We start from the raw sequence: 912172 nt of genomic DNA, 5'->3' as shown, positions 1-912172 counted from the left end.
CGGAGGCGAACGACTTGAACCCGCGCAGGGTCAGGGCCTTCAGGTGCACGCCGTCGGACTCTACCTTTCGGGCGTGTCTCACTCCATGAACCGGTGAACCGCCGCGGTTTCACCGGTGAACGTGCAGGGCACATCAGACGTTGAAGAGGGTGAAAGGTTGCGCGGGGCAGGGACAGGCAGAGGCACCGGGACCGGGGGCGGGGGCGGGGCGGGAAAGAAAGAAGGGACGCCGAAGCGTCCCTTGCAGACTCTGACACCGGAGCGGTGGTACGAGCGGGCCCGACCACTGCCGTGGCGTAGTGGAGCGATGCAGTGATCAGGTGAGCGCAGGCTCCGCCTGGTGTGCGTCAACGCTCTCCATGCTCTCCATGATCCTGTCGTGAGAAGCGGCAGCCGCCAGCGCGTCGTTCTCCGCCTGGATTCGTCCGAGTTCGGATTCCAGGTCCTGGACGCGCTGCTGGAGCCGTCGCATCTCGGCGAGGAGTCGAGGGTCGGAGCCGCCGACGTAACCGAGAAGCGCCTTTGCCATGATGGATGGTCCTCCACAATGAGTGACCGACCGAAGCGGTTGGGTCGTGAGGGAATCGCACCCGCGGTGCTTGGCACTTTGGAGTTTTTACTGCCGTTCAACCATGCCAAACAGCTAAGGTGCGCGGGGCTTTCAGCGTCTCACCAAAAAGTTTGACGGTCAACACGATCACGCCCCGTATCGGCGGGCGCCCGGTGGCATGCGGCCGGTGAACGGCAGACGCTGCGACTCCTGCGGGACCCTCGGGGCGTGGCGATCATTCTGCGTGCGGAGCCTGCCACGAGCGGCCGCCCTTGGCAACCACCTGCCCGTTTTCCCTCCGCCACCCCCGCGAGAGGGCCCTCGCCCCCCGTCCGCGACTCCTCGGGCGGCCGGGGTTCAGCGGATGGCGAAGCCGTCGTAGCCGCCGCGGGGTGTGTCCCAGATCTCGGTGACACCGTCCACCCGCCCGGGCGTGTCGTCACCCCGCAGCCAGTCGAGCAGCCCCTCGCAGCGCTCGCGCGGGCCCTCCGCGACGACCTGGACGCGGCCGTCGCCCAGATTGAGAGCAAAACCACTCATCCCGCCGAGTTCCAGCGCCCTGGCCCGCGTGAACCAGCGGAAACCCACGCCCTGGACCTGACCGCGCACCCACGCGACCAGCCGTACATCCTCGCTCATGACTGCAACCTAACCAGTCAATGTCTCGCGGGACACTTCACCCCCTGGCACCATGCGGTACCGTCCCGATCCAGCGAATACCACGTGAAACTCACTCGATGGTGTGAGTTCCGTGTTGATCGTGAGCACAGTCGACCGCGAGGGCACGCCCGGCGCGAGGACGAGGACGAGGAAGGCCAGGACATGGGACGCCACCGACGCTCCGCCGCCGGCCGCGCCGCCACGGGCCGCGCCGCGCAGGACCGCCATCCGGACGCCACGACGGGCCGGGCCCCCGGCCGGCCGGCGCCGGACCCGGGCGAGACACCCGCCACGATGGGCATCGCGCCCTATCTGAACCCCGAGGCCTATGCCGAGGTCCGGGCCAGGAGCGACGCCTACCTCTTCGCGGACGACCCGGACGCCCCGGACGGCGACGGCAGCGACGGTCCGCAGGCCGGCCGCACGGTCGCCTTCCCCAGCGGCGGCTACACCCCCGCCGGCGGCCCGCAGCCCGGCGGAGGGCGCCGCCGCCGGAAGAAGGCCGCCACCCCGGTCCGCACCGGTCTGCTCGGGGTGTCCGCCGCGGTCGCCATCGGCACGGTGGCGATGGCCACGGGCGCGGTGCCGGGCCTCGACAACTACCGGATCGGCGGGGGCAGCGGCGGGGGCGACCGGGTGCAGGCCCAGGACTCCCCGACGAACAGCCCGTCCCAGCAGGGCGGCACCTCCGGCAGCGCCGACCCGGGCCCCGGTGACGGTGCCGCCACGAGCCGCGGCACCGACCGCTCCTCCTCGCGGGCCCCGGCCGGGGACTCCCCCTCGGGCAGCTCCTCCGCCGGGGACTCCCCGTCCGCCGCGCCGTCCCCGGTCTCCCCGTCCCCCTCGGCACCGGCGTCGAAGCCCGCCGCACCGGCCGGGACACCGTCGAAGGCCGGGAAGCCGACGACGCCTCCGCGTACGAGGCCGCAGACCACGCCCTCGCGTCCGGCCGCCGAGGAGCCCGCGAGGCCCAGCGCGCCCGCCGCCGTCTCGGACGAGGCCGTCGCCCAGGCGCAGGTGCTCAAACTGGTCAACGACGAACGGGCCAGGTCGGGCTGCAGCCCGGTGGCCGCGAACAGCGCCCTGCGCGAGCTGGCCGAGGACTTCAGCCGGTCCATGGCCACCCAGGGCTTCTTCGACCACACCGACCCCGGCGGCAAGACCCCCTGGGACCGGGCGGAGGCAGCGGGCATATCCGGCCTCGGAGGCGAGAACATAGCCCGCGGCCAGGCCGACGCCCAGGCCGTCATGGACGCCTGGATGAACAGCCCCGACCACCGGGCCAACATCCTGAACTGCGACTTCAAGACCCTGGGAGTCGGCGTCCACTTCGGCTCCGGCGGCCCCTGGTGGACGCAGGACTTCGGCTACTGAGGGGATCGACGGCCGGCGAAGAGCCGCTGCGGGGCGGGGCGGGGCGCGTGGGGTGCGGGGCCACTTCGTCCCCTTCGTCGGAGGCACCCACCGTTCAGCGCGGCCTGCGGCGCAGCGCTGTGCTCACGTACGCTGGGCGCATGTCGACCAAGCAGGAGCGCACGGCGGAGCAGGATCTGCCGTACGACGTGTTCTCCCGGGCCTGTCCCTCGCGCGGCACCCTGGAGCATGCCACGGGGCGCTGGGGCACGCTGACGCTCGGCGCGTTGTACGAGGAGTCGTTCCGGTTCAACGAGTTGCGGCGCCGTGTGGACGGCGTGAGCGAGAAGATGCTGGCCCAGACCCTGCACGCGCTGGAGCGCGACGGGCTGGTGCACCGCGAGGCGCAGCCCACCAACCCGCCCCGCGTGGACTACGAGCTCACGTCGCTCGGCCGTGAGGTGGCCGGGCGGCTGCTCGCGCTCATCGAGTGCGTCCAGGGGCGGATGGACGAGGTGCTGGCGGCGCGCGAGCGGTATGACGCGCAGCGGATGCCCACGGCGTGATCTACGGCGTGACCCTCGGCGGGCGCTGGCACTTCGGGCAGAAGTAGCTGGAGCGGTTCATCCACGGCCGGCGGCGCATCGGTGTGGCGCAGCGGCGGCAGGGCAGCCCCTCGCGGCCGTACGCGTCGAGTGAGCGGTCGAAGTAGCCGGACTCGCCGTTGACGTTGACGTACAGGCTGTCGAAGCTGGTGCCGCCCACGGCGAGGGCGGCGTTCATCACGTCCCGGACATGGCCGAGGAGTTCGGTGGTGCGGGGGCGGGTGAGGGTCGCCGTGGGGCGTTCGTAGTGCAGGCGGGCACGCCACAGGGCCTCGTCGGCGTAGATGTTGCCGACGCCGCTGATCAGGGACTGGTCGAGCAGGGCCCGTTTGATCGTGGTGCGCTTGCGGCGCAGGGCGAGGTGGAACGCCGCGTCGTCGAAGAGGGGGTCCAGCGGGTCGCGGGCGATGTGCGCGATGACGTCGGGCAGTCCGTCGGCGGACGTGTCGTGCAGGGAGAGGCCGCCGAAGGTGCGCTGGTCGACGAAGCGGAGTTCGGTGCCGAGGGTGTCGGCGAAGCGGACGCGGATGCGCAGGTGCTTCTCGGCGGGCGTCTCGTGCGGCTGGACCAGGAGCTGGCCGCTCATGCCGAGGTGGGCGAGGACCGCCTGGTCGGTGTCCTCCAGGGGCAGCCACAGGTACTTGCCGCGGCGCTGGGGGGTGCCGATGCGGTGGTCCTTCAGGCGGTGGGCGAAGTCGTCGGGGCCTGCGACGTGACGGCGCACCGCACGCGGGTGCAGTACCTCGGCGTCGGCGACGGTCCGGTGGGCGACCCAGCGCTCCAGGCCACGCCGTACGACCTCTACCTCGGGCAACTCGGGCATGGCATCCCCTCGGGTGACGAACCGAACGCCCGCCCCGGCGGCGGGGCGGGCGTTCGGACCGTGCGTGGGCGGGTCAGGCGGAGGTGGACGCCTCGTCGGTGTGCACGTCGACGGCGTTCGCCGTCGCCTCGGCGCGCTCGTCCGCCGCGGCCCGGATGGACCGCCACGCGGATTCCGCGGCCTGCTGCTCCGCCTCCTTCTTGCTGCGGCCGGTGCCGGTGCCGTACGAGACGCCTCCGACGCGGGCGGCAGCAGTGAAGGTCTTCTCGTGGTCCGGGCCGGTCTCCGTGACCAGATACTCGGGGACGCCGAGCCCTTCGGTCGCGGTGAGTTCCTGGAGGCTGGTCTTCCAGTCCAGGCCGGCACCGAGGTTCGAGGACTTCTCGATCAGCGGGTCGAACAGGCGGTGCACCAGTTCGGAGGCCGCGTCGAGGCCCTGGTCGAGATAGACCGCGCCGATCACCGCTTCGAGGGTGTCGGCGAGGATGGACGCCTTGTCCCGGCCGCCCGTTCCCTCTTCACCGCGGCCGAGCCGGATGAAGGAGCCCAGTTCGAGCCCACGGCCCACCTGAGCCAGCGCACGCGAGTTGACCACCGCGGCCCGCAACTTGGCCAGCTGGCCTTCGGGCAGGTCGGGGTGGGTGCGGTACAGCGTGTCCGTGACGACGAGGCCGAGGACGGAGTCACCGAGGAACTCCAGCCGCTCGTTCGTCGGCAGACCGCCGTTCTCGTACGCGTAGGAACGGTGGGTCAGTGCACGCACCAGAAGGGCGGACTCGAGCTGATAGCCGAGCCGCCCTTCCAGAAGCGTGTGGGACGAGGCCTGGGTGTCCGCCTTCTTCTTGGCGGGTGGGTCCGCCTTGGCGTCTTCCGCCTTCTTGGGGACTGACACAGTGCCTCTCACCAGCCGCTCAGACCTCGAGGACCTGACGCTTGTTGTACGTGCCGCAAGCGGGGCACGCGATGTGCTGCAGCTTGGGCTCGTGGCAGCGCTCGCACGCAACCAGGGTGGGGACCGCAGCCTTCCACTGCGACCGGCGGTGGCGCGTGTTGCTGCGCGACATCTTCCGCTTCGGAACAGCCACGGCTACTTCTCCTGCTTCTCGGCGGCGTCCGCGGAATCCGACCCGTCGCCGCTCATCTCGTCCTTCTCGCCGTCTCCGAGTGAACCGGCGAGTCCCTGCAATGCCGCCCAACGAATGTCGACGGCGTCGTGGTGGTGGTCCGGGTCGTCCGACAGGCGCACTCCGCACTCGGAGCACAGACCCTGGCAGTCTTCCTGGCACACCGGCTGCATCGGCAGTGCGAGCACCACCGCGTCGCGCAGCACGGGTTCGAGGCCGATCAGTCCGTCCTCGACGAAGAACCTGTCCTCGTCGTCCTCGGCGTCGTCGCCCGGTTCCGCCACGGGGCGGCCACGGTCGTCGGCGTCAGGGTACGAGAACAGCTCCTGGAAGTCCGCTTCGAGCTGCTGCTCGACCGGCTCCAGACACCTTACGCACTCCCCCTGGGCCCTGGCACGGGCGGTGCCTGTGACGAGCACCCCTTCCATGACCGACTCGAGCCGGAGATCGAGCTCCACCGGGGCGCCTTCCGGCACTCCGATGACTCCCTGGAGACCGAGGTCCCTGGGAGCGTCGACCGTGCGGGTCAGGCGCTGGAGCGCACCGGGCCGCCGTCCCAGCTCGTGTGTGTCGAACACGAGGGGGTCGCGGTGGTCGAGGCGCGCGTTCAGAACCATTCCTGCTTTCGGTCTTCGTGGGTGGGGGGTGCCGCCCTTCGGTGTTCCCGGGCAGCGGCGATCGCGGACGTACACGCGACCGAAGAGCCAGGATACTGGACCATTCGCTCTCGGCCCAATCCGGGCCTGGCGGACCCCCGCCCCTAGAGTCCGCGGCCCTGCTCGTACGCCCGCAACTGCTCGGCGCTGATCATGCTGGTGTCGAAGAGGCTGGTCTCGTCGAGCGCCTGCGGCTGGGCCTGCGGGGCGTGCGGGGGCTGCTGCGGCTGCGGGGGCTGGGCGTAGCCCTGCTGTCCGTCGTAGGCCTGCTGCCCGCCGTCGTACTGGTAGGCGTACGGGTCGGCGCCCTGCTGCTGGTAGCCGTACGGGTCCTGACCGGCGTCGTAGGTCTGCTGGTAGGCGGCGTACGGGTCGGGCTGCTGGGGTGCGTAGCCGTACGCCGGTTCCTGCGCCGGCATCTCCGGAACGGCCTGCGCCGGCAGCTGGGCCGCCACGGGCTGCTGCTCGCCGTACGGGGGCTGCGCGGGCTGTGGGGTCTGCTCGGCCGGGGCGTCGGAGAGGCCCGCGAGGCCGGCGAGGTAGTCGGCGTCGCTGGAGTGCTGGACGGTGGTCAGGTCGTCCGCGAGGGCGCCGAGGTCGTCGGTGGCGATCCGGCCGTGCAGCTTCTGGCGGCCCCGGCCGACCGCGTCCAGGGTCTTGGCCAGCACCGCCTCGAAGGCGCCGAGCTTGGTGTCGACGTAGGTGTCGGCGTCGCGGCGCAGCGTCTCGGGGTCGTGGCTGCGCTCGGGGGCGTCCTCGTCCTCGTAGCCGTTCTCGTCGAGGCCGGGTCCGGTACCGAGGAGCTTCTCGCGGCCCCGGCCGACGGAGCCGAGGGTCTTGGTGAGGACGACCTCGAAGTTGGCGAGCTTGGAGTCGACGTAGTCGTCGGCCTCGGCACGGACCTCCTCGGCCTCCTGGCGGGCCTCGGCGAGGATCCGGTCGGCCTCGGCCTGGGAGCGGCGGGCGACCTCGGTGTCGGCGATCAGGGAGCCGCGCTCGGCGTGCGCGCCCTCGATGATCCGGTCGGCCTCCTGGCGGGCCTGCGCGACCATCTGCTCGCGGTCGCCGATCAGCTCCTGCGCCTGGGCGAGGGAGCCGGGCAGTTGCGCGCGCAGCTCTTCCAGCATCGAGAGCAGTTCGGCGCGGTTGACCACGCACGAGGCCGACATGGGCATGGCGCGGGCGCCGGAGACCGTCGCGGTGATCTCGTCGAGCTTGTTCTGCACGTCCACCGTGTGCTCGCCACTCTCTACAGCTGTGTTGGAGACGGACGGGACGACTGTACGACCCTGGCGTGTCCCGGGGACACCGGGTGACGCGTTGTCCGTCTCCGCGGGCTGCGCGACGGGGCGGTCAGGGCTTCCTCAGGCGCTCGGAGAGGACGTCGAGGACCAGCGGAGGTACCAGGTGGGCCACGTCGCCGCCCCAGGTCGCGACCTCCTTGACCAGGGAGGACGACAGGAAGCTGTACGTCGGGTTGGTGGGGATGAAGAGGGTCTCGACGCCGGAGAGGCCGTTGTTCATCTGGGCCATCTGCAGTTCGTAGTCGAAGTCGCTGACCGCGCGCAGGCCCTTGACGATGGCGGGGATCTCGCGCTGCTTGCAGAAGTCGACCAGCAGGCCGTGGAAGGACTCCACGCGGACGTTCCCGTACTCGGCGGTGACCTGGCGGATGAGGTCGATCCGCTCCTCGATCTCGAAGAGGCCCTTCTTGGCCTGGTTGATCATCACCGCGACGTAGACCTCGTCGTAGAGGCTGGAGGCACGGGCGATGATGTCGAGATGTCCGTTGGTGATCGGGTCGAACGACCCGGGACAGACGGCGCGGCGCACTTGAGTTCCCTCGCTCTCCGGTCCGGTCATCGTGCGTCTTCGCACGTAGAGGCGGCGCGACCGTACCAAAACGTTCCCTCGCCGTAGCGGCGGGTCCGGATCGCTTCGAAGTCGTGCGGCCAGCGGAAGTCGCCGCCCCTGGTGCTGCGCTCCACGGTGACGAGCGCTTCCCCGGCGAGCCAGCCCTCCGTACGGAGTGTGAGCAGGATCTCGCGAAGATCGTCGTCGGAGACGGCGTACGGGGGGTCCAGGAAGACGACGTCGTACGGCTCCGCGGGTGCCGGGGTGCGGATGATCTGCTCCGCTTTGCCCGCCCTGACCTCGGCGCCGGGCAGGCCGACGGCCTTGGCGTTCTCCCGGACCGTGCGGGCGGCGCGGGCGTCGGCCTCGACGAGCAGCACGTGCCCGGCGCCGCGGGAGAGCGCCTCCAGGCCGACGGCGCCGGACCCGGCGTACAGGTCGAGGACCCGCTCGCCGTCCAGCGGGCCGCCGAGCAGGGACTGCCAGGTGGAGAACAGGCCCTCGCGCGCGCGGTCGGAGGTGGGGCGGGTTCCGGTCCCCGGCGGGACGGCCAGGCGACGTCCGCCGGCCTTGCCGGCGATCACGCGGGTCATGTCTGGGTCCTTGTCGCTGTGCTCGGGTGGGCGGACGGTGTCCGTTGCCAGTCTCTCAACCCTTCTCCAGGTACTGCTCCCGCTCGTCGTCCAGCAGTGCCTCCAGGGCCGTGCGCAGCCCCGGCAGGCCGGTCAGCTCCGGGTCGGCGGCGACGACCGCGGCCGCCTCCTGTCTGGCCTCGGCGATGATCTCCTCGTCCTCGATGACGGCGAGCACGCGCAGGGAGGTGCGGGCGCCGGACTGGGCCTGTCCGAGGACGTCGCCCTCGCGGCGCTGTTCGAGGTCGATGCGGGAGAGCTCGAAGCCGTCGCGGGTGCTCGCGACGGCGTTCAGCCGCTGCCGGGCCGCGCTCGCCTCGGGCATCTCGCTGACCAGCAGGCACAGGCCGGGGGCGGAACCGCGGCCCACGCGGCCGCGCAGCTGGTGGAGCTGGGAGACGCCGAAGCGGTCGGCGTCCATGATCACCATCGCGGTGGCGTTGGGGACGTTGACGCCGACCTCGATGACGGTGGTGGCGACCAGGACGTCGGTCTCCCCGGCGGCGAAGCGGCGCATGACCGCGTCCTTGTCGTCGGGCTGCATCCGGCCGTGCAGGATCTCCACCCCGAGTCCCTGGAGCGGGCCCTTGGCCAGGCCGTCGGCGACGTCGAGGACGGCCAGCGGGGGGCGCTTCTCGGCGTCGCCCCCGGGCGGCTGCTCGGACTGTCCGGGCTGCTTGGCGCCCTTCTTCGGGGCGTCGTCCTCGTCGCCGATGCGCGGGCAGACGACGTACGCCTGGTGGCCGTTGGAGACCTCCTCGCGGACGCGTTCCCAGGCGCGGGCGAGGAAGTGGGGCTTGTCGGCGGCGGGGACGACGTGGCTGGCGATCGGGGACCGGCCGGCCGGGAGCTGGTCGAGGACCGAGGTCTCCAGGTCGCCGAAGACGGTCATCGCGACGGTGCGCGGGATGGGCGTCGCGGTCATCACGAGCAGGTGCGGGGGCTGCTTCCCCTTGCCGCGCAGGGCGTCGCGCTGCTCGACGCCGAAGCGGTGCTGTTCGTCGACGACGACCAGACCGAGGTCGTGGAACTGCACCTTGTCCTCGATCAGGGCGTGGGTGCCGATGACGATGCCCGCCTCGCCGGTGGCCAGGTCGAGCAGGGCGTGCCGGCGGGCTGCCGCGCCCATCGACCCGGTGAGCAGCACCACCTTGGTGGCGTGCTCGGCGCCGCCCAGCATTCCCCCCTCGGCCAGCTCGCCCATCATCTCGACGACGGAGCGGTGGTGCTGCTGGGCGAGCACCTCGGTGGGCGCCAGCATCACGGCCTGCCCGCCGGAGTCGACGACGGCGAGCATGGCGCGCAGGGCGACCAGGGTCTTGCCGCTGCCCACCTCGCCCTGGAGCAGCCGGTGCATCGGGTGGTCGGTGGCGAGGTCGTCGAAGATCTCGCGGGAGACGTTCTGCTGGCCGTCGGTGAGGGTGAAGGGGAGCCGGTCGTCGAAGGCGGTGAGCAGCCCGTCGGCGCCGGGCTTCCTCGGGACGGCGGGGAGTTGGGTCTCGGCGTGCCTGCGGCGCGCGAGGGCGACCTGGAGGACGAAGGCCTCGTCCCACTTCAGGCGGGCGCGGGCGTCCTCGACGTCGGCCTTGGTGTGCGGGCGGTGGATCTTGAGGAGGGCCTCGGGCAGGGAGACCAGGCCCCTGCCGTCGCGCAGGGAGTCGGGGAGCGGGTCGACGGCCTCCTGGGCGCTGGGCAGCACCGTCTGGATCGCCTTGCCGATCTTCCAGGACTCCAGTTTGGCGGTGGCCGGGTAGAGGGGGATGAGGGCGCCCGCCCACGACTCGACGCTCTCGGCCGCGTCGTCCTCGTCGTCACCGCCGCGCAGCAACTCGTACGCCGGGTGGGCCAGTTGCAGTCGGCGGTTGAAGACGGAGACCTTGCCGGCGAACATCGCGCGGGTGCCCGGCAGGAGTTCCTTGTGGGGTTTGTGGACCCCGTTGCCGAAGAAGACCAGTTGGAGGCGGCCGCTGCCGTCCGTGATGGTCACCTCCAGGCGCTGGCCCTTGCCGCGCGGGGCCTTCGACGAGGCGAAGGAGTGCAGGCGGGCGTCGGCGACCTGGGCCACCACCGTGACGTGCTCGTCCATGGGCAGGTCGGCGAGGTGGGTGAGCTGGCCGCGCTCCTCGTATCTGCGGGGGTAGTGGTGGAGGAGGTCGCCGACGGTGTGCAGGCCGAGGTGCTCGGCCATCACCTTCGCGGTGGCGGGGCCGAGCACCTTCTTCAGGGGTTCTCGCAGTGCGGGCACGAGATCCATTGCACACCACGCCACTGACAACGGCCCGGGCGGAGCGCCGTACCGCCCCGGCGGACCGTCGGACCGGTCCTCGGCTACTCCACGCCGACCAGCAGCAGCGCGCCCTGCCGGCCGCCCCGGTGGACGACCGTGTCGACGGCGAGGTACGCCTCCCGGACGCGGGCCTCCAGGCGGTCGGCGACGCTCGGGGGCGCCCCGTCGCCGACGACGAGGGTGACCAGTTCGCCGCCCGCCGACAGCATGCGGTCCAGGACGGTCGCGGCGACCTCCGAGACGTCCGCGCCGATCACCGCCACGTCGCCGTCGATGAGGCCGAGCACGTCACCGGCCTGGCAGATGCCCGCCGTGGTCCAGGACCGGCGTTCGGCGACGGTGACCTCGGCGTGGCGGGTGGCTCCCGCCGCCGAGGTCATGGCGACCACGTCCTCGTCGAAGCGCCGCTCGGACTCGTGCACGGCGAGGGCGGCGATGCCCTGGACCGCGGAGCGGGTCGGGATGAGGGCGACCCGGACGCCCTCGGCGCGGGCCTGCTCGGCCGCCGCGGCGGCGGTGTGGCGCAGCTCGGCGTCGTTGGGCAGCAGCACCACCTCGCGCGCGTGGGCCCGCCGCACGGCCTGGACCAGTTCACCGCTGGCGGGCGGCTCCCCGGGGCGCGCGAGCAGTGTGGTCGCGCCGGCCTCGCCGTACAGCGCGGCCAGCCCCTCCCCCGGTACGACGGCCACCACCGCGCGCCGGGTCCGCTCCCGGGGCGGGCGTTCGGCCCCGGTGGTGTGCACGTCGCCCTGTCCGAAGTGGGTGATGCGGATCCGGTGCGGCCGCCCGGCCTCGACGCCCGCCTCCACGGCGGCGCCCGCGTCGTCGACGTGCACGTGGACGTTCCACAGGCCGTCGCCGCCGACCACGACGAGCGAGTCCCCGAGGGCGTCGAGCCGCCTCCGCAGCCGGGCCACGGCCGTGTCCTCCGCCTCCAGGAGGTAGATCACCTCGAAGGCAGGGCCGTGCGCGACGCCCGTGCCCTCCCCCGGGACGCACTCCCCCGCCGCGCGCTCCCCGGCCGTGCGCTCGCCGGCCGTGCGCTCGCCCGCGAGGTCCGCACCGCCGCCGTCCGGGCGCGCGTGCGGCACGGCGACCGGCTCCGGCGCCCGCCCCGTGAACGTCTCCACCAGGGCCGCGAGGACGGCCACCAGGCCGCGGCCGCCCGCGTCGACCACTCCGGCGCGCTCCAGGACGGGCAGCTGCCCCGGGGTGGCGGCGAGCGCCGCGAGGGCGCCCTCGTAGGCCGCGCGGGCCACCTGGGCGCAGTCGCCCCGCACCCCGTCGGCGGCGTCGGCGGCGGCCGAGGCGACGGTGAGGACGGTGCCCTCGACCGGGTGGGCCACGGCCTCGCGGGCGGAGGCGGCCGCGTGCCGCAGGGCGAGCCGGAGGCCGGGGCCGTCAGTGTGAGCGGTCTCACCCCGCTCGGTGAGCACCTGGGCCAGACCGCGCAGCAGTTGCGCCAGGATCGTCCCGGAGTTGCCGCGGGCGCCGATCAGGGCTCCGTGTGCCATCGCGCCCACGGCGTCCGTCAGCGAGGGGCCGTCGCTCCCGGCCGCGCCCGTCTCGTGGGCCGCGAACACGGCTTCCACGGCGGCCGCGGCCGACTCGACCGTCAGGTAGAGGTTCGTGCCGGTGTCCCCGTCGGCGACGGGATACACGTTGATCGCGTCGATCTCCTCGCGCGCCCGTCCCAGCGCGCGCAGCGACAGACCGCACCAGGTACGCACCGCCAGAGCGTCGAAGAACCTCTGCGGTACCTGCGCCACCTGCGCCTCCCTGAGCTGCGGACGTGGCTGGCAGCGTAGACCTTGGGAGGGGGCCCGCCGGAAGAGGGCCGCGACCGGCCCCTGAGCTGCCGTGGTAGTTTCGTTGTGCGGGAGCAGCCGTTGTATGCTGCTCCGGTTGCCCGATCCCGATCGGGCTCTCCCCCTGGCACCGCCACTCAGATCCCGGCTCGTTCGCGAGTCCGAGAGCTTGATCCCGGCATGCCGGGATCAACCGTAAGTGCATCTGAAGTCTTTGGAGTGACCCGTGGCTGCCAACTGCGACGTCTGTGGCAAGGGGCCGGGCTTCGGCAACAACATCTCGCACTCGCACCGCCGTACGTCCCGTCGCTGGAACCCGAACATCCAGCGTGTACGTACCGTGGTCGGCGGGACGCCGAAGCGCGTGAACGCTTGCACCTCGTGCATCAAGGCCGGCAAGGTCTCGCGCTGACGCGTCTCAGCTGAGCGCGCGGCCACTGCCGGTCCGCCGTAGGGAGCCGGTCCACCTCGGGTGGACCGGCTTTTTGCCGTACCCGGCCGCACCCGGCCGCACCTGACCGCCCGCTCAGGTGGTGCGGGGGCCCCGCCCGAGGGCCCAGCCGTGGTCCACCGGGCCGATGCCGGCGCCGAGCGGGAACCCGGACGCGATCGCCCCGGTGACGTACGTCTTGGCCGCCGCCACCGCCTCCGGCACCGACTGCCCCTTCGCCAGTCCGCAGGCCACGGCCGAGGCCAGGGTGCAGCCCGTGCCGTGGGTGTGGCGGTTGTCGAGGCGGGGAGCGCGCAGCCAGTGCTCCTCGGAGCCGTCGGTGAGCAGGTCGACGGCGTCGCCGGCCAGGTGACCGCCCTTGATCAGCACCCAGCGCGGCCCGTACTCCAGGACGGCCGCCGCGGCCCGGCGCAGATCGGTGTCGGACTCGACGCGTACGCCGGTGAGTTGTGCGACCTCGTCGAGGTTCGGCGTGGCGACGGTGGCGACCGGGAGCAGGCTGCCGCGCACCGAGTCCAGGGCGGAGGCGGCGAGGAGCGCGTCCCCGTGCTTGGAGACGCCGACCGGGTCGACGACGGCGGGCGCGTCGGTGCCGGCGAGCAACTCGGCGACCGTCTCGACCAGTTCCGCGGAGGACAGCATGCCGGTCTTGACCGCCTGGACGCCGATGTCGTCCACGACGCTGCGGTACTGGGCCCGCACCGCGTCCACGGGCAGTTCCCAGGCGCCCTGCACGCCGCGGGAGTTCTGCGCGGTGACCGCGGTGAGGACGCTCATGCCGTGGGTGCCGAGGGCGAGCATCGTCTTCAGGTCGGCCTGGATTCCGGCGCCGCCGCCGGAGTCGGAGCCCGCCACGGTGAGCACCAGGGGCGGGACGACGGGAGGGACGGTGGGCGGGGTCACGGGCGGCGGGGTCACGATTCCACGTCCCCGCCGAAGTGGTCCCAGCCGCCCTTGCTGGTCCACGGCGCCCCGTCCACGGTCACCTGGGGCAGCGCGGAGGGGTTGAGGACCTCGCCGATGACCTTCCAGCGGGCGGGAAGTTTCACGTCCGGCGGGAAGGTCGCCACGATCGCGTGATCCTCGCCGCCGGTGAGCACCCACTGCATGGGGTCGACACCGACGGCCTGCCCGATGTCGTTCATCTGGGAAGGGATGTCGATCTGGCCGGAGCGCACGTCGATCCTGACCTTGCTGGCCTCGGCGATGTGCCCCAGGTCGGCGATCAGCCCGTCGCTCACGTCGCACATGGCGGTGGCGCCCAGGCTCGCGGCGGCCGGACCGGCGTGGTACGGCGGCTCGGGGCGGCGGTGGGCCTCGACGAAGGCGCGCGGCGAGCGGAAACCCCGGGAGAGGACGGCGAACCCGGCCGCGGACCAGCCCAGCCAGCCGGTCACCGCGACGAGGTCGCCGGGTTGGGCGCCGGCCCGGGTGACGGGCTCCTGGTTGCGCAGGTCGCCCAGGGCCGTGATGGACACGGTGATGGTGTCGCCGCCCACCACGTCTCCGCCGACCACGGAGGCGCCCGCGACCTGGCACTCGTCGCGCAGCCCGTCCATCAGCTCGGTCGGCCAGGTCACCGGCAGTTCGGCGGGCACGACCAGGCCGAGGAGCAGCGCGGTCGGCACCGCGCCCATGGCGGCGATGTCGGCCAGGTTCTGCGCCGCCGCCTTGCGGCCCACGTCGTACGCGGTGGACCAGTCACGGCGGAAGTGCCGCCCCTCCACGAGGATGTCGGTGCTGGCCACGACCCTGCGGTCGGGCGCGGCCACGACCGCGGCGTCGTCGCCGGGTCCGACCCGGACCGCGGGGGTGGTGGTGAGACGGGAGGTGAGCTCCCTGATGAGCCCGAACTCCCCCAGCTCACCAACAGTGCCCTTCATCGCCTTGGCTCCCCTTCTGTCCCTGTCCGTGCCCGGTCGCGCGTCGTCTGTCTGCTCGCTACGGTCGAAATGACCGTAGCCACGGTCGGTGTCGCCGTCGGCCCGTGCCCTTCCGGCACCGCGGCGCCCGAGGCGCGCGGCCCGCGGGTCTCCCCGCGGAGAGCGGCCACGCGATACCGTGGCGTTCCTTTTCCCCACATGATCCTCGTGGCCGCTCTGGAGGTTCCGTGGTACAGGCGTACATCCTGATCCAGACGGAGGTCGGCAAGGCGTCGACCGTCGCCGAGACGATCAGCAAGCTCCCTGGAGTGATCCAGGCCGAGGACGTGACAGGACCCTATGACGTCATCGTCCGCGCCCAGTCCGACACCGTCGACGAACTGGGACGCATGGTGGTCGCCAAAGTCCAGCAAGTGGACGGCATCACCCGCACTCTGACCTGTCCGGTCGTCCATCTCTAGCCCTCGCCCCCTCTCCGTCCGCTCGCTGCCGCACCGTTGATCGTCACCATGGGCTGTTCCTCGGCAGACGACAGCGGGTCGGCGGCGGTTCCGGGGCCGGGCGGGCGGTCGTCAAGCTGTGGCGGAACCCGGACAAGGCGCTGCCGCCCGCGGGCGACGGGCCGGGAAACCCGCTGATCATACTGCGAGAAGGCGATCCCTCAGGGGATCGCCTTCTCGGCCGTGCACGGGACGGGTGTCAGCGCAGTCCCGTGGACCGCCGCAGCGCCGCCTGCACCAGCCGGTCGACCAGTTCCGGGTAGCTCACGCCGCTCTTCTGCCACATCTGCGGGTACATGGAGATCGGAGTGAAGCCGGGCATGGTGTTGATCTCGTTGATGACGAACTCGTCGTCCTCGGTGAGGAAGAAGTCCGCGCGGACCAGCCCCTCGCAGGAGGCCGCGTCGAACGCCGCGACCGCCAGCCGCTGCACCTCGGCGGTCTCCTCGGCCGTGAGCGGGGCCGGCACGACACCGGGGGTGGAGTCGAGGTACTTGGCCTCGAAGTCGTAGTACGCGTGCTCCGAGGGCGGCGGGATCTCGGCGGGGACGGAGGCCCGGGGGCCGTCCTCGAACTCCAGCACCCCGCACTCGATCTCCCGGCCGCGCAGCGCCGCCTCGACCAGGATCTTGGGGTCGTGGCGCCGGGCCTCCTCGATCGCCTCGTCGAGGCCGGAGAGGTCGTCGACCTTGGTGATGCCGATGGAGGATCCCGCGCGCGCGGGCTTCACGAACAGCGGCCAGCCGTGCTCGCCGGCGAAGTCGACGATCTTCCTGCGGGCGCCGGAACGGTCCTGCTCCCACTCGCGGGGCCGGATCACCGCGTACGGGCCGACCTTGAGCCCGTAGGAGGTGAAGACCGCCTTCATGTACTCCTTGTCCTGGCCGACGGCGGAGGCGAGCACGCCCGCGCCGACGTAGGGCACCCCGGACAGCTCCAGCAGCCCCTGGAGGGTGCCGTCCTCGCCGTACGGGCCGTGCAGCACGGGGAAGACGACGTCGACCTCGCCGAGCGCCTTGGGCACCGAGCCGGGTTCGCTGTAGACGACCTCGCGGTTGGCGGGGTCGACGGGGAGCAGCACGCCGCCCTCGGTCGATTCGGCCAGTTCCTCGACGTCGGGCGTACGGCGTTCGGTGATCGCCATGCGTTCCGGTTCGTCGGCGGTGAGCGCCCAGCGGCCGTCCCTGGTGATGCCGATCGGCAGGACGTCGTACCGCGTCCGGTCGATGGCCGCGAGGACGGCGCCGGCGGTGACCACGGAGATCCCGTGTTCGGAGCTGCGCCCGCCGAACACGACGGCCACACGCGGTTTGCGAGGCGGCCGCTGAGGGCTCTGCTCAAGGCTTGGGGGGAGGTTCTCGGTGCTCATATCGCGTTGAGGGTACCCGCCCGCGGTGCCTCGAGACAGCGTCGGCGGGGCCGCGTGGCGCGGGTGGCGGACGGGGTTCGGGACCGGTTCCGGTCCGGTACGGGTGCGGTGTCGCTCAGCGTCGTTCGGGCTTCGCGCTGCGCGACATCAGCTCCTTGACGGCGACCACCGGGGACTTGCCCTCGTGCACGATGGCGACGACCGTCTCGGTGATCGGCATGTCGACCTGGTGCCTGCGGGCCAGATCCAGCACCGACTCGCAGGACTTGACGCCCTCGGCGGTCTGCTTGGTGACCGCGATGGTCTCCTCGAGGGTCATGCCCTTGCCGAGGTTGGTGCCGAAGGTGTGGTTGCGGGAGAGCGGCGAGGAGCAGGTCGCCACCAGGTCGCCGAGGCCGGCGAGGCCGGAGAAGGTCAGCGGGTCGGCGCCGAGGGCGACTCCGAGGCGGGTGGTCTCGGCGAGGCCGCGGGTGATGAGGGAGCCCTTGGCGTTGTCGCCGAGTCCCATGCCGTCCGCGATGCCGACGGCCAGCCCGATCACGTTCTTCACGGCGCCGCCCAGCTCGCAGCCGACGACGTCGGTGTTGGTGTACGGACGGAAGTACGGCGTGTGGCAGGCGGTCTGCAGGCGCCGGGCGACCTCCTCGTCGGGGGAGGCGACCACGGCGGCGGCCGGCATCCGGGCGGCGATCTCGCGGGCCAGGTTGGGCCCGGTGACCACGGCGATGCGCTCGGCACCGACCTTGGCGACGTCCTCGATCACCTCGCTCATCCGCATCGCGGAGCCGAGTTCGACGCCCTTCATCAGCGACACCAGGACGGTGCCGGGGGCCAGCAGCGGCGCCCAGTCGGCGAGGCCCGCGCGCAGCGTCTGGGAGGGGACGGCGAGGACGGTGAAGTCGGCGTCCCGCGCGGCCTCGGCGGCGTCGGTGGTGGCCCGCAGGTTCTCGGGGAGTTCCACTCCGGGCAGGTAGTCCGGGTTGGTGCGGGTGGAGTTGACGGCGTCGGCGAGTGCGGCGCGGCGCCCCCACAGGGTGACGTCGCATCCCGCGTCGGCGAGGACCGCGCCGAAGGCGGTGCCCCAGGATCCGGTGCCGAAGACGGCCGCCCTGACCGGCTTGCTCACGTGCTCTGCCCTTCTGCCTGCGTTCCGTGCGTGCGCGGCGGAGCCGGCTGCGTCTGCGCCCGCTGGGTGCGGCGCCGCTGCTCGATCCGCTCGCGGCGCGGGTCGTAGGGGGTTTCGGGTGCCTTCTCGCCGCGGATCTGCTCCAGCTGGCGGGTGACGGCGGCCATGATGACCTCGGTGGCCTCCTTCAGCAGCTCCGTGGTCATCTCCCTGTCGTAGAACCGCGACAGGTCGACGGGCGGGCCCGCGAGCACCTGGTGGGTCTTGCGCGGCAGGAGGTCGGGCTTCTTGGCGTACGGCGGCAGCAGTTCGTTGCAGCCCCACTGGGCGACCGGGATCACCGGGCACTTGGTCTGCAGGGCGACGCGCGCGGCGCCGGTCTTGCCGGTCATGGGCCAGCCGTCCGGGTCGCGGGTGAGGGTGCCCTCGGGGTAGAAGGCGACGCACTCGCCACGCTCCACGGCGTCGATCGCGGCCCGGAAGGCGCTCAGCGCGTCCGTGCTCTCGCGGTAGACGGGGATCTGCCCGGTCCCGCGCATCGCGGCGCCGACGAAGCCCTTCCTGAAAAGGCCGCTCTTCGCCAGGAATCGCGGGACGCGTCCGGTGTTGTACTGGTAGTGCGCGTACGCGAAGGGGTCCACGTGCGAATTGTGGTTCACGGCGGTGATAAATCCACCCTCGGCCGGAATGTTCTCCATTCCCCGCCAGTCCCGCTTGATCAGAACCACCAGCGGCGGTTTGCAGATCACCGCGGCCAAGCGGTACCAGAAGCCGATTCTGCGGCGGGGCACGCTGACACCTTTCCTCCAGGGCCTGGGGCCGGACAAGTGTCGCCCCGGGCCGCCCGTCTGTCGAGAACACCGTACGCCCCGAAGAGTGAACCGCCAGGGCTCGCAGGTGACAATGACGGCGACGAGAGAAGGACGGAACGCTCGTGCAGTGGACCTTGGTCGTGCCCGTGAAGACCCTCGCCCGGGCCAAGAGCAGGCTGTCGGACACCGCGGACGACGGGGTGCGGCCGGGGCTCGCGCTGGCGTTCGCACTGGACACCGTGGCAGCCGCGCTGGCCTGCCCGGCGGTCGCGGATGTGGCAGTCGTCACGGACGACGCGCGGGCCGCGCGGGAACTGGGGGCGCTCGGCGCGGGTGTCGTGCCGGACGAGCCCGGGGGCGGTCTGAACGCCGCGCTGGCGCACGGCGCGGCCGCGGTACGGGCGGCGCGTCCGGAAAGTCCGGTGGCCGCGCTCAACGCCGATCTTCCCGCGCTGCGGCCGGCGGAATTGGCCCGGGTGCTGGACGCGGCGGCGCAATTCCCGCGTGCTTTTCTCCCGGACGCGGCCGGAATCGGCACCACCTTGCTGGCGGCGGCGCCGGGCGGTGAATTGTCCCCCGCATTCGGTTCGGATTCCCGGGCCCGCCACCGGGCGTCCGGCGCGGTGGAACTGCGCCTCGGCGCGGTGGATTCCGTACGGCAGGACGTCGACACCGGGGGTGATCTCCGCGCCGCGCTGGCGCTGGGGGTGGGGCCCCGTACGGCCGCGGTGACGGCGCGGTTGCTGATCGCCGGGCAGTAGGCTGCCGGCATGCAGGCGACCGCGTACACGTACGACCCCGACAGCCGCAGCGGGCAGGTGCTGCTCGACGACGGGACGCCCATGTCCTTCGGCGCGGCGGCGTTCGACGCGGGGGGGCTGCGGCTGCTGCGGCCCGGACAGCGGGTGCGGATCGAGACCGGGCCCGGGGCCGGGAGCGGAGAGCGCCGGATCACGCTGGTGACGCTGCAGACGTTCTGATCCGCGGGCCCGTTCGCCGGGTCCCGGACACGCCGCGGGCCGGACTCCGAGAGGAGTCCGGCCCGGCGCGTGGTGCCCCTGTGCCCGTTTCGCCCGGCGCTGCCTGCCGCCGCCCCTACTTCTTGCGGGCGGTGGCCTTCTTGGCGGTGGTCTTGCGGGCGGTCGACTTCTTGGCCGGGGCCTTCTTGGCGGTCGCCTTCTTCGCGGGGGCCTTCTTGGCCGCGGTCTTCTTCGCGGCCGCCGTGGTGCTCTTGGCGGGGGACTTCTTGGCGGGGGCCTTCTTCGCCGTCGTCGTGGCCGCCCCGGTGGTCTTCTTGGCGGTGGTCTTCTTCGCCGCCGCCGACGTCTTCTTGGCCGCGCCCGTGGCCTTCTTCGCGGCGCCCGTGGCCTTCTTGGCGGCGGCCTTCTTGCCCGCGGCCCTGGAGATGGTGGGCGGCGGGCCGGAGAGGCTGCCCTTGGGGGCCTTCTTGACCGCGATGTCGTTCTTCGGGAGCTTCTTCGAGCCGCTCACCAGGTCCTTGAAGCCCTGGCCCGCACGGAAGCGCGGCACGGAGGTCTTCTTGACCCGAACCCGCTCGCCCGTCTGCGGGTTGCGGGCGTAGCGGGCCGGGCGGTCGACCTTCTCGAAGGAACCGAAGCCGGTGACCGAGACCCGGTCGCCCGCGACAACGGCACGGACGAGGGCGTCCAGGACCGCGTCGACAGCGTCGGCGGCCTGCTGCCGGCCCCCCAGCTTGTCGGCAATCGCTTCTACGAGCTGCGCCTTGTTCACGTCTTCCCCTTCGGAGACATCGCCAGAACGAATGTGTTCAAGCTTTTTCGCACGTTAGGCAGATATATACCGCAAATCAAACACGAAACGGGCTAATCACCCTTGTGCCGCAACGGACTCGGGCTGTCCCGGCCGGTTCAGCCTTCCTCTTCGGGGAATCGACCCGCGTCGAGGTCGTCGGTGAACCGATCCAGGCGCCTTGCCGCACCGGCGAGATCGTGTTTGGCCGCGGCCGTAATGACCAGCAGCTTCCGGGTCAGCGCCATCCGTACGCCCTCCGGGACTTGCAGTGCGCGCACTCTTGTGTGCGCTTCCTTGAGCCGGACCGCGACCGCCGTATAGAGCTCGAGTTGGCCGTCGTGTTCCATGCACAGATTGTGCCATCTGGGGCGAGTTGTCGCCTGCGCAGGGGGCAACTGCCGCCTCGAACGGCCTTCCACGCACCGCCGGAAGCACATCCTTGGTGAGGTGCGTACCCCGGCAACAACGCCTCTAACGTGGGGAGTTGTGCGTCACTTCCGTGACGGGCGGGCTCGGGCGGGCACGAAAACGGCCGTACCCCCGATCGGGCTGATCGGGGGTACGGCGGGGGTGTCGGGTGGCCGAAACTCGACCTTGTGGAGCCCCGGGGGGCGGTGGGATCCGGAAGTCAGACCTGGAGGGTCTGCGGCTTGTGCGACGGGCGCTTCGCCTCGTACGCGGCGATGTCCGCCTCGTTCCGCAGGGTGATCGAGATGTCGTCCAGCCCGTTCAGCAGTCGCCAGCGGGAGTTCTCGTCCAGTTCGAAGGCGGCGGTGACGCCCTCGGCGCGGACCTCGCGGGCCTCCAGGTCGACGGTGATCTCGGCCTGGGGGTCCTTCTCCACCAGCTCCCACAGCGTGTCCACGGTCTTCTGGTCGAGGACCACCGTGAGCAGGCCGTTCTTCAGCGAGTTGCCGCGGAAGATGTCGGCGAAGCGGGAGGAGATCACGGTCTTGAAGCCGTAGTTCTGCAGCGCCCAGACGGCGTGCTCGCGAGAGGAGCCGGTGCCGAAGTCGGGGCCCGCGACCAGGACGGTGGCGCCCTCGCGCTCGGGCCGGTTGAGCACGAACTCGGGGTCCTTGCGCCAGGCCTCGAAGAGCCCGTCCTCGAACCCGTCCCGCGTCACCTTCTTGAGCCAGTGGGCGGGGATGATCTGGTCGGTGTCGACGTTGCCGCGGCGCAGCGGGACGGCCCGGCCGGTGTGCTTGGTGAACGCTTCCATGACTCTCAGACTCCAGCGGGCGTGGGGACGTCGGCGGCGGACAGGTCGGCCGGGGAGGCCAGGTGACCCAGGACCGCCGTCGCGGCCGCCACCTGCGGCGACACCAGGTGGGTGCGGCCGCCCTTGCCCTGGCGTCCCTCGAAGTTGCGGTTGGAGGTGGACGCGGAGCGCTCACCGGGGGCGAGCTGGTCCGGGTTCATGCCCAGGCACATCGAGCAGCCCGCGTGCCGCCATTCGGCGCCGGCCTCCTTGAAGACCACGTCCAGGCCCTCGGAGACGGCCTGCAGACCGACCCGCGCGGAGCCCGGGACGACCAGCATGCGTACGCCGTCGGCGACTTTGCGGCTGCGGACGATGTCGGCGGCGGCGCGCAGGTCCTCGATGCGGCCGTTGGTGCAGGAGCCCACGAAGACGGTGTCCACCGCGATGGAGCGCAGCGGCTGGCCGGCCTCCAACCCCATGTACTCCAGGGCCTTCTCGGCGGCGAAGCGCTCCGAGGCGTCTTCGTAGGACGCCGGGTCGGGGACGGCGGCGGAAAGCGGTGCGCCCTGGCCCGGGTTGGTGCCCCAGGTGACGAACGGGGACAGCTCGGCGGCCTCGACGACCACCTCGGCGTCGAACTCGGCGTCGTCGTCCGTGCGCAGCGTCTTCCAGTACGCGACGGCCGCGTCCCAGTCGGCGCCCTCGGGGGCGTGCGGGCGGCCCTGGAGGTAGGCGAAGGTGGTCTCGTCCGGGGCGATCATGCCCGCGCGGGCACCGGCCTCGATCGACATGTTGCAGATGGTCATGCGGGCCTCCATCGAGAGCTTCTCGATGGCCTCGCCCCGGTACTCCAGGATGTAGCCCTGGCCGCCGCCGGTGCCGATCCTCGCGATGATCGCCAGGATCAGGTCCTTGGCCGTGACGCCGTCGGGCAGTTCGCCGTTGACGGTGATCGCCATGGTCTTCGGGCGGGTCATGGGCAGCGTCTGGGTGGCCAACACGTGCTCGACCTGGGAGGTGCCGATGCCGAACGCCAGCGCGCCGAAGGCGCCGTGCGTGGAGGTGTGCGAGTCGCCGCAGACCACGGTGGTACCGGGCTGGGTCAGACCCAGCTGCGGGCCGACGACGTGCACGACGCCCTGCTCGACGTCGCCCAGCGGGTGCAGCCGGACGCCGAACTCCGCGCAGTTCGCCCGCAGCGTCTCCAGCTGGGCCCGGGAGACCGGGTCGGCGATGGGCTTGTCGATGTCGAGCGTCGGGGTGTTGTGGTCCTCGGTGGCGATGGTCAGGTCGAGTCGGCGCACCGGGCGGCCGCTCATGCGGAGGCCGTCGAAGGCCTGCGGGCTGGTCACCTCGTGCAGCAGGTGCAGATCGATGAAGAGGAGGTCGGGCTCGCCCTCGGCGCGCCGGACGACATGGTCGTCCCAGACCTTCTCCGCGAGTGTCCTACCCATCGCTTTCCCTCCGGTCGGCGACGAAGCGCCGACCCAACTAGAGATCTTGGGGAAGCGGCGCCCGCACCCCTGTGATTCCGGGCAACCGCCACCAGGCCCCTTCGTCACGGGCCGTTGTGACTTCCTGCCGTCCAGAGTGGCGCGTTCCATGGAAAATTGAACTTGCGTTTCACAGAGTGAGACGGGAGTATCGTTTCATGGACAACAGTAGCGGCGTCGGCGTTCTGGACAAGGCGGCCCTCGTCCTGAGCGCTCTGGAGTCCGGCCCGGCCACCCTCGCGGGACTGGTGGCTGCGACCGGACTGGCACGACCCACGGCCCACCGCCTGGCCGTGGCGCTGGAACACCACCGTATGGTGGCGCGCGACATGCAGGGGCGCTTCATCCTCGGCCCGCGCCTGGCCGAACTGGCCGCGGCGGCCGGCGAGGACCGTCTGCTCGCCACGGCGGGCCCGGTCCTCACCCACCTGCGCGACGTCACGGGCGAGAGCGCGCAGCTCTACCGCCGCCAGGGCGACATGCGCATCTGCGTGGCCGCGGCCGAGCGTCTGTCGGGCCTCAGGGACACGGTCCCGGTCGGCTCCACGCTCACCATGAAGGCCGGTTCCTCGGCGCAGATCCTGATGGCCTGGGAGGAGCCCGAGCGCCTCCACCGCGGTCTGCAGGGCGCCCGGTTCACGGCGACGGCGCTGTCCGGTGTGCGGCGCCGCGGCTGGGCCCAGTCCATCGGCGAGCGGGAGCCGGGCGTCGCGTCCGTCTCCGCGCCGGTGCGCGGCCCCTCCAACCGCGTGGTGGCCGCCGTGTCCGTCTCCGGGCCCATCGAGCGCCTCACCCGCCACCCCGGCCGCATGCACGCACAGGCGATCATCGACGCCGCCGGCCGCCTCTCCGAGGCACTGCGCCGCACCGGCTGACCGTCCCGCCGACCACGACCGACAACGGGCCCGCCTCAACGCCGCGGCGGGCCCCGCGCCGTTCTCAGGCCCCGTCCGGGCCCTCTCCCCCGGTGACCAGCCTCTTGTGCGACCTCATCGGCGCGCTCTCCCGCGTCCGGTGCGCGAAGCGGTCCCGCGCCCGCCTGCCCCGCCGCTCGACGGGCACCTGTCCGTGCGCCGCCGCGAGCCCGAACGCGGGCATGTCGGCGTAGATCGACTCGTACGACCCCTCGGGCACGACGTACGCCTCGTGCCACAGCCCCACGTGCCCGCGCACCTTGCCCTCGCGTTCCTTGCCGTTGATGATCGCCCACGCCCGGTGGTGGAACATGTCGGACGCGTGCGCGTACCGGTAGAGCTTCTCCTTGGACTCCCAGTACTGGACGACGTAGTACGTCCGCGGCGAGGCCGTCAGCAGGACGTGGTTCAGGAGCCCGCGCTCCGGGTCCTTCGCCAGTTCGCGGAGCATGCGCGGCATGGCGAGGAGGACCGGGAGCCAGTGGTGGACGGCCCAGAAATGGTTGATCCGCATGCCGATGAGCAGGACGGTCACGTCCCCCTCGGCGGCGGCGGTGGTGCGGGTCGCGGTCGCGTTCTTGCCCGGCATGACGCCTCCCCCTGTTGGCGAGCTTCACTGTCCAAGTGATGCTGCTTAGATAGTGTCGCTATCCGAAGAAGGGCGCAAGGGATGCGACTGGCCGACCTGAGCAAGCGCAGCGGGGTGTCCACCGCGACGATCAAGTACTACCTGCGCGAGGGCCTGTTGCCGCCCGGCCGGCAGGTCAACGCGACGACCGCCGAGTACGACGACGGTCATCTGCGCCGACTGCGGCTGGTACGGGCGCTGATCCAGGTCGGCAAGGTGCCGGTGGCGACGGCCCGGGAGGTGCTCGGGCATGTCGACGACGACTCGCTGGGCCGCACCATCCGGCTGGGGGCGGCCCTGTGGGCGCTGCCGCAGGACGCGGAGCCCGACGACCGGGACCCGGCGGTGGCGGCCGCCCGGGCCGAGGTGGACCGGCTGCTGGAGTCGCTGGGCTGGGAGACCTCCCGGGAGATGGCGCCGCTCTCTCCGGTGCACCGGTCCCTGGTGGTGGCGGTGGCCGCGCTGCGCCGCCTCGACTATCCGTGGGACGCGGAACTGATGGCGCCGTACGGCGAGTTGATGATGGAGGTGGCCAAGCGGGACCTGGACTTCATGGAGACGCACGCCTCGGAGGCGGAGCAGGTCGAGATGGCGGTCGCGGCGGCGGTGCTCTTCCAGCCGGTGCTGCGGGCCCTGCATCGGCTGGCGCAGGAGGAGGAGTCGGCGCGGCGGTACGGCATCGAGTAGGCGTCGGGGAAAGCACACCAACGCCGAAGGGGGCTCCCGCCTCAGCGGAAGCCCCCTTGGGACTGACGTACCCCCGACCGGATTCGAACCGGCGCTACCGCCTTGAGAGGGCGGCGTGCTAGGCCGCTACACAACGGGGGCGTGGATCTTGCGGGCGTTCGATGCTGCATCGCCGCAGATCCGAGCTGGTCTACCAGGACTCGAACCTAGACTAACTGAACCAGAATCAGTCGTGCTGCCAATTACACCATAGACCAATGTGGTTTAGACCAGTTCGTACCCCCGACCGGATTCGAACCGGCGCTACCGCCTTGAGAGGGCGGCGTGCTAGGCCGCTACACAACGGGGGCCCTAGCGATCCCCACCCGGCGGTAGCCGGATGTTGTCCACGTGACGACAGTGGGAGCGACCCGAGCTGTCCTCGCGGGAAGGATCTGTACCCCCGACCGGATTCGAACCGGCGCTACCGCCTTGAGAGGGCGGCGTGCTAGGCCGCTACACAACGGGGGCCTTGCGGATGTGATCCGCGGCGCAGATAAGCTCTGCGAGCTGGCCTACCAGGACTCGAACCTAGACTAACTGAACCAGAATCAGTCGTGCTGCCAATTACACCATAGGCCACTGGAACGCAAGCCCCGGAGGGTTTTTGTTCTAGCGTTGCGCCTCCGGTTCCCGGCCTTTCGGCCCGCTCTCCGGCGGCGCAGGAAGAACATTACCCGAAGGTGGACGGGGCTCCAAAACGGGTATCGGCGCCGAGCAGCGCCGGAAGTTCGGAGAGGGAGGCGATGCGGCGCGGTCCGGCCGGCGGGTCGACGGCCGCGTACACGCCGCCGCGGTCGATCCACACGGAGAGCAGCCCGGCGTCGGCGGCGCCGCGCCCGTCGATCTCCGGGTGGTCGCCGACGTAGGCGACCTCGGACGGGGCGAGACCGAGGGCGTCGCAGGCCGCGCGGAAGGCTCCGGCCTCGGGCTTGGAGACGCCCAGCTCGGCGGCGCACAGGATGGCCTCGAAGCGGTCGTGCACGCCGAGGACGCGCAGGTCCGTACTCATGCGCCGACCTTGGCCTATCTGCCACCCAGGCACCGCATCCTGCCGTACAGGGATCCACCGATCGAATGTGTGACCTTCTCGTGAGGCCGTCGTTGATCTGATGACAGCATCGCGCCACGGTTGGTGAGGGAGGGGTCGTGAGTCGGAGGCTGAAACTCGCCGAGGGCGAGGCACCCCGTACCGCGTGCGCCCAGGTCCTGTTGCGGACCGGAGTGGTCGAGAAGACCGGGGAGGTCCTCACAGCGGCTGCGCTGGCGCAGCGGGTGGGCTGGGTCGAATCTCTGGTCTCCGACATGGCTGCTGACCTCTTGGCCACGCACTGGCACGCCACCGCCGTGGATATGCTGGCCTCGGGTGTGGACGCCAGGGGGCGGGCTCTGCCATCGCACGCATGGATGGCGTTGCGCCGCCTGGGCTGGTCAGTCACACCGGCCGAGGGCCTCCGTGTCAATGACCGGATCGTGCGCATGGCACAGGAACAGGCCGGGCGCACACTGCGGGCGGTGAAATGGCGGGCTGACCTGACCGCTGGAGTCCTCGAGTCATGGCCCGCCGAACCGAGTAGGCGCACACCACAGGAGTGGGATGCCGTCCGTGAGGCTGTCCCCGGCGGCACACACCTACCTTCTAGCGTCATCACCGCCCGGACCCGGCAAATCGTCGCCTTCAGGCGCCGTCACGGCCGGATGCCTGCCGACGTGCTCGAACTCGAGGCCACGCCCCGAAGCGCGCGGATACTGCTGTTGTCCGCCTGCGACGGACAGCAGGCCACGGTCACTCGCGGGGACGATCCAGGCCGGGCACTTCTGAGGCTGCAATTGCCCACCCGTCCGGATCCACGCTGCTACCAGGACTGGGCTTGGGTTGCGTGCCCGTTCAGGCTGCCACCGACGATTCCTCCCGGCGCACTACTACACTTGCCCACGCTCTGCGTCCGGCATGAGGCCTTGAGGGCCGATCTCGCCTACACGCATGCTGTGCCCAAGGTTCAGCGCACCGGACACGCAATCGCCCTTGGCGTGGACTGGGGCCTCAACACGCTACTCACCGCAGGCCCGGTGCACATGCACGACAACGGGAAGATCACCGCGCTCGGGGCTGGAGGAGCCTTTCGCGCCAACGGAGTCATAGCCAGGCAGCATCGCCTGCGCCGTGAGAGCGAACGCATTCGCGCCAAAGTCGACCACTACAACCGGCTGATCACGCACTGTGATGAGCATTCCCTGGCTAGCAAGTGTGCCGTGCTGACTGATGAGCTGCAGCGCCTTTCCCGTCGCCGCTCAAATCTCAATGACGCACTTGCCTGGTCCGCAGCACGATGGACGGTTGACCAAGCGATCACCGCCGGTGCGACGGTGATCTACGTCGAAGACCTCCGCTCGATGGAGGCCCGAGGCATGGGCCGTACCCTGAACACCCGGCTCTCGCAGCAGGTACGTGGGAAGATCGTCGACCGCATTCGGCACCTGGCCGCAGAGGTGGGCATGCTCGTTGTCTCGGTGCCTGCCCGGGGCACCTCTCGGCACTGCCCTCGTTGCCTCGTACCGCTACGGCACCGCAAGGCACCCGACCGTCCCACCGCACCTGGTTGGAAGTGGGCTCTGTGTCCGAACACGGGCTGTGGCTGGCAGGGCGACCGCGATACCGGAGCCTGGCAGCGCATCGCCGCACGGGGCCTGACTCATCAGGCCAAGACCGTGACCGACCGCGCCACCGGTGCCATGGTCATCCACAACGTGGTTGACGCTCTCGAAGCTGAAGCCATGGTCGCGCCCGCCCCCACAGAGACTCATCGAAAGGACCGGTCCAAGACCGGACCCACTCGATGCAAGACAACACGCCCCGCGCCCAGGCGACGCAGGGCACCCTCCCCCGCAAGCCCCATGGGCCAGGCGGGCCAGCGTCCGGAGGGACACGCTCACACGGACCGGAAAGCGCTGCCCCGCGCGGCCCACCGGCACCAGGGCGTGACGACGATCAGCACTGGCGGCGCCGGCCGACACCGGCCACGAGGAGCAGCACTGGGCGCAGGTTTCCACCTGCACGCCCATGCGTCGCCCCCGCGGTGGCTACGCCCTGCGCCAGAGACGATCTCTCGGAGGATCGCTCAGCTGACCAGAGACGCTGGAGTTGGATAGCACACGTCACGCATCACGCCGCCAGGGCCGTGGGCTGGGCCGTCCGCTCCAGTTCCTTGAAGATGACCTTGAGGCGTTCGAGCTCGTCGCCTGTGAACAGGTCGTCCGGACCGCCGGGGGCGAGATCGGCGAACGAGTCCTCGTACAGATCTCCCAAGCTCAGGATTCCGCGCCTGACCACCGTGTCGATGATCAGCGTCAGGAAATCGAGCTGGCGGGAGCTGAACTGCTTGCCCGCGCAGAAGGCCTCGAACGCCTTCTGTGCGGCCTGCCGGTCCAGCCCGCACAGTCCCCGCACGAACAGACCGAGGCCACCGGAGGACCGCACCTCGTCGAGATCCTCGGGCGAGGCGACGGCCTCCGCGAGGAAGATCTCCTCCAGGCTCGCGAGATCGAGCTCGGTGATCTGCTCGTTGAGCCGCAGTTTGCGCACGACCGGCTGGTCCTCGTGGCGGAGGAGATAGGCCCGCGCCTTCTGCTTGAAGCGCTGCTCGTCCGTGCCCTGGGGCATCCCCTGGATCTCGGCCTCGCTGATGTCACCGAACTCGTCGACGAAGTCGGTGTACACGACGTTCCGCTTGACCTTGGGGTCGGTGAGCCGCGCCAGTCGGCGCATACGGCGGCGCATGTCTTCCAGCATCGGGAGGGTCACGTCGTTCCACCACTCTTCGCTGGCCACCGCTTCCAGCAGCTCGGCCTGCTCGCCGACCGCCGGGATGTTGGTCTTGGTGAGCAGGTTGGAGGCGATGTCCTGGATCTTCCCGCGCAGCTTGGCGAAGTCCTTGCCTCCTTCGAGCGCGGCGAGCTGGAGGCCATAGGCCATCAGGTCGAATCGCTTGGCCTCCTCGCCCGTCTCCTCGTCGTCCGGGCGGAACTCGCTGGGCAGTCCGAGCAGGTGGTCACGGATCGCGGTGTCCGCGTCGTCGTCCACCCGGTGCCAGCTTCCGAAGTCGCTGAAGACCTCGATCTCCCGGCGGTGCGGGCGGACCAGGAAGTTGTCCAGGTTCATGCCGGTGACGGTGTGGTGCAGCCGGTGGGCCAGTGACCAGCGGATCTCCGCCTCGGTGCCGAGCCCTTCGGGACCGGCGTCCCGTGCCGGGTCGGGCTGCTGCCGCTTGTCCAGGACCCGGACCAGGTCGAGCTGGCGCTGGAGGAGCTTCTCGGTGAGGGTGACGGCTCTGCGTCCCTCCGACCGGTCGAGCTGGCTGTTGAAGAAGTCGATGTTGCCGCAGAAGTCGAAGACGTAGAAGTTCTGCTTGGCGTGGTCTGGGTTCCCGGGGTCGGGGCCGTAGAGGGCCGGGCGCAGGCGGGTGCCGCGGCCGATCATCTGCCAGAACTTGGTCTTGGAGAAGACCGGCTTGGCGAAGACCAGGTTCACAACCTCGGGCACGTCGATCCCGGTGTCGAGCATGTCGACCGAGATGGCGATGTCGGGGGCGTTCGGCGGGTTCTTCGGGTTGGAGAAGTCGTCGATGAGGGACTGGGCGTACGTCTCCTTGTACGTGATCACGCGCGCGGTGTGGCCGGCACCCTGCGGGTAGTTCGCGTTGTAGCGCTCCTCGATGTACCGGGCGTGGTCGTTGTTCTTGGCGAAGATGATCGTCTTGCCGAGCCGGTCGCCGCCCTCGACGCGGTGGCCGCGCGTCATCAGCGTCTCCAGCATCTTGTCCACGGTGTCCTCGTTGAAGAGGAACTTGTTCATGTCGTGGCGGCCCACCGCGTCCGGGATGTCACCGTCCTCGGTCCACTCCTTGGCGTCCCACTCGGCTTTCTCCTCGGGCGAGCGTTCGGCGTAGCGAATGCCGTGCTCCATGAACTTCAACGGCACCTTCACCGCCTTGGGGAGCACGAGGTAGCCCTCGGCGGCGGCTTCGTGGAGGTCGTAGGAGTCGGTCGGCACGCCGTCTTCCATGGCGAAGAGCTTGTAGGTGTTGTGGTCGATCTCGTCCTTGGGCGTCGCGGTCAGGCCGAGCAGGAGCGAGTCGAAGTAGCGGAACAGCTCGCCGTACTTCGCGTACACGGAGCGGTGCGCCTCGTCGATGACGATCAGGTCGAAGTGGCCCGGCCCGAAGCGGCGTCGGCCCGCGCCGTCCACGACGTCGATCTGCTTCATCATCGTCTGGTACGTGGAGAGGTAGACACGGGCAGAGGCGGCCTTGTCGTCGAGCAGGCTGGCCACGGGGGTGTTCGGCAGGTTCTCCTTGAACGCCTTCATCGCCTGGGTGACCAGCGCCTGCCGGTCGGCGAGGAAGAGCACCCGCTGCGCCCAGCCGGCCTTCATCAGCTGGTCCACGAGGGCCACGGTGGTACGGGTCTTGCCGGTGCCGGTCGCCATGACGAGCAGCGCCTGACGGATACGGTCCCGCTCGAAGGTCGCGCCGACCCGCTTGATCGCGCGGAGCTGGTAGGGGCGGCCCGCGATCTTCTCGTTCACCGCCGTGGTGATGAGGGAGAGGCGTCCGGCGCGCTGGCGGATGCGCCAATGGAGCTCTTCCTTGGTGAGGAAGCCCTGCACCTTGCGGGGTGGGTAGCCCTTCTCCTTGCCATTTTCCTCGCCCCACGCGGCGTCGTCCCAGAGGTAGGTCTCGTAGCCGTTGGTGTAGAAGATCACCGGGCGCCGGTTGAACTGCTCCTGGAGCGCGTCCGCGTACAGCTTCGCCTGTTGCTGCCCGTCACGGGCGTCCCGCCGGGCGCGTTTGGCCTCGACGACAGCGAGGGGCTTGCCGTCGTCGCCCCAGAGCACGTAGTCGACGTAACCCCTGCCCGTCTTGGTCGACATCCCGGCCGCTATCGGATACTCGGTGTCCTTGCCCGGGGTGAGGAGGTCCCAGCCCGCTTCCTTGAGGAGCAGGTCAATGAAGGCGTCCCGGGTCGCCTTCTCGTCGTAGTCGTGCATGTCCCGCACGGCCTGGTTGGCGGCCTTGGCGGCGGCGACCTGCGCCTTGAGCTCTTCGAGCTGGCGGGCGAGATCCTTGTTCTGCGCGCGCTCGGCGGCCAGTTCCTCGGCCTGCTGCTTGAAGCGTGACTCGTCCTCCGCCTCCTTGGCCTTGAGCTCGGCCTGCTTTAGGGCGCGGCCCTGCGGGGAAAGGGGACGCGGTACGGCGCTGGTGTCGAACTCCAGCCCGGCGAGCGGCAGAGCCGAAGCCTGGCGCGTGTAGGTGCGTGCGAACCAGTAGAGGGAGTGGAACAGCTCCCTGACGCTGGCCTCGGCAACGGCTTTCGGGACCGGGGCGGCCTTGTGCACGGCGTTGTTGCCGTGCCGACGGATGAGGTCCATCTTGGCGTTGACCGTCGGCCCGACGAGCTGCCGGAAGCTCGGCTCGTGGAGCATCGCCGCCAGATCTTTTTTGTAGGGCTCGCTGAGGCTGGTGTCCTTGTCGTACATCCAGCGGGCCGTGATCTCGATGGCACGGCGGGCGTAGAAGCAGGCGGCGCGGGGGTCGTGGTGGATCAGCCGCTCGGCGCGGGTCGCTTCGTCATGGAGGGCGGGCCATTCGGCGCGGAGGAAGGTGAAGTTGCCGCTTGCGGTTCGGCCGATGTTGTCGGCGGCGGCGCGATCACGGGCGCTCTTGCCGTGCTCGGCCTGACCTTGAGCGTCGCTGTTCTGGCTGCTCTGATTGTTCTGGTCGCTACCCATGGCGGTGCGGTGCCCCTCCCCCTGTGGCGGCCCTGTCGTACGGGACCGGGGTCGGCGTCCCGGCCCGCACGAGGCCAACGTGTTCGTCCGTCTCCTACAGCAGAACCACCTGTGGGCCGGGCTCCCCTGCCCGGCCGCACGGGCGGCGTGTGGTGCGGTCGGTGCTGCGCACCGGGTACGACGAGAGCGGCTTACGCGGCCTCGCCGAAGGCTTCATGATCCCAGAGGGCGCCGGAGAAAGCACGGTGCTGAAGGGAAGTGAAGAGTTCGTCAAGGGTGGCGAGGTGAGTGCGGTGTACGGCAAGCTGCGCCTCCGCTGCTTGCACCCGCTGCGAAAATTCCAGTTGCCGAGCGAACGGGGGCAGCGGAACTTCGAGTTCACGCAACTTCCCGAGAGTGATTTCACGGAAAGTAGCACCCTTCACCTGCCGATGAATCCAGGACTGCGCCTCACGGGACCGCAAGTAGGCCAGCAGATACTCTGCAGTCACCCTATCGCCAGGCGCAATACGCGCGGTACCTTGAGTCAAGTTTGCACCGTCAAGTTCGGCCGGCACCAGTGCAGTAGTCCCCACAGTAGCGCGAATACTCATCACGATTTCGCCTGCTTGAACTCGCGACCTTGCAAACTTCGCTGCGATGGACGGGTCCGTATGTCGCAATCCATGAGTGACAATTTTACCGTCTTTGAGATCACCGGTTCGAATGTAAGGCACACCTCTCTCGAATTCATCGCCAGCCTGAACGATTCCGTAAGTTACAATCGTCCCCTTACGTACAATCGCACTCAACGGCTCCTTATGACACCCCTCGCACTGGAACATACGAATGAACATGGCTTGGGTCAGATCGCCGAGGAAAGCGATGGCCTCGCGGCACTTGGCGCGGAGGGTATCCACCTGATCGAGGATGGCGGCGATGCGCTTTTGCACTGCGAAGGACGGCAACCGCAGGGTCAAGCTATCCAGATGCTCATTGCGAAGATTGTTAATATTCGCTCCGGCCGCCGCATTAGCCACATGCCGCCGATAGGGAGCGGTGCGGAAAAAATGCCCGAAATAGCGGGCGTCGACTTTTTCGTTCGGGCGTAGCACTTTACAAAAAGCCCCGAATGCCCCGTCGAAATCTTCGGTGGCCTGCGCCGCCTTCCCGACTGCGGACAAGCTACCGCTCGACGCTGCGATCAGAACGTCGCCTTGGCGGATCATTTGTCGCTCCGCCACTTTTGCAGCGGGAACATGGACAAGATCATCGAAAGTGATTCCCGATTCTCCGATGTTCCCTGCTCGGAGAATCGGAAGATACCCCGGGCTGCTATTCAAGGTGGCATCCGCCTTCCCGTAGGTGACACCACGGATCTGCTCGCTTATGTCGCCGATTCGGACCGTGGGTGCGCTCACGCCAGCATCCCCTTCAACTCCGCCGTACCCTTGGCGATCTCCTCGTTCAGTCGCTCCAGATTCGCCAAGATGTCCGCTGGCGTTCGCGTCACGACCTCCTCATAGACGATCTCCTTGTAACGGTTTAGGGAGAGGTCGTAGCCCTGCGCTGCGACGTCCGCTTTGGGAACGCAGAAGCTTTGTTCGGTCCTCGCCCGGTCCCTCTCCATGCCATCTCGTTCCTGCCAACGGGCCAGGACGTCCGGGAGGTTGTTCTTCAAGAGTTCGTCTGGCGTCAGCGGGTTGCCCCGGGGGCTGACGCCCAGGCGCTCCTCCGGAAGCAACGGGTTGCGCTTGTCGTCCAGGCTCAAGCCGTCCGCCTGCACATCGTAGAACCAGACGTGGTCCGTACCGCCCGAGTCCGTCTTCGTGAAGAACAGGATGGCCGTTGAGACACCGGCGTATGGCTTGAAGACCCCGCTCGGGAGCTTGACCACCGCCTGGAGCTGCTGCTCCTCCACCAGGATGCGGCGCAGCTCCTTGTGGGCCTTCGTCGAGCCGAAGAGCACGCCGTCCGGGACGATGACGGCGGCCCGACCACCGGGCTTTAGGAGACGCAAGAACAGTGCCAGGAACAGCAGTTCCGTCTTCTTCGTCTTGACGATGCGCTGGAGGTCCACCGCCGTGGACTCATAGTCCAGGCTCCCCGCGAAGGGTGGGTTCGCGAGGATCAAAGAGTAGCGCTCTGCCTCGCCAGCCGCGTTTTCCGCGAGGGAGTCGCGGTAGCGGATGTCCGGGTTCTCGATGCCGTGCAGAAGCATGTTCATCGAGCCGATGCGGAGCATCGTGTTGTCGAAGTCGAAGCCGTGGAACATCGACTCGTTGAAGTGCTTGCGCTGCTCCACCCCGAGCAGCGCGTCGCGGTGGACCCGCTGTACGTACGACGCCGCCTGCACCAGGAAGCCGGCCGTGCCGCACGCCGGGTCGCAGATCTCGTCGCGCGGTCCCGGCTGAGTCATCTCAACCATCAGGTCGATGATGTGGCGCGGCGTGCGGAACTGGCCATTCTGGCCAGCCGTGGCGATCTTCGCGAGTAGGTACTCGTAGATGTCGCCCTTGGTGTCGCTGCTGTCCATGGAGATCTCGTCGAGCAGGTCGACGACCTTCGCCAGCAGGTTGGGCCCCGGGATCGTGAACCGGGCGTCCTTCATGTGGTGGGAGTACGTCGACTCGTCCCCGCCCATGCGGCGGAGGTACGGGAAAACTCCATCCGCAACTAGCCCGTACATGATTTCGGGGTCCTTGACCTTGAAGTTCTGCCAGCGCAGATCCTGCTGGTCGTCCGAGAAGAAGGGATCCGGGTCGGGCTTGCCCGTTGCGGTCGCCTTGCGGTCCTTGCGGGTCTGGATCTCGTCCAGCCGCTTGATGAAGAGCAGGTAGGTGATCTGCTCCATCACCTCCAGCGGGTTGGAGATGCCGCCGGACCAGAACGCATCCCAGACGCGCCCCACCTTGCTCTTCAGTTCGCCCGTAATCACACAGAGGATCCTACGACCCCTGGGCCTCATGGCGGACCGCCTTGAACACTCTGCGGCTCCGCCGTCCGGTGTCTCAGACGGCAACCTCCGCACACACTGTCTTGCCCGGCCCTCCGTCCGTACGCGGCAGCACCGCCCAGCGGCTTGCGAGGGCAGCGACCAGGCACAGGCCCCTGCCGGACTCGGCGTCCGGCTCGGGCAGCGCCGAGGGTGGTCCCGGAGGCATACGCTCGTCTCTGGTGTCGGTCACCTCCACCCGTACCAGCCTCTCGACCACGTCCAGCGACAAGCAGAGTCTGAAGTCACGGCCGGGCACGCGGCCATGCGTCACGGCGTTCGCCGTGAGCTCGCCCACGATCAGGGTCACCGTGGTGTTCAGGTCGGAGTCGTACGGGTGGCCCCAGGCATCAAGGCGGTGGGAGGCGAGCCTGCGGGCCAGGCGGGCGCCTCGCGGTGTCGACGTGAAGGACATGCGGAACTCCCGCAAGGGAAGCGGAAGTCGGCCGGTCTCCCCGGACGAGTGCGTTTCTGTCGTCATGGCCACGAGCGTGGGCCGACGCGCGTAGCTTGACCAGCAACGACATCCATACACAGCGTGCCTGTGTGACTGCGGTGGGTGCACTGTCGGGGTCAGTGGTGAGACAGGTGCTGGAGGGAAGACCATGACTCAGGTCCCGGAACAAGCGGTCGCTCGGCGAGGTGAAGACCCGGCCGACGAGTTGCTGCGGTCGTTCGGCAGGCAGATCAAGATCCTCCGGGAGAGGGCCGGGCACACCCAGGCGGCCCTGGGGCAACTCCTCGGGTACAGCGAGGCGCAGGTCGCGGCCATCGAGCAGGGACGGCGCATCGCCCGGCCCAACACCATCGACAAGCTCGACCAGCTGCTGGAGGCCGAGGGCGTACTCCTCGCCATGAAGCGTCCGGTGGCGCTGACCCGGTATCCAGCCTTCTTCCGCGATGCGGCACGGATCGAGGAGGAGGCCGTTGAGTTCCACGCGTATGCCGTCCTCGCAGTTCCCGGCCTGCTCCAGACCGAGGAGTACGCCAGGACGATGTTCACCGTGCGGCGTCCGCGACGTGACGAGTCCGAGATCGAGCAGATGGCTGCCGCTCGGATGGCTCGGCAGAAGCTCTTCGAGCGCACTCCCGCTCCAACGCTCAGCTTCGTGATCGAGGAGTCTGTGCTGGAACGCCCGTACGGCAGCATCGAAGTGCTCCATGGCCAGCTCGAACACCTGCGTCTGACAGGCGAGAACCCCAACGTCGAGATCCAGGTGATGCCAACGCGTACGGCTGACCACGCAGGAGCGGACGGTCCATTCACGCTGATGACGCCCCGTGGAGGGGAGCAGGTCGCGTATGTGGAGAGCCAGGGCAACGGACGAGTGATCACCGATCGAGAACCTGTACGCGGGTTCGCCGTTCGATATGGAATCCTGCGGGCTCAGGCGCTGTCTCCTGCCGAGTCTCTGCGCCATATCGAGAAGTTGCTGCAAGGAGAGCCATGAACACCGAGCAGTCCAAAAACCAGTCGCTCCACTGGTTCAAGAGCAGTCACAGCGGTGGTGAGGGCGGCGAGTGCATCGAAGTCGCCCCCACCCCCGCCACCATCCACATCCGCGACTCCAAGGCCCCCGCCCACGGCACCCTCAGGGTGCGCTCCACCACCTGGGCCGCCTTCCTTGATCTGGCCCGCCAGGCCTGACCGAAATCCGATCCCAAGGTCAACCCGGCGCGACGCCCACCTTGACCGTCCGTAGCCGCGTTGGCAGGATCGGGCTCAGCAAGCAAAACATCGCGCATATGACTGCGCAGACCCTGTGGCCGTCCCTTCGGGGGCGGCCACAGACGTGTTTTCGGGGAGGTTCGGTGCATCTCTGCTACATCGACGAGGCGGGCAACGGGCAGACGCTCGACCCCGCCAGACCTGACGCTCCCCCGGTCCTCGTCGTCGGCGGATTCACCGTGCCGCGAGCCCACGTGAGGTCTCTCACCTGGGCTTTCCTCGACGTCAAGAAGCACTATCGGCCGCAGTTACGGAATGCCGAGCAGCTGTCCGAGGTGATCCAGCACGAGATCAAGGGCGCGGATGTCCGTAAGAACCTCCGGGCCGGCAACCACAACTGGCGACGGGCAGCCATGGAGCTGGTGGGGTCACTGCTCGCCATACTGGAGGCCCACGAAAGTCGCGTCCTCGCTCGCGTGTGGATCAAGGAAGAAGGACTCGCGTTCGACGAGTCCGGCGTCTATCCTGCCTCCGTCGCCGCGCTGAACGAAACCTTCCAGGCGCAGCTCGCCCACGAGCACTCCCGCGGCATAATGGTCCTGGACAGTCGTACGAAGGTAAAAAACGCGCCCAACGTGCACTGCGTGACGACCCGCAAATACCGATCGGGCGGGGACAGCCTGCGCGGCGTCATCGAGTCACCCGTTTTTGGCCACAGTGACACGCACGCCCTGCTTCAGCTCGCGGATCTCGTGGTCTCGTCGCTGCTGTTCCCCATCGCCTGTCACGCCTACCTCAACGACGTGACCTGGAACGTGCACTGCGACGACGCCTACCAGCCGCTTCGGGAGCAGTTCGGGGAGCGGCTCAAGAACCTGCAGTTCCGGTATCAGGACCCCGTAGGCAAGTGGCGGGGCGGGATCGTCGTGTCGGACCGCAGGACACGGCAGTCGTCCGGACTCATGTTCGGGCCCGCGAAGGTTGCCGCCTCCGTGCCCGCTTCCGCAATTCCAGGGCAGCCGGGGGCTCCCACACCTGAGCGGCCCGATACGGAACCCGAGGGAGGCCTGCCGCTGCTTTCCTGAGCGGAAGCCGGGCGGCACAGGGACATGCGCCGGCGCGCACCGCCTACTGCGCGGCCAGGCCCTCGATCTCGACCAGCATCCGCGGGTCGGACAGGGCCCGGACCTCGGCCAGCAGGCTGGCCGGGCGGCAGTCGGCGGCGGCCAGTTCGTCCAGTACGGCGTCGTAGTGGGCCGTCATCGCCTCGATGTCGACGGTGAGGATCCTGATCTGGACGAGGTCGCTCAGGGCGAACCCGGCCTTGTCCAGCGTCTCGGCCAGGCGCCGGAAGGTCAGCCGGATCTGGCCGCGGATGTCGCCCACGGCGGCGATGCCGCCCTCGTCGTCGCGGGCCTCGTGACCGGCGACGACGAGCCAGCGCCGGGGCTGCTCGACGAGTACGGCGCGGTTGTAGGCGAGCCGGTCTCCGAAGAAGCGGGGGTCGATGTCGTCGCGGCGCATGCCGTCAGTCTGCCGGGATCTCGCCGGCGGCGCCGGTCGCAGGGGCCGGGCGGGTACGGAGAAGGGCGGCGTCCGTGCGGACGCCGCCCTTCGAGTACCGCGTCGGTTACGCGGTGAGCCGTGCCAGCGCCGCGTCGATCCGGGCCAGTGCCTTCTCCTTGCCCAGGACCTCCAGGGACTCGAAGAGGGGCAGGCCGACCGTGCGGCCGGTGACGGCGACGCGGACGGGGGCCTGGGCCTTGCCGAGCTTGAGACCGTGGGCCTCGCCGGCGGCCAGGACGGCCTCCTTCAGGGACTCCGGGGACGTCCAGTCGGCCGCGTCGAGCTTCTCGCGGGCCGTGGCCAGAAGCGCGTCCGAGCCCTCCTTCATCGCCTTCGTCCAGCTCGCCTCGTCGGAGACCGGCTCCGCCAGGAACAGGAAGTCGACGTTGTCGGTGATCTCGGAGAGGACCTTCAGGCGGGTCTGCGCGTGCGGGGCGATCGCCTGCCACTTGGCCTCGTCGAAGTCCTCGGGCGCCCAGGGGGCGACGGGGGCCTTCAGCCAGGGGCGGCAGCGCTCGGTGAAGTCCTTGATCTCCAGGAGGCGGATGTGGTCCGCGTTGATCGCCTCGCACTTCTTGAGGTCGAAGCGCGCCGGGTTCGGGTTGACGTCGGAGATGTCGAAGGCCGCGACCATCTCGTCGATGGTGAAGATGTCCTGGTCGGCGGAGAGCGACCAGCCGAGGAGGGAGAGGTAGTTGAGCAGGCCCTCGGGGAGGAAGCCGCGCTCGCGGTAGAGGTTGAGGCTGGACTGCGGGTCGCGCTTGGACAGCTTCTTGTTGCCCTCGCCCATGACGTACGGCAGGTGGCCGAAGGCGGGGATCTCCTTGGCGACGCCCAGCTCGATCAGCGCCTTGTACAGGGCGATCTGGCGCGGGGTGGAGGAGAGCAGGTCCTCGCCGCGCAGGACGTGGGTGATCTCCATCAGGGCGTCGTCGACCGGGTTGACCAGCGTGTAGAGCGGGGCTCCGTTGGCGCGGACGATGCCGTAGTCCGGGACGTTCTCGGGGAGGTAGGTGATCTCGCCGCGGACCAGGTCCGTGAAGGTGATCGCCTCGTCGGGCATCCGGAAGCGGACGATGGGCTCGCGGCCCTGCGCCGTGTACTCCTCGGTCTGCGCGGCGCTCAGCTCGCGGCAGTGGCCGTCGTAACCGGAGGGCTTGCCGGCGGCGCGGGCGGCCTCGCGGCGGGTGTCCAGCTCCTCCTGGGAGCAGTAGCAGTGGTAGGCGTGGCCGGCGTCGAGGAGCTTGGCGGCGACGTCCTGGTAGATGTCCATGCGCTGCGACTGGCGGTAGGGCGGGTGCGGGCCGCCGACCTCGGGGCCCTCGTCCCAGTCGAAGCCCAGCCAGCGCATCGCGTCGAGCAGCTGGTTGTACGACTCCTCGGAGTCGCGGGCCGCGTCGGTGTCCTCGATGCGGAAGACCAGCGTGCCCTGGTGGTGCCGGGCGAAGGCCCAGTTGAACAGAGCGGTGCGGACCAGGCCCACGTGGGGGTTACCGGTGGGCGAGGGGCAGAAACGGACACGGACTGCTGGGGCGGATGCGCTAGCCACGCTTGACAACCTTGTTGGTGAGAGTGCCGATGCCTTCGATGGTGACGGCGACCTCGTCGCCGACGTTGAGGGGGCCGACGCCGGCCGGGGTGCCCGTGAGGATCACGTCGCCGGGCAGGAGCGTCATCGCCTCGGAGATGTTGACGATCAGATCCTCGATGGAGTGGATCATCTCGCTGGTGCGGCCGAGCTGGCGCTGGCCTCCGTTGACCGTGAGCTGGATGGTCAGGTCGGCCGGGTCCAGGTCGGTCTCCACCCAGGGGCCGAGCGGGCAGGCGGAGTCGAAGCCCTTGGCCCTGGCCCACTGCTTCTCGCGGCGCTGCACGTCGCGGGCGGTGACGTCGTTGGCGCAGGTGTAGCCGAAGATCACGTCCTTGACGCGCTCGCGCGGGACCTCGCGGCACATGCGGCCGATGACGACGGCGAGTTCGGCCTCGTGGTGCAGTTCCTCGCTGAAGGAGGGGTACTGGATGGCGTCGCCGGGGCCGATGACCGAGGTGGACGGCTTGAAGAAGGCGAACGGGGCGTCGGGCACCTCGTTGCCGAGTTCGCGGGCGTGTTCGGCGTAGTTGCGGCCGAAGGCGACGACCTTGTTGGGGAGTACCGGCGGCAGGAGCCGCACCTTGCTCAGGGGCACCTTGGTGCCGGAGAGCTCGAAGTCCGCGAACGGGATGCCCTTGATGATGTCGAGGACGAGCTGGTCCGGCTGGTCGCCCTCGACCGCGCCGAAGGCGACGTTCCCGTCGATGGAGAACCTGGCGATGCGCACGGGTTGCTTGGCCCCTTGACTGAGCTGGCTGGAGTCTGACGCTCCAGGCTAACGCGGCAAGGGGCGGGAGTAGCCGCTGAGCGGGTGGCGGCCCTGTGTCGTACTACTCTCCGACGGACGCCGTGGCCGGGATCTCCATGAGGATCGTGCGGCGGGGGTTGGCGGTCTGGGTGGGGAGCTCGACGGCGTGCTCCGGCTGCTCCGGCGTCCGCAGGTCGTCGGCGCCCTCGAGGTGCGCCAGCGTCGTGCGTCGCGGGTTGGCGATCTTGTGGAACATCATCGTCGTCTTCACGGTTGTCAGGAGCCCTGTCGTGTCCGGGCGCCCGAGGAGCGGCGAAAGCCCCTGCGAGGGCGCGGGTTGTCGGTTTTGCCTTCTCTGTAAAGCGTCAGGCTAAACACGCGATTCCCCGCCAACCCCGGGAGAGCCCACGATCCGGGTGTGAGTTTGCTCACTTATCAAGGGTCAAACCGGTCAATTGCGGCGCTCGCGCCACTCCGACTAAAGCGACATTGCACACCTGAAGCCATCATTCCGCTGCTGATCATGGCGACTGGGACACCTTCCCGGCCTCGACGACTCGCGTACATACGTCCGGTTTACGGGTGATCATCTTCTACTGCTGGTGACCCGGTCCTCACGTGGTGTCACGTATCTCACGGCCTGCCCCACGGGCCTTGTTGGAGATCCTGCACTGTGCTGGAATTCCACGGACCGCTGCGGGATCGAGCCGGTGCACAGGGGGCGCACACCAGCGCCGAGCGGCGGCGAGAAGGGGGAACCAGCGCCGGTCACTCACGACCAACACAGGGGCGTATTCAGGGCGCCCCGATGACGCCGACACCGTGTCCCGCCGTTCACGCGGAGGGGCGCCTGGTCCAGAGGTTGCGACGCTAGTGCAGGGACGTTTCAAGAGGGATGGCAGCGCTTCGGCGGAGCCGGAGCCGCAGGGCGGGACTGGCCCCAAGGCCGTCAGCTCCTCGCCCCAGCACGCCCAGAACCCGGGCCAGACCCAGTCCGGTGACGGCGGGGAGCGCGCCGGTCAGGCGGCGGGCCCGGCCACGCCCGGCCAGCAGCAGCCCGCGAAGCCGGCCAAGGGCTCGACCGGCCCCGGCCCGCGCATAGCCCTGCGCAACTGGCGGATCTCCACCCGTCTGGTGTCGCTGCTGGCGCTTCCGGTGGTCGCGGCGACCTCGCTGGGCGCGTTGCGCATCAACCAGTCGATGGACGACATCCAGCAGCTCGACAACATGAAGCTGCTGACCGAGATGACCAAGCAGGCCACGGAACTGGCCGCCGCGCTCCAGGAGGAGCGCGACCAGTCCGCCGGCCCGCTGGCCCACGGCTCGAAGTCCAGCGCGATCGCCGTCAAGGGCGACCGGGAGCAGACCGACCGGGCCCTGAAGAACTTCCTCGACAAGTCCGAGCAGATCGACGCGGCGAGCAAGGACGGCAAGCTCGTCGGCGTCCGCGACAGCCTCGTCGGCATCGCGAGCGACCTGAACGACCTGACCAAGATCCGCAGCACGGCGTACACGGTGGACGACAACTCGACCCAGACGGTCGAGGCCTACCACCGCCTGATCACCCACCTGCTGGACCTCTCGCAGGACATGGCGGAGGCGACCAGCAACCCCGACATGATCCAGCGCACGCGCGCTCTGTCGGCCTTCTCCTCGGCCAAGGAGTACGCGTCCATCCAGCGGGCGGTCCTCGCCGCGGCGCTCCCCGCGAACAACACCAGCAAGAGCAAGCTCGCCGAGAACGACCGGCTGTACGCCCAGTCCGCGCTGCAGAGCCAGACGTCCGAGATCCGCAGCTTCTCCAGCATCTACGGCGACGGCGCGGAGGACCTGCTCAAGCCGATCTCCGAGGGCAACCCGGTGATCGAGGCGTCCGACCAGTACGCCGGCCGCGCCCTCAGCCGGGTCAACGGCCTGGCGGGTCTGAAGACCCGGTCCTACCAGGACTGGCTGGACGACAGCTCCACCAAGATCCAGCAGATGAAGAACATCGAGCTGAAGCTGCTGGAGGACATGGAGCAGCAGGCCCGCGAGCTGCGCAACGAGTCGCAGCAAGAGGCCATCATCTCGGGTGTCCTCATCCTGCTCGTGCTCGGCGTCTCGCTGGTCGGCGCGTTCGTCGTGGCGCGGTCCATGATCCGCTCGCTGCGCCGGCTGGAGGACACCGCGACCAAGGTCGCCCAGGACCGTCTGCCCGAGCTGGTCAAGCAGCTCTCCGAGACCGACCCGCAGGACGTCGACACCTCGGTGGAGTCGGTCGGTGTGCACTCCCGGGACGAGATCGGCCGAGTGGCCGCGGCCTTCGACGACGTGCACCGCGAGGCGGTCCGCCTCGCCGCCGAGCAGGCCCTGCTGCGGGGCAACGTCAACGCGATGTTCACCAACCTCTCGCGCCGTTCCCAGGGCCTCATCCAGCGTCAGCTGTCGCTGATCTCCGAACTGGAGTCCCGCGAGGCCGACCCGGACCAGCTGTCCTCGCTGTTCAAGCTCGACCACCTCGCGACCCGCATGCGCCGTAACGGCGAGAACCTCCTCGTCCTCGCCGGTGAGGAGCCGGGCCGCCGCTGGACGCGTCCGGTGCCGCTGGTCGACGTGCTCCGCGCCGCCGCCTCCGAGGTGGAGCAGTACGAGCGCATCGAGCTGGCCTCCGTGCCGACCACCGAGGTCGCCGGACGCGTGGTCAACGACCTCGTCCACCTGCTCGCCGAGCTGCTGGAGAACGCGACCTCGTTCTCCTCCCCGCAGACCAAGGTCAAGGTCACCGGTCACGCGCTGCCCGACGGCCGCGTGCTGATCGAGATCCACGACACCGGTATCGGCCTCTCGCCGGAGGACCTCGCCGCGATCAACGAGCGGCTCGCCTCGCCGCCCACCGTGGACGTCTCCGTCTCCCGCCGCATGGGCCTGTTCGTGGTCGGCCGCCTCTCGCAGCGCCACGGCATCCGCATCCAGCTGCGCCCGTCCGACTCCGGCGGTACGACCGCGCTGGTCATGCTGCCCGTCGACGTCGCCCAGGGCGGCCGCAAGCCGCAGCCGAAGCCGGGTCAGTCCGCCGCGGGCTCCGGCGGTCCGGCCGCCGCGCAGGCCGCCGCCGGTGTGGCCGCGGCCCGTCGCGGCGGTCAGGGCGGCGGTGCCCTCGGGGGCGGCGGCGCCTTCGGCGGTGGTGGCGGTGCCCTCGGCGCCGGTGCGCCGGGTGGCCGGCTCGGCGCCGGTCAGGGACCGCGGGCCGCACTGCCCGGGCGCGACACGGGCGGTCGTCCGGGTGCGCCGGGCGGGCCGCGCGGTCCCCAGTCTCCGGCGGGTCCGGGCCAGCAGAACCGTCCGGCCCCGGCCGGCGCGGGCGCCGGTGCCGGTCAGGCGCCCGGTGCTCCGCAGGGTCTGCAGGCCGCGGGCATGAACGCGCCGCAGAACAACGCCCCGCAGGGCCAGGACATGTTCGGCGGTACGCGCGGCCCCGTCGCTCCGCCGCAGCGCGGCAAGCGCGGGAACAACGGCGACGCCGAGCAGGGCCGTCGTCCGCAGCTGCCGCCCCGCGGTGGTCCGCGGGCCGAGCTGCCCGGCGGCAACCCGCAGCCGCGGGTGCCCAGTTGGAGCGACGAGAACGCGCAGCCGCCCGTGCCGCGCGCCTCGCTGGACACCCCGCGCGGCCACGACGAGCCGGACAGTTCGCGCACCGACCTGACACCGCGTCTCGACGAGAGGCAGGGCCCGGGTTCCACCACGGAGATGCCGGCGGTGCCCCGGTTCGGCGAGCCCCAGTCCCCCGCCGCCACGGCCGAGTTCGCCCGCCCGGACTTCGACGCCCCGCCGCCCCGCCGCGACGAGGCCCAGAACACGGGCCAGTTCGCGCAGCCCGACCCGAACCAGTACGACGAGCAGTACGGCCGGGGTCAGTACGGCCAGGACCAGTACGGCCAGGGCGGGCTCGGACAGGACCAGTACGGACAGGACCAGTACGGCCGGGGCGGTCAGACCGCCCCGCACGACGACCAGTTCGCGCGGCCCGAGCCGAGCGCCCCGCAGCAGGACACGGGCTCCTTCGTCCGCTCGGACGTCTTCGGCGGGCAGCCCTCGCAGCCGGCTCCGCACGACCCGACTCCGCACGAGCCGGCGCCGGGCGACCGGTTCACCGGCGTCCAGGGCTACGACAACGGCTCGACCGGGCAGCACGGCCTGCCGAGCCGTCAGGACCCGGACCGGACCGGTCAGTTCGAAGCCCCGCGGATGAACGGCGTGCCGGGCGGCAACGACTTCGGTGCCCCGCGTCCGCCGGCCCCGCAGCGTCCGGCTCCCGAGGAGCGCCCCGCCCCGCATTCCCACGGCGCTCCCGCGCAGCGGCCCGGAGACGAATGGGCGCTGCCCCCGGCCTCCGGTCCCGGTGACGGGCGGACGCCACTGTTCGACACGCTGGAGACCAACTGGTTCCACGGCGACCGCGAAGCGAGGGCCCAGCAGGAGCCCCCGGCCGCGGCACCGGCGGAGCCGCAGGCCGTCCAGCCCCAGACCCCGGCGGCCCCCCAGCGGCCCGCCACCTCCGCCTGGCGCAGCTCGCCGAACGACGATCTCGTCCGGCAGGCGGAGCGCGTCCGGCAGCCGGCCGCGGGCGGAGTCACCACCTCCGGCCTCCCGCGCCGGGTCCCCCGGGCCAACCTCGTCCCGGGGACGGCTCAGCAGCAGTCGCACCAGAGCGGTCCGGCGGTTTCGCGTGCGCCCGACGACGTGCGCGGCCGGCTGACCAATCTCCGTCGGGGAATCGCACAGGGCCGTCAGGCCGGTACCGGCACCAACCAGACCGGCAGCTATCCGCGGCCCACTCACCAGCAGGAGCGTTAGTTGAGCCCGATGAGCCAGGCGGCACAGAACCTCAACTGGTTGATCACGAATTTCGTGGACAACACCCCAGGGGTGTCCCACACCGTCGTCGTGTCCGCCGACGGACTTCTTCTGGCGATGTCGGAAGGCTTCCCGCGCGACCGCGCCGACCAACTCGCGGCCGTCGCCTCGGGGCTGACCTCGCTGACCGCCGGGGCGTCCCGGATCTTCGAGGGCGGCAACGTCGCGCAGACGGTCGTGGAGATGGAACGAGGGTTCCTCTTCCTCATGTCCGTCTCGGACGGCTCGTCCCTGGCCGTCCTCGCGCACCCCGAGTGCGACATCGGCCTCGTCGGCTACGAGATGGCGCTCCTGGTCGACCGCGCGGGCGCGGTGCTCACACCCGACCTGCGCGCCGAACTACAAGGCAGTCTGCTCCACTGATCGGCCCCGGCACCACCCGTGTTACCAAATCACCGTCCGGCCGCCACAATCCCCCCACCGGCCTCGTCAGACGGCTTGACTGACCGACTTGCTGTCCCGCCCGGAGGACTCATGACCCCGCCCACCGCCTCTCATGATCCGTACGCGGAGCCGTACGAGGACGAGGGCGACCAGCCGCTGGTACGTCCCTACGCGATGACCGGTGGCCGGACCAGGCCGCGCTATCAGCTCGCCATCGAGGCGCTGATCAGTACGACGGCCGACCCGGCAGCGCTCATGGGGCTCCTCCCCGAGCACCAGCGCATCTGCCATTTGTGCCGCGAGGTGAAATCGGTGGCCGAGGTGTCGGCCCTGCTGGCGATGCCGCTCGGTGTGGCGCGGATCCTGGTCGCGGACCTCGCGGAGGCCGGGCTCGTCGCCATTCACCAGCCTGGCGGAGACGAGAACAACGGCGGTGCGCCGGACGTGACACTGCTCGAAAGGGTGCTCAGTGGACTTCGAAAGCTCTGACGGAGGGCGGGCGACCACCTCCGCGAAGATCGTGGTGGCCGGCGGCTTCGGCGTCGGCAAGACCACGTTCGTGGGCGCCGTCTCCGAGATCAACCCCCTGCGCACCGAGGCCGTGATGACCTCGGCCAGCGCGGGGATCGACGACCTCACACACGCCGGGGACAAGACGACCACGACGGTCGCCATGGACTTCGGCCGCATCACGCTGGACCAGGACCTGATCCTGTACCTGTTCGGTACGCCGGGCCAGGACCGCTTCTGGTTCATGTGGGACGACCTGGTCCGCGGCGCCATCGGCGCGGTCGTGCTGTGCGACACGCGCCGGCTGGCCGACTGCTTCCCGGCGGTCGACTACTTCGAGAACAGCGGACTGCCGTTCGTCGTGGCGCTCAACGGCTTCGACGGCCAGCAGCCGTACTCCCCGGACGAGGTGCGCGAGGCGCTGCAGATCGGCCCCGACACCCCGATCATCACGACCGACGCCCGGCATCGCGCCGACGCCAAGTCGGCGCTGATCACCCTGGTCGAGCACGCGCTGATGGCCCGGCTGCGGTAGGTACACCAGCAGTCGCAGCCAGGTCGGCGGACTCCTACGGCAGTCGTCGTAGACGAGACGGAGCCGGCTGTGTCCTTTGACACGGTCGGCTCCGCTGTTCATAACGTTTCGGCAGAGGAATCGGGTGGTGCCGACACGCGTCGCGGTCAACTCGTCTCGCTGCGCGCACGTTCACCCCGTCATTTGACGGGCCTCGCTCTTTATGACCGTTTTACGCGGTGCTTACATCACGTGTAACCCCCGCGTACCACTGTTTGGAAGAGCACTGGTGGCCGTGCTGGAATGCCAGAACTGCCCAATGGTCAAAGACGTACTCAGCAGTAGCACGTACTTGACGACGGACGGGTTCTGAGACACAGCGGCACGACACAGGTGCCGACCGCCGAGAGGTTGTTGGTCGAGTGAGGCGAAGCAAGAACAGTCCCGAGCCATCGGCCCGGGGCAACTTCACCCCGCCGCAGCGCACAGCGGCGCCCGCCCCCGCGCCCGCCGCGGAACCCGAGGCCGTGCCCGCCGCGAGCGGTGGCCGTTTCTCACCGCGCAACTGGCGGGTGCCCACCCGGCTGAACGCGATCCTCCTCATACCCGTGCTGGTCGGCCTGGTCATGGGCGGCTTCCAGGTGAAGAGCTCGATCGACACCTGGCAGGACGCCGAGGACGCCGAGAGCACCGCGCGCCTGGTGCGTGCCTCCCTCGGCTACGCCAACGCCCTGTACAACGAACGCGACCTCACGGCCGCCCCGCTGCTGCAGGGCAAGGGCGACAAGGACACCACCGTCACCAAGGCCCGCCGGGCCACCGACGACGCGGCCGACGTGTTCGACGAGGCGGCCCGCGGCATGCCCGCCAAGGCGGGACTCGAACGCCGGCTGAAGGTGTTCCGCGAGCAGGAGCCCAAGCTCCAGACGCTGCGGCAGGCCGCGTACACCTCGAAGCTCAAGGGTGTGGAGACCGAGGAGGGCTACACCGGTGTCGCCCACCCGCTGATGGAGTTCGCCAACGAACTCGGTCTCGGCACCGGCAACATCACCTCCTACGGCCGTACCGTCTACGCGATCTCGCTGACCAAGGCGGCGCTCTCGCTGGAGCGCTCCATCGGCATGCACATGCTGGTCAAGCCGGGTCCGGAGCCCAGCCACCTCGCCAGCCAGCGTGTCGCCCTGTCCTCGTACGCCTACCTCGAGCGCATCGCGATCGAGGAGTACATCGGCGGCGGCACCGAGGCGGACGCGCAGAAGCTCCAGGACGCGGAGGCGAAGCTCAAGGAGGACGGCGCGGCCATGGCCAAGGAGGCCAAGGCCAAGGACCCGGACTACGTGGCGCCGCCGTCCAATCCGACGACGATGATCTCGGAGCTGGCCGGGCTGGACTCCACGGACACCAGCGCGCGGGCGGACCTGGCCCAGCAGGGCATCACGCCGGAGAACTGGTGGGCGGTCAACACCCTCAAGTTCGACGCGTACCAGAAGATCGAGTCGGACCTGGCCGACAAGGCGGTGTCCGAGGCGTCCACGATCGCCGACGACGCCGAGCGTGACGCCTACATCACCGGTGCCGCGGTCGTGATCGCGCTGCTCGCCGCGTTCATCCTGGCCGGCATGGTGGCCCGCGGGATGAGCCGCTCCATGCGCCAGCTGCGCAACGCCGCCTTCGGCATCGCCGAGCAGCGCCTGCCGATGCTGGTCGACCAGCTCTCCCGCACCGACCCCGGCCGCGTGGACACCCGGGTCCAGCCGATCCCGATCACCACGACCGACGAGATCGGCGAAGTCGCCCGCGCCTTCGACCAGGTGCACCGCGAGGCGGTCCGGCTCGCCTCCGAGCAGGCTCTGCTGCGGGGCAACATCAACGCGATCTTCACCAACCTGTCGCGCCGCAACCAGTCGCTGATCGAGGGCCAGCTGAGCCTGATCACCGACCTGGAGAACAACGAGGCGGACCCGGACCAGTTGGAGAGCCTCTTCCGGCTGGACCACCTGGCCACCCGTATGCGCCGCAACGGCGAGAACCTCCTGGTCCTCGCCGGCGAGGAGCCCGGCCGCCGCTGGGACCAGCCGGTCCCGCTGGTCGACGTGCTGCGCGCCGCCTCCTCCGAGGTGGAGCAGTACGAGCGCGTCGAGCTGTCCGGCGTGCCGGAGGCCGAGATCCACGGCCGGGCCGTGACCGACCTCGTGCACCTGCTGGCCGAGCTGCTCGAGAACGCCACCACGTTCTCCTCCCCGCAGACCAAGGTCCGCGTCACCGCGACCCGGCTGCCCGACGGCCGCGTGATGGTCGAGATCCACGACAAGGGCATCGGTCTGACCGCCGAGGACTTCGCGGACATCAACCACAAGCTGGCCAACCCGCCGACCGTGGACGCCGCGATCTCGCAGCGCATGGGCCTGTTCGTGGTCGGCCGGCTGTCCGACCGGCACGGCATCCGCGTCCAGCTGCGCCCCTCGGGCGAGCAGGCGGGCACCACGTCGCTGGTCATGCTCCCGGACGCCATCACCCACGGTGGCGGCGGCGAGCAGCAGTCGCGCGACGAGTTCACGGTCTCGCAGATCATCCCGGAGCAGAACTTCCAGAGCGAGAACCTCGGCCAGGTGGGCCAGGTCGGTCAGCCCATGCGGACCGCCGCCGAACTGGGCTTCGACGACAGCCGCTACTCCGAGGTCCCCGACGACATACGTGAGCTGGACCCGGTCGGCCGTTCGCTGATGCGCGAGGAGCGCCGGGCGGCCCTGGAGGCCCAGTCGCACCCCGAGCTGCCTGGTCAGGCGGACCCGGGTGGCGACGGGCACACCGGGGCCACCGGGTTCCAGGACCAGTTCACGGGGCAGCAGCCGGGCTACGACCCCGCCCGGGGCGGCTACCCGGAACAGCAGAACGGCGGCTACGACCAGCAGTCGGCGTACCCCGACCAGCAGCAGGCCTACCAGGAACCGCGGCAGGCGTCGTACGACGAGCAGTACTACGCGTCGGGCGCCGGCCTGCCGGGGAGCGAGGGCTACTCGCCCAACGGCGGTTACCCGGACCCCTCCTACCCGGAGCAGGGCCCGGGCGGGCAGCAGCCGGCGGGCTCCGGCGCCCAGGAGACGTACTCGCCCTTCGAACAGCGGCGCTACCAGGACGACTGGCCCCAGCAGGACGGATATCAGAACGGTTATCCGGACCAGTACCCCACGGGTGCCTCTGGGGCGCAATCCGCGCAGGCCGCTGACGTGAACGAGGCGGACCGCGTAGGCTTCGACCGTCCGGGGCCGGCCCCCTCCGCCCCCCATGAGCTGACCGACGCCGGCCTTCCGCGCCGCGGATCCACCGCGAGCGGCGCGGGCGATGCGGGGCACGTGGGCCTGGAGACGCCGGCGGCCGCACCGGGGGCGGGCGGCGAGGACACCTGGCGGTCGGCCAACGACGACCGCTGGCAGCAGGCCTCGGCGCTGCGCAAGCCCAAGGCGGGTGGGGTGACCTCCTCGGGCCTGCCGCGACGGGTACCCAAGGCCAACCTGGTCGAGGGAGCCGCCGAAACCACTCCACAGGGAGGCCCTCAGGTCTCCCGCGCCCCGGAGGACGTCCGGGGCAGGCTGAGCAACCTGCGGCGCGGCGTCGAACGGGGCCGCAACGCAGGCAGTGAAACGAACGGCCAGGACACAGGGAACGAACACCGTGGTCCTGACAGCACCTACAACCAGGAGCGTTAGTGTGAGCCCGATGAGCCAGGCGGCGCAGAACCTGAACTGGTTGATCACCAACTTCGTGGACAACACCCCGGGGGTGTCCCACACGGTGGTGGTCTCCGCCGACGGACTCCTTCTGGCGATGTCCGAAGGGTTCCCCCGCGACCGAGCCGATCAGCTCGCGGCCGTCGCCTCCGGTCTGACCTCGCTGACCGCCGGTGCCTCGCGCATCTTCGAGGGCGGCCACGTGAACCAGACGGTTGTGGAGATGGAGCGCGGATTCCTCTTCCTCATGTCCATCTCCGACGGCTCGTCCCTCGCCGTTCTCGCACACCCCGAGGCGGACATCGGTCTCATTGGGTACGAGATGGCCCTTCTGGTGGACCGTGCGGGCACGGTCCTGACCCCCGATCTGCGGGCCGAGCTCCAAGGGAGCCTTCTCAACTAAAGGACAGACGGTGCGTTTTGGTGTCCCGTGGCCGTAAAGTTTCGGGACGCGGCTCCACAGCGATGGGTGCCAGGCACAGTCGGAGGAGGAACAAGTGGCAACACCCCCAGGCGGTCCGTCAGCGGGCAACTGGTCGTACGGCCCGGGTCAGGGCCGGGGCGACGGCTCGGCGAACGGGTACGGCTACCCCTCCGTGCCGAGCCACCGGCAGCCGTACGCGCCGCAGGGCCCCGGCCCTTCGCCGTACGACCAGCCGCACGCTCCGCGCATCCAGCCCGTGCAGCCGCAGCGCCGCACCCCCGAGCCTGCGCCCGCCGGGGCGTCGAACAACCCCCTGGTGCGTCCGTACGCCATGACGGGCGGCCGCACCAGGCCCCGGTACCAGCTCGCCATCGAGGCGCTGGTGCACACCACCGCGCAGCCGCACCAGATGCAGGGCCAGCTGCCCGAGCATCAGCGGATCTGCAATCTCTGCCGTGAGATCAAGTCGGTGGCCGAGGTCTCGGCCCTCCTGACGATCCCTCTCGGCGTGGCCAGGATCCTCGTCGCCGACTTGGCGGAGGCGGGCCTGGTCGCCATCCATCAGCCCGGCGGCGACGAGAGCGCCGGCGGCCAGCCAGACGTGACACTGCTCGAAAGGGTGCTCAGTGGACTTCGCAAGCTCTAGCGGAGGGCCTTCCCGCTCCACCACTTCCGCGAAGATCGTGGTGGCGGGCGGCTTCGGCGTGGGCAAGACCACGTTCGTCGGCGCCGTCTCGGAGATCAATCCGCTGCGCACCGAGGCCGTGATGACATCCGCGTCCGCGGGCATCGACGATCTCACCCACACGGGGGACAAGACGACCACGACGGTCGCCATGGACTTCGGCCGCATCACGCTCGACCAGGACCTGATCCTGTACCTGTTCGGTACGCCGGGCCAGGACCGCTTCTGGTTCATGTGGGACGACCTGGTCCGCGGCGCCATCGGCGCGATCGTGCTGGTCGACACGAGGCGGCTGGCCGACTGCTTCCCGGCGGTCGACTACTTCGAGAACAGCGGACTGCCGTTCGTGATCGCGCTGAACGGGTTCGACGGGCAGCAGCCGTACAACCCGGACGAGGTCCGGGAGGCGCTGCAGATCGGTCCGGACACGCCGATCATCACGACGGACGCGCGGCATCGGGCCGACGCGAAGTCCGCGCTCATCACGCTCGTGGAGCACGCGCTGATGGCGCGGTTGCGTTAGCACGTCGCTCAGCCTGCGACACGCCCCCTGCGGCCACCGGGCCGTCGGGGGCGGTTTTGTTGCCGAGTGCGGGTGCGGGTGCGTTGTCGGGTGCGGGTGCGTCGTGGCTGGTCGCGCAGTTCCCCGCGCCCCTGAAAGCGAGCAGGGCCCCTCCTGGCGGAGGGGCCCTGCTCGCATCTCAGGTCAGCGCCAGCTGTGCGGGGCGCGGAAGCCCGGCTCGCGTTCCAGGCGGCGCCAGCCCGCGCGGGCTCGGCCGCCGCCGTGGGTCGGCGCGATCTCGACGGGGCGGGCGGCGGCGCGGGCCAGGAGGAGCGCCGTGATGGCGGCGACTTCCTCGGGCTCGGCGTGGCCCTTCTCGACGCGGATGTCGGGAGTGGACATGGAGGACATGGAGGTGGCTCCTCGGATCACTGCGGCGGGTTGCCGTGCTTGCGGGAGGGCAGGTCGGCGTGCTTGGTGCGGAGCATCGCCAGGGAGCTGATGAGCACCTCGCGGGTTTCGGCGGGGTCGATGACGTCGTCGACCAGGCCGCGTTCGGCCGCGTAGTAGGGGTGCATCAGTTCGGCCTTGTACTCCTTGACCATGCGGGCCCGCATGGCCTCGGGGTCCTCGGCGTCGGCGATCTGACGGCGGAAGATGACGTTGGCGGCGCCCTCGGCGCCCATGACGGCGATCTCGTTGGTCGGCCAGGCGTAGGTGAGGTCGGCGCCGATGGACTGGGAGTCCATGACGATGTAAGCACCTCCGTACGCCTTGCGCAGGATGAGCGAGATCCGCGGCACGGTCGCGTTGCAGTAGGCGTAGAGGAGTTTGGCGCCGTGGCGGATGATGCCGCCGTGTTCCTGGTCGACGCCGGGCAGGAAGCCGGGTACGTCCAGGAGGGTGATGATCGGGATGTTGAAGGCGTCGCACATCTGGACGAAGCGGGCGGCCTTCTCCGACGCCTCGATGTCCAGGACGCCGGCCAGGGCCTGCGGCTGGTTGGCGACGATGCCGACGACCTGTCCGTCCAGGCGGGCCAGGGCGCAGATGATGTTGCGGGCCCAGCGCTCGTGGACCTCCAGGTACTCGCCCTCGTCGACGAGTTCCTCGATCACCTTGACCATGTCGTACGGCCGGTTGCCGTCCGCCGGGACCAGGTCGAGCAGGACGTCGCCGCGGCGGTCCGCGGGGTCGGAGGACTCGGTGCGGGGCGGGTTCTCCCGGTTGTTCTGCGGGAGGAGGGAGAGGAGGTAGCGGACCTCGGCGAGGCAGGTCTCCTCGTCGTCGTAGGCGAAGTGGCACACGCCGGACGTCTCGGCGTGCACGTCGGCGCCGCCCAGTCCGTTCTGCGTGATCTCCTCGCCGGTGACGGCCTTGACCACGTCCGGGCCCGTGATGAACATCTGCGAGGTGTCGCGGACCATGAACACGAAGTCCGTGAGGGCGGGGCTGTAGGCCGCGCCGCCCGCGCAGGGGCCGAGCATCACGCTGATCTGCGGGATGACGCCGGACGCCCTGGTGTTGCGCTGGAAGATGCCGCCGTACCCGGCCAGGGCGCTGACGCCCTCCTGGATACGGGCTCCGGCACCGTCGTTCAGGGAGACCAGCGGGGCACCGGCCGCGATGGCCATGTCCATGATCTTGTGGATCTTCGTCGCGTGGGCCTCGCCCAGCGCACCGCCGAAGATCCGGAAGTCGTGGGCGTAGACGAAGACCGTACGGCCCTCGACGGTGCCCCAGCCGGTGATGACACCGTCGGTGTACGGCTTCTTCGCCTCCAGGCCGAACCCGGTCGCCCGGTGCCGGCGCAACTGCTCGACCTCGCGGAACGAACCCGCGTCCAGGAGCAGCTCGATCCGCTCCCGCGCCGTCAGCTTGCCCTTGGCGTGCTGCGCCGCCGTAGCCTTCTCGCTCGGCCCGGCCAGCGCCTGCGCACGGATCTCGTGCAGCTCGGCCACTCGCCCGCGCGCGTCCGTCGGCTCACCCGGCGCCTCATCCAAAACGGTCATGTAGCGACTGTACGAAGCCGACCAAGGAATGCGCGGCGTCGACTCCGTACAGTCTCCGGCCCGTTTTCCTGGTAGCACCGAACAGTACTCGCGCGACACGCAGCCTTTTCGACTGCTCAGAGGCCCTCCGGCTTGTAGAGGTCACACAAAGCCGTCAGCTGAGAGTCACCTCACATTCATGGGTGGTACATACCACCCCTGGAGTGATGCGGAGGTGGAGTCGGCTGCCGGTCGCGAGGACCTCGACCGTCTCGTCGGCCCGCAGCGCGGCCTTCACCGGGTGGTCCCAGACGATCTCCAGGGGCTCTCCGGTGCGCGGCGGTTCGCTGACGCAGAGGGTAGCGCCGCGCCCCCGGCGACGGACCAGCACGCTCGCCCCGGCCGTCGCGGTGAGCGGGCCCGCCGTGCCGGCCTGCCAGAAGTTGGCGGCCGTCAGTCCGAGCGGTGGGGCGGCGACCGCCTGGCACCGGTCGTCGTTGGCCAGGACGGTGAACCGGTGGCGGTCGGCGGCCCGGCGTGCCACCGCTCCCCGGGAGGCGCCCGGCATGAGGACGTAGACGTAGCCGGCGTCGTCCGGGTCCGTGCCGTGGTCCAGCCAGAGGGTCTGCCATCGCCGGGTACGGCGCTCGGTCGTGCTGGTGGTGTTGATGTCGGACCAGGCGCCGGTGCGGTCCTCGCGCAGGGTCCGCAGGTCGCCCTCGGGCACGATCCAGCCGCCGTGGCCCTCCAGGTGGGCCCAGTGCCGGCCGCGTACGAGGGCCTGGTCGCCGCCCTCCCCCAGGTTGCGGTTGTCCACGATCGTCTCGACCGGGACGCCGTCGGCGCACGTGATGCCGGCACCCAGGCAGATCACGGAGTCGTCGAGGAGGAACCAGGACTTGCGGGCTTCGAGGGTCGAACCGAGCCCCTTGAGGTGCTGACCCACGGCCGCGTACTCGCCGTCGGTGGTGCCGCCGACCCAGCGGACGTCGGGTTTGGGTGCGCCCCACTCGCCGCCCGCCCGGTCGGCCAGGCGCCGGGTGGAGACGGTGGTGCCGGGGAGCCGGTACCAGTCGACGGTGGGCCAGAACCAGTCCGTGTACTGGTCGGACCTGGTCCCGTTGACCCACCAGGTCAGCATGCCCGCACCGGTGTGCCAGCCGCGCGGGTTCTCGCCGTTGCCGCACTCGTAGTGGGCGATGCGGTCGCTGGCCATGGCGAGGGCCGCGGTGAAGGCGGGGCGGCGGTGGACGGCGCGGTCCATGGCCGCGAAGAGCCGGTGTCCGGTGGGTTCGGGTGCGGCCCCGCCCGGGGCGTCGGCGATCGTGTGCAACCTGGCCAGGTCGGCGACCGGGAACTGGGGCGCGGTGAGGAGCGGGGTGACGGTGTCCCGCTCGATCCAGCCCTTGATCCGGGCGTGCCAGCGCTGGCGTTCGGTGTCGCTCGCGCCGCCCGCGAGGACGGCCATGGCGGCGATCAGCTGCTGGCCGTGGAAGTGGTCGCCGCGCATGACGTGCAGGTCGTCGCTCTTGAGGTAACCCCGGCTGATCGCGCGTCCGTTGACCGCGTCCATGACGAGTCCGTCGTGGACGAGGGGCGCGTAGGCGTGCTCGACGCTGTCGAGGACGATCTGCCTGCCGGGGTCCGTCACCTCCCACTCGGATCCGGCGAGGAGGGTGAACAGCCGGCCCAGACCGTCCAGCATGACCTGGCCGTACGTGCCCGAGTAGGCGATCCAGGTGTGCTGGACGAAGGAGCCGTCGGCGTGGAGCCCGTCGCCCTCGGTGACGTACGGGAAGACCGGGGAGAGGGCGTCCCGGGCCAGCGTGATCTTGGCGGGGTCCCGGCCGAGGATGCCGCGCAGGGCGACGGAGCGGCACAGGTCGACACGGTTGGCGCCGGTGGAGGTGCCGGTGTAGTCGCCGAGCATCGAGTCGGGGACGAAGTGGTCGACGGCGGCGCAGGCGGCGGCGACGCGGTCGGCGCCGAGGTGGTCGTACAGGGCGGCCGTGATGTCCGTCAGGAGGCGGGGGCTGCCGATCTGCCATTCCCACCAGTTGCCGTAGCGGGTGGTGGCGGGGTGGTAGACGGTGGCCGACAGGTGGTCGAGGCCGCGCAGGATGTCGGCGAGGAGCGCCGGGTCGCCGGTGGAGCCGGTGCCCTGCTGGACGTACGCCTCGGTCATCGTCCACAGGCGGCCGTAGGCGAAGGTGATGCCGGCGGGCGGGTCGAAGGGGTGGTCCGGCCACAGGGACGTGGGGGTGGGCGTCATGGTGGCGCGGTGGTCGCGGGCGCGTTCGCCGGTCTCGGCGAGGCGGGAGGCGTACGGCTCGGCGGCCGGGTCGTAGCCGGTGCCGAGGGCGATCTCGAGCCAGCGCAGGCGGAGGGCCTCGTAGGGGTCGGCGGCGGCTGCCGCGCGGGGGGCGGCCGTGAGGCCGGTGGCCAGGGCCGCGGCGAGCAGGACGGCGCGGCGGGTGGGAGCGGTGGGGCGCTGTGGGGTCATGCTCATGCCGTCTATCACGCCGCGGCCGGAATCGGAACGGCACGCGCGCCACGCCGTGCGTGACTGTTGATGCCCGCGCGGAATAGGTCTACAGTCGACACCGTTGGACTGGTTGAACATTCAACTTATGGGCTTCGGTCCGTGCCGGGCCCCGATCCCTCACGGAGGACACCATGACCACCACCCCCGACCTCTCCACGCTGACCGGCGACTACACCGTCGACCCCGCCCACACGACGATCGGGTTCACGGCACGCCACGCCATGGTCACGAACGTCAAGGGCCGGTTCCTGGACTTCACCGGCACGCTGCACCTGGACGGCGCCGACCCGTCCCGCTCCACCGCGACCCTCGACATCACGATGGACAGCATCGACACGGGCTCCCCCGACCGCGACGGCCACCTGAAGAGCTCGGACTTCTTCAACACGGGCGAACACCCGAAGATGACCTTCCGCTCCACCAAGGCGGAGTCCCTGGGCGGCGACGACTACCGCATCACCGGCGACCTGTCGATCCTCGGCACGACCAAGCCGCTCAGCATCGACCTGGAGTTCAACGGCGCCGCCAAGGACCCGTTCGGCAACGAGCGCGTCGGCTTCGAGGGCAAGGCCGAGATCAAGCGCTCGGAGTGGGGGCTCACCTGGAACGCGGCCCTGGAGACGGGCGGCGTGCTGGTGTCCGACAAGATCAAGCTGAACTTCGACATCTCGGCGATCAAGCAGGCGTGACACCCCGCGCCCCCTCGGGGGCGGCGATCCACGTCGACGGCGGCCCGGACCCGGATACGGCGGCCGGGCCGGCCGATCGTCCGGTGGATCGCGTCGTACCGGGCGACCGAGCGGTCCGCCGACCGCCTCCCCCTCCCGCGGGCGCACCGTAGCGGCACGCCCCCGGGCCGCCGCCCGTTTCACCTGCGCAGCAGTTCCCGCACCTCGTCGAGGGCGGCGCCGAAGGGGTCGGGGACGATCCCCAGCCCGTGGGCGACCAGCACCCCCTCGTGCAGCAGCGTCAGCGTCCGCCCCAGCCGGTCCGCTCCGGCCGGGTCGATCTCCCGGGCCAGGCCGGTGAACAGGTCGAGCATCCACCGCTTCTGCCCGGTGATGACCGGGTGCGCCGGATGGGCCGGGTCGCCGATCTCCGCATGTGCGTTGATCATGCTGCACCCCCTGGCCCCGTACCGCGCCGACCACGCGCGCGACGCCTCGAAGACGGCCACCACCCGGTCCGCGGGCTCCTCCCCCGCCGTCTCAAGCCGCGCGGCCAGCAGCTCCCGCCAGCGCTCGTCGCGCCCGGCCAGGTACTCCACGACGATCTGCTCCTTCGAGCCGAACCGGTCGTACAGCGTCTTCTTGGTCACCCCGGCCTCGGCGGCGACGAGATCCACGCCGACGGCATGGATGCCGTGCGCGTAGAACAGCCGCTCGGCGGCCTCCAATACCCGTCGCGCGCCGGGCGTCATCCGGACGCGGCGCGGTTTCTCTTCTGGACCCATGACCTCAAGTATACCGGTCTGTATAGTGGACACCCGGGGCGAGTAAACCGATCTGTCTACTCTGGAAGTGGTCGACGTGAACACCCTGCTCCCGGCCGCCTTCGTACTGTGCTGGAGCTCCGGCTTCATCGGCGCCAAGCTCGGTGCGGAGACCGCGGCCACGCCCACCCTCCTGATGTGGCGCTTCCTGCCGCTCGCGGTGGTCCTGGTCGCCGCCGCGGCGCTCTCCCGGGCGGCGTGGCGGGGACTGACTCTCCGGGGCGCCGGCCGGCAGATCGCCATAGGCGCGCTGTCGCAGAGCGGCTACCTGCTCAGCGTGTACTACGCCATCGCGCTCGGCGTCTCCAGCGGCACCACCGCCCTCATCGACGGCGTCCAGCCACTCGTCGCCGGTGCGCTCGCCGGACCGCTGCTGCGGCAGTACGTCTCGCGGGGGCAGTGGCTCGGACTGTGGCTCGGACTGTCGGGTGTGGCCACGGTGACGGTCGCCGACGCGGCGGCGGCGGGCGCGGAGGTGGCCTGGTGGGCCTACCTCGTGCCCTTCCTCGGCATGCTCTCCCTGGTGGCGGCCACGTTCCTGGAGGGCCGGACCCGCGCCCCCGTCGCCCCCCGGGTGGCGCTGACGATCCACTGTGCGACCAGCGCCGTCCTCTTCTCCGGCCTGGCTCTCGGGACCGGGTCGGCGACGCCGCCCGCCGACTCCTCGTTCTGGGTGGCGACCGCCTGGCTGGTGGTCCTGCCCACCTTCGGCGGCTACGGGCTGTACTGGCTGATCCTGCGGCGGTCCGGGATCACCGAGGTCAACACGCTCATGTTCCTGATGGCACCGGTGACGGCCGTGTGGGGCGCCCTCATGTTCGGCGAGCACTTCGGCGTCCAGACCGCGCTGGGCCTGGCGGTCGGCCTCGCGGCCGTGGCCGTCGTCCGACGCGGGGGTGGCGCGTCCCGTACTCGGCTCGCGCGGTCCGGGCGGCCCGCGCGGTCGGGCGCGGACGGTCCGGCCGTGCCCTCCGGCGGCAGGCGCTGACCCCCGCCGCCAGGCGCCGGCCTCCGGCGGCAGACGCCGCACGCGGCTCAGAAGCCGCCCCCGAAGTCCCCTCCCCCGCCGAACCCGCCGCCACCGCCGAAGTCACCGCCGCCGAACCCGCCGCCGAAGTCCCCGGGGTCGAAGTCGCCGCCCGAGACGTCGCCGCCCCCGTAGCCGCCGAAGTCTCCGTACCCGGTGCCGTAACCGGCTCCGTAGGCGGGGCCCGCCATCATGCTGCCCAGCATGGTGCCGACCAGCAGGCCGGGCAGGATGCCGCCGCCGAAGTAGCCGCCCGCCCAGGGGCCGTAGGCCGGGCCCGCGTCCCAATAGGGGCGGCGGCCCTGGTCGGTGTCCACCTCGCGGATCATCGGGTCCCGTCCGTCGGCCAGCCGGGCCCGGTCGGCGGCGCAGACCGGGACCTGTCGGGTCACGCCGCCCGGCGGGGTCCAGGTGGCGTCGGCCACCGAGGGGCCGTGGCGCGGATCGAAGAAGCAGGGCGGACGGCGTTCGGGCAGCGCCCTGCCCTCGCGGCGGGCGGCGAGCTGCGCGAGCGAGAAGCGGCCGTCCTCCACGGCCTGGGTGACGGCGCGCACGTCCTCCGGTTTGCGCGCGTCCGCCATGTACGTCTTGGCCTGCTCGTAGGCGTCGAGGGCGCGTTCGTAGTCCGCCCGCATCGCGTCGTCGGCCCCCGGTTCCGCGGGGTGGAAGTCCAGGCGGTCCAGTTCCTCGCCGAACGCGGTGATGTCCTCGTCGACCACCACCCGCAGCCGTTCCAGCGCCGCCCGCTGCTCGTCCTCGCGGCGCCGCCGGTTGCGTCGGGAGAGCGCGTAGACGCCGGCGCCGCCCAGCACCACCACGGCGCCGGCGGTGATCAGGGCACCCGTGGGCGCGGAGCCTTGGCCGGAGTCCCAGGAGGAGGGGGCGGAGCCGCGCACGCTGCGCAGCGCGTCGTCGACGAAGTCGTTCAGCTGGGCCTTGGGATCGCCCGCGCCCTGGACGGCGGTGACCAGGTTGTGCACGCCCTGGCGGCTCAGCACGCGGCTGTCGGCGCGGGCGTCGAAGCGGTCGCCGAGACGGATGCCGTACAGACCGGTGATGCCGGTCTCGGTGCGGAGGTTCTGGAAGAGGTCCGAGGTCGGGTAGCCCGCCGGGAGGACCGCCACGAACACGGGTTCGTCCGCGGCCTCGATCTTGTCGGCGAGCGCCTCCGCGTCCGCCTTGGACAGCAGGTCGGTGGCGGCCGGGTCCACGTACACGGGACTCTCGCGCAGGGCCGCGCCGATCTCGGAGACACTGGTCTGCGCCTGCGCGCCGGGCGCACCGGCCATCAGTACCGCCAGCGCGGCGACGACCGGCGCGACCAGGAGACGTATGAGGACTCGCATACGAACGCCACTCATACGTTCGGCGTACCCGCATGAGCCTCGATGAGACATGCGGGACCCACTCACTCGGCGGGCGCGACCCCCGCCCGCAGCAGTCCGTACGCGTAGGCGTCCACCAGTGCCTGCCACGAGGCGGCGATGACGTTCTCCGCGACGCCCACCGTGGCCCACTCCCCCGTGCCGTCCGACGTGGAGATGAGGACCCGGGTCGTGGACTGGGTGCCGTGCACACCCTCCAGGATGCGCACCTTGTAGTCGACCAGGTCGAGCTTGGCCAGCTCCGGGTAGAGCTTCTCCAGCGCGACCCGCAGGGCGCGGTCCAGGGCGTTGACCGGGCCGTTGCCCTCGGCGGTCGCGACGATGCGCTCGCCCTTGGCCCAGAGCTTGACCGTGGCCTCGTTGGCGTGGCTGCCGTCGGGCCGGTCCTCGGCGATCGAGCGCCAGGACTCGACGTCGAAGTACTTGAGCGGCCTGCCCTCGGCCTCGGCGCGCAGCAGCAGCTCGAAGCTCGCGTCCGCGGCCTCGTACGTGTAGCCGGCCAGCTCGCGCTCCTTGACGCGCTCCACGACCCGGCCGACCAGTTCCCGGTCACCGCCGAGGTCGATGCCGAGTTCCCTGCCCTTCAGCTCGATGGAGGCGCGTCCCGCCATGTCGGAGACCAGCATCCGCATGGTGTTGCCGACCAGCTCGGGGTCGATGTGCTGGTACAGGTCCGGGTCGACCTTGATCGCGGAGGCGTGCAGTCCGGCCTTGTGCGCGAAGGCGGAGACGCCCACGTAGGGCTGGTGCGTGGAGGGGGTGAGGTTGACGACCTCGGCGACGGCGTGGGAGATCCTCGTCATCTCGCGCAGCCTGCCCTCGGGCAGGACCTGCATGCCGTACTTCAGCTCCAGGGCGGCCACGACCGGGAACAGGTTGGCGTTGCCGACGCGCTCGCCGTAGCCGTTGGCCGTGCACTGGACGTGGGTCGCGCCCGCGTCGACGGCGGCGAGGGTGTTGGCGACGGCGCAGCCGGTGTCGTCCTGGGCGTGGATGCCGAGCCGGGCGCCGGTGTCGGCGAGCACCGTGGCGACGACGGCCTGGATCTGCGCCGGGAGCATGCCGCCGTTGGTGTCGCACAGGATGACGACGTCGGCACCGGCCTCGGAGGCGGTGCGCACGACCGACTTCGCGTACTCGGGGTTGGCGCGGTAGCCGTCGAAGAAGTGCTCGCAGTCGACGAAGACCCGGCGGCCCTGCGCCTTGAGGTGGGAGACCGTGTCCGCGACCATGGCGAGGTTCTCGTCGAGCGTGGTGCGCAGGGCCAGCTCGACGTGCCGGTCGTGCGACTTGGCGACCAGGGTGATCACCTCGGCGCCGGAGTCGAGCAGTGCCTTGACCTGGTGGTCCTCGGCTGCCTTCGCGCCCGCGCGGCGGGTGGCGCCGAAGGCGACCAGCTGGGCGTGGCGGAAGTCGATCTCCTGCCGGGCCCGGGCGAAGAACTCGGTGTCCCGGGGGTTGGCGCCGGGCCAGCCGCCCTCGATGAAGCCCACCCCGAAGTCGTCCAGGTGCCGTGCGATGGCCAGCTTGTCCGCGACCGTGAGGTTGATGCCCTCGCGCTGCGCGCCGTCGCGCAGGGTGGTGTCGAAGACGTGGAACGAATCGTCGAGTTCGCTGGTTGCGGTCATGATCTGAAGGCTCCTGTATGGGATCTCGGTCTACCGGAATGACCGGTTCCACCGTCCGTCTATGATCCCCCGCGCTCTCTTCCCGGCTGGAGGTGGGCCAGGAAAACGAAAAACCTCTCGCGGGTGCGAGAGGTCTGCGCGCGGGTCGAGGACGACGGTGTCCACCCGTACCTGGTCGTACGTGGTGGTCACTGCGGACCGGCGCGCCTGCTGCCAATAATCATGGCGAACGAGAGCACGCGGCGAGTCTGGCACACTCCGTCCCCCTTCTCACCGCCCGTCTCAGGATGCGAGCAGCGGGCGTCCGAATCCGGACGGACGGAAGACCAGGGCCGGCGGACGGACGGCGAACGAGTGGAGACGGGAGACGGTGAGGGGCCGCCCGTTCCCGCCGGGCGGCCCCTCACCTCACGACCGCCGTGCTCAGGCCAGGGTGTGCATCCAGCCGTGCTTGTCCTCGGCGGTGCCGCGCTGGATGTCGAGCAGTGCGTCGCGCAGCCGCTGCGTCACCTCGCCCGGCTCGCCCCCGCTCTGCTGCCACTCGGTGCCGGTCCGCTTGACCGTGCCGACCGGTGTGATCACGGCGGCGGTGCCGCAGGCGAAGACCTCGGTGAGGGTGCCGTTCTCCGAGTCGCGCTGCCACTGGTCGACGGAGACGCGGCCCTCCTCGGCCTCGTAGCCGAGGTCGCGGGCGACGGTGAGGAGCGAGTCGCGGGTGACGCCCTCCAGGATGGAGCCGGTGAGCGAGGGGGTGACGATCCTGTCGCCGTAGACGAAGTACAGGTTCATGCCGCCCAGCTCCTCGACCCACTTGCGCTCGTTGGCGTCGAGGTAGCAGACCTGGTCGCAGCCCTTGGCGGCGGCCTCGGCCTGGGCGAGCAGGGAGGCCGCGTAGTTGCCGCCGGTCTTGGCGTCGCCCATGCCGCCGGGGACGGCGCGGACGCGGTCCTCGGAGACCCAGATGGAGACCGGCTTGACGCCGCCGGGGAAGTAGGCGCCGGCCGGGGAGGCGATGACGATGAAGAGGTACTCGTTGGCCGGCTTGACGCCCAGGCCGACCTCGGTGGCGATCATGAAGGGGCGCAGGTAGAGGGACTCCTCGCCGCCGTGCGCCGGGACCCACTTCTCGTCCTGCCCGACCAGCGCGTCGCACGCCTCGATGAAGGTGTCCACCGGAAGCTCGGGCATGCCGAGGCGGCGGGCGGAGGCCTGGAAGCGGGCGCCGTTCTTCTCCGGGCGGAAGGTGGCGACGGACCCGTCGGGCCGGCGGTATGCCTTGAGCCCCTCGAAGATCTCCTGCGCGTAGTGCAGGACCATGGTGGCCGGGTCGAGGGAGAGCGGGGCGTACGGAACGAGCCGGCCGTCGTGCCAGCCGCGGCCCTCGGTCCACTTGATCGTCACCATGTGGTCGGTGAAGTGGCGGCCGAACCCGGGGTTGGCCAGAATCGCCTGCCGCTCCGCGTCGGAGAGCGGGTGGGCGGAGGGCTTGAGCTCGATCGTGGGCGTCGTCATGAGGTGAATGTCCTTCGCTTCCTGGCAGACGTGCGGGCGGCGTCCGTGTCCGGCCGGGGGTCCGGGGGTTGTCCCCCGGGAGATGCAGTACCGGTATGTGTTGTGACGGGCCGCGGTCACGCCCGTACGGCCGGTGGCCGGTGCTAGGACGTCCGAGCATTCCCTCATGTCGCGGCTTCGCGTTCGATTATCGCGCACGGACTGCCGTACGGACGGACGCGTGGGCGGCGACGGGTGAGACGGGGTGAATGCGGCCCAGGGTTCGATGGTCGCACCTGGCGGACGCAGGAGAAAGCCGCCGGGTGCCCTTGTTTCGCGGACCCGGCGGCTTCGAAAGGTTGGATTCCGAGTGCGCCGGATCAGCCGGCTACGCGTACGGCGAGTGCGTCGCCGATCTCGGAGGTGCTCCGGGCGGGGAGGTCGCCGCGGGCGCCGAGGTCGGCGGAGACGGCGTCCTCGATGCGGGCCGCCTCGTCCTCGTGGCCGAGGTGGCGCAGCAGCAGGGCGACGGACAGGACCGTGGCGGTGGGGTCGGCCTTGCCCTGGCCGGCGATGTCGGGCGCGGAGCCGTGGACCGGCTCGAACATCGAGGGGAAGTCGCCGGACGGGTTGATGTTCCCGCTGGCGGCGACGCCGATGCCGCCGGAGACGGCCGCGGCGAGGTCGGTGATGATGTCGCCGAAGAGGTTGTCGGTGACGATCACGTCGAAGCGCTCGGGCTGGGTGACGAGGTAGATCGTCGCCGCGTCGACGTGCATGTACTCGGTGGTGACCTCGGGGTACTCGGCGGCCACCTTGTTGAACACGTTCGTCCACAGGTGGCCCGCGAAGGTGAGCACGTTGTTCTTGTGGATCAGCGCCAGCTTCTTGCGGGGGCGGGCCTGGGCGCGGGCGAAGGCGTCGCGGACGACGCGCTCGACGCCGTAGGCCGTGTTGACGGAGACCTCGGTGGCGACCTCGTGCTCGGTGCCCTTGCGGATGGTGCCGCCGTTGCCGGTGTAGGGGCCCTCGGTGCCCTCGCGGACGACGACGAAGTCGATCTCGGGCTGGCCGGCGAGGGGGGTGGCGACGCCGGGCAGGAGCCTGCTCGGGCGCAGGTTGACGTGGTGGTCGAAGGCGAAGCGGAGCTTGAGCAGGAAGCCGCGCTCCAGGACGCCGGACGGTACCGAGGGGTCGCCGATCGCGCCGAGCAGGATGGCGTCGTGGCCCTTGAGGGCGTCGAGGTCGGCGTCGGTGAGGGTCTCACCGGTGGCGTGGTAGCGGCGGGCGCCGAAGTCGAACTCCTTGGTCTCCAGCTTCACATCCTGCGGAAGGACGGCGGAGAGGACCTTCAGGCCTTCGGCCACGACCTCCCGGCCGATGCCGTCACCGGGGATCACTGCGAGATTGAGGCTGCGAGACATGCGCAGCACCCTACCCTCCGTCCCACGGGATGACATGCGGCGTCCGGCATGCGGACACCGCCTGTCGCTCCGCGTCCGGCCGCGCTCAGTGGCCGGTGGCGCCGCCGTTGTCCCGGCGGTCGAGGGCGCGCTGGAGGGCGGCCGCGGCGTTCTTGCGGTCGGAGTCGCTCGTACGGGAGAGGTGGCGGACTCGGCGGCGGACGGTCGTCTCGGCCATGGGAATCGACTCCTTCGGCACAAGGGGAGCGCGGAAAGTCTTCGAGAACGAGGGTGCGTGCGGACGCCGGAAGGGGCGGGGAGCACGGTGCCGCAGGGGTTGCCTGCACGGGGCACGGGCTCACGACCGCCATTCGCTCGATCGAGCGGGACGTTCGGCTCCTACAAAGTTAAGGGAGTGCGGAGCGTCTGTCTCCACAATTACTCGGACTTCCTACTATCTGAGACGGTGCCGTCGGTCACACGGCCGCGAGCTGCGAGAACGCCCGGGGGGCCAGGTCGGTCGACCTGGCCCCCCGGGCGTTTCGCGCGCGGGTGTCAGCCCATGTGCGGGTACGTGTAGTCGGTCGGCGCGACCAGCGTCTCCTTGATGGCGCGGGTCAGCGTCCAGCGCATCAGGTTCTGCGGGGCACCGGCCTTGTCGTTGGTGCCGGAGGCACGGCCGCCGCCGAAGGGCTGCTGGCCGACGACGGCGCCGGTCGACTTGTCGTTGATGTAGAAGTTGCCGGCCGCGTAGCGCAGCTTCTCCATCGTGTACGCCGCCGCCGCGCGGTCGTTCGAGACGACCGAGCCGGTGAGGGCGTAGTCGGAGACCGACTCCATCTGGGTCAGCATCGCGTCGTACGCGCCGTCGGCGCTGTCGTCGTACACGTGCACGGCGAGGAACGGGCCGAAGTACTCGGTGCGGAAGACCTCGTTCTCCGGGTCGGTGCACTCGACGACGGTCGGGCGGACGAAGTAGCCGACCGAGTCGTCGTAGGAGCCGCCCGCGACGATCGTGCAGGTCTCGTCCGCCTTGGCGCGGTCGATGACGGCCTTGTTCTTGGCGAAGGACCGCTCGTCGATGACGGCGCCGACGAAGTTCGACAGGTCGGTGACGTCACCCATGGTGAGGTAGTCGACCTCGGCGGCGAACTCCTCCTTGAACCCGTCGTTCCAGATGGACGCCGGGATGTACGCGCGGGAGGTGGCGCTGCACTTCTGGCCCTGGTACTCGAAGGCACCGCGGGTCAGCGCGGTCTTGAGCACGGCGCGGTCGGCGCTGGGGTGGGCGACGAGGAAGTCCTTGCCGCCGGTCTCGCCGACCAGGCGCGGGTAGGTGCGGTACTTCTCGATGTTGTTGCCGACCGTCTTCCACAGGTGCTGGAAGGTCTTGGTCGAGCCGGTGAAGTGGATGCCCGCGAGGTCCCGGTGCTCCAGGGCGACCTTGGACACCTCGATGCCGTCGCCGGTGACGAGGTTGATGACGCCCTTGGGCAGCCCGGCCTCCTCCAGGAGCTGCATGAGCAGCACGGCGGCGTGGGTCTGCGTCGGGGACGGCTTCCAGACCACCACGTTGCCCATCAGGGCGGGGGCGGTGGGCAGGTTCGCCGCGATCGCGCTGAAGTTGAAGGGCGTGATCGCGTAGACGAAGCCCTCCAGCGGGCGGTGGTCCATGCGGTTCCACACGCCCGGGGAGTTGGCCGGGGGCTGCTCGGCCAGGATGCCCCGGGCGTAGTGGACGTTGAAGCGCCAGAAGTCGATCAGCTCGCAGGGGCTGTCGATCTCGGCCTGCTGGGCGGTCTTGGACTGGCCGAGCATGGTGGAGGCGGCGATGGTCTCGCGCCAGGGTCCGGACAGCAGCTCGGCGGCGCGCAGGATGATCGCCGCGCGGTCGTCGAAGGACATCGCCCGCCACGCGGGGGCCGCGGCCAGGGCGGCGTCGATCGCGTCCTGGGCGTCCGCCTGCGTGGCGTTGGCGTAGGTGCCCAGGCGGGACTTGTGGTTGTGCGGCTGCACGACGTCGAAGCGCTCACCGCCGCCCATCCGCTTCACACCGCCGATGGTGCAGGGCAGATCAACCGGGTTGTCGGCGAGGTGTCGGAGCTTCTCCTCCAGACGGGCGCGCTCCGGGGAACCGGGGGCGTAGCCGTGCACCGGCTCGTTGACGGGCGTGGGGACCTGGGTCACAGCGTCCATGGGTTCCGTTACTCCTTGACTTGAGCGGGTTGTGCGAGCGGTGCGGGCTCAGCCCTTGCTCACCATCGAGCGGGCGAAGAACCGGAGGTTGGCCGGCTTCTCCGCGAGACGGCGCATGAAGTAGCCGTACCAGTCGGTGCCGTAGGCGGTGTAGACGCGCATGCGGTGGCCCTCGGCGGCGAGCCGCAGGTGCTCGTCGCCGCGGATGCCGTACAGCATCTGGAACTCGTACTCGTCGAGCTTGCGCCCGGCGGTGCGGGCCAGCTCCTGGCCGATGGAGATCAGGCGCGGGTCGTGGGACCCGATCATCGGGTAGCCCTCGCCCTCCATCAGGGTGCGCAGGATGCGGACGTACGCCTTGTCGATCTCGTGGCGCTGCTGGTACGCGACCTCTGCGGGCTCCTTGTAGGCGCCCTTGACCAACCGTACGCGAGAGCCGCTGTCGGCGAGGCGGCGCGCGTCGGCCTCCGTGCGGAAGAGGTAGGCCTGGATGACGCAGCCGGTCTGCGGGAAATCCTTCCGCAGCTCCTCGTGGATGGCGAACATCGAGTCGAGGGTGGTGTGGTCCTCCGCGTCGAGGGTGACGGTGGTGCCGATCTCGGCGGCGGCCTCGACGACCGGGCGGACATTGCCCAGGGCCAGCTCGTGGCCCCCGTGGAATGCGGCTTCGGGGCCGGAGGCCCCTCCGTTGAGGGCGGTGGTGGGCGACGGGAGGGCCTGGCCGAACATGGAGAGCTTCACCGACATCTCGGCGCGGGTGCCCAGCTCCAGGGACTTGAGCCGGTCGATCAGCTCCAGGTACGCGTCACGGGCGGCCTCGGCCTGCGCGGGGGTGGTGATGTCCTCGCCGACGACGTCCATCGTCAGCTCCAGGCCCTGATCGGTCAGCTCCCGGACGATCGGCACGATCTGGTCGACCGTCTCGCCGGGGATGAACCGGTCGACGACCGGCTTCGTCACGGGCGCGGCAGACACAAGACGACGCATCCGGTCGCTGCGCGACGCGGCGAGAATCACGGGACCCAGCACGGGGCACCTCCACTTACCAACCAACACAGGGGCCGCTGCCCGACGAACCGGGAACGGCACGGAGAACCACCGTGAAATCTAAGGATCCTCCCGATCGTCGGCCATCGACAGCTGTCACGCATCCGTGCCGCGGATCTCAGACAGATGTATGAAGGGGGCGCGCATATGCGGCAGAATGCCCGGGTGACGTCGGATTCCAGAGGTTCCACAGGCTCCGGTGGTACCCGTGGTGACTACCAGGAGCTGGTCGACGAGATCTCGGAGCTGCTCGGTGCGCCCGCGACCCTGGAGAACCGCGACTTCGAGCTGATCGCCTTCGGCGCGTACAACAGCGAGGGCGACCTCGACCCCTCCGCCCTGGACCCGGTGCGCACCCGCTCGATCCTCACCCGGCGCTCCACGGCGGCGGTGCGGGCGTGGTTCGAGGGCTTCGGCATCACCCGTGCGACCGGCCCGGTCCGTATCCCGCCGACGCCCGAGGCGGGCGTGTACCGGGGGCGCACCTGTCTGCCGGTACGCCATCGGGGGGTGGTTCTCGGCTACGTATGGCTGCTGGACACCGACCCGGGCCCGACCGAGCGGCAGCTGGCGGCGGCCATGGAGGTCACGGCGCGGATCGGCGCGCTGCTCGCCGACGAGGCGCAGCACGGCGCGGATCTGAGCCGGGAGCTGCGGGCGGTGCTGACGGCGGAGCGGGACTGGCAGCGGGACATGGCGGTGGCGGAGCTGCGCACCGCGCTCGGCGCCCGGGCGGACACCCCGCACGCGGTGGTCTGCGTGGCGCCCTGGCCGTCGGCCGGCCCCGACGACGCCCCCTCGGTCCGTACGGTGCCGGGGGCGACGGCCCTGTGCACGGTGCCGTGGGGGCCACGGGTGTGTCGCTGGCGCTGCTGGTCCGGTTGCGCTCGACCGACGTGCCGACGCCGGCGACGTCGGCGGCGGGGCGGCTGCTGGAGCGGGTCGGGGCCCGGGGCGGGGACGGGCCGGGGGTCGCGGCGGGCGTCTCCGCGCCGCGCGCGGGGCTCGCGGAGCTGGGGGCCGCCTGGTGGGAGGCGTCGGCGGCGGCCCGGGCGGCGCGTGCGGAGTCGCGGTTCGGGCCGGTCGCGCAGTGGACGTCGATCGGGGCGTTCCGTCTGCTGACCGCGCTGCCGGCGCGGTCGGCCCACGATCCGGCCGTGCGGGCACTGCTGTCCCCCGCGCACCGGGAACTCGCCCGCACCGCCGAGGTGTACCTGGACCGTGCGGGCCAGGCCGGGCGCACGGCCGCCGAGCTGGGCATCCACCGCCAGACGCTGTACTACCGCCTCTCACGCGTCGAACAGCTCACGGGCCTGGACCTGGACGACGGCGAGGACCGGCTGCTGCTGCACATGGCTCTCAAGGCGCGTCGCCTGCGGCCCTAGTGGCCGCCTCGACCACCTGGCGCAGGCCGTCGGCCAGCCGCTCGCCGTCGGGCGCGGTCTTCGGGTCGAACGTCCACTGGGCGATCAGGCCCGTCATCAGGGTCACGTAGAACATGCCGAGGGTCTCGGCCTCCGCGTCGGAGACGTCCTCCTCCCGGCCGCCCATCAGCAGCGGGATCACACCGCGTCCGGCCTCACGCTGCGCCGCCCCGAGGTGCTCGCGGACCTCGGGGAGCCGGTCGCCGAGGGCGAGGACCTCCATGCTGAGGCGCCATACCGAGCCCGGCTCCTTCATGGTGGCGACGATGTTCGACCACACCTGCTGGAACCGCTCCACGGAGCCGGGCTCGGTGTCGAACACGGTCGCGTCGCCCTCGAAGGCGTCGCCCATGTCCTCGACCAGCGCCACGTAGGCCTGGGCGAGCAGGGCGGCCTTCGAACCGTAGTGGTAGCCGATGGACGCCAGGTTGGTCCCGGACTCCTTGACGATGTCGCGGGCCGTCGTGCGTACGAACCCCTTGGCGAGCAGGCAGCGCTTGGCGCCTTCGAGCAGATCCTCACGGTGTCCCATGCCGTCACCCTACCCATCTGTCCATACACACGTCTTATACAAGCGTCATAGACAAGCGTATAAGACATGCGTACAGTCACCGTCATGACAACGAACCCGTCCCGGGCCGGCCGACGCGAGTGGACCGCGCTCGTCGTGCTGATGCTCCCGCTGCTGCTGGTCTCGATGGACGTCTCCGTCCTCTACTTCGCCATCCCGGAGATCAGCGCGGACCTGGAGCCGAGCGGCACCCAGCAGCTGTGGATCTTCGACATCTACGGCTTCGTCCTGGCCGGCCTGCTGATGACGATGGGGTCGCTGGGCGACCGCATCGGCCGCCGCAGGCTGCTCCTGTTCGGCGCGGCGGCCTTCGGCGCCGCCTCCCTGCTCGCGGCCTACGCGCACACCGCCGAGACGCTCATCGCGGCCCGCGCGGTCCTCGGTGTCGGCGGCGCGACACTGATGCCGTCCACGATGGCGCTGGTCCGCACGATGTTCACCGACCCCGCCCAGCGGGCGAAGGCGATCGGCCTGTGGTCCGGGGTGATGACGGCCGGGATCGCGCTCGGTTCGGTGATGAGCGGCGTCCTCGTCGAACACTTCTGGTGGGGCTCGGTCTTCCTGGTCAACCTGCCCGCGATGGCCCTGCTGCTGGTCCTCGGCCCGGTGCTGCTCCCCGAGTCGAAGAACCCCTCCCCCGGCCGCTTCGACCTGCTGAGCGTCCCACTGTCGATGGCGGCGGTGCTGCCCGTGGTCTACGGACTCAAGGAACTGCCCTCCGAGGGCTGGAACGTCCGCTACGCCGTCTCGATCACCGTCGGTCTGCTGTTCGCGGCCCTGTTCGTGCACCGGCAGCGGACGTCGGCCTCGCCGATGATCTCGCCCGCCCTCTTCCGCGGGCACGGTTTCACCCCGGCGCTCGTCCTCAACAGCCTGTCGGCCTTCGGGATGATGGGCTCGGCGTACTTCACCACCCAGTACCTGCAGTCGGTCCTGGGCAAGAGCGCGCTTCAGGCCGCGCTGTGGAGCCTGCTGCCGTCGGTGCTCATCGGCGCCGCCGCACCGGTGGCCGCCCTGCTGGTCCAGCGGGGCGTCGAGCGCGCGTACCTCGTGACCGCGGGCTTCGTCGTCGGGGCGGGAGGCTACGGGCTGCTGGCCCTGGCCGGTACGGACTCGCTGTGGCTGGTGCTGGCCGCGTCCGGTGTACTCGCGGCCGGCATCGTCGTCGTGATGTCCCAGCTCACCGACCTGGCCATCGGCTCGGCCCCGGTGGAGAAGGCGGGCTCGGCCTCCTCACTGCTGGAGACCGGTACCGAGTTCGGCGGCGCCCTGGGCATGGCCGCGCTCGGCTCCATCGGCACGGCCCTCTACCGCCACGGCATCCCCTCCGGCGCACCCGCCCCGGCGCGGGAGACGCTGGGCGGGGCGCTGGCCGTCGCCGCCGACGTTCCCGGGCGCGCGGGAGACGCCCTGGCCGCGGCGGCACGCGAGGCGTTCACCGACGGGATGCGGGGCGCCGCGATCGGGGCGGCGCTGCTGCTCCTCGCCGCGGCGGGCCTGGCGGCGAGGGGGCTGCGGCACATCCGGGTGCGCCCGGAGGCGGAGACGGCAGACGCCGGAGCGACTGACCGACTCAGCCCGCTTGGGGGCGCCCCCTCCGGGGGAGTTTGAGGACAAGGCCCGTTCAGGGCCGTGAGCGGGGGACCCGGGGGCGGCAGCCCCCGGGTACGGTCGCCTCAGACGAGGTTGACGGACCGGGCGGACGTGGCCCCGATCTCCGCCGAGACCTCCGCCAGCACTCCGGCGGGCACCGTGTCGTCGACGGTCAGCACGGCCAGCGCCTCGCCGCCCACCGTCGCACGCGCGACCTGCATGCCGGCGATGTTGATGCCGGCCTCGCCGATGACACGGCCGACGGTGCCGACGACACCGGGACGGTCCTCGTAGCGGAGGACGACCATGTGGTCGGCGAGGGCGAGGTCCACGTCGTACTCGCCGACGGCGACGATCTTCTGGAGGTGCTTCGGGCCGGCCAGCGTGCCGGAGACCGACACCTCCTCGCCGTCCGCGAGGGTGCCGCGCACGATGACGACGTTGCGGTGCTCCGGCGACTCGGAGCTGGTGGTCAGCCGCACCTCGACGCCGCGCTCCTGGGCGAACAGCGGGGCGTTGACGTACGACACCGTCTCGTCGACGACGTCCTCGAAGACGCCCTTGAGAGCGGAGAGTTCCAGCACCTTCACGTCGTGCTGGGTGATCTCGCCGTAGACCTCGACGTCGAGGCGGACGGCGACCTCACCGGCGAGCGCGGTGAAGATGCGGCCGAGGCGCTCGGCGAGCGGCAGGCCCGGCTTGACGTCCTCGGCGATGACACCGCCCTGGACGTTGACCGCGTCGGGGACCAGCTCACCGGCGAGGGCGAGGCGCACCGACTTGGCGACGGCGATGCCCGCCTTCTCCTGGGCCTCGTCGGTGGAGGCACCGAGGTGCGGGGTGGCGACGACCTGGTCGAACTCGAACAGCGGCGAGTCCGTGCACGGCTCCTTGGCGTACACGTCGAGGCCGGCGCCGGCGACGCGGCCCTCCTTGAGCGCCGAGTACAGCGCCTCCTCGTCGACGATGCCGCCGCGCGCGGCGTTGACGATGCGGACGCTCGGCTTGACCTTGCGCAGCGCCTCGTCGCCGATCAGGCCGAGGGTCTCGGGGGTCTTGGGCAGGTGGACGGTGATGAAGTCGGAGACCTCGAGCAACTCGTCCAGCGACAGCACCTTGACGCCCATCTGCGCGGCCCGCGCGGGCTGCACGTAGGGGTCGTAGGCGACGACCTTCATGCCGAAGGCCGACATGCGCTGCGCGACCAGGGCGCCGATGCGGCCGAGGCCGACGACGCCGAGGGTCTTCTCGGCCAGCTCCACACCGGTGTACTTGCTGCGCTTCCACTCGCCGTTCTTCAGCGCGGCGTTGGCCTGCGGGATGTTGCGGGCGGTGGCGACGATGAGGCCGCAGGCCAGCTCGGCGGCGGTGACGATGTTGGAGGTCGGGGCGTTGACCACCATCACGCCGGCCTTGGTGGCGGCGGCGACGTCGACGTTGTCCAGGCCGACACCGGCGCGGGCGACGACCTTCAGCTTCTTGGCGGCGGCGACGGCCTCGGCGTCGACCTTGGTGGCGGAGCGCACCAGGATCGCGTCCACGTCGGCGATGGCGGGGAGCAGTTCGGCCCGGTCCGCGCCGTTGCACTGGCGGATCTCGAAGTCGGGGCCGAGCGCGTCCACGGTCGCGGGCGACAGCTCTTCAGCGATGAGTACGACAGGTTTCGAGCTCACGTGAGTCCTCACAAGTCCAATGCGGACGGCCGTCCCGACGGCCGCATGCGGTGGAGGGGTGCTAGCCGCGTGGAAGACGCACGACGCTGTGGGCCCGACGCGTATGTGTTCAGCAGTGTAGTGGCGTGGCGGGCGTCGTCCGGTGCCTCTTCGGAAGCATCACCCGGAAGGGGAACCCGGTGGCGGCGCCCGGGTCTCGGGCGCCGCCACCGGGCGAACGGCTTACGCCTCTTCGTCGACCCAGCTCATGAGCTTGCGCAGCTCCTTGCCGGTGGTCTCCAGCAGGTGCTCGGAGTCCTGCTTCTTGTACTCGTTGTACTTCTTCAGACCGCCGTGGTACTCGTCCATCCAGTTCTTGGCGAAGGTGCCGTCCTGGATCTCGGCGAGGACCTTCTTCATCTCGGCCTTGGTGGCGTCGGTGATGATCCGCGGGCCGGTGACGTAGTCGCCCCACTCGGCGGTCTCGGAGATCGACCAGCGCATCTTCTCCAGGCCGCCCTCGTACATGAGGTCCACGATGAGCTTCAGCTCGTGCAGGCACTCGAAGTAGGCGATCTCCGGCTGGTAGCCGGCCTCGGTCAGGGTCTCGAAGCCCGCCTTGACCAGCGCGGCCGTGCCACCGCACAGAACGGCCTGCTCGCCGAAGAGGTCGGTCTCGGTCTCCTCGGTGAAGGTCGTCTTGATGACGCCGGCGCGGGTGCCGCCGATGCCCTTCGCGTACGACAGGGCGAGCGCGAAGGCGTTGCCCGTGGCGTCCTGCTCGACGGCCGCGATGCAGGGAACGCCGCGGCCCTCCTCGTACTGGCGGCGCACCAGGTGGCCCGGGCCCTTGGGGGCGACCATGCAGACGTCCACGCCGGCCGGGGGCTTGATGAAGCCGTAGCGGATGTTCAGGCCGTGGCCGAAGAACAGCGCGTCGCCGTCCTTCAGGTTGTCCTTGATGTCCTTCTCGTAGACCTCGCCCTGGATGGGGTCCGGGACCAGGATCATGATGACGTCGGCCTCGGCGGCGGCCTCGGACGGGCTCACCACGCGCAGGCCCTGCTCCTCGGCCTTGGCCTTGGACTTGGAGCCCTCGTGCAGACCGACGCGCACGTCGACACCGGAGTCGCGCAGCGACAGGGCGTGGGCGTGGCCCTGGCTGCCGTACCCGATGACCGCGACCTTGCGGCCCTGGATGATGGACAGGTCGGCGTCGGCGTCGTAGAACAGCTCGGCCACTGGGTTCTCTCCTTGTGTGCGGTGTTGCGTCCCACCGTATGCCGGTGAGGGGAAGGGAAGTTTCGGGGTCTCGCGATACGGGCGGCCCGCCCGGGGGCCGGCCGCCCGCTTCCGTCGTTACGCGGACCGGTCGAGTGCGCGCAGCGAGCGGTCCGTGATCGAACGGGCACCGCGGCCGATGGCGATCGTGCCGGACTGGACGAGCTCCTTGATGCCGTACGGTTCCAGCATCCTGAGCATGGCGGTCAGCTTGTCGCTGCTGCCGGTGGCCTCGATGGTCACGGCCTCCGGGGAGACGTCGACGGTCTTCGCGCGGAAGAGCTGGACGATCTCGACGATCTGGGAGCGCGTCTCGTTGTCGGAGCGCACCTTCACCAGAACGAGTTCGCGCTGGACGGCCTGGGCGGACTCCAGCTCGACGATCTTGAGCACGTTGACGAGCTTGTTGAGCTGCTTGGTCACCTGCTCGAGCGGGAACTCCTCGACGCTGACCACGATGGTGATGCGCGAGATGTCGGGGTGCTCGGTGACGCCGACCGCGAGCGAGTCGATGTTGAAGCCGCGGCGGGAGAAGAGGGCGGTGATCCGCGCCAGGACGCCGGGCGTGTTCTCCACCAGGACGGAGAGCGTGTGCTTGGACATGGTCTCTTCGGTCTCTCTCGCTCAGTCGTCTTCGTTGTCGCCGAAGTCGGGGCGGACGTCCCGGGCGGCCATGATCTCGTCGTTGGAGGTGCCGGCGGCGACCATCGGCCAGACCATCGCGTCCTCGTGGACGATGAAGTCGACGACGACGGGGCGGTCGTTGATGGAGTTGGCCTCCTCGATCACCTTGTCGAGGTCGGCGGGGTCCTCGCAGCGGATGGCGTAGCAGCCCATCGCCTCCGACAGCTTCACGAAGTCGGGGACGCGGGTGCCGCGCGCGTCCGGGTTGACGTCCTCGGGGCCGGAGTGCAGAACGGTGTTGGAGTAGCGCTGGTTGTAGAACAGGGTCTGCCACTGGCGGACCATCCCGAGGGCGCCGTTGTTGATGATGGCGACCTTGATCGGGATGTTGTTCAGGGCGCAGGTGGTCAGTTCCTGGTTGGTCATCTGGAAGCAGCCGTCGCCGTCGATCGCCCAGACGGCCCGGTCGGGCCGGCCGGCCTTGGCGCCCATGGCGGCCGGGACGGCGTAGCCCATGGTTCCGGCGCCGCCGGAGTTCAGCCAGGTGGCGGGCTTGTCGTACTGGACGAAGTGCGCGGCCCACATCTGGTGCTGGCCGACACCGGCCGCGAAGATCGTGCCCTCGGGCGCCAGTTGCCCGACGCGCTCGATGACCTGCTGCGGGGAGAGCGAGCCGTCCCCGGGCTGGTCGTAGCCGAGGGGGTAGGTCTCGCGCCAGCGGCTCAGGTCCTTCCACCAGGCGGTGTAGTCGCCCTTGTTGCCCTCGTCGTGCTCCTTCTGGACGGCCTGCACGAGGTCGGCGACGACCTCGCGGGCGTCGCCGACGATCGGGACGTCGGCGGCGCGGTTCTTGCCGATCTCGGCCGGGTCGATGTCGGCGTGGACGATCTTGGCGTACGGGGCGAAGCTGTCCAGCTTGCCGGTGACGCGGTCGTCGAAGCGGGCTCCGAGGGCGACGATCAGATCGGCCTTCTGCAGCGCGGTGACGGCGGTGACCGCACCGTGCATGCCCGGCATTCCCACGTGCAGCGGGTGGCTGTCGGGGAACGCGCCGAGCGCCATCAGGGTGGTGGTGACGGGCGCTCCGGTGAGTTCGGCGAGGACCTTCAGCTCGGCGGTGGCACCGGCCTTGAGGACGCCGCCGCCGACGTAGAGCACGGGGCGCTTGGCGGCGGTGATGAGCTTGGCCGCCTCGCGGATCTGCTTGGCGTGCGGCTTGGTGACCGGGCGGTAGCCGGGCAGGTCCATGACCGGCGGCCAGGAGAAGGTGGTCTTCTTCTGGAGGATGTCCTTGGGGATGTCGACCAGGACGGGGCCGGGGCGGCCGGTGGAGGCGATGTGGAACGCCTGCGCGATCACCCGGGGGATGTCCTCGGCCTTGGTGACCAGGAAGCTGTGCTTGGTGACCGGCATGGTGATGCCGACGATGTCCGCCTCCTGGAAGGCGTCCGTGCCGATCGCGGAGGACACCACCTGCCCGGTGATCGCGACCAGTGGCACGGAGTCCAGGTTGGCGTCGGCGATCGGGGTGACCAGGTTGGTGGCGCCGGGCCCCGAGGTCGCCATGCAGACGCCGACCTTGCCGGTGGCCTGCGCGTAGCCGGTGGCGGCGTGGCCTGCGCCCTGCTCGTGGCGGACCAGGACGTGGCGCACCTTGGTGGAGTCCATCAGCGGGTCGTAGGCCGGAAGGATCGTGCCACCGGGAATGCCGAATACGGTGTCGGCGCCGACCTCCTCGAGAGAGCGAATGAGGGACTGCGCACCCGTGACGTGCTCGGGGGCGGACTGTCCTCCGGATCGGGGCCGGGGCTGCGGGTGGGCCCCGGTGGCCTGCTCGGTCATCGGCGTTCTCTTCTCGATGCTGAGGGTTTTTGCGAGTTTTGTGCGATCTGGGCTGCTGCTCGGCAGGTGCCTGTGCAACAAAAAACCCCTCGTGCCATAAGGCAAGCGAGGGGAGCGCGCCGGGGTGGGTCGCGGGGAGTCCGGGTCGGCCCGGACATCACCAGCTTCAGCCGACGCGCTTTCCAAGTACGAGAATTCGGGTGCGCATGGCACTGACCCTCCCCCCGGCGCGCACTCACTGTCAAGTGGGTGGGACGGGAGTCTCATTATGTGAGCGAAGGGCCGTGCCACCACTCAGGACGGCCGGCAGTCCGGCGGGGACACCCCCGCCGACCTGGCCGGTGGCGGCACCGCCGACGCCCTTGGTGTACACCCCGGCACCACCGCCCGCGAAGGCCGGTTCGGCCAGCCCGTGCGGCACCGGGTAGTGGCCGGTTCCGAGCGCTCTGCGCAGTCGGTACTCGTCCAGCGCGCCGGAGAACGCCATGCCCTGTCCGTGTGTGCAGCCCATCGCGCGCAGGGCGACGATCTGCTCGGGCAGGTCCACGCCGTCGGCCACGGACTTCAGTCCGAGGTCGGTGGCGATGCGCAGCAGACCGCTGGTGATCTTGTGCAGCCGTGCGGATTCCACGACGCCCTCGATCAGGCCGCGGTCGAGCTTGAGGACGTCCACGGGCAGGCGGCGCAGCGCGGTGATCGCCGCGTAGCCGTTGCCGAAGCCGTCCAGTGCGATCCGGACGCCGACCCTGCGCAGGGCGTTGAGCCGGCGGTCCAGTTCGTCGAGGCCGACCCGTGGGTCGATGTCCGACAGCTCGATCACAAGGGAGCCCGGGGGCAGCCCGTGCCGGGTGAGCAGGGTCTCCACGGAGCCCAGCGGCATGGACCGGTCGAGCAGGCGACGCGCGCCGACGCGTATGGCCACGGTCACGGACTGCCCGGCCGCCGCGCGTTCGGCGGCCTGTTCGACGGCCTCGCGCAGGACCCAGCGGTCGAGTTCGGCGGTTCTGTCGCCGTCCTCGGCGACCCGCAGGAACTCGGCGGGGGTGAACAGCACACCTTGCGAGGAGCGCCATCGCGCCTGGGCGCACACCGACGTGATCCGGCCGTCCGTCAGGGAGACCACGGGCTGGTGCAGCAGCGCGAACTCCCCGTCGTGCAGCGCGGCCCGCAGACGGGTGGCCAGCTCGGCCTTGCGTACGACGTCCTGCTGCATCTGCGCTCGGTACAGCTCGACGCGTCCCTTGCCGCCCGCCTTGGCCCGGTACATGGCGAGGTCCGCGTTGCGCAGCAACTCGCCCGCGCCCAGGCCGGGTTCGGCGAAGGCGACGCCGATGGAGGCGTTGACCCGGACGTCGTTGCCGTCGATGAGGTAGGGCTGCGAGAGGGTCAGTCTGAGCCGGTCGGCCAGTTCCCGGATGTGGCCTTCGCGGGCGGTGCGGTCCCGGGCTCCGTCCCCGACGATGAGGGCCGCGAACTCGTCGCCGCCGAGCCTGGAGGCGGTGTCCCCCTTGCGGACGGCCTCGTGGAGTCTGCGAGCGGCCTGGACGAGCAGCTCGTCCCCGGCCTGGTGCCCGATGGTGTCGTTGACTCCCTTGAAGCCGTCGAGGTCGATGAAGAGCACCGCCGTGCCGCGCAGGGCGGCGCCCCGGTCGGCGGCGCGGCGGCCGGAGAGGGCCTGCTGGACGCGCCGGGTGAACAGGGCGCGGTTGGGCAGGTCGGTGAGCGGGTCGTGTTCGGCGTTGTGCTGGAGCTGCGCCTGGAGGCGCACTCTTTCGGTCACGTCACGGCTGTTGAAGATGAGGCCGCCGTGGTGCCGGTTGACGGTCGACTCGACGTTGAGCCAGCCTCCCCCACCGCCGGACCGGAAGCGGCATTCGATGCGCGTGGTGGGTTCCTCGACGGGGCTGGCGGCGAGGAACCGGCGTACCTCGTGCACCACGCAGCCGAGGTCCTCGGGGTGGATGAGTCCGGCCAGTTCGCTGCCCACCAGTTCCTCCGCGGGGCGCCCGTAGACACCGGCGGCGGCCGGGGACACGTAGCGGAGGACGCCGTTGGGCGCGGCGATCATGATGACGTCGCTGGAGCCCTGGACCAGGGAGCGGAAGTGGTTCTCCTTCTGGGCCAGTTCCTGGGTGAGAACGATGTTGTCGAGCAGCATGATGCCCTGCCGGACGACGAGCGCGAGCACCACGGTGCCGCCGGTCAGCAGCACGACGCGGTCGACGCTGCGGCCGTTGAGGACGTTGTAGAGGATGCCCAGGGTGCAGACCGCGGCCGCGAGGTACGGCGTGAGCGCGGCGAGGGACCCGGCGATGGGCCGGGCGGCCGGGTAGCGGCCCCGCTCGCCGCCCTGTCCCGGTCCGGGCAGTGCGGTGGGCGTGCCGGGCGGTACGGAGGGCGGCGTGGGCTGGTGGCCGGTACCGCGCTGTCCGGGCACGTGTTCGCGCACCACGCGGGAGTGTCCCCCGTCGCCCGCCCGCTCCGGCGCCGGACGTCCGCGCCGGGACGCGGCCCAGGGCGCGTAGGCGAGCAGCAGGGATCCGGCGAACCAGCCCGCGTCGAGCAGTTGCCCGGAGCGGTAGCTGTTGTGCAGCAGCGGCGAGGTGAACAGGGCGTCGCACATCACCGTGAGGGCGAGCGCGCCGATGGCGGTGTTGACGGCGGATCTGCAGACGGGTGACCGCCTGAAGTGCAGCGCGAGCACCATGCTGACGAGGGCGATGTCGAGCAGCGGGTAGGCGACCGAGAGCGCGGAGTGCGCCACGCTCGATCCGCCCTCGGCCTTGGCCGCCTGGGCGAGCGCCAGGCTCCAGGACAGGGTCAGCAGCGAGCCGCCGATCAGCCAGGCGTCCAGGCCCAGGCAGATCCAGCCGGCCTTGGTCACGGGCCGTTTGGCCAGCACCAGCAGGCCGACGATGGCGGGCGGGGCGAAGCAGAGGAAGAACAGGTCCGCGTAGCTGGGGCTGGGGACCGGCACCCGCAGCACGACCTCGTACCAGCCCCAGACCAGGTTGCCCAGGGATGCCATCGCCGAGGAGAGGGCGAAGAGCAGCCAGGCCGGCCGGAAGCGGACGCGGCGTCCGCGGGCGTAGAGGAAGCAGGACACGGCCGCGGTACCCGCGGCGGCGCTCAGCCCGAAGTCGCCCATGATCTTGGCGACGTACTGCGAGCCCCAGCCGAGCGCGGCACCGACGGCGTAGGCGGCGCAGACGAGGGCCAGCACGAGCTGGCGGACGAGGGACGGCCCGGCGGCGGCGGCCGACGGCCTGGGCAGCAGCGGTCCGGACGACTCCCGGGTGCGCAGCGCTCCGTCGAGGGTGGGCGTGGGCGGCGGACTCACCGTGACCTCCCGGTCCGCACCGCTTCCGTGCCCCGCGGGCACCGGCGGGCCGGTGGGGTCTGCCTGCCGGGGTCGTCCGGCAGGCGTGGGTGAGGGCCGCGGCGGTCGGTCCGGGTGCCTCGGTGGCCGTGCTGACCCCGTCGGCGCGCGGTCGTGGTCGTGCGCCAGGGTCGCCGGCGGCGGCTCCGCCGCGTCGGGTCGTTGGTCCATAGGCCGTGCATCGCCCGTCGCCCCCCTCACAGTCTGAGATGTCCATCCCCGGCGCCGTACGGTGCGCGGCGCATCCCCTGTCGGACGATACACCAGTCTCGTCACTCAGGGACATAGGTTCTCTACGCTCTGTGACGACCAGCGGATATGCGCGTACCCACCGCGTCCGGGGAGTTGCGGAGGGTGCCCGAAACGGATTACGCGCCCGTCGTCAGGATCACGTTGCGCAGCGGCTCCTGGTTCACGAAACGGCTCAACTGGTCCACCAGCAGCCGCTTGGCGCGCGGCAGGAAGGCCGAGGTCGGGCCACCGGCGTGCGGGCTGACGACTATGCCGGGAGCATGCCACAACGGGTGGCCCGGCGGCAGCGGTTCGGGGTCGGTCACGTCGAGTGCCGCGGTCAGGCGCCCGCTCTCCAGTTCGGCGAGCAACGCCTTCGTGTCGACGACCTGTCCGCGCGCGACGTTGACGAGCAGGGCGCCGTCCTTCATCCGGGCCAGGAACTCGGCGTCGACCAGGCCGCGGGTGTCCTCGGTGAGCGGTGTGGTCAGGACGACGACGTCCGCCCGCGGCAGCAGGGCGGGGAGTTCGGTGATCGGATGCACGGGACCGCGCTCCGTGGCACGGGCGGAGCGCGCGACGCGCACGACCGGCGCGACCTCGAACGGCACGAGCCGGTCCTCGATCGCGGCGCCGATCGATCCGTACCCCACGATGAGGACCGTGCGGTCCGCGAGGGCGGGCCGGAACCCGCCGAGCCACTCGCCGCGGTCCTGTGCCCGCACGAAGTCGGGGATGCCGCGCAGCGACGCGAGGATCAGGGCCAGGGTCAGCTCGGCGGTGCTGGCCTCGTGCACGCCGCGCGCGTTGCACAGCCGTACGCCCGCGGGCAGGTCCTTCAGGCCGGGCTCCACGTGGTCGATGCCCGCGGAGAGGGTCTGGACGACCCGGACGGAGCGCATCTCGGGCAGCGGCCGGGTGCCGATCCCGCTGGGCTTCATGTAGGGGACGACGTAGTAGGCGCAGTCGGCCGGGTCGGCGGGGAAGGTCTCCTCGCCGTTCCAGTAGCGGTAGGCGGGGCCCTCGGGGAGGTCCTCGATCTCGTCCGGCGGGATGGGCAGCCACACGTCAGCAGTCATGGTCAGGAGGCTATGTCAGGGGGCGAAGAGGCAGAGGTTAGGTTGGGTGATCCGACAAGGGAGGGTCACGACCGGTGGAGCGCAGGACGATCGGCGCGACGGCACTCGCGGTGGGGGCCGTCGGACTGGGGTGCATGCCGATGAACTGGGCGTACAGCGCCTCGCGGCAGCGGGGCGACGAGTCGGTCAGGGCGGTGCACCGGGCCCTCGACCTGGGCGTGTCCCTGCTGGACACCGCGGACATGTACGGCCCGTTCACCAACGAGCTGCTGTTGGGGCGGGTGTTGCGGCAGCGGCGGTCCGACGCCTTCGTGTCGACCAAGGTCGGCCTGCTGGTGGGCGAGCAGCACATCGTGGCCAACGGCCGCCCCGGCTATGTGAAGCGGGCCTGCGACGCGTCCCTGCGCCGGCTCCAGACGGACGTCATCGACCTCTACCAACTGCACCGGGCCGACCCCGAGATACCCGTCGAGGAGACCTGGGGCGCGATGGCGGAGCTGGTGCGGGCCGGGAAGGTGCGGGCGCTCGGCCTCTGCGCGGTCGGCGCGCGCTCGGCCCGGCGGCCGGGGGCGCGGCTGCACGACGCGACGATCCGGCAACTGGAGCGGGTGCAGCAGGTCTTCCCGGTGAGCGCGGTGCAGGCGGAGCTGTCGGTGTGGTCCCCGGAGGCGCTGCGGACGCTGCTGCCGTGGTGCGTCTCGCGCGGTGTCGGTTTCCTGGCCGCGATGCCGCTGGGCAACGGCTTCCTGACCGGCACGCTGACGCCCGGCCAGGGCTTCGAACCGGAGGACCTGCGGGCCCGGCACCCCCGTTTCACCGCGGAGATGATGGCCGCCAACCAGCCGATCGTGGCCGCGCTGCGCCGGATCGCGGCCCGGCACGGCGACGGGGTCACCGCGGCGCAGGTGGCGCTGGCCTGGGTGCTGGCGCAGGGGCGGCACGTGGTGCCGGTGCCGGGCACCAAGCGGGAGCGCTGGGTGACGCAGAACGCGGGGGCGGCGGGGCTGCGGCTGACCGAGCGGGACCTGGCGGAGGTGCGGGCGCTGCCGACGGCGCAGGGTTCCTGGGACTGACGCGCGGGGCCGTCCGCCGCCGGGCTCGCTGCCGACTCCGCCGCGGGACTCGTCCCGCCGGGCCCGTACCGCCGGGCCCGTCCCGACGACGGGCTGGTCCCGTCGGACTCGCTGCCGGGTTCGGGATTCGGCGATCGGGAACCTGGAGAGCTCTTGCGGTGTATGACAGGGAGAACCCGCCGCGTCGAAGGGACCAAGATCGTGCGACGTCGAGCCGTGCCGGCCGCCGTGCTGGCCGCCGCTCTCCTGCTGACGGCCGGCTGTTCCTCCGGCTCCTCCGACGGCGCGGACCCGTCGGGAGCGGACGGCGGCACCTCCCCGCCCGGTTCGGCGGCCCCGTCCTCACCCGCCGGGTCGCCCACCGAGGAGACACCGCCCGCGAAGGGCTCGGTGAAGGTGCTCCGCACGGTCGCCACGGGGCTGAAGAGTCCCTGGGGCCTGGCCCCGCTGCCGGGCGGCGACCTGCTGGTCTCCTCCCGCGACGAGGCCACGATCACGCGCGTCGACACGAGGACGGGCGAGAAGACGGAGCTGGGCGAGGTGCCCGGGGTGTCCCCGTCCGGCGAGGGCGGCCTCCTCGGCATCGCGCTCTCCCCCGACTACGCCTCCGACCACATGGTCTACGCGTACTTCACCTCGGCCTCGGACAACCGCGTCGTGCGCATGCTGTACGACGCGAAGAAGCCGCCGGGCGAGCAGTTGGGAGCGCCGGACACGGTGTTCCGGGGCATTCCCAAGGGCGTCGTCCACAACGGCGGGCGGATCGCGTTCGGCCCCGACAAGATGCTCTACGCGGGCACGGGCGAGAGCGGCGACACGGGACTGTCGCAGGACAGGAAGTCCCTCGGCGGCAAGATCCTGCGGATGACCCCGGACGGCGAGCCGGCACCCGGCAACCCCTTCCCCGACTCCCCCGTGTACTCGTACGGGCACCGGAACGTGCAGGGGCTGGCCTGGGACGACAAGCAGCGGCTGTTCGCCTCGGAGTTCGGTCAGGACACCTGGGACGAGCTGAACGCGATCAAGCCGGGCGACAACTACGGATGGCCCGAGGCGGAGGGCGAGGGCGGCGGCTCCGGGTTCCACGACCCCCTCGCGCAGTGGCACACCGACGAGGCCTCCCCCAGCGGCATCGCCTACGCGGAGGGCTCCGTGTGGATGGCGGGGCTGCGCGGTGAGCGGCTGTGGCGGATCCCGTTGAAGGGCACGGAGGCCTCGGCCGACCCGCAGGCCTTCCTGGAGGGCGAGTACGGCCGCCTGCGCACGGTGGCACCGGCGGGCGGCGACAAGCTGTGGCTGGTCACCAGCAACACGGACGGGCGCGGCGACCCGAAGGGCGACGACGACCGGATCCTGGAGCTGGAGGTGAGGTAGGCGACCGCTAGTCGTCTTCCGGGGGCTGGGCCGGCGGGTCCTGCGCGTCCTGGTCGGTGCGCGGCCGGTGGACGACGACCTTGCCCGACGTGAGGTCTATGGGGCCGTGACCGGGGTCGCCGTCGCCCACGTCCTCGCGGGTCAGTTCGAGGCGGTTCTGCTCGTCCTGGGTGTGTTTGCGGCCGGGGGAGAACAGTTCCTCGAATGCGTTGAACACGAGTGCCTCCGTCGGTCGGCGTCCCTTACAGCCTAAGCCTCACTCCGTCGAACGGGACGTGAGCCGTTCGGCCGGGGGGAACAGCGCCAGCCGGTGGGCCACGGCCGCCGCCTCGCCACGGCCGGATACGCCGAGCTTGGCCAGGATGTGGGACACGTGGACGCTGGCCGTCTTGGGCGAGATGAAGAGTTCCCCGGCTATCTGCCGGTTGGTGCGGCCATCCGAGACCAGCCGCAGGACGTCGCGCTCCCGGCCGGTGAGGCCCAGGGCGTCGGCCGGGTCCGTGGGCTCGGGCGTGGGGGGCGGTCCGGTGGGGTGGCCCAGCGTCAGGCGGGCACGCCGACCGAGCAGGGCGACGGCGTCGGACAGCGGGCGCGCGCCGAGGTGGTCGGCGACGGTGCGGGCCAGGCGCAGCAGCTCCGTGGCCCGGGCGCGCTCGTCCTCGCCGCCGGTCGCCAGGAGGGCGCCGGCCAGCCGGTGCCGGACGCGGGCGAGTTCGTAGGGGCGCTCCAGGCGTTCGAAGGCGCTGACGGCCTCCGACCAGAGCCGCGGGGTGTCGCGGCCCCGGGCGCGTTGGAGTTCGGCGCGGACCCAGTGTTCGTGGGCGACCCAGACCGGGGCCCCGGTCGTCAGGTGCTTCGCGGCCTCGGTGAGGCGTTCGAGGATCTCCGCGCGGCCCTCTTCGGCGGCCGGCAGGGCGCGCGCGTCGGCCTCCGCGGCGGCGGCGGACAGCAGCAGGGGCCAGCCGTAGCGCTGGGTGCCGGGCGGGAAGCCCCCGTCCAGGACCCGCACGAGTTCGGCGCGGGCGTCGGGGAGGCGGCCCTCCGCCGCGGCGACGCCCACGGTGAGGGCGGCCAGCGGCAGGTGGTGCTGCGGCATCGGGTCGTGGGTGCCGTAGGCGGCGCGGGCCCGGGCGAGCAGCCGGGCGGCCTCGGCCGCTTCTCCGCGGGCGAGGGTGACGACGGCGCGCTTGAGGGCGGCGCCGCCGCACGGGGCGGGTCCCCGGCCCGGCGCTCCCGCCCGGTCCGCCGCCTCGATCGCCTCGTCCCAGCGGCCCAGGGAGATGAGCGACTCGGCGAGGTTGCCCCAGACCCAGGCCTCGGACTCCAGCAGGCCCATCCGGCGGGTGAGTGCGACGCCCTCGCGCAGGATGTCGAGGGCGTCCCGCGAGCGGCCGACGCTCTCCAGGGTCGAGGGCAGGTTGACGTGGCTGCGGGCGACGACGGCGGACCGGTTCTGCGCCACCACGAGGTCCCTGACCTGGAACATCTGCGCGAGACCCGCGTCCATCTGCCCGGCGTCCACCATCAGGCCGCCGAGGGTGAGCCGGGCGTTCAGCTCGATGTCGTCGGCGCCGACCATGCGCGCGTACTCGACGGCTCGCTCCGCGGCGGTCATGGCGTCGGGGCCGGGGCTGTGGAGCATCGACCAGTTGGCGGACATGGCCAGCACCTCGGCGTGCACCTGGGAGGGCGGCAGGCCGCGGACCAGTTCCTGGGCGATGCCCAGTTCCCGCCAGCCGTCGCCGCGGCCCTGGGCCTGGACCAGCAGGGAGCGCTGGGTCCAGAACCAGGCGGCGCGCTGCGGGTCCCGGCCGCTCGCGCCCGGCCCGGCACCGGCGTCCGGTTCGTCCTCCAGCAGGCGCAGCGCCCGCTTGGTGATCTTCATGGCCCGCTCGCGCTCCCCGCACAGCCGCCCGGCGACGGCCGCCTCGGCCATCAGGTCCAGGTAGCGCAGGGGTGCGGTGGCCGGGTCGCAGCCGCCGGGGGTCCCCCCGCGCCGTTCGGGCCGGGCGGGAGGGTAGACCTCGGCGCAGTCGGCGGGGCGCAGGGTGGCGCGTACGTCGTCGGGGGCGGAGTCCCACAGCTCCATCGCGCGTTCCAGCAGCCGCAGCTGCTCGGAGTAGGCGTGCCGGCGGCGGGCCTCGACGGAGGCGTCCAGGACGGCCGGCAGGGCCTTGGCGGGGTCGTGGGCGTGGTACCAGTAGCTGGCCAGGCGCATCACGCGCTCGGGGGCGGGCACCAGCGTGGGGTCGGCGTCCAGGGCTTCGGCGTAGCGGCGGTTCAGGCGGGAGCGTTCGCCGGGGAGCAGGTCGTCGCCGACGGCCTCGCGGACCAGGGAGTGGCGGAAGCGGTAGCCGTCGCCCTCGGGGGCGGGGAGCAGGATGTTGGCGTTCACGGCGGAGCGCAGGGCCTCGATGAGGTCGTCCTCGGCGAGCCGGGCGACGGCGGCGAGCAGCCGGTACTCGACGGTGGAGCCGCCCTCGGCGACGATCCGGGCGACGCGCTGGGCGCTCTCGGGCAGGGCTTCGACGCGGACCAGGAGCAGGTCGCGCAGGGAGTCGGTGAGGCCCGTGCGGCTGCCCTCGTGGGCGGCGACGGCGAGTTCCTCGACGAAGAAGGCGTTGCCGTCGGAGCGTTCGAAGATCGCGTCGACCTGGAGCGGGTCCGGTTCGTGGGCGAGGATTCCGGCGATCTGGCGGCCCACCTCGTCGCGGGTGAGGCGGCCGAGTTCGAGGCGGCGGACGGTGCGCAGCCGGTCGAGTTCGGCGAGCAGGGGGCGCAGCGGGTGGCGGCGGTGGATGTCGTCGGAGCGGTAGGTGGCGAGGACGACGAGGCGGCCGGCGCGCAGGGTGCGCAGGAGGTAGGCGATCAGGTGGCGGGTGGAGGCGTCGGCCCAGTGCAGGTCCTCGAGGACGAGGACGACGGTGTGCCGGGCGGCGACGCGCTCCAGCAGGCGGGCGGTGAGTTCGAAGAGCCGGGCCATGCTCTCCTCGTCGTGCCGGCCGCCGCCGCCCGGGGTGCCCTCGCCCAGTTCGGGCAGCAGCCGGGCCAGCTCCTCCTCCTGCCCGGCGGCGGCGGCCGCCAGCTCCTCGGGCAGGTGGCGGCGCAGCGCGCGCAGCGCGGTGGAGAAGGACGCGAAGGGCAGGCCGTCGGCGCCGATCTCGACGCAGCCGCCCAGCGCGACGACGGCACCCCGCCGGACCGCGGCGGCGGCGAACTCCTCGACGAGGCGGGTCTTGCCGACGCCGGCCTCGCCGCCGAGCAGCAGTGCCTGCGGCTCTCCCCCGGTGGCGGACGCCCGGGCGGCGGCGCCGCCGGTCGCGCGGGCGAGCGCGTCGTTCAACGTGTCCAACTCGCCGGTGCGGCCGACGAACACGGGACTGACGGACCTGGTCTCCACGGGCCCGAGCATCGCACGCGGGTACGACAGCGGGGCACCGGTTTTCGCGGAGTGGACGGCGGCCGGAACGACGGCGGGGAGGGAGGCCGTGCGGCCTCCCTCCCCGGCTCCCCCGTTCACGCGGCCCGGGCGAACCGGGGCCGGCGCTGCCGCGGTGTATGGCTCTCCGCCGCGGCACCGCCGTGCCGGGCTTCCCGGCGGGCGGCGCGACGGGCCCGGAGCACCTCGCGGGCCCGCCGGGCCTCGTCGGCGCGGCGGATGAGGTCGGCGGCGCGGTACTGCTGGATCTCGTACTCGTACATGGTGCGGCCCTCGGATTCTCTTCGGTCTCGGCTTCGCTCTCTTGCGATGCCTCAACCTTCGTCTCCGAGGGGGATGGGCCACATCGGGCAAGTTCCGCATCTTCGGCGCCGGGCGGGGCCTTAGACGTGCGTGAGGGGTCTTAGGGCGCGCGCCCTGAGCGTGCGCTTGTCCTAAGACCCCTCAAAAGTGCCTGGTCAGCCTGCGGAGGGCAGCCCCAGCAGGACGTCCGTGTACTTCAGTACGGCCAGCAGCAGGCCGATGACGCCGAGGGCGACGCCCGCCCAGGCGACCGACTTGATCCACGGGGCCTGCGGGCGGCCGGGGGCGCCGAACGCGGGGCGGGCCAGCACGACGACGCCGACGATCAGGGCGACCAGGGCGAAGGCGCCGCCCCACATCGCGGTGGCGTGCCAGGCGTTGCCGTAGCCCTTCTCGATCAGCGTGCCGACGTCGGACGACGAGGACGTCTGCAACTGGCCGATCAGCGACTGGCGGGCGGAGGCCACGGTGCCGACCCAGCTGCCGGTCAGGGAGACGATGCCGAGCCCCGCGGAGACCACGGCACCCGCGCCCTGGCCGACGCCGGTGGGGCCGGTCGCGGTCCCTTCGGTGCCGTCGGTGTCCTCGTCCGTCGCCGCGTCGGTGTCCTCGGGCGCGTCGGTGTCCTCGGGCGTGTCGGTCCCGGCCGTCCCAGGGGCCTCGGCCGCCTTGGTGACCTCGATGGGCTCGGAGGCCTCGGCCGTCTCGCCCGTCTTGTGCTCGTCGGTCTTCACGCCGGTCTCGTCCACTGTCTTCGTTCCCATGCCTCGCACCGTACGGACGCTGTCTGAGAGGTCCCTTAATGATCCCTTTGAGCGGCACGCGCGCGTGCCTCGCGTGCCGCGCGCCACTCGGGTGCGAGCACCGCCCACACCTCCGTGTCCTGGCGTGCGCCCCGGTAGGGGAAGGTCTCGCGCAACACGCCCTCACGCATCATGCCGAGTCGCCGGGCGGCGTTGACACTCGGGGTGTTCGCCGACGAGGCGTGCCACTCGACGCGGTGCATGCCGCGCTCGTCGAAGGCCCAGTCGATGAGCACGCGCGCGCCGCGGGTGACCAGGCCGCGGCCGGTGCCGGCGGGTTCCAGCCAGCAGCCGATCTCGCAGACGCCGGTGGCGGCGTCGAAGACCCGGTAGAGCAGCCCGCCGACGAGCGTGCCGTCCAGCCACAGCCCGTGCAGGAAGCCGCTGTCGGCGGCGTGCCGGTCGGCGTAGGCCTGGAGCACCTCGCGCGCGGAGTCGACGTCGGTGGCCTTGGCGCCGAAGGGGATGTGCTCGGTGATGAACTCGCGGCCCCGGTCGAGGTGGGCGAGGAACTCCTCGGCGTGCCAGGTCTCCAGGGGGCGCAGTTCGGCTCCGTCGTCACCCAGTGGTATCGCGTACATTCCGCTGCCGTTCCTCCTCGGCCAGGACGTTCGCCACTTCGGCGTCCGTCGCCGCGGCCAGCCTCTCATGGGCGGCCCGGCACTCGGGCGGCTCGATGCTGATGCGCGGCAGGAGGGCGTCCAGGCGGCGCGGCAGCCACCAGTTGGCGCGGCCGAGCAGGTGCATCAGTGCGGGCACCAGGAGGGTGCGCAGGACGAAGGCGTCCAGGGCGACGGCGGCGGCGAGCGCGATGCCGAACATGGCGATCACCCTCTCGCCGCTGAGGACGAAGGCGAGGAAGACCGAGATCATGATGACGGCGGCGGAGTTGATCACGCGGCCGGTCTCGGCGAGGCCGACCCGGACGGCACGTCGGTTGTCGCCGGTCTCCAGCCACTCCTCGTACATCCGGCTGACGAGGAAGACCTGGTAGTCCATGGAGAGCCCGAAGAGCACCGAGACCATGATCACGGGCAGGAAGGGTTCGATCGGCCCCGCGCTGCCGAGGCCGAGCAGTTCGCTCCCCCAGCCCCACTGGAAGATCGCCACGACGACCCCGAAGGCGGCGGCCACCGCGGCGACGTTCATGGCGGCGGCCTTGAGGGGGATGCCGACGGACCGGAAGGCCAGCAGGAGCAGCAGGCAGCCCAGGCCGATGACGACGCCGACGAAGAGGGGCAGCTTGCCGACGATGACGTCGGCGAAGTCGTCGTATCCGGCCGTCACGCCGCCCACGTGCACGTCGAGCGCGGTCCCGGCCTCGGCCCGCGGCAGCACCTCGGAGCGCAGCCGCTCGACCAGGTCGCTGGTCTGCTGCGACTGGGGCGCCGACTCGGGTACGACGGTGAGGTAGGCGGCGTCGCCGCCGGAGTTGTACATCACCGGGGTCACCGAGGAGACGCCCTCGGCGGTGCGCAGGGTGGCGTCGAGGCTGTCGAGGGCGAGGCGGTCCTCGGCGCCGCGGACCTCGGTGACCAGGGTGAGCGGGCCGTTGACGCCGGGGCCGAAGCCGCCGGCGAGGAGGTCGTAGGCCTGGCGGGTGGTGGTGCCCTGGGCGTCGTTGCCCTGGTCGGAGGTGCCCAGGCGCAGGCCGAGGGTGGGCAGGGCGAGGACGGTGATGACGACGAGGGCGAGGGCGCCCAGCAGCTTGGGCCGGCGCTCGACGAAGGCCGACCAGCGGGCGGCGAACCCGGTCGGCACCTCGGGTTCGGGCCCGTGCTCGGCGAGGCGGCGGCGTTCGCGCCGGCTCAGGGCGCGCGGGCCGATGTACGACAGCAGGGCCGGCAGCAGCGTCACGGAGGCGGCGACGGTGAGGAGCACGGTCAGCGAGGCGGCGACGGCGACGCCGTTGAGGAAGCTCAGCCGGAGGATCAGCATGCCCAGGAGGGCGATGCACACGGTGGCACCGGCGAAGACGACGGCGCGTCCGGTGGTCGCGACGGCGTCGGCGGCGGCCTCGGCGACGGACAGGCCGCGTTTGAGTCCGCGCCGGTGTCTGGTGACGATGAACAGGGCGTAGTCGATGCCCACGCCGAGTCCGACGAGGGTGCCCAGCATGGGCGCGAAGTCGGCGACGGTCATGGCGTGACCGAGCAGGGTGATGGCGGCGTAGGCGGTGCCGACGGAGACCAGCGCGGTGGCGATGGGCAGCAGGGCCGCGGCGACGGAGCCGAAGGCGAGGAAGAGGACGACCGCGGCGACGGCCACGCCGACGGCCTCGGCGAGATGGCCGCCGCCTGATTCGGTGAGCGCTATGGCGCTGCCGCCCAGTTCGATCCGGAGCCCGTCGGTCTCGGCCGCCTCGGCGGCGTCGACCACGGCCTGCGCCCGGCCCGCGTCCATGTCCTGGGAGGCGTCCTCGAAGGTGACGGTGGCGTAAGCGGTGTGGGCGTTCTCGCTGATCTGCGGCGAGTCGGGGTCGTCGTACGGGTTGGTCACCGCGGCCACCCCGGGCAGGTCCGCGACGTGGGCCAGGGTGCTGGTCATGGTCTGTTCGACGTCGGCGGCGCGGACGGTGCCGTCCGTGGTGTGCCAGACGATCGTGTCGCTGTCGCCGCCGAGGCCGGGGAAGCCGGATTCGAGCAGTCGGAAGGCCCGGTCGGAGCCGGTGTCGGGGATCCCGTAGTCGTTGGAGTACGCGGAGCCCGCGACCGTGGCGGCCGTGGCCACGCCGCCGAGGGCGAGCAGCCAGAGCAGGACGGTGACGAGGCGACGTTGAACACACCAGCGTGCGAGGGCTGCCACGAACGTGCTCCCAGGGGTGTCTGATTGTGGATCTTTGCCCGGAAGGCCGGAAACACCTTGGATGCCGGTAATACCGAGAACAGCCGTTCATGGTGTGAACAACCCGCAAAGAACGCATGAGCAATGCGCTGTCACTCTTGCAGGCAGACGTGATCGTTTGCGGACTTAGTGGGCTTATTCACAACAACGGCCCTGGGGGGACGCGTCGTGGTCGACGCGTCCCCCCAGGGCTCGTGGTGCGGGTGGGCCTCAGCCCTCGGTGACGCCCAGCTTCTCCAGGATCAGCTCCTTGACGCGGGCAGCGTCCGCCTGGCCCCGGGTCGCCTTCATGACCGCGCCGACCAGGGCGCCGGCCGCGGCCACCTTGCCGCCGCGGATCTTGTCCGCGATGCCGGGGTTGCCGGCGATGGCCTCGTCGACGGCGGTGGTCAGCGCGCCCTCGTCGGAGACGACCTTCAGGCCGCGCTTGTCGACGACCTCGTCCGGCGTGCCCTCACCGGCGAGGACGCCGAGGATGACCTGGCGGGCCAGCTTGTCGTTCAGCTCGCCCTTGGTCACCAGCTCGGTGACGCGGGCGACCTGGACCGGCGTGATCGCCAGCTCGTCGAGCGCCTTGCCCGACTCGTTGGCGCTGCGGGCCAGCTCGCCCATCCACCACTTGCGGGCGGAGGCCGCGTCGGCACCGGCGTCGATGGTGGCGACGATCGGGTCCAGCGCTCCGGCGTTGAGGATGGACTGCATGTCGTTGCCGGAGACGCCCCACTCCTCGCGGAGCCGGTTGCGGCGCACCAGCGGCAGCTCGGGCAGCCCCGACCGCAGCTCCTCGACCCACTCGCGGGCGGGGGCGACGGGCACCAGGTCGGGCTCCGGGAAGTACCGGTAGTCCTCGGCCTCCTCCTTCACGCGGCCCGAGGTGGTGGACCCCGTGTCCTCGTGGAAGTGGCGGGTCTCCTGGATGATCGTGCCGCCGTCGTTCAGCACGGCGGCGTGCCGCTGGATCTCGAAGCGGGCGGCGCGCTCGACGGAGCGCAGCGAGTTGACGTTCTTGGTCTCGCTGCGGGTGCCGAACTTCTCCCGGCCGTGCGGGCGCAGCGACAGGTTGACGTCGCAGCGCATCTGGCCCATCTCCATGCGGGCCTCGGACACGCCGAGGGCACGGATGAGTTCGCGCAGCTCACGGACGTACGCCCGGGCGACCTCGGGGGCGCGCTCGCCCGCTCCCTCGATCGGCTTGGTGACGATCTCGATGAGCGGGATGCCGGCGCGGTTGTAGTCGAGCAGGGAGTGCGAGGCGCCGTGGATGCGGCCCGTCGCGCCACCGACGTGCAACGACTTGCCGGTGTCCTCCTCCATGTGGGCGCGCTCGATCTGGACGCGGAAGGTCTCCCCGTCCTCCAGCTGCACGTCGAGGTAGCCGTCGAAGGCGATCGGCTCGTCGTACTGGGAGGTCTGGAAGTTCTTCGGCATGTCCGGATAGAAGTAGTTCTTCCGGGCGAAGCGGCACCACTCGGCGATCTCGCAGTTCAGTGCGAGACCGATCTTGATCGCCGACTCGACGCCGGTCGCGTTGACGGCCGGGAGCGCGCCGGGCATGCCGAGGCAGACGGGGCAGGTCTGGGTGTTGGGGTCGGCACCGAGCGCGGTCGAACAGCCGCAGAACATCTTGGTGTGGGTGCCGAGTTCGACATGGACCTCGAGGCCCATGACGGGGTCGTACGACGCGAGTGCGTCCTCGTACGACACCAGGTCGGTCGTGGTGGTCACGGTGAAACTTCCCTCTCAGCCCAGCAGGACGTCGTCGTCGCCGAGACGCTTCAGCTCGCGGTACAGGATGGCGAGGTTGGTGACGACGGCGGCTCCGGTGACGACGGCGTCGAGCAGTCGCAGCGTGTCGCTCTCGCCACGGGCCTTCTTGATCTGCTTGTAGACCCCGACGGCGCCGAACGCCGACGTGGCCATCGAGACGTACAGACCGGACTTGGACTTCTTGAAGCCCTTGGCCTTGGTCAGTGCACTCACAGCGACGGAGCCTCCTCGATCAGCGGGTGGCCCCACTTTTCCACGAAGGCGGCCTCGACGGCGGCGCCGACCTTGTAGAGCCGGTCGTCCTTCATGGCGGGGGCGATGATCTGCAGACCCACCGGCAGGTTGTCCTCGGGCGCGAGGCCGCAGGGCAGCGACATGGCCGCGTTGCCCGCCAGGTTGGTGGGGATGGTGCACAGGTCGGCCAGGTACATCGCCATCGGGTCGTCGGCGCGCTCGCCGATCGCGAAGGCGGTGGTCGGGGTCGTCGGGGAGACGATCACGTCGACCTGCTCGAAGGCCCGCTCGAACTCCTGCTTGATGAGGGTGCGGACCTTCTGGGCGCTGCCGTAGTACGCGTCGTAGTAGCCGCTCGACAGGGCGTACGTGCCGAGCATGATGCGGCGCTTGACCTCGGGGCCGAAGCCGGCCTCGCGGGTCAGGGAGGTGACCTCCTCGGCGGAGTGCGTGCCGTCGTCGCCGACGCGGGCGCCGTAGCGCAGGCCGTCGAAGCGGGCGAGGTTGGAGGAGCACTCGGACGGGGCGATCAGGTAGTACGCGGAGAGCGCGAGGTCGAAGGACGGGCAGTCCAGCTCGACGATCTCGGCGCCCAGCGACTTCAGCAGCTCGACGGACTCGTCGAAGCGCTGCACGACACCGGCCTGGTAGCCCTCGCCGCGGAACTGCTTGACGACGCCGACGCGCATGCCGTCGACGCTGCCGTTGCGGGCGGCCTCGACGACCGCGGGGACCGGGGCGTCGATGGAGGTGGAGTCCATCGGGTCGTGCCCGGCGATCGCCTCGTGCAGCAGGGCCGCGTCCAGGACCGTGCGGGCGCAGGGGCCGCCCTGGTCGAGGGAGGAGGAGAAGGCCACCATGCCGTAGCGGGAGACGCCGCCGTAGGTCGGCTTGACGCCGACCGTGCCGGTGACGGCCGCGGGCTGGCGGATGGAGCCGCCGGTGTCGGTGCCGATGGCGAGCGGGGCCTGGAAGGCGGCGAGGGCCGCGGAGGAGCCGCCGCCGGAACCGCCGGGGATCTTGGTGAGGTCCCAGGGGTTGCCGGTCGGGCCGTAGGCGCTGTTCTCGGTGGAGGAGCCCATGGCGAACTCGTCCATGTTGGTCTTGCCGAGGATGACGACGTCGGCGGCCTTGAGGCGCTGGGTGACGGTCGCGTCGTACGGCGGGATCCAGCCTTCGAGGATCTTCGAGCCGACGGTGGTGGGGATGCCCTCGGTGGTGAAGATGTCCTTGAGCGCGAGGGGGACGCCGGCCAGCGGACCGAGCTTCTCCCCGCGCTCGCGCTTCTCGTCGACGGCGCGGGCCTGGGCCAGCGCGCCCTCGCGGTCGACGTGCAGGAAGGCGTGCACCTTCTCGTCGACGGCCTCGATGCGGGCCAGGTGGGCCTCGGTGACCTCGACGGCGGTCAGCTCGCCGGAGGCGATCTTCGCGGCGATCTCGGCCGCGGTGAGCCTGATGATGTCGCTCATGGCGGTTACTCCTCCCCCAGGATCTGCGGCACCTTGAAACGCTGCTGCTCCTGGGCCGGGGCGCCGGAGAGCGCCTGCTCGGGCGTGAGCGACGGACGGACCTCGTCCGGCCGCATGACGTTCGTCAGCGGGAGCGGGTGCGAGGTCGGCGGTACGTCTTGGTCGGCGACCTCGCTGACGCGGGCGACCGCGCCGATGATGTCGTCCAGCTGTCCCGCGAAGTGCTCGAGCTCTTCGGGCTTCAGCTCCAGACGCGCCAGCCGGGCGAGGTGGGCGACCTCCTCGCGCGTGATGCCAGGCATGCAGCGTTCCTCTGGGTGAGAGTGTGTCGTGTGGGCAAATCGGCTTCGGAAAGTCGGTTTGGCCCAATCCTATGGGGCCGGGCCCCGTGGCCGTTAAACGGTTTCCCCCGGGGACGCTCCGCGGCGCCGCGCGTCCCAGGCGGTGCTGCTCAGGAAGTGGTTGTCGTACAGCTCCTGGACCTCCAGCAGGCTCTCCCGGGTGGCCTCGCCGAGGGCGATGCGTCGCAGGTGGCGGAAGTACTCGAAGCGCTCGACGCCCGGCGCGAGGACGATGAGCAGGTCGGCGTCGGCGCCGGGCACGGCGGCGAAGGCGTGCGGCTTGCCGGGCGGGACGACGACGAGGTCGCCGGGGCCCGCGGTGAGGACCTCGTCGCCGGAGAGGATGTCGGCGGCGCCGTCTAGCAGGAAGAACATCTCGGCGGAGTTGTCGTGCCAGTGCGGTGCGGCGCCGTCGGCGCCCGCGGTGAGGGTGACGCGCTGGGTGGACAGGGCACCGCCGGTGGCGCTGCTGTCGGCCAGCAGGCGCACGGTGGTGGGTGCGCGGCCGACGACTTCGGCCTCGGCTTCGCGGACGATCACGGACTCGTCGAACTTCGGAACGAACAGCGACATTCCCGAACCCCCTGGCGAACGTGTGGACGTGCGGACGTACGGACGTGCTCGGACCCTACTCGGGCGGTACGCGCTCAGACCGCGAACAGCAGTCCGGCGCTGATCAGGACAACGATCGCGGTGGCGAAGTGGATCCCGAAGGCCACCGCCCTGGTACCCCCGTTGCGCAGCACTATGAGCACGTCGCCGAGCGGCACGAGGGCCACGAACAGCATGAACCAGGCCTCGGGACGGGCCCCGGCGAAGGCCAGCACCGCCAGCCCCACCAGGCCGAACGTGCCGTCCCGTACGCCCTTGATCGTCAGGTAGGCACCGGCGTCGCCGGCGGGGTCGGCCGGGACGCCGTATCCGGTGGCGGCGGGGCCGGGCTGGAACAGGAAGCGGTAGCCGAGGAACACGCAGAACAGGTTGAGCACGACGGCCAGGGTGTACGCGGTGACGGTCACGGCTTCTCCATGTGCTAGCAGCGCTAGGGACGAGAGCCAAGCTAACAGAGCGACGACAGATTGGCTAGCGTTGCTAGAATTCCGGCCATGGCGATCCGCGCACGCAGGGAATGCCGAGGGCGAGGACGCGATCACGGCGGCGGTCGCGGTGCGGGGGGCGCGGGCAGCAGAGGTGGCGGCCGGAGGCGGCAGATGGTCGCCGACGGGGTCGACGTGTCCGCGGGCGCCCCGGGCGGCGGGGCGGGGAGCCGCCGCCCGGCGGGTGTGCCGGGCCGGCGGTGTGCCGGGCCGGCGGTGCTCAGGTCACTCGTCGGTCGCCGCCGCGGGCAGCGCCGCGGCGGCCCGGACCCAGCCCCGGGAACCGCGGGCGAGCAACCAGGCGGTGGTCTCCTCCGGGGGCATCGCGGCCGCGACCAGCCAGCCCTGTACGGCGTCGCAGCCCAGGTCGCGCAGCCGCTCCCAGGTCTCGTCGTCCTCGACGCCCTCGGCGACGACGAGCAGGCCGAGCGAGTGGGCGAGGTCGACGGTGCAGCGCACGATCTCGGCGTCCTCGTTGTCGATGGCCAGCCGGGCCACGAACGACCGGTCGATCTTCAGCTCGCTGACGGGGAGCCTGCGCAGGTGGACGAGGGAGGAGTAGCCGGTGCCGAAGTCGTCCAGGGACATCTTGACGCCGTGCCCGGTCAGCGCGTTGAGGGTGTCGGCCGCGCGCTGCGGGTCCTCCAGGAGGACGTGCTCCGTGATCTCGAGTTGGAGCGCTCCCGCGGGAACTCCGTGCCGGGCGAGCCGGGCGGCCACCGAGCCCGCGAAACCGGGGGTGTGCACGTCGCGCGGGGAGACGTTGACCGCGACCGGCACGAACAGGCCCTGGGAGCGCCACCGGGCGACCTGGGCGAGCGCCGTCTCCAGCACGTACTCGGTCAGGTGGGGCATCAGCCCGGAGGACTCGGCGATCGCTATGAACTCGTCCGGCGGCACCTTGCCGCGCTCCGGGTGCACCCAGCGCACCAGGGCCTCCAGGCCGGCGACCTGTCCGTCGAAGCGCACCTTGGGCTGGTAGTGCAGCTGGACCTCGTGGGCGTCCAGGGCCCGGCGCAGGTCGCCGAGGAGACCGAGCCGGTCCGGGGTGTTGGAGTCCCGCTTGGACTCGTAGACCTCCACGCCGGTGCGGTCCCGCTTCGCCTGGTACATGGCCACGTCCGCGCGGCGCAGCAGCCCTTCGGCGTCCAGCGCGTGGTCGGGGAAGACGGCGACCCCGGCGCTGGCCTCCAGGACCAGGGTGAGCCCGTCCAGGTCCATCGGGGAGCTGAGCGCGGACACGAGGCCCCGGGCGATGCGGGTCGCGGACGTGGTGGAGTCCGCGACGGGCAGGAGGACGGCGAACTCGTCGCCGCCGAGCCGCGCGGCCTCCGCCCCGCGCGGCAGTGCCTGCCGCAGCCGGTCGGCGGTCTGCAGCAGCAGCCGGTCACCGGCGAGATGCCCGAGTGTGTCGTTGACCGACCGGAAGCGGTCGAGGTCGATCAGCATCAGGGCGGCGCGGGCGCCGATGCGCTCGGCGTCGTCCAGCGCGGTCCAGGTGCGCTCCAGGAGCCACTGCCGGTTGGGCAGGCCGGTGAGGGGGTCGCGCAGCTGCTCCTCGGCGCGGGCGCGGGCGATCCAGAGCGTGGAGTCGAGGGCGATGAGCGGGATGGCGAACAGCGGCAGCAGCAGCGGCTTGGCGACGGCCACGACGCAGACCAGCGGGGCGATGCCGAGCAGCGCGACGGCGACCAGGCCCTGTCTGACCAGGGCGGTGCGGGCGACGGTGGGCAGGCCGGGGCGCGGGGTCTGCAGGTACCACAGCAGGGCGCGGGTGACGGCGAGGTAGGCGACGGCGACGAGGGTCACCTTGGGCACCGCGTACACCCCCCACGTGTCGGGGTCCCAGGGGTGCTCCACGGACGGTACGGAGCCGCAGACGCCGAGGACCAGGGCGCCCGCGGCGATGCCGAGGATGTCCACCGCGCCGTGCAGGACGCCCTGCCGCCAGCGGCCCCGGCGGGCTATGCCGACCAGGACGACGACGGTGAGGCTGACCATGCCGGCCGGAACCCAGCCGTAGAGCAGCAGGACGGCGAGGGTGAGGGCGGCGCCCGAGCCGGTGCCGCCCCACCAGCGGGAGCGGCCCAGCATGACCAGGTGGCCGACGACGATGCCGGACAGCACGGCCAGGGACCAGCCGACGGTGCCGGACGGGAAGAGGGCGTGCCCGTCGGTGAAGGCCCGGTAGAAGCCGGCGCCCAGCACGAAGGCCGCGGACGCGACGACCGCCGCGGGCAACGCGGGCCAGGTCAGGTGCCGTTCACCGTCCGGGTCGGACAGGCCGTGGGGGTGGCCCGGGGGGTGGGCGGCGGTCGGCGGCACGGGGACGCGGGCGCCCGCGGCGGGACGCGGGACGCCGCGATCGCGTTGCCCGACATCGCGTTGCCCGAGCCACCGGCTCACGTGCCGCGCGCCCACCATGTGACGCAGCCGCAGCCGTGAGCCCGCGGCGGCGCTCTCGGTCGGTTCCATTCCCGTCCCTCTCACAGCCGGCGGTGCCCACGCCACGCGGCCCCCGCCTCGACCACCTTCAACGGCTCCGCGTCGGAGACCCCTCCCCCGGCACTCGGGGCAGGGGGATGCCCCGACCGCAGCTGGGCACGGCGGGCGCACACCTCAACAGTAGGCCGCGGAAGGCTTCCAGGGGCACTGGTCGTCGACGGTTGCCCGAATGCCACCCGGCCACCCGTATGCATCTGATATGCGCCGATCGGGTGGCCTTCAACCGCTATTCCTCAGCCGAAAGCGCGACGCCCGCCGCCGCTTCGGCTCCTTGTTCGAGCAGAACGGCGAAACCGTCTTCGTTCAGAACCGGCACTTTCAGTTGCATCGCCTTGTCGTACTTCGAACCGGGGTTGTCGCCGACCACGACGAACGACGTCTTCTTGGACACCGATCCGGTCACCTTGGCACCCCTGCTCTGCAGGGCTTCCTTGGCGCCGTCCCGGGTGAAGTTCTCCAGGGTGCCGGTGACGACGACGGTGAGCCCTTCGAGCGGGCGCGGCCCCTCGTCCTCCCCCGTCGAACGGTCCTCCAGCGGGACTCCGGCCGCCTTCCACTTGCGGACGATCTCGCGGTGCCAGTCCACGGCGAACCACTCCTTGACGGCGGTGGCGATGGTGCCGCCCACACCGTCCGTGCTCGCCAGCTCCTCCTCGGTGGCCTGTTCGATGCGGTCGATGGAGCGGAACTCCCGCGCCAGGGCCTGGGCGGCGACCGGTCCGACGTACCGGATGGAGAGTCCGTTGATGAAGCGGGCCAGCGGGCGGCTCTTGGCGTCCTCGATGTGCTGGAGCAGCGCGAGGGTGTTCTTCTTCGGCTCGCCCGCCTTGTTGGCGAAGACCATGGCGGTCTTCGCCTCCCCGGTCCCGGGGTCGCGCTTGGGCAGTCCGCTGTCGGGGTCGAGGACGTACGCCTTGATGGGCAGCAGCTTGTCGACGGTGAGGTCGAAGAGGTCGCCCTCGTCCACCAGCGGCGGCTCGGCCGGCTCCAGCGGCCCGGTCAGCGCGGCCGCGACGACACCGCCGAAGTGCTCGATGTCCAGGCACTCCCGGCCGGCGAGGTAGGCGACACGCTCGCGCAACTGGGCCGGGCAGGCGCGGGCGTTGGGGCAGCGGAGGTCGATGTCGCCCTCCTTCATCGCCTTCAGCGGCGTCCCGCACTCGGGGCACTTCGCCGGCATCACGAACTCCCGCTCGCTGCCGTCCCTGAGGTCGGCGACGGGCCCGAGGATCTCGGGGATCACGTCACCGGCCTTGCGCAGCACCACGGTGTCGCCGATGAGCACGCCCTTGGCCTTGACGACCTCCTGGTTGTGCAGCGTGGCGAACTCGACCTCGCTGCCGGCCACGGTGACCGGTTCGACCTGCGCGTACGGCGTGACGCGACCGGTGCGGCCGACACCCACCTTGATGTCGACGAGCTTGGTGTTGACCTCCTCCGGCGCGTACTTGTACGCGATGGCCCAGCGGGGTGCGCGGGCGGTGGAGCCGAGCCGGCCCTGGAGGCGGATCTCGTCTAGTTTGACGACGACGCCGTCGATCTCGTGGGCGACGGAGTGCCGGTTCTCGCCGTAGTGGGCGATGAACTCGCGTACGCCGTCGAGGCCGTCGACCACCCTGTTGTGCGGGGACGTCGGCAGCCCCCAGGTCTTCAGCAGGTCGTACGCCTGGGAGAGGCGGGTCAGGCCCGAGTAGCCCTCCAGGGTGCCGATGCCGTGGACGACCATGTGCAGCGGGCGAGAGGCGGTGACACGCGGGTCCTTCTGGCGCAGCGAACCGGCGGCCGCGTTGCGCGCGTTGGCGAAGGGCTTGTCCCCCGCCTCGTTCAACCGGGCGTTGAGTTCCTGGAACTTCTCCATCGGGAAGTACACCTCGCCGCGGATCTCCACGCGGTCGGGGACCTTGTCGCCCGCCAGGCGCTCGGGGATCTCGGCGATGGTGCGGACGTTGGGCGTGATGTCCTCGCCGGTGCGGCCGTCGCCGCGGGTGGCGGCGCGGACGAGACGGCCGTGCTCGTAGGTGAGGTTGACGGCGAGTCCGTCGACCTTCAGCTCGCACAGGAAGTGGTACTCCTGCTCGCCCAGCTCCTTCGCGATGCGCTCGAACCAGGCGGCCAGCTCGTCGTCGTTGAAGGTGTTGTCCAGGGAGAGCATCCGCGTGGGGTGCTGGACGGCGGTGAACTCGGTCGCGTAGGCACCGGCGACCTTCTGGGTCGGGGACTCGGGGGTGCGCAGCTCCGGATACCGCTCCTCCAGCTCCTCCAGGGTGCGCAGCAGCCGGTCGAACTCCGCGTCGCTGACGACGGGCGCGTCGTTCACGTAGTACCGGAAGCGGTGCTCCTCGATCTGCTCGGCGAGCCGCATGTGCCGCTCCCGCGCCTCGGCGGGCACGCTCGTCGTCTCCGCCTGCCTGTCGCCCTGCTTGTCGCCGGCCACCGTATGGTCCTCCCGTTACTCTGGGTTGTCCGCGAGGGATCTTGCCGCCCGGACGCAGTGGGCGAGCGCGCGCCGGGCGTAATCCGGGGACGCGCCCGCGAGTCCGCACGCGGGAGTGACGGTGACCGCCTCCGCGAGCAGCTCCGGACGCAGCCCCAGCCTGCGCCACAGCGTTCTGACACCCATGACGCTACCGGCAGGGTCTGACAATGCGGTGTCCGTGCCCGGCACGACACCGGTGAACAGCCGGGTGCCGCCCTCGACGGCCTCGCCGATCGCGTCGTCGTCACGCTCGGTGAGGAGCGAGAAGTCGAAGGAGACGCCCGTGACGCCCGCCCGGCGCAGCAGGGCGAACGGCACGTCGGGTGCGCAGGAGTGGACCACGACGGGGCCGCCGTCGTGCACCCCGGCGACCTCGCGCAGCGTCGCCTCCACGACCTGCCGGTCGACGGCGCGGTGGGTGCGGTAGCCGCTGGCGGTGCGGATCTGTCCGCGCAGGACGGCGGTGAGGGAGGGCTCGTCGAGCTGGAGGACGAGGCGGGCGCCGGGGACGCGGCGCCGGAGTTCGGCCAGGTGCAGGCGCAGGCCCTCGGCGAGCGAGGCGGCGAGGTCGCGGTGGGCGCCGGGGTCGGAGAGGACCGCCTCGCCGCCCCGCAGTTCGAGGGCGGCGGCGAGCGTCCAGGGGCCGACGGCCTGGACCTTGAGCGGGCCCTCGTAGCCCTGGGTGAACTCCTCCAGCGCGTCGAGGTCCTGCCCGAGCCAGGCGCGGGCCCGTTTGGTGTCCCGCCCGGGCCGGTCGCCGAGTCGCCAGCCGCTGGGCTCCACGCGCGCGTACAGCTCGACGAGCATCCCGGCGGTGCGGCCGATCATGTCGGCGCCGGGGCCGCGGGCGGGCAGCTCGGGGAGGAAGGGGAAGTCCTCGAAGCTGCCGGTGGCGGTTTTGGCGGCCTCGCGGGCGTCGTGGCCCGGGAGGCTGCCGATGCCGGTGGCGGGGGCGAAGGTGTCGTTCACGGGAGAAGCGTACGCAGGGGCGCGGGGCTTATTTTCGCCCCCGCCGCCCCTTCCCGTTCCCATCCCTGGGGGCTGCCGCCCCCAGACCCCCGCTTTCGGCCCTGGACGGACCTCGTCCTCAATCGCCGGACGGGCTGGAGTATCCGCGGCGGCGTCTCAGAGGAACCCTTACCGTCCCGGGCGTACCGTCAGGTCGTTGACCTCGGCGTCCCTCGGGAGGTCCAGGGCCATCAGGATCGTGGTGGCGACGGACTCGGGGTCGATCCACTTCCCCGGGTCGTACTCCTTGCCCTCCTGCTGGTGGACCTTGGCCTGCATGGGGCTGGCGGTGCGGCCGGGGTAGACCGAGGTGACGCGGACGCCGTTGGCGTGCTCCTCCTGGCGCAGGACGTCGGCCAGGGCCTTCAGACCGTGCTTGGAGGCGCCGTACGCGGCCCAGCCGGCGTGGGCGTTCAGGCCGGAACCGGAGTTGACGAACAGCACCTGCCCCTGGGCGACGCGGAGCTGGGGCAGCAGGAGGCGGGTCAGTTCGGCGGGGGCGACCAGGTTGACGTTGAGCTGGTTGAGCCAGGTCTTCGGGGTGAGGTCGCCCACCGCGCCGAGGTCGACGACCCCGGCGATGTGCAGCAGCGAGTCCACGCGGTCGGGCAGCGTCTGGTGGGAGAGGGCCCAGGACAGCTTGCCCGGGTCGGAGAGGTCGCCGACCAGTGTCCTCGCGCCGGGGAGCGCGGCGGCCAGTTCCTTGGCGCGGCCCGCGTCGCGCGCGTGCAGCACGATCTCGTCGCCGCGTTCGTGCAGGCGGCGGGCGACGGCGGCGCCGATGCCGGAGCCCGCTCCGGTGATCACATGTGTAGCCATGCCCGCCATGCTCGCACCACCGGCGTCCTACGCGATCCCCTGGCTCTCCTCCAGGTAGGCGAGCGCGCCGACCGGCTCCTCGGCGAAGAAGACCAGGTCGGTGAGGGGGCGCGGCAGGAAGCCCTCGTCCTCCATGCGGCGGAACTGCTCCCTGAGGCCGTCGTAGAAGCCCGCGGTGTTGAGCAGGACGACCGGCTTGTCGGTGTGCCCGTGCTTCTTCAGTTCCAGGATCTCGGTGGCCTCGTCGAGGGTGCCGGTGCCGCCGACCATGACGACCACGGCGTCGGCCTTCTGAAGCAGCAGCCGCTTGCGCTCGGCCAGGTCCTTCGCGATCACCATCTCGTCGGCGCCCTCGCGCGCCTTGGCCGCCAGGAAGTCCACCGAGACCCCGAGCAGCCGTCCCCCGGCCTCCTGCACACCGTCGGCGACCACCTTCATCAGACCGGTGTCGGAACCGCCCCAGACGAGGGTGTGGCCGCCCTTGCCGAGCAGTCCGCCGAACTCCTTGGCGGGACGCGTGTAGCGCTCGTCGAGGTCGGCCGCGGAGAGGAAGACGCAGATGTTCATGGCGTCCACCGTACGGCCCGCCGGAACGGGAAGAACCCGGCGTCCGGGCACGCTGTAGTGACGAAGGCCACTGACCGAGGAGGACGACCGTGACCGAGGGACTCAAGGGGCTCAAGGGACACCGCATCACCGTCGAACCGAGCGACCGGCACGTACGCGCGGTGCACGGCGGGCAGGTGCTCGCGGAGAGCGACGGGGCGCTGGTACTGCACGAGACGGGCTGTCCCGACCGGTACTACATCCCGGCCGAGGACGTGCGGCTCGGCCTTCTGACGCCGTCCGGCACGACCACCCACTGCCCCTTCAAGGGCGACGCCTCCTACTGGTCGCTGCCGGACGCGGCGGACCTGGTCTGGGCGTACCCGGAGCCGAAGCCGGAGGTGGCGGAGATCAAGGACCACCTCTGCTTCTACGAAGTCGAGGTGTCCTGAGCGATGAATCCGGTGCCGTGCGGCAGTCTGCACAGGCATGGAGAAGCAGACCGTTTCACGGGACGGCACCCGCGTCGCCTACGAACGCACCGGACGGGGACCGGCGGTCGTCCTCGTCAGCGGCGCGATGTCGACGGGCGCCACGATGGCGCCCCTGGCCGCCGAGCTGTCGGACCGTTTCGACGTCACCGTGTACGACCGCCGGGGGCGCGGCGAGAGCGGCGACACGGCGCCCTACGCGGTGGAACGCGAGATCGAGGACCTGGCGGCGCTGATCGAGGTGGTCGGCGGCGAGGCCGCGTTGTACGGCATGTCGTCGGGCGGCGCGCTGGTGCTGCGGGCGGCGGCGAGCGGTCTGCCGGTGCGCCGGGTCGCCGTGTACGAGGTGCCTTACGCCATGGAGGACGCCGCCGCGCCGGCCGCGGCCGAGTACACCGAGCGGCTGGCGGAGGCGCTGGGCCAGGGGCGGCGCGGGGACGCGGTGGAGTTGTTCCTGCGCCGCACCGGACTGGGCGAGGAGATGATCCGGGGTGCCCGGCAGTCCCCCATGTGGGCCGGGATGGAGTCGGTGGCGCCGAGCCTCGCGTACGACGACGCGGTGATGGGCGACGGCCGGGTGCCCGCGTCCACGATCGCCTCGGTCACCGCTCCCCTGCTGGTCCTCGCGGGCGGCGCGAGCGACGGGTGGTGGCACGAGGCCGCCCGCGCCGTCGCGGACGCGGCGCCCGACGGCACGTACTCCACCGTGGACGGGCAGACGCACCGGGTGGAGCCGGGCGTGCTGGCCCCGGTGCTGGCCGAGTTCCTCGCCGGGTGAGCCGGCGCCGGGGCGGTCGCCGGTGTGCGCGGCGGGCGGTTCAGGCGGCGCCGGCCGTCGCGCGCGTCGTCGACGCGATGGTCGCCGAGCCCACCACGCGCGTGCCGTCGTACAGCACGATCGCCTGGCCGGGGGCGACACCGCGGACCGGCTCGGTGAAGGTCACGTCCAGGGCGCCGTCGACGAGTTCGGCGCGGACCCCGGTCTCGCCGCCGTGGGCGCGGAGCTGGGCGGTGTAGGTGCCGGGGCCGGTGGGGGCGGCGCCGCACCAGCGGGGCTTGATCGCGCGCAGGGCGTCGACGTCCAGGGCCTCGGCGGGGCCGACGGTGACGGTGTTGTTCACCGGCGAGATGTCCAGGACGTAGCGCGGCTTGCCGTCGGGGGCGGGGGTGCCGATCCTGAGCCCCTTGCGCTGGCCGATGGTGTAGCCGTACGCGCCCTCGTGGGTGCCGAGCCGGTTGCCCGCCTCGTCGACGATGTCACCCTCGGCCTTGCCCAGCCGGTTCGCCAGGAAGCCCTGGGTGTCGCCGTCGGCGATGAAGCAGATGTCGTGCGAGTCGGGCTTCTTGGCGACCGCGAGGCCCCTGCGCTCGGCCTCCGCGCGGATCTCGTCCTTGGTGGTGACCGTGTCGCCGAGCGGGAACATCGCGTGGGCGAGCTGCCGGTCGTCGAGCACCCCGAGGACGTAGCTCTGGTCCTTGGCCATGTCGGAGGCGCGGTGCAGCTCGCGGACGCCGTCCTCGCGCAGGATCACCTGGGCGTAGTGGCCGGTGCAGACGGCGTCGAAGCCGAGGGCGAGCGCCTTGTCGAGCAGCGCGGCAAACTTGATCTTCTCGTTGCAGCGCAGGCACGGGTTCGGGGTGCGTCCCGCCTCGTACTCGGCGACGAAGTCCTCGACCACGTCCTCCCGGAAGCGGTCGGCGAGGTCCCACACGTAGAACGGGATGCCGATGACGTCGGCGGCACGGCGGGCGTCGCGCGAGTCCTCGATGGTGCAACAGCCCCGGGCGCCCGTGCGGAAGGACTGCGGGTTCGCGGAGAGCGCCAGGTGGACGCCGGTCACGTCGTGTCCCGCCTCGGCCGCGCGGGCGGCGGCGACGGCGGAGTCGACTCCGCCCGACATGGCGGCGAGGACGCGGAGGGGACGGGTTCGCTGCGGGGTCTCAGTCATAACCTCTCCAGAGTACGGGTGAGGCGGGAACCGGAGCGCGCGAGTACGCGTTGAAGATCGTATGGGGGCGAAGCGGGAATCCTCGAGCGGATCCACACCGGGCGGGTCCGGGGACGCGGACCGGCGCATCGGGCGGCGGGCGCTGATCGTCGGCGGTGCGGCGGCGGCCGTGGGCACCGGCGTGCTGGCGCGCGACGAGCTGGCCCGCCTGTGGTGGCGGCTGCCGGGCGTGGAGCGGCCCCGTGACGACGGCGCGGTCGACTACGCGGGCGCGCGCTGGGTGGCGGCGTCGGACGCGAACTGGCGACGGGCCGACCGGCCGGACGACTTCAGCATCGACATGGTGATCGTCCATGTCACGCAGGGCAGCTTCGACAGCGCCGTGCGGGCCTTCCAGGACCCGGGGCACAAGGCGGCCGCGCACTACATCGTGGGGCAGGACGGGCGTGTGACGCAGATGATCCGCGAGCTGGACGTGGCGTACCACGCGGGCAACCGCGACTACAACGAGCGCAGTGTCGGCATCGAGCACGAGGGCTTCGTCGACCGCCCCCAGGACTTCACCGCCGAGATGTACGCCGCCTCCGCGCGGCTGACGGCGGGCATCTGCGCGCGGTACGGGATACCCCTGGACCGCAAGCACATCCTCGGCCACGTCGAGGTGCCGGGCACCGACCACACCGACCCTGGCCCGCACTGGGACTGGGACCGGTACCTGAAGCTGGTGCGCCGCGCGGCCACCAGCCTTCCGACGAGCGGCCCGTCCGGCGGTCCGTCCGGCGGTCCGTCCGGCGGTCCGTCCGCCGGTCCGTCGGGCAGCCCGTCGCGGTCCGGCGTGTAGCACCCCTGCTGGAACCCCTGCGCCGGGCGCCCGCGGGAACGACCCCGCCCTACGTCAGCCCGGCCGCCCGCGCCCGTTCCACCGCCGGGCCGATGGCCTTGGCGAGTGCCTCGACGTCGGCCTCGGTCGAGGTGTGGCCGAGGGAGAAACGCAGGGTGCCGCGGGCCAGGTCGGGGTCGGTGCCGGTGGCCAGCAGGACGTGGCTGGGCTGGGCGACGCCCGCGGTGCAGGCGGAGCCGGTGGAGCACTCGATGCCCTGCGCGTCGAGCAGGAGGAGGAGGGAGTCGCCCTCGCAGCCCGGGAAGGTGAAGTGGGCGTTGGCCGGGAGGCGGCCCCCGGGTGCCGGATCGCCGCCGAGGAGGGCGTCCGGGACCGCCGTGCGGACGGCGTCGACCAGGTCGTCGCGCAGGGCGCCGATCTCGCGGGCGAACCACTCGCGCTGCTCGGCGGCGAGGCGGCCGGCGACCGCGAACGAGGCGACGGCGGGGACGTCGAGCGTGCCGGAGCGCACATGGCGTTCCTGCCCGCCGCCGTGCAGGACGGGCACCGGGGTGTACTCGCGGCCCAGCAGCAGCGCGCCGATGCCGTAGGGGCCGCCGATCTTGTGGCCGGAGACGGTCATGGCGGCGAGCCCGGAGGCGGCGAAGTCGACCGGGAGCTGACCGAAGGCCTGCACCGCGTCGGCGTGCAGCGGTACATCGAACTCCGCGGCCACCTCGGCGAGTTCGGTGACCGGCATGATCGTGCCGATCTCGTTGTTGGCCCACATGACGGTGGCGAGGGCGACGTCGCCGGGCTCGCGGGCGATGGCCGCGCGCAGGGCTTCCGGGTGGACGCGGCCGTGGGCGTCGACCGGCAGGTACTCGACGGTGGCGCCCTCGTGCTCGCCGAGCCAGTGGACGGCGTCGAGGACGGCGTGGTGTTCGACGGGGCTGGCCAGGACCCGGGTGCGGGCCGGGTCGGCGTCGCGGCGGGCCCAGTACAGGCCCTTGACGGCGAGGTTGTCGGCCTCGGTGCCGCCGGAGGTGAGGACCACCTCGCTGGGGCGGGCGCCGAGCGCCTCGGCGAGGGTCTCGCGGGCCTCCTCGACGGTGCGCCGCGCGCGGCGGCCGGACGCGTGGAGGGAGGAGGCGTTGCCGGTGGCGCTCAGGTGCGCGGTGAGTGCCTCGACCGCTTCGGGAAGCATCGGGGTGGTCGCGGCGTGGTCGAGGTAAGCCATGGTGAGCCGATTCTACGGGGCGCGTGCGCCCGCCCCCAGATCAAGGTCGGCCTCTCGCGCGCGCTCGCGCGGACCGGGCCCCCGGACGCCTCACAGGCTCCACGACATGGTGCTGTCCGCGGACATGAACGCCGCCAGGACCAGCAGGTCGGCGACGCCCAGGCCGAGACCGAGCAGAGCCCGGCCGCGGCGGGCGGTGCCGCGCCACAGGGCGACGGCCGCCAGGGCGATGGCGACGGGCCCCAGGAAGAGGTTGAGGACGAGCAGGCCGAGCAGTCCGAGGACGAAGGAGGCGACGGCCATGCCGTCGGTGTCCCGGATGCCGGTGCGGCGGGTGGCGCGGTCGGTGTCGTCGGCGCGCTTGGCCGGTGCGGTGAGCTGCATGGTGTTCTCCCTGCCGTGCGTCGGTGGGCCGTGCGTCAGTGGGCGGAGGTGCTCCGTCGGCGTCCGTGCCGCTCGCGGAGCGCGAAGACGCCGAGCCAGACGGCGATGACCAGGCCGGCCGCGACGGAGAAGGAGAGCGGTGCGTGGGCGACGGCACCCAGGACCACACCGAGGAGCAGGAGTGCGACGACGAGAAACAGCATGGAGCGGATCCCCCAGTCTTCGGGCGATGTCTTCGTGGACGTCTTCGGTGAACGAATGTAGGTACAGTTGTTCACTGACTCACTAGTCTAGCGCGCCGCACGGCTTTTCAATTCCGGAGAACAGTTGTTAACTGCATGGCATGAGTCACACCTCCGGCGTTCGGCAGGCGCAGAAGCAGAAGACCCGGCAGGCGCTCCTGGACGCGGCGCTCGGCCTGCTGGAGGAGCAGAGCCTGAGCAGTCTGGGGCTGCGCGAGGTCACCCGCGCCGTGGGCGTCGCCCCGACCGCCTTCTACCGGCACTTCCGCTCGACGGCCGATCTCGGCGTGGCCCTGGTCGAGGAGGCGCTGGGCAGCCTGCACCCGATGATCCGGACCACGATGTCACCGGCCGGGGACGACGACGAACGCATCGCCCGTGCGGTCGAGTTGATCGCCGGCCATGTGGCCGCGCACCCGGCCCACGTCCGCTTCGTCGCGCGGGAGCGGCACGGCGGCGTACAACCGGTACGCCGGGCCATACGTGAGCAACTGGCGCGGTTCGCCGAGGAGGTGAAGGCCGAGCTGGCCGAGGACACGGCGTCCGCGGGCTGGAGCGAGGCCGATCTGCGGATGCTCGCGGGGCTCTACGTCGACCAGATGCTGATCACGGCGTCCCTGTTCCTGGAGACGCTGGACGCCCCGGAGGAAGAGCGCCGCCGCGCCCTCGGGACGGCACGGCGGCAACTGCGGCTGATCAGCGTCGGCCGCGCGCACTGGCTGGACTGAGGAGCGGCCGGTTCAGCCGAGCCGGACCCGGGCCAGCTGGCGGGACTGGGCGACCAGGCGGTCGGCGCTGTCCCAGACCTCGGCGTCCTCCTCCAGGAAGCCGCCGGCGAGGTTGCGGGTGGTGATGGAGACCCGCAGCGGGCCCGGCGCCGGACTGCACCGTACGTGGGCGGTCAGCTCCACCGTCGGCACCCAGCCCTTGAGCCCCAGCTCGAAGGCGGTCGGGGGCAGCGCGTCCACCGCGAGGAGCAGCGAGAGCGGGTCGGCGTCGCGACCGTCGGCGAGCCCGAACCAGGCCCGCATCTCACCGCGTCCCGAGGGCTGCCCCAGCGCCCAGCCCAGTGTGGCGGGGTCGAGCTTGAGCATCAGCCGGTCGGCGATGGCCGAGCTGCCCTCGACGGGGGCGGGGCCGTCCTCCGGACCGAAGCACTGGTCCGGCGGCGGGATCGCGGGCGGCTTCGCCGAGGTGCGGACGTCGTCGGGCAGCGCGTCGAGGTCGCCGTAGGAGGCGAGGACGCGGATGCGCTCGACCTCGTTGCCCTCGTCGTCGTACTGGAAGAGGGAGGCCTGGCCGGTGGAGAGGGAGCGCCCCGCGCGGACGGTCTCGGTGCGCACGACCGCCGGGCCGGGCCGGGACGCGGTGAGGTAGTGCGCCGAGACGGTGAAGGGGTCGGGGTGCGGGAGCGCGTCACCGAGGGCGCGACCCAGGACGGCCAGCAGGTAGCCGCCGTTGACGGCGTTGATGATCGTCCAGCCGGCCGACAGGTCGATGTCGTAGACGCCGGGGGCACGCCGGACGACGGCGGTGTCCCGGTCGAACTCACTGTCGCCGATGGTGGCCCGTGTGGCCGCTGCGGAGGCTGCTTCTGGCATGACTGCACGGTACAACAGGAAACTACTAAGCGGTAGCTTTCCGTTCTGGCTCAGTCCCCCTCCACCACCGTCGACCGCCGGTTCCAGGCCCGCGGGGCCCGCCAGTGGAAGCGCAGCGCCAGCAGCCGCAGGACGAAGGCCGTGACGACCGCGAGCCCGCTGGTGAACGGCGTGAGGGCCTCGTAGCGGATGCACAGGGCGACCATCGCGGAGCCGACGATCGCCGGGACGGCGTACAGGTCGCGGTCCCAGCGCAGCAGTGAGGGCACCTCGTTGGCCAGCACGTCGCGCAGGACGCCGCCGCCCACCGCGGTGGCCAGACCCAGGCAGGCCGAGGCGGTCAGGCCGAGCCCGTAGTCGTACGCCTTGGTGGTCCCGGCGACGCAGAACAGGCCGAGCCCGGCCGCGTCGAAGATGTTCACGCCGGTCTGGAGGCGCTCCACGTGGGGGTGGAGGAAGAAGACCAGCAGGGTGGCGAAGAGCGGGGTGATGAAGTAGCCCAGGTCCGTGAAGGCCGCGGGCGGTACGGCACCGATGACCAGGTCGCGGAAGAGCCCGCCGCCCAGCGCGGTGACCTCGGCGAGGACGGCCATGCCGAAGACGTCGAAGTTCTTGCGCACGGCCAGCAGCGCGCCCGAGATGGCGAAGACGAAGATGCCGATCAGGTCGAGCGTGTGCTGGACGGTGGGGCTGAAGAGTTGCTCGTACACCCTTCCATTCTTACCTGCCAGCGAGCCCCCGCCTTACAAACAAAGGCAGGGGCTCGCTGGCAGGGCGGGTGGCAGAGGTCACTTCTCCTTGGCGGGAGGCTCCTCGCCGGTGCTCCCGGGCTCCTCGGCGGACTCGGCCGGTTCCGTGGCCTCGGCGGACTCGGCCGGTTCCGTGGCCTCGGCGGACTCGGTCTCCGTGGCCTCGACCTCCGCGGCCACCGCCGCCGAGGTCGCCGCCGACTCCGCCAGCGCGTCCTCCGACACCAGCTCCGCCGCCTCCTTGGCGGCGGTGAGCAGGACGACGTCCTGCGGGGCCTGGTCCTCGAAGTTCTCGGGGTGGTGGCAGGCGACCCGCTGGCCCGGCCGCAGCTCCTTCAGCGGCGGCTCGGTGGTCGTGCAGATCTGCGTCGCCTTCCAGCACCGGGTGTGGAAGCGGCAGCCGCTCGGCGGGGCGATCGGCGAGGGCACGTCGCCCTTGAGCAGGATGCGCTCGCTCTTGGCGCCGCGCCGTGCCGGGTCCGGGATCGGGACGGCCGACATCAGCGCCTTGGTGTACGGGTGCATCGGCGTCTTGTAGAGCAGGTCGCGGTCGGCCAGCTCCATGATCTTGCCGAGGTACATCACCGCGATGCGGTCCGAGACGTGCCGGACCACCGAGAGGTCGTGCGCGATGATCACGTACGTCAGGCCCAGCTCCTGCTGGAGGTCGTCGAGGAGGTTGACGACCTGGGCCTGGATCGACACGTCCAGCGCGGAGACCGGCTCGTCGGCCACGACCAGCTTCGGGTTGAGCGCGAGCGCGCGGGCGATGCCGATGCGCTGGCGCTGGCCGCCGGAGAACTCGTGCGGGTAGCGGTTGTAGTGCTCGGGGTTGAGACCGACCACCGACAGCAGCCGCTGCACCTCCTTCTTGACCCCGCCCTCGGGCTGGACGCCCTGGAGCTTGAAGGGGGCGCTGACGATCGTGCCGATGGTGTGGCGCGGGTTCAGCGAGGAGTACGGGTCCTGGAAGATCATCTGCACGTCGCGGCGCAGCGGACGCATGCCGCCGACCCCGAGGTGGGTGATGTCCTTGCCCTGGAACTCGACCGTGCCCGCGGTCGGCTCCAGGAGCCGGGTGATGAGTCGGCCCATGGTCGACTTGCCGCAGCCGGACTCGCCCACGACGCCGAGCGTCTCGCCGGCCCTGACCTCGAAGTCGATGCCGTCGACGGCGCGGACGGCGCCGACCTGGCGCTGCAGCAGGCCCTTCCTGATCGGGAAGTGCTTCTGCAGCCCGGTCACCTTGAGCAGGGTGTCGCCGGGCGCTGCGTCCCTGGTGAGGGTCGCGGTCCCGCCGGCCTTCTCCTGCGTACCGTCGCTCTGCGCGGGGATGGCCACCGCTTCGTCCTTGGCTTCGTCGCTCACAGCTTCGGCGCAATCTCTTCGGTCCAGATACGCTCCCGCTGCTCCTGCGACATGTGGCAGGCGGCCCAGTGCTTGCTGCCGACCTCGGTCAGCTCGGGGCGGACCGTGCGGGTGACGTCGTCCTTGGGCACGTCGGCGTACGGGCAGCGCGGGTTGAAGGCGCAGCCGGACGGGAGGTTGATGAGGGAGGGCGGGGAGCCCTTGACCGGGATGAGGCGCTCCTGCTGGTCGCGGTCGAGCCGCGGCATCGAGCCGAGCAGACCCCAGGTGTAGGGGTGCCGGGGCTCGTAGAACACCTTCTCCGCGGGACCGCGCTCGACGCACCGGCCGCCGTACATCACCAGGAGGTCGTCGGCCAGTTCGGCGACGACGCCCAGGTCGTGGGTGATGACGATGACCGCGGAGCCGAACTCCTTCTGCAGGTCCCGGATGAGGTCGAGGATCTGCGCCTGGACGGTGACGTCCAGGGCGGTGGTCGGCTCGTCCGCGATGAGCAGCTCGGGGTTGTTGACCAACGACATCGCGATCATCGCGCGCTGGCGCATACCGCCGGAGAACTCGTGCGGGTAGCTGTCCACCCGCTTGTCCGGCTGCGGGATGCCGACGCGGTCGAGCATCTCCACGGCCCGGCGCTTGGCGGTCTTCTTGTCCACCTTGTGGTGGATGCGGTACGCCTCCACGATCTGCTGCCCGATCGTGAAGTACGGGTGCAGCGCGGACAGCGGGTCCTGGAAGATCATCGCCATCTCGCGACCGCGCAGCTTGCGCACGTGGTCGGGGTCGGCGGACAGCAGCTCGGTGCCGTCCAGCCAGATCTCGCCGGATATCTGCGCCTTGCGCTTGCCGTACTGGCCGGCGGTGTGCAGGCCCATGATGCCGAGCGAGGTCACCGACTTGCCGGAGCCGGACTCGCCCACGATGCCGAGGGTCTTGCCCTTCTCCAGCTGGAAGGAGAGCCCGTCGACGGACTTGACCAGGCCGTCGTCGGTCGGGAAGTGGACCTTGAGGTCGCGTACTTCCAGGAAGGAGGTCGGCGCGGGCGAGGTCCCTGCGGGCTCGCCCACCGCGGCCCCGCTCTTGCTCAGTTCGGTCATGCGAGCCTCACTCGGGGGTCGATCACGGCGTACAGGATGTCCACCACGAGGTTGGCGATCAGCACCGCGAGAGAAGTGATCAGTACGACGCCCAGGATAAAGGGCAGGTCGTGGTTCTTGATGGCGTCCAGCACCTTCTGGCCGAGGCCGGGGAGGCTGAACGTCGTCTCGGTCAGGATCGCGCCGCCCATCAGGGCGCCGAGGTCCATGCCGAGCATGGTGAGCAGGGGCGTCAGGGTCGATCGCATCGCGTGCTTGCTGATGACGACCTGTTCCTTGAGGCCCTTGGCCCGCGCGGTGCGGATGTAGTCCTCGCCGAGGATCTCCAGCATGGTGGCGCGGGTGATCCGGGCGTACATCGCGGCGTACAGGAAGGCCAGCGTGATCCAGGGCAGGATCATGCCGCCGAGCCATCCGGTGAGGCTCTCCTCGAGCGGGACGAACTGACCGTCGATCCAGCCGAGGCCGTAGGAGAAGATCGCCAGGCTGAGCAGACCGGTGAAGTAGATGGGGAGGGAGACGCCCGCCAGGGCGACGACCATCGCGCCGCGGTCCCACAGGGTGCCGCGCTTGAGGGCGGAGAGCACACCGGCGGCCACGCCGAAGATCAGCCACAGCACGGCGGCGCCGAGCGCGAGGGCCAGGGTGACCGGGAAACGCTCGGTCAGGACCGGCCAGACGGACTGCTCGGTCTTGAAGGAGTAGCCGAAGCAGGGCGCGGCGCAGTTCGTGACGTCGCCGCCGGACGCGTAGGTGCGACCCGCGAAGATGCCCTTGAAGAACTCCCAGGCCTGCACGAGGACCGGGTCGCCCAGACCCAGCTTCTCCCGCACGCCCTCGACGGCGGCGGGGTCCGCCTGCTTGCCGACGAAGTTCAGGGCGATGTCGACGCCCGCCCACTTGGGGACGAGGAAGAAGATGCAGAAGACCACCAGGATGATGACCACGAGCATCACAGCGGCGGCGAAGAGCCGCCTGATGAGGTAAGCGAGCACGGGTTGCGGCCCGCTGCGTCCCGCGGGCCGCCGGAGATTGTCCGGCGGCCCGCGGTCACGCCGCGCCGGCCTTCACCTGCCTTTCGTGCCGTACGGCGGGTGTACCGGTTACTTCTTGGGGTTCTTCAGACCGATGTTCACGAAGTCGTACATACCGCTGTAGGCGTCGGTGGTGTAGACGTTCGCGATGTTGCTGGAGCGCCAGTTGATGAACTTCTCGAAGACGAAGGGCAGGTAGTACGCGCCCTCCATCACCTTGTGGTTGATCTCCGTGGCGATCTTCTTCTTGCCGGCGTCGTCCTTGGCGGTCAGGTAGTCCGCGAAGAGGCCGTCGATCTTCGGGTCCTTGATCATCGCGAAGTTGTTGTTCGCGCTGTCGAGGATGTAGTCGCTGTGCCACAGCGGCAGACCGTAGCCCTGCACGGACGGGAAGTCCGGGCCCCAGCCCATGATGATGATGCCGTAGCCCTTCTTGGCCACGTTCGTCGGGCTGCCGATGACGCTGGCGTACTGCGAACCGTCGTACTGGTCGATCTCGACGTCGATGCCGACCTTCTTCAGCGAGGCCTGGAGGGACTCGGCGGTGGCGACCTCGACGGGCTTGTTGTTGCGGACCGCGATGGTGGTCTTGAAGCCGTTCGGCTGGTTGCAGGCCTTCAGCTCTTCCTTGGCCTTCTCGACGTTGCCGCCCTTGTTGGCACCGGCCATCTCGTACGGGTCGTACTTCTGGCCCTCGGAGCCCGGAACGGCGGGCGGCAGCATGTTGGTGCCGATGTCACCACCGGCGATCGGGCCGCCGCGCGCGGTCTGCAGGGAGACGTGGTCGGCCCCGTAGAGCACGGCCTTGCGGCAGTGGATGTTGTCGAACGGCTTCACGTTCTGCGGGAACGCCGCGTACCGGATGTAACCCGAGACCGGGTTGTCCAGGTTGGCCTTGTGCTCCTTCAGGGCGGTGGTGCGGCCCTGCGGGGACAGACCGGTCTGCGCCAGGTCGATGTCGTAGTCGCCGGCGATGAGGCGGGCGTCCATGTCGTTGGCGTTGGTGAAGAACTTGACCGTGATCTTGTCCGGGTACGCCTTGCGGACCGGGTCCGAGCTCTGCTTCCACTCGGTGTTGCGGACCAGGGTCAGGTCCTTGCCGGGGTTGTAGGACTCGAACTTGTACGGGCCCGAGGAGAACGGGTGCAGGCCGTACTTGGACTTGGTGTCCTTGTCCTGGCGGACCGGGGACGCCGAGGTCAGCGCGAGCATCTCCTCGAAGTCCGAGTTGGCCTGCGGCAGCTTGAAGACGATGGTCTTGTCGTTCGGCGTCTCGATCGCCTTCAGACCCAGCTTGTCCTTGGACGTGTCCTTGTACGGGCCCTTGTACTCACCCTTCGGGTCGAGCACCTCCTTGAGGTACGTCGGACCGCCGGACAGCACGTCCTGCGCCCAGACGCGCTCGATGCCGTACTTGACGTCCTTGGAGGTGATCGGCTTGCCGTCCTCCCAGGTGACGTCGTCACGCAGGGTGTACGTGTACGTCTTGCCGTCCGCGGAGACCTTGGCGACATCGGTGGCGAGGTCGGGGGTGGTCTCGGCACCGGTGGCACCCGGCTCGGTCTTGTTCGTGACCAGCTGGCGGCTGTAGTAGCGGGAGAAGTCCCACATGAAGCCGTAGTAGCCGCGCGTGGTGTCCCACGAGTCGGCGTCCTGCGTGCTGGCGAACTTCAGCGTGCCGCCCTTCTTGGCCTCGGAGGCCTGGGCGACCTTGTTGTTGGCCGCGTCGAAGCCGGCCGCGCCGTTCTTCGAACCGCCGCCGCCGCTGTCGTCGTCGCCGCCGCCGCCGCACGCCGCCGTGGTCAGCAGCGCGGCGACCACTGCGGCAGCGGCCAAAGCCTGCTTGCGCCGCCCTGAGGTGCGTTGGGTAGTCACGATCTCGGATCCTCCGGATTAGATGAGAGACCCCGTGCAGGTGCCACGGGTCGCCTTGCGGTACGGCGGGTCAGCGGGAGCCCTTCGGGTCCAGCGCGTCGCGCACGCCGTCACCGAAGAGGTTGAAGGCAAGAACGGTGATGAAGATCGCCACACCGGGGACCACCATGTACATGGGGTCCGACTTGTAGTAGTCGATGGCGCTCGAGAGCATCTGTCCCCAGGACGACGTCGGCGGTTTGACGCCGACGCCGAGGAAGCTGAGCGCCGCCTCGGTGAGGATGTTGGTGGGGATCATCATCGTCGTGTAGACGATGATCGGCGCCACCAGGTTGGGCAGCAGTTCCTTGAACAGGATGTAGAACCGTCCGGCGCCCAGGGATCTCGCCGCCTCGACGTACTCCCGCTCGCGCATCGAGAGCGTCTGGCCGCGGACCACCCGGCCGATGTAGGGCCAGCCGAAGAAGCCGATGACCACGATCATCATGAGCAGGCGCACGCCCGTGCCGCTCAGTCCGAGCATGTTGTCCGGCATGACGGAGACCAGGGCGATGATGAAGAGCAGCTGCGGGAAGGCCAGCAGGCCGTCCATGATCCGGCAGATGAGGGAGTCGACCCAGCCGCCGAAGAAGCCCGCGAGGACCCCGAGGACGGTGCCGAGGACCACGGCGACCATCGCGGACAGGAAGCCGACCAGCAGCGAGATCCGTGAGCCGTGGACGATGCGGGCGAAGATGTCGCGGCCGTTGACCGGCTCCACGCCGAGCCAGTGGTCGCCGCTGAGACCGCCCAGGGAGCCCGTGGGGGTACCGAACAGCGGGTCGATCATGTCCTCGTTGTACGCGTTGGGTTCCTGCCCGTAGAGGGAGGTGATCAACGGCGCCAGCACGGCGACCACGATGAGGACCAGCACCACGATGCCGCCCGCGAGGGCCAGCCTGTCCCTCTTCAAGCGCTCCCAGGCGATCCGGCCCAGGGAGCGCCCTTGTACCGACTTGGCCTCGGCGCCGGCGACCGCCGCTTCCTCTGCCGCACTCGGGGCCGCTTCCGCGGTCGGCTCGTGCAATGGTGCCGTCATCTGGCAGGGACCCCTCTCAACCGGCGGTAGCCGGCCCGCACTTGCCGCTGTAGCGGCGTGATCAGTCCGTCGTACAAAGAGGCGAGCATCCACCCCCTTGTTGCGGGAGTCTTCAACGCTTTGGCGATCTGTAGCCAGACTTGACGGTGAATGGATGCGCAACCGTGATGCTGTTTGAGGTGTTCCGTTATCCGGACAGTGGGTAACGGGGGCCGGACACGGTCGAGTTGGGACATCGGGGACAAGTGAGGTCTTTGCGCCGTCATCTACGCGCGAAGATCGCCTCTGCCGGTCCCGTCGCGCGGCCGGACCCGACGGGCCCGCCCGAACGTCAGTACCGGCTACCGGCGGGAGGGTATCCGTACCCGCCGGCCGGCGCCTGGGCGGGGGCGGGCGCGTGGGCCTCGCGGTCGTAGAACGGACGGGCGTTGGCGCGCAGCCACAGGGCGACCGGGTCGTGGGCGTCGGTCATCGCCACCGTCGACACCGGCAGCCCGTCCGGCACCGCGCCGACCGACTGCTGCATCATCGCGCGCACCGCGTCGACGGCCGGCGGGGAGGTGTCGTACACGTCGAGACCGATGGCGAGGTACGGCGCTCCCAGCGCGGGCTGCACCCAGGCGCGGCGCAGCGCGCGGACCGCGGGGGTGCGGTGGGCGTTCTGCGCGAGCAGGGCGTAGAACTGGGGGATCTCGATGGCCGGTTCGGACAGGCGCAGCGGTCCGGCGGGCTGGCGGTCCAGACCGGAGACGATGCGGCGCAGGTCCAGCCAGGGGATGCCGACGCCGCCGCCGGGGGCGTGCGGGTTCAGCCAGAGGCCGTGGCGGTCCGGGTAGAGGGCGCGGGCCACCTCCAGGCCGTCGACCACTTCGTACGACCGGTTCCAGCCGCTGGCCGACAGCTCCTGGGCGGAGGTGACGCAGGGCGCGTAGCCGTGGCCCCCGACCTCCATGTTTCCGTACTGGGCGTCGGGGGAGCCGGCCTGGCCGTGCCACAGCAGCATCCAGACCTGGCCGGAGGCGGGGGTGGCGAGTGCGCGCAGCAGTGCCTCGTAGGCGTCGTAGCGCCCGGGCGTCACCTGGCGCAGCATGTGCTCGACCTGCCCGGTCGTGGTGCCGCTGGCGCTCACGTGTATCGCCCCTTCGAGAAGTCCCCGGTCGTGCGACCAGCTTAAGGCTCCGCCGATGCGGGGTGCCCATGCGCTCGGGGGTCCTTGCCGTCCGGCGGGTGCGGGTCTCGTCCTGGTCGATCGCGCCCACGCGGCGGCGCCGCACATGGCACAGCCCCGCGCCCCCTGGGTGCGTTTCCCGGCCGGCGGCTACAGGTCCAGGGCGTAGAAGGGGCGGACGTTCTCCCGCATCCAGTCGCAGACCGGGTCCTGGGCCGCCTCCAGGAGGACCATGTTGACCTGCCACTTCAGGGGGGAGCCGGTCAGGGCGCGGCCCAGGGCGTCCAGGGGGAGGGCGCGGGCGTCGTCCTCCCAGTGGGTGAGTTCGACGCCGACGAACAGGACGGGATCGGCTGTCTCGACGGCGGCCAGGCAGCGGCGCGCGCTGCGCACCACGCCGGTGGCGGCGAACTCGGCGGAGGCCGCGGCCAGGAAGTCCACCGGGTCGTCCTGCCAGTCGGGTTCGAAGAGGCGGACCCGGCCGCCGGACGCGGGTCCGTCCAGCGGGGTGCGCCCGGCGCGGCACAGTTCGGCGACGGCGGGCGGCGGCAGCGGGATCCCGACGACGCCCTCCGGGTTCACGGCGATGCCGATCTGCGGGGGCAGGCCGCGGGCGAACTCCACGGCGGGGGCGATGCTGTACGCCATCTGCGCCCCGGCGACCTGGCGGAGCTGTTCCTCGGAGCTGAACACCGGTACGTAGGCCTGGCCGTCGATCTCCAGCGAGGGCAGGTCGAGGGGGCCGCTGTGCGGGCCGCCGCCGTTCGGCAGAGGTATCCACAGGAAGCTGCGGCCGAGGACCTCCACGATCCGGCCGCCGGCCGACGGGACGCCGACGGAGGCGGACAGCACCTCCTCCAGCTCGTTGCCGGGCCACCCGCCGTGCGGGTGGGGGTGCGCCTGTGCCGGGAAGTCCATCTGCCTACCTACCGCCTGCCTGGTACCGCTGTCCGTGGCTGAAAGGCTAACCCGTTCGGTCCAGTGGCCCTACGGTGCGTCACCCCGTGAAGGCGATCCGGCGGAGGGTGTCGGCCGCGGCCCGGTCCAGGACGGTCGCCGAGGCGCAGCCGGTCGGCAGGGTGCCCGCGGTGACGGCGCGCAGCAGACGGGAGTTGGCCGTGCGGTGGCGCAGGAACGCGTACCGGGTCACGCCGCGGCCGCGCTCGCGCTGTCCGGCGAGGGCGTCCTCGGCGCCGACGTCGAGCAGCAGCAGGTGCAGGGTGCCGCTCCGGCGCCGGGCCTCGCGGGCCAGCCAGCCGCGCACCCAGGCCTGGGTGCCGCAGTCGTGCACGACGACGCCCTCGCCGGAGCGCAGCGCGCGGCGCAGTCCGGCGTAGTGGGCGAGACGGACGAGGGGCCGGTAGAGCCCGTACGGCAATAAGCGCGGCATGCGGCGGTCCCAGCGGTCGCGGGTGTCCTGGGAGTCGACGCGCAGGCCCTGCACGGTGCGCCGCATCAGCGTGGACTTGCCGCTGCCGGGCAGGCCGGTGATCACCACCAGGTCCCGGGGTCCGAACAGCAGGGCGTGCGGGCTGCGGCCGCCGCGGTCCCTGAGGTCGCGGACGACGGGTGCGGGCAGTTCGGCGCACGCCTCCGGGGCCGCAGAGGGCTGCTCGGGCAGCGCGAGACCCGAGGTCGTGGCGTACGCCGTGGTCCTGTTCACCGTGATCGTCCTCCCCTGGGGCGGTTCACGAGATTCCCGTCCCCGTCGAGTGTAAAGAGAAGGTAATGCGCGGGTCTCGCGTTTTCGTTCGCTTACTGCCACAAGCCGGTTACAGATACAGCTCTGCCCAGGGATCGGCCGGGCGTGCAATGATGGCGGCGCCAACTGCATACCGGCCGTTTGAATCCGCGCGGGAGAGTCCCCGGCCGTCGCCGGGGCGCCGAAGGAGCAAGTCCCTCCCTTGAATCTCTCAGGCACCGTTACCGCGCGGGCGAGGCACATCTGAAAAGCGGACCGCCCCCGACGGCGGTCCCACCCAAGGTGCAAGCCCTGTCCGCCGTACTCCGGTGGCCACGGCGAACCTCTCAGGTTCCGATGACAGATGGGGAGGATCGACCTCGCCCCGTCCTGTCCTGGGAGACGACCGACCGATGAGCAGTACCGAACTCCGCCGTACCGCGCTCGATGCCACCCATCGCGCGCTGGGCGCGACGATGACCGACTTCGCCGGCTGGGACATGCCCCTGCGCTACGGCTCCGAGCGCGACGAGCACGTCGCGGTGCGCACCCGTGCCGGTCTCTTCGACCTCTCGCACATGGGTGAGATCACCGTCACCGGTCCACAGGCGGCCGAGCTGCTGAACTTCGCGCTGGTGGGCAACATCGGCACCGTGAAGCCGGGCCGGGCCCGCTACACCATGATCTGCCGCGAGGACGGCGGCATCCTGGACGACCTGATCGTCTACCGGCTCGGCGACACCACGTACATGGTGGTCGCCAACGCCTCCAACGCCCAGGTCGTGCTGGACGCGCTGACCGGGCGGGCGGCCGGCTTCGACGCCGAGGTGCGCGACGACCGCGACGCCTACGCGCTGCTCGCCGTGCAGGGTCCCGAGTCCCCGGGCATCCTCGCGTCGCTCACCGACGCCGACCTGGACGGTCTGAAGTACTACGCCGGTCTGCCCGGCACCGTCGCGGGCGTCCCGGCGCTGATCGCGCGCACCGGCTACACCGGCGAGGACGGCTTCGAGCTGTTCGTGAAGCCGGAGCACGCCGTGGAGCTGTGGGAGGCGCTGACCCGGGCGGGCGAGGGCGTCGGTCTCGTCGCGTGCGGCCTGTCCTGCCGGGACACGCTCCGCCTGGAGGCGGGCATGCCGCTGTACGGCAACGAGCTGACGACCGCGCTGACGCCGTTCGACGCGGGTCTCGGCCGGGTCGTGAAGTTCGAGAAGGAGGGCGACTTCGTCGGGCGTGCCGCGCTGACCGAGGCCGCTGCCCGGGCGGAGCAGAACCCGCCCCGCGTCCTGGTCGGCCTGGTCGCCGAGGGCCGCCGGGTACCGCGCGCCGGGTACCAGGTGGTCGCGGGCGGCGAGGTGATCGGCCGGGTCACCTCCGGCGCCCCGTCGCCGACGCTGGGCAGGCCGATCGCCATGGCGTACGTCGACCCGGGGCACGCGGCACCGGGCACCGCGGGTGTCGGTGTGGACATCCGGGGCAGCCACGAGCCGTACGAGGTCGTGGCGCTTCCCTTCTACAAGCGCCAGAAGTAGACACTGGCGCGGCGGGGCCCCGCCGTCCCGCGCGCGTCCGCGCCGCCCACCGGTGCGGCCGCGGCGACCCCTTCCGTCGCCGTGTTCACCACCTGTCACCCCCTTCACCAGCCACTTCCCCGCGTACAGGAGAATTCAGGCCATGAGCAACCCCCAGCAGCTGCGTTACAGCAAGGAGCACGAGTGGCTGTCGGGCGCCGAGGACGGCGTCTCGACGGTCGGCATCACGGAGCACGCGGCCAACGCGCTCGGTGACGTCGTCTTCGTGCAGCTTCCCGAGGTCGGCGACGCGGTGACCGCGGGCGGGACCTGCGGCGAACTGGAGTCGACCAAGTCGGTGTCCGACCTGTACTCCCCCGTGTCCGGCGAGATCACCGAGGTCAACGAGGACGTCGTCAACGACCCGTCGCTGGTGAACAGCGCCCCCTTCGAGGGCGGCTGGCTGTTCAAGGTGCGGGTCACGGACGAGCCGGGCGACCTGCTCTCCGCCGACGAGTACACCGCCTTCGCCGGCGCCTGAGGAGTCACGATCGCATGTCGCTTCTGAACACACCCCTGCACGAGCTGGACCCGGACGTCGCCGCCGCCGTCGACGCCGAGCTGGACCGCCAGCAGTCCACCCTCGAGATGATCGCCTCGGAGAACTTCGCCCCGGTCGCGGTCATGGAGGCCCAGGGCTCGGTCCTCACCAACAAGTACGCCGAGGGCTACCCCGGCCGCCGCTACTACGGCGGCTGCGAGCACGTCGACGTGGTCGAGCAGATCGCCATCGACCGGGTCAAGGCGCTCTTCGGCGCCGAGCACGCCAACGTGCAGCCGCACTCGGGCGCCCAGGCCAACGCGGCCGCGATGTTCGCGCTGCTCAAGCCCGGCGACACGATCATGGGTCTGAACCTCGCCCACGGCGGGCACCTGACCCACGGCATGAAGATCAACTTCTCCGGCAAGCTCTACAACGTCGTCCCGTACCACGTCGGCGACGACGGCCAGGTCGACATGGCCGAGGTGGAGCGCCTGGCCAAGGAGACCAAGCCGAAGCTGATCGTGGCGGGCTGGTCGGCCTACCCGCGTCAGCTGGACTTCGCCGCGTTCCGCAAGGTCGCCGACGAGGTCGGCGCGTACCTGATGGTCGACATGGCGCACTTCGCCGGTCTGGTCGCGGCGGGCCTGCACCCGAACCCGGTGCCGCACGCCCACGTCGTCACCACCACCACGCACAAGACCCTGGGCGGTCCGCGCGGCGGTGTGATCCTCTCCACGGCCGAGCTGGCCAAGAAGATCAACTCCGCCGTCTTCCCCGGTCAGCAGGGTGGTCCGCTGGAGCACGTGGTGGCCGCCAAGGCCGTCGCCTTCAAGGTCGCCGCGAGCGAGGACTTCAAGGAGCGCCAGGGCCGTACGCTGGAGGGTGCCCGCATCCTGGCCGAGCGCCTGGTGCGGGACGACGCCAAGGCGGCGGGCGTCTCTGTCCTGACCGGCGGCACGGACGTCCACCTGGTCCTGGTGGACCTGCGTGACTCCGAGCTGGACGGCCAGCAGGCCGAGGACCGCCTCCACGAGGTCGGCATCACGGTCAACCGCAACGCCGTTCCGAACGACCCGCGTCCGCCGATGGTGACCTCCGGTCTGCGCATCGGTACGCCGGCCCTGGCGACCCGGGGCTTCACGGCCGAGGACTTCGCCGAGGTCGCGGACGTGATCGCCGAGGCGCTGAAGCCGTCCTACGACGCCGAGGCCCTCAAGGCCCGGGTGAAGACCCTGGCCGACAAGCACCCGCTGTACCCGGGTCTGAACAAGTAGACACCGCATCCGAGGGGTGGGGCGCCGCATCCGCCACAAGCGGCCGGGCGCCCCGCCCCTCGGCACCCCCTCCGCACCACCCCCGTTCTGAGGAGTCCCCGTGGCCATCTCGGTCTTCGACCTGTTCTCGATCGGCATCGGCCCGTCGAGCTCGCACACGGTCGGCCCGATGCGCGCGGCCCGCATGTTCGCCCGCCGCCTGCGCGGCGAGGAGCTGCTGGGCTCCGTCGCCTCGGTCCGCGCCGAGCTGTACGGCTCGCTCGGCGCCACCGGCCACGGCCACGGCACCCCGAAGGCGGTGCTGCTCGGCCTGGAGGGCGACTCACCGCGCACGGTCGACGTGGAGACGGCGGACGCCCGCGTCGAGACGATCAGGTCGGCCGCCCGTCTCAGCCTCCTCGGCGAGCACGAGATCGCGTTCTCCTACGACGACGACATGGTCCTGCACCGCCGCAAGGCCCTCCCCTACCACGCCAACGGCATGACCCTGTGGGCGTACGACGCCCAGGGCGCCGAGGTGCTGACCAAGACGTACTACTCGGTCGGCGGCGGCTTCGTCGTCGACGAGGACGCGGTGGGCGCGGACCGCATCGTGCTCGACGACACGGTGCTCAAGTACCCCTTCCGCACCGGTGACGAGCTGCTGCGCCTGGCCCGGGAGACGGGCCTGTCCATCTCCGCGCTGATGCTGGAGAACGAGCGGGCCTGGCGCGACGAGGACGAGATCCGCGAGGGCCTGCTGGAGATCTGGCGCGTGATGCGGGCGTGCGTGGAGCGCGGCATGACCCGCGAGGGCATCCTGCCGGGCGGCCTGAAGGTGCGCCGCCGCGCCGCGAACACCGCGCGCAAGCTGCGCTCCGAGGGCGACCCGCAGGCGCTGGCCATGGAGTGGATCACCCTCTACGCGATGGCCGTGAACGAGGAGAACGCGGCCGGCGGCCGGGTCGTCACCGCCCCCACCAACGGCGCGGCCGGCATCATCCCGGCCGTCCTGCACTACTACGTGAACTTCGTCCCCGGCGCCGACGAGGACGGCGTGGTCCGCTTCCTCCTCGCGGCCGGCGCCATCGGCATGCTCTTCAAGGAGAACGCCTCCATCTCCGGCGCCGAGGTCGGCTGCCAGGGCGAGGTCGGCTCCGCCTGCTCGATGGCGGCCGGTGCCCTCGCCGAGGTGCTGGGCGGCTCCCCGGAGCAGGTGGAGAACGCCGCCGAGATCGGCATGGAGCACAACCTCGGCCTCACCTGCGACCCGGTCGGCGGCCTGGTGCAGATCCCCTGCATCGAGCGCAACGGCATGGCCGCGGTCAAGGCGGTCACGGCGGCCCGGATGGCGATGCGCGGCGACGGCTCCCACAAGGTCTCCCTGGACAAGGTCATCAAGACCATGAAGGAGACCGGCGCCGACATGTCGGTCAAGTACAAGGAGACGGCGCGGGGCGGGCTCGCGGTGAACATCATCGAGTGCTGAACGGCGGCACGACCGGAGCGCGGCGGGCGTCTCACATCGTGACACCCGCTTTCCGTGAAGCAAGACGGCTGAGATCGTTGCGACACCCATGTTTCGCACGTGAAAGACCGAGTCATGCCCGCACCGTCCCCCCACCCCGCTCCCGCCCAGGCACCCGTCAACCCCCGGTCGCGCGTCCTCGTCGCCAGCCTCATGGGCACGACGATCGAGTTCTACGACTTCTACATCTACGCGACCGCCGCCGTCCTGGTCTTCCCGAAGCTCTTCTTCCCGAGCAGCGACCCCACCACGGCGCTGCTGTCGTCGTTCGCTGTCTTCGGCGCCGCGATGGTCGCCCGGCCGATCGGCGCCGTCTTCTTCGGGCACCTCGGTGACCGGCTCGGCCGCAAGAGGACGCTGGTCGTCTCGCTGCTCACCATGGGCGTCGCCACGTTCCTCATCGGCGTGCTGCCCACCTACGCGCAGGCGGGCTGGCTCGCCACGGCGCTGCTCGTGCTGATGCGGCTCGCGCAGGGCTTCGCGCTCGGCGGCGAGTGGAGCGGGGCCGCGCTGGTCGCCACCGAGAACGCGCCCCGCGGCAAGCGCGCCCTGTACGGGACCTTCCCGCAGCTGGGTGCCCCGCTCGGCTTCATCATCGGCAACGGCCTGTTCCTGATCATCGGGGCGCTGCTGCCGTCCGCCGGCGGCGCGGACCCCACGCAGCCGTCCGAGGCCTTCGCGAGCTGGGGCTGGCGCATCCCGTTCCTGTTCTCCGCCGTGATGGTCGCGATCGGCCTGTGGGTGCGCTCGCGGCTCGTGGAGTCGCCGGTGTTCGCGAGGACGCGCGAGACCGGCGGGGTGCGCAAGCTGCCGCTGGCCACCGTGGTCCAGGGCCACTGGAGGCAGCTGGTCCTGGGCACGTTCATCATGCTGGCGACGTACGTGCTCTTCTACCTGATGACCACGTTCTCGCTGAGCTACGGCCGCGCCGCCAAGGACGCCGACGTGCCGGGGCTCGGCTACAGCTACACCACGTTCGTCCTGATGATGATCTTCGGTGTGCTGTTCTTCGCCGTGTTCACCCTGGTCTCCGGCCCGCTCGCCGACAAGTACGGGCGCCGCACCACCCTGGTCTGGATCACCGCCGCGATCGTGGTCTTCGGCCTGGTCTGGGTGCCGCTGATCGACCTGGGCACGCTCGGCGTGGTGCTGTGGCTGGTGCTCGGCTTCACGCTGATGGGCATGACGTTCGGCCCGATGGGCGCGCTGCTGCCGGAGCTGTTCCCGACCAGTGTGCGCTACACCGGGTCCGGCATCTCGTACAACGTCAGCTCGATCCTCGGCGCGGCCGTCGCCCCGTTCATAGCGGTGGCGCTGTGGGAGGCCGGTGACGGCTCGCCCTGGCTGGTCGGCGTCTACCTCTCGGCGATGGCCGTGCTGACGCTGACCGCGCTGCTGCTCGGCAAGGAGACCAAGGACGTCTCCCTGGACGAGGGCGAGCCCGGCCCCGCCGACGAGAGCCCCCGGGCGGCCGCGGCCGCCTCCTCCGCTCCCTGATCAGCCCGGCGCGCACCACCGCCGTACGCCGGGCGCCCTCACGCCGGGCGTACGGTGGCGTGCGCTCCGGTCGCTCAGATGCCGCAGTTGGGGGCCGACCAGTACGGCGACGGGTCGAAGGCCACGTGGGTGTGGTCGTTGTGGCCCGGGTAGCCCGGGCCGAGGATCTCCGAGAAGCCGTGGGTCCTGGACTGCTGGGCGAGCCGGCAGAAGCTGGGCGATCCGGTCAGGTCGGCGGCGTCGCCGTAGAGGTGGCGGCTGGTGGCCGAGCCGCCGACGGCGTTGTTGCAGGCGCGGGAGCGGAAGCCGCTGGAGATCGTGATCGGCACGTCGCCGAGGGCGTGCCGCATCGCCTCCAGCTTCCACATGGTCTTCAGCGCGTTCGACTTGGCGGTGGCGGCGGACACCGCCCCGCCGGACCAGTCGGAGTTGCACTTGTTGAGTTCGGCGTAGGTGAAGTGGACGGGCGTGCAGTCCGCGTCCTGGAGGGCGTAGATCTTGCTGAAGGTCGCGGGGCCCGCGACGCCGTCCGCGCCCAGCCCGTAGGCGGCCTGGAACTTCTTGACGGCGGCGGCGGTCCGGGCGCCGTACTGGCCGTCGTAGGAGAGCCGTTCGCCCGAGGTGACCCAGCCGGCGACGCGGATCTGCAACTGCGTCACGTCGCTGCCGGAGGAGCCCTGGGAGAGGGTGCGGTTCCAGGTGTAGCAGGAGTCGGCGTGCGCGGTGCCCGCGGTGGCGCCCCATCCGACCACCGCACCAGCCATGAGCATGACAAATGAGAGAAGGAGACGTGACACGCGTCTGAACATCCCGGCCTCCCGACCGTCGAGTCGTCCGTGAACCGGAGCCCAGCGTGGGGCACCGCGCTACGCGCGTCAATGGCGCCCAGGGGAACCGATGTCGACATTTCCGCTTCGAGCGGGGATCACCCGTGCCATCGTGGGGAATAACCAACTCCCGTCCCCCCACAGCCTCTCAGGGAGGCCCCATGCTGCGCGGCATCGACGTCAGCGCCTACCAGTCCTCCAGCTACGACACCGACGGCCTGTCCTTCGTCTTCGTGAAGGCGACGGAAGGCCGTTCGTACGTCAACCCGAAACTCTCGGCCCAGACCAAGCGGGGCCGCGACGCCGGGCTGGTCGTCGGCTTCTACCACTTCCTGTGGCCGGGCAACCTCACCGCCCAGGCCGAGTACTTCGTCTCCAAGGCCCCGGAGCGCAAGGGCGACATCCTCGCCGTCGACTGGGAGTCGAACGGCGAGGGCACGCATCCGAGCAACGCGGAGAAGGACAGCTTCATCAGGAAGGTGAAGGCCCTGCGGCCGGACAACCGGGTGGTCCTCTACACGAACAGGAACTACTGGTTGACCGTGGACACCACCTCGTACGCGGGCGACGGCCTGTGGATCGCCGACTACGTGTCGGCGGGCAAGCCGCGCATCCAGGCCGACTGGCGTTTCCACCAGTACACCGACGACCCGGTCGACACCAATGTGGCGGACTTCGCGAGCAAGGCCGCACTCCAGAAGTGGGCGCGGCCCTGAGCGGCGGGGGTCAGCCCCGGAAGTCCGCGGGACGTTCCGCGGGCGCCTGGGCCAGCGCCTCGGTGACGCCCTCGACGCCCTCGCGCAGACCGTAGACCGGGGTGCCGGGCTGCTGGCGCCAGGAGTCGTCGATGCCGCCGGAGTCGACGGTGTCGAAGCCCAGCTCGTCGATCAGCGCGCGCACCTTCGCCTTGGCCGGCGCGTCGTCACCGGCCACCGGGAGCGCCACACGGTCGGACGCGCCGGCCGGGCGGGGGCGGTCCAGGAGGTCCTGGGCGTAGGTGCCGTTGAAGGCCTTGATCACGGGGTGCCCGAGATGGTGTTCCGTCCAGCGGCTCTCGGTGAGCCCCTCGTCCTCGATGGCGGCGATCCTGCCGTCGCGCTGCTGCGGGTAGTAGTTGCCGGTGTCGATGACCGCGACGTCCTCGGACGCTCCGTCGAGGATGCCGTCCGGGAGGTCCGGGACGCGCTTCAGCGGGATCGTGACGACCACGATCTCGGCGCCGCGCGCCGCCTCCTGGACCGGTACCGGGGTGGCGCCGGTCTCCTCGGCCAGCGCGGTCAGGGTCTGCGGCCCCCGCGAGTTGGCCACGGAGACGTCGTGTCCCAGGGCGGTGAGCCGCCGGGTGAGGTTGCCGCCGATGTTGCCCGCGCCGATGATGCCGATCTTCATGATGCTGACTCGCCTGGCCCTTCGGAGGTCGTGTCGTGCGGTCCGGCACGTTCGCCGTGCCGGTCAGCACCAGCAACCTTGGGCCCGGGCGGGCTATTCCGCCCCGGCCCGCCCTCACTCCCCCGGAGCAACGCGTGCGAGACGGAGGGGGCGCCGGCCGGCCGGCGGGCGCCCCCTCCCCCGCGTCGTCACTTGTTCAGGTGGGCCCAGAACTCGTCGAACGACAGCTGCTTGTCACCGTCGAGGTCGCGGCCGGCGATGATCGCCTCGGCCACCGACTCGGTGACGTTCCAGTCGCCGCCCTGGGCGAGCGCGGTCTTGAACTCGGCCGCGGTGATGAGGCCGTCACCGTCCGTGTCGATCCGCTCGAACTGCTTGCGTGCTTCCTCGATGTCCGCCACCGGTCCGCCCCTCGTATCGCGCATGGGTCCTACTGACGCAGGTCAGATTAACCGCCCGTACGGGCGCCCAGTGCGGCGACCACCCACCTGAACTGCTCCTCGTGGGCAAAGGGCGGCTCCAGGCCGTTCACGATCGCCGACAACTCCCGGTAGCGGGCGAGCCGTACGTTGGCCACCGCGGTCAGGCGTTCGAGCACGACGGCCGGGTCGGCGTCGCCGATCAGCGCGCGCAGGATCTCGGCGGCCCGCGGCGAGTCCGGGGCCACGCCGTCGCGCAGCGCCTCACCGGCGAGCTGGACCAGCCGGCTCACGAACCAGAGCGAGGAGCTCGTGGGCACGTCCGCTCCCCGGTCCGCCGCGTTGAACTCGATCATCCGGCGCATCACGACCCGGAACTCCGGGTCCTGGATCAGCTCGGCCAGCTCCACCCAGGCGTCCACCTGCTCCGGGGTGGGGTCGTCGGGCAGGTCGGCCGCGGCGAACCGCAGGCGGGTGCGGATGTCGGGGTCGCCGGTGTCGATGCCGGCGAAGACCTCGGCCATGAAGTCCTCGATGATCCGGCGGCGTTCGGTGGTGGACAGTCGTGCCAGCTTGTTCATGAGTGTCGTCTCCTCGGCGGTCGAGCCGCGTCGCGCCACGGTCGACAGCACCGCCCGGGTCACCCTCAGTGCGCCGATCTGCGCGTCCAGCGCGCTCACGTGCGCCGCCGCGACCCGCGCGAGGGTGGTCTCGCCGGCCAGGACGCGGCGTACGGCGTCCAGGCCGAGGCCCAGTTCGCGCAGGGTGCGGATCAGCTCCAGGCGGGCGACGGACGCGGCGTCGTAGAGCCGGTAGCCGCCCGCGGAGCGGGCGTGCGGGGGCAGGGCGCCCTCGTCGGACCAGTAGCGGATGGTGCGCACCGGGAGTCCGGTGGTGCGCGCCAGTTGCCCGATGGTCATGAGGCCGGTGCCGTCGTCGGTCATGTCTGGGAGTCTGTGCCTTCCAGCGGCTGGAGACTCAAGGAGCGCGGTGTGGCGGAGGGCCTGCGGGACATTCTGGACGCGGCGGCGCGGGGCGTGTTCCCGCCGGCGGACGGTGGGACGAGTGTCGTGCCCCAGCACGGCGCCCGGGACGCGGGGGTCGTCGCCTTCACGGCGCACTCGGTCGTCTTCACCGACGAGGACGAGGGGTGGGTGCGGGGGACGCTGGCCGCACTGGACTGCGACCCCCTGGCCGCGACGATGAACGCCCGGTTCCTGGCGGCCTTCGCGGAGCGCACGGGGCGGGCGACGGACACGATCGACGTGCTGCTGGCCGGTGCCCCGCTTCCGGGGCGTCCCGGGGTCGCGCTGCGGGAGGTCGCCGACCCGGGGCATCCGCGGGTGGTGTCGGCGCTGCGGCGGCGCGACGAGGTGCGGGTGTGGGCGGCGGACGGCGGGGTGCTGGTACTGGGCCGCGGGGTCGGCGGGCGGCTGGAGGTCGCCGTGGAGGTGGCGGAGGGTGCCCGGCACCGGGGGCTCGGGCGGGAGCTGGTGACGGCCGCGCGGCAGCTGGCGGGGGGCGAGCCGGTCTGGGCGCAGGTGTCGGCGGGGAACGCCCGCAGTCTGCGGGCGTTCCAGGCGGCGGGCTACCGGCCGGTGGCCTCGGAGGCGCTGTTCCTGCGTCCCTGAGCGGCCGGCGTCGGCGCCGGTCGGGCCGTGTCAGTGCCAGGGCTGGTAGTGCGGGTTGCTCTCGCAGTCGCTCATGATCTCGGTCTTGGTCTGCCGGTCGACGGGGCAGACGCCGATGATGTACTTCCGCTGGATGCCGCCGGGGAAGGCGACCTCCACCTGGTCGGCCCACTTGTGGGTGTCGCCGATGGTCTTGTTGACGTCGATGCCGCCGGGGGCGTCGATGTAGTAGTTGTAGCCGGACTTGTACCAGGTCTTGTACAGGTCGTGGTCGTAGGACGTCGAGACGTACGGCGAGGGCTGGTTGACCAGGACGTACTTCTCGACGTCGTACTGGCCGTTTCGGACGTCCTTGGCGTGGAAGCCCTCCTCGAAGACGACCTGCGGTCCGCGGCTGTCGCTGCGGTAGAGGGTGCCGCAGGTGGTGCGCCAGACCGGCTCGGGGGTGATGCGGTCGACGTCGACGCCGCGGTCGGCGGCGGCCTTGGTCTTGTCGTCGAACTGGGGGCAGGCCGGTGCGGCCTTGACGGGAGCGGCCGACGGGGCCGTGGCGGCGCCGGGGGCGGTGGCCGCGGTGGTGGCGAGGACCGCGGAGAGCGACAGGACGGCGGCGGCGGTCCGTCGGCGCAGGCGAGTACTGATCATGCGGATACGATCCCGGCTGCGGAGCGGTGCGTTCCGGATTCTCACCCGTAGGTGGCGTGTCCGGTGAACGGGCTTGCGTTCCGGGGCAGATGGACTCTCACCGGTCCACGACCCGCATCTCGAACCAGGTGGTCTTGCCGCGTGGCAGCAGATCGACGCCCCAGCGGTCGGACAGCTTGTCGACGAGGAAGAGACCGCGCCCGCTGATGTCCGTCTCCTGCACCGGCATCAGACAGGGCAGCCCCCGGGAGGGGTCGCGGACCTCGACCCGGATCCACCCGGGGCGGCGGCACATCCGGAGGCCGAAGACGCGGGCCCCGGTGTGGCGTACGGCGTTGCCGACCAGCTCGGAGACGAGCAGGACGGTGTCCTCCGTGACCTTGGGGCCCAGTTTCCACTGGCGCAGGGCGACGACCTGGGCCAGTCGGCGGGCGGTCGCGGCGGACTCGGGGCGGGAGGGCAACGGAACCTCGCGCTCCGTCGGGTTGCCGAACAGCTCCAGCACCTTGAGTGCGCGTTCGTCCTCGACCGCCGGCGACCAGCGCGCCGCGGTCGCACGTCCGGCTCCCCGCGGCTGTTCCTTACCATCCAGCCCCGCCATGCCTCCATCATGGCCGTCCACGGGGGGCTCCGGGGCCGTTCCCGGGGAATCCGCCCCCGTGGGAGCCGGGCCCGTCGATGGTCGATCGGCATATGCCGCTGGCAGTTCGGGGCCACTGGCAGCCGCTCTGACCTGCGCGGACGACTCGGCCGGAGACACGCGACGGACTCCCTCGACAGGACGCGCTTCATGGTGCGTTAAGGCTGCCATAAACCGCCCCAACGAGGGACCCGGATCAGACATCACGTCAATTGCGAGTGGTACAACGCGACTTCGGATGAAACTTGTACTTCTTGCATGGGGTGTTCAGAGGAACTTCGCCTTGCCGGGGCCCTCTTCCACGAAGCTGCGCATCCCGCGTTCGCGGTCCTCGGTGGCGAACAGGCCCGCGAACCAGTTCCGCTCGACGGCGAGGCCGGTCTCGATGTCGGTCTCCAGACCGGTGTCGATCGCCTCCTTCGCGGCGCGCAGCGCGATCGCGGGCCCCTTCGCGAGCCGTGCGGCCCACGCGTGCGCCTGCTCGTAGACCTCGGCGGCCGGGACCACCCGGTCCACCAGGCCGAGCGCCAGCGCCTCGTCGGCCCGCACCTGGCGGCCGGTGAAGATCAGGTCCTTGGCCTTGGAGGGGCCGATCAGCCGGGACAGCCGCTGGGTGCCGCCCGCGCCGGGGATCAGCCCGAGCAGGATCTCGGGCTGGCCCAGCTTGGCGTTCTCCCCCGCGACGCGGAAGTCGGCGCAGAGGGCGAGTTCGCAGCCGCCGCCCAGCGCGTAGCCGGTGACGGCCGCGACCACCGGCTTGGGGATGCGGGCCACCGCGGTGAAGGAGTCCTGCAGGGCGCGGGACCGCGCGATCATCGCCGCGTGGTCCATCACCTGCATCTCCTTGATGTCCGCGCCCGCAGCGAACACCTTCTCGCCGCCGTGGATCACCACGGCGCGTACGTCCTCGCGCCGGGTGATCTCCTCGGCCAGCTCCTTCAGCCGGTCCTGGGTGGCGACGTCCAGCGCGTTCATGGGCGGGCGGTCCAGGCGCAGCGTTCCGACGCCTTCGGCGACTTCGAGATGTACGGTCATGCCCCGCAGGTTAGCGGGCGTTCACGCGGCGGGGCAGTCTCCCCCCTCAGGCCTTCCACTTCTCCCAGGACATGTTCCAGCCGTTGAGGCCGTTGTCCGGGGCGATGGTGGCGTCCTCGGAGTTCTCGACCACGACGACGTCGCCGACGATCGAGTTCTCGAAGAACCAGCGGGCCGGCGCCCCCTCGTCCCAGCCGCCGCGCACGTCGCGCAGGCCGATGCAGCCGTGGCTGGTGTTGCGGTTGCCGAAGGCGTCGCCGCCCCAGTAGTTGCCGTGGATGAAGGTGCCCGAGGTGGACAGGCGCATGGCGTGCGGGACGTCCTTGATGTCGTACTCGCCGCCGTAGCCGACGGTGTCGCCGTTCATCCGGGTCACCGCGAGCCGCTCGGTGATGACCATCTGGCCGTTCCAGGTCTCGTAGCCGGGCGCTCCGGTGGTGACGGGGACGGTCTTGAGGGTCTTGCCGTCCCGCACGACCTTCATCGTGTGCTTCTTGGCGTCCACGACGGAGACCTGGCTGCGGCCCACGGTGAAGGAGACGGTCTTGGCCTGCTTGCCGTAGACGTCCTCGCGGCCCTCGACGCCGTCGAGGTTGAGGTCGACGGTGACCTTGGTGCCGGCCTTCCAGTACTTCTCGGGCCGGAAGTCGAGGCGGTCGTTGCCGAACCAGTGGCCCGCGACCTCGACGGCCGGCTCCGTTTTGATCGTGATGGCCTTCTCGACGTCCTCGGGGTTGGTGATGCCCCGGGTGAAGCGGAGCGAGAACGGCATGCCGACGCCGACCTTCGAGCCGTCCTCCGGCGTGAAGGTGCCGATGAAGGTGTTCTTCGGCGTCAGGGTGGTGAAGCGGGAGTCCTCGGCGGCCGTGCGGCCCTCGGAGTCCTTGGCGACCGCGTGCACGGTGTAGGTGGTGGAGGCGGCCAGGTGGGTGGACGGCGTCCAGGAGGCGCCGTCCCCGGATATCTTCCCGTCGACCTTCGTGCCCTTGCCGTCCTTGACGACGACCTCGGTGAGCTTCCCCTGCGTGGCACCGACCTTGAGCGCCCCGCTGGTGTCGACCGCCTCGGCCCCGTTCTGCGGGGTGATGGCGACGACGGCGTCGGACTGCTCGCTCTGTGCCGCGGTGGCGTCCTTGGCCTTGTCCCCCTTGCCGTCCCCGGCTCCCGAGCCCGAGCCGCCGCCACCGCACGCGGTGACGGTCAGCATCAGCACCCCGAGTACCGCCCCCGCTATCGGACGCACGTTCACCTTGTTCTCCCCTCGCCGGGCCTGGTCGGGCCCGCGCCCCAGTGCGCCCGCGCGCGCACCGGCGCATCGTAACCGCAGGCCAGGGGGTTGCGGGGCAGGTGAATTGTCACCGTTCCGTACCGAGTTGGCGGCCGGGGGCAGGAAGGGGCGTCGGTGTCACTTCACCGCGCTGCCCGCCTTCCACTCCTTCCACTTCATGTTCCAGCCACTCAGTCCGTTGTCGGGGGCGACCTTCTTGTCCTTGCTGTGGACCACCTCGACGACGTCGCCGACGAGGCTGCGGTCGAAGAACCAGCCCGCCGGGGTGTCGGAACCGCCGCCCTTGTCGTCGCGCAGTCCGACGCAGCCGTGGCTGACGTTGGCGCGGCCGAAGGTGTCGGCGGGGGCCCAGTAGTTGCCGTGCAGGAAGGTGCCGGAGCTGGTCAGACGGATGGCGTGCGGGACGTCGGGGATGTCGTACTCGCCGCCGAAGCCGACCGTGCGGCTGTTCATGCGGGTGACCTCGAGCATCTCGGTGATCACCATCTTGCCGTTGTAGGTGGGCGTCGTCGGCGCCCCCGCGGTGATCGGCACGGTGGCCAGCAGCGTGCCGTCCCGGCGCACCTCCATGGTCCGTTCGGCGGCGTCGACGCGGGAGACCTGGCTGCGGCCGACGGTGAAGGAGATCGTCTTGTGCTGGAGTCCGTAGACGCCCTCGGCGCCCTCGACGTCGCGCAGGTCGAGGCCGACGGTGACCTCGGTGCCGGGCTTCCAGTACTCCTTCGGGCGGAAGTCGAGGCGGTCCTTGCCGAACCAGTGGGGGCGGACGTCGGCGGCGGGCTTCGCGGTGACGGAGACGGCGCGTTCGACGGCGGCGCGGTCGGTGATCTCCCGGTTGAACTCCAGCGAGACGATCATGCCGGTGCCGACGACCGAGCGGTTCTCCGGGGCGACGTAGGCGATGAAGCGTTCCTCGGGGACCTGCGTGGTGAACGTGGTGTGCCGGGCCGAGCGGTGTCCGGAGCCGTCCAGGGCGACGACGTCGACGGTGTACTTGGCGGCGAGCGCGAGCCGGTCGTCGTCGGGCCGCCAGGTCAGGCCGTCCTCGGAGATCCGGCCGGGCACCGGGGTCTCCCGGGCGTCCTGCGACGTGACGACCTCCACCGACTCGAGCCGCCCGTCGGGCACCCGCACCGACAGCTTCCGCTCGGGCCGGACGGCCTTGCTCCCGTCGTCCGGGGTGATGCGGATGACGTCCTCGGCTGCGGGTGGTTTGCCGAACATCTCGCCGATGCCCGAGCCGATGCCGGACCCGACGCCTCCGCCGTCCGCGGTGCATCCGGCGGCCCCGGCGAGCAGCCCTGCCCATGTCAGTAGGGCGGCCAGAGCGGCGCCCGCGCGCCGTGCGCGCCCGTGTACGTGACTCACATCCACCCGTAACGACCGGTCGGCCCTGGGGAAACGTGAGTGCGAGCCACCCGGTGGGCAGAACTGTGGGGAGGACGACGCGACGGGGAGCAGCGGCCGGGACGCCGCACGCCCTCCTGCCGGACGTCGTTCCACGAGCCGTGGGAGGCTGACAGGTGTCCAGCGCAGCCGAGCAGGAGGCGGTGACCGGGGAGCGGAGCGCCGCGGACGGGCGGGCCGTCGCGGACGGGCGCCCCGCCGTCGTGGTCAACGGCGCGCGGCGGGCCGTGCCGCCGACCGCCGTACCGGCCCGGCCGGGTACCCCGGTGCCGCTGGGCGCCCGGTTCCGGACCGGCCCCGACCAGGTGGCGGGGACCAACTTCGCGCTGTGGGCGGGCGGCGCGGAGGCGGTCGAGCTGTGCCTGTTCGACGGGCCGGGCCCCGGCGCCGGGGAGCGGCGGGTGCGGCTGACGGAGCTGACGCACGAGATCTGGCACGGCTTCGTGCCGGGCGTCCGGCCGGGGCAGCGCTACGGCTACCGGGTGCACGGCCGCTGGGACCCGTGGACGGGCGCCCGCTGGAATCCGGCGAAGCTGCTCCTCGACCCGTACGCCCGCGCCGTGGACGGCGACTTCACCCTGCCGCCCGAGGTGTACGGCCATGTGCGGGACTGGCCGGAGCAGCGGGTGGCGGACACCGTGCGCGACGACCGGGACTCGGCGCCTCACGTACCGAAGGGCGTCGTGGTCCATGACGACGACGACTGGTCGGACGACCGGCGGCCCAAGACGCCGTGGGCGGACTCGGTCATCTACGAGCTGCACGTACGGGGCTTCACCAAGCTCCACCCCGGCATACCGCCCGAGCTGCGCGGCACGTACGCGGGCCTCGCGCACCCGGCGGCGATCGAGCACCTGACCCGGCTGGGCGTGACGGCGGTGGAGCTGCTGCCGGTGCACCAGTTCGCCCACGAGAGCCATCTGCTGGACCGCGGCCTGAAGAACTACTGGGGCTACAACTCGGTCGGCTACTTCGCCCCGCACGCCGCCTACGCCGCCTCCGGCACCACCGGCGAGCAGGTCGGCGAGTTCAAGCGGATGGTGCGCGCGCTGCACGCGGCCGGCATCGAGGTGATCCTCGACGTGGTCTACAACCACACGGCCGAGGCGGGCGAGCTGGGCCCGACGCTCTCCCTGAAGGGCATCGACAACCGCGGCTACTACCGCCTCCAGCCGGACGCCCGCCGGTACGCCGACTACACCGGCTGCGGCAACACCCTGCACGTCGTCCAGCCGCACGTGCTGCGCCTGATCACCGACTCGCTGCGCTACTGGGTCACCGAGATGGGCGTGGACGGCTTCCGCTTCGACCTGGCGGCGGCGCTGGCCCGCTCGATGCACGACGTCGACATGCTCTCCCCGTTCCTCGCGGTGATCGCGCAGGATCCGGTGCTGCGCCGGGTGAAGCTGATCGCCGAGCCGTGGGACGTGGGCTCGGGCGGCTACCAGGTGGGGGCCTTCCCGCCGCTGTGGACCGAGTGGAACGACCGGTACCGGGGCGCGGTGCGGGACTTCTGGCGGCACGCGCTGCCGGACGTGCGGGAGATGGGGTACCGCCTGTCGGGCTCCAGCGACCTGTACGCGTGGGGCGGGCGCAGACCGTACGCCTCGGTCAACTTCGTCACCGCGCACGACGGCTTCACCCTCCGGGACCTGGTGTCGTACGAGCGCAAGCACAACGAGGCCAACGGCGAGGGCAACCGGGACGGCACGGACGACAACCGGTCCTGGAACTGCGGGGTGGAGGGGGAGACGGACGACGAGGACGTACGGGCCCTGCGGCGCCGCCAGTCGCGCAACCTGCTGACCACCCTCCTGCTGTCGACCGGGGTGCCGATGCTGGTCGCGGGCGACGAGATGGGCCGCACCCAGCGCGGCAGCAACAACGCCTACTGCCAGGACAACGAGACCGGCTGGGTGGACTGGAGTCTGCGGGACGACCCGGAGTGGCGGCCCCTGTTCGAGCTGACCGCCCGGCTGGTCGCCCTGCGCCACCGGCACCCCGTCCTGCGCCGCCGGGCCTTCTTCTCCGGCCGGGCGCACTCCGCGGACGGGCTGCGCGACCTGGCCTGGTTCACCGCGGAGGGCGCCGAGATGACGGAGCGGGACTGGTACGCCCCCGCCGCCACGCTCGGCATGTACCTGTCCGGGCGGGACATCCCGGGGCGCGACGAGTACGGCGACCCCGTCGTCGACGACAGCTTCCTGGCCGTCCTGCACGCGGGCGGGGACCCGGCCGGCTTCGTCCTGCCGGGTCCCCCGTGGGCACAGCGGTACGAGGTGGTCGTCGACACCGGCCGGGAGGAGCAGGACGCGGCACCGGGCACGGTGCACCCGGCGGGGGCGGAGATCACGGTGCCGGGACGGACGGTGCTGCTGCTGCGGGCGGGATGAGCGCGAGGGCCTGGCCGGTGGCCGTCGCGGGCGGGGCGGTCCGGCCGCGGGTGGGCTGGGCCCGGTCACACCAACGTCGTGATCCCGGCCGGTCGTCGCGGCGCGGCTCGTTCAGCCGAGGATGCCCCGCTCGTACGCCGTCGCGACGGCCGCCGCCCGGTCGCTCACGCCGAGCTTCGCGTACAGGTGGGTGAGGTGGGTCTTCACGGTCGCCTCGCTGATGAACAGCTCCCGGGCGATCTCCTTGTTGGAGGTGCCGCGCGCCACCAGGGCGAGCACCTCGCGCTCGCGGGCGGAGAGGGGCTCGCCGCCGGGGGCCTTCGGGGCGCGGACGGCGGAGACCAGCCGGGAGGCGACCGCCGGGGAGAGGACCGTACGCCCCCGGGCCGCCGCGCGGACCGCGGTGAACAGGTCGTCGCGGAGCGCGTCCTTGAGGAGGTAGCCGGTCGCGCCGGCCTCGATCGCGGGCAGGGTGTCGGAGTCGGTGTCGTACGTGGTGAGCACGAGGACCCTCGCGCGGGCGCCGCGCCGGGTCAGCTCGCGGATGGCGTCCACGCCCGAACCGCCCGGCATCCGCAGGTCCATGAGGATCACGTCGGGGTCGAGCGCGGCGGCCCGTTCCAGCGCCTCGACGCCGCTCGCCGCCTCGCCCAGGACGCGGAAGCCGGGCGCGGACTCGAACATGCCGCGCAGGCCGTCGCGGACGACCGGGTGGTCGTCGACGACGAGGAGGGAGATCACGGCGTCATCGGTCATGGCGGACCAACGGTACGCGAGCCGAGACGGCCGTGCCGTGCCCCGGTTCCGCCTCCACGGTGAGGGAGCCGGCGATGCGCTCGGCGCGGGCGCGCATGCCGTCCAGGCCGAAGCCTCCGGCGGGGGTGCGCTGCCGCGCGGTCAGCGGGTCGAAGCCCCGTCCGTCGTCGCGGATGTCGAGGGTGACCTCGTCGCCCATGTAGGAGAGGGTGACGCCGACCCGGTCGGCGGCTGCGTGCCGGGCCGTGTTGGACAGAGCCTCCTGGGCGATGCGCAGGAGGGTGGCGGCGACCTCGTCGTGGAGGTGCTCGGCGGTGCCGGTGACGGTGAACCGGGCCCGGGCGCCGGTGCGTTCGCCCCACTCCGTCACCGTCTTCTTCAGCGCGTCCGGCAGTCCGTCGTCGGCGAGGGCGGCCGGTGCGAGGTTGTGCACGGAGCGGCGGGCCTCGCCGAGGCTGTGCCGGGCCAGGGCGAGGGCCCGGTCCAGGTGCGCGCGGCCGAGCGCCGGGTCCGGGGCGGCCGCGACGACCTGGAGCTGGGCGATGATGCCGGTCAGGCCCTGGGCGAGGGTGTCGTGGATCTCGGCGGCCAGCCGCCTGCGCTCGTCGGCGACCCCGGCCTCCCGGGCCTGGACGAGGAGCTGGGCGTGGAGAGCGGCGTTCTCGTCGAGGGCCTGTTGCAGGGCGGTGTTGGTGCGCTCCAGTTCGGTGATGGTCTCGACGCGGGCGCGGCCGCGGGCGTCCTCCGCCTCGGCGAGGCGGGCGAAGACGACGAGGAGGACGACGTTGACCGTGAGGATCGCGCCGAAGAGCACCCATCCCGTCGCGTCGTCCGGCGGCATCCCGCCCGACTGCGAGCCCGCGATCGTCACCGCCGTCAGGAACAGTCCCGGCTTGCGCAGCCGGCGCGGCAGCAGCCGGTCCACCCCGAAGTATCCGGCGTACGCGTAGAAGCCGAAGAGCGGGTTGAGCCAGGCCAGGACGAAGGCGACGGCGCAGCGCACGAAGTAGAGGCAGACACTCACCGGGGTCGGTCCGGACCGGGTGCGGGCCGTTCTGCTCCACCCCAGCTGCATGCCGACCGCGACCGCGATCAGAGCGCCCGCGAGGTACCACTCGTGCGCGGTCATGCCGACCAGGTCGGAGGCGGCCGCGGCGACGGCCGTGCCGACGGCGAGCAGGCCGTACGGCCCCCACTGGTGGAACGCCGTCCACTGGCGCTCGACGGTTCCCGCGTCGGTCATCGGCCCAGTGTCGGCCATCGGCCCGCTCATTCCCACCGGAACCAGCGCGCGGCCCCCGCCGTGAGCAGCACCGTCCAGGCCACCAGCACCGCCAGGTGGGACCAGCCCGGCCAGTCACCGGCGGCGGCCTCGTTGAGAGCCTGCGCGGCGGCGCCGAAGGGCGTCCAGCCCACGACCCGGCCGAGCAGGTCCGGCATGGCCTGCACCGGAAGCCACACGCCCGCGCAGAACATCGCCGGGAACAGCGCGGCCGACCCGACCGCGCCCGCGATCTTCGTGGTGCGGGACAGGGCGGAGAGCACGGCGCCCAGGGACAGCGCGGCGAGCACGGCGAGGAGCAGCGCGAGGAGGTAGCCGAGGGGCTGTGCGGGCAGCGCCACGTCGAAGGCGAGCCGGCCGACGGCGAGCGCGAGCAGCGCGGAGACCAGGGCGGCGCCGCCGCACACCGCCATCTGCGCGGACAGCAGCGCCGCCGGACGCACCGGGGTGGCGGACATCCGGCGCAGGATGCCGCGCTCCCGGTAGCCGGTGAGGACCTGCGGCATGCCCTGGAGTCCGCCGACGGTCAGGCCGAGCAGCACGGCCACCGGCACGTAGGCGTCGACCGGGCGCAGTCCGCCGTAGGCGGCGTCGGCCTCGCGGAAGGACGGGATGGAACCGAGGATCACCAGCAGCAGGGTCGGGAACACGAGTATCCAGAACAGGGCGCCGGGTTCACGCCGGAACAGCCGCAGCTCGGTCCTCAGTACGGCGGTGTCGAAGACGTCGGTGGTCGTGCCGGTCATGCGGTGGCCTCCGTGAGGTCCAGGAAGGCGTCGTCCAGCGTGGTGTCGGTGACCCGGAGCTGGTGGGCGGTGACGCGGGTGCGGGCGAGCAGGGTGACGACGGCGTTGACCGTCTCGTCCGTGCCGGACAGGGTGACGCGGCCGTCCTTGAACTCGGCGGAGGCCAGTTCGGGCAGCGCGCGCAGGTCGACCTCGTCCAGCGGCGCGGACGGGGTGAAGCTGATGACGGTGGCGCCCGCCGAGCGCCGGATGAGTCCGGCCGGGGTGTCGAGGGCGGCGACGCGGCCCCGGTCGATCACCGCGATCCGGTCGCACAGGCGCTGGGCCTCCTCCATGAAGTGCGTGACGAGGAGGACGGTGACCCCGCCGGCGCGAATGTCCTCGATCAGCTGCCAGGTCTCCCGGCGGGCGCGCGGGTCGAGGCCGGTGGTCAGTTCGTCGAGGACGACGACGCGCGGGGCGCCGACCAGGGCCAGCGCGATGAACAGGCGCTGCTTCTGGCCGCCGGAGAGCTTGCCGAACCGGGTGTCCAGCATCGGGACGAGGTCGAGGCGCTCGGCGAGCGTGCGCCAGTCGGCCGGCTTCGGGTAGAAGGCGGCGTACAGCTCCAGGGCCTCGCGGACGGTGAGCTTGGGCTGGAGTTCGCTCTGCTGGAGCTGGGCGCCGAGGACCTCGGCGACCCGCCGGTGGTCGGCGACGGGGTCGAGGCCGGTGACCCGGACCCGGCCCGCGTCGGGGACGCGCAGCCCCTCGACGCACTCGACGGTGGTGGTCTTGCCGGCGCCGTTGGGGCCGAGGACGCCGAAGATCTCGCCCTCCTCGACGGAGAAGGACACACCGTCGACGACGGGGCGGCCGCCGTAGGACTTGCGCAGGTCGGTGACTTCGATGACGGGCATGGCACCAGCGTCCCGGCGGCCGGGGGTCCGGCACATCGGCCGACGCGCTCGAAGGCGCATCAGCCGATCGGTTGATGCGCCGGTACGACCCCGGCGAGGCTTCCGTACGACCCGGGCGGGCTCGGAAACTCGGTGGGCAGTGTCAGTGGTGAACCGTAGGCTCGCTGCTGATGCCCACGAAACCTGCCCCCGCCACGGATCTCGCTCCGAAGCCCGCCCCGGAACCCGCGGAGCGGCACTCCACCGTACGTGCCCTGCTGCGGCTGTGGCCCTACGTGCGCCCGGTGCGCGCGCGGTTGGGCACGGCCGCGGTGATAGCGGTCCTCGCCTCCTGCGTGGCTCTGGTGATCCCGCTCGTCCTGAAGTGGATGGTGGACGGGCCGGTCGCCGACGGTGATCCGGCGGGCGTGTGGCTCGGTGCGCTGTACCTGCTGCTCCTCGGGGTGGCGGAGGCACTGCTGTTCGGGCTGCGGCGGTGGCTGGTGGCCCGGCCGCTCGCGGGGGTCGAGGCGGGCATGCGCGCGGACCTGTACCGGCACCTGCAACGGCTGCCGGTGGCCTTCCACGACCGCTGGGCGTCGGGGCAGTTGCTGTCGCGCGGGACGACCGACCTGATGCTGCTCCGCATGTTCCTCGCCTTCCCGCTGACGTTCCTGCTGGTCAACGGCGTCACGATTCTGATCGGCGTGGGCATCATGCTGGTCCAGGACTGGACGCTGGGGCTGGTCATCCTGGGGCCCGCCATCCCGGTGATGATCACGTGCGGGATCTTCGAGAAGAAGTACTCCGCGGTGGCGCGGCGCGCGCAGGACCAGGTCGGGGATCTGACGACGGTGGTCGAGGAGAGCGTGCTCGGCGTCCGGATCATCAAGGGCTTCGGCCGGCACCGCAGCCAGGCCCGCGCCTTCCACGAGCTGTCGCACACCCTGCGGGGCATGGAGCTGCGCAAGGCGCGGCTGCTCGCGGCCATCTGGGCGGTCATCGTGACGCTGCCGGAGGTGGCGATCGGGGCGGCGCTGGTGGTCGGGGCGGTGCAGGTGGCGGACGGGGCGCTGTCGGCGGGGACGCTGGTGGCGTTCCTGTCCACGGCGCTGGCGCTGCGGTGGCCGGTGGAGTCCATCGGCTTCCTGCTGGCGATGAGCCAGGAGGCGGCGACGGCCACGGACCGGTACTTCGAGGTGATGGACGCGGAGGTGGAAACGGACCCGGCCGCGGGCCGTCGTGCCGCCGGGGCGATGGGGGTCCCCCCGCTCGAGCGAAGCCGAGAGTGGGGGAGGGTGGGCGCGGCCGATGGTCTCCGGTTCGAGAACGTGCGGTTCCGGTATCCCGACGCCGCGCCCGAGTCCACGCCCCTGCTGACGGACGTCACCCTGCACATCCGCTCCGGCGAGTCCATGGCCCTGGTCGGTGCCACCGGCAGCGGCAAGACGACGCTGACCGCGCTCGTCCCCCGCCTGCACGAGGTGACCGAGGGCCGGATCACGCTGGACGGCGAGGAGATCACCGCCCTGTCCCGCGAGGAGCTGCGCTCGATGGTCGCCGTGGCCTTCGAGGAGCCCACCCTCTTCTCGGCCACCGTCGGCGAGAACGTGCTGATGGGCGCCGGTGCGGACGCCGGCGAGGAGGAGCTGTCCCGGGCGTTGGCCGTCGCGCAGGCCGACTTCGCGCACGCGCTCCCCCAGGGCACCGGCACCCAGGTCGGCGAGCAGGGCCTCAGTCTCTCCGGCGGCCAGCGTCAGCGCCTCGCGCTCGCGCGGGCGGTGGTGGGCAGGCCGAGGTTCCTCGTCCTGGACGACCCGCTGTCCGCGCTGGACGTGCACACGGAGGCCGCCGTGGAGGCCGCCCTGCGGCAGGTCCTGGCCGACACCACGGCGCTGATCGTGGCCCACCGCCCCTCCACCGTCCTGCTCGCCGACCGCGTCGCCCTGCTCTCCGGGGGCCGGATCACCGCCGTCGGCACCCATCACGAACTGCTGCGCACCAGCCCCGAGTACGCCCATCTGATGTCCGGGCTCGACGGGCACGAGACCGACGAGGCACTCCAGGAAGGAAACGGCCGATGACCGCGCCCACGGCCACCGCGCCGGACAGGGAACAGCCGGAGGACCCGGAACACGGGGATCCCGTCGAGGCGGGAACCCGCACCGCCGCCGACGACGACTCGTTCGACCGGGACGTCCTGCCCAGCCCGCCGGGCGCTACCGGCGCCCTGCTGCGCTCCCTGCTGGCGCCCCTGAAGGCACGCGTCGCCCTCACGGTCCTGTTCCTGCTGCTCCAGCAGGCGGCCGTGCAGGCGGGCCCGCTGCTGGTGGCGTACGCCATCGACCAGGCCGTGCCGGCCCTGCGGGACGACGACCACGGCCCGCTGGTCGCGGTGGGCGCCGGCTACCTGCTGTGCTCGCTGGCGGCGGGCGGACTCCAGTACGCCTTCATCGCGGCGGCGGCCCGGGTCAGTCAGGACGTGCTGCTCGACCTGCGCGGGCGCATCTTCCGGCACGCGCAGGCGCTGAGCGTCGACTTCCACGAGCGCTACACGTCCGGCCGCCTCATCTCCCGCTCCACCACCGACGTGGAGTCCCTGCGCGAGCTGCTCGACGAGGGTCTCCAGGAGCTGGTGACGGTCATCCTGTCCTTCGTCTACATCGCCGCGCTGCTGCTCTGGCTGGACCTGGGCCTCGGCGCCGTGGCGGTGGCCTCCTTCGTGCCGCTGTACGCGCTGGTGCGGCTCTACCAGCGGCGCGCGGGGCGGGTGTACCGGCAGCGGTCCACGGCGATCGCGTCGGTGATCGTGAAGTTCGTGGAGACGATGAACGGCATCCGGCCGGTGCGCGCCTTCCGCCGGGAGGACGCCAACGACGCCGACTTCGCGGTGCTGAACCACCGCCACGAGCGGACCAACGGCAACGCCCTGCTGGAGATGGCCCGTTACGTGGTGGGCTCCCGCCTGGTGGCGAACACGGCCGTCGCGGGGATCGTGCTGTGGGGCGCCTACCGGGTGGCGGACGACACCCTGGCGCTCGGTGTGCTGGCGGCGGCGGTGCTGTACCTGCGGCGGCTGTACGACCCGATCGACCGGCTCGGCATGTTCCTGAACTCGTACCAGTCGGCGGCGGCCTCGCTGGAGAAGATCGCCGGGCTGCTGGCCCAGACGCCGTCGGTGCCCGAGCCGGCCGCGCCGAGGGAGCTGCCGCCGCTGGAGTCGGAGCACCCCGGCCGCGAGGTCGTCTTCGACGCGGTGAGCTTCGGCTACCGCACCGGCGGCGAGGTGCTGCCGCGCTTCGGGCTGACGCTCCCGGCCGGGCAGACGGTCGCCGTCGTGGGCTCGACCGGCGCGGGCAAGTCGACGCTGGCCAAGCTGCTCGCCCGGTTCTACGACCCGTCCGCCGGGAGCGTCCTGCTGGACGGGGTCGACCTGCGCGACCTGGCCGTGCCCGAACTGCGGCGCGGGGTGGTGATGGTGACGCAGGAGGCGTTCCTGTTCTCCGGCACGGTCGCCGACAACATCGCCATCGGCCGTCCGGAGGCGACGCGGGAGGAGATCGAGCGGGCCGCGAAGGCGATCGGCGCCCACGACTTCATCGCCGCGCTGCCCGACGGCTACGACACCGACGTGCGCAAGCGGGGCGGCCGGATCTCCGCCGGTCAGCGGCAGCTCGTGGCGTTCGCGCGGGCGTTGCTCGCGGACCCGGCGGTGCTGATCCTGGACGAGGCGACCAGCTCGCTGGACATCCCCGGGGAGCGGGCGGTGCAGCGGGCGATGACGACGGTGCTGAAGGGCCGTACGGCGGTGGTGATCGCGCACCGGCTGTCCACCGTGGAGATCGCCGACCGGGTGCTGGTGATGGAGCACGGCCGGATCGTCGAGGACGGCGCTCCGGCCGAACTGATCGCGGGTACGGGCCGGTTCGCGGATCTGCACCGGGCGTGGCGGGACAGCCTGGCGTGAGGATCGACGCGTACGAGGACCCGGGCACCCCGGACCGCCGGGGCGGCTGGTCGTACCTGGCGTGGCTGGTGCGGCGGCAGTGGCGGCGGTGTCTGGCGGGGGCGGTGCTCGCCAGCGTCTGGATGGTGCTGCTGGCGGCGACGCCGTACCTGATGGCCCGGGCCGTCGACCACGGCCTCGAACCCGGCGACATGGGGGCGCTGGCGGGCTGGACGGGCGCCATGGTCGCGGTCGGCGGGGTCAACGCGTGGCTGGGCATGATGCGCCACCGCACGATGACGAAGGTGCGGATGGACGCCAACTTCCGCACCGTCAAGGTGGTCGTGGGGCACGCCACCCGGCTGGGCGCGGCGCTGCGCCGGCAGGTGGGGGCGGGCGAGGTCGTCACCATCGGCGTGGGTGACGTGCAGACCATCAGCACGTCCCTGACGGCCGTGGGGCCGGGTGTCGGGGCGGTCGTCGCCTATGCGGCGGTCGGCGGGCTGATGCTGTCGGTGTCGACCCGGCTCGCCCTGGTGGTGCTGCTCGGCGTGCCGGTGCTCGGGGTGCTGCTCGGGCCGCTCATGGGACGCCTGCAGGGCCGGGAGACGGAGTACCGGGAGCGGCAGTCCGTGCTGACGGCGCGGATCGGCGACCTCGCGGGCGGGCTGCGGGTGCTGAACGGGCTGGGGGGCAAGGGTCTGGTCGCGGACGCGTTCCGCCGGGACTCGGGGCGGCTGCGCGAGCAGGGCTACCGGGTCGGCGCGGTGACCAGTTGGATCCAGGCCCTCGGGGTGGGGCTGCCGGTGCTGTTCCTGGCGCTGGTGACGTGGATGGGCGCCCGGCTGGCCGCTCAGGGGCAGATCAGCGTGGGCGAGCTGGTGTCGGTGTACGGCTATGTCGTCGCGCTGGGCTGGCCGGTGGCGTTCCTCATCGAGATGGGCCACCAGCTCAGCCGCGGCGTGGTGGCCGCCCGCCGTGTCGTCGTCTTCCTGCGCCTGGAGCCGGAGCCGGACGAGGGCACCCGGGACGCCCCCGCGGAACCGGCGGTGCTGTACGACCCGGCCTCGGGAGTCCGGATCACCCCCGGCCGCCTGACCGCCCTGGTCGCGTCCCGCCCGTCCGACGCCGTCGAGGTCCTGGACCGCCTGGGCCGCTACACCCCGTCCGACGCGACCTGGGGAGACATCCCCCTGACCGAGATCCCGCTGACACAGGTACGGTCGCGCATCCTGGTCGCCGACCCGGAAGCCGACCTCTTCGCAGGCACCCTGAGCGCTGTCATGGGCGATGAGGACACGCCGGCCAGGGGCGCGGGCAGTGTCGATGTGCGGCTCCGCCGCGTGGGCGCGACCGGCCACAACGCGGCGGCAGACGCAACACGGCCAACCGGGGCAGATGAGAAGGCGCACCTCACCCAGGCCATCCACGCGGCCGCCGCCGAAGACATCGTCCGCGCCCTCCCGGACGGACTGAACACCCCGGTCGCGGCCCAGGCCCGCGACCTGTCCGGCGGACAACGCCAACGCGTCCGCCTCGCCCGCGCCCTCCTGACCGACCCCGAGATCCTCCTCGCCGCGGAACCCACCTCCGCCCTGGACGCCCACACGGAGGCCACCGTGGCCGTCCGCCTCAAGCACGCCCGCCGGGGCCGCACCACCGTCCTCGCCGCCACCTCACCCCTGCTCCTCGACCGCGCGGACGTCGTGTACCACCTGGTCGACGGCAAGGTCGCCGCCACCGGTACCCACCGCGCGCTCCTGGCCACGGAGCCGGGCTACCGCGCCCTGGTCGCACGGGACGCCGAGGGAGTCGAGGAGACCGAGCAGGCCGAGAGCGCGGAGGAGCCCGCCCGATGACCGCGGAGCAGACACCGGGGCAGCTGCCCGTCGCCGAGCGCACCGACGTCCGCCGGGCGGCGGCCCGCCTCGTGCGGGACGACCGCCGGTCGTTCTCGCTCGTCCTGGGACTCAACGCGCTGGCCGCGCTGGCCGGTCTCGCGGGGCCGTGGCTGCTGGGCCGGATCGTCGACGAGGTGCGCGACGGGGGCGGGGTGGACGCCGTGGACCGGATGGCCCTCGCCATCCTGCTGTGCTCGCTGGCGCAGTTGCTGCTGGCCCGCTGGGCGCGGTACGTGGGGCACCGGTTCGGGGAGCGGACGCTCGCCCGGGTGCGCGAGCGGTACGTGGACCGGGCGCTGGCGCTGCCCGCGTCCGTGGTGGAGCGGGCGGGCACCGGTGACCTGACGACGCGCGGCACCGCCGACGTGACCGCCGTCGGCACGACGCTGCGCGACGCCGGTCCGGAGCTGCTGGTCAACGCCGTGCAGGCGCTGTTCCTCACCGTCGCGGTGTTCGTGCTCGACCCGCTGCTCGGCCTGGTCGGGGTGCTGGGTCTGACCCCGGCCTGGCTCGCGCTGCGCTGGTACCTGCGCCGGGCGCGGGCCGGCTATCTCGCCGAGGGCGCGGCCAACTCCGACGTCGCGGAGAGCCTGGCGGCCACGGTCGCGGGCGCCCGCACGGTCGAGGCGTTCCGGCTGGCCGGGCAGCGGGTCGCGACGAGCCGTGCGGCGCTGGAGGTCTCGCGGCGTGCCCGGTTCCGCACGCTGTTCCTGCGCAGTGTGTTCTTCCCGGCGGTGGACATCTCGTACGTGCTTCCCGTGGCGGGGGTGCTGCTGTCCGGCGGGTTCCTGCACGCCCGCGGGTCGGTGAGCCTCGGGGTGGTGGTGTCCTGCGCCGTGTACCTCCAGCAGCTCGCGGGGCCGCTGGACGAGGTGCTGATGCGGACCGAGCAGCTCCAGGCCGGTGGTGCCTCCTTCGCCCGGGTGGAGGGGCTGGCGCGTGCGCCGCGGGCGACGGCGGACGAGTCGGCGGTGCCGGTGGGCGACCGTATCGACGTGTCCGGTGTGCGGTACGCCTACGAGCGGGGCGGGGAGGTGCTGCGCGGGGTGGACCTGACCGTGCGGCCGGGCGAGCGGCTGGCGGTCGTCGGTCCTTCCGGGGCGGGCAAGACCACGCTGAGCCGGCTCCTCGCGGGCGTCGACGCGCCCACGGAGGGCTCGGTGACGGTGGGCGGGGTGCCCGTGGTGGGCCTCGGGCCGGAGCGGCTGCGCCGTCAGGTGGTGCTGGTCACCCAGGAGCACCATGTGTTCCTGGGCACGGTCCGGGACAATCTGCTGATCGCCGAACCGGGCGCCTCGGACGAGGAGTTGTGGGCGGCGCTCGGCGCGGTGGGCGCGCGGGGGTGGGTGCGGGAGCTGCCGGGCGGCCTCGGTGCCGAGCTGGGGACGAAGGAGGGCGCGCACGCCACGGACGGCTCCCAGGCCCAGCAGCTCGCCCTGGCCCGGGTGGTGCTGGCCGACCCGCACACGCTGATCCTGGACGAGGCCACCGCGCTGCTGGACCCGACGACGGCCCGGCACACCGAGCAGGCGCTCGCCGCCGTGCTGGAGGGCCGTACGGTCATCGCCATCGCGCACCGCCTGCACACCGCGCACGACGCCGACCGGGTGGCGGTGATGGAGGGCGGTCTGCTGACGGAGCTGGGCACGCACGACGAACTGGTGGCTGCGGGCGGGGCGTACGCGGCCCTGTGGGGGTCCTGGCACGGGGAGCCGTCCGCCGGTCACCGGCCGGGCGGTTACTGACCGGCCGGACAGTAACCGGACCCGAACGGCAAAGATTCCGTTTATCGAACGTGAACGCCCGGTCAACGAACCATTTCCGGCCAACTTGCTGACGCGCCCCTGACAAGTGGGGCCTTCGCCTGACACTCTTCCGTCGGCCCTCCACAGCGCCCCCACAGTTTCCCCACGAGCGCTGTGCCGCGGTCAGCTCCCGCACGTGGTTTCTGCGTACCGCACAGATCCGCCCGGCCGGCCACCCGCCGACCGGTCTCCCCTGGCCGCGCGACCCGTGGCCACGCAGAAGGAGTCAGTGTTGAGCAGCACTCCCCACAGACACACCTCCCACACCACCTCCCCCACCTCCTCCCGCCGGTCCACGCACCGGCGTGCCGCGGCCGTCGCGCTGGCCGGTGTCGCCGCGCTGATCGCCACGGCGGTCCAGTCCGGCGCCGCCACCGCGGCCCCCGGGCCGTCGCCCGCGAAGGGCGCCGAGCTGGTGAAGCTCACCCCGTCCCAGCGTGCGGAGCTGATCCGCGACGCCAACGCCGCCAAGGCGGAGACCGCGGACGACCTGGGCCTGGGCGCCAAGGAGAAACTGGTCGTCCGTGACGTCGCCAAGGACCGCGACGGCACCCTGCACACCCGCTACGAGCGCACCTACGACGGGCTGCCCGTCCTCGGCGGCGACCTCGTGGTCACCAGCGACGCCGGGCAGACCGAGCAGGTCGTGAAGGCCACGGCGAAGGCGATCGCGCCGGCCTCCGTGACGCCGAGGATCTCCGCGGCGAAGGCCGAGTCGCAGGCGGTGTCCGCGGCGAAGGCGGCCGGCGCCGAGCAGCCGGACGCCGACCGCGCCCCGCGCAAGGTGATCTGGGCGGCGAACGGCACGCCGGTCCTGGCGTACGAGACGGTCGTGGGCGGCCTCCAGGAGGACGGCACCCCGAACGAGCTGCACGTCATCACGGACGCCGCCACCGGCGCCAAGCTGTACGAGTACCAGGGCGTCCACAACGGCACCGGCAACACCCTGTACAGCGGCACGGTGACGCTGGGCACCGCGCAGTCCGGGTCGTCGTACACGCTGACCGACACGGCGCGCGGCAACCACAAGACGTACAACCTCAACAACGGCTCGTCCGGCACCGGTTCGCTGTTCACGAACAACGACGACGTGTGGGGCAACGGCAGCGCCTCCGACCCGGAGACCGCCGCCGCCGACGCCCACTACGGCGCCGCGACGACCTGGGACTACTACAAGAACGTGCACGGCCGTTCCGGCATCCGCGGCGACGGTGTGGGCGCCTACTCCCGGGTCCACTACGGCAACAACTACGTCAACGCCTTCTGGCAGGACAGCTGCTTCTGCATGACGTACGGCGACGGCTCCGGCAACGCCAACCCGCTGACGGCCATCGACGTGGCCGCGCACGAGATGAGCCACGGCGTCACGGCCAACACCGCGGGCCTCAACTACAGCGGGGAGTCCGGCGGTCTGAACGAGGCCACGTCCGACATCTTCGGCACCGCGGTCGAGTTCTACGCCAACAACTCCTCCGACGTCGGCGACTACCTCATCGGCGAGGAGATCGACATCAACGGGGACGGCACCCCGCTGCGCTACATGGACAAGCCGAGCAAGGACGGCGCGTCCAAGGACTACTGGTACTCGGGGATCGGCGGGGTGGACGTCCACTACTCGTCGGGCCCGGCCAACCACTTCTTCTACCTGCTGAGCGAGGGCAGCGGCACCAAGACCATCAACGGTGTCACGTACAACTCGCCCACCTCGGACGGCCTCCCGGTCACCGGCATCGGCCGCGCCAAGGCGGAGAAGATCTGGTTCCGCGCGCTGACCACCAAGTTCACGTCGACCACCAACTACGCGGGCGCCCGCACCGGCACCCTCGCGGCGGCCGGTGAGCTGTACGGCACGGACAGCGCCGAGTACACGGCGGTGGCGAACGCGTGGGCCGGCATCAACGTCGGTTCGCGGCCCGGCGGCGGCGACCCCGGCGACGGCACCACGTTCGAGAACACCGCGAACGTGAACATCCCCGACTACGGGTCGGCGGTCACCTCGTCCGTCACGGTCTCCGGCCGCTCCGGCAAGGCGCCGAGCAACCTCCAGGTGGGCGTGGACATCGTGCACAGCTGGCGCGGTGACCTGCGGATCGACCTGGTCGCGCCCGACGGCTCGACGTACCGCCTGAAGAACAGCGGCTACGACCCGGCGGCGGACGTGCACGAGACCTACACGGTCAACGCCTCCTCCGAGACGGCCAACGGCACCTGGAAGCTGCGCGTCCAGGACCAGGGCCCGGCGGACACCGGCTACATCGACGCCTGGCGGCTGACCTTCCCGTAGGCCGGCCCGCTCCCGGGTGCACCACCCCAAGTCAGGGCGCCGTCCCGGAGGTTCGAATCCTCCGGGGCGGCGCCCTCTCCATGCCCCCGCCTCTCCTCATGTCCGCCCCCTCTCTCCACACCCTCTCCGCAGGTTTTTTGCCAAGCACTGACGCCTGCCTTGTTGCGACTTGACCCAGGTCACACGCGTTCACATCCCCGCAACATCCGCCCCGTCGTCGGTTTTCAGCCAACATCATCACGCCCTCCTGACATGTACGCGCCTTTGGTGTCAGTCTTCCGTCACCCGCAGCACCACTTCGAAGCAACCGGCCGGACACCCCATGCCGACCGGTCCCCCCACCGAAGGAGCTCGTGTGTCCTCCCTCTTCACGCGCCACAAGCGGACCACCCTGTCCCTCGCCACCGCGGTCGCGGCCGGGGCGATGCTCACCACCGGCCTCACCGCCGGGAACGCCGCCGCCGACAGCGCCGCGCCGTCGGCCCTGCCGGCCGCCCCCGTCCTGCTGTCGGACTCCGCCCGCACCGCCCTCATACGGGAGCAGCAGGCCGACGCGGCCGGCACGGCCCGGGAGATGGGCCTCGGCGCCAAGGAGAAGCTGGTCGTCAAGGACGTGGTCAAGGACCGCGACGGCAGCGTGCACACCCGCTACGAGCGCACCTACGACGGCCTGCCCGTCCTCGGCGGCGACCTCGTCGTGCACCGCACGGAGTCCGGTGCCACCAGAGGCGTCACCAAGGCGACCAGGGCCGCGATCGAGGTCGCGACCGTCACCCCGAAGGTGAAGGCCGCCAAGGCCGAGCAGCAGGCGCTGTCCGCCGCCGAGGACGCCGGTTCGTCGAAGACCGCGGCCGACGCGGCACCCCGCAAGGTGATCTGGGCCGCCGACGGCAAGCCCGTGCTCGCCTACGAGACCGTGGTCGGCGGCCTCCAGGACGACGGCACCCCGAACGAACTGCACGTCATCACGGACGCCGCCACCGGCGCCGAGCTGCACGCGTACCAGGGCATCGAGACCGGCTCGGGCAAGAGCCTGTACTCGGGCACGGTCACCCTCGGCACCACCAGGTCCGGCTCCTCGTACCAGCTGTACGACACCGGGCGCGGCGGCCACAAGACGTACAACCTGGCCCGCAAGACCTCCGGCACCGGGACGCTGTTCACCGACGCCGACGACGTCTGGGGCACCGGCACCGCCTCCAGCTCCTCCACCGACCAGACGGCGGCCGTCGACGCCGCCTACGGCGCCCAGGTCACCTGGGACTTCTACAAGAACACCTTCGGCCGCAACGGCATCAAGAACGACGGCAAGGCCGCCTACTCGCGCGTCCACTACGGCAGCAACTACGTCAACGCCTTCTGGTCGGACAGCTGCTTCTGCATGACGTACGGCGACGGCACGGGCAACACCAACCCGCTGACCTCGCTGGACGTGGCCGGGCACGAGATGAGCCACGGTGTCACCTCCAACACCGCGGGCCTCAACTACAGCGGCGAGTCCGGCGGCCTCAACGAGGCCACGTCCGACATCTTCGGCACCGGCGTGGAGTACTTCGCGAACAACTCCGCCGACAAGGGCGACTACCTCATCGGCGAGGAGATCGACATCAACGGGGACGGCACCCCGCTGCGCTACATGGACAAGCCGAGCAAGGACGGCGCGTCCAAGGACTACTGGTCCTCCGGCCTCGGCGGCGTCGACGTGCACTACTCCTCGGGCCCGGCCAACCACTTCTTCTTCCTGCTGGCCGAGGGCAGCGGGGCGCGGACGGTCGACGGGGTGAGCTACAACTCCCCGACCTCCAACGGCTCCACCGTCACCGGCATCGGCCGCGCCAAGGCCCTGCAGATCTGGTACAAGGCGCTGACCACGTACATGACGTCGACGACCAACTACAAGGCCGCCCGCACGGCGACCCTGAGCGCGGCGTCCGACCTGTACGGCTCCTCCAGCACCGAGTACAAGACGGTGGCCGCGGCCTGGTCCGCGATCAACGTGAGCTGACGGGCGGGGCGGGCCGGCGGGCGGAGACACCGGCGGCAACACGGCGGGCGGCACCCGGAACCAGCGGTTCCCGGGTGCCGCCCTACTCTTGGTGCCCATGTCCTTCACGTACGACGACGTCGGTGCCACCCGCGAGCAGGGCCACTGCCCGCCCGGCTTCCGCCCCATGCACGTACGCACCCGCCTCGGGGAGGGCGAACCGGTCTTCCGGCGGGCGGTCGAGGCCGTACTCACCTGGGAGATGCACCGGGAGATGGGCGTCGGCATCGACGCGAGCGCGGAGCGTGCCGCGCCCGGTGTCGACGTGACCGTCACCCTCGCCGGAATGATCAAGGCGCCCTGCCGGGTGGTGTGGACCCTGGACGAGCCGCGCCGGGCCGGCTGGGCCTACGGCACACTGCCCGGCCATCCCGAGTCCGGCGAGGAGGCCTTCGTGGTCGACCGTACGGGTGACGGGACGGTCTGGCTGACCGTGCACGCCTTCAGCCGCCCCGCCAAGTGGTACGCCAAGGCCGGCGGACCGGCCGCCCGGGCCTTCCAGCACGCCTACGCACGCCGCTGCGGCACCGTCCTCAGGCGGCTGAGCGGCGGCGACGAGGAGGACTGAGCCCCGCCTCGCCGCCGCCGCCCGCCGCCGCCCGGCTGCCCCGGGGTCACCGCATCAGCAGCCCGGCCGCCTCCACCAGGTCGCCCGAGGGCACCGCGACCAGGCCGGTCTCCACGCCGGACGCCAGCAGCCGGTGCGCGGGCAGGACGCGGACCGTGTAGCCGAAGGGGCCGGTGCGGTCCAGGGCGAGCGGCCCCTCGTACACCCAGCGGCCCTCCAGGTCGGGGCCGCCCACCGGCTTCAGCGGGACCTTCGCCGCGTCGGTGATCCGGTCCTCCGAGTCGACCCGGCCGGAGACCGCCTGCACCTCCACGTCCTGAGGCGCGAGGTCGCCGAGCTTCACCCGCACCCGCAGGGCGAGCGTGGTGCCGAGTTCGGCGCTCGCGGACGCGGCGGAGGTCTCCACGTGGTCGACGCGCACCCCCGGCCAGGCGGCCCGCACCCGCGCCTTCCACTCGGCGAGCCCGCGCGCGGAGTCCGGGTCCATCGCGCGGTGCGCCTCGGCGGCGGGGGCGTAGAGCCGCTCGACGTACTCGCGGACCATGCGGCCGGCCAGCACCTTCGGACCGAGCAGGCTGAGGGTCCTGCGGACCATCTCCAGCCACCGGTCGGGCAGCCCGCTCGCGCCCCGCTCGTAGAAGCGCGGGGTGATCCGCTGCTCCAGCAGGTCGTACAGGGCGTTGGCCTCTATGGCGTCGCGCCGGTCGGGGTCGGTTCCCGCGCCGTCGGCGGTGGGGATCGCCCAGCCGAAGTCCGGCTGGTACCACTCGTCCCACCAGCCGTCGAGCACCGACAGGTTGAGGCAGCCGTTGAGCGCCGCCTTCATGCCCGAGGTGCCGCACGCCTCCAGCGGCCGCAAAGGGTTGTTCAGCCAGATGTCGCAGCCCGGGTAGAGCTTCTGCGCCATCGCCATGCCGTAGTCCGGCAGGAACACGATCCGGTGCCGCACCCGCGGGTCGTCCGCGAACCGCACCAGCTCCTGCACCAGGCGTTTACCGCCGTCGTCCGCCGGGTGCGCCTTGCCCGCGACGACGATCTGGACGGGCCGCTCGGGATGCAGCAGCAGCTCCGTCAGCCGCTCCCGGTCGCGCAGCATCAGCGTGAGCCGCTTGTACGACGGGACGCGCCGGGCGAAGCCGATGGTGAGCACGTCGGGGTCGAGGACGTCGTCGACCCAGCCCAGTTCGGCCGTCCCGGCGCCGCGCTGCCGCCAGGAGGTGCGCAGCCGCTCGCGGACCTCCTCGACGAGCTGGGCGCGCAGGGTGCGGCGCAGCTCGAAGATGTCCTGGTCGGGGATGTCGGCGACCGAGTCCCAGCGGTCCGAGCCGCCGACGGCGAGCGCGTCCTCGGCCCGCTGCACGCCGATCTGGCGGGCGCCGAGCCGGAACACCTCGGGCGCCACCCAGGTCGGGGCGTGCACACCGTTGGTGACCGAGGTGATCGGCACCTCGTCGGCGTCGAAGCCGGGCCACAGCCCGGCGAACATCCCGCGGCTGACCCCGCCGTGCAGCAGGGAGACGCCGTTGGCGCGCTGGGCGAGCCTCAGGCCCATCACGGCCATGTTGAAGAGGTTCGGCTCGCCGCCGGGGTAGGTCTCCATGCCGAGCCTGAGGACGCGCTCGACGTCGATGCGCGGGAGTTCGGAGTCGGGGCCGAAGTGGCGGGCGACCAGCTCGCGGTCGAAGCGGTCGATGCCGGCCGGGACCGGGGTGTGGGTGGTGAAGACGGTGCCGGCCCGCACCGCCTCCAGCGCAGAGCCGAACTCCAGGCCCTCGTCGCACAGTTCGGCGATGCGTTCCAGGCCGAGGAAGCCGGCGTGGCCCTCGTTGGTGTGGAACACCTCCGGCGCGGCGTGGCCGGTCAGCCGGCAGTACGTCCGTACCGCCCGGACACCTCCTATACCGAGCAGCATCTCCTGGAGGAGCCGGTGCTCGCTGCCGCCGCCGTACAGCCGGTCGGTGACTCCGCGTTCGCCGAGGGCGTTCTCCTCGACGTCCGAGTCGAGCAGCAGCAGCGGCACCCGGCCGACCTGGGCCAGCCAGATCCGGGCCCGCAGCTCCCGGCCGCCGGGCAGCGCCAGGGCGACGTGGGCGGGGGTGCCGTCGCTCTCCTTGAGGGGGACCAGCGGCAGCTCGTGGGGGTCGAGGACGGGGTAGTGCTCCTGCTGCCAGCCGTCCCGGGAGAGGGACTGGCGGAAGTAGCCGTGGCGGTAGAGCAGGCCCACGCCCACGAGTGGCACACCGAGGTCGCTGGCCGCCTTCAGGTGGTCGCCGGCCAGGATGCCCAGGCCGCCGGAGTACTGGGGCAGCGCGGCGGTGATGCCGAACTCGGGCGAGAAGTAGGCCACGGCGGCCGGGAGTCGGTCCGACTGGCCCTGGTACCAGCGGTCGCCGGTCATGTAGTGGTCGAGGTCGTCGGCCACCGCGGTCAGCCGGCGCAGGAAGCGCCGGTCCTCGGCCAGCTCCGCGAGGCGCGCGGGCGGCACGGTGCCGAGCAGCCGTACCGGGTCGCGGCCGGACGCGGTCCAGCACTCGGGGTCGACGGACTGGAAGAGATCGCGGGTCTCCGGATGCCAGGACCAGCGCAGGTTCCGGGCCAGATCACTGAGCGGCCGGAGGGGGTCGGGGAGTACGGGACGGACGGTCAGTCGACGAATCGCCTTCACCCCGACGACGTTACCGCGCGATCTGTCCCTGACTGGGGCCTTCGCCCTCCTACCTCCGATTCGGCCTGAACTGACTCGTCCGCCAACGCCGGACGGGCTAACGCCACCGGCGTGTCGCAACACCGCCGACAGGGCCCGTCGTCAGGACCGTCGGCGGCGCCGCCGACACGGCCCGTCGATATGGCCGGATCTTTCCCCGTCGGCCTTCTTGTGGCGCTTCGGCCCGCACGAAAGGCTGCACATGTCGCGAAGGCACTGATTGCGGGAGCGGCATCCGGGAAGGCGTTCGGTCAGGGACGTCGCGTGTGTCGACCTACGCGCGAGTAGTTAACAGAGTGCCGGATTGCCCACCGGAAGAGTGTGGGAAGGCTCCTGCGGTACGCCCCGCACGCACCTCGCAGGACCCACCTCCCCAGAGTCATCCGCCCACCCACGTTGACGCGGACAGGAGCGGTCATGCCCGCCACGCACCACTCGTCAGCCACCCCCGCGAAGAGCGCCGGCGCCGTCGGACGCATCCCCGTGCTGGACGTCCGCCCGGTCGTGCAGCGGGGACGCAGGCCCGCGAAGGCCGTCACCGGTGAGTCGTTCGAGGTCTCCGCCACCGTGTTCCGCGAGGGGCACGACGCGGTCGCCGCCAACGTCGTCCTCAGAGACCCGCGAGGCAGGCCGGGGCCCTGGACGCCGATGCGGGAGCTGGCCCCGGGCACCGACCGCTGGGGGGCCACCGTCACGGCGGGCGAACCCGGGACGTGGTCGTACACCGTGGAGGCCTGGGGCGATCCCGTCGCCACCTGGCGGCACGCCGCGCGGATCAAGGTCCCGGCGGGCATCGACACGGAGCTGGTCCTGGAGGAGGGCGCCCGGCTCTACGAGCGCGCCGCCGAGGACGTGCCCGGGAGCGGGGAACGGCGTGAACTGCTGTCCGCCGTCGACGCGTTGCGGGACGAGAGCAGGCCGGCCGCGTCGCGGTTGGCGGCGGCGTCGACGCCGGAGGTGGACGCGGTCCTGGCCCGGCACCCCCTGCGGGACCTGGTCACCTCCTCCGACCCACTGCCCCTGCTCGTGGAACGCGAACGCGCCCTCTACGGCGCCTGGTACGAGTTCTTCCCCCGCTCCGAGGGCACCCCCGACCGGCCCCACGGCACCTTCCGCACCGCCGCCCGACGCCTGCCCGCCATCGCCGCCATGGGCTTCGACGTCGTCTACCTCCCCCCGGTCCACCCCATCGGCACCACCCACCGCAAAGGCCGCAACAACACCCTCTCCGCCACCCCCGACGACGTCGGCGTCCCCTGGGCCATCGGCTCCCCCGAAGGCGGCCACGACGCGATCCACCCCGCCCTGGGCACCCTCGACGACTTCGACCACTTCGTCACCGAAGCCACCGCACTCGGCCTCGAAGTCGCCCTCGACTTCGCCCTCCAGTGCTCCCCCGACCACCCCTGGGTCCACAAACACCCCGACTGGTTCCACCACCGCCCCGACGGCACCATCGCCCACGCCGAGAACCCGCCCAAGAAGTACCAGGACATCTACCCCCTCGCCTTCGACACCGACCCCGACGGCCTCCACACCGAAACGGTACGGATCCTGCGGCACTGGATGGACCACGGCGTACGGATCTTCCGCGTCGACAACCCCCACACCAAACCCGTCGCCTTCTGGGAACGCGTCATCGCCGACATCAACGCCGCAGACCCCGACGTCGTCTTCCTCGCCGAGGCCTTCACCCGCCCCGCGATGATGGCGACCCTCGCCCAGATCGGCTTCCAGCAGTCCTACACCTACTTCACCTGGCGCAACACCAAACAGGAACTGACCCAGTACCTCACCGAACTGACGGGGGACGCCGCCTCCTACATGCGGCCCAACCTCTTCGCCAACACCCCCGACATCCTGCACGCCTACCTCCAGCACGGAGGCCGCCCCGCCTTCGAGGTCCGCGCCGTCCTCGCCGCCACCCTCTCCCCCACCTGGGGCATCTACAGCGGCTACGAACTCTGCGAGAACACCCCGCTGCGCGAAGGCGGCGAGGAATACCTCGACAGCGAGAAATACCAGCTCACACCCCGCGACTGGGCCGCCGCCGACCGCGAGGGCACCACCATCGCCCCCCTCGTCACCCGCCTCAACACCATCCGGCGCGAGAACCCGGCTCTGCGTCAACTGCGCGATCTGCACTTCCACCACACGGACCGGGAGGAGGTGATCGCCTACTCGAAGCGGCAGGGGTCGAACACGGTTCTGGTGGTCGCCAACCTCGACCCCCACCACACCCAGGAGGCGACGGTCTCGTTGGACATGCCGCAACTCGGCCTGGACTGGCGCGAGTCGGTGCCGGTGCGCGACGAGCTGACCGGCGAGACCTACCACTGGGGCAGGGCCAACTATGTGCGCCTGGAGCCGGGCCGTTCGCCCGCGCACGTCTGCACGGTTCTGCGACCGTCCCACCCGCAGATCGGAGGGTCACCCACCACATGATCGTCAACGAGCCCGTGCCGGACACCTTCGAGGACACCCCCGCCAAGGACCGGGACCCGGACTGGTTCAAACGAGCCGTCTTCTACGAGGTCCTCGTCCGCTCCTTCCAGGACAGCAACGGCGACGGCGTCGGCGACCTCAAGGGCCTCACCGCCAAACTGGACTACCTGCAATGGCTGGGCGTGGACTGCCTGTGGCTCCCACCCTTCTTCAAGTCACCGCTGCGCGACGGCGGTTACGACGTCTCCGACTACACCGCCGTACTGCCCGAGTTCGGCGACCTCGCCGACTTCGTGGAGTTCGTGGACGCGGCGCACCAGCGCGGCATGCGCGTGATCATCGACTTCGTCATGAACCACACCAGCGACCAGCACCCGTGGTTCCAGGAGTCCCGCAGCAACCCGGACGGCCCGTACGGCGACTACTACGTCTGGGCCGACGACGACAAGCAGTTCCAGGACGCGCGGATCATCTTCGTGGACACCGAGGCGTCGAACTGGACGTACGACCCCGTGCGCAAGCAGTACTACTGGCACCGGTTCTTCTCGCACCAGCCGGACCTCAACTACGAGAACCCGGCCGTGCAGGAGGAGATGATCTCCGGGCTGAAGTTCTGGCTGGACCTGGGCATCGACGGGTTCCGGCTGGACGCGGTGCCGTACCTCTACCAGGAGGAGGGCACCAACTGCGAGAACCTGCCGCGCACGCACGAGTTCCTGAAGCGGGTGCGCAAGGAGATCGACGCGCAGTATCCGGACACGGTGGTGCTGGCCGAGGCCAACCAGTGGCCGGAGGACGTCGTCGACTACTTCGGCGACTACTCCACGGGCGGCGACGAGTGCCACATGGCCTTCCACTTCCCGGTCATGCCGCGGATCTTCATGGCGGTCAGAAGGGAGTCGCGCTACCCGGTCTCGGAAATCCTCGCCAAGACGCCGGCCATCCCGTCGGGCTGCCAGTGGGGCATCTTCCTGCGCAACCACGACGAGCTGACCCTGGAAATGGTCACCGACGAAGAGCGCGACTACATGTACGCGGAGTACGCCAAGGACCCGCGGATGCGCGCCAACATCGGCATCCGCCGGCGCCTGGCCCCGCTCCTGGACAACGACCGCGACCAGATCGAACTGTTCACGGCCCTGCTGCTGTCCCTGCCCGGCTCGCCGATCCTCTACTACGGCGACGAGATCGGCATGGGCGACAACATCTGGCTCGGCGACCGCGACGCCGTGCGCACCCCCATGCAGTGGACGCCCGACCGCAACGCGGGCTTCTCCTCGTCCGACCCGGGGCGGCTGTTCCTGCCCACGATCATGGACCCGGTCCACGGCTACCAGGTGACGAACGTCGAGGCGTCCATGGCCTCGCCGTCCTCGCTGCTGCACTGGACGCGGCGCATGATCGAGATCCGCAAGCAGAACCCCGCCTTCGGCCTCGGCACCTACACCGAGCTGCCCTCGTCGAACCCCGCGGTCCTGGCCTTCCTGCGGGAGGCCCCCCCGAATGGGGAAGAGGGGGACGACCTGGTGCTGTGCGTCCACAACTTCTCGCGGTTCGCGCAGCCCACCGAACTCGACCTCAGCGCCTTCGGCGGACGCCACCCGGTCGAGCTGTTCGGCGGGGTCCGGTTCCCGGCGGTCGGCGACCTGCCGTACCTGCTGACCCTCGGCGGTCACGGCTTCTACTGGTTCCGGCTGCGCGAGGAAGCCGTACAGGCCGGATAGGCCGAGCCCCCGGGCGGGCCGGTTTCCACCGCCCCGCCCGGGGCACGCATCAGTAACCACCCCGACGATCCGGGGAAAGGACGCGTCGCCATGTCGGAAGCCGTCATACGCACCGTCACCAGCCCGCCGGGGCTCCTGGCCCCACTCGATCCACTGCTGCGGGAGTGGCTTCCGCGGCAGCGCTGGTTCGCCGGCAAGGGGCGCCCGGTCACCGGCTTCTCGCTCGTCGCCGCCACCGAACTGCTCCCCGCCGACTCCCGCCTCGGCCTCCACCACCTGCTGGTCCGCGCCCACCGGCAGCTCGCCCCGGCGCCGGGCGCCCCTGAGGAGCCCGGGGACTGCTACCAGCTCCTGATAGGCACGCGCGAGGCGCTGCCGCCCCGGCTCGCGCCCGCGCTGATCGGGCATGTGACCGAGGGCCCCTCGGCCGGACGCACCGCCTACGACGCCCTGTACGACGCCCGGCCCGCCGAGGTGCTCCTGGAGGCGCTGCGCTCCCGGGCCCGCGTCGGCGGGCTCCGCTTCGAGCGGGAAGGGGACGGGGAGATACGCCCGGGGCTGGTGCCGCGGCTGATGACCGCCGAGCAGTCGAACTCCTCCGTCGTGTATGGAGATACGTTCATTCTCAAGCTGCTGCGCCGGATCGTGCCCGGCGTCAACCCCGACCTGGAGCTGCCGCTGGCCCTGGCCCGCGAGGGCTGCCCCCGGGTGCCCGCGCCGGCGGGGTGGATGGTGGCGGACCTGGCCGACCGGTCCTGGGTGCTGGGTGTGCTCCAGCCCTATGTGCAGGGCGCCACCGACGGCTGGGACCTGGCGCTGCGCGAGCTGGCCAAGGGCGAGGACTTCGTCGCCGAGGCCCACGCGCTGGGGCGGGCCACCGCCGAGGTGCACACCGCGCTGGCCCGCGCCCTGCCGACCGTCACCCTCGGCCACGCCCAGGCGCGGCAGCTGGCCGACGGCATGATCCGGCGCCTCGACGAGGCCGCGCGGGCCGTGCCGCTGCTCCGGTCGTACGCGCCCGCGCTGCGTACGGCGTTCACGGCGCTGGCGGACCTGGCGGCCGAGGGCCGCGCCTGGGACGCGCAGCGCGTCCACGGCGACCTGCATCTCGGCCAGTGCCTGCGCTCGCCCGACGGGGCGTGGTCGCTGATCGACTTCGAGGGGGAGCCGGCGAGACCCCTGGCCGAGCGACGGCTGCCGCAGCCGACGGTGCGGGACGTCGCGGGGATGCTGCGCTCCTTCGACTACGCCGCGCACTCGGCCGAGGTGCCCGTGCCGGGCTGGGCCGAGTCCTGCCGCGCCGCGTACTGCACCGGGTACGCGGAGACCGGCGGCCGCGACCCGCGCACCGACCCGGTGCTGCTGCGCGCCTACGAGACGGACAAGGCGGTCTACGAGGTGCTGTACGAGGCCCGGCACCGTCCCGACTGGCTCCCGGTGCCGCTGGCCGCGGTGCGCCGCCTGTCCGCACCCGAACCGGTATGACGCCCCGCTTGATCCCCCGCTTGATCCCCCTCTCGTCCAGGAGGCCCCTCCCGTGACCCCCCGCCCCTCGTCCAGCGGTCCCGACCCCGAGAAGAAGGCCTCGAAGAAGGGGGCGGCGAAGAAGGCGGCCAAGGCGGCGGGGAAGACCGCCGCGAAGAAGTCCACCCCTGGGAAGACCAGTGCTGCCAAGGCCACCACTGGGAAGAAGGCCGTCGGGAAGAAGGCGGTCGCGAAGAAGACCGTCACGGCGAAGGTCGTCGCGGCGAGGACCGCGGCCCGGGAGGCCGCCGACTCGCCCGGGGTCGAGGCCGAGGTCGCGGTCTCCCCCGCGCCGGCCGCCGACGACCGGGAACGGCTGCGCGCCGGCACGCACCACGACCCCCACGCGGTGCTCGGCGCGCACCGGGTGCCCGGCGGGGTCGCGTTCCGCGCGTTCAGGCCGTACGCCCTGGCGGTGACCGTGCTGTCCGGGGAGCTGCGGGTCGAGCTGCACCACGACGGGGACGGCTTCTTCTCGGGCCTGGTACCCCTGAGCGAGGTCCCCGTCCACCGGCTCCTCGTGGCGTACGAGGGGACGGTCCAGGAGGTCGAGGACCCGTACCGCTTCCTGCCCACCCTGGGCGACCTGGACCTGCATCTGGTCGGCGAGGGCCGGCACGAGCAGCTGTGGCGGGCGCTCGGCGCACACCCGACGACGCGGGACGGGGTGGCGGGCACCCGGTTCGCGGTGTGGGCGCCGAACGCGCGCGGGGTCCGGGTGGCCGGGGGCTTCAACTTCTGGGACGGCACCGGTCACCCGATGCGCTCCCTCGGGTCGACCGGCGTGTGGGAGCTGTTCCTGCCCGGCGTCGGCGCGGGCGAACTGTACAAGTTCGAGATCACCCGGCCCGACGGCTCCCGCACCTTCCGCGCCGACCCGATGGCCCGCCGCACCGAGGTCCCCCCGGCCACCTCCTCCGTCGTGCACGCCTCCGCCTACACGTGGGGCGACGGGGAGTGGCTGGCCCGCCGCGGGGACGCGCCCGCGCACGAGGCGCCGATGTCGGTGTACGAGGTCCACCTGCCGTCCTGGCGCCCCGGACTGACCTACCGCCAACTCGCCGAGCAGCTCCCCGCCTACGTCGCCGACCTGGGCTTCACGCACGTCGAGCTGATGCCGGTCGCCGAGCACCCCTTCGGCGGCTCCTGGGGCTACCAGGTCACCGGCTTCTACGCGCCCACGGCCCGGCTCGGCGACCCCGACGACTTCAGGTACCTGGTGGACCGGCTCCACCGGGCCGGGATCGGCGTCCTGATGGACTGGGTGCCGGCGCACTTCCCGCGCGACGACTGGGCGCTGGCCGAGTTCGACGGGCGCCCGCTGTACGAGCACTCCGACCCGCTGCGGGCCGCCCACCCGGACTGGGGGACGCTGGAGTTCGACCTCGGACGCCGCGAGGTGCGCAACTTCCTGGTCGCCAACGCCGTGTACTGGTGCGAGGAGTTCCACATCGACGGGCTGCGCGTCGACGCGGTCGCCTCCATGCTCTACCTGGACTACTCGCGCGAGCCGGGCCGGTGGACGCCGAACGAGCACGGCGGCCGGGAGAACCTGGACGCGGTGGCGTTCCTCCAGGAGATGAACGCGACGCTCTACCGCCGGGTGCCCGGCGTCGTGACCGTCGCGGAGGAGTCGACGGCCTGGGACGGGGTCACGCGGGCCACGCACCACGAGGGACCGAGCGGCTTCGGCGGGCTCGGGTTCGGGCTGAAGTGGAACATGGGCTGGATGCACGACTCGCTGGGGTACATGAGCCGCGAGCCGGTGCACCGCACGTACCACCACGGGGAGATGACCTTCTCCATGGTGTACGCGTACAGCGAGAACTACGTGCTGCCGATCTCCCACGACGAGGTGGTGCACGGCAAGAAGTCCCTGGTGTCGAAGATGCCGGGCGACTGGTGGCAGCAGCGCGCCAACGAGCGCGCCTACCTCGGCTTCATGTGGGCCCATCCCGGCAAGCAACTGCTCTTCATGGGCCAGGAGTTCGCCCAGGGCGCGGAGTGGTCGGAGGCGCACGGTCCCGACTGGTGGCTGCTCGACCCGGGGTACGGCGCGTCGGCGGACCACCGGGGCGTGCGCGACCTGGTGCGGGACCTGAACACCGTCTACCGGTCGACGCCCGCCCTGTGGGAGCGCGACACCCACCCCGGCGGGTTCGCGTGGGTGGTCGGGGACGCCGCCGGGGACAACGTCCTCGCCTTCCTGCGCCTGGACGCCGACGGCACCCCGCTGCTCGCGGTGTCCAACTTCGCCCCGGTGGTCCGCGCCGACTACCGCCTCGGCGTCCCCGACGACGTCCCGGCCTGGCACGAGGTGCTCAACACCGACGCCGCCCGGTACGGCGGCGGCGACGTCGGCAACCCGGACCCGGTCAAGCCGGAGCCCCAGGGGTGGCACGGCCACCCGGCGAGCATCCGGCTGACCCTGCCGCCCCTGGCGACGGTGTGGCTGCGCCCGGCCTGAGCGTCAGCCCGCGTCACCCGCGTCGGCGAGTCCCTCCGGCAGCGGCTCGCCGTGCAGTACGCCGAGGCGCTGGGTGGCGCGGGTGAGGGCGACGTACAGGTCGCTGGTGCCGTAGCGGCCGGGCTCGACGACCAGGACGGAGTCGAACTCCAGGCCCTTGGACTGGCGCGGGTCCAGCAGGACCACGTCGTGCGTGAGGTCCGGCTCGGCGCCCGCCGTCACGCCGTCGAGCCGGGCGGCGAGGGCCCGGTGCAGCTCGCGCGGGGCGATGACGGCGAGGCGGCCCTCCTCGGGGGCCAGCTCCCGGACGGCCGCGGCGACGGCAGCCGGGAGGTCGGCGGTGGCCCGGATCCAGGGGCGTACGCCCGTCGAACGCACCGAACTCGGCGGCGCGAACTCCGGGTCGCCGGCGCGGACGACGGCGGCCGCCAGGTCCATGATCTCGGCCGGGGTGCGGTAGTTGACGCCCAGGCGGGTGTGGGTCCAGCGGTCCTCGACGTACGGGGCGAGGATCTTCGACCAGGAGCCGACGCCGGCCGCCTCGGCGGTCTGCGCCGGGTCGCCGACCAGGGTCATCGAGCGGGTCGGGCAGCGCCGCATCAGCAGCCGCCAGGCCATCGGGGACAGTTCCTGCGCCTCGTCCACGATGATGTGCCCGAAGGCCCAGGTGCGGTCGGCCGCGGCGCGTTCGGCGGCGCTGCGGTGGTCGTCCTCCTCCTGGCGTTCGGCGAAGCGCTCGGCGTCGATGACGTCGTGCGCGAGCAGGACCTCGGAATCGTCGTCGTCCTTGTCCTCGAACTCGTAGGTCCGGGACGCGTACGACACGTCGAGGACGCCCTGCGCGTAGGCGATCTGCTCCTCGCGCTCGCGTTCGGCGCGGGAGCGGGCCACCCGGTCGTCCACGCCGAGCAGTTCGGCCGCCTCGTCCAGCAGGGGCACGTCGACGACGGTCCAGCGCCGGGTGACCGGGCGGCGGACGGCGGCGGCGTCCTCGGCGGGGAGGAAGTCCTCGGGGGCGGCGAGGAGGTCGGCGACCAGGCGGCGCGGGTCGAGGCGGGGCCACAGCTGGTCGATCGCCGACCAGACCTCGGGGTTCTCGGCGAGTTCGTCGCGGATCTGGGTGATGTCGCTGGGGTCGAGGAGGTTGGTGCCGTCGTAGGGGTCGGTGCCGATGCGTTCGGCGACCATGTCGGTGAGGGTGTTGAGGATGTGGCCCTCGAAGTGCTCGCGGGCCACGTTGTGCGGCAGCTTCGCGGCGCGGGTGCGTTCGCGGGCGACGTTGACGAGGTCGTCGTCGAGCATGAGGACGTCCCGGTCGTGCTCGATGGCGATGACCGGGTCGGGCAGCGCCTGCCGGTCGCGGACCACCTGAGCGAGTACGTCGGCCATGCCGGCCCGGCCCTTCACGGCCGCCGCCTCGGGTGTGTCCGTCGCCGTGGCCTTCACGCCGGGGTACAGCTCGCCGACGGTCGCGAGGAGCACGCCGGTCTCGCCGAGCGAGGGCAGCACCTCGCCGATGTAGCCGAGGAAGGCCGGGTTGGGGCCGACGATGAGGACGGCGCGCTTGGCGAGCAGTTCGCGGTGCTCGTAGAGCAGGTAGGCGGCGCGGTGCAGGGCGACGGCGGTCTTGCCGGTGCCGGGGCCGCCCTCGACGACCATGACGCCGCGGTGCGGGGCGCGGATGATGCGGTCCTGGTCGGCCTGGATGGTCTGCACGATGTCGCCCATGCGGCCGGTGCGCGCGGAGTTCAGCGCGGCCAGCAGCACGGCGTCGCCGGAGGGGTCCTCGTGGCCGGTGCGGGTCTCGTCGCCGAGGTCGAGGATCTCGTCGTGCAGCGCGGTGACGGTGCGGCCCTCGCTGGTGATGTGCCGGCGGCGGCGCAGGCCCATCGGGGTGTGGCCGGTGGCCAGGTAGAAGGGGCGGGCGACGTCGGCCCGCCAGTCGATGAGGACCGGGGTGCGTTCGGCGTCGTCGGCGCGCAGGCCGATGCGGCCGATGTGGTGGCCCTGCCCGGAGGTGAGGTCGACGCGGCCGAAGCAGAGGGAGCCGTCCACGGCGTTGAGCGCGGCGAGCAGCCCGGAGCGCTCGGCGACCAGGATGTCCCGCTCGAGGCGTGCCTGCTGCGGGGTGTTGCCCTGTGCGAGCGCGTCCGTCACCGAGACCTCGGTCTCGCCGCGCAACGCGTCCACGCGTGCGTACAGCCCGTCGACGAATTCCTGCTCGTAGCGCAATTCATCGTCCGGAAATCCGGTGTTTGACAATTCCACTCCCGCGCGGATATACTGTGGCTACTGAACTTCTTTGTGACCCCATTCGCATGAAGTCACGAATCATCGAATATACGCAGAGAAATCCCCCGAGCGCAATTGCTCGGGGGATTTCTTCGTATGCCGGGCCGGTCAGAGCACGTCGGCCAGCTCCTCCAGGAGCCGCCGCTTGGGCCGGGAGCCGACCATCGACTTCACCGGCTCACCCCCGCGGAACACCATGAACGTCGGCATCGACAGCACCTTGTACGCGTTCGTGGTCGCCGGGTTCCGGTCGACGTTCAGCTGCACCACACGGAGCCGGTCGCCCTCCTCCTCGGCCAGGGCGCTGAGCACCGGTGCCATCTGCCGGCACGGCGGGCACCAGTCCGCGGTGAACTCCACCAGCACGGGCAGCTCCGCCCCGATCACCTCCGTCGCGAAGTCCGCGTCCGTCACCTCGGGCACCCCGGCGATCGTCGTCATGCGTGTCCTCCCAGTTCGCACTTGGGCTCCGGACCCCCCGGAACCGCCGCCTCGGCCCGCGCCAGCTGCGCACCCACCTGCGCGCGCACCGACGTGAGCTGCTCGATCAGCGTGTCCAGCTCCGCCAGCTTGTGCCGGTAGATCACCAGGGACGCCGGGCAGGAGTCGCCCTCGGGGTGCCCGGCGCGCAGGCACTCCACGAAGGGGCGGGTCTCCTCCAGTTCGAACCCGAAGTCCTGGAGGGTCCTGATCTGCCGCAGCAGCTTCAGGTCGTCCTCGTCGTAGGTCCGGTATCCGTTGTCGCCCCGCCGCGCGGGCAGCAGACCCCGCGACTCGTAGTACCGCAGCGTCCGCGTCGTGGTCCCGGCCCGTCGGGCCAGCTCGCCGATTCGCATGAGGACGAACGTAAGCCCTGACGCCGACGTCAAGGCAAGCGGGAAGCGAGAAGCCCCGCGCCGGGGGGAGGCGCGGGGCTTCTCGAGGGGACCGGGCGGCTGAGCAACGGGGGGAGCACCTCAGCCGCCCGGCGTGTGGGGGCGTCGCGCGGGCGTCAGGCCCTGGCCAGCTCCTTCTCGCCGCCCTGCTCGGGCAGGTCCGGGGAGCCGTCCTCGTCACCGTCGGCGGTGCCGTGGGCATCGTCCAGGAGGGTCTTCTCGTCGAACGGGATCCGGCCGGCGAGCACCTCGTTCACCCGGTCCTTGTCGATCTCCTTGGTCCAGGTGCCGATCAGGACGGTGGCCACCGCGTTGCCGCCGAAGTTGGTCAGGGCGCGGGCCTCGCTCATGAAGCGGTCGATGCCGACGATCAGGCCGATGCCGTCCACCAGGGCGGGCTTGTGCGACTGGAGGCCACCGGCCAGCGTGGCGAGACCGGCGCCGGAGACACCGGCGGCGCCCTTGGAGGCCACCAGCAGGAAGAGCAGCAGCGGGATCTGCTCGCCGATCGACATCGGCGTACCCATGGCGTCCGAGATGAACAGCGAGGCCATGGTCATGTAGATCATGGTGCCGTCGAGGTTGAACGAGTAGCCGGTCGGAACGGTGATGCCGACCACCGGCTTGCTGACGCCCAGGTGCTCCATCTTCGCGATGAGCCGCGGCAGCGCCGACTCCGACGAGGAGGTGGACAGGATCAGCAGGAACTCGCGGCCCAGGTACTTGAAGAGCGAGAAGACGTTGACCCCGGAGATGACGCGCAGCACCGTGCCGAGGACCAGGAAGAGGAAGAGGAAGCAGGTCACGTAGAAGCCGAGCATCAGCACGGCGAGACTCTTCAGGGCGTCGACGCCCGCCGAGCCGGTGACGGCGGCGATGGCGCCGAAGGCACCGATCGGGGCGGCCCACATGATCATCGCCAGGACGCGGAAGACCAGCCGCTGGATGTGCTCGATGCCGCGCAGGACGGGCTGTCCGGCGTTGCCCATGGCCTGCAGGGCGAAGCCGCACAGCAGGGCGATCAGCAGCGTCTGCAGGACCTCGCCCGCGGTGAACGCCGAGACGATCGTGGTCGGGATGATGCCCAGCAGGAACTCGGTGGTGCCCTTGGCCTCCGCGTCGACCTGCGCCTGGCCGGTCTCCTTGACGGCGTCGGTGACCGCGAGGCCCGTGCCCGGGTCCAGGATGTTGCCGACGATCAGGCCGATGGCGAGCGCCACCAGCGACATCACGAAGAAGTAGACCAGGGCGATACCGCCGACGGCGCCGACCTTGGCGGCCTTGCGGACCGATCCGATGCCCAGGACGATCGTGCAGAAGATGATCGGGGAGATCATCATCTTGATCAGGTTGACGAAGCCGGTGCCGAGCGGCTTCAGCTCCGTCGCGAAGTCCGGGGCGATCAGGCCGACCGCGATGCCGAGGGCGACCGCGATGATCACGGCGATGTAGAGATAGTGCGTGCGGTCGCGCTTGGCCTTGGGTGCGGCAGGTGCCGTAGCGGCGTTGCTGGTCACGGCTGCCCTCCTTGACGACGTCGTGGGGACTCACCGGCGTGCGGCTCACGTCCGGGGGTTTGTATCGGGGACGGGGTGACTATCTCCCGGTGTGTGAGCGTGGTCACCCTTGCGTTCATTTAGTTCACGATCCAGCCAGGAGGGAGACTGGCGGCATGCACCTCCGCGTCCCGAGACCCCGCAGCCTGGCGGGGCAGCTCTTCGCCATGCAGGCCGTACTGATAGCGGTCGTCGTGGTCGGGTACGCGCTGTTCACCTACATCAGCGACCGGGGGCAGGCGCAGGACGCGGCCGGGCGACAGGCCAGGTCAGTGTCGCTCGCGATCGCCGACTCGCCGTCCGTGGCGGACGCCGTACGCACCCCCGACCCGACGGCCCGCCTCCAGCCGTACGCGGTGCGGGTCATGCGGGACACCGACGTGGACTTCGTGACCATCATGAACCCGCGGGGCATCCGCTGGACGCATCCCGAACCGACGGAAATCGGCCATCCCTTCCAGGGCCACATCGAGCGCGCGCTGCGGGGCGAGACCTTCACGGAGACCTACACGGGCACGCTCGGCCCCTCGGTCCGGGCGGTCACGCCGATCGTGGACGACGGCCGGATCGTCGGTCTCGTCTCCGCCGGCATCAAGGTCGAGGAGATCAGCAAACGGGCCCAGGAGCAGCTCACGGCCCTGACGGGGGTGGCGGCCGGGGCGCTGCTGCTCGGCGCGGTCGGTACGTACGTGGTCAACGCGCGGCTGCGCCGGCACACGCACGGGATGAACGCGGACGAGCTGAGCCGGATGCACGACTACCATCAGGCGGCGCTGCACGCGGTGCGGGAGGGGCTGCTGATGCTGGACGGGCAGTACCGTGTCGCGCTGATCAACGACGGCGGCCGCGAGCTGCTCGGCGTGCGCGGCGACGTGGTCGGCGCCTCGGTGGCGGACCTCGGGCTGCCGTCGCAGCTGACCGGGGCGCTGCTGGCGTCGGAGTCGCGGGTGGACGAGGTGCACCTGGCGGCGGAGCGGGTGCTGGTGGTGAATACCTCGCCGGTCTCCGGCGGCGAGCGCCGGGGCACGGTGGTGACGCTGCGGGACGTGACCGAGCTGCAGTCGCTGACCGGCGAGCTGGACTCGGAGCGCGGTTTCACGCAGGCGCTGCGCTCGCAGGCGCACGAGGCGGCGAACCGGCTGCACACGGTCGTCTCGCTGATCGAGCTGGGGCGGGCGGAGGAGGCCGTGGAGTTCGCGACGGCGGAACTGGAACTGGCGCAGGCGCTCACCGACCAGGTGGTGGCGGCGGTGGGCGAGCCGGTGCTGGCGGCGCTGCTGCTGGGCAAGACGGCGCAGGCCAACGAGCGGGGAGTGGAGCTGGTGGTGTCGCAGGACAGCCGACTTGACGACGGCCTGCTGCCGCCGTCGCTGCCCGCCCGGGACCTGGTGACGATCCTGGGCAACCTGGTGGACAACGCGGTGGACGCGGCGCAGGGTGCGGTGCCCTCGCGGGTGACGGTGGCGGCGTACACGGAGGGTTCCGGGGCCGTCGGCTCCGAGCTGGTGCTGCGGGTGTCGGACACCGGCGCCGGGGTCGATCCCGCCCACGCCGACCTGGTCTTCCAGCGGGGCTTCTCCACCAAGCCGGCCGGTGAGGGCGGGCGCGGCCTGGGGCTCGCCCTGGTCCGGCAGGCGGTACGGCGGCACGGCGGCACCCTGACCGTGGCGGAGGCGGAGGGCGGCGGCGCCCGCTTCGAGGCCCGGCTGCCGCTGGGCGACGCGGCGGCACCGGCCACCGCGACGGCCGGACCGGGCGCCGGGGGTGCGGTGTGAGCACCGCCGGCCCGCAGCCCATCCGGGTCCTGGTCGTCGAGGACGACCCGGTCGCCGCCGACGCGCACGTGATGTACGTCGGCCGGGTGCCGGGGTTCACGGCGGTCGGCAAGGCCCACACGGGCGCGGAGGCCCGCCGCATGCTGGACCGCACGCCGGTCGACCTGCTCCTGCTCGACCTCCACCTCCCCGACGTGCACGGCCTCCAGCTGGCCCGCTCGCTGCGGGCGGCGGGGCATCACACGGACGTGATAGCGGTGACGTCGGCGCGGGACCTGACGGTCGTACGGGAGGGCGTGTCGCTGGGCGTCGTCCAGTACGTCCTGAAGCCCTTCACCTTCGCCACCCTGCGCGACCGCCTGGTGCGCTACGCGGAGTTCCGGAACGCCGCCGGGGAGGCCAGCGGCCAGGACGAGGTCGACCGCGCCCTGGCCACCCTCCGCGCCCCCGGCCCGGCGGCCCTGCCCAAGGGCCTGAGCGGCCCGACCCTGGAACGCGTCACGGGCGCCCTGCGCGGCGCGGCCGAGGGCCTCACGGCAGCCGGGGTCGCGGAGGCGGTGGGCATCTCCCGCATCACGGCCCGCCGCTACCTGGAGCACCTGGTGGACGCGGGCCGGGCGGGCCGGAGCCCGCTGTACGGGCAGGTGGGGCGGCCGGAGCTGGTGTATCGGTGGGTGCGGGGGCGGTGAGCCGGGCGGGCGTCGCTCACCCCGCCGTCGCGTACCGCACGACCTGCGAGGCGAGCCCCGCCACGGCGAGCGCCTCCAGCACCGAGAGCGCGACGAGCAGCCGGGTGGCGTCCCCGTTCACCCAGAAAACGACCAGCGCCGCCAGGGGTACCGCGCAGAACGCCGTCAGGTCGATCACGGTCTGGATCGTCTTGCGGGACCGGCGCCGGGTGTCGCTGCGGTGGTACGCCTCCCACCCGAAGGTCGCGAAGCGGCTCCCCTGCGCGGCGAGTTCGGCCAGCTTGGGCCCCAGGTCGTCCCGCACGTAGAGCCCGATCGCCGAGATCTTCTCGTCGTTGACGAGGTAGGTCCATCCGAGGACGAGGCACACCGGGGGCAGTGCCAGCAGCATCGAGGGCTGCTTGGCCTGGGCGGTGGCGGCGATGACGGCGGCCACGACGGCCAGGGTGACGTAGAGGAGGTTGTCCCGGAACCCGATCCTCGCCCTCTGCTCGCTCTTCACGCTCTCGTACTCGGCGAGCAGCAACTGCCCCACCGTGACGTCCTGTTCCGGCACGCGAACCCCTTCCCCCAGCGGTAACTTATGACTATGCCGGACATCCAGCCCACCGTTCTGGTGCTGACCGCACTGCCGCTCGAATACGCCGCGGTCCGCGCGCACGTGGAGGAGCGGGAGGAGCGGGTGCACCGGGACGGGACCCGGGTCGAAGTGGGCCGGCTGACGTCGGCTTCCTGGCACGTCGCCCTCGCCGAGCTGGGCATGGGCGCCGAGCGGGCCGGCGTCCTCACCACCCAGCTCATCGACTGGCTGCGCCCCGAGGCCGTACTGTTCGTCGGCGTCGCGGGCAGCCTGAAGGACGACGTCGGGATCGGCGACGTCGTCGTGGGCACGCAGGTGTATGAGATCCACGGCGGCAAGCAGGCCCCGGAGGGCTTCCTGGTCCGGCCGAAGGCACTGCCGGGTTCGCACGCGCTGGAGCAGGCGGCCCGTTCCGCCGTGCGGGACATGCCCGGCGTACGGGCGCACTTCGTGCCGATCGCCACGGGGGACGTCGTCCTGGCGGACGCCGAGTGCGACATCGCCCGGTTCATCCGCCGGAACTACAACGACGCGGGCGCGATCGAGATGGAGGGCTCGGGCGCCCTCCAGGCGGCCCACCTGAGCGGCCAACTGAACGCCCTGGTCATCAGGGGCATCAGCGACCGGGCCGACGCCCAGAAGCACGAGGCCGATGCCGCGGGGGCGCAGCAGCGCGCCGCCGAGCGGGCCGCGGCGGTGACGGTGGCGGTGTTGCGCAAGCACCGGCCCCGGGAGGGTTCCTCCGACTCCGGGGAGGAGCGTCAGGGAGCGACGTACGGCGGAGACCACATCGACTTCCGGGGCGGCACCTTCCACGGCCCCGTCACCGGTAAGGGCGACGGACGACGGTAGGTGCGGCGCCCACGGCCCGACACGCCCGTCCGCGCCGCTGGACTCGACGCTCAACCCACCTACCTCCGAGTCCCGTCGCCAAACGGCCGATCCGCATGGGCCGGTGGCAGAGCCGCACACTCGGTCCGCACGCAGGACTCACGCGGCCTCACCCGTTCCGCCGCCCGACGGCTGTGCCCCAGGAGAGCGACCACCTCCTCCAGGGGTAATCCCGCGCACGCTCATTGACCTGGCTGGACCACTCCTCTTACGTTCGCCACGCAGCCATCCAGGCCACAGTGTCGTGCGCCCGCAGGAGGTCATGCCCGTGCGCCCCACCGTCCGGTTCACCGCCCTGTTCACCCTCACCGCGCTCGCCTCCACCACCCTCGCCGCCTGCGGAAGCGGCTCCGGCAGTGATCCGGACACGGTGAAGGTCTCCTTCAAGCAGTCGACGGACAACTCCATCAAGGTGATGGACACCTACCTCGGCGACGTCAAGAAGCAGTTCGAGAAGGCCAACCCGGGGAAGAAGGTCGAGCTGGTGCCGATCAAGGCGCCGGACTCGGAGTACTACACCAAGCTCCAGCAGATGCTGCGCTCCCCCAAGACCGCGCCCGACCTGGTCTACGAGGACACCTTCCTCATCAACTCCGACATCACCAGCGGGTACCTGATGCCGCTGGACGACTACCTCGCCGAGTGGAAGGACTGGGACCAGTTCATCGACACGGCGAAGGCCGCGGCCAAGGGCGAGGACGGCAAGACGTACGGCGTGCCGGACGGCACCGACACCCGCGGGCTCTGGTTCAGCAAGGACGTGTTCGCCAGGGCCGGGCTGCCCGCCGACTGGCAGCCGAGGACCTGGGACGAGGTCCTCGACGCGGCCCGCACCATCAAGGAGAAGGTCCCCGGCGTCACGCCGATCAACGTCTACACGGGCAAACCCGCCGGTGAGATGGCCACCATGCAGGGCTTCGAGATGCTGCTGTACGGGACGGGGGACGGGGGCGCCGATCCCCTGTACGACAAGGGGAGCAAGAAGTGGATCACGGCGGGGCAGGGGTTCAGGGACTCCCTCGGCTTCGTGGAGACGGTGTACAAGGAGAAGCTCGGCCCGGAGGTCTCCGACGCCCTCGACCCCAACTTCTCCACGCGGATCCGCGGTGAGCTGCTGCCGCAGGGCAAGCTCGGGATCGCGCTCGACGGCTCCTGGCTGCCGCAGGACTGGCTGGCGGGCAGCGGGCACGAGTGGCCCGAGTGGTCGAAGGAGCTGGGGCTCGCCGCCATGCCCACGCAGCACGGGCAGGCGCCCGGCAGGGTGAGCATGTCCGGCGGCTGGACCTGGTCGATCCCGGCCAAGGCGGGCAACCCCGACCTGGCGTTCGAGTTCGTCAAGACGATGCAGACCAAGGCCAACGCCCAGAAGTGGTACGTCGCCAACTCGGGCATCTCGGTCCGCGAGGACGTCGCGAAGGACCCCGCCTACGTCGCCGCCCAGCCCGGCATCGAGTTCTTCACCGACCTCGTCGCCGACACCCACTACCGGCCCGCCTACCCGGCGTACCCGAAGGTGTCCGTCGCCGTCCAGGAGGCCATGGAGGGCGTGACGACCGGTGACACGTCGGTCGAGGAGGCGGCGCGCGGCTACGACGAGGCGCTCAAGGAGGCCACCGGCAACCAGGTGGTGAGCAGGTGACGGCCACCGCGCCGGGGCACGCCGGGCCGGAGGTGCGGAAAGCGCCCGCGTCTCCGCCCTCCGGTGCCCGGCCCGGCACCGTACGGCGCTCCCTCTTCCGCGCCCTGCCCGTCTCCCCCGCCGTCGTCCTGCTGCTGCTCTTCCTGGCCGGCCCGATCGCCTACTGCGTCGTCATCGCCTTCACCGACCTCCAGCTCACCGGGCAGGCCGAGGAGTCCTTCGTCGGGTTCGACAACTTCACCCGCGCCTTCGGGGACGAGGCGTTCCTCAACGCCGTCTGGCTGACGCTGGTGTTCACCGTGCTGTCCTCGCTGATCGGGCAGAACACCCTGGGCCTTGCGCTGGCCTCGCTGATGCAGCGGGCGTCGAAGCCGGTCCGCACGCTCACCGGTGGCATCGTTGTCACGGCGTGGGTGCTGCCGGAGGTGGTGGCGGGCTTCCTGCTCTACGCCTTCTTCCGCCGCGAGGGCACCCTCAACGCCGTCCTGGACTGGCTCCACCTCCCCTCCCAGAACTGGCTGTTCACCCTGCCGATCCTCGCGGTGTCCTTCGCCAACGTGTGGCGCGGCACGGCGTTCTCGATGCTGGTGTACTCGGCCGCGCTGAACGAGATCCCCAAGGAGGTCACCGAGGCCGCCGAGGTCGACGGCGCGAGCGGCTGGCGCCGGATGTGGCACATCACGCTGCCGATGATCCGGCGCTCCATCGGCACCAACCTCATGCTCAACACCCTGCAGACCCTGTCGGTCTTCGGGCTGATCTGGGTGATGACGCGGGGCGGGCCGAGCGGCAAGAGCCAGACGCTGCCGCTGTTCATGTACGAGCAGGCCTTCCAGAACAGCCTGATCGGGTACGGCACGGCGGTGGCGCTGCTGCTGTTGCTGATCGGCTCGCTGTTCTCGGTCGTGTACCTGCGCCTGCTGCGGACGGAGGTCTGAGATGGCCCACACCCACGCCGCCCGGCGCAACCGGCGCCGCACCGCCGCCGACGCCGGGCTGCTGGTGGTGGCCGCGGCCTTCGTGCTGCCGCTGGCCTGGGTGGTGCTGTCCGCCCTCGACCCGCACGCGAGCCTGCGGGTCAAGGTCCCCGACGGGGTCACGCTGGACAACTTCGACGCCGTCCTCACCCCGGAGATCACCTTCACCCCGCTGCTCAACAGCCTCATCCTGTGCGGCGGGGCGACGCTGCTGACGGTGGTGTGCGCGGCGCTGGCGGCGTATCCGCTCTCCCGGTTCCGGTCGCGGCTGAACCGGCCGTTCCTGCTGACGATCCTGTTCGCGACCAGCCTCCCCATCACCGCGATCATGGTGCCGGTCTACGCGCTCTTCGTGCGGGTGAACATGATCGACACCATGCAGGGGACGATCTTCTTCTTCGCCGCCTCGCAACTGCCCTTCGCCATCTGGCTGATGAAGAACTTCATGGACGGCGTGCCGAAGGAACTGGAGGAGGCGGCCTGGACGGACGGGGCGTCGTCCTTCCAGTCGCTGCTGCGGATCGTGCTGCCGCTGATGGGACCGGGCGTGGCGGTGGTGACCGTCTTCTCGTTCGTGATGATGTGGGGGAACTTCTTCGTCCCCTTCATGCTGCTGCTCTCCCCGGACCAGATGCCCGCCTCGGTCAGCATCAACGACTTCTTCGGCAACCGGGGCATGGTCGCGTACGGGCAACTGACGGCGTTCTCGATCGTCTACTCGACGCCGGTCGTCCTGCTGTACGTGCTGATCTCCCGGCGGCTCGGCGGGGGATTCGCGCTGGGCGGGGCGGTGAAGGGGTGAGCGCGGGACACACGGGGGTCCACCTCGCGCCCGTATGTTCCTACAATCCGTATCGCTGGCCGAACAGTCCGTAGCCAGCGCCGCCCCGTGCCCCTACGGTGTGGCGCGTGCGCCGACCCTCAGCCGACCCGAGCCAGTCGGGTCCCCCGTTCAACGCCCTCGCCGCCCGCCGGCTGCGTGCCGCCCTCAACATGGGACCCGAGCACGTCGCCCACGGCATACGGGTCTCGTACGGACTGCCGTACGTCACCCCCGACCACGTCGTCGCCTGGGAGCGGGGGACGGTCTCCCCCGTAGGGCCCGAGCTGACGGCCCTCGCGGGGGTGCTGTGGTGCTCGCCCGGTGAGCTGATCGGCCGGCCGCAGTCCCTGCGCGAGCACCGCGCCGCCCGCGGTCTGGCGCCCGAGGACGTGGCGCGTGCGGTCGGGCTCGGGCTCCCCGCCTACCAGCGGATGGAGGAGGCGGACGACTGGCGCGGCACCGACCGGCAGTCGGCCCAGCTCGCCAACGTGCTCGGCCTCTCGCTGCCCGACTTCGTGACCGTCACCGGGCGCGAGGAGAAGCTGGCCGAGCTGCTGACGAGCGCGGTGACCACCCGCTGGCAGGGCTGTGTCCGCCCGATCGGCAAGCTCGCCCCGCTGGACCGGCGGGTCCTGGAGAACGTCCTCCAGGTACTGCACCAGGACTACCAGGGGCGCATGGCCGCCACCCTCAGCTGGGGCGGCGGCGCGGCCGGCTCCAGCGCCGGGGGCCGGGACTTCCTCGACCGGATCGTGGACCACTTCTGGACGGCGGTGCAACGGCACCCGTGAGCAACCCGTGAGCGGCGCCCTCGCCGCCTAGAAGACCGACTCGGCCTCGTCCATCCGGTCCTTCGGCACCGTCTTCAGCTCGGTCACGGCCTCCGCCAGCGGCACCATCACGACGTCCGTGCCGCGCAGCGCCGTCATCCGGCCGAAGTCGCCCCGGTGCGCGGCCTCCACCGCGTGCCAGCCGAAGCGGGTGGCGAGGACACGGTCGTACGCGGTGGGTACGCCGCCGCGCTGGACATGGCCGAGGATGACCGGCTTGGCCTCCTTGCCGAGCCTGCGCTCCAGCTCGAAGGCGAGGGCGGTGCCGATGCCCTGGAAGCGCTCGTGGCCGAACTTGTCGATGGCGCCCTTGCCGTAGTCCATGGAGCCCTGGGCGGGGTGGGCGCCCTCGGCGACGCAGACGACGGCGAACTTCTTGCCGCGGGCGAAGCGCTCCTCGACCATCTTGACCAGGTCGGCGGGGTCGAAGGGGCGCTCGGGCAGGCAGATGCCGTGGGCGCCGGCGGCCATGCCGGACTCCAGGGCGATCCAGCCGGCGTGCCGGCCCATGACCTCGACGACCATCACACGCTGGTGGGACTCGGCGGTGGTCTTGAGGCGGTCCATCGCCTCGGTGGCCACGCCGACGGCGGTGTCGAAGCCGAAGGTGCGGTCGGTGGAGGAGATGTCGTTGTCGATGGTCTTCGGCACGCCGACGACGGGCAGACCCGCGTCGGACAGCATCCGGGCGGCCGTGAGCGTGCCCTCGCCGCCGATCGGGATCAGGGCGTCGATGCCGAAGTTCTGGATCATGTCGCCGGCGTTCTCGCAGGCCTCGCGGAGCCGGTCGCGCTCCAGCCGGGAGGAGCCGAGGATGGTGCCGCCGCGGGCGAGGATGCCGCTGACGGCGTTGAGGTCGAGGGTGCGGTAACGGCCGTCCAGCAGGCCCGCGTAGCCGTCCTCGAAGCCGATGACCTCGTCGCCGTAGTTGTCGACCGCTCGGTGCACGACCGACCGGATCACTGCGTTCAGGCCGGGGCAGTCGCCGCCTGCGGTGAGAACTCCGATACGCATCGTGCTGTGTCTCCTGCTCGCTGTTGACACCGGTGAGCCGAGCCAATTGTTCCACGGCCCGGACGCCGGTGGACGGCAGGCGGGACGACTGCCGCCGCCGAGCAGCGCTGACGGGCGCCTTAACCATCGCCGGAGGTACTGTCAAGAGGGTTGTGCCCCCCGACGAAACGCCCGGCCCGACGAAGACGAAACGCCCGGCCCGACGAAACGGAGAGCTTGCGTGACGCGCAGCGTGTACGTGACCGGTATCGACCGCGGCGACGGCCGTCAGGTCGTCGAGCTGGGGGTCATGGAACTCCTGACCCGGCAGGTCGACCGGGTCGGCGTCTTCCGTCCCCTGGTCCACGACGGGCCCGACCGGCTCTTCGAGCTGCTGCGCTCCCGCTACCGGCTCTCGCAGGACCCGGCGACGGTGTACGGCATGGACTACCAGGAGGCGTCCGCCCTCCAGGCCGAACAGGGCGTGGACGAACTGGTGTCCGCGCTGGTCGACCGGTTCCACCTGGTCGCGCGGGACTACGACGTCGTCCTCGTCCTCGGCACCGACTACGCCGACACCCAGTTCCCGGACGAGCTGTCGCTGAACGCGCGGCTCGCCAACGAGTTCGGCGCCTCCGTCCTCCCCGTCGTCGGCGGCCGCGGGCAGAGTGCCGAGTCGGTGCTCGCCGAGACCCGCAACGCCTTCCGCGCCTACGACGGGCTCGGCTGCGACGTCCTGGCCATGGTGACCAACCGGGTCGCCCGCGAGGACCGGGACGAGATCGCCGAGCGGGTCGAGCACCGGCTGCCGGTGCCGTGCTGGGTGGTGCCGGACGAGCCCGCCCTCTCCGCACCGACGGTCTCCCAGATCGCGCACGCCCTCGGCGCCACGGTGGTCCTCGGCGACGACTCCGGGCTCGCCCGCGACGCGCTGGACTTCGTCTTCGGCGGGGCCATGCTGCCCAACCTGCTGGCCGCCCTGACCCCGGGCTGCCTGGTGATCACCCCGGGCGACCGCGCCGACCTGGTGGTCGGCACGCTGGCCGCGCACAGCGCCGGCACCCCGCCGATAGCCGGCGTGCTCCTGACCCTGGACGAGGTGCCCGGCGAGGGCATCCTCACCCTCGCCGCCCGGCTGGCCCCGGGCACACCGGTGCTCTCGGTGCCGGGCACCAGCTTCCCCACCGCCGCGCAGCTGTTCTCCCTGGAGGGCAAGCTCAACGCGGCCGCCCCGCGCAAGGCCGAGACCGCCCTCGGCCTGTTCGAGCGCTGCGTGGACACCGCCGAGCTCAGCCGGCGGGTCTCCGCGCCCAGCGGCGACCGCGTCACGCCGATGATGTTCGAGCACAAGCTGCTCGAACAGGCCCGCTCCGACCTGCGCCGGGTCGTCCTGCCCGAGGGCACCGAGGAGCGGGTGCTGCACGCGGCGGAGGTGCTGCTGCGCCGCGGCGTGTGCGAGCTGACGCTGCTCGGTCCCATCGAGCAGATCCGCAAGAAGGCCGCCGACCTGGGCATCGACCTCGCCGGCGCCGAGCTGATCGACCCGTCCGTCAGCGAGCTGCGCGACTCCTTCGCCGAGAAGTACGCCGCCCTGCGCGCCCACAGGGGCGTGACCGTGGAGCTGGCGTACGACGTGGTCTCCGACGTGAACTACTTCGGCACGCTGATGGTGCAGGAGGGCTTCGCCGACGGCATGGTGTCGGGCTCGGTGCACTCGACCGCGGCGACGATCCGCCCGGCCTTCGAGATCATCAAGACGAAGCCGGACGCCGCGATCGTCTCCTCGGTCTTCTTCATGTGCCTGGCCGACAAGGTCCTGGTCTACGGCGACTGCGCGGTCAACCCGGACCCGGACGCCGAGCAGCTCGCCGACATCGCGACGCAGTCGGCGGCGACGGCGGCGCGGTTCGGGGTGGAGCCGCGGATCGCGATGCTGTCGTACTCGACGGGCACGTCCGGCAGCGGCGCCGACGTCGACAAGGTGCGCGAGGCCACCGAGCTGGTCCGCTCACGCCGCCCGGACCTCAGCATCGAGGGGCCGATCCAGTACGACGCCGCGGTCGAGCCGTCCGTGGCCGCGACCAAGATGCCCGGCTCGGCGGTCGCCGGGCAGGCCAGCGTGCTGATCTTCCCCGACCTGAACACCGGCAACAACACGTACAAGGCGGTGCAGCGCTCGGCCGGCGCCATCGCGGTCGGCCCGGTGCTCCAGGGGCTGCGCAAGCCGGTCAACGACCTGTCGCGGGGCGCGCTCGTGCAGGACATCGTCAACACCGTCGCCATCACGGCGATCCAGGCCCAGCAGTCCCCGAGCGAGAAGGCGTCCGACCTGTGACCGGCACCCGAGTCCTCGTCCTCAACTCCGGCTCCTCGTCGGTGAAGTACCAGCTGCTCGACATGCGCGACGGCAGTCGGCCGGCGGTGGGCCTCGTCGAGCGGATCGGCGAGTCCGGCTCCCGTCTCCAGCACTCCCCGGCGCACGGGGAGAGCCGCGAGCGGAACGGGTCGGTGCCCGACCACGACGCCGCGCTGAAGGCCATGGCGGCCGAGCTGGACCGGGACGGCCTGGGCCTCGACTCCCCCGAGCTGGCCGCGATCGGGCATCGGGTGGTCCACGGCGGTCTGCGCTTCACCGAGCCGACCGTGGTCGACGACGCCGTGCTCGCCGAGATCGAGCGGCTCATCCCGGTCGCCCCGCTGCACAACCCGGCGAACCTCACCGGCATCCGCACCGCGCGGGCGCTGCGCCCGGACCTGCCGCAGGTCGCCGTGTTCGACACCGCGTTCCACACGACGATGCCGGAGTCCGCGGCCCGCTACGCGATCGACGTCGAGACCGCCGACGCCCACCGGATCCGCCGCTACGGCTTCCACGGCACCTCGCACGCGTACGTGTCGCGGGAGACGGCGAGGCTGCTGGGCCGGGCGCCCGAGGACGTGAACGTGATCGTGCTGCATCTGGGCAACGGGGCGTCCGCCTCGGCCGTGCGGGGCGGGCGGTGCGTGGACACCTCCATGGGGCTGACGCCTTTGGAGGGGCTCGTGATGGGTACGCGCTCGGGAGACACGGACCCGGCCGTCATCTTCCATTTGATGCGTGTTGGCGGAATGTCCGCGGACGAGATCGACACTCTCCTCAACAAGAGGAGTGGTCTGATCGGGCTGTGCGGGGACAACGACATGCGGGAGATCCGCCGCCGTGTCGACGCGGGCGACGAACGGGCGGCGCTCGCCTTCGACATCTACATTCACCGGCTCAAGAAGTACATCGGCGCCTATTACGCCGTTCTCGGGCGGGTGGACGCCGTGGCCTTCACCGCCGGGGTGGGCGAGAACTCGGCGCCGGTGCGGGAAGCCGCCCTGGCGGGCCTGGAGGGGCTCGGCCTGGCGGTGGACGGCGGGCTGAACGCCGTACGCGGCGACGGGGCGCGGCTGATCTCGCCCGCGGACGCGCGGGTGGCGGTGGCCGTGGTGCCCACGGACGAGGAAATGGAGATCGCGACACAGACCTACGCGCTGGTAAAGGATTCGGGGAATCTCACCTGAGCGGCATCCCGCCCTTTTGTATTTTCCGCCAGACGGAATATTCCGCGCCGAAACAAACCGATAGGATCGCCCCATGCGCCGTTCGAAAATCGTCTGTACTCTCGGCCCCGCGGTCGACTCCCATGAGCAGCTCGTCTCGCTGATCGAAGCCGGCATGAACGTGGCCCGCTTCAACTTCAGCCACGGCAGTCACGCCGAGCACCAGGGGCGTTACGACCGGGTCAGGGCCGCCGCCAAGGAGACCGGCAGGGCCGTGGGCGTCCTCGCCGACCTGCAGGGCCCGAAGATCCGCCTGGAGACCTTCGCGGAGGGTCCCGTCGAGCTGGTGCGCGGTGACGAGTTCACCATCACCACCGAGGACGTCGCGGGCGACAGGACGATCTGCGGCACGACGTACAAGGGCCTGCCCGGCGACGTCACCAAGGGCGACCAGGTCCTCATCAACGACGGCAACGTCGAGCTGAAGGTCACCGAGGTCGAGGGCCCCCGGGTGAAGACGATCGTCATCGAGGGCGGCGTCATCTCCGACCACAAGGGCATCAACCTGCCCGGTGCGGCGGTCAACGTCCCCGCGCTGAGCGACAAGGACGTCGAGGACCTCCGTTTCGCGCTGCGCATGGGCTGCGACATGGTCGCCCTCTCCTTCGTCCGGGACGCCAAGGACGTCGCCGACGTGCACCGCGTCATGGACGAGGAGGGCCGCCGCGTTCCCGTCGTCGCCAAGGTGGAGAAGCCGCAGGCGGTGGAGAACATGGAGGGCGTCGTCGCGGCCTTCGACGCCGTCATGGTGGCCCGTGGCGACCTGGCCGTCGAGTATCCGCTCGAGAAGGTCCCCATGGTGCAGAAGCGCCTGATCGAGCTGTGCCGGCGCAACGCCAAGCCGGTGATCGTGGCGACCCAGATGATGGAGTCGATGATCACCAACTCGCGTCCGACCCGCGCCGAGGCCTCCGACGTGGCCAACGCGATCCTGGACGGTGCCGACGCGGTGATGCTGTCCGCCGAGTCGAGCGTGGGCGCGTACCCGATCGAGACCGTCAAGACGATGTCGAAGATCGTCACCGCCGCCGAGCAGGAGCTGCTCTCCAAGGGCCTGCAGCCGCTGGTCCCGGGCAAGAAGCCGCGCACGCAGGGCGGTTCGGTGGCGCGTGCCGCCGCCGAGATCGCCGACTTCCTCGGCGGCAAGGGCCTGGTGGCCTTCACCCAGTCCGGCGACACCGCCCGCCGGCTGTCCCGCTACCGCGCCTGCCAGCCGATCCTGGCCTTCACCACCGACGAGTCCACCCGCAACCAGCTGACGCTCAGCTGGGGCGTGGAGCCGCACGTGGTGCCGTTCGTGAACAGCACCGACGAGATGGTCGACCTGGTGGACCAGGAGACGATGCGCCTGGGCCGCTTCGACGACGGCGACATCGTCGTGATCACCGCCGGTTCGCCCCCCGGCGTGCCCGGCACCACCAACATGGTCCGCGTGCACCACCTGGGCGAGACCCGCCGCGGCTGACGGTCTCCCGCACACCGATTCCGTACGGCTTCTTCTGTACGGCGCTGAGGGCGCCCCCTGTCGCAGGGGGCGCCCTCAGCGGCGTTCGCGGCTCCGGCCGGGCCCGTGCGGGCTCGTCCGCGCTTCAGTCGGTGACGTACTGGTGCAGTCCGGGGATGTGCAGGGTGCCGCCGAACTGGCCGGCCTGGACGACCTTCACCTTGGTGAAGTAGATGAGCGGGATGTCCAGCGGCGGCGGGTGCTCGGGGTCGAAGGTGATCGGGATCAGACCCAGCAGGTTGCCCGAGATGCTCTCCGTGTACATCACCGTGTCGCCGTCGGTGATGGTCGACGTCGAGCCCTTGGCCGCCTGCACGTGGTGGGTCTTGCCGGTCGTGTCGTCCTTCACGATCTGGTGCAGGTCGCCGATGTCGGTGCCCTTGGAGATGACGTACTTCAGGACCTTCTTCGTGGCCCCCGAGGCCGTCCGCACCTCGACGATCCCCTTGTAGGAGGCGCCCTTCAGCGTGAGGGAGCTGGCCTCCAGGTACCAGGGGTCCTCGGGCACGGCCAGCGTGTTGTCGACGCCGCCCACGTCGTCCGTGGCCGCCGGGCAGTCCTCCGGGTCCGTGGTGGAACTCTCGGACGGGCTCGGGTCGGCCGACGCGGTGGCGTCCTCGGCCTCCTCCTCGGCCTTCTCCTCGGCCTCCTTGGCCTTCTCGGCCGCCTCGTCCACCGTGCCCTTGGTGTCCTCGGCCGCCTTCGACGCCCCGTCGGTCACGCCGTCGGTCACGCCGTCGACGGTGTCCTTCACCGTGCCGGTGACCTTGTCGGTGGTCTCCTTCACGGGGCCGGACGCGGCGTCGCCCGCGTTCTGGGACGCCGAGGGGGTCGGCGTGGGGCCGGGGCTCTCCTCGTCGGCCTTCTTGCCGCCTGTGAAGAAGTCCTCCAGGGCGTCGCCGATGCCGTCCAGCAGGCCGCCCTTCTCCGACTCGGAGGGCGACGGCTGCGCGGCGCTCGCACCGGCCGCCTCCTGGCCCTGGGACGCGGAGGGGCTCGGGGCGGGGTCGGCGGCCTTGCCGTCCTTGGCGTCCTCGCCGTCCTTGTCGTCGGAACCTGAATCCGACGAAGAGGACGAAGGGGATGACGAGGGTGAGGAAGGCTCGTTCTTGTCCTTGTCCGCGTCCTTGCCGGCGTCCCCGGCGGAGGCCGAGGGGTCGGGCTCCTTGGCGTCGTCCTCGCCCTCGTCGGCCCCGTCGGTCGCGGAGGGCGTGGGCGAGGCGGACGCGTCCTTGTCGGCACCCGCCATCGCCTCGACGCAGGCCTGGTACTCCTCGGCCGTCAGGCTGTTGGCCGACGGCGTGCCCTGGTCGTTGCCGTCCGCGAGCGCGAGGGTCGGGGTGAGACCCAGCCCCATGAGGATCGCCGTGGGCATCGCCGCCAGGGCTATCGCCTTGCCGGGGGGTACGTGGAACCTGGTGAACAGCGGCTTCCTGGGCGCCGCGTGACGCGGCCCCGTCCGCACCGGCCCCGATGCGCCGACTCTCTCGTCGCGGACCTCGTCAGCCGACACGGTGCCCCCCGTCGTGGACTTCGGCCCGGGCGCCGCCCGCCTCCCCGCCGTCGCCGGTCTCGTGCGGTTCGCGGAGCTGCCCCGGCTCGACGGGAGTATTTCGCGAAACATCCCTCTCCACGCCCTCGTCCACGGGCCCATCGGAGGGGTCCGTCCGCCCGGGCTCCTCAGGCCTCGGCTTGCCGGGAGCCCACGAGATGGCCAGCGCCCCGCCGAACAGGGCCAGCAGGAAACCGATCAGGAAGCCTCCGATGTTGGAAACCACCAGGGAGACCAGGGCCAGGAGGATCGCCGCGACACCGGCGAAGATGCGTGTGGCCGTCTGGAACCACATCGTCAGGCCCAGCGTGACCAGCAGCCCGCCGATGATCAGCGAGGCCGCTCCCGCGGTGGTCGCCATGGCGATGGACATGTTGCCCAGCTTCAGTGTGGCGTACGGAAAATAGGCGATGGGCACCCCGCCAAGCAGGGTGAAAAGTCCCGCCCAGAACGGTCGGCCGCCCCGCCAGGCGCGGAATCGCAGCCGCAGCCGGGTGAAGTTCCCGGCACTCTGGACCGGAGTCTCGGCACTCATGGAAAACAGCTCCCTGGTCCGGTGAACGTACAAATCGGCTCGGCCTAGGCATGGAGAAGCCGGAAGTGTCTGAGTCTGGCCCGTACCGCCGCGGAGCGGCGGGCCGGGTGTGTGAGGGGTGGAGAGGCCGTGCCTCCCCACCCCTCCTCGGCCACTCAGCCGGCCGAGGTCACCTCAGTGACGGGGACCGTCAGAAGCACTCCATCTTGGAGTCCGTACCGAGACGCATCGACAGGCCGCTGAGCTTGAAGGTGCCCGCCGTGGTCGCCCACGCAGTCTGCTCGACCCCGACGAGGTCGGCCTTCCTCGCCTGCTGGGCGAAGGCGCCCTTCTTGACGCTCGAGTCCTTCACCGCCGGACCGCGGGACTTGTCCCCGGCGGCCACACCGATGTCGATGTCCTCGAAGGTGGCATCGGCGTCGAGCTGAGCGACGTCGATGTAGAGGTTCTTGGCCTCCACCTTCCGGCCCTCGTTCGGACCCGCCTCAAGACGGAGGTAGATCGTCTTCCCTATGAAGGGAATCTCCGTCTTGACCGACTGGCACATCTTGGTGATCTCGGCTCGGTCGAACGACGAGATCGCGACCGGGCGCTGCACCTTCTTGTCGCCCTCGGTCGAGGTGTACGTGGTGTCGATCCCGCCGTACTGGGCGAAGCCCCACCCCTCAAGATGTTCGGCGCTGACCTTGAACTCCTGGCCGGAGACGCTGAACGACGCCGCGAGCGCACCTTGTGCCAGTCCAATACCCACAGCCGCAGTGGCGGCCACACTGGGCACCATCACCAAGGCGAACCGCTTCCATCTGGTCCCGCCACGCACCTGGGACTCCATATTTCCTCCTTCTCGGACGTACATCTCCTGGCCTCGGCCCGCCTCCGGTTCGGCGGCTCGGCCTGGCAGGGATGGGAGAAGTGCTACGTCCTCGGGAAGGAGAGCGCCTGTCCTCGGCGGCACTGCTGCGCGACCGATTCACCGGCGATCACCCCCGAGCGACAACCACTGGTCGCGCCTGACACACATCACGCACAACCCTGCTGGACAGGCTTCGCCGGATGAGCGAAGACCCCCCTGCCCAAGAGCCGGCACCACTGCCGCCGGCCCTGCTCGGTGGGGACCCAGGAACCCCCGCGACCCGACTGGCTTTCGGGGTACGGGAATGGACCGAGCGTCGCCGATCGTGGTGCATTCTCGCCGTCGACACAAGGGGGTTCGTTACTCGCTGGTAACGGCCGGGTCGCCACGGAACGACACACGGGCCCCGAACGGCGACGCTGGGTGTGCCTTTGGCGCGGAACAAAACTATTGATCGGCGGACGAAGTCCGACAGATCGACGCAGTCGACTTACTGGCAGTAACAGCGGCCGCGATTACCAAGTTTTGGTAAAGCGCGGCCGCACTGACGCCTCGTCGACAGCTCCTTCACACGGGCAACACCCCGGTGAACGGTCACGGCCGCCCGTACGGCAGCCGCCCGGACCACCCCCCGGGGACGCCTCCTAGAACAGGGCGCGGGCCAGCGCCCTGCGGGCCGCGGCCACCCGCGGGTCGTCGGCGCCGACCACCTCGAACAGCTCCAGCAGCCGCACCCGTACGGCGTTGCGCTCGTCGCCGGCCGTGACGCGCACCGCGTCGATGAGGCGTCCGAAGGCGTCCTCCACGTGACCGCCCACCAGGTCCAGGTCGGCGGCGGCGATCTGCGCCTGGGCGTCACCCGGCTTGTCGGCCGCCTCCTGGCGGACCTTCTGCGGGTCGGCGTTCTGCACCCGCTGGAGCAACTCGGCCTGGGCCAGGCCCAGTTTGGCCTCCGTGTTGCCCGGATCCTCGGCCAGGACGTTCTTGTACGCCTGGACGGCGCCACCCAGGTCGCCCGCGTCCAGCGCCTGCACGGCGGCCTCGAGCGCCGCGTCGTGCGGTCCGGCCGGACGCTCGTCGGCGTCGGGCTGCGCGGCGCCGGGCTCCGCCTCGGGGTCGACGACGAGGCCGGTCAGACCGAAGCGCTCCTCGCCGACCTGGATCAGCTGGTCCAGGGTCTGGCGGATCTGCGCCTCGCCGGCGGCCCCCTGGAAGAGCGGCAGCGCCTGTCCGGCGACGACCGCGAACACGGCCGGGATGCCCTGGACACCGAACTGCTGCATCAGCATCTGGTTGGCGTCGACGTCGACCTTGGCGAGGAGGAACCGACCGTTGTACTCGACGGCCAGCCGCTCCAGGACCGGGCTCAACTGCTTGCAGGGCTCGCACCACTCGGCCCAGAAGTCGATGACGACCGGGACCTCGGTGGACCGCTGCAGGACATCGCTCTCGAAGCCGGCCTCGTCGACGTCGATGACGAGGTCTGCGGGGGAGACGGCGCCCGCGCCGCCGCTCCGGGCCGCTTCGGCGCGCGCCTGCTCCGCCTTCGCCTTGGCCTCCTGGGCCTGCTTCACCGCGGCGAGGTCGACGACCCCGCTCATGGACATGTTCCGTGGCTGCATGGGTCTATCCTCCCCCGTCCTGCGCGCGCGTGTGAAAACCGGGTCGAAAGCCCGCCCGGATGTGTGCTGTTCCGCGTGTGTGCTGTTGGCGTCGGGTCCCCACCCCACGCCCGTGGTCGTCGCTGGGCGCGGGTGACCCGCGCTTTCGCTACGCGTCGTAGCGTAATACCAGGACCGCCCTCCGGAACACCCCGCCCCGGTGATCTCTCTCACGGGCGCCCGCGTGTTACCCGCCGGTTAAGGTCGGGGCATGCAGAGCAGCAGCCCCGCCGGCCGTGCCGGACGCCCGCGCAGTGCCGCGGCGGACACCGCGATCCTGGCCGCGACGCGGGACGCCCTAGTGGACCTGGGCTGGTCGAAGCTCACCCTGGGAGACGTGGCGACGCGGGCCGGGGTTGCCAAGACGACGCTCTACCGCCGCTGGGCGGGCAAGAACGAGCTGGTCGTGGACGCGGTGGGGGAGCTCTTCGACGAGCTGGAGCTGCCCGACCGCGGTTCCCTCGCCGCCGACATCGAGGGCGTGGTGCTCCAGTTCGCGGCCATCCTGGCCCGGCCGGAGGCCAAGAGCGGGCTGATGGCGGTCGTCGCCGAGTCCACGCACGACGCGGCGCTGCGCGAGCGCATCCGCACGTCGATCGTCGAGCGGCAGAAGCGCCTGGTGCTGGAGGGCAGGGCACGGGCCCAGGACCGCGGCGAACTGCCGCCGGAGCCGGACGCCGCGGAGGCGGCCCGCACGGCTGACCTGATCTTCGACATGGTCGCGGGAGCGGTGGTGCACCGCACCCTGGTGAGCGCGGAGGCCGCGAGCGGGGACTGGGTGCGGAGCCTGACCCAGGTCCTGCTGTGGGGCCTCACCTCTCGGCCGGCCGAGTCGGCCGGAGGGTGGGCGCAGGGCGGGGGTCCAGGGGGCGGCGCCCCCTGGTGACGCCCATCGGGACACGCGGCTCCTAGAACCCCGCAGGCTCCGTGTACACCCCCCACTCGTCCCGCAGCACCCCGCAGATCTCGCCGAGCGTCGCCTCCGCGCGCACCGCGTCCAGCATCGGCTCGATCATGTTGCCGCCGGAGCGCGCCGCGGCCAGCATCGCGTCCAGCGCCCCGCGCACGGCCGCGTCGTCGCGGGCGTCCTTGCGCTCGCCCAGCACCCGCACCTGCTCGCGCTCGACCTCGTGGCTGACCCGGAGGATCTCCAGGTCGCCGGTGACGGAGCCGGTGTGGACGTTGACGCCGACCACCTTCTTGTCGTCCTTCTCCAAGGACTGCTGGTAGCGGAAGGCCGACTCGGCGATCTCCCCGGTGAACCAGCCGTCCTCTATGCCGCGCAGCAGTCCGGAGGTGATCGGCCCGACGGGGTGCTGCCCGTCGGGGTGGGCGCGCAGCCCCCGCTCCCTGATCTGTTCGAAGATCTTCTCGGCGTCGGCCTCGATCCGGTCCGTCAGCTGCTCGATGAACCAGGAACCGCCCAGCGGGTCGGCGACGTTGGCGACGCCGGTCTCCTCCATCAGCACCTGCTGGGTGCGCAGGGCGATCTCGGCGGCCTGCTCGCTGGGCAGGGCGAGGGTCTCGTCGAGCGCGTTGGTGTGCAGGGAGTTGGTGCCGCCTAGCACCGCCGCGAGCGCCTCCACGGCGGTACGGACGACGTTGTTGTACGGCTGCTGCGCGGTGAGCGAGACCCCGGCGGTCTGGGTGTGGAAGCGCAGCCACTGCGCCTTGTCGGTCTGCGCCCCGTACACGTCGCGCATCCAGCGGGCCCAAATCCTGCGCGCGGCACGGAACTTGGCGATCTCCTCGAAGAAGTCGAGGTGGGCGTCGAAGAAGAAGGAGAGGCCGGGGGCGAAGACGTCGACGTCCAGTCCGCGCGAGAGCCCCAGCTCCACGTACCCGAAGCCGTCCGCCAGCGTGTACGCCAGCTCCTGCGCGGCCGTGGCCCCGGCCTCGCGGATGTGGTAGCCGGAGACGGAGAGCGGCTTGTAGGCGGGGATGCCGGCCGCGCAGTACTCCATCAGGTCGCCGATCAGGCGCAGGTGCGGCTCGGGCTGGAAGAGCCACTCCTTCTGGGCGATGTACTCCTTGAAGATGTCGGTCTGGAGCGTGCCGTTGAGCACGGACGCGTCGACGCCCTGGCGTTCGGCGGCGACCAGGTACATGCAGAACACGGGCACGGCCGGCCCGCTGATCGTCATGGAGGTCGTCACGTCGCCGAGCGGGATGTCCCTGAAGAGGACCTCCATGTCGGCGGCCGAGTCGATGGCCACGCCGCAGTGTCCGACCTCGCCGAGCGAGCGCGGGTCGTCGGAGTCGCGGCCCATCAGGGTCGGCATGTCGAAGGCGACCGAGAGCCCGCCGCCGCCGTTGCGGAGGATCATCTTGTAGCGCTCGTTGGTCTGCTCGGCGTTGCCGAACCCGGCGAACTGCCGGATGGTCCACGTGCGCCCTCGGTACCCGGTCGGATACAGACCGCGGGTGAAGGGGTACTCCCCCGGCCAGCCGATCCGCTCGAAGCCCTCGTACTCGTCCCCCGGCCGGGGCCCGTACACCGGCTCCACGGGGTCGCCGGAGAGCGTGGTGAAGTCCGCGTCGCGCTTGCGTGCCGCGTCGTACCGGGCCTGCCAGCGGAGGCGGCCCTCTTCTATGGCGTGAGCGTCCATACCCTCGAATTTACTAGGACGTCCAAGTAAATGTCGATGGGGTACAGCCGTACGGGTGTCCGCACGGCTGTGAAACCGGTCCCGAGAGCCCGCGCCGGGCCCTCACCGAGCCAGTACCGAGCGCTACGCGGCGACCGCCGGCTCGGTCTCGGCGACCTTGGCGTCCAGCTCCCGGCTGATCCGCCGCTCCACGAAGAAGGCGGCCGTCGGAACGGTCCCGGCGAGCAGCACCCAGAGCTGCTTCTTCACCGGCCACTTCGCCTTGGACCCGAGGTCGAAGGCGACAACGAGGTAGATGACGTACAGCCAGCCGTGAGCGATGCTGACGACCTGGGTGAAGTCGGCGGCGCCGCCCATGTCCAGCAGGTACTTGGCGATCATGCCGAGGCAGAGCAGGATCAACAGCACACCGGTGACGTACGCCATAACGCGGTAGCGGGTCAGCACGCTTCGTTTCATGCATAAGAGCGTAACCGCCCGAAAAATCCCCGCAGCGGCGGGGAGCATGCTCACGGCTGGCTGTCCGTGATCTACCTGGTGGGAACATCTCCGCAGCGGCGGAGAGCAAGGTGCTGGCCCACGAAGAGCGTAAGCACACGACTCAGTCGATGTCCTCGAAATCACCGGCTGCCACCCGCAAGGGGCGCAGCATCGCGAAGATCTCGCCGCACTCCTCGGCGTCGTACGCGCCCAGGCCGAAGTCCATGGCCATCAGGTCGCGGGTGGCCGCCTCGACGACCTCGCGGCCCTTGTCGGTGATGGTGGCGAGGGTGCCGCGGCCGTCGTTGGGGTTGGGGCGCTTGTCGACCAGGCCGGACCGCACCAGCCGGTCGACCGTGTTCGTCACCGACGTGGGGTGGACCATGAGACGCTCACCGATCTTGGACATCGGCAGCTCGCCCGACTTGGAGAAGGTGAGCAGCACCAGCGCCTCGTACCGGGCGAACGTCAGCCCGTACGGCTTGACCGCCGCGTCGACCTCGGCCAGCAGGATCTGCTGGGCCCGCATGATCGAGGTGATCGCCGCCATGGACGGCACGCCGCCCCAGCGCTGCTTCCAGTGTTCGTCGGCGCGGGCGATGGGGTCGAACGAGAGACTGAGGGGCTTCGGCACGGCACCAGACCTTACCGGCCGGTCACATGCCGGTCAGCCCCGTCTCGCCTTTCGATACCACCGCCGCGCCGGGACGATCATCCGGCGAGGTGCCGCTCGACCGTGTCGACCTTCGCGGTGAGGCCGTCCGTCACCCCGGGGCGGATGTCCGCCTTGAGGACCAGGGAGACGCGCGGCGCCCGCGCCTCGACGGCGGCGACGGCACGGCGGACGACGTCCATGACCTCGTCCCACTCCCCCTCGACCGACGTGAACATCGCGTCGGTGCGGTTCGGCAGGCCGGACTCGCGGACCACGCGGACGGCGTCGGCGACGTACTCCCCCACGTCCTCGCCGACGCCGAGCGGCGTCACGGAGAAGGCGACGATCATGCGTTGACGACCCCTTCCTGGCGGGCGCGGGAGGCGATGACCGCGCTCTCGGCCTCGCGCTTGAGCCTGCGGTCGGCGAAGAAGCCGCCGGTCGGCAGGACCGAGAGGACGAAGTAGAGCGCGGCGGTCTTCAGCGGCCACTTGGCGCGGTTCCAGGCGTCCGCCCAGAAGAGCACGTAGAGGACGAAGAGGACGCCGTGGATCGCGCCCATCGCCGGCACGGCGTTGAAGTCGGTGGTCCGCTTCAGCACGGAGCAGACGAGCAGCAGGAGGAACGAGATCGCCTCGGGGCCCGAGACCAGGCGGAGGCGGCGGAGGGCGGCGGCGGTCTTGAGGTCCACGGGTCACCTTCGGTGGGAGTGAGTCGCTGACGGCGCGGGAGGCGTGTGCGGCCGTCCTTGTGAACGGAAGCACAATCGTTCGCCCATTGTGGCAAACAATGCCCCAAGGGATGGACTCAGGGTCGTTCTCCACCCGTGGGCCCTGTTCTGTCCACCCGTGACGGGGCTACTTTCGCCCTGTGGCGATGTTCCGACTTCAAGACAGCAAGGTGCTCGCCGTCGACATGACCGGGGACGCCGTGAAGGCGAAGAACGGCTCGATGGTCGCGTACGACGGGGAGATGGCCTTCAAGAAACTGAGCGGCGGCGGTGAGGGCATCCGGGGGATGGTGACCCGGCGGATCACCGGCGAGCAGATGACGGTGATGGAGGTGAAGGGGCACGGCACCTGCTGGTTCGCGGACCGGGCCTCGGAGATCAACCTCGTGGGTCTGCGGGGCGACAAGCTGTACGTCGAGTCGAGCAACTTCCTCGCGGCCGACGCCGGGCTGCGCACCGGCACCAGCTTCACGGGCACGCGCGGCGCCTCGCAGGGCAACGGCCTGTTCACCACGACCGTCGAGGGGCACGGACAGGTGGCGATCATGTCGGACGGCCCGGCGGTGGTGCTGCGGGTCAGCGGGCAGTACCCGCTGACCGTCGACCCGGGGGCGTACGTGGCGCACCAGGGGAACCTGCGGCAGTCCTTCCAGTCGGGCGTGACGTTCCGCACACTGTTCGGGGAGGGCGGCGGGGAGGCCTTCCAGATCCGCTTCGAGGGCGACGGTCTGGTGTACGTGCAGCCGAGCGAGCGGAACACGATCGCGGGGGATGTGTGAGATGGCCTTCGAGGAGATCAACTCCAAGATGGTCCGGGCGGTCGTCTCGCCCGGGCAGCGGCTGTTCAGTCAGCGCGGCGCCATGCTCGCCTACCAGGGCGAGGTGTCCTTCACCCCGCACCTCCGGGGCGGCCAGGGCGGGGTCATGTCGATGATCGGGCGCCGGGTGGCGAACGAGGACACGCCGCTGATGACCGTCGAGGGCAGCGGCACGGTGTTCTTCGGGCACGGCGGCCACCACGTCCAGGTGATCGACCTCTCGGGCGACACCCTGTACGTCGAGGCGGACCGCCTCCTCGCCTTCGAGGGCACCCTGGAGCAGAGCACCGTGTTCCTGGGCTCGCAGGGCGGGGTCATGGGCATGGTCCGGGGCCAGGTCAGCGGGCAGGGGCTGTTCACCACGTCCCTCAGGGGCCACGGCTCGGTGGCGGTGATGGCCCACGGCGGCGTCTTCGAGGTACCCATCACCCCGCAGCGCCCGGTGCGGGTCGACCCGCAGGCCTACGTCGCCCACCACGGGGACGTGCGCAACAAGCTGTCCACGGCGTTGGGCTGGCGGGACATGGTGGGGCGCGGCTCGGGCGAGGCGTTCCAGCTGGAGCTGAGCGGCAGCGGCACGGTGTTCGTCCAGGCGTCGGAGGAGAAGCTGTGAGCACGGTCCACCACGACCCGGCGACGCTGCCGGCCGACGACAACGTCAACGCGTACACCTTCTGTGTGGAGCTGAAGGGGAGCCAGTGGTTCCTGCAGAAGGGGAAGATGATCGCCTACTACGGGACGATCGACTTCAACGGCATCGGACACGGGCGGCTGGACCATCTGACGCGCACGTCGTTCCATTCGCCTCTGCACGCGAGCGACTGGGTCGTGGCCGAGGGCTCGGGCAAGATGCTCCTCGCCGACCGGGCCTTCGACGTGAATTCGTACGACCTCGAAGAGGGCAACCTGACCATTCGCTCGGGCAACCTGCTCGCTTTTCAGCCAAGTCTCGCGCTCAAGCAGTCGATCGTGCCGGGCTTTCTGACCCTGATCGGAACCGGAAAGTTCGTGGCCGCGTCGAACGGTCCGGTGGTGTTCATGGAACCGCCGATCCGGGTCGACCCGCAGGCGCTGGTCGGCTGGGCCGACTGCCCGTCGCCCTGCCACCACTACGACCACGCGTACATGACCGGCCTGCTGGGCGGTCTACGTGCGATGACGGGGCTGGGCGGGGCCTCCGGGGAGGAGCACCAGTTCGAGTTCGTCGGGGCGGGGACGGTGCTGCTGCAGTCGAGCGAGGCGCTGATGGCGGAGCAGGCCGTGGGGGCACCTCCGCAGCAGGCGGGAGTGCCCGGAGGCGGGGGTTCCGGAGCACAGGGAGGCCGGTCGGGGGGACCGGGGCTTCCCGGACAGCTGGGGGACCTCCAGCGCCGCTTCGGGCTGTGAGCGGTAATCTGCGGAGTGTGACATCGAACGCGTGCGCACCGTCACCGTCACGCAAAACCCCTCACTAGTTCGCCTTTCAACCTTTTAGACTTCATTCATGGAGACCGAGACGGCCACCCGCTGGCTGACCGATACGGAGCAGTGTGCCTGGCGCACCCACCTGGAGGTCAACAGGCTGTTGACCCACCAGCTGGAGAAGGACCTGCAGCCCTTCGGCCTGACAATGAACGACTACGAGATCCTGGTGAACCTCTCCGAGTCGCAGGACGACCGGATGCGGATGAGCGATCTGGCCACCGCCACGATGCAGTCCAAGAGCCGGCTCTCCCACCAGATCACCCGCATGGAGAACGCGAACCTGGTCCGGCGGGAGAACTGCGAGTCCGACCGCCGCGGCCTCTACGCCGTCCTCACCGAGCACGGCCTGGAGACCATGCGGAAGGTCGCCCCGCACCACGTGGCCTCCGTCCGCAGGCACTTCATGGACCTGCTGGCTCCCGAGACCCTGACCGAGCTGGACAAGGCGCTCAAGCCCATCGCGGAACACCTGCGCGGGCAGCGGGGACGCGCCTGATCACGCGGCCCCGGCCGAGGTCCTAGGCGCTCGGCAGGCGGAGCTCGAACAGGGCGCCGCCTGCCGGTGCGTCGCGCACGGTGAGGGTGCCGCCGTGCCGTACGGCGACGTCGCGGGCGATGGCCAGGCCGAGGCCCGCACCGCCGTCGTCGCGGCTGCGGGCCGCGTCGAGCCGTACGAACCGTTCGAAGATGCGCTCCCGGTCCGCCGCCGGCACCCCCTCCCCGTCGTCGGCCACCGCGACCACGGCCGCGTCACCGTCCCGCCGCACGGCCACCTCCACCGCCGAGCGGGCGTGCCGCTGGGCGTTGTCCAGCAGGTTGGCCAGCACCCGCCCCAGCTGCCCCCGCGACCCGGCCGCGCCGACCGCGGCCCCGTCGCCCCGCACGGTGACTCCGGTCCGGCCCTCGGCCGCCTCCCGCGCGAGCGCCGTGAGGTCGACCCGGGCGTCGGCGGGCCGCTCCCCCGCGTCCAGCCTGGCCAGCAGCAGCAGATCGGCGGCGAGCCGCTGCAGCCGTACGGTGTCCTCGACCGCGCCGGCCAGGTCGAGCAGTTCGGGGTGGGCGGCGGCCACCTCCAGCTGGGTGCGCAGCGAGGCGATCGGGCTGCGCAGCTCGTGCGAGGCGTCGGCGACGAAGCGGCGCTGCCGCTCCACCGAGGACTCCAGCGCCGCCAGCGTCTGGTTGGTGGTCGAGGCGAGCCTGGCCACCTCGTCGTGAGTGGCGGGCACCGGGACGCGGCGGGCCAGGTCCTCGCTGGCGGTGATCGCGGCCATCTCCCGTCTGATGCCCTCCACGGGGCGCAGCGCGCGCCGGGTGACCAGCCAGGTCACCCAGGCGACGACCGCGAGCAGCACCGGGAAGCCGATCAGCATGACGGTCAGCGCGGTGTTCACGGCGCCGTGTTCGGCGGAGAGCGGGGCGCCCGCGTAGACGGTGAGCCGGCCGCGGTCGTCGGTCTCCACGGGGACGGCGGCGAAGCGGTAGTCCTCCGTGTCCCCGTCGATGGTCGCCGAGCCGTCGCCGACGGTGATCGGCTCGCCGATCTCGCTGGGTTCGAGGGGCTCGCGGTCGCCGTCGTCGTCGGCGGCGGCGGCGTCCTCCCCGTCGCCCCCGTCGTCCCCGTCGTCCCCGTCGCGCGCGTCGCGCGCGTCGCCGGGAGCGGCGGGCCGCGGCTTCACCGCGTCGACACCGGTGCCGCTGATCCGCTCCAGGTCCTCGCCGGCGGCGACCAGCGTGCCCCGGTCGTCGACGACCTGCACCGGCCGGTCGTCCACGTCCAGCGACAGGTCGCCGTACGCCGTCCCGAAGGCCAGCTCGGTGGCGACGTCGCGGGCGGACCGCTCCGCCTGGGTGCCGGCCTCGCCGAGCAGGTTGGAGCGCAGGGAGAGCAGGACGGCGGTACCGGCCGCGACGAGGGCGACGGCGACCACGAGGGTCGCGGCGAGTGTGGCGCGGGCCCGCACCGAGGCGAAGAGGCGGCTCATCGCCCGGACTCCAGCCGGTACCCCGCGCCGCGCACGGTCCGGATCAGCTCGGCCCGCAGCTTGCGCCTGAGGGCGCTGACGTACACCTCGACGATGTTGGGGTCGCCGTCGTAGGCGAAGTCCCAGACGTGTTCCAGGATCTCCGCCTTGGACACCACCTGCCCGGCCCGCACCACGAGCTGCTCCAGGACGGCGAACTCCTTCGCGGTGAGGGTGACTTCGTCCTCGCCGAGGAAGACCCGGCGGGCGGCGGTGTCGACCTTGAGATCGCCGTGGACGTGCACGGGAGAGGCACCGGCGCCCTGCCCCCGGCGCCGCAGCAGGGCCTTCACCCGGGCGACGAGGACGACGTACGAGAAGGGCTTGGTGAGGTAGTCGTCGGCGCCCGTGTCCAGGCCCTCGGCCTCGTCGTACTCGCCGTCCTTGGCGGTGAGCATCAGGATCGGCACGTCGTGTCCGGCGGCGCGCAGGGCGGCGCAGACCCGGTAGCCGTTGAGGCCGGGCAGCATGATGTCGAGGATGACGAGGTCGTAGACGCCCTCGCCCGCCCGGTGCAGTCCCTCCAGGCCGTCGTGGACGACGTCCACGGCGTATCCCTCCGCGGTGAGGCCCCTGGCGAGCGACACGGCGAGGCGCTTCTCGTCCTCCACGATCAGGAGTCGAGAGGGGTGGCGCGAAGCGCCTCGGGCAGGGTGGTGGTGGGCGACGGGTGGGCGCATGGGTAAAGAGTGGCAAAGCCGAGCTGAAGATCCCTTCAGGCGGCTTCAGGTTGGCCTCAGCGTCGGTCCGCGAAGGTGAACACGTCGAAAACGACTGGACTCTGGACGACTCGGGAGGCACCCGCATGAAGCGCAACATCGTGATCGCCGCCGTCACCGCCGCCGCACTGGTCGGAGGCGGCACGGCGACGGCTCTGGCGACGACGGGGGGCGACGACCGGGGCACGGCGCCCCGTGCGGACGTGAGCGTGTCGGACGACGGCGGCGTACGGGACGAGGCCGACGACCGCGACGACGACCGGCGCGACGACTCCGGCGCCGCCTCCGCGAAGGTCACGGCGGCCGAGGCGATCGCCGCCGCGCTGGCGGACACGCCGGGCACCGCCGTCTCCGCCGAGCTGGACGACGAGGACGACGACGGCGACGACGGCGACGACGGCGGCGACCGCCGGGAGCGCGCGGCCTGGGAGGTCGACGTCCTCTCCGGCGACGGCACCTGGCACGGCGTCCGGGTCGACCCGGCCACCGGCAAGGTCCTCGGCGCGGAGCGGGACGACGAGGACGACACCGCCGAGGTGCGGGCGGCACTGAAGGGTGCCTCCGTCGACGCCGCCGCGGCCGTGCAGGCGGCGGCCGGCCACGGGACGGTCACCTCCGTCGAGCTGGACGAGGACGGCCACCACGGCGACGGCAACCCCGCCTGGGAGGTCGAGACGCACGCCGACGGCAAGGGCGAGCAGGACTGGCGGGTCGATCTGAAGAGCGGCAAGGTCACGGCCGACTCGGACGACTCTCACGGCTCGGAAGGCTCCGACGACTCGCGCGACGCGCACGACTCCGACGACGACTGACCGGCCCCGCCCGCCGGGCGGAACCACCGCGGCGGCGCCCCGGCACCAGTGCCGCCGCCGCGGCGACCGCCCCGGACACCGCGAAGCACACCGGCAGGGGCAGCCGTTCCACCAGCAGGCCCACCGCGGCGGCGCCGGCGGACATCCCGGCGTTCACCGCGGTGTTGCACCAGGCGCCCGCCCGGACCCGGGTCCCCGGCGCCGCGCTCTCGTCGGCGATCAGGTACGCCGTGGTCAGGGCGGGGGCCACGAACAGGCCCGCGCACATGACCGCCGGGACCAGCGTGCCGAGGCCCGGCGCGAGGCCCGCGGCGGCGAGGCAGAGGCCGAGCCCGGCCGCGAACAACGGGAGCCGGGCGCGGGTGGGCGAGGTCCAGGCGACGGCTCCGTTGACCAGACCGCCAACCGCGCTGCCCACCGACAGCGCCGCGAGCACCCAGGCGACGACGCCGTCCCCGAGGCCGCGCTCCCCCGCGTAGGCGACGACGAGGAGATCGACGCCGCTCACCGAGAGGCCGACGGCCGCCGCGACGACGACGGGCTGCAACAGGGCCCGCATCTGTCCGGTGGCCCCGCCCTCGGTGGGGGCCTCGGCCTTCTCCCGCCCCGCCGGACGCGCGGTGACCGCCGGTGACGCGACGAAGGCGAGGGTTCCGGCCGCCACCAGGGCCGCGCTGAGCACGACGCCGACGGTCGGCGGGGCGACGGCGACCACGCCGCCGACCAGGAGCGGGCCGGAGACGAAGAGCAGTTCCTCGGCGACGCCGTCCAGGCTGTAGGCGCGCTGCAGCAGGGCCCGGTCGGGCAGCAGCTCCGCCCACACCGCGCGCATCGTGGGGCCGAGCGGGGGCGGGCAGGCGCCCGCGAGCGCGGCGATCGCCGCGAGGACGGCCCCGGGCGTGCCGGGACGCGCGCAGGCCGCCGCCAGCACGCAGAGCAGGGCGGCGTACAGCAGGGCCATCGGCAGCAGGGCCCGGCGGGGACCGTGCCGGTCGACGAGGGAGGCGCGGTAGGGGGAGAGGACGACGCCAGCGGCGCCGAAGAGCGCCATGACCAGCCCGGCCACGGCGTACGACCCGGTGGCCCGGGTCAGGGAGAGCATCAGGGAGAGGGAGACCGTGCCGTACGACAGCCGCCCGACGAGGGCGGCCGCGAACGTGCGGCGGGCATGGGGGACGCGGAGCAGGGCGGCGTACGAGGGCCGCGCGGGGAGCGTGGACACGCGAAGGGTTCCTCAACTGGAGGGCTGCCGGGGGACGCCGATGCGCGCGACGGCCGGGTGCGGCGGTCGCGTGCGGGGCGGGCCCTAGGCCAAGAGGAGGAACATGCGGGCCAAGCTACCAGCGCGGCCCTGCGGCCGCTCCGGTTTCTCCGGTTGCCGGGGTCAGCCGGTCGTCAGCCCCGCCACCAGTTCGTCCGCCGCCCGGTACGGGTCCAGTTCACCGGCGACGATGCGTTCCGCCAGGGCGCCCAGGCGCCGGTCGCCGTGGAGGTCGCCGATGCGTTCGCGCAGCGTGGTGACGGCGATGGTCTCGACCTCGCGGGCGGCGCGGGCGCGGCGGCGTTCGGTGAGGACGTCCCGCTCCTCCATCCACGCGCGGTGCTTCTCCAGCGCCTCGACGACCTCGTCGACGCCCTCGCCGCGTGCGGCGACCGTCTTGACGATGGGCGGGCGCCAGTCCCCGGCGGCGCGGGCCTCGCCGAGGCCCAGCATGTGGTTCAGCTCGCGGGCGGTCGCGTCCGCGCCGTCCCGGTCGGCCTTGTTGACGACGTAGACGTCGCCGATCTCCAGGATCCCGGCCTTGGCCGCCTGGATGCCGTCGCCCATGCCGGGGGCGAGGAGGACGACGGAGGTGTCGGCCTGGGAGGCGATCTCCACCTCCGACTGGCCGACGCCCACCGTCTCGACGAGGACCACGTCGCACCCGGCGGCGTCCAGGACGCGGATGGCCTGCGGCGCGGCCCAGGCGAGGCCGCCGAGGTGGCCGCGGGTCGCCATCGAGCGGATGTAGACGCCCGGGTCGGAGGCGTGCTCCGACATCCTGACGCGGTCACCGAGCAGCGCGCCGCCGGAGAAGGGGGAGGACGGGTCGACGGCGAGGACGCCGACCCGCCTGCCCTGCTTGCGGTACGCCGTCACCAGCGCCGAGGTGGACGTCGACTTGCCGACGCCCGGGGAGCCGGTCAGGCCGACGACGTACGCGTTGCCCGTGAGCGGCGCGAGGGCCTGCATGACCTCCCTGAGCTGCGGGGACGCCCCCTCCACCAGGGAGATCAGCCGGGCCACGGCCCGCGGCCGGCCTTCCCTGGCCTGGGCCACCAGTGAGGAGACGTCATGCATCACAGCTCCGTTCAGCCACGTTCCGTCGGTAGTCGTCACTCTGCTGGTCAGGCCTTGGGCACTCGCACGATCAGCGCGTCGCCCTGGCCGCCGCCGCCGCACAGCGCCGCCGCGCCGACGCCGCCGCCGCGCCGCTTCAGCTCCAGGGCCAGGTGCAGCACCAGCCGGGCACCGGACATGCCGATCGGGTGGCCCAGGGCGATGGCGCCGCCGTTGACGTTCACCTTTTCGGTGGACACGCCGAGGTCCTTCATTGACTGTACGGCGACGGCCGCGAAGGCCTCGTTGATCTCGACGAGGTCGAGGTCGCCGACCGCCAGGCCCTCCTTCTTCAGGGCGTGCTGGATGGCGTGGGAGGGCTGCGACTGCAAAGAGTTGTCCGGACCGGCGACGTTGCCGTGCGCGCCGATCTCCGCGATCCACTCGAGGCCCAGCTCCTCGGCCCTGGCCCGGCTCATGACGACCACGGCCGCCGCACCGTCGGAGATCTGCGAGGAGGAGCCCGCGGTGATGGTGCCGTCCTTGGCGAAGGCCGGGCGCAGCCTGCCCAGCGACTCGGCGGTGGTGTCGCCGCGGATGCCCTCGTCCTGGCTGAACAGCACCGGGTCGCCCTTGCGCTGCGGGATCTCGACCGGGGTGATCTCGGCCTCGAAGACACCGTTCTTCTGGGCGGCGGCGGCGCGCTGGTGGGACAGGGCGGCGATCTCGTCCTGCGCGGGCCGCCCGATGCCGAGCCGGGTGTTGTGCTTCTCCGTGGACTCGCCCATGGCGACGTTCTCGAAGGAGTCGGTCAGGCCGTCGTGGGCCATGGCGTCGAGCATCTGGACCGCGCCGTACTTGTAGCCCTCGCGCGACTTGGGGAGCAGGTGCGGGGCGTTGGTCATGGACTCCTGGCCGCCGGCGACGACCACGTCGAATTCACCCGCGCGAATGAGCTGGTCGGCGAGTGCGATGGCGTCGAGACCGGAGAGGCAGACCTTGTTGATCGTGAGCGCCGGGACGCTCATCGGGATGCCGGCCTTGACGGCGGCCTGGCGGGCGGGGATCTGACCGGCGCCGGCCTGGAGCACCTGGCCCATGATCACGTACTGGACCTGGTCGCCGCCGATGCCCGCCCGGTCGAGGGCGGCCTTGATGGCGAAGCCGCCGAGGTCGGCCCCGGAGAAGGACTTCAGGGAGCCGAGCAGCCGCCCCATCGGGGTGCGTGCACCCGCGACGATGACGGAGGTCGTGCCGTTCGTTCCAGAGGTTCCAGAGGTTTCAGTGGTTCCAGAAGACATGAGCTGCGGTCCCCTTTTCCGGCCCGCACAGGCCGAGGAGTGAACGAGGGTTTACTCGAATGTACTGAGCGGTATGCCGCCCGTCACCCGGCGGTCGGTGTGATCGCGCGCACGTTGCGTAACCACCTCCGGAGCGCTGCACTGAATCCATGCTGACGCGAATCGACCACATCGGAATCGCCTGCCGCGACCTCGACGCCACCGTCGCCTTCTACCGTGCCACCTACGGCTTCGAGGTGTTCCACACCGAGGTCAACGAGGAGCAGGGGGTCCGCGAGGCCATGCTCAAGATCAACGATACGTCGGACGGCGGCGCCTCCTACCTCCAGCTCCTGGAGCCGACCCGCGAGGACTCGGCCGTCGGCAAGTGGCTCGCGAAGAACGGCGAGGGCGTCCACCACATCGCCTTCGGCACGGCGGACGTCGACGCGGACGCCGCGGACATCCGCGAGAAGGGCGTACGCGTTCTGTACGACGAGCCCCGGCGCGGTTCGATGGGGTCGCGGATCACCTTCCTGCACCCCAAGGACTGCCATGGCGTACTGACAGAACTGGTCACATCGGCGGCTGTTGAGTCACCTGAGCACTGACCCTCGTACATAGGGGCCGGTAGGGTTGGGTGCGGTCGCCGCTCAGTCCAGGGTGACCCGGTCCCGCCGTCCGCGACGACGGGATCGCCGGGGTCGTGTTTCGGGGGGCGGGCGACGGGGCAGCGGCACATGCTCCGCCGTTGATCTGACACCATTCCCCGGGGGCCCCGTCCGTCGGACGGACGGAGCTCGTTCGGGAAGATTTGCGACCAGGGGACGGATGGGACCGCGCAGTGCGGGGCTACGAGAGCCAGGAGCGAGAGCCGGCGGCTGACGTCGACCACCTCTCTCGGTTCGAGGCCGAGATGAAGCGGCTGAAGACCGAGCGGGAAAAGGCGATCCAGCACGCCGAGGACCTCGGCTACCAGGTCGAGGTGCTGCGCGCCAAGTTGCACGAGGCGCGGCGCACCATCATGTCCCGGCCCGCCTTCGACGGCGGCGACCTCGGGTACCAGGCCGAGCAGTTGCTGCGCAACGCGCAGACGCAGGCCGACCAGCTGCGCGCCGACGCCGAGCGGGAGCTGAGCCAGGCCCGGGCGCAGACCCAGCGGATCCTCCAGGAGCACGCCGAGCAGGCCGCCCGGCTCCAGGCCGAGCTGCACCAGGAGGCGGTGACCCGGCGCCAGCAGCTGGACCAGGAGCTGGCCGAGCGCCGGCAGACCGTCGAGTCGCACGTCAACGAGAACGTCGCCTGGGCGGAGCAGTTGCGCGCCCGCACCGAGCAGCAGGCCCGGCGCCTGCTCGACGAGTCCCGCGCCGAGGCCGAGCAGGCGATGGCCGCGGCCCGCGCGGAGGCGGAGCGGCTGACCGGTGAGGCCCGGCAGCGGCTGCGGAGCGAGGCGGAGAGCGCGCGCACCGAGGCCGAGCAGACCCTGCGGCGGGCCCGCGCCGACGCGGAGCGGCTGCTGAACGCCGCCTCCACGCAGGCGCAGGAGGCCACCGACCACGCCGAGCAGCTGCGCAGCTCCACCGCCACCGAGTCGGAGTCCACCCGCCGCGAGGTCCAGGAGCTGAGCCGGGCCGCCGAGCAGCGCATGACCGAGGCCGAGGAGGCGCTGCGCAAGGCGCAGACCGAGGCCGAGAAGGTGCTCGCCGAGGCCAAGGAGTCCGCGGCCAAGACGCTGTCGAGCGCGGAGTCCACCAACGAGCAGCGCACCCGCACCGCCAAGGAGCAGGTCGCCCGGCTGGTCGGCGAGGCGACCAAGGACGCCGAGTCCACCAAGGCCGAGGCCGAGCAGCTGGTCGCCGACGCCCGCGCCGAGGCCGAGAAGATCGTCGCCGAGGCCGCCGAGAAGGCCCGCACGATCACGGCCGAGGAGTCGGCCACCCAGCTGTCGAAGGCGGCCAAGACCGCCGAGGACGTGCTGAACAAGGCGTCGGAGGAGGCCAAGGGCACCACCAAGGCCGCCACCGAGGAGGCCGAGCGGATCCGCACCGAGGCCGAGGCCGAGGCGGACCGGCTGCGGGCCGAGGCGCACGACATCGCCGAGCAGCTCAAGGGCGCGGCGAAGGACGACACCAAGGAGTACCGCGCCAAGACGGTCGAGCTGCAGGAGGAGGCACGTCGGCTGCGCGGCGAGGCCGAGCAGCTGCGGGCGGACGCGGTCGCCGAGGGCGAGAAGCTCCGCGCCGAGGCCCGCAAGGAGGCCGTGGCCCAGATCGAGGAGGCGGCGAAGACCGCCGAGGAGCTGCTCGCCAAGGCCAAGGCGGACGCGGACGAGCTGCGGCAGACCGCCACGGCGGACGGCGAGAAGGTCCGCGCCGAGGCCATCGAGCGGGCGACGACCCTGCGCAAGCAGGCCGAGGAGACCCTGGAGCGCACCCGCGCGGAGGCGGAGCGGCACCGTGCGGAGGCCGCCGAGCGCGTGGAGGAGCTCCAGGCGGACGCCGAGCGGGCCGCGCGCGAGCTGCGCGAGGAGACCGAGCGCGCCGTCGAGGCCCGGCAGGCGGAGGCCGCCGAGGAGCTGACGCGGCTGCACACGGAGGCCGAGGAGCGCCGTACCGCCGCCGAGGAGGCGCTGAGCGGGGCCCGCGAGGAGGGCGAGCGGATCCGGCGCGAGGCCGCCGAGGAGAGCGAGCGGCTGCGCACCGACGCCGCGGAGCGGATCCGTACGCTCCAGCAGCAGGCCGAGACGGAGGCCGAACGGCTGCGCACCGAGGCCGCCGCGGACGCGTCCGCCTCCCGCGCGGAGGGCGAGTCCGTCGCCGTACGGCTGCGCTCCGAGGCGGCGAGCGAGGCGGAGCGGCTGAAGTCGGAGGCGCAGGAGAGCGCCGACCGGGTGCGGGCGGAGGCGCAGAGCGCCGCCGAGCGCATCGCGGCGGAGGCGTCCGAGGCGCTGGCCGCCGCCCAGGAGGAGGCCGCCCGGCGCCGCCGTGAGGCGGAGGAGCTGCTCGGCTCGGCCCGGCAGGAGGCCGACCGGGAGCGCGAGCGGGCCCGCGAGCAGAGCGAGGAGCTGCTGGCCTCGGCACGCAACCGCGTGGAGGAGGCGCAGGCCGAGGCGGTCCGGCTGGTCGAGGAGGCCGACCGGCGCGCGACCGAGATGGTGTCGGGGGCCGAGCAGCACGCGACGCAGGTCCGCGAGTCCGTCGCCGGGCTGCACGAGCAGGCGCAGGAGGAGATCACCGGGCTGCGCAGCGCCGCCGAGCACGCGGCGGAGCGCACCCGGCGCGAGGCCGAGGAGGAGGCGGACCGGGTCCGCGCCGACGCCTACGCCGAGCGGGAGCGTGCGAGCGAGGACGCCGGACGGCTGCGGCGCGAGTCGCAGGAGGAGAGCGAGGCCGCCAAGACGCTGGCCGAGCGGACGGTGTCCGAGGCCATCACGGAGGCCGACCGGATCCGCGCGGACGTCTCCGAGCACGCCCAGCGGGTGCGTACGGAGGCCTCCGACGCCATCGCCGAGGCCGAGCAGTCCGCCTCGCGCACCCGGGCGGACGCCCGCGAGGACGCCAACCGCATCCGGTCCGACGCGGCGACGCAGGCGGACACCCTGATCACCGAGGCGCGTTCCGAGGCGGAGCGGCTCACCACCGAGACGGCGGCGGAGACCGACCGGATCCGCACGGAGACGCTCGCGGAGGCGGAGCGTGTCACCGGCGAGGCGGCGAGCGAGGCCGAGCGGGTCAGGACCGAGGCGTCCACCGAGGCGGAGCGGCTGCGCACCGAGACGGTCGCCGAGGCCGACCGGGTACGGGCCGAGGCGGGCGCCCGGGCCGAGCAGCTGGTCTCGGACGCCACCGGGGAGGCGGAGCGGCTGCGGGCCGAGGCCGCCGACACCGTCGGCTCCGCCCAGCAGCACGCGGAGCGGATCCGCACCGAGGCCGACCGGGTCCGCGGCGAGGCCGCGGCGGAGGCCGAGCGGGTCACCGCGGCCGCCCGCGAGGAGGCCGAGCGCACCCTCGACGAGGCCCGCAAGGACGCCAACAAGCGGCGCTCGGAGGCGGCCGAGCAGGTCGACACGCTCATCACGGAGACCGCGGCGGAGGCCGACAAGCTGCTCACCGAGGCGCGGCAGCAGGCGCAGAAGACCACCGCGGACGCCGAGTCGCAGGCCGACACGATGGTCGGCGCGGCCCGCACCGAGGCCGATCGGATCGTCAAGGAAGCGACCGTCGAGGGCAACACCCGGGTGGAGAAGGCCCGTACGGACGCGGACGAGCTGCTGGTCGGTGCCCGCCGGGACGCGACCGCCGTCAGGGAGCGGGCGGAGGAGCTGCGCGAGCGGCTCACCTCCGAGATCGAGGAGCTGCACGACCGGGCCCGCCGCGAGGCCGCCGAGACGATGAAGTCGGCCGGTGACCGCTGCGACGCGCTCGTCAGGGCCGCCGAGGAGCAGCTCGCCAAGGCGGAGGCGAAGGCGAAGGAGCTGGTCTCGGAGGCCAACTCCGAGGCCGGCAAGGTGCGCATCGCCGCCGTGAAGAAGGCCGAGGGGCTGCTCAAGGAGGCCGAGCAGAAGAAGGCCAAGCTGGTCCGGGAGGCCGAGGAGCTGAAGGCCGAGGCGGTCCGGGAGGCGCGGGCCACGGTCGAGGAGGGCAAGCGCGAGCTGGAGGTCCTGGTCCGGCGCCGCGAGGACATCAACGCGGAGATCTCCCGGGTGCAGGACGTGCTGGAGGCGTTGGAGTCGTTCGAGGCGCCGGGGGGCGCGAAGGACAACGGGGTGAAGGCCGGAGCTACGGTGGGCGCCCCACGTTCGGGTGGCAAGTCGTCAGACGGCTAGCGTCCGGGGCGGATTCGGTGTCTGCTGGAGATCTTTGGCCGCGTCCCGCCGGAAGCGTTCACCCGAACTTTGGCAACCCATCCGCGGGTCAGCCACCCAAAAGAGGTGTCATTCTCCGTATCAAACGTGCATCCGCTCGATGACACACCGCATTGGCGCCTAGGATTCCCTCTATCACCTCACCCGGTCTCTTTCGACAGGAACCCCATGAGCGACACTTCCCCCTACGGCTTCGAGCTTGTGCGGCGTGGGTACGACCGCGCTCAGGTGGACGAACGCATCTCCAAGCTCGTCTCCGACCGTGACAGCGCTCTCGCCCGCATCACCGCTCTGGAAAAGCGCATCGAGGAGCTCCACCTCGAGACCCAGAACGCCCAGGCCCAGGTCAACGACGCCGAGCCGTCGTACGCCGGTCTCGGTGCCCGGGTCGAGAAGATCCTGCGGCTCGCCGAGGAAGAGGCGAAGGACCTGCGCGAGGAGGCCCGTCGCGCGGCCGAGCAGCACCGTGAGCTGGCCGAGTCCTCGGCCCAGCAGGTGCGCAACGACGCGGAGTCGTACGCCGCGGAGCGCAAGGCCAAGGCCGAGGACGAGGGCGTCCGGATCGTCGAGAAGGCCAAGGGCGACGCCTCCCAGCTGCGCTCCGAGGCGCAGAAGGACGCGCAGTCCAAGCGCGACGAGGCCGACGCCCTGTTCGAGGAGACCCGCGCCAAGGCCGCGCAGGCCGCCGCCGACTTCGAGACGAACCTCGCCAAGCGCCGCGAGCAGTCCGAGCGCGACCTGGCCTCCCGTCAGGCCAAGGCCGAGAAGCGGCTCGCGGAGATCGAGCACCGCGCGGAGCAGCTGCGCCTGGAGGCGGAGAAGCTGCGCACGGACGCCGAGCGCCGGGCCCGCCAGACCGTGGAGACGGCGCAGCGCCAGTCCGAGGACATCGTGGCCGACGCCAACGCCAAGGCCGACCGGATCCGTTCGGAGTCGGAGCGCGAGCTGGCCGCCCTCACCAACCGCCGCGACTCCATCAACGCGCAGCTGACCAACGTGCGCGAGATGCTGGCGTCCCTCACGGGTGCCGCGGTGGCCGCCGCGCCGTCGGTCGAGGACGAGTCGGTCTCCCGCGGGGTCCCGGCCCAGCAGACCCGCTGACGCGGGCGCGTACACCGGGGGACGCGTACGGAACGAGGGCGAGGCCTTCTGTCACTGGGGTGGCAGTGGGCCTCGTCCCGTTCTAGCGTGGTCGCCATGATCGAGCTCGAGGGGCTGACCAAGCGGTACGGCGAGAAGATGGCGGTCAACAATCTCTCCTTCACCGTCAGACCGGGCATCATCACGGGCTTCCTCGGTCCCAACGGCGCGGGCAAGTCGACCACGATGCGGATGGTGCTGGGTCTGGACCGGCCGACCGCCGGGGACGTCCGGATCGACGGCAAGCACTACGAGCAGCTCGAGGACCCGCTGACGTCCATCGGCGCGCTGCTGGAGGCCAAGGCGTGGCACGGGGGGCGCAGCGCCTACAACCACCTGCTGTGCCTCGCGCAGAGCAACGGCATCCCGGCGAGCCGGGTGCGGGAGGTGCTGGACACGGTCGGGCTCTCGGCGGTCGCGGGGAAGAAGACCAAGGGGTTCTCCCTCGGCATGGGGCAGCGGCTCGGCATCGCGGGCGCGCTCCTCGGCGACCCGCGGATCCTGATGTTCGACGAGCCGGTCAACGGTCTCGACCCCGAGGGCATCCACTGGATCCGCAATCTGATGAAGACGCTGGCCTCGCAGGGCCGTACGGTCTTCGTCTCCTCCCACCTGATGAGCGAGATGGCGCTGACCGCCGACCATCTGGTGGTCATCGGCCAGGGCAGGCTGCTGGCGGACACCTCGATGGCCGAGTTCATCGCGGAGAACTCGCGCAGCTACGTCCGGATCCGCACTCCGCAGCGCGAGCGGCTGCTCGACGCGCTGCACGGCGCCGGCGTCGCGGTCGTCGAGGCGGGTGACGGGGTGCTGGAGGTGGACGGCGACAGGTCGGAGGCCGTGGGCGAGCTGGCGGCCCGCCACCAGATCGTGCTGCACGAGCTGAGCCCGCAGCGCGCCTCGCTGGAGGAGGCGTTCATGCAGCTGACCGCGGAGTCCGTGGAGTACCACGCGCACGACGGGCAGCCGCCCGGCGCGGTGCCGCAGCAGCAGCCGCCCGGGCAGGCGCCGCGGCAGCCGTGGGGCAGCGACTGGAAGAGGGGTTGATCATGGCGGCGACACAGGTCGTGCGGTCCGAGTGGACCAAGATCCGGTCGGTCGCGTCCACGGTGTGGACGCTGGGTCTCGCCGTGGTCGTCACCATCGCCCTCGGCATGCTGATCTCGGCCCTGACCAAGAGCCAGTTCGGCGACATGAGCCGACGGGACCAGCTCTCCTTCGACCCGACCTTCATCAGCTTCGCCGGCACGAGCCTCGGCCAGCTGGCGATGATCGTGTTCGGGGTCCTGGTCGTGGGCAACGAGTACAGCTCCGGCATGATCCGCACCTCGCTGGCCGCCGTGCCGCGCCGCGGCACCTTCCTGTTCGGCAAGATCGCGGTGGCCACCGTCCTCGCGCTGGTCGTGGCCATGGTCACCAGTTTCGCCACCTTCTTCCTCGGGCAGGCGATGCTCGGCGACCTCAAGGCGTCGATCGGCGACCCGGGTGTGCTGCGCGCGGTGTTCGGCGGTGGCCTCTACATGACCCTGATCGCGATGTTCTCGATGGGCGTCGCGGCGATGCTGCGCTCACCGATGCTGTCGCTGGGCATCCTGATGCCGTTCTTCTTCCTGATCTCCAACATCCTGGGCAACGTCCCGGCGACGGAGAAGGTCGGCCGGTTCCTGCCCGACCAGGCCGGCAGCAGAATCATGCAGGTGGTCACGCCGATCGACGACGACGTGCCCTACGGTCCCTGGGGCGGCCTCGGGATCATGGCACTCTGGGTGGTCGCGGCACTCGTCGGCGGGTACGCGGTACTGAAGCGCAGGGACGCCTGAAAGGGCACCTCGGGGCGTCGGATTTTGCCCGGGCTTGAACGGAACCGTCAGCGCCTGGATATCCTCCTAACCCTTACGGGGGCGTGTGCCCTGCTGTCCTGAACCTTCCGATGGGTGCGGAGCATGATCGAGGCTGTCGGCCTGACCAAGCGCTACGGCGACAAGACCGCTGTGCACAACCTCTCCTTCCAGGTGCGGCCCGGCGCCGTCACCGGCTTCCTCGGGCCGAACGGCTCGGGCAAGTCGACGACGATGCGCATGATCCTCGGCCTGGACAACCCCAGCGCGGGGTACGTCACGATCGGCGGCCATCCGTACCGCAAGCTGCCGAACGCCCCCCGCCAGGTCGGTGCGCTGCTGGACGCCAAGGCCGTGCACGGCGGCCGGGCGGCCCGCAACCATCTGCTGAGCCTCGCGCAGCTGTCGGGCATCCCGGCCCGCCGGGTGGACGAGGTGCTCGGCGTGGTGGGCCTCCAGGACGTGGCCAAGCGGCGCTCCAAGGGCTTCTCCCTCGGTATGGGCCAGCGGCTCGGCATCGCGGCCGCGCTGCTCGGCGATCCCCAGGTGCTGCTCTTCGACGAGCCGGTCAACGGCCTCGACCCGGAGGGCATCCACTGGGTGCGCAACCTGATGAAGGCGCTCGCCGCGGAGGGCCGCACGGTCTTCGTCTCCTCGCACCTGATGAGCGAGATGGCGCTGACCGCCGACCACCTGATCGTCATCGGGCGCGGTCAGCTCCTCTCCGACATGAGCGTGACGGACTTCATCTCGGCCAACTCCGCCGACTTCGCCCGGGTGCGGACGCCGGACACCGAGCCGCAGCTGCGCGAGAAGCTGACCTCCGCGCTGACCGAGGCGGGCGGCCACGTGCTGCCCGAGCAGGACGGCGCGCTGCGCGTGACCGGCCTCGCACTCCCCCGGATCAGCGACCTCGCGCACGCGAGCGACGTACGGCTGTGGGAGCTGTCCCCGCACCAGGCCTCGCTGGAGGAGGCGTACATGCGGATGACGCAGGGCGCCGTGGACTACCGGTCGACCGCCGACCAGAAGGCCGGGCTCCAGCAGCCGCTGCCGCCCGGCGCGCAGCCGCCGATGCCGGTGCCCGGTCAGGGCCAGCCCGGCTGGTACGCGCCGCCGCCGCCCCAGCAGGGCAGTCAGCCCTTCGCCGCGCCGCAGGGCGCTCCGGGCGGGGCACCGGCGGGCCCGTACGGCGCCCCTCGGCGCCCGGACCGGTGCCGGGCGCTCCGCCGCCAACCCGTACGCCGCCCAGCAGGCGCCCCAGGCAGCGCAGGCGCAGCCGCCCGCCGCGGCCCCGGCGCCGCCCGCCGCGGCGCCCGCTCCCGCCTCCGCGCCCGCCGCCGACCCGACCAAGCCCGAGGACGCCCGATGAGCACGCCCCAGCCCCCGACGCAGCAGGCCGCGCCCGACTGGCAGGCGGCGCCCGGTTCGCCGTACCCCACCTACACCTCGCCGATCCCGGTGGTGCGCACGAGCATCGTGCACGCGATCGCCTCCGAGTGGACGAAGATCAAGTCGGTGCGTTCGACGATGTGGACGCTGGGCGTGTTCGTCCTGCTGGTCCTCGGCATCGGGCTGCTGACCGGCGCGATCGTGGCGAACTCGTCCTCGGACCTGGCCGGTGAGAGCGCGCTGAGCATGGGCTTCTTCGGGCTGCTGCTCGGCAGCATGTGCGTGATCACGCTCGGCGTGCTGACCACCGCGTCGGAGTACGGCACGGGCATGATCCGCACGACGATGACCGCCTGCCCCAGCCGCGGCCGGGTGCTTGCGGCGAAGGCGATCGTGTTCTTCCTGGTCGCCTTCGTGGTGACCCTGGTGTCGGCGACGCTGATCGGGCTGGCCCACGTCTCCATGCTGGAGGGCAACGGCGCCGCGGACCCCACCGGCTCGGAGTGGCTGAAGGGCACCGTCGGCGTCTCGCTCTACATCGCGCTGCTCGGGCTGCTCTCGCTGGCCATGGGTTCGATCATCCGGCACTCGGCGGGCGCCATCACCATCATGATCGGCGTCCTGCTCGCCCCGCTGGTGATCGCGCTGTTCATGTTCTCGAAGTCGCTGGAGGACGTGCAGCAGGCGCTGTTCGAGTACTCGATCCCGAACCAGATGAGCATCTTCTACGCCAACTCGCTCTCCGAGTCCGGGCCCTCGGGCTGGGACCCGCTGTGGATCGCGCTGGGCGTGACGGCCGTCGCGTTCGCCGGCGCCTTCGCCCTGCTGGAGAAGCGGGACGTGTAGGGCCGGCCCTGCCCTCAGAACCTGGGCGCGTTACGGGACCGCTGCACCCGCGTGGTGCGGCGGTCCTTCGCGTTCCAGCAGGACTTGTGCCAGTGCCGGCGGTCGTCGACGCCCGAGTGCGCCGGCCAGGCCACCACGTGCGGCACCCCGTCCGGGATCAGCTGGTCGCAGCCCGGGCAGCGGTACGACTTCCCCTGCGCGCTCGCGCCCGCCACGTGCCGTACGCTCCACTCCTCGCCCTGCCAGCTCTCCGCGGACTGCCAGCCGCCGTAGCGGCCGGAGCCGTCCTCCTCGGCGCTCCGGCCGGGCGAACCGGCTTCCTTGGGTCGGTTGCGACGCGGGGACACAGGACACCTCACGGAGCTATACAGGAAGCAGGGCGCCATCCAGCCTACGCGGCACGGGGACACGGGTACGCGTACGCCGCCGAGCACCGCGACTCCCCCGTGCCCGGTTCCCGCCCGGCCCCGCACCCTCCCACAACGGCCGATTCTGCAGACAATCCGCAAATCTCTCCGTCCGGCCGTGTCCTCGGCACGTGTCAGGCGGTTATGCCCTGTGGGGGAGCTCCGTGTCGGGGCCGAGGAAGCAGGAAAAGGCAATGCGCGTAGGAAGTTTCGTGTTGGGGGCGCAGTTCCCGGGCCAGGGTCAGGGAGAGGCGCTGCACCGCGCGGTCCGCTCGGCGGAGGTCGCCGAGGAGGCCGGACTCGACACGGTCTGGTTGGCCGAGCACCACTTCGTGCCGTACGGCACGTGCCCGTCGGCCGTGACCCTGGCCGCGCTGCTGCTGGGCCGCACCCGGCGGATCCGGGTCGGCACCGCGGTCAGTGTGCTGCCCACCGTCCATCCCGTGGCGCTCGGCGAGCAGGCGGCGCTGTTGCACGTCACGAGCGGCGGCCGCTTCTCGCTGGGGGTGGGCCGGGGCGGCCCGTGGGTGGACCTGGAGGTGTTCGGCGCGGGCCTGGAAGCGTACGAGGCGGGTTTTCCGGAATCACTCGATCTGCTGGTGCGCTGGCTGCGCGAACCGGCCGTCGGCGCCTTGGGGGACCGCTTCCGGTTCCGCGAGGTGCCCGTCGTGCCGCGCCCCTCGGAGTCCCTGTCGGAGGAGCCGGGCCCGGAGGTCGTCGTGGCCTGCACGTCGCCGTCGAGTGTGCGCACGGCGGCCGAGCGGGGGCTGCCGATGCTCCTGGGGATGCACGTCGGCGACGAGGAGAAGGCGGAGATGGTCGCCCTGTGGCGGCGCCACGCCCGCGCGGCCGGGCGCCCGGCGGCCGAGGTGCACGGCGCGGCGCACGTCTCGGCCGGCGTCTGCCAGATCGCGGACCGGCGCACGGACGCGGCGGAGACCCTGCTCAAGGCGATGCCGGGCTGGCTGCGGCAGGGCCTGGGCGCCCATGTCACGGTGGACGGCCGGGAGCGGCGCATGCGCGACCCGTACGACTACACCGAGCTGCTCTGCGGACTCCACCCGGTGGGTCCGCCCCGCCTGTGCGCGGACCGGCTCGCGGCGACCGGCGAGCGCACCGGCATCTCCCGCTTCGCCCTCCTCGTCGAGGGTTCGGGCGATCTGGCGGCGACCGAGGAGAACGTACGGCGGCTCGGGGCCGAGGTGCTCCCCCGGCTCCGCTAGGCGGGGCGCGGAGTGCTTGCCGCTCCGGTACAGAACTGCACCTCCCGCGTACGGAGCGGCAAGCGGGCGACTGGGTTCAGCAGTCCCGGAATTCGGGCGACTGGTTCAGCACCTGGCTGCGCACCGAGGTGAAGCGGGTCAGCTTCTCGTCGACCGAGGAGTCCAACGGGAACACCGCCACCCGGTGGCAGTTCTGGAAGGCCAGCCGCACCCCGAAGTGCCGCTGCAGTGCACCGCGTATGGCGTCACTCGCGAGCGCACGCAGCAGCTGGCCGCGCGCCTGCTCGTCCGGCGGGGGCGTCTGGTTGTCGGCGAACGCTCCGCCGTCGACCTTCAGCTGTGCCACCAGGGAGCTGACCATCTCCCATGCGTAGGGCAGGGAAGTCCGGACGCAGTCGACGAAGGCTGCTTCGTCGACCTCGCCTCGCTCGGCCTGTTCGAGTAGGGCCGGTGAGACGTCGAGCGACATGGGTTCTCCTCTCGCACCCCCGACCAGCAGGGGTTGCCGGACAGTTAAGGGAGTGCGCGATGCCGAACACGCTGCGTACACAGTCCGCGACCTCCCGTTCAATACCGTAAGCAACCGATCGTGACCGCACCAGGAGAATGCCGAGATGGGCACCATCCGGTAGGCCGACAATCGGCCAGTGCGCAAGACGGGGCCAAGGGGAGAAGTGGGACAGCGAGGAGAGGGCCCGGGCACGGGCGAATCGCGTCGGACCGGGCGCGTCGAGTAGCGTTGCCGACCATGCGTCTCGTCATTGCCCGCTGCTCCGTCGACTACGCCGGACGGCTCACCGCCCACCTGCCCTCGGCCCCCCGGCTGATCCTGGTCAAGGCGGACGGCAGCGTCTCGATCCACGCCGACGACCGGGCCTACAAGCCCCTCAACTGGATGTCGCCGCCCTGCTCCCTGAAGGAGGGCACGGGCGAGGAGGAGGGCGTCTGGACCGTCGTCAACAAGGCGGGCGAGAAGCTCATCATCACGATGGAGGAGATCCTCCACGACTCCTCGCACGAGCTGGGCGTCGATCCGGGTCTGATCAAGGACGGCGTGGAAGCGCACCTCCAGGAGCTGCTCGCCGACCGCATCGAGACGCTGGGCGAGGGCTACACGCTCGTCCGCCGCGAGTACATGACCGCCATCGGCCCGGTGGACATCCTGTGCCGGGACGCCCAGGGCGGGACCGTCGCGGTGGAGATCAAGCGGCGCGGCGAGATCGACGGCGTCGAGCAGCTCACCCGCTACCTGGAGCTGCTGAACCGCGATCCGCATCTCGCCCCGGTGCGGGGTGTCTTCGCCGCGCAGGAGATCAAGCCGCAGGCGCGCGTGCTGGCCACGGACCGCGGGATCGGCTGCCAGGTGCTGGACTACAACGCGCTGCGGGGCATCGAGGACGACAAGCTGCGGTTGTTCTGAGGCGCCGTCACACACGTCGCGGGGAGGGCCGGGTCCGGCGCGCGGATCCGGCCCTCCCGTGCTGTCGCCCTGCCGGCGGGGTCAGATGATCTGATCCGTCGCCGGGTCCTCGCCGGTGGCACCACCGGTGTCGGCGCCCGTGCTGCTCCGCGTGGCGGTGGGGGTGCCGACGGGTGAACTGGCCGCGGTGGGCATGACGGTGTCGCCGGCGCTGGTGGACGTGTCCGGGGACGTGGTCCCGGTCGGCGTGTCGTCCGACGGCTCGGGGTCGGTGGGTTCGCTGGTCGTGGGGCTGGGGGGCGGCTCGCTGGAGGTCTGCGGCGGGGTAGTGGGGGTGGTCGGCGGCGAACTGGGCGACTTGCTCGGCTCGTCCGGCGAGCCCGGGTCGTCCGGGCTCTCGTCGTCGCCGGGGTCCGTGCTGCCGCTCGAACTGCTCGGTCCGTCCGAGGGCCGCCCCGACTCCGTGGGCGTCGGGGCGCCCGACGTGCCGGGCGTCGCGGAGTCGCTCGGGCGGCCGGTCGCGCCCTGTCCCCGGCCGTCGTCGGAGGGCCGGTCCGCGTCCAGGTCGCCGTCGTCGATGCCCTGGCTGGCCGAGGGGTTGACGCCGACGTCGTTGGAGGGGTCGCCCGCGTCGTTCTCGGACGTGGCTCCGAGGGTCACCACCGTGCCGAGCACGGCGACGAGAAGCGCGCCCGCTCCGGCGGCCACCAGGTTGCGTCGCGCGAAGCCCTTGATGCCGCTGCCGACCGTGCGGGTCTGCTCCTCGTCCGGCTCGCGGCGGGTGACGAGGGTGGGGGACTGCGGAGGCGGCTGGAGCGGCGGGAAGGGCGCGGGAACGCCCGCGGACGGCGACACCGACTCCTCGTTGCGGGCGTCGGGCACCTCCTCCCCCGCCGTGGGGCCGAGGCCGGCGCCCGCGACGCCGAATCCGGCGACGGCACCCGCCCCGCCGAACGCACCGGCGAACGCACCGGCGCCGCTGCCCAGGCCGGGCGTGTCCCCGGACCGGTCGGCGACCAGGGCGAGGGCGCGGCGGCCGGCCACCGCGCCGCGCTTGTCGGAGAGCGCGCCGCGCAGCCCGATGGAGGCCTCCAGTTCGGCGCGCGCCCGGTCCAGCCGGCCCTCGCACAGCGCGAGGATGCCGAGTTCGTGGTGGAAGTAGGCCTGTTCGGCGACGTCACCGGCGAGCCGGGAGGCCTCGGTGCCGGAGCGCAGCGCCCGCTGCCAGGCGCTCCAGTGCAGCCCGGCGGCGAACGCGGGCGCCGCGGTGCGGGCGAGCTGGACGGCCGGGCTCTCCTCGTCCCGGGCGGTCGGGATCGTCGCCGGGACCAGCACGGCGAGGGCGGCGAGTACGGCGTCGGCCTCCGCGCAGACCCGCTCCGGGGTGACCGAGGGGTGTCCGGCCCACCAGGCGTAGTGCTGCGCGGCGGACGACGCCCGCTCCCGTACGTCGTCGGCGTAGCCGGCGCTCTCCAGCTGGGTGAGGACCCCGGCGGCCAGGCGGTAGCGGGAGCCGACCGGGGAGACCAGTCCGCAGTCGGCCAACTCGCCGAGGGCGGCGTCGGCGTGGGTGTCGCCGACCAGGGCGGGCAGGTGCGCCTGGTGCGGCACCTCGCCGCCGAGCGCGACGGCGAACTCCAGGGTGGCGCGGGCGGAGGCGCTGAGCCGCGAGGCGAGCAGCGGCGCGGGCGCGGCGGCCTCGCCGAGGGACGGCAGGGGCACCTCGTCGGCCTCGTCGGCGTCGTAGGGCGTGTCGTCGGCGGGTCGGGCGTCGGCGAAGACGCCGAACTCGTCGACGGCGTCGGCGCCGGCCCGCTGGCGGTCGCGGCGCCGCAGCAGGGCACCGGCCTGGACGAAGCGCAGCGGCAGGCCCTCGGACTCGAACCAGAGGTCCCCGGCCCAGTTGGCCTCCTCCTCGGTGAGGGACCGGCCGGCGGCGCGCTCGAGGAGTTCCACGCCGTCCGCGCGGTCCAGGCCGGTGAGGAAGACCTCCTCGACGGCCGAGTCGGCGGAGGGGGCGGGCACGTCGGGGGTGGTGCCGAGGACGAAGGCGCACTCGGGGGTGGCGTCGAGGAGTTCGTCGAGGGCGGTGCCGCCGAACTCGACGTCGTCCAGGACGACGACCGCGCCGACCTCCCGCAGGTGCCCGAGGAGTTCCTCCCGGCCCGGACGGTGCAGGGGGGCGCCGTGGACGGCGTAGAAGAGGTCGTGGAGCAGGTCGTCGGCGGTGCGGTGGAAGCCGTTGAGCCGGACGACGCCGTCGGGTGCGAGGCCCGCGCAGTCCTCGGCGACGACGTCGAGGAGGCTGGTGCGGCCGGAGCCGGCGGGGCCGGTGAGGCGGACGGAGCGGCCGCGGGCGAGCAGCCGCACCAGGCGTTCGCGTTCGTCCTCGCGGGCCAGCAGGCCGAGCACCGTCCGGACCGGTCCGGGCGGGACGGGCGGCCGGGCGGCGCGCTCCGCCTCGGCGCGTTCGGCCGCGGTGAGCTTGTCGGGCCGCGCGGGCCGCTCCGCGGGCGGGCAGACCTCGATCTCGCTGCCGTCGACGGGGTTGACGGTCAGCAGGAAGTCGCCGGACACCAGTTGCACGGTGCGTGCGAGCGCGGGCGCGGGCTGTCCGAAGTCGGAGGTGAGCGGATCCCTGGACGGGCGCGGGCGCGACGCCTGGTGGTTGGCGTCCTGGCCGTACTCCTCGGGTCCCCGGCTGTTCGGGTCCATAGGTTCAAGCCCCCCAAAAGCGTCGTGTGCAGGGCCCCGGTCGGGACCACCCTCCCGGCCTTGCCGCACACCGCGCTGTCGCTTCTGGTCCGGACCCGCCGGTGGGTTCCAAAAGGCGGGCAGCCAGACCCTAAACCTTCGCTCAGTATGGCCGACAGTCCGGGGCCCCCGCCCGTCCGAGAGGTCACGGTCTCGTGAGGATTGCGTGTGTCGGACGTGTGTCGGACGTTTGTCGGAACAGTCGCCGAGCGGTGTCCGGGCCGCCCCGGTCCGCGGCGGAACCGGCCCGCGGCCTCACACTCTGGGCAGGGTCTCCACGCCGATGCCGCCCTCGATGGCGAGGATCCGGTGCAGTCGGGTGGCCACCAGCAGGCGCTGCATCTGCGGCGGTACGTCGCGCAGCACCAGGCGCCGGCCGCAGCGGCCGGCCCTCCGGTGGGCCCCCATGATCACGCCGAGTCCGGTGGCGTCCCAGGAGTCGAGCTCTGACAGGTCGAGCACCAGGTCGCCGACTCCGTCGTCGACGGCCGAGTGCAGGACCGTACGGGCGTCCGCCGCGCTGCGGACGTCGAGGCGGCCCCCGACGACCAGCTCGACGTGGTCGCCCCTGATGTGCATATGCGCTCCCCGGCGTGCGTCTTCTCTTCGTCGTCTCTGCGTCGTGATCTCTCGGCGATATCAGGTGTTGCACCCTCTGACTGGCCGAAACGACCGGAGGTTGCCGTCTGTAAGCGAACCGATACCGAATTCACCCCGGCGTGTGACGTCCTGTCGGGGCCGACGCGACCTCAGTGCTTGTAGAAGCCCTGCCCGCTCTTGCGGCCGATGTCACCGGCGTCCACCATCCGGCGCATCAGCTCCGGCGGGGCGAACTTCTCGTCCTGGGACTCGGTGTAGATGTTGCCCGTGGCGTGCAGCAGGATGTCGACGCCGGTCAGGTCGGCGGTGGCCAGCGGTCCCATCGCGTGGCCGAAGCCCAGCTTGCAGGCGAGGTCGATGTCCTCGGCGGTGGCGACGCCCGACTCGTACAGCTTCGCGGCCTCGACGACGAGGGCGGAGATGAGCCGGGTGGTCACGAATCCGGCGACGTCGCGGTTGACGACGATGCAGGTCTTGCCGGTGGACTCGGCGAACTCCCGTGCGGTGGCGAGCGTTTCGTCGCTGGTCTTGTAGCCGCGCACCAGCTCGCACAGCCGCATCATCGGGACCGGCGAGAAGAAGTGGGTGCCGACGACCCGCTCGGGGCGCTCCGTCACGGCCGCGATCTTGGTGATCGGGATGGCGGAGGTGTTGGACGCGAGGATCGCCCCGTCCTTCACCAGCTTGTCCAGGGTACGGAAGATCTCGTGCTTGACCTCGAGCTTCTCGAAGACGGCCTCGACGACGACGTCCGCGTCGGCGGCGGCGTCCAGGTCGGTGGTCGCGGTGATGCGCGCGAGGGCGGCCCCGGCGTCGTCGGCGGTGAGCTTCCCCTTGGCGACGAACTTGTCGTAGGAGGCCTTGATGCCGTCGGTCCCGCGCCGCAGCGCCTCGTCGGTGACGTCCCTCAGGACGACGTCCCAGCCCGCCTGCGCGGAGACCTGGGCGATGCCGGACCCCATGAGACCGGCTCCGATGACGGCGAGCTTCCGTGCCACTGTGCGACTCCCCTGATACGCGCTGATTCTCGTCTCTCGGCCGGAGATTAGCGGGCGTGAGGCGCTGTGTGACCGGTTAGTAACGCGCGTCACGTCTCACATGACGGACATCACACCGTGGGGCGCCGTTCGGGTGTCACTCCGCGCCCCGTACGGCGTAGTTGAGCACCTTCTCGCTCAACAGCTCCTCCATCTCGTCCAGCAGCACGAGGATGTCGCGGGACACCTCGGCGGGTTTCCCGCCGGCCATCAGGCGGCGGCCGATGGCCGCCATCACCGTGCCGTGCAGCCAGTTGACCTGACCGGCCATCAGCGAGGGGACGGGGTCGTCGTCCGGGGCGCCGGTCTCCTCGCGCAGGGTGCGCTCGAGGTTGTCCTGCACCTCCTGGCCGATCGCCCAGAGCCGGGAACGCAGCGCGGGCGAGGAGTGGATGACTCCCATGAAGCGCGCGTATCCGTCCATGAGGCCGATCCGGGGCGAAACCGACTCGACCTCCTCGCGCAGTTCCCGCAGCACGGCCCGAGCGGCCGACTCCCCCTCGCCCCGTCCGCGCACCCAGCGCGACAGCCGGTCGACGACCCCCTTGGAGCGGTCGAGGAACAGGTCCTCCTTGGCCGGGAAGTAGTTGTACACGGTGTTGACGGAGACGTCCGAGGCGTCCGCCACCTCCGCCACCGTCACGGCCTCGAAGCCGCGCTCCAGGAACAGCCCGGTGGCGACATCCGAGATGTACTGCCGGGTCTGCCGCTTCTTCCGTTCCCTGAGTCCCTCGGCCATGACCGCATCCTAGCTTCGTTGGGGCCGATGGAAACTTGGTGTCGTTGCAAAATTTCAGTGACTCTGTTTTTCTGGAGCGCATGGCAATCATCAGTACGGCCCAGCTGGCCCGCACCTTCGCCACGAAGCGCGGCCCGGTCGAGGCGGTGCGCGGCATCGACCTCACCGTCCGCGAGGGCGAGATCCTGGGCTTCCTGGGCCCCAACGGCGCAGGCAAGACCACCACCCTGCGGATGCTCACGACCCTGCTCGCCCCCACCGGCGGCGCGGCCACCGTCGCCGGGCACGACCTGGCGACCGACCCGGCCGGGGTGCGCGCGGCGTGCGGGTACGTGGCGCAGTCGGGCGGGGTGGACCCGCAGGTCACGGTCCGGGAGGAGCTGGTCACCCAGGGCCGCCTGTACCGGCTGACCAGGGCGCGGGCCGCCGAGCGCGCCGACGAGCTGGCCCGCGACCTGGGCCTGGGCGAGCTGCTCGACCGCAGGTGCGGCGCGCTCTCCGGCGGGCAGCGGCGGCGGCTGGACATCGCGATGGCGCTCACGCACCGCCCGAAGGTGCTCTTCCTGGACGAGCCGACGACCGGTCTGGACCCGGGCAGCCGCGCCGACCTGTGGGACCTGGTCCGCCGGCTGCGCGCCGAGCACGGCACCACGGTCTTCCTGACCACCCACTACCTGGACGAGGCCGACGCCCTCTCCGACCGCCTGGTCGTCGTGGACGGCGGCACGGTGGTCGCCGAGGGCACTCCCGCCGCCCTGAAGCGGGAGTACGGCGGCTCGCCCGACGCCTCCCTCCAGGACACCTTCCTGGCCGTCACCGGCCGCAGCGCGGCTCCGGCCGACGCCGCCCCCGTCGCCGTCTGACCTTTCGAGGATTCCCGATGCTGCTCCACGACACCGGCCTGATCTACGGCCGTTATCTGCGCCAGTCGCTGCGCTCCCGCTTCGCGCTGCTGTTCGGCGTGCTGATGCCGCTGCTGTACCTGCTCTTCTTCGGCCCGCTGCTGACCGACCTGCCGCTCGGCGGCCAGGGCAGCTCCTGGCAGGTGCTGGTCCCCGGCCTGCTGCTGCAACTCGGCCTGTTCGGCGCCTCCTTCGCCGGGTTCTCGATCATCATCGAGAACAGCCTGGGAGTGGTCGAGCGGATGCGCGTGACGCCCGTCAGCCGCCTGGCGCTGCTGCTCGGCCGGGTCCTGCGGGACGCCACCGTCTTCGCCTTCCAGGCGGTGCTGCTGGTGCTCGCGGCCCTGGTGATGGGCCTGCGCGCGCCGCTGCCCGGCGTGCTGATCGGCTTCGCCTTCGTCGCCCTGCTCACGGTGTCGCTGGCCTCGCTGTCGTACGCGCTGGCGATGAAGGTCCGTACGCCGCAGGAGTTCGGGCCCACGATCAACGCGCTGACGATGCCGTCGATGCTGCTGTCCGGCCTGATGCTCCCGATGGCGCTGGGCCCGGGGTGGCTGGACGTGCTGTCGCACCTGATGCCCTTCCGCTATCTGGTGGACGCGGTGCGGGACGCCTACATCGGCTCCTACGCGACGGCACACATGCTGTACGGCGTCCTCGTCGCCCTCGCCCTCACCGCGCTGGCCGTGACGGTGGGCACACGCGTGTTCCGCACCACGGGGGCGTGACTACGCTGGTCCGATGGTCAACCTGACGCGCATCTACACCCGCACCGGCGACCAGGGCACCACCGCCCTGGGCGACATGAGCCGGGTCCCCAAGACCGACTTCAGGATCTCCGCGTACGCCGACGCCAACGAGGCGAACGCGGTGATCGGGACCGCCATCGCCCTCGGCGGCCTGTCCGAGGAGGTCGTCAAGGTCCTCGTCCGCGTCCAGAACGACCTGTTCGACGTGGGCGCGGACCTGTCGACGCCGGTGGTGGAGAACCCGGAGTTCCCGCCGCTCAGGGTCGAGCAGTTCTACGTCGACAAGCTGGAGGCGGACTGCGACCGCCACCTGGCCGAGGTGGAGAAGCTCCGCTCCTTCATCCTCCCCGGCGGCACCCCCGGCGCGGCCCTGCTGCACCAGGCGTGCACGGTGGTCCGCCGCGCCGAGCGCTCCACGTGGGCGGCGCTGGAGGTCCACGGCGAGTCGATGAACCCGCTCACCGCGACCTACCTGAACCGGCTCTCCGACCTGCTCTTCATCCTGGCCCGGGTGGCCAACAAGGAGGTCGGCGACGTGCTGTGGGTGCCGGGCGGGGAACGCTAGCCCGTCACCCCACCACCCCGTAGAGGCAGGCGACCACCGCAGGCCGGTCGGCGAGACGGGCCGCGTCCTGTTCGTCGGTGTCGTCGTGCCGGTCGCGGTTGGTCGTGCTCACGTTCTACAGGCCCCGGGCCGACCGGTGCACGGCGCCGGTCAGTCCCCAGGCGGTCTGTACGCCGCCGACGCACATCAGCACGATGCCGACCTTGGTCAGGGTGACGACGGGGACTTCCACGTCACCGGCGAACAGCCACAGGGCCAGCCCGGCGAGCAGGGTGACGGTGCCCTCCAGCAGGTTCTTCGACGCCCGGGTCACCGGTGTGCCTCCTGCTTCCGCGCCTCGGTCGGGGCCTCGGGCGTCCCGGCTGGCGCCTTCTTCGGCCAGATCAGGTACGCGAGGGCCACCGCGCCGTGAATTCCGAGGGCCCGGATCGCCGCCCACTGGAAGGCCCGCAGGGACGAGACGTCGCCGTCGTCGCCGACGTACCGGACGGCGCCCTGGAGCAGCGCGCAGGCCACGGCGGCACCCAACAGGGTGCGCAGCCACAGCCGGCCCTCGTGCCGCGCCCGGGGCATGCCGTAGCGCGGGGGTTTGACCGGCGGCGGTCCCCCGCCCAGCCGGTGGGCGGCGTGGCCGTCGAGCCAGCGGATCGTGTAGTGGCCGTACGCGACGGTGTAGCCGATGTACAGCGCGGCCAGGCCGTGCTCCCAGCCGGGATCGGCGCCGTTCTTCAGGTCCCACGCCGTCACGGCGAACAGCACCAGTTCCAGCACCGGCTCGCACAGCAGCAGGACCACGCTGGTGCGCCGCCACTTCAGCAGGTAGCGGGCGCCGAGCCCGAGGGCCAGCAGGACCCAGAAGCCGACCTCACAGGCGATGATCAACGCGACGACCACGACGCACTCCCTTCGTTCACCCTCCCAGGCTCCCGTCGGAATCCGCCGGGTTCGTCGTCGGCGGTGACGAACCTCCGGTACATCGAAAGATGCAGTGCCGGACCCTTCCCGGGGATCAGGCGGGCGGGGTACGGGCCGTGTTGGATGGTGGCATGGCCGTACGACTCCCCCGCCCGCGCCGCTTCGACGTGTACGCCGCGTCGGCCGGGCTGCTGGGCGGGCTGCTGCTGTGGGGCATCGGCCTCGGCGTACGGCCGGCCGACGAGCCGATCGTGCTGTTCGGCGGCCGCTGGCCGCTGCTGGTCCCGCTCGTCGTCATGGCGGGCTGCGAGCTGCTGCGCCGGGCCGCGCCGCGCACCGGTCTGCTGATCGGCACCGTCGCACTCACCGCGGACACGCTCACCCAGGGCAGCCTGGTCACGGTGATCATGTACACCGACCTGATGTACGCCGCCGTGCTGTACGGTCCGCCCGCCTCGGCCCGCCGCATCCCGTGGATCACCGGGCTGCTCACCGTCGCCTCGACGCTGGTGCCGTTCGCCGTGTGGCGGGTGCCCGAGGCGCTGCTCATCGGTGTGGCCGTCGGAGTGGTGGCGTTCGCGCCCGCCTCCACCGGGCTGATCGTGCGCAGCCACCGCGAGGCCGCCGACGCCGCCCTGCTGCGGGCCGAGCAGACCGCGCTGCTCGCCGAGACGGACCGGGTCCAGGCGGTGACGGCGGAGCGCTCCCGGATGGCCCGCGAGCTGCACGACATGGTCGCCAACCACCTGTCCGCGATCGCCATCCACTCCACGGCCGCGCTCTCCCTGGACGACGCGGCGACCACCCGGCAGGCGCTCGGCGTGATCCGGGAGAACAGCGTGGCGGGACTGGCCGAGATGCGACGCCTCATCGGCATCCTGCGGGACCAGGGTGGGGACACCGAGCCGGCCGCCGCCCCCACCCTCGACGGGCTCGGCGCGCTGGTCGAGGGCGCCCGCGCCAACGGCCTCGACGTCACCCTGGACGCGGCACCCGGCGAGAGCCTGCCCGCGCCGGTCGAGCTGGCCGCGTACCGGATCGTGCAGGAGTCGCTCACCAACGCCCTCAAGCACGCCTCGCCGGGCACCGTCCGGGTGCGGCTCGACCGGCACGAGGGCGCCCTGCGGGTCGAGGTGACCAGCCCGTACGGCGACCGGGACACCCCGCGCGCGCCCGGTTCCGGCGCCGGTCTGGTCGGGATGCGGGAGCGGGCCGCGCTGCTGCACGGCACGTTCGAGGCCGGGGCGGTGGCGGACCCCGGCCCGGCGGGCGGCAAGATCTGGGCCGTGCGCGCAGCGCTGCCCCTGACCGAAGGAGACCTCGCATGATCCGCGTCCTCGTCGCCGAGGACCAGTCCGCCGTCCGCGCGGGGCTGGTGCTGATCCTGGGCAGCGCACCGGACATCGAGGTGGTGGGCGAGGCAGCCGATGGCGAGCAGGCGGTGTCGCTGGCCCGGGAGCTGCGTCCCGACCTGGTGCTGATGGACGTGCAGATGCCGCGCCTGGACGGCGTGTCGGCGACCCGGATCGTGGTCGGCGAGCAGCTCGCCGACGTCCTGGTGCTGACCACCTTCGACCTCGACGAGTACGTGTTCGGGGCGCTGCGGGCGGGGGCCGCCGGGTTCCTGCTGAAGAACACCGACGCCAAGGACCTGCTCACGGCCGTGCGCACGGTGGCCGGCGGCGAGGGCATCGTGGCCCCGGCCGTCACCCGGCGGCTGATCGCCGAGTTCGCCGCGAAGCCGATGCGCGAGCCGACCGCGGACCCGGCGGTGCTGCGGGAGCTGACCCGGCGTGAGCGCGAGGTGCTGTCCTGTCTCGGCGAGGGACTGTCCAACGCGGCGGTCGCCGAGCGTCTCGACATGGCGGAGGCCACGGTGAAGACGCACGTCAGCCGACTGCTGGGGAAGCTGGGGCTGCGCAGCCGGGTCCAAGCGGCGGTGCTGGCACAGGAGTTGGGTATCTAGTTTCCCCTCTTCATCACCGGTTCAACCACCGACCGCCACATTGGTCCAGACCTATTGACCTGTGGTCCAGACCTTTCTATTCTCGCCGCACTGCGGGCATGAGGCTCAGTCATGCCCTCGACAACATCCCCCAAAAGGAGGCGCACATGCGCTTCAGACACAAAGCCGCGGCACTCGCAGCGACCCTGGCGCTTCCCCTCCCCGGCCTGGTCGGCCTCGCGAGCCCGGCCCAGGCCGCCGCGAGCGCGACGGCCACCTTCGAGAAGACCTCGGACTGGGGCACGGGCTTCGGCGGCAAGTGGACGGTGAAGAACACCGGCACCGCCTCCCTCAGCTCCTGGACCGTCGAGTGGGACTTCCCCAGCGGCACCAAGGTCACCTCCGCCTGGGACGCCACCGTCACCAACTCCGCCGACCACTGGACCGCCAAGAACGTCGGCTGGAACGGGACGCTCGCCCCCGGGGCCTCGGTCTCCTTCGGCTTCAACGGCAGCGGACCCGGCTCCCCGTCCAACTGCAAGCTCAACGGCGGCAGCTGCGACGGCACCTCGGTCCCCGGTGACGAGGCCCCCTCCGCGCCCGGCACGCCCACCGCCTCCAACATCACCGACACCTCGGTGAAGCTCTCCTGGTCGGCGGCGACCGACGACAAGGGCGTCAAGAACTACGACGTCCTGCGGGACGGCGCGAAGGTCGCCACCGTCACCGGCACCACCTACACGGACAACGGCCTCACCAAGGGCACCGACTACTCGTACACCGTGAAGGCCCGCGACACCGCCGACCAGACCGGCCCGGTCAGCGGCTCCGTCAAGGTCACCACCACCGGCGGCGGGGACGGCGGCAACCCGAACCCGAACCCCGGTGCCGAGGTCAAGATGGGCTACTTCACCAACTGGGGCGTCTACGGCCGCAACTACCACGTGAAGAACCTGGTCACCTCCGGCTCCGCCGACAAGATCACGCACATCAACTACGCCTTCGGCAACGTCCAGGGCGGCAAGTGCACCATCGGCGACTCCTACGCCGACTACGACAAGGCGTACACCGCCGACCAGTCCGTCGACGGCGTCGCCGACACCTGGGACCAGCCGCTGCGCGGCAACTTCAACCAGCTGCGCAAGCTGAAGGCCAAGTACCCGAACATCAAGATCCTCTACTCCTTCGGCGGCTGGACCTGGTCCGGCGGCTTCCCCGACGCCGTGAAGAACCCGGCCGCGTTCGCGAAGTCCTGCCACGACCTGGTCGAGGACCCGCGCTGGGCCGACGTCTTCGACGGCATCGACCTGGACTGGGAGTACCCGAACGCCTGCGGCCTCAGCTGCGACGAGACCAGCTCCCCGAACGCCTTCAGCAACATGATGAAGGCCATGCGCGCCGAGTTCGGCCAGGACTACCTGATCACCGCGGCCGTCACCGCCGACGGCTCGGACGGCGGCAAGATCGACGCCGCCGACTACGGCGAGGCCTCGAAGTCCATCGACTGGTACAACGTGATGACGTACGACTTCTTCGGCGCCTGGGCGAAGAACGGTCCCACCGCACCGCACTCGCCGCTGAACGCGTACGACGGCATCCCGCAGCAGGGCTTCAACACCGCCGACGCGATGGCGAAGTTCAAGTCCAAGGGCGTGCCGGCCGACAAGCTCCTGATCGGCATCGGCTTCTACGGCCGCGGCTGGACCGGCGTCACCCAGTCCGCGCCCGGCGGCACCGCCACCGGCCCGGCGGCCGGCACCTACGAGGCGGGCATCGAGGACTACAAGGTCCTCAAGAACAGCTGCCCGGCCACCGGCACCATCGCCGGCACCGCCTACGCCCACTGCGGCACCAACTGGTGGTCCTACGACACCCCGGCCACCATCAAGTCCAAGATGGACTGGGCGGAGCAGCAGGGCCTCGGCGGCGCCTTCTTCTGGGAGTTCAGCGGCGACACCGCCAACGGCGAGCTGGTCAGCGCCATCGACAGCGGTCTGAAGTAACAACCACCCCGTAGCCGCATCCGCTCTCCCCTCGGGCTTCGTCCAGGGGGAGAGTGAATGTGGCTACGCCACATTCACTCGCTGTCCGGGCGGGGCTGCTTCCAGCCACGCGAGGAATCCGGTCAGCGCGTCTTCGCTCATCGCCAGTTCGAGCCGTGTGCCCCGGTGGAGGCAGGCCAGGACCACGGCGTCGGAGAGCAGGGCCAGCTCCTCCTCGCCGTCCGGCACCCGGCGGCCGGCCACCTCGATCGCCGAGCGTTCGAGCACCCGGCGCGGGCGGGGGGAGTACGAGAAGACGCGGTACCACTCGACCCGGTCGCCGTTGTAGCGGGCGACGCCGTAGGCCCAGCCCTTGCCGCCGGTGTCGCCCTCCTTGGGGGCGTCCCAGCGCAGGGAGCAGTCGAAGGTGCCGCCCGAACGCTGGATCAGCCGGCGGCGCAGACCGAAGACGAAGAGCCCGATCACCACCAGGGCGACGACAATTCCGCACACAGTCAGAGCGAGGGCCATCGACACCGACCTCCTCGTCTCCTAGGTAACGGAACGGAAAAACCACCCGGATCTGCCTCAGCCGCGGCTGGGTCCGGATGTCTCCGGTCCCAGCCGCGGCTGAGTGACGTCATGGCACGACGCTATCGCACAGTGCTGTGGATCAGCGTCCCGCCGCCGCGCGCAGTCGGACGTCGGCGCGACGCTCGGCGTGGGCGTCGCCCTCCGCCTTCGCGCGCTCGAGCTCCCGCTCCGCGCGCTGGACGTCGATCTCGTCCGACAGCTCGGCGATCTCGGCCAGCAGCGACAGCTTGTCGTCGGCGAACGAGATGAAACCGCCGTGCACGGCGGCGACGACCGTCCCGCCGTCACTCGTACGAATGGTCACCGGGCCCGACTCCAGCACACCGAGCAGCGGCTGGTGACCGGGCATGACGCCGATGTCGCCGGACGTGGTGCGCGCGACGACCAGGGTGGCCTCGCCGGACCAGACCTCTCGGTCGGCCGCGACCAGCGCGACGTGCAGCTCAGCAGCCAAGGTGGCTCCTCGGGTCACCACCCGGCGGGAGAGCCGGGTGTTGGTTACAAGTCTAAGGGGCGTGCCGGAAGGGGCGGGACGCGCCCGCCCCCTCCGGATGGTGAGCCGTGCGGCTCACCGCGAGCCGAGGCTCAGGAGACGCCCAGCTCCTTGGCGTTGCTCTTCAGGTCCTCGATGCCGCCGCACATGAAGAACGCCTGCTCCGGGAAGTGGTCGTACTCGCCGTCGCAGATCGCGTTGAAGGCCGCGATCGACTCGTCCAGCGGGACGTCCGACCCGTCGACGCCGGTGAACTGCTTGGCGACGTGGGTGTTCTGGGACAGGAAGCGCTCCACGCGACGGGCGCGGTGGACGACGAGCTTGTCCTCTTCGCCCAGCTCGTCGATACCGAGGATCGCGATGATGTCCTGCAGGTCCTTGTACTTCTGCAGGATGTTCTTCACGCGCATCGCGGCCTGGTAGTGGTCCGCCGCGATGTACCGCGGGTCGAGGATGCGGGACGTCGAGTCCAGCGGGTCCACGGCCGGGTAGATGCCCTTCTCCGAGATCGGACGGGACAGCACCGTCGTCGCGTCGAGGTGGGCGAAGGTGGTGGCCGGGGCCGGGTCGGTCAGGTCGTCCGCGGGGACGTAGATCGCCTGCATCGAGGTGATCGAGTGACCACGGGTCGAGGTGATGCGCTCCTGGAGGAGACCCATCTCGTCGGCCAGGTTCGGCTGGTAGCCCACCGCGGAGGGCATGCGGCCGAGCAGGGTCGACACCTCGGAGCCCGCCTGGGTGAAGCGGAAGATGTTGTCGATGAAGAACAGCACGTCCTGCTTCTGGACGTCGCGGAAGTACTCGGCCATGGTCAGGCCGGCCAGCGCGACGCGCAGACGGGTGCCCGGCGGCTCGTCCATCTGACCGAAGACCAGCGCGGTCTTGTCGATGACGCCGGACTCGCTCATCTCGTCGATGAGGTCGTTGCCCTCACGGGTGCGCTCACCGACACCGGCGAACACGGAGACACCGTCGTGGTTGTTGGCGACGCGGTAGATCATCTCCTGGATGAGCACCGTCTTGCCGACGCCGGCACCGCCGAACAGGCCGATCTTGCCGCCCTTGACGTACGGGGTCAGCAGGTCGATGACCTTGACGCCGGTCTCGAACATCTCGGTCTTCGACTCGAGCTCGTCGAAGTTCGGGGCCTTGCGGTGGATCGGCCAGCGCTCACCGGTGTACTGCTCGTCGACGTTCAGCACCTCGCCGAGGGTGTTGAACACCTTGCCCTTGGTGAAGTCGCCGACGGGGACGGAGATGGCCGCACCCGTGTCGGTCACCGGGGCCTGGCGGACCAGGCCGTCGGTGGGCTGCATGGAGATGGTGCGGACCAGGCCGTCACCGAGGTGCTGGGCGACCTCGAGGGTCAGCGTCTTGAGCTCACCCTCCTTGGCCGGGTCGGCCACCTCGACGTGCAGCGCGTTGTAGATGTCCGGCATCGCGTCGACGGGGAACTCCACGTCGACGACCGGGCCGATGACCCGGGCGACGCGGCCCGTGGCCGTCGCGGTCTCAACAGTGGTGGTCATTAGTTGTCACTCCCCGCGTTCGCGTCGGCCAGGGCACTGGCGCCACCGACGATCTCGCTGATTTCCTGGGTGATTTCGGCCTGGCGGGCCGCGTTGGCAAGACGGGAGAGCGTGTTGATCAGCTCGCCCGCGTTGTCGGTGGCCGACTTCATCGCGCGCCGCGTGGCGGCGTGCTTGGAGGCGGCCGACTGCAGCAGCGCGTTGTAGATGCGGCTCTCGACGTAGCGCGGCAGCAGGGCGTCGAGGACGTCCTCCGCCGACGGCTCGAAGTCGAACAGCGGAAGGATCTCGTCCTTCGTCGCCGACTCCTCGGCCACCTCGTCGAGGCGCAGCGGAAGCAGCCGGGAATCGACCGCCGTCTGCGTCATCATCGAGACGAACTCGGTGTAGACGATGTGGAGTTCGTCCACGCCGCCCTCGGCCGTGTCCTTCTCGATGGCCTCGATCAGCGGCGCCGCGACCTTCTTGGCGTCCGCGTACGAGGGCTCGTCGGTGAAGCCCGCGAACGACTCCACGACCTTGCGCTCGCGGAAGTTGTAGTGGGCCAGGCCGCGCCGGCCGACGATGTACGTGTCGACCTGCCGGCCCTCACGCTCGAGGCGCACGGTCAGCTGCTCCGCCGCCTTGATGGCGTTGGAGTTGAAGGCGCCGGCCAGGCCGCGGTCGCTCGTGAGGAGCAGGACCGCGGCACGGGTCGGGTTGTCCGCCTCCGTGGTGAGCGGGTGCTTCGTGTTCGACCCGGTCCCGACCGCCGTGACCGCGCGGGTGAGCTCCTGCGCGTACGGCGTGGAGGCCGCCACCTTGCGCTGCGCCTTGACGACGCGCGAGGCGGCGATCATCTCCATCGCCTTGGTGATCTTCTTGGTCGCGGTGACGGATCGGATGCGACGCTTGTAGACCCGGAGCTGGGCTCCCATGAGTCAGGTCCCTTCCTTACGTCACTTGGCGGCGGACGGGGCGTCCTCGCCGAGCAGCTTGCCGTCCGAGGTCTCGAACTGCTTCTTGAACGACGCGATGGCCTCGGCGACGGCCTGCAGGGTGTCGTCGGACATCTTGCCGCCCTCCCGGATGGAGGTCATGAGGCCCTGCTCCTGGCGGTGCAGGTACTCGAGCAGCTCCTTCTCGAAGCGGCGGATGTCGGCGACGGGCACCTCGTCCATCTTGCCGGTGGTGCCGGCCCAGACGGAGACGACCTGGTCCTCGGTCGACATCGGCTGGTACTGGTTCTGCTTCAGCAGCTCGACCATGCGCTGACCGCGCTCCAGCTGCGACTTCGACGCGGCGTCCAGGTCGGAACCGAAGGCGGCGAACGCCTCCAGCTCACGGAACTGGGCGAGGTCCACGCGCAGTCGGCCGGAAACCTGCTTCATGGCCTTGTGCTGGGCGGAGCCACCGACGCGGGAGACCGAGATACCGACGTTCAGGGCCGGACGCTGACCGGCGTTGAACAGGTCGGACTCCAGGAAGCACTGGCCGTCGGTGATGGAGATGACGTTGGTCGGGATGAACGCCGACACGTCGTTGGCCTTCGTCTCGACGATCGGCAGACCCGTCATCGAGCCGGCGCCCTCGGCGTCGGAGAGCTTCGCGCAGCGCTCCAGCAGACGGGAGTGCAGGTAGAAGACGTCACCCGGGTAGGCCTCACGGCCCGGCGGGCGGCGCAGCAGCAGCGACACGGCGCGGTAGGCGTCGGCCTGCTTCGACAGGTCGTCGAAGATGATCAGGACGTGCTTGCCCTCGTACATCCACTGCTGGCCGATGGCCGAGCCGGTGTACGGCGCCAGGTACTTGTAGCCGGCCGGGTCGGACGCCGGGGCGGCCACGATGGTCGTGTACTCCAGCGCGCCGTTCTCCTCCAGCGCGCCGCGCACGGACGCGATGGTGGAGCCCTTCTGGCCGATGGCGACGTAGATGCAGCGGACCTGCTTGTTCGGGTCGCCGGTGCGCCAGTTGTCGCGCTGGTTGATGATCGTGTCGACGGCCAGGGCGGTCTTGCCGGTCTGGCGGTCGCCGATGATCAGCTGGCGCTGGCCGCGGCCGATCGGGGTCATGGCGTCGACGGCCTTGTAGCCCGTCTCCATCGGCTCGTGCACCGACTTGCGCTGCATGACCGTGGGGGCTTGCAGTTCGAGGGCGCGGCGACCGGACGTCTCGATCTCGCCGAGGCCGTCGATCGGGTTGCCGAGGGGGTCGACCACGCGGCCGAGGTAGCCCTCGCCGACGGCCACGGAGAGGACCTCACCGGTACGCGAGACCGGCTGCCCCTCCTCGATGCCGCTGAACTCACCGAGGACGACGCAACCGATCTCGCGCTCCTCGAGGTTGAGGGCGAGGCCGAGGGTGCCGTCCTCGAACTTCAGCAGTTCGTTGGCCATGGCCGAGGGGAGACCCTCGACCTTCGCGATGCCGTCGCCGGCAAGGGTGACCGTACCGACCTCCTCGCGCGAGGCCGCGTCCGGCTTGTACGACTGGACGAAGTTCTCCAGCGCGTCCCGGATCTCCTCCGGCCGGATCGTGAGCTCCGCCATCTGAGTTCCCTGCTCTCCTTGTTGGGCCCGAAGTTTCACTTGGGGGGTATTCCACGAGTCGGGGACTCCCCCCAAAAAGAGGTGAATCCTCTGCACGGCCCAACCAGGGCCGTCGTAAGTACGTGCAACTTGCTGTGCTGTTGTCGCGCGGGGCGTCAGCTCGCCAGTCGGCGGCCGGCGTCCTCCAGACGGTCCGCGATGGAGCCGTTGATGACCTCGTCGCCGACCTGCACCCGGATCCCTCCGACGACCTCGGGGTCCACGTCGAGATTGAGGTGCATCGGGCGGCCGTAGACCTTCGCGAGGGCGGCGCCGAGGCGCTGCTTCTGCGGGTCGCTCAGCGGCACCGCCGAGGTGACGACGGCGACCATCCGGTCGCGCCGGTCGGCGGCGAGCTTGGACAGGGATTCGAGTCCCGACTCCAGGCTACGTCCCCGGGGCGCGGTGACGAGACGGGTGACCAGACGCTCGGTGGTCCGGTCCGCCCGGCCGCCGAGCAGGCTGCGCAGCAGCTCGCCCTTGGCCGCGGTGGTGGCGGAGCGGCTGGTGAGCGCGGCGCGCAGCTCGGTGTTCGAGGAGGCGATCCGGCCGAACCGGAACAGCTCGTCCTCCACGTTGTCGAGCCGGCCCGTCTTCTGGGCGGCGGTGAGGTCGGCGGTGTTCGCCAGCTCCTCCAGCGCGTCCACCAGGTCGCGGGACTGCGACCAGCGGGAGCGCACCATGCCGGCCACCACGTCGACGGCGGTGCCGCTGACCTGGGTGCCGAGGAGGCGCTGGGCGAGTTCGGCCTTGGCCTCGCCGGACTGCGCCGGGTCGGTCAGGACCCGACGCAGCGACACCTCGCGGTGGAGCAGCGCGGTGACGGCGGCCAGCTCGTCGGCGAGCGAGCCGGCGTCCACGGACGTGGAGTCCGTCAGCGCGTCGAGACGCTCACGTGCGGCGGCAAGAGCCTCGCGGCTCGCTCCGTGCATGCCACTCATCGGGCCGCCTCGGCCGTCGTCGCCTTGTCGTCCAGCTCGTCCAGGAACCGGTCGATCACACGGCTCTGGCGGGCGTGGTCCTCGAGGGACTCGCCGACCAGCTTGCCGGCCAGCTCGGTGGCCAGCTTGCCGACGTCCTGGCGCAGCGCGGACGCGGCGGCCTTGCGGTCGGCCTGGATCTGGGCGTGACCGGCGGCGATGATCTCCTCACGCTGCCGCTGGCCTTCCGCGCGCATCTCGGCGATGAGCGTGGCGCCCTGCTCCTGCGCCTCCTGGCGCAGTCGCGCGGCCTCGTGCCGGGCCTCGGCGAGCTGCGCCTTGTACTGCTCGAGGACGCTCTGGGCCTCGGTCTGCGCGGCCTCGGCCTTCTCGATACCGCCCTCGATGGCCTCGCGGCGCTCTTCCAGAACCTTGTTGATGTTCGGGAGGAGCTTCTTGGCGAGGAAGCCGAAGACGATGACGAAGGCGATCAGGCCGATGACGAGCTCCGGCCACGGCGGGATGAGGGGGTTCTCCTTCTCACCCTCAGCCGCCAGGAAAACCAGGGCGGAAGTCACATCAATGCCTTTCGTCGAAAGGGTCGGTCGTCGGTCTTCGTCTTAGTAGACGAAGGGCATGACGAGACCGATGAGGGCGAGCGCCTCACAGAAGGCGAAGCCGAGGATCTGGTTGGCGCGGATCAGGCCGGCCGCCTCGGGCTGGCGGGCGAGGGCCTGGGTGCCGTTACCGAAGATGATGCCGACGCCGACGCCGGGGCCAATGGCGGCCAGGCCGTACCCGACGGAGCTGAGCGAACCATCAACGGCAGCAAGGGTCTGGGACATGCCGGTTCTTCCTTTTCTTTACGGACCGGTGGGGGTTGGCCACCGGACGGCTGGGATGTGAGGCCGGGCGGGGACTCAGTGGTTCTCGGCGAGCGCGCCCTGGATGTAGGTGCAGGTCAGCAGCACGAACACGTACGCCTGCACGGCCTGGATGAAGAGCTCGAAGGCCGTCATGATGAGCGTCATCACGAACGAGACGCCCGCGTAGGCGAATCCGATGCCGTTCAGCAGGTACCAGCTGGCGATCGTGAAGAGCAGCAGCAGCGTGTGGCCGGCGAACATGTTGGCGAAGAGCCGGACGGCGTGCGTGAAGGGGCGGACCAGCAGGTTCGAGAAGAACTCGATGGTCATCGACAGCGGCAGCACCGCGCCGAGGGACTTGTCGTAGCCGGTGACGTTCTTGAAGAAACCGACGAAGCCGTGGCGCTTGAAGGTGAGCGACACCCACACGACGTAGACGATCAGGGCCAGGACCATCGGGTAGGCGATGATCGAGGTCACCGGGAACTGGGCGACCGGGATGATCGACCAGAGGTTCATCATCCAGACGAAGAAGAAGAGCGTCACGACGAGCGGGACGTACTTCTCGCCTTCCTTCTTGCCGATCGTCTCGTAGACCACGCCGCGGCGGATGAAGTCGTAGCCGGACTCGGCGACCATCTGGAGCTTGCCGGGGACGACCTTCGGCTTGTTGAAGGCGGCCCAGAAGAAGCCCACGATGATGAACGAGCCGAGCAGCGCCAGCAGCATCGGCTTGTTGAAGTACATGCCGTTGCCGTCTGCGTTGCCCCAGAGCGGCTCGAAGAGGAACGAGTGCAGGCCGGGAGCCGGGAAGCCACATCCGTCGAAAATGTGGCAGTCGGTCTCGAAGGCGAGCACCTGCGTCGGGTCAGCACTCACCGCGGGCTCCTTCATCGTGGCGCATGGGTACGGCAACCTCGTTGTGTCGGCGCGGCGCGGGGCCGCAGTTCGGCACGGGACTGGTGTTACGGATGTGGGGGCGGCTGTGGGGCATCTTGCCTCGCGCTCGTGCAGGCGTCAGCTTGGATGCCCGCGCCCGCGATGCCGCAGTTGGCACCGGACGATAGCAGGACTTCACATGCCTCTTTATCCCGGCCCTACCCCTCACGACGAGTGGCCCGTCCTTTCGGACTTCTCACTCGACGACTCGGGCTCGACATAGAGGATCTTGGCCTTCATGTGCGCGCGCGTCTGCGTGGCGATCCACGCGAGCGTGACGACGACCAGAGTGATCGCGAAGGACCGGGGGTTGAACAACGTCGTGTTCTTGAAGGCGGCGAGAAAGACGAACAGCAGCAGGATCTGTGCCGCGTAGAGCATCAGGCCCATCGCCTGGAAGAGGTGCGGAAGCGATTTGGCGGTGCGCTGCAGGACGTAGAGGCCGATTCCCATGAAGAGCATCGCCACCACGGTCGCGACGACGGCTCCGACCGCGCCCTTGCCGCCGGCCACCACTGCGCTGACGACGGCGGCAACAGCGCCGACGGCAGCCGTGGGCACGGCAGCCTGAAGCAGGATCCGGACGTCATTGGACGGCATGGCGGCAACTCCGCTTTCAACACACAGGGGGCAGGTGTCGTCATGGACGAGCGTAGACCCGGGCCGGACGGTGTCCTCACGTTCAAGAGACCGTCGCACTACGGTCCTTGGGCTCTACCCGGGGATACTCGTGAACCGTATCACAAACTATTTGATGAGGTCTTTACCTGTGGGTGTGCTTGCTGTCACACATGAGAGTGACGCCGCGCGTCTGTGCAATTACTGCACCCACTTGTCTGGTAATGGGGTATTTCGTTCCCCCACGAGTTGGCAATGCTCTAGTCAGATTCTTACCTTGCCCGTGAACGGTGCCCGACCGCGGTGGCCCCGTTGACCCCGGAGACGCCCACCGTCACGGGGACCCGGTCGTCGTCCTCGTCCTCCGCGTCCCCCGCGGGCTCCTCGGCGTCCGCGCCGCCGTCCGCTTCTCCGTCCCCGGCCTCGGCCGCGGCCGCCTTGCGTCGCCGGTAGCGCGGCGGCACGAAGCGCTCGGACCAGCGCGGGGCACGCGGGGTGAAGCGCGGCATCAGGAGCAGGACCAGCCCGATCGCGCTGAGGAAGACCACACCCAGCACGATCCACATGGACGCGGCGTTCACGGAGTAGGCGAGCGCGCCGAAGGCGATCAGCGCCGAGAAGAAGTACATGATCAGCACCGCGCGGCTGTGCGAGTGGCCGATCTCCAGCAGCCGGTGGTGCAGGTGCCCCCGGTCCGCGGCGAACGGCGACTGGCCCTTCCAGGTGCGCCGGACGATCGCCAGGATCAGGTCGGCGGCCGGGATGGCGATGATGGTCAGCGGCATCACCAGCGGGATGTAGACCGGCACCATCTGGTGCACCGAGTTGCGCTCGGACCCGGAGAACAGGTTCATCAGGTCGGGGTCGACCTGCCCCGTGACCGAGATCGCGCCGGCCGCCAGCACCAAGCCGATGAGCATCGAGCCGGAGTCGCCCATGAAGATCCTGGCGGGGTGCATGTTGTGCGGCAGGAAGCCCAGGCACATGCCCATCAGGATGGCCGCGAACAGCGAGGCGGGCGCCGCGGCCTCGATGCCGTACGAGTACCAGATCCGGTAGGCGTACATGAAGAACGCCGCCGCCGCGATGCACACCATGCCCGCCGCGAGGCCGTCGAGGCCGTCCACGAAGTTGACCGCGTTGATGGTGATGACGACCAGCGCCACCGTCAGCAGCGTGCCCTGCCACTGGGTGAGCGCCACGGTGCCGACGCCGGGCAGCGGGATCCACAGGATGGTCAGACCCTGCACCACCATCACACCGGCGGCGATCATCTGCCCGCCCAGCTTGATCAGGGCGTCGATCTCGAACTTGTCGTCCAGGACGCCGATCAGCCAGATCAGGGCCGCCCCGGACAGCAGGGCCCGCGGTTCGTTGCTCTTCTCGAAGACCTCACTGAGGTTGGTGAGGTGGTCGGCGACCAGCAGGCCGGCGCACAGTCCGAAGAACATCGCGATCCCGCCGAGCCGCGGAGTGGGTTCCCGGTGCACGTCACGTGCCCGGATCTCCGGCATCGCCCCCGCCACGATCGCGAACTTCCGTACCGGCCCTGTCAGCAGATACGTCACCGCGGCCGTGACGCAGAGCGTCAGCAGGTATTCACGCACGGGCTTCCCCACAGGTCTCGCTTGCCGTCCTCAGCCCCACACCCTAGCGATGCGCGCATATGGTTGAGGACTTCCGGGTAACCACGATGGTTGCACGTGTGGCTGTGCACGCGTGTGCGCCTACCCCGCCTCAGTCCGGATACGGGGGGAATTGCGCGACCAGATCCCGTACGTCGTCCCGTGCCCGGGCGGCGTCCGTCTCACCCCTGAGCACCGCCCCGAGCAGCGTGGCCACCGCCCGCATCTCCCGCTCCCCCATGCCCTGCGTGGTGACGGCCGCCGTGCCCAGGCGCAGCCCGCGGGCGTCCGCGTGCGGCAGCGCGCAGCAGTCCAGGACGACTCCGCCGGCCGCGAGCAGGCCGCGTGCGGTCCGCCCGTCGACGCCGAGCGGGGCGGGGTCGACGGTGAGCAGGTGGGTGTCGGTGCCGCCGGTGGTGACGGCCAGGCCCTCGGCGGCCAGATGGGCGGCGAGGGCGCGGGCGTTGGCGACGACCTGGTGGGCGTAGGCGGCGAAGGCCGGGGTCGACGCCTGGCCGAAGGCGACGGCCTTGGCGGCGATGGTGTGCATCTGCGCGCCGCCCTGGGTGAAGGGGAAGACGGCCCGGTCCACCCGCTCGGCCAGCTCGCTCCCGCACAGCACCATGCCGCCGCGCGGCCCGCGCAGCACCTTGTGCGTGGTGGCGCAGACGATGTCCGCGTACGGCACCGGGCTGGGCGCCGCTCCCCCCGCGACCAGCCCGATCGGGTGGGCGGCGTCCGCGATGAGGTAGGCGCCCACCTCGTCGGCGACCTCGCGGAAGAAGGCGTGGTCGATGTGGCGGGGGTAGGCGATCGAGCCGCACACGATCGCCTTGGGGCGGCGGGCGCGGGCCAGGGCGCGCACCTGGTCGTAGTCGATCAGCCCGGTCTCCGCGTCCACGCCGTAGCCGACGAAGTCGAACCAGCGGCCGGAGAAGTTCGCGGGCGAGCCGTGGGTGAGGTGCCCGCCGTGGGGCAGGCCGAGGGCGAGGACGGTGTCGCCGGGGCGCAGCAGGGCGGCGTAGGCGGCCAGTACGGCGGAGGATCCGGAGTGGGGCTGCACGTTGGCGTGCTCGGCGCCGAAGAGGTCCCGGGCCCGCTCGACGGCGAGCCGTTCGGCGACGTCGACGATCTCGCAGCCGCCGTGGTGCCGGGCGCCCGGGTAGCCCTCGGCGTACTTGTTGGCCAGCGGGGAGCCGAGCGCGGCCAGCACGGCGGGGGACGTGAAGTTCTCGGCGGCGATCAGCTGCAGGGTCGTCGACTGCCGGCGGCGTTCGGCGAACAGGATCTCGGCGAGCCGGGGATCCTGGCGGCCCAGGTCCCCGAGCATGCTGTCATCGGCCTGGGGGACGTCGTGGGTGACCGACATGGTGGGCTCCGGGCGTGCGTCGACGGTGACGTACGACCAATGTAGGCCCGGTGGGCCCGCCCCGCCTCACGCCCGCGCGGGGACCCCCGTCAGCGCCGTCACCACCGGGTCGAGCGCCTGGTGTATCTCGTCCCCGACGGACCGGAAGAACGGCAGCGGCGCACCGTACGGGTCGTACACCTCGTCCGCCTCCACCGTGGGCGCCAGCAGCCATCCGCGCAGCGCCGCGGCCGCGCGGACCAGGGCGCGCGCCCGGGTCACCACGCCGTCCTCCAGGGGCGGCAGCGTGGCCGGGTCGATGGCGTTCACCAGGCGGGTGAACTCCTTGAGGGTGAAGGTGCGCAGGCCCGCCGAGTGGCCCATGGAGATGACCTGGGCCCGGTGGTCCCGGGTCGCGGTGAGCACCAGGTCGGCGCGGATCACGTGTTCGTCGAGCAGCTCGCGCCCGGTGAACCCGGCGGCGTCCGCGCCGAAGTCCGCGAGGACCGTCTCGGCGTTCGCCTCCATGGGGGCGCCCTCGTGGCCCCAGGTGCCGGCGCTCTCCACGATCAGGCCGCCGCCCAGGACGCCGAGCCGCTCCTTCACGGCGTGCCGGGTCAGCCGCTCGGTGATGGGCGAGCGGCAGACGTTGCCGGTGCTGACGTGGAGGATGCGGAAGCTGTCGCGCGGGAGTCCGACGAAGGTCGTCGTGATCTCCGCGGCGCGTTCCCCGTTGCCTATGCCACGCCCCGTCTCAGGGGCCGTCAATTCGCCACCTCGAGGTCGGGTACCACCTTGCGCAGCTCCTCCGCCGACAACGCGCCCGCGCGCAGCAGCACGGGCACCTCGCGGGTGACGTCGACGATGGACGAGGGGACGATGCCGGGGGTGGGGCCGCCGTCGAGGTAGACGGAGACGGAGTCGCCGAGCATCTGCTGGGCGGCGTCGCAGTCCTCGGGGGCGGGGTGGCCGGTCAGGTTGGCGGAGGACACGGCCATCGGGCCGACCTCGGTGAGCAGCTCGATGGCGACCGGGTGCAGCGGCATCCGCACGGCCACCGTGCCGCGGGTCTCGCCGAGGTCCCACTGCAGCGACGGCTGGTGCTTGGCGACCAGCGTCAGCGCGCCCGGCCAGAAGGCGTCGACCAGCTCCCAGGCCATCTCGGAGAAGTCCGTGACCAGGCCGTGCAGGGTGTTGGGCGAGCCGATGAGGACGGGCGAGGGCATGGTGCGGCCCCGCCCCTTGGCCTCGAGCAGGTCGCCGACGGCGTCCGGGGTGAAGGCGTCGGCGCCGATGCCGTACACGGTGTCCGTCGGCAGCACCACCAGTTCGCCACGGCGGACGGCGGACGCGGCCTCGCGCAGACCGGTCACTCGGTCGGTCGCGTCGTTGGTGTCGTATCGCCGTGCCATTTAGCTGGCCTCCTCGTACACGTACTGCGGGATCGAAGTCGGGGCTGTGCTCACGGCAGTGCCTTGCGGGCGGTCGCGAACCTGGGCCGGTTGTTGAGGTCGGGGTGGTCGGCCGCGTCGGCCCAGCCCCGCTCCTCGGTGAAGATCCAGGGCACCTGGCCGCCCTGGGTGTCGGCGTGCTCGACGACGACCACGCCGCCGGGGCGCAGCAGGCGGTGCGCGGTGCGTTCCAGGCCGCGGATCAGGTCGAGGCCGTCCTCGCCGGAGAACAGGGCCAGCTGCGGATCGTGGTCGCGGGCCTCGGGGGCGACGTACTCCCACTCGGTGAGCGGGATGTACGGCGGGTTGGAGACCACCAGGTCGACGTGGCCGTCGAGGTCGGGGAAGGCCGTCAGGGCGTCTCCCTGGCGCAGGTCGACCCTGGACCCCTCCATGTTCTTGCGCGTCCACTTGAGGGCGTCCTCGGACAGCTCCACGGCGTGCACGCGCGAGCGCGGCACCTCCTGGGCGAGCGCCAGCGCGATGGCGCCGGAGCCGGTGCACAGGTCGACGATGCGGGGCTCGACGACGTCCATGGCGCGCACCGCGTCTATGGCCCACCCGACGACCGACTCGGTCTCGGGGCGGGGCACGAAGACGCCGGGGCCGACCTGGAGCTCCAGGTAGCGGAAGTAGGCGCGGCCGGTGATGTGCTGGAGCGGCTCGCGGGCCTCGCGGCGGGCGACGACCTCCCAGTACCGGGCGTCGAATTCCGCGTCCGGCACGGTGTGCAGCTGGCCCCGCTTCACTCCGTGCAGGTGCGCGGCGAGCTCCTCCGCGTCGGTGCGCGGCGAGGGCACGCCGGCGTCGGCCAGCCGCTGGGTGGCCTGGGCCACCTCCGCGAGCAGCACGCTGCGGGGGTTCGGGGGTCGCCCCCCGTGATGTTGCTGCACGCTGGTCCTCCGAGCTGTCTGACGTGACGGACGCGTCTTACGCGGCGGCGAGCTTGGCGGCCGAGTCCGCGTCGACGCAGGCCTGGATCACCGAGTCGAGGTCGCCGTCCAGGACCTGGTCCAGGTTGTACGCCTTGAAGCCGACGCGGTGGTCCGAGATGCGGTTCTCCGGGAAGTTGTACGTACGGATCTTCTCGGAGCGGTCAACGGTGCGGACCTGGCTGCGGCGGGCGTCCGCGGCCTCCTTCTCCGCCTCCTCCTGCGCCGCCGCGAGCAGCCTGGAGCGCAGGATACGCATCGCCTGCTCCTTGTTCTGCAGCTGGCTCTTCTCGTTCTGGCAGGAGGCGACTACTCCGGTCGGCAGGTGCGTGATGCGCACGGCGGAGTCGGTGGTGTTGACGGACTGGCCGCCGGGCCCGGAGGAACGGTAGACGTCGATGCGGAGGTCGTTCGGGTTGATCTCGACGTCGATCTCCTCGGCCTCGGGGGTCACCAGGACACCCGCCGCGGAGGTGTGGATCCGGCCCTGGGACTCGGTCGCGGGCACCCGCTGCACGCGGTGCACGCCGCCCTCGTACTTGAGCCGCGCCCAGACGCCCTGGCCGGGCTCGGTGGCGCCCTGGCCGCCCTTGGTCTTCACGGCGACCTGGACGTCCTTGTAGCCGCCCAGCTCGGACTCGGTGGAGTCGATGATCTCGGTCTTCCAGCCGACCCGCTCGGCGTAGCGCAGGTACATGCGCAGCAGGTCGCCGGCGAAGAGCGCCGACTCGTCGCCGCCGGCGCCGGCCTTGACCTCGAGGATGACGTCCTTGTCGTCGTTGGGGTCGCGCGGGACGAGCAGCAGGCGCAGCTTCTCGGTGAGTTCCTCGCGCCGCTTCTCCAGTTCCTTGACCTCGGCGGCGAAGTCGGGGTCGTCGGCGGCGAACTCGCGGGCGGTCTCGGCGTCCTCGCCGGTCTGCTTCCAGGAGCGGTACGTGGCGACGATCGGGGTGAGCTCGGCGTACCGCTTGTTCAGCTTGCGCGCGTTGGCCTGGTCGGCGTGGACCGACGGGTCGGCGAGCTTCTTCTCCAGGTCGGCGTGCTCGGCGACGAGTTCCTCGACGGCCTCGAACATCTTGGGCTCCTGCTACTGCTTGGGAAGGGGAAGACGGGCGACCAAAAACGCCGGTCCCGGCGCTCCCCGGGAGGGGATGCGGCCGTGGACCGGCGGTTGGAGGCTCGCTACTTCTTGGAGCCGGCAGCCTTACCGAAGCGGGCCTCGAAGCGGGCCACGCGGCCACCGGTGTCGAGGATCTTCTGCTTGCCCGTGTAGAACGGGTGGCACTCGGAGCAGACCTCGGCCCGGATGGTGCCGGAGTCGATGGTGCTGCGGGTGGTGAACGACGCGCCACAGGTGCAGCTGACCTGCGTCTCGACGTACTCGGGGTGGATGTCGCGCTTCAAGGTGTCTCCTACTGTTCCTGGAGGGCGCCGGGTCGCAGCCGCGGGATGCGGGAGCGTGAACCGGAGCCGACGTACCAGTCTGCCAGGACTGGGGCCATCCCCCAAAACCGGGGGCGGCGGTGATCTATTCCCCGGCGTTCACGACGCCCTTGGCCTCGCCGGTGGCGGTGCCCTCGGTGGCGCTCGCGGGGATCGGCCGGTCGTTCTTCAGGGCCGTCCAGACCTGCTCCGCCTTGGTCTTCTCCACCAGGACGCGGTTGGCGTCGGCGGGGTCGTAGACCACCGGCATGGTGACCATGTGCATGTTGCCGGGGCCGATGCCCTTGAGGCCGCTCGCGAAGGACATCAGGGAGTTGACCGAGCCCAGGTCGGAGTCGGTGGTCACGGTCTTGGTGGCGGTGTCGGCGATGTCGTACAGCTTCTTGGGGTTGCCGAGCAGGCCGACGTTCTTGACCTGGTCGACCAGGGCCTTGACGAAGGCCTGCTGGAGCTGGATGCGGCCGAGGTCGGAGCCGTCGCCGACGCCGTGCCGGGTGCGGACCAGGCCGAGGGCCTGCTCGCCGTCGAGCCGGTGGGTGCCGGCCCGGAGGTCGAGGTGGCTGTCGGGGTCCTTGATGTCCTCGGTGGTGGTGACGTTGACGCCGCCGAGGTCGTCGACGAGGTTCTGGAAGCCGTTGAAGTCGACCTCCAGGTAGTGGTCCATGCGCAGGCCGCTGAGGGACTCGACGGTCTTCACGGCGCAGGCGGCGCCGCCGGTGGAGTAGGCGGAGTTGAACATGACGCCCTCGGCGGCGGGGTGGTCGCCGCCGCCGGTGTCGGTGCAGTCGGGGCGGTCGACGAGGGTGTCGCGCGGGATGGAGACCACGCTGGCCTTCTTGTGGCCCTTGTAGACGTGCACGATCATCGCCGTGTCCGAGCGGGCGGTGCCGTCGTCGGTGCCGCCGCCGAGCTTCTTGTTGCCGCCGGCGCGGGTGTCGGAGCCGAGGACCAGGATGTTCTCGGAGCCGTTGTCGGTCTTCTCGGGCCGGTCGGCGCCGAGCGCCTGGTCGATGTCGACGCTGGTGAGGTTGCCGTTGAGCTTGAAGTACAGGACTCCGGCTCCGGTGCCGCCCAGGACCACGATGCCGGCGGCGCTCCAGGCGGCGACGAGGAGGGCCTTGCGCCGGCCCGATCTGGGCTTGCGGCGGCGGCCCTTGCCCCGGTGGCCGGGTCCGGTGGCGGTGGACCGGCCGGGGCCGGGTATCGCGGGATCCGGCGTGCTCTCGGCGGACATGTGCTCCTCGGGTGTTCGTCCGGTCGGTTACCCCCTGCGCTCAGGGTCGGGTCGGTCGGTTCCGGTGGTTGTCCACCGGTTCCTCACCATCGTCCCTCCGTAGCTGAGACGGCGGAACTCGGGCCAGGGTTGCACAGCCACTTGTGTCCGATACGTGGCACATCGGGCACCCTCCGTGGTCGCGGGGCGGGCGAATCCCGCGGCCACCTGGGGTTTCGGCCGGCCGGGTCGCGGCCGTCGCGCCGGCCGGCGGGCTTCCCGGCTGTGGTGAAAGTCGCGGCGCCGGGACCCCGCGCGCGGGGAGAACACACAGGGAGAACCCCGGAACGCCCCGTCACGGGCGTGACGGGGCGTTCCGGGGTGTGCGAGGACGTCAGTCGCCGTTGCCGGGCGTCGGGGTCGTCTTCTGGATCTGCATCAGGAACTCGGCGTTCGACTTGGTCTGCTTCATCTTGTCGAGGAGCAGCTCGATCGCCTGCTGCTGGTCGAGGGCGTGCAGCACCCGGCGCAGCTTCCAGGTGATGGCGAGCTCGTCGCTGCCGAGCAGGATCTCCTCCTTGCGGGTGCCGGACGCGTCGACGTCCACCGCGGGGAAGATGCGCTTGTCGGCGAGCTTGCGGTCGAGCTTGAGCTCGGCGTTGCCGGTGCCCTTGAACTCCTCGAAGATGACCTCGTCCATGCGGGACCCGGTGTCCACCAGGGCGGTGGCGAGGATGGTCAGCGAGCCGCCGTCCTCGATGTTGCGGGCCGCACCGAAGAAGCGCTTCGGCGGGTACAGGGCGGTCGAGTCGACACCACCGGACAGGATGCGGCCGGAGGCCGGGGCGGCGAGGTTGTACGCACGGCCCAGACGCGTGATCGAGTCGAGCAGCACGACGACGTCGTGACCCAGTTCCACCAGGCGCTTGGCGCGCTCGATGGCCAGCTCGGCGACCGTGGTGTGGTCCTCGGCCGGGCGGTCGAAGGTCGAGGAGATGACCTCGCCCTTCACCGACCGCTGCATGTCGGTGACCTCTTCCGGACGCTCGTCGACCAGGACGACCATCAGGTGGCACTCGGGGTTGTTGTGCGTGATGGCGTTGGCGATCGCCTGCATGATCATGGTCTTGCCGGTCTTCGGCGGGGCCACGATCAGACCGCGCTGGCCCTTGCCGATGGGCGCGACCAGGTCGATGATGCGGGTCGTCAGGACACCGGGGTCCGTCTCCAGGCGGAGGCGGTCCTGCGGGTACAGCGGCGTCAGCTTGTTGAACTCCGGGCGTCCGCGGCCGTGTTCGGGCGCCATGCCGTTGACCGAGTCCAGGCGCACGAGCGCGTTGAACTTCTCGCGGCGCTCGCCGTCCTTGGGCTGGCGCACGGCACCGGTGAGGTGGTCGCCCTTGCGCAGGCCGTTCTTGCGGACCTGGGCGAGGGAGACGTACACGTCGTTGGGGCCGGGCAGGTAGCCGGAGGTCCGGATGAACGCGTAGTTGTCGAGGATGTCGAGGATGCCGGCGACCGGGATGAGGACGTCGTCCTCGTTGATCTGCGGCTCCTGGATCTCGTCGCGCCCGCGACGGCCCCGGCGGTCCCGGTAGCGGCCCCGACGGCCGCGGCGGCCGCTGCCGTCGTCGTCGTAACCGTCGTCGTGCTGCTGGCGGTCCTGGCGTCCGCCGCCCTGCTGCTGGCGGTCCTGGCGGCCTCCGCCCTGGTTCTGCTGGTCGTCGCCCTTGTTGCGCCGGTCGCGGCCGCGGTCGCCGCGGTCACCCCGATCGCCGCGGTCGCCGCGGTCGCCGCGGTCACGGCGGTCGCGACGGCGGCCCTCGCCGCCCTCGCCGTCGGAACGGGCGTCGCCCTGGCCCTGCTGGTGGCCCTGCGACTGCTGCTGGCCCGACGCGTCGGTCTTCGGCTCGCCGCGGGTCTCGACGGCCGTCTCGGTGGCGGCGGACGGGCTGCCCGCGTCGGCGGTGGCCCGGCGCCGACGGCGCTCGGTGGGGGCGTCGTCGCCGGTGCCGCCGGCCTGCTCGGCGGCGGCGTTGACCTTGGACGGCTGTCCCGGGATGTCGATCTGCTGCTGGGCGGCGGCCTTGTCGGCGACGGCCTTGTCCGCCTTCTTCTCGGCCTTGCCGGCCTTCTCCGCCTTCTCGGCGGGCGCCTCGTCGCCCGTACGGGTCCGGGAGGTGCTGCGGCGCTTCGGCTTGGTCTCGCCGGCGGTGTCCGCGGCGGCGGGCGCGGCCTTGGCGGGGGCTCCGCCCGCGGCCTGCGCCTCCTTGATGACCTCGATCAGCTGGCTCTTGCGCATACGCGCGGTGCCCCTGATGCCGAGGCCGGATGCGACCTGCTGCAGCTCTGCCAGCACCATGCCCTCGAGGCCGGTACCGCGGCGCCGCCGGGAGCCGGCACCGGTGGCAGGCGCGGAGGCGTCCGTGGCGGGCGCGGCAGCGGTCTCCTCGACACGTGCGCCCATCAGATCGGTGGTGTCGCTCACGAAGGGTCCTTCCCTGGAGCGGACGTCGGCCTGTCTGGCTCGGCGACCGGTTGTGCTGTCCGGCTTCGGTCCTTGCTGTGCGAACCGTGCCGGGGCGGTGGTCCGCCTGAACGGCGGAAGGGATATCTGGTGATGGCGCGCCCCCTGGCCGTGGCACCCAGTGTCTGTGTCATGCGGCGTGGTCGCACCGGTTCCGAAGCGTGCCCGGCGGGCCGCTCAGTGCCCGTGTCGGCCGTACTGATCACGTACGACATCCACTACACAATGCAGCTTGGGGGGCTCCCGGAAGAATGTCTGTCCCGGACGGGGACACGAGGCACCTCGCCATGGTGGGGTCGGGTGCAGACTTGAGGTTAACACTACCGGATCCAACAAACATTCCCCCTCTCGAAATCCGGCAACCGTACGCGTCTAAATGTCACTGGGGGTGGCCAGCGGCAGGACGCTCGCGCCCCGCTGGTCCAGGCTGAGCCGGTTGGCCGCCCAGTCCGCGCCGGCCAGCGCCTCGACCTTGTCGGCCGTGTCGGCGTCGGCCAGCGCCATCACCGTGGGTCCGGCTCCCGAGATCACGGCGGGGACGCCGTCGCCGCGCAGCCGCTCCACCAGGGCGGCGCTCTCCGGCATGGCGGGCGCGCGGTACTCCTGGTGCAGGCGGTCCTCGGTGGCCGGCAGCAGCAGCTCGGGGCGCCTGGTGAGGGCCTCGACGAGCAGCGCGGCGCGGCCCGCGTTGGCGGCGGCGTCGACGTGCGGGACGGTGCGCGGGAGGAGTCCGCGCGCCGTCTGGGTCAGTACCGGCTTTCCGGGCACGAAAACCACCGGAACGATGGAATCGGAGGGCTCCATCCTGATCGCCCGGGCGGCGCCGGAATCCATCCAGGACAGGGTGAAGCCGCCCAGCAGGCAGGCCGCGACGTTGTCGGGGTGGCCCTCGATCTCGGTGGCGAGGTCGAGGACCGCGGCGTCGTCGAGGCGGGACTCGCCGCCTATGGTCACCGCGCGCGCGGCGACGATGCCGGCGCAGATGGCGGCGGAGGAGGAGCCGAGGCCGCGGCCGTGCGGGATGCGGTTGGCGCAGACGATCTCCAGGCCGCGGGGCTGTCCGCCCAGCAGGTCGAAGGCGGTGCGCAGGGAGCGGACGAGGAGGTGTTTCTCGTCGCGCGGCAGCGTCTCGCTGCCCTCACCCGCGATGTCGATGTGCAGCCCGGAGTCGGCCACCCGGACGACGACGTCGTCGTACAGCCCCAGCGCGAGGCCGAGGGCGTCGAAGCCCGGGCCGAGGTTGGCGCTGGTGGCGGGGACGCGCACCCTGACGGCGGCGGCGCGGAACGCTGGACCGGCCATCGCTCGATGACTCTCCTTGAACTGCGTGACTGTCGAATGACATTCGATGACGTACGGGACCCGGGGGCTCGCCGCTCCCTGCCGAACGGCCTGCCCGCACCGACCGCGGACACGGCGCTCCACCGCGGCATATGCGGCAGGCGGGTTCGGTACAGCCTATCGAAGGAAGGTTCTGCTGCGACATAGGGCGCACAGGAGGCGCACGATGCGTGTCGTAAGCCCCCTGTGCACCCCCCGTAAGTGACTTGCCCGAGCGGACGTCGCTTACGCCCTCGTACGCCGGGCGCGTTCCCCGGCGGGGCCGCTCAGACCAGGCCGAGCCGCTCGGCCGCCGTCGCCGCGTCGACCGGGACGGTGACCGGCTGCGGGGCACCCGCGACGGCCCAGTCCGGGTCCTTCAGGCCGTTGCCGGTGACGGTGCACACGATGCGCTGTCCCGGGTCGACCCTGCCCAGCTCGGCGGCCTTCAGCAGACCGGCCACCGACGCGGCGGACGCGGGCTCCACGAAGACGCCCTCCTGCGAGGCCAACAGCCGGTAGGCGCGCAGGATCTCACGGTCCGTCACCTCGTCGATGGCACCGCCCGACTCGTCCCGGGCGGCGAGTGCGAAGTCCCAGGAGGCGGGGTTGCCGATGCGGATGGCGGTGGCGATGGTCGAGGGGTCCTTGACGACCTCGCCGCGCACGATCGGGGCGCTGCCCGAGGCCTGGAACCCCCACATGCGGGGCGTCCTCGTGCTGACCCCGTCGGCGGCGTACTCCTTGTAGCCCTTCCAGTACGCGGTGATGTTGCCCGCGTTGCCCACCGGCAGGACGTGTATGTCGGGCGCGTCGCCGAGCATGTCCACGATCTCGAAGGCGGCCGTCTTCTGCCCCTCGATACGGACCGGGTTGACCGAATTGACCAGGGCCACCGGGTAGTTGTCGCTGAGGGCGCGGGCCAGCGTGAGGCAGTCGTCGAAGTTGCCGTCGACCTGGAGGATCTTCGCGCCGTGCACGAGGGCCTGGCCCATCTTGCCGAGCGCGATCTTGCCCTGCGGCACGAGCACGGCGGACACCATGCCCGCGCGCACACCGTAGGCGGCGGCGGAGGCGGAGGTGTTGCCGGTGGAGGCGCAGATGACGGCCTGCGCGCCCTCCTCCTTCGCCTTGCTGATGGCCATGGTCATGCCGCGGTCCTTGAAGGACCCGGTCGGGTTCGCCCCCTCGACCTTGAGGTGGACCTCGCAGCCCGTGCGCTCGGAGAGCACCTGCGCGGGCACGAGCGGCGTGCCGCCCTCGCGGAGCGTCACGACGGGCGTGCTGTCGGAGACGGGCAGCCGGTCCCGGTACTCCTCGATGATTCCGCGCCACTGGTGGGTCATTGCTGGTTACTCTCCTTCAACCCGCATGATGCTGGCGACACCCCGCACGGTGTCGAGCTTGCGCAGCGCCTCGACGGTACCGCCGAGGGCGGCGTCGGACGCACGGTGGGTGACGACGACGAGGGATGCCTCGCCGTCCTTGCCGGACTGGCGCACGGTGTCGATGGAGACACCGTGCTCCGCGAACACGGTCGCGACCTGGGCGAGCACGCCCGGTTTGTCGGCCACGTCGAGGCTGATGTGGTAGCGCGTGACGACGTCGCCCATCGGCGAGACGGGCAGTGCGGCGTACGCGGACTCACCGGGTCCGGTCGCCCCGCCCAGCCGGTTGCGGCACACGGCCACGAGGTCGCCGAGGACGGCGGACGCGGTCGGCGACCCGCCGGCGCCGGGCCCGTAGAACATGAGCTGTCCGGCGGCGTCGGACTCGACGAAGACCGCGTTGTACGCCTCGCGCACATTGGCCAGGGGATGGCTGAGCGGGATCATCGCGGGGTGCACGCGCGCGGTGACGGAGCCGCCGTCGGCCGCCCGCTCGCAGATGGCGAGCAGCTTGATGGTGCAGCCCATCTCCTTGGCGGAGGCGAAGTCGGCGGCGGTGACCTCGGTCATGCCCTCGCGGTAGACGTCGTCGAGGCGCACGCGCGTGTGGAAGGCGATCCCGGCGAGGATGGCGGCCTTGGCGGCGGCGTCGAAGCCCTCGACGTCGGCGGTCGGGTCGGCCTCCGCGTACCCGAGGGCGGTGGCCTCGTCGAGTGCCTCCTGGTACCCGGCGCCCGTCGTGTCCATGGCGTCGAGGATGAAGTTGGTGGTCCCGTTGACGATGCCGAGCACCCGGTTGACCTTGTCGCCGGCCAGCGACTCGCGCAGCGGCCGGATCAGCGGGATGGCACCGGCGACGGCGGCCTCGTAGTACAGGTCCTTGCCGTGCTCGCCGGCGGCGGCGTGCAGGGCGGCGCCGTCCTGGGCGATGAGGGCCTTGTTGGCGGAGACCACGGAGGCACCGTGGGCGAAGGCGGTGGTGATGAGCGTCCGCGCGGGCTCGATCCCGCCGATGACCTCGACGACGACGTCGATGTCCCCGCGCTTGACGAGCGCGGTGGCGTCGGTGGTGACGAGGGCGGGGTCGATGCCCTCGCGCACCTTGTCGGGCCGCCGTACGGCGACACCCGCGAGCTCCACCGGCGCCCCGATCCGGGCGGCGAGGTCGTCGGCGTGCGTCGTCATGATGCGCGCCACCTCTGAGCCGACCACTCCACAGCCCAGCAGCGCCACCTTCAGCGGACGCGTACGCATCATCCGACCTCGTTTCCTCTTACCGTCTACGGTTGAACCAGTCTCACGCACCGGACGGGATTTTCTGCCTTTCGTCCGGATCGTGAGACGTTTATTTCATTTTCGGAGGGGGTGCGGGCCGAAGGATCTTCACCCGCCCTCTCCGCTCCCACGGGGTGTGTCACCCGACGTCGAGGCGCAGCAGATCCTCCTCGGTCTCCCGCCGGACGACGACCCGCGCCGCACCGTCCCGCACGGAGACGACGGGCGGACGCAGCGCGTGGTTGTAGTTGCTGGCCATGGAACGGCAGTACGCCCCGGTGGCCGGTACGGCGATCAGGTCACCGGGTGCCAGGTCTCCCGGCAGGAACGCGTCCTTGACCACGATGTCCCCGCTCTCGCAGTGCTTGCCGACGACGCGTACGAGCATCGGTTCGGCGTCGGAGGTGCGGGAGGCGAGGGCGACGCTGTACTCGGCGTCGTACAGCGCGGTGCGGATGTTGTCCGACATCCCGCCGTCGACGGAGACGTATGTCCGCAGCCCGTCGAGCGGCTTGACGGTGCCGACCTCGTAGAGCGTGAAGGCGGTGGGGCCGACGATGGCCCGCCCGGGCTCGACGGAGATGCGGGGGGTGGCGAGCCGGGCCGCCTCGCACTCCCGCGTCACGATCTCGGTCAGCGCCTTGGCGATCTCGTGCGGCTCGCGGGGGTCGTCGTCGCTGGTGTACGCGATGCCGAGGCCGCCTCCGAGGTCGATCTCGGGCAGCTCGACGCCGTGCTCGTCCCGGATGTCCTTGAGCAGCCCCACGACGCGGTGCGCGGCGACCTCGAACCCCGACATGTCGAAGATCTGCGACCCGATGTGGGAGTGGATGCCGATGACCTCGAGCCCGTCGAGCTGCAGGGCCCGCCGCACGGCCTCGGCGGCCTGCCCACCCGCGAGCGGAATCCCGAACTTCTGGTCCTCGTGGGCGGTGGCGATGAACTCGTGCGTGTGGGCCTCGACGCCGACGGTGATCCGGATCTGGACCCGCTGCCGCTTGCCGAGGGACTGGGCGGTGTGCGCGACCCGCACGATCTCCTGGAAGGAGTCGAGCACGATCCGCCCGACTCCGGCGCGGACGGCGCGTTCGATCTCCTCCGGGGACTTGTTGTTCCCGTGGAAGGCGATCCGCTCGGCGGGCATCCCGGCGGAGAGGGCGGTGGCCAGCTCGCCCCCGGAGCACACGTCGAGGTTGAGCCCCTCCTCGTGCAGCCACCGCACGACGGCGCGCGACAGGAAGGCCTTCCCGGCGTAGAAGACGTCGGCGTCGGTGCCGAAGGCGGTGCGCCAGGCCCGGGCCCGGTCGCGGAAGTCGGCCTCGTCGAGGATGTAGGCGGGGGTGCCGTACTCCTCGGCGAGCTGGGTGACGGCGATCCCGCCGACGGTGACGACACCGTCCGCGTCCCGTCCGACGGTGTGGGCCCAGACCTTGGGATCGAGGGCGTTCAGGTCCTCGGCCGGGGCTGCGCTCGCTGCGGAACGCCCCTCAGGAAGGACATCGGCGTGACGGGGCCCGGCGGGGTGTGCGGAACGACTCATGGCGTCTTCGTGTGCTCTCTCAGAGATGGTCGGGTGCGTCGATGCCGAGGAGGGACAGGCCGCCGGCCAGCACCGCCCCGACGGCTTCGGCGAGGGCCAGCCGGGCGCGGTGGGCGGCCGAGGGTTTCTCCCCGCCGCGCGGCAGCACGGTGAGCAGGAAGGGCAGTGCTGCGTCGGCGACGGCGACGAGGTGCCGGGCGAGCCGGTCGGGGGCGCGGTGGTCCGCGGCGGCGGCGAGGACGCGGGGGTGGTCGGCGAGGGCGGCGAGCAGCTCGGGCTCGGTGACGGCTCCCGGCTCGGCGGCGAAACCGAGGTCGGCGGCGTTCCGGCGGGCGGCACGGGCACGGGCGTGGGCGTACCGCACCCGGAAGAGGGGGTTGCCCTCCCGCTGGACGAGGTGCTCGTCGCCGGTCCGGGGCCGGTCGTGCGCGGCGGGGTGGAGCAGGGCCCACCGGCCGGCGTCCCGCCCGAGCGGCAGGGGGTCGGCCGGGGCGGGCACGGGCCGGACGTTGACGGGCAGCTCGGCGGGAGCGGGCCCGACCGCGTCGACACGCACCCCGAGGACTTCGGTCCAGGCGGGGTCGAAGCCCTCGGCGGTGACCCGGACCAGGGCCCCCTGGGAGCGCAGGACGCGGGCGGCGGCCTCGGCGACGACGACGGCACGCGGGTCGTACGGACAGTGCAGTTGGACGATGCGTCCGTCGGGACCGTCGGCGTACCCGTACCGGGTGCCGCGGCGCAGGATCTCGGCGACGAGTGCGGCGGAGGTGACGTCGTGCAGGCTGATGTTGAGGAATCCGGGCCCGGTCAGGACGACGTCGGCGATGCCGTCGACGTCGAGGAGGTGCGGCCGCAGCACCTCGGCCACCCTGCGCGGACTCTGCCCGGCCGGCCGGGCCAGCTTGAGGGCGATGCCGGTGGCGTAGTCGCCGCACCCTCCGGGCCCCGGCGGCGCGACCACGGCACGCTCCGGCACGGCCACGCTCAGCTCCCCCGCGTCGACAGCGCGACGCACCGCGTGTAGCACGGTGCGGGAGAGCTCTACGGGTGTCACGGGTCAAGCGTATGGGAGGAGGGGGGTGGGGAGGCGAACCGATTTGCGGCAGTCCCGGGATGTGGACGGCCCCGCCGCGCCGGGAACGGCCCCGGCCGCCCGCGGGTCACGCCTGAGCGGGCGACTCGCTCTCCCCGGCGAGACCCAGGACACCTCGCGTCCGTGCCGACGGCGACACCCCGGCCCGCGCCACCCCACGCTCGACCAACTGCCTTACGAGGGTCACGAGTTCCGCGGGCTCGAAGGGCTTGGAGAGGAAGGCGTCCGCCCCGGCATCGAACCCGGCGTCGACCTCGTGCTGCGTACAGGCACTCACGATCGCGATCGGAAGGTCCCGGGTACGCGGATCGGCGCGCAGCCGGGCGGCGGTCCTGACCCCGTCGAGCCGCGGCATGACCACGTCCAGGGTGACGGCGTCGGGCCGCACCTGATGGACGACTTCCAGACACTCGGCACCATCGCCCGCGGTCACGACCTCGAAGCCCTCCAGCTCGAGATTGACCCTGATCAGCTGCCGGATGACCTTGTTGTCGTCCACAACAAGGACCCGGCCGGACGCCCTAGGCACAACTCGAGAGTAGGTCCGGACCGGCCACCGCGTCCGGGTTTTCCCCACTTCCACCCCGTGCGGGGGACAACCCCCCCCCGGCCCACCGCCACGACCCGCGAAAACCCGTTCATGACCACCCCGGACGAGCTGGTAGTGTTCTACCCGTCGCCGCGAGCAACACCCACCGCGACGGACACGCCCCCGTAGCTCAGGGGATAGAGCAACGGCCTCCGGAGCCGTGTGCGCAGGTTCGAATCCTGCCGGGGGCACACTGTGCAAGTGTGCCCAAGACCCCGCCATCAGCGAGTTCGCTGAGAACGGGGTCTTCGCGTATGTGCAGCCGTATGCCGCTCGAAGCGGACGTATGTCGGGGGCTGTGGACGAGGCGTGGACGGGATCTTGGAGCATCGCCGCAGGTGAGGTCCCGGAAAGGAGACGTCTCACCAACGTCGGTCGGCCAACCCCGTTGGAATGGTCACGCCACGGGCCGCCGGCTCAGGCCCGAGCCCAAGCCTGACTATGACGAGCGACGCCGTACACCCGCTCCACCTGGTCAGCCGTGAGCACGCCTGAGAGTGGAGCGGCCGGTCGGCTGCGTTTCCGAACCTGTGGGCGAGGCAGTCACACCCAGGAGTGGACCAACTGGACCCGGCAACCGTGACCACGCGACACTTCGACAACAGGGCCTCTTGCTCCTCGCTGGACTCGACATCCGCGAGCTACCAAGAGGCCCTTCTTCCCTGCATCCCCGCCAACAGACTCACCCGGGCCGGGTCCCTGTTCGAACCCCGCCGACCACCCGAGCGGATAGAGAACAGCCAGTCACAACAGGACCTCACCAAAACGGGCGAGGTGAACCAAGGAGGAGCCGATAGTTGCAGTTTGCGTGCGTCTCAAGCGGGCTCCACGGCGGTGGCGGCGCCGTGGACTACCCGGACGTGTTCACGCAGAGCCGCCGCCTTGACGGCCACCACCTGCGCAGCACTACGACGACGGCGCCGTGGCAGCCGCCGTAACCCGCTTGTGCTTCGGCACCCCGCAGCGACGCTTCCCGCATACAGCGCCGTCTCCCTTGACCACGAGGCACAGTTCCCAGTGATCGGCACACCGGCCCCTGTCGGGCATACGGGGCTCGCGACACAACCGGGCCCTGTCGGGGTAGACGCAGTAGCCCAGAGAATCGGCGTTGTCCGGGCTGTGCACCGGACAGGGTTCCCCTCACGTCCTACGATCTCCACACAGAACCCATGGGGGCACAACTCTCAGACAGGTCGTCGTATAGCGGCTCCAGGCACATCGGTCCGCTGAACCGATAGAGAATATCGGCGAGTTCGGGCTCCCGCTGGCAGTGGGCAAGGTCTGCCAGTGCACGCAGCAGGTCCGGTGTCGCCTCGACGAACCAGTCGGCGTAGTCCGTGCCGTTCATGTACCCGGGCGCGGGCTTCAGCCTGGCCGCTTCGTCGAGAACCGCCTCAGCTGCGCGCTTCGGATTGCGAGCGCGGGCAGGAACCGCCGTCTTCGGGGGTTGAGACAAGGGAATTCCTCAGGTCGCAGGTACGACGGCATCCTGCACGGCCCCGAGCGTCCGCAACGATGACACGCCAGCGTCCGCAACCGGCGGACTGCAGAAGCCCTGCTACAGCCCCGAAGCGGCGTCAACAGCCGCACGGACGGCACACCTGCGGGCACCGGTGCCGGACATTGGCGGAGGGGCTGCTTGCGAAAGACCCGTATGCGACAGACCCAGAAGCGGAGGCCACGGGCCAGGATGAGACCGACAACCTCTTTCGCGAGGTTGTCAGCCAGAGTCGAGGCGCTCCCATGCAAGATGACGGGCATTGGGCAGTCGGCTGCGCAATGCCCGTATCTATCGCCCCCCCCGGCAGCCCCGGTCAGCTTTTACAGATCCACACGTACAGCCTGGACAGATGCCACCAGTCACCCGTCGGCGCGGTCGCCGACTTTTGGCAAGCGGCGCTCGTGCTCGTCTTCCCAGACCCTCACGAGGACTTGTATGTCCGCTCGGCAGGCTCGGGCGTACCGGAGAATGAAGCGGCGCGATGGAAATCTGCTCCCCAGGAGGACCCCTGTGACGTACTCGATGTCGACTCCAGTCTTGTTTGCCAGGGCTGCGTGCTCGATGTCGGCTTGCCGGCGGACTTGTTCGAGGACGAGGCCGATGTGCGTGAGGCACGGCAAGGGGCGGTTGGGGGTCTCAGTCATGAGTGGCTCCGCTGCACCCCGGGCGTGGCGGTCGTGGTCGGGAGCGGTTCATGGGACGGGCCCGGTGGGACGGTGGGAGCAGTGGTGTCCGATCAGTTGCAGGATGACCACGGCGGTGCTGTAAGCGATGTGGGGCCATTGGCCGGGATGGTGCAGGAACGGCGCCAGACCGGTGGGGCCGAGAAGTAGCTGCGTGTACTCGGCCAGGCACATCAGGCATTGCCGAGGTATGCGAGGTCGGGCGTGGCGCGGTTTACGACGCCGTCGGCGCGGGGAAGGGAGCAACGCGATCTCCTTGGAGAGTCGTGGCACGGGTCCCAGCGGGAGGACGCCAATCGACTGCTGGGGCCCTGGTGCCGCCTAGCTCTGTCGGCTAAGAGGTCCTAACAAAGGCGTTGGACGTGGCGGTGGGTGATGAGGCAGGTGGCGAGTCCGAGGAAGGCTTCGTGGATGTCGTCGCGTCGTTCCCAGCGGATTCGCAGTCGGCGGAAGCCGTGCAGCCAGGCGATCGTGCGCTCGATCACGTAGCGGAAGACGCCCAGGCCGGAGCCGTGTTCGACGCCTCGTTCGGCGATGACCGGTCGGATCCCGCGCTGTCGCAGCAGGCGGCGGTACTTGTCGTGGTCGTAGCCGCGGTCGGCGAGGAGTGCGTCTGGCCGGTGTCTGGGCCGGCCGACGACGCCGGCCACGGCCGGAACCTTGTCCAGCAGCGGCAGCAGCTGGGTGACGTCGTTGCGGTTTCCGCCGGTCAGCGACACCGCGAGCGGGATGCCCTGGCCGTCGGTGAGGACGTGGTGCTTGCTGCCCGGTCGTGCGCGGTCGACCGGGCTGGGCCCGCTTTTGGGCCGCGCCGAGCGGCCCGTACGTGGGAGGAGTCGATCACCGCCCGGGACCAGTCGAGCTTCTTCGCGGCCCGCAGCCTCTGCAGCAGCACCAGGTGCAGTCCGTCCCACACGCCGGCTTCGTTCCAGGCGGCCAGGCGCCGCCAGCACGTCATCCCCGAGCCGAAGCCCAGCTCCTGGGGCAGGTACTCCCACTGGATGCCGGTGTGCAGCACGAACAGGATCCCGCACAGTGCCTGCCGGTCCGGGACCCGCGGCCTGCCCTCCACCAGCTTCGGACCCGGCACGGGCAGCAACGGCTCGATGAGCGACCACAGTTCATCCGACACGACCCAGGGCCGCGACTGTCGTTTCCCCACGAACGGACCAACGACCACCCAAGCCGAAAGTCACATGATCAACAACTTCTGTTAGGACCTCTAAGCGGGTACGACGGTAGGCGCTCAATAGGGCCTCGCTGCTGCCGTTTCGGCCCGAAGATCCACGAGCGGTCCCTAAGTGTTGGTCCTCCTGCCCGCGCATTGAAAATGGATGCCTGTGCCCCTGTTCGAAGTGCGGGACTGGCAGAGACAGAGCGCCTGTGTCCGATTTCCCTGGTCAGGGCACCCGCGCCGCTGGCGCGCCGCCGACCGGCACGGAGCGTGTGCGAACTGCCACGCCACCGGCCGATGGCCCCAAGTAGCCAGTGCGATAGTGCGATGAACTGGTAGCCCTGCGGGTTGCACTTGCATGGGCCAACGGTTGAATCCAGACATTGTTGCCTCAAGCACGCATACATCGCCGAGGGGAGGGCGATCCTCACCTAGTCGGGCGAGATGCAATTGCATCTCGGCAACGGGGTGTTCGTTCACCGCAGGAGGTCATCGGTGAGGAAGCCGACGTACGCGTCACGACGGGATGCCGACAGGGTCGGCGTGGTCTGGCGCAAGAGTTCACACAGCTATCCGGAAGGGGAATGCGTCGAGGTCGCACAGCCGTCGGGCGGGATCGTGCTCTTCGACGACTCCAAGCGGCATAACGGGGCGCTCATGGAGGTTTCAGCTGCCACCGCACGGGCCTTCGTCGCCGCTGTGAGGCAGGGAAGCGTCTGAACCGTCTGGAGTCACCGCCGGGCACACCGTCCGCTTCCGCAAACGGCGTGCCCGGCCCACGCAGCTCGCGCGGCCCGCCCGTTTCAGGGGCTGACGGCTCGGCCAGCCGTCGAAACTTTCCGGCTAGGCATCGACGATATCGAGCAGCTCTGGACATTGCCGGTAACCGGCCAGTATGGATAGGGATAATGCAAGTGCATCCCGCCCCTGACGTGGGCGGATGGTCGGCGTAAACCTGGGGGTGTGCCGTGGGAGAGCAGTCTGTGCCTGAACAAGGACAGGACGGTGCGAACACGGACTTAGGGCAGGACAGGGCTCATAGTGCGCGCATGTACGACTACTATCTCGGCGGGAAAACAAACTACGCCGTGGACCGTGAAGCCGCCCAACAGGTGATCCGGGTTTTCCCCGCAATCGAGAGCGTGGCCAGGGTGAACCGGGCGTACATGCACCGGGCTGTCCGGTACCTCGCGCAGCAGGGGGTCCGGCAGTTCGTCGACGTGGGGACCGGCATCCCCACCGCGCCCAACCTTCACGACGTGGCACAGGAAGTCGCACCCGAGTGCCGGGTTGTCTACGTCGACAACGATCCCATCGTCCTTGTCTACGCCGACGAACTCCTCGACGGGTCTCCGCAGGGGCAGACAGGCTACGTCCAGGCCGACGCCACCGAGCCGGAGGAGGTCTGGGCCGCCGTGAAAGAGCAGGGCATCCTTGACCTGGACCGCCCGGTTGCACTCAGCCTGCACGCCCTCCTTCACTTTGTCATCGACGCGCAGGAGCCCTACGACATCGTCAGGCGCCTGCTGGCCCCTCTGCCGTCGGGCTCCTACCTGAGCTTGAGCCACTGCACAGGAGACTTCGACCCCGCCGCGTGGCAGGCCATCACCGACACCTACACGCAGCGAGGGACCCCAGTTCAGGTGCGAAATCAGCCGGAGGTCCAGCGCTTTTTCGACCAGTACGGCCTCGAACTGGTGGAGCCGGGTGTGGTCCTGGCTCACCAGTGGCGTCCGGAGGCCGGCAGCGGGCCCGGTGTACTGATTGAACGGCAGGTCTCCCTCTACGCCGGCGTCGCCTGCAAGCCCTGACGTACACGGTGCGAGTGCGGGTCAGAGCAGCTTGGGGGAACGGTATTTGTCCGCCAGGTGCTGGAGCTTGCGCCGGGTTGCGACCGGTCCCAGCGATCGGGCACGCAGCCGGTCGAACAGCTTCTCCCGGTAGTCCACCAGTTCCTCGTCCTGGATGAACAGGGCGCCGTCCACGCTTTCCTGGTATGCGACCTTGGGCACGCGGCCCTCGAAGTCGAAGATCGTTGTTGTGCCCAGCTCCACCGGCAGGTCATAGCGCCCCTGCTCTGCCAGGCGCAGCTGGTAGTTGCGCTTGCGGGACAGATCGACCAGGTGATCCATCTGCTCTGCCATGATCTCCGGATTGCCGACCGCGTGCAGAACCGCGGCCTCGTAGATCACGACGATGAGGATCTTGTCGGGTGCGGAAGCGAACCTTTCCTGGCGTTCCCTGCGCAACGCCAGCAGGGCGTCGTGGACACCGTTCCCGCCGCGTCCGCGCCGGATCAGCGCCTCGGCATACGCAGGGGTCTGCAAGAGGCCGTGCAGCAGCTGAGCGCTGCTCGCCTTCGTACGTGTCGCCATGTCCTCGAAGCTGACCACCGCCTGCAAGTACGGCTGGGCCACGGCTGACCACTTCTGCCACCACGTCGGCTGGTTGGCTATCTCGGCCAGCCCCAGCAGGATCCTCTGCTGCTCGCCGTCCTGGACCTCGTACACCGTGAAGAACTGCAGGAGGTCCTTCTCCTTGAAGGCGTGATGCCCGCTCTCGATTCGGCTCAGCTTCGAGCTGGAACACCCCGTCCGGAGTGCCACCTCCTGCAGCTTCAGGCCCAGAGCCGTGCGTCGGTTCCGCAGAACGTATCCGAGCAGCATCCGTGGCGCGGATGGCACGGCCTCGTCCTTGAGGTAGCGCACCGTACCCCGGCGGCCCGACTTCTCTCCCCCGCTCTCTCCGTCGCCGGGCTGCGGGGCACCCGCTATCTGGCTGGTCAACGTTCACTCCTCGGATCTACATTCGGAACTCACCGTGATCCCCCACCCACACATAGTGCACAGGATTCCATGACTCGGAAGCCGAATCGCAAGAAAGTCCACATTGACACGTATGTCCGATCGCAGTTCACTTCCGGGAACTTGCCGCCAGAGGTAATCGAAGCAGCTGCGCGGGGCAACCCAGCACCGTTTTCCTGGAGTTAGCCAAGGAGGTGCGCGCTACGGGGCAGGCAGTCGGCGCCCCCTCCACCAGCACAGAGGCCAAGGAGTGAGCCCTGCCCCTCTCCGTCATCCAACGGTCACCGAACCATCGCCCACTGCATCGCCGCTACTGCCCGGCGCCGGACAGGTGACCAGCAAACGACCTTGCCCTGGTTGGCCAGTGCGGGCGCAACCGACCCACCGACGAGCAAAGCCGTAGGAAGCCGCCGACTGCCGGGCGAGCACGTTGTCGGTCAGCAGCCACCCCCATGCGTTCCCCCGTTGCCGCTTGCAGCCAAAGCATCCGCCCGCATCGCAGCCCCCGACTTGCCTCTACGTGTAATGGGCGTAGCGGGTGGGCACAGAGGCACCGCCAGGGTTCCACCAGATTGGTGTGCCCGTCGGCGCCGTGATCGACCCGCCGGGCAGGCACCGCCGTTCGATCAGAGCTATGCCCTTCTCCTCGACGAACGTCTGGCGCGTCACGGCCTTGCGATCAGCCAGCACCACACCCTCCCTGCTGGACGCGCCAGGCTACGAGCAGCAGTCTGAGCTGCTACTCAGTCAGGCTACGCGGCACCACTGACAGCCTGACGCGAGTACATCCAGGGTCTCCACAGGGCAACAGTCGCGGCGCAGGGAGCATCCACGCTTCGGGGTGGACCCGGCGGTCTCGCCCGCGGAGCAATTGTCAATACCTGTGGATCAGTTGAGCTCGGGTGAGTTGATCGCGACGAGCTCGACCTCGAAGCCGTCCGTGTTCTCCAGGTAGGCCGCGTAGTACTGCTTGCCGCCGGCGTGCGGGTGCAGCTCGGGGAACATCAGGCTCCAACCGTGCTGGGCCGCGTCGGCGGCTAGCTTCTCGACGGTAGTGGCGTCCTCGACGTGGAAGGCCAGGTGGTTCAGCCCGGGTCGGCGGCGGTCGTGCCGGTCTGCGGTGAGGGCCGGGGACCGTTCGAGGACGAGGTAGGTCGGCCCGAGCAGCCAGCTGCGGCCGGTGTACCAGCTCTGCGAGACGGTATAGCCCAGCGTCTGAAGCAGCCAGCCGAGTGAGGCGAGGGAGCGGTCGAGGTCGGGAACCCAGATCTCGACGTGGTGCAGTGCCCCGTGCGTGGGCCGGTTCACGTGGCCACCGCCTCCTCGCGCTCGACCAGGACACCGTTCTCGAACCTGGCGCCGGAGCGGACCAGGGCGACGAGGTGGGCACCGGTGATCGCGCGCCAACGGTCCTGGGCGGACTCGACCAGCTTGAACACCATCGCGAGGGCGGCGGCTAGGCTGCCGGCGCCGCGGGTGGCCTTGGTGCGGAGCCTGACTGTGGAGAACGTGGACTCGATGGGGTTGGTGGTCCGCAGGTGGATCCAGTGCTCGGCGGGGAAGTCGTAGAACGCCAGCAGTTCCTCGGCGTCCTCGGTGATCTTCGCGACGGCCTTGGGCCACTTCGCGCCGTAGCATTGCTCCCGCAGCGATCATGCCCGCGACCGCACCCGGACCTCCCTCCAGACGATCACCCGCTGCCGCACACCTCGAACGAGACCCGGTTCGCCGCAACGCGCTCAGAGACGGTATGTGCTCACCGGTTGTCGGGGCCCGCGCCGACGGCGAAGGCTGTCGGAGTTGCCGCCGCCCACAAGTTGGGCCGCGGCGGCAGAGGTGCGGCGTCGGCGTCGGGAGCCGTGTCCGGCGGTAGAGAACGAATGTTCGTCAACTCGGTTAGGCAGAAGGGGACATGGGGACGGTGCGGTGCAACGGAAGGCTGGGACAGGCGTGTCCCGGACGGCCATACTTAAGTGTGTGCTGCAGAGAAATCGTCGGCGGGTTCGCCCGCCCAACACTCAGCTGGTCCGTGCCGTCTCACTAAGCGTAGTGGCGGTGGCGAGCGCCGGTCTCACTCTGTGGATGCTGATCGATGACTCGGACATCGACGTAGGCTCGGCGGCGGGGATCGTCCTCTCGCTCGCCGCGCTGGTGGTGGCGATGCTCGACTTCTTCCGCGGGGCCGACACATCGCCCCAGGACGCCGCTGCGCTCGCCGACAACCTGGCCGTTCAACTGCGGGCGCAGTGGCTGGACGAAGCGGGGGCGCGGCGACTGCGGGACGAGCGGGTGCTGCCGCTGACGTGGACGGCGACCCGGCGGCGTGTCACCGACCCGCGTTGGAACCGGCCCGAGGGCTCTCGGGTGGTGCGGCTGCACCTCGACGGGCGGTTGGACGGCCGCTTCGAGGAGGTCGTCGGCCGGCTCGCGGACGGGTACGCGAGGGTGCCGCATCGGCGGCTGGTGGTGGTGGGCGAGCCCGGATCGGGGAAGACGGTGCTGTCCATGCTGCTCACCTCCGGTCTGCTGGCCGCGCGGGAGGAGGGCGGGCCAGTGCCCGTGCTGCTGTCGGTCGCCTCCTGGGACCCGGTTCAGGAACCGTTGAACGACTGGGTCGTACGAACCATGGCGCAGCCGTACTACAACGGCCGCGAGGACATCCCCCGCCTTCTCCTGGAGCAGGGCCTGGTCATACCGGTCCTCGACGGCCTGGACGAGATCCCCGAGACGGCCCGGCGCGGCGCCATCCGGGAGATCAACAAGACCGGAACGGACCGTCCGCTCATCGTGACCTGCCGGGTCGTGGAGTACGAGGAGCTGGTGCTCAACGGCGCGCCCGCGCTGCGGCAGGCGGCCGTGGTGGAGGTACTACCGGTCCGGCCGGTGGACGTCGTCACCTACCTACGGGGCGTGGAGTGGCCGGACGGGGTCGACTGGGCACCGGTCCTCGCACACTTGCGGGCCGAGCCGGACAGCCCGCTGACCACGGCGCTGTCCACGCCGCTGCTGGTGACCTCGGCGCGGCTGGTGTACCAGCGGGGCGGGAATCCGGGCGAACTCCTCGACACCACCCGCTTCGGCTCCACGTACGCGGTGGAGGACCATCTCCTCAAGGGCATGGTCGACGCGGCCTACGCTCCCGACCCACGTCTGCCGGAGGGGGCGGAGACCGGGGAGCGGTGGACGGCCGAACAGGCGGGGAGATGGCTGACGTACCTCGCCCGTCACCTGCACGGACTGCGGGAGCGGGACCTGGCGTGGTGGCTGCTGAGCGGGCGGCTGCTGTCCAAATGGGCGGGGCCCCTGACGGGACTGCCGTTGGGTGTACTTCTGATGGCGGCGACCATGATGGTCGCCGGCCTGACCGACAGGGATGTGGCGCTCGGCGACGGATTCGGGATCGCGTTTCTGTACACCCTGGTGCACACCGCTGCCTGGCATGCGTCCGCCTTCAGGACGCCGAGCCGACTGAGCTGGTCGGTGGAGGGGTCGGGGAGACGGCTGTTCCGCGGATTCCGGACCGGTGTGGCTACGGGGGCGCTGATCGTTCTGCCGTTCATGATTCCGATGACCCTGGAGGAAGCGGACTTCAGCAGGAGCGGGTGGACGGCTGAAGAGATACAGGCCGTTCTCGAAGGTGCCGGTACCAGCGTCGCGCTCCTGGTGCTGGCCGGGCTGACGTTCGCTGTTCACGGCTGGCTCGACGCGCCGCCGTCGAGTGCGGCCCAGGCCAGTCCCCAACGTCTGCTCGCCCAGGACCGGTGGTCTGCTGTCGTCAGTGCGGGAACGGCCGGGGTACTGGTGGTTCTGCTCGTCACTGCCGCCGTGTGGGCCGGCAAGCTGGCAGGACACCTGCTGTTCCTGGCCCTGACGGGCGCGGGCCGCGCCGACCCGGCACTCCTGGTCCAGGAGGACCTGCGATCCAAGGACTTCCTGGAGGGGGCCACAGGGGAGGGACTGCTCCTCGGGGCGTGCCTCACACTGATCCTGCTCATGAGCCAGGCGTGGCCCCGCTTCGTGCTGGTGCGGGCCTGGCTCGCGCTGCGCGGCAAACTCCCCTGGCGGCTCATGGCGTTCCTCGCCGACGCCCGGCGTCGGGAGATCCTCCGCCAGGTCGGCGGCGTCTACCAGTTCCGCCATATCCGGCTCCAGGAGACGCTGGCCGGAGTGCCGCAGTACCCGGACGAGGCCTCGGCGGCACGTGCGAGGGTCAAACGGAGGGCGATTCTGGCGGTCGGTGTGGGAGCGGCCACCCTGGGCGTGGTGGGTGGTGCCCGGAGGTTCCAGGACGGCAGCTCTGTCGGGCTCACCCTTCCGGGCTCTCCGAGAGTACAGACGGTGCGGTTCCGGCCCGCGCCCGAGACAGGGGCGGCGTCGCGGAATGCGCCCTCAGTGGCGTACATGCTCGAGGACGGGACGGTGGGACTGTGGAACGGCCGGGACGAAGGGCAGACTCCGCCCCTTTTCGACCCCCCTCGCGGAACGGAGTTCCAGCCCGGCGATCTCCTGTTCCTTCGTGGCGGAGCCACTCTTGTCGTGCCCACCGTGGGAGGGGTTGCTGCCATCGACCTCAGAGACGAAACCGGTGCCGGTGTTTCTCTGCCGACATACGACCAGGAATACGACCAGGAATACGGCATGGAATACGGCATGGAACTGGACGACACGTCCACGTACTCCCTCGCCTACGACGCCAAGAGGAATCACCTGGCCTGCGGCCAGATGGGTGGAGGGGTGGCCATCTGGAAGGTGAAGAGCGGTGGAAACGGTTCGCCGCCCAGCTTCACCTCGCTCCCTCCCGCCGGGGAGCAGGACGACTACCTGCCAGGCACCTTCGGGCTGGCCTTTCTCGACGACGGCGGGCTGGCCGTGTTCGTCGGCGATGGCGTGGGGCGGTACCAGGAGCCGAACTTCAACAAGTTCAAGTCGTGGTCGGCGCTGGGCAGGGAAGAAGACCAAGTCCACAACGTGTTCGCCGTCGGCGACGGCGGGCGCCTGCTCGCGGTGGGCGGTTCGGACGGGGCCAAGATGTGGAAACGGAGCGGAGCCGGCTTCCGTCGCTTGTCCTGGTTCCTCAAGGGGGACATACAAGCCTTGGCCTTCGACCCGAGCGGGTCCCTGCTGGCCGTGTCCCGGGACTCCGGCGACGTCCAGCTTCACGCGACGGAGCCCGCGCAGTGGGACCGCCGTGCGGCCATGCTCCGGGGCCACATGGCGACGGTGGCCTGTCTGGACTTCAGCCACGACGGCAAGTGGCTGGTCACCGGGGACACGGAGGGGACCATCCGGATCTGGGACGTCAAGCGGTACCCCGTCTAGGAGTGCACTGGCGATCTTGAACTGCCGACCCGTCCTGGAGGATCACCGGTGCGCGGCGGACACGGTGGCACCGGCGGTGTTGCCCGCCTGGTCGTACGCCGTCGTCGTCCACGCCGTCATCGTCCACGCCGTCGTCCTGCACGCCGTGGTGGTCCCGGAGTTCGTGGTGCGGGAGGCGCTGGTGGCTGTCGGCCGGACGGGCCTCAGCCGTGCCAGATCTGCCCGATGCGTTCCGCGTGGGTCGCGCCCTGGCGCCTGCCCTCGCGGGCCGCCCCCGGGATGCGGGAGGCGTCGAGGGCGTTGCGGCCGAAGGCGCGTCGGGCCGCCCGGTCGGGGGTCAGCAGGGCGACCCGGGTGCCGCGCGCCGCGAGGGCCTCGGCCTGGGTCCGTGCGCTCGGACTCGCTCCCGCGCCCTTGGGGACCGGGGCCAGTACGACGACCCGCGCGCAGTCGTCGACCAGGTCGGCGTTGGTCGTGGAGCGCACGCCGCCGTCCATCCAGCGGCCCGCGCCGATGGTGATCGGCGGGAAGAGGGGCGGCAGCGCGCAGCTGGCCGACAGGGCGTGCAGCGGGTCGGTCCCGCTGTCGGCGTCGAAGGCGGTCGGTTCGCCGGTGAGCGCGTCGACGGCGAACATCCGGACGGTCCGCTCGGGCCATTCACGGGCGGGGAGTTGGGGGCGGATGGCGTCGAGGACCGCCGTCTGCGGCACGTCGCGCACGGAGAGCGCGAGGCGGCCGATGCGCTCGACCACCGTGTCCGGGTCGCGTGACCCCAGCGCGGCCCACAGGTACCTGACCGTCATGCCGAGGGTGAAGTCCACGTCCAGCATGGCGCGTTCGCGGCCGACCTGCTCCTTGTACAGGTCGGCCGGGGACCGGCCCCCGGCCAGTTCCAGCGCCAGCATCGAGCCCGCCGACGTACCGGCGAGGACGTCGGCGTCCACGAGGTCCACCCCGGCGTCGGCCAGTCCCGCCAGTACGCCGACCTGCCACCCGTACGCGGTCAGGCCGCCCCCGCCCATCACCAGTGCCGTGTCCGCCACGTCCGACCCACCCCTTCCGTAACGGGGACCACTCCCCGCTTGGCTGCCCGGTCGGACGCTAGCAGGGAACCGGGGAGTGGTCCACGTTTGGGGTGGCGTCTCAGGTGCGGGCCAGTACCGTCCCCACCACCTGGCGCAGCATCGCCTCCGGGTCGGGGGCGGGGCCCGGGGAGCGCCAGGCCACGAAGCCGTCGGGGCGGACCAGGACGGCGCCGCCGCGGGTCACTCCGTGGGCGCGCGCCCAGTCGGTCTCCTCGTCGTCCGGGATCAGGTCGGCCCCGGCGGTTCCGCCCACGCGGTACGACGTCAGCGGGACCCGCATCGCGGCCGCCACGCCGGTCGCCGCCTCGTGCCAGCCGGTGGGCTGGGCCGCGTCGCTGAGCAGGACGAGGGAGTCCTCGTAGAGGTCGAGGGTGGACAGGCGCTCCTCGCCCCGGCGGACCCAGAGGTGGGGGGCCCTGCTGCCGGGGGCGCCGGTGAGGTCGAGGCCCTCCGGGACCACCGGGGTCGCCGGGTCGGCGCCGACCACCGCGCCCTGGGGGTAGCGGTAGCCGAGGGCGACGTTGAGGATGCCGCGCTGCGGGCCGCCGGCGGGGCCACCCGCGCCGGGCGCGGCACCACGGCCGCCGCCGGGAACGCCACCCGGCGCACCGCCCGGAGCTCCACCCGGAGTGCCCGGGCCGCCGGGACCGCCCGGACCGCCCGGCGTACCAGCCTGGCCGCCCTGACCGCTCTGGGCGCCCGGGCCACCGGGGCCACCTGGCGCACCCCCCGGGCCGCCGAGTCTGCCCTGACTGCCCTGACGGCCGGGGCCGCCGGACCCACCGGGCCCACCCTGACCGCCGGACCCACCGGACCCACCGGGCTCGCCCTGACCGCCGGACCCACCGGACCCACCGGGCTCGCCCTGACCGCCGGACCCACCGGACCCACCGGGCTCGCCCTGACCGCCGGACCCACCGGGCCCACCGGCCCCGCCACCGGCCACCCCGGGCCTCCCACCCCCGCCGGAACCCGCACCGGAACCCGCACCGGGGCCCGCACCGGAACCCGCCCCAGGCCCCTCACCGGGGCCCACTCCCCCCATGCCCGGCGGCGGTGCGAACCCCGGGTGGCTGTGTTCGACCGAGCGGTGGGCCGCGCGGGCGCTGGTAGCCTCGGCGACCGGGCGGCGTTCGGCGTCGTAGGTGTCCAGGAGGGCCTCGCCCGCCCAGCCCTCCAGGACCGCGGCCAGCTTCCAGGCGAGGTTGTGGGCGTCCTGGATGCCGGTGTTGGAGCCGAAGGCGCCGGTGGGGGACATCTCGTGGGCCGAGTCGCCGGCGAGCAGGACGCGGCCGGAGCGGTAGCTGCGGGCGACGCGCTGGGCGGCGTGCCAGGGGGCCTTGCCGGTGATCTCGACGTCGAGGTCGGGGTCGCCGACGGCGCGGCGGATGTGGGCGGCGCAGCGTTCGTCGGTGAAGTCCTCGACGGTTTCGCCCTGTTCGGGGTGCCAGGGGGCGTGGAAGACCCAGTTCTCGTGGTTGTCGACGGGCAGGAGGGCGCCGTCCGCGTCCTCGTCCGTCAGGTAGCAGACGATGAAGCGGCGGTCGCCCACCACGTCGGCGAGGCGGCGGGAGCGGAAGGTGATGCTGACGTTGTGGAAGAGGTCGCCGGGACCGCTCTGGCCGATGCCGAGCTGTTCGCGGACGGGGCTGCGGGGGCCGTCGGCGGCGACCAGGTAGTCCGCGCGGATGGTGGTGTGTTCGCCGGTCTCCCGGCTCTTCACGACCGCCGTGACGCCGTCGGCGTCGGCCTCGAAGGAGAGCAGTTCGGTGCCGAAGCGGAGGTCGCCGCCGAGGTTCACGGCGTGGGTGAGGAGTTCGGGCTCCAGGTCGTTCTGGCTGCACAGGCACCAGGAGCTGGGGCTGAAGCGGGCCAGTCCGTTGCCGGGGTCGATCTGCTTGAACAGCCACTCCCCCGCGTCGCCGACCAGGGTGGGCGTCTGCAGGATGCCGTGGTTGTCGGCCAGGGTGGCGGCGGCCCGGCGGATGTCCGGCTCGGTGCCGGCCACCCGGAAGATCTCCATCGTGCGGACGTTGTTGCCGCGCCCGCGGGGGTGGATGGAGGTGCCGGCGTGGCGTTCCACCAGGGTGTGCCGGACTCCCAGCCGTCCCAGGAACACCGAGGTCGACAGGCCCACCAGGGACCCGCCGACGACGAGGACCGGGACGCGGTGGGTCCGGTCGCCCCCAGGGGCGGCACCGCCGGACCGGTCGGCTCTTTCGTTCATGGTTGCTCGTCCTCCGTTGCGACAGACGTGGTGACGGACATGAGGGACACGTGACATGAGGGACACGTGACGTGAGGGGGCACGTGACGTAAGGGGCACGACAGGTGTGCGCCGGGGCCTTCATGCATGCCCCGTGAGGACCGGAGAGGCCCGCGGCGGCGCAGGCTTCACCCGCTTAACCCTCCTGGTTCGCGGACCCCGCGGGCACGGCCCACGATCGTGCTTACGCGACCGTCGTACCCCGCCCGCCTGGCGCGCGCCGCGACGATCGCCCCCAGTCCACGAGGTGAGTTCCCGGAGAAGAGGTGGGCCGGATGACGGTCTCTCCCGTCGTAGCGACGGATGCCCCGACCACGGACGCGACGGATGCCACGGCGACGTCGGGCACGGCCGGGTCCGCGGCCGTGGCGGCGGAAGCGGGCGGCGGCGTGTCGATATCCGCGTTCGACGGTTCCCGCGTGCGGGTGGTCCTGATGCTGGACATCCACGACGGAATGCAGCAGGAGTTCCTGGACGCCTACGAGCGCATCCGCGACCGGGTCTCCGCCGTGCCGGGACACGTCAGCGACCAGCTGTGCCAGTCCCTGGAGAATCCGACCCAGTGGCTGCTGACCAGCGAGTGGGAGAGCGCCGCGCCCTTCCTGGCGTGGGTCAACAGCGACGAGCACCTGGACACCGTCGAGCCGCTCCAGGACTGCGTCCGCGACACCCACTCGCTGCGCTACAGCGTGCTGCGCGAGACCGACGGCGGGCGGCCCGCGCCGGGTGAGCCGCGCTCCGCGCCCCGCGTCGGGGGCAACGTCGTACGGCACGCGCTGACCTTCACCGTACGGCCCGGCAGTGAGGCCGAGGCCGCCCGGCTGCTGTCCGAGTACGTGTCGCCCGACGCCCACGTGGACGGTTCCACGCGGCTGCTGCGCACGTCGCTGTTCATGCACGGCAACCGGATCGTGCGCGCCGTGGAGGTGCGGGGCGACCTGCAGACCGCGCTGCGCCACGTGGCCCGGCAGCCGGGGGTGCGGGCCGTCGAGGAGGCCCTCGATCCGCATCTGGAGCAGGACCGGGACCTCGGCGACCCGCAGTCCGCCCGGCGGTTCTTCACCCGGGCCGCCATGCCGGCCGTGCACCACGCGACGTCCCGCGACCGGGCCGGCGCGCGCAGGCAGCGGCTCGCGCTGCTCTACCCGGTGCGCACCGGTGCCGGTCCGGAACTGGCCCGGCTGCTGGCCCGCCAGGACGCGTCCACCGCGCAGGACCCGGACGGCCCCGTCCTCGCCGCGACCGTCTTCCACCGCGACGACCTCGTCGTGCGGCTCGTCGACGTGGACGGCGACCCCGAGGACGCGCCCGCCGCCGTCCTGGGCCTGCACGGCCCGGAGGGTGCCGCGGGGGTCGAACGGCTGCTGGACACCGCGGCGGCCGGGGTCGACGGGCCGCCCGCCGAGAGCCGGACGCTGTCCCGGCTGCTCTCCCGGATCCGTATGACGCCGCTCACCGACCGGCGTTCGGCCGGCTCCTGAACCTCTCTCCGGCCGCGGGGCAGGCCGGGCCCGACGGCGTGCCCGCCGGCCCGCGCGACCCCTCTCCCCCTTCCTTCCTCCCCTCCTGTCCTCCCCCTCCCCTCCCCTCCCCTCCCTCCCGTCACCCCGGAGTGAACGACATGACAGACCAGCAGGTACGCATCGTCTCCCTCGGCGACATCGCGCCGAACCGCCGTCGCGGCGGAGACCTCCGCGCCCTTCTCACGCCCACCACCGCCGGGTCGACCAGCGGCTTCATGGGCGTGGCCATCGTGCAGCCCGGCGACCGCATCGCCGAGCACTACCACCCGTACTCCGAGGAGTTCGTGTACGTCACGGAGGGCGCCCTGGAGGTGGACCTGGACGGGGTGCCGCACTCGCTCGCCACCGGGCAGGGGCTGCTGATCCCGCAGGACATGCGCCACCGCTTCCGCAACGCGGGGGACGTCGAGGCGCGGCTCGTCTTCCACCTGGGGCCGCTGGCCCCGCGGCCGGAGCTGGGCCACGTCGACACGGAGGACGCCGAGGGCAACGCGCTCCCCTGCGACGGGGCGCACGCGCACGCGGGTGGCGCCGGGCACGAGCGGCCCGCCCCCGCGGCGGAGGTGGTGTCATGACCCGGCGCCGGGTCGCCGTCACGGGCATAGGCGTCGTCGCCCCGGGCGGGATCGGTGTGCCCCAGTTCTGGGGGCTGCTGTCCGAAGGCCGTACGGCGACGCGCCGCATCTCCCTGTTCGACCCGTCCGGGCTGCGCTCGCAGATCGCCGCCGAGTGCGACTTCGAGCCGTCCGACCACGGGCTCGGCCTCGCCACGGCCCAGCGGTGCGACCGGTACGTGCAGTTCGCGCTGGTGGCCGCCTCGGAGGCGGTCCGGGACGCGAACCTCGACATGAGCCGTGAGGACCCCTGGCGGGCCGGTGCCACCCTGGGCACGGCGGTCGGCGGCACCACCCGGCTCGAACACGACTACGTCCTGGTCAGCGAGCGCGGCTCGCGCTGGGACGTCGACGACCGGCGGGCCGAGCCGCACCTGGAGCGGGCGTTCACCCCCGCCACGCTGTCCTCCGCGGTCGCCGAGGAGTTCGGGGTGCGCGGCCCGGTGCAGACCGTCTCCACCGGGTGCACGTCCGGTCTGGACGCGGTCGGGTACGCCTACCACGCGGTCGCCGAGGGGCGGGTCGACGTGTGCCTGGCGGGCGCGGCGGACTCGCCGATATCGCCGATCACCATGGCCTGCTTCGACGCCATCAAGGCGACGTCGCCGAACAACGACGACCCGGCGCACGCCTCCCGGCCCTTCGACGCCGACCGCAACGGCTTCGTGATGGGCGAGGGCGCGGCGGTGCTCGTCCTGGAGGACCTGGAGCACGCGCGGGCCCGGGGCGCGGACGTGTACTGCGAGATCTCCGGGTACGCCACGTTCGGCAACGCGTACCACATGACCGGGCTCACCAAGGAGGGCCTGGAGATGGCGCGGGCCATCGACACGGCGCTGGACATGGCGGAACTCGACGGTTCCGCCATCGACTACGTCAACGCGCACGGTTCCGGAACCCAGCAGAACGACCGGCACGAGACCGCGGCCGTCAAGCGCTCGCTGGGCGCTCACGCCTACGCGACGCCGATGAGCAGCATCAAGTCGATGGTGGGCCACTCGCTCGGTGCGATCGGCTCCATAGAACTGGCCGCGTGCGTCCTGGCGATGTCCCACCAGGTGGTGCCGCCCACGGCCAACTACACGACCCCCGACCCGGAGTGCGACCTGGACTACGTGCCGCGCGAGGCACGGGAGCGGACCCTGCGGCACGTGCTGTCGGTGGGCAGCGGCTTCGGCGGCTTCCAGTCCGCGGTCGTACTGAGCGGCAGTGAAGGAGGGCTGCGATGAGCGGACCACAACGGAGCGGTACCGGCGGCGGGAACCGGCGGGCGGTCGTCACCGGGCTGGGCGTGGTGTCCCCGCACGGCATCGGCGTCGAGGCGCACTGGAAGGCGGTCGCCGACGGTGCCAGCAGCCTCGGGCCCGTCACCCGGGAGGGCTGCGAGGACCTGCCGCTGCGGGTGGCGGGCGAGGTGCGCGGGTTCGACGCGGCCGAGACGGTCGAGGACCGCTTCCTCGTCCAGACCGACCGGTTCACGCACTTCGCGCTGGCCGCCACCCAGCACGCGCTGACCGACGCCCGGTTCGGCCGGGCCGACGTCGACTCGCCGTACTCGGTGGGCGTGGTCACGGCGGCCGGTTCGGGCGGTGGCGAGTTCGGGCAGCGGGAGCTGCAGAACCTGTGGGGCCACGGCTCGCGCCATGTCGGCCCGTACCAGTCGATCGCCTGGTTCTACGCGGCCAGCACCGGCCAGGTGTCCATCCGCAACGACTTCAAGGGCCCCTGCGGGGTCGTGGCCGCCGACGAGGCGGGCGGCCTGGACGCCCTGGCGCACGCGGCGCTGGCCGTGCGGGGCGGCACCGACACGGTGGTCTGCGGTGCGACGGAGGCGCCGCTGGCCCCGTACTCCATCGTCTGCCAGCTGGGCTACCCCGAGCTGAGCCGGGCCGCCGAACCCGACCGCGCCTACCGCCCGTTCACCGACGCGGCCTGCGGGTTCGCGCCGGCCGAGGGCGGTGCCGTGCTCCTCGTGGAGGAGGAGACGGCGGCCCGGGAGCGCGGTGCGGACGTGCGGGCGACGGTGGCGGGACACGCGGCGACCTTCACCGGTCCCGGCCGCTGGGAGCTGTCCCGGGAGGGGCTGGCCCGTGCGATCGGGGGCGCCCTGGCCGAGGCGGGCTGCCGGCCCGAGGAGGTCGACGTCGTCTTCGCGGACGCCCTCGGTGTCCCGGAGGCCGACCGGGCGGAGGCCCTGGCGCTGGCCGACGCGCTGGGTCCGCACGCGGCGCGGGTGCCGGTCACCGCGCCCAAGACCGGCACCGGGCGGGCGTACTGCGCGGCTCCGGTGCTGGACGTGGCGACGGCGGTGCTCGCGATGGAGCACGGGCTGATCCCGCCGACCCCGCACGTGGTCGACGTGTGCCACGACCTGGACGTGGTGACCGGCCGGGCCCGCCCCGGCGAACCGCGCACGGCCCTGATCCTCGGCCGCGGACTCATGGGATCCAACTCGGCGCTCGTCCTGCGAAGGGGCGCCGGGCCGTCCGCGGAGCGATGACCGAAGGCCACGGATCACACCCGTGACCGACCAACCCCGAGTCAAGGAGGACACCATGACCGACCAAGTGGACTACCAGGTGACCGTCGAGGAGCTGGCGACGCTGATGAAGCGCACCGCCGGCGTGCACGTCGACCCGGTCACCCTGCGGCAGCAGGCCGACGACGGTTTCGACACCTTCGGCCTGGACTCCCTCGGCCTGCTGGGCATCGTGGCCGAGCTGGAGAAGCGGTACGGCCTCGGTCTGCCCGAGCAGGCCGAGCGCTGCAAGACGCCCGCCGATTTCCTCGCGCTGATCAACGGCGCCCTGAAGACGGGAGTGTGAACATGGCAGGGCACACCGACAACGAGATCACCATCGCCGCCCCGATGGAGCTGGTCTGGAACATGACCAACGACATCGAGAACTGGCCCCGGCTGTTCAGCGAGTACGCCTCCGTGGAGGTGCTCGACCGCGACGAGGACCGTGTCACGTTCCGGCTCACCATGCACCCGGACGCCGACGGCAAGGTGTGGAGCTGGGTCTCCGAGCGCGTCGCCGACCCCGTCACGCGCACGGTCCGCGCCCAGCGGGTGGAGACCGGTCCCTTCCAGTACATGAACATCGTCTGGGAGTACTCGGAGACCGCCGAGGGCACCGAGATGCGCTGGACGCAGGACTTCGCGATGAAGCCGGACGCGCCCGTGGACGACGCCTGGATGACGGACAACATCAACCGCAACTCCCGTACGCAGATGGCGCTGATCCGGGACCGGATCGAGCAGGCGGCGGGCGAGCGGCGGACCGCGTCGGTGCTCGCCGACTGACACCGGCGGACCGACACCGGCGGACCGCCACCGGCCGACCGGCACCGACGACACCCGCGGAAGGCAGCACCCCATGCACCACACACTGATCGTCGCCCGGATGGCACCCGGTGCGGCACCGGACATCGCGAAGGTGTTCGCGGAGTCCGACGGCGGCGAACTGCCGCACCTGGTGGGCGTCAACCGGCGCAGCCTCTTCGAGTTCGGTGACGGCGTGTACCTGCACCTCATCGAGAGTGACGAGGACCCGGCCCCCACCATCGGCAGGCTGACCGGGCACCCGGAGTTCCGTCAGGTCAGCGAGCGGCTGGAGCCGTACGTCTCGGCGTACGACCCGGCGACCTGGCGCGGTCCGAAGGACGCGATGGCGCGCTGCTTCTACCGCTGGGAGCGCACGGCCGTCGGCTGACGGCCCTTCTCCCCGCGACGCGTGGGGGCCCGCCCGCTGTCGGGGCGGGCCCTCGCGCACGTACGCCCGAGCCGGGTGGTTCGCGGACCCTTCGGGGCGGCAAAAGGTTGCGCGAAGCGGTCGAACAGGGCTGTGAGAAGGCCCACGCGGTGTCCTGTGACGTTTTCGTACATCTGTCCGCTTGGATCTTGGAGGTACACACCAGAAGAGAGGACGCACGTCGTGGGCCGATCCACCGCCCGCCGGAGCACCCGAAGAACCAGGCCGGAGGGCGCCGGGCGCGGGTCCCGCGGTCGCGGTCGCAGACGCGCGCGCCGCAGCGGGCCCGCCCGCGCGCTTCCGGCCCTCGTCGCGCTGGGGGCCGTGCTGCTCACCGCGGGCGCCGCCGTCGCGTACTGGCGGGACGGCCGTTCCGCGGTGACGGACGACCAGGTGGCCGATGTCACCGACGCGCTGGCCGCGACGCCGTCGGGGGCGGCCTCCTCCGCGCCGCCCTCGCCCTCGCCGAGCCCTTCCGGGTCGCCGTCCGTGAAGGTCTCCGCCTCCGCGTCGCCCTCCACCATCGCCATCCCGGCGACCGGGCCCGGCACCTTCGTCACCGCCCAGGCCGACGGCACCACCGTGGGCACCGGCAGCCGTGTGCGCCGCTACAAGGTCCTGGTCGAGAAGGGCGTCGACGTCCGGCCGAGCGCCGCCGCCGACGAGATAGCCGACGTGCTCGCCGACGACCGCGGCTGGACCCAGGACGGGACCAACTCCTTCCGGCTGGTCAGCAGCGGTTCCTACGACTTCGTGGTGAAGATCGCCACGCCGGGCACCGTCGACCGGATCTGCGGCGCCGCGGGCCTGGACACCGGGGGCGAGGTCAACTGCAGCGTCGGCACCGACGTGGTGGTGAACCTGAAGCGCTGGGTCCTGGGTTCCCCGGAGTTCGACGGCCCGATCCACGAGTACCGGGCGCTGATCGTCAACCACGAGGTCGGCCACCGCATCGGCCACGGCCACGAGACGTGTCCCGGTGCGGGGCAGCCCGCGCCGGCGATGATGCAGCAGATCAAGGGCCTCAAGGGCTGTGTCGCCAACGCCTGGCCGTACGACGAGGACGGCGACTACCTGGGCGGGCCCTCGGTGCCCTGAGCCGCCACCTCCCGCGTCCCCGCGGCGCGTTCGGCGGACGGTTCGCGGGACAGGTCCCGGGGCGCGGGGTGATGATCGGATCATGACCACCACACCGCGCTTCGACCCGCACGCCCTGCTGGCCGCCGGCCGGCTCGGCGTCCTCGCGACGATCAAGTCGGACGGCCGTCCGCAGCTCTCGCCCGTGATGCCCGCCTACGACCGGGAGGCCGGCGTCGTCCGGATCTCGACCCGCGAGGGGCTGGCCAAGACGGCGAACCTGCGCCGGGACCCGCGGGCCGCGCTGGAGGTGACCGCCCCGGACGGCAGGTCCTGGGCCACCGCCGAGGGGGTCGCCACCCTCACCGGGCCGGGCACCGATCCGCACGGTCCGGAGGTCGAGGCCCTGGTGGAGTACTACCGGGCCGTCGCCGGTGAGCACCCGGACTGGGACGAGTACCGGTCGACGATGGTGGCCGACCGCCGGGTGCTGCTCACTCTCGCGGTCGAGCGCGTGTACGGCGCCGACATCGGCTGAGCCCGGCTTGGCGGCGGGCACCCTCACCCCGGCCTCCGGCGGGCGCCGCGGGTTTTGTGCCGGGCGGTGATAGATCCGCCCGCCGTTTCCGTACCTCCTGGCGTACCGGTACGCGCACGAGCACGTGTGCGCGTCCCCCGCGTTCCCCGCGTCGCCCTGGAGGCACCATGCGCCTGTCCCGCAGCAGGATCGGAGTCGTCGTCCTGTTCGGCGCGATGACCCTGACCCTGACCGCGTTGGCCTTCCCGGCCGTGCTCGGTCTGGACAAGACCGACGGCAACCAGAACCGGGTGGTGGCCAGTACGAAGTTCGGGCCGCTCACCGAGGCCGACCGCGACTTCGTGGTCAAGGTCCGCGCCGCCGGGCTGTGGGAGTACCCGCTGGGCGAGATGGTGATGAGGCGCGGTACGACGAAGGCCATGAAGACGGCCGGTGAGCACCTGGTCGTCGGGCACGCCGGTCTTGACGCGATGTGCCGCGAGATCTCACCCGAGTTGGGCATCACGCTGCCCAACCGGGCGTCCCCGCAGCAGGAGGGCTTCGTGGCGTCGGTGGACGCCAGGACCGGCGGGGACTTCGACTCGGCGGCGGTCAACATCATGCGGGTGACCCACGGCCAGATCTTCCCGGCCATCGCCAGGATCCGGGCCTCCACCAAGAACACCCTCGTGCGGCAGTTGGCCGACCTGGCCAACGACACGGTCCTGGACCACATCACGGTGCTGGAGAGGACCGGGCTGGTGCGGTACGACGAGGTCACGTTCAGGCAGACCGGCCCCGCGAAGCTGCCCCGGGAGAAGGTCACCCCGCCCCCGCCGCAGCCGGGAGAGCGGGTGCTGGTGCTCAGGCCGCGTCCGGACCTGGACGTGAACACCGCCTCGCCGACGCCCACTCCGTCCCCGGTGGCCCCCTGAGCGTCCGCGCCGGGGACCATCACGACCCCGTCACGACTCGTCGCACCGGGAACGGGCCGGCGGTTCCCCGCGTTCTTCGAGTCGGCGGCCGACGGAGTCCGCCGGGCCATGACCATCCGGCACCGGACCGGTGACGTGCGGGCCCAGGAGCGACACCGGTACGGTGCTGCGGCACAGGACGGCGCACAGCGGCCGTCGGCGGGCTCCCGCCCCTCCCGCCCGCGCCCGTACGGGGCCGTACGAAAGAAGGGGCGGGACCATGACCGCTTCCGGACCGGGCGGCGGCGCCGCGCCGGACGAGCCGGACGGTACGCCGTCCGTGCCCGAGTACGTCTGGCGGCTGTTCCTGGAGGACGACGAGCGCGCCATCCGCGCCTCCGCCCCCAGGGAGCCCGCCGCCCGGGACCGGATCCCGGGCCGGCCACCGGAACCGCCGTCCGCCGTCGCGCCGCCGCCGGCCGACGCGGACCGGGCCGGTCCGCCGCGGGCCCGCACCGGCCGGCCCGGCCGCCCGGGCCACCCGGGCCGTCCCGGTCTCGCTTCCGACACGGTCGGCGAGGCGTGGCGGCCGGAGGATCCGGGCGCCGGTCCGTCCTGGCGGGAGCTGGACGGCCGGGCCCGGCTGCGGCGGATCGGCCGGGTGGTCGGCACGGCCGCCGCGGTCGCCCTCGCCCTGACCGCGTGGTCGCAGCTGTCCACCGACCCGGTCGCTCCGGACGGCGGGCCGGCCGAAACGATCGGGCAGCGCCTGGAGGAGAGCCCCGCCCTGCCGCCGCCGGCCTCGCCCGCGCCGACGCAGTCCGCCGCAGCGAGCACCGCGGTCTTCGAACCCGCTCCGTCCGCGATACCGCGGGCGTCCGTCTCTCCCCGGACGGCCGGCTCTCCCGGGACGGGTGACTCACCGTGGACGGCCGACGCCCCCTGGACATTCGACTGAACACCTGTTTAACATGCTGTACATGCGTTCAATCCCGGAGGATCGGACGACCCGGGCCCTCATCCGCGACGAGGCGCTCGGTCTGTTCGCGGCCCACGGCCCGGACTCGGTGACCGTGCGGCGGATCGCGGCGGCGGCCGGTGTCTCGCCCGGCCTCGTGGTGCACCACTTCGGTTCGAAGGACGGGCTGCGCCAGGAGGTCGACCAGTACGTCGTGGCCGTCTTCGAGGCCATGCTCGGCGAACTGACCGGCGAGGGGAGCGCGGAGGCGTTCGACTCCGACGCCTCGGCGGCGTCCCTGAGCGCGGCGTTCACCCGCCACCTCCCGGCCGGCTCCCCCCTGCCCGGCTACCTGCGCCGCCTGCTGCTGAGCGACACGGACGCCGGACGGCTGCTGTTCCGCCGCCTGTACGAGGTGAGCCGCACCGCCCTGGACGGACTGTCGGCGGCCGGTCTCGCCGCACCGGGCCGGGACCCCGAGGCCCGCGCCGCCGTACTGCTCGCCAACGACCTGGCCGTGTTCCTGCTGCGCGACCGCATCGGCGAGGTCCTGGGCACCGACCCCCTGTCGGCCGACGGCATGGCCCGCTGGGCCCCCGAGGTGCTCGGCATCTACACGGGCGGGCTGAACGCACCGCCTCCCCCGGAGGCACCCGCCGGGACGTGAGGGACCCGGACGTCAGGACTGCCGGAAGCACAGGAAGGCCCAGGTGACCGCACATGCCGACCGACCCCGCACCCGTACCGTCCGACCCACCCGTACGCCCCGCGCCACCCGCACCCGACCCGCCCGGGGCCTCCCCCGCTCCCGTGCTCCGCGCCCGCGGCCTGCACAAGGCGTACGGCCGCCACCGCGTCCTGCGCGGCGCCGACCTCACCGTCGCCCCCGGGCACCTGGTCGCCGTCGTCGGTGAGAACGGCGCCGGCAAGTCCACCCTGCTCAAGGCGCTGGCCGGCACCCTGGCCCTCGACCGCGGCGAGGTCTCCCTGGCCGGGACGCTCGGCTACTGCCCGCAGGACCCGGTGCTGAGCGGGAGCCTGACCGTCGAGCAGCACCTGCGCTACTTCGCCGCGGCGCACCGCCTGCCGGGCCCCGGACGGGGCCGGGAACTGGTCCGCGCCCTGGGCTACGAACGCTACGAGCGCACCCCCGCCGGCGAGCTGTCCGGCGGAACCCGGCAGAAGCTCAACCTCACCCTCGCCCTGCTGCACGACCCCGACGTGCTGCTCCTCGACGAGCCGTACCAGGGCTTCGACTGGGAGACCTACCTGCGCTTCTGGGATCTGGTCGAGGAGCTGCGCACCCGCGGCAAGGCCGTCGTGGTCATCACCCATCTCGTCTTCGAGCAGGACCGTTTCGACCTGCTGGCCGACCTGGCCGACGGCCGCCTCACCGCACGCGCGGCGGCCGGGAGGGAGCACCGCCGTGTCGACGCCTAGCCCGGCCGCCCGTCCGGGGCCGCTGTACGGGCAGTTCCCCACCGCGCTGCGCTTCTCGGTGCGCGACCAGACCCGCAACCGGCTGGCCGGGCTGCTCCTCGTGCTGTTCGTGCCCGTCTGGTATCTGGTGATGAACGCGATGGCGGGCGGGGAGCCCCTGGACTTCCGGCTGTACGCCACCGGCGAGGCGCTGCACGTCGACGCCGGACACCTCACCCTGATCACGGCGGGCCTCAACTGCGTGACGATGATCGCCGGGTTCGTCGTCTTCGACGCGGTGCGCAGGTCGCTCGCCTTCGACCGGCGGCTGGTCTTCGCCGGGTACCGGCAGTCCACCCTCGTCGGCGCCAAGGCCCTCGCGGTCGCCGCGGTCGCCACCGGCATCGCCCTCTACACCGCGCTCGCGGTGCTGCTCTTCTGGCGGCCGGCCGCGGGTGCCTGGTTCGGCGTGCTGGCCGGGTTCGCCGTCGTCGCGCTCGCCTACGGCGCCCTCGGACTGCTCCTCGGGGTGCTGGTGAAGCGGGATCTGGAGGGGTTCTTCCTGATCATCATGGGCGGGCTGATGGACACGTTCCTGCAGAACCCGCTGGGCAACCCGCTCGCCAACGAGCCGGTCCTGCAGTGGTTCCCCTCCTTCGGCCCCATGCAGTTCGCGGCCGGCGGCGCGTTCGGGGAGAGGGCGCTGTGGGGGCACCTCGCGCTGGGGCTGGCCTGGGCGGCCGGGTTCGGCGCGGTGGGGCTGGTCGTCTTCAGGTACCGGACGCGCGACCGCTCCCGCTGACCGGAGCGGTCGCGCCCACCGGGCACGGGCCGGGGCGACCGTCAGGCACTGCGCCTGCGGGAGGCCGTCTTCTTGGCGGTGCCCTTGTCCGCGCTCCCGGCGGTCGCCTTGGCCGCGCTCCGGCCCGCGGCCTTCCTGGCGGTGGCGGCCGCGCCCCTGGCCGCCGTCTTCTTCGCGGGCGCGGCGGACTTCACGGACTTCGCTGACTTCGCGGACTTCGCTGACTTCGCCGTCGACTTCTTCGGCTCCGCCCTCCCCGCCGCCGTCTTCTTCGCGGCCGTCGACGTCGACTTCTTGCCGCCGGTCTCCTTGGGGGTCCGCCGGGAGGTGGTCCCGCGTCGCGGCAGGGAGCGGACCTCGGCCTCCTCGGCCGGTCCCGGCCCCTCGTCGTCGTCCCGGGACTCCCGCGCCGCCCGCACGCTGCTCTCCAGGGCCGCCATCAGGTCCAGCACCTTCCCGGGCGCCGCCTCCCGGCGGGCCTCGGGGGGCGTCTCGCCGGACGCCTTGGCGGCGACGACCTCCTCGACGGCCTCCCGGTACTCGTCGTGCAGGTCCTCGAGGTCGATCTCGCCGAGCGTGTCCATGAGGGCGTCCGCGAGGTCCAGTTCCTGGTCGCGCACGGTGACACCGGCGTCCGGGGCGACCCCCTCGGGGGTGCGCACCTCGTCCGGCCACAGCAGCCCGTGCATCGCGATGGCGTCGCCGACGACCCGGAGCATGCCGAGGCGTTCCCGGCCGCGCAGCGCGTACTTGGCGATGGCGACCCGGTTGCTGCGCTTGAGCGCCTCGCGCAGCAGGGTGTACGGCTTGGCGGCGGGGGCGCCGCTCACCGCGAGGTAGTAGGCCGAGCCCATCTGGAGCGGGTCGATGCGCTCCTCGGGCACGAAGGCCACGATCTCGATCGTGCGGGCCGTGGGGATCGGCAGCTGGGACAGGTCCTCGTCGGTGATCGGGATCATCGAGCCGTCGGCGTCCTCGTAGGCCTTGCCGATCTCGGCCTGGGAGACCTCGCGGTCCTCCAGCTCGCACACCTTGCGGTAGCGGATCCGGCCGCCGTCCTCGGTGTGGATCTGGCGGAAGGAGACCGAGTGGTTCTCGGTCGCGTTCACCAGCTTGATCGGGATGCTGACCAGACCGAAGGAGATGGCGCCGTTCCAGATGGATCGCACGTGCAGCACCCTTCCTGTCGGGCGGTTTGTACGTATTTCGTGAGATTCTCATGGTATGGCGCCTATCACTGAGGTGGAGGGGCGGCGGGTGGCCCTCAGCAACCTGGACAAGGTGCTGTATCCCGAGGACGGCTTCACCAAGGGCGAGCTGCTGCACTACTACGCGACGACCGCGCAGGTGCTGCTGCCGCATCTGCGGGACCGCCCCGTCTCCTTCCTGCGGTATCCGGACGGTCCGGACGGCCAGCTGTTCTTCACCAAGAACGTGCCGCCCGGTACGCCCGACTGGGTCACCACCGCCGAGGTGCCGCGCTCGGAGGGGCCCGCCCGCATGGTGCTCGTGCAGGACCTGGCGACTCTGATGTGGGCGGCGAACCTGGTGACCGAGTTCCACACGCACCAGTGGACCGCGGACGATCCCGGCGAGGCCGACCGGCTGGTGTTCGACCTGGACCCGGGGCCGCCCGCGACCGTGGTGCAGTGCTGCGAGGTCGCGCTGTGGCTGCGGGAGCGGCTGGCGGCGGACGGGATCGAGGCGTACGCCAAGACGTCCGGGGCCAAGGGGCTGCATCTGCTGGCGGGCGTGCGGGGAGCGTCGTCCGAGCGGGTGTCGGAGTACGCGAAGGCGCTCGCGGTGGAGGCGGAGCGGGCGCTGCCGGAGCTGGTGGTGCACCGGATGACGCGCAGCCTGCGGCCGGGGAAGGTGTTCGTGGACTGGAGCCAGAACGCCGCGCGCAAGACCACGGCCGCTCCGTACACCGTGCGGGCCCGGTCGGTGCCGGCGGTCTCCACCCCGGTGACGTGGGACGAGGTGGCCGGGTGCGGGCGGGCGGAGCAGTTCGTCTTCCGGGCGGCGGACGCCGGGGCGCGGGTGCGGAACCACGGCGACCTGCTGGCGCCGCTGTTCGACCGGCGGCGGGCGGCGGCGCTGCCCTGAGCCGCGCCGGTCTCAGACGCGCTTCCAGGTCGCCCGGTCCCGGGCCACGGCGTGCAGGGCCTCGACGTCCGCCGGTTTGAGCACGCCGCCCGGGCCGGCGAGGCCCGGCAGTTCCCGGTCGGTGAGGACGCGCAGGGCCCGGGGCGCGGCGGCGACGCTCAGGTGCGCGGGGCCGACGAGGACGAGGACGGGGCGGACCTCGGCGGTCAGGGCGTGGGAGGCGCGGTCCGCGGCGGCGCGGACCCGGTGCAGCAGGGGGTGCGGTGCACGGCGGCCCACCGCGACCAGGGGGTCGGCGACGCGCACCCGCTGCCTGCGGGCGGGCAGGACGTGCAGGGCGAAGAGGCCGCCGGGGCCGATCAGCAGATGGTGGACGCGGTCGCCGCCCGGCAGCGGGACGGAGTGCAGGGTGCGCCATCCGGCGCCGTCGAGGCGGTCGAGGGCCTCGCCCGTGGCCTGCTCGGCGGCCAGTGCCCGGCGGCGCGGGTCGGGGCGCAGCCGGTGCGCGGGTCCGGGTGCGCGCTCCACGGCGACCAGGAGCGCCTCGCCGGGCCGGTTGGGGGCGAGGTCGTCGTCGGGGTGGAGGGTGAGCCGGGCCAGCTCGGCCGGGGTCGGGACCGGGGGCGGGCCGACCGCGACCGGGCCGGTGAGGAAGGGTGCCAGGGCTTCGAGGACCTCGTCCTCGCGGTCGTCGCGCAGCAGGTTGACGCGGGCCGCCTCACGGTCGTACCAGGCGACGTTCGCGCCGTCCGGAAGGCAGACGTAGAGCCGTTCCCGGCCGTGGCGCCGGGCCGGTACGACGCGCAGTCGGTGCATGCGCCTCACCCCCTTCCATGGGACCAGGAGGGGTGCCGCGGGGGCAAGGACCCGGTCGGCTCCGGGTGGCCCGGCGGGCCCGCGCGCGGGCAAAATGGCCTCCCGTACCAAGATGTGTGCGGTGCCGCGCCGTATGCGGTGCCGCCCGCGGCCGTGCGGGACCACCGACGCCGATCACCGAACCCCAGGAGTGCAGTGCTCCCGAGCCGCCGAGGGCGCCCCGCCCGCGTCTCCGCCCTCCTCGCGCTGCTCATGGCGGTCGGGGCGGCCGGGGCGCTGACCGCGTGCGGGGACGGCGGCGGGCTGCGGAGCGCGGGGGCGACGTCGGCCGCGCGGAGTCCGGCCCGGCTCTGGCCCGGTCTGACGCCGGCGTCGAGCCCGGCGTACGACATCGGCGAGGTGGAGCACGCGCGCGTGGAGGGCGTCGCCGTGCCCGGCGGCGACATCCGCCGGGCGGACCCGGTGGCGGCGGTGCGGGCCGAGATCGACGCGCATCCGGGCGACTACGCGGGCCCGAAGGCGCGGTACCACGAGACGTCCGTGCGGATGGCGGACTGCGGCACGGGCGGCGGGGCGGGCGGGTCCGACGGTTCTGACGGCGCGCGGGACGGCTGCCCGGTGCTGCCGCCGTACTACCGCGACCTGACCGGCGACGGGCGGCCCGAGATGACGCTGGGCTTCCGGCTGCTGCCGGAGCAGCTGACCGCCGTGCGCGTCTACACCGTCGAGAAGGACCGGCTGGTGCGCGTCATGTCCTACGACGACGCCGTGAGCGCGGTCGAGCTGGCCGGGCGGACGGTGATCGTCCGCTCGCCCTCGGAGGTCGCCGGCTACGAGTACCGGCTCCAGTGGACCTGGGACGCCGACCAGCGGGCCATGCTGCTGACCAGCGACGAGATGCTGCGCACCGACGACGGCGGACAGCACACGAAGCGCCCGTCCGCATCACCCTCGCCCTCGCCCTCCCCCACGTCCTCGAAGGCGCCGTCGGCCGGGTCGTCGTCGGCGGGCGCCCGGTGAGGCTCGCCCTTCCCCGGTGGGCCGGTCCGCTCGCCGTGAAGGCGGCCGTCTTCATCACCGTGATGTGCTGCGCGCTCGCCGCGCTGCTCGGCGTCCTGGTGCACGTCTCGGTGACCAACCAGACCATGGGCCAGGCCCGGGACGCGGCCCTGGACCGGCTGCGGGAGGCGACGGAGTCCTACGAGGCCGGGGACCCGCTGCGGCGGAGCGCCGGTGTGGACCCGCCGGGGCTGCCCGGGCGGCTGCGCGAGCTGGCCGTCTCGGGCCGGCGCGGCACGATGGCCGCCGACTACGACGGGCGCCCCACGATGTGGGCGGCGGGCCCCGCCGACGGCGGCCGGGTGCTGGCGGTGCGGGTCGACCAGTCCCAGGGCGAGGCCACCATCGACGGCCTGGACGGCGCGATCGTGTGGTCGTCGGCGCTGGCGATCGGGGCGACGCTGCTGGTCGGCGCGTTCGCGGTGACGCGGGTGACGCGGCGGCTGCACACGACGGCACGGGTGGCGCGGCGGATCAGCGCGGGCGACCTGGACGCACGGGTCGGCGATCCGCGCGCGCAGGATCCGACGCGCCCGCAGGACGAGGTGGCGTCGGTGGCCGCCGCGCTGGACTCCATGGCGTCGTCCCTGCAGGGCAAGCTCCTCGCCGAGCAGCGGTTCACCGCGGACGTGGCGCACGAACTGCGCACGCCGCTCACCGGGCTGCACGCGGCGGCCGAACTGCTGCCGCCGGGCCGCCCGACGGAGCTGGTGCGGGACCGGGTGGCGGCGCTGCGCACCCTCACCGAGGACCTGCTGGAGATCTCCCGGCTGGAGAGCGGGCGGGAGCGGCTGGAGACGGAGCCGGAGGAACTGGGCGCGCTGGCCCGGCGGGTGGTGCGCGGCTCCGGCACCGACACGCGCGTGGACGTCGTGCGGGACACGCGCGTGGAGACCGACCGGCGGCGCCTGGAGCGGGTGCTGGGCAACCTGGTCGCCAACGCGCACCGGCACGGGCGGGCGCCCGTGGTGCTGACCGTGGACGGGGCGGTGATCACCGTACGGGACCGCGGGGACGGCTATCCGGCGTACCTCCTCGCGCACGGGCCGCAGCGCTTTCGCACCGAGAGCGGGGCGAAGGGCCACGGCCTGGGGCTGACGATCGCGCTGGGGCAGGCGGAGGTGCTCGGGGCCCGTCTGGAGTTCACCAACCCGCCGGACGGCGGGGCGCTGGCCACGCTGACGCTGCCTCAGCGGCCCTGACGCCGCGTGGTCCCGTCCGGGCGGCCCCGCCCGCCCGGTGCTTCCCCGATGGCGCAGCGCGGCGGGCGGTCCACTCCGGGCGCTCCTAATGTGGCGGTTAGTCACCTGAAGACCCGTTCGCTCCCGGGAGGTACTCCCATGCCCCTACTGTCCGCACCGGTCTCGCGCTCCCCCCTGGTCCGCGGCCTCGCCACCGCCCTGGCGGCCGGCGCGCTCGCCACCGCCGTCGCCGTCACGCCCGCCGTCGCGAGCGACGCGCGGGACGGCGACCCGGGCTCCACCTCCGCCGCCACCGGCGGCGGGAACGGCGGCGACGCGTGGGGCGGGAGCGACGGCCGCCAGGAACGGGGCCGCTACCGGGGTGTCGTGACGGCCGACCGGCTCGCCCTGCACACCTCGCCGGCCCGCGGCTCGGACGTCATCCGGTACGCCCACCGGGGCGAGACCGTCTCCATCTACTGCAAGACGCCCGGCGACAAGGTGAAGGGCAACCCCCTCTGGTACCTCCTGACGGACGGCACCTGGGCCTGGGGCGCGGCCCGCTACATCGACAACGTCGGCCCCGCGCCGCGCTGGTGCTGATCCAGACGGCGTGCACACCACACCATTTAGGTAAGTTCCGGACATGACCAAGGCCGGAACCGGAACCGGGATCACCGTGGCACAGGCGGACACCCCCGCTCCCGTCGCCCGACTCCCCCGGCGCCGGGGCATCGAACTCACGCTCATCCTGATGGCCGTACTGCTGTCGGTGTTCGGCTACTGCAACGTCGGCCTCGCCCAGCACGGCACCCTCCCGCCCGGCGCCGCCGGTTACGGCGCCGGGCTCGGTGTGCTCGCGCTCCTGGCCCATCTGGCGGTACGGCTGCGAGCCCCGTACGCGGACCCGCTGCTGCTGCCCATCGGCGTGCTGCTCAACGGGCTCGGCCTGGTGCTGATCTACCGGCTCGACCTGGAGACGCCGGGCGACCGGGCGGCCCCGACGCAGCTGGTGTGGTCGACGCTGGGCGTCGCGCTGTTCATCGTGGTCGTGCTGCTCCTGCGCGACCACCGCGTCCTGGCGCGCTACGCGTACGTCTGCGTCACCGCGGCGCTCGCCCTGCTCACCGTGCCGATCTTCTTCCCGGCGGTGAACGGCGCCCGCATCTGGATCCGGGTCCAGGGCTTCTCCATCCAGCCCGGCGAGTTCGCGAAGGTGCTGCTCGCGGTGTTCTTCGCCGCCTACCTGGCCGCCAACCGCAGCGCGCTGGCGTACGCGGGGCGCCGGGTGTGGCGCCTCCAGCTGCCCACGGGCCGGGTCCTCGGCCCGATCGTGGCGGTGTGGCTGGTCAGCGTCGGCGTCCTGGTCCTGGAGCGGGACCTCGGCACCTCGCTGCTGTTCTTCGGCCTGTTCGTCGTCCTGCTCTACGTCGCCACCGGCCGCACCGGCTGGATCGCCGTCGGCCTGGTGCTGGCCTCGCTGGGCGCGGTGGCCGTGGGCTGGCTGGAGCCGCACGTGCACAGCCGGGTGGAGGACTGGCTGCACCCCTTCGCGTCCATCGAGGCGGGCGACGGGCCGGGCCAGCTGGCCCAGTCCCTCTTCGCCTTCGCGGCCGGCGGGGTGACCGGCACGGGTCTGGGCCTCGGGCACTCGATCCTGATCGGCTTCGCCGTGAAGTCGGACTTCATCCTGGCGACCGCGGGCGAGGAGCTGGGCTTCCTGGGCCTGACCGCCGTCTTCCTGCTGTACGGGCTGCTGGTGGAGCGCGGCTACCGGGCGGGCCTCGGCGTCCGCGACCCGTTCGGCCGGCTGCTCGCGGTCGGCCTCTCCTCGATCGTGGCGCTCCAGGTGTTCGTCATCGCGGGCGGGGTGACCGGGCTGATCCCGCTGACCGGCATGGCGATGCCGTTCCTGGCCCAGGGCGGGTCCTCCGTCGTCACCAACTGGGCGATCGTGGCGCTGCTGATCCGGGTCAGCCACGCGGCCCGGCGCGGGGCGCCCGCGTGACCCGGCACATCCGGCACGCCGCCGTCTTCTGCGCCCTGCTGCTGGTCGCCCTGGTGGTCAACGCGGCCCGGGTGCAGATCGTCCAGAAGCCGGAGTACGACGGCAACCCGGCCAACCGCCGCCCCGACATCGCCCGCTACCAGCAGCCGCGCGGGGACATCCTGGTCGGCGGCGAGGCCGTCACCGGCTCCCGGGACACCGGCGAGCACCTGCGTTTCGAGCGGACCTACGCGAACGGGCCGATGTACGCGCCGATCACCGGCTTCGCCTCGCAGGCGTACGGGACGACGCTGCTGGAGCACGCCGAGGACGGATTGCTGTCCGGCGCCGACCCGATGCTGGCGCCGCTGCCGCTGTGGAACGACGTCACGGGGGCGCACAATCCGGGCGGCGACGTCGTGACGACGATCGACGGGGCCGCGCAGCGGGCGGCGTTCGAGGGCCTGGGCGGGCGCAAGGGCGCGGTGGCCGCGATCGAGCCGTCCACGGGCCGGATCCTGGCCCTGGTCTCCACCCCGTCGTACGACCCCCAGCTGCTGTCCGGGAACAGCGCGGCCGCCACCCGGACCTGGCACCGGCTGAACGACGACCCGGACAAGCCGATGCTCAACCGGGCGGTGAGCCGGACCTATCCGCCGGGTTCGACGTTCAAGGTGGTCACCGCGGCGGCGGCGCTGGACGCGGGCGTGGTCCGCGACCTGGACGCGCCGACCCGCTCCCCCGACCCGTACACCCTGCCGGGCACGCGGACGAAGCTCACCAACGAGGCCGACGGCTGCCGCGACGCCTCGCTGCGGGAGGCGTTCGAGTGGTCCTGCAACACGGTGTTCGCCAAGCTCGGCGTGGACGTGGGCGTGGGCGGCATGACGGCGATGGCGGACGCCTTCGGTTTCAACGACGACGGGCTGCGGGTGCCCTTCCCCGTCGCGCGGAGCACCTTCGACACCTCGGTCGACCGGGCGCAGCTCGGCCTGTCGTCGATCGGGCAGTACAACACGCGCGCGACTCCGCTGCAGATGGCGGTGGTCGCGGCGGCGGTGGCGGGCGGCGGGCAGGTGCGGTCGCCGTACCTGGTGGAGCGCACCCTGCGGGCGGGCGGCAGCCTGGTGGCGGCGGCCGGGTCGCGTCCCACCCGGGAGGTGATGCGCCCCGCCACGGCGGCACTGCTCAAGGAGCTGATGACCGGCGTGGTGGAGCGGGGAACCGGCGCGAAGGCCGCGATCGAGGGTGCCACCGTGGGCGGCAAGACCGGCACGGCCCAGCACGGCGTCGGCAACTCGGGCACGCCGTACGCGTGGTTCATCTCCTGGGCGCGGGGCGACGGGGACATGGAGGCGAAGGTCGCGGTCGCGGTGGTGGTCGAGGGCTCGGCGGCGGACCGCGGCGGCGTCAGCGGGGGCGGGCTGGCGGCGCCGATCGCGCGGGGGGTGATGGAGGCGGTGCTCTCTACAGCAGGCCCGAAGGTGGCATCACCGGCGGCCGGCGGTTGATGACGGTGAGATCAATCGTGAGAGGGAACGGGACATTGAGCTTCAGTCGGTTGTGGTGGATGCCAGTAAGGCCATAGGTGTCCGTGGCCCGGTCGAGTTCGTAGGTGTAGACGACTGGCAGCCCCTCGTTTTCCTCGACCCTCCAGTAGTACGGGATGCCCGCCAACGCATACTTCCGCGGTTTCACGTCCCGGTCCCGCTCCTGGGAGTCCTCGGACACCACTTCGATGGCGAGGACAACGGAATCCGAGTGGTGCCACGTCTGCCGCGGTCCGGTGTCGGCATCCGCCCGATATACCAACACATCCGGTTCTGGACGGTTTCGCCGGTCAAGCTTGACACTGAACTCTCGGTCGACGTCGTACGCGTCCGGCGCCTGACCGAGCAGCGCGTACTCAAGCAGCCGGATGGTGCGCATGTGAAAGCGGGTCTGCGGACTCACGAAGACAAGGCTCCCGTCGATCAGCTCCGTGTGCGGAGGCAGGTTGGGAAGCTCGTCGAGGTCGTCCGCCGTCCAGCCGCCCTCGGGCGGACGGGGCCACTGGTAGTCGTCGTCCAGCCCGTAGTCGCGTGCGGCGCTCATGATCGCTCCCATGTGCCGGAGTCTGACGGACATGGCCAGCGTACCCAGGACGAACGCCGACGGAGCGCCTCATCGAGCGAACCCACGCCGGACGATTGACGGCCACCCCACCTTTACTCGCGGTCAACAAGTTCCGCGCGGGGGATTGACGAGCTTGCTGACACGCAGTCTCATAAGACGCAGCACGCTGGAGTGACCGCGGGTAACACGATCCGTTCGACGAGGTGGGACACAGCCATGACGACCCTGACGGAAGCCGACGCGCTCGAGGGCCTGCGCGACGCGCTCGGCCTGCTCAAGGACCGGGAGCAGGTGGCCGAACGGCTGCTCGACTCGTCCGCCAAGCACTCCTTCGACCCGGACAAGGAGCTGGACTGGGACGCGCCGTTCGAGGACGGCAAGTGGTTCTGGCCGCCGGAGCTGGTGTCGCTGTACGACACGCCGATGTGGCAGCGGATGAGCGAGGAGCAGCGCATCGCGCTCTCCCAGCACGAGGCCGCGGCCCTCGCCTCGCTCGGCATCTGGTTCGAGCTGATCCTCATGCAGCTCCTGGTCCGGCACATCTACGACAAGGCGGCGACGAGCGCCCACGTGCGGTACGCGCTGACCGAGATCGAGGACGAGTGCCGGCACTCGAAGATGTTCGCCCGGCTCATATCCCGCGGCGAGACCCCCTGGTACCCGGTGAGCCCCGTCCACCAGCACCTGGGGCGCCTGTTCAAGACGATCTCCACCACGCCCGGCTCCTTCACCGCCACGCTGCTCGGCGAGGAGGTCCTGGACTGGATGCAGCGGCTGACGTTCCCGGACGAGCGGGTCCAGCCGCTGATCCGGGGCGTCACGCGCATCCACGTCGTGGAGGAGGCCCGGCACGTCCGGTACGCCCGTGAGGAGCTGCGCCGCCAGATGGTGACGGCCCCGAAGTGGTCGCAGGAGTTCACCCGGGTCACCTCCGGGGAGTTCGCCCGCGTCTTCTCCCTCGCCTTCATCAACCCGGACGTGTACACGAACGTCGGCCTCGACAAGCGCGAGGCCCTGGCCCAGGTCAAGGCCAGCGGCCACCGCACGGAGATCATGCAGACCGGAGCGAAGCGCCTCACTGACTTCCTGGACGACATCGGCGTACTGCGCGGCGTCGGACGACGGCTGTGGAGGTCGTCGGGGCTGCTGGCGTAGCACTCCCGCTCACGAGACCGCAGCGCCTCACTGCCACGCGGCGGAGCCGCAGAGCGAACACAGCCTGGACGACATCGGCGTACTGCGCGGCGTCGGACGACGGCTGCGGAGGTCGTCGGGGCTGCTGGCGTAGAGCCGTCGGTCCGGTCCGCCGGCGTGGGTGGGCGCGGCGTCCTGCGGGTTACGCTGCGGTTCATGACCCCGCAGGCTCCCACCCCCGCCTACCGCCGCCTCAGCGTCGAGGAGCGCCGCGTCCAGTTGCTGGAGGCGGCGCTCGTCCTCTTCGCGCGCCGGGCGCCGGAGGAGGTCTCCCTGGACGACGTGGCGGAGCAGGCCGGGGTCTCGCGCCCGCTGGTGTACCGGTATTTCCCCGGCGGCAAGCAGCAGCTGTACGAGGCCGCGCTCGGGTCGGCCGCCGACGAGCTGCGGCTGTGCTTCGACGAACCCCGCGAGGGCCCGCTGCTGGCCCGGCTCTCCCGCGCCCTGGACCGCTACCTCACCTTCGTCGACCAGCACGACACCGGCTTCAGCGCCCTGCTGCGCGGCGGCAGCGTGGTCGAGACGTCGCAGACCTCCGGCATCGTGGACGGAGTGCGCCGGGCCGCCGCCGAGCACATCCTGGACCACCTGGACGTGGCCGGGCCCGGCCCCCGGCTGCGGATGACCGTGCGGATGTGGATCACGGCGGTGGAGGCGGCCTCGTTGATCTGGCTGGACGAGGACAAGCAGCCGCCCGTCGGCGAGCTGCGGGACTGGCTGGTGGAGCAGTTCCTCGCCGTACTGACGGTCACCGCCCGCCGCGACCCGCAGACCGCGACGCTGGTCGAGGCCCTGGCCGCGGACCTCTGACGGCGTGCGCCGCCCTCTCGCCCCGGTGCGCCGATCACCGACACTGGTGCCGTGAAGAGCGAAGACACCCCCTTCGAGGGCGGCCCCATGGACGGGCGGGTGCTGCCCGTCCTGGTCGGGATGACCGGGCACCCGCCGAAGACGTACCGCATCCCCGTACCGGACCCGGACGGCGGTCCGCCCACCGTGCTGGTGTACCGGCGCGTGCCCCGCGACTCCCGGGGCGGGCTGCGGTTCGCCCGCTGGAAGTACACGTACGACCCCGCGGGCGGAAGGGGCTCCGGCCGGAAGTGGCCCTGGTCGAGGCCGGACCGCTCGGGGGCCGCCGATCCAGACGCCACGCCGCGCGGCAAGCCGGACGACGCGGACGGGTGACCCCGTTGCGCCGGTCCGCGCACACTCGGCGCGCGCGCCCCGCGGACCCGCCACATGCTCACCGTGCGGAGCGGACCCACCGCCCCGCATCGGAGGTGATGGCGTGTCAGGAAGGCTTCTGCGTCTGGTGTGCACGGCGACGGTGGCGGCCGGGATCGTCCTCGCGCCCGTGTCCGCCGCGGCCGAACCGGAACCCGGCGGGTCCGGACCCGGCACCGGGGCGTCCACCGGCGAAGAGTCCGCGCCACCCGGCGGCGAAGAGTCCGCGCCCCCCGGCGGCGACGGGGCCGCCGCACCCACCGGCGACCGGTCCGTGGCCGAGCTGCTGACGGACCTTCAGCGGCTGTACCGGGAGGCGGAGAAAGCCACCGAGACCTACAACGGCACCGAGGAGCGGCTGAAGCGGCAGCGCACCGAGGTGAAACGGCTGGACGCCGAGCTGGCCCGGACCCGGCTGTCCCTGCGCGACAGCCGCGGCGCGGCCGGACGGCTGGCCCGGCAGCAGTACCAGAACAGCAGCAACCTCTCCCCCTACCTGCGGCTGCTGCTGGCCCGCGACCCACAGCACGCCCTCGACCAGGGGCATGTGATCGGCCGGCTGTCCCGGGAGCGGTCCGAGACCGTGGGCCGCCTGACCGGCGACGCGAGGAAGGCCGACGAGCTGGCCGGACGCGCCCGTGCGGCCCTGGCCCGGCAGACCGCCCTCGCCGAGCGCCAGGAGAGCGAACGGGACGGCGTACGCGAACGCCTGCGCGCCGTGGAGGAACTCCTCGCCTCGCTCACCCCGCGGGAACTGGCCGCGCTGGCGGAGCTGGAGGAGAGCGGCGTCGCCGAGGACCAGGAGCGGTTCCTCGCGTCCGGCGCGCTCGGCGACGACGCCAGGCCCTCGGCCGAGGGCGACCGGGCGGTGCGCTTCGCGGTGGAGCAGCTGGGCAAGCCGTACGAGTGGGGCGCCGAGGGCCCGGCCGCCTACGACTGCTCGGGGCTGACCTCGGTGGCCTGGCGGCGGGCCGGGACGCCGATCCCGCGGACCAGCCAGGAGCAGTGGGCGCGGCTCACGCACGTGCCGCTCGGCGAACTGCGCCCCGGCGACCTGGTCGTGTACTTCCCCGAGGCCACCCACGTGGCGCTGTACCTCGGCGACGGCATGGTCGTCCAGGCCCCACGCCCCGGCGCCGACGTCAAGGTCTCGCCGATCGCCGCCAACCCGGTCCTGGGCGCGGTGCGCCCCGACCCCGGCGAGGAGCCCGTGCGGCGCTACACGCCGCCGAGGCTCCCCGCGGGGGCGTCGGAGGGGTCCGACGAGGGATACGCGGCGTCCTACGCGCCCGCGGCGCCCGAGACCTCCGCCAGGTAGCCCTGGGTCTTCGCCGGTTCGTAGAAGAAGTTCTCGAAGTCGGACGGGTCGTTGAAGCCGTTGGCGATGCGGTCGGCGACGGGCTGCAGCTCACCGGCGGCGCCGAGCAGGCCGACGATGTGCTCGGGCGGCGGGGCCAGCATGGCGTTGGTCCACTTGGTGACGTGCCGGGCCGTGTCCCAGTAGCGGTCGAAGGTCTGCCGCATCCACGCCTCGTCGAACTCCTGGTCCCCTCGCTCGAGGATCGAGGCGAGGTAGGAGGCGGCGCACTTGGACGCGGAGTTGGAGCCCTGGCCGGTGGTCGGGTCGTTGGCGACGACCACGTCGGCCACGCCGAGGACGGCGCCGCCGCCGGGCAGGCGCCCGATCGGGTGGCGCACGGTGGGGGCGTAGCGGCCGGCGAGGGTGCCGCCGGCGTCGGTCAGTTCGACCTTGGTGGCGCGCGCGTACTCCCAGGGGACGTACTTCTCCATGAGTTCCAGGGTCAGGGAGAGGTGCTCCGAGGGGTCCTTGACGTCCTTGAACACGTCGAGCGGGCCGCCGGGTATGCCCTCCAGGAACAGGATGTCGGCGCGGCCCGAGGTGGTGAACGTCGGCATGACGAACAGCTCGCCGACGCCGGGCACCAGGTTGCAGCGCACGGCCTCGGTCTCCGGGTGCTCCGGGCGCGGGTCCATCCCGTGGACGTAGGCGACGGCGAGGGCGCGCTGCGGCTCGCTGTACGGGGAGCGGGAGGCGTCGCGGCCGAACATCTGGACCAGCTCGCCCTTGCCCGCGGAGACCAGGACGAGGTCGTAGGCGCGGGAGAAGTAGTCCAGGTCGCCGACGGCCACGCCGTGGATGACCAACTGGCCGCCGCGCTGGGCGAAGGTCTCCATCCAGCCGGCCATCTTCACCCGCTGGTCGACCGACTGCGCGTGGCCGTCGAGACGGCCCAGCCAGTTGATCGCGCGCTGCGAGGGGCCCGGGTCGTGGGAGCCGGGGGCCGCCACCGAGAGGCCGAGTCCCTCGATCTTCGGGGCCTGGGACTCCCAGAAGTTCAGCTGGAGGTCGCGCTCGTGCTGGAGGGCGGTGTGGAACATGCACTGCGTCGACATGACCCGGCCGGTGCGGATCTCGTCCGCGGTCCGGTTGGACATCAGGGTGACCTCGTAGCCGTGCGACTGGAGGCCGAGGGCGAGTTGGAGACCGGACTGGCCGGCTCCGACGACGAGTATCTTCCGCATGCGGGGGACGCTCCTAAGGGGACTGCTCGGGGACTGCTCGTGGACTACTCGGGGGTCTCGTCGAGCGCGTGGCCCACGAGGGACAGCAGGGTCTCGATGGCCGAGATCCGGCGGCGCGCGTCCATGATCATGACAGGTACGTGGGGCGGGATCGTCAACGCCTCCCGCACGTCCTCCGCGTCGAACAGCTCGCTGCCGTCGAAGTGGTTGACGGCGACGACGTACGGCAGTCCGCAGCTCTCGAAGTAGTCCAGCGCCGGCCAGCAGTCCTTGAGGCGGCGGGTGTCGGCCAGCACGACGGCGCCGATCGCGCCGCGCACCAGGTCGTCCCACATGAACCAGAACCGCTGCTGGCCCGGCGTGCCGAAGAGGTAGAGCACCAGGTCGTCGTCGAGCGTGAGGCGGCCGAAGTCCATGGCGACGGTGGTGGTGACCTTGCCCGGGGTGGCGGTGAGGTCGTCGGTCTCCTCGCTCGCCTCGGTCATCAGCGCCTCGGTCTGCAGGGGCGTGATCTCCGAGACGGCGGTGACCAGGGTGGTCTTCCCGACGCCGAAACCGCCCGCGACGACGATCTTCGTGGCGACCGGCGCCCGGGTGGCGTCCCGCTGCCAGGGCTGTACGGGCCCGTCGGTGTCGACGAGCGGGGGGACGCCGAACGCGGCGGCGTCAGAGACGGCGGAGCCCACTGAGCACCCTTTCGAGCAGTGCGCGGTCGGGGCGGCCCGTGCCGTGGCCGGTCCCGGTGCCGTACACACGGATCTTTCCCTGGTCCGCCAGGTCGCTGATGAGGACGCGGACCACACCGAGCGGCATCTTCAGCAGCGCGGCGATCTCGGCCACCGTACGCATACGGCGGCACAGTTCGACGATGGCCCGCATCTCCGGCATCACGCGGGAGGTGAGGCTCCCGTTCGTCAGCTCCTTCCGCTCCTCGGCGGCTTCGAGCGCGGCGGTGCCGGCGGTGGCGCCGACGAACGTCTCGACGAGCAGGACGTGGCCGAAGCGGGTGCGGCCGCCGGTGAGCGAGTAGGGGCGGACGCGGGCCGCTTTGCGGTCGGCGCCGCGTACGGGGAGGTTCTTCGGACTCTTCCGCGGGCTGCTGCTCATCGGGTCCTCCCCGCCGACTCGGACTCCGGGGACTCCAGCGACTGCCGCAGTTCGCTGCGGAGTTCGGGGGTCAGGACGTGGCCGGCGCGACCGACGAAGAGCGCCATGTGGTACGCGACGACACTCATGTCGCAGTCCGCGGAGCCGTGCACGCCGAGCAGCGAGCCGTCGCTGATCGACATGACGAACAGGCTGCCCTCGTCCATGGTGACCATCGTGTGCTTCACGGCGCCGACGTCCATCAGCCGGGCGGCGCCGACGGTCAGGCTGCCCACGCCGGAGACGACGGTGGCGAGGTCGGCGGCGGAGCCGCGCGGGCCCGCGCGGGGCGTCTCGCGGACCTGCCTGGCCTCCTCGTTGCGACCGGGGTCGGAGGAGAGGAGCAGCAGGCCGTCGGAGGAGACCACCGCGACCGATTGGATGCCGGGCACCTCCTCGACGAGGTTGGTCAGCAGCCAGTGGAGATTGCGGGCTTCACTGCTCAGTCCGAAGGTACTGGGCGCGGTCAACTGCTTGCCTCCTCGACGGTGCCCCCCGTTGCTTCTTCGGTCGTGCCCGCCGCGGTGGGCGGCGCCTCGTGCCGGTCCGTCCGGTCGGCGATCTCCGCCTCGACGTCCCGGCGGCCCGCCTCCGCCCCCTGGCGGAATCCTCCCAGGCGACGGCGGAGTGCCTCGGCGTCGACGGAACCCGACGCGCGCGGACGCGGCACCGAGGCCGGGGCGGCGAGCTTCGGGGTCCGCTTCGGCAGGCCCTTGTCGGTGACGGGCTCCTCCGGTTCCGGAGCGGCGCTTCGGGATTCGGTGTCGGCCGACGCGGCCGCGGCGTCCACCGGGTCCATCCGGTCCGCCCGGTCCTGGGTCCGGGCCGCGCTCTCGTCCGGCGTGCGGTCATGGGCGTCGGGGCCGATGGCGTACGGACCGGGTGCGGGCTCCGGCCGAGTCGCTTCCGGCGCCGGTTCCGGTTCGGGGGCCGGTTCCGGGTCCGGTTCCCGGGCCAGTTCCGGTTCCGGTTCCGCGACGGCCGGGAGGAAGAGGGCCATCGTCGCGTCGTCGGGGAGATCACGACCGGGCTGCGGGGCGGCCTCCCCGGCCAGGGCGTCACCCTCGTCGGGCACCACGGCTCCCGGCTGCGCGGCTTCCGCCTGCGGGGTGGCCGGTTCCTTGCTCTCCGGCTCTGCGGCTTCCGCCTGCGGGGTGGCCGGTTCCTCGCTCTCCGGCTCCGGGGCCTCCGGCTGCGTGGCCTCCGGCTCGGTGGTAGGGGTCGCGCGCGGCCCGTCCGCCTCCGCGTCCGCCTCCGCGCGGCGTACGGCTGCCTCGGCCGAGGCCACCAGCGGGTCGGTGTCGGGACGGGTGTCTGCTTCGTCCCCGGCGTTCGCCCGAGCCTGCTCCGTCCCCTCCGCTCCCTCCGCCCGCTCTGCCCGTTCCGCCTGTTCTGCCCTCTCCGCCTGTTCCGCCTTCTCCGGCTGCTGAGCCTTCTCCGCGCGTCCGCGCAGGACGTTGGAGTTGGCCTCCGCGTCGGCACCCGGCAGGGAGAAGGAGCCGGTGCCGTCGGACACCGGCACGGTCGGGGCCAGCGCCGCCGGCGGGGCCGCCGCGAGCAGCGGGGTCGGGAGCACGACGACCGCCGCGACACCGCCCTGCTTCTGCTCCCGCAGCCGCACGCGCGCCCCGTGCCGGTGGGCGAGCCGGGCGACGACGTAGAGACCGAGCCCGAGACCGTCCTCGCCCTCCTGGTCGAACGGCGCGTCCGGGTCGAAGTCGGTGAGGCGGGCGTTGAGCCGCTGGAGGCGTTCGGTGGCCATGCCGATGCCCTCGTCCTGGACGGAGAGCATCACCTCGCCGTTCTCCAGCAGCCAGCCGGAGACCTCGACGGGCAGGTCGGGCGGCGAGAAGGAGGTGGCGTTCTCCATCAGCTCGGCCAGCAGGTGGGAGAGGTCGTCGGCGGCGAACCCGGCCACGTGGGCGTGGGGCGGCAGCGCGGCGATGCGTACCCGCTCGTACCGTTCGATCTCGCTGACCGCGGCCCGGACCACGTCGACCAGCGGCACCGGCGAGGTGCTGTGCTGCACGTGCTCGGTACCGGCGAGGACCAGGAGGTTCTCGCTGTGCCGGCGCATGACCGTGGCGAAGTGGTCGAGCTTGAACAGGGTGGCGAGCCGGTCCGGGTCCTGCTCGCGGTCCTCCAGGCTCTCGATGACCGCGAGTTGCCGCTCGACCAGGCCGAGGGTGCGCAGCGCGAGGTTGACGAAGGTGCCGCCGATGCTCTTGCGGACGACGTCGAGCTGGGCGACGGACTCGGCGAGTTCGGCTCGCAGTTGCTCGCGGGTGTCGGCCATCTTCTGCCGCTGGCCGACGAGGTGCTTGCGGTCGGCCTCCAGCGTGCCGACCCGCTCGGCGAGGGTGACGGCGTGTGCGTGCAGGGCGTTGACGGAGCGGACGACCTGCGCGAACTCGTCGTTGCGGCCGGTGAAGGCGACCGGTTCCTCGGCCGTCGGGTCCTCCGCGCCGGCCAGCCGCGCCGAGCCGCGGCGCAGTACCGACAGCGGGCGGGTGAGGGTGCGGGCCAGCGCGGTGGCGATGCCGAGGGCCAGCAGGATCAGGGCGCCGAGGAGCGCGATCCGGACCTCCAGCGCGGTGACGTCGTCGTCCCGCAACTGCTCCAGGGCCTCGACCCGCTTCTCGTACAGGGCGGACTCGGCGCCGCGCATCGCGTCGACGCGGGCGGATAGCGCGGCGTCCAGCCTCTTGGTGCTGGTGGCGAGGTCGTCGTCGGAGAGCGTCGGCTCGTCGGTGAGACCGGCGAGGTACTTCTCCGCGGAGTTGACCTCGGGCCCGGCGACGGTGGCGTCGAAGCGGTCCCGGGCCTCCTTGGGCGCGCTCTCGCGGAAGTCGGCGAGCGCCGCGTCGGACCGTACGCGGGCCTGCTGGGCGGCGGCGGAGAGCGCGTCGCGCTGCTTGGCGTCGGAGCCCTTGGTCGTGGTCTCCTCGGTCGGCAGGCCGGTGAACGGGTCGATGACCGTCTCGGTGGTGCTCGGCACGTTCAGGGCCGCGAGCAGCAGACCGCGGGTGGCGGCGGCCTGCTGGACGGCGGTGTCCAGTTCGGCGAGCGCGTACGCGCCGGCGCCCGCACGGGGCGGCGACTCCTCGCCCAGTTCCTCGGCGAGGGCGTGGAGTTCGGTGATCGCCTCCGAGTACGCGTCGTGGGCCTCGAGGGCGGTGCTCTTGCCGGTGAGCGCGGCCCGGCGCAGCGCCGCGACGGCGTCCAGGTCGTCGCGCAGGGAGGCGGGCGTGTCGGTGTCGGTGCGCAGTTCCTCCACCTGGCGGTCGACGCGGGCGCTGCGCTGCTCGGAGGGCGCCTTGGACTTGGGGCGCCCGGCCGCGATGTACGGGGTGACCTCGTCGCGCTCGTCGGCGAGGGAATGGGCGAGGGTCAGCGCGCCCTGGGTCTGCTCGGCGAGCGTCACCAGTGACTGGGAGTCGTGCAGTTGCCCGGAGGCGGCCACGACCGACGGGGCTCCGGCCCCGGCGACGGCGGCGGCGACGACCGCCACCGCGACGATGAGGCGGTTGCGTACGTGGGTGGGACGGCCCTTGCCCACGGGTGGGGTCTGGGGAGGCGGTGGGGTGGAGGCGCCGGGGGTACGCTCCGCGCTCCCCGCGGGGGCCGTCTGCTTGCCTGTGCGACGAGGCCGCGTCTTCTGCACCGGTGCTCGCATTCCTGACTCGTGTACCCGTGGGACCGGGTGGCGCTCCGTCAACTGGCCGGTCGGGGGCGCGTGCGCACTCCGCCGGGCTCTGGGCCGTTTCCCGGCCGCCGGCAGCGCGTCGGGCGGGGAGACCGCGTGAGCGGGACATGCCCCCCACCGGTTCCCGACCCTCCCAGTGCCGGTGGGTGGTGAGCGCGCATCATCCGACCCGCCACCCGAAGGAGTGAACCCCGGACGGGAGTTGGGGAGCAAGTTCCGACGGCTCGTACGGGGTGGTCGCGCGGCGTGCCGGTTGGACGTCCGCGACAGGCGGTGGCACTATGTGCCGCCACGCGTAGCCGGAGCACGGAATCTCCTCCCAAATCCGGCGCCTGACCTGCGCTGCTGCGTTGATTGCGGGGAAGTCGCCGATCTTTTGCGGACCCTGTGAAGGGGTCGTGCAGACTGGCCGGATGCGCACGGAACTTGTCTCGGAACCCGGTCTGGCCGACCACCCCAACGAGGACTTCGCGAGCGTCGGGCTACCGGCCTCGGGACAGGGCGGTTCACTCGTCGTGCTGGACGGTGTGACGCCGCCACGGACCGCGTCGGGCTGTCTGCATTCCGTGCCGTGGTTCACCGCGCGCCTCGGCGGCGCACTGACCGAACTGACCGTTTCACTCCCGGATCTTCCCCTCGCCGAGGCCCTGTCCCGCGCCATCGCTCGTACCTCGGCGGCGCACGCCGAAACCTGTGACCTTTCTCACCCGCGCACGCCGCAGGCAACCGTGGTCCTCGCCCGCTGGTCCCCGGCCTCGGTCGAGTACCTGGTGCTGTCCGACTCGGCCCTGCTGGTGGAGGCCCCGGACGGCACGGTCTCGGCGGTCCTGGACGACCGGCTGGCCCGGCTGCCCCGTGCGGCCCTCGCCTCGGAGGCGCTGGTGGACGCGAACCTGCGCAACAGGGAGGGCGGCTTCTTCACGGCCGCGGCCGATCCCGCGGTGGCGGCACGTGCCGTGACGGGGGTGCTGCCGCGCGACGGGGTGCGGACGCTGGCCGCGTTGACGGACGGGGCCGCACGGTGGGTGGAGAAGTTCGGGGAGGGCGACTGGGCGCAGTGCCTGGCGCTGGTACGCAAGCAGGGCGCCCGGGGTCTGGTGGACCGGGTGCGGGAGCTGGAGCGCGTGGACGCGGCGGGCGACCGGACGTTCCTCGGCCGCGGCAAGACGCACGACGACGCGACGGTGGTGTACGCGCAGTTGTGAGAGGGGCCGCGTCGCAGGGGCGGGTCCGGGCTCGGCCGGGCGACGGCCGGCCCGGCGCTACCGCTCCATGCCCCGGTTGAGTTCGTGCAGCAGCCGGGCCAGTTCGGTCACCTCGCGCGGGTTCCAGTCGGCGAGCCTGCGGGCGTACCGGGCGCGGCGGGCCTCCCGGACCCTGCCCACGCGCTCCTGGCCCTCGGGGGTGAGGGTGACCAGCCAGGCCCGGCCGTCGGCGGGATCGGGTTCGCGGGCGACGAGCCCGAGTTCCTCCAGGGCGCGCAGCTGGCGGGACATCGTCGCCTTGCCGACGCCGATGAAGCCGGCCAGGTCCGTGGCGCGCTGCCCGCCGCACTCGCCGAGCCGGACGAGCAGGCCGTACGCGGAGGACTCCAGGTCGGGGTGGACCTCCCGGGCCATCTCGCCCTGGTTGGCCCGCGCCCGTCGCAGCAGGACCGTCAACTCGCGTTCCAGTGCCAGGAACTCCGGTTGGTTCACACCACTGCCGGACAGGTGGGATTCAACTCCGCGACCGCCGTCGTTCCCGTCTTCGTGCACGTCAGCCCCTGCCTCGATTTTCCCGGTCCTGAAAGTTTCCGCCACGGGCCGCCATCACCGCAGCTTGGCAAGTATTTCGCAGGCTTAGACCAACGGCGGCTGCCGGTCCCTCTTCCCACCCCCGTTCTACGTGCGTAGCGTCTTCACCGGACCCGCTGGTGGCATGCTCACGCCACTCATGGGTTCTCCCCACTCGCGCATCCCCCACCGAGCCACCACCGAGCCATCGGAGGCACGTCATGCTCGTGCACAGACCCGGATCGGCCCGTGGACGGCGCTTCGCCGTCGCCGGGACCCTGCTCGCCGCGCTCTCCCTCGTCTTCACTCTTCCGGCGCACGCCTCGTCGTCCGCCGACGTCCCGCCGCGCGGCTCCGCCCACATGGGCATGGGCGTCGCGGCCCACGACGGCGAGCACGGCACCCCGGTACCGGGCCGCGCGGCCCAGACCGAGGGCGTGGACGTCTCCAGCCACCAGGGCAACGTCGCCTGGTCGACCCTGTGGAACAGCGGCGTCAGGTGGGCCTACGCCAAGGCCACCGAGGGGACCTACTACACCAACCCCTACTTCGCCCAGCAGTACAACGGCTCCTACAACGTCGGCATGATCCGCGGCTCGTACCACTTCGCCACCCCGGACACGACGAGCGGCGCCACCCAGGCCAACTACTTCGTCGACCACGGCGGCGGCTGGTCCAAGGACGGGAAGACGCTGCCGGGCGCGCTCGACATCGAGTGGAACCCGTACGGGGCCACCTGCTACGGCAAGACGCAGAGCCAGATGGTCACCTGGGTCCGCGACTTCCTGAACACGTACAAGGCCCGCACCGGCCGGGACGCCGTGATCTACACGGCGACCAGCTGGTGGACCCAGTGCACCGGCAACTACGGCGGCTTCGCCGCGAACAACCCGCTGTGGGTGGCCCGGTACGCCTCGACGGTGGGCACGCTGCCGGCCGGCTGGGGCTACTACACGATGTGGCAGTACACGTCGTCCGGTCCGACGGTGGGCGACCACAACAAGTTCAACGGCGCGCTGGACCGCGTCCAGGCGCTCGCCAACGGCTGACCGGCGCCACGGGCTGACGGGCGCCAGCGGCTGACCGGCGCCAACGGCACGGGCGAAGGCCCGGGAACCCTCACGGGACCCGGGCCTTCACCTCATCCGGTGCGCGTCCGTCACGCCGCGACCGGAACCTCCGACTCCGCACCGTTGGTCGCCGGTGCGAGCGCCAGTTCCAGCACCTGGCGGACGTCGGTGACGGCGTGGACGTCGAGCTTGTCCAGCACCTGCGCCGGGACGTCGTCCAGGTCGGGCTCGTTGCGCTTGGGGATGATCACCGTGGTGATCCCCGCCCGGTGCGCGGCGAGCAGCTTCTGCTTGACCCCGCCGATCGGCAGCACCCGCCCGGTCAGCGAGACCTCGCCGGTCATCGCCACGTCGGTGCGGACCAGCCGGCCGGAGAGCAGCGAGGCGAGGGCCGTGGTCATGGTGACGCCGGCGCTCGGGCCGTCCTTGGGGACCGCGCCCGCCGGGAAGTGGATGTGCGCTCCCCGGTCCTTGAGGTCGCCCACCGGCAGTTCCAGCTCGGCGCCGTGGCTGCGCAGGAAGCTCAGCGCGATCTGCGCCGACTCCTTCATCACGTCGCCCAGCTGACCGGTCAGGGTCAGCCCCGCCGCGCCCGTCTCCGGGTCGGCCAGCGACGCCTCGACGTACAGGACGTCGCCGCCCGCGCCGGTGACCGCGAGGCCGGTGGCCACGCCCGGCACCGAGGTGCGCCGCTCCGCCGGGTCCTGCGCGGACTCGGGCACGTGGTGCGGCCGTCCGATCAGAGCGCGCAGGTCGCCGTCGGTGACGGTGAACGGCAGCTTCCGTTCGCCCAGCTCGTGCTGGGCCGCCACCTTGCGCAGCAGCCGGGCGATCGACCGCTCCAGGGTGCGTACGCCCGCCTCGCGGGTGTACTCGCCGGCCAGCCTGCGCAGGGCGCCCTCGTCGACGGTGACCTCGTCGGCGTCCAGTCCGGCCCGCTCCAGCTGGCGCGGGAGCAGGTGGTCACGGGCGATGACGACCTTCTCGTCCTCGGTGTAGCCGTCGAGGCGGACCAGCTCCATGCGGTCGAGCAGGGCCTCCGGGATCGCCTCCAGGACGTTGGCGGTGGCCAGGAAGACCACGTCGGAGAGGTCCAGCTCGACCTCCAGGTAGTGGTCCCGGAAGGTGTGGTTCTGCGCCGGATCGAGGACTTCGAGGAGGGCGGCGGCCGGGTCGCCCCGGAAGTCCGAGCCCACCTTGTCGATCTCGTCGAGCAGGACGACCGGGTTCATGGACCCCGCCTCCTTGATCGCCCGCACGATCCGGCCGGGCAGCGCCCCGACGTACGTGCGCCGGTGGCCGCGGATCTCGGCCTCGTCGCGGACGCCGCCGAGGGCGACGCGGACGAACTTGCGGCCCATCGCGTGGGCGACGGACTCGCCGAGCGAGGTCTTGCCGACGCCGGGCGGGCCCACCAGGGCCAGTACGGCACCGCCGCGCCGGCCGCCGACCACGCCGAGGCCCCGGTCGCCGCGCCGCTTGCGCACGGCCAGGTACTCGGTGATGCGCTCCTTCACGTCCTCCAGGCCCGCGTGCTCGGCGTCGAGCACCGCCTGGGCGCCCCGGATGTCGTAGGCGTCCTCGGTGCGCTCGCTCCACGGCATCTCCAGGACCGTGTCGAGCCAGGTGCGGATCCAGGAGCCCTCCGGCGACTGGTCGGAGGAGCGCTCCAGCTTGTCGACCTCCTTGAGCGCGGCCTCGCGGACCTTCTCCGGCAGGTCGGCGGCCTCGACGCGGGCCCGGTAGTCGTCGGACTCCTCGCCGTCCTGCTCGCCGTTGATCTCGCGCAGCTCCTTGCGTACGGCTTCGAGCTGGCGGCGCAGCAGGAACTCCCGCTGCTGCTTGTCGACGCCCTCCTGGACGTCCTTGGCGATGGTCTCGGCGACGTCCTGCTCGGCGAGGTGGTCGCGCAGCTGCTGGGTGGCGAGCCTGAGACGGGCCACCGGGTCGGTGGTCTCCAGCAGCTCGACCTTCTGCTCGGTGGTGAGGAAGGGCGAGTAACCGGAGTTGTCGGCGAGCGCGGACACGTCGTCGATGGCCTGGACCCGGTCGACGACCTGCCAGGCGCCGCGCTTGCGCAGCCAGGCGGTGGCGAGCGCCTTGTACTCCGTCACCAGCTCGGCCACCTGGCCGGGCAGCGGATCGGGGACGGTCTCGTCGACCCGGGTGCCCTCGACCCAGAGCGCGGCGCCCGGACCGGTGGTGCCGGCGCCGATGCGCACCCGGCCCCGGCCGCGGATCAGGGCGCCCGGGTCGCCGTCGGCCAGCCGGCCGACCTGCTCGACCGTGCCGAGGACGCCGGTGGCGGCGTGGGTGCCGTCGATGCGCGGGACGAGGAGGACGCGGGGCTTGCCGGGCTCGGACCTGGCGGCGGCCTGGGCGGCCTCCACCGCGGCCCGTACCTCGGCGTCGCTCAGGTCCAGGGGGACGACCATGCCGGGCAGGACCACTTCGTCGTCGAGCGGCAGCACGGGCAGGGTGAGCGGTGTGAAGGCGGCGGACTCAGCAGCCATGATCTCCCCTTCGGCAGTCAAGTTGAGTTACATCGACTCAATGAAAGGGAGCCTCTGATTGTTCCCCACCAGCTGTTCGCTCTGAGCGATCAAGCGCGGGGCCGCGCCTCGGCACCTCGCGGGCAAGCGGCGGCCCTCCTGTGCACAGCGCCCCCGGACCGACCGGCATTCCTGCGCGGGGCGGGTGCCAGGATGGGCCGATGTCCCTCACTTCCCACCCCTTGGCCGACATCCCCGAGGTGCTGGACCGCCGCGACGGTCCGTACGGCGAGGTGGTCCTGCGCCGGCACGGGACGTTGCTGCAGATCATCGCGAACGGCTGCTTCCTGATGGACACCTCCGACGGACGCTCCGAACGCCGCCTGGTCGACGCGGCGGCCGACGCGCTGTCCACGGCCGGCGGGCGGACCGCGCCGCGCCTGCTCATCGGCGGACTCGGCGTCGGCTTCTCCCTCGTCCACGCGGCCGCGGACCCCCGCTGGGGCCGGATCGCGGTCGTCGAACGCGAGGGCGCGATCATCGACTGGCACCGCGACGGGCCGCTGGCCCCGCTCTCCGCCGAGGCCCTCGCCGACCCCCGCACGGAGATCGTCGAGGCGGACCTGGTCGCGTACGTCAATGAGACATCCGACACGTACGACGCCCTGTGCCTCGACATCGACAACGGCCCCGGCTGGACCGTCACCGAGGGCAACGACGGGCTCTACGCGCCGTCCGGACTGGCGGGCTGCGCGCGGCTGTTGAGGCCCGGCGGGGTGCTTGCCGTATGGTCCGCGCAGCCCTCTCCGGAATTCGAAGAAACCTTGCGTAATGCCGGATTCCAACAGGTGCGTACCGAAGAGATCCCCGTTGCCCGGGGCGTTCCGGACGTCGTGCACATCGGCGTCGGGCCTGGATAGCAAAGGCGCGGTGACTCCCCGTACGCTGCTGCCCTGACGCGGATCATTCAAGCGTCGAGCGCAGTCATGGGATCACCCCACGGATTCCGGAAAGCACACCTCAGGGGCGGGCGATGGAGCAGACACAGACCTCCCACAACAACACGGCCACCCAGGGCGCGCAGCGTCGGGTGCTGGTGGTCGAGGACGATCAGACGATCGTGGACGCCATCGCCACCCGCCTGCGCGCCGAAGGGTTCCTGGTGCAAACGGCGGGGGACGGTCCGTCCGCCGTCGACACGGCCGAGGCCTGGCAGCCCGACCTGCTGATCCTCGACATCATGCTGCCGGGCTTCGACGGTCTGGAGGTCTGCCGGCGCGTGCAGGCCCAGCGGCCGGTGCCGGTGATGATGCTCACCGCGCGCGACGACGAGACGGACATGCTGGTCGGTCTCGGCGTCGGCGCCGACGACTACATGACCAAGCCGTTCTCGATGCGCGAGCTGGCCGCGCGCGTGCACGTGCTGCTGCGGCGGGTGGAGCGGGCCGTGGTGGCCGCCTCGACGCCGCGCAGCGGCATCCTGCGCCTGGGTGAGCTGGAGATCGACCACGCGCAGCGCCGGGTGCGGGTGCGCAGCGAGGACGTCCACCTCACGCCCACCGAGTTCGACCTGCTGGTCTGCCTGGCGAACACCCCGCGCGCGGTGCTCTCCCGTGAGCAGCTGCTCGCCGAGGTGTGGGACTGGGCGGACGCCTCGGGCACCCGCACCGTCGACAGCCACATCAAGGCGCTGCGCCGCAAGATCGGCGCCGAGCGCATCCGCACCGTGCACGGCGTGGGCTACGCCCTGGAGACGCCGACGCCATGAGCCGAGGACGGGAGGCCGCACGGAGGAGCCCCGGCCCTCGGAACACCGGGGATCCCTGGGGCGGCGTACGCCCGTTCTCGATCAAGACCAAGCTGGGCGCGCTGGTCGTCACGTCGGTGCTGATCACCACCGGCCTGTCGGTGATAGCGGTGCACACCAAGACGGAGCTGCGCTTCATCACGGTGTTCTCCATGATCGCCACGTTGCTGATCACCCAGTTCGTGGCGCACTCGCTGACCGCGCCGCTGGACGAGATGAACGCCGTCGCCCGGTCCATCTCGCACGGCGACTACACGCGCCGGGTGCGGGAGAACCGCCGCGACGAGCTGGGCGACCTGGCCGTCACCATCAACCGCATGGCCGACGACCTGGAGGCGCAGGACCTCCAGCGCAAGGAGCTGGTGGCGAACGTCTCGCACGAGCTGCGCACCCCGATCGCGGGCCTGCGCGCGGTGCTGGAGAACATCGTCGACGGCGTCACCGAGGCCGACCCGGAGACCATGCGCACGGCGCTCGGGCAGACCGAGCGGCTCGGCCGGCTGGTGGAGACGCTCCTCGACCTCTCCCGCCTGGACAACGGCGTCATACCGCTGCGCAAGCGGCGCTTCGAGGTGTGGCCGTATCTGTCGGGCGTGCTGAAGGAGGCCAACATGGTCGCCTCGGCACGCGCGGGCATCGCCTCCGGCTCCGGCAGCCACACCCGCACCGACGTGCACCTGGCCCTGGACGTCTTCCCGCCCGAGCTGACCGCGCACGCCGACCCCGAGCGCATCCACCAGGTCGTCTCCAACCTCATCGACAACGCCGTCAAGCACAGCCCGCCGCACGGCCGCGTGACGGTCCGGGCGCGGCGCGGGGAGCTGCCCGAGTCCCTGGAGCTGGAGGTTCTCGACGAGGGCCCCGGCATTCCGCGCTCGGAGTGGCGACGGGTGTTCGAGCGGTTCAACCGGGGTTCGGTGTCGCGGCCGCACGGTCCCGGCAGCGACGGCGGCACCGGTCTCGGCCTCGCGATCGCACGCTGGGCGGTGGATCTGCACGGCGGCCGGATCGGGGTGGCCGAATCCGAGCGGGGCTGCCGGATTCTCATCACTCTTCCGGGCCTTCCGTCTACGACCGGTTGACGTAGGGTTCGAAGCGGAGCACCAAGATCCACTGCATCCGCGCTGGCGGACACGTGTGATCAGGCACGAACCCGCGCCGTCGAGGCGCCGGGTCGCGGTCTCCCGATCCCTCACGCAGCAGAACCTCGCTTGTTTCCCGCCATTTCCAGCGCCGAAACGCGGTCCGCGATGTGACTTGCGCGACGTTGAACGGGCCCGGCCTGACCTTCGGGGCCCGGTAGGCGTAGCCTTGATTCCCGCTGTCCACCATCCTTGTGAAGCGGAAGAGGGCGGTTCTCGCCGTGTCGCCACAGTCCCCCAGTAACTCGAGCATCTCGACCGACACCGACCAAGCGGGCACCGCGGGAAAGAACCCCGCGGCCGCGTTCGGTGCCAATGAGTGGCTCGTCGACGAGATCTATCAGCAGTACCTCCAGGACCCGAACTCCGTGGACCGAGCCTGGTGGGACTTCTTCGCCGACTACAAGCCAGGCGCACCCGCGGCCCAGGCCGCCGGTGCCACGGCCACGGACTCCGGCAGCACGCCGCAGGCCGCCCCCGCCCCGCAGGCGCAGGCTGCCGCCCCGGCCCAGCCGCAGGCCGCCGCCCCGGCGTCCGCCCCCGCCAAGCCGGCCGCGCAGCCCGCCGCCGCCCCGGCGGCTCCGGCCGCCCCGGCCGCGAAGCCCGCCGCCGCGCCGGCCAAGCCGGCCGCCAAGCCGCAGGCGAAGGCCGCCGCGCCCGCCAAGGACGCCGCCGCGCCCGAGGGCCCCGAGCTGGTGACCCTGCGCGGCCCGGCCGCCGCGGTCGCGAAGAACATGAACGCCTCGCTGGAGCTGCCCACGGCCACGTCCGTGCGCGCGGTCCCGGTGAAGCTGCTGTTCGACAACCGCATCGTCATCAACAACCACCTCAAGCGCGCCCGGGGCGGGAAGATCTCCTTCACGCACCTGATCGGCTACGCGATGGTGCAGGCCATCAAGGCCATGCCGGCGATGAACCACTCCTTCGGTGAGAAGGACGGCAAGCCGACCCTGGTCAAGCCGGCCCACATCAACCTCGGCCTCGCCATCGACCTGGTCAAGCCCAACGGCGACCGCCAGCTGGTCGTCGCGGCGATCAAGAAGGCCGAGACGCTGAACTTCTTCGAGTTCTGGCAGGCCTACGAGGACATCGTCCGTCGCGCCCGCGACAACAAGCTGACGATGGACGACTTCACCGGCGTCACGGTCTCCCTGACCAACCCCGGCGGCCTCGGCACCGTCCACTCCGTGCCGCGCCTGATGCCCGGCCAGTCGGTCATCCTGGGCGTCGGCTCCATGGACTACCCGGCGGAGTTCCAGGGCACCAGCCAGGACACCCTGAACAAGCTCGGCATCTCGAAGGTCATGACGCTCACGTCGACCTACGACCACCGGGTCATCCAGGGCGCCGCCTCCGGCGAGTTCCTGCGCCAGGTCGCCAACCTGCTCCTGGGCGAGAGCGGCTTCTACGACGAGATCTTCAAGGCGCTGCGCATCCCCTACGAGCCGGTCCGCTGGCTCAAGGACATCGACGCCTCGCACGACGACGACGTCACCAAGGCCGCCCGCGTCTTCGAGCTGATCCACTCCTACCGGGTCCGCGGCCACGTCATGGCCGACACCGACCCGCTGGAGTACCAGCAGCGCAAGCACCCCGACCTGGACATCACCGAGCACGGGCTCACCCTGTGGGACCTGGAGCGCGAGTTCGCGGTCGGCGGCTTCGCCGGCAAGTCCCTGATGAAGCTGCGCGACATCCTCGGCGTGCTGCGCGACTCGTACTGCCGCACCACCGGCGTCGAGTTCATGCACATCCAGGACCCCAAGCAGCGCAAGTGGATCCAGGACCGCATCGAGCGCTCGCACACCAAGCCGGAGCGCGAGGAGCAGCTGCGCATCCTGCGCCGGCTGAACGCGGCGGAGGCCTTCGAGACCTTCCTGCAGACCAAGTACGTCGGCCAGAAGCGGTTCTCCCTGGAGGGCGGCGAGTCCGTCATCCCGCTGCTGGACGCGGTCATCGACTCGGCGGCCGAGTCCCGCCTGGACGAGGTCGTCATCGGCATGGCCCACCGCGGCCGGCTGAACGTGCTCGCCAACGTCGTCGGCAAGTCGTACGCGCAGATCTTCCGCGAGTTCGAGGGCAACCTCGACCCGAAGTCGATGCACGGCTCCGGCGACGTGAAGTACCACCTGGGCGCCGAGGGCACCTTCACCGGCCTGGACGGCGAGCAGATCAACGTCTCGCTGGTCGCCAACCCCTCGCACCTGGAGGCGGTCGACCCGGTCCTGGAGGGTGTCTCCCGCGCCAAGCAGGACATCATCAACAAGGGCGGCACGGACTTCACCGTCCTGCCCGTGGCGATCCACGGCGACGCGGCCTTCGCGGGCCAGGGCGTGGTGGCCGAGACCCTGAACATGTCGCAGCTGCGCGGCTACCGCACCGGCGGCACGGTCCACGTGGTCATCAACAACCAGGTCGGCTTCACCGCCGCCCCGGAGTCCTCGCGCTCCTCCATGTACGCCACCGACGTGGCCCGCATGATCGAGGCCCCGATCTTCCACGTGAACGGCGACGACCCGGAGGCCTGCGTCCGCGTGGCGCGGCTGGCCTTCGAGTTCCGCCAGGCGTTCAACAAGGACGTCGTGATCGACCTCCTGTGCTACCGCCGCCGCGGCCACAACGAGACCGACAACCCGGCCTTCACCCAGCCGCTGATGTACGACCTGATCGACAAGAAGCGCTCGGTGCGCAAGCTGTACACCGAGTCCCTCATCGGTCGCGGCGACATCACCCTGGAAGAGGCCGAGCAGGCGCTGCAGGACTACCAGGGCCAGCTGGAGAAGGTCTTCACCGAGGTCCGCGAGGCCGTCTCGCAGCCGACCGCCGCCGAACCCTCGGACCCGCAGGCCGAGTTCCCGGTGTCCGTGAACACCGCGATCACCGCGGAGACCGTCAAGCGGATCGCCGAGTCCCAGGTCAACATCCCCGACCACATCACCGTGCACCCGCGTCTGCTGCCGCAGCTGCAGCGCCGTGCGGCCATGGTCGAGGACGGCACGATCGACTGGGGCATGGGCGAGACCCTCGCCGTCGGCTCCCTCCTGCTGGACGGCGTGCCGGTCCGCCTGACGGGCCAGGACTCGCAGCGCGGCACCTTCGGCCAGCGCCACGCGGTCGTCATCGACCGTGAGACGGGCGACGAGTTCACGCCGCTGCTGTACCTGTCCGAGGACCAGTCCCGGTACAACGTCTACAACTCCCTGCTCTCCGAGTACGCGGTGATGGGCTTCGAGTACGGCTACTCGCTGGCCCGCCCGGACGCGCTGGTGATGTGGGAGGCGCAGTTCGGCGACTTCGTCAACGGCGCCCAGACGGTCCTGGACGAGTTCATCTCGTCGGCCGAGCAGAAGTGGAACCAGACCTCGGGCGTCACGCTGCTGCTGCCGCACGGCTACGAGGGCCAGGGCCCGGACCACTCCTCGGCCCGTCCGGAGCGGTTCCTGCAGCTGTGCGCGCAGAACAACATGACGGTCGCGATGCCGACCCTGCCGTCGAACTACTTCCACCTCCTGCGGTGGCAGGTGCACAACCCGCACCACAAGCCGCTGGTGGTCTTCACCCCGAAGTCGATGCTGCGCCTGAAGGCCGCGGCGTCGAAGGCGGAGGAGTTCACGACGGGCCAGTTCCGTCCGGTCATCGGCGACGAGTCGGTCGACGCGGCGGCGGTCAAGAAGGTCGTCTTCTGCGCCGGCAAGGTCTACTACGACCTCGACGCCGAGCGGAAGAAGCGCGGTCTGACGGACACGGCCATCATCCGCATCGAGCGCCTGTACCCGCTGCCGGGTGCCGAGCTCCAGGCGGAGATCGCCAAGTACCCGAACGCCGAGAAGTACCTGTGGGCCCAGGAGGAGCCGGCGAACCAGGGTGCCTGGCCGTTCATCGCGCTCAACCTGATCGACCACCTGGACCTGGCGGTCGGCGCGGACGTCCCGCACGGCGAGCGCCTGCGCCGCATCTCGCGCCCGCACGGCTCGTCCCCGGCCGTCGGTTCCGCCAAGCGGCACCAGGCCGAGCAGGAGCAGCTGGTGCGTGAGGTGTTCGAGGCCTGAGGCCTCGCGTGGAACAGGCCTGACGGCGTCGGCATGACACCGTCGGCCTGACCGCACAGGTTCGGCACGAGGGGCCGGTCCCGGGAACGGGGTCGGCCCTTCGGCGTCCGGCGGGCAGCGCCCGGATCGTCCGGGCCGGCCCCGGACGCCGGCCGCCCGGCCTCGACGCGGCCCCTGCCCGGTCCGGCCGCACGGACTACCCGGTCCGGCCGCACGGACTACCCTGGACGGGTACTACGGCCGTGGGCCCGTCCCACCCGCATCAGGAGCATGAGTTGTACTTCACCGACCGAGGCATCGAGGAACTGGAGAAGCGGCGCGGCGAGGAGGAGGTCACCTTCGAGTGGCTCGCCGAGCAGCTGCGGACCTTCGTCGACCTGAACCCCGACTTCGAAGTTCCGGTGGAGCGACTGGCGACGTGGCTGGCGCGACTGGACGACGACGAGGACGAGGACGAGTAGGCACGCGGTACGGGGTTCCCGCGGTGCCCGGGCCGCGTTCCGGGCGGCCTGCGTAACCCGTCAGGAGCGCCTGGAGAGACCGTAGGCCGTGCCGAGCGCGCCGTGCGCGACGAGCAGCGCACCCGCCGCGGTCCAGCCGGCGCTTCGACGCCGCAGGCCCCAGGCGGTGAGCGGCAGGCCCACCGCCATCTGGACCAGGGCCAGGGCACGGGCTCCGGGGCCGCCCACCCAGGGCATCCAGGCGGCCAGGCGGCTCTCGTCGGCGGTCGGGCGGCGTTCCGCGGCCTCGGTCCGGCGGGCACCGGGCAGGGCGCGGGCGAGGGTGCCGAGGCGGTCCGCGTCCTCACCGGGTTCGAGCCCCGCGGGCAGCGAGATCCCGGCACGCGTCAGCACCGCGAGCAGTCCGCGCAGCCGGGCCCGGGCACCGGCCCCGGGGCTGTGGTCGTGATCCTGACCTGCGTCCGGGTCCGGGCGGGTCAGCCGGTCCAGCGCCTGGAGGTCGAGTACGGGATCCAGGCCGAGCCGGGCGGCGAAGGTACGCATCGCCTCGTCCTCGCCGACCGGGGTGCCGTCCGCGAGCCAGACGTAGCCGACCGGGCGGCGGAACCCGGACCCGAGGGTGTAGCCGGCCCGGTCGGCGTCCCACCACAGGGCGAGTACGGGCCACGGGGCGCCGACGGCGAGCGCCGCGGCCCAGCCGCCGACCACACGGTCGACCGGTTCGCCGCCCGTGCGCCAGGGGCCGCCCTCCGGGACGAGCGCGCTCCACTCCTCGCCCGCGCGGACCAGTTGCATGCGTTCGCCCAGCAGCGGGGCGACGACGGCGACGGAGTCCGGCTCGGCGCGGCAGAGCAGCAGGGCGCCCGCAGCGGGCGCGGGCGCCGGCACGGACTCTTCCGTCGACATATCCACAACCTAGGGCAGTTCGTCCCGCCCGGTCGATCGTTGATCACCAGAACGGGTGTCTTGACTTTCCACCCCCGCGATATATCGTGAATCACGGAGGACGCGATATGGCGCGTTCGGTCGAGGAGGTCGTCACCATGCCCGAGTGGTCCGTCGCGGAACCCAGGAAACTCACCTTCGACGAGCCCGTGAGCGTGCTCCAGGTACGCATCGTCGGGGGAACTGTGAACGTGGTGGGCACGGACGAAGGTTCCGCCCGCCTGGAGGTGTCCGAGATCGACGGACCGCCTCTGGTCGTGACCCACCGGGACGGCGTGCTCACGGTGGCCTACGAGGACCTGCCCTGGAAGGGCTTCCTCAAGTGGCTGGACCGCAAGGGCTGGCGCCGCAGCGCGGTGGTCTCCCTGGCCGTGCCGACCGGCACCCGCGTGGAGGTGGGCGTGGTCGGAGCCGCGGCCGTCGTCTCCGGGCTCGACGGACCGGCCGAGGTGAAGGGCGTCTCCGGGGACACCACGCTGGTGAGCCTCGCGGGCCCCGTCCGCGCCGACACCGTCTCGGGCAACGTGGAGGCGCAGGCCCTCACCGGAGACCTGCGCTTCAACTCCGTCTCCGGCGACCTGACGGTGGTGGAGGCGGGCTCCTCCGTGCGGGCCGACTCGGTGAGCGGTTCGATGATCGTCGACCTGGACCCGACCGGTGGGCCCACCGACATCAGCCTGAACAGCGTCTCGGGCGAGATCGCCATACGGCTGCCCCAGCCGGCCGACGCCAAGGTCGAGGCGAACACGGCCAGCGGCATGGTCTCCAGCGCCTTCGAGGACCTGCGGGTGGGCGGCCAGTGGGGGGCCAAACGCATCACCGGCCGGCTCGGCGCGGGCAACGGCCGGTTGAAGGCCACCACGGTCTCCGGCTCGATCGCCCTGCTCCGCCGTCCGGCGCCGGAGGACGCGCCGTGGGAGCGGGATCCGCAGAACACCGGCCCGGTGGACGACGCACGGGGCGGCCCGGGGGACAATTCCGCTTCCGTCCGGGAGGCCGGCGCCACCGGTGCCCCTTCCGACGGCACGACCGACAAGAAGGTGCTCTGACATGCCCCCCGTCTTCGCCCACGGCCGCCTCCGCCTCTACCTCCTCAAGCTCCTGGACGAGGCCCCGCGCCACGGTTACGAGGTGATCCGGCTCTTGGAAGAGCGCTTCCAGGGCCTCTACGCCCCGTCCGCGGGCACGGTGTACCCGCGCCTGGCCAAGCTGGAGGCCGAGGGCCTGGTCACCCACACCACCGAGGGCGGCCGCAAGGTGTACGCCATCACGGACGCCGGCCGCGCCGAGCTGGCCGACCGCAGTGGCGAGCTGGCCGACCTGGAGCTGGAGATCCGGGAGTCGGTCGCCGAGCTGGCCGCCGAGATCCGGGCGGACGTGCGGGGCGCGGCGGGAGATCTGCGGCGGGAGATGCGAGCGGCGGCCACCGCGGCCCGCCGGGGCACCGGCCCCGGGCCCCGCGACGAGGCCGCGGGCGGCGGAGGAGACACCGACGAGAAGGAGGCCTGGCGGGCCGCCAAGGAGGAGATGCGGCGGGTCAAGCAGGAGTGGAAGGAGCAGGCCCGCCGCGCCAAGGACGAGAGCCGCCGCGCCCGCGACGAGGCACAGCGGGCCCGGCACCAGGCCAAGGAGGCCCAGGACCGGGCCCGGGCCCAGGCGCAGGAGGAGGTCCAGCGCATCGCCCAGCGCGTGCAGGAGCAGGTGCAGGACCACTTCTCACGGGGCGACTGGCCGACGGGACTGCGCGAGGGACTGAGCGAACTGGCCAAGGAGGTCGGGGACTTCGGCAAGGACTTCGGGAAGGAGTTCGGCAAGGACTGGGGCTTCGGCCGCACCGACGCCGGGAGCACCGCCCCGCGGACCGAGCACCCCACCGGCCCGGAGTACTCCGCCACGCCCGAGGACTTCCCGGCCGCCTACACCCCGGCCTGGGCCCACGAGGACGCCGCGGACTCCACCGGCGACCCGGCCCGGGACCTGGACCGGCTGCTCGACCGCTTCCGGGACGACATCCGCGACGCCGCCCGGGACCACGGGGTCACGGCCGACCAGGTGCGCGACGCGCGCCGCCGGCTGTCGGAGGCCGCGGCGCACATCGGGGTGATACTGCGGACACCGAAGGCCTGAGCCCCGGCTCGGCAGGACGCGGCGCCCCCGGCACAGCCGTGGGCGCCGTGGGCGCCGGTCAGGCGCAGGCCTCCCCGGCGCCGTCGCCCAGCACCCGGGTCAGCGACTCATGGGTCACCCCGAGGTCCGCCAGCACCTCGGCGGGCACACCGGGGCGGAGGGTGAGGGCGAGGAGGAGGTGCTCGTCCCCGATGTGCCGGTCGCGACGGGCCACGGCGACCCGCAGCGACTTCTCCAGGACCTCCTTGGCGCCCCGGCCGAAGCCGCGGTGCCCGGACCACCGGCGCCCGCCCTTCCGGTCGGCGGACATCGCGCCGACGCCGTGGGCCTCCTCCACCCGGGCGACGACCTCCGCGACGTCGATGCCCAGGCCGGCGAGGGCCTCGGTCTCCGCCTGCGACAGACCCGCCCGGCGCCGTGCGTCCCGCAGCGCCTGCCGTACCGCGTCCCGTCGCTCGGCGACCCCGAGCGCCGCCAGTGCGAAGGAGGCCCGGCTGCCCTCCCGTTCCAGCAGGGCGAGCAGGAGGTGCTCGCTCTCGACGGTCCGTGCCCGTTCCTCCTCCGCCTGATCGACCGCCCCCTGCACGACCGCCCGGGCATCCTTCGTGAACCGCTCGAACATCACTGCCTCCCGTACTTCTTGTGCACGGCCTGCCTGCTGACCCCGAGTTCCGTGGCGATCTCCTGCCACGACCACCCCTGCAGGCGCGCGCCGCGCACCTGCACCGCCTCCAGCTGCTCCACCAGCTTCCTGAGGGCGGCGACGGCCCGCAGCCCGATCCGGGGGTCACGGTCACCCGCACGCGTGGCGAGATCCGTTGCTTCACTCATACTGTCAACGTAAGTTGACATCCCGCGCCTGTCAACCCTGGTTGACATATGGGAGGCGGGACGGCGCACGCGAACGGCGGGCCCGGAGAACCGGACCCGCCGCAGGTGAAGGAAGCGCGTCGCGTCAGGAGTTGCTGAGCACGATCTTGCCGAACTGCTCCCCCGAGGCCATCCGCTCGAACCCCTCGCGCGCCCGGTTCATCGGCAGCACCTCGTCGATGACGGGCCGCACGCCGGTGGCGGCGCAGAAGGACAGCAGGTCCTCCAGCTCGTCCTTGCTGCCCATCGTGGAGCCGACGACCTTGAGCTCCAGGAAGAAGATGCGGGTCAGCTCGGCGTGGGAGGGCCGGTCGCCGCTGGTGGCACCGGAGATGACCAGTGTGCCGCCGGGTCGCAGCGACTTGATGGAGTGCGACCAGGTGGCGGCGCCGACGGTCTCGATCACGGCGTCGACCCGCTGCGGCAGCCGCGCGCCGGTCTCGACGGCCTCCACGGCACCGAGTTCCAGGGCGCGCTTGCGCTTGGCCTCGTCCCGGCTGGTGGCGAAGACCCGCAGCCCGGCCGCCTTGCCGAGCACGATCGCCGCCGTGGCCACGCCGCCGCCCGCGCCCTGCACCAGCACCGAGTCACCGGGGCGCACCCCGGCGTTGGTGAACAGCATCCGGTACGCCGTCAGCCAGGCGGTCGGCAGACAGGCGGCCTCCTCGAAGGAGAGTTCCCTGGGCTTGGGCAGGATGTTCCAGGTCGGCACGGCCACCTGCTCGGCGAACGTCCCCGGGTAGCGCTCGGTGAGGATGGAGCGGGGCTCCTTGGGGCCGACACCGTGGCCGGTCTGGCCGATCACGGAGTGCAGGACGACCTCGTTGCCGTCCGCGTCGACACCGGCGGCGTCGCAGCCGAGGATCATCGGCAGCCGGTCCTCCGGGAGGCCGACGCCGCGCAGGGACCACAGGTCGTGGTGGTTGAGGGAGGCGGCCCTGACATCGACGACACTCCAGCCGGGGCGGGCCTCGGGAGCCGGAAGCTCTCCCGACTCCAGGCCGGCCAACGGCTGGTCGCGGTCGATTCGGGCGGCGTAGACAGCGAACATGCCCCCGACGATAGGTTCCCCACCGCACAACGGGAACCACAACCCCGTGTGACACACCCCCTCTTGCGCACAGCGACGATGCGGCCGCGCCCCCTTCCTCTTCCCCCAGCTGCGCCGGCCCCGCGCCCAAAGACAAGCGGCCCCGTCCGCCAAGGACGAGGCCGCCAACCGCACCGGGAGTCACACCGTCACCGGCGCGCGACCCCCTCCGCCCGAGCCGCCGCAGCCACCGCCGCCGTGACAGCCGGCGCCACCCGCTCGTCGAACGGGGACGGAATGACGTAGTCCGCGGCGAGGTCGTCCCCCACCACGGCGGCGAGCGCCTCGGCCGCCGCGAGCTTCATGCCCTCGGTGATCCGCGACGCCCGCACCTGCAGCGCGCCCGCGAAGATGCCCGGGAACGCCAGCACGTTGTTGATCTGGTTCGGGAAGTCCGAGCGCCCCGTCGCGACGACCGCCGCGTACTTGTGGGCGACCTCCGGATGCACCTCGGGGTTCGGGTTGGCCATCGCGAAGACGAACGCGCCCTCGGCCATCGAGGCCACCGCCGGCTCCGGCACCGTACCGCCGGAGACGCCGATGAAGACGTCGGCACCCGACAGGGCCGCCTCCAGCGAGCCGGACAGCCCGCCCTTGTTGGTGAAACCGGCCAGCTCGCGCTTGACCGGGGTCAGGTCGTCCCGGTCGGCCGAGACGACGCCCTTGCGGTCGGCGACCGCGACGTCCCCGATACCGGCCTCGACCAGCATCTTGGCGATGGCGACCCCGGCCGCGCCCGCACCCGAGATCACCGCCCGCAGTTCGCCCAGCGTCCGCCCGCTCAGCCGCGCCGCGTTCCGCAGCGCCGCCAGCGTCACGACCGCCGTGCCGTGCTGGTCGTCGTGGAAGACCGGGATGTCCAGGCGCTCCTGGAGCTTGCGCTCGATCTCGAAGCACCGCGGCGCCGAGATGTCCTCCAGGTTGACTCCGCCGAAGGAGGGCGCGAGCCGGACCACGGTCTCGACGATCTCGTCGGCGTCCGTGCAGTTCAGGGCGATCGGGACCGCGTCCACGCCGCCGAACTGCTTGAAGAGGATCGCCTTCCCCTCCATCACCGGGAGGGAGGCCTCGGGCCCGATGTCCCCGAGTCCCAGCACCGCCGTACCGTCCGTCACGACCGCGACGACGGACGACTTCCAGGTGTAGTCGTGGACGAGGTCGGGCTGCTCGGCGATCGCGCTGCACACTTTCGCGACGCCGGGCGTGTACGCCAGGGACAGGTCTTCCTTGTCGCGGATCGGCACGGTGGCCTGCACGGCCATCTTGCCGCCGCGGTGCAGCGCGAACGCGGGGTCGAAGGAGTCGAGCGGCTCGGCGCCCGCCTCCTGCTCCGCACCGGCTTCGCTGTCGCTGCGAGGATTGACGATCTCCGCTGCCACTTTGTCTTACCCCTTAAGAGTTCATGGTTTGAGGGTGTGTCCACTCCTGGTGAGGAATGGGCGGGCACCGCACAGGGAGATGGCTGTCTGGGCCACGAGGACCCCTGCGCGACGGGCACGCCGCACACGCGCCCTGAGCCCCTGATGAGGGGTGTAAAGAACCTTCTTACCCGACGGACGCCCCCCACGACGAGTCCGATAAGCGCAAGCTCACATGTCGGACCCGGCACACCGCATGTCGGTGACATGACTCATAGCCGGGGTTCCGGCCAACCTCCCGAGACCTCTTGACAGACCTGTCCCGGGCCCCTTCTGCAGCCCCACCCACCCGCAATCCATGGCGGGATAAGGAGAAATTCCGTAGATCTTCCCGCCGGAAGGGCAGATTCCCGCAAAGGTTCGGTCGTGATGTACCGACCTGATGTGGTTCGAGAGGCGACCCGTTATCCGATTTTGACATGACGGCCCCCCTGAACGGCCGAGTCCGAATGGCAAGATGCCGTAATCACACGAGGTCGCGGCACTCGAAGGTGTGTGCTCTCGTCGACCCACGGCACCGGCCGGTCCCCCGGCCGGCGTCTCGCCCCACCGGAACTCCACCGTCCCCATCGGCAACTCCCTCATCCGCCGGAGGAACCACCATGACCGCACGCTTCACCCGTCGTACGACCGCCGCGCACTCCCGGCTAGCAGCGGTCGGTGCGATCGCGGTCGCCGGCGCCCTGCTGCTCACCGGTTGCGGCGACCAGACCAAGGACAAGGACTCCGGCGGGAGCCAGTCCGAGAGCAAGGCCCCGCTGGCCGACAAGCTCCCCCAGGCCATACGTGACAAGGGCACCATCAAGGTCGGTTCGGACATCGCCTACGCGCCGGTCGAATTCAAGGACGACTCCGGCAAGGTGGTCGGTATTGACCCGGACCTCGCGGCGGCGATGGGCAAGCAGCTCGGCGTGACGTTCGAATTCGAGAACGCCACCTTCGACACGCTCGTCGGCGGTCTCGCCTCCAAGCGCTACGACCTCGCCATGTCGGCCATGACCGACACCAAGGACCGCCAGGAGGGCATCGACGCCGACACCGGCAAGAAGGTCGGCGCGGGCGTCGACTTCGTCGACTACTTCACGGCGGGAGTGTCCCTCTACACCCTCAAGGGCGACGACCAGTCCATCAAGACCTGGGACGACCTGTGCGGCAAGACCATGGCCGTGCAGCGCAACACCTTCTCCCACGACCTGGCGAAGGACCAGGCGAAGAAGTGCACGGACGCGGGCAAGAAGACCTTGGGGATCGAGCCCTTCGACACCAACCCCGAGGCCGAGACCCGGATGCGTTCCAAGGGCGCGGACGTCGTGTCCGCCGACTTCCCGATCGCGGCCTACTCCGTGAAGAACTCCGGCGGCGGCAAGTACTTCGAGATCGTCGGCGACCAGGTGGAGGCGGGCCCGTACGGCATCGCCGTCGCCAAGGACAACACCCAGCTGCGTGACGCCGTCAAGGCCGCCGTCCAGGCCGTCATCGACAGCGGCGAGTACCAGAAGATCGTCGACAAGTGGGGGGTCGCGGACGGCGCGATCACCGAGGCCAAGATCAACGGTGGTTCCTGAGACCGCACCGTTCGACTCGGCTCCGAAAGGCCCAACCCGTGACTGCTGACGTCAACAAGACGGACGGTCCCGGCGCGACGCCCCACGCCGGACCGGAGGCCATCAAGGCCGTTCCGGTCCGGCATCCCGGGCGGTACGTGTCCGCAGCCGTCGCTCTCGCCCTCCTGTGCGCGATCGTCTACGCCTTCGCCCAGGGCGACATCAACTGGGGCGCGATCCCCGACTACTTCTTCGACGACCGGATCATGCACGGTGTCTGGAACACCCTGCTCCTGACCGTGCTGTCCATGGTGATCGGCATCGTCGGCGGCATCACGCTCGCCGTGATGCGCCTGTCCAAGAACCCGGTCACCTCGTCCCTCGCCTGGTTCTACATCTGGTTCTTCCGCGGCACCCCGGTCCTGGTGCAGCTCTTCGTCTGGTTCAACCTCGGCCTGGTCTTCGAGTACATCAACCTCGGCCCGATCTACAAGGACTACTGGGCGTCGTTCATGACGCCGCTGCTGACGGCGCTGCTCGGCCTGGGCCTCAACGAGGCCGCCTACATGTCCGAGATCTGCCGGGCCGGACTGCTCTCGGTCGACGAGGGCCAGACCGAGGCCTCCCACGCACTCGGCATGAGCCAGGCCAAGACGTTGCGCCGGATCGTCATCCCCCAGGCGATGCGCGTGATCGTGCCGCCGACGGGCAACGAGGTCATCAACATGCTGAAGACGACCTCGCTCGTCTCGGCGGTGCAGTTCGCCGACCTCTTCAAGGAGGCCAAGGACATCGGGCAGAACTCGGGCTCACCGGTGGAGATGTACTTCCTCGCGGCGGCCTGGTACCTGATCATGACCTCCGTCCTCAGCGTCGGCCAGTACTACGTCGAGCGCCACTACGCCCGGGGATCGGTCCGCTCCCTGCCGCCGACACCCCTGCAGCGTCTGAAGACGGCGGTCCTTCCCTCGCGTCGCCCGAAGGGGGTCCCGGCATGACCCGGAGTGCAACCGCGTCCATGGTCAAGGCCGAGGGCGTCCACAAGTCCTTCGGCGCCGTCGAGGTCCTCAAGGGCATCGACCTGGAGGTGAAGCAGGGCGAGGTGTTCTGCCTCATCGGCCCCTCCGGCTCCGGCAAGTCCACCTTCCTCAGGTGTATCAACCACCTCGAGAAGATCAACGCCGGGCGTCTGTACGTCGACGGCGAGCTGGTCGGCTACCGCCAGAAGGGTGACAAGCTCTACGAGTTGAAGGACAGCGAGGTCGCCCTCAAGCGCCGGGACATCGGCATGGTCTTCCAGCGCTTCAACCTGTTCCCGCACATGACGGCCGTGGAGAACGTCATGGAGGCACCGGTCCAGGTCAAGGGCATGAGCAAGCCCCAGGCCAGGGACCGCGCGCGGGCGCTGCTGGAGCGCGTGGGCCTGGCCGACAAGGCCGGCAACTACCCCTCGCAGCTCTCCGGCGGCCAGCAGCAGCGCGTCGCCATCGCACGGGCCCTGGCGATGGACCCGAAGCTGATGCTGTTCGACGAGCCGACCTCCGCCCTGGACCCGGAACTGGTCGGCGACGTCCTCGACGTCATGCGCGACCTCGCCGAGTCCGGCATGACGATGGTCGTCGTCACCCACGAGATGGGCTTCGCCCGCGAGGTCGGCGACAGCCTGGTCTTCATGGACGACGGCGCGGTGGTCGAGGCGGGCAACCCGCGCGACGTCCTGACCGACCCGCAGCACGAGCGGACCAAGGCGTTCCTGTCCAAGGTCCTGTGACGTCACGCCCGAGGGGCGGCAGGGGTCTCCCCTACCGCCCCTCCGCGCTGTCACCGGCTCACTTCACGGCCAGCAGCAGGGTGTCCGACGGCGAGCACCACGCCGGCCGCGCCTCGCCGAAGCCCTTCTCGCGCAGCACGCGCGCGTGCCACGCGGGCGGGGGCATCTCGCCGTCGGCGTGCTCGCCGTAGATCTCGAAGCGGCGGGCGGTGGGTCCGGCGAGCACCGGGTCCTTGGCGGCGAGCTGCCACCACTCGGACCAGTCGAGCGCGCCCCCGCCCTTGGCGGCGTCCATCCGCGCGTGCCGCTGCGCGCGCTCGGCCGCGTTGATCCGGGGCGTCGTGTCGTCGATCATGTGGTCCGCGTTCATGAAGACACCGCCGTCGCGGACCAGCCCCGCGACCCGGCCGTAGAGATCCGCGAGGGGCTCGGCGTGCAACCAGTGCAGGGCCGTGGCGGTCAGCACGGCGTCGTACGAGTCGTACGGCAGTTTCGCCGGCCAGTCGGGGTCCTTGAGGTCGGCGGTGACGAAGGAGACCCGCCCGTCGCCCGCGAAGGTGCCCTCGGCGATGGCCAGGAGCGCCGGGTCGAGGTCCACGCCGGTGCTGGTGGCGTCCGGGAACCGGTCGAGCAGCCGGGCCGTGATGGTGCCGGTGCCGCAGGCCAGGTCGAGCACGCGCGGGGCGCGGCCGACGAGTGCCTCGACCATGTCGAGCATGATCCGAAACCGTTCCTCGCGGTCCGGCATGTACCACTCCTGCTGCCGGTCCCAGCTCTGTTGCCAGGCCTGCCAGTCGGTACCGGCCGTGGTGGTAGTGGTGGTGGTGGTGTCCGCGTCCGTCATCGAGCCCCTCCATGCCTGCGTGACGTAATACCCTGGAAGCACGATCAGCTGTTACCTGACCGCAGGCACGACCATAGAGCCCCTTCGTAAGGACTACAAGTGGAACTGGCCTATTACTCGGACTACGCCGTACGTCTCGTCAACACCGAGGAACCGTCCCGGGGACAGGACTCCCTGACCTCGGTGGAGGCCGTCCGTGAACTGTTCGGCGCCAACCAGTCGGCGGCCCGGCGCGCGGCCGAGGCCGACGTGACACGGTTCCGCTCGGTCCGGGGGCGGCTGCGCGCGGTCTTCGAGGCGGCCGACGGCGGCGACGAGACCCTCGCCGTGGATCTGCTGAACTCACTGCTCCTGGAGTTCCCGGTGAGCCCGCAGATCTCCGGCCACGACCACCGCGCGGACGACGGCAGCCCGCTGTGGCACATGCACCTGGCGGACCACCCTTCCAACGCGACCGCCGGTTTCGCGGCCATCGCGGCGATGGGCCTGGCCTTCCACCTCACCGAGTACGGCGTGGACCGGCTGGGCCTGTGCGAGGCGGCACCCTGCCGCAACGCCTACCTGGACACCTCCACCAACCGCTCCCGCCGCTACTGCTCCGACCGCTGCGCCACCCGCGCCAACGTGGCGGCCTACCGCGCCCGCAAGCGCCTGGAGGCGGACCGGTCGGCCAGCACCGGCCTGACCGCCGACAGCGCCCAGCGCACCACGGCGAACGGCGAGCGCTGACCCGGCCGCGGCGGCCGGTACCTGAACCGCACCCGGCCCAGTACGAGGTCCTGCGGGACGACGCCGTAGTCGGTGCTGTCCCCGCCCGCGAACGCGTTGTCCCCGAGCACCCACCAGCCGGCCCCGCGCCGCTCGGCCGCCCGCTTGACCACCAGCAGGTCCTGCTGGAAGGGGTGCCGCAGCACGACCACGTCACCCGGCCGGACCCGTGCCCCCCAGTGCACGAGCAGCACGTCCCCGTGGTGCAGCGTGGGCACCATGGACGGCCCGGTCACCTCGGCCGGCCCGAAGGGCAACGCCCCTCTGGCGCGCTCGGTCTCCTGCGACAGTTGCTCCGGCATCACCCGGCACCTCCCCGGTCTTTCCTCCACCAGTCTCAGTCTCACCCCGGACTTTTGTCCTAAGCCCATGGGGGCACCCGCGAAATCGGTCCTCCCAGGGAGTAATGTCCCCCCTGAGAAGACGATCACGAGGAAGGAACGCTTCATGCTTTCCCGCCTGTTTGCCCCCAAGGTCACGGTCAGCGCCCACTGCGACCTGCCCTGCGGCGTGTACGACCCTGCCCAGGCCCGCATCGAGGCGGAGTCGGTGAAGGCCGTCCAGGAGAAGATGGCCGGCAACGACGACCCGCACTTCCAGACGCGCGCCACGGTCATCAAGGAGCAGCGCGCCGAGCTCGCGAAGCACCACGTCTCCGTGCTGTGGAGCGACTACTTCAAGCCCCCGCACTTCGAGAAGTACCCGGAGCTGCACCAGCTGGTCAACGACACCCTGAAGGCCCTGTCGGCCGCCAAGGGCTCGAAGGACCCGGCGACCGGCCAGAAGGCCCTGGACTACATCGCCCAGATCGACAAGATCTTCTGGGAGACCAAGAAGGCTTGACGACCCGTCAGTATCCAGGGCCGGCGATCGGTGCACCATCGCAGGCCCCAGGAGCGCCCGAAGGGGCCCGGCCGCCATCCTGGCCGGGCCCCTTCGGTATCCCCGATGTCAGGGGTTGTCCGTGGTCGCTCCCCGGGAGGGCTCCGCCGTCGCGGGCCGCGCCTCGGCTCCGGCGCTCCGGCCGGTGGAGGCCTCGCACCGCGGGTTGCGGCACGGGCCGGGAACCCATGTCGGGACCCATGCGCCCAGCGTCTTGTACCGCCGGACGACCGCTTCCACTGGCTGTCCGCAGACGGGACAGTCGTACCTGTCGCTGTCCATACCCCCAGGCTAGAACAGGTTACGGCTCAGCGCTTGCGCTGGTACGACCGCACCACGACACCGTTGCCGAAGGTCCGCACCCGGTCCGCCGTGAACTCGGAGACCTCGAAACCGGAGGCGAACATCGGCATCCCTGAGCCGATCACCACCGGGTACGTCTTGATGACCAGCTCGTCGACCTCGACGAGCAGCTCTCCGGCGACGGTGGCTCCGCCGCACAGGTAGATGTCCAGTCCGCTCCGCTCCGCCTTCAGCTCGCGCACCCTGCCGACCAGGTCGGTCGAGATGATCTCGACGTTCGGGTCGGGCGACTCGGTGAGGGTGCGGGAGGCGACGTACTCGCGCAGGTGGGCGTAGGGGCTGGTGACGCCCTCCTTCAGGGCCAGGTCGTAGCTGGCCCTGCCCTGGACGACCGTGTCGAACCGCTTGTTGGGCAGGTCGTCGAGGCCGAGCGCCCGGCGGCCGTGGGTGGCCATCGTCTCCGGGTACTCCTCCTTCAGGAACCCGAGGAACTCCTCGTCGATGAACGGGTACATGAACGACGCGTCGCCGTCCGGACCGCCGATGAAGCCGTCGATGGAGCAGGCGATGAAGTACGTGAGCTTGCGCAAACCGGTCCCTCTCGTTTGACCACTACGGCGACAGTACTTCACTCGTAGTGGTTTGGGTACCGGTTATGTTCAAGGGCGCGGTTCGCGCCACATCGGCCACATGCGGGGGCCGTCCGGCAGCTCCAGGGCCCGGCCGGTGAACTCGAAGCCGAGGCGCTCGTACAGGACCCGGCCGCGGGCACTGCTGGCTTCGAGGTAGGCGGGCAGCCCCTCGCGGTCGCAGCGGCCGAGGGCCCGCTCGATCAGGGCGGTGCCCAGCCCCTCGCCCTGCCGCCCCGGGGCCACGCCGATCATCCACAGGTACGCGTGGGCCCGCCCGGCGGGATGGATGTCCTCCGTCAGGCGCGCTATCAGCTCGACGCGCTCGTTGCCCGGGTCGACGGCCTCGCGCACCTGTGCCGGACCGTCCTCATCACCGGCCTGCGCCTCCGCCGGGACGGGCAGCCACAGTGCGCACGCCGCGCCGTCCTCGGTGAGGTCGACCCGGCCCCCGGCGAACACGGCGTCGGCGAAGGCGGCCATGAGCCGGTGGTGGGTGCGCCGGCGGTACTCCTCGCCGGGGAAGACCCAACTGCTCACCGGATCGTCCTGGAAGGCCTCGTCCAGCAGCCGGACCACCAGATCCCGGTCACCCTCGCCCGCCGTCCGGATCAGCACACCCATGCCCCGCTCCCAGGAGTCAACATCGCTCGCGCGTACGGCGGTTGAGACTAACGGGTGAAAGCGGCGGCCGCCGGACCCTCACGACGGACGCGTGCCGCGGGCGGGCGGGTGAAGGAGGCGGGCCCCGCACACCGTGGGGAAGTGCGGGACCCGCCGGACCGGAGCCGTCGGCGGTGCGGCCGTACGTCGGTCAGGTGCCGTACGGCCCTGCACGGGCTCCGGGGTCTTGCGCGGCCGGCCCGGCCACAAGGCGCCGGGCCGGCCCTCAGGTGCTGCGCCGGGTCACGAACTCGGCCAGGGCGAGCAGGCCCCCCGCCGCCTCCGGCTCGGGCACGGCACGGGCCAGCTCCTGCATGGCTCTCGCCATCCGGTCGGCCGCCTGGGCCTGCGCCCAGTCCCGGCCCCCGGCCCGCTCCACGATCAGGGCGGTGCGCCGCAGGTCCTCCTTGTGCTCGTCGTACGGCGCCGCGTACAACTCGGCGAGTTCGGTGGCGGCCGGGGTACCGGAGGTCAGGGCGGCGACCACCGGCAGCGACTTCTTGCGTGCGGCCAGGTCCGCACCGGCCGGCTTGCCGGTCCGGCGCGGGTCGCCCCATATGCCGATGACGTCGTCGATGAGCTGGAAGGCCAGCCCCGCCTCCCGGCCGAAGGCGTCCAGGGCCTCGACGTCCTCCTCGGCGGCCCCGGCGTACAGGGCCCCGACGGCACAGGCGCATCCCAGCAGGGCACCCGTCTTGGCCTCGGCCATGGTGAGCGTCTCCGCGAGGGTGACCTCGCCCGGCGGGCGCCGTTCCATGGCCGTGTCCGCGTGCTGGCCCTCGCACAACTCCATGACGCAGTCGGCGACCCGGGCGGCCGCCGCCGCGGACGCCGGGTGCGGGTCCACGGCGAGCATCCGCAGGGCGAGCGCCTGGAGGGCGTCCCCGGCGAGGATCGCGTCGGCGTCCCCGAACACGGCCCACGCCGTGGGCCGGTGGCGCCGGGTGGCGTCCCGGTCCATCACGTCGTCGTGCAGCAGGGTGAAGTTGTGGACCAGTTCCACCGCCGCCGCGGCCCGGAGCACCGCCGCCCGCGCCACGGGTCCGCCGAGCGCGGTCGCCGCCGTGAGGACGAGTGCGGGACGGATCGCCTTGCCCGCGTTGTCCGCCGCGGGCGTGCCGTCCGCGTGCTGCCAGCCGAAGTGGTAGAGCGCGACCCGCCGCATCGCGTCGGGCAGGGTCCCGATGGCGGCGCGCAGTTCGGGGTCGACCGACGCCCGGGACTCCCTCAGGAGCACCGCCGCCTCGTGCCCTTCGGCCACCCCCGTCCCCTGGCCCTCGGACGACTCCCCCGGTTCTCCGTCCCGCTGTGTGGCGATGGGCCCGTGCCTCTCAGGCGTTCCGCTGGGACGGCGCGTCGCGACGGCGCCGCGCCCGGTCTCCGTCATGGACTCACCTTCCCCATGGGCCCGTCCGTACCCCCGGGGTGTACCCGCCCGAGAGGGCGGGGACACGGAGTCCGGGAGAGTGACGTCACCGCCAGCGGCCGATCTCGACGTTCTCCATGACGCCGAGCGCGTCCGGCACGAGGACGGCGGCCGAGTAGTAGGCCGTGACCAGGTACTTGATGATGGCCTGCTCGTTGATGCCCATGAAGCGCACCGACAGACTCGGCTCGATCTCGTCCGGGATGCCGGTGGCCCGCAGGCCGATGACGCCCTGGTCCTGCTCCCCGGTACGCATCGCGATGATCGAGGTGGTGCGGGCGTCGGTGACCGGGATCTTGTTACACGGGTAGATGGGCACACCGCGCCAGGTCGGGATGCGGTTCCCGGCGATGTCGATCGTCTCGGGGACGAGTCCGCGCTTGTTCAGCTCGCGGCCGATGGCGGCGATGGCGCGCGGGTGGGCGAGCAGGAGCTTGGTGCCGCGCCGGCGGCTCAGCAGTTCGTCCAGGTCGTCCGGGCCGGGCACGCCGTCGTGGGGCTGGATGCGCTGGTCGTACTCGCAGTTGTGGAGCAGGCCGAACTCGCGGTTGTTGACGAGTTCGTGCTCCTGACGCTCCTTCAGCGCCTCGACCGTCAGCCGGATCTGCTGCTCGGTCTGGTTCATCGGCTGGTTGTACAGGTCGGCCACGCGCGAGTGGATGCGCAGCACGGTCTGGGCGACGCTCAGTTCGTACTCACGGGGCCGGGCATCGTAGTCGACGAAGGTATGCGGGATGTCCGGCTCGCCGCTGTGGCCGGCGGAGAGGTCGATCGCCTTCTCGCCGTGCCTGTTGGTGTTCTGCTCCGGGATCGAGCGCCGCTGCTCCAGGTGCTCGCGCAGGGAGTCCGACCGCTCCGCGACCTGCTCCACCTCCTGGCGGGGCAGCACCAGGACCGTGCAGGCCGTGACCGTGCGGGCGGTGTACTCCCAGATGGCGTCGCCGTCGAGCAGCGCCTGGTCCCCGAAGTAGGCGCCGTCGGCGAGCACGCCGAGCACCGCGTCGTCGCCGTAGGGGCCGCTGCCGATCTTCTCGACCTTGCCGTGCGCCAGCAGGTAGACCTCGTCGGCCCGGCCGCCGAAGGAGGCGATGACCTCGCCGGGGCCGAACTCGCGCTGCTCGCAGCGCTGCGCGAGCTCCGAGAGGACCTCGTCGTCCTCGTACGAACGCAGGGCCGGCAGCTCGCCCAGCTCCGCGGGGATGACCTCGACGCGGTCGCCGGTCTTCACGAACGTCACCCGGCCGTCGCCGACGGCGAAGGTCAGACGCCGGTTCACCCGGTACGTGCCGCCCTGGATGTCCACCCAGGGCAGCGAGCGCAGCAGCCAGCGCGAGCTGATCTCCTGCATCTGAGGAACGGACTTGGTGGTGGTGGCCAGGTTCCGCGCGGCCGCCGTGCCGAGGCTCTGCTGCGGCCTGGTCTGCTCGGTGCGGACCTCTTCGCCTACCGACATAAGGAATTGCCCTCCCGGTCATGCCGGACGATCGCGCCCGGCATCGATGTGCGTGCACCAGCCTTCCTCACGGAGCGTGCCGGTGCTATTACACGAAAGAGCGGGAATGGATCACGTACGGCCGGGGCAGGTATGGGGGCTTGCCCGAGCGGCTCGGCGACTTGCCCCTCCCGCCGGACTCAGCCGGGCCGGGACGGGGTGGCCGAAACGGATCGCACACGGACCGAACAGCGACCGAACCGGGCCCAACAAGCAATAGTGAGGGCTCCGTTTCGGTACAAGCACCGTACGAGGCGGTCGCGTCGGGCGGGCGTCGCGCAGCGTGAAGGAGCCGACCGTGGCCTCACCCATGTCCGCGAGCAGTTTCCTCAAGGCACTCAAGGCGGAGGGCCTGACCGTCGTCGAGGTCGGCGACTGGCGGGACCACAACCGCAACCACAAGGGCCACTGGGGTCCGGTGCACGGCGTGATGATCCACCACACGGTCACCAAGGGCAGCGCGCGGACGGTGGACATCTGCCGCGAGGGGCACGAGGACCTGCCGGGCCCGCTGTGCCACGGGGTGATCACCAAGGACGGCAAGGTCCACCTGGTCGGGTACGGCAGGGCCAACCACGCCGGCCTCGGCGACGACGACGTCCTGCGCGCGGTGATCGCCGAGAAGGCGCTGCCCCGGGACAACGAGGCGAACACCGACGGCAACCGGCACTTCTACGGCTTCGAGTGCGAGAACCTCGGCGACGGCGACGACCCCTGGCCGGCGGCGCAGCTGGAGGCGATCGAGCGGGCCGCCGCCGCGGTCTGCCGCCACCACGGGTGGAACGAGCGCTCCGTCATCGGCCATCTGGAGTGGCAGCCGGGGAAGTCGGACCCGCGCGGGTTCACGATGGCGTCGATGCGCCGGCGGATCCGGGACCGGCTGAAGTGAGGTGCCCGGCGCCGAAGTGAGGTGCCCGGCGCGCGGGGGCGTGACAATGGCACGGTGACCGGCACCGACACCCGCGCTTTCGCCGCCCTGCGGCCCCGGCTGCCCTCCCCGCTGCGGGAGGCGGCCGACGGGCGGTTCGCGCGGCACGGCGTCCGGCTGCTGCTCAAGCGGGACGACCTGATCCACCCGGAACTGGTCGGCAACAAGTGGCGCAAACTGGCGCCGAACCTCCTCGCGGCGGGGGGCCGCACCGTCGTCACGTTCGGCGGGGCCTACTCCAACCACCTGCGGGCCGCGGCCGCCGCGGGCCGGCTGCTCGGGCTGCCCACCGTGGGTGTGGTCCGCGGTCACGAGCTGGCCGGCCTGGCGCTCAACGCCTCGCTGGCCCGCTGCGCCGCCGACGGCATGCGGCTGCACTTCGTCGACCGCTCGACGTACCGCCGCAAGGCCGAACCGGAGACGCTGGCGGCGCTCCTGCGCGCGGTGGACGCCGAGGACGCGGTCGTCGTCCCCGAGGGCGGCAGCAACGCCGACGCCGTCCGCGGCTGCCGCGCCCTGGGCGAGGAACTGGGCGAGCACGCCGACGTGGCCGCAGTCGCCTGCGGCACCGGGGGCACGCTCGCCGGGCTGGCCGCGGGGCTCCCCACGGGGCGGCGTGCCCTCGGCATACCGGTCCTCAAGGGCGGCTTCCTGGACGGCGACATACGGCGCCTCCAGGAGCGCGCGTTCGGCGGGCCACGCGGCGCCTGGAGCCTCGACGACCGCTTCCACCACGGCGGCTACGCTCGCACGACGCCCGAGCTGGACGCCTTCGCCGAGGACTTCGAAGACCGGCACGGCCTCCCTGTGGAGCGCGTCTACGTCGCCAAGATGCTGTACGCCCTGCTCGCGCTCACCCAGGAGGGCGCCTTCCCGCGCGGGACGACCCTGGCGGCGGTCGTCACCGGCCGGCCCTTCCCCTGAGCGGGACGGGCCTCTCGCGCGGGCACGCGCGCTGAGGCCCCGCTCACGTCGTCTCCCGGTACGCCGCCGCCTCCTCCAGGTCCAGTCGCCGCAGCAGCGTCCGGAGCATCTCGTCGTCGATGTAGCGGCCGTCCCGCAGCCGTACGAAGACCTCACGCTCGGCGCCGATCATCTCCCGGGAGAGCCGCCGGTAGGTGTCGTCGACGGTCTCGCCGGTGACGGAGTTGACCTGCCCGAGCCGTTCCCAGACGGCGTTGCGGCGGCGTTCCATGACCGTGCGCAGGCGGTCGGCGAGCGGGCCCGGCAGGGCGTTGCGCTCGTCGGCGAGCAGGTCGTCCAGGCGCTGCTCGGCGACCCGCGAGGCCTGTGCCTGGGCGTTGGCCTCCGCCAGCGTCTCGGCCTGTACGTCGCGTGCGGGGAACTTCAGCAGGCGGATCAGCGGCGGCAGGGTGACGCCCTGGACGACCAGCGTGCCGATGACCGTGGTGAAGGTCAGGAACAGGATGAGGTTGCGCTCGGGGAAGGGCTCGCCGCCGTGCACGGTGAGCGGGATGGAGAAGGCGATGGCCAGGGAGACCACGCCGCGCATCCCGGCCCAGCCGATCACGAACGGGCCCTTCCAGGAGAGGGGGCCTTCGCGTGCGCGTACGCGGGCCGACAGCCGGGGCAGGAAGGTCGCCGGGTACACCCACACGAACCTCGCCACGGCGACCACCAGGAAGACGGCGACCGCGTACCAGGCGGCGTCCAGGCCCTGGTACTCCCCCAGGCCCTTGAGGACGACGGGCAGCTGGAGTCCGATCAGGGCGAACACGGCCGACTCCAGGACGAACGCGACCATCTTCCACACCGCCTCCTCCTGGAGCCGGGTGGCGAAATCGACCTCCCACGCGCGGTGGCCGAGGTGGAGCGCGACGACGACCACCGCGAGCACCCCGGAGGCGTGCACCTGCTCGGCGACCGCGTAGGCGACGAACGGGATCAGCAGGGAGAGCGTGTTCTGCAGCAGCGCCTCCCTCAGGTGGGTGCGCAGCCAGTGGAGCGGCACCATCAGCACCAGTCCCACGCCGACGCCGCCCACCGCCGCGATCAGGAACTCGCCGATCCCGCCGGCCCAGGTGGCGCCCTCGCCGACGGCCGCCGCGAGCGCCACCTTGAAGGCGGTGATGGCGGTGGCGTCGTTCACCAGGGACTCGCCCTGGAGGATCGTGGTGATCCGGGAGGGCAGCCCCACCCGGCGTGCCACGGCGGTGGCCGCGACGGCGTCCGGGGGCGCCACGACCGCGCCCAGCACCAGCGCCGCGGTCAGCGGCAGGCCCGGCACGACGAGGTACGCGGCGCAGCCGACGACGAAGGTGGCGAACAGGACGTAGCCCACGGACAGCAGCGCCACGGGCCGGGTCTGCGCCCGCAGGTCCAGGTAGGAGCTGTCCGAGGCGGCCGTGTACAGCAGCGGGGGCAGCAGCAGCGGCAGGACGACGTGCGGGTCGAGGGTGTAGTCGGGCACCCCGGGGACGTAGCTCACCGCCAGACCCACCGCGACCAGGAGCAGGGGTACCGGAACGGGCACCCGCCGTCCCGCCCCGGCCACCGCGGCGCTGCCCGCCACCAGCAACAGCAGCGGCATCACGTCCATCGCGCCCGCCCGCCCCTCGTTTTCCCGCGCGGTCGTCCGCGCACCCGTCGTAACCTGGCAATCATGAAACAGTGCACGCACGCCGACGCGCTGCCGCACCCGGAACCGGAGCCGTGCGGCGAGACCTGTCCGGAGTGTCTGGCCGAGGGCACGGACCCGGTGCAGTTGCGGCTGTGCCTCGTCTGCGGCCACGTCGGCTGCTGCGACTCCTCGCCGAGGCAGCACGCGACGGCGCACCACAAGGAGACCGGTCACCCGGTGATGCGCACCTTCGAGCCCGGGGAGAGCTGGCGCTGGTGCTTCGTCGATCACGTCCTGGTGTGACCTCTGCCCGGGACGGTTCGACCGTCTGACGTCTGGGTACGTCAACCCGGCGCGCGCTCTTCCGATTTGGGCCCGCCCACCCCCTAGCCACTGTGCGTGTTCGCGTGTTTACTATGAGTGACAGCACGGGGTTGGGGTCTCGGGGACAGGAAACTTCGGAGCGCGATAACGTCACCGCTGAACCACGTATCGCGTTACCCCGAGGGGCGAACCTCGGCCCTGTAACGCTTGTACCACCTTGGAGGTGAGGGTGTCCCAGATCGCAGGCGAGCCCGCGACCCAGGACTTCGTCGAAGTCCGGCTGCCGGCCGCGGGTGCCTACCTGTCGGTGCTGCGTACGGCGACGGCCGGCCTCGCAGCCCGTTTGGACTTCACCCTCGACGAGATCGAGGACCTGCGCATCGCAGTCGACGAGGCCTGCGCGATCCTGCTTCAGCAGGCCGTGCCCGGCTCGGTGCTCAGTTGTGTCTTCCGCCTCGTCGACGACTCGCTCGAGGTCACCGTCTCGGCGCCGACCACGGACGGCCACGCCCCTTCGCGGGACACCTTCGCCTGGACGGTGCTGTCCGCCCTCGCGGGCAAGGTCTCCTCCGCCGTGGACGAGGACAGAACCGTTTCGATCAGCCTCTACAAACAACGCGGCGCGGGACCCGGGCCGGCGTGAGGGACGGGGACGGGCCGGTGCGGGACGAAGAGCGCGGCACACGGGAGCTTCCGGCCGAGGGCACACGTTCTCCCAACGAGGCGCGACGCATGGCGGACGGCATCGACGGCATCCCCGAGCAGGCCCGGCCGCATCCGGAGGACGAGACCTCGCCCGAGGCCGTCGTGCCGGGCGACGGGCAGCGGGCCGGGGACACCCCCGTCCCGCCCGTCCGAGCGGAGGCGGGGGCTCGGGAAAGGGCGACGGGCGGGACGATGAGCGAGCACGAGCGACACTCCGAGGGCCACGCGCCGGGTGCGCGGGGCACGCAGGGCACCCGGCACGACCCGCAGGACCGCAGCGGTGCGCGCCTCCTGTTCGCCGAACTGCGCACCCTGACGAAGGACAGTCCCGAGTACGCGGAGTTGCGCAACCGGCTGGTCCGCATGCACCTGCCGCTCGTCGAGCATCTCGCGCGCCGCTTCCGCAACCGGGGCGAGCCCCTGGACGACCTCACCCAGGTCGCCACCATCGGGCTGATCAAGTCGGTCGACCGCTTCGACCCGGACCGCGGGGTGGAGTTCTCGACGTACGCGACGCCCACGGTCGTCGGCGAGATCAAGCGGCACTTCCGGGACAAGGGCTGGGCGGTGCGCGTCCCGCGCCGGCTCCAGGAGCTGCGGCTGGCCCTGACGACGGCCACGGCGGAGCTCTCCCAGCTGCACGGCCGCTCCCCCACGGTCCACGAGCTGGCCGAGAAGCTGGCGATCTCCGAGGAGGAGGTCCTGGAGGGCCTGGAGTCGGCCAACGCGTACTCCACGCTGTCCCTGGACGTCCCGGACACCGACGACGAGTCCCCGGCGGTCGCCGACACCCTCGGCGCCGAGGACGAGGCGCTGGAGGGCGTCGAGTACCGGGAGTCGCTCAAGCCGCTCCTGGAGGACCTGCCGCCGCGCGAGAAGCGGATCCTGCTGCTGCGCTTCTTCGGCAACATGACCCAGTCGCAGATCGCGCAGGAGGTCGGGATCTCGCAGATGCACGTGTCGCGTCTGCTGGCCCGCACCCTGGCGCAGCTGCGGGAGAAGCTGCTGGTCGAGGAGTAGCCGCCGGTACCCGTCACCGCGCGGAGCCGGGCAGCGGGCGGCTCCCGGCTACTTCCCGGCGCTGCCGGGCCCCCGGATCCCGAGGGCCTCGGTGGTCGTGGGGTTGACGAGCAGGACCAGCGCGGCGACGGCCATGACGCCGAGCACGGCGCCCGCCGGGACGGCCAGGCTGTCGGCCCGCAGCATGTTGTAGGCGACGGGCAGCGCCATGATCTGCGTGACCACGGCGGGCCCCCGGCTCCAGCCCCGCCGGTGCATCAGCCCGCGGGCGGCGAGCAGCGGCAGCAGGGCGAGGACGATCAGGGTGACGCCGCCGGTGAGGGCCGAGGTCCGGTCGTCGGGGTGCCCGGTGAGACCGCCCACGAGCATCCAGGCGCCGCCCACGACGAGCGCCAGGCCCTCCAGCGCGGCGAGCGCGGCCGCGGCGGTCAGCCGGCCCGGGCGGGGGCCCGCCTCCTCCGTGTCCGCGGAGGTGGGGGTGGGGGCGGGGGTCTGCTCACTGCTCACCCCTGAAGGGTAGCCCGCGGCGCACCCGCGCCCGCCAAGGTGTCTCCCGTACCACTCCGTATCAGCCCGTATCACGCGCGCGGTGTGCCGGTGGTGATCTTCACCTCGGTCTGGGCCGAGTACCACCCAGTAGGTACCCTGCAGACCATGCGTGCACTTCTCGTGGTCAATCCGGCGGCAACCACCACGAGCGCGCGCACGCGCGACGTGCTGATCCACGCGCTCGCGAGCGAGATGAAGCTGGAGGCGGTCACCACCGAGTACCGCGGCCACGCGCGCGACCTCGGCCGTCAGGCGGCGCGCAGCGACGACATCGACCTGGTGGTGGCCCTCGGCGGCGACGGGACGGTGAACGAGGTCGTCAACGGTCTGCTGCACGCGGGCCCCGACCCGGAGCACCTGCCCGGTCTCGCGGTGGTTCCCGGTGGTTCGACCAACGTCTTCGCCCGCGCGCTCGGCCTGCCCAACCACGCGGTGGAGGCCACCGGCGCCCTGCTGGACGCCCTGCGCGAGGGCAGCGAACGGACCGTCGGCCTCGGCCTGGCGTCGGGCACTCCGGGCACGGACGACGAGGCGGTCCCGGCGCGCTGGTTCACCTTCAACGCCGGACTGGGCTTCGACGCCGGCGTGGTCGGCCGCGTCGAACAGCACCGCGAGCGCGGCAGGAAGTCGACCCACGCGCTGTACGTCCGCCAGGTGCTGCGCCAGCTCGTCGGCGAGCCGCACCGCCGCAGCGGGACGATCACGCTGGAGCGGGCGGGCGAGGACCCGGTCACCGATCTGGTGCTGTCCATAGTCTCGAACACCTGCCCGTGGACGTTTCTCGGCAACCGCCCGATCTACGCGTCACCCGAGGCGTCGTTCGACACCGCGCTCGACGTCTTCGGACTCAGTCGGCTCTCGACGGCCGCGGTTGCCCGGTATGGCACCCAGTTGCTCACTTCGTCCCCCGAGCGCGGCCCGCGCGGCAGGCACGCGGTCTCCCTGCACGATCTGACCGAGTTCACCTTGCATTCGAAGGTGCCTCTGCCCCTTCAGATGGACGGTGACCACCTGGGGTTGCGCACCAGCGTGACGTTCACAGGCGTACGCCGTGCACTGCGTGTGATTGTGTGAGCAGAAGGGGCGAAAGTCCTTTCACTCGAACGTTTAGACCAGGGTCCACCCCATGGAAGTACGGCTGTGACCTAGTCGACACCGAAGAATCAAAAAAAACTTTCCGGAAGGGGTTGTATCCGCCGCCGAGGTTTGCGAGTCTCTTCTTGGCGATCGGGACAGCCCGCAGGACCGGCATCCACAGATCACCGGAACCCCTCTTCAAACACAGGACCACGTCAGGGAACCTGACGGTAGGCCCTTCCCTTGTTGAGGGATTCGTGAAAGCGTTCACATTCACAAGCATCCCAGCATGTAATACCAAGGAGAGGTAGCAGCCATGGACTGGCGTCACCGCGCCGTTTGCCGCGAGGAAGACCCCGAGCTCTTCTTCCCCATCGGCAACACCGGTCCCGCGCTGCTGCAGATCGAGGAAGCCAAGGCCGTCTGCCGTCGCTGCCCCGTCATGGAGCAGTGCCTGCAGTGGGCGCTCGAGTCCGGCCAGGACTCCGGCGTCTGGGGTGGTCTCAGCGAGGACGAGCGCCGCGCAATGAAGCGCCGTGCCGCCCGCAACCGGGCTCGTCAGGCCTCCGCCTGACAACCGACCCCTACTGACAGCCTCAGCTTGGCGGCGCGTACAGCGAGTACGCATCCCCCCGCTCCCGAGCCGCAGCGCGCAGTACCCCCGATGCGCATCGGACGATGCAACGCACGAGCACTGGCCTCGGACCTTCACCGGTCCGGGGCTTTTTGCTGTCCCGGGACCGTGCGCCCCGGCCCGTCCGGCCCCGCGCGGCGGCCTCCGCCTCCGCGTTGTCGCTACTTCGCGGCGGGCACGGGGATGTCGAGGATCACCCGGGTGCCGTGCCCGGGGGCCGGGACCATGTCGAAGGTGCCGCCCAACTCGCCCTCCACCAGGGTGCGCACGATCTGCAGGCCGAGGTTGCCGGAGCGGTGCGGGTCGAAGTCGTCGGGCAGACCGACGCCGTCGTCCTGGACGGTGACCAGGAGCCTGGCCTCCTTGGTCGTGCCGCCACGGACCGCCGAGACCTCGACCGTGCCGGTGTCGCTGTCCCGGAAGCCGTGCTCCAGGGCGTTCTGCAGCACCTCGGTCAGCACCATGGACAGCGGGGTGGCGACCTCGGCGTCGAGGATGCCGAAGCGTCCGGTGCGCCGGCCGGTGACCCTGCCCGGGGAGATCTCGGCCACCATGGCCAGCACCCGGTCGGCGATCTCGTCGAACTCCACGCGCTCGTCCAGGTTCTGGGAGAGCGTCTCGTGCACGATCGCGATCGAGCCCACCCGGCGCACGGCCTCCTCCAGCGCCTCGCGGCCCCGGTCGGACTCGATGCGCCGGGCCTGGAGGCGCAGCAGGGCGGCCACCGTCTGGAGGTTGTTCTTCACCCGGTGGTGGATCTCCCGGATGGTGGCGTCCTTGGTGATCAACTCGCGCTCACGGCGACGCAGTTCCGTCACGTCGCGCAGGAGCACCAGCGAACCGATGCGGGTGCCCTTGGGTTTGAGCGGGATGGCGCGGAACTGGATCACTCCGTCGTGCGCCTCGATCTCGAACTCGCGCGGCGCCCAGCCGCTGGCCACCTTGGCGAGGGCCTCGTCCACCGGGCCGCGGGAGGGGGCGAGTTCGGCGGTGGTCCGGCCCAGGTGGTGGCCGACCAGATCGGCGGCCAGACCCATGCGGTGGTAGGCCGACAGCGCGTTCGGGGAGGCGTACTGGACGATGCCGTCGCCGTCGACCCTGATCAGGCCGTCACCGACGCGGGGCGAGGCGTCCATGTCGACCTGCTGGTTCTCGAACGGGAAGGCGCCGGCCGCGATCATCTGGGCCAGGTCCGAGGCGCTCTGCAGATAGGTCAGCTCCAGGCGGCTCGGTGTACGCACGGTGAGCAGGTTGGTGTTGCGGGCGATGACGCCCAGGACGCGGCCCTGGCGGCGTACGGGGATGGACTCGACGCGGACCGGGACCTCCTCGCGCCACTCGGGGTCGCCCTCGCGCACGATGCGGCCCTCGTCCAGGGCGGCGTCCAGCATGGGCCGCCGGCCGCGCGGGACCAGGTGGCCGACCATGTCGTCCTGGTAGGAGGTGGGGCCGGTGTTGGGCCGCATCTGGGCGACGGAGACGTAGCGGGTGCCGTCGCGGGTGGGGACCCACAGGACCAGGTCGGCGAAGGAGAGGTCGGAGAGAAGCTGCCACTCCGAGACCAGCAGATGGAGCCACTCGAGATCGGAGTCGTCGAGTGCGGTGTGCTGGCGTACGAGTTCGTTCATGGAGGGCACGAGGCCGAGCGTACCTGGCGGTACGGACGGTGATCGAAACCAGTCGGCCTCCACAGCTCCCCCCGCCCCCGCCGCAGCGACCCCCCGGAAACACCCGCGGGCCGCGGCGCCTGAGAGGGACCCTCAGCCCTCCCGGCACCGCAGCCCGGAGCAACATCGGCCGTGGGGTGTGCGGTCCCGGTCGGCCGAAGGATGAGGAGCCGGGGCAGTCAGGGCAGAGAGCTCCGGTTCCTCGGTCCGTCCTCCTGTGCGGGGAGGACGGAAGCCAGACGATCACCTTGCGTGAGCGACACGGTCGGTGCCTTGATGACCATTGTGGACTAGACCACTAACCGTGTCCATGCGGTGGACGTTGTTTGTTGTCGGTGGTGGTGCCGGCCGCACGGGTGCGCCGGCAGCCGCCAGAAGCGTAACCCTGTTGGCCCACGCGCGGGGCCCAACCGGCGGACCGTTTCGGCGCGACCGCGGGGTCGCACTCTGTTAGATTGGTCTAAACCACATAGCCAGTCCCGGACCCCGGGTGAGTCCTCTCTTCGAAACGGCAGGCCAGCGTGGAAGTTGTCATCGTTCCCGATGCCAAGGCGGGCGGCGAACTCATAGCCGAGGCCATGGCACAGCTGCTCCGGCGCAAGCCCGAAGCCCTGCTCGGGGTGGCCACCGGCTCGACGCCGCTGCCCGTGTACGAGGCGCTGGCGGCCAAGGTGCGCTCGGGCGCCGTGGACACCGCGCGGGCGCGGATCGCCCAGCTCGACGAGTACGTGGGCCTGCCCGCGGAGCACCCGGAGTCGTACCGCTCGGTGCTGCGGCGCGAGGTGCTCGAGCCGCTGGGCGTCGGCATGGACGCGTTCATGGGTCCCGACGGCACGTCCGCCGACGTGCAGGGCGCCTGCGAGGCCTACGACCGGGCGCTGGGCGAGGCCGGCGGGGTCGACCTCCAGCTGCTGGGCATCGGCACCGACGGGCACATCGGTTTCAACGAACCGTGCTCCTCGCTCGCCTCCCGGACGCGGATCAAGACGCTGACCGAGCAGACCCGCGTCGACAACGCGCGCTTCTTCGACGGCGACATCGAGCAGGTGCCGCACCACGTGATCACGCAGGGCATCGGCACCATCCTGGAGGCCCGGCACGTGGTGCTGCTCGCCACCGGGGAGGGGAAGGCCGACGCGGTCGCCGCGAGCGTCGAGGGTCCGGTCGCGGCCGTCTGCCCGGCCTCCGCGCTGCAGCTGCACCCGCACGCCACGGTCGTCGTCGACGAGGCCGCCGCCGCCAAGCTGAAGCTCGCCGACTACTTCCGGCACACCTTCGCCCACAAGCCCGACTGGCAGGGCATCTGACCGTCCCGCCCGAGCCCGCGGGACGGAGCCGCCCGGCCTGACGTCCACGCACGAGGCGCCGGATCCCCGACGGGGGCCGGCGCCTTCGTCGTACCCGCACCCCGGGCCCCCGCACGCACGCCGAAGGCGCCGTCCCCTGGCGGGGGCCGGCGCCTTCGGTGTCCGGAACGGGTGGGCGTCAGACGCCCGCGACGGCCTCCGCCGCCGCCCGGCCGCAGACGCGGGCCGCGCCGTGGGTGGCCACGTGGAGGGCGCCGCGGGGCTCGGCGCGCGGGACGCCCATCTCGACGACGACCGTGTCGGGCCGGGCCGCCAGCAGCACGTCCAGGGCCGCCCCCATCCACGGGTGGCGGTGCTCGTCGCGGACGACGGCGACGATGCGGCGCGAGCCCGCCGCGGCCAGCGCCCCGGCCCCGGCGTCGGTGCCGCCGAAGCTGCCGGTCTCGGTGCCCGGGAGCAGGCGGACCAGCTCGGCGGCGACGCCCCAGGGGGTCTCGTCGCCGACCGCGATGTTCGCCACGGGGGAGAACGCGGCGACGTACGGCGGCTCGGTGAGCGGGGCGAAGTCCTCGGCGACGGTGACGCGCAGGGCACGGCGGGCCGCGCGCAGGCCCACGTCGCCGTCGGCGGTGTCCCCGTCCCGGCCGTCCGGACGGTGCGCCGCGGTCCAGCGGGCCAGCGCCCGGACCCGTTCCGCCGCGTCGGCCAGCCGCTCCTCGGGCAGCTCGCCCGCACGGACGGCCTCGACCAGCGCGTCGCTCAGCCGCCGTACGGTGCCCTCGTCGCAGAGGCCGCCGCCCACGCAGATCGCGTCGGCTCCGGCGGCGATGGCCATGGCGGTGCCGCGTTCGATGCCGTAGGTGCCGGCGATGGCCTTCATCTCGATGCCGTCGGTGACGATGAGCCCGTCGTAGCCCAGCTCGCCGCGGAGCAGGTCGGTCAGGATCCGGCGGGACAGCGTCGCGGGGCGGTCCGGGTCCAGGGCCGGGACCAGGATGTGGGCGCTCATCACCGCGCGGCTGCCGGCCGCGATGGCCGCCCGGAACGGGACCAGGTCGCGTTCGGCCAGCACCTCGGCGGAGACGTCGATGCGCGGCATGGCGTGGTGGGAGTCGACGCCCGTGTCGCCGTGCCCCGGGAAGTGCTTGGTGCAGGTGGCCACGCCGACGGACTGCATCCCGGTGACGTAGGCGGCGGTGTGCCGGGCGACCAGGTCGGTGTCGGCACCGAAGGCGCGTACGCCGATGACCGGGTTGTCCGGGTTGGAGTTCACGTCGGCGGACGGCGCCCAGTTGAAGTCGACGCCCGCGGCGGCGAGCCGTCGGCCCAGCTCGGCGGCGACCGCGCGGGTGAGCCCGACGTCGTCCACCGCGCCGAGGGCGTGGTTGCCGGGGAAGGAGGAGCCGGTACGCACCTCGAGCCGGGTGACGTCACCCCCCTCCTCGTCGATCGCGACCAGCACGTCCTCGTGCTCGGCGCGCAACTGCGCGGTCAGGGCGGCCACCTGCTCGGGCGAGGTGACGTTGCGGCCGAACAGGGCGACGGAGGCCAGTCCCTCGCCGAGGCGGCGCAGCAGCCAGTCGGGGGCGGTGGTGCCGGCGAAGCCGGGCTGGAGGACGGTGAGCGCGTCACGCGTGAGGGTGTCGGTGGCCCTGGCGATGGTCGTCATCGGTGGCGTTATCCCTTCACGGCGCCGGCGGTCAGGCCGCTGACGGCCTTGCGCTGGAGGTAGACGAAGAGGATCAGGATCGGGATGGCGAACAGGGAGGAGGCTGCCATGGTCGCCCCCCAGTTGTCCCCGAAGACGGTCTGGAAGCTGGTCAGCCACAGCGGCAGGGTCTGGGACTCCGCCTCCTTGTTGACGACCAGGACGAGGGGCAGCTCGTTCCAGGCGGTGATGAAGCCGAACATCGACGTGGACATCAGGCCGGGGGCGAGCAGCGGCAGGATGACGCGCCGGAACGCCTGCATGCGGGTGCAGCCGTCGACCATCGCCGACTCCTCCAGCTCCTTGGGCACGGCGGCGACGAAGCCGCGCAGCGTCAGGATGGTGAAGGGCAGGATCATCATCATGTAGAAGAGGGTGAGCGGCACCAGGCTGTTCAGCATCGACGCGTCGCGCACGATCATGTAGATCGCGATGACCATGACTTCCCAGGGCGCCATCTGGGCGAGCATGAAGCCGACGATGAAACCGCGCCGCCCCCTGAACCGCATCCGCGCCAGGGCGAAGGACCCGGCCAGCGCGATGACCAGGGAGAAGACGACCGCGAGGACCGTGACGATGAGCGAGTTGCTGACGTACGTCCAGAAGTGGTCGGCCTCGGTCGCGGTCTTGAAGTGCTCGAAGGTGATGTCGGTCGGGAACCAGACCGGGTCCTCGGAGATGATGTCACCGGTCGGCTTGAAGGCCGTGGAGAACATCCAGTAGACGGGGAAGACGAGGCCGACGAACAGGACGACGGCCGTGACGTTGGGCCACAGGCGGCCGTAGAGCGAGCGCTTCACAGCTCGTCCTCCTCTTGCTTGAGCACGATCCTGAGGTAGTAGGCGGTCAGGGCGAGCATGATCAGGATGGTGAGGACCGCGATCGCGGCGCCCATGCCGTAGTGCTGGTTGCCGACGCCCTCCACGTACGCGTAGACGGGCAGGATCTCGGTGAGCCGGTCGGGTCCGCCGCCGTTGAACGTGTAGACCTGAACGAACGCCTTGAAGATCCAGATGACTTCCAGGAACGTCGTCGCGTAGAGGAACGGACGCAGGAACGGCAGGGTCACCGAGGTGAAGCTGCGCCACATGCCGGCGCCGTCGAGGGCGGCGGCCTCGTACAGCTCGCCGGGGATGGTGGTCGTCGCCGCGTACAGGTTGATCGCGACGAACGGGACGGACATCCAGACGATCAGCACGGTGACGACGAAGAAGGTCGAGAACTGGCTGCCGGTCCAGCTGAAGTCGGCCATGGAGTGCCAGCCGAGCTTGTCGAGCACCCAGTTGACGACGCCGAAGCGCTGGGCGAAGAGCCACTGGTAGACGGTGGTCGCGGCGACCACCGGCATGGCCCACGCCAGCACCAGGCCGATCATCAGGACGAACCGCATCACCCTGCCGAGGCGGGCCAGGAGCAGGCCGATGAGGGCGCCCACCACCATCGTCAGGACGACGTTGACCGCGGTGAAGAGGATCGAGCGGAGGGTGACGCGCCAGAAGTCCTCGCCGGTGAGGACCTCCTTGTAGTTGTCGAAGCCGGTCCACTCGGTGACGTGCTGGATCAGCTGCGCCATGTTGAGGTTCTGGAAGGACAGCAGGAGGTCCTTCAGCAGCGGCCAGCCGAGCAGCAGCACGGTGGCCGCGGCGGCGGGCAGCAACAGCAGATACGGGCCCAGCGCGCGGGCACGCTTCGCGGCTCCCGCTCTCGGCCCGCCGGTTCCCCCACCGTCCGCCTTGCGGACGTCCGACGGGCCTGAGGGCGGCCGTTCGGTCTGCACGGTCATGCTCGCGGTCTCTCTCTTCTCGACCTGTTCGCCTCGACGCCGGGACGGGGGCCGCGTGTGCGGGCCCCCGCCCCGGCTCGCCCGGTGCTACTGCTGCTGCGCCAGGCGCTTGTTGAACTCGCCCTCGACCTGCTTGGCGGCCTCGGCCGGGGACTTCCCCTTCAGGACGGCCGTCAGGTACGTCTTGATCGGGTTCGGGTCGTTCTCGACCGCGGCCCACTCCGGGATCAGCGGTGTGGTGTCACCGGTCGCGGAGGCCGGCGCGGCGGCCTCGGCGGCGGCGTTGCCCTTCAGATTGCTCTGCAGGGCGTCCTTGTTCGGGATGACGCCGTTGGCCTTGGCGAGGGCACCTTCGAACTTGTCGGAGAGCGCGAGCTTCAGGAACTCCTTGGCCAGCTCCTGCTTCTTGCTGCCCGCGGCGACGGCCAGGTTGGAGCCGCCGAGGAAGACGCCCTCAGGCTTGTCCGCCGTGGCACCCGGGATGGTGAAGTAGCCGAGGTCCTTCTCGATCGCCGGGTTGGTGGTGATCGCCGTGGCGCCCTCCCAGCCCATGCCGATGAAGGAGCCCGTCTTGCCCTTGGCGAAGATCTCACCCTGCTGCGGGGTGGCCTCGTCCTTGTCCTTGGGGGCCTTGGACAGGGCCTGGAACTTCTTGTAGGTCTCGGTGGCCGCGGCGACCTTCGGGTCGTCCAGGTTGGAGACGTACTTGTCGCCGTCCTTCTTGACCAGCTCGGCGCCCTCGCCGATGACCAGGCCCACGAAGTGGTACCAGTTCTGGCCGGGCAGGTAGATCGGCTCGGCGTCGGTCTTCTCGCCGATCGTCTTGAGGTCGTTGTAGAACTCGTCGCGGGTCTTGGGCGTCTCCTTGATGCCCGCGTCCGCCCAGATCTTCTTGTTGTAGACGACCACGCGGTTGACCACGAACCACGGCGCCGCGTACTGCTTGCCGTCGAAGACGGCGGACTTGTTGAGGGACTCGGACCAGTCGGTGCCGATCTCGCCCTTCAGGTCGCTCAGGTCCGCGAGGCCGCCGGTCTTGGCGTAGGCCGGGGTCTGAGTGTTGCCGATCTCGAAGACGTCGGGCGGGTTCTCCTCGGAGAGAGCGGTGGTCAGCTTCTGCTGGATACCGTTCCACTTCTGGATCTCGAACTTGACCTTGGCCTTGGTCTTCGCCTCGAACTCCTTGGCGAGGTCCGCCTGCCAGTCGTCCGGCGAGGACCCGTCCATCACCCACACGGTGAGCGTCTCGCCGGCGTAGCCGTCGGCTCCGGCCTTCTTGCCGTCGTCGTCGCTGTCGCCGCCGCATGCCGCGATCGAGACCATCATGCCCGCGATACCGATCGCGGCTATCAGCTTGCGCTTCACGCCACCCTCCTCAGGGATGCCACAAAACCCCCCTGCCTCCCCGCGGTTGCTCGTCGACGCGGACCGCCCATGGGGCCGGGACCTGGACCAATGGTGTAGACCAGTACGGGGAGCTTGGCCCAGACCAATAGGACTGTCAAGGGTGTTCAAACCCAGTCCGGCCGTCCGTGATGGGACCGAGATATGCAGGGACCTTTCATTGCGCAAGCGGCAGATCGGGCGGACCGGGACCGGGTGTACCACCCCCCACCGAATGACGTGCCGGTACGGTTCCGAACGCGCGTACCAGCGGCGTCGAACCCGCCTGTGGACTAGACCAAGGGGGGTCTCGCAGGTATACAGAAGGGATCACGGAGCGTGCGGGGTCACCCCGGCGCGAAGCCGTGCCACGATGTGAGCCGTGGCCGACAGGGTTAGCGGTCGCTTCGGCACCCGGAGCCGGGAAGGCAGAGCATGAGCACCGACGTCAGCAGTGCGGAGAACGAGGGTGGGGCGACCGTCCGTACCGCGCGCGTGCCCAAGTACTACCGTCTGAAGAAGCATCTGCTCGACATGACCCGGACCCAGACGCCGGGCACGCCGGTCCCACCTGAGCGCACACTGGCCGCCGAGTTCGACACCTCGCGCACCACCGTGCGCCAGGCTCTCCAGGAGCTGGTCGTCGAGGGCCGCCTGGAGCGCATCCAGGGCAAGGGCACCTTCGTCGCCAAGCCCAAGGTGTCGCAGGCGCTGCAACTCACCTCGTACACCGAGGACATGCGCGCCCAGGGCCTCGAACCCACCTCGCAGCTGCTGGACATCGGCTACATCACCGCCGACGACCGGCTCGCCGGACTGCTGGACATCACGGCCGGCGGCCGGGTGCTGCGCATCGAGCGGCTGCGCATGGCCAACGCGGAGCCGATGGCCATCGAGACCACCCACCTCAGCGCGAAGCGCTTCCCGGCCCTGCGCCGCTCGCTGGTGAAGTACACGTCCCTCTACACCGCGCTCGCCGAGGTGTACGACGTCCATCTCGCCGAGGCCGAGGAGACCATCGAGACCTCCCTGGCCACCCCGCGCGAGGCCGGTCTGCTCGGCACCGACGTCGGTCTGCCGATGCTGATGCTCTCCCGGCACTCGCGGGACCGCACCGGCCAGCCGGTGGAGTGGGTGCGGTCGGTGTACCGGGGCGACCGCTACAAGTTCGTGGCCCGCCTCAAGCGGCCGCAGGACTAGAACATATCTGCCATACCATCCCGCGCGCAGGCGCGAAGTTGCAGTTGAGGACCGATATACGGACGAGGTCTTCCGCTGTCTCGACACCGTCACCTACATTTCGTGCGCACTGCACGAGGTGATCAGCGAGGGGACGGAGCCGCCGCATGTCAGAAGACACAGAAGTGAGCACGGAGCCGGTGGTGACGCCGGTGCGCGTCGTCATCGGGCTCTGTCTCGTCGCACCGTTCGTCGCCATGCTGTGGGTCGGCTCTTACGCGAAGACGGACCCGGCCTTCATCGGCATCCCGTTCTTCTACTGGTACCAGATGGCCTGGGTGCTGATCTCCACCCTGCTGACCGTGACCGCGTACAAGCTGTGGCAGCGCGACCAGCGCGGGCGTGCCGCCCACTCCGCCGCCGCCTCCTCCGCGCCCTCCGCTCCGAAGGGCGGTGAGTCGCGATGAACGACGGCGTGAACGGCGTCGCACTCGCCGTCTTCATCCTCTTCTTCGTCCTCGTGACCGCCATGGGCTTCCTGGCCGCCCGCTGGCGCCGGGCCGAGAACGAGCACAGCCTCGACGAGTGGGGCCTCGGCGGCCGCTCGTTCGGCACCTGGGTCACCTGGTTCCTGCTGGGCGGCGACCTGTACACGGCTTACACGTTCGTGGCCGTCCCGGCGGCGATCTACGCGGCGGGCGCCTCCGGCTTCTTCGCGGTCCCGTACACGATCCTGGTCTACCCGCTGATCTTCACCTTCCTGCCCCGCCTGTGGTCGGTGTCGCACAAGCACGGGTACGTCACGACCTCGGACTTCGTGCGCGGCCGGTTCGGCTCCAAGGGCCTGTCGCTGGCGGTCGCCGTCACCGGCATCCTGGCGACCATGCCGTACATCGCGCTCCAGCTGGTCGGCATCCAGGCCGTCCTCGACGTGATGGGCGTCGGCGGCGGCGAGGACACCAACTGGTTCGTCAAGGACCTGCCGCTGCTGATCGCCTTCGGCGTGCTGGCGGCGTACACCTACTCGTCGGGGCTGCGCGCGCCCGCGCTGATCGCGTTCGTGAAGGACACGCTGATCTACATCGTCATCGCGGTGGCGATCATCTACATCCCGATCAAGCTGGGCGGCTTCGACGACATCTTCGCGGCGGCGAGCGACAAGTTCACCGAGTCGGGCAAGGGCGGGGTGGTGCCGGACGCGGGGGGCCAGTGGACGTACGCGACCCTCGCGCTCGGCTCGGCCCTGGCGCTCTTCATGTACCCGCACTCGATCACCGCCACGCTGTCCTCGCGCAGCCGTGAGGTGATCCGCCGCAACACGACGATCCTGCCGCTGTACTCGCTGATGCTGGGTCTGCTCGCGCTGCTGGGCTTCATGGCGATCGCGGCCGGGGTGAAGGTGGACAACGGCCAGCTGGCGATCCCGCAGCTGTTCGAGAACATGTTCCCGGACTGGTTCGCGGGCGTGGCCTTCGCGGCGATCGGCATCGGCGCCCTGGTCCCGGCGGCGATCATGTCGATCGCGGCCGCGAACCTCTTCACCCGCAACATCTACAAGGACTTCATCAAGCCGGACGCCACACCGGCCCAGGAGACCAAGGTCTCCAAGCTGGTGTCGCTGCTGGTGAAGGTGGGCGCGCTGATCTTCGTCCTGGGCATGGACAAGACCGTCGCGATCAACTTCCAGTTGCTCGGCGGCATCTGGATCCTGCAGACCTTCCCGGCCCTGGTCGGCGGGCTGTTCACCCGCTGGTTCCACCGCTGGGCGCTGCTCGGCGGCTGGGCGGTCGGCATGGTCTACGGCACGGTCGCCGCCTACGGGGTCGCCTCGCCGACGCAGGCGCACTTCGGCGGCTCCTCCGACGAGATCCCCGGCATCGGCGAGATCGGCTACATCGGTCTCACCGCGTTCGTGCTGAACGTCCTGGTCACGGTGGTCCTCACCTTCGTCCTGAGGGCGGTCAAGGCGCCCGACGGCGTCGACGAGACCAAGCCGGGCGACTACACGGCGGACGCGGGCGACGCCGGTGTCCAGGTGGAGCTGCCGCCGGCCACGGCGGGCAGCTCGCACTGATCCCCGCCGCGCGAACGAGACGGGCCGTCGGAGAAATCCGGCGGCCCGTTGTCGTACCCGTCGGGCACACTCGGCGTCATGGACTTCGTCATCCGGCGGGCAACGGCCGAGGAGTACGACACCCTCGGCGAGATCACCGCGCAGGCCTACCTGCGCGACGGCCTCCTCGACTTCGGGGAGAGCGACTCCTACCTGGACGAGCTGCGCGACGTGGCCAAGCGCGCCGCGGCCGCCGAGGTGCTGGTCGCCGTGGCCGACGGCCGGGTGCTCGGCGGCGCGACCTTCGTGCCGTGCGGCGGCCCCATGGCGGACATCGCGCGCCCCGGCGAGGCCGAGATACGCATGCTCGCCGTCGACCGCGAGGCACGCGGTCGCGGGGCGGGCGAGGCCCTCGTGCGGGCCTGCGTCGACCGCGCGCGGGCCGTCGATGGCTGCCGGAGCGTCGTGCTGTCGACCCAGCGCACCATGCGCACCGCCCACCGCCTCTACGAGCGCCTGGGCTTCGCCCGCACGCCCGACCGCGACTGGAATCCCCTGCCGGAGCTGGACGACATCATGCTGCTCACCTACGAACTGACGCTCTGACACGGGGCGCGGCACCCTGCCTGGACACAACATCTGGGGGTGCTCGCGTCCCCCGGCACAAGATGTATGCTCGTGCTCGCTGTCGCCGCAGGGGAATCCGGTGCGAATCCGGAACTGTCCCGCAACGGTGTACTTGCGTGCATCCGTACGTCTTCACACGTGCGCGCACGCCTGTCCAGTCCGAGGACCTGTCGACAGTGTGCCCGGCCGTCCCGGTCCGGGTGCCATGACGTCCGGGCCTCGTGGAGTGGGCCGGTGGACGCGACGCCGCGTGCGCTCGTGAGCTGCCCCCTGCCCTCCCTCCGCCAGGCCCCGTGCCGAGCGAGGGAGTGCCCCACGTGACCATCGCGCCAGCCGACCCGGCTTCAGCGACGCCGGTGACCGCCGTCCCGGTGACAGCCGCGCCCGCGGCCGAGGAGTCCGACGGCCCCGGTGCCGCCCTGCTGCGGACCCTGACCGGGCTGACCGCCGACCTTCCCGGTGCCGACCCCGGCCGGGTGGCCGCCGCCGCGCTGCGCGGCCGGTCCGCCCGCGCGGACGAGGCGGAGCTGCGCGAGCTGGCCACGGAGGCGGCCGCCGGGCTGATCTCCGAGGACCCGGTCTACTCCCGGCTGGCCGCCCGGCTGCTGACCGTCGGCATCCGCGCCGAGGCCGCCTCCCAGGGCGTCGTGACCTTCACCGACTCCGTCGCCACCGGCCACCGCGAGGGCCTGATCGCCGACCGCACCGCGGCCTTCGTACGGCTGCACGCGGACCGGCTCGACGCGCTGGTCGACCCGGCCGCCGACGACCGCTTCGGCTACTTCGGACTGCGCACCCTGTACAGCCGCTACCTGCTGCGCCACCCGATCACCCGCAAGGCCGTCGAGACGCCCCAGCACTTCCTGCTGCGGGTCGCCGCCGGACTCGCCGAGGACGACTCCCCCCGCTCGGTCGACGAGGTCGCCGCGCTCTACGGCCTGATGAGCCGCCTGGACTACCTCCCCTCCTCCCCCACCCTCTTCAACTCCGGCACCCGGCACGCCCAGATGTCGTCCTGCTACCTCCTGGACTCGCCCAAGGACGAGCTGGACTCCCTCTACGACCGCCTCCACCAGGTCGCCCGCCTGTCCAAGCACGCCGGCGGCATCGGCATCGCCTACTCCCGCGTCCGCGCCCGGGGTTCGCTGATCCGCGGCACCAACGGGCACTCCAACGGCATCGTCCCGTTCCTGAAGACGCTGGACGCCTCGGTCGCCGCGGTGAACCAGGGCGGCCGGCGCAAGGGCGCGGCGGCGGTCTACCTGGAGACCTGGCACGCGGACGTCGAGGAGTTCCTGGAACTGCGGGACAACACCGGCGAGGACGCCCGCCGTACGCACAACCTGAACCTCGCGCACTGGATCCCGGACGAGTTCATGCGCCGGGTGGACGCCGACGGGACCTGGTCGCTGTTCTCCCCCTCCGACGTGCCGGAACTGGTCGACCTGTGGGGCGAGGAGTTCGACGCCGCCTACCGCGGGGCGGAGGAGGCGGGGCTCGCCCGCAGGTCGCTGCCCGCCCGGGAGCTGTACGGCCGGATGATGCGCACCCTCGCGCAGACCGGCAACGGCTGGATGACCTTCAAGGACACCGCCAACCGGACCGCGAACCAGACGGCGGCCCCCGGGCACGTCGTCCACTCCTCGAACCTCTGCACGGAGATCCTGGAGGTCACCGACGACGGGGAGACGGCGGTCTGCAACCTGGGCTCGGTCAACCTCGGCGCGTTCGTCGACCCCGCGAGCGGCGACATGGACTGGGACCGGCTGGACGCCACCGTCCGCACCGCCGTGACGTTCCTGGACCGGGTCGTCGACATCAACTTCTACCCGACCGAGCAGGCGGGCCGCTCCAACGCCCGCTGGCGTCCGGTCGGCCTCGGCGCGATGGGCCTCCAGGACGTCTTCTTCCGGCTGCGCCTGCCCTTCGACTCGCCCGAGGCGAAGGCCCTGTCGACCCGCATCGCCGAGCGGATCATGCTGGCCGCGTACGAGACGTCCGCCGACCTGGCCGAGCGGAGCGGCCCCGCCCCGGCCTGGGAGAAGACCCGTACGGCCCGGGGTGTGCTGCACCCGGACCACTACGGCGTCGAGCCCGTCTGGCCGGAGCGCTGGACCGCGCTGCGGGCACGCATGGCCACGACCGGGCTGCGCAACTCCCTGCTCCTGGCGATCGCCCCGACCGCGACCATCGCCTCCATCGCCGGGGTGTACGAGTGCGTCGAGCCGCAGGTGTCCAACCTGTTCAAGCGCGAGACGCTGTCGGGCGAGTTCCTCCAGGTCAACTCGTACCTGGTGGACGACCTCAAGCGGCTCGGCGTGTGGGACGCGCGCACCCGTGAGGCGCTGCGCGAGGCCAACGGCTCGGTGCAGGGCTTCTCCTGGATCCCCGAGGACGTCCGCGCGCTGTACCGCACCGCCTGGGAGATCCCGCAGCGCGGCCTGATCGACATGGCCGCCGCCCGCACCCCGTACCTCGACCAGGCCCAGTCGCTGAACCTGTTCCTGGAGACGCCGACCATCGGGAAGCTCTCCTCGATGTACGCGTACGCCTGGAAGCGGGGCCTGAAGACCACGTACTACCTGCGCTCGCGCCCCGCGACCCGCATCGCCCGCGCCGCGGGCCGAGCCGCCGTTCCCGAGCAGGCCGCCCCGGATCCCGAAGCGGTCGCCTGCTCCCTGGAGAACCCCGAGTCCTGCGAGGCCTGCCAGTAATGACCGAGAACACCAAGAACCTGCTCGACCCGGGCTTCGAGCTGACCCTGCGTCCCATGCGCTACCCGGACTTCTACGAGCGCTACCGGGACGCCATCAAGAACACGTGGCACGTGGAGGAGGTCGACCTCCACTCGGACGTCGCCGACCTGGCGAAGCTCAGCCCCGAGGAGCAGCACCTGATCGGGCGGCTGGTGGCCTTCTTCGCCACCGGTGACTCGATCGTCGCGAACAACCTGGTGCTGACCCTCTACAAGCACATCAACTCGCCCGAGGCGCGGCTGTACCTGTCCCGCCAGCTCTTCGAGGAGGCCGTCCACGTCCAGTTCTACCTGACGCTGCTGGACACCTACCTGCCCGACCCGGAGGACCGTGCCGCCGCCTTCGCGGCCGTGGAGAACATCCCCTCGATCCGCGAGAAGGCCGAGTTCTGCTTCAGGTGGATGGACTCGGTGGAGTCGATCGACCGCCTGGAGACCAAGGCCGACCGGCGCCGTTTCCTGCTCAACCTGGTCTGCTTCGCCGCGTGCATCGAGGGCCTGTTCTTCTACGGCGCCTTCGCCTACGTCTACTGGTTCCGCAGCCGGGGTCTGCTGCACGGCCTGGCCACCGGCACCAACTGGGTGTTCCGGGACGAGACCATGCACATGTCCTTCGCGTTCGACGTCGTCGACACCGTGCGCAAGGAGGAGCCGGAGCTGTTCGACGACGCGCTCCGGCGGGAGGTCACCGACATGCTGAGGGAGGCCGTCGAGGCCGAACTGCAGTTCGCGCGCGACCTGTGCGGCGACGGCCTCCCGGGGATGAACACCGACTCGATGCGGCAGTACCTCGAGTGCGTGGCCGACCAGCGTCTGACGCGGCTCGGCTTCGCCCCGGTGTACGGCTCCGAGAACCCCTTCTCCTTCATGGAGTTGCAGGGGGTTCAGGAGCTGACCAACTTCTTCGAGCGGCGTCCTTCGGCGTACCAGGTGGCGGTGGAGGGCACCGTCGACCTGGACGAGGACTTCTGACTCGGCCGGTTCCTCTCGCCCCTGTCCTCCTGGGCCTGCCTGATGCGGCGGTCGACGCGCTTGTCGCGCACGATGCCGATCACCGACGGGAGGACCATGAGGACGAGGAGTCCGAAGGTCGCGAGCATTCCGACGAGGGCTTCGATCTGGTTTCCGTTCATGACACCACTGTCGCGTCGGATACTCCTTACCGGGAGTGGCAGGACTGCCGTAGGGCCTCGATTTCCTGCCACTTCCGGGGCACACTGGCGGCATGTTGCAGAACGTGGCCGCGGTCCTGCTGGACGGGGTGCACCCTTTCGAACTGGGCGTCGTCTGTGAGGTCTTCGGCATCGACCGGACCGACGAGGGCCTGCCGAAGTACGACTTCGCGGTGGTGTCGGCGGAGGGCCCGACGCTGAGCACCCATGTCGGCGGGCTCTCCGTCCGCACGCCGTACGGTCTCGACCGGCTGGCGGAGGCCGACCTGATCGCCGTGCCGGCGGGCAGCGACTTCGTCCGCCGGGACTACCCGCCCGCACTGCTTAACGCCCTGCGGCAGGCCGTGGACCGGGGCGCACGCGTCCTGAGCGTGTGCTCCGGGGTCTTCGTGCTGGCCGCCGCCGGACTCCTGGACGGGCGGCGGTGCGCGGTGCACTGGCACCACGCGGCCGAGCTGGCCCGGCAGTATCCGGGGGCCCGGGTCTCGCCGGACGTGCTCTACGTCGACGAGGACCCGGTGATCACCTCGGCCGGGACCGCCGCGGGCATCGACGCCTGTCTCCACATCGTGCGCAAGGAGCAGGGGCCGGAGGTCGCCAACCGGATCGCCCGGCGCATGGTGGTGCCGCCGCACCGGGACGGCGGGCAGGCGCAGTACATCGAACGGCCGCTGCCGCGCTCCTCCTGCGACACCGTCGGCGAGGTGCTGGCCTGGATGGAGCAGCACCTCGACGAGGAGGTCACCGTCGAACAGCTCGCCGTCCGGGCGCACATGTCGCCGCGCACCTTCGCCCGCCGCTTCCAGCAGGAGACGGGGACGACCCCCTACCGGTGGATCCTGCGCCAGCGGGTGCTGCTGGCCCAGCAACTGCTGGAGGCGACGGACGAGACGATGGACACGATCGCCTGGCGCACCGGTTTCGGTACGGCGGCGGCCCTGAGGCACCAGTTCACCCGGGCCCTGGGCACCACCCCGCACGCCTACCGGCGTGCCTTCCGAGGCCCGGAGGCCGCCGCCTGAGCGTCACCTCTCCACCGGCCTGACCAGCAGGTCGTGCGGCCGCAGGGTGATGCCGACCCGGACGGCGTCGTTCGAGCCCGCCACCTGCTCGAAGCGGTACCTGGTGGCGAGCGCGGCCGTGATCAGAGTCAGCTGCGCCATCGAGAAGTGGTCACTCGGGCACTTCCGTTTGCCGGCACTGAACGGCTTCATGGCGTATTTCGGAACATTCTTCGCGCGTTCCGGGAGCCACCGGTCGGGGTCGAACTCCAGGTTGTCGTCGTACGACTTCGGATCGCGTTGGATTGCATACGGACTGTAGATGATGTCCGCCCCGGCCGGAATGCGATAGCCACCGAGTTCACTCTCGGCCATCGCACGCCGCGTCAATACCCATACGGCCGGCCGCAAACGCATGGCCTCGACGATGACATTGCCGGTGTGCGTGAGCGCGCGGACGTCTTCGAATGCCACGGGGCGTCCGCCGGTGACCGCTTCGACTTCGTCGCGTATGCGGTCGGCATGTTCCGGATGCGCGGCAAGTGCCTGGAGCAACCACATGATCGTGGAGGCAATGGTTTCACTTCCGGGGGTGAGTATCGCGACGACCTGGTCGTGGATCTCCTGTTCCCCGATCGGGTCACCATTGTCGTCCTTCGCCTCCAGCAATGCCGTGAGCAAATCGTCCGGCTTTTGACCGGATGCGCGACGCTCGGCGATGATCTCGTCGACCAGCAGGTGCAGATCGGCCAACGCGTCGTTGAATCGGCGGTTGGCCGGAAGCGGCAGCCGGTACAGCGGTCCGAGCGGGACGACCATCCGCCGGTACATGCCCCGGAAGACGGTGGCGAGCGCCACGCACAGCCGCTCGGCCCGCTCGTCCATGTACTGTCCGCGCAACAGGCAGCGGGCGGCGACGCGCACCGCGACCCGGAAGGACTCGGAGGTGGCGTCGACGGTCCGCCCCGACTGCCAGCGCTCGACGAGCGCGTGGGCCTCCTCCTCCATGATCGGGCCGTAGGCGGGGATGGCGTCGAGCCGGAACGCCGGCTGGATGGTGCGCCGCTGGCGGCGGTGGAGCGGGCCGTTGGCGGTCGCCACGCCCTCCTTGCCGAGCAGTCCCTCCAGCGACTCCCAGAGCGGGCCGGCTATGTGGTAGTCGGGGCTCAGCGCGAGGGCGCCGGTGAGCTCCGGGTTCGTGACCGCGTAGACGGTCTTCGGGCCGAGCTTGATGCGCACGATGTCGCCGTGGTCGCGCAGTTGGGACATGAAGGCCAGCGGGTCGCGGGCCAGCCTCCAGCCGTGGCCGAGCAGCGGCACACCGCCGCCCGCGACGGGTGGCTCGCGCAGTTCCGGTGCCGCCTGTGAGCGGGTCTCGGGGTTGACGGACTCGACGGTCATTTCTCACCTGCCGCTTCGTTGTTGACGTACGGGGGCGTGGACCGGTCGTCCCAGCTGTCGACCATGTACCGGCCGGACTCGTGGTGGAACCAGTAGACGGAACTGAACCAGTTCCGCATATTGCCGACGTTGGCCCGCACGGCGCCGCTCAGTTCCTTTCCGTGCACGGTTCCGTCGGCGAGTTCGTCGGCGAACCGTAAGGCGTCCTGTTCCACTTCGAGGAATTCGGTGATGCATTCCTCGACGCGTCGCCGGACTTCTGCGATGGCTTCTTCCAGCGTGAGTGAATGATGCGTGATGAGGCTGATGCCGAGATTATGGACCTCGTCTCCCGCGATCTCCTTCGGAAGTGAGCAGAGGTCGTTGTACCAGGCGGCGAATTCCTGACTCAGCAGCGCCGCCCGGCGATATGCCGGGTGTTTCCTTACCGGGTCCGGGAGTTCGCGGCCCGAGCTGGGTTCCAGCAGATCCGTCCAGATCCAGTGCGCGAACGTGAGCCGGCGCAGTTCGAGGTACTCCTCGACGCCGGGCACGATGGTGCGGGTGCGGTTGTGGAATTCACGGTCGTACGCCTCGATCACCGCGTGGAAGTGCCGGGCGAACCGGTCGTTCCACGTCCGGGGCAGGAAGGCGTAGAGCCGCCGCACGCTGTCGGCGAACCCGGCCACCAGCGCGTCCTCGTGGTGCAGATGGTCCCCGGGTGAGTCCAGCGCAGTGTGCAGGCGGCCGCGCAGCCGCCCCCAGGCGGCGGAACGGCCGTGGACGATGTCGCGGTCGTGCCGGTCGTCCCAGACGAAGAACCACGCGCTGTAGTCCGCTATCGCCTGCATGACCTCGTCGGGGGCGCCCAGGTAGTACCCCGCCATGAGGTCCGTGTAGCACAGGCCATCGGCATATTCCGCGACCTTGTCCGCCGGCATGAGCCGCTTTTCGAGCAGCCAGGCGCGGGTCGTCTCCTGGAGCTTGGGCCAATACGGATGCAGTTTCCGGGGAAATGCCGCCTCGATCACCGGAAGACGGAGCGATGGCGGTACTGCGATCGCGGTCGGTGTCGCTGTGGTGCCGTGTGAGAAAGCATGCACGAACAAACCCCTCTCAGCCGCCGGTGGCGCACCCCTCTCGCTGAGCGGGGCGTGCGCCGTTGCGTATCCCCGCACTTCCCATTCAGCACCACAACTGACCGTTCTGGGAACGGATTTGCTTCATTCACTACCCCTCGGTGCCGGAATTCTCCTGTTGTGTGGCGGCTTTCCACTGGCGCGCACAGACGAACGGCGCCTGCCCGGGGAAGACCCGGACAGGCGCCGTGCGCATGGGAGACGTGAGGCGGGTGAGGCGGTGTCAGTCGTTCGCGACCACGGGGTAGCGGGGCTCGTTCTCGGCCATCTGCCGCAGTGCGTCCTTGCGTTCGCGCTTGGAGAGCCGGTCGATGTACAGGTACCCGTACAGGTGGTCCGTCTCGTGCTGCAAACACCGTGCGAAGTACCCGGTGCCGCGCACCTTGACCGGGTTGCCCTGCTCGTCCTGCCCGGTCACCTCGGCGTAGTCGGGGCGGGCGAGCGGCGCGTAGGCGGTCGGCACGGACAGGCAGCCCTCGTTGCTGTCGTCCAGGCGGCGGCTGTCGGCGGGCAGTTCGACCAGCTTGGGGTTGCAGACCACGCCGACGTGGCGGACGCCCTCGTCGTCGGGGCAGTCGTAGACGAAGACCTTCCGGGAGACGCCGATCTGGTTGGCGGCCAGGCCCACGCCCTCGGCGGTGCGCTGGCTGGCGAACATGTCGGCCACCAGCTGCTGGAACTCCTCGCCGAAGTCGGTGACGTCCTCGCACTCCTTGTGCAGCACCGGATTGCCGACCACCGTGATCGGACGCGAGGTGCCGCGCCCGCGCCAGTCGGCCTCACGCTCCTCGCAGTCCTCGGTGTCGACGACGAACCCCTCGTCGTCCACGGGGAGCACGCCCGGGTGCTGCTGATCGGTGTCCTGCTGGGCCATGACCGACGTATGCCTTCCTGGGTGAAACCGAGGTTGATGCTTGATACAGGGTACGGGGGGCACGCCCCCGAAAGGGGCGCGGGCCAGTGTCGCCATGCGGCTCCGCAGCGTGGGCGCGACCAGCCACGACGTGGCCGCACTCGTAGGAAAACCTCAGCAGACCTCTTCCAGGTCCCGCCAGTCGCGCGAGTCCGGGCTGTCGGCCACCCAGCCGTCCAGCAACCCCTTCACCAGCCCGGCCGGCGCCGCCACCCCGCACTCCCGCTCCGGCACCCACAGCTGCCCGTCGGTGCGGTGCCCCAGCGGCCCGGGGTGGCCGGGTTCGCTGTGGTCGTGCGGGTCGAGGTGCTCGCCCTCGCCCTCGTCGGACGGCATCCGGGACTCCGAGCACATCCGGCACAGCAGCCGGACGGAGGACGACCAGTCCTCGGCGGCGAACCCGGCGTCGGCGGCCAGCTGCTCCAGGGCGTCCCGGTCGGACTCGGTGGCGGCCTCCAGGAGGACCACCCAGGTGGGCACGGGCGAGGGCGCCCACAGCTCGATCTCGTCGAAGACGGGGTAGGAGTGCCCGGCCGACGTCGTCCGCTCGCCGTGCGGCACCCCGTCGTGCAGGACGACCTCGCCCCAGCGCCGCCCGGAGGACGGCAGCGGGATGGACAGCACTTCGACGCGGGCGGGGTCCAGCCGCCGCCCCCACACGACCTCCGCCTCGCCTTCCGGGGACAGTCGTACGGCCGCGCTGCCGAGGTCCATGCCGAGCGGCTCACCGGCGTCCGTGGCGTCTCCGGGGGCGCGCAGCCCGTAGGCCTGCCAGGCCCGGCGGGCCAGGGGCCAGTCCTGCAGGGCGGTCGCGGCGATGCCGACGTTCCACCAGTCGGGCGCTCCGGTGTCCCGGCCGAGCAGCGCCACGGCCCGCAGACCGGCCGCCCTCGCCTGCTCCCAGTCGTGGCGGAACTTGTGCAGCAGGGCCAGGTTGAACCAGGACTCCGACAGCCAGGGCTCCAGGTCCGCCGCCCGCGTCAGCAGCGCCCCCGCGTCGTCGTAGCGACCGTCGCCGATCAGCGTGAACGCGCGGTCGGTGGCCTGCCGCCAGGAGGCGGAGGGCCGGTGCCGTGCCTTGCCGAAGATCCTCACGATTCCCGCCTGCCAGTTCCGTTTCAGTGGGCTGGCTGTGCCTTTCGCGCCCCCGGACACCCTCTCCCGGGCATCAAACCACGTACGGCTGTAGGGGCGCTCATTACCCATGGGTTACCCAGCCGTGCGCATGGTAAGGCTGCCGCGGGAAAGGACCCGGGCCAGTGCCTCCACCACCTCGGGAGCGTAGTCGCCGGCGGTGGCCAGGCGCAGCTCCTCCAGCGCCGTCAGGACACCGCCCGGACCGGCGTCGCGCGCCTTCTCCTCGTAGGCGTTCACGACGCGCACGATCCGGGCCGCGACCGGCTGTTCCCGGCAGGGGTCGGCCTGCCGCTCCACCACCACCGCGACGGCCGCCTCGACGCCGGTCTGGCGGACGACGGCGCCGCCGAGCAGCGCGATCCGCCGCTGTTCGGCGAGGGGCAGGCCGGCGGTGGCTCCCGCCGGGACCGGGTCGACGAGGCTCAGCTGGCCGATGTCGTGCATGAGGGCCGCGTATTCGAGCACGGTCAGTTCGGTCCCGGTCAGCCCCAGGTCCCGTCCGACGGCCACGCCGAGTTCGGCGACGCGGTGGGCGTGCCCGGCCGGGGTGTAGCCGGCGATCTCGGTGGCGCGGGCCAGGGAGGCGATGGTCTGCCGGTAGGTGGCGCGGACGGCGGCGTAGCGGCGGTAGGACAGCTGGGCGAGCAGCAGGGGCACCGAGAAGACGGGCAGCGCCCACAGGCCCGCGACGCTCACCGCGAGCGCCATCACGGCGCCGGTGGCGCACACCGCGGAGGTGATCCCGACCATGCCGCGCAGCTCGTCCCGCAGCAGCGGTCCGAAGGGCCAACCGGTGCGCACGTGCGCGGGTGCCGCGGCGAGTACGGCGTCGCACAGCGTGGTCAGGGCGAGCAGCGCGATCAGCAGCAGCGCGTAGGCGGGGCCGCCCCAGTCGCGGAAGACCCCCTGGTTGGACAGCGGCTGGAAGCACACGGCGGCGAAGGCGACGGTGAGTACGCGTCGCGCCAGGTGTTCGAGGACGGGTCCGTCACCGCGGGCCACGTGGGGCACGCTGCCGAGCAGTGAGGCGGCGAGCACGACGGTGACGGTCTGGGCGGCGCCGTGGTGCGCCGGCTGCCCGGCGACGTCTCCGAGCAGCGCGTACGCCAGTGCTCCGGCGGCTCCGAGCGGAGCCGCCTCCCGGGCCTCGGCGCCGGTCCGCCGGGTCAACTCGCCGAGGGCGACGAGGGCCCCGAAGGCGAGCGCGACGGGCCGCTGCTCGGGTCCCGACCACAGCACGGAGGCGAGGCACCCGAGCGCGAGGAGCCCGGCGCAGCCGGGGACGAGGAGCAGCGCCGGCGGGACCGGGGACCGGGGTGGGGCGCCGGTCCTCGTCCCCGTGGCCTGGCGCTCCCGCCGGGGCGGGGCCGGGAAGGACAGCGGGATCCGCGACCGGAAGGGCGGCGTCATGGCGCCCCCGGCCCGCACGGCCGGCACGCTCCGCGCCGCCGCGTCGCTCCGCCGGGAGCCGCCGGCCCGCGCTCCCCGTTCGCGCGCGGGGGACTCCCGCCTCCGTCACGGCGCCCCCTTGCCGACGCTGTCCCGCGCGCCCTCGTCGAGGCCGGGTGACGGGGCGGCGGGGAGGGCCGACATGCCGTCCGCCGTCACGGACGGGCGCCAGCCGTGGCGGGCGAGGGCACGGACCAGTGCCCGCACCATCCGGGGGTCGAACTGCCGTCCGGCGCACCGCTGGAGCTCCTCCAGCGCCGCGGCGACGGGGCGGGCCCTGCTGTAGGAGCGGGTGGACGTCATCGCGTCGAAGGCGTCGGCCACGGCCACCACCCGCGCCGACTCGGGGATCCGGTCGCCGGCCAGTCCGTAGGGGTAGCCGCTGCCGTCCAGCCGTTCGTGGTGGTGGAGGACGGCGGCGCGGGCCTCTCCCAGGAAGCGGATTCCGCGGACCATCTCGTGCCCGTACTCGGGGTGCAGTTCGATCACCCGCCGCTCCTCGGGCGTCAGCGGCCCGTCCTTGCGCAGCAGCCGGGTGGGCACGCCGAGCTTGCCGACGTCGTGCAGGATCCCGGCGAAGCGGAGGGTCTCGACGCGTTCGCCGTCCATGCCCAGTTCGTGGGCGATCATCATCGAGGCCCGGCCGACGCGTTCACTGTGGCCGCGCGTGTAGCCGTCCTTGATGTCGACGGCCTGCACCAGCGCGCGGATGGTCGCCTGGTGCGCCGCCTGCTCGCGGTGGTACTGGGCGAACGCCCACCAGGCCACGCACATGGGCAGCAGGACGAGCAGCGCGGCCACCGGACCGTACGGGCTGCGCCACAGGACCGCCATCATCAGTCCGGCGAGCCCGTGCACGGCGATCGGCGCGAGGGACCGGGAGAACAGCCCCCGCCAGGCCCGCCGGGCCGGCACGCGGTCGGCGAGGGCGAGGATCCCGCCGTCCAGCAGGGTGAGCACCAGGCAGAACGCGAGCACCGCGGCCCCGGCCGGCAGGAGCGCGTACGGGAAGTCCGGCTCGACGACCGCGTCCCGCCCGTCGAGCCGCCAGTGGACGCAGGCGGCGGCCCACACGGCGAGGGTCAGCTGCGCGGCCCGCCAGACGCGCCGCAGGCCGAACGGTCGCCGCGGCACCGGGGAGAGCAGGGCCCCGGGCAGGGCCACGAGCGCCGCGGCGGGCGGCGGCAGCAGGAAGGCACCGGCGAGCAGGACGGGATAGCAGGTGCCGACGAACCGGGACCGCGCGACCAGCTCGGAGCCCGCGTACAGCCCGGCGAGCAGCAGGACCGCCCACCAGGGCGCGTGGACCGACGGCAGGGGGCGCAGGCTGAGCAGGGCGACGAGGGCGACACAGGCGACGTACGCACGCGCCCGCGCCGGTACCGCGTCCATGAGCCCCTCCCCCGGCCATGCCTGTCAGGCTCAGGAGCCTAGGCGGCGGCGGGGAGGCCGCGGGCAGATAACCCGCGGATTAGCACGTACGAGTGACTCGGAACGGCGTGGGAACCGCTCAGGACTTGCTCAGGACTCCTGGGAAGCCGACGGCGCGGCCGTCACGTCGTGCTCGGGCACGGACTGCCCGGAGCGGATCAGGTCCAGACGGCCCATGACCTTGGCCCGCAGGTCACCGGGCACGTCGTCCTGTCCGCAGCAGCGCTTGACCAGCTTCTTCACGGCCTGCTCCAGCCCGTACTTCTCCAGGCAGGGCGAGCACTCCTCGAAGTGGTGCTCGAACTTCACGCAGTCCGAGTCCGGCATCTCCTTGTCGAGGAACTCGTAGAGATGATCGAGGATTTCGCTGCAATCCGTCTCGTGCGGCTCTCCGCAGCTCATGACCCCGAGCCTTTCGCTTCGTTCGACTCTCCGGCGCCGGCGGGGACCAGGCCGCGGTCGCGGGCGTAGTCCTCCAGCATGCCGCGCAGCTGACGGCGTCCACGGTGCAGCCGGGACATCACCGTACCGATGGGTGTCCCCATGATGTCGGCGATCTCCTTGTAGGCAAAGCCCTCGACGTCCGCCAGATACACGGCGATACGGAACTCCTCGGGGATCGCCTGGAGCGCCTGCTTCACGTCCGAGTCGGGCAGGTGGTCGAGCGCCTGCGACTCCGCGGAGCGCAGACCCGTCGACATGTGCGACTCGGCACGCGCGAGCTGCCAGTCCTCGATCTCCTCGGCCGCGCTGCGCTGAGGTTCGCGCTGCTTCTTGCGGTAGGAGTTGATGAAGGTGTTGGTGAGGATGCGGTACAGCCACGCCTTGAGGTTGGTGCCCTCACGGAACTGGTGGAAGGACGCGTACGCCTTGGCGTAGGTCTCCTGCACCAGGTCCTCGGCGTCGGCCGGATTACGCGTCATGCGCAGCGCGGCCGAGTACATCTGGTCGAGGAACTCCAGCGCGTCCCGCTCGAAGCGCGCGCTGCGCTCCGCGGTCGACTCCGCGCCCGTACCCCGGCCCTCGGGCTGCTCCGCCTGGCCGTGTTCGGTCCCTGCGTCGGTCCCAGTGACCGGACCCACCTCCTCCAGTGACGTCGCGAGACCGAGACCGGTCCCGCTCGAATCGGAGGATAGACGACGATCCGGTCCGCCCGCCGCCCGAATAGGGGCGGTCTTCGCCGCGTGCAGCACCGTCCAGTCCAGGTCGGCACGGCCACGACTGGGGCAGAAGGCTGAACCCATGCGGCGGACTTCCTCTCCTACGGCGTCGGTGCTGATTCTCAGCAACGTATGTCCGGCACAACAGTGACCGCCCGCCGGTCATTCCCGGCCGTTCAGTCGAGTGAGCCGGCCCACCGGGCGACACCGCCGGTGATCGTCTCCAGTGCCCTCTCCTGGGTGGTGTCCGCCCGTTTGGGCACGGCGAAGCCGTGGTCGGCGTACGGCACCTCGATCAGCTCGTACGTGCCGCGGGGAGCCTCGGGGAACTCCTCGGGCCTGCCGAACGGGTCGTTTCCGCCCTGGACGACGAGGGTGGGCACGCCGGCCCCGAGCAGCTCGTCGGCGCGGGACTTCTCCGGCTTGCCCGGCGGGTGCAGCGGGAAGCTCAGGGCGAGGACGGCACGGGCGCCCAGTTCGCGTGCGGTGCGGCAGGCGACGCGGGCGCCGGCGCTGCGGCCGCCGGAGACCACCGGCAGGCCGGGGGCGGTGAGCGCGGGCCAGACGCCCCGCCAGCCGGTGTCCAGGGTCTTCGGCGCGGGCGCCAGCTTCTTGCCGGCCACCCGCCAGGGCTGCTCGACGAGGGCGACGCTCACCCCGTGGGCCGGCAGGGCGGCCGCCAGCGCCTTCAGGTCGCGTGCCTCGACGCCGCCGCCGGCGCCGTGGCTCACGGCGAGGACGAGGCGGGGCCGCACCGCCGCGTGCCAGGTGATCCGGGCGGGGCCCGCATCCGTCTCGACCGGCTCTGTCACAACCTCTGTCGCATCCGTCACGTCAGAAGAGTGTGCCCTCTTCGGGTGCCTCCAGCTCCTTGAGCAGCTCCGGCCCGTTGTTGCGGACGTTGCTCACGGCCGTGGGGACGGGGAAGGCCCGCATCAGCCCGGCGGGCGGGGGCGCCAGCAGGGAGGTCAGCTCGTCGGGGTCGGTGCGCGCCGGGTCGAGCCAGTCGTCCCAGCGGTCCGGCGTCAGCATCAGGGGCATCCGGGGGTGGATGTCGGCCAGCGCGTGCGGGCCGTCGGCCGGGGCGACGGCGAGCGGCGCGGTCTCGGCCTCGGTGGTGATCACGGAGCACGTCACCCACCAGGCCTGCGGGTGGTCGTCCGGCAGCGTCTTGTCCCGCCAGAACTCGTAGAGCCCGGCCATGGCGAACACGGAGCCGTCGGCGGGGGTCACGAAGTACGGCTGCTTGCGGGGCCGCTTCCTGCGTCCCTCGACCTCCAGGTCCCGCTCCTGCGTGCCGGTGACCCACTCGTAGTAGCCGTCGGCGGGCAGGATGCAGCGCCGGGTGGCGAAGGCGCGGCGGTAGGAGGGCTTCTCGTGGACGGTCTCCGCGCGGGCGTTGATCATCCGGGCCCCGCCCTCGGGCGTCCTGGACCAGGAGGGGACGAGACCCCACTTCAGTTTCCGCAGCTGGCGAACCGGCTTCGGGTCCTCGACGTCCTTCAGGGGGCGGTCCAGGACGGCGTAGACCTCCTTCGTGGGGGCCACGTTGTAGTCGGGGTCCAAGCTCTCCTCGGGCTCCCACTTCTCGATCTCGAAGATTCCCGCGAGATCCTCGGGTCCACGACTCGCCGCATACCGTCCGCACATACGTGCCACACTGCCAGACCCCACGCGTCAACGAGGAGCCCTCCCCGAACATGGACCACCTCGCATCGGCCTCGCTCACCTCCCTGTGGGACGAGGTCTCCGGCACCCAGCCCGATCCCGACCTGTGGGTGGTGGTCGCGACCCTGGTGGCCGCGCTCGCCGTCGTCGCGACGCGCGGGTCGTGGCGGATAGCGCGCAACGCGATCACCATCGCCCACGAGGGCGGGCACGGTTTGGTGGCCCTGCTGACCGGCCGCACCCTGACCGGGATCACCCTGCACTCGGACACCAGCGGCCTGACGGTGAGCCGGGGCAAGCCGCACGGTCTCGGCATGATCCTCACGGCGGTGGCCGGTTACACCGCTCCGCCGCTGCTCGGCCTCGGCGGCGCCGCGCTGCTGGCCGCGGGGCGCATCACCCTGCTGCTGTGGCTGGCGACGGCGCTGCTGGTGGCGCTGCTGGTGATGGTCCGCAACGCGTACGGGGTGCTGACGGTGGTGGTCACCGGCGCCACGTTCGTCCTGGTGTCGTGGCTGGCCGGGCCCCAGGTGCAGGCGGCGTTCGCGTACGCGGTGGTGTGGTTCCTGCTGCTCGGCGGGGTGCGCCCGGCGTTCGAGCTGCAGGCCAAGCGGTCGCGGGGCGGCGCCGGCGACTCGGACGCCGACCAGCTGGCACGGCTGACGCACGCGCCGGCGGGGGTGTGGTTCTTCCTGTTCCACGCGGTGTCGCTGTGCTCGCTGATCGGCGGAGGGCGCTGGCTGCTGGAGCTGTGAGGCCCGGCGGGCGCCCACTCGCCTCCCAAGGCTCCGCATATATGCACGGCAAGTGCACTGTTGCGTTTTCGGTCAGGTTTCGCCGCTTTTGATCAAGATCTCCGATCGTCCTCAGCCATTAAAGTGGGCTCCATGACCGTGAACCCCGCGCACACCGCCCTCTGGCCCGCACCGCACGCGAGCGGCGCCGTCGACGCGACCGTCCACGTGCCCGGATCCAAGTCGGTCACGAACCGGGCCCTGGTGCTGGCCGCCCTCGCCTCCGAGCCCGGCTGGCTGCGCCGCCCGCTGCGCTCCCGCGACACGCTGCTGATGGCTCAGGCGCTGCGCGCGATGGGCGTCGAGATCGAGGAGGGCGTCGGTCCGGAGGGCACCGGCGAGTTCTGGCGGGTCATCCCGGCGGGGCTGCGCGGCCCCGCCACGGTCGACGTCGGCAACGCGGGCACGGTCATGCGCTTCCTGCCGCCGGTCGCCACGCTCGCCGACGGCGCCGTCCGCTTCGACGGCGACCCGCGTTCGTACGAGCGTCCGCTGCACGGCGTGATCGACGCGCTGCGCACCCTGGGCGCCCGCGTCGACGACGACGGGCGCGGCGCGCTGCCGCTGACCGTGCACGGCGGCGGTGCCCTGGAGGGCGGGGCGGTCGAGATCGACGCGTCGTCGTCCTCCCAGTTCGTCAGCGCGCTGCTGCTGTCCGGGCCGCGGTTCAACCAGGGGGTCGAGGTCCGCCACACCGGTTCCGCGCTGCCTTCCGTGCCGCACATCCGCATGACCGTCGACATGCTGCGCTCGGTCGGCGCCCAGGTCGACACCCCCGAGTCCGGCGGCGAACCGAACGTCTGGCGGGTGACACCGGGTGCGCTGCTCGGCCGGGACCTGACGATCGAGCCGGACCTGTCCAACGCCCAGCCGTTCCTGGCGGCGGCCCTGGTCACCGGCGGCAAGGTCGTGATTCCCGACTGGCCGTCCCGCACCACCCAGCCCGGTGACCGGCTGCGCGAGATCTTCACCGAGATGGGCGGCTCCTGCGAACTGACGGAGTACGGGCTCGTCCTCACCGGTTCGGGCGCGGTCCACGGCATCGACGTCGACCTCGGCGAGGTCGGCGAGCTGGCCCCGGGCATCGCGGCCGTCGCCGCCCTGGCGGACTCCCCCTCGACCCTGCGCGGCGTGGCCCACCTGCGGCTGCACGAGACGGACCGGCTGGCGGCGCTCACCAAGGAGATCAACGAACTCGGCGGCGACGTCACCGAGACCGCCGACGGCCTGCACATCCGCCCGAGCCGTCTGCACGGCGGTGTCTTCCACACCTACGAGGACCACCGCATGGCCACCGCCGGCGCCGTCATCGGCCTCGGGGTGGAGGGAGTGGAGATCGAGAACGTGGCGACGACGGCGAAGACCCTGCCCGACTTCCCCGACCTCTGGACCGGGATGCTCGGGGTTTAGGGACGGTTCGCCATGCGGCGCTACGGCAAGCACACCGACGAGGACGACATCCGCACCCGCCCGAACCGCAAGGGCAACCGGCCGCGCACCCACATCCGGCCCAAACACGAGGACGCCGCGGAGGGCCTGGTCCTCACGGTGGACCGGGGCCGGCTGACCTGCCTGGTCGAGGACCGGATCGTCATGGCGATGAAGGCCCGTGAACTGGGCCGCAAGGCCGCGGTCGTCGGCGACCGGGTGGCCCTGGTCGGCGACCTGACCGGCAGGAAGGACACCCTCGCGCGCATCGTCCGCATCGAGGAGCGCACCTCCGTCCTGCGCCGCACGGCGGACGACGACGACCCCTACGAGCGCGTGGTCGTCGCCAACGCCGACCAGCTCGCCGTCGTCACCGCCCTGGCCGACCCGGAGCCGCGCCCCCGCCTCATCGACCGCTGCCTGGTCGCGGCGTTCGACGGCGGCCTCACCCCGCTGCTCGTCATGACCAAGTCCGACCTCGCACCGCCGGACGAACTCCTGGAGCTGTACGGCTCGTTGGACATCCCGTACGTGGTCACCAGCCGGGAGGAGCTGGAGAACGGCGCCGCGGCCGACCTCGTGCGCGAGCACCTGGACGGGAGGATCACGGCCTTCGTCGGCCATTCCGGCGTCGGCAAGACGACCCTGGTCAACACCCTGGTGCCGGAGGACCGCCGCCGGGTGACGGGGCATGTCAACGCGGTGACGGGGCGCGGCCGGCACACCACGACCTCGGCCCTCGCCCTGCCGCTCTCCTCGGAGGAGGGGGGCTGGGTCGTCGACACCCCCGGCGTACGGTCGTTCGGGCTGGCGCACATCGATCCGTCGCGGGTGATCAACGCGTTCCCCGACCTGGTGCCCGGCACGGAGGGCTGTCCGCGCGCGTGCAGCCACGACGAGCCCGACTGCGCGCTGGACGCCTGGGTCGCCGAGGGCCACGCCGACCCGGCACGGCTGTACTCGCTGCGCCGGCTGCTCTCGACGCGGGAGCGGAAGGAAGGCGACTGACCTCCGCGTTGTTTGCCGTGGCGTGCCGCCGGTAAGTGCATAATCGCACCAAGCCGGAACCAAGCCTGCGCAAAGCCGGACGAGGTCGCCGCCGGACGAAGCCGCTGACCGGCACCGGTCGACGCACAGGCCGACGCACCGGACGACGCCTGATCGACGTCTGGTCGGCGTCTGGTCGACGCAGCGGTCGCGATACGGGACTACGGGAGGACGAGACATGGCGTGGCTGCTGGTCATAGTGGCCGGGGTGCTCGAAACCGGCTTCGCCGTCTGTCTGAAGCTGTCACACGGCTTCACCCGGCTCTGGCCCACCGTCGCCTTCTGCGCCTTCGCGCTGGGCAGCTTCGGCCTGCTGACGATGTCTCTGAAGAAACTCGACGTCGGTCCGGCGTACGCGGTGTGGACCGGCATCGGCGCGGCGGGCACCGCCATCTACGGCATGATCTTCCTCGGCGACCTGGTCTCGACCCTGAAGATCGTCTCGATCTCCTTCGTCATCATCGGCGTGATCGGACTGCAGCTGTCGGGCTCGGCCCACTGAGCCGTGCGCGCCGCTACGCCGTCGACCGCCGCGGCAGGACGGTGCGCAGGAGGTCCGCCACCCCGCCCTCGTCGGGCGGCGCCGCGACACAGGACAGGGCGAGCCGCACGGCCAGTTCGCAAGAGCGGGCCAACTCGGCGGCGTCCGGCGGCGGGAGCGGGCCCGCGCCGTTCAGGACGGCCACGGCGCGGTCGCGGACGAGGCCCACGAAGTCACCGGGCGAGGGCAGCGGACCGTCGGCCCGTCGCTGGGCGGGCACGGCGGAGGAGGACGGCACCGACGCCAGGGCCGGTGAGGGCAGCCGCTCGCTCCAGCAGCCGGTGAGCAGGGCCCGGACCAGCACGTTGTCGTGGGCCGCCGACATCATCCACTCGGCGGTCGCGGTGAGCCGGTCGCGCGGGTCGCTGGGCCCGGAGAGCGCGCGCTCCACTCCGGCGAGGTAGCCGTCGGCCTCGCGCCGGACGAGCGCCCTGGCGAGGCCCTCCTTGCTGCCGAACTCGTTGTACAGCGTCTGCCGGGACACCCCGGCGGACGCCGCCACGTCCACCATCCGCACGGCGGACCACGGTCGGCGTGCCAACGCCGTACGGGCGGCGTCGAGCAGGGACTCCCGGGCTGCAGGCACCCTCGCCTCCCTCGGGCAGAGCGACGTGCTGCCCAGATTTGACGGGCGCGGGGGCACTGTCAAGGGTCCTCGCGCCCACCGTGCGGGGCCCCGGGCCACCCCGCCGCGTCCGCCACGCCCGTCAAACCCCTGGTAGCCCCGTCGCACCCGTGGCAGATAGCGTGACGGCATGCCCGATTACCTCGACGACCTCCGCCTCGCCCACGTTCTCGCCGACGCAGCCGACGCCGCGACGATGGACCGCTTCAAGGCGCTCGACCTGAAGGTCGAGACGAAGCCGGACATGACCCCGGTGAGCGAGGCGGACAAGGCCGCCGAGGAGCTCATCCGCGGCCACCTCGCCCGGGCCCGTCCCCGCGACTCGGTCCACGGCGAGGAGTTCGGCGTGACCGGCAACGGCCCCCGCCGCTGGGTCGTCGACCCGATCGACGGCACCAAGAACTACGTGCGCGGCGTCCCGGTCTGGGCCACCCTCATCTCCCTCATGGAGGCGCAGGAGGGCGGCTACCAGCCGGTCGTCGGCCTCGTCTCGGCCCCCGCGCTCGGCCGCCGCTGGTGGGCGGTGCAGGACCACGGCGCGTTCACCGGCCGCAGCCTGACCTCCGCCTCGCGGCTCCACGTCTCCCAGGTCTCCACGCTCTCCGACGCCTCGTTCGCGTACTCCTCGCTCGGCGGCTGGGAGGAGCAGGGCCGCCTCGACGGCTTCCTCGACCTGACCCGCGAGGTGTGGCGCACGCGCGCGTACGGCGACTTCTGGCCGTACATGATGGTCGCCGAGGGCTCGGTGGACATCTGCGCCGAACCGGAGCTCTCCCTGTGGGACATGGCCGCGAACGCGATCATCGTCACGGAGGCCGGCGGCACCTTCACCGGCCTGGACGGCCGCCCCGGCCCGCACAGCGGCAACGCGGCCGCGTCGAACGGCCGGCTCCACGACGAGTTGCTCGGGTATCTCAACCAGCGCTACTGAGCGCCCACCGAATCACTCTCCGCGCCCCCTTGTTGACCCGCGCTTTGCCTGCCACTCTGAGAGCTCCCCCACTTGTGAACTTGTGAATCCATGAACGAACTCATGGATCACCGGCAGGAGGTGGCTCCACCCATGCTCGTCCGAGAAGTCATGAGCACGGTCGTCCTCACCATCGGGCCCGCCCACACGCTCCGTCAGGCCGCCGCCCTGATGTCCGCCCGCCGCGTCGGCGCCGCCGTGGTGTACGACCCCGACGCCGGCGGCATCGGCATCCTCACCGAACGCGACGTCCTCGTCTCCGTGGGCCGGGGTCAGGACCCGGACACCGAGCGCGCCCACGGCCACACCACCACCGACGTCGTCTTCGCGGCCCCGACCTGGACCGTGGAGGAGGCGGCGGCCGCGATGGCGCACGGCGGCTTCCGCCACCTCATCGTCCTGGACGGCGGTGAACCCGCCGGCATCGTCTCGGTGCGCGACATCATCCGCCGCTGGGCACCGGCGCGCTCCGCGCACAACGCCCCGGTGGTGACCGCCTGAGCGCCCGGAGCGAGGAGGCGTACGGGCGCCACGACCAACGGGCCGGACCCCCGTTCCCGGGGATCCGGCCCGCCGCCACGGCAAGCGGTCCAGTGCTGGATGTCAGCCGCGCAGGGCCTGGACCGCGGCCTCCAGCCGCTTGCCGAAGTCACCGTCGGCCTGACGGAAGTTGCCGATCGCGCGCTCGACGATGTCGTCGCGCGAGACGCCGGAGAGGGCGCCGGCCAGGTTGCCGATCAGCCGCTCCCTCTCCTCGTCCGTCATCAGCCGGTACAGGTTGCCCGCCTGGACGAAGTCGTCGTCCTCGGCGTGCGAGGGCGCCTCGGTCTCGCCGGTGACTCCGGAGACCGCGACCGGCTGCCACAGGGCCCGGTCCGTCTGGAACGGTCCGCCGAAGCTGTTCGGCTCGTAGTTCTTCGCGCCCTTGTGGCGGCCGTCGTACAGGTGGCCGTCACGGGAGTGGGTGCGCGCCACGGTGGCGTGCGGGCGGTTCACCGGGAGCTGGTCGGCGTTGATGCCGACGCGGTAGCGGTGGGCGTCGCCGTAGGCGAAGAGGCGGCCCTGGAGCATCTTGTCCGGGGACGGGCCGATACCGGGCACGAAGTGCGCCGGGGAGAAGATCGACTGCTCGACCTCGGCGAAGACGTTCTCCGGGTTGCGGTTGAGCTCCAGCTTGCCGAACCAGACGATCGGGTAGTCCGCGTGCGGCCAGACCTTGGTCAGGTCGAACGGGTTGAAGCGGTACGTCGCCGCCTCCGCGACGGGCATGATCTGCACGCCGACCGTCCAGGACGGGAAGTCGCCGCGCTCGATGGCCCGACGCAGGTCGCGCTGATGGGAGTCGGGGTCCGCACCGGCGAGCCGGTCGGCCTCGGCCTGGGTGAGGCTCTTGACGCCCTGGTCGGTCTTGAAGTGGTACTTGACCCAGAAGGCGTCGCCCGCCTCGTTGTTCCACTGGTAGGTGTGCGAGCCGAAGCCGTCCATGTGGCGGTACGACGCCGGGATGCCGCGGTCGCCGAACAACCAGGTCACCTGGTGCGTCGACTCCGGCGACAGGCTCCAGAAGTCCCAGACGTTGTCCATCTCGGTCGAGCCCGTGTAGGGGTCGCGCTTCTGGGTGTGGATGAAGTCGGGGAACTTGACGGCGTCCTTGATGAAGAACACCGGGGTGTTGTTGCCGACGAGGTCGTAGTTGCCCTCTTCGGTGTAGAACTTCAGCGAGAAGCCGCGCGGGTCGCGGACGGCGTCCGCCGCGCCCAGGTTGCCGGCCACGGTCGAGAAGCGGATGAAGGTCTCCGTCTCCTTGCCGACCTCGGAGAGGAACGCCGCCCGGGTGTACCCGGTGACGTCGGCGGTGACCGTGAAGGTGCCGTAGGCGCCGGCGCCGCGGGCGTGCACGACGCGCTCCGGGATGCGCTCCCGGTTGAAGTGCGCCAGCTTCTCCAGGAGGAGCTGGTCCTGGACGAGCACGGGGCCGCCGACGCCCGCGGTCTCACTGTTCTGGTTGTCGGCTACGGGAGCACCTGTCTCCGTAGTGAGCGGTCCCTGCGTCACGTGCTGCCTCCTGCACCCAATCCTGCAAACCTGTCCCTTGGCTAAAGCCGTTCTCGATCCTACAATAGACAATGTCTAAGTCAAGCAAGGCTCCAAAGTCACACCTGTTCGGGATCTGATCCCCCTTACTGTTAGGCTGGCCTGTATGAGTGACCTTCTGGAACGGCTGCGCGGTCGCGGTTGGCGCATGACCGCTCAGCGGCGCGTGGTGGCCGAGGTCCTCGACGGCGAACACGTCCACCTGACGGCCGACGAGGTGCACTCCCGGGCCGTGGGCAAGCTCCCCGAGATCTCCCGGGCGACGGTCTACAACACCCTGGGCGAGCTGGTCTCGCTCGGCGAGGTGATCGAGGTCGCCACGGACAAGCGCGCCAAGCGCTACGACCCGAACGCACACCGTCCGCACCATCACCTGGTCTGCGCGCGGTGCGGCGCGATCCGCGACGTCCACCCGACGGGCAACCCGCTGGCCGACCTCCCCGACTCGGAGCGCTTCGGCTTCACCGTGTCGGACGTCGAGGTGACGTACCGCGGCACCTGCCCGAACTGCGCGGCGGCGTGAGCACGGATTTGCTTCTCGTCTCCAGGTTGACGTAGTGTTCCATTCATCGACGCGGGGTGGAGCAGCTCGGTAGCTCGCTGGGCTCATAACCCAGAGGTCGCAGGTTCAAATCCTGTCCCCGCTACTGAAGACCGAGGGCCGGAATCCGAAAGGGTTCCGGCCCTCGGTGCATTCCGAGCCGTCGCTGCGGCAGTCGTGCCTCCCCCCGGGGGGCACGGGTGGGGTGGCACGGGTGGGCGGTGGGGGCAGCTCCCGCCGGCCCGCTTCGGAGTCGGGCGCCTTCAGAAGGCACCCGAGCTCAGCGCAGCGTCATGCTTCCCGCGTCACGCCGACAGCTCCTGGCGCAGCGCGTCCCGCAACCGAGCCGCCCGCTGCCCCACCTCCGTCGGCCCCAGCGACACCGCCAGGTCCGCCCACCGCTGCCCCTCCGCCAGCTCTCCGCGTCGCGCGCACACCAGCGCCAGCCGCAGCGCCGCACGCCCGTGCCCGGCGTCGGCCGCCCGGCGCCACCACACCACGGCCTCCGGCTCGCTCCCCTCGCGGGCCAGCAGCAGTCCCAGGTTGAAGGCGCCGTTGCGGGACCCGGCCTCCGCCGCCTCCCGGTACCACCGTGCCGCCTCCACCACGTCGCCCCGCGCCGCGGCCAGCATCCCGACCCGCACCTGGGCCCGCCGGTGCCCCTGGGAGGCCGCCCGCTCGTACCACTCCTCGCACTCGGACTTCTCCTGCGCCGACTCGCCCAGTTCGTGCGCGGGCGCGGGCGGGCGGCGCGCGTCCAGCACCGTCGCCAGCCGGTACGCGGCCTCCGCGCTGCCGCCCCCGCCGCGCACCGCAGGAACCGCTCCGCCTCGCGCTCGTCCCCGGCGCGCAGCCGCGCCATCCCGACCTGCAGCGCGGCCTCGGTGTGCCCGGCCGCGGCGGCCCGCTCGTACCAGCGCAGCGATGCCCGCTCCTCGCTCCGCCCGGCGTGCAGGATGCCCAGGTTGAACGCCGCGTCGACGCTGCCCGCCTCGGCGGCCTTGGAGAACCACGGCTCCGCACCGGTCTCGTCCCCGGCGCGCAGCAGCAGGATGGCCAACGCGTTCGATGCCTCCCGGTGCCCGGCGTACGCGGCCCGCCGGTACCACTGCTCGGCCTGCGCGGTGCGCCCCTGATCGGCGCAGAGCAGACCGAGGTTGTACGCGCCGTTGTCGTCACCGGCGTCCATCGCGGCCCGGTACCAGCGTTCCGCGGTCTGGGTCTCGCCGCGCTCGGCGTGCAGCGCGCCGAGCGCGTTGGCGGCGTTGCCGTCGCCGTCCTGGGCGGCACGCAGCCACCACACGGCGGCGCTCTCCGTGTCCCCGGCGTCCCGCAGCAGGAAGCCCAACGCGCAGGCGGCACGGGCCTCGCCGTCCTTGGCGGACGTGAGGTACCAGCGGCCGGCCTCCTTCAGCTCGCCCCGCTTCTCCAGGATCGTCCCGAGGTGCAGCGCGCCCCGCCGGTGACCGCGCGCGGCGGCCTGCCGGTACCACTGCTCGGCCTCGTCGGCCGCGAGCGCCGCCGCCCGGTCGTCGCCGCGGTGCTGCCCGGTACGCCGGTCCAGGGTCCGCGCCAGCCGGTACGCGGCCTCCCGGTGCCCGCGCTCGGCCGCGGCCCGCATCCACCGCTCGGCGCCGGTGTCGTCGCCGCGGTGCTCCAGCAGGTCGGCGAGCGCGTAGGCGCCCAGTACATGGCCCTGCTCGGCGGACTGGCACAGCCAGTACTCGGCGGCGGGCTCGTCCCCGCGCTCACGGAAGTGCCGGCCCAGCGCGTGTGCGGCGGCGGCGGACCCGGCGACCGCTGCGATCCGCCACCAGCCGGCGGCGTCGTCGGCGTATCCGCGCTGGTGCAGCAGCACACCCAGATTGTTGGCGGCGGCCCGGTCACCGGCCGCGGTGGCGGCGCGCAGATGGGACTCGGCTCCGTCGAAGTCGCCACGGCGCAGCAGCATCGCGCCGAGCACGCTCATCGCCTCGACGTCACCGCCGTCGACGGCGAGCCGCAGCCGTACTTCCTCGGCCGCCTCGTCGGCGGCTTCCTGGGCCTCGTCCGTGGCCTCCTCCTGACCGGACGGCTGCGCAAAACGCCCTGTCCCGAACAGATTTGCCATGTCCCCCATAACGTCCATCGTCGCACCACCTGCAACCTGGGTACATCCGGTATACCGCAGCCAGTGAGGTCACTTCAGCGTTTTGTCGACATGCCCACAGGGAGACAAGTCAAACACAGAAGTGCCCAACTCCCCTTGGCGGCGCGGCCGTAGCGCCTGTCGGGACATGCGTTCGCACATCACGAAGGCCCGGATCCCTTGGGGAATCCGGGCCTTCGTGGTCGTTCGCACGTAGCTCACGACTTCAGTAGCGGGGACAGGATTTGAACCTGCGACCTCTGGGTTATGAGCCCAGCGAGCTACCGAGCTGCTCCACCCCGCGCCGTTGTGTTCACAACCCTAGCACGGCGCGGGATGGGCCTTGACCAGCTCGAACGCGGGCGCGAACGCCCGGCGCGGGGCCGGCGGTCAGCCGGTGTCCGGTCCTCCACCGGCATCACCGGTCGGGGTCGCGGCAGGACCGGTCTTGCCGTCTCCGGCCTTGTCCCCGCCGCTCTTGTCGTCGCCGTTCTTGCCGCCGGCGCTCTGGTCGGCCTTGGCCTGTGCGTCCTCGGCCCGCTGGAGCGCCTCCTCAAGGTCCTTCTGCGCCTCGGCGTACGCGGCCAGGTCCTTCTTCTCCAGGGCCTTCTGCCCGGCGTCGAAGGCCTTCTGCGCATCGCCCAGCGCTTCCCGGACCGTGGGGTTGGTGGACGTCGGCGGCGGCGGCTCGGTCGTGTCGTCGCCCTCGTCCGGTGGCTGTTCGTTCTCCGCGGCCTGGGCTCCGAAGACCTTGTTGAGGGCCGCGTCGAGCGTGTTCTCGAAGGCGGTGTTGCCCCCGTAACTCACCAACACCTTGCGCAGCAAGGGGTACTTGAGGTCGCCACCGCGGACGTAGACCGGTTCGACGTACAACAGTCCGTCGTCGAGCGGCACCGTCAGCAGGTTGCCGTACTCCACCTCCGAGTCGCCGCCTCTCAGCAGCCTGATGGACTCGGCGATGTCCTGTTCGGAGTTGAACTGGCTCTGTACCTGTTTGGGTCCGTCGACGGTCGTACTGGTCGGCAGTTTCAGGATTCTGATCTTGCCGTAGTCGCTGGTGCCCGCCTCGGCGTCGACGGCCATGAACGCGCTGAGGTTGTCACGCCCGTTGGGTGTGAACGTCGTCGTCAGCGAGAACGCCTGTGCCTTCTGGTCGGGCATCTTCATGCTCAGGTAGTACGGCGGCACCGCGTCGCCCGACTTGTTGGTCGGGTCGTCCGGCACCTGCCACACCTCGCTGCCGCTGAGAAAGGTGTTGGCGTCCTTCACGTGGTAGCGCGTGAGCAGCTCGCGCTGGACCTTGAACAGATCCTGCGGATAGCGCAGATGCGCCATCAGCTCCTTGGAGATCTCGCCCTTGTCCTTCACCGTGTCCGGGAAGGCCTTCATCCAGGTCTTCAGGATCGGATCCTGGGTGTCCCACTCGTAGAGCTTCACGTCACCGCTGTACGCGTCGACGGTCGCCTTCACGGAGTTGCGGATGTAGTTGACCTGGTTCTGCTGGGCCACCACCGCGCGCGAGTTGTTGTTGGCGGTCAGCGAGTCGGCCGTCGTGTCGCCGAGCGTCGTACGGGACGCGTACGGGTAGCCGTTCGTCGTCGTGTAGGCGTCGACGATCCACTGGATACGGCCGTCCACCACCGCCGGGTACGCGTCGCCGTCGATGGTCAGCCACGGGGCGACCGCCTCGACGCGCTCCTTGGGGGTGCGGTTGTACAGGATGCGGGAACCCTCGCCGATCGCACCGGAGTAGAGGATCTGCGGCTCGCTGAACGCTGCCGCGTACGCCGCCCGGTTGATCGGGTTGGACAGGTCGACGCCGCCGTCGCCCTTGTAACTGAAGGTCTTCTCCCCGGTGTCGTCGGAGTAGTCGATCTCCTTCTGGGGACCGCCGACGATCGAGTAGGTGGTGGTCTTCTCGCCGTAGTAGACCCGCTGCTCGTACTTCCCGAGGTCGCCCTCGGACGGCAGGTTGGACTCGGTGAAGACCGGGCGCCCCTCGGAGTCGACCTGGGTGCCCTTGGCCGCGACCACGCCGTAGCCGTGGGTGTAGCGGAAGTGGTTGTTGATCCAGTTCTTCTTCGGGATGCCAGCGAGGTTCAGCTCGCGCAGACCGATGACCGTGTCCTGGTCCTTGCCGTCCTTGGCATAGCGGTCGACGTCCAGGTTGGTCGGGAACGCGTAGTAGTTACGCATCTGCTGGAGCTGCTGGAAGGTGGGCGAGATGATGTTCGGGTCCATGATCCGGATGGACGCGGCATCGTTCGCGTCGTCGCGGAGCTTGGTCTTGTCCTTGGTCTCGCTCTTGCCCGCGTACTCGGTGACCTGGGTGCCCTCGATGTCGTACGCGTCGCGCGTGGCCGCGAGGTTCTTCTCGACGTACGGCGCTTCCTTGGCCTGCTCGTTCGGCTGGACCTGGAACTTCTGGACCAGCGCCGGGTACAGGCCGCCGATGAGGATCGCGGACAGCACCATCAGGCCGAAGCCGATCACGGGCAGCTGCCAGGTGCGCCGCCACAGGGTGGCGAAGAACAGCAGCGCGCAGATGACGGCGATGCAGAACAGGATCGTCTTGGCCGGCAGGTAGGCGTTGGCGTCGACGTACCTGAGGCCCGTCCAGTTGTCGGTCGCCTTGAAGTCGCTGGACTTCACCGCCAGCCCGTACCGGTCGAGCCAGTAGGCGACGGCCTTGAGGGCGACGAAGACGCCGATGAGCACCGACAGGTGCCCGGTGGCGGCGGCCGTGGCGCGCGCGCCCGGGCTGGTGACGCGGAGCCCGCCGTACAGGTAGTGGGTGAGCGCGGCGGCGATCACCGAGATGACCACTGCTGCGAAGCCGAAGCCGAGCAGGAACCGGTACCAGGGCAGGTCGAAGGCGTAGAAGGAGACGTCCAGCTTGAACTGGGGGTCCTTCTGCCCGAAGGGCACGCCGTTGACCCACATCAGCCAGGTCCGCCACTGGCCGGACGCCGAGGCGCCGGCGATCAGGCCGACCAGGGCGGTGATGCCGAGCAGCAGCCACTTCTTGTACGGGGCGATGCCCATCCGGTACCGGTCGAGGTTCTGCTGCTCCATCGACATGGCGCTCAGCGGCGGGCGCAGGCGGTGGGCCAACCAGATGTTGAACCCCACGGCGACCGCCATCAGCAGGCCGAAGACGAAGAAGAGTCCGATCTTGGTCCACAAGGTCGTCGTGAACACCGACGAGTAGTGGACCGACCGGTACCAGAGCCAGTCCGTCCAGAATCCCGCGAACATGGTGAACGCCATGAGGAGCACGGCTAGGACACCAAGTGTCAGCAGCAGGGTTCGGACACGCCGGGACGGGCGGCCCACTCTGATCCGCGGCCCCGTCGGGGGGCCTCCGCCGCGGTCCGGCATCTGGAAAGCCAAGGTGCGCACCTCGAAGTTCGCTGTTGATCCGTCAGGCCCTCGGGTTCGCGGGCCCCCCGTGCGCCCCCGTGATCGTGGGCCCACACTTATGCAACTTACTCATCGTTTACTCGGTTCCCGATTCGGGCCATGAACGAGGCAGGATTGTGACCATGTCCAACACCCCCATGGCAGCGAGCCCCCTCACCCGGGCCGTACTCGAGATCGACGAGTACGTCTCCGGCCTCGGCTGGGACCAGCCCGCACGCCTCTTCGCACTTGTCGACACCGCCCGGCTGAGGGCCGATCAACCCTCGCTGGCGGACCGGCTCGGTCTGCAGGAGGAGCAGGAGAGCTCCGGCCTGACCCCGATCGAGCAGGACGAAATTCCAACGGACCAGGCGCTCGACGAGTTCCTGGGCACCATCGCCTGGCCCGACGCGGTGGTCGGCTGCGCGCTCGTCGTGGAGCGCCTGATGCTGCCGCCCTCCGCTGAGGCCCAGGTCCCCTCGGGCCTGAGCGAGACGAAGCTGGCGCGGTGGGTGGCGGAGCACCCGGACCGCCAGGAGGTCCGCATGACGGTCGCGGTCCTGCGCGACGGCACCCGCGACTCGGCCCTGCGGCTGCGCGAGAAGGACGCGGCAACGGAGGTCCTCACGGGCTCCGACCTGGTGCCCGGCCTGGCCGAGGCGCTGACGGCGACCTTCGCGGAGTAGGCCCGCCAGGGGCTCGGTCGGTCGCGCGGAACCGGTCCTAGCCCTTGGTGCACTTCGGCAGGTCTGCGGTCTTCCCGGAGCTGATGTCCTTCAGCGCGCCGAGGGCGTCGTCGATGGTGTCCACCTTCACGAGGGTGAGCCCGTCGGGGGTGTCCTCGGCCGCGGTCGCGCAGTTGTCGGCGGGCGTCAGGAAGTACTGGGCGCCCTTGTCGTGCGCGCCGATCGTCTTCATGCCGATGCCGCCGATCGGACCGACCTTGCCGTTGTCGTCGATGGTCCCGGTGCCGGCGACGAACTTGCCACCGGTGAGGTCGCCGGGGGTGAGCTTGTCGTAGATGCCGAGGGCGAACATCAGACCGGCGCTCGGGCCGCCGACGTCGGCCAGCTTGATGTCGATGGAGAACGGGAAGGTGTGATCGGTCCCGGCGGAGATCCCGACGATGGCGCGCTTCTCGCCGGCGTCGTCGGAGGCTTCGGTGGTGATCGTGACCTGCTGCGTCTTCGTCGGAGTCCGGCCCTCCTTCTCGGCGGCGGCCTGCTCCTTGGCGGGCACGATCGTGAAGACGGCGTCCTCGCCGGGCTTGTGCTTGGTCACCAGCTCGGCGACGTCCGCGGGCTTCTTGACGGTCGTACCGTCCACGGCCTTGATCACGTCGCCCGCGTGCAGCCTGCCCTGCGACGGGGAGTCCTTGATGACGGCGGAGACGACCACCCAGGACTTGACGGGGATGTCGAGCGCCTTCAGCGCCGCGACCTTCGCGCTCTCCTGGGACTGGCTGAACTCCTCGGCGTTCTCCTGGGTGGCCTCTTCCTCGGTCTTGCCGTCCGGGTAGAGGGTCTGGTGCGGCACCACGCTGTTGTCGTGCGCCAGCCAGCCGTAGACGGCCTCCACGAGGTTCATCCTGTAGTCGGCGCTGGTGACCCGGACGGTCGTCATGTTCAGATGACCACTCGCGTCGTACGTCTTGTGACCGGCGATCTGCAGCACCGGCTCGCCGTCGTGGTCCCCGAGGGTGTTCACCGTCGGCCCGGGTGACATCTCCGAGTACGGAACGGGGATGAAAACACCCGCGCACAGGAGCGCGATCAGCATCAGGGTGGAGGCGAGCATCGTCGCGGTGCGGCGTGGCATGGCACGACAGTACGGGACGCGGCTGTCAGAACACCGTCAGGGCGGGGGACCCTCGCGGCGGCCCTTCACGCACCGGTGCGCGGCTTCTCCATCGCTTCACGGAAGCGGGCGTAGCCGTCCAGTTCCGGACCGTCGCTCCGTGCCTTGCGGGTCCGGTTGGCCCAACTGCCCCACAGGCCCGCGCCGACAGCGGCCACCAGCGGAATCAGCAACCAGGCAAGCGCTGCCATGCCGACCTCCCAACCCCATGAGCGTCCGCGACTGACTGATCAGAAGATTAACCATTCGCAGTGACAACGCTCACGCCGGGGGGCGGGTTACGCAACCGGAGACACCGGGCGCACCCCGTGTGTCAGCAGGCCCCCACCCATTCCTCGGTGCCGTCGGAGAACGTCTGGTGCTTCCAGATGGGCACCTCGTGCTTCAGGTCGTCGATGAGCCTCCGGCAGGCGTCGAACGCCTCGCCCCGGTGCGGACAGGACACGGCGACGACCACGGCCAGATCGCCGACCTCCAGGTCCCCCACACGGTGCAGCGCGGCGAGCGCCCGTACGGGGTACTCCGCGACGACCTTCTCGGCGATGCGCCGCATCTCGGCCTCGGCGCTCGGGTGGCACGAGTATCCGAGCCGGTCGACGTCGGTGCCCCCGTCGTGGTTGCGCACGGTCCCCACGAACAGCGCGGTACCACCGGACGCGTCGTCCCCGACCGCGCGGAAGACCTCGTCCACGGACAGGGGCGTCTCCCGGATGCCGATCAGCTTCACGGGGTCCGCGGCGGCCAGCTCTCCGGGGTGGTCGTTCGTGGTTGCCATGGGCCCATCGTGCCCCACGCCGGGGACGGCGCGGAATAGCGTGATCGACCGGCACGCGCGCGTGCGGCGTTGGATTCTCCTACAGGGCCCGGCCCGCCGGAGCGGCCGACCTCGTGCTGGGGGCCTGAGCGGGCGGGGCGAGCCGGAGCCCTCCTCAGATGCGGCGCCGGGCCTTCCGCGCGCGACGCACCACGGCGGCCGCGCCCAGCAGCGCCACCGTCGCGCCCGCGGCTCCCGCCGCCGTCGCGTCCTTGCGGCCCAGGCGCCGACCGGCGACCGTGTGCCGTCCCGAGACCTCCTCGAGCAGCTCCGAGAGCACCTCCTCGTTCGTGTGCTTCGGGCGCCACCCCGCGTCGTGCAGCCGGCTGCCGCTGACGACCCAGGGGTACATCGTGTACGCCAGGTCCCCCGCCGGGGACGGCGTCAGTCCGATCCGGTGCAGCCGGGCCGCGGCGCCGAGCGCGACCGCGGAGGGCAGCTCCATGCGCCGGATGCCGCTCAGCTCCTCGACCTCCTCCTGCTCCAGCCAGCCGTCGCACCCGACGGCCAGTTCGCCGTCGGCCTTCTCCAGGACGGCGTACTCCAGGGCACTGCACAGGTCGTCGACGTGGCAGAACTGCCAGGCCGGCCGTGATCCGGCCACGACGAGCAGCCGGGGTGACTCGAAGTACCTGGTCAGCGCGGTGTCCATGCCGCCGACCAGCACGGCGGGCCGCACCACGGTCACGTTCAGGCCGGGATGCGCCCGCGGCGCGCGCCGGGCGAGCCGTTCGATCTCCAGCAGGTCGCCGACGCCCGTGGCCTCGGCCGTGGCGCGCAGCTCGGCGTCCTCGGACAGCGGCAGCTCGTTGTCCGGGAGGGCGCCGTAGACCATCGCCGAGGTGCACAGCACGACGCGGTGCACGCCGGCCGCCGCGGCGGCGGTCAGAACCGTCTGGGTCCCCCGGACGTTGTAAGCCGTCCGGGCGGCGGCGTCGGTCTCCAGGTCGAGGTCGAGCGCGAGGTGCACCACAACGTCCGCACCTCGGAGTTTCTCGGCGATGGCCGGGTCCCGTACGTCCAGGATCTGCCACTGCGCCGTCTCGCACCCACCGCGCCGTTCGTCGATGGCCACGACCTGTCTGACCTCGTCGGACGCGGCGAGCCGCTCGGTGAGCAGCGCTCCCACGCCGGACGCGGCACCGGTGACCGCCACGACGGGTCCGCGCGCGCCGGAGCGGGCGGAACTGGTTGACTGGTTTCGCGCTGCGCGAACCTGCGGATCTGGGGAACTCACCGGGCGTCTCCAGCGGTTGTCTTCAGTACGGGCGCGAGCGACGCGTACGTACCAGGTGGCATCCATCCTGCCGCAGGCCGACAGTCGGCGAAGCACCGAGGCCGGATCGGCTTCGGGTGTCTACGCTGGGTGGTGAAGTCGGGCAGCCGTGCCGCCGGAAAGAACCGGCGGCCCTACCAGCCGAGGAACCCCGTGAGTGACACCCCATTCGGATTCGGCCTTCCGCCGGAGGAGCCGGACGACGGCGACGAGGGCAAGAAGAAGGACCAGCAGAGCGGCGGTGGTCAGGGACCGGCCAACCCGTTCGGTTTCGGCATGTCCGGAGCCGGGGGCCTTGGCGGCCCCGGCGCGGACAACCCGTTCGCTGCGATGTTCGGTTCCATGAACCCCAACGACCTGGGCGCCGCGTTCCAGCAGCTGGGCCAGATGCTCTCCTACGAGGGCGGCCCGGTGAACTGGGACATGGCCAAGCAGATCGCCCGCCAGACGGTCTCCCAGGGCACGCCGGACGGCCGCAAGGACGCCAGCGTCGGTCCCGCCGAGCGCACCGCCGTCCAGGAGGCCGTGCGCCTGGCCGACCTGTGGCTGGACGACGCGACCGCCCTGCCGTCGGGCGCGGGCACCGCCGTGGCCTGGAGCCGCGCGGAGTGGGTCGAGGCGACCCTGCCCGCGTGGCGCGAGCTGGTCGACCCGGTCGCCGAGCGCGTCGGCAACGCCATGGGTGACGTGCTGCCCGAGGAGATGCAGGCCATGGCGGGCCCGCTGATCGGCATGATGCGGTCCATGGGCGGCGCCATGTTCGGCACCCAGATCGGGCAGGCCGTCGGCGTGCTCGCCGGCGAGGTCGTCGGCTCGACCGACGTGGGCCTGCCGCTCGGCCCGGCCGGCAAGGCGGCGCTGCTCCCGGCGAACATCGAGTCGTTCGGCAGGGACCTGGGCGTGTCGCAGGAGGAGGTGCGGCTGTACCTCGCCCTGCGCGAGGCCGCCCACCAGCGTCTCTTCGCGCACGTGCCGTGGCTGCGCTCGCACCTGTTCGGTGCCGTCGAGGGCTACGCGCGCGGGATCAAGGTGGACACGGCCAAGCTGGAGGACGTGGTCGGCCAGTTCGACCCGCAGAACCCCGAACAGCTGCAGGAGGCTCTCCAGCAGGGCATGTTCCAGCCGGAGGACACCCCGGAGCAGAAGGCGGCGCTGGCCCGTCTGGAGACGGCTCTGGCGCTCGTCGAGGGCTGGGTGGACGCGGTGGTGCACACCGCCGCCAAGCCCCGCCTGTCCTCCGCAGACGCGCTGCGTGAGACGCTGCGCCGCCGTCGCGCCTCGGGCGGCCCGGCGGAGCAGACGTTCGCCACGCTGATCGGCCTGGAGCTGCGCCCGCGCCGGCTGCGCGACGCCTCCCGCCTGTGGGCGTCCCTGACGGACGCGCACGGTGCCGACGGCCGGGACGCCCTGTGGGCCCACCCGGACATGCTGCCGACCGCGACCGACCTGGACGACCCGGACGGCTTCGTGCACCGCGAGCAGCTCGACTTCTCCGAGCTGGACAAGATGCTCGGCGAGGCGGCGGGCAAGCCGGACCTGACGAAGCCCGATGCCAAGAAGCCCGATGCCAAGAAGGACGAGGGCGACCAGGGCGGGAACCGGGACGAGACCGGGGGCGACGACCGCGAGTGAGCCTCCACGACGACGCGGTCCTGGTCCTGAAGGGGCACGAGGGCCAGGACGAGCTTCGCCAGGTCTACCTGGACCATCTCGCGAGGCACCCCGACGGGATGTGGAAGGCCTGCGCGGACGGGCACGTCACCGCGAGCGCCATGGTGATCGACCCGTCGCGCGAGCGGGTCCTGCTCACCCTGCACAAGAAGATGCGCATGTGGCTGCAGATGGGCGGCCACTGCGAGCCGGTCGACGAGACGCTCGCCCGGGCGGCACTGCGGGAGGGCACGGAGGAGTCCGGCATCGCCGGGCTGACCCTGCTGTCCGGCGGCCCCGTCCGGCTGGACCGCCACCACACGCCCTGCGCCTGGCACCTGGACGTCCAGTACGCGGCGGTGGCCCCGGCCGGGGCCGTGGAGGCGATCAGCGACGAGTCCCTCGACCTGCGCTGGTTCCCGTACGCCGAGGTCGCGGACGTGGCCGACGACTCGGTCGTCCGCCTGCTGGAGGCGACCCTCGCCCGGCTCTGATCCGGTAAGGGGTGACCGCCTTGACGATCGCCCCTTACCGGACGGTGCGCCGCGCCCGGCGACGCTCAGCTCCAGACGTTGCCCTGGTTCTGACCGCGTGCCCCGTGCTGTCCCATGCCGTACTGGGCGGCGAGGCCCTGCCCGACCTGGGCGTTCTGCGGCGGCAGCAGTTCGCTGGGCTGGACGAGCGCGAAGCCGGTGCCCATGAAGCTCAGCTCCCAGCCCTCGCCGGTGTTCCCGCGGCGCCGCCACACCCCCGAGGAGTGCGTCTGGGCCTGCATCTGCACGCGCAGGCCGGTGGACCAGGCGACGATCGCGTCGGCGTCGCAGTTGACGTACTTGTCGGGTGTGACCTGCATGAACAGCGGGGAGCCCGAGGTCATGAGGGCGACCTTGCCGCGGCCGGTGATGTTGAGCTGGTACTTCCCCGAGCCGGAGATGCCGTACAGGCTGTCCACCGCGATGACCTCGTGGTGCAGGGAGGAGTCCATCGCCAGTACGTAGCTGCTGTCGACGGTGAGGCCGTCCTGGTCGACGTCGACCACGTGGACGCACTGGGCGAGGTTCGCGAAGAAGACCGTGCCCTGCCCGTGGCAGCGCATCAGGTCCAGGCCCTCACCGGTGTACGCGCGCGAGCGGGACTGGCTGTTGCTCTGGTACTCGGCGTCGAACTCGACGAGCCCCTGGTAGGCGACCATCGTGCCCTTGCGGGCGAGCACGTCGTCGTGGCCGCCCAGCGCGACGCGGAGCATGTGCTTGTTCTGCAGGCTCCAGGCTTCCTGGGTCTGCTGGTCGTTGTAGGCGAAAAGTGGGCTCTGCATGATGTTCTGGCTCCCCCTCAGCCTCGGACCCGGAGGCGGTCAGTGCTGTCCTCGCTGGGCTGGACGACGACGATGCCCTGACCGGAGAAGGCCATCTGGAAGGCCTCGCCGCTGCCGCGGCCGATCAGCGACTGCGCCTTGAAGCTGCGCTTGCCCTTCACCTTCAGGTTCGGTGACCAGGCGACGAGTGCGTCCGGGTCGACGTAGGTCTCGTCCTCGCCACCGCCGCAGTCGACCACGATCGGCTTGCCCCGGGAGGTGAGCGCGACCCAGCCCTGCCCGGAGATCCTGGTGTTCCACAGGCCCTGCCCGGCGAACTTCGCCAGGCCCTTCACCCGCTCGACGCCCCACGTCAGGTGGGAGTCGAAGGCGAGCAGGTTGGTGGCGTTGACGGAGATCCCGTCCCCGTTGAGGTTGATGACGACGACGTTCGCGCCGTAGTCGGCGAGGTAGAGCAGTCCGTCGCCGGAGCACTTCATCAGGGGGGCGCCCTCGCCGGTCATCCAGTCCTTGGCGATCTGGCGGACGGCCGGCGGGTTGGGCTCGTACTGGACGAAGCCCTCGTAGGCGGCCATGGAGCCCACGCGCGCGAAGAGGTCGTTCCCGGTCTGCATGGCGACCTTCAGCATGTGGTTGCCGTGGTTCTCCATGCGGGCGGCGACGGGTGCGGGGGCGTAGCCCGCGAGCGGCTGGTTCATCTCGGGCGCTCCCTCAGATCTCGTACGGCTGGACGACGACGAAGCTGCCGGGCGCGGCCCGGAACTGCAGGTTGACGCTCTCTCCCGTGTCGCCCGCGTAGGAGTTGCGGCGCATCCGCACCTGGCTGGAGACGACCACCTGGGCGGCGGCGGACCAGGCGACGACGGCGTTGCAGTCGGCGAACGTCGTGGGCGTGACCGGCAGCACCACGGGTACGCCGCGCGTCTTGACGACGATCGTGCCGGTGCCCTGGAACTGCATCGTGAACAGCGCGCCGCCCGGGATGCCGTGCCCCTCGATGCGGCGGACCTCGTACTGGAGGCTCTCGTCGAAGGCGAGGACGTTCTCCGCGGAGACGCAGACGGCGTCCCCCTGGAGCTCGATGGGGTGCAGCATCGCGGAGTTCTCCGCGAGGAACACCTGTCCCTTGCCGGTGCAGCGCATCAGCTGCATCTCCTGGCCGGTCGCGTTGCCCACGACGCGGCCGGCGAATCCGGCGCCCTTGTAGCTGAAGTCGACCTTGCCCTGGTACAGCACCATGCTGCCCTGCCGGGCGAGCACGGGCTGGCCCTCGGCGCCGAGGTCGACGCGGACGAGCTTCTTGTTCTGCTGCGTCCAGCGCTGCCCGGTCGCGGTCTCCCGGAACTGCTGGAGCGCCGCGGTCACACCGGCGCCCTGCGGTGCGCCCTGGGGCATGCCCTGCGGTGCGCCCTGGGGAGCCTGCTGGCCGTAGCCGGGCGGGGGCGTCGGCTGGCCGTAGCCCGGGGGCGGCGCGGGCTGCCCATAGCCGGGGGCGCGGGCGGCTGGCCGTAGCCGGGCGGCGGGGGCGGTGCCTGCGGGGCCTGGGGCTGGCCGTAGCCGGGCGGCGGGGGCGGTGCCTGCGGGGCCTGGGGCTGGCCGTAGCCGGGCGGCGGGGGCGCGGTCTGGCCGGGAATCTGGCCGTACGGCGGCTGCTGACCCGGCTGGCCGTACGGCGCGGGCGCCGGGGCGGGGGCGGCACCGGTGCGCCGCCGGGCGGCGTGTTCATGGGCGCGACGATGGTCTGCGCGGCGTGCACGTCCGGCACGGGCGCCGGCGGCGGCGTGGCCGCGGGCGGAGGGGCGAAGCCCTGCTGGGCGGGCTGCGGTGCGGGAGCCGGCACCGGTGCGGGGGCGGCGGGCGTGCCGGAGGCCGGCGGCGCCGAGGCCTGGGCGGGCGGGGCGAAGCCCGGGGCGGCACCGGCCTGCGGCTGCTGCGCCGGCTGCGGGGCGGGCGCCTCGTCCTCGGCCACCTCGCCGCCGAAGTTCCTCAGCAGTGCGTCGAGACCGCCGTCGAAGCCCTGTCCGACGGCGGCGAACCGCCACACGTCCTTCAGGTAGAAGTCGCCCAGCATCACGGCGCGCTCCGTGGAGAACTCCGAACCGCTGAACGGGTACCGGGCCACCTCCTCGCCGCCCGCGACGATCCGGATGTACCCGGGGCCGACCTGCGACATCTGTCCCGCGCCGTCGATCGTCGCGGTGAAGGACAGCTTCTGGATCTGCTGCGGGATGCTGTCGAGGGTGACCCGGAAGGACTCCGTGTCACCCGCCTGCGCGCCCAGGAGCTGAATGGACTCCTCCGGGGTCTTCGGTTGGTTGAAGAACACGAAGTACCGGTCGTCCGACAGTCGCTCCTCGGCGTCGAGACCGAAGCAGCTGATGTCGAAGCTCAGCCCGGGGCCGGAGATCTGCACGCCTACGTACAGATCCGTGCCCGCGGTGAGATCACTGATCCTGGCCTTGTGGCCGCGTTGAAATTCCCTGGCCATGCGTTACGACCGTCCCCCATCCGAATGCGAGTGCGTCGCGACAGGCTAACGGCTGACGCCGACACCGGAGGAAGTCGGTACAGACCCGGTACGAAACCCGTGCGGGGCCGTGCCGGACCCGGGCCGGGTGCGCGCTACTCGCTCCGCGCGCCCGGTACGTGCGGCAGCCGGTCGGCGGCGACCACGCCCTCCAGGTAGCCCCGGGCGCGCTCGGTCCGCGGATACGCCTCCAGCAGCCGCCAGAACCGGGGCCCGTGTCCGGGGACGAGCAGGTGCGCCAGTTCGTGGAGGAGGACGTAGTCGACGACGTACTCGGGCATGCCCTGGAGGCGGTGCGACAGCCGGATGCTTCCCTCGGACGGGGTGCACGAGCCCCAGCGGGTGTTCTGGTTGGTGACCCAGCGGACCGAGGCGGGCCGGGCCCGGCCGTCGAAGTACTGCCCCGACAGGCGCTGCGCGCGCTCGGCCAGCTCGGCGTCGCCGAGGACGCGTTTGCTCTCCTGGGCGGCCAGCTTGTCCAGCATGACGCTCACCCAGCGTTGCTCCTCCGCCTCGGACATCCGGGCGGGGATCAGCACGACGGTGCGGTCGCCCTCGCGGTACGCGGACACCGTGCGGCGTCGCCGGGTGCTCCTGCGCACCTCGATCGCGCTCGTGCCCGAGCCGCTCGGCGGCGGATTCGTCGGTGTGCGCTGGGGCGCCCCGGCGCGGTGCAGTGGGTCGGCGGACACGCCACGACGTTACCCGCTGCACACGGGGAAGTCCCGGCTCCGGGACCCTTCGGTGCCGATCCGCCGTGTCTCCGCGGCGACGCACGACTGATTCGTACGACGGATACCCACCGCCTGTGGACAACTTTCGACGCCCCTGCGCCCGGCCGGGCATCCTGGCACTCGCCGGCGGATCCGCGACCGACCGCCGCCGGACGCACGGGGATGTGCACGACCTTTCCGAGAGACTAGGCATACGGGGGACCTGGCATGCATCCGATGGTGAAACCGGCGCTCAGGCGCGGCTGGCGCGATCTGAACACCGTGCAGTTCGGGATGACACCCGCGCACGCCCTGACCCTCGCCCCGGTGGACACGGCGACGGGCAGTTTCCTCGAGCTGCTCAACGGCACCCGTGGTCCGGCTCTCCTGCGCGAGGCGGGGCACGGCATGGATCTGCCGGACGGGCATGTCGACCGGGTGGTGGAGCGGCTGGCTCGGGCCGGTCTCCTCGACGACTCCCGTGGCGGGGGGACGGCCGCGGACGCGCTGCGGGACAAGAAGGAGGTCCTCGACCGGCTCCGGCCCGACCTCGCCTCGTTGTCCCTGACCACCTCGGAGCCGGGCGAGCCGATGAGACGTCTGGCCGCCCGACGCGCCCTGCGGGTGGGAGTGCGGGGCGCGGGACGGGTGGGCGCGGTGCTGGCCGGCCTGTTGTCGGGTGCGGGCGTCGGCGAGATCGACGTGCGCGACGGCGGACGCGTCGAGCCGTGGGACGTCGCCCCGGGTGGTCTCCCGGCCGAGTCCGTCGGTGACCGCCGCGACGAGACGGCCCGCCGTGTCGTCCGCCGGGCCGCCCCTGACCGGCCGCGGCGCCGGGGCTCGACGGCGCGGGCCGAGGGGGACGCCCCGGGCTTCTCCCTGGTGATCGTGGCCCCGCGTGACGACGTGGCGGTGCACGCGCCCGACCCCGCGTCCGCGGAATCCCTCATGGCCTCCGGTACGCCCCATCTCTATGCCGGTGTCGTGGAGGGGACCGGTGTCGTCGGCCCCCTCGTCCTGCCCGGCGAGACGGGGTGCGCCGGCTGTCTGCACGCGGACCGCACCGACCGGGACCCGGCCTGGCCGCGTCTGGTGGCGCAGTGGCGCTCCGGCCGGCAGCACCGGGTGCCGGCCTGCGACCTCGCCCTCGCGACGGCCGTCGCCGGGTTCGCGGCGGCTCACGCGCTGGCCTTCCTGGACGGTGGGGCGCCTTCGAGCGCCGGTGCGCGCTGGGAGGTCTCGCTGCCAGGTCTGCGCTGGCACGCGCGGCCCGTCCGGGCGCATCCCGCCTGCCCGTGCGAAGCGGCCGGAAAAGGTAAGCAGGAACACATCCCCGAGGAGGGGGAACGGCGCGCGACAATGGCTGGGCAAGGGCCGTCAGCCGAAGTACGCCACGAGGCGGAACCGGCACGGCCGGCTGGGACTTGGAGGGCGCATGTCTGATCTTCCGCGCAAGGCGGTCACCCGGACCGCCAAGCTCGCCGCGCTCCCGCTCGGCTTCGCCGGGCGGGCCACCTGGGGGCTCGGCAAACGGATCGTGGGCGAGTCCGCGGAGATCGTCGGTCAGCAGTTGCAGCAGCGCACCGCGGACCAGCTGTTCAAGGTGCTGGGCGAGCTCAAGGGCGGGGCGATGAAGTTCGGGCAGGCTCTGTCCGTCTTCGAGTCGGCGCTGCCCGAGGAGGTAGCCGGCCCCTATCGGGCGGCGCTGACCAAGCTGCAGGAGGCGGCACCGCCGATGCCGACGCGCACGGTGCACTCCGTGCTCGCGGAGCGCCTCGGTGAGGACTGGCAGGATCTGTTCCTGGAGTTCGAGGACAGGCCCGCCGCAGCGGCCTCGATCGGTCAGGTGCACCGGGCGGTGTGGCACGACGGCCGCGAGGTGGCGGTCAAGGTGCAGTATCCGGGGGCCGGCGAGGCACTGCTGTCCGACCTGAACCAGCTCAGCCGCTTCGCCCGGCTGCTCGGCCCACTGGTCCCGGGCATGGACATCAAGCCGTTGATCACGGAGCTGAAGGACCGGGTCTCGGAGGAGCTGGACTACGACCTGGAGGCCGAGGCCCAGCGGATTCACGCCGAGGTGTTCGCGGACGACCCGGACATCGTGGTGCCTGATGTCGTCCACCAGTGCGAGCAGGTGCTGGTCACCGAGTGGATCGACGGCATCCCGATGTCGGAGATCATCACGAACGGCACGACGGAGCAGCGCGACCGGGCCGGTCAGCTGCTGGCCCACTTCCTCTTCTCCGGTCCGGCCCGCACGGGGCTTCTGCACGCGGACCCCCACCCCGGCAACTTCCGCCTGCTGCCCGGCGGCCCGGCGGGCGAGGACGACTGGCGTTTGGGTGTCCTTGACTTCGGCACGGTCGACCGCCTCCCCGGCGGTCTGCCCGAGCCCATCGGCGAGGCTCTGCGCATGACGCTGGACGGCGAGGCGGACGCCGTCTACGAGATGCTCTGCGCGGAGGGCTTCGTCAAGGAGTCGATAGAGCTGGACCCTGATGCCGTCCTCGACTACCTCCTGCCGATCATCGAGCCCGCCAGGGTCGACGCGTTCACCTTCACCCGTGGCTGGATGCGGAGCCAGGCCGCCCGCATCGGTGATCCCCGCTCCCCCGCCTACCAGCTGGCCAAGCAGCTCAATCTGCCCCCTGCCTACCTGCTGATTCACCGGGTGACCCTGAGCACCATCGGTGTGTTGTGCCAGCTGGGGGCGACGGTGCGGCTGCGTGACGAGCTGGAGGAGTGGCTGGTGGGGTTCCTCCCCGAGGAGGAGGCGGTGGACGAAGAGGCCACCGAAGAGGGCGAGGACGGGTACGAGGTGGAGGAGACGGCCGCGGAGGCGTGATCCACCGGCCCCGAACCCACGGTGGGGGCCGGTCCGTTCGGACGGACCGGCCCCCACGGGCAGAGCTTCGTCTCCCGGGCCGGGAGACCACCGCTTCAGGTGTGTCGGTTACTGCATGACCGCCATGGCGAGCGCACGCCGGGCGCGCATCGAGGCGCGCTCCGCCCGCCGCTGCATCCGGCGAGCGGTCGCCACGCGCAGCGCCCGGCGTTCCTGCTCGGCCTCATGCAGGCGGTCGTGCATATGCGCACGAGCCAGGGCTTCTGGGATGAGTTGCATCTCACGGGTCCTGTTCTGACGCGAGTCCTTCGCGCCACTGGTGGTGAAGTCTTCAGGCGCGGTGCCTGCGATGTCGTGGGTGGACGGCTTCATCGGGGCCTGCTTCTGGGGGTCGTACGTGAGGGGACGGTCGATCGTTCCTGCGGTGTTCATGCCGAAACCGGGTTCTTGCGCGGGCGACCACGGGGCCGCTTCCGGGCGACGACGACACCCTGGACGAACAGCTCTCCACCCCAGACGCCCCAGGGCTCACGCCGCTCCTTGGCACCGGCGAGGCAGGCCTCGATCAGCGGGCAGGTGCGGCACAGGGACTTGGCGTACTCCACGTCCGCCGGCGACTCCGCGAAGAAGACCTCCGGGTCGTAGGAGCGGCAGGGGACGGGTACGCCGAGGTTCTCGATGGCGTCGTCGAGCGCGGTGAGCGCGGTGAGCGGGGTCAAGGTGGAGTCCTCCGTGGAACAGGGCTTGGGGATCGTGTCGGAAGGCGGTACGGACGGGGCGTGCGCTTCGAGTTGCACGGGTGGTCTTCCTCGTCTGGTCGTTCCGGCCGGTTGACCGGGTGTCGGCTTGGTACCGGGTTCTTTTCTTGTCCCGAGGCTCCTTCGTGCTGTCGCCCCCGTTCGGGGACAAACAGAAGGGCCGCGGATCCCGGGTGGGGTTCCGCGGCCCTGAAGGCGCCGGCCTGATCGACGATCAGGCTGGATCACTCCAGGGTTCTGGCCCACGGAAGGCCCACATCAGGTGATGCTGCGTCGTCTGCTTCCGGAATCCGGCACCGGTCGCGGTAAAGGCATAGGCCTGCGCCTGTGCCGCTACTGCTGCTTCCAGTGCCTTGGTCGGTCGCTCATCGCGCTCACGAACGGGAAGACCCGCGGGAGCGGCGGAGGCGGCGGCCGGACGCACGACACGAATGCCGGACAGACCGGTGCCCGAGTTGGAGGCGCCGAGCGTGCACAGGGAGACGGCCGAGCGATCGGTCAGTTTGGCGGTGGAGCTGACGTTTGAGCTGATGTTGATGCTGATCACTGGACTCGCCTCCTCTCGGCGTCTCGGGGGACTGGGGTGAACCAGTCCGCGGATATGCAAGTACAACACGGATTCAGGGCCTCCGGGAAGGCCGCTGTCCCCGTGACCAAGAACCTATGGGGATTCCCGGGGCATGCGCAAACTATTTTTTCGACGAGTTCGTATCAGTCGTCCTCGTCAAGCCCCACCCCTTCCTGGCCTGCGCAGATGGCCAGGACGTCGACTCCGTAGCGGTTGAGCTTGCGCGCCCCGACCCCTGGGATCCGGGCCAGTTCACGCTCGTCCTCGGGGACGGACTCGGCGATCGCCATCAGTGTCTTGTCGGTGAAGACGCAGAACGCGGGCTGTCCGCTGCGCCCCGCCTGCACCGCGCGCCACTCGCGCAGCCGCTCGTAGACGCCCTCGTCCATGTCGGACGGGCAGTCCTCGCAGCGCATCAGTTTCATCTCGCCTGCGTCGGTGAGCGTGCGCCCGCAGACGCGGCAGCGGGCGGGCGTCCGCTGTGTCCGTCTCGGAACGGCGGCCACGGCGCCGCCGCCGCCCGCGAACCCACGCTCCACACCTCCGGAGCCGCCGCCGGCCGCCCGCCCGTCGGCCGTGCCCGAGCCGGGCCGCAGCCCCTTCAGGAATCGGCTGGGCCGACGGCTCGGCCGACCGCCGGGCGTCCGGGCCAGCGCCCAGGACAGATGGAGGTGTTCTCGCGCGCGGGTGACGCCGACGTAGAGGAGGCGGCGTTCCTCCTCGATCTGTTCGTCGGTCTTTGCGTAGGTGATCGGCATCATGCCCTCGGCGACGCCCACCAGGAACACGACGTCCCACTCCAGGCCCTTGGCCGAGTGCAGGGAGGCGAGGGTGACGCCCTGCACCGTCGGGGCGTGCTGGGCGCCCGCACGCTCGTCGAGTTCCACGACGAGATCGCTCAGCGTGGCTCCGGTTCTGGCGGTGGCGAAGTCCTGGGCGAGATGGACCAGGGCGGCCAGCGACTCCCAGCGTTCCCGGACGGCCCCCGACCCGGCCGGGGGCTCAGTCGTCCACCCCTCGCCGGACAGCACCGCGCGCACCTGGGACGGCAGGTCGACCACGTCGTCGAGGAGGGAGTCGTTGCCGCCGAAGCGCGCCGCGGCGCGCAGGGCGCTGTTGGCCTTGCGCACCTCGGGGCGGTCGAAGAAGCGCTCCGCGCCCCGCAGCTGGTAGGGGACACCGGCGTCGGCGAGTGCTTGCTCGTAGGTCTCCGACTGGGAGTTGGTACGGAACAGGACCGCGATCCCGGCGGCCGGAACGCCCGAGTCGATGAGCTCACGGATGCGGCGGGCCGCGCCCTCGGCCTCGGCCGGTTCGTCGGGGTACTCGCCGTAGACCGGTTCGGGGCCCGCGGGGCGCTGGGAGACCAGCTCCAGGCGGTGGTCGGCGGCCCGCCCTCGGGCCTGGGCGAGCAGGCCGTTGGCGAGGTGGACCACCTGGGGGGTGGAGCGGTAGTCGCGGACGAGTTTGACGACGGTGGCGCCGGGGTGGCGGCCGCGGAAGTCGAGCAGGTGGTCGGGGGTTGCTCCCGTGAACGAATAGATCGTCTGGCTGGCGTCGCCGACCACGCACAGGTCGTCGCGGTCACCGAGCCACAGCTCCAGCAGACGCTGCTGGAGCGGGCTGACGTCCTGGTACTCGTCGACCACGAAGTGCTGGTACTGGGCCCGGACCTGTTCGGCGACGTCGTGCCGGTCCTGGAGCACGGCCACGGTCAGCAGCAGCACGTCCTCGAAGTCGATGACGGAGCGCGCGCGTTTGAGGTCCTCGTAGGCGGAGTACAGCTGGGCGATCTCCGCGGGGTCGCGGGGGGTGTCACGGCCCGCCTTGGCCGCCGCGAGGGCGTAGTCGGCCGGGACGGTCTGGGTCACCTTGGACCACTCGATCTCCGCGGTGGCGTCGCGCAGCTCGCCCCGGTCGAGGCGGATGCGGCAGGCGGCGGCCGCGTCGGCGACGAGCTGGATCTTGCGGTCGACGAGCCTCGGCAGGGAGCCACCGATCGCTTTCGGCCAGAAGTACTGGAGCTGCCGCAGTGCCGCCGAGTGGAAGGTACGGGCCTGGACACCGGACGCGCCCAGCTGGCGCAGACGGCCGCGCATCTCCCCCGCCGCACGGTTGGTGAAGGTGACGGCGAGCACGCTGGAGGGCTGGAGGATGCCGGCGCGCACCCCGTAGGCGATGCGGTGGGTGATCGCCCGGGTCTTGCCCGTGCCGGCTCCCGCCAGCACGCACACCGGGCCGCGCAGGGCGGTCGCCACCTCGCGCTGCTCGGGGTCGAGCCCTTCGAGCACCGCGTCGGCCGTGTCCGGTACCTGCGGGAAGAGGGTGGAGTGCGTTGCTGCTGTCACACCGCCATGCTGCCAGGTCTCGCGGGACGGGTGAGTCGGTTGTCCACAGGCACGCACCGATAGTCGTACCAATGCGACACGCGTCACGCGGCGGGAATGGTGGCGTCGTCCCGGGCGTTCTGCTCATGCGCACTCATCCCCGAGCCGCCGCTTTCCCCGAGTCGCCGAAGGAGCACGAGAGACATGCCGGGCACTGTGACGATGTACAGCACCACGTGGTGCGGCTACTGCCGTCGGTTGAAGAGCCAGATGGACCGCGAGGGCATCGCGTACACCGAGATCAACATCGAGCAGGACCCGGAGTCCGCCGCCTTCGTGGAGAAGGCGAATGGCGGAAACCAGACGGTTCCGACCGTGCTCTTCCCGGACGGCTCGACGCTGACGAACCCGTCCCTGGCGCAGGTGAAGCAGAAGGTCGGCGCCTGACCGGTACGCCTGGACGTGCTCAGCCGTGGAGGGGCGGCCCCGCATCGGGGCCGCCCCTCCACGGCGTCCGGGCTCAGAAGGCGCCGCGCGTCGGCAGTGGCCTGCCGTACCAGAGCTCGATGAGACGGGCCGCGATCGAGATGCCGTAGGGCGGGAGCACTTCGCCCGACTCGAAGGCGGCGCCCAGTTCGTCGCGGGAGAACCAGCGGGCCTCGTGGATCTCGTCGCCGTCGACGTTGATGTCGGTCGAGGTGGCGTGGGCCATGAAGCCCAGCATCAGGCTGGACGGGAAGGGCCAGGGCTGACTGGCGACGTAGTCGACCGGGCCGACGGTGACGCCGGCCTCCTCCTGGACCTCGCGGCGTACCGACTGCTCGATGGACTCGCCGGGCTCCACGAAACCGGCGAGGGTCGAGAAGCGCCCCTCGGGCCAGTGCACCTGGCGGCCGAGCAGGATGCGGTCCTGGTCGTCCGTGACGGCCATGATCACCGCGGGGTCGGTGCGCGGGTAGTGCTCGGCGCCGCAGGCGGGGCAGCGGCGGATGTGGCCCGCCGCGGCGATGACGGTGCGCTCGCCGCAGCGGGAGCAGAACCGGTGCAGCCGCTGCCAGTTCTCCAGGGCGACGGCGTGGGCCATCAGGCCCGCGTCGCGGTCCGACAGGAGCAGGCCGGCCTCGCGCAGGCCCGCCGGGCGCGCGGACTGGTCCATGCGGCCGGGCAGCGAGTCCTTCTGGAGGGCGAAGTAGCTGACCCCGTCCTCGTCGGTGCCCAGGAAGTAGCGGTGTGCCTCGGTCAGCGGGGCCTCGAAGGAGGGGGTCATGACGAGTTCGGTGGCCCCGTCGGGGGTCTCGTCGATGAGGACCTGGCCGCCTGAGACCACGAAGCAGCGCGTCGAGGGGTGACTCCACGCCGCCGCGAGCCAGGCCTCGTCGAGGCGGTGGTGGGCGGCGCGGTCGATGCCGCTGGGGGCGGTGAGCGAGATGGGACGGTCGGCGGTGTGGTCGGTCCAGGTGGTCACGGGTGCTTCCAACTCCCCCGGTGAGCGGTTCGGTTCGGCAAGGCGGGTTCAACGGTTCGTGTACGGCGGGTGGTGACCGGGTCCGGGAGGGCTCGGCGGCGCGGGGCGGCCTTTCCAGTGTGCCGCGCGCGATGCCGGTCGGGTCCCGGACGGGGGGACGCTCAGGGCGCGTGACGCCAGTACTCCGCCAGGTCGCCCCAGAGGTGGGCGGAGGTTTCGACGCCCTTGAGGAGCAGGTTCAGTTCCACCTTTTCGTCGGGGGCGTGCCAGCCGTCGGAGGGGACGGAGATGCCGAGGAACAGCACCGGGGCGTCGAGTACCTCCTGGAGGTCGGCGGCCGGTCCGGAGCCGCCTTCTCGGGTGAAGCGGACCGGTTTCCCGAAGGCCAGGCCCATCGCGCGGACCACGGACCGCAGTGCCGGGTGGTCCAGCGGCGTCAGGCAGGGGCGGGTGGCCGGGCTGAAGGTGATCTCGCAGCGAATGCCTTGGGGAACCTGTTCGGCGACCCAGGCGCGGACGGCCTTCTCCACACGGCCCGGGTCCTGGCCCGCGACCAGGCGGAAGGAGAGCTTCACCATGGCGGACGACGGAATGATCGTCTTGCTGCCCGGGCCCTGGTAGCCGCCGCCGATGCCGTTGACCTCGGCGGTGGGGCGGGCCCAGATGCGCTCCAGGGTGGTGTGGCCGGCCTCGCCGTGGGCCGCGTACGACTTGGCCGTGCGCAGCCACTGGCGCTCGTCGAAGGGCAGCTCGGCGAGCAGCTCGCGTTCCCGGTCGGTGAGCTCGATCACGCCGTCGTAGAAGCCGGGGACCGCCACGCGCGCGTGCTCGTCGTGCAGGGCCGCGACGAGGCGGGCGACGGCGGTGGCCGGGTTGGGGACCGCGCCGCCGAAGGAGCCGGAGTGGATGTCCTGGTCGGGCCCGTGCAGCCGGATCTCGCACTCGGCCAGTCCCCGCATGCCGGTGCAGACCGTGGGGGTGTCCTCGGACCACATACCGGTGTCCGAAACGATCACCGCGTCGGCGGTGAGCCGCTCGGCGCGCTCCTCGACGAGGGCGCGGAAGTGCGGCGAGCCGGACTCCTCCTCGCCCTCGATCAGCAGCTTGAGGTTCACCGCGGGGGCCGTACGGCCGGTGGCGGCGAGGTGGGCGCGGACACCGAGTGTGTGAAAGAACACCTGTCCCTTGTCGTCCGCCGCCCCGCGCGCGTAGAGGCGGTTTTCGCGGACGACGGGTTCGAAGGGGTCGCTGTTCCAGCCGTCCTCGCGGGCGGCGGGCTGTACGTCGTGGTGGCCGTAGACGAGGACCGTCGGCGCCTGCGGGTCTCCGGAGGGCCACTCGGCGAAAACGGCGGGGGCTCCCTGGGTCGGCCAGACCTCCGCGGTCGGGAAGCCGGTCTCCTTCAGCTTGGCGGCGAGCCAGTCGGCGCTGCGCCGCACATCGGCCGCGTGGTCGGGCTGGGCCGACACGGACGGGATGCGCAGCCATTCGACGAGGTCGTCGAGGAAGGCGGCGCGGTGCCGCTCGATGTACGTGCGGACAGCGCTGACAGCATTGTCAACGGGGTGGCTCATGCTTACGAGCCTATCGGCCCGCACGGGCAGCCCGATCGTGCGGTTCGTCACCGACCGGCTCGGCCCGCAGCAGCTTCTCCAGTGCCGCCCGGTCCGGCAGCCCCTGGGGCCGGACGACCTCGCCGGTGCGTACGTACAGGAAGGCGGCGGTCACCGATGCCGGTGGTATCCCCTGCTGCTCGGCCCAGGCGACGCGGTAGAGCGCGAGCTGGAGCGGGTCGGCGGTGGCGGCGCGGTTCGTCTTCCAGTCGACGATCTCGTACGTCGCCGTCGCACCGTCGCCCTCCTTGTAGACGGCGTCGATCCGGCCGCGCACGACCCGGCCGGCGAGCGTGAGCTGGAACGGCGCCTCGACGCGGAAGGGGGTGCGTCGCGCGTATTCAGTACGTTCGAAGGCGTCCTTCAGGAACTCCAGATCGTCTTCGTCGGCGATCTCCGCGTCGCTGCCGGGCAGCTCCTCCGGTTCCAGCAGGGGCAGCGTCAGTGGTTCGAACCGGGCCTCGACCCAGGCGTGGAAGCGGGTGCCGCGGCGGGCGGCGGGCTGGGGCGGGCGGGGCATGGGGCGGGCCAGCTCCTGCGCGAAGCCGTCCGGGTCGGCCGCCAGGCTCAGCAGCTGCGAGGCGGTCAGCGACGCCGGGAGAGGCACCTCGGTGACGCTCTCGCGGGCACGCAGGAGCTCACCGGTGAGCGCGTCGAGGTCGCGGTCCCAGGAAGCCACGGTCCGGGCCTCCTCCGGTGTGAGACGCGCCGGGGCCGAGGCCGGGGCGGGGGCGGGAGGGGTGCCCGGAGACGGTTCGGTGGGCGTCGCCTGGCGCGGGACGGTGGGGCCGCTCGGCGGGGCGGCGGGGCGGTCGGAGGTCCAGGTGTCCCAGTCGGCGGGATCATCGGTCCAGCCGGTGTCCGCTCCCTCGGGCTCCTCCGTTTCTTCAGGCTCCTCCGTGTCTTCCGGCTCCTGCGGGGGTGGTGCCGCGTCGTCCTCGGGGGGCGGTGGCCAGTCCGGGTCGTCGTGGGTGTCGAGGGCGTGGAGGGCGTGGAGGGCGCCTTCTTCCTGGTCGGCGAGGGCGTCCAGGTGGCGGAGGACCGTCTCGGCGGCGGCCCTCCGCCGGGCGAGTGCCCCGTCGTCCAGGGGCAGGGGCCAGACTTCGTCGACCGTCGCCCGGTGCAGGGCCGGGTTCTCCTCGTCCTCGACGGGTTCGTCCGCCCAGGCCTCGATCTCGCCGTGTCCGGCCGCGCAGTGCTCGTACAGCGCCGTGAGGAAGGCGGACGGCCCCCGCGGCTTCTTCTGACTGGGCCCCCACCAGTGGCCGGAGCCCAGGAGCAGGGACCGGGGGCGGGTGAAGGTGACGTAGCCGAGGCGGAGCTCCTCGGTGTGCTGGTGGTCCTTCATGGCCTCGTGGAAGCCCTTCAGGCCACGGGAGTCCCAGGACTCGACGTCGGGCAGGGTGTCGGCGTCGCCGCGCAGGCCGTGCGGCAGCACCTTGCCCTGAGCGGTCCACTTCTCGCGGCCCTGCCCACTGGGAAAGGTGCCGGTGACGAGGCCGGGCACGGCGACGACGTCCCACTCGAGGCCCTTGGACTTGTGTGCGGTGAGCACCTTGACGGTGTTCTCGCCGCCGGGCAGCGCGTTGTCCAGGCCCTTCTCGTACTGGGCGGCGGTGCGCAGGAAGCCGAGGAAGGCGAGGAGGGTGGCCTCGCCGTCGCCCGCGGCGAAGGACGCGGCGACGTCGAGGAAGTTCGACAGGGTCTCGCGGCGGCGGGCTGCCAGGGCGTGCGGGGACGCCGACAGCTCGACCTCGAGTCCGGTGACGGCCAGGACCCGGTGCAGGACGTCCATGAGCGGGTCGGACAGGGCCCGGCGCAGGTCGCGCAGTTCGGTTGCCAGCCGCGCGAACCGTACGCGCGCGTCCGGTGAGAAGGGCAGCCCGTCGTCGTCCCCGGTGCCGTCCAGCGGCGTCTCCAGGAAGGTGTCGAGGGCGTCCGCGAGCGATGTCACCTCGGACGGGTCGACTCCCTCGACGGCTTCGGCGAGCCTGCGGTCCGGGTCGTCGTCGCCCTCCACGCGCGCGTGGCTCACCAGCAGCCGGGCGCGGCGGCCCAGGAGGGCGAGGTCGCGCGGGCCGATGCGCCAGCGCGGCCCGGAGAGGAGGCGGACCAGGGAGGCGTTGGCGCCCGGGTCCTGGAGGACTTCGCAGACGGCGACCAGGTCGGCCACCTCGGGAAGGTGCAGCAGCCCGGAGAGGCCGACCACCTCGACGGGGACGTCGCGGGCCACGAGCGCGCCCTGGATCTCGGCGAAGTCGGTCGCCGTACGGCACAGGACGGCGATCTCACCGGGCGCCTTGCCGGTGCGCACGAGGTGGGCGACGGAGTCGGCGATCCAGTCGATCTCCTCGGCGTGGGTGCGCAGCAGGGCGCAGCGGACGGTGCCGTCCCGTTCGGCGCCGGGGGCGGGGCGCAGGGCCTCCACGCCCGCGTGCATGGCGCGCAGGGGCTCGGCGAGGCCGTTGGCGAGGTCGAGGAGGCGGCCGCCGCTGCGGCGGTTCTCACTGAGCGCCTGACGGGCCGCGGGGCGGCCGTCCGCGTGTGCGAAGTGTTCCGGGAAGTCGTCGAGGTTGGCGACGGAGGCGCCGCGCCAGCCGTAGATCGCCTGACAGGGGTCGCCCACGGCGGTCACGGGGTGGCCGGTGCCGCCGCCGAACAGGCCCGCCAGGAGGATGCGCTGGGCCACCGAGGTGTCCTGGTACTCGTCGAGCAGCACGACCCGGTACTCGTCGCGCAGGACGCGGCCCACCTCGGGGAGCCCCGCGAGCTGTGCGGACAGGGCGATCTGGTCGCCGAAGTCGAGCAGGTCCTTCTGGCGCTTGGCGGCCCGGTAGCGGATCACCAGGTCGGCCAGTTCGCGGCGGGCGGCGGCGGCCTCGGGGACCTTGCGCAGATCGGCGTTGCTGAGCCGGACGCCCTCCAGGGTGTCCAGGAGGCCGGCGTCCCAGGTGCGCAGGTCTTCGGGGCGTACGAGGTGTTCGGCGAGTTCGGCGTCGAGGGCGAGGAGGTCGCTGACCAGGTCGGCGAAGGATCGGGTGAGCGCCGGGTAGGGGCCGGGCGCCTCGCGCAGGATCCTCGCGGCGAGCTGGAAGCGGGTGGCGTCGGCGAGCAGGCGGGACGTCGGTTCCAGCCCGAGGCGCAGGCCGTGGTCGGTCAGGAGGCGGCCCGCGAAGGCGTGGTACGTCGAGATCGCCGGCTCGCCCGGCGGGTGGTCCGGGTCGATCGCGTCCGGGTCGGTCACTCCCGCTCTGATCAGCGCCTTGCGGACGCGTTCGGCGAGTTCGCCGGCCGCCTTGTTGGTGAAGGTGAGACCGAGGACCTGTTCCGGGGCGACCTGGCCGGTACCGACCAGCCACACCACGCGTGCCGCCATCACCGTCGTCTTGCCCGATCCGGCTCCGGCCACGATCACCTGCGGGGCGGGCGGCGCGACGATGCAGGCCGTCTGCTCCGGGGTGAAGGGGATGCCGAGGAGCTCCTTGAGCTGCTCGGGATCGGTGATGTGGGCGGGCACGTCCAAGAGGCTAGCGGCGGACACTGACAGCGGGTGCCGGATGTCCACCGCGGGACGGGGAAAGCGCAGGTCACCAGGTGTGGTGCGACGTGTCACACCGTCGCTCGGCCACCGCTCCCGGCGTTCACTCCACGACGTGCCGCCCCTCGGGCCGCGCGCTGCACGACGCGCGGAAGGCGCAGTGGGTGCAGTGCTGGCCCGTGGTCGGGGTGAACCGTTCGTCGAGGACCTTGCCGGCGGCCGTGGCCAGGAGGTCGCCCACCCACTCACCCGTCGGCCCCTCCTGCGACTGCTGTGCCTGCACCTTGGGCAGGGTCTCGCCGCCGTCCCGTTGGGGCGCCCCCTGACGCAGCTGAACGAGTTCGGCGCCGCCCGGCAGGGGGCGCACGCCGCCGAAGGCGTCGTCGACGGCGCCCTCGCGGACGGCGAGCTGGTAGACGGCGAGCTGGGGATGGCGGGCGACCTCCGCGGACGTGGGTGCCTGCTTGCCGGTCTTGAAGTCGACGACGTAGGCGCGGCCCTCGCCGTCGGCCTCCACGCGGTCCATCTGACCGCGGACGCGCACCTCGTAGTCGCCCGCTTCCAGGGTCACGTCGAAGTCGTGCTCGCTGGCCACAGATGTGCGCCCCGCGCGGTCCATGACGTGCCACTTCAGGAAGCGTTCGAGCGCCACGCGCGCGTTGGCCTTCTCCTGCGCCGACTTCCACGGCGCGTCGAAGGCGAGCGCGTTCCACACGGAGTCCAGGCGCTCCATCAGGACGGCGAGGTCGGCCGGGGTACGCCCCGAGGCCACCTCGTCGGCGAGTACGTGCACCACGTTGCCGAAGCCCTGGGCGGTGGTCGCGGGCGCGTCGGCCTTGACCTCGCGACCCAGGAACCACTGCAGGGCACAGGTGTTGGCCAGCTGGTCCAGGGCGCTGCCGGAGAGGGTGACGGGCTGGTCCCGGTCGCGCAGCGGCACCTTGCTCTCGGTCGGGTCCCACATGCCCCACCAGCGGTAGGGGTGGGCGGACGGCACCAGGGGACGGCCGTCCTCGTCGGCCAGGGCGGCGAGCCGGGCCAGGCGGCGCGCGGCGGCCTCCCTCAGGGGCGCCGAGACGCGGGCGTCGACGGTGGTGGCCCGCAGTTCGGCGACGAGCGCCGCTACGGCGAGGGGGCGGCGCGGGCGGCCGGTGACGTCGACGGGCTCGACTCCGAGTTCGGTCAGGAACCGGGAGGGCTGGTCTCCGTCGTCGGCCGGTGCCTTCACCGCGGTCACGACGAGCCGTTCGCTCGCGCGCGTGGCGGCCACGTAGAACAGGCGGCGTTCCTCGGCGAGCAGGGCTCCGGGGGTGAGGGGTTCGGCGAGTCCGTCGCGGCCGATCCGGTCGGCCTCCAGCAGGGAGCCGCGACGGCGCAGGTCCGGCCACAGGCCTTCCTGGACGCCCGCGACGACGACCAGCCGCCACTCCAGCCCCTTGGAGCGATGCGCGGTCATCAGGCGGACGGCGTCGGGGCGTACGGCACGCCGCGTGAGGGTGTCGGCCGCGATGTCCTCGGCGTCCGTCTCCTCCAGGAAGTTCAGGGCGCCCCGGCCGCCGGTGCGCTCCTCCGCGCGGGCGGCCGTCGCGAACAGCGCGCACACGGCGTCCAAATCGCGGTCGGCGTTGCGTCCGGCCGCGCCGCCGCGCCGGGCGGAGCGTTCCAGGCGGCTGGGCCACGGCGTGCCGTTCCACAGGTCCCACAGTGCCTCCTCGGCGCTGCCGCCTCCCGCCAGGCGCTCGCGGGCCTTGCGGAGCAGCGCGCCGAGTCGCTGGGCGCCGCGCGCGTACGCGGGGTCGTGCACGGCGAGCCGCTCCGGCTCGGCCAGCGCCCGGGCGAGCAGTTCGTCCGAGGGCGGCGGCAGCGGGTTGCCGGCGGCGCGCTGCTCGTCGCGCAGGGCGCGGCCGAGGCGGCGCAGATCCGCGGCGTCCATACCGCCGAGGGGCGAGCCGAGCAGGGTGAGGGCGGTCTCGGTGGAGAGCCAGCACGGATCGTCGGCGAGGTCGGCGCGTCCGCCACGCGCGGGGCTCGTCTCGGGCTCCGGCTCCGGATCGGACTCCGTCGCCGGATCGGACTCCGGTTCCGGATCGGACTCCGGTTCCGGATCGGCCTCCGTCTTCGTCTCGGCTTCGGGCTGAGTGTCAAACTCCCCCTCGGGCCCGGACTCGGGCTCGGCCCTGGACTCGGGCTCGGGCTCGGCCCTGGACTCGGACTCGGACCCGAGCTCAGCCCCGGCGTCGGACCCGTGCTCGCGCTGGCGCTTGTGGTGGGCTGTGGGTGCGGGCTTCGTCACCGCCCCCGGTACGGCCTTCACGGCCGTGTCGGCGCGTCCCCCCGGGCCGGCCCCGGCCCCGCTCGCATCGTCGGCATGCCCCTCGCGCGCGGTTCCACCGCCGTCACCCGCACTCGTACCCACGTCCCCGCCCGTGCCCGTACCCGCGCCGGGCACCGCGCCGCCCGCCACCCCGTCCCCCGGCCCGGGCCGCTCCCCCACCTCCGCCTGCGCCACGGCCCGCAGTGCCGTCAGCAGGGGGGCGACCGCCGGTTCGTGGCGCAGCGGCAGGTCGTCGCCGTCGATGTCCAGCGGGACACCGGCCGCGGTGAGGGTGCGGCGGAGGGTGGGGATGGTGCGCGACCCGGCACGTACCAGGACAGCCATCCCACCCCACGGAACGCCGTCCTCCAGGTGCGCCCTGCGCAGGATGTCGGCGATGTTGTCCAGTTCGGTGCCGGAGGTCGGGTAGGTGTACACCTCGACGCGTCCGCCGTCCCGTACCGGGGTCAGCTCGCGGTGGGCGCGCACCTTGTCGGCGGGAAGGCGGGTCAGCGGCATGCGCCGGGTCAGCTGGCGGGTGCCGGCCAGCAGGGCGGCCCCGGACCGGCGTGAGGTCCGCAGCACCTCGACGGACGCCGGGCGGCCGTCCGCGCGCGGGAAGGCGGCCGGGAAGTCCAGGATGCCGTTCACGTCCGCGCCCCGGAAGGCGTAGATCGACTGGTCGGGGTCGCCAAAGGCGACGAGGGTCCGCCCGCCGCCCGCCAGCGCGTGCAGCAGCCGCACCTGGGCGGGGTCGGTGTCCTGGTACTCGTCGACGTACACGGCGTCGTACTGGGCGGTCAGGCGCCCGGCGACCTCGGGACGGCGGGCGAGGAGCACGGCGCGGTGAACCAGTTCGGCGTAGTCGAGCACGCCCTGGAGGTCGAGCACGTCGAGGTACTCGGCGAGGAAGACCGCGGCGGCCCGCCAGTCGGGGCGGCCGATGCGTCGCGCGAAGGCGCCCAGGGCCTCGGGGCCGAGCCCCAGTTCGCGGCTGCGGGCGAGCACCGCGCGGACCTCGTCGGCGAAGCCGCGGGTGGTCAGGCAGGCGCGCAGTTCGTCGGGCCAGCGCACGTGGGCGAGGCCGAGCCGTTCCAGGTCCAGCTGCCCGGCGAGCAGCTCGCGCACCGTCACGTCCTGCTCCGGGCCGGACAGCAGCCGCAGGGGCTCGACGAACAGCTCGCTGTCCTGGTGGGCGCGGACCAGCGCGTAACCGAAGGAGTGAAAGGTCGTCGCCCGGGGGGCGCGCGCGGCGCCCATGCGCAGGGCCATGCGGTCGCGCAGCTCGACGGCCGCCTTGCGGCTGAAGGTCAGTACCAGGATGCGTTCGGGGTCGCCGCCCCTGGCGATTCGGTCCGCCACGGACTCGACCAGTGTGGTGGTCTTGCCGGTGCCCGGCCCCGCGAGGACGAGCAGCGGTCCGGCCCGGTGGTCAACCACGGCGCGTTGTGCGGCGTCCAGACGAGGGGGGTCCACGCGTGCCGGCGGGGTACGCACCAGTCGGTAAGCGCCACGGCTCCCCCGTCGCACCTGGGGGTGCGACGGGTGTCCGGTGGAGGAAGAGGAGCTCACGTGGTTCGCCGGTCCTGGTGGGTGTGCTGGTGGGCCGTCCGCGTCGCGGGTGGGGCGGTGGCCGCGGGATGAGCGGTGCGAGGGGGACGCGTGCGGCCGACGCTACGCCGACGGACGAGGCGGAAGCAGCGCTTCTCCTTCCTCCCTCGGGTCACTCACGGCACGAACGCCTCCTGCCCCACGAACGTACGTCATGTCACGGACGTGCCCGAAGTATCCGGTTTACCTCGTACGGATCACGGGTCACACATCGGTCGGCCGCATGCCGGAAGCTGTCAGGTGTGACCCTGTGCGCGTTCGCCGCCGTCCCACCGCGCCCGCTTCAGGTCGAGGCGCGGCAGGTGCCCCTCGGCGGCTCTGCTCGCCTCCTTCAGGGGCGTGCCCTCCTCCCGGTAGCGGTCGAGCGCCTCCAGTTCGTGCCCCGCGAGCAGGGCGCCGTCCGCGCGAACGACACGCCACCAGGGGACGCCTCCCCCGTAGAGGGACATCACCCGGCCGACCTGACGGGGTCCCCCCTCCTCCAGGTACTCGGCTACGTCCCCGTATGTCATGACGCGGCCCGCCGGGATCAGCTCGGTCACGTCGAGGACCCGCTCGGCGTACTCGGGCAGCGCGCCCGCGTTCTCCGGACGGCCGCCGTCCGGAAGGCTCTGCTCGCTCATTCGTCCCATCCTGCCGCACCCCACCGACAACACGAGGCGCTCACGGCGGTGCGCTCCCCTCGCCCGAAACCGGCGCTTCGGGCAGACTGTGCGGCCCGCACGGGCACCCTGATGCCTGCCGAGGCCGACACGGCATGCCACCATCGTGCGGGCGGTGACCAGTGATACGAGAGCAAGAAGAGGCGATGAAGCAGCAGGGTGTGCACCCCGAGGACGCCGAGGGCACCTCTGACGCTTCGACGCGCCCGGGCACCGCCGACACCGGTGACGGGAAGAGCGACGCGCAGCCGACCGAGGGCCCGTCCGCGACGGCCGCCGACCCCGACGACGTGGCGCACATCGACGAGGTGGAGGGCGACGAACCGCTGCTCCCCGCGCGCGTGCACCGTCCGTCGGACCTGATGCGCCTCTTGGTGGGCGTGCTCGCCGTCGTCGTGCTGCTCGCCATCGCGGCCTTCGCCCACGGCACCACCTCGGGCCTCGAACAGGACATCAACAAGGGCACCGGACAGGCACCCGACCTGCTCATCAAGATCGCGGGGCTGGCCTCCAGCATCGCGATCCTCCTGGTGCCGGTCGCCTTCGCGATCGAGCGGCTGATCAAACGGGACGGGCTGCGGATCGCCGACGGGGTGCTGGCGGCGGTCCTCGCGCACGGGGTGACCCTCGCCACCGACCTGTGGGTCGCCAAGGCCGCCCCCGGCTCCATCCAGGAGGCGCTCACCCAGCCGTCGCCGGGCGACGTCCACGCGCTGACCGACCCCGTGCACGGCTATCTGGCGCCGGTCATCGCGTACATGACGGCCGTCGGCATGTCCCGCAGGCCCCGTTGGCGCGCGGTGCTCTGGATCGTGCTGCTCCTCGACGCCTTCTCGATGCTCGTCACCGGCTACACGACGCCGTTCTCGATCATCCTGACGGTCCTCATCGGCTGGACCGTCGCCTACGGCACGCTGTACGCGGTCGGCTCCCCCAACGTCCGCCCCACCGGCCGGACCCTGATGGCGGGCCTGCGGCACGTCGGCTTCCGCCCGGTGACCGCCGCCCGGCAGGAAGCGCCGGCGGACACCGTGGAGACCGGTGACCGCGGACGCCGCTACTTCGTCACCCTGGAGGACGGTCGGCCGCTCGACGTGACGGTGGTGGACCGGGAACAGCAGGCGCAGGGCTTCTTCTACCGCGCGTGGCGGAATCTGACCCTGCGCGGCTTCGCCACCCGCAGCAGCCTCCCCTCCTTGCGCCAGGCCCTGGAACAGGAGGCGCTGCTCGCCTACGCGGCCATCGCGGCCGGTGCCAACGCGCCCAAGCTGATCGCGACCTCGGAGCTGGGCCCCGACGCCGTGATGCTCGTCTACGAGCACACCGGGGGGCGCTCCCTGGACTCGCTGGCGGACGAGGAGATCACCGACGACCTGCTGCGCGACACCTGGGAGCAGGTACGGGCCCTGCAGTCCCGGCGGATCGCGCACCGCAGGCTGGTGGGCGACGCGATCCTGGTGGATCGTTCCGGCACGGTGATCCTCACCGACCTGCGCATCGGCGAGATCGCCGCCGGGGACCTGCTGCTGCGGATGGACATCTCCCAGCTCCTGGTGACGCTGGGCCTGCGAGTGGGCGCCGAGCGCGCGGTCGCGTCGGCGGTGGGCGTACTCGGCCCCGACGCCGTGGCGGACTGCCTGCCCATGCTCCAGCCCATCGCGCTCAGCCGCTCCACGCGCGCGACGCTGCGCAAGCTGGCGCGCGAACGGTCCCAGCGCGAGCGCGAGGCGGTGCTGGAGTCGTACCGGCAGGCCAAACTGGCCCGCGCGGAAGCGGCCGGCAGTGACGACGCGAGCCCAGCCGCCGAGCAGACCGACGAGACCGCCACCGACAAGCCCGGCACACTGAGCAAGCCAGACAGGAAGCCCGACAGGCCCGACAAAGCCGACAAGACAGACAAGCTCGACAAGAAGGCCGTGCGGGCCGAGCAGCGGGCCGAGAAGAGGGCCGTCGACGAGGCGCTGGAGGAGGCGCGCGAGGAGGACCTGCTCACCCAGATCCGCCACGCGGTGCTGCGCATCAGGCCGCAGGCCCCCGTCGAACCGGCCCGCCTGGAGCGGGTGCGTCCGCGCACACTGATCAGCTTCATCGCCGGCGCGATCGGCGCCTACTTCCTGCTGACGCAGCTCACCCACATCGAGTTCGGACCCCTGATCTCGAACGCCCAGTGGGGCTGGGTGGCCGCGGCCGTGCTGTTCTCCGCGGCGAGCTATGTCGCGGCGGCGATGTCCCTGCTGGGGTTCGTACCCGAAAGAGTGCCGTTCCTGCGGACCGTGGCCGCGCAGGTCGCCGGATCGTTCGTGAAGATCGTCGCCCCCGCCGCGGTCGGCGGCGTCGCCCTGAACACCCGCTTCCTGCAGCGCGCGGGCGTGCGCCCGGGGCTCGCGGTGGCGAGTGTCGGCGCGTCCCAGCTGTTCGGGCTCGGCTGCCACATCCTGATGCTGCTGTCCTTCGGCTATCTCACCGGCACCGAGAAGACGCCGTCGCTGTCGCCGTCCCGCACGGTCATCGCCGGCCTGCTGACCGTGGCGGTGCTGGTGCTCGTGGTGACGTCGGTGCCGTTCCTGCGCAAGTTCGTCGTCACGCGCGTGCGGTCGCTCTTCGCCGGGGTCGTGCCGCGCATGCTGGACGTCCTGCAGCGGCCGCAGAAGCTGATCACCGGTATCGGCGGCATGCTGCTGCTCACCGCCTGTTTCGTGATGTGCCTGGACGCCTCGATCCGCGCGTTCGGCGACGACTCCTCGTCGATCAGTCTGGCGAGCGTCGCGGTCGTCTTCCTCGCGGGCAACGCCCTGGGGTCCGCGGCTCCGACGCCCGGCGGTGTGGGCGCGGTGGAGGCGACGCTGACGGTCGGTCTGATCGCCGTCGGCCTCCCCAAGGAGGTCGCCGCGCCGGCGGTGCTGCTCTACCGACTGCTGACCCTGTGGCTGCCGGTACTGCCGGGCTGGCTGGTCTTCAACCACCTGACGCGCAAAGGGGCGCTGTAACCGGACGCGCGTACGCCCCTCGTACCTCGTACGGCCCCTGCCCCGAGCGCAGCGCCCGCCGCGACCGCACGATGGACGCATGCCGAATCCCTTCCCGCTGCGCGCCGCCGCCCTCACCGCCACCGCCGCCACGCTGTCCCTCCTGCTGGCGGGCTGCGGCGGCGGATCGCGGGAGGACGACAAGGACCTGACGGGCCAGAAGCTCGGCTGGAAGACCTGCCCGGCCCCGTCCGAGGCCGAGGGCGGCGGCGCCGCGCCCTCCCCGTTGCCGGACGGCGACAAGTGGCAGTGCGCCACCATGAAGGCACCGCTCGACTGGGCCGACCCGAAGGGGGACACGATCGACCTCGCGCTGATCCGGGCCGAGGCCAGCGGTGCGGCGGACCGGCGGATCGGATCGCTCGTCTTCAACTTCGGCGGACCGGGCGGATCGGGCGTCACCACCCTGCCGGCTTTCGGGCAGGACTACGCGAAACTGCGCACACGCTACGACCTGGTCAGTTTCGATCCGCGCGGCGTAGGCCGCAGCGACCCCGTGGAGTGCCTGGACCACAAGCAGCTCGACACCTACTTCCAGCAGGACGCCACCCCCGACGACCAGGCCGAGCGCACCGAGTTGGTGGACAACACGGAGAAGTTCAACGCGGCCTGCGAGAAGCACTCGAAGGACGTCCTGCCGCACGTCCGCACCACCGACGCGGCCCGCGACATGGACCTGATGCGTCAGGTCCTCGGCGACGCGAAGCTGCACTACTTCGGCATCTCCTACGGCACCGAACTGGGCGGCGTCTACGCCCACCTGTTCCCGAAGCACGTGGGCCGCGCCGTCTTCGACGCGGTCGTGGACCCCACGCAGACCGCCGAGCAGGGCTCGCTGGGCCAGGCCAGGGGCTTTCAGCTGGCGCTCGACAACTTCGCCGAGGACTGCGTGTCGAAAGTCGAGGACTGCCCCGTCGGGGACACGGCCGAGGACGTCAAGGCGCGCATCGCACGGCTGCTGAAGGACCTCGACCGCACACCGATCCCCGGCGTCTACCCCCGAGAACTCACCGAGACCGCCGCGACCGGCGGCATCGCGCAGGCGCTGTACTCCAAGGACTTCTGGGAGTACCTCACCGAGGGCCTGGAGCAGGCGTACGACGGTGACGGGCGGGTCCTCATGGTGCTGTCGGACGCGTTGAACGGGCGCAACGAGAACGGTCAGTACAGCAACATCACCGCGGCCAACGTCGCCATCAACTGCGCCGACGACAAGCCGCGGTACGACTCCGCCTACGTGGAGCGCAAGCTGCCCGAGTTCCGGAAGGCCTCCGCGCTGTTCGGGGACTACCTGGCCTGGTCCCTGCTCAGTTGCACCGACTGGCCGGTCGCCGGAGCCGCCGACCATCCGGACGTGAGCGCGCCCGGTGCGCCGCCGATCCTGGTGATCGGCAACACCGGCGACCCCGCGACACCGTACGAGGGCGCGGGGAGGATGGTGGAGGCGCTGGGCGGGGGCGTCGGGGTGGAGCTGACCTACAAGGGCCAGGGACACGGCGCCTACGACAGCAAGAACGGGTGCGTGCAGGATGCGGTGCACGGCTACCTGCTGGACGGCAAGGTACCGAAGGCCGGAACCGTCTGCTCCTGACCGTCCTGACCGTCCTGACCGTCTTGACCGCCGACGCCGTCCGATCCTGACCACCGGCCCCGTCGATCCTCGAAGAAATTGCAGGTCAGAGGGTTATCCACAGGGCTCGGCGGCCGCTGATGAATCCACCTACCATGGCATGACCGCCATCCGCCGCACGGCGCGGACGGCTTGCCAGGGGGGAGAGGACATGGCGCGTCTCGTCCGGTGGACGGCTCTGACGGCCGCCGCCGCACTGCTGACGGCGGGCTGCAGCGGCGGCTCGTCCGGCGACGACAGGGACGACGGGGGAAGGAGCAGCGCGGGGCCTTCGGCGCCGGCACCGTCGGGAGTGCCCGCGGCGCTGGCCTCCCAGACGCTGGAGTGGGCCGGCTGCAAGGGCACCGCCGAGGCGCCCGCACCGGGCGGCGACTGGCAGTGCGCCACGCTCAGGGCACCGCTGGACTGGTCCGCCCCGGACGGCGAGACGATCGACCTCGCGTTGATTCGGGCCAAGGCGACCGGGGGCGAGCGCATCGGGTCCCTGCTGTTCAACTTCGGCGGCCCCGGCGGTTCCGGTGTTTCCACGATGCCGTCCTACGCCGACACCGTCTCCTCGCTGCACGAGCGGTACGACCTGGTGAGCTGGGACCCGCGCGGAGTGGCGGCCAGCGAGGGCGTCCGCTGCCGCGACGACGAGGCCATCGAGGCCGCCGAAACGGTGGACTCCACACCCGACACCCCGGCCGAGGAGCGGGCGTATCTGCAGGACGCCGCCGACTTCGGGAAGGGCTGCGAGAAGGCCGCCGGCCAGCTCATGCACCACGTGTCGACCACCGACACCGCCCGCGACATGGACCTGATGCGGCACGTGCTGGGCGACGAGAGGATGCACTACTTCGGCATCTCCTACGGCACCGAACTGGGCGGTGTCTACGCCCACCTGTTCCCCGAGCGGGTGGGCCGCGTGATTCTCGACGCCGTCGTGGACCCGAGCGCCGACACGATGGGCCACGCCGAGAACCAGGCCAGGGGCTTCCAACGCGCGCTGGACGACTACCTGAAGTCGACCGGGCAGGAACCCGAGGTGGGGTCGCGGAAGATCTCCGACCTGCTGGACCGGCTGGACGGGAAGCCGCTGCCGACCTCCTCGCCGGGGCGCAAGCTGACGCAGTCGCTCGCGCTCACCGGGATCGTGCTTCCCCTCTACAGCAAGAGCGGCTGGTCGACCCTGACCAGTGCGCTGGCGGCGGCCGAGGAGGGCGACGGGTCCGAGCTGCTGGCGCTGGCCGACGGTTACAACGAGCGTGATCCCTCGGGCCGCTACGGCACGACGACCCACTCGCAACGGGTCATATCGTGCCTGGACGACAAGCAGCGGCCGACCCTCGAGGAGACGAGGAAGCTGCTGCCGGAATTCGAGAAGGTCTCGCCCGTCTTCGGCGACTTCCTCGGCTGGGACACGGCGGGCTGGTGCCACGACTGGCCGGTGGCCGGACAGCACGAGACGCCGGAGGTGAGCGCACCCGGCGCGGCTCCGATCCTGGTGGTCGGCAACACGGGCGATCCGGCCACGCCCTACGAGGGCGCCCGCAGGATGGCGGACGAGCTGGGCAAGGACGTAGGCGTGGTGCTGACCTGGAAGGGCGAGGGGCACGGCGCCTACGGGAGCGGGAGCGACTGTGTCGACTCCGCGGTGGACGCCTACCTGCTGAAGGGGACGGTGCCGAAGGACGGCAAGGTCTGCTCATGACGGCGGCGGGGGCTTCGGGCACCTGTGGTGCGCGAAACCCCCGCCGGCCGGGAAGCGGGGCCGGGAGCCGGTCAGTAGACGGGCTTCTCCGGTTCGATCTGGTTGACCCAGCCGACCACGCCGCCGCCGACGTGGACGGCGTCCGAGAAGCCGGCGGACTTGAGGACGGCGAGGACTTCCGCACTGCGGACACCCGTCTTGCAGTTCAAGACGATCTTCTTGTCCTGCGGGAGGCTCTCGAGGGCCGAGCCCATGAGGAACTCGTTCTTCGGGATCAGCTTGGCACCCGGGATGGAGACGATCTCGAACTCGTTCGGCTCGCGGACGTCGATGAGCTCGATGTTCTCACCGTCGTCGATCCACTCCTTGAGCTGCTTGGGAGTGATCGTGGAGTCGGCGGCCGCCGCCTGGGCCTCCTCGGACACGACGCCGCAGAAAGCCTCGTAGTCGATGAGTTCGGTGACGGTGGGGTTCTCGCCGCAGACCGCGCAGTCGGGGTCCTTGCGGACCTTGACCTGGCGGTACGTCATCTCCAGGGCGTCGTAGATCATCAGTCGGCCGACCAGCGGCTCGCCGATGCCCGCGAGGAGCTTGATGGCCTCGTTGGTCTGGATGGAGCCGATGGACGCGCACAGCACGCCCAGCACGCCGCCCTCGGCGCAGGAGGGGACCATGCCGGGGGGCGGGGGCTCCGGGTAGAGGCAGCGGTAGCAGGGGCCGTGCTCGGACCAGAAGACGGAGGCCTGGCCGTCGAAGCGGTAGATCGAACCCCACACGTAGGGCTTGTTCAGCAGCACGCAGGCGTCGTTGACCAGGTAGCGGGTCGCGAAGTTGTCCGTACCGTCGACGATCAGGTCGTACTGGCTGAAGATGTCCATCACGTTGTCGGCCTCGAGCCGCTCCTGGTGAAGGATCACGTCAACCAGCGGGTTGATGCCCTTGATGGTGTCACGGGCGGACTCGGCCTTGGGCCGGCCGATGTCGGCCTGGCTGTGGATGACCTGCCGCTGCAGGTTCGACTCGTCGACCTCGTCGAACTCGATGATGCCGAGCGTGCCGACACCGGCTGCCGCCAGGTACATCAGCGTCGGCGAACCGAGGCCGCCCGCGCCCACGGCGAGCACCTTGGCGTTCTTCAGCCGCTTCTGCCCGTCCATCCCCACATCGGGGATGATCAGGTGGCGGGAGTACCTGCGGACCTCGTCTACGGTGAGCTCGGCGGCCGGCTCGACCAGGGGTGGCAGCGACACGAAGACTCCGTTGGTCGGTCAGTAATTACGGTTGTTCTCCAAGTAACACTGCCACGGCCTTTTTCATTCCGAGACACCCGTCCCGACCCGCGAGACGATTTCGTCCCAGTAGCCGGGCAGTGTCTCCCAGGGGTCGGCCCGGCCGCCGCGGTCCGTGCGGTCGGTGAAGTAGATCGTCGCCGCTCCCTGCCAGCGGGCGATGCGCAGCGCCTCCTCCAGATGTCCGCGCGGCACGCCGTGGACGAAGTGGCAGAAGCGGTCGGGCGGATGGTCGGCGCTCCACTCGGCGGCCTGGGACCAGCGGTAGTCGGCCCAGGTGCCGGAGAAGGTGACGAGCTGGTCGGCGTTCTCGGTGTAGCCGGGGTGGGGGTGAGTGCCGTGGCCCAGGACGATGTGGGCGTCGTCACGGATCGCGCGGAGCGTGGTGACCGTGCGGCGGACCTCGGGGAGGGCGGCTCGTTCGGACGGGCAGCGGTCGAGGAGGAATCCGTCGGCCTGGTACCAGTCGAGATACCGGTGGGCGTCGGAGATCTGCTCGCCGAGGCTGCGGGCTCCGTACGCGGCGTCGAGATGGCCGAGGACGCGGATGCCCGCGTTGCGCAGGTGCCCCGCGGCCTCCAGGCAGCGCGGGTCGGGGCGGGTGCCGGGGCCGGCGGCGATGTTGAGGACGACCCAGTGCAGGGGGGTGCCGGGGCAGGTGAGGCCGGCCCACTCGTCGGGGGCGACGAGGGGGTGGGCCAGTCCCGGGACACCGATGCCGGTGCGGACGGCGGTGCCCGCGGTGCCCGCTCTGGTACTGGTCAGATACGGCATGCCGCCTCCATCCAGATGTCGGCGAGGGACTCTTCGAGGGCGATCCGGGGTCGCCAGCCGAGCCGGTCGCGGGCGGTGCGTACGTCGGCCTGCTGCCAGCTGCCGCAGCCGTCCGGGTAGGGATGCGGGGCCGGCGCGGCGTGGTCGGCGTCGGGGCGCTCGCCCCGGTTCCCGAGCGGGTCCGGGCGGTGGTGGCCGAGGGCGTCGGTCCGGTGGTGGCCGAGGGCGTCGAGGCGGTGGCCGACGGATTCGGTGCGGGGGTGGCCGATGGTGGGCCGGAGCGCGCCGGGGGGGCCGTCCAGTTCGTGCAGGGCGCCGCCGTATCCGGCGACCCGGGCGAGGGTGGCTGCGGCGTCGCGCAGGCGGACGGCGCGGCCGGAGCCGATGTTGATGACGCCCTGTGCGGCGGAGAGAGAGGCGGCGTGCACCGCGCGGGCGACGTCACGGACGTCGATGAAGTCGCGCTGGGCGCCGAGGCCGCCGAGCCGCAGTTCGCCGTCGCCCGACTGCATCGCGCGCCGCATCGCCTCGGCGAGCCGGCCGAGCGGGGAGCCGGCGGGCGTGCCGGGCCCCGCGGGCGAGAAGACGCGGAGGACGACGGCGTCGAGGCCGGAGCCGAGGACGAGTTCCGTCGCGGCGAGCTTGCTGACGCCGTAGGGGCCGCCTGGGCGGGGCACGGCGTCCTCCGCGGTGGAGGAGCCGGGCTGGCTGGGGCCGTACTCCGCGCTGCAGCCGACCTGCACGAGGCGCGCGCCGCAGCCGCTGCGCCGCAGGGCCTCGCAGACCGTGGCGACGGCGACGGTGTTGTGCCGGGTGAGTTCGCGGGCGCCGCCCCGGGTGGCGCCCGCGCAGTTGACGACGACGCCGGGGTGGACCGCGTCGAGGAAGCGGGTGAGTGCGCCGGGGCTGCCGGTGGCGAGGTCGAAGCGGACGTCGGCGTCGTCGCCGCGGCCGAGAGCGGTGAGCTGGACGGCGGGGTCGGCGAGCAGACGGTCGGCGACGAAGCGGCCGATGTAGCCGTTGGCTCCGATCAGCAGGACTCTCATCGGGCGGCTCCCGGTGCCGAGGCGTCGGGTCGGGAGGTGGTCATCTGGGGGCTCCTTCAGAGGGGTGATGCGGGGGTGTTGCGGACGCGTGCGGGGCTGTCCGTGCGCGTGTTCACCACGGCCGCTCCGTCGACGCGTGGGCCGAGGCCCTGGTCAGGCGGCGGCACGCGTGGACGAGGAGGGTCAGTGCCCCGATGCCGCAGGCGGCCGTCGGAACACCGGCCGGGCCGCAGGCGGCGACCAGGGCGTCGACGGGGGCGGCCAGGAAGCCGCAGCCGGGGAGGCGGCCGGCGAAGAGCGTGGCCAGGGCCGCTGCCTCGGCGGTGGCCGAGGCGGTGAGGACGAGCGTGGTGGCGTGGGTGTGGCCGTGCACCGTGAGCAGACGGGCGAGCAGCAGCAGTACGCCCAGGGTGAGGCCCTGGGGATGGGCCGCGGACTCGCCGAGCACCGCGCCCGTCAGCGTGAGCAGGGCGGCGAGGACGACCGTGTACAGGGCGAACGTGCCGAGCAGCAGGGGGCGTACGGAGGCGGAGAAGTCGGCCAGGCCCCGGCTGGACGTCAGTTTGCGGCGGGCGCGGACGGCGAAGAGGTGGGCGCACACGGTCGCGGGCGCGCAGGACAGCGCGAGCGCCAGGACGGGGGCGAGGGTGAGGGGCCAGGCGCCGTCGGCGGTGCCGTCGGGCAGGCCGTCGGGGCCGCCGCTGACGGCGGTGCGCAGGAGCCCGTCTCCGAGGAGGGCGTAGCCGACGAGCCAGCAGGTCCAGGTGCTGGTGGTGCGCGTCGCGGCGCTCAGCGGCCCGCGGCGCAGTGCCGCGCCCAGGGCCAGGCTCACCGCGAGGACGCCGACGAGGGCCACGAGCAGACGGGGCCGGCCCTCGGTGAGACGCAGTCCGGCCACGGCTGCGGCGCACAGCACGCCGGGCAGCAGTGCGAGGACGATCCAGGTGGTACGCGGCCGGGGGGTCGGCGCGTCCGCGGCGCGCGCGGGGGCATCGCCGTGGCGCGGGACGCGCGCGTACATCTCCTCGGCGAGGGAGAAGACGTCCCGGTGGCGGAAGCGAGCGGCGGTCCGGTCGGTGACGCCGTGTGCCTCCAGGCCCGCGGCGATCTCGAGCGGGTCCACGGCGCGTTCGCACAGTTCGCGGTGCCGGTGCAGCAGCCCTTTCACCGGGTCGGCGGCGCGGCGGCCGACGGGTGCGGACGGCGGCTGCCTGCCGTCGCGAGCCCCTCCGCCGACGGCGGACCCCTCGGCTCCACCGGTCCCATCGGCCCCATCGGTCCCATCGGTCCCACTGGCCCGAGCCGCCGTGTCCGCCGTGTCCGCCGTGTCCGCCGTGTCGGCCAGGGACCTGCGGGAGCGTTCGTCCCAGGCACCGGGGCTCTGTGGGGTTTCGGGCCGGTCCAGTTCGCCGAGGCCGCTCATCGAACCGCTCCCTTGGTCGCCGAAGCCGAAGCCGGGGCCGAAGCCGGGGCCGTGGCCCGGACGGGGGCGTCCTGCGCCCAGCCGGGACCGGAACCACGACGGACCGCGCCGGGACCACCACCAACCGCTTGGAGGCCTCCCCCGACCGCTTGGGAGCCTCCCCCGATCGTTTGGGGGCCTCCCCTGGCCGCGACACGGGCCGTGGAATCGCTCCAGCGGCCGGGGACGTGGGCCTCGGCGGGGACGGCGAAGGGGAGGGGTTCGCCGGTGTCGTCGAGGACGACACGGCGGACCGGGGTGCGCGAGAGGATCTCCAGGTAGATGCCGTGGAATGCCGTGACGTTCTGCTCGACGGTGAACAACTCCAGCGCGCGGGCGCGCGCGGCGGCGCCCAGGCGTTCACGGCGCTCCCGGTCGCGCAACAGCGCGACACACGCTTCGGCGAGCGCCCTCGGATTGCGCGGGGGCACGACGAGTCCGGTGCCCCCGATGGCCTCCACCACCGCCCCGACGTCCGTGGACACCGTCGCGCGGCCGCAGAACATGGCCTCGACGAGCCCGGCCGGGAATCCCTCGACGACGCTGGAGAGGACCACCAGGGCCCCCGAGGCGTACGCGTCGGCGCGGGACGGCAGTTCGGGTCCGCCGGTCTCCTCGAAGGACACCGGGTTGCGGCCGACGGCGTGCGGCCCGTCGGCCTCGTCGGGAAAGAGCTGCGCGGCCAGTCCCTTGCAGTGGGCCAGGTACGCGGCGCCCTCGGGGCCTCGCGGGGCGCCGACGATCCTGAGGCGCGCGCCCGGCTCGGCCCTGCGGATCTCCGCGAAGGCGTGCAGCAGCGAGACCAGGTCCTTGGCCGGCTCCACGCGGCCGACCCAGACGAGGGTCTGCGGGTCACCGTGCTCCGGGGACTCCCCCGCCTCCGCGAAGGGCGCGGCGTCCATGCCCGGGGGGACCGTGCGCAGCTTGACGCGATCGGCCCCGCAGCGCTCCTGCCAGCGTCGGGCGTGCGAGTTGCCGGGTGTGATCATCGCCGCGCGGCGGTAGGTCTCGGCGGTCAGCCGTCCGTGGAAGGCGGCGAGCAGGGACCGTATCGCGGGCGAGGAATCGGGTTCCGTCAGGTAGTGGGTCCGCAGCCGCACGCCGTACTCGGTCACCAGCAGGGGGATGTCGCAGAAGTGCCGGGCGAGCAGGCCCGGCAGGGCAGCCGTGCCGCCGGAGGCAGCGTGGCACAGGTCCACCGAGCCGAGGTCGTCGTCCTCGTACCAGTCGAACGACAGGGGGCGCAGGGCGCGTTCGAGGCGTGCGGCGACGGTGAGCAGATCGGGGACGCGCGCCTGGCGTGCGGATCGGTGGGCGCCGGGCGCGCGACAGGCGCGTTCCAGGGCGCGTACCGCCGTCTCGGAGCGGAGCGCGGCGGGCAGTCCGCCCTCCTCGCGGGCGAGTTCGGCGAGGCCGTACAGGGCACTGGCGAAACGGTCCGCCTCAAGGGACGACTCGCTCCGGGACTCCTTCGCCGAGCTCTCGGAGGGTTGTCCGGGGGCGGTGGCGCACAGGGCCGCGGCCAGCTCGCCGTAGCACTCCGCGAAGCGCCGGCGCGTGCGCCGCCCGTGGACGATTCCGTCGTCCACGTCCTCCCACAGCGAGCCGGTACGCACGCGGCCGACCTGCGGCGGCAGCGGGACCCACCCCTCGGCCTCCTGGCGCTCACTGCGGCTGAGCGCGTAGACGTCGAACTCGTGCTGCTCCAGCCCGCGTACGAGCCGGTCGCACCAGAGCCCGGCCTCACCGCTCACATACGGATAGCCACCCTCCGCAAGCAGTCCGATGCGCACGCGCGCACCCCCGATCTCCCGTTTGGGGAGCCACCGTTGGCCCGGCGGCTCGCAGCGGGACGAACGTATGCGGACAAGGAGGTGGTGCGATGGACGGTTGTCCATCGCACCACCGAAAGGGGTGAACGGTCGTAACTTTCCCGTGCGGGGCGCGTTTGGTCGCGCTAAGGGATCATGCGGTCACCACACGTGACGCATGGGCCTGCCCTGTCCGTCAGTTGTTCGGGTAGGCCCAGGCGTTGGGGCGGCAGTCGATTCCGTCGTGGTCGACGAACTTCGTCTGCTGCTGCATGACCGGCGCGAGTTCGCCGTCCTTGTCGCAGGTGACGTGGTTGTAGCCGATGCGGTGACCGACCTCGTGGTTGATCAGCATCTGCCGGTACGCGTAGATCGCGTCGCCGTACGGCGCGGCACCCTGCGCCCATCGATAGGCGTTGATCATCACGCGTGCGGTGGCGGCCGAGTCGCAGGACACGTTGTCCTCGGTGGTGTCCAGGCCGGACTTGGCGCACCACTCGGCAGTCGTGCCCGGACTGGCCAGCGTGATGACGAAGTTGGGCTGGCCCGACTCGATGCGCTCGAAGGTGCGGGCTCCGTTGTGGGACCAGCTCCGGTCGTCGTTGAGCGTCTTCTGCACGGCGTCGGCGAAGAGTTCGCCGTCGAGGCCGAGCCCCTGCTCCACGTCGATGCGGTAGGTGTACCGCTGCCCCTTCCCGGTCCCCTTGGCGATGCCAGGGATGGCGTCGAACTTCCCCGAGCCCTTGAGCGTGGCACTGAGCGGGTAGGTCTTACCCATCTTCTGTTCGTACGTCAGCGGCGCCGGGGCCCCGGACGCGGCGGGCGTCGGCCGTTCGTCGTCCCGTGACGCGGAGTCGTGGGCGCCCCGGGCCTGGTCGGTGGCGGACTGCGAGCGCACGTCGCCCCCGTCCGACCCGTCGGCGACCTGACCGGCCACGACGACGGCCAGCACGGTGGTGACGGCGGCCGCCGCGATGCCGGTGAACGTCCGGCCCTTGGCGCCCTTGACCGGCGCGGGATCACCCGTGGGCGGCTCTTCGTCGGCGCCCGTGTCGGGGCGGGCGGGGGTACCGCCGCCCCCGTCGTCGGCGCTCCAGTCGGTGACGGAGGCGTACGGGTCGGCGGGCCGCTCGGGGCCGGGGGTTCGACGCGGGGGGCGGGCCGCGAAGACGTCGTGGTCCGCGCCTGCGACGTCGTGGTCCGCGCCGAAGGCGTCCAGGTACTCCTGCCGCGGCCCGCCGGGGGGCACCTGTCGCTGCCTGGGGAAGGGCGTACCGGGCCGGGGCGACCGGCCGGGAGCCGCCGGGGCGCCGGGGGGCGGTCCCGCGGCGGCGCCGTGCCCGGTGCCGGGACGTCCACTCAACTCGCCCCAGCCACCGCCGGGTTCACGCTGCTCGGGGTGACCGCCACGGGCCTGCGGCACACCACGCGCCGGAGTGCCGTCGGTGAACCTGGGGACTCCGTGGGCGGGCGTGCCGGCGGGACGCCCGGGCGCCCCCTGGGCGGGCGTACCGTCCGGGAACCGTGCGCCTTGACCCGGGCCGGGACCCGAACCCTGGCCCGGGCCTTGACCCGGCCCCTGAGGCCCACGAGACGGCCCACCGGGCACGCCCCCCGTCGGCGCGGTCGGCGACCCCTGAGGCCCCTGAGAGGGGCCGGTAGTTCGGCGGCGGGCCTGCCATGCGGTCGGGTTCTCGCGTGCTGTGGCGGTGTCCGCCGCGTCGGCCTTGGGGGCGGGTCCGCGGCGGCTGTGGCGTCCCACGTCGCGCCTCAGCCTCCTGTGATCTGGTTGGCGGGCTCGTCGTCGACGACCCCATCGGTCCTCTCGCCGACCGCCGGCTCTCCACCAGCAGCGGTGTCCGCGGTGTCCGCGAGGAGCTCACGGAACGCCGTGGCCACGGCCTCCGGGTACTCCATCATCGCCACGTGCCCCGCGTCCGGCAGGGTCAGCAGCCGGGAGTCACGGAAGGCGCGGGCAGCCCGCTGGGCCATGCGGTAGCCGACGAGTTGGTCCCGTCCACCGTAGACCAGGAGCGTGGGTGCGAGAACCCGCCCGGCCTGTCTCCACAGTCCGTGCTGGCCACCCACCGTGTACGCGTTGACGAGTCCGCGGGTGGACCGCGCCATCGCGTCCCAGAAGTACGGCAGTCGCAGCCGCCGCTCCATCTCCTCCACCGCGTTGCGGAAGCCTTCCGGCGTCACCCGCCCCGGATCGCCGTAGCAGAGCGCCGTCACACCGCGGACCCGCTGCTCCGCCGTCCACTCCCGGGTGATCCGGGTGAAGAGCGTCACGACCCCCGGCAGCGCCAGCAGCCCCGTCGGCACGGCGCTGCGCTGCACGCGGATCTCCGGCAGCGCGGGCGACACGAGGGTCAGCGTCCGCACCAGGTCGGGCCGCGCCGCGGCGACGCGGGTGACGACGGCACCGCCGAGCGAGTTCGCGAAGAGGTGCGTGGGGCCGCGCCCGGCGGAGTCGAGGTAGCGGACGACCGCGCGCGCGTGGCCCGTGATCGAGTAGTCGCCGTCGTCCGGTGGCGGGGAGTCGCCGAAGCCCGGCAGGTCGAGGGCCTCGCTGTGGACGACGTCGTCCAGCAACGGCATGAGCGCGGACCAGTTCTGCGAGGAGCCGCCGAGGCCGTGGACGTGGAGGGCGGGGGGCAGGCCCTCGCGGGCGGGTCGCCTCGAGCGCACCGTCAGGGTGATGCCGGGGAGGTGGACCGACCTCAACCGCTCGCCGTCCGCGACCTTGACCGCCGCGACCTTCGGCAGAACGTTGGCGGGCGGCACGGAGGGCGGCTCGGGCGAAGGCATGCGGCAATGTTACGAGACGATCACGCAGTGGTTCATGTGTTCGCCGTCACAGGCGGGGCTGCGAGAGGGGCGCACCGGGGTACGGATGCCGACGGTCCGCCAACCGGACCGGGCGACACATGGCGTCCGAATCGGGTGTCTCCTAGGCTCGTGAAGTGGGCACCCGCGTGGGACCCCCGCATCCCGGGGACGTTCGTAGGAAGGGAGCCCAGCATGACCGTCGACCCGACCGACCCGGAGACCTTCGACGACGAGGGACCGGACCCCGAGGAACGCGACGTCGAAGCGCCCGACGCCGACGCGGCCGAGCAGCGGGCGGACATCGGGCAGGAGCGCGACGAGCCGCTGACCGGCGTCGAGCCGGACAGCGCCAACGAGGCCGATCTGGCCGAACAGGCCCGGGTCGTCTCGAACGACGAGGACGACTACCGCTGAGACGCTGAGACGCTGAGACGAGGCAGGCCGACCACCGCCGAGAACGAAGGCCGACTTCTGCCCGGCCTGAACCCTTTTGAAACCTGTTGTGCGGCTTTCGCCACCGTCCGGTCCGTGAAATTCTGCGCTCGCAGCACACACACCACGGTTACCGAAAAGTACGATGGCTACGCGGCGCACACCGCACGAGGACGACTATGGGAGGCGGCGTGACAGCCATCGAGCAGACAGAGGCGGTACGCCCGCGGGGCACACGCCTTCCCCGCCGAGCCCGACGCAATCAGCTGCTGGGCGCCGCACAGGAAGTGTTCGTGGCCCAGGGCTACCACGCGGCCGCGATGGACGACATCGCCGAGCGCGCCGGCGTCAGCAAGCCGGTGCTCTACCAGCACTTCCCCGGCAAGCTCGACCTCTACCTCGCCCTGCTGGACCAGCACTGCGAGGCGCTGATCCAGTCCGTGCGCAGCGCGCTCGCGTCGACCTCCGACAACAAGCAGCGCGTCCGGGCGACGATGGACGCGTACTTCGCGTACGTCGAGGACGACGGCGGCGCCTTCCGTCTGGTGTTCGAGTCGGATCTGACCAACGAGCCCGCGGTGCGCGAGCGCGTGGACAAGGTCACCAACGAGTGCGCCGAGGCGATCTGCGACGTCATCGCCGAGGACACCGGCCTCTCGCGCGCCGAGTCGATGCTGCTGGCCTCGGGCCTGGGCGGCCTCGCGCAGGTGGTGGCGCGTTCCTGGCTGCACAGCGACCGCAGCGTGCCGCGCGACCAGGCGGTCCAGCTGCTGACCTCGCTGGCCTGGCGCGGCATCGCCGGCTTCCCGCTGCACGGCACCGACCAGCACTGAGCGTGTTCCCGCCGGCTGTTCGCTCCTGGCGTTCTCCGACGCAGCGTGTACGTCCCCTCACCGGGCTAATGTGTGCTGGTACGGCGCGGAAGATCGCGCACTTGATGACCGTCGGAGGGACATAGCCGTGGAGGTCAAGATCGGCGTGCAGCACGCGCCTCGCGAGATCGTTCTGGAGAGCGGTCAGAGCGCCGAGGAGGTCGAGCGCGTGGTGGGCGAGGCACTGGCCGGCAAGTCGCAGCTGCTGAGCCTCGTGGACGAACACGGCCGCAAGGTCCTGGTGCCGGCCGACCGTCTGGCCTACGTCGAGATCGGCGAGCCGGCCCCCCGCAAGGTGGGCTTCGGCGCGCTGTAGCCGGCGGGCGCTGGACGACGGACGCAGAACGGGTGGGGCCCGGCGGTGATGCACCGCCGGGCCCCACCCGTTCGCGCGTTCCCCCTCCTCGTTCACTCCCCCGTCCGCCGCGCGGCCCTTCCCCGTTTGCCGTTCACGGGTGGAGCACAGTTCACCCACAGGGGGAGGATTGCATTCCGCAGGTCAGGGGTAAGACGGCAGTGACCGTTTGGGGCACGCCGGCCATCTGGGAGGGACCCCGACATGCTCTTGGAAGCGATCAGCGCCACAATCCTCGGCCTCGCTCTGGCCTGGGCCGCGGCACATCGTCTGCGCCACCGCCTCCCCGCCCGCCTCCTGGTCCTGCCGACGGGGATCGCCGGCGCCCTCTTCGGGGCGTTCGTCACGCACACCGCGCTGGGCGCCGGGGGGCTCGCCCTGGTGCTGCTGGGTTCGGCGACGCTCTCCGCGGCCTCGCTGTCCCTGCTGCTGCGCCCCGCGGGAAGACTCCGGCGCAGTTCGGCACCCGCCTGACGGTGACCGGCTGACGGTGACCGGCTGACGGCAGCCGCCGTACGGGGCCGACGCCCCGCTCCGGCGGAGGTCAGGCGGCCAGCCCCAGCGCCGCCATCCGCTTGGTGTGCGCCTCGGTGATCCGGGAGAACATCCGGCCGACCTCGGCGAGGTCGAAACCGTCCGCGACCCCGCCCACGAGCATCGTGGACAGCGCGTCCCGGTCGGCCACCACCCGCTGGGACTGCGAGAGCGCCTCCCCCATCAGCCGCCGCGCCCACAGCGCGAGCCGCCCGCCCACGCGGGGGTCGGCGTCGATCGCCGCGCGCACCTTCTCCACGGCGAATTCGGCGTGCCCGGTGTCGTCGAGCACGGCGAGGACCAGCTCACGGGTGTCCGTGTCGAGGCGGGCGGCGACCTCGCGGTAGAAGTCACTGGCGATGGAGTCGCCGACGTAGGCCTTGACGAGCCCCTCCAGCCAGTCGGAGGGGTCGGTCTGCTTGTGGAAGCCGTCGTAGGCGGCCACGAACGGCTCCATGGCGCCCGTCGGCTCCTCGCCGACCTCGGCCAGCCGATCGCGCAGCCGCTCGAAGTGGTGGAACTCCGCGGAGGCCATCTTCGCCAGCTCCGCCTTGTCCGCCAGCGTGGGCGCCAGCTTGGCGTCCTCCGCGAGCCGCTCGAACGCGGCCAGCTCGCCGTACGCGAGCGCGCCGAGGAGGTCCACGACCGCGGCGCGGTACTGCGGGTCGGCCGCGGCCGACGACCAGTCGCGGGCGGCGATCGAGGTGGCTCCGGCGTTTCCGGCGTTCTCGGCGGAGTCGGAGGGGGCGGCTGCGGCGGTGCCAGGCTTGTCAGAGCTCGTCATGCAGCGCACAATAGTCGGCTCTTCGGCGGTGGTAAGGCCCTGGTCAGTGAGTGTGACGACGACTACGTGAGCAAATCGGCCATCGCGTGTGCGTGAATCCGGGGTATGGTGGTAATGCGCCTGCCGAGTATGTGACGTACGGGTACGTGACATCGTCGTCGGGCCGCACGCATGAGGATGCCCGGTCGGTGGCCCGATCGGCTCCGACCCGACAGCCCTCCCGCCGTACGCCGCATTGCGTACGGAGCCCGGAGGGGGACCCTCAGTGGTACGAGCGCTGGAGCGTCGACAGAGGTCCCGTGTCCTACGGCTCACCCGTAAGGCAGCCGACGTCCCCGACACGGTCCGGCACGACCCGCGCGCTCGCCTCGCACCACGTACACAGAAGAGGCAGCACCCTGACTACGACGTTCCGATCCCTCGGGATCCTCCCCGAGACCGCCGAAGCCCTCGAAGCCGTCGGCATCACCACTCCCTTCCCGATCCAGGAGCTGACGCTCCCCGTGGCCCTCTCGGGCACGGATGTGATCGGCCAGGCCAAGACCGGCACCGGCAAGACGCTGGGCTTCGGCCTCCCGCTCCTCGAGCGCGTCACCGTCCCCGCCGACGTCGAGGCGGGCCGGGCCGCGCCCGAGTCCCTGACCGACGCCCCGCAGGCCCTCGTCGTCGTCCCGACGCGCGAGCTGTGCCAGCAGGTCACCAACGACCTCCTGACCGCCGGCAAGGTCCGCAACGTGCGCGTCCTCGCCATCTACGGCGGCCGCGCCTACGAGCCGCAGGTGGAGGCCCTGAAGAAGGGCGTCGACGTGATCGTCGGCACCCCGGGCCGCCTGCTGGACCTCGCGGGCCAGAAGAAGCTGAGCCTGAAGCACATCAAGAGCCTGGTCCTGGACGAGGCCGACGAGATGCTCGACCTGGGCTTCCTGCCCGACGTCGAGAAGATCATCAACATGCTGCCGCCCCGGCGCCAGACCATGCTGTTCTCGGCCACCATGCCGGGCGCGGTCATCGGACTCGCCCGCCGTTACATGTCGCAGCCCACGCACATCCGCGCCACCTCGCCGGACGACGCGGGCGCGACGGTCGCGAACACGAAGCAGTTCGTCTACCGCGCGCACAACATGGACAAGCCCGAGATGGTGGCCCGCATACTGCAGGCCGACGGCCGGGGACTGGCCATGGTCTTCTGCCGCACCAAGCGCACCGCGGCCGACCTGGCCGACCAGCTCAAGCAGCGCGGCTTCGCCTCCGGCGCGGTCCACGGCGACCTCGGCCAGGGCGCCCGCGAGCAGGCCCTGCGCGCCTTCCGCAACGGCAAGGTGGACGTGCTCGTCTGCACCGACGTCGCCGCCCGCGGCATCGACGTCGAGGGCGTGACGCACGTCATCAACTACCAGTCGCCGGAAGAGGAGAAGACGTACCTGCACCGCATCGGCCGCACCGGCCGCGCGGGCGCGAAGGGTACGGCGATCACGCTGGTCGACTGGGACGACATCCCGCGCTGGCAGCTGATCAACAAGGCGCTGGACCTCGGTTTCAACGACCCTGCGGAGACCTACTCCACCTCCCCGCACTTCTACACCGACCTCGGTATCCCCGAGGGCACCAAGGGCATCCTGCCGCGCTCGGAGCGCACCCGCGCCGGGCTCGACGCGGAGGAGCTCGAGGACCTGGGCGAGCCGGGCGGCCGCGGTGGCCGTACCCGCGGCGACCGCGGCGACCGCGGTGGACGGGGTGGCCGCGGCGAGTCGCGCTCCGGCGACCGCGACCGCGACCGTGACCGTGACCGCGACGGCGACCGTTCGTCCCGTACGACGCCGCGCCGCCGGCGTCGGATGCGCGGCGGTGCGCCGGTGGACGCGGAGACCACCGCGACTGCCGCGACCACCCCGGCCGAGGCCGTGACCGGCGGTGGGGACAGCGCCGCCGACGCGAGCACCGACGCCGCCAAGGGCCCGCGCACCCTGCGCCGTCGACGCCGTACGCGCAACGGCGAGCCGTCGCGCCTGCCGGAGACGTCCTCGACGTCCGCGACGTCCGTGCCGACCGCGCCGTCCGACGCTCCGGCCGCCGACGCGGTACGGAACGCCGAGGACACCGCGCTCGCGGTGTCCGAGGTCGCGGTCACCGCCGTCGCCGAGACCGCCGAGGTCGTGGAAGCCCCGGCGAAGGCGCGTCGCCGCCGTACCCGCAAGGCGGCGGAGGCCCCGGCGGCCCCGCTGGAGACCACCCCGGCCACCGCGCCGGCGGCGGTCGTGGAAGCCCCGCGGTCGTGGAGAGCCCGGCGGCCGAGGCGCCCGCCGAGAAGCCGCGCCGCCGCACCCGCAAGGCCACCGCCGCCGAGACGGCGGTGGACACGGCCGAGCAGCAGGTGACCGAGCCCGCCTCCGAGCCGACGGAGACCAAGCCGCGGCGCCGTACGCGCAAGGCCGCCGCCGTCACCGAGGAGGCGTCGGCCCCGGAGGCGGAGGCCAAGCCCCGCCGGGCCCGGAAGACGGCCGCCGCCAAGGCGGAGACCGCCGTGGACACCGCCGAGGCCGCGGAGGCCAAGCCGAAGGCCCGCCGCACCCGCAAGGCCACCCCGGCAGCCGAGGCCGCCGAGACCGCGGCCGACATCCCGGCGCAGACGGCTCAGGAGCCGGAAGCCACCGAGGCCAAGCCCCGCCGGACGCGGAAGACGGCCGCCGCCAAGGCCGAGGCCGCCGTGGACACCGCCGAGGCCAAGCCGAAGGCCCGCCGCACCCGCAAGGCCACCCAGCCCGCGGCCGAAGCGGCTCCCGAGGCGGAGGCGGAGGTCGAGGCCAAGCCTCGCCGGACGCGGAAGACGGCCGCCGCCAAGGCGGAGACCGCCGTCGACACCGCCGAGGCCGCGGAGGCCGCGGAGGCCAAGCCGAAGGCCCGCCGCACCCGCAAGGCCACCCCGGCAGCCGAGGCCGCCGAGACCGCCGCCGGGATTCCGGCTCAGGTCTCGCAGGAGCCCGAGGCCGCGCCGCGGCGCCGGACCCGGAAGGCCGCGGCCGTCGTCGAGGCGCCCGCCGAGGCCGTCGACGCGGCGGAGACGAAGCCGAAGGCGCGTCGCACCCGCAAGGCGGCCACGGCTGCCGCACAGCCCGCGGAGACCGGCGAGAGCTGATCCTCGCGCCGCTCGTCCGGCCGTCGGCCCGGTCCCGCCACCTGCGCGGGGCCGGGCCGACGGCCGTTCCGCGTCCGCCCCGCCCCACCCCGCCCACCCCGCCGCGCCCCTCGACCGACCGCGGCCCCACCCCGCGGCCTCACCCCGCGGCCCCACCCCGCGGCCCTGCCCCGCGACCCCGCACCCGGCGGCTCTCGCACCTCCCACCACCTTCACGGCCCAGCCGCCCTCTCCACCCGTCCGCTCCGCCCGATAGCCTCTGCCCGTGAGCAGGAACGCCGCCTTCAGCCCGCCGCCGGACGCCCGTGCGTACCGGTTGCGTACCGCGCGCGGTGAGTTCGCCGTCGTCGACTCGCCCGTGGCGGACGGGGCCGCGCCGAGGGGTGTGGTGGTGATGCTGCCCGGGTTCACGGGAAGCAAGGAGGACTTCACGCTGCTGCACCGGCCGCTCGGTGCGCGCGGCTACCGCACGGTCGCCGTGGACGGGCGGGGGCAGTACGAGTCGGACGGGCCCGAGCACGACGAAGCGGTGTACGCCCGGCCCGAGTTGGCACGGGACGTGCTCGCGCAGGTCGCCGCGCTCGGGACGCGCGTACATCTCGTCGGGCACTCCCTGGGCGGCCAGATCGCGCGGTCCGCCGTCCTGCTCGACCAGGCCCCGTTCGTGTCCCTCACCCTGATGTCCTCGGGTCCGGCGCGGATCTCCGAGTCCCAGCGGCAGCGCGTGAAGCTGCTGCGGGACGGTCTCGACACGATGACGATGGCGCAGGTCTGGGAGGTCATGCAGACCATGGGCCCGCCCGAGGAGGCCGGCGCCCCGGCCCCCGCCCACGGCCCGGCGGACCCGGAACGGCTGCGCGAGCGCTGGCTGGGCACCAGACCGGCCCAACTGCTCGCCACCGGTCACCAGTTGTGCACCGAACCGGACCGCGTCGCAGAGCTGGCCGCCCTGGCGCTGCCGTGTCACGTGCTGTCGGGCACCTACGACGACACCTGGCCCGTGCCCCTCCTGGACGAGATGGCCCTGCGGCTGGACGCGCGCCGGACGGTGGTCACCGGCGCCGAGCACTCCCCCAACACCGACCGGCCCCTGCCCACCGCACGCGCCCTCGCCGACTTCTGGGACGACCACCCCGCGTCACCCCTGCCGCACGCTCCCTGAAGGCCGGCGGGCTCCTAGTACTGCGCCCGCAAGTGCTCCCAGAAGCCGTCCCGCAGCGCCCGGCGCAGGTCGGCCTGGCCGCGCAGCGAGTACTGCAGCAGCCCCTCGGCCTCCACCAGCAGGTCCTGGTCGACCGAACCGGGGAGGTAGGGGTGCCCCGGGAGCAGTTCCACCAGTGACTCGCGCCCCCGGGCCGCCAGCCACTTCGCCGCGATCTGCGCGCCCACGAAGCGGACGTCCTCGCGGGCCGGACGCGAGACGCCCGCCGCCTCGAAGGCGTGCGCCGCGCGCCGGGAGACGTACGGCTTGAAGAAGTCGAGGTCGAAGGTGCGCTGGCTGTCGACCTCCCAGAGCAGCGGGTCGGCCTGGTTGCGGCCCTCGGGGGCCTCGATGCCCCACAGGTGGACGCGGGCGCCGTACCCCTGGGCGGCCTCGACCGCCGAGACGAGGTCCTCGTCGCCGCCGAGGAGGGCCGCGTCGCTGATGGCGCGGTGCCGGGCGAGGGACTCCAGGTCGGAGCGGATGAGGGAGTCGACGCCCTTCTGCTGGTTGTTGGCGTTGAGGTTGCCCAGGCGCACCTTGACGTCGGGGAGTTCCGCGATGGACTGCTGCTCGGCGGTGTGGATGCGGCGGCGGGCGCCGTCGTACCAGTAGACGCGCAGCAGGCGGCTGTCCGCGAAGATGGTGCGGGCCTTGTCGATGAGCGCCTCGATCAGGCCCTCGGCGTCCAGGTCGAAGGCCCGGCGGTCCTCGGTCCCGGCGACCAGTCGCCCCGCCGCCGCGTAGAGGTAGCCGGCGTCGACGAAGATCGCGTGGGTGGAGGGCGTCTTGGCCACCTCGGCGAGCATGCGGTGGAGCAGCTCGTTCGTGCGATCGATGCGAGCGTTCAGGGACGCGTGGTCGTCGTTCATCACCTCCATTCTCCCGGCGGTCACGCTACGAACACAACCGGTCCCGGTCAGTCTTGTATCGGACACCTATCGCGCGGTAACAAGCGACTTACCTGTCAGTAATTAGACGTGCGAAAAATTTCCTTAGCGTAGGGAATGTTTGTAGCGGGCAACCCGTTGAGCACTACGGAAGCCCGGGCACCGACGACCCAGGAGCCACACCAGTAGTTCTCCGCAGGAGGATGACCAGATCAAGGGAGAGGCCATGCGCTTTGAAGTCATGCGACTCGACGACGTCGACGGGACCCCCGTGGACACGACTGTCGTGGACGCCGCCTCCGTGAACCGCATCGTTCAGCAGGCCGCCGCCATAGGGCAGCGCCTGTGGATCCGCCCGGCCGACACCTCGGCCTTGTAGCGCGGACCCTTCGCACACACCGCGGGGCCCCCGTACGGAACAACACCGTGCGGGGGCCCTGCCGTCGTGTCACGCGCCCTGGATCACCTGGGTGACGCCGTTGATGATCTGCTGGACGGCGATCGCGGAGAGCATCATGCCGGCGAGGCGGGTCACCAGGACCACGCCGCCGTCCTTGATGACCCGGATGATCAGCAGTGAGTACCGCATCACCAGCCACAGCACCACGTGGATGGCGAGGATCGCCACCCACACCGAGACCTGCGTGGTCGCGCTGTCCGCCTTCTGCACGGCCAGGATGACCGACACGATCGCCCCGGGTCCGGCGAGCAGCGGCATGCCCAGCGGTACGAGCGCGACGTTGACGTCCTTGGTCTGCTTCGGCTCGTCCGTCTTGCCGGTGAGCAGGTCCAGCGCGATCAGCAGGAGCAGCAGCCCGCCCGCGATCATCAGGGCGGGCACGGACACGTGCAGGTAGTCCAGGATCTGGTGCCCGAGCAGACCGAACACCGTGATCACGCCACCGGCGACGCAGACGGCCTGGAAGGCCATCCGGCGCTGCACCTTGGCGGGGCGGCCGGCGGTCAGTGCCAGGAAGATCGGGGTGATCCCGGGGGGATCCATGATGACGAAAAGGGTCAGGAAGAGAGAGCCGAAGACGGCGACGTCGAACATGGGTGAGCTACTGGCCTTGCGGAGGAGGGGGAAGAGTGGAAGGAGGTCGCGCGGAGGGTGCGGTTCAGGCTCCGCCGGCCCCCGGCACGGGGAACGCCCCGAACGCCCGTCGCGTGATCTCCCCGTACACCTCGGGGTCGGTCGTGTACTCGCCGAGCACACAGGTCTTCCGGCTGCCGTGGTAGTCGCTCGAGCCCGTGACCAGGAGCCCCAGCTCCCTCGCCGTCCCGCGCAGCCGCGCCCGGGTCTCCGCGTCGTGGTCCATGTGGTCGACCTCGATGCCGTCGAGCCCGGCGGCCGCCAGGTCCGCGATCGCGGCCTGCGGCACGGTACGGCCGCGCTTGGCGGCGGCCGGGTGCGCGAACACGGCGACGCCGCCGGCCCCCTTGATCAGCCGGAGGGCCTCGAAGGGGTCCGTCTCGTGCTTCTCCACGAAGACCCGGCCGCCGTCGGCCAGCCAGTCCTGGGTGAAGGCGTCGCTCACGGTCGGCACGACGCCGAGTTCCACGAGGGCGGAGGCCACGTGCGGCCGGCCGACCGATCCGTCACCGGCGATCCTGGCGACCTGCTCCCAGGTGATGGGCACGCCCAGTTCGTTGAGCCCGGCGACCATCGCCCGGGCCCGCGGCACGCGGTCGTCCCGGACCAGTTCGCGCTCGGCGAGCAGGGCGGGCTCCTCCGGGTCGAAGAGGTAGGCCAGCATGTGCATGCTGACGCCGTCGAGACGGCAGGAGAGTTCGGCGCCGGTGACCAGGGTCAGCCCCTCGGGCAGCGCGGCCACGGCCTCGGCGTATCCGCGGGTGGTGTCGTGGTCGGTCAGCGCGACGACGTCGAGACCGGTCGCGGCGGCCTTGCGCACCAGCTGGGCCGGGGTGTCCGTGCCGTCGGACGCGGTGGAGTGGGTGTGCAGATCGATGCGCACGACGCTGACTCCAAGCGGTGACGGGACGGAGGGGGACGCTCAAGGATAACCGGAACCCGACCCCCCGCCGTCACACCCGCAGTAGCCCTGCGCCCCCTACGCGGACCGCCGCGCCCCGCGGTCGCGCCCTGCGGGTCACGGCACCGTCGGCTCGATCAGCCGCGGCGACAGCGCCCCGCACGGCACCAGGTCCACCTCGGCGCCCGCGTCCCGCAGGTCGGTCAGCACCAGCTCCTCGTACATCAGCAGCCCCGCCCGCTCGGGCCAGACGACGGCCCACAGCCACATCCCGAGGGCCTCCCCGGCGAAGACGGCGCGGTCGACGGGGGCGCCGGAGACATGCCAGAGGGGGGTCGGCCGGCCTGCGGCCAGGACCTTGGCCTGGGGCGGCTTCTCGACCTCCATGTACGGCCCGGGGTCCGGGGCGTCGAGGCCCGCGTACCGCGCGCCGAGGCCGACGCCGAGTTCCTCGGCCACCAGGATCAGCTCACCGATGCCGCCGAGCGGGCCGGGTCCGGAGCAGGCGACGGCGGTCGCCCTGCCGCCGCTGCGGTCGTCGCCGGCGCAGGCCACGCCGGTGAACAGCCAGCCGACCGGCAGCGGCCAGGGCATCCACACCGGGACCTGCGTGCGGTGCACCACGACGCCGAGCGCTTCGACGCTGGGCGGGAGTACGGGCTGCACCGGGTGGACGGTGCCGTGCAGGTCGCACTGCCAGGAGTCGGCGAAGAGACCGGGAGCCCTGACCCGGCCACCGCACTTCGGGCAACTGGGTTCGCCCCTCATAGAGCCCCACGGTCCTACCCCCGCTCCCCCACGTCAAGGACGATCACCCATCCGGAGGGACGGGGGCTGACCGGCCAAAACTAGGTGCATGTTGCATTAATTAGCAGGGCTAACTTACTATGTGCAAACACCAACCATTCACCCCGACGAGTCGCCCGACCGTCCCGTCGGTATTGGAGCAAGCATGGATTCCTTCGACGCGGGTGCGAGCGGCATCCTGCGGCAGCCCAAGGCCGTGTGGGCGACCGCCGGCGCGTCCGTCGTGGCCTTCATGGGCATCGGGCTCGTCGACCCGATCCTCCCGTCCATCGCCGAGGGCCTGGACGCCACCGCCGGCCAGGTCTCCCTCCTGTTCACCTCGTACTTCCTGATCACCGCGCTGGCGATGCTGGTCACCGGCTTCGTCTCCAGCCGCATCGGCGGCCGCAAGACCCTGCTGCTGGGCCTGGCGTTCGTCGTCGTCTTCGCGGGCCTCGCCGGCACCTCCGACACCGTCGGACAGCTCGTCGGCTACCGGGCGGGCTGGGGACTGGGCAACGCGCTGTTCGTCTCGACGGCCCTCGCCGTCATCGTCGGCGCGGCGGCCGGCGGCAGCGCCGCCGCGATCCTCCTCTACGAGTCCGCGCTCGGCCTCGGCATGGCCTGCGGCCCGCTGCTGGGCGCCGTGCTCGGCGACGCCAGCTGGCGCTACCCGTTCTTCGGCACGGCCTTCCTGATGGCGATCGGCTTCCTGTGCATCACGGTGTTCCTGAAGGAGCAGCCGAAGCCGGCCCGCAAGACCTCGCTGCTCGACCCGATCAGGGCCCTGGGGCACGGCGGCCTCGCCTCCGCCGCGGTCTCGGCGTTCTTCTACAACTACACGTTCTTCACCGTGCTGGCCTTCACCCCGTTCGTGCTGAACATGACCCCCTACAAGTCGGGCGCCGTGTTCTTCGCCTGGGGCGTGCTGCTCGCCGTCTTCTCGGTGCTGGTGGCACCGCGCATGCAGAGGCGCTTCGGCTCGCTGAAGGTGCTCGGCGGCTCACTGGTGCTGCTCGCGGCCGACGTGCTGGTCCTCGGCTACGGCAACCACACGACGGCGATCGTCTGCACGATCCTGTCCGGCGCGTTCATCGGCGTGAACAACACCGTCTACACCGAGCTGGCCCTCGGGGTCTCGGACGCGCCGCGTCCGGTGGCGAGCGCGGGCTACAACTTCGTCCGCTGGTTCGCCGCGGCGGCCGCCCCGTTCTTCGCGCCGAAGATCGAGGAGTGGACCGACGTCCACATCCCGTTCGTGGTGGCGGCGGTGACCGCCGCGCTCGGCGCGGTCGTGGTCGTCGTACGACGCCGCGCGCTCACTCACGAGGCAGAGGAACTGGAGCCGAAGCACGCGACCGAGGACTCGGTCACGGTCTTCGCCGACTGACACCGGCAGACGTCGACGGACACCGACGGACACCGACGGGTGCCTACTGGTGCCTACCGGGACCGGCCGGCGCCAACCGACCGGGCGGCCCGGTGAGTCGTGTCGCGCCGGTGCGTCAGTCCAGGGGAACGGACCTGCGGGACGGATCGCGCAGGTCCGTTCCGTGCGTCAGCCAGCGTTCCTGGAGGGCGGGCGCCCCGTGCACGCGCTTCCAGGCGGCCTCGTTCGGCGTCATCGGCAGCAGCGGCAGGAACCGCACGGGGTCCAGCGGGGCGTCCAGCTCCAGGTCCTCGACCAGGCCGCCCGGCTCGGCGACCAGGACCGAGGTGAACGGGGCCCCCGGCCACAGCGGCTCACCGACGTCCAGCGAGGCGCCGGGCGCCACGATCACGCCCTCGACCTGCGGGGACGCGGCCAGTACGGCGAGGGGGCGCAGCACCTTGTCGGTGTCGGCCGCCCCGGCCCGCACGGAGAGGACCAGCTCGGCACGGGGGCCCTTGACCGGGTCGGCGAGCGCGGCCGTGGGGTCCGCCATGGGCTGGGCCGACATGCCGAGGGTGGCGTAGCGGACGACGTCGCCCTCCTGGCCGGCGGCGGGGAAGCGCAGCACCTCGATGCGGTCGGTGCCGAGGAAGGTGACCGCGGCGCGCGCGTCCGGCGCACCCAGCGCGCTGTGCAACCGGGCCTCGACCAGAGGAAGAACATCAGCCATGCCGCGAGCATAGAACTCGTCGCGAAGAGGCAAAGCGGCGCCTTGACACGTCGGGTGACTGGTACTCTGGCCCAGCGGTTCGGGGCAGCACGCAGGGCATCGCGATCAAACCCCGACGCTGTGAACACTCCCCTACGGGGAACCCCTCCAAACAAGGGGAATGGATCGTCCCTCACGAGGGACCGGCCGGAGGAGGTGGGCGGCATGGACCGAAGTCGACCGTGCAGTACCACCCGCTCTTCCGGCCGCTGACGCAGCCGTACCGGGTCCTCCCGCTACCGCTCTCCGTCCGCGCGCTTTCCCACCGAAGAGCACTTCGTCTCGTTTTGCCTGATCTTTTGCCTGATCCGATCCACGGACGCGATCGCTGTCGATCCGCGCCGGTCCGTGTCAGCAGCTGAATCAGCAGCGAAGTCGGCCACCGCGACGGTGCGGTGCCCCCCGCTTTGTGGACGCGCCGCACACGCGTAGCCAGGACGTCCTCATTCCGGGTGGTTCCACCCGTCACCGGCCCCGTTCGCTGCCCGTCGCGAAGGAGCCCGCCATGTCGATGATCCGTGACCTGCGCGCCGCGGTCCGCCCGTCCCGCGTCTCGCTGCGCAAGGACAGCGGCGCCTACGACACCACCCGCGACCCGGGGACCACCTCCGCCGTGGTCGACTGCGCCGTCTACCGCGACGGCACCCGCGTCGAGACCGACACACCGCTGACCCCGCACACGGCGATGCGCCAGGTGCGCCGCGACGGCGGCTTCGTGTGGATCGGCCTGCACGAGCCCACCGAAGACGAATTCGCCGGAATCGCCCGGGAGTTCGGGCTGCACCCACTGGCCGTGGAGGACGCGGTCCAGGCCCACCAGCGGCCCAAGCTGGAGCGCTACGACGACTCCCTGTTCACGGTCTTCAAGACCGTCCACTACGTCGACCACGACCAGCTCACCGCCAACAGCGAGGTCGTCGAGACCGGCGAGGTCATGTGCTTCACCGGGCGGGACTTCTTCATCACCGTCCGGCACGGCGGGCAGGGCTCGCTGCGCGCCCTGCGGCACCGGCTCCAGGAGGATCCGGAGCTGCTGCTCAAGGGCCCCTCGGCGGTGCTGCACGCCATCGCCGACCACGTCGTCGACGGCTACATCGCGGTCGCCGACGCGGTGCAGGACGACATCGACGAGGTGGAGACGGAGGTGTTCTCCCCGGGCCGCAAGGGCAGCCCGCGCGGCACGGACGCCGGCCGGATCTACCAACTCAAGCGCGAGGTGCTGGAGTTCAAGCGGGCGGTGGCGCCGCTGCTGCGGCCCATGCAGTTGCTCAGCGAGCGGCCGATGCGGCTGATCGACCCGGAGATCCAGAAGTACTTCCGGGACGTGGCCGACCACGTGGTGCGGGTGCAGGAGCAGGTCATCGGCTTCGACGAGCTGCTGAACTCCATCCTCCAGGCCAACCTCGCCCAGGCGTCGGTCGCGCAGAACGAGGACATGCGCAAGATCACCTCGTGGGCGGCGATCATCGCCGTACCGACGATGGTGTGCGGCGTGTACGGCATGAACTTCGACTACATGCCGGAGACGCACTGGAAGTTCGGCTACCCGCTGGTCCTGTCGATCACGGTGGGCATGTGCCTGGGCATCCACCGCACGCTCAAGCGCAACGGCTGGCTCTGAGACCGGCCCCGGGCTCCTGGATAGGCTGACCGCATGACAAGCGAGCTGCTCGGCCAGGCCCTCGTCGAGGAGGCCACGAAGAAGTCCGGCCTCATCTGGGTCGGGGGCGCCGGGGTGCCCGCGCGGGCGCTGTGGCACGTCTGGCACGAGGGCGCGGCCTGCGTCGTCGGCGACGGCCCCGGCGAGCAGCCGCTGCCCGGGCTGGCCGACGGGGCCGCTGCCGAGGTGACGGTGCGCAGCAAGGACAAGGGCGGCCGGCTGGTCTCCTGGGCCGCGCGGGTCGTGGAGCTGCCGTCCGGTTCCGAGGCGTGGCGGGCGGCGGTCGGCGACCTCAAGGGCAAGCGGCTCAACGCCCCGGACGGCGAGGCGATGACCGACCGCTGGGCCCGTGAGTGCCGGGTGCTGCGGCTGGAGCCGACGGGGAGCACGGCGCCGCTGCCCGACACCTCGCTGGCCGAGGCGCCGCTGCCGAGCCCGGCGACGACCCGGCGGCCCGCACCCGCGGGGCTGCCGCGCCTGCTGCTGAAGCGCCGGGGGCGCCGCTGACGGGCCTCCGGGCCCACCTCAGGACTCCGGCAGCTGCTTGCCGTAGTCCAGGGTGTCGTCCTTCGCCGGCTGCTCCAGCGCGAAGTCCTTGTTCCAGTCGGAGAAGGTGAGCGTGCCCGCGCTCCCCGCCCGCACCAGGCGCAGCGGGTACGGCGTGCCCTCCAGGGAGACGTCCAGCGAACCGCCCGCGCCGTCGTCACCGGTGACGCGGATGGTGCGGACGCCCGCCTGCTCGTGGCGGCCGTCCGTCTTCACCGTGCCGTGCAGGGTGAGCAGGCCGCCGAGGAGGACGTCCTTGTCCGTGAATCCGCTGAACTTCTTGTACACCGGGTCGCTCTTCGGCACCTTCACGTACTTGCCGGCCAGCTTGTCGGCCGCCTTGGCGTCGCCGCCGTCGTGGCTCCAGAACCCGGCGTCGGCCTTGAGAAAGAGCTGGTCGCCGACGCGCAGCAGCCCGAACGTCGTCCCCTCGGCGGCGACCGAACCGGTCCCTCCGTCGGCCTTCAGCCGCATGTCGAGGGTGTATCTGTTCCCGCCGGCGTCCACCGTGCCGTGCAGGCGCACCGTACCGGCGGTTTCGGCGGCCGCACCGGCCTTCGCCTGGATCTTGTCGGCCGGGAGTTTCCCGACCCCGTTGGTGCCCGCGTCGGGGTCCTCGCCGCCGCATCCCGTCAGGCCGGCCCCCACCGCCAGGACGCACAGCGCGCCCGTCCAAGCGGCCCTGCGGATTCGGCGCCGGGAAGTCACAGACACAGGTGGGACTGCCTTTCTGACAGGGCTGACACGAGGCCGACGGGCGTCGGCGGCGAGCCGACCGGGCCAGGGCGCAGCGTACCGGGGCGGTCGGCGGCGAACGGAGCCAGTCCGTCCGGACCGGCCACCAGGGCGAGGCCGATCGGGACGGGCTAGCCTGAAGCGCGTCTGAGCGGGCAATTCGGGAAACAGACACCGTACGAACCAGCCGAACCAGCCGAACCAGCCGAACCAGCCTTCACACGCACCCTCACTCGACTCTTCGACTCTCACGCACGTTCGCCCGGCTCCGCGGAGCGTGCGGAAAGGAGCCGCGGCCATGGCAGCGGGCGCCCCCCGGATCTTCGTCTCCCACCTCTCCGGCATCGCCGTGTTCGACCCGGCCGGTGACCAGGTGGGACGCGTACGCGATCTGGTCGTCATGCTCCGCGTCGGCCGCAAACCCCCGCGCGTCCTCGGGCTGGTCGTCGAACTCACCACCCGCCGCCGGATCTTCCTGCCCATGACCCGGGTCACCGGCATCGAGTCCGGCCAGGTCATCACCACCGGCGTGGTCAACGTCCGGCGCTTCGAGCAGCGGCCCACCGAGCGCCTCGTCTTCGGCGAGCTGCTCGACCGGCGGGTCGCGCTCACCGAGACCGGCGAGGAGGTCACGGTCCTGGACCTGTCGGTGCAGCAGCTGCCCGCCCGCCGGGACTGGGAGATCGACAAGGTCTTCGTCCGCAAGGGCAGGAAGGGCGGCGCGTTCCGGCGCAGCAAGGGCGAGACGCTGACCGTCGAGTGGTCCGGCGTCACCGGCTTCTCCGTCGAGGAGCAGGGGCAGGGCGCCGAGAACCTCCTCGCCACCTTCGAGCAGCTGCGCCCCGCCGACCTGGCCAACGTCCTGCACCACCTGTCCGCCAAGCGCCGCGCGGAGGTCGCCGCCGCCCTCGACGACGACCGCCTGGCCGACGTGCTGGAGGAGCTGCCCGAGGACGACCAGATCGAGATCCTCGGCAAGCTGAAGGAGGAGCGCGCCGCGGACGTCCTGGAGGCGATGGACCCCGACGACGCGGCCGACCTGCTGGGCGAGCTGCCCGAGGCGGACAAGGAGCGGCTGCTGAGCCTGATGCAGCCCTCCGACGCCGCCGACATGCGCCGGCTGATGGCGTACGAGGAGCACACGGCGGGCGGTCTGATGACGACCGAGCCGATCGTGCTGCGGCCCGACGCGACCGTCGCCGACGCCCTGGCCCACATCCGCAACCCCGACCTGTCCCCGGCGCACGCCGCGCAGATCTACGTGTGCCGCCCGCCCGAGGAGACCCCGACCGGCAAGTACCTGGGCACGGTGCACTTCCAGCGGCTGCTGCGCGACCCCCCGTACACGCTGGTCGGCTCGATCCTCGACGACGACCTGCAACCCCTGGAGCCGGACGCCGCGCTGCCCGTGGTCGCCGGGTTCTTCGCCGCGTACGACATGGTCGCGGCGCCCGTCGTCGACGACTCGGGGGCGCTGCTGGGCGCGGTCACCGTGGACGACGTACTGGACCACATGCTGCCCGACGACTGGCGGGAGACCGAGTACCACCTGGACGAGACGACGGGGACGGCGACCGGGGAGGTGGGCTCCGATGGCGCCTGAGCGCGAGACGACGCCCCGGGAGCGGGCCACGTCGGGGGCGACCGCGTCCTCCCGGGCCCGGGCCCGCCTCGACCAGCCCCGGCCGCCGCGCCGCCGGCTGCTGCCCGAGTGGGACCCGGAGTCCTTCGGCCGACTGTCGGAGCGCGTCGCGCGTTTCCTGGGCACCGGGCGGTTCATCGTCTGGATGACGGTCGTCATCATCCTGTGGGTGCTGTGGAACGTCTCGGTCCCGAGCGCCCTGCGGTTCGACGAGTACCCGTTCATCTTCCTGACCCTGGCCCTGTCGCTCCAGGCCTCCTACGCCGCCCCGCTGATCCTGCTCGCGCAGAACCGGCAGGACGACCGGGACCGGGTCAACCTGGAGCAGGACCGCAAGCAGAACGAGCGGTCGATCGCCGACACCGAGTACCTGACCCGGGAGATCGCCGCCCTGCGCATCGGTCTCGGCGAGGTCGCGACGCGGGACTGGATCCGCTCCGAGCTGCAGGACGTGCTCAGGGACCTGGAGGAGCGGCAGAACGGCCACCACCCCGACCGCGGGGTGTTCCCGGCGGATCGGTCGCCGGGACGTGACGTACACGACCGCTGACGGGGCTTTCCGCGACCCGTGGGCGGCGCCGTACCATCGTGTCCATGGCTACGGAAGACGCGGTGCGCGAAGCACTGGCGACGGTGAACGACCCCGAGATCAACCGGCCCATCACCGAGCTGGGGATGGTCAAGTCGGTGGACATCGGCGCGGACGGAGCGGTCGCGGTCGCCGTGTACCTGACGGTCTCCGGCTGCCCCATGCGGGACACCATCACGCAGCGCGTGACGGACGCGGTGGCGGCGGTCGAGGGTGTCACGCGCGTCGACGTCGAGCTGGACGTGATGAGCGACGAGCAGCGCAAGGAGCTGGCCACCGCCCTGCGCGGCGGCCAGACCGAGCGCGAGGTGCCCTTCGCCAAGCCGGGCAGTCTGACCCGGGTGTACGCGGTCGCGTCCGGCAAGGGCGGCGTCGGCAAGTCGTCGGTGACGGTGAACCTGGCGGCCTCGATGGCGGCGGACGGTCTGAAGGTCGGTGTCGTCGACGCCGACATCTACGGCCACTCCGTGCCGCGCATGCTGGGCGCCGACGGGCGTCCCACCCAGGTCGAGAACATGATCATGCCGCCCTCGGCCAACGGCGTGAAGGTCATCTCGATCGGCATGTTCACCCCGGGCAACGCGCCGGTCGTCTGGCGCGGCCCGATGCTGCACCGCGCGCTCCAGCAGTTCCTCGCGGACGTGTACTGGGGCGACCTGGACGTCCTGCTGCTCGACCTGCCGCCGGGCACCGGTGACATCGCGATCTCGGTGGCGCAGCTCGTGCCGAACGCCGAGATCCTGGTCGTGACGACGCCTCAGCAGGCCGCGGCCGAGGTGGCCGAGCGGGCGGGTGCGATCGCCGTCCAGACCCACCAGAAGATCGTCGGCGTGGTCGAGAACATGTCGGGGCTGCCCTGTCCGCACTGCGGCGAGATGGTCGACGTCTTCGGCACCGGCGGCGGCCAGTCGGTCGCCGACGGCCTGACCCGCACCACGGGCGCGTCGGTCCCGGTCCTCGGCTCCATCCCGATCGACGTCCGCCTGCGCGAGGGCGGCGACGAGGGCAAGCCCGTCGTCCTGTCCGACCCGGACTCCCCGGCGGGCGCGGCCCTGCGCTCGATCGCGGGCAAGCTGGGCGGCCGGCAGCGCGGCCTGTCGGGCCTCTCGCTGGGCCTCACGCCGAGGAACAAGTTCTGACGTTGCGTACGGCAGTGGGGGCGCTGTCCGCCGGGACGGCGCCCCTCGTCGTACGCCCGGCTGCCGGGCCTGCCCCGCCTAGGCGTACGCGGCGATGTCCTTGACCACGGCGAAGGCCAGCCCGTAGGCGCTCATGCCGCGCCCGTAGGCGCCGAGGTGGACACCCTGCTCGGTCGATCCGGCCAGCACCCAGCCGAACTCGGACTCCCGGTAGTGGAAGGGCGTCGGCACGCCGTCCACGGGGAGGGACAGCGTCGTCCAGTCCTCGCCGTCGAGGTCGTCGGCGAGGACCCAGGCGGTCTCCGTCTGCTGCTCCAGCCAGTCGTCGCGCAGTGAGTGGTCCATCTGCCCCGGCCAGGTGAAGGACAGCAGCCCCACGCCGGCCAGCCAGGCCGCCGAGGAGACCGAGGTGGCCTCCAGCAGTCCCGTTCCGTCGGCGCTGCGCCGGTCGGGGTTGGCCGCGACGGTCACGACGACCGCGAACTTCTCCTTGGCGTCCTGCTCGTCGCCCGCCACGTGCTCGTTGCGCACCGACGGTTCGTCGCCGTGCCCGATCGAACCGTGTTCCACCGCCCCGTCGGCGGCCGTACCGAGCTGCATCAGCCGGCGCGGTCCCGTGAAGGCCTCGTCGAGGCCGTACCAGGGGAAGGGCGCACGCAGGTAGCCGTCGACGGTACGCCGGCCGGGGGCGGTTTCCTGTCCACCCTCCGGGGCCGGCGTCTGCGCGACTGCCCGACTCGTCGTCTCCATGTGCCCGGACGCCTCCTCGCTCTCGTCGAACCGGAGGCCCGCCCCCCTTCGGGCGCACTCGTCCGGTCCGCACAACAACTGGGGCAGCATAGCCACACCGTCGGCGGCAGCCGGGGAATCGCCCGGCGCGTGGGTCGCGCGGGCGTCGTCCGCGGGGCGTGTGCGCCCCGTCCGGAGTATGAGACGCGTCACGTTCGGGGGCGTCCGGGGGCCGGATGCGGAAGCCGGGACCGGGAGGCCCGGTTCGGGACTCTGGGGTCAGGGTTCCGGGGTCAGGTGGCGTCCATGTCGAAGGGCGGGCGGTCTTCGGCTGCGGGCTTGCCGGGGTTCTCGGGCTTCTTCGACATGTCGACTCGGCCGCCGCCGGACGCGGAACCGGAGGACGACGAGGATCCGGAGGACGACGAACCGGACGACGAGGGTTCCGCGTCGCGGCTGTGGACCGCGTCGGTGACCTCGGCCATCTCCTTCTTCAGGTCGAAGCCGTTGCGGATCTCCTTGAGCCCCAGCTCGTCGTTGTCCAGCTGCTTGCGGAGGAACGTCTTGGGGTTGAGGTCCTCGAACTCGAAGTCCTTGAACTCGGGGCCCAGCTCCTGGCGGATGTCCTGCTTGGCGCTGTCCGAGAACTCCCGGATCTTCCGGATGGTGCGGGTCACGTCCTGGATGACCTTGGGGAGCTTGTCCGGACCGAACACGAGCACGGCGAGGACGACGAGCGTCACCAGCTCTAGTGCGCCTATGTCATTGAACACCTGAAGCTCCTTGGGATGTCCGGGCCGCCACCACGGTACCCGCCGATCCCGTCCGACCGGTACCGTCCCGTGAGCCCTGAGTGCGTGTACGCGAGCGCTTTCCGAATTGTTTGCCTTCCTGGCGCCTTGTCGGGACGTGTGCGGCGGTCGGACGGTCAGCCGCCGCCGGAGGAGCCGAGCACCAGCGAGACCTTCGTCTCCTTGCCGCCGCGTTCCAGGGTCAGTTCCAGGCGGTCACCGGGGCGGTGGGCGCGGGTCTTGACGATGAGTTCCTCGCCGGAGTGCACGCGTTGTCCGTCGACCGCCGTGATCACGTCCCCCGGCCTGATGCCGGCCAGGGCGCCGGGGCCGCCCGTGGTGACCGCGGGTCCGCCGTCGCCGCCCTTGTCGCCCACGCGGGCGCCGTCGCCCGCGTAGCTCATGTCGAGGGTGACGCCGATGACCGGGTGGGTGGCCTTGCCGGTGTTGATCAGTTCCTCGGCGACGCGCTTGCCCTGGTTGATGGGGATGGCGAAGCCGAGCCCTATGGAACCGGCCTGGCCGCCGTCCGACTCGGCGCCGCCGCTGTCGGCGGAGCGGATGGCGGAGTTGATGCCGATGGCCCGGCCCCGGGCGTCCAGGAGGGGGCCGCCGGAGTTGCCGGGGTTGATGGGCGCGTCGGTCTGCAGGGCGTCGACGTACGAGACGTCGCTGCCGTCGCCCTCCTCGCCGCCCGCGGTGATGGGACGTTCCCTGGCGCTGATGATGCCGGAGGTGACCGTGCCGGCCAGGTCGAAGGGGGCGCCGATGGCGACGACGGGGTCGCCCACGCGCACGTTGTCGGAGTTGCCGAGGGGCAGGGGGGTGAGGCCGCTGACGCCCTTGACCTGGACCACGGCGAGGTCGTAGCCGCTGTCCCGGCCGACGACCGTGGCCTCGGCGGTGTCGCCGCTGTTGAAGGTCACGGTGATCTCGCCGCCGGAGCCTGCGGGCTCGACGACGTGGTTGTTGGTCAGGATGTGACCGCGGCCGTCGAGTACGAACCCGGTGCCGGTCCCGGCCGCCTCGCTGCCGCTCACGTGCAGGGTCACCACGCTGGGCAGGGCCCGCGCGGCGATGCCGGCGACGGTGTCCGGGGCCCGTTCGGCCGCCTCGTGTCCGGCCTGCGGCAACTCGACCGTCCCCACGCCGCCGTTCCGTTCCAGGCACGCGCCCACGGCGCCGCCGATGCCGCCGGAGACCAGGGCGATGAGGAGCGCCCCGCCGACGAGCGTCCTCGTCGCCCGTCCACGGCGCTGCTCGGGCCTCCGGCCGCCGGCGTCGTCGTGCTGGAGCGAGGCCGCGGCAGAGGCGGCCCAGGGGTCGTAACGCCCCCAGGGGTCCGCGGCGGCCCCTGCCCAGGGGCCGGGCACTCCCGCCGACGACGGATCGGAGAGCGGGGCGCCCGCGTGGGACGGGTCGGAGGACACCCCGGGAGCCGGAACGGCAGGCGCGGCAGCCGACTCCGGGACCGCGGGCCCCACCCACGGGCCGGGCACTCCCGCCGACGACGGATCGGAGGACGGGGCGCCCGCGTGGGACGGGTCGGAGGACACCCCGGGAGCCGGAACGGCAGGCGCGGCAGCCGCAGCCGCAGCGGTGTGGGATGCCGTGTCGTACGCCGGTGACGGCGTCGGATGCCCCGTCGGCGGTGCCGGCGGCGGCGCGTCCGCGAACGCGGGGTCGGGCACCGCCCCGGCAGGCGCGGACGCCGACCTGGGCGCAGCCGGGTCGGACACGGTCTGCGCAGGCACCGTCGGCACAGGCGGCGTCGGCACAGGCGGCGTCGGCACAGGCACCGTCGGCACAGGCACCGTCGGCACAGGAGACGCCGGTACAGGCACCGTAGGCACAGGAGGCGTCGGTGTGGGCGATGCCGCCGTCGCCGTGCCGTGTGGCGGTGTGGCCGCCGGGTGCTGGACCGGCGGGGCGGGCGCCCAGGGGCCCGGTTCACCGTACGGCGGGGTGCTGTACGGGTCGGGTTCGTGCAGGGGCCTGGGGCGCTCGGCGGCGGTCTCACCACCCGGCGTGCCGTCGGCCCCCGGGACGGTACCGACACCCGGAAGCGGCTGCCCGCCCGCGTCCACGGCGGGGGCGGCGTCGGGACCCGTCTGTGCGGGCCGGCCCGCAACCGTCGCCGGGGCTGCGTCTGCGTCGGGCCCGGGCTGTCGACGGGGCCCCGCGTCCGCCACCGGGGCGTGCTCGGGACTCCCGTGCCGACGCGCGTCCGTGTCCGCCACCGGGGCGGCGTCCGTGGCGGGCGGCACGGTGGTGTTCTGAGCCGTGGGGGCGTCGGGTCGGCCGGTCAGGGGCCGGTCCAGTTCGTAGTCCCCCGCGTCGCCCGCGCGGGGTGGCACCGGGCGGTCCAGCTCGAAGTCGCCCCCGTCGGCCTCCCGGTCGCCGGGGTCCGTGCCGGGGGCCGGGCGGGGGCGTTCCAGTTCGAAGTCGCCGCCGAGTGCGTCGGGCGCGTCGGAGGCGTCCTCGGACGAGCGGGGACGACTCCACCACTTCGCCTTCGTGGGCTTCCCCTCGTTCATGCTCTCCCCCGCAACCGGCCGCAGATCGTCGGCTCCAAGGGCTCTGGCGCCACCCCGGATTCAATCAGGTCCGCGGGGTGGCGCGCAGATCCCGTCAGCGAACCGGAGGGCGGGAAGCCGCCGGGTAGGGGGACAGGGCCGGGCCGGGGGCGGCGAGCAGGGCGGGCGGCCTGACCTCGGGAGCCGCCGCCCAGGAGGTCAGGGCGAGCGGCGGAACTGCTTCCAGCGGACGTATCAGCGGGGACATCGCGGCGGCACCGGCCGTCACCGGAGTGGTCAGGGCACGGACCGCCTGCTGCCGCGCATCGTCCCCGGCGGGGGCCGGCATCCCGGGCAGCAGCGGCGCGGAGGCCGTGGTGGGCGCGGCGGGGGTGTCGCCCAGCACCCGATGGCCCTGCCCGAGCAGCGGACCGGCCGTGCGGCGGCGCTGGCTCTCGGAGCCGGTGGCCGCTCCCGCACCCTGGGTGCGCAGCGGCGTCACATTGCTGCCGGTGCCCGAGCCGCGTGCCTCGGTGGTGGTGTCCGGCGTGCCGAGGGTGACTCCGCCCAGCGCGATCGCGGCCAGCGACACCGCCCCGGCGGCGGCGAACGCGAACCGCAGGCCGCGCGAGGCCGAGCGCTCGGACTCCGTCCGGCCCACGTCGTGGATGCGGAAGCCCCGCCCCGACGAGGAGGGTGGCAGCACCGGGGCGTGCGTCCCGGCGGGGACGTAGTCGAACTCGAACCGCTCGCCGCGCTTGGTCCCGAAGACGCCGGAACCCGCGGAGGCCCCGAACCCTCCGGGCAGGCCGGCGAACGGGGAGCCGCCGCCGTCCGTGTCACCGCCCCCGGGAAGCCCCTGCAGGCGGGCCAGGAAGCTCTCGGAGGGGGCCGGTGGGGCCGCTTGTGCGAAGACGTTCTTCAACCGGCGCTGCGCGTCGACCTCCGCCTTGCACTTCGGGCAGGTGGCCACGTGCGCCAGCACGCGCTCGCGCGCGTCATGACCGAGCTCTCCGTCCACCAGGGCGGAGAGTCGGTCTCCCAGATGCTGCTCTGCGAGGTGTCCCTCGGACTCAGGCCGTGACCCACTCACGCGCTCGTGCCCCCTCCTCCCAGTGCGGGAACACCGGCCGCGAACGAGCGACGCTCGGCGCGCGCCTTGGGGGAACGGTGCGCGAGCGCCTTGCGCAGCTGGGAACGGCCGCGGTGGATACGGGAGCGCACCGTGCCCAGCTTGACGCCGAGGGTCGCGGCGATCTCCTCGTAGGACAGCCCCTCGATGTCGCACAGGACGACCGCGGCGCGGAACTCGGGCGCGAGGGTGTCCAGGGCCTGCTGGACGTCCGCGTCGAAGTGGGCGTCGTGGAAGAGCTGCTGCGGGGTGGGCTCCTTGCTGGGCAGCCGCTCGGCCGCGTCGTCGCCGAGCGCGTCGAACCTGATCCGCTGCTTGCGGCGCACCATGTCCAGGAAGAGATTGGTGGTGATGCGGTGCAGCCAGCCCTCGAAGGTGCCCGGTGTGTACGTCGACAGGGAACGGAAGACGCGGACGAACACCTCCTGGGTGAGGTCCTCGGCGTCGTGCTGGTTGCCCGTGAGGCGGTAGGCGAGGCGGTAGACCCGGCCGCTGTGGGTGCTGACGATCTCCTCCCAGGTGGGCGGAGTCCACGCCTGCCCGTCCGCGTCGCCGGAGAAGGTCGCGGTCTGGGTGTGTCCCGTGGTGGGACGGTCGGCGTGGCTGTGGTCAGCAGCGGTGTCGTTCACGGATTTCGGCCTGCCTGCCGATCCGAGGAAGCGCCGCAGCACTCCACCCCGATCCGCGGGTGCGGCCGCACCTCCCCTGTCGGCTCTGGTGGTGTCCAGTGGAGCCCCTACCATAGCCACCTCGCCCGTTAGCTCCGGATAAGCGGTTTTACGAGAATTTGATCTGGGCCGGTACGGCTCGTACGGCTGCGTCAGCACCTGCTCGGCACGCTGGTCCATCCGCCGCCCCCCGTCGCAGCCCAGGCCGCTCAGTCGTCTCTTTGCTCTCCCCTTCAAACGACTGGTCCCATCTGCGGGTTCCCGACGCCAACGGATACAGTCACGCCGAGGCAACGACGGGGACAGGAGAGGGTCATTACCGGCAACCGGCAGACGAGCTGGGCGTTCGCCGACGCCTATGTCGCCGAGGACGACGCGCTGCTCTGGGCACGCGACCGGGCCCGCGAGGCGGGTCTGCGCTCGGTGACCCCGGGTACGGGCTCCGCCCTGGGGTTGCTCGCCGCCGCCGTGGACGCCAAGGCGGTCGCGGAGATCGGCACCGGCTGCGGCGTCTCCGGGATACATCTGCTGCAGGGCATGCGGCCGGACGGGGTACTGACCACGGTCGACCCGGAGCCGGAGCACCAGCAGTTCGCCCGCCAGGCCTTCCGGGCCGCGGGCTTCGCCAGCAACCGGGCCCGGTTCATTCCCGGGCGTGCCCTGGAAGTGCTGCCCCGCCTCGCGGACGCCGGCTACGACCTCGTCTTCTGCGACGGAGACCGGCTGGAGTACCAGGACTACCTCGCCGAATCGTTGCGCCTGCTGCGTCCCGGAGGTCTCGTCGCCTTCGAGGGCGTCTTCGGCGCCGGCCGGACGATCGACTCCGGTCCGCAGCCCACCGAGGTGCTGCGGGTGAGGGAACTGCTGCGCGCGGTGCGGGAGAGCCAGGAGCTGGTGCCGTCACTGCTTCCGGTCGGCGACGGGCTGCTGTGCGCCGTGAAGCGCTGAGGAATTGCGGCGGGCGCCGCCGGGGAAAGGACCGGTCGCCCGGGAAAGCCGTAGAACAATCACCCCGGCACCATGTGCGGTACCGGGGCGACTGAATGGTTGTGGTCGATCGCGCGTCAGCCGACGACCTTCTTGAGGGCGTCGCCGAGCGCGTCGGCCTCGTCGGGGGTCAGCTCGACGACGAGTCGACCGCCGCCTTCGAGCGGAACGCGCATGACGATGCCCCGCCCCTCCTTGGTCACCTCGAGCGGGCCATCACCCGTCCGCGGCTTCATGGCCGCCATGCTCGTTCCCCTTCCTGATACCAGCTCACCGTCACAGCCGACGGCCCGTGAGGGCACGCGCAGTCCGGCTTGGACGCGCGACACCGGCATCGAACACATTGCTTCCCAGCCATTATCCCGCATCCCAGGACCCGATGACCAACATCGGTCGGCATCGCTTGGGCAACGCGCGCGAGCAAAACCACTCAATTCGGCGATGTGACTGCGATACTGCGCGCCCTCGCCCACTTCCACCGAATGGATACGGACCGGAATTCTTTGACGCAGGTCACATCTCCCGAGCGATCCGTTCCCGGTGATCTCCGTCATGCTGTCTGACGGACACAAGCCACTGCCTGTCACTACGCGGAGGGGATTTCCATGGCCGACACCGTGCTCTACGAGGTGAGCGACGGACTCGCGACGATCACGCTGAACCGCCCCGGGGCGATGAACGCGATGAACACCGAGACGAAGGTCGCCCTCCGGGAGGCGGTGCGTTCCGCGGCCGCGGACGACGCCGTGCGGGCGGTGCTGCTGACCGCGGCCGGGGAGCGGGCCTTCTGCGTCGGCCAGGACCTCAAGGAGCACATCGGGCTGCTGGCCGCCGACCGGGAGACGGGGTCGGCCGACACCATGAGCACGGTGAGCGAGCACTACAACCCGATCGTGCGGGCGCTCGCCGGCGCCGGGAAGCCGGTGGTCGCCGCCGTGAACGGCGTGGCGGCCGGGGCGGGCCTCGGTTTCGCGCTCGCGGCGGACTACCGGATCGTCGCGGACACCGCGGCCTTCAACACCTCCTTCGCGGGGGTGGCGCTCACCGCCGACTCCGGCGTCTCCTGGACGCTGCCGCGCGTCGTCGGCCCCGGACGCGCCGGTGACCTCCTGCTCTTCCCGCGCAGCATCGGCGCGCAGGAGGCGTACGAGCTGGGCATCGCCAACCGGGTAGTCCCCGCCGCCGAGCTGCGCGCCGAGGCCGAGAAGACGGCGCGGACGCTGGCCGAGGGGCCGACGGTGGCGTACGCGGCGCTGAAGGAGTCGATCGCGTACGGACTGACGCACTCGCTCTCCGAGACGCTGGACAAGGAGGACGAGCTGCAGTCGCGGGCCGGTGCCTCGCAGGACCACGCGATCGCGGTGCGCGCGTTCGTCGAGAAGGAGAAGCCGAAGTACCTGGGCCGGTAGACGGCCCGCAGACCGACGGTAGGCCGGTGGCGGACGGCCCGTGGCGTGCGGTCCGCCCGCTCAGGTCCGGCGGGCCACGCACGTCGCCAGGTGGTCGTCGACCAGTCCGCAGGCCTGCATCAGCGCGTACGCGGTGGTCGGGCCGACGAAGCGCAGGCCGCGCTTCTTGAGGGCCTTGGACAGGGCCGTGGACTCCGGTGTGACGGCCGGGACGTCGGTGAGGGTCTTCGGGACCGGTCGTCCGGCCGCGTCCGGGGCGTGCGACCAGATCAGCTCGTCCAGGTCGCCGGGGGCCCACTCGGCGAGCACGCGCGCGTTGGCGAGGGTCGCGTCGATCTTGGCGCGGTTGCGGATGATGCCGGTGTCGGCGAGCAGGCGGTCGCGGTCCTCGTCGGTGTAGGCCGCCACCTTGGCGATCTCGAAGCCGGCGAAGGCGCTGCGGAAGCCGGCCCGGCGGCGCAGGATGGTGATCCAGGACAGTCCGGACTGGAAGGCTTCCAGGCTGAGCCGCTCGTACAGGGCGTCGTCGCCGTGGACCGGGCGGCCCCACTCGTCGTCGTGGTACGTGACGTAGTCCGCGGTGGACAGGGCCCAGGGGCAGCGCAGCGCGCCGTCGGGGCCCGCGGCGGCCTCCCCGGCGCTCACTGCTGCTCCTCCTGCCGGGCCGGCTTGTCCATGACGACGTGCTGGTGGCTCGCCGCGGCCCGGGCGCCCGCCAGCGCGGACTCCAGGTCGGCGATCCGGGCGTCGCGCTCGGCCAGTTCGGCGCCGAGGCGGCCGAGGGCGTCGTCGACCTCCGCCATGCGGTAGCCGCGGACGACGAGCGGGAAGCGCAGCCGCTCCACGTCGCCGCGGCCCACCGGGCGGTCCGGGGGCAGTGAGTCCCGTACCCGCTCGGGCGGGGCCTCCGGCAGCGGCCCACTGTCGCCGCCGCCCACCACGGCGAGCGTCACGGCGGCCACGACGACGGCCAGCGCGATGACGAGGAACAGGAACATGACCATCGCTGGGCCCCCATGGTCGGGTCGGAGTCCGGTCCGAGTCGGTTGTTTCGGAGTCGGTTGTGTCGGGTCCGATCGTGCCATGCGAGTCTGACAGTCGGGGCCGCGGTCGTCGAAGGACCGCCGCCCCGGGGCCGGAAGCGGGACGAGAGAACGGGTATGGACGAGAAGATGTCACAGGGGACGCTCAGGCTGGGCAGGCGTGAGTTCGCGGCGCACGAGCCGGTGGTCATGGCGATCGTGAACCGGACCCCGGACTCCTTCTACGACCAGGGGGCGACCTTCCGCGACGAGCCCGCCCTCGCACGCGTGGAGCAGGCGGTGGCCGAGGGCGCCGCGATCATCGACGTCGGCGGGGTGAAGGCGGGCCCCGGGGACGAGGTGTCGGCGGCGGAGGAGGCGCGGCGGACGGTGGGGTTCGTCGCGGAGGTGCGGCGACGCTTCCCGGACGTCGTGATCAGCGTGGACACCTGGCGGCACGAGGTCGGCGAGGCCGTGTGCGAGGTGGGCGCGGACCTGCTGAACGACGCGTGGGGCGGTGTCGACCCGAAGCTCGCCGAGGTGGCGGCGCGGTACGGGGCGGGGCTGGTGTGCACGCACGCGGGCGGCGCCGAGCCGCGGACGCGGCCGCACCGGGTGACGTACGACGACGTCATGGACGACATCCTGCGCGTGACGCTGGGGCTGGCCGAGCGGGCGGTGGGGCTGGGGGTGCCGCGGGAGTCGGTGCTGATCGATCCCGGGCACGACTTCGGGAAGAACACGCGGCACAGCCTGGAGGCGACGCGGCGGCTCGGGGAGATGGTGGAGACGGGGTGGCCGGTGCTGGTGTCCCTGTCCAACAAGGACTTCGTCGGGGAGACGCTGGACCGGCCGGTGAAGGAGCGGCTGATCGGCACGCTAGCGACGACGGCGGTGTCGGCGTGGCTGGGGGCGCGGGTGTACCGGGTGCACGAGGTGGCGGAGACGCGGCAGGTCCTGGACATGGTGGCGACGATCGCCGGGCACCGGGCACCGACGGTGGCCCGACGGGGGCTGGCGTAGGCCCCCGGCCCCGCCCGCACCCCGTCCCGCGGCCGGCCGCTCTACCGGCCCGCCTCCTTGGAGACCAGGGCGACCGCCTCGTCCACGTCGTCCGTGACGTGGAAGAGCAGGAGGTCCTTCTCCGCCGCCTTGCCCTGGGCGACCAGGGTGCCGCGGAGCCAGTCGACCAGGCCGCCCCAGTACTCGGAGCCGAAGAGGACGATGGGGAAGCGGGTCACCTTCTGGGTCTGCACCAGGGTGAGGGCCTCGAACAGTTCGTCGAGGGTGCCGAGGCCGCCGGGCAGGACGACGAAGCCCTGCGCGTACTTCACGAACATCATCTTGCGGACGAAGAAGTACCGGAAGTTCAGGCCGATGTCGACGTAGGCGTTCAGCCCCTGCTCGAAGGGCAGTTCGATGCCGAGGCCGACCGATGTGCCCTTCGCCTCCAGGGCGCCCTTGTTGGCCGCCTCCATGGCGCCGGGTCCGCCGCCGGTGATGACCGCGAAGCCCGCCTCCACCAGGCCGCGGCCGAGCCGCACGCCCGCCTCGTACTCCGGTGAGTCCGCCGGGGTGCGGGCGGAACCGAAGACGCTGATGGCGGGCGGCAGTTCGGCCAGCGTGCCGAAGCCCTCGATGAACTCCGACTGGATGCGCAGCACGCGCCACGGGTCGGTGTGCACCCAGTCGGTCGGAGCGCGCTCGTCCAGCAGGCGCTGGTCCGTGGTGCTCCGCTGCACCTTGTCACGCCGCCGGAGGACAGGGCCCAGGCGCTGTTCCTCCGGTGGCCGCTTCTTGCCCTCGGGGTTGCCGGTAGCCATGTGCGCTCCCTCCAGTTGCAGGTTCTTCCACCTCAGCGTAGATCCACGCGGGTTACGTGCGAGGGACCTCAGCATGTCCGCCGCGCAGCGGCACAAACCCGCCGCGGATCATGCCGTCAGCCACGACCGCAGGCGCTCCTCGCCGGCCAGGACCTTCGCCACCTCGACCCGCTCGTCGCGCTTGTGCGCCAGGTGCGGGTTGCCCGGGCCGTAGTTGACCGCCGGGACGCCGAGCGCGGAGAAGCGCGACACGTCCGTCCAGCCGTACTTGGGCTGCGGGGTGCCGCCCACCGCCTCGATGAAGGCGGCCGCCGCCGGGTGGGACAGGCCGGGCAGGGCCGCGCCGCTGTGGTCGTCGACCACGAACTCGGCCACCCCGCAGTCCGCGAAGACCTCGCGCACGTGGGCGAGGGCCTCCTCAGGGCTCCGGTCCGGGGCGTAGCGGAAGTTGACGGTGACCGTGCACGCGTCGGGGATGACGTTGCCGGCCACCCCGCCCGTGATGCCGACCGCGTTGAGGCCCTCGCGGTACTCCAGGCCGTCGATGACCGGGTAGCGGGGCTCGTAGGCCGCCAGGCGCGCGAGGATCGGGGCGGCGGCGTGGATGGCGTTGGAGCCCATCCAGGAGCGCGCCGAGTGCGCCCGCTCCCCCGCCGTCCTCAGCAGCACCCGCAGGGTCCCTTGGCAGCCGCCCTCCACCTGGCCGTCGGACGGTTCGAGGAGCACCGCGAAGTCGCCCTCCAGCCACTCGGGGTGGGCCTCGGCGACGTGCTTCAGGCCGTTCAGCTCGGCGGCGACCTCCTCGTTGTCGTAGAAGACGAAGGTCAGGTCGCGGTTGGGGGCGGGGACGGTGGCCGCGATGCGCAGCTGGACCGCGACGCCCGCCTTCATGTCGCAGGTGCCGCAGCCCCACAGGACCCCGTCCTCGTCCAGGCGGGAGGGGACGTTGTCCGCGATCGGCACCGTGTCGATGTGGCCGGCCAGGATCACGCGTTCCGCGCGGCCCAGTTCCGTACGCGCGACGACGTTGTTGCCGTACCGCTCGACCGACAGGTGGGGCAGGCCGCGCAGCGCGCTCTCGACCGCGTCCGCCAACGGCTTCTCGGTGCCGCTCTCGGACGGGAAGTCGACGAGCCGCGCGGTAAGCTCCGCGGCGTCCAGCGTGAGGTCAAGCGGGGTATCGGCCATGGTCTCGACCCTAGCGCCCTGCCCTTGGGGGCAGTGTGCGTACCCGGCGGACACCGGACCCTACCCTCCAGTACCTTGTACGCGTGCTTCAGCCGTCCCCACCCCGCAAACGCCGTGGCCGCCTCGCCCGTTCGGGCGCCGCCTCCATGGTCCTGCTCGCGGTCGCCGGTTACCTGGCGGTGCAGTACGTCACCGGAGGCGCGGGCGCTCCGGGTTGCAAGGTGGCCTCGCCCGCCGTCGGCGACGGCGCGCGGACGGCCTACGAGTTCACGCCGGAGCAGGCGGTGAACGCGGCGACGATCACCGCCGTGGGTACGGCGCGCGGGCTGCCCGACCGGGCGGTGGCGATCGCGCTGGCGACCGCGATGCAGGAGTCGGCGCTGCGCAACCTCGACCACGGCGACAAGGACTCGCTCGGCCTGTTCCAGCAGCGGCCCTCGTGGGGCTGGGGCACGCCGGAGGAGATCATGGACCCGGCGTACTCGGCCGGCGCCTTCTACGACCACCTGGCCAAGGTGGACGGCTACCTGGACCTGCCGCTGACCGTCGCCGCCCAGCGTGTGCAGCGCAGCGGCTTCCCGGACGCGTACGCGAAGCACGAGCCGGACGCCGAGCTGCTCGCCGCCGCGCTCACCGGCCGGTCCGCGGCGACGCTGACGTGCGACGGGCGCCCCGGGGCGACCCGGGAGAAGGGACCGGACGCGGTACGCGCGGCGCTGGTACGGGACTTCGGACACGGCGTGCTCGAACCGGCCGCGGCCGTGGTGGGCGACGGCGGCACCTCGCCCCGGCCCGCGGCCGCGACCACGTCCGCCTCCGCCTCCGCCTCCGCCTCCGCCTCCGACGAGCGGACCGTGACGCTGCCCGTGACCGGCGGCACCGGCCCGGAGGCGGAGCGGGAGACGGCGCGACGCGGCTGGCAGCTGGCGCACTGGGCGGTCGCCAACGCCTCCTCGCTCCACCTCCAGCGGGTCTCGTACGCGGGCCGGGAGTGGACCGCGGGCAACACGGACAGCAAGTGGTATCCGACGGGCACCCGGGCCGCCGCGGACGCGGAGCGGGCGGCGGGGTCGGTGCGGATCACGTCCGCCTGGTAGCGCTCGCCCGTACGAACCGTCGCCCCTGGGGGTGACCCGCGTCGGCGTGGGGTCGACGCGGCGCGCGCGTTGTCGCGACCGCGCCCCCGGATGCGCCGAACCCCGGGAAAATCAAGGGCCGTAAGGATTCAGCAGACTTTCCGACCAGCGTCCTTTTGCCCGTTTTTCTGTGCACCTGATAATGCGACGCATTACCAACTCTTTACGTCGGGTCGCCGCAACCTTCGTGGCTCTCGAGCGGTAGTCACTGCGTCCGAGCACGGCCGATCGCTCTTCGATCACTCGCCGGGCACGGTCGGATTCACCCTCGTAGTCGTTGTCTTCCGTCGAAGGAGCATCATGTCCCTCCCCCTGACCCGCCGGATCGCCCGTGCCGCGCTGCTCGTCGCTGCGGGAGCGGCTGCCGGGGTCGGTGCGGCCGGCTCCGCCAGCGCGGCTCCCGAACTGCCGGCCGCCCCGAACCTCGGGGGACTGACCGCCCTGGACGGGGCGAACGTCGGCAACACCGTGGACTCCGCGGCCCAGAGCGTCACCGGGACCGCGGGCGACACCGGCGGCAAGGCCGTCAAGAAGGCCGTGCCGGCCGCCGGCAAGACCGGTGGATCGGTCGTCAAGAAGGCCACTCCGGCCGCGCAGAACGCCGCCGGGGACGCGGCGGGCACCGCCGGGGACATCGTCGGCGACACGGCGGCGACCGCCACGGAGGGCGGCCTGCCGACGGACGCCCTGGGCAAGGGCGGTCTGCCGGTGCAGGGCCTGCCGGTCGGCTGAGGCCTGACCGGTACGACGCCGGGGTCCGGGGATTCCCGGCCCCGGCGTTCTGCTTGCCCGCGCCGGTGTGTGCGCCCGTGCGTGCGCCGGTGCGGTGGGCGTGGACCGGCGGGTGGCCCGGCCGTCAGGCCTTCAGGCGCCGTGCCGCCGCCTGTACGCGTTCGTCCGTCGCCGTCAGGGCCACGCGGACGAACCGCTCGCCCGCCGGGCCGTAGAAGTCGCCGGGGGCCACCAGGACGCCGCGTTCGGCGAGGTGGGCGACCGTGTCCCAGCAGGACTCGTCGCGGGTCGCCCAGAGGTAGAGGCCGGCCTCGCTGTGCTCGATGCGGAAGCCGTGCCCGAGCAGGGCGTCCCGCAGGACCGCGCGGCGGGCCGCGTAACGCTCGCGCTGGACGCGGACGTGCTCGTCGTCGCCGAGGGCCGCCACGACGGCCGCCTGGGTCGGCGCCGAGGTCATCATGCCGCCGTGCTTGCGGATCTCCAGCAGGGGCCCCAGGACCGCCGGGTCACCGGCGAGGAAGGCCGCGCGGTAGCCCGCGAGGTTGGAGCGCTTGGAGAGGGAGTGCACGGCGACCAGGCCGTCGTGGGAACCGCCGTTGACGTCCGGGTGCAGTACCGAGACCGGGGCGGCCTCCCAGCCCAGCTCCAGGTAGCACTCGTCGGAGACGACGAGGACGCCGTGCTCGCGCGCCCACGCCACGATGCGGGCCAGGTCGGCCTTGGAGAGGACCTTGCCGGTCGGGTTCGACGGGGAGTTGAGCCAGAGGAGCTTCAGGCCGGCCGGGTCGAGGTCGGTCGGGTCCTCGTACGCCTCGTACCGCGCGCCGGCCAGGCGGGCGCCGACCTCGTACGTCGGGTAGGCCAGGCGCGGGAGGGCCACTCGGTCGCCGGGGCCGAGGCCCAGCTGGGTCGGGAGCCAGGCGACGAGTTCCTTGGAGCCGACGACGGGCAGCACGTGCCGGTGGGTGATGTCGCGGGCGCCGAGGCGGCGCTCCACCCAGCCGGTGAGGGCGTCGCGCAGTGCGGGGGTGCCCCAGACGGTCGGGTAGCCCGGGGAGTCCGCCGCGTCGACCAGGGCCTTCTGGATCAGCTCGGGGACCGGGTCGACGGGGGTGCCGACCGAGAGGTCGACGATGCCGTCGGGGTGGGCCGCGGCCGTCTTCTTGTACGGCTCCAGCTTGTCCCAGGGGAAGGTGGGAAGGCGGTCGGAGACTGCGGACACGGTGGGTGGCTCCCTTTCCTCGTCGGCGCCCGGTGCTGCGGCAAACGCCTCGGTCCCGTGCGGCGCCGATCGGGTGATCGGGCCGCACGGGACCGGGGCGGCGCGTGTGCGGGCCGCTCTTACTGGTTCTGCGGCGGCAGCGCGGCGACGAAGGGGTGGTCGCGCTCGATCAGGCCCAGCTTGCTGGCGCCGCCGGGCGAACCGAGTTCGTCGAAGAACTCGACGTTCGCCTTGTAGTAGTCCTTCCACTCCTCGGGAGTGTCGTCTTCGTAGAAGATCGCCTCGACCGGGCAGACCGGCTCACAGGCACCACAGTCGACGCATTCGTCCGGGTGGATGTACAAGGACCGCTGGCCCTCGTAGATGCAGTCGACCGGGCACTCCTCGATGCACGCCTTGTCCTTCACGTCGACACAAGGCTGCGCGATGACGTAGGTCACGCTGTCGTTCCTCCTCGATTGGGCGCTGGCGGGCCTCCGTAGGCTCCGCCGCCTGGCGCGCGGGAGCGCGGCGTCGTCGATGCCCGCCCCTAGTATCTCCGTTCTTGGGCATGATCCGAACAGGAGGGGTGGACAGACCCGTGGAAATCTCTGCCGCCGGGCGTCTTGAGGTCCGTATCACCACTGCTGACGTGGGCAAACGAGTCTCCGTGCGGCGCTTGAGCGAAGCTGGTGCCGGGGGTGAGAAGTTCACCGACACGGTGGGCGTTCTCACATCATGGACCGATGGTGTGCTGCTGATCACACGAAAGGGTGGCGAATCCGTGCGTGTCGCGGAGTCGGCCCTGGTCGCCGGGAAGGTCGTGCCGCCCGCGCCCGCCCGCCGCCGCGGTCCCGCCGCGTCCTACGAGGAGCTGGCGCGGGTCGCCGCCCGGGCATGGCGTCCGGTGGAGAGCGAGTGGCTGGGCGAGTGGGAGCTGCGGGCCGCCGGCGGTTTCACCCGGCGGGCCAACTCCGTGCTGCCGCTCGGCGATCCGGGGCTGCCGCTGGACGAGGCGCTGACGGCCGTACGGCGCTGGTACGGCGCACGCGGGCTGCCGGCGTACGTCCAGACCGCGACGGGCGCCGCCGGCACGCAGGAGCTGCTGTGCGCGGAGCTGGAGCGGCGGGGCTGGGTCAGGGAGGTGACGGCCGAGGTGTGGACCGGCGGACTGGCGCCGGTCGCCGATCTGGCCGAGGGCACCGGTGTGCTGCTGTCGCGGGAGGCCGACGACGCCTGGCTGGCCCGTTACGGGCGCAGGGGCGTGAGCGGGGTGGCCCTTCGGGTGCTGGGCTCGGGGCCGTCGGTGTGGTTCGCGACGGTGCCCGGCGCGGACGGCCCGGGCTCCGTGGCGGCGATCGGACGGTGCGTCGTGGACGGGCGCTGGGCGTCCTTCGCGGCCGTCGAGGTCGACCCGGCCCGGCGGCGCCGGGGGCTGGCGACCGCCGTGCTGGCCGCGCTGGCCCGGCGGGCGCTCGACGAGGGCGCCTCGGCGGCGTGGCTCCAGGTGGAGACGGACAACGCCGGGGCCCGTGCGCTGTACGCCGGTGCGGGCTTCGCGGCGCACCACGCCTACCACCACTACCGGGAGCCCGGGGCCGCCGGGGCGGACCGGTGGCCGACCACCTCGACGGCACGGTGAAGGGGCACGATCCGGCCATGCGTCATCCTCGTCCTCCCCGGCCCCCGTCACCGGAACGCTCGGCCGAACTGCGGCGGCGCTTCGCCGAGGAGGCCCGCTCCGAGCGGCCGGACCTGGCCACGCTGTGCCTGCTGGTTGGCGCGGTGGCGGACGGGACGCTGGACGAGGCGGGCATGGACGGCGTGCAGGTGGAGCTGGACCGGCTGGCCGGGCAGCTGCCGTTCCGGCCGGGTACGCCACTGGCCTGGGCGACGGCGCTGCGGGACCTGCTGGGCGAGCGGTACGGGTTCCACGGGGCCGCGGCGGACTACCGGCGGCTGGAGTCGTCGTTGCTGCACGAGGTGCTGCGGCGGCGGCGCGGGTTGCCGATCCTGCTGTCGGTGGTGTGGCTGGAGGTCGCACGGCGGGCGGGGGCGCCGGTGTACGGGGTCGCGTTGCCGGGGCACTTCGTGGTCGGGCTCGGGGCGGGGTCGGGGCCGGAGTCCGGGTCGTTGGAGGAGCGGGTGCTGGTCGATCCGTACGACGGGGGCCGGGTGCTCGGCGGGAAGGACGCGGAGGTGCTGGTCGCCGGGGCGACGGGGGCGGAGCTGCGGCCCTCGATGCTGGAGCCGGCGGCGCCGTTGGACGTGGTGTCGCGGGTGCTGAACAACGTCCGGGCGTGGGCGGCGGGGCGGCCGGAGCAGTCGGCGGTGGGGCTGTGGGCGATCGAGCTGGCTCTGCTGCTGCCCGCGCACGCGGCCCGGTTGCGGTACGAGCGGGCGCGGTTGCTGGTGCGGCGGGGTGAGTTCCTGGCGGGTGCCCGGGAGTTGGACGCGTACGCGGAGGTGGTGGAGGTGGTCGACGACGGCGCCGCGGAGCAGGTGCGGGGGGAGGCGCGGGTGGCTCGCGCCATGCTCAACTGAAGTCCCGCCCCCGCGCGGTTCCCCGCAGCCCGCGGGGGTGCGTTACGGCCAGCCCTTCTCTCTCGCCGTCCGTACCGCCTCCGCCCGGTTCCTGACCGCCAATTTCCGGATGGCCGTGGACAGGTAGTCGCGAACGGCGCCCTGGGAGAGGCGAGCGCGGACGGCGGGGTCGTGTGCGTACGTCAGGGGCGCCCGGCGAGTGCCGGGCGCCCCTGACGAGGTGACGAGGTGACGCGGTGTCAGCTGGGGTTGGTGTCGATGACCGCCACCCGGTCGGTCTTGCTCTTCAGCGCCTGGCGCATGGCGCCGTAGACGTCCTGGGGGGTGACGGCGGTCTTCTCGCCGTTGGCGCGGGTGATGAGCACGCCGTCGAAGGTCTGGCCGTACAGCTCCTTGAGGGCGTTCAGGTCGGGCTTGTCGACGAGCTTGCCGTCGACGGCGGTGACCCTGAGGAACTTCCAGAGCGACTTCTCGGGACTGAGCGGAATGGAGTGCGCCGCGTCCGTCTGGACGGTCACGCGGTCCGACATCGCCGGTTCGGCGAACTCCTTCAGCATCCGGTCGACCTCGGCCTTGGAGACCGTGGGCTGCTTGGTGGTCGTCGGCACGCTCACCGCGGTGGCGGCGCCGGTCTCGACCTGGGCGCGGTAGGCGGCCTGGACGGCCTCGGTCGACTTGGCGACGTCTATGCCCTGGCCGGCCTTGCCGTACACGGGGACGGCCTTGCCGGACTCGAACCTGATCGATCCCTCGGTCGCCGACCCGGCGCCGCCGGCGGCGTTCTCGAGGGCGGCGTGCAGCTTCTCCTCGTCGACGGGCATGACGGCCTCGACGACCCTCTTCTGGCCGAAGAGCGAGCCGATCACGGACATCGGGTTGTAGTCGCTGGTCGCCGCGTCGCTGGCGGTGGCCTGCGTGTCGAGCTGGAGGCCCGCCTGGTCCGGCTTCAGGGAGACGGTCTCGCCGCCGACGGTGAGCTTGAGCGGCTTGGCCGCGCGGGCGCCGAGGGCCTTGTCCAGCTTCTCGACGGCGTCGTCGCGCGTGCTGCCGCCGATGTCGACGCCGAGCACGGTGGTGCCCTTCGGCACGTCGGAGCGGTTCATGAGCAGACCGGCGCCGTAGGTGACACCGGCGACGACGACCAGGCCGCCGACGAGCAGCGGAAGCTTCCTGCGCCCCTTCTTCTTGGCGGGCTTGGCCGGTTTGGCGGTGCTCGCCGCCGGCACGGGGGCGGGCTCGGACAGCCCGGGCGGCGTGTGCGGCGGCGGTCCGTCGCCGGATCCGGCCGGGAACGGGGCGTCGCGCCCGCCGGGTACGACGGGGATGCCGCTGGTGACCGTGTTCCCTGAGACGTTGTCCGGGTTGCCCGGGCCGGACGGGACCGGCCGCTGGGGGGTGAGGATCGCGGTGTCGTCGCTGAGTCCGCCGCCGGGGCCGAGGCGGGCGGCGTCGGGGCCCGCGCCGGGACCGGTGCCCTGGCGCCTGCCGGGGCCGCCCGGCATTCCGGGGACGCCGAGGTCGCCGGCCGGGGGCGGCGCCAGTCGGCCCTCGCCGGTGGCCGGGCCACTCGTCGGGCCCGCGGGGCCCTGGGTGCCGCCGCCGTACGGGGACTGCCCGTTCGGGCCGTTCCGGTGGCCGTCCGGGACGCCGGGGCCCTGGGCTCCCTGCCCCTCCCCCGCGAAGTACGGCAGGTCGTCGCGGCGCGGCTCGGTACCGGCATCGCCGCCCGGGCGGGCGCCGTTGCCGTTGCCGTTGCCGTTGCCGCCCAGCGGGCCGGCCGCCAGCGCCTCGGTCACGTCGAAGGATCCGGTGCCGCCGCCGTGGCCGGGCGCCACGGGACCGCCGGTCGCTCCGGAGCGGCCCGCGGCACCGGCCCCGGGGCCTCCGGGGTGCTCATGGAGCCGACGACGCCACCGGGACGGCCACTCCCGCCGCCCGGTCGCGCACCGGCACCGGCACCCGTGCCCGCGGCACCGGCGCCGGTACCACCGGAGGGCGCCGCGGAACCGCCGGGCAGACCCGCGCCGTTGGTGGAACCGCCGCCCTGGGCGCCCTTGCCCGGACCGGACTTGCGGGGCGCGAACCAGTCGCTGGTCGGCTTCTCCTCGGCCGACTGCGCCGGTCGCTCGGCCTGGTCCGGCCGAGCGGGCTCGACGGGAGCCTCGGGGGCGCTCGTGGGCGCGGCGGCGCTCGGCGCGGGTGCGGGGGCGGGCCGTTCGGCCGTGGTCTCCGGGTCGCCGGCGCCCTCGGCGTCCGCGACGGGCTTGCGCACGACGACCGGCGGAATGGGCCGCGACCCGGGGATGTTGATCCGGATACGGGTCGTCAACGTCGTCTCGGTCTTGCGCTCCTCCGGACGCGCGGCCGAACGGTCCGCGTCCGCACCGGCGTCGGAAGCCGTGGGTGTCCCGTAGGGCGGGGTGCCCGAGGGGTATGCGGCTCCGCCGCGCCCGTGGGGCCCGGAGGACGAACTGTCAGTTTCACGACTCAAGGCAGGTTCTCCCGGTTGGCTCCGCCGCCCGTCACACCTTCAAAGCGGGCGGCTCGGCGGCGCGCACCACCATACTGGCCACTTCTTACGCGTATCCCGTGACCGCCGGGGAAACCCACACCGGACTCGCACGCCCGCGGCACGGCGAAGTAGTACGTCACTTGCGAAGTCGGGCGGAGCCGCCGTCCGGTTGCCGCACCGGCGCCAGGGTGGCGCAGATCACAGCGACGGCGATCCCGCCGAGCAGGAAGAGGTAGGAGCCGCTGCCGGCGGCGAAGAGGAAGTCGCCCTCCGGTCGGCTGGTGGTGAGCAGCACCACGGCGAGTGCCCAGCCCGCGGCGGGCGCGACGGCGCCTCCCCGGCGCCCCGCGGCCCGGCCCGCGCCGACGCACAGCCCGGCCTCGGCGGCCAGCGCGAGCAGGAGTCCGCCCGGGAACCAGGCGGGCTGCACCAGCGCACCCGCCACCCCGACGACGGCGCCGAGTACGAAGAGCCCCAGGTAGAGCGCGGCCCGGCCGAGGGAGGGCGCGCTCAGCGGCTGGGCCAACGCGGAGGTGGCCGGTTCGTCGCGCCTGCTCACGGCGTCTCCTCGATCCCCGCGAACAGATCCCGCTCGGGCCCGTCCCCGGCACGCTCGCCGCGCACCAGTTCGTAGTACTCGGTGGTGAGGATGGGCTGGGCCAGGTCGTTGGAGAGCACGAAGTACGGCTCGGCGACCGTGATCTGGGTGGCGTGCGCGCGCATCGCGGCGGCCTTGGCGGCGGCGTACGCGGTGCCCTCGCCGTGGATCTCGGTGGTGATCCGCTCGTCCTCGACGACGCCCGGTACGTCCTCGACGCCGGCCGCCCTCTCGAACGGCAGGCCGGGCAGATCGGCGCGGAGCCGGGCGAAGGCGTCCTCGGCGTGGGAGCGCGGTACGCGGTTCCAGTAGACCTTCGCGACGGGGCACCCGGCGTCGGCGGCCAGCTCCACCGCCCGCATGGCGATGCGGTGGGCCTGGATGTGGTCGGGGTGGCCGTAGCCGCCGTTCGGGTCGTAGGTGACCAGCACCTGGGGACGCACCTCGCGGATCACCTCGACGAGCAGTCCGGCGGCCCGGTCGAGGTCGGCCTGCCACAGGCAGCCGGGGTCGTCGTTGTCGGGCAGGCCCGTCATCCCGGAGTCGGAGAAGCGGCCGGGCCCCCCGAGCAGCCGGAAGTCGTCGACGCCGAGCGCCCGCATCGCGGCCGTCAGCTCACCCCTGCGGTGGCCGCCCAGGGCGGCTCCGGACAGGTGGGCCAGCTCGGGCGGAATGACCTCGCCCCGCTCACCGAGGGTGCAGGTCACCAGCGTCACGTGGGCGCCTTCGGCGGCGTAGCGGGCCATGGTGACGCCGTTGTTGATCGACTCGTCGTCCGGGTGCGCGTGCACCAGCAGCAGACGCCGGCCGGGGAGATCCGTCATGGGTCCACCCTATGAGGCCGCGGGGCCGTCCATGTACTGCGGGACGACGACGACGGCTTCGGCCCGCTAGGCGGCCTCCGGGTGGGTGGTCCGGCAGTCACGGCAGCGGCCGGGGTGGGGCGCGCGGAATCCGCGGTCGCAGGCGTCGCAGTTCTGCATCGGGTGGCGTACCGGCGACGAAGGGGCGGCGGCCGGAGCCCGGTAGGGGGCCGGGGGCGGGAGCTGGACGGTGAGCCGGTGGGCCAGGAGGGCGGCGGGTCGTCGTACGCCCTCGGTGGGCAGGTCGGCGGTCAGGGCGCGGCGTACGGCGGCGGGGGTGACGTCGCGCTCCAGCCACGCGGCGACGCCGGGAGCCAGGTGGGCCGTGTCGCAGGCGGAGAGGAGCAGGCCCGGGTCGTGGCGGCGCAGGCTCGCGAGGAGGTCGGTGGCGGCCTGGAGGATCCCCGGGCCGGAGTACGCCGGACGTGGGACGGCGGGGAGTGCCTGGCGCGGGCGCCGCACGGGCGCTTCGGGCACCGCCCTGCCCTGCTCGACTGGCTGCCGGGGACGCCGGGGCTCCGGTTGGGTCTCGGCGGCCTCCTCGGGGCGGCCGGGGGTGGCGGCGGGCTGGTTGCAGGAGACCGTGCGGGTGACGATGCGGCCGGAGGGAGTGCGGTGGCGTTCGCGGCGCAGGTAGCCGTGCGTCTCCAGTTCGCGCAGGGCGGCGGCGATCCGGGTGGCGCCCTCGGGGAACCGGCCGGTGAGCGTCTTGATGTCGGCGGGGGCGCCCTTGGGCAACGACTGGAGATGCGTGCCGAGCCCGATGGCGAGGAGCGACAGCTCCCGGTGCTGGGCCAGGTGGTTGCCGATCACCGTGAAGCGGGTGGCGTGGCGGGTGTTGTCGTGGACGATCCCGCCACCAATGCGGTGCCGGTGCGTGTGGGGGTGCTTGTTGCCCGCAGGGCGGGACTGGGCGTGCGGCGGCACGCTAGGGTTCTTGGTACCCATCTGGAAGCTCTCTTCTTCCTTGGTGGTGAGGCCCTCGCTTTGGGATTCCCGTCCCGGCGGGGGCCGTCTCATGTCTGCGGTTGTCTTCGGTGGTCGTGGTGGTGCGTTGGGCTGAGCGTCGGGCCTCAGAGGTGCGAAAATCCAGCCGGAACGGCGATGTTCACCCGCCCGAGTGAGTGCGGCCACGGGCGGGAGGGTCGGGTTTGGTGGGGGTGTTCTCCCAGGGGTTCTTTGTCTTTCAGTCGCCGAGGACACCGGAGCGCGAGGTCCCGGGTTCCGGCGCCGAAAGGTCCAGCTCCGCCCAGACGGTCTTGCGCGGGAACCGCTCCCCGGTCACGCCCCAACGGTCCGCCAGAGCCTCGACGAGCAGCAGCCCCCTCCCCGACTCACCTTCCGCCTGGGGTACTTGCGGAGCGGGCAACCGGTCACCGCGCGTGTCCGTGACCTCGATACGGAGTGCCGTGCCGATCACGTAGAGCGTGAGCCGGAAGCTGCGGCCGGGGAGGCGTCCGTGGGTGGCCGCGTTGGCGGCCAGTTCCGCGACGACGTGACTCGCCCCCTCGTGCGGCAGCCCCCAGCTCCGGAGCGTGTCCACGGTGAGCAGGCGGGCCAGGCGGGCACCGCGCGGGGTGGACGACAGCAGCATGCTGAAGTTCCGCACGGAGTCGCCCGGTTCGGGTCGTGTCCCGTGCTCGGAGGTTCGCTGAGTTCGCTGATTCACATCACCGAGCGTGGCCGACCGGACATACTGAATCCGGTCACCATTCCGTTACGTAGAGCTACGGTCCAAGGTCCAACGGGCCCTGTCCAAGCTGTCGAAGGGGCACACATGTCGGTGAGCGATGAGGCGGTGCGGACCGGGGCGGAGTCCGACCGGACGGACGAGCCGGGCTGGGAGGTCGACCCGGACGACGACTGGGCCCTGGCCGTGGTGGCCACGGTGGGACGGCAGTTGAGGCTCCGCCGGGAGGCAGCCGGCCTGCGGGTCGGTGACTTCGCCGTGGCCGCCGGGTACGGGGCGGATCTGGTGTACAAGATCGAGACGGGGAAGCGCATCCCCAGGCCCGAGTACCTGGACAAGGCGGACGAGGTCCTGAACGCCGGGGGTCTCATCGCGGCGATGCGGGAGGACGTCAAGAAGGTCCGGTATCCGAAGAAGGTTCGGGATCTCGCACAGTTGGAGGCACGGGCGGTTGAGCTTCAGCTCTACGATCCCCTGCACGTCCACGGCCTGTTGCAGACCTCGGAGTACGCGCGTGCACTCCTGTCCATGCGGCGCCCGACCTACTCTGCGGAGGAAGTGGAGCGCTTCATCGCGGCACGCATCGCCCGCAAGACGATCTTCGAGCGAGATCCGGTACCCGACCTCAGCTTCGTCCTGGAGGAGTGGACCCTTCGCCGTCCACTGGGCGGGAGGAGCGTCCTGCGCGGCCAGCTTGAACACCTGCTCGAAACGGCGCAGTTGTGTAACGTCGAGCTTCAAGTAATGCCTCTGGAGCGCTTCGAACACGCGGGAGTGGACGGCGGCATCGAGGTGCTCAAGTTCGAGGACGGTTCGGCGGTCGGACGCTCGCCAGCAGTGGCCAACGGCCGACCGGTTTCCGAACCACGACAACTCCGTATCCTGGAACTTCGGTATGGCATCATCCGAGCGCAGGCGCTCACGCCACGTGAGTCGACTGCCTTCATCGAACAACTGCTGGGGGAGACATGAGCCGTAAGCCCTCGTCCGGAGGCGCCTCCGACCTGGCCTGGTTCAAGAGCAGCTACAGCAGCGGCAGTGAAGGCGACTCCTGCGTCGAGATCGCCACCGAAACCGCCACCGTGCACGTGCGCGACTCCAAGAACCTCAACGGTCCCCGGCTCGCCTTCGCCCCCGCCACGTGGGCCGACTTCCTGCCCTACGCAGCCCAGGACTGACCCACCCTCCCGCAACCCGTGAACAAATGGCCCCCACTGTCATCGGCACGCTCAGATGAGCGCACCGATGACAGCAGGGGCCAGAGTGCTCACGCCTTTCTGATCCGGCAGGCGGTCAGCCCGTCACGGCGATCGCCGCGCCGATGCCCAGGAACACCAGGGCCCCGGCGAGCACGAACACCACCGGGCCGGTCATGTGGCGCCGGGTGAACACACGCGCCGTCTGCGGGTCGTGGGGGAGGTAGACCACGGTGACCTCGCGGCCGGTCGCGAGGCCCATGCCGGACCCGCGCATGCTCGGGGTGAACTCCACGCGGTACCCGTGCTGGTCGGCGAAGGCGATGATCGGCGCCCATGTGGGGCCGCTGTCGCTGTCGCGCACCCGGACGTTGTCGACCACCATGCCGACGGTGCGGACCCCGTGGTGGCGCAGTCGGCGCACCCGTGCGGCGTCGTGCAGACCGGCCCACAGGAGCAGCGCCCCGGCCAGGCCGCACAACAGGGCACCCATCACGTTCGACATGCCTCGGCGCCTCCGTCTCCCCGGGGTCCTTCGGGCTCCGGGTACAGGGACGCCGTCGGCGTGCCGGTCGGTTGCGGCCTAGAAGTTGATGCTCCCGATCATCCCCGCGATGTTGGTCGTCAGCTCGCTGATCGTGGGTGCGATCGTCGACGAGGCCAGGTAGAAGCCGAGGAGCATGCACACCACCGCGTGCCCCGCCTTCAGGCCCGATTTCCTGACCAGCAGGAAGACGATGATCGCCAGCAGCACAACCGCCGAAATCGAGAGTGCCACGGCGGCTCACCTCCAATAAGCCCAGGGACATGGGGGGGTCGGTCGCAGTCGAAGCTTGGGGCAGATAAATCCACACAGCGAGCACCTGGTTGATACCCACTATGCGCTAGTGATCATAACTATCCGTGCGCGCGCATCTCTCGGCGCACGGCCGCACAAGGGGGCGCATGGCCAATATGGTCAAGGCATGACGACCGAGTCCGACTCCTTCCCCAAACGGCACGCGCGCACCCAGCGGTTCACGCTCGGAGCGCCGCGTTCGTTCACCGTGGCGCCCGACGGTTCACGGGTCGCCTTCCTGCGCTCCGGCACCGGCACCGACCGGGCCAACTCCCTCTGGATCCTTGACGTCGACGCGGGTGAGGAACGCGTCGCGGCCGACCCGCGCGCCCTCCTGGGCGGCGCCGAGGAGCGCCTGTCGCCCGAGGAGCGGGCACGGCGCGAGCGCAGCCGTGAGGGCGGTGCCGGCATCGTCGGCTACGCCACCGACTCGGCGGTCGAACTGGCCGCCTTCGCCCTGTCGGGGCGGCTCCACACGGCCGAGCTACGGGCCGGCACCGCGCGCGAGGTGGCCACGCCGGGTCCGGTGATCGACCCCCGCCCCTCCCCCGACGGCCGGCACATCGCCTACGTCGCCCGGGGTGCGCTGCGCGTCGTGGGCGCCGAGGGGGACGGGGACAGGGCGCTGGCCGAGGCGGACGGCGAGGGGGTCACGTACGGTCTCGCGGAGTTCGTCGCGGCCGAGGAGATGTCGCGCAGCCGGGGCTTCTGGTGGGGTCCGGAGTCGGACCGGCTGCTGGTCGCGCGGGTGGACGACACACCGGTCCAGCGGTGGTGGATCTCCGACCCGGCCCACCCCGAACGTGATCCACAACACGTTCCGTACCCGGCGGCGGGCACCCCCAACGCGGACGTGCGGCTGTTCGCGATCGGTCTCGACGGGGGGCGCACGGAGGTCCTCTGGGACCGGGCGCGGTACCCGTATCTGGCGCGAGTGCACTGGTCGGCGGCGGGGGCCCCGCTCCTTCTCGTACAAGCGCGCGACCAGCGCAGCCAGCTGATCCTGGCGGTGGACACCGAGTCCGGGACGACCCGGATGGTGCACGCCGACGAAGATCCAATTTGGCTGGAACTCTTCCCCGGTGTGCCCTGCTGGAGCCCTTCCGGGCAGCTCGTGCGGATCGCCGACGAGGGCGGCGCGCGTGTGCTCGCGGTCGGTGAACGCCCGCTCACGGGAGCCCAGTTGCATCTGCGTGCGGTGCTGGACGTCGGCGCCGACGACGTGCTGGTCTCCGCTTCGGCGGGCGAGGAGGCGGCCGACCCGGAGACCGGCGAGGTGCACGTCTACCGGGTGAACGAACTCGGCGTGGAGCGCGTGTCGGGGGAGCCCGGCGTGCACTCGGCGGTGCGCGCGGGAGGGGTGACCGTACTCGTCTCCGCGACGCTAGACCGGCCGGGGGCGCGGGTCCGGGTGCTGCGGGACGGGAAGCCGACGGGGACTGTCACCTCGTACGCGGAAGACCCCGGTTTGTCCCCGCGCGTGACGCTCACCCAGGGGGGCGCACGGCGCGTCCCGTGCGCCGTGCTTATGCCAACGGACTACCACGGTGACACCCCCCTCCCCGTCCTCCTGGACCCGTACGGTGGCCCGCACGGCCAGCGCGTCGTGGCCGCGCACAACGCCCACCTCACCTCGCAGTGGTTCGCGGACCAGGGCTTCGCGGTGGTCGTCGCCGACGGCCGGGGCACTCCGGGACGGTCCCCCGCCTGGGAGAAGGCCGTCAAGGACGACATCGCCGCCGTCGTACTCCAGGACCAGGTGGACGCCCTCCAGGCGCTCGCCGCCGACTTCCCGCTGGACCTGGACCGCGTCGCCATCCGCGGCTGGTCCTTCGGCGGCTACCTGGCCGCCCTCGCGGCACTGCGCCGGCCCGACGTCTTCCACGCCGCCGTCGTGGGCGCCCCGGTGACCGACCTGCGGCTCTACGACACCCACTACCAGGAGCGGTACGTCGGGCATCCCGGTGAGCAGCCGGACGTCTACCGCCGCAACTCGGTGATCGACGACGCCGGACTGGTCGACGCCGCCGAGCCGCACCGGCCCATGATGGTCATCCACGGCCTCGCGGACGACAACGTGGTGGTCGCCCACTCGCTGCGCCTGTCCTCGGCCCTGCTGGCGGCCGGCCGCCCGCACGAGGTTCTGCCGCTGTCCGGCGTCACGCACATGACCCCGCAGGAGTCGGTCGCCGAGAACCTGCTGCTGCTCCAGGTGGACTTCCTGAAGCGGTCGTTGCCCGCACCCTCGTAGCACGCCGACGGCGCCCTGACCCGTCACCCGCACGGACACGGCTGGTCACAGGTTCAGGTCCAGGCGTCATGGGGCGTGCCGGGCAGTCGTGAGCGGTGGGTGACGGGGCGGGCGAGGTCGTCGGTCACGCGCCACAGGGCCTCGCGGATCACGGGTTCGACGGCGCGGCCCCGCCAGGATGTCCAACTGGTGCGGATCGACTCGAGCACAGGGTCTCCGCGCCCCCGCTCGATCATGGGGATGCCGGGCCCGATGAAGGAGAGCCTGAAGGGCAGGTACAGCGGCGACGTGGGAGCGGCTCTCGCGGCTCGGCCTGGTGGACAGCGGACACTCGGCCGCAGTAGTGGGTGACGGGTGCTGGGCCGCGTGCGGGGCAGAACTGCTTCCGCAGGCCTCCGGCCCGCAACAGAACGTGCTGGGGTTCATGCTCCGGGTGGGCTGGAGGGTCAAAGAGGGACGATGCGGACCTGGCTGCCCCAGAGCTTGGCCATGTCGTCGCCGTCGGAGGTCAGCAGGGCGACCGGTTTCGGCTGGCGGAGCGCGACCTCGGCGACCGTGGCGTCGATGGCGTACTCGTGTCCGTGCAGCCCGGCGCCTTGGAAGAGCTCTGCTGCCGCTCTGGCTGCTTGCTCGGTGACCGGCTCCACCTTGATGCAGGACAGGGTCCAGTCCAGGCGGGGGATGGTGGTACGGGAGTGGCTGACTTCGACGATGCTGTTCGCCCCGATCACGAGGTCGGCTCCCATGTCGTGGAAGATCTGCAACATCGCGAGGAACTTGCGATCCTGCGCGATCCAGGCGGAGAGCCCTGCCGAGTCCAGGACAACGGTTTCGATGCGCTCGCTCACGCGGCGTCCGCGTCCTCTGAGGTGCCGGCGTCGCCGAAGATCTTCGCGCGAGCCTCAGCGAGCTCTTCGTCGCTGAGGGGCCCGTGCTCCTCCTGGTGGCGGCGAAGATCGTCGCCCAGGAGCTGGTGCCGGATCTGGCGGGCCACGGCTTCGGCTACGTAGCCGGAGACGTTGTCCGTGAGCTTGCGGAGCTCCGCCACCTGATCGCTGGGAAGCGTGACGGTGATGCGAGTCGTTGAGGACACAAGGCAAGCATGCCGGAGTATGCCTCATATTGCTGTGCTGTGCCTGGCTACTAGCCGGGGCAGCATCGGTTTCCTGGCAAACAAGTGAAAGCACTCCCAGATGCGTCGAAGTCACGACTCTGGCCACGCGGGGCAGGGAGCGGAAGAGACGTGTATCGATCCCGGATCGACGCAGCGCGACGGCCCTTGTGGAGGGCAAACGGGAGGAACCACTCGTGCTGTATCAGAGAAAGGCCGACGCCGGCCGACGAAGCGCGATAGCACATGATGTCGCCCTGCACGAGCACCCGAGGCGACCGCCGGAGACCCTCGCCCCGACGCGCCGCACTACGTGCACACACCACGCCGGGTGCTCCTCGCACGCCCTTTCCGCTCGAATCCTGTCCTGATTCCATGATCGGGAAGGCACTTGGACTCGACCATGAGGTGGAGTATGAAGCGCGCGACCCGGAGTACGGCACAGCGCCGTACGTATGACATCGGCGAGCGGCGGCCGGCCCGCTTTCTCGGCAGCCTGTCGGAGGAGGTCCGGGGAGAACTGCTGAGTATCGGTTCCCCGCAGCAGTATCCCCCCGGAGCGAAGATCCTTGTGGAAGGGACACCGGGTGATTGCCTGGTGATCCTGGAGACCGGCTATGTGAAGGTCACCGGAAAGCTTGCCAACGGTCATGAAGCCTTGATCGCCATCCGGACCGGAGGAGACGTGGTCGGAGAGATGTCTGTGATCGACGACGCGCCCAGGTCGGCCACGGTGACGGCGGGCGAGGACATCGACGCACATGTCGTCCAACGCCGAGCGATGCGGAGCTTCCTCGACAAGTACCCCGAGGTTGCCCTTCAGATCGTACGGCTCAGCAACCGCCGCCTGCGCAGTGCGAATTCCTGGCGTATCGCGTTCGGTGAGTCCACGGTTCGAGTTCGCCTTGCCCGGGTGCTTGCCGAACTCGCCGAGAGTCACGGCGAGCCCCTCGACTCGCGCACTCTGATCTGCATCGAGCTCACGCAGGCCGAACTCGCGGCGCTCATCGGATCGCAGGAGAGAGCGGTACAGCAGGCACTGGCAAGGCTCCGTATCGATGGGGTCGTGGAGACCAAATACCGCGAGATAGCGGTGCTCAAGCCGGACCGCCTCCGGGCGATCGGTCTCCTGCCGTCGATCGGCCGCTGACAGGGCCCGACATCACGCATTTTTGCGGCTTGTTCGGAGAGCCCGGCATGTCGGCAGCACAGTTGGCGTCCAGCACCACCGACTATCCGAACTCATCGAATAGGTGATGGTTCACATGACGTCGCAGCCGACCGTCCGACCACCGGACAAGTCCATGCCGGATGACGACCGTCGCCTCTGCCTGGCGGCGGACATCGAGCAGTACAGCCGCTTCGACACTCCGGACCAGCGGACCGCACAGGCTCAACTCGCCCGGATGCTCAGGGCGGCAGCCGAACGCAGCGGGCTGGACCACGGCACGTGGTCCGTCCAGCCGCAGGGCGACATGGAGTTCGCGGTCCTCCCGGCTGGCACCTCCGAGCAAGTGGTGCTGGGTGGGTACGTCGCCCACCTCGCGGGCGAGCTCGGCGGCTACAACGCCACCCGTCGGCCCTCCGGGCGGATGCGGCTCCGGCTGGCCATCGACACCGGTGTGGCCGCCACCGCTGCCCTGGGCTTCTCCGGACCGGCCCCGATCGCCGTGGCTCGCTACCTGAACGCACCCGAGGTGAAGCGGGCCCTGGCGGCCGCCGGGTCGGCGAACCTGGTCGTGGTGATCTCCGACCGGCTCTACCAGGACGTGGTGCGCTCGCGGTTCCACGGACACGACCCGGAGCAGTACCGGCGTATCCACGTGGAGCGGAAGGGGTTCGCCGGGTACGGCTGGGTCCGGTTGCCCGGTGTGTATCCCGAGGAGGCGGGCGGGCCCCGGCCGGACGCACCGGAGGGCGGGCCGTGTCTCCTGGCGCGAGCGGCGGGGGCGGAACAGCCGAGCTTCGTCCAGCAGGGCGTACACGGCACTGCCGTCCAGGGCGTGATCCACGGGTCCGTTGTCCACGGAGTGGCGCCTGGCGAGGCAGACCGATGAGCGACGCGCCCGCAGGGGGCTGTGCCTCCTGCGGAAACGCGGCAGGCGGCTACCGCCAGCAGGACACTCGGGGCCTCTCCGTCCAGGGCCGGACCGGCGACGTGTACTACTACGCCACCGCCTGCGACCACCGCTCCGCCGCGAGCGCGCGGCGGTACACGGCCGGCTTCTCGCCGGCCCCCTACGAGACGCTGCGTCAGGAGTTGCACCGGATCGCTTCGGCTTGCTCACGCATCGTGGGCGGCATGGGCGGCATGGACGACGATTCGGGAGGTTCACCATGGGACTGATCCCCTACAACCGGGTGTTCGATGTGCTGGAGCACCGATTCCGGCTCGCCGAACTGCCCTTTGCTGTCGCCACGGCCGAGGGCCCGACCCTGCTCTCCGCCTTGTCGGCCAGGCGGGCGGTGTACGACAGGTCATCGGCCCCGCGGCTGCGCGAGGAGATCTGGCGCGAGGCCATCGACGCGGCGCAGCATGACACCGGCGCGGCCGGATCTGAACGGCTGCTGGCGCTTTGGCTTGCCTTGCCCGCCATGCGGCGCACCCTCTACCGGATCGCGAACCGGTGGCCGACCGACCGGCAGGAGCTCGAATCCGAGTCACTGCTCGCCCTACTGACGATACTCGCGGACGTAGACCCGGGGACCCACGAGGCGGGTGACGCCCTGCTGCGTCCCGCCATCAACCAGGTCTGGGCGTTCGCCCGGGCCCGAGCCCGGGAGCGGCCGGTGGCGGACATCGCGGCGCTGGCCACAGCTCACCTCTCCGTGGAGTCCCCCGCGGAGTTGCCGGTCGGTGACTGGCACGACGGCTGGGAGGTGCGGGTGTCGCCACCCTCCCGGCCCGATGGCCTGTCGGCGACCGTGCGGTTCAGCGTCGCACCGGATCGGCTGGAAAGCTTCCGGCTGGGCGAGCTGGCCGGCCACCTGGATCTCGGAGAGATCGTGCACCGGGCGCGACGTCCGAGCGAGGGCAGCCGCATCGGCACTCTGTCGCTGCGTCCGGCAGGAGGGCGACGGTGACCCCCCGTTCCGGGGCCTGGTTGTCGTTCGGCGAGGCATTCGACCTGCCGCTGGTAGTCGACCTGCGCACAGCCGCCCGCGCGCTCGGGCTCTGCCCCGCCACCGCGTACAAGCTAGTTCATCAGGACAGTTTCCCCTGCCGGTTCCTGCGCCTCGGGTGGCAGTACCGGGTTCCCACCGCCGACTTGCTTCGGGCGCTTGGGATCGAGGAGCGCCCCGTCTACCTGGCTGATCTGCAAGCCGGCACCGACCTCGAAAAACAGCGCCATCGGGCAGAAGAGTTCGAAACGGAGGATCACGCATGAGTACCGCAGCGGTTACTGACGCGAAGCCCGAGGAGGCGTTGATGACGACCTGCTTCGTCATCGGGCCCATCGGCAACGAACACGCCCCGGACGGGTGTCCGGAACTCCTGGCATACGAGGAAAACCTGATGTTCTACGAGAAGGTGATCCTGCCCGCCTGTGCCAGTCACGGCCTCGTCCCGGTCAGGGCGGACGGGATCGCAGACTCAGGTGAGATCACCGAGCAGATCTGCCGCCACGTGCTGCAGGACGACATCGTGATCGCCGACCTCACCGGGGGCAACGCGAACGTCACCTACGAGCTCGGGATCCGGCACCTGACGGGCAAACCCATCATCCACATCGGTGAGCACGGGCAACTGCCGTTCGACCTTTCGCTGATCCGGACGATCATGTTCAAGCGGAGCCGGAGCGGTCTGGTCAGGGCGCGGCGGGACCTGGAGACTGCGCTGAAAGGCACCCTGGACAACCGGTTCGAGCCGCTGACCCCGGCCCGGATCCTGTTCGGGCTGCCGGTGACGCCGTTGCCAGCATCTGTGGTCGAGGCGGAGCCGGACGACTTGGAAGCCCCCGGACTCCTCGACCGGTTCGCCCGGGTGGAGGCGCAGACGGAGGCGATCGGCGAGACCACGGAGGCGATCGCCGGGTTCATGACGGTGATCGCCGAAGCCGCCGTGCAGATCGGTCCCGTGATGGAACGGGCCGCCCAGCCGGGGACACCGATGAGCGCGTGGCTGCCGGCAATGACCGAGTTGGCCAGGTCGATGACCGATCCGGCCTCCGGTCTCCGGGATGCCTGCACCCGTTTCGCCGGGCAGATGGTGGAGATGGACGCGGCGGTTCAGACAGCATTCGACGTCATCGAGGCGATGCCGCCCGAGCAACGCGTCGGTTCGCCGACCGGCTTTCTGGAGCAGATGATCAGTACTGCCGAGTCCACCCACGAGGTGGTCAGCATGCTCGGCGAGGTCGAGGTCGGCATGCGGTGGCTGGTGAAGATGAGCCGGGAGCTGCGGACGCCGGGCCGGGACCTCACGGCCGCGGTCAAGCAGGTCAGCGGCGTGATGAACCGAATCGCGGACTGGGAACGCAGGGCCCGCGCGTTGATCTGACCGTGAGGCGGACAGCTCCACCGGCTCCACCGTGGCCCAGCGGCTGAACCGGGCGACACGATCTCGGCGGGCCGCGACGAGCAGGCCCTGTCAACGAAGAAGCCCCAGGTCTCCGACCTGGGGCTTCAGTGCGGAGCGAGTGACGAGAAACGAACTCGCGCTCTGAGCCGGGGAATCACGGGTGCGTACGGTGGCCGAGTACGTTCTGACCTGCTGATACGCCGCTTTGGGGCCTCGATCGCCATCGCCGCGTTGCCGAGAGCACCAGCGGTGTACTCCCCCTGTGGGGTCTCGCGGTGGCCCTTGTTCACCGCTGTTGTCCGTTCGGCTGGGCACGGATGCCGCACGGGCGGGGCCGGCAGCCCCCGGCGCCACATGTATCCACGCGGGGCGAGGGCACGGATGGGGCACGACGGACGAGGGACGATCAGTCCCTCTCGCGAACCGCGGCCTGTCACCCAGTCGGCATCGTCGGGTCATCAACCCTCATGCGGGGCCTCGAGCTCGTGAAGTCGTTCCCCTTCACCGACCGCCGGGCCGACGCAGGGCGAGCTGCCGACTGCCCACCCCCTTATGCCCGAAACGTGGCCTCGCCGTCACGATTCTCTGCGCGGTCGTCCCCTTCTTGGAGCGGGGGGCCTCCAGCCGGTGATCTCTGCTTGCGAGGTTCCGAGGCGTACCACGTGACGGCGGAAGGCTTCTTCGTACTCCTGGGAGGAGCCCGATGGCTCGGTGGGGCCGAGGTCTCGTTCGGTCCGCTGTAGTCGGCGCAAGACATCTTGCAGAGCTGTGAGAAGCGGAAACACTGATTCGGATCCGCTGGCATCGGCATGCGCTCCGGATTCGACCAGATCGAGCAGCACTCGGGCGGTTTCATGGGCGTCCCATCCCGCCCACCCCAGGACTGTGGTCGAGGACAGAGAGGAGGAGGTCGGTAGGAAGGACGTGAAACGTTCATTGGGTACGTCGTACTTGCCGCGTTGTCGCCAGTAGGAGGGTTTGACAAAGTCCGCGGACGTGTAGCGAGGCGGTACGACGAGGGTGTCGTCGTTCTGTTCCTGCCGGTCGACTGTCCCGTCTTGTCCCTGCCCCGACGCCCATTGGCGCTCCCACGCAGCTTCCCAGCTGCTCCGCTTCACCAGGCCGGACTCCTTGTACCGCAGGGGAGGTGCCGCAGGCACGTGTGTGTCACTGAGCAGGCCCTGCAGTACGTTCAAGACCCGCGTACCGGGTGAGTAACGTGCTGCGAGCATGACGAACTCCCCGTCGCCTTCCAGCAACTTGGCCAACTGATCTACGGTGCGGGCGACTGGGTGGCGCACTCCGTCCTTCGTCTCGAACCATAGGTCTGACTCCTCGCAACGATCGAGCATCCGGGCCCGGAGTCCGGCTTGGGCGATTTGGTGCCAACCGATAGTCCACCAACGGCGTTTGTGCTCCGGTTGTTCCAACAGCCCGAGGAAGGCGTGCTGTTCGATGGCTTCGATGCGGGCTTGTACGAGGTCTCGATACGCGGTCGGCCAATGCTTGGGGACTTCGGTGATAGGAATCGCTCCGTGACGGTCGAACCACGTCGTGGACACCAGGCCCTCTTGGGCCTTACGGGCCAGAACGATCTCGAACGCTCGCTCACCCACCATGAGCGGCGGTGGTCCGTCCGACGGAGAGGCCAATTCGCAGTCATCGGGGAGCAATCCGTACGCCTTGTATACCTGCCAGTCGAGCTCCTCCTGTACGGCCACCATTCGAGAACGGGTCGATGCCCAGCGGTATTCGGCGGAGTCGAGGAATTCTTGATCGAGGGGTATGCGCGTATCGGCGATCGATGATGTCAGCTCTGTGAGGTTGGTTGCCATCGCATCGAGCGACGCGGCCCGTTCGAGGGGGAGGTGAGCGGGCAGAGGCAGGTCGCGCAGACGCGTCGAGGTAAACTCGAAGATTTTTTCCCACGCCTCGCCGCCCCGGAGCTGGCCGATTCTCGAATCTCCCTTGCTTTGGCTCATTTGCTTGAGCCAAAAGCAAGCGGCAGAGCTGTTGAGCACACCGAGCAATCGGAGGTGGTCAACTTCCGAGGCTGCGGGCGAAAGCTTCAGTACGGGCGCCGAGTTCAGTGGGACCAGAGGCTCTCTGAGCAGACTGAAATGAGGGTGGGTCGCTACCCAGGGAAAGGCAATCGACCAAGAATGTACGTTTCGGTTCGAGGCGACCTGGTGCCAGTCGTACCAGGGCGCGGTGGAGTCCTTGATGCCGGGGCGCTCGACCAGTACCGACCAGTAGGGCCGCAGACGTCGGTGATGACCGGGAAAATGCGAAAGATCAACGGCCTTGGGCCGGTCGGAGTTCTCATCCCACGCGCGGGGGAAGAAGGCCGCGTATTCGCTGCGTACGGACCAGTCGCGAATGCCGGACCCGGTCAGGACCTGCACACAGGCTCCCTGCTCGGCCCGGGATCGTTGGAACGACTGGCGCGGAGCGCAGAAGATGTCATCGGAGCCCGTAGCAGCTTGATAGCCGATCCGGGCAACGCGTTCACCGAGCCGTTCGCCCTGCTCCATTCGACGTAGCAAATCTCCACTGGTCGGGTCTGTCAGGCTCCAGGGAAAATGGGTCAGCTCGCTTCGCTGCTGGAAAAAGGATTGGGCCCAGCGATCTTCGGCGGCAACGGACCGGTGTGACATGGCGCGCAGAGATTGCCATACGAGGCCGTCGCGCGCCGCCATCGGAACCGCGGGCTCTCCCTCCTTGCCGACCACCAAGTACACAGGCTGCTGCGGGTCCGGTTCATGATTGCGCCCGGTGAGCACGACGGTCGGTGTGCCGTGCCCGGGGATATAGGCCCCAGAGGTGTCGATGATCCGGGAGACTTCGACTCTCGACAACACCTGCTCGATGAGGGGGCGACCGAACTCTCGTTTCATGAAGGAGTTGGCCGTCAGCAGACCCACGTACCCACTGTTCCTGCCTTCCGCCGCGAGTCCGAAGGCCCGCTCGATGAAGGGCGCGGTGAGCGCGTACTTGCCTCTGCAACTCACGTAGGCATCGTGGTACAGAGTGGAGAGCGACTTGTCCTTGACCATGAGGTACGAGGGATTCGACACCACAGCGTGGTAGGAAGCGCGGCCGAGCAGGTCGTGCCGGCGCGAGTAGTCGGGGAACTCCCCCTGCGGGGGCGTCGCATAGGGTTCCTCCGGTGCGAGTTCCCCCACATGCGGAGCCCCCCGGCCACGGAGCAGGGAGTCCCCAACCGCAACGACCACGGGTACGTCGGGGACCGCGCTCAGACGTCGTTCACCGGTGGCGTTCATGGCCGCCACTAGCAGGCGGAAGCGCGCGATGCTCACCGCACACGGGTTGATGTCCACGCCGTGGACGGACCCCAGTGCTCGGGCAGCCCGCTGCCAGGGGCTCATGCCCGGCTCGGCGTCGGTCCATAGTCGGAAGAGACGGCTGAAGAGGCCCAGCAGGAAGGTGCCTGATCCGCAGGCGGGGTCGACGGCCCGGAACCCTGGCAAACCGGACTCCGCGACCGCCGGTTCGACTGTGAGATCAAGGATCATGTCGGCCACGAAGTCCGGCGTCGCGACCAGTCCGTACGACTTCGTTGCCTGCTCGTCGAGGGCGTAGTAAAGGTCCCGCAGGAATCGTGTGTCGCGCGCCGCATCCGTGAAGTCGTGCTCAAGGGAGCCTTCAGGGGACCTGCGGAGCCAGAACGTCCGGAGCGTTCGAAGAACCTGACTGCTGGGCGTGATCTTCCACATGGGGTTGCTGTGTGGGCTGAGCACCTGCCCCATGGCGGGCAGAGAGCGAAACCGGGCGAGCACGTCGAACACAGCTTCCCGGAAACGTTCATCCGAGAGGGGCGAACCGTCCTGCGGTTCCTCAACGGCCAGCAGACCGGAAGCGTCGAGCATTCCGTTGTCCTCGCAGAACCTGGTCATCGTCAGGGCCAGGAGCCAGGAGGCAGCTGCTTGGCCGATCTGCTCGTCCCTCCATGAGCTCCAGGTCGCGGACGTCGTCCGTTCTTCCCTGGCGCGTGAGTAGTCGCTCTCGAGGACAGCGGCGGCGACGCTCTCCTGCGCGCGTTCCCGCAGATCACTCCTCAGGCTCGTCATCAGCCCTCGCAGGTCTCGGCAGAGGAGCTCGCTGGAGATCACTGTCAGCTTCCCATTCAGTCGACCCATGGCCGCTTCCCCTGAGGGCCGACCCGTTGCGGCGAGATTACCAGCGAGAGGTCACCATAAATACTTGTGAGTGTTAGATGAACCTCCTAGGCTCATGGTGCGGCGGTCGACCGGTTGCCGCGCTGGACTGACTGATGCGTGGCGAGCGAGCGGGTATGCCCGGGGCGGGTGGTGCGCTGACGGGCGCACCGATTCCTCCTCCTGCCGGGTCGACTTCGAGGGAGAGGTACTTCCATGAGTGGCGAGAGTCCGGGCATGAGGCGGCATCGGCTTGCGTTAGTCGGCCTGTGTGCCGCCCTCGGTGCCGTCGTCGCGTTCGCGGTCTTCCGGGAACTGGAGGTGGGGGCGGCGGATTCACTGGCGGCCGGGGGCGGGACCTTCGTCGGGGTCGGGACTCTGGGCCTGGCGGTGTGCATGTACCTTTCCGTGCGAGAGGACAAGACTTAGGAGTACACTTCATAGGAGTTCATTCCTAAAGGAGTGCCTCGTGTCCAGTCGCACGCGCCCGACCAAGCCGACCCATGTCTTCGACCGGAGCGTCGAGTGGGACGCTCTCGACGCCTTCGTGAGCCGGCCGCTGCCGCACGCCATGCTCGGGATCGTCAGTGGCAGGCGGCGGATGGGCAAGACCTACTTGCTGCGCGCTCTGGTCGAGCAGCAGGGGGGCTTCTACTTTGGAGCAACGGCGGCGACGGAGGTGGAATCCCTGCGCCAGTTCGCTGCGGCTCTTGCCGATCATGTGGGGTCGCCGGTCCCCTTCTCCTTTGCCACCTGGGACGACGCGATCTCCTACCTGTTCGGGCTGGCCTCGCCGCGAAGTTCTCAGGCGCCACTACTTGTGGTCATTGATGAATTTCCGTACTTGGCGAAGACCGCTCCGGAGCTGCCGTCGATAATCCAGCGGGAGGTCGACCGGTTCCAGGTTGAGCAGAGCCGGATGCGGCTTCTCCTGTGTGGGTCAGCGATGTCCGTCATGGGCGGACTGTTGGCGAGTACTGCGCCCTTGCGGGGGCGAGCTCAACTGGAGCTTGTCGTGAGGCCCTTCGGGTACAGGGCGGCGGCTGAATTCTGGGGGGTCGCTGACGACCCCGCGCTCGCTGCCCGTCTCCATGCCGTGGTCGGAGGCACACCTGCCTATCGTCGTCAGTTCCTTGCGGACGACGTCCCCGCCGGGCTGGAGGAGTTCGACGACTGGATCTGCCGTACGGTCCTCTCGCCCTTCAGCCCTCTCTTCCGGGAAGCCCGGTACCTGCTTGCCGAGGAAGCGGACATCCGGGACACGGCCTTGTACCACTCGGTCCTTGCCGCGGTGGCCCAGGGGAACTCCACCCGGGGAGGGATCGCGGGGTACATCGGCCGTAAGTCCGTGGACATCTCTCACCCCCTTCACGTCCTGGAGGACAGTCACCTCCTGGCGCGGGAAGCGGACGTCTTTCGGGCCGGGAAGTCCCAGTACAGAATCACCGAGCCGCTGATCAATTTCTACGAGGCGGTCATGCGGCCCGCCTGGGCGCGGCTGGAAAGCGGGCAGGCGCGAGAGGTGTGGGCGCAGTCCGCGGAACGCTTCGCGGCTCAGGTGGCCGGACCGCACTTCGAGACGGTGTGCCGTGAGTACATCCTCGGGCCGGGCCGGGCCCTGCTCCGCTCCTCCCTGGGGGAGGTGGGCGGTGGCGTGGTGACGGACCCCGTGGCGCGGCGTCAGACGCAGATCGACGTAGCCGTGGTGGAACCCGGGTCCGGGGGCAGCAAGCAGGCGGTCCACCTGCTCGGAGAGGCGAAATGGGGCACCGTCATGGGGCTGAGCCACCTGGAGAGGCTGGCTCGGGCACGGGAAGTACTTACTGCACGAGGCATGGACACCAGCCGATGTCAGCTGGCCTGCTTCAGCGCAGCCGGCTTCAGCGACTCGTTGCGACGTGAGATGTCACGCGGAGCACAGGACGAGGACGGCGTGCTGCTCCTCGGTCTCGACGAGCTTTACGGAGGGGCGTTCCCTGCACGGCTCCATTGACCGAGCGACAGGCATGGCGTGAGCATGCGATGCCTGATCCGGTCCAGACAACAACGAAGCCCCAGGTTCCTGACCTGGGGCTTCTTTCATGGAGCGGCTGACCAGAAGCGAACTCGCGCTCTGAACTTGGGAAGCTCTGGCCCTGCGCATGCGCGTGCACAACGGTCGGCTGCGCCTCGCCCCGGCCCGCCCCGCCGTGTCATCCACTCTCACCGTCCTCCCGGTGCGAACCGCGCCGACCGTGCGCGTCATGGGGGCCCCGCGGTGCGGCCTCCTCGGGCGGCACCACCTGCTTCTCCTCCGCGAAGTGGCACGCCGAGTCGTGGGCGGCGGGCCCGGAGACCGACCGGAACTCGGCGGGGACCGCGAGGGCCGGGACCTCCAGCGCGCACCGCTCCCGCGCCTTCCAGCAGCGGGTGCGGAAGCGGCAGCCGGAGGGGATGTTGGTCGGGGAGGGGACGTCCCCGGCGAGGATGATCCGCTCGCGGCGCTCCCGCGCCTCCGGGTCGGGCACCGGCACGGCGGACAGCAGTGCCTGGGTGTAGGGGTGGGTGGGATGGTCGTAGATCTCCGCGTCCCGGCCCGTCTCGACGATGCGGCCCAGGTACATCACGCCGACCCGGTCCGAGATGTGCCGGACGATCGAGAGGTCGTGGGCGATGAAGATGTAGGAGAGGTCGAACTCGTCCTGGAGGCGGCCCATCAGGTTGATCACCTGGGCCTGCACCGAGACGTCGAGGGCGGAGACCGGCTCGTCGGCGACGATGATCTCCGGGCGCAGCGCGAGGCCCCGCGCGATGCCGATGCGCTGGCGCTGGCCGCCGGAGAACTGGTGCGGGTAGCGGTTGATGTACTCCGGGTTCAGACCCACCACGTCCAGCAGGTGCTGGACCCGTGTGCGCCGCTCGCCCTTCGGCGCCACCTCGGGGTGGATGTCGTACGCCTCGCCGATGATGTCGCCCACGGTCATGCGCGGGTTGAGGGAGGTGTAGGGGTCCTGGAAGACCATCTGGATGTTGCGGCGTACGGACCTCAGGGCCTTGCCCGACAGGCGGCTGATGTCCTCGCCCTTGTAGCGGATCTCGCCGGCCGTCGGCTTCTCCAGGCTGACCAGCATCTTGGCGACCGTGGACTTGCCGCAGCCGGACTCGCCGACGATGCCGAGGGTTTCGCCGCGGGCGAGTTCGAAGTCGACGCCGTCGACGGCCTTGACCGCGCCGACCTGCTTCTTGAAGAGGATGCCGGAGGTCAGCGGGTAGTGCTTGACCAGCCCGCTGACCTCGAGGATCGGCTCGGTGGTCTCAGGCATGCAGGCACTCCCTCCAGAAGTGGCAGGCGCTGCCCCGCTCCGCGTCGGACTCCGTGACGTCGTACAGCGGGGGCACGTCGGTGCGGCAGACGTCCTGGGCCATCGGGCAGCGGGGATGGAAGGCGCAGCCGGGCGGGATGCGGGTGAGGTTGGGCGGCAGGCCCTTGATGGCGTAGAGCTCCTGGCCCTTCTGGTCCAGGCGCGGGATCGACTCCAGCAGGCCGCGGGTGTAGGGGTGGGCCGGGGCCTTGTAGATGTCGTGGACGGGTGCCGTCTCCACGATGCGGCCCGCGTACATGACGGCGATCTTGTCGGCGACGTCGGCGACCACGCCGAGGTCGTGGGTGATGAGGATCAGACCCATCCGCAGCTCGCGTTGCAGTTCCGCGAGCAGGTCCATGACCTGGGCCTGGACGGTGACGTCGAGGGCGGTCGTCGGTTCGTCGGCGATGATCAGCTTGGGTTCCAGGGCCATCGCCATGGCGATCATGATGCGTTGGCGCATGCCGCCGGAGAACTGGTGCGGGTACTGCCGCACCCGCTCTCTCGCGGCCGGGATGCGGACCCGGTCCATCAGCTCGACGGCCTTGGCGTGGGCGTCCTTGCGGGACATGCCGCGGTGCACGGTGAACATCTCGGCGAGCTGGGCGCCGACGGTCAGGACGGGGTTCAGCGAGGACAGCGCGTCCTGGAAGATCATCGCCATCTCGGCGCCGCGGACCTTCCGGCGTTCGTCCTCCTTCAGTTTCAGCAGGTCCCGGCCCTCGAAGAGGATCTCTCCGGCGGTGACCCTGCCCGGCGGGACGTCGAGGATGCCCATGATGGTCTGGGCGGTGACGGACTTGCCGGATCCGGACTCGCCGAGTACCGCGAGGGTCTCGCCCGCGTCCACGCCGTAGCTGACGCCGTTGACGGCCTTGGCGACGCCGTCGCGGGTGTGGAACTCCACGTGCAGGTCGCGCACTTCGAGCAGCATGCGGCGGCTCACCTCAGCTTCGGGTCGAGGGCGTCGCGCACCGCGTCGCCGAGCATGATGAACGCGAGGACCGTGATGGCGAGCGCGCCGGAGGGCCACAGCAGGGCGTGCGGGGCGTTGCGGACGTAGGGAGCGGCCGCGGAGATGTCGATGCCCCAGGAGACGCTGGGCGGTTTGAGGCCGACGCCGAGGAAGGACAGGGTCGCCTCCAGGGAGATGTACGTGCCGAGCGCGATGGTCGCCACGACGATGACGGGGGCGATCGCGTTGGGTGCGATGTGGCGGAGCAGGAGGCGGGAGTTGGAGGCGCCCAGTGCCCGCGCGGCCTGGACGTAGTCGTTCTGCTTGGCGGTGATGACGGAGCCGCGGGCGATGCGGGAGATCTGCGGCCAGCCGAGCAGCACGATGAAGCCGATGACGGGCCAGACGGTGTTGCTGGTGATGACGGAGAGCAGCACGAGACCGCCGAGGACGACCGGGATGGCGAAGAAGACGTCGGTGATCCGGGAGAGGACCGCGTCCCCGGCACCGCCGAAGAATCCGGCGAGCCCGCCGAGGACGCTGCCGAGGACGGCGACGCCGAGGGTGGCGAGGATGCCGACGGCCACGGAGGTGCGGGCGCCGTAGACGGTGCGGGTGTAGACGTCGCAGCCCTGGCCGTTGAAGCCGAAGGGGTGGCCGGACTGGGAGCCCTCCTGGGCCTTGGCCAGGTCGCAGGTGAGGGGGCTGCCGGAGGCGATCAGGGACGGCCACAGGGAGATGACGATCAGGAAGAGGATCACCAGGGCGGAGATGATGAAGACGGGGTTGCGGCGCAGGTCGTGCCAGGCGTCGGACCAGAGGCTGCGGGGCTTGTCCCGCGGGTCGGCCCCGTCCGGCCCCGGCGGCTGCTCCAGGGTGACCGCCTCGCTGGTGCCGAGGTCCATGGTGCCGCCCATGCCGGTGCCGGCGATGGCGCGTTCGGGCTCGTAGGGCTCCTGGTCAGGCATAGCGGATCCTCGGGTCGAGTACGGCGTACAGGAGGTCGACGACGAGGTTGGCGATCAGGAAGACCAGGACCAGGACGGTGACGAAGCCGACCACGGTCTGGGTGTTCTGGCGCAGGATGCCCTGGTAGAGCTGGTAGCCGACGCCGTGGATGTTGAAGATCCGCTCGGTGACGATGGCGCCGCCCATCAGGGCGCCGATGTCGGTGCCGATGAAGGTGACGACGGGGATGAGGGAGTTGCGCAGCAGGTGCCGGGTGATGACCCGGTGGCGGGGCAGGCCCTTGGCGATGGCGGTGCGGACGTAGTCGGAGCGCCGGTTCTCCGCGATGGAGGTGCGGGTCAGCCGGGTGACGTAGGCCAGGGACACCGAGGCGAGGACCAGGCCGGGGACGATCAGCTCGCCGAAGGCCGCCTCGGAGGAGACGGCCGGGTCGATCCAGCCCCACTTCACGCCGAGCAGCAGCTGGAGCAGCAGGCCGGTGACGAAGGTGGGCACGGAGATGACGACGAGGGTCAGGAGCAGGACCCCGGTGTCGACGGGGCGGCCGCGGCGCAGGCCGGTGACGACGCCGAGGATGATCCCCACGATGATCTCGAAGAGGATCGCGACGACGGTGAGCCGGATGGTGACCGGGAACGCCGTCCCCATCAGTTCGGTGACCGGCTGGCCGTTGAAGGCGGTGCCGAAGTCGCCGGTGAAGACGTTGCCCATGTAGGTGACGTACTGCCGCCACACGGGCTGGTCCAGGCCGAACTCGTGCCGCAGTTGCGCGGCCGTCGCCGGGTCGCACTCCCGGTCGCCGCACAGTCCCGCGATGGGGTCGCCCATCACGTTGACCATCAGGAAGATCAGCAGCGTGGCCCCGATGAAGACCGGGATCATCTGGAGCAGCCGCCGGACGACGTAGCGTCCCATGGAGCCCGCCCCCCTTCAGCCGACCTTGATCTCGTTGTAGACCGGGACGCTGAACGGGTTGAGCTTGACGTTGGAGAGCCGGTCCGAGTAGCCGGCGCTGCCGTTCTGGTACCAGAGCGGGATGGCGGCCATGTTGTCCCGGACGACCTCCTCGGCCTGCTGGAAGAGGCCGACGGCCTTGGCGGTGTCGGTCTCGGCGTTGGCCCGGTCGACGAGGTCGTCGAACTTCTGGTTGGACCACTTGCCGTCGTTGGAGGAGGCGTTGGTGTAGTAGAGCGGCTGGAGGAAGTTCTGGATGAGCGGGTAGTCCATCTGCCAGCCGGCGCGGAAGGGGCCGCTCATCTTCTTGTTGGTGATCTGGTTGCGGAAGTCGGCGAAGGTGCCGACCGGGTTGCCGACGCACGCCTTGTCGTTGCCCAGGGCGTTGTTGATGGAGTTGCAGACGGCGTCGACCCACTGCTTGTGGGAGCCGGTGTCGGCGTTGTACGTGATCTTCACCTGGCCGCCGGGGAGCCCGCCGCCCTCCTTGACCAGCTTCTTCGCCTCGTCCGGGTCGAAGTCGCAGGCGCTGCCGCACAGGCCCGCCTTGTAGCCGCCGTCCTTGCCGAGGACCGGCGAGGTCCAGTCGGTGGCCGGGGTGCGGGTCTGCTGGAAGATCGTGTCGGTGATCTGCTTGCGGTCGATGGCCATGGACAGCCCCGTGCGGACCTTCTCGGAGCCGGACTTGTTCCAGTCGTTGTCGTAGAACGGGAAGGCGAGGGTCTGGATGATGCCGGCCGGGGTGTTGATGTACCGGTCGCCGAGGTCGCTCTTGACGTTCTTGAGCTGGGCGGCGGGCACGTCGTCGACGAGGTCGAGGTTGCCGGCCATCAGGTCGGTGTAGGCGGTGTTGTTGTCCGTGTAGACCTTCAGGTCGACGCCGCCGTTCTGGGCCTTGTCGTCGCCGGGGTAGCCGTCCCACTTGCGCAGGGACATCTGGGAGCCCCGGGTGTAGTTGTCGACCTGGTAGGGGCCGTTGCCGACCGGCTTCTTCAGCCAGGCGTCGTGGTTGTCGAAGAACGCCTTGGGCAGCGGGGCGAAGGCGGCGTAGCCGAGGGTGTCGGGGAAGCTGGAGAACTTCTGGTTGAGCTTGATGGTGAAGGTGCGCGGGCCGGTCACCTTCAGCCCGGAGAGCGTGTCGGCGCTCTGCGAGCCGCTCTCGGGGTGCGCCTTGTCGTAGCCGTCGATGTAGGCGAAGAAGTAGGCGTTGCGCTGGTTGTTCTTCAGGCTCGCGCCGTAGTTCCAGGCGTCCACGAAGGACTGGGCGGTGACCTTCTCGCCGTTGCTGAAGGTCCAGCCGTCCTTGACGGTGACGGTGAAGTTCCGCGAGTCGGACGTCTCGATCTTCTCGGCGAGCATGTTCTTGGCCTCGCCGGTCTCCGGGTCGTACCGCTTCAGCCCGCGGAAGATCATGTCGAGGACCTTGCCGCCCTGCACCTCGTTGGTGTTGGCCGGCTCCAGCGGGTTCTGGGGGTCGCCCCAGGAGGAGCTGAGCACGCCGCCGCCGTTTCCGCCGCTGTCCCCGCCACCGCCCCCGCAGGCGGTCGCCGCGAGGGTGACCGCCACCGCGCAAGCGGCCCATCTGGCGTGCGTGGCTCCGCGCATGGAGTGCCTCCTCGTGCCCTGACTCGTCCGCTGGTCCGTTCCCGGCCAGCTTCGGGGGGCGCACTCCGGGGCGCACATTCGTCCGGTCCGTACGGGTTGCGGGTGTCCGCCGGACGGGTGGGAGAGGTTCGGCGGCATACGGAAGGGCGGCGGCGGGAGAGGTCCTCCCGCCGCCGCCCTTCGCGCCGGTTCAGCTCTTGGAGAGCGCGTCGCCGTCGGCGCCGTCCTCCATGCTCTTCAGGCCCGGGTCCATGACGATGTCCTCGGACCTGGCCTCCGTCGTGGGGTCCTCCGGGAAGTGGCAGGCCGTCAGGTGGCCCTCACGGTTTCCGGAGAGGTGCACGAGCGGCGGCTCCTCGGTGGCGCACTTGTCCTGCGCCTTCCAGCACCGGGTACGGAACCGGCAGCCGGACGGCGGCGAGATCGGCGAGGGCACGTCGCCCTCGAGCCGGATCCGCTCCCGCTTCTCCGCGTCGATGTCCGCGTCCGGCACGGCGGACAGCAGGGCGTGCGTGTACGGGTGGCGGGGCCGGTTGTAGAGCGAGTCGCGGTCCGCGATCTCCACGACCTTGCCCAGGTACATCACCGCGACGCGCTGCGAGAAGTGCCGCACGATCGCCAGGTCGTGCGCGATGAAGACGAACGCGATCCCCATCTCCCGCTGCACCTCCTGCAGCAGGTTCACCACCTGGGCCTGGATCGACACGTCGAGGGCCGAGACCGGCTCGTCGGCGACGATCAGCTTGGGCTGCAGGGCGACGGCACGCGCGACGCCGATGCGCTGGCGCTGGCCGCCGGAGAACTCGTGCGGGAAGCGGTTGTAGTGCTCCGGGTTGAGACCGACGATCTCCAGGAGCTCGCGGACGCGCTTCTCCCGGCCGCCGGGCGGGTTGATCCCGTTGATCTCCATCGGGCCCGAGATGATCGTGCCGACGGTCTGCCGCGGGTTCAGCGACGCGTACGGGTCCTGGAAGATCATCTGGATCTCGGACCTGATCGGCGCCAGCTGCCGCCGGCCCGCGCGGCTGATGTCCTGGCCCTTGTACTCGATCGTGCCCTGGGTGGGCTCGTACAGACGGGTCAGCAGCCGGCCGGTGGTGGACTTGCCGCAGCCGGACTCGCCGACGAGGCCGAGGCTCTCGCCGGGGTAGACCTCGAGGTCGATGCCGTCGACGGCCTTGACGTGGCCGACGGTGCGCTTGATCGGGAAGCCGCCCTTGATCGGGAAGTGCTTCGTCAGGCCGCTGACCTTGAGGAGCGGTGTGCCGTCACCGTCCCGCTGCTGCGGGAAGGAGTCGGCGACCGCTGTGGTCGTGTTGCTCTTGTCGCTCATGGTGATGCCCCAGTCGCCGGTTTCCGCTCAGCCCAGCCGGGGCTGAATCTTGTCGATGAACACCTGCTGCCGCTGGTCTCCCGTCAGGTGGCAGGCGGCGGCGCGTCCCCCTGGCAGCACCGGACGGTCCGCCGAGCAGCGGCCTCCGGAGACCAGGTCGGTGAAGCCGCACCGCGGGTGGAACGCGCAGCCCGAGGGCGGGTTCATCAGCGAGGGCGGCGATCCCGGGATCGGCATCAGCGGCTCGTCGACGTCGGACTTCAGACTCGGCATCGAACCCAGCAGACCCCAGGTGTACGGGTGCTGGGGCGACTTGAGCACCTCGCGGACCGTGCCGCGCTCGACGGCCCGGCCCGCGTACATGACCAGGATGTCGTCGGCCATGTTGCCGACCACACCCAGGTCGTGGGTGATCATGATGATCGCGGAGCCGAACTCCTGCTGGAGGTCCTTGAGCAGGTCGAGGATCTGCGCCTGCACCGTCACGTCGAGCGCCGTGGTGGGCTCGTCGGCGATGAGCAGGTCCGGGTTGCAGGCCAGCGCCATCGCGATCATGGCGCGCTGGCGCATACCGCCGGAGAACTGGTGCGGGTAGTCGTCGACCCGCTGCTTCGGGTGCGGGATGCCGACCTTCTCGAGCAGGTCGATGGCGCGCACCCGGGCGTCCTTCTTGGACGCGCCGTTGTGCTTCATGAACGGCTCGGCGATCTGCCGGCCGACCGTGTAGTACGGCGACAGCGCGGTCAGCGCGTCCTGGAAGATCATCGCCATCTTCTTGCCGCGCAGCTTCTCCAGCTGCTTCTCGCCGGCGTCGGTCAGCTCCTGGCCGTCCAGGGTGATCGAGCCGTCGATGGCGGTCTTGCGGCGGTCGTGCAGGCCGAGGACGGCCAGGTTGGTCACCGACTTGCCGGAGCCGGACTCGCCGACGATGCCGAGGGTCTTGCCTCGCTCCAGGTCGAAGGAGAGACCGTCCACCGCCTTGACGACGCCGCCCTCGGTGGAGAAGTGGACCTTGAGGTCGCGCACCGAGAGAAACGCGTCCCCCGCGGCGGCGGCCGGGGCCTCTTCGGGCTTGGTCTGAGTGGTCACGGTGGTTCTCCTAGGACAGGCGCACGCGCGGGTCGATGACGGCGTACAGGGCGTCCACGATCAGGTTGAAGACGATGATGAGCGCGGCACTGACGAGCATGACGCCCATCAGCATCGGCAGGTCCTTGTTGGTGACGGAGTCCAGCGCGAGCCGGCCGATCCCGGCCAGGCCGAACGTCATCTCGGTCACCATGCCGCCGCCCATCAGCGCGGACAGGTCGATACCGAGGATGGTGACGATGGGGACGAGCGAGCCGCGCCATGCGTAGCGGAAGAACGTGTAGTTGCCCGACATGCCCTTGGCCCGGGCCGCCTTCACATGCTCTTCCTGAAGCTGCTCGATCATCGAGGAGCGGCTCATACGCGTGTAGTTGGCGGTGAAGATGGTCGCCATGACGATCCAGGGGATCAGCAGACCGGCGAACCAGCCGGCGGCATCCTCGGAGATCGGCACGTACTTCGGCTTCTCCAGCCAACCGGTGCTGTAGACCACGGCGAGCAGCACGAGCGGGCCGAGGAAGTAGATCTGCAGGGAGCTGACGACCAGCGAGCCGGAGCTGAAGACCTTGTCGATCCAGGTGCCGCGGTTCTTGGCGGCGATCAGGCCGGCGCCGAGACCGAGGACGAGGAAGACGACCAGCGAGCCGACGGTCAGCGAGACGGTCAGCGGGAAGCGGTCGAGGATCGTGTCCCAGACGTTCTGGTCGTTGGCGAAGGAGACACCGAAGCAGGGGGCGTCGCAGTGGCCGACGGCGAAGTCACGGCCGGTGAAGATGCCGGACAGGAAGTGCCAGTACTGGACGGTGACCGGCTGGTCGAGGCCCAGGTTCTTGTGGATGATCTCCAGCGCGTCCGGAGTGCAGTTCTTGCCACAGGCCAGCATGGCCGGGTCCTGCGGGATCGCGAAGAACATGAAGAAGGTGAAGGCGCTGATCAACACCAGGATCAGGACCGCGCCGAAGGACCGGCGAATGAGGAATTGAAGCATGGCAGACAGCTGCTCTCAGGACTGCGGCAGTCGGATGGGGAGGTCTGGTGGGGATCCGGGCCCGGTGGTGGGCGCTCCGCCGCGCGCCCACCACCGGTTTCCCGACCGGACGGACTACTTCTTGAGGAAGACCCGGGTCACGTCCACGTAGCTCGAGTCGGAGCTGTAGCGGATGCCACCGATGTTCGAACCGAAGATCTGGAAGACCTTGGTGTAGTAGATCGGGGCGGCCGGGTTGACTTCCTTGGAGATGTACTCGCTCAGCTCGGCCCACGCCTTGGTGGCCTCGGCCGTGTCGGTGATCTTCTGGATGCGCTTGATCTCCGAGTTGACGTGCTCGTCGTTGATGTGCGAGTAGTTCGACGCGCCGTCCTGGATCTGCGTGCCGTCGTACACCGGCGGGATGACCGTGGAGGCGGACGGCCAGTCCTGGCCCCAGCCGGTCATGTACAGGTCGTAGCCGTTCTTGACCTTGCCGACCTGCTCGTACCAGGTGGCGGAGTCGATCTCCTTCTTCTGGATGTCCAGACCGATCTTCTCCAGCGCGTCGGCGATCAGGACGGCCTGCTGCTGACGGGTCGGCGTGTTGCCGTAGGCGTAGACGAGGCTCTTGCCCTCGAAGCCGCCTTCCTTGATCAGCTTCTTGGCGGCCTCGATGTCGCCGTTCGGCTTCTTGAGGCGGTTGAACGGGTCGAATTCACCGTCGTAGCCCGGGGTCGTGGGCGACATCAGCGAGTTGGCGACCTCACCGCCGTAGGCACCACCGTCGGCCTTGAAGACCGAGGCGGAGGGCAGCGCCAGGGTGATCGCGTCACGGAGCTTCTTGTCCTTGACGCGGTCCAGGTTGAAGTTGAGCTGCCACACGTAGGGGGCGTAGCCCTGGATCGTGCGGTTCTGCATCGCCTGCTTGTCGCCGACGACCTTCTGGAGCTGGGTGGTGGCGACCTGGCCCGTGAACATCATGGCGTTCTTGGCGCCACCCTGGTCGGCGAGGAGGGTCTTGGTCTGGTCCTCGTCGTCGTGGTTCATCTCGATGTTGAAGCCGTCGACGTACTGGTGGCGCACCGAGTCGGACTTGGGGTCCCACTGGGTGTTCTTGACCAGCTTCATGGACTTGCCGGGCTTGAACTCCGCGATCTTGTACGGACCGACGGCGACGGGCGCCGAGTCGTACTTCGCCTTGGTGTCCGTCTCCTCCGGGACGAGGCTGTAACCGGGCATGGTCAGCATCTGCGGGAGGTCGGGGCGGGCGTCCTTGAAGTGGAAGACGATCGTCTTGTCGTCCGGCGTCTCCAGGACGGAGTCGGGCAGGTGCTTGCCCTTGTCCGGGCCCGCGTAGGCGTCGCGGTAGGTGGTGCCCTCACCGGACAGCCACTGCTGCAGGTAGGTCGGGCCGTCGGTGATGTAGGTCGAGTACAGGCGCTCGACCGTGTTGCGGAAGTCCGCCGAGTTGATCGGGTTCCCGTTCGCGTCCTTCAAGTTGTCCTTGAGGGTGTACGTCCAGGTCTTGCCGCCGTCGGACTGCTTGCCGGCGTCGGTGGCGAGGTCGCCCACGACGGTCAGGTTGCCGTTCTCGTCCTCGTCGTACTGGGTCAGGCCGCGGAAGATCAGGCGGCTGAGCAGCTTGCCGTCCGAGACGTAGATCTGGCCCGGGTCCAGGTGGGAGAAGTCCGCCTCCTGGTAGACGGTCGCGACGCCGCCGGGCTTGGCACCCGGGACCTCGGGGGCCGGGCCGGTGGACGCCTGCGCGTCGCCGATCTGGACCGGCTTCGACTGCGACTTGGCGTCTTCCTTCTTCTTGCTGTTGTCCTTGGCGGAGCTGTCGCTGTCGCCACCACCGCAGGCGGTGAGGGTCAGGGCGCCGGCGGCGACCGCGACTATCGCGGCCGTCGCGGTGCGGTTACGGAGAATGCTCATAGGGACGAATCCACCTGCCTGTGAGTAGTGAAGCACTGCTGGTACGTGGCCGGGACCGGGAGCTGAGCGGCGCCGGACCGGCCGGGCGAGGACGTGGGGGGTTCCCCTGGGCCTCAGCGGTTTCCCTTGGGGTCGAAGGCGTCCCGCACGGAGTCACCGAGGAGGTTGAAGGCCACGATGAAGATCACCATGGCGATTCCGGGGAAGAGCATGTAGTACGGGTCCTGCTCGACGATGTTGGCGCCGATGGAGAACATGCGTCCCCAGTCCGGTGTGGGCTCGACGTAGCCCACACCCACGAAGGACAGGAACGCGATGCTGAGGATGGTGCTCGGCAGCGTCAGCGTCGCCTGTACCAGCGTCGGAGTGACGATGTTGGGCAGCAGTTCCTTGCGGAGGATGCGCCAGGGCGAGGCACCGGAGATGCGGGCCGCCTCGATGAACTCCCGGTCGCGCAGGGACAGCGTGGCACCGCGGACGATGCGGGCCATGCTCATCCAGCCCAGGAAGGACAGCACGATGATGATCGCGGAGGCGCGCACGTAGGTGGGCGTCTCCTTGTCCGGGGCGACGAACACCGTGGTGATGACGGGCATCGCGGCGACGAAGAAGAGCTGGCTGGGCAGGGCCATGAAGAAGTCGGTGATCCGGCCGAGCCAGTAGTCGATCTTCCCGCCGAAGTAGCCGCCGGCGAGGCCGATCAGGACGCCCAGCACCGTCATGATGATGGTCGCCGCCAGCGCGGTGGCCATCGAGTTGCGCATGCCGTACAGCAGCTGGGTGAACACGTCGCGGCCCAGGCCCGGTTCGATGCCGAACCAGAAGTCGCCGTCGATGCCGCCGTACGGCGCGGCGGGCATGGTGAACATGTCCAGGAGGTCGGGGTTGTCCTGCCCGTACAGCGTGTACGGGTTCTTGCCGTAGATCTTCGAGATCAGCGGCGCCGCCGCCGCGACCACGAAGAAGAACAGGACGACGAAGGCAGAGATCACACCGGCCCGGTCGCGCTTGAAGCGCGCCCACATCAACTGGCCGGGCTTGCGCCCTTCCGGCTCCTTGGGCTTCGGGGCGTCACCTTGCGGCGCGCTCTCTTTGTCCAAGACGGAAGAGGCTTCAGCACCCTCAATCTCGATTGGACTCGTCATGATTCGTCCATTTCACAGGTAGGAGGTCGTCGGGAGTGCACGGGGCCGACGGCCTTCGCACGGCGTACGTCATGCGCAGCGCGCGAGGGGAACAAAGACGGAGGGGCGGCACGGCCCCCGGAGAACCCTGGCTCGCGGTCGGCGGCTACCGACCGGCGGCACACGACGTCAAGGAAGTTCGCGACGCCGGGCCGCTGCCGCATCAACCGTGACGGCACTGAACGCACCCGCGGGGCCTACACCTGCCATCGGGGACGATGCGACCCATATGGCGCTTGTGGCACCTCGCATGGGTTCCTCCTCATGAATCCGCTGGTTCACCGCAAAGAGGAACACGCGACACATCTCGGCCATGGACCGGTGATGAGATCGTCGGGCGTCCTCACGCTCGCGAGCCTGCGCCCCGTCAGCGCGTGACCCGTTTATCCGAGCTCTACGCGCCTAACTATCTGCCATCCTCCGGGGAACGAACCACAGGTTCGAGGTCTCGGTTCGATCACAGATAGGGGCCAGATCTTTCAAAATCCGGACAAAGGGTTTGGTACGAGATCGCTGCGAAACGGACTTGTTACACATCTAACGGAGGTGACCGTCCGTATAGCGGACGTCCGCTCGGTGGAAATTGATTGCGCGTAACGTGCGGTGGGTGCAAGCTGACCCACAGGTATGTCTCGCGCCGGGAACACCCGTCGACACCGCCCGCCGAGCCCCCGGACGCGGCGGTACGTCGGCGCTCGGGGCGGAGTGCTTTCGCGCAGGTTAGTGCGGACCGGCCCGCCCGGCGGGGGCCCGCGGGGAAATCTAGGGTTTTCCCTATGCCGGCGCGGAACGCCGGACGCCGAACGCCGACGGCACCGAACCCCACGTGATCCGTGGCGTCCGGTGCCGTTCGTCGTGCGAGGGGCGGGTCAGCCGTGCTTGGCGCGGCTCGCGGCGCGGGCGCGCTCGCGGCCGTCCAGGTTCACCTTGCGGATACGGACGGCCTCCGGGGTCACCTCGACGCACTCGTCGTCGCGGCAGAACTCCAGCGACTGCTCCAGCGAGAGCTTGCGCGGCGGGACGATCGCCTCGAAGGAGTCGGCCGAGGACGACCGCATGTTGGTGAGCTTCTTCTCCTTGGTGATGTTGACGTCCATGTCGTCGGCGCGGGAGTTCTCGCCGACGATCATGCCCTCGTACACCTCGGTGCCGGGGTCCGTGAACAGGACGCCGCGCTCCTGGAGGTTGGTCATCGCGAACGCGGTGACGGCACCGGAGCGGTCGGCGACCAGCGAACCGTTGTTGCGGGTCGTGAGGGTGCCGAACCAGGGCTCGTGGCCCTCGTGGATGGAGTGCGCGATGCCGGTGCCGCGGGTCTGGGTGAGGAACTCCGTCCGGAATCCGATCAGGCCGCGCGAGGGGACCACGAACTCCATGCGGACCCAGCCGGAACCGTGGTTGGACATGTTGTCCATCCGGCCCTTGCGCACGCCCATCAGCTGCGTGACCGCGCCCATGTGCTCCTCGGGCACGTCGATCGTCATGCGCTCGACGGGCTCGTACGTCTTGCCCTCGACCTCCTTGGTGACGACCTGCGGCTTGCCGATGGTCAGCTCGAAGCCCTCGCGGCGCATCTGCTCGACCAGGATGGCCAGCGCCAGCTCGCCGCGGCCCTGCACCTCCCAGGCGTCCGGGCGCTCGGTGTCCAGGACGCGGAGCGAGACGTTGCCGATCAGCTCGCGGTCCAGGCGGTCCTTGACCTGGCGGGCGGTGACCTTGCGGTCCTTGACGACCGCCTTGTTGTCGGCGCCCTTGCCGGTGGCGCCGCGGCCGACCAGCGGGGAGGTGTTGGTGCCGATGGTCATGGAGATCGCGGGCTCGTCGACCGTGATCAGCGGCAGCGGGACCGGGTTCTCCTGGTCGGCCAGGGTTTCGCCGATCATGATCTCCGGGATGCCGGCGACCGCGCAGATGTCACCGGGGCCGGCCTTCTCGGCGGGCTTGCGGGTGAGCGCCTCGGTCATCATCAGCTCGGAGATCCGCACGTTCTGCACGGAGCCGTCGCGCTTCATCCAGGCGACGGTCTGGCCCTTCTTCAGCTCGCCCTGGTGGACGCGCAGCAGGGCGATACGGCCGAGGAAGTTGTCGGCGTCCAGGTTGGTGACGTGGGCCTGGAGGGGGGCGTCCTCGTCGTAGGTCGGCGCCGGGATGTAGTCCAGGATCGTCGAGAAGAACGGCTCCAGGCTGGTGGAGTCGGAGGGGACCGTGCCGTCGTCGGGCTTGGTGAGGGAGGCGACGCCGTCCCGGCCGCACGCGTAGACGATCGGGAACTCGATCTGCTCCTCGTCGGCGTCCAGGTCGAGGAAGAGGTCGTACGTCTCGTTGACGACCTCGTCGATCCGGGCGTCGGGACGGTCCGTCTTGTTGATGCAGAGGATGATCGGCAGCCGCTGGCTGAGCGCCTTGCGCAGCACGAACCGGGTCTGCGGCAGCGGGCCCTCGGAGGCGTCCACCAGCAGGACGACGCCGTCGACCATCGACAGACCGCGCTCGACCTCGCCACCGAAGTCGGCGTGGCCGGGGGTGTCGATGATGTTGATCGTGATCGGGTCCCCGCCGGCCTTCGGGTGGTACTTCACCGCGGTGTTCTTGGCCAGGATCGTGATGCCCTTCTCACGCTCCAGGTCGTTCGAGTCCATCATGCGGTCGTCGACGGAGTCGAGCTGGTGCGCGGCGAAGGCGCCGGCCTGCTTGAGCATTCCGTCGACGATCGTGGTCTTGCCGTGGTCGACGTGGGCAACGATGGCGACGTTGCGGATGTCGTGACGCGTTGCAGACGCGGTCATATGAGGCGTACTCCCGGAGGGTGTGAGGACGGCCCTCGCGGACGTCCGTGTCACGCGGGCCTGCCGGGCGGTACATGCCACGGCCTCACCCAATGGTACGGGGCCCCGGGGACTGCGGCTTGCCGGGTGCGGCCCGCCCGGACCCGGCAAGCCGTGTCCGGGCAGGTCGGGAGGGTCAGGACGAGGGCGAGGCGGAGGGCCTGGAGCCCTGGGCGCCCTTCTTGAGGAAGCCCATGTCCTCGTACACCGGCGTCTCGAAGCCGAAGGCTCCCGCGTTGGCCAGGCTCTTGCGCGCCACCATCAGCTGCGGGCGCTGGTAGAGCGGGACGGAACCGGCCGCCGCCCAGATCCGCGAGTCGGCCTTGCGCAGCAGGTCCCGGGACTCCTTCTGGTCCAGGGTGGCCATGGCCCGGTCGAAGAGCTGGTCGACCTGGTCGGTGCCGACCCTGGTGTAGTTCTGCGCGACGTTCAGGGAGCCGTCGGCGGCGGGGACGGGCTTGGCGTAGATGGGGCGGGCGTCGGTGGCGGGGAAGGCGGAGGCGGGCCAGGAGTAGAGCGCCAGGTCGTACTCGCCGGAGGCGATGTGGTCCTTGAAGTAGCTCTCGTCCGGCACCTTCGTGATGTCGGTGGTGATGCCGATCTTCTTCAGCATGCCCGTGATGCGGTCCGCCACGGTGCGCAGCGTCTCGGAGCCGGGGCCGGAGGGGAGCACGAAGCGCAGCGTGAGCGCCTTGCCGTCCTTGGCGAGGGGGGCCGCCGCCGACCCGGCCGGGGCCGCGGTGCCCTTGGGGGCGTAGGCGCCGGGTGCGCCGCCCTGCGCGGTGTTCTTGCCGCTGCTGTGCTTCTCGCCGCTCTCCTGGTCGGCGCCGTCCTTGCCGTCCTCGGCGCCGCCGTCGTTCTTGTCGTCCTCGCCGACGATGTACGTGCCCTCGTCGCCGCCCTCGGACTTCTTCTCGTCCTTGTCGTCCTCGTCCTTCTCGGCGCCGGCCGCCTTCTCGCCCTTCTCGGCCTTCTTCACCGGGCCGCCGGGAACCCAGCCGGCGTCGGCCAGCAGGGCCCGGGCCTCCTTGGCGTTCTGCTCGCCGAGTGCGCCGCTGCCGTCGGCGTAGGCGGGCTGGCCGGCGAGCGCGAGGTGGCTGCCCACGGGCTCGGCGGGCAGACCCAGCGGCCCCAGGACCGCCTCGGCCAGCTTCCCGCGGTCCAGGGCGCGGGCGACGGCGCGGCGGACGCGTTCGTCGGCGAGGGGGCCGTCGGCGCCGTTGAGGGCGAGCTGGGTGTAGGCGGGCTCCAGCGACTTGCGGACCTCGAAGCCGCTCAGTGCCTTCTGCCTGCGCTGGGCCTTCGCCTCGGCCTTGCGCCGCTTCTCGCGCGCGAGGACCTCCTCCTCGGCGGCCTCCTCGTCGGAGCCGTTGGCGACGGCCCAGGAGCGCAGCGCCTGTGCGGCGGACCTGCCCTGCGGCGCCTGCGCCGGTGCGCCGCCCGAGCCCGCGGCGGGGGTGCCCTCGGGGCCCATGACCGGGGCGCCGGTGGCGGGGCCCGGGGGTGCGGCGGCCAGGGTGACCTCGTCGGCGGTCTCCGGGTCGATCTCCGCCAGGTCGAGCTTGCCGGCGACCAGTTCGGAGACCCGTTCGTCGCGGGGCACGGCGCGCAGCTCGATCCGGTCCAGCTTCGCCGGCTCGCCCCACCAGCGGGGGTTGCCGGTGAGGACGACCCGGTCGTCCTTGGTGTCGACCTTCTTGACGGCGAAGGGTCCCGCGGTGACCTTGAGCGCCCGGCGCGCGCCGTCGTTGAAGGCGTCGGGGGTGCCCATGACGTCCTTCGGGTACAGGGGCGTGAACAGGGCCTTCCAGTCGGCGTAGGGCCGGCTGAAGGTGACCTTGACCTCCAGGTCGTTCGCCCCGCGCTCGATCTTCTCGATGCGGTCGTAGCCCGCGTTGCGGGCGGTCCAGTAAGCGCTGTCCTTGCCGGACAGGGCACGCCACTGGGCGGCGAAGTCCGCGGCGCCGATCTCCCGGCCGTCGCTCCAGACGGCCTGCTGGTTCAGCTTGTAGACGACGACCTGCTTGGGCTCGGTGTCGACGACCTCGGCGGACTCCAGGTAGTCGGCGTCGCGCACCGCCCGGCCGGTCTCGTCCGTCCGGTACATCGCGGGCAGCACGGCCTGCGCGACGCGGGTGGTGGTGGCGTCGGCGTCCGACTGGAAGGCGTTCAGCGTCTCCGGCACCGAGTCCACGGCCCAGCGCAGGGTGCCGCCGTCGGAGATCCGGGCGCGGGCCGCGGCGGCGACGTCCTGCTCGGCGAGCGGCTTGCCCGACGAGTCCTCGGAGGTGCAGCCGGCCAGCGCGGGGACCGCGAGGGCCCCCGCGGTGAGGAAGGCGACCGAGCGCATGAGCGCGCGCGGTCCGACGCCGACGTGGGACATCTCTGCTACCTCCGGAAGGCCGCGGCCGTGGTGATCGCTCGTGGCGGCATATGCGCGATACGAAGCGATACGCCGTATTTGCGGTATTCAAGTTGATCATTTGTATCCGGACGAGGGATGCGGCCACTGAAGAGGAAACGGTTCGGCGACGCGGGGAGACACGGCGACGGCGGTGTGCAACGCCACCCGTGCGGCGCAACGCCACCCGCGGTGCACCGACGCGCCCCGGCCAATCGCCGCACATCCCTTCCCAGCGACTGGTGTGACGCGCGACACTCGCAGGCGCATGAACGTCGCCACCCGGGACCGGCCCCTGCCGTGTCCGCGCCCTGTCCGGCGGAAGTGAGGTCACGTCATGTCCGTGCACGACGACCTGTCATCGGTGCAGCGCAGCCTGGACGAGCTGGCCCGGGCGGTGACCCGGCTGGAGAGGCAGCTGGGCCCCGGCGGCCTGGAGGTCCGCAGGGTCCGCACCGACGCCGACCACCTGCGCGAGAGCGTGGCCCTGCTGCGGGCAGCGGCACCGGACGCGCCCAGGCGCCCGGACCTCGTCCCGATCCCCGACACGCCGTACGACGGCTCGCTGTGGACGGACTCGGACGACGAGGGCCTCGGCGCCCGCGACCGCCGCGCCCCCTAGGGCCCGCTCCGGGAGACAAGACAGGCCCGCAACCCGACCCGACCGACCGGAGTCGCCCAGTGGCCACTGGTACGGAACGTCCAGCCACCGACGCCCATCCCCCGGGCGGCGGCGTCCACTTCCCGACGCGCGCCACCATCCGCGCCCCGCACCTGCGCACCGACCGCTGGTGGCTGGCCCCGGCCGCCACCGCGGCGGGCCTGCTGGCCTTCGTCGTCTACTCGACCTGGCGGGCCTTCGCGAACACCGACTACTACGCGGCCCCCTACGTCTCGCCCTTCTACTCCCCCTGTCTGGCGGAGAGCTGCGAGCCGATGCGCTCCGGGCCCAACTGGGAGATCTTCGGCACCTGGTGGGGCATCTCCCCCGCCATCATCATCCTGATCTTCCCGCTCGGCTTCCGCCTGACCTGCTACTACTACCGCAAGGCCTACTACCGGGGCTTCTGGGCGTCCCCGCCGGCCTGCGCGGTGGCCGAGCCGCACCGGAAGTACACCGGCGAGACCCGCTTCCCGCTGATCCTGCAGAACGTCCACCGGTACTTCTTCTACGCGGCGCTCCTGGTCGCGGGCATCCTCAGCTACGACACCGTGCTCGCCTTCCGCGACGAGCACTACGCCTGGGGCCACATGGGGCTCGGCACCCTGGTGTTCCTCGCCAACATCGCGCTGATCTGGGCGTACACCCTCTCCTGCCACTCGTGCCGGCACATCGTCGGCGGCAAGCTCAAGCACTTCTCGCGGCATCCGGTGCGCTACCGGATGTGGCAGTGGGTCGGCAGGCTCAACGCCCGGCACATGCAGCTCGCCTGGGCGTCGCTGGTGAGCGTGGCGCTCGCCGACTTCTACGTGTATCTCGTCGCGTCCGGCGTCTTCGACGATCCGAGGTTGTTCTGATGTCCGTGGTCGACCGGCAGGAATGGGACGTCGTCGTGGTGGGCGCGGGCGGCGCCGGGCTGCGCGCCGCGATCGAGGCCCGCGAGCGGGGTGCCCGTACGGCCGTGGTCTGCAAGTCGCTGTTCGGCAAGGCGCACACCGTGATGGCCGAGGGCGGCATCGCCGCCTCCATGGGCAACGTCAACTCCGGCGACGACTGGCAGGTCCACTTCCGCGACACCATGCGCGGCGGCAAGTTCCTCAACCAGTGGCGGATGGCCGAGCTGCACGCCCAGGAGGCCCCGCAGCGGGTGTGGGAGCTGGAGACGTGGGGCGCGCTGTTCGACCGTACGAAGGACGGCCGGATCTCGCAGCGCAACTTCGGCGGGCACGAGTACCCGCGCCTCGCCCACGTCGGCGACCGCACCGGCCTGGAGCTGATCCGCACCCTCCAGCAGAAGATCGTCTCGCTCCAGCAGGAGGACTTCCGGGAGACCGGGGACCACGAGTCCCGCCTCAAGGTCTTCCAGGAGTGCACGGTCACCCGCGTCCTCAAGGACGGCCGGAGCGTCTCGGGCGTCTTCGGCTACGAGCGCGAGACCGGCCGCTTCTTCGTCCTCCAGGCGCCCTCCGTGGTGATCGCCACGGGCGGCATCGGCAAGTCCTTCAAGGTCACGTCGAACTCGTGGGAGTACACGGGCGACGGCCACGCCCTGGCGCTGCTGGCCGGGGCGCCCCTGCTGAACATGGAGTTCGTGCAGTTCCACCCGACGGGGATGGTCTGGCCGCCCTCGGTGAAGGGCATCCTCGTCACCGAGTCGGTGCGCGGCGACGGCGGAGTACTGAGGAACTCGGACGGCAAGCGGTTCATGTTCGACTACGTCCCCGACGTCTTCAAGGAGAAGTACGCCGAGTCGGAGGAGGAGGGCGACCGCTGGTACGACGACCCCGACCACAACCGGCGCCCGCCCGAGCTGCTCCCCCGCGACGAGGTGGCCCGCGCGATCAACGCCGAGGTGAAGGAGGGCCGGGGCTCGCCGCACGGCGGGGTCTTCCTCGACGTGTCGACCCGGATGCCCGCCGAGGTGATCCGGCGCCGGCTGCCCTCCATGTACCACCAGTTCAAGGAGCTGGCCGACGTCGACATCACGGCGGAGGCGATGGAGGTCGGTCCCACCTGCCACTACGTGATGGGCGGCGTCGCCGTGGACTCGGACACGGCCGCCGCGCGCGGGGTGCCGGGGCTGTACGCGGCGGGTGAGGTGGCCGGCGGCATGCACGGCTCCAACCGGCTGGGCGGCAACTCGCTGTCCGACCTGCTGGTGTTCGGGCGCCGGGCGGGCCGTTACGCGGCCGACCACGCGGCGGGGCGCACGGACGACGGGGCGCGCGCCCGGGTCGACGCCGCGCAGGTCGACGCCGCCGCCGCGGAGGCGCTGCGGCCGTTCTCCGCGGAGACGCGGGAGCCCGAGGCGGGCCCGCCGGAGAACCCGTACACCCTCCACCAGGAACTCCAGCAGACGATGAACGACCTGGTCGGCATCATCCGCCGGGAGCCGGAGATGGAACAGGCCCTGCGCAAGCTGGCCGAGCTGCGGGCGCGGGCCCGCCGGGCCGGTGTGGAGGGGCACCGGCAGTTCAACCCGGGCTGGCACCTCGCCCTGGACCTGCGCAACATGCTGCTGGTCAGCGAGTGCGTGGCGCGGGCGGCCCTGGAACGCACCGAGTCGCGCGGCGGGCACACCCGTGAGGACCATCCGTCGATGGACCGGCGCTGGCGCCGGGCCAACCTGATGTGCTCGCTGGCCGGTCCGGCGGGCGACCCGGCCGGTCCGGGCGGTCCCGGGGACGCCCTGGCGGCGGACCGGGAGCAGGGCGTGATCCGTCTGGAGCGGCGGACCACCGAACCCGTCCGGCCCGACCTGCTCGCCCTCTTCGAGAAGGAGGAGCTGGTGAAGTACCTCGCCGACGACGAACTGGAGGGCCTGGGCGAATGAGCGGCTACGAGGCCCGTTTCAAGGTGTGGCGCGGTGACGTGGAGGGCGGCGGCCTCCAGGACTTCACGGTCGAGGTGAACGACGGCGAGGTGGTCCTCGACATCATCCACCGCATCCAGGCCACCCGGGCCCCCGACCTCGCGGTGCGCTGGAACTGCAAGGCGGGCAAGTGCGGTTCGTGCTCCGCGGAGGTCAACGGCCGCCCCCGGCTGCTGTGCATGACCCGCATGTCCGTCTTCACCCGCGAGGAGACGGTCACCGTCACGCCGCTGCGGGCCTTTCCCGTCGTCCGCGACCTGGTGACGGACGTCGGCTTCAACTACACCAAGGCGCGGGAGATCCCGGCCTTCGTGCCGCCCGCCGACCTCGGTCCCGGCGAGTACCGCATGATGCAGCAGGACGTGGACCGCTCGCAGGAGTTCCGCAAGTGCATCGAGTGCTTCCTGTGCCAGGACACCTGCCATGTGGTCCGCGACCACGAGGAGAACAAGCCCGCCTTCGCGGGCCCGCGCTTCCTCATGCGCGTCGCCGAACTGGACATGCACCCGCTGGACGCGGCCGGGGACACCGGCCTGGACCGCTCGCGCACGGCCCAGGACGAGCACGGCCTCGGCTACTGCAACATCACCAAGTGCTGCACGGAGGTCTGCCCGGAGGGCATCCGGATCACGGACAACGCGCTGATCCCGCTGAAGGAGCGGGCCGTGGACCGCAAGTACGACCCGCTGGTGTGGCTGGGGTCGAAGATCGGGCGCCGGTCCCGGGAGGGTTCCTAGCGGACCCAGCCCTCGCGGTACGACGTCCAGTCCTGCTCCGTCGCCGCGAAGTCGATGTAGGCGGCGACGCCGAACCGCTCCCGGTCGGCGTCCGTGCGGGACAGGCCCAGGCGGACGCCGCGGACGGCGGCGGCGACGGTCTCCGCGTGCGCCCAGTGGCCGAAGCGGTTCTCGTGGTAGAAGGGCAGGCCCATCAGGAGGTGGGTCGTCGGCGGGGTGGCCTCCAGGGCCAGCGAGGTCTGCTGGGCGACGTAGCCGCCGTACAGGCTCTCCAGGGGCTGCATGGTGTCGTACGACATGACGGCGATCTGGTCGACGCGGCGGGCGACCTGGCCGAAGAACTTCTGGGACCACCACTTGGGGTGTCCGGCGACCGTGCCCCAGAAGGAGTGGAAGCCCGGGAGCGGGTCGATCTGGTGGGCGGCGACGGAGAGCTGGGCGTCCCGCTCCCGGGTGACGGCGCGTACGTCGTCCAGGAGGGAGAGGTAGTTCCGGTCGCCCGAGTGCAGCGGCTCCAGGTCCAGGTGGACGCCGTCGTAGCCGACGTCCAGGACCTGGCGGGCCGAGTCGACGACGGCGGCGCGGGTGGCGGCCTTCTCCAGGCGCATGCCGTCGGGGCTCTCGGTGGCGAGGACGTCGCCGAGGAATGCCTGGACGCGGACGCCGGGCATCTCCCGGTGCACGGCGTCGATCAGCCAGCGGGCCCTCGGGTAGAGCGCCTCGGGCAGCGTGCCGTCGTGCTCCATCGGGCCGGTGTGGACGTACAGGTCGCGGATGCCGGTCGCCTTGACGCGGCGGGCGAAGGCGGCGAGGTCCGCGTCGTCCTTGCGGCCGTCGACCCAGGCGTGGCCGAGCCAGATCGCGTCGCGGTCGCGGGTGTGGGTGCCGTCGGCGGGGTCGCCCATGTAGTTGACGCGGAGGGCGGTCTCGGCGGTGAGGAGGGGGACGAGGAGGATGAAGAGGACGGCGAGGGTGATGCGGCGGACGCGGCGCAGCCGCGTTCTCCTCGGCCCCGGTCCGGGCTGATCGCCGTCGGCGGCCGCCGGCTCCGCTGTCGGGTCGGCCGCCGGGGCGGATTCCGGTTCCGTGTCTCTTCGGTCCGTGTGCTCCACGGTGTCCCCTCCCTGTGGCCCGTCCCCGGTCGCGGTGGCCGGTTGCCACGCTTACGCTCCGAGCGTGTTGCCAGCGGGGACGACTCGAACCGGTGTTCCGGTTGCGGTCAGGGGTGCGTCGCCGTGATCTACGCGGATCTGGTGCCGCCGCTGGTCACGGCCGGGGCGGCACTGCTGCTGGCCGGGTACGGCCGCGTACGCCGGGTGCGCAGGGCCCGGACCCGGACGACACCGGGCCGGGTCAGAACAGGCTCAGCAGGGCCTCCGCCGGGTCGGTGAGCTGGGTGTCGGCGCCCGGCAGGGGCAGTTCGAACCAGACCGTCTTGCCGCGCGGGGTACGGCGGGAGCCCCAGGCCGCGCTGAGCAGGCCGACCAGTTGCAGGCCGCGGCCGCCCTCGTCGGTGTCGCGGGCACGGCGCCGGCGGGGCTGGACCAGGCCGGAGTCCCAGACCTCGCAGACCAGGGTCCGGTCGAGCAGCAGGCGGAGCCTGATCTCGCCCTCGCCGTACCGGAGCGCGTTGGTGACGAGTTCGCTGACGAGCAGTTCCGTGGTGTCGACCAGCGGCTCCATGTCCCAGTCGAGCAGCCGGGCGCGGGCCAGCTCGCGGGCCCGGCCGACGCTGCGCGGCTCGCGGGGCAGGGTCCAGTCGCCCACGCTGTCGCTGGGCAGGCCCTGGACACGGGCCAAGAGCAGGGCGATGTCGTCCTCGCCGTGGTGGCTGTCCAGGGTGTTGAGGACCTGGTCGCAGACGTCCTCGAGCGGCTGGGTGGGGTCGGTGAGGGCGCCCACGAAGGCCTGGAGCCCCTCGTCGAGGGGATGGTCGCGGCTCTCGACCAGTCCGTCGGTGTAGAGGGCGAGCAGGGCACCCTCGGGCAGTTCGACCTCCACCTCCTCGAAGGGTTCCCCGCCGACACCGAGCGGCAGGCCCGGCGGTACGTCCAGCATCAGCGCGGCCTCGCCGGGCTCGACCAGGACGGGCGGCAGATGGCCCGCGTTGGCGAAGGTGCAGCGCCTGGTCACCGAGTCGTAGACGGCGTACACGCAGGTCGCCAGGTAGACCTCGGAGAGGTCGGCCTCGCGGGGGCGGCGGGCGGCGCGGGTCGCCTGCTGGACGCCTCCCGGCGTCCCGAGGCCGCGGGCGATCTCGTCCAGGTGGCCGAGCACCTCGGCCGGTTCGAGGTCGAGCTGGGCCAGGGTGCGTACGGCGGTGCGCAGTTCGCCCATCGCGACGGCGGCGCGCAGCCCGCGGCCCATGACGTCGCCGACGACCAGGGCGGTGCGGTGCCCGGGGAGCTCGATGACGTCGAACCAGTCGCCGCCGACCTCGCTGGCCCGTCCGGTGGCCGCCTCGCCCGGCAGGTAGCGGCAGGCGATGTCGAGGCCGGAGGCCTCCGGGTCGCCGGGCGGGAGCAGGGAGCGTTGCAGGATCAGCGCGCGTTCGTGTTCGCGCCGGTAGAGGCGGGCGTTGTCGATGCAGACGGCGGCGCGCGCGGCCAGTTCCACGGCGAGGTCGCGGTCGCGGTCGCCGAACGGCTCGCTGCCCTTGGTGCGGGCGAACTGGGCGAGTCCGACGACCGTGTCGTGGGCGACCATCGGCACGGCGAGCGTGGACTGGACGAGGCCGCCGTCCTCGGCGGGGACGCTGCGCGGGCGGGCGGTGCGCAGGGCGTCCGCGCAGGGCGAGTTGAACGGGTAGTGGTGGACCGCGCCGAGCTTGACGCGCTCCCCGGTGCCGAGGTACGGGGCGTCGGACACGGCGGTGGAGAAGGCGACGCGGCGCAGTTCCGCGCTGCCGTCGGCGAGGCCGGGCGGGGTCTCGTCGCCCACCAGCAGGCCCTGGTAGAGGTCGACGGTGGCCAGGTCGCAGAAGCCGGGGACGACGACGCCGAGGAGTTCGCGGGCGGTGGTCTCCAGGTCGAGGGAGTTGCCGATGCGGGCGCCGGCGTCGTTGAGCAGGGCGAGGTTGCGGCGGGCGGCGGCGGCCTCGCGGGCGGCCTCACGGCGGGCGGTGATGTCGGTGCCGAGCCAGGCGACGCCGATGGGCCGGCCCGAACCGCTGTGCACGCGGTAGAGGTTGACGGACCAGTGGCGGCGTTCCTCCGAGCCCGGCGCGAAGCCCGTGACGTGCATGTCCGTGATGGAGTCGCCGGTCTCCAGCACCCGGCGCAGGGTGGCGGAGACCCGGTCGGCCTCGGCGCGCGGCAGGTAGTCGTGGACGCCCTTGCCCCGGTGGTCGTCGGGTGTGCCGCCGAAGGTGGCGGCGAACCGCTGGTTGGCGCGACGCACCGTCAGGTCGGGGTCGATCAGCAGGAAGCCGAACGGAGACTGGCCGAATATGGCCTGCGAGGCGGCGAGGTCGGTCTCGATGCTGCGCAGGACGCGGACGTCGACGACGATGCAGACGGCGGCCTTCTCCCCGTCCTCGGTGCGCGTCGGCATGACGTACACCTCGGCGAGCCCGCGGCGCCCGCGGTCGCGCCGCGGCGGTCCGGTGCCGTCGCCCGGTCCGGTGCCGTCGCCCGGCGCCCGGAAGGGGACCACGCCGGTCCACTCCCGGCCGTCGAGGATCTCGGCCATCTTGCGCTGGCCGCGCTCGCGCAGGTCGGGATCGACGAAGGCCTCGATGGGGTCGGTGCCCACGGCGTGTTCGGCCCGGATGCCGAGCAGCTGCTCCGCACGCAGGCTCCACTGGTCGACGAGCCCGTCGGGGCCGATGGAGAAGGAGGCGACCTTGACGTAGTCGTAGATGGAGCCGGGCGGGCTGCTCTGCCACACCGCGTCACCGAGTGGCACGCCTGCCGACGGGCCCTCGGACTCCGTGGACTCCGTGGCCCTCGCTGGTATCTCGCTCACGCGAACCGTCCCCTCCAGCTCACCGCGTCCGGCACCGGTCACCGGAGGCGGCTGCCCGCAGTATCCAGCACTACGGCGCCGCACGACACGGTGTTCACGATCACAGCACGGTCCCGATGGTTTTCGGTCCGGACCGTGACAACACTTCCAGTCTTCTAACCAGCGGACACGGCATCGAATCACCCAGTTCGACAACTGCCGCCGGGCTGGACCGGATGACCGTCGAGACCCCGGTAAATACCGGTACATTTCGGGCGGTTGGCCACGGTGCGTCACCTCGCGGTCGCACTATCGGGGCACCGCCAGTTCGAACCACACCGTTTTGCCCGCCTCGCCGGGCCGGGTGCCCCAGCGGCTCGCGACGGACGCCACCAACCGCAGACCCCGGCCGTCCTCGTCGTCGGGGTGGGCGACGCGTTCGCGGGGCAGGTCCGGCAGCGGGTCGGACACCTCCACCAGCAGGACTCCGTCGGCGCCGTCGCGGGGGCACACCAGGCGGACGCCGATGGGGCCGGTGGCGTGCCGCAGGGCGTTGGTGACCAGCTCGCTGACCAGCAGGGCGGCGATGTCCCCGACGTGGGCGAGCCGCCACTCGTCCAGGGTGCGGCGGACCAGGGAGCGGGCGGTCCGCACGGCGTCCGGCGCGGCGGGGAACACCCACTCCGCGCAGCCGCCCTCGCTGCCGATCACGCCGATCACTTCCCCGGCCGACGACCCCCACCCTTGCCCGTTTTCGTGGGGTTAATGGGCACATACCCCTTATCCGGGCCCGGTACCGTCATCCGTCCCGCCACTCGTCGCCCGACGCCCGTCGCCCGTCGCGCGTCCGAGGTGGGCGAGGGCCCGCTCCACGGCGGGCACGTCCTGGTCGAGCCAGGGCACGTCCCAGATCTGGGCCGGGGTCAGCCAGCGCAGGTCGTCGTGGTCCTCCAGGGGCAGCGGAGCGGCGGAGCCGGGGAGCAGGCGCGCGGTCCACACGTGCAGGACGAACGGCGGCCTCAGCGGCCACTGCCCCGCCACGCGCTCACCCGGCTCGGCCGTCACCCCGAGTTCCTCGCGCAGTTCCCGTACGAGGGCCGCCTCGGGGCTCTCGCCCGCCTCGACCTTGCCGCCCGGCAGCTCCCACCGGCCGGCCAGTTCGGCCGGCGCGCTGCGGCGCGCGGCGAGCAGGCGCCCTCCGTCGATCAGGGCGGCGCCCACCACGATCCGTTGCGTCATGCGCCGGAGCCTACGCGGCCGGACGCTCAGCCCGTCGCGGTTCCGCTCGGGCCCAGTTTCACGATCCAGTAGAGCTGCTTGTGTCCGCGACCGTCGAGGGTGTCCGCGATCTCCTGGGCCTCGGCCCGGGTCGCGTACCTGCCCACGCGGTAGCGGTTGCCGTTGTCGTCCTGCCGGAAGACCAGCCAGGGAAGAGTGACCGTGCTGTCGTTCATCGCGCCCCTCCACTTCCCGCCCGCGGCACAGGCCGCGCCCCGCCCGCCAAGGAAACCGCAATCCGCATATGCCCGAGCCTACGCCCAACCTTCACGGAGCGAATACGAGTTTGCACAAAGAGGTACGCAACCAGCCAGAACGCAGGGGGCGCACGGTGCGGAACGCGCCCTCTTCGCGCACCGATGCCTCCGGTCACAGGCATGGCGGGGCCGAGGGAGACGACCTGCGGGAACGGCCGGATCGCGGCGCCGCACGGACGACGGCACCGGCCCGGACGGGTGTGCGGGCGAGGGAGGGAGGCGCGGGGGGCGCACGACAGGCGTGCGCCATCTCACACCGCGGAGGGCCGGACGAACTCCCCCGGCCGCGCCGTTACTTGAGCCGCCGCTCGGCGGTCTACCTGACGGGGAGGTGGTACGCCACCCGGTACCGGTCGGCCGGGACGACCACGTCGGCCGTCTCGACCGCGCGGCCCGAGGCGTAGAACGTGCGCTGGATGACCACGACCACGTGTCCGGGCACGCCGCCGAGGGCGAGCAGCTCCTCGGCGAGGCCGGGGCGGGCGCCGACCTCCTCGGTGACGTTGTCGACGACGACGTCGATGGCGGCCATCCGCTCGACGACGCCCATGCCGCCGAGCGGCCCCTCCTCGGGCAGCATCACCGGCGTGCGGCCGGTGAGGTCCAGCGGCTCCCAGGAGGTGGAGAGCATGACGGCCTCGCCCGCCTCCCGGAAGACGTACCGCGTGCACATCACGCGGTCCCCGGGCTTGATCCCGAGCCGCTCGGCCACGGCGCCGCTCGCCTCGGCCTGCTCACTGCGCGACTCCCAGGTGCCGCGCCCGTCGCCGTCGGCCTGCTCCTGCCGGAAGGGCGTGGCGCCGCCGGCCGGCCGGTACCCGGAGCGGGCGACGCGCTTGGGGACGGGCCGCTCGCGCACATAGGTGCCGGAACCGGAGCGCCCCTCGACCAGGCCCTCGGCCATCAGCACCTTGCGGGCCTCCAGGGCGACGGTGTCCGAGACGCCGTACTCCTCGCGGATCCGGGCCTGGGACGGAAGGCGGGTATGAGGCGGCAGCAGGCCGTCGGCGATCTTCTTACGGAGATCACCCGCGACACGCAGATACGCCGGCTGCTCACCGAATGTCACTGGCCGCTCCCATCAGGTTGTACAGACAGCAACAGCGTGGCAACCGTAGGTTGTACCAGGCAAGCAAAGGCCAAAGAATCACTCGAAGTGATGACTTGCGGGGCCCGAGGGCTTTACGCAGGCACTTTCTCCCCGCTATGGGCGCCGTCACACCTCCAGGCCGGGGACTTCTCCCCCGCCGGCGTCAGCGCCGCCGTCGCCGCCGTCGCCGTCCTCGTAGTCCGGCCGGGTGTCCGCCAGCCCCAGAGCCTTGCGGGCGGTGACCGTGGTGTCGGCGACGAGGAGGTCGTAGCCCTTGCCGTAGTGCTCGTAGTACGCGTCGGCGTCGGCGGCCTTCGCCGCCAGGCCCCACTGCGCGCGGGCGGCCTCCAGGTCGTCGGTCAGCTCGGCGACCGGGCGCTCGGCACCGGCCGGCCAGCCGTGCCCGTCCAGCGTCGCGATCTCCTCCCCGAGCGCCTGGGTCACCCGCCCGGCCCAGATCCGGTAGCCCGCGAGGTCGTCCTCGACGGCCTCCGCCTCGGGCACCTCGTCCATGGCCCGGTTCAGATGGCCCTCCGCCAGCAGGTACGTGTGCTGGTCCGGGTCGAGCCGCGCGCCGTCGTTGCGCAGCGAGCCGGTCAGCGTGCCCCGCTCGTCCGTGTTCCCGAACAGGCAGGTGACCTCCCGGTCACCGGCCCGCCAGCTCGCGGAGGTCGGGGTCAGGTAGTAGACGTCGACGTCGGCAGGCAGCGCCCACCGGTCCATCGCGTAGGCGTCCTGGAGGGCGTAGCACCGGTCGTCGGCGACCCGCGTGATGCCCTCGTCGCCGGGGTAGGAACCGCGGGGCAGCTCGAAGGAGGCGAACACCTCGCCGTCGTGCCGCCGTTCGCAGGGCACCTCGTCGACGTCGTACGTCACCCCCTGGAGGGAGCCGTCGGGGGTGGTGAAGCACTGGCCCTTCTCGAGGGAGTAGGCGGTGCCCTCGCCGCGCGCGGCGTCGCGGAAGCCGTCCCAGAAGTCGGCGGCGGCGCCCGTGGAGAGGGTCAGCGCCCACAGCGCCAGCCCCACGGAGGACAGCACGCAGCCGGCCACCGCGAACCCCTTGCCCCGCTCGCCCCGCTTGCGGATCCGGGCCAGCGCGATCAGCCCCAGCACGAGTCCGACCGCGGGCACGAAGCACAGGACACCGAGCACGAACGCGGCGATGGCCAGCCCGTTGACGGGTGCCTGCCGGGGGTACGGCGCGAGGGGGTGGCCCCACTGCGGAGCGTACGGGCCCTGGGGGTACGGCCCTTGGGGTCCCGGCGGTGGCGGTATCGACACGGGTACCGGCTCCTGTTCGAGGTGGTGGTGCGGCGACGGGTGCGGCCTCGCGCATCGTAAGCGCGGTCCGCCCGGTAAGCGGCAGGCGGGGCGAGCCGCCGGCGGCGAGGATCTTCAGGACACGTGCGCCCGCACGCCCTGCAGGCCGAAGAGGACGAGCAGTTCGACCGCGCCGCCGTCGGCGCTGCCCAGCCAGTGCGGCAGGGACGTGTCGAACTCGGCCGCCTCGCCGGCCGACAGCCTGAGGTCGCGCTCCCCGACCAGCAGCCGCAGCCGGCCGCCGAGCACGTAGAGCCACTCGGAGCCCTCGTGGGTCTGCGGCGTCGGTTCGAGCGGCGCCGGACGGCTCGGGATGATCATCTTGAAGGCCTGGGTGCCGCCCGGCCGCCGGGACAGCGGCACGAAGACCATCCCGAACCGCCGGACCGGCTTCAGGTGGATCCGGGGATCGCCCGTGCGCGGGGCGCCGACGAGGTCGTCCAGGGGGACGTCGTAGATCCGGGCGAGGGGCAGCAGGAGTTCCAGGGTCGCCCTGCGCCGTCCGCTCTCCAGCCGGGACAGGGTGCTCTCCGACACGCCGGTCGCCGCCGAGAGGTGGGCGAGGGTGATGCCGCGTTCGCGGCGCAGGGCGCGCAGTCGTGGGCCCACCGCGTCGAGTACGTCGTCCGTTCCGGCGTCCATCCGGCCACCTTGCCACAACGGCAAGATTTCGTGCCGGTTCGGGCGGCGGCTGCCAAGACTGGCCGCATCCGCTGCTCGCGACCGAGCGACCGAACTGTCTGAAGGAGTTCCGATGAGCGCCACCGATGCGGTCACGTTCTGGGACGGCGTCTACGCGGCCCGCCCGGCGCCCGACGCCCCGCGGCCGAACGTCCGCCTCGTCGAGACGGTCACCGGCCTGCCCTCCGGCGACGCGCTCGACCTGGGGTGCGGCAGCGGCGGCGACGCGCTGTGGCTCGCCCGGCGGGGCTGGCGGGTCACGGCCGTGGACATCTCCGGCGTGGCGGCCGAGCGGCTCGCGGCGCACGCCCGCGCCCACGGGCTCGGCGACCTCGTCGACGCCGTACGGCACGATCTGCGCACGTCCTTCCCCGCGGGCCGGTACGACCTGGTCTGCGCGCACTACCTCCACACGCCCTTCGACCTGGACCGGGCGGCGGTCCTGCGGTCGGCCGCGCACGCGCTGCGCCCCGGCGGGCGGCTGCTGGTCGTCGACCACGGCTCGACCGCGCCGTGGTCGTGGGACCAGGACCCCGACGTCCGTCACCCGGCGCCCGGGGAGGTCGCGGCGGGCCTCGCCCTGGACCCGGCGACGTGGCGGGTCGAGCGGGCCGAGGCTCCGCGTCGGACCGCGACCGGCCCGGACGGGCGCACCGCGGAGGTCGTCGACCACGTCCTGCTCGTGCGCCGCGCGGGCTGACGGGCCGTACGCCCCCACGCTTCCCGCACGCGCAACAGCGCCACCGCACAACAGCCCCACCGCCCCACGGCGGCGCCCCCGCCCCACCAGGAGGTCACCATGCCCACCGGCGCACACCGCCGTGACACCCCGCCGCCCCGGACCGCGGGCAGCGAGACCGAGACCCTGCGCGGGTTCCTCGACTACCTCCGCACCTCGGTCGCGGCCAAGGTCGACGGCGCCCCCGAACCCGGAGTCCGTACGGCCGCGGTGCCGTCCGGCACGAACCTGCTCGGGCTCCTCAACCACCTGACCCACGTCGAGCGGGCGCTCTTCCTCGGTGAGGAGGTGCGGGACTGGCCGGCGACGTTCCGGGCCGCGCCGCAGGACGGCGTGGCCGATGTCGTCGCCCGCTACCGGGAGGCCGTCGAGCGCGCGAACCGGGTCCTCGACACGTGCGCCGACCTCGGCGAACCGGTCCCCCGGCCGCGACCGGGCCGTCCCGCGCCCAGCGTCCGCTGGGCCCTCACCCACATGATCGAGGAGACCGGCCGCCACGCCGGGCACGCGGACGTCCTGCGCGAACTGCTCGACGGTGCGACGGGACGCTGACCCGGGTGAGCGGAGGGGTGCACCGGCTTCGAGGAGTCGCTGTGCGCGCTGGTGCGGCACCCGGTGCGAGCCGGGGGGCGGCCTCCGGGGGTCGGCCGGGGTGCGGGGGGTTCCTCACGGCGTCGGCAGGTCCTCGGGGAGCGCCCGCATGTCGATGACGTGTTTGCCGCGCACGCCGCCGGCCTCGAGCCGGGCATGGGCCGCCGCGATGTCGTGCAGGGGGAAGACCGTGTCGATCACGGGCCGGATCGTCCCCGCCTCCGCGGCCCGGGTGAGCTCGGCGATCCGGTCGGCCGACGGGTTGTTGCTGAACATCTTGACGCGCCGGGGGGCGGCGGCGGCCCGCAGGGCGGTGTCGAGCATGGAGGACACGACGCGGTCCGCGTCGAAGGAGAGGGCGACCAGACGCCCCTTGGGGGCCAGCCGCGCCTGATAGGCGCCCAGGTCGGTGCCGACGACGTCGACGATCACGTCGAACCGGCCGAGGGCCGCGGGCCGGGTCGTGCGGTAGTCCAGGGCGTCGTCCGCCCCGAGCCGGGTGATCCAGTCGAGGTTGCGGGCGCCGGCCAGGGCGGTGACGTGGGCGCCGAGCGCCTTGCCCCACTGCACGGCGACGCTGCCGACGCCACCGGTGGCGCCGCGGACCAGGAGCCGCTCCCCCGGCTGGAGCCGCGCCTTGTCGGTCAGGGCGGTCATCGCGGTGGTGCCCGCCACGGGGAGGGCGGCGGCCTCGAGCAGGCTCAGGTTCTCGGGAGCGCGGGCGAGCCGCCGCTCGGGCACGGCGACGTACTCGGCGACGGCCCCGAAGACGAGGTGCGGCGTGAGTCCCCACACCGCGTCGCCGACGTTCCAGGCGCTCACGCCGCTGCCGACGGCCGCGACCCGGCCGGCGAAGTCGCTGCCCAGGCCGCGGGGGAAGCGGGTGCGCGTCACCCGGCGCATCTTGCCCGCTCTGAAGGCCGTCTCGCCGGCGTCCACGCTGGCGGCGCGCACCTCGACGAGCACTTCTCCCGGCCCCGGCCGGGGCGTGGGAATGTCATGGACCCGCAGGACCTCGGGCGGTCCGAAACGGTCGAACTGTACGGCACGCATGCCTTTGCCTCTCCTAAAACGGGGTGCCCCTCCGTTTAAAATATGGGGGCGCCCCCCACTTCGTGTCAAACGAGGTCGCCCGCGGTCGGTGCGAGAATGGGGCGGCACCCCGTTTTCAGTGGCGAGGAAGGAGACCAGGAGCGTGAGCAGGGAGAACCACGGCCCGCCCAAGCGCGCGGACGCACGTCGCAACTACGACCGGATCCTGGAGGCCGCCGCCGCGGAAGTCTCCCGGCGCGGAGCGGACGCCTCCCTGGAGGAGATCGCCCGGAGGGCCGGAGTCGGCTCCGCCACCCTGCACCGCCACTTCCCGTCCCGGTGGGGCCTGCTCCAGGCCGTCTTCCAGGAGCGCGTGGCGCGGCTGTGCGACGAGGCCCGGTCGCTGGCGGGCGCGTACCCGCCCGCGACCGCTCTGGCGAAGTGGCTGATGTCCCTGGCGGTCTTCGGCGCCTCCACGCGCGGTGCCGCCCGTTCCCTGCTGCAGGCGACGGGCACGGCCGCGTCGGGCGCGCAGGATTCGAGGTGCGAGCAGTTGCTGACGGACGCCGGTTCCGTCCTCCTGGCCCGCGCCCAGGAGGACGGAACCGTCCGCGACGACGTGACCGTCCTCGAACTGCTCACCCTCGCCAACGCGGTGTCCCTCGCGGCCGAGCACGCCCCCGGCGCCGCGCGGCACGCCACCCGGCTCATGGAGATCGCCATCGAGGGCCTGGGCGTGTCCGGACCCTGCCCCCACGACTGATCCGCGCCGCCGTCGGCGTACCGCCGGAGCGGGGTCAGTCGTCCAGTACGGCCAGGGCGTCGATCTCGACGAGTACCCCCGGCGGGAGCCGCATGTACACGGTGGTGCGGGCGGGGAAGGGTTCGCCGACGGCCGCCGCGTACGCCTCGTTCAGTTCCGGCAGGTGGGCGGGGTCGGTGAGGTGGACGCGCAGCATCACGACGTCCGCGAGGCCGGCTCCGCCCGCCTTCAGGACGGCGGTGACGTTGCGCAGTACCTGCGCGGTCTGCTCGGCGACCGTGGTGCCGACGATGTCGCCCGTGTCCGGGTGGAACGGGAGCTGCCCGGAGACCTGGAGGACGGGGCCCTTGCGGATGCCCTGGGAGAGCGGGGCGGGCGGGGCGGGGGCCTCGTCCGTGGCGACGACGGTTCTGGTCATGGTGTTCCTCGCGGTGGTGTCGGGCGGGAGGGGCGTGCAGGCGAAGCACATGGTGGAGGGTCAGCTCCAGACCTGTCGTTCCCGGCCGCGGGGGTCGTCGACCTGGGTCCACTCGGCGTCGATGCGCATGGTGGCCCGGCGGTCGGTGTCGTACGGGTCCCAGCCGGGGTCGCCGGTCCGGGCGAACCGGATCCAGGTCTCGTGGACGCGGGTGGCGAGGTCCGCGGGCGCCCGGTCGGGGCCGAGCAGGGCGTGGGGGCCGTTGAGTTCGGGCCGGTCCGCGAGGTCGAAGACGAAGGGAAGTTCGACCGCGTGGGTGGCGCCGAGGTCGCCGTCCAGGGCGTGGGAGCGCCAGGCGAACTCGTAGGCGTGGGTGGCGGATCCGGGGTGGGCGGCATGGGCGTCGGCCAGCGCGCGGCTGCCCGCGCCGAACAGGGCGTCGGCCATGACGGCGGAGCGCAGTTCCGCGAAGGACGCCTCGGGGCGGGAGGTGCGGTAGGCCTCGACGAGCAGCGCCGGGTCGGGATGCGCGCGGGCGGCGGCCTCGTCGACGTCGGCGGCGGTCGAGGTGGCGTACGCGCCCACCGGGACCAGGTAGAGGTTGCCCTCCTCGGTGTTGGTGCCGACGAGCAGGTCGACGTCGGCGGCGAGACCCGCGGCGACGGCCGCGGCGGGCTGGGTGGCGAGCACCAGGCTGAAGGGGCTGAGGCCGATCAGCGGGTCGGTGTGGGTCTCGGTCCGCAGGTCGATGCCCGCGAGCCGGGACGCCGCCTCGACGAGCCGTTCGTCGGGGAGGTCGGCGAACGCGTCGACGTGGGGCTCGATGCCCAGGGCCCCGGCCGCGGCCTCGGTGACGCGGGCGGCCTGTTCGGGTGTGAACGCGCCCAGGCCGCTGCCGCTCTGCACGATCGCCCGGCGGAACAGTCCGGCGGCCTCGGGGGTGGCGAGGACCCCGCCGACGGTGGTCGCCCCGGCGGACTGACCGAAGAGGGTGACGTGGTGCGGGTCGCCGCCGAAGGCGGAGACGTTCTCCCGCACCCAGCGCAGCGCGGCGACGACGTCGAGCAGGCCGCGGTTGGCGGGCGCCCCGGGGATGTCGAGGAACCCGGCGATGCCGAGCCGGTAGTTGAGGGTGACGAGGACGACGCCGTCACGGGCGAACGCGGAGCCGTCGTACAGGGCGGAGCGCGTCGATCCGGCGACGAAGCCGCCGCCGTGGACGAACACCATGACCGGCAGTCCGCCACCGTCGGCGGCGGGCGTGAAGACGTTGACGGTGAGGTAGTCCTCGCCGCGGCTCCAGCCGGTGCCGAAGTAGGGGGTCATGTCGACGTCGCCGAGCCTGCGTTCGGACTGGGGCGCGTTGGGTCCCGGCACGGTGGCGTCCCGTACGCCGTCCCACGGTTCGTGCGGCCGCGGCGGGGCGAACCGGGCGGCGCCGCGGGGCGGAGCGGCGTACGGGATGTTCAGGAAGGTGAGGGTGCCGTCCCGGCGCAGGCCGCGGACGGCGCCCTGCGCGGTGGTGACGACGGGACCGGGGTGGTGATTCATCTCTCGTGTCCTTCCGCGGACTTCAGGCCGACTCGGTGTACGTGGCGTACTTGGCGAAGGGCGCCCAGCCCTTGACGGCGAACTTGCCGCCCTCGCGGACGACCTCGGCGGCGCCGTGGCCGCCGAGGTGGGCGGGGAAGACGAGGGCGTTGCCGTCGACCGCCGCGCCCAGGAGCTTGTGGCGGGTGGCGCGGGCTTCGGCGGGGTCCTCGCAGAAGCAGCTGTTGGCGTCGGGCTCGACGATCTGGATGGGGCTGTGCATCAGGTCGCCGACGAACAGGGCCCGGTCGGCGCCGGACTCCAGCCTCAGTACGGAGGAGCCGGGGGTGTGGCCCGGGGCGAGGTCGAGGACCAGGTTGCGGTCGATCCGGTGGCTGCCCTCCCACAGCCGGGTGAGACCGGCCTCGTGCACGGGGGCGACGCTGTCCTCGAAGACGTTCTGGTTGCCCCGGCCGAGCAGGGTCCTGATCTCGTTGGCGGGGTTCCAGTAGTCGAAGTCCGCCTTGGCCATGAGGTAGGTGGCGTTGGGGAACGTCGGCACCCAGGTGCGGCCGTCGAGGTAGGTGTTCCAGCCGACGTGGTCGACGTGCAGGTGGGTGTTGATCACGATGTCGACGTCCTCGGGGCGGACCCCGGCGCGGGCGAGGTTGCCCAGGAAGTCGGTGTCCAGGCGGTTCCACACCGGCGCGTACGGCCGGTCCTTGTGGTTGCCGACGCCGGTGTCGACCAGGATGGTCCTGCCCTCGCTGCGCAGGACCCAGGTCTGGATCGCCGAGTTGACGATCCGGGTCTCGGCGTCCAGGAAGTCCGGGACCAGCCAGGAACGGTGCGCGTCCCACGCCTGGGCCGGGCTGTCCGGGACGAACGCCTCGGCCGTCAGGTCGACGGGGCCGTAGTACTCCCGGACTCGGGTCACGGTGACGTCGCCCAGGGTGATGGTGTCCACGGTTTGCTCCAGTTCGATCGGTTCCGCACGGTCGGTGCGGGGTGCGCGGGGTCGGGCCGCGTGGTTCGGGCCGCGTGGTTCAGGCCGCGGACGCGGGCGGCGTGAGGCGGCTGAGCGCTGTTCCCGGCGGCCCTGTTCCGCCATGGTGCGTCGGGGGTGTCGGGGCGCGGTATGCGTCATGTGACTGCACCCGTGTGCGGCTGTGAGCTGCGGGTGGGCGGCCCGGGGGCACCCGAATCAGGAATACGGCCGCGCACCGCCGCGTTGCCGCCGGGGACATTCCCGTTCCTGGAGCATCCGTGAAGCATGGTGAACGCGCTCGGGCGGACCGAAGCCCGGCCGGCGATCCCGGTTCGGCCGTGGTGGGCCGGGAGACCGAGACCGCGGACATCATGAGGCGCGTCGCCGCCGGCCGGTCCCACAGCGCGGTGCTGGTCGTCGAGGGCGACCCCGGGGCCGGCAAGAGCGTCCTGCTCGACCTCGCCGTGAGGCGGACCCGCGATGCCGGTCACCGGGTGCTGCGAGCGGTCGGCGGCGAGTCCGAGGCGCACCTCGCCTTCGCCGGTCTGCACCAGCTGCTCCGCCCGGTGCTCGGCGACCTGGACGGCCTGCCGGCCCGGCAGCGGGCCGCGCTCCGGACCGCCCTGGGGCTGGCCGAACACGCCGAGACCCCCGATCCCATGCTCGTCGGCCTGGCGGTGCTGACACTGGTGTCGGACCTGGCGGAACCGGCACCGCTGCTCGTGGTGGTGGACGACGCCCAGTGGATCGACCGCGCGTCGCTGGACGTCCTCTCCTTCCTGGCCCGGCGCATGGACAGCGAGCCCGTGACGCTGCTGGTGGGCGTGCGCGCCGCGGCCGTACTGCCCGGCTTCGACAAGGGGTACGCGCGCCTGGAGGTCGGCCCGTTGAGCGGGGACGCGGCGAACCGATTGCTCGACGCGCAGCCGGAGCGGCCCACCGGCCGCACCCGGGTCCGGATCCTGCAGGAGGCGGCGGGCAATCCGCTGGCCCTGGTCGAGCTGGCCCGCGCCGCCGCGAGCAGCACGCCGGTGGGCAGCGCGGTGGAGGGGCCGCTGCCCGTCACCGACCGGCTGGTGGGGATCTTCGCCCGGCACGTGGGGCAGCTGCCGGAAGCCACCCGCCGCGCCCTGCTGATGCTCGCCGCCGCCGACGCGGTGGACGCCCCGGCGGCCGCCCGGGGTCTGCCCGAGGCGGACGACACGCTGTGGGTGCCCGCCGAACGGGCCGGTCTCGTCCGGCAGGACACCGCCGGGATCGCGTTCCGCCACCCGCTCGTGCGCTCGGCGGTCTACCACGCCGCGTCCTTCGAGGAACGCAGGCACGCGCATCTCGCTCTCGCCCGGTTGCTGGGCGAGGAGCCCGACCGCCGCGCCTGGCACCTCGCCGCCGCGACCGTGCGGCCCGACGAGCAGGTGGCGGCGGTCCTCCTGGAGACCGCCGGCCGGGCCCGGCGCCGGGGCGGACACGCGGCCGCCGCGGCCGCGCTGGAGCGCGCCTCGGAACTCAGCCCGCGCCGCGCGGACCAGGCACGGCTGCTGGCCGACGCCGCGGACATGGCCGTCTTCACCGGCCAGCTCGGCTGGGTCAAGCACCTGGCCGGTGAGGTACGCAAGCGCACCGACGACCCGGCGCTGACCAGCCGGGCCGCGCTGGCGACGGGGCAGCTCATGACCCTGGGCCCGCACCACACGGCCGCCTTCGCGCTGCTGGCGCGCATCGCCGACGAGGCGGCGGACGACCGGTCGCCCCGCCTGCTGGACGCGCTGGCCGCCGCGGCGGTGGTCCGCTACTACTCGGGCGAGGAGTCCCAGCGGCAGCGGATCGAGGCCCTGCTCCCCGACCTGCCGGACTCCGCCGCGGGCGGTGCGCTGCGCGCCTGGGTACGGGCCGTCTCCGACCCCGCCGGCGCGGGTGCGTCCCTCGTTCCGGCGCTGCCGGAGCTGATCGCCGAGGCCGGGGACGACGCCCGGGCTCTGACCGCGCTCGCCATCGTGGCCTGGCTCCTCGACCAGACCACCCTCGCCGCCAGGACCTTCGACGAGGCGTTCGGCCGCTGGCAGGCCCACGGCCCGCTGCCGGCCGGGCTGGGCTGCGCCGCCGGCTGGGCCTACCTGGAGCAGGGCCGCTGGGCCGAGGCCCGCTCGGTGGCCGCCGAGATCGCGGTGGTGGCCTCGCAGGCCGGGCTGGACCACGCCGAGGCGTGTGCGCGGGCGCTCGACGCGGCCGTGGTGGCGTTGCTCGGTGAGCCGGCCGCCGCGCGCGGGGAGGCCGAGCGGGCCCTGGCCCTCGTCGATCCGCTGGAGAGCCGCTCCGTCGCGGTCTTCGCCCGCCGTGCCCTGGGGCTGGCGGCGGTGGCCGAGGGCGACTACGACACCGCGTACGCCCACTTCCGCTCCGCCTTCACCGAGGACGGCGACCCGGTCCACTACCACGTCTCCCCCACCGTCCTGGCCGATCTCGCCGCGGCGGCCGTCCGCCGGGGACAGCGCGAACCCGCCGCGGAACTGCTGGAGCGGTCGGTGCGGCACCTGGGCACCGGCATGTCGGCACGCGTCGCCCTCCTGGTCGAACGGGGCCGCGCCCTGCTCGCCGACCCGGAGCACGCCGAACGGCACTTCCGGGCGGCGCTGGCGGACGACGCGGGCGAGCAGTGGCCCTTCGAGCGGGCACAGACCCGCCTGGACTACGGAGAGTGGCTGCGCCGGCGGCGTCGCATAGCGGAGGCCCGCCCGCTGCTGACCGGAGCACTCGACACGTTCCGGCGGCTCGGCGCCCGACCGTGGATCGAACGCACCCGGGCGGAACTGCGGGCCGCCGGCGTCGAGGCGACCAGTGCCACGCCCCGGGCGCTCACCGAACTCAGCCCCCAGCAGCAGCAGATCGTCCGGCTCGCGGCCCGCGGCCTGACGAACCGTGAGATCGGGGAGCGGCTGTTCCTCTCCCCGCGCACGGTCGGCTCCCACCTCTACCGGGTCTTCCCCAAGCTGGGCGTCACCGCCCGCTCGCAACTGCGCGACGCGGTCGACCGCCCGCCGGTGACGGCGACTGCCGCACACCTCACATCCGTCACACGTCACATCGGCTGACCGGGATCAGGCGGGGATCACGACCTGTCGTTGGTCTATCCTTCGTTGGTTGTCGTATGACAATGAGTATCGCGCGCAGAGGGATGGGACCGGGGAGGGACGGGAGGGATGGGGCCGATGCTTTCGAGGGGACGTGGGACCGCCGTCGTTCCGCCGCAGTGGGCACCCTCTGCGGGTGAACTGGCGGGGGACGGGGCGGTGTGGGCGTGGCAGGAGCCGGCGGTGCTGCTCGTCGAGGACGACGCCGCCGACGCGATGCTGGTCGAGGAACTGGTCGCGGACAGCACGCCGGGCATGCGGCTGACCTGGGCGCGTTCGCTCGGCGAGGCTCAGACGGAGCTGGCGAACGGGCGGCCGGACTGCGTACTGCTGGACCTCCACCTGCCCGACGCGCAGGGACTCGCGGCGCTGGAGCGGGTGCTCCGGGCGGCCGACGGGGTCGCGGTCGTGGTCCTGACGGGCCTGGCGGAGGAGCAGACGGGGCTGGCGGCGGTGGCGGCCGGCGCGCAGGACTACCTGGTCAAGGGCCGGGTGGAGCCCGAGCTGTTCGGCCGGGCGGTGCGCTACGCGATCCAGCGCAAGCAGGCCGAGCAGGCCGCGGTGGCCTTGCAGGCGAGCCAGATGCGGGCCCAGGAGAACTCCCGGCTGGAGCGCGGCCTGCTGCCGACTCCGCTGCTGCGGCCCGACTGCCGGGTGGAGGTGGTGGCGCGGTACCGCCCGGGGCGCGCGCACGCGCTGCTGGGCGGTGACTTCTACGACGTGGTGCAGTCGGCGGACGGCACGGTGCAGGCGCTGATCGGCGACGTCTCGGGCCATGGCCCGGACGAGGCGGCCCTGGGGGTGGCGCTGCGGATCGCCTGGCGCACCCTGGTGCTCAGTGGTGCGGGCGCGGCACGGCAACTGCGCATGCTGGAGGAGATCCTGAGCGCCGAGCGGTCCGGGGTGGAGGTCTTCGCGACCTTGACGGTGGTGTCCATGTCCCCGGACGGGGAGACCGTCGGCGTGACCCGCGCGGGACACCCCGGGCTGCTGGTGCGGTCCGGCTCACGGGTGGAGCGGCTGGAGGTGCCCGGCGGGCCCGCCCTGGGGATCCTGCCGCCCGGCGAGTTCGCCTGGCCGGCCCACGAACTCCGGCTTCCGGCCGGGGCGGGGCTGGTGCTGTTCACCGACGGCCTGTTCGAGGGCCGGATCGGCGAGGGCAACGAACGGCTCGGCGAGGACGGCCTGCTGCGGCTGGCCCGGGAGGCGGGGACGCTGCGCCCGGAGGCGTTCGTCGACGCGCTCATCGGCAGGGCCGAGGCACTGGCGGAAGGGGACGGGGGCCTGCTCGACGACGTCGCCGTGGTGCACCTGACCCGAGGACGGGAAGCGACCGAGGACCGATGACCACAGCACCCACTCCGCCGCGGGCCCGACGTGGCCGCGGGCGTGCCCTCACCGTGCAGGGCTGGTTCCTCCTGGTGCTCGCCCTCATGGCCGTCATGGTGGTGGCCGGCACCGCGGTGGGCGCGCATCTGCTGAACCGCACCGCACAGGTCACGGACCAGATGCTCGACCGGATACAGCCGGCCCGCGCCGAGGCGTACCGGCTGCAGACGTCGCTGGTGAACCAGGAGACCGGCGCGCGCGGTTACGCCATCACCGCCGACCGGCAGTTCCTCACCCCCTACACGACGGGCAGGAAGGACGAGTCGGACTCGGCCGCGCGGCTGCGCCGGCTGCTCGCGGATCGCGGGGAACTCCTCGACGACGTGCGGGCGATCCAGCAAGCCGCGGTGTCGTGGCGTCGCGCCTACGCCGACCCGCTGGTGGCCGGTGTGACACCGGGCGATCCCCGCCCCGCCGACAGCCGGGCCGCCGGACGCGGCAAGGAAGCCTTCGACCACATCCGGACCCTGCTGGCGACGCAGAACCAGCACCTCGCCCAGGCCCGGGACGCCGGGCACGCCGAGCTGGTCAGCGTGCGCACCCAGCGCAACTGGGTGCTGTCGGTGCTGGTGGCCGCCCTCCTGCTCGCGGGTGCGCTCATGGCCGCCCTGATACGTGTTCTGGTGGCGCGGCCACTGGCCCGTCTCCGCTCGGCCTCCCGCCAGGTCGCGGACGGCGACTTCGACCAGCGCATCGCGGCGCACGGCCCGTCGGACGTGCGCTCGGTCGCCGAGGACGTGGAGGACATGCGACGGCGCATCGTCGCCGCCCTCGACGCCTCGCAGGCGGCACGGCAGCGACTGGTCGAGCAGGCCGCCGACCTGGACGCGCAGGCCGAGGAACTGCGCCGGTCCAACGCCGAACTGGAACAGTTCGCCTACGTCGCCTCCCACGACCTCCAGGAGCCGCTGCGCAAGGTGGCGTCCTTCTGCCAGTTGCTGGAGCGGCGCTACGGCGACAAGCTGGACGAGCGCGGCATCCAGTACATCGACTTCGCGGTCGACGGAGCCAAGCGCATGCAGGTCCTCATCAACGACCTGCTCACCTTCTCCCGGGTCGGACGCCTCAACGACGCCCATGTGCCCGTGCCCCTCGGCACCGCCCTGGACAAGGCGCTGGCCAACCTCGCCGGCGCCGTGGAGGACGCCGGTGCGCGTATCGAGCGCCCCGCGAAGCTGCCCGAGATCACCGGCGACCCCACCCTGATCGTGATGCTGTGGCAGAACCTCATCGGCAACGCCGTCAAGTTCCGCCGGCCCGATCACCCCGCCGAGATCCGCATCACCTGCGACGAGGCTCCCGACGGGGCGGACGGGCCGGCCTGGCAGCTGTGCGTCAGTGACAACGGCATCGGCATCCCGGCGGAGTTCACCGAGAAGGTCTTCGTCATCTTCCAGCGCCTGCACGGCCGTGAAGCGTACACCGGAACGGGAATCGGCCTGGCCCTGTGCAAGAAGATCACCGAACACCACGGCGGCCGGATCTGGATCGACACCGACTACACCGGCGGCACCCGCTTCTGCTTCACCCTGCCCGCGCCGCCCGACGCGGACGAGCCCGCACCCGCCCCCGCCCCTCTCCTGGAAGGAACCTCCCCGTGATGAGGAGCCCCGCGCAGCCCATCGACGTCCTGCTCGTCGAGGACGACCCCGGCGACGAGTTGATGACCCGGGAGGCGTTCGAGGACAACAAGATCGGCAACACCCTCCACGTCGTCCGCGACGGTGAGGAAGCCCTCGACTTCCTCTACCGCCGGGGCGTCCACGCCGAGGCGCCCCGGCCCGATCTGATCCTGCTGGACCTGAACCTGCCCAAGTACGACGGGCGCCAGGTCCTGGAGAGGATCAAGAACGAGGAGGAGCTCGCGCACATCCCCGTCGTGGTCCTGACCACCTCGGCCGCGGAGGAGGACATCCTGCGCAGCTACAAACTGCACGCCAACGCCTACGTCACCAAGCCCGTCGACCTGGACCAGTTCATCGCCGCCGTCCGCCAGATCGACGACTTCTTCGTCCAGGTCGTCCGCCTCCCGCACCGTCGCTGACGGTGCGGGCCCTCGGCCGGAGGTCCAGGACCGCGCAGTGTCCCGGTCCGAACGGCTGGTGGGCCGGTCAGCGGCCCCGCCAGTCCAGGCACATCACGAGAGCGTCGTCGTCCGGAACGGGGCCGCCCCGGTGGTCGGCCAGCTCGCGCAGGATCGCGCGCGGCACCTCGGCGGCCGGAAGCAGCCGCGTCGACAGGATGGCCCGGGCCAGCGCGGCCTCCCCGTACGCCTCGCCGCCGGGCGAGGCCACCGCGTACACCCCGTCGCTGACGAGGACCAGCCGGTCTCCGGCCTCGACCGCGAACTCCTGGGTCACGTAGTCGGTCTCCTCGAACATGCCGAGGGGCAACTGGGCGTCGAGCCCGATCCGTTCGACCGTGCCGCCCCGCAGGCGCAGTATCTGCGGCGACCCCGCGTCGACCACCTGGACCAGACCGGTGGACAGGTCGAAGTCGAGCATGAGGACGGAGAGGTAGCAGCGCCCCGCGTAGTGGGCGTACAGCGCCTGGTCGGCCAGCGCGGCCTGGTCCGCGAGGGGGATGCCGGCCCGCCGTGCGTTGCGCAGGGCGTTGATCGCGAGGTTGGTCAGCAGCGCCGCCTCTATGCCCTCGCCCATGCCGTTGGTGGCGTACAGCAGGAGCCGGTCGGCCGTCGCCGACCAGTCGAAGTTGTCGCCGAAGATGTCGTACGCGGGCTCCAGTTGGGCACCCAGCTCGTACTCCGGCCGGGCGCAGGACCGGCCGGGCAGCAGCTGCCACTGCATCTCGGCGGCCAGGGTGAGCCGGTCCCGGCGCCGTGCCTGGAGGTAGAGATCGGTGTCCCGCTCCGCCACGATCACCTCGTGCCCGAGCACCTCCGCGATGTCGGCCAGCTCGGCCACCCGGTCGCTCTCGCCGCTCTCGCCGCTCTCCCGAGGCAGTGTCACGGACAGCACGCCCAGCCGGTCGCCCCGTACGGAGACCGGCAGGTGGACCCGGGCCGTACGGGCGCCGGGCGTGGTCTCCACGAACGGTTCCTGCGCCCCGAACGCCCGCCCGGCCGGGCTGTTGTACACCGACACGGAGTCCCACGTGTGCGGCAGTTCGGCGACGGGCTGGAGCACCGTGAGGCCGTAGTCGGCCATGAAGAGCTCGACGGAGTGCGCCGCGTACCCGTCCACCAGCACACGGCGGACGGCGTCGAGCAACTCGTGCGGGGCCGCTGAGCGCAGGGCACGCTCAGCGGCCATGAATCTGTTCGCAGTGATGAGAACACCGGTCCTTTACTGAAGGGTTCCTTGTACGGTTCCGACGTACCCGGACGAAACCGTTCGCGTCAGCGCCGCCGTCCGCCCGAGCGCCCTGAGCCGACGGGCCCGCCTAGTACGCTGACGGACAACCCCGTGCCTGCGAGAGTGTGACTGTGACTTCCATCCGCCCCCGGCCAGAACCCGAGGAGGCCGCCCGCGTGACCTCCACGGCCGCGGAGCTGCTGGAAGTGCTGTGGGGCCGGGCCTCCACCGCACCCGCCTCGGCGTCCCAACTGCGCGTCCTGTTCATCATCGAGCACCACGCGGGCATCAACCTGCGCACCCTCGCGGACTCCCTGGCCTCCACGCCGCCGTCCACGAGCCGCCTGTGCGACCGGTTGCAGGCGGCAGGGCTGATCGAGCGGGAGGTGAGCCGCACCGACCGGCGCGAGGTCCGCCTGCACCTCAGCAGCCGGGGCCACGCCTACCTCGACGACCTGCGCGCCCGCCGGGAGCGGGAACTGCAGGCGGTGCTCCACCTCATGCCCGTCGGCAAGCGGACGGCGCTGCTGGAGGGACTGGAGGCGTTCTGCGACGCGGCGGCGGCGCAGATACAGCACGACGACACGTCGGACGCGCAGACCGCCTGAATCACCGGGCACGTTCCGAGGCGGCCTCGACCGGGGTCGGTGACCGGAGCACGGAGCGGCGGCTTTCGCCCACCGGGACATCCCAGATCCTTCCCCATGCTCGATGAACACGCCTACTTTCTTGCCTCACGCCCATAATTGTCAAACGGCAAGTTTTCGCCTCGCGGCCCGGCCACCGCCTCCGCACGCCTCCGGTGCACACCCCGGGGGCAGGGACCTGCCCCGCGCCGGCACGCGCCCCCTCACCTGCGGGAAAGCGGGGCCTGCCTGGAATCGCCGACAGGGAACCTCACCCCGGTGAGGTCCTCGGAGACGGCCCACAGCCGCTGCTGGACGGCCACCTCGTAGGAGTCGGGGCTGGAGGTGACCAGCCGGGGATGGCCCTTGACCTCGTTGCGTCCGCCGGGGCCGTAGTACTGGCCGCCGAGCACGGCGGGGTCGACGGCCGCGCGCAGGGTCGGCAGCGCGCCCATCGCCGGTGTCTGGGTGATCAGGGGCGCGAGCCAGGTGAGGGGAAGACGGAAGGCCGCCGGGGTGTTGCGGGCCAGTTCGGTGTGGGACATGCCGGGGTGCGCGGCCACCGCGACGGTGGTGCCGTGCGTGGCGAGCCGGCGCTGCAGCTCGTAGGTGAACATGAGGTTGGCCAGCTTGGACTGGCCGTAGGCGGCGGCCCGGCCGTAGGACCGCTCCCACTGCAGGTCGTCGAAGTGGATCGCGGCCCGGATGCGGTGTCCGGTGCTGCTGACCGTCACGACGCGCGAGCCGGGCACCGGCAGCATCAGGTCGAGCAGCAGCCCGGTGAGCGCGAAGTGGCCGAGGTGGTTGGTGCCGAACTGCATCTCGAAGCCGTCGCGGGTGGTCTGCTTCGGGGTGTACATCACGCCGGCGTTGTTGATCAGCAGGTCGATCCGGTCGAGCCGGGACCGCAGTCCCGCCGCCGCGGTCCGGACGGAGTCGAGCGAGGTCAGGTCCAGCGCCTGCACGCTCACGTCGCCGGTCATGCGGGCCGCGGCCCGCTCGCCCTTCTCCACGTCGCGCACGGCGAGCACCACGGAGGCCCCGCGCTCGGCGAGCGCCTTGGCGGTCTCGTACCCCAGCCCGGTGTTGGCCCCGGTCACCACAGCCACCCGTCCGCGCTGGTCCGGGATGTTCGCCGTCGTCCACTTGTCACCCATGCCGGGCTCCCCACTCGTTAAGTACCGGAGGTATCTTGTGTCGCCGACGCTAAAGTACTCCCGGTACGTTGTCAACGTACCGTCGGTACCCAAGTTAGGGTGGTGAGCGTGACTTTCCAGCGGGCGCGCACCGAGGAGCAGCGGGAGATCCGTCGGCGGGCGATCCTCGACATGGCGTCGGCGATGCTCGACGAGATGCCCGTGGCCGCGGTCACCCTGAACGAGCTCAGCCGTCGGGTAGGACTGGCGAAGCCGAACGTGCTGCGCTACTTCGAGTCCCGCGAGGCGGTGCTGCTGGAACTGCTGGACCGCTTCCTGCGGGAGTGGCTGACGGACCTGGCGGACGAGTTGGCCGCCGGCGTCGACGATGAGCCGCCCATGGCCGAGCGGGCGACGGCGGTGGCCGAGGTCCTCAGCCGCTCGCTCTCCGACCGAGTGGTGCTGTGCGACCTCTTCGGCGCACAGGGCGGCGTGCTGGAGCACAACGTCTCCGTCGAGGTCGTGGCACGCTACAAACGCGCTTCCCTGGACCGCCTGTCGACCATGACGGCCCTGCTCCGGAAGTACCTGCCGGAACTGGGCGAGAACGCGACGCTGTTCAGCCTGCAGACCATGGCCATGGCCGGCGCGCTGTCGGCGTACAGCACACCCCCGCCCAGCCTGCGCGCGGCCTACCGGGCCGAGCCCGACCTGGCCCGCTTCCACCTGGAGCTGAAGGATTCCCTGAAGCTGGCCGTGACCTCGACCCTGCTGGGCGTGCTACCCCGCGGCTGACCCCGATGCCGGGCGGGGCGGGGGCGGAGAAGCGTCGCTGACGTCGCTGGCGTCGCGGGCGTCGCGGGCGTCGCGGGCGTCGAGCAGTTCGTCCCAGTGCTCGGTCGCCCACCGGCACGCGGCGGCCAGCGGCTCCAGCATGCTGCGGCCCAGCGGTGTCAGCGCGTACTCCACGCGCGCTTTCGGGTCGGCGTACACCGTGCGTGACACGAACCCGTCCCGCTCCAGGCCGCGGAGCGACCGGGTGAGCACCTTCGGGGTGACCCGGCCCAGCGGCACGCGGAGTTCGGAGTACCTGCGCGGGCCGCCGTCCAGGCAGCGCAGGACCATGGGCGCCCACTTGTCACCGAAACGGAACGGCAGCAGGGAGGACGGGCACAGCTCGTCGAACAAGTCGGCCGGCAGTGGTGGCCGTTGCGTCATCGAGGGACTCCCGTCTTCCGTCTTCCGTCTCCGGTCTTGGTATCCAGTCGGATACCGACCTCATGGATACCTTCGGCAGCATCGACGCGACGGGCGGTATTCCGGATTCCGGCGACGCGCGGAACCGCCGGTCGCACAGCGACGGACGTCGATCGCCCCCACACACATCCCACACATCCATCCACCCATGCAGAGATGAGGCAGAACATGATGCGTGCAGCCCGGTTCCACGAGTACGGCGGAGCGGAGAAGCTGGTGATCGAGCAGGCCCGCGCCCCTCGCCCGGGGCCTGGTGAGATCCGTGTCCGCGTCGCGGCGGCCAGTGTCAATCCCATCGACTGGAAGCTGCGCGCCGGCGCTCTGCACCGGCTGATCCCCCTGGAGCTGCCGGCCATTCCCGGGCGCGACGCCGCCGGAACGGTCGACGAAGTCGGTGACGGAGTGCGGGGCACGAGCATCGGCGACCGCGTCTTCGGACTGGGCGGCGTCAGCGGCGCGACCGCGGAGCTGGCCGTCCTCTCGGCCTGGGCCCAGGCCCCCGACGCGTGGAGCGACGAGCAGGCCGCGGGTGCCGGTCTCGCGTCCGTGACCGCGATGCGCGGCCTGAACGCCCTCGGCCCCCTCGCGGGACGCACCCTTCTGGTGGAGGGTGCCGCCGGGGGCGTGGGCAGTGCGGCGGTCGAGATCGCGGTGGCAGGGGGCGCCACGGTGATCGGGACAGCCCGCGAAGGCAACCACGAGTTCCTCACCTCCCTCGGCGCCGTTCCCACCCCCTACGGCCCCGGCCTCCGACAGCGCCTCTCCGCCCTCGCTCCGCACGGCGTCGACCTCGCACTCGACACCGCGGCCTCCGGATCCCTGGACGACCTCGTCGCGATCACCGGCGACCCGTCGCGTGTCGCAACGGTCGCCGACCACGCGGCCGGGCAGCGCCTGGGCACCCACGTGGTCAACGCGGAGAACGACTCCACCCTCCTGTCCACGGCCGCGGAACTGGGCCGACAGGGCCGCTACACACCCCGCGTCGACCAGTCCTACCCCCTGCGGCGAATCGCCGACGCCCACGCCCACGCCGAGCGCGGCCGCCCACGCGGGAAGATCGTGATCTGCCTCTGAACCGGGGCACGACGCCGACGGCTCAGCGACGTGGTGACTGATCCTGACCTGCGACGGAGCCGCACGCAGGGCCCTGACCAAGCACATCGTCATCGGCGTGCGTCGAGTTGCGGCGGTCGCTTACAGGTGTCCTGCGGACTCTTCACGGACCGCTCCGAGTCGCGCCTGCTCCTCCTCGACGATCTGGCGGGCCATCGTGGTGTCCGAGACGTCGACCGCGTCCGGCGTCGACTCGGCGACCGCGCTGCGCCGCGCGTACGCGTCGAACAGGCGGGTCTTGTTCTTCAGCATCTCCACCATCCGCTCGTCCACCCCGCGGGCGGCGAGCAGCCGGTGCACCCGGACCGAACGTACCTGCCCCATGCGATGGGCGCGCGCCACCGCCTGGTGTTCGATGGTCGGTTTGATCTGGGGCTCACAGATGATCACGACGGACGCGGCCTGCATGTTGAGCCCCACCCCGGCCGCCTGGATCTGCGCCATCAGTACCGCATGACCCGGCACAGCGGCGAACTCGTCCACCAGCTGCTGACGGCGAGCGGGTGACACGCTTCCCGAGATCGGACCGAACACCTGAGCGCCACCATGGCTCCGCGCGCCGTCCAGCGTGTCCTTCACCGTTCCAAGGACATCCCTGAAGTTGGAGAAGACCACCACCTTCAGCCCATTCTCGGCGGCCTCCTCAACGATCTCGCGCAGCCGGTTCAGCTTGGCCGACTTCTCGGGGCGCGCGTACGCCGCCCTGCGCATCGCCATGAAGTTGCCGGCGCGCACGGCCTCCCGGTAGGCGTCTTCGTCCGACGCACTCAGTTCCTCCCACTCGTCCGTCTGCTGGAGCGCGGGCAGTTCGGTCAGAACATCCTGCTGGTTGCGGCGCAGATATACCGGGGCGACGGCCTTCCGGAACGCCTTGGACCCGGCCACTCCCTCGCGGTCACCGACGACCCCTGCCAGGTGCGGCTGGAGAATCTGCACAAGGCTGCGAAACTCGGCGACTCGGTTCTCCATGGGCGTGCCGGTCATGAAGAGAACACGTTCGCAGCGCTTGGACCATTCCGTCACGGCTTGGGAGCGACGCGTCTTGGCATTCTTCACATAGTGCGCCTCGTCCACGACCAGCATCCCCAGCTCACCGCCTCCGGGGGCCGGGAAGCCACGCAAGGCGTCGAAGGTGGTCACCCCTACGCCGCCACGGCCCTTCCAGTCGGCGAACGCTTCCAGCCGGTCGGGGCCGTGAAGCGGCGTCACGCGCAGCTTGCTGCGGGCCTCGATCTCGCGTGTCCAGTTGATCAGGACGCTGGCCGGGCAGACGACCATGAAGTGTGTCTGCCCCTCGGCAGCGAGATGAGCCAGTGCGGCGATGGCCTGGATCGTCTTGCCGAGCCCCATCTCGTCACCAAGAATCACCTTGCGTTGCGCCAGGGCGAAGCGCGCCCCGAAGGCTTGGTAGCCGCGCAGCGACACCCGCCGGTGCGTGTCATCGAGCATCTGATTTCGGACCCGCTCGGCAACCTCGTCCGGCAGAAACCCCTCGGCCGCGGCGGCGTCAGGGGTGCGGCCGGAGATCTCCGCGAGCATGCTGTAGTAGTCGGCGGAGCGCAGCTCGAAGTCGACCCAGGCTGCAACCTCGGTTGAGGTACCGCGCAGCAGATCCGCTGACGCCTGTGCGAGCAGCTCCGACACACCGCCTTGCGCTGCTTCCTCGACCAGCCTGCGGACCTCTGCGACAGCCTCCAGCACCCGAGCTCGTTTGGCCTGCCCCACCAGCAGCATCCGTAGCCGCCCGGCGGCCGGCCTGACCTCGGCCAGCAGCGGACCCAGCCGCTCCGAAAGAGCCACGGCCGTCTCGACGGCTCGCCGCGCCTCGGGGCCCGCTTCCACCAGTACATGCAGGGCCGTGACGAGTGCGGTGGTTCGCGGCTCCGGCCGATCCACGTCGATGTGGACGGCGATGGTCTCCCCAACGGCGTCAGATATCTGACGTGCCGCCGCGATGACCTGTTCGGCGGTCCGCTGCCCCACTCCAGGAATCTGTCGCAACCGGTAGGAACCGGCGTCGAGCACCTGCCGGACCGATCGCAGGCCACTCTTCTCGACTTCCCCGAGCCTCAGCCGGCCCTCGGTGACTTCCTTCAACCGGGTCACCGGGATGGCATCCAGCGCTTGTTCCGCCGCCGTGTCGCAGATCGGCTTCAGCGCCGCCCGGACCGCCTCGACAGCCCGCCCGTGGTCGCCCACCACCGCCTGCGCCGCCTCGTACAGCCGCCCTCCCGCGGCCACCGACTCCCGCTCACCGCGCCCCATCCCGCACCGGCCCCTCTCGCTGTGTCCCCGCATACTGCCACCGCCGGCACCGGCCGGGGCACGCAAGCGTTGTGCACACATGGCGCACTCGGTCCGAGCAGCCGGGGCAACACAGCGGCGGAGCGGCGGTCACTGAGAGGGCGTTAAGTCCGTTTCTGGTAGCGGCCGCGTCCCGGTTGCTCGAGGAATCCCTGGCGGACGAGTCGTCCCAGGCGGGAGCGGGTGACGTTGATCGAGGGCTCGTCGGTGGGCAGGCCGAGGTGCTCATGCAGATCACGGACGCGGAACACCTCCCCGGGGTGCTCGTTGAACGTGGTCACGATGCGCTGGTAGACGGTCGCGATGGCGGTCTCCGCGGGGGCCGGTGCCTGGTCGGGAGGGGTGAGGCCGTCGATGACCTTGCCGGTGGCAGCGAGCTCGGCCAGGCGGGCTTCGGTCTCGGCGAGGTCGGTGGTGAGCCGCTCGATCTGCTCGCGCAGGTGGTCGGCGCGGGCAGCGGTCTCATCGTGCTCGGTCTGCAGCAGCCGCAGGAGTTCGCAGACGTTCACGCGGCCAGCTCCACGTCGTCCCGCCAGGTGGGGGTAGGGGTGGTGAGGCGGCGGAGCATGCCGGCGGTGGAGGCCCAGTAGACGCGGGAGGCCGCGTTGTCGGGCCGGTGGTCGTAGTCGCGGGCGAGGCGCCGCTGCAGCATGAGGGTGCCGTTGACCTGCTCGACCACCCACCGCTTCGGTTGCGGGACGAAGCCTTTCCCCTCGTCGTCGGGGTTGCGGCGGACCACCTCAACGGTGATGTCCTTCACCGCCCCGTGGATGATCACGGCGTCCTTGAAGCCCTGGTCGACCAGGACCTTCTCCAGGCGCATCCCACACCGCTCAGCCGCCTGGTCCAGCAGGGCGATGCCGGCTTCGTTGTCGTGCGCGCTCGCAGCGAGGATCACCACACCGATGACCAGGCCCAGCACATCGACGGCCAGTCCCCGCTTCCTGCCGGGCGTCTTCTTGTTCGCGTCCAGTCCCGTCGTCTCCTTCGGCACCCCGGCCGCCACGCGGACGGACTGGGTGTCGATGATCACCAGGGACGGGTCCTCTAATCGTCTGGACCGTTCCCGCACCTGGCAGCGCAGGATCTCCTGGATCCGCTGGTCAAGGCCGTCCTGGCGCCACAGGGTGAAGTAGTAGAACACTGCCGACCAGGCCGGGAAGTCGTGCGGCAGAAGCCGCCACTGACAGCCCGTCCGGTTCTGGTAAAGCAGCGCGTTCACGACCTCGCGCAGGGCGCAGGAGCCCGGGTCTCCGGTCGCCGACCGCGCCACCCGCTCCTGCTTCCACGCGGTGACCAGCGGCTCGATCAACGCCCACTGCTCGTCGGACAAGTCGGTTGCGTACGGCGTCCGTTCCATGCCCACGACCCCATCATGTACACGCCATGACACGAGGACGGAACTGTCCCATCACCCACGAACGGGCGACACCACATCATCAGGAACGGGACTTAACGCCCTCTGAGAAGGACAGAAACCGGACCAGGAGAACTCACACCGCGACCAGCCGGACCCGCTCGCCGCACAGCTTGGCCATGTCGTCAGTATCGGAGGTCAGCATGACCAGGGGGCGGTGCTGTCGCAGCGCGGCCTCGGCGACGGCCGCATCGATCGCGTACTTGTGTCCGTGCAACCCGGCACCCATCAGCAACTCCGACGCGGCCCTCGCCTCCTCGTCACCTACCGGAACGACCCGCAGCCCGGAAAGCACCCAGTTCAAGCGGGACTTGTTCGTACGGACGTGGACGGCTTCGATGAGGGTGAGCGCACTGATCACGACCTCCATGCCGCGCGAGCGCGCTTCAGCGATCAGAGCCACCACCGGCTCGTCGTCGGCGAGCAGTTTCGAGAGTCCCTCGCTGTCGAGGACCAGCGTCCCCTCGTGACTCAGCCTGCGGCGGGCCACTCGGCCCCCTCGGCGAACACCTCGTCGAACACCTGCCGCGCCCGCCGACGAGCCGGCTCGGAGACCGGCCCCTTGCGGCTCTCGTAGTCCGCCAGGTACTCGTCCAGGACCTGCCCGCGCAGCTCACGCTCGACCGCCTCCGCGATGAACGCGGAGAACTCCCGCTTCCCCACCCGCGCCCGGATCGCCTCCGCTGTCCCCTCCGGCAGCGACAGGCTCACCCGTGTCGCCGGGCCTTCCCCGATGCTGTACGTCGTCTCAGCCATACTCCGATTGTGTCAAACGAGTAGGAAACGCGCCACGGACAAGGGCCCGACCCCGGAGAGTCAGGCCCTTTCCGCACTGCACGTTCGCTGGATCAGCGACGCGGTGACAGGTCAGCCGCTACACGTTGAAGCGGAACTCCACCACGTCCCCGTCCTGCATCACGTAGTCCTTGCCCTCCATGCGCGCCTTGCCCTTGGCGCGGGCCTCCGGCACCGAGCCGGTGGCGACCAGGTCGTCGTAGGAGATGACCTCGGCCTTGATGAAGCCCTTCTGGAAGTCGGTGTGGATGACACCGGCGGCCTCGGGAGCGGTGGCGCCCTTCTTGATGGTCCAGGCGCGGGATTCCTTGGGGCCTGCCGTGAGGTAGGTCTGCAGGCCGAGGGTGCGGAAGCCGACGTGGGCGAGGGTGGCGAGGCCGGGCTCGTCCTGGCCGACGGACTGGAGGAGTTCGAGGGCCTCGTCCTCGTCCAGCTCGGCGAGGTCGGCCTCCAGCTTGGCGTTGAGGAAGATCGCCTCGGCGGGGGCGACGAGGGCGCGCTGCCGGTCCTTGAAGTCGTCGTCGGTCAGCTCGTCCTCGTCGACGTTGAAGACGTAGAGGAAGGGCTTCGTCGTGAGGAGGTGGAGGTCGTGGAGGAGCTCCGCGCGCTCGGTGCCCTGGAGGATGCCCTGGGAGGAGAGGGTGTCGCCCTTCTCCAGGATCTCCTTGGCCTCCTCGACCGCCTTGACCTTCGGGGCGACGTCCTTCTTGATCCGGGACTCCTTCTGGAGGCGCGGGAGGACCTTCTCGATGGTCTGGAGGTCGGCGAGGATCAGCTCGGTGTTGATCGTCTCGATGTCGTCCTTGGGCGAGACCTTGCCGTCGACGTGCACGACGTTCTCGTCCTTGAAGGCGCGGATGACCTGGCAGATCGCGTCGGACTCGCGGATGTTGGCCAGGAACTTGTTGCCCAGGCCCTCGCCCTCGCTCGCGCCGCGCACGATGCCCGCGATGTCGACGAAGTCGACCGTGGCCGGGAGGACCTTCTCCGAGGAGAAGATCTCGGCCAGTTTCGTCAGGCGGGGGTCGGGGACGCCCACGACGCCGACGTTGGGCTCGATCGTGGCGAACGGGTAGTTGGCCGCGAGCACGTCGTTCTTGGTCAGGGCGTTGAAAAGGGTCGACTTGCCGACATTCGGCAGACCGACGATTCCGATCGTGAGCGACACGTTGCGACTTCCCGTACGTGAGGATGCGGAGGGATGGGATGGGGTGCGAAGGGGTCGGGCGGGGCCATGCTGGGCCGATCCACCAGTCTACGGGGTGGCCGGTAGTCGGCCCGCGCGGAGTCGAACGCTTGGCCAAGGTCCGGCCGACGGCGTGTCTGACGGGCTATTCGGCACATAAACCGACCTAAGTTGGTCCGGTGGAGCAATACGGGACGCGACCTGCGCAGTACGGACCGCGACGAAGCCGGGCGCCGCTGCCCGCACAGGGACGGGGCGGTACCGCCGCCGCGCGGCCGCCGGTGGGGCGGGGCGGGCGGCCGGTGGGACAGCGCGCGGAACCGGCGCGTCCTGCTCCGGGGCCCGGTTCGCCGGCGGCCGGGGTGGTGCGCGCCCTGCGGGCGATGCCCAACCCGCGGCTGACGGGTCTGGGCAGCGGCCTGTTCTGCGCGGCCGTGATGCTCGTCCTGGGCTTCCTGGACGAGCTACTGTTCGGCGCGTCCCTGACCGTGTACGGCGTGCTGTTCGTGCCGGTGAGCCTGCTGACGGCGCTCTGGGTGCGCAGGGGCGACCTGCTGACCGCCCCCGTCGTCGTGCCGATCGCCTTCGCCGTGGGGCTGGTGACGGTGGCGGAGAGCGGGGACGGTCTCGGCGGCCGGCTGATGGGGCTCGTGACGGCGCTGGCCACCGAGGCCGGGTGGCTGTACGGCGGGACGCTGGTCGCGGGCTCGACCGTGATCGTCCGCCGGATCCGGCTGATGCGGCGACGGGCCGCCACCCGCAACCGGCCCCAGGTGTGACGAAGCGCCGCCCGGCACCGGGGGGAGGCAGGCGTGACAAGGCACGGCCCGGCACCGGGCTCATGCGTGACGAAGCGCCGTGACGAAGCGCCGTGACGATGCGCCGCCCGATGCCGACCCCGGCCTGTGACGGCCCCCGCTCAGCCCGCCGCGTGCATCGCCGCCCCCACGATGCCCGCGTTGTTCTGGAGCTGGGCGGGGACGATCTCCGCCCGTATGCCCTCGATGTAGTGCAGGAACTTGTGGGACTTGCGGCTCACTCCGCCGCCGATGACGAACAGCTCGGGCGAGAACAGCATCTCGACGTGGGCCAGGTACTTCTGGACGCGGTGGGCCCAGTGCTCCCACGACATGTCGTGGTCGTCCTTGACCTTGCTGGAGGCCCGCTTCTCCGCGTCGTGGCCGTCCAGCTCCAGGTGCCCCAGTTCGGTGTTGGGGATCAGGACGCCGTCGGTGAACACCGCGCTGCCGATGCCGGTGCCGAAGGTGAGCAGGATGACGGTGCCCTTGCGGCCGCGGCCGGCCCCGAAGTGCATCTCGGCGACGCCCGCCGCGTCCGCGTCGTTGACGACCGTCACGTCCAGGCCGCCCAGCCGCTCGCCGAACAGGGCGCGCGCGTCGGTGTCGACCCAGCTCTTGTCGACGTTGGCCGCGGTGCGCACCGTGGCGCCGCCGGTCACCACGCCCGGGAAGGTCAGGCCGACCGGGCCGGACCAGCCGAAGTGCTCCACGACCTGCCTGACCCCGTCGGCCACGCCGTCGGGGGTCGCCGGGTGCGGGGTCAGCACCTTGCAGCGCTCCTGGGCCAGGTCGCCCCTGTCGAGGTCCACAGGGGCGCCCTTGATCCCGGATCCGCCGATGTCCACGCCGAAGATCTGCATGGCCCTACGTTACGACGGACGACTGACAGTCACGCTCCGGCGGTACCCGCGGCGCCCGAGCCGCCGCGCTCCGCCACCAGGGACGCCGCCTCCTCGCGCAGGTCGCGGCGCAGCTCCTTGGGCAGCGAGAAGATGATCGACTCCTCGGCGGCCTTGACGATCTCCACGTCCTCGAAGCCGCGCTGCGACAGCCATTCCAGGACCTGCTCGACCAGCACGTCCGGGACGGAGGCGCCGGAGGTGACGCCGACCGTGGTGACGCCGTCCAGCCAGGTCTCGTCGATCTCGTCGGCGAAGTCCACCAGGTACGCCGCGCGGGAGCCGGCCTGCTTGGCGACCTCGACGAGCCGCTTGGAGTTGGAGGAGTTGCGGGAGCCGACGACGATCACCAGGTCGGCATCGGCGCCCATCTGCTTCACCGCGAGCTGGCGGTTCTGCGTGGCGTAGCAGATGTCGTCGCTCGGCGGGGAGATGAGCTGCGGGAACTTGTCCTTGAGTGCGTCGACGGTCTCCATGGTCTCGTCGACGGAGAGGGTGGTCTGGGAGAGCCAGACGACCTTCGACGGGTCGCGGACCTCGACCTTCGCCGCGTCCTCGGGGCCGTCGACGAGCTGGATGTGGTCGGGGGCCTCGCCGGAGGTGCCGATGACCTCCTCGTGGCCCTCGTGGCCGATGAGCAGGATGTCGTAGTCGTCGTTCGCGAAGCGGACGGCTTCCTTGTGGACCTTGGTGACGAGCGGGCAGGTGGCGTCGATGGTGGCGAGCTTCCCGCGCTCGGCCTCCTCGTGGACGACGGGGGCCACGCCGTGCGCGGAGAACATCACGATGTTGCCCTCGGGGACCTCCTCCGTCCGCTCGACGAAGATCGCGCCCTTCTTCTCCAGGGTCTGGACGACGTACTTGTTGTGGACGATCTCGTGCCGGACGTACACCGGAGCCCCGTACTGCTCCAGGGCTTTCTCGACGGCGATCACGGCGCGGTCCACACCCGCGCAGTAGCCACGGGGGGCGGCGAGCAGGACACGGCGGCCAGGCGAAGCAGTCATGGCACCCATCGTAAGGCCGCGTTCGGCGGGTCAAAGATCGCGGCGGTGCGGCGTTGCCGGGGAGACTGGCGGGAACGTTTGGAGACGGAGTCCGAGGCGTCCGCGGAGGAACGATGTCGCAGAACGGTCATGACGGTCACAAGGGGCAGACCGGTGCGACGGCTGCCCCGGGGGCCGGTGCGGAACAGCAGCTGAGGCGCAGCCTGGGCTTCAGGGACCTGGTCGTCTACGGGCTGCTGTTCATCGCGCCCATGGCGCCGGTCGGCGTGTTCGGCACGCTGGACGCCAAGTCGCACGGCGCGGTGGCCCTCGTCTACATCGTGGCCACGGTCGCGATGGCGTTCACCGCGTTCAGCTACGCCCAGATGGTGCGGGTGGTCCCCCAGGCGGGGTCGGTGTTCGCGTACGCGCGTGCGGGGCTCGGCAACGGGGCCGGGTTCATCGCCGGCTGGATGGCGATGCTGGACTACGTCCTGATCCCGGCGGTGGCGTATCTGTTCTCCGGCATCGCCATGGAGGCGCTGGTCCCCGAGGTGTCGCGGTGGGTGTGGACGGCGATCGCGGTGGTCGTCACGACGCTGCTCAACCTGTGGGGGGTGCGTACGGCTGCCCGGGTGGGCTTCCTGGTGCTCGCCATGGAGATCGTCGTACTGATCGTGTTCGTGGTCGCGGCGATCGTGGTGCTGGCACGGGACGGGGCCGCGCGCGACTGGCTGTCGCCGCTGTCCGGGGACGGCACGCAGGGGGCGTTCGCGCTGTCGGCGGTGGTCGGCGCGGTGTCGGTGGCGGTGCTGTCGTACCTGGGCTTCGACGCGATCGCCACGTTCGCGGAGGAGGTCACCGGAGGGTCGGCGAAGGTCGCGCGTGCGCTGCTGTTCTGCCTGGCGCTGGCCGGTGTGCTGTTCGTGGCGCAGACGTACCTGGTGGCGCTCCTCGAACCGGTGTCCTCGGCTCAGCTGGCGGCGGAGCCGGAGCGGCAGGGGTCGGCGTTCTACGACGCCGTGGACACGTCGGTGGGCACGTGGCTGCACGACCTGGTGGCGGTGAGCAAGGCGATCGGCGCGGCGTTCGCGGCGCTGGCCGGGCAGGCGGCGGCCGGGCGGCTGCTGTTCGCGATGGGCCGCGACCGGAGGCTGCCGAAGGTGCTGTCGCGGACGGACGCCGGGGTGCCGCGGGTGGCGCTGCTGGTGTCGGCGGTGATCACCATGGCGGCGGCGGTGTGGGCGGCCCGCCGGGACGACGGTCTCGACCATCTGGTCTCGGTGGTCGACGTCGGCGCGCTGACCGCGTTCACGCTGCTGCACGCGAGCGTGGTGGGCTGGTTCGCGGTCCGGCGCGGCGCGGGCGCGGTGAGCTGGTGGCGGCATCTGCTGGTGCCGGTGCTCGGTGCGGCGATCACGATCGCGGTGATCGTGGAGGCGTCGGGGGCCGCGCAGGTGGTCGGGGCGATCTGGCTGGCGGTGGGTCTGGTGGTGCTGGCGGTGCAGTGGAGGGGGCGGCGGGAGACGGACCCGGCGGGGGTGTGAGGCCGCCCGGGCTCGACGGGGCGGATTGTCGGACCCGGCCGTTACGCTCGGGCGCATGGCTGCCAACTCGACTCCCGAAAGTCCCCTGCCCGTGGGGGAGGTGTCCCGGCTGATCGGCGGCTGGATCGACCGGCTCGGCGCGGTCTGGGTCGAGGGGCAGATCACGCAGTTGTCGCGGCGTCCGGGCGCCGGTGTGGTGTTCCTGACGCTGCGCGACCCGTCGTACGACATCTCCGTGAGCGTGACCTGCTACCGGCAGGTGTTCGACGCGGTGGCGGACGTGGTGGGCGAGGGCGCGCGGGTGGTCGTGCACGCCAAGCCGGAGTGGTATGCGCCACGGGGGCAGCTGTCGCTGCGGGCGGCCGAGATCAAGCCGGTGGGTGTCGGGGAGCTGCTGGCGCGGCTGGAGCAGCTGAAGAAGGCCCTCGCGCGCGAGGGGCTGTTCGCGGCGGAGCGCAAGAGGCCGCTGCCGTTCCTGCCGCGGCTGATCGGGCTGGTGTGCGGGCGGGCGTCGGCGGCCGAGCGGGACGTGCTGGAGAACGCCCGGCACCGCTGGCCCGCCGTCCGCTTCGAGGTGCGCAACGTGCCGGTGCAGGGTGTGCACGCGGTGCCGCAGGTGGTGCGGGCGGTGAAGGAGCTGGACGCGCGGGACGACGTGGACGTGATCGTCGTCGCGCGCGGCGGCGGCAGCGTGGAGGACCTGCTGCCGTTCTCCGACGAGCAGCTGGTGCGGGCGGTCGCCGCCTGCCGTACGCCGGTCGTCTCGGCGATCGGGCACGAGCCGGACAGCCCGCTCCTCGACCTGGTCGCCGACCTGCGCGCCTCCACGCCGACCGACGCCGCGAAGAAGGTGGTACCGGACGTCGGCGAGGAGTACGAGCGGGTACGGCTGCTGCGGGACCGGGCGCGGCGGTGCGTGGCGGCGTTCGTCGACCGCGAGGAGCGGGGGCTGGCCCACGCGCTGGCCCGGCCGTCGATACAGGATCCGCACCGGATGATCGAGGAGCGGGCCGAACAGGTGACGGCCCTCCTCGACCGGGGGCGCCGCTCGCTGCGGCACCACCTCGACCGGGCCGACTCCGAGCTGACGCACACGCACGCGCGCGTGGTGGCCCTCTCCCCCGCCGCGACCCTCAAGCGCGGGTACGCCGTGCTCCAGCGGGCCGACGGCCACGCGGTCCGCGACCCCGGCGAGGTGGAGCCGGGCGAGACGCTGCGCGCTCGGGTGTCCGAGGGTGATTTCTCCGTACGAGTCGACGCATAGGGTGGGTGGATGACCAGCGAGGTGGAGCAGCCGACGGCGATGTCCGAGGCGCTCGGGTACGAGCAGGCGCGGGACGAGCTGATCGAGGTCGTCCGGCGGCTGGAGGCCGGCGGTACGACGCTGGAGGAGTCCCTCGCCCTGTGGGAGCGGGGCGAGGAGCTGGCGAAGGTCTGCCGCCGCCGGCTGGACGGCGCCCGTGCCCGCCTGGACGCGGCGCTGGCGGACGAGACGGACACGGGGGACACGAGGGACACGGAGGACGCGCAGGACGCGTAGTACGGAGCCGCCGGGAGCGGTGCCGGGGCGTCCTGATCCCCCTTCGCCGTACCTCCGCCCCGATCCCCCGCCCCCGTCCCTCCCCGGACCTGCTTCCCCCCGCTCCCGTCCCTCCTCGGCCCCGCCTCAGCCCTTCTTCGCCGTGTCCTCGGCCAGGGTGTGGGCGACGAGTGCGTTGGCGTGGCCGTGGCCCAGGCCGTGCTCGGTCTTGAGCCAGGCGACCAGCTCCATGTGCCTGGTGAGCGGCGAGGAGCGGACGAGGTCCTTCCACTCCGCGATCGGGCGGCCGTACTTCTTCTCGATGGACGGGAAGTAGGAGGCGGGGCCCTTCACGGCGGCGGTCATGTCGATGCGCTCCCTGCGGACGAGTGGTGACGGTCGTCGGATGGGACCGCGGCCGGCGACGGAAGTGATCGCCGGAGGGGTGTGAGTCGCGTCACTCGACCGTCAGGGAGGCGAAGCGGGGCCACCTCTGCTCCGGTCCGCTGTTGCGCACGCTGAGCGAGAAGCCCCCGGCGCCCTCCGCCGACCGCCACCCGTCCGCGCGGACCGTCGCACAGGGGTCGCCGTCCACGCTCACCCGCACCTGCCGGGGCGTCACCGCCACGGCGATCCGGTGCGTGGCGGAGGGGTCGAGCCGGCAGGTCGGCCGGTCGGACGCGGCGTCCGTCCCGCTCGGGGTGAGGCTCGCCGTGTTGCGGCCGACGGAGAGCGCCACGGGGTGTTCGCTGCCCGCCCGTACGGTGATGCCGACGCCGTTGGAGGTGCCGTGCAGCCCGCCGACGGTGGCGCGCAGGCGGTAGGTGGTCCAGTCGGCGGTGGCGAGGGAGCGGTAGGCGGCCGACACGTAGTCCGTGCCCCGGGGAGGGCGGCTGTCGCCGGTGAGCGTTCCGGGGCCGACCCCCTCGGTGTCGCCGGTCGTCTCCCAGTGCGCGGGGTGGGACAGCGGCCGGTCGGCGTCGCCCGGCGCGACCGGGGCCCAGCGCGCCATCTCGCGCAGCAGGCCGGCCGGCGTGGTGTCCCGGGTGACCTCGAGGCGCTGCACCTGACGGGCGGCGGCCGCGCGGGGCCCGGCCGGCAGCGGCCGGGAGGCGCTGTTGGTGAGGGTGGCCGTGAAGCGCTCCCGCAGTATGGCGAGCAGGGCGTCGGCGCCGCGGGCGCCCAGGTTGGTCTCGTCCAGCCGCTCCGAGAAGGGGTAGGCGAACAGCCGGGGCCGGGGCAGGTCGTGGTCCACGAGGTCGCGGACGGTGCGGTCGAGGTCCGCGGCGATCCGGCTCCGGTACTCGTCCCGGGTCTCGACGCGGCCCTCGTCCGGCCGCCACAGCCGGTTGGTGAACGCGGACCGCTCGTGCCCGGCGGCGTCCACCGGGGCCCGTTCGTGGCTGAGGTGGGTGTGGGCCTGGAAGTCCCAGCGTCCGGACCGCGCCATCCGTTCGACCTCGGCCCAGGTGAGGTAGTACGGCCGGTGGGTGCCCACCTGGCCGGTGATCAGGTAGGCGGCCGCCGTCATCCCGTACCTGGCCAGGACCGGGTCGGCGTGGGTCCACAGTCCGTGGGTGCCGTCGTCGAAGGTGAGGTAGACGGTGCGCGGTCCGGGGGTGCGGCCGTCGCGCAGGAAGTCGGTGAACTCCCGGGTGGACAGCGTGCGGTAGCCGGCGTCGCGCAGGGCGCGCAGCTGGGCGTCGAAGGTCTTCGCGGAGACGGTGTAGCGGCTGCGGTCGTCGGGGCCGACGTCGTGGTAGGCGAGGACGACGGGAGCGCCCGCGGCGGGGGCCGCCTTGGCGTCCGCGGCCCCGTCCGCGGCCGCCCCGGAGGCGGGCGGCGCGGCCTGTTCGGCCACCGCGCGCCGGAGGGAGTCGTGCTGCCAGGCGGCGGCGAACGGCAGCACCACGACGGCCGCCGTGAGCAGGCCCAGCGCGGCGCGCACCAGGGGCCGCCCGTGCCGGCGTCCGCGTGGACCGTCGCGATTCACGTCGGCCGTCACGTCGGCCGTCGCGTCGGCCGTCACGTCGGCCGTCACGTCAACCGTCCCCGGGTGAAGACGAACAGGTAGACCAGAGCGACGGCGGCGAAGGTGACGCCGACGGCGAGCGAGCGGCCCAGCCCGCGCAGCAGGGTTCTCATGCGGCACTCCTCGACCAGACGTTGCGGCGCAGGGTGAGCAGGGCGTACGGCAGCAGCCAGGCCAGTACGCAGCAGGACAGCAGGCTCATCAGGGGGCGGTAGCGCCAGGCGCGGTCCCCCGGATGGTCGATCCGGTAGGCGAGGCCCCAGACGCACCCCTTGAGGACGACCCCGCCCAGGTAGAGCAGGGTGAGCAGACCGGCCGGGTGCAGCGGGGCCCACAGCAGGTGGCGTGCGACGAGGACGGGCGCCGCGATCACCCACAGGGCGTGCCCGTAGTACAGCGCGGCGGCGGCCGGGCCCCGGCGCCACATGAAGCGGCCGGTGAAGAACAGGTTCCTGACGAAGCTCTTCTTCCACCTGATCTGCTGGCGCAGGAAGGGGGCGGGGCGGGACGGCACCCGGGTCCAGACGCGGGCGGCACGGGTGTAGCCGACCTCCCAGCGCAGCTCGGGGTAGTCGTGCTCGCGGACGAAGGGGGAGTCGGCGTGCCGGTCCTTGAGGGCGCGGCCGCGCCAGGCCTGGCCGAGGACGTAGCCGGTGAGCTGGCGGTCGGTGGCGAAGCGGAAGGGGGCGCCGAGGAAGCGGTCCTCGGCCCAGGCGGGCAGGTAGTTCCAGACCGCCTCCCGGCGGAAGGCGGCAAGCGGTCCGGAGACGCAGGACACCGAGCCGAAGGACGCCTCGGCGGCCTTGCTGATCCGGAACTGCCCCTCGTACCAGATGTCCTGGACGCGGGCCAGCAGACCGGCGTCGGTGTTGAGCGCCCGGCAGTGCCCGCTGACCACGCCCAGTTCCGGGTGCCGGACCAGGGCGGTGACGCAGTGCCGTACGGCGTCCGGCGCGACGACGCAGTCGGAGTCGGTGAAGAGGAGGACGTCCCCGTCGGCGACGGCGCAGGCGCGGACCAGCGCGCCCTTCTTGCCGAGGTTGTCCGCCAGCCGGATCAGGGTGATCGGCAGCTCCTCCGCGAGGCGTTCCAGGACCTCCGGCGTGCCGTCGTCGGAGGCGTCGTCGACCACGACGAGCTGGAGGTCGGGGTAGTCGACGGCGGCCATGGAACGCACGCAGGCCTCGATGTGCGCGCGTTCGTTGCGCACGGCCAGCAGGAAGCTCACCCGGGGCTCGGCGGGGAGGGCCGGGAAGGCGTCGGCGTGGCGCGGGCGGCCGCGCAGCGGGCGCAGGGCCGGGTCGTCGTAACGGCTGTAGGCGAGGTGGAGGAGGCCGACGGTTCCGGCCAGCACGGCGAGGCCGTACAGCGTGAGCAGGTCGAAGGCGTGGGGCAGGCGGACGGCGCGGCGGGCCAGCAGGAGCAGGAGGGGCAGCAGGGCGAGGAGGGTGAGCAGCCGTACGACGTCGCGGCGGACCCGGGGGTCCAGGGCGTCGAGGCGGGCGCGGAGCCGGGTTCCGGGACGGATGCCGAGCCGGTGGCGGAGGCCCGCGGGGAGCGGGGAGGCCGGCCCGTGGCCGGGGCGCAGGACGGTCATGCGGTCACCTCGGCCGGGGGGAGGGCACCGCTCCCGGACGCCGCCCTCGGGAGGGGTCCGCGCTGCCGGGTGTCCAGGACGGGCGGGGCGTCGACGGCGGACAGCCAGGTCAGGTCGTGTACGGCGTGGACGGTGTGCAGGACGACCAGGTCCCACGGGCGGCCGTGCGGGTCCGGCACGTGGCGCAGCGCGTCGGTGCCGACGCGGAGCGAGGGCACCAGGGGGTCGCAGTAGGCGACGTCCGCTCCGGCCGCCGCCAGACCGGCGAGGATCTCCAGGGCGGGGCTCTCCCGGACGTCCGCCACGCCCTCCTTGTAGGCGACGCCGATCAGCAGCACCCGGGCGCCCCGCGCGGGAACGGCGGAGGCGGCCAGCAGGTCCAGGGCGCGTTCGGTGATCCGGGCGGGCCTGCCGCTGTTGGCCGCGAGGGCGGTGGCCACCAGCGGCGCCTGCTGGCGGACCTTGCCGAGCTGCCAGAGCAGGTAGTGCGGGTCGCAGGGGATGCAGTGGCCGCCGACGCCGGGCCCGGGGTAGAAGGGCATGAAGCCGTACGGCTTGGTCGCCGCCGCCTCGATCACCGGGGCCGGGGCCAGGCCGAGGGAGGCGCAGGCGTCGGCGAGTTCGTTGGCGAGGGCGATGTTGACGGCCCGGTAGGTGTTCTCCCAGAGCTTGGCCATCTCGGCGGTCTCGGGGTCGGGGACCGTGCGGACGAGGGAGGCCGTCGGGGCGAGCAGGGCCGCGGCGGCCCCGCTGCTGCGCGGTCCGGCGCCGCCGACCAGGCGCGGGGTGCGTTCGGGGGTGTGGTGTTCGTTGCCGGGGTCGATCCGCTCGGGGGCGAAGGCCACGTACACGTCCTCGTCGACGGTGAACCCGCGGGACCGCAGCGGTTCGAGGAGGAGGTCGCGGGTGGTGCCCACGTAGCTGGTGGAGGTGAGCACGATCAGCTGGCCGGGCACGGCGTGTTCCACCACCGAGGCGCAGGCGGCGCTCAGCGCGGTGAGGCCGGGCTCGCGCCGGGCGTCGACGGGGGTCGGCACGCAGATGACCACGGCGTCCGCGGTGCTCACGGCCGTGGCGTCCGAGGTGAGGCGGAAGCGGTCGCCGGCGGAGGCGCAGGCGAGTTGGGCGTGGTGCAGCGGGAGCAGGTCCACGGCTCCGCGGGCGACGGCCCGCAGCCTGGCCGGGCTGCTGTCGACGCCGATGACGGTGGCGCCGGCGTCGGAGAGGGCGAGCGCGGTGGGCAGTCCGACGTATCCGAGGCCCACGACCGCGACGGTCAGCGCGGACACATCACTGCCGGCGAAGGATGACATGGATTTCGCACCGTCATATAGGCGCACTCCACATAAAGCCCCCTCCCTCGACACACCCGGCCCCGAACACGCCAGGGGCTCCTCACCCGGGCGGGCGTGTGAAGCGGATCACCACACTCCCCATTTGGTTGAAGCTTGAACTTCTTTGTCGTAGTGTCGTCCCCGTCAACGGCTCCCGGCCCCCACGCCGCGCGCAGCCGACGCACCCCCGAGGAAGATCACGCATGTCTCTCGTTCTTGACGCCGCCGCCCAGGACCTGCTGTTCCGCGAGGCCCGCACCGCGAACACCTTCACCGACGAGCCGGTGACCGACGAGCAGGTCCAGGCGATCTACGACCTGGTCAAGTACGGTCCGACCGCCTTCAACCAGTCGCCGCTGCGCATCACGCTGGTCCGCTCCCCCGAGGCCCGCGAGCGTCTCGTCCGGCACATGGGCGAGGGCAACCGGCCCAAGACGGCCGCCGCCCCGCTGGTCGCGATCCTGTCCGCGGACAACGAGTTCCACGAGGAGCTGCCGGACCTCTTCCCGCACGCCCCCCAGGTCAAGGACGCCTTCTTCAGCGAGCGTCCGGTGCGCGAGGGCGCCGCCTCCCTGAACGCCGCCCTGCAGGCCGCGTACTTCATCGTCGGCGTCCGCGCCGCGGGTCTGGCCGCCGGGCCGATGACCGGCGTCGACTTCGAGGGTGTGCGCAAGGAGTTCCTGGACGACGACCACACCCCGCTGATGGTCGTCAACATCGGCCGCCCGGGCCCCGACGCCTGGTTCCCGCGCTCGCCGCGCCTCGCGTACGAGCAGGTCGTCACCACGGTCTGACGCACGCGGAGCACCCGCGAACGGCGAAGCCCCCGGCCGGATTCCCCCGGCCGGGGGCTTCGCCGTTCGCTTCCTGATCGCGTCCCGTCCGCGTCGCCGTGTGCGCCGTGCCGACGGGTGGGCTCACGCCAGTTCCAGTGCCGCCGCCATCTTGGTGAGCTGCTCGAACGACCCGGTGCCGGCCACCACCGTCGTGGCGCCCTTCATGCCGTCGCCCCCCTGGAGCACCAGCGCGTCGTACCGGCCGCCCGTGTACCGCGTCCACGTCCGGCCGCCGATCTCGTCGGTCCGCTCGGTCGCCCGTGCCCCCTGGCTGGCGTCGGCGATGAACGTCGACGGCTTCTTCGTGGACTGCTCCACCGCCACGTACTCGCCGTCCGGGGCGCGGAAGCCGAGGTGCCACGCGTCGGAGTCGTCGCCCCGGAAGCGGACGGAGGTCGCCTTCCAGTCCTGCGACAGCCCCTGCGGCGCGGCCACCGGGTACGACGCGGCGCGCTGCGCGGTCAGCAGCTCGACCCGGTAGTCGACCCGCTTGAGGTCCGGTTCGCCGTCGTCGTGCGGGATGAAGATCCAGATCACGCCCGCCGCGAGGACGATGACGCCCAGGGAGAGAACCATGTCCCGGGCCGACTTCTGCTTGCCTTTCGTACCTGCCACGCCCCCTATCGTCGCAGGTGCCTGCTCCGCTCATACGTGGGGTCCCCTGCTCATTTTGTCGGACTGGCGATAGAGTCGGGGCACACCCTCATCCGGCCGTCGTCGTATCAGAAAGGTGCGTTCCGATGACCGAGCATCATCTTCCGTCCGAGCTGGACGTCCCCTCGGAGGCCCCCGACCGCAACCTCGCCATGGAGCTGGTGCGGGTCACCGAAGCCGCGGCGATGGCCGCCGGCCGCTGGGTCGGCCGCGGCGACAAGAACGGCGCCGACGGCGCAGCGGTGCGTGCCATGCGGACCCTCGTCCACACCGTCTCGATGAACGGCGTCGTCGTCATCGGCGAAGGCGAGAAGGACGAGGCCCCGATGCTCTTCAACGGGGAGCGGGTCGGCGACGGCACCGGGGCCGAGGTCGACATCGCCGTCGACCCGATCGACGGCACCACGCTGACCGCCAACGGCATGACCAACGCGATCGCGGTGCTGGCCGCGGCCGAGCGCGGCTCCATGTTCGACCCGTCCGCCGTGTTCTACATGGACAAGCTGGTCACGGGTCCGGAGGCCGCCGACTTCGTCGACATCAACGCGCCCGTGTCCGTGAACATCCGCCGGATCGCCAAGGCCAAGCGGCGCACCCCCGAGGACGTCACCGTCGTCATCCTCGACCGGCCCCGGCACCGGGGCCTCATCAAGGAGGTCCGGGAGACCGGCGCACGCATCAAGCTGATCTCGGACGGCGACGTGGCCGGTTCCATCCTCGCCCTGCGCGAGGGCACTGGCATCGACCTGCTGCTCGGCATCGGCGGCACCCCGGAGGGCATCATCTCGGCCTGTGCCGTGAAGTGCCTGGGCGGCACCATCCAGGGCAAGCTGTGGCCCAAGGACGACGAGGAGCGGCAGCGCGCGGTGGACGCCGGGCACGACCTGGACCGGGTGCTGACCACCGACGACCTGGTCTCCGGGGACAACGTCTTCTTCGTCGCCACCGGCATCACCGACGGCGAACTGCTGCGCGGGGTGCGGTACCGGTCGGAGACGGCCACGACCGACTCGATCGTGATGCGCTCCAAGTCGGGCACGGTGCGGCGGATCGACTCCGAGCACCGGCTGAGCAAGCTGCGGGCCTACAGCGCGGTGGACTTCGACCGGGCGAAGTGACTCCGCCGGTTTCGCGGGGCGCCTAGTGGGTGGGGGTGCGAGTCGCGAGGCGTCTGCGGCGCCGTCGTGGCTCGTCGCGCCCACGCGGCGGAGCCGCAGGTCGGACACGGCCCCGCGCCCCTGAGGCGACTGCGGCCCCCGGCGTCAGGAGGCCCCGCCGGTCGCGTCCGCCCATGCGAGCGGTGATGTTTCGGTGTGGCAGAGGGCGCCCCCTGTGCGGAGGGGGCGCCCTCTGTGGTGCGGGGTGTCAGCCGGCCGCCGCTATGCGGCCCGTCGTGCGGGCGGCGTTCTTGAGTTCCACGTCGCGGCGGCGGCGCCGGGCCAGGACGACGCGGCGTTCGGCGGCGGTGAGGCCGCCCCAGACGCCGTAGGGCTCGGGTTGCAGCAGAGCGTGCTCACGGCACTCGACCATGACCGGACAGCGCGCGCAGACGCGCTTGGCGGCCTCTTCGCGGGAGAGCCGGGCGGCGGTCGGTTCCTTGGAGGGGGCGAAGAACAGTCCGGCCTCGTCGCGCCGGCACACCGCCTCGGTGTGCCAGGGAGCGTCTTGGTCCCTGTCCCGCACGGGCCCCCGCTGGGCCGGAACGGCAGCTACCTGCAGGGACGAATGCGGCGGTTGCAGCACGGGTCTACTCCTGACGACGGCTTCGCTAGCGAGAGACGATGCGTCAAGGCTTACCCGTTGTACGCGTGCCTATGCACAGGGTTCCCCACCACTGCCGGGGCCGCGCTACAAGTGCTTGCGCACCCCCTTCTCGACCCGGCGCTGCACCCGGTCGAGGATGTCCGCGACGATCTTGCCGCGCTTGGGACGCGCCTCGACGCTGCCCAGCACGGCCCAGCCGTCCACGTAGACGACGGGGGCTTGGGCCTCGGTGGAGTCGTGGGTGTGGACCTCGAAGCTGCCGAGGACACAGCCGCCCGCGCCGCGCACCGACACGTTCTCCGGGACGCGGACATCGACGCTGCCGAAGACGGAGAACGCCTTGATGACGACCTGCTGGTACTCGAAGACCGCCTCGCTGAGGTCTATCTCGACGCTGCCGAAGACCGCGTACGCGTGGATGCGGCGGTTGGCCCGCCAGCGGCCCTTGCGGACGGCGCTGCTGAAGACCGCCACCACGTTCTCGTCGGGCTCCGCCGGGATGGCGCCGGCGGTGGGGCGGCCGGGAGCCGGGGCGCGGCGCCCCCGGCGCGGTGCGCGGCGGGCAGGTCCCGCACGAAGACGTCGAGCTCGCCGACGGTCTTGGCGGCCAGCACGCCCTCGACGCGCTCGGCGTGCTCCTCGGAGGTGAGCCGCCCCTCGGCGAGGGCTTCGCGCAGCATGTCGGCGACGCGGTCGCGGTCGGCGTCCGAGGCGCGCAGCTCGGCGGTGCTCGGTGCGGCTGAGGCGTGCTTGTGAAGGTCCACGGCAGCAGAGTACCGAAACGCGATAGATCGCGACCAGCCCTGTGGACAACCTTGTCCCGGGCGACTGAGCCTTACCTCACCGGCTCGGCGCCCCGGGCAGGATTTACGCTGGTTGGCGCTGCCAATGGAGGCCAGCCGTCGTTGCTGAGGAATCCAGCCGCGCGTGATGCCGAGTGAGGAATGGGCGAGATGCCTGAGTTCGCGTACACCGATCTGCTCCCCCAGGGCGAGGACACCACTCCGTACCGGCTGGTGACCGCCGAAGGTGTCTCCACCTTCGAGGCCGACGGGCGGACGTTCCTCAAGGTGGAGCCGGAGGCCCTGCGCAAGCTGGCCGAGGAGGCCGTTCACGACATCCAGCACTACCTGCGCCCGGCCCACCTGGCGCAGCTGCGCCGCATCGTCGACGACCCGGAGGCGTCCGGCAACGACAAGTTCGTCGCCCTGGACCTGCTGAAGAACGCGAACATCGCGGCGGCGGGCGTGCTCCCGATGTGCCAGGACACCGGCACGGCGATCGTCATGGGCAAGCGCGGCCAGAACGTGCTCACCGCGGGCGGCGACGAGGAGGCCCTGAGCCGGGGCATCTACGACGCCTACAAGAACCTGAACCTGCGCTACTCGCAGATGGCGCCGCTGACCATGTGGGAGGAGAAGAACACCGGCTCCAACCTCCCGGCGCAGATCGAGCTGTACGCGACCGACGGCGGCGCCTACAAGTTCCTGTTCATGGCGAAGGGCGGCGGCTCGGCCAACAAGTCGTTCCTCTACCAGGAGACGAAGGCCGTCCTGAACGAGTCCTCCATGATGAAGTTCCTGGAGGAGAAGATCCGCTCGCTCGGTACGGCCGCCTGCCCGCCGTACCACCTGGCCATCGTCGTCGGCGGCACGTCGGCCGAGTACGCGCTGAAGACCGCGAAGTACGCCTCCGCCCACTACCTGGACGAGATCCCCGCCGAGGGCTCGGAGCTCGGGCACGGCTTCCGGGACCAGGACCTGGAGGAGAAGGTCTTCGAGCTGACCCAGAAGATCGGCATCGGCGCGCAGTTCGGCGGCAAGTACTTCTGCCACGACGTCCGCGTGGTGCGCCTGCCCCGGCACGGGGCGTCCTGCCCGGTCGCCATCGCGGTGTCCTGCTCGGCGGACCGGCAGGCGGTCGCGAAGATCACCGCCGAGGGCGTCTTCCTGGAGCAGTTGGAGACCGACCCGGCGCGGTTCCTGCCGGAGACGACGGACGAGCACCTCGAGGCCGACGGCGACGTCGTGAAGATCGACCTCAACCGGCCGATGGACGACATCCTCGCCGAGCTGACCAGGCACCCGGTCAAGACCCGGCTGTCGCTGACCGGCCCGCTGGTCGTGGCCCGCGACATCGCGCACGCCAAGATCAAGGAGCGGCTGGACGCGGGCGAGGAGATGCCGCAGTACCTGAAGGACCACCCGGTGTACTACGCGGGCCCCGCGAAGACGCCGGAGGGGTACGCGTCCGGGTCCTTCGGTCCGACCACCGCCGGACGCATGGACTCCTACGTGGAGCAGTTCCAGGCGGCGGGCGGCTCGAAGGTGATGCTGGCCAAGGGCAACCGGAGCAAGCAGGTCACCGACGCGTGCGACACGCACGGCGGCTTCTACCTGGGCTCCATCGGCGGTCCCGCGGCGCGGCTCGCGCAGGACTGCATCAAGAAGGTCGAGGTCGTCGAGTACGAGGAGCTCGGCATGGAGGCGGTCTGGAAGATCGAGGTCGAGGACTTCCCGGCGTTCGTCGTGGTGGACGACAAGGGCAACGACTTCTTCCAGGACCCGGCGCCCGCGCCGACGTTCACGACGATTCCGGTGCGCGGCCCCGGGCTCGCCTGAGCCGGACCGGTGACGGTTCACCTCCACGGGGAACAGGGGGCGCGGCGGGAACGCTGTGCCACGTGGAGGTGATCGTCGATGGCCGACGAGCAGGACAGGACCGAGTACCGCACCGAGCACGACTCGATGGGCGAGGTGCGGGTGCCCGCCCACGCCAAGTGGCGCGCGCAGACCCAGCGCGCCGTCGAGAACTTCCCCGTCTCCGGGCAGCGGATCGAGCGCGCGCACATCGAGGCGCTCGCCCGGATCAAGGGCGCGGCGGCCAAGGTCAACGCCGAGCTGGGCGTCCTCGACCCGGACGTCGCCGGGGCGATCCGGGAGGCGGCCGGCGAGGTAGCCGAGGGGAAGTGGGACGAGCACTTCCCCGTCGACGTGTTCCAGACCGGGTCGGGGACCTCGTCGAACATGAACGCCAACGAGGTGATCGCCACCCTGGCCACCGAGCGGCTCGGCCGGGACGTGCACCCCAACGACCACGTCAACGCCTCGCAGTCGTCCAACGACGTCTTCCCGTCCTCCCTGCACATCGCCGCCACGGCCGCGGTCACCCGTGACCTGATCCCGGCCCTCGACCACCTCGCCGGCGCCCTGGAGCGCAAGGCCGGGGAGTTCGCCGACGTCGTGAAGTCGGGACGTACGCACCTCATGGACGCCACGCCCGTCACCCTGGGCCAGGAGTTCGGCGGGTACGCGGCGCAGGTGCGGTACGGCGTCGAGCGGCTGGAGGCGTCCCTGCCGCGCCTGGCCGAGCTGCCGCTGGGCGGCACCGCCGTCGGCACCGGCATCAACACTCCGCCGGGCTTCTCCGCCGCCGTCATCGAGGAGGTGGCCCGCGCGACCGGGCTGCCGCTGACCGAGGCGCGCGACCACTTCGAGGCGCAGGGCGCCCGGGACGGCGTGGTCGAGACGAGCGGGCAGCTGCGCACGATCGGCGTCGGGCTGACGAAGATCGCGAACGATCTGCGCTGGATGGCGTCCGGGCCGCGCACGGGGCTCGCGGAGATCTCCCTGCCCGACCTCCAGCCCGGGTCGTCGATCATGCCGGGGAAGGTCAACCCGGTGATCCCCGAGGCCGTCCTCATGGTCGCCGCCCAGGTCACCGGCAACGACGCGACCGTCGCCGCCGCGGGCGCGGCCGGCAACTTCGAGCTGAACGTCATGCTGCCGGTCATCGCCAAGAACGTACTGGAGTCGGTGCGGCTGCTCGCGGCCGTCTCCCGGCTGCTCGCCGACCGGACCGTGGACGGGATCGTCGCGCACCGGGAGCGGGCCCGCGAGTACGCCGAGTCGTCGCCCTCCGTCGTCACCCCGCTCAACAAGTACATCGGGTACGAGGAGGCCGCCAAGGTCGCCAAGAGGGCGCTGGCCGAACGGAAGACGATCCGTCAGGTGGTGCTGGAGGGCGGGTACGTGGAGCGCGGCGACCTCACGGGCGAGCAACTGGACGAGGCGCTGGACGTGCTGCGGATGACCCGCCCGTGAGGGGCCCCGGCGGAGCGCGGGGCGCACGCCGGGGCACGCTCTCCCGGTCACCGGCACGCCGATTGGCCACGGCACCTAATATCTGCCCATGGCAGACGGCGAAGCGGTGAGCGCGGGGAAGGGGCCGGGAGCGGACGGCCCGGACGGACCGGTGGACTTGTGGGCGCCCGGCAGCCACATCCTGTGGCGGTACCGGGAGAACGGCGGCCCGCACCTCCACATCGCGCGCCCCGTCACCGTCGTACGGGACGACGCCGACCTGCTCGCCGTCTGGCTGGCGCCCGGCACCGAATGCGTGAGGCCGGTCCTCGCCGACGGCACGCCCGTGCACCTGGAACCGCTGGCCACGCGCTACACCAAGCCGCGCTCCGTGCAGCGCGACCGGTGGTTCGGCACGGGCGTGCTGAAGCTGGCCCGGCCCGGCCGGCCCTGGTCGGTGTGGCTGTTCTGGGATCCGGGCTGGCGGTTCAAGAACTGGTACGTGAACCTGGAGGAGCCGCTGACCCGTTGGGAGGGCGGCGTCGACTCGGAGGACCACTTCCTGGACATCTCCGTCCACCCCGACCGCACCTGGCACTGGCGGGACGAGGACGAGTTCGCGCAGGCCCGGCAGGACGGCCTGATGGGCGCCGGGGCGGCCGAACGGGTGCGCGCGGCGGGCCGGGCCGCGGTCGCGGAGATCCGCGCCTGGGGGGCGCCGTACGCCGACGGCTGGGAGGACTGGCGTCCCGATCCGTCCTGGCCGGTACCGTCGCTGCCGGGCGACTGGGATCGCACGCCCGCGCACGCGTCGTCATGAGACCCTTGATGTGCCCCCCGGCAGGAAACGTAGGATCGTCCTCCGCAAAGAGCGCGGCAGCGGCAACCGGCGGAGCGTGCGCTGTGCTTGACCGATCGTCACCGAGGGGCGGCAGGACGTGAGCGAGGGGTACGAGGGCAACACGCGGGCGGATCGCAGACGGTCCGCCGGTGACACAGGAACAGCCTCTGACCACGTGGGAATCCCGTTCCTTGGGCACGTATTGCGGGTATCGGGATTCCTGCGGGACGAACTGCACGCGCCGCGCGCAGTCCCGGACGGACGGATTCGACACGCGTGACGGAGCACCCGACCTCCTTCGACCGCCCCTCGACGGGCGCCGACCCCGCGGATCCCCGCGGGGCGCTCCTGCGTACCCCGGCGCCGCCGCGCGCCTCCGGGTCCGCGTTACCGGCACAGGGGGGTGCCGGGGAGACGCCGCCCGCCGCGGGCGCGGACTCCCCGGCGCCTTCGAGCACGCCCAACCGGGCGCCGAGCAGGCCGCCGAGCCCGACACGCACCGTCCGCGGCCCGCGTCCGAGGGCGTACCGGTCCAGCCCGCCGCCGTGCAGCCGGGCGGCGCGTCGCCGGGGCCCGTGGCGCAGGGAGCCGTGGTGCCGGACGGTGCGGCGGACCGCCGTGCCCTGCCGGCGGAGCCGGACCGGCGGACCGGGCAGCCGACCGCGCCCGGGCAGCCCACGCCCATGCGGCGGGACGGGGACCGGCTGCGGTTCGTGGGGGCCGCGACCCGGCGGATCGCCCGGGGCATGGACCTCGACGAGATCGTGATGGGGCTGTGCCGGGCCACCGTTCCCACGTTCGCGGACGCGATCCTCGTGTACCTGCGCGAGCCGCTGCCGGTCGGCGACGAGCGGCCCACCGGCCCGCTGGTGCTGCGGCTGCGGCGCACCGACCGCATACCGGCCGAGCGGGACACCGAGGGCGGGTTCGTCCCGGCCGCGCAGCCCGAGCCCTCCGAGCTGGAGACGGTCGGGGCCGAGCTGTGCGAGGTGCGGCCGGGCAGTGCGCTGGCCGAGGTGCTGCGCGGGGTGCGCCCGGTCTTCACGGACACCAAGTCCGCCCGTGCCGCGCTGCCCGAACTGCTGGGTGAGGAGCGTGACTTCGCCGTGCCCGACGGGCGGCGGGCGATCCTCGCGCCGTTGCGCGGCCGACGCCGGGTGATCGGTGCGGCCCTGTTCCTGCGCGGCCCGGAGCGCGTCGCCTTCGAGGCCGACGACCTGCTGGTGGCCGCCCAGCTCGCCACGCACAGCGCGCTGGGCATCGACAAGGCGGTGCTGTACGGGCGCGAGGCGTACATCGCCGACGAGCTGCAGCGCACGATGCTCCCGGAGAACCTGCCGCGCTGCACCGGGGTGCGGCTGGCCTCCCGCTACCTCCCGGCCGCCGAGACGGCTCGGGTCGGCGGCGACTGGTACGACGCCATCCCGCTGCCCGGCAGCCGGGTCGCGCTGGTCGTCGGGGACGTGATGGGCCACTCCATGACGTCGGCGGCCATCATGGGCCAGCTGCGGACCACGGCGCAGACCCTGGCCGGGCTCGACCTGCCGCCGCAGGAGGTGCTGCACCACCTCGACGAGCAGGCCCAGCGCCTGGGCAGCGACCGCATGGCGACCTGCCTGTACGCGGTGTACGACCCGGTATCGCACCGCATCACCGTCGCCAACGCCGATCACCCGCCGCCCGTGCTGCTGCACCTGGGCGGCCACGCCGAGGTGCTGCGGGTGCCGGCCGGGGCCCCGATCGGGGTGGGCGGCGTGGACTTCGAGGCCGTCGAGCTGGACGCGCCGGCCGGTGCGACCCTGCTGCTGTACACGGACGGGCTGGTCGAGTCCCGGCTGCGCGACGTGTGGACGGGCATAGAGCAGCTCCGGGAGCGCCTCGCGGCGACCGCGCAGCTCACCGGCCCCGACCATCCGCCGCCCCTGGAAGCCCTGTGCGACGAGGTGCTCGACATGCTCGGACCGGGCGACCGGGACGACGACATCGCGCTGCTCGCCGCCCGTTTCGACGGGATCGCGCCCAGCGACGTGGCGTACTGGTTCCTGGAGCCGGAGAACGCGGCCCCGGGCAAGGCCAGGCGTCTGGCCCGGCGGGCGCTCGCCCGCTGGGGCATGGAGGACCTCACGGACTCCGTGGAGCTGCTCGTCAGCGAGGTCGTGACCAACGCGGTGCGCTACGCCTCGAAGCCGGTCACCCTGCGGCTGCTGCGCACGGACGTGCTGCGCTGCGAGGTCGGTGACGACGTGCCCCAGCTGCCCCGGCTGCGGCAGGCGCGCGCCACCGACGAGGGCGGGCGCGGCCTGTACCTGGTGAACCGGCTGGCCCGGCGCTGGGGCGCGACACGGCTGAGCACGGGCAAGGTGGTCTGGTTCGAGCTGAACCGGGGCTGAGCCGAGAGGGAGCGAGCCCGAAGGGGGCGCCCGGTGAGAACCGGGCGCCCCCTTCGGGTGTTTCCACGCCTGTCGGCGTCCTACGGTCGCCAGTCCCCGCCCGGGAAGCCGGGGTCCTCCGTCTCCGTGGACTCGCCGCCGCCGGGCGGCGGTTCGGTGGTCGGGCTGCCCGACGACGTCTGCGACGGCGCTCCGGTCGTCGGCTCCTCGGTCGTCGGCTCGTTGGACGGGGGCGCCTCGGTCGTCGGGTCCTGGGAGGGGGGCGGTGCCTCGGTCGTCTCCTCCTGGGTCGCCGTCCGGCTCGGCGACGTCGAGGGGGACGGCGACGTGCTGGGCTTGACCGCGGCGCCCTGCTTGGTCTCCAGGTCGAACTTGCTGACCTGGTCCATGACGCCGAAGGTGTACGCCGCCCAGATCTCCGCGGGGAAGCCACCACCGTTGACGCGGTACTCGACGCCGCCCGCCTTGTACATCGGCACCTGCGGGTGCGGCGCCTTGTCGTCCTCGCCGAACAGGCCGACCGAGGTGACGAGGCCCGGGGTGAAGCCGGTGAACCAGGCCGACTTGTTGTTGTCGGACGTACCGGTCTTGCCGGCCACCTGCTGGCCGTCGCGCAGCTCGTTGTCCCGCACGGACTTCTTGGCCGTACCGTCGTCGACCACGCCGGTGAGGACGGACGTCACCGTGTCGGCGGCCTCCCGGCTGATGATCTGCTCGCCGATCGGGTCGGGCATCTCGATCGTGCGGTCCTTGTGCTCGACCGACTTCACGATCGCCGGGGTGACCTTCTTGCCGTGGTTGTCGAAGGTGGCGTAGACGCCGGCCATCTCCAGGGGGCTGGCGCCCATACTGCCCAGGGTCTGCGCGGGCACGGCCTGCTCGCCCTCGGTGTCCATGCCGAGTTCACCCGCGACCTTCATGACCTCGGTCATGCCGACGTCGGTGCCCATCTGCGCGAACACGGAGTTGACGGACTTGTTCATCGCCTCCTGGACGTCGATCTCGCCGTAGTCGACATCGTCCTCGTTGGGCGGCGCGAAGCCGACCTCCTTGTCGCCGTCCACCACGGGGCGCTTGCTGTCGCCGTCGTAGAGGGTGTTGGCCGTGATCGGCGTGCCGTCCTGGGTCTCGGCGTCGTGGTCCACGGCGGCGGCGAGGATGACCGGCTTGAAGGTGGAGGCGGGCTGGTAGTCGTCGCGGGTGGCGTTGTTCGTGTAGTGCTTCAGGTAGTTCACGCCGCCGTACATCGCCACGACGGAGCCCGTCTTCGGGTCGACCGAGACGGCACCGGCCTGGACGTCGGCGTCGACGTCGCGCTCGCCGGGGTCCAGCTTGCTGGTGAGCCGCTCCTTGACCGCCTTCTCCAGCGCGGCCTGCTTCTTCTTGTCGATGTTGAGGGTGACGGTGTAGCCGCCGAGGTCCACCAGGGCCTTGGCCTGCTCCATGTCCTCGGCGGCGCCCTGGGCGACGAGCTGCTTCTTGAGCGAGTAGTTGGCCGCCTCCACCAGGTAGCCGGTCTGGCCGTCCATGCCGGCCGCGGCCTTGGGCTCCTTGGGCTGGGGGAACTTCATGCTCTGGCGGTCGCCCGCGCTCAGCCACTTCTGCTCGACCATGTTGTCCAGGACGTAGTTCCAGCGCTCCTGGACGAGCTTCTTGCCGGTCGCGCTGGCGATCGCCCAGTCGTACTGGTTCGGCGCCTGGAGCAGCGCGGAGAGGTACGCGCCCTGTTCGACGGTCAGGTCCTCGGCGTCGACGCGGTAGTAGGCCTGCGCGGCGGCCTGGATGCCGTAGGCGCCGCGGCCGTAGTAGCTGGTGTTGATGTAGCCGGCGAGGATGTAGTCCTTGGACTTCTCCCGGTCCAGCTTCAGGGAGATGACCAGTTCCTTGAGCTTGCGCGAGACCGTCTGTTCCTGGGTCAGGTAGTAGTTCTTGACGTACTGCTGGGTGATCGTCGAACCGCCCTGCGCGCCCTTGCCGGAGACGGTGTTGAGGACGCCGCGCGCGGTGCCCTTGAGGTCGACGCCGGAGTCGCTGTAGAAGGTCTTGTTCTCGGCGGCGACGAAGGTGCGCTGGACCTCCTTGGGCACCTTGGCCAGGTCGACGATCTCGCGGTTGCGTTCGCCCGTGCGGGCCATGATGCCGCCGTCGCTGTACTTGTAGACGTTGCTCTGCAGATCGGCCTCGGGGTTGCCCTCGGGGATGTCGATCATCATGTACAGCACGATGAAGGCGCCCATGCCGAGCAGGCACAGGCCGAAGAAGGTCCCGAGGATCTTCTTCCAGGTGAACAGCCGGCGTATGCCGCTCTTCCCGCCCGCTCCCGACGAACGGCGGCGTTTCGGCGCCGCGCGGCGTCCACCGCGCTGTCGCGCTTTTCTCTCTTCCGCTCGCCCCATGGGTCCGATCCGCTCCGCTTCGGTCATCCGTGTGCACGTCTCGCTCACGCGTCACACAGGTTCGTCGCTCAGGTCAGCTCAGAAAGCTAACACCGGGAGATGTGACAAAGGGCAGCCGATCCAGCCTTGTACGGACGTGAGAATCAGCACCCGCTCCACAGGAACCGACGTACGAGAGGGGTCGAGGGTTGTCATTTGCTGGTAAAGTGATATCGCTTAGCTAGAAAAACGAGAACGGGGGACCACCCATGTCCACGCACGATGCCCCTCAGGTCACCGCCGACGTGCCCGAGATGCCGGCGCCACGGGTGCGCGAGAACCAGGCCCACAGCATCGGCGGCGGTTTCGCGCTGCTGCTCGGGCTGGTCGGGCTGCTGGTCGGCGCCGGCCTGATCGCCACGGCCACGGCGGTCGGCTCGACCGGAGGCAAGGCCGTCCTGATCGTCGGCGGCATCCTGGTCGCCCTGGCGGCCTTCCTCGCGATGTGCGGACTGAACATGGTCGCGCCGGGCGAGGCCCGCGTGGTGCAGCTCTTCGGGCGGTACCGGGGGACGATCCGGCAGGACGGGCTGCGCTGGGTCAACCCCTTCACCTCCCGCACCAAGATCTCGACGCGGGTGCGCAACCACGAGACGGCCGTCCTGAAGGTGAACGACGCCTACGGCAACCCGATCGAGCTGGCGGCGGTCGTGGTGTGGCGGGTGGAGGACACCGCGCAGGCCACCTTCGAGGTGGACGACTACGTCGAGTTCGTCTCCACCCAGACCGAGGCGGCCGTGCGGCACATCGCCATCGAGTACCCGTACGACGCCCACGAGGAGGACGGCCTCTCGCTGCGCGGCAACGCCGAGGAGATCACCGAGAAGCTCGCCGTCGAGCTGCACGCGCGCGTGGAGGCGGCCGGCGTGCAGATCATCGAGTCCCGCTTCACGCACCTCGCCTACGCGCCGGAGATCGCCTCGGCGATGCTCCAGCGCCAGCAGGCCGGCGCGGTGGTCGCCGCGCGGCGGCAGATCGTGGACGGCGCGGTCGGCATGGTCGAGGCCGCGCTCGCCCGGATCAGCGAGCAGGGCATCGTGGAGATGGACGACGAGCGCAAGGCGGCGATGGTGTCCAACCTGATGGTCGTGCTCTGCGGGGACCGCGCCGCCCAGCCGGTCCTGAACACGGGGACGCTCTACCAGTGACGACCCCGTCCGAGGATTCCGCGAACGGTTCCACGCCGTCCGGGGGCCCGGCCCCGAAGCGCCGGCCGCAGCAGCGCAAGCAGGTGCTGCTGCGGCTGGACCCGCAGGTGTACGAGGCGCTGGCCCGCTGGGCGGGCGACGAGCTGCGCTCGGCCAACGCCCAGATCGAGTTCGTCCTCCGCCGGGCGCTGGCGGAGGCCGGCCGGCTGCCCCGCGAGACCGGGCCGCTGCCGCGCCGGGGCGCCCGCCGCGGGGCGGCCACACTCCGCCGGGGGCCGCGCCACCGTCGTGACCGCGCCTCGCAGGCCGCACCACCGCAATCCGGCGGAGGTGCGGCCTCCGCCGTAGCGGAACCGTGACAAACGGCCCCGACCTGCGGATTCTCTCCGACATCACACCCGTCACCACGATCTCTACACTGGGCGTATACACGGCGGGTATACACCCTGTGTAGTGTGCTCCGCATGTCCATCGGTCACACCCTCCTGGGGCTCCTGGAGTCCGGGCCGCGCCACGGTTACGACCTCAAGCGCGCCTTCGACGAGACGTTCGGTCACGATCGGCCGCTGCACTACGGCCAGGTCTACTCGACGATGTCCCGCCTGCTGAAGAACGGCCTCGTCGTCGTCGACGGCATCGAGGCGGGCGGCGGTCCCGAGCGCAAGCGGTACGCGATCACCGACGAGGGGATCACCGACGTACAGCGGTGGCTCGCCACGCCGGAGAAGCCCGAGCCGTACCTCCAGTCGACGCTGTACACCAAGGTCGTCCTCGCGCTGCTCACCCACCGCGACGCCGCCGACGTCCTCGACACCCAGCGATCGGAGCACCTGCGCAGCATGCGCATCCTGACCGACCGCAAACGCAAGGGCGATCTCGCCGATCAGCTCATCTGCGACCACGCCCTGTTCCATCTCGAGGCCGACCTGCGCTGGCTGGAACTGACCGCCGCGCGCCTCGACAAGCTCCGTGAGGCGGTAACCCGATGACTCCCCCCGCAGGATCCCTGCTCTCGGCCGAGCAGCTCCGCAAGGCCTACGGCCCCACCCTCGCCCTCGACGGCGCCGAGTTCTCCATCCACCCCGGCGAGGTCGTCGCCGTCATGGGCCCCTCCGGGTCCGGCAAGTCGACGCTGCTGCACTGCCTCGCCGGGATCGTGCCGCCGGACTCGGGGACGATCACGTACAACGGGCGCGAGCTGTCCGCCATGAACGACGCCCAGCGCAGCGCGCTGCGCCGCTCGGAGTTCGGGTTCGTGTTCCAGTTCGGGCAGTTGGTGCCGGAGCTGACCTGTGTCGAGAACGTGGCCCTGCCGCTGCGCCTGAACGGCACCTCCCGCAAGGAGGCCGAGCGGACGGCGCTGACCTGGATGGAGCGGCTGGAGGTCGACGACCTCGGGAAGAAGCGGCCCGGTGAGGTCTCCGGCGGCCAGGGCCAGCGGGTCGCGGTGGCGCGCTCGCTGGTCACGAGCCCGCGCGTGCTCTTCGCCGACGAGCCGACCGGCGCGCTGGACTCCCTCAACGGGGAGCGCGTGATGGAGCTGCTCACGGACGCCGCCCGCTCGACCAACGCCGCCGTCGTCCTGGTGACGCACGAGGCACGGGTGGCCGCCTACTCGGACCGCGAGATCGTCGTGCGCGACGGCAAGTCCCGGGACATGGAGCGGGTCGTATGAACGTGCGCCAGTGGGCGGCCGACCTGACGCTGGGCGTCCGCTTCGCCTTCACCGGTGGCCGGGAGGGCTGGACCCGGGCCGTGCTGACGGCCGTCGGCGTCGGACTCGGCGTGGCGCTGCTGCTGCTGACGACGGCGGTGCCGAACGCGCTCAATGTCCGGCACGAGCGGGAGGCGGCGCGTTCCGACATCACCTTCTCCCTGGAGGAGATGCCGAAGGCGGACAACACGCTCGTGGTCGCCCGCACCTACGACGAGTTCCGCGACCACGAGGTCCGGGGCCGGTCTCTGGAGCCCGAGGGGCCGCGCGCGCCGCTGCCGCCGGGCGTGGAGAAGTTCCCGGCGGTGGGCGAGATGGTGGTCTCCCCCGCGCTGGAGAAGCTGCTGGCGTCGGACTCCGGCGCGCTGCTGCGCGAGCGGCTGCCGGACCGGATCGTCGGCACGATCGCGGAGGAGGGGCTGATCGGCTCGGCCGAACTCACCTACTACCGGGGTGCGCAGGGGCTGGCTCAGCACATCAGCGCGGGCTCGATCGAGCGGATCGACCGCTTCGGCGATCCGGACCCCGGGGAGCAGAAGACGGACCCGGTGCTGGTCCTGCTGATCCTCGTCGTCTTCGTGGTGCTGCTGATGCCGGTCGCGGTGTTCATCGCCGCCGCCGTGCGGTTCGGCGGTGAGCGACGGGACCGGCGGCTCGCGGCTCTGCGCCTGGTGGGCTCCGACGGCCGTATGACCCGGCGCATCGCCGCCGGTGAGGCACTGGCGGGCGCGGTCCTCGGGCTGGTCTTCGGTGCCGGGTTCTTCATGGTCGGCCGCCAGCTCGCGGGTACCGCCGAGGTGTACCGCGTCAGTGTGTTCCCGAGTTACCTCAACCCCTCGCCGCTGCTGGCCCTGCTGGTCGCGGTGGCGGTGCCGGCGGCGGCGGTGCTGGTGACCCTGTTCGCGCTGCGCGGGGTGGTCATCGAACCGCTCGGTGTGGTGCGCGCGGGCCGGCCGGCCCGGCGACGGCTGTGGTGGCGGCTGCTGCTGCCGGTGGCCGGACTCGCCATGCTCTACCCGATGATCGGCAACGGGCGGGAGAACGGCGACTTCAACCAGTACCTGGTGACCGGCGGTGTCGTCCTGCTCCTGATCGGTGTGACCGCGCTGCTGCCGTGGATCGTGGAGGCCGTGGTCGCGCGGATCGGCTCGGGGGGCGTGGCCTGGCAACTGGCTGTTCGCAGGCTGCAGATGAGCAGCGGTACGGCGGCCCGCATGGTCAACGGCGTCGCGGTGGCCGTCGCCGGGGCGATCGCCCTGCAGATGCTGTTCGCCGGCGTGGACGACGACTACACCGAGTCCACCGGGCAGGACGTGTCGCGGGTGCAGATGGCCGCGGGACTGCCCAGCGAGGTCCCGGTGGTGTCGGCGGCCGACAGGTTCCGCGGCGTCGAGGGTGTGAAGGCGGTCTCCGCCTACTCCGAGGGCTTCGTCGGCGACAAGCCCCACGACCCGGACAACAGCACGATCCTGCAGGTGGGCGACTGCGCCACGTTGCGGGACATGGCCGAGTTGCCCTCCTGCGAGGACGGCGACGTGTTCGTCGTCCAGGGCAACGAGGAGGACAGCGGCGAGGAGGACACGGCGAAGCTGGCCACGCCGGGCCGGAAACTGTTCACGGACCCGTCCTTCGACAGCGGTTCGGACAGCGGGGGGATCCCCTGGACGGTGCCGCAGGGCATCAGGACGGTGAAGCCGATTTCCGACGCCGATGTCGCCGGGGCGGGCATCCTGGCCACGCCGAAGGCGATTCCGGACACGCTCGCACCGGCCCTGACCGGGTCCGTCTTCCTCGCGCTGGACGAGTCGGTGCCGGACGTGTACGAACGGGTACGGAACACCACGGCGGCCATCCATCCGCTGGCGCATGCCGAGAAGTGGTCGGCGACGGAACAGACCGACCGGTTCACCGCCATCCGCACCGGTCTGTTCGTCGGGGCGGCGTGTGTGCTGGCGCTGATCGGCGCGAGCCTGCTGGTCTCGCAGCTGGAGCAGTTGCGGGAGCGGAAGAAGCTGCTGTCGGCGCTGGTCGCCTTCGGTACCCGGCGCCGCACGCTCAGCCTGTCGGTGCTGTGGCAGACGGCGATTCCCATCGTGCTCGGTCTGCTGCTGGCCTCGGTGGTGGGCCTGACCCTGGGCACGGTGCTCCTGAAGATGACGAGCACCCCGGTCCACGTCGACTGGACCGGCGTCCTGTCCATGGCCGGCATCGGCGCCGCGGTCGTCCTGGCGGTGACGCTGTGCAGCCTGCCCCCGCTGTGGCGGCTGATGCGGCCGGAGGGGCTGCGGACGGAGTAGTTCCGCCGCGCACGAGTGAGCGACCGTCCCGCGGGGCGGTCGCTCAGTCGTGCACCGTGCGCACCGGCAGGTCCGCCATCGCCTCGCGCAGCGCCCCCGCCAGTTCCGCGTACTCCGCCGAGCGGGCCGCGCCCGTGCGCATGGCGAGGGCGATACGGCGGGTGGGGGCCGGGTCGGTGAAGGAGGCGGTGAGGAGCTGGCTGGAGCGGGAGGTCTCCACGCGGACGGCGGTGCGCGGCAGCAGCGTCACCCCGAGGCCGCCCGCCACCAGTTGCACCAGCGTCGACAGACCGGCGGCCGTCGTCGTCGCCGGGACACCCGCGCGGCCCGCCTCCCGGCAGATGTCCAGGGCCTGGTCGCGCAGGCAGTGGCCCTCGTCGAGCAGGAGCAGTTTCAGCTCGCGCAGGACCGCGCGCGAGAGTCCCTCACGGCCGCCGAGCCGGTGGTCGAGCGGGGTGACGAGCACGAAGTCCTCGTCGAAGAGCGGGAGTTCGGTGACGCCGGGGACGCCGAGGGGGACGGCGAGCAGCAGCAGGTCGAGGCGGCCGCTGGTGAGGCCGTCCAGGAGGCTCGCGGTCTGCTCCTCGTGGACCTGGAGGTCGAGGTCGGGGTAGCGGTCGTGGACGAGTCGCAGCACCGTCGGCAGCAGGTACGGTGCCACGGTCGGGATGACCCCGAGGCGCAGCGCCCCGGTGAAGGGCGCCCGGACCGCCTCCGCCTCCTCCAACAGGGCGCCGACCTCCGCCAGTACGGCCTTGGTCCGCACCGCGAGGCGTTCCCCGGCGGGCGAGAGCAGCACCTTGCGCGTCGTACGCTCCAGGAGCGTGACACCCAGTGCCTCCTCCAGCGCGGAAACGGCGCCCGAGAGCGCCGGCTGGCTCATGCCGATCGCGGCGGCGGCGTCGCGGAAATGCAGATGCTCGGCGACCGCGTCGAAAGCCCGCAGTTGGGCGAGGCTGGGCTGCCTCTTCTTGCCGGACACTAATAGCCACCTCCGATCAACTCGACCGATTGTAGCTATTTCCCTAATCAATGCACCCTGTGCCAACATCAACTACGTCCAACCCATGGGAAACACTCGCAAAACGGGGTGTTTCTTCGCTGCGCTTTTGGAGAGCACGTGCTCACTGTCGGTGACAAGTTCCCCGAGTTCGACCTGACCGCCTGCGTCTCGCTGGAGAAGGGCAAGGAGTTCCAGCAGATCAACCACAAGACCTACGAGGGTCAGTGGAAGGTCGTCTTCGCCTGGCCCAAGGACTTCACCTTCGTGTGCCCGACCGAGATCGCCGCCTTCGGCAAGCTGAACGACGAGTTCGCCGACCGTGACGCCCAGGTCCTCGGCTTCTCCGGCGACTCGGAGTTCGTGCACCACGCCTGGCGCAAGGACCACCCGGACCTGACCGACCTGCCCTTCCCGATGCTGGCCGACTCGAAGCACGAGCTGATGCGTGACCTCGGCATCGAGGGCGAGGACGGCTTCGCGCAGCGCGCGGTCTTCATCGTGGACCAGAACAACGAGATCCAGTTCACGATGGTCACCGCCGGCTCCGTCGGCCGTAACCCCAAGGAGGTCCTGCGGGTCCTCGACGCCCTGCAGACCGACGAGCTCTGCCCGTGCAACTGGAGCAAGGGCGACGAAACCCTGGACCCGGTCGCGCTGCTGTCGGGGGAGTGAGCTGACATGTCCCTCGACTCCCTGAAGTCCGCCGTACCGGACTACGCCAAGGACCTGAAGCTCAACCTGGGTTCGGTCATCGGCAACTCCGACCTCCCGGCGCAGCAGGTGTGGGGCACCGTGCTGGCAACCGCCATCGCCTCGCGCTCGCCGATCGTGCTGCGCGAGCTGGAGCCGGAGGCGAAGGCCCACCTGTCGCCCGAGGCGTACTCGGCCGCCAAGTCGGCCGCCGCCGTGATGGCGATGAACAACGTCTTCTACCGCACCCGGCACCTGCTGTCGGACCACGAGTACGGCACCCTGCGCGCCGGTCTGCGGATGAACGTCATCGGCAACCCGGGCGTCGACAAGGTCGACTTCGAGCTGTGGTCGTTCGCGGTGTCCGCCATCAACGGCTGCGGCATGTGCCTGGACTCGCACGAGCAGGTGCTCCGCAAGGCCGGTGTGGACCGCGAGACGATCCAGGAGGCGTTCAAGATCGCCGCCGTGGTCGAGGCCGTCGGTGTCACGCTGGACGCCGAGGCGGTCATGGCCGCCGAGTAGTCCCGCGGCACGCGGCACCCACGGCACGGGCCCCGTCCACCGAGAGGTGGGCGGGGCCCGTTCGCGTCGCTACGCCGGGGAGGTGTCCGACGGCGGGTCGGCCTGCGGGGGGCGGGGCGGCGGGTCGACGGCCGGGGAGGCGTCCGTCGACGTGGCGCCGTGCGGCTTCGGCGTGCGCCGCAGGGCGGCCTCGCGGGAGTACGCCCGCAGATAGCCCACGACGGTGTTGGTGACCGCCACCAGCGGTACGGCGACGACGGCGCCGCCGATGCCGGCCACCATGCCGCCGGCGGCCACCGACAGCACCACGGCCAGCGGGTGGACGCGTACCGCGCGCCCGAGGATGAAGGGCTGCAGGATGTGCCCCTCGATCTGCTGCACCGCCAGCACCACCACGAGCGTCATGACCGCCGCGAACATGCCCTGCGTCACCAGCGCCACGACGACCGCGAGGGCTCCCGACACCACCGCGCCGACGAGCGGGATGAAGGCGAACAGGAAGATGAACACGGCCAGCGGGACGGCCATCGGCACGTCCAGGAAGTAGATGCCGAGGCCGATGAAGATGGCGTCGATCAGTGCCACGACGACCGTGCCGCGCACATACGCGGTCAGCGTCCGCCACGCGCGCGGACCGGCTCCGGCGACGCCCGGGCGGGCCGCCGCGGGCACCAGCTTCAGCGTCCACTGCCAGATGCGCTTGCCGTCGTAGAGCAGGAAGAGCGTCGAGAAGGCGGCCAGCAGGATGCCGGTGAGCGCCTCGACGACGACGGTGACGCCCTCCAGACCGGCCGACGTTATCTGGTCGGTGTTGGCGCCGACCGCGTCGCGCAGGTTCTTGGCGATCTCGTTGATCTGCTTGTCGGTGACGTGGAAGGGGCTGTTGAGCAGCCAGTTGCGCAGTTCGTCGATGCCGTCCTGGACCTGGTCGGAGAGGTTGTCGATGTTCTCCATCACCTGCCAGGTGACGAACCAGCCGATCAGCCCCATGATCACGAAGCCGAGGATCGCGGTCAGCGCGGTGGCCGGCCCACGCGGCACTCCGCGCCGGCGCAGCCAGGCGACGGCCGGCTGGAGCAGTGCGGTGATGAGCAGGGCGGCGACGAACGCCAGCACCACCAGTTGTACGGCGCTGATGACCCGCATCAGCACCCACACGGTGCCCGCGAGCACCAGGAGCCGCCAACCGGCCTCGGCGGCCACCCGCACGCCCCAGGGCACCGCCAGGGCCGGGTCCGGGCGGTCGCGGACCACGTGCAGGTGCTGCGTGGCCGCGTACTCGTGGGCCTCGTCCTCGGCGGAGTGCCCCGCGGGGTCGGCGGAGGGGGCCGGTCCCTCGTCGGCGTCGTCCCGCCGCGCCTGTTCGCGGCGCTGGTCCAACCGTTCGCTCATCTGCGTCAGTCCGGCGCCGAGCCGGCCGAGCCACCCTGGCACTCGCGACATGATCCGTCCTCTTCCCCCGTCTTTCCCCACCACTCCCCCCGGAGTCGTTCCGGTCCGACCGTACATGGCGGGAGCGCGAAAGCCCCTCACCGTAGGACGGCGAGGGGCTTCGCGAGGTTGAGCGGTGGGCCGCGCCGGGCGGACGGCGGGCTCAGTACCAGTGGTTGGCCTGCCAGAAGGTCCAGGCCTCGCACGGGCTGCCGTAGCGGTTGTCCATGTAGCTGAGGCCCCACTTGATCTGCGTGGCCGGGTTGGTGCGCCAGTCCGCGCCCGCGGAGGCGTACTTGCCCGCCGGGAGGGCCTGGAAGAGTCCGTAGGCTCCGGAGGAGGCGTTGACGGCCTTGTAGTTCCAGCTGGACTCGTGGTCCACGATGTTGCTGAAGCACTGGAACTGGCCGCTGGGCACCATCTGACGGGCCATCGCCTGGATCTGGCCGGTGCTGTAGGAGCTCTGGACGGAGAAGCTGGTGGCGTCGCGCTTGGCGTCGCGGCTGGCCGCTTCCCTCTGCGCCTCGCGCTTCTTGGCGTCCGCGGCCGCCTTCTTGGCCTTCTCCTGCTTGTCCACGGCCGTCTGGGCCGCTGCCTTGCGGGCCGCCGCCTCGGCGTCCTTCCTGGCGCTCGCGTCCGCGGCGATGGCCTGTACGTCGGCCTGCTGCGTCAGGGACGCGGTCTGCACCTGCGCCTGCTCGCCCATGGGGATGTCCGCGAGCAGCGTCGTGCCGGCTGCTGTCGCCTCCGCGTCGTTGTTCTGCGCGACGCTGCCCGAGGCAACTCCGACGACGCTTCCGACGGCGGTGACCGCCGTGGCCGAGGCCACTGCGAATCCCCGGACCGAGATCCGGCTCACACGGTTTCCTTCCAGCATCGCCCGCTTCGGTGACCCTCGCGGACGCAATCGTGCCCCTGGCGCTGGCCTCCCCCACTACGGGTCACGGGAGGCACGGGCCCGGTGGACAACTCCCCAGGGGGAGCGCCGCGTGGTGCTCGGGCGGCATACGACTCGGCTATGGAGTTGGAACTGGTGCGTCTGGGGCGCCGTACCCCTGGGGGTACAACTGTGTCGTATGCGGGGCCTGACAGGAACGAGACTCTGCCGTAACCCGGCGGGGTGAGGCAATTCTGTGTTGCGTGTGAAAGCTCACATCCCGTTTGGCCCACGGGATTCTCGGAAATCCGCACACACCGAGGCGCCGCCCGGCTAGGCTCTTGGCCTTTCCGGACGGCGCCGACTGTCGGGTAACCGGCCCTTGTCGGGTCGGAGTTCTCAGACGGTCAGAGACCGGTCAGAGGGATCAGATGTGACCGTCCTCCAGCATTTCGGTCACGAGTGCGGCGATCTGCGACCTCTCGGAGCGCGTCAGGGTGACGTGCGCGAAGAGCGGATGCCCCTTCAGTTTCTCGATGACGGCGACGACTCCGTCGTACCGCCCCACCCGCAGGTTGTCCCGCTGTGCCACGTCGTGGGTGAGGACGACGCGTGAGTCGGCCCCGATCCGGGACAGGACGGTCAGCAGGACGTTCCGCTCGAGCGACTGGGCCTCGTCCACGATCACGAACGCGTCGTGCAGCGAGCGGCCGCGGATGTGGGTGAGGGGCAGGACCTCCAGCATGCCGCGGGCGGTCACCTCCTCGATGACCTCGCGGCTGGTGACGGCCGACAGCGTGTCGAAGACCGCCTGCGCCCAGGGGCTCATCTTCTCCGCCTCGGAGCCGGGCAGGTAGCCGAGCTCCTGCCCGCCCACCGCGTACAGCGGACGGAAGACCATCACCTTCTGGTGCTGCCGGCGCTCCAGCACGGCCTCCAGGCCCGCGCACAGCGCCAGCGCCGACTTGCCGGTGCCGGCCCGGCCGCCCATCGAGACGATGCCGACGTCCGGGTCGAGGAGCAGGTCGAGCGCGATGCGCTGCTCGGCGCTGCGGCCCTTGATGCCGAACGCCTCCCGGTCGCCGCGCACCAGCCGGACGCTGCCGTCGGGTGTGACGCGGCCGAGGGCCTTGCCGCGCTCCGACTGGATGGTCAGACCGGTGTGCACGGGCAGGTCGGCGGCCTCGGGGACGTGGACCCGGCCCTCCTCGAAGAGCACGTCCACCTGCTCGGCCGGCAGGGTCAGTTCGGACATCCCGGTCCAGCCGGAGGCGTCCGTGATGGCCAGCTCGGCGCGGTACTCCTCGGCGAGGAGCCCGACGGAGGAGGCTTTGATCCTCAGCGGGAGGTCCTTCGAGACGACGGTGACGTCGAAGCCCTCCGCCTGCAGATTGCGGGCGACCGCGAGGATGCGGGAGTCGTTGTCCCCCAGGCGGTAGCCGGTGGGCAGCACGCTGGGGTCCGAGTGGTTGAGCTCGACACGGACGGTACCTCCGAGATCCCCGATGGGGATAGGGGCGTCGAGGCGACCGTGCCGCACCCGGAACTCGTCGAGCAGACGCAGGGCCTGCCTGGCGAAGTAACCGAGTTCGGGATGGTGCCGTTTCGCCTCCAGCTCCGTCACCACGACGATGGGGAGCACGACCTCGTGCTCGTCGAAGCGGTTCAGGGCGTTCGGGTCGGCCAGCAGGACGCTGGTGTCGAGAACGTAGGTGCGCCTGTCGGGCTTGTGGCGCTTTGTGCTGGTCACCACGGAAGGACGTACCCCCTCGGAAGAGGTCGGGGAGCGACGGAGTGGACACAGGGCCGGGAGGGCGGGAACGAGCCGCGCCGGGAGGGCGGGAACGAGCCTCGCCGGGAGGGCGGGAACGAGCCTCGCCGGGAGGGCCGTAACGATCCGGCCGGTCGACGGCCTGCCTGCACCGGCGCGGGCCGCGAACCGGCCCTTCGCCGCGTCTTCCGTGCCGTGACCGCACGGTGGAGCTGGTGCAAAGGGCCTCCCGGGCGGACGGCTCCGTGCCGTCCGCTGAGATCCGACACCCGTGGTTCGGGCGTCGACCTGTTTGGCTTATGCCCTTTTACGAGTGCCGCCATGCCATGACACCGGGCGGCGCACCGGTGAACTCCTCGTTACGGGCGTATCGCGGGTGGGCGCAGACGCGAGGGGCCCGGAAGCGGGCGGCCGGGAGAGCACAGAAAACGGGCCGGTCCGTGGGGGGGGGATACGGACCGGCCCGAGGGGGGTTTCCACCATAACCCTTCGTAAGTGATGCCGCGCGCATCGGCGTGCCACAACTACTCTCCGGAGTCGTCCGACGACGCCGGGATGGCCGTGGAGGCACTCATTCCGCCCTGAATCATGGCCAAATCACAGCGGCAGGGCGCTCCCCGCACCCGCCCGCCCGTCGGCCGCCTTCCCCCGTCCGGGCGACGCCCGCGACGGGCGCCCTCTTGACCAAGCACCGCGCAGCCCCCTCCACTGCGCGGTGCCACGCGTGCGACTTTGCTCACGCGAATTACCTGGGTTCGAACCTACGTGAACGGGAGGGTCGGATTCGACCCGTGAGGGGCAACGGTGAATAACGATGTGGAAACCCTGTGAGGATCGGTGGGTGATTCCGCACCCTGCCTCCGGACGCGTGAATGTTTGCGAAGGTGCGCCGTGTACGTCCGGAAGATCCGTCATGCCCGTGGGAACGCGCGGCCTTCGGGGACCACTCGGGCCTCGGCGGGCCCACGGGACGCCGGGCGGCGGTTCCTGGCCAAGTCGTCCGGACGGGCGGGCCGACACCCGCTAGGACGCGCGTCCCCGCCCGGGTTCCGGCTTGCGTACGTCGAAGAGGTGGCGGGCGCTGTGGGCGACGAAGGGGCCGACGGCCCCGATGCGCTCGTGCAGCTCGCGCAGCCGGTCGCGGTACGCCTCGACGGTGAAGCCGGGGACCATCCACACGACCTTGCGCAGGAAGTGGACGACGGCGCCGACGTCGTGGAACTCCATCCGCAGCCGTTCCGCCCTCAGGTCCGCGACCTCCAGCCCGGCGGCCTCGGCGGCGGCGCGCTCGTCCTCGGGACGGCGGTGCCGGTGGCTCGCCTCGGGCAGCGGCCCGAGGAAGTACTCGATGAGTTCGAAGACGCTGGCGGGGCCGACGTGTTGGGCGAAGTAGGTGCCGCCGGGCGCGAGTACGCGGGCGATGTCGTCCCAGTGCGGCTCGACCGGATGCCGGCTCACGACCAGGTCGAAGGCGCCGTCCGCGAAGGGGAGGGGCGCGTCGTCGGCCGAGTCGACCACCGGGACTCCGCGCGGGCGCAGCCTCCGGGTGGCCTCGGCGACGTTGGGCGCCCAGCCCTCGGTGGCGACGACGAGCGGGGGCCGGTGGGGGGCGGCGGTCCCCAGGGCGAAGTCCAGGACCTCCCCTCCCCCGGTCTGCACGTCCAGTGCGGCGGTGGCCCCGGCCAGCCGGTCCGCCAGGGACCGCGCGTAGCCCCAGGACGGCCGGGCCTCGGTGGCCCGGCCCTCGAACCAGGAGAAGTCCCACCCCTCGGTGGGAACGGAGTCTCCCTCAGCCACGAGGTCGTCGAAGGAGGACGGGCGGGGCTGTGCCATGAGGGACGGATCCGATCGTTGACGGACGGGACGGGAACGGGACGGGACGGGACGGGATCGAGGAGGGGGCCGCGAAGGCGGACCGGGGCTCAGGCCACCAGGGGCCGGACCCGCTCGGCGGCGAAGCGCACGAACCCCTCCTGGTCGGGTTCGTCCCCGGTCGGCTGGAGGATCACGGTGTCGGCCCCGGCCTCGGCCAGCCGGTGCACGGCCTCGGCGACGTCCTGGGCGTCCCCGGCGGCCCCGAGGCCCGGCACGTGCTCGACGCCCTCGGCCACCAGCTCGGCGCGGACCCGGGCGGCGGCGTCGGGGCCGGTGGCGGCGAGGAGGTAGACGACGACCTTGTGCGCCCCGGTCCGCCCGGCGGCCGCGCGCCCTCGTCGATGAGCCGCCGGGCCCGGCGCACCCCGTCGGGCGGGGTGTTCGCGGTGAGCACGGTGCCGTCGGCGGCCTCACCGGCCAGCCGCAGCGAGCGGGGTCCGGTGGCCCCGGCGAACACCTCGACGGCCTGCTGCGGCGGCCAGTCGAGCGCGACGTCGTCGAGCCGGACGTAGCGTCCCTGCGACGTCACGCGCTCCGCGCGCAGCAGGGCCCGCAGGGCGACGAGATGCTCCCGCAGCAGCGTGAGGGGCGACTCGGCCCGCGCACCGACCTGGCCCATCCAGTCCTGCACCCCGTGCCCCACCCCGAGGACGGCGCGGCCGGGGAACATCCGGTGCAGGGTGGCGGCCTCCATGGCGGTGACGGCCACGTTCCGCAGCGGCACGGGCAGCAGCCCGACGCCGACCCGCAGCCGCTCGGTCCACGCGAGCGCGGCGGCGGCCGTGGAGATCCCGCCCTCCCTGAAGCAGTCCTCCCACAGCCACAGCTCCTCGAGCCCGGCCTCCTCGGCTGCCCGGGACACGGCCCGGAGCCGCTCGGGGGCGAGTTGCGGACGGAATACGGCGCCGAGTCCAGTCATGGTGCCTTCCTATCCTTGCCCCGGCACGCCGGACAACAGCATTACGGGGTGGCCGGCCGGGCGCCGGCGTCTCCCCGGCTGTCCTGCGCGTCGGTGACGGCGCGGACCACGAGAGCGCAGGCCACGGCCGCGCCGACGACGGCGGTGTCCGCCACCAGCAGCGGGGTGACGTCCCCGTAGGCGCGGGCGATGACGTCGTCCTTCGAGTCGGCGTACATCAGGCCGGCCCCGCTCAGGGCGCCCACCAGCCACAGGCCCCACCACACGTTGACGGTCCACGGCAGACGGGCGTCGGGGCGGCCGGCGCGGTAGACCTCGGCGACGATGCCGCGGGGAACCCAGAGGTTGGCTATGGGCACGATCCAGCCGAGGTAGACCCAGGGCCCGGCGTAGCGCAGCCGCTGTCCGGACAGGGCGCGCGCGTTGTCGCGGACCTGCGACAGCCAGAGCAGGAAGGTGACGGCACAGAGCACCGTGGCGATGTCGCCCACGGTGCTGACCAGGTGGTAGGCGTCCTCCAGGGAGGTCAGCGGGCGGTGGTTGCCGTCGCCCTGGTCCGGCGGGCCGGAGAGTGGTTCTCCCGTCACGGCCAGCCGCACCTGCCACACGCCTCTGGCGGCCCAGGCCGCACCGGCCAGCGCGAGCGTCCCGATGACGCAGTGGGCGAGTCCCCGGGCCGGGCGGAAAACGGGCGATTGCGCGTCGTCGTTCATCCGGTCATCGTGCATCACGGCCGCCGGGCCATTCGGAACCGGGAACTCCGCAGGCGCGTCGGGGTGGTTGGCAGGGCGACGGGTCGTGGGGAAAGGTGTCGGTATGCGACGACGTCGGTGGCGGGACGGGACGGCCACGCTGGCCGTGGAGGGGCCCGGCACGCCCCCGGGTGCGGGTGTTCGCGTTCCGCTGGAGGTCGCGGCCTCGTACCGGGCCCGCAGCAAGGGGTTGCTGGGGCGCAGTGCGGTGGACGGGGCGATGCTGCTGACCCCCGCGAGCGGTGTGCACACCTTCCGGATGCGGATCCCCATCGACGTGGCCTACCTCGACCGGCGGTTCACGGTCGTCGCCGTACGCACCATGCGGCCGGGCAGGCTGGGGCTCCCCCGGCTGCGCTCCCGGCACGTGCTGGAGGCGGAGGCCGGGGCGATGGCGGGGTGGGGGCTGCGGGTGGGGGTGCGGGTGGAGATCGAGGAGAGCTCCGGGGGTTGAACGGTGTTCCCCCTCGAGCTGTCCGGTCTCATCGCGCCGATTCCTCCTCGCGCGCTGCCCGGAGCTCGCCCGGGGCAATCGCCGGCGGGCCGAGACCGGGCTCGGACAGGTTGTGGTCGATGAAGGCTTTGATACGGGCGAGAAGCACCCGCTGACGGCTCTCGACCGGGAGCCGCCGGAACGCTGTCGAGGTGGGCCGCGAGGAAGGTGACCGCGAGGTCGAGGGCCGTGGCGCCCAGACCCGCCAGGTAGGTGGTGAGCAGTGCGCCCGACCCGGTACGGGTGGGCAGCGACGTGGCCACCAGCCGGTCGGTCCGTTGTCCGGTCTGCTTCGGTCTGCTTCGGTCTGCCGGGCGGATGGGGCGAGACACCCGCCAGTGACATGCAGAGCACCTGGCACGCGCCGGACGGCGCGCACGCCTGAGCGTCAAGCGGGACCGCTCGTACGGCACGACCGCGCGGGCCGCCTCCGCGGGGCAACTCGCCCGGTACCGCGATACGGCCCAGTCGTCGATGGCCGACCTCGAACCTCGAGGTCACCACACACAGGACACGGCAGAACGGCCGCGAGGCCCTCTGGCCGGAGATCGACTACCACTGGGCGGGGCAGAGCGCGCCCCGCAGGCGTCTGGAGGTCTTCGTCGCGGGCGAGTCGGGCTACGTGTACCAGTTGCTGGTCGACACCGAGGGGACCCCTCAGCGGCTTGCCGAGCAGACCCGCCTGTTCTCGACCGCGCGGGCGAACCTTCTGATCGACGTCGCCGCGACCTGAGCTGTGACGGGTCCCGACGGGGGTGTGGTGGGTCGGTCTGCGCGCCGCATGGCCGTGGCCCCGGCGCCGGTCGTCAGGGCGAGACGATGTGGAGGCGTGCCGTGCCGTCCGTACCGGCCGCTACCCGGATCACCACCGCGTCGGGCCGGGCGCCGGGGCGGGTGCCGGAGAGGCCGCCGCAGGAGTTGCCGCTGCCGTTCTCGCGCAGGACGGTGGTGCAGCCCTGGCCGGGGCCGCTCGCGCTGCCCTTGGTGCGGCCGTTGCCCGACTCCACGGTGTAGGCGACCTCGTTCGGGCCGACGTCGGTCACCGACAACGTTGCCGGGCCGGCCGGGCCCTGGAAGCGGACGGTCACGGGCTCGGTCACCGTGATCTCGCAGTCGCCGTCGGCGCAGGCGGCCGTGTCGGGGGCGGGGGCCGCGTCGGCGCCGGCGACCGCGCGGGTGTCGGTCCCGTGGGGCGCGTCGGTGCAGGCCGCCAGGGCGAGAGCGGTCAGCGCGGTGAGGACGCTCAGCTGTCCCCGGGTGGACGGTCCGTGCCGTCGTGTTCGCCTCTTCACCGGACGTCAGGGCTCCGAGCGGGGGAAGGAGACCTCCACCCTGCGGTTCTTCTTGCGGCCGGCCTCCGTCGCGTTGTCGGCGATGGGGTACTGCTCGCCGTAACCGCGGACCTCGTAGGTGATGCCGGCGTCGTTCAGGGACTGGGACAGCACGTCGTGCACGGCGTTGGCGCGTTTCTTGGACAGGACGTCGCCGTGGGCGGAGGAGCCGAGGTCGTCGGTGAAGCCGAAGACGCGGACCCTGGTGGCGTTCTGGGCCCTGATCTCCTCGGCGATGCCGGAGATGCGGGACGTCGCCTCGGCTCCGAGCTTCGAACTGTCCTTGCCGAACAGCACCTCGGCCTGCAGGGCGAGCGTCACGCTCGTGTTGGTGTCCTCCCGGCGTTCGTCACCGCTCTGCTCCTCCACGACCGACTTGATGTCCAGCACCTTCGCCCGAGCGAGCGTCGCGCCGTCGGGGAGCTTGAGGTCGGGGTCGTTGGGGTCCACCTCCACGGGGGCGGACGCGGAGGGCTCCGTGCCCGGGGGGTCGTTGGGGTCGTCCTCGGCGTGAGCCGTGGTGGTGCCGTAGACGCTCGTGGCGAGCAGGAGGGCGGCTGCGGCGACCAGGCGCGGAGGTGACGTCACGCCGCGCCTCATCCGGAGATCTCGATCGTGCCGGTCGTGAACATGGGCAGTTGCAGCGTCACCTCGGCAGCGTCCGCCGGAGGAGCGGGGAACTGCATGAAGACCGGCAGGGACTCGCCTGCCTTCAAGGGGGGGAACTTCGTTGTCGTGAGCGGGCGGCCCTCCGTGTCGCGCAGCACGTAATAGCGCTTCTTGCCCTTGGAATCCACCAGAGTGGCGCCCCCGAGCGATTTGCCATTCCGGATGATCTCTGTTTCGTTACCGCTCAGTTGGGCAGGAACGTTGACCGTATCGTCCCCATCGTTCTTCAGATCTCCGCTCACCGTGACGAAGCCTCCGGCGTCCCGCTGTGCCTCGGTGATTTTGAGGAACAGCGCGCTGGGACCTCTCAGCTCCGCCAGGGTCTCCCCCTGCTTCTCCTCTTGAGGATCCGGCTTGGACTGGCTGCCCTTTGTGGACGTAGCCGATGCTTCCGGCTTGTCATCGCCATCTCCACCACCACAGGCCACCATGCCGAAGGCCAACACGATCGCGATGGGCCATGCCGCCAATCCACCACGCGCCCTTGTTGTGAACCGATTACTCATGACTCCGCTTCCCTCGTCCTCATCATTCGCCTGTCAGCTGCCGGTCAGGTGGACGTCGAACAGATCCTCGGGCTTCGGCAGGTCGGAGAGTTCGTCCGGCTTCAGGTCCCAGTTCCGACCCCCCTTGCAGGAGAGCCTGGGCAGCTCCTCGTCGTCGGATCCCGCGGCGGTCGGCCTGGCCCAGCACCGGGCCTCGATGACGGCGGTAGCGGTCTGTGTCGCCTTCCGATTCTCTGTGCCCGGCACAATGGTGTCCCCGACGGTGTCGTGCGTCTGGGCGACGACCGTGTACCCCAGGAGCCCGTCCGGTTGGCAATCCACACTCGCGTCGTTACGCGCCGCCAACTCCTGAGCACGCCAGCAACCGCTGGGCACCGGCGTCTCTCCGTCGAAGATGTCCTGCCATGTATCCGGTTCGAGAACCTTTTCGAACCACTGGTCCGCGAGGCGGTCCCTGGTTTCGAGAGCCGCCGCGAGCGCCGCCGCGTCCGCGGCCGTCTGCGCCCCACTGCGAGTGGCCGCGGCCTGGCCGACCGCGAAGTACGCGAGTGCAAGAAGGAGCAGGCCCCCCACCACTGTGATGTATATGGGGAAGGCCTGCCCCGCGTCATCGTTCACGCCAAGGCGCATCAGACGCCGGTAACCTCGGTGATCTTGTCCGTGATCGCGTTGTAGATCGTCTGACCGATGTCCGTCCCCGTGATCGCCAGCACGATCGCGACCACCACCGCGATGATTCCCAGGTACTCCACCGCGGTCTGGCCCTTGTCGTTGTGGGCGGTGGTGCGGGAGTGCAGGTATGCGGCGGCGGTGTGGAGCCAGTTGGTCATGGTGTTCCCCTTCAGGGTGGACTGGGCCGCGTTCCTCGGGGGGAGGAACGTACGGGTGGGCGGCGGTGGTCTGCCGGTCGGTCATGTTTGACGCCGGGTTGTCCACGATCTCCGCCTCCCTCGCGCTCGGTTGGGACCTCGGCCTGTCGGGAGCACCAGGCAACGACTGTCCCACAGTTGATTGCAAGTGCGAAAGGCGTTGCGTGAAACTCGCCCGATCGTGCCGTAGATCATTGGTTGTTGTCGTTGTTGATCCGTGTGCAGTCGCACTTTGACTGGGTACGCCCTCCTCATTCCCGGGGTGCTTGACCGACGACATGCCGAACCTCCCTACTCGCCCGTGATCGTGCCGAAGTCCGTGCCCGAGCCCAGGATCAGGCCCGCGCCGAGGAGGATCATCGTGGCCGGGACCATGAAGGTGGTGATCATCATCGTGGCCTTGGGGACCGCGCGGGCGGCCTTGCGGCGGGCGTTCTGGGCGTCGGTGCGGCGCATGTCCTTGGCCAGGGAGACCAGGGTGTCGACGATGGGGGCGCCCAGTTCCTCGCCCTGCTGGAGTGCCGTCACGAACATCGCCACCTGCTCGGAGTCGTTGCGGCGGCGCAGCTCCGTGAAGGCCTCGCGGCGGCTCATGCCCAGGTCCATCTGGCGCAGGGTGATGCGCAGTTCGTCGGCCCAGGGACCCTCGTAGCGCGTCGCCACCCGGTCCAGGGCCTGGCGGAAGCCGAGCCCCGCGCTGACGACGACCGCGAGGACGTCCAGGAAGTCGGGGAGGGTGCGCTCGATGACGTCCTTGCGGATGCGGATCGCCGACCAGATCCCGACCTCCGTCCAGAACGCGCCGAAGGCCAGCAGGAGGAGGGCCACCAGGTACTGGCCGCGCAGGGCGAAGACCAGGAAGCCGACCGCGCCGAGGAACCCGTAGACCGCGCGGCGGGCGGCGTAGCGGTCGATGGTGAGGCCGCCGGGGTTGCCGGCCAGGTCGATCCGGCGGCGGTACCTGGCGACCAGGGCCGGGCCCATCAGGCGCAGCACGGCGGGCGCGTAGCGCATGCCCATGCGGTCGATGAGGGAGTGCGCCGCGCCGGTGCGGGTGGCGCCGACCTCCAGGGCGAGGGCGAGGTCGTCGGGGAGCTTGGCGTCGGCCCGGTACATGCGGATGCCGGCGAAGGCGCCCCAGACGGCCAGGGCCATGAGGAACGCCAGGAGCACTCCGGGCAGGGGGAGTTGCATGCGCGTCTCCTCCTCTCAGACGTCGATGCGGGACAGGCGGCGGATGAGGACGAACCCGACGGCGTAGAGCGCGAAGGCGACGATCACCGCCGCCTGGCCGGCCGAGGAGCCCGTCATGCGTTCCAGTGCGCCGTCCTTCACCCCGTTCATCAGGAACAACGAGCCGACGCCGAGCACGGGCACGGCGTACGACGTCATGCTGACCTGGGAGAGCTGGGTGCGGACCTCGCGTCGGGTCTCCTTGCGCTCCTCCAGGGTCTCCGTCAGGTTGCGCAGGGCGCTGACGACCTGGCCGCCCGCGCGGTTGGACAGGACGAGGGTGGTGACCAGGACGACCAGCTCGCGGGAGGGGAGGCGGTCGGCGAGTTCGCCGAGGGCGTCGTCCATGGAGGCCCCGATGGCGAGTTGGTCGGCCACCTTGCCGAGTTCCTCGCCGGCCGGGGCCTCCAGTTCCTCCGCCGCCATGCCGATGGCGGTGCGCAGGGCGAGGCCGGCCTGGGTGGCGTTGGCGAGGATGCGGGCGAGTTCGGGGAGCTGGTTGATGAACTTCTCGATGCGTTTCTGGCGTTGCCAGGTGAGGAACTGGACGGCGACGCCGATGCCGAGCAGTCCGGCGAGCGGGCCGAAGAAGGGGGCGAGGGCCGCCTGGCCGATCAGCCACAGGCCGGCGACCGCGGCGAGCAGGTAGGCGAAGAACTCGCCGGGGGTCACGTCCAGGCCGGTCGCCGACAGGCGCAGTTCGAGGTTCCGGCCCAGTGCGGTGCGGCGCAGGCGGCGGTCCAGCCCCGCGAAGCGGCGCCTGCGTCCGGTCGCCGCCGTCTGCCCGGCCGCGGTGAGGCGGTCGACCAGGGCCGCGCGCTGGGCCTTGCCGGCGGCGTAGGAGTGCAGGCCGATGACCGCCAGGACGCAGGTCAGCAGCGTGATGCCGGTGGTGAGCGTGACGAGCGTTTCCAGTTCCATCGGGCGGGTCCTACCTGGCTTCTCGGGTGGTGAGCTGGTCGGGGGCGTGGGCCACGCCGAAGGCCTGCGGAACGGGCTGGCCCGCCATGTAAAGGCGCTCGGCGGTGCGGTGCGGGAGGGGGTGGTACTCGTAGGCGCCGTGCACGCGGCCGTCGGCCGTCATCGGGCGGGCGTGGAAGCGGGCGACCGTGGCCAGGCGGTACGGCTCGCCCCCGTGGCTGGCCAGCAGGGCGATCTCGGTGATGCGGCGGGCGCCGTCGGCGAAGCGGGTGAGCTGGACGAGGACGTCGACGGAGCTGTTGATCTGGTCGTGCAGGGCCACGAAGGGGATCTCGACGTCCGACATCGAGGCCAGCGTCTGCAGGCGCATCAGGGCGTCCTCGGCGCTGTTGGCGTGGACCGTGGCGAGGGAGCCGTCGTGGCCGGTCGACATGGCCTGGAGCATGTCCAGGGACTCGCCGCCGCGGACCTCGCCGACGACGATGCGGTCGGGGCGCATGCGCAGCGAGTTGCGGACGAGGTCGCGGATGGTGACCCGGCCCTGGCCCTCGACGTTGGGCGGGCGGGACTCCAGGCGGATGACGTGCGCCTGCTGGAGCTGGAGCTCGGCCGAGTCCTCGATGGTGATGATGCGTTCCGTCTCCGGGATCAGCCCGGAGAGGGCGTTGAGGAGGGTCGTCTTCCCGGTGCCCGTGGCGCCCGAGACGATGATGTTGAAGCGCGCCTGCACCAGGCCGGCCAGCAGGTGGAGCATGTTCTCGTCGAGCGAGCCGAGGCCGATCAGCTCGTACAGGGTGAAGGAGCGCGGGAAGCGGCGGATGGTGAGGGTGGCGCCGGTCAGCGAGAGCGGCGGGATGACGACGTTGACGCGTTCGCCGGAGGGGAGGCGGGCGTCGACCATCGGGTTCGACTCGTCCACGCGGCGGTTGACGGTGGAGACGATCCGCTCGATGGTCTGCATCAGCTGGTCGTTGGAGGCGAAGCGGAGCGGGAGTTGCTCGACGCGGCCGCCGCGCTCGACGAAGATCGCGTCGGGGCCGTTCACCATGATCTCCGTGATCGACGCGTCCTCCAGCAGCGGTTCCAGGATGCCCAGGCCGAGGGCCTCGTCGACGACCCGGCGGATCAGCTGGGAGCGTTCCACCGTCGACAGGACGGGTCCCTCGCGGCTGATGATGTGCCCGAGGACCCGTTCGAGGCGGGCCCGGCGCTCGGCCATCGCGAGCGCGCTCATCTCGGCGAGGTCGATCTCCTCCAGGAGCTTGGCCCGGTAGGAGGCGACGAGGTGTGCGTCCTCGCCCCGGCTGCCGTGCTCCTCGGGGGAGTGGATGCGTGCGCGCAGGCTCATGCGTCGTCGGCTCCTCGGGTCAGTGGTCCAGCGGCATGGTGGCGGTCCGGGTGGCGTCCCCGAAGTCCCAGCCGGGGACGATCGAGGGGATGTCGACGGTGGCGGTCACGGTCACCTCGTCGCCGCCGTACGACGGCGGGCAGTCGGTGCCGTCGGCCAGCCAGCTGCTGACGGCGGCCGCGCAGGCCTCGGCGGCGCTCTCCCGCAGCGAGGCGCTGCGCGCCCCGGCGCGGGCGGCGGTGCCGGCCTGCTGGGCGGTGTAGGCGATGAGGCCGAGCTGTACGACGGCCATGCCGACGACGATCAGGATCGGCAGGAAGCCGAGGTACTCGATGGCCACCTGGCCCCGGTCCCGCGGGCGGCCGCGGCGGAGGTACGGCATGTCAGTCGTCCTCCTCTTCCACGGCCCCCGCGTGGCCGTGCACGGTGAACGGGAAGCTGACGGTGCCCGGGAAGAGGAGGGGGACGTCGATGCGCACGTCGGCGGTGACGTAGCCGCCCGCGGTGCCGCAGTCCACCCGGGCACCTCCCTCCCACGCGCCCGGCAGCTTGTCCAGGCCCGCGTCCTGGCAGGCCCCCTGCCGTGCCCCGCGACCGGCGGCCGTCGCCGCCCGTACCGCCTCGTCCGCAGCATTCCCCGCGAGGGTGTACGTGTATCCCACGAGTACGAGCTGCCACAGCACCACCAGCGTCGCGATGATCACCGGCGTCATGCCGAGGAACTCGATGGTGACCTGGCCGCTCTGCCCGTCCCGGCCTCGCAGCCGGGACCGGCCGGGTAACCCGCTCGTCCCGCGCCGTCCGTTCACCCCGCACCGTCCTTCCGCCGCCGGAAGCCGGCCGCGCCCCGGTCGCCCCGGTCGCCCCGGTCACCGCGGAAGCGGCCGTGACCGCGGCCGTGGCCGTGGCCCTTCCGGCCGCCCTCGGGGGCGCCGGCCAGGCCGAGTTCGCCCGCGAGGGCCCACAGGGCCTGCTTCACCGTGCTCCTGGCGTCCAGTTCGTGGACGCGGCCCGCGTCGACGGCGCCCTGGAGTTCCTTGAAGGCCGCGGGGACGGTGGTGGCGGCGATGGCCGTGCCGGTGATCCGCTGGATCAGCGCGGGCTGGATCTCCGTACCGCGCGTGTGCCGGTTGACGACGACGGTCGTCTCCTCCGCCTTGCGGATCTGCAGCCGGTCCCACATCCGCACCGCGCGCTTGGCGCCCCGTACGGCGACCACGTCGGGGGTGGTGACCAGCAGCGCCGTGTCGGCCGTCTCCACGGCGGCCGCGCCGGCCCCGCCGAGCTGGGCGCCGCAGTCGATGACGACGACCTCGTAGCGGGAGCGCAGGGCGCCGACGATCTGGCGGGCGGCGCGGTCGGTGACCTCCTCGCCGCGTTCGCCGTCGCCGGGGGCGAGCAGCAGGGCGAGGCCGCTGTCGTGGCGGAAGACGGCGTCGGCCAGGACGCGCGGGGAGAGGTCGGTGATGGCGGCGAGGTCGGCCACCGAGCGGCGGAACTGGACGTCGAGGTAGGAGGCGACGTCACCGGTCTGGAGGTCCATGTCGAGCAGTGCGGTGGACCGGCCGGACGCCTGGGCGGCCAGGGCGAGTTGGACGGCGGTCAGGGTGGTGCCCACGCCGCCCTTGGCGCCGCTGACGGAGACGACGGTGCCGCCGGTGCCGGTGAACACGTCGACGGCGCTGCCGAGGTGCCGGCGTACGCCGGCCGACCACTGGGCCACCGCCTGGACGCGGCTGGCGAGTTCCTCGTAGCCGAGCGGGAGGGCGACCAGGCCGCGGGCGCCGTAGTCCATGGCGGCCTGGAAGAGGCCGGGGCCGGGGTCGGAGGTGATGAGGACGACGCCGACGGCCGGGAAGCGGAGGGCGACCTCGCGGATCAGTTCCAGGGCCGGGACCGGGCCGATGCGCTCGTGGACGATCACGACCTCGGGCAGTTCGTCGACGGACTCGGCGGCGAGGCGGGCGAGGGTGTCGACGAGCTGGGTGGAGTCGGCGACGGGGGCGACCGGTTCGGCGTCCGGGAGCTGGCTGAGCAGCGTCGTGAGGGACCGTACGGCGTCCGGGTCGCCGACTGCCGGGAGGATCCTCGTGGCCATACGGTTCTCACTTGTCCTTCGCGAGTTCGTACGTCCGGTCCTTGTCCGGGACCGTGGAGTCACCGCCGGGCGCCACCAGCGCGAGCCTGACGCGCCGGGCGAACGACTCGGCGTAGGTGATGCGCTGGGCGTCGATGGTGGACAGGGCGAAGGTGATGGGGACGGCGTCGGTGGGCTCGCGGTCGCGGCTGTTCTCGTCGGGCTCCAGCGAGGTGAGTTCGCCGACGTCGATGACCCTGGCGTTGGTCACGATGATCCTGGACTGGTCGGGGTCGCCCTCGCGCTGTCCCTCGAAGGTGGCGTACACGTTGACGGCGGAGCCCGGGGTGATCTTCCCGGCGACACCGGTCGCCGCGTCGATCATGATGGCGACCTCCTGCTGCCCCGGCCGCAGGGCGGGGGCGTCGACGATCATGTCGCTCTGGAGCAGCGAGCCCGCCTTCAGCCTGGTCACGGCTATCTTCCCGCGCACCTGGGAGAGGTCGGTGACGGCGTTCTCGGACAGCCAGCGCTCGGGCATACCGATCTTCTCGAACTGCCCCGCGCCCAGCTCCGTGTAGGGCTCGATGTCGGACTTCAGCCGGTACGCGGTGACCTCGGGGCCGACCTCGGACTTCACGTCGTTGATGACGGACAGCACGCCGGCGAACGCGCCGAGGGCGCAGAGGACCGACAGGATCAGCAGGATGACGCCGCGGCGCTGACGGGAATTCATGGGCCGTGCAACCTCATTGGGGGAATCGGTCGGACCGGATCGACCGGTCGAGTCGGCTGTCGGGCGGACGGGGCGGGGCGGTACGGACCTACCCAGTCAGGGCTCGTCTCTCACGGCGCGGGCCCAGGGCGGGTTCGCGGCGGTGGCCGAGGGCGCGGTCGGAGCCGTCCTCGTACACCGGCGGGGTGGCGGAGCAGAAGACGCAGCGGTCGCCGATGACGTCGATGCCGCACCAGTGGCAGGTGCTCTGCCGCACCGACGCGACCAGTTGGTAGAGGACCGAGAGGTCGGGGAGGTAGGCGCAGAACTCGGTCAGCCGCCCGGTCCCCCACCAGCCGGGCGACTCGGCGGGCAGGGCCGTCTCGCGCAGTCCCTGCACGCGCCAGGAGGGGGCGAGGGTGCCGGTGACCCAGTCGGAGGGGAGCTGCCCCTTGGCGACCAGCAGCCAGGTTCCGAACTCGGGTCCCTCCAGGGCGGCTCCGGGGCCGACCCGCACCAGTTGCGGCACGGGGTGCGCCACGACGCCGAACTGGCTGCCGGGCACCCAGGACCTGGCGTGCGCCTTCAGGCCCACGGGGACGTGGTCGAGGCGGGCGACGGAGCCGAGCAGGGCGCCGGCGTGGAGGTAGTGGGTGAGCAGCCGTCCGGCGGAGGCGAGGACGCCGGGGCTGAGATCGCAGGAGGCGAGCTGGCGCAACTGGCGGGCCAGGACGGCGATGCCGAGCGGCGGGAGGGGCGGGCGGAACAGGGCGACGCGGTCGGTCTCCAGGAGGGCGCGGACGGTGTGCAGCCGTCGTTCCACGCTCGGCGGGACGGCCCGGGAGCACACCACGATCACGTGTCCGTGCTGGTCGACCAGGGTCTGGACCTCGGCCAGCACCTGTTCCAGGGGGCGTCGGTCGACGTCCTGGAGCACGGCCGCGGGCAGCGTCCGTTCGTCCTGCGGCGGCAGCGCCAGATCGGCACTGGTCACGGCAATGGCAGTTGGCACGCGCGGCTCCCCGTCTCCCATGCCCGTCGGTCCGCCGGCGCTACTCCGGCACACCCGGATGACTTCACTGCGTGACTACCTGAGCACTGTATCCACGCGTCTGTGACCGGAGAACAGCGTTTCTGTAGCTCTGGAACAACTTGCGTTGCACAAGGTGCGTCAAACCGGGGCAGGTTGAACATTCGCCGGGGCGCCGGCGCCCCGACCGTGCGGTCGACGGCCCCCGCACCCCCTCTTCCTATTGGTCCGTACCTACCTCTTGACACCCTCAATTGGTCTGGACCACCTTGTACGTCAGTTTCCCTCCCACTCCCCCACCGGAGGCTTCGATGGAGCGCGTGCACAGACGGTTCGGCAGACGGACGAAGTTCTGGGCGGGAGCAGTCACCGCCGCCCTCGCCCTCTCGGTCACGGCCGTCGGCCAGGCATCGGCCGCGGACGTGAACAACGCGAGGAACGCCGGTTTCGAAGCCGGCCTCAGCGACTGGACGTGCTCCGCGAACAGCGGTACGACCGTCTCCTCCCCCGCCCACGGCGGCTCGGCCGCGCTCAAAGCGACGCCCGCCGGGCAGGACAACGCCCGCTGCGCCCAGGCGGTGAAGGTCAAGCCGAACTCGACGTACACGCTGAGCGCCTGGGTGCAGGGCGGGTACGCCTACCTGGGCGTCACGGGCACCGGCACCACCGACGTGTCGACGTGGACCCCGGACTCGGCCGCGTGGAAGCAGCTGACGACGACGTTCACCACCGGCTCCTCGACGACGTCGGTCTCGGTGTACACCCACGGCTGGTACGGGCAGTCGGCCTACTACGTCGACGACCTGTCCGTCTTCGGCCCCGACGGTGGCGGCGGCAGCGGCGACCCCGACCCGACGGTCCCCTCGGCACCCGCCGGTCTGAGCGTCTCCGGTACGACGCCGAACTCCGCCTCGCTCGCCTGGAACACGGTCTCGGGCGCCACCGGCTACCACATCTACCGCGACGGTACGAAGGTGACGGCGGTGACCGGCACCTCGGCGACGGTGACCGGCCTGGCGGCCTCGACCTCGTACTCCTTCCAGGTCACGGCGGTGAACACGGCCGGTGAGTCGGCGAAGTCGGCGGCGGTCACGGCCCGCACCACGGCGCCGGACGACGGCGGCGGCAACGGCGGCGACCTGCCCAAGCACGCGGTGACCGGCTACTGGCAGAACTTCAACAACGGGGCGACGGTCCAGAAGATCTCCGACGTGCCGGCCGCGTACGACATCATCGCGGTGGCCTTCGCCGACGCGACCACGACGCCGGGCGCCGTGACGTTCAACCTCGACTCGGCCGGGCTCGGCGGCTACACGGTCGACCAGTTCAAGGCGGACGTGCGGGCCAAGCAGGCCGCGGGCAAGAAGGTCATCATCTCGGTGGGCGGCGAGAAGGGCACCGTCTCGGTGAACAGCGCCTCCTCCGCGACGAACTTCGCCAACTCCGTCTACTCGGTCATGCAGGAGTACGGCTTCGACGGCGTCGACATCGACCTGGAGAACGGCCTCAACCCGACGTACATGACCCAGGCCCTGCACGCCCTGTCGGCGAAGGCCGGCCCGGACATGATCCTGACGATGGCCCCGCAGACCATCGACATGCAGTCGACGCAGGGCGGCTACTTCCAGACCGCGCTGAACGTGAAGGACATCCTCACCGTCGTCAACATGCAGTACTACAACAGCGGCACGATGCTGGGCTGCGACGGCAAGGTGTACGCCCAGGGCACGGTCGACTTCCTCACCGCCCTGGCCTGCATCCAGCTGGAGGGCGGCCTCGCCCCGTCCCAGGTCGGCCTGGGACTGCCGGCCTCCACCCGTGCGGCGGGCGGCGGCTACGTCTCCCCGTCGGTGGTCAACGCCGCTCTGGACTGCCTCACCAAGGCGACCAACTGCGGCTCCTTCAAGCCGTCGAAGACGTACCCCGGCCTGCGGGGCGCGATGACCTGGTCCACCAACTGGGACGCGACGGCCGGCAACGGCTGGTCCAGCGCCGTGGGAGCCCACGTGCACGCGCTGCCGTAGCCGCGGCCTCCGGCCGGGCCCGACCCGGTCCGGCCCGGTCCCGGTACGGCGGTCCGTGCGGCCGTCCTTCCCACCGCGAGGCGGGGAGGGCGGCCGCACGGGGTTCAGTCGCCGCGGCCCAGGGTCTCGCTCGGCAGGAACCTCTGACGTGCCCACAGGCTCAGCAGCGCCGCCCCGCCCACCAGCAGCGGCACCGGATCGTGGGCGGCGGGGGACAGCACGTGTCCCAGCGCCATGACCGTGCAGACCGTCAGGGGGACGAACGCCGCCGCCCCCTCCATGCCCCACCGCAGCGTCGGCCGGGCGATGCCCAGGACGCTCGCCCCGCCGGGCAGCCACGGTCCGGCGGCGATCACCAGCAGCCCGGCGGTCCCGCAGCCGTCGACCAGCCGGCCGGACAGCGCCCCGGGGCCGTCCGGACCGGCGACCGTCCACAGGCTCAGGGTGTCGCCGACCAGCACGAGGGACAGCCCGAGGATCCCCGCCCACACCGTGGCCCTCAGGTCGCTGCGCACGAGGGGGCGCAGGGCCAGCAAGAAGCTGAGGAACACCAGTTCCGCGGTCCACAGGACACCGGTCATGCCCGCTCCCGGCTGCCAGCCGTCACCGGTCCCCCGCAGCAGCACCCAGCCGGTCATGAACAGGGCCCCGGCCGTGACGATCCCGTCGAGCACACGCCGCAGCACCACGGGCCGGCCGGTGCCGGCGTCGGCCGCGACCACCAGCCCGGCCGTCCCGAGACCGACCGTCAGCGTCATTCCGGCGAGCACCACCGAGCCCAGCAGCGACCGTTCGTCCGGCCCCGGATCCGCCGGGTGGGCCGACAGCAGCTCGGCCACCGCCCGGTACACGCCCCCGGCCACCGCCGACCCGCCCAGCAGCAGCAGACGCGTCCGTACCCGGCCGCCCGCCCACCGCGCCCGGAGCAGCAGCGAGACCGCCAGCCCGCAGCAGGCGACGGACGGTCCGAGGGCCTCCGTCCGCGCCGCCGCGCTCCCGGCCGCCCACGGCCCGCAGAGAGCCAGCGCCGTACCCACGACACAGGCCGCGCCCACCGCGCCCCAGGCCCACGCCCCGGCCCGGCGGGAGCGGCCCGCCCGGTCCCCGAGCACGTCCGGCGACTTCCCCAACCCCGACATCAGGAGCGCCTTTCACCGGTCCCCCGCCCGCGAGGACTTCACCTGCCCCGGGGCTCCGTTCCGCCGACCGTAGGAGACCGGCCGCCCGCGCCGAAACCGAACAAGGTCCTCATTCACCCGTACCGCGTAAGGAACCCGGTGTGAAACATTTCCCGGGGTCCACCGCATCAATGAGGTGAAGGCGGTACACGACGGCGGTGACTACGGGGGGAACAGGCAGATGAGGCAGGGGCGGGCGGACGAGTACGCCGAGTTCGCGGCGGCGCGGGCCGGGCACCTGTACCGGTCCGCGTGTCTGCTCACCGCGGGGGACACGCATCTGGCCGAGGATCTCGTGCAGGAGACCTTCGGCCGGCTCTACGTGCGGTGGGGGCGGATGTCCCGGGTCGGGAACCCGGCGGCGTACGCGCAGACCGTGCTCACCCGGGCCTTCCTCGCCCACCAGCGGCGGCGCAGCAGCGGCGAGCGGGCCACGGACGTGTTCCCCGACCTGCCGGGCACCGGTGACGGAGACGCGTCGTTGCGGCTGACGCTGCTGGACGCGCTCGCGCGGCTGCCCGCCAAGGACCGGGCCGTCGTCGTCCTGCGGTACTGGGACGACCGGTCGGTCGAGCAGACCGCCGACGTGCTGAACGTCAGCTCGGCCGCCGTCCGGACGCGCTGTACGCGGGCGCTCGGCAAGCTGCGCGCACTGCTGGGCGAGGACCTGTCGGAGTACGCCAGACCCTGACGCACGTCGCACGTCGCACACGCACTGGGGCTCCCCCGGCTCTGCTCTCACAGCTCTACAGCTCTCACAGCTCTCACAGCTCTCACCATGCGGAAAGGGTGGTTTCGCCATGTCCGGAAACCAGGATCAGGACCCGTTCGAGGAGCGGCTCACCGCCGCACTGCACGACACCGGCGGTGTGTTCCGGGCCGACCGGGCGGCGCTCGTCGCCGGGGGGACGTCCCGCGGGCGGCGGGCGCGGACGCGGCGTCGGGCCGGTGTGCTCGGCGGGGTGGCCGGGGTCGCCCTGGTCGGGGTGGGCGGGGCACTGCTCCTGCCGTCGGACGAGCCGGGCACCGGGCGTCCCACCGCCGCCTCCGCCGCCACCGCGAGCCCCTCCGCCCCGGGCGGCCCGTCCGCCGCGCCGCCCGTCTCCGGCGGCACCATCCTGAAGACCCTGGAGAGCCTGCTTCCCGGGGGCTCGTTCAGTGAGCGGGACGCCCGGGGGTCGGACGACAAGATGGGCCCGTACGCGCACGTCGTGTACGACGACGGGGAGGGTGCCGCCGCGATCGACATCGGATTCGACCGGATCGAGCCCGGCAACACGCGCACCCGTGACCTGACCCAGTGCCCGGACAAGACCTTCGTCCCGTACGACGACTGCGCCACCACCAGGCTGCCCGACGGCTCCCTGCTCAGGCTGCTCCAAGGCTACGAGTATCCCGACCGGCGCGTCGACACCAAGCTGTGGTCCGCCGACCTCGTCACGGCCGACGGGCAGCACGTCACCGTGAGCGAGTGGAACGCCCCCGCCCAGAAGGGCGCGGCGACGACACGGGAGGACCCCCCGCTGTCGACGCAGGAGTTGAAGGCGCTCGTCACGGCCGACGCGTGGCGTGCGGTGGTGGACGGCGTGCCCGCCGCCCCCGAACCCTCCACGTCCGCCTCGCCGGGTGACGGGCGGCCCCCGGCCTCCTCGGGCAAGGACATCACCAAGACGCTCCTCGGACTGCTCCCCGAGAAGCTGAACGTGGTCGGGAAGCGCGGCCAGGAGACCGAGTTCGCCTACGTCGTCGTCGACGACGGCCGCGGCGCGAGCCTCGTCCAGATCAACGTGCAGCACGGTATGGGGGACGTCGCGGGCCAGCTGTACGCCACCGGCGAGACCCTTCCCGACGGCACCCGCCTCGCCACCCGGCAGGGCAACGGGGACGACCGGGTCCCGGGCGTCGTGATGTGGACGGTCGACACCATGCGGCCCGGCTCCGACGGCTTCCGCGTGGTGATCAGCGCCTTCAACAACGGCGCCATGCAGGGCGAGCCGACCCGCGAGACTCCGGCCCTGACCATGGAGCAGTTGCGGGAGATCGCGCTCAGCGAGGAGTGGGAGGAGCTGCGCTAGCGCCCCGGCGGCCGGCTAGAAGAACTCCGACCACGGCTGGTCCCAGACCTGCTTCACGCACAGCACCAGGAACAGCAGGCCGGCGACGGTCAGCATGCCGTTGCTGAGGCCGCCGTTGCGCCACTCGCGGGGGGTGCGGGAGGAGTTGAGCAGCCACATGAGGGTCAGGGCGAGGAAGGGCATGAAGGCGGCGCCCAGGACGCCGTAGATGATGATCAGGCGGAAGGGCTCGTCCTGGAAGAGCAGGACGATCGGCGGGAAGGTGAGCCACAGGAGGTAGGCGCGGAAGGCCCAGGAGCGTTCGCGGCGGCCCGAGGCCAGTTCGTCGCCCCGTGCCTCCCGTTCGCCGCGCCGCCGGGCCAGGAAGTCGGCGAACATCAGGCTCACGCCGTGCCAGACGCCGATCAGCGAGGTGAACGAGGTGGCGAAGAAGCCGATCAGGAAGAGCTTCCCGGTCGCCGTGCCGTACTGGTCCTCCAGGACGTCGCCGAGCTGGATCAGGCCCTTGTCGCCGCTCGCGATCGCGATGCCCGCCGAGTGGAGCAGCTCGGCGCCGACGAAGAGCATCGCGACGACGAAGATGCCGGTGGTGGCGTAGGCGACCCGGTTGTCCAGGCGCATGACCTTCATCCAGCCGGTGTCGGTCCAGCCCTTGGCGTTGACCCAGTAGCCGTACGCGGCCAGCGTGATGGTGCCGCCCACGCCGCCGATCAGGCCCAGGGTGTTGAGCACCGAGTCCTTCTCGTCCGGGATGACCGGGAGGAGACCGGCGAAGGCGTCGCCCAGGTTGGGCGTGACCCGGATCGCCAGGTACACGGTGACCACGAACATGACGCCCACCAGGACCGTCATGACCTTCTCGAAGACGTTGTACTTGTTGAACCAGACGAAGACCAGGCCCACCAGACCGCACGCGATGCCCCACCATTCGAGGCCCATCACGTCGGGGAAGAGGGCCTGGAGGGGGAGGGCGCTGGACGACATCGCCGCGGCGCCGTAGACGAAGCCCCAGATCACGGCGTAGATCGCGAAGAACCACGTGGTCCAGGGGCCGATGCTCGCCCAGCCGTCGAACAGCGTGCGGCCGGTGGCCAGGTGCCACCGGCCGCACGCCTCGGCGAGGGAGATCTTGACGAGGCAGCCGATGACCGCCGCCCACAGCAGGGTGTAGCCGAAGTTGCTGCCCGCGATGAGCGTGGCCACGAGGTCGCCGGCGCCCACGCCGGTCGCCGCGACGACGATGCCGGGGCCGATGTGGCGCCAACTGGACTTACGGGGGGCCGAGTCGGCCCCACCCGGTACGCCTACGTCTCTGGTGTTGCCGGTGGTGTCCGCCATGGGGGTCAAGAAATCCCATGGCCGCCGGTCGGACAAGAGGGCGTGCGCGGATCTTCACTCGATGCGCTTACTCCTCGCGGTCCCCTCCGGACTCCGCCCCGGCCTCCGTGCGGGGCTTCGCGTCGGACTTCGCGCTGTCCTTCGCGCCGGGCTCCGCCTCGTCCTTCGCGTCGGACTTCGCGTCGGGCTCCCCCTCGTCCTTCGCGTCGGGCTCCGCCTCGTCCCTCGCGTCGGGCTTCGCGTCGGGCTCCGCCTCGCCGTCCTCGAAGTACGCGTCCAGGACCTTGTCCAGGGCGGACTCCCACTCCGGGAAGACGCTCCGGGACGTCGCCTCGATCTCGATCGGGTACCAGCGGCGGTCCGGCGTGTGCACCGTCACCGTGAACCGTTTGCCGAAGCGGCCGGTCTCCGTCTCCACCGCCCCGACCTCGTCCCAGCGGAACTCGCACCCCTGGTCGTCGAGGGTGAGCCGTACGCCCTTGTGGTCGGCGACGATCCTGGCGCGGCGGTCGGCGGCCTCGAAGACGGGACCGTCCGCGGGGGCCTCCTCGTCCGGTTCCTGGTCGGCGTCGGCGTCGGCTTCCGCTGCCGCGGCGTCGTCGGCAGGCGGTTCGCCCACGGCGTCGGCCTCCGCGTCGGCCTCCGCGTCCGCCTCGGTCGTGCCGCGTCTCACGTCGTCCGGCTCACCGGAGACGGGCGCGGTGAGCCCGGGGATGAATGCCGGGTCGAATCCGGCGCCTTCCAGGGGCTGGCTGGTCGATCCTCTGCGCTGCTCCACGCGGGCAGTATGGTCGACGATCCTGTGTCGGACACAGCCAGCCCCGACTTCGTTATCAGACGCCTACACGAGCCGCCTACACGAACAGGCTCACCACCGCCGCCACCACGAACCCGGCGACCGACAGGACGCTCTCCAGCACGGTCCACGTCTTGAGCGTGTCCCGCTCGCTGATGCCGAAGTACTTGGCGACCATCCAGAAGCCGCCGTCGTTGACGTGCGAGGCGAAGATGGAGCCCGCCGAGATCGCCATGATGACCAGGGCGACGAACGCCTGCGAGTGGTCGCCCTCGGCGAGCAGCGGCGCCACGATGCCCGCCGTCGTCACGATGGCCACCGTCGCCGAGCCCTGCGCGACCCGCAGCACCACGGAGATCAGGTAGGCGAGGACGATCACCGGCAGGCCGACGTCGTTGAAGGTGTCGGACAGGGCCTGGGCGACGCCGCTGGCCTTGAGGACGGCGCCGAAGACACCGCCCGCGCCGACCACCAGCAGGATGTTGCCGACCGGCTTCAGCGAGGCCGTGGAGACGGTCTCCAGGGACTTGCGGGACCAGCCGCGCCGGATGCCGAGGAGGTAGTAGGCGAGGAGCAGGGCGATGGTCAGGGCGACGAACGGGTTGCCGAAGAACTCGATCACCGAGCGGAGGGTGGACGGGTCCAGGGCGATGGAGGAGAAGGTCGCGGCGAGGATCAGGATCAGCGGGGTGCCGATGATGCCGAGGACGGTGCCGAGCGCGACCGGGGTCTCGGTCGGCGCGACGCCCGCCTTGCTCTGCTCCTCGATGACGGCCTGCTTGGCCTCCTCGGACGCCTCGACCATGTCCTGCGGCACGGGCACGAAGATGCGGCGGCCGATCCAGGCGGAGAACACCCAGGCGGCGAGGACGGCGGGGATGCCGCAGACGATGCCCATGAGGATGATCCAGCCGAGCTTGACGTTCAGCAGCCCGGCGGCGGCCACCGGGCCGGGGTGCGGCGGCAGGAAGGCGTGGGTCATGGAGAGACCGGCCAGCAGCGGCAGGCAGTAGAGCAGGATCGACTTGCCGGAGCGCTTGGCGGCGGCGTAGACGATGGGCGCGAGGACGAAGATGCCCACGTCGAAGAAGACCGGGATGCCGAAGATCAGGCCGGTGAGGCCCATGGCGAGCGGGGCGCGCTTCTCCCCGAAGAGGCCGAGGAGACGTGAGGCCAGTACCTGTGCGCCGCCGCTGACTTCGAGGATCGCGCCGAGCATGGTGCCCAGGCCGATGATGATGGCGACGTGGCCGAGGATGCCGCCCATGCCGGACTCGATGGTGGAGACGGCGTCGGACTTCTGGACGGTGCCGAAGAGTTCGGTGACCGAGAGGCCGGCGAGCAGGCCGACGGCTATGGAGACGGCGAGCAGCGCGACGAAGGGCTGCAGCCGCACCTTGATGATGAGGAAGAGCAGGAGCGCGATGCCGATCGCGGCGACGGTCAGCAGACCCGCCGTGCCGTCGATCAGGGTGAGCAGACCGCCGGTGTGGGGTGGGGCCTCGGAGGCGGCGGCAAGAGGGAGGGACGAGTGGGACATACGGGGGTCCTCTGGATAAGTACATGGAGCTTTCGGGCAGGGAGGAGCACGGCACGGCGCCCCGTGGGTGCGGGGACGCCGTGCCGATCACAGACAGTCAGACAGGCGGGGCGGAGGGACGGTCAGCCGAGGACGGCGAGCGCGTCGATCTCGATGAGGAGGCCGGCGGGCAGACCGACGTACACGGTCGTGCGGGCGGCGGGCGGCTGGGTGAGGCCCTGCTCCTCGAAGTAGGCGTTGTAGATCTGGTTCATCTCGGCGAAGTGGTCGACGTCCGTGAGGTAGACGCGGAGCATCATCACGTCGTCCCAGGAGGCGCCGCCCTCCTCCAGGATCGCCTTGACGTTGGCGAGGGTCTGGAGGGTCTGCTCGCGCAGGGTCGGGCCGGCCGGGGTCGGGGCCTTGCCCTCCTCGTGGGGCAGGAAGCCGACCTGGCCGGCGACCTGGAGGATGTTGCCCTTCTTCACGCCGTGGCTGAACTTCGCCGGGGGGACGGTGTGGGTCGCGGGGACGAGGGCGATCTTGTCGGTCATGCGGTGACTTCCTTGGCTGGGGTCCTGCCGGAGTACTCGCCGCTGATGGCGTCCGCCGTACGGCGCACCAGCGGGAGCAGGGTGAGGAGTTCGTCGGCGGTGACGACGACGTTCGGTGCGGAGACCGACATGGCGGCGACCACCCGGCCGTCCGCGCCCCTGATGGGTGCGGCGACGCAGTTGATGGACTCCTCGTGGCCACCGAGGTCGGTGGCCCAGCCCTGTTCGCGCACCTTGACGAGTTCCTTGAGGAACCCGTCGGCGTTCGGTGTCGAACGGGCCGTGTACATGGGGTAGTCGAGCTGCTCGGCCACGGTCCGGCGCTCGTTCTCGGGGAGGTCGGCCAGCAGCAGCTTGGCGACGGCCGCGACGGTGATGGCGACGGGCTTGCCGATCCGGGAGTACATGCGGACGGGGTAGCGGCTCTCGACCTTGTCGATGTAGAGGACCTCGTCCTCCTCGTGGACGGCGAGGTGGACGGTGTGTCCGACCTGCTCGTTGAGGCGTACGAGGTGGGGGTGGGCGATCTCGCGGACGTCGAGGTTCTCCATCGCCTCCTGGGCGAGGGAGATCAGCCGGGCGCCGAGGCGGTAGCGCTGGTCGGCCTGCCGGTAGACGAAGCCGTGGTCGTGGAGCGTGCGCAGCAGACGCAGGGCCGTGGACTTGTGGACGCCGAGGCGGTCGGCGACCCGGCCCAGGTCGGCGGGGCCCTCGGCGAGCAGCGGCAGGATGCTGAGCGCGCGGTCGACGGTCTGGCTCATGGTGTGCGTACCTCCTCGTCGGCCCCTCGGACGTCCTGTGTCCAGCCGGGGCCGAGTCGCAGTCTCCCCCACGCGGTGTCGTCGAGGGCGGCGAGGCGGTCGGCGTGGTCGCGGGCCGGGGGCGTGGCGAGGTCGCCGGGGACGGTGAGGGCGGCGGCGGCCATGAGGTGGCCGTGGCGCAGGCGGTCGCGGACGGGCAGCTCGCGCAGGGTGGCGGAGAGGAACCCGGCGGCGAAGGCGTCGCCCGCGCCGACGGCGGCGACGACGTCGACGGTGAGCGCGGGGACGGTGGTGACGTCGGAGCCGTGGAAGGCGGTGGCGCCGCCGGCGCCCTGCTTCACGACGAGCAGGTCGGGCTCGGGCAGGGCGGCGCGTACGGCGTCGGGGCCGCCCAGTCCCCAGGCCTCGTCCTCGCCGACGAAGACGAGGTCGGCGCCGCGGGCCAGTTCGAGGAGCACCTCGGAGCCGTGGCCGTGACCGGCGTCGCGCCACAGGCCGGGGCGGTGGTTGACGTCGAAGGAGACGAGGGGGCGGCCGGGGCGGCGGGCGGTCAGTTCGCGCATCAGGCCGAGGCAGTCGGCGGAGAGCGCGGGCGTGATGCCGGAGAGGTGCAGGACGCGGCCGGAGCGGATCGCGTCGAGGTCCATGGTGTCGACGGACATCGCGGACGCGGCCGAGCCCGCCCGGTAGTACGCCACCTCGTGGGCGTCGGTGGCCCGGTCGCCCGCGGTGCGGAAGTAGACGCCGGTCGGGCGGGCGGGGTCGCGGCGTACGGCGGAGACGTCGACGCCGTAGGCGCCGATCGCCTCGACGAGGTGGTCGCCGAAGCCGTCGGCGCCGACCCGGCCGACCCAGCGCACGGAGTGTCCGGCGGCGGCGAGCACGCAGGCCACGTTGGACTCGGCGCCGCCGATGGCCCTCTCGAAGGAGGGGACGTCGGCGAGGCGCCCGGGGCGGGAGGGGAGGAAGGTGACCATGGACTCGCCGAGCGCGACGACGTCCGCGACGTCGGGGGCGGTGCTGGTTCGTCCGGTGGCGGTCACGATGGTGGGGGCTCCTCGTCGCGTCTGGCGGGCGGCTGCTCCGTTGACCCCGCGTTCGCCGAGATGTTAGACAGCAGTAAGCGATATACGCAACGATCGTTGCAGGATTTGCAACGCATCAGATCAGGGAGGCTCCATGGCCCTCGACTCCGGTACCGAAGCCCTCGCCGAGCTGGCCGAGGAGCGCGTCGACCACCGTTTCAAGGGCCTTCCGCCGGACGCCGCCGGGCTGACCGTCGCCGAGCTGACCGCCCAGCGCCGCAACCTCTTCACCGGCGGTTTCGCCACCCCCGTGCTGGCCCTGTCGGCCGAGCGGCTGGAGCACAACCTGGGGCTCATGGAGACGTACGCCGCCCGGCACGGCCTCGCCTTCGCGCCGCACGGCAAGACCTCCATGGCCCCGCAGCTCTTCCACCGCCAGATCGAGCACGGCGCCTGGGGCATCACCCTCGCCGTGCCGCACCAGGTGTGGGTGGCGCGGGCCTTCGGCATCGGGCGGATCTTCCTCGCCAACGAGCTGGTCGACGCCGCCGCCCTGCGCAGGCTCGCCGCCGAACTTGACGCCGACCCGGACTTCCGCTTCGTCTGCTACGTCGACTCCGTGCGCGGCGTCGAGCTGATGGACGCGGCCCTGACCGCGGCGGGAGCCGCCCGCCCGGTGGACGTCGTGGTCGAGCTGGGCGCCGGTGAGGGGGCGCGGACCGGGGCGCGCACCGAGGCGGACTGCGCGGCGGTCGCCGACGCGGTGGCCCGCACCCGGACGCTGCGGCTCGCGGGCGTCGCCGGGTACGAGGGCGAGGTGCCGGACGCCGACCCGGAGCGCGTGCACGCGTGGCTGCGGCGGCTGGTCGCGCTGGCGGCCGACTTCGACGGGGCCGGGCGGTTCGAGGGCCTTGGGGAGATCGTGCTGAGCGCGGGCGGCAGCGCCTGGTTCGACGCGGTGGCCGACGTGTTCGCCGAGGTGCCGGAGCTGTCCCTGCCGGTGCTGAAGCTGCTGCGCTCCGGTGCCTACGTCTCCCACGACGACGGGCACTACCGGGAGGTGACCCCCTTCAACCGCGTCCCCGCCGAGGGCGCCCTGGAGCCCGCGTTCCGGCTGTGGACCCAGGTGGTCTCCCGCCCCTCCCCCGAGCAGGCCTTCGCCAACGCGGGCAAGCGCGACGCGGCGTACGACCTCGACCTGCCCTTCGCCCAAGCGGTCCGCCCGGCGGGCGGCGGCCCCGAGCGCCCGGCGACCGGCATCGCCGTGAGCGGCCTGTCCGACCAGCACGCCTGGCTGCGCACCGCCCCGGAGGCGGAGCTGGAGGTCGGGGACTGGGTGGGCCTGGGGCTTTCCCACCCGTGCACGTCCTTCGACAAGTGGCAGCTCATCCCGGTCGCCGAGGCGGACGGGACGGTCGTCGACTACATCCGCACGTTCTTCTGAGACAGCCGAGAAAAGGGAGCGGGACATGGAAGAGCTGGTCATCCGGGACGCCGACGTCGTGGACGGTTCCGGCACCGACTCCTACCGCGCCGACGTGGTGGTCGACGGCGGCCGGATCGTGTCGATCGTCAAGGAGGCGGCCGCCGCCGGCTGCCAGCGCCCGAAGGCGCGTCGCGAGCTGGACGCCGAGGGCCTGGTCCTCTCCCCCGGCTTCATCGACATGCACGCCCACAGCGACCTGGCGCTGCTGCGGGACCCCGACCACAGCGCCAAGGCCGCCCAGGGCGTCACCCTGGAGGTCATCGGCCAGGACGGGCTGTCGTACGCGCCGGTCGACGACCGCACCCTCGGCGAGGTGCGCCGCGCGATCGCGGGGTGGAACGGCCCCGGGGACGACGTGGACTTCGACTGGCGGTCGGTCGGCGAGTACCTGGACCGGCTCGACCGCGGCATCGCCGTGAACGCCGCGTACCTGATCCCGCAGGGCACGGTGCGCGCCCTCGCCGTCGGCTGGGACGACCGGGAGGCGACGCCCACCGAGCTGGAGCACATGCGGCGGCTGGTCGCCGAGGGCATGGAGCAGGGCGCGGTCGGCATGTCGTCGGGGCTGACGTACACGCCCGGCATGTACGCGAAGGACGCCGAGCTGACCGAACTGTGCCGGGTGGTCGCCGAGTACGGCGGCTACTACTGCCCGCACCACCGCTCGTACGGGGCCGGGGCCCTGAAGGCGTACGAGGAGATGGTGGAGCTGACCCGGGAGGCGGACTGCCCGCTGCACCTGGCCCACGCCACCATGAACTTCGGCGTGAACAAGGGCAAGGCGCCCGAGCTGCTGACGCTGCTCGACGAGGCGCTGGCCGGCGGCGCCGACATCACGCTCGACACCTACCCGTACACCCCCGGCTGCACCACCCTCGTGGCGATGCTGCCGAGCTGGGCGAGCGAGGGCGGCCCGGAGCAGATCATGAAGCGGCTCGCGGACGACGACACCGCCGAACGCATCCGCCACCACGTCGAGGAGATCGGCTCCGACGGCTGCCACGGCGTGCCCATGGAGTGGGACACGATCGAGATCTCCGGCACCGGCGACCCGGCGCTCGCCGAGTACGTCGGCCGTACGGTCCTGGAGTCGGCGCGGCTGCGCGGCGAGAGCCCGTGGACGACCGCCCGCCGCCTCCTGCTGGCCGACCGGCTGGCGCCGACCATCCTCCAGCACGTCGGCCACGAGGAGAACGTGCGCGCGATCATGCGGCACCGCGTCCACACCGGCGGCTCGGACGGCATCCTCCAGGGAGCCAAGCCCCACCCGCGCGCCTACGGCACCTTCCCGCACTACCTCGGGCACTACGTGCGCGAGCTGGGCGTGCTCCCGCTGGAGGAGTGCGTCGCCCACCTCACCTCGCGCCCGGCGGCCCGGCTGCGGCTGCCCGACCGGGGCCTGGTCCGCGAGGGGTACCGGGCCGACCTGGTCCTCTTCGACCCGGCGACGGTCGCGGCGGGCAGCACCTTCGAGGACCCGCGCGTCCTGCCGACGGGCGTCCCGTACGTGCTGGTCGACGGGCGGTTCGTGATGGAGGACGGGCGGCGCACGGACGTGCTGGCGGGGCGCTCGGTGCGCCGGGTCCCGCGCTGAGCCCGGGGCCGGGCCGGGCCCGTGGCCGGTCCGGCACCGCCCGCCGGGCCGGCCCGCCGCTCCGGCGCTACGGCTTGGGCAGGGCGCAGCCGCCGCGCGAGAGGTCGAGCTTGTTGTCGGGGCCGAAGCAGCCGGGGATGCCGTAGGTCTGCTGGGCGTAGTTGATGCCCTCGCGGACCGTCACGGTGCCGTTCTCGGAGACCTCGCAGGGGTTGTTGTCCGTGCAGCGTCCGCCGTCCTCGTTGCCCGTGTTGTTGACGGCGACGACCTCGCCGGTGGCGTTGTCGACGACGGGCGACCCGGAGGTGCCGCCGATGGTCCGGCAGGCGGAGGTGTAGCGGACCGAGTCCTTCCAGGTCCACTCCCCCTCCTTCAGGCGGTAGGCGAACCCGTCGACGTTGCAGGCGTAGGTGCGCTTCCAGTAGCCGGAGACGACGGTGATCGCGGTGCCGGCCGCGGGGCGGGTGTCGTCGAGGGTGAGCGCGTTGATCCCCCAGGAGCCGCGGATCTGGGCGTACGTGCTGGTGAGCTGGTAGAGCGAGACGTCCGTGTCGGTCATCGTCGCGTAGGCGATCCTGGAGGCCCGCAGGGTGGCGACGCGGGTGCCTGAAGCGTTGAGCAGCCCGAAGGTGCGGCTGGAGGGCTGGTTCACGACGACCTCGCCGGCCGCCGGGAAGCCCGTCTCCAGACAGTGGCCGTTGGACATGACCAGCGCCGGGTCGTCGTCCTCGGAGGCGGGCAGGCGGACGACCGAGCCGGAGCAGTTGCTGAGCGCGACGGTGCCGGCGAAGGACACGGCACGGGCGGCGGCGGGAGCCGCGGGTGACGCGGCCGCCGGTGCCACGCCGACCCCGGTGACGGCCAGGGTCGCGAGCGCGGCAAGGAGAGGCTTGTTCATGTGGGGGTCCCCTCTATGGAGGGCACCGGCCGGAGGTCGTCCGGACGGCGCCGTTTTGTCATGGGCATTCTCATGACGGAGAGGGGTGCGGACAAGGGCCGGTAACCGGCCGCCAGTTGGCGCGATCCCGCCCACCGGGCCCGGACGGAGACCGCGGGGACCCCCGGAGGCACGCGTCTCACGTGGTGGAGAACACGACCCATGGGTCGTAACCGGGTCGTAAGCTCACGGACATGCAGGTGATCCAGTCGACCAAGCTCGCCAACGTCTGTTACGAGATCCGGGGCCCGGTGCTCGAGGAGGCGATGCGGCTGGAAGCGGCCGGGCACCGCATCCTGAAGCTGAACACCGGCAACCCCGCCGCCTTCGGCTTCGAGTGCCCGCCGGAGATCCTGGAGGACATCCTCCGCAACGTCTCCACGGCACACGGCTACGGCGACGCGAAGGGCCTGCTGGCGGCACGCCGGGCGGTCGTCATGCACAACCAGACCCTGGGCATCGAGACGGACGTCGAGCACGTCTTCGTCGGCAACGGCGTCTCCGAGCTGATCGTCATGGCGATGCAGGGCCTGCTGGACGACGGCGACGAGGTCCTCGTCCCGGCCCCGGACTACCCCCTGTGGACGGCCGCCGTCTCACTGTCCGGCGGCACGGCGGTGCACTACCGGTGCGACGAGCAGTCCGACTGGATGCCCGACCTCGCGGACGTCGAGCGGAAGATCACCGACCGCACCAAGGCACTGGTGATCATCAACCCGAACAACCCGACGGGCGCGGTCTACGACGACGCGATGCTGCGCGGGCTGACGGACATCGCCCGCCGGCACAACCTGCTGGTCTGCTCCGACGAGATCTACGACAAGATCCTCTACGACGACGCCACGCACACCGCGACCGCCGCGATCGCCCCGGATCTGCTCACCCTCACCTTCAACGGCATGTCGAAGGCGTACCGGGTGGCCGGCTACCGGGTCGGCTGGATGTCGGTCTCCGGGCCGCGCGCGCACGCCGAGTCCTACATCGAGGGCCTGACGGTGCTGGCGAACATGCGGCTGTGCGCCAACATGCCGGGCCAGCACGGTGTGGTCGCGGCGCTCGGCGGGCGGCAGACCATCAACGAGCTGGTGCTGCCGGGCGGGCGGCTGCGCGAGCAGCGGGACGCCGCCCACGAGGCACTGACCAGCATCCCGGGCGTGACCTGCGTGAAGCCGAAGGGCGCGCTGTACCTCTTCCCGCGGCTCGACCCCAAGGTCTTCAAGATCAAGGACGACCGGCGGATGGTCCTGGACCTGCTGCGCCAGGAGAAGATCATGGTCGTCCAGGGCACCGGCTTCAACTGGCCCGAGCCGGACCACTTCCGGGTGGTGACCCTGCCCACGGCCGACGACCTGCGCGAGGCGGTGAGCCGGATCGGGAACTTCCTGGACGGCTACGGCCAGCCCTGACCTCACCGTCCGTGTACGCGGCACCCTTCTTTGTGAACGGCTCAACTTTAGACGGAATCTAAGCTAGGATGGCTTCCTGAGAGACTCTGGAGGCCGACCCATGTACGAACCGATCCGCGGCACGTCGGTCCACAGCACGACGAACCGCACCTCCTCGGACTTCCCTCACCGGTCCCGGGAGGAGGAGCTGGACATCCAGCTCGCGGGACACCTCGCGGCGCTGCTCGCCGTCACCGACGAGTTGCGGGCCCTCGCCCCCGCCGACGACCTGGACATTGCCGCCGACCGGCTCGCCGGGCAGGTGGCCCGGTTGCGTGCGGGACAGGCGCCCGCCCGTGTGCCGGTGACCGCCGCCCGCGCCGACGCCCGTCCGGCGGGCCTGCACCGGCGGGCGCACACCCTGGCGTCGCGGGCCCTGGTGGTGGCCGCCTCCCGTGCCGACACGGCCGTCGCGATCCTGACGGCCGAGCGGATGGACGCGCACTCGGCGGCCCTGGAACCGCGCGAACTCGCCTCCCGCTGAGCCCTCCGGGCTCCCCCGAACGGCCCCGGTCCGCGCGCACCCGCAGCGACGCGCGGACCGGGCGCCACGCACGTCCTCGTCCCCGCGGGTCGGCCGGAGATCAGCCGAAGATCACCACGAAGACGACGAACAGCACGACGATCGCGAGGATGATCGCCCACACCGGCCAGGTGCCGCGGCTGCCCGGATCCTCCGGACCACCACCGCGGGGACGGTCCTCGCGCAGCGCCGGGTCCGGGTCCTGCGGCCGGTCGCGCGAGTAGAAGTCGTCACCACCGTCTGCCATGGCGCATCCCTCCTTCTGCCGGCCTCCCGGGTACCCGCGTCGGGGAGAGCCGCACACCTCCTCCGCCCCCACACCGGCCCGCACCGCGTACCGGACACCGCGCGAGACGCCGAAGGGCCGGGTCCGCCGCACGCCGTTGTGCGGGGACCCGGCCCGAGAGCGGGGCTTCTCCGCGCTCCGGGGTACTGCGAGCTACTGGAGCGCGGGGAGGCCCCCTCGCGGCCGGCCTTCGTGACGACTTCGCGGGTCAGGGCTAGCCGGACCGGCCGCGGAGATGAGGGGTGCCAGGCGGGTGGCGGCAGGTGCTCAGCCCAGGCGCTCCACCAGGGCCCGGTACTGGTCCCACAGCTCGGCGGGCGTGTGGTCGCCGAAGGTGTTCAGGTGCTCGGGGACGAGCGCCGCCTCCTCGCGCCAGACCTCCTTGTCCACGCTGAGCAGGAACTCCAGGTCGGTGTCGGCCAGGTCGAGGCCGTCGGTGTCGAGGGACTCCGCGGTCGGCAGCACGCCGATCGGGGTCTCCACACCGTCCGCCGTGCCCTCCAGGCGCTCCACGATCCACTTCAGGACGCGGCCGTTCTCGCCGAAGCCGGGCCAGACGAACCGGCCGTCGTCGTCCTTGCGGAACCAGTTGACGTAGTAGATCTTCGGCAGCTTGGACTGGTCCCCCCTCTGCGAGGCGGACTTGCCCACGTCGACCCAGTGCCCCATGTAGTCGCCCATGTTGTAGCCGCAGAACGGCAGCATGGCGAACGGGTCGCGGCGCAGCTCGCCGACCTTGCCCTCGGCGGCGGCGGTCTTCTCGGAGGCCACGTTGGCGCCGAGGAAGACGCCGTGGTTCCAGTCGAAGGACTCGGTGACCAGCGGTACGGCGGTGGCGCGGCGCCCGCCGAAGAGGATCGCGGAGATCGGCACGCCCCGGGGGTCCTCCCACTCCGGCGCGATGATCGGGCACTGCGCGGCGGGCGTGGTGAAGCGGGCGTTGGGGTGCGCGGCCGGGGTGCCGGACTCGGGCGTCCAGTCGTTGCCCTTCCAGTCCGTCAGGTGGGCCGGGGTCTCCTCGGTCATGCCCTCCCACCACACGTCGCCGTCGTCGGTCAGGGCGACGTTGGTGAAGACCGAGTTGCCCCAGAGGGTCTTCATGGCGTTGGCGTTGGTGTGCTCACCGGTGCCGGGCGCGACGCCGAAGAAGCCCGCCTCGGGGTTGATGGCGTACAGGCGGCCGTCCTCGCCGAAGCGCATCCAGGCGATGTCGTCGCCGATGGTCTCCACGGTCCAGCCGGAGATCGTGGGCTCCAGCATGGCGAGGTTGGTCTTGCCGCAGGCCGAGGGGAAGGCGGCGGCGACGTACTTGGGCGTGCCGGTGGGCGGGGTGAGCTTGAGCACCAGCATGTGCTCGGCGAGCCAGCCCTCGTCGCGGGCCATGACGGAGGCGATGCGCAGGGCGTAGCACTTCTTGCCGAGCAGGGCGTTGCCGCCGTAGCCGGAGCCGTAGGACCAGATCTCGCGGTCCTCGGGGAAGTGCGAGATGTACTTGGTGCTGTTGCACGGCCACGGGACGTCGGCCTCGCCCTCGGCGAGCGGGGCGCCGACGGAGTGCACGGCCTTGACGAAGAAGCCCGTCTCGCCCAGCTCGTCCAGGACGGGCCGTCCCATGCGGGTCATGGTGCGCATCGAGGCGGCGACGTACGCGGAGTCGGTGATCTCGACGCCGAGCGCGGAGAGCGGGGAGCCGAGGGGGCCCATGCAGAAGGGCACGACGTACATGGTCCGGCCGCGCATGGAGCCGCGGAACAGGCCGCCTTCGCCGCCGGTGCCCCGGAAGCTGTTTTCTTCTCCGGTAAAGATGGCCCGCATCTCGGCGGGGTCCTTCCAGTGGTTGGTCGGGCCGGCGTCCTCCTCCTTGGCGGAGCAGATGAAGGTCCGGTCCTCGACGCGGGCGACGTCGGAGGGGTCGGAGGCCGCGTAGTAGGAGTTGGGGCGCTTGATCGGGTCGAGCTTGCGGAAGGTGCCCTTCTCGACGAGCTCCCCGCACAGGCGCTCGTACTCGGCCTCGGATCCGTCGCACCAGACCACGGAGTCCGGCTGGGTCAGTTCGGCGATCTCGTTCACCCACGAGATCAGTTCCTGATGGTTGGTGGGAACGGAGGGAGCCGCGTTGTCGCGCGCCACGATTGCTCCTAAATGAGGGGTTTTTTGTTGAGAGGCCCCGTGGGGGCTGCGACCCGGATGCGTGACGTTGACCTCGTGGGCGCTCATCCGGTGTCGACCGCACTCATTTGATCATCCGACTCGAGCGCCCATCTGTCCAGAGGGCGTCACACCTGAGCGGCGTGAGGATCGCCACGTACCCGCACCCGGGCACGAGAGGGGTGCGCGCCCGGGTGCCTCGTGAGACGATGGCCACTCGCTGTTCGTCATACATGCGTACTGATACGTAACTTACGGAACCGTAGGTACGATGCGCCCATGACTGCGTCCGTCCCCGACGCGCCCAGGGACCCGGCGGCCGCCGGCCGCGGCCCTGTCGCGCTTTCCCTCCCGCATCCGGTCAAGCCGAAGCTCCGCGGCTGGCTTCATCTCGGCATGTTCCCGGCCGTCCTGATCGCCGGGCTGGTGCTGACCGCGCTCGCCGAGTCCCCCGAAGGCCGCATCGCCTGCGGGATCTACGTCCTGACGGCCTGCCTGCTGTTCGGCGTCAGCGCGCTCTACCACCGGGGCGACTGGAGCCCCCGCATGGACGGCGTGCTGCGCCGCCTCGACCACGCCAACATCTTCCTGATCATCGCGGGCACCTACACCCCGCTCACGATGCTGCTGCTGCCCGGCGCCCAGGGCGAGTGGCTGCTGTGGGGCATCTGGGCCGCCGCCGCGGCCGGCATAGTCTTCCGCGTCTTCTGGGTCGGCGCCCCGCGCTGGCTCTACACCCCGTGCTACCTCGCCATGGGCTGGGCGGCCGTCTTCTACCTCCCCGAGTTCATGCGGGCCGGCGGCATCGCCGTCCTCGTCCTGGTGATCGTCGGCGGGCTGCTCTACAGCGTCGGCGGCGTGATCTACGGCCTCAAACGCCCCAACCCCTCACCGCGCTGGTTCGGCTTCCACGAGGTCTTCCACTCCTTCACCCTGGCCGCCTTCATCGCGCACTACGTGGGGATCTCGCTGGTCGCGTACTAGCCGGTGACCGGCCGTCCGCCTCCCCGTGCCATCCTGACCGGGTGAACGGTCCCGAGATCCACGTCGAGTTCGCCCCCGGGCTGCGCCTGTTCGTCCCCCGCGCCCGCCCCACCGGCACGGCCCGCACCGCCACCGACGGCGTCTCCACACTCGGTCACCTCGTCGAGTCCCTCGGCGTCCCGCTGACCGAGGTCGGCACACTCCTCGTGGACGGCCGCGAGGTGGAGACCGGCTACGTGCCCACGGGCGGCGAGTCGGTGACCGTACGGGCCGTAGGGCACCCCCAGCGGGTCCCGGGCGCCCCGCTGCGCTTCCTCCTCGACGTGCACCTGGGCACCCTGGCCCGCCGACTGCGGCTGCTCGGCGTGGACACGGCCTACGAGTCGACGGACCTCGGCGACCCGGCGCTCGCCGCGCTGTCGGCGGCGGAGAAGCGGGTCATGCTCAGCCGCGACCGGGGGCTGCTGCGCCGACGTGAACTGTGGGCCGGGGCGTACGTCTACAGCACGGCCCCCGAGGAACAACTGCACGACGTCCTGGACCGGTTCCGGCCCGCACTGCACCCGTGGACCCGGTGCACCGCCTGCAACGGCCTGCTGAAGGAGGCCACCAAGGACGAGGTGGCGGACCGGCTCGAGGACGGGACGCAGCGGTCGTACGACGTCTTCGCCCAGTGCACCGCGTGCGGACGCGCGTACTGGCGGGGCGCGCACCACGAACAGCTCCAGGCCATCGTGGAGCGCGCGGTGAGCAGGAGTACTCACGGCGGTTGAGTAGGCCGGCCGATCACCGGCGGCCGGTCCGCGCGGTGGGATGGCCGGCATGACCACCCTGTCCCGGACCCCGTCCGCGCGCCCCGCCCCGGCGCGGCGCTCCGCCCGTGCCCTGACCGTCGGCTCAGCGGCCGGGCTCGTCCTGCTCCCGCCGACGGTCCTCGTCGCCTGGATCCTCGTGCTCTCCACCGAGCGCGGCACCCAGTGCCTGATGACCAGCGGGCAGTGCTCGCACGTGCCCGGCGGCCTCCTGTGGGCCTGCTTCTGGACCTCGGTCGCCCTGGGCGTCCTGGCCCTGTTCTGGCCCCGCGCCCGGTGGGTGTCCGCCAGGCGCGCGGCCGTCTTCCTCCAGTGGGGCGCCCAGCTCACGCTGGGCCTGCTGATCCTCGCCGGCGCCTGACGGCCCCGGCCGGGTCCCGGCCGGTCAGTCGTTCAGGGCGGCGCGGAGCCGCTGCGGATCGGTCGTCGGCGCGTCGCAGGTGAAGTTCCGGCAGACGTACGCGGCCGGCTCCCCGCCCACCAGGGGGCGGCCGGCGAGCAACGGGAACTCGTCGCTCCCCTCGGCGCCGAAGGCGACGACCGCTCCGGGCGCCGTTCCCAGCAGCGCCGTACGGTGCAGCCCCCGCACGGCACCGTCGGCCGGCGCCGGTCCGACGACGGCGACCTCGCGGGGACCGTCGAGCAGCGCCTCCGCGGTGGCCAGACCCCAGCCGACGAACCGCGGGACCCGCGGGCCGAGCGCCTTCACCACCCCGAGGGCGCGCTCGGCGGCGGTGCGGTGCGGCTCGGAGCCGGTGTGGGCGGCGTAGGACAGCAGGGCGCCCGCGGCGGCGCTCCAGCCGGACGGGGTGGCGTTGTCGGTGGGGTCCTGCGGGCGGCGGATCAGCCGCTCGGCGTCGGCCGCGGTGTCGTACAGCGAGCCGGACCCGTCGGTGAACCGGGTCAGGACGTGGTCGAGCAGGAAACCGGCGAAGTCCAGCCAGACGCCCTCCCCGGTGACGGACGCCAGCGCGAGGAAGCCCTCCGCCACGTCGGCGTAGTCCTCCAGCACCCCGGCGTTGGCACCGGCCCGGCCGTCCTTGCTGGTGCGGGTGAGCCGGACGTGCGCGTCGAGGTGCAGCCGCACCAGCAGGTCGGCGGCGGCGACGGCGGCCTCCACCAGGTCGGGGCGCTCGAAGTAGGCGCCGGTCTCGGCGAGCGCGGCGATCGCCAGGCCGTTCCAGGCGGCGACCACCTTGTCGTCCCGGCCCGGAGCGGGGCGCCCCTCCCGGGCGGCCAGCAGCCGCTCCCGGACCGACGCGATCCGGTCCGCTTCGAACACGCCCTCCTGCTGCGGCAGTTGCAGCACGGAGGCGCCGAGCTCGAAGGTGCCCTCCGCGGTCACGCCGAAGTACTGCGCGGCCAGTTCCGCGTCCTCGGCACCGAGGACCTCGGTGAGCTGCGCGGGCGTCCACACGTAGTAGGCGCCCTCGACGTGCCGGCCCGTGCCGTCGTCGCTGTCCGCGTCCAGGGCGGAGGCGAACCCGCCCTCGGCGGTGCGCAGTTCCCGCACCATGAAGTCGGCGGTCTCCAGCGCGACCCGGCGGGCGAGGTCCGAGCCGGTGGCCCGCCAGAGGTGGGCGTAGACGCGGCACAGCAGGGCGTTGTCGTACAGCATCTTCTCGAAGTGCGGCACGACCCAGTCGCGGTCCACGGAGTAACGGGCGAAGCCTCCGCCCAGCTGGTCGTAGATGCCGCCGCGGGCCATCCGCTCACAGGTGTCGCGGGCCATCTGGAGCGCGCCCTCGGCTCCGGTGCGGGCGTGGTGGCGGAGCAGGAACTCGACGACCATGGACGGCGGGAACTTCGGCGCCCCGCCGAACCCGCCGCGCTGCGCGTCGTACTCCCGGGTCAGCCCGAGCAGCGCCTGCCCGAGCTGCTCCTCACCGGGCGGCTCGGCGTCGCCGAAGGAGATCTCCCGCCCGGCGAGATCCCGGACGATCTTCCCGGCGACCTCGGCGACCTCACCGCGCCGCTCCCCCCAGGCCTGCTGGACGCCCTGCAGCACCTGCCGGAAGGAGGGCATGCCGTGCCGGGGCTCGGGCGGGAAGTAGGTGCCGAAGTAGAAGGGCTCGGCGTCCGGCGTGAGGAACACGGTCATGGGCCAGCCGCCCTGCCCGGTCGCCGCCTGCACGGCCTCCATGTAGACGGCGTCGACGTCGGGCCGCTCCTCGCGGTCGACCTTGACGGGCACGAAGTGCGAGTTGAGGAACTCGGCGGTGGGCCCGTCCTCGAACGACTCGTGCGCCATGACGTGGCACCAGTGGCAACTCGCGTACCCGACGCTGAGCAGCACCGGCACGTCCCGCCGCCTGGCTTCTTCCATCGCCTCCTCGCCCCACGGCCACCAGTCCACCGGATTGGAGGCGTGTTGGAGCAGGTAGGGCGACTGCTCGTCGGCAAGTCGGTTCATACCGCCATCGTTGCACGATCCCACCTGGGGCGGGCGGCCATCCGCGCCGCGAGCACGTCGCGGATGGCCACGGCCGGTGCGCTGTCCGGAGCACCGGGTGAGTGCTCTCCGCCGGTGCTCCGGCCCCGCGCTCACCTCGGGGTCGTGAAGTCGGGCAGGGTGAGGGCGGAGTGGGCCGGCCGGCCCTGGGGGGCGGGGATGGTGCTCAGGGTGCGCAGCCGGGCGTTGCGGCGCTCCAGGTCCCGGGCGGTGGTCGGGAAGAGGGTGGCGCCGCCCCGGCCGACCAGGCCCTGGTTCGCGGTCACGAACTCCCGGGTGTCGCGTTCGTAGGCGGCGAAGCCCTCGGCGTGGTCCCGGTCCGCGAGGTGGCCGGCGAGCATGTAGGCGCCGACGAGGGCGAGGCTGGTGCCCTGTCCGGTGAGGAACGAGGGCGCGTACGCGGCGTCGCCGACCAGCGCGACCCTGCGGCTGGACCAGCGGGGCATGCGGATCTGGCCGACCCCGTCGAAGAACAGGTCCTCCGCCTCGCGCAGGGCGGCCAGCATGCCCGGAACCTCCCACCCCGCGTCGGCGAAGGTCTCGGCGACCAGGGCGCGTTGGGCGTCCGGGTCCCTGAACGCGGCGGTTGGGGGTTCCGGTCGGGCGAAGTTCAGGAAGGCGTGCACCTCGTCGTCGTCCCCGACGGCGTAGAGCGCGGCGGCCCGGCCCGGGGCGTTCCACATCACGGTCTCGTGGGAGAGGCCGAGGGTGTTGCGCAGGGTGAACACGGCGAAGCAGTAGCCGAGGTAGTGGTGGAACCGCTCTTCGGGGCCGAACAGCGTCTCCCGGGTACGCGAATGCGTGCCGTCCGCGCCGACCACCAGGTCGAACGTACGGCTGCCGCCCCCGCGGAAGGTGACGTCGACCCCGTGCCCGGTCTGGTCGAGGGTGTCGACGGAGTCGTTGAACAGGAACTCCACGTCGTCGCGGACCGCCTGGTGGAGCGCGTCGGTGAGGTCCCCGCGCCGCACCTCCAGGTCCCGGCCCGCGACCCCGCCGGTGACGGCGTGCGGGTGCAGCGAGGCCACCTCGCCGCCGTCCGCGTCGAGGAAGGTCAGCCGCCGCAGGTCGATGTGCGCGTCCCGCAGCCGCGGCAGGATCCCCATCCGCCGGACGACCTCCAGCGCGGTGCCGCGTACGTCGACGGGGTAGCCGCCCCCGCGCAGGGTGGGCGCCTTCTCCACGACCGTGACCGCGTATCCGTAGCGGTTGAGCCAGTACGCGAGGGCGGGGCCCGCGATGCTGGCCCCGGATATCAAGGCCGTGCGCCCCGGTGTGCCGCTCAGGGGCGTCGACTGGTCGGTGCGGGTCATTACTTGACTCCTTTGGGCAGGGTGCGGGTGACGAAGAGGGCCAGCGACGTGACGGCGCCGGCGATGACGAAGCCGGTGACGTAGGCCGATTCGGCCGCGACCTCCGACCCGGAAGGGGTGGCGGCGGTGAGGAGCGCGCCGCCGAGCTGCCCGCCCACGGCGTAGCCGAGTACGCGGCTCACCAGGATCAGGCTGGTGGCGATGCCGGTGTCCTCGGCGGCGACGGCCGTGGCGGTGCTGGTCATCATCGCCGTGACGCACAGGCCGTTGGCCAGCGCTATCAGGGCCTTGCCGACGACGAGGTGCCAGACCTCGGTGTGCACGGACGCCAGGACCACCAGGGAGACGGCCATCATGACGGCCCCGGTGACGACCACGGCCCGCGAGCCGAAACGCCGGTCCCCGAGCCCGCCGAGCGGCCCGGCCAGCGTCGCGGCGACGGCGCCGGGCAGCAGGAAGAAGCCGATCTCGGTGGCGCTCGCGCCGAAGCCGTATCCGTCGCCGCGCTCGTCGAGCAGCTGCGGAACGAGATAGACCGCCATCGAGGTGCCGAGACAGATGACGAACGTCAGCACGCACGCCTTCCAGATCGCGGGCCGGGCCAGCATCCGCAGGTCGATCATCGGCGCGGCCGCCCGCCGTTCGACGGACACCCAGCCGGCGACGAGTGCGGCCAGCAGCACGACGAGGGCGCCGAGTACGAGTGGGTGCGAGCCGGCTTCGGGCGCCAGGGCGAGTACGAGCATGAGCGTGACCAGCATCCCGCTCAGGAGCAGCAGGCCGGGCCAGTCGATGCCGCCGCCGTCCGGGGCGCCCGGCGGATCGGACGGCATGAGCCTGTTCACGAGCAGGGTGGCCCCGACGACCGCGATCGTGGGCAGCGCGAACATCCAGTGCCGGGAGAGCTGTTCCGCCACCGGCCCGGCCGACAGCATGCCGACCATCCCTCCCCCGACGAAGAGGCCGCTGACCACCCCGATGGCGACCTTCGACGCTCCGGCGGGGAGGTTCTTGCGCACCACGATGAACGACAGGGGCAGCGCCCCCACCATCGCCCCCTGCAGCACCTGTCCGAGCAGCAGCACGGGCAGGTTCGGGGCGAGGGAGGACACGGTGCCGCCGACGGCGACGACCGCCATCAGCCGGATCAGCACCCGTTTCCCGCCGTAGCGGTCGCCGAACTTGCCCGCCAACGGGGTGATGAGCGCGCCGGTGATGAGGAGCACGATGCTGAGCAGCGCCCCCTCGGACTGGCTCATGTCCAGTTCGCGTTCGAGAAGCGGGATCGTCGGTGACACCACCGACTCCAGGGCGCCGGTGGACAGCGCGAGTAGGCCGAGGGATCCGACAGCGGCCTTCCCGATGCGGACCGGGGGAGCCAGGATGGTGGTCATGCGTGTCCTTCGCGTCGTGGCCGGGTGACGGCCGTCGAGGGAGCGGTCGTGGGAGCGCGCGGGGGCGCGGAGGGTGCGGAGGGTGCGGAGGGAATGCTCGGCGCGTTCGCCCGTACGCCCGCGCTAGGACCAGCGGCGCAGCGCGGCCCGGGCCGGCAGCGTGACCGCGAGGAGTGCCAGGCCGCCGACGGCGGCCGCGAGGGCCCCGTACGTCAGCGGCGGTACGTACGGCAGGTCGCCGGTGACGCCGCTCATCATGGGGATGAGCGTGGCCGCGGCGATCGCGGAGCCGAGGACCAGCCCCACCCCGGCGACCAGCAGGCCCTCCCAGCGGAGCATCGTCATCACCTGACGCCGGGTGGAGCCCACCAGGCGCAGCGTGCCCAGCTCGCGGCGGCGGTCCAGGACCGTCATGACCAGGGTGTTGACCGCCGCGACGGCGGCGAATCCGCCGAGTACCGCGGCCATCGTGTTGTTCATCCAGGCGCCGAGCCTCGCGTCGAGGTTCTGCTCGGTGGCGTAGCCGGAGGCGTCGGTGACCTCGCCCAGGTCGGTGAGGGACTTCGCCGAGCCGCCCCGTACCAGCAGCGTGCTGTCGAAGGCCGAGGTGACGTGCCCGTCCAGGGACGCCCGGTCCATGGTGACCGTGGCCAGTCCGAGGCCGCGCTCGTAGACCGCGACGATCTCGGGGCTGACCTCCGTGCCGTCGGGGAGGTAGAGCGGGAGCCGGTCGCCGACGCCGGCGTCCGCCGAGGTCGCCAGGGTCCTGTCGATGGCGATGCGCCCCTCGCCCAGCCGGTCGAGGCCGCCGTCGCGCACGTCCAGGTCCTGCACCTCCGCCAGTTCGGCGCCGGAACCGGTGACGCCCTGGGTGGCCGCGCCCTGGAGCGCCTTGAACTCGCCGGAGCCGGTCGGCACGAGCACCTGCGTGTTCAGCAGTCCGACGGCCGCCTCCACGCCCGGCACGCGGGCGGCGCGGTCCGCCGCGTCCACCGGGAGCCCGGCCGGGTCCGTCACCACGTGGTCCGCGGTGACGCCCGCGCGCAGTTGCCGGTCGGCGGCGTGGGTCTCGCTGGTGTGCATGAACACGAGGGTCGAGGAGAACGCCACGGCGAGCACGATCGGAGTGATCGCGGAGGCGAGACGGCGGGCGTTGGTACGGGAGTTGGCGGCCGCGAGCTGGGCCGCCGGGCCCGCGCCGCGCAGCGGGAGGCCGAACAGGCCGGCGCACAGCCGGGCCACCAGCGGGCCGAGCAGCCCGACGGCGAGCATGAAGAGCATGACGACGCCGAGGGCGGCACCCGCCGCGTCGTCCCCGGCGGAGCGGGCGGACACGCCGGTGAGGATCGCGCCCCCGACGAGGGCGCCGACGCCGAGGAGGGTACGGACCGGTCCGGGCCGCAGCCGCTCCAGCGACGCCTCGGACAGCGCCTGTCCCGGCTTGATCCTCGCGGGCCGGCGTCCGGCCGCCCAGCCCGCGCCGAGCGCCGTCAGGAGCCCCATGACGACGGCGGCGAGCAGCGGAAACCCGGAGACGTGCAGGTCCACGGCGTGCGGGACGGCGCCCCGGTCCTGGAGCTGGCCGAACCACCAGTGGGCGAGCCCGATGCCGGGCAGGCAGCCGACGATCCCGGCGAGCGGCGCGACGAGCAGTGCTTCGCAGGCGACGGCGCGGCGGACCTGCCGCGGGGTGGCGCCGACGGCGCGCAGCAGGGCGAACTCGCGGGCCCGCTGACCGACCGAGAGGGCGACGGTCCCGGCGGCGGTGAAGACCGCGACGATGGCCGCGATGCCGCCGAAGGAGCCGCCGATGCCGAAGAGCGTCACCTTGGCGTACCCGAGGCCCGGGTCCTCGACGGCGCCGCGGTCGTCGCCGGTGCGGACCTGGACGCCGGAGCCGGTGAGGGCCTGCTGCACGGCGTCGGCGAGGGCGGCGGTCCCGGTGCCCCGCTCGGCCAGCACGACCACGGCGTCGGCCTTGCCGGGGTGTCCGGCGAGGGTGGCGGCCTGGGTGTCGGCGAACCAGGTCAGGGCGCCGCCCTCGGTGGTGCGGGCGGTGTCCCCGGGCCCGGCCTCGGCGACACCGGCGACGCGGAAGTCCTGCCGCCCGGCGGCGGTCTCCAGTACGACCGTGTCCCCGACGGCGGCGTGCGCGGCACGGGCGGTGCCCGCGTCGAGGACGACCTCCCCCTCGCGGGGTGCGGAGCCGCTGGTCAGCGAGGTGCCGGTGAAGGTGTGCGAGCCCCATCCGTGCGCGGTGAGCGCACCGCCCGCGACGGGCAGTGCACGGGCGCGGGAGCCGGAGCCGGAGCCGGAGCCGGTGCCGGAGTCGGTCCCGGTGCCGGTGTCCGTCGCGTGCACCGGGAAGGTGAAGTCCGCGACGGCGGCGGCCGCACCCGGCGCCTCGGCGGCCCTCGCCGCCAGGGCGGCGTCCATCCGCGCCGTGTCGGGCAGCGGCGTCGCCTCCTTCTCGAGGTCCTCGCCGCTGCCGGTGACGACGTACTCGTTCTGGTCCGCCGCCGCGACGACCGGCGCGTTCGCGTACCGCTCCGGCGGCACGGCGGCGCGCAGGCCGGTCTCGAGCAGGATGCCGCAGGCCGAGACGATCAGGGCGGACATCAGCAGCGCGAGGAAGGTCCCCGCGAAGGACGCGGGCTTGAAGCGGACGGCCTCGCGGGCGAGTCCGTTGGGGCGCCTCATGCCGCCGCTCCCGCCATCGCACCGGCGCGGGAGGCGTGCGAGGTGAGCACGGCCATGCGGGCCGCGATCCGCTCCGCCGAACCGCGTTCGAGGTGGTCGGCGAAGGCGCCGTCGGCGAGGAACAGCACCCGGTCGGCCCAGGCGGCCGCGGCCGGGTCGTGCGTGACCATGACGACGGTGGCCCCGAGGGCGTCCACCGCGTTCCGCAGCAGGCCGAGGACCTCGGCGGCGGTGCCGGTGTCGAGGGCGCCGGTGGGCTCGTCGGCGAAGATCACGTCGGGGCCGGTGACCAGGGCGCGGGCGACGGCCACCCGCTGCTGCTGGCCGCCGGACAGCTCGCCGGGCCTGCGCTTCGCCTTGTCGGCGAGCCCGACCCGGGCGAGGACCTCCTGCGCCTGACGGCGGTCCTGGCGCTGTCCGGCCAGGCGCATCGGCAGCAGCACGTTCTGCTCGACGGTCAGCGACGGCAGCAGGTTGAACGCCTGGAAGACGAAGCCGAGGCGGCTGCGGCGCAGCTCGGTCAGCTCGTTCTCGCTCATGCCGGTGATCTCCGTGCCGCCGAGGAACACGGATCCCGCGGTCGGCCGGTCGAGCCCTGCGGCGCACTGCAGGAAGGTGGACTTGCCGGACCCGGACGGGCCCATGACCGCGGTGAACGTGCCGCGCGGCAGGGCGAGGTCGACGCCCGCGAGGGCGTGCACCGTGCCCGCCCCGCGGCCGTACTGCCGTCGGACGTCGCGCAGTTCGACGGCGAGAGTGGGCGTGGCGGCCGGGGCCCCGGGCCGGTTGTCCACCTCCGGCCCGTGGTCCGCGTTCTGCCGCTTGCCCTTGCGTAGCCTCATGTCCCGTCTCCCTCTTCGGCGCACTGTCCGTGACGGGTGAAGAGTGCGGGGACGGCCGGACGCCGGGCGTCATACCGGGGAGCCAATGCGGAGGTGCTACCGCGGTAGGGGGTGGAGGAGGCCGGGGGCGGTCCTACTCGCCGGGAGCCACCAGCCCCGACTCGTAGGCGAAGACCACCGCCTGGGCGCGATCGCGCAGGCCGAGCTTGGTGAGGACGCGGCTGACGTGCGTCTTCACGGTCTGCTCGGCCAGTACCAGCGTCCGCGCGATCTCCCCGTTCGACTGACCGCGGGCGACCAGGGTGAGGACCTCGGTCTCGCGTTCCGTGAGGCCCTTGAGCCGCAGCGCGGGCCTGCCCCGGCCGGCGGGGCGCTGCTTGGCGAAGTCCGCGATGAGGCGGCGCGTCACGGAGGGGGCGAGCAGCGCGTCGCCCGAGGCCACGACGCGGACCGCCGCGATGAGGTCGGCCGGCGGCGCGTCCTTGAGCAGGAAGCCGCTCGCGCCCGCCCGGAGCGCCTCGTAGACGTAGTCGTCGACGTCGAAGGTGGTGAGCATCAGGACCCGCGGCCGGTGGGTCACGCCCGTCGGCGGGTCAAGGAGGCGGCGCGCGGCCTCCAGGCCGTCCATCTCGGGCATCCGGACGTCCATCAGCACGACGTCCGGATGGGTACGGCGGCTCAGTTCGACACCCTGGGCGCCGTCGGGGGCCTCGCCCACCACGTCGATGTCGCTCTGGGCGGCCAGCAGCGCGGCGAAGCCGGCCCGCACCATGGCCTGGTCGTCGACGATGATGACACGCGTTGTCACGTCAGGTCTCTTTCGGTCAGGGGGAGTCGGGCGGCGACGCGGAAGCCGCCGTCCGGCAGCGGGCCCGTGTCGAGGGTGCCGCCGATGATCCGTACGCGCTCGCGCATGCCGACGAGGCCGTGCCCGGTGCCGCTCGTCTCGAGGGGCGCGGCGGGCGGCTCGGGCGGCGGCCCGTTGACGACCAGGACGGTGAGCCGCGCGCCGTGTTCCTGGTCGGGTCCGGTCACCGACAGGGACACCCGCGTGCGGGCGCCCGGCGCGTGCCGTACGACGTTCGCGAGGGCCTCCTGGACGATCCGGTACGCGGACAGGCCGACCGCCTCGGGCACGTCGTCGTCGGCGTCGGCGGCGCAGGGGGCGAACTCCACCGGGCCGCCCGTTCTCGCCGTCGCCTCCACCAGCTGCCCGATCTGCGCCAGGCCCGGCTGGGGCACCAGCTCGCCGTGCGCCTCCTCGTTGCGCAGCACGCCCAGCAGGCGTCGCATCTCGCCGAGCGACTCGCGCGCGGTCGCCGCGATGGAGGTGAACTCCTCGCGCACGTCCGGCGGCAGCGAGTCGAGGCGGTACTCCGCGGTGCCCGCCTGCACCGTGATGACGGACATGTGGTGCGCCACCACGTCGTGCAGCTCGCGCGCGATCCGGGCGCGCTCCTCCAGCAGCGTCCGCCGGCCGCGCTCGGCCTCGCTGATCGTCTCCTGCTCGACCAGCCTGCGCTGTACCTCGGACCGCTCCCGCAGCGCGCCGCCCAGCAGGAGCGCGACGCCCCCGAGGATGGTGAACAGCAGGCCCCTGGCGCCGAAGCCGTGGGGTGGGGCGAAGCCCAGGGCCACGTTCGCCACCGCCGTGGCCAGCCACACCAGCAGCAGCGTCCGGCGCCGCTCGCGCAGGCCCAGGGCGAGGCAGAGGCCGACGTACCCGACGATCTCCATGGGCGGGAACGGCCACAGCAGCCGCTCCGGGAAGTCGACGGTGAGCAGGACGAGGGCACCGGCGACGTCCGCGACGAGGACCACGTACCAGGCGTGCAGCGGCCGTACGACGGCGAGCAGCAGCGGCGCGGCCTGCGCGACGGCCAGCGCTGCGGCGGCACCGCCGTTCAGGCCGTAGTCGGCGGTGAGGACCACGAGGGTCGTGGGCAGCAGGGCGACGCAGAGCACGAACGCCACGGCCCACGGCAGCAGCCGCACCCACCGCCGCGAAGCGCCCGCGAGCAGCGCGCGCGGGCGTTCCTCCTCCACTGGGGTCATGCGCACCAGCCTAGGTGCGCCGCGAGGGTCTCCGGAGAGGTGCGGGGCGTCGGCTGTTCGGATGTCGGCACGCGGTGGTTCTCCCCCTTCGTACGGGTGGCGCGGGGCCTGGCGGCAGGGCCGGTGTTCGGTGGGTGGTTGACGGGGAAGGGTGAGGGCCGGATGGTGGCCGACGCGTCGTACCGGGGAGCCAGGCCGCCTTGATACCCGGGTAGGGGGTGGGGCAGGCGCCCCCGTGCCCGGACACCGCCGTACCCCTGCGCGGGCCCTCCCCAGGGTCTCCTGGCCGCAGGACACTTGACCCACGTCCAACCGGGGAAGGACCCGGGGACGGGCCGGGAGGGCCGCTGTGACGTCCGGGGCCGACGGGGCTCCCGGGAGACCAGGGGTGCCCGGGAGGACACCGATGCCGCCGGAGGGGGCGCGACATGCGGGACAGTCATCGGGCGGAGGCCGAGGGGCTGCTCAGGCGGGCCGTGGAGGAGGAGGTACGGCGCTCGGGCGGACGCACGGACGGCAACGTACTGCTCTCCAGGGCCCGTGCGGCACTGGACGCGATGGCGGGGACGGCCGGCGAGGAGTACGACGCCTGGACCCACGCCCTCGACGAGGCCGCCGCCGGGCAGCTCACCTTCCGCGAGCGCTACGCCCGTGAGGGCGCCGGCACTCCCCTGCTGGTGGCCGCCGTTGCGGCGGTCGCCGCGATGGTGGCCGACGTGGCGCTCGGCACCGGCACGGGCACCGCGGTGGGTGCGGGCGTGGCCGTGGGGGTCGTCGGCGCGGCGGCGACCGTGGTGAAGGTGGTCGGGGCCCATGTGCCGGCCGCCCACCACCGGGCCGGGGCGGTCAGCCAGCCCGGCGGGCACGAGCAGCTGCGGCTGCAGTGGCTGACCGCGCTCGAGGTGCGCGGCATCCGGCCGTTCCTGGACCAGCAGCGGATGCTCGCCGCGTCGACCGGGCCCGCGAAGACCGGGCCGAAGCTGCGGGGCGCCGACAAGAGCGCGGCCGCGCGGGGGCGCAGCGCGCTGGAGCAGTCGTTCGGGCAACTCCCGGAATCGGACGGCGCGTTCACCGGCCGCCGGCAGGAGATGGCGCGGCTGCGGCAGTGGGTGCAGGCGGCCCGCGCGAGCACGGAGACGAAGCCGACGGTGGTGGTGCTGCACGGGGCGCCGGGCAGCGGCCGTACGACGCTGGCGGTGCGGGCCGTGCACGAGCTGCGGGACTACTTCCGCGGGGCCTGCCTGGTCGACCTGCGCGGGGACGGCTCCGGGGCGGGCGATCCCGGAGCCGGTTCCGGTGCCGGTGCCGTGGAGGGCGGGGAGTCGCCGCTGAGCACCCGGGACGCACTGCTGCACCTGCTGAACCGGCTCGGGGCGCCGCGCGAGCAGTTGCTGTTCCGGGAGCGGTCCTCGGCGGACCAGCAGGTCAAACGGTTGAGCGAGCTGTACCACCAGCATCTGACCGGCGTCCCGGTCACCGTCGTCCTCGACGACGCCTGGGACCCGGAGCAGGTGCGCGCCCTGATCCCGGAGCGGTCGGACAGCCTGGTGCTGGTCACCGCGCGCCGGGCGATGGAGCTGCCCGCCGACCTTCCCGCGCGGGTGTACGAGCTGCCCGTGGAGGAGCTGGACGCGGCGGGCGCGGAAGAGCTGCTGGGCGCCGCCGCCGAGGACGCGTCGGGTCCGTACGACGCCGATGCGAGCGACCTGATCCGGCAGCTGTGCGGCGGGCTGCCGCTGGCCCTGCGGATCGCCGGATCGGCACTGGGCCCGCGCTCGCCCCGCGCGCTGGCGACCGACCTGGGCGCGTACGGTCCCGTGGAGCCGGTCGAACGGGCCCTGTGGCTGCGCTACACCGACCAGAGCGAACCGGCCCGGCGGCTGCTGCGCCGGCTGGCGCTGGCGGGCCGCACCTCGCTGGGCGCCGCGGCCGCCGCCGCGCTGCTGGCCACGGACGAGACGGAGGCCACCCGGCAGCTGGCGGCCCTGTCGCGGGCGGGCCTGATCGACCACGTCCGCGGCAACCGCTACCGCCTGCACGACGTGGTGCGCGCCTTCGCCCGCGCCCGGCTCGCCGACGAGGAGGAGCCCGGCGAGCGCACGGCCGCGCAGGAACGCCTCATCGCGAACTACGCCGAGCTGGCCGACTCCGTGCTGCGCCTGGTCGACGGCAACATGTCGACCCGCTCCCACCAGTTCGGCCAGTACGGCTTCACCTCCCTGGACGAGGCGCTGCGCTGGCTGGACGACGAGTCGAGCTTCATCACGGCCACGCTCCGACACGCGGAGGGCGTCGACCAGGGCACGGTACTGAACCTGCTGGGCGCGCTGTGCGACTACTGCCTGCTGCGCGGCGACCTCTACCGCCTCGGTGAGATCAGCGAGCTGGCGCAGTCCGTGGACCAGGGGCTGCTGGTGCGCTCGGTCCAGTGGCGCACCGGTATCGCGGCCCGGCAGCTCGGCGAGCTGGACAAGGCGCGTACGACGCTCGCCTCCGTGGTCGACCTGTACCGGGAGGCCCACCACGACGCCGGTGCGGCCCGTGCGCTGTGCTCGCTGGGGATCACCCTGCACCACCAGGGCAACCTGACCGATGCGGCGGCGAAGCTGCGGGAGGCGCTGGACCTGCAGGCCGTGCCGGAACTGGCCACCGACCGGGCGTGGACGCTGCACGCGCTGGCGGCGGTGCAGCGCGACCGGGCCCGGCTCGCGGAGGCGCTGGAACTGCTCACCGAGTCGCTCGTCCTGCACCGCGCCGGCGAGTCGGTGCACGGCCAGGCGTGGGCCCACTTCCAGCTGGGCCAGCTGCACCTGCGCATGGGCGACGTACCGCGGGCCGAGACGGAGCTGCGCGCGGCCCTGGAGCTGTACGGCCGCACCCAGGACGCCCGTGGCGAGGCCTGGGCGCTGACCCAGCTGGCACGGGCCCGGCTGGTCGACGGGGACGCGCCCGTGGCGGTGGAGGAACTGCGGCGGGCGGCGGCCCGGCACCGGGAGAACGAGGACGCGCGCGGCAAGGCGTGGAGCTTCTACTACCTGGGCCAGGCGCTGGAGGAGACGGGCGCCCTGGACCAGTCGCTCCGTGCACTGGAACGCTCCCGCACGATGTTCTCCCGCATGCGGGACGTGTACGGCCTGGCCTGCGCCCGGCACCACTCGGCGCGGGTGACCCGCGACCAGCGTGCCGCCCAGACCGGCTCGCTGCGCAACTCCGGCTTCGCCCGGCAGCTCCTGGTCGACGCGCGCGCCGACTTCCAGCGCATCGGCGTCGGGCACGGCGAGGCGTGGACCTGCCTGGAGCTGGCGGTCGTGGACGCGGGCAACGCCCGCACCCCGCAGGCGCTGGCCCTGTGCGACGAGGCGGCCGCCCTCTTCGCCGCGTACGGCGACCGGCGGGGCGAGGACTGGGCCCGCTTCCTGCGCTGCACCCTGCTGCCGTACGCCGCACCCGGCGGGGTGGAGATCGGCACGGCGGTGGCGCAGGAGGAGCTGGCCCAGCTGGCCCGCGCCCGGCACTCCGCCCGCGACGCCAAGCTGGACGACTACGTGGACGCCTACCGGCTGCTCCTGGAACGCGGCGTCCAGCTCGAGTCGGGCTGGCAGGCCTGGCGGCTGGGCATGGTCCCGGACCGCCAGGCCAGGGAGGTGATGGGGGTGGCGGTCCCGGCGTAGCGCCCGCCCGGCCGCGCCCCCACGCGCGGGGAGGCTAGCCGCGCTGGGGCTTCGCCTCACCGCCGCCGGGAGTCTCGGCGTCCCGGGGCTCCTTGAAGTCGACCTTGCCCATGTGCCGGTTCATGGACTTCATCAGACCCCACACCGCCAGGGCCATCACCGCGAACACGATGAACCCGAGGACGCCGGGGGTGACCTTGTCCTCGTCGAGTTCGGCGAGGGTGACGAGGTGCGTCATTGCCAGGCTTGCGCTTGCACTCATGTCAGGCATTGTCCCGGATGCCCGCGAAGAGGTCGTCCTCGGGGAGGGAGGTTTCCACGAGGGACTTGGCCAGCTCGTACTCCTCGGTGGGCCAGACCTCCTTCTGGATCTCCATCGGCACCCGGAACCAGCCGCCGTCGGGGTCGATCTGGGTGGCGTGCGCGATCAGCGCCTTGTCCCGGGTCTCGAAGAAGTCCGCGCAGGGCACGTGCGTGGTGAGGGTGCGCTCCTTGCGCTCGAACTCCGCCCAGCGCTTGAGCCAGTCCTCGTAGGGCGACTCCAGGCCGCGCTCCAGGAGCGCGTTGTGCAGCGCCTCGGTGCGGGGCCGGTTGAAGCCCTGGTTGTAGTAGACCTTCTGCGGCTGGTACGCCGGTCCGTACTCGCCCTCCGGGTACTTCCCGGTGTCGGCCGCGCCCTCGAACGCCACCATCGTGATCTTGTGGGTCATGATGTGGTCGGGGTGCGGGTACCCGCCGTTCTCGTCGTAGGTGGTGATCACCTGGGGCCGGAAGGAGCGGATCTTCCGCACCAGTTCACCGGCGGCCTTGTCGACGTCCTCCAGGGCGAAGCAGCCCTCCGGCAGCGGGGGCAGCGGGTCGCCCTCCGGCAGGCCGGAGTCGACGAAACCGAGCCACTCCTGCCCCACGCCCAGGATCTCCCGGGCCTCGTCCATCTCCTTCCTGCGCACCTCGTGGATGTTCTCCTCGATGTACGCGTCGCCCTGGAGCTTCGGGTTCAGGATGGAGCCGCGCTCTCCGCCCGTGCAGGTCACGACCAGCACGTCCACCCCTTCGGACACGTACTTCGCCATGGTGGCCGCGCCCTTGCTCGACTCGTCGTCGGGGTGGGCGTGGACGGCCATCAGTCGCAGCTGGTCAGTCAAGACTCAATCCTCGGTCGGTCGGCGCCCCGGCGTGCAGCGGCGCGATGTGAAGGTGCCGCCCCGTAGGGGCGTCGTTGAAGGGCGGCGGTCGGGTGGCGGGCGGGAGGCTTCTATAGTGACCGAATCGGGAGCGGAATAATTCCGGAGCCCGGCAAGCCCCGGTCCCGCGGAGAGGACGATCATGAGCACGGCGAGCACGCGGACGCCTCAGGGTCGCTACGGCCGCTCCTCGGACGAGCAGGCCGACCGCACGCTCAAGGTCGTCGGCGCCGTGCTCGGTGCCCTCCTGCTCGCGCTGATCGGCTGGTTCGGCTACCACTACGTCGGCCAGAACAAGATCAGCGGTGAGCTGATCGGTTTCGAGCTCGCCGAGGACTCGGTGCAGGTGCACCTCGAGGTCCGCAAGGACGCCGGTGTGACCGGCTACTGCACCCTGCGCTCGCAGTCGGAGGACGGCGACGAGGTGGGCCGGGCCGACTTCCGCTTCGACGGGGACGACACCCGCATCGACCGGGTCGTCACCCTGCGGACCAAGGCCGCGGGTACGTCCGCGGAGCTGCTCGGCTGCCACCCGGAGTGATCCAGCGGGTCCCACCGGGGCCGATACCTGACGCCTGACCTGCGGTGACATGAATCTGGCGGCTTATGTCCTCCCCCTTTGGCCACTCAATTGTTAGGCTCGTGGTTTCGCCCTTCCGTGAAGGAACATCCTTCTGGGTAGGGCGTTGATTTGTATTCCCAGCACCAACGAGGAGCACCCGTGACCCAGACCAGCGAGAACGTCACCTGGCTGACCCAGGAGGCGTACAACAAGCTCAAGGAGGAGCTTGAATACCTTACTGGTCCTGCGCGCACCGAGATCTCTGCCAAGATCGCCGCGGCTCGCGAGGAGGGGGACCTGCGTGAGAACGGCGGGTACCACGCGGCGAAGGAGGAGCAGGGCAAGCAGGAGCTCCGCGTGCGCCAGCTGACCCAGCTGCTGGAGAGCGCCAAGGTGGGCGAGGCCCCCGCCGCCGACGGCGCGGTGGCGCCCGGCATGGTCGTCACGATCGCCTTCGACGGTGACGAGGACGACACGCTGAGCTTCCTGCTCGCCTCGCGCGAGTACGCGAGCTCGGACATCGAGACCTACTCTCCGCAGTCCCCGCTGGGCTCGGGCGTCATCGGCCACAAGGTCGGCGAGGACGCGCAGTACGAGCTGCCCAACGGCAAGCCGGCCAAGGTGAAGATCCTCAAGGCCGAGCCGTACAACGGCTGACCCGGCCGACCGGCAGACCGGTCGCCCGACGGTGGTCGAGAGCCCCCGGCGTCCCCGTGACGCCGGGGGCTCGTCGTCAGGTGCCGGCCGAGCGGTACTTGCGCACCGCCAGCGTCCGGAAGACGGCGACGATCAGGACGGACCAGAGCGCCGAGGCCCAGACCGGGTGCTGCATGGGCCAGGCGTCGGACTGCACCACTCCCGGGCTGCCGAACAGCTCGCGGCAGGCCTGCACCGTGGCGCTGAAGGGATTCCACTCGGCGACGTGCCGCAGCCAGGGCGTCATCTGGGTGGGGTCCACGAAGGCGTTCGACACGAACGTCACCGGGAACAGCCAGATGATCCCTCCCGAGGTCGCCGCCTCGGGTGTGCGCACGGCGAGGCCGATCAGCGCCCCGATCCAGGTGAAGGCGTATCCCAGCAGCAACAGCAGGCCGAAGCCGGCGAGGATCCGGCCGACGTTCGTCGGGTCGGCGGTGCCGGTGCGCCAGCCCACGATCAGCGCGACCGCGGCGAGGACGAGCAGGGTGATGGCCGTCTGCACGAGGTCCGCGACGGTGCGGCCGGTCAGCACCGCGCCACGGGCCATCGGCAGTGAGCGGAAGCGGTCGACCAGCCCCTTCTGCATGTCGTCGGCGATACCGGCCGCCGATCCGGCGGTGGCGAAGGTGACGGTCTGCGCGAAGATGCCGGCCATCAGGAAGTCCTTGTAGACGTCCGCGTCGGTGGTGTTCCCGATCTTCATCGAGCCGCCGAAGACGTAGGTGAAGAGGATCACGAACATCACCGGCTGGATGACCCCGAAGAGGACCATCTCCGGGATCCTGGTCATGCGGATCAGGTTTCTGCGGGCGATGACCAGCGAGTCCCGGACGGACTGGCCGATGGGGTTGGCGGACGCCGTGACCGGCGCCGTGTCGGTGGCGGCGCTCACGTGGCGGCCTCCTTCTCCTGGTCGTGGCCGGTCTCGTCCGCCGACTCGTCCGCCTCGCCCTCGGCTTCGGCCACGTGGCCGGTGAGGGAGAGGAAGACGTCGTCGAGGGTGGGGCGGCGCAGGCCGATGTCGTCGATCTCGATGCCGCGGGCGTCGAGTTCGCGGATGACCTCGGCGAGCAGCTTCGCGCCGCCGGTGACGGGGACGGTCAGCTTGCGGGTGTGCTCCTCGACCGTGGTCGCGCCCTTGCCGAACCCGGCGAGGACGTCGGCGGCCGTCCCCATGTGGCCGCGCTCGTGGACCACGACCTCGACGCGCTCTCCCCCGGTGCGCGCCTTGAGCTGGTCGGAGCTGCCGCGGGCGATGACACGGCCGTGGTCGACGACCGCGATGTCGTGGGCGAGGTGGTCGGCCTCCTCCAGGTACTGCGTGGTCAGCAGCAGGGTCGTACCACCGGCGACCAGCTGTTTGATGACCTCCCACAGCTCCTGCCGGTTGCGCGGGTCGAGGCCGGTCGTCGGTTCGTCCATGAACATGACGGGCGGGGAGACGACCAGGGCGGCAGCCAGGTCGAGGCGGCGGCGCATGCCTCCGGAGTAGGTCTTGGTGGGGCGGTCGGCGGCGTCCGCGAGATGGAACTGGTCGAGCAGCTCACCGGCCCGGGCCTTCGCGGCCTTGCCCTTCATCTGGTAGAGCTGGCCGACCATCCGCAGGTTCTCCCGGCCGGTCAGGTATTCGTCGACCGCCGCGAACTGGCCGGAGAGGCCGATGGAACGCCGCACCTCGTTGGGCTGCCTGAGGACGTCGATGCCCGCGACGACCGCCTTGCCGCGGTCGGGGCGCAGCAGGGTCGTGAGGCAGCGGACGGCGGTGGTCTTGCCCGCGCCGTTCGGCCCGAGCAGGCCGAGGACCGTGCCTTCGGGGACATCGAGGTCGACGCCGTCCAGAGCCCTTACGTCGCCGAAGGTCTTCACCAGGCCTTCGGCATAGATGGCGCCTGGCATATGAGTCTCCACGTCGTCGGGGATTCTTCGAGAAGCCTAGGTTTGTCCGTTTCGCCGCGCTCAGCGAGCGACGCACGACACACCATAACGCGATGTATCGCGTCTCACAACGCACTTCCCCGAACGAGTGACGAAGCGGTGCCCGGCCGCGGCTCGGCGGTGCGGTGGGCTCAGGCGATGACGGTGTACCCCGACTCCCGCAGCGCACGGCCGACCTCGGCGCAGTGCTCCGGGCCCTTCGTCTCCAGGTGCAGTTCGACCTCGGCCTCCGTGAGCCCGAGCCGCGGATGGGTGCGGACGTGACTCACGTCGAGGACGTTGGCGTCGACCACCGACAGGACCCCGAGCAGCGTGGCCAGAGCGCCCGGCCGGTCCGTCAGCCGCAGCCGCACCGCCAGATAGCGGCCCTGCGCGGCCATGCCGTGCCGCAGCACGCCCTGCATGAGCACGGGGTCGACGTTGCCGCCGGACAGGACCGCCACCACCGGCCCCGCGAAGGCGTCCGGCTCGCTCAGCAGCGCCGCCACCGGACTCGCCCCGGCCGGCTCCACGACCAGCTTGGCCCGCTCCAGGCACAACAGCAGCGCGGTGGACAGCGCGTCCTCGGAGACCGTGCGGACCTCGTCCACCAGCTCGCGGACGATCCGGAACGGCACGTCACCGGGCCGCCCCACCTTGATGCCGTCGGCCATCGTCGCCGGGTTCTCGACGGCCACCGGGCGCCCCGCGGCCAGCGAGGGCGGGTACGCCGCCGCGCCCTCCGCCTGCACGCCCACGATCCGCACGTCCGGCCGCAGCGCCTTCACGGCGACCGCGATCCCGGCCGCCAGTCCGCCGCCGCCGATGCCGACCACGACCGTCCGCACCTCGGGGCACTGCTCCAGGACCTCCAGCCCGACCGTGCCCTGGCCCGCGATGACGTCGGGGTGGTCGAAGGGGTGGATGAACACGGCGCCGGTCCGCTCCGCGTACTCCTGCGCGGCGGCCAGCGTCTCGTCGACGACCTGTCCGTGCAGCCGCACCTCGGCGCCGTAGTCCCGGGTCGCGCTGATCTTCGGCAGCGGGGCGCCCTTCGGCATGAACACCGTCGAGCCCACCCCGAGCAGCGACGACGCCAGTGCCACGCCCTGCGCGTGGTTGCCCGCGCTCGCCGCCACCACACCGGCGGCCCGCTGCTCGGGCAGCAGCCCGGCGATGCGCACATAGGCGCCGCGCAGCTTGAACGAGCCCGTCCGCTGGAGGTTCTCGCACTTGAGGTGCACCGGCGAGCCGACCAGCTGGGACAGGTGCCTGCTGCCCTCCATCGCCGTCACCCGTGCCACGCCCGAGAGCATCTTCTGGGCGCCGCGCACGTCGTCGAGGGTGACGGGTCCGACGAGGGAGGCCGTGCTGTAGCTCATACCTCCAGCATCGCAGTTCACAAGCGCCGAAGACCGCTGTGACCAACCTCCGAGACCCGCTTTGCCCAGCGCGGGTACGCCTCGCCGCCCGGCCGCGTACCCTGTCCCCCAATCAGCAGCCCTCCACGAAGTGAGCCCCCGGCCATGCCCACAACACCTGAAATGTCGATGGACATGACGACCGCCGGTGACACCGGTCTTCTCGAGACGCTCCAGCACGAGGTCGCGCTCTTCGCCCGCCGCGCCGAACAGACCCGGCTCGGCGGGGTGGGTCAGGTGCGCAACTCCATGGACCGCGCCGCGTACCTGCTGCTCAACCGCCTCGACAAAGAGGGCCCGATGGGCGTGAAGGCGCTCGCCGCGAGCATGGGGATCGACTCCTCGACCGTCACCCGGCAGGTGGCGCCGCTCGTCGACACCGGGCTCGTCAAGCGGACCTCCCACCCCGAGGACGGACGCGCGGTGGTCCTCCAGCTGTCCCCGCGCGGCGTGGCGCGGCTGGAGGAGGTCCGCTCCTCCCGGCGTCAGCTCATGGCCGAGCTGACCCGCGACTGGGCGCCGGAGGAGCGCGAGGTGTTCTGCGCGCTCCTCACCCGCTTCAACGGCGCCCTGTCCGCCCGTACGGCCCCGTCGGGCGTGTCGGGCGTGTCGGGCACGGATGCGCCGTCGGGTTCCTGAAGGGCACTTCACGCGCTTTCGGGACCGGTTCCCACCGCACTCTTGACCGACGGGCCGCCCCTGGCCTGATATGAGACCCCAGGGGTCGTCGCCAGGCAGGGCGGGAGGCGCGGTGCGAGAACGGCATGCGTCCCACCACGTCCACCGGGCCCGCGAGTTCGAGGCGTTCGTCGCGGGCGCGGCGGGGCGCCTGCTGCATGCCGCCACCCTGCTCACCGCCGAGGCACCGGACGTCAACCCGCGCGCGCGGCGCCTGCTGGCGCTGAGTCTGGCCCACACGTACGCGTGCTGGGACCGGCTGCACGGGGAGGACCCGTACGACCGCGCCCGGCAGTACCTGGCCACCCGTTTCGCCCGCGAGGCCTGGCACCGGTACGGCGTCCTCGGCCGGGCCCGCCGGCCGCCCGCCGGCCCCTTGGGCGGGCTCACTCCGCAGGAACGCCTGATCCTGGTGCTGCGGTTGTACGAGGGGGTCGCCGAGGAACAGGCGGCGGCACTCCTCGGTCTGCCCGTGGAGCGGGTACGGACGGTCTGCGACCGGGCGACGACCGCCCTGCTGCGGCCGCCCGCCGCACGGGCCCGCCCGGTGGCGGCGGAGGCGAAGGCCGCGACGCCATGACGAGTACGGCGGTCCGCACCCGCGCGGGGAACGGCGGCACACGCGCGTGGAGCACCCGCGCTCGCGCTTCCACGCGCGCGTGGAACATCGGGAGGCGTCGGTGAACCGCCCCCGGCGGGAGGCCGCGGCCCGGCGGATCATGGAGCAGTCGCCGCCGCGGGTGCCGCCCGAGCTGTACGCGGACGCCCTGCGCCGAGGCGGCCGCATGCTGCGGCGCAGGACGGCCGCCCGCCGCCTGATGTGGCTGCTGCTGGCGGCCGCGGCCGCGGCCTTCACGGTGTGGGCGCTGACCGTCCAGCCGTGGGTGGCGCCGCCCTCGGAGACGACCCCACCCGTGACGGGCTGGGAGGGCTGGTGAGCCCGCTCCTCGGCTAGCCGAGCGCCTGCTGGAGGTCCGCCAGCAGGTCGTCCACGTTCTCGATGCCGACCGACAGGCGCACCAGGTCCGCGGGCACCTCCAGGGCGGAGCCCGCCGCGGAGGCGTGCGTCATCCGGCCCGGGTGCTCGATCAGCGACTCGACACCGCCGAGGGACTCGCCGAGCGTGAAGACCTTCGCGCGGTCGCACACCGCGACGGCGGCCTGTTCGCCGCCCTCGACGCGGAAGGACACCATGCCGCCGAACGCCTTCATCTGCTTGGCCGCGACCTCGTGCCCCGGGTGCTCGGGCAGCCCCGGGTAGAGCACACTCGTCACGCGCGCGTGCCGGGAGAGCATGTCGGCGACCTTGGTCGCGTTCTCGCTGTGCCGGTCCATGCGCACCGCGAGGGTCTTGGTGCCGCGCAGCACCAGCCAGGAGTCGAAGGGCCCGGCGACCGCGCCCATGGCGTTCTGGTGGAACGCCAGTTCCTCGCCCAGTTCCCGGTCGTCGACGATCAGCGCGCCGCCGACGACGTCCGAGTGACCGCCCATGTACTTGGTGAGCGAGTGCACGACGACGTCCGCGCCGAGCGCCAGCGGCTGCTGCAGGTACGGCGTGGCGAAGGTGTTGTCGACGACGAGCCGGGCTCCGGCGTCCCGGGCGACCTGGGCGACGGCGGCGATGTCGGTGATGCCGAGCAGCGGGTTGGAGGGCGTCTCCACCCACACCGCCTTGGTCTTCGGGGTGAGCGCGGCCCGCACGGCGGCGGGGTCGCTCGTGTCGGCCACCGACCACTCGACGCCCCACCGGGTGGCGACCTTGGCGAAGAGGCGGAAGGTGCCGCCGTACGCGTCGTTCGGGATCACCACGTGGTCGCCGGGGCGCAGCAGCGTACGCAACAGGCAGTCCTCGGCCGCCAGTCCGGACGCGAAGGCGAGGCCGCGCCGTCCGCCCTCCAGGGCGGCGAGGTTCTCCTCCAGGGCGGTGCGGGTGGGGTTGGCGCTGCGGCTGTACTCGTAGCCGCCGCGCAGCCCGCCGACGCCGTCCTGCTTGTAGGTGGACACCTGATAGATCGGCGGGACGACCGCGCCCGTCAGGGGATCGGCGGTGTTGCCCGCGTGAATCGCGAGCGTCTCGAAGTGCTGACTGATGTGCCTGTCGCTCATGGGCACCGAGGGTAGCCGTGCGGAACGCCTCCCGCGTTTTCCACAGGGCGGGGGACGGGTTGGCCAATTGTCGGCGGCGTCTGGTTCGCTTGTGGCATGGAGATTCTCTGGGTCCTGATGGCGCTGGTCATGCTCGGCTTCGTGCTGCTCCAACTCTCGCGGCGCCGACGCGGCGCGGTCGGCCTGGTCGAGCCCGGCCACCCGGACGCCGCCGACCCGGCGAACTACGGCTTCGCCCGCGAGGAGGAGCTGGACGTCCGCATGCCCGGCCCGGACCAGGACCTGCTGGACGTCCTCGACCTGGTGCAGCGCACCCAGGACTACCGGGGGGCGCAGCAGCTGCTGGCCGGCACGGAGGCGAAGGGCGAGCGGCGCTGGCAGCGCGTGCAGGCCTTCGCGGGCGCCGCGTCGCTGGAGCTGCGGCAGCGGCCCGGCGGTGTCGGGGAGACGCCGGGCGGGCAGTGGCTGCGGGTGTGGCGGGCCGAGGCGCCCAAGGACGCGGGCGGCGCGGCGGTGCACGCCGAGTTCCTGGTGCAGCAGGCGTGGCGTACGTCCACGGCGGGTTCGGACGACTTCCGGATCATCATGGAGGAGGCGAGGGCGGCCTGCGGTGAGGCGGCCCTTCTCGCGCCCGGGGACCCGATCCCGTACATCGTCGAGCTGTCGGTGGCCCGCGGTCTCGGCTATTCGCGCGAGGAGTTCGAGCAGCTCTGGCTGAAGATCCTGGACCGCGCCCCCCATCACATGGGCGCGCACCTGGCCGCGCTGCAGTACTGGTGCGAGAAGTGGCACGGCTCGCGCGCGCTGGCGTACTCCTTCGCCGAGGCGGCCGCCGCCCGCGCCCCGCGGGGCTCCCTGCTGGCGGCGATGCCGCTCTTCGCGGTCTTCGAGCACCTGCCGGAGGTCAATCTGGTCAGCGGCTTCTACCAGAGCGAGGTCGTGACCAAGGCCGTCCACGGGGCCCTGCACGCCGTCCACTCGGCCGGCCCGGACGATCCCATGCAGGCGCACGTCCGCCATCTGCTGGTCTTCTTCCTGGTCCGCGGGGAGCGCTGGGCCGAGGCGATGAACCAGCTGATGGCCATCGACGGTCACGTCGGTGCCCTGCCCTGGACGCTGTCCCCCGACCCGGCGGCCGAGTTCGCGGTCTACCGCGCGCTCGCGGTGGCGGGGTACGAGGCGAACGGCGGCAGTCCGGCGACGCTGCCGCACTGAGGGTCTCCATGAGAACGGTCCGGCCGGGAAACCCCGGCCGGACCGTGTCGCACCGTCTTCCCCGCGCGGGCTCTCAGCCCTGGGTGCGGGCGGGCAGCCGCCATCCCGGGCGCGGGAAGTGGCAGGTGTACCCCTCCGGGTAGCGCTGGAGGTAGTCCTGGTGCTCGGGCTCGGCCTCCCAGAAGGGGCCGACCGGCTCCACCTCGGTGACGACCTTGCCGGGCCACAGCCCGGAGGCGTCCACGTCCGCGATGGTGTCCTCGGCGGTCCGCTTCTGCTCGTCGTCCACGTAGTAGATCGCCGAGCGGTAGCTGAGGCCGATGTCGTTGCCCTGGCGGTTCGTGGTGCTCGGGTCGTGGATCTGGAAGAAGAACTCCAGGATCGCGCGGTAGTCGGTCACCTCGGGGTCGAAGAGGATCTCGATGGCCTCCGCGTGCGTGCCGTGGTTGCGGTACGTCGCGTTCGGCACGTCGCCCCCGGTGTAGCCGACCCGGGTCGCGGTCACGCCCGGGAGCCGACGGATCAGCTCCTCCATGCCCCAGAAGCACCCGCCTGCCAGCACGGCCCTCTGCGTCTGCGCAGCCATTGCGGCCCTCCAAAATTCTCTCGACCCGGTCGTTCGGAGCACTCGGCCCGCACGTCACCGGCCTCCGTCTCCACCCTGTGTCCAACACACCGGGCTCCTCAACGATTCCGAAAGGCCCAGCCTTGAAGCAAGTCGCCGGTGAACCGGCAGAACCGGAGATCTCCGCCTACCAGCGGGCACTGCGTGACCGATTGCTCGCTGCCCCCGTCGTCCCCGCGCCTGCGCCCTGGCGGCCCGTGTTCGCGTACGCGTACGGGGTCCCGGTCGGCGGGCTCCTCGGTATCGGCTTCGCCACCCACCCTCAAAACGGCCATGACCTGGTCATGGTCGTCTCGCACGACGGCCACGGCCTCTTCGACGCCGTCACCGGGGAGAAGATCGCCAGGGACCGCGACCCCGACCCCGAGGACAGCACGCCCGACGCGGTCGCCGACCTGTCCTGCCCCGGGCTGGGGCCGGTCGCCGGGGTCCGCGTACGCATCGCGGGGCTCTTCGGCGGCGGGCTGCACACCACCACCGGGGACGGCTGGACCCTGGAGGTGGTCGCCCCGGCCTGGCCGAACGACCGCGTCCTGCTGTCCCGCGACGGTGGGCTCCCCCACGCCGGTCCGCACGCAGAGACGTGGTGGCACATCTTCCACGCGGACTACTCCACGTTCCGCGCAGGCGGGTTCTCGCCTTCAGGGCAGACGCTTGCCGTGGCGACGAGCAGCGACCTGTCGCTGTGGACACGCGGGAACGGCGACAACTGTCCGCACGGCCCGAGGCCCGACTGAGGCGGAGTGCCGACCGGACCCGTCTCCCCCGCCCCGGGTCACGGCGCCACCCGGGGGATCGCGGAGTTGGGGTCGGTGCCCGCGAAGGCCAGTGCGATGACGAAGCCGGCGACTTCTTCCAGTTGGCGGACGCGGTCGAGCCCGCCGAGAACCGCCGGGGCGGCACCCACGTCACGGACCAGCGACCCGACGACGTCCAGCGCTGCCGGGTCGTCGCCGCACATCGCCACCGTCGCCCGGGGTTCGCCGTGCGGGTCGGTCCACCGGGCCGCGGGGAAGAGGTGGAACGCCTTCACGACCCGGGCTCCCGGAGCGAGGCGGGCGATCCGTCCCGCCATCGACTCCCCGTCCCCGGTGAGCAGCGTGCCGACGCCGTGCAGGGTGGCGTTCGTGGGGTCGATCAACGGCGTGCCCGCGAGCGCGCCGTCGGACGCGCCGGCCGATGCCAGCATGTCCTCGACGCCGTCGAAGGAGACGGCGAGCAGCACCGCGTCGCGTCCGGCGGCCGTCTCGCGCGGCGTCGCGGCGCGTGTTCCGCGGCCCAGCCGCTCGGCGAGTTCCCTCGCCCGGGTCTGCGACCGCCCGCCGATCACCACCGTGTGCCCTGCCCGTGTCCAGCCCTCGCCCAGGGCCGCCGCCAGCGTCCCCGTGCCCAGGATTCCGATGCGCATCCGTCTCTCCCTCTCCCGTGCGGTCGGTCGGAAGGCCACGCTAGGGAAGGCGTTACGCACCGACCGGTGCGTGACGGACACGCGAGGATGGGCTGCGAGATGACCGATCACGACGTCCACTGCTACGAGTTGGTCGCCGACTGCCGTCTGCGCGCCGCCACCGATCTCTTCGCCCACACCTGGGACCCCGTGGTGCTCGCGGCACTTCGCGTGGGGCCCCGTCGGCGCCGCGAGCTGCGTGCCGCGATCGGCGGCATCAGCGACAAGGTGCTGACCGACTCCCTGCACCGTCTGCTCACCGGCGGGTTGGTCGCGCGCCAGGCACACGCCGAGGCTCCCCCTCGCGTCGACTACACGCTGACCCGTCTCGGCCGGAGCCTGGTCGAGGGCCCGATGACGGCGCTGGGGCGCTGGGCGGTCGAACACGGCGACGAACTCCTCGAAGCTCAGGAGAGCGGTACCGGAGGTCTTTGAGCGAGGCGTGAGGGGAGTCAAGCCGTCGTTACCCGCGGATGACGTACCGCTGCTGCGGACGAACCACCGCGGCGGTACGGCTCAGCGGGGTACGCCCACCGCGTCCAGGTACCGGTGCATGGCTTCCACGGGCAGGCTCGCGTTGGTCAGCGCGCGGGAGGAGAGTCCCGGGTCCTCGCAGCTGCGCAGGATGAGCGCGACCGGCAGCGCGGGGTGCGCGGCCGCCATGGCACGTACGCGCCCGTCGGAGTCGGCGAGCAGGCGGGTCACGATGTCCACGGGCGCTTCGGGGTCGAGCCCCACCAGCACTCGCCTCTCCGGACGGGGGTCGTCGGCGAAGCGCTCACCGTTGCCCGCGCTCGGGAAGTTCGGGTGGCGCAGCAGCGCGCCCTTGGTGATGACCTCGCAGTCCAGGTACGTCTGCAGCACCACTTCGCCGTCGACGGCCGGCTGGTTCTCGCACAGCAGGAGCCGCACGGCGTAGTCGTCGTCCTCGGCGAGGAGGGCGACGGCGTCGGCGGGGAGGTGCGGGCTGAGGGCGGCGCTGCGCCGTAGCAGGCTGTTGGCCGACTTGGCGCACTGCCGCAGGACGTCCGGGTCGTCGCAGAGGCGGACCCACTCGACGGGCTGGAGGCGGTCGGACGGCTTGATGGTGACGTCGACGGCGCGGCGTTCGCTCTCCGTCAGCTCCGGCCGTACCGACACCGCCAGCCGGACGCTGTGCGCCTCGTCGTCCGTCAGGGTTCGGACGATGTCGACGGGGACGGCGAGGTTCGCCGCCAGTTCGCGCCGGTCGGCCTCTTCACCGCTGGTCGCGAGGCGTTCGGCGGTCGTGGTCGTCATCGCACCGCGGCGGATCACCTGGTGCCGGTCGAAGGAACCCGACCCGGTGTCGAGGAGGAGGTCCGTCCAGTGCGCGTCGTCGCGGCAGGCCCTCGTCATCGCCGCCTTGCGGACTCCGTCGTCGGCGTCCTGGAGCAGTCGGTGCCGGGCGTCCTCGGAGAGCAGGGACCACTGGCCGCAGGCCGCTCGCCGAAGGCCGGCTTCCGGATGACCGGCGAGTCCGGCGACCAGGTCGGGGTCCGTGTGACGGCAGAAGGCCGCGCTCTCGCGGACCAGGGGGTCCGGATCGGCGAGCAGGCGACGCTGGACGGACCGGGGCAGGGGTGGCGCGGGGACCCGGAACCAGTCCGGTCCCTCGGCCAGTTCCCGGCGGACGCGCGCGTCGGGGTCGTCCACCAGCCTGGCGCGTTGTTCCGCCGCCACCGCGACGTTCGCCGTGAACGCGGCCCGCACCCTGCGGTCGGGGTGTGCGAGGACGGCGTCGATCACCTGGTCCGGCAGGGCACGCCAGGCGACGATGCTCCAGGCCGCGGCGGCTTCCGTGCTCAGCAGCCTGATCAGGACCTCGGCCGGTGCCGCCGGGTTGTGGGCGATCGCGGTGAGAGTCTCTCGCGGGCGGCAGTCCTGGTCCATGGTCCCCCTGTCGGCCGGCGAACGTCGTCGGCCACCGGATTGTGCGCGCGGGGCCGGTGCGGGGTCAACGCCGGCGATCATGCCGGGCCGGGTGCGGGCCGGCCCGCCGTACGCGGCCGGCCGGGGCGTCCCGCCCCGTCAGTCGCGGCGCCGCAAGCCCGCGATCAGCACCCCCACCAGCTGCCGGGCGTCGTAGCGCGGGTCGGGGGTCTCCGCGCCGATGCAGAGGTTGCCGACGCCGCGCATGAGGGCGAGCGCCGGTACGTCGGTGTGGATCTCGCCGGAGGCGGTCGCGGCGGTGAGGAGGTCGGTGCAGACGGGGACCAGGCGGTCGAGGAAGTACGCGTGGAGGGTCTCGAAGCCCGCGTTGTCGGCCTGGAGGACCGCGGCGAGGCCGTGCTTGGTGACGAGGAAGTCGACGAACAGGTCGACCCAGCTCGCGAGTGCGGCGTACGGCGTCGGGCTGCTCGCCAGCAGGGCGGGGCCGGCCTCGGCGCAGGCCTCCACCTGGTGCCGGTAGACGCCGATGATGAGGTCCGCGCGGGTGGGGAAGTGGCGGTAGATCGTGGCCGTGCCGACGCCGGCCTCGGCCGCGATGTCGCGTACGGGTGCCTCCACGCCCGACCTGACGAACACCGCGGCGGCCGCGTCGAGCAGGTTCTTCTCGTTGCGCCGGGCGTCCGCGCGCTTGGGCCGGGAGGCCGCCTGCTCCGTCGTCGCTTCGCCGTCCGTCGTCGCTTCGCCGTCCTTCACCGCGCCGTTCCCTTCACCGGTTGATAAACGGGACACCGTTCCGTATCGTTGGGCGAGTAAACGGGACGGCGTTCCGCTTGGTCTTCTCATGATGCCAGAGCGCCGGGTCCGCCACCAAGTCATACCTCGCCACACTTGTGGCAGTGGAGGAATCGTCATGCAGTACCGCACCTTGGGCCGCACCGGTGTGCAGGTCAGCTCGCTCGCGCTCGGCGCCATGAACTTCGGCAGCATCGGGCGCACCACCCAGGACGAGGCCACCGCCATCGTCGACGCGGCCCTGGAGGCCGGGATCAACCTCATCGACACCGCCGACATGTACAGCGGCGGCGAGTCGGAGGAGATGGTCGGCAAGGCCATCGCCGGGCGCCGGGACGACATCGTGCTGGCCACGAAGGCCAACATGCCGATGAGCGACGAGCCCAACCACCAGGGCTCCTCGCGCCGCTGGCTGGTCACCGAGCTGGACAACAGCCTGCGCCGCCTCGGCGTCGACCACGTCGACCTCTACCAGATCCACCGCTGGGACCCGCGGACGAGCGACGAGGAGACGCTGTCCGCGCTCACCGACCTGCAGCGCGCGGGGAAGATCCGGTACTTCGGATCCTCGACCTTCCCCGCGTACCGCGTCGTCGAGGCCCAGTGGGCCGCCCGCGAGCACCGGCTGGGCCGGTACGTCACCGAGCAGCCCAGCTACTCCATCCTCCAGCGCGGCATCGAGAGCCACGTACTGCCCGTGACCGAGCAGTACGGGCTCGGCGTGCTGGCGTGGAGCCCGCTGGCCTCGGGCTGGCTGTCGGGGGCGGTGCGCGCGGGGCGGGACGTCGCCACGCACCGGTCGGCGTTCATGCCCGAACGCTTCGACACCACCGTGCCCGCCAACCGGACCCGGCTGGACGCCGTCGAGAAGCTCGCCGCGGTCGCCGACGAGGCCGGGCTGACCCTGATCCAGCTGGCGCTCGGCTTCGTCACCGCGCACCCGGCCGTCACCGCCGCGCTCGTCGGACCCCGCACCCTGGACCACCTCCACTCCCAGCTCGCCGCCGCCGACACCGTCCTCCCGGACGACGTCCTCGACGCGATCGACGCGATCGTGGCTCCCGGCACCGACCTGGCCGCGCACGAGAAGTTCGACGCCACGCCCGCGCTGCTCGACCCGGCACTGCGCCGCCGCCGTCACCACGCGGCCCGCTGAGCGGTCAGCCCCCCGGCCGGCCCGCCCCCACCTCGCCGCGCCCCCGGTGGCGGTAGACGACGTACGGCCGCACCACGTACCCCAGCGGTGCCGTGAAGGCGTGGATGAGGCGGGTGAAGGGCCAGAGGGCGAAGAGGGCCATGGCGAGGAGTGCGTGCAGGCGGTAGACCAGGGGGGCCTCGGCCATGGCGGTCACGTCGGGGGCCAGCGTGAACAGGCTGCGGAACCAGACGGAGACGCCGAGACGGTAGTCGTACGTCGACGCGGCGGTCGCGCCGGACACGGTCGCCGTCAGTCCGGCGAGGACGACCGTGACCAGCACCGGGTAGACGACGCGGTCGCTGCGGCTGGTCGCGGCCCGGATCGCGGGGGTGCGCAGCCGCCGGTACAGGAGAAGGGCGAGGCCCGCCAGGGTCGCCAGGCCCGCCGTGCCGCCCGCGAGGAGGGCGTTGGCGTGGTAGAGGCGCTCGCTGACGTGGAGGCGGTCGGTCAGCCACTCGGGGACCAGGAGTCCGGCGACATGGCCCGCGATCACGAACAGCAGGCCGTAGTGGAAGAGCGGGCCGCCGACGCGCAGCAGCCGGCTCTCGTGCAGCTGGCTGGAGCGGGTGGTGAAGCCGAACCGGTCGTAGTGGTAGCGCCAGGCCGTGCCCGCCACCAGCACCACCAGGGTCAGGTAGGGCAGGACACCCCACAGGGCGGTGTGCAGGTGCTTCATCGGCGTGCTCCTTGGTCGTCCGACCGGGGCCGGGCGGGGAAGGGGGCCAGGGGTTCCAGGCCCACCGCCTCGGTCGGCGGGCCGGTACGGGTCAGGCGCAGCGCCTCCTCGCGGCTGGCCGGTGCCTGGCCCGGCAGGCACCGGCAGACGGCCTGGAGGAGGTGGGCGTGGGGACTGCGGTGGGCTTCGAGCGCGTAACGCAGGACCTCGATCGCCGCGCGGTAGTCGGTCAGCAGGGCGGTGCCGGCCTCGGGGACGCGGGCGGCGAACTCCAGCATCAGCGGCAGGAAGTCCGGCAGTTCGTCGTCCGGGGGCAGCCAGCCGTGGGTGCGGTACTCGGACTTGATGCGGGCCAGGGCGGCGCCCCGGCGGCGGGTGTCGCCGTCGGTGTAGTAGGTGAGGTAGAGGCAGCGGCGGCGGCTGCGGTCGAAGGTGGCGACGTAGCGGGCGGCGAGGGTCAGGGGGTCTTCCCGCTCGGCCTCGGCGCAGAAGGAGAGCAGGAGCCGGATCTCGCCGCCGGGCAGTCCGGCGACCGTCTCGCGGACGGTGCGCGGGCGGCGGGGCCAGTCCTGGTCGGGGTAGCCCAGCAGCAGTGCCGCGGCCTGGAAGACGACCGGGGCGGTGGCGGTGTGCGCGGTACGGCTCACAGCTCGGGCTCCGTCCGCGCGGCGCCGCGGGCCCGGGGGAAGAGGCCGTTGGGGCGTCCCTTCCCGTTCCAGTTCAGGAGGTTGACCCGGCCGCGCAGGGCCGTGGAGGCGCCCGCGGCGGGGGGTGCGGTGGGGGGCGCGTGGAAGGTGTCCGGGTCGAAGCCCGCGCCCTCGCCCCCCGGCATCATGCCGGGCCCGCCCTCGCCGTCCAGGCTGCAGCCGCCGCCCGTCCCGCCGGGGTCGGGGACGGCGCCGGTGTAGGTGGTCGGGATGACGTACCGCTCGTCGTACTTGGCGAGGGCGAGCAGCCGGTACAGCTCCAGGACACCCGCCTCGTCCAGTCCGACCGCCTCGGCGATCCGCGGGTCCTGTTCCTCGCCGAGGTTGACGCGCCGCATGTGGGAGCGCATCGCGGCCAGCCGGCACAGGGCGGCCTCGACGGGGCCGGGGTCGCCCGCGGTGAAGAGTTCGGCGAGGTAGCCGAGGGGGATGCGCAGCGTGTCGATCGCGCCGAACAGCGCGGCCGGGTCCTCCCCGTCGTGTCCGGTGCCGGTGAGGGCGTCGACGACGGGGGAGAGCGGCGGGACGTACCAGACCATCGGCATCGTCCGGTACTCCGGGTGCAGCGGGAGCGCGACGCGGTACCGGGTGATCAGTGCGCGTACCGGGGAGCGGCGCGCGGCCTCGACCCAGTCGTGCGGGATGCCGGACGCCTCGGCCGCGCGGGCCACCTCGGGGTCGTCGGGGTCGAGGAAGCAGCCGAGCTGGGCCTCGTACAAGTCCTTCTCGTCGGTGACGGAGGCGGCGGCGCCGACCTTGTCCGCGTCGTAGAGCATGACGCCGAGGTAGCGCAGCCGGCCGACGCAGGTCTCGGAGCAGACGGTGGGGTCGCCGGCCTCGATGCGCGGGTAGCAGAAGGTGCACTTCTCGGCCTTGCCGGTGGAGTGGTTGAAGTAGACCTTCTTGTACGGGCAGCCGCTGACGCACATCCGCCAGCCCCGGCAGCGGTCCTGGTCGACCAGGACGATGCCGTCCTCGACGCGCTTGTACAGGGCGCCGGAGGGGCAGACGGCGACGCAGGACGGGTTGAGGCAGTGCTCGCAGATGCGGGGCAGGTAGAACATGAACGCCCGCTCGTAGTCGAGGCGGACCTTCTCGCTCATCCGGGCGAGCAGCGGGTCGGCGGCGAGCTGGTCGGGGCCGCCGCCGAGGTCGTCGTCCCAGTTGGGGCCCCAGGTGATCTCGGTGGGGCGGCCGTCGATCCGGGAGCGGGGCGGGGCGGTGGGGATGTCGTCGCCGAGGGGGGCGGTGGTGAGGTTCTCGTAGTCGTAGGTCCAGGGCTGGTAGTAGTCGTCCAGGGTGGGGAGTTCCGGGTTGGCGAAGAGGCGGGCCAGGCGCCGGGCCCGGCCGCCGCTGCGCGGGACGAGGCGCCCGCCCTTGAGCCGCCAGCCGCCCTTCCACTTGTCCTGGTCCTCGTGGCCTCGGGGGTAGCCCTGGCCGGGGCGGGTCTCGACGTTGTTGAACCAGACGTACTCGGTGCCGGTGCGGTTGGTCCAGGTCTGCTTGCAGGTGACCGAGCAGGTGTGGCAGCCGATGCACTTGTCGAGGTTCATGACCATCGCCACCTGTGCCATGACGCGCATCAGTACGTGACCTCCTGGGAGCGGCGCCGGATGGTGGTGACGGCGTCGCGCTGGTTGCCGGTCGGGCCGTAGTAGTTGGGGGCGAAGGAGAGCTGGCCGTAGCCGCCGATGAGGTGGGTGGGCTTGACGAGCAGCTTGGTGAGGGAGTTGTGGACGCCGCCGCGGCGGCCGTTCGCCTCCGACTTGGGGACGTTCACCAGGCGTTCCTGCACGTGGTACATGAGCACCGTGCCGTCCGGGATGCGGTGCGAGACGATCGCGCGGGCGACGACGACGCCGTGGGCGTTGACGGCCTCCACCCAGTCGTTGTCGGCGGCGCCGATCGCGTCGGCGTCGGCGGGGCTCATCCAGATGACGGGGCCGCCGCGGGCCAGGGTCTGCATCAGCAGGTTCTCCTGGTACTCGCTGTGGATGGACCACTTGGCGTGCGGGGTGAGGTAGCGGACGGTCACCGCCCGCCCGTCGCCCGTCGCCGTCGGGGCGTCGCCCAGCTCGGCGAGGTTCAGCGGCGGCCGGTAGACGGGGAGTTGTTCGCCCAGCTCGGCCATCCAGTCGTGGTCGACGTAGAAGTGCTGGCGGCCGGTGAGGGTGTGCCAGGGCTTCTTGTGCTCGGTGTTGACGGTGAAGGGCGAGTAGCGCCGGTCGGGTGCCTCCTTGCCGGACCACTCGAAACTGGCCCCGACCTGCACGGGCCGCTCCTGGGTGTCGGAGAAGACCACGCGCCGCTCCCCCACCGACGCGGCCAGCTCCGCGAGTCCGGCACCGGGGCCGACGCGGTCGGCGAGGCGGTCGAAGCCCTCGGCGGCGAGGCGGCCGTTGGTGGTGCCGGACAGGGCGAGGATCGCCTCGCAGAACTTGACGTCGGTGTCCAGCAGCGGACGCCCGTGAGCCGGCCCGGCGGGGGCGGTGCCGCAGCGCGCGGCGAGCCACCGGGACTCCTCGTGCGGGTTGACGGTGACGCCCTTGACGGTCATGCCGTGCTCCTCGGCCAGCGGCCCGAAGGCGGCGAGCCGGTCGGCGACGGCCGTGTAGTCCCGTTCGACGAGGGTGACGTTCGGGGCGTTGCGGCCCGGCTCGACGGGGGTGCGTCCGTCGCGCCAGTCGACGACCCGGCCGCCGGGCTGGGCCGTCTCGCCGGGGGTGTCGTGCTGGAGGGCGGTGGCGACCAGGTCGTACGCCGTGTCGAGGCGGCCGGCGGCGAGTTCGCTCAGGCGGCGGGCGAGGGAGTGGAAGATCTCGAAGTCGGTGCGGGCCTGCCACGGCGGGTTGATCGCGGGGCTGAAGGCGTGCACGAAGGGGTGCATGTCCGTGGAGGACAGGTCGTGCTTCTCGTACCAGGTGGCGGCGGGCAGCACGACGTCGGAGAAGAGCGTCGTGGAGGTCATCCGGAAGTCGAGGCTCAGCAGCAGGTCGAGCTTGCCCTGCGGGGTTTCGTCGTCGCGCCAGGCCACGGAGCGCGGCCGGTGCTCGGGCGGCGTCTCGTCGCTGGTGGCGCCGTCCCGGGCGCCGAGCAGGTGGCGCAGGAAGTACTCGTTGCCCTTGGCGGAGGAGCCGATGAGGTTGGCCCGCCACACGGTCAGGACGCGGGGCCAGTTGCGGGGCGCGTCGGGGTCCTCGCAGGCGAAGTCCAGGTCGCCGGAGCCGATCCGGTCCGCGATCCAGTCGGCCGGTTCCTGGCCGCTCTCGCGGGCGCGGCGGCCGAGGTCGAGCGGGTTGGCGTCGAAGGTCGGGTACGACGGCATCCAGCCGAGCCGCGCGGACTGGGCGACCAGGTCGGCGGTGTGCAGCCCGGCGAGGGTGCCCGGGGCCGTGGGCGAGGCGAGGGCGTCGGCGGAGTGGGCCTCGTGACGCCACTGGCCGCTGTGCAGGTACCAGTACGGGGTGCCCGCCATCTGACGGGAGGGCCGCACCCAGTCGGCGGCCGTGGAGAGTTGCTGCCAGCCGGTGTAGGGGCGGACCTTCTCCTGGCCGACGTAGTGCGCCCAGCCGCCGCCGTTGACGCCCTGGCAGCCGGTGAGGATGAGCAGGGAGAGGAAGGAGCGGTAGATGGTGTCGGAGTGGAACCAGTGGTTGGTCCCGGCGCCCATGACGATCATGCAGCGGCCGCGGGTCTGTTCGGCGGTGCGCGCGAACTCCCGGGCGGCACGGATCGCGGCGGCGGCCGGGACGGAGGTGATGCGCTCCTGCCAGGCGGGGGTGCAGGGCTCGTCCGTGTCGTCGTAGCCCGTCGGCCACCGACCGGCGAGGCCGGGGCGGGCGACGGCGTACTGGGCGAGCAGCAGGTCGTAGACGGTGGTGACGAGCCGGCCGCCGATCTCCCGGGCCGGTACGCCGCGCGCGACGGTGGCGCCCGGTTCGTCGAAGCGGGGCAGCAGCACCTCGACACCGTTGTCACCGCGGCCGCCCGTGTGGCCGTGCAGACTGAGCAGCGGATCGACCCCGCCCAGGTCGAGGTTCCAGCGCCCCTCGCCGCCCTTGCCCCACCGGTCGCCGAGGGTGCCGTTCGGTACGACCACGTCGTCGGTGTCGGCGTCGATCAGCACCGGCATCCAGGCCCGCGCCCCGGCGTCGGCGTGCCGGCCGAGCCCGAGGTCGGCGGCGGTGACGAACTTGCCGGGCGTCCACCGGCCCTCCGGGTGCTCGTCGAGGGCGACGAGGAAGGGCAGGTCGGTGAAGCGCTTGACGTAGTCGGTGAAGTACGGGACCTGCCGGCGCACGAAGAACTCGGTGAGCAGCACGTGCCCCATCGCCATGGCGAGCGCCCCGTCGGTACCCGGGTGCGGGTGCAGCCACTCGTCGGCGAACTTGGTGGCGTCCGCGTAGTCCGGCGAGACGACGACGACCTTCTGGCCCCGGTAGCGGGCCTCCGCCATCCAGTGGGCGTCGGGGGTGCGGGTGACGGGGACGTTGGAGCCCCACAGCATCAGGTAGGCCGCGTCCCACCAGTCGCCCGACTCCGGTACGTCGGTCTGGTCGCCGAAGACCTGCGGGGAGGCGATCGGCAGGTCGGCGTACCAGTCGTAGAAGGAGATCATCGGGGCGCCGATGAGGGAGTGGTAGCGGGCGCCGACCGCGTGCGAGGCCATGGACATGGCGGGGATGGGCGAGAACCCGGCGACGCGGTCGGGTCCGTACTCGGCGATGGTGTGCACCTGGGCGGCGGCGGCGATCTCCAGCGCCTCGTCCCAGTCGACGCGGACGAAGCCGCCGTGCCCGCGGGCGCGCTGGTAGCGGCGCCGCTTGTCGGGGTCGGAGGTCAGCTCGGCCCAGGCGGCCACGGGGTCGCCACCGTGCCGGCGTTTGGCGTCCCGGTACATTTCCACGAGGACACCGCGGGCCAACGGATGGCGAACGCGGGTGGGCGAGTAGGTGTACCAGGAAAAGGAAGCGCCGCGCGGACAGCCGCGCGGCTCGTACTCGGGCCGGTCGGGGCCGACGCTCGGATAATCCGTCTGCTGGGTCTCCCAGGTGATCAGACCGTCCTTGACGTACACCTTCCACGAGCAGGAACCCGTGCAGTTGACGCCGTGCGTGGAGCGCACGACTTTGTCATGCGCCCACCGCTCTCGATAAGGACTGTCATTCACTTTCTGGTCCGTGCGGTACACGGCCCTCAGATCGAGGGTGGTCGGGGACTTCCGCAGCAGCTGACCGGCCTTCAGCAGCCGGTCCGCGGCGTCGGCCGCGGCCTTCGCCCTGCTTCGCACCACGTTGCCATCTCCTTGCGAACGCGACGGAGCAATGCCCGATCCGTTTCGGCGGGCACGCTGTATGCCGCTTTCAGCATCTCGCCGAAATTCACTGCAGAAACGGTATTTCAGTACCCTTTGCGGAGGTGGGGGCGAAGGTTTTGGTCCGCTTTGCAATTGTTGTCATGCGCATATTCTTCGGCTACGGCGACTTTCGGCCAGAAATACCGGAAGAACTCATACGGTCATGCTCTGCGCCAGGAATTCGGCCCACGTCAGCTTGCCGACGAGCGCGTCTTCCAGGGTGAGGTTCTCGCCAGAACGGTACGCGCGACCTGCTTTCCCGGGAATGCGCACCGGCAGCTTCGGACGCCGGCGGGGTGGAGGGGTGCGTCATGGCTGCTGCTCCCGGGGTCTGGGGCGTCCGGGGGCGGGGTGGGAGCCGATGTGGGTCCGCCCCGCCCGGGCGTCCGTCGTGTGTGTCGTGGCGGTATGACCCGGGGCGGGGCGGCTGTGTGACAGGAAGGAGGGAAGAATCCGGAACATCTTGCCCGGACTCTTCCCGGAGGGATCAGATCGTCGCGGTGTCGATCACGAACCGGTACCGCACGTCACTCGCGAGCACCCGCTCGTACGCCTCGTTGACCTCGGACGCGGCGATCAGCTCGATCTCGGCGCCGATGCCGTGCTCCGCGCAGAAGTCCAGCATCTCCTGGGTCTCGGCTATGCCGCCGATCATGGAGCCGGAGAGGGACTTGCCGCCGCCGAGCAGCGCGAAGAGGTTGAGGGAGACCGGCTCCTCGGGGGCACCGACGTTGGCCAGGGCGCCCTCCGTCTTCAGCAGGCCGAGGTAGGCGGCGAAGTCGAGCGGGGCCGAGACCGTGGAGACGATCAGGTCGAAGCTGCCCGCCAGCTCCTCGAAGGTGGCCGGGTCGCTGGTGGCGTAGTAGTGGTCGGCGCCCAGCTTCAGACCGTCGTCCTTCTTGCGCAGGGACTGCGACAGCACGGTCACCTCGGCGCCCAGGGCGTGCGCGAGCTTGACGGCCATGTGGCCGAGGCCGCCCAGGCCGACGACGGCGACCTTCTTGCCGGGACCCGCGTTCCAGCGCTTGAGCGGGGAGTACGTGGTGATGCCGGCGCACAGCAGGGGCGCGGCCTCGTCGAGGGCGATGCCCTCGGGGATGCCGAGGACGAAGTTCTCGTCGACGACGACCTTCTCGGAGTAGCCGCCGTAGGTGACCTCGCCGTCCTTGCCGACGCCGTTGTAGGTCATCACGTTGCCGTTGGTGCAGTACTGCTCCCGGCCCGCCTTGCAGTTCTCGCACTCGCGGCAGGAGTCGACCATGCAGCCGACGCCCACCCGGTCGCCGACGGCGAACCTGGTGACGCCGGGGCCGACCTCGGAGACGATGCCCGCGATCTCGTGCCCGGGGACCATCGGGAAGATGGCCTCGCCCCAGCCCTCGCGGACCTGGTGGATGTCGGAGTGGCAGATGCCGGCGAACTTGATGTCGATCAGGACGTCGTGTTCACGCACCTCGCGCCGCTCGATGGTGGTGCGCTCCAGCGGCGCCTTGGCGGCGGGTGCTGCGTACGCGGCGACAGTGGTCATGCCGGGTTCTCCGGGTTTCTCTTGACGTGACTGGGTGACGCTTCCACCCTGCCTGCGTCCCGCCGATCCACCCAGACCACGGCTTTGCGTACGACCGGCGTGCGTACCACCGACGGGGACAGGCTCGTGTGCGTACGACCGGGAATACGTCCGGCGATACTGGAAGCATGGATGGACAGCTTGACCGGCGGGCCGAACTGAGCGAGTTCCTGCGCACCCGGCGGGCCCGGCTGAAGCCGGAGGACGTGGGTCTGGAGTCGTACGGGCGCCAGCGCCGGGTCCCCGGGCTGCGGCGCGAGGAGCTGGCGCAGCTGGCCGGAGTGTCGGTGGCGTACTACACGCGCCTCGAGCAGGGCAACGGGCAGAACGTGTCGGCGGAGGTCCTGGACGCGATCGCCCGGGCGCTGCGGCTGACCGGCGCGGAGCAGGCGCACCTGACGCACCTGGCGAGGCCCAAGCAGCAGCGCCGGCGGGCCGGGGCACCGCGGGGCAAGCAGCCGGTGCGGGTGGCGCTGCTCCAGCTGCTGGAGTCGATCGACACGGTGCCCGCGTACGTGACGGGCCGCCGCTCGGAGATCCTCGCCTGGAACCGGATGGCCGCGGCCCTCTTCGGCGACTGGGGCAAGCTGCCGGCCGCCGAGCGGAACTGGGCACGGCTGGTCTTCCTGAATCCCGACTACCGCGAGCTGTTCGTCGACTGGGACCAGAAGGCGTACGACATGGTGAGCTTCCTGCGCATGGACGCGGGCCGCCATCCGGACGACCCGCGGCTGTCCGCGCTGGTGGGCGAGCTGTCGGTGAAGAGCGAGGAGTTCCGCCGTCTGTGGGCCACGCACGACGTCAAGGAGAAGAGCTACGGCGTCAAGCGGGTGCGGCACCCGCTGGTCGGTGACCTGACCCTGTCCTTCGAGACGTTCCGCCTGGTCGACGACGACGAGCAGGCCTTCATCACGTACCACGCGGAGCCCGGCTCCCCGTCGGCGGACGCGCTGCGCCTGCTGGCGAGCTGGGGGACGGACGCGGCGGCCTCACTGCCGATGTGAGGTGGGCGGGGGGTGCGTACCCTTCCGGAAAGGCGAGGACAAACAGGGGAAAGTGTCATCGGGGCGCTCGGATGAGCGGTGGGATGACAGATTCGCCGGGTTGTTCACGGGTTTTGGGGGACCTATGCGTGGAGGGGGGTGAAGGCGCCCCGGCCCAGCGCAGCAACAAAGGGCGCCCAAGCGCCCACGCCGAGCAGAATCACGGGCCCGTCCCCGTCCCCACCCCGCACCGCCTTGGAGTCCCGAACGGGGACAACGCCGGGAACCTCATCGGCGACCTCGACGCATTCGCCACCATCGCCATTGCTGTAGGTCGACTTGCGCCAGAGAGCGGCACCGGGGAAGTCGCTCGCCACCTCGACGCAGTCACCGCCGGAGCCGTTGCTGTAGCTGCTCCTGCTCCACAGCGCGTCACTCAAGTCGATCCGGTTGCTTGCCATTTCGGTAATCCCCTGCCGCTGCCTCGATCCGGGCCAGGGACGTCTCCGGTGACAGTGCGACGGCCCTGAGCCGATCGTACGACTTGCGGTACTCCTCCACGAGCGCCGGATCGTCGAGGGTGACACCGTTGTGCAGCGACTCCGTGTAGACGAGCGGTGGAGCATCCGGGAAGGTCATCAGCTTCGCGGTGCCAACCATGAAGGGGTGCGGGCCGCATGTCCGCGAGAGGATCTGCGGAACGATGCGTCGACGCTCGGACAGCTCCACGACCCGGCCGAGCTGCTCGGCCATTTCCCGGGGCGGCACGATCGGTTCGAGCAGCAGCGACTCGTGCAGGATCACCCAGTACGTCGGAGTGTGGTGGTCCTCCTCGAAGAGGCCGGCACGGGCCATCCTTGCGCTGACTTTCGGCTCGACGTCTTCATCGAGAGCCAGCGGGTGGGTCGCCCGTACGACGGCCCGCGCGTATGCCGGGGTCTGGAGCAGCCCGGGGAAGAGGCTCGGACACCACTCCTCGATGCTCTTGGCGCGCTTCTCCGCCTCCAGGACCTGCTCGAAGTAGGCGGCATGACCGGCCCGCCGCGCCTTCCGCACATCCTCGCACCGCCGCTCGAAGAACCCGTCCGTCCCGAGCACCTGATCCGCGTGCCGCGCCAGATCCAACGGCATCCGCCGCTCGCCCCGTTCGATGTCGCTCAGGTGCGACTTGCCGTAGAAGCTGCCCGCGACCAGCGCCTCCAGCGACAGCCCGGCCCGCTCCCGCTGCCACCTCAACTCCTTGCCGTAGAAGGTCGGGACGCTCGTCGAGCCGTCGATGTCCTTGCGCTGTGCCATGGCCTTGCCTCTTCCGCACTCCGGGCTGCCGACGCGAGATCCCTTTCACGGTAGGGCGCCGCACGCCACTGTGTGAGTGCTTCGTCACAGAGCGCACACGGAAAGGTGCCCGTTCATGCCCCGACCACCCCGTCCGCAGGACGACATGACCCGCTGCGTGGAGGAACTCCGCGCCGCCCTCGCCCTGCACGGCATCACCCTCCCCTCCCTCGGCCTGGACCTGCCGACGTTCGCCGGGACGTACACCCCGCCCGCCGGCCTCGTCTCGCTCGGCAACTGCAACACCGCCACCGCCCGTGCGCTCACCGCGGCTCTGCGTCGGGCGGCGCCGTGACGACGACCTGGGAACTGGACCTGCTCGCCACGTCGGAGGCGGTACCGGAGGTGCGTCGCCTCCTGCACCGGTACGACCACGACGTCCGCCTGTGCGTGACCGAGTTGCTGACGAACGTCATCGACCACGTGGGCGAGGGAACCCCCACGACCGTCCGCGTCGTCGAACTGCCCACCGGCCGCACGCGCGTGGAGGTCACCGATCCCGACCCCCGCGCCCTGCCCCTCCTCACCGGGCCGGTCCCCGTCACCGACGAGTCAGGGCGCGGCCTCGCCCTCCTCGACGCGCTGGCGCTGCGGTGGGGCGTGGAGCAGTGCGGGGACCACAAGACGGTCTGGTGCGAACTCGCGGGAGAGCCGCCGCTCGACGACGTCCGGGAACCCGCCGCCCCGGCGGTCCGGAGTGGTCGGTGACGGTCAGGACTGGTCCAGGGCCCGTTCGATCGCGCGGCGGGCCCGGCCCGCGGCCCTCCGGTCGTGCTGGAGCTGCATCGCCGCGTTCAGCGCCAGTCCGGCGGCGACGATCTCGAACAACGCCTGGTCGACATCGAATCCGGCGGGCAGCTCACCGCTGTCCACCGCCGCGGCCAGGTCCGCCCGCAGCTGTCCCCGCCAGCGCGACCACACCTCGGCGACCGCGTCGCGGACCCGGCCGGGGCGGCCGTCGTACTCGGTGAGCGCCGCGGTCATCAGGCAGCCGCCGGGCAGCAGGGGCTCTTCGAGGTAGTCCACGGAGTTGGCGCACACCGCGCGCAGCCGCCGCAGACCCGGCGGCTCGGCCAGCGCCGGCTCGACCACGCGGTGCCAGAAGTCCACGAACGCCTTGTCCAGGGTGGAGATCTGCAGCGTCTCCTTGGTGCCGAAGTGCTTGTGCACCCCGGACTTGCTCATCTCCAGCTCGTCGGCGAGCCGGCCGATGGTGATGCCGTCCAGACCTTCCTCGGAGGCGATCTCGGCGGCACGGCCGAGGATCCGCCCCCTGGTGGCCTGCGCTTCCGCGGCTGAGCGACGTGGTGACATACGCCAAGAATAGCGTACGGACGTTCGCTATTGATTTAGCGAACGTCCGTACGCTAAGTTCCGGAGCAACCACCGGAACGAAGGAGAAGGAGCACGAGATGCGAGTGCGACGACTGGGCTGGGCCGGAGTGGAGATCGAGTCGGGCGGCGAGCGGCTGGTGATCGACTACGTGCGGGACCTCTCACCGCTGTTCACGGGGTGGCAGCCCGGAGAAGGGGTGGCGGCGCCGAGCGGGCGGGCCTCCGCCGCCCTCGTCACCCACCTGCACCGGGACCACACCGACGCGTCCGCGCTCGCGGACGTGCTGACGCCGGGGGCGCCCGTGCTGCGGCCGGCGCCCGGTCACGGCGACGACGTGGACAACGTGACGACGCTGCTGGCGGAGCGCGAGCTGACCCAGTACGGGCTGGCCGCCGAAGTCGTGGACGTCTGGTCCACCCGCGACCTGGGGCCGTTCCGCGTCACGGCGGTCCCCGCCGTGGACGGGCTGGGCGACCCGCAGGTGAACTGGGTGGTGCAGACCGACGGGCAGCGGATCTTCCACGGCGGCGACACGATGTTCCACGGCTACTGGTGGCTCGTCGCACGCCGGTTCAGCCCGTTCGACGCGGTGTTCCTGCCCGCCAACGGCGCGGTGGTCGACGCGCCGCACCTGCAGCCGCCGAGCCCGGTGCCCGCCGCACTGGACCCGCTGCAGGCCGCCGCGGTGGCGGAGATCCTCGACGCCCGGTTCGCGGTGCCGATCCACTACGAGCCGGAGCAGCCGGACAAGATCCCGGGTTACGTCGAGGTCTCCGACCCGGAGGCCGACTTCCGCGCGCACGCCGGACGGCGCGCGCACGTACTGGCGACAGGGGAATGGCTGGACCTGTCCTCCTGACGAGACAGCGCCTGCCGCCCCGGTGCGGGGCGGCAGGCGCTGTGCGTGGTGCAGAGGGTGCCGGGGCCGTCAGGCCGCCGAACCCGCCTTCCACTGGGCCCAGTCCATGTTCCAGCCGTTGAGGCCGTTGTCCGGGGCGATGGTCTTGTCGCCGGTGTTCTGGACGACGACCACGTCACCGATGATCGAGTTGTTGTAGAACCAGGCGCCCGGCGTGTTCGGGTCGTTCGCGCCCTTGGCGTCCTCCAGGCCCACGCAGCCGTGGCTGGTGTTGGCGCTGCCGAAGATGCCCTTGCCCCAGTAGTTGCCGTGGATGAAGGTGCCGGAGGTGCTCAGGCGCATGGCGTGCGGCACGTCCTTGATGTCGTACTCGCCCTTGCCGTCGTCGTCGGTGAAGCCGACGGTCGAGCCGTCCATCCGGGTCTCCTTGTACTTCTCGGAGATCACCATCTGGCCTTCGTAGGTCTTGTTGTCCGGGGAACCGGCGGAGATCGGGATGGTCTTGATCGTCTTGCCGTCCTGCGTGACCTTCATCTGCTTGGTCTTGGCGTCGACGTAGGAGACCTGGTTGCGGCCGATCTTGAAGGTGACCGACTTCTGCTGGACGCCGTAGACACCGTCGGCGCCCTCGACCCCGTCGAGCGCCAGCTTGAGGGTGACGGTGGACCCCTCCTGCCAGTACTTCTCGGGGCGGCAGTCCATGCGCTGGGTGCTGAACCAGTGGCAGGCGACCTCCTGGCCGCTGCTGGTGTTGACCGTGATGCCCTTCTGGACGGCGGCCTTGTCGGTGATCTGCTTGTCGAAGTTGATCGACACGGGCATGCCGACGCCGACGGTCTTGCCGTCGTCCGGGGTGAAGGTCCCGATGAAGCTGTTCTCGGGGGAGACCGTGGTGAACGACGCGTTCTCGTGGGCGGCGCGGCCCTCGGAGTCCTGGGCGGTCGCCGTGATCTGGTACTTGGTGGCGCGCTCCAGCTGACCGCCGGGCTTCCAGCTGGTCTTGTCGGCGGATATCTCGCCCTTGACCTCGGTGCCGTCCGTGGCGGTCATCTTCACCTCGGTGAGCGTGCCCTTGCTCACCGTGACGCCCGCGGAGTTGTTGATGGAGGCGTTGTCAGAGCCGCCCTTGGGGGTGATCTTGATCTGGGCCTCTGAGGTCTTCTTCGCCGCCGCCTCGTCGACCTCGGCCTGCGAGGTCTTGCCGTCCCCACCCCCGGAGGTGTCGGCGTCGCTACTGGAACATGCCGAGAGCACCAGCACACCGCCGAGCAGTGCGGACGCGGCCGCCAGGCCCTTGCGCCGCTTACCGTCCGTCATCACACGCTTCTCCATCGTTGCCGATTCCCGAAACCCCGAGATACCCCGTCAATAACTTTCAACGCTACGACCGGTTCGTCCCGTTCCACATCGCTCACGGATGTGGGCCATACCACGTTTGCCGCCGGAGGCAGGAGGCGGTGCGGGGAGGGAGCGGTCAGTGCGCAACCGTGAGACGACGAAACCCCGGGCGGCGGTTGCCGCCCGGGGCCGGGATTTTCCCCACACCGCGTCAGCCGACCGTCATTTCATCGTCTTCCGGGTCGTTCTCGTCGCCATCATCCCCGTCGATGTCCCACTCGGGCGAGGCGGGGTCGTAGTCGATGTACTCGCTGCTCCAGGAAGCCTGTTGGAGTTCGACCCCGGGCACCGCCCCGACCAGGTCGAACGGGTCCACGAGATGGGCCAGGGCCTCGGCGGTGTCCTCCGTCACAGCCCGCTTGGAGTCGGCCCGTTCCGCGTCGGACAGGTCGGCGTCCTCGGCGAGCGCCTGCAGCGCGGTCCCGGTGACGGCCTCCTCGTCGTCGATCTCGAGAACGAGGTCGACCCGAATACGTACAAACCGTGATGTCTCTGGAGTGCTCATGCCCGGAGCGTAAGGCCGACCCCTCCCGTGACTTTCCTGTGACCCGCGCCTTTCACTAACATCTGCCCACACGGCCAATTCGCCAGCGCCACAAGGGGATCGATATTCCGTGTCATCCGCTCGCCGTCCGTTGCTGACCGCCGCCGCCGCGGGCGGCCTGCTGTGCGCCCTGTGGTTCGTCCCCTCGGCGAACGCGACCCCCGAGACACCGGTGCTCGAGACCGCGGCCGCGGCCCCGTCTCCGCAGGTCACGGCCCAGGCCAGAGCCGTGTCCGCGGATACGTCCGCGCACGCTTCCGTCCGCACGTCCACGGACACGGACACGGCCGCGACCGGCGTGGGCGACACCCGCCTGGCCGACACCGGCAGCTTCGACAGCACGCCGTACGTCGTCGGCGGCGCCCTGTGCCTCGGCCTCGGTGCCGGCTTCGTGGGCTACTCGGTACGCCGGGAACGCCTCGGCCTTTGAGAGAACTTGACGTTCTTTTGGCTCTCTTGACCGTCCCGGGGTCTCGCTAGCCCAGCGGCCCCGTGACCGTCTCCGCCGCCGCGACCAGCTGCCCGGAGCGCACGAAGGCGTCCGCCGCGGCGAGGTCGGGCGCCAGGAACCGGTCCGGTCCCGGACCCTCGACACCGGCCGCCCGTACGGCGTCGATGACGGCCCGTGAGGCCGGGGCGGGGGTGAGGCCCTCGCGGAGCTGGATGGCGCGCGTGGCGGCGTACAGCTCTACGGCGATCACGCGCGTGAGGTTGTCGACGGCCGTACGCAGTTTGCGCGCCGCCGACCAGCCCATGGACACGTGGTCCTCCTGCATCGCGGAGGACGGGATCGAGTCCGCCGACGCCGGTACGGCGAGCCGCTTCAGCTCGCTGACCAGGGCGGCCTGCGTGTACTGGGCGATCATCAGGCCGGAGTCGACGCCCGCGTCGTCGGCGAGGAACGGCGGCAGGCCGTGGCTGCGGTTCTTGTCCAGGAGCCGGTCGGTGCGCCGCTCGGCGATGGAGCCGAGGTCGGCGACCGCGATGGCGAGGAAGTCCAGGACGTAGGCGACCGGGGCGCCGTGGAAGTTGCCGTTGGACTCCACCCGTCCTCCCCCAGAGCCGAAAGCCTGGGAGGTACCCCCAGGCAGGACGACGGGGTTGTCCACGGCCGCGGCCAGCTCGCGCTCGGCGACGAGTCCGGCGTGGGCCATGGTGTCGCGTCCGGCGCCCGCGACCTGCGGGGCGCAGCGCACCGAGTAGGCGTCCTGGACGCGGGGGGCGTCGTCCTGGTGGTGGCCGGTCAGGCCGGAGCCCTTGAGTACGGCGGCCATGTTGGCGGCGCTGGCGGCCTGCCCGGGGTGCGGGCGGATGGCGTGCAGCTCGGGGGCGAGCACCTTGTCGGTGCCGAGCAGGGCCTCCATGGTCAGCGCGGCGGTGATGTCGGCCGACTTGTAGAGGGTGTCGAGGTCGGCGAGGGCCATGACCAGCATGCCGAGCATGCCGTCGGTGCCGTTGAGGAGGGCGAGGCCCTCCTTCTCGCGCAGCTCGACCGGCGCGATCCCGTGCTCGGCGAGCAGCTCACCGGCCGGCCGCACGGTGCCGTCGGGTCCCTCGGCGTCGCCCTCGCCCATGAGGGTCAGCGCGCAGTGCGACAGCGGGGCGAGGTCGCCGGAGCAGCCCAGGGAGCCGTACTCGTGCACGACCGGGGTGATACCGGCGTTGAGCACGTCGGCCATGGTCCGCGCGACCTCGGGGCGGACGCCGGTGTGTCCGGAGCAGACGGTCTTCAGCCGCAGGAACATCAGCGCCCGGACGACCTCGCGTTCGACGCGGGGGCCCATCCCGGCGGCGTGCGAGCGGACGATGTTGCGCTGCAACTGCGCGCGCAGGTCGGGGCTGATGTGCCGGGTCGCGAGGGCGCCGAAGCCGGTGCTGACGCCGTAGACGGGGTCCGGCTTGGCGGCCAGCGCCTCCACGACGCCGCGGGCCGCCGCCAGCGCGGCGACCGCGTCGCCGGAGAGTTCGATCCGGGCGCCGCCGCGCGCCACGGCGAGGACGTCGGACGCGGTGACCCCGGACGTCCCCACCACCACAGTGTGCATATCCATATTCAGGAGCGTACGCAGTGAATTCGATGATGTCACGAGGGGTCGCGTCACGGATGCGCACGGGCTGCGCCCCTTACCGGAGCGGGGTTACGGCGAGTGCCGCCCGCGGAACCGCCTGCGCTCCCCGTCCTCCTCGCGGGAGGGCTCGTCCGCGAGCCGCACGACGGGGTCGTCGGGCCCCTCGCGCCCCGCGACGACCGGACCGGACGCCCGCTCGGCCTTGGCGCGGTACTGGGCGGCGTCGGCGAGCCGGAACAGCCGGCGGGCCGAGCGGACCGGCCCGACCGGGTCGTCCGTGGACGCCACCCCGCAGGCCACGCCGTCGCCCAGCTCCAGCTCGGCCGCCCGGCGGCACAGCTCCTCGGCCGCCTTGACCACGGCGTCGGCGGTCGGCCCGACCGCGAGCAGGCAGAACTCGTCCCCGCCGAGCCGCGCCGCGAGCGCCCCCGGCAGCATCGCCCCGCACAGCGACAGCACCGAGCCGAACCGCTCCAGGAGCCGGTCCCCGACGGCGTGACCGTGCGTGTCGTTCACGCGCTTGAGGCCGTTCAGGTCGCAGACCACGAGGCTGACGACGACGCCCTCCCCGCGGTGCCGCTCGACGGCCTCGTCCAGCGCGGAGTCGACGGCCCGGCGGTTGGCCAGCCCGGTGAGCGCGTCGGTGTACGCCAGCCGCCGCACCTCTTCGAGCCGCTCGGTCTGCGCGATCCCGGCGGCGACGACGGAGGCCAGTACGGTGGCGAAGTCGGCGTCGGGCCGCTCGAAGACCCGCTCCCCCACCGGCCGGGCCACGTACAGCTCGCCCCAGGCCCGCCCGTGCAACACGATCGGCGCGACCACGCAGCAGCCGCGGCCCCGCCGGCGCAGGGCGGCGACACGCTGGTGGACGTACCCGGGGCGCCCGGCGGCGGGCCCCTCGGCCGTCTCGACCCAGGCGTCGGGCTCGCCGCCACCGGCCCAGCGCTCGTGCAGGAACTCGGTGATCTCCGCGAACTGGTGCACCGGGTAGGACTCGTCCTCCGGGAACTCCTCCTCGTCCTCGGCCCGCCGGCCGACGTTCACCAGGACCCGGAGCCGCCCCAGCTCGCGCTCCCACACCGACAGCGCGGCGAAGCTGCCGCCCAGCGCCAGACACCCGCCGAGGGCCGCCGCCCGCCACGCCTCACGCGCGCTGTGCGCGGCGGCCATGCCCTGCGCCAGCGCGACCACGGCCGCGAGCCGCCTGTCGTCACCCATCACTCCAGGCTAGGGAAATTCACGGAGAAACGTTACTCAAGCAGGGCGAACCGGGCGAGTACCGGCCCGCTCCACCGCCCTGCCGGCGAGGCGACGCGCGACACGCGGGACACGCGGACGACTGTTCACGCCGCACGGCGACGACGCCGGCCCGCACCGACCACGACGGCCGACCACCATCGGCCCACGGCAAGCGGCACGCCGCGCCGGACCGCATCGAAACCAGCGCCCGACGACCGGCCACGCAGGACGATGGCCACCCCTCGACGGGGGGCGAGTACCGGCCCGATCCGCCGCCGACGCACGACACGCGGACGACTGCTCACGCCGCACCGGCCACGACGGCCGACCACCATCGGCCCACGGCAGGCGACAAGCGGCGCCGAACCCCGCCAGGAGCCGCGCCCGGGGACCGACCGCGCAGGTACGACGGTCACCCCCGGACAGGCAGCCGCCGGCCCGCGGCAAGCGGCGCGCGACGCCGCCGGACCGCATCGGGCGCCACGCCCAGCGACCGACCGCGCAGGACGACGGCCGCCGGCCACCGAGCCGCGCCTGCCCCACCCACAGCGGGCGACGCCGGACGCGCAGTCACCGGGGCTCCCGGTCACGCGCCGGACGGGGACCGACGGTGTGGGAGAGGGCGGCGGCGGCCGCGCCCGGTCGGTCGGCTCACTCGCCCGGCCACCGCGGCGCCCGCTTCTCGTTGAACGCCGCCACGCCCTCCGCCCGGTCGCCCGAGAACGCCACCGACCGCCACGCCGCGTCCTCGACCTCTAGCCCCGCCCGCAGATCGAGGCCGTGCCCGAGCCGCAGCGCCCGCTTGGCCGCCCTCAATCCCACGGGCGAGTTCGTCGCCATCCGGGAGGCGAGGTCCAGCGCCTCCTCCCGGTCCCGCCCCTCGTCCACCAGCTGGTCCACGAGCCCCAGCTCGCGCGCCTCCCCGGCCGCCACCCGCCGCGCGGTGAACACCAGCTCGGCCGCCCGCGCCGCCCCCACCCGGCGTGGCAGCAGCTGCGTACCGCCGCCGCCCGGGATCACCCCCACCGACACCTCCGGCAGCCCCACCACGGCCGTCCGGTCGGCCACGATCACGTCGCACGACAGCGCCAGCTCGAACCCGCCGCCCAGCGCGAACCCGTGCACCGCCGCGACCGTCGGCTGCGGCAGCTCCAGCACCGCCGTGTACGCCGCCCGCGTCACCGGCCGCTGCCGCAGCAGGTCGGCGTCGGAGAAGGAGTTGCGCTCCTTCAGGTCCGCGCCGACGCAGAACGCCCGCTCGTGGGTCGAGGTCAGCACCACCACCCGTACGCTCCGGTCCTCGCCCAGCGCCGCGCACGCCGCGCCCACGGAGCGGGCCATCGCGGTCGAGACGGCGTTCATGGCCTTCGGCCGGTCGAGTGCCAGTTCCGCGACGTGCCCGTCCCCGTGGCGCCTCACCAGGACGAACTCTCCGAACCGCTCCTCGCTCGTGACACCGCTCATGACACCCTCCGGTTAACGCGTGTTAACAAGTCGACGGCCCGATCATCGCAGGCCGATCCGCACGGAGGGAAGGCCGGACGCGCCCGCGCCCCACCCCCGCCCCGCTTACCCGTTCGAGTGACATCCGGTCGACCCCCGCGCCCCGGGCGACGGGAGCCCGTAGCGTCGCTCCGCCACAGCGCGGCGGGGCGGCGCGGGCGCTCGGGAGGGATCATGACGACGACGGTGACGACGACCGGCACACCGGAGACGACCGGCACACCGACGAAGCCGCGGCACCCGTGGGGCCGCCGCGGTCGGCACCGTCGGCCCGGCCCCCGCAGGGTGCTGCTGGCCGCGGGCGGCCTCGCCCTGGCGGCCGGCGCCCTGGCCCTCGTACCTCTGCTGCCCGAGCCGGGTGGTGACGTGGACGACCCGGCCGCCCGGGCGGGTTCACGCGTCGACGGCGCCACGGGCCGGGCGACGACGCCCACCGCCGACGGCACCGACCGGATACGGACGCCCGGAGCGAGCCCTTCGGCGACCTCCGCCATGGGCGGTCTGAACGGCTCCCCGGGACCGAGCGCCGTACCGGGGCGCATACCGGGCCCGTCCGCGAGCCCCCCGCACGCTCCACCCGCCACCGCCGCGCCCGTGCCCGGCTCCCCCGACGGGCGGCGGGCCGGGGAGCGGGACGAAGGAAGGGAAGCGGGACGGGCGGCGGACAGAGGAGACGGAAGGAGAGCGGGAGCAGGAGCAGGAGCGGACGAGGCCGAGCGGGCTCCGGCGGCCCCGCACGCTCCGCGGCCCTCGCGGTCCGACCCCGCGGCGCCCCGCCCCGCCCCGACCCCGTCGGCGGGCGCCAACCCTCCACCGGCCCCCGACCCGGGGCAGGGCCCCGACGATCCGGGCCTGTGCGTGCCCGTCATCGGCCTCTGCGTCGACCTGCTCGACGGCTGACGACCGGGACCCAGGACCTGGCGCCCGGCGCCCGGCGCCCGGGTGAGGGCCTACGCCTCCCCGCCGCCGTCCGCCCGGCGCGTGAGCAGCCACGGTTCGACCACGCCGAGACCGCGGACCGGCCGCTGCCACATCGGCTGGAGCGCGAACCGGTACACCGGCGGCTCCTCGCCCTCCTTCTCCGCCGCGGCGGCCTCCTCGGCCGCGGCCGACTCCGAGGCCGGGGCGTCGCGGGTGCGGATCAGCTCCTCCGCGAAGGCGGAGTCGACGAGGACCGCGTCCTTGGGCGCTATCGAGGTGAGCCGGGAGGCCAGGTTGACGGTGGTGCCGAAGACGTCGCCCATCCGCGTGGTGACCGTGCCGAAGGCGATGCCGACGCGCAGTTCCGGCATGGTCTCGTCGTGGGCCATCGTCTCGACGAGGAGCAGCGCGATCTCGGCGGCCGTACCGGCGTCGTCGGCGGCGTACAGCACCTCGTCGCCGAGGGTCTTGACCAGCCGCCCGCCGCGCGCGGCCACCAGGTCGGCGGAGGTGGTCTCGAAGGCCTCGACCAGCTCGCCGAGCTCCTCCTCCTCCATCCGCCGGGTCAGCCGCGTGAAGCCGACCAGGTCGGCGAAGCCGACGGCGAGCCGCCGGTCCACCATCTCCTCGTCGTCCCCGGCCTGGATGACGCGGCCGGCCGAGGCGGCGAGCTGGCGCCGCCAGACGTAGACGAGGAACTCCTGCAGTTCGGGAAGGAGCAGCTCGACGATGGGATATGTGACCTCGGTGCGCGTCATCCCGGGCTCGGGGGGCTCGGTCAGGCCCTCCAGGAAGGAGTCGATCTGCCACTCGGCCAACCGGGCGGTGGTCTGTCCCGTGGACCGGGCGACCTGGACGGCCATCGCCTCGCTCAGCAGCCCCGCCTCCACCAGACCGGCAAGGCGCCGCAGGGCGAGGACGTCGGCCTCGGTGAGCGCCTTGGCCTGCCCGATGTCGGCGAAGCCCATGGCCCGCCAGAAACGGGAGGCGAGCTCCATGGAGACGCCCGCGCTGCGGGCGGCCTGGAAGGGGGTGTAGCGGCGCTCGGCGCCCAGGATGAGCCCCTCGAGGCGCAGTGCGAGCGGGTCCTCCCCGGGGTCGGCGGAGTCCGGGGCGGGCTCGGGGTCCACCCGGCCGTCCCCGTCCGCGCCGGAGCCCGTGTCGTCGACGCTCACGCCTGCTGCCCTTCCGATCTGCCGCGGTCAGGTTCGACCGGCCCCAACTTTACGTCAGGTGTGCCCCAGCTCACTCCGGTGCGGCCCGCACTCCGAGAGTGCCCCGGAGTCGCGCTCACGCCAACCGCAGGTGCACGATGTCGCCCGCGCCCACCGGCTCCTGCACCCCCGCCTCCGTCGCCAGCACCAGCCGTCCGTCCCCGTCCACGGCGACGGCCTCCCCCACGAGCGACCGGTCGCCCGGCAGCTCCGCCCGCACCATGCGGCCGAGCGTCGCGCACCCCGCCGCGTAGGTCTCCTGGAGTCCGCTGGCCGCCGGGTCGCCGTCGGCCGCCCGCCAGCGCCCGTACCAGTCTTCCAGCGACCGCAGTACCCCGCGCAGCAGCGGGTCCCGGTCGGTGCCGGTGGCCCCGGCGAGCGCCAGGGACCCGGCCCGCGGGACCGGCAGCTCGTCCGCCCGCAGGCTGACGTTGATGCCGACGCCGATGACGACGCCGTCGGTCCCGGCCCGCTCGGCCAGGATGCCGCCGGCCTTGCGCTCCTCGCCGCCCACCGTCACCAGCAGGTCGTTGGGCCACTTCAGGGCGGTGTCGACGCCCGCGACGCGGGACAGCCCGGTCGCCACGGCGACGCCGGTGAGCAGCGGCAGCCAGCCCCAGCGGGTCACGGGGACCTCGGCGGGCCGCAGCAGTACGGAGAAGAACAGCCCGGAGCGCGGCGGCGCCGTCCACCGCCGGTCCAGGCGTCCCCGCGCGGCGCTCTGCTCCTCGGCGACGAGGACGACCCCCTCGGCCAGATCCCCTTCCGCGGCGCGGGCCACGAGGTCGGAGTTGGTGGAGCCGGTGCGCTGCACCACGTCCACCTGCCGCCACAGGCCCCCCTCCCGTACCAGGCCCCGGCGCAGGGCGGTGCCGTTGAGGGGCGGCCGGTCCAGGTCGGACCACCGGCTGTGCGGGGCGTCGTTCGGAGAGTCGGAGGAATCTCGGGGCGTCATGCAACCCACACTAGGTGTGGGAAACACCGCACTGCCGATCGGAAGGGCCCCTACTACTCTACGGATGAGTAACCGTCCCCCCGTTTTTGAGCAGGCAGGGAGCCGCATCCCGATGTCCGAGCCGGAAGAGCAGCAGCCCGACATCCACACGACCGCGGGCAAGCTCGCGGATCTCAGGCGCCGTATCGAGGAGGCGACGCACGCCGGTTCGGAACGCGCCGTGGAGAAGCAGCACGCCAAGGGCAAGCTGACGGCCCGTGAGCGCATCGACCTCCTGCTGGACGAGGGCTCGTTCGTCGAGCTGGACGAGTTCGCCCGGCACCGCTCCACCAACTTCGGCCTGGAGAACAACCGCCCCTACGGCGACGGCGTCGTCACCGGCTACGGCACCGTCGACGGCCGGCCCGTCGCCGTGTTCTCCCAGGACTTCACCGTCTTCGGCGGCGCGCTGGGCGAGGTCTACGGCCAGAAGATCGTCAAGGTGATGGACTTCGCCCTCAAGACCGGCTGCCCCGTCATCGGCATCAACGACTCCGGCGGCGCCCGCATCCAGGAGGGCGTCGCCTCCCTCGGCGCCTACGGCGAGATCTTCCGCCGCAACACCCACGCCTCCGGCGTGATCCCCCAGATCAGCCTGGTCGTCGGCCCGTGCGCGGGCGGCGCGGTCTACTCCCCCGCGATCACCGACTTCACGGTGATGGTCGACCAGACCAGCCACATGTTCATCACCGGCCCCGACGTCATCAAGACCGTCACCGGCGAGGACGTCGGCTTCGAGGAGCTGGGCGGCGCCCGCACCCACAACTCCACCTCGGGCGTGGCCCACCACATGGCGGGCGACGAGAAGGACGCGGTCGAGTACGTCAAGCAGCTCCTGTCGTACCTGCCGTCCAACAACCTCTCCGAGCCCCCCGCCTTCCCCGAGGAGGCGGACCTGGCGGTCACGGACGAGGACGCCGAGCTGGACGCGATCGTCCCGGACTCGGCGAACCAGCCCTACGACATGCACTCCGTCATCGAGCACGTCCTGGACGACGCCGAGTTCTTCGAGACCCAGCCCCTGTTCGCGCCGAACATCCTCACCGGCTTCGGCCGCGTCGAGGGCCGCCCGGTCGGCATCGTCGCCAACCAGCCCATGCAGTTCGCCGGGTGCCTGGACATCACCGCCTCCGAGAAGGCGGCACGCTTCGTGCGCACCTGCGACGCCTTCAACGTCCCCGTGCTCACCTTCGTCGACGTCCCCGGCTTCCTGCCCGGCGTCGACCAGGAGCACGACGGCATCATCCGCCGCGGCGCCAAGCTGATCTTCGCCTACGCCGAGGCCACGGTGCCGCTCATCACGGTCATCACCCGCAAGGCCTTCGGCGGCGCCTACGACGTCATGGGCTCCAAGCACCTGGGCGCCGACCTCAACCTGGCCTGGCCCACCGCCCAGATCGCCGTCATGGGCGCCCAGGGCGCGGTCAACATCCTGCACCGCCGCACCATCGCCGACGCGGGCGACGACGCCGAGGCCACCCGCGCCCGCCTGATCCAGGAGTACGAGGACGCCCTCCTCAACCCCTACACGGCGGCCGAACGCGGCTACGTCGACGCCGTGATCATGCCCTCCGACACCCGCCGCCACATCGTGCGCGGCCTGCGCCAGCTCCGCACCAAGCGCGAGAGCCTGCCCCCCAAGAAGCACGGCAACATCCCCCTCTGACCCCCCGCACCCCCCCGATCCCTCCGGAAGGAGCCGCTGTGACCATCAAGGTCGTACGGGGAAACCCCTCCCCGGAAGAACTCGCCGCCGCCCTGACAGTGGTCAGGGCCCGCGCCGTGGCGACGGAATCCGAGCCGTCCACCGCCGAGGCCCCACGCGACGCGTGGTCGGACCCGTCCCGCATCGCGGCCCACCGCCTGCCCCACCCGGGCCCGACGTCATGGACCCGTACGTTCTGGCCGAGCTAAGCGGACCTCCCAGGGGCGCGGGGAACCGCGCACATCACCGCAACCCCGCGCCCCGATCTGAGTACCCATACTCAAGTCGCCGCCCCCGTCCAAGCCGCACGCTGGTGGCATGCTGTGGTCCGACCCCGAGAACAAGCCGCCCGAAGAACTGCGCGACACGCAGGACATGCTGCGGCGGCTCGGCGTCTTCCTGGCGCTGGCGATGGTCCTGGCGATGATCGTGCTCGGTCTGAGATGACCTGGCTCTGAGATGACCTCGGTCCGGGATGTCCTCGGTCCGGAATGAGCGCCCCCGCCCGGGTGACTACCCTGACCCCATGACTGCTCAGCCCCGCCGACTCGTCCTCGCCTCCCAGTCCCCGGCCCGGCTCGGCCTGCTGCGCCAGGCCGGACTCGCCCCCGAGGTGCTGGTGAGCGGCGTGGACGAGGAGGCCGTTTCCGCGCCCACCCCCGCCGAGCTGGCCCTCGCCCTGGCCGAGGCGAAGGCCTCCGTCGTGGCCGCGCGGCCGGAGGTGCACGGCGCCCTGGTGATCGGCTGCGACTCGGTGCTCGACCTGGACGGCCGGGCGCTCGGCAAGCCGGCCGACGCCGAGGAGGCCACCGCCCGCTGGAAGGCGATGCGCGGCCGGGCGGGCACGCTGCAGACCGGCCACTGCGTCTGGGACACCGCCTCCGGCCGCCATGTCTCGGCGACCGCCTCCACCGTCGTCCGCTTCGGCGAGCCGACCGACGACGAGATCGCCGCCTACGTGGCCTCGGGCGAGCCCCTGTACGTCGCCGGGGCGTTCACCCTGGACGGCCGCTCGGCCCCGTTCATCGACGGCATCGAGGGCGACCACGGCAACGTCATCGGCCTCAGCCTGCCCCTGCTGCGGCGCCTTCTCGCCGAACTGGGTGTCGGTATCACGGAGTTGTGGGCGCCGGTGGAGGGCTGACCGGGGCGCCGTCGCCGCCCTTGCCGCCCTCGGGCCGCTGCCCGGCGGCGGCCGGCTCCTCCCGAACGTCGTACGTCATCAGCAGCAGCACGATGAGACCCAGCACGACGACCATGAAGACGAAGGCGCCGGGGCCCACCAGGCCCCAGCTGAAGGCGCCGAGCAGCCCGTGCACGACCGCCGCGCTGATCAGCAGGACCTTGCCGAGCCCGGCGGGCGGGCGGTCGCGCAGGGCCACGAGCAGCGCGACCAGGGCGCACAGCGCGAAGTAGAGCCCGAAGACGATTCCGCCGATCTTCGAGGACACCGACATCATGTGCGGGTCGAGACCGGCCAGGGACATGTCCTGCCGGTCGACGACGACCCCCAGCAACCAGTTCAGCGCCACGACGCCGACCGCCTCCGCGAGCAGCACGACCGCCACGATCCACGCCACCGGCCTGCGCACCGACACCGGTCCCCACCCACTTCCGACCGCTGCCCGCACAGGACAGCTGCTACCCCAAGTACGCCCGCCCGCCGCCCGACCACTACCCCTCAGGGAGGCCCTTCGGGCCACGCATGTCCTTCAGCACGAGGAACGCTACTAACGGGTAAACCTCGCCACAAGGGGTCTGCCGCGAGCAAAGAATCATTGGGCCATTAGTAGGGACTCGACAAAGAAACGGAGTGGCCCGCAGCACGCCCTTACAGAGACCTTGACCACACGGGAGGGCTAGGGTTTCCCCGGGGAGTCCTACGTACCGCGGTACTGCGGGGCCTTCGCGGGTCGAGCGAGCCTCGAATCACACTCCGTGTGGGCAAGCTCACCATTGGGGACGGGTCGAAGTGCCGTGTCGGCAGTCCCTAAACTCGGCTTGTTTCAAGGAGGGAGCCTCAATCGTGCGCAAGGTGCTCATCGCCAATCGTGGCGAAATCGCTGTCCGCGTGGCCCGGGCCTGCCGGGACGCCGGGATCGCGAGCGTGGCCGTCTACGCGGACCCGGACCGGGACGCATTGCATGTTCGCGCCGCTGATGAGGCGTTCGCCCTGGGTGGTGACACCCCCGCGACCAGCTATCTGGACATCGAGAAGGTCCTCAAAGCCGCGCGCGAGTCGGGCGCGGACGCCATTCATCCCGGGTACGGATTCCTCTCCGAGAACGCGGAGTTCGCGCAGGCGGTCCTGGACGCCCAGCTGATCTGGATCGGCCCGCCCCCGCACGCCATCCGCGATCTGGGCGACAAGGTCGCCGCCCGCCACATCGCCCAGCGGGCCGGCGCCCCCCTGGTCGCCGGCACCCCCGACCCGGTCTCCGGCGCGGACGAGGTCGTCGCCTTCGCCAAGGAGCACGGCCTGCCCATCGCGATCAAGGCCGCGTTCGGCGGCGGCGGCCGCGGCCTCAAGGTCGCCCGCACCCTGGACGAGGTACCGGAGCTGTACGACTCCGCCGTCCGCGAGGCGGTGGCCGCCTTCGGCCGCGGGGAGTGCTTCGTCGAGCGCTACCTCGACAAGCCCCGGCACGTGGAGACCCAGTGCCTGGCCGACACCCACGGCAACGTGGTCGTCGTCTCCACCCGCGACTGCTCCCTGCAGCGCCGCCACCAGAAGCTGGTCGAGGAGGCCCCCGCGCCCTTCCTCTCCCAGGACCAGCTCGACCAGCTGTACGCGTCCTCCAAGGCCATCCTGAAGGAGGCCGGCTACGTCGGCGCCGGCACGGTGGAGTTCCTCGTCGGCATGGACGGCACGATCTCCTTCCTGGAGGTCAACACCCGCCTCCAGGTCGAGCACCCGGTCACCGAGGAAGTCGCGGGCATCGACCTGGTCCGCGAGATGTTCCGCATCGCCGACGGCGAAGCGCTCGGCTACGGCGACCCCGTCCTGCGCGGACACTCCTTCGAGTTCCGCATCAACGGCGAGGACCCCGGCCGCGGCTTCCTGCCCGCCCCCGGCACCGTCACCCTCTTCGATCCCCCCGCCGGACCGGGTGTCCGCCTGGACGCCGGTGTCGAGTCGGGTTCGGTGATCGGCCCCGCCTGGGACTCCCTGCTGGCCAAGCTCATCGTCACCGGCCGCACCCGCAAGGAGGCCCTGGAGCGCGCCGCCCGCGCCCTGGACGAGTTCAACGTCGAGGGCATGGCCACCGCCATCACCTTCCACCGCGAGGTCGTCCGCGACGCCGCCTTCGCGCCCGAGCTGACCGGCTCGACCGACCCGTTCACGGTCCACACCCGCTGGATCGAGACGGAGTTCGTCAACGAGATCAAGCCGTTCACCGCGCCCGCGGAGGGCGAGGCGGACGAGGAGTCCGGCCGCGAGACGGTCGTCGTCGAGGTCGGCGGCAAGCGCCTGGAGGTCTCCCTCCCCTCCTCGCTCGGCATGTCCCTGGCCCGCACCGGCCTGGCGGCCGGGGCCCGCCCCAAGCGCCGCGCGGCCAAGAAGTCCGGCCCCGCCGCCTCCGGCGACACCCTCGCCTCCCCCATGCAGGGCACCATCGTCAAGATCGCCGTCGAGGAGGGCCAGGAAGTCCAGGAGGGCGACCTGATCGTCGTACTCGAGGCGATGAAGATGGAACAGCCCCTCAACGCCCACAAGTCCGGCACCATCAAGGGCCTGGGCGCAGAGGTCGGCGCATCCATCACGTCCGGCGCCGCGATCTGCGACATCAAGGACTGACGACACCCGCGACACGACGGGGCGTCCGGCGGACATGGTCCGCCGGACGCCCCGTCCGTGCAAGGTCACGCCGAAGACCACACAGCAACGAACAACCGACAACCGACAACTCACAACTGACAGCCGACAACTGACAGCCGACAGCCGACAGCCGACAGCCGACAGCCGACGACTACCGGCGTCGCATGTCGGCGACGCGCGCCCGCTCCGCCCCGCCGTTCTGCTCACCCAGGGCGGTGGCCGAGCGCAGTCCGCCCGCCGCGCCCGGAACCTGACGGCGCGGTCCCGGAAGCGGTACGTCCCGGCGCTGCTGACGCGCCGGGACGCCGTCACCCCCCGGGGCTCCGGCGCCGTTCGCCGCACCCCCCGAGGCACCGGCCACGGCGATCTGCACGCCCTGGTCGGCCAGGGCCTGGAGTTCGGTGGCGGCACGGTCGTCGTGGCCCGGCGACTCGTCGGTGACCAGACGCGTGATGACGTCGGTGGGCACGGTCTGGAACATGGTGTCCGTACCCAGCTTGGAGTGGTCGGCGAGGACGACGACCTCGGCGGCGGCCTGGACCAGCGCCCGGTCGACGGACGCGGACAGCATGTTGGAGGTGGACAGCCCCCGCTCGGCGGTCAGCCCGCTCCCGGACAGGAATGCCTTGGAGACCCGAAGCCCCTGCAGGGACTGCTCGGCCCCCGACCCCACCAGGGCGTAGTTGGACCCTCTGAGCGTGCCACCGGTCATCACGACCTCGACCCGGTTGGCGTGGGCGAGGGCCTGGGCCACCAACAACGAATTGGTGACGACGGTCAGCCCGGGCACCCGCGCGAGCCGGCGTGCCAGCTCCTGCGTCGTGGTACCCGCTCCCACCACGATGGCTTCGCCCTCTTCGACGAAGCTCGCGGCGAGATCGGCGATGGCCGTCTTCTCGGCGGTCGCGAGATGGGACTTCTGCGGAAAGCCGGACTCTCGCGTGAACCCGCCCGGCAGTACCGCACCGCCGTGCCGGCGGTCGAGGAGTCCTTCTGCCTCCAGTGCGCGCACGTCCCGCCGTACGGTCACTTCGGAGGTCTGGACGACGCGGGCGAGCTCACGGAGCGACACGGCCCCGTTCGCTCGCACCATTTCGAGGATCAATTGGCGACGTTCTGCAGCGAACACGAAACTGACAGTAACCCCAACGACCGTCTGCTTTCAGCAGTATGCGCCGAATAACAGAAGTTGTTCGCATGCCACCACCGGAAGTGGTATACGGGCCTACTCCGGCCGCCTATGCCGCCCGCAACAGCGGCAACTCCCCGTAACCGGCGGGGAGTCGATTCAAGCCGCGAGGACTCAGCCCTCCCCGCCGTCCTTCCGCGTGTGCAGCTGCCGCGCCACCTCCGCGATCGACCCGGACAGCGAGGGATACACGGTGAAGGCGTTGGCGATCTGCTCGACCGTCAGGTTGTTGTCGACGGCGATCGAGATCGGATGAATCAGCTCCGAGGCCCGCGGCGCCACGACGACACCCCCCACCACGATCTCGGTCCCCGGCCGGCAGAAGATCTTGACGAAGCCGTCCCGGATGCCCTGCATCTTGGCGCGCGGGTTGCGCAGCAGCGGCAGCTTCACCACCCGGGCGTCGATCCTGCCCCCGTCGACGTCGGCCTGCGAGTAGCCGACGGTGGCGATCTCGGGGTCGGTGAAGACGTTGGCGGAGACGGTCTTGAGGTTCAGCGGAGTCACCGCATCGCCCAGGAAGTGGTACATGGCGATCCGCCCCTGCATCGCCGCCACCGAGGCGAGCGCGAAGACGCCGGTGACGTCACCGGCGGCGTACACGCCGGGAGCCGAGGTCCGCGAGACCCGGTCGGTCTTGATGTGCCCGGAGTCCTTGAGCCGGACCCCGGCCTCCTCGAGCCCCATCCCCTCCGTGTTGGGAATGGCACCCACGGCCATCAGACAGTGCGACCCGGTGATGACGCGCCCGTCGGACAGCGTCACCTCCACCCGGTCCCCCACCCGCTTGGCGGACTGGGCCCGGGACCGCGACATGACGTTCATCCCGCGCCGCCGGAACACGTCCTCCAGCACGGCAGCGGCGTCCGGGTCCTCACCGGGCAGCACCCGGTCCCGCGACGACACGAGAGTGACCCGCGACCCGAGCGCCTGATAGGCCCCGGCGAACTCGGCACCGGTCACACCGGAGCCGACCACGATCAGCTCTTCGGGCAGCTCCTCCAGGTCGTAGACCTGGGTCCAGTTCAGGATCCGCTCTCCGTCGGGCCGCGCGTCCGGCAGCTCCCGCGGATGCCCACCCGTAGCAATGAGCACCGCGTCGGCGGTCAGCGTCTCCTCGCTCCCGTCGGCGGCCCGCACCACGACCTTGCGGGACCCGTCGAGCCCCTGCATGCCCTCCAGCCGCCCGCGCCCGCGCATGACCCGCGCACCGGCGCGCGTCACGGAGGCGGTGATGTCGTGCGACTGCGCCAGCGCGAGCCGCTTCACACGCCGGTTGACCTTCCCCAGGTCGACCCCGACCACCCGGGCGGCCTGCTCCATGGGAGGGGTGTCGTCGGCGACGATGATCCCCAGCTCCTCGTAGGAGGAGTCGAAGGTGGTCATCACCTCAGCCGTGGCGATGAGGGTCTTGGACGGCACGCAGTCGGTCAGCACCGACGCCCCGCCCAGACCGTCGCAGTCGACGACGGTCACCTCCGCGCCGAGCTGAGCGGCCACCAGCGCCGCTTCGTATCCGCCGGGTCCGCCGCCAATGATCACGATCCGAGTCACGTACTCCATTGTCCCGCACGCCTCAACGAGAGGCCGCCCGGGGCCACCACCGTTACAAGAACGGCGCGTACCCTTCCCCTCATGTCGCTCTACGCCGCTTACGCCGGCAACCTCGACGCGCGGCTGATGACCCGCCGCGCCCCGCACTCGCCGCTGCGCGCCACCGGCTGGCTGAACGGGTGGCGGCTGACCTTCGGGGGCGAGCACATGGGCTGGGAGGGCGCCCTCGCGACCCTCGTCGAAGACCCGATCTCCCAGGTCTTCGTCTCCCTCTACGACATCGCCCCGATGGACGAGGACTCCCTGGACCGCTGGGAGGGCGTGGGCCTGGACATCTACCGCCGCACCCGCGTCCGCGTCCACACCCTCGACGGCGAGGAGGGTGCCTGGACCTACGTCCTGAACGCCTATGAGGGCGGCCTGCCCTCCGCCCGCTACCTGGGCGAGATCGCGGACGCCGCCGAATCGGCCGGCGCCCCCCACGACTACGTCATGGAACTCCGCAAACGCCCCTGCTGAGGACCACCCTCGTCGAAACCTCCAACCCAAAAACCACCATCCCGTGACCTCCGCCATCTACGCGCGTAGCCGCAAACCGGCTACCCTCTTCGGCGTGAACGCATCTCTTCTTCCGGACGACATCCAGGGCGACCCGTACGCCGCCGCCGACGCCGCCGCGGCCCGCCTGCGCGAACTCACCGGCGCCGAGACCCACGACGTCGCCCTCGTGATGGGCTCCGGCTGGGCACCGGCCGTGGACGCCCTGGGCGCCCCCGAGGCCGATCTCCAGGTCACCGACCTGCCGGGCTTCCCCAAGCCCGCAGTGGAGGGCCACGGCGGCAAGGTCCGCTCGTACTCCATCGGCGACAAGCGCGCGCTGGTCTTCTTGGGCCGCACCCATTACTACGAGGGCCACGGCGTGGCCGCCGTCTCCCACGGCGTCCGCACCGCCGTCGCCGCCGGCGCCAAGACGATCATCCTGACCAACGGCTGCGGCGGCCTGCGCGAGGGCATGCGCCCCGGCCAGCCGGTCCTGATCAGCGACCACATCAACCTCACCGCCACCTCCCCCATCGTCGGCGCCAATTTCGTCGACCTCACCGACCTCTACTCCCCCCGTCTGCGGGCCCTGTGCAAGGAGGTCGACGCCACCCTCGAGGAGGGCGTCTACGCCCAGTTCCCCGGCCCGCACTACGAGACCCCGGCCGAGATCCGCATGGCCCGCGTCATCGGGGCCGACCTGGTCGGCATGTCGACGGTCCTGGAGGCGATCGCCGCCCGCGAGGCCGGTGCGGAGGTCCTGGGCATCTCCCTGGTCACCAACCTCGCCGCCGGCATGACGGGCGAGCCCCTCAACCACGAGGAGGTCCTCCAGGCGGGCCGCGACTCCGCCACACGGATGGGCTCCCTGCTGACCCAGGTGCTGGGCCGCCTGTAAGCAGGCCGCCCAAGCGACGGCGGGAGAGCCGCGTACGGCGCGAAGCGGCACCGAAGAGGGGCGGGGAAAGCCGCGTACGGCGGTAAGGGGACGGGTCGGGGGGTGTCCGCCCGCAGCGGTTGGCGCGTCAACGCCACCCGCTTCTGTGGCCGACCGATTCCGCGCCGTTCCGAGGACGGACACCCCCGTCCCGGCCCCGACCCCCCACCGAACCCAAGGCGCTACCCGCACCCCCACCGAACCCGCACCAGGCGCCGCAGGCACCACCCGCACCCCACCCGCACCAGGCGCCGCAGGCACCCGCACCCCCACCAAACCCGCACAGGCGCCGCAGGCACCACGCGCCACCGACCGACCACCCGCACAAGCGCCGCAGGCACCACGCGCCACCGACCGACCACCCGCACAAGCGCCGCAGGCCCCCGCACCACCCCCACCCCCGAGAGGCAGACCGACGTGCACAACGCGCAAGACGACCTCCTCGCACGAGCCAGGGCATGGCTGGCCGAGGACCCCGACGCGGACACCCGCGCGGAACTCGCCCGCCTGATCGACACCGAGGACCTCGCCGAGCTCACCGCACGCTTCTCCGGGACACTCCAGTTCGGCACCGCGGGCCTGCGCGGCGAACTCGGCGCGGGCCCCCTGCGCATGAACCGCTCGGTCGTCATCCGCGCCGCCGCCGGCCTCGCGGCGTACCTCAAGGGTCAGGGCCACACCGACGGCCTGGTCGTCGTCGGCTACGACGCCCGCCACAAGTCCGAGGACTTCGCCCGCGACACCGCGGCGGTGATGACCGGCGCCGGCCTCAGGGCGGCCGTGCTCCCCCGCCCCCTCCCCACCCCCGTCCTCGCGTTCGCGATCCGGCACCTCGGCGCCGTGGCGGGCGTGGAGGTCACCGCCAGCCACAACCCGCCCCGCGACAACGGCTACAAGGTGTACCTCGGCGACGGCTCCCAGATCGTGCCCCCCGCCGACGCCGAGATCGCCGCGGAGATCGCCGCCGTACGCTCCCTGCACGACGTCCCCCGCCCGGATTCCGGCTGGCAGACCCTGGGCGACGACGTCCTCGACGCCTACCTCGCCCGCACGGACGCGGTCCTCGCCGAGAACTCCCCGCGCACCGCCCGCACGGTCTACACCGCGATGCACGGCGTCGGCAAGGACACCCTGCTCGCCGCCTTCGCCCGGGCCGGCTTCCCGCCGCCCGTCCTGGTCACCGAGCAGGCCGATCCCGACCCGGACTTCCCCACCGTCGCCTTCCCCAACCCGGAAGAGCCCGGCGCGATGGACCTCGCCTTCGCGCAGGCCCGCGCGACGGCCCCGGACCTGATCATCGCCAACGACCCGGACGCGGACCGCCTCGCGGTGGCCGTACCCGACGGCACGGACACCGCCGGCTGGCGCATGCTCCGCGGCGACGAGGTCGGCGCCCTCCTCGCCGCCCACCTGGTCGCCCGCGGAGCGCGGGGCACGTTCGCGGAGTCGATCGTGTCGTCGTCCCTGCTGGGCCGCATCGCCGAGAAGGCGGGCCTCCCGTACGAGGAGACCCTGACCGGCTTCAAGTGGATCGCCCGCGTGGAGAACATCCGCTACGGCTACGAGGAGGCCCTCGGCTACTGCGTCGACCCGGAGGGCGTCCGCGACAAGGACGGCATCACCGCGGCCCTCCTGATGACGGAACTGGCGTCCGTCCTCAAGGAGCGGGGCCGCACCCTCCTCGACCTCCTCGACGACATCGCCGTGGAGCACGGCCTGCACGCCACCGACCAGCTCTCGGTGCGCGTGGCGGACGTCTCGCTCATCGCCGCCGCGATGCACCGCCTGCGCGAGCAGCCTCCCCGGGACCTCGCCGGTCTGCCGGTCACGAAGGCGGAGGACCTCACCCGGGGCACGCAGACCCTGCCGCCCACGGACGGCCTGCGCTACACGCTCGACGGCGCCCGGGTGATCGTCCGCCCGAGCGGCACGGAGCCGAAGCTGAAGTGCTACCTGGAGGTGGTGGTCCCGGTCGCCGCCCGGACCGACCTCCCCGGAGCCCGGGCGAAGGCGACGGACCTGCTGGCGGCTCTCAAGCGCGACCTGTCGAGGTCGGCCGGCATCTGACCGGCAACGGCACGCGCGCCCACGGGGGGAGCCCCTCCGAAAACGGGGGCACCCCCAACAGGCGTGCCCCCCGGACCGCCGCGGGGCCGGGGGCAGGAGCCGCCCTCCTCGCGCCCCCGGCCCCCGTGCCCGTGCCCGCGGCCCGCGCCCCCGCTCACCCGACCCCGAGCAGCACCGCCAGCGCCACCGCTCCCACGGCCACCGGCACGACGATCTCGTAGGCCCACCGCACCGTCACCCCGCCGCCCTTCGACGCCTCGGCGTCCCGTCGCGTCTCCAGCAGCTCGCGCAGCTCGTCCATGACCTTGTCGGTCTCGGCCCGCACCGGCCCCTCCGCCTCGGCGGCGGCCGACCCGGCGCCTCCGCCGCGTCCACCGAACTGGCCGTACCCGCCGAGGACGCCGCCGCGCCTGCGGCCGCCACCGCCCGCGGCCCGCCGGTCCTCCTGCCGTGCGGCCCGCTTGCGGCCGCGCAGCGAGACGGGGATGGCCCACAGCTGGTACTTCTCACCGGACTCGGTGACGACCTCGTTGGAGTAGGCGGACCGGAACGTCGCCACTTCCGCCCAGGGGAGCACGATCACCCGGAACGGGTTGCGCACCCGCAGCCGGTCGTCCCCGGCGAAGACGGCGGGCCGCACGGTGTAGGCGGCGACGAGCGGCACGAGGAACAGCAGCGCCGCGAGCGCCTTCCAGCGTGTGTCCTCCTCCCCCACGACCAGGGCGTCGATGCCCAGCCAGAGGGCGAGGGCGAGCACCAGTACGCCTCCGGCGATGCCCGCGGGCGACCGGTAGGCGCGGTCCCTGGACACGGGTTCCGGCGACTGCGGCGAGGGGGACTGGGGCTCCGGGGTCGTCATGCTGCCGATTGTGCCCGACCGGGCGGCGGACGCTCACAGGCGGGCCGGTCCGGGGAAACGAGCGCGGAGGACTGTACAGCCGCTACGCGCGTAGATATGCTCGCCTGGTGAGCATGCCCACCACTGAACCGCCATTCGCCCTCGCGGACGTCACCGCGTCCGACAGCACGCTGCGCCGCTTCCTGCACGGGCTGCCCGGCGTCGACCCGGTCGGCCTGGAGACGCGTGCCGCCTCCCTCGGCACCCGTTCCATCAAGACCACCGCGAAGGCGTACGCCCTCGACCTGGCCATCTCGATGGTCGACCTGACGACGCTGGAAGGCGCGGACACCCCGGGCAAGGTCCGGGCGCTCGGCGCGAAGGCGGTCGGCCCCGACCCGACCGACCGCACGGCACCGTCCACGGCGGCCGTCTGCGTGTACCCCGACATGGTGCCCGCGGCGAAGGAGGCCGTGGCCGGCTCCGGCGTGAAGGTCGCCTCGGTGGCCACCGCCTTCCCGGCGGGCCGCGCCTCGCTCGCCGTCAAGCTGGCCGACGTGCGCGAGGCCGTGGCGGCGGGCGCGGACGAGGTCGACATGGTCATCGACCGCGGCGCGTTCCTCGCGGGGCGGTATTCGAAGGTGTACGAGGAGATCACCGCCGTACGCGAGGCCTGCGGCACGTCGGCCCGTCTGAAGGTCATCTTCGAGACCGGCGAGTTGTCGACGTACGACAACATCCGCCGCGCGAGCTGGCTCGGCATGCTGGCCGGCGCGGACTTCATCAAGACGTCCACGGGCAAGGTCGCGGTCAACGCCACGCCCGCGAACACGCTCCTCATGCTGGAGGCGGTCCGCGACTTCCGCGCGCAGACCGGCGTGCAGGTCGGTGTGAAGCCGGCCGGCGGCATCCGGACCGCGAAGGACGCGATCAAGTTCCTGGTCCTGGTCAACGAGACCGCGGGCGGGGACTGGCTGGACAACCACTGGTTCCGCTTCGGCGCCTCCTCGCTGCTGAACGACCTGCTGATGCAGCGCCAGAAGCTGGCCACAGGCCGTTACTCCGGCCCCGACTACGTGACGGTGGACTGATCACCATGGCACCCGAATCCGCACCCACACCCGCGTCCGCACCCGCATCCGCATCCGCGTTCGAGTACGCCCCGGCTCCCGAGTCCCGCGCGGTCGTCGACATCGCACCGTCCTACGGTCTGTTCATCGACGGCGAGTTCACCGAGGCGGCCGACGGCAAGGTCTTCAAGACGGTCTCCCCGTCCACCGAGGAGGTCCTCTCCGAGGTGGCCGAGGCCGGTGAGGCGGACGTCGACCGCGCCGTCAAGGCCGCCCGCAAGGCGTTCGAGAAGTGGTCGGCGCTGCCCGGCGCGGAGCGCGCGAAGTACCTCTTCCGCATCGCCCGGATCATCCAGGAACGCAGCCGTGAGCTGGCCGTCCTGGAGACCCTGGACAACGGCAAGCCGATCAGGGAGACCCGCGACGCGGACCTCCCCCTGGTGGCGGCGCACTTCTTCTACTACGCGGGCTGGGCCGACAAACTGGACCACGCGGGCTACGGCGCCGCCCCCCGCCCCCTCGGCGTCGCGGGCCAGGTCATCCCGTGGAACTTCCCGCTCCTGATGCTGGCGTGGAAGATCGCCCCGGCGCTCGCGACGGGCAACACGGTGGTCCTGAAGCCCGCCGAGACGACCCCCCTCTCCGCCCTGTTCTTCGCGGACATCTGCCGCCAGGCCGGGCTGCCCAAGGGCGTCGTCAACATCATCACCGGTGACGGCCACGCCGGCGCCGCGCTGACCGCCCACCCCGACGTGAACAAGGTCGCCTTCACGGGCTCCACGGCCGTCGGCAAGCAGATCGCGCGCACGGTGGCGGGCACCCGCAAGAAGCTCACCCTGGAGCTGGGCGGCAAGGGCGCCAACATCGTCTTCGACGACGCCCCGATCGACCAGGCGGTGGAGGGCATCGTCACCGGCATCTTCTTCAACCAGGGCCAGGTCTGCTGCGCGGGCAGCCGTCTCCTGGTCCAGGAGTCGATCCACGACGAGCTGCTGGACTCCCTGAAGCGCCGCCTGGGCACCCTGCGTCTGGGCGACCCCCTGGACAAGAACACGGACATCGGCGCGATCAACTCCGCCGAGCAGCTGGCCCGTATCACCGCCCTCGCCAACCGGGGCGAGGCGGAGGGCGCCGAGCGCTGGTCCCCGGCCTGCGAGCTGCCCTCCTCCGGCTACTGGTTCGCGCCGACGCTGTTCACGAACGTCACCCAGGCGCACACGGTGGCCCGCGACGAGATCTTCGGCCCGGTCCTGTCCGTGCTGACCTTCCGCACGCCGGACGAGGCGGTCGCCAAGGCCAACAACACCCCGTACGGCCTGTCGGCGGGCATCTGGACGGAGAAGGGCTCGCGCATCCTGGCGGTCGCGAACAAGCTCCGCGCGGGTGTGATCTGGTCCAACACGTTCAACAAGTTCGACCCGACGTCGCCGTTCGGCGGCTACAAGGAGTCGGGCTTCGGCCGCGAGGGCGGCCGCCACGGCCTGGAGGCGTACCTCGATGTCTGAGCGACTCAGTGTCCTGAAGACCTACAAGCTGTACGTGGGCGGGAAGTTCCCGCGTTCCGAGAGCGGCCGGGTGTACGAGGTGACCGACGCAAAGGGCAAGTGGCTGGCGAACGCCCCCCTCTCCTCCCGCAAGGACGCCCGTGACGCGGTGGTCGCCGCACGCAAGGCGTTCGGCGGCTGGTCGGGCGCGACGGCGTACAACCGCGGCCAGATCCTCTACCGCGTCGCGGAGATGCTGGAGGGCCGCCGCGACCAGTACGTCGGGGAGGTCGCCGACGCGGAGGGCCTGTCGAAGGCGAAGGCCGCGGCGCAGGTGGACGCCGCGATCGACCGCTGGGTCTGGTACGCGGGCTGGACCGACAAGATCGCCCAGGTGGTCGGCGGCGGCAACCCGGTCGCGGGCCCGTTCTTCAACCTGTCCTCCCCGGAGCCGACGGGCGTCGTCGCCGTCCTGGCGCCGCAGGAGTCGTCGTTCCTGGGCCTGGTCTCGGTGATCGCCCCGGTGATCGCGACGGGCAACACGGCGGTCGTGGTGGCGTCGGAGAAGTCCCCTCTGCCGGCCCTGTCCCTGGGCGAGGTGCTGGCCACCTCCGACCTCCCCGGCGGTGTGGTCAACATCCTCTCTGGCCGTACGGCGGAGATCGCCGCCCCGCTCGCCGCCCACCAGGACGTCAACGCGATCGACCTCGCGGGCGCCGACGAGACTCTGGCCAAGGAGCTGGAGATCGCAGCCGCCGACAACCTCAAGCGCGTCCTGCGTCCACAGCCTGTGGACAACACCGACTGGTCGCCGACCCCGGGCACGGACCGCATGACGGCGTTCCTGGAGACGAAGACGGTCTGGCACCCGACGGGCGCGCTGGGCGCGTCGGGTTCGTCGTACTGACCGGCACCGACAGGGCCGCGGTTCCTCCCCGTCCGGGGGAGCCGCGGCCCGCCGAGGTCGCTCACTCACCCGAGCACGGCATCAGTTCCGGCTTCCTCGGCGCGGTCTTCCGTCCCGTCAGTGGGGCCAGATCCTTCATATACATGTCCGACCACTCCTTCCCGGCCAGGATTTCCCGGAGCCCCGAGCACACCTTGCTCTTCAGGAGAGGGTCGCCCTTCCGCATCGCCACCCCGTAGGGTTCCGTGCCCGCGCCGCTGGGCAGCAGTTTCAGATGCGCCGGGTCGTCCTGGGCGTACCCGGCGAGAAGGACGTCGTCCGAGGCGACCGCGTACACGCTCGACCGCTTGTCCAGCAGCCTTTCCACGCACTCCTTGTAGGTGTCGGGCTGCCACTTCCCGGTGGTGTACCCCTCCTTCCGCAACCGGTCCGCGTACGTGGAGTCCCGTGCCGTGCACACCTCGACCTGGTTCTTCTCCACGTCGACGGCTTCGTCGAGGTCGTACTTCGCGGAGTTCTTGCGCACGAGGAGGCTGCTGCCCGCCTTGTAGTAGGGGCCGACGAAGCTGATGCCGTCCCGCTTCTCGCGGGCGGGGGTCATGCTGTACGAGGCGATGACCAGGTCCACTTCCCCGTTCTTCAGCTTGCTCGCCCGGTTGGCCGTGGTCACCCCGTAGAAGTCGACCTGTTCCCTGTCGTAGCCCAGTTCGTCGGCGAGGGAGTAGGCGATGTCGACGTCGAATCCGCTCCACACGCCGGTGTCCTCGTCGTAGAAGCTCAGCCCCGGCTGATCCTCCTTGGCACCGATGGTCAGCCGCTTCTTCGCGTCCTTCCACTGCTCCCACGCCTTCTCGGCGTCGCCCGCGGCGGGTCCCTGCCCCTGGGCACCGGAGGCGTCGTCCTGCTTGCCCCCGGAGCCGCTCTGCGAGAGGAGCCAGCCGCCCCCGGCGAGCAGAGCGACGCACGCCGCGGTCGCCGCCACCTTCCAGCCCCGGAACCGGCCGCGGCCCCCGCGCGACGCTGTCGGCGACGACTCGGGGGGAGCACCTGCGAAAGGAGCGCCTTCGTCGGGGCGGCCTTCGGGGGAGGACGCGGCGGGTGCCGGTGCGGCCGCCGTCGGCGCGGGTCGGGGCACGGGCGGCGTGGGGCGGGCCGGGGCCGGCTGTGCGGGGGTGGTGGCCCGCGCGGGGGCCGGCGTGCCCGGGTCCGCGAGGACTTCCCTGAGCATCGCCTCCGTCGAGGCCGCGTCCAGCCGGCTGCCCGGGTCCGTGGCCAGCAGCCCCTGGATGACGGGGCCGAGGGGTCCGGCGTACCGGAGCACGGGGTCGGGCGACTGCTGGATGTTCGCCTGCACCTCCCAGACCTCGTGGCCGCCGAAGGGCAGGCGTCCCTCGACCATCTCGTACAGGGTGACGCCCAGCGCCCACAGGTCGGAGGCGGACGTGGGGCCGGGGGAGGCGGGGGCGAAGAGTTCGGGCGCCAGGTAGGGAGGGGTGCCGATGATGCCGCCGTACCGGGTGACCCGGTCCGCGCCCTCGAAGGTGGCGATGCCGAAGTCCACCAGCACCACCTGGCCGCCGTCCCGCACCAGTACGTTGCCCGGTTTGACGTCGCGGTGCAGGACCGACGCCTCGTGGACCGCCCGCAGGCCCTGGGCCATCTGGAGGGCGATGTCCGCGGCCCTGGGCACGCCGAGGACCCCGTCGCCGCGCAACAGGTCGGCCAGCGACCGCCCCTCCAGCAGCTTCATCACGATCCAGACCTGGTCGGCGGTCTCGATCTGGTCGTGGACGGTCACCACGTTCTGGTGCTCGATCTTGGCGAGCGCCTCCGCCTCCCGACGGGCCCGCTGCATCGCGTCCTTCTGCGTGTCCGGGGTCGTGGCCCTGCGGTCGAGGAGCCCCTTCACCGCGACGAAGCGTCGCAGCCGCCGGTCGTGGGCCTTCCAGACCTCGCCCATCCCGCCGCTGCCGATCGGCTCCAGCAGCTCGTAACGGCCCTCGATCACCATGCGGGGGGCGAGAGAACGATCCTCGGGATGCCCGTCGGCGCTGCCACCGGTCCCGTTGATTCCGTCGTCGTTGTGCACACGGCCCCCCTGGCACGTCTTGCGCGAAACGTGGATCACCACAGATTAGACGGCCCCCGGGCCGCCTTGTAGCGTCGTCGCCCACCTCCGCCGGACAGCCTGGACCACCCTCGTCGCCAGGGGGCCGCGACCTCCCTCTCGGAGGATCGCGGCCCGGCGTTCGCGGACTGCCTCAGCGCAGCAGCTCCGTCACCTGCCCCACCACCGGCACGGCGCCCAGCGACTGCGCCTGGGCGACCGGCCCCGTCAGTGCCGTCGACGTCAGGGGCTGGAAGTCGGCGATCTTCGTGCCGACGCCGTTGTCCAGCGGGTCGACGCCGGTGCCGGCCAGCGGGTTGGGCTTGAGGTCGGCGACCGGGCCGGTGACGTAGCCGACCATGCCGGTCACCGCCTGGACGCCCGCCTGCGGGTCGATGTTGCCCAGCGAGGTGGGGCGGGTGTGGGCCAGGCCGGCGATCGTTTCGCCGCCGTCCGCGGAAGCCGTGGCCGCTCCTGCCGCCAGGGCGGCCCCGGCGGTCGCGAGGGCGACCAGGGCGCGCTGTGCGTGCGGGGTGCGGGGGGACGCGTGTCGGGCCATCGGTGCTGCCACCTCTTGGTGTGGAGTGCTGTGGACTGCCCTGACAACAGTGCGGACCGTGATCAGGTCACCGCACGGCGCCTTCGAGATGTGACGCGCGCTGCAAAGTCCACCCACGGGGTCTACGACAGGCGTTCGATGCCTCAGACTGGTGTCCCGTGAGCTCCCATCCGCCCATACCGACGCGAGTCGTGCTGCTCTGCGGCCCTTCCGGCTCCGGCAAGTCCCTCCTCGCCGCCCGCTCCGGCCTTCCGGTGCTGCGCCTCGACGACTTCTACAAGGAGGGCACCGACCCGACGCTGCCGACGGTGGCGCAGAGCTCCGACATCGACTGGGACCATCCCGCGTCGTGGGACGCGGACGCGGCGGTCGCCGCCATCGGGGAGTTGTGCCGCACGGGCCGCACGAACGTGCCCGTGTACGACCTCTCGCTGAGCGCCCGCACCGGCGAGGACGCGGTGGACATCGGACGGACCCCGCTGTTCCTCGCCGAGGGCATCTTCGCCGCGGAACTGGTGACGCGCTGCCGGGAACTGGGCGTGCTGGCCGACGCGCTGTGCCTGAGCCGCGGCCCGCTGACGACCTTCCGGCGGCGCTTCGCCCGGGACCTGCGCGAGGGCCGCAAGTCCGTGCCGTTCCTGCTGCGCAGGGGTTGGCGGCTGATGCGGCAGGAGCGGTCGGTCATCGCCCGGCAGACGGCCCTGGGCGCCCACGCCTGCGACCGGGACGAGGCGATGGGACGGCTGGCCGCCGCGGCGGCGGGCCGGTGCGCCGGCGCCCGTACGGCGGCGTGAGGGCGCGGCGCCGTGTCCGGCCGCACACGCGGAAGCGGGACTGGACGGACCCCCGGCCCTCCAGTCCCGCTTCCCTTTCCACTCCCCCGTGGATCCCCCGTGATCCCCGTTCCCCCGTGTTCCCCCGTGGTGCTTCCCCGTGAGTAAGAGTCCGAGCCCGCCCCCGTGATACACCCCGGCTCGAACTTTTTTCTCGGGGCCCCTCCCCCTCGGGCCCGCCTGCTCGGCCCGTACCTTCAGGCGACCAGTTCGCCGAAGGCGTCCTCCTGGTCACGGCCGAAGCTGAGGACCTCGTCCTCGCGCAGCCGGCGCAGCGAGCGCCAGATGCTGGACTTCACCGTGCCGACACTGATGTCGAGGATGTCCGCGATCTCCGGGTCCGTGCGGCCCTCGTAGTAGCGCAGGACCAGCATGGTGCGCTGGAGTTCGGACAGCCGGGCCAGCGCCTGCCACAGGACGGTGCGCAGCTCGGTGCCGCGCATCGCGTCCATGTCGCCGGGCCTCTCCGGCAGTTCCTCGGTCGGGTACTCGTTGAGCTTGCGGCGCCGCCAGGCGCTGATGTGCAGGTTGGTCATGGTGCGGCGCAGGTAGCCCCCGACCGCCGCCTTGTCACTGATCCGGTCCCACGCCCGGTACGTCGAGAACAGTGCGCTCTGCAGCAGGTCCTCGGCCTCGAAGCGGTCGCCGGTGAGGTGGTAGGCGGTGGCGTACAGGGAGGAGCGGCGCTCCTGGACATAGGCGGTGAACTCCGCCTCCGACAGGGACCGCCGCTCCCCCCGGTCCCCCTCGTTCCTCGTTGCCCCCGTGTCCCCCGTGTTCGCGTCGACCACCGTCATGTACGCGGTGTGCTGACGCCCGGTGCCGCGAGCGCACCCCCGCCCGCTCACGGCACCGGACTTCTCGGAACCCCGGTGTGCGTGCACGTCGTGCAGACGCGTGACCACTGCGCTGGTGTTGGTGCCCTTCAGCGTGTTCATCTCGCGCCCCCCGTCGTGGACTTCCGGTGTTGCCTGTGACGAAAAGCTTGCCCCGGCGACTTCATGGCCGTGTCCGCCGACTGTCACAGAGCTGTCACAGGGGTCCGTCACGGCCGCAGCACCGTTCCTTCACAGGGTCCGGCGGCGTGGCGGGGCCCCATCCGCACCCACAGGTCGAACACCCACCCCCTCATGGGCCAGAATGAGCGGGTGCCTTCCCTGTTGCTGATCGAGGACGACGACGCCATCCGTACGGCCCTGGAGCTCTCCCTGACCCGCCAGGGCCACCGGGTGGCCACTGCTGCCAGCGGTGAGGACGGTCTGAAGCTGTTGCGCGAGCAGCGGCCGGACCTGATCGTGCTGGACGTGATGCTGCCCGGCATCGACGGTTTCGAGGTGTGCCGTCGCGTCCGGCGCACCGACCAGTTGCCGATCATCCTGCTGACCGCGCGCAACGACGACATCGACGTGGTCGTCGGTCTGGAGTCGGGCGCCGACGACTACGTCGTCAAACCCGTCCAGGGCCGGGTGCTCGACGCCCGGATCCGGGCCGTGCTGCGGCGCGGGGAACGGGAGTCGACCGACTCGGCGAGCTTCGGCAGCCTGGTCATCGACCGTTCCGCGATGACGGTGACGAAGAACGGCGAGGACCTCCAGCTCACGCCGACCGAGCTGCGGCTGCTCCTCGAACTGAGCCGCCGGCCGGGACAGGCGCTGTCCCGGCAGCAGTTGCTGCGGCTGGTGTGGGAGCACGACTACCTCGGTGACTCCCGGCTGGTGGACGCCTGCGTCCAGCGGCTGCGCGCCAAGGTCGAGGACGTGCCGTCGTCCCCGACCCTGATCCGTACCGTGCGCGGTGTCGGCTACCGGCTGGATCCGCCTCAGTGACCAAGGAACACCAGGGGGGGTTGCGCGGCTGGGCCGCGGCTCGCAAGGGAGTCTGGTCCTGGCTGCGCTTCACCAGTCTGCGTCTCAGGCTCGTCCTCGTCTTCGGTCTGGTCGCGCTCACCGCCGCCGTGTCCGCGTCCGGCATCGCCTACTGGCTGAACCGGGAGGCGGTGCTCACCCGTACCCAGGACGCCGTGCTGCGCGGCTTCGAGCAGGAGATGCAGAACCGGGCGGGCGCGCTGCCCGAGCACCCCACGCAGGACGAGTTGCAGCACACGGCGGGGCAGATGGCCAACAGCAGCCAGCGCTTCTCGGTGCTGCTGGTCGCCGAGAAGGCCGGCGGCGGCGCCGTGTACGGCAGTTCCGGCGGCCTGGGCGGCTTCGCGCTGTCCGACGTGCCCGAGTCGCTGCGTGGGGCGGTGAACAAGGAGCAGAAGGTCACCTCGGCCAACAAGCAGCCGTACCACCTGTACTGGCAGCGGATCACCGACGACGGCACTCCGTACCTGGTGGCGGGCACGAAGGTGATCGGCGGCGGGCCGACCGGCTACATGCTCAAGTCGCTGGAACCGGAGGCCAAGGACCTGAACTCGCTCGCCTGGTCGCTGGGGATCGCCACCGCGGTCGCCCTGCTCGGCTCGGCGCTGCTCGCGCAGGCCCTGGCGACGACCGTGCTGAAGCCCGTACACCGGCTCGGGGTCGCGGCGCGACGGCTGGGCGAGGGGAAGCTGGACACCCGGCTGCGCGTCTCGGGCACCGACGAACTCGCCGATCTGTCCCGGACGTTCAACAGCGCCGCCGAGGCGCTGGAGAAGCGGGTGGCCGACATGGCCGGCCGTGAGCAGGCGTCGCGGCGCTTCGTCGCGGACATGAGCCACGAGCTGCGTACCCCGCTGACGGCGCTCACCGCGGTGACGGAGGTGCTGGAGGAGGAGCTGGAGTTCGCGAGCGAGGGCGAGGGCGGGAGTTTCGATCCGATGGTCGAGCCCGCCGTGCGGCTGGTGGTGAGCGAGACCCGGCGGCTGAACGACCTGGTGGAGAACCTGATGGAGGTCACCCGCTTCGACGCGGGCACCGCCCGCCTCGTCCTGGACGACGTCGACGTCGTCGACCAGATCACCGCCTGCATCGACGCCCGGGCCTGGCTGGACGCCGTCGAGCTGGACGCCGAGCGCGGCATCCACGCCCGCCTGGACCCGCGCCGCCTGGACGTCATCCTCGCCAACCTGATCGGCAACGCGCTCAAGCACGGCGGGTCGCCGGTGCGGGTGTCGGTGTCGCGGGCGGACGACGAGATCGTCATCCGGGTGCGGGACAACGGTCCGGGCATCCCCGAGGACGTCCTGCCGCACGTCTTCGACCGCTTCTACAAGGCGAGCGCCTCCCGGCCGCGCTCCGAGGGCAGCGGGCTCGGCCTGTCCATCGCCCTGGAGAACGCGCACATCCACGGCGGTCGGATATCCGCCGAGAACTCCCCGGGGGGCGGTGCGGTCTTCACGCTGTGGCTGCCCCAGGACCCGTCCCCGCCCGCCGAGGGGGACGGCGCGGGCGCCGGGTCCCCCGGAGACGCCCCGGGGGACGGCAGCAAGGACACGGTCAGGGGCAAGGACGCGAAGGGACAGGTCTGATGACCGTACGCCGTCTGCCGGCCCTCTCCGGGCTCGTAGTACTGGCCGCGCTGCTGACCGGGTGCGGCATCCGCGCCACGGAGGTTCCGACGGACTACGGTCCCGCGCCCTCGCGGGTGCGCTGCTCGCTCACCGAGCCGGACGCGTCGGCGGGGGCCGCGCCCGGTCTGCCGGCGCGGGTGTTCCTGCTGTGCGGCTCGTCGCTGGTGGCCGTGGACCGCACGGTGCGGGTGCCGGGCGGCGCCACGGACTCCGGGCGGCGGGTCCTGGTGGCCCAGGGGCTGCTGAACGAGCTGGCGGAGCAGCCGTCGGCCGCGGAGAAGGAGGCCGGGTACACGTCGGACGTGCGCCGCGGGATCACCGTGACCGGACCGCGCTCCGGCGAGCCGGAGGACACGCTGCGGCTGAGCACCGCTCCCGACGACCTCACCTCGTACGCCCTCGCGCAGGTCGTGTGCACCTTCTCGGACTCCGCCGCGGCCGAGGGGGACGGCTCCGTCGTCCTGGCCGGTCCCGCGGACCGGTCGGCCCGCCGCTACACCTGTACGGACGAGGTCCGGGCCCGGCCCGGGAGCAACGAACCGCCGTCCGCCGAGGTCGCGGGCGGCTGACGGGCGGTTGACGGCCCACCGACGGGCCGCGGCCGGGCGCACACCGCCGGGCCGGGCGGGGTGCGCCGGGGAGTGGCGCGAGGGCCGTGTGGCGCAAGCCTCACCCTTGCGGGGCGGCGGCCGGAACCGCGCGCGGCGCGGGCCGCGTCTAGGGGGACGTGCAGCGTCATGGGTTCCTCGGCGGCAGCGCCGCGCTCCGCATCCGTGTGACAGGAAGCGTTCTCCTGGTCGCACATCTCGCGTTCGTCTCCTGGTACGCGCTGCGGCCACTGGACGTCCCGTGGGTGCTGCCGCCCAATGTGCAGCCGTTCGCGGGGATCCGCGCCGACCTGGCGCTGGGCGGTCGCGAGGCGGTGCGTTCGCTCGGCGGTGGACTCGCGCTGCTGGCGCCGCTCGGTGTTCTGCTGCCGATGGCCGGCGGGCGGCTGTACGTCTCGCCGCTGGCCTCCCTGCTGCGCACCACGGCCGCGGGCATCCTGCTGTCGCTGGGCATCGAGCTGCTGCAGACCGGGGTGCCGGGCCAGGTCGTCGACATCGACTCGGTGCTGCTGAACACGGTGGGGGTGGCCGTCGCGCACCTCGCCGTCGTCCCGGCGGGCCGGGCCCGGGTCCGTCGCTGGTACCGGGCGGCCGGTCGGGAAGACGTACCCCAGGAGGAGCCCGCTCAGGGTCGGACCCCGACGATTCCCAGGGTCGGTATCGCCCCGTAGAGCGACGCTTTGTTCCGTTCGTCTCCGTAGCGTGGAGGGCAGATGAAGGGGAAGCCGGAGGGCAGCCCCACCCACACGCTCACGAAGGAGCCGCGATGTCCAGCCTCGCCCGCCCCACCCACGGCCGCATGATCGGCGGAGTGTGCGCCGCGCTGGCCCGGCGCTTCGGCACCTCCGCAGGCACGATGCGGGTGATCTTCCTGGTCTCCTGCCTGCTGCCCGGCCCGCAGTTCCTGCTCTACCTGGCCCTGTGGATCCTGCTCCCGTCCGAGGAGAAGGCCGCCCGCACGGCCTGGTGACGGTCGCACCACCCCTCTGGTACACCGATGGGGCGCACCCGGCGACACCGGGTGCGCCCCATCGACGCTTGGGGGGAAGGCGCGGGTCAGCCGCCGAGGGGGAGGCCGTTGACCGGCAGGCCCTTGGTGGGCAGCGACTGCACCGGTACGCCGCCGAGCAGCTTGGCGACCGGCTCGGTCGGGCCGTCGGCGAGCTGTTCCGCGACCACCTGCTCGACGACCGGCTGCGCGACGGTCAGACCGGTGTGGGAGATCCTGCGGCCCTGCTCCAGCAGGTTGCCCGCGCCGGGCGCCACCTGGGAGACGGTCTCCGCGGGGAGGGTGCGGGCGACGGAGTCCACCGTCTGCGCGGTGTCCGGGAGTCCGGGGGCCGCGGTGGCCGCGCCCGCGCCGGCGGCGGCGAAGGCGGCACCGAGGGCGGCGACACCGAGGGTCTTGGCAGCAGACTGCTTCATGGAATTGCGTCCTCGTAATGGGGTGACGGGGAGGTGAGCGGTCCTTGACCGTAAACACGCCCCACCCCCGACGCAAACATCGAAATGCGGACGGATGGTGAAATCCCGTTCGCGTTCCGTATGACCGTCGACCGGCACTCAGTCCATGATCTCCGAAGAACCGCTGGTGGAGGCCGTCTGCTGGAACAGCCATTCGGACTTCAGCTCCGCATATCCGGGCTTGATCACGTCATTGATCATGGCCAGTCGTTCATCGAAAGGAATGAACGCTGATTTCATCGCATTGACGGAGAACCACTGCATGTCGTCGAGCGTGTAACCGAACGCCTCGACAAGGTGCTCGAATTCCTGGCTCAGGCTGGTGTGGGACATCAGCCGGTTGTCGGTACTGACGGTGGCCCGGAAGTGCAGCCGGCGCAGCAGTCCGATGGGATGCTCGGCGTAGGAGTCGGCGGCGCCCGTCTGGAGGTTGGAGCTGGGGCACAGTTCCAGCGGGATCCGCTTGTCGCGGACGTAGGAGGCGAGCCGTCCGAGCTTGACCGAGCCGTCCTCGTGGACCTGGATGTCGTCGATGATGCGCACCCCGTGCCCGAGCCGGTCGGCGCCGCACCACTGCAGGGCCTGCCAGATGGACGGCAGCCCGAAGGCCTCGCCGGCGTGGATGGTGAAGTGGTTGTTCTCCCGCTTCAGGTACTCGAAGGCGTCCAGGTGCCGGGTGGGCGGGTAGCCGGCCTCGGCGCCGGCGATGTCGAAGCCGACGACGCCGAGATCGCGGTAGCGGTTGGCGAGTTCGGCGATCTCCAGGGAGCGGGCGGCGTGCCGCATCGCGGTGAGCAGGGCGCCGACCCGGATGCGGTGGCCGTTGTCCCGGGCACGCCGCTCCCCTTGCCGGAACCCCTCGTTGACGGCCTCGACGACCTCCTCGAGGGTCAGCCCCCGCTCCAGGTGCTGCTCGGGGGCATACCGCACCTCGGCGTAGACGACGCCGTCCTCGGCGAGGTCCTCGGCGCACTCGGCGGCGACCCGGACCAGGGCGTCGCGGGTCTGCATGACGCCGACGGTGTGGGAGAAGGTCTCCAGGTACCGCTCCAGCGAACCGGAGTCGGCGGCCTGCCGGAACCAGTCGCCGAGCCGGTCGGCGTCGGTCTCGGGCAGACCCGCGTAACCGGTCGCCGCCGCCAGTTCGACGACCGTGCCCGGGCGCAGCCCGCCGTCGAGGTGGTCGTGCAGCAGAACCTTCGGCGCCCGGCGGATCCGGTCCGGCGACGGTGTTTTCGAGACCGTCGCGCTGTTCGTCGCGGTGTTCGCCGCCGCGCTCTTCTCGGTGCTCTGGCTCGTCATTTCCGCACTCTAACTCCTACGCGCGTAGAACACCGGGTGAATGGCCGGACCCGCACGGACCCGGCCGTACGGTCGCATTCGGCACCGCGGGCGGTGCACGGACTCGGTGTACGGACTCGGTGTACGGACTCCCCGATATGTAACGGTGACTGCGCGGACGGGTTCCGTACACCCGGTCTTCTGAGAATCTTCTGTCATGGCACAGCAAGCGACGCCGGTCCGTCGGGCCCGGCTGGGGCGGACGCCCGGCCCCGAGGGGACGGCGGTGAGCGGCGTGGTGCTGCTGCTCCCCGGGGGCGACGAGGTCTCCGACCGCAGGCCCTCCACGCTGCTCGCGTCCGCGTCCGTACGGGCGTTGGGGCGCAGGCTGGCGCGCGCGGGGCGGGAGGAGGGCCTGGCCACGCACGTCGTGCACTACCGCTACCGCGGCTGGAACGGCGCCGAGGCCCATCTCGCCCGGGACGCCGAATGGGCCGCCGACGAGACCGTACGGCGCTACGGCGACGTGCCCGTCTGCCTGCTCGGCACGGGCATGGGCGGCCGGGCGGCCCTGCGCGCGGCGGGGCACGAGGCCGTCACGTCGGTGCTGGCGATCGCCCCCTGGCTGCCGGAGGAGGACGTGGCCGCGCCGCCCGAACCGGTGCGGCAGCTCGCCGGGCGGCAGGTGCTGATCGTGCACGGCACGAACGACGGGCGCAGTGACCCGGAGTTGTCGTTCCGGCTGGCTTCACGGGCGAAGAAGGCGAACCGCGGCGTGTGCCGGTTCGAGGTGCACTCCGACGGTCACGGGCTGCGCCAGTACCGGGACGAAGTGGCGGCTCTGGCCGAGGACTTCGTGATGGGTGTGCTGTTCGGGCAGTCCTTCTCGCGTCCGGTGGAGGACGCCCTGGCCGCTCCCCCGCCCCTGGGGCTGCGGATGCCGCTCGCGGTGGGGTTCGGGAAGTCGTTGCGGCGGTAGGGCGCGGGCCCGCCCCGGTTTCAGGACGGCAGCAGGTTGCCCCGCCGGGACAGCAGGAACTGCTTGAAGGCCGCCACCGGCGGTGTGTCCGTACGGCCCGCCAGCCAGGCCACGCCGATCTCGCGGGCGGCGCGCGGGGCCGTGACCGTCAGTTCGACCACGCCGGGGCGGGGCACGGCGGGCGGCGGCAGCAGGGCGACGCCGAGTCCGGCCGCGACCAGACCGCGCAGTGTCTCCGCCTCCTCGCCCTCGAAGGCGACCTTGGGCCGGAACCCGGCCTCCTTGCACAGGGCGTCGGTGATGCGGCGCAGGCCGTAGCCGGGCTCCAGGGTCACGAAGTTCTCGTCGGCGGCCTCGGCGAGGCGGATGCGCCTGCGTCCGGCCAGGGCGTGGTCGGCCGGGACGACCAGGCGCAGTTTCTGCTCGTCGAGGCGGCGGGCGACCAGGTCGGGCGCGTCGGGCACCGGGGAGGTCAGGCACAGGTCCAGCTCCCCCGCGCGCAGCCGTTCCAGCATCGCCTCGCCGTAGTTCTGGACGAGGCTGAAGCGGACGCGCGGATGGTCGGCGCGGAAGGCGTGCAGCAGGCCGGGGACCGTCTCGGCGCCCATGGTGTGCAGGAAGCCGAAGGCGACCTTGCCGGTGGCCGGGTCGGCGTCGGCGCGGACCTCGTCGGCGGCGCGCTCGACCTCGGCCAGGGCGCGTTCGACGGAGCCGAGGAAGGTGCGTCCGGCGACGGTCAGCGCGAGGGTGCGGCCGCGGCGGACGAACAGGTCGACGCCGAGGTCCTGCTCCAGGCGGACGAGGGCGCGCGACAGCGTGGACTGGGGGACGTTCATCTCCTGGGCGGCGCGGGTGACGTGCTCGGTGCGGGCCACGCCGGCGAAGTGCGCGAGGCGGGGCGCGAGCAGCGCGACGATGTCTTCTGTGTCACCGGACGGTGACAGGCGGGGCCGTGAGCTTTGCTGATGCACCATGGGAACGATTATGGCCATTCCATGCATTGGACGGATGAGTAAGGGGCTTCGTACCTTCGTCGCATGACTCCCGCCGATACCGGGGCGTCCACCAGCGTGGACGCCGCGACCGCAGTCGCCGCCCCCGACGCCCCCGACACCGCGGACTCGCGCATGGCACCGGGCGGCCCCGGCTACCGCCGGATGAGCTTCGCGCTGTTCTTGGCGGGTGTCGCGACCTTCGCGCTCCTCTACTCCACCCAGGCCCTGCTGCCGCTGATCTCGGGCGACCTGGGCGTCACGGCGAGCGACGCGAGCTGGACGGTGGCCGCCGCGACCGGGGGCCTCGCGGTGTTCGTGCTGCCGATGAGCGCGCTGTCGGAGCGGTTCGGGCGGCGTACGGTCATGACGGCGTCGCTGGCGGTGGCGGTGACCGTCGGGCTGCTGGTGCCGTTCGCCCCGTCGCTGCCGGCGCTGGTCGCGCTGCGGGCGGTGCAGGGAGCGGCGCTCGCCGGGCTGCCGGCCTCGGCGACGGCGTACCTCGCGGAGGAGGTGCGGCCGCGTGCGCTGGTCACCGCGATCGGCCTGTTCGTGGCGGGCAACAGCGTGGGCGGGATGAGCGGCCGGATCATCACCGGCTGGGTCGCCCAGGAGTGGGGCTGGCGGATCGCCGTCGGGGTCGTCGGCCTCGTCGCGGTGGGGTGCGCGGTGGCCTTCCGGATGCTGCTGCCGGCGCCGAAGCACTTCACACCGGGCTCGCTGCGCCCGCGCGTCCTGCTCCGCACGGTGCGCGACCACCTCGCCAACCCGCTGCTGCGGCGCCTGTACGCGATCGGCGCGCTGTTCATGACGGTCTTCGGCGGCGTGTACACGGTGATCGGATACCGCCTGGCGGAGGCGCCGTTCTCGCTGCCGCAGGGCCTCATCGGCTCGATCTTCCTGGTCTACCTGGTCGGCACGGTCTCGGCGTCGACGGCGGGCCGTCTGGTGGGCCGCCTCGGCCGCCGCGGGGCGCTCTACCTGGGCGCGGGGACGACGGCGGCGGGTCTGCTGCTGTCCCTGGCGCCGTCGCTGCCGCTGGTCCTGCTGGGGCTCGTACTGATCACGGCGGGCTTCTTCGCCGGGCACGCGGTGGCCTCCTCGGCGGTCGGCAAGACCGCCCAGCACGGGCGGGCCCAGGCCTCGGCGCTGTACCAGTCCGCCTACTACGTGGGCTCCAGCGCGGGCAGTACGGTCGGCGCGGTGGCCTTCCACTCGGGCGGCTGGGCCGGGACGGTCGCGGTGGGGGTGTTCGCGGTGCTGGGCGTCGTGGTGATCACGGTCGCCGGTTCGCTGGCCGCCCGCCGGCAGGTCGGGGACGCTCCGGTGAAGGTGCTGGGCCTGTCCCGCTGAGGCTCCGCGCCCCCTCTCCGACCTGCTGTTTCATTGACTGCACAGGCCATTGTCAGTCCCCTGCGGTAGCTTCCGAAGTGCGAGGCGCGAAGACGCGCACGACGGGACGCCACAGGGGTGGGTGGACGATGACCAACGGCACCGTGACGACGGAGCTGGACTCCGCGCTGGAGAAGCACCGGCCCGAGCTGACGGGGTACTGCTACCGGATGCTCGGCTCCTCCTTCGAGGCCGAGGACGCGGTGCAGGACACCCTGGTGCGCGCCTGGCGGAGCTACGACAAGTTCGAGGGCCGCTCCAGCCTGCGCTCCTGGCTGTACCGGATCGCGACCAACGTCTGCCTGGACATGCTGAGCGCGGGCAACAAGCGGGCGCGTCCGATGGATCTGACGGACTCGACGCCGCTCGCCCAGGCCGCGCTGTCCCCCCGTCCGGACCACACCTGGCTGGAGCCGATGCCGGACGCCCGCGTGCTGCCGCAGACCGCCGACCCGGCCGAGGCCGCCGTCGCCAAGGAGTCGGTGCGGCTCGCCTTCATGGCCGCCCTTCAGCAGCTGCCGCCCAAGCAGCGGGCGGTGCTGATCCTGCGCGAGGTGCTGGCGTGGAAGGCGAGCGAGGTCGCCGAGCTGCTCGGCACGTCGGTGGCCTCCGTGAACAGCGCCCTGCAGCGCGCCCGCGCGACGCTCGCCGAGCGGGCGGACCGGGGGTCCGACGCCGCGGTGTCGGACCCGTTGGACGAGGAGCAGCAGAAGCTCCTGGAGCGCTACGTCGCGGCCTTCGAGGGCTACGACATGACGGCGCTGACGGCGCTGTTGCACGAGGACGCGGTCATGACGATGCCGCCGTTCGACCTGTGGCTGGCCGGTCCCGCGGACATCACCGGTTTCATGACGACGCTCGGCGCGGCGTGCGCGGGCTCCCGGCTGCTGCGGGTGGAGGCCAACGGACTGCCGGCCTTCGCGCACTACAAGCCGGACCCGGAGGCGGGCGGCTTCGCGCCGTGGGCGGTCCAGGTGCTGGAGATCTCAGCCGGCCGCATCACCGGGTTCCACTGCTTCCTGGACACCAAGCGGTGGTTCCCGCTGTTCGACCTGCCGCTCCGTCTCGAAGCGGAGGCCGACGAAGCCCAGTAGGGAGTGCAGGGCCGGGTCGGCATCGCGCAGCCGGATGCGGCCCCCGGCCCGCCGGGCGGTGAGTTCCAGCCGGGCCAGCAGGTCGACGACGGCGAGGCCCGGCGGCCCGAGACCGCCGACGTCGCAGACGACCACCCCGGCCCGGGTGGTCTCCAGCAGTGCGCGAACCTCGTCGCAGAGCCGGGGCGTCTCCCCGCGGGAGACGGGCCCCGGCAGCACGAGTACGGCGGGTGTCACGGCGTCCACGTGCGGTAGACCGGGCGGACCCGCGGAAGTCATCGGCGGCGGGGCCGTCGGGGATCACATTGACCGGCGCATGCCTTCCCGCAGAGGGTGGGCCGCGTGCACCACATATCCCCGCTCTCCCCACTCCCCGCCTCCGCGCCGTCCGGCGTCCGCCTTCCCGCCGGGGAGGGAGCGCCGTGCAGGGGGTGCTGACCGGGTTCGCGGTCATCGCGGTGGTCATCGGCGTCGGCTACGTCCTCGGCCTGCGCGGTCATCTCGGCCCCCAGGGCCGGGAGGTGCTGACCAGGCTCGCCTTCCACGTGGCCTCCCCCGCCCTGCTGTTCACCACGCTCGCGACGGCCGACCTGTCGGTGGTCTTCTCCGCCCGGCTCCTGGTGACGGCCCTGTCCACGCTGGCGGTGGCGGGCGCGTTCGTCGCGGTCGGCGTCGTACGCGGCTGGGGCGTGGGCCGTACGACGATCGGCGCGCTGTGCTCCGGCTACGTCAACTCCGGCAACCTCGGCATCCCGATCGCCGTGTACGTGCTGGGCGACGCCTCGCTGGTGGCGCCGGTGCTGCTGTTCCAGCTGGTGCTGGTGACTCCGGTGGCGGTGACGATCCTGGACCTGTCGGGCGGGGGCGCGCGGGGCCCGCTGTGGCGGCGGCTGCTGACGCCGCTGCGCAATCCGATCGCGCTGGGTTCGCTGGCCGGGGTCGCGGTCGCCGCGAGCGGTCTGGAGGTGCCGGACGCGGTCATGGACCCGGTGACGCTGATCGGCAACATGTCGGTCCCGGCGGTGCTGCTGGCCTTCGGCATCGGCCTGTGCGGCTCCACGATGCCGCTGCGGGGCGTGGAACGGCGGCCGGTGCTGCTCGCGGTCGCGCTGAAGGCGTTCGGTCAGCCCGCGGTGGCCTGGGCACTGGCGTCGGGGGTCTTCGGACTGCGGGGCGCCCAACTGCTCGACGTGGTGGTGACGTCGGCGCTGCCGGCCGCGCAGAACCTGTACACGTACGCGTCGACCTACGGGGTGGGCGAGCGCCTGGCCCGGGACGCGATCCTGGTGTCGACGGTGGTGTCGGTGCCGGTGCTGGTGGGGGTGGCGGCGGTGCTGGGGTGAGTCAGGCCTCGGGGAACTCGCTGGTGTCGATGGTCAGGTCGAAGGGATCGGGGAGGGTGAGGGGATCTCCGAACTTCGCGGCGCTCAGCACCCGGTAGACGTCACCCTTCGGTTCGCCGTAGAGCGTCGCCGTGGGGCCGCCGGGGGCCCAGCGGTCGACGAGGAGGTAGAGCGGGATCCCCGCGGTGGCGTAGGCGGCGGGCTTGCTGATGCGGTCGTGCCGAGCGTTGGACTTGGAGGTGACCTCGACGACGAGTTCTGCCAAGGCGGCGGGGATGTGGGTGCCGGACTCCGTGTGATCAGGCAGCTGTGCCACCACGATGTCCGGAATGAGCATCCCCAAGCGGGACGGAACAGAGATCGCCAAAGTCTGGAAAACCTCCCAATCCTCGGGGATCACCGAGAGCAAGCGCCGATGGATGCGCGCGGCGATGACGTTGTGAGGCAGTCCAGGAGCAGGTGACACGGTGACGATCCCCTCGATGATCTCCACCTTGCTGCCCTCGGGCCAATCCATCTCCTCCCAGAACCGGACGAGGTCGTCCCAGTTCTGGTCGGGCTCCTGGCTCACGGTGAGTGCGCTCATGGCGGTTCTCCTATCGGTGCGTCACCGATCCCAGCATGCCGAACGGGACCGGTACTGGTCTACCGGTCCCGTTCACCCGAATGAGGAAATACCAGGTCAGGCGATACGTTCCCGCACCACCGGCGAGGCGGTGAAGGCCGTTCCCGCCGGGGCCACGTCGTACGCGCCCTCCACCGCCGCCAGCGCGTACGCGAAGCGGTCCGGGGTGTCCGTGTGGAGGGTGAGGAGGGGCTGGCCCTCGGTGACCGTGTCGCCGGGCTTGGCGTGGAGTTCGACGCCCGCGGCGGCCTGCACCGGGTCCTCCTTGCGGGCGCGGCCCGCGCCCAGGCGCCAGGCGGCGACGCCGATGTCGTAGGCGTCGAGGCGGGTCAGGACGCCGGAGGCGCCCGCCTTCACCACGTGCTGCTCCTTCGACGTGGGCAGCGCCGCGTCCGGGTCGCCGCCCTGGGCCGCGATCATCCGGCGCCAGACGTCCATCGCGGAGCCGTCGGCCAGCGCCTTCGCCGGGTCGGCGTCCTTGAGGCCCGCCGCGTCGAGCATCTCGCGGGCCAGGGCGAGGGTCAGCTCGACCACGTCGGAGGGGCCGCCGCCGGCCAGGACCTCGACCGACTCGCGGACCTCCAGGGCGTTGCCCGCGGTGAGGCCGAGGGGGGTGGCCATGTCGGTGAGGAGCGCGACGGTCCGCACGCCGTGGTCGGTGCCGAGGCCGACCATCGTGGAGGCCAGCTCGCGCGCGTCCTCGATCGTCTTCATGAAGGCGCCGGAGCCCACCTTCACGTCCAGGACCAGCGAGCCGGTCCCCTCGGCGATCTTCTTCGACATGATGGAGGAGGCGATCAGCGGGATCGCCTCGACCGTGCCCGTGACGTCCCGGAGGGCGTAGAGCTTCTTGTCGGCGGGCGCGAGACCGTCGCCCGCCGCGCAGATCACCGCGCCGGTGGTGTCCAGGACGTCCAGCATCTCCTCGTTGGAGAGGAGGGCACGCCAGCCCGGGATCGACTCCAGCTTGTCGAGCGTGCCGCCGGTGTGGCCGAGGCCGCGGCCGGAGAGCTGCGGGACGGCCGCGCCGCACGCCGCCACCAGGGGGGCGAGCGGCAGGGTGATCTTGTCGCCGACGCCGCCCGTGGAGTGCTTGTCGGCGGTCGGGCGGGACAGGGACGAGAAGTCCATGCGCTCGCCGGAGGCGATCATCGCCGCCGTCCAGCGGGCGATCTCGCCGCGGTTCATGCCGTTGAGCAGGATCGCCATCGCGAGCGACGCCATCTGCTCGTCGGCCACCTCACCGCGCGTGTAGGCGTCGATGACCCAGTCGATCTGCTCGCCGCCGAGTTCGCCGCGGTCCCGCTTGGTGCGGATGACGGAGATGACGTCCATGGCCATGTCTGGCTGTCCTTACTTCGTGAGGTGGTCGGGGCCGAAGGCCTGCGGGAGCATCCGGGACAGGGCGAGGATCCCCTCCGGGGTCTCAAGCAGCAGCTCCGGGCCGCCGAACTCGTACAGCAGCTGCCGGCAGCGGCCGCAGGGGACGAGGACCTCGCCCTCGCCGTCGACGCAGACGAAGTGCGTCAGCCGGCCGCCGCCGGTCAGCTGGAGCTGGGAGACCAGGCCGCACTCGGCGCACAGGCCGATGCCGTAGCTGGCGTTCTCCACGTTGCAGCCGGTGACGGTGCGGCCGTCGTCGACCAGGGCGGCGGCGCCCACGGCGTAGCCGGAGTAGGGGGCGTACGCCCGGGACATCGCGTCCCGGGCCGCGGTGCGCAGCGCCTCCCAGTCGGGCCCGGTCACTTGCCCTGGCCCTTGCGGTACTGCATGCCGTCCGCCTTCGGCATCCGCAGCCGTTGCGCGGACAGGGCGAGGACGACGAGGGTGACGACGTACGGCGTGGCGGAGACGACCTGGTTGGGGACCTCGTTGGTGCCGGCGTACCAGGCGAAGACCAGGGCGCCGACGACGAAGGTGATCGCGGCCTTGACGTACTTCTTGCGGATCGCCAGCCAGATGGCGCCGGCGACCAGCAGCAGCGCGCCGAGCAGCAGCAGGGCGTGCACGTTGGCGGAGCCGCCGCGCAGGTTGAGGCTGTCGGTGTAGCCGAAGAGGCCGGCGCCGATGGCGAGGCCGCCCGGCATCCAGTTGCCGAAGATCATCGCGGCGAGGCCGATGTAGCCGCGGCCGCTGGTCTGGCCCTCCAGGTAGAAGGGGTTGGCCACGATGGACAGGAAGACGCCGCCGAGTCCGGCCAGTCCGCCGGAGATGATCACGGCCAGGTACTTGTACTTGTAGACGTTGACGCCGAGGGACTCGGCCGCGACCGGGTTCTCGCCGCAGGAGCGCAGGCGCAGGCCGAACGGGGTGCGCCACAGGATGTACCAGCTGGCCGGGATCAGCGCGACGGCGATCAGGGTCAGCCAGGACACGTCGGTGACCAGGCCGCCGAGCAGGCCCGCGATGTCGGAGACGAAGAACCAGTGCTGGTCGTTGAGGCTGTCCAGCCAGCCCGACAGCCCCGGGATGGAGAAGTGCCCGAGGGAGTCGACGGGCGGGGACTGCTTGGCCGAGCCGCCCTGGTGGCCCTCGAAGGCGAGCGGCGCGAGGTAGCGGGTGGCGCCGAGGGCGAGGATGTTGATGGCCACACCGGAGACGATGTGGTTGACGTTGAAGGTGATCGTCACGATGGCGTGCAGCAGGCCGCCGAGGCAGCCGCCGACGATGCCGACGAGGACGCCGGTCCACGGCCCCCACTGGAATCCGGCCCAGGCACCGAACCAGGTGCCGAGGATCATCATGCCCTCGAGGCCGATGTTGACGACGCCCGCGCGCTCGGCCCACAGGCCGCCAAGGCCGGCGAGGCCGATCGGCACGGCGAGCTGGAGGGCGGTGGACATCTGGCTGACGTTGGTGATGCCGTTGGCGCCGGTGATGAGGCGGACGATCGAGGTCAGCGCCAGGGCTCCGGCGATGACCAGCATCAGGACGGGCAGCGACATGCGGCGGCCGGTCGGCGCCGTGGGCTGCAGCGACGGCTGGTTGACGTCGGTCGCTGTGGTCGGAGCGGTCATCGGCCGGCCACCTCCTTCTTCGAGTTGTCGGTGGCGCCCAGGACGTGGCCGGCGGCCAGCTCCGCGCCGACCCGGCGCTGCTGGCGGCGCAGGCCCCACTCGCGGACGGCCTCGTAGGAGACGACGACCGAGAGGACGATCAGGCCCTGCATGATGACCGCGATCTCCTTGTCGTATCCGTGGAAGTCCAGCTCGGGCGAGGCCTTGTCGAGCCAGGCCCACAGCAGGGCGGCGAAGGCGATGCCGACCGGGCTGTTGCGGCCGAGCAGGGCGATGCCGATGCCGAGGAAGCCGATGCCGGTGGGGAAGTTGAGGCTGTAGGTGTGGGTGTCGCCCATCAGGATCGGCAGGCCCGCGAGACCGGCGAGGCCGCCGGAGATGAGCATCGCGGTGAGCACCATGCGCCCCGGGTCGACACCGCTGGCCGCCGCGGCGGACTCGGAGGCGCCGGAGGCGCGCAGGTCGAAGCCGAAGCGGGTGCGGTTGAGGACGAGCCAGTAGCCGATGCCGAGGAGGACGGCGAGGACGACCAGGCCGTAGATCTCGCCGGCCGCGCCCATGTCGATGCCGGGGATCCAGCCGGACTCGTGCATCTCGCCGGTGGTGTTGTTGTTGCCGATCTTGACGCCGAAGACGTCGGGCAGCCACAGGTAGCCGATGACGGCGGTGGCGATGGAGTTGAGCATGATCGTCGCGACGACCTCGCTCACGCCGCGGGTGATCTTGAGGATGCCGGCGATGCCGGACCAGAACGCGCCGGTGAGGACGGCGGTCAGCAGCAGCAGCGGCACCTGGAGGGCGGCCGGCAGGCTGGCGTGGGCGCCGACGATCGCGGCCATCATGGCGGCGAGCTGGTACTGGCCGTCGACGCCGATGTTGAACAGGTTCATCCGGAAGCCGATGGCCACCGCGAGGGCGGCGATGTAGTACATCGACGCCTGGTTGACGATCAGGACCTGGATGTCGGAGAACCCGGCCTGCTCGAACATCAGGGCGAACGGTTCGACCGGGTTCTTGCCCGAAGCGCTCAGGACGATCGCGCTGAGCACGAAGGCCACGGCGAGCGCGATGACCGGTCCGGCCACCGCGAGGAGCACGCGCTCCTTGTCGAACTTCTTCATCAGCGGGCCTCGTCTTCCGCGCCCGGGCCGCCGTCGGCCGGGGTCTCTTCGTGCTCCAGGTGGCCACTGGTGGCGCCGGTCATCGCCGAGCCCAGTTCCTCGGGGGTGACGGTGGCCGGGTCGGCGTCGGCGACCAGCTTGCCGTCGTATATCACCCGCAGGGTGTCGGAGAGCCCGATCAGCTCGTCCAGGTCGGCGGAGATCAGCAGCACGGCGAGCCCCTCGCGGCGGGCCTCGCGGATGTGGTCCCAGATCGCGGCCTGCGCGCCGACGTCCACGCCCCGGGTGGGGTGGGCGGCGATGAGGAAGCGCGGCTTGTGGCTCATCTCGCGGCCGACGATCAGCTTCTGCTGGTTGCCGCCGGAGAGGGAGGCCGCGGTGACGTCGATGCCGGGGGTGCGGACGTCGTACGTCTCGACGATGCGGCGGGTGTCCTCCTGGGCGCCCTTCAGGTCCAGCCAGAGGCCCTTGCTGTTGGGCTTCTCGGTGACGTGGCCGAGGATGCGGTTCTCCCAGAGGGGGGCCTCCAGGAGCAGCCCGTGGCGGTGGCGGTCCTCGGGGATGTAGCCGACGCCCTGCTCGCGGCGCTTGCGGGTGGGCAGCGCGGTGATGTCCTGGTCGAGGAAGCGGATGGTGCCGGAGTCGGCGTGGCGCAGGCCGATGAGGGCGTCGACCAGTTCGGTCTGGCCGTTGCCCTCGACGCCGGCGATGCCGAGGATTTCACCGGCGTGGATGGTGAAGGAGAGGTCGTCGAGCAGGGCCTTGCCGCCGGGTGCCGACAGGCGCAGCGTGTCGACGGTGAGGACCGCGCGGTCGGTGACCGTGGACTCGGCGGTCTCCGGGGTGGGCAGTTCGCTGCCCACCATCAGCTCCGCCAGCTGGCGGGGCGTGGTCTCGGCGGGGACGGCCGTGCCGACCGTCGTGCCGCGCCGGATGACGGTGATCTCGTCGGCGACGGAGAGGACCTCGCCCAGCTTGTGGGAGATGAAGATGACGGAGAGGCCCTCGGCCTTCAGCTCGCGCAGGTTGTCGAAGAGGGCGTCCACCTCCTGCGGCACCAGGACGGCCGTGGGCTCGTCGAGGATCAGCGTGCGGGCGCCGCGGTAGAGGACCTTGAGGATCTCCACGCGCTGGCGGGCGGCGACGCCGAGTTCCTCGACCAGGACGTCGGGGCGGACGCCGAGGCCGTACCGCTCGGAGATCTCCTTGATCTTCCGGCGGGCCCTGGAGCCGATGCCGTACAGCTTCTCGCTGCCGAGGACCACGTTCTCCAGGACCGTGAGGTTGTCGGCGAGCATGAAGTGCTGGTGAACCATGCCGATGCCGCGGGCGATGGCGTCGGCGGGCGAGGAGAAGGCGACCTTCTCGCCGTCGATCGCGATGGTGCCCTCGTCCGGCTTCTGCATGCCGTAGAGGATCTTCATCAGCGTCGACTTGCCGGCGCCGTTCTCGCCGACGAGGGCGTGGACGGTGCCCTTGCGGACGGTGAGGTGGATGTCGTGGTTGGCCACGACTCCGGGGAAACGCTTGGTGATCCCGGCGAGTTCCACGGCGGTCACCGATTCGTTGACCGCCGCTCCGGCCGGAGGGCTGCTGGACGCGTTGATGGCGCACTCTCCTGGGGACGGGGGCCGTCTACGCGCGTAGCGCCCCTACGGCATCTAAAAGCGGCGGCCGCACATCGACACGACGGGGTACGAGGAGGGCGGCCCTCGGGCCGCTCTTCCCGTACCCCGCCGCGCGGCCGGGCCGGCGCGGTTACACGCTGTTCGAGGTGTTGCAGGTGCTACTCAGCCGTTCAGCTGCTCTTGACCTTGATCTCACCGCTGATGATCTTGTCCTTGGCCGTCTTGATGGCTGCCTGGAGCTCGGCGTTGTCCGCGAACTTCGGGTTGGAGTCCGAGAGACCGACCTCGCCGGACTTCAGATCGCCCCGAACGATACCGGTCTCCGGCTTGCCGTCCTCGACCGACTTCGCAAGGTTGTACACGGCCTTGGCGACGTCCTTGGTGGCCGAGGTCAGGATGGAGTCCTTGTACTTCGCGAGGGCTTCCTGCTTGTACTGGTCGGAGTCGACGCCGATCGCCCAGACCTTGTTGGCGGCGGCGGCCTCGATCACGCCCTGACCGGAGAGACCGGCCGCCGCGTAGACGACGTCGGCCTTCTTCTCGATCTGACCCTCGGCGGCCGTCTTGCCCTTGTCGGGGCTGGCGAAGCCGCCCTCCTCCGCGGTCTGCGTCAGGTACTGCGAGATGACCTTGATCTTGGGGTCGGTGTCCTTGACGCCCTGCTCGTAGCCGGCCTGGAACTTGTGGATCAGCGGGATGTCCACACCGCCCACGAAGCCGACCGTCTTGGTCTTGGTGGTCTTGGCCGCGGCGACGCCGGCGAGGTAGGAAGCCTCCTCCTCGTTGAAGACGAGGTCGGTCACGTTCTTCGCCTCGATCGTGGCGTCGTCCACGATGCCGAAGGTGGTGTCCGGGTACTTCTCGGCGGCGGCCTTCAGCGGCGCGGCGTACGCGTAGCCGACACCGACGACCGGGTTGTAGCCCTGCTTGGCGAGGGAGACGAGGCGCTGCTCCTTGTCGGCGTCCGTCTCACCGTCGGTGGGCTCGACGTCGGCCGTCTGGTAGCCGAACTCCTTCTTGGCCTGCTCCAGCCCCTGGTACGCCGCGTCGTTGAAGGACTGGTCGCCCTTGCCGCCGACGTCGTACGCGATGGCGAGACCCTTGTCGCCCTTGGACTCCGAGGAACCGGAGTCGGTCGAGGTTCCACCGCAGGCGGAGAGTGCGAGGGCCAGGGAGGCGGTCGCTGCGCCTGCGACCGTGATCCGGGAAATCCGGCGCATGTCTGGTGCTCCTGTCGTACAAGCGCCGGGGACGGTTCGGCTGCGGCGCTGGCTTCGCCGCAGATTAACGCGCGTAGACCTGCCTGAAAACCCCTTCTGTCCACCTTGTTATCCGCCCGTGAGCAAGCCGGGGCGAACGGGGGCTCGGGGCTTGCCGGCCGCGAACGCGGGGTGGCGGAGGGTGACGTCCGGCCCCTGGGGCCGGGGTACGCGGAAGCGGGCGGGCACCCGGGGCGCCCGCCCGCTTCGTCCGATCCGCCTTCTACTCCGTCTTGACCTTGATGGAGCCGTCGACGATGCCCGTCTTGGCCTTCTCCACGGCCTCCTCGGCGCCGGAGATCTCGGCGAACTTCGGGTTGCTGTCGGACAGGCCCACCCCGTTGGACTTCAGGTCGAAGGTGTGGGTGCCGGTGAGCGGCTTGCCGTCCTCGACGGACTTGGCCAGGGCGAAGACCGCGCCGTTGATGTCCTTGAGCGCGGAGGTCAGGATGGAGTCCTTGTACGCGGCGAGGGCTTCCTGCTGGTACTGGTCGGAGTCGACGCCGATCGCCCAGATCTTCGCCTTGGCGGCGGCCTCGATGACGCCCTGGCCGGAGAGACCGGCCGCCGCGTACACGACGTCGGCCTTCTTCTCGATCTGGCCCTCGGCGGCGGCCTTGCCCTTGTCGGGGCTGGAGAAGCCGCCCTCCTCCGCGGTCTGGGTCAGGTACTGCGAGATGACCTTGATCTTGGGGTCGGTGTCCTTCACGCCCTGCTCGTAGCCGGCCTGGAACTTGTGGATCAGCGGCACGTCCACGCCGCCCACGAAGCCGACCGTCTTGCTCTTGCTGGCCTTGGCCGCGACGACGCCGGCGAGGTAGGAGGCCTCGTTCTCGGCGAAGACGAGGGACGCGACGTTCTTGCCCTCGACCACGGAGTCGACGATGCCGAAGGTGGTGTCCGGGTACTTGGCGGCGACGGCCTTCATCGCCGGGCCGTAGGCGAAGCCGACGCCGATGACGGGGTTGTAGCCCTGCTTGGCCAGGGAGGTGAGGCGCTGCTCCTTGTCGGCGTCCGTCTCGCCGTCGGTGGGCTCGATGTCGGCGGTCTTGTAGCCGAACTCCTTCTGGGCCCGCTGGAGACCGGCGTACGCGGCGTCGTTGAAGGACTGGTCGCCCTTGCCGCCGACGTCGTACGCGATGGCGAGGCCCTTGTCCCCGCCGCCGTCGCCGTCGTCACCGCTTTCGCCACTGGTGCCCCCGCAGGCCGTGGCGGCGAGCGCGAGCGACGCGACCCCCACCGCGACGCGGGTCAGTCTCGATATCCGACGCATCTGAAGTTCCCCATTCTCCAAAGCCCCGCAGCGGGCGCTCGGTTCGGCGCACATTAACGCGCGTAGAAACTCCTGGGAACGGGGTTGCGCGGCGCCGTTATCCATTCGTGCCGCTGGCCGGTTACCGCCCTGTAAACGGGCGGATCGAAGCGGGACTTACCCCCGCACCGCCTACTGCACGGCGTCGATGAGGGCGGCCGCGGTGAACATCTCCACGCCGACCGTGATGGCGTGCTCGTCCACGTCGAAGTCGCCCTGGTGCAGGTCGCGGACCGTGCGCTCGCCGGGCGGCCGGACGCCGAGGCGGGCCATGGCGCCGGGCACGTGCTCCAGGTACCAGGAGAAGTCCTCGCCGCCGAGGCTCTGCTCGGTGCCCTCCACGGCGTCGGTGCCGCGCCGGGCGACCATGGCGGCCTGGAGGAGTTCGGTGCTGGTGACCTCGTTGACGACCGGGGGGACGCCGCGGACGTAGGTGATCTCGGACTTGGCCCGGTACAGGTTGGCGATCTCGTCGATGGCGCCGACGACCAGGTCGGGTGCCTGCCGCCAGGAGTCGAGGTCGAGGCAGCGCACGGTCCCGGCGAGTTCGGCGTGCTGCGGGATGACGTTCGGGGCGTGGCCGGACTCGATCCGCCCCCAGGTCAGGGCGAGCCCGCTGCGGCTGTCCACGCGCCGGGCGACGAGCGCGGGCACGTCGGTGACGACGCGGGCGGCGGCGGTGACCAGGTCGGTGGTGAGGTGCGGGCGGGCGGTGTGGCCGCCGGGGCCGTTCAGGGCGACCTCCAGCCGGTCGCAGGCGGAGGTGATGGGGCCGACCCGCAGCCCGATCCGCCCCGCGTCCACCCTCGGGTCGCAGTGCACGGCGAGGATGCGGCGCACCCCGTCCAGCGCGCCGCCCTCGATGGCGTCGGCGGCGCCGCCGGGCAGCACCTCCTCGGCGGGCTGGAAGACCAGCCGCACGGGGCGGGGCAGCAGGCCCTGCTCGTGCAGGGCGGCGAGGACGAGACCGGTGCCGAGGACGACGGTGGTGTGCACGTCGTGTCCGCAGGCGTGGGCGCGGTCCGGCACCTGCGAACGGTACGGGCACTCGTTCTTGGTGTCCGGGATGGGCAGGGCGTCGATGTCGGCCCGCAGGGCGAGCATGCGCGGTCCGCCGGACCACTGTCCCGAGTCGGTGCCGGTGCCGATGTCGCAGACGAGCCCGGTTCCGATGGGCAGCACGCGCGGCCTGAGGCCGGCCCGCTCCAGCCGTTCCTTGATCGCGGCGGTGGTGCGGAACTCCTGGTTGCCCAGCTCGGGATGCATGTGCAGGTCGCGGCGGAAGGCCACGAGCTCCGCACGCAGCGCGTCCGGCAAGGTGCCGGGCAGCGCGGCTTCACCGGGAGTGTCGGCCTCGGACTCTGGGGACATCAACGCTTTCACCCTCTGAAGAGTAGGACGCCCGGCCGACCGCTTGACGGCGATCACCGAAAATTTAGCCCGTTAGAGGAAGAAAACCCGGCCGCCCTACGCATAGCTGTCGACTCGCTTGGGTAAACTCGCCCGCCTTCCCGACCGAGCCGATCCCGGGGGATCCACCGCAAGCGGCCCCGACCGCTCGACGGCACCCGTCCTCACCACGGTTACCACGCGCGGCCCGCTCCAAGCGTCCGGGTCCACCTGCCGGACGCGGACCGGGCGGGGGCGCCGGGGTTCACCTGCCGGCGCCGCGAAGGCACAGGCGCACGGCCGGCGCGATCGCCGCGGCCAGGGGCCCCAGCAGCGCGAACCGGGCGGCACGGCACAGACGGCGGACAGCAGGGGCGTGGTAGAGGGGAGTCAGTACGGCCGCGGTGAGGCCGATCCGGAGCGCGAGCGTTTTCGCCAACGGCACCACCACCGGCGTCATCGGATGCATCCGGGCGGCATGAGTGCGCGTACTCGCCCGGCCCCTGCCGGTTCGCTCAGGCGCGGGCTACCCCGCCACCGCCGACAGCCGGTGCACCCCCCGCGCCGACCCCGTGACCCCGCTCAGGAACCCGCGGGCCCTCGGTGAGGCCGTCTCCGTGAGCCAGGCGGGGTCGATGTCGCAGACGGCGACGCGGACCTCGGTGCCGGTGAGGGCCAGGGGGAGGGTGTGGACGACGGTGGAGGGGAAGCTGAGGACGGTGCGGCCGATCGGGCCGCGGCGGGCGATCAGTTCCAGGGGCAGGTCGGGGCGGACGATCTCCAGGCCGGTCTCGACGGCCAGCCGGTGGAGTTTCTCGGCGCTCTCGCGGCGGTGGGCGAAGTAGCGGGCCGCGCCGTGGGTCCTCGCCAGGCCGCGTACGGCGTCCAGGTAGCGGTCGCCGTCGACGACGCCCGTCTCCACCAGGGACGTGCCGACCATGTCGGCGCCCTTGGTGATGCGGGGCGGGCCGAAGCGGGACCGGGTCCAGGAGAAGTCGTTCGCCGTGACGGTGACGCCGTCGGGGACGTCCTCGATGGGCATCGAGGAGAAGACGGAGACCCGGCGGTCCGGGGCCGGGGTGAGGCGGTGCCGGGCGGACCGGGAGACGGGGGCGAAGAGCAGGTCGCGCGGGCCGGGGCGGCTGCCCTTGCGGTGCCAGCGCACCAGGCGTTCGCCGTGGGCGAGTTGGGTGACGAACTCCATCGTGGCCGTGCCGTCGTCGACGACGACCAGGTCGTGGGCGCGGGTGATGGTGAGGAGCAGTTGTACGTAGCGGGAGAACGGGTCGCCCAGCACGATCCGGTCCGCCCTGCGCAGCAGGGTCGTCAGGCCGCCGACCGTGCGGAAGGGGGCCGTCGCCCCGCCGCGCGCCTCCTCCCAGCGGATCTCGTGGCCCTCGGTGCGGGCCAGTTCCGCCATGCGGCGCAGTTGGCCGCGGGTCATCGGGTCGACGGGTGAGAGGACCACGAGGGTGAGCTCCGCGCCGGGTGCGCGGGTGTGCGCCCACTCCAGCACGTTCAGCAGTTGTACCGGGCTCTCGACGAAGGCGAGGGTGCGGGGGCCGGCAGTCCCGGCGCGGGGGCTCATCGGTGGGGGACCGTCCCGTGGTGAGTGACTCGGTGGCCGGTGGTCAGACGGTGACGGGCTCGCCCGCGGCGGCGGCGATCTCCGCCTCGGCGACGACGCCGTTCACGCGGCGCAGCTTCTTCATCGGGCCCAGCTCGGAGTCGTAGACCTTCTTGACGCCGTCGCCGAGGGAGGCCTCGATGGTGCGGATGTCGCGCACCAGGCGGGTCAGGCCCTGCGGTTCGACGGAGGCGGCCTGGTCGGAGCCCCACATGGCGCGGTCGAGGGTGATGTGGCGCTCGACGAACACCGCGCCCAGCGCCACGGCGGCCAGCGTGGTCTGCAGGCCGGTCTCGTGGCCGGAGTAGCCGATCGGGACGTTCGGGTACTCCTGCTGGAGGGTGTTGATGACGCGCAGGTTCAGCTCCTCGGCCTGCGCCGGGTACGTCGACGTGGCGTGGCACATCAGGATGTTGTCGCTGCCCAGGACCTCGACCGCGTGGCGGATCTGGCGGGGGGTGGACATGCCGGTGGAGAGGATGACCGTGCGGCCCGTGGCGCGCAGGGAGCGCAGCAGCTCGTCGTCGGTCAGGGAGGCGGAGGCGACCTTGTGGGCGGGGACGTCGAACTTCTCCAGGAAGGCGACGGCCTCGGTGTCCCACGGGGAGGCGAACCAGGCGATGTCCTTGGACTTGCAGTAGTCGTCGATCTGCCGGTACTCGTCCTCGCCGAACTCCACGCGGTGGCGGTAGTCGATGTACGTCATCCGGCCCCAGGGGGTGTCGCGTTCGATGTCCCACTGGTCGCGCGGGGTGCAGATCTCGGGGGTGCGCTTCTGGAACTTGACGGCGTCGCAGCCGGCCTCGGCGGCGGCGTCGATGAGCTTGAAGGCGTTCTCGAGGTCGCCGTTGTGGTTGATGCCGATCTCGCCGGTGACGTAGACGGGGCGGCCGGGGCCGGCCTCGCGGGTGCCGAAGGTGCGGATGCGGGAGTTGGTGCTCATGGCAGGGGGTTCCTTACGTGGACTGGGTGGGGGTGGGGGTGAGGCTGAGGGGAGCGGGGACGTCGAGGGACGGGCCCAGGAGCCAGGTCGCGATCTCCCGTACGGCGCCCTCGCCGCCGGGGGCGGTGGTGACCGCGCGGGCCGCGCCGCGTACGGCGTCGTGGGCGCTCGCGACCGCCACGGGCCAGCCGACGAGGGCGAAGCACGGGAGGTCGTTGACGTCGTTGCCGGCGTAGAGGACGCGTTCGGGCGCGATGCCCTGTTCCTCGCACCACTGCTTGAGGGCGAGGTCCTTGCGGTCGATGCCGTGCAGCACGGGCAGCTTGAGCTTGCGTGCGCGGGCGGCGACGACCGGGTTCACCTCCGTGGACAGGATCAGCATCGTCAGGCCGCTGCGGCGCAGGGCGGCGATGCCGAGTCCGTCGCCGCGGTGGACGGAGACGAACTCCCGTCCGTCGGAGTCGATCAGCACCCGGTCGTCGGTCTGGGTGCCGTCGAAGTCGAGGACGACCGCGTCGATGTCGGCGGCGGTGGGCAGGGCGCCCGGCCGGGCCGCGTCGAAGTGCGGTGCGAGGGCGCGGGCGCGGGCCAGGTCGTGCGGGTCGTCGATCTCCAGGACGCGGGCCGGGTCGGTGCGGACCAGTTCGGTGCGGCCGAAGAAGCGGTGCCGGTGCTCGCGGAAGCCGGGGGCGGCCATGGCGTAGGCGGCGCCGGTCTCCAGCAGGTCCTGGGGGCGGTCCTGGCGGCGGGGGCGGTACGCCTTGTCGTGGTTGACGCCGTGTCCGCCGTCGGCCGGGGTGTCGCCGTCGCGCCAGACGAAGCCGTGGAAGGGGGCGACGGTGACGGCCGTGTCCGCGCCGTCCTCGGCGACCGCGCCGGCCACCGCGTCGATGTCCTCGCGGACGAGGAAGGGGCTGGTGCACTGCACGAGGAGCACCACGTCGACGGCGGCGCCGTGCAGGGCCTCGTGGGTGTCCATCGCGTGCAGTACGGCCGCCTCGGAGGTGGCCGTGTCCCCGGCGATGGCGGCGGGCCTCAGCACGACCTCGGCGCCGGCCTCGCGGGCCGCCGCGGCGATGGCCTGGTCGTCGGTGGAGACGACGACGTCCGTCACGAGGCGGGTGGCCCGGCATTCGCGTACGGCGCGGGCGACCAGGGGGACGCCGCCGACGGGGGCGAGGTTCTTGGCGGGCACCCCCTTGGAGCCGCCGCGGGCGGGGATCACGGCGAGCACCCGGGGCACCGAGGCGCCGCGGCCCGCTTCCGGTTGGGACATGGTCGGTACTCCTTGGAGACGGTTCGGGCCGGTCACAGCTCCCCCATCCGCCGGATCACCGGGGCGACCCGCTGGACGCCGTGCCGGTAGGCGCCGCGTGCCGCCCGGCGCACGATCTGGCGCACCGGGCCGGGGTCGCGGTCGGCGGCGGGCGCCCCGGGCAGCGGTGTGCCGTCGGGGCCGAGGTGGTGGCGGGCGAGGATGCCGGGCAGGTAGCCGGGGGCCGTGACGGGTGTGTAGTAGGGGGCGAGCGGGGGCAGGCCGCCGGGCCGGCCGAGCAGTCCGGCGATGCGCTCGCGGGCCTCGTCGAAGGCGGTCTCGTAGCCGCCGTCCGCCGCCACGCCCTGCCGGGCCACCCACTCGGGGTCGGCCGCCGGGCGGTGGCCCGCGTCGAGCTGGTCCCAGGAGGCGAGGCAGCCGGAGCCCACGAAGTGGTGGTTGCCGAGCGCCTCGCGCACTCCGAGGTCGGTCAGCACGGCGGTGGGGATACGGCGGTGCAGTGACTCCAGGGCGGCCGTGGAGCTGATGGTCACCAGCAGGTCGGTGCGGTCCAGGACCTCGCCCATGTGTCCGTAGACCAGGCGGAAGTTGGGCGGCGGGTCGGCCCGCTGCACCAGTTTCTGGTAGGGCAGTTCCTCGATGTGCGTGGTGTGTTCGCCGGGCTTGGAGCGCAGTTTGAGCAGCACCTCGCGCTCGGGGTGGCGGCGGGCGTGCCCGATGAGGCGGTTCAGCAGGTAGGTGCGGTCCGTGCGGCTGTCCGGGACGGAGGGCTGCGCGGCGAAGGCGACCGTGTAGGGCCTGCGCCCTTGCTTCGCGGACGGGTCGTGCTCGCCGGTGCGGGCGGCGCCGCCCAGGAAGGGCAGGGCGACCTCGGTCACCGCGGCGGCGTCGGCGCCGACGCCCTCGTACACGGTGCGGAAACGGTCCGCGTCCTGGCGGGAGTTGGCGAGGACGAGGTCGGCGCCGTGGCGCAGCAGCAGGCCGTCGGCGAGCTTCTCGTAGACGACGCCGACGTAGCCGGTGACGACGACGGGCCGTTCGGTACGGTCCCGCCAGAGCCGGCCGAGGCCGTGCAGCATCGCCTGGACGCCGCCGCCCACCAGGGCGAGGACGAGGAGGTCGTAGGGCTGCCTGCCCTCCGCGTCGTCCGTCGCCGCGTGGTCCATGGCGCGCAGGAACTCGACGGCGGTCACCTCGCGGAGCGAGTCCGCGGTGACGCCGACTTCCCGCAGTTGGCGGGCGGTGGGGGTGGCTCGGCCGCGCAGGAGGTAGCCGTCGAGGTGGATGTCCGCACCCCCGGGGGAGACGCGGGTCGCGGTGAGCGCGCCCCATTTCCACCGGGTGTCGGAGTCCGCCAGAACGGCGACTCTCAGGGCCTTCGTTGCACTTGCTGGCACGCCGTAGACGCTAGGAAGGCATTTCTAGTAATGGCCCAACCGGAATCCAACAAAAGGTGAACAGCACATCGCCCCGCGCGGAACTGACCCCGGGGAGTCGTTTTGGAGGCGCTCGGTTAACGACTTCGCCACGTTTCGTTCACGCATTGTCAAGTTCTCGGTAACGGCGCGGCCCGGAGCCGACGCATAACGTCGCTCACGTGCCCAAGCTCTCCGTCATCGTGCCGTTCTACAACGTGCGGCAATACGCACCAGACACCCTGCGGAGTCTGCTCGCCAACGCGCGGGACGACTTCGAGTTCATTCTCGTCGACGACTGCTCGAGCGACGGAACCGTGGACCTCCTCGCGCGGGCCGAGCGCGAGCTGCCGGGGGCGGTGCTGGTCAGACACGAACGCAACGGTGGTCTGGCGACCGCCCGCAACACCGGCATCGACCGGGCGCGCGGCGAGTACGTCACCTTCCTCGACGGCGACGACTGGCTGGCGCCCGGCCACTGCGCCCGGCTGGTGGACGCGATCGAGCGGCTGGACGTCGACTTCGTGCGCATCGACCACGTGCAGTGCACCGGGCGGGACCGCGTCGTGCACCGGGTTCCGCACGGCCGCCGCGACGTGGCGCTGCGTCCGCGCGACGCGATCCTCCCGGCCCACCGGCCCACCTCCGTCGACTACGCCTACGCGTGGGCGGGCGTCTACCACCGGCGGCTGGCCGAGCGGGGGCTGCTGCACTTCACCGACGGACTGCGCACGGCCGAGGACCGGCCGTGGATCTGGAGGCTGCACCGGGAGGCGGAGTCCTTCGCGGTGACCGAGCTGCTCGGGGTGTTCTACCGGCGCGGGGTGGCGGACTCGCTGACCCAGATCGGAGACGTCCGCCAGCTCGACTTCATCCGCGCGTTCGACGAGGTCGTCGAGGGGGCGGCGGGCGACGCGGACGCGGCGCGGCTGCTGCCGAAGGCCGTGCGCACGTACTGCGCGATCATTTCCCACCATCTCGGTTCCATCGAAAGGTTCGAGCCTGCCGTGGCCCGCAAACTCAAGGAGATGAGCGCGGCGGCGCTGCGCCGGATGCCGCAGGACGCGCTCGACCAGGCGCTCGGCTCGATGGACGTCGAGCGGGCCACGCGGCTGCGCCGGCTGCGGCGTCGTACGCCGGCGGGCCGGCCGGGAGCGGGGGCGGCGGCGTGAGCACGCAGATCTTCCTGGCGTCGACGCTGTACGGCACGGCCACGCTCGCCGCGGCCCTGGACAGCGGCTGTTTCGACGCGGCCGACCGGCGGATCCTGCTGGTCTCCAACAACGCGGCGACGCCCGAGACGACCCCGTCGGTGGACCGGATGCCGGGGTTCGAGCGGCTGCGGGACCGGTTCGACGACGTGGTGTCCTGGAACGAGACGATCTTCCCCTTCCATCCGAGCGGCTGGTCGCCGCGGCTGGGGGACGTGCCGATGTGGGAGCGGCATCTGCGGCTGGCCTGGGACATCGGCGACGACGACGTGGCGCTGGTCGTGGAGTCGCTCCAGGTGCACCCGGCGCTCGGCGTCGCGCAGATCTTCACCGACGCGCCGCTGACCGTGTACGCGGACGGCCTGATGAGCTACGGCCCCACGCGCACCAAGCTCGACCCGCTGGTCGGCGGGCGGGTGGAGCGGCTGCTCCACCTGGACCTGGTGCCGGGGCTCACCCCGCTGCTGCTGACGGAGTTCGGCGTCGAGCCGGAGATCGTGCCGTCCGGGCGGTTCACCGCGGTGCTGGCCGAGCTGGCGGACACGGGCGACGGGCTGCCGGAGTCCGGGGAGCCGGCGCTGCTGCTCGGGCAGTACCTGTCGGCGCTGGGCGTGCTGTCCGCCGACGAGGAGGAGGACCTGCACGTGCGGATGCTGACCGGCGTGGCCGGTCTCGGGCACACGCGTGTGGTGTTCAAGGCGCATCCCACGGCCCCGGCCCGTTTCACCCGCACCCTGGAGCGGGAGGCCGAGCGGCTCGGTGTCGACCTCGCCGTGGTGGAGACGCCGGTCCTCGCCGAGGTGCTGTTCCAGCGCACGCGCCCGGCGCTGGTGGTGGGCTGCTTCTCCACCGCGCTGCTCACCGCGTCCGCGCTGTACGGGCTTCCGGTGGCGCGCGTCGGCACCGAGACGCTGCTGGACCGGCTGACGCCGTACGAGAACAGCAACCGGGTGCCGGTGACGATCGCCGACGCGCTGCTGCCCGACCTGGCCGACCCGGCCGCGGTCACCGAGCAGCGGCCGGGCATCGACGCCGCGGCCCTGACCGAGCTGGTGCGGACCGTGGGCTACGCCATGCAGGCCAAGCTGTACCCGGAGCTGCGTCCGACCGCCGAGAAGTACCTGTCGACCCGCCTCGACGCCCGGACCTGGCGCTACTTCAAACGCCGCCGGATCGCCTCGCTGGCGCTGCCCGGGGTCGTACCGAGTCAGCTGGCGTTCATTCCGCGCAACGCGACGGTGCGGCGGGTGGCACGCCGGGCCCGCTATCTGAAGCGGGCCGTACGGCGCTGACCGGTTTCCGGATTCCGGATTCCCGAAGGGAAACGGTACGCGAAGTGAAAGCCGAATGAATTCCGCTCCACCTTCCGTCAAAGGGGCACGTTTTCGATCAGGAGCGCCTCTCCTTCCGACTAACGTGCAGGAATCCTGATCAGTCCCGTAAGGGGAATACGTGATAGACACCCCCGAGGCCGCCCGGGAGAAATCCGGGGACACGGCGATACGCACCGTCCTGCCGCGCCCCGGCACCCCTCCCCCGGACAAGCCCGCCGCGCCCCGCCACCACCGGTTGCGCGCGCTGGACGGACTGAGGCTGCTGGCCGCGCTGATGGTGGCCGCCTACCACTACGGGGGACGCGGCGGCGAGGTCACGAAGGCCTGGGGGTCGTCGGCGGAACTGCAGTTCCCGACGCTCCACACCCTGTTCGCGTACGGCTGCCTGGGCGTGCAGGTGTTCTTCGTGATCAGCGGGTTCGTCATCTGCATGAGCGGGTGGGGCCGCCCCCTGCGGTCCTTCTTCGCCTCTCGCGCCGCCCGGCTGCTGCCCGCCTACTGGGCCGCGGTGATCCTGGTGACGGTCGTGTTCGCGCTGCCGGCGGTCGCCTGGTCGACGGTGTCGCCCAGCGACGGGCTGGTGAACCTGACCCTGCTGCACGAGCCCCTCGGCGCCGACCGGGTGCTCGGCGTGGACTGGACGCTGTGGGTGGAGATCCGCTTCTACGCCCTGTTCGCCCTCTGTGTCGTCCTGCCGGGCGCGACCCGGCAGCGGGTGATCCTCTTCTGCGCCTGCTGGACCCTGGCGGCGGTGATCGCGCAGGCGGCGGACGAGCCGCTGCTCGACCTGACCCTGATGCCCGAGTACGCCCCGTTCTTCATCGGCGGCATCGGCCTCTACCTGGTGCACCGGGACCGTCGTGACGTGTACGCCTGGGGCATCGTCGTCGTGAGCTGGCTGATCGGGCAGCACTCGGCCGTGCAGGGCCTGTGGCGTCCGCCGTCCCCGGACGCCTTCGCCAACCGGTCGGCGTTCGGGATCGTCCTGGTCGTCACGCTGGGCTTCGCGCTGGTCGCCGCCGTCGCGCTCGGCTGGCTGCGCTGGGCCGACTGGCGCTGGCTGACCGTCGCGGGCGCGCTGACCTACCCCTTCTACCTGGTCCACGAGCACCTGGGCTGGGTCGTCATCGAGGCCCTCCACCAGGAGCTGGGCGTCCCCTCGTACGCGACCTTCCTGCTGACCGTCGTGGCGATGCTCGTGCTGGCCCGGCTGCTGAACCGTTACGTCGAGAACGCGCTGACCCCACGGCTGCGGACCGCGCTGACCAGGACCCGCTGACGCGCGCGAGGACGCCGGCAGCCGGTGGGGCGGGGTCGCCCACCGGCTGCCGGCGTCCTGTCGCGCCGCGGATCAGTCCAGGGGCAGTGGAGCGGGGCCGGCCGGGGCGGCGCCGGTGACGCGGAAGGTGTCGGCGTGCTCCAGCGTGAAGCGTTCCCAGCCCGCGACGCTGTCCGAGCGGGCGCGCAGCAGGCCCTCCTCGGCCCCGGTGTAGTTGGCCTCGGCCACCACGTACTTGTCGTTCGCGTCCGACCGCAGGGCGTACTTGCCCTCGCCCTGCGGTACGAGGGTGAACCGCTCCCATCCTCCGGTGGGGGCGGCGCTGCGGGCGCGCAGCATTGCCTCGTGGGTGCCGGAGTCGTTCAGTTCGGTGGCGACGAACAGGCCGCTGGCCGCGGACCGGAGCGACACGGTCGTGCCGCCGTCACGGGTGTGCAGGGTGAACTGCTCCCATCCCCGCACCGTGTCGCCGCGGGCCTGGAGCCTGCCCTCCTGGTTTCCGGTGGCGTTCAGTTCGGCGGACACGTACTTGCCGTTCGCCTCGGCCTTCAGGGACCAGCGGGCCACCCGGGCGCCGATCCAGTCGGTGATGTCGTCCACGCGGGTCTGGACGGCGCCGCGCCGTGTCTCCTCGGAGCCGAGGCAGCCTCCCTGCCAGGAGCGGCTGCTGACGGCGACGAGTTCGTCGCCGTCGGTGCCGGAGCGGAGCGTCGGGCCGCCCGCGTCGCCGAGGCAGACCGCGGCGCCGTCCTGTCCCTCGACGTCCAGTTCCGCCGCGCGGGCGCCGGTGACGGTGAAGGTCCCGGTGTGCGGCCGCTGCGGCACCCACGCGTCGGCGGTGCGTCCGTAGCCGGCGACGGTGAGCGCCTCGCCGGTCGTGGGCGCCCCGGCGCCGAGCGCCACCGGTGCGATGTCGGTCACCGGCGCGGACAGCCGCGCCAGCACCAGGTCCCGGTCGGTGCGCGGGACCAGCTCGACGATGTCGCGGACCTGGCCGGAAACCGTCGTACCGGTGCGGCCGACGGTCACCTCGGCCGGGCGCGGGGGCGGGCCCGCGGTGACCGACCCGGGCCGGGCGGGGTCCTCCGCGAAGCAGCTGGCCGCCGTGACGATCCAGCGGGCCTCGACCAGCGCGCCGGAGCAGGCGCGTTCCGTGTCGCCCAGCACGATCCGGGCGACGTAGGACTTCTCGCCGTCACCTACGGGGTCCCCCACCGCGGCGCGGGCCGGACCGGCGGCCAGGGTGGTGGCGGCGACCAGCGCGCCGGTGAGCCATGCGCCGCCGCTCCTCGCCCTGCGCCTGTTCCTCGTCCTGCGCCCGTCTGCTTCTCTGCTCGTGTCTCTCACCGACCGCGGCCCCTCCTGTGTCGTGTGCCCCCCGATTCCTCGGCGTCATTCAACCGCCACCGGTTGAACGGCATACGACTTCCGGCCGACGCCGGGCGGAACGGCGAGGTCCGGGGGCGCGGGGCGGTGCGGGCGGTGCGGGCGGTGCGGGCACGGTGGGTGATCGCGTCGGTCCGTTGAGCAATTCGTGCGACTTTCCGTCGGTAAGATTGTGAGTAATTGTGTGTAGTGGCTGATTCCGGCCCGTCGCGGGTGCATCCTCTCCCCATGGCGACCGCTCAAGAGACGCACGCGTATCCCGGTGAGCTGAACGACGTCCCCGGCTGGTTCTGGCCGCTCGACCAGGTGCTGTTCTCCTGGTTCCTGGAACGGCAGGAGCGCCTGGACACCCGCGGCGACCTGCTCGAACTGGGCGCCTATCTGGGCAAGAGCGCGATCCTGCTGGGGCACCGGCTGCGAGACGGCGAGACGCTCACGGTCTGCGACCTGTTCGGGGCCGAGCCGCCGGACGCGGCCAACCGGGCGGAGGCGGCGCAGTCGTACTCCTCCCTGACCCGCCAGGCCTTCGAACGCAACTACCTCTCCTTCCACGACACCCTGCCGACGATCATCCAGGCGCCCAGTTCCGCGGTGGTCGACGAGGTGGCACCCGGCTCCTGCCGCTTCGTCCACATCGACGCCTCGCACCTGTACGAGCACGTCGAGGGCGACATCCGCGCGGCCAGGGAGCTGCTGCGGCCCGACGGCATCGTCGTCCTGGACGACTTCCGCAGCGAGCACACGCCGGGGGTCGCCGTCGCGGCCTGGGAGGCGGTGCTGAGCCGCGGGCTGCGCCCGGTCTGCCTGAGCACCCAGAAGCTGTACGGCACCTGGGGCGACCCGGAGCCGGTGCGGGAGGAGCTGCTCGCGGCGCTGGGCGGGCGCGAGGACATCGCCGTGACGGTGGAGCGGGCCGCCGGGCAGGAGCTGGTGCGGACCCGCGCCAGGAGCAAGCGGCTGGCTCCGCCGCCCTCGCTCCCCGCCTCACGGCACCCCGCGCCCGCCGCGGAATCCGCCGCGCAGCCGACGCCCGCGCCCGCCGCGACACCCGCCCCGGCCGGGTCGGGCGGGCGCGGCACGGGCGCCGCACGGACGCCGGGACGGGCCGCGCCCCGGCCGCCGGGCCCGCGCGAGCGCACCCGCCGGCTCGCCCTGGACCTGCTGCCGCCGGCCGTCGCCCGTGCGGTGCGCCGGTACCGGGCGGCGCAGCGGGCGAAGGCGGCGGGGAGGGTTCAGTCGAGGCCGTAGGCCGCCGCGACGCCCGCGACCACCAGGGCGAGCGACTCCTCGTAGTGCCGCCCGTAGTCCGTGAAGATCTCCGCGCCCGCCGCGGCCGTCAGAGGGTAGGCGGCCAGCAGGCGGGCGCGTTCGTCCATGTCGTAGCCCTCCCGGCGCTCGCCGGGCAGGGGCTCGACGCCCTGTTCCTCGGTGACGAAGCCGAGCGTGAACAGATACGTCGTGTTGGTCGCCCGCACCGCCTGGGCGAGGGTGAGCCCGGTGGCGGTGAGCAGCCGCAGCGTCTCCTCCATCTGCTCGGCGTGCACCGCGCCGGTGAAGCGTGACCCGCTGAACACCTTGGCGCCGTCCCGGTAGCCGAGCAGGGACGCGCGCAGGCCGCGGTTGGCCTTGAGCAGCCGCTCCCGCCAGGTGTCGGCCGGGTCCAGCGGGGTCCCGGCGACCATCCGCCGGTACATCTCCGTGGCCATCTCGTCGAGCAGGGCCTGCTTGTCCTTGAAGTGCCAGTACAGGGCGGGCGCCTTGACGTCCAGTTCCCGGGCGATGGCGCGCAGGGTCAGGCCGTCCAGGCCGACCTCGTTCAGCAGCTTCAGCGCCGTGTCCGCGACCCGTCGGCGGTCGAGGGGGGCGCGTCGTTCCGTACTCACGCTTGACAGCTTAACGACGTTAAGGCCATCCTCGGAACCAGGCAGCACTTAACAACGTTAAGGAGAGTCACCATGAACACGGACGTTCTGATCGTCGGCGCGGGCCCCACCGGTCTCGCCCTCGGCGTGGACCTGGCCCGGCGCGGGGTGGACGCGTGGGTGCTGGAGGGCGCCGGGGAGCTGTTCCCGGGCTCGCGGGGCAAGGGCTTCCAGCCCCGCACGATGGAGGTCTTCGACGACCTCGGGGTCGTCGACGCGATCCACGCGGCGGGCGGCACCTACCCGATCGGCATGGTCTGGCGGAACGGCGAGCGGGTCGGCGAGCACCACATGTTCGACCCGGCCGAGCCGACCGAGGACTCGCCGTACAACAGGGCGTGGATGGTGCCGCAGTGGCGCACGCAGGAGATCCTGGCGGCGCGGCTCGGGGAACTGGGCGGCAAGGTCGCCTTCCACCACGAGGTCGTCGGTGTCGCGCAGGACGACGAGGGCGTCACCGCGCACCTCTCCTCGGGCGGGACGGTGCGCGCCCGCTACCTGGTCGCGGCCGACGGCGGCCGGTCGGCGGTGCGCCGCGCGCTGGGCATCGGCATGACCGGCGAGACCGTCGACCCGAGCCCGACGCTGGTGGCGGACGTCCGGATCGACGGCCTGGACCGCGACAACTGGCACGTCTTCCCGCCGGGCGAGGACGTCGGCCTGCTCGCCGTCTGTCCCCTGGCCGGCACCGAGGACTTCCAGGTGATGGCGCGGTTCCCGGAGGGTGCGGACGTGGACACCTCCCCGGACGGTGTCCGCAAGGTCGTGGCGGAGCGCTCGCACATCGCCGCCGAGGACGTGACCGAGGTCCGCTGGGTCTCCGACTTCCGGCCGCGGGCGGCCCTGGCCGACCGTTTCCGCTCGGGCCGGGTCTTCATCGCCGGCGACGCGGCGCACGTGCACTCGCCCGCGGGCGGGCAGGGACTGAACACCAGCGTCCAGGACGCCTACAACCTGGGCTGGAAGCTGGGCGCGGTGCTGGCGGGCGGTGCTCCGGCCGGGCTGTTGGACAGTTACGAGGAGGAACGGCGTCCGGTCGCCGCGCAGATGCTGGACCTGTCGACCGCCGTCCACCGCGGCGAGGTGCGGCGCGGCGGGGCGACCCGGCAGCTGGGGATCGGCTACCGGGACTCGTCGCTGACGGCGGAGACGCGGGGCGCCGTCGGCGAGGACGCGATACGGGCCGGTGACCGCGCGCCCGACGGGACGGTGGACGGAGTGCGGCTCTTCGACGCCTTCCGGGGGCCGCACTGGACGCTGCTGGCCCTGGGCGTCGGCCTGCCCGACGGTGCGGTGGGGCAGGCGGTACCGGTGGTACGCGGGGGCCCGCACGGGGCGTACGGGGCGGGGCTGTTCCTCGTACGGCCCGACGGGTACGTGGGGTGGGCCGGGGACTCGGCGGAGGGGCTGGACGGGTACCTGGACCGGTTCGGGCTGGCGGGCTGAGAGCCCGAACCGGACTGCTCATGGTGGCGGCCCACGACGAGGCCGCACGGGAACGCCGGCGTGAGCGTGACCGCGACGCCCCGGCTCAGCGGCTGTCAGAACGCGTCCGGCGGCTGTCAGAACGCGTCCGAGGGCACATACGTCCCCCAGACCTCCCGCAGCGCGTTGCACACCTCGCCCACCGTCGCGCGGGCCCGCAGCGCGTCCTTCATGGGGTACAGGACGTTGTCCTCGCCCTCGGCGGCCTTCTTCAGAGCCGCCAGCGCCGAGTCCACCGCCGCCTGGTCGCGCTCCGCGCGGAGCGCGGCCAGGCGCTCGGCCTGCTGGGCCTCGATGGCCGGGTCCACGCGGAGGGGTTCGTAGGGCTCCTCCGCGTCGAGCTGGAAGCGGTTGACGCCGACCACGACCCGCTCGCCGGAGTCGGTCTCCTGCGCGATCCGGTAGGCGGAGCGCTCGATCTCGGCCTTCTGGAAGCCGTGCTCGATGGCGTTGACCGCACCGCCGAGGTCCTCGACCTTGCCCATCAGCTCAAGGGTCGCCGCCTCGACGTCGTCGGTCATCCTCTCGACGACGTAGGACCCGGCGAAGGGGTCCACGGTCGCCGTCACATCCGTCTCGTAGGCCAGCACCTGCTGGGTGCGCAGGGCGAGGCGCGCGGACTTGTCGGTCGGCAGCGCGATGGCCTCGTCGAAGGAGTTGGTGTGCAGGGACTGCGTGCCGCCGAGGACCGCGCCGAGGCCCTGCACGGCGACGCGGACCAGGTTCACCTCGGGCTGCTGGGCGGTCAGCTGCACGCCCGCGGTCTGGGTGTGGAAGCGCAGCATCAGCGACTTGGGGTTCTTCGCGCCGAACTCCTCCCGCATCACCCGGGCCCAGATCCGGCGGGCCGCGCGGAACTTGGCGACCTCCTCCAGGATCGTCGTCCGCGCCACGAAGAAGAACGACAGACGGGGTGCGAAGTCGTCGACGTCCATCCCGGCCGCGACCGCCGTGCGCACGTACTCGATGCCGTCCGCGAGGGTGAACGCGATCTCCTGCGCGGGCGAGGCGCCCGCCTCGGCCATGTGGTAGCCGGAGATCGAGATGGTGTTCCACTTCGGGATCTCGGCCTTGCAGTACTTGAAGATGTCCGCGATCAGCCGCAGCGAGGGCTTCGGCGGGAAGATGTACGTCCCGCGCGCGATGTACTCCTTCAGCACGTCGTTCTGGATCGTGCCGGTGAGCCGGTCCGCGCCGACGCCCTGTTCCTCGGCGACGAGTTGGTAGAGCAGGAGCAGCAGGGAGGCCGGCGCGTTGATCGTCATCGACGTGGAGACCTTGTCCAGCGGGATCCCGCCGAACAGCACGCGCATGTCGTCGATGGAGTCGATCGCCACGCCGACCTTGCCGACCTCGCCGCTCGCGATCGGCGCGTCGGAGTCGTGGCCCATCTGGGTGGGCAGGTCGAAGGCGACCGACAGGCCCATGGTGCCGTTGGCGATGAGCTGCTTGTAGCGGGCGTTGGACTCCGTCGCCGTGCCGAAACCGGCGTACTGGCGCATCGTCCACGGCCGGCCGGTGTACATCGACGGATACACGCCCCGCGTGTACGGATACGCCCCCGGCTCGCCCAGCTTCTCGGCCGGGTCCCAGCCCGCTAGGGCGTCGGGCCCGTAGACCGGTTCGATGGGCAGCCCGGACTCGGACTCGCGCGTCATGGTGTGATGCCTCCCGCTGAGCACATGTTCGAACGAACTGCTCGGACTACCCGTCATCTACCCGCCGGTACAGACCGATGCTCCGACGGACTGTATCCGCGCGCGTGCACCCGGTGGAGAGGCGCACCCTGGGACCTTCCTCACAGCCTCGATGCGGTCCCGGTCACAACGATGCCGTGCCGTTCGCGCGGCGTCATCCGCGGGAACAACTCAGGGGACGTCCGTGCGGGACCGTGAGACGACGGGGGGCCGTGATGCGTATGGCGGGCATGGGGAACACGGGACGGGCGGTCGCCGTCGCCCTGGGGGCCGTACTGGCGGCGGGCGGCTGCACCGTGCAGGGCACGGGGCCGGACGGCCGGGGGCACGCGCCGGTGCGGATAGACGTCACCGGCGCCCCGCCGAAGAAGACCCCGGGGAGTACGCCGTCGCCCGGCCGGCCGCCGGGGGCGCCGTCCGCCCGCGCCGAGGCGGCCAGGGTGCTGTGGAAACCGGGCGACTCCGGCCGGGACGTCCGCGAACTGCAGGCGCGGCTGCGCCAGGTCGAGTGGCTGGTGGACGGGCCGACCGGGACGTACGACGACCCGACCGAGCGCGCGGTCAGCGGCTTCCAGGGCAAGCGCGGGCTGCCGAGGACCGGCCGGACCGACACCGTCACCTGGCAGCGGCTGCTCGGGATGTCGCACGAGCCGGGCAAGTGGGACCTGTACCTGATGGGCGGGCAGCCCGCCGCCGCGCCCGATCCCCGCTGTCTGACCGGCCGGGTGCTGTGCGTCAGCAAGTCGAGCCGGACACTGCGCTGGATGGTCGACGGGCGGACCGTGTCGACGATGTCCGTGCGCTTCGGCTCGCAGTACACGCCGACCCGCGAGGGCGTCTTCCAGGTCTACTGGAAGTCCCGCCACCACGTCTCGACGCTCTACGACTCGGCCATGCCGTACGCCATGTTCTTCAGCGGCGGCCAGGCCGTGCACTACTCCTACGACTTCGCCGCCCACGGCTACGCGGGCGCCTCGCACGGCTGCGTCAACGTACGGGACGAGGGGGCGATCGCGGACCTGTACGCGCGGGTGAGGAACGGCGACAAGGTCGTCGTGTACCGGTGAGAAGGGGCGCGGGCGGGACCGGGGGAACGTGTCCCGCCCGCGCCGGGGCACGAGCCGAAGGTACGGGGGGAACCCCGGCTCGGTGCGAAAGCCGATGACCAGTCGGCTCACTCAGTACTGCGTCACGGTGGCCGAAAGTGTCACACCCTCGGTGAGACATTCTCCCGTTGGGGACGAAACCGCAGGTCAGGAGGGGGCGACGGAGAGGGGCGGGTGGGGCGCGGAGGCGGAGGACCGGGGCTGCGTCCGGGCCGCGAGGGCGGAGGAGGAGCGGGGGCGTGGGAGCGGGGCGGGCGGTGCGGGCGGTGGGGGTCGCGGGCGGGCGGGGCCATGTCCTGGGCTATGTCGGAGTCGTCGTCGTCATCGTCGTTGCCGCCGTCACCGTCGCCGTTGTCGCCGTCGCCGTCGCCGTTGTCGCCGCCGCCGTGGTTTCCCTGGCCCGCGTGGCCGTCGTCGCCCTCCTTCCCGCCGCCGTCCTTGTCACCCTTGCCTACTTTGCCCCCCTTGCCTCCCCCGTCTTCCTTACCCCCCTGGTCTCCCTTGCTTCCCTTGTCCCCCGGGCCCTTGCCGCCCTGTCCGTTCCTGCCGTCCCCGCCCTCGCCGTCGCCGGTGTCCAGCCGGAGTCCGCCCTCCCGGGTCGTCGCCCCCGGGCCGCCGGTGCCGGTGCCGGTGCCGGTGAGGAGGTCGCCGCAGTACTTCCCCACCCGGGACGATCCCCCGGCCGCCTCCTTCAGCGCGCGCCGGTGGGGGCCGTCGAGTTCCTGTCCGGCGCGCACCTTGCGGCAGGACGCGGTGAGGGCCGACCGCCGTCCGTCGGTGCCGCCGGTGTCCCGGTCCTCCGCGTCGCGGTTCCCGGCCCGGCCGCTCTCGCCCCCGGTGCTCTCGTCGGGCGCGTCCGGGGCGGCGCCGCGGGTGCGGACCCGCCCCGCGCGTCGGCCGACGGCGAGGGCGACACGAGCGGACGGTCGGGTGACACCGCCGCGGAGACGGTGGCGGCGGGTTCCGGTTCGGTGCGGTGGAACGGCGTCGGCAGCACTCCGGTTCCCGCCGCGACCGCCACCGAGCCGACCATGCCGACGGTCAGCGCGGCGGCCAGGCCGAGGCGCAGCGGGCGGCTGCGGCGGGGGCGCCGGGCGCCGTCGCCGCGCGGGCCGATGCGGACGAGACCGGTGTCGGGGTGCCGGGCAGCGGCGTCGCGCCCGGACCCGGCCGAGGCCCCGGCCGACGCGTCGTCCCGCTCGGCGCGCACCTTGCGGAAGGCGGCCAACGCGGCTGCCTCGCCCGGGAGTTCCTCACCGGTCGGCGCGGCTGGGGCGGAGAGCGCGACCAGGGCCGCGGCGAGTCGTTCGGCCCGCTCGCGGGCCGCGGGCTCGACGCCCTGCGGAGACTGTCCGCGCAGCAGCAGCTCCGCCGTTTCGCGGTCCAGCCACTTGTCCTGCTCGTCGGCCATCACATGTCCTTCTGCGTCCGCGCACGCGTATGCGTCACACTCGCGGACGTCACCGCACGACCGCGCGGTTCTCGCTGCGGGGGCAGGGCGTCGAGCCCGCCGCCGGATTCCGGATCGCCGCCGAGCAGTTCGGCCAGGCGCTTCAGGCCGCGGTGCGCCGCCGTGCGGACGGCGCCGGGCCGCTTGCCCAGCGTCTCGGCGGCGCTCTTCGCGTCGAGGCCCACCACCACGCGCAGGACGACCGCCTCGGCCTGGTCCTGGGGCAGCCGGGCGATGAGGGAGAGGGCGCTGTCGGTGGCCAGTGCCTCCATGGCCTCGCCCGCGGTGTCGGACTCCGCGGGCTTGCCGGTCAGTTCGGTCTCGTCGCCGCCGACCGCGGGCCGGCGCCCGCGCATGCGGATGTGGTCCAGGGCGCGGTTGCGGGCGATGCGGGCGGCCCAGCCGCGGAACCGGTCGGCGTCGCCGTCGAACCGTTCCAGATCACGGGCGATCTGCAGCCAGGCCTCGGACGCCACGTCCTCGGCGTCGTGGTCGCCGACGAGGGTCCGCACGTATCCCAGCAGTCGCGGGTGCACGGCGCGGTACACGATCCGGAACGCGGTCTCGTCCCCGTCCCGTGCCGCACGCACTGCGGCGGTCAGCTCCGCGTCGTCCCCCAGCACCGAGAAGCCTTTCTGCGCCTGTACCGGCGTCGCTCTCGCCGACGCGGTCCTCGCCGTCGTGGTGTCGCAGTCGATGGTCGCGATGGCCTCCCGCGACCCGTCGCGGGAGCGAGCCCCCGCTGGTCGGCGCGAATGGCACGTTACGTCTTGAAACCGCCACTCGTCCATGTCCGGCTCTCCTTGCCGTACAAGATGCAACTAACCCGTGACGCGGTGGGTGTGACACAAATCGCGGCCGTGGCGCTGAAGGGAGTACGGGCCGCCGCGCGGTCCGTGCCGCGCGACGGCCGGGGCCTCTCCTGTGGGGGGTGGCGGCCCCGGCCGTTGCCCCGGTTCACGAGGCGAGTGGCGCCTCGGAGCGGCCGGAACGTCTCGCGACCGCCCCTGGCCCTACGAGGTGACGATCCGGTCCGGCCCGGGGAGCGAAGCGGGAGGCTCGTCGCCGTACCAGGCGTATTCAAGGCCGGACAGCATTCCCGAGTCGGTCCACAGAATGATCTCGCCGACCAGCTCGCCCTCCTCGTCGACGACCGTGGCGGTCGCCGGGACAGCCCCGGTCCGAAGAGCGGCACGAGGGGCGTCGCCCACGACCCGCAGGTCGGCACTCACGGAGTCCGGTCCCCACAGTGCCACCACCCGAACCCGGTCGAGTTGATCGCCCAGCTCCTCCGCTCCCGTAAAGCCCACCCCCAGGATCCGCTCCACCACCGCCCGCTCCGGTGAGGTCAGCGGGCGGGGTTCGACAGGGATTCTCATCGTTCAGCCTCCGGGGAACTTCTCGGGAATGAACGCCGTTCCGATCCGCGGAATGCCCTTGACGACAGCTCCCCGGATCGTCACGACCTCACCGTCAATCACTCGACTGACTTCGAACCGACCTGCTTCGGGAAGATCGGCTTCATCTCCCAGACTGTCCACGATGCGACGCGTTGCTTGCTCCCGACCGCCGGAACCGGCGACGAGGGGGCAGGCGTCGGCCCAGGTCCGCAGCGCCGGGCCGGTGCACTCCTCGGGGGCGGTCGCGAGCATGCGGCGCCAGGAGCACGGCCTCCTCCTCCCCGGTGGCGTCGGGGCCGGAGAACCTCGTCGTCGCCGTCCGGCAGGGGGACGCAGCGATCCGAACAAGCCAGTCCGCTCACGGCGAGCCCGCGTCCGACGGCCCGGGCGTGTCACAGCGGCACGACGCCGAGCCGGTCGAGGAACCGGAAGAAGAGGTTTTCGGCCACCGGCCCGAGGTCCGCGTCCGCGTCCCCGTCCGCGTCCCCGTCCCTGTCGGCACCCGAGCCCGGATCGTCCGACAGCACCGCGGTCAGTTCACCGGCGCTCGCGGCGTACCCCGCCTCGGCCGCCCAGGCGACGGCGCGCTCGGCGGCGTCGCGGGGCTCCAGGAAGTAGTCCTCGAGGGTGAGTCCGTCCCGCTCGGCGCCCAGGTACCCGGCCATGGCGGAGCGCGCCAGGCAGGTCGTCCACGCGCCGCTCTCGGGCGCCGCCGCCTCCACCACCACGCAGTCGCTGTCCATCACGTATCCGAACAGCGCGGGCGCCCCCGTCTGTCCGGCCAGGTCGTTCATGTTCCCGACGTCTCCGTCGCCGCCCGGGAACTCCCACACCTGCCAGTCGCCGGGCGCGGACCGGCGCAGGGACATGTCCGCGGCGCGCGACAGCGCGTCCAGTTCCCGGAGCGGCCGCTCCGCGCGGCCCACGACGAAGTATCCCCAGTAGCCCATGTTCCGCGTCCCCCCGGCATGTCGGTTCGGCCCGGTCAAAAGACCACCACAGGCGTACGGGAGTTCGCAGCCGGATCGGACAATCGGCACGCCCTCACCAGGACATGTCCGGGGGGAGGGCCGGGGCACCCGGCCGACCCGGCGTCAGTCGAGGCGGTCGGCCAGCGACTTGAAGTCCGCCCAGGACAGCTCGGGCTTGTCGGGGTCCCACAGCTTCTGGACCGTCGCGGCCAGCGGCAGCCGGATGCCCTGGGCGACCTGCGCCTGCGTCTGGGCGCTCGGGATGTCGCCCCAGACCGCGAAGCTGCCGCCGAGGATCTGGTCGTCGTACTTGGCGTCGACGGCCTTGGTGCCGCGCAGGACGCGCGGGGTCCACTGCTCGTAGATGCGCTCGCCGGTCGGGTAGACGAAGGTCTGGGGCTCGCCGAGGACGTAGTAGAGGAACTCGTCGTTGTAGTTGAGGACCTGGCGGCCCGCGCTCAGGTACTCCGTCGGCGGGCGGGCGCCGATCTCCTTGCCGGTCCAGTAGGCGACCTTGATCTCCTTGAGCGGCTCGACGGACGTGTCCTTGAAGAAGCCGTCGTTCCACGCGCGCGGGACGCGGTCGTGCGCCATGACGGTCTTGGCGCGGCCGTTGAGCCAGCCGGTGGTGAGGTCGGCGACGGTGCCGCCGGAACCGTACGCCTTGCGGGCCGCGGCGGCCAGCGTCGGGTAGGACGCCTCCGGGTTCGGCACCACGAGCGCCTGGTACTCGTCGGCGCCGAGGTGGAACTGGGAGCCGGGGAAGAGGTCGGCGTACTCGTTCAGCAGGTCGTCGACGATCTTCGCGGCCTCCGGCTTGGAGATGTCGATGGCGCCGCGCGTGGCCTTGCCCTGCGCGTTGCGCAGTTGCAGGTCGGGGTGCGCGGCGATCACGGCGCCGAGGTGGCCGGGCGAGTCGATCTCGGGGACGACGGTGATGTGGCGCGAGGAGGCGAGATCGATGATCTCCTTCATCTCGGCCTTGCTGAGGTGCTCGTCCGAGACGATCTCGGGGTGCGAGTCGGACTCGATGCGGAAGGCCTGGTCGTCGGAGAAGTGCAGGCCCAGCTCGTTGAACTTCAGGTCGCCCAGCTCACGGATCCGGTCCTTGATCCAGTCGGCGCTGTAGTGCTTGCGGGCGATGTCCAGCGAGAAGCCGCGCTTCTGCTTGGCCGGCTCGTCCTTCACCACGCCCTCCGGCGCGGTGCCGCCGCCGTCCACCTCCTGCTTCAGGGTCCGGGTGCCGTAGTAGACGCCGGCCTCGGCGGGCCCGGTGACGGTGACCCGGCCGTCGCGGACGGTCATGGCGTACGACTCCGGGTTCGCGCCCTTGTCCGCCTTGACGTCGAGGAGCAGGTCCCCCGCCTGCTCGTCGTCCTTCTCCCCCGCGTAGGTCATCCCCAGTTCGCCGGCGATCTGCTTCCCCTCGTCGGCGAGAGCGGAGTCGGCGACGACGACGCGGTGCCCCTTCTCCGGCTGCCAGCCCGGCCCGCGGGCGGGGGTGTGGTCGCGTACGGCGGGTATGGTGCGCGGCTCCTTCGACAGCGGGTAGGAGCGGCTGGGGCTGGGCGCGGCCGCCTCGCCGGTGGAGGACCCGGCCGCCGAGCCCTCCCGGTCGCCGCCGTCGCCGTCGCCGTCGGTGGCCCAGAGGCCGACTCCCACGCCGAGCGCGGCGACCACCGCGCCGGCGATCACGGCCCGCTGCCTCACTCTGTGCGCCGGTATCCGGCCTCTGTGCTGGCTCACAGCGCCAACCTATGGCCGCCGTTGCCGTCATGCGTCCACCACATGTTCTGAAACTCTCCCGTTCGGGTGAAATTCGGGCATCGGACGGACACGCGTTGCCGTCACTCGATAACGTGACGCCACACCTTTCGCACCATCCCCTGCCGACACACACGTGACGCCCACGAGGACCCGCGCTGCCTGTGCAACGTCTCCCAGACTTCCCCGGCCGAGTGGCCATACCGGTGCCGGTGCAAACACGCGCCGCACCGGCAACACCCACCTCGCTGGAGCGCTTCAACACGGCCCGCCCCGACGAGGCCTCCCGGACCCTCCTCGCCTGCCTGAACAGCCACGCCTGGGCCCGCCGCCTCACCGCGCACCGCCCCTACCCGGACCTCCCGGCACTCCTGGCCGCAGCGGACGAGGCGGCCTACGACCTCGCCCCGGACGACCTGACCGAGGCCCTGGCCGCCGAAACACCGCCCGCGCTCCCCGAGGACACCTACGCGGCGGCCCACACGGCCCTGAACGCGGCGCACGCGGCCTACGAGTCCCGCTTCGGACACGTGTTCGTCATCTGCCTGGACGGCCTGTCCCCGGACGAGACCCTGAACCACGTCCTGGCGGCCATCCGGTCACGTTTGAACAACGACGCGGACGAGGAACGCCTGGTGGCGGCGGAGGAACTCCGGCACCTGGCAAGGACGCGGCTGAGCAGCACCCTCCAGGGGCGCGGGGCTGCGACTTCAGCGGCTCCGCCGCGGGGCGCGGGCAACCACTGACCACCCGCACCCGGCAAACCACACCAAACCCCATCCTTGTAGCCGCCCCCGCTCAAACCCACTGCTCCTTTGAGTGCAACTTTGATCACACCGGCAGGCCCCCTGTAAGCACCGCAGGTACACGTCGCTACCATGCTGGGGGCCGGTGGACCGTACCCGGCCGGGCCCGACCGACAAGGAAAGCCGGCGCGGCCCCAATCCCCGCTCCCGGAGGAAATTTCCGTGCCGGCTGGAACGCTGTACCGCGGCCGGGAAGGAATGTGGTCCTGGGTGGCTCACCGAGTCACCGGCGTCCTCATTTTCTTCTTCCTGTTCGTTCACGTGCTGGACACCGCTCTCGTGCGGGTGTCCCCCGAGGCCTACGACACCGTCGTGGCCACGTACAAGACGCCGATCGTCGCGCTGCTGGAGTACGGCCTCGTCGCCGCCATCCTCTTCCACGCGCTCAACGGCCTGCGTGTCATCGCCGTCGACTTCTGGGTCAAGGGCGCCCGCTACCAGAAGCAGATGCTCTGGACCGTCGTCGCCCTGTGGGTCGTGCTGATGCTCGGGGCGATCTACCCCGTCCTCGGCCACGCCGCTCGTGAACTGTTCGGGAGCTGACGCCAATGTCCACGACTGAATCCCCCGCTTCCGGGATCGGCCCCGTCGAGGGCGCCTCCCTGTACACGGTCGACACCCCGGCGCCGCTCATCGAGGCGCCCCGGGCCCGTACGAAGAAGACCCCGAAGTCCACCCGGGGCAACTTCGAGATGGTCGCCTGGCTCTTCATGCGCCTGTCCGGTGTGGTGCTGGTCGTCCTGGTCATCGGGCACCTGCTGATCCAGCTGGTGCTGGACGGCGGCGTCTCGAAGATCGGCTTCGCCTTCGTGGCGGGCCGCTGGGCCTCGCCGTTCTGGCAGCTCTGGGACCTCGCGATGCTCTGGCTCGCGATGCTGCACGGCGGGAACGGCCTGCGCACGGTCATCAACGACTACGCGGAGCGCCCGAACACCCGCCTGTGGCTCAAGGGCCTGCTCTACACCGCCACGGTGTTCACCATCCTGCTGGGCACGCTGGTGATCTTCACCTTCGACCCGAACATCCGCTAGGCACGGGGCTGCGAAAATCATGAAGGTACACAAGTACGACACCGTCATCGTCGGCGCCGGTGGCGCCGGCATGCGCGCGGCCATCGAGTCGACCAAGCGCAGCCGCACCGCCGTGCTGACGAAGCTCTACCCCACCCGCTCCCACACGGGCGCCGCGCAGGGCGGCATGGCCGCCGCGCTGGCCAACGTGGAGGAGGACAACTGGGAGTGGCACACCTTCGACACGGTCAAGGGCGGTGACTACCTGGTCGACCAGGACGCCGCCGAGATCCTGGCGAAGGAGGCCATCGACTCGGTCCTCGACCTGGAGAAGATGGGCCTGCCGTTCAACCGGACGCCCGACGGGACGATCGACCAGCGCCGCTTCGGCGGTCACTCCCGCAACCACGGCGAGGCGCCGGTCCGCCGGTCCTGCTACGCGGCCGACCGCACCGGCCACATGATCCTCCAGACGCTTTACCAGAACTGCGTGAAGGAGGGCGTGGAGTTCTTCAACGAGTTCTACGTCCTGGACCAGCTGATCACCGAGGTCGACGGCGTCAAGCGCTCGGCCGGCGTGGTGGCCTACGAGCTGGCGACCGGCGAGATCCACGTCTTCCAGGCGAAGTCCGTGATCTACGCCTCCGGCGGCACCGGCAAGTTCTTCAAGGTGACGTCCAACGCGCACACGCTCACCGGTGACGGCCAGGCGGCCGTGTACCGGCGCGGGCTGCCGCTGGAGGACATGGAGTTCTTCCAGTTCCACCCGACCGGCATCTGGCGCATGGGCATCCTGCTGACGGAGGGCGCCCGCGGTGAGGGCGGCATCCTCCGCAACAAGGACGGCGAGCGCTTCATGGAGAAGTACGCGCCGGTCATGAAGGACCTCGCGTCCCGTGACGTCGTCTCGCGCTCCATCTACACGGAGATCCGCGAGGGTCGCGGCTGCGGTCCCGAGGGCGACCACGTCTACCTGGACCTCACCCACCTCCCGCCGGAGCAGCTGGACGCCAAGCTGCCCGACATCACGGAGTTCGCGCGGACCTACCTCGGCATCGAGCCCTACACGGACCCGATCCCGATCCAGCCGACCGCGCACTACGCCATGGGCGGTATCCCGACCAACGTCGAGGGTGAGGTCCTCAGCGACAACACCACCGTCGTCCCCGGCCTGTACGCGGCCGGCGAGGTCGCCTGCGTGTCCGTGCACGGCGCCAACCGCCTGGGCACCAACTCGCTGCTCGACATCAACGTCTTCGGCCGCCGCGCGGGCATCGCCGCCGCGGAGTACGCCCAGAAGGCGGACTTCGTCGAGCTGCCCGAGGACCCGGAGTCCCTGGTCGTCGAGCAGATCGAGCGGCTGCGCTCCTCCACCGGCACCGAGCGGGTGGCGACGATCCGCCGCGAGCTGCAGGAGTGCATGGACGCCAACGTCATGGTGTTCCGCACCGAGCAGACGATCAAGACGGCCGTCGAGAAGATCGCCGAGCTGCGGGCCCGCTACAAGAACGTGTCGATCCAGGACAAGGGCCGGCGTTTCAACACCGACCTGCTGGAGGCCGTCGAGCTGGGCAACCTGCTCGACCTGGCCGAGGTGATGGCGGTCTCCGCCCTCGCCCGCAAGGAGTCGCGCGGCGGTCACTACCGCGAGGACTTCCCCAACCGCGACGACGTCAACTTCATGCGCCACACCATGGCGTACCGCGAGGTGGGCGACGACGGCGCCGAGTCCATCCGGCTCGACTACAAGCCGGTCGTCCAGACCCGCTACCAGCCGATGGAGCGTAAGTACTGATGGCTACCCCTGTCATGGAGAAGAGCGACCAGGCCCCCGAGCCGGGCTTCGCCGACTCCCCGTACATCACGGTCACCTTCCGCGTACGCCGGTTCAACCCGGAGATCGCGGCGGAGGCGACCTGGGAAGACTTCCAGCTGGAGATCGACCCGAAGGAGCGCGTCCTGGACGCGCTGCACAAGATCAAGTGGGAACTGGACGGCAGCCTGACCTTCCGCCGGTCCTGCGCGCACGGCATCTGCGGCTCGGACGCCATGCGGATCAACGGTAAGAACCGGCTCGCGTGCAAGACGCTGATCAAGGACCTCAGCCCCGAGAAGCCGATCACGGTCGAGCCCATCAAGGGCCTGACGGTCCTCAAGGACCTGGTCGTCGACATGGAGCCGTTCTTCCAGGCGTACCGGGACGTGATGCCCTTCCTGATCACGAAGGACACCAACGAGCCGACGCGTGAGCGCCTCCAGTCCGCCGAGGACCGGGCGCGCTTCGACGACACGACCAAGTGCATCCTGTGCGCCGCCTGCACGTCCTCGTGCCCGGTGTTCTGGAACGACGGCCAGTACTTCGGCCCGGCCGCGATCGTCAACGCCCACCGCTTCATCTTCGACTCGCGCGACGAGGCCGGCGAGCAGCGGCTGGAGATCCTGAACGACCGCGACGGCGTGTGGCGCTGCCGTACGACCTTCAACTGCACGGACGCCTGCCCGCGCGGCATCGAGGTCACCAAGGCCATCGCGGAGGTGAAGCGAGCGCTCATCACGCGCCGCTTCTGACTCCGTCGGTGTACGCCGGTTCACGGCTGTGAGGGCCCCGTTTCCCCTGGAAGCGGGGCCCTCACACGTTGGAGTGAGAGCGCCCTCTCAGGGTGCTGTGGTGAGGACCACCACCGCACGATGGACCCAAGTCCACGTGTCAGGAGGTTTATGGTGCTCACCACGATCGCCGACGAGATCATGGAACGCCATCCGGGCTATCGCGTCGAGATCATCCGCGGCCAGCTTCTCGTCAGCCCCTTGCGGGACGGTCACCACAGCTGCACCTTGACCACACTCACGATCAGGTTCGTGAGGACCGGACTGCACGACGACATCGTCAACGTCCTGCAAGGCGTTGGCCTGTGGCTTCCCCTCGAAGCCGAGGACTACGCCACCCACCGCGTCCACTCCCCCGGGGAGACCGTCACCCTGCCCGACTCGCTCGGTGCCGAGGTCACGCTGGACGTCGCGGAGATCCTTGCCGCCGGACGGCCGAAGAGCGCGCCCGGCGAGGGCTGACAATCAGCCGATCCGGGCGATGACCGTCCTAGCGTGACGCCATGTCAGATGACGAGTCGTACGAACTGCTCGGGTTCGACAACGTGCTGCTGCCCGTCGGGGACCTCGGTGAGGCCGTCGGGTTCTACGAGCGGGCCGGTTTCCCGGTCGCCTACCGGCTCGACGAGGCCGGGATCGCGCTGCTGAAGGTGGGCGCGGAGACGCCGGGGCTGCTGCTGCGGGTGGAGGAGGAGTTCGGGCGGCAGCCGCCCATGTGGCCCTCCACGCGGGTGTGGCTGGAGGTCACCGACGCCCGCCTGGCCGCCCGGTCGCTGCGCGAGGCGGGGGTGCCGCCGCTGGACGAGCCGTTCCCCGTGGCCACCGGCTGGACCGTCGAGTTCGCCGACCCGTGGGGCAACGTCATCGGCCTCACGGACTACTCCAAGCGCCCGGAGCTGGGCCGCCGCCCCTGAGCCGGCCACCCTCCCACATCCGGCTTGAACGTGTTCAAAAACAGGTCTACAGTCCCTCCTGTCAGCGTTTTGAACGCGTTCAAGAAGGGGTGGGGCATGGACCGCACCGTCATCGCCTACGTCATCTACCTGGTCGTCAGCATCGGTCTGACCGTCTGGGTGGCCCGCACGCTCAGCCGCAACGGACGGGTCTTCCTCGGAGACGTCCTGCACGGCAACGAGAAGCTCGCCGACGCCGTCAACCACCTCCTGGTGGTCGGCTTCTACCTCGTCAACCTCGGCTTCGTCGCCCTCTACCTGAGCGGTGACGACACCATCGCCGACACCCGCGGCATCTTCGAGGCGCTCTCCACCAAGCTCGGCGTGGTGCTGCTGGTGCTCGGCGTGATGCACCTGGCCAACGTGTACGTGCTCAACAGGATCCGGCGGCGCGGCCTGATGGAGCGCGAGCAGCTGCCCCCGGTCCCGCCGCAGGGCTGGGTGGCCCCGACGGCCGGGGCCTGAGCCGATGGCTCCCGCTCCCGGGACGACGGCCGGCGCCCCCGTGCGCCGGCTCACCGTCCTCTACGACGCCGAGTGCGCCCTGTGCACCCACGTACGGGACTGGCTGCTGCGCCAGCCGCGGCTGGTGCCGCTGGAGCTGGTCCCGGCCGCGTCGCAGGAGGCACGCCGGCGCTTCCCCGGCCTCGATCACGGGGCCACCCTCGACGAGGTCACCGCCGTGGGCGACGCCGGGCAGGTCTACCGGGGCGCCGCCGCCTGGGTGGTCGTCCTGTGGGCGCTGCGCCGGTACCGCGGGCTCGCCCACCGGCTCAGTACGCCCAGGGGCGCCCTGCTGGCCCGGGGGGCCGTCCTGGCCGCCGCCAAGTGGCGTGCCGGGCAGCGGCAGTGGGGCGGCAACGGGTACCGGCGGGCCGACGGCTGGGTCTACGAGCCGGGCCTGGGATGGATCTACGCCGGGCCGGGCTGTGACGACGGCGCCTGCGCCACTGGATAGGCTCTGGACCCGTGCCTGCGACCCACGACGGCCCCGACGACGGTGCCCACCTCAGCAAGTCCGAGCAGACCCGCGCGCTGATCCTGGAGACGGCCATGCGGCTGTTCCAGGAACGCGGCTACGACCGGACGACGATGCGGGCCATCGCCCAGGAGGCCGGGGTGTCCGTCGGCAACGCCTACTACTACTTCGCCGGCAAGGAACACCTGATCCAGGGCTTCTACGACCGGATCGCCGCCGAGCACCGGGCGGCGGTCCGGGAAGTGCTGGCCAGGGAGACCGACCTGGAGGCGCGGCTGGCGGGCGTGCTGAAGGTCTGGCTGGACATCGCCACGCCGTACCACGAGTTCGCCGTGCAGTTCTTCAAGAACGCCGCCGACCCGGACAGCCCGCTCAGCCCCTTCTCCCCGGAGTCGGAGCACGCGCGCGTGGAGGCCATCGGCATCCACCGCGCGGTGCTGGCCGGGGCGAAGACCAAGGTCCCCGAGGACCTGCGGGACATCCTGCCCGAGCTGATGTGGCTGTCCCAGATGGGCCTCGTCCTGTACTGGATCTTCGACCGCACCGAGGGCCGCGAACGCAGCTACCGCCTCGCCGAGCGCGGCGCCCGGCTCACCGCGCGCGGTGTCGTGCTGGCCCGCTTCCGGGTGCTGCGCCCGCTGGTGCGCGAGGTGCACGAGCTGTTCACGGACTTCCTGCCGGGGATGACGAAGATGATGCCGGACCCCGCGAAGAAGCCGACGCGGGATTCCGGCCCTCAGGCCTGACGGGACGCCAGCTCGATCACCGTGATGTCCGAGGGTGCCCCCACGCGCGTGGGCGGTCCCCAGGCGCCCGCGCCGCGGCTGACGTAGAGCTGGGTGTCGCCGTAGCGCTCCAGGCCCGCCAGCGTCGGGTTGGCGGCGCCCGCGATCAGGTTGCCGGGCCAGAGCTGACCGCCGTGGGTGTGGCCGGAGAGCTGGAGGTCGACGCCGTGGTCGACGGCGTCGTGGATCTGCACCGGCTGGTGGGCGAGGAGTACGCACGCGCGGGAGCGGTCCCGGTCGCCGAGGGCCTTGGCGTAGTCGGGGCCCTGGCCCTCGTCCTCGCCCGCCACGTCGTTGACGCCGGCCAGGTCGAAGTGGGGCAGCTCGGTGCGCGCGTTCTCCAGGGGCAGCAGCCCCAGGCGCCGGACCTCGGCGACCCACTGCTCGGCGCCGGAGAAGTACTCGTGGTTGCCGGTGACGAAGTACGCGCCGTGCCGGGCCTTCAGCTGGGCCAGCGGGGCGGCGGCGGGGCCGAGGTCCTTCACGCTGCCGTCGACCAGGTCACCGACGACGGCGATCAGGTCGGGCTGCGTGGAGTTGATCGTGTCGACGACCTTCTGCGCGAAGCCCCGGCCGAGCACCGGCCCGAGGTGGATGTCGCTGACCACGGCGATGCGGAAGCCGTGCGCCGCGCGCGGGAGCCTGGCCAGCGGCACGGTCACCCGCTTCACGCTCGGTCCGTTCAGCACGCCGTACGTGCCGTAGCCGACCGTGCCGACGGCCGCCGCGGCGGCGGCACCGGCGACGACGCGGGAGACGAAGAGACGGCGGGAGGGGACGGCCGGGGGGCTCGGCGACCCGCTGTCGGCGCCGGGGCCCGACGCTCCGGGCACATCGGGCGCCTCGGGCGCCTCGGGCGCCTTCGGCGGGGCCGTGCCGGCCGGTATGCGCTTCGGGTCCTCGGCCGGGGCGGCCGGCGCCTGCGCGCCCCCCGTCCCCCGCGCGGCCGCCCTGCGCTCCAGGAACCGCCGCAGCAGCGGCCGGACGACCTCACCCGCGAGGACCGCGAGCAGCAGGTAGATCGACAGGGCCAGCCACAGGAAGCCCGGCCAGGCGAGGACCCGCTGGAGCCAGAACGGGGCGCCCGCGCGCTCGGCGACCAGCGCCCCGACCGCCAGCAGCCAGCCCCCGGCGATCACCGCCGCGCCGATCCGGCGCACGGGGCCCGGAGCGCTGGTCGTGTCGCGGAACAGGCGCCGCCACACGTACCAGTTGGCCGTCACGAGGACGCCCACCATCAGCACCGCGACCAGCACGAAGACGACCACCATGCCGTCGTATCCCCTCGGTTGTGACGTCCTCGACGCCTATGACGTTCGGCGCAGTGCGCGCACGCCGCGCAACCCGATGAAGCCGACGACCGTCCCCAATACGAAGGAGACGATCGCGAGCAGCAGGTGCACCCAGAAGTACGCCGTGGGGTCGCCGTCCTCGAAGGCGAGCCCGCTGCCGTCCTTGACCAGGTTTTTGACGAAAGTGATCCAGATGATCCAGCTCCACACCCCGAAAGCGAGCAGGAACCAGGAGACGGGGCGGCTGAGCTTCATGCGTCAAGTATCGCCGCCCGCTGTCCTGATCCGTGCGCGGGGTGGAGAGGGGGGTGGGACCGACCCGGTCGCGGAGGGTACGTTTCCGCTCGTGTCCGCTCCCAAGAAGGCCCTCAGGCACTCCCTGACGGTCACCACCGCCGCCCTGGCCTCGCTCGCCCTCCTCTCCCCCGCCGCGCTCGCCGCCCCGAGCCCGTCCACGAGTCCGTCGGCCACTCCGCCGGCGTCGACGTCGGTCGTGGGCGGCGCGAGACTCGCGAAGCCCGGGACGCAGGTGGATCTGGCGGGCGGGGCGCCGGTGCTGCCCAAGGACCTCACGGCCCGGTCGTGGATCGTGGCGGACGCCGAGTCGGGCGACGTGCTGGCCGCCCACAACGCGCACTGGCGGCTGGCCCCGGCGAGCACGCTGAAGATGCTGTTCGCGGACACGCTGCTGCCGAAGTGGCCGAAGACGACGAAGCGCAAGGTCGAGGTGTCCGACCTCGCGGGCATCGGCTCCGGGTCCAGCCTGGTCGGCGTCAAGGAGGACGAGACCTACACCGTCCACGACCTGTGGCTCGGGGTCTTCCTGCGCTCCGGCAACGACGCGGTGCACGTGCTGTCCGCGATGAACGGCGGCGTCGAGAAGACCGTCGAGGACATGAACGCGCACGCCGAGGAGTTGCAGGCCCTCGACACCACCGCGGTCAGCCCCGACGGGTACGACATGCCGGGGCAGGTCTCCTCCGCGTACGACCTGACGCTGTTCGCCCGTTCGGGGCTCCAGAAGAAGGACTTCCGCGAGTACGCCTCGACGGTCCGGGCGAAGTTCCCCGGGGAGACGAAGAAGGACAAGAAGGGCAAGACGACCCGCGAGCCCTTCGAGATCCAGAACACCAACCGGCTCCTGGCCGGTGACTCGGACGTCGAGGTCTACCCGGGCATCGCGGGCGTGAAGAACGGCAACACCACCAACGCGGGCGCCACCTTCACGGGCGTCGCCGAGCGCGACGGCCGGGTGCTGCTCGTCACGGTGATGAACCCGGCGAAGGACGAGCACAACGAGGTCTACAAGGAGACCGCCCGCCTGTTCGACTGGGGTTTCGCGGCGGCCGGCAAGACGCGGCCGGTGGGCGAGCTGGTCGGCCCGCGGAGCGCGACGGGGGCGAGCCCCTCGGCCGAGGCGTCCGGTGAGGCCGGCGGCACCGGGAAGGGCGCCGCGGGCACCGGGCCGGTGGCGGGCGCCCAGGCCGGGACGGGCGCCGGCGGGGTCGGGGTCGCGGCCGGAATCACCGCCGGGGTGCTGGTGCTGCTCGCGGGCGGCGCGTTCCTGGTCAACCGGAAGTGGCCGCTGCCGGACCTGGTCCGTCGCCGGACCCGGCCGTGACGGCCGCGTCCCCCACCTCCTGCTCCTTGCTGCCGGTCGCCGTCCAGGAGGCGCAGAACAGCACCAGCTTCGAGGTGAAGTTGATCCACAGCAGCAGGGCGACGGGGACACCGAAGGCGCCGTACATGCTCTTCGCCGCGACGCCCTGGATGTAGCCGCTGAGCAGCAGCTTCAGCAGTTCGAAGCCGACGGCGCCGATCAGCGCGGCGACCACCAGGCGGCGGCGCTCGGGCTGCACGCCGGGCAGCAGGGTCAGGACGTACAGGAGCAGGAGGAAGTCGGCGAGGACGGCGACGAGGAAGGCGGCGACGTAGAGCAGGACGCCGCCGACGCCGCCCTCGGCGAGACCGATGGTGCGGATGATCCAGCCGACCAGCGCCGAGGCGACGGTGGAGATGCCGACGGTGATCAGCAGGGCGCCGCCGAGGCCGACGAGGACGCCCGCGTCCTTGGCCCGGTGCAGGATCGGGTTCTCCTCCTCGTCCGGCAGCTCCCAGACGGCGCGCAGGCAGCCCCGGGTGGCCTCGACCCAGCCCATGCCGGTGAACAGCAGCAGGAGGGCGGCGATCACGCCGACGGTGCCGGCGTTGTCGACGAGGCCCTGGATGTTCAGCTGGTCGGAGATGCCGGGGATCTGCTCGGCGAGCTGGTCCTGCAGCTTGTCCTGCTGCTTCTTGTTCAGCGTGGCGGCGGCGACGGCGGCGGCGAGGCTGAGCAGCGGGAAGAGCGCGACGAAGCTGGTGAAGGTCATGGCGGCGGCCAGCCGGGACCACTTCACCCGGTCGAGGCGTTCGTACGAGCGCCAGGCGTGCGTGATCATCAGGCGGGCGATCCAGGGCCCCACGACGGGGAGCTTCTTCAGCCAGTCCATGATCCGACCCTGCCCCCGCTCGTTCCGTTCCATGATCTCGTCGGGTCGGCCGATCCGCTGCCGGACCGGAAGACCAGCGTTCTTGTGCCCCAGAACCGCAGGATCGTGCCCAGGACCATGCCGATTCCCGCGCCGGAGACGGTGTCGGCGCGCTGCGAGGTGAGGCCGAGGCCGTAGTGGCTGACGACCAGGCAGAGCAGTTGCACGGCGGCACCGGCGGCGTTCACGGCGAGGAACACGGCGCAGGGGCGCAGTCCCCGGGGGCGGCTGTGCCGGTAGGTGCCCAGGGCGTTGCCCGCGTACGCGACGGAGCACGCGGCGACGAAGGAGAGCGTCTTGGCGGTGAGCGGGCCGAGCCCGGCGGGGCCGCGCAGGCAGGTGAAGAGGGTGAGGTCGACGGCGTAGGCGAGCAGGCCGACGGAGGCGAAGCCCAGCAGTTCGCGCCGGTCGGCTACCAATTGGCCACCGCCAGCCCGTACATCGCGAGCCAGACGACGCCGATCAGCGCGAGGGCGCGGTCGCGCAGGACGACGTCCTCGGGTTCGCCGGCGGTGCCGCGGTCGGCGAAGACGGCGTAGCGCAGGACGGCGAGGACGAAGGCGACCATGGAGAGCTGGCGCCAGGGCAGCACGCTGGTGTGCGGGACGCCGCCCTCCTCCATGGCCCACAGGCAGTAGCCGAGGACGGCGACCCCGGCGGCGAGCTGCCAGACGAAGCGGAGGTAGCCGGCTGTGTACTCGGTGAGCAGCGCGCGGGTGGCGCCCTCCTTCTCCGCCATCTGCACGGCTTCGGAGTAGCGCTTGGCGGCGACCATGAACAGGGCGCCGAAGCCGGTCGTGATGAGGAACCAGCGCGACAGGGGGATGCCCAGCGCGAGTCCGCCGATCATCGCCCGCATCAGGAAGCCGGTGGTGACGACGGCGAGGTCGACGACCAGGACGTGCTTGAGGCTGACGCAGTACGCCAGTTGCATGGCGAGGTAGGCGGTCAGCAGGGCCGCGACGGGCGGCGGGCAGAGCCAGGCCGCGGCGGCGGGCGCGAGGACGCCCAGGACGCCTCCGACGGCGTAGGCGAGCGGCACCGGGACCTGTCCGGCGGCGACCGGGCGGTGCCGTTTGACGGGGTGGGCGCGGTCGGCCTCGGCGTCGCGGGCGTCGTTGACGAGGTAGACGGCGGCGGCGCAGGCGGTGAACAGGACGAAGACCAGGCCGAGCCGGCCGAGGGCGGACGGGGAGAACAGTTCGCCGGCGGCGGCCGGGGCGGCGACGACCAGGACGTTCTTGATCCACTGGCGGGGGCGTGCGGTGCGCAGCAGTCCGGCCGGGATGCCCGCCCGGCGCGGCGGCGCGGGCTCCTGCTGCTGTCCGGGGGCGGGCCGGCGCAGGACGGCGGTGTCGGTGACGGCCGTGTCGGTCAACGGGTGCCTCCGCGCATCCAGTCGGCGCCGAGGCGGGCCGTGAGCGCGCCCAGGGCGGCGCCCGCCGCCACGTCCGAGGGGTAGTGGACGCCGGCGACCAGCCGGGAGGCGCACACCGCGGCGGCGAGCGGCCAGACGGCCCGCACGCCGAGCGCGCCGAAGACGACGGCGGCCGCGGCGGCCGAGGTGGCGTGGCTGCTGGGGAAGGAGTGCCGGCCCGCGGTGCGCACCAGGGGTTCCACGTGCGGGGGGCGTGGGCGGCGTACGACGCGCTTCACGCCCATGCTGACGACGTGGGCGCCCGCGGTGAGCGCGGTGCCGCGCAGCCAGGCCGTGCGCCGGGGGTGTCCACGGCGGCCGCGGTGAGGCCGGCCGCGAGCCACAGCGCCCCGTGCTCCCCGGCCCGGGACAGGGCGCGCGCGGCACCGGCCACGCGCGGGTCCGTGCCGCGGGCCCTGAGCGCCGTGACGATCCGGTGGTCCATGTCGTCGAGGTCGTCCATGGGAACTCACTGTTCCCGCCCGCCGCACCGGATGGACGGCACATCGGAGCGACATACCATTAATCACCCGTTTCAGGGATGGGTCGAATGTTTTGGAACTAATCGTTCGCATGGGGGCGATACGGTCACCGCCATGTCTGCCGACACCGTTCCCGACACCGACTGGGGCACCGTCACCGGCTGGGGCCGCACCGCGCCCACCGCGGCCCGGCTGCTGCGCCCGCGGACGTACGAGGAGGCAGCCGTCGCCGTCCTGGAGTGCGGTGCCCGCGGTGGCATCGCGCGGGGGCTGGGGCGGGCGTACGGGGACGCCGCGCAGAACGCGGGGGGCGCCGTCCTCGACATGACGGCCCTGGACCGGGTGCACGCCATCGACGTCGGCGGCGGCACCGTGCTGTGCGACGCGGGGGTGTCGCTGCACCGGCTGATGGAGGTGCTGCTGCCGCTCGGCTGGTTCGTGCCCGTGACGCCCGGCACCCGGTACGTGACGGTGGGCGGGGCGATCGGCGCGGACATCCACGGCAAGAACCACCACGTGTCGGGGTCGTTCGCGCGGCACGTGCTCTCCCTGGAGCTGCTCACCGCCGACGGCCGGGTCCGCACCGTCACCCCGGGCACGCCCCTGTTCGACGCGACCGCGGGCGGCATGGGGCTGACCGGGGTGATCCTCACCGCGACGCTGCGGCTCCAGCCGGTCGAGACGGCGCTGATGTCGGTCGACACCGAACGCGCCGCCGACCTGGACGACCTGATGGCCCGGCTGACGGCCACCGACCACCGCTACCGCTACTCGGTCGCCTGGATCGACCTCCTGGCGCGCGGTGCGGCGACCGGCCGGGCGGTGCTCACCCGCGGCGACCACGCACCCCTGGACGCGCTGCCCGCCCGCTCGCGCGCCCGGCGCGAACCGCTGGCCTTCCGCACCTCCCGCCTCCCCGCTACGCCGGACTTCCTGCCGGGCGGACTGCTCAGCCGGACGACCGTGGGGCTCTTCAACGAACTCTGGTACCGCAAGGCCCCCCGGGAGAGCCGGGGCCGGCTCCAGCGGATCCCCACCTTCTTCCACCCCCTGGACGGCGTCCCGCACTGGAACCGGGTCTACGGCCGGGGCGGCTTCGTGCAGTACCAGTTCGTGGTCGGGCACGGCCGGGAGGAGGCGCTGCGCTCGATCGTGCGGCGGATCTCCGAGCGCCGCTGCCCCTCCTTCCTGGCCGTCCTCAAACGCTTCGGCGAGGCCGACCCGGGCTGGCTCTCCTTCCCCGTGCCCGGCTGGACCCTCGCCCTGGACGTCCCGGCGGGCCTGCCGGGGCTCGGCGCCTTCCTGGACGAGCTGGACGAGGAGGTCGCCGACGTGGGCGGCCGGGTCTACCTCGCCAAGGACTCCCGGCTGCGCCCGGAACTGCTCGCCCGGATGTACCCGCGCCTGGGCGACTTCCGGGCACTGCGCGGGGAGCTGGACCCGCGCGGGGTGTTCGTCTCCGACCTGGCCCGCCGCCTCGCCCTCTGAGCCCCTCGCCCTCGCCCTCGCCTCGCCCCGCCCTCACTCCGACCCCGATGCTGCCCCTGGAGCTGTCGTGAAGGACGCCTTCGGCCTCCCCCAGTCCCTGCTCGTCCTCGGCGGTACGTCCGAGATCGCGCTCGCCACCGCGCGCCGCCTGGTGGCCCGCCGCACCCGCACGGTGTGGCTGGCGGGGCGCCCCTCCCCCGCCTTGGACGCGGCCGCCGAGGACTTGCGCGGCCTCGGCGCCGAGGTGCGCACCGTCGCCTTCGACGCGCTGGACCCCGAGGGCCACGAGGCGGCGCTCGGCAAGGTGTTCGCCGAGGGCGACATCGACCTGGTGCTGCTGGCCTTCGGCATCCTGGGCGACCAGGCGCACGACGAGCGCGAGCCGCTGAACGCGGTACGGGTCGCGCAGACCAACTACACCGGCGCGGTCTCGGCCGGGCTGGTCGCCGCCCGCTCCCTCCAGGCGCAGGGGCACGGCTCCCTGGTGGTGCTCTCCTCCGTCGCCGGGGAGCGGGCCCGCCGCGCCAACTTCATCTACGGCTCCAGCAAGGCGGGCCTGGACGCCTTCGCGCAGGGCCTGGGCGACGCGCTGCACGGCACGGGCGTGCACGTCATGGTCGTACGCCCCGGGTTCGTGCGGTCGCGGATGACCGAGGGGATGGAGGAGGCGCCGCTCGCCACGACGCCCGGGGCGGTGGCCGCGGCCATCGAGCTGGGGCTGCGGCGGCGCTCGGAGACGGTGTGGGTGCCGGGCGCGCTGCGGGTGGTGATGTCGGCGGTGCGGCACCTGCCGCGGACGGTGTTCCGGCGGCTGCCGCTGTGAGGCGCGGCTACCGCGTCGGCAGGGAGCCGGTCTCCACGCGTCCGGCCTGCGGGGGCACCGTGGCGCTGCCGAAGGGGAACTCGCGCAGCTTGCGCCAGATGGCGTCGGCGCCCTGCTCGTACAGCGCGAAGCCGGTGCAGGGCCACTGGGCCTCGTAGTCGGACAGCTCCTCGTAGGCGCGGTCCATCGCCGCCTCCTCGATGCCGTGCGCGACGGTGACGTGCGGGTGGTACGGGAACTGCAGTTCGCGGGGCACGGGGCCGGAGGTGTCGCGGACCCGCTTCTGCAGCCAGGAGCAGGCCGCCGCGCCCTCGACCACCTGGACGAAGACGACGGGCGAGAGCGGACGGAAGGTCCCGGTGCCGCACAACCGCATCGGGAAGGGCCGGCCGCGCGCCGCCACCTCCGCGAGGTGCGCCTCGACCGCGGGCAGTACGGCGCCGTCGACCTCGGTCGGCGGCAGCAGGGTGACGTGCGTGGGGATGCCGTGAGCAGCGGCGTCGCCGAAGCCCGCGCGCAGCTGCTGGAGCTTGCTGCCGTGAGGCTCCGGGACCGCGATCGACACGCCGATCGTTACGGTCCCCACTTCGTCTCCTGTCGTTGTGTGTCCTTCGGTCGGACACCCGGATATCGACTGTACGGCCACCGCCGCGCCCGGGGCAGGCGCAACCGGAGTGATGTGCAGCGCTACGGCGGCATGCCGGGGGCGCACGGACGGCGGCGGGGGCGGCGGCTTTGGCGCCGCCGGGGCTCAGCGCTTGGCGGGCAGGAAGCCGACCACGTCGTACGCCCGGGCGAGTGTCTCAGCGGCGACGGCCCTGGCCTTGTCCGCACCCTTGGCGAGGATCGCGTCGAGGGTCTCCGGGTCGTCCAGGTACTGCCGGGTCCGCTCCCGGAAGGGGGTGACGAACTCCACGACGACGTCGGCGAGGTCCGTCTTGAGCGCGCCGTAGCCCTTGCCCTCGTACTTCTGCTCCAGCTCGGCGATCTCGGCGCCGGTGAGTGTGGAGTAGATCGACAGGAGGTTGCTGACGCCGGGCTTGTGCTCGCGGTCGAAGCGGACCACGGTGTCGGTGTCGGTGACCGCGCTCTTCACCTTCTTCGCGGTGGCCTTCGGCTCGTCCAGGAGGTTGAGCAGGCCCTTCGGGGTGGCCGCCGACTTGCTCATCTTGGCGGTCGGGTCCTGAAGGTCGTAGATCTTCGCCGTCTCCTTGAGGATGTAGGCGCTCGGGACGGTGAAGGCGTCGCCGTAGGTCTGGTTGAAGCGGTCCGCGAGGTCCCGGGTCAGCTCCAGGTGCTGGCGCTGGTCCTCGCCGACGGGGACCTGGTCGGCCTGGTAGAGCAGGATGTCGGCGACCATCAGCATCGGGTACGTGAACAGGCCGACGGTGGTGCGGTCGTTGCCCTGCTTGGCGGACTTGTCCTTGAACTGGGTCATCCGGGATGCCTCGCCGAAACCGGTGACGCAGTTCATCAGCCAGGCGAGCTCGGCGTGCTCGGGGACGTGGCTCTGCACGAACAGGGTGCAGCGGTCCGGGTCGAGGCCGGCCGCGAGGAGCTGGGCGGCGGCGACGCGGGTGTTCTCGCGCAGCTCCTTCGGGTCCTGCGGGACCGTGATCGCGTGCAGGTCGACGACCGTGTAGAACGCGTCGTGGGTGTCCTGCATGTCGACCCACTGGCGGACGGCGCCGAGGTAGTTGCCGAGGTGGAACGAGCCGGAGGTCGGCTGGATACCGGAGAGCACGCGCGGACGACGCTGCATGGCGGAGCCATTCCCCTGAGGGCGGTGGTGGGAGACGGGCGGGCGTTCAGAGGCCATGTTCACCATTCTCTCAGGCCGCCGGGTCCGGTCGGGCACTGGTTCGGCACAGGGGCACTCCCTTTCGCGTCCAGGGGTCGCGGCGCTGGGATGGGCGGGCGTGGCCGTGGCTGCTCGACCCGGGCCGCACGGACGCGGAGCGGGTTCCGGCGGCCCGGACGGAGGACCACCGCCCCCCGGTGCGGTGCACGGTGCTGTGGGGGCTGACCGGCGTCGGGGGGCCGCAGACTCGGCGGGCGCCGGGCGGGGACGTGACGATGCCGCGTCAGCCCCGGTGCCGGACCTGACGGACGACGGCATCCGCCGGCACCGGTACCGCGGGACGCCTACGACCGGCTGACCGAGGAGGGCTTCCTCGCGGCCGGCGGGACGGGCGGCGACGGGGACGACGGCGGGCGGTACGGGGCGTGGTGGACCGCGGCGGCCGGGCTCGGCGCGGATGCCGCGGGGACGCTGCTGATACGCCGCGCGGCGGTCCGGAACCGTGCCGGACCGCCGCGCGGGGAGCCCCGTCAGGAGCTGATCGACCTGGAGGACCTCGCGGCCTCTCAGCCGAGGTCGATCTCCGGGTACAGCGGGAACCCGGCCACCAGGTCGGTCGCGCGCTGCGCGATCTCGTCGGCGACCTTCGCGTCCAGCACGTGGGAGGCCTTGGACGGGGCGCCGGACTTGGTGGTGCCGGGCTCGGTGGCGGTGAGGACGCGGTCGATGAGGCCCGCGACCTCGTCCATCTCGGCGGTGCCGAGGCCGCGCGTGGTCAGCGCCGGGGTGCCGATGCGGATGCCGGAGGTGTACCAGGCGCCGTTCGGGTCGGCGGGGATGGCGTTGCGGTTGGTGACGATGCCGGAGTCGAGGAGGGCGGCCTCGGCCTGGCGTCCGGTCAGGCCGTAGGAGGAGGCCACGTCGATCAGGTTGAGGTGGTTGTCGGTGCCGCCGGTGACCAGGGTGGCGCCGCGCCTGGTCAGGCCCTCGGCGAGGGCGCGGGCGTTGTCGACGATGCGCTGGGCGTAGTCCTGGAACGCGGGCCGGCGGGCCTCGGCGAGGGCGACGGCCTTGGCGGCCATGACGTGCGGGAGCGGGCCGCCGAGGACCATCGGGCAGCCGCGGTCGACCTGGTCCTTGAGGGAGTCGTCGCACAGGACCATGCCGCCGCGCGGGCCGCGCAGCGACTTGTGGGTGGTCGTCGTCACGATCTGGGCGTGCGGGACCGGGTCGAAGTCGCCGGTGAGCACCTTGCCCGCGACGAGTCCGGCGAAGTGCGCCATGTCGACCATGAGGGTCGCGCCGACCTCGTCGGCGATCTCGCGCATGATCCGGAAGTTCACCAGCCGGGGGTACGCGGAGTAGCCGGCGACGATGATCAGCGGCTTGAACTCGCGGGCGGTGGCGCGCAGGGCCTCGTAGTCGATGAGGCCGGTGGCCGGGTCGGTGCCGTAGGAACGCTGGTCGAACATCTTGCCGGAGATGTTCGGGCGGAAGCCGTGGGTGAGGTGGCCGCCGGCGTCCAGGGACATGCCGAGCATCCGCTGGTTGCCGAACGCCTGGCGCAGCTCGGCCCAGTCGGCGTCGGTGAGGTCGTTGACCTGGCGGGCGCCGGTCTTCTCCAGGAAGGGCACCTCGACACGGGCGCCGAGGACGGCCCAGAAGGCGACCAGGTTGGCGTCGATGCCGGAGTGCGGCTGAACGTAGGCGTGGCGGGCGCCGAACAGCTCGCGCGCGTGCTCGGCGGCGAGGGCCTCGACGGTGTCGACGTTGCGGCAGCCGGCGTAGAAGCGGCGGCCGATGGTGCCCTCGGCGTACTTGTCGCTGAACCAGTTGCCCATCGCGAGGAGCGTGGCCGGGGAGGCGTAGTTCTCCGAGGCGATCAGCTTGAGCATCTCGCGCTGGTCGGCGACCTCCTGACCGATGGCGTCGGCCACGCGGGGCTCGACGGCGCGGATCACGTCGAGGGCGGCGCGGTAGGCGGTGGACTCGGGGGAGATTTCTGCGGGCACGGGGACCTCCGGACCTTGTGTTCGGCGTTCACAGTACGGACGGCCCAGGCGCACGGCTCTTGGTGTTTCGGGCCGCTTCCCGATGGTTCGTCCCATCCCAAGCGCGCCAGTCACGGCCCGCGGTCAGGGTACCGGGTGGGTGCGTGCGGTGCCGGAGTGTCCGGGATGCGGGAGAGTCCGTCCCCGGTGCCCGGTCCCCGTCGCGGCCGGTCCCTACGGCAGCGCACGGCACAGGGCGTCCAGGGCCCCCGCCCAGGCGTGGTCGGGCGGGGTGCCGTAGCCGACGACGAGGGCGTCCCGCGGGGGGACGGACGCTTCGGGGTGCCGGAACATGGACAGGCCGTGGACCGCGAGCCCGTGCCAGGCGGCGGCGCGGACGGTCTGCCGCTCGGTGCCGGGCGGCAGTTCGAGGACGGCGTGGAGTCCGGCGGCGATGCCGGTGACGCGGACGCCGGGGGCCCGTTCGGCGAGGGCGGCCACCAGGGCGTCGCGGCGGCGCCGGTAGCGCAGGCGGGCGGAGCGGACGTGGCGGTCGTAGTCGCCGGAGGTCAGGAACGCGGCGAGGGTCAGCTGGTCGAGGACGCCGGGGACGCGGCCCGCCATGACGTCCATGGCCTCCTCGACGAGCGCGGGCGGCAGGACCAGCCAGCCCAGGCGCAGGGCGGGGGCGAGGGACTTGCTGGCGGTGCCCAGGTAGACGACGCGGTCGGGGTCCAGGCCCTGGAGGGCGCCGACGGGCTGGCGGTCGTAGCGGAACTCGCCGTCGTAGTCGTCCTCCAGGACCAGGCCGCCGGTGCGCCGGGCCCGGTCGATCAGGGCGGTCCGGCGCTCGGGGAGCAGCGGGAGGCCGAGCGGGAACTGGTGGGAGGGGGTCAGCAGGACGGCGTCGGCGGCGGCCGGGCCGTCGGGCGGGAGGGTGCCGCGGTCGTCGAAGGGCAGCGGGGGCGTGGCACAGCCCGCGTTCCGCAGGAGCCGGCGGTGGTGGGGCAGGCCGTAGGACTCGACGGCGACGGTGTCCCCGCCCCGGCGGCGCAGCAGTTCGGCGAGGACGCCGAGGCCGCCGAGGAAGCCGGCGCACACCACGATCCGGTCGGGGTCGGCGTGCACGCCCCGGGCCCGGGACAGGTATGCGCCGAGGGCGGTGCGCAGTTCCACGCGGCCGCGGGGGTCGCCGTAGCCGAGTGCCTGGTCGGGGGCGGCGGACAGGGCGCGGCGGGCGGCCCGGAGCCACTGGGCGCGGGGGAAGGAGGCGAGTTCGGGCGTGCCCGGGACGAGGTCGTAGGCCGGGCGGGCCGGCTCGCGCGGGTGGGGGCCCGGCGCCGTTCGGGGGTGGCGGGGGTGCGGTCGGCGACCCGGGTCCCGGAGCCCTGGCGGGCGGCGAGCCAGCCCTCGGCGATCAGGTCGGCGTAGACCTCGGCGACCGTGTTGCGGGCCACGCCCAGGTCGGCGGCGAGCGACCGGGAGGAGGGCAGCCGGGTGCCGGGCGCCAGCCGGCCGCCGCGGACGGCCTCGCGCAGTGCCTCGGTGAGACCCCGGCGCAGGCCGGGGCCCGACCGGTCCAGGTGCAGGTCGACGCCGAAAGTGGCCCAGGATTCCGCCATGGGAATGGACCATACTCCTGGGCTGCATCCCTTCTAGGGTCGGTGGCATGACCACAGACACGACGACCGCGCAGAACACCGCCCCCGAGCCCTTCGCCGCCGAGCACGCGCCCCGGCTGGAGTGGGCCAAGCACGCGCCCGAGGTGTGGAAGGCGATGCTGCGCCTGGAGAAGGCCGCCGGGCAGGGCCTCGACCCGAAGGTGCGGGAGCTGGTGAAGATCCGCGCCTCGCAGCTCAACCACTGCGCCTTCTGCCTGGACATGCACACCAAGGACGCGCTGGCGGCCGGGGAGAGCGTGGAGCGGATCGTGCAGCTCGCGGCCTGGGAGGAGTCGCGGCACTTCTACACGGAGCGGGAGCTGGCGGCGATCGAGCTGACCGAGGCCGTCACCGTGCTGACCGACGGTTTCGTGCCGGACGCGGTGTACGAGAGGGCGGCCGAGTACTTCGACGAGCCCGAGCTGGCGCAGCTGATCGCCGCGATCACGGTGATCAACGCCTGGAACCGCTTCGGGGTGACCTGCCGGCTGACGCCGGGCCACTACACGCCGGGACAGCACGCGTGAGGACACGTACGACGCTCCTGGACGGCGGCGTCCACTCCGCGCTGCGGGCGGTGGGTGCCGCCGCCAAGCGGGGACTCGGCGACGCGGGTCTGGCCGAGCTGGTGCAGATCCGCGCCTCGCAGCTCAACCACTGCGCCTACTGCCTGGACATGCACCTCGGTATCGCGCGCGAGCAGGGCGTGAGCGAGCGGCAGCTGGATCTGCTGGCCGCCTGGGAGGAGGCCGGCGAGGTCTTCGACGGCCGGGTGCGGGCCGCGCTGGCGCTGACCGAGGCGGTGACGGTGCTGACGGAGGGCTTCGTGCCCGACGCGGTGTGGGAGGAGGCCACCCGGCACTTCGACGCCGACGCGCTGGCGCACCTGCTGGCGCTGATCGCGGCGATCAACAGCTGGAACCGGCTGATGGTGACCCGCCGGATCCCCGCGGGGGGCACCGCGTGGTGACCGGCGTCGAGCGGTTCCGCGCCCTGCACCACGGTCGTGTCCCGGACGATCCCCTCGTCCTGCCGGGCCCCTGGGACGCGGCGAGCGCCCGGGTGTTCGCGGCGGCCGGGTTCCCGGCGCTGGCGACGCCGAGCGCCGGGGTCGCGGCCTCGCTCGGGTACGAGGACGGGGCGACGCCGGCCGACGCGATGTTCGCGGCCGTCGCGCGGATCGTGCGCGCCGTGGACGTACCCGTGTCGGCGGATGTCGAGGGCGGGTACGGGCTGGCGCCGAAGGAGCTGGTGGAGCGGCTGCTGGAGGTGGGAGCCGTGGGCTGCAACCTGGAGGACTCCACCGCCGCGGGGCTCAGGGACCCGGCGGAGCACGCCGAGTGGCTGGCCGGGGTGCGGGAGGCGGCCGGTGACCGGCTGTTCCTGAACGCCCGGATCGACACGTTCGTCCGGGGGGTGGACGATCCGGGAGCGGCGATCGAGCGGGCGGCGGCGTACGTCGCCGCGGGCGCCGACTGCGTGTACCCGATCGCCGCCCCGGCCGCCGTGCTGCCGCTGCTGCGGGCCGGGATCCAGGGGCCGGTGAACGTGCTCGCGCGTCCCGGCCAGGGCCCCTCGCCCGCCGCACTCGGCGAACTCGGGGCCACCCGGATCACGTTCGGTCCGGGTCTCCAGCGCCAGGCGGAGCGTGCGGTGCGGGAGACGGCGGAACGGCTCGCGCACCGGCCGCGGCGGTGAGGGTCAGGGCAGCCACTTCTTCCAGACGGACGCGTGGCCGTCCACCCACTTCTTCGCCGCCTCCTGGGGACGCAGCTTCTGCTCGGCGATCATCAGGGAGACCTGGTTCTGGTCCTCGGTCGTCCACGTGAAGTTCTTCAGGAACCGAGCCGCCTTGCCGCCGTCCTTCGCGAAGCCGGCGTTGAGGTACTTCTGCAGCGGGGTGACCGGGTAGGCGCAGTCGACCTTCGCCGGGTCGGCGTCGCAGCCCTCCTCGTACGGCGGCAGCTTCACCTCGGTCATCGGGACCTTCTCCATCAGCCACTGGGGGGTGTACCAGTAGCTGAGGAAGGGCTTCTCCTCCTTGGCGAACTGCTGCATCTGGGTGATCTGGGCGGCCTCGGAGCCGGCGAAGACGACCTGGTAGTCCAGGTTCAGGTTCTTCACCAGGGCCTTGTCGTTGGTGACGTAGGACGGGGAGCCGTCCAGGAGCTGGCCCTTGCCACCGCTCTCGGCGGTGCGCAGCAGGTCGGCGTACTTGTTCAGGTTCTTCCAGTCGGTGACGTCGGGGTGCTTCTTCGCGAAGTACGTCGGGACGAACCAGCCGATGTGCCCGGTGACGCCGAGGTCACCGGCCGCGGCGATGGTCTTCTTGTCCTCGACGTAGCGCTGTTCCTGCTCGGGGTGGCCCCAGTCCTCCAGGATGGCGTCGACGCGGCCCTGGCTGAGCGCGTCCCAGGCGGGGACCTCGTCGACCTGGACGGTGTCGACGCGGTAGCCCAGCTCGTGCTCCAGCAGGTACTGGGCGACGGCCACGTTGGCCTGGGCGCCGACCCAGGACTGCACGGACAGGGTGACCGTCTTGGCGCCCTGGGCGTTGGCGTACGGGGACGCCTGCTTCGTCATGTCGGCGGCGCCGCAGCCGGTCAGCAGGGTCAGCGCGGCCACGCCCGCGAGCGCGGAGGTCGTACGCGTACGCAGTCGCATGTCAGGCTCCCTTCTTCGTCGTACGGCGTTCGGTGGGCTGGGTGACGCGGTCGAGCATCAGGCCGAGGCAGACGATCGCGGCGCCCGCGACCAGGCCGGTCGCCAGGTCGCCCTGCGCGAGACCGAAGACGACCTGGTAGCCGAGCGCGCCGCCGCCGACCAGTCCGCCGATGATGACGACGGCGAGGACCAGGACGACGCCCTGGTTGACGGCGAGGAGCAGGGAGCGGCGGGCCAGCGGCAGCTGGACCTGGCGCAGTTGCTGGCCGCTGGTGGCGCCGAGCGAACGCGCCGACTCCATGGCGGCGGCGTCGACCTGGCGCAGTCCCTGGGCGGTGATGCGGACGACGGCCGGGAGGGCGTAGACGACGGCGGCGGCCACGGCGGGCGCGCGGCCCACGCCGAACAGGGCGACGACCGGGATCAGGTACACGAACTGCGGCATCGTCTGGAAGACGTCGAGCACGGGCCGCAGCAGGCGCTCGAAGCGGTCGCCGCGGGCGGCGGCGATGCCGGCGGCGAAGCCGATGACCAGGGTCACGGCGACGGCGGCGAGCACCTGGGAGAGCGTGTCCAGGGACGGGTTCCACACCCCGAGCACGCCGATCGCGGCCATCGCGAGGACGGCGGTCAGCGCGGTGCGCCAGGTGCCGATCAGCCAGGCCAGGGTGGCGACGATCAGGAGCACGGACCACCAGGGCAGCCACTGGAGGCCGTCGCGCAGCGGGTTGAGGACCCAGCTGGTGAAGTGCGCGGCCCAGTCGGCGGTGCCGCCGACGACGGGGACGCCGGAGTAGAGGTGGGCGGTCATCCAGTCGACGGCCCGGTTGACGGGCTCGGCGATGTTCAGCTCCCACCCGTCGGGCCAGTCGAGGAACCCGGCCAGGCGTCCGGCGAGCGCGACGGCCGCGGCGACGACGAGGGCGTACAGCCAGGTCACCGGGGACTTCCCGGCCTCGCCGAGCCGCTCCCCCGCCGCGCCGGTGACGCGGTCCAGGACGACGGCGAGCAGCACGATCGGGATACCGGCCGCGAGGGCCGCGCCGACGTCGACCGAGGCGAGCGCCTGGTAGACGCGGTCGCCGAGGCCGCCGGCGCCGATGACGGAGGCGATGACGGCCATGGACAGCGCCATCATGATCGTCTGGTTGACGCCGAGGAGGAGTTCCTTGCGGGCCAGCGGGATGCGGGCGGTCAGCAGGCGCTGGCGTGCGGTGGTGCCGAGGGACTCGACGGCCTCCAGGACCTCCCTGTCGGCGCCGCGCAGGCCCAGCGAGGTGAGCCGGGCCATGGGCGGGGCGGCGTAGACGACGGTGGCCAGGACGGCGGCGGGGACGCCGATGCCGAAGACCAGGACGACGGGGAGGAGGTAGGCGAAGGCGGGCAGCACCTGCATGGTGTCGAGCACCGGGCGCAGGACGCGGTCCATCCGGTCGGACAGGCCCGCGGCCAGGCCCAGCAGGGCGCCCACGGCGACCGACGCGAGGACGGCGACGACCATGAGCGCGAGCGTCTGCATCGTCGGCACCCACATGCCGAGCAGGCCGCAGGCCAGGAACGCGGCGGCGGTGCCGAGCGCCAGCTTCACCCCGGCCACCCGCCAGGCGACCAGGGCGCCGATCGCGGTGACCCCGGCCCAGCCGACGGCGAGGAGGGCGAGGTAGACGGCGCGTACGGCGATGACGACGACGTTGCTGACGTGGCCGAAGAAGTAGAGGAACAGGGGGTGGCTGTCCCGGTTGTCGATGATCCAGTCGCTGGCCCTGCCGAGGGGTTCGGAGACGTCGACGGTGAGGGCGGTGGGCCAGGTGGCGCCGGGCCACTGGGTGGCGGCTATCGGGGCGAGGACCGCTGCCGCGAGGGCCAGGACGAGGAGCTTGCGGACGGCTCTGCGGCTGAGGATGCCCGGCGGGGCGGGCTTTCGGGCCGTGGCCGTGATCGTCGCCATCAGACCGGCTCCTCGGTGGTGGGCGCGTCGGGGGTGGTCGGCTCACGGTGCTTGCCGGTTGCCGTGGCGGGCGCGGTTGCCGTGCCCGCCACCACCGACAGCAGGTCGGCCGCGTCGACCACGCCGAGGCAGCGGCCGTCGTCCATCACGCGGGCGGAGGTTCCGGCTCGCGCGACGGCCTCGATGGCCTCGGACACCGTGGCCCCGGGGCGGACCGCCGGGCCGGTGCCCGCCTCGTCGGCGGAGGTGGCGGGACGCATCGCCGTACGCACGGTGAGGACCTGCTCGCGCGGGACGTCGCGGACGAACTCGCGGACGTAGTCGTCGGCGGGCGAGCCGACGATCTCCTCCGGGGTGCCGAGCTGCACGACGCGGCCGTCGCGCATCAGGGCGATGCGGTCGCCGAGCTTCAGGGCCTCCTGGAGGTCGTGGGTGATGAAGACCATCGTGCGGCCCTCCTCGCGGTGCAGCCGGACGACCTCCTCCTGCATGTCCCGCCGGATCAGCGGGTCCAGCGCGCTGAACGGCTCGTCGAAGAGCAGGACCTCGGGGTCGACGGCGAGGGCGCGGGCGAGGCCGACGCGCTGGCGCTGGCCGCCGGAGAGCTGGCCGGGGCGGCGCTGCTCCAGGCCCTCCAGGCCGACCTTGGCGACGATGGCCGCGGCGCGCTCGCGGCGTTCGGCACGCCCCATGCCCTGGACCTCCAGGCCGTAGGCCACGTTGTCCAGGACGGTGCGGTGCGGAAGCAGGCCGAAGTGCTGGAAGACCATGGCGGCGCGGTGCCGGCGCAGGGCCCGGAGCCGGGACTTGTCCATGGCGCGGACGTCCTCGCCGTCGATGGCGATGGACCCGGCCGTCGGCTCGATGAGGCGGGTCAGGCAGCGTACGAGGGTGGACTTGCCGGAGCCGGACAGGCCCATGACGACGAAGACCTCGCCCTTGCGCACGTCGAAGGAGACGTCGGCGACGGCGGCGGTGCAGCCGGTGCGGGAGCGCAGCTCGGCGGGGCTCAGGGCGGTGAGTTCCGGGTCGGCGGGGACGCGGGCGGCCTTGGGTCCGAAGACCTTCCACAGGCCGTCGACGGAGAAGACCGGGGGACGCTCGGCCACGGTGTCGGTGGCGGGGGCGGTGTCCTTGGCGGTGCTGCTCATCGGGCGTCACCGCCGATCAGCTCGACGGCGCGCTCGCCGACCATGAGGACGCCGATCATCGGGTTGACGGCGGGCATGGTCGGGAAGACGGAGGCGTCGGCGACGCGGATGCCCCGCAGGCCGCGGACGCGCAGCTCGGGGTCGACGACGGCCTGTTCGTCGGTGGCGGCGCCCATCTTGCAGGTGCCCGCCGGGTGGTAGACGGTGTGGGCGACCTTGCGGGCGTACTCGCTCAGCTCCTCGTCGCCGGTGACGTCCGGGCCGGGGCAGACCTCGCGCTTGAGCCAGCCCGCCAGCGGCTGGGACTTGGCGATCTCGCGGGCGATGCGGATGCCGTCGACGAGGGTGCGGCCGTCGTAGTCGTCCTCGTCGGTGAAGTAGCGGAAGTCCAGGGCGGGCTTCACGGACGGGTCGGCGCTGGTGAGGTGGAGGCGGCCGCGGGACTTCGGCTTGGGGATGTTCGGGGTCATGGAGACGCCGAACTCGGGGCGCTCGTAGCCCAGTCGTTCCGGGTTGTCCGTGAACGGGATCTGGTAGAAGTGGAACATCAGGTCGGGGCCCGCGTGTTCGGGGTCGCGGCGCACGAACAGACCGGCGTCGGAGTCCATCGCGGAGTTGTCCGGGATGGGCCCGTTGGTCTCCCACACGATCACCGACTCGGGGTGGTCGAGGAGGTTCTCGCCGACGCCGGGCAGGTCGAGCGCCACGGGTATGCCGAGGGCTTCCAGTTGCTCCCTGGGGCCGATGCCGGAGTGCAGCAGCAGGCGCGGGGAGTCCACGGCACCGGCGCAGAGCACGACCTCGTTACGGGCCCTGACCAGAACCTCCTCGCCGTCCTTGGTGCGGACGTGGACGCCCTCGGCGCGGGTGCCGTCGAGTTCGAGCTTGTACGCCCAGGTCTCCAGCATCAGCGTGAGGTTGGCCCGCTCGTCCATCACGGGGTGCAGGTACGCCACCGAAGCCGAGGACCGCTTGTTGTTCTCGGGGTGGTAGGCGAGGTCGAAGAACCCGACGCCCTCGGTGAACGGCTTCTGGTTGAAGCCCTCGACGCGGGGAACTTCCAGCGTCTGCTGCGCGGAGTCGACGAAGTCGCGGGCGATGGCGTTCCGGTCCTTCTCGTCGACCGGGACGATGTTGTTCTTCAGCCGGGCGAAGTACGCCTCCATCTGCACCGCGCCCCAGCCCTTGGCGCCGGCGGCCTCCCACTCGTCCCAGTCGGACGGCAGCGGCTTGAAGGCGATGAGGGTGTTGTGGGAGGAGCAGCCGCCGAGGACGCGGGCGCGGCTGTGCCGGATGTGCGAGTTGCCGCGCGGCTGCTCGGTGGTGGGGTAGTCGTAGTCCAGTTCGCCGCCGAGCAGACCCATCCAGCGGCGCAGGGTCAGCACGTCGTCGCGGCCGACGTCGCTGGGGCCGCCCTCGATGACGGCGACGGTGACGTCCGGGTTCTCGGTGAGCCGGGAGGCGATCACGGAGCCGGCCGTGCCGCCGCCGATGACGACGTAGTCGTAGACGTGAGTGGTTTCTGGCATGGGGGTACTCCAGAGGGGGCGAACGGATGGTGCGGGGACGTGCGCGGGTGCGCGGGGACGGGCGGAGACGTGCGGGGACCGGAGTGGGTCAGCCGGTGAACCAGCGGACGGGCCGGGGCGCGAGGTTCTGGTAGACGTGCTTGCTCTCGCGGTACTCGGCCAGGCCCGCGGGGCCGAGTTCGCGGCCGACGCCGCTCTTGCCGAAGCCGCCCCACTCCGCCTGCGGCAGGTAGGGGTGGAAGTCGTTGATCCACACGGTGCCGTGCCGCAGCCGGCCCGCGACCCGGCGGGCCCGTCCCGCGTCGGCGGTCCAGACGGCACCGGCCAGACCGTACTCGGTGTCGTTGGCGAGGGCTACGGCCTCGTCCTCGGTGCGGAAGGTCTCGACGGTGAGGACCGGCCCGAAGACCTCCTCCCGTACGACCCGCATCTCGCGGTGGCAGTGGTCGAGGACGGTCGGCTCGTAGAAGTAGCCGCCCTCGGGCCGCTGGGGCGACGGCTCGGGGCGCTTGCCGCCGCAGCGCAGTTCGGCGCCCTCGGCGAGCGCGGAGGCGACGTAGTCCTCGGTCTTGGCGCGCTGCTGCTCGGAGACGAGCGGCCCGCACTCGACGCCGTCCTCGGTGCCGCGGCCGAGGCGGATCCGCTGGGCGCGGCGGGCGAGTTCCGCGACGAAGCGTTCGCGGACGGACTCCTCGACGATGAGGCGCCCCCCGGCGGAGCAGACCTGGCCGCTGTGGATGAAGGCGGCGTTGAGGGCCTGGTCGACGGCGGTGTCGAAGCCCTCCTCGGTCTCGCAGGCGTCGGCGAAGACCACGTTGGGGTTCTTGCCGCCGAGTTCCAGGGCGACCTTCTTGACGGTGACGGCGGCGGCCTGGGCGACCTTGATGCCGCTGGTCAGGCCGCCGGTGAAGGAGACCAGGTCGACGCCGGGGTGCTCGGCGAGCCGGGCGCCGACGGTGTGGCCGGGCCCGGTGACGATGTTGGCGACGCCGGTGGGGAGCCCGGCCTCGGTCAGCAGGCCGATCAGGGCGACGGTGGTCATCGGCGTGATCTCGCTGGGCTTGATCACGAAGGTGTTGCCGGCGGCGAGCGCCGGGGCGATCTTCCAGCTGGCCTGGAGCAGCGGGTAGTTCCAGGGCGTGATCATCGCGCAGACCCCGACCGGTTCGTGCACGACGACGCTGTGGATGTCGGGCGAGCCCGCGTCGACGACCCGGCCGGGGGCCTCGCCCGCGACGAGGTCGGCGAAGTAGCGGAAGGCGTCGGCGACGCAGTCGATGTCGACGCGCCCCTCCTCGACGGTCTTGCCCGCGTCACGGCTCTCCAGCAGGCCGAGCGTCTCGCGGTCGCGTACGAGGAGGTCGGCGACGCGGCGCAGCAGGGCGGCGCGCTCGGCGACCGGCGTGTGCGGCCAGTCGCCCGCGTCGAAGGCGCGGCGGGCGGCGGCCACCGCGAGGTCGGTGTCCTTCTCGTCGCCCTCCGCGACCACGGCGAACGGCAGGGCGTCCGCGGGGTCGAGGATGTCGCGCGTGGCGCCGGAGGACGCCGCGAGCCACTCGCCTCCCGCGTGAATGGTCCGGTGCGAGCGCTCCGCCTCGGTCTCCGTGCTGTTCGCCATGTTCCCTGTTGCCTTCCGTTCCTGGTCGACCCCCCTGGGTCACCCGCGGGTCACCGCGGGTCGCTCTCGGGGACCGTGAGCCCCTGCCCCACCGCACCGTTTGCATGCCGGATCACCGGCCTGAAGTGCGGCGCATCACGGAGGAACGGGAGGAAACGGGACGTATGGGTGGCCGGGAACGGGAACGGGCCCCGTCCCGGTGGGAAACCGGAACGGGGCCCGTGCGGGCGTCGGGGCGGACTCAGAGGAGGCCGAGACCGCGGACCGCCTCGCGCTCCTCCGACAGCTCCTTGACGGAGGCGTCGATGCGGGCGCGGGAGAACTCGTTGATGTCCAGGCCCTGGACGATCTCGTAGGCGCCGTCCTTCGTGGTGACCGGGAAGGAGGAGATGATGCCCTCGGGGACGCCGTAGGAGCCGTCCGACGGGATGCCCATGGAGGTCCAGTCGCCCTCGGCGGTGCCGTTGACCCAGGTGTGCACGTGGTCGATGGCGGCGTTGGCGGCGGAGGCGGCCGACGAGGCGCCGCGGGCCTCGATGATGGCCGCGCCGCGCTTGGCGACGGTCGGGATGAAGTCCTCGGCGAGCCACTTCTCGTCGTTCACGGCCTCGGCGGCGTTCTTGCCGGCGACCGTGGCGTGGAAGATGTCCGGGTACTGGGTGGCGGAGTGGTTGCCCCAGATGGTCAGGCGCTTGATGTCGGCGACCGTCGAGCCCGTCTTCTTCGCGAGCTGGGTCAGCGCGCGGTTGTGGTCCAGGCGGGTCATCGCGGTGAAGCGCTCGGCCGGTACGTCCGGGGCGGCGGCCTGGGCGATCAGGGCGTTGGTGTTGGCCGGGTTGCCGACGACGAGGACCTTGATGTCGTCCGCGGCGTGGTCGTTGATGGCCTTGCCCTGCGGCTTGAAGATGCCGCCGTTGGCCTCCAGGAGGTCGCCGCGCTCCATACCCTTGGTGCGGGGACGGGCGCCGACGAGGAGGGCGACGTTGGCGCCGTCGAAGGCCACGTTCGGGTCGTCGCTGATCTCGATGCCCTGGAGGAGCGGGAACGCGCAGTCGTCCAGCTCCATCGCGGTGCCCTCGGCGGCCTTGAGCGCCGGGGTGATCTCCAGGAGGCGGAGCTTGACCGGCACGTCCGCGCCGAGCAGCTGGCCGGAGGCGATGCGGAAGAGCAGGGCGTAACCGATCTGGCCGGCCGCGCCGGTGACGGTGACGTTCACGGGAGTGCGGGTCATGGCGTTCTCCGTATGACAGCTGGCGGTGGGGCGTCCCGGCCCCGGGCGTTTGATCGATCTCTTGGCGTCAAGAGATCGATCCAGCGGTCAGGCTATCGCGCCCGCCGTGTCCGGGACGTCCGGGTCGGTGTGGCCCGGCCCACAGGGCGGCCGCCGGACCACCCGGGTGCCCGGCGGCGGGCCACGAGAGAGAGGCGGCCGCCTGTCCGGGAGAGGGGGGACGAAGGCGACCGCCGTTCGGGGACCGTTGCCGGACTCCCGTGGGGGTACTTCTCGCGTGCCCCCGACGCCGCGGTGCATGCCTGGCGCGGGCGAACTTTCTCCGTCCGCCCCCGCGCCCTCCGCTTCGGCTCCGCCGCGGCCCCGGCGGGCCTACTTCGTGCAGCCCTGCTGCCCCGAGGCCAGCGTCGCGCACGCGGTGGCGTCGGCCTCCGACTTCACGGCGACCATCGCGGTGTACGCGACGGTGCTGCCGGCCGTCCCGACCGTCGCCCGCTGCTCGTTCGCGCCGCCGGCGTTCACCTGGACCTCGTCGCCCTGGGCGGCCTGGGTGACGCGGGCCCACGCGGCACCGCAGACCTTGCTGTAGCGGACCTCGACGGCGGCCGTGCCGACGACGACGGTCGCGCCGGTGGTCACCAGGTCGCCGCCGCAGCCCATGACCTCCGGGTCCTTGCCGGTGCAGGCGTCGCCGCCGCACTTCACGCCCGGCGGCAGCTGCGGTTCCCTGCTCACCGTGGGGGACGGGGAGGGTTTGGCGCCCTCGTTCTTCTTGTCGCCGCCGTCGTTCAGGAAGAGGAAGGCGCCCGCGATCACGACGAGCGCGCCGACCACACCCGCGACGAACGTCAGCATCCGCTTGTTGCCGCCCCCCGGGGACCGCCCGCGCGGACCGGAGCCGCCGTGCGGGGGTTCGCCGTACTGGCCGTAGTCACGGTGGGCGCCGGTGGAGCCGGTGCCGTACGGCACCGCGGGACCGTTCGGCGCGGGCCCCGTCGGGCCGGCCGGTCCGGCCGGCTCGCCCGTGCCGGTCCGGGGCGCGGGCCGCGCCGTGCGGTCACCGGTCGGCGCGGGTCCCCGGTACCCGGCCAGGCCCCACGAGTTTCCCTCGGTCGCACCGCCGGACGACGGGTCGGAGGGGACAGCCGGCCCACCGCCGCCCCGGGGCGTGCCGAGCGCCGAGTCGGGGCTGTCGGCGGCGGTCGGCTGCGCCGGGACCGTCGGCGGCAGCGTGGGCGACACACCGGCCGGCCCGGCAACCCCGGACACGGCCGACGCTCCGCCGCCGTGGCGGTCGGTGCGGCTCGTCCTGCCGTTCCTGCCGCCGTTGCCCGGCTTGGCCGCGTGGCTGCCCGGCTTGGCCGCGTGGGTGCCGGACTTGGCCGCGTGGGTGCCCGACTTCGTCGGGGGCGTGCCCAGTTCGCCGAGCGCGGCACGGGCCTGGGAGATCCGGATGGCCTCCATGGTCATGTCGTGGCGCATCTCCGAGCGGCTCCAGGCACGCTCGGCCAGCTCCCACATGGTGGTCAGGTGGAGGGGGTTGGTCCCCGTCACCTCGGCCAGGGCCACGATGGCGCCCTTCGGCGCCAGCAGCCGGCCGTTCAGATAACGCTCCCAGGACGTCTTGCTGTAGCCCGTGGCGTCGGCCACCGACGCGACGCTCAGCTCGCTGCGGTCCACGAGCCGGCGCAGCTGACTGGTGAACTCCCTGATCTGCGGATCGAGTTCGTCCGGCAAGGCCTTCCAACGAGGCACTGCTTCCCCCTCTTCCCCCCGGTGACGTGCTGGTCGTTCCCCCGCTGGTCCGCGCGCGGCGTCCCGCGGGCGGCACCCGTTCTGGCTACCCACAGGGATGCGCCCGGTCAGGATCCCAGTTCCCGGGGTGGGGGCGCACAGGAGCACAGAGGCCGCGAACATGCACCGTCGCACGCCCACCGACCCTGGCCCAGTGTCCCACCGGCGGCCCTGTGCTCCGAACGGAACCCCTGACGCTAGCCGTGTCCCCGAACGACGTGGCGGTGAATACCCGAACTTCCCGAACTCGTCGGAACGGCGCGCGTAACGGAGTACCGGAACGGTCACTTCCGTGCCACAGCGCCCTGACAGCCGTTGAACAGGGCGTTCGGCGTGCAGGAGGGTGGGTCCCGGCGGCGGCCCGTCCTCTCACGGGGGTGAGGACGGGCCGCCGTACGGGAGCAGGTCCTAGCTCACGGTGAAGTGCAGCGTGTCCTTGAGGAACGGGATCTCCAGCACCGGTTTCGGCTGGGCCATCAGCGCCAGCAGGGCGATGGAGAGGCCCAGGACGGCGTAGGTGGTGATGTCCGTGAAGCGCGAGCGTACGGCGAGCATGCCGACGTCGGGCAGCATCCAGCGCAGCGCGGCACCCGCCAGCAGCGCGACGCCTATCAGCACCGTCCCCCAGCGGAAGACGTCCAGCGCGGTCAGCAGCAGGCCCAGGCCGACCAGCAGTACGACGGCGATCACCGGCCACTGGCGGGCGGGCGCCGGGGCGTCGCCGCCCGCGGCACGGCCGCCGCCCTCGGGACGTGCGGTGTCACGGGTGAAGAGCGGGAACCGGCGCGTGACGCGCCGCGGCCGCCCCTTGGCATCGGGCGCGCTGACCGGGTCGCGGACGGTGATGTCCTCCGGGTCCGGCGTGCCACCGGTGCCCTCCCGCTCCAGCGCCACCGAGGCCGTGGAGGGGTCGGAGGCCGTGGAGGGGTCGGAGGCCGTCGAGGGCTTCGAGAGCTTCGAGGCTCCGGAGGCCGTGGAAGCTCCCGAGGCTGCCGAGACTCCCGAGCCCGTGGAGGCTTCGGAGGTCCTCGGGGCTCCCGAGGCCGAGGAGGGCTCCGAGGCTGCCGTGTCCCCCGGGGCTGTCGTGTCCCCCGGGGCTCCGGTAGCCGTCGGGGCTTCCGAGGCCGTCGTGGGCTTCGCGTCGTCCGGGTGCTTGGCGTTGGTGTCCTCAGCCGGCACTGCGCTCCGCCGCCTCCACCACGTTGACCAGCAGCTGGGCCCGGGTCATGGGGCCGACGCCGCCGGGGTTCGGGGAGATCCAGGCGGCCACCTCGGCCACGCCGGGGTGCACGTCGCCCATGATCTTGCCCTCGGCGTTGCGGGAGACGCCGACGTCGAGGACGGCCGCGCCCGGCTTGACGTCCTCCGGGCGGACCAGGTGCGGGGAACCGGCCGCGGCGATCACGATGTCCGCGCGCCGCAGGTGCGAGGCCAGGTCCCGGGTGCCGGTGTGGCACTGGGTCACGGTGGCGTTCTCGCTGCGCCGGGTCAGCAGCAGCGGCATCGGGCGGCCGATGGTGACACCGCGTCCGACGACCACGACCTCGGCGCCCTTGATCTCCACGCCGTAGCGGCGCAGCAGGGTGAGGATGCCGTTGGGGGTGCAGGGCAGCGGCGCCGGCTCGTTCAGGACGAGGCGGCCCAGGTTCATCGGGTGCAGGCCGTCCGCGTCCTTGTCCGGATCCATCAGTTCGAGGATGCGGTTCTCGTCGATGCCCCGGGGCAGCGGCAGCTGGACGATGTATCCGGTGCAGGCCGGGTCCTCGTTCAGCTCGCGGACGACCGCCTCGATCTCCTCCTGGGTGGCCGTGGCCGGCAGTTCGCGCTGGATGGAGGCGATGCCGACCTGGGCGCAGTCGCGGTGCTTGCCGGCGACGTACTTCTGGCTGCCGGGATCGTCGCCGACCAGGACGGTGCCGAGGCCGGGTGTGACACCCCTCTCCTTCAGCGCCGCCACGCGGGCGGTCAGTTCGGACTTGATCGCGGCTGCGGTGGCCTTGCCATCGAGAATCTGGGCGGTCATACCCCCATCCTCGCGGATGACCGGCCCCCGGTTCCAATCAGGTCGGCATGCCGGCACCGCGCGCGGGTCCCCAAAGGCCGCGAGGGCCTGCGGGAGGCTTCGGGCACGGCGGGACGGGTCCGGCCGTATCCACCGATGATCGACGTTGTTGCACTTGCACAACACCTTGCGGGCGGGGTGGACAAGTAAGAGTTCGGTCAAGAACGATGGGGCAGCACAGTGCCGCGGGGCCGTACCGGGGGGACGAACCGCTTCGTAAGAACTTCCTCCGCGTCGGGCCACGCGTCGTCCCCGCACTTGACAGCGACGGAGGAAGTCCCGCCATGAGTTTCGGCGACCCGAACAACCCCTACGGTGCGCCCCAGGGCGGCCAGCAGCCGAACTACGGCTACCCCCAGCAGCAGCCCCAGGGCCAGCCCGGCTACGGCTACCCCCAGGCTCCTCCGGTGTCGGCCGGCTACGGCTACCCGGCCGCCCCGACCTCGATGCCCGGCACGGTCAGCGCGGCCCGCGTCATGCTGTGGGTGATTTTCGGCCTCCAGCTCGTCGGCGTGGTCCTGTTCGCCATCAGCGCCGTCGGCGTGGACGCCGCGAAGAACGACGAGGCGCTGAAGGACGACGCCTCCTTCCAGCAGCTCGCCGACTACTCGTCCGGCATGCTGTGGGGTCTCACCGCGTTCGCCCTGGTGTGGGGCCTGATCGCCCTCGTACTGGCGATCAAGGTCGGCGGCGGGAGCAACGGCTTCCGCATAGCGACCCTGATCTTCGCCATCATCACCGCGATCCTCGGCCTGTACCCGTTCATCGTCGTGGGCCTGGTCCACACGGTGCTGGCCATCCTGATCGCCGTGTTCGTCGGCAACTCGAACGGCTCGGCCTGGTACAAGCGTCCCCGCTACTGAGGGCCGGGCGCCGGGCACCGGCGACTGAACAGTTCGCGCCAATCACCGCACAGGGCCGTGTCTCACCCTTACGAGGGGGGCACGGCCCTGGTGCGTCGCCCTAGTCTGGCCTGGGTAGCCGTCAGGCACGGGGAGACGCACCTTGTACAGCATCATCGTGGTACCTCCGCCGACCCCGGAGGTCGAACACACCGGCGCCCGGTTCCGGCTCGCGCCCGGCGACCGGCTCGTCTTCGGGCGGGCCGTGCCCGAGGTCGGACTGCTGATCGGGCACGACGGGGTGTCCCGCAGAGCGGGTGAGATCACCGCCCACGGCACCTTCTGGACCATGAGCAACCTCTCCTCCCACCAGACCTACGTGGTGGAGAACCCGGAGGGCGCGGGCGAGCACATCAAGGTCGCGCCGGGCCGCCTCGACGCCCCGGTGCCGTTCGAGTTCTCGCGGATCGTGCTGCCGGCGGCGGGCGACCTGCTGCCGGTCGAGGTGTGGGCGCCGCGCCACGACTACCTGAGCGGCGGGGAGGGCACCGACGGCGAGCCGACGGCCCCGGCCTTCTCCGTCGACCGCACCAAGCGGTACTTCGCCGTGCTGGCCGCGCTGTGCGAGCCGCGGCTGCGCGGGGCGCCGCACGCTCCGCTGCCGACGACGGACCAGGTCGTCGAGCGGCTCCGCCCGGCGTGGCCGGCCGCCTCCCGTGCGTCGGTGCAGTGGAACATCGACTACCTCGCGGTGAAACTGCGCCTGAAACCGGGCCCGGAGACCGCCGAGCCGGGCCCCCGGCTGAACGGCAAGAAGGAGTCGCTGGTCTCGCTGGCGCTCCGCTTCGACCTGGTCCGCGAGGACGACCTGGTGGTCCTCGCGGCCCCGTCCGGACAGGCGTTGCGGTGAGCGAGCCGTACGCCGTCCCGGTGCCCAGGGGGTACCGGGTGGGCTGCTGGGAGGTGCGCGAGCCGATCGCGACCGGCGCCTTCGGCAGCGTGTACGCCGCGCGCCGCACGGACGGCGCGGTCGGCACGAGCGGCACTGACGGCGCGGTCGGCGGGGACGGCAGGGACGGCACCGGCGACGAGCTGCCGCGGACGGCCGCGCTGAAGTTCCTGCCCACCGGCACCGGCACCCCGCGCCAACTGGCCCACCTGCGGGACCTGGTCGAGCGCGAGGTCGAGTTGCTGCGCCGGCTGCGCCGGCCCCGGCTGATCCGGATGTACGAGACCCTCACCGTCGACGACCCCGCGGACAGCAGGCTCGACGGCGCGACCGTCCTCGTGCTGGAGCGGGCCGAGGGCTCCCTGTCCGCGCTGCTCACCGCCTCGCCCCGCCCGCCGGCCGGGCCCGCGCTGCTCGCGCAGGTCTGTGCGGGGCTGGCCCAGCTGCACCGGGCGGGGTGGGTGCACGGGGACCTGAAACCGGCCAACGTGCTGCTGATGGCGGACGGTTCGGTGCGGCTCGCGGACTTCAACATGGCCGCCGAGATGGAGGGCACCCACGCCTACACGCCCGCCTTCTCCACCCCGGACTACACGCCGCCCGAGCTGCTGTGGTCCGAGATCGGCGAACGGGGCCGCCGGATCCGCCCGTCCGCCGACGTGTGGGCCTTCGGTGTCCTGGCCCACCTGGTGCTCACGGGGTCCTTCCCGCTGCCCGGCGGCACCCCGACGGCCCGCCGCGACGCCGCCGTCGCCTACGCGCGCGGCGCCCACGAGCTGCGGCTGTCGCCCGAACTGCCGCAGGCGTGGCGGGAGATCGTACGGGCGTGTCTGACCCGTACGCACGCCGGACGGATCGGCACCGACGCCCTGCTGCGGCGGGTGGCGGGCGCGGCGGGCGTCGCGAGCGGCGCGGCGCGGTTCTCGCCGCGGCGTCGTGTCCGTCCCCGGCGCGGGGTGCTCGCCGCCTCCGTCGCCGGGCTGGTCGCCCTCGCCGCGCTCGGGTACGGCGTGGTCCGCTGGTCCGGCGACGCCCGGCAGCCCGCCGCGGGCCCGGCCGGGGGCGGCGGCGTGAGCGTCTCCGCCGCCTCCTACGGCGCGGCCGAACTGCGCACCGACCGGGGCGTGCCGCCCGCCTACCGCCTGCTGATCGTGGAGACGGCGCACGACTGCGACCGCGAGGAGGTCAGCCCGGTGCTGATCGCGGCCATGCTGAAGGTCGAGAGCGACTTCGACCCGGACCTCGCCGACCCGGCCAAGGACGAGTACGGCATCGCCCGCTGGACGCCGAGTGTGCTGCGCTGGTGGATGAACGAGGACGGCACGCCGGGCGAGAGCGTCCCCCGGCCGCCGTTCCCGCCGGCCGAGTCCGTCCCGGCGATGGGCCGCTACCTGTGCTGGATCACGCCCCGTCTCGACGCCGGTCTGAAGGGCGACCGCCGGGTGCTGGTCGCCGTGGCCTACCGGACGTCGTACCGGAAGGTGAACGACGCGGGCGGGGTTCCCCCGAAGTACCGCGACTACGCCGCCCGCGTCGCTCACCACCTCAAGGAGTACACGCCCTCGGGCCGGAAGTGACCCTGGGAGTTCCGAGGTACCGTCCGGCCGGCGTTCCGGGGCACGGTGTGGGCACACCGCTTCGGCGGCACGACACCCAGATTCACGGGGGAACAACGATGAACGTCATCAAGTCCGCAGCACTCCTCGTCGCGGCCACGGCCCTGGCCGCGAGCTCGACGGTCGCGGCCACGGCCGCCGACGGCCCGGACGGCACCCGGGTGACCGGCCTCCAGCAGAAGGCCGACCGGGTGCTGGCCGACAGCCCGACGCCCCGGCGCGTGACCGCCGACGCGGTCGAGTACGAGGGCCTGACCGTGACGGACGCGCCCAGGACCAAGGGCGCCCAGGACCTGGCCTGCGACTACGGCCACCTGTGCATGATCGTCAACGGCACGAAGTTCGACTTCTACAAGTGCCAGACGTGGAACCTGACCAACTGGACCGGCAACGGCCCCTTCACCAACAACCAGACGCCGGGCACGGTCGCCAAGTTCTTCAACAAGGACGGCAGCGTCCGCTGGACGTCCACGGCCTACCAGGCGGGCACGGCGACCTGGGACCCGATCTGGTCGCTGCGCCCCTGCTGATCCGCCGGCCCGGGTCTGCCCATGAGGCGGCCCCCGGTTCCCTCCGCCGAGGGGACCGGGGGCCGCCTCGGCCGCGTCGGTGTCCGTGCCGGTGCCGGTGTTTGTGCCGGTACCGGTGCCGGTGTCAGTGGAAGAAGTGCCGCGTGCCCGTGAAGTACATCGTCACGCCGGCCTTCTTCGCGGCCTCGACGACCAGCTCGTCGCGGACCGAACCGCCGGGCTGGACCACGGCCTTCACGCCGGCCCCGGTGAGGATCTCCAGGCCGTCCGGGAAGGGGAAGAAGGCGTCGGAGGCGGCGTACGCCCCCTGCGCCCGCTCGGCACCGGCGCGCTCCACCGCGAGCTTCGCGGAGTCGACGCGGTTGACCTGGCCCATGCCGACGCCGACGGAGGCGCCGTCCTTGGCGAGGAGGATCGCGTTGGACTTGACGGCCCGGCAGGCCTTCCAGGCGAAGGACAGCTCGGCCAGCTCCGCCTCGGACAGTGCCTCACCGGTGGCGAGGGTCCAGGTGGCGGGGTCGTCGCCCTCGGCCTGGAGGCGGTCGGTGACCTGGAGGAGGGCTCCGCCGTCGATGGGCTTGACCTCGACCGGGGCGGCGGGCGCCTCGGGGGCGCGCAGCACGCGGATGTTCTTCTTCTTGGTGAGGGCTTCGAGCGCGCCGTCCTCGTAGTCCGGCGCGACGATGACCTCGGTGAAGATCCCCGCGACCCGCTCGGCCATCTCCTTGGAGACCGGGCGGTTGACGGCGATCACACCGCCGTACGCGGAGACCGGGTCGCAGTCGTGCGCCTTGCGGTGCGCCTCGGCGACGTCCGCGCCGACCGCGATGCCGCACGGGTTGGCGTGCTTGATGATCGCGACGCACGGCTCGGTGTGGTCGTACGCGGCACGGCGGGCGGCGTCCGTGTCCGTGTAGTTGTTGTACGACATCTCCTTGCCGTGCAGCTGCTCGGCCTGCGCGAGGCCGCCGCCCTCGGGGGAGGTGTAGAGCGCGGCCGGCTGGTGCGGGTTCTCGCCGTAGCGCAGGGTGTGGGCGCGCTCGTAGGTGGCGCCGAGGAAGTCCGGGAAGCCCGACTCGTCGACCGGGGCGTACTCGGCGGCGAACCAGGAGGCGACGGCCACGTCGTACGCGGCGGTGTGCTGGAAGGCCTCGGCGGCCAGGCGCCTCCGGGCGGCCAGGTCGAAGCCGCCGTCCTTGACCGCCGAGAGCACGTCGGCGTACCGGGCGGGGCTGGTGACCACGGCCACCGACGGGTGGTTCTTGGCGGCGGCGCGGACCATCGAGGGGCCGCCGATGTCGATCTGCTCGACGCACTCGTCGGCGGTGGCGCCCGAGGCGACGGTCTCGCGGAACGGGTACAGATTGACCACGACCAGGTCGAACGGGGCCACGCCCAGCTCGTCGAGCTGCTGCCGGTGGCTCTCCAGGCGCAGGTCGGCGAGGATGCCCGCGTGGACCTTGGGGTGCAGGGTCTTGACGCGGCCGTCCAGGCACTCCGGGAAGCCGGTCAGCTCCTCGACCTTGGTGACGGGGACACCGGCGGCGGCGATCCGCCCGGCGGTCGACCCGGTGGAGACGAGTTCGACGCCCGCCTCGTGCAGCCCGCGGGCGAGGTCCTCGAGCCCGGTCTTGTCGTAGACGCTGACGAGCGCCCGTCGGATGGCCCGCTTGTTGCTCTCGGCGGTGGCGGTGGCGGTCACTGGATAACTACCTTTCGTCCCTCAATGCGATAGCCGTTGCGGGCGAGCCGCCCCACGACATCGACGAGCAGCCTTCGCTCGACTTCCTTGATGCGCTCGTGCAGAGCGGCACCTTCGTCTTCGTAGTCCTCGTCCCGGACCTCCACCACGCCCTGCGCGATGATCGGCCCGGTGTCGACGCCGTCGTCGACGAAGTGGACGGTGCAGCCGGTGACCCTGGCGCCGTACGCGAGCGCGTCCCGCACACCGTGGGCCCCCGGGAAGCTGGGGAGGAGGGCGGGGTGGGTGTTGACGAACCGCCCGCCGAACCGCGCGAGGAACTCCTTCCCCACGATCTTCATGAACCCGGCCGAGACGACGAGGTCCGGCTCGTGGGCCGCGACGGCGTCGGTGAGCGCCGCGTCCCACTCCTGGCGGGTGCCGTAGTCCCTGACCTTTCGCACGAAGGTCGTCAGGCCGGCGCGCTCGGCGCGGGCGAGCCCCTCGATGCCGTCGCGGTCGGCGCCGACGGCCACGACCTCGGCTCCGTAGACCTCGGCGCCGGCGGCGGCGATCTCGTCGAGGATCGCCTGGAGGTTGGTGCCGGATCCGGAGACCAGCACGACGAGGCGCTTGGCTCGCCGGTCCACGGGCTTGGCGGCCACGGTGGGGCCTTTCTCGGGGGGAGCGGGTCGTTTGTACGGTCGTACGAATGCATCGCGCCCCGGGATACGGGGAAGTCTACGAAGCGGCCGACCGTCAGCAACGATACCGGCACACCGGACGGCCCCCTCGGGACGGGGGCGCGGCCGGAAGGTAGCGTCTGCCTGGAGCCGGAGCGGGAACGCCGCCCGTGCGTCGCGCGTTCACCAGACGTACCGACCAGTTCGCCCGTTCCACAGCTCGCCCGCTCCACCCGCCACCCGTTCATCGTCGCCAAGGGGAAGACGCTCAGTTGATGCCGGACCGCAGCCTGCGACTGCTCACGCTCCCCCGTCAGTCGGCACAGCCAGGGGAGCGCAGCACCGTGTTGCTGCGGGAGCGCCCCTCGTCACCGCCGGACACCCCCTCGGACCGGAGGGACGGCGGCGAGCAGGACGGCGCCGCCGACAAGGACAATCCGTTCGCGCCGCCCGCCGAGGGCACCCCGGACCAGCCCTGGCAGCCGCGGCATCCGTCGGGCGACGACGACTCCCGGGGCGGCGGCTCGCAGGGCGGCTCCCCGTGGGGCGGCCGGTGGAGCGACCGGCAGCCCGGCCGGTCCCCCGGCGGCTTCGGCGAGCGGCCCGGCGGTGCGGGGCCCGAGGGACCGGGCGGCGGCGGTGGGGGTCCGCGCTGGGACCCGAAGGACCCGGCCCAGCGGCGTGCCCGCTACGCCCTGCTGAGCGGCATGTGGGCCCTCTTCTTCGCCCTCTTCACCTGGCCGTACGTGGCCCTGCTGCTGGGCGCCCTGTCGTTGTACTGGGGCATCAGCTCGCTGCGCGCCAAGCCCCGCGCCGCCGCCGACCCGGACACCCCGGCGGCCCCGCAGGCCGAGCAGCAGAGCGGCCGCCCGCAGCGCACCGCCGCGATCAGCGGCCTGGTCACGTCGTCCCTGGCCATCCTCCTGGTCGCCGCGTCCTTCAGCGCCCAGCTGGTCTACAGCGACTACTACACCTGCCGCGACGACGCCCTGACCAACGCCGCGGAGCAGTCCTGCGAGCGCCACCTGCCGGAACAACTGCGGGACCTGCTGGGCTCGGGGGACTGAAGCCCTTCGGTCGGGCGAGGGACGGCAGCGGGGCGAAGAGGGCCCCTCTACGGACCGCCGTCCCCGCCCGCCCTCATGTCCCGCCGTGTGACGACTCGGCGGGACCGTCGGCCGGCAGCAGGTCGTATCCGGCGCCGCCGTCACCGTCGTCGCCGTACAACCGGAACGGCACCGAGTCCTCGTCCGGCCCGGCCCCCGCGTCCTTCGTCTCCCGTTTCCGCCCCCACCGCACGGAGGGCCACGACGCCGGCACCCACCGACGCGGGCGGGCATCCCCGCCGGCCGGCCCGGGAGCCCCGGCCCCCACCCCGCTCCGCGCCCCGGCCGTCGCCCTGCTCTGCGCCCCGGCCGCCGTCCCGCTCTTCACCCCGGCCGTCGTCCCCGCCGTCGTCCCGCTCTTCACCCCGGCCGTCCCGGCCGCCGTCCCCGCCGTCGTCCCGCCCTTGACCCCGGCCGTCGTCCCGCTCTTCACCCCGGCCGCCGTCCCCGCCGCCGTCCCGGCCTTCACCCCGGCCGCCGTCCGGCTCTTCACTCCGCCCTTCGCCCCGGCTTCCCGAGCGGCAGCTCCCCGGCACCGCCACGCCCTCGCCACCACCGCCACGGGCACCGCGACCAGCCCGACCCACGCCAGCGTCGCGCCCCCCGCCTGCCACCACACCGGTCCGAAGCGGGCGAGGGCGGCGTTGCCCAGCGGTCCGCCCGCGAACGCGGCCAGCAGGGCGACGAGTCCCGCGCACAGGACGGCGGCCACGACGGCGGCGGCAGCCGTCCGCCGCCACGACCACGCCTCGGCGACCTCCTCCGCCCGCAGCGCCACCGGCCCGGCCGCCCCACGCGCCGGAGCTGCCGTACCCGCCGTATCCGCGGTACCCGCCGTATCCGCGGTACCCGCCGTCGCGGTCCGTGCCGTGAACCACCCGACCACCGCCCCGGCCGCCAGCGGCACCGCCCCGGCCGCCCAGTGCAGCGGCGCTCCGGGACCCGCGTCCGGCACCGCCGCCAGCAGCGGAAACGGCGGCAGCAGTGGCGCGGGCGTGGAGGAGAGCGGGCCCACGACATGCCCGGTACCGAGCACGAAGCCGGGGCCGAGGGCGTACACCGCCGCCCACACCGCCGCGTTCGGCACCAGCGTCAGACAGAGCAGCAGTACGGCGAACCGCCCCGACCACCCCTCGGTCAACCGCCGGAACGCCTCCCCCGCTTCGGGCCCGTGCCACACCAGGGACACCGCGAGCAGCAGCGCCCCGCCTCCGACGAGCACCGCCGCACCGGCGCCCGCGGCGCGCGTCGCGGCGCCCAGGCGCGCGTCCGGTTCCACCATCAGCTCGCGCAGCTTCCGCGAAGCACGCGCAGCGCCCGCCCCACCGGCCCGCCCGGCCGGCCGAACGCCGTCCACACACCGGCGCCCGCCGCGCCCATGGCGACCAGCGGCAGGCACACCGCCGCCCACCACCACGAGGGCCGCAGCGCGCCGCCCTGCGCGTACAGCACGACGGGCAGGGCGACGGCGAGGTATCCGAGGACGACCCCCGTCCAGGCCACGCGGGCCGAAACGGGTGGCGGTCCGGTGTCCGGGAGGCCCGCCATCCACGCCGGGCGGACCCCGGCCCCCGCCTTCGGCGCCGCTCCCACGGCCACGCCCACGCCGTCCCCGGCGTCCGTGGCGTCCCGCGCCGCGCGGTGCAGCAGCCACACCGGCAGGAGGAGCAGCAGCAGCGGGGTGACGCCCACGGGCGCGGGGGCGCCGGAGAGCGTGTCGGCCCGCATCAGTTCCGCCCCGTGCGCCAGCGTCCACAGCGCCGCGGCGACGTGGAGGGCGCCGCCGGGACCGCTGTCGGGGTAGGGCGAACTGATCCACAGCAACGTCACGAGCGCGGCGCACGCCGCCAGTCCGAGGACCGCCGCGAACACGCCGCCCAGGAGGCCGGCGGCCAGCCCGGGCGACCGGTCGCGCCACCGGGTGCGCAGCAGGGAGAACGGGTTCGGGCGAGCGGTCGTATGGATCACGCCCGTCATGCTCCCAACGACACGCGCTTTCCCGGCGTAACGAGCGAAGCCCCGTTGTGTCGCTCAATATATGTTTATGTACTTTTTCGTACGAAGGGGTGTCCTGTGACACGCGGCCCCGCGACCCCGCTCCCACCCCCCAAGGAACGCCGACGCCTGCGGGAGACGGCCGCACTGACACAGGCTCAGCTCGGTACGCGGGTGGGCGTCGCCCCCGGGACGGTCCGCGCGTGGGAGAGCGGCCGCACGACTCCGCGAGGCCGGAAACGGGAGGCGTACGCGAAGTTGCTGGCGACGCTGGCCGGGGAGGACCCGGCGGGACGGGCGACGCGGACGCCCGAGGAGGAGCCGGATTCGGGGCCGGTACGGGAAGCGGAACCGGAAACCACCCCGGAGACGCACGCCCAGCCTCAGCCGCAGCCGGGGCCGGAGGCGAAACCGCGACCGGAGCGCGCGCCGGAGCCGCAGCCGCGACCGGACCCGCAGCCCCTCGCGCTGACGCCCGCTCAGGCCTTCGACGCGCTGTACGAGTTCGGCGCCCCCGCCCTCGTACGGCAGACCTTCCTGCTGACCGGCCGCCGTGAGCAGGCGCGCGAGTCGGTGGAACGGGCCTTCCAGGCGGCCTGGGAGCACTGGCCCGAGGTGGCCCGCGACCGCGACCCGGTGGGCTGGGTGCGGGCGACGGCGTACGAGTACGCGCTCTCGCCCTGGCAGCGGTTCCGCCCGCGGCACCGGCACCCGGAGCCGCCGCCCGCCGACCCCGGCGACCGCACCCTGCTGAACACCCTGCTCCGGCTCCCTCCGAGGCACCGCCGCACGCTCGTGCTGTACGACGGGGTGGGCCTGGACCTGCCCGAGACGGCGGCGGAGACGGAGGCGAGCACCCCGGCGGCGGCGAACCGGCTGCTGCACGCCCGCGAGGCCGTCGCCGACCGGCTGCCCGCCCTGGCCGACCCGCAGGTGCTGCACCGGCGGCTGGCCGAGCTGGCGTCGAACGAGCGGCTGCGGACGACGCTGCCGCCGACGGTGCGCACCGTCGGCGAACGCCGGAACCGGTTCTGGACCCGGGCCGCGATCGCCTTCACGGTCGCCCTCATCGGCACCACCACACTGACCCTGCGCACCGCGCCGACGCACTACGAACCGCCCGTGTCCCCCGGGAAGGCGGTGCGCGGGGTACCGCCCAGGGTGGTGCAGGGGGCGCTGTCGGACGAGGAGCTGGAGCTGCGGCGGAAGCTGCGCGACCAGATGCAGGACGGGCCCGAACGGCTGAGCCCGAGCCTCGAATGACGTGGCGCCCGGAACGCCGAGTGGCCCGCCCCCGTGAGCAGGGGGCGGGCCACTCGGCGTGGAACAGGCGCTCGGCCTGCGCTCCGGTCCGGTGTCAGCCGGCCAGGATGGCGCGGGCGAGCTTCGCCGTCTCGGTCGGCGTCTTGCCGACCTTGACGCCGGCGGCCTCCAGGGCCTCCTTCTTCGCCTGGGCGGTGCCGGACGAACCGGAGACGATGGCGCCGGCGTGGCCCATGGTCTTGCCCTCGGGCGCGGTGAAGCCCGCGACGTAGCCGACGACCGGCTTGGTCACGTTCTTCGAGATGTACTCCGCCGCACGCTCCTCGGCGTCGCCGCCGATCTCGCCGATCATGACGATCAGGTCGGTGTCGGGGTCGGCCTCGAACGCGGCGAGCGCGTCGATGTGCGTGGTGCCGATGATCGGGTCGCCACCGATGCCGACGGCGGTCGAGAAGCCGATGTCACGCAGCTCGTACATCATCTGGTACGTCAGCGTGCCGGACTTCGAGACCAGGCCGATGCGGCCCGGCTTCGTGATGTCGCCCGGGATGATGCCGACGTTGGACTGGCCCGGGGTGATGATGCCGGGGCAGTTCGGGCCGATGATCCGGGTCTTGTTGCCCTTCTTGCCGGCGTACGACCAGAAGGCGGCCGAGTCGTGCACGGCGATGCCCTCGGTGATGACGACGGCCAGCGGGATCTCGGCGTCGATGGCCTCGACGACGGCGTCCTTGGTGAACTTCTCCGGCACGAAGATGACGGAGACGTTGGCGCCGGTCTTCTCGATGGCCTCCTTGACGGTGCCGAAGACCGGTACCTCGTTGCCGTCGAAGTCCACGGAGGTGCCCGCCTTGCGCGGGTTCACGCCGCCCACGACCTCGGTGCCGTCACCGAGCATGAGCTTGGTGTGCTTCATGCCGGTGGCGCCGGTCATGCCCTGGACGATGACCTTGCTGTCCTTGTTGAGCCAGATAGCCATGGTGTGTTGGTGTCCTCGTCCTGAGTGCTTACTTGGCGGCGGCGTGAGCCAGCTCGGCGGCCTTGTCGGCCGCGCCGTCCATGGTGTCGACGCGCTGGACCAGCGGGTGGTCGGCGTCGGTGAGGATCTTGCGGCCCAGCTCGGCGTTGTTGCCGTCGAGACGGACGACGAGCGGCTTCTCGACCTTCTCGCCGCGGTCCTCCAGGAGCTTCAGCGCCTGGACGATGCCGTTGGCGACCTCGTCGCAGGCGGTGATGCCGCCGAAGACGTTGACGAACACGGAGCGGACGTCCGGGTCGCCGAGGATGATCTCCAGGCCGTTCGCCATGACCTGGGCGGAGGCGCCGCCACCGATGTCCAGGAAGTTGGCGGGCTTGACGTTGCCGTGCGCCTCACCGGCGTACGCGACGACGTCCAGGGTGCTCATGACGAGACCCGCGCCGTTGCCGATGATGCCGACCTCGCCGTCGAGCTTGACGTAGTTGAGGTTCTTCTCCTTGGCGGCGGCCTCGAGCGGGTTGGCCGCGGCCTTGTCGTGGAGGGCCTCGAAGTCGGGGTGACGGAACTCGGCGTTGTCGTCCAGCGACACCTTGCCGTCCAGGGCGAGGACGTCGCCGGAGACGACCTTGGCCAGCGGGTTGACCTCGACCAGGAGGGCGTCCTCCTTGATGAAGGTGTCCCACAGCTTGACCAGGATGTCGGCGACCTTGTCGGCGACCTCGGCCGGGAACTTCGCGGCCTCGACGATCTCGCGCGCCTTCTCGGGCGTCACGCCGTCGATCGCGTCGATCGGGGTCTTGGCGACGGCCTCCGGACGGGTGGCCGCCACCTCCTCGATCTCCATGCCGCCCTCGACGGAGGCGATGGAGAGGAAGGTGCGGTTGGCACGGTCGAGGAGGAAGGAGACGTAGTACTCCTCGACGATCTCGGGGGCGGTCTCGGCGATCATCACCTTGTGGACCGTGTGGCCCTTGATGTCCATGCCGAGGATGTCCGTCGCGCGGGCGACGGCCTCGTCCGCCGAGGCGGCGAGCTTCACGCCGCCGGCCTTGCCGCGGCCACCGACCTTCACCTGAGCCTTGACGACGGACTTGCCGCCCAGACCCTCGGTGATCGCGCGCGCCGCCTCAGGCGTGTCGATGACTTCACCGGCCAGCACCGGTACATCGTGCTTGGCGAAGAGGTCCCTCGCCTGGTACTCGAACAGGTCCACGCGCTTCCGTCCCTATCAGTGATCTCGCGGTTCGTTGGATGCGTGGGCGTGCCGCGAAGGGCAACGTGACGTCCGCTGTGAGTCACAAGGGGGGCGCACACGGTGTCCGAGCGCGCGGCATGTCCGTCTCGCAGGTTATCGCCGCATGCGGAGGGTCTCTAAATCGTGGGTCACACCTGAGCGGTGATGCCTGTCACATGATGCCGCGCTCACTGGCACGCCGTGCCGGGTGTGAGTCGGATACGGAGCCTCTCCGCGCGTCGGTGGAGGGCCTCACCGGGTTGGGGTTGGACCCGGTGAGGCCCGTGGGCTCCCGGGCGGGCCGCACGGGTGCGGTCCGCCCGGGGTGCGGGCCGGCTGATCCCCACCCCAATGGGGACCTGCCGACCCGGACCGCGGGGGTTCGGCCCTCCGGAGGCCGACGGCTTTCGGCCGTGTCCGGGGCCTGGCCCCCCGCGGGGTCGGTGCCTGCCGCGGAGAAGTCGGTGCCTGCCGCGGAGGTGGCCACGAGGCGCCGGTGGCGTGCCCCGGACACCGGGCGGGGTGTTCCGGGGTGCCGGGACGGGATGCCGAACCGTGGGGGGCGGACGCGGGGGCGTCCGGGCGGCGAGCGCGGAGGGGGCTGTGTTGCGTGGCGGGCGCGGCGGCGGGAGCGGACGTTCAGGCGGGAGAGACGGGGATGTCGCGGTACGGCTCCCGGACCGCGGGCGCGTCGACTCGCTCCGGGGCTTCGGACAGGGGCCGGAACGTGATCCGGGGCTGTGGGGCGACCGCGCGTACGTCCCCGTGCCGCGGCGTCCCCCGGTCGGCGCCGGACGCGGAGCCGAGCGCGCCGTCGGGGTCGCCGGTGGGTGCGTGGCGGGAGGGGGCGTACTCGGTGGGCGCGGGCCCGGCCCGGTCGGTGCCTGTGTGCGCCTCGGGCACCGCTCCGACGCGGGGCTGCGGACCGAACCCGACGCGCACCACGCGCGGAGCGGCATCGGGCAGGGCAGCTGACCAGATCAAGAGGGGGAGGTTCCTCCCGTGCGGCGGAACGGGCCGCGCGTCGGACATCGCGTCGACACGCCGCGCGATACTCGCACGGGGATCCGGAGGTCGCGCAAGCCCGGCCGCACCGACGGCCCGTCATATCCCCTTTGCCCACCCGAATCGGGCCGCCCCGGATCGACAAGTCGTCAGCCCGCGTCCGGTATCGGCAGGGGGCGCTTCTCGATCGCCGCCGCCATCACCTCCGGGAAGAGATCGGGCGTGCAGGCGAAGGCCGGTGCGTCGAGCGCGGCGAGCGCCGCCGCGTGGTCCCGGTCGTACGCGGGCGTCCCCTCGTCGGACAGCGCGAGCAGCGTCACGAACTGCACCCCCGCCGCCTTCATCGCCGCGACCCGCTTGAGCATCTCGTTCCGTATGCCTCCCTCGTACAGGTCGCTGATCAGCACGACCACCGTCTCCGTGGGCCGGGTGATCCGCGACTGGCAGTAGGCCAGCGCGCGGTTGATGTCCGTACCACCCCCCAGGCGGGTGCCGAAGAGCACGTCGACCGGGTCGTCGAGCTGGTCGGTGAGGTCGACGACCGACGTGTCGAAGACGACGAGCCGGGTGTCGATCGCGCGCATGGACGCCAGCACCGCGCCGAACACGGACGCGTACACGACGGACGCCGCCATCGACCCGGACTGGTCGACGCAGAGGACGACCTCCTTCCTCACCGAGCGGGACGCCCGCCCGTAACCGACGAGCCGCTCCGGCACGACGGTCCGGTGCTCCGGCAGGTAGTGCCTGAGGTTGGCCGCGATCGTGCGGTTCCAGTCGATGTCGTGGTGACGGGGGCGGCTGGTGCGTGCGCCGCGGTCCAGGGCCCCGGTCAGCGCGGCACGCGTACGGGTGGCGAGCCGCTCCTCCAGGTCCTCGACGACCTTGCGCACGACGGCCCGCGCCGTCTCCCTCGTCGTCTCCGGCAGGGCCTTGTTCAGGGACAGCAGGGCGCCGACGAGGTGCACGTCGGCCTCCACGGCCGCCAGCATCTCCGGCTCCAGCAGGAGCGTGGCGAGCCCGAGGCGGTCGATCGCGTCCCGCTGCATGATCCGCACGACGGAGGAGGGGAAGTAGGTCCGGATGTCCCCCAGCCAGCGCGCCACGGCGGGCGCGGAGGCCCCGAGCCCCGCCGAACGGTCCCGCCCCGCGCGCGGTCCCTCCCCCTTTCCGTAGAGGGCGGTGAGCGCGCCGTCCATCGCGGCGTCCCGTCCGTGCGGCGCGTGACCGGTGCCGTCGGCCGGGCCGCCGCCCAGGACCAGACGCCATCGCCGCAGCCGCTCCTGCGTCGCGTCGCATTCCACCGGTTCGGTCGTCGTCACGTCTCCGCCCCCACCAGGTCGTTGCCACCGGGCCCCGGCGGCCGTCCGTCCTCGCCCGTCGGGCCGGGCCCGGTGGCTCCGGTGCCCGTGTCCGTCCCGGCCTGCGTGTCCCGGCCCAGCAGCAGCCGGACCACGGGCAGCACCGCGTCGGCCCGCGCCGTGTCGAGGCCGGGCCCGAAGCCCGCCGTGGCCGTACCGGCCGCCGTCACGCTCCCCCGCGCGCCGGGCCCGCGCCGGACCAGCTCGCCGAGGCCGCGGCGCACCCCGGGCTCGTAGGCGGAGAAGGTACGGCGCAGCAGGGGCAGTACGTCCGTGAAGGCGTCCGCGGGCACGCCGGTCAGCCAGGCGTCGATCAGGCCGAGCAGCCGCTCGTCGTGCAGGAGGAGCATGCCGCCGCCCGAGCCGCCGCCGACGAAGCCCTCGATCCAGGCCGCCGCGTCCGCGGGTGGCGTCCCCGGGGACAGCACCAGGCCCATGAGCCGCGCCGCCTCGTCGTGAGCCAGTCGGCCGTCGTCCAGCAGGAGCCGTACGGCACGTCCGCGGACGACGCCGGACACGGTGTCCCGCGTGGACAGGGTCCGCAGCACGGCCCGCCAGCGGGAGCGCAGGTCGCCGTGGCCCGGTGCGGGGGCGTCGCCGAGCAGGCCCACCGCCCCGTGCACGGCGTCCACGTGCCCGCGCATCTCCTCGGCCGCGTCGGCGTCCAGGGCGGTGCAGGCAGCCGGCAGGCCGACGAAGACGCGCTCGGCGAGACCGGCGGCGACCTCGGCCAGGGCTCCGGTGTCCGTGCCGCGCACATCGCCGTAGCGCAGCGAGCGGACGAGGGCGGGCAGGGCCTGGGCGAGGTGGCCGACGTCCGTGTCGAGGGCCGCCCGGTCGGCGAGTATCCGCATCACGGGCGAGAGCGCGTCCGGCAGGTCGGCCAGCAGGCAGCGTTCGGCGAGGGCGGTGACCTCGGCGAGGCCCCGCGCGGTGACGGCGTCCGCCTCGGCCCTGGCGGTCGCGGCGGACAGGACGGTCGTGCCCCACACCCCCGCCTCGGCGATCCGTACCGACAGCTCCGGCTCCCACCGCAGCCGCCACGTCTCCCGGAACGTGCCCGTACCGCGCGAGGCGGCCGGCTCGCCCCAGTCGACGCCGAGCAGCCGCAGCCGGTGCAGCAGCCTGCTGCGCTCCGCGTCGGTGTCCCTGCGCAGGTCCAGGTCCAGCTCCCGCCGCGCGGCGTCGGGCTTGAGCCGCAGCCGCCGCTGGAGCCTGGTCAGGTCCCGCTGCAACGGCACCGCGGGCGCCCCCGCCGGGACCTCCCCCAGTACGTCCCCCACCACCAGGCGGTCGTGGACCAGGGCCAGCGGCACGTCCGAGCCGTCGCACATCACCGCCCGTACGGCATCCGTCGTCTCGCCCAGTCCGGGCAGCGGACGCCCGCGCACCGCCGCGAGCGTGCCGGCCAGCCGCGTCGCCTCGACGACGTGCGCCGGGGAGACGATCCTGTCCTCCTCCCGCAGCAGTCCGGCCACCTTGGTCAGCCAGCGCTCCACGGGCCGGTCGGGGGCGGCGAACAGATGCGCGTACCAGCCCGGCGACTCGATGCCCGCCCCGTACCCGCCGGTCCGCGACAGTCGGCGATGCGTCCAGGGCACCCAGGTCATGTCCACCTTGGTCCTGGGCAGCCCCCTCAACAGGGCGCGGTCGGCGGCGACGGTGGTCCTGCGCCGCAGCGCGGGCACGTGCCACGCCCCGCAGACCACGGCCACCCCCCGGGGGAACTCCCGCCGCGCCGCCCGGACCTGGAGCCGCATGTAGGCCTCCCTGACGAGGTCCCGGTCGTGCCCGCCGTCCCCGTCCCCGTCCCGCTCGACGTCGTTCTCGGTCTCCCGCAGCGCTCCCATCGCCTCCTCGAGCGCCGCGAACGGAGCGAGCGCGTCGCCGGCTCCCGCGCCCCGGTGCTCGACCACGTCCTCCCACCAGCGCTCCGGATCGTCGTGGCCGGCGGCCTCGGCGAGGGCGGCGAGCGGATCGCCCCGGACGTCGGCGAAGGAGGCGGGGGCCGGTTCGTCGGCCGTGTCCCGGTCTGTCGTGCCCTGGTCAGCCGTGTCCCGGTCGGCCGTGCGGTCGTCCGCCGCCCGCCATGTCAGCGTGTGCGCGGCCGGGAGGTCGACGAAGCGGGCGGGGACGTCGTGTTCGAGGGCCCAGCGGACGGCCACCCATTCCGGGGAGAACTCGGCCAGCGGCCAGAAGGCGGAGCGGCCGGGTTCGTCCACGGCGTGGGCGAGGAGCGCGACCGGCGGCCGCATGTCCTGGTCGGCGGCCAGCGGGATCAGGACGTCGGCCTCCGGGGGCCCTTCGATCAGCACGACCCCCGGCCCGGCCGCGTCCAGGGCGGCCCGCACCGCCCGGGCCGACCCCGGCCCGTGGTGGCGTACGCCCAGCAGCAGCGGCCCGCCGTCGGGCTTCCCCGCGTCCGCCGCGCTCCCCGGCGGGCCGGATCCGCCGCTCCCGGCCCGGTCGGCGCCCGTCACGGTGTCCCCCCTCGCCCACGGGTCCAGGCCGAGTCCCCGGCGCTTCCCGTCATGGCGGCCAAGGTCGTCCCCGTTCCGCGTCGCGTCCGCGTCCGCGTCCGCATGGTGTTCACGCGGTCACCTCCCGGCAGGCCCGGTAGAAGTCGTGCCAGCCGTCGCGCTCGCGCACGACCGTCTCCAGATACTCCTGCCAGACGACGCGATCGGTGCCCGGGTCGCGCACGACCGCGCCGAGGACGCCGGCGGCGACGTCGCCGGGTCGCAGCACCCCGTCGCCGAAGTGGGCGGCCAGCGCGAGGCCGCCGGTGACGACGGAGATGGCCTCGGCCGTGGACAGTGTGCCGCTGGGCGACTTGATCTTCGTGCGGCCGTCGCTCGTGAGCCCGTCGCGCAGCTCGCGGAAGACGGTGACGACACGGCGGATCTCGTCGGCGCCGTCGGGTGCCGACGGCAGGTCGAGGGAGCGGCCGAGCTGGTCGACGCGGCGCGTGACGATGTCGACCTCGGCCTCGGTGGTCCGCGGCAGCGGCAGGACCACGGTGTTGAAGCGGCGGCGCAGGGCGCTGGAGAGGTCGTTGACGCCGCGGTCGCGGTCGTTGGCGGTGGCGATCAGGTTGAAGCCCCGGACCGCCTGCACCTCCTGGCCCAGCTCCGGTATCGGCAGGGTCTTCTCCGACAGGATCGTGATCAGGGAGTCCTGCACGTCGGCCGGGACGCGGGTCAGCTCCTCCACCCGGGCCGTCATCCCCTCCGCCATGGCCCGCATGACGGGGCTGGGCACGAGGGCGTCCCGGCTGGGGCCGTGAGCGAGGAGCCGTGCGTAGTTCCAGCCGTAGCGGATCGCTTCCTCGGGGGTGCCGGCCGTGCCCTGCACCAGCAGGGTCGAGTCGCCGCTGACGGCGGCGGCGAGGTGCTCGGACACCCAGGTCTTCGCGGTGCCGGGCACGCCGAGCAGGAGCAGGGCGCGGTCGGTGGCGAGGGTGCTGACGGCGACCTCGACGATGCCGCGCGGCCCGACGTACTTCGGGGTGATCACCGTGCCGTCGGGCAGGGTGCCGCCGAGCAGGTAGGTGGCGACGGCCCACGGCGACAGCTTCCAGCGGTCCGGACGCGGGCGGTCGTCCTGCGCGGCCAGCGCCGCCAGTTCGGCCGCGAAGGCGTGCTCGGCGTGCGGCCGCAGCACCTCCGCCTCGGGCGTCCGTCCTACGAATACGGGCATGGCCGTTTCCCCCTCCAGCTGAGCCGGTCCCCTCTGCCATCCACGGTGCACCACACCACTGACAATCACTCTGACCTGCACAAACGCTCTCGCCGGAGGCATTGTCAGTGGGGGGATCTACCTTCGATGGCATGACTCAGCAGGGGGTGCGCTGGACCGCGGACCAGGTGCTGGCACTGGCACCTGACGCCGCGTCACGCGAAGCGGGCGGCAGGCTCGGTACGGCCGGGCCGTGGTCGCAGGTGGGGAGTGACGACGAGGGGGCGGTGTGGGGGCGGTGCACGGGCAGCGGCAGCGAGCCGTACCGGACGGTCGTGGACGTCGCGGACGGGGCCGGGACCGGGGCCGGGTACAAGTGCGGTTGTCCGAGTGCCAAGTCGCCGTGCAAGCACGTGCTGGGGTTGTTGCTGCTCTGGACGGGCGGAGAGCGTGCGGTGCCCCGGGCGGAGGCGCCGGACTGGGCGAAGCGGTGGATCACCGGACGGCGGGAGCGTGGGGAGGGGAAGGCGGCGGGCCCGCTCGGCCCCGCGGCCACGTCCGGTGACCACGAGGCGGCGCGGCGGCGGGCGGAGCGGCGGGCCGCGCGGATCACCGCGGGGGCGACGGAGCTGGAGCAGCGGCTCGCCGACCTCCTGCGCGGCGGTCTGGCCGGCGCCGAACAGACGGGGTACACGGTGTGGGAGGAGACGGCGGCCCGTATGGTCGACGCCCAGGCACCCGGGCTGGCCTCGCGGGTGCGGGAGTTGGGCTCCATTCCGGCGTCGGGCCCCGGCTGGCCGGTGCGGCTGCTCGAGGAATGCGCCCTGCTCCACCTGCTCGACCAGGGCTGGTTGCGCCGCGAGCGGCTGCCGGACGCGCTGGCGGCGACGGTCCGTTCCCGCGTCGGCCTGCCGGCGTCCGCGGACGGTCCGCCGACGCGGGACCGCTGGCTGGTCCTCGCCCAGTACGACACGGCGGACGCACGGCTGACGACGCGGCGTATCTGGTTGTACGGCGCGGAGTCGGAGCGTACCGCGCTGCTCCTCTCCTACGGAGCCGCGGGCCGCGCCCCCGAGCTGACGCTTCCGGTGGGGCTGGCTCTGGAGGCGGAGGTCTCGGCGTACCCCGGCACCAGCAGGCAGCGGGCGGCCCTGGGCCGACGGTTCACACCGCCCGAGCCCGCGCGCATACGACCGAGAGGGGTGACGACGTCGCAGGCCGCCGCCCGCTACGGCGAGGCCCTCCGCGACGATCCGTGGCTGGACTCGGTGCCGGTGACCCTGGAGCGGGTCGTTCCCGTACCGGACGGCGACCGCTGGCAACTCGCGGACGCCGAAGGGGACACGGCACTGCCGCTCGCCCGGTCCGCCGGGAACCAGCCGGGCCTGTGGCGGCTGGTCGCCCTGGCGGGCGGGGCACCCGTCACGGTCTTCGGCGAGTGCGGCCACCGGGGCTTCGTACCGCTGACGGCCTGGCCGAGCGGACCGGGCCAGGCGGTGCCGCTGTGCTGACCCGTCCCAGACGACCGGAACCGGAGGGGAACCCCATGACCAGGACACCCGCCCCCGCGGGAGCGCCCACCCCGGCGCGGCCCACCGTGCCGGGGCCACACACCGCATCCGCGACCACGACCGCGCAGACCGACGCGACCACCGCCACCCAGGCGTCCGCTTCCGGGGCGGACGGGTGGCAGGAGCTGGTCACGTCGGCTCTGCTGGGTACGGACCGCCGCACTCCACCGGGTGGTGCGTCCGGGCCCGGTGCGGCGGCCGCGTTGCTGGACGCGGCGGCCGCGGAGACCGTCCGCCGCCGCGCCGGACTGCGCCCCGCCCGTGCGGCCCCGCGCCCCGAGCCGGCCCCCGGGGATCCCCGCCCGCCGCTGCCGTCGGCGGCCGCCCGCAGGCTCACGATGCTGCTCACCGACCGTCCCGGCGCGGCAGGCGGTGGCCGCAGGGGCAGCGCGCCCGATCTGATGGAGCTGCTGCCCCAGTGGCTGGCGACGGCGAACGCCCGCGGTTACGCGGCACCGCCCCACGCGCTTCCGGCGCTGCTCGACGCGGCGCGGGGGCGTACGGACCTGCGGCCGGCGGCGCTGGCGTTCGCGGGGCCCCGAGCCCTGTGGCTGGCCCGGCTGAATCCGGACTGGCGGTTCGCCCTGCGCGCGGCCCCCGGCGGAGCGACCGCACCGGCCGGTTCAGACGCCGAGGAGCGGGTGAGGCGGCTCTGGGACGAGGGTCTGTTCGCCGAGCGGGTCACCCTGCTGGCCTCGCTGCGCACCCGCGACCCCGCGGGCGCGCGAAAGCTGCTGACCTCGACCTGGGCGACGGAGCGGGCCGAGGACCGGCTGATGTTCCTCGACTCGCTGCGGACGGGACTCGAACCGGCGGACGAGCCGTTCCTGGAGCGGGCCCTGGCCGACCGCAGCCGCAACGTACGTTCCACGGCGGCCGAGTTGCTGTCGGCGCTGCCGGGGTCGGCGCTGGCGGCGCGGATGGCGGCGCGGGCCGCGACGTGCGTGTCACTGGACCGCGCCCTCGTCCCCCCGGCGATCACCGTCGAGGCGCCTCACGAGTGCGACGCGAGCATGGAGCGGGACGGCGTCGTCGCCCATCCTCCCGCGGGCAGGGGGGAACGGTCTTGGTGGTTCGGCCAGTTGGCCGAGGCGGCCCCGCTCGGCACCTGGCCGGCCCGGCTGGCGGGGCGCACGGCCGAGGAGATCGTCGCGCTGCCGGTGTCGGACGGCTGGCAGAGCGAACTGCACGCGGCGTGGTGCCGTGCGGCGGTTCGACAGCGCGACGGCGTGTGGGCGAGGGCGCTGCTGGGAGCGCCCACCGCGCCCGAGGCAGGCGGCCCGGGCGCGGTGTCGCTGGCCGAGCGGGCGAAACTGCTCGGCACGCTGGGTGCCGGTGAACGCGCCGAGTGGGTCGCGGGGTTCATCGCGACACACGGACTGTCCGAGGCGTTCCAGCTGCTCGGCATGTGCGGAGTGCCGTGGGCCGCGCCGCTCGGCCGGGCGGTGGTCGACGCACTCAACATCGCCCGCGACGCGGGGAGTTACCCGTGGAGCTTCAGCGGCGTGATGGGCCTGGCCGAACGCTGCCTCGACCCCTCGGAGGCGGGCCGACTCGACGGCCTGCTGGCGGTACCGGACGAACCGGAGGACGCGTCGCCGGGGGCCGGGGGGTACTGGGCGGAGGCGTTCCAACGGCTCGTCACCACGCTGCGGTTGCGGGCGGCGATGACGGAGGAGCTCCGGACGGGGCAGACGGGCTAGCCGAGCCCCGTCGGCGCGAGAACGTGCCGAGGCGCCAAGCCGAGCGCCAAGCCGACACACACCGTCTCGCACGCACCGTCCCGCACGAACCGTCCCGCCCGCACCGGGACACACGCACCGGGACACACGCCCCGTCCCGCCCGAACCAGGACACACGAACCGGGACACACGAGTCGACGCACCCGCCCGCGGCGCCCACGGGCATGCCGCACCCGGGGTACCCGTGCGGGAGACCGCCCCGGTCGGAGCGGGGTCACGCCCCGGCGTGTTCCCGCACGTTCGCCCGGACCCAGTCCACGATCGACGCCGTGGTCGCACCGGGCGTGAAGATCTCCGCGACGCCCTTCTCCTTCAGCGGGGCGATGTCCGCCTCGGGGATGATCCCGCCGCCGAAGACCAGGATGTCCGCCGCGTCCCGCTCCCGGAGCAGCTCGATCACGGCGGCGAAGAGCGTGTTGTGCGCACCGGAGAGGATGGACAGCCCGATCGCGTCGGCGTCCTCCTGGATCGCGGTGTCCACGATCTGCTCGGGTGTCTGGTGGAGCCCGGTGTAGATGACCTCCATACCGGCGTCGCGCAGGGCACGCGCGATCACCTTGGCCCCGCGATCGTGGCCGTCGAGCCCCGGCTTGGCCACCACCACGCGGATCGGACCGGCTGCCACACCCATCACTGCCTCCATGAAGCGACTACATCCATCCGTACCGACAAGTACCGCACACTTCGCCGCCCACAGCGTCCGGGGAAGTGAACGAACGTTATCGCCAGCATCGCGCAACCGGCAGTTTCGCGGTGCATACAGAGGGGGAAATCACACGGTGGGACACGTCCGCCGCGCACGGCTCCAGGGCGCGGCGGAGACACGCGCACGGAGCGCCGCGCGGCGAGGGCGGGTCGGAACCGCGGCGGACCGCGGCGCCGTATCACGACACCACAGGGCTCACGAGCCCACAGACCACTGATACGGCATGCCGGAACCCGCGTAGGGATGCGCCTCGCAAACATCACCCGTCACCGGTGTCACGGCGCTCCACGAGGGCACACGGGGGACAGAGGCGTCCCTGCGTGCCGACAGGAGGTCGGCCCATGAAGGTCACCACGGCAGCACTGCCCCTTCTCCCGCTCGTCCAGCGTCTCCTGCCCGGCCTGCCCGGTCTGCCCGGGCTCCCAGGACTGCCGGAACTGGCAGGTCTGCCGGGTCGGCTGACCGGACTCTCCATGACCCTCCTGAAGGCGAGCGCCCTGGAGGCCGCGATCCTCGCCGGTCACGTCCTCCTCTACCCCTCGGGGATCATCCAGGAGCGGCGCCCGGTCCCGCCCGTGCCGCCGATCGGATCCGGGGACTCGTGTTCCTCACCGCCCCCGCCGCGGCTCCCGGCCCCCACCGGCCACCCGGTCGTCCTGCTGCACGGTTTCATCGACAACCGCTCGGTCTTCCTGCTGCTGCGCCGCAGCCTGGCCCAGCACGGCAGGCACGAGATCGAGTCGCTGAACTACTCCCCCCTGACCTGCGACATCCGCACCGCGGCCGAGCTGCTCGGACGGCACATCGAGGAGATCCGCGAGCGGACCGGCAGCGACCGGGTCGACATCGTCGGGCACAGCCTCGGTGGTCTGATCGCGCGGTACTACGTGCAGCGGCTCGGCGGGGACCTCCGCGTCCGGACGCTGGTGACGCTCGGCACCCCGCACGCCGGCACCCGTGTCGTCCCGCTGGCGAACGCGCACCCGATCGTGCGCCAGATGCGCCCCGGATCGGCGGTGCTCGAGGAGCTGACCCAGCCGTCACCCGGTTGCCGTACGCGGTTCGTCAGTTTCTGGAGCGACCTGGACCGCGTGATGGACCCGCTGGAGACGGCCTGCCTCGACCACCCCGACCTGTGCGTGGAGAACGTGCGGGTGAGCGGCATCGGCCACCTCGCGCTGCCCGTCCACCCCGCCGTGGCCACGGGGATCCGGCAGGCACTCGACACGGCCGAACCGGAAACCGGCGCCGGAACAGACACGGAAACGGGCACGGGAACCGGCAAGCGCGCGGGCGGGCTGACGGTCGCCTGAGCCAGACACAACCCGTTCGGCATCGAACAAACCTCGAACACAATGCCAAGCTCCTGTGCGCCGGCCCCCAAAACACGGCCGATTGCCCGTTTCCTTCGCACGCGAAACCTGACGAAGATTGTCGTGCCCGTATACCGCCGGGTACAGTCACCGCACTGCTCTGGCAGCCCCTGTTGTCGAGGCGAAAGAGAAGTTGGTGAACGACCGTCACCCGTCGGGGAGCACGACCACCCCGGCTCCGGCTTCCGATGCGGCCCCGACGCAGTACGCGTCGTACGGCACGGGGGAGGCCCAGTACGGCGACCTCACCACGTACGGCGGCTACGACCCCACCGGTTTCCCGGCCGGCGCCACCGACGCCCCGGCCTACGACACGGACCCCCTCTTCGGCAGCATGCCGGGCCAGTACACCGGCACCCACCAGACCACGGGTTCGTACGACGCCACCCAGTGGGACACGGGCAGCGGACAGGCCCTCACCTACGACGCCTACGCGGCCCAGCACCACGCCGCCTACGACACCGGCGCCTATGACACGACGACGTGGACGTCCGGCTACCAGCAGCACGGTTCCGTGACGTCGCAGGCCCCGGGCGCCGAGTCGACCGGGCAGTGGGACACCGGCGCCTGGGGCCGGCCGGACGGATCCGGCGACCCGGCCGACGGGACCCAGCAGTGGGACTGGGGCACGCAGACCTTCGACACGGCCACGTTCGGAACCGGCACCTTCGCGACCGGCACGTTCACCAGCGACGCGCTCGCCACCGGCGCCGCCGACACCGCGGTCTCCGACCCCGCGGCCTCCGACACCGGCGCCTTCGACACCCGGACGTTCGACACCGGCGCCTACGACACGAGCACCTTCGCGACCGGCACCTTCAACACCGGCGCGTTCGCGAACGGCACGACGGACACCGGCGCCTACGACGCCACGCAGTGGAACCCTCAGGTCGTCGCGGCGGACCCGGTCCACCCGGCCGAGCACTCCCCGACCGACGACGCCGCGCCGGACGCACCGCCCGCCGCCGGGCACGCCGAAGCCGCCCCGTACGACGGGGAGCCCGGCGCGACCGGCGAACTGCCCACCGTGACCGACCTGCTGGACGACCAGGAAGAGGTCACGCCGGCCGCACGGATCCCGGCCACCCGCGCCGCCTCCCGCAGCGGAGGGCGCTCCCGTCGCCGCCAGCCCGCCAAGCGCTCCGCGCTGCTGACCATCGCCGTGCCGTCGGCCTGCGTGATGAGCGTCGCCGGTATCGCCGCGGCCTCCGTCGGAAGTCTGTCCGGCGACGACGGCGCGGAGAGCACGGCGTCCGCGCCGGACCCGGGCGACGCCGGCGCCGTGCCGGTGAAGCCGTCCGCCGCCAACAACAAGCTGGACACCCAGCTCACGAGCCTCGCCGCCGGTGCCGACGACTTCGCCAACCGGGCCAGCCGGACGCAGGAGCGCATCGACCTGAAGGCCGAGCAGGACGCCGAGAAGAGGCGGGCGGCGCAGGAGGCGGCCCGCAAGGAGCGGCTGCGCCCCAAGTTCGCGCTCCCGGTCGCCCAGCACGGCCTCAGCGCGTACTACGGCCAGGCCGGTATCAACTGGATGTCCTCGCACACCGGCATCGACTTCCCCGTGCTGCAGGGGACCAAGGTGATGGCCGCGACCGACGGCACCGTGCGGACACAGTTCAACAGCGCCTACGGCAACATGATGATCGTGACCGCGAAGGACGGCACGGAGACGTGGTACTGCCACCTCTCCGGCTACAAGGTGCCCACGGGTACGACCGTGAAGGCCGGCGACACCATCGCGTTCTCGGGTGACTCGGGCAACTCGACCGGTCCGCACCTGCACTTCGAGGTGCGCCCCGCGGGCGGTTCGTCGATCGACCCGCTCCCGTGGCTGCGCAGCCACGGGCTCAACCCGCAGTAACGCCCTGCCGCGGCGACGACCCGACGCCGTAACACCTCGACACACCCGCCGGGCCCGGACCTACGCTCGGGCCCGCTCCGCCCCCCGCCGCGTCCTCAGAGCTTCTCCACCGGCGCGTACCGCAGCAGCAGCCGCTTCGGCTTGGTGTCCCCGAAGTCGATCGTCGCCTCGGCGTTCGATCCGGTGCCCTTGATGCCGACGACCGTGCCGAGGCCGAACTGGTCGTGCGTGACACGATCGCCCACCGCCAACGAGACCGTCGACTGCTCGGCCGAGCCCGACCGGCGGGTGGCGAAGCCGGACCCGCCGGACGCCGAGGACCGGGAACGCGACGACGACAGCGAGGCCGCCACGCCCGAGACCGGCGCGGAGGGCGCGGGTCCGTTCGCCCCGGTCCGCTTCCACTCCAGGTAGGGGGCCGGGATCTCCTCCAGGAACCGCGAGGGCGGGTTGTAGGACGGCTGCCCCCAGGCACTGCGCAGCGTCGATCGGGTCAGGTACAGCCGCTCGCGGGCGCGGGTGATGCCGACGTAGGCGAGGCGCCGCTCCTCCTCCAGCTCCTTGGCCTGGCCTAGGGCGCGCATGTGCGGGAAGACGCCGTCCTCCATCCCGGTGAGGAAGACGACCGGGAACTCCAGGCCCTTGGCGGTGTGCAGGGTCATCAGGGTGACGACGCCGTCGCCGTCCTCCTCGTCCGGGATCTGGTCGGAGTCGGCGACGAGCGCGACCTTCTCCAGGAAGTCGGCCAGTGTCCCGGCCTCCTCGCCCTCGGCCCGCTCCTGCTCGAACTCCAGGGCGACGGCCGCGAGTTCCTGGAGGTTCTCGATGCGGGTCTCGTCCTGTGGGTCGGTGGAGGCCTGCAACTCCGCCAGATATCCGGTGCGTTCGAGGATCGCCTCGAGCACGGTCGCCGGTCCGGCGCCGGACTCGACGACCGTACGGAGGTCCTCCATGAGCGTGTTGAACCGCTTCACGGCGTTCGCGGAGCGCGCGGCCATGCCGTACGCCTCGTCGACGCGCCTCAGCGCCTGCGGGAAGCCGATCTTCTCGCGCTGGGCGAGGGCGTCGATCATCGCCTCCGCGCGGTCGCCGATGCCGCGCTTGGGGACGTTGAGGATGCGGCGCAGCGGCACCGAGTCCTCGGGATTGGCCAGGACGCGCAGGTACGCCAGGACGTCCCGGACCTCCTTGCGCTCGTAGAAGCGGACACCGCCGACGACCTTGTAGGGCAGGCCGGTGCGGATGAAGATCTCTTCGAAGACACGGGACTGGGCGTTGGTCCGGTAGAAGACGGCGACGTCACCGGCCTTGGCCTCGCCCGCGTCGGACAGGCGGTCTATCTCGTCGGCGACGAACTGCGCCTCGTCGTGCTCGGTGTCGGCGACGTATCCGGTGATCTGCGCGCCACTGCCCTGGTTGGTCCACAGGTTCTTGGGCCGGCGGGACTCGTTGCGCTCGATGACCGCGTTGGCGGCGCTGAGGATCGTCTGCGTGGAGCGGTAGTTCTGCTCCAGGAGGATCGTCGTCGCGTCCGGGTAGTCCTCCTCGAACTGGAGGATGTTGCGGATGGTGGCGCCGCGGAAGGCGTAGATCGACTGGTCGGCGTCGCCCACCACGCACAGCTCGGCGGGCGGCACCTCGGCCTCCGGCGGCACGTCGACGGGGTGCTCGGCGGGGGTGCCGACCAGCTCGCGCACCAGCGCGTACTGGGCGTGGTTGGTGTCCTGGTACTCGTCGACCAGGACGTGCCGGAAGCGGCGGCGGTAGTGCTCGGACACGTCCGGGAAGGCGCGCAGCAGGTTGACCGTGGTCATGATCAGGTCGTCGAAGTCAAGGGCGTTCGCCTCGCGCAGCCGCGACTGGTACATGGCGTACGCCTGGGCGAGCGTCTTCTCGAAACCGTCGGCGGCCTGGGCGGCGAAGTCCTCCTCGTCGATCAGCTCGTTCTTCAGGTTGCTGATCTTCGCGCTGAAGGACTTCGGCGGGAAGCGCTTGGGGTCCAGGTCCAGGTCGCGGCAGACCAGCGCCATGAGCCGCTTGGAGTCGGCGGCGTCGTAGATCGAGAACGACGAGGTGAAGCCCAGCTTCTTCGACTCGCGGCGCAGGATGCGGACGCACGCGCTGTGGAAGGTCATCACCCACATCGCGTTGGCGCGCGGGCCGACGAGCTGCTCGACGCGCTCCTTCATCTCGCCCGCGGCCTTGTTGGTGAAGGTGATCGCGAGGATCTGGCCCGGGTGGACGCTCCGCTCGGCCAGCAGGTGGGCGATGCGGTGGGTGAGGACGCGGGTCTTGCCGGAGCCGGCACCGGCCACGATGAGCAGCGGGGAGCCGGCGTGGACGACGGCGGCGCGCTGGTTCTCGTTCAGCCCCTCCAGGAGTGCGGCGGCGTCCAGGGCGGGGCGCGGGGCGCCGTCCCGGTAGTGGGTGTCCCGCTGCGGGGGCGCGTCGAACTTCCCGCCGAACAGATCGTGCGGAACCGGCTCCGGTCCGTGCTCGTCCTCGGGCGGCGGCGGGGGTTCCTCCTCGTGACCCCGGGGGGTCTGGAGGCTCGCCAGGAAGCTGTCGTCAAAGAGGCTGCTCATCGCTCTCCGAGTCTAGGGCGCCCCACCGACAACCGGAGCCACCCCCGGCAATGCCCGTCGATTACCGGCGCGGGCACGCCCTGCGACCAGCGGAACCACCAAGAGTGACGCCCGCGCGGGCCCCGGGGGCGGTCGCGCCGAAGGTCACGAAAATGTATCGGGCATATCACCCACCAACCTTCACAGCGGCCACACGAGTTGGCTACGGTGCGGGGCAGGCCGCTCGACCCCCACCGGCGAACCCCGCCGGGCCGCGCGGCCTCCGCCGAGTCCGGCTGCCCGCACGGCACCGGAGCCGGGGACCCACCGAGACCTTGGGGTGAATCGGCCGCACCGCCCTCGACGAGACGCGAGGACGGTCACACCGTAGGGCAACCCTTCCTCACCACCGCCCGAACCCTCCCCCAAGCCTGGACGGCTCGGGGGCACCCCCACCGCTGACCCGGTAGGCGGAGCACGGAAGGAGTCGCCTCCTTGGCGTCGCACCGCAAGTCGCGTCCCACCGGCAGCCGCGTCGCGGGCATACGGACCCCGGCCCTGGCCACCGCGGCCCTCACCTCCGTCGCCCTGCTGTCCCAGACGGCGAACGCCACGCCGTCGGACGACCGGCCGAGCCTGGAAGAGGTGCAGAAGAAGGTCGACGACCTGTACCGCCAGGCCGGGTCGGCGACCGAGAAGTACAACGCGGCCAAGGAGAAGACCTCCGAGCAGCGCAAGAAGGTCGACACCCTCCTCGACGACGTCGCCAAGCGCACCCAGAGGCTCAACGACGCGCGCCAGGAGCTGGGGTCCTTCGCCTCCGCCCAGTACCGCACGGGCGCCGCGGTTCCGGAGACCGCGACCCTGCTGCTCGCGGACTCGCCGCAGGACTACTTCGACCAGAACCAGCTGATGGACCGGCTCACCGGCCGGCAGAAGACCGCCGTCGACGACTACGTCACCCAGCAGTCCGAGACCATGCACAAGCGCCGCGAGGCCACCGAGAGCCTCGAGACGCTCACCGACTCGCAGACCGACCTCAAGACGGCCAAGTCGACCGTCCAGAAGAAGCTGGCCACCGCGCGCGAACTGCTCTCCGAGCTGACCGCCGAGGAGAAGGCCCGGCTCGCGGCGATCGAGAAGAAGAAGGAGCAGGAGGCCGCCCGCAAGGCCGCCGAGCTGGCCAAGCGGCAGAAGGCGCAGCAGGAGGCGGAGCGGGAGCGGCAGGAGGAGGCCGCCCAGCAGGAGGGCGACGCCGCCTCCGGCTCCTCCGGTGGCGGCACCGGTTCGTCGGGATCGTCGACGACCCCGGGTTCCTCGACCGGGACCAAGGCCGAGAAGGCGATCGCGTTCGCCCGCGCCCAGATCGGCAAGCCGTACGTCTGGGGCGCCACGGGACCCGGCTCCTACGACTGCTCGGGCCTCACCCAGGCCGCCTGGAAGGCCGCGGGCGTGACGCTGCCGCGCGTCACCTACGACCAGGTCGAGGCCGGCACGACGGTCTCCGTCTCCCAGGCACAACCCGGTGACCTGGTCTTCTTCTACGACGACATCAGCCACGTCGGCCTCTACATCGGCGACGGCATGATGATCCACGCCCCGAAGCCGGGCGCGTACGTGCGCGAGGAGTCGATCTTCTACGACGGCGAGTCGTCGATCTACAGCGTGGTGCGCCCGGGGTGACCGGCACGGCTCTCTAGCATCGGGGCATGTCGTCCGGCACTTCCCCTTCCCCCTTGCGCACCTGGTGGGCGCAGCGTCCACCGGCGGCCGGGGCCGCGGTGATGGCGACCGGCATCGTGTCGGTCGCCCTGCACCTGACCGGCCGCGAGGTCCTGTCCCGGATCGCCCTGGTCCTGGCCTGCGCGGCCTGGCTGATACTGGCGGCGAACTTCGTCTACCTGCTGCTGGCCGACCGGGCGCAGTGGGTGAAGCGGGCGGGGACACCGGGTGCGCTCACGGCCGTGGCGGCGACGACCGTGCTCGGCACCCGCTTCTCGCTGCTGGGCTGGACGCTCCTGGCGGCGGTGCTGCTGGCGCTGGCGGCGCTGCTGTGGCCGTGGCTGCTGGTGCTGGTGGTACGGCACTGGGGGCGGCGAATGCCCGGGGCGGTGTTCCTTGGCTGTGTGGCCACGGAGGGTCTCGCCGTGCTCGGTGCCACGCTGGCCGCGGCCACCTCGACGGCCTGGCTGGCGCACGCGGCCCTGGTGCCCTTCTGGCTGGGGATCGTGCTGTACCTGATCGCGCTGTTCCGCTTCGATCTGCGGCAGGTGGCCCGGGGTTCCGGCGACCACTGGGTGGCGGGCGGCGCCCTGGCCATCTCGACCCTCGCCGGTGCGAAGCTCCTGGCGGCGGCCGGGACGGGCATGTACCTGTGGAACGCCGACGACGAGGCCGTCCTGCACGACCTGACCGTCTTCCTGCTCGTCCTCGACCTCGCCTGGTACGCCGTGCTCCTGGCCTCCGAGATCGTCTGGCCCCGCCTCCGCTACGACGTGCGCCGCTGGTCGACCGTGTTCCCGCTCGGCATGACGGCGGCGGCGACGCTGTCGGTGGCCGCGGTCATGGACGTCCCGTGGCTGGACGCGCCGGGCCGGGCGCTGCTGTGGATCGCGGTGGTCGGGTGGCTGGCGGTCGCCGCGGGGGCGGTGGTCCGGGCGCGGGCCGGGCTGCGGTCCGCCGCGGTGGACGCCGGGTCGCTCAGGTCCACAGCACCGCGATGAAGATGTTCACGAGCGTCAGCAGCCCGACCAGGCCGAACAGCGGCTTCTCCACCTTCTCGTCGTCGCGCTTCACGTAGACCAGGCCGAGGATCACGATCAGTACGGCGAGCTTCACGCCCATCTTGACGTTGTCGACGGCAGTGTCCTGGGCCTGGTTGAGGCCGATCAGGACGACACCGGTGACCAGCATCGTCAGCGCGCCGTGCAGCATCGCGGGGGTGAAGCGGGCCGCCCCTTGGCCCATCGCCTTCATCTGGGTCAGGAAGCCGCCGAGGAGCGCGGCGATGCCGATGATGTGCAGACCGACGAAAATGTGGAGGAGTACGTCCATGAGGCCGGAGCCTAATGAGGGGCCCGACGCGCCCCGACACCGGCCCGTCCCGGACGTCCCATAACAGCTCACGCCCCCAGCGCTCCCCCGATCCGGCATATCGGTCATCACCCTGCGTGAAGACGTCGCCCGCCCGTGGGCCTCGCGCTCACTTACGGTCGCAGGCCGATCCACTACCGCCACTTCCGTGCATCCCGTCACCAGCCTGTTACCGACGCGCCTAGCGTCCTCACCCAGGCAGCCGGAGCGGACCGGAGCCGACCCCGGCATGGACCGGAGTCGAGTCGTACGGAAGGACGTGGATCGCAGGTGGGAGCGCACCGCAGGCCCCGAAAGCGCGTGACGGGCGGCGGCCGGACAGCCCGTACGGCGGCCACGGTCACCCTCGCGGGGGCGGCCACCGCCGCGGGCCTGGGCGGGACCGGACACGCCGATCCGCAGCCGACTGCGGCACAGGTCAGGGCCAAGGTGGACAAGCTCTACCAGGAGGCCGAGGTGGCCACGGAGAAGTACAACGGCGCGAAGGAGAAGGCGGACGCCGCCGAACGGCGCCTGGAGAAGCTGCGCGACGAGGCCGCCCGCAAGGAGGACGGGCTGAACTCGGCCCGCGAGGCGCTGGGTTCGGTCGCGGCGGCGCAGTACCGCAACGGCGGCCTCGACCCGGCGCTGCAACTCGCCCTCTCGTCCGACCCGGACGGGTATCTCGACGGCGCCGCCTTCGCCGAGCGCGTGGGCAGCCGGCAGCGGGCCGAGGTGGGCCGCGTGCGCAAGGAGCTCCGCGACATCGAGCAGCTGCGCGGCGCCGCCCGCGTCGAGGTGACCTCGCTGAAGTCCCGCCGGGCCGAGCTGAAACGCCACCGCGAGACGGTCACCGGCAAGCTGGAGACGGCCCGCCGTCTGCTGTCCCGCCTGACCGCCGAGGAACGCGCCGACGTCGGCGCCCGGGCCTCGCGCTCGACGCCGGGCCCCCGCGAGGGCCTGTCCGCCTCGTCCCCGGCTCCCAACTCCCGCGCCGCGGCGGCCGTCGCGTACGCCTACCAGAAGCTCGGCAGCCCCTACGTGTGGGGCGCGACCGGCCCGAACGCCTTCGACTGCTCGGGCCTCACCCAGGCCGCCTACCGCGCCGCCGGCGTCTCCCTCCCCCGCACCACCTACGCCCAGATCGACGCGGGGCGGCGCGTGGGGCGGTCCGAACTCCTCCCCGGCGACCTGGTCTTCTTCTACTCCGGCATCAGCCACGTCGGCATCTACGTCGGCAACGGCCGCATGATCCACGCCCCGAACCCGTCGGCACCGGTGCGCGTGGCCCCGGTCGACGAGATGCCGTTCGCGGGGGCGGCTCGGGTGGCGTGACGACGTGACGGCGACGGTCCCGCGCGGCCGGGGCTGCCTCACGTGCGAGGACGACGGCTCCGGGGACGTTGGCCGACCCGCCCTCCTCCACGCCGCACTTGGCGTCGCCGCGCGGCGCGGCGGTACGACAGCAGACTGGTGACGGACGTGTTCACGAGGGAGGCATGATGATCGGCCAGCATGCACGCTGGGACCTATCAGGCGCCGAAACCGACGACCCCGAGCGGATCGCCATCCGGGAGGCACTGGCTTTCGGCAAGGCCCTGTACGACCGTCGCACGGCCCTGGGCCTGACGTCGGTGGAGTTGGCCGAGCGCGCGGGGATGACTCAGGACGAGGTCGAGTGCATCGAAGAGGGTGGAACCGAGCCCACCGTCGGCCTCTTGCGTACTCTGGCTGCCGCCTTGGACGCGGATGTCAAGCTGACGGCCGGGCACGACCTCGGTTCACTGTGGTTCGAGGCGCACGCTGCGTGATCACGGCTCGCGTTCGGGCACCTACGTGTGCGGCGCGTCCGGCCCCGACGCCGTCGACTGCTCGGCTTCACCCGCGCCGCCATCGGCAACGGCCAGATGATCCAAGCCCCGCACCCGTCCCTCCAACCTTCATCACGGTCGGCGGGCCGTCGCGCTGACTCGTCGGGCGTCGCGGGCGGCCATGGCGGCCTCACGGGCGAGAACGGCGCCACGGGCGGGGACGACCGACAGGGCGCCCGGCACTCCGCTTGTGGCATCACCGTGCCCCCCGACAGCGCGACACCCCCGGCACAGCCCACCGACGAAGGCGCCGGGCCGCCCCGGCACACCGCATTCGGTGCACTCCGGCATCAGACGCCCGACGAGGCGTGGTTCGGGACCGGGACCGGGACCGCCTGACGCCGCTTCGCCGACGACTCCGTACGGCACCGTGGCGGGCGGCAGTTTGTCCCGCAGCCGTCGGGACACGAAACCGCGCGGCGCGTGGATGTCGTCCGGCAGGCCGTTGGTGAGGGCCCGCATCAAGGAGACGGGAGTCGCACCCCGCTCCAGCCAAGGGACGACCAGATCGGTCAGCGCGTGGCAGTCGCCGTCGGAGAGGGCGAGCCGGGGTTCGACACGCCCGAGCCGAGCGAGGACACGGTAGGCGGTGGCACGGTGCGCGTCGGGTCCCTCGGCCACCTCGGGCGCCTGGGGCGCCTCGTCGGTCGCTTCGGAGGCAGGCACGGGCGTGGGGGCGGACGTGGACGCGGGCTCCACCGGCGAGGTGCCGCGCTCCTTCGCGTCACCCCCCAGGAAGCGGGCCCACCAGGCGCTGTCACGTCCAGCACCGGACCAGAAGGTCCGGAACACCCAGCGCGTACCACCGTCACCGGTCGCCGCGAGACCACGGGCGCGGTGGAGATGTCCGGCGCGGGAGAGAAGGTTGAGCGCGCTGCGGACGGCTTGCTGCCCGTAGAGCGGGAGCGCCTTGGCGAGGCTCTTGACGTCCATGGCGGCACCCTCGGGAAGCCCGTGCACGTAGGCGGCGATGTAGGCCTCGCGGGCGGGGAGATGCGAGAAGTCGACGGGCCGGACGGCGGCGCCGGGCTCGGCGGGGGCGGTGCGCTTCCCGTAGCCGGGATTGGCCATGGGATGAGCTGCGTGTGCGGGCAGGGCGGCGTTAGAGTCTTTGTCAGCCACGAGATCGTTCCTTGGGTTGTGATCTTGGGGTCAGACCCCGGCGAGTGTTCGAGCACTCGACCGGGGTTGTTTCGTTGCTGCGCACGCTAGAGGGCGACGACGCCGCGTCGCAATCCGATCACAACTAGTCATACCGGCTGGCAGAGCAGCCGGTTGTCGCCGGGCGGGTGGGTGGTGGGTAGAAGTCCCAACCACCCATTCCTCACAAACGCCGCTCGGATCCCGAGCCTCGCCCCTCGAAGCTCAAGCGCCGGTACGGGCGTACGCGACGAACGCCGTCCAGGTCACTCCGGCAACGGCGAAACGGGGGCTCCGGAGGCCGAGCTTCGAGTCCCGGACGTGGACGGTGTGGGGGCAGGGGGCTACTTCGAGGCAGTTGCCACCTTCGGTGCCGCTGTGGCTGGACCTGCGCCAGTCGAGGGCTACTTCAAGGCAGGCACCGCCCTGACTGTCGCTGTAGCTCGACCTGAACCAGGTCAGGCTGTCAGTCATAGCTCTTCCGCCACCTTTCTGATGAACGTGGCCGACTCGTCCACGCCGAGACAGTGCATGCGGATCATCGCATGAGCCTGAGTGAGTGCACTCACCTTGTCGGGCCTAACGTGCAGGACACTGACTTCGGGTGCTTCGACGTACCCACAGTGCTCGTGCTCGGGTGTCTCCAGCAGAACAATGCTGCCGTTCAGCGCCACGCCGCTACAGCGACCGAACGGAAGGACCTGGATCGAGACATTGCGAAGCGCACCGACGTCCAAGAGGTGCCGCAGCTGCTTGCGCATTGCTTCGACCCCGCCAACGTTGGTACGCAGCGCGGCTTCGTAGATCACGAACCCGTACATCACGCCCACTTTGCGATGGAGTGCATCAGCCCTACGACGCCTGGCTGCCACTCTCTCGGCAACCGTCTCGTCATCCAGCGGAGGCGAACTGTTGCCGATCAGCGCACGCGCGTATGCCTCCGTCTGCAACAGGCCCGGGACGAGCAGCGGCTCGTACCACGAAACGGCGATGGCCTCCGCCTCCATGGCCATGAACTCATGGGACCTCGCCGGGAACGGCTCCGGCTTCAGATACTCCTGCGCAGCGACAAGCTTCCCACCCGCCCCGCACACCTGATCCGCGATCTGCAGGAACCGCAGTGTGGGCCGACGGCGCCCGTTCTCCATCGACTTGACGTACTCGTAGTCGTACCCGGCCTCCTTGGCCAGTGCCTCACGACCGACGCCGGCCTCCGCGCGCCACATCTTGATCTGGCTGCCGCAGTACCGCCACGCGATCGGCGGCTGGGAGTTCACCTCGGTCGCCATGCACACCCCCGCAGGTCCTCGCAGGGTACAACCACGCGCTGTACCCCCTCCGTTACTCGCGAGGCTACGCGCGAGCCGCGACGGTGATCCCGCCAACCACGGAAACGTCAGCACAAGGGATGAGCCACACATGCAGAGCAGCCCGCGCCTTCCGCTGCCCACGACCGCCCCCAGGGACACCGAGTGGCGCCTCCCCCGTCACGCCCGCAGCGTCGGCCGCGCACGCGCCCTCTTCCGCGAACAGGCGGCCTCCTGGGAGCTGCCGCAGGACGTGACGGACACGGCGGAACTCCTCCTGAGCGAACTGATGACCAACGCCTACCGCCACGCGAAGGTCCCGGCCGGCCGCGAGATCTGGGCCCGCTGCCTCCTCACCGACGACCACCTCCGCATCACCGTCACGGACGCGGACACCACCCTCCCAAAACCGGCACCGGCCTGTTCGGACGACGAGTCGGGCCGAGGCCTCGCGCTGGTGGCGACGTTGGCGGACGACTGGGGCGTGGAGCCGCGTGAGCGTGGAATCGGCAAAATGATTTGGTTCCACATCCGGCACGGACTTCACACGCAGAAGCGAATTCAGGGACTGCACCCTTTCCCACTTCACGATGTGGCGGAATAGGGGCTGTTCAGCGGGTTCCCGAAGTAGATCACGACCTGGGGGGATTCGCCATGGAGGACAACAGGGCATCAGGGCAGGACGGCACGGAGCACGGTTGTGAGTGCCAGATCTACGTCGCTGCTCCCAGCCGTGATCGGTTGATGGAGCGGGTGGCTGCAGCTCTGTGCGTGTCACTCGGCGTGGATCACACGATGACCTTCGGATGCGTCGACGTGGAGTGGACCCATAACGACTACGAGGACACTGGTGCACGTGACGACTTCCTGAATTGGCACTCGCTCCTCATGTGCCACGCACACCGCAGCGCCGCGCCAACGGCTGTCGTGTCCGACACGGCAACAGTCCTGGAGGCGATCCGAGCGGCAGGCTACCGGGCCGTCCCTGTCTGCGACTATGACGAACTCTTGCAAGGGCCATGGCGCACCGGGGACCAGGTACGCGTCGCCGGTAGTGAGTCGAGCGGGAGACCTACGCCTGCTGACAACCCGCCAAGTTCCGGAACGCTGACGTCCGCCTCTGGCGGGTTCGGTTGCCGTCAGTGTTGCCGTCAGATGGCATCTACTGCCGGGAGAGGCCAGCCGGATCAATCGCGATCGGGAACGGGGCGTCCAGGTGAGTGGTCGCGCCCGCGAGCGCCGTGGTCTGCTCCACGTAGCGACCGCCCTGCAGTTCATAAATGACGAGCATGGGGGCGGGGTCGAACTCCAGGCGCCAGAAGTGCGGGATGGCGGCCTCCGCGTACAGCATGGGCTTGACCTTGCGGTCCATGGTGCTGTTGCCGGGGGAGACGAGTTCGACGACAAGCTGGACCGCGTCGATGTCGACGGTGACGGGGTCGGCGGCGGTCGCGCCTGCGTCGGCCACGACCAGATCGGGTACGACCAACCCGGACGGCAGGACGACGTTGACGCCTTCCAGGATCTCCACCGGCGCGCCGACGGCCCGGGCGGCCGCGTCCAAGGCGACGTGGAGGCGGAACGAGGCCCGCTGATGGCGAACCCCGGGAGCGGGGGACATGACGAGGGACTCCCCCAGCAGCTCATAGCGGGTGGTGCGGTCTTCAGGCAGGGCGAGGACGTCGGCGACGGTCCAGGGCCCGGTGTGGTCGGTGGCGACGCTCATTCCGTTTCACCTCCTCATCCGCCTGGCAGCCGCGGTGTGACTCCGACAGGCGGTACACGGCCAGCATACGGGCGCTCCCCCCTGCTGACAGGAGGGTTCGCCGCCGCGAGCGAGACCTCGAACGAGTGTGCCACTCAGTCGCCCGCTCCAGGGGCGTCGGCATGGCTCGTCCTTGCCCGGTCCGGCCCCGCCGAGTGCCGGCGCGCCGTGGGATCGGCAGCGTCACACCAGCCGTCGTGCCGTAGCCCACCGCGTCAGCTCGTGGCGGTTGGAAAGCTGGAGCTTGCGCAGGACGGCCGAGACGTGGGACTCGACCGTCTTCACCGAGATGTAGAGCTGCTTGGCGATCTCCTTGTACGCGTAACCGCGGGCGATCAGGCGCAGCACCTCGCGCTCGCGCTGGGTGAGGCGGTCGAGGTCCTCGTCGACCGGCGGGGCGTCGGTGGAGGCGAACGCGTCGAGGACGAAGCCGGCCAGGCGCGGGGAGAAGACGGCGTCGCCCTCCTGCACGCGGAAGACGGAGTTGACCAGGTCGGTGCCGGTGATGGTCTTGGTCACGTAGCCCCGGGCGCCGCCGCGGATGACGCCGATCACGTCCTCCGCCGCGTCCGAGACGGACAGGGCGAGGAAGCGGACGGGCCGCTCGGCGTCGCTCATCAGGGGCGCGCAGCGGCGCAGCACCTCGACGCCGCCGCCGCCGGGAAGGTGGACGTCGAGGAGCACGACCTCGGGGCGGGTCGCGGTGATGACCGTGACCGCCTGGTCGACGTCGGCGGCCTCGCCGACGACCTCCACCCCGGTCTCGGCGGTCTGGCCGATCTCGGCCTGGACGCCGGTGCGGAACATGCGGTGGTCGTCGACGAGCACGACACGCACATGGCGCTCCCCCGTGCCGCCGCTCACCGACTGCGCGGGGTGGGCCGCCTCGCCCGCCCCCGACGTACCCGACGTTCCGTTCGCCTCGGTCGGCTCGCTCATGACGTCTTCTCCGCCCTCTCCATTTCCAGTTCGACCTCCGTGCCGCCGTCCGGCACCGCGCGCAGCCGCGCCGTGCCCCCGTTGCGCTCCATGCGGCCGATGATCGATTCTCTGACGCCCATGCGGTCGGCGGGTATCGAGTCGAGGTCGAAGCCGGGGCCGCGGTCCCGGACGGACACGAAGACCGTCCTGCCCTCGACTTCGGCGAAGACCTGTACGGCGCCGCCCTCGCCACCGTACTTGGCCGCGTTCACCATCGCTTCACGCGCGGCCTGCATCTGTGCGCTGGTCCTCTCGTCGAGCGGGCAGTCGCCGACGACGACCACCTCGAGGGGCACGCCGTGCTTGTCCTCGACCTCCGCGGCGTTGCGCTTGACGGCCTCGGCGAGGGTGGTGGGCTCGTCGTCCTCGTCCTTGCCGTTGCCCTCGGGTTTGTAGAGCCAGGCTCGCAGGTCGCGCTCCTGGGCGCGGGCCAGGCGGCGCACCTCGCCCGCGCTCTCCGCGTTGCGCTGGATCAGGGTGAGGGTGTGCAGCACCGAGTCGTGGACGTGGGCGGCGACCTCGGCGCGCTCCTGGGCGCGGATGCGCATCAGCCGCTCCTCGGAGAGGTCCTGCGTCATCCGCACCAGGTAGGGGCCCGCGAGGAGCGTTATCCCGACGAGGACGGCGAGGGCCGCCTGGAGGACGGAGCCGAGGTGGGCGGCGGATCCCTGGAGGACGAAGATGCCGGTGACCCCGGCGGTCACCAGCAGGACACCGGCCACCGAGCGCAGCAGCGTGACGGTGCGGCGGTGGCGCCCCACCTCCGCCCAGCGGGCCCGGCGCGCGTTGTCCGCCTGGCGCCAGACGAGGGCGACGCCGGCGCCGACGAGCACGGTCGGCCAGAGGTAGGCCTTGGCTCCGCCGCCGAGGTCGACGTTGCCCACGAAGACCAGGGCCACGACGACCATGAGGAGCAGGGCGACCATCTGGCCCTTGTCCGGTTTGCGGGCGACGAGTCGGCGGCGGCCGTCCGGCGAGGTCTCGGAGGTGACCAGGGACGGCGGCCGCTGCGCCTCGACGCCGCCGACGCCCAGCGGCACGAAGAACCAGAAGGCCGCGTACAGCAGCGCGCCCAGGCCGTCGGCCATGAACAGGCCGACGAAGGCGAACCGGACCCAGATGACGGGCAGCCCGAGATGCCCGGCGAGCCCCCGCGCCACTCCGCCGAGCCAGCGTCCGTCGCTGCTGCGGTAGAGCTTGCGCGGCGGCCGCGGTCCGACGACGGGTGCTGCTGCGGCTTCCGGCATGACACAGATGGTCACACGGGTCCGGCAGCCGGAGCATCAGGGTCGTTCCCCCACTCGCCCCTGATCTTCGGGCCGGCCCGCCCTCGAACGCTCCCCCGGCACGCGGTCAGGGCCGATATCAGGGTTGGACCAGGGTCGAACCGGCTGCCGTCACGGCGCCGCGCCCGTCACCATGGACTCATGACAGATCACGAGCACGCCGCGACGGGTCCGGGACCCGGCCCCGGCCCCCGCCCCGCACGGGGCGCCGGGCCGCAGGATGCCGCGCCCGCCGCGGATGCCACGGATGCCACGGGTTCTGGGGGCGCCGCGGGTTCTGGGGGCGCCACCGCCGCCGAAGGCACCGGCGGCGGCGCCGAGCCCGCCGGGCCGCCGCACCCGTTCCGGCGCGACCGGCGGCACAAGGCGCTCGCCGGGGTCTGCGCCGGCCTCGGGCGGCAGTGCGACATGGACCCGGTGATCTTCCGGATCACGCTCGCCGTGCTCTCCGCGACCGGCGGCATCGGCCTCCTCTTCTACGGCTTCGCCTGGCTCCTCGTCCCCTACGAGGACGAGGAGGAGAACGAGGTGCGCAAGCTGCTGACCGGCCGGGTCGACGGCCAGGCACTGGCGGCCGTGCTCTTCGCCCTGGTCGGCTGCGGGGTCTTCCTCACCATGCTGCACAACGGCGGCGTGCTGACCTTCGCCGTCGTCCTCTCCCTGCTGCTCGCGGGCGCCGGGTACTGGTCGCGGCACCGCAAGGCCCCCGAACCCGACCCGCTCTCCGCGCAGACCGTCGCCGACGCTCCGCCGGAGGCCCAGGCCCCCCCGATCATGTACACCTGGCCGTCCTGGTGGCGCGACCCCATAGTCAAGGACGGCACCCATGACGGCGCGACGGGATACCTGTGGGGTCCGCCGGACTCCGAGGACCGTGACATCGCGGCTGCCGTCAACATCGGCCGCGGCATCCCGGGCCGCCGCGACCACGCCGCCGTCGGTGACCGGCGCTCCCGCTCCCCGCAGACCCGCGGTCCCCGGGGCATCGGCGGCTGGGTGTTCCTCCTCGCGCTGCTCGCGGGCTTCCTCGGGACCCGGCTGACCTGGGGCGAGCACCCGCTCGGCACCAGTCTCCAGACCGGTCTGGCGTGCGCGCTCGCCACCTTCGGTCTCGGCATCGCGGTCAGCGCCTTCCTGGGACGCACGGGAGCCGGATCGATCTTCCTGGCCATCGTCACGGCGGGCCTGCTGGCGGGGTCGACCGCCGTGCCGGACAACGTCGGCACCGAGTGGGTCCGGACCACCTGGGCGCCCACGGCGGCGGCCGACGTACGCGACCAGTACGACATCGGCGCGGGCAGCGGCACCCTCGACCTGTCCGGCCTCGACCTCGCCGAGGGGCAGACGGTGACCACCCGCGCCGACGTGGGCATGGGCCGCATACGGGTCGTCGTACCGCCGGACGTGACCGTGCGGCTGAGCGTCGAGGTGGGCGTGGGCGACATCCAACTCCCCGGCGACAAGGCGAAGGACGTGGACGTGGCACCGGGCAAGCACAAGGAGGTCACCCTGTCCCCCACCACGGGCGGCAAGGACACCGGCACACTCGACCTCGACCTCCAGGTCGGCGTCGGTCAGGCGGAGGTGACCCGTGCTGCGTCATAGGTTCCAGCCAGGACGACTGGTGGCCGGTCTCTTCCTGATCCTGGCCGGTGTGGTCTACGCCGGCGACGCGGGCGGGCTCTGGGAGACGCCGTGGTTCGCGGTGATCCCCCTGGTCACGGGCGGCCTCTGTATCGCGGGCGCGGTCGGCACCGTGGCCCGGGCCGCGCACCAGCGCCGGGGAGAGCGCCGGGCGGCGCACCCGGACGAGCCCCGGGCGGACCTTCCCCACTGACGACCGATGGCCCCGTCGGATCGACGCAGCAGGGAGGGCGCGGGCTTCGACGCCGAACCGCACCGATTCGCGCAGTTTCGCGAGACTCCCTCCTGCTCACTGAACAGGAACGATGGTTCGGTCGGCACCGAACTGTTCCGCACCTAGCGTCAGAGCCATGACGCACACGACGCATGAATTCAACCGCCACACGGACGTGTGCGCGGCGCTCGCCGACCCGGCGCTGGTCCCCGAGCTGCCGGCAGCGGACGGCGGCCCCGTGGGGGCGAGCGTCGCATGGCTGCGGGCCACCGCGGCCCGATTCAGCTCCGGGGAGACGCATCGGCGGCGCAGGGCCCTCGTGGAGGCCGAACTCACCAGGCTGGAACCCGCCGCGCTGCGGCGCGCAGTGACGGCCGGCGGTGACGGGGAGGTCCGGGTGCGGGTGGTCCACGCCCTCGCCGAGGCCCTGGAAATGCCTCAGCCCCGTGAGGTCGCGGAGGCGGTGACCCTCGTGGCCGGGGTCTACTTCGGGGGTGCGGACCCGACCGCGGACGAGGCCGTGGCCCGGCTGGTGGCGCTCCTGGTGTCCGAGGACACGGACCAGTGGACCCTGGAGGCCGCCGCCAACCGCATCGGTCTGCTGGTGCAGGCGTGCGCGGCGACGGCGGCACTGGTCGATGCGGCACTGGTCGATGCCGCGGCCGACGGCAGCGCACCGCTGGCCCGGGTGCTCCGGGAGACTCCACCGGTGCGAACCATGCGCCGCGTCGCCGTCCGTACCACCCGCGTCGCGGGACGGGACATCGCCGAGGGCGATGTGGTGCTCCTGGACCTGGCAGCCGCGCAGACTGCGCATCCCGTACCGCTCACCTTCGGCGCCCCGCCCAGGGTCTGCCCCGGCAGGGCCCACGCTCTCGCCCTGGCCGACGGCCTCCTCCAGCGGCCGCTGACCGCCTTCGCCCACCTGCACCATCGGGCCGCCCCGCTGCTGTTGCCCAACGCCTGGGACTACGCCTCCGCCGCTGCGCTGGCGGCGCGGGGCTTCGACGCGATCGGTACCACCAGCCTGGGCGTGGCAGCGGCCCTCGGCCTGCCGGACGGAGCGGCGGCCACGGCAGCGGCGACCCTGGCACTGGCCCGCCGGCTCGGGCGCGGCACCTTCCGGTTCACCGTCGACGCCGAAGGCGGTTTCAGTGACGAACCGGAGGAGGTGGCCGAGCTGGCTCGAAGGCTGCACGACGCCGGCGCTGCGGGGATCAACCTGGAAGACGGCCGCTCGGACGGCACTCTCACCCCCGTCGAGCTGCATGCCGCGAAGATCGCTGCCGTCAAGGCCGCTGTACCCGCGCTGTTCGTGAACGCCCGTACCGACACCCACTGGCTCGGGCGCCAGGAGGAGCAGACCGCGGAGCGCCTCGCGGTCTACGAACAGGCAGGGGCGGACGGAGTGTTCGTACCGGGCCTGTCGGATCCGGACGGGATCGCCGCCCTGCTGGCAACCCTCGTCGTGCCGCTGAACATCCTTTACACACCGACCGGCCCGGACCTCGCCGGGCTGGCCGCGCTGGGCGTGCGCAGGATCAGTCTCGGTTCGCTGCTCTACCGCAGAGCTCTGGCAGCGGCCGTGACCGCGGCGACCGACATCCGCGACGGCCGGCCGGCCGACCTCGGCGCCCCCACCTACACCGAGGTGCAGGCGACTTCGGGCTCCGTGTTCATGGCCTAGTAGGCCCTTCCGCGGCGCCGGTTCCCGAGCAGGGCGTCCAGTGACCAGAGGGGTGCGCCGGCCAGCACGAGGGGTACCCAGCAGAACATGTACGGGAGGTCGTTGCCGTAGTAGTACGGGTCGGAGGCCCAGCTCACGGTCAGCCACAGGCTGAGCGAGATCAGCGCGCCGCCCAGCGCCGCGAGGCGGGTGAGGAGCCCGAGCAGGGTGCCGATGCCGACGGCCAACTCGCCCAGGGCGATGGCGTAGCCGAAACCGGGCGGGCTCTTCAGGGCCAGGTCGACCAGGGCGGGGACGGCCGAGGAGTCGCGGACGGCACGCATCATGTCGCCGACGGAACCGGCGCCCGCGTCCTTCATGAAGGCGCTGTCGGTGAGCTTGTCCAGACCGGCGTAGACGAACGTGACACCGAGGAAGATCCGTAGGGGAAGGAGGGCGTAGCGGGCGGCGTTGTCCCGCCAGCCCCCTTCTCGCGCGCCCCCGCGTGAGGTGTGGACATCCGTCCGCATCCCGTGAGTCATCACTGCCAGCCGCCTCTCGCCGCGCATGCCCGGGGCCCCCACCAGACCATACGTAGGACACGTGGGCCCCGCTCAACCCTCGGCAACCGGTTTCTTGCTGTCGGTTTCGACAGGTTGCCGACCGGTCGACCGGCCGCCCGGAGCCGGAGGGGCGAGAGGTGTCAGTCCGTGACGTCGATGGCGTACCGGTTGGTCTCGACGCCCGCGCCGGTGACCACCTGGACGTCCACCCGGCCCGGCTCGACGTCCGCCGGTACCGGGACCGTCAGCAGGTCGTCCGTCGGGTTGCTGAAGCCGCCCGTCACCGGGACCAGCGGGACGTGGACGTTGACCGCGCCGATACGGACGACCATCCGGGACAGGCGGTCCGCGCGCTGGGCGCCCGGCGGCACGAAGCCCGCGCCGCGGATCTCGATGTCGTCGCCCGTGCGGATCGGCGCGTCCAGATCTCCGGCCTCCCGGGCCCGGACCACGGAGAGGATCACGGGCCGGCCGCCCTCCGCGTACTTCCCGGCCACGTAGGTCGCCGCCGACACCAGCACCACCACCGCGAGTCCCCACGGCAGGTCGGGCAGTTGCTCCGGGCGCCGGGCCAGCCGTACCGCCGCGAACACCAGGGCGACGGCGCTGATGGCGACGTACTGGATGTCGGCGAAGGTCCCGCGTCCCGCGTCGTCCGTGAGCAGGTCGGAGGCGCGCGGCCGGTCCGCCCGCACCTTCTGCAGCCGCTGCCCCAGCACCCGCAGCCCGACCACCCGGCGCACCAGGACCGCGATCCCGCAGACCACCGCGAGCACGGTCACCGCCCCGGCGCCGCGGCCGAGTTCGAGACCCGAGATCAGCGCGTCGCGCCGCTCGTGGCCCGAGGCGACGGCCAGTTGCCCGGCCAGTACGAGTACCGCGTAGGCGACGAAGAGGACCCAGGCGGCCGCCACCGCGCGGGAGGTGGACAGGCGGTTGTCCTCGCCGATGACCGGGGCCAGCGCCCCGCCCCGCGTCCGGTGGAACCAGGACGCCGCCGTCAGCGCGCCGGACACGACCAGGGCGGCCGCGAGCCCGGCGGTGCGTGCCGCCGTCCAGCCCGCCCCGACCGCGGTGAGCGACTGCCAGAGCAGCAGCAGGACGACTGCCGCCCACACGGCGGCCACGGTGCGCCGGCCCAGCCCCGCGAGCCATGCGTCGCCCTCGGCCCGGCCGCGTTCGGCGACGGCCTCCGCGGACTGGGTCAGCTCCTCCGAGACCCACTGGCGGGAGGCGGAGGCCGAGTGGGCCACCGCGGCCGGCAACCCCTGCCCGGCCGCGAACTCGTCCCGCCGCAGCAGGAACGCGGCGACCGCCCGGCGGTGCCCCTCGCGGGCGCCGTGCGGGCAGTCCCCGCAGGTGCAGCCACCGCCGTGGGCCGCCTCGTACGCGCCCTTGTCCGAGCCGCTGCCGCGTCTCGCCTCCTGCACCGCCACGCCCGACGCCCGCCTTCCGCACCCTGTGAGAGAAACCGCTAAGTCCCTTGGAACGACTGCGAATTGTGCCGTACCCCGGCCCTCACGCGCCCGGCGCCCCCGGTTACCTCTGCTCAGCCCGGGTGACGCGCGGATCGCCGTGTTGACCCGGCCGCGGGGCACGCCGGACGCACGGCCCGCGGGGGTCAGGCGCAGAGGGCAGGCGCAGAGGCCGGGCGAGGGAGTCAGGGTCCGGCCGGGAGGACGGATACGGGCCGGGCCGGGCCGGATACGCGACAGAGGGTGTCGGTTTTCCGGTTCACACTCGGCGTATGACATCAGGCACCGCTGTGAACTGGGCCGGTTTCGCCACCGCCGAACCCGTCCTGGCCGACACCGTCGAGGCGCGCTTCGGCGCGTACACGCACCACGTCCTCGCCACCCTCCGCAAGGACGGCTCGCCCCGCACCACCGGCCTGGAGGTGCGTTTCCTGAGCGGCGAGCTGTGGTTCGGCATGATGCCGGACTCGCTGAAGGCCCTCGACCTGCGCCGCGACCCGCGCTTCGCGCTCCAGGCGAACCCGGGGGACGGCACCGGCATGGGCGGCGGGGACGTGCGGATCGCCGGGCGGGCGGTCGAGGTCGACGACCCGGAGACCAGGGCCGGGTACGTGAAAGAGGTGGAACCGCCGGAGCCGTTCCACCTCTTCCGTACCGAGCTGACGGAGGTCGTGCGCACCTCCGTGGAGGACGACGCGTACCTCGTCGTCGAGATCTGGCAGCCCGGAAAGCCCCTGCGCACCGTCAGGCGCGCGTAGGGGTCACTCCCACTCGATCGTGCCCGGCGGCTTCGAGGTCACGTCGAGGACGACGCGGTTGACGTCCTTGACCTCGTTGGTGATGCGGGTCGAGATCTTGGACAGCACGTCGTACGGCAGCCGGGACCAGTCGGCGGTCATGGCGTCCTCGGACGAGACCGGGCGCAGGACGATCGGGTGGCCGTAGGTGCGGCCGTCGCCCTGGACGCCGACGGAGCGTACGTCCGCGAGCAGCACCACCGGGCACTGCCAGATGTCGCGGTCGAGGCCGGCCGCGGTCAGCTCCTCGCGGGCGATGGCGTCGGCCTCGCGCAGCAGGTCGAGCCGCTCCTTGGTGACCTCGCCGACGATGCGGATGCCGAGCCCCGGGCCGGGGAACGGCTGGCGCTGGACGATCTCGTCCGGCAGGCCCAGCTCGGCGCCGACCATCCGGACCTCGTCCTTGAACAGCTGGCGCAGCGGCTCGACCAGCTCGAACTCGATGTCGTCGGGGAGGCCGCCCACGTTGTGGTGGGACTTGATGTTGGCGGTGCCGGTGCCGCCGCCGGACTCGACGACGTCCGGGTAGAGGGTGCCCTGCACGAGGAAGGCGACCTCGGGGCCGTCCTCCTGGAGGATCTCCAGCTGCGCCTGCTCGAAGACCCGGATGAACTCACGCCCGATGATCTTCCGCTTCTCCTCGGGGTCGGAGACCCCGGCCAGCGCCTTGAGGAACCGCTCCTCGGCGTCCACGACCTTGAGCTGTACGCCGGTCGCGGCGACGAAGTCCTTCTCGACCTGCTCGGTCTCGCCCTTGCGCATCAGGCCGTGGTCGACGTAGACGCAGGTCAGCTGGGTGCCGATGGCCTTCTGGACGAGGGCGGCGGCGACCGCGGAGTCCACGCCGCCGGACAGGCCGCAGATGGCGCGCTTGTCGCCGACCTGCTCGCGGATGGCGGCGACCTGCTCCTCGATCACGTTGCCCGTGGTCCAGTCGGGGCGCAGGCCCGCGCCGCGGTACAGGAAGTGCTCCAGCACCTGCTGTCCGTGCGTGGAGTGCATGACCTCGGGGTGGTACTGGACGCCGTAGAGCTTCTTCTCGTCGTTCTCGAAGGCGGCGACCGGGACGACGTCCGTGGAGCCGGTGACGGTGAAGCCCTCGGGGGCGGCGGAGCAGGCGTCGCCGTGCGACATCCACACGGCCTGCTCGGCCGGGGTGCCCTCGAAGAGGGTGGAGGACGGCTTGGAGACCGTGAGGTCGGTCCGGCCGTACTCACGGGCGCCGGAGTTGTCGACGGTGCCGCCGAGGGTCCGCGCCATCAGCTGGAAGCCGTAGCACATGCCGAAGACGGGGACGCCGGCCTCGAACAGGGCGCGGTCGACGGTCGGGGCGCCCGGCTCGTACACCGACGAGGGGCCGCCGGAGAGGATGATGGCCGCCGGGTTCTTGGCGAGGATCTCCTCGACCGGCATGGAGCTCGGGACGATCTCGCTGTAGACCCGCGCCTCGCGGACACGACGGGCGATGAGCTGGGCGTACTGCGCGCCGAAGTCGACGACCAGGACGGTGTCGGGGGCGGCGGCAGCGGGAGTCGCTGATGACACGGGGTGCCTTCCGGCGGTCGGGCGGGGGGCTTGTACTCCCGATTCTACCGAGGTGGGCGGACGGAACGCCCCGCCCTCCGCCCGGCCCTCCCCGCGGCGGGCCGCCCGGCCGTCCGCCCGGCCCTCGGTGCCGCTTCGCGCACCGCCCCGCGGGTCTCCGCACGTCTCACCATCCGAACCGGCTTGGAGACCTTCCGTCCGCGGGGCATACTGGGCGCATGCTCACACACTCGACCTTCCTGTTTACCTATGGCAACCGGCCCACCGGCTGCCATGGTCGTGCTGCTTGAGCCACTGACAAGCGACTTACCAGGCGCCCCGGGCCGACAAGGCCCGGGGCGTCTGTCGTGTCCGGGGCCTGTCGGAGACCGGGACGCCGCCCACCGCGGCGAGGAGCCCCGACATGACCGTCACCACCGCAGACAAGACCGGCGCCCGTACCAGCGAGGCCGCCGACGTGATCACCGGCGCGCGCGAGCGGATCGACTCCCTCGACGACCGGATCATCGGTCTGATCCAGGAACGGATGGCGGTCTCCGCCGTCATCCAGGAGGCACGCATCACATCCGGCGGCCGACGCGTGAACCTGTCCCGCGAGATGGAGGTCCTCGACCACTACCGCGAGGCCCTGGGCAAGCCGGGCACGGCCCTCGCAATGACGCTGCTGGAGCTGTGCCGGGGGCGCGTCTGAGCGTCGCACCCGAGTTCGGGCAGGTTCTCACCCGTACGGCGCGTGACCGGTGCGGGCGCTGCTTCGTTGGTCCCGGTGTCCGTGTCAGCCAGGGGCGGGCCCGAAAGAACCACGCGTGGCTCGCTGGAGCGATGAGGCGTGCGGATCGTGCCGTGCGCCGTGGGACCTCGCTCCAGGAAGTGACCGGACGGCAGGGGACAGCAGCCCGGTCACCCATGAGAACGGCCGGCTCCGGGGACGCCCGGGGCCGGCCGACGGGAACCGTCCGGGCCCGGACGCCCCTCCCCCTCCCCCTCACCACCACCTGCTCGCAAGACCTGCGGCGCCCCACCCCCCCCCGGCGCCGCATCGAGGCACCGGTGCCGCCCTGACGCCGGTGCTGACCGAGGAAGGGCCCCGCGGCCGCAGCCCCGCGGGGCCCTTCGCCATGCCCGCGGCTCCCCGTCCCGCGACGGAGGCACCAGGGCGAAGGTGACGCGGACCACATAAAGATCACGTGAAGTCAGCACAACTTTTCACAGCTTCCGCTGATCAAACACAGCAGCTCCGCACGGAGCCGCATGGGCACCCGCGCCCCCACACGCGGAGGCCTCCCGCAAAGCCTCCGTACTGCGAGACCGCAGTACGCCCGATTTGTCGAGGTCTTCATGAAGCTTCGCCGCGCCATGGTCACGGCGGCCGCCGCCACCGTCCTGGCTCCGCTCGCCCTCGTGTCGGCGCCTGTCGCCTTCGCGACGGACGGTCCGTCCACGAGCACCTCCTCCGAGGAGCAGGGCCCCGCCACGCAGGAAGGCGGCCAGGACTCCTCGTCCAAGGACGAGACCACCAAGCCCTCGACCGAGGAGAGCCCCTCCTCCGAGGAGCAGCCCCCCGGCGGGAACCCGCCCGCGGGCAACGAGAACGACCCCTCGGACGACAAGACCACGCCGTCCGACGACAAGACCACGCCGTCCGACGGCCAGCAGCCGCCCAAGGACGACGGCACCGGGGTGAAGCCCCCGTCCGAGGACGACACCAAGCCCTCGGACGACGCCGGGAAGCCTTCCGGCGACGAGGGGGACCCCTCCGACGAGAACGTCTTCGACCCCTACGAGGACTGCGACACCTACGAGCTGGACGAGAAGCTCAGCGCCTCCATCTCCGGGCTGCCGAACAAGATCGTCGCCGGTTCCGGCTGGCACGACTTCGAGTTCGTGATCGACAACGACTCCGAGAAGGACCTCAAGAACGTCTGGATCAACGCGTTCGCCGAGTACAGCGGCGAGCTCAACTCCGACGTCTCGCTCTACGAGGACCTGGCGGAGTTCCAGGTGAAGCAGAACGGCAAGTGGACGAGCGCCTACCAGGAGACCTACGGCGACGGGAAGGACGCGTTCACCTTCACCGGGAGCATCGTCGCCATCCTGCCGACCCTGGAGAAGGACAGCACCGCCACGCTCGACCTGCGCGTGAAGATCCACGCCGACGCCCCGGCGGGTTCGGCGTTCTCGGTGAGCGACGCGGTCTACGCGGGCGAGGACAAGTCCTGCTACGGCAACGGCGACACCTACGACTTCACGGTGCTCGCCGCCGGCAGTGCCAAGCCGGGCGACGTCGACGACGTCGAGCCGAACGGTGAGAAGCCGAAGGACGCCGGCAAGGACCTGCGGCCGCAGGGCGTCGACAAGGACCTGAAGCCGCAGGGCGGCGCCAAGCCGGTCACCGGCAGCCTCGCCCAGACCGGTTCCAACTCCGCGCTGCCGATGATCGGGCTCGTCGGCGGTCTCGCGGTCGTCGCCGGTGGCGGCGCGCTGTTCGTCGTCCGGCGCCGCAAGGCCGGTGTCCAGGCGTAACGGCGACACGGCACGAAGGGAAGGACCTGCGCTCGGAGGGGGGCGCAGGTCCTTCTGCGCGTCCGCGGCCGCGACCGCCCGCGCTACTTCTTCGGCGGCACCGTCGGCATCCCCAGGAACGGCAGCCGCAGCGCGCCGAAGGCCTCCGCCGGGACCGCCGGGGACGTGGGCTCGACGGGCTTCAGACGCCGGTACTCCGTGCCCTGCGCCGGACGCGGGTCCTCCTCGCCCTTGTTCGGCCAGTACGACATCGCCCGCTCGGCCTGCGCCGTGATGGTCAGGGACGGGTTGACGCCGAGGTTGGCCGAGACGGCGGCACCGTCGACGACCGAGATGCCGGGGTGGCCGTAGAGCCGGTGGTACGGGTCGATGACGCCGCTCTCGCGTGAGGCGCCGATCGGGCAGCCGCCGAGGAAGTGGGCGGTGAGCGGGGTGCCCATCAGCTCCCCGACGTTGGATCCGGCGAAGCCGTTGATCTCGGCGGCGAGCGCGGCGGCGCCCTCGGTGGCGGCCCGTATCTGCTTGGGGTTGGGCGAGCCGTGGCCCTGGCGGGCGGTGAGCAGGCCCTTGCCGAGGCCCGTCGGTTTGAGGTGCGTGGTCAGGGAGTTGTCCAGGGACTGCATGACCAGGCCGATGATGGTGCGCTCCGACCACTTGCGGTTGGAGAGCGACCGCAGGACCAGCACGGGGTGCTTGGCCGCGTGTCCCAGGAACCCCAGGACGCGCGACGCGCCCGAGGCGGTCGGCCCGGCGTAGGGGACCTGGAGGATCGACAGGCCGCCCATCGAGTTGGAGCCCTTGCCGTAGCGCACCGGCTCGATGTGGGTGCTGGCGTCGGGGTGGACCGAGGAGGTTATCGCGACGCCGCGTGTGAAGTCGGCGCGTGGCTCGCCGGTGGCCCTGCGGTAGCGCCGGTCGTCGGTCTGGGCGCCGACCAGGGCCTCGGAGTTGGTGCGGGTCAGCTCGCCCAGCCTGTCCGACAGGTGGGGGAGCCGGCCGCTCGCCTTCATGCGGTGCAGCAGGGTCTGGGTGCCGTAGGTGCCGGCGGCGACGACGACACGGCGGGCGGTGAAGATCCGGCCCGCGCCCTTCTTCTTCCGGTCGGTGGGGAGCGTGGCCACGGCGAAGCCGCCGCGCGAGTCGTCGGTGACCGACACCACCGACGTCATGGGGTGCACGACCGCACCGGCCTTCTCGGCGAGGTACAGGTAGTTCTCGTTGAGGGTGTTCTTCGCGCCGTGCCGGCAGCCGGTCATGCACTCGCCGCACTCGTTGCAGGCCCTGCGGTCGGGTCCGGCACCGCCGAAGTAGGGGTCGGGCACCTGCTCGCCCGGCTTCGCCCGCGCCGTGCCGTCGGCGTCCTCGCCGTCGCCGAAGAAGACGCCGACCGGGGCCAGGTGGAAGGTGTCCCCGCAGCCCATCCGCTCGGCGGCGGCCTTGAGGTGCACGTCGGACGGGGTCGTCGTCGGGTTGAGGCGGACCCCGAGCATGCGCCGGGCCTGGTCGTAGTACGGCGTCAGCTCCTCCTGCCAGTCGGTGATGCCGCGCCACTGGGGGTCGTCGAAGAACGGTTTCGGCGGCACGTAGAGGGTGTTGGCGTAGTTGAGGGAGCCCCCGCCGACGCCCGCACCCGCCAGGACCATGACATTGCCGAGGAGATGGATGCGCTGGATGCCGAACATGCCGAGCTTCGGCGCCCAGAGGTAGTTCTTCAGGTCCCAGGAGTTTTTGGGCAGCGACTCGCGGGTGAAGCGGCGGCCCGCCTCCAGGACGCCGACGCGGTAGCCCTTCTCGGTGAGGCGGAGGGCGGAGACGGAGCCGCCGAAGCCGGAGCCGACTATCAGGACGTCGTAGTCGTAGGCGTCTTGAGGCATGGGGGTCTCCTCTTTGAGTTTCGCGTGCGGGCCGTTCGTGGTTTCTCGCGCCCGGGCGGCGGAGCCGCATATCGGTACAGCCCCGCGCCCCTGAGGTCGGCTACCTGAACCGGAGCGTCTTCATGAGCCGCAGGCTGCGGCTCATGAACGCCGCGTACTTCTCGTCGTCCATGCCGAGCGACGGCGCCATCGGCAGCAGGCGCTGGTGGGCGACCGTCTGGGCCTCGGTGTACTTGAGGATGCCCTCGGAGCCGTGCCGGCGGCCGAGGCCGGAGTCCTTCATGCCGCCCATCGGGGACTGGACGCTGCCGTAGGCGGACGCGTACCCCTCGTTGATGTTGACGGTGCCGGTGCGCAGCCGGGCGGCGACGTCGCGGCCGCGCCGGGCGTCCTTCGTCCAGACCGAGGAGTTCAGGCCGTACGGCGTGGAGTTGGCGTGCTCGACCGCCTCGTCCTCGGTGGTGAAGCGGTGGACGGAGACGACGGGGCCGAAGGTCTCCTCGGTGCACACCGTCATGGGGGCGGCGACGCCGTCGAGGATGGTCGGCTCGTAGAAGTACGGGCCGATGTCCGGGCGGGCGGTGCCGCCGGCGACGAGCTTCGCGCCGCGCTCGACGGCGTCCGCGACGTGCCGCCGCACGGTCTCCAGCTGCCGCTCCCCCACCAGGGAGCCCATGTCGGCGCCGTAGGTGAGGGAGGTGCCCAGCCGCATCGCCCTGGTGCGGGCGGCGAAGCGCTCCAGGAAGGCGTCGGCGACGGACTCGTGGACGTAGAGCCGCTCGATGGAGATGCAGAGCTGGCCGGCCGAGGAGAAGCAGGCGCGGACGGCGCCCGCCGCGGCCTTCTCGACGTCGGCGTCCCGGAGGACCAGCATGGCGTTCTTGCCGCCGAGTTCGAGGGAGACCCCGACCAGGCGGTCGGCGGCGCCCCGGGCGACCTCGCGGCCGGTGCGGGTGGAGCCGGTGAAGGAGACGTAGTCGGCGTGCTTGACGACCTCGGGGCCGACGACCGGGCCCTCACCGAGGACGACCTGGAAGACCTCGGCGGGCAGCCCGGCCTCGATGAGCAGGTCGCGGGCCCACAGGGCGGTCAGGCAGGTCTCGGTGTCGGGCTTCATGACGACGGCGTTGCCCGCGACGAAGGCGGGGAGCGCGTCGCCGACGGACAGCTCCAGCGGGTAGTTCCAGGGGGCGATCTGGCCGACGACACCGCGCGGGTGGCGCAGCTCGGTGACCTTCGTCAGGGTCGGTACGGCGCCGGTGTGCCGCCGGGGGCGCAGGTACGCCGGTGCCTTGCGGCCGTAGTGCCGGGCGGCGACGGCGACGGCCTGGACCTCCTCGTGGGCGTGCAGGCGGGCCTTGCCGGTCTCCAGCTGGATGAGGTCGAGGACCTCGGCCTGGCGTTCGAGGACCAGGTCGTGGAAGTGCAGCAGCACCGCGGCGCGCTGCCGCACCGGCACCCGCGCCCACACGGCCTGGGCGGTGCGGGCCCGCTCGAAGGCGCCGGCCACGTCCTCGGGCGTGGACTCGGGCAGGTCGGCCAGCTTCTCGCCGGTGAACGGGGTGTGGTTGGCGGTGCGGCCGGATCCGGCCACACCCTTGGTGAGCTGGGCGACCAGCTCGGGCGTCACCACGTCGGCAGCGGTGCGGGCGCCCTCCGGGGTGGGGGCGAGGGGGTTCGTGCCGGTGAGTTCCGGGGCCTGCGCGTCCGTCATGAGCCGCAGGGTATGACGCCGCGACGGCTTTGTGTACCCGTCGGTAATGGGGATTCACGGTGATTCACCGACCGCTCACACAACGCCAGTGATCGCTGGCAACAAACCCGCTGATCAGGGCGTTACGCGGAGTGGTTGGACCGGATCACTCGTTTTCGGCCCGAGACGGGCGGCGGGTCGGCGACGGCCGCCTCCAGCAGTCGGGCGACCTCCCCGGCGTCCGGCCGCGCGGCGGTGTCCGGGACCAGCAGCCGGTCGGTCAACGGGCCCAGCGGCCCGGTCGTCGCCTCCGCGTCCCCGACGGCGGTGCGCAGCAGTACACCCAGGGACCGCAGGTCGGCCGCGGGACCGGCGCCCCTCAGGGGCTCCTGGCCGGGCGGGCGGCCGGTGCCGAAGCCGGTGAGGACGACGCGGCCGTGCGGGCCGAGCAGCACGTTGGCGGGCCGGACGGCACGGTGCACGATGCCGACGCGGTGCGCCGCGCGCAGGGCACCGAGGACGGCGAGGCCGACGCGGGCGGCCTCGGGGGATCCGAGCGGGCCGCGCCGGAGCGTCTCGTCCAGGGACTCGCCGGGGACCCACTCCATGACGATCCAGGGCGGTCCGTCGGGCCCGTCCTCCGCCACGACCACGTCGTGGACGCGGACGGCGGCGGGGTGGTCGACGCGGGCGGCGGCACGTGCCTCGTGGTGCAGGCGGTGGGCGGCCCGGCGGTGACCGTCGTCCGCCGGGTCGCCGGGCAGCCGCGGCCGTCTGACGGCGACCTCGCGGTCCTCGGCCTCGTCGAGTCCGTGCCAGACGGTGCCCGCCGCGCCGGAGCCGACGCGCCGCAGCAGCCGGTAGCGCCCGCCGACCAGCCGTCCCCGGTCCGTCATCAGAGCTTGTCGACCTCCCAGTTGGCGATCACCGTGCGGGCGATCTCCCGTCCCTGGTCGGCGAAGTAGCCCTCGCGGGGGTAGTCGACCGACACCTTGTACATGTCGCCGTTGCCGGCCCGGTAGTAGAGGATGCGGAACTCGCGCGCGCGGGGGTTCTGCAGGTCCGCGGTGGTGTACGCGATGGTGTTCTCGGCGGCCTTCCTGCCCTTGTACTCGGTCTCGCCCGGCTCGCCCCTGGGGGCGGGCTCGTCGGCGAAGTTCCAGGAGTACTCGCCGTCCTTGAGCATCTCCCAGTCCGCCCAGGCGTTGGCCCCGGCGGTGTCCGGGATCTTGTCGGTCTTGTCGTCGGCCTTGATGTCGCGGTCCACGACGACGACGACCGCTCCGCTCGGGTCGGCGAACGTCTCGTTGGTGCCGTCCCAGTCGTCCTTCTTCTCGTGCTTCAGCCGCACGAACTCGGCGGGCACACCGACGCTCATGCCCACCTTGGCGTCGAGTCGGTGCTGTTTCCAGCCCTTGGGCAGGGGGCCCGCGAAGGGGTCGGCGACCACGAGGTACGACGCCACCGCCGCCGCGACGACCACCGCGCCGAGGGTGATCCACGCGTTGCGGCCCAGCCGGACGCCCCAGCGGGACGCGGGAGTCCCGCCCGGCCCCTGGGGTGCGCCGACCGTGACCACCTGGGTGGGCGGCGGCGCGGGCGGGTTCGCGGCGGCGTCCAGCAGGGCGCGGACCCGGGCGGCGTCGGGGCGGCGTGCCGGGTCCTTGTCCAGCAGGCCGGTGATGACCTCGGCCAGCGGGCCGTGCGCGGCGGCGGGCGCGGCGGGCGTGGCGTTGAGGACCGACTGGAGCGTGGCCGGGGTGTTGCTGCGGCGGAACGGCGAGACGCCCTCCGTCGCCGCGTACAGCACCACGCCCAGCGACCACAGGTCGCTCGCCGGGCCGGGCCGTTGGCCCAGGACCCGCTCCGGGGCGATGTACTCGGGCGAGCCGACGAAGCCGCCGGTGTCGGTCAGATTGGTCTCGCCCTCGATCTGGGCGATGCCGAAGTCGGCGAGGACGACCCGGTCGTACCGGCCGAGCAGTACGTTGTCCGGCTTGACGTCCCGGTGCAGGATGCCGGCGGCGTGCGCGGCCTCCAGCGCGCCGAGCACCTCCAGGCCGATCCGGGCCGCCTCGCGCGCGTCCAGCGTGCCCTCCTGGAGGGCGGCGCCCAGCGAGCGCCCGCGCACGAGTTCCATCACGATCCACGGCTGCCCGTCCACGACCGCCACGTCGTGCACGTCGACCACGGCGGGGTGGTCGAGCCGGGCCGCGGCGCGTGCCTCGCGGCGCATCCGCTCGAAGGCGTTGTCCCGTTCGCGTTCGGGAAGGTGATCGGGTACGCGGGGCTCCTTGACGGCGACCTCGCGGTCCACGGTCTCGTCCTGGGCCCGCCACACCGTGCCCATGCCGCCGTGGCCGAGCTTGGCGATCAGCCGGTAGCGGCCGGCGATGAGCCGCCCGGCGCCCGGATCCGGTGCGGTGGCCGCCGGGGCCGCCGACGGTCCGGGCGGCGGGACCTGCGACGCCGCCGCGGGCCGCGGCCCGGACGGCTGTGGCGCGGACGGCTGCGGCGCGGACTGTGGTGTGGACGGCTGCGGTACGACCTGGGTGGGTGCCGCGTACGGGTTGCCGGGATGCGGCACGGCGGCCGGCCGGTTCGGCGGTTGCAGGTCAAAACTCGTCGGCTCGTCCGCCCCTCGGCGGGGCCCCCCGTTGCTGCTCATGGGTCCATCCATACCGCGCCCGGTGCGTCCGTTTCCACCGCCGGTGCCCGGCGGTCACAGACCCGTGACGCGAGCTGCCGCTTATCTCCTGTTTGGGTCCGATGCGGCGGACTCCGAGGGCTGCTCCGCCCCGGGGCGGGTCCCGGAACGGGACACCGGCGGCGACACCGGCCCTGGGGGTGTCACGGGTACCGAACTCGTCGGCGTACCGCCCCCGTCGTCGTCTCCGTTCGCGAACAGCGCGGCCGCCGAGATGCCCGCGCCCGCCGCCGCGACCACCAGCAGCACCGCCATGAGGACGCCGCGTTTCACACTCCGCCTCGCCCGCAGGGGCTCACCGGCCGGGGACGTCGGTGCCGTCGCGGGCGTACGGCCCGTGCTCAGGTAGGCGCGCAGCATCCGCTCCGCCGACGCCGCGTCGAGCCGCCGCCGCGGGTCGCGTTCCAACAGCCCCCGTACGACCGGCAGGAGCGGCCCGGCCTGCGCGGGCGGGCGGATCTCCTCGGTGACCACGGCGTGCAGGACACCGCCCAGCGAGTCGCGGTGGAAGGGGGACGCCCCGCTGAGGACCGCGCACAGCAGCACGCCCAGGGACCACAGGTCGGACTCCGGTCCGGTCCCGGCGCCGGACATCCGCTCCGGGGCGGTGTACTCGGGCGAGCCGACGAAGGAGCCGCTCTCGGTGAGCGTGGTGGCGCCCGCGACCTGGGCGACGCCGAAGTCGGTGAGGACGACCCGGCCGTCGTCGGCGATCAGCACGTTGGACGGCTTCACGTCCCGGTGCAGGATGCCGGCCGTGTGGGCCGTGCCCAGGGCGTCGAGCAGGGCGATGCCGATGCGTGCGGCCTCCTGGGGGCCGACCGGGCCGCGGGTGAGGACGCGGTCGGCGAGCGAGCCGCCGTCGACGAACTCCATGACCATGTACGCCCGTTCGTCGTCCTCGACGACGTCGTGGACGACGATGACGTGCGGATGCTGCAGTTGCGCGACCGCGCGGGCCTCGCGCAGGGTGTGCTCGCGGCGGCGCCGGGCTTCGGCCGCGGAGAGCGTCTCGTCGAGCGGGAGCGCCTTCACGGCCACTTCGCGCACCAGCAGTTGGTCGGTGGCCCGCCACACGATGCCCATGCCGCCGCGGCCGAGCCGCTCGTGGAGCCGGTAACGGCCCGCGATGACACGCCCGCCCGCCCCCTCGGTCACCATGCGCCCCATCATGCCCCACCGCACCCACCGGTTCCGGGCCGCCGTCACACGGGTGGCCGACAACCGACGGTCGGGCGTGCGCCGCCCGGCCGCCTTGCGGCGGTGGTCTCAGCCGGTCTGCTCCTGCCAGCTCTGCAGCACCGCGGTGAACCGCTGCTCCGTGGTCGGCCACTCGCTCGCGGGCCCCGACATGTTGAGGGCGTACTCGACGCCGTCCCGGGACATGTAGATCTGCGACACGCCGCGGCGCGGCCCCGGGAAGGGGGTGTCCTTCGCCAGCGCGGTCCACGTGTACTCCCACCGGGCGCTGTCGCGGTCGCGGTAGTCGGTGCGTTCCAGGAGGACCCGCTGGTAGTCGATCAGCCGCTGGAGCTGCACCTCCAGGTCGAGCTGGTGTGCGTACGGGTCGCGGTAGTCGGGGGCGGAATCGACGGAGATGCGCAGGAAGTGCCGGCCGCCGTCGGGCGTGTAGTCGATCTGCCGGAGTTCTCCGCTGTCGCCGCCGAAGTCCGACCGCTGCCAGTCCTTGGGCAGGTACAGGCTGAAACCGATGGGGTCGTCGCGGCGCACCCAGTCGGCCGGAACGGAGCCGCCGGGGTCCTCGCCGGGCGTGGCGGAGGCCGACGGGGACGCGGTGGCGGACGCGGACGGCGCGTGGGTGGGGTCGGGGCTGGCCGACGAGCCGCCGTCGTCGCGCTGTTGCAGTACCACGGCGGTGCCGGCGCCGACGAGGGCGGCGACGGCGACGACCAGGGCGAGCGTGCGCAGGCGCCCGCGCCGTGTACGCCGGGGAGCGGCGGCGCCCGCCGGTCCGCCCGGCGTGAGCCCCGTCGCCGCGGGGCCGACCGCCGTGGGACCGGTCATCGGCGGGTAGGGCGTCGCGGACGTCCCGCCCGGCAGTCCCCCGGGCCCCGTGGGTCCCTCGAGCCCCGGGTGCCCCAGCGGTCCCGCCGGTCCCGGTACGCCCGACGCGCCCTGAGTCACCGGCATCCCCGGTGCGCCCGGCGTACCCGGCCCCGGCATCCCCGGTGCGCCGGGCGTACCTGGCCCCGGCATCCCCGGTGCGCCCTGGTGGGTGGTGTCGCCGTCGCCCGGGGGGCCCGGGTAGCGGGTGGTCGGCACGTACGCCTGGGCCGCGTCCGGGCGCCGTCCCTCGGCCGCCTGGGCGAGCAGGTGCTCGGCCTCGGTCGCGTCGGGCCGCGTCGCCGGGTCCTTGCGCAGCAGGGCGCTGATGACGGGCGCGAGGGCACCGGCGTACCGGGGCTCGGTCGCCTCCTCCTCGACGACCGCCTGCATGGTGGTCAGCGGGGAGGTGCGGCGGAACGGCGACCTGCCCTCCACGGCCGTGTACAGCGTCGCGCCGAGCGCCCAGAGGTCGGAGGAGGCGCCGGGGTCCTGACCGCGGACGCGCTCGGGCGCGAGGTAGTCGACGGAGCCGACGACCTCGCCGGTCCGGGTGATGGTGGAGTCGCCCTCGATCTGCGCGATGCCGAAGTCGGTGAGCAGCACCCGGCCGTCGTCGGCGAGGAGCACGTTGCCCGGTTTGACGTCGCGGTGCAGGACTCCGGCGGTGTGCGCGGCGCGCAGGGCGCGCAGCACCCACAGGCCGATGCGGGCCGCCTCCCGCGGGTCGACCCGCTCCTCCTCCTTGACCGCGTCGGCCAGCGAGCGGCCCTCGACCAGCTCCATCACGATCCACGGCCGGCCGTCGTGTTCGAGTACGTCGTGCACGGTGACGACGGCCGAGTGGTTGATCCGCGCCGCCGCGCGCGCCTCGCCCCGGGTGCGTGCCAGGAGGATCGCCTGGTCGCTCTCGGAGACGTAGAGGGCGGCGGTCAACTCCTTGATGGCGACGGTCCGGTGCAGCACCTCGTCGTGTGCGCGCCACACCCGGCCCATGCCGCCGCTGCCGATGGCTTCCCCGAGCCGGTAGCGTCCCGCGACGAGCCGGCCCTGCATCTGATTCACGTTGCCCCGCAATGGTCTTGTCAGGGTCAGACTAGGGACCGGCCCCCCTCCGGGGAACGGCTGGGGTGCCATGGATTCCGCTCTGTGACGGTTGTCGCTTTCCGCCAACAGGAGGCAACCATCGGACCGGACCGGCGTCAGCGCGTGTACTGGTAAGTAGCCGAGGCCTGTTCGAACAGCCGGGTCACCTCGTCACGCTCCGCCTCCGGACCGCGGACCTGCACCACGTGGTAGCGCCCGTCGATGAGGATGGCGACGTTGCGCACGTACAGCTCGCGTCCGTTCGCGCCGGTCCAGGTGAACTGCCCCTCCGCCATGGTGCGTCCGCCGACCTCGATGGTCTTCAGACCGCTGGAGGTGGCCCAGCTGGAGGCCCGGTAGGAGGCCAACTCGGGTTCGCCGTCGCGCTGGTAGGCCATCGGGTCGTCGCCGAACTCGGACGCGCGGTCCCGGCCCGGCACGACGAGGAGTTCGAAGTCGCCCTTGCTGTAGACGACCTGTCCGCTGCCGTTGCGGGGGGCGCGGTTCCAGCCCTCGGCGACGGCGACGCCGAAGCCCTCCGGGTCCTTGCGCAGGGTGAACCCGTCGGCGACGTTCGACTGGGTCTCGGTGCCGCTCGCCGTCCGCGATGCCTCGGGGCCGGACTCCGGGGACGTCTCGTCCTGCCGGGGCTCCCCTCCGGCGTCGGGCGACTTCGCGGGCGGTGCCGGGCTCGCCTCACCGGCGGCGCCGGTCCGGTCGGCGGCGCCCGTGCCGTTCGTGTCGCCCTTCGGCATGAAGAACATGGCGTACGCGACGGCACCGGCCATCGCCAGCAGTATCAGCAGGAGCAGGGTCCGGCCGAGGCTGCGGGGGGAGCGGTCGGAATCCCGCCTGCCCCGCTTGTGCCGCCCGTGGGTCGCGGGCAGCCCGGCACGCCGCCTGCGCACCAGCTCGCCGCGCCGGCGCACGATGGGCAGCCTGCCCGTCTCGGCGGGCGGCGCCGAGACGACGTGCAGGCCGGCCTCCGGCTCGGGCGCGGACCGTACGAGGGAACGCAGCCAGCCGCTCAGCTCCTCGAAGTCGATGCGTTCGGTGGGGTCCTGACGCAGCAGCGACTCCACGACCGGCCGCAGCGGCCCGCACTCCTCGGCGAACGCGGGCGGCTCCGCGCACACGATCTGCACCAGTTCGGCGGTCGACTCCTCCGGGTAGGGCGCGTGCCCCTGTACGGCGCGGAAGAGCAGCGCGCCCAGGGCCCACAGGTCGGTGGCGGGGCCGATGGGCGCGGCCAGCTGCCAGTTCTCGTGCACGGGACCGGCCTGTTCCGGCGCCCAGCGCTCGGTCACGGGTCCGACCACGGCCATGCGGGTCTGCCGGGCCCGCTCGGCGGCGAGCGCGGTGGCCGGACCGCGCGGTGCGGGGACGCGGGCCGCCGGGTCGTCCCAGCGCGCGGCGGGCACGGTCCCGCCCTCCCCGACGGGGCGGCGGGCCCGGCGGTGTCCTGCCTCGCGGCGGGCAGCGCCCGCGCACTCTCCGCGCCGGAGCCCGCGACCGGTGCGCCGCCCGGACGGGGCGCGGCGAACGTCCGTCCGTCGGCGCGGCGGACCTCGGTGGGCGCGGGATCGCCGGGGGCACGGGGCGGGGCGCCGTGCCAGGAAGCCGTGCTCACGCCGTAGGGGTCGGTGATCCGCCCGGGCGGGACGGCGGCACCCCGACCCGTGTCGTCGCCGTCCTCCGGGGCACCGGGTACGGCACCGGGGCCGACGCCACGGGGCCCGTCCTCGGGGGCGGGGCGGGCACCCGGCAGGGCCGCGCGGCCGGTCTGGGCCTCCTGGACGCGGGCCGCGGCGCGGGCCCCCGCGCGGTAGGCGGCGATGGCCCCGGCGCGGGCGGCGCGGACGTCACCGCTGGTGTCGAGCGACGCGGCGGCGAGCCCGGCGGGGCCCTCGCCCGGCGCCCGCGCCCCGGTCACCGGGAGTCCACCGACGCCCCGCGCCTCTATGGCGGCCCGCCGGGCGGCCTCGGGATCGGCGTCACCGGGACCGAAGATCCCGGTCCGGGCGCCGTCGCCGGGCCCGAGGACACCGGTCACGGGCCCGGCGGTGCCGTCACCGGGGCCGCGCGGACCGGGACCGCTGACGGAGGGAACGGGACCGCCGCCGGGGGCGGTGCCGGGGCCGAAGGTTCCGTTCGGGTCGACCGCGCCGCCCGGTTCCTCGTCGGGCGCGGGCACCGGGTCGTACCCGCACAGCGCCTCCTCGGCCGCGCCGACCGCCAGGCCGGTCAGCATGACCCGCCCGTCGTCGCAGACGAGGACGGTGCGCGCGGTGATGTTGCGGTGCACCCAGCCGTAGGTGTGCAGCACCCGCAGCGCCAGGAGGACGTCGGAGGCCACCTCGGCCGCCCGGTAGGGCGTCAGCGCCTGTTCGGCGAGCAGGGCGGCCAGCGGTCTGGCGGCCACCAGTTCGCTGACGATCCACAGCGAGCCGCCCTCGGCGAACACGTCGAAGACCTGGTCGAGGCGCGGATGGTCGGGCACGGCGGCCGCGGCCTGGGCGGCCTCCACGGCACGCCGTACCACCGGGTCGGACGGGCGCCCGGGGCCGCCGCCCGCGGCGGGTGTCCGCCTGCCGGGGCGCCGCACGCCGCCGTCCCGGGCCGTGAAGCCGTCGGGCAGGCCGTCCGCGTCGAGCACCTCCGCCTCGACGACCTCGGGCAACGGCACCTGGCGGACCAGGACTTCCTGGCCGCTGTAGGTGTCGAAGGCCGGGGTCTCGGTGAGTTCGAACTCGTCGGACGGCGGCAGGGGCAGGCGGTAGCGGTCGGCGAGTACCCGTCCCGCGTAGTCGTCCACGTCGCCACCCCCGGCAACCGTCGGTCAATTCCGTTCGTACGGCGGGCCGTTCCGGCTGCGTACGGTCCGCGACCACTCACGATACGTGCCGGAGGCAACCCGCAAAGAGCTGATGCCAGATATCGGACCGCTCAAACCCGGGCCCCGACCGTTCAGGACTTGGGTGCGAAGGTCTTCGACAGGGTCCGCCAGGTGTCCCGGCGCAGGTCGCCGCCCCAGTCGTCGGCCTTCGCGGTGTACATGAGCGCGTAGCCCTGGTGGTCGTTGACGACGAAGCCGCGGTCCACGGTGCGGTACTTGGTGCCACCGTCCGTGTAGGTGAACTCCCAGTCCGCCGCGTTCCAGCCCCGGTAGCCCACCTTCTCTATGCGGATCTTCGCGTAGTTCGAGCGGACCATGTACCGCTCCTGGTTCTTCCAGTCGGCGACCGGGTCGCCCTTGGGCGTCGAGGTCCAGGCGACCAGGAGCTTCTGCCCGCCGGGGCCGGTGAACCGGTCGCCCGAGGAGCCGGTGGAGGCGAACTTCCAGCCCTCCGGCAGCCCGATGCGGTAACCCTGGCCGCCCTGGTGGGTGGCGGCCACGCCCTCGTCGTCGTCGGACTTCCCGGCGTCGTCCGACTCGCTCCCGGCCTCGCCGGACGCGCTCGCACCGGCGTCCGCGGCACCGCTCGCGTCCGCGCCGCCCGCCGGTTCGGAGGCGGAACCGTCGGTGCCGGTGCCGCTTCCCCGGTCCTGCCGGGTGTCGCCGCTCGGCCCGGTGGACGCCACGGCGTTGCCGCCGCTGCCGCCCTCGGCGCCCTGGTCGTCGTCGCCACCGCCGAGGGTGAGGGCCAGGACGGTGCCGAGCACGGCCAGCGCCACGACCACCGCGATGATGATCAGCGTGCGGCGGGGCACCACGTCGGTGAGCGGCGCACGGGGCGCGGACCGGGTCGGCAGGTCCGGCGGCGGCACGACGGGCCAGCCGGAACTGCGCGGCCGTTCATGGGCGTTCGGCGCACCGGCGGCGGAACCGGCCGCGACGCCACCGGGACGGGTACCCGGTCCCGTGCCCGGCCCCGTTCGCCGCGGCGGTGGTGCGACGGGGGCCGTCCCGGCGGTCCCCGTGGCGGCGGTCCCGGGGGCGGCGGTCGTGCCCGCGGCTCCCGGCGCCGTCCTGCCGCCGTCGCCCGGCTTGGTCCGCGAGGCCGCCGCCGCACCGGCGGCACCGGTCCCGACCGCGGCCTTGCGCACGGAACGCAGCGCCCCGCGCAGCCGCTCCCCGGCCTCCTCGGTCCGCTTGCCGCCGACGCCCGCGGCACCGCCGCGGCGCCTGCGCTCGTCCGGCTGCGCGGGCAGCGGCACGACCTTGGTGGCGTCGAGCGGTTCGGCCGCCTCGTCCGGGGCGTGAAGGACCTTGTTGAGCATCGCGCGGGCGCCCGCGTCGTCGAGCCGCTGGGCGGGGTCCTTGTTGAGCAGCCCGTAGATGACGTCCCGCAGCGGGCCGGCGTTCTTCGGCTCCTCCAGGTTCTCCGTCATCACGGCGGTGAGCGTCGCGATCGCCGAGCCCCGGTCGTAGGGCGGGGTGCCCTCGACGGCGGCGTACAGCAGTCCGCCCAGCGACCAGAGGTCGGCGGCCGGGCCGGGCTTGTGACCGCGGGCGCGCTCCGGGGAGATGTAGGAGGGGGCGCCGACGAGCATGCCGGTGGAGGTGATGGAGGGGTCGCCCTCGACCTGGGCGATGCCGAAGTCGGTGAGGACGACCCGGCCGTCCTCGGCGATCAGCACGTTCGACGGCTTCACGTCGCGGTGCAGGATGCCCTCGCGGTGCGCGGAGCGCAGCACGTCCAGGACGGCGAGGCCGACCTCGGCGGCGCGCTTCGGCTCCAGCAGACCGTCCTCACGGATGGCCTCGGCGAGCGACTTGCCCTCGACGAGTTCCATCACGATCCACGGCCGGTCGTCCTCCTCGACGACGTCGTAGACCGTGACGGCGCTGTTGTTGCGGATCCGCGCGATCGCCTTGGCCTCGCGCAGCGTGCGCGTGATCAGGCGCCGCTTCTCCTCCTCGTCGATGTTCCCCGGGAACCGCAGCTCCTTGACGGCGACCGTGCGTCCGAGGGTCTCGTCCTCGGCACGCCACACCGTCCCCATGCCGCCGCGGCCGAGCACGTCTCCCAGCCGGTACCGCCCGGCGAGGAGACGTGCGCTCTTGTCCGTACGGGATGTCCCCGCCCGCTCCGCCTCCGACATGCGTCCCCTCATGCAACCCGCCCTGACAGAGCCTTCATTGTCCCTCACCCGACAAGTGCTCGACGCCCAGGGTGCCACGGGGGCGCACCGGGCTCGGGGACGGACCGGGGACGGACGGCGGTACGGGCCGCGGGGCGGGGCCGGAGCGGCCGCACCACCGGCCGCACCCGCCCCGAGCGCCCCTACCGTGCGGCGATGTCCGGCGCTCCCAGCCGGGCCGCGTCGGCCGTCAGGTCGTCCGGCTGGCGCTGCGACTCCCGTTCGGCCTCGACCCGCTTCTCGTAGTGCTGGACCTCCCGTTCGACCTGCCCCTTGTCCCAGCCGAGCACCGGCGCCATCAGTTCGGCGGCCTCGCGGGCGCAGCGCGTGCCCCGGTCGAAGGTCTCGATGGAGATGCGGGTGCGCCGGGTCAGTACGTCGTCCAGGTGCCGCGCGCCCTCGTGCGAGGCGGCGTAGACGACCTCGGCGCGCAGGTAGTCGTCGGCGCCGGTGAGCGGCTCGCCCAGGGAGGGGTCGGCGGCGACGAGTTCGAGCAGTTCCTCCGCCAACGCGCCGTAACGGTTCAGCAGATGTTCCACGCGCACCACGTGCAGCCCGGTGCGCGCGGCGATCCGGGCCCGCGCGTTCCACATCGCCTGGTAGCCCTCGGCGCCGAGCAGCGGGGTCTCCTCGGTGACGCAGTCGGCGACCCGCAGGTCCAGCCCGTGCACCGCCTCGTCCACGGCGTCCTTGGCCATCACCCGGTACGTCGTGTACTTGCCGCCCGCCACGACGACCAGGCCGGGCACCGGGTGGGCGACGGTGTGCTCGCGCGACAGCTTGCTGGTGGCGTCGGACTCGCCGGCCAGCAGCGGGCGCAGTCCGGCGTACACGCCCTCGACGTCGTCGCGGGTGAGGGGCACCGACAGCACGGAGTTGACGTGTTCCAGCAGGTAGTCGATGTCGGCGCTGGAGGCGGCCGGGTGGGCCTTGTCGAGGTCCCAGTCGGTGTCGGTGGTGCCGATGATCCAGTGCCGGCCCCAGGGGATGACGAAGAGCACGGACTTCTCGGTGCGCAGGATCAGACCGGTGCTGGAGTGGATGCGGTCCTTGGGCACGACCAGGTGGATGCCCTTGGAGGCCCGCACGTGGAACTGGCCGCGCTCGCCCACCATCGCCTGGGTGTCGTCGGTCCACACCCCCGTCGCGTTCACCACCTGCTTGGCGCGGACCTCGTACTCGCCGCCCGCCTCGACGTCCCGCACCCGCGCGCCGACCACGCGTTCGCCCTCGCGCAGGAAGGAGGTGACCCGGGCGCGGTTGGCGACCTTGGCGCCGTACGCCGCCGCGGTGCGCACCAGCGTGGCCACGAAGCGGGCGTCGTCCATCTGGGCGTCGTAGTACTGCAACGCCCCGACCAGCGCGTCCTTCTTCAGCGCGGGTGCCACGCGCAGGGCGTGACGGCGGCTCAGGTGCCGGTGCAGGGGCAGCCCCCGGCCGTGGCCGCGGGCCATCGACATGGCGTCGTAGAGCGCGACGCCGGAGCCCGCGTACAGCCGCTCCCAGCCCTTGTGCTGGAGCGGGTACAGGAAGGGCACCGGCTTCACCAGGTGCGGCGCGAGCCGTTCGAGGAGCAGCCCGCGCTCCTTCAGCGCCTCCCGCACGAGGACGAAGTCGAGCATCTCCAGATAGCGCAGGCCCCCGTGGATCAGCTTGCTGGACCTGCTGGAGGTGCCCGAGGCCCAGTCCCGGGCCTCGACCAGGCCCACGGACAGGCCGCGCGTCACCGCGTCGAGCGCGGTGCCGGCACCGACCACGCCCGCGCCCACCACCAGGACGTCGAGCTCGCGCTCGGCCATGGCGGCGAGCGACTCGGCGCGCTGCTCCGGCCCAAGGGTCGCTGTCCTCACTGCTGCCTCCCGCTGTCGGTCGCATCGGCCGCACCCGTCGGGCGAGCCCGGTTCCTGGTACCCACCATGCCCAGATTCTGACCTTCCTGCCCGACTTCGGCAGCCGCAGGCCCCAACCTGTGGACAAGTCGGTGGCGCGACGGGCTCCAGCCTGTGGACAACCTCCCGACGGACCCGTACCGGCCCGTCGACACTCGCCGAAACTCGGCGGATCAATCCCGCATATCGGTCATATTTACTCCTAGTCTGACGTTGTGCTCGCCCATCCTGTCCACCGGGCTTGCGCACCTGTCCCGCTTCGGCTACTGGGAAGGACGGCCCACGCCATGCCCGCAGATCTCGCCGTCATCGGACTCGGCCCGTACGGCCTGCCGCTGGCCCAGGCCGCCGTCGCCGCCGGCATCCCCACCCTCGGCTACCGCACCGGCCCCGAGGCCGACCCGCTCACGCCCGCCGAGGTGCGCCGGATGCTCGCCACGGGCTTCCGCACCCCGGCCGGACCGACCGGACCGGCCGAGCTGGGCCGGGTCCGCACCGCCGTCATCTGCGCGCCCACCCCGCCGGGCGCGGACGGCGGCCTGGACCTCACCCAGGTGGAGACCGCGGCCCGCACCCTCGCCGCCCACATGCGCCCGCACACCACCGTCATCCTGGAGTCGCCGGTGCGGCCCGGCACGACGGAGGACTTCCTGCGCCCGCTCCTGGAGCAGGGCTCCGGGCTGCGCGCCGGCCGCGACTTCCACCTCGCCTACTCCCCCAGCCGCGTCGACCCCGGCAACCGCGACTTCACCCCGGCCACCACCCCGAAGGTCATCGGCGGCCTCACCCCCGCCTGCACCGAGTCGGCCGCCGCCTTCTACAGCCGCCTCACCGACAAGGTGGTCCGCGCGCGGGGCCCGCGGGAGGCGGAGACGGTGCAACTCCTGGAGACCAACTTCCGGCACGTGAACATCGCCCTGGTCAACGAGATGGCCGTGCTCTGCGACGACCTCGGCGTCGACCTGTGGGACGTCCTGCGCTGCGCGGAGACCAAGCCCTTCGGCTTCCAAGCCTTCCGCCCCGGCCCCGGCGTCGGCGGCCACTCCGTCGCCCAGGACCTGACCGGCCGGGCCCCGCACAGCCTGCGCATGGTGGAGCTGGCCCAGCAGGTCAACGCCCAGATGCCCCGCTACGTCGTCCAGCGCGCCGCCGCCCTCCTCAACGAGCACGGCAAGTCCGCGCGCGGCGCCCGCATCCTCCTCCTCGGCGTCACCTACAAGGCCGACCTCGCCGACCAGCAGGCCACCCCGGCCGAGGAGATCGCGACCCGCCTGATGTCGATGGGCGCCGCCGTGAGCTACCACGACCCGCACATCCCGTCCTGGAACGTCGCCGACCGCCCCGTCCCCCGCGCCGACTCCCTCTACGAGGCCGCCGCCGACGCCGACCTCACGATCCTGCTCCAGCAGCACCGCACGTACGACCTCCAGGGCCTGTCGGTCAAGGCCCAGCTCCTCCTGGACACGCGGGGCGCCACACCCACGGGGGCGGCGCACCGGTTGTGAGACGGGGGCGCACGGGGGTGACCGTGCCACGGGGTTGGTGGTGGGAGGGCGGCTGCGCCGGTACGGTGGGGAGCGGATGGTGCCCGCCGCAGTGGGCCTGCAGCCGGGTAACGGGTGTCCGCCCCTAGTTCTCGTAGGGACGGCCGCTCGCCATCCGCAAAGGGTGGAGCCCACCGCAGCCGGTTACTGAGGCAGGCTCCAGAGAAGTGATCGGAGTGTCCGCCCCTAGTTCACATGGGGGCGGCCGCTCACTTCCCGTAAATCCACAAGATGCACCTCCTCCGGAACTTCACCGTCCGCAGACGGATCCGGTCCCAGCGGGTGGGCTTGCGGTGACGGCCCATGGCGCGCCCCCTTCCACGATGCCGCCCATATCCCGGTGAGGCGGTCCGTCTGGAATTCGGGCCGGGCCCCGAGGAGCGGGGTCCGGAACGGTTCCTTGGAAGGGGGCGCCCCAGAGAACTGGGTCGCCGAGCAGGGACATTACCGATCCGGCACGGCCCTCCCCGGCGTATTCGCCCCGAACACCACCGCACGCCCCCGCGCCGCGTCACGCGCCCCCTCAAGAGCCCCCGAGCACGCGAAAGGGGCCGGTCACCCATCAGGTGACCGGCCCCTTCACATGCCGTGGCGGCTACCGCCGGTGCTGCGAGTCCGCGACCGTGACCTCGACGCGCTGGAACTCCTTCAGCTCGCTGTAGCCGGTGGTGGCCATGGCGCGGCGCAGGGCGCCGAAGAAGTTCATCGAGCCGTCCGGGGTGCGGGACGGGCCGGTGAGGACCTCCTCGATGGTGCCGACCGTGCCGAGGTCGACCTTCTGGCCGCGCGGCAGCTCCTCGTTGACGGCCTCCATCCCCCAGTGGTGCCCCTTGCCCGGCGCGTCGGTCGCGCGGGCCAGCGGGGAGCCCATCATCACGGAGTCCGCGCCGCAGGCGATGGCCTTGGGCAGGTCGCCGGACCAGCCGACGCCGCCGTCGGCGATGACGTGGACGTACCGGCCGCCGGACTCGTCCATGTAGTCCCGGCGGGCGGCGGCCACGTCGGCGACCGCGGTGGCCATGGGCACCTGGATGCCCAGCACGTTGCGTGTGGTGTGGGCGGCGCCGCCGCCGAAGCCGACGAGGACGCCCGCGGCGCCGGTGCGCATCAGGTGCAGGGCGGCGGTGTAGGTGGCGCAGCCGCCGACGATCACCGGGACGTCGAGTTCGTAGATGAACTGCTTCAGGTTCAGCGGCTCGTGCGAGCCGGAGACGTGCTCCGCGGAGACGGTGGTGCCGCGGATGACGAAGATGTCGACGCCCGCGTCCACGACGGCCTTGGAGAACTGGGCGGTGCGCTGCGGGGAGAGCGCGGCGGCGGTGACCACGCCCGAGTCGCGCACCTCCTTGATGCGCTGCCCGATCAGCTCCTCCTTGATGGGAGCCGCGTAGATCTCCTGGAGGCGGCGGGTCGCGGTCTCCGCGTCGAGGCCGACGACCTCGTCGAGCAGCGGCTGCGGGTCCTCGTGCCGGGTCCAGAGCCCTTCCAGGTTGAGGACGCCGAGGCCGCCCAGCTCGCCGATGCGGATGGCGGTGGCCGGGGAGACGACCGAGTCCATGGGAGCGGCCAGGAACGGCAGCTCGAAGCGGTAGGCGTCGATCTGCCAGGCGATCGAGACCTCCTTCGGGTCCCGCGTACGGCGGCTGGGGACGACGGCGATGTCGTCGAAGGCGTACGCCCGGCGGCCGCGCTTGCCGCGCCCGATCTCGATCTCAGTCACGTCTGTGGCCTTTCCCTGATGCGTTGCAGCGCCTTCCAGTATCCCCGACGGGCACGCCGGGGCACCGCAGAGGGCGGCCCCGGATGCTCCGGAGCCGCCCTCGGGAGGCCGCTGCCTGTGTTTCTACCCGTGTGCTTACTTGCTGCGGCTGTAGTTCGGCGCCTCGACCGTCATCTGGATGTCGTGCGGGTGGCTCTCCTTGAGGCCCGCCGAGGTGATCCGGACGAAGCGGCCCTTGGACTCCATCTCCTCGATGGTGGCGGCGCCCACGTAGCCCATGGTCTGGCGCAGGCCGCCGACGAGCTGGTGCAGGACGTTGGCGAGCGGGCCCCGGTAGGGGACCTGGCCCTCGATGCCCTCGGGCACGAGCTTGTCGTCGGAGGCGACCTCGGCCTGGAAGTACCGGTCCTTCGAGTACGACCGGCCCTGGCCGCGGGACTGCATGGCGCCCAGCGAGCCCATGCCGCGGTACGACTTGAACTGCTTGCCGTTGATGAACTGCAGCTCGCCCGGCGACTCCTCGCAGCCCGCCAGCAGGCTGCCCAGCATCACGGTGTCGGCACCGGCGGCGAGCGCCTTGCCGATGTCGCCGGAGTACTGGAGGCCGCCGTCGCCGATGAGGGGCACCCCGGCGGCGCGGGCGGCGAGGGATGCCTCGTAGATCGCGGTGACCTGCGGGACGCCGATGCCGGCGACGACACGGGTGGTGCAGATGGAGCCGGGGCCGACGCCGACCTTGATGCCGTCGACACCGGCGTCGATCAGGGCCTGGGCGCCGTCGCGGGTGGCGACGTTGCCGCCGACGACGTCGACGCCGACGCTGGACTTGATCTTCGACATCCAGCTCAGCGCGTTGCTGTTGTGGCCGTGCGAGGTGTCGACGACGAGGAAGTCCACCCCGGCCTCGGCGAGCGCCTGGGCACGGTCGAGGGCCTCGGGGCTGGCGCCCACGGCGGCGCCGACGAGCAGGCGGCCCTTGGCGTCCTTCGCGGCGTGCGGGTACTGCTCGGCCTTGACGAAGTCCTTGACCGTGATCAGGCCCTTGAGGATGCCGTCGCCGTCGACCAGCGGCAGCTTCTCGATCTTGTGGCGGCGCAGCAGCTCCATGGCGTCCACGCCGGAGATGCCGACCTGGCCGGTGACCAGCGGCATCGGCGTCATGACCTCGCGCACCTGCCGGGAGCGGTCGGTCTCGAAGGCCATGTCGCGGTTGGTGACGATGCCGAGCAGCCTGCCCGCGCCGTCGGTGACCGGGACGCCGCTGATGCGGAACTTGGCGCACAGGGCGTCGGCCTCGTCGAGCGTGGCGTCCGGGTGGATGGTGATGGGGTTGGCCACCATGCCGGACTCGGAGCGCTTCACCAGGTCGACCTGGTTGGCCTGGTCCTCGATGGACAGGTTGCGGTGCAGGACGCCGACACCGCCCTGGCGGGCCATGGAGATGGCCATCCGGGACTCGGTCACCTTGTCCATGGCCGCGGAGAGCAGCGGGATGTTGACCCGCACGTTGCGGGAGATGCGGGACGAGGTGTCGACCGCGTTCGGAAGCACCGCGGAGGCGCCCGGCAGCAGCAGCACGTCGTCGTAGGTCAGCCCGAGTGTCGCGAATTTCTCGGGCACTCCGTCGACGTTGGCAGTCATGACACCTTCCCCAAATGGCCTTGATCGGTGCGGATGTCCATGCTAACGGGAAGTGGACGTGGCTCATTCCACGATCAAGGATGCGCGCGACCTTCGTGCGTTCGTACGAGGTGCGCCGTGGGGTGGGCCATCGGGTGGGCCGGGGCCCGGACTACTGCTCGGCCAGCGCCCGCAGCCGACTGAGCGCCCGGTGCTGGGCGACCCGCACGGCTCCCGGTGACATTCCCAACATCTGTCCGGTCTCCTCGGCCGTGAGCCCGACCGCGATGCGCAGCAGGAGCAGCTCGCGCTGGTTCTCTGGCAGGTTGGCCAGCAGCTTCTTGGCCCAGGCGGCGTCGCTGTTGAGCAGTGCCCGCTCCTCGGGGCCCAGCGAGTCGTCCGGCCGCTCGGGCATCTCGTCGGAGGGGACGACCGTGGAACCGGGGTGACGCATCGCGGCGCGCTGCAGGTCGGCGACCTTGTGGGCGGCGATGGCGAAGACGAACGCCTCGAAGGGGCGTCCGGTGTCCTTGTAGCGGGGCAGCGCGAGCAGCACCGCGACGCAGACCTCCTGGGCGAGGTCCTCGACGAAGTGCCGGGCGTCGCCGGGCAGCCGGGACAGGCGCGTACGGCAGTAGCGCAGCGCCAGGGGGTGGACATGGGCGAGCAGGTCGTGCGTGGCCTGCTCGTCCCCGTCGACGGCGCGGTGGACGAGCCCACCGACCGTCCCCTGGTTCGGGGGCGCCTCGTCGTCACGCATCGGTCCATGGTGCCTTGCGGCCGTCCGATCCGTGGCTCCGTGCCCGTTGTTGTGCACCGAAGCGTTATGAGCAGGTGCGCCGGAACTCATCCCCTGCGCCCTCCCCTTCCGCTCGACCGACTCGTCCCCGAGGAACTCCACACCTCAAGGATGCGTCATCCGCGGCGAAACGAGCAGCGGGCACCCGGCGGGTCGCCTTGTCACCCCCGCTCACCTCGCGGTAAGCGGGGATCCTCGCGTCCCCGACGGGCCTCTTCGGCCTCCACACGGGGTGCTCCTAGCGGACCAGGCCCCACCGGAAGCCGAGCGCCACCGCGTGCGCCCGGTCCGAGGCGCCGAGCTTCTTGAAGAGCCGACGGGCGTGGGTCTTGACGGTGTCCTCGGAGAGGAACAGCTCGCGGCCGATCTCCGCGTTGGAGCGGCCGTGGCTCATGCCTTCCAGGACCTGGATCTCACGCGCGGTGAGCGTGGGCGCGGCACCCATCTCGGCCGAGCGCAGCCGGCGCGGGGCGAGCCGCCAGGTCGGGTCGGCGAGCGCCTGCGTCACGGTGGCGCGCAGTTCGGCGCGCGAGGCGTCCTTGTGCAGGTAGCCGCGGGCACCGGCGGCGACCGCGAGGGCCACGCCGTCCAGGTCCTCGGCGACGGTGAGCATGATGATGCGCGCACCGGGGTCGGCGGACAGCAGCCGCCGGACGGTCTCGACGCCGCCCAGGCCGGGCATGCGCACGTCCATCAGAATCAGGTCCGAGCGGTCGGCACCCCAGCGGCGGAGGACTTCCTCGCCGTTGGCGGCCGTCGTCACGCGCTCGACGCCGGGCACGGTCGCGACCGCGCGGCGCAGCGCCTCTCGGGCAAGCGGGGAGTCGTCGCAGACGAGGACGGAAGTCATGGCCGTCCTCCGCAGCTCTTGCGCGTCACGTTGAGCCTCCAGGCTGGTACGAAATCGTCACCTGTGCGGTCGACCGTCCCGGACGCCCGCCCGAGCACTTGTTCCTTCAACCGCCTCCGCACTCTCAACGATGGTCACTCGAAAGAGTTACGGGGCTGTGTGTCGTCTTCGGCACTCTACGTGAGGGGGCGGCCACGCAGCAGACATGCGCGTCGGACCCGCGCCGTTTCATCACAAGCGGTGCCCCATTCAGCCGCTTTTCTTCCACTTTGCTGGTGTCTGAGGCTAGATTCGCAATGAGTCATATTTTCATCTCCTTAGATGGTAGTTGTACGGTCGTGGGTGCTGGGCCGCTGCATCTCCCACGTCCACCCATATCGGCAACAAGGGGTCACGCAATGGCAGATTTCTCCCGCCTTCCCGGACCGAACGCGGACCTGTGGGACTGGCAGCTCCTGGCTGCGTGCCGCGGAGTGGACAGCTCGCTCTTCTTCCATCCGGAGGGCGAACGCGGTGCGGCGCGGAGTGCTCGCGAGAACTCGGCCAAGGAGGTCTGCATGAGGTGCCCGGTCCGCGCCGAGTGCGCGGCGCACGCGCTGGCGGTGCGCGAGCCGTACGGCGTGTGGGGCGGGCTGACCGAGGACGAGCGGGAAGAGCTGATGGGACGGGCCCGCAACCGCCTGGTGGCGGCGGCATCGGCGTCGGCCGGCGGGGACGCGGCCACGCCCCACTGACTGAAGGAACGTTTCTCCGATGGGAAACCGACGGAGCGGAACCGACTGAAGGGTGCTCGCGTGCAGGCGATCAGCGTGCCGCGGGCTGGCGCGCGCCCGCCCGGGCCAGCTCGTCCAGGGTGGCCGCCACCGCCGGCACCTGGGCCAGGTCGGGGAGGGTGAGCGCCACGATCTCCCGTCGTACGGCCGGCTCCAGCGCGACCGTGCGCACACCCCGGGGCCGTACGGACTCGACGGCGAGCTGGGGCAGGACGGCCACCCCCAGTCCCGCGCCGACCAGGCCGACCACCGCCGGGTAGTCGTCGGTCGCGAAGTCGATGCGCGGGGTGAAACCGGCCCCTTCGCACACCTCGACGAGCTGGCCGCGGCAGCGCGGGCAGCCCGCGATCCAGGCCTCCCTGGCCAGCTCCCCGATGGCCACGGACCCGTCCGGTTCCGTACGGGCGAGCCGGTGCGCCTCGGGCACCAGCGCCACCAGCCGGTCGGTGAGCAGCGGGCGTACCACGAGGTCGTCCCACTCCTCCGCGCCCGCCGCTCCCTCGTAGCGGAAGGCGAGCGCCACGTCGCAGTCGCCCTCGCGCAGCAGCTCGACGGAGTTCGGCGGCTCGGCCTCCTCCAGGAAGACCCGGGTGCCGGGGTGCGCGGCGCGCAGCGCGGCCAGCGCGGTCGGTACGAGGGTGGAGCTGCCGCTGGGGAAGGAGACCAGCCGGACCCGCCCGGCGCGCAGCCCGGCGATCGCGGCGACCTCCTCCTCGGCGGCCGTGAGCCCGGCGATGATCCCCGCGGCGTGCCGCACCAGCGCCTCGCCGGCCTGGGTCAGCCGCATCTCGCGCCCGGTGCGCACGAGCAGGGGGGTGCCGACGGAGGACTCCAGCGCCTTCATCTGCTGGCTGACGGCGGGCTGGGTGCAGCCCAGCTCGCGCCCGGCGGCGGAGAAGGAACCGGTCGATGCCACGGCGCGCAGCACGCGGAGATGACGAGCCTCGATCACACCTCCGAGGATAAGTGACTCTTTGGCCGGACCGCGAATAATGCGTCGACGCTTTGACCAGGGTGTCCTACCGTTCTCCCATGGACCACCCCGCCACGAAGCTCCTGTCCGTCAACCTGGGCCGCGCCCGGGCCGTGCCGTACACGGACCAGCCCGAGGGGGTCACCGGCATCGACAAGCGTCCGGCCGACGGACCCGTGCGGGTGGGGGTGCCGGGGGCGGCGGGCTTCGGGGCGAGCGGCCTGGCCGGCGACACGGTGTGCGACACCCGGCACCACGGCGGCGCGGACCAGGCGGTGTACGCGATGGCGCGCGAGGACATGGACGACTGGGAACGCGAACTGGGCCGTCCGCTGCCGAACGGCGCGTTCGGCGAGAACCTCACCACCACCGGCCTGGACCTCTCCGGCGCGCTCATCGGCGAGCACTGGCGGGTCGGCCCTCGGCTGCTCCTGGAGGTGACGTCCGGACGCATTCCCTGCCGCACCTTCCAGGGCCACATGGGTGAGCCGCGCTGGGTGAAGCGCTTCATGGAGAAGGGCGCGTCGGGCGCGTACTTCCGTGTCCTGGAGCCCGGCGAGATCCGGGCGGGCGACGCGGTGCGGATCGTGCACCGGCCCGCCCACGAGGTGACGGTGGCCCTGCAGTTCCGCGCGGTGACGACCCAGCGGGAGCTGCTCCCCCGGCTGCTCGCGGCCGGCGCGGCGCTGCACGGCGAGGCGCTGGCGACGGCACGGAAGTACGTGGCGGAGTACGGCGCCTGAGCGAAGCGGACCTGCCCGGTCCGGAGGCGTGTCCCGGCGCCCTAACCTTGCGCCATGACAACGGCATTGATTACGGGATCGACGGCGGGCCTCGGGGCCGCGTTCGCGCGCCGGCTCGCGGCCGACGGGCACGACCTGGTGCTGGTGGCCCGCGACACCGAGCGGCTGCGCGAGCAGGCGACCGAGCTGCACGACCGGCACGGCATCGAGGCGGAGGTGCTGACGGCGGACCTGTCGACGGACGCCGGCATCGACGCGGTGGCCGCCCGGCTGGGGGACCGCAGGAACCCCGTCGACCTGCTGATCAACAACGCCGGCTTCGGCAACAAGGGCCGTTTCCTCGAGGTCCCCATGGCCGACGAGCTGACCATGCTCAAGGTGCACTGCGAGGCGGTGCTCCGGCTGACCTCGGCGGCGGTGGAGGCGATGCGGGAGCGGGGCCGCGGCGGCGTCGTCAACGTGGCCTCGGTCGCCGCCTTCGTCCCGCGCGGCACCTACGGCGCCTCCAAGGCGTGGGTCGTGCAGTTCACCCAGGGCGTGGCGAAGGACCTGGCCGGCAGCGGCGTACGCCTGATGGCCCTCGCCCCCGGCTTCGTGCGCACCGAGTTCCACCAGCGCGCCGGCATGGGCACGGACAACATCCCGAACTGGATGTGGCTCGACGCGGACAAGGTCGTCACCGCCGCCCTGGCGGACCTCTCCCGCGGCAAGTCCCTGTCCATCCCCGACCCCCGCTACAAGACCCTGATGGGCGCGGCGAAGCTGGTCCCGCGGGGGCTGCTGGGCGGGATCACGTCGCGGACGGGGCGGAAGTACGGGCCGCGGTAAGGACGCGGGCCGGCGCGGGGAGCAACCGTGCCCACAGGACGGTCGCTCCTCGACCGCACACCCGCCCGATCCCTCCGGACCGACTGCTGTGCGTGCGGACCATCCGGCCGATGTCGTTGTGAAGGAGCCGGCCGACGGACTGCCCCACCTGTCCTGGTCCGTCCTGCCCTGGGAACAAGGCAGCATGAACCGGGCGTCCACGCTGCCGTCGGTCATCCGCCGAGGGAAGCGAGCGCGGAGGCGACCGTCGCCGGTCGCGAGGCAGAGAGCTGACACGACAGCACGGGCCACTATGGTGCGGCGATCCTTCGGCGGATCGATTCGAGCCACTTCCGCAGGGACATCCCTCTCGGCGGCAGGGTCCTCCGAGTCGGCTTCGCCGACGTACTCGTCCAGAGCCTCTTCGCGGGACGCGTAGAGGTAGGAGAAGTCCTGGTGGAAGTAGGCGCCGAGCAACTGCCCGAGAGAGGGGAAGCGCTCATTCCATTCCCAGGCGGACGCCGATACGGTTGACGACCTTGACAATCTGGGTACCAAGGACTGGTGTACGCGCCATAACATGCGAGTGGACGCATATGTCCTGTGCCTTCCCTGAGGGCCTGGATGCAGGCCAACCGCGGCAAAGCAGACGGTCGTCATCCGGTGCGGTCGGCAGATGAATTCATTGCGGCACAACGGCGCAAACTGCTGAAGGCCGCGGGCTACGAAACCAGTAGTGCCGAAGCCGATAAAGCTCGTCGGTCACTCCGGCTGGCTCTCGAAGGAGCAGCCGTCCGGGAACACCGTATGGAGTCGTCCGTACTTGGACAGTGGTTGACCCACTTTCAGGAGGCCGTCACCACTGTCGCCCACGCCCTCGACGAAAGCCGCCCCACACACGACTATCGAAACAGCGCTGCCCCTGGGTGGACGGGTCTTCAACCGTCTCGCAGACCTGACAGAGGTACTCGCTGACTCGGGCACCGACGTCAGTCTGACCTGGAGTTCGCCGTACAACGGTGTGCGTGCCTCCCGCCTCGGCTCAAGAAACGCCCAGCGGTGCCGGGACGCGCTGCGCGCGGCGCAGCCCGAGGAACACTCGGAGCGGTTGGCGGGCAGACTCGTCGGCGGCAGCATGCTGCGGGGAACGGTGGAGATCGAGACGGCCGACCGGGGCGTCATCACGGCGCGCGTGGATCACGAAATCACCAGCCTGCTGAGTGCCTACGCGAACCGCCGGATCACCGCCGAGGTCCTCGTGTCAACCGTCCGCTCGCCGCACGGGCGCGAGCACCACAGCTATGTCGTACTCTATCTGGCCCTGCACACAAGCTGACTGTCCGCCCAACGCCTCGGGCACCGGTTGCACCGGGTCGGCGAGGCCGGTCAGTGTGCGTGCGATGTGGTCGGCCACGATGCCGCCTACGCCGCAGTCGACCGTCACCCGAACGTGTGGTCTACCCCCGTCTGCTCCCTGGCGAGGTGCCCGTTCGACTTAGCGTCGGGTGGCTGCGCCCGCAGCGGGCGGGAGGTCGCAGGTTTCGGCGAGGGAGAGGGCGGCATCGCGTGAACGCGGGCACTGGTGACGGGGACGAGCTGTTCGTCGACGGTTCCGACAGGGGGCGTACGGACAGGGTGAAGGCGGGACGTGGTGCGGTGACCGGCGGGGGGACGGTGATGTTCTCCGACGCTACCGGCGGTGGGAGCGGGCCGGCGTCGGCGGTCCCGGCCCCGGCCCCGGCCCCGGGCCACCGTCCCGGCATCGCCGGTGCCCGGGCTGCCTCCGTCCCTCGCGCTCGGCCCACCCCGCACCCCGGGCCCGACGGCGTCCCCGCCAAGCCCCGGAAGGCGCGGAAGGCGGGGCAGTGGGCGAAGGTCGCGCAGCGCATCGTGCCGGAGGATCTCCAGCCCGAGGTGCTGCGCGTGGAGCTGACCGAGCTCGGGGACGCGTTCCGTGCGTACCAGCGGCGGCCCGAACCGGACCTCGCCGCACTCGCCGAACTCCACGACCGCAAGGCCGCCGCCTTCGCCCGGTGGGCGGACGCCACGGGCGACGAGACCCTGCGGGAGGAGGCGGACCGGGCCGCGGCGGCCGCGGGGACCACGCGCGAGATGCACACCAACCGCCTCGGCGTCCCGGTGGGCCCGGACGGGCCGGTGGTCGAGCGGTTGCTGACCCGGGGGCAGGGCGTCCACGCCCGCAAGGTGCTGGAGCACCTCCGGATCGCATCCCCGCTGCCCGGGGCCGAGGCGCGGCTCACGGTGCTGATGCTCACCCTGCGGGCCGCACGCGCCGGTATCGGTAACGTCACCGGGCAGGACCTCGGCGGATGGTTGCAGGGCGACGCCGAGCGGGTGCTCCAGGAACTGGTCGACGTGGGCTGGCTGCTGCTGCCGGAGGACGTCACCGCCGACGACGCGCTGACGTCCCGGCCCGAGGAACCCACCCAGATCACGGTGCCCACGCTGATTCCCACGCAGCCCCGCCCGTTCTTCTTCGGCAAGGTCACCCGGGCGCGGCTCTCGGGGTGGGCGCAGAAGGTGGTGGGCGACCGGAAGCTGCGGAAGAAGAAGGCGGGGGCTGCCACCAGGCTCCTCGCGGTGTACACCGCGGCCCACAGCCGTCCCGACGGGTGCCTCGCGGACGTCGGCGAGGACGCCGGTCTGGCGCTGGACGAGGTCGCCCGGTTCTGCGGTGTGCGGTCCGATGACGTTGCCGGGCACGTCGGACTGCTGGTCGCCGCCGGCTGGCTCGCGGAGGAGGGGACGGACACCGCCGACGGGCGGCTGCGGGGGCGGCTCGCCGAGCGGGTACTGCCGCTGAGCGGGCTGCTGTGACGGCTCGTCGCTGAGGTTCGTCGGGGAAATCGCCCCGCCAGGGGCGGGACGGCACTGCGCGACCGGCCATGACGGCGCCGCACCCGGCAACGAACCCGACGGGGCAGACGCCGGCCGGCACGGGCAGCCGATCCGGCACGGGCACCAGAACCGGCACCTGAAAAGAACGGTGCCCGGCCCCCCGCAGGGGACCGGGCACCGTTCGGCTCAGCTCAGCGCAGCGCTCAGTGGGCGTGGCCGTGGCCGTGGCCCGCGGCGGCCGGCTCTTCCTCTTCCTTCTTCTCGACGACCAGGGTCTCGGTCGTCAGGAGGAGGGAGGCGATGGACGCGGCGTTCTCCAGGGCGGAGCGGGTGACCTTCACCGGGTCGATGACGCCGGCCTTGACCAGGTCGCCGTACTCGCCGGTGGCGGCGTTGAAGCCCTGGCCCTTGTCGAGCTCGGCGACCTTGGAGGTGATGACGTAGCCCTCCAGGCCGGCGTTCTCGGCGATCCAGCGCAGCGGCTCGACGGCGGCGCGGCGGACGACCGCGACACCGGTGGCCTCGTCGCCGGTCTTGCCGAGGTTGCCCTCGAGGACCTTGACGGCGTGGACCAGCGCGGAGCCACCACCGGAGACGATGCCCTCCTCGACCGCGGCGCGGGTCGCGGAGATGGCGTCCTCCAGACGGTGCTTGCGCTCCTTCAGCTCCACCTCGGTGGCGGCGCCGACCTTGATCACGCACACGCCGCCGGCCAGCTTCGCGAGGCGCTCCTGGAGCTTCTCGCGGTCCCAGTCGGAGTCCGTGTTCTCGATCTCGGCCTTGATCTGGGCGATGCGGCCCTGGACCTCGTCGCGCTTGCCGGCACCGTCGACGATCGTGGTGTCGTCCTTGGTGACGGTGATGCGGCGGGCGGTGCCGAGCACCTCGAGGCCGACCTGGTCGAGCTTGAGGCCGACCTCCTCGGAGATGACGGTGGCGCCGGTGAGGACGGCCATGTCCTGCAGCATCGCCTTGCGGCGGTCGCCGAACCCGGGGGCCTTGACGGCCACCGCGTTGAAGGTGCCGCGGATCTTGTTGACGACGAGGGTGGAGAGCGCCTCGCCCTCCAGGTCCTCGGCGATGATCAGCAGCGGCTTCGAGGCGTTCGCCTGGATGACCTTCTCCAGCAGCGGCAGCATGTCCGCGATGGAGGAGATCTTGCCCTGGTTGATCAGGATGTACGGGTCGTCGAGGACGGCCTCCATGCGCTCCTGGTCCGTCACGAAGTACGGCGACAGGTAGCCCTTGTCGAAGGCCATGCCCTCGGTGAAGTCCAGCTCCAGACCGAAGGTGTTGGACTCCTCGACGGTGATGACACCGTCCTTGCCGACCTTGTCCATCGCCTCGGCGATCAGCTCGCCGACCTGCTGGTCCTGGGCGGACAGCGCGGCCACGGCGGCGATGTCGGACTTCTCGTCGATCGGGCGGGCGGTGGCGAGGAGGTCCTCGGACACGGCGGCGACGGCCGCGTCGATGCCCTTCTTCAGCAGCGCCGGGGAAGCACCGGCGGCGACGTTGCGCAGGCCCTCGCGCACCAGCGCCTGGGCGAGCACGGTCGCGGTGGTGGTGCCGTCACCCGCGATGTCGTTGGTCTTGGTCGCCACCTCCTTCACCAGCTGGGCGCCGAGGTTCTCGTACGGGTCCTCGACCTCGACCTCACGGGCGATGGTCACACCGTCGTTGGTGATGGTGGGGGCGCCGAACTTCTTGTCGATGACGACGTTGCGGCCCTTGGGGCCGATCGTCACCTTCACCGTGTCGGCAAGCTTGTTGACGCCGCGCTCGAGGGCGCGACGGGCGTCCTCGTCGAACTTCAGGATCTTCGCCATGGGAGCGTGAGCCCTCTTCCGGAAATCTTGGGGTTATACGGCACTGCGCCCCCGGCGCCCGGCTTCTTGGTGGTAGCGGGAGTCAGGGGCGCAGCAGAAATACAAGGTGCTTCGGTGAAGCGAAGCGAAGCAGGGAACTGCTTCTACTTCTCGACGATCGCGAGCACGTCGCGGGCCGAGAGGACGAGGTACTCCTCGCCGTTGTACTTCACCTCGGTGCCGCCGTACTTGCTGTAGAGCACGACGTCGCCGACGCTGACGTCGAGCGGAAGACGGTTGCCGTCCTCGAAGCGGCCCGGGCCCACGGCCAGGACGACGCCCTCCTGGGGCTTCTCCTTGGCGGTGTCCGGAATGACCAGGCCCGAAGCCGTGGTCTGCTCGGCGTCGAGCGGCTGGACCACAATGCGGTCCTCGAGCGGCTTGATGGCAACCTTGGAGCTGGTGGTCGTCACGATCCGACCTCCCCCTTCGGAGATCTCACGGGGTTAACTGTCTGAGGTGGCGACCAGGTGGATCCGTCGTCGCGGGTGCCGGACCTGCCCGTCGCGTAGTTGGCACTCTCCAGTGGGGAGTGCCAGAGCCGAGACTATGACTGTGGTTAGCACTCGGTCAAGCGGAGTGCCAATGCCGGCGGCGCGTCGGTGGAGATTTCGGGTGAACGCCGGTTTGTGGAGGCACCCTGCGTCGGTGCCGGGCTCGCTGGGGGCTGCCGCCCCCAGGCCCCCGCTTCGGCCTGGACGGCCTCGTCCTCAAACGCCGGACGGGCTGCGATCACAGGTAGCTTTCCAGGTCGCCCACCCGCAGCCCCTGCTCCTCGATCGTCCTCAGCAGACGTTCCGTGCGCGCCGCCAGGTTCGCGGCGGTCGGGTCGTCCGGGTCGACGGCCACGATGTCGCCGGGGTGCAGGCGGTGCTCGCCGCGGGTGTAGGCGAGGTCGCCGCGGGCGTCGAGGGTGGCACGCCACAGGACGACGGCGGTGATGCCGCAGTCGGCGGCGGCGCGCAGGGTCGTGGTGTCGTACGTGCCGTGCGGCGGGCGGAAGAGGTGGGCGCGGACGCCGAAGCGGGACCTGAGCTTGGTCTGCTGGCCGCAGATCTCGGCGCGCTGGCCGGCGCGGGGCAGGCCGCGCAGGGAGCGGTGTTCGAGGGTGTGGTTCTGCAGGCTCGCGCCGAACGGGCGCAGCCGGGCCAGTTCGGCGTACGCCGGTCCCGCGACGTCGTCGGTGAGGAAGAGGGTGACCGGAAGCCGGCGTGCGCGGATCAGGGCGGTGAGGGCGGGTGCGCGTTCGGCGCTGTCGTCGTAGGTGAGGAAGACGACCGGGTCGGTGGTGCGGACGTGGTCCACGACGGGCGGCAGGGTCCGGCCCCGGTCGGCGTCCTGGGCGGGCTCCCCCGCCGCCGCCCGGCCGACGGGGGCGGTGGGACGGGCGCAGCCGGTCAGCGGGAGCAGCGGAAGCAGGAGGGCGGCCAGGGCGGCGCCGGCCGGGCCGAACCGCCCTCGGCTCACAGGTAGTCCTCCAGGCGGGCCACCGCGTACCCCTCGGCGGTGACGCGGTCCAGGAAGCGGCGGACCATGTCGGTCATGGTGCCGTCCCAGTCGTCGGTGCCCCGGAAGTGGGTGAGGACGATGTCGCCGGGGTGCAGGTCCTGGTCCCACTCGCGGTACTCCCAGTGGTCGACGTACACCTCCTCGCTCCAGATCGGGGCGTACTCGATGCCGCACGACTTGGCGGCGCGCAGGGTGTCGTGGTTGTAGTTGCCGAAGGGCGGGCGGAAGAGCGTGGGGCGCTTGCCGTAGTGCTTCTCCATCACGTCCTGCATGCCGCAGATCTCCCGCTTCTGGTCCTCGTAGGAGAGCCCGGGGAGGTAGGGGTGGCTCAGGGTGTGGTTGTTGAGGGTGATGCCCTGGGCCTGCATCTTCTTGAAGTAGCCGTAGTCGTCCTTGATCTCCTCGTCGGTGAGGAAGACGGTGTACGGGACCTTCAGCTCGCTCATCATCTTCAGGAACGCCGGGTCCTTCTCGGCGCCGTCGTCGATGGTGAGGAAGACGATCTTCTCCTCGGTGGGGACCGTGGTGAAGACGGGCGGGAGGTTCTCGGTCTCCTGGCCGTCCACCTCGAAGCCCTCGCGGGCTTTGATCTCCGGCTTCTTCGCCGGGGGCGCGGGGGCGGTCAGCGGGACCTTGTCGAGCTTCCAGCGCTTGGCGGCGGCGACCAGGGCGGCGCGGGCCTCGCGGGCCTTGGCGGCGCCGTCCACCGCGCGGGCCGGAGGTGCGCCGGGAGCCTGCTGGCCGGCCGCGCCCCGTACGTCGGGGGCCTCGTCCTGGGCGCAGCCGGCGGCTAGGACTGCGACGGCGAGGGCGAGGGCGGCGGTGACGGTCGCTCCGCGTCTGCGGAGTACGGGGCGGGGTGTCCGAAGCACGCACTGCGCCCGACTTTTGTCATTTTGTACGACTGCTCGCATGGTGCGGGATCCTCGCAGTCCCCGGCCGTCGAACCCGGCCCGACACCGCGCCGGAGGCACACCGTCCACCGACTGGCCCACAATGACCCGGTGACCGACCTCGACTTCCTCCTCACTCCCGAAGGCCGCGCCCTCCTCGACGAGGTGCGTGACACCGACCCCGCGCGGGAGTTGGCGGTCGCCACCCGGCTGCGGCGCGCGCACCCCGCCGAGCTGGTGTCGGCGGCGCTCGGGCAGGCGCGGCTGCGGCAGCGGGCGGTGGCGAAGTTCGGGGCCGAGGACGCCGGGCGGATGTTCTTCACGCCGAACGGGGTGGAGCAGTCGACGCGGGCGAGCGTGGCGACGTACCGGGCCGAGTGCCTCCGGGCGCTCGGGGTGCGGTCCGTGGCGGACCTGTGCTGCGGGATCGGCGGCGACGCGATCGCGTTCGCCCGCGCCGGCATCCGGGTCCTCGCCGTCGACCGCGACCCGGTCACCGCCGCGGCGGCCCGCGCCAACACCGACGCGCTCGGCCTCGCCGAGCTGATCGAGGTGCGCGAGGCGGACGTGACGGAGGTGGACACGGGCGCGTATGACGCGGTGTTCGTCGATCCGGCACGGCGCTCCTCCAAGCGCGGCCGGATCTTCGACCCGGAGGCGTACTCCCCTCCCCTGTCCTGGGCCGTGTCCGCCGCGCTCGGGGCGCCGCTCGGCCTGCTGAAGATCGCGCCGGGTATTCCGCACGAGGCGATCCCCCCGGAGGCGACGGCCGAGTGGGTCTCGGACGGCGGGGACGTCAAGGAGGCCGTGCTGTGGTTCGGCCCGGACGTGACGCCGGGGGCGCGGCGGGCGACGCTGCTGCCCTCCGGGGCGGGGATCTACGCGACGCCCGCGACCATGCTGCCGGACCCCGAAGCCCGCCCGGTCGGGAGGTACCTGTACGAGCCGGACGGCGCCGTCATCCGCGCCCACCTGGTCGCCGAGGTCGCCGCGGACCTGGACGGCGGGCTGATCGACGCGACCATCGCGTACGTCACCGGGGACGACCTGCGGCCCACGCCGTACGCCACCGCGTACGAGATCACCGACGTGATGCCGTTCAACGTCAAGAAGCTGAAGGCGCTGCTGCGGGAGCGCGGGGTCGGCACGCTGACCGTGAAGAAGCGGGGGTCGGCGGTCGAGCCGGAGGAGTTGCGGAAGAAGGTCAGACCGCAGGGGCCGAACGCCGCGACCGTGTTCCTGACGCGGGTCGCGGGGGCGCCGACGATGCTGATCGGGCACCCGGCACGTTAATCGGTCGCCTCCCGCGCCCGGCGCCGCAGGAGTGCGCTTTCGCGGGCGTTGCGGGTCAGGGTGGCGGCCCGTTCGAACTCCTCGCGGGCCTCCGCCGTGCGGCCCAGGCGGAGCAGGAGGTCGCCGCGGACGCTGGGGAGCAGGTGGTAGTCGCGCAGGGCCGGTGCGGCGGCGAGGGCGTCGACGAGGGCCAGGGCGGGGGCCGGGCCCTCGGCCATCGAGACGGCGACCGCCCGGTTGAGTTCCACCACCGGGGACGGTGTGCGGGCGGCGAGCAGGCCGTAGAGCACGGCGATGCGCGGCCAGTCGGTCTCCTCGTAGGTGGGGGCCGTCGCGTGGCTGGCGGCGATCGCGGCCTGGAGGACGTACGGGCCGGGGCCGCCTGGGCCGGTGGTGGCGTGGGCGTGGTCGAGGGCGGTGATGCCGCGGGCGACGAGCAGGCGGTTGAAGCGGTGGCGGTTCTGGTCCTTCAGCAGGACCGGCTCGCCGTCGGGGGCGGTGCGGGCCGCGGTGCGGGAGGACTGGAACTCCAGCAGCGCGGCCAGGCCGTGGACCTCGGGTTCCTTGGGCATCAGGGCGGCAAGGACGCGGGCCAGGCGCAGGGCGTCCTCGCACAGGGCGGGGCGGAGCCAGTCGTCGCCGGCGGTGGCCGCGTAGCCCTCGTTGAAGATCAGGTAGATGACCTCCAGGACCGAGCCGAGTCGGGCCTCGCGGTCCGGCCCGTACGGCACCTCGAAGGCCACGTTCTTCCTGGCCAGGGTGCGTTTGGCGCGGACGATGCGCTGCGCGACCGTGGGTTCGGGGACGAGGCGGGCGCGGGCGATCTCGGGGGTGGTCAGGCCGCCGAGCAGGCGGAGGGTGAGGGCGATGCGGGCCTCGGCGGACAGCACCGGGTGGCAGGCGGTGAAGACCAGCCGCAGCAGGTCGTCGTCGATGTCCTCCGGGTCGGCGGGCTCCTCGGGCGCGGGCGCCGAGGCGGGCAGCTCGCGGCCGATCTCCGCGAGCTTGCGGGCGTAGTTCTCCCGGCGCCGGACCAGGTCGACGGCGCGGCGGCGGGCGATGGTCATGAGCCAGGCGCCCGGATTGTCGGGCACGCCGTCCCGGGGCCACTGCTCCAGGGCCGCGACCAGGGCGTCCTGGGTGAGTTCCTCGGCGATGCCGACGTCCCGGACGATCCGGGCGACGCCGGCGATCACGCGGGGCGACTCCAGCCGGAAGACGGTTTCGAGGGCTGCGGTGGGTTGCGGCTGCACAGCCCACCATGCAACACCCTCGGGCCGCCGGGGCACAGCGGAACTCGGCGCTCTGCGGCGGCTCTCCGGCCGGGTTCTCCGCCTCAGCCCTCCATCAGCTCCCGCACCTCGCAGGTCACCGTCCAGTGCTCCTCGTGGACCTTCAGGAAGCGCTTGGTCCACTCGACGGCCTCGGCCCGGTCCTTGGCCTGGAGGAGGGCGTAGCCGCCGACGACCTCCTTGGACTCGGTGAAGGGGCCGTCGGTGACGGAGAGCTGTCCGCCCTCGTAGTGGACGCGGGTGCCCTGGGCGGTCGGGGTCAGCCCGGCCGTGTCGAGCAGGACACCGGCCTTGGTCATCTCCTCCATCAGCTTCTCCATCCGCTGCATCAGCTCGGGGCTGGGGCCGGCGGGGGTGTCGGACTCCTCGATGCGGATGAGCGACAGGTAGCGGGGCATGGTGGCTCCTCGGGGTGGTCGGCGGCCGGGGTTCCTCCCGGCCTCTCACCCCTTGCGTCGAACGGGCACGCCGTGGATCGACACCTGCCGCCCCCTCGCCCGAAGAAATTCCTCAGCGCAGGGATCTCCACAGGTCGGCGGCGTCCGGCTGGTCCGCCACCACCCGGTTGGGGTCGGAGGGCGCGGGGAGGACCGGCATCGTCACGGTGCGCACGTCGTCCGCGGCGAGGCCCACGATGCTGCGGCCGAGGGTCGTCAACTCGCCCAGCGAGTCGAGGCCGGTGTCGGTGGTGAGGCTGCCGGTGAGCGCGTCGGCGACCTGGTAGAGCCGCGCGGGGTCGGTGAGCAGGTCGGTGGCGGAGACCTGCTCGAGGAGCGCCTTGACCAGGTTCTGCTGGAGCCCTATCCGGGCGAGGTCGCTGCCGCCCTCCAGCCCGTAGCGGGTGCGGGCCAGCCCGAGGGCCTCGGTGCCGTCGAGGTGGTGGGTGCCGGCGTCCAGGTGCAGGTGGCTCTTGTCGTCGTCGATGTCCACGTCCGTGGTGACCGTGACCCCGCCGAGCGCGTCGACCAGACCGGCGAAGCCCGAGAAGTCGATCTCCAGGTAGTGGTCCATGCGGACGCCGGTGAGCGACTCGACGGTCTTCACCGCGCAGACCGGACCGCCCAGTTCGTAGGCGGTGTTGAACATGGCGCCGCTCGCCTCCCGGGTCGTGCCGCCGGACGGCAGCGGGCAGGACGGGCGGTCGACGAGGGTGTCGCGGGGGATGCTGACGACGGTGGCGGCGGTGCGGCCGGCGTCGAGGTGGACGACCATCGCCGTGTCGGACCGGGCGCCCCCGCTGTCGCCGCCGCCGAGTGCCTGGTTCTGCTCGCCGCCGCGCGAGTCGGAGCCGAGGACGAGGATGTTCAGGGCTCCGGTGGGCACCGGGGACGCGGAGGGCGAGGCGGAGGGGACGGTGGCGGGGCGGGCGGGCCGGTCGTCGCCGAGCGCGCCGTTGATGTCGACGCTTCTGATGTTGCCGTTCAGGTGCCAGTAGGCCCAGCCCGCCGCGGCACATCCGAGCAGCAGGGCGCCCGCCAGGGCCAGGCCCGCCGCTCTCAGCCCCTTCGAGCGCCCGCCCCGCCCGCCCTGCCCGCCCCGCGCCGCCATGCGTCAGCCCCCGCCCGTGCCGTACCGTCCGCGTCCCCGTCCGGATGCCCGCCGGAAGGAACATAAGTCCGAATTGTTGAAACGGGAACACGCGGGTCGGGCTTCTGCGGAAATTCTCAGACTTCGGGGACCGCCGCGTCCCTCAGACGGTCCGGGGCGACCGGGGCGCGGCCGTACTGCTGCGCACCTCCAGGCTGGTGGCCAGCTCCACCCGGGTCGCCGACGGGGAGCCGTCGTCCCGCCCGAGGTCCAGGACCAGCCGCGCCGCGGCCTCGGCCATCTCCATCAGCGGCTGCCGTACGGTCGTCAGCGGCGGCCCCACCCAGCGGGCCACCGGCAGGTCGTCGAAGCCGACCACGCTCAGGTCCTCCGGGATGCGCAGCCCCAGCTCGCGGGCGGCCTCGTACAGGCCGAGCGCCTGGAGGTCGTTGCCCGCGAAGACGGCGGTCGGCCGGTCCGGGCGGCGCAGCAGTTCCAGGCCCTGCCGGTAGCCGGCCTCGTGGTGGAAGTCGCCGGTCACGATCAGGTCGGGGTCGACGGGCAGCCCCGCCGTCTCCAGGGCGGCCCGGTAGCCGTCGACGCGGGCGCGGCTGCACATCATGCGGGTGGGCCCGCTGATCGCGCCGATGCGGGTGTGGCCGAGGTCGACCAGGTGCCGGGTGGCGGCGAGTCCGCCCTGCCAGTTGGTGGCGCCGATGGACGGCACGTCGGCGCCCGGGTCGCCGGCCGGGTCCATCACCACGAACGGGATGGAGCGGCTGGTGAGCAGGGCCCGCTGGGACTCGTCGAGGCCGGACAGGACGAGGATCACGCCGTGCGGCCGGCGGGCGGCGACCTGGTCGGCCCAGGTGCGGCCCGGGGTGAGGCGGCCCGCGCTCTCGGAGAGCACGACGCTGAGCCCGGTGTCCCGCGCCACGTTCTCCACGCCCCGGATGACCTCCATCGCCCAGGCGCTCTCCAGCTCGTGGAAGACCAGGTCGATCAGGGGCGAACGGCTCGATTCGGCACGCCTGCGCCGGTAGCCGTGGGCGCGCAGCAGATCCTCCACCCGGGCCCGGGTCGACGGGGCGACGTCGGCGCGGCCGTTGAGCACCTTCGAAACAGTCGGCGCCGACACACCGGCCTCACGCGCGATCTCGGCGAGGGTCGCGGTCTGCGCGGACCGCTTTTGCGTCCGGGTTTCAGCGGGCTGCGGGGATGTCATGGCGGCGATCGTAACCCCATGCGGCTCCCTGACGCAGGGGCCGGTGAACCGGGACCCCTCAAAACATTCGACATGAAGAACGAATCATTCGGTTCGGGGGTCGTCGTTCCCGACCGACTCGAACCGCCACCGGTGCACCGCCCGCGTGACCAGTCCCCCGTCCGGTTCGGGCAGCTCCGGGACGTCGGCGTCGTACGCGGCGTCCCACCAGGTGATGACGAGGACGCGGTCCTGCGGGGCCCGCAGGGTCTCCCGGCGCAGGGGGCGGCGGGGAAGCTCCTGCCGACGCGCCCAGGCCAGCAGCTCCTCGCCCCGGCCCGCGACGGCCCGCGCCTCCCACATCAGCGCGACGGTCACGAGTACAGGTTCTCCTTGCTCACTTCGTGAACGTGGTCGTGGCCGTGGTGGCTGTGCGTGGGGGCGCGGCCGGGGACGTGCGGTTCCGTCACCGGGAGGGAGGAGTCGGCCGAGAGGTCCCAGTCGGAGGCGGCCCGGTTGCGGGCGACCATCTCGGCGCCGAGCGCGGCGACCATCGCGCCGTTGTCCGTGCACAGCTTGGGGCGGGGCACCCGCAGCCGGATGCCCGCCGCCTCGCAGCGCTCCTGGGCCAGGGCCCGCAGCCGGGAGTTGGCGGCCACGCCGCCGCCGATCATCAGGTGGTCGACGCCCTCGTCCTTGCAGGCCCGCACCGCCTTGCGGGTCAGCACGTCCACGACCGCCTCCTGGAAGGAGGCCGACACGTCGCGCACCGGCACGTCCTCGCCCGCCGCCCGCTTCGCCTCGATCCAGCGGGCCACGGCCGTCTTCAGGCCGGAGAAGGAGAAGTCGTACGCCGCGTCGCGCGGGCCGGTCAGACCGCGCGGGAAGGCGATGGCGTTCGGGTCGCCCTCGCGCGCGTACCGGTCGATGACCGGGCCGCCGGGGAAGCCCAGGTTCAGCACCCGGGCGATCTTGTCGAAGGCCTCGCCGGCCGCGTCGTCGATGGTGGCGCCGAGGGGGCGGACGTCGGAGGTGATGTCCGTGGACAGCAGCAGGGAGGAGTGCCCGCCGGAGACCAGCAGGGCCATCGTCGGCTCGGGCAGCGCGCCGTGTTCGAGCTGGTCGACGCAGATGTGCGAGGCGAGGTGGTTGACGCCGTAGAGGGGCTTGCCGAGCGCGTAGGCGTACGCCTTCGCCGCCGAGACGCCGACCAGCAGGGCGCCCGCGAGGCCGGGGCCCGCGGTGACGGCGACGCCGTCGAGGTCGCGGGCGCTCACCCCCGCTTCCTCGAGGGCGCGCTCGATGGTGGGCACCATCGCCTCCAGGTGGGCGCGGCTGGCCACCTCCGGGACGACGCCGCCGAAGCGGGCGTGCTCGTCGACGCTGGACGCGACGGCGTCCGCCAGCAGGGTGGTGCCGCGCACGACACCGACGCCGGTCTCGTCGCAGGAGGTCTCGATCCCCAGGACGAGGGGCTCGTCGCGTGAGTCAGCCATGGTTGTCGGTTCCTCGTTCGGTTCCCGGTACGGAGGTGGAGGGGTCGGTCAGGCGCATCACCAGGGCGTCCACGTTGCCCGGCTGGTAGTAGCCGCGTCTGAAGCCGATGGGCTCGAAGCCGAAGCGCTCGTAGAGGCGCTGGGCGCGGGTGTTGTCGACCCGGCACTCCAGGAGCACCTCGGTGCACTCGAAGTCGGTCGCGGCGCGCAGCAGTTCGGTCAGCAGCCGGGCGCCGAGTCCGGAGCCCCAGTGGTCGCGGGCGACGGCGATGGTCTGCACGTCGGCCTGCTCGCCGGAGGTGACCAGGCCCGCGTAGCCGACGACGCGGCCGTCCTCCTCGGCGACCAGGTACCGCCGGGTCGCCCCGGGGCCGCGCGCGTGGGCCAGCTCGGACCAGAACATCCCCCGCGACCAGGCGTCCTCCGGGAACAGCTCCCGCTCCATGCGGAGCACGGGGTCGATGTCCCACCAGCGCATCTCGCGCAGTGCGGCGGACGTGGACCGGGCGGGGCCGGAAGTGGCTGACTCGGTCACTTGGGGGTGACCACCTTGTAGTTCTTGGGGACCTGGGCGTCGGGCCTGCGCAGGTACAACGGCCGGGGCGCGGGCAGCTCCTCCCCCGCCGCCAGCCGCTCGGCGGCCAGCCGGGCCAGGGCGGCGGCGGACACGTGCTCGGGCTCGTGGGCCCGGGGGAAGGTGTCAGGGTAGAGCAGGGCGCCGGCGCCGACGGCCGGGAGCCCGGCCACCTGCTCGGCGATGTCGGCGGGGCGGTCCACCGCGGGGTCGGTGAGGCGGGTGCGGGAGTCGGCGTACCGCGCCCAGTAGACCTCCTTGCGGCGGGCGTCGGTCGCCACGACGAAGGGGCCCTCCAGGTCGGCGGCGCGGGCGAGGCCGTCCAGCGTGCACACGCCGTACACGGGCACGCCGAGCGCGAGCCCGAAGGTGTCCGCGGTCATCAGGCCGACGCGCAGCCCCGTGTACGGGCCGGGGCCGGTACCGGCGACGACGGCGGTGACGGCGTCGAGGCGCTGACCGGCTTCGGTGAGCACCCGGTCGACGGCGGGCAGCAGCAGCTCACCGTGCCGGCGTGCGTCCACCTGGCTCGACGAGGCGATGACGTCCGTACCGTCGTGCAGCGCGACGGTCACGGCGGGCGTGGCGGTATCCAGAGCGAGCAAGAGCACGCAAACAGCCTACGGCGCCGCACGGCCCGTGTCGGACGCCCGGTTCCGGTCCCCGGCGAAGGACGGCGGCCCCGCCCGCCCGGTCCGTGTCGCGCCCCGCGTTCGCCCGCTCACGTACTGCTACCGTCGCCGGAGCGGGCGCCCGACGGGCGACGCACGAGCACGAGCACGAGGCACGCGTACGACGACGAGGTGGTCGCCAGTGGCAAGCAGCAGCGCCGGTATCGTCACCGGCCTCACCGCGGCCGCCCTCGTCACGGTGGGCGTCCTCGCACACCAGGCGTCCGTCGCCGCACCGGCCGGTCCCGAGCGGCCCCGGGCGAGCAGCACGCCCGCGCCGGGCGCCCCCAAGGCGCCGCGCGACCGGCGCCACCCCGACGCCCTCCCGGCGGGGTCCGGGACGGGTGAGCGGGTGGTGTACTCGGTCGACGACGACCGCGTGTGGCTGGTGGGGTCCGGGAACAGGGTGCGGCGCACCTTCCGGGTCACGCCCAGCACGGTCGACCCGGCGCCCGGCGCCTACACCGTCACGTCCCGCTCCAACCGGGTCACCGGGTCCGACGGCGTGCCCGTCGAGCACGTGGTGCGCTTCGCCACCGCGCAGGGCGTGGCGATCGGGTTCAGCGCGGCGGTCGACGGCTCGACGGCGAAGCCGGACCCGGACGAGCGCACCGGCGGCGTCCGCACGTCACGCGCGGACGGCGAGGCGATCTGGCGTTTCGCGACGATCGGGCAGCAGGTCGTCGTCGTCCCCTGACGCCGCACCGGCGGCGTCGGTGTCCCACGGCCTCGGTGCCTCAGGCGGCCTCGCGGTGGGTCCGGACGGGCCGGCACGCCTCCGGTTCGGGAGCGGGCGGCGGGGTCGAGACCGCCGCGGCCGCGGCGCAGGACGCGAGCAGGTCGCGCATCGACACCCCGGCGGGCGCGGGCGACTGGGGCCTCGGGCGGGCCTGCGGCTGGCTCTTCTCCGGCATGGACGCCTCCTGAAGGTCGGGGGCGGGCGCAGTAAGGCATGCCTAACTACGTGCTGGATACCATGTGACCACGGGCACGACCTCGAAAGCAATATTTTGCCGACGCCCTGTCGGAAAATCCCGCGCGCCGGACGCGGCGGGGCGGCTCAGCCGGCCAGGGAGTGCACGTCGGCCGCGGCCCAGCGCTCGCCGATGCCGGTCAGCCTCACGTGCCGCACCTCGTCGGTGGTGTCGCCGACGGCCCGGTCGATGCGGACCCGCAGCCGGTCCTCGGTCAGCTCCTCGACCTTGCCCTCGCCCCACTCGACCACGATCACCGAGTCGGACAGCGAGACGTCGAGGTCGAGGTCCTCCATCTCGTCCAGCCCGCCGGACAGCCGGTAGGCGTCCACGTGGACGAGGGGCGGGCCGTCGCCGAGCGAGGGGTGCACGCGGGCGATCACGAAGGTCGGGGAGGTGACGGCGCCCCGCACCCCGAGGCCCTCGCCGAGCCCCCGGGTCAGCGTCGTCTTGCCCGCGCCCAGCTCACCGCTGAGCATCACCAGGTCGCCGGCGCGCAGCAGCCCGGCCAGCCGGCGGCCCAGCTCCCGCATCCGGTCGGGGGAGGTGACGGTGATCTCGACGTCGGGGGCGGGCTCGGCCGGGCCCCGCGCCGCTGCTGGTGCTTCCATAGCCGCCAACGGTAGCCGCTGGCCGTCCGCGGCAGCCGCCGGCCGTCCGCGGCAACCGTCAGCCGTCCGGGGCAGCCCTCAGCCGTCCGCGGCGGTCGCTGCCGGTACCGCGCCCGCGCGGGTGAGCAGGTCGGCGAGGCGGTCGGTGACCAGTTCAGGATGCTCCAGCATCACCAGGTGCCCCGCGTCGGGGACGAGCACCAGCTCCGCGTCCGGCAGCAGGTCGGCGATCGCCTCGCTGTGCTCGCTCGGCGTCACCAGGTCCCGCACCCCGGCCAGCACGAGGACCGGCAGGTCCGCGAAGTGGGCGAGGGCCTCGGTCTTGTCGTGGTCGTTGAACGCCGGGTAGTACTCGGCGACGACGTCGATCGGCGTCGACTCGATCATCCGCTCGGCGAACCGGGCCACGGCGGGGTCGACGTCCCGGGACGCGAACGAGTACCGCTTGATGATCCCGGCGAACAGGTCGGCCGTCGCCCGCCGCCCCTTCTCCACCAGCTCGGCCCGCTGCCCCAGCGCCTTGAGCACGCCCGGCAGCACCCGCCGCACCGCGTTGACGCCGGCCACCGGCAGCCCGAAGCTGACCTCGCCGAGCCGTCCGGAGGACGTGCCGACGAGGGCGACGCCCACCACGCGCTCGCGGACGAACTCGGGGAACGCGTCCGCGAGGGCCATCACGGTCATGCCGCCCATGGAGTGCCCGACGAGCACGATCGGGCCCTCGGGCGCCGCCGCGTCGACCACGGCCTTCAGGTCGCGGCCGAGTTCGTCGATGGTGACCGGCAGGCCGTCGCGTGTCTGGGCCACGCCCCGCCCGGACCGGCCGTGGCTGCGCTGGTCCCAGTACACGGTGCGGACGACGCCTCTGAGGGCGGCCCGCTGGAAGTGCCAGGAGTCCTGGTTGAGGCAGTAGCCGTGGCTGAGGACGACGGTCACGGGGGCGGGTTCCCTGCGGCCGAACAACCGCCTGCGGCGCCCGGCGTGGGCCGCCTCGGTCTCCGGGCCGATGTCGTCGACCTCGTAGTACAGCTCGGTGCCGTCGTCGGCCCGGGCCGTGCCGGGGGTGCCGCGCAGCCCGCCGTACGGGCCCGCCGAGTCGAGGGCCAGCCGGGCCTTCTGGCGCATCCCGCGGCCCACGGTGAGCCGTTCTATCGCCACTCCGGCCGCGGCGCCCGCCGCGACCACGCCTATCGCGACCCCGGCGATGCCCGTCGCCCGGCGCCAGCCCCCGGCGGCGACCTCGCCGGCGGCCTCCGTGGCGGAGGCGACGGCCGCCGCGACGGCCTCCCCGTTGCTCTCGCTCACGTGCACCGCTCCTCTTCGCCGGGCCGCCGCGCGGAGTCCGCCGGCCGCTGATTCGGATTCACCCCGCCGCGCGTCACTCCGCCGACCGGCGCGTCACTCGTTCGGTCCACCCGTCGTCCGCGTCACTCGTTCAGGTAGACGCGCGGAACGCGGGTTCCGATCCGGGTGACGATCTCGTACGCGATGGTGCCCGCCGCCTGGGCCCAGTCCTCGGCGGTGGGTTCGCCGCGGTCGCCGGGTCCGAACAGCACCGCCTCGGTGCCCGGATCCGGCCGGTCCCCGCCCAGGTCGACGACGAACTGGTCCATCGCGATCCGCCCCGCGACCGTGCGCCACTTGCCGTCGACGAGGACGGGGCCGGTGGAGGAGGCGTGGCGCGGGATGCCGTCCGCGTAGCCGAGCGGGACCAGGCCGAGGGTGGTGTCGCCGGGGGTCGTGTAGTGGTGCCCGTAGCTGACGCCGTGGCCGCCGGGGACCTGCTTGACCAGGGCCAGCGAGGCGGCCAGCGTCATCGCGGGGCGCAGTCCGAAGTCGGCGGGGGTGCCGACCTCGGGACTGGGCGAGACGCCGTACATCGCGATGCCGGGGCGTACCAGGTCGAAGTGGGCGTCGGGGAGGGTGAGGGTGGCCGGGGAGTTGGCGATGTGCCGCACCTCGGGGCGCAGGCCCCGCCGCTCGGCGTGGGACGTCATCTCCCGGAAGCGGGTCAGCTGGGCGGCGATGGAGGGGTGGCCGGGTTCGTCGGCGCAGGCGAAGTGGGACCACAGGCCGGTGACCCGCAGCAGCCCCTCCTCCTCGGCCCGCCGGGCGGCACCGACCAGCTCCTCCCAGTCCGCACCGGGCTGGCAGCCGCCCCGGCCGAGCCCGGTGTCGGCCTTGAGCTGCACGCGCGCGGGGAGACCGGCCCGCCGGACCGCGTCGGTGACCTCGTCCAGGGCCCACGTCGCGCCGACGGACACGTCGAGACCGGCCTCGACCGCCTCCCGCCAGGGGCCGCCGGGCGTCCACAGCCAGCACATGATCCGCACGTCGTCCGGCAGTCCCGCCCGCGCGCGCAGCGCGAGGGCCTCCTGCGGGGTGGCGGTGCCGAGCCAGGTCGCGCCCGCCTCGACGGCCGCGCGGGCGCAGGGGATCGCGCCGTGGCCGTAGGCGTCGGCCTTGACGACGGCCATGAGAGCGGCCCCGGGGGCCCGTTCGCGCAGCGCGCGTACGTTGGCCCGCAGGGCTGCCAGGTCGATCTCGGCACGGGCGCGCAGTACCGCGGCCCGCCGAGCAGCTGTCTCACTCATCGTGCCCCCAGTCTCTCAGAGCGCTCCACCGCCCCCGCCCGACGCAGCCGGGAGTGGTTAGGGTGCCCGGCATGAGCATCATCGGGGTCGGGATCGACGTGGCCGAGGTCGAGCGGTTCGGGGCGTCGCTGGCGCGCACGCCGGCCCTGGCGGGGCGGCTGTTCCTGGAGAGCGAGCTGCTGCTGCCGAGCGGTGAGCGCCGGGGCGTCGCCTCGCTCGCCGCCCGCTTCGCGGCCAAGGAGGCGCTGGCCAAGGCGCTGGGCGCACCGGCGGGACTGCTGTGGACGGACGCCGAGGTGTACGTCGAGGACAGCGGGCGGCCGCGGCTGCGGGTGACGGGGACGGTGGCCGCGCGGGCGACGGAGCTGGGGGTGGCGTCGTGGCACGTGTCGCTGAGCCACGACGCGGGGATCGCGTCGGCGGTGGTGATCGCGGAGGGGTAGCGCCCGCGGCGCGGCCGGTCGGCGGTCAACCGGCGGCCGGGCGGACCCGGATGTGCATGCGTTCGCCCTGTGCGCCGTAGAGGGCGAGCCACTCGACGGGCCGGTCCCCCGCGTTGGCGAGGCCGTGCGGGACGCGGGTGTCGAACTCGGCCGTCTCTCCGGCCGCGATGATCAGGTCGTGGTCGCCGAGGGCGAGGAGGAGACGGCCGGAGAGGACGTAGAGCCACTCGTGGCCCTCGTGCGACCCCTGTTCGGGGCGCGGTGTCCGGTCGGTGCGCGGGGTGGGCGGGGCGGGGAGGATCTGCTTGTAGGCGTGCAGGCCGTCGTTGGGGTTGCGGGTGAGGGGGATCCAGGTCTGGCCGTGCCGGGTGAAGGGGCGCGGGTGGACGCGGGGGTCGCCGGTCCGGGAGCCGACGAGTTCGTCGAGGGGCAGCCGGTGTGCGCGGGCCAGCGGCAGCAGGTGCCGCAGCGCCGGTTCGCGCTGCCCCGACTCCAGCCGGGACAGGGTGCTCACGGAGACGCCGGTGGCGGCGGAGAGCTGGGCCAGGGTGAGCCCGCGGGCGCGGCGGAGGGCGCGCAGGCGTGCCCCGAGCGAGGTCATCACCTGTGCCGTCTCGTCGTCGCCGTTCATGGGTCAACTGTCCCCCATCCCGCGGGGCGGGGTGTCCGGGGCCGTGCGTGTGCGCCGCGTACGGGGAAGACTCGACGGCATGCGGACTGCGTACAGCGTGGAGACGGTCAGGAACGCCGAACGGGAGCTGATGGCCCGGCTGCCGGAGGGGGCGCTGATGCAACGGGCCGCGGCCGGGCTGGCCGCCGCCTGCGCCCAGGTGCTGGGGCGGACGGCCGGCCGGGTCTACGGCAGCCGGGTGGTGCTGCTGGTCGGCAGCGGCGACAACGGCGGCGACGCCCTGTACGCGGGGGCGCGGCTGGCCCGGCGCGGGGCGGGCGTCACGGCGGTGCTGCTCGCGCCGGAGCGGGCCCACGGCGGGGGCCTGGCGGCGCTGCGGCGCGCGGGCGGCCGGACGGTGGACTGCGAGCCGGCATCGGCTCCGGCGTCGGCGTCGGCGCTGGACGGGATCGCGCGGGCCGATCTGGTCCTCGACGGGATCGTCGGTATCGGGGGCCGGGGCGGGCTGCGGGGGCGGCGGTGCCGTTGGCGGACGCCGCCGCGCGCTCGCGGGCCGCCGTGGTCGCCGTCGACCTGCCGAGCGGCGTCGACGCGGACACCGGAGAGGTGCGGGGGGCTGCGGTCCGCGCCGACCTGACGGTGACGTTCGGGACGCACAAGCCGGGGCTGCTGGTCGACCCGGCGCGGGAGTACGCGGGTTCGGTGCGGCTGGTGGACATCGGGCTGCCGCTGCCCGCGGAGGCGGCGGAACTGGAGGCGCCGCAGCACGCGGACGTGGCGCGGCTGCTGCCGGTGCCCGCGGCGGAGAGCGACAAGTACCGGCGCGGGGTCGTCGGCATCGCCGCCGGGTCGGCCCGCTACCCCGGCGCGGCCGTGCTCGCCGTCGCGGGCGCGCTGCGGGGCGGGGCCGGGGCGGTGCGGTACGTCGGCCCGGCGGGGGACGCGGTGATCGCCCGCTTCCCGGAGACCCTCGTGTCCGACCGGGGGCCGGAGCGGGCGGGGCGGGTGCAGGCGTGGGTGGTCGGACCGGGCGCCGGTGACGACGCGGCGACGGTGGCTCAGGTGCTGGCGGCCGAGGTGCCGGTGCTGATCGACGCGGACGGGCTGCGGCTGGCCGACGCGGACGCGGTACGGGCGCGGACGGCGCCGACGCTGATGACCCCGCACGCGGGTGAGGCGGCGGCGCTGCTCGGGGTGGGCCGGGAGGAGGTCGAGGCGGCCCGGCTGGCCTCGGCGCGGGAGCTGGCGCAGCGGTACGGGGCGACGGTGCTGCTGAAGGGCTCGACGACGGTGGTGGCGGGGCCGGACGGCGGGCCGGTGCGGGTCAACGCGACCGGCACGTCGTGGCTGGCCACGGCCGGGAGCGGAGACGTGCTGTCGGGGCTGGCGGGGTCGCTGCTGGCGGCGGGGCTGTCGGCGGTGGACGCGGGGAGCGTGGGCGCGTACCTGCACGGCCTGGCGGGCCGCTTCGCGGCGGAGGGCGCCCCGGCGGGCGCACACGACGTGGCGACGGCGATCCCGCGTGCCTGGCGGGATGTCCGGGGGGACTGAACCGGGCTCGGGCGCGGACCTCGCCAGTGCGGTGGTCACATGAGCCGTGATCCCGGCCCGCTGCGCGACCTGCTCGTCGCGGCGATCCTCGACGGTTCGAAGACCTCGACGACCGGCCTGGTCGCCGCCTACGGGCACGCGGGCGAGCCGCTGCCGGAGCCCGGACGCCGCGAAGTGTTCGTCGACTCGCCCGACCGCCCCGTCGCCGTCATCGAGGCGACGGCGGTGCGCGTGGCCGCGCCGGCCGAGGTGGACCTCGCCCACGCGGTCGACGAGGGCGAGGGGTCCACGAGCGTGGCCGAACCCCGGGCGGGGCACGAACTGTTCCGGCACGGCGCGGGGAGGCGCGCGGCGCTGGACGAACCGGAGTTCACGGTGGACGACGCGACGCCCGCGCTCCTGGAGCGCTTCCGGGTCGTCACCGTGCTGTCCGGCGTCGACCGCTGAGGGCCTACTCGACCGTCACCGACTTCGCGAGGTTGCGCGGCTGGTCCACCTCGTTGCCCCGGGCCGTCGCCAGCTCGCAGGCGAAGACCTGCAACGGCACCGTCGCGACCAGCGGCTGGAGCAGCGTCGGGGTGGCGGGGACCCGGACGAGGTGGTCGGCGTAGGGGGCGACCGCCTCGTCGCCCTCTTCGGCGATGACGATGGTGCGGGCGCCGCGGGCGCGGATCTCCTGGATGTTGGACACGATCTTGTCGTGGAGGACCGAGCGTCCGCGCGGGGACGGCACGACCACGACGACCGGCAGGTCCTCCTCGATCAGCGCGATCGGCCCGTGCTTCAGCTCGCCCGCCGCGAAGCCCTCGGCGTGCATGTACGCCAGCTCCTTCAGCTTGAGGGCGCCTTCGAGGGCGACGGGGTGGCCGACGTGCCGGCCGAGGAAGAGCACCGTGTTCTTGTGGGCGAGGGAGCGGGCCAGTTCCCGTACCGGTTCCATGGTTCCCAGGACCTGTTCGACGGCGCCGGAGATGCCGGACAGGTCGCGGACGACGTCGCCGATCTCGTCGCCGTACTTGGTGCCGCGCACCTGGCCCAGGTACAGGGCGACCAGGTAGCAGGCGACGAGCTGGGTGAGGAAGGCCTTGGTGGAGGCGACGGCGACCTCGGGGCCGGCGTGGGTGTAGAGCACGGCGTCGGACTCGCGCGGGATGGTGGAGCCGTTGGTGTTGCAGATGGCGAGGACCCGGGCGCCCTGTTCGCGGGCGTGGCGCAGGGCCATGAGGGTGTCCATGGTCTCGCCGGACTGGGAGATCGCGACGACCAGGGTCCGCTGGTCGAGGATCGGGTCGCGGTAGCGGAACTCGCTGGCCAGCTCCACCTCGCAGGGGATCCGCGTCCAGTGCTCGATGGCGTACTTGGCGATCAGTCCGGCGTGGAAGGCCGTGCCGCAGGCGACGACGACGACCTTGTCGACCTCCCGGAGCACCCCCGGCGGGATGCGCACCTCGTCCAGGCTCAGCGTGCCGGAGCCGTCGACGCGGCCGAGGAGGGTGTCGGCGACGGCCTTGGGCTGCTCGGCGATCTCCTTGAGCATGAAGGAGGCGTACCCGGCCTTCTCTGCGGCCGACGCGTCCCAGTCGACGTGGTAGGAGCGAACGTCCGCCGGGGTGCCGTCGAAGGCGGTGACCCGCACGCCGTCCCGGCGCAGCTCGACGACCTGGTCCTGGCCCAGCTCGACGGCGTCCCGGGTGTGGGCGATGAAGGCCGCGACATCCGAGGCGAGGAAGTACTCGCCCTCCCCCACGCCCACCACGAGCGGCGAGTTGCGGCGGGCGCCCACCACGACGTCCGGCGCGTCCGCGTGCACGGCGACCAGGGTGAACGCGCCCTCCAGCCGGCGGCACACCCGCCGCATCGACTCGGCCAGGTCGGCGTGGGCGGAGTACTCCTCGGCGAGCAGGTGGGCGACGACCTCGGTGTCGGTCTCCGAGACCAGGCCGTGGCCGCGCTCCGCCAGCTCGGCCCGCAGGCGCGCGAAGTTCTCGATGATGCCGTTGTGGACCACGGCCACCCGGCCCGCGTTGTCGAGGTGCGGGTGGGCGTTGGCGTCGGTGGGGCCCCCGTGGGTGGCCCATCGGGTGTGGCCGATGCCGGTCGCGGCGGACGGCAGCGGGTGTTCGGACAGTTCCTTGTCGAGGTTGACGAGCTTGCCGGCCCGCTTGGCGGTGGCGAGGCCGCCGTCCGCGAGCACGGCGACGCCCGCCGAGTCGTAGCCCCGGTATTCGAGGCGCTTCAGTCCGGCCATCACGACATCGAGTGCCGATTGAGGCCCTACGTATCCCACGATTCCGCACATAAGCGGCAGCCTACGAGCAGCTTTGGCCGCGCAGCGGTCACGAAGCGGGCTTTCCCTGCCCGAAATCGGAAATTACCCGCGCGGCCGCCCGGTCGCCCGGTCGCCGTCAGCGGCGTCGCGCCGGCTGCTTCCAGCCGAAGTCGGCGCTCTTGAGCCACCGCCGGGTGGCCACGGCCACGGGGCGCTCGACGAAGCGCTGGACGACGTACGACAGGACGACCAGGCCCGCCGTGATCGACCCGACCAGCACCCACGGGTCGACCCGGTCGGCGTAGCGGTGCAGGAGGGTGATGCCGATGATGTCGTGCAGCAGGTAGAGCGGGAAGGTCAGCGTTCCCGCGACGGTCAGCCAGCGCCAGCGGATCCTGCTGGACCAGCCGAGCGCGATCGCGGCGATCAGTGCGAAGAACACCGTGGTCACGATCACCAGCGAGCTGTACGACGGTGACCAGATGTCCCACTTGATGCGGCCGCCGTGCGGGGCCAGCAGGAAGTGCAGCGCCAGCAGCCACGACATCGCGACGACACCCCACAGCAGCGGCGTCGGCCGGAAGCGGTACATGAGGTAGAAGGCCATGCCGGCGATGAAGTACGGGGCCGACTGCGGGTTGACCAGAAGGGTGAGCAGCGGCAGGTCGACGGCCGGGGCGAGCACCGCGGCCACCGTCCACAGCCCGGCGAAGATCACCACGCGCTGGTAGGTGAGGCCCTTCCAGACCACGACCGAGAAGGTCAGGTAGAAGCAGAGCTCCGGCCAGAGCGTCCAGTACACCGCGTCCAGGTTCGCGACGCCCAGCGGCCGCTGCAGCATGGTGAGGTTGGCGAAGATGATGCGCGGGTCGCGGTCCGCGAACGGGTTGCTGACGAAGAACAGCACGCACGCCGAGACCGCGATCGCCACCCAGTACATGGGGTAGAGGCGGGTGACGCGCGAGATGAAGAAGTCACGCGGGGTCCGGCCCCACGCGCTCATGCAGATCACGAAGCCGCTGATCAGGAAGAACAGGTCGACGCCGAACTGTCCGTACGCGAAGTACCCGTGGGCGTCGGGGAAGACCTCCGTGTACGGCTGCCCCCAGAAGACCTCCATCGTCTTGGGCTTCTGGCCGACGAAGTGGTAGAGCACCACCGCCAGCGCCGCGAGGAAGCGCAGCCCGTCCAGCGCGGCGAGCCGGTTGCTGCCGCGGACGGGCTTGCCGGCGGCGACGGGCACGCGCGCCGCTTCCGGCAGGGACGCCTCCGCCCCCGATCCCGGCCCGGATCCCCCCTGGGCCTCGCCGACGACAGTTATTCGATCCGTCTGGGTCATGCTCCACCGTTCCGGTGTCGTCCTCGCTGACAGGGCGGCGTTCCACTCGGACCGGCGACGGACGGGCCCCCCTGGCCGCCCCGGTCCCGCGGACCCCTCGGCCCGGCTGCTCAGTCGCACCGGCCACAGGCGCCGCACTGCGGAACCATAGCCGACTCGCCGAATCGCCCCGCAGCAGGCGCCCGGCCCCGTGCGCCCGGGGTCAGCCGAGCTTGGCGACCTGGGCGTCGACGACGTCCGCGGGCACCTCGAACTCCGCGCCGGTCATCATCGCGGAGAGGTTGACCGCGCTGAAGGTGGCCAGGGTGGCGCCCTTGCGGACCACGACGAGCTTCATGAGCCCGCTGCTGTCCCCGCCGGTGGCCACACCGATGTCGACGGTGAACCCTTCGTCACCGCCCTTGAGGCGATCCAAGCCGCTCACCTCGGTGACCCGCATCTTGTCGCTGCCCACGGTGGCCTCGAAGCCGCCCGCGCACTTCTCGACGGCCGTCTTCAGCCCCGCCACCGCCTGCTCGGCGCCGCCGTCCGCGTAGGAGGCGACGTTGATCAGGATCTCGTTCACGTCGATGTCGGTCATGTCCTGGCCGTCCGGGCCCTTGCTCTCGGAGGGCGACTCCGACTGGCCCTGCCAGGAGCGTTGCACGTCCGCCGCCGGCTCGCCCTGGGCCACCGCGCCCTGGACGTGAACGAGCGGTAGACAGGCCTCGTTGTCCGCCGAGATCTTGTCCTTGGCCACCTGGTCCTCCGCCGACAGTTCGGTGGCGACCTCGCCGTTCTTGACGTCGGCCTGGGCGAGGGCGACCTTCTCCAGTTCGGCGGCGGTCAGCGCCTTGCCCGCCGGTGCGGACCCTTCGGCGCCCTCCGCCGGGGCGGACTGCTCGGCCTTCGCCTTGTCGTCACCGGCCGCGGAGTCGTCGTCGGAGGACCCGCCGCAGGCGGTGGCGAGCAGGGCCAGGGCGGCGGCGGAGGCCGCGAGGGCGGTACGGCGGACAGCGGTCGAGCTCACGGCAGTACTCTTTCGTCGGTTCACTTCAGGGGATGTCGACTCGCGTCGGAATCTGTCGAGTCACGTCGAGGCCAGTGATGAGATCCGGTCGACTTTGCCCGCACCTTACCCAGGGCGTTCGTACGTACGATCGATAACTGGTCACCCGAGACCCGACCGTGATCTCCGACGTGCCCCGTCGGGGCCCACCGGACCACCGCGGACCGGCCGACGTGACACAGCCCACCTGCCGTCCCGTTCGTACTCCGTTAACAATGGACTGTGATCTCTCCGGTCCCCTCGATACCCCGGAGCGCCCACCGGTCCCGGCCGGAGGCGACTCCCTACGTCGACCTCACCCGCCCCGAGTGGAGCGCGCTGCGCGACAAGACGCCGCTGCCGCTGACCGCCGAGGAGGTGGAGAAGCTGCGCGGCCTCGGCGACGTCATCGACCTCGACGAGGTGCGGGACATCTACCTCCCGCTGTCCCGGCTGCTCAACCTCTACGTGGGCGCCACCGACGGCCTGCGCGGCGCGCTGAACACGTTCCTCGGCGAACAGGGCTCCCAGTCCGGCACCCCCTTCGTCATAGGGGTCGCCGGCTCGGTCGCGGTCGGCAAGTCCACCGTCGCCCGCCTGCTCCAGGCGCTGCTGTCCCGCTGGCCCGAGCATCCGCGCGTGGAACTGGTCACGACCGATGGCTTCCTGCTGCCGACGCGGGAGCTGGAGGCGCGCGGCCTGATGTCGCGGAAGGGCTTCCCCGAGTCGTACGACCGGCGGGCGCTGACCCGCTTCGTCGCCGACATCAAGGCGGGCAAGGCGGAGGTGACCGCGCCGGTCTACTCCCACCTCATCTACGACATCGTCCCGGACCAGCGGCTCGTCGTGCGCCGCCCGGACATCCTGATCGTCGAGGGCCTCAACGTGCTGCAGCCCGCGCTGCCCGGCAAGGACGGCCGGACCAGGGTGGGGCTCGCCGACTACTTCGACTTCAGCGTGTACGTCGACGCCCGGACCGAGGACATCGAGCACTGGTACCTCAGCCGGTTCAGGAAGCTGCGCGAGACGGCGTTCCAGAACCCGTCCTCGTACTTCCGCAAGTACACCCAGGTGTCGGAGGAGGAGGCGCTCGACTACGCCCGCACCACCTGGCGCACCATCAACAAGCCGAACCTGGTGGAGAACGTGGCCCCCACCCGGGGCCGGGCCACCCTGGTGCTGCGCAAGGGCCCCGACCACAAGGTGCAGCGGCTCAGCCTGCGCAAGCTGTGACGGCCGGCCGCCGCGTCCCGCTCACGCGGCGAACATGTCCAGGACCCGGCGGCCGGGGCCGCGCTGCTGGTGGTCGAGGAGCAGGTCCCCGCCCAGGATCGCCCGGTGCAGCCGCTGGAGCCGGGGCGAGGGGTCCATGCCCAGGTCCTCCACCAGGCGGTGCCGCAGCTTGGTGAAGGCCGCCAGCGCCTCCGAGGGGCGGCCGGAGCGGTAGAGCGCGATCATGTGCTGGGCGTGCAGCCCCTCGTGCAGGGGCCGGCGGGCCGTCAGGGCGACCAGCTCGGTCAGCAGTTCGGCGTGTCGGCCGAGGTTCAGCTCGGCGTCCATGCGGCGCTCCAGCACCCCGAGCCGGCTCTCCTCCAGGCGCACCCGGTCGATCTCGAGGAGCGCGCCGCAGCGGATGTCGGCGAGCGCCGGTCCGCGCCACAGGTCGAGCGCCTCGCGGAACACCTTCACCGCGGTCTCGTCCTCGCAGGTGTCGAAGAGCCGCTGCCCCTCGGCGGCCAGGCGCTCGTACTCCAGCACGTCGACGCAGGCGGTGGGCGCGACGAGGCAGTAGCCGCCGTGCCGGTACTCCAGGATCTCCTTGGCGTCGCAGCGTCCGCGGACGGAGGCGGCGATCAGCCGGCGCAGCCGCATGATGTAGGTCTGGAGCGTGGCCGCCCCGGTGCGCGGCGGGTGGTGTCCCCAGAGCTCCTCCATGATCATCGGCACGGGGACCACGCGGTTGGCGTTCAGCGCCAGCAGGGCCAGCACCTGGCGCGTCTTGGCCGCGGACGGCAGGACCGAAGAACCGTCCGTGTCCGCGTTGAGCGGTCCCAGCAGGGTGATGTCCATCTGGTCCCCAGGTGGCTAGGAAGGGACGCACGAGGCGCTTCAGCCCCCCGTACCGAACGAAGTAGGACGACGGTCCCACGCGCGGCACCCCGGCCGACAGTGCAGGCGTCCCCCGGTCCGCAGTGGTCCCGTCAGGGCCCGGGTATGAAAGATTCACGGCCGCCGCGGTGCACACCGCCCGGGGCCCGAGCGACACGGCGGGCGGGCGAATACGCCCGGGGCCCACCGGCGTTCGAATACCATACGGATGGAGGCGTGAGCGGCAACAGCCGTTCCGGCGGGGGAGGTTGGCTTGATCCGTATCGTGATCGCCGAGGACATGCACATGGTACGCGGCGCCCTGGTGGCGCTGCTGGAAATGGAGTCCGACCTCAAGGTGGTCGCGCAGTTCGATTCCGGGGACAAACTGGTGCCGACCGTCCAGGAGTTGCGTCCGGACGTCGCCATCGTGGACATCGACCTGCCGGGGCTGGACGGGCTGAGCGCCGCCGACCGGCTGCGCACGGCGGTGCCGGAGTGCCAGGTGCTGATCCTGACCAGCCTGGGCCGCCCCGGTACCTTCCGGCGGGCCATGGCGGCGAAGGTGTCGGGGTTCCTGCTGAAGGACGCGCCGCCGGACCAGCTCGCCGACGCGGTGCGCAAGGTGGCCGCGGGCGGCCGGGTGATCGATCCGCAACTCGCACTCGCCGCATGGGAGTTCGAGGAGAGCCCGCTGACCCGGCGGGAGATCGAGGTACTGAAGCTGGCGGCCGGCGGTGCGGAGGCCATGGAGATCGCGACCCAGCTCTTCCTCTCCATCGGCACCGTCCGCAACTACCTCACCAGCGCCGTCACCAAGCTGAACGCGCGCAACCGGCTCGACGCGATCCGCATCGCCAAGGACAACGGCTGGCTGACCTAGGTCGGGGCGGGAGGGTCAGGCGGCGGCGGGCGGTTGTGCCGTCGTGACCCGGGGGACCTCGGCGACCAGGCGGAACCAGTCCTCCTCGGCCGCTCCCGCGGTCAGCGTGCCGCCGATCTCCTCGACCCGGGTGCGGAGGTTGCCGAGGCCGCTGCCGCCGTCCTGGAATCCGGTGCGGCGGGTCTCGTCGGCGCCGTCGTTGGCGAGGAGCAGGCGTATCAGGCCGCCGCCGGGGCCGTCGACCGCGCCGGCCTCGATGACGCAGTGCTGCGCCTTGCTGTGCCGCAGCACGTTGGTGACGCCCTCGCGGATCACCGTGGCCAGTACCGTGCCGACCTGCGCGGACACCGGACCGCAGTCCAGGTCGATCCGGGCGTCGATCTCCGCCGCGGTCAGCACGTCCTCGGCGGAGGCGGCCTCGGCGGCCAGCGACATCTCGCGGTAGCCGCGGGCGACCGACCGCACGTCGGCCAGGGCCTGCCGGGAGATCTGGAGGATGGCGGCCAGCTCCTCGCGGGCCCGCTCGGGCCGGGTGGCCACCAGCCGGATCGTCAGCTCGCTCTTGAGGGTGATGGCGGACAGGCCGAAGCCCAGCAGGTCGTGCAGGTCCCGGGCGAACCGCAGCCGCTCCCGGTGGACCGCCATCTCCGCCAGTTCCTCACGTGCTTGGTAGACCTCGGTCACCAGGTTCGACAGCCGGGTCAGCCCGTACACGATCAGCCCGGTGAGCACCGTGGAGACCACGAGGTACGAGGAGTCCACCCAGTCGGTGCCCTCCAGGACCGCGGCCAGCCCCGTGACCGCGACGACGGTGCCGAACGCCACCCAGCACACCGGGGCGGCGATGAGCAGCAGACACGACCCGGCGAGGAAGCCCCCCATGCCGCCCCAGGTGGAGCCGACGAACAGCATCGGGACGTAGGTCAGGACGGCCTGGAGGGACAGCGTCCACAGGCCGTACCTCTCCCGGAGCCGCTCCGTGCCCGGGGCACTGTGCACGGCCTGGAGGGTGACCAGTACGGCGCTGGAGGCGACGCAGGCCGTCAGCAGCCACGGGGCGGGGTCCTGGCCGATCACGTTGAGCACGGCGATCAGGACGAACCCGAACAACACCATCAGGACGATGCTGAAGGCGAGCTGTGGTGGAAGGGTGTCGCGTTGCTGTCCAGCGGAACGCAGAAGTCCGCGCGGCATCCCCACACTCCCCGTCGATTTCTCACATCCGTGGCGTCATACTAGATCGGAGACGGGCCGCGGGGGAGGGCCTTGCCGCGCCCTCCACCACATGTCAGCCACGCCGCGCCGGCGCCGAACGCGCGCCCCAGTCAGGGCTGTTGACGCCGACCCGGTCCGCTCCGAGCGGGGGTCCCGAGCCGTTCCGGCCGGCCGGCGCGGGGCCGAGCACGAAGGAGCCCACCGGGGACTCGGTGCGCCAGTCCAGGCCGAGCGCCCCGGTGAACGCGGTGATGTCCTCGCTGCACACCGCGCAGCCCGCCAGCCCCATGGCCGTGCCCACCAGGTAGAACGTCTGGACGAGCGCCCCCACGTGCTTGAGCACCAGGGAGTACGTCAGTCCGCTGTACTTCCACGACAGCCGCTGGAAGCGGGAGGTCAGCGTGATCAGCACCGGCGGCGGCGCGGACAGCGCGGCGGCGGCCATGGCGCCCCGGGACAGCGTCCCGACCGCCGCGGGGGCGTCGTCGACCAGGACCAGGCGGTGGCCCTGCGGGTCGTAGTGGTAGATGCCGGTGGGCAGTTCCGGACAGTCCCGCACGGTCAGGTAGAGCTCCAGATCGTATACGGCCCCGCCGGTCGGGTACGGCCGGTCGGTGGCCGGGTAGGCGGTCTCGCCGGAGCCGACCGTGCCCAGGGAGCGGACCCGGGCGGTGCGGTAGAGGAACTCGCCGAGCGTGCTCAGGTCCAGCGCCGGTCCGTACTCGCGCCCGGACCGCCGTCCCTCCAGCACGCTGGTGAACCGGGGGTCCCGGTCGAGCACGTCGTCCAGGTCGGGCCTGGGCAGCGCGAACACCGGCCCGGACGGCGGGGGTTTGACGGCGGGCTGCGGGGCGAGCCGGGCGGCGTGCGCGAAGGTCGCCCCGTAGTCGCCGTCGTCGCGGCCGAGCACGGAACGGGTGTGGAAGAGCATGTCGTGGACGGACCAGGTCCGCAGCACGGGGTCCCGGTCCTCGTCGAAGTCGCCCTCCGGGGTCTGGGCCACCAGCACCATGCCGGTGCCGACGAGGTAGCCGAGGATCTCCCGCACCACGGAGGCGGCCAGCGGCAGTCCGTCGCCGGCCTTCGCCGCGGTGACCGGCCGGGCGAGGGCGGAGACCACCCACTGGGCCTCGGGACGGTGCAGCACCACCCGGTGCAGGGACAGCGGCGACTCCAGCCTGAAGAGGTCCCCCTCGCACCGCAGCAGCGCGAACCGGGAGAGCTTCAGCAGGGCGTCGTCCGGCGGCGGCTCGGGGGCGAAGCGGGCGGTGTGGGTGAGCGGCACGGCCGACAGCAGCAGTTGCCCGCTGCCGGCGAACGCCAGCGAGCGCACCACCAGGTCCTGGAGCCGCAGCAGGGCGCGCTGCCAGGACCGGGGGGTGCCCTCGGCACGGCCGGCGGAGACGTTGTCCAGGCTGACCGGGCCGAGGCTCATGCGGCGCAGCGTCTCGACGAGCCCCGGCTCGGGGTTGCGCACTCTCAGGTCGGACCAGCGGCTGTGGAGTTCGACCGCATCGCCGTCCTCGAACGTCTCGACACGGACGTCCTCGCGCAGGGACCACAGGGTCGTGATCGCTTCCGGACGATCGTGCTCGTCGATGAGGGTGGCATGCACCACGGTCTGCTCCTGGGGGGGTGAGGGTCACACGAAGAGCGGCACGGGATTCAGGTCGGCCCGTGCCACGGGCTCCGGCCGCCAGCCCAGGGCGACCGGGACGTCGTAGAGCCGGCCCGGGGCGAACCGCGCCCAGAAGGAGCGCAGGCCGGGGACGACGACCTTGACGACGGGCAGTTCGACGTCGGGGCGGGTCTGGTCGAGGACGAGCAGGTCCAGTCCGCGTTCCCGCATCAGCGCGGTGACGGCGTCGAGGTCGTCGCGCAGGTCGGGGGCGGTGGGGAAGGACAGCTCGGCGAGCGGGCCCGCGCGGGGCGGCAGCGGACGCAGGTAGGGCTGGTTCCCGAGTGTCGCGCCGCGCCACCAGCGGGTCAGCTCGGGGTCGTCGAGGCCGTACCCGCCGCCGTCCGGGCGGGCCCCGACCACGGCGGGCAGCAGCTGGTTCAGTTCGGTCAGCGCCCGGCGCAGGGCGGTCCGCGCGTCGAGGTGCGCGCCGAAGCCGAACACGATGTCCTCGGCCGCCTTGTCGGTGCGGCGGGACAGGGCGGCGAAGACGGGGATGCCGAGGTCGGAGGTGAGGTCGAGCGCCCACACCTGGCGGCCCAGCCCCCGGTGGACCTCGATCAGCTCCTCGGTCCAGGGGTCGGCCGCCGCGTGCAGGTCGACGCCGGGCCGCCGGACGCGGTTGTACCACCACAGGGCGACGGCGTCGCGTTCGACGAGTTCGAGGAAGCCCTGGAGGATCGCGTCCTCGGTGCTGCTGCCGGCCGCGTTGCCGTTGGAGTCGGCGTGCACGAACCGGCGGCCCGCCACGGGGTGCCGGCGTTCGGCGGCGGTGGCGAAGTACAGCTGGGCCGTGGGCAGCAGCACGTGACGCCGGCCGGTGAGCGACCAGACGGGGGTCCAGTCGACCTCCGCGTCCTCGTCGAAGCGCTCGGGGACGTGGTGGAAGCCGGAGTGCGCGGCGTTCCACGCGTCCCGGTCGTCGAACTGGTCGTCGGCGAACAGCTGGCAGGCGTCCGGGTGCACGGCGAGCCCGTCGAGGTCCCGGTAGCGCCCCCTGACCCGGTACTCCTCGCCGAGCAGGCACCCGGAGTAGCGCTCGACGGCCTCGCACAGCGCGCTGACCTCGGCGTCCAGGGCGGTGACGCCCTTGCCGCCGTTGATCTGGCGCAGGCCGCCCAGCAGCCCGGTCAGTCCGGGGCCGCCGGAGACCGGGTTGGGTCCGGAGCTGAAGCTGTTGAGGAAGGCGGGGCCGCCCTGGACCCGGGTGATCCCGGTGACGACCCCGGTGACCGGGCTGACGAGATGGCGGTACGTGTCGAGCATCTGCTGGGCGGGGCGGGAGCGGTGGCCCCCGTTGCCGCCCGGCGCCTTGGGGCGGGAGCGCGGCACGACCGGCGCCAGGACGCGCTCGGTGTTGAGACCGGGGTCGCCGCACTCCCGGCACTGGGGGCGGCGGCGCACCGCGTGGTGGCGGGAGTCCAGGGTCAGGGTGTCGAAGGTGATCAGCCGGTCCTGGCCCGACTGGTAGCCGGCCAGCCACTTGACGGCCTCCAGGGCGGCCATGTGCAGTCCGGCGCCCACGGTGCAGGAGATCCCGGCGACGGGCCCCGGCACCGGACCGGGGCGCCCGAGGGCGGCGCCGACCTGGGACTCGACGCCCCGGTGCCGGCGGATCGGATGGGACAGGCACGACCAGCAGGCGCCCGCGCCGGGACGCAGGACGGGGCCGACCCAGACGGTGGCGCCGCTCGGCTTGGCGAGCAGCCACGGCCGGCCGCTCGCCCGGTGCTCGGCGTCGATGCCGGCGAGTTCGGGGGCGAGGTAGTCGTCGCAGACGACCAGGGTGAGGGCGGCCTCGGGGGCCGGTCCGGTGGCGACGGCGAGCCCGGAGTGGCTGAGCGCGCGCACCGCGTGGCCGACGTCCAGGTCGCCGACGACGCGCAGTTCCACCGCGGTGGCCGCGGTCCGCCGGCAGGTGCGCTGCCCCTCCAGGCCGGCGAGTTCCCAGTAGGCCTCGGCGCTGGGGTCGGCCGGCTCGGAGCACAGGTGCTCCCGGTACTCGATGAACCCGGCGTCGGCGAGCTGGGTGAGCAGCTCCGTCAGGCGCTCGGCGGACAGCGCCTCGGGGCTGTCCCGCAGCAGGGCGGGCAGGTCGCGGCTGCCGTCCAGGAGCGGTGCCACCGCTTCCAGGTGGGGCGCTCTGATGGCGGTGATCCCGTGCTCGGAGATCAGGTAGGTGGCGTCGTCCGGCACCACCTCCGCACGGAGGTGGCGCCGGAAGCCGATCAGGGCTCCGTTCATGAGCCGGAGTTGCTCGCATAGCAGAGGCTGAAGACGGCGGGCCCGGTGTGCGGCGCGGTCAGTACTTCGATGACCAGGTCCATGGGTTCGTCCTGGGCGCTGTACGGGAGGAAGGTCTCCTGATGGTGCTGAGGAGTGATCACGGAGCGGCTTTCCTGCGTGACGACCTGACCGAAGTGCGTCATGGGAGGCTCCTGCTTCGAAGATGTGGTGCCCGGTGCGGACGACATTCAGCATGCGGGCCGCGCCGCCCCGGGCACAGTGCCGCCCTCACCGGCCCTCCGTGAGAAATTCACACACATTCCCGACCGGTCCACGACCGGGGCCCGTCCAGTGGCCGTCCAGTCGCCGGACAGAGGCGGGCGGCATGGTCGGCTCGAAGACTTCTTTCGTCAGGGGCGTGCCGTGGGCACGTCCCGCACCGCAGAGAGGGGGAGGGCCCATGACGGCCGCGGACCTGAGGATCGAAGCGGAACAGTCTCTCGACCAGCTCTTCGACTGGTGCTGTGCCGGATCCGGGCCGCCCGGCCGGCCCGGCGTGTTCCGCTTCGTCGTGACGACCCCGTCCGGCATCCGCACGCGCTACGTCACCAGCACCCAGGCGGGCGACGCCGTGCTGCGGGACGCGCCCGGCCCGCCCAACGCCACCGTGCTGATCAGCCAGGCGGACCTGACCCGGCTGGCCCTCGGTGAGCTGGCCGGCTCGCTGGCCTTCGCCACGGACGCGCTGCGCATCGAGGGCGACGTGTTCCTCGCGATGGCCTGGTTCGACCGGCTGAGGAGGGGACCGCGGTGACCGTCGTCTCGCAGGAGAGCACGCAGGAGAGCACGCCGGAGAGCGCGCAGGACGCCGTCGACGTCCCGGTGGACGGGCGCGGGTTGAGCGCGGGCAGCGGCCGGCTGGCCGAACTGCGGCGCATCCGGCAGCAGGCGCTGACCGGGCCCGACCCGAGGGCGACCGAGCGGCAGCACGCCCGCGGCAAGCTGACCGCGCACGAGCGGATCGCGCTGCTGCTGGACGAGGGCTCGTTCACCGAGATCGAGGGCCTGCGCCGGCACCGTGCCACCGGTTTCGGACTGGAGGCGAAGAGGCCGTACTCGGACGGGGTGATCACCGGCTGGGGCACGGTCAACGGCCGCACGGTCTTCGTGTACGCCCACGACTTCCGCGTCTTCGGCGGGGCGCTCGGCGAGGCCCACGCCCAGAAGATCCACAAGGTGATGGACCTCGCCGCGTCCGCCGGGGCACCGCTGGTCAGCCTGAACGACGGTGCGGGCGCCCGCATCCAGGAGGGGGTGACGGCGCTGGCCGGGTACGGCGGCATCTTCAGCCGCAACACCCGCTCCTCGGGCGTCATCCCGCAGATCAGCGTGATGCTCGGCCCGTGCGCGGGCGGCGCCGCCTACTCCCCCGCCCTGACCGACTACGTGTTCATGGTCCGCGGCACCTCCCAGATGTTCATCACCGGGCCGGACGTGGTCCGCGCGGTCACCGGGGAGGAGATCAGCCAGGACGGGCTCGGCGGCGCGGACCCGCACGCCTCGCTCTCGGGCGTCGCCCACTTCGTGTACGACGACGAGGCGACCTGTCTGGAGGAGGTGCGCTACCTGCTGTCGCTGCTGCCGCAGAACAACCGGGAGCTGCCGCCGCCGGGCGACGGCACCGACCCGGACGACCGGCTCTGCGAGGCACTGCTCGACCTGGTGCCCGAGGACCCGTCGCGGCCGTACGACATCCGCCGGGTGATCGAGGAGATCACCGACCACGGGGAGCACTTCGAGGTGCAGTCCGCGTGGGCCGGCAGCGTGGTGTGCACCCTGGCGCGACTGGGCGGGCAGGTCGTCGGCATCGTCGGCAACCAGCCGCAGACCCAGGCCGGGGTCCTGGACATCCACGCCTCGGAGAAGGCCGCGCGGTTCGTGCAGACCTGCGACGCCTTCAACATCCCGCTGGTGACGCTGCTGGACGTGCCGGGCTTCCTGCCCGGGGTCGACCAGGAGCACGGCGGCATCATCCGGCACGGCGCCAAGCTGCTGTACGCGTACTGCAACGCGACCGTGCCGCGGATCCAGCTGATCCTGCGCAAGGCGTACGGCGGGGCGTACATCGTCATGGACTCCCGCTCGATCGGCTCGGACCTGTCCTTCGCCTGGCCCACCAACGAGATCGCGGTGATGGGCGCGGAGGGCGCCGCCAACGTCGTCTTCCGGCGGGAGATCGCCGCCGCGAGCGATCCGGACGCGGAGCGGGCCCGGCTCATCGCCTCCTACAAGGAGGAGTTGATGCACCCGTACTACGCGGCCGAGCGCGGCCTGGTGGACGACGTGATCGACCCGCGGGACACCCGGCGGCTGCTGATCACCTCGCTGCGGATGCTGCGCGCGAAGCACGCCGAGGTGCCCGACCGGAAGCACGGAAACCCGCCGATGTGAGGGCGGTTCGGGTGGGCGGCGCACCGGATGGGTAGGTCCGGTGCGCCGTCCGTTCGGTGCCGGTCCCCTCGCATCCCCTCGCGCTCGCCCCGCACGTACTCGCCCCCTGCGTACGCACTCCGTACGCACTCCGTACGCACTCACGCGCAAGCACTCGATGAGGAGAGATCCGATGAGTCACACCCTTCCCTGGTCCAGCGGGCCGGCGGCCGGGACCGGGAGCGGCCAGGTCGTCGTCATGGCGTCCCGGCTGAAGCTGAAGTCGCTGGTGCGGGTGCCGCGCTTCTTCTACCTGTCCGGGAGCGTCTACCGGCAGGCCCAGCGCTCCCCCGGCAACGTCGGTGTCGGGCTGCGTGCCGACCCGTGGCACAAGACGTTCTGGACGCTGTCGGTCTGGGAGGACCACAAGGCGCTCCAGGCGTACGTCCGCACCGAGCCGCACCTGTCGGTGATGACGAAGCTGAAGCCCGCGATGCGGGAGTCGCTGTTCACCTCGTGGAAGCAGGCCGGAGGGCAGCCGCCGACCTGGGAGGAGGCGGACCGGCGGCTGATCGACCAGGAGGCGCTCAGGGACGCCGGTCCCCTGCCCGGCTGACGGGCCCGAACAGGTGGTTCACGGCGTCGGCCAGCCGTCCCGGGCCGACGCCGCCGCGCTGTGTCCGCAGGGCGAACCTCAGGTACGGGCGGTCCGGTGCGGGCTCGTCGAGCAGCAGGGGCGGCAGCAGCGCGGCGGGGGTCCGCCGCGCCGCCTCGCGGCCGGTGCGCAGGAACGCGAGGCCGGGGTGGCGCAGCGGTGCGGGCAGCCAGTCCAGGACCGGGATGCGGACGTCGACGGGTTCGTCGCGGTGCGGGCCCGGGGCCAGCCGGCGTACCGAGGCGGGGGCCGCGGCGAGTTCCTCGAGCAGCAGGCTGACGGTGTGTTCCGTGCCGTCGAGGACGACCAGGAGGTTGCGGCGGGCGGCGAGGTGCGCGGCGAGCGCGGCGGCCTCGGCGGCCTCCGGCCAGATCCCGGCGGGGCGCCAGCGGCCCGGTCCGGGCCTGCGCCACAGCATGCGGCGGCTGCCCTCGAAGACGACCAGTGCGCTGCCGTGGCGCTCGGTGGCCGGGGTGTGCGTGGCGGCCATGGTGGGGGTGGTCACGGTGGGGGTCATGGGCTACACCGACTTCGCTACGAGGGCGACGGGAAGGCGGCGCAGTACGGCACCGGCCGGCGCCCAGGGCCAGGCGGGCACGTGGGCCCTGGCCGGTTCGCGGTCCATGGCCCGGACCAGCAGCTCGCAGCCCTTGTCCCGGTCGATGATGAACGGCGTCCTGTCCAGGTCCTCGTTCATCTCGGTGCGGATGTAGCCGGGGAAGAGCGTGGTGACCTTCAGGCGGGTGCCGACGGTGTCGGCGCGGATGCCGTCGGCGAGGGTGGCGACGGCGGCCTTGGAGGCGGCGTACGCGGTGAGGTGCCGGGGCATGCCGCGCACGGCGCTGACCGAGGACATCACCACGAGGTGGCCCTCGCCCCGTTCCCGGAAGATCTCCATGGCGGCCTCGCACTGGGCCAGCCCGGCCACGAAGTTGGTCTCGGCGGTGGCCCGGTTGGTCGCGAAGCCGCCCGTGCCCACGGAGACTCCGGCGCCGAGGCCGGCGTTGACGACGACCCGGTCCAGGCCGCCGAGTTCCTCGCGCACCGACCGGAAGGCGGCGGCGGTGGCCTCGTAGTCCCGCACGTCGAGACGGCGCACCGCGACCCGGACGTCCGGGTAGGCGGCGGCCAGTTCGGCGCGGACCTCCGCCAGCAGGTCGGCGCGGCGGGCGCACAGGGCCAGGTTCCGTCCCCGGGCGGCGAACGCGCGGGCCATGCCGCGGCCGAGACCCGAACTCGCTCCGGTGATCAGGATGTTTCTGCGCATGTCTCCTCGTTCCTGGGTCCTGGGTCCTGGGGCCTGTTGCCTGGTTCCTGGTTCCTCGTGGCCGGGGCGGGCCTCAAGCCGTCGCCGCGACGGGCGCGGGAGCGGGGGCGGCGGTGCGCGGGGCGGCCGTGGCCCGGGCCAGGCTGTGCAGTACGGCGATCCGGCGCTGTTCGGTGCGGTCGAGGCCGCGGCCCCGTACGCAGGCGGCGGCGGCGATCTCCTCGGCCCGCGCGCGGACGGCCAGGGCGGCGTCCTCGTCCGGCCGGCCGTGGGCCGTGCGGGCGCGTTCGCCGAGCCGTTCCATCCGGTCCCGGGTGCGGGTGCGCAGGTCGGCGATGACGGCGGCGCGGGTGCGTCCGCGGGGTGCGGCGGTCAGCCGCGGGCCGAAGACCAGGCGTGCGGTGGCCCGGTGGGGTACGACCTCGCCCTTGGGCAGGATGCGGTCGGCGCCGTGGATCATCACCGGGACGACCGGGACGCCGGTGCGTACGGCGAAGTAGAAGGGACCGTCGTGGAAGGGGGCCAGGCCGCCGCCGGTCCAGCGGGTGCCCTCCGGGTACGTGCAGAGCACGTCGCCGCCCTCCAGGACCTCCTTCATCGCGGTGAGGGCGTTGCGGTCGGGCCGGTCGCTGTCGAGGGGGATGCAGCCGACGCTCATCCGGACCAGCCGTTTGACGGGGTGGTGGAAGTTCGCCGCCTTGGCCGGGAAGTAGACGTGCCGGCCGCGCGCGCCGTAGAGGACGGTCTCCAGCAGGTAGTGGTCGAAGAAGCTGAGGTGGTTGGAGACCACGATGAAGGGGCCCTCGGCGGGGATGTGCCCGAGGCCCTCCACCGCGTCCACGTGCCGCCGGGCGACCCAGTGGCGGAACGACGTCGACACCGTCTCGCCGACCTTGAAGCTTCCCTTGTACGGGTCCATCGTCGTGTCACCCCTTCACTCGGGCCCGCGGACCGGCCGGACGTGCCGGTCGGCCGGGGGCGTGGCCGTGCCGCAGGGCGCGGCTCATCCGGATCGCCGACTGGCGGCGGCGCTGGGTGCGGGGCTGGTCGGCGGGGGCCTCGATGACCCGCTCCAGCGCGGACAGCGCGTCGGCGGGGCGATCGGCGGCCAGCAGGGCCTCGGCATGGCCGAGGACGTAGCGGGTGTCGCCCCGGCCGAGCCGTTCGGCCCGCTCCAGGTGGACGACGGCGGTGTCCCGGCGGCCGCCCAGCAGGCGGGGCGCGGACAGGTGCCAGCGGCCCAGCAGGTAGTTGGCCATCAGGTGGTCCGGGTCCCGGCGCAGCGCCTCCTCGGTCCCCGCCCGCAGCCGCCACAGCGCGGCGGCCTTGACCGGCAGGGGGTGGTTCTCGTGACGCAGCGCGGTCAGCCGCAGCCGGCCCACCCGCAGGTCGAGGTTGTGCCGGTCGCCGAGGCGGCCGAGGGCGATCAGCAGCGCCGCCTGCTCGTACAGCACGTGGTCGGGCAGCGGGTCGGTGCGGCTGAGCAGCGCCTCGAAGACCCGGTCGAGGTGCCGGGCGGCGGCCCGGGCGGACCGGGGCCCGGCGGGCCACGCGGGCTTCCTGGCCCGCTCCACCAGCCGGGCCAGAGCCTCGTGCCCGGCCTCGACCCGGTCCCGTGCGGCACTCTCGGCGGGGTCCGGGGCGAGGTCCCGGGCCAGGCGCTCCGCCGGATCCATGGCGAGGTCCCGGGCCAGCCGCTCCGCCGGGTGCTCGGCCCGGGGGCCGGCCGGTGGCTCGGGCGGGTGCCGCGGCAGCGGCGGGCCCGCGACGACGCGGGTGTGGTGGCCGTCCTGCCACAGGACGACCGGGAGGACGGGGGCCGAGGCCCGCTCCGCCGTGGCCACGGCGTCCGCGACCCGCGGACGACGACGGCCTCGTCGTAGGCGAGGGCGTGCAGGGCCCGCGGTCCGTCGAGCCGGCGGGCGGGGCGGCCGCGCACCGCGGACAGCACGGCGTCCAGCGGCCGTCGGCCGTCTCCGCCGGCCAGCACCACGAGGGGGCCGTGCGCGGGGATGTGTTCCAGTCCTTCGACGGACCGGGGCAGGCCTCGCACGGCGTGCCGGGTCTGTTCGAGCATGGCGGTCTCCCTGGGTCGTCGGGGCACGTGGTGGCTCGTCGCGGCTCGTGGAGGGCTCGTGGGGGGCGTCGGGGTGGTGCCGGGCCGGGTCGCCGGGGCCTGCTCCAGGGCCCCGGCGACCGGGCCGTCAGGCGCGTGCGGGCTCCTCCTCACGCGCCTGCCGCTCCGCTTCCAGCGCCTCCGGCAGCGCCATGAAGCGGCCCGTGAGGCCGGCCACCAGCAGACCGACCAGCACGACGATGTAGACCCAGGTGAGCGCGTTGCCCCAGCGGACGTCGTCGGCGTACAGGCCGAGTGCGGCCATCGACAGGACGCTGAGGGTGACGTCCGTGAGGAAGCCGGCCCGCATGCGGTGCAGGTCGTGCTCCCACAGGGCCTGCCAGGCGCCCGCGCCGAAGGCGAAGAACCAGGCGCCGAGCATCCGCGCGTCCAGCGGCTCCAGCTGCCAGGCCCACGCGTCGCCGACCGCCTCGGGGGCGATCCACAGGGCGAAGGCCAGCCCCCACAGGACGGCGCCCATGATGGCCGTCGGGATGCTGACGTCGGACCTCATGGGGGCGGGCCGGCGCGGGTCGGCGACCTTGGGGCCGCGGTTGTGGACCCGGTAGACGACGAGGCAGGTGAACTGGAAGACCACCAGGGAGGCGAGCCACAGCCAGGCGAAGACCCGGGCGAAGGCCGGGCCCTCGGTGAAGTGGAACTGGTCGGCGTAGAAGCCGGCCAGGATCAGCGCCGACAGCAGCAGGGTGATCGGGGCGAAGACGGTGCCGCGGGCGCTCGTCCAGTCCTTCTCCGGCAGGGTCAGCAGGAACATGGTGCAGGCGCCCGCGTACCCGGCGCCCAGCGCGGCGGCGGTCAGCGAGTTGCCGGTCTCCCAGGCGAAGAAGTCGCCGGTGCGGGAGCTGAGGAAGAACAGCGGGACGAAGCTGAGGAGGCAGTGGACGAGGACCGGCCAGAAGAACAGGCTGCGCAGCCAGGGGTGGACGGGCCGGGCGATCCGCTCCTCGGAGCGGACCGGCTGGATGGTGGTTGCCATGACGGGATTCACCTCGTGACGGTGGAGGGGACGGCGGGAGTGCCGGAACTGTCGGAACGCAGCAGACGCAGGGTCAGCTGGGCCTTGCGTGCGAGGTCGACCCACGACGCGTAGCTGAAGCCGAGCCGGTATCCGCCCGGTGCCGGGGAGCCGATGCGGTCGAGCGGGACCAGCTCCCCGCGCGCCAGCTGCTCCAGCTGGGCCAGGAGCTGCTCGTAGGTGGGGGCGACGAGGTAGCCGGTGCCGGGGTCGTCGGGCGAGGCGGCGACGGTCTGCGGGCTGTGCTCGGGCACGGCGGGCTCCTCGTCGCCGACGACCGAGTCGTCGCGGCGGATGCGCAGCGCGTAGCCCCAGCCGGACTCGATCTGCGGGAGCTTGACCCGGACCAGGTCGGGGCGGTCGGCGCCCTGCTCCTCGGCGCGCATCCGGGCGATCACCTCGACCGAGCGCAGGGCGCCGTCGGCGCCGTAGAAGAAGGGGACGCCGGGGCGGGCGACCGGGATGTCGGCGTCGGCGCAGCCGACCCCGTCGATCACGGCGAGGACCTTCTCGTCCTCGGTGACCTTGCCCAGCGGTTTCACCACGAGGAAGGCGGCGCCCTCTCCCGGTGTCAGGCCCTCGGTGTCGTGTCCGGCCTCCCGGAGCCGGCGCTCGAAGAGCTGGGTGAACTCGGGGGTGAGGTTGGCGTGCACCCCGCCGACGAGGGCGACGTCGCACTCCCCCTGCTCCAGGTTGCGCTTGGCGAGGCCGAGCGCCGTGCCGAAGGAGCACAGGTCGTCGTCGATGACGACGCCGGGGCCGCGCAGGTCGAAGATGTTCTGGATGCGGCCTGCGGTGATGTTGTCCATGTAGCCGGGCAGCGCGTTCTCCCGGGTGGGCGGGATGTAGCGGTGGACCTCGGCGGTGTAGGCCTCGACCAGTTCGGCCCGGGTCCGCTCGTCCAGCTCCCGGTACTCGGGCACCTCCTCCAGGGCCCGCTCGAACTCCACCAGCCGGATGCGGAAGTTGCGGTTGAGGCCGGACTCCAGGCCGCAGGTGGCGCCGACGAAGACGCCGGTGCCGACCCGGTCGGCCGGGACCGCGCCGTACTCGTCCAGCGCCTGCGCGGCGGCCATCACCGACAGCAGCTGCGCCCGGTCCAGGTCCTCCAGGATGTTGGGCGGGATGCGGAAGGTCCGCCACGGGAAGTCCAGGTCGGTGACGACTCCGCCGCGCCAGGTGCCCTCGGGGTCGTAGATCCGCGCGGCGTCCGGGTGCCAGCGGTCCCCGGGGAAGCCGGTGACCCCGGCGCCGGGCTGCCGTTCGGCGACCAGGCCCGCGGTGTCCCGGGCGTAGGGGGCGACGCAGCCGATGCCGAGGACCGCGAGGGGGTCGCCCGCGGTGCTGCGGCCGCTGCCGGTGTGACTCTGCTGCTCCAGGGCGGCGTCGGCGTGGTGCACGGGGTCGTACTGCTCGACGACGACGCTGGTGTTGACGCCGCCGAAGCCGAAGGCGTTGGTCAGCGCCCGGCGGGGCCGGCACTCCTGCGGGGCCTGCCACGGCTCGGCCGCGACGGGCACCCGGAACGGCGAGCCGTCCAGCTTCATGGCCTCGGGGGCGCGGGTGAAGGCGTGGGTGGGCGGCACGGTCTCGTGCTGGAAGGCGAGCAGGATCTTCAGCAGGTTGGCCATGCCGGCCGCCGAGAAGGTGTGCCCGATCTGGGCCTTGACCGAGCCGAGCCGGATGGAGGCGGGTGCCGTGCCGGATCCCTCGTACAGCTGCTGGAGGGAGCCGACCTCGACGAGGTCGCCGGTGGAGGTGGCGGTGGCGTGGGTCTCGACGTAGTCCAGCTCCCCCGGGCCCACTCCGGCGAGGTCGAGGGCGCGGCGCATCGCGGCGACCTGGCCGCGCGAGGACGGTGCGTAGATCGCCTTGCCCTTGCCGTCGCAGCGGGTGGCGACGCCGCGGATCACCCCGGCGATGGTGTCGCCGTCGCGGACGGCGTCGCTGAGCCGCTTCAGCAGGACGGTGCCGGAGCCCTCGCCGTTGATGAGGCCGCTGGCGCCCTCGTCCAGGGGGGTGCTGCGGGTGGCGGACAGGCCGCCGATCTTGGCGAAGCACACGTTGCCCGTGATGTTCATGTTGCCCTGCACGCCGGTGGCCAGGACCATGTCGTGGCTGCCGTCCTGGAGGTACTTGACGGCGGTGTCGATCACGGTGAGGCCGGAGGCGCAGGCCGCGTCGCCGATGGCCGCCGGTCCCGGCAGCCCGATCAGCCGGGCGACCGACTTGGCGACGCTGACCTGGAAGACGTGCGCGGCGGGTCCGCTGTCGGCGTCGTAGAGCCGGTTCCTGACGGCGGCCGGGAAGCCGCTCTCCAGGGCCGCCCGCCGGTCGCCGTCCAGCCGCCGGAAGGCCTCGCTGCCGCGCAGGTGGTGCAGCACCTCGGCGGACCGGAAGGTGAGCGAGGACTCCATGACGGCCTCGTCGCCCAGCATGTTGCCGACGAACAGCGCGGTGTCGGTGGAGGTCAGCCGGCTCGGGCTGTACCCGGACATGCGCAGGGCCTGGAGCACGGTGTCGAGCACCATGAGCTGGGTGCGGTTCAGCTCGGCGACGCCCTCCCGGCCGATGCGGGTCAGCTCGTCCAGGCCGGTCGGTCCGGCGTAGTCGTCGAGGAAGCCTCCCCAGCGGCAGTAGGTCTTGTCCACGACGCGCTTGTCCTCGTCGTGGTAGTTCTCCCAGTCCCAGCGCTCGGACGGCGGTGAGCCGATGCCGATCCGGCCGCCGAGGATGTTGCGCCAGAACGTGTCCGCGTCGTACGAGTCCGGTGGGAAGACGCAGCCGTATCCCACGATGGCGACGGGGTCGAACCCCTCGTATTCAGTCCCAGGCACGGAGCTGCCCTTTCTGCTGGTGGCCGTCCGGTGGCCGGGGGGCCACGGAGGCGATGGCGAAGATGTGGTCGGTGACCCGGCCGTAGCGGACGGCGACCCGGTGACCCGGATCGGCCCCCGCGGGGAGGGTGATGTCGAAGACGCCGGCGTCCTCGGTGGCCGCGCGCAGCCGGGCGGTCCCCCAGCCGTGTGCGAAGCCGATGCCGTACGCCTTGAGCAGTGCTTCCTTGACCACCCACAGCGCGGCGCCGCGGTGGCCGGTGTCGAAGGCCGGGAACACGCTCTCGGCCAGGGCGCTCTCGTGGTCGGTGAAGACCGTGCGGCGCAGCACCGGACCGAAGCCGCGCAGCGGTTCCAGGTCCACGCCCACCCGGCCGCCGCGGGCCACCGCGCACACGGCGAACCGGAGGGTGTGCGCGAGCGAGATGTCCGTGACGTGCCGGCCGGCCCGGTCGGCGAGCCCGGGGGCGCACCAGGTGAGTTCCGGCTTGCCCGCCCGGCCCCCGGGCTTGTTGCCGAGGACGGCCAGCTCGCCGGGGAGCACGGGCACCCCGGCGCGTTCCAGGGCCAGGCACACCAGGCGCTTGGCCGCGACCCGTCCGGCGAGCCACTCGACCCGCCGCTTGGGTACGGCGATCCGGGTGAGGACCGGAAGTTCGGGCGGGGCCAGGTAGTGCGCCGGGTAGGCCGCGGGGGCGGCCGCGTAGTCCCCGCGGACCTGCTCGATGGGGAGCCACTCGACGGTCACGGTGCCGCCCCCGGGCAGCGGGGTCCCGCTGCCCGGCCAGGCGGTCTCAGTCCAGGAGACGCGTATCGCCCTCATCCCGCCCCACCTGTGTGACGACCAGGTCCCGTATCTCGCAGAGCGCGTGGCCCGCGGCGTCCCTGATCACGGTGCCGACGCGCAGGTCACCGGGTTTGCCGCCCGGGTCCGCCGCGACGGTGGAGTCGGAGTGCACGGTCTCCCCCGGCAGCGGTACGCGGTAGAAGCGCATCGCCGCGATGGACACCGGCACGACGTGGCTGCCCAGGTGGTGGTAGGCCCACAGCAGGGTGGACCGCCACGCGTTGTCGATGACGAGGGGCAGGGTCCGCAGCCGGGGCGTGGACACGGAGGAGAACAGTCCGCGTCCGGCGTCGACCACGATCTCGCTCACCGTCCGGCCCGCCTCGACGTCGCCGACGAACCCGATCCGCCGTACCTGGCGAAAGCGCGGGCCGAAGGTGATCTGCCGGGCGGCCCGGGCGTAGAACCGGTCGATGTCCAGCTTGGCGGACTCCTCGACCAGCGCGGCGAGTCCGGGGTCCGGCGGGGGCGGGTCGGCCGGCCGGCGCGCGAAGAGGTAGGTGCCGCGGGAGTGGAGCCGGCCGGTCTCCAGGACCCGGCCGTCGGCGGTGACCAGGTCGGAGCGGATCTCCGCGCGGATCCGGCGGGTCCCTTCGTCCCGCTCCGCTTCGGCGCCCGACGGTGCCGCTGCCGCTGCTTCGGCTTCGGCTTCGGCTTCGGCTTCGAAGGCCAGGCGGGTCGGGAAGTTCGGCAGGTGCTTGACGAACTTGAGGAACTCGACGTTCTCCGCGGCGACAACCGTGTGCTCCGGCACCAGCAGTCCGGCCGCCTGCACGTGCCCCTCGATGTGCAGCACGCCGGGGTAGGTCCCGGCGCCCTTGACCCGGTGGTCGTCGAGGTAGCGGTCGGCGCGCGGATCGAGCCGTTTGGCGGCCCTGACCCGGACGCCGGTGACCTCCGAGACCGTGTCGAGCAGGGGCAGCGCGATCCGGTCCCGGACGCTGCCGTCGGGGCCGACGGGGACGCCCACCCCGGTGCGGGCGGCGTCCATCGAGGCGTCCTGGCCGCCGTAGCTGTTCTTGCCGATCTCGCCGAAGACCAGCACCTCGGGGTCGTCTCCGCCCTGGAAGACCTCCCGGGCGAAGTGCTGGACGCCTTCCTCGACGCTCAGGTAGCGCAGTCCGCGCCCCTGCTCCTGGACGCGCCGCACGGCCTCGGTGGCGGCCATGCCGACGTCGGCCCAGCCCGTCCAGCACAGGGTGAAGACGCGCAGGCCGGGGTTGCGCCGGGACAGCAGCGCGGAGAGCTTGGACACGAGGTCGGCGCCGGCGGTGTAGTCGACCTGGCCGTCCATGCCGAAGCGGCCGAGGAAGGAGCCGAAGAAGCCGAAGAACTTCAGGTCGTCGTGCTTGACGGCGTGCCAGAGGTGGTGGGCCCCGTCGGCCTTGACCCGGACCACGTGCCGGGCGTGGTCCAGTGCCTTCTTGGGGACCGCGGCGACCGAGTCCAGGCCCGCGGCGTGCACGACGCCGTCGATCCGGCCGTACCGCTCCCGCAGGGCCCCGATGGTCGCGGCGACCTGGTCGCCGTCGGACACGTCGCAGACCTCGTAGACGCACAGCGGGTTGACGGCGTGCAGTTCCTGGATGTTCCGGTACAGCTCACGGGCGTTGGCGAGGGCCCCGAACTGCTTCTTCGCCTCGACGGGGGTGATGGCGGGGTTCTTCTTCTTGGCCTGCGGGAACCAGCTCCGGCCGAGTGCGGCGAAGCCCTCGTCGTCCAGCGCCATCCAGTCCTCGGTGCCCTCGGCGGGCCGGGTGCGGCCGAGGACGACCACCCGTACGCCGTCCAGGTGGGCCAGTTCCCTGGCGCAGGCGTAGGTGATGCCGCGCGAGCCGCCGGAGAAGACGACGACGCTGCCCGGTTCGAGGCTCAGCGGTCGCTGCCGTTCGTGGGTGCCGATCTCGTGCGGGAGCACCTGGACGATCTTGCGCAGCCCGCGCAGGTGGCCGACCTCGACGGTGGGCTCCGCGTCGGTGCCCAGCTCGGCCAGCAGGAGACCGGCCGCGGTGGGGGCGTCGCCCTCGGTGAAGTCGACGACCTTGACGCGGGTGTCCGGGAGTTCGAGGTCGAGGCTCTTGGCGAAGCCGGCGGTCAGGCCGCCCAGGGGGTCCATCGCGCCGTCGGCCTCCAGGCCGAAGACCCCGCCGACCGCGGTGGCGGCGAACCAGGCGCCGTCGGCGCCGGCCCGGGTGAGGTCGGCGAAGTAGGCCTTGGCGGCCAGCAGGTTGACGGTGAAGTGCTCGTCGGAGACGGCGCTCCACTCGTCGGCGGGACGGTCGAAGGAGGTGGTCGCGGCGACCGGGTCGGGCCCGCCGCCGTAGGGGTGCAGGTTGACGACGACCTGGACCTCGCGGCCCTCGCGTGCGCTGTCCAGTGCGCGGGCCAGGGAGTCGTGGTCGGTGAAGTCGGCGCGGGCGGTGGGCCAGTCGTCCGGGAGCGGGGCCCCTTCGGGTGCCACGACGCAGGGGTGCGCGCCGCGCTCGGCGAGACGCGGGAGCACCTCGCGGGCGAGGGCCGTGTCCCGTCCGGTGATCACCACGACCGCCTTGCCGTCCAGGGGGAACGGCCGGGCGCCGGGGTGGTCGAGCGGGCTCTCGACCGCGAGGGGGACGTACCGCCCCGCGATCCTGTCGACCGTGCGCTCCAGGACGGGCGGCAGCACCGGCCGGGCGGGCGCTGCCCCGGGTATGTGGCTGTCGTCGGATCCGCCGTCGCCGCCGCCCGGGTCCGAGGCGCCGCCGCCGCGCGGGCTGCGGCCGGTGGCGGCCTGGAGTCCGGCGACGAACTCGGCGATGCGGTGCAGGGTGTTCAGCGACGCCGTGTCGACGTCCTCCACCACCGGCAGGTCCAGCACCTCACGGACCTCACCCAGGATCTCCGCCTGCCGCACCGAGTCGATCCCCAGATCCGCCTCCAGATCCAGATCCGCCTCCAGCAGATCCGCCGGATACCCCGTCTTCGCCTCCGCGACCTCCCACACCACCCGCTCCGCCTCGGCCAGCACCTCCGCCGTCACCACGGCAGGCCCCACGGGCCCCACGGGCTCCACGGACGCCGGGGACTCCGGGGCCTCCGGGGCCCCGGCGGCGGACGCGACCGGTGCGGGCAGGGTGGCGGCGCGGAGTCCGGCGACGAACTCGGCGATGCGGTGCAGGGTGTTCAGCGACGCCGTGTCGACGTCCTCCACCACCGGCAGGTCCAGCACCTCACGGACCTCACCCAGGATCTCCGCCTGCCGCACCGAGTCGATCCCCAGATCCGCCTCCAGATCCAGATCCGCCTCCAGCAGATCCGCCGGATACCCCGTCTTCGCCTCCGCGACCTCCCACACCACCCGCTCCGCCTCGGCCAGCACCTCCGCCGTCACCACGGCAGGCCCCGCGGGCTCCACGGACTCCGGGGCCTCCGGGGCCCCGGCGGCGGACGCGACCGGTGCGTCCGGGACGGGCGCGGCCGCCGGGGTCGCCTGGGCCGGGGTGTCCGGTGCTGCGGCGGTCTCCCGTGCCGTCGCGGCCGGGGCGCTCACCCCTCGGGAGGCGTCGACGAGCCGGTCGAGCAGGTGCCCGAGCGGGGCGTCCGACTCGGTGGGCACGACCGTGTCCGCCAGCCCGAGGTGGGCGGCGAGCGCGGCGGCCAGTTCCTCCCGCACCCGGGGGCTCAGGCCGAGGCTCGCGCCCATCAGCTGGGCCGGGTCGAGGAGCCGTACGGGGTAGCCGGTGGTGCGGGCCACCACCTGGAGGAGTTCCTCGCGCAGGTGGACCGGGTCCGGGGCGCCGTCGCCCGCCGGCTCGCGCGGGGCCGCGTCCGGCTGCGGCCCGCCGCGGCCGGTCAGCTCGTGCACCTCGGCGAAGGCGGTGAAGCGGCGCATGCTCTCCACGCCGCCCAGCGACTGGATGTTGGTCGGCGTGACCAGCACGTCCCCGTCGGCGTCGGCGAGGATCCGCTCGGTCAGCCCGGAGAGGATCGACTTGGGGCCGACCTCGACGAAGCTGTTGAGGCCGTCCGCGTGCAGCCGCCCCACCAGGTCCTGGAAGCTGAACGGCGTGACCAGCTGGCGGGCGAGCAGCAGCGGCAGGTCCGGGACGTCCTGCTCGGTGTAGTAGTCGCCGATCACCGTGGACAGCACGGGGGCCCGCGGGGCACGCCAGTCGAGCGCGGCGAGGGTGCGCTCCAGGTGCGGTACGGCGTCGGTGAGCAGGTCGGAGTGGAAGCCGTGCGAGACCCTGAGCCGGGTGGCCTTGATGCCGCGCTCCCGGCACAGCTCGGCGGCCCGGTCGATCGCGGCCGAGTCGCCGGAGAGCACCGTCTGGTCGGGCGAGTTGACGAGGCTGCGCACCAGGTAGCCGTTCTGGCCGCCGCGCAGCAACAGCAGCAGGCGGGCGAGCTGCTCGCGGCTGCGGTCGCTGTCGGTGTGCAGGCTCAGCATGCCGCCGCGCCGGTCCTCGGGGACGACCTTGACGGCCAGGCCCCGCCCGTACACCGCGCGTACGCCGTCCTCCAGGGAGAGCGCGCCGGCCGCCACGAGGGCGCTGATCTCGCCCAGGCTGTGCCCGATGTAGGTGTCGGCGGTGATGCCCTGGCTCTCCAGGACGCGGTGCACGACCATGCTGCCGGCGAAGATCGCGGGCTGCATGACCACGGGGTCCTGGAGCTCCTTGGCCGGGTCGTTGCCGCCGAAGCCGAACATCCGGCTGGTCAGGGTGTGTCCGGCCAGCGAGCGGTAGATCTCGTCGATGCGTTCGAACGTCCGGGCGGCCACCGGGTTCTCGGCGGCGAGGTCGGCGAACATGTCCGGGTACTGGGCGCCGTGGCCGGGGAACAGGAAGGCGGTGCGCAGGTCGGCACCGGTGGTGCCCAGGTAGACGCCCTGCGCCTGAAGCGCGCGCCGGCCGGCGGCGGTGGCCTTCCGCGCGGCGAGCGCCTCGGTCTGTGTGATGGTCATCTGTCTCTACGTCCCCTCAGGCCAGTACGTTGTGCCGCCGGGCGGCGTCACCCAGGAGTTCGACGGCGCGGTCCACGTCCTCGGTCGTCATCGCGGCGGTGACCGTGGCCCGGAACCGGGCCCGTCCCTTGGGCACCGCGGGGAAGATCGCACCGGAGATGTAGAGGCCGTCGGCCATCAGCTCCTTGGACATGCGCAGCGCGGCGATGTCGTCGCCGACGAGGATCGGGATGACGGGCGTGACACTGCCCAGCACCTCGAAACCGGCGCGGATGAGCCCGGAGCGGAAGCGCATGGTGTTCTCCCAGAGCTTCTCGGTGCGCCAGGGCTCGCGGCGCATCAGCTCCAGGGCCTTGAGCACACCGGCCACGGTCGGCGCGGGCAGGCTCGCGTTGAACATGTAGGCGTGCGCCGAGTGGCGCAGGTACTCGACGATGTCGCGGTTCGCGGTGACGAACCCGCCGACTCCGCCGAAGGTCTTGCTGAAGGTGCCCATGGTGATGTCGGGGACGATCCCGAAGTGCTCGCCCGCGCCCCGGCCGTTCTCGCCGAGGAACCCGGTGCCGTGGGCCTCGTCGACCATCAGCATCGCGCCGTACTGCTCGGTGAGGCGGTGGATGTCGTCCAGCGGCGCGATCTCGCCGTCCATGGAGTAGACGCCGTCGACCACGACGAACTTCTTCCGGGCGTCCGCGTTGCGCCGCAGGATGTACTCCAGCTTCTCCATGGAGTTGTGCTGGAAAATCTTCACGCTGCCCTCGGCCAGCCGGCAACCGTCGAGGATGCTCATGTGGTTGATCTGGTCCGTGATGACGACCGTGTCGCCGTCGCACAGGGCGGAGATCGTGCCGAGGTTGGCCATGTAGCCGGAGCTGTAGGTGAGGGCGGCCTCGGTGCCCATCCACTCGGCGAGCTTCTCCTCCAGCTCCAAGTGGAGCACGGTGGTGCCGTTGTTCAGCCGGGCCCCGCAGGCGCCGGTGCCATAGGTGTCCAGGGCGTCCTTGACCGCCTTGTTGATCTCCGGGTGCCCGGCGAGACCGAGGTAGTTGCCGCTGGTCAGCATGATGACCTCGCGGTGGTCGATCTCCGACCGGCCGCCCGGAGCGGCGGTGAAGGGCATTTCGAAGGTGTAGTAGCCGCTGTCCTTGAGGTCGCGGATCCGGTCGTTGACGGACGCGAGGGTCCGGGCGTACTCATCCGTGATCATTCGTGATTCCCCTCTCGGTGCGTCGCCCACCACCTCCGGCGGGCCGACCGGCCGGCGGGGCGAGCGTCACCCGACAGAGGGCGTGAACCGGCGTACGGATACCGGCCACGCACGCCGTTTCGCCGCCGCCTCCGAGCCGCTACTTCCGAGCACGGCGCCCGGCTACCGGGCGTCCAGTGACCTGCTACCCGGGTGTGGCACAAGAGAGTTCGACAGGTCCCTGCGGGGAGGACCGAAGGAGGTTCGACGTGGTCGGTACCACCGGGACCCGGACCGGAACGAGCACCACCGCGACCGGGTTCGACATGCCGGAGTCACCGGCGGAGCTGGTGGACGCCTGCTGTGCGGGCGACCAGGCGGCGTGGGCGCGTCTCATCCAGAGGCACCGGGCCGTGGTCTGGACGGTCGCCCGTTCGCACGGGCTGCGGCCCGCCGACTGCGAGGACGTCTGCCAGGTCACCTGGCTGCGGGTCATAGAGAACATCGGCTCACTCAACGACCCGGGCCGGCTCGGTGCCTGGATCGTCACCACGGCCCGCCGTGAGGCGCTCCGGGTGTCGGGCAGCAGCGGCAGGTACCACCTCGTCGACGACCTCTCGGAGTTCACCCACGAGACCGGGCACCAGACCACTCCGGAAGAGACGGTACTGAACCGGGCGGAGGGCGACCTCGTCCGCAAGGCGGTCCGGCACCTGCCGGCACGGCACCAGGCACTGCTGGGACTGCTGCTCCGCGATCCCCCCATGAGTTACGACGCGATCAGCGTGGCGCTCGCGATGCCGCGCGGCTCCATCGGCCCCACCCGTAATCGCATTCTCCGGCAAGCCAGGGATTTCCTGCGCGACATGTGACGCGACATGTGAGAGGACCAACCATGAGTGCCCAGACACAGGGCCATCCCGTCCGAACCTTCGTCATCGCCGCCGTGGCGATGTTCATCACCTCCCTCGACAACCTGGTGGTCACGACGGCGCTTCCGGCGATCCGTGACGACCTGAACGCGGGGCTCGACGAACTGGAGTGGACGGTCAACGCGTTCACCCTGACGTTCGCCGTGTTCCTGATGACGGGCTCCGCACTGGGCGACCGCTTCGGCCGTCGCCGCCTGTTCATGATCGGCACGGCGGTCTTCACCGCGGCCTCGGCCGTGGCCGCCATGTCGGACACCGCGAACGAGCTGATCGTCGCCCGCGCCGTCCAGGGCGTCGGCGGCGCGATCGTGGTCCCGCTGACCCTGACCCTGCTCTCCGCGGCCGTGCCGCCCGCCAAGCGCGGGGCGGCGCTGGGCGCCTGGGGCGCGGTCGCCGGTCTCGCCATCGCGCTCGGCCCGGTGGTCGGCGGCGCGATCGTGGAGGGCGCTTCCTGGCAGTGGATCTTCTGGATCAACGTGCCGCTCGGCCTGGTGCTGCTCCCGCTGTCCAAGCTGTGGCTGGCCGAGAGCCGGGGCGCCGCCGCCAAGCTCGACCTGGTCGGCACCGCGCTGCTCAGCCTCGGTCTGTTCGGCGTGGTCCTCGGTCTGGTCCGCGGCGGTGCCATCGGCTGGACGTCGGGCGAGGTCCTGGCCGGCTTCGTCGTGGGCGGGGCGCTGATCCTGGCGTTCCTGGTCTGGGAGAACCGCGTCCGGCACCCGATGCTGCCGCTGGGCCTCTTCCGCGGCCGTGCCTTCTCGATGACCAACCTGGCGTCCGTGCTGATGTACTTCGGCATGTTCGGCGCGATCTTCCTGGTCGCCCAGTTCCTCCAGACGGCCCAGGGCTACTCGCCGCTGGAGGCCGGTCTGCGGACCCTGCCGTGGACCGCGATGCCGATGGTGGTCGCCCCGATCGCCGGCGCCCTGTCCGACCGCTTCGGCGGCCGGATCATCCTGGCGATCGGCTTCGTCCTCCAGGCGATCGGCCTCGGCTGGTTCGCCCTGATCGCCAGCCCGACCGTGGGATACGGATCGCTGGTGGCCCCGTTCGCCATCCTCGGCGTCGGCATGTCGCTGTTCTACGCGCCGGTCGTGAACATGGTCTTCTCCTCGGTCCGCCGCGACCAGGAGGGCATCGCGTCCGGCGTGAACAACGCGGGCCGCGAACTCGGCGGCGTGCTCGGCGTGGCCGTACTGGCGGCGGTCTTCGCCGCGCAGGGCGGCTACGAGACGCCGCAGCTCTTCGTCGACGGCCTGGTGCCGGCGGTCTGGGTCGGCGCCGCGGTGGTCCTGTCCGCGGCGGTGGCCTCGATGCTGATCCCGACGGGCCTGCGCCCGGTGGGCGCCGCCGCCGAGGCGGAGGCGGCCGAGGCCGCGGCGACCGGAGCGGACCCGGCCGCGGCACGCCCGGCGGACGCGGCCACCGGCAAGGCGGCCGGTACGCCTCCGCACGCGACGATCGGCTCCTGACCCGCGCACGACCCGGCGGGGTGCGGCTCCCCGAGCCCTGCGCCCCGCCCCCGAACCGGCGGCCGGCCTACATCCCCGAGGCCGGCCGCCCCTTACCCCTCCCCAGCCCGCTCGCCCGCTCGCCCGCCCACCCGCCACGAACGGAGACTCCTGTGCCGGCAGAAGCGACACCCCTCGAGGAAACCCTGTGGAAAGTCGTCGCGGGCCACCCGACCCCGGAGGAACTGGCGGCCGTGACCGTGGTCCTCTCCCTCCTCCACCACCGCGCGGAGGAACACTCCACCCCCGCCCCGGTGCTCCCCCTGGCCCGCTGGCGCCACCCCGCGTCCCCCCGCCCGGCCGGCTCCTGGCGGGCATCGGAGCGGATGGCGTCCTGAACGCGTGAGGGGCGGGCCCCGTCGGGCCCGCCCCTCACGTGTATCCGTCCGCTCAGCCCAGCGCCGACTTCACCGCGTCGGCCAAGCGGCTCGCCACGGAGCGGGCCTGGTCGATGTCGGCGGCCTCGACCATGACGCGTACCAGGGGTTCGGTGCCCGAGGGGCGCAGGAGGACACGGCCCGTCTCGCCGAGGGTGCGCTCGGCCTCGACGACGGCCGTGGCGAGTTCCGCGGAGGTCTCGACCCGCGACTTGTCCACGTCCGGCACGTTGATCAGCACCTGCGGCAGCCGTTCCATGACGCCCGCGAGGTCGCGCAGCGTACGGCCGCTCTGGGCGACCCGCGCCGCCAGCATCAGGCCGGTCAGGGTGCCGTCGCCGGTGGTGGCGTGGTCGAGGACGATGACGTGGCCGGACTGCTCGCCGCCCAGGGCGTAGCCGTGCTCCTTCATCGCCTCCAGGACGTACCGGTCGCCGACGCCGGTCTGCACGAACCGGATGCCCTCGCGCTCCATGGCGAGCTTGAAGCCCAGGTTGGACATGACGGTCGCGACGACCGTGTCCGAGCGCAGCGCGTCCCGCTCCCGCATCGCCAGGGCGAGTACGGCGAGGATCTGGTCGCCGTCGACCTCCGCGCCGGTGTGGTCCACGGCCAGGCAGCGGTCGGCGTCGCCGTCGTGGGCGATGCCGAGGTCGGCGCCGTGCTCGACGACGGCGGCCTTGAGCAGGTCGAGGTGGGTGGAGCCGCAGCCGTCGTTGATGTTGAGGCCGTCGGGCACCGCGCCGATGGTGACCAGCTCGGCGCCGGCCCGCGCGAACGCCTCCGGCGAGACCCGGGAGGCCGCGCCGTGCGCCTCGTCCAGGACGATCTTCAGGCCGTCGAGGCGGTTCGGGAGCACCCCGACGAGGTGGGCGACGTACTGGTCGAGCCCCTCGTCGTAGTCGCGGACGCGGCCGACGCCGGCGCCGGTCGGGCGGTCCCAGGGGGCGCCGGTGCGGTGGTCGGCGTAGACGGACTCGATGCGGTCCTCCAGCTCGTCGGCGAGCTTGTGGCCGCCGCGGGCGAAGAACTTGATGCCGTTGTCCGGCATGGCGTTGTGGCTCGCGGACAGCATCACGCCGAGGTCGGCGCCGAGCGCGCCGGTGAGGTGGGCCACCGCGGGCGTCGGCAGCACGCCGACCCGCAGCACGTCCACGCCGGCGCTGGCCAGGCCCGCGACCACCGCGGCCTCCAGGAACTCCCCGGAGGCGCGCGGGTCCCGGCCGACCACCGCGGTCGCCCGGTGCCCGGCGAAGGTGCCCGCCTCGGCCAGTACGTGCGCCGCGGCGACGGAGAGGCCCAGCGCCAGCTCGGCCGTCAGATCCGCGTTGGCGACACCGCGCACGCCGTCCGTGCCGAAGAGTCGTCCCACTTGTCCTCCTGAGGAAACGTCAATTCCGGAAGCGGCTGCCGGTGCGGCCCACACAGTCGGCTCCCGAAGGCCCGGGCCGCATCGCCCGACCGTCGATCACATAAGCCTTAGAACGTCTTGTGCCGTTATACGCCCAACGACGGGGATAAACGAACGCCCCGGCAGCACAGTGGCGTGCCGCCGGGGCGTTCGGAGTACAGCCGGTACCAGCCGGTACGACTTAGCGCTTGCTGTACTGCGGGGCCTTGCGGGCCTTCTTCAGACCGGCCTTCTTGCGCTCGACCGCACGGTCGTCACGCTTGAGGTAACCGGCCTTCTTGAGCGCGCCGCGGTTGTTGTCCACGTCGGCCTCGTTCAGCGCGCGGGCGACACCGAGACGGAGCGCACCGGCCTGGCCGGAGACGCCGCCGCCGGAGATGCGGGCGATGACGTCGTAGCGGTTGTCCAGCTCGAGCACCTTGAAGGGCTCGTTGACTTCCTGCTGGTGCACCTTGTTCGGGAAGTAGTCCTCGAGCGTGCGCCCGTTGACCTTCCACTTGCCGGTGCCCGGGACGATCCGGACACGGGCGATGGCGTTCTTGCGGCGGCCCAGGCCGGCGGCCGGCTGGGGCTCGCCGAACGCGGACGCCATGGACTCCGAGGTGTACTCGCCCTCGACGGGCACCTCGGACTCGGTGGTGTAGCTGTCGATGTCGAGCTCTTCGAGCGGCTGCTCGGGAGTCGTCTCGGGAGTGGTCTCGGCCACGATGCTCCTCAGATTCTCTTCAGTCTTAAAGGGTGGCCGGAACTACTGCGCGACCTGGGTGATCTCGAACGGCTGCGGCTGCTGCGCGCCGTGCGGGTGCTGGTCACCCTTGTAGACCTTCAGCTTCGAGAGCATCTGACGGCCCAGGGAGTTCTTCGGGAGCATGCCCTTGATGGCCTTCTCCACTGCCTTCTCCGGGTTCTTGTCCAGGAGCTCGTCGTAGCGCACGGAGCGCAGACCGCCCGGGTAGCCGGAGTGGCGGTACGCCATCTTCTGGGTCCGCTTGTTGCCGGAGAGGTGCACCTTGTCGGCGTTGATGATGATGACGAAGTCACCGGTGTCGACGTGGGGCGCGTAGATCGGCTTGTGCTTGCCGCGCAGGATGGAGGCCGCAGTGGTGGCCAGACGACCCAGGACTACGTCCTGGGCGTCGATGACGTGCCACTGGCGCGTCACATCGCCGGGCTTGGGGCTGTACGTACGCACGGTTCGTAGCCTTCGCTTCTTCAGTGAGTGGTCCTGACATGGTCACCGAAGACGATCACGACAGCCCTGACCGCACCGCGGTGACGCATACCGCGTGCAGGTCGCTGGTCATCGGTCCCGGTGGACCGGTGTAAGGGCCCCTCACGTGAGAATGAGCAAGCCAATACACATACGACTGTGCAGAGTACCCGGGCCCCGGCTGCCGGGTCAAAACGGGGCCGCGGGCGCCCGCTCGGGCTCTGGCGCCCGCCCCGGGGGAATCCGGCCCCCGGCACCCGGCCCGGCGGCCAGGCTCCGGCGCGCGACCGTCACCGCCAGCACACACAGCGTGAAGGCGTCCCGGAAGGCCCGCCGCCGCTCCGATTCCAGCCAGGGCCAGGTCAGCCCCGGTACCTGGGGCACCAGGGAGATCCAGAACCACACCCCGCGGGCCACCGACCCGGCGTACGGCAGCCCGGCGAGCAGCAGCGGCAGGGCGACCAGGAGGTAGTGGTCGTAGGACGGCCGGGACACGAGGAACGCCGAGAGCATCAGGCCCGCGCCGGTCTCCGCGAGCCGCAGCGGGCCGGGGTCGGTGCGGCGCCAGCGCCGGTACGCGCAGAGCACCCCCGCGCACGCCGCCGCCGCCGCGAGCCCCTGCGCGAGCGCCGGGGGCACCCCGAGCCGGGGCAGTACGGCCGCCGGGGACGCCTCGTAGAGCCGTACGAAGCCGTCGTCGCCGTGCAGCAGGAAGGGCAGGGTGCGGGTGAAGAAGCCGGCCGGGTCGGGCATCGCCAGCGCCGCCGCGCCGGAGGCCAGCGCGGGCACCAGGACGGCCGCGGCCAGCGCCCGCCGGCGCCCGGCGAAGAGGAAGAGCAGGACGACCGGCGCGAGCAGCGGCTTGAGCGCCACGGCGGCGCCGATCACCGCCCCGGCCGCCGTCCACCGCCCCCGGCTCGCCAGCAGCAGGGCCAGCGGCAGCGCCACCGTCGCGGTCACCGTCCAGTTGCCGAGCCGCACCAGGTGCCCGAAGGGCGCGAAGCCCAGCGCGAGCCCGGTCAGTCCGAGGGCCGCGAGCCGGCTGCCGAGCGGCACGCGGTGCAGGAGCAGCGCGCAGGCCCAGGCCAGCGCCAGCAGGACGGTCACCGCGCACGGCACCAGCACCCGCAGCACCGCCCCGGGCAGCAGGGCCTGCGGGACGGCGGCCAGGACCGCGCTCGGCAGGTAGAGGAAGTGCGGGTCGTCGTAGGGGGAGCCGCCGGCCAGCCAGGTGCGGGCGGCCCGCACGACGATCGCGTTGTCCATCCCCCCGTCCGGGCCCACCCGCGCCGCGTGTGCGGCGCAGGCCGCCAGCACCGTCACGAGCACCGCCCACAGGTGCCCTCCCGCCGGCCGCACCAACCACCCGGAGATGTCGCTTTTGCCCGTCCGCATGAACGGAACGCTAGGCCCTGCGCCCCTCAAGTCCCCGCACCAGCGCGCCCTTCGGCCCGTCTAAGATGCCGCCCATGAGCTTTGGGCAGGGGGGACCTCAGTCGCAGTGGGATCCCTGGAAACCGCAATCGCAGCAGCCGCAGCCCCAGCAGTCGCAGCAGCCCTGGAACAGTGGTGACGGCGACAACACCCCGGACTGGGCCGCCCTCGCCGAGGCGTCCGAGGCCCGTGCCAAGCGGCGCCGGCTGCTCTTCATCGGTGGCGGCGCGCTGGCCACCGTGGCGATAGCCGGTGCCGTCGCCGTGGCCGTCGTCTCGGCGAACGGCTCCGACCAGGCATCCGACGGCCCCGCCTCGCAGCTCCCCTCGACGGCGGACATACCGAGTGCGACGGCCACGCAGCCGTCCTTCGCCCCGACCAGCGCCCCGCCGCCGCTGGACCCGAAGGACTTCGTCTCCAGCGCCAAGAAGGACACCGCCCCGCTCAGCCCGGACCTGCTCTTCTCCGGAACCCAGCTGACCATGGGCGAGACCGTCTACAAGAAGGGCCCGACGGCCGACACCCGCACCTGCGGCTCCGCCGTCCAGGGCACGCTGCCGAAGGTCCTGGACACCAACAAGTGCACGCGCCTGCTCCGCGTCACGTACACCCAGGGGGACACCGCCGTGACGGTCGGTGTGGCCGTCTTCGACTCCGAGGCGCAGGCCGCCAAGGCGAAGACGGACGCCGACAAGAAGAGCATCGTGCGCTCCCTGTCCGGCGGCGGCGTCAAGCCCTTCTGCACCGGCGCCGTCTGCCGCTCCACCACCAACTCCTACGGTCGCTACGCCTACTTCACCGTCGCCGGTTTCACGAACGGCAAGGACGTCACGGAGAAGTCCACCGGCGTGTTCAAGGCCGGCGACGACCTGGCCGAGTTCGCCTTCCGGCAGATCCGCCGCCGCGGCGAGGCCCAGGCGTCGGCGGCGGCCCAGGCGGGCTGACCGCCGCCTGCCCGGTCACTCCCCGAGCGTGTTCACGTACCTCGTTCCCGCGGCGGCGAAGCCGGCCGCGGCCTTCGCCGCGTCGTCCGGGGAGACGGCCTGGCCGGCCTGGAAGTACATCCAGTCGACCTGCATCGCCCAGGAGCGCTCCCCCTTGAAGGGGAGGTCGATGAACCAGTTGCTGAAGTTGATGCTCATCGCCTCCCGCGGGAGGTACGCCTTCCCGCTGGTGAAGAGCACGTCGCCGTCCACCGAGTAGGTGACCTCGCCGTCGGCCGCGGTCATGGCCAGGGTGTGCCAGCCGCCGAGCTTCACCTGGTGGGGCCGGGTCACCCGGTCGCCCAGGTCGCTGCTGCGCCAGCTGGTGGTGTCGAGGATCGGACCGTAGCGGCCCCAGCCGCCGTTGGCCATGTACTCGAAGTCGAGTTCGCTGTACTTCCGCGACGCGTGGTCCGGCGATATGGCGAAGAGCGACTGGGAGACGTGGTCCCCGTCCCGGCCGTTCACCGGTTCGTCGCTGAAGTGCACCCGGGCGACGAGGGTGCCTTCGCGGAACACCGGACGCGCGGTGTTCACCTCCGACTGCACCGTTCCCTTCTCGGTGCCGTCGGTACGGGCCTCCAGGCGCAGCGCCTGCCCGCCCCCGCCGTGCTCGCCGGCGGGGAACGTGACGCCCTTCGCGGACCACGAGTCCTCGACGCCGGGGCCGCCCGCGCCGCTGCGCACCTCCCAGCCGTTGGCGGCGAGCGACGGGTCGGCGGGGCCCGTGTAGGCGAAGTCGTCGAAGAGGAGTCCCGCCGACGGCCGTGCCGCTTCGCCGGGAGCCCCCGCGTCGGCGCGTCGCCCGGACCCCGCGGTCTCGCCGTCGGGCCCCTCGCCCCACACCTGGGTCCCGTCCAGGTAGGCCGTGACCCGCTCGGACTCCTGGTACGAGGTCTTGGCCGCGTCGAACGAGTAGTCGTCCGACTGGTCCAGTTGCCTGTGGTCGACGCGGTACAGCTGGAGCCCGATCGCCTGGGTCGTCCCGCCGGGCTCCAGGGTGGGGGCGTCGCCGGTGAAGCCGATCTCCAGATAGCGGTCGGCCTCGGCCCCGGCCTCCTTCGCGGCGGACGTGAGCAGGGTGACCTTGGAACAGCCGACGGACGTCTGCACGCAGTTGGCCGCGAACCGGGCGCCGTCGTCGGCCCGGTAGTGGTACCGGACGGTGACGTCGGCGAGGTCCACCGCCTTGCCGGAGGTGTTGATGACTTCCAGCCAGGGCGTGGCGACGTCGGTCACCGCCGGGCCTTCGGTGCGGTAGCGGACGGTGAGGGCCGCGGGGTCCCCCTCCGACGGCCACCATCGGTAGGCGGAGGCACCGGCGGCGGCCAGAAGCGCCACCACAGACGCAACGATAAGGAAACTCCGCCCCTTACCAGATGATTTACCGCGATGGGTCATGAAATACCCCGGATTCCATGGCTGAATGTCGAGCGAATCTTAGGCACATGGTCACCGAATCCCCACAACCGGCTCCATCCCTCCACTTACGTGACCTTGTTCACGCCGACATCGCACAACCCTTGCCGCGATTGCCGGAATTGTTGGGATTCACTGTCCTGTAACGGACAAGTGAGGACCAACGCTCCGTCCACTTTGCGCCGTATCCCATGACTTGTAGGCGCATGATCAAACATTCAACAGCCGTACATGCGTGCGGTATCTTCACAACCGCATTCACACAGCCCACACAAAGTGGGTCTGTCGCTCCAAAAGCAAACAGGGTGGGGGGATCGCCTTGTCCGTCATCGACACGGGCCACGACCGGGCTGAGTCGCAGCCGGCGGCTCGAAGCCGTCACCGGAGAGGCCGCGGTGGGCACGTCCGCGTCGCCCCCACCGCGACCACCCTGGTGTACGAGACCGTCATCCTGGTTCCCGCGCGGAACGAGGAGGTCGGCGTCCTCACCTCTCTCGACTCCCTGTCCCGGCAGACCCGCCGGCCCGACCTGATCGTCGTGGTGGTCAACAACTCCACCGACCGCACCGAGGACTTCGCGCTCCGGTTCGCCGAGGACGAGAGCACGCCCGAGACGGTCGTGCTGAACATCCCGGACAACCCCCACAAGAAGGCCGGCGCCCTCAACTACGGCCTGAACTGGCTCAGGCAGACCGTCGGCGGCCGTCTCAACGGCCGTGTGGGCCACATCCTCGTCATGGACGCCGACACCGAACTGCACTCCCGGTTCATCGAGCGCGCCCGGAACGTCATCTCGTCCGACCCCGACATCGGCGGGGTCAGCGCGGCCTGCCTCGGCCGTACCGACCTGTGGCGCAACCCCTGGCAGCGGTTCCTGCTGGGCATGCAGATCATCGAGTACGGCCGGGCGGCGAACTCGCGCTTCCGCAGGGACGTCCACACCATGTCGGGCGCCGGTTCCTTCTACCGGGCCGAAGCCCTGCAGGGCCTGATCGACTGGCGCGGCGAGGTGTTCTGGGAGGACCACCGCAACCTCGTCGAGGACTACGAGACCACGCTGGCGCTCAAGGAGTCCGGCTGGAAGGTCACGGCCAATCAGCTGTGCATCGCGTACACCGACCTCATGCCCACCCTGCGCGAGCTGATCCAGCAGCGCGAGCGGTGGAGCCGGGGCACCGTGGACGCACTGCGCCGCCGCGGCTGGACCAAGTTCACCTGGCACTCCATCATCACCATGGTGCTGGGCCTGTTCGGCTTCGCGTACATCTTCATCTGGGGCGCCCGCCAACTCGTCTCCGCGGCCCAGTACAGCCTGAGCACGCACCCGCTGCTGTGGGCCCTGCTCGCCTTCTGGATCGTGTATCCCGCGCTGCGGGTACGGACCCTGGGCTGGAAGGCGATGCTCGTCGAGGCCCTGCTCGTCCCCGAGTTGGTCTACACCGTCGTACGGGCCTACTGGCTCGTGTCGTCGATCCTCAAGTCCTTCGTGACCCGTGTGTCGGCCTGGAAGTAGCAGACAGCCAGGCAACGGACAGGCACAGGAGAAGCATGAACACCCTCAGAGGCCTCGGCGCCTGCGCGGTTCTCGCCGGCATCGCCTACACCGTCACGAAGGTCACCCAGGTCGACGTCATCGTCCTCGGCTTCACGTGCCTGGCGGTCACCGTCACCGTGCTGGGCTGGATACTCTCCATCAAGCGCAGCCGCCACGACCGCCGGGCGGCCGGCGGCGGCAGGCGTGCGCGCCGCTCCTGACACCACGCCACACCGGGCGCCGCGCGTTCAGCAGCAACCGCCCCCGGGCAGCGTCCTCTTGTTCCGCGCCTCCAGGTTCCGGGCCGCCAGCAGCTCGTCGGCCGGGTAGCCGACCTCCTCCAGGGTCAGCCCGTGCGGCCGTACGACGTGCACGGCCGAGTCCCGTACGCCCGCGGCGAGGACCTTCGCCGGCCAGTCGGGCCCGCGGTGCCCGTCGCCGACGAAGAGCAGCGCGCCGATCAGGGAGCGCACCATGTTGTGGCAGAAGGCGTCGGCCCGGACGGTGGCGGTGATGATCCCGTCCGCATCGCCCCGTACCAGGCTCAGTTCCTGGAGCGTCCGGATGGTGGTGGCCCCCTCCCGCTTCTTGCAGTAGGCGGCGAAGTCGTGCTCGCCCAGCAGACCGCGGGCGGCCTCGTTCATGGCGTCCACGTCGAGTGGCCAGTCGTGCCACAGGACGTGCCCGCGCAGCAGCGGGTCGACGCCCCCGGGGTTGTCGGTGACCCGGTAGGCGTAGCGCCGCCAGACCGCCGAGAACCGGGCGTTGAAGCCGCCGGGCGCCTCGCGCAGTGCCCAGACCCGCACGTCCCTCGGCAGCCGCCCGGCGAGCCGCTTGAGCAGCTTCGCACGGTGCTCGGCCCACACCGCGCGCGGCAGATCCACATGCGCGACCTGCCCCCGCGCGTGCACCCCTGCGTCGGTCCGCCCCGCCACGGTCAGCTCGTACGTCTCCGGCGACCGCGTCACGGTCCGCAGCGCGTCCTCGATCTCTCCCTGCACGGTCCGCCGCCCCCCGGCCTGCTTGGCCCAACCGGAGAACTCCCTCCCGTCATAGGAGAGATCGAGACGGACACGGACATGACCGGGCTGCACTTCGTCACTCACCCAGAAATCCTCTCACCCACACGAAAGCGGGCCCGCTCCTGGAAAGGAACGGGCCCGCCAACGCCCTGCCTTCAGGGGCGCGGGGAACTGCGCGACAAGCCACCACGAACCCGCAGCCGCCGACGCACAGCCCCCGGCAGACGCTTACGCGTCCTTGGACTCCTCGGCCGCAGCCTCGTCGTCGGCCTTGGCCGTGTCGACCTTGGCCTCGGAAACCTCGGCGGAGCCCTCGGCGTCCTTGGCCGCACGCTTCGTCGCGGCCTCGGCCTCACCGGTGGCCTGCTGCGCCACGGTCAGCGCCTCGACCAGCTCGATGACGGCCATGGGCGCGTTGTCGCCACGGCGGTTACCGATCTTGGTGATCCGGGTGTAGCCACCGGGACGGTTCTCGTAGCGCGGGCCGATCTCGGTGAAGAGCGTGTGGACGATGCTCTTGTCCGTGATCACCTGGAGCACCTGACGGCGGTTGTGAAGGTCGCCCTTCTTCGCCTTGGTGACCAGACGCTCGGCGTACGGACGCAGCTTGCGCGCCTTCGCCTCGGTGGTGGTGATCCGGCCGTGCTCGAACAGCGCCTTCGCGAGATTCGCGAGGAGCAGCTTCTCGTGCGCGGCGCTGCCGCCCATACGGGCACCCTTGGTGGGCTTCGGCATGGTGATTCTCCTAGGTGTCTGCCCCGGCCGTATCAGGTACCGAAGTCAGTATCCGAGCAGGCGGTCGCCCGTCGGAGACCCCGCGCCCCAAAGGGGCGCGGGGAACTGCGCGACCAGCCACAGCGGGCCGGCAGTCGAAAACGAACCGTCGAACCCGAGCCCTCAGTACTGCTCGGTCTCGACGAAGCCCGCATCCGCGTCGTCGTCCGCGCCGAACGCGTCCGCGGCGGCGGTCGGGTCGAACCCGGGAGGCGAGTCCTTCAGCGCAAGCCCCATACCCGCGAGCTTGGCCTTGACCTCGTCGATCGACTTCGCACCGAAGTTGCGGATGTCGAGCAGGTCCGCCTCGGAACGGGCCACGAGCTCACCCACGGAGTGGATGCCCTCGCGCTTGAGGCAGTTGTACGACCGAACGGTGAGCTCCAGCTCCTCGATCGGCAGCGCCAGATCGGCGGCGAGCGCGGCGTCCGTCGGGGACGGACCCATGTCGATGCCCTCGGCGTCGATGTTCAGCTCACGGGCCAGACCGAACAGCTCGACCAGGGTCTTGCCGGCCGACGCCATGGCGTCACGCGGACGCATGGCCTGCTTGGTCTCGACGTCGACGATCAGCTTGTCGAAGTCGGTGCGCTGCTCGACACGCGTGGCCTCGACCTTGTACGTGACCTTGAGGACGGGCGAGTAGATCGAGTCGACCGGGATACGGCCGATCTCCTGGCCCACCTGCTTGTTCTGCACGGCGGAGACGTAGCCGCGACCGCGCTCGACGGTCAGCTCCATCTCCAGCTTGCCCTTGCCGTTGAGCGTGGCGAGGACCAGGTCGGGGTTGTGCACCTCGACACCGGCCGGGGGCGCGATGTCGGCGGCGGTGACCAGACCCGGGCCCTGCTTGCGCAGGTACATCACGACGGGCTCGTCGTGCTCCGAGGAGACGACCAGCTGCTTGATGTTGAGGATCAGGTCGGTGACGTCCTCCTTGACGCCCGGCACGGTGGTGAACTCGTGCAGGACACCGTCGATGCGGATGCTGGTGACAGCAGCGCCGGGGATCGACGAGAGGAGGGTGCGGCGGAGGGAGTTGCCGAGGGTGTAGCCGAAGCCCGGCTCCAGCGGCTCGATGACGAACCGGGAGCGGAACTCGTCGACGACCTCTTCGGTCAACGAGGGACGCTGAGCGATCAGCATGTGGTGATCCTTCAGTCAGGGGCGCCCGCTATTTGACGCCCGACCAGTACTGCAAGGGTACGGGCGATACGACCCGAAAGAGCCGTACCGCCCGGAAACCCTGGTGAAGCGATGAAACGAGGTCGCGGTGAAGCGATGTCGCCGTGAGGCGAGAATCAGACGCGACGGCGCTTCGGCGGACGGCAGCCGTTGTGCGGGGTGGGCGTGACGTCCTGGATGGAGCCGACCTCGAGGCCGGTCGCCTGCAGGGAGCGGATGGCGGTCTCACGACCGGAACCCGGGCCCTTGACGAACACGTCGACCTTGCGCATGCCGTGCTCCTGCGCGCGACGGGCAGCCGACTCGGCGGCCATCTGCGCGGCGAACGGCGTGGACTTCCGGGAGCCCTTGAAGCCGACGTGGCCGGCGGAGGCCCAGGAGATCACGTTGCCGGTCGGGTCCGTGATGGACACGATCGTGTTGTTGAACGTGCTCTTGATGTGCGCGTGGCCGTGAGCGACGTTCTTCTTTTCCTTGCGGCGCACCTTCTTGGCAGCGCCCTGACGTCCCTTGGGGGGCATGTCGTTCTCCTACGGGAGGTGGTCGGTCCTACAGCGAAGACCGCTGAACAGCGTCCGCTGAGGACTACTTCTTGCCCGGCTTCTTCTTGCCGGCGATGGCGCGACGCGGGCCCTTGCGGGTGCGGGCGTTGGTGCTGGTGCGCTGACCGCGGACGGGCAGGCCACGGCGGTGACGCAGGCCCTGGTAGGTACCGATCTCGACCTTGCGGCGGATGTCGGCCTGCACCTCGCGACGGAGGTCACCCTCGGTCTTGATGTTGTTGTCGACGTACTCGCGGATCGCGACGAGCTGCTCCTCGGAGAGGTCCCGAACACGGGTGTTCGGGTCCACGCCGACGGCGGCGAGCGTCTGCTGCGAGAGGGTCCGGCCGATGCCGAACACGTAGGTGAGGGCGATCTCGACGCGCTTTTCGCGCGGGATGTCAACACCGGAAACGCGTGCCATTCAATGGCTCCAGTTGATGGTCGGAGGTCTTCCACAGAACCGGACCCCGGCCGCCGGCACCTTCACGCTGTGCGAAAGACACAGTCGAGGGCTTGGTACGGCTCGGGTCCCCGGCCTCCGAAACCGGGGGTGTCGGACGCCTGGGCATCCGGGTCCTGCGTATGAACATATTCAGCTCGCGTCGCGCGAAGTCCTGCGAATCGCGGAGGGACGGTGCTGCGTCAGCCCTGGCGCTGCTTGTGGCGCGGGTTGTCGCAGATGACCATGACCCGGCCGTGACGGCGGATCACCCTGCACTTGTCGCAGATCTTCTTGACGCTCGGCTTGACCTTCATGGGTGTGAGGTTCTCCGGGTCAGTTGCCGGCGGTCCCGAGCCTGACGGCGGTGGGACGTGGGCAAGATCTACTTGTACCGGTAGACGATCCGGCCACGCGTCAGGTCGTACGGAGACAGCTCCACCACGACCCGGTCGTCAGGGAGGATGCGGATGTAGTGCATGCGCATCTTGCCGCTGATGTGTGCCAGGACCTGGTGGCCGTTCTGGAGCTCGACCCTGAACATGGCGTTCGGAAGAGACTCGACGACAGTGCCCTCGATCTCGATGGCACCTTGCTTCTTGGCCACGCTTCGCCCTTCGAATCGACTACCTTGATCGACTCGCTGCACAATCCTCAAGACATGGGGATGCACGGCAGCCGACGAGTCAGTCTACGTCAGCGAACCCGGAAAGGCGAAACGAGGAAGTCTGCCCGGGATACGAGATCGTTATGCAAGGGGGTCCGGCGCCGCCGTGACACCCAGCTCCGCCAGCTTCGCCCTGCCGCCGTCCGGCGCCGTCAGGACAAGGGGGCCCTGTTCCGTCAGGGCGACCGAGTGCTCCCAGTGGGAGGACCAGGTGCCGTCGGTCGTGATGACCGTCCAGTCGTCGGACAGGACCTCGGTGCGGGGGGTGCCGAGGGACAGCATCGGCTCGATGGCCAGGCAGAAGCCCGGGACGAGCTTCGGGCCCTTGCCGCGCTTGCGGTCGACGTAGTTCAGCAGGTGCGGGTCCATGTGCATCTCGGTGCCGATGCCGTGGCCGCCGTAGTCCTCGATGATCCCGTACTTGCCGCCGCCGGGCTTGGGCTGGCGGCGGATGTAGGTCTCGATGGCGCGGGAGACGTCCACGAGGCGGTTGCCCTGCTTCATGGCCGCGATCCCCGCCCACATGGACTCCTCGGTCACCCGGGAGAGCTCCACCAGCTCCGGGGAGTGACCGGAGCCGACGAAGGCCGTGTAGGCGGCGTCGCCGTGCCAGCCGTCGATGATCGCGCCGCAGTCGATGGAGATGACGTCGCCGTCCCTCAGGACCACGTCGTCGGAGGGGATGCCGTGGACGACCACCTCGTTCACCGAGGTGCAGATGGTGGCGGGGAAGCCGCCGTACCCGAGGAAGTTCGGCTTGGCGTCGTGCTCCGCGAGGACCTTGCGGGCGACCTGGTCCAGGTCCCTGGTCGTGGCGCCGGGCACGGCGGCCTCGCGGGTGGCCGCGTGGATGGCGGCGACGACCAGCCCCGCCTCACGCATCTTGGCGATCTGCTCGGGGTTCTTGATCTGCACCATGGGGGCTGCGGCCTTTCTGGACTGGGCGGGACCGGAGGGGCGGTCCTGAGGGGCGGTCCCTGAGGAGCGCGGACGCTTCCAACGATACGGGGCGGGCACCAGCCCGCCCCACGGCACAGCCGCGGCCCCCCCTCGACGGGGACCGCGGCTGCAGCCGGGCGAAGAACTACTTGTCGCGCTTGAGCGCCTCCAGCGCGCGGCCGGTGACCTCGTCCACGGGTCCCGTCGCCGAGATGGTGACGACCAGGCCCTGCGCCTTGTAGTAGTCGATGATCGGCTCGGTCTGCGTGTGGTAGACCTCGAGCCGCTTGCGGACCGTCTCCTCGGAGTCGTCGTCCCGCTGGTACAGCTCGCCGCCGCAGACGTCGCAGACGCCTTCCTTCTTCGGCGGCGTGTACGTCACGTGGAAGACGTGCGCCGAGTTGTTGCGGCAGACCCGGCGGCCGGCGATCCGCTTGACGACCTCGTCCTCCGGCGCCTCCAGGTCCAGCACCGCGTCGAGCTTCATGTCCTCGTTCTCGAGCAGCTCGTCCAGCGCCCCGGCCTGCGACACGTTGCGCGGGAAGCCGTCCAGCAGGAAACCGCCCTCGGCGTCGGGCTGCTCCATGCGGTCCTTCGCCATGGCGATGGTGACCTCGTCCGGTACGAGGTTGCCGGCGTCCATGTAGGACTTCGCGAGCTTGCCCAGTTCGGTCTGCCGGCTGATGTTCGCGCGGAACAGGTCGCCCGTGGAGATGTGCGGAATGTGCAGCGTCTCGGCAAGGCGGGTGGCCTGCGTTCCCTTTCCAGCACCCGGCGGCCCGACGAGGACGATTCGCATCAGCGGAGGAACCCTTCGTAATTGCGCTGCTGGAGCTGGCTCTCGATCTGCTTCACCGTCTCGAGACCCACACCCACGATGATCAGGATGCTGGTACCACCGAACGGGAAGTTCTGGTTTGCCCCGAAACCAGCCAACGCCAATGTTGGGACGAGAGCGATCAGGCCCAGATACAGCGAACCCGGCCAGGTGATCCGGTTGAGTACGTAGCTCAGATACTCAGCGGTCGGTCGGCCAGCCCGGATGCCCGGGATGAAGCCACCATACTTCTTCATGTTGTCCGCGACTTCCTCGGGGTTGAACGAGATGGCCACGTAGAAGAAGGCGAAGAACACGATCAGGAAGAAGTACAGAAGCACGTGCGGCGTCGCCGCGGTGTCCGCGAGGTTCTTCGTGATCCAGGTGGCCCAGCCCGCCGTCGAGTTCGAGAACTGGACGATCAGCGCCGGGATGTAGAGCAGCGACGAGGCGAAGATGACGGGGATGACGCCCGCCTGGTTCACCTTGAGCGGGATGTACGTCGAGGTGCCGCCGTAGGAGCGGCGGCCGATCATGCGCTTCGCGTACTGCACCGGAATGCGGCGCTGGGCCTGCTCCACGAAGACCACGAGGCCGACCATGACCAGGCCGACGAGGATGACCGTGCCGAACTCGATCCAGCCGCCCGCCAGGTCGCCCTGCTTCTTGATGGCCCACAGGGCGGACGGGAAGGTCGCGGCGATCGAGATGAACATCAGGATCGACATGCCGTTGCCGATGCCGCGGTCCGTGATCAGCTCGCCGAGCCACATGACGACGGCCGTACCGGCGGTCATGGTGACCACCATGACGATGGTGGTGAAGATCGCCTGGTCGGGGACGATCTGGCCGGCGACGGTGCAGCCGGAGAACAGGGCGCCGCTGCGGGCGGTGGCGACCAGGCCGGTGCCCTGCAGGATGGCGAGCGCGATGGTCAGGTAACGGGTGTACTGCGTGATCTTCGCCGTACCCGCCTGGCCCTCCTTCTTGAGGGCTTCCAGGCGCGGGATGACCACGGTCAGCAGCTGCAGAATGATGCTCGCCGTGATGTACGGCATGATGCCGAGCGCGAAGACCGTGATCTGCAGCAGGGCGCCACCGCTGAACATGTTGACCAGGCCGAAGAGGCCCTGGTTACCGGACGCCTGGTCCACGCACTCCTGGACGTTCTTGTAGTCGACACCTGGGATGGGAATGTGGGTACCCATCCGGTACACCACGATGATGCCGAGCGTGAAGAGCAGCTTCTTGCGCAGGTCGGGCGTCTTGAACGCCCGGGCGAACGCGGTGAGCACGGTGCCTCCTGCGACCCCCGCGCTACTGCGTCAAGGGTGACGGTCTTGAGGTTCGACTGACGACTGAGTAATGACGACTGAGTAAGTAACGGTGAACTGCCGCTCAGAGTGCCTCATGTGACGCACACGTGAAAGAGGGCAGCCCGGCCACCTTACCGGCGGGACCACTTACCTTGGAACGACCAACCGGGGATACCCCTTTTGTGGGTATCCCCGGTTGGGATCGCTCAAGTCATCGAGGCGCCTGAAGGGTTCAGACGAGCTCGGTGACGGTACCGCCGGCGGCGGTGATCTTCTCCTTGGCGGAGCCGGAGACGGCGTCGACCGTCACCTGCAGCGCCACGGAGACCTCGCCCTGGCCGAGGACCTTGACGAGGCTGTTCTTGCGAACGGCACCCTTGGCCACGAGGCCCTCGACGGTGACCTCGCCACCCTCGGGGTACAGCGCGGACAGCTTGTCGAGGTTCACGACCTGGAACTCGGTCTTGAACGGGTTCTTGAAGCCCTTCAGCTTCGGGAGACGCATGTGGAGGGGCATCTGGCCACCCTCGAAGCGCTCCGGAACCTGGTAGCGGGCCTTCGTGCCCTTGGTACCACGACCGGCCGTCTTACCCTTCGACGCCTCACCACGACCGACACGGGTCTTGGCGGTCTTGGCGCCCGGGGCGGGACGGAGGTTGTGGATCTTGAGCGGGTTGTTCTCCGCCATGATCAGTCGACCTCCTCGACCGACACGAGGTGGCGGACGGTGTGCACCATGCCGCGGAACTCGGGGCGGTCCTCCTTGACGACCTGCGTGTTGATGCCCTTGAGACCAAGGGAACGCAGGGTGTCACGGTGGTTCTGCTTGCTGCCGATGTAGGACTTGACCTGCGTAATCTTGAGCTGCGCCATGATTACGCACCCGCCCCGGCACGTGCACGGAGAAGAGCCGCGGGGGCGACGTCCTCGAGCGGCAGACCACGGCGGGCCGCGATCTCCTCGGGACGCTGCAGGCCCTTGAGGGCCTCCACGGTCGCGTGCACGATGTTGATCTGGTTGTCGGAGCCGAGCGACTTCGACAGCACGTCGTGGATACCGGCGCACTCGAGCACGGCGCGCACCGGACCACCGGCGATCACGCCGGTACCGGGGGACGCGGGCTTGAGCAGCACGACGCCGGCAGCCTTCTCACCCTGGATGGGGTGCGGGATGGTGCCCTGGATGCGGGGGACCTTGAAGAAGTGCTTCTTGGCCTCCTCAACACCCTTGGCGATGGCGGCCGGCACCTCCTTGGCCTTGCCGTATCCGACACCCACGGTGCCGTCACCGTCGCCCACCACGACCAGCGCGGTGAAGCTGAAGCGACGACCACCCTTCACAACCTTGGCGACGCGGTTGATCGCGACAACGCGCTCAACGTACGCGGTCTTCTCGGCGGCAGCGCCACCGTCGCGACCCTTCCGGTCCCGCCGCTCGCCGCCACCGGCACCGCCACCGCGGCGCTGGGGTCCAGCCATTGGAATTACCTCTCTTCGTTTCCGTAGCTACGCAGCGACATCAGTCGCTGCCGCGACGGGCGGCTCAGAACTTCAGCCCGGCTTCGCGGGCGGCGTCCGCCAGGGCGGCGATGCGCCCGGCGTACTGGTTGCCACCACGGTCGAACACGACGGCCTCGACGCCGGCGGCCTTGGCGCGCTCGGCGACCAGGGCGCCGACCTGCTGGGCCTGCGCGGACTTGTCGGCCTCGCCACCGCGGATCGAGGTGTCCAGGGTGGACGCCGACGCAAGGGTGTGACCCTTGATGTCGTCGATCACCTGGGCCACGATGTGGCGGTTCGAACGGGTAACGACCAGACGGGGACGCTCCGCCGTGCCCGAGAGATTCTTGCGAATCCGGATGTGGCGGCGCTTGATCGCGGCGCGCTTGTAGGCGTCGCCCTTGAGGATCTTCTGTCCGTATGCCATGGCTTACTTACCCGCCTTTCCGACCTTGCGTCGGATGACTTCGCCCTCGTACTTGACGCCCTTGGCCTTGTACGGGTCGGGCTTGCGCAGCTTGCGGATGTTGGCCGCAACCTCGCCGACCTTCTGCTTGTCGATGCCCTCGACCGAGAAGTGCGTCGGGTTCTCCACCTTGAAGGTGATGCCCTCGGGGGCCTCGACCAGGATCGGGTGGCTGTAGCCGAGGGAGAACTCCAGGTTCGACCCCTTGGCGAGCACGCGGTAACCGACACCGCTGATCTCGAGCTTCTTCACGTAACCCTGGGTCACGCCGGTGATCATGTTCGCCACCAGCGTGCGGGACAGGCCGTGCAGGGCCTTGCTCTGACGCTCGTCGTTGGGGCGGGTGACGCTCAGCACGCCGTCCTCACCCTTGGCGATGTCGATCGGCGCCACGACGGTGTGAGTCAGCGAACCCTTGGGTCCCTTGACCGAAACCGTACGGCCGTCGATGGTGACGTCCACGCCGGCGGGAACCGCGATGGGGAGCTTGCCGATGCGCGACATAGCTGTTTCCTCCGTTCCCTTCCGTTACCAGACGTAGGCGAGAACTTCTCCGCCTACGCCCTTCTTGCCGGCCTGCTTGTCGGTGAGGAGCCCGTGCGACGTGGAGATGATCGCCACGCCGAGGCCACCCAGCACCTTGGGCAGGTTGGTGGACTTCGCGTACACCCGGAGACCGGGCTTGGAGATCCGCTTGATGCCCGCGATGGAGCGCTCACGGTTCGGACCGAACTTCAGCTCGAGGGTGAGGTTCTTGCCCACCTCGGCGTCCTCGGTCTTCCAGCCGGTGATGAAGCCCTCCTGCTGGAGGATCTCCGCGATGTGAGACTTGATCTTGGACGCCGGCATCGTCACGGAGTCGTGGTACGCCGAGTTCGCGTTCCGCAGACGCGTAAGCATGTCTGCGATCGGATCAGTCATGGTCATGAATTGGCCTTCGGCCTCTCTCGCCGTGGTTTCCTGGTGCGCCATCCCTCTCCCCGATCCGAGACGGGACGGGTGCGGCGCGGTGGACCTACGGCGTAGTAAGTCGTTTGGGGCGACAGACGCCCAACCCCACAAGCCTAAGGCATGCGGAGCCGGGCCCCTGCCCACCCAGTTGCTTACCGAGAGTCTGAATAACCCGGAATTACCGGATTACCAAGAGCTCTTGGTCACGCCCGGCAGCTCGCCACGGTGAGCCATCTCACGGAGGCACACGCGGCACAGGCCGAACTTGCGGTAGACGGAGTGCGGACGGCCGCAGCGCTGGCAGCGCGTGTAGCCGCGGACACCGAACTTGGGCTTGCGAGCAGCCTTGGCAATCAGAGCCTTCTTCGCCATCTCGCTCACGCCTCCTTGAAGGGGAAGCCGAGGTGACGAAGGAGCGCGCGGCCCTCAGCGTCGTTGGTCGCCGTGGTCACCACGGTGATGTCCATACCCCGGGTGCGGTCGATCTTGTCCTGGTCGATCTCGTGGAACATGACCTGCTCGGTGAGACCGAAGGTGTAGTTGCCACGGCCGTCGAACTGCTTGGGGGACAGACCGCGGAAGTCGCGGATGCGCGGCAGCGCGAGCGACAGGGTGCGGTCCAGGAACTCCCACATGCGGTCGCCACGGAGCGTGACGTGGGCACCGATCGGCTGGCCCTCACGCAGCTTGAACTGCGCGATGGACTTGCGGGCCTTGGTGACGGCCGGCTTCTGACCGGTGATGGTGGTCAGGTCGCGGATCGCGCCCTCGATCAGCTTCGAGTCACGGGCGGCGTCGCCGACACCCATGTTGACCACGATCTTCACGAGGCCGGGGATCTGCATGACGTTCTCGTAGGAGAACTCCTCACGCAGCTTGCCGGCGATCTCCTCGCGGTACTTCGTCTTGAGACGCGGAGTGGTGGTGGTAGCCATCAGATGTCCTCACCCGTCCGCTTGGCAACGCGAACCTTGTTGCCCTCGTCGTCGAAGCGGTAACCGACGCGCGTGACGACCTTGTTGCCGTCCTTCTCCACGACCAGCTGGACGTTGGAGACGTGGATCGGGGCCTCGGTGGTCACGATGCCGCCGGCCTGCGAACCGCGAGCGGTCGGCCCGGCCTTGGTGTGCTTCTTGACCCGGTTGACACCCTCGACCAGGACGCGGTCCTCGCGGGGGAAGGCCGCGATGACCTTGCCCTGCTTGCCCTTGTCCTTACCGGTGATGACCTGGACCAGGTCGCCCTTCTTGATCTTCATGCTCACAGCACCTCCGGCGCGAGGGAGATGATCTTCATGAACTTCTTCTCGCGCAGCTCACGGCCCACCGGGCCGAAGATACGGGTGCCGCGAGGGTCGCCGTCGTTCTTCAGAATGACGGCGGCGTTCTCGTCGAAGCGGATGTACGAGCCGTCGGGACGGCGGCGCTCCTTGACGGTGCGAACGATGACCGCCTTGACGACGTCACCCTTCTTCACGTTGCCACCGGGGATCGCGTCCTTGACGGTGGCGACGATGACGTCACCGATACCCGCGTAGCGGCGGCCCGAGCCACCGAGCACACGGATGGTCAGGATTTCCTTCGCACCCGTGTTGTCGGCGACACGCAGCCGCGACTCCTGCTGGATCACGTCTATCTCCTGAATGTCTGCCGGTTCCCCGGGAGTCGGTCACCTGGGTGAACGACTCCCGGAGCCTGGCGGAACTGCCCTGCGAGGAATGCCCCGCAGGAGATTTCTTACTTGGCCTTCTCGAGGACCTCGACGACGCGCCAGCGCTTCGTCGCGGACAGCGGCCGGGTCTCCATGAGGAGGACACGGTCGCCGACGCCCGCGGCGTTCTGCTCGTCGTGAGCCTTGAGCTTCTCGGTACGGCGGATGACCTTGCCGTACAGGGCGTGGGTCACGCGGTCCTCGACGGCGACGACGACGGTCTTGTCCATCTTGTCGCTGACGACCAGACCCTGGCGGGTCTTGCGGAAGCCGCGCGCGGCCTTCGTCTCTTCAGTCACGTTGCTCTCGCTCATCAGGCGCTCTCCACCGTCTCGATGCCCAGCTCGCGCTCACGCATCAGGGTGTAGATCCGCGCGATGTCCTTACGGACGGCCTTGAGCCGACCGTGGTTCTCGAGCTGACCCGTCGCCGCCTGGAAGCGGAGGTTGAACAGCTCTTCCTTGGCCTCGCGGAGCTTCGCAAGAAGCTCCTCGTTGCCCAGCTCGCGCAGCTCGGACGCCTTGGTACCGGCCGACATCACGCTTCACCTGCCTCGCGCTTGACGATCCGGCACTTCATCGGCAGCTTGTGGGCCGCACGGGTCAGCGCCTCACGGGCGATCTTCTCGTTGGGGTAGGACAGCTCGAACATGACCCGACCCGGGTGCACGTTCGCGATCCACCACTCGGGAGAACCCTTACCGGAACCCATGCGGGTCTCGGCCGGCTTCTTCGTGAGCGGGCGGTCCGGGTAGATGTTGATCCAGACCTTGCCGCCACGCTTGATGTGGCGGGTCATCGCGATACGGGCCGCCTCGATCTGGCGGTTGGTCACGTACGCCGGCGTGAGGGCCTGGATGCCGTACTCGCCGAACGCAACCTGCGTACCGCCCTTGGCCATACCGCGGCGCTTGGGGTGGTGCTGCTTGCGGTGCTTGACCCTGCGGGGGATCAGCATGACGGTCAGGCCTCCGTTCCGGTGCTCTCGGCCGGAGCGGCAGCGGCGGGCGCGTCGGCCTTGGGGGCCTCGGCGGCCGGAGCCGACTGCTGCTGCGGCTTGCGCCCACGACGCTCGCCACCGCGGCCACCGCGGGCCGGGCGGTCGGCGCCGCCACGGGCCGGGCGGTTGCCGGCACGGGCGGCGGCGTTCTCGGCGCGGACCTCGGCGATGTTCTTGACGTCGCCCTTGTAGATCCAGACCTTCACACCGATGCGGCCGAAGGTCGTCTTGGCCTCGAAGAAGCCGTAGTCCACGTTCGCGCGGAGCGTGTGCAGGGGCACACGGC

The 912172-nt window shown here is 71.9% G+C and carries 819 protein-coding genes, 8 tRNA genes, 19 pseudogenes and 4 riboswitches (2 of these 850 cut by a window edge); of the genes and pseudogenes, 328 read left to right on the top strand and 518 right to left on the bottom strand.

The window, feature by feature from the left end; all coding sequences use genetic code 11:
* The 3 genes from smc to BJ961_RS07765 all read right to left on the bottom strand — a co-directional run.
* On the bottom strand, window positions 1-49 hold the start of the coding sequence (smc, locus tag BJ961_RS07775; RefSeq protein ID WP_271320566.1) for a chromosome segregation protein SMC. Its footprint begins 3545 nt before the window's first position; the window shows 49 of its 3594 coding nt (coding positions 1-49); the start codon lies at window positions 47-49; its stop codon lies beyond the left edge, outside the window.
* Between the two features lie 267 nt (window positions 50-316).
* On the bottom strand, window positions 317-529 hold the full coding sequence (locus BJ961_RS07770) for a hypothetical protein (protein ID WP_003973418.1): 213 nt from the start codon (window positions 527-529) through the stop codon (window positions 317-319).
* 378 nt (window positions 530-907) lie between these two features.
* A complete protein-coding gene (locus BJ961_RS07765; protein WP_007444898.1) occupies window positions 908-1189 on the bottom strand; it encodes an acylphosphatase in 282 nt (93 codons plus the stop codon).
* A 183-nt stretch (window positions 1190-1372) separates the two neighbouring features.
* On the opposite strand from BJ961_RS07765, the gene BJ961_RS07760 reads away from it, so the two are divergent.
* Both BJ961_RS07760 and BJ961_RS07755 read left to right on the top strand, forming a co-directional pair.
* Window positions 1373-2584 carry a CAP domain-containing protein gene (locus BJ961_RS07760; RefSeq protein WP_271320565.1) on the top strand — a complete coding sequence of 404 codons (1212 nt, stop codon included), beginning with the start codon at window positions 1373-1375 and terminating at the stop codon, window positions 2582-2584.
* Between the two features lie 140 nt (window positions 2585-2724).
* On the top strand, window positions 2725-3129 hold the full coding sequence (locus BJ961_RS07755) for a winged helix-turn-helix transcriptional regulator (RefSeq protein ID WP_271320564.1): 405 nt from the start codon (window positions 2725-2727) through the stop codon (window positions 3127-3129).
* Window position 3130: 1 nt separating this feature from the next.
* Here BJ961_RS07755 and mutM read toward each other — a convergent pair whose 3' ends face one another.
* The 9 genes from mutM to BJ961_RS07710 form a co-directional block, all read right to left on the bottom strand.
* Entirely contained in the window at window positions 3131-3991 is an 861-nt protein-coding gene (gene mutM, locus BJ961_RS07750; protein WP_271320563.1) for a bifunctional DNA-formamidopyrimidine glycosylase/DNA-(apurinic or apyrimidinic site) lyase, read from the bottom strand.
* Window positions 3992-4064: 73 nt separating this feature from the next.
* A complete protein-coding gene (gene rnc / locus BJ961_RS07745; protein ID WP_271320562.1) occupies window positions 4065-4895 on the bottom strand; it encodes a ribonuclease III in 831 nt (276 codons plus the stop codon).
* 7 nt (window positions 4896-4902) lie between these two features.
* A complete protein-coding gene (gene rpmF, locus BJ961_RS07740) occupies window positions 4903-5076 on the bottom strand; it encodes a 50S ribosomal protein L32 (protein ID WP_006139588.1) in 174 nt (57 codons plus the stop codon).
* Between the two features lie 2 nt (window positions 5077-5078).
* Entirely contained in the window at window positions 5079-5732 is a 654-nt protein-coding gene (locus BJ961_RS07735) for a YceD family protein (protein ID WP_271320561.1), read from the bottom strand.
* 143 nt (window positions 5733-5875) lie between these two features.
* Window positions 5876-7003, bottom strand: coding sequence for a cell division initiation protein (locus tag BJ961_RS07730; protein ID WP_271320560.1), 1128 nt, complete (start codon window positions 7001-7003; stop codon window positions 5876-5878).
* Between the two features lie 121 nt (window positions 7004-7124).
* Entirely contained in the window at window positions 7125-7604 is a 480-nt protein-coding gene (coaD, locus tag BJ961_RS07725) for a pantetheine-phosphate adenylyltransferase (protein WP_271320559.1), read from the bottom strand.
* A gap of 26 nt (window positions 7605-7630) precedes the next feature.
* Window positions 7631-8218, bottom strand: coding sequence for a 16S rRNA (guanine(966)-N(2))-methyltransferase RsmD (rsmD, locus tag BJ961_RS07720; protein WP_271320558.1), 588 nt, complete (start codon window positions 8216-8218; stop codon window positions 7631-7633).
* A 55-nt stretch (window positions 8219-8273) separates the two neighbouring features.
* Window positions 8274-10511 (bottom strand): ATP-dependent DNA helicase RecG, encoded by a 2238-nt coding sequence (gene recG, locus BJ961_RS07715; protein ID WP_271320557.1) that lies wholly within the window; start codon window positions 10509-10511, stop codon window positions 8274-8276.
* A 74-nt stretch (window positions 10512-10585) separates the two neighbouring features.
* Window positions 10586-12313 (bottom strand): DAK2 domain-containing protein, encoded by a 1728-nt coding sequence (locus BJ961_RS07710; protein WP_271320556.1) that lies wholly within the window; start codon window positions 12311-12313, stop codon window positions 10586-10588.
* Window positions 12314-12578: 265 nt separating this feature from the next.
* Here BJ961_RS07710 and rpmB point away from each other — a divergent pair, with 265 nt between their 5' ends.
* Window positions 12579-12764 carry a 50S ribosomal protein L28 gene (gene rpmB, locus BJ961_RS07705; RefSeq protein ID WP_003993230.1) on the top strand — a complete coding sequence of 62 codons (186 nt, stop codon included), beginning with the start codon at window positions 12579-12581 and terminating at the stop codon, window positions 12762-12764.
* A gap of 114 nt (window positions 12765-12878) precedes the next feature.
* On the opposite strand, the gene thiD is transcribed toward rpmB, so the two are convergent.
* Together thiD and BJ961_RS07695 are read right to left on the bottom strand one after the other, a co-directional pair.
* A complete protein-coding gene (thiD, locus tag BJ961_RS07700; RefSeq protein WP_271416988.1) occupies window positions 12879-13706 on the bottom strand; it encodes a bifunctional hydroxymethylpyrimidine kinase/phosphomethylpyrimidine kinase in 828 nt (275 codons plus the stop codon).
* Between the two features lie 11 nt (window positions 13707-13717).
* On the bottom strand, window positions 13718-14686 hold the full coding sequence (locus tag BJ961_RS07695; RefSeq protein ID WP_271320555.1) for a thiamine-phosphate kinase: 969 nt from the start codon (window positions 14684-14686) through the stop codon (window positions 13718-13720).
* Between the two features lie 227 nt (window positions 14687-14913).
* Between BJ961_RS07695 and BJ961_RS07690 the strand changes: the two genes are divergently transcribed.
* Window positions 14914-15147, top strand: coding sequence for an Lrp/AsnC family transcriptional regulator (locus BJ961_RS07690; protein WP_003973433.1), 234 nt, complete (start codon window positions 14914-14916; stop codon window positions 15145-15147).
* 238 nt (window positions 15148-15385) lie between these two features.
* Here the strand turns inward: BJ961_RS07690 and BJ961_RS07680 are convergent, their stop codons facing one another.
* The 3 genes from BJ961_RS07680 to BJ961_RS07670 form a co-directional block, all read right to left on the bottom strand.
* On the bottom strand, window positions 15386-16555 hold the full coding sequence (locus BJ961_RS07680) for a D-alanine--D-alanine ligase family protein (RefSeq protein WP_271320554.1): 1170 nt from the start codon (window positions 16553-16555) through the stop codon (window positions 15386-15388).
* 115 nt (window positions 16556-16670) lie between these two features.
* The gene (locus BJ961_RS07675) at window positions 16671-17681 is read right to left on the bottom strand and encodes an NAD(P)H-dependent glycerol-3-phosphate dehydrogenase (RefSeq protein ID WP_271320553.1); all 1011 of its coding nucleotides are present in this window, start codon (window positions 17679-17681) and stop codon (window positions 16671-16673) included.
* Window positions 17678-18472: a lysophospholipid acyltransferase family protein gene (locus tag BJ961_RS07670; RefSeq protein WP_271320552.1), complete on the bottom strand. Its 795-nt coding sequence runs from the start codon at window positions 18470-18472 to the stop codon at window positions 17678-17680. The genes BJ961_RS07675 and BJ961_RS07670 overlap by 4 nt, the downstream gene beginning before the upstream one ends.
* 143 nt (window positions 18473-18615) lie before the next feature.
* Here BJ961_RS07670 and cofC point away from each other — a divergent pair, with 143 nt between their 5' ends.
* Both cofC and BJ961_RS07660 read left to right on the top strand, forming a co-directional pair.
* The gene (gene cofC / locus BJ961_RS07665) at window positions 18616-19254 is read left to right on the top strand and encodes a 2-phospho-L-lactate guanylyltransferase (RefSeq protein WP_271320551.1); all 639 of its coding nucleotides are present in this window, start codon (window positions 18616-18618) and stop codon (window positions 19252-19254) included.
* Between the two features lie 9 nt (window positions 19255-19263).
* A complete protein-coding gene (locus BJ961_RS07660) occupies window positions 19264-19473 on the top strand; it encodes a hypothetical protein (protein ID WP_271320550.1) in 210 nt (69 codons plus the stop codon).
* Between the two features lie 115 nt (window positions 19474-19588).
* On the opposite strand, the gene BJ961_RS07655 is transcribed toward BJ961_RS07660, so the two are convergent.
* From BJ961_RS07655 to leuC, 4 genes are all read right to left on the bottom strand, one after another.
* Window positions 19589-20245, bottom strand: coding sequence for an HU family DNA-binding protein (locus BJ961_RS07655; RefSeq protein ID WP_271320549.1), 657 nt, complete (start codon window positions 20243-20245; stop codon window positions 19589-19591).
* A gap of 137 nt (window positions 20246-20382) precedes the next feature.
* Window positions 20383-20613 carry an SCO5555 family protein gene (locus tag BJ961_RS07650; protein ID WP_133889503.1) on the bottom strand — a complete coding sequence of 77 codons (231 nt, stop codon included), beginning with the start codon at window positions 20611-20613 and terminating at the stop codon, window positions 20383-20385.
* A 281-nt stretch (window positions 20614-20894) separates the two neighbouring features.
* The gene (gene leuD / locus BJ961_RS07645) at window positions 20895-21488 is read right to left on the bottom strand and encodes a 3-isopropylmalate dehydratase small subunit (protein ID WP_271320548.1); all 594 of its coding nucleotides are present in this window, start codon (window positions 21486-21488) and stop codon (window positions 20895-20897) included.
* Between the two features lie 5 nt (window positions 21489-21493).
* A complete protein-coding gene (leuC, locus tag BJ961_RS07640) occupies window positions 21494-22924 on the bottom strand; it encodes a 3-isopropylmalate dehydratase large subunit (protein WP_271320547.1) in 1431 nt (476 codons plus the stop codon).
* 197 nt (window positions 22925-23121) lie between these two features.
* Here leuC and ndgR point away from each other — a divergent pair, with 197 nt between their 5' ends.
* Window positions 23122-23838 carry an IclR family transcriptional regulator NdgR gene (gene ndgR, locus BJ961_RS07635; protein WP_053137572.1) on the top strand — a complete coding sequence of 239 codons (717 nt, stop codon included), beginning with the start codon at window positions 23122-23124 and terminating at the stop codon, window positions 23836-23838.
* Window positions 23839-23902: 64 nt separating this feature from the next.
* Here the strand turns inward: ndgR and BJ961_RS07630 are convergent, their stop codons facing one another.
* Complete coding sequence (locus BJ961_RS07630) at window positions 23903-24466, bottom strand: DUF4188 domain-containing protein (protein ID WP_271320546.1); 564 nt, start codon at window positions 24464-24466, stop codon at window positions 23903-23905.
* An 81-nt stretch (window positions 24467-24547) separates the two neighbouring features.
* On the opposite strand from BJ961_RS07630, the gene BJ961_RS07625 reads away from it, so the two are divergent.
* Window positions 24548-25192 carry a MerR family transcriptional regulator gene (locus BJ961_RS07625; RefSeq protein ID WP_271320545.1) on the top strand — a complete coding sequence of 215 codons (645 nt, stop codon included), beginning with the start codon at window positions 24548-24550 and terminating at the stop codon, window positions 25190-25192.
* 68 nt (window positions 25193-25260) lie between these two features.
* On the opposite strand, the gene BJ961_RS07620 is transcribed toward BJ961_RS07625, so the two are convergent.
* From BJ961_RS07620 to BJ961_RS07595, 6 genes and pseudogenes are all read right to left on the bottom strand, one after another.
* Window positions 25261-25333: transfer RNA gene (locus BJ961_RS07620), tRNA-Glu, on the bottom strand.
* A 44-nt stretch (window positions 25334-25377) separates the two neighbouring features.
* A tRNA-Gln gene (locus BJ961_RS07615) sits at window positions 25378-25449 on the bottom strand.
* 20 nt (window positions 25450-25469) lie between these two features.
* Window positions 25470-25542, bottom strand: a tRNA-Glu gene (locus BJ961_RS07610).
* A gap of 87 nt (window positions 25543-25629) precedes the next feature.
* Window positions 25630-25702: transfer RNA gene (locus tag BJ961_RS07605), tRNA-Glu, on the bottom strand.
* Window positions 25703-25741: 39 nt separating this feature from the next.
* Window positions 25742-25813, bottom strand: a tRNA-Gln gene (locus BJ961_RS07600).
* Window positions 25814-25904: 91 nt separating this feature from the next.
* Window positions 25905-26231, bottom strand: a pseudogene (locus BJ961_RS07595) (HAD family hydrolase); the annotation flags it as partial.
* Window positions 26232-26536: 305 nt separating this feature from the next.
* Here BJ961_RS07595 and BJ961_RS36115 point away from each other — a divergent pair.
* On the top strand, window positions 26537-28381 hold the full coding sequence (locus tag BJ961_RS36115) for a zinc ribbon domain-containing protein (protein WP_381332907.1): 1845 nt from the start codon (window positions 26537-26539) through the stop codon (window positions 28379-28381).
* A gap of 13 nt (window positions 28382-28394) precedes the next feature.
* Here BJ961_RS36115 and BJ961_RS07585 read toward each other — a convergent pair whose 3' ends face one another.
* The 4 genes from BJ961_RS07585 to BJ961_RS07570 form a co-directional block, all read right to left on the bottom strand.
* On the bottom strand, window positions 28395-32018 hold the full coding sequence (locus tag BJ961_RS07585; RefSeq protein WP_271320544.1) for a DEAD/DEAH box helicase family protein: 3624 nt from the start codon (window positions 32016-32018) through the stop codon (window positions 28395-28397).
* 191 nt (window positions 32019-32209) lie between these two features.
* A complete protein-coding gene (locus BJ961_RS07580; protein WP_271320543.1) occupies window positions 32210-33418 on the bottom strand; it encodes a restriction endonuclease subunit S in 1209 nt (402 codons plus the stop codon).
* On the bottom strand, window positions 33415-34935 hold the full coding sequence (locus tag BJ961_RS07575; RefSeq protein WP_271320542.1) for a type I restriction-modification system subunit M: 1521 nt from the start codon (window positions 34933-34935) through the stop codon (window positions 33415-33417). Before BJ961_RS07575 ends, BJ961_RS07580 begins: the two co-directional genes overlap by 4 nt.
* A 73-nt stretch (window positions 34936-35008) precedes the next feature.
* Window positions 35009-35473 carry an ATP-binding protein gene (locus tag BJ961_RS07570; RefSeq protein ID WP_271320541.1) on the bottom strand — a complete coding sequence of 155 codons (465 nt, stop codon included), beginning with the start codon at window positions 35471-35473 and terminating at the stop codon, window positions 35009-35011.
* A 124-nt stretch (window positions 35474-35597) separates the two neighbouring features.
* Between BJ961_RS07570 and BJ961_RS07565 the strand changes: the two genes are divergently transcribed.
* The 3 genes from BJ961_RS07565 to BJ961_RS07555 all read left to right on the top strand — a co-directional run bounded on the left by BJ961_RS07565 (window position 35598) and on the right by BJ961_RS07555 (window position 37746).
* Window positions 35598-36443 (top strand): helix-turn-helix domain-containing protein, encoded by an 846-nt coding sequence (locus BJ961_RS07565; RefSeq protein WP_271320540.1) that lies wholly within the window; start codon window positions 35598-35600, stop codon window positions 36441-36443.
* A complete protein-coding gene (locus BJ961_RS07560; protein WP_271320539.1) occupies window positions 36440-36640 on the top strand; it encodes a DUF397 domain-containing protein in 201 nt (66 codons plus the stop codon). The genes BJ961_RS07565 and BJ961_RS07560 overlap by 4 nt, the downstream gene beginning before the upstream one ends.
* Window positions 36641-36804: 164 nt before the next feature.
* Window positions 36805-37746 (top strand): DUF3800 domain-containing protein, encoded by a 942-nt coding sequence (locus BJ961_RS07555; protein WP_271320538.1) that lies wholly within the window; start codon window positions 36805-36807, stop codon window positions 37744-37746.
* Window positions 37747-37789: 43 nt separating this feature from the next.
* Here the strand turns inward: BJ961_RS07555 and BJ961_RS07550 are convergent, their stop codons facing one another.
* The 4 genes from BJ961_RS07550 to BJ961_RS07535 form a co-directional block, all read right to left on the bottom strand.
* Entirely contained in the window at window positions 37790-38185 is a 396-nt protein-coding gene (locus BJ961_RS07550; RefSeq protein WP_271320537.1) for a RidA family protein, read from the bottom strand.
* Between the two features lie 106 nt (window positions 38186-38291).
* Window positions 38292-39776 carry a glutamate--tRNA ligase gene (gene gltX, locus BJ961_RS07545; RefSeq protein ID WP_271320536.1) on the bottom strand — a complete coding sequence of 495 codons (1485 nt, stop codon included), beginning with the start codon at window positions 39774-39776 and terminating at the stop codon, window positions 38292-38294.
* The gene (locus BJ961_RS07540) at window positions 39769-40545 is read right to left on the bottom strand and encodes a fumarylacetoacetate hydrolase family protein (RefSeq protein WP_271320535.1); all 777 of its coding nucleotides are present in this window, start codon (window positions 40543-40545) and stop codon (window positions 39769-39771) included. Before BJ961_RS07540 ends, gltX begins: the two co-directional genes overlap by 8 nt.
* Window positions 40546-40648: 103 nt before the next feature.
* Window positions 40649-40837, bottom strand: a complete 189-nt coding sequence (locus tag BJ961_RS07535) for a hypothetical protein (RefSeq protein ID WP_271320534.1) — start codon at window positions 40835-40837, stop codon at window positions 40649-40651.
* A 602-nt stretch (window positions 40838-41439) separates the two neighbouring features.
* Here BJ961_RS07535 and BJ961_RS07530 point away from each other — a divergent pair.
* The 8 genes from BJ961_RS07530 to BJ961_RS07495 all read left to right on the top strand — a co-directional run bounded on the left by BJ961_RS07530 (window position 41440) and on the right by BJ961_RS07495 (window position 52227).
* The gene (locus BJ961_RS07530) at window positions 41440-45399 is read left to right on the top strand and encodes a sensor histidine kinase (protein WP_271320533.1); all 3960 of its coding nucleotides are present in this window, start codon (window positions 41440-41442) and stop codon (window positions 45397-45399) included.
* A 9-nt stretch (window positions 45400-45408) separates the two neighbouring features.
* Complete coding sequence (locus BJ961_RS07525; protein ID WP_003973453.1) at window positions 45409-45822, top strand: roadblock/LC7 domain-containing protein; 414 nt, start codon at window positions 45409-45411, stop codon at window positions 45820-45822.
* A 111-nt stretch (window positions 45823-45933) separates the two neighbouring features.
* The gene (locus BJ961_RS07520; protein WP_003973454.1) at window positions 45934-46332 is read left to right on the top strand and encodes a DUF742 domain-containing protein; all 399 of its coding nucleotides are present in this window, start codon (window positions 45934-45936) and stop codon (window positions 46330-46332) included.
* On the top strand, window positions 46313-46888 hold the full coding sequence (locus BJ961_RS07515; protein WP_003973455.1) for a GTP-binding protein: 576 nt from the start codon (window positions 46313-46315) through the stop codon (window positions 46886-46888). The genes BJ961_RS07520 and BJ961_RS07515 overlap by 20 nt, the downstream gene beginning before the upstream one ends.
* A 401-nt stretch (window positions 46889-47289) precedes the next feature.
* Complete coding sequence (locus BJ961_RS07510; RefSeq protein WP_271320532.1) at window positions 47290-50574, top strand: sensor histidine kinase; 3285 nt, start codon at window positions 47290-47292, stop codon at window positions 50572-50574.
* Window positions 50575-50584: 10 nt separating this feature from the next.
* Entirely contained in the window at window positions 50585-50998 is a 414-nt protein-coding gene (locus BJ961_RS07505) for a roadblock/LC7 domain-containing protein (RefSeq protein WP_037625176.1), read from the top strand.
* 94 nt (window positions 50999-51092) lie between these two features.
* A complete protein-coding gene (locus BJ961_RS07500) occupies window positions 51093-51665 on the top strand; it encodes a DUF742 domain-containing protein (RefSeq protein WP_271320531.1) in 573 nt (190 codons plus the stop codon).
* The gene (locus tag BJ961_RS07495; protein ID WP_009314218.1) at window positions 51646-52227 is read left to right on the top strand and encodes a GTP-binding protein; all 582 of its coding nucleotides are present in this window, start codon (window positions 51646-51648) and stop codon (window positions 52225-52227) included. The genes BJ961_RS07500 and BJ961_RS07495 overlap by 20 nt, the downstream gene beginning before the upstream one ends.
* Window positions 52228-52410: 183 nt before the next feature.
* On the opposite strand, the gene BJ961_RS07490 is transcribed toward BJ961_RS07495, so the two are convergent.
* The 3 genes from BJ961_RS07490 to BJ961_RS07480 all read right to left on the bottom strand — a co-directional run bounded on the left by BJ961_RS07490 (window position 52411) and on the right by BJ961_RS07480 (window position 56700).
* On the bottom strand, window positions 52411-52608 hold the full coding sequence (locus BJ961_RS07490) for an acyl-CoA carboxylase epsilon subunit (protein ID WP_123626370.1): 198 nt from the start codon (window positions 52606-52608) through the stop codon (window positions 52411-52413).
* Window positions 52609-52634: 26 nt separating this feature from the next.
* Window positions 52635-54218 (bottom strand): acyl-CoA carboxylase subunit beta, encoded by a 1584-nt coding sequence (locus tag BJ961_RS07485; protein WP_271320530.1) that lies wholly within the window; start codon window positions 54216-54218, stop codon window positions 52635-52637.
* Window positions 54219-54372: 154 nt separating this feature from the next.
* The gene (locus BJ961_RS07480; protein ID WP_271416986.1) at window positions 54373-56700 is read right to left on the bottom strand and encodes a polysaccharide lyase 8 family protein; all 2328 of its coding nucleotides are present in this window, start codon (window positions 56698-56700) and stop codon (window positions 54373-54375) included.
* Window positions 56701-56873: 173 nt separating this feature from the next.
* On the opposite strand from BJ961_RS07480, the gene BJ961_RS07475 reads away from it, so the two are divergent.
* Window positions 56874-57431 carry a YceI family protein gene (locus BJ961_RS07475; RefSeq protein WP_271320529.1) on the top strand — a complete coding sequence of 186 codons (558 nt, stop codon included), beginning with the start codon at window positions 56874-56876 and terminating at the stop codon, window positions 57429-57431.
* A gap of 179 nt (window positions 57432-57610) precedes the next feature.
* On the opposite strand, the gene BJ961_RS07470 is transcribed toward BJ961_RS07475, so the two are convergent.
* Window positions 57611-58195, bottom strand: coding sequence for a TetR/AcrR family transcriptional regulator (locus BJ961_RS07470; RefSeq protein WP_271320528.1), 585 nt, complete (start codon window positions 58193-58195; stop codon window positions 57611-57613).
* 76 nt (window positions 58196-58271) lie between these two features.
* Here BJ961_RS07470 and BJ961_RS07465 point away from each other — a divergent pair, with 76 nt between their 5' ends.
* Entirely contained in the window at window positions 58272-59222 is a 951-nt protein-coding gene (locus BJ961_RS07465) for a DMT family transporter (protein ID WP_271416985.1), read from the top strand.
* A gap of 47 nt (window positions 59223-59269) precedes the next feature.
* On the opposite strand, the gene BJ961_RS07460 is transcribed toward BJ961_RS07465, so the two are convergent.
* From BJ961_RS07460 to BJ961_RS07430, 7 genes are all read right to left on the bottom strand, one after another.
* Window positions 59270-60622 (bottom strand): hypothetical protein, encoded by a 1353-nt coding sequence (locus tag BJ961_RS07460; protein WP_271320527.1) that lies wholly within the window; start codon window positions 60620-60622, stop codon window positions 59270-59272.
* Window positions 60623-60669: 47 nt separating this feature from the next.
* Window positions 60670-62274: a citramalate synthase gene (cimA, locus tag BJ961_RS07455; protein WP_271320526.1), complete on the bottom strand. Its 1605-nt coding sequence runs from the start codon at window positions 62272-62274 to the stop codon at window positions 60670-60672.
* A 423-nt stretch (window positions 62275-62697) separates the two neighbouring features.
* Window positions 62698-63786, bottom strand: a complete 1089-nt coding sequence (locus tag BJ961_RS07450) for a branched-chain amino acid aminotransferase (RefSeq protein WP_271320525.1) — start codon at window positions 63784-63786, stop codon at window positions 62698-62700.
* A gap of 359 nt (window positions 63787-64145) precedes the next feature.
* Window positions 64146-65189, bottom strand: a complete 1044-nt coding sequence (locus BJ961_RS07445; RefSeq protein WP_271320524.1) for a 3-isopropylmalate dehydrogenase — start codon at window positions 65187-65189, stop codon at window positions 64146-64148.
* A gap of 85 nt (window positions 65190-65274) precedes the next feature.
* Window positions 65275-65406, bottom strand: coding sequence for a hypothetical protein (locus BJ961_RS07440; RefSeq protein ID WP_007444772.1), 132 nt, complete (start codon window positions 65404-65406; stop codon window positions 65275-65277).
* Window positions 65407-65723: 317 nt separating this feature from the next.
* Entirely contained in the window at window positions 65724-67364 is a 1641-nt protein-coding gene (pruA, locus tag BJ961_RS07435; RefSeq protein ID WP_271320523.1) for an L-glutamate gamma-semialdehyde dehydrogenase, read from the bottom strand.
* 48 nt (window positions 67365-67412) lie between these two features.
* On the bottom strand, window positions 67413-68393 hold the full coding sequence (locus tag BJ961_RS07430; RefSeq protein ID WP_271320522.1) for a proline dehydrogenase family protein: 981 nt from the start codon (window positions 68391-68393) through the stop codon (window positions 67413-67415).
* A gap of 165 nt (window positions 68394-68558) precedes the next feature.
* Here BJ961_RS07430 and BJ961_RS07425 point away from each other — a divergent pair.
* Window positions 68559-69796, top strand: a pseudogene (locus BJ961_RS07425) (PucR family transcriptional regulator).
* On the opposite strand, the gene BJ961_RS07420 reads toward BJ961_RS07425, so the two are convergent.
* Window positions 69771-70367 carry a TetR/AcrR family transcriptional regulator gene (locus BJ961_RS07420; protein WP_271320521.1) on the bottom strand — a complete coding sequence of 199 codons (597 nt, stop codon included), beginning with the start codon at window positions 70365-70367 and terminating at the stop codon, window positions 69771-69773. The pseudogene BJ961_RS07425 and the gene BJ961_RS07420 overlap by 26 nt on opposite strands.
* A gap of 84 nt (window positions 70368-70451) precedes the next feature.
* On the opposite strand from BJ961_RS07420, the gene BJ961_RS07415 reads away from it, so the two are divergent.
* Window positions 70452-72017, top strand: coding sequence for an MFS transporter (locus BJ961_RS07415; RefSeq protein ID WP_271320520.1), 1566 nt, complete (start codon window positions 70452-70454; stop codon window positions 72015-72017).
* Between the two features lie 65 nt (window positions 72018-72082).
* On the opposite strand, the gene serA is transcribed toward BJ961_RS07415, so the two are convergent.
* The 6 genes from serA to BJ961_RS07385 form a co-directional block, all read right to left on the bottom strand.
* Entirely contained in the window at window positions 72083-73672 is a 1590-nt protein-coding gene (serA, locus tag BJ961_RS07410) for a phosphoglycerate dehydrogenase (RefSeq protein WP_271320519.1), read from the bottom strand.
* A 222-nt stretch (window positions 73673-73894) separates the two neighbouring features.
* Window positions 73895-74893, bottom strand: a complete 999-nt coding sequence (ilvC, locus tag BJ961_RS07405; protein WP_271320518.1) for a ketol-acid reductoisomerase — start codon at window positions 74891-74893, stop codon at window positions 73895-73897.
* Between the two features lie 117 nt (window positions 74894-75010).
* Window positions 75011-75535 (bottom strand): acetolactate synthase small subunit, encoded by a 525-nt coding sequence (ilvN, locus tag BJ961_RS07400; RefSeq protein WP_271320517.1) that lies wholly within the window; start codon window positions 75533-75535, stop codon window positions 75011-75013.
* 21 nt (window positions 75536-75556) lie between these two features.
* A complete protein-coding gene (locus BJ961_RS07395) occupies window positions 75557-77398 on the bottom strand; it encodes an acetolactate synthase large subunit (protein WP_271320516.1) in 1842 nt (613 codons plus the stop codon).
* Window positions 77399-77639: 241 nt separating this feature from the next.
* On the bottom strand, window positions 77640-80738 hold the full coding sequence (locus BJ961_RS07390; protein WP_271320515.1) for an EAL domain-containing protein: 3099 nt from the start codon (window positions 80736-80738) through the stop codon (window positions 77640-77642).
* 407 nt (window positions 80739-81145) lie between these two features.
* Window positions 81146-82087, bottom strand: a complete 942-nt coding sequence (locus tag BJ961_RS07385; protein WP_271320514.1) for a 2-hydroxyacid dehydrogenase — start codon at window positions 82085-82087, stop codon at window positions 81146-81148.
* Window positions 82088-82161: 74 nt separating this feature from the next.
* Between BJ961_RS07385 and BJ961_RS07380 the strand changes: the two genes are divergently transcribed.
* Window positions 82162-83160, top strand: a complete 999-nt coding sequence (locus BJ961_RS07380; protein WP_271320513.1) for an aldo/keto reductase — start codon at window positions 82162-82164, stop codon at window positions 83158-83160.
* Window positions 83161-83322: 162 nt separating this feature from the next.
* The gene (locus tag BJ961_RS07375; protein ID WP_271320512.1) at window positions 83323-84534 is read left to right on the top strand and encodes a PQQ-dependent sugar dehydrogenase; all 1212 of its coding nucleotides are present in this window, start codon (window positions 83323-83325) and stop codon (window positions 84532-84534) included.
* Window positions 84535-84541: 7 nt separating this feature from the next.
* On the opposite strand, the gene BJ961_RS07370 is transcribed toward BJ961_RS07375, so the two are convergent.
* From BJ961_RS07370 to BJ961_RS07290, 17 genes are all read right to left on the bottom strand, one after another.
* The gene (locus tag BJ961_RS07370; RefSeq protein ID WP_271320511.1) at window positions 84542-84751 is read right to left on the bottom strand and encodes a DUF6191 domain-containing protein; all 210 of its coding nucleotides are present in this window, start codon (window positions 84749-84751) and stop codon (window positions 84542-84544) included.
* A gap of 39 nt (window positions 84752-84790) precedes the next feature.
* Window positions 84791-87946 carry a helix-turn-helix transcriptional regulator gene (locus tag BJ961_RS07365; RefSeq protein WP_271320510.1) on the bottom strand — a complete coding sequence of 1052 codons (3156 nt, stop codon included), beginning with the start codon at window positions 87944-87946 and terminating at the stop codon, window positions 84791-84793.
* A gap of 104 nt (window positions 87947-88050) precedes the next feature.
* Window positions 88051-88236 (bottom strand): hypothetical protein, encoded by a 186-nt coding sequence (locus tag BJ961_RS07360; RefSeq protein WP_271320509.1) that lies wholly within the window; start codon window positions 88234-88236, stop codon window positions 88051-88053.
* Window positions 88237-88431: 195 nt separating this feature from the next.
* Entirely contained in the window at window positions 88432-89040 is a 609-nt protein-coding gene (locus BJ961_RS07355) for a hypothetical protein (protein WP_271320508.1), read from the bottom strand.
* Window positions 89041-89075: 35 nt separating this feature from the next.
* Window positions 89076-89660, bottom strand: coding sequence for a GNAT family N-acetyltransferase (locus tag BJ961_RS07350; RefSeq protein WP_271320507.1), 585 nt, complete (start codon window positions 89658-89660; stop codon window positions 89076-89078).
* The gene (locus BJ961_RS07345; protein ID WP_271320506.1) at window positions 89638-91884 is read right to left on the bottom strand and encodes an MMPL family transporter; all 2247 of its coding nucleotides are present in this window, start codon (window positions 91882-91884) and stop codon (window positions 89638-89640) included. Before BJ961_RS07345 ends, BJ961_RS07350 begins: the two co-directional genes overlap by 23 nt.
* Before the next feature lie 249 nt (window positions 91885-92133).
* Window positions 92134-93648, bottom strand: coding sequence for an Asp-tRNA(Asn)/Glu-tRNA(Gln) amidotransferase subunit GatB (gene gatB / locus BJ961_RS07340; RefSeq protein ID WP_271320505.1), 1515 nt, complete (start codon window positions 93646-93648; stop codon window positions 92134-92136).
* A 15-nt stretch (window positions 93649-93663) separates the two neighbouring features.
* The gene (locus tag BJ961_RS07335; protein ID WP_007444751.1) at window positions 93664-93903 is read right to left on the bottom strand and encodes a hypothetical protein; all 240 of its coding nucleotides are present in this window, start codon (window positions 93901-93903) and stop codon (window positions 93664-93666) included.
* Entirely contained in the window at window positions 93900-95393 is a 1494-nt protein-coding gene (gene gatA, locus BJ961_RS07330) for an Asp-tRNA(Asn)/Glu-tRNA(Gln) amidotransferase subunit GatA (RefSeq protein ID WP_271320504.1), read from the bottom strand. The genes BJ961_RS07335 and gatA overlap by 4 nt, the downstream gene beginning before the upstream one ends.
* A 5-nt stretch (window positions 95394-95398) precedes the next feature.
* A complete protein-coding gene (gatC, locus tag BJ961_RS07325; protein WP_003973500.1) occupies window positions 95399-95695 on the bottom strand; it encodes an Asp-tRNA(Asn)/Glu-tRNA(Gln) amidotransferase subunit GatC in 297 nt (98 codons plus the stop codon).
* 93 nt (window positions 95696-95788) lie between these two features.
* Entirely contained in the window at window positions 95789-96307 is a 519-nt protein-coding gene (locus BJ961_RS07320) for a cupin domain-containing protein (protein WP_271320503.1), read from the bottom strand.
* A gap of 74 nt (window positions 96308-96381) precedes the next feature.
* Window positions 96382-96753 (bottom strand): DUF4267 domain-containing protein, encoded by a 372-nt coding sequence (locus tag BJ961_RS07315; RefSeq protein ID WP_271320502.1) that lies wholly within the window; start codon window positions 96751-96753, stop codon window positions 96382-96384.
* Between the two features lie 303 nt (window positions 96754-97056).
* A complete protein-coding gene (rmdB, locus tag BJ961_RS07310) occupies window positions 97057-99306 on the bottom strand; it encodes a cyclic Di-GMP phosphodiesterase RmdB (RefSeq protein ID WP_271320501.1) in 2250 nt (749 codons plus the stop codon).
* Between the two features lie 256 nt (window positions 99307-99562).
* A complete protein-coding gene (gene ligA, locus BJ961_RS07305; protein WP_271320500.1) occupies window positions 99563-101770 on the bottom strand; it encodes an NAD-dependent DNA ligase LigA in 2208 nt (735 codons plus the stop codon).
* Window positions 101771-101785: 15 nt separating this feature from the next.
* Complete coding sequence (locus BJ961_RS07300) at window positions 101786-102781, bottom strand: methionine synthase (RefSeq protein ID WP_271320499.1); 996 nt, start codon at window positions 102779-102781, stop codon at window positions 101786-101788.
* 168 nt (window positions 102782-102949) lie between these two features.
* Window positions 102950-103639, bottom strand: coding sequence for an SDR family oxidoreductase (locus BJ961_RS07295; protein WP_271320498.1), 690 nt, complete (start codon window positions 103637-103639; stop codon window positions 102950-102952).
* Window positions 103640-103666: 27 nt separating this feature from the next.
* Entirely contained in the window at window positions 103667-104206 is a 540-nt protein-coding gene (locus BJ961_RS07290) for an LOG family protein (RefSeq protein WP_271320497.1), read from the bottom strand.
* 89 nt (window positions 104207-104295) lie between these two features.
* On the opposite strand from BJ961_RS07290, the gene BJ961_RS07285 reads away from it, so the two are divergent.
* Window positions 104296-104637 carry a DUF427 domain-containing protein gene (locus BJ961_RS07285; protein ID WP_271320496.1) on the top strand — a complete coding sequence of 114 codons (342 nt, stop codon included), beginning with the start codon at window positions 104296-104298 and terminating at the stop codon, window positions 104635-104637.
* A gap of 37 nt (window positions 104638-104674) precedes the next feature.
* Window positions 104675-105454, top strand: a complete 780-nt coding sequence (locus BJ961_RS07280; protein ID WP_271320495.1) for an alpha/beta fold hydrolase — start codon at window positions 104675-104677, stop codon at window positions 105452-105454.
* A gap of 40 nt (window positions 105455-105494) precedes the next feature.
* Here the strand turns inward: BJ961_RS07280 and mnmA are convergent, their stop codons facing one another.
* A complete protein-coding gene (mnmA, locus tag BJ961_RS07275) occupies window positions 105495-106625 on the bottom strand; it encodes a tRNA 2-thiouridine(34) synthase MnmA (RefSeq protein ID WP_271320494.1) in 1131 nt (376 codons plus the stop codon).
* 61 nt (window positions 106626-106686) lie between these two features.
* On the opposite strand from mnmA, the gene BJ961_RS07270 reads away from it, so the two are divergent.
* Window positions 106687-107466 carry an N-acetylmuramoyl-L-alanine amidase gene (locus tag BJ961_RS07270; RefSeq protein ID WP_271320493.1) on the top strand — a complete coding sequence of 260 codons (780 nt, stop codon included), beginning with the start codon at window positions 106687-106689 and terminating at the stop codon, window positions 107464-107466.
* A gap of 49 nt (window positions 107467-107515) precedes the next feature.
* Here BJ961_RS07270 and BJ961_RS07265 read toward each other — a convergent pair whose 3' ends face one another.
* The 3 genes from BJ961_RS07265 to BJ961_RS07255 all read right to left on the bottom strand — a co-directional run bounded on the left by BJ961_RS07265 (window position 107516) and on the right by BJ961_RS07255 (window position 109272).
* Window positions 107516-108685: a cysteine desulfurase family protein gene (locus BJ961_RS07265; RefSeq protein WP_271320492.1), complete on the bottom strand. Its 1170-nt coding sequence runs from the start codon at window positions 108683-108685 to the stop codon at window positions 107516-107518.
* 90 nt (window positions 108686-108775) lie between these two features.
* A complete protein-coding gene (locus BJ961_RS07260; protein WP_271320491.1) occupies window positions 108776-109069 on the bottom strand; it encodes a DUF4190 domain-containing protein in 294 nt (97 codons plus the stop codon).
* 35 nt (window positions 109070-109104) lie between these two features.
* Entirely contained in the window at window positions 109105-109272 is a 168-nt protein-coding gene (locus tag BJ961_RS07255; RefSeq protein WP_271320490.1) for a hypothetical protein, read from the bottom strand.
* A 140-nt stretch (window positions 109273-109412) separates the two neighbouring features.
* Between BJ961_RS07255 and BJ961_RS07250 the strand changes: the two genes are divergently transcribed.
* Window positions 109413-110039, top strand: coding sequence for a TetR family transcriptional regulator (locus BJ961_RS07250; RefSeq protein WP_271320489.1), 627 nt, complete (start codon window positions 109413-109415; stop codon window positions 110037-110039).
* Between the two features lie 12 nt (window positions 110040-110051).
* Here the strand turns inward: BJ961_RS07250 and BJ961_RS07245 are convergent, their stop codons facing one another.
* From BJ961_RS07245 to BJ961_RS07200, 10 genes are all read right to left on the bottom strand, one after another.
* Complete coding sequence (locus tag BJ961_RS07245; protein ID WP_271320488.1) at window positions 110052-110912, bottom strand: thioesterase family protein; 861 nt, start codon at window positions 110910-110912, stop codon at window positions 110052-110054.
* A 50-nt stretch (window positions 110913-110962) separates the two neighbouring features.
* Window positions 110963-111622: a trimeric intracellular cation channel family protein gene (locus tag BJ961_RS07240; RefSeq protein WP_271320487.1), complete on the bottom strand. Its 660-nt coding sequence runs from the start codon at window positions 111620-111622 to the stop codon at window positions 110963-110965.
* Between the two features lie 78 nt (window positions 111623-111700).
* Window positions 111701-113029, bottom strand: a complete 1329-nt coding sequence (locus tag BJ961_RS07235) for an ABC transporter ATP-binding protein (protein WP_271320486.1) — start codon at window positions 113027-113029, stop codon at window positions 111701-111703.
* On the bottom strand, window positions 113026-114123 hold the full coding sequence (locus tag BJ961_RS07230) for an ABC transporter ATP-binding protein (protein WP_271320485.1): 1098 nt from the start codon (window positions 114121-114123) through the stop codon (window positions 113026-113028). The genes BJ961_RS07235 and BJ961_RS07230 overlap by 4 nt, the downstream gene beginning before the upstream one ends.
* Window positions 114120-115118 carry an ABC transporter permease gene (locus BJ961_RS07225; RefSeq protein ID WP_271320484.1) on the bottom strand — a complete coding sequence of 333 codons (999 nt, stop codon included), beginning with the start codon at window positions 115116-115118 and terminating at the stop codon, window positions 114120-114122. Before BJ961_RS07225 ends, BJ961_RS07230 begins: the two co-directional genes overlap by 4 nt.
* 108 nt (window positions 115119-115226) lie before the next feature.
* Window positions 115227-117032, bottom strand: coding sequence for an ABC transporter substrate-binding protein (locus BJ961_RS07220; RefSeq protein ID WP_271320483.1), 1806 nt, complete (start codon window positions 117030-117032; stop codon window positions 115227-115229).
* 70 nt (window positions 117033-117102) lie between these two features.
* The gene (locus BJ961_RS07215) at window positions 117103-118110 is read right to left on the bottom strand and encodes an ABC transporter permease (protein WP_271320482.1); all 1008 of its coding nucleotides are present in this window, start codon (window positions 118108-118110) and stop codon (window positions 117103-117105) included.
* A 331-nt stretch (window positions 118111-118441) separates the two neighbouring features.
* Entirely contained in the window at window positions 118442-119239 is a 798-nt protein-coding gene (locus tag BJ961_RS07210) for an enhanced serine sensitivity protein SseB C-terminal domain-containing protein (RefSeq protein ID WP_271320481.1), read from the bottom strand.
* A 189-nt stretch (window positions 119240-119428) separates the two neighbouring features.
* Complete coding sequence (locus BJ961_RS07205; protein ID WP_271320480.1) at window positions 119429-120196, bottom strand: enhanced serine sensitivity protein SseB; 768 nt, start codon at window positions 120194-120196, stop codon at window positions 119429-119431.
* Window positions 120197-120275: 79 nt separating this feature from the next.
* On the bottom strand, window positions 120276-120941 hold the full coding sequence (locus tag BJ961_RS07200; protein ID WP_271320479.1) for an AAA family ATPase: 666 nt from the start codon (window positions 120939-120941) through the stop codon (window positions 120276-120278).
* Between the two features lie 181 nt (window positions 120942-121122).
* A riboswitch (glycine riboswitch) is annotated at window positions 121123-121217 on the top strand.
* A riboswitch (glycine riboswitch) is annotated at window positions 121218-121333 on the top strand.
* Between the two features lie 39 nt (window positions 121334-121372).
* On the opposite strand from BJ961_RS07200, the gene gcvT reads away from it, so the two are divergent.
* From gcvT to BJ961_RS07175, 5 genes are all read left to right on the top strand, one after another.
* A complete protein-coding gene (gene gcvT, locus BJ961_RS07195; RefSeq protein ID WP_271320478.1) occupies window positions 121373-122491 on the top strand; it encodes a glycine cleavage system aminomethyltransferase GcvT in 1119 nt (372 codons plus the stop codon).
* Between the two features lie 142 nt (window positions 122492-122633).
* Entirely contained in the window at window positions 122634-123011 is a 378-nt protein-coding gene (gene gcvH / locus BJ961_RS07190; RefSeq protein WP_271320477.1) for a glycine cleavage system protein GcvH, read from the top strand.
* Window positions 123012-123025: 14 nt separating this feature from the next.
* Window positions 123026-124288 (top strand): serine hydroxymethyltransferase, encoded by a 1263-nt coding sequence (glyA, locus tag BJ961_RS07185; RefSeq protein ID WP_003973528.1) that lies wholly within the window; start codon window positions 123026-123028, stop codon window positions 124286-124288.
* Window positions 124289-124388: 100 nt separating this feature from the next.
* Window positions 124389-125756 carry an L-serine ammonia-lyase gene (locus tag BJ961_RS07180; RefSeq protein ID WP_271320476.1) on the top strand — a complete coding sequence of 456 codons (1368 nt, stop codon included), beginning with the start codon at window positions 124389-124391 and terminating at the stop codon, window positions 125754-125756.
* A gap of 114 nt (window positions 125757-125870) precedes the next feature.
* Window positions 125871-127292 (top strand): MFS transporter, encoded by a 1422-nt coding sequence (locus tag BJ961_RS07175; RefSeq protein ID WP_271320475.1) that lies wholly within the window; start codon window positions 125871-125873, stop codon window positions 127290-127292.
* A gap of 74 nt (window positions 127293-127366) precedes the next feature.
* On the opposite strand, the gene BJ961_RS07170 is transcribed toward BJ961_RS07175, so the two are convergent.
* Window positions 127367-128101, bottom strand: a complete 735-nt coding sequence (locus BJ961_RS07170; RefSeq protein WP_271320474.1) for a D-Ala-D-Ala carboxypeptidase family metallohydrolase — start codon at window positions 128099-128101, stop codon at window positions 127367-127369.
* A gap of 179 nt (window positions 128102-128280) precedes the next feature.
* Between BJ961_RS07170 and BJ961_RS07165 the strand changes: the two genes are divergently transcribed.
* Window positions 128281-128835: a glycoside hydrolase family 25 protein gene (locus BJ961_RS07165; protein WP_271320473.1), complete on the top strand. Its 555-nt coding sequence runs from the start codon at window positions 128281-128283 to the stop codon at window positions 128833-128835.
* Window positions 128836-128845: 10 nt separating this feature from the next.
* Here BJ961_RS07165 and BJ961_RS07160 read toward each other — a convergent pair.
* The 3 genes and pseudogenes from BJ961_RS07160 to BJ961_RS07150 all read right to left on the bottom strand — a co-directional run.
* Window positions 128846-129526, bottom strand: a pseudogene (locus tag BJ961_RS07160) (NADPH-dependent F420 reductase); the annotation flags it as partial.
* Window positions 129527-129696: 170 nt separating this feature from the next.
* Complete coding sequence (locus tag BJ961_RS07155) at window positions 129697-129909, bottom strand: EF-hand domain-containing protein (RefSeq protein WP_003973534.1); 213 nt, start codon at window positions 129907-129909, stop codon at window positions 129697-129699.
* Between the two features lie 47 nt (window positions 129910-129956).
* The gene (locus tag BJ961_RS07150) at window positions 129957-130871 is read right to left on the bottom strand and encodes a MerR family transcriptional regulator (RefSeq protein WP_271320472.1); all 915 of its coding nucleotides are present in this window, start codon (window positions 130869-130871) and stop codon (window positions 129957-129959) included.
* A 48-nt stretch (window positions 130872-130919) separates the two neighbouring features.
* Here BJ961_RS07150 and BJ961_RS07145 point away from each other — a divergent pair, with 48 nt between their 5' ends.
* Window positions 130920-131558: a GNAT family N-acetyltransferase gene (locus tag BJ961_RS07145; RefSeq protein ID WP_271320471.1), complete on the top strand. Its 639-nt coding sequence runs from the start codon at window positions 130920-130922 to the stop codon at window positions 131556-131558.
* Between the two features lie 30 nt (window positions 131559-131588).
* Here the strand turns inward: BJ961_RS07145 and BJ961_RS07140 are convergent, their stop codons facing one another.
* The 5 genes from BJ961_RS07140 to BJ961_RS07120 all read right to left on the bottom strand — a co-directional run bounded on the left by BJ961_RS07140 (window position 131589) and on the right by BJ961_RS07120 (window position 136534).
* Complete coding sequence (locus BJ961_RS07140) at window positions 131589-132203, bottom strand: ADP-ribosyltransferase (RefSeq protein WP_271320470.1); 615 nt, start codon at window positions 132201-132203, stop codon at window positions 131589-131591.
* Window positions 132204-132300: 97 nt separating this feature from the next.
* Window positions 132301-132804 carry an ATP-binding protein gene (locus BJ961_RS07135; protein WP_271320469.1) on the bottom strand — a complete coding sequence of 168 codons (504 nt, stop codon included), beginning with the start codon at window positions 132802-132804 and terminating at the stop codon, window positions 132301-132303.
* 306 nt (window positions 132805-133110) lie between these two features.
* Window positions 133111-133878 (bottom strand): enoyl-CoA hydratase/isomerase family protein, encoded by a 768-nt coding sequence (locus BJ961_RS07130; protein WP_271320468.1) that lies wholly within the window; start codon window positions 133876-133878, stop codon window positions 133111-133113.
* A gap of 46 nt (window positions 133879-133924) precedes the next feature.
* Window positions 133925-135127, bottom strand: coding sequence for a L,D-transpeptidase (locus BJ961_RS07125; protein WP_381157449.1), 1203 nt, complete (start codon window positions 135125-135127; stop codon window positions 133925-133927).
* Between the two features lie 156 nt (window positions 135128-135283).
* On the bottom strand, window positions 135284-136534 hold the full coding sequence (locus BJ961_RS07120) for a L,D-transpeptidase (RefSeq protein ID WP_271320467.1): 1251 nt from the start codon (window positions 136532-136534) through the stop codon (window positions 135284-135286).
* 155 nt (window positions 136535-136689) lie between these two features.
* On the opposite strand from BJ961_RS07120, the gene glgX reads away from it, so the two are divergent.
* Window positions 136690-138966, top strand: coding sequence for a glycogen debranching protein GlgX (gene glgX / locus BJ961_RS07115; protein ID WP_271320466.1), 2277 nt, complete (start codon window positions 136690-136692; stop codon window positions 138964-138966).
* Window positions 138967-139077: 111 nt separating this feature from the next.
* Here glgX and BJ961_RS07110 read toward each other — a convergent pair whose 3' ends face one another.
* From BJ961_RS07110 to BJ961_RS07095, 4 genes are read right to left on the bottom strand one after another with little or no spacing between them, the layout of a single operon-like run.
* The gene (locus tag BJ961_RS07110; protein WP_271320465.1) at window positions 139078-139722 is read right to left on the bottom strand and encodes a response regulator; all 645 of its coding nucleotides are present in this window, start codon (window positions 139720-139722) and stop codon (window positions 139078-139080) included.
* Window positions 139712-140965 carry a sensor histidine kinase gene (locus BJ961_RS07105; RefSeq protein ID WP_271320464.1) on the bottom strand — a complete coding sequence of 418 codons (1254 nt, stop codon included), beginning with the start codon at window positions 140963-140965 and terminating at the stop codon, window positions 139712-139714. The genes BJ961_RS07110 and BJ961_RS07105 overlap by 11 nt, the downstream gene beginning before the upstream one ends.
* A 26-nt stretch (window positions 140966-140991) precedes the next feature.
* A complete protein-coding gene (locus BJ961_RS07100; protein WP_271320463.1) occupies window positions 140992-141750 on the bottom strand; it encodes an ABC transporter permease in 759 nt (252 codons plus the stop codon).
* Entirely contained in the window at window positions 141747-142649 is a 903-nt protein-coding gene (locus BJ961_RS07095; protein WP_271320462.1) for an ABC transporter ATP-binding protein, read from the bottom strand. The genes BJ961_RS07100 and BJ961_RS07095 overlap by 4 nt, the downstream gene beginning before the upstream one ends.
* A 170-nt stretch (window positions 142650-142819) precedes the next feature.
* On the opposite strand from BJ961_RS07095, the gene BJ961_RS07090 reads away from it, so the two are divergent.
* The 7 genes from BJ961_RS07090 (at window position 142820) to BJ961_RS07060 (ending at window position 155176) form a co-directional block, all read left to right on the top strand.
* Window positions 142820-144712 carry an ABC transporter ATP-binding protein gene (locus BJ961_RS07090; protein WP_271320461.1) on the top strand — a complete coding sequence of 631 codons (1893 nt, stop codon included), beginning with the start codon at window positions 142820-142822 and terminating at the stop codon, window positions 144710-144712.
* A complete protein-coding gene (locus BJ961_RS07085) occupies window positions 144709-146595 on the top strand; it encodes an ABC transporter ATP-binding protein (RefSeq protein ID WP_271320460.1) in 1887 nt (628 codons plus the stop codon). Before BJ961_RS07090 ends, BJ961_RS07085 begins: the two co-directional genes overlap by 4 nt.
* Entirely contained in the window at window positions 146592-148433 is a 1842-nt protein-coding gene (locus BJ961_RS07080) for an ABC transporter transmembrane domain-containing protein (protein ID WP_271320459.1), read from the top strand. The genes BJ961_RS07085 and BJ961_RS07080 overlap by 4 nt, the downstream gene beginning before the upstream one ends.
* The gene (locus BJ961_RS07075; RefSeq protein ID WP_271320458.1) at window positions 148430-150220 is read left to right on the top strand and encodes an ABC transporter ATP-binding protein; all 1791 of its coding nucleotides are present in this window, start codon (window positions 148430-148432) and stop codon (window positions 150218-150220) included. Before BJ961_RS07080 ends, BJ961_RS07075 begins: the two co-directional genes overlap by 4 nt.
* Before the next feature lie 289 nt (window positions 150221-150509).
* Window positions 150510-152564 (top strand): M4 family metallopeptidase, encoded by a 2055-nt coding sequence (locus BJ961_RS07070; RefSeq protein ID WP_271320457.1) that lies wholly within the window; start codon window positions 150510-150512, stop codon window positions 152562-152564.
* Window positions 152565-152919: 355 nt separating this feature from the next.
* Complete coding sequence (locus tag BJ961_RS07065; RefSeq protein WP_271320456.1) at window positions 152920-154569, top strand: M4 family metallopeptidase; 1650 nt, start codon at window positions 152920-152922, stop codon at window positions 154567-154569.
* Window positions 154570-154666: 97 nt separating this feature from the next.
* Window positions 154667-155176 carry a DUF1990 family protein gene (locus BJ961_RS07060; RefSeq protein ID WP_271320455.1) on the top strand — a complete coding sequence of 170 codons (510 nt, stop codon included), beginning with the start codon at window positions 154667-154669 and terminating at the stop codon, window positions 155174-155176.
* 46 nt (window positions 155177-155222) lie between these two features.
* Here BJ961_RS07060 and BJ961_RS07055 read toward each other — a convergent pair whose 3' ends face one another.
* On the bottom strand, window positions 155223-157841 hold the full coding sequence (locus BJ961_RS07055; RefSeq protein ID WP_271320454.1) for a glycosyltransferase family 1 protein: 2619 nt from the start codon (window positions 157839-157841) through the stop codon (window positions 155223-155225).
* 456 nt (window positions 157842-158297) lie between these two features.
* Here BJ961_RS07055 and BJ961_RS07050 point away from each other — a divergent pair, with 456 nt between their 5' ends.
* The 4 genes from BJ961_RS07050 to glgB all read left to right on the top strand — a co-directional run bounded on the left by BJ961_RS07050 (window position 158298) and on the right by glgB (window position 166040).
* The gene (locus tag BJ961_RS07050; RefSeq protein ID WP_271320453.1) at window positions 158298-160325 is read left to right on the top strand and encodes an alpha-1,4-glucan--maltose-1-phosphate maltosyltransferase; all 2028 of its coding nucleotides are present in this window, start codon (window positions 158298-158300) and stop codon (window positions 160323-160325) included.
* Window positions 160322-162049, top strand: a complete 1728-nt coding sequence (gene treS / locus BJ961_RS07045) for a maltose alpha-D-glucosyltransferase (RefSeq protein ID WP_271320452.1) — start codon at window positions 160322-160324, stop codon at window positions 162047-162049. Before BJ961_RS07050 ends, treS begins: the two co-directional genes overlap by 4 nt.
* A 90-nt stretch (window positions 162050-162139) precedes the next feature.
* The gene (locus tag BJ961_RS07040; RefSeq protein WP_271320451.1) at window positions 162140-163534 is read left to right on the top strand and encodes a maltokinase N-terminal cap-like domain-containing protein; all 1395 of its coding nucleotides are present in this window, start codon (window positions 162140-162142) and stop codon (window positions 163532-163534) included.
* A gap of 52 nt (window positions 163535-163586) precedes the next feature.
* Entirely contained in the window at window positions 163587-166040 is a 2454-nt protein-coding gene (glgB, locus tag BJ961_RS07035) for a 1,4-alpha-glucan branching enzyme (protein WP_271320450.1), read from the top strand.
* Window positions 166041-166043: 3 nt separating this feature from the next.
* On the opposite strand, the gene BJ961_RS07030 is transcribed toward glgB, so the two are convergent.
* The 4 genes from BJ961_RS07030 to BJ961_RS07015 form a co-directional block, all read right to left on the bottom strand.
* Window positions 166044-168302: a HelD family protein gene (locus tag BJ961_RS07030; protein WP_271320449.1), complete on the bottom strand. Its 2259-nt coding sequence runs from the start codon at window positions 168300-168302 to the stop codon at window positions 166044-166046.
* Window positions 168303-168440: 138 nt separating this feature from the next.
* Window positions 168441-168755 carry a thioredoxin gene (locus tag BJ961_RS07025; RefSeq protein WP_271416983.1) on the bottom strand — a complete coding sequence of 105 codons (315 nt, stop codon included), beginning with the start codon at window positions 168753-168755 and terminating at the stop codon, window positions 168441-168443.
* A 14-nt stretch (window positions 168756-168769) separates the two neighbouring features.
* Window positions 168770-169168 (bottom strand): MerR family transcriptional regulator, encoded by a 399-nt coding sequence (locus BJ961_RS07020; protein WP_271320448.1) that lies wholly within the window; start codon window positions 169166-169168, stop codon window positions 168770-168772.
* Between the two features lie 155 nt (window positions 169169-169323).
* Window positions 169324-170724 carry a cation:dicarboxylate symporter family transporter gene (locus BJ961_RS07015; RefSeq protein ID WP_271320447.1) on the bottom strand — a complete coding sequence of 467 codons (1401 nt, stop codon included), beginning with the start codon at window positions 170722-170724 and terminating at the stop codon, window positions 169324-169326.
* Between the two features lie 155 nt (window positions 170725-170879).
* Between BJ961_RS07015 and BJ961_RS07010 the strand changes: the two genes are divergently transcribed.
* Window positions 170880-172538: a sensor histidine kinase gene (locus BJ961_RS07010; protein WP_271320446.1), complete on the top strand. Its 1659-nt coding sequence runs from the start codon at window positions 170880-170882 to the stop codon at window positions 172536-172538.
* A complete protein-coding gene (locus tag BJ961_RS07005) occupies window positions 172535-173227 on the top strand; it encodes a response regulator (RefSeq protein ID WP_271320445.1) in 693 nt (230 codons plus the stop codon). Before BJ961_RS07010 ends, BJ961_RS07005 begins: the two co-directional genes overlap by 4 nt.
* Window positions 173228-173243: 16 nt before the next feature.
* Here BJ961_RS07005 and BJ961_RS07000 read toward each other — a convergent pair whose 3' ends face one another.
* Window positions 173244-173783: a hypothetical protein gene (locus tag BJ961_RS07000; protein ID WP_271320444.1), complete on the bottom strand. Its 540-nt coding sequence runs from the start codon at window positions 173781-173783 to the stop codon at window positions 173244-173246.
* A gap of 27 nt (window positions 173784-173810) precedes the next feature.
* Between BJ961_RS07000 and BJ961_RS06995 the strand changes: the two genes are divergently transcribed.
* The 5 genes from BJ961_RS06995 (at window position 173811) to BJ961_RS06975 (ending at window position 178928) form a co-directional block, all read left to right on the top strand.
* On the top strand, window positions 173811-174659 hold the full coding sequence (locus BJ961_RS06995; protein WP_271320443.1) for a 5'-methylthioadenosine/S-adenosylhomocysteine nucleosidase: 849 nt from the start codon (window positions 173811-173813) through the stop codon (window positions 174657-174659).
* Window positions 174660-174960: 301 nt separating this feature from the next.
* Window positions 174961-176337, top strand: a complete 1377-nt coding sequence (locus BJ961_RS06990) for an extracellular solute-binding protein (protein WP_271320442.1) — start codon at window positions 174961-174963, stop codon at window positions 176335-176337.
* Window positions 176334-177275 carry a carbohydrate ABC transporter permease gene (locus tag BJ961_RS06985; protein ID WP_271320441.1) on the top strand — a complete coding sequence of 314 codons (942 nt, stop codon included), beginning with the start codon at window positions 176334-176336 and terminating at the stop codon, window positions 177273-177275. The genes BJ961_RS06990 and BJ961_RS06985 overlap by 4 nt, the downstream gene beginning before the upstream one ends.
* A gap of 1 nt (window position 177276) precedes the next feature.
* Entirely contained in the window at window positions 177277-178116 is an 840-nt protein-coding gene (locus tag BJ961_RS06980) for a carbohydrate ABC transporter permease (RefSeq protein WP_271320440.1), read from the top strand.
* A gap of 98 nt (window positions 178117-178214) precedes the next feature.
* Complete coding sequence (locus tag BJ961_RS06975; RefSeq protein ID WP_271320439.1) at window positions 178215-178928, top strand: helix-turn-helix domain-containing protein; 714 nt, start codon at window positions 178215-178217, stop codon at window positions 178926-178928.
* A gap of 27 nt (window positions 178929-178955) precedes the next feature.
* Here the strand turns inward: BJ961_RS06975 and BJ961_RS06970 are convergent, their stop codons facing one another.
* Window positions 178956-179981: an ATP-dependent 6-phosphofructokinase gene (locus BJ961_RS06970; protein ID WP_271320438.1), complete on the bottom strand. Its 1026-nt coding sequence runs from the start codon at window positions 179979-179981 to the stop codon at window positions 178956-178958.
* Window positions 179982-180201: 220 nt separating this feature from the next.
* On the opposite strand from BJ961_RS06970, the gene pta reads away from it, so the two are divergent.
* The 3 genes from pta to pyk all read left to right on the top strand — a co-directional run bounded on the left by pta (window position 180202) and on the right by pyk (window position 185010).
* Window positions 180202-182295, top strand: coding sequence for a phosphate acetyltransferase (gene pta / locus BJ961_RS06965; protein ID WP_271320437.1), 2094 nt, complete (start codon window positions 180202-180204; stop codon window positions 182293-182295).
* Entirely contained in the window at window positions 182292-183506 is a 1215-nt protein-coding gene (locus BJ961_RS06960) for an acetate kinase (protein WP_271320436.1), read from the top strand. Before pta ends, BJ961_RS06960 begins: the two co-directional genes overlap by 4 nt.
* 73 nt (window positions 183507-183579) lie before the next feature.
* Complete coding sequence (pyk, locus tag BJ961_RS06955; RefSeq protein ID WP_271320435.1) at window positions 183580-185010, top strand: pyruvate kinase; 1431 nt, start codon at window positions 183580-183582, stop codon at window positions 185008-185010.
* 124 nt (window positions 185011-185134) lie between these two features.
* Here the strand turns inward: pyk and BJ961_RS06950 are convergent, their stop codons facing one another.
* The 4 genes from BJ961_RS06950 to BJ961_RS06935 form a co-directional block, all read right to left on the bottom strand.
* Entirely contained in the window at window positions 185135-186562 is a 1428-nt protein-coding gene (locus BJ961_RS06950; RefSeq protein WP_271320434.1) for an MSCRAMM family adhesin, read from the bottom strand.
* Entirely contained in the window at window positions 186552-187136 is a 585-nt protein-coding gene (locus BJ961_RS06945) for a DUF6114 domain-containing protein (RefSeq protein ID WP_271320433.1), read from the bottom strand. Before BJ961_RS06945 ends, BJ961_RS06950 begins: the two co-directional genes overlap by 11 nt.
* A gap of 190 nt (window positions 187137-187326) precedes the next feature.
* Window positions 187327-187968 (bottom strand): DUF6230 family protein, encoded by a 642-nt coding sequence (locus tag BJ961_RS06940; RefSeq protein ID WP_271320432.1) that lies wholly within the window; start codon window positions 187966-187968, stop codon window positions 187327-187329.
* A gap of 665 nt (window positions 187969-188633) precedes the next feature.
* Window positions 188634-189611 (bottom strand): tetratricopeptide repeat protein, encoded by a 978-nt coding sequence (locus tag BJ961_RS06935; protein ID WP_271320431.1) that lies wholly within the window; start codon window positions 189609-189611, stop codon window positions 188634-188636.
* A gap of 250 nt (window positions 189612-189861) precedes the next feature.
* On the opposite strand from BJ961_RS06935, the gene BJ961_RS06930 reads away from it, so the two are divergent.
* Window positions 189862-190536, top strand: coding sequence for a TetR/AcrR family transcriptional regulator (locus BJ961_RS06930; RefSeq protein WP_271320430.1), 675 nt, complete (start codon window positions 189862-189864; stop codon window positions 190534-190536).
* A 22-nt stretch (window positions 190537-190558) separates the two neighbouring features.
* On the opposite strand, the gene BJ961_RS06925 is transcribed toward BJ961_RS06930, so the two are convergent.
* The 5 genes from BJ961_RS06925 to BJ961_RS06905 form a co-directional block, all read right to left on the bottom strand.
* Window positions 190559-192259 (bottom strand): acyl-CoA mutase large subunit family protein, encoded by a 1701-nt coding sequence (locus tag BJ961_RS06925; protein ID WP_271320429.1) that lies wholly within the window; start codon window positions 192257-192259, stop codon window positions 190559-190561.
* A 123-nt stretch (window positions 192260-192382) separates the two neighbouring features.
* On the bottom strand, window positions 192383-192718 hold the full coding sequence (locus tag BJ961_RS06920; protein WP_271320428.1) for a DUF3817 domain-containing protein: 336 nt from the start codon (window positions 192716-192718) through the stop codon (window positions 192383-192385).
* Between the two features lie 142 nt (window positions 192719-192860).
* The gene (locus tag BJ961_RS06915) at window positions 192861-193373 is read right to left on the bottom strand and encodes a MarR family winged helix-turn-helix transcriptional regulator (RefSeq protein WP_271320427.1); all 513 of its coding nucleotides are present in this window, start codon (window positions 193371-193373) and stop codon (window positions 192861-192863) included.
* Window positions 193374-193450: 77 nt separating this feature from the next.
* The gene (locus BJ961_RS06910; RefSeq protein WP_271320426.1) at window positions 193451-193744 is read right to left on the bottom strand and encodes an MTH1187 family thiamine-binding protein; all 294 of its coding nucleotides are present in this window, start codon (window positions 193742-193744) and stop codon (window positions 193451-193453) included.
* Window positions 193741-194085: a DUF3817 domain-containing protein gene (locus BJ961_RS06905; protein ID WP_271320425.1), complete on the bottom strand. Its 345-nt coding sequence runs from the start codon at window positions 194083-194085 to the stop codon at window positions 193741-193743. The genes BJ961_RS06910 and BJ961_RS06905 overlap by 4 nt, the downstream gene beginning before the upstream one ends.
* Before the next feature lie 185 nt (window positions 194086-194270).
* Here BJ961_RS06905 and BJ961_RS06900 point away from each other — a divergent pair, with 185 nt between their 5' ends.
* The 4 genes from BJ961_RS06900 (at window position 194271) to BJ961_RS06885 (ending at window position 196902) form a co-directional block, all read left to right on the top strand.
* Window positions 194271-194903, top strand: a complete 633-nt coding sequence (locus tag BJ961_RS06900) for an AIM24 family protein (RefSeq protein WP_271320424.1) — start codon at window positions 194271-194273, stop codon at window positions 194901-194903.
* 1 nt (window position 194904) lies between these two features.
* Window positions 194905-195555: an AIM24 family protein gene (locus tag BJ961_RS06895; RefSeq protein WP_271416982.1), complete on the top strand. Its 651-nt coding sequence runs from the start codon at window positions 194905-194907 to the stop codon at window positions 195553-195555.
* Window positions 195552-196328: an AIM24 family protein gene (locus BJ961_RS06890; protein ID WP_271320423.1), complete on the top strand. Its 777-nt coding sequence runs from the start codon at window positions 195552-195554 to the stop codon at window positions 196326-196328. The genes BJ961_RS06895 and BJ961_RS06890 overlap by 4 nt, the downstream gene beginning before the upstream one ends.
* A 97-nt stretch (window positions 196329-196425) precedes the next feature.
* Window positions 196426-196902: a MarR family winged helix-turn-helix transcriptional regulator gene (locus BJ961_RS06885; protein ID WP_271320422.1), complete on the top strand. Its 477-nt coding sequence runs from the start codon at window positions 196426-196428 to the stop codon at window positions 196900-196902.
* A 22-nt stretch (window positions 196903-196924) separates the two neighbouring features.
* Here the strand turns inward: BJ961_RS06885 and BJ961_RS06880 are convergent, their stop codons facing one another.
* The gene (locus tag BJ961_RS06880; RefSeq protein ID WP_271320421.1) at window positions 196925-198388 is read right to left on the bottom strand and encodes an ATP-binding protein; all 1464 of its coding nucleotides are present in this window, start codon (window positions 198386-198388) and stop codon (window positions 196925-196927) included.
* Window positions 198385-199107, bottom strand: a complete 723-nt coding sequence (locus tag BJ961_RS06875) for a response regulator transcription factor (protein ID WP_271320420.1) — start codon at window positions 199105-199107, stop codon at window positions 198385-198387. Before BJ961_RS06875 ends, BJ961_RS06880 begins: the two co-directional genes overlap by 4 nt.
* Before the next feature lie 125 nt (window positions 199108-199232).
* Here BJ961_RS06875 and BJ961_RS06870 point away from each other — a divergent pair, with 125 nt between their 5' ends.
* Window positions 199233-199958, top strand: coding sequence for a PepSY domain-containing protein (locus tag BJ961_RS06870; protein ID WP_271320419.1), 726 nt, complete (start codon window positions 199233-199235; stop codon window positions 199956-199958).
* Here the strand turns inward: BJ961_RS06870 and BJ961_RS06865 are convergent.
* The 3 genes from BJ961_RS06865 to BJ961_RS06855 form a co-directional block, all read right to left on the bottom strand.
* A complete protein-coding gene (locus tag BJ961_RS06865; RefSeq protein ID WP_271320418.1) occupies window positions 199879-201180 on the bottom strand; it encodes an MFS transporter in 1302 nt (433 codons plus the stop codon). The genes BJ961_RS06870 and BJ961_RS06865 overlap by 80 nt on opposite strands.
* Before the next feature lie 162 nt (window positions 201181-201342).
* On the bottom strand, window positions 201343-202299 hold the full coding sequence (gene meaB, locus BJ961_RS06860; protein ID WP_271320417.1) for a methylmalonyl Co-A mutase-associated GTPase MeaB: 957 nt from the start codon (window positions 202297-202299) through the stop codon (window positions 201343-201345).
* 47 nt (window positions 202300-202346) lie between these two features.
* On the bottom strand, window positions 202347-203579 hold the full coding sequence (locus BJ961_RS06855; RefSeq protein WP_271320416.1) for an acetyl-CoA C-acetyltransferase: 1233 nt from the start codon (window positions 203577-203579) through the stop codon (window positions 202347-202349).
* A 149-nt stretch (window positions 203580-203728) separates the two neighbouring features.
* Between BJ961_RS06855 and mce the strand changes: the two genes are divergently transcribed.
* From mce to BJ961_RS06820, 7 genes and pseudogenes are all read left to right on the top strand, one after another.
* Window positions 203729-204169: a methylmalonyl-CoA epimerase gene (mce, locus tag BJ961_RS06850; RefSeq protein ID WP_271320415.1), complete on the top strand. Its 441-nt coding sequence runs from the start codon at window positions 203729-203731 to the stop codon at window positions 204167-204169.
* 233 nt (window positions 204170-204402) lie between these two features.
* Entirely contained in the window at window positions 204403-208383 is a 3981-nt protein-coding gene (scy, locus tag BJ961_RS06845; RefSeq protein WP_271320414.1) for a polarized growth protein Scy, read from the top strand.
* Between the two features lie 207 nt (window positions 208384-208590).
* Window positions 208591-209523: a coiled-coil domain-containing protein gene (locus tag BJ961_RS06840; protein ID WP_271320413.1), complete on the top strand. Its 933-nt coding sequence runs from the start codon at window positions 208591-208593 to the stop codon at window positions 209521-209523.
* Window positions 209524-209619: 96 nt separating this feature from the next.
* Window positions 209620-210609 (top strand): ABC transporter ATP-binding protein, encoded by a 990-nt coding sequence (locus BJ961_RS06835; protein ID WP_271320412.1) that lies wholly within the window; start codon window positions 209620-209622, stop codon window positions 210607-210609.
* 2 nt (window positions 210610-210611) lie between these two features.
* Window positions 210612-211382, top strand: coding sequence for an ABC transporter permease (locus tag BJ961_RS06830; protein ID WP_271320411.1), 771 nt, complete (start codon window positions 210612-210614; stop codon window positions 211380-211382).
* A gap of 123 nt (window positions 211383-211505) precedes the next feature.
* Window positions 211506-212772 (top strand): annotated as a pseudogene (locus BJ961_RS06825) (ABC transporter ATP-binding protein).
* On the top strand, window positions 212769-213638 hold the full coding sequence (locus BJ961_RS06820) for an ABC transporter permease (protein ID WP_328659331.1): 870 nt from the start codon (window positions 212769-212771) through the stop codon (window positions 213636-213638). Before BJ961_RS06825 ends, BJ961_RS06820 begins: the two are co-directional and overlap by 4 nt.
* 14 nt (window positions 213639-213652) lie before the next feature.
* On the opposite strand, the gene BJ961_RS06815 is transcribed toward BJ961_RS06820, so the two are convergent.
* On the bottom strand, window positions 213653-213985 hold the full coding sequence (locus tag BJ961_RS06815; RefSeq protein WP_271320410.1) for an ATP/GTP-binding protein: 333 nt from the start codon (window positions 213983-213985) through the stop codon (window positions 213653-213655).
* A gap of 254 nt (window positions 213986-214239) precedes the next feature.
* On the opposite strand from BJ961_RS06815, the gene BJ961_RS06810 reads away from it, so the two are divergent.
* Window positions 214240-215268, top strand: coding sequence for an LLM class flavin-dependent oxidoreductase (locus BJ961_RS06810; RefSeq protein ID WP_271320409.1), 1029 nt, complete (start codon window positions 214240-214242; stop codon window positions 215266-215268).
* Between the two features lie 76 nt (window positions 215269-215344).
* Here the strand turns inward: BJ961_RS06810 and BJ961_RS06805 are convergent, their stop codons facing one another.
* A complete protein-coding gene (locus BJ961_RS06805; protein WP_055421911.1) occupies window positions 215345-215737 on the bottom strand; it encodes an SCO5389 family protein in 393 nt (130 codons plus the stop codon).
* A gap of 279 nt (window positions 215738-216016) precedes the next feature.
* On the opposite strand from BJ961_RS06805, the gene nucS reads away from it, so the two are divergent.
* Window positions 216017-216688, top strand: a complete 672-nt coding sequence (gene nucS, locus BJ961_RS06800) for an endonuclease NucS (protein ID WP_271320408.1) — start codon at window positions 216017-216019, stop codon at window positions 216686-216688.
* A gap of 81 nt (window positions 216689-216769) precedes the next feature.
* Here nucS and BJ961_RS06795 read toward each other — a convergent pair whose 3' ends face one another.
* From BJ961_RS06795 to BJ961_RS06780, 4 genes are all read right to left on the bottom strand, one after another.
* A complete protein-coding gene (locus BJ961_RS06795) occupies window positions 216770-219403 on the bottom strand; it encodes an ATP-binding protein (protein WP_271320407.1) in 2634 nt (877 codons plus the stop codon).
* A 294-nt stretch (window positions 219404-219697) separates the two neighbouring features.
* A complete protein-coding gene (locus BJ961_RS06790; protein ID WP_030187305.1) occupies window positions 219698-220021 on the bottom strand; it encodes an STAS domain-containing protein in 324 nt (107 codons plus the stop codon).
* Window positions 220022-220191: 170 nt separating this feature from the next.
* Window positions 220192-221040 carry a 3-hydroxyacyl-CoA dehydrogenase family protein gene (locus tag BJ961_RS06785; protein WP_271320406.1) on the bottom strand — a complete coding sequence of 283 codons (849 nt, stop codon included), beginning with the start codon at window positions 221038-221040 and terminating at the stop codon, window positions 220192-220194.
* Window positions 221041-221176: 136 nt separating this feature from the next.
* Window positions 221177-221818, bottom strand: a complete 642-nt coding sequence (locus tag BJ961_RS06780) for a TetR/AcrR family transcriptional regulator (protein WP_271320405.1) — start codon at window positions 221816-221818, stop codon at window positions 221177-221179.
* Between the two features lie 80 nt (window positions 221819-221898).
* On the opposite strand from BJ961_RS06780, the gene BJ961_RS06775 reads away from it, so the two are divergent.
* The 3 genes from BJ961_RS06775 to BJ961_RS06765 are packed head-to-tail and all read left to right on the top strand — an operon-like array spanning window position 221899 to window position 224034.
* Window positions 221899-222681, top strand: coding sequence for an ABC transporter ATP-binding protein (locus tag BJ961_RS06775; RefSeq protein WP_271320404.1), 783 nt, complete (start codon window positions 221899-221901; stop codon window positions 222679-222681).
* A gap of 17 nt (window positions 222682-222698) precedes the next feature.
* Entirely contained in the window at window positions 222699-223448 is a 750-nt protein-coding gene (locus BJ961_RS06770; protein WP_271320403.1) for an ABC transporter permease, read from the top strand.
* Between the two features lie 13 nt (window positions 223449-223461).
* A complete protein-coding gene (locus BJ961_RS06765) occupies window positions 223462-224034 on the top strand; it encodes a cob(I)yrinic acid a,c-diamide adenosyltransferase (protein ID WP_271320402.1) in 573 nt (190 codons plus the stop codon).
* 115 nt (window positions 224035-224149) lie between these two features.
* Here the strand turns inward: BJ961_RS06765 and BJ961_RS06760 are convergent, their stop codons facing one another.
* Together BJ961_RS06760 and BJ961_RS06755 are read right to left on the bottom strand one after the other, a co-directional pair.
* Window positions 224150-224347: a DUF5708 family protein gene (locus tag BJ961_RS06760; RefSeq protein WP_271320401.1), complete on the bottom strand. Its 198-nt coding sequence runs from the start codon at window positions 224345-224347 to the stop codon at window positions 224150-224152.
* A complete protein-coding gene (locus tag BJ961_RS06755) occupies window positions 224344-224928 on the bottom strand; it encodes a hypothetical protein (protein ID WP_271320400.1) in 585 nt (194 codons plus the stop codon). The genes BJ961_RS06760 and BJ961_RS06755 overlap by 4 nt, the downstream gene beginning before the upstream one ends.
* Window positions 224929-225080: 152 nt before the next feature.
* Here BJ961_RS06755 and BJ961_RS06750 point away from each other — a divergent pair, with 152 nt between their 5' ends.
* The 3 genes from BJ961_RS06750 to BJ961_RS06740 all read left to right on the top strand — a co-directional run bounded on the left by BJ961_RS06750 (window position 225081) and on the right by BJ961_RS06740 (window position 228897).
* Entirely contained in the window at window positions 225081-226277 is a 1197-nt protein-coding gene (locus BJ961_RS06750) for a sensor histidine kinase (RefSeq protein ID WP_271320399.1), read from the top strand.
* Window positions 226274-226915: a response regulator gene (locus tag BJ961_RS06745; protein ID WP_271320398.1), complete on the top strand. Its 642-nt coding sequence runs from the start codon at window positions 226274-226276 to the stop codon at window positions 226913-226915. The genes BJ961_RS06750 and BJ961_RS06745 overlap by 4 nt, the downstream gene beginning before the upstream one ends.
* A 146-nt stretch (window positions 226916-227061) precedes the next feature.
* Complete coding sequence (locus BJ961_RS06740) at window positions 227062-228897, top strand: glycoside hydrolase family 18 chitinase (RefSeq protein ID WP_271320397.1); 1836 nt, start codon at window positions 227062-227064, stop codon at window positions 228895-228897.
* A gap of 63 nt (window positions 228898-228960) precedes the next feature.
* On the opposite strand, the gene BJ961_RS06735 is transcribed toward BJ961_RS06740, so the two are convergent.
* The 25 genes from BJ961_RS06735 to BJ961_RS06615 form a co-directional block, all read right to left on the bottom strand.
* Window positions 228961-229407: a DUF2550 domain-containing protein gene (locus BJ961_RS06735; RefSeq protein ID WP_007387649.1), complete on the bottom strand. Its 447-nt coding sequence runs from the start codon at window positions 229405-229407 to the stop codon at window positions 228961-228963.
* Window positions 229408-229549: 142 nt separating this feature from the next.
* On the bottom strand, window positions 229550-229924 hold the full coding sequence (locus tag BJ961_RS06730; protein WP_271320396.1) for a F0F1 ATP synthase subunit epsilon: 375 nt from the start codon (window positions 229922-229924) through the stop codon (window positions 229550-229552).
* A gap of 131 nt (window positions 229925-230055) precedes the next feature.
* Window positions 230056-231492 (bottom strand): F0F1 ATP synthase subunit beta, encoded by a 1437-nt coding sequence (gene atpD / locus BJ961_RS06725; RefSeq protein ID WP_271320395.1) that lies wholly within the window; start codon window positions 231490-231492, stop codon window positions 230056-230058.
* A complete protein-coding gene (locus tag BJ961_RS06720; protein ID WP_271320394.1) occupies window positions 231492-232409 on the bottom strand; it encodes a F0F1 ATP synthase subunit gamma in 918 nt (305 codons plus the stop codon). The genes atpD and BJ961_RS06720 overlap by 1 nt, the downstream gene beginning before the upstream one ends.
* Before the next feature lie 21 nt (window positions 232410-232430).
* Complete coding sequence (gene atpA, locus BJ961_RS06715) at window positions 232431-234020, bottom strand: F0F1 ATP synthase subunit alpha (protein ID WP_271320393.1); 1590 nt, start codon at window positions 234018-234020, stop codon at window positions 232431-232433.
* Between the two features lie 155 nt (window positions 234021-234175).
* Window positions 234176-234991, bottom strand: a complete 816-nt coding sequence (locus BJ961_RS06710) for a F0F1 ATP synthase subunit delta (RefSeq protein WP_271320392.1) — start codon at window positions 234989-234991, stop codon at window positions 234176-234178.
* Between the two features lie 5 nt (window positions 234992-234996).
* Window positions 234997-235557, bottom strand: a complete 561-nt coding sequence (locus BJ961_RS06705; RefSeq protein WP_271320391.1) for a F0F1 ATP synthase subunit B — start codon at window positions 235555-235557, stop codon at window positions 234997-234999.
* Between the two features lie 42 nt (window positions 235558-235599).
* A complete protein-coding gene (gene atpE / locus BJ961_RS06700) occupies window positions 235600-235824 on the bottom strand; it encodes an ATP synthase F0 subunit C (RefSeq protein ID WP_007387656.1) in 225 nt (74 codons plus the stop codon).
* 75 nt (window positions 235825-235899) lie between these two features.
* Window positions 235900-236739: a F0F1 ATP synthase subunit A gene (atpB, locus tag BJ961_RS06695; protein ID WP_271320390.1), complete on the bottom strand. Its 840-nt coding sequence runs from the start codon at window positions 236737-236739 to the stop codon at window positions 235900-235902.
* Between the two features lie 210 nt (window positions 236740-236949).
* Window positions 236950-237384, bottom strand: coding sequence for a hypothetical protein (locus BJ961_RS06690; RefSeq protein ID WP_271320389.1), 435 nt, complete (start codon window positions 237382-237384; stop codon window positions 236950-236952).
* 290 nt (window positions 237385-237674) lie between these two features.
* A complete protein-coding gene (locus BJ961_RS06685; protein ID WP_271320388.1) occupies window positions 237675-239009 on the bottom strand; it encodes an MraY family glycosyltransferase in 1335 nt (444 codons plus the stop codon).
* A gap of 130 nt (window positions 239010-239139) precedes the next feature.
* The gene (locus BJ961_RS06680; protein ID WP_271320387.1) at window positions 239140-240396 is read right to left on the bottom strand and encodes a serine hydroxymethyltransferase; all 1257 of its coding nucleotides are present in this window, start codon (window positions 240394-240396) and stop codon (window positions 239140-239142) included.
* 66 nt (window positions 240397-240462) lie between these two features.
* The gene (locus tag BJ961_RS06675) at window positions 240463-241143 is read right to left on the bottom strand and encodes an arsenate reductase/protein-tyrosine-phosphatase family protein (protein ID WP_271320386.1); all 681 of its coding nucleotides are present in this window, start codon (window positions 241141-241143) and stop codon (window positions 240463-240465) included.
* The gene (locus tag BJ961_RS06670) at window positions 241140-241787 is read right to left on the bottom strand and encodes an L-threonylcarbamoyladenylate synthase (RefSeq protein WP_271320385.1); all 648 of its coding nucleotides are present in this window, start codon (window positions 241785-241787) and stop codon (window positions 241140-241142) included. The genes BJ961_RS06675 and BJ961_RS06670 overlap by 4 nt, the downstream gene beginning before the upstream one ends.
* Before the next feature lie 50 nt (window positions 241788-241837).
* Complete coding sequence (gene prmC / locus BJ961_RS06665) at window positions 241838-242677, bottom strand: peptide chain release factor N(5)-glutamine methyltransferase (protein WP_271320384.1); 840 nt, start codon at window positions 242675-242677, stop codon at window positions 241838-241840.
* Between the two features lie 79 nt (window positions 242678-242756).
* A complete protein-coding gene (gene prfA, locus BJ961_RS06660) occupies window positions 242757-243833 on the bottom strand; it encodes a peptide chain release factor 1 (protein ID WP_271320383.1) in 1077 nt (358 codons plus the stop codon).
* A gap of 107 nt (window positions 243834-243940) precedes the next feature.
* Entirely contained in the window at window positions 243941-244162 is a 222-nt protein-coding gene (gene rpmE, locus BJ961_RS06655) for a 50S ribosomal protein L31 (protein ID WP_030042685.1), read from the bottom strand.
* A 124-nt stretch (window positions 244163-244286) separates the two neighbouring features.
* Window positions 244287-245435: an LCP family protein gene (locus BJ961_RS06650; protein ID WP_271320382.1), complete on the bottom strand. Its 1149-nt coding sequence runs from the start codon at window positions 245433-245435 to the stop codon at window positions 244287-244289.
* Between the two features lie 373 nt (window positions 245436-245808).
* Window positions 245809-247902, bottom strand: a complete 2094-nt coding sequence (gene rho / locus BJ961_RS06645) for a transcription termination factor Rho (protein WP_271320381.1) — start codon at window positions 247900-247902, stop codon at window positions 245809-245811.
* Between the two features lie 411 nt (window positions 247903-248313).
* A complete protein-coding gene (gene thrB / locus BJ961_RS06640) occupies window positions 248314-249243 on the bottom strand; it encodes a homoserine kinase (protein WP_271320380.1) in 930 nt (309 codons plus the stop codon).
* A 305-nt stretch (window positions 249244-249548) separates the two neighbouring features.
* Entirely contained in the window at window positions 249549-250607 is a 1059-nt protein-coding gene (gene thrC / locus BJ961_RS06635) for a threonine synthase (RefSeq protein ID WP_271320379.1), read from the bottom strand.
* 6 nt (window positions 250608-250613) lie between these two features.
* A complete protein-coding gene (locus BJ961_RS06630) occupies window positions 250614-251906 on the bottom strand; it encodes a homoserine dehydrogenase (protein WP_271320378.1) in 1293 nt (430 codons plus the stop codon).
* A 157-nt stretch (window positions 251907-252063) separates the two neighbouring features.
* A complete protein-coding gene (lysA, locus tag BJ961_RS06625; protein WP_271320377.1) occupies window positions 252064-253464 on the bottom strand; it encodes a diaminopimelate decarboxylase in 1401 nt (466 codons plus the stop codon).
* A 19-nt stretch (window positions 253465-253483) separates the two neighbouring features.
* Window positions 253484-254518, bottom strand: a complete 1035-nt coding sequence (nrtL, locus tag BJ961_RS06620; protein WP_271320376.1) for an ArgS-related anticodon-binding protein NrtL — start codon at window positions 254516-254518, stop codon at window positions 253484-253486.
* Window positions 254519-254624: 106 nt separating this feature from the next.
* Window positions 254625-255086 carry a response regulator gene (locus BJ961_RS06615; RefSeq protein WP_271320375.1) on the bottom strand — a complete coding sequence of 154 codons (462 nt, stop codon included), beginning with the start codon at window positions 255084-255086 and terminating at the stop codon, window positions 254625-254627.
* 179 nt (window positions 255087-255265) lie between these two features.
* Here BJ961_RS06615 and BJ961_RS06610 point away from each other — a divergent pair.
* Window positions 255266-255337 (top strand) — tRNA-Arg (locus BJ961_RS06610).
* A 1669-nt stretch (window positions 255338-257006) separates the two neighbouring features.
* Here BJ961_RS06610 and BJ961_RS06605 read toward each other — a convergent pair.
* Both BJ961_RS06605 and BJ961_RS06600 read right to left on the bottom strand, forming a co-directional pair.
* Window positions 257007-257291, bottom strand: a complete 285-nt coding sequence (locus BJ961_RS06605; RefSeq protein WP_271320374.1) for a helix-turn-helix domain-containing protein — start codon at window positions 257289-257291, stop codon at window positions 257007-257009.
* Between the two features lie 383 nt (window positions 257292-257674).
* Window positions 257675-258492, bottom strand: a protein-coding gene (locus tag BJ961_RS06600) for an IS5 family transposase (RefSeq protein WP_271320373.1) whose coding sequence is annotated in 2 segments (ribosomal slippage) — window positions 257675-258135 and window positions 258135-258492 — 819 coding nt in all. Because the reading frame shifts where the segments join, the coding sequence is not laid out codon by codon here.
* Window positions 258493-258999: 507 nt separating this feature from the next.
* Here BJ961_RS06600 and BJ961_RS06595 point away from each other — a divergent pair.
* Together BJ961_RS06595 and BJ961_RS06590 are read left to right on the top strand one after the other, a co-directional pair.
* Window positions 259000-259224 (top strand): DUF397 domain-containing protein, encoded by a 225-nt coding sequence (locus BJ961_RS06595; RefSeq protein ID WP_271320372.1) that lies wholly within the window; start codon window positions 259000-259002, stop codon window positions 259222-259224.
* Window positions 259225-259472: 248 nt separating this feature from the next.
* Window positions 259473-260315: an SAM-dependent methyltransferase gene (locus tag BJ961_RS06590; RefSeq protein WP_381157525.1), complete on the top strand. Its 843-nt coding sequence runs from the start codon at window positions 259473-259475 to the stop codon at window positions 260313-260315.
* A 21-nt stretch (window positions 260316-260336) separates the two neighbouring features.
* Here the strand turns inward: BJ961_RS06590 and BJ961_RS06585 are convergent, their stop codons facing one another.
* The 3 genes and pseudogenes from BJ961_RS06585 to BJ961_RS06575 form a co-directional block, all read right to left on the bottom strand.
* A complete protein-coding gene (locus BJ961_RS06585) occupies window positions 260337-261290 on the bottom strand; it encodes a helix-turn-helix domain-containing protein (RefSeq protein WP_271320370.1) in 954 nt (317 codons plus the stop codon).
* 906 nt (window positions 261291-262196) lie between these two features.
* Window positions 262197-262616: a VOC family protein gene (locus BJ961_RS06580; RefSeq protein WP_271320369.1), complete on the bottom strand. Its 420-nt coding sequence runs from the start codon at window positions 262614-262616 to the stop codon at window positions 262197-262199.
* Window positions 262613-262942 (bottom strand): annotated as a pseudogene (locus BJ961_RS06575) (transposase); the annotation flags it as partial. The pseudogene BJ961_RS06575 and the gene BJ961_RS06580, both read right to left, overlap by 4 nt.
* Window positions 262943-263390: 448 nt before the next feature.
* Between BJ961_RS06575 and BJ961_RS06570 the strand changes: the two are divergent.
* The gene (locus BJ961_RS06570; protein ID WP_271320368.1) at window positions 263391-266627 is read left to right on the top strand and encodes an NACHT and WD40 repeat domain-containing protein; all 3237 of its coding nucleotides are present in this window, start codon (window positions 263391-263393) and stop codon (window positions 266625-266627) included.
* A 203-nt stretch (window positions 266628-266830) separates the two neighbouring features.
* Here the strand turns inward: BJ961_RS06570 and BJ961_RS06565 are convergent, their stop codons facing one another.
* Window positions 266831-267670 (bottom strand): patatin-like phospholipase family protein, encoded by an 840-nt coding sequence (locus BJ961_RS06565; RefSeq protein ID WP_271320367.1) that lies wholly within the window; start codon window positions 267668-267670, stop codon window positions 266831-266833.
* Window positions 267671-267770: 100 nt separating this feature from the next.
* Window positions 267771-269939, bottom strand: coding sequence for an FAD-dependent oxidoreductase (locus BJ961_RS06560; RefSeq protein WP_271320366.1), 2169 nt, complete (start codon window positions 269937-269939; stop codon window positions 267771-267773).
* Between the two features lie 314 nt (window positions 269940-270253).
* Here BJ961_RS06560 and BJ961_RS06555 point away from each other — a divergent pair, with 314 nt between their 5' ends.
* The 14 genes from BJ961_RS06555 (at window position 270254) to BJ961_RS06490 (ending at window position 281557) form a co-directional block, all read left to right on the top strand.
* Window positions 270254-271459 (top strand): SchA/CurD-like domain-containing protein, encoded by a 1206-nt coding sequence (locus tag BJ961_RS06555; RefSeq protein ID WP_271320365.1) that lies wholly within the window; start codon window positions 270254-270256, stop codon window positions 271457-271459.
* A 140-nt stretch (window positions 271460-271599) separates the two neighbouring features.
* Window positions 271600-272076: a cupin domain-containing protein gene (locus tag BJ961_RS06550; RefSeq protein WP_271320364.1), complete on the top strand. Its 477-nt coding sequence runs from the start codon at window positions 271600-271602 to the stop codon at window positions 272074-272076.
* Window positions 272073-273344 carry a beta-ketoacyl-[acyl-carrier-protein] synthase family protein gene (locus BJ961_RS06545; RefSeq protein WP_271320363.1) on the top strand — a complete coding sequence of 424 codons (1272 nt, stop codon included), beginning with the start codon at window positions 272073-272075 and terminating at the stop codon, window positions 273342-273344. The genes BJ961_RS06550 and BJ961_RS06545 overlap by 4 nt, the downstream gene beginning before the upstream one ends.
* Window positions 273341-274615 carry a ketosynthase chain-length factor gene (locus BJ961_RS06540; RefSeq protein ID WP_271320362.1) on the top strand — a complete coding sequence of 425 codons (1275 nt, stop codon included), beginning with the start codon at window positions 273341-273343 and terminating at the stop codon, window positions 274613-274615. Before BJ961_RS06545 ends, BJ961_RS06540 begins: the two co-directional genes overlap by 4 nt.
* 55 nt (window positions 274616-274670) lie before the next feature.
* Window positions 274671-274940 carry an acyl carrier protein gene (locus BJ961_RS06535; RefSeq protein WP_271320361.1) on the top strand — a complete coding sequence of 90 codons (270 nt, stop codon included), beginning with the start codon at window positions 274671-274673 and terminating at the stop codon, window positions 274938-274940.
* 2 nt (window positions 274941-274942) lie between these two features.
* Window positions 274943-275422, top strand: a complete 480-nt coding sequence (locus tag BJ961_RS06530) for an SRPBCC family protein (RefSeq protein ID WP_271320360.1) — start codon at window positions 274943-274945, stop codon at window positions 275420-275422.
* A 73-nt stretch (window positions 275423-275495) separates the two neighbouring features.
* A complete protein-coding gene (locus BJ961_RS06525; RefSeq protein WP_271320359.1) occupies window positions 275496-275831 on the top strand; it encodes a TcmI family type II polyketide cyclase in 336 nt (111 codons plus the stop codon).
* A gap of 222 nt (window positions 275832-276053) precedes the next feature.
* Window positions 276054-276968 (top strand): DUF3152 domain-containing protein, encoded by a 915-nt coding sequence (locus BJ961_RS06520; protein ID WP_271320358.1) that lies wholly within the window; start codon window positions 276054-276056, stop codon window positions 276966-276968.
* Window positions 276969-277050: 82 nt separating this feature from the next.
* Window positions 277051-277485 carry a PPOX class F420-dependent oxidoreductase gene (locus BJ961_RS06515; RefSeq protein ID WP_271320357.1) on the top strand — a complete coding sequence of 145 codons (435 nt, stop codon included), beginning with the start codon at window positions 277051-277053 and terminating at the stop codon, window positions 277483-277485.
* A gap of 167 nt (window positions 277486-277652) precedes the next feature.
* A complete protein-coding gene (locus tag BJ961_RS06510) occupies window positions 277653-278399 on the top strand; it encodes a DUF4142 domain-containing protein (protein WP_271320356.1) in 747 nt (248 codons plus the stop codon).
* A 259-nt stretch (window positions 278400-278658) separates the two neighbouring features.
* Window positions 278659-279336 carry a hypothetical protein gene (locus BJ961_RS06505; RefSeq protein ID WP_271320355.1) on the top strand — a complete coding sequence of 226 codons (678 nt, stop codon included), beginning with the start codon at window positions 278659-278661 and terminating at the stop codon, window positions 279334-279336.
* Window positions 279337-279358: 22 nt separating this feature from the next.
* Window positions 279359-280003, top strand: coding sequence for a TetR/AcrR family transcriptional regulator (locus tag BJ961_RS06500; protein ID WP_271320354.1), 645 nt, complete (start codon window positions 279359-279361; stop codon window positions 280001-280003).
* Between the two features lie 53 nt (window positions 280004-280056).
* Entirely contained in the window at window positions 280057-280776 is a 720-nt protein-coding gene (locus BJ961_RS06495) for an ABC transporter ATP-binding protein (protein WP_271320353.1), read from the top strand.
* Window positions 280763-281557, top strand: a complete 795-nt coding sequence (locus BJ961_RS06490) for a hypothetical protein (protein WP_271320352.1) — start codon at window positions 280763-280765, stop codon at window positions 281555-281557. The genes BJ961_RS06495 and BJ961_RS06490 overlap by 14 nt, the downstream gene beginning before the upstream one ends.
* Window positions 281558-281598: 41 nt before the next feature.
* On the opposite strand, the gene ku is transcribed toward BJ961_RS06490, so the two are convergent.
* Entirely contained in the window at window positions 281599-282726 is a 1128-nt protein-coding gene (gene ku / locus BJ961_RS06485) for a non-homologous end joining protein Ku (RefSeq protein WP_381157544.1), read from the bottom strand.
* 55 nt (window positions 282727-282781) lie between these two features.
* On the opposite strand from ku, the gene ligD reads away from it, so the two are divergent.
* Complete coding sequence (gene ligD / locus BJ961_RS06480; protein ID WP_271320350.1) at window positions 282782-283663, top strand: non-homologous end-joining DNA ligase; 882 nt, start codon at window positions 282782-282784, stop codon at window positions 283661-283663.
* Between the two features lie 12 nt (window positions 283664-283675).
* On the opposite strand, the gene BJ961_RS06475 is transcribed toward ligD, so the two are convergent.
* Complete coding sequence (locus tag BJ961_RS06475; RefSeq protein ID WP_271320349.1) at window positions 283676-284479, bottom strand: nuclease-related domain-containing protein; 804 nt, start codon at window positions 284477-284479, stop codon at window positions 283676-283678.
* Window positions 284480-284674: 195 nt separating this feature from the next.
* Between BJ961_RS06475 and BJ961_RS06470 the strand changes: the two genes are divergently transcribed.
* From BJ961_RS06470 to BJ961_RS06450, 5 genes are all read left to right on the top strand, one after another.
* A complete protein-coding gene (locus BJ961_RS06470; RefSeq protein WP_271320348.1) occupies window positions 284675-285499 on the top strand; it encodes a hypothetical protein in 825 nt (274 codons plus the stop codon).
* Window positions 285496-286740 (top strand): ATP-binding protein, encoded by a 1245-nt coding sequence (locus BJ961_RS06465; protein WP_271320347.1) that lies wholly within the window; start codon window positions 285496-285498, stop codon window positions 286738-286740. Before BJ961_RS06470 ends, BJ961_RS06465 begins: the two co-directional genes overlap by 4 nt.
* A 138-nt stretch (window positions 286741-286878) precedes the next feature.
* Complete coding sequence (locus BJ961_RS06460) at window positions 286879-287322, top strand: SH3 domain-containing protein (protein ID WP_271320346.1); 444 nt, start codon at window positions 286879-286881, stop codon at window positions 287320-287322.
* A gap of 43 nt (window positions 287323-287365) precedes the next feature.
* Window positions 287366-288727: an FtsW/RodA/SpoVE family cell cycle protein gene (locus BJ961_RS06455; RefSeq protein WP_271320345.1), complete on the top strand. Its 1362-nt coding sequence runs from the start codon at window positions 287366-287368 to the stop codon at window positions 288725-288727.
* Entirely contained in the window at window positions 288724-290217 is a 1494-nt protein-coding gene (locus BJ961_RS06450; RefSeq protein WP_271320344.1) for a penicillin-binding transpeptidase domain-containing protein, read from the top strand. The genes BJ961_RS06455 and BJ961_RS06450 overlap by 4 nt, the downstream gene beginning before the upstream one ends.
* Here the strand turns inward: BJ961_RS06450 and BJ961_RS06445 are convergent.
* Window positions 290174-290800: a Uma2 family endonuclease gene (locus tag BJ961_RS06445; protein WP_271416980.1), complete on the bottom strand. Its 627-nt coding sequence runs from the start codon at window positions 290798-290800 to the stop codon at window positions 290174-290176. The genes BJ961_RS06450 and BJ961_RS06445 overlap by 44 nt on opposite strands.
* A gap of 237 nt (window positions 290801-291037) precedes the next feature.
* Here BJ961_RS06445 and BJ961_RS06440 point away from each other — a divergent pair, with 237 nt between their 5' ends.
* The 4 genes from BJ961_RS06440 to BJ961_RS06425 all read left to right on the top strand — a co-directional run bounded on the left by BJ961_RS06440 (window position 291038) and on the right by BJ961_RS06425 (window position 294557).
* Window positions 291038-291976, top strand: a complete 939-nt coding sequence (locus tag BJ961_RS06440) for an AurF N-oxygenase family protein (protein WP_271320343.1) — start codon at window positions 291038-291040, stop codon at window positions 291974-291976.
* A gap of 195 nt (window positions 291977-292171) precedes the next feature.
* The gene (locus BJ961_RS06435; protein ID WP_271320342.1) at window positions 292172-292825 is read left to right on the top strand and encodes a TetR/AcrR family transcriptional regulator; all 654 of its coding nucleotides are present in this window, start codon (window positions 292172-292174) and stop codon (window positions 292823-292825) included.
* Between the two features lie 51 nt (window positions 292826-292876).
* Window positions 292877-293200, top strand: a complete 324-nt coding sequence (locus BJ961_RS06430) for a hypothetical protein (protein WP_271320341.1) — start codon at window positions 292877-292879, stop codon at window positions 293198-293200.
* Window positions 293201-293303: 103 nt separating this feature from the next.
* On the top strand, window positions 293304-294557 hold the full coding sequence (locus BJ961_RS06425) for a C40 family peptidase (RefSeq protein ID WP_271320340.1): 1254 nt from the start codon (window positions 293304-293306) through the stop codon (window positions 294555-294557).
* On the opposite strand, the gene BJ961_RS06420 is transcribed toward BJ961_RS06425, so the two are convergent.
* From BJ961_RS06420 to BJ961_RS06400, 5 genes are read right to left on the bottom strand one after another with little or no spacing between them, the layout of a single operon-like run.
* Complete coding sequence (locus BJ961_RS06420) at window positions 294521-295783, bottom strand: styrene monooxygenase/indole monooxygenase family protein (RefSeq protein ID WP_271320339.1); 1263 nt, start codon at window positions 295781-295783, stop codon at window positions 294521-294523. The genes BJ961_RS06425 and BJ961_RS06420 overlap by 37 nt on opposite strands.
* 44 nt (window positions 295784-295827) lie before the next feature.
* The gene (locus BJ961_RS06415; protein WP_271320338.1) at window positions 295828-296469 is read right to left on the bottom strand and encodes a GTP-binding protein; all 642 of its coding nucleotides are present in this window, start codon (window positions 296467-296469) and stop codon (window positions 295828-295830) included.
* Complete coding sequence (locus BJ961_RS06410; RefSeq protein WP_271320337.1) at window positions 296450-296890, bottom strand: DUF742 domain-containing protein; 441 nt, start codon at window positions 296888-296890, stop codon at window positions 296450-296452. The genes BJ961_RS06415 and BJ961_RS06410 overlap by 20 nt, the downstream gene beginning before the upstream one ends.
* Window positions 296887-297399 carry a roadblock/LC7 domain-containing protein gene (locus tag BJ961_RS06405; protein WP_271320336.1) on the bottom strand — a complete coding sequence of 171 codons (513 nt, stop codon included), beginning with the start codon at window positions 297397-297399 and terminating at the stop codon, window positions 296887-296889. The genes BJ961_RS06410 and BJ961_RS06405 overlap by 4 nt, the downstream gene beginning before the upstream one ends.
* Window positions 297396-300605, bottom strand: a complete 3210-nt coding sequence (locus BJ961_RS06400; RefSeq protein ID WP_271320335.1) for a sensor histidine kinase — start codon at window positions 300603-300605, stop codon at window positions 297396-297398. The genes BJ961_RS06405 and BJ961_RS06400 overlap by 4 nt, the downstream gene beginning before the upstream one ends.
* A 443-nt stretch (window positions 300606-301048) precedes the next feature.
* Between BJ961_RS06400 and BJ961_RS06395 the strand changes: the two genes are divergently transcribed.
* Window positions 301049-301840 (top strand): protein phosphatase 2C domain-containing protein, encoded by a 792-nt coding sequence (locus BJ961_RS06395; RefSeq protein WP_271320334.1) that lies wholly within the window; start codon window positions 301049-301051, stop codon window positions 301838-301840.
* Between the two features lie 57 nt (window positions 301841-301897).
* On the opposite strand, the gene BJ961_RS06390 is transcribed toward BJ961_RS06395, so the two are convergent.
* Window positions 301898-302392 (bottom strand): MarR family winged helix-turn-helix transcriptional regulator, encoded by a 495-nt coding sequence (locus tag BJ961_RS06390; RefSeq protein WP_271320333.1) that lies wholly within the window; start codon window positions 302390-302392, stop codon window positions 301898-301900.
* A gap of 239 nt (window positions 302393-302631) precedes the next feature.
* Between BJ961_RS06390 and BJ961_RS06385 the strand changes: the two genes are divergently transcribed.
* Window positions 302632-303459, top strand: a complete 828-nt coding sequence (locus BJ961_RS06385; protein WP_271320332.1) for a lysozyme — start codon at window positions 302632-302634, stop codon at window positions 303457-303459.
* A 110-nt stretch (window positions 303460-303569) separates the two neighbouring features.
* Here BJ961_RS06385 and lon read toward each other — a convergent pair whose 3' ends face one another.
* Window positions 303570-305993: an endopeptidase La gene (lon, locus tag BJ961_RS06380; RefSeq protein WP_271320331.1), complete on the bottom strand. Its 2424-nt coding sequence runs from the start codon at window positions 305991-305993 to the stop codon at window positions 303570-303572.
* 200 nt (window positions 305994-306193) lie between these two features.
* Between lon and BJ961_RS06375 the strand changes: the two genes are divergently transcribed.
* From BJ961_RS06375 to BJ961_RS06355, 5 genes are all read left to right on the top strand, one after another.
* On the top strand, window positions 306194-306892 hold the full coding sequence (locus BJ961_RS06375) for a spermidine synthase family protein (RefSeq protein ID WP_271320330.1): 699 nt from the start codon (window positions 306194-306196) through the stop codon (window positions 306890-306892).
* A gap of 113 nt (window positions 306893-307005) precedes the next feature.
* Window positions 307006-307740 carry a response regulator transcription factor gene (locus tag BJ961_RS06370; RefSeq protein WP_271320329.1) on the top strand — a complete coding sequence of 245 codons (735 nt, stop codon included), beginning with the start codon at window positions 307006-307008 and terminating at the stop codon, window positions 307738-307740.
* A complete protein-coding gene (locus BJ961_RS06365; protein WP_271320328.1) occupies window positions 307737-308861 on the top strand; it encodes a sensor histidine kinase in 1125 nt (374 codons plus the stop codon). The genes BJ961_RS06370 and BJ961_RS06365 overlap by 4 nt, the downstream gene beginning before the upstream one ends.
* Window positions 308862-309142: 281 nt before the next feature.
* The gene (locus tag BJ961_RS06360) at window positions 309143-312970 is read left to right on the top strand and encodes a multifunctional oxoglutarate decarboxylase/oxoglutarate dehydrogenase thiamine pyrophosphate-binding subunit/dihydrolipoyllysine-residue succinyltransferase subunit (protein ID WP_271320327.1); all 3828 of its coding nucleotides are present in this window, start codon (window positions 309143-309145) and stop codon (window positions 312968-312970) included.
* Window positions 312971-313245: 275 nt separating this feature from the next.
* Window positions 313246-313431 (top strand): DUF6104 family protein, encoded by a 186-nt coding sequence (locus tag BJ961_RS06355; RefSeq protein ID WP_018102711.1) that lies wholly within the window; start codon window positions 313246-313248, stop codon window positions 313429-313431.
* Between the two features lie 60 nt (window positions 313432-313491).
* Here the strand turns inward: BJ961_RS06355 and BJ961_RS06350 are convergent, their stop codons facing one another.
* Window positions 313492-314337: a hypothetical protein gene (locus BJ961_RS06350; RefSeq protein ID WP_271320326.1), complete on the bottom strand. Its 846-nt coding sequence runs from the start codon at window positions 314335-314337 to the stop codon at window positions 313492-313494.
* Window positions 314338-314474: 137 nt separating this feature from the next.
* Between BJ961_RS06350 and BJ961_RS06345 the strand changes: the two genes are divergently transcribed.
* Window positions 314475-315425: a DUF4097 family beta strand repeat-containing protein gene (locus BJ961_RS06345; RefSeq protein ID WP_271416979.1), complete on the top strand. Its 951-nt coding sequence runs from the start codon at window positions 314475-314477 to the stop codon at window positions 315423-315425.
* 1 nt (window position 315426) lies between these two features.
* A complete protein-coding gene (locus BJ961_RS06340) occupies window positions 315427-316503 on the top strand; it encodes a PadR family transcriptional regulator (RefSeq protein ID WP_271320325.1) in 1077 nt (358 codons plus the stop codon).
* 58 nt (window positions 316504-316561) lie between these two features.
* On the opposite strand, the gene BJ961_RS06335 is transcribed toward BJ961_RS06340, so the two are convergent.
* The 4 genes from BJ961_RS06335 to BJ961_RS06320 form a co-directional block, all read right to left on the bottom strand.
* Window positions 316562-317125 (bottom strand): Clp protease N-terminal domain-containing protein, encoded by a 564-nt coding sequence (locus BJ961_RS06335; RefSeq protein WP_271320324.1) that lies wholly within the window; start codon window positions 317123-317125, stop codon window positions 316562-316564.
* Complete coding sequence (locus BJ961_RS06330) at window positions 317125-317334, bottom strand: ECF-type sigma factor (protein WP_271320323.1); 210 nt, start codon at window positions 317332-317334, stop codon at window positions 317125-317127. The genes BJ961_RS06335 and BJ961_RS06330 overlap by 1 nt, the downstream gene beginning before the upstream one ends.
* Before the next feature lie 124 nt (window positions 317335-317458).
* Window positions 317459-318424 carry a zinc-binding dehydrogenase gene (locus BJ961_RS06325; RefSeq protein ID WP_271320322.1) on the bottom strand — a complete coding sequence of 322 codons (966 nt, stop codon included), beginning with the start codon at window positions 318422-318424 and terminating at the stop codon, window positions 317459-317461.
* Between the two features lie 188 nt (window positions 318425-318612).
* Entirely contained in the window at window positions 318613-319842 is a 1230-nt protein-coding gene (locus tag BJ961_RS06320; protein WP_271320321.1) for an NAD(P)-dependent malic enzyme, read from the bottom strand.
* Between the two features lie 641 nt (window positions 319843-320483).
* On the opposite strand from BJ961_RS06320, the gene BJ961_RS06315 reads away from it, so the two are divergent.
* The 3 genes from BJ961_RS06315 to BJ961_RS06305 are packed head-to-tail and all read left to right on the top strand — an operon-like array spanning window position 320484 to window position 323196.
* A complete protein-coding gene (locus tag BJ961_RS06315) occupies window positions 320484-321446 on the top strand; it encodes an ABC transporter substrate-binding protein (protein WP_271320320.1) in 963 nt (320 codons plus the stop codon).
* A gap of 38 nt (window positions 321447-321484) precedes the next feature.
* Window positions 321485-322423: an amino acid ABC transporter permease gene (locus tag BJ961_RS06310; protein ID WP_271320319.1), complete on the top strand. Its 939-nt coding sequence runs from the start codon at window positions 321485-321487 to the stop codon at window positions 322421-322423.
* Window positions 322420-323196 (top strand): amino acid ABC transporter ATP-binding protein, encoded by a 777-nt coding sequence (locus BJ961_RS06305; protein ID WP_271320318.1) that lies wholly within the window; start codon window positions 322420-322422, stop codon window positions 323194-323196. The genes BJ961_RS06310 and BJ961_RS06305 overlap by 4 nt, the downstream gene beginning before the upstream one ends.
* Window positions 323197-323254: 58 nt before the next feature.
* Here the strand turns inward: BJ961_RS06305 and BJ961_RS06300 are convergent, their stop codons facing one another.
* The gene (locus BJ961_RS06300) at window positions 323255-324040 is read right to left on the bottom strand and encodes a class I SAM-dependent methyltransferase (protein ID WP_271320317.1); all 786 of its coding nucleotides are present in this window, start codon (window positions 324038-324040) and stop codon (window positions 323255-323257) included.
* A 99-nt stretch (window positions 324041-324139) separates the two neighbouring features.
* Here BJ961_RS06300 and BJ961_RS06295 point away from each other — a divergent pair, with 99 nt between their 5' ends.
* The gene (locus BJ961_RS06295) at window positions 324140-324769 is read left to right on the top strand and encodes a CGNR zinc finger domain-containing protein (RefSeq protein ID WP_271320316.1); all 630 of its coding nucleotides are present in this window, start codon (window positions 324140-324142) and stop codon (window positions 324767-324769) included.
* Here BJ961_RS06295 and sodX read toward each other — a convergent pair.
* Complete coding sequence (gene sodX / locus BJ961_RS06290; RefSeq protein ID WP_271320315.1) at window positions 324673-325110, bottom strand: nickel-type superoxide dismutase maturation protease; 438 nt, start codon at window positions 325108-325110, stop codon at window positions 324673-324675. The genes BJ961_RS06295 and sodX overlap by 97 nt on opposite strands.
* A 145-nt stretch (window positions 325111-325255) precedes the next feature.
* Between sodX and sodN the strand changes: the two genes are divergently transcribed.
* Complete coding sequence (sodN, locus tag BJ961_RS06285; protein ID WP_003973716.1) at window positions 325256-325651, top strand: superoxide dismutase, Ni; 396 nt, start codon at window positions 325256-325258, stop codon at window positions 325649-325651.
* A gap of 108 nt (window positions 325652-325759) precedes the next feature.
* On the opposite strand, the gene BJ961_RS06280 is transcribed toward sodN, so the two are convergent.
* The 5 genes from BJ961_RS06280 to BJ961_RS06260 form a co-directional block, all read right to left on the bottom strand.
* Window positions 325760-325972: a hypothetical protein gene (locus BJ961_RS06280; protein WP_271320314.1), complete on the bottom strand. Its 213-nt coding sequence runs from the start codon at window positions 325970-325972 to the stop codon at window positions 325760-325762.
* Between the two features lie 26 nt (window positions 325973-325998).
* A complete protein-coding gene (locus tag BJ961_RS06275; protein ID WP_271320313.1) occupies window positions 325999-326583 on the bottom strand; it encodes a dihydrofolate reductase family protein in 585 nt (194 codons plus the stop codon).
* Window positions 326584-326652: 69 nt separating this feature from the next.
* Complete coding sequence (locus BJ961_RS06270) at window positions 326653-327246, bottom strand: GNAT family N-acetyltransferase (RefSeq protein WP_271320312.1); 594 nt, start codon at window positions 327244-327246, stop codon at window positions 326653-326655.
* Between the two features lie 265 nt (window positions 327247-327511).
* Complete coding sequence (locus tag BJ961_RS06265; RefSeq protein ID WP_271320311.1) at window positions 327512-328672, bottom strand: family 2 encapsulin nanocompartment cargo protein polyprenyl transferase; 1161 nt, start codon at window positions 328670-328672, stop codon at window positions 327512-327514.
* Between the two features lie 85 nt (window positions 328673-328757).
* Entirely contained in the window at window positions 328758-330164 is a 1407-nt protein-coding gene (locus BJ961_RS06260; protein WP_271320310.1) for a family 2B encapsulin nanocompartment shell protein, read from the bottom strand.
* 349 nt (window positions 330165-330513) lie between these two features.
* Here BJ961_RS06260 and BJ961_RS06255 point away from each other — a divergent pair, with 349 nt between their 5' ends.
* Both BJ961_RS06255 and BJ961_RS06250 read left to right on the top strand, forming a co-directional pair.
* Window positions 330514-331092, top strand: coding sequence for an N-acetylmuramoyl-L-alanine amidase (locus BJ961_RS06255; RefSeq protein ID WP_271416978.1), 579 nt, complete (start codon window positions 330514-330516; stop codon window positions 331090-331092).
* 54 nt (window positions 331093-331146) lie between these two features.
* Entirely contained in the window at window positions 331147-332055 is a 909-nt protein-coding gene (locus BJ961_RS06250; protein ID WP_271320309.1) for a 1-aminocyclopropane-1-carboxylate deaminase/D-cysteine desulfhydrase, read from the top strand.
* A 43-nt stretch (window positions 332056-332098) separates the two neighbouring features.
* Here BJ961_RS06250 and BJ961_RS06245 read toward each other — a convergent pair whose 3' ends face one another.
* Window positions 332099-333691 carry a Na+/H+ antiporter gene (locus tag BJ961_RS06245; protein ID WP_271320308.1) on the bottom strand — a complete coding sequence of 531 codons (1593 nt, stop codon included), beginning with the start codon at window positions 333689-333691 and terminating at the stop codon, window positions 332099-332101.
* 63 nt (window positions 333692-333754) lie between these two features.
* Between BJ961_RS06245 and BJ961_RS06240 the strand changes: the two genes are divergently transcribed.
* The 3 genes from BJ961_RS06240 (at window position 333755) to BJ961_RS06230 (ending at window position 335761) form a co-directional block, all read left to right on the top strand.
* Window positions 333755-334015 (top strand): UBP-type zinc finger domain-containing protein, encoded by a 261-nt coding sequence (locus BJ961_RS06240; protein ID WP_271320307.1) that lies wholly within the window; start codon window positions 333755-333757, stop codon window positions 334013-334015.
* 250 nt (window positions 334016-334265) lie between these two features.
* On the top strand, window positions 334266-334679 hold the full coding sequence (locus tag BJ961_RS06235; RefSeq protein ID WP_006136266.1) for an ATP-binding protein: 414 nt from the start codon (window positions 334266-334268) through the stop codon (window positions 334677-334679).
* A complete protein-coding gene (locus BJ961_RS06230; protein ID WP_381157586.1) occupies window positions 334676-335761 on the top strand; it encodes an RNA polymerase sigma factor SigF in 1086 nt (361 codons plus the stop codon). Before BJ961_RS06235 ends, BJ961_RS06230 begins: the two co-directional genes overlap by 4 nt.
* Before the next feature lie 48 nt (window positions 335762-335809).
* On the opposite strand, the gene BJ961_RS06225 is transcribed toward BJ961_RS06230, so the two are convergent.
* Window positions 335810-336268, bottom strand: coding sequence for a hypothetical protein (locus BJ961_RS06225; protein ID WP_271320305.1), 459 nt, complete (start codon window positions 336266-336268; stop codon window positions 335810-335812).
* Window positions 336269-336415: 147 nt separating this feature from the next.
* On the opposite strand from BJ961_RS06225, the gene BJ961_RS06220 reads away from it, so the two are divergent.
* Together BJ961_RS06220 and BJ961_RS06215 are read left to right on the top strand one after the other, a co-directional pair.
* Window positions 336416-337384, top strand: a complete 969-nt coding sequence (locus BJ961_RS06220) for a diacylglycerol/lipid kinase family protein (protein ID WP_271320304.1) — start codon at window positions 336416-336418, stop codon at window positions 337382-337384.
* 319 nt (window positions 337385-337703) lie between these two features.
* Window positions 337704-337961 carry a WhiB family transcriptional regulator gene (locus tag BJ961_RS06215; RefSeq protein WP_003973730.1) on the top strand — a complete coding sequence of 86 codons (258 nt, stop codon included), beginning with the start codon at window positions 337704-337706 and terminating at the stop codon, window positions 337959-337961.
* Window positions 337962-338182: 221 nt separating this feature from the next.
* Here the strand turns inward: BJ961_RS06215 and BJ961_RS06210 are convergent, their stop codons facing one another.
* A complete protein-coding gene (locus BJ961_RS06210; protein WP_271320302.1) occupies window positions 338183-339658 on the bottom strand; it encodes a sensor histidine kinase in 1476 nt (491 codons plus the stop codon).
* 551 nt (window positions 339659-340209) lie between these two features.
* Between BJ961_RS06210 and nagB the strand changes: the two genes are divergently transcribed.
* Complete coding sequence (nagB, locus tag BJ961_RS06205) at window positions 340210-340995, top strand: glucosamine-6-phosphate deaminase (protein ID WP_271320301.1); 786 nt, start codon at window positions 340210-340212, stop codon at window positions 340993-340995.
* A gap of 178 nt (window positions 340996-341173) precedes the next feature.
* On the opposite strand, the gene BJ961_RS06200 is transcribed toward nagB, so the two are convergent.
* The 4 genes from BJ961_RS06200 to dasA all read right to left on the bottom strand — a co-directional run bounded on the left by BJ961_RS06200 (window position 341174) and on the right by dasA (window position 345851).
* A complete protein-coding gene (locus BJ961_RS06200) occupies window positions 341174-342664 on the bottom strand; it encodes a glycoside hydrolase family 3 protein (RefSeq protein WP_271320300.1) in 1491 nt (496 codons plus the stop codon).
* Between the two features lie 8 nt (window positions 342665-342672).
* A complete protein-coding gene (locus BJ961_RS06195; protein ID WP_271320299.1) occupies window positions 342673-343503 on the bottom strand; it encodes a carbohydrate ABC transporter permease in 831 nt (276 codons plus the stop codon).
* On the bottom strand, window positions 343500-344486 hold the full coding sequence (locus tag BJ961_RS06190) for a carbohydrate ABC transporter permease (RefSeq protein ID WP_271320298.1): 987 nt from the start codon (window positions 344484-344486) through the stop codon (window positions 343500-343502). The genes BJ961_RS06195 and BJ961_RS06190 overlap by 4 nt, the downstream gene beginning before the upstream one ends.
* 87 nt (window positions 344487-344573) lie before the next feature.
* Window positions 344574-345851, bottom strand: coding sequence for a N,N'-diacetylchitobiose ABC transporter substrate-binding protein DasA (dasA, locus tag BJ961_RS06185; protein ID WP_271320297.1), 1278 nt, complete (start codon window positions 345849-345851; stop codon window positions 344574-344576).
* A gap of 453 nt (window positions 345852-346304) precedes the next feature.
* Here dasA and BJ961_RS06180 point away from each other — a divergent pair, with 453 nt between their 5' ends.
* From BJ961_RS06180 to BJ961_RS06155, 6 genes are all read left to right on the top strand, one after another.
* Window positions 346305-347069 carry a GntR family transcriptional regulator gene (locus BJ961_RS06180; RefSeq protein WP_271320296.1) on the top strand — a complete coding sequence of 255 codons (765 nt, stop codon included), beginning with the start codon at window positions 346305-346307 and terminating at the stop codon, window positions 347067-347069.
* A 146-nt stretch (window positions 347070-347215) separates the two neighbouring features.
* Window positions 347216-347515, top strand: coding sequence for a DUF3311 domain-containing protein (locus BJ961_RS06175; RefSeq protein WP_271320295.1), 300 nt, complete (start codon window positions 347216-347218; stop codon window positions 347513-347515).
* Window positions 347512-349122 carry a monocarboxylate uptake permease MctP gene (gene mctP, locus BJ961_RS06170; protein WP_271320294.1) on the top strand — a complete coding sequence of 537 codons (1611 nt, stop codon included), beginning with the start codon at window positions 347512-347514 and terminating at the stop codon, window positions 349120-349122. Before BJ961_RS06175 ends, mctP begins: the two co-directional genes overlap by 4 nt.
* Window positions 349123-349200: 78 nt before the next feature.
* On the top strand, window positions 349201-349707 hold the full coding sequence (locus BJ961_RS06165; RefSeq protein WP_271320293.1) for a GNAT family N-acetyltransferase: 507 nt from the start codon (window positions 349201-349203) through the stop codon (window positions 349705-349707).
* Window positions 349708-349773: 66 nt separating this feature from the next.
* Window positions 349774-349917: riboswitch (cobalamin riboswitch) on the top strand.
* 128 nt (window positions 349918-350045) lie between these two features.
* Complete coding sequence (locus BJ961_RS06160; RefSeq protein WP_271320292.1) at window positions 350046-352442, top strand: ribonucleoside-diphosphate reductase subunit alpha; 2397 nt, start codon at window positions 350046-350048, stop codon at window positions 352440-352442.
* Entirely contained in the window at window positions 352442-353455 is a 1014-nt protein-coding gene (locus BJ961_RS06155; protein WP_271320291.1) for a ribonucleotide-diphosphate reductase subunit beta, read from the top strand. The genes BJ961_RS06160 and BJ961_RS06155 overlap by 1 nt, the downstream gene beginning before the upstream one ends.
* Here BJ961_RS06155 and BJ961_RS06150 read toward each other — a convergent pair.
* Window positions 353368-353616: a hypothetical protein gene (locus BJ961_RS06150; protein WP_271320290.1), complete on the bottom strand. Its 249-nt coding sequence runs from the start codon at window positions 353614-353616 to the stop codon at window positions 353368-353370. The two genes, BJ961_RS06155 and BJ961_RS06150, sit on opposite strands and share 88 nt — an antisense overlap.
* A 92-nt stretch (window positions 353617-353708) precedes the next feature.
* Between BJ961_RS06150 and BJ961_RS06145 the strand changes: the two genes are divergently transcribed.
* Window positions 353709-354677 (top strand): GlxA family transcriptional regulator, encoded by a 969-nt coding sequence (locus BJ961_RS06145; RefSeq protein ID WP_271320289.1) that lies wholly within the window; start codon window positions 353709-353711, stop codon window positions 354675-354677.
* Window positions 354678-354680: 3 nt separating this feature from the next.
* On the opposite strand, the gene BJ961_RS06140 is transcribed toward BJ961_RS06145, so the two are convergent.
* From BJ961_RS06140 to BJ961_RS06095, 10 genes are all read right to left on the bottom strand, one after another.
* Window positions 354681-356057, bottom strand: coding sequence for a bifunctional albaflavenone monooxygenase/terpene synthase (locus BJ961_RS06140; protein WP_271320288.1), 1377 nt, complete (start codon window positions 356055-356057; stop codon window positions 354681-354683).
* A complete protein-coding gene (gene cyc1, locus BJ961_RS06135) occupies window positions 356054-357139 on the bottom strand; it encodes an epi-isozizaene synthase (protein ID WP_271416977.1) in 1086 nt (361 codons plus the stop codon). Before cyc1 ends, BJ961_RS06140 begins: the two co-directional genes overlap by 4 nt.
* A 259-nt stretch (window positions 357140-357398) precedes the next feature.
* Window positions 357399-358049, bottom strand: coding sequence for a peptide deformylase (def, locus tag BJ961_RS06130; RefSeq protein ID WP_271320287.1), 651 nt, complete (start codon window positions 358047-358049; stop codon window positions 357399-357401).
* Between the two features lie 153 nt (window positions 358050-358202).
* Window positions 358203-359183, bottom strand: a complete 981-nt coding sequence (locus BJ961_RS06125) for a tetratricopeptide repeat protein (RefSeq protein WP_271320286.1) — start codon at window positions 359181-359183, stop codon at window positions 358203-358205.
* A 114-nt stretch (window positions 359184-359297) separates the two neighbouring features.
* Window positions 359298-360635 (bottom strand): HD-GYP domain-containing protein, encoded by a 1338-nt coding sequence (locus tag BJ961_RS06120; RefSeq protein WP_271320285.1) that lies wholly within the window; start codon window positions 360633-360635, stop codon window positions 359298-359300.
* 105 nt (window positions 360636-360740) lie between these two features.
* Window positions 360741-362066, bottom strand: coding sequence for an HD-GYP domain-containing protein (locus tag BJ961_RS06115; RefSeq protein ID WP_271320284.1), 1326 nt, complete (start codon window positions 362064-362066; stop codon window positions 360741-360743).
* A 129-nt stretch (window positions 362067-362195) separates the two neighbouring features.
* Window positions 362196-362507, bottom strand: coding sequence for a mycothiol system anti-sigma-R factor (rsrA, locus tag BJ961_RS06110; protein ID WP_271320283.1), 312 nt, complete (start codon window positions 362505-362507; stop codon window positions 362196-362198).
* Window positions 362504-363187 carry an RNA polymerase sigma factor SigR gene (gene sigR, locus BJ961_RS06105; protein ID WP_003973756.1) on the bottom strand — a complete coding sequence of 228 codons (684 nt, stop codon included), beginning with the start codon at window positions 363185-363187 and terminating at the stop codon, window positions 362504-362506. The genes rsrA and sigR overlap by 4 nt, the downstream gene beginning before the upstream one ends.
* A 254-nt stretch (window positions 363188-363441) precedes the next feature.
* Window positions 363442-364077, bottom strand: coding sequence for an alpha/beta hydrolase family protein (locus BJ961_RS06100; RefSeq protein WP_271416976.1), 636 nt, complete (start codon window positions 364075-364077; stop codon window positions 363442-363444).
* 22 nt (window positions 364078-364099) lie between these two features.
* Window positions 364100-364915 carry an SOS response-associated peptidase gene (locus BJ961_RS06095; RefSeq protein WP_271320282.1) on the bottom strand — a complete coding sequence of 272 codons (816 nt, stop codon included), beginning with the start codon at window positions 364913-364915 and terminating at the stop codon, window positions 364100-364102.
* 50 nt (window positions 364916-364965) lie between these two features.
* Here BJ961_RS06095 and BJ961_RS06090 point away from each other — a divergent pair, with 50 nt between their 5' ends.
* From BJ961_RS06090 to BJ961_RS06075, 4 genes are all read left to right on the top strand, one after another.
* Entirely contained in the window at window positions 364966-365688 is a 723-nt protein-coding gene (locus tag BJ961_RS06090) for a M50 family metallopeptidase (RefSeq protein ID WP_271320281.1), read from the top strand.
* Between the two features lie 132 nt (window positions 365689-365820).
* On the top strand, window positions 365821-367137 hold the full coding sequence (aroA, locus tag BJ961_RS06085) for a 3-phosphoshikimate 1-carboxyvinyltransferase (RefSeq protein ID WP_271320280.1): 1317 nt from the start codon (window positions 365821-365823) through the stop codon (window positions 367135-367137).
* Between the two features lie 12 nt (window positions 367138-367149).
* Window positions 367150-368163: a ribosome small subunit-dependent GTPase A gene (gene rsgA / locus BJ961_RS06080; protein WP_271320279.1), complete on the top strand. Its 1014-nt coding sequence runs from the start codon at window positions 367150-367152 to the stop codon at window positions 368161-368163.
* Between the two features lie 217 nt (window positions 368164-368380).
* Window positions 368381-368704, top strand: a complete 324-nt coding sequence (locus BJ961_RS06075; protein WP_271320278.1) for a DMT family transporter — start codon at window positions 368381-368383, stop codon at window positions 368702-368704.
* A 13-nt stretch (window positions 368705-368717) separates the two neighbouring features.
* Here the strand turns inward: BJ961_RS06075 and BJ961_RS06070 are convergent, their stop codons facing one another.
* Window positions 368718-369329 carry a TetR/AcrR family transcriptional regulator gene (locus BJ961_RS06070; protein ID WP_271320277.1) on the bottom strand — a complete coding sequence of 204 codons (612 nt, stop codon included), beginning with the start codon at window positions 369327-369329 and terminating at the stop codon, window positions 368718-368720.
* 169 nt (window positions 369330-369498) lie between these two features.
* On the opposite strand from BJ961_RS06070, the gene hisN reads away from it, so the two are divergent.
* Entirely contained in the window at window positions 369499-370299 is an 801-nt protein-coding gene (gene hisN, locus BJ961_RS06065; RefSeq protein WP_271320276.1) for a histidinol-phosphatase, read from the top strand.
* A 132-nt stretch (window positions 370300-370431) separates the two neighbouring features.
* A complete protein-coding gene (locus BJ961_RS06060; protein WP_271320275.1) occupies window positions 370432-370839 on the top strand; it encodes a CBS domain-containing protein in 408 nt (135 codons plus the stop codon).
* A 102-nt stretch (window positions 370840-370941) separates the two neighbouring features.
* Here BJ961_RS06060 and BJ961_RS06055 read toward each other — a convergent pair whose 3' ends face one another.
* Complete coding sequence (locus BJ961_RS06055; RefSeq protein WP_271320274.1) at window positions 370942-372393, bottom strand: catalase; 1452 nt, start codon at window positions 372391-372393, stop codon at window positions 370942-370944.
* 145 nt (window positions 372394-372538) lie between these two features.
* Between BJ961_RS06055 and BJ961_RS06050 the strand changes: the two genes are divergently transcribed.
* Both BJ961_RS06050 and BJ961_RS06045 read left to right on the top strand, forming a co-directional pair.
* Window positions 372539-372955 carry a Fur family transcriptional regulator gene (locus BJ961_RS06050; protein ID WP_271320273.1) on the top strand — a complete coding sequence of 139 codons (417 nt, stop codon included), beginning with the start codon at window positions 372539-372541 and terminating at the stop codon, window positions 372953-372955.
* A gap of 50 nt (window positions 372956-373005) precedes the next feature.
* Window positions 373006-373079: transfer RNA gene (locus tag BJ961_RS06045), tRNA-Met, on the top strand.
* A gap of 199 nt (window positions 373080-373278) precedes the next feature.
* On the opposite strand, the pseudogene BJ961_RS06040 reads toward BJ961_RS06045, so the two are convergent.
* The 3 genes and pseudogenes from BJ961_RS06040 to BJ961_RS06030 form a co-directional block, all read right to left on the bottom strand.
* Window positions 373279-375101 (bottom strand): annotated as a pseudogene (locus BJ961_RS06040) (sel1 repeat family protein).
* 230 nt (window positions 375102-375331) lie between these two features.
* Window positions 375332-375405: transfer RNA gene (locus tag BJ961_RS06035), tRNA-Met, on the bottom strand.
* Window positions 375406-375491: 86 nt separating this feature from the next.
* The gene (locus tag BJ961_RS06030) at window positions 375492-378482 is read right to left on the bottom strand and encodes a UPF0182 family membrane protein (RefSeq protein WP_271416975.1); all 2991 of its coding nucleotides are present in this window, start codon (window positions 378480-378482) and stop codon (window positions 375492-375494) included.
* 164 nt (window positions 378483-378646) lie between these two features.
* Between BJ961_RS06030 and BJ961_RS06025 the strand changes: the two genes are divergently transcribed.
* Window positions 378647-379189, top strand: a complete 543-nt coding sequence (locus BJ961_RS06025; RefSeq protein WP_271320272.1) for a PPA1309 family protein — start codon at window positions 378647-378649, stop codon at window positions 379187-379189.
* Window positions 379190-379226: 37 nt separating this feature from the next.
* On the opposite strand, the gene BJ961_RS06020 is transcribed toward BJ961_RS06025, so the two are convergent.
* From BJ961_RS06020 to BJ961_RS06005, 4 genes are all read right to left on the bottom strand, one after another.
* On the bottom strand, window positions 379227-380321 hold the full coding sequence (locus BJ961_RS06020; protein ID WP_271320271.1) for a YlbL family protein: 1095 nt from the start codon (window positions 380319-380321) through the stop codon (window positions 379227-379229).
* Window positions 380322-380386: 65 nt separating this feature from the next.
* Window positions 380387-380551, bottom strand: a complete 165-nt coding sequence (locus BJ961_RS06015) for a hypothetical protein (protein ID WP_007444545.1) — start codon at window positions 380549-380551, stop codon at window positions 380387-380389.
* A gap of 122 nt (window positions 380552-380673) precedes the next feature.
* Window positions 380674-381135 carry a molybdenum cofactor biosynthesis protein MoaE gene (locus BJ961_RS06010; RefSeq protein WP_271320270.1) on the bottom strand — a complete coding sequence of 154 codons (462 nt, stop codon included), beginning with the start codon at window positions 381133-381135 and terminating at the stop codon, window positions 380674-380676.
* Between the two features lie 154 nt (window positions 381136-381289).
* On the bottom strand, window positions 381290-382411 hold the full coding sequence (locus tag BJ961_RS06005; protein WP_271320269.1) for an SDR family oxidoreductase: 1122 nt from the start codon (window positions 382409-382411) through the stop codon (window positions 381290-381292).
* A gap of 192 nt (window positions 382412-382603) precedes the next feature.
* On the opposite strand from BJ961_RS06005, the gene BJ961_RS06000 reads away from it, so the two are divergent.
* Window positions 382604-384082: a zinc-dependent metalloprotease gene (locus tag BJ961_RS06000; protein WP_271320268.1), complete on the top strand. Its 1479-nt coding sequence runs from the start codon at window positions 382604-382606 to the stop codon at window positions 384080-384082.
* Window positions 384079-384594: an NUDIX hydrolase gene (locus tag BJ961_RS05995; RefSeq protein ID WP_271320267.1), complete on the top strand. Its 516-nt coding sequence runs from the start codon at window positions 384079-384081 to the stop codon at window positions 384592-384594. The genes BJ961_RS06000 and BJ961_RS05995 overlap by 4 nt, the downstream gene beginning before the upstream one ends.
* A 65-nt stretch (window positions 384595-384659) precedes the next feature.
* Here BJ961_RS05995 and BJ961_RS05990 read toward each other — a convergent pair whose 3' ends face one another.
* The 4 genes and pseudogenes from BJ961_RS05990 to BJ961_RS05975 all read right to left on the bottom strand — a co-directional run bounded on the left by BJ961_RS05990 (window position 384660) and on the right by BJ961_RS05975 (window position 388634).
* Complete coding sequence (locus tag BJ961_RS05990; protein ID WP_271320266.1) at window positions 384660-385415, bottom strand: AIM24 family protein; 756 nt, start codon at window positions 385413-385415, stop codon at window positions 384660-384662.
* Between the two features lie 17 nt (window positions 385416-385432).
* On the bottom strand, window positions 385433-386113 hold the full coding sequence (locus BJ961_RS05985; protein WP_271320265.1) for an AIM24 family protein: 681 nt from the start codon (window positions 386111-386113) through the stop codon (window positions 385433-385435).
* 13 nt (window positions 386114-386126) lie between these two features.
* Window positions 386127-387903: pseudogene (locus tag BJ961_RS05980) on the bottom strand (TerD family protein).
* Between the two features lie 134 nt (window positions 387904-388037).
* Window positions 388038-388634, bottom strand: a complete 597-nt coding sequence (locus BJ961_RS05975) for a M48 metallopeptidase family protein (RefSeq protein ID WP_271320264.1) — start codon at window positions 388632-388634, stop codon at window positions 388038-388040.
* A 249-nt stretch (window positions 388635-388883) separates the two neighbouring features.
* On the opposite strand from BJ961_RS05975, the gene BJ961_RS05970 reads away from it, so the two are divergent.
* Window positions 388884-390098, top strand: a complete 1215-nt coding sequence (locus BJ961_RS05970) for a TOMM precursor leader peptide-binding protein (protein WP_271320263.1) — start codon at window positions 388884-388886, stop codon at window positions 390096-390098.
* Entirely contained in the window at window positions 390091-391500 is a 1410-nt protein-coding gene (locus tag BJ961_RS05965; RefSeq protein ID WP_271320262.1) for an ABC1 kinase family protein, read from the top strand. The genes BJ961_RS05970 and BJ961_RS05965 overlap by 8 nt, the downstream gene beginning before the upstream one ends.
* Before the next feature lie 108 nt (window positions 391501-391608).
* On the opposite strand, the gene BJ961_RS05960 is transcribed toward BJ961_RS05965, so the two are convergent.
* The 4 genes from BJ961_RS05960 to BJ961_RS05945 form a co-directional block, all read right to left on the bottom strand.
* A complete protein-coding gene (locus tag BJ961_RS05960) occupies window positions 391609-391932 on the bottom strand; it encodes a hypothetical protein (RefSeq protein WP_271320261.1) in 324 nt (107 codons plus the stop codon).
* Window positions 391929-392297 (bottom strand): WhiB family transcriptional regulator, encoded by a 369-nt coding sequence (locus BJ961_RS05955; RefSeq protein ID WP_003973786.1) that lies wholly within the window; start codon window positions 392295-392297, stop codon window positions 391929-391931. The genes BJ961_RS05960 and BJ961_RS05955 overlap by 4 nt, the downstream gene beginning before the upstream one ends.
* A gap of 175 nt (window positions 392298-392472) precedes the next feature.
* Window positions 392473-392805 carry a hypothetical protein gene (locus BJ961_RS05950; protein ID WP_271320260.1) on the bottom strand — a complete coding sequence of 111 codons (333 nt, stop codon included), beginning with the start codon at window positions 392803-392805 and terminating at the stop codon, window positions 392473-392475.
* 164 nt (window positions 392806-392969) lie between these two features.
* Window positions 392970-395231 carry an ATP-dependent DNA helicase UvrD2 gene (locus BJ961_RS05945; RefSeq protein WP_271320259.1) on the bottom strand — a complete coding sequence of 754 codons (2262 nt, stop codon included), beginning with the start codon at window positions 395229-395231 and terminating at the stop codon, window positions 392970-392972.
* A gap of 126 nt (window positions 395232-395357) precedes the next feature.
* Between BJ961_RS05945 and BJ961_RS05940 the strand changes: the two genes are divergently transcribed.
* On the top strand, window positions 395358-395600 hold the full coding sequence (locus BJ961_RS05940) for a mycoredoxin (RefSeq protein ID WP_055417962.1): 243 nt from the start codon (window positions 395358-395360) through the stop codon (window positions 395598-395600).
* A gap of 73 nt (window positions 395601-395673) precedes the next feature.
* On the opposite strand, the gene nudC is transcribed toward BJ961_RS05940, so the two are convergent.
* The 5 genes from nudC to BJ961_RS05915 form a co-directional block, all read right to left on the bottom strand.
* The gene (nudC, locus tag BJ961_RS05935; RefSeq protein WP_271320258.1) at window positions 395674-396618 is read right to left on the bottom strand and encodes an NAD(+) diphosphatase; all 945 of its coding nucleotides are present in this window, start codon (window positions 396616-396618) and stop codon (window positions 395674-395676) included.
* 161 nt (window positions 396619-396779) lie between these two features.
* Window positions 396780-398192 carry a dipeptidase gene (locus BJ961_RS05930; RefSeq protein WP_271320257.1) on the bottom strand — a complete coding sequence of 471 codons (1413 nt, stop codon included), beginning with the start codon at window positions 398190-398192 and terminating at the stop codon, window positions 396780-396782.
* A 10-nt stretch (window positions 398193-398202) separates the two neighbouring features.
* The gene (locus tag BJ961_RS05925; RefSeq protein ID WP_271320256.1) at window positions 398203-401748 is read right to left on the bottom strand and encodes an ATP-dependent DNA helicase; all 3546 of its coding nucleotides are present in this window, start codon (window positions 401746-401748) and stop codon (window positions 398203-398205) included.
* A 124-nt stretch (window positions 401749-401872) separates the two neighbouring features.
* Window positions 401873-405559 carry a UvrD-helicase domain-containing protein gene (locus BJ961_RS05920; protein WP_271320255.1) on the bottom strand — a complete coding sequence of 1229 codons (3687 nt, stop codon included), beginning with the start codon at window positions 405557-405559 and terminating at the stop codon, window positions 401873-401875.
* A 371-nt stretch (window positions 405560-405930) separates the two neighbouring features.
* Window positions 405931-406317 carry an MGMT family protein gene (locus BJ961_RS05915; RefSeq protein WP_328659261.1) on the bottom strand — a complete coding sequence of 129 codons (387 nt, stop codon included), beginning with the start codon at window positions 406315-406317 and terminating at the stop codon, window positions 405931-405933.
* A gap of 185 nt (window positions 406318-406502) precedes the next feature.
* On the opposite strand from BJ961_RS05915, the gene BJ961_RS05910 reads away from it, so the two are divergent.
* The 3 genes from BJ961_RS05910 (at window position 406503) to BJ961_RS05900 (ending at window position 412705) form a co-directional block, all read left to right on the top strand.
* Window positions 406503-409343, top strand: a complete 2841-nt coding sequence (locus tag BJ961_RS05910) for a lysylphosphatidylglycerol synthase transmembrane domain-containing protein (RefSeq protein ID WP_271320252.1) — start codon at window positions 406503-406505, stop codon at window positions 409341-409343.
* A 79-nt stretch (window positions 409344-409422) separates the two neighbouring features.
* Window positions 409423-410973: an alpha/beta hydrolase gene (locus BJ961_RS05905; protein ID WP_271320251.1), complete on the top strand. Its 1551-nt coding sequence runs from the start codon at window positions 409423-409425 to the stop codon at window positions 410971-410973.
* A gap of 190 nt (window positions 410974-411163) precedes the next feature.
* Window positions 411164-412705, top strand: a complete 1542-nt coding sequence (locus tag BJ961_RS05900; RefSeq protein WP_271320250.1) for an alpha/beta hydrolase — start codon at window positions 411164-411166, stop codon at window positions 412703-412705.
* Window positions 412706-412776: 71 nt separating this feature from the next.
* Here the strand turns inward: BJ961_RS05900 and moeZ are convergent, their stop codons facing one another.
* The 7 genes from moeZ to BJ961_RS05865 form a co-directional block, all read right to left on the bottom strand.
* Window positions 412777-413955, bottom strand: coding sequence for an adenylyltransferase/sulfurtransferase MoeZ (gene moeZ, locus BJ961_RS05895; protein WP_271320249.1), 1179 nt, complete (start codon window positions 413953-413955; stop codon window positions 412777-412779).
* Window positions 413956-414018: 63 nt separating this feature from the next.
* On the bottom strand, window positions 414019-414768 hold the full coding sequence (locus BJ961_RS05890) for a spherulation-specific family 4 protein (RefSeq protein WP_271320248.1): 750 nt from the start codon (window positions 414766-414768) through the stop codon (window positions 414019-414021).
* Complete coding sequence (locus BJ961_RS05885; RefSeq protein WP_271320247.1) at window positions 414756-415814, bottom strand: NAD-dependent epimerase/dehydratase family protein; 1059 nt, start codon at window positions 415812-415814, stop codon at window positions 414756-414758. Before BJ961_RS05885 ends, BJ961_RS05890 begins: the two co-directional genes overlap by 13 nt.
* Window positions 415815-415926: 112 nt before the next feature.
* Window positions 415927-417237: a hypothetical protein gene (locus BJ961_RS05880; RefSeq protein ID WP_271320246.1), complete on the bottom strand. Its 1311-nt coding sequence runs from the start codon at window positions 417235-417237 to the stop codon at window positions 415927-415929.
* The gene (locus tag BJ961_RS05875; RefSeq protein WP_271320245.1) at window positions 417234-419069 is read right to left on the bottom strand and encodes a DUF3492 domain-containing protein; all 1836 of its coding nucleotides are present in this window, start codon (window positions 419067-419069) and stop codon (window positions 417234-417236) included. The genes BJ961_RS05880 and BJ961_RS05875 overlap by 4 nt, the downstream gene beginning before the upstream one ends.
* 214 nt (window positions 419070-419283) lie before the next feature.
* Window positions 419284-420849: a DUF3152 domain-containing protein gene (locus tag BJ961_RS05870; RefSeq protein ID WP_271320244.1), complete on the bottom strand. Its 1566-nt coding sequence runs from the start codon at window positions 420847-420849 to the stop codon at window positions 419284-419286.
* Between the two features lie 8 nt (window positions 420850-420857).
* Window positions 420858-421898: an alpha/beta fold hydrolase gene (locus tag BJ961_RS05865; RefSeq protein WP_271320243.1), complete on the bottom strand. Its 1041-nt coding sequence runs from the start codon at window positions 421896-421898 to the stop codon at window positions 420858-420860.
* A 213-nt stretch (window positions 421899-422111) separates the two neighbouring features.
* On the opposite strand from BJ961_RS05865, the gene BJ961_RS05860 reads away from it, so the two are divergent.
* The 4 genes from BJ961_RS05860 to BJ961_RS05845 all read left to right on the top strand — a co-directional run bounded on the left by BJ961_RS05860 (window position 422112) and on the right by BJ961_RS05845 (window position 424052).
* Entirely contained in the window at window positions 422112-422333 is a 222-nt protein-coding gene (locus BJ961_RS05860) for a hypothetical protein (protein ID WP_271320242.1), read from the top strand.
* A gap of 209 nt (window positions 422334-422542) precedes the next feature.
* The gene (locus BJ961_RS05855; protein WP_042825084.1) at window positions 422543-423184 is read left to right on the top strand and encodes a TetR/AcrR family transcriptional regulator; all 642 of its coding nucleotides are present in this window, start codon (window positions 422543-422545) and stop codon (window positions 423182-423184) included.
* Window positions 423185-423311: 127 nt separating this feature from the next.
* The gene (locus tag BJ961_RS05850) at window positions 423312-423539 is read left to right on the top strand and encodes a DUF3107 domain-containing protein (RefSeq protein ID WP_007444428.1); all 228 of its coding nucleotides are present in this window, start codon (window positions 423312-423314) and stop codon (window positions 423537-423539) included.
* 243 nt (window positions 423540-423782) lie between these two features.
* Entirely contained in the window at window positions 423783-424052 is a 270-nt protein-coding gene (locus tag BJ961_RS05845; RefSeq protein ID WP_271320241.1) for a hypothetical protein, read from the top strand.
* Between the two features lie 70 nt (window positions 424053-424122).
* On the opposite strand, the gene BJ961_RS05840 is transcribed toward BJ961_RS05845, so the two are convergent.
* Window positions 424123-424896, bottom strand: a complete 774-nt coding sequence (locus BJ961_RS05840) for a ferritin-like domain-containing protein (RefSeq protein WP_271320240.1) — start codon at window positions 424894-424896, stop codon at window positions 424123-424125.
* A 491-nt stretch (window positions 424897-425387) separates the two neighbouring features.
* On the opposite strand from BJ961_RS05840, the pseudogene BJ961_RS05835 reads away from it, so the two are divergent.
* Both BJ961_RS05835 and BJ961_RS05830 read left to right on the top strand, forming a co-directional pair.
* Window positions 425388-428029 (top strand): annotated as a pseudogene (locus BJ961_RS05835) (DEAD/DEAH box helicase).
* 265 nt (window positions 428030-428294) lie between these two features.
* Window positions 428295-429191 carry an alpha/beta fold hydrolase gene (locus BJ961_RS05830; RefSeq protein WP_271320239.1) on the top strand — a complete coding sequence of 299 codons (897 nt, stop codon included), beginning with the start codon at window positions 428295-428297 and terminating at the stop codon, window positions 429189-429191.
* A 14-nt stretch (window positions 429192-429205) separates the two neighbouring features.
* Here the strand turns inward: BJ961_RS05830 and BJ961_RS05825 are convergent, their stop codons facing one another.
* A complete protein-coding gene (locus BJ961_RS05825) occupies window positions 429206-430111 on the bottom strand; it encodes an NYN domain-containing protein (protein WP_271416974.1) in 906 nt (301 codons plus the stop codon).
* A 235-nt stretch (window positions 430112-430346) separates the two neighbouring features.
* On the opposite strand from BJ961_RS05825, the gene BJ961_RS05820 reads away from it, so the two are divergent.
* Window positions 430347-430499: a hypothetical protein gene (locus tag BJ961_RS05820; RefSeq protein ID WP_007444413.1), complete on the top strand. Its 153-nt coding sequence runs from the start codon at window positions 430347-430349 to the stop codon at window positions 430497-430499.
* A 69-nt stretch (window positions 430500-430568) separates the two neighbouring features.
* Here BJ961_RS05820 and BJ961_RS05815 read toward each other — a convergent pair whose 3' ends face one another.
* The 3 genes from BJ961_RS05815 to BJ961_RS05805 form a co-directional block, all read right to left on the bottom strand.
* Window positions 430569-431174 (bottom strand): MarC family protein, encoded by a 606-nt coding sequence (locus tag BJ961_RS05815; RefSeq protein ID WP_271320238.1) that lies wholly within the window; start codon window positions 431172-431174, stop codon window positions 430569-430571.
* Between the two features lie 64 nt (window positions 431175-431238).
* On the bottom strand, window positions 431239-432096 hold the full coding sequence (locus BJ961_RS05810; RefSeq protein ID WP_271320237.1) for a PHP domain-containing protein: 858 nt from the start codon (window positions 432094-432096) through the stop codon (window positions 431239-431241).
* Between the two features lie 135 nt (window positions 432097-432231).
* A complete protein-coding gene (locus tag BJ961_RS05805; RefSeq protein WP_271320236.1) occupies window positions 432232-432882 on the bottom strand; it encodes a DUF6758 family protein in 651 nt (216 codons plus the stop codon).
* 184 nt (window positions 432883-433066) lie between these two features.
* On the opposite strand from BJ961_RS05805, the gene BJ961_RS05800 reads away from it, so the two are divergent.
* The gene (locus tag BJ961_RS05800) at window positions 433067-434290 is read left to right on the top strand and encodes an MFS transporter (RefSeq protein WP_271320235.1); all 1224 of its coding nucleotides are present in this window, start codon (window positions 433067-433069) and stop codon (window positions 434288-434290) included.
* 115 nt (window positions 434291-434405) lie between these two features.
* Here BJ961_RS05800 and BJ961_RS05795 read toward each other — a convergent pair whose 3' ends face one another.
* Window positions 434406-435002 (bottom strand): suppressor of fused domain protein, encoded by a 597-nt coding sequence (locus tag BJ961_RS05795; RefSeq protein WP_271320234.1) that lies wholly within the window; start codon window positions 435000-435002, stop codon window positions 434406-434408.
* A 544-nt stretch (window positions 435003-435546) separates the two neighbouring features.
* On the opposite strand from BJ961_RS05795, the gene BJ961_RS05790 reads away from it, so the two are divergent.
* Window positions 435547-436662, top strand: a complete 1116-nt coding sequence (locus BJ961_RS05790; protein ID WP_271320233.1) for a magnesium and cobalt transport protein CorA — start codon at window positions 435547-435549, stop codon at window positions 436660-436662.
* A 33-nt stretch (window positions 436663-436695) separates the two neighbouring features.
* Window positions 436696-437208 (top strand): hypothetical protein, encoded by a 513-nt coding sequence (locus BJ961_RS05785; protein ID WP_271320232.1) that lies wholly within the window; start codon window positions 436696-436698, stop codon window positions 437206-437208.
* Window positions 437209-437226: 18 nt separating this feature from the next.
* Here the strand turns inward: BJ961_RS05785 and BJ961_RS05780 are convergent, their stop codons facing one another.
* Window positions 437227-437961 (bottom strand): hypothetical protein, encoded by a 735-nt coding sequence (locus tag BJ961_RS05780; protein WP_271320231.1) that lies wholly within the window; start codon window positions 437959-437961, stop codon window positions 437227-437229.
* A gap of 319 nt (window positions 437962-438280) precedes the next feature.
* Here BJ961_RS05780 and BJ961_RS05775 point away from each other — a divergent pair, with 319 nt between their 5' ends.
* The 3 genes from BJ961_RS05775 to BJ961_RS05765 are packed head-to-tail and all read left to right on the top strand — an operon-like array spanning window position 438281 to window position 441352.
* The gene (locus BJ961_RS05775; RefSeq protein ID WP_271320230.1) at window positions 438281-439585 is read left to right on the top strand and encodes a magnesium transporter MgtE N-terminal domain-containing protein; all 1305 of its coding nucleotides are present in this window, start codon (window positions 438281-438283) and stop codon (window positions 439583-439585) included.
* On the top strand, window positions 439575-440174 hold the full coding sequence (locus BJ961_RS05770) for a DUF1003 domain-containing protein (protein ID WP_271320229.1): 600 nt from the start codon (window positions 439575-439577) through the stop codon (window positions 440172-440174). The genes BJ961_RS05775 and BJ961_RS05770 overlap by 11 nt, the downstream gene beginning before the upstream one ends.
* A gap of 44 nt (window positions 440175-440218) precedes the next feature.
* On the top strand, window positions 440219-441352 hold the full coding sequence (locus BJ961_RS05765) for an Mrp/NBP35 family ATP-binding protein (RefSeq protein ID WP_271320228.1): 1134 nt from the start codon (window positions 440219-440221) through the stop codon (window positions 441350-441352).
* A gap of 78 nt (window positions 441353-441430) precedes the next feature.
* Here the strand turns inward: BJ961_RS05765 and BJ961_RS05760 are convergent, their stop codons facing one another.
* The 5 genes from BJ961_RS05760 to sigE all read right to left on the bottom strand — a co-directional run bounded on the left by BJ961_RS05760 (window position 441431) and on the right by sigE (window position 447149).
* On the bottom strand, window positions 441431-442102 hold the full coding sequence (locus BJ961_RS05760; RefSeq protein ID WP_271320227.1) for a hypothetical protein: 672 nt from the start codon (window positions 442100-442102) through the stop codon (window positions 441431-441433).
* 272 nt (window positions 442103-442374) lie between these two features.
* Window positions 442375-442854, bottom strand: coding sequence for a sec-independent translocase (locus tag BJ961_RS05755; protein ID WP_271320226.1), 480 nt, complete (start codon window positions 442852-442854; stop codon window positions 442375-442377).
* A gap of 155 nt (window positions 442855-443009) precedes the next feature.
* Window positions 443010-444626, bottom strand: coding sequence for a S1C family serine protease (locus BJ961_RS05750; RefSeq protein ID WP_408648677.1), 1617 nt, complete (start codon window positions 444624-444626; stop codon window positions 443010-443012).
* An 877-nt stretch (window positions 444627-445503) separates the two neighbouring features.
* A complete protein-coding gene (locus tag BJ961_RS05745; protein WP_271320225.1) occupies window positions 445504-446409 on the bottom strand; it encodes a zf-HC2 domain-containing protein in 906 nt (301 codons plus the stop codon).
* Window positions 446410-446477: 68 nt separating this feature from the next.
* On the bottom strand, window positions 446478-447149 hold the full coding sequence (gene sigE, locus BJ961_RS05740; RefSeq protein WP_271320224.1) for an RNA polymerase sigma factor SigE: 672 nt from the start codon (window positions 447147-447149) through the stop codon (window positions 446478-446480).
* Window positions 447150-447437: 288 nt separating this feature from the next.
* Between sigE and BJ961_RS05735 the strand changes: the two genes are divergently transcribed.
* Window positions 447438-448136 (top strand): O-methyltransferase, encoded by a 699-nt coding sequence (locus tag BJ961_RS05735; RefSeq protein ID WP_271416972.1) that lies wholly within the window; start codon window positions 447438-447440, stop codon window positions 448134-448136.
* A gap of 116 nt (window positions 448137-448252) precedes the next feature.
* Here BJ961_RS05735 and BJ961_RS05730 read toward each other — a convergent pair whose 3' ends face one another.
* Window positions 448253-448420 (bottom strand): DUF3117 domain-containing protein, encoded by a 168-nt coding sequence (locus tag BJ961_RS05730; RefSeq protein ID WP_003966491.1) that lies wholly within the window; start codon window positions 448418-448420, stop codon window positions 448253-448255.
* A gap of 354 nt (window positions 448421-448774) precedes the next feature.
* On the opposite strand from BJ961_RS05730, the gene chcB reads away from it, so the two are divergent.
* Window positions 448775-449584 carry a 2-cyclohexenylcarbonyl CoA isomerase gene (chcB, locus tag BJ961_RS05725; RefSeq protein ID WP_456300706.1) on the top strand — a complete coding sequence of 270 codons (810 nt, stop codon included), beginning with the start codon at window positions 448775-448777 and terminating at the stop codon, window positions 449582-449584.
* Window positions 449585-449644: 60 nt separating this feature from the next.
* Here the strand turns inward: chcB and BJ961_RS05720 are convergent, their stop codons facing one another.
* Together BJ961_RS05720 and BJ961_RS05715 are read right to left on the bottom strand one after the other, a co-directional pair.
* Window positions 449645-450229 carry a DNA-3-methyladenine glycosylase I gene (locus tag BJ961_RS05720; RefSeq protein WP_271320222.1) on the bottom strand — a complete coding sequence of 195 codons (585 nt, stop codon included), beginning with the start codon at window positions 450227-450229 and terminating at the stop codon, window positions 449645-449647.
* Entirely contained in the window at window positions 450226-450588 is a 363-nt protein-coding gene (locus tag BJ961_RS05715) for a DivIVA domain-containing protein (RefSeq protein WP_271320221.1), read from the bottom strand. The genes BJ961_RS05720 and BJ961_RS05715 overlap by 4 nt, the downstream gene beginning before the upstream one ends.
* 168 nt (window positions 450589-450756) lie before the next feature.
* Between BJ961_RS05715 and folP the strand changes: the two genes are divergently transcribed.
* A complete protein-coding gene (folP, locus tag BJ961_RS05710) occupies window positions 450757-451629 on the top strand; it encodes a dihydropteroate synthase (RefSeq protein ID WP_271416971.1) in 873 nt (290 codons plus the stop codon).
* A gap of 41 nt (window positions 451630-451670) precedes the next feature.
* Here folP and BJ961_RS05705 read toward each other — a convergent pair whose 3' ends face one another.
* Both BJ961_RS05705 and dapE read right to left on the bottom strand, forming a co-directional pair.
* On the bottom strand, window positions 451671-452429 hold the full coding sequence (locus BJ961_RS05705; RefSeq protein ID WP_271320220.1) for an LOG family protein: 759 nt from the start codon (window positions 452427-452429) through the stop codon (window positions 451671-451673).
* A gap of 108 nt (window positions 452430-452537) precedes the next feature.
* Window positions 452538-453617, bottom strand: a complete 1080-nt coding sequence (gene dapE / locus BJ961_RS05700; protein ID WP_271320219.1) for a succinyl-diaminopimelate desuccinylase — start codon at window positions 453615-453617, stop codon at window positions 452538-452540.
* An 83-nt stretch (window positions 453618-453700) separates the two neighbouring features.
* Between dapE and BJ961_RS05695 the strand changes: the two genes are divergently transcribed.
* Both BJ961_RS05695 and BJ961_RS05690 read left to right on the top strand, forming a co-directional pair.
* Complete coding sequence (locus tag BJ961_RS05695) at window positions 453701-454714, top strand: heavy metal transporter (protein ID WP_271320218.1); 1014 nt, start codon at window positions 453701-453703, stop codon at window positions 454712-454714.
* Window positions 454715-455053: 339 nt separating this feature from the next.
* A complete protein-coding gene (locus BJ961_RS05690) occupies window positions 455054-455485 on the top strand; it encodes an ATP-binding protein (RefSeq protein WP_271320217.1) in 432 nt (143 codons plus the stop codon).
* A 124-nt stretch (window positions 455486-455609) separates the two neighbouring features.
* Here BJ961_RS05690 and BJ961_RS05685 read toward each other — a convergent pair whose 3' ends face one another.
* Both BJ961_RS05685 and fdxA read right to left on the bottom strand, forming a co-directional pair.
* On the bottom strand, window positions 455610-456707 hold the full coding sequence (locus tag BJ961_RS05685) for a bifunctional succinyldiaminopimelate transaminase/glutamate-prephenate aminotransferase (RefSeq protein WP_271320216.1): 1098 nt from the start codon (window positions 456705-456707) through the stop codon (window positions 455610-455612).
* Window positions 456708-456826: 119 nt separating this feature from the next.
* On the bottom strand, window positions 456827-457147 hold the full coding sequence (gene fdxA / locus BJ961_RS05680; protein WP_003973842.1) for a ferredoxin: 321 nt from the start codon (window positions 457145-457147) through the stop codon (window positions 456827-456829).
* A 140-nt stretch (window positions 457148-457287) separates the two neighbouring features.
* Between fdxA and BJ961_RS05675 the strand changes: the two genes are divergently transcribed.
* Window positions 457288-458328, top strand: a complete 1041-nt coding sequence (locus tag BJ961_RS05675) for a GNAT family N-acetyltransferase (protein ID WP_271320215.1) — start codon at window positions 457288-457290, stop codon at window positions 458326-458328.
* A gap of 17 nt (window positions 458329-458345) precedes the next feature.
* Window positions 458346-459230, top strand: a complete 885-nt coding sequence (locus BJ961_RS05670; RefSeq protein WP_271320214.1) for a transglutaminase-like domain-containing protein — start codon at window positions 458346-458348, stop codon at window positions 459228-459230.
* Window positions 459231-459272: 42 nt separating this feature from the next.
* Here BJ961_RS05670 and BJ961_RS36110 read toward each other — a convergent pair.
* The 6 genes and pseudogenes from BJ961_RS36110 to BJ961_RS05640 form a co-directional block, all read right to left on the bottom strand.
* A pseudogene (locus BJ961_RS36110) lies at window positions 459273-459455 on the bottom strand (hypothetical protein); the annotation flags it as partial.
* A gap of 14 nt (window positions 459456-459469) precedes the next feature.
* Window positions 459470-461721, bottom strand: a pseudogene (locus BJ961_RS05660) (hypothetical protein).
* Between the two features lie 157 nt (window positions 461722-461878).
* Window positions 461879-462301: a DUF6113 family protein gene (locus BJ961_RS05655; protein ID WP_271320213.1), complete on the bottom strand. Its 423-nt coding sequence runs from the start codon at window positions 462299-462301 to the stop codon at window positions 461879-461881.
* Window positions 462298-463164, bottom strand: coding sequence for an N-acetyl-1-D-myo-inositol-2-amino-2-deoxy-alpha-D-glucopyranoside deacetylase (gene mshB / locus BJ961_RS05650; RefSeq protein WP_271320212.1), 867 nt, complete (start codon window positions 463162-463164; stop codon window positions 462298-462300). The genes BJ961_RS05655 and mshB overlap by 4 nt, the downstream gene beginning before the upstream one ends.
* Before the next feature lie 66 nt (window positions 463165-463230).
* The gene (locus BJ961_RS05645; RefSeq protein ID WP_271320211.1) at window positions 463231-464151 is read right to left on the bottom strand and encodes a helix-turn-helix domain-containing protein; all 921 of its coding nucleotides are present in this window, start codon (window positions 464149-464151) and stop codon (window positions 463231-463233) included.
* A 238-nt stretch (window positions 464152-464389) separates the two neighbouring features.
* Complete coding sequence (locus tag BJ961_RS05640) at window positions 464390-464797, bottom strand: ATP-binding protein (RefSeq protein ID WP_271320210.1); 408 nt, start codon at window positions 464795-464797, stop codon at window positions 464390-464392.
* A 183-nt stretch (window positions 464798-464980) separates the two neighbouring features.
* Here BJ961_RS05640 and BJ961_RS05635 point away from each other — a divergent pair, with 183 nt between their 5' ends.
* Both BJ961_RS05635 and BJ961_RS05630 read left to right on the top strand, forming a co-directional pair.
* A complete protein-coding gene (locus tag BJ961_RS05635; RefSeq protein WP_271320209.1) occupies window positions 464981-465865 on the top strand; it encodes a helix-turn-helix domain-containing protein in 885 nt (294 codons plus the stop codon).
* Window positions 465862-466071, top strand: a complete 210-nt coding sequence (locus BJ961_RS05630) for a DUF397 domain-containing protein (protein ID WP_271320208.1) — start codon at window positions 465862-465864, stop codon at window positions 466069-466071. The genes BJ961_RS05635 and BJ961_RS05630 overlap by 4 nt, the downstream gene beginning before the upstream one ends.
* Window positions 466072-466186: 115 nt before the next feature.
* On the opposite strand, the gene BJ961_RS05625 is transcribed toward BJ961_RS05630, so the two are convergent.
* Window positions 466187-466594 (bottom strand): DUF3592 domain-containing protein, encoded by a 408-nt coding sequence (locus tag BJ961_RS05625; protein ID WP_271320207.1) that lies wholly within the window; start codon window positions 466592-466594, stop codon window positions 466187-466189.
* A gap of 78 nt (window positions 466595-466672) precedes the next feature.
* A complete protein-coding gene (locus tag BJ961_RS05620) occupies window positions 466673-466867 on the bottom strand; it encodes a hypothetical protein (protein ID WP_271320206.1) in 195 nt (64 codons plus the stop codon).
* A 187-nt stretch (window positions 466868-467054) separates the two neighbouring features.
* Here BJ961_RS05620 and BJ961_RS05615 point away from each other — a divergent pair, with 187 nt between their 5' ends.
* Window positions 467055-469178 (top strand): S9 family peptidase, encoded by a 2124-nt coding sequence (locus tag BJ961_RS05615; RefSeq protein ID WP_271320205.1) that lies wholly within the window; start codon window positions 467055-467057, stop codon window positions 469176-469178.
* A gap of 53 nt (window positions 469179-469231) precedes the next feature.
* Here BJ961_RS05615 and BJ961_RS05610 read toward each other — a convergent pair whose 3' ends face one another.
* The 3 genes from BJ961_RS05610 to BJ961_RS05600 form a co-directional block, all read right to left on the bottom strand.
* Window positions 469232-469387: a hypothetical protein gene (locus tag BJ961_RS05610; RefSeq protein ID WP_271320204.1), complete on the bottom strand. Its 156-nt coding sequence runs from the start codon at window positions 469385-469387 to the stop codon at window positions 469232-469234.
* Between the two features lie 237 nt (window positions 469388-469624).
* Window positions 469625-470026: a DNA-binding protein gene (locus BJ961_RS05605; protein ID WP_271320203.1), complete on the bottom strand. Its 402-nt coding sequence runs from the start codon at window positions 470024-470026 to the stop codon at window positions 469625-469627.
* On the bottom strand, window positions 470023-470271 hold the full coding sequence (locus tag BJ961_RS05600) for a type II toxin-antitoxin system CcdA family antitoxin (protein WP_271320202.1): 249 nt from the start codon (window positions 470269-470271) through the stop codon (window positions 470023-470025). The genes BJ961_RS05605 and BJ961_RS05600 overlap by 4 nt, the downstream gene beginning before the upstream one ends.
* Before the next feature lie 433 nt (window positions 470272-470704).
* On the opposite strand from BJ961_RS05600, the gene BJ961_RS05595 reads away from it, so the two are divergent.
* From BJ961_RS05595 to BJ961_RS05570, 6 genes are all read left to right on the top strand, one after another.
* Window positions 470705-471439 carry a Crp/Fnr family transcriptional regulator gene (locus tag BJ961_RS05595; RefSeq protein WP_271320201.1) on the top strand — a complete coding sequence of 245 codons (735 nt, stop codon included), beginning with the start codon at window positions 470705-470707 and terminating at the stop codon, window positions 471437-471439.
* A gap of 115 nt (window positions 471440-471554) precedes the next feature.
* Entirely contained in the window at window positions 471555-472346 is a 792-nt protein-coding gene (locus BJ961_RS05590; protein WP_271320200.1) for a hypothetical protein, read from the top strand.
* Window positions 472343-472636 carry a hypothetical protein gene (locus BJ961_RS05585; protein ID WP_271320199.1) on the top strand — a complete coding sequence of 98 codons (294 nt, stop codon included), beginning with the start codon at window positions 472343-472345 and terminating at the stop codon, window positions 472634-472636. Before BJ961_RS05590 ends, BJ961_RS05585 begins: the two co-directional genes overlap by 4 nt.
* The gene (locus tag BJ961_RS05580; protein WP_271320198.1) at window positions 472627-473373 is read left to right on the top strand and encodes a hypothetical protein; all 747 of its coding nucleotides are present in this window, start codon (window positions 472627-472629) and stop codon (window positions 473371-473373) included. The genes BJ961_RS05585 and BJ961_RS05580 overlap by 10 nt, the downstream gene beginning before the upstream one ends.
* Window positions 473370-473678, top strand: a complete 309-nt coding sequence (locus tag BJ961_RS05575; RefSeq protein ID WP_271320197.1) for a helix-turn-helix domain-containing protein — start codon at window positions 473370-473372, stop codon at window positions 473676-473678. The genes BJ961_RS05580 and BJ961_RS05575 overlap by 4 nt, the downstream gene beginning before the upstream one ends.
* Window positions 473675-474790 (top strand): hypothetical protein, encoded by a 1116-nt coding sequence (locus BJ961_RS05570; protein WP_271320196.1) that lies wholly within the window; start codon window positions 473675-473677, stop codon window positions 474788-474790. Before BJ961_RS05575 ends, BJ961_RS05570 begins: the two co-directional genes overlap by 4 nt.
* Before the next feature lie 596 nt (window positions 474791-475386).
* Here the strand turns inward: BJ961_RS05570 and pglX are convergent.
* Window positions 475387-478944, bottom strand: coding sequence for a BREX-2 system adenine-specific DNA-methyltransferase PglX (gene pglX / locus BJ961_RS05565; protein ID WP_271320195.1), 3558 nt, complete (start codon window positions 478942-478944; stop codon window positions 475387-475389).
* A gap of 514 nt (window positions 478945-479458) precedes the next feature.
* Between pglX and BJ961_RS05560 the strand changes: the two genes are divergently transcribed.
* Complete coding sequence (locus BJ961_RS05560) at window positions 479459-480982, top strand: AAA family ATPase (RefSeq protein WP_271320194.1); 1524 nt, start codon at window positions 479459-479461, stop codon at window positions 480980-480982.
* 199 nt (window positions 480983-481181) lie between these two features.
* Here the strand turns inward: BJ961_RS05560 and BJ961_RS05555 are convergent, their stop codons facing one another.
* The 12 genes from BJ961_RS05555 to BJ961_RS05500 form a co-directional block, all read right to left on the bottom strand.
* Complete coding sequence (locus BJ961_RS05555; RefSeq protein ID WP_271320193.1) at window positions 481182-482291, bottom strand: ABC transporter ATP-binding protein; 1110 nt, start codon at window positions 482289-482291, stop codon at window positions 481182-481184.
* The gene (locus tag BJ961_RS05550; protein ID WP_271320192.1) at window positions 482284-483267 is read right to left on the bottom strand and encodes an ABC transporter ATP-binding protein; all 984 of its coding nucleotides are present in this window, start codon (window positions 483265-483267) and stop codon (window positions 482284-482286) included. The genes BJ961_RS05555 and BJ961_RS05550 overlap by 8 nt, the downstream gene beginning before the upstream one ends.
* Before the next feature lie 8 nt (window positions 483268-483275).
* Window positions 483276-484256 carry an ABC transporter permease gene (locus BJ961_RS05545; RefSeq protein ID WP_271320191.1) on the bottom strand — a complete coding sequence of 327 codons (981 nt, stop codon included), beginning with the start codon at window positions 484254-484256 and terminating at the stop codon, window positions 483276-483278.
* Window positions 484249-485172 (bottom strand): ABC transporter permease, encoded by a 924-nt coding sequence (locus tag BJ961_RS05540; RefSeq protein WP_271320190.1) that lies wholly within the window; start codon window positions 485170-485172, stop codon window positions 484249-484251. Before BJ961_RS05540 ends, BJ961_RS05545 begins: the two co-directional genes overlap by 8 nt.
* A gap of 15 nt (window positions 485173-485187) precedes the next feature.
* Window positions 485188-486816: a peptide ABC transporter substrate-binding protein gene (locus tag BJ961_RS05535; protein ID WP_271320189.1), complete on the bottom strand. Its 1629-nt coding sequence runs from the start codon at window positions 486814-486816 to the stop codon at window positions 485188-485190.
* A 190-nt stretch (window positions 486817-487006) separates the two neighbouring features.
* A complete protein-coding gene (locus BJ961_RS05530; RefSeq protein ID WP_271320188.1) occupies window positions 487007-488149 on the bottom strand; it encodes an ABC transporter ATP-binding protein in 1143 nt (380 codons plus the stop codon).
* A gap of 27 nt (window positions 488150-488176) precedes the next feature.
* Entirely contained in the window at window positions 488177-489238 is a 1062-nt protein-coding gene (locus BJ961_RS05525) for an ABC transporter ATP-binding protein (RefSeq protein WP_271320187.1), read from the bottom strand.
* 10 nt (window positions 489239-489248) lie between these two features.
* Window positions 489249-490226, bottom strand: a complete 978-nt coding sequence (locus tag BJ961_RS05520; protein WP_271320186.1) for an ABC transporter permease — start codon at window positions 490224-490226, stop codon at window positions 489249-489251.
* Window positions 490227-490340: 114 nt separating this feature from the next.
* Window positions 490341-492143: an ABC transporter substrate-binding protein gene (locus tag BJ961_RS05515; RefSeq protein ID WP_271320185.1), complete on the bottom strand. Its 1803-nt coding sequence runs from the start codon at window positions 492141-492143 to the stop codon at window positions 490341-490343.
* Between the two features lie 113 nt (window positions 492144-492256).
* Entirely contained in the window at window positions 492257-493288 is a 1032-nt protein-coding gene (locus BJ961_RS05510; RefSeq protein ID WP_271320184.1) for an ABC transporter permease, read from the bottom strand.
* Window positions 493289-494196: 908 nt separating this feature from the next.
* A complete protein-coding gene (typA, locus tag BJ961_RS05505; RefSeq protein WP_271320183.1) occupies window positions 494197-496113 on the bottom strand; it encodes a translational GTPase TypA in 1917 nt (638 codons plus the stop codon).
* A gap of 175 nt (window positions 496114-496288) precedes the next feature.
* A complete protein-coding gene (locus BJ961_RS05500) occupies window positions 496289-498535 on the bottom strand; it encodes an ABC transporter family substrate-binding protein (protein ID WP_271320182.1) in 2247 nt (748 codons plus the stop codon).
* 355 nt (window positions 498536-498890) lie between these two features.
* On the opposite strand from BJ961_RS05500, the gene BJ961_RS05495 reads away from it, so the two are divergent.
* The 4 genes from BJ961_RS05495 to BJ961_RS05480 are packed head-to-tail and all read left to right on the top strand — an operon-like array spanning window position 498891 to window position 502823.
* The gene (locus BJ961_RS05495) at window positions 498891-499175 is read left to right on the top strand and encodes a hypothetical protein (protein ID WP_271320181.1); all 285 of its coding nucleotides are present in this window, start codon (window positions 498891-498893) and stop codon (window positions 499173-499175) included.
* Between the two features lie 59 nt (window positions 499176-499234).
* On the top strand, window positions 499235-500071 hold the full coding sequence (locus tag BJ961_RS05490) for a hypothetical protein (RefSeq protein ID WP_271320180.1): 837 nt from the start codon (window positions 499235-499237) through the stop codon (window positions 500069-500071).
* Window positions 500071-502047: a fumarate reductase/succinate dehydrogenase flavoprotein subunit gene (locus tag BJ961_RS05485; RefSeq protein WP_271320179.1), complete on the top strand. Its 1977-nt coding sequence runs from the start codon at window positions 500071-500073 to the stop codon at window positions 502045-502047. Before BJ961_RS05490 ends, BJ961_RS05485 begins: the two co-directional genes overlap by 1 nt.
* Window positions 502044-502823 (top strand): succinate dehydrogenase/fumarate reductase iron-sulfur subunit, encoded by a 780-nt coding sequence (locus BJ961_RS05480; protein WP_271320178.1) that lies wholly within the window; start codon window positions 502044-502046, stop codon window positions 502821-502823. Before BJ961_RS05485 ends, BJ961_RS05480 begins: the two co-directional genes overlap by 4 nt.
* On the opposite strand, the gene BJ961_RS05475 is transcribed toward BJ961_RS05480, so the two are convergent.
* The 8 genes from BJ961_RS05475 to BJ961_RS05440 form a co-directional block, all read right to left on the bottom strand.
* The gene (locus BJ961_RS05475; protein WP_271320177.1) at window positions 502820-503935 is read right to left on the bottom strand and encodes a glycoside hydrolase family 18 protein; all 1116 of its coding nucleotides are present in this window, start codon (window positions 503933-503935) and stop codon (window positions 502820-502822) included. The two genes, BJ961_RS05480 and BJ961_RS05475, sit on opposite strands and share 4 nt — an antisense overlap.
* Window positions 503936-504176: 241 nt before the next feature.
* On the bottom strand, window positions 504177-506789 hold the full coding sequence (locus BJ961_RS05470) for a SpoIIE family protein phosphatase (protein ID WP_271320176.1): 2613 nt from the start codon (window positions 506787-506789) through the stop codon (window positions 504177-504179).
* Between the two features lie 288 nt (window positions 506790-507077).
* Entirely contained in the window at window positions 507078-507488 is a 411-nt protein-coding gene (locus BJ961_RS05465; protein WP_271320175.1) for an ATP-binding protein, read from the bottom strand.
* Between the two features lie 60 nt (window positions 507489-507548).
* Complete coding sequence (locus BJ961_RS05460) at window positions 507549-508007, bottom strand: (deoxy)nucleoside triphosphate pyrophosphohydrolase (RefSeq protein ID WP_271320174.1); 459 nt, start codon at window positions 508005-508007, stop codon at window positions 507549-507551.
* A 26-nt stretch (window positions 508008-508033) separates the two neighbouring features.
* Window positions 508034-508222 (bottom strand): SPOR domain-containing protein, encoded by a 189-nt coding sequence (locus tag BJ961_RS05455; protein ID WP_271320173.1) that lies wholly within the window; start codon window positions 508220-508222, stop codon window positions 508034-508036.
* 397 nt (window positions 508223-508619) lie between these two features.
* The gene (locus BJ961_RS05450) at window positions 508620-509372 is read right to left on the bottom strand and encodes a GntR family transcriptional regulator (protein ID WP_271320172.1); all 753 of its coding nucleotides are present in this window, start codon (window positions 509370-509372) and stop codon (window positions 508620-508622) included.
* 147 nt (window positions 509373-509519) lie between these two features.
* The gene (locus tag BJ961_RS05445; protein ID WP_271320171.1) at window positions 509520-510674 is read right to left on the bottom strand and encodes a DUF4190 domain-containing protein; all 1155 of its coding nucleotides are present in this window, start codon (window positions 510672-510674) and stop codon (window positions 509520-509522) included.
* Window positions 510675-510788: 114 nt separating this feature from the next.
* Window positions 510789-511355, bottom strand: a complete 567-nt coding sequence (locus BJ961_RS05440; RefSeq protein ID WP_271320170.1) for a helix-turn-helix domain-containing protein — start codon at window positions 511353-511355, stop codon at window positions 510789-510791.
* Between the two features lie 112 nt (window positions 511356-511467).
* On the opposite strand from BJ961_RS05440, the gene BJ961_RS05435 reads away from it, so the two are divergent.
* Window positions 511468-512094: a class I SAM-dependent methyltransferase gene (locus BJ961_RS05435; protein WP_271320169.1), complete on the top strand. Its 627-nt coding sequence runs from the start codon at window positions 511468-511470 to the stop codon at window positions 512092-512094.
* A gap of 99 nt (window positions 512095-512193) precedes the next feature.
* Window positions 512194-512685, top strand: coding sequence for a DinB family protein (locus BJ961_RS05430; protein WP_271320168.1), 492 nt, complete (start codon window positions 512194-512196; stop codon window positions 512683-512685).
* Window positions 512686-512799: 114 nt separating this feature from the next.
* On the opposite strand, the gene BJ961_RS05425 is transcribed toward BJ961_RS05430, so the two are convergent.
* Window positions 512800-513777: an NAD(P)-dependent alcohol dehydrogenase gene (locus BJ961_RS05425; protein ID WP_271320167.1), complete on the bottom strand. Its 978-nt coding sequence runs from the start codon at window positions 513775-513777 to the stop codon at window positions 512800-512802.
* A 142-nt stretch (window positions 513778-513919) separates the two neighbouring features.
* On the opposite strand from BJ961_RS05425, the gene BJ961_RS05420 reads away from it, so the two are divergent.
* Window positions 513920-514519 (top strand): TetR/AcrR family transcriptional regulator, encoded by a 600-nt coding sequence (locus tag BJ961_RS05420; RefSeq protein WP_271320166.1) that lies wholly within the window; start codon window positions 513920-513922, stop codon window positions 514517-514519.
* A 34-nt stretch (window positions 514520-514553) separates the two neighbouring features.
* Here BJ961_RS05420 and BJ961_RS05415 read toward each other — a convergent pair whose 3' ends face one another.
* The 3 genes from BJ961_RS05415 to BJ961_RS05405 are packed head-to-tail and all read right to left on the bottom strand — an operon-like array spanning window position 514554 to window position 517434.
* Complete coding sequence (locus BJ961_RS05415) at window positions 514554-514937, bottom strand: RidA family protein (protein WP_271320165.1); 384 nt, start codon at window positions 514935-514937, stop codon at window positions 514554-514556.
* A gap of 60 nt (window positions 514938-514997) precedes the next feature.
* Window positions 514998-516488, bottom strand: a complete 1491-nt coding sequence (locus BJ961_RS05410) for a carboxylesterase/lipase family protein (protein ID WP_271320164.1) — start codon at window positions 516486-516488, stop codon at window positions 514998-515000.
* A 22-nt stretch (window positions 516489-516510) separates the two neighbouring features.
* Window positions 516511-517434 (bottom strand): MBL fold metallo-hydrolase, encoded by a 924-nt coding sequence (locus tag BJ961_RS05405; RefSeq protein WP_271320163.1) that lies wholly within the window; start codon window positions 517432-517434, stop codon window positions 516511-516513.
* A 299-nt stretch (window positions 517435-517733) separates the two neighbouring features.
* Between BJ961_RS05405 and BJ961_RS05400 the strand changes: the two genes are divergently transcribed.
* From BJ961_RS05400 to BJ961_RS05385, 4 genes are all read left to right on the top strand, one after another.
* Window positions 517734-520544 carry an AAA family ATPase gene (locus BJ961_RS05400; protein WP_271320162.1) on the top strand — a complete coding sequence of 937 codons (2811 nt, stop codon included), beginning with the start codon at window positions 517734-517736 and terminating at the stop codon, window positions 520542-520544.
* A gap of 117 nt (window positions 520545-520661) precedes the next feature.
* Window positions 520662-521930 carry a PP2C family protein-serine/threonine phosphatase gene (locus tag BJ961_RS05395; RefSeq protein ID WP_425584695.1) on the top strand — a complete coding sequence of 423 codons (1269 nt, stop codon included), beginning with the start codon at window positions 520662-520664 and terminating at the stop codon, window positions 521928-521930.
* A complete protein-coding gene (locus BJ961_RS05390; protein ID WP_271320160.1) occupies window positions 521927-523573 on the top strand; it encodes a sensor histidine kinase in 1647 nt (548 codons plus the stop codon). Before BJ961_RS05395 ends, BJ961_RS05390 begins: the two co-directional genes overlap by 4 nt.
* Entirely contained in the window at window positions 523573-524016 is a 444-nt protein-coding gene (locus tag BJ961_RS05385; protein WP_271320159.1) for a response regulator, read from the top strand. Before BJ961_RS05390 ends, BJ961_RS05385 begins: the two co-directional genes overlap by 1 nt.
* A gap of 67 nt (window positions 524017-524083) precedes the next feature.
* On the opposite strand, the gene BJ961_RS05380 is transcribed toward BJ961_RS05385, so the two are convergent.
* Entirely contained in the window at window positions 524084-525244 is a 1161-nt protein-coding gene (locus BJ961_RS05380; RefSeq protein ID WP_271320158.1) for a PP2C family protein-serine/threonine phosphatase, read from the bottom strand.
* Window positions 525245-525411: 167 nt separating this feature from the next.
* On the opposite strand from BJ961_RS05380, the gene BJ961_RS05375 reads away from it, so the two are divergent.
* The gene (locus tag BJ961_RS05375) at window positions 525412-525894 is read left to right on the top strand and encodes a MarR family transcriptional regulator (RefSeq protein ID WP_271320157.1); all 483 of its coding nucleotides are present in this window, start codon (window positions 525412-525414) and stop codon (window positions 525892-525894) included.
* A gap of 242 nt (window positions 525895-526136) precedes the next feature.
* Here the strand turns inward: BJ961_RS05375 and BJ961_RS05370 are convergent, their stop codons facing one another.
* Window positions 526137-527069: an SDR family NAD(P)-dependent oxidoreductase gene (locus BJ961_RS05370; RefSeq protein WP_271320156.1), complete on the bottom strand. Its 933-nt coding sequence runs from the start codon at window positions 527067-527069 to the stop codon at window positions 526137-526139.
* 108 nt (window positions 527070-527177) lie between these two features.
* Between BJ961_RS05370 and BJ961_RS05365 the strand changes: the two genes are divergently transcribed.
* The gene (locus tag BJ961_RS05365; RefSeq protein ID WP_271320155.1) at window positions 527178-527843 is read left to right on the top strand and encodes a TetR/AcrR family transcriptional regulator; all 666 of its coding nucleotides are present in this window, start codon (window positions 527178-527180) and stop codon (window positions 527841-527843) included.
* Here the strand turns inward: BJ961_RS05365 and BJ961_RS05360 are convergent.
* A complete protein-coding gene (locus BJ961_RS05360; RefSeq protein WP_271320154.1) occupies window positions 527829-528266 on the bottom strand; it encodes a winged helix-turn-helix transcriptional regulator in 438 nt (145 codons plus the stop codon). The two genes, BJ961_RS05365 and BJ961_RS05360, sit on opposite strands and share 15 nt — an antisense overlap.
* Before the next feature lie 210 nt (window positions 528267-528476).
* On the opposite strand from BJ961_RS05360, the gene BJ961_RS05355 reads away from it, so the two are divergent.
* Window positions 528477-529382 (top strand): NADP-dependent oxidoreductase, encoded by a 906-nt coding sequence (locus tag BJ961_RS05355; RefSeq protein ID WP_271416970.1) that lies wholly within the window; start codon window positions 528477-528479, stop codon window positions 529380-529382.
* Between the two features lie 120 nt (window positions 529383-529502).
* Here BJ961_RS05355 and BJ961_RS05350 read toward each other — a convergent pair whose 3' ends face one another.
* From BJ961_RS05350 to ychF, 6 genes are all read right to left on the bottom strand, one after another.
* Window positions 529503-531686, bottom strand: coding sequence for a DEAD/DEAH box helicase (locus tag BJ961_RS05350; RefSeq protein WP_271320153.1), 2184 nt, complete (start codon window positions 531684-531686; stop codon window positions 529503-529505).
* 143 nt (window positions 531687-531829) lie between these two features.
* Entirely contained in the window at window positions 531830-532234 is a 405-nt protein-coding gene (locus tag BJ961_RS05345; protein ID WP_271320152.1) for a hypothetical protein, read from the bottom strand.
* Window positions 532231-533085: an IS5 family transposase gene (locus tag BJ961_RS05340; RefSeq protein WP_271416969.1), complete on the bottom strand. Its 855-nt coding sequence runs from the start codon at window positions 533083-533085 to the stop codon at window positions 532231-532233. Before BJ961_RS05340 ends, BJ961_RS05345 begins: the two co-directional genes overlap by 4 nt.
* Window positions 533086-533218: 133 nt before the next feature.
* Window positions 533219-533632, bottom strand: a complete 414-nt coding sequence (locus BJ961_RS05335) for a PIN domain-containing protein (RefSeq protein ID WP_271320151.1) — start codon at window positions 533630-533632, stop codon at window positions 533219-533221.
* Window positions 533614-533898: a hypothetical protein gene (locus tag BJ961_RS05330; RefSeq protein ID WP_271320150.1), complete on the bottom strand. Its 285-nt coding sequence runs from the start codon at window positions 533896-533898 to the stop codon at window positions 533614-533616. The genes BJ961_RS05335 and BJ961_RS05330 overlap by 19 nt, the downstream gene beginning before the upstream one ends.
* A 118-nt stretch (window positions 533899-534016) precedes the next feature.
* Entirely contained in the window at window positions 534017-535105 is a 1089-nt protein-coding gene (ychF, locus tag BJ961_RS05325; protein ID WP_271320149.1) for a redox-regulated ATPase YchF, read from the bottom strand.
* 197 nt (window positions 535106-535302) lie between these two features.
* On the opposite strand from ychF, the gene BJ961_RS05320 reads away from it, so the two are divergent.
* Window positions 535303-535902, top strand: a complete 600-nt coding sequence (locus BJ961_RS05320; RefSeq protein WP_271320148.1) for a DUF6542 domain-containing protein — start codon at window positions 535303-535305, stop codon at window positions 535900-535902.
* A 140-nt stretch (window positions 535903-536042) separates the two neighbouring features.
* Here the strand turns inward: BJ961_RS05320 and ppgK are convergent, their stop codons facing one another.
* A complete protein-coding gene (gene ppgK, locus BJ961_RS05315; protein WP_271320147.1) occupies window positions 536043-536783 on the bottom strand; it encodes a polyphosphate--glucose phosphotransferase in 741 nt (246 codons plus the stop codon).
* Between the two features lie 29 nt (window positions 536784-536812).
* Complete coding sequence (locus BJ961_RS05310) at window positions 536813-537838, bottom strand: 4-hydroxy-3-methylbut-2-enyl diphosphate reductase (RefSeq protein ID WP_271320146.1); 1026 nt, start codon at window positions 537836-537838, stop codon at window positions 536813-536815.
* Window positions 537839-537942: 104 nt separating this feature from the next.
* Here BJ961_RS05310 and BJ961_RS05305 point away from each other — a divergent pair, with 104 nt between their 5' ends.
* Genes BJ961_RS05305 through BJ961_RS05295 form a run of 3 tightly spaced genes read left to right on the top strand, consistent with a single transcriptional unit; the run spans window position 537943 to window position 540895 of the window.
* Entirely contained in the window at window positions 537943-539355 is a 1413-nt protein-coding gene (locus BJ961_RS05305) for an APC family permease (protein ID WP_271320145.1), read from the top strand.
* Window positions 539356-539410: 55 nt separating this feature from the next.
* Window positions 539411-540619, top strand: a complete 1209-nt coding sequence (gene xseA, locus BJ961_RS05300; protein WP_271320144.1) for an exodeoxyribonuclease VII large subunit — start codon at window positions 539411-539413, stop codon at window positions 540617-540619.
* Between the two features lie 9 nt (window positions 540620-540628).
* Window positions 540629-540895 carry an exodeoxyribonuclease VII small subunit gene (locus BJ961_RS05295; protein WP_271320143.1) on the top strand — a complete coding sequence of 89 codons (267 nt, stop codon included), beginning with the start codon at window positions 540629-540631 and terminating at the stop codon, window positions 540893-540895.
* 126 nt (window positions 540896-541021) lie between these two features.
* On the opposite strand, the gene BJ961_RS05290 is transcribed toward BJ961_RS05295, so the two are convergent.
* The 4 genes from BJ961_RS05290 to BJ961_RS05275 form a co-directional block, all read right to left on the bottom strand.
* Window positions 541022-541240, bottom strand: coding sequence for a DUF4287 domain-containing protein (locus tag BJ961_RS05290; RefSeq protein WP_271320142.1), 219 nt, complete (start codon window positions 541238-541240; stop codon window positions 541022-541024).
* A gap of 91 nt (window positions 541241-541331) precedes the next feature.
* Entirely contained in the window at window positions 541332-542915 is a 1584-nt protein-coding gene (locus BJ961_RS05285) for a polysaccharide deacetylase family protein (protein ID WP_271320141.1), read from the bottom strand.
* A gap of 100 nt (window positions 542916-543015) precedes the next feature.
* The gene (locus tag BJ961_RS05280) at window positions 543016-544503 is read right to left on the bottom strand and encodes a glycosyltransferase family 2 protein (protein WP_271320140.1); all 1488 of its coding nucleotides are present in this window, start codon (window positions 544501-544503) and stop codon (window positions 543016-543018) included.
* A complete protein-coding gene (locus tag BJ961_RS05275; RefSeq protein WP_271320139.1) occupies window positions 544500-545816 on the bottom strand; it encodes a nucleotide sugar dehydrogenase in 1317 nt (438 codons plus the stop codon). Before BJ961_RS05275 ends, BJ961_RS05280 begins: the two co-directional genes overlap by 4 nt.
* Window positions 545817-546040: 224 nt before the next feature.
* Here BJ961_RS05275 and BJ961_RS05270 point away from each other — a divergent pair, with 224 nt between their 5' ends.
* Window positions 546041-546631: a malonic semialdehyde reductase gene (locus tag BJ961_RS05270; protein WP_271320138.1), complete on the top strand. Its 591-nt coding sequence runs from the start codon at window positions 546041-546043 to the stop codon at window positions 546629-546631.
* Between the two features lie 123 nt (window positions 546632-546754).
* On the opposite strand, the gene BJ961_RS05265 is transcribed toward BJ961_RS05270, so the two are convergent.
* Complete coding sequence (locus BJ961_RS05265) at window positions 546755-547288, bottom strand: DUF4245 domain-containing protein (protein ID WP_271320137.1); 534 nt, start codon at window positions 547286-547288, stop codon at window positions 546755-546757.
* Window positions 547289-547413: 125 nt separating this feature from the next.
* Here BJ961_RS05265 and glpX point away from each other — a divergent pair, with 125 nt between their 5' ends.
* Entirely contained in the window at window positions 547414-548445 is a 1032-nt protein-coding gene (gene glpX / locus BJ961_RS05260) for a class II fructose-bisphosphatase (RefSeq protein WP_271320136.1), read from the top strand.
* Between the two features lie 247 nt (window positions 548446-548692).
* On the opposite strand, the gene BJ961_RS05255 is transcribed toward glpX, so the two are convergent.
* Both BJ961_RS05255 and BJ961_RS05250 read right to left on the bottom strand, forming a co-directional pair.
* Window positions 548693-549070, bottom strand: coding sequence for a WhiB family transcriptional regulator (locus BJ961_RS05255; RefSeq protein WP_109033218.1), 378 nt, complete (start codon window positions 549068-549070; stop codon window positions 548693-548695).
* 105 nt (window positions 549071-549175) lie between these two features.
* Window positions 549176-549855: pseudogene (locus BJ961_RS05250) on the bottom strand (DUF1707 SHOCT-like domain-containing protein).
* A 189-nt stretch (window positions 549856-550044) separates the two neighbouring features.
* On the opposite strand from BJ961_RS05250, the gene BJ961_RS05245 reads away from it, so the two are divergent.
* The 4 genes and pseudogenes from BJ961_RS05245 (at window position 550045) to BJ961_RS05230 (ending at window position 556404) form a co-directional block, all read left to right on the top strand.
* Window positions 550045-551712, top strand: coding sequence for a fumarate hydratase (locus BJ961_RS05245; RefSeq protein WP_271320135.1), 1668 nt, complete (start codon window positions 550045-550047; stop codon window positions 551710-551712).
* 78 nt (window positions 551713-551790) lie between these two features.
* Entirely contained in the window at window positions 551791-553194 is a 1404-nt protein-coding gene (locus BJ961_RS05240; protein WP_271320134.1) for a class II fumarate hydratase, read from the top strand.
* 88 nt (window positions 553195-553282) lie between these two features.
* Window positions 553283-553993, top strand: a complete 711-nt coding sequence (fomD, locus tag BJ961_RS05235) for a cytidylyl-2-hydroxypropylphosphonate hydrolase (protein ID WP_271320133.1) — start codon at window positions 553283-553285, stop codon at window positions 553991-553993.
* A 297-nt stretch (window positions 553994-554290) separates the two neighbouring features.
* Window positions 554291-556404: pseudogene (locus BJ961_RS05230) on the top strand (SpoIIE family protein phosphatase).
* Between the two features lie 80 nt (window positions 556405-556484).
* On the opposite strand, the gene BJ961_RS05225 reads toward BJ961_RS05230, so the two are convergent.
* On the bottom strand, window positions 556485-558800 hold the full coding sequence (locus BJ961_RS05225; RefSeq protein ID WP_271320132.1) for a transglycosylase domain-containing protein: 2316 nt from the start codon (window positions 558798-558800) through the stop codon (window positions 556485-556487).
* A 248-nt stretch (window positions 558801-559048) separates the two neighbouring features.
* On the opposite strand from BJ961_RS05225, the gene BJ961_RS05220 reads away from it, so the two are divergent.
* The 5 genes from BJ961_RS05220 (at window position 559049) to BJ961_RS05200 (ending at window position 563998) form a co-directional block, all read left to right on the top strand.
* Window positions 559049-559987 (top strand): SPFH domain-containing protein, encoded by a 939-nt coding sequence (locus BJ961_RS05220; RefSeq protein ID WP_271320131.1) that lies wholly within the window; start codon window positions 559049-559051, stop codon window positions 559985-559987.
* Entirely contained in the window at window positions 559984-560346 is a 363-nt protein-coding gene (locus BJ961_RS05215) for a hypothetical protein (protein ID WP_408648676.1), read from the top strand. The genes BJ961_RS05220 and BJ961_RS05215 overlap by 4 nt, the downstream gene beginning before the upstream one ends.
* Window positions 560347-560451: 105 nt before the next feature.
* The gene (locus BJ961_RS05210) at window positions 560452-560976 is read left to right on the top strand and encodes a PadR family transcriptional regulator (RefSeq protein ID WP_271320130.1); all 525 of its coding nucleotides are present in this window, start codon (window positions 560452-560454) and stop codon (window positions 560974-560976) included.
* Window positions 560973-561662: an ABC transporter ATP-binding protein gene (locus BJ961_RS05205; protein WP_271320129.1), complete on the top strand. Its 690-nt coding sequence runs from the start codon at window positions 560973-560975 to the stop codon at window positions 561660-561662. The genes BJ961_RS05210 and BJ961_RS05205 overlap by 4 nt, the downstream gene beginning before the upstream one ends.
* Complete coding sequence (locus BJ961_RS05200; RefSeq protein WP_271320128.1) at window positions 561659-563998, top strand: ABC transporter permease; 2340 nt, start codon at window positions 561659-561661, stop codon at window positions 563996-563998. Before BJ961_RS05205 ends, BJ961_RS05200 begins: the two co-directional genes overlap by 4 nt.
* 43 nt (window positions 563999-564041) lie before the next feature.
* Here BJ961_RS05200 and BJ961_RS05195 read toward each other — a convergent pair whose 3' ends face one another.
* On the bottom strand, window positions 564042-564980 hold the full coding sequence (locus BJ961_RS05195; protein WP_271320127.1) for a LysR substrate-binding domain-containing protein: 939 nt from the start codon (window positions 564978-564980) through the stop codon (window positions 564042-564044).
* A 138-nt stretch (window positions 564981-565118) separates the two neighbouring features.
* Here BJ961_RS05195 and BJ961_RS05190 point away from each other — a divergent pair, with 138 nt between their 5' ends.
* Together BJ961_RS05190 and BJ961_RS05185 are read left to right on the top strand one after the other, a co-directional pair.
* Complete coding sequence (locus BJ961_RS05190; protein ID WP_007444367.1) at window positions 565119-565673, top strand: peroxiredoxin; 555 nt, start codon at window positions 565119-565121, stop codon at window positions 565671-565673.
* 6 nt (window positions 565674-565679) lie between these two features.
* Window positions 565680-566216, top strand: coding sequence for an alkyl hydroperoxide reductase (locus tag BJ961_RS05185; protein ID WP_271320126.1), 537 nt, complete (start codon window positions 565680-565682; stop codon window positions 566214-566216).
* Window positions 566217-566285: 69 nt separating this feature from the next.
* Here the strand turns inward: BJ961_RS05185 and BJ961_RS05180 are convergent, their stop codons facing one another.
* The 6 genes and pseudogenes from BJ961_RS05180 to BJ961_RS05155 form a co-directional block, all read right to left on the bottom strand.
* The gene (locus tag BJ961_RS05180) at window positions 566286-567659 is read right to left on the bottom strand and encodes an AI-2E family transporter (RefSeq protein WP_271320125.1); all 1374 of its coding nucleotides are present in this window, start codon (window positions 567657-567659) and stop codon (window positions 566286-566288) included.
* 151 nt (window positions 567660-567810) lie between these two features.
* On the bottom strand, window positions 567811-568506 hold the full coding sequence (locus BJ961_RS05175; RefSeq protein ID WP_271320124.1) for an aggregation-promoting factor C-terminal-like domain-containing protein: 696 nt from the start codon (window positions 568504-568506) through the stop codon (window positions 567811-567813).
* A gap of 445 nt (window positions 568507-568951) precedes the next feature.
* Window positions 568952-570277 (bottom strand): PhoH family protein, encoded by a 1326-nt coding sequence (locus BJ961_RS05170; RefSeq protein ID WP_271320123.1) that lies wholly within the window; start codon window positions 570275-570277, stop codon window positions 568952-568954.
* Between the two features lie 1041 nt (window positions 570278-571318).
* Window positions 571319-572128 carry a class I SAM-dependent methyltransferase gene (locus BJ961_RS05165; RefSeq protein WP_271320122.1) on the bottom strand — a complete coding sequence of 270 codons (810 nt, stop codon included), beginning with the start codon at window positions 572126-572128 and terminating at the stop codon, window positions 571319-571321.
* Between the two features lie 89 nt (window positions 572129-572217).
* A pseudogene (locus tag BJ961_RS05160) lies at window positions 572218-573089 on the bottom strand (LLM class flavin-dependent oxidoreductase).
* A 41-nt stretch (window positions 573090-573130) separates the two neighbouring features.
* A complete protein-coding gene (locus tag BJ961_RS05155) occupies window positions 573131-573802 on the bottom strand; it encodes a DUF4328 domain-containing protein (protein ID WP_271320121.1) in 672 nt (223 codons plus the stop codon).
* Window positions 573803-573905: 103 nt separating this feature from the next.
* Here BJ961_RS05155 and BJ961_RS05150 point away from each other — a divergent pair, with 103 nt between their 5' ends.
* Window positions 573906-574295 (top strand): DUF192 domain-containing protein, encoded by a 390-nt coding sequence (locus BJ961_RS05150; RefSeq protein ID WP_271320120.1) that lies wholly within the window; start codon window positions 573906-573908, stop codon window positions 574293-574295.
* Window positions 574296-575140: 845 nt separating this feature from the next.
* On the opposite strand, the gene BJ961_RS05145 is transcribed toward BJ961_RS05150, so the two are convergent.
* From BJ961_RS05145 to BJ961_RS05085, 13 genes are all read right to left on the bottom strand, one after another.
* A complete protein-coding gene (locus tag BJ961_RS05145; protein WP_271320119.1) occupies window positions 575141-575626 on the bottom strand; it encodes a hypothetical protein in 486 nt (161 codons plus the stop codon).
* A gap of 6 nt (window positions 575627-575632) precedes the next feature.
* A complete protein-coding gene (locus tag BJ961_RS05140) occupies window positions 575633-576265 on the bottom strand; it encodes an OmpA family protein (RefSeq protein WP_271320118.1) in 633 nt (210 codons plus the stop codon).
* The gene (locus BJ961_RS05135) at window positions 576262-576840 is read right to left on the bottom strand and encodes a hypothetical protein (RefSeq protein ID WP_271320117.1); all 579 of its coding nucleotides are present in this window, start codon (window positions 576838-576840) and stop codon (window positions 576262-576264) included. Before BJ961_RS05135 ends, BJ961_RS05140 begins: the two co-directional genes overlap by 4 nt.
* Before the next feature lie 33 nt (window positions 576841-576873).
* A complete protein-coding gene (locus BJ961_RS05130; RefSeq protein WP_271320116.1) occupies window positions 576874-577470 on the bottom strand; it encodes a pilus assembly protein TadG-related protein in 597 nt (198 codons plus the stop codon).
* Window positions 577470-577670, bottom strand: a complete 201-nt coding sequence (locus BJ961_RS05125; RefSeq protein WP_271320115.1) for a Flp family type IVb pilin — start codon at window positions 577668-577670, stop codon at window positions 577470-577472. The genes BJ961_RS05130 and BJ961_RS05125 overlap by 1 nt, the downstream gene beginning before the upstream one ends.
* Before the next feature lie 330 nt (window positions 577671-578000).
* Window positions 578001-578903 (bottom strand): DUF5936 domain-containing protein, encoded by a 903-nt coding sequence (locus tag BJ961_RS05120; RefSeq protein WP_271320114.1) that lies wholly within the window; start codon window positions 578901-578903, stop codon window positions 578001-578003.
* Window positions 578904-578918: 15 nt separating this feature from the next.
* On the bottom strand, window positions 578919-579863 hold the full coding sequence (locus BJ961_RS05115) for a type II secretion system F family protein (protein ID WP_271320113.1): 945 nt from the start codon (window positions 579861-579863) through the stop codon (window positions 578919-578921).
* Between the two features lie 10 nt (window positions 579864-579873).
* A complete protein-coding gene (locus BJ961_RS05110) occupies window positions 579874-581211 on the bottom strand; it encodes a CpaF family protein (RefSeq protein WP_271320112.1) in 1338 nt (445 codons plus the stop codon).
* A gap of 19 nt (window positions 581212-581230) precedes the next feature.
* Complete coding sequence (locus BJ961_RS05105) at window positions 581231-581593, bottom strand: TadE/TadG family type IV pilus assembly protein (protein ID WP_271320111.1); 363 nt, start codon at window positions 581591-581593, stop codon at window positions 581231-581233.
* A gap of 1 nt (window position 581594) precedes the next feature.
* The gene (locus tag BJ961_RS05100) at window positions 581595-582020 is read right to left on the bottom strand and encodes a TadE/TadG family type IV pilus assembly protein (RefSeq protein ID WP_381157750.1); all 426 of its coding nucleotides are present in this window, start codon (window positions 582018-582020) and stop codon (window positions 581595-581597) included.
* Window positions 582017-583309, bottom strand: a complete 1293-nt coding sequence (locus BJ961_RS05095; protein ID WP_271320110.1) for an AAA family ATPase — start codon at window positions 583307-583309, stop codon at window positions 582017-582019. Before BJ961_RS05095 ends, BJ961_RS05100 begins: the two co-directional genes overlap by 4 nt.
* A gap of 7 nt (window positions 583310-583316) precedes the next feature.
* Window positions 583317-584024: a Flp pilus assembly protein CpaB gene (cpaB, locus tag BJ961_RS05090; RefSeq protein ID WP_271320109.1), complete on the bottom strand. Its 708-nt coding sequence runs from the start codon at window positions 584022-584024 to the stop codon at window positions 583317-583319.
* Window positions 584025-584112: 88 nt separating this feature from the next.
* Window positions 584113-585036, bottom strand: coding sequence for a hypothetical protein (locus BJ961_RS05085; RefSeq protein WP_271320108.1), 924 nt, complete (start codon window positions 585034-585036; stop codon window positions 584113-584115).
* A gap of 308 nt (window positions 585037-585344) precedes the next feature.
* Between BJ961_RS05085 and BJ961_RS05080 the strand changes: the two genes are divergently transcribed.
* Window positions 585345-587057, top strand: coding sequence for a chitinase (locus BJ961_RS05080; protein WP_381157754.1), 1713 nt, complete (start codon window positions 585345-585347; stop codon window positions 587055-587057).
* Window positions 587058-587161: 104 nt separating this feature from the next.
* Here BJ961_RS05080 and BJ961_RS05075 read toward each other — a convergent pair whose 3' ends face one another.
* Window positions 587162-588196: a hypothetical protein gene (locus BJ961_RS05075; protein ID WP_271320106.1), complete on the bottom strand. Its 1035-nt coding sequence runs from the start codon at window positions 588194-588196 to the stop codon at window positions 587162-587164.
* Window positions 588197-588416: 220 nt separating this feature from the next.
* On the opposite strand from BJ961_RS05075, the gene BJ961_RS05070 reads away from it, so the two are divergent.
* Both BJ961_RS05070 and BJ961_RS05065 read left to right on the top strand, forming a co-directional pair.
* The gene (locus BJ961_RS05070) at window positions 588417-588926 is read left to right on the top strand and encodes a SigE family RNA polymerase sigma factor (protein WP_271320105.1); all 510 of its coding nucleotides are present in this window, start codon (window positions 588417-588419) and stop codon (window positions 588924-588926) included.
* 109 nt (window positions 588927-589035) lie between these two features.
* On the top strand, window positions 589036-590310 hold the full coding sequence (locus BJ961_RS05065) for a hypothetical protein (RefSeq protein WP_271320104.1): 1275 nt from the start codon (window positions 589036-589038) through the stop codon (window positions 590308-590310).
* A 15-nt stretch (window positions 590311-590325) separates the two neighbouring features.
* Here the strand turns inward: BJ961_RS05065 and BJ961_RS05060 are convergent, their stop codons facing one another.
* From BJ961_RS05060 to BJ961_RS05035, 6 genes are all read right to left on the bottom strand, one after another.
* The gene (locus tag BJ961_RS05060; protein WP_271320103.1) at window positions 590326-591648 is read right to left on the bottom strand and encodes an Nramp family divalent metal transporter; all 1323 of its coding nucleotides are present in this window, start codon (window positions 591646-591648) and stop codon (window positions 590326-590328) included.
* Window positions 591649-591715: 67 nt separating this feature from the next.
* A complete protein-coding gene (locus BJ961_RS05055; RefSeq protein ID WP_271320102.1) occupies window positions 591716-592426 on the bottom strand; it encodes a hypothetical protein in 711 nt (236 codons plus the stop codon).
* Between the two features lie 76 nt (window positions 592427-592502).
* A complete protein-coding gene (locus BJ961_RS05050) occupies window positions 592503-593984 on the bottom strand; it encodes a GntP family permease (RefSeq protein WP_271320101.1) in 1482 nt (493 codons plus the stop codon).
* A 122-nt stretch (window positions 593985-594106) separates the two neighbouring features.
* Window positions 594107-594517: a RidA family protein gene (locus BJ961_RS05045; protein WP_271320100.1), complete on the bottom strand. Its 411-nt coding sequence runs from the start codon at window positions 594515-594517 to the stop codon at window positions 594107-594109.
* Window positions 594514-595278, bottom strand: a complete 765-nt coding sequence (locus BJ961_RS05040) for an IclR family transcriptional regulator (RefSeq protein WP_271320099.1) — start codon at window positions 595276-595278, stop codon at window positions 594514-594516. The genes BJ961_RS05045 and BJ961_RS05040 overlap by 4 nt, the downstream gene beginning before the upstream one ends.
* Window positions 595275-596321, bottom strand: a complete 1047-nt coding sequence (locus BJ961_RS05035; RefSeq protein WP_271320098.1) for a sugar kinase — start codon at window positions 596319-596321, stop codon at window positions 595275-595277. Before BJ961_RS05035 ends, BJ961_RS05040 begins: the two co-directional genes overlap by 4 nt.
* 136 nt (window positions 596322-596457) lie before the next feature.
* On the opposite strand from BJ961_RS05035, the gene BJ961_RS05030 reads away from it, so the two are divergent.
* Both BJ961_RS05030 and BJ961_RS05025 read left to right on the top strand, forming a co-directional pair.
* Window positions 596458-597747, top strand: coding sequence for an alanine racemase (locus BJ961_RS05030; protein WP_271320097.1), 1290 nt, complete (start codon window positions 596458-596460; stop codon window positions 597745-597747).
* A 25-nt stretch (window positions 597748-597772) separates the two neighbouring features.
* Entirely contained in the window at window positions 597773-599383 is a 1611-nt protein-coding gene (locus BJ961_RS05025) for an N-acyl-D-amino-acid deacylase family protein (protein ID WP_271320096.1), read from the top strand.
* A 67-nt stretch (window positions 599384-599450) separates the two neighbouring features.
* On the opposite strand, the gene BJ961_RS05020 is transcribed toward BJ961_RS05025, so the two are convergent.
* A complete protein-coding gene (locus BJ961_RS05020; protein WP_271320095.1) occupies window positions 599451-600281 on the bottom strand; it encodes a S1 family peptidase in 831 nt (276 codons plus the stop codon).
* A gap of 233 nt (window positions 600282-600514) precedes the next feature.
* On the opposite strand from BJ961_RS05020, the gene BJ961_RS05015 reads away from it, so the two are divergent.
* Window positions 600515-601726, top strand: coding sequence for a pyridoxal phosphate-dependent aminotransferase (locus BJ961_RS05015; RefSeq protein WP_271320094.1), 1212 nt, complete (start codon window positions 600515-600517; stop codon window positions 601724-601726).
* Between the two features lie 100 nt (window positions 601727-601826).
* Window positions 601827-602249 carry an SCO4983 family protein gene (locus tag BJ961_RS05010; protein WP_271320093.1) on the top strand — a complete coding sequence of 141 codons (423 nt, stop codon included), beginning with the start codon at window positions 601827-601829 and terminating at the stop codon, window positions 602247-602249.
* 100 nt (window positions 602250-602349) lie between these two features.
* On the opposite strand, the gene BJ961_RS05005 is transcribed toward BJ961_RS05010, so the two are convergent.
* Together BJ961_RS05005 and BJ961_RS05000 are read right to left on the bottom strand one after the other, a co-directional pair.
* On the bottom strand, window positions 602350-602535 hold the full coding sequence (locus tag BJ961_RS05005) for a hypothetical protein (protein ID WP_271320092.1): 186 nt from the start codon (window positions 602533-602535) through the stop codon (window positions 602350-602352).
* 306 nt (window positions 602536-602841) lie between these two features.
* On the bottom strand, window positions 602842-604704 hold the full coding sequence (locus tag BJ961_RS05000; RefSeq protein WP_271320091.1) for a phosphoenolpyruvate carboxykinase (GTP): 1863 nt from the start codon (window positions 604702-604704) through the stop codon (window positions 602842-602844).
* Between the two features lie 297 nt (window positions 604705-605001).
* Between BJ961_RS05000 and trhA the strand changes: the two genes are divergently transcribed.
* The 3 genes from trhA to BJ961_RS04985 are packed head-to-tail and all read left to right on the top strand — an operon-like array spanning window position 605002 to window position 606879.
* Window positions 605002-605706, top strand: coding sequence for a PAQR family membrane homeostasis protein TrhA (gene trhA, locus BJ961_RS04995; RefSeq protein ID WP_271320090.1), 705 nt, complete (start codon window positions 605002-605004; stop codon window positions 605704-605706).
* A gap of 41 nt (window positions 605707-605747) precedes the next feature.
* The gene (locus BJ961_RS04990; protein WP_271320089.1) at window positions 605748-606479 is read left to right on the top strand and encodes a Mut7-C RNAse domain-containing protein; all 732 of its coding nucleotides are present in this window, start codon (window positions 605748-605750) and stop codon (window positions 606477-606479) included.
* Between the two features lie 49 nt (window positions 606480-606528).
* Entirely contained in the window at window positions 606529-606879 is a 351-nt protein-coding gene (locus BJ961_RS04985) for a hypothetical protein (protein ID WP_271320088.1), read from the top strand.
* A 24-nt stretch (window positions 606880-606903) separates the two neighbouring features.
* On the opposite strand, the gene BJ961_RS04980 is transcribed toward BJ961_RS04985, so the two are convergent.
* From BJ961_RS04980 to BJ961_RS04950, 7 genes are all read right to left on the bottom strand, one after another.
* A complete protein-coding gene (locus tag BJ961_RS04980; protein WP_271320087.1) occupies window positions 606904-608931 on the bottom strand; it encodes a thioredoxin domain-containing protein in 2028 nt (675 codons plus the stop codon).
* A gap of 131 nt (window positions 608932-609062) precedes the next feature.
* Window positions 609063-610283, bottom strand: a complete 1221-nt coding sequence (locus tag BJ961_RS04975) for an FAD-dependent monooxygenase (RefSeq protein ID WP_271320086.1) — start codon at window positions 610281-610283, stop codon at window positions 609063-609065.
* Window positions 610283-611677 (bottom strand): MFS transporter, encoded by a 1395-nt coding sequence (locus BJ961_RS04970; RefSeq protein WP_271320085.1) that lies wholly within the window; start codon window positions 611675-611677, stop codon window positions 610283-610285. Before BJ961_RS04970 ends, BJ961_RS04975 begins: the two co-directional genes overlap by 1 nt.
* Before the next feature lie 123 nt (window positions 611678-611800).
* Window positions 611801-614377, bottom strand: coding sequence for an FtsX-like permease family protein (locus tag BJ961_RS04965; RefSeq protein WP_271320084.1), 2577 nt, complete (start codon window positions 614375-614377; stop codon window positions 611801-611803).
* Entirely contained in the window at window positions 614374-615219 is an 846-nt protein-coding gene (locus BJ961_RS04960) for an ABC transporter ATP-binding protein (protein WP_271320083.1), read from the bottom strand. Before BJ961_RS04960 ends, BJ961_RS04965 begins: the two co-directional genes overlap by 4 nt.
* Before the next feature lie 133 nt (window positions 615220-615352).
* Window positions 615353-616027: a response regulator gene (locus tag BJ961_RS04955; RefSeq protein ID WP_271320082.1), complete on the bottom strand. Its 675-nt coding sequence runs from the start codon at window positions 616025-616027 to the stop codon at window positions 615353-615355.
* Complete coding sequence (locus BJ961_RS04950; protein ID WP_271320081.1) at window positions 616024-617274, bottom strand: sensor histidine kinase; 1251 nt, start codon at window positions 617272-617274, stop codon at window positions 616024-616026. Before BJ961_RS04950 ends, BJ961_RS04955 begins: the two co-directional genes overlap by 4 nt.
* A gap of 428 nt (window positions 617275-617702) precedes the next feature.
* Here BJ961_RS04950 and BJ961_RS04945 point away from each other — a divergent pair, with 428 nt between their 5' ends.
* Window positions 617703-620945, top strand: coding sequence for a tetratricopeptide repeat protein (locus tag BJ961_RS04945; RefSeq protein WP_271320080.1), 3243 nt, complete (start codon window positions 617703-617705; stop codon window positions 620943-620945).
* Between the two features lie 34 nt (window positions 620946-620979).
* On the opposite strand, the gene BJ961_RS04940 is transcribed toward BJ961_RS04945, so the two are convergent.
* On the bottom strand, window positions 620980-621216 hold the full coding sequence (locus tag BJ961_RS04940; RefSeq protein WP_271320079.1) for a hypothetical protein: 237 nt from the start codon (window positions 621214-621216) through the stop codon (window positions 620980-620982).
* Window positions 621209-622090 (bottom strand): mycothiol conjugate amidase Mca, encoded by an 882-nt coding sequence (gene mca, locus BJ961_RS04935; protein WP_271320078.1) that lies wholly within the window; start codon window positions 622088-622090, stop codon window positions 621209-621211. Before mca ends, BJ961_RS04940 begins: the two co-directional genes overlap by 8 nt.
* Window positions 622091-622271: 181 nt before the next feature.
* Here mca and BJ961_RS04930 point away from each other — a divergent pair, with 181 nt between their 5' ends.
* Both BJ961_RS04930 and greA read left to right on the top strand, forming a co-directional pair.
* Window positions 622272-622670: a DUF4307 domain-containing protein gene (locus BJ961_RS04930; RefSeq protein ID WP_271320077.1), complete on the top strand. Its 399-nt coding sequence runs from the start codon at window positions 622272-622274 to the stop codon at window positions 622668-622670.
* A gap of 180 nt (window positions 622671-622850) precedes the next feature.
* On the top strand, window positions 622851-623348 hold the full coding sequence (gene greA / locus BJ961_RS04925; protein ID WP_271320076.1) for a transcription elongation factor GreA: 498 nt from the start codon (window positions 622851-622853) through the stop codon (window positions 623346-623348).
* Window positions 623349-623424: 76 nt separating this feature from the next.
* Here greA and BJ961_RS04920 read toward each other — a convergent pair whose 3' ends face one another.
* The 3 genes from BJ961_RS04920 to ilvA all read right to left on the bottom strand — a co-directional run bounded on the left by BJ961_RS04920 (window position 623425) and on the right by ilvA (window position 626686).
* Entirely contained in the window at window positions 623425-624282 is an 858-nt protein-coding gene (locus BJ961_RS04920; protein ID WP_271320075.1) for an ABC transporter permease, read from the bottom strand.
* Entirely contained in the window at window positions 624279-625286 is a 1008-nt protein-coding gene (locus BJ961_RS04915) for an ATP-binding cassette domain-containing protein (protein WP_271320074.1), read from the bottom strand. Before BJ961_RS04915 ends, BJ961_RS04920 begins: the two co-directional genes overlap by 4 nt.
* A 170-nt stretch (window positions 625287-625456) precedes the next feature.
* On the bottom strand, window positions 625457-626686 hold the full coding sequence (ilvA, locus tag BJ961_RS04910; RefSeq protein WP_271320073.1) for a threonine ammonia-lyase: 1230 nt from the start codon (window positions 626684-626686) through the stop codon (window positions 625457-625459).
* Window positions 626687-626854: 168 nt separating this feature from the next.
* Between ilvA and BJ961_RS04905 the strand changes: the two genes are divergently transcribed.
* From BJ961_RS04905 to BJ961_RS04895, 3 genes are all read left to right on the top strand, one after another.
* Window positions 626855-627364 carry a MarR family winged helix-turn-helix transcriptional regulator gene (locus tag BJ961_RS04905; RefSeq protein ID WP_271416966.1) on the top strand — a complete coding sequence of 170 codons (510 nt, stop codon included), beginning with the start codon at window positions 626855-626857 and terminating at the stop codon, window positions 627362-627364.
* A gap of 112 nt (window positions 627365-627476) precedes the next feature.
* The gene (locus BJ961_RS04900) at window positions 627477-627983 is read left to right on the top strand and encodes a sigma factor-like helix-turn-helix DNA-binding protein (RefSeq protein ID WP_271320072.1); all 507 of its coding nucleotides are present in this window, start codon (window positions 627477-627479) and stop codon (window positions 627981-627983) included.
* A 100-nt stretch (window positions 627984-628083) separates the two neighbouring features.
* Window positions 628084-628341, top strand: coding sequence for a hypothetical protein (locus tag BJ961_RS04895; protein WP_271320071.1), 258 nt, complete (start codon window positions 628084-628086; stop codon window positions 628339-628341).
* Window positions 628342-628354: 13 nt separating this feature from the next.
* On the opposite strand, the gene BJ961_RS04890 is transcribed toward BJ961_RS04895, so the two are convergent.
* Entirely contained in the window at window positions 628355-629509 is a 1155-nt protein-coding gene (locus BJ961_RS04890; protein WP_271320070.1) for a cystathionine gamma-synthase, read from the bottom strand.
* Between the two features lie 96 nt (window positions 629510-629605).
* On the opposite strand from BJ961_RS04890, the gene BJ961_RS04885 reads away from it, so the two are divergent.
* Window positions 629606-630724 carry a hypothetical protein gene (locus BJ961_RS04885; RefSeq protein WP_271320069.1) on the top strand — a complete coding sequence of 373 codons (1119 nt, stop codon included), beginning with the start codon at window positions 629606-629608 and terminating at the stop codon, window positions 630722-630724.
* A 73-nt stretch (window positions 630725-630797) separates the two neighbouring features.
* Here BJ961_RS04885 and msrA read toward each other — a convergent pair whose 3' ends face one another.
* Window positions 630798-631310 carry a peptide-methionine (S)-S-oxide reductase MsrA gene (gene msrA / locus BJ961_RS04880; RefSeq protein WP_271320068.1) on the bottom strand — a complete coding sequence of 171 codons (513 nt, stop codon included), beginning with the start codon at window positions 631308-631310 and terminating at the stop codon, window positions 630798-630800.
* 122 nt (window positions 631311-631432) lie between these two features.
* Here msrA and BJ961_RS04875 point away from each other — a divergent pair, with 122 nt between their 5' ends.
* Entirely contained in the window at window positions 631433-632086 is a 654-nt protein-coding gene (locus BJ961_RS04875) for a hypothetical protein (protein WP_271320067.1), read from the top strand.
* A gap of 38 nt (window positions 632087-632124) precedes the next feature.
* Here the strand turns inward: BJ961_RS04875 and BJ961_RS04870 are convergent, their stop codons facing one another.
* On the bottom strand, window positions 632125-632757 hold the full coding sequence (locus BJ961_RS04870) for an NADPH-dependent F420 reductase (protein WP_381157793.1): 633 nt from the start codon (window positions 632755-632757) through the stop codon (window positions 632125-632127).
* A 99-nt stretch (window positions 632758-632856) separates the two neighbouring features.
* Here BJ961_RS04870 and BJ961_RS04865 point away from each other — a divergent pair, with 99 nt between their 5' ends.
* Window positions 632857-633231: a winged helix-turn-helix transcriptional regulator gene (locus tag BJ961_RS04865; protein WP_271320065.1), complete on the top strand. Its 375-nt coding sequence runs from the start codon at window positions 632857-632859 to the stop codon at window positions 633229-633231.
* 81 nt (window positions 633232-633312) lie between these two features.
* Here BJ961_RS04865 and BJ961_RS04860 read toward each other — a convergent pair whose 3' ends face one another.
* Together BJ961_RS04860 and BJ961_RS04855 are read right to left on the bottom strand one after the other, a co-directional pair.
* Window positions 633313-634707, bottom strand: a complete 1395-nt coding sequence (locus tag BJ961_RS04860; RefSeq protein ID WP_271320064.1) for a hypothetical protein — start codon at window positions 634705-634707, stop codon at window positions 633313-633315.
* A 138-nt stretch (window positions 634708-634845) separates the two neighbouring features.
* Window positions 634846-635460: a TetR/AcrR family transcriptional regulator gene (locus BJ961_RS04855; RefSeq protein ID WP_443054608.1), complete on the bottom strand. Its 615-nt coding sequence runs from the start codon at window positions 635458-635460 to the stop codon at window positions 634846-634848.
* A 157-nt stretch (window positions 635461-635617) separates the two neighbouring features.
* On the opposite strand from BJ961_RS04855, the gene BJ961_RS04850 reads away from it, so the two are divergent.
* Window positions 635618-636655 (top strand): aldo/keto reductase, encoded by a 1038-nt coding sequence (locus tag BJ961_RS04850; protein ID WP_271320062.1) that lies wholly within the window; start codon window positions 635618-635620, stop codon window positions 636653-636655.
* A 4-nt stretch (window positions 636656-636659) separates the two neighbouring features.
* On the opposite strand, the gene narI is transcribed toward BJ961_RS04850, so the two are convergent.
* From narI to BJ961_RS04820, 5 genes are all read right to left on the bottom strand, one after another.
* Complete coding sequence (narI, locus tag BJ961_RS04845; protein ID WP_271320061.1) at window positions 636660-637373, bottom strand: respiratory nitrate reductase subunit gamma; 714 nt, start codon at window positions 637371-637373, stop codon at window positions 636660-636662.
* Window positions 637370-638020, bottom strand: coding sequence for a nitrate reductase molybdenum cofactor assembly chaperone (gene narJ, locus BJ961_RS04840; protein WP_271320060.1), 651 nt, complete (start codon window positions 638018-638020; stop codon window positions 637370-637372). The genes narI and narJ overlap by 4 nt, the downstream gene beginning before the upstream one ends.
* The gene (gene narH, locus BJ961_RS04835; RefSeq protein ID WP_271320059.1) at window positions 638017-639663 is read right to left on the bottom strand and encodes a nitrate reductase subunit beta; all 1647 of its coding nucleotides are present in this window, start codon (window positions 639661-639663) and stop codon (window positions 638017-638019) included. Before narH ends, narJ begins: the two co-directional genes overlap by 4 nt.
* Window positions 639663-643373 (bottom strand): nitrate reductase subunit alpha, encoded by a 3711-nt coding sequence (locus tag BJ961_RS04830; RefSeq protein WP_271320058.1) that lies wholly within the window; start codon window positions 643371-643373, stop codon window positions 639663-639665. The genes narH and BJ961_RS04830 overlap by 1 nt, the downstream gene beginning before the upstream one ends.
* 550 nt (window positions 643374-643923) lie before the next feature.
* Window positions 643924-644964: an NAD(P)-dependent alcohol dehydrogenase gene (locus tag BJ961_RS04820; RefSeq protein WP_271320057.1), complete on the bottom strand. Its 1041-nt coding sequence runs from the start codon at window positions 644962-644964 to the stop codon at window positions 643924-643926.
* Window positions 644965-645131: 167 nt separating this feature from the next.
* Here BJ961_RS04820 and BJ961_RS04815 point away from each other — a divergent pair, with 167 nt between their 5' ends.
* Window positions 645132-646007, top strand: a complete 876-nt coding sequence (locus tag BJ961_RS04815; RefSeq protein WP_271320056.1) for a helix-turn-helix domain-containing protein — start codon at window positions 645132-645134, stop codon at window positions 646005-646007.
* A gap of 122 nt (window positions 646008-646129) precedes the next feature.
* On the opposite strand, the gene BJ961_RS04810 is transcribed toward BJ961_RS04815, so the two are convergent.
* Window positions 646130-646447: a DUF397 domain-containing protein gene (locus tag BJ961_RS04810; RefSeq protein WP_271320055.1), complete on the bottom strand. Its 318-nt coding sequence runs from the start codon at window positions 646445-646447 to the stop codon at window positions 646130-646132.
* Window positions 646419-647282 carry a helix-turn-helix domain-containing protein gene (locus BJ961_RS04805; RefSeq protein WP_271320054.1) on the bottom strand — a complete coding sequence of 288 codons (864 nt, stop codon included), beginning with the start codon at window positions 647280-647282 and terminating at the stop codon, window positions 646419-646421. Before BJ961_RS04805 ends, BJ961_RS04810 begins: the two co-directional genes overlap by 29 nt.
* Window positions 647283-647397: 115 nt before the next feature.
* Here BJ961_RS04805 and BJ961_RS04800 point away from each other — a divergent pair, with 115 nt between their 5' ends.
* Both BJ961_RS04800 and BJ961_RS04795 read left to right on the top strand, forming a co-directional pair.
* Window positions 647398-647616 (top strand): hypothetical protein, encoded by a 219-nt coding sequence (locus BJ961_RS04800; RefSeq protein WP_271320053.1) that lies wholly within the window; start codon window positions 647398-647400, stop codon window positions 647614-647616.
* Window positions 647613-648029 carry an ATP-binding protein gene (locus tag BJ961_RS04795; protein ID WP_271320052.1) on the top strand — a complete coding sequence of 139 codons (417 nt, stop codon included), beginning with the start codon at window positions 647613-647615 and terminating at the stop codon, window positions 648027-648029. The genes BJ961_RS04800 and BJ961_RS04795 overlap by 4 nt, the downstream gene beginning before the upstream one ends.
* 3 nt (window positions 648030-648032) lie before the next feature.
* On the opposite strand, the gene BJ961_RS04790 is transcribed toward BJ961_RS04795, so the two are convergent.
* Window positions 648033-648635, bottom strand: a complete 603-nt coding sequence (locus BJ961_RS04790) for a TetR/AcrR family transcriptional regulator (RefSeq protein ID WP_271320051.1) — start codon at window positions 648633-648635, stop codon at window positions 648033-648035.
* A 98-nt stretch (window positions 648636-648733) separates the two neighbouring features.
* Here BJ961_RS04790 and BJ961_RS04785 point away from each other — a divergent pair, with 98 nt between their 5' ends.
* On the top strand, window positions 648734-649516 hold the full coding sequence (locus tag BJ961_RS04785) for an MBL fold metallo-hydrolase (RefSeq protein ID WP_271320050.1): 783 nt from the start codon (window positions 648734-648736) through the stop codon (window positions 649514-649516).
* Window positions 649517-649585: 69 nt separating this feature from the next.
* Here the strand turns inward: BJ961_RS04785 and BJ961_RS04780 are convergent, their stop codons facing one another.
* Both BJ961_RS04780 and BJ961_RS04775 read right to left on the bottom strand, forming a co-directional pair.
* Entirely contained in the window at window positions 649586-650833 is a 1248-nt protein-coding gene (locus BJ961_RS04780; protein WP_271320049.1) for a L,D-transpeptidase, read from the bottom strand.
* 232 nt (window positions 650834-651065) lie between these two features.
* Window positions 651066-651419: a hypothetical protein gene (locus BJ961_RS04775; protein WP_271320048.1), complete on the bottom strand. Its 354-nt coding sequence runs from the start codon at window positions 651417-651419 to the stop codon at window positions 651066-651068.
* A gap of 109 nt (window positions 651420-651528) precedes the next feature.
* Here BJ961_RS04775 and BJ961_RS04770 point away from each other — a divergent pair, with 109 nt between their 5' ends.
* Window positions 651529-651888: a hypothetical protein gene (locus BJ961_RS04770; protein WP_271320047.1), complete on the top strand. Its 360-nt coding sequence runs from the start codon at window positions 651529-651531 to the stop codon at window positions 651886-651888.
* A gap of 46 nt (window positions 651889-651934) precedes the next feature.
* Here BJ961_RS04770 and hutH read toward each other — a convergent pair whose 3' ends face one another.
* The 3 genes from hutH to BJ961_RS04755 all read right to left on the bottom strand — a co-directional run bounded on the left by hutH (window position 651935) and on the right by BJ961_RS04755 (window position 656230).
* Window positions 651935-653503, bottom strand: coding sequence for a histidine ammonia-lyase (gene hutH, locus BJ961_RS04765; protein WP_271416965.1), 1569 nt, complete (start codon window positions 653501-653503; stop codon window positions 651935-651937).
* A 93-nt stretch (window positions 653504-653596) separates the two neighbouring features.
* Entirely contained in the window at window positions 653597-654745 is a 1149-nt protein-coding gene (locus BJ961_RS04760; protein WP_271320046.1) for a GGDEF domain-containing protein, read from the bottom strand.
* Between the two features lie 672 nt (window positions 654746-655417).
* The gene (locus BJ961_RS04755; RefSeq protein WP_271320045.1) at window positions 655418-656230 is read right to left on the bottom strand and encodes an enoyl-CoA hydratase/isomerase family protein; all 813 of its coding nucleotides are present in this window, start codon (window positions 656228-656230) and stop codon (window positions 655418-655420) included.
* A gap of 213 nt (window positions 656231-656443) precedes the next feature.
* Between BJ961_RS04755 and BJ961_RS04750 the strand changes: the two genes are divergently transcribed.
* A complete protein-coding gene (locus BJ961_RS04750) occupies window positions 656444-657169 on the top strand; it encodes a hypothetical protein (protein WP_271320044.1) in 726 nt (241 codons plus the stop codon).
* Between the two features lie 50 nt (window positions 657170-657219).
* Here BJ961_RS04750 and BJ961_RS04745 read toward each other — a convergent pair whose 3' ends face one another.
* Both BJ961_RS04745 and BJ961_RS04740 read right to left on the bottom strand, forming a co-directional pair.
* Complete coding sequence (locus BJ961_RS04745; RefSeq protein WP_271320043.1) at window positions 657220-658365, bottom strand: adenylate/guanylate cyclase domain-containing protein; 1146 nt, start codon at window positions 658363-658365, stop codon at window positions 657220-657222.
* A gap of 115 nt (window positions 658366-658480) precedes the next feature.
* Window positions 658481-659359, bottom strand: a complete 879-nt coding sequence (locus tag BJ961_RS04740) for a biotin--[acetyl-CoA-carboxylase] ligase (protein ID WP_271320042.1) — start codon at window positions 659357-659359, stop codon at window positions 658481-658483.
* Window positions 659360-659471: 112 nt separating this feature from the next.
* Between BJ961_RS04740 and BJ961_RS04735 the strand changes: the two genes are divergently transcribed.
* The 4 genes from BJ961_RS04735 to BJ961_RS04720 all read left to right on the top strand — a co-directional run bounded on the left by BJ961_RS04735 (window position 659472) and on the right by BJ961_RS04720 (window position 662247).
* A complete protein-coding gene (locus BJ961_RS04735; RefSeq protein WP_271320041.1) occupies window positions 659472-661064 on the top strand; it encodes an acyl-CoA carboxylase subunit beta in 1593 nt (530 codons plus the stop codon).
* Window positions 661065-661102: 38 nt separating this feature from the next.
* Window positions 661103-661312: an acyl-CoA carboxylase subunit epsilon gene (locus BJ961_RS04730; protein WP_271320040.1), complete on the top strand. Its 210-nt coding sequence runs from the start codon at window positions 661103-661105 to the stop codon at window positions 661310-661312.
* 109 nt (window positions 661313-661421) lie between these two features.
* Window positions 661422-661550 carry a morphogenic membrane protein MmpB gene (gene mmpB / locus BJ961_RS04725; RefSeq protein WP_271320039.1) on the top strand — a complete coding sequence of 43 codons (129 nt, stop codon included), beginning with the start codon at window positions 661422-661424 and terminating at the stop codon, window positions 661548-661550.
* A 79-nt stretch (window positions 661551-661629) separates the two neighbouring features.
* Window positions 661630-662247 (top strand): nucleoside triphosphate pyrophosphatase, encoded by a 618-nt coding sequence (locus BJ961_RS04720; protein ID WP_271320038.1) that lies wholly within the window; start codon window positions 661630-661632, stop codon window positions 662245-662247.
* On the opposite strand, the gene BJ961_RS04715 is transcribed toward BJ961_RS04720, so the two are convergent.
* Entirely contained in the window at window positions 662216-662701 is a 486-nt protein-coding gene (locus tag BJ961_RS04715; RefSeq protein WP_271320037.1) for a hypothetical protein, read from the bottom strand. The two genes, BJ961_RS04720 and BJ961_RS04715, sit on opposite strands and share 32 nt — an antisense overlap.
* Window positions 662702-663129: 428 nt before the next feature.
* Between BJ961_RS04715 and BJ961_RS04710 the strand changes: the two genes are divergently transcribed.
* Entirely contained in the window at window positions 663130-664902 is a 1773-nt protein-coding gene (locus BJ961_RS04710; RefSeq protein WP_271320036.1) for an acetyl/propionyl/methylcrotonyl-CoA carboxylase subunit alpha, read from the top strand.
* A 172-nt stretch (window positions 664903-665074) separates the two neighbouring features.
* On the opposite strand, the gene BJ961_RS04705 is transcribed toward BJ961_RS04710, so the two are convergent.
* Complete coding sequence (locus tag BJ961_RS04705; RefSeq protein ID WP_271320035.1) at window positions 665075-666052, bottom strand: DeoR/GlpR family DNA-binding transcription regulator; 978 nt, start codon at window positions 666050-666052, stop codon at window positions 665075-665077.
* 174 nt (window positions 666053-666226) lie between these two features.
* Complete coding sequence (locus tag BJ961_RS04700) at window positions 666227-667675, bottom strand: NAD(P)H-quinone dehydrogenase (RefSeq protein ID WP_271320034.1); 1449 nt, start codon at window positions 667673-667675, stop codon at window positions 666227-666229.
* A 72-nt stretch (window positions 667676-667747) separates the two neighbouring features.
* Here BJ961_RS04700 and BJ961_RS04695 point away from each other — a divergent pair, with 72 nt between their 5' ends.
* The 3 genes from BJ961_RS04695 (at window position 667748) to BJ961_RS04685 (ending at window position 671210) form a co-directional block, all read left to right on the top strand.
* Window positions 667748-668185, top strand: coding sequence for a gamma-glutamylcyclotransferase (locus BJ961_RS04695; RefSeq protein WP_061442846.1), 438 nt, complete (start codon window positions 667748-667750; stop codon window positions 668183-668185).
* Between the two features lie 94 nt (window positions 668186-668279).
* Window positions 668280-669104 carry a purine-nucleoside phosphorylase gene (locus BJ961_RS04690; RefSeq protein ID WP_271320033.1) on the top strand — a complete coding sequence of 275 codons (825 nt, stop codon included), beginning with the start codon at window positions 668280-668282 and terminating at the stop codon, window positions 669102-669104.
* 456 nt (window positions 669105-669560) lie between these two features.
* Window positions 669561-671210 carry a phospho-sugar mutase gene (locus BJ961_RS04685; RefSeq protein WP_271320032.1) on the top strand — a complete coding sequence of 550 codons (1650 nt, stop codon included), beginning with the start codon at window positions 669561-669563 and terminating at the stop codon, window positions 671208-671210.
* Window positions 671211-671364: 154 nt separating this feature from the next.
* On the opposite strand, the gene BJ961_RS04680 is transcribed toward BJ961_RS04685, so the two are convergent.
* Window positions 671365-672069, bottom strand: coding sequence for a PH domain-containing protein (locus BJ961_RS04680; protein WP_271320031.1), 705 nt, complete (start codon window positions 672067-672069; stop codon window positions 671365-671367).
* A 113-nt stretch (window positions 672070-672182) separates the two neighbouring features.
* On the opposite strand from BJ961_RS04680, the gene deoC reads away from it, so the two are divergent.
* The 3 genes from deoC to BJ961_RS04665 are packed head-to-tail and all read left to right on the top strand — an operon-like array spanning window position 672183 to window position 675509.
* On the top strand, window positions 672183-673139 hold the full coding sequence (gene deoC, locus BJ961_RS04675; protein WP_271320030.1) for a deoxyribose-phosphate aldolase: 957 nt from the start codon (window positions 672183-672185) through the stop codon (window positions 673137-673139).
* 5 nt (window positions 673140-673144) lie between these two features.
* The gene (locus BJ961_RS04670) at window positions 673145-674623 is read left to right on the top strand and encodes an aldehyde dehydrogenase family protein (RefSeq protein ID WP_271320028.1); all 1479 of its coding nucleotides are present in this window, start codon (window positions 673145-673147) and stop codon (window positions 674621-674623) included.
* On the top strand, window positions 674616-675509 hold the full coding sequence (locus tag BJ961_RS04665) for an aldehyde dehydrogenase family protein (protein ID WP_271320027.1): 894 nt from the start codon (window positions 674616-674618) through the stop codon (window positions 675507-675509). The genes BJ961_RS04670 and BJ961_RS04665 overlap by 8 nt, the downstream gene beginning before the upstream one ends.
* 61 nt (window positions 675510-675570) lie before the next feature.
* Here BJ961_RS04665 and BJ961_RS04660 read toward each other — a convergent pair whose 3' ends face one another.
* Window positions 675571-677598 (bottom strand): bifunctional serine/threonine-protein kinase/glutamate ABC transporter substrate-binding protein, encoded by a 2028-nt coding sequence (locus BJ961_RS04660; protein ID WP_271320026.1) that lies wholly within the window; start codon window positions 677596-677598, stop codon window positions 675571-675573.
* Between the two features lie 172 nt (window positions 677599-677770).
* On the bottom strand, window positions 677771-678175 hold the full coding sequence (locus tag BJ961_RS04655) for a hypothetical protein (protein WP_271320025.1): 405 nt from the start codon (window positions 678173-678175) through the stop codon (window positions 677771-677773).
* Between the two features lie 158 nt (window positions 678176-678333).
* On the opposite strand from BJ961_RS04655, the gene BJ961_RS04650 reads away from it, so the two are divergent.
* Entirely contained in the window at window positions 678334-678969 is a 636-nt protein-coding gene (locus tag BJ961_RS04650) for a uridine kinase family protein (protein WP_271320024.1), read from the top strand.
* A 236-nt stretch (window positions 678970-679205) separates the two neighbouring features.
* Here the strand turns inward: BJ961_RS04650 and BJ961_RS04645 are convergent, their stop codons facing one another.
* Window positions 679206-679946, bottom strand: coding sequence for a SigE family RNA polymerase sigma factor (locus tag BJ961_RS04645; protein ID WP_271320023.1), 741 nt, complete (start codon window positions 679944-679946; stop codon window positions 679206-679208).
* A 210-nt stretch (window positions 679947-680156) separates the two neighbouring features.
* Here BJ961_RS04645 and afsQ1 point away from each other — a divergent pair, with 210 nt between their 5' ends.
* The 5 genes from afsQ1 to BJ961_RS04620 all read left to right on the top strand — a co-directional run bounded on the left by afsQ1 (window position 680157) and on the right by BJ961_RS04620 (window position 684082).
* Complete coding sequence (gene afsQ1, locus BJ961_RS04640) at window positions 680157-680834, top strand: two-component system response regulator AfsQ1 (protein ID WP_271320022.1); 678 nt, start codon at window positions 680157-680159, stop codon at window positions 680832-680834.
* Window positions 680831-682462 (top strand): sensor histidine kinase, encoded by a 1632-nt coding sequence (locus BJ961_RS04635; protein WP_271320021.1) that lies wholly within the window; start codon window positions 680831-680833, stop codon window positions 682460-682462. Before afsQ1 ends, BJ961_RS04635 begins: the two co-directional genes overlap by 4 nt.
* Window positions 682462-683073 carry a hypothetical protein gene (locus tag BJ961_RS04630; RefSeq protein ID WP_271320020.1) on the top strand — a complete coding sequence of 204 codons (612 nt, stop codon included), beginning with the start codon at window positions 682462-682464 and terminating at the stop codon, window positions 683071-683073. The genes BJ961_RS04635 and BJ961_RS04630 overlap by 1 nt, the downstream gene beginning before the upstream one ends.
* Before the next feature lie 158 nt (window positions 683074-683231).
* Complete coding sequence (locus BJ961_RS04625; RefSeq protein WP_271320019.1) at window positions 683232-683783, top strand: VanZ family protein; 552 nt, start codon at window positions 683232-683234, stop codon at window positions 683781-683783.
* 95 nt (window positions 683784-683878) lie between these two features.
* A complete protein-coding gene (locus tag BJ961_RS04620; protein ID WP_003974070.1) occupies window positions 683879-684082 on the top strand; it encodes a PspC domain-containing protein in 204 nt (67 codons plus the stop codon).
* A gap of 86 nt (window positions 684083-684168) precedes the next feature.
* Here the strand turns inward: BJ961_RS04620 and BJ961_RS04615 are convergent, their stop codons facing one another.
* Together BJ961_RS04615 and BJ961_RS04610 are read right to left on the bottom strand one after the other, a co-directional pair.
* A complete protein-coding gene (locus BJ961_RS04615; protein WP_271320018.1) occupies window positions 684169-684537 on the bottom strand; it encodes an ATP-binding protein in 369 nt (122 codons plus the stop codon).
* A gap of 138 nt (window positions 684538-684675) precedes the next feature.
* Entirely contained in the window at window positions 684676-685878 is a 1203-nt protein-coding gene (locus tag BJ961_RS04610; protein WP_271320017.1) for an adenosine deaminase, read from the bottom strand.
* Between the two features lie 196 nt (window positions 685879-686074).
* On the opposite strand from BJ961_RS04610, the gene BJ961_RS04605 reads away from it, so the two are divergent.
* Complete coding sequence (locus BJ961_RS04605) at window positions 686075-686836, top strand: alpha/beta hydrolase (protein WP_271320016.1); 762 nt, start codon at window positions 686075-686077, stop codon at window positions 686834-686836.
* A gap of 20 nt (window positions 686837-686856) precedes the next feature.
* On the opposite strand, the gene BJ961_RS04600 is transcribed toward BJ961_RS04605, so the two are convergent.
* Entirely contained in the window at window positions 686857-687810 is a 954-nt protein-coding gene (locus tag BJ961_RS04600; protein WP_271320015.1) for a LysR family transcriptional regulator, read from the bottom strand.
* Between the two features lie 63 nt (window positions 687811-687873).
* Here BJ961_RS04600 and BJ961_RS04595 point away from each other — a divergent pair, with 63 nt between their 5' ends.
* On the top strand, window positions 687874-689181 hold the full coding sequence (locus BJ961_RS04595; RefSeq protein ID WP_271320014.1) for an MFS transporter: 1308 nt from the start codon (window positions 687874-687876) through the stop codon (window positions 689179-689181).
* A 128-nt stretch (window positions 689182-689309) separates the two neighbouring features.
* Window positions 689310-690314: a sigma-70 family RNA polymerase sigma factor gene (locus BJ961_RS04590; protein WP_271320013.1), complete on the top strand. Its 1005-nt coding sequence runs from the start codon at window positions 689310-689312 to the stop codon at window positions 690312-690314.
* Here the strand turns inward: BJ961_RS04590 and BJ961_RS04585 are convergent.
* Complete coding sequence (locus tag BJ961_RS04585) at window positions 690207-690593, bottom strand: STAS domain-containing protein (RefSeq protein WP_271320012.1); 387 nt, start codon at window positions 690591-690593, stop codon at window positions 690207-690209. The genes BJ961_RS04590 and BJ961_RS04585 overlap by 108 nt on opposite strands.
* A gap of 143 nt (window positions 690594-690736) precedes the next feature.
* On the opposite strand from BJ961_RS04585, the gene BJ961_RS04580 reads away from it, so the two are divergent.
* Window positions 690737-691657 carry an AEC family transporter gene (locus tag BJ961_RS04580; protein ID WP_271320011.1) on the top strand — a complete coding sequence of 307 codons (921 nt, stop codon included), beginning with the start codon at window positions 690737-690739 and terminating at the stop codon, window positions 691655-691657.
* A 1-nt stretch (window position 691658) separates the two neighbouring features.
* Here the strand turns inward: BJ961_RS04580 and BJ961_RS04575 are convergent, their stop codons facing one another.
* From BJ961_RS04575 to BJ961_RS04510, 14 genes are all read right to left on the bottom strand, one after another.
* A complete protein-coding gene (locus tag BJ961_RS04575; RefSeq protein WP_271320010.1) occupies window positions 691659-692243 on the bottom strand; it encodes a Uma2 family endonuclease in 585 nt (194 codons plus the stop codon).
* Window positions 692244-692339: 96 nt separating this feature from the next.
* Complete coding sequence (locus BJ961_RS04570) at window positions 692340-693617, bottom strand: thymidine phosphorylase (protein ID WP_271416964.1); 1278 nt, start codon at window positions 693615-693617, stop codon at window positions 692340-692342.
* A gap of 18 nt (window positions 693618-693635) precedes the next feature.
* Window positions 693636-694028, bottom strand: a complete 393-nt coding sequence (locus tag BJ961_RS04565; protein ID WP_271320009.1) for a cytidine deaminase — start codon at window positions 694026-694028, stop codon at window positions 693636-693638.
* Window positions 694025-695299: an ABC transporter permease gene (locus tag BJ961_RS04560; RefSeq protein ID WP_271320008.1), complete on the bottom strand. Its 1275-nt coding sequence runs from the start codon at window positions 695297-695299 to the stop codon at window positions 694025-694027. The genes BJ961_RS04565 and BJ961_RS04560 overlap by 4 nt, the downstream gene beginning before the upstream one ends.
* Window positions 695296-696420: an ABC transporter permease gene (locus BJ961_RS04555; RefSeq protein WP_271320007.1), complete on the bottom strand. Its 1125-nt coding sequence runs from the start codon at window positions 696418-696420 to the stop codon at window positions 695296-695298. The genes BJ961_RS04560 and BJ961_RS04555 overlap by 4 nt, the downstream gene beginning before the upstream one ends.
* On the bottom strand, window positions 696420-697979 hold the full coding sequence (locus BJ961_RS04550; protein ID WP_271320006.1) for an ABC transporter ATP-binding protein: 1560 nt from the start codon (window positions 697977-697979) through the stop codon (window positions 696420-696422). The genes BJ961_RS04555 and BJ961_RS04550 overlap by 1 nt, the downstream gene beginning before the upstream one ends.
* A gap of 239 nt (window positions 697980-698218) precedes the next feature.
* Window positions 698219-699268, bottom strand: coding sequence for a BMP family lipoprotein (locus tag BJ961_RS04545; RefSeq protein WP_271320005.1), 1050 nt, complete (start codon window positions 699266-699268; stop codon window positions 698219-698221).
* A gap of 262 nt (window positions 699269-699530) precedes the next feature.
* On the bottom strand, window positions 699531-700580 hold the full coding sequence (locus tag BJ961_RS04540) for a BMP family lipoprotein (RefSeq protein ID WP_271320004.1): 1050 nt from the start codon (window positions 700578-700580) through the stop codon (window positions 699531-699533).
* 171 nt (window positions 700581-700751) lie between these two features.
* Window positions 700752-701990 (bottom strand): M20 family metallopeptidase, encoded by a 1239-nt coding sequence (locus BJ961_RS04535; protein ID WP_271320003.1) that lies wholly within the window; start codon window positions 701988-701990, stop codon window positions 700752-700754.
* 283 nt (window positions 701991-702273) lie between these two features.
* A complete protein-coding gene (locus BJ961_RS04530) occupies window positions 702274-702477 on the bottom strand; it encodes a hypothetical protein (RefSeq protein ID WP_271320002.1) in 204 nt (67 codons plus the stop codon).
* A gap of 57 nt (window positions 702478-702534) precedes the next feature.
* Entirely contained in the window at window positions 702535-703596 is a 1062-nt protein-coding gene (locus BJ961_RS04525) for a hypothetical protein (protein WP_271320001.1), read from the bottom strand.
* Window positions 703597-703639: 43 nt separating this feature from the next.
* Window positions 703640-704578 (bottom strand): N-acetylneuraminate synthase family protein, encoded by a 939-nt coding sequence (locus tag BJ961_RS04520; protein ID WP_271320000.1) that lies wholly within the window; start codon window positions 704576-704578, stop codon window positions 703640-703642.
* A gap of 13 nt (window positions 704579-704591) precedes the next feature.
* Window positions 704592-705854, bottom strand: a complete 1263-nt coding sequence (locus BJ961_RS04515; protein WP_271319999.1) for an N-acylneuraminate cytidylyltransferase — start codon at window positions 705852-705854, stop codon at window positions 704592-704594.
* A 32-nt stretch (window positions 705855-705886) separates the two neighbouring features.
* On the bottom strand, window positions 705887-707251 hold the full coding sequence (locus tag BJ961_RS04510; protein WP_271319998.1) for a DUF6716 putative glycosyltransferase: 1365 nt from the start codon (window positions 707249-707251) through the stop codon (window positions 705887-705889).
* A 200-nt stretch (window positions 707252-707451) separates the two neighbouring features.
* On the opposite strand from BJ961_RS04510, the gene BJ961_RS04505 reads away from it, so the two are divergent.
* From BJ961_RS04505 to BJ961_RS04495, 3 genes are all read left to right on the top strand, one after another.
* Window positions 707452-708441, top strand: a complete 990-nt coding sequence (locus tag BJ961_RS04505) for a glycosyltransferase family 2 protein (RefSeq protein ID WP_271319997.1) — start codon at window positions 707452-707454, stop codon at window positions 708439-708441.
* Window positions 708438-709772, top strand: a complete 1335-nt coding sequence (locus BJ961_RS04500) for a polysialyltransferase family glycosyltransferase (RefSeq protein WP_271319996.1) — start codon at window positions 708438-708440, stop codon at window positions 709770-709772. Before BJ961_RS04505 ends, BJ961_RS04500 begins: the two co-directional genes overlap by 4 nt.
* 160 nt (window positions 709773-709932) lie before the next feature.
* Window positions 709933-711093, top strand: a complete 1161-nt coding sequence (locus BJ961_RS04495) for an acyltransferase family protein (RefSeq protein ID WP_381157845.1) — start codon at window positions 709933-709935, stop codon at window positions 711091-711093.
* A 72-nt stretch (window positions 711094-711165) separates the two neighbouring features.
* On the opposite strand, the gene BJ961_RS04490 is transcribed toward BJ961_RS04495, so the two are convergent.
* Window positions 711166-712440, bottom strand: a complete 1275-nt coding sequence (locus tag BJ961_RS04490) for a trypsin-like serine protease (protein ID WP_271319995.1) — start codon at window positions 712438-712440, stop codon at window positions 711166-711168.
* A gap of 267 nt (window positions 712441-712707) precedes the next feature.
* Here BJ961_RS04490 and BJ961_RS04485 point away from each other — a divergent pair, with 267 nt between their 5' ends.
* A complete protein-coding gene (locus BJ961_RS04485) occupies window positions 712708-713727 on the top strand; it encodes a class I SAM-dependent methyltransferase (RefSeq protein ID WP_271319994.1) in 1020 nt (339 codons plus the stop codon).
* On the opposite strand, the gene BJ961_RS04480 is transcribed toward BJ961_RS04485, so the two are convergent.
* Complete coding sequence (locus BJ961_RS04480) at window positions 713712-714362, bottom strand: TetR/AcrR family transcriptional regulator C-terminal domain-containing protein (RefSeq protein WP_271319993.1); 651 nt, start codon at window positions 714360-714362, stop codon at window positions 713712-713714. The two genes, BJ961_RS04485 and BJ961_RS04480, sit on opposite strands and share 16 nt — an antisense overlap.
* A 72-nt stretch (window positions 714363-714434) precedes the next feature.
* Here BJ961_RS04480 and BJ961_RS04475 point away from each other — a divergent pair, with 72 nt between their 5' ends.
* Window positions 714435-715847, top strand: a complete 1413-nt coding sequence (locus tag BJ961_RS04475) for an FAD-dependent oxidoreductase (RefSeq protein ID WP_271319992.1) — start codon at window positions 714435-714437, stop codon at window positions 715845-715847.
* A 116-nt stretch (window positions 715848-715963) separates the two neighbouring features.
* Here BJ961_RS04475 and BJ961_RS04470 read toward each other — a convergent pair whose 3' ends face one another.
* On the bottom strand, window positions 715964-717544 hold the full coding sequence (locus BJ961_RS04470; protein ID WP_271319991.1) for an acyl-CoA mutase large subunit family protein: 1581 nt from the start codon (window positions 717542-717544) through the stop codon (window positions 715964-715966).
* A gap of 254 nt (window positions 717545-717798) precedes the next feature.
* Here BJ961_RS04470 and BJ961_RS04465 point away from each other — a divergent pair, with 254 nt between their 5' ends.
* Entirely contained in the window at window positions 717799-718650 is an 852-nt protein-coding gene (locus BJ961_RS04465) for a L,D-transpeptidase family protein (RefSeq protein WP_271319990.1), read from the top strand.
* 140 nt (window positions 718651-718790) lie between these two features.
* Here the strand turns inward: BJ961_RS04465 and BJ961_RS04460 are convergent, their stop codons facing one another.
* The 7 genes from BJ961_RS04460 to BJ961_RS04430 form a co-directional block, all read right to left on the bottom strand.
* Entirely contained in the window at window positions 718791-719426 is a 636-nt protein-coding gene (locus BJ961_RS04460) for a hypothetical protein (RefSeq protein WP_271319989.1), read from the bottom strand.
* Window positions 719381-720100, bottom strand: a complete 720-nt coding sequence (locus BJ961_RS04455; protein ID WP_271319988.1) for a hypothetical protein — start codon at window positions 720098-720100, stop codon at window positions 719381-719383. The genes BJ961_RS04460 and BJ961_RS04455 overlap by 46 nt, the downstream gene beginning before the upstream one ends.
* Window positions 720100-720762: an RNA polymerase sigma factor gene (locus BJ961_RS04450; protein WP_271319987.1), complete on the bottom strand. Its 663-nt coding sequence runs from the start codon at window positions 720760-720762 to the stop codon at window positions 720100-720102. Before BJ961_RS04450 ends, BJ961_RS04455 begins: the two co-directional genes overlap by 1 nt.
* A gap of 390 nt (window positions 720763-721152) precedes the next feature.
* Window positions 721153-721518, bottom strand: a complete 366-nt coding sequence (locus BJ961_RS04445; protein WP_271319986.1) for a hypothetical protein — start codon at window positions 721516-721518, stop codon at window positions 721153-721155.
* 3 nt (window positions 721519-721521) lie between these two features.
* A complete protein-coding gene (locus tag BJ961_RS04440; RefSeq protein WP_271417278.1) occupies window positions 721522-721791 on the bottom strand; it encodes a hypothetical protein in 270 nt (89 codons plus the stop codon).
* A 140-nt stretch (window positions 721792-721931) separates the two neighbouring features.
* Window positions 721932-722489, bottom strand: coding sequence for a hypothetical protein (locus BJ961_RS04435; protein WP_271319985.1), 558 nt, complete (start codon window positions 722487-722489; stop codon window positions 721932-721934).
* Window positions 722490-722633: 144 nt separating this feature from the next.
* On the bottom strand, window positions 722634-724256 hold the full coding sequence (locus BJ961_RS04430; protein WP_381157854.1) for a beta-N-acetylhexosaminidase: 1623 nt from the start codon (window positions 724254-724256) through the stop codon (window positions 722634-722636).
* Between the two features lie 224 nt (window positions 724257-724480).
* Here BJ961_RS04430 and BJ961_RS04425 point away from each other — a divergent pair, with 224 nt between their 5' ends.
* The 10 genes from BJ961_RS04425 to BJ961_RS04380 all read left to right on the top strand — a co-directional run bounded on the left by BJ961_RS04425 (window position 724481) and on the right by BJ961_RS04380 (window position 731375).
* The gene (locus BJ961_RS04425; RefSeq protein ID WP_271416961.1) at window positions 724481-725020 is read left to right on the top strand and encodes a 2-oxo-4-hydroxy-4-carboxy-5-ureidoimidazoline decarboxylase; all 540 of its coding nucleotides are present in this window, start codon (window positions 724481-724483) and stop codon (window positions 725018-725020) included.
* Between the two features lie 222 nt (window positions 725021-725242).
* Window positions 725243-725623, top strand: a complete 381-nt coding sequence (sdhC, locus tag BJ961_RS04420; protein ID WP_003974113.1) for a succinate dehydrogenase, cytochrome b556 subunit — start codon at window positions 725243-725245, stop codon at window positions 725621-725623.
* Window positions 725624-725628: 5 nt separating this feature from the next.
* The gene (locus tag BJ961_RS04415) at window positions 725629-726111 is read left to right on the top strand and encodes a succinate dehydrogenase hydrophobic membrane anchor subunit (protein WP_271319984.1); all 483 of its coding nucleotides are present in this window, start codon (window positions 725629-725631) and stop codon (window positions 726109-726111) included.
* Window positions 726112-726130: 19 nt separating this feature from the next.
* A complete protein-coding gene (sdhA, locus tag BJ961_RS04410) occupies window positions 726131-727885 on the top strand; it encodes a succinate dehydrogenase flavoprotein subunit (RefSeq protein ID WP_271319983.1) in 1755 nt (584 codons plus the stop codon).
* The gene (locus BJ961_RS04405) at window positions 727885-728658 is read left to right on the top strand and encodes a succinate dehydrogenase iron-sulfur subunit (RefSeq protein WP_271319982.1); all 774 of its coding nucleotides are present in this window, start codon (window positions 727885-727887) and stop codon (window positions 728656-728658) included. The genes sdhA and BJ961_RS04405 overlap by 1 nt, the downstream gene beginning before the upstream one ends.
* A 150-nt stretch (window positions 728659-728808) precedes the next feature.
* On the top strand, window positions 728809-729159 hold the full coding sequence (locus BJ961_RS04400; RefSeq protein WP_271319981.1) for a hypothetical protein: 351 nt from the start codon (window positions 728809-728811) through the stop codon (window positions 729157-729159).
* Between the two features lie 41 nt (window positions 729160-729200).
* Window positions 729201-729611: a VOC family protein gene (locus BJ961_RS04395; protein WP_271319980.1), complete on the top strand. Its 411-nt coding sequence runs from the start codon at window positions 729201-729203 to the stop codon at window positions 729609-729611.
* A 96-nt stretch (window positions 729612-729707) separates the two neighbouring features.
* Window positions 729708-730115 (top strand): hypothetical protein, encoded by a 408-nt coding sequence (locus tag BJ961_RS04390; RefSeq protein ID WP_271319979.1) that lies wholly within the window; start codon window positions 729708-729710, stop codon window positions 730113-730115.
* A 4-nt stretch (window positions 730116-730119) separates the two neighbouring features.
* Window positions 730120-730608, top strand: coding sequence for a thiol-disulfide oxidoreductase DCC family protein (locus BJ961_RS04385; RefSeq protein WP_271319978.1), 489 nt, complete (start codon window positions 730120-730122; stop codon window positions 730606-730608).
* 11 nt (window positions 730609-730619) lie between these two features.
* Window positions 730620-731375 carry a TetR/AcrR family transcriptional regulator gene (locus BJ961_RS04380; protein WP_271319977.1) on the top strand — a complete coding sequence of 252 codons (756 nt, stop codon included), beginning with the start codon at window positions 730620-730622 and terminating at the stop codon, window positions 731373-731375.
* Here the strand turns inward: BJ961_RS04380 and BJ961_RS04375 are convergent.
* On the bottom strand, window positions 731366-732685 hold the full coding sequence (locus BJ961_RS04375; RefSeq protein WP_271319976.1) for a metallophosphoesterase: 1320 nt from the start codon (window positions 732683-732685) through the stop codon (window positions 731366-731368). The genes BJ961_RS04380 and BJ961_RS04375 overlap by 10 nt on opposite strands.
* A gap of 36 nt (window positions 732686-732721) precedes the next feature.
* Window positions 732722-732961, bottom strand: coding sequence for an SCO4848 family membrane protein (locus tag BJ961_RS04370; RefSeq protein WP_271319975.1), 240 nt, complete (start codon window positions 732959-732961; stop codon window positions 732722-732724).
* A 91-nt stretch (window positions 732962-733052) separates the two neighbouring features.
* On the opposite strand from BJ961_RS04370, the gene BJ961_RS04365 reads away from it, so the two are divergent.
* A complete protein-coding gene (locus BJ961_RS04365) occupies window positions 733053-734327 on the top strand; it encodes a D-alanyl-D-alanine carboxypeptidase family protein (RefSeq protein WP_271319974.1) in 1275 nt (424 codons plus the stop codon).
* Here the strand turns inward: BJ961_RS04365 and BJ961_RS04360 are convergent.
* The 4 genes and pseudogenes from BJ961_RS04360 to BJ961_RS04345 all read right to left on the bottom strand — a co-directional run bounded on the left by BJ961_RS04360 (window position 734275) and on the right by BJ961_RS04345 (window position 737117).
* Window positions 734275-735198 carry a YihY/virulence factor BrkB family protein gene (locus BJ961_RS04360; protein ID WP_271319973.1) on the bottom strand — a complete coding sequence of 308 codons (924 nt, stop codon included), beginning with the start codon at window positions 735196-735198 and terminating at the stop codon, window positions 734275-734277. The genes BJ961_RS04365 and BJ961_RS04360 overlap by 53 nt on opposite strands.
* The gene (locus BJ961_RS04355; RefSeq protein WP_271319972.1) at window positions 735186-735656 is read right to left on the bottom strand and encodes a GtrA family protein; all 471 of its coding nucleotides are present in this window, start codon (window positions 735654-735656) and stop codon (window positions 735186-735188) included. Before BJ961_RS04355 ends, BJ961_RS04360 begins: the two co-directional genes overlap by 13 nt.
* A complete protein-coding gene (locus BJ961_RS04350) occupies window positions 735650-736615 on the bottom strand; it encodes a decaprenyl-phosphate phosphoribosyltransferase (RefSeq protein ID WP_271319971.1) in 966 nt (321 codons plus the stop codon). Before BJ961_RS04350 ends, BJ961_RS04355 begins: the two co-directional genes overlap by 7 nt.
* Window positions 736612-737117: pseudogene (locus BJ961_RS04345) on the bottom strand (phosphatase PAP2 family protein). The gene BJ961_RS04350 and the pseudogene BJ961_RS04345 overlap by 4 nt, the downstream one beginning before the upstream one ends.
* Window positions 737118-737250: 133 nt before the next feature.
* Here BJ961_RS04345 and BJ961_RS04340 point away from each other — a divergent pair.
* Window positions 737251-738624: an FAD-binding oxidoreductase gene (locus tag BJ961_RS04340; protein WP_271319970.1), complete on the top strand. Its 1374-nt coding sequence runs from the start codon at window positions 737251-737253 to the stop codon at window positions 738622-738624.
* A gap of 67 nt (window positions 738625-738691) precedes the next feature.
* A complete protein-coding gene (locus BJ961_RS04335; RefSeq protein ID WP_271319969.1) occupies window positions 738692-739447 on the top strand; it encodes a decaprenylphospho-beta-D-erythro-pentofuranosid-2-ulose 2-reductase in 756 nt (251 codons plus the stop codon).
* A gap of 7 nt (window positions 739448-739454) precedes the next feature.
* Here BJ961_RS04335 and BJ961_RS04330 read toward each other — a convergent pair whose 3' ends face one another.
* The 4 genes and pseudogenes from BJ961_RS04330 to pdxR form a co-directional block, all read right to left on the bottom strand.
* On the bottom strand, window positions 739455-740033 hold the full coding sequence (locus BJ961_RS04330; RefSeq protein WP_271319968.1) for a 2'-5' RNA ligase family protein: 579 nt from the start codon (window positions 740031-740033) through the stop codon (window positions 739455-739457).
* A 165-nt stretch (window positions 740034-740198) separates the two neighbouring features.
* Window positions 740199-741209: a tryptophan--tRNA ligase gene (gene trpS, locus BJ961_RS04325; protein ID WP_271319967.1), complete on the bottom strand. Its 1011-nt coding sequence runs from the start codon at window positions 741207-741209 to the stop codon at window positions 740199-740201.
* A gap of 605 nt (window positions 741210-741814) precedes the next feature.
* Window positions 741815-743260 (bottom strand): glycine hydroxymethyltransferase, encoded by a 1446-nt coding sequence (locus BJ961_RS04320; RefSeq protein ID WP_271319966.1) that lies wholly within the window; start codon window positions 743258-743260, stop codon window positions 741815-741817.
* Window positions 743261-743295: 35 nt separating this feature from the next.
* Window positions 743296-743384, bottom strand: a riboswitch (ZMP/ZTP riboswitch).
* A gap of 89 nt (window positions 743385-743473) precedes the next feature.
* Window positions 743474-744861, bottom strand: a pseudogene (pdxR, locus tag BJ961_RS04315) (MocR-like pyridoxine biosynthesis transcription factor PdxR).
* A gap of 47 nt (window positions 744862-744908) precedes the next feature.
* Between pdxR and BJ961_RS04310 the strand changes: the two are divergent.
* From BJ961_RS04310 to BJ961_RS04300, 3 genes are read left to right on the top strand one after another with little or no spacing between them, the layout of a single operon-like run.
* The gene (locus tag BJ961_RS04310) at window positions 744909-745427 is read left to right on the top strand and encodes a carboxymuconolactone decarboxylase family protein (protein WP_153178299.1); all 519 of its coding nucleotides are present in this window, start codon (window positions 744909-744911) and stop codon (window positions 745425-745427) included.
* Complete coding sequence (locus BJ961_RS04305) at window positions 745424-745870, top strand: carboxymuconolactone decarboxylase family protein (RefSeq protein WP_271319965.1); 447 nt, start codon at window positions 745424-745426, stop codon at window positions 745868-745870. The genes BJ961_RS04310 and BJ961_RS04305 overlap by 4 nt, the downstream gene beginning before the upstream one ends.
* On the top strand, window positions 745867-746598 hold the full coding sequence (locus BJ961_RS04300) for an isocitrate lyase/PEP mutase family protein (protein WP_271416960.1): 732 nt from the start codon (window positions 745867-745869) through the stop codon (window positions 746596-746598). The genes BJ961_RS04305 and BJ961_RS04300 overlap by 4 nt, the downstream gene beginning before the upstream one ends.
* 3 nt (window positions 746599-746601) lie before the next feature.
* On the opposite strand, the gene BJ961_RS04295 is transcribed toward BJ961_RS04300, so the two are convergent.
* From BJ961_RS04295 to BJ961_RS04255, 9 genes are all read right to left on the bottom strand, one after another.
* Window positions 746602-747564, bottom strand: coding sequence for an ABC transporter substrate-binding protein (locus BJ961_RS04295; protein ID WP_271319964.1), 963 nt, complete (start codon window positions 747562-747564; stop codon window positions 746602-746604).
* A gap of 1 nt (window position 747565) precedes the next feature.
* Window positions 747566-749512: an ABC transporter permease gene (locus BJ961_RS04290; protein WP_271319963.1), complete on the bottom strand. Its 1947-nt coding sequence runs from the start codon at window positions 749510-749512 to the stop codon at window positions 747566-747568.
* On the bottom strand, window positions 749512-750663 hold the full coding sequence (locus tag BJ961_RS04285) for a quaternary amine ABC transporter ATP-binding protein (RefSeq protein WP_271319962.1): 1152 nt from the start codon (window positions 750661-750663) through the stop codon (window positions 749512-749514). Before BJ961_RS04285 ends, BJ961_RS04290 begins: the two co-directional genes overlap by 1 nt.
* Window positions 750660-752192: a GMC family oxidoreductase gene (locus BJ961_RS04280; protein WP_271319961.1), complete on the bottom strand. Its 1533-nt coding sequence runs from the start codon at window positions 752190-752192 to the stop codon at window positions 750660-750662. Before BJ961_RS04280 ends, BJ961_RS04285 begins: the two co-directional genes overlap by 4 nt.
* An 88-nt stretch (window positions 752193-752280) precedes the next feature.
* Window positions 752281-753810: an aldehyde dehydrogenase family protein gene (locus BJ961_RS04275; RefSeq protein ID WP_271319960.1), complete on the bottom strand. Its 1530-nt coding sequence runs from the start codon at window positions 753808-753810 to the stop codon at window positions 752281-752283.
* A 241-nt stretch (window positions 753811-754051) separates the two neighbouring features.
* Window positions 754052-755041: a malate dehydrogenase gene (locus BJ961_RS04270; protein WP_271319959.1), complete on the bottom strand. Its 990-nt coding sequence runs from the start codon at window positions 755039-755041 to the stop codon at window positions 754052-754054.
* Window positions 755042-755413: 372 nt separating this feature from the next.
* Window positions 755414-756796 (bottom strand): helix-turn-helix domain-containing protein, encoded by a 1383-nt coding sequence (locus BJ961_RS04265; RefSeq protein ID WP_271319958.1) that lies wholly within the window; start codon window positions 756794-756796, stop codon window positions 755414-755416.
* A gap of 447 nt (window positions 756797-757243) precedes the next feature.
* The gene (locus BJ961_RS04260; RefSeq protein ID WP_271319957.1) at window positions 757244-757729 is read right to left on the bottom strand and encodes a DUF3017 domain-containing protein; all 486 of its coding nucleotides are present in this window, start codon (window positions 757727-757729) and stop codon (window positions 757244-757246) included.
* Between the two features lie 274 nt (window positions 757730-758003).
* Window positions 758004-758858, bottom strand: coding sequence for a bifunctional methylenetetrahydrofolate dehydrogenase/methenyltetrahydrofolate cyclohydrolase (locus BJ961_RS04255; RefSeq protein WP_271319956.1), 855 nt, complete (start codon window positions 758856-758858; stop codon window positions 758004-758006).
* A gap of 323 nt (window positions 758859-759181) precedes the next feature.
* Here BJ961_RS04255 and BJ961_RS04250 point away from each other — a divergent pair, with 323 nt between their 5' ends.
* The 4 genes from BJ961_RS04250 to BJ961_RS04235 all read left to right on the top strand — a co-directional run bounded on the left by BJ961_RS04250 (window position 759182) and on the right by BJ961_RS04235 (window position 762834).
* Window positions 759182-759760 (top strand): hypothetical protein, encoded by a 579-nt coding sequence (locus tag BJ961_RS04250; protein ID WP_271319955.1) that lies wholly within the window; start codon window positions 759182-759184, stop codon window positions 759758-759760.
* Between the two features lie 142 nt (window positions 759761-759902).
* A complete protein-coding gene (locus BJ961_RS04245; RefSeq protein WP_271319954.1) occupies window positions 759903-760649 on the top strand; it encodes an FHA domain-containing protein in 747 nt (248 codons plus the stop codon).
* Window positions 760646-762265, top strand: a complete 1620-nt coding sequence (locus BJ961_RS04240; protein ID WP_271319953.1) for a protein kinase domain-containing protein — start codon at window positions 760646-760648, stop codon at window positions 762263-762265. Before BJ961_RS04245 ends, BJ961_RS04240 begins: the two co-directional genes overlap by 4 nt.
* A gap of 98 nt (window positions 762266-762363) precedes the next feature.
* Window positions 762364-762834, top strand: coding sequence for a hypothetical protein (locus BJ961_RS04235; protein ID WP_271319952.1), 471 nt, complete (start codon window positions 762364-762366; stop codon window positions 762832-762834).
* A 124-nt stretch (window positions 762835-762958) separates the two neighbouring features.
* Here the strand turns inward: BJ961_RS04235 and purH are convergent, their stop codons facing one another.
* Window positions 762959-764536, bottom strand: coding sequence for a bifunctional phosphoribosylaminoimidazolecarboxamide formyltransferase/IMP cyclohydrolase (gene purH, locus BJ961_RS04230; protein WP_271319951.1), 1578 nt, complete (start codon window positions 764534-764536; stop codon window positions 762959-762961).
* Window positions 764533-765180: a phosphoribosylglycinamide formyltransferase gene (purN, locus tag BJ961_RS04225; RefSeq protein ID WP_271319950.1), complete on the bottom strand. Its 648-nt coding sequence runs from the start codon at window positions 765178-765180 to the stop codon at window positions 764533-764535. The genes purH and purN overlap by 4 nt, the downstream gene beginning before the upstream one ends.
* A gap of 293 nt (window positions 765181-765473) precedes the next feature.
* Between purN and BJ961_RS04220 the strand changes: the two genes are divergently transcribed.
* Window positions 765474-766265, top strand: a complete 792-nt coding sequence (locus BJ961_RS04220; RefSeq protein WP_271319949.1) for a hypothetical protein — start codon at window positions 765474-765476, stop codon at window positions 766263-766265.
* 73 nt (window positions 766266-766338) lie between these two features.
* Here BJ961_RS04220 and BJ961_RS04215 read toward each other — a convergent pair whose 3' ends face one another.
* Together BJ961_RS04215 and BJ961_RS35960 are read right to left on the bottom strand one after the other, a co-directional pair.
* Window positions 766339-767703: a cell division protein PerM gene (locus tag BJ961_RS04215; protein ID WP_333782076.1), complete on the bottom strand. Its 1365-nt coding sequence runs from the start codon at window positions 767701-767703 to the stop codon at window positions 766339-766341.
* Entirely contained in the window at window positions 767586-768281 is a 696-nt protein-coding gene (locus BJ961_RS35960; RefSeq protein WP_333782075.1) for a cell division protein PerM, read from the bottom strand. Before BJ961_RS35960 ends, BJ961_RS04215 begins: the two co-directional genes overlap by 118 nt.
* Window positions 768282-768377: 96 nt before the next feature.
* Between BJ961_RS35960 and BJ961_RS04210 the strand changes: the two genes are divergently transcribed.
* Entirely contained in the window at window positions 768378-769562 is a 1185-nt protein-coding gene (locus BJ961_RS04210) for a helix-turn-helix domain-containing protein (protein WP_271319948.1), read from the top strand.
* Window positions 769563-769656: 94 nt separating this feature from the next.
* Here BJ961_RS04210 and sucD read toward each other — a convergent pair whose 3' ends face one another.
* From sucD to BJ961_RS04180, 6 genes are all read right to left on the bottom strand, one after another.
* A complete protein-coding gene (sucD, locus tag BJ961_RS04205; protein ID WP_007444052.1) occupies window positions 769657-770541 on the bottom strand; it encodes a succinate--CoA ligase subunit alpha in 885 nt (294 codons plus the stop codon).
* Between the two features lie 28 nt (window positions 770542-770569).
* Window positions 770570-771754, bottom strand: a complete 1185-nt coding sequence (sucC, locus tag BJ961_RS04200) for an ADP-forming succinate--CoA ligase subunit beta (protein WP_271319947.1) — start codon at window positions 771752-771754, stop codon at window positions 770570-770572.
* A gap of 660 nt (window positions 771755-772414) precedes the next feature.
* On the bottom strand, window positions 772415-772759 hold the full coding sequence (locus tag BJ961_RS04195; protein ID WP_271319946.1) for a hypothetical protein: 345 nt from the start codon (window positions 772757-772759) through the stop codon (window positions 772415-772417).
* Between the two features lie 170 nt (window positions 772760-772929).
* Complete coding sequence (locus BJ961_RS04190; protein WP_381157896.1) at window positions 772930-774102, bottom strand: VWA domain-containing protein; 1173 nt, start codon at window positions 774100-774102, stop codon at window positions 772930-772932.
* Window positions 774099-776621: a DUF5682 family protein gene (locus tag BJ961_RS04185; protein WP_381157899.1), complete on the bottom strand. Its 2523-nt coding sequence runs from the start codon at window positions 776619-776621 to the stop codon at window positions 774099-774101. Before BJ961_RS04185 ends, BJ961_RS04190 begins: the two co-directional genes overlap by 4 nt.
* A gap of 109 nt (window positions 776622-776730) precedes the next feature.
* Entirely contained in the window at window positions 776731-777840 is a 1110-nt protein-coding gene (locus BJ961_RS04180; RefSeq protein WP_271319945.1) for an ATP-binding protein, read from the bottom strand.
* A gap of 131 nt (window positions 777841-777971) precedes the next feature.
* Between BJ961_RS04180 and BJ961_RS04175 the strand changes: the two genes are divergently transcribed.
* Both BJ961_RS04175 and BJ961_RS04170 read left to right on the top strand, forming a co-directional pair.
* Window positions 777972-779330 carry an SWIM zinc finger family protein gene (locus BJ961_RS04175; protein WP_271319944.1) on the top strand — a complete coding sequence of 453 codons (1359 nt, stop codon included), beginning with the start codon at window positions 777972-777974 and terminating at the stop codon, window positions 779328-779330.
* A 35-nt stretch (window positions 779331-779365) separates the two neighbouring features.
* Window positions 779366-781093, top strand: coding sequence for a DUF5691 domain-containing protein (locus BJ961_RS04170; RefSeq protein ID WP_271319943.1), 1728 nt, complete (start codon window positions 779366-779368; stop codon window positions 781091-781093).
* Between the two features lie 253 nt (window positions 781094-781346).
* On the opposite strand, the gene BJ961_RS04165 is transcribed toward BJ961_RS04170, so the two are convergent.
* Window positions 781347-781763: a cobalamin B12-binding domain-containing protein gene (locus BJ961_RS04165; protein WP_007444094.1), complete on the bottom strand. Its 417-nt coding sequence runs from the start codon at window positions 781761-781763 to the stop codon at window positions 781347-781349.
* Window positions 781764-782179: 416 nt separating this feature from the next.
* On the opposite strand from BJ961_RS04165, the gene BJ961_RS04160 reads away from it, so the two are divergent.
* Entirely contained in the window at window positions 782180-783151 is a 972-nt protein-coding gene (locus BJ961_RS04160; RefSeq protein ID WP_271319942.1) for an esterase/lipase family protein, read from the top strand.
* Window positions 783152-783347: 196 nt separating this feature from the next.
* Window positions 783348-785075 (top strand): M23 family metallopeptidase, encoded by a 1728-nt coding sequence (locus BJ961_RS04155; protein ID WP_271319941.1) that lies wholly within the window; start codon window positions 783348-783350, stop codon window positions 785073-785075.
* 95 nt (window positions 785076-785170) lie between these two features.
* Here BJ961_RS04155 and pcrA read toward each other — a convergent pair whose 3' ends face one another.
* Window positions 785171-787660, bottom strand: coding sequence for a DNA helicase PcrA (gene pcrA / locus BJ961_RS04150; RefSeq protein ID WP_271319940.1), 2490 nt, complete (start codon window positions 787658-787660; stop codon window positions 785171-785173).
* Between the two features lie 474 nt (window positions 787661-788134).
* Between pcrA and BJ961_RS04145 the strand changes: the two genes are divergently transcribed.
* Complete coding sequence (locus BJ961_RS04145) at window positions 788135-789322, top strand: C40 family peptidase (RefSeq protein WP_271319939.1); 1188 nt, start codon at window positions 788135-788137, stop codon at window positions 789320-789322.
* A 26-nt stretch (window positions 789323-789348) separates the two neighbouring features.
* Window positions 789349-790362, top strand: a complete 1014-nt coding sequence (locus BJ961_RS04140) for a tellurite resistance/C4-dicarboxylate transporter family protein (RefSeq protein ID WP_271319938.1) — start codon at window positions 789349-789351, stop codon at window positions 790360-790362.
* Here BJ961_RS04140 and BJ961_RS04135 read toward each other — a convergent pair.
* Window positions 790340-790693, bottom strand: coding sequence for a hypothetical protein (locus BJ961_RS04135; RefSeq protein ID WP_271319937.1), 354 nt, complete (start codon window positions 790691-790693; stop codon window positions 790340-790342). The two genes, BJ961_RS04140 and BJ961_RS04135, sit on opposite strands and share 23 nt — an antisense overlap.
* Window positions 790694-791002: 309 nt before the next feature.
* Between BJ961_RS04135 and BJ961_RS04130 the strand changes: the two genes are divergently transcribed.
* Both BJ961_RS04130 and BJ961_RS04125 read left to right on the top strand, forming a co-directional pair.
* Complete coding sequence (locus BJ961_RS04130; protein WP_271319936.1) at window positions 791003-792046, top strand: C40 family peptidase; 1044 nt, start codon at window positions 791003-791005, stop codon at window positions 792044-792046.
* Window positions 792047-792210: 164 nt separating this feature from the next.
* Window positions 792211-792522 (top strand): helix-turn-helix domain-containing protein, encoded by a 312-nt coding sequence (locus BJ961_RS04125; protein WP_271319935.1) that lies wholly within the window; start codon window positions 792211-792213, stop codon window positions 792520-792522.
* 132 nt (window positions 792523-792654) lie between these two features.
* Here BJ961_RS04125 and BJ961_RS04120 read toward each other — a convergent pair whose 3' ends face one another.
* The 3 genes from BJ961_RS04120 to BJ961_RS04110 all read right to left on the bottom strand — a co-directional run bounded on the left by BJ961_RS04120 (window position 792655) and on the right by BJ961_RS04110 (window position 795011).
* Entirely contained in the window at window positions 792655-793704 is a 1050-nt protein-coding gene (locus BJ961_RS04120; RefSeq protein WP_271319934.1) for a hypothetical protein, read from the bottom strand.
* 243 nt (window positions 793705-793947) lie between these two features.
* On the bottom strand, window positions 793948-794196 hold the full coding sequence (locus BJ961_RS04115) for a DUF397 domain-containing protein (RefSeq protein ID WP_271319933.1): 249 nt from the start codon (window positions 794194-794196) through the stop codon (window positions 793948-793950).
* Entirely contained in the window at window positions 794193-795011 is an 819-nt protein-coding gene (locus BJ961_RS04110; protein WP_271319932.1) for a helix-turn-helix domain-containing protein, read from the bottom strand. Before BJ961_RS04110 ends, BJ961_RS04115 begins: the two co-directional genes overlap by 4 nt.
* Before the next feature lie 130 nt (window positions 795012-795141).
* Here BJ961_RS04110 and BJ961_RS04105 point away from each other — a divergent pair, with 130 nt between their 5' ends.
* Complete coding sequence (locus BJ961_RS04105) at window positions 795142-795633, top strand: ATP-binding protein (RefSeq protein WP_271319931.1); 492 nt, start codon at window positions 795142-795144, stop codon at window positions 795631-795633.
* 558 nt (window positions 795634-796191) lie between these two features.
* On the opposite strand, the gene BJ961_RS04100 is transcribed toward BJ961_RS04105, so the two are convergent.
* The 3 genes from BJ961_RS04100 to BJ961_RS04090 all read right to left on the bottom strand — a co-directional run bounded on the left by BJ961_RS04100 (window position 796192) and on the right by BJ961_RS04090 (window position 799022).
* On the bottom strand, window positions 796192-796755 hold the full coding sequence (locus tag BJ961_RS04100; RefSeq protein WP_271319930.1) for a Uma2 family endonuclease: 564 nt from the start codon (window positions 796753-796755) through the stop codon (window positions 796192-796194).
* A 222-nt stretch (window positions 796756-796977) separates the two neighbouring features.
* Complete coding sequence (locus tag BJ961_RS04095) at window positions 796978-797733, bottom strand: LuxR C-terminal-related transcriptional regulator (RefSeq protein WP_271319929.1); 756 nt, start codon at window positions 797731-797733, stop codon at window positions 796978-796980.
* Window positions 797730-799022, bottom strand: a complete 1293-nt coding sequence (locus tag BJ961_RS04090; protein ID WP_271319928.1) for an ATP-binding protein — start codon at window positions 799020-799022, stop codon at window positions 797730-797732. Before BJ961_RS04090 ends, BJ961_RS04095 begins: the two co-directional genes overlap by 4 nt.
* Before the next feature lie 180 nt (window positions 799023-799202).
* On the opposite strand from BJ961_RS04090, the gene BJ961_RS04085 reads away from it, so the two are divergent.
* The 3 genes from BJ961_RS04085 to BJ961_RS04075 all read left to right on the top strand — a co-directional run bounded on the left by BJ961_RS04085 (window position 799203) and on the right by BJ961_RS04075 (window position 802606).
* Window positions 799203-800666 (top strand): PspC domain-containing protein, encoded by a 1464-nt coding sequence (locus tag BJ961_RS04085; RefSeq protein WP_271319927.1) that lies wholly within the window; start codon window positions 799203-799205, stop codon window positions 800664-800666.
* Window positions 800653-800898, top strand: coding sequence for a hypothetical protein (locus BJ961_RS04080; RefSeq protein WP_271319926.1), 246 nt, complete (start codon window positions 800653-800655; stop codon window positions 800896-800898). Before BJ961_RS04085 ends, BJ961_RS04080 begins: the two co-directional genes overlap by 14 nt.
* Window positions 800899-801055: 157 nt before the next feature.
* Window positions 801056-802606, top strand: a complete 1551-nt coding sequence (locus BJ961_RS04075) for an isocitrate lyase/phosphoenolpyruvate mutase family protein (protein ID WP_271319925.1) — start codon at window positions 801056-801058, stop codon at window positions 802604-802606.
* Here BJ961_RS04075 and BJ961_RS04070 read toward each other — a convergent pair.
* Window positions 802603-803127, bottom strand: a complete 525-nt coding sequence (locus BJ961_RS04070) for a DoxX family membrane protein (RefSeq protein WP_271319924.1) — start codon at window positions 803125-803127, stop codon at window positions 802603-802605. The two genes, BJ961_RS04075 and BJ961_RS04070, sit on opposite strands and share 4 nt — an antisense overlap.
* 161 nt (window positions 803128-803288) lie before the next feature.
* Window positions 803289-804584 carry a hypothetical protein gene (locus BJ961_RS04065; RefSeq protein WP_271319923.1) on the bottom strand — a complete coding sequence of 432 codons (1296 nt, stop codon included), beginning with the start codon at window positions 804582-804584 and terminating at the stop codon, window positions 803289-803291.
* 311 nt (window positions 804585-804895) lie between these two features.
* Between BJ961_RS04065 and BJ961_RS04060 the strand changes: the two genes are divergently transcribed.
* The gene (locus BJ961_RS04060) at window positions 804896-805381 is read left to right on the top strand and encodes a pyridoxamine 5'-phosphate oxidase family protein (RefSeq protein ID WP_271319922.1); all 486 of its coding nucleotides are present in this window, start codon (window positions 804896-804898) and stop codon (window positions 805379-805381) included.
* A gap of 3 nt (window positions 805382-805384) precedes the next feature.
* Here the strand turns inward: BJ961_RS04060 and guaA are convergent, their stop codons facing one another.
* The gene (gene guaA, locus BJ961_RS04055) at window positions 805385-806965 is read right to left on the bottom strand and encodes a glutamine-hydrolyzing GMP synthase (RefSeq protein ID WP_271319921.1); all 1581 of its coding nucleotides are present in this window, start codon (window positions 806963-806965) and stop codon (window positions 805385-805387) included.
* Between the two features lie 358 nt (window positions 806966-807323).
* Between guaA and BJ961_RS04050 the strand changes: the two genes are divergently transcribed.
* Both BJ961_RS04050 and BJ961_RS04045 read left to right on the top strand, forming a co-directional pair.
* Window positions 807324-807656, top strand: a complete 333-nt coding sequence (locus BJ961_RS04050) for a chorismate mutase (protein WP_271416957.1) — start codon at window positions 807324-807326, stop codon at window positions 807654-807656.
* A 647-nt stretch (window positions 807657-808303) separates the two neighbouring features.
* On the top strand, window positions 808304-809488 hold the full coding sequence (locus tag BJ961_RS04045) for an LPXTG cell wall anchor domain-containing protein (protein ID WP_271319920.1): 1185 nt from the start codon (window positions 808304-808306) through the stop codon (window positions 809486-809488).
* An 83-nt stretch (window positions 809489-809571) separates the two neighbouring features.
* On the opposite strand, the gene BJ961_RS04040 is transcribed toward BJ961_RS04045, so the two are convergent.
* From BJ961_RS04040 to BJ961_RS04000, 9 genes and pseudogenes are all read right to left on the bottom strand, one after another.
* Window positions 809572-811362, bottom strand: coding sequence for a GMC family oxidoreductase N-terminal domain-containing protein (locus BJ961_RS04040; RefSeq protein ID WP_271319919.1), 1791 nt, complete (start codon window positions 811360-811362; stop codon window positions 809572-809574).
* Window positions 811363-811462: 100 nt separating this feature from the next.
* Window positions 811463-813076, bottom strand: a complete 1614-nt coding sequence (locus BJ961_RS04035) for a succinic semialdehyde dehydrogenase (RefSeq protein WP_271319918.1) — start codon at window positions 813074-813076, stop codon at window positions 811463-811465.
* Between the two features lie 167 nt (window positions 813077-813243).
* Window positions 813244-813951, bottom strand: a pseudogene (locus BJ961_RS04030) (serine/threonine-protein kinase); the annotation flags it as partial.
* Window positions 813951-815723, bottom strand: coding sequence for a serine/threonine-protein kinase (locus BJ961_RS04025; protein ID WP_271319917.1), 1773 nt, complete (start codon window positions 815721-815723; stop codon window positions 813951-813953). The pseudogene BJ961_RS04030 and the gene BJ961_RS04025, both read right to left, overlap by 1 nt.
* An 81-nt stretch (window positions 815724-815804) precedes the next feature.
* Window positions 815805-816932 (bottom strand): serine/threonine-protein kinase, encoded by a 1128-nt coding sequence (locus BJ961_RS04020; protein WP_271416956.1) that lies wholly within the window; start codon window positions 816930-816932, stop codon window positions 815805-815807.
* A gap of 99 nt (window positions 816933-817031) precedes the next feature.
* Entirely contained in the window at window positions 817032-818882 is a 1851-nt protein-coding gene (locus tag BJ961_RS04015; protein ID WP_271319916.1) for a serine/threonine-protein kinase, read from the bottom strand.
* 146 nt (window positions 818883-819028) lie between these two features.
* A pseudogene (locus tag BJ961_RS04010) lies at window positions 819029-821727 on the bottom strand (protein kinase).
* 152 nt (window positions 821728-821879) lie between these two features.
* Window positions 821880-823958: a serine/threonine-protein kinase gene (locus BJ961_RS04005; protein ID WP_271416955.1), complete on the bottom strand. Its 2079-nt coding sequence runs from the start codon at window positions 823956-823958 to the stop codon at window positions 821880-821882.
* A gap of 182 nt (window positions 823959-824140) precedes the next feature.
* The gene (locus BJ961_RS04000; RefSeq protein WP_271319915.1) at window positions 824141-825847 is read right to left on the bottom strand and encodes a glycerol-3-phosphate dehydrogenase/oxidase; all 1707 of its coding nucleotides are present in this window, start codon (window positions 825845-825847) and stop codon (window positions 824141-824143) included.
* Window positions 825848-826173: 326 nt separating this feature from the next.
* Between BJ961_RS04000 and BJ961_RS03995 the strand changes: the two genes are divergently transcribed.
* Window positions 826174-827391, top strand: a complete 1218-nt coding sequence (locus BJ961_RS03995; protein WP_271319914.1) for a nucleotide sugar dehydrogenase — start codon at window positions 826174-826176, stop codon at window positions 827389-827391.
* A 634-nt stretch (window positions 827392-828025) separates the two neighbouring features.
* Here BJ961_RS03995 and BJ961_RS03990 read toward each other — a convergent pair.
* From BJ961_RS03990 to BJ961_RS03975, 4 genes are all read right to left on the bottom strand, one after another.
* On the bottom strand, window positions 828026-829150 hold the full coding sequence (locus BJ961_RS03990) for a GuaB3 family IMP dehydrogenase-related protein (RefSeq protein WP_133887732.1): 1125 nt from the start codon (window positions 829148-829150) through the stop codon (window positions 828026-828028).
* A gap of 135 nt (window positions 829151-829285) precedes the next feature.
* Window positions 829286-830791: an IMP dehydrogenase gene (guaB, locus tag BJ961_RS03985; protein ID WP_271319913.1), complete on the bottom strand. Its 1506-nt coding sequence runs from the start codon at window positions 830789-830791 to the stop codon at window positions 829286-829288.
* A gap of 151 nt (window positions 830792-830942) precedes the next feature.
* Window positions 830943-831530 (bottom strand): sigma-70 family RNA polymerase sigma factor, encoded by a 588-nt coding sequence (locus BJ961_RS03980; RefSeq protein ID WP_271319912.1) that lies wholly within the window; start codon window positions 831528-831530, stop codon window positions 830943-830945.
* A 277-nt stretch (window positions 831531-831807) separates the two neighbouring features.
* Window positions 831808-832419: a response regulator transcription factor gene (locus BJ961_RS03975; RefSeq protein ID WP_003948568.1), complete on the bottom strand. Its 612-nt coding sequence runs from the start codon at window positions 832417-832419 to the stop codon at window positions 831808-831810.
* Between the two features lie 398 nt (window positions 832420-832817).
* Here BJ961_RS03975 and BJ961_RS03970 point away from each other — a divergent pair, with 398 nt between their 5' ends.
* Window positions 832818-833153: a WhiB family transcriptional regulator gene (locus BJ961_RS03970; RefSeq protein ID WP_271319911.1), complete on the top strand. Its 336-nt coding sequence runs from the start codon at window positions 832818-832820 to the stop codon at window positions 833151-833153.
* A gap of 70 nt (window positions 833154-833223) precedes the next feature.
* On the opposite strand, the gene BJ961_RS03965 is transcribed toward BJ961_RS03970, so the two are convergent.
* Window positions 833224-834144, bottom strand: a complete 921-nt coding sequence (locus tag BJ961_RS03965) for a LysR family transcriptional regulator (protein WP_271319910.1) — start codon at window positions 834142-834144, stop codon at window positions 833224-833226.
* Window positions 834145-834224: 80 nt separating this feature from the next.
* On the opposite strand from BJ961_RS03965, the gene BJ961_RS03960 reads away from it, so the two are divergent.
* Window positions 834225-834908 (top strand): MOSC domain-containing protein, encoded by a 684-nt coding sequence (locus BJ961_RS03960; RefSeq protein WP_271319909.1) that lies wholly within the window; start codon window positions 834225-834227, stop codon window positions 834906-834908.
* A gap of 54 nt (window positions 834909-834962) precedes the next feature.
* The gene (locus tag BJ961_RS03955) at window positions 834963-835736 is read left to right on the top strand and encodes an SDR family NAD(P)-dependent oxidoreductase (protein ID WP_271319908.1); all 774 of its coding nucleotides are present in this window, start codon (window positions 834963-834965) and stop codon (window positions 835734-835736) included.
* Window positions 835737-836108: 372 nt separating this feature from the next.
* Here the strand turns inward: BJ961_RS03955 and BJ961_RS36105 are convergent.
* Window positions 836109-836297: pseudogene (locus tag BJ961_RS36105) on the bottom strand (contact-dependent growth inhibition system immunity protein); the annotation flags it as partial.
* A gap of 439 nt (window positions 836298-836736) precedes the next feature.
* Here BJ961_RS36105 and BJ961_RS03950 point away from each other — a divergent pair.
* Together BJ961_RS03950 and BJ961_RS03945 are read left to right on the top strand one after the other, a co-directional pair.
* Window positions 836737-837051 carry a hypothetical protein gene (locus tag BJ961_RS03950; protein WP_271319907.1) on the top strand — a complete coding sequence of 105 codons (315 nt, stop codon included), beginning with the start codon at window positions 836737-836739 and terminating at the stop codon, window positions 837049-837051.
* 341 nt (window positions 837052-837392) lie between these two features.
* The gene (locus BJ961_RS03945; protein ID WP_271319906.1) at window positions 837393-838553 is read left to right on the top strand and encodes a hypothetical protein; all 1161 of its coding nucleotides are present in this window, start codon (window positions 837393-837395) and stop codon (window positions 838551-838553) included.
* 224 nt (window positions 838554-838777) lie between these two features.
* Here BJ961_RS03945 and groL read toward each other — a convergent pair whose 3' ends face one another.
* The 4 genes from groL to BJ961_RS03925 form a co-directional block, all read right to left on the bottom strand.
* On the bottom strand, window positions 838778-840403 hold the full coding sequence (gene groL / locus BJ961_RS03940) for a chaperonin GroEL (protein ID WP_271319905.1): 1626 nt from the start codon (window positions 840401-840403) through the stop codon (window positions 838778-838780).
* A 143-nt stretch (window positions 840404-840546) separates the two neighbouring features.
* Entirely contained in the window at window positions 840547-840855 is a 309-nt protein-coding gene (gene groES, locus BJ961_RS03935) for a co-chaperone GroES (RefSeq protein WP_003974211.1), read from the bottom strand.
* Window positions 840856-841174: 319 nt separating this feature from the next.
* Window positions 841175-841909, bottom strand: a complete 735-nt coding sequence (locus BJ961_RS03930) for a polysaccharide deacetylase family protein (protein WP_271319904.1) — start codon at window positions 841907-841909, stop codon at window positions 841175-841177.
* Complete coding sequence (locus tag BJ961_RS03925) at window positions 841906-842865, bottom strand: polysaccharide deacetylase family protein (protein WP_271319903.1); 960 nt, start codon at window positions 842863-842865, stop codon at window positions 841906-841908. The genes BJ961_RS03930 and BJ961_RS03925 overlap by 4 nt, the downstream gene beginning before the upstream one ends.
* A gap of 90 nt (window positions 842866-842955) precedes the next feature.
* Between BJ961_RS03925 and BJ961_RS03920 the strand changes: the two genes are divergently transcribed.
* Window positions 842956-844137, top strand: a complete 1182-nt coding sequence (locus BJ961_RS03920; protein WP_381157938.1) for a THUMP-like domain-containing protein — start codon at window positions 842956-842958, stop codon at window positions 844135-844137.
* Here BJ961_RS03920 and BJ961_RS03915 read toward each other — a convergent pair.
* The 8 genes from BJ961_RS03915 to tsaB all read right to left on the bottom strand — a co-directional run bounded on the left by BJ961_RS03915 (window position 844134) and on the right by tsaB (window position 850841).
* Window positions 844134-845390 (bottom strand): RNA polymerase sigma factor, encoded by a 1257-nt coding sequence (locus BJ961_RS03915; RefSeq protein ID WP_271319901.1) that lies wholly within the window; start codon window positions 845388-845390, stop codon window positions 844134-844136. The genes BJ961_RS03920 and BJ961_RS03915 overlap by 4 nt on opposite strands.
* A gap of 83 nt (window positions 845391-845473) precedes the next feature.
* Window positions 845474-845827 (bottom strand): YciI family protein, encoded by a 354-nt coding sequence (locus BJ961_RS03910; RefSeq protein ID WP_271319900.1) that lies wholly within the window; start codon window positions 845825-845827, stop codon window positions 845474-845476.
* 112 nt (window positions 845828-845939) lie between these two features.
* The gene (locus tag BJ961_RS03905; protein WP_271319899.1) at window positions 845940-846977 is read right to left on the bottom strand and encodes an LCP family protein; all 1038 of its coding nucleotides are present in this window, start codon (window positions 846975-846977) and stop codon (window positions 845940-845942) included.
* A 142-nt stretch (window positions 846978-847119) separates the two neighbouring features.
* The gene (locus tag BJ961_RS03900) at window positions 847120-848181 is read right to left on the bottom strand and encodes a LacI family DNA-binding transcriptional regulator (protein ID WP_271319898.1); all 1062 of its coding nucleotides are present in this window, start codon (window positions 848179-848181) and stop codon (window positions 847120-847122) included.
* Between the two features lie 84 nt (window positions 848182-848265).
* Entirely contained in the window at window positions 848266-848538 is a 273-nt protein-coding gene (locus BJ961_RS03895; protein ID WP_271319897.1) for a hypothetical protein, read from the bottom strand.
* Entirely contained in the window at window positions 848535-849656 is a 1122-nt protein-coding gene (gene tsaD, locus BJ961_RS03890) for a tRNA (adenosine(37)-N6)-threonylcarbamoyltransferase complex transferase subunit TsaD (RefSeq protein ID WP_271319896.1), read from the bottom strand. The genes BJ961_RS03895 and tsaD overlap by 4 nt, the downstream gene beginning before the upstream one ends.
* The gene (gene rimI / locus BJ961_RS03885; RefSeq protein ID WP_271416954.1) at window positions 849649-850134 is read right to left on the bottom strand and encodes a ribosomal protein S18-alanine N-acetyltransferase; all 486 of its coding nucleotides are present in this window, start codon (window positions 850132-850134) and stop codon (window positions 849649-849651) included. The genes tsaD and rimI overlap by 8 nt, the downstream gene beginning before the upstream one ends.
* Window positions 850135-850187: 53 nt before the next feature.
* Window positions 850188-850841 (bottom strand): tRNA (adenosine(37)-N6)-threonylcarbamoyltransferase complex dimerization subunit type 1 TsaB, encoded by a 654-nt coding sequence (gene tsaB / locus BJ961_RS03880; protein ID WP_271319895.1) that lies wholly within the window; start codon window positions 850839-850841, stop codon window positions 850188-850190.
* A 202-nt stretch (window positions 850842-851043) separates the two neighbouring features.
* On the opposite strand from tsaB, the gene BJ961_RS03875 reads away from it, so the two are divergent.
* Window positions 851044-851598, top strand: a complete 555-nt coding sequence (locus BJ961_RS03875; RefSeq protein WP_271319894.1) for a hypothetical protein — start codon at window positions 851044-851046, stop codon at window positions 851596-851598.
* 40 nt (window positions 851599-851638) lie between these two features.
* On the opposite strand, the gene BJ961_RS03870 is transcribed toward BJ961_RS03875, so the two are convergent.
* From BJ961_RS03870 to alr, 4 genes are all read right to left on the bottom strand, one after another.
* Entirely contained in the window at window positions 851639-851815 is a 177-nt protein-coding gene (locus BJ961_RS03870; protein WP_271319893.1) for a hypothetical protein, read from the bottom strand.
* Window positions 851816-851961: 146 nt separating this feature from the next.
* A complete protein-coding gene (gene tsaE, locus BJ961_RS03865) occupies window positions 851962-852486 on the bottom strand; it encodes a tRNA (adenosine(37)-N6)-threonylcarbamoyltransferase complex ATPase subunit type 1 TsaE (protein ID WP_271319892.1) in 525 nt (174 codons plus the stop codon).
* 78 nt (window positions 852487-852564) lie between these two features.
* Window positions 852565-853791, bottom strand: a complete 1227-nt coding sequence (locus tag BJ961_RS03860) for an alpha/beta fold hydrolase (protein WP_271319891.1) — start codon at window positions 853789-853791, stop codon at window positions 852565-852567.
* Between the two features lie 122 nt (window positions 853792-853913).
* The gene (alr, locus tag BJ961_RS03855) at window positions 853914-855080 is read right to left on the bottom strand and encodes an alanine racemase (protein ID WP_271319890.1); all 1167 of its coding nucleotides are present in this window, start codon (window positions 855078-855080) and stop codon (window positions 853914-853916) included.
* A gap of 71 nt (window positions 855081-855151) precedes the next feature.
* On the opposite strand from alr, the gene BJ961_RS03850 reads away from it, so the two are divergent.
* Window positions 855152-855523 (top strand): holo-ACP synthase, encoded by a 372-nt coding sequence (locus tag BJ961_RS03850; protein WP_271319889.1) that lies wholly within the window; start codon window positions 855152-855154, stop codon window positions 855521-855523.
* A gap of 25 nt (window positions 855524-855548) precedes the next feature.
* Here BJ961_RS03850 and BJ961_RS03845 read toward each other — a convergent pair whose 3' ends face one another.
* Window positions 855549-856154 (bottom strand): XRE family transcriptional regulator, encoded by a 606-nt coding sequence (locus tag BJ961_RS03845; protein ID WP_271319888.1) that lies wholly within the window; start codon window positions 856152-856154, stop codon window positions 855549-855551.
* A gap of 79 nt (window positions 856155-856233) precedes the next feature.
* On the opposite strand from BJ961_RS03845, the pseudogene BJ961_RS03840 reads away from it, so the two are divergent.
* Both BJ961_RS03840 and BJ961_RS03835 read left to right on the top strand, forming a co-directional pair.
* Window positions 856234-857705: pseudogene (locus tag BJ961_RS03840) on the top strand (NAD(P)H-hydrate dehydratase).
* Window positions 857706-857744: 39 nt separating this feature from the next.
* Window positions 857745-858152 carry an ASCH domain-containing protein gene (locus BJ961_RS03835; RefSeq protein WP_271319887.1) on the top strand — a complete coding sequence of 136 codons (408 nt, stop codon included), beginning with the start codon at window positions 857745-857747 and terminating at the stop codon, window positions 858150-858152.
* A gap of 4 nt (window positions 858153-858156) precedes the next feature.
* Here the strand turns inward: BJ961_RS03835 and glmS are convergent, their stop codons facing one another.
* The 3 genes from glmS to BJ961_RS03820 form a co-directional block, all read right to left on the bottom strand.
* Window positions 858157-860004, bottom strand: a complete 1848-nt coding sequence (gene glmS / locus BJ961_RS03830; RefSeq protein WP_271319886.1) for a glutamine--fructose-6-phosphate transaminase (isomerizing) — start codon at window positions 860002-860004, stop codon at window positions 858157-858159.
* A gap of 106 nt (window positions 860005-860110) precedes the next feature.
* A complete protein-coding gene (locus BJ961_RS03825; protein ID WP_271319885.1) occupies window positions 860111-861313 on the bottom strand; it encodes an acyltransferase family protein in 1203 nt (400 codons plus the stop codon).
* 202 nt (window positions 861314-861515) lie between these two features.
* Entirely contained in the window at window positions 861516-862322 is an 807-nt protein-coding gene (locus BJ961_RS03820; protein ID WP_271319884.1) for a hypothetical protein, read from the bottom strand.
* A 261-nt stretch (window positions 862323-862583) separates the two neighbouring features.
* Here BJ961_RS03820 and coaA point away from each other — a divergent pair, with 261 nt between their 5' ends.
* Window positions 862584-863573 (top strand): type I pantothenate kinase, encoded by a 990-nt coding sequence (gene coaA / locus BJ961_RS03815; RefSeq protein WP_271319883.1) that lies wholly within the window; start codon window positions 862584-862586, stop codon window positions 863571-863573.
* Window positions 863574-863594: 21 nt separating this feature from the next.
* On the opposite strand, the gene BJ961_RS03810 is transcribed toward coaA, so the two are convergent.
* On the bottom strand, window positions 863595-864410 hold the full coding sequence (locus tag BJ961_RS03810) for an AfsR/SARP family transcriptional regulator (RefSeq protein WP_271319882.1): 816 nt from the start codon (window positions 864408-864410) through the stop codon (window positions 863595-863597).
* Between the two features lie 292 nt (window positions 864411-864702).
* On the opposite strand from BJ961_RS03810, the gene BJ961_RS03805 reads away from it, so the two are divergent.
* Complete coding sequence (locus BJ961_RS03805) at window positions 864703-865311, top strand: response regulator transcription factor (protein WP_271319881.1); 609 nt, start codon at window positions 864703-864705, stop codon at window positions 865309-865311.
* A 15-nt stretch (window positions 865312-865326) separates the two neighbouring features.
* Here the strand turns inward: BJ961_RS03805 and BJ961_RS03800 are convergent, their stop codons facing one another.
* From BJ961_RS03800 to BJ961_RS03785, 4 genes are all read right to left on the bottom strand, one after another.
* Entirely contained in the window at window positions 865327-866427 is a 1101-nt protein-coding gene (locus BJ961_RS03800; RefSeq protein WP_271319880.1) for a sensor histidine kinase, read from the bottom strand.
* Window positions 866428-866599: 172 nt separating this feature from the next.
* Window positions 866600-868144 carry a SagB/ThcOx family dehydrogenase gene (locus tag BJ961_RS03795; RefSeq protein WP_271319879.1) on the bottom strand — a complete coding sequence of 515 codons (1545 nt, stop codon included), beginning with the start codon at window positions 868142-868144 and terminating at the stop codon, window positions 866600-866602.
* Between the two features lie 24 nt (window positions 868145-868168).
* A complete protein-coding gene (locus BJ961_RS03790) occupies window positions 868169-870448 on the bottom strand; it encodes a TOMM precursor leader peptide-binding protein (RefSeq protein WP_271319878.1) in 2280 nt (759 codons plus the stop codon).
* Entirely contained in the window at window positions 870445-870633 is a 189-nt protein-coding gene (locus tag BJ961_RS03785) for a hypothetical protein (protein ID WP_271319877.1), read from the bottom strand. The genes BJ961_RS03790 and BJ961_RS03785 overlap by 4 nt, the downstream gene beginning before the upstream one ends.
* A gap of 257 nt (window positions 870634-870890) precedes the next feature.
* Between BJ961_RS03785 and BJ961_RS03780 the strand changes: the two genes are divergently transcribed.
* From BJ961_RS03780 to BJ961_RS03770, 3 genes are all read left to right on the top strand, one after another.
* Window positions 870891-871244: an SCP2 sterol-binding domain-containing protein gene (locus tag BJ961_RS03780; protein WP_271319876.1), complete on the top strand. Its 354-nt coding sequence runs from the start codon at window positions 870891-870893 to the stop codon at window positions 871242-871244.
* 68 nt (window positions 871245-871312) lie between these two features.
* Window positions 871313-872881, top strand: coding sequence for an acyl-CoA carboxylase subunit beta (locus tag BJ961_RS03775; protein ID WP_271416953.1), 1569 nt, complete (start codon window positions 871313-871315; stop codon window positions 872879-872881).
* Between the two features lie 172 nt (window positions 872882-873053).
* Window positions 873054-873476, top strand: a complete 423-nt coding sequence (locus BJ961_RS03770) for a DUF3291 domain-containing protein (RefSeq protein WP_271319875.1) — start codon at window positions 873054-873056, stop codon at window positions 873474-873476.
* Here BJ961_RS03770 and BJ961_RS03765 read toward each other — a convergent pair.
* From BJ961_RS03765 to BJ961_RS03725, 9 genes are all read right to left on the bottom strand, one after another.
* Window positions 873448-874032 (bottom strand): hypothetical protein, encoded by a 585-nt coding sequence (locus BJ961_RS03765; RefSeq protein WP_271319874.1) that lies wholly within the window; start codon window positions 874030-874032, stop codon window positions 873448-873450. The genes BJ961_RS03770 and BJ961_RS03765 overlap by 29 nt on opposite strands.
* Window positions 874033-874035: 3 nt before the next feature.
* A complete protein-coding gene (locus BJ961_RS03760; RefSeq protein ID WP_271319873.1) occupies window positions 874036-874782 on the bottom strand; it encodes an SDR family oxidoreductase in 747 nt (248 codons plus the stop codon).
* Window positions 874783-874855: 73 nt separating this feature from the next.
* On the bottom strand, window positions 874856-875701 hold the full coding sequence (locus BJ961_RS03755) for a lysophospholipid acyltransferase family protein (protein WP_271319872.1): 846 nt from the start codon (window positions 875699-875701) through the stop codon (window positions 874856-874858).
* A 7-nt stretch (window positions 875702-875708) separates the two neighbouring features.
* A complete protein-coding gene (locus BJ961_RS03750; RefSeq protein ID WP_271319871.1) occupies window positions 875709-876626 on the bottom strand; it encodes a tetratricopeptide repeat protein in 918 nt (305 codons plus the stop codon).
* A 360-nt stretch (window positions 876627-876986) separates the two neighbouring features.
* On the bottom strand, window positions 876987-877895 hold the full coding sequence (locus BJ961_RS03745) for a hypothetical protein (protein WP_271319870.1): 909 nt from the start codon (window positions 877893-877895) through the stop codon (window positions 876987-876989).
* 8 nt (window positions 877896-877903) lie between these two features.
* On the bottom strand, window positions 877904-880771 hold the full coding sequence (locus BJ961_RS03740; RefSeq protein ID WP_271319869.1) for a beta-ketoacyl synthase N-terminal-like domain-containing protein: 2868 nt from the start codon (window positions 880769-880771) through the stop codon (window positions 877904-877906).
* Entirely contained in the window at window positions 880758-881594 is an 837-nt protein-coding gene (locus BJ961_RS03735; protein WP_271319868.1) for a 4'-phosphopantetheinyl transferase family protein, read from the bottom strand. Before BJ961_RS03735 ends, BJ961_RS03740 begins: the two co-directional genes overlap by 14 nt.
* Complete coding sequence (locus BJ961_RS03730; protein WP_271319867.1) at window positions 881566-886563, bottom strand: SDR family oxidoreductase; 4998 nt, start codon at window positions 886561-886563, stop codon at window positions 881566-881568. Before BJ961_RS03730 ends, BJ961_RS03735 begins: the two co-directional genes overlap by 29 nt.
* 16 nt (window positions 886564-886579) lie before the next feature.
* Window positions 886580-887770, bottom strand: coding sequence for an aminotransferase class I/II-fold pyridoxal phosphate-dependent enzyme (locus BJ961_RS03725; RefSeq protein WP_271319866.1), 1191 nt, complete (start codon window positions 887768-887770; stop codon window positions 886580-886582).
* A gap of 248 nt (window positions 887771-888018) precedes the next feature.
* Here BJ961_RS03725 and BJ961_RS03720 point away from each other — a divergent pair, with 248 nt between their 5' ends.
* The 3 genes from BJ961_RS03720 (at window position 888019) to BJ961_RS03710 (ending at window position 890527) form a co-directional block, all read left to right on the top strand.
* Entirely contained in the window at window positions 888019-888621 is a 603-nt protein-coding gene (locus BJ961_RS03720; protein WP_271319865.1) for an RNA polymerase sigma factor, read from the top strand.
* 23 nt (window positions 888622-888644) lie between these two features.
* Window positions 888645-890150: a DHA2 family efflux MFS transporter permease subunit gene (locus tag BJ961_RS03715; RefSeq protein WP_271319864.1), complete on the top strand. Its 1506-nt coding sequence runs from the start codon at window positions 888645-888647 to the stop codon at window positions 890148-890150.
* 152 nt (window positions 890151-890302) lie between these two features.
* Window positions 890303-890527, top strand: coding sequence for an acyl-CoA carboxylase epsilon subunit (locus BJ961_RS03710; RefSeq protein WP_271319863.1), 225 nt, complete (start codon window positions 890303-890305; stop codon window positions 890525-890527).
* Between the two features lie 52 nt (window positions 890528-890579).
* Here BJ961_RS03710 and glmM read toward each other — a convergent pair whose 3' ends face one another.
* The 4 genes from glmM to BJ961_RS03690 form a co-directional block, all read right to left on the bottom strand.
* On the bottom strand, window positions 890580-891938 hold the full coding sequence (gene glmM, locus BJ961_RS03705) for a phosphoglucosamine mutase (protein ID WP_271319862.1): 1359 nt from the start codon (window positions 891936-891938) through the stop codon (window positions 890580-890582).
* A gap of 220 nt (window positions 891939-892158) precedes the next feature.
* On the bottom strand, window positions 892159-892683 hold the full coding sequence (rpsI, locus tag BJ961_RS03700; RefSeq protein WP_153178381.1) for a 30S ribosomal protein S9: 525 nt from the start codon (window positions 892681-892683) through the stop codon (window positions 892159-892161).
* Between the two features lie 42 nt (window positions 892684-892725).
* Complete coding sequence (gene rplM, locus BJ961_RS03695) at window positions 892726-893169, bottom strand: 50S ribosomal protein L13 (RefSeq protein WP_003974239.1); 444 nt, start codon at window positions 893167-893169, stop codon at window positions 892726-892728.
* Between the two features lie 207 nt (window positions 893170-893376).
* Window positions 893377-894582, bottom strand: a complete 1206-nt coding sequence (locus BJ961_RS03690) for a glycosyltransferase 87 family protein (protein WP_271319861.1) — start codon at window positions 894580-894582, stop codon at window positions 893377-893379.
* A 74-nt stretch (window positions 894583-894656) separates the two neighbouring features.
* Between BJ961_RS03690 and BJ961_RS03685 the strand changes: the two genes are divergently transcribed.
* The gene (locus tag BJ961_RS03685) at window positions 894657-895565 is read left to right on the top strand and encodes a hypothetical protein (RefSeq protein ID WP_271319860.1); all 909 of its coding nucleotides are present in this window, start codon (window positions 894657-894659) and stop codon (window positions 895563-895565) included.
* A 15-nt stretch (window positions 895566-895580) separates the two neighbouring features.
* Here BJ961_RS03685 and BJ961_RS03680 read toward each other — a convergent pair whose 3' ends face one another.
* A complete protein-coding gene (locus BJ961_RS03680) occupies window positions 895581-896948 on the bottom strand; it encodes a cellulose binding domain-containing protein (RefSeq protein WP_271319859.1) in 1368 nt (455 codons plus the stop codon).
* 508 nt (window positions 896949-897456) lie between these two features.
* On the opposite strand from BJ961_RS03680, the gene BJ961_RS03675 reads away from it, so the two are divergent.
* Window positions 897457-898536, top strand: coding sequence for a glycosyltransferase family 2 protein (locus tag BJ961_RS03675; RefSeq protein ID WP_271319858.1), 1080 nt, complete (start codon window positions 897457-897459; stop codon window positions 898534-898536).
* A 35-nt stretch (window positions 898537-898571) separates the two neighbouring features.
* Window positions 898572-898778 (top strand): hypothetical protein, encoded by a 207-nt coding sequence (locus tag BJ961_RS03670; protein ID WP_271319857.1) that lies wholly within the window; start codon window positions 898572-898574, stop codon window positions 898776-898778.
* Window positions 898779-898805: 27 nt separating this feature from the next.
* Here the strand turns inward: BJ961_RS03670 and truA are convergent, their stop codons facing one another.
* The 24 genes from truA to rpsC form a co-directional block, all read right to left on the bottom strand.
* A complete protein-coding gene (truA, locus tag BJ961_RS03665) occupies window positions 898806-899663 on the bottom strand; it encodes a tRNA pseudouridine(38-40) synthase TruA (protein ID WP_271319856.1) in 858 nt (285 codons plus the stop codon).
* 144 nt (window positions 899664-899807) lie between these two features.
* The gene (rplQ, locus tag BJ961_RS03660; protein ID WP_271319855.1) at window positions 899808-900314 is read right to left on the bottom strand and encodes a 50S ribosomal protein L17; all 507 of its coding nucleotides are present in this window, start codon (window positions 900312-900314) and stop codon (window positions 899808-899810) included.
* A gap of 162 nt (window positions 900315-900476) precedes the next feature.
* Window positions 900477-901499 (bottom strand): DNA-directed RNA polymerase subunit alpha, encoded by a 1023-nt coding sequence (locus BJ961_RS03655; protein ID WP_003966937.1) that lies wholly within the window; start codon window positions 901497-901499, stop codon window positions 900477-900479.
* A 155-nt stretch (window positions 901500-901654) separates the two neighbouring features.
* Window positions 901655-902059: a 30S ribosomal protein S11 gene (gene rpsK, locus BJ961_RS03650; protein WP_003948617.1), complete on the bottom strand. Its 405-nt coding sequence runs from the start codon at window positions 902057-902059 to the stop codon at window positions 901655-901657.
* Between the two features lie 64 nt (window positions 902060-902123).
* Entirely contained in the window at window positions 902124-902504 is a 381-nt protein-coding gene (gene rpsM / locus BJ961_RS03645; RefSeq protein ID WP_271319854.1) for a 30S ribosomal protein S13, read from the bottom strand.
* A gap of 221 nt (window positions 902505-902725) precedes the next feature.
* Entirely contained in the window at window positions 902726-902839 is a 114-nt protein-coding gene (rpmJ, locus tag BJ961_RS03640) for a 50S ribosomal protein L36 (protein ID WP_003974245.1), read from the bottom strand.
* Between the two features lie 68 nt (window positions 902840-902907).
* A complete protein-coding gene (gene infA, locus BJ961_RS03635) occupies window positions 902908-903129 on the bottom strand; it encodes a translation initiation factor IF-1 (protein WP_004927214.1) in 222 nt (73 codons plus the stop codon).
* Between the two features lie 141 nt (window positions 903130-903270).
* Window positions 903271-904107 (bottom strand): type I methionyl aminopeptidase, encoded by an 837-nt coding sequence (gene map, locus BJ961_RS03630; RefSeq protein ID WP_271319853.1) that lies wholly within the window; start codon window positions 904105-904107, stop codon window positions 903271-903273.
* Window positions 904108-904273: 166 nt separating this feature from the next.
* Window positions 904274-904927, bottom strand: a complete 654-nt coding sequence (locus tag BJ961_RS03625; protein ID WP_271319852.1) for an adenylate kinase — start codon at window positions 904925-904927, stop codon at window positions 904274-904276.
* Window positions 904927-906240: a preprotein translocase subunit SecY gene (gene secY / locus BJ961_RS03620; RefSeq protein WP_271319851.1), complete on the bottom strand. Its 1314-nt coding sequence runs from the start codon at window positions 906238-906240 to the stop codon at window positions 904927-904929. Before secY ends, BJ961_RS03625 begins: the two co-directional genes overlap by 1 nt.
* 253 nt (window positions 906241-906493) lie before the next feature.
* A complete protein-coding gene (gene rplO, locus BJ961_RS03615; protein WP_271319850.1) occupies window positions 906494-906949 on the bottom strand; it encodes a 50S ribosomal protein L15 in 456 nt (151 codons plus the stop codon).
* 2 nt (window positions 906950-906951) lie between these two features.
* Entirely contained in the window at window positions 906952-907134 is a 183-nt protein-coding gene (rpmD, locus tag BJ961_RS03610) for a 50S ribosomal protein L30 (protein WP_006140898.1), read from the bottom strand.
* A gap of 2 nt (window positions 907135-907136) precedes the next feature.
* Entirely contained in the window at window positions 907137-907739 is a 603-nt protein-coding gene (rpsE, locus tag BJ961_RS03605; protein ID WP_031041540.1) for a 30S ribosomal protein S5, read from the bottom strand.
* 64 nt (window positions 907740-907803) lie between these two features.
* Window positions 907804-908187, bottom strand: coding sequence for a 50S ribosomal protein L18 (gene rplR, locus BJ961_RS03600; protein WP_271319849.1), 384 nt, complete (start codon window positions 908185-908187; stop codon window positions 907804-907806).
* A gap of 3 nt (window positions 908188-908190) precedes the next feature.
* Complete coding sequence (gene rplF / locus BJ961_RS03595) at window positions 908191-908730, bottom strand: 50S ribosomal protein L6 (protein WP_271319848.1); 540 nt, start codon at window positions 908728-908730, stop codon at window positions 908191-908193.
* A gap of 24 nt (window positions 908731-908754) precedes the next feature.
* Window positions 908755-909153 carry a 30S ribosomal protein S8 gene (gene rpsH / locus BJ961_RS03590; protein ID WP_003974254.1) on the bottom strand — a complete coding sequence of 133 codons (399 nt, stop codon included), beginning with the start codon at window positions 909151-909153 and terminating at the stop codon, window positions 908755-908757.
* Window positions 909154-909363: 210 nt separating this feature from the next.
* A complete protein-coding gene (locus tag BJ961_RS03585) occupies window positions 909364-909549 on the bottom strand; it encodes a type Z 30S ribosomal protein S14 (protein ID WP_003948630.1) in 186 nt (61 codons plus the stop codon).
* A 5-nt stretch (window positions 909550-909554) separates the two neighbouring features.
* Window positions 909555-910112: a 50S ribosomal protein L5 gene (gene rplE / locus BJ961_RS03580; protein ID WP_003974255.1), complete on the bottom strand. Its 558-nt coding sequence runs from the start codon at window positions 910110-910112 to the stop codon at window positions 909555-909557.
* Window positions 910112-910435 carry a 50S ribosomal protein L24 gene (gene rplX, locus BJ961_RS03575; protein WP_003974256.1) on the bottom strand — a complete coding sequence of 108 codons (324 nt, stop codon included), beginning with the start codon at window positions 910433-910435 and terminating at the stop codon, window positions 910112-910114. Before rplX ends, rplE begins: the two co-directional genes overlap by 1 nt.
* 2 nt (window positions 910436-910437) lie before the next feature.
* Window positions 910438-910806 (bottom strand): 50S ribosomal protein L14, encoded by a 369-nt coding sequence (gene rplN / locus BJ961_RS03570; protein ID WP_003974257.1) that lies wholly within the window; start codon window positions 910804-910806, stop codon window positions 910438-910440.
* Window positions 910807-910913: 107 nt separating this feature from the next.
* Complete coding sequence (gene rpsQ / locus BJ961_RS03565; RefSeq protein ID WP_003974258.1) at window positions 910914-911201, bottom strand: 30S ribosomal protein S17; 288 nt, start codon at window positions 911199-911201, stop codon at window positions 910914-910916.
* Window positions 911201-911425 carry a 50S ribosomal protein L29 gene (gene rpmC, locus BJ961_RS03560; protein ID WP_003974259.1) on the bottom strand — a complete coding sequence of 75 codons (225 nt, stop codon included), beginning with the start codon at window positions 911423-911425 and terminating at the stop codon, window positions 911201-911203. The genes rpsQ and rpmC overlap by 1 nt, the downstream gene beginning before the upstream one ends.
* Window positions 911425-911844: a 50S ribosomal protein L16 gene (gene rplP, locus BJ961_RS03555; RefSeq protein ID WP_003974260.1), complete on the bottom strand. Its 420-nt coding sequence runs from the start codon at window positions 911842-911844 to the stop codon at window positions 911425-911427. The genes rpmC and rplP overlap by 1 nt, the downstream gene beginning before the upstream one ends.
* A 5-nt stretch (window positions 911845-911849) precedes the next feature.
* On the bottom strand, window positions 911850-912172 hold the end of the coding sequence (gene rpsC / locus BJ961_RS03550) for a 30S ribosomal protein S3 (RefSeq protein WP_271319847.1). It continues 508 nt past the right edge of the window; only the last 323 of its 831 coding nucleotides appear in the window; the start codon falls outside the window, past its right edge; it ends in the stop codon at window positions 911850-911852.

The organism is Streptomyces lienomycini (genome assembly GCF_027947595.1).
GTDB classification, from domain to species: domain Bacteria; phylum Actinomycetota; class Actinomycetes; order Streptomycetales; family Streptomycetaceae; genus Streptomyces; species Streptomyces lienomycini.
The sequence above is the reverse complement of the archived record's forward strand: the minus strand, read 5'-3'. Positions and strand labels throughout refer to the sequence as shown.

Excerpts from the sequence above, each read along its gene's own strand:
- BJ961_RS07770 (WP_003973418.1), bottom strand. The coding sequence starts at position 529 with ATGGCAAAGGCGCTTCTCGGTTACGTCGGCGGCTCCGACCCTCGACTC.
- BJ961_RS07765 (WP_007444898.1), bottom strand. The coding sequence starts at position 1,189 with ATGAGCGAGGATGTACGGCTGGTCGCGTGGGTGCGCGGTCAGGTCCAG.
- BJ961_RS07760 (WP_271320565.1), top strand. The coding sequence starts at position 1,373 with ATGGGACGCCACCGACGCTCCGCCGCCGGCCGCGCCGCCACGGGCCGC.
- BJ961_RS07755 (WP_271320564.1), top strand. The coding sequence starts at position 2,725 with ATGTCGACCAAGCAGGAGCGCACGGCGGAGCAGGATCTGCCGTACGAC.
- mutM (WP_271320563.1), bottom strand. The coding sequence starts at position 3,991 with ATGCCCGAGTTGCCCGAGGTAGAGGTCGTACGGCGTGGCCTGGAGCGC.
- BJ961_RS07735 (WP_271320561.1), bottom strand. The coding sequence starts at position 5,732 with ATGGTTCTGAACGCGCGCCTCGACCACCGCGACCCCCTCGTGTTCGAC.
- rsmD (WP_271320558.1), bottom strand. The coding sequence starts at position 8,218 with ATGACCCGCGTGATCGCCGGCAAGGCCGGCGGACGTCGCCTGGCCGTC.
- recG (WP_271320557.1), bottom strand. The coding sequence starts at position 10,511 with ATGGATCTCGTGCCCGCACTGCGAGAACCCCTGAAGAAGGTGCTCGGC.
- BJ961_RS07695 (WP_271320555.1), bottom strand. The coding sequence starts at position 14,686 with ATGAAGGGCACTGTTGGTGAGCTGGGGGAGTTCGGGCTCATCAGGGAG.
- BJ961_RS07680 (WP_271320554.1), bottom strand. The coding sequence starts at position 16,555 with ATGAGCACCGAGAACCTCCCCCCAAGCCTTGAGCAGAGCCCTCAGCGG.
- BJ961_RS07660 (WP_271320550.1), top strand. The coding sequence starts at position 19,264 with ATGCAGGCGACCGCGTACACGTACGACCCCGACAGCCGCAGCGGGCAG.
- BJ961_RS07650 (WP_133889503.1), bottom strand. The coding sequence starts at position 20,613 with ATGGAACACGACGGCCAACTCGAGCTCTATACGGCGGTCGCGGTCCGG.
- leuD (WP_271320548.1), bottom strand. The coding sequence starts at position 21,488 with ATGGAAGCGTTCACCAAGCACACCGGCCGGGCCGTCCCGCTGCGCCGC.
- leuC (WP_271320547.1), bottom strand. The coding sequence starts at position 22,924 with ATGGGTAGGACACTCGCGGAGAAGGTCTGGGACGACCATGTCGTCCGG.
- ndgR (WP_053137572.1), top strand. The coding sequence starts at position 23,122 with ATGGACAACAGTAGCGGCGTCGGCGTTCTGGACAAGGCGGCCCTCGTC.
- BJ961_RS07630 (WP_271320546.1), bottom strand. The coding sequence starts at position 24,466 with ATGCCGGGCAAGAACGCGACCGCGACCCGCACCACCGCCGCCGCCGAG.
- BJ961_RS07625 (WP_271320545.1), top strand. The coding sequence starts at position 24,548 with ATGCGACTGGCCGACCTGAGCAAGCGCAGCGGGGTGTCCACCGCGACG.
- BJ961_RS36115 (WP_381332907.1), top strand. The coding sequence starts at position 26,537 with ATGGCTGCTGACCTCTTGGCCACGCACTGGCACGCCACCGCCGTGGAT.
- BJ961_RS07585 (WP_271320544.1), bottom strand. The coding sequence starts at position 32,018 with ATGGGTAGCGACCAGAACAATCAGAGCAGCCAGAACAGCGACGCTCAA.
- BJ961_RS07570 (WP_271320541.1), bottom strand. The coding sequence starts at position 35,473 with ATGACGACAGAAACGCACTCGTCCGGGGAGACCGGCCGACTTCCGCTT.
- BJ961_RS07565 (WP_271320540.1), top strand. The coding sequence starts at position 35,598 with ATGACTCAGGTCCCGGAACAAGCGGTCGCTCGGCGAGGTGAAGACCCG.
- BJ961_RS07560 (WP_271320539.1), top strand. The coding sequence starts at position 36,440 with ATGAACACCGAGCAGTCCAAAAACCAGTCGCTCCACTGGTTCAAGAGC.
- BJ961_RS07550 (WP_271320537.1), bottom strand. The coding sequence starts at position 38,185 with ATGCGCCGCGACGACATCGACCCCCGCTTCTTCGGAGACCGGCTCGCC.
- BJ961_RS07525 (WP_003973453.1), top strand. The coding sequence starts at position 45,409 with ATGAGCCAGGCGGCACAGAACCTCAACTGGTTGATCACGAATTTCGTG.
- BJ961_RS07520 (WP_003973454.1), top strand. The coding sequence starts at position 45,934 with ATGACCCCGCCCACCGCCTCTCATGATCCGTACGCGGAGCCGTACGAG.
- BJ961_RS07505 (WP_037625176.1), top strand. The coding sequence starts at position 50,585 with ATGAGCCAGGCGGCGCAGAACCTGAACTGGTTGATCACCAACTTCGTG.
- BJ961_RS07490 (WP_123626370.1), bottom strand. The coding sequence starts at position 52,608 with ATGTCCACTCCCGACATCCGCGTCGAGAAGGGCCACGCCGAGCCCGAG.
- BJ961_RS07485 (WP_271320530.1), bottom strand. The coding sequence starts at position 54,218 with ATGACCGTTTTGGATGAGGCGCCGGGTGAGCCGACGGACGCGCGCGGG.
- BJ961_RS07480 (WP_271416986.1), bottom strand. The coding sequence starts at position 56,700 with ATGACCCCACAGCGCCCCACCGCTCCCACCCGCCGCGCCGTCCTGCTC.
- BJ961_RS07475 (WP_271320529.1), top strand. The coding sequence starts at position 56,874 with ATGACCACCACCCCCGACCTCTCCACGCTGACCGGCGACTACACCGTC.
- BJ961_RS07470 (WP_271320528.1), bottom strand. The coding sequence starts at position 58,195 with ATGGGTCCAGAAGAGAAACCGCGCCGCGTCCGGATGACGCCCGGCGCG.
- BJ961_RS07460 (WP_271320527.1), bottom strand. The coding sequence starts at position 60,622 with ATGAGTGGCGTTCGTATGCGAGTCCTCATACGTCTCCTGGTCGCGCCG.
- cimA (WP_271320526.1), bottom strand. The coding sequence starts at position 62,274 with ATGACCGCAACCAGCGAACTCGACGATTCGTTCCACGTCTTCGACACC.
- BJ961_RS07450 (WP_271320525.1), bottom strand. The coding sequence starts at position 63,786 with ATGACGACGCCCACGATCGAGCTCAAGCCCTCCGCCCACCCGCTCTCC.
- BJ961_RS07445 (WP_271320524.1), bottom strand. The coding sequence starts at position 65,189 with ATGTCTCGCAGCCTCAATCTCGCAGTGATCCCCGGTGACGGCATCGGC.
- BJ961_RS07440 (WP_007444772.1), bottom strand. The coding sequence starts at position 65,406 with ATGGCCGAGACGACCGTCCGCCGCCGAGTCCGCCACCTCTCCCGTACG.
- pruA (WP_271320523.1), bottom strand. The coding sequence starts at position 67,364 with ATGGACGCTGTGACCCAGGTCCCCACGCCCGTCAACGAGCCGGTGCAC.
- BJ961_RS07420 (WP_271320521.1), bottom strand. The coding sequence starts at position 70,367 with ATGGGACACCGTGAGGATCTGCTCGAAGGCGCCAAGCGCTGCCTGCTC.
- BJ961_RS07415 (WP_271320520.1), top strand. The coding sequence starts at position 70,452 with ATGACAACGAACCCGTCCCGGGCCGGCCGACGCGAGTGGACCGCGCTC.
- ilvN (WP_271320517.1), bottom strand. The coding sequence starts at position 75,535 with ATGTCCAAGCACACGCTCTCCGTCCTGGTGGAGAACACGCCCGGCGTC.
- BJ961_RS07395 (WP_271320516.1), bottom strand. The coding sequence starts at position 77,398 with ATGACCGAGCAGGCCACCGGGGCCCACCCGCAGCCCCGGCCCCGATCC.
- BJ961_RS07385 (WP_271320514.1), bottom strand. The coding sequence starts at position 82,087 with ATGACTGCTGACGTGTGGCTGCCCATCCCGCCGGACGAGATCGAGGAC.
- BJ961_RS07375 (WP_271320512.1), top strand. The coding sequence starts at position 83,323 with ATGACAGGGAGAACCCGCCGCGTCGAAGGGACCAAGATCGTGCGACGT.
- BJ961_RS07365 (WP_271320510.1), bottom strand. The coding sequence starts at position 87,946 with ATGCTCGGGCCCGTGGAGACCAGGTCCGTCAGTCCCGTGTTCGTCGGC.
- BJ961_RS07360 (WP_271320509.1), bottom strand. The coding sequence starts at position 88,236 with ATGTACGAGTACGAGATCCAGCAGTACCGCGCCGCCGACCTCATCCGC.
- BJ961_RS07355 (WP_271320508.1), bottom strand. The coding sequence starts at position 89,040 with ATGGGAACGAAGACAGTGGACGAGACCGGCGTGAAGACCGACGAGCAC.
- BJ961_RS07350 (WP_271320507.1), bottom strand. The coding sequence starts at position 89,660 with ATGTACGCGATACCACTGGGTGACGACGGAGCCGAACTGCGCCCCCTG.
- gatA (WP_271320504.1), bottom strand. The coding sequence starts at position 95,393 with ATGAGCGACATCATCAGGCTCACCGCGGCCGAGATCGCCGCGAAGATC.
- gatC (WP_003973500.1), bottom strand. The coding sequence starts at position 95,695 with ATGCCTGGCATCACGCGCGAGGAGGTCGCCCACCTCGCCCGGCTGGCG.
- BJ961_RS07320 (WP_271320503.1), bottom strand. The coding sequence starts at position 96,307 with ATGTCGCTGTTCGTTCCGAAGTTCGACGAGTCCGTGATCGTCCGCGAA.
- rmdB (WP_271320501.1), bottom strand. The coding sequence starts at position 99,306 with ATGGAACCGACCGAGAGCGCCGCCGCGGGCTCACGGCTGCGGCTGCGT.
- BJ961_RS07295 (WP_271320498.1), bottom strand. The coding sequence starts at position 103,639 with ATGGCTACACATGTGATCACCGGAGCGGGCTCCGGCATCGGCGCCGCC.
- BJ961_RS07290 (WP_271320497.1), bottom strand. The coding sequence starts at position 104,206 with ATGAACATCTGCGTCTTCCTCTCCGCGGCCGACCTCGACGAGCGCTAC.
- BJ961_RS07280 (WP_271320495.1), top strand. The coding sequence starts at position 104,675 with ATGGAGAAGCAGACCGTTTCACGGGACGGCACCCGCGTCGCCTACGAA.
- mnmA (WP_271320494.1), bottom strand. The coding sequence starts at position 106,625 with ATGACTGAGACCCCGCAGCGAACCCGTCCCCTCCGCGTCCTCGCCGCC.
- BJ961_RS07270 (WP_271320493.1), top strand. The coding sequence starts at position 106,687 with ATGGGGGCGAAGCGGGAATCCTCGAGCGGATCCACACCGGGCGGGTCC.
- BJ961_RS07265 (WP_271320492.1), bottom strand. The coding sequence starts at position 108,685 with ATGGCTTACCTCGACCACGCCGCGACCACCCCGATGCTTCCCGAAGCG.
- BJ961_RS07260 (WP_271320491.1), bottom strand. The coding sequence starts at position 109,069 with ATGCAGCTCACCGCACCGGCCAAGCGCGCCGACGACACCGACCGCGCC.
- BJ961_RS07255 (WP_271320490.1), bottom strand. The coding sequence starts at position 109,272 with ATGCTGTTTCTCGTCGTCGCACTCCTGCTCCTCGGTGTGGTCCTGGGT.
- BJ961_RS07250 (WP_271320489.1), top strand. The coding sequence starts at position 109,413 with ATGAGTCACACCTCCGGCGTTCGGCAGGCGCAGAAGCAGAAGACCCGG.
- BJ961_RS07245 (WP_271320488.1), bottom strand. The coding sequence starts at position 110,912 with ATGCCAGAAGCAGCCTCCGCAGCGGCCACACGGGCCACCATCGGCGAC.
- BJ961_RS07230 (WP_271320485.1), bottom strand. The coding sequence starts at position 114,123 with ATGACCGAACTGAGCAAGAGCGGGGCCGCGGTGGGCGAGCCCGCAGGG.
- BJ961_RS07215 (WP_271320482.1), bottom strand. The coding sequence starts at position 118,110 with ATGACGGCACCATTGCACGAGCCGACCGCGGAAGCGGCCCCGAGTGCG.
- BJ961_RS07205 (WP_271320480.1), bottom strand. The coding sequence starts at position 120,196 with ATGGACTTCCCGGCACAGGCGCACCCCCACCCGCACGGCGGGTGGCCC.
- gcvT (WP_271320478.1), top strand. The coding sequence starts at position 121,373 with ATGAGCAGTACCGAACTCCGCCGTACCGCGCTCGATGCCACCCATCGC.
- gcvH (WP_271320477.1), top strand. The coding sequence starts at position 122,634 with ATGAGCAACCCCCAGCAGCTGCGTTACAGCAAGGAGCACGAGTGGCTG.
- glyA (WP_003973528.1), top strand. The coding sequence starts at position 123,026 with ATGTCGCTTCTGAACACACCCCTGCACGAGCTGGACCCGGACGTCGCC.
- BJ961_RS07175 (WP_271320475.1), top strand. The coding sequence starts at position 125,871 with ATGCCCGCACCGTCCCCCCACCCCGCTCCCGCCCAGGCACCCGTCAAC.
- BJ961_RS07170 (WP_271320474.1), bottom strand. The coding sequence starts at position 128,101 with ATGTTCAGACGCGTGTCACGTCTCCTTCTCTCATTTGTCATGCTCATG.
- BJ961_RS07165 (WP_271320473.1), top strand. The coding sequence starts at position 128,281 with ATGCTGCGCGGCATCGACGTCAGCGCCTACCAGTCCTCCAGCTACGAC.
- BJ961_RS07150 (WP_271320472.1), bottom strand. The coding sequence starts at position 130,871 with ATGACCGACGACGGCACCGGCCTCATGACCATCGGGCAACTGGCGCGC.
- BJ961_RS07140 (WP_271320470.1), bottom strand. The coding sequence starts at position 132,203 with ATGATCAGTACTCGCCTGCGCCGACGGACCGCCGCCGCCGTCCTGTCG.
- BJ961_RS07135 (WP_271320469.1), bottom strand. The coding sequence starts at position 132,804 with ATGGCGGGGCTGGATGGTAAGGAACAGCCGCGGGGAGCCGGACGTGCG.
- BJ961_RS07130 (WP_271320468.1), bottom strand. The coding sequence starts at position 133,878 with ATGACCGTACATCTCGAAGTCGCCGAAGGCGTCGGAACGCTGCGCCTG.
- BJ961_RS07110 (WP_271320465.1), bottom strand. The coding sequence starts at position 139,722 with ATGACCGATGACGCCGTGATCTCCCTCCTCGTCGTCGACGACCACCCG.
- BJ961_RS07105 (WP_271320464.1), bottom strand. The coding sequence starts at position 140,965 with ATGACCGACGCGGGAACCGTCGAGCGCCAGTGGACGGCGTTCCACCAG.
- BJ961_RS07100 (WP_271320463.1), bottom strand. The coding sequence starts at position 141,750 with ATGACCGGCACGACCACCGACGTCTTCGACACCGCCGTACTGAGGACC.
- BJ961_RS07095 (WP_271320462.1), bottom strand. The coding sequence starts at position 142,649 with ATGCCCGTCATCGAAGTCACCGACCTGCGCAAGTCCTACGGCGGCCGC.
- BJ961_RS07090 (WP_271320461.1), top strand. The coding sequence starts at position 142,820 with ATGCCCACGAAACCTGCCCCCGCCACGGATCTCGCTCCGAAGCCCGCC.
- BJ961_RS07085 (WP_271320460.1), top strand. The coding sequence starts at position 144,709 with ATGACCGCGCCCACGGCCACCGCGCCGGACAGGGAACAGCCGGAGGAC.
- BJ961_RS07075 (WP_271320458.1), top strand. The coding sequence starts at position 148,430 with ATGACCGCGGAGCAGACACCGGGGCAGCTGCCCGTCGCCGAGCGCACC.
- BJ961_RS07060 (WP_271320455.1), top strand. The coding sequence starts at position 154,667 with ATGTCCTTCACGTACGACGACGTCGGTGCCACCCGCGAGCAGGGCCAC.
- BJ961_RS07050 (WP_271320453.1), top strand. The coding sequence starts at position 158,298 with ATGCCCGCCACGCACCACTCGTCAGCCACCCCCGCGAAGAGCGCCGGC.
- treS (WP_271320452.1), top strand. The coding sequence starts at position 160,322 with ATGATCGTCAACGAGCCCGTGCCGGACACCTTCGAGGACACCCCCGCC.
- BJ961_RS07040 (WP_271320451.1), top strand. The coding sequence starts at position 162,140 with ATGTCGGAAGCCGTCATACGCACCGTCACCAGCCCGCCGGGGCTCCTG.
- BJ961_RS07020 (WP_271320448.1), bottom strand. The coding sequence starts at position 169,168 with ATGCGAATCGGCGAGCTGGCCCGACGGGCCGGGACCACGACGCGGACG.
- BJ961_RS07010 (WP_271320446.1), top strand. The coding sequence starts at position 170,880 with ATGCACCTCCGCGTCCCGAGACCCCGCAGCCTGGCGGGGCAGCTCTTC.
- BJ961_RS06995 (WP_271320443.1), top strand. The coding sequence starts at position 173,811 with ATGACTATGCCGGACATCCAGCCCACCGTTCTGGTGCTGACCGCACTG.
- BJ961_RS06990 (WP_271320442.1), top strand. The coding sequence starts at position 174,961 with ATGCCCGTGCGCCCCACCGTCCGGTTCACCGCCCTGTTCACCCTCACC.
- BJ961_RS06980 (WP_271320440.1), top strand. The coding sequence starts at position 177,277 with ATGGCCCACACCCACGCCGCCCGGCGCAACCGGCGCCGCACCGCCGCC.
- BJ961_RS06970 (WP_271320438.1), bottom strand. The coding sequence starts at position 179,981 with ATGCGTATCGGAGTTCTCACCGCAGGCGGCGACTGCCCCGGCCTGAAC.
- pyk (WP_271320435.1), top strand. The coding sequence starts at position 183,580 with ATGCGCCGTTCGAAAATCGTCTGTACTCTCGGCCCCGCGGTCGACTCC.
- BJ961_RS06945 (WP_271320433.1), bottom strand. The coding sequence starts at position 187,136 with ATGAGTGCCGAGACTCCGGTCCAGAGTGCCGGGAACTTCACCCGGCTG.
- BJ961_RS06940 (WP_271320432.1), bottom strand. The coding sequence starts at position 187,968 with ATGGAGTCCCAGGTGCGTGGCGGGACCAGATGGAAGCGGTTCGCCTTG.
- BJ961_RS06935 (WP_271320431.1), bottom strand. The coding sequence starts at position 189,611 with ATGCAGCCACGGAACATGTCCATGAGCGGGGTCGTCGACCTCGCCGCG.
- BJ961_RS06930 (WP_271320430.1), top strand. The coding sequence starts at position 189,862 with ATGCAGAGCAGCAGCCCCGCCGGCCGTGCCGGACGCCCGCGCAGTGCC.
- BJ961_RS06925 (WP_271320429.1), bottom strand. The coding sequence starts at position 192,259 with ATGGACGCTCACGCCATAGAAGAGGGCCGCCTCCGCTGGCAGGCCCGG.
- BJ961_RS06920 (WP_271320428.1), bottom strand. The coding sequence starts at position 192,718 with ATGAAACGAAGCGTGCTGACCCGCTACCGCGTTATGGCGTACGTCACC.
- BJ961_RS06910 (WP_271320426.1), bottom strand. The coding sequence starts at position 193,744 with ATGATCGTCGCCTTCTCCGTGACGCCGCTCGGCGTCGGCGAGGACGTG.
- BJ961_RS06900 (WP_271320424.1), top strand. The coding sequence starts at position 194,271 with ATGTTCCGACTTCAAGACAGCAAGGTGCTCGCCGTCGACATGACCGGG.
- BJ961_RS06895 (WP_271416982.1), top strand. The coding sequence starts at position 194,905 with ATGGCCTTCGAGGAGATCAACTCCAAGATGGTCCGGGCGGTCGTCTCG.
- BJ961_RS06885 (WP_271320422.1), top strand. The coding sequence starts at position 196,426 with ATGGAGACCGAGACGGCCACCCGCTGGCTGACCGATACGGAGCAGTGT.
- BJ961_RS06880 (WP_271320421.1), bottom strand. The coding sequence starts at position 198,388 with ATGAGCCGCCTCTTCGCCTCGGTGCGGGCCCGCGCCACACTCGCCGCG.
- BJ961_RS06875 (WP_271320420.1), bottom strand. The coding sequence starts at position 199,107 with ATGCGCCCACCCGTCGCCCACCACCACCCTGCCCGAGGCGCTTCGCGC.
- BJ961_RS06870 (WP_271320419.1), top strand. The coding sequence starts at position 199,233 with ATGAAGCGCAACATCGTGATCGCCGCCGTCACCGCCGCCGCACTGGTC.
- meaB (WP_271320417.1), bottom strand. The coding sequence starts at position 202,299 with ATGCATGACGTCTCCTCACTGGTGGCCCAGGCCAGGGAAGGCCGGCCG.
- BJ961_RS06855 (WP_271320416.1), bottom strand. The coding sequence starts at position 203,579 with ATGTCTTCTGGAACCACTGAAACCTCTGGAACCTCTGGAACGAACGGC.
- mce (WP_271320415.1), top strand. The coding sequence starts at position 203,729 with ATGCTGACGCGAATCGACCACATCGGAATCGCCTGCCGCGACCTCGAC.
- BJ961_RS06840 (WP_271320413.1), top strand. The coding sequence starts at position 208,591 with ATGAGCGACACTTCCCCCTACGGCTTCGAGCTTGTGCGGCGTGGGTAC.
- BJ961_RS06835 (WP_271320412.1), top strand. The coding sequence starts at position 209,620 with ATGATCGAGCTCGAGGGGCTGACCAAGCGGTACGGCGAGAAGATGGCG.
- BJ961_RS06830 (WP_271320411.1), top strand. The coding sequence starts at position 210,612 with ATGGCGGCGACACAGGTCGTGCGGTCCGAGTGGACCAAGATCCGGTCG.
- BJ961_RS06820 (WP_328659331.1), top strand. The coding sequence starts at position 212,769 with ATGAGCACGCCCCAGCCCCCGACGCAGCAGGCCGCGCCCGACTGGCAG.
- BJ961_RS06810 (WP_271320409.1), top strand. The coding sequence starts at position 214,240 with ATGCGCGTAGGAAGTTTCGTGTTGGGGGCGCAGTTCCCGGGCCAGGGT.
- BJ961_RS06805 (WP_055421911.1), bottom strand. The coding sequence starts at position 215,737 with ATGTCGCTCGACGTCTCACCGGCCCTACTCGAACAGGCCGAGCGAGGC.
- nucS (WP_271320408.1), top strand. The coding sequence starts at position 216,017 with ATGCGTCTCGTCATTGCCCGCTGCTCCGTCGACTACGCCGGACGGCTC.
- BJ961_RS06795 (WP_271320407.1), bottom strand. The coding sequence starts at position 219,403 with ATGGACCCGAACAGCCGGGGACCCGAGGAGTACGGCCAGGACGCCAAC.
- BJ961_RS06790 (WP_030187305.1), bottom strand. The coding sequence starts at position 220,021 with ATGCACATCAGGGGCGACCACGTCGAGCTGGTCGTCGGGGGCCGCCTC.
- BJ961_RS06780 (WP_271320405.1), bottom strand. The coding sequence starts at position 221,818 with ATGGCCGAGGGACTCAGGGAACGGAAGAAGCGGCAGACCCGGCAGTAC.
- BJ961_RS06775 (WP_271320404.1), top strand. The coding sequence starts at position 221,899 with ATGGCAATCATCAGTACGGCCCAGCTGGCCCGCACCTTCGCCACGAAG.
- BJ961_RS06770 (WP_271320403.1), top strand. The coding sequence starts at position 222,699 with ATGCTGCTCCACGACACCGGCCTGATCTACGGCCGTTATCTGCGCCAG.
- BJ961_RS06765 (WP_271320402.1), top strand. The coding sequence starts at position 223,462 with ATGGTCAACCTGACGCGCATCTACACCCGCACCGGCGACCAGGGCACC.
- BJ961_RS06750 (WP_271320399.1), top strand. The coding sequence starts at position 225,081 with ATGGCCGTACGACTCCCCCGCCCGCGCCGCTTCGACGTGTACGCCGCG.
- BJ961_RS06745 (WP_271320398.1), top strand. The coding sequence starts at position 226,274 with ATGATCCGCGTCCTCGTCGCCGAGGACCAGTCCGCCGTCCGCGCGGGG.
- BJ961_RS06740 (WP_271320397.1), top strand. The coding sequence starts at position 227,062 with ATGCGCTTCAGACACAAAGCCGCGGCACTCGCAGCGACCCTGGCGCTT.
- BJ961_RS06735 (WP_007387649.1), bottom strand. The coding sequence starts at position 229,407 with ATGGCCCTCGCTCTGACTGTGTGCGGAATTGTCGTCGCCCTGGTGGTG.
- atpD (WP_271320395.1), bottom strand. The coding sequence starts at position 231,492 with ATGACCACCACTGTTGAGACCGCGACGGCCACGGGCCGCGTCGCCCGG.
- BJ961_RS06720 (WP_271320394.1), bottom strand. The coding sequence starts at position 232,409 with ATGGGAGCCCAGCTCCGGGTCTACAAGCGTCGCATCCGATCCGTCACC.
- atpA (WP_271320393.1), bottom strand. The coding sequence starts at position 234,020 with ATGGCGGAGCTCACGATCCGGCCGGAGGAGATCCGGGACGCGCTGGAG.
- BJ961_RS06710 (WP_271320392.1), bottom strand. The coding sequence starts at position 234,991 with ATGCACGGAGCGAGCCGCGAGGCTCTTGCCGCCGCACGTGAGCGTCTC.
- atpE (WP_007387656.1), bottom strand. The coding sequence starts at position 235,824 with ATGTCCCAGACCCTTGCTGCCGTTGATGGTTCGCTCAGCTCCGTCGGG.
- atpB (WP_271320390.1), bottom strand. The coding sequence starts at position 236,739 with ATGAAGGAGCCCGCGGTGAGTGCTGACCCGACGCAGGTGCTCGCCTTC.
- BJ961_RS06690 (WP_271320389.1), bottom strand. The coding sequence starts at position 237,384 with ATGCCGTCCAATGACGTCCGGATCCTGCTTCAGGCTGCCGTGCCCACG.
- BJ961_RS06680 (WP_271320387.1), bottom strand. The coding sequence starts at position 240,396 with ATGTCGGTCACCCACGACGTCCCCCAGGCCGATGACAGCATGCTCGGG.
- BJ961_RS06670 (WP_271320385.1), bottom strand. The coding sequence starts at position 241,787 with ATGGCACGGCGATACGACACCAACGACGCGACCGACCGAGTGACCGGT.
- prfA (WP_271320383.1), bottom strand. The coding sequence starts at position 243,833 with ATGTTCGAGGCCGTCGAGGAACTCGTCGCCGAGCACGCCGACCTGGAG.
- BJ961_RS06650 (WP_271320382.1), bottom strand. The coding sequence starts at position 245,435 with ATGTCCGCCGAGAGCACGCCGGATCCCGCGATACCCGGCCCCGGCCGG.
- thrB (WP_271320380.1), bottom strand. The coding sequence starts at position 249,243 with ATGGCCGGTCCAGCGTTCCGCGCCGCCGCCGTCAGGGTGCGCGTCCCC.
- thrC (WP_271320379.1), bottom strand. The coding sequence starts at position 250,607 with ATGACCCACCAGTGGCGCGGAATCATCGAGGAGTACCGGGACCGGCTG.
- BJ961_RS06630 (WP_271320378.1), bottom strand. The coding sequence starts at position 251,906 with ATGATGCGTACGCGTCCGCTGAAGGTGGCGCTGCTGGGCTGTGGAGTG.
- lysA (WP_271320377.1), bottom strand. The coding sequence starts at position 253,464 with ATGAGTCGTTCCGCACACCCCGCCGGGCCCCGTCACGCCGATGTCCTT.
- BJ961_RS06605 (WP_271320374.1), bottom strand. The coding sequence starts at position 257,291 with ATGACTGAGACCCCCAACCGCCCCTTGCCGTGCCTCACGCACATCGGC.
- BJ961_RS06570 (WP_271320368.1), top strand. The coding sequence starts at position 263,391 with ATGCTGATCGATGACTCGGACATCGACGTAGGCTCGGCGGCGGGGATC.
- BJ961_RS06560 (WP_271320366.1), bottom strand. The coding sequence starts at position 269,939 with ATGAACGAAAGAGCCGACCGGTCCGGCGGTGCCGCCCCTGGGGGCGAC.
- BJ961_RS06555 (WP_271320365.1), top strand. The coding sequence starts at position 270,254 with ATGACGGTCTCTCCCGTCGTAGCGACGGATGCCCCGACCACGGACGCG.
- BJ961_RS06550 (WP_271320364.1), top strand. The coding sequence starts at position 271,600 with ATGACAGACCAGCAGGTACGCATCGTCTCCCTCGGCGACATCGCGCCG.
- BJ961_RS06545 (WP_271320363.1), top strand. The coding sequence starts at position 272,073 with ATGACCCGGCGCCGGGTCGCCGTCACGGGCATAGGCGTCGTCGCCCCG.
- BJ961_RS06540 (WP_271320362.1), top strand. The coding sequence starts at position 273,341 with ATGAGCGGACCACAACGGAGCGGTACCGGCGGCGGGAACCGGCGGGCG.
- BJ961_RS06535 (WP_271320361.1), top strand. The coding sequence starts at position 274,671 with ATGACCGACCAAGTGGACTACCAGGTGACCGTCGAGGAGCTGGCGACG.
- BJ961_RS06530 (WP_271320360.1), top strand. The coding sequence starts at position 274,943 with ATGGCAGGGCACACCGACAACGAGATCACCATCGCCGCCCCGATGGAG.
- BJ961_RS06525 (WP_271320359.1), top strand. The coding sequence starts at position 275,496 with ATGCACCACACACTGATCGTCGCCCGGATGGCACCCGGTGCGGCACCG.
- BJ961_RS06515 (WP_271320357.1), top strand. The coding sequence starts at position 277,051 with ATGACCACCACACCGCGCTTCGACCCGCACGCCCTGCTGGCCGCCGGC.
- BJ961_RS06510 (WP_271320356.1), top strand. The coding sequence starts at position 277,653 with ATGCGCCTGTCCCGCAGCAGGATCGGAGTCGTCGTCCTGTTCGGCGCG.
- BJ961_RS06505 (WP_271320355.1), top strand. The coding sequence starts at position 278,659 with ATGACCGCTTCCGGACCGGGCGGCGGCGCCGCGCCGGACGAGCCGGAC.
- BJ961_RS06500 (WP_271320354.1), top strand. The coding sequence starts at position 279,359 with ATGCGTTCAATCCCGGAGGATCGGACGACCCGGGCCCTCATCCGCGAC.
- BJ961_RS06495 (WP_271320353.1), top strand. The coding sequence starts at position 280,057 with ATGCCGACCGACCCCGCACCCGTACCGTCCGACCCACCCGTACGCCCC.
- ligD (WP_271320350.1), top strand. The coding sequence starts at position 282,782 with ATGGCGCCTATCACTGAGGTGGAGGGGCGGCGGGTGGCCCTCAGCAAC.
- BJ961_RS06475 (WP_271320349.1), bottom strand. The coding sequence starts at position 284,479 with ATGCACCGACTGCGCGTCGTACCGGCCCGGCGCCACGGCCGGGAACGG.
- BJ961_RS06460 (WP_271320346.1), top strand. The coding sequence starts at position 286,879 with ATGCCCCTACTGTCCGCACCGGTCTCGCGCTCCCCCCTGGTCCGCGGC.
- BJ961_RS06455 (WP_271320345.1), top strand. The coding sequence starts at position 287,366 with ATGACCAAGGCCGGAACCGGAACCGGGATCACCGTGGCACAGGCGGAC.
- BJ961_RS06445 (WP_271416980.1), bottom strand. The coding sequence starts at position 290,800 with ATGAGCGCCGCACGCGACTACGGGCTGGACGACGACTACCAGTGGCCC.
- BJ961_RS06440 (WP_271320343.1), top strand. The coding sequence starts at position 291,038 with ATGACGACCCTGACGGAAGCCGACGCGCTCGAGGGCCTGCGCGACGCG.
- BJ961_RS06435 (WP_271320342.1), top strand. The coding sequence starts at position 292,172 with ATGACCCCGCAGGCTCCCACCCCCGCCTACCGCCGCCTCAGCGTCGAG.
- BJ961_RS06420 (WP_271320339.1), bottom strand. The coding sequence starts at position 295,783 with ATGCGGAAGATACTCGTCGTCGGAGCCGGCCAGTCCGGTCTCCAACTC.
- BJ961_RS06410 (WP_271320337.1), bottom strand. The coding sequence starts at position 296,890 with ATGAGCAGCAGCCCGCGGAAGAGTCCGAAGAACCTCCCCGTACGCGGC.
- BJ961_RS06400 (WP_271320335.1), bottom strand. The coding sequence starts at position 300,605 with ATGCGAGCACCGGTGCAGAAGACGCGGCCTCGTCGCACAGGCAAGCAG.
- BJ961_RS06395 (WP_271320334.1), top strand. The coding sequence starts at position 301,049 with ATGCGCACGGAACTTGTCTCGGAACCCGGTCTGGCCGACCACCCCAAC.
- BJ961_RS06385 (WP_271320332.1), top strand. The coding sequence starts at position 302,632 with ATGCTCGTGCACAGACCCGGATCGGCCCGTGGACGGCGCTTCGCCGTC.
- lon (WP_271320331.1), bottom strand. The coding sequence starts at position 305,993 with ATGGCTGCTGAGTCCGCCGCCTTCACACCGCTCACCCTGCCCGTGCTG.
- BJ961_RS06375 (WP_271320330.1), top strand. The coding sequence starts at position 306,194 with ATGTCCCTCACTTCCCACCCCTTGGCCGACATCCCCGAGGTGCTGGAC.
- BJ961_RS06370 (WP_271320329.1), top strand. The coding sequence starts at position 307,006 with ATGGAGCAGACACAGACCTCCCACAACAACACGGCCACCCAGGGCGCG.
- BJ961_RS06365 (WP_271320328.1), top strand. The coding sequence starts at position 307,737 with ATGAGCCGAGGACGGGAGGCCGCACGGAGGAGCCCCGGCCCTCGGAAC.
- BJ961_RS06350 (WP_271320326.1), bottom strand. The coding sequence starts at position 314,337 with ATGTCGACGGAAGAGTCCGTGCCGGCGCCCGCGCCCGCTGCGGGCGCC.
- BJ961_RS06345 (WP_271416979.1), top strand. The coding sequence starts at position 314,475 with ATGCCCGAGTGGTCCGTCGCGGAACCCAGGAAACTCACCTTCGACGAG.
- BJ961_RS06340 (WP_271320325.1), top strand. The coding sequence starts at position 315,427 with ATGCCCCCCGTCTTCGCCCACGGCCGCCTCCGCCTCTACCTCCTCAAG.
- BJ961_RS06335 (WP_271320324.1), bottom strand. The coding sequence starts at position 317,125 with ATGTTCGAGCGGTTCACGAAGGATGCCCGGGCGGTCGTGCAGGGGGCG.
- BJ961_RS06330 (WP_271320323.1), bottom strand. The coding sequence starts at position 317,334 with ATGAGTGAAGCAACGGATCTCGCCACGCGTGCGGGTGACCGTGACCCC.
- BJ961_RS06325 (WP_271320322.1), bottom strand. The coding sequence starts at position 318,424 with ATGTTCGCTGTCTACGCCGCCCGAATCGACCGCGACCAGCCGTTGGCC.
- BJ961_RS06315 (WP_271320320.1), top strand. The coding sequence starts at position 320,484 with ATGACCGCACGCTTCACCCGTCGTACGACCGCCGCGCACTCCCGGCTA.
- BJ961_RS06305 (WP_271320318.1), top strand. The coding sequence starts at position 322,420 with ATGACCCGGAGTGCAACCGCGTCCATGGTCAAGGCCGAGGGCGTCCAC.
- BJ961_RS06300 (WP_271320317.1), bottom strand. The coding sequence starts at position 324,040 with ATGACGGACGCGGACACCACCACCACCACTACCACCACGGCCGGTACC.
- sodX (WP_271320315.1), bottom strand. The coding sequence starts at position 325,110 with ATGCCGGAGCAACTGTCGCAGGAGACCGAGCGCGCCAGAGGGGCGTTG.
- sodN (WP_003973716.1), top strand. The coding sequence starts at position 325,256 with ATGCTTTCCCGCCTGTTTGCCCCCAAGGTCACGGTCAGCGCCCACTGC.
- BJ961_RS06280 (WP_271320314.1), bottom strand. The coding sequence starts at position 325,972 with ATGGACAGCGACAGGTACGACTGTCCCGTCTGCGGACAGCCAGTGGAA.
- BJ961_RS06270 (WP_271320312.1), bottom strand. The coding sequence starts at position 327,246 with ATGGGTGTGCTGATCCGGACGGCGGGCGAGGGTGACCGGGATCTGGTG.
- BJ961_RS06265 (WP_271320311.1), bottom strand. The coding sequence starts at position 328,672 with ATGACGGAGACCGGGCGCGGCGCCGTCGCGACGCGCCGTCCCAGCGGA.
- BJ961_RS06260 (WP_271320310.1), bottom strand. The coding sequence starts at position 330,164 with ATGTCGGTAGGCGAAGAGGTCCGCACCGAGCAGACCAGGCCGCAGCAG.
- BJ961_RS06255 (WP_271416978.1), top strand. The coding sequence starts at position 330,514 with ATGTCCGCGAGCAGTTTCCTCAAGGCACTCAAGGCGGAGGGCCTGACC.
- BJ961_RS06245 (WP_271320308.1), bottom strand. The coding sequence starts at position 333,691 with ATGGACGTGATGCCGCTGCTGTTGCTGGTGGCGGGCAGCGCCGCGGTG.
- BJ961_RS06240 (WP_271320307.1), top strand. The coding sequence starts at position 333,755 with ATGAAACAGTGCACGCACGCCGACGCGCTGCCGCACCCGGAACCGGAG.
- BJ961_RS06220 (WP_271320304.1), top strand. The coding sequence starts at position 336,416 with ATGCGTGCACTTCTCGTGGTCAATCCGGCGGCAACCACCACGAGCGCG.
- BJ961_RS06215 (WP_003973730.1), top strand. The coding sequence starts at position 337,704 with ATGGACTGGCGTCACCGCGCCGTTTGCCGCGAGGAAGACCCCGAGCTC.
- BJ961_RS06200 (WP_271320300.1), bottom strand. The coding sequence starts at position 342,664 with ATGACGACCATCGCCAGGGCCACCGACACCCTCACGCGTGACGCGCTC.
- BJ961_RS06190 (WP_271320298.1), bottom strand. The coding sequence starts at position 344,486 with ATGACCGTGCAGACCGAACGGCCGCCCTCAGGCCCGTCGGACGTCCGC.
- BJ961_RS06180 (WP_271320296.1), top strand. The coding sequence starts at position 346,305 with ATGAGCACCGACGTCAGCAGTGCGGAGAACGAGGGTGGGGCGACCGTC.
- BJ961_RS06175 (WP_271320295.1), top strand. The coding sequence starts at position 347,216 with ATGTCAGAAGACACAGAAGTGAGCACGGAGCCGGTGGTGACGCCGGTG.
- mctP (WP_271320294.1), top strand. The coding sequence starts at position 347,512 with ATGAACGACGGCGTGAACGGCGTCGCACTCGCCGTCTTCATCCTCTTC.
- BJ961_RS06165 (WP_271320293.1), top strand. The coding sequence starts at position 349,201 with ATGGACTTCGTCATCCGGCGGGCAACGGCCGAGGAGTACGACACCCTC.
- BJ961_RS06155 (WP_271320291.1), top strand. The coding sequence starts at position 352,442 with ATGACCGAGAACACCAAGAACCTGCTCGACCCGGGCTTCGAGCTGACC.
- BJ961_RS06150 (WP_271320290.1), bottom strand. The coding sequence starts at position 353,616 with ATGAACGGAAACCAGATCGAAGCCCTCGTCGGAATGCTCGCGACCTTC.
- BJ961_RS06145 (WP_271320289.1), top strand. The coding sequence starts at position 353,709 with ATGTTGCAGAACGTGGCCGCGGTCCTGCTGGACGGGGTGCACCCTTTC.
- BJ961_RS06140 (WP_271320288.1), bottom strand. The coding sequence starts at position 356,057 with ATGACCGTCGAGTCCGTCAACCCCGAGACCCGCTCACAGGCGGCACCG.
- def (WP_271320287.1), bottom strand. The coding sequence starts at position 358,049 with ATGGCCCAGCAGGACACCGATCAGCAGCACCCGGGCGTGCTCCCCGTG.
- BJ961_RS06120 (WP_271320285.1), bottom strand. The coding sequence starts at position 360,635 with ATGACGCCGCCCTTCCGGTCGCGGATCCCGCTGTCCTTCCCGGCCCCG.
- BJ961_RS06115 (WP_271320284.1), bottom strand. The coding sequence starts at position 362,066 with ATGGACGCGGTACCGGCGCGGGCGCGTGCGTACGTCGCCTGTGTCGCC.
- rsrA (WP_271320283.1), bottom strand. The coding sequence starts at position 362,507 with ATGAGCTGCGGAGAGCCGCACGAGACGGATTGCAGCGAAATCCTCGAT.
- BJ961_RS06095 (WP_271320282.1), bottom strand. The coding sequence starts at position 364,915 with ATGTGCGGACGGTATGCGGCGAGTCGTGGACCCGAGGATCTCGCGGGA.
- BJ961_RS06090 (WP_271320281.1), top strand. The coding sequence starts at position 364,966 with ATGGACCACCTCGCATCGGCCTCGCTCACCTCCCTGTGGGACGAGGTC.
- aroA (WP_271320280.1), top strand. The coding sequence starts at position 365,821 with ATGACCGTGAACCCCGCGCACACCGCCCTCTGGCCCGCACCGCACGCG.
- rsgA (WP_271320279.1), top strand. The coding sequence starts at position 367,150 with ATGCGGCGCTACGGCAAGCACACCGACGAGGACGACATCCGCACCCGC.
- BJ961_RS06075 (WP_271320278.1), top strand. The coding sequence starts at position 368,381 with ATGGCGTGGCTGCTGGTCATAGTGGCCGGGGTGCTCGAAACCGGCTTC.
- hisN (WP_271320276.1), top strand. The coding sequence starts at position 369,499 with ATGCCCGATTACCTCGACGACCTCCGCCTCGCCCACGTTCTCGCCGAC.
- BJ961_RS06060 (WP_271320275.1), top strand. The coding sequence starts at position 370,432 with ATGCTCGTCCGAGAAGTCATGAGCACGGTCGTCCTCACCATCGGGCCC.
- BJ961_RS06050 (WP_271320273.1), top strand. The coding sequence starts at position 372,539 with ATGAGTGACCTTCTGGAACGGCTGCGCGGTCGCGGTTGGCGCATGACC.
- BJ961_RS06030 (WP_271416975.1), bottom strand. The coding sequence starts at position 378,482 with ATGCCGGACCGCGGCGGAGGCCCCCCGACGGGGCCGCGGATCAGAGTG.
- BJ961_RS06025 (WP_271320272.1), top strand. The coding sequence starts at position 378,647 with ATGTCCAACACCCCCATGGCAGCGAGCCCCCTCACCCGGGCCGTACTC.
- BJ961_RS06020 (WP_271320271.1), bottom strand. The coding sequence starts at position 380,321 with ATGCCACGCCGCACCGCGACGATGCTCGCCTCCACCCTGATGCTGATC.
- BJ961_RS06015 (WP_007444545.1), bottom strand. The coding sequence starts at position 380,551 with ATGGCAGCGCTTGCCTGGTTGCTGATTCCGCTGGTGGCCGCTGTCGGC.
- BJ961_RS06010 (WP_271320270.1), bottom strand. The coding sequence starts at position 381,135 with ATGGCAACCACGAACGACCACCCCGGAGAGCTGGCCGCCGCGGACCCC.
- BJ961_RS05990 (WP_271320266.1), bottom strand. The coding sequence starts at position 385,415 with ATGCAGAGCCCACTTTTCGCCTACAACGACCAGCAGACCCAGGAAGCC.
- BJ961_RS05985 (WP_271320265.1), bottom strand. The coding sequence starts at position 386,113 with ATGAACCAGCCGCTCGCGGGCTACGCCCCCGCACCCGTCGCCGCCCGC.
- BJ961_RS05970 (WP_271320263.1), top strand. The coding sequence starts at position 388,884 with ATGCATCCGATGGTGAAACCGGCGCTCAGGCGCGGCTGGCGCGATCTG.
- BJ961_RS05965 (WP_271320262.1), top strand. The coding sequence starts at position 390,091 with ATGTCTGATCTTCCGCGCAAGGCGGTCACCCGGACCGCCAAGCTCGCC.
- BJ961_RS05960 (WP_271320261.1), bottom strand. The coding sequence starts at position 391,932 with ATGAACACCGCAGGAACGATCGACCGTCCCCTCACGTACGACCCCCAG.
- BJ961_RS05940 (WP_055417962.1), top strand. The coding sequence starts at position 395,358 with ATGCCGGGCACTGTGACGATGTACAGCACCACGTGGTGCGGCTACTGC.
- BJ961_RS05930 (WP_271320257.1), bottom strand. The coding sequence starts at position 398,192 with ATGAGCCACCCCGTTGACAATGCTGTCAGCGCTGTCCGCACGTACATC.
- BJ961_RS05915 (WP_328659261.1), bottom strand. The coding sequence starts at position 406,317 with ATGAGCGAGCAGAGCCTTCCGGACGGCGGCCGTCCGGAGAACGCGGGC.
- BJ961_RS05910 (WP_271320252.1), top strand. The coding sequence starts at position 406,503 with ATGAAGCAGCAGGGTGTGCACCCCGAGGACGCCGAGGGCACCTCTGAC.
- BJ961_RS05905 (WP_271320251.1), top strand. The coding sequence starts at position 409,423 with ATGCCGAATCCCTTCCCGCTGCGCGCCGCCGCCCTCACCGCCACCGCC.
- BJ961_RS05900 (WP_271320250.1), top strand. The coding sequence starts at position 411,164 with ATGGCGCGTCTCGTCCGGTGGACGGCTCTGACGGCCGCCGCCGCACTG.
- BJ961_RS05890 (WP_271320248.1), bottom strand. The coding sequence starts at position 414,768 with ATGCCGTATCTGACCAGTACCAGAGCGGGCACCGCGGGCACCGCCGTC.
- BJ961_RS05885 (WP_271320247.1), bottom strand. The coding sequence starts at position 415,814 with ATGAGAGTCCTGCTGATCGGAGCCAACGGCTACATCGGCCGCTTCGTC.
- BJ961_RS05880 (WP_271320246.1), bottom strand. The coding sequence starts at position 417,237 with ATGAGCGGCCTCGGCGAACTGGACCGGCCCGAAACCCCACAGAGCCCC.
- BJ961_RS05865 (WP_271320243.1), bottom strand. The coding sequence starts at position 421,898 with ATGCCTTCGCCCGAGCCGCCCTCCGTGCCGCCCGCCAACGTTCTGCCG.
- BJ961_RS05860 (WP_271320242.1), top strand. The coding sequence starts at position 422,112 with ATGACCGTCGACCCGACCGACCCGGAGACCTTCGACGACGAGGGACCG.
- BJ961_RS05845 (WP_271320241.1), top strand. The coding sequence starts at position 423,783 with ATGCTCTTGGAAGCGATCAGCGCCACAATCCTCGGCCTCGCTCTGGCC.
- BJ961_RS05840 (WP_271320240.1), bottom strand. The coding sequence starts at position 424,896 with ATGACGAGCTCTGACAAGCCTGGCACCGCCGCAGCCGCCCCCTCCGAC.
- BJ961_RS05825 (WP_271416974.1), bottom strand. The coding sequence starts at position 430,111 with ATGGAGGTGATGAACGACGACCACGCGTCCCTGAACGCTCGCATCGAT.
- BJ961_RS05820 (WP_007444413.1), top strand. The coding sequence starts at position 430,347 with ATGCGCTTTGAAGTCATGCGACTCGACGACGTCGACGGGACCCCCGTG.
- BJ961_RS05815 (WP_271320238.1), bottom strand. The coding sequence starts at position 431,174 with ATGTTCGACGTCGCCGTCTTCGGCTCTCTCTTCCTGACCCTTTTCGTC.
- BJ961_RS05805 (WP_271320236.1), bottom strand. The coding sequence starts at position 432,882 with ATGAGGGGCGAACCCAGTTGCCCGAAGTGCGGTGGCCGGGTCAGGGCT.
- BJ961_RS05800 (WP_271320235.1), top strand. The coding sequence starts at position 433,067 with ATGGATTCCTTCGACGCGGGTGCGAGCGGCATCCTGCGGCAGCCCAAG.
- BJ961_RS05795 (WP_271320234.1), bottom strand. The coding sequence starts at position 435,002 with ATGGCTGATGTTCTTCCTCTGGTCGAGGCCCGGTTGCACAGCGCGCTG.
- BJ961_RS05790 (WP_271320233.1), top strand. The coding sequence starts at position 435,547 with ATGTCGATGATCCGTGACCTGCGCGCCGCGGTCCGCCCGTCCCGCGTC.
- BJ961_RS05785 (WP_271320232.1), top strand. The coding sequence starts at position 436,696 with ATGACAAGCGAGCTGCTCGGCCAGGCCCTCGTCGAGGAGGCCACGAAG.
- BJ961_RS05775 (WP_271320230.1), top strand. The coding sequence starts at position 438,281 with ATGGCAGCGGGCGCCCCCCGGATCTTCGTCTCCCACCTCTCCGGCATC.
- BJ961_RS05770 (WP_271320229.1), top strand. The coding sequence starts at position 439,575 with ATGGCGCCTGAGCGCGAGACGACGCCCCGGGAGCGGGCCACGTCGGGG.
- BJ961_RS05765 (WP_271320228.1), top strand. The coding sequence starts at position 440,219 with ATGGCTACGGAAGACGCGGTGCGCGAAGCACTGGCGACGGTGAACGAC.
- BJ961_RS05760 (WP_271320227.1), bottom strand. The coding sequence starts at position 442,102 with ATGGAGACGACGAGTCGGGCAGTCGCGCAGACGCCGGCCCCGGAGGGT.
- BJ961_RS05730 (WP_003966491.1), bottom strand. The coding sequence starts at position 448,420 with ATGGCGGCCATGAAGCCGCGGACGGGTGATGGCCCGCTCGAGGTGACC.
- BJ961_RS05715 (WP_271320221.1), bottom strand. The coding sequence starts at position 450,588 with ATGGTCATGTTCCTGTTCCTCGTCATCGCGCTGGCCGTCGTCGTGGCC.
- folP (WP_271416971.1), top strand. The coding sequence starts at position 450,757 with ATGTCACAGGGGACGCTCAGGCTGGGCAGGCGTGAGTTCGCGGCGCAC.
- BJ961_RS05705 (WP_271320220.1), bottom strand. The coding sequence starts at position 452,429 with ATGGCTACCGGCAACCCCGAGGGCAAGAAGCGGCCACCGGAGGAACAG.
- dapE (WP_271320219.1), bottom strand. The coding sequence starts at position 453,617 with ATGGCCGATACCCCGCTTGACCTCACGCTGGACGCCGCGGAGCTTACC.
- BJ961_RS05690 (WP_271320217.1), top strand. The coding sequence starts at position 455,054 with ATGTCCCTCCCCCTGACCCGCCGGATCGCCCGTGCCGCGCTGCTCGTC.
- BJ961_RS05670 (WP_271320214.1), top strand. The coding sequence starts at position 458,346 with ATGCGTCATCCTCGTCCTCCCCGGCCCCCGTCACCGGAACGCTCGGCC.
- mshB (WP_271320212.1), bottom strand. The coding sequence starts at position 463,164 with ATGACGGATCTCCCCGGCCGGCGTCTGCTGCTGGTGCACGCGCACCCG.
- BJ961_RS05645 (WP_271320211.1), bottom strand. The coding sequence starts at position 464,151 with ATGGGTACCAAGAACCCTAGCGTGCCGCCGCACGCCCAGTCCCGCCCT.
- BJ961_RS05640 (WP_271320210.1), bottom strand. The coding sequence starts at position 464,797 with ATGCTGCTGTCGTCCACCCCGCGCGGTGCCCGCCTGGCCCGCCTGCTC.
- BJ961_RS05635 (WP_271320209.1), top strand. The coding sequence starts at position 464,981 with ATGTCGGTGAGCGATGAGGCGGTGCGGACCGGGGCGGAGTCCGACCGG.
- BJ961_RS05630 (WP_271320208.1), top strand. The coding sequence starts at position 465,862 with ATGAGCCGTAAGCCCTCGTCCGGAGGCGCCTCCGACCTGGCCTGGTTC.
- BJ961_RS05625 (WP_271320207.1), bottom strand. The coding sequence starts at position 466,594 with ATGTCGAACGTGATGGGTGCCCTGTTGTGCGGCCTGGCCGGGGCGCTG.
- BJ961_RS05615 (WP_271320205.1), top strand. The coding sequence starts at position 467,055 with ATGACGACCGAGTCCGACTCCTTCCCCAAACGGCACGCGCGCACCCAG.
- BJ961_RS05595 (WP_271320201.1), top strand. The coding sequence starts at position 470,705 with ATGAAGCGCGCGACCCGGAGTACGGCACAGCGCCGTACGTATGACATC.
- BJ961_RS05590 (WP_271320200.1), top strand. The coding sequence starts at position 471,555 with ATGACGTCGCAGCCGACCGTCCGACCACCGGACAAGTCCATGCCGGAT.
- BJ961_RS05585 (WP_271320199.1), top strand. The coding sequence starts at position 472,343 with ATGAGCGACGCGCCCGCAGGGGGCTGTGCCTCCTGCGGAAACGCGGCA.
- BJ961_RS05580 (WP_271320198.1), top strand. The coding sequence starts at position 472,627 with ATGGGACTGATCCCCTACAACCGGGTGTTCGATGTGCTGGAGCACCGA.
- BJ961_RS05570 (WP_271320196.1), top strand. The coding sequence starts at position 473,675 with ATGAGTACCGCAGCGGTTACTGACGCGAAGCCCGAGGAGGCGTTGATG.
- BJ961_RS05555 (WP_271320193.1), bottom strand. The coding sequence starts at position 482,291 with ATGCCTGAGACCACCGAGCCGATCCTCGAGGTCAGCGGGCTGGTCAAG.
- BJ961_RS05550 (WP_271320192.1), bottom strand. The coding sequence starts at position 483,267 with ATGCTGCTCGAAGTGCGCGACCTGCACGTGGAGTTCCACACCCGCGAC.
- BJ961_RS05545 (WP_271320191.1), bottom strand. The coding sequence starts at position 484,256 with ATGCCTGACCAGGAGCCCTACGAGCCCGAACGCGCCATCGCCGGCACC.
- BJ961_RS05540 (WP_271320190.1), bottom strand. The coding sequence starts at position 485,172 with ATGGGACGCTACGTCGTCCGGCGGCTGCTCCAGATGATCCCGGTCTTC.
- BJ961_RS05535 (WP_271320189.1), bottom strand. The coding sequence starts at position 486,816 with ATGCGCGGAGCCACGCACGCCAGATGGGCCGCTTGCGCGGTGGCGGTC.
- BJ961_RS05530 (WP_271320188.1), bottom strand. The coding sequence starts at position 488,149 with ATGAGCGACAAGAGCAACACGACCACAGCGGTCGCCGACTCCTTCCCG.
- BJ961_RS05520 (WP_271320186.1), bottom strand. The coding sequence starts at position 490,226 with ATGCTTCAATTCCTCATTCGCCGGTCCTTCGGCGCGGTCCTGATCCTG.
- BJ961_RS05515 (WP_271320185.1), bottom strand. The coding sequence starts at position 492,143 with ATGAGCATTCTCCGTAACCGCACCGCGACGGCCGCGATAGTCGCGGTC.
- BJ961_RS05510 (WP_271320184.1), bottom strand. The coding sequence starts at position 493,288 with ATGACGAGTCCAATCGAGATTGAGGGTGCTGAAGCCTCTTCCGTCTTG.
- typA (WP_271320183.1), bottom strand. The coding sequence starts at position 496,113 with ATGACCGCGTCTGCAACGCGTCACGACATCCGCAACGTCGCCATCGTT.
- BJ961_RS05500 (WP_271320182.1), bottom strand. The coding sequence starts at position 498,535 with ATGTCCCACGTCGGCGTCGGACCGCGCGCGCTCATGCGCTCGGTCGCC.
- BJ961_RS05495 (WP_271320181.1), top strand. The coding sequence starts at position 498,891 with ATGTCCGTGCACGACGACCTGTCATCGGTGCAGCGCAGCCTGGACGAG.
- BJ961_RS05485 (WP_271320179.1), top strand. The coding sequence starts at position 500,071 with ATGTCCGTGGTCGACCGGCAGGAATGGGACGTCGTCGTGGTGGGCGCG.
- BJ961_RS05480 (WP_271320178.1), top strand. The coding sequence starts at position 502,044 with ATGAGCGGCTACGAGGCCCGTTTCAAGGTGTGGCGCGGTGACGTGGAG.
- BJ961_RS05460 (WP_271320174.1), bottom strand. The coding sequence starts at position 508,007 with ATGACGCAACGGATCGTGGTGGGCGCCGCCCTGATCGACGGAGGGCGC.
- BJ961_RS05455 (WP_271320173.1), bottom strand. The coding sequence starts at position 508,222 with ATGAACGACAGCACGGTCACTCTTCCCTGGCTGGTCTTCCGGCAGGAC.
- BJ961_RS05440 (WP_271320170.1), bottom strand. The coding sequence starts at position 511,355 with ATGGACGCCGGAACGGACGACGTACTCGACGCGGTGGGCCCACGACTG.
- BJ961_RS05435 (WP_271320169.1), top strand. The coding sequence starts at position 511,468 with ATGAGCGCCACCGATGCGGTCACGTTCTGGGACGGCGTCTACGCGGCC.
- BJ961_RS05430 (WP_271320168.1), top strand. The coding sequence starts at position 512,194 with ATGCCCACCGGCGCACACCGCCGTGACACCCCGCCGCCCCGGACCGCG.
- BJ961_RS05425 (WP_271320167.1), bottom strand. The coding sequence starts at position 513,777 with ATGCGTGCCGTACAGTTCGACCGTTTCGGACCGCCCGAGGTCCTGCGG.
- BJ961_RS05415 (WP_271320165.1), bottom strand. The coding sequence starts at position 514,937 with ATGACCAGAACCGTCGTCGCCACGGACGAGGCCCCCGCCCCGCCCGCC.
- BJ961_RS05410 (WP_271320164.1), bottom strand. The coding sequence starts at position 516,488 with ATGAATCACCACCCCGGTCCCGTCGTCACCACCGCGCAGGGCGCCGTC.
- BJ961_RS05395 (WP_425584695.1), top strand. The coding sequence starts at position 520,662 with ATGCTTTCGAGGGGACGTGGGACCGCCGTCGTTCCGCCGCAGTGGGCA.
- BJ961_RS05390 (WP_271320160.1), top strand. The coding sequence starts at position 521,927 with ATGACCACAGCACCCACTCCGCCGCGGGCCCGACGTGGCCGCGGGCGT.
- BJ961_RS05385 (WP_271320159.1), top strand. The coding sequence starts at position 523,573 with ATGAGGAGCCCCGCGCAGCCCATCGACGTCCTGCTCGTCGAGGACGAC.
- BJ961_RS05380 (WP_271320158.1), bottom strand. The coding sequence starts at position 525,244 with ATGGCCGCTGAGCGTGCCCTGCGCTCAGCGGCCCCGCACGAGTTGCTC.
- BJ961_RS05370 (WP_271320156.1), bottom strand. The coding sequence starts at position 527,069 with ATGGGTGACAAGTGGACGACGGCGAACATCCCGGACCAGCGCGGACGG.
- BJ961_RS05360 (WP_271320154.1), bottom strand. The coding sequence starts at position 528,266 with ATGACGCAACGGCCACCACTGCCGGCCGACTTGTTCGACGAGCTGTGC.
- BJ961_RS05355 (WP_271416970.1), top strand. The coding sequence starts at position 528,477 with ATGCGTGCAGCCCGGTTCCACGAGTACGGCGGAGCGGAGAAGCTGGTG.
- BJ961_RS05350 (WP_271320153.1), bottom strand. The coding sequence starts at position 531,686 with ATGGGGCGCGGTGAGCGGGAGTCGGTGGCCGCGGGAGGGCGGCTGTAC.
- BJ961_RS05340 (WP_271416969.1), bottom strand. The coding sequence starts at position 533,085 with ATGGAACGGACGCCGTACGCAACCGACTTGTCCGACGAGCAGTGGGCG.
- BJ961_RS05330 (WP_271320150.1), bottom strand. The coding sequence starts at position 533,898 with ATGGCTGAGACGACGTACAGCATCGGGGAAGGCCCGGCGACACGGGTG.
- ppgK (WP_271320147.1), bottom strand. The coding sequence starts at position 536,783 with ATGCAGATCTTCGGCGTGGACATCGGCGGATCCGGGATCAAGGGCGCC.
- BJ961_RS05310 (WP_271320146.1), bottom strand. The coding sequence starts at position 537,838 with ATGGGTGCCATGACTGCTTCGCCTGGCCGCCGTGTCCTGCTCGCCGCC.
- BJ961_RS05305 (WP_271320145.1), top strand. The coding sequence starts at position 537,943 with ATGTCGCAGAACGGTCATGACGGTCACAAGGGGCAGACCGGTGCGACG.
- xseA (WP_271320144.1), top strand. The coding sequence starts at position 539,411 with ATGGCTGCCAACTCGACTCCCGAAAGTCCCCTGCCCGTGGGGGAGGTG.
- BJ961_RS05295 (WP_271320143.1), top strand. The coding sequence starts at position 540,629 with ATGACCAGCGAGGTGGAGCAGCCGACGGCGATGTCCGAGGCGCTCGGG.
- BJ961_RS05290 (WP_271320142.1), bottom strand. The coding sequence starts at position 541,240 with ATGACCGCCGCCGTGAAGGGCCCCGCCTCCTACTTCCCGTCCATCGAG.
- BJ961_RS05280 (WP_271320140.1), bottom strand. The coding sequence starts at position 544,503 with ATGACCGTCCTGCGCCCCGGCCACGGGCCGGCCTCCCCGCTCCCCGCG.
- BJ961_RS05275 (WP_271320139.1), bottom strand. The coding sequence starts at position 545,816 with ATGTCATCCTTCGCCGGCAGTGATGTGTCCGCGCTGACCGTCGCGGTC.
- BJ961_RS05270 (WP_271320138.1), top strand. The coding sequence starts at position 546,041 with ATGTCTCTCGTTCTTGACGCCGCCGCCCAGGACCTGCTGTTCCGCGAG.
- glpX (WP_271320136.1), top strand. The coding sequence starts at position 547,414 with ATGACCGAGCATCATCTTCCGTCCGAGCTGGACGTCCCCTCGGAGGCC.
- BJ961_RS05245 (WP_271320135.1), top strand. The coding sequence starts at position 550,045 with ATGCCTGAGTTCGCGTACACCGATCTGCTCCCCCAGGGCGAGGACACC.
- BJ961_RS05240 (WP_271320134.1), top strand. The coding sequence starts at position 551,791 with ATGGCCGACGAGCAGGACAGGACCGAGTACCGCACCGAGCACGACTCG.
- fomD (WP_271320133.1), top strand. The coding sequence starts at position 553,283 with ATGGCAGACGGCGAAGCGGTGAGCGCGGGGAAGGGGCCGGGAGCGGAC.
- BJ961_RS05225 (WP_271320132.1), bottom strand. The coding sequence starts at position 558,800 with ATGGGGCGAGCGGAAGAGAGAAAAGCGCGACAGCGCGGTGGACGCCGC.
- BJ961_RS05220 (WP_271320131.1), top strand. The coding sequence starts at position 559,049 with ATGTCCACGCACGATGCCCCTCAGGTCACCGCCGACGTGCCCGAGATG.
- BJ961_RS05210 (WP_271320130.1), top strand. The coding sequence starts at position 560,452 with ATGTCCATCGGTCACACCCTCCTGGGGCTCCTGGAGTCCGGGCCGCGC.
- BJ961_RS05205 (WP_271320129.1), top strand. The coding sequence starts at position 560,973 with ATGACTCCCCCCGCAGGATCCCTGCTCTCGGCCGAGCAGCTCCGCAAG.
- BJ961_RS05200 (WP_271320128.1), top strand. The coding sequence starts at position 561,659 with ATGAACGTGCGCCAGTGGGCGGCCGACCTGACGCTGGGCGTCCGCTTC.
- BJ961_RS05185 (WP_271320126.1), top strand. The coding sequence starts at position 565,680 with ATGTCCCTCGACTCCCTGAAGTCCGCCGTACCGGACTACGCCAAGGAC.
- BJ961_RS05180 (WP_271320125.1), bottom strand. The coding sequence starts at position 567,659 with ATGTCGCGAGTGCCAGGGTGGCTCGGCCGGCTCGGCGCCGGACTGACG.
- BJ961_RS05165 (WP_271320122.1), bottom strand. The coding sequence starts at position 572,128 with ATGGCACAGCCCCGCCCGTCCTCCTTCGACGACCTCGTGGCTGAGGGA.
- BJ961_RS05155 (WP_271320121.1), bottom strand. The coding sequence starts at position 573,802 with ATGAACGACGACGCGCAATCGCCCGTTTTCCGCCCGGCCCGGGGACTC.
- BJ961_RS05150 (WP_271320120.1), top strand. The coding sequence starts at position 573,906 with ATGCGACGACGTCGGTGGCGGGACGGGACGGCCACGCTGGCCGTGGAG.
- BJ961_RS05140 (WP_271320118.1), bottom strand. The coding sequence starts at position 576,265 with ATGAGGCGCGGCGTGACGTCACCTCCGCGCCTGGTCGCCGCAGCCGCC.
- BJ961_RS05135 (WP_271320117.1), bottom strand. The coding sequence starts at position 576,840 with ATGAGTAATCGGTTCACAACAAGGGCGCGTGGTGGATTGGCGGCATGG.
- BJ961_RS05130 (WP_271320116.1), bottom strand. The coding sequence starts at position 577,470 with ATGCGCCTTGGCGTGAACGATGACGCGGGGCAGGCCTTCCCCATATAC.
- BJ961_RS05125 (WP_271320115.1), bottom strand. The coding sequence starts at position 577,670 with ATGACCAACTGGCTCCACACCGCCGCCGCATACCTGCACTCCCGCACC.
- BJ961_RS05120 (WP_271320114.1), bottom strand. The coding sequence starts at position 578,903 with ATGCAACTCCCCCTGCCCGGAGTGCTCCTGGCGTTCCTCATGGCCCTG.
- BJ961_RS05115 (WP_271320113.1), bottom strand. The coding sequence starts at position 579,863 with ATGGAACTGGAAACGCTCGTCACGCTCACCACCGGCATCACGCTGCTG.
- BJ961_RS05110 (WP_271320112.1), bottom strand. The coding sequence starts at position 581,211 with ATGAGCCTGCGCGCACGCATCCACTCCCCCGAGGAGCACGGCAGCCGG.
- BJ961_RS05105 (WP_271320111.1), bottom strand. The coding sequence starts at position 581,593 with ATGCCGTACCTCCGCCGCGGCCGCCCGCGGGACCGGGGCCAGGTGGCC.
- BJ961_RS05095 (WP_271320110.1), bottom strand. The coding sequence starts at position 583,309 with ATGGCCACGAGGATCCTCCCGGCAGTCGGCGACCCGGACGCCGTACGG.
- cpaB (WP_271320109.1), bottom strand. The coding sequence starts at position 584,024 with ATGAATTCCCGTCAGCGCCGCGGCGTCATCCTGCTGATCCTGTCGGTC.
- BJ961_RS05085 (WP_271320108.1), bottom strand. The coding sequence starts at position 585,036 with ATGGGAGACGGGGAGCCGCGCGTGCCAACTGCCATTGCCGTGACCAGT.
- BJ961_RS05080 (WP_381157754.1), top strand. The coding sequence starts at position 585,345 with ATGGAGCGCGTGCACAGACGGTTCGGCAGACGGACGAAGTTCTGGGCG.
- BJ961_RS05075 (WP_271320106.1), bottom strand. The coding sequence starts at position 588,196 with ATGTCGGGGTTGGGGAAGTCGCCGGACGTGCTCGGGGACCGGGCGGGC.
- BJ961_RS05070 (WP_271320105.1), top strand. The coding sequence starts at position 588,417 with ATGAGGCAGGGGCGGGCGGACGAGTACGCCGAGTTCGCGGCGGCGCGG.
- BJ961_RS05065 (WP_271320104.1), top strand. The coding sequence starts at position 589,036 with ATGTCCGGAAACCAGGATCAGGACCCGTTCGAGGAGCGGCTCACCGCC.
- BJ961_RS05060 (WP_271320103.1), bottom strand. The coding sequence starts at position 591,648 with ATGGCGGACACCACCGGCAACACCAGAGACGTAGGCGTACCGGGTGGG.
- BJ961_RS05050 (WP_271320101.1), bottom strand. The coding sequence starts at position 593,984 with ATGTCCCACTCGTCCCTCCCTCTTGCCGCCGCCTCCGAGGCCCCACCC.
- BJ961_RS05045 (WP_271320100.1), bottom strand. The coding sequence starts at position 594,517 with ATGACCGACAAGATCGCCCTCGTCCCCGCGACCCACACCGTCCCCCCG.
- BJ961_RS05040 (WP_271320099.1), bottom strand. The coding sequence starts at position 595,278 with ATGAGCCAGACCGTCGACCGCGCGCTCAGCATCCTGCCGCTGCTCGCC.
- BJ961_RS05030 (WP_271320097.1), top strand. The coding sequence starts at position 596,458 with ATGGCCCTCGACTCCGGTACCGAAGCCCTCGCCGAGCTGGCCGAGGAG.
- BJ961_RS05025 (WP_271320096.1), top strand. The coding sequence starts at position 597,773 with ATGGAAGAGCTGGTCATCCGGGACGCCGACGTCGTGGACGGTTCCGGC.
- BJ961_RS05020 (WP_271320095.1), bottom strand. The coding sequence starts at position 600,281 with ATGAACAAGCCTCTCCTTGCCGCGCTCGCGACCCTGGCCGTCACCGGG.
- BJ961_RS05015 (WP_271320094.1), top strand. The coding sequence starts at position 600,515 with ATGCAGGTGATCCAGTCGACCAAGCTCGCCAACGTCTGTTACGAGATC.
- BJ961_RS05010 (WP_271320093.1), top strand. The coding sequence starts at position 601,827 with ATGTACGAACCGATCCGCGGCACGTCGGTCCACAGCACGACGAACCGC.
- BJ961_RS05005 (WP_271320092.1), bottom strand. The coding sequence starts at position 602,535 with ATGGCAGACGGTGGTGACGACTTCTACTCGCGCGACCGGCCGCAGGAC.
- trhA (WP_271320090.1), top strand. The coding sequence starts at position 605,002 with ATGACTGCGTCCGTCCCCGACGCGCCCAGGGACCCGGCGGCCGCCGGC.
- BJ961_RS04985 (WP_271320088.1), top strand. The coding sequence starts at position 606,529 with ATGACCACCCTGTCCCGGACCCCGTCCGCGCGCCCCGCCCCGGCGCGG.
- BJ961_RS04980 (WP_271320087.1), bottom strand. The coding sequence starts at position 608,931 with ATGAACCGACTTGCCGACGAGCAGTCGCCCTACCTGCTCCAACACGCC.
- BJ961_RS04975 (WP_271320086.1), bottom strand. The coding sequence starts at position 610,283 with ATGACCCGCACCGACCAGTCGACGCCCCTGAGCGGCACACCGGGGCGC.
- BJ961_RS04970 (WP_271320085.1), bottom strand. The coding sequence starts at position 611,677 with ATGACCACCATCCTGGCTCCCCCGGTCCGCATCGGGAAGGCCGCTGTC.
- BJ961_RS04965 (WP_271320084.1), bottom strand. The coding sequence starts at position 614,377 with ATGAGGCGCCCCAACGGACTCGCCCGCGAGGCCGTCCGCTTCAAGCCC.
- BJ961_RS04960 (WP_271320083.1), bottom strand. The coding sequence starts at position 615,219 with ATGAGGCTACGCAAGGGCAAGCGGCAGAACGCGGACCACGGGCCGGAG.
- BJ961_RS04950 (WP_271320081.1), bottom strand. The coding sequence starts at position 617,274 with ATGACCCCAGTGGAGGAGGAACGCCCGCGCGCGCTGCTCGCGGGCGCT.
- BJ961_RS04945 (WP_271320080.1), top strand. The coding sequence starts at position 617,703 with ATGCGGGACAGTCATCGGGCGGAGGCCGAGGGGCTGCTCAGGCGGGCC.
- BJ961_RS04940 (WP_271320079.1), bottom strand. The coding sequence starts at position 621,216 with ATGCCTGACATGAGTGCAAGCGCAAGCCTGGCAATGACGCACCTCGTC.
- BJ961_RS04930 (WP_271320077.1), top strand. The coding sequence starts at position 622,272 with ATGAGCACGGCGAGCACGCGGACGCCTCAGGGTCGCTACGGCCGCTCC.
- BJ961_RS04915 (WP_271320074.1), bottom strand. The coding sequence starts at position 625,286 with ATGCCAGGCGCCATCTATGCCGAAGGCCTGGTGAAGACCTTCGGCGAC.
- ilvA (WP_271320073.1), bottom strand. The coding sequence starts at position 626,686 with ATGAGCTACAGCACGGCCTCCCTCGTCGGACCCGTCACCCTCGACGAC.
- BJ961_RS04905 (WP_271416966.1), top strand. The coding sequence starts at position 626,855 with ATGGACATGACGACCGCCGGTGACACCGGTCTTCTCGAGACGCTCCAG.
- BJ961_RS04890 (WP_271320070.1), bottom strand. The coding sequence starts at position 629,509 with ATGAGCGACAGGCACATCAGTCAGCACTTCGAGACGCTCGCGATTCAC.
- BJ961_RS04885 (WP_271320069.1), top strand. The coding sequence starts at position 629,606 with ATGGAGATTCTCTGGGTCCTGATGGCGCTGGTCATGCTCGGCTTCGTG.
- msrA (WP_271320068.1), bottom strand. The coding sequence starts at position 631,310 with ATGGCTGCGCAGACGCAGAGGGCCGTGCTGGCAGGCGGGTGCTTCTGG.
- BJ961_RS04870 (WP_381157793.1), bottom strand. The coding sequence starts at position 632,757 with ATGCGCATCGGAATCCTGGGCACGGGGACGCTGGCGGCGGCCCTGGGC.
- BJ961_RS04865 (WP_271320065.1), top strand. The coding sequence starts at position 632,857 with ATGACCGATCACGACGTCCACTGCTACGAGTTGGTCGCCGACTGCCGT.
- BJ961_RS04860 (WP_271320064.1), bottom strand. The coding sequence starts at position 634,707 with ATGGACCAGGACTGCCGCCCGCGAGAGACTCTCACCGCGATCGCCCAC.
- BJ961_RS04850 (WP_271320062.1), top strand. The coding sequence starts at position 635,618 with ATGCAGTACCGCACCTTGGGCCGCACCGGTGTGCAGGTCAGCTCGCTC.
- narI (WP_271320061.1), bottom strand. The coding sequence starts at position 637,373 with ATGAAGCACCTGCACACCGCCCTGTGGGGTGTCCTGCCCTACCTGACC.
- narH (WP_271320059.1), bottom strand. The coding sequence starts at position 639,663 with ATGCGCGTCATGGCACAGGTGGCGATGGTCATGAACCTCGACAAGTGC.
- BJ961_RS04820 (WP_271320057.1), bottom strand. The coding sequence starts at position 644,964 with ATGACCACTGTCGCCGCGTACGCAGCACCCGCCGCCAAGGCGCCGCTG.
- BJ961_RS04815 (WP_271320056.1), top strand. The coding sequence starts at position 645,132 with ATGGATGGACAGCTTGACCGGCGGGCCGAACTGAGCGAGTTCCTGCGC.
- BJ961_RS04810 (WP_271320055.1), bottom strand. The coding sequence starts at position 646,447 with ATGGCAAGCAACCGGATCGACTTGAGTGACGCGCTGTGGAGCAGGAGC.
- BJ961_RS04805 (WP_271320054.1), bottom strand. The coding sequence starts at position 647,282 with ATGGCACAGCGCAAGGACATCGACGGCTCGACGAGCGTCCCGACCTTC.
- BJ961_RS04800 (WP_271320053.1), top strand. The coding sequence starts at position 647,398 with ATGCCCCGACCACCCCGTCCGCAGGACGACATGACCCGCTGCGTGGAG.
- BJ961_RS04790 (WP_271320051.1), bottom strand. The coding sequence starts at position 648,635 with ATGTCACCACGTCGCTCAGCCGCGGAAGCGCAGGCCACCAGGGGGCGG.
- BJ961_RS04785 (WP_271320050.1), top strand. The coding sequence starts at position 648,734 with ATGCGAGTGCGACGACTGGGCTGGGCCGGAGTGGAGATCGAGTCGGGC.
- BJ961_RS04780 (WP_271320049.1), bottom strand. The coding sequence starts at position 650,833 with ATGACGGACGGTAAGCGGCGCAAGGGCCTGGCGGCCGCGTCCGCACTG.
- BJ961_RS04775 (WP_271320048.1), bottom strand. The coding sequence starts at position 651,419 with ATGAGCACTCCAGAGACATCACGGTTTGTACGTATTCGGGTCGACCTC.
- hutH (WP_271416965.1), bottom strand. The coding sequence starts at position 653,503 with ATGCACACTGTGGTGGTGGGGACGTCCGGGGTCACCGCGTCCGACGTC.
- BJ961_RS04760 (WP_271320046.1), bottom strand. The coding sequence starts at position 654,745 with ATGGGTGACGACAGGCGGCTCGCGGCCGTGGTCGCGCTGGCGCAGGGC.
- BJ961_RS04755 (WP_271320045.1), bottom strand. The coding sequence starts at position 656,230 with ATGAGCGGTGTCACGAGCGAGGAGCGGTTCGGAGAGTTCGTCCTGGTG.
- BJ961_RS04750 (WP_271320044.1), top strand. The coding sequence starts at position 656,444 with ATGACGACGACGGTGACGACGACCGGCACACCGGAGACGACCGGCACA.
- BJ961_RS04740 (WP_271320042.1), bottom strand. The coding sequence starts at position 659,359 with ATGACGCCCCGAGATTCCTCCGACTCTCCGAACGACGCCCCGCACAGC.
- BJ961_RS04735 (WP_271320041.1), top strand. The coding sequence starts at position 659,472 with ATGTCCGAGCCGGAAGAGCAGCAGCCCGACATCCACACGACCGCGGGC.
- mmpB (WP_271320039.1), top strand. The coding sequence starts at position 661,422 with ATGCTGTGGTCCGACCCCGAGAACAAGCCGCCCGAAGAACTGCGCGAC.
- BJ961_RS04720 (WP_271320038.1), top strand. The coding sequence starts at position 661,630 with ATGACTGCTCAGCCCCGCCGACTCGTCCTCGCCTCCCAGTCCCCGGCC.
- BJ961_RS04700 (WP_271320034.1), bottom strand. The coding sequence starts at position 667,675 with ATGGAGTACGTGACTCGGATCGTGATCATTGGCGGCGGACCCGGCGGA.
- BJ961_RS04695 (WP_061442846.1), top strand. The coding sequence starts at position 667,748 with ATGTCGCTCTACGCCGCTTACGCCGGCAACCTCGACGCGCGGCTGATG.
- BJ961_RS04680 (WP_271320031.1), bottom strand. The coding sequence starts at position 672,069 with ATGACGACCCCGGAGCCCCAGTCCCCCTCGCCGCAGTCGCCGGAACCC.
- deoC (WP_271320030.1), top strand. The coding sequence starts at position 672,183 with ATGCCCACCACTGAACCGCCATTCGCCCTCGCGGACGTCACCGCGTCC.
- BJ961_RS04670 (WP_271320028.1), top strand. The coding sequence starts at position 673,145 with ATGGCACCCGAATCCGCACCCACACCCGCGTCCGCACCCGCATCCGCA.
- BJ961_RS04665 (WP_271320027.1), top strand. The coding sequence starts at position 674,616 with ATGTCTGAGCGACTCAGTGTCCTGAAGACCTACAAGCTGTACGTGGGC.
- BJ961_RS04655 (WP_271320025.1), bottom strand. The coding sequence starts at position 678,175 with ATGGCCCGACACGCGTCCCCCCGCACCCCGCACGCACAGCGCGCCCTG.
- BJ961_RS04645 (WP_271320023.1), bottom strand. The coding sequence starts at position 679,946 with ATGAACACGCTGAAGGGCACCAACACCAGCGCAGTGGTCACGCGTCTG.
- BJ961_RS04630 (WP_271320020.1), top strand. The coding sequence starts at position 682,462 with ATGACCGTACGCCGTCTGCCGGCCCTCTCCGGGCTCGTAGTACTGGCC.
- BJ961_RS04620 (WP_003974070.1), top strand. The coding sequence starts at position 683,879 with ATGTCCAGCCTCGCCCGCCCCACCCACGGCCGCATGATCGGCGGAGTG.
- BJ961_RS04615 (WP_271320018.1), bottom strand. The coding sequence starts at position 684,537 with ATGAAGCAGTCTGCTGCCAAGACCCTCGGTGTCGCCGCCCTCGGTGCC.
- BJ961_RS04610 (WP_271320017.1), bottom strand. The coding sequence starts at position 685,878 with ATGACGAGCCAGAGCACCGAGAAGAGCGCGGCGGCGAACACCGCGACG.
- BJ961_RS04605 (WP_271320016.1), top strand. The coding sequence starts at position 686,075 with ATGGCACAGCAAGCGACGCCGGTCCGTCGGGCCCGGCTGGGGCGGACG.
- BJ961_RS04600 (WP_271320015.1), bottom strand. The coding sequence starts at position 687,810 with ATGGTGCATCAGCAAAGCTCACGGCCCCGCCTGTCACCGTCCGGTGAC.
- BJ961_RS04595 (WP_271320014.1), top strand. The coding sequence starts at position 687,874 with ATGACTCCCGCCGATACCGGGGCGTCCACCAGCGTGGACGCCGCGACC.
- BJ961_RS04590 (WP_271320013.1), top strand. The coding sequence starts at position 689,310 with ATGACCAACGGCACCGTGACGACGGAGCTGGACTCCGCGCTGGAGAAG.
- BJ961_RS04585 (WP_271320012.1), bottom strand. The coding sequence starts at position 690,593 with ATGACTTCCGCGGGTCCGCCCGGTCTACCGCACGTGGACGCCGTGACA.
- BJ961_RS04575 (WP_271320010.1), bottom strand. The coding sequence starts at position 692,243 with ATGAGCGCACTCACCGTGAGCCAGGAGCCCGACCAGAACTGGGACGAC.
- BJ961_RS04570 (WP_271416964.1), bottom strand. The coding sequence starts at position 693,617 with ATGGACGTCATCTCCGTCATCCGCACCAAGCGGGACCGCGGCGAACTC.
- BJ961_RS04560 (WP_271320008.1), bottom strand. The coding sequence starts at position 695,299 with ATGACCGCTCCGACCACAGCGACCGACGTCAACCAGCCGTCGCTGCAG.
- BJ961_RS04555 (WP_271320007.1), bottom strand. The coding sequence starts at position 696,420 with ATGAAGAAGTTCGACAAGGAGCGCGTGCTCCTCGCGGTGGCCGGACCG.
- BJ961_RS04545 (WP_271320005.1), bottom strand. The coding sequence starts at position 699,268 with ATGCGCCGGATTTCCCGGATCACGGTCGCAGGCGCAGCGACCGCCTCC.
- BJ961_RS04540 (WP_271320004.1), bottom strand. The coding sequence starts at position 700,580 with ATGCGTCGGATATCGAGACTGACCCGCGTCGCGGTGGGGGTCGCGTCG.
- BJ961_RS04535 (WP_271320003.1), bottom strand. The coding sequence starts at position 701,990 with ATGTCCCCAGAGTCCGAGGCCGACACTCCCGGTGAAGCCGCGCTGCCC.
- BJ961_RS04530 (WP_271320002.1), bottom strand. The coding sequence starts at position 702,477 with ATGCATCCGATGACGCCGGTGGTGGTGCCGTTGGCGAAAACGCTCGCG.
- BJ961_RS04525 (WP_271320001.1), bottom strand. The coding sequence starts at position 703,596 with ATGAGCCCCCGCGCCGGGACTGCCGGCCCCCGCACCCTCGCCTTCGTC.
- BJ961_RS04520 (WP_271320000.1), bottom strand. The coding sequence starts at position 704,578 with ATGAGCACCAACTCCCGCATCCGCACCTTCGGCACCCGCGAGGCCGGC.
- BJ961_RS04515 (WP_271319999.1), bottom strand. The coding sequence starts at position 705,854 with ATGTCCCAACCGGAAGCGGGCCGCGGCGCCTCGGTGCCCCGGGTGCTC.
- BJ961_RS04485 (WP_271319994.1), top strand. The coding sequence starts at position 712,708 with ATGGCGACCGCTCAAGAGACGCACGCGTATCCCGGTGAGCTGAACGAC.
- BJ961_RS04475 (WP_271319992.1), top strand. The coding sequence starts at position 714,435 with ATGAACACGGACGTTCTGATCGTCGGCGCGGGCCCCACCGGTCTCGCC.
- BJ961_RS04470 (WP_271319991.1), bottom strand. The coding sequence starts at position 717,544 with ATGACGCGCGAGTCCGAGTCCGGGCTGCCCATCGAACCGGTCTACGGG.
- BJ961_RS04465 (WP_271319990.1), top strand. The coding sequence starts at position 717,799 with ATGCGTATGGCGGGCATGGGGAACACGGGACGGGCGGTCGCCGTCGCC.
- BJ961_RS04455 (WP_271319988.1), bottom strand. The coding sequence starts at position 720,100 with ATGGCCGACGAGCAGGACAAGTGGCTGGACCGCGAAACGGCGGAGCTG.
- BJ961_RS04445 (WP_271319986.1), bottom strand. The coding sequence starts at position 721,518 with ATGAGAATCCCTGTCGAACCCCGCCCGCTGACCTCACCGGAGCGGGCG.
- BJ961_RS04440 (WP_271417278.1), bottom strand. The coding sequence starts at position 721,791 with ATGCTCGCGACCGCCCCCGAGGAGTGCACCGGCCCGGCGCTGCGGACC.
- BJ961_RS04435 (WP_271319985.1), bottom strand. The coding sequence starts at position 722,489 with ATGGGCTACTGGGGATACTTCGTCGTGGGCCGCGCGGAGCGGCCGCTC.
- BJ961_RS04415 (WP_271319984.1), top strand. The coding sequence starts at position 725,629 with ATGTCCACGACTGAATCCCCCGCTTCCGGGATCGGCCCCGTCGAGGGC.
- sdhA (WP_271319983.1), top strand. The coding sequence starts at position 726,131 with ATGAAGGTACACAAGTACGACACCGTCATCGTCGGCGCCGGTGGCGCC.
- BJ961_RS04405 (WP_271319982.1), top strand. The coding sequence starts at position 727,885 with ATGGCTACCCCTGTCATGGAGAAGAGCGACCAGGCCCCCGAGCCGGGC.
- BJ961_RS04400 (WP_271319981.1), top strand. The coding sequence starts at position 728,809 with ATGGTGCTCACCACGATCGCCGACGAGATCATGGAACGCCATCCGGGC.
- BJ961_RS04395 (WP_271319980.1), top strand. The coding sequence starts at position 729,201 with ATGTCAGATGACGAGTCGTACGAACTGCTCGGGTTCGACAACGTGCTG.
- BJ961_RS04390 (WP_271319979.1), top strand. The coding sequence starts at position 729,708 with ATGGACCGCACCGTCATCGCCTACGTCATCTACCTGGTCGTCAGCATC.
- BJ961_RS04385 (WP_271319978.1), top strand. The coding sequence starts at position 730,120 with ATGGCTCCCGCTCCCGGGACGACGGCCGGCGCCCCCGTGCGCCGGCTC.
- BJ961_RS04375 (WP_271319976.1), bottom strand. The coding sequence starts at position 732,685 with ATGGTGGTCGTCTTCGTGCTGGTCGCGGTGCTGATGGTGGGCGTCCTC.
- BJ961_RS04370 (WP_271319975.1), bottom strand. The coding sequence starts at position 732,961 with ATGAAGCTCAGCCGCCCCGTCTCCTGGTTCCTGCTCGCTTTCGGGGTG.
- BJ961_RS04360 (WP_271319973.1), bottom strand. The coding sequence starts at position 735,198 with ATGGACTGGCTGAAGAAGCTCCCCGTCGTGGGGCCCTGGATCGCCCGC.
- BJ961_RS04340 (WP_271319970.1), top strand. The coding sequence starts at position 737,251 with ATGTCTGCCGACACCGTTCCCGACACCGACTGGGGCACCGTCACCGGC.
- trpS (WP_271319967.1), bottom strand. The coding sequence starts at position 741,209 with ATGCAGCGTCGTCCGCGCGTGCTCTCCGGTATCCAGCCGACCTCCGGC.
- BJ961_RS04310 (WP_153178299.1), top strand. The coding sequence starts at position 744,909 with ATGACCACAGACACGACGACCGCGCAGAACACCGCCCCCGAGCCCTTC.
- BJ961_RS04295 (WP_271319964.1), bottom strand. The coding sequence starts at position 747,564 with ATGCGACTGCGTACGCGTACGACCTCCGCGCTCGCGGGCGTGGCCGCG.
- BJ961_RS04290 (WP_271319963.1), bottom strand. The coding sequence starts at position 749,512 with ATGGCGACGATCACGGCCACGGCCCGAAAGCCCGCCCCGCCGGGCATC.
- BJ961_RS04285 (WP_271319962.1), bottom strand. The coding sequence starts at position 750,663 with ATGAGCAGCACCGCCAAGGACACCGCCCCCGCCACCGACACCGTGGCC.
- BJ961_RS04280 (WP_271319961.1), bottom strand. The coding sequence starts at position 752,192 with ATGCCAGAAACCACTCACGTCTACGACTACGTCGTCATCGGCGGCGGC.
- BJ961_RS04275 (WP_271319960.1), bottom strand. The coding sequence starts at position 753,810 with ATGGCGAACAGCACGGAGACCGAGGCGGAGCGCTCGCACCGGACCATT.
- BJ961_RS04270 (WP_271319959.1), bottom strand. The coding sequence starts at position 755,041 with ATGACCCGCACTCCCGTGAACGTCACCGTCACCGGCGCGGCCGGCCAG.
- BJ961_RS04255 (WP_271319956.1), bottom strand. The coding sequence starts at position 758,858 with ATGACCGCCCAGATTCTCGATGGCAAGGCCACCGCAGCCGCGATCAAG.
- BJ961_RS04250 (WP_271319955.1), top strand. The coding sequence starts at position 759,182 with ATGAGTTTCGGCGACCCGAACAACCCCTACGGTGCGCCCCAGGGCGGC.
- BJ961_RS04235 (WP_271319952.1), top strand. The coding sequence starts at position 762,364 with ATGAACGTCATCAAGTCCGCAGCACTCCTCGTCGCGGCCACGGCCCTG.
- BJ961_RS04220 (WP_271319949.1), top strand. The coding sequence starts at position 765,474 with ATGCCGGACCGCAGCCTGCGACTGCTCACGCTCCCCCGTCAGTCGGCA.
- BJ961_RS35960 (WP_333782075.1), bottom strand. The coding sequence starts at position 768,281 with ATGACGGGCGTGATCCATACGACCGCTCGCCCGAACCCGTTCTCCCTG.
- sucD (WP_007444052.1), bottom strand. The coding sequence starts at position 770,541 with ATGGCTATCTGGCTCAACAAGGACAGCAAGGTCATCGTCCAGGGCATG.
- BJ961_RS04180 (WP_271319945.1), bottom strand. The coding sequence starts at position 777,840 with ATGCCCGTATTCGTAGGACGGACGCCCGAGGCGGAGGTGCTGCGGCCG.
- BJ961_RS04175 (WP_271319944.1), top strand. The coding sequence starts at position 777,972 with ATGACTCAGCAGGGGGTGCGCTGGACCGCGGACCAGGTGCTGGCACTG.
- BJ961_RS04170 (WP_271319943.1), top strand. The coding sequence starts at position 779,366 with ATGACCAGGACACCCGCCCCCGCGGGAGCGCCCACCCCGGCGCGGCCC.
- BJ961_RS04165 (WP_007444094.1), bottom strand. The coding sequence starts at position 781,763 with ATGGGTGTGGCAGCCGGTCCGATCCGCGTGGTGGTGGCCAAGCCGGGG.
- BJ961_RS04160 (WP_271319942.1), top strand. The coding sequence starts at position 782,180 with ATGAAGGTCACCACGGCAGCACTGCCCCTTCTCCCGCTCGTCCAGCGT.
- pcrA (WP_271319940.1), bottom strand. The coding sequence starts at position 787,660 with ATGAGCAGCCTCTTTGACGACAGCTTCCTGGCGAGCCTCCAGACCCCC.
- BJ961_RS04140 (WP_271319938.1), top strand. The coding sequence starts at position 789,349 with ATGTCGTCCGGCACTTCCCCTTCCCCCTTGCGCACCTGGTGGGCGCAG.
- BJ961_RS04135 (WP_271319937.1), bottom strand. The coding sequence starts at position 790,693 with ATGGACGTACTCCTCCACATTTTCGTCGGTCTGCACATCATCGGCATC.
- BJ961_RS04125 (WP_271319935.1), top strand. The coding sequence starts at position 792,211 with ATGATGATCGGCCAGCATGCACGCTGGGACCTATCAGGCGCCGAAACC.
- BJ961_RS04115 (WP_271319933.1), bottom strand. The coding sequence starts at position 794,196 with ATGACTGACAGCCTGACCTGGTTCAGGTCGAGCTACAGCGACAGTCAG.
- BJ961_RS04110 (WP_271319932.1), bottom strand. The coding sequence starts at position 795,011 with ATGGCGACCGAGGTGAACTCCCAGCCGCCGATCGCGTGGCGGTACTGC.
- BJ961_RS04105 (WP_271319931.1), top strand. The coding sequence starts at position 795,142 with ATGCAGAGCAGCCCGCGCCTTCCGCTGCCCACGACCGCCCCCAGGGAC.
- BJ961_RS04100 (WP_271319930.1), bottom strand. The coding sequence starts at position 796,755 with ATGAGCGTCGCCACCGACCACACCGGGCCCTGGACCGTCGCCGACGTC.
- BJ961_RS04095 (WP_271319929.1), bottom strand. The coding sequence starts at position 797,733 with ATGAGCGAGCCGACCGAGGCGAACGGAACGTCGGGTACGTCGGGGGCG.
- BJ961_RS04090 (WP_271319928.1), bottom strand. The coding sequence starts at position 799,022 with ATGCCGGAAGCCGCAGCAGCACCCGTCGTCGGACCGCGGCCGCCGCGC.
- BJ961_RS04085 (WP_271319927.1), top strand. The coding sequence starts at position 799,203 with ATGACAGATCACGAGCACGCCGCGACGGGTCCGGGACCCGGCCCCGGC.
- BJ961_RS04075 (WP_271319925.1), top strand. The coding sequence starts at position 801,056 with ATGACGCACACGACGCATGAATTCAACCGCCACACGGACGTGTGCGCG.
- BJ961_RS04070 (WP_271319924.1), bottom strand. The coding sequence starts at position 803,127 with ATGACTCACGGGATGCGGACGGATGTCCACACCTCACGCGGGGGCGCG.
- BJ961_RS04060 (WP_271319922.1), top strand. The coding sequence starts at position 804,896 with ATGACATCAGGCACCGCTGTGAACTGGGCCGGTTTCGCCACCGCCGAA.
- BJ961_RS04045 (WP_271319920.1), top strand. The coding sequence starts at position 808,304 with ATGAAGCTTCGCCGCGCCATGGTCACGGCGGCCGCCGCCACCGTCCTG.
- BJ961_RS04040 (WP_271319919.1), bottom strand. The coding sequence starts at position 811,362 with ATGCCTCAAGACGCCTACGACTACGACGTCCTGATAGTCGGCTCCGGC.
- BJ961_RS04035 (WP_271319918.1), bottom strand. The coding sequence starts at position 813,076 with ATGACGGACGCGCAGGCCCCGGAACTCACCGGCACGAACCCCCTCGCC.
- BJ961_RS04025 (WP_271319917.1), bottom strand. The coding sequence starts at position 815,723 with ATGAGCAGCAACGGGGGGCCCCGCCGAGGGGCGGACGAGCCGACGAGT.
- BJ961_RS04020 (WP_271416956.1), bottom strand. The coding sequence starts at position 816,932 with ATGGGGCGCATGGTGACCGAGGGGGCGGGCGGGCGTGTCATCGCGGGC.
- BJ961_RS04015 (WP_271319916.1), bottom strand. The coding sequence starts at position 818,882 with ATGCAGGGCCGGCTCGTCGCGGGACGCTACCGGCTCGGGGAAGCCATC.
- BJ961_RS04005 (WP_271416955.1), bottom strand. The coding sequence starts at position 823,958 with ATGTCGGAGGCGGAGCGGGCGGGGACATCCCGTACGGACAAGAGCGCA.
- BJ961_RS03995 (WP_271319914.1), top strand. The coding sequence starts at position 826,174 with ATGCCCGCAGATCTCGCCGTCATCGGACTCGGCCCGTACGGCCTGCCG.
- guaB (WP_271319913.1), bottom strand. The coding sequence starts at position 830,791 with ATGACTGCCAACGTCGACGGAGTGCCCGAGAAATTCGCGACACTCGGG.
- BJ961_RS03980 (WP_271319912.1), bottom strand. The coding sequence starts at position 831,530 with ATGCGTGACGACGAGGCGCCCCCGAACCAGGGGACGGTCGGTGGGCTC.
- BJ961_RS03975 (WP_003948568.1), bottom strand. The coding sequence starts at position 832,419 with ATGACTTCCGTCCTCGTCTGCGACGACTCCCCGCTTGCCCGAGAGGCG.
- BJ961_RS03970 (WP_271319911.1), top strand. The coding sequence starts at position 832,818 with ATGGCAGATTTCTCCCGCCTTCCCGGACCGAACGCGGACCTGTGGGAC.
- BJ961_RS03960 (WP_271319909.1), top strand. The coding sequence starts at position 834,225 with ATGGACCACCCCGCCACGAAGCTCCTGTCCGTCAACCTGGGCCGCGCC.
- BJ961_RS03955 (WP_271319908.1), top strand. The coding sequence starts at position 834,963 with ATGACAACGGCATTGATTACGGGATCGACGGCGGGCCTCGGGGCCGCG.
- BJ961_RS03945 (WP_271319906.1), top strand. The coding sequence starts at position 837,393 with ATGTTCTCCGACGCTACCGGCGGTGGGAGCGGGCCGGCGTCGGCGGTC.
- groL (WP_271319905.1), bottom strand. The coding sequence starts at position 840,403 with ATGGCGAAGATCCTGAAGTTCGACGAGGACGCCCGTCGCGCCCTCGAG.
- BJ961_RS03925 (WP_271319903.1), bottom strand. The coding sequence starts at position 842,865 with ATGCGAGCAGTCGTACAAAATGACAAAAGTCGGGCGCAGTGCGTGCTT.
- BJ961_RS03910 (WP_271319900.1), bottom strand. The coding sequence starts at position 845,827 with ATGCCCCGCTACCTGTCGCTCATCCGCATCGAGGAGTCCGACACCCCC.
- BJ961_RS03905 (WP_271319899.1), bottom strand. The coding sequence starts at position 846,977 with ATGGCGGCGCGGGGCGGGCAGGGCGGGCGGGGCGGGCGCTCGAAGGGG.
- BJ961_RS03900 (WP_271319898.1), bottom strand. The coding sequence starts at position 848,181 with ATGACATCCCCGCAGCCCGCTGAAACCCGGACGCAAAAGCGGTCCGCG.
- tsaD (WP_271319896.1), bottom strand. The coding sequence starts at position 849,656 with ATGGCTGACTCACGCGACGAGCCCCTCGTCCTGGGGATCGAGACCTCC.
- rimI (WP_271416954.1), bottom strand. The coding sequence starts at position 850,134 with ATGCGCTGGTGGGACATCGACCCCGTGCTCCGCATGGAGCGGGAGCTG.
- BJ961_RS03870 (WP_271319893.1), bottom strand. The coding sequence starts at position 851,815 with ATGCCGGAGAAGAGCCAGCCGCAGGCCCGCCCGAGGCCCCAGTCGCCC.
- tsaE (WP_271319892.1), bottom strand. The coding sequence starts at position 852,486 with ATGGAAGCACCAGCAGCGGCGCGGGGCCCGGCCGAGCCCGCCCCCGAC.
- alr (WP_271319890.1), bottom strand. The coding sequence starts at position 855,080 with ATGAGTGAGACAGCTGCTCGGCGGGCCGCGGTACTGCGCGCCCGTGCC.
- BJ961_RS03850 (WP_271319889.1), top strand. The coding sequence starts at position 855,152 with ATGAGCATCATCGGGGTCGGGATCGACGTGGCCGAGGTCGAGCGGTTC.
- BJ961_RS03845 (WP_271319888.1), bottom strand. The coding sequence starts at position 856,154 with ATGAACGGCGACGACGAGACGGCACAGGTGATGACCTCGCTCGGGGCA.
- BJ961_RS03835 (WP_271319887.1), top strand. The coding sequence starts at position 857,745 with ATGAGCCGTGATCCCGGCCCGCTGCGCGACCTGCTCGTCGCGGCGATC.
- glmS (WP_271319886.1), bottom strand. The coding sequence starts at position 860,004 with ATGTGCGGAATCGTGGGATACGTAGGGCCTCAATCGGCACTCGATGTC.
- BJ961_RS03825 (WP_271319885.1), bottom strand. The coding sequence starts at position 861,313 with ATGACCCAGACGGATCGAATAACTGTCGTCGGCGAGGCCCAGGGGGGA.
- BJ961_RS03810 (WP_271319882.1), bottom strand. The coding sequence starts at position 864,410 with ATGGACATCACCCTGCTGGGACCGCTCAACGCGGACACGGACGGTTCT.
- BJ961_RS03800 (WP_271319880.1), bottom strand. The coding sequence starts at position 866,427 with ATGGTGTTGTTCGGGTTCGTCCTGATCGCCGTGCTCAACGTGATCGGC.
- BJ961_RS03790 (WP_271319878.1), bottom strand. The coding sequence starts at position 870,448 with ATGAACGGAGCCCTGATCGGCTTCCGGCGCCACCTCCGTGCGGAGGTG.
- BJ961_RS03785 (WP_271319877.1), bottom strand. The coding sequence starts at position 870,633 with ATGACGCACTTCGGTCAGGTCGTCACGCAGGAAAGCCGCTCCGTGATC.
- BJ961_RS03780 (WP_271319876.1), top strand. The coding sequence starts at position 870,891 with ATGACGGCCGCGGACCTGAGGATCGAAGCGGAACAGTCTCTCGACCAG.
- BJ961_RS03770 (WP_271319875.1), top strand. The coding sequence starts at position 873,054 with ATGAGTCACACCCTTCCCTGGTCCAGCGGGCCGGCGGCCGGGACCGGG.
- BJ961_RS03765 (WP_271319874.1), bottom strand. The coding sequence starts at position 874,032 with ATGACCCCCACCGTGACCACCCCCACCATGGCCGCCACGCACACCCCG.
- BJ961_RS03760 (WP_271319873.1), bottom strand. The coding sequence starts at position 874,782 with ATGCGCAGAAACATCCTGATCACCGGAGCGAGTTCGGGTCTCGGCCGC.
- BJ961_RS03755 (WP_271319872.1), bottom strand. The coding sequence starts at position 875,701 with ATGGACCCGTACAAGGGAAGCTTCAAGGTCGGCGAGACGGTGTCGACG.
- BJ961_RS03745 (WP_271319870.1), bottom strand. The coding sequence starts at position 877,895 with ATGGCAACCACCATCCAGCCGGTCCGCTCCGAGGAGCGGATCGCCCGG.
- BJ961_RS03735 (WP_271319868.1), bottom strand. The coding sequence starts at position 881,594 with ATGAGGGCGATACGCGTCTCCTGGACTGAGACCGCCTGGCCGGGCAGC.
- BJ961_RS03730 (WP_271319867.1), bottom strand. The coding sequence starts at position 886,563 with ATGACCATCACACAGACCGAGGCGCTCGCCGCGCGGAAGGCCACCGCC.
- BJ961_RS03725 (WP_271319866.1), bottom strand. The coding sequence starts at position 887,770 with ATGATCACGGATGAGTACGCCCGGACCCTCGCGTCCGTCAACGACCGG.
- BJ961_RS03715 (WP_271319864.1), top strand. The coding sequence starts at position 888,645 with ATGAGTGCCCAGACACAGGGCCATCCCGTCCGAACCTTCGTCATCGCC.
- BJ961_RS03690 (WP_271319861.1), bottom strand. The coding sequence starts at position 894,582 with ATGCGGACGGGCAAAAGCGACATCTCCGGGTGGTTGGTGCGGCCGGCG.
- BJ961_RS03685 (WP_271319860.1), top strand. The coding sequence starts at position 894,657 with ATGAGCTTTGGGCAGGGGGGACCTCAGTCGCAGTGGGATCCCTGGAAA.
- BJ961_RS03670 (WP_271319857.1), top strand. The coding sequence starts at position 898,572 with ATGAACACCCTCAGAGGCCTCGGCGCCTGCGCGGTTCTCGCCGGCATC.
- rplQ (WP_271319855.1), bottom strand. The coding sequence starts at position 900,314 with ATGCCGAAGCCCACCAAGGGTGCCCGTATGGGCGGCAGCGCCGCGCAC.
- BJ961_RS03655 (WP_003966937.1), bottom strand. The coding sequence starts at position 901,499 with ATGCTGATCGCTCAGCGTCCCTCGTTGACCGAAGAGGTCGTCGACGAG.
- rpsK (WP_003948617.1), bottom strand. The coding sequence starts at position 902,059 with ATGCCCCCCAAGGGACGTCAGGGCGCTGCCAAGAAGGTGCGCCGCAAG.
- rpsM (WP_271319854.1), bottom strand. The coding sequence starts at position 902,504 with ATGGCACGCGTTTCCGGTGTTGACATCCCGCGCGAAAAGCGCGTCGAG.
- rpmJ (WP_003974245.1), bottom strand. The coding sequence starts at position 902,839 with ATGAAGGTCAAGCCGAGCGTCAAGAAGATCTGCGACAAGTGCAGGGTG.
- map (WP_271319853.1), bottom strand. The coding sequence starts at position 904,107 with ATGGTGCAGATCAAGAACCCCGAGCAGATCGCCAAGATGCGTGAGGCG.
- BJ961_RS03625 (WP_271319852.1), bottom strand. The coding sequence starts at position 904,927 with ATGCGAATCGTCCTCGTCGGGCCGCCGGGTGCTGGAAAGGGAACGCAG.
- rplO (WP_271319850.1), bottom strand. The coding sequence starts at position 906,949 with ATGGCGGAGAACAACCCGCTCAAGATCCACAACCTCCGTCCCGCCCCG.
- rpmD (WP_006140898.1), bottom strand. The coding sequence starts at position 907,134 with ATGGCGCAGCTCAAGATTACGCAGGTCAAGTCCTACATCGGCAGCAAG.
- rpsE (WP_031041540.1), bottom strand. The coding sequence starts at position 907,739 with ATGGCTGGACCCCAGCGCCGCGGTGGCGGTGCCGGTGGCGGCGAGCGG.
- rplR (WP_271319849.1), bottom strand. The coding sequence starts at position 908,187 with ATGGCATACGGACAGAAGATCCTCAAGGGCGACGCCTACAAGCGCGCC.
- rplF (WP_271319848.1), bottom strand. The coding sequence starts at position 908,730 with ATGTCGCGCATCGGCAAGCTCCCCATCGCGGTTCCCGCCGGCGTGGAC.
- rpsH (WP_003974254.1), bottom strand. The coding sequence starts at position 909,153 with ATGACCATGACTGATCCGATCGCAGACATGCTTACGCGTCTGCGGAAC.
- BJ961_RS03585 (WP_003948630.1), bottom strand. The coding sequence starts at position 909,549 with ATGGCGAAGAAGGCTCTGATTGCCAAGGCTGCTCGCAAGCCCAAGTTC.
- rplE (WP_003974255.1), bottom strand. The coding sequence starts at position 910,112 with ATGGCTACCACCACCACTCCGCGTCTCAAGACGAAGTACCGCGAGGAG.
- rplX (WP_003974256.1), bottom strand. The coding sequence starts at position 910,435 with ATGAAGATCAAGAAGGGCGACCTGGTCCAGGTCATCACCGGTAAGGAC.
- rpsQ (WP_003974258.1), bottom strand. The coding sequence starts at position 911,201 with ATGAGCGAGAGCAACGTGACTGAAGAGACGAAGGCCGCGCGCGGCTTC.
- rpmC (WP_003974259.1), bottom strand. The coding sequence starts at position 911,425 with ATGTCGGCCGGTACCAAGGCGTCCGAGCTGCGCGAGCTGGGCAACGAG.
- rplP (WP_003974260.1), bottom strand. The coding sequence starts at position 911,844 with ATGCTGATCCCCCGCAGGGTCAAGCACCGCAAGCAGCACCACCCCAAG.